This is a genomic window from Agromyces sp. Y782 (assembly GCF_059445405.1).
Genome location: NZ_JCAIUG010000001.1, coordinates 1,813,514 through 2,733,848, shown reverse-complemented (window position 1 = coordinate 2,733,848; position 920,335 = coordinate 1,813,514). Strand labels below are relative to the sequence as shown.

Below are 920,335 nucleotides of genomic sequence, written 5' to 3'. Positions count from 1 at the left end.
CAGCGAACAGCAGGTCGTTCGACTGCTTGCCTCTCGCGGCGGTCTCGGCGTACGGGCGCAGCGCGTCGATCAACGGGACGTCGCGCGACTTGTGACTCTTGGGCGACTGCTCGATCAGCTCACCATGCTGGCCAGGACTCAGGGACCGGCTGACGTGGATGATGCCGCGCGCGAAGTCGACGTCGCCGACCCGCAGCGCGGTCGCCTCCCCCGCCCGCATCCCCGTATAGACGAGCGCGGCGAGGTAGCCGCGGTAGGCGCCCTCCGGCACGAGGTCGAGGAGCCTTCCGATCTGGTCGAGCGTGAGCGCGCGCGAGACCGGCGAGATGGACTCGCGCATGCTCGGCCGCTTCACCTCGCGGGCCGGGTTGTGGTCGATGAACCGGGAGCGCCGCGCGCCATCCAGCAGGCGTGAGAGCACCGCGAGCGCATCATTCTTCGCGGATGCTCCGCCAAGCCACGCCACCATCGCCGACTCGATCATCGGCGAGGTGATGTCTTCGAGGCGGTGCCGGCCAAGGCTCGGTTTCACCCGCAACCGCCAACCCACGCCGTAGCTGCGCGCGGTCGCCGGCCGCACCGAGGATTCGATCGCCGGCCAGTACTTCTCGTGCCACTGCTCGAGCGTCATCGACCCATTCGGGTTGCGGCCGGCGACCAGCTTCGCGAGCTCGCGCTTGGCCTCGGCGAGCGTCAGGAAGGTGCGGGAGCGTTCGGCCGCGCCGCCCTCGACACTCGGGCCGACGACGCGGATCTGGTACCGCTGCCGATCGGCGCGCCAGCGGATGCCCTCCGGGAGCGGTCGGCCCGTTCTCGGATCGATACGGCTCGGGGTATCTCGGTTCGGCCGCCCGGCCATCAGGGTTCCGTTCCACCCCGCGCGAGCAGGTCGTCGATCGTGTCGGCGCTCCAGAGCAGGTGCTTGCCCATATGGGCGTCGGGCTCGGGGATCAGTCCGTCGTGACGAAGCTTGTCGAACGTCGAGACCGGGATGCGGCACCGCGCGGCCGCCTCGACTCGGCTCAGGTACTCGACCCTCAGCGCGGTGTCGACCATGATGCATCCCTTCGGCTGTTCCGCCGCGGTGCTGGCATCTGGTGCACGCCGGCACAAGCGCGGCTATTTGCAAGTATCTGAGATTACCATGCATGCGCGGGTTTCGGCAAGTACCTGAGTTGTTGGCTAGACTCGTCGCATGCGACCACCCGACGCTCCCCCTTGGGCAAACCAGTCGCAGGACGGCCTGCTCGTTCAGACCGACCTGCCCGATGGCTGGTACCTGCCGAACCGCTTCCCCGGCGAACGGAGCGACGACGCGAGCGCGGAGATCGACGCGATCCTCGGATACAACGACTGGGTCAACACCGAAGAGCAAGCACAGTCGCAGCAAGCGTCTGAAGAGAACGAGACGATCGACGGCCGCTGGCGATACATCGAGCACACCGCGACGCACACGCGAGTGATGATCCGGCTGCAGCGTCAGGTGTTCGCTGTGCCCGAAGAAGTTCGGATCACCGGAGTGATCTACCTCCCGTGGCGCCCTGGCGACCCGATCACGAGCCAACTCCTCCGCGAACTGCCGACCGCTCGCATCGAAGCAGCGATCAATAAGCGGCTGTTCGCGATGAAGCGCACCGAGACGATCACCGGCGGGAAGATCGTGCTGCCGTCGGGGCGGAAGGTCAGCGAGCGAGACCTGCTCAAGCCGCTGGGCGACCCGAAGAAGGTGCCCGACTTCTACGAGGTGGTTGCACTGCAGCACGGCCGGCTCACGCAGCAGGGCGACGCGAATCCGAGCGCGACGATGGCGGAACTCAACGGAGTGGCTCTGTCGACAGCGCAGGGTTGGGTCACGAAGGCTCGCGACCGCGGGCTGCTGCCACCCGGCCGACGCGGGCGCGCCGGGTAACACAGCGACGAAGCTGGAACCGACACCCACACATCTGCCACGGGCTCCAGTACGGGCGAACTATTCAAGCGCGTGTGCGCCCGCGGGTAGGAACTAACGGCCGGACGGGCCGCTAAGCATCGCAGCGGCTGACTCTTCAAGAACCTTGAACGCGCGCTTCACCCGATTGATGTGTTGATAGGCGGCAGCGCGGGCTTCATCTGTACTCGGGCCACTGGCCCCGTGAATGCCGTCCCAGCTGGACGGGTCCTGCATGAAGCCTTGAGCGACTTTAAGTGGCCCGATCAGAGCGTCTTCACTCGTCAAGAGGCGAAGTTTGCGGGCGTTCTGAATGACTAGCTGTGCGTTCGATGCCATGGCCCGCCCAGAATCGGTATCGACCCATTCCATCCAGTCCCGCTGCGACCACCTCTTGTTTGCGCTCATGATGGTGAGTATCTGCATTGCATCGGCCCACTGCTCTGCCGCGTGGACCAAGTCGGCAACGAGGATCCGAATTTCTTGGTTGCGTTCAGCGTTTCGGGCAGCATCGGCCTGTGCAGCGATACCGTCCAAGAGGCGATCCTGAAGCATCTCCATTTCCGCCCGAGAAGCACGTTCGGTTGCTCCTGGTTGTCGGACGAATACGGTCCCTTCAGCAACGAGCGACCCCTTGCCCTGATAGCCCTTCTGCAGAAGCGCAATCCGGTCGCCGGCATGCGGTGGCTCCACCGTAACGACCAGCACGTTCTTGCCTTCGACCGTGACGCTTCGTGGGTCCCAGATCGGCCACCCATGCCCAGTGAATCGACGAACGGCGTTGAGAAATTCGGCACTGTCCGGCACCGGTTGCCCCACCAACTCGCCCGGCTCAACCCCAATCAAGACATACCCGACACCCTCGAACGCAACTCGCGCTACTGCCTCCGGGCGATTCGCAAGCCCGAGGATCGCCCGAGCGATGGCGAAGGATGCATCCACGCCAGTCAGGTCCGCGTAGCCCCGCTTCCACTCGACCGCTCGGTTTTCATCATCAGAGGTCGCGTTGTGGACTGCTCGAATCAGTTGCATCAGCTGGTCGGGAGTGCGGAGCGAGCGCGAGATGTCGATCTGAAGGGCCACAAATTGATTATGTGGCCACCCTAAGGTCGCCTCATGGATGCGGCATGGGTCGGGTTGCTCGGCGTCGGTCTGTATTGGCGCGTTGGTCACACTCGCGGCGTCGGTCATCGTCCCGTGGATACGCGATTCACTCGAGCGATTCGCGTGCTGTCGCACGCATCCCAAGTCCGAAGCGTACGGCCAGCCCGTCGCCCAGACGATCGGGGCAGCAACGGATAGTCTCCGTACGTGACGCAGCACAGCCACGATGGCGGATCATGCAAATGGTGCGCGCTTGATTATGAGTTTGAGATGCCACCCGCCCTCGTCGAAGCGTGTCGACGTGGAGACCTCGTCTTGTTTGCGGGCGCTGGCGTCAGCACCGAGGTGCCCGCCGTCTTTCCAGTGACGTTCTACAGCGCCATGAAGGCCCTCTCCGAGTCGGCAGCTGAATCGTTCCCTGAAGTGATGTCGGACTTTGAGGCGAAGTTCTCCCGCGCGGAGCTCGTGCGGGAACTCAAGGCGCGTTTCGACGCGGCCGACTCGTTTCCAACGCTGCGCCGCGCTGCGCGGCAGTTCCATCAAGAAGTGGCGACAATTCCGTACATTCGCGACATCATCACGACCAACTGGGACACCTACTTCGAGGAGGAATGTCTGGCGACGCCGTTCGTGGTCGGCGAGGATATGGCGTTCGCCGGAATGTACCCGCGCCGGGTGTTCAAGATGCACGGGTCCATCTCGAACGTTTCTACTCTCGTCGTCACCGAAAACGACTACGCCGAGAGCCTGACGCGGCTCTCTCAGAACGCGCTCGGAGCACGCATCCGTGACCTCCTCGCCTCGAAAGTGGTCGTCTTCATCGGCTATTCGATGACTGACTGGAACTTCGATCGCCTCTACTCGGCTCTACGCGCCGACCTCGGTAAGTTCGCGCCAACCGCGTACGTTGTGTCTCCCCATGCTGGAACTGCAGCGGAGCGAAACGGGCTAACTCATCTACACACGAGCGGTGTCAAGTTCGTCCGCGAACTGAAGATCGCGCTGCAAGACGACTGCCTTGTTGCAGACGAGCGATACGACAAGATCGAGCTAATCGAATCGCGCGCGTTTCGCGCCGATGAGATTGCCAAGGAGGTGCCGCATGCGGATTACCCCTCCGTGCTCTACTGCTGGATGTACCTCGAAGGGGTAACCGACGCTTGTTTCCGGATACAGCACCAGCGTGGGTCCGGTCAATACTCTGATGCGCATCACGTCCAGTGGCAGGCGCGACTCTACCTGCAGGCGGCAGATCGGGCAGAGAGTCGAGGACGCTTCCACGACGCCGCATACATGGAGGGCTACACGAATGTTCTGCTCGCCCTAGTTATTGACGCGGAGGACGATGTCGCCGCTTTCCCGTACTTCTTCATGTACGGCTCGGACGACGACCTCACAAACCCAGAGGAGTTTCGCACCGCTATCGAGCAGAGTCGGCGGCGCGCCCCCAGGCAACGCGCGCACGCCCGACGATTGCTCGACGGGCTCCCGGCCGACATGATCCTCACCCATGACCGGACACTTCCAGACTTACACACTGCCTAACGGTTGCGGCCTCAACCGATCGATCTCATCGAGAGCCGACTCGAAGCGAATCCGCTCCCTCTCCGCAAAGCAACCAGTTTCACCGCCTCCATTGATGCCCCTCTGATTGCGAATGGACATATGCTACCGTAGGTAGTTGCAAGAACCTGAGCTAACTCGGAGGAAGGCGATGCGAGGTGGAGTGATCCTGTATCGGGGTTCCGGGCCCGACGCGCGCCGATACCTCGAGTCCGATCGCTCCCGCGCCGACGACTACTACTTCGAGGGCGGCACGGCGCTGGCCGAGTTCTCCGTCGTCGACGGCAACGGCGACCTGATCGGCGAGGGCGCACTCACCCCCGACCAGTACGCCCACTGGGTCGACTGGATCAACCCGCTCACCGGGGAGTCGATGGGATCGCCCCGCCACGCCGGCGACGTCCGCCACGGATCTCCGCGGTTCGCCGAGATGGTCGTCAACGCGCCGAAGTCACTGTCGATCGCCGCGGCGCTGCACCCCGAGGTATCCGATGCGCTCGATGCGGCGCAGCGCGACACGGTCGCCGAGATCCGGGTCTGGCTCGGGCAGCACTCGGTCACGCGCGTCGGCCCGCGCGGCGCGCAGCGCGTCGTGCAGGTCGAGCAACTTGAGACGGTCGCGGTCTCGCACAAGACCTCGCGAGCGGGCGACCCGCACCGGCACATCCACTTTCAGATCGGCACGCGGGTGTGGGCGGATGCCGCGTGGCGAGGTCTCGACACGGCGGCACTGTTCCGGCAGCAGGGCGCGATCCGCGCGCTCGGCACGACCGTGATCGCAGCGCACCCACGGCTCGCGGCCGCGCTCGACGCGCACGGCCTTACGCTCGATCCGGTGACGGCCGAGGTCACTGAACTGCAGCCGTTCAACGCGGCGATGAGCAAACGCGCCGAGCAGGTTGCACGCAACCTGGCGCGCTTCGAGATGGAGTGGCGTTCGGAGCATCCGGAGCAAGAACCCGGACCCGCCGCGATGTCGCGACTGACCGCGATGGCGTGGGATCACGAGCGGCCGCACAAGAAGCCGACCCAGCTCGGCAGCGAGGATGCGTGGCGACGCGAGCTCGAGGCATCCGGCTATCGACCTGATCTCGAGCGCGTGCGGGCGCAACGGGCCGTCGCGCTCGATGGGCTGAGCGTGCAGGATGTCGCATCCCGCGCGCTCGATCGATGCGCGGCCGCCGCGTCGACGTGGACGGTGCACGACATCCAGGAGCACGTGTCGCACCTCGTCACCGAGGCCGGCGTGCGTGCCGAACCAACGCCGCTGCGCGAGTTCGTCGCGCTCGTCACAGAGCTCGCCGAGGAGAACTGCCTGTCGGTGCTGCCGCCCGATGGGCCGCATCCTGAGCACGTCGCGCACCTGACGAGCGTTCACGTCATCGCGGTCGAGACCCGGCTGCGCGATCTGCTCACGGCCCGTGCCGAGCGACCGCCGCAACGCACGCCGGACCTCTCGCGCCTTGCACAGCGGCTCCGACTCGACCCGGCACAGGCGCGCGCGGCTGCGGCCGTGGCATCCGCTCAATCGCTCGTCGTCGTGGAGGGTGCAGCCGGCGCAGGCAAGACGACGATGCTCGCCGCCGCGATCAAGGCAGCGGCAATGGAGGGTCGCAAGATGCGCGTGGTCACGCCGACGAAGAAGGCGGCCGACGTTGCGCACCAGGAGCTCGGGGTTGCAGCCGACAGCGTCGCCAAGCTCGTGCACGAGCACGGGTGGCGGTGGAATCGCGACGGCGCGTGGATGCGGCTCGCGATCGGCGACCACGATCCCGATACGGATGCCGCGTACGCCGGCCCCTCGGCATCCGCTCGATTGCGCCGCGGCGAGCGAATCGTCGTCGACGAGGCGGGCATGCTCGACCAAGACTCCGCGCTCGCGCTGCTGACCACGGCCGATGAGGCCGGCGCCACGGTCGCCCTGGTCGGCGACCCCGCACAGCTCTCGGCAGTCGGCCGCGGTGGTGTGCTCGCCATTGCCGCGCAACTGCTCACCCGCGTGCACCGTATGACGGCCGTGCACCGATTCGTAGACCCGGAGTACGCCGCGCTCACCGTGCAGATGCGGCGCGGGGATCATCCGGAGGCGGTCTTCGATCGACTGTGCGCGCTCGGCCTCGTTGCGATTCATGAGAGCCCCGATGCGCAGTTCGAGGCGCTCGCGGGCGAGTGGCGCGAGGGTTGCGCGATTACTGTTGCGACGAACGACGAGGCGCGCGAGTTGAATGCGCGGATTCGGGAGGAGCGGGTGCGCGCCGGCGACGTTGATGACAGCCGCACTGTGATCGGGAGCGATTGGCTGAGCATTGGGTGCGGCGACGTAATTCAGACTCGGCGGAACGACTCGGGCGTGCGGGTGGCGAATCGGCAGGTGTGGGTTGTTCGGAGCGTGGCTGCGGATGGCACGGTGTGGGCGACGGAGCGTGCCGCCGGCCGTCGGCCCCGATCAGTCCGGCTGCCTTCCTGGTACGTCGCTGAGCACACGCATCTCGCGTACGCCGCGACGGCGCACGGGGTGCAGGGCATGACGGTGGAAGAGTCGCACACGGTGGTAGGCGATGCGATGGGTGCGGCGGGTGTCTACGTCGGGATGACGCGGGGGCGGATCTTCAACCGGCTGTATATCGTCGCTGCCGAAATGGATGATGCACAGGAGCAGTTCGTGCTCACGACTGCACGCAACCGCGCCGATCACGGCCTCACGAACGCGACAGTTGCGGCACGCGAGTCGGTGCGCGGGCTCACCGCCGAGCGGGGCAATGCACGCCACAGGATGCACCTGATGTATGAAACTGACTTCACTCGAGACGACGCGCCGAGCGCATCGCGAGGAGCTGGACTGAGTCGATGAGAAGGCCGTTCAACGCTCACTCGCCTTCGTGGAAAGTTCCCGACTGGGTACGGCTCGCTCATCACCAACGTCCAATGCGACGCCGCTGCGCGACCTATTCAGTCACCAGCGTGCAGTCGGCTCCCATCCACACGCGCGTGTGCACGTCGCTACAGAGCAAGTATCGTGCTGAAGGTCAACGAGGAGGCCGGTCAACTGACGCGGGCGTCGCTGGGCGAGCAGGATAAGCCCGATAGAGGGAGGAATTCGGCCGAACTCCACGAGGACTTCCGACCAGTGTAGATTGGCGCCCGAGATGGCGGATAGTGCCGAGGATTCGCTCGAGTTCACAGCGATTTCGGGCTCGAGATGCCACCCGAAATGGCAGACTCCTACTTGGAATCGCATGGATATATAGTGCTTAGCGCTGTTCTATGCGCTGGTAGGCGACTAGAGCAATCTTCGACATCGTGGATCCTGTCGGTGAGGTTGTGTCCGCTGTCCGATTCGACGGGTGGAAGTAAACCGCCGCCAACGACATCGAAGTCCGCAAGGTGCTCCGACAGATGCTTGCGTACAGTTCGAGGTCCGCGACAACGAGATATATGAGAAGGCACTGGGGTACGCGCGTGAGCAATACCGAGCCGCCGCAGAATTCGGTACCCAAGGTCCGCGTGCGATGGGGCCTGATCGCGGTAGTCACGGTGTTGGGCCTCCTCGTGACGGCCGCGCCATTTGCCTTGGTGCGGTGGCAAGGCAAGGACTTCGGAGAGTGGGAGAGCCTGGTCTCGTCCACCCTGACCAACGTCGGCACCGCGATCTTACTGGTCGCCCTATTCTGGTTCCTTGAGCGCCGATTCACGGCGCACATCAGGACCGAGGTCCGAGAGACTGCACGGGCGACAGCGGTCGAGGAAACACGTGAACTTGCGGCCGCGCAAAGCAGCCTCTCTCGGCGTCTCGACGATATCCAGGAACGTCTGAACACGCGCGTATCACAAGAGCGACAAGCGCAGGACGACGTGCTGCATCGTCTAGATGATGAGATCTCGTTCCCAGCGGTCTATGCCGCGTTGTCAGTTGCACAGCAACTGGGTGCCATCTGGCACGATGAACTCACGGTCTCCGTCGGAGACGGCGAACCCGACCTCCCGCGCTTTGTGTTCCGGCTGAGCGCGTCCGCGACGAATCCTCTCCATCGGGAGCGCAGCAATGGCGACCTGACACCGCTCATCGAGGTCGAGTATGTGAACTCCGGCCCAACCGCCCCTCCTATGGTGGCCCACTGGGGCGCCGAGAGAGAGGCGGACGCCGTCTTGGACGAGTTGCGTCGCACGATGGTTGCGGCGGGACTCGCCGAACAAGCACTTCTCGTCGACGTCTCACTGTTTTCGAACCTCGGAACCGCTTTGAATGCCGCGATCGCTGGCAGGCGGAAAGACGCCGGGGCATGGTTGAAGGGCGCGCTGACGGAATGGGTGAATGCCGAATGGGCAATAACGGCCTACGGACTCGAGCATCGTGGCTTACTCGGCATGCGCGCTGAAGAGTTCCCTGTGCACTGGAACGGCCGAAGCAACGCCGAGTCCAGGAATTGGAAGCCTCCTGCGCCGCCTCACGGTGTTGATGGGGTGCTGTGGGCATTTCTGATCTCGCGTTCCAGGCGCGTTCACCGGCCTGGAGTCTCACTCCCCGGGTGATTTCCAGGGTCCGACAGGAGCTGGCTCAATGGCGCAGGGCTAGGCTCCACCTCGCAATGATGAACTCGCAACCACGCTGAGCATCGGACGCGGAGATGTGATTCAAGACTCGGCGGATCGAGTCCGTAGGGGTCGCCGTGCGCGGTCTTGTGTGTGCGCATCGCGATGCCTTAGCCGTCTCTTCAGCTCGTTGGAATGCAGCGGCCAGATCCCGTGTCCAGCTACCTTGGCTGGCGGTCGAGGTGATTGTGGACGCTCGAGATGAGGGCATCAAGCGACAGGGTTGGCCATTGAAGTAGCCCGTCGGTGCCACCAATGATCTGACGGTACGACCGTGCAATCCTGATGAGGCGCTGTTCGTCGTCGACCATTTCGTCCCCGCGGGGGCCACGAAACCTCTCTAGAAGTAGCGAATCCGGAGCGTCAACGTGCACCTTTAGCGCTCCCACCGTCTCCAGTACTTCCTCGATCTCCTCTGCTTGCGAGATAGAGAGACGAGAAGCCCCTCTGAAGATCGGCCCGTAGACGAGCTCGCTGATGTGAAGGCGGTCGAACACGACGAGCTCATCGCGGCCTGCGGCGTCCTTAACGGGGTCAAGGTAGTACGCTATCAAATCGGCGGAGGCAGGCGGCTGGCCAACCCAGCGGACAGCACCACCGAATAGCTTCGTCAGGTGTTGGGCAGCCGTCGATTTCCCCGCGAAATCGGGACCTTCCAAAATGACGATCATCTGCGAGTCGCCGGGTTCGCGGGCGTTCCATCGTCGGCGCGACGCGGCTCGGGTATTCCCAAGCTCACTAGATACGATCCCGCCAACTGTCCGCAGTTCAACTGATCATCACCGTGTGAGTAGAAGTGATAGGCGTCCCACCCGCTTTCGACCGCCGTCTTAACTACAGCTCGAACGGTGGAAAGGCTCGGTTGCCGCAGGCCATTTCGCCTGCTCGCAGAAGTCTCGTTGAGGCGGGATACACGCAGAACGGACCTGTGCCGCACGGGCTCGAACACATCCAGGATGTCTTGAATCTGTCCCTCTTCGCTGTTCAAACCATCGATCACGACGTAGTTCAGTCGATACCTAAGTCTGGGCTCAGCTGCCATCGCTGCGACGAGTGCCTGTGGGGTATATCCGAGCCGTGCACCGAGCGGCATCATTGCGCGGACCGCTTGAGCATCCGATGAGAAGACCGAGACCTGCAGGTACTTCAGGGCAAGGCCTCCAGACAGCTCACCTACCGCTGAGATGAAGTCGGGACGTATGCCAACTGTCGTCATTACGAACTCAGCGCTCGGAAAGCGCATCTGCAGTCTCCGGGCGGACTCGAACATAGGCGCTCGGAGCAGCGATGCTTCGCCAATACCGGAGAAGGTGATGAGCAGGTTCGAAGAATCCGACAGTTCGTGTTGCTCAGCGACCAGGATGGTCGCTGCCACGACCTCGTCGGTGGTCAGAGGCTGCATGTGCGGTAGGTCTGCTGCAGCGCAGTGGTGGCATCCCACTGTGCAGCCGAAACTGCTTGCAATCTCGATCACATCCTTGACGTACTCGCCAGCCATGAAGTGTCTGAAGTGGGAGAACTCAACCATTCGACCGTCGACATCGATTACGTAGCGCGAGGCATGCTCCACATCCCAGGTTCGCGCCGTATAGGACATCTCAGACTTGAGTACTTGAGCGATGCGCACAATGGGCTCCTAGTAGCTTGCGAGATCGACGGCTTCGCAGTTCGGACGGATCGATTGAAAGTCAGAGATGACGGTGTTCGCAAAGGAGCTAGAGATCGCAAACGAAGCGTGAGGAGCCGATCGCGTGCTCGCTCGAGAGAAGTACGGCGAGTATTCCAGGCTCGAGTCTGTTATGACAGCCATATACAGCGGTTGCTCTGCAGGGGGAAGGAAGCGTACGTCGAGCTTCCCCTTAAGATTGGCCGGCAACGCCCTATGGACCTCGGCGAGCGCACGTAGAGTCGTTTCGATGTCGGTCCGGTAGCTCCGACCGCGAGCATCGATGATGCGTTTCTGGGCATCACCATCGGGATCAAGCAGCAGTATGCAGACGTCGCCTCTGCTCTTGATCACCCGGGAGATGGCTGCGAGAAATGCCTTCTTGTATTCCGGCTGAGTCCAGGTGTTCAAAGCGTGACCCATCAGGAAGAACCGCTTGAACGTGCTGTCGCTTAGTTGGTTCCAGTATTCGGGCTTATGGAAGTATTTCTCGTCGATGAAGGTGGCGCCGTAGCGCTCCCTGGACTCGGCGGCTCTCTCTAGTTGCAGAAGCTTGTCGGCCAATTCACTTTGCCCCCCGAGGGATCTGGACGTGAAGAAGCCGAGTACGAGTGACGCTAGAAGTGAGCTCAACACACCCGATCCGATGATGAACCAAAGTGTGTTGGCCGGTTGCGCCAGTCCGAAACCAACCAAGGCGAGCCCGATGACGAGCACGATCAGGATCGCGACTCTCGCCGCCGTTCGCCCCACCTGAAGCCCCATGGGCTGCATCCTATTCGGTCGTGAGATCTGAAATGGCCTGACTTTTGTTGCTATCGGGGAGCGTTGTCCGACAGCGACCGATTTCGCCTATTCTGGTGCTCCCTGCTCCAGAACGAGCTGACTGCCGCCGCTCGATGCTGTTCTGGTCGCGACTCTCGAGTGTCGAGCAGATCATCCCGACGGTCCCGGCCTATGCGCGGTTCCGACCGCGCGCGGTGGCCTCGACGACTTCGTCGAGCGGTGGCTGACTGGCCTCGAAAACGACGGCTTGCTGGTGGGGCTGAACGGGGCCGGAGCCAAAGCCACTGGCATGAAGTCCCACCACAGGAAGTGCTCGATCGCCTGAACAAAACACACTGTCCGGGGTCCCGATCCGTCCCCCCTTCGCGAAGCGATTTCAACCCTTTGCCCACGAAATCTGTGCCATTAATGTGCCATTAAATGCGCGAAAAGCATCTGAGACCAACTGCGAGCGTTTCGAAGAATCCCTGATCAGCGCGATATCGCAACCATAAGAATTGAGCGAAAACCGCCCAGGCTCACTGAAAATCGTGAGGTCACGGGATCGACGCCCGTCGGAGCCACCATCGAAACCCCCGGGTAGCCGGGGGTTTTCTGGTTTCAGCGGGATATGCCGCCGCTCCGTCGCCGAGGCTGTGCCATCAACGTCGGCGACGGACATGGGCATGCCGATGCACGCGCCCGAAGCTCGTCAAGTCCGGAAGGCGCTCGGCGCGCGGTCGCTTGTCACTGAGGCGAGCCAAGTAATGAATACTAAGATCGCCATTAACCCGTATAATGACGAGTATACTCGTCATTATAGGAAGGAGGCTCCCATGGCGTCCGAGCTTCCCGCGGTGATCCTGAGGTCCGCCCGAGAGATCGGCCAAGACTTCGTCGGCTGGCGAAAGGTACTGGGCCTCACCGCTGCCCAAGTCGCAGACCGGGCGGACGTCACGCGGGATACCCTCCGCAAGCTCGAGCACGGCGATCCGGGCGTAAGCCTCCACGTCGTGCTGCGCGTGGCCCGAGCCCTCGGCATCCTCGACACTCTGACCGCTGCCCTGGACCCGCTCGATACCGACCTCGGCCGCGCCCGCGCCGGCCAGCTCGAGCGGAAGCGTGTGCGATGACCCTCGACGACGAGCTCGAAGTCCACGTCGAACTCAGCGGAACGACGAGGCTCGCGGGCCGCGCGCAGTTCCACCGCAGCCGCGGTAGCCTCGCCTCCACGACCTTCCAGTACGACCGCATATACCTCGAACACACGAGGGCGTACCAGCTCGACCCGGCACTCCCGCTCGTTTCGGGCACGCAGCAGACGGCCGGGTTGCCAGGAGCGTTCTCGGACTCGGCGCCGGATCGTTGGGGTCGCAACCTGATCAAGAAGCGCGAGCGGGTCTTTACCCGCCAGGAGTCACGGCGACCACGCGACTTCGACGACGCGGACTTCCTGGCCGGCGTCGCCGACGCTACCCGCCAAGGTGCGATTCGATTCCGTGCCGACGCTGACCCGGCCGACCGGTTCCTCGACCCCGGACACGAGGTGCCGAGACTGATTCGTCTGCCCGAGCTCCTCCGTGCTGCGGACGCAGCCACAAGAGACAGCGACGACGACTTCGAAGCGGTGAGGGCTCTGCTGGCCGCAGGAGCCGGGTCTCTCGGCGGCGCTCGCCCGAAAGCGGCGGTGCTCGATGAGGATGGCCGCCAGCAGATCGCGAAGTTTCCGCACCACGATGACGCCTGGGATGTGATGGCCTGGGAGGCGACGGCGCTCGACCTCGCGGCTGCGGCGGGTGTGCGCGTCCCACGCCATCGTCTCGTACGCATCGAGGGCCATCACGTGCTCCTGCTCGACCGGTTCGACCGAGACGACAACAGCGACCGCATCGGCTATGTAAGCGCGATGACCATGCTCGAGCACCGCGACGGCGAACACGCTGATTACGTCGACATCGCCGACCGCCTCGCAGAGATCAGTGCTCGAGCGACGGATGACGCACACCAACTCTTCCGCCGGGTCGCCGTCAGCGTCGGGCTGAACAACACCGACGACCACCTCCGCAACCACGGCTTCCTCCGCGCGCGAGGAGGTTGGGCTCTGAGCCCGGCCTTCGACGTGAACCCGAACCCCGACCCCGACCTGCGCCAGACCACGATCGCCGGCGCCGACCTCCCCATCGACGAAGCAGACGGTCTGATCGAACTCGCCCGCGCCTGTCGGTTGCCCCCGGCCGAGGCACGGGCCGTACTCGCCCATGTAGCTGACGCACTCTCCAAATGGCGCGTGGTCGCGACCGGGAACGACGTGCCGCAGTCGCAACTCGCGCGCTTCGAGGACTCGTTCACCGCCGGGCTTCGCACTCTCCGCGAAGCCTGAGGCCCTCTTCACACTCAAAAATTGCAGCCTTTGCGCTGGGATAGTGACACAACGAGCGTTAGCATCCAAGCATGGAGTCGCACCTGGCGTTTCGTGAGCTGGCGGAGATCGCCGAGTCCCAGTGGGGCATGGTTACCTCGGCGCAGGCCCGAGTGCGCGATGTCAGCCACATGAACCTCACGCGACTCTCCGAATCCGGGGACCTGATCCGCCTGTCGCACGGGGTCTACAGGATTGCTGGCGCACCGGGCGGGCAGTACGAAGATCTGCGCGTTGCATGGCTGGCAACCGATCCCGCGAAGCTCGCGCATGAACGCATCGGTGAGCACCCACCGAGCGCCGTCGTGTCAGGCGAATCCGCCGCTCGACTCCTCGGCATTGGCGACCTACGCGCGATGAAGAGCGAGTTCACCACGCCGACCCGCAGGCAGACACAGCGTGCAGATGTCCGATACCGAACCCGAACGCTGCCCGAGCAGGATCTCACGGTGCGAGAGGGCCTGCCCACGACGACCCGCGAGCGCACGATCGCCGACCTGGTCGAGGATCGGCACGACCTCAGTAACGTCAGCAACGCACTGCGCGATGCAGCGAGGCAGTCTCTGCTGGATGTGAGCCGACTCACTGAACTCCTGAGCCCGCTCGCAGAGCGCAATGGACACCGCAAGGGTGCCGGCGAGGCGCTGCTCGAAGAGCTCATGCGAATCGCAGGGATCGACCAGGAGAGCATCGCGAAGCAGATCGCTTCGATCCCCTCGCTCGCCAACCTCGTCGCCGCGCGGTACCTCGAGAACTCACGCGAGTTCATTAGGAGCGGATCCGACACAGCGCCCTCCGCGCCAGGCGAATCGAGCGCCACATCGGAGATCGAAGCGCAACTGCGTGCAGCCGAATCGGTATCGATCGCCCAGGCACTGCAGACCAAGTGAGAGCACCAATCGACCGGCGCTCCGGGCGAGGCATCCGGTCGCCCGATCCGCTCGCTTAGATCTGTCGATGGCACGAGCGACGGCCCACTCACCAGGCGGGCGGGGAACGCCCTCGAGCCGTCACGCCGATGATCGGGCCGACCAGTCGGCGCGGGCGCCCACCTGTGGGCGGACATTGACGAGTGCACCTGCGGCGAGGATGATCATCGGCATGGGCACGAAGACTGCTCCGCGGCGGCGCCCCAGGCGCCCGGCGTCACGGTTGGCCGAGCGGTGGACCAACGTCGACGGCATCGACGTCTTCTACCGCGAGTCGCCCGATCCGCCGGATGCCCCGGCGATGATGCACCTGCACGGCTTCGGCCTCTCCGGCCGGTACCTGCTTCCGACGGCCGAGCGACTCATGGACGAGTTCCACACCCTCGTTCCCGACCTCCCGGGGTTCGGCCGGAGCGGGAAGGCGCCGGACGCACTCGACGTGCCCGATCTCGCGCACGCCGCGGTGAGGTTCCTCGACGACCGTCAGGTCGAATCGGCCACGCTGGTCGGCAACTCGATGGGCTGCCCGGTCATCTTGGAGCTCGCGTACCACCACCCCGAGCGCCTCGAACGTGCCATTCTCGTGTCGCCGGCGGGTGGCCTGCACAACCAGCCGCTGCGCCGTGCCGTGGGTCAGCTCAGCCGCGACGGCACGCGCGAGCCGCCCCGGATGATGCGGGTGGCCACTCCCGACTACCTGCGATTCGGCGTGCCGAGCACGTTCAAGATGTTCCGGGCCCTCACCCGGTACCCGACGCTCGAGCGGTTGCTCGAGTTGCAGATTCCCACGCTCGTAGTCATCGGCGACCGGGACCCGCTGATGCCGGGTCCGGCCCGCGTGAAAGAGGTGGCCGGCCGCACCGACAACCACGTACTGCTGGTGATGATCGAGGGCGCGGCGCATGCGATCAACTTCAGCCATCCGGGCGAACTCGCGCACCTCATCCGCCTGTTCATGGCCGACCAGCCGATCGTCGACGATCCCGACTCGCCGGGGCATTCGCGCTCGTACGAGATCCACCGCGGCGCGCTTCATCCGCCCGCCAAGGAGCAGTAGGGCCGACGCCGCCGTCGGTCGGCGGCGTCGGTCGGCGCCGTCAGTCGGCGACCGGATCCAGCCGCAAGGTCGTCGCGACCACCTGCGGGCCGACGACGGCGCCGACGATCTGCGGTCCGTGGCGGTCGTATTTCGCGTGGTAGGCGGCGTCGATCGCGTCGTGCATGTCGGCGGCAGGCTCGGCGAACGACACGTCGCGTTCGACGCCGCCTGCACGGATGCGTCCGGTGCCGCTCGCCTGCGCGCGGCGGAACCACGGATTATCCGGCCCGTACGCCGAGCGCACGAAGATCTCATCGCCGACGCGTACGACCCAGATCGTCACGTACGGACGCAGCGTGCCGTCGGATCGCCGGGAGGCGATCTGCAGTTCTTCGGCCCGGCCGATGCGGTCGAGTTCGTCGGTGGTCCAGGTGCTCATTGCGTGTCCTCTCGCTGGGATGATTCTTGCGCGGACCGGCGACCGGCGGCAATGGGTGCCACCTGCGGACTTACTGCGCGATGAGCGCCTTGAGCGCCTCACGGGCGTCCATGGCGCGGTAGCCGTCGGGGTCTCGTCGAGGCTGACGGTGCGGTCGAATGTCTCGTGGGTACCGGATGTCTCGTGGGTACGTAACCCGGTGAACGCGTGCTCGCCGGCCCGAGGGAATGCCGGGTCTTCCGGGTACTGTCAAGTGCCTCCCAGCCGCCCGCTGCCAGGCGTAGCGTCGGGGCCATGGAACGCCAACCGAAGACTCCCAGCACGAAGGGCCCCGCCGAGCTGTTCACTGGCGACGTCTACTTCGACGTGATCGCCCGCGGCGAGACGCCGTCACGACTGCGCGTGAACCTCGTGCGGTTCACGCCCGGTGCCCGCACCGCGTGGCACTCGCACTCCCTCGGCCAGACCTTGCACGTCACCGACGGCATCGGCCTCGTGCAGGCCCGCGGCGGCGACGTGATCGTCATGCGGCCCGGCGACACCGTGTACACGCCGCCGGGCGAATGGCACTGGCACGGGGCATCCGCCGACTCGTTCATGTGCCATCTCGCGATGTGGGAGGACGACGACGCCACCTGGGGCGATCACGTCACCGACGAGGAGTACGGCGCGGCACGGGCCGACTGAGCTGCGCGAACCATCGACGCGCGATCGCGAGCCCGTTCGACCCGCCCGTCAAGGGGTTGGCCGGCTGAACCAACGGTGCGAGCATCGTGGCATGGATGAGCAGAACAAACCGATCCAAGACGGCCACGACGACGCGAGCGACGACCAGAAACGTGACGGCATCATCGCGCAGGTCCGCTACGACCTCGGCCTCGGAGCCGTCGACGACTTGCGCACGATGATGCGACAACGCCTCGAAGACGCCGGCCTGCCGGCGAGCGCCGAGCACGTCGAAGCGGCGGTCGCGGCCGTGAAAGATCAACAGCCACGCGATTGAGTCGAGCCGGCGGGTGACCTTCAGAACAGGAGCGGGATCAGCTGGATGCCCAGCCCGCTCGACACGAACCGCGTTCGGCGATCGCCGGTGAGCTGCGCGACCCAATCGAATCGTCCGAGGTCGGCGATCTCGACGAAGGCGCCCGAGCGGCCCTCAGCCCCGAAGCCCACGCGAAGACCGTCGTAGTAGGCGGATTCGAGCGGTTCGGTCACGAGTTCGACGTGCGGCAACGTCGTCGCCAGTCGGCGCAGCACGCGGTCGCGGAGCGCATCGCCGCGAGCGCCGGTGCGCACGACCGCGCGCCGGTGCGGGAACTCGACCGGCAACGCACCCTCGCACGCATCGAACAACCGGTCGAACACCGCGAGTTGTCTCGCGACTGCCCGCACCTCGAACTCGTCATCGGCAAGTCCTCGACCGGCCTCCGCGAGCGCGAACAGACGGAAGTGTCGCGAGCGGGCGCCACCGTCGTCGCCCCCGTCGCCACCGGCGAGCGGCTGCGCTCGCAGCGTCTGGTGCACGGTGGCGAGACTCACCGCCGCATCGGCCCCGGCGAGTCGCTTGGCGCTCTCGAGGGCGAGCACATTCGTGGGATCGGAGACGACTTCGGTGTTTCGAATCGTCGAGAGGGTGCGATCCTGCGAGGTCGGTGCGACGACCGAGTTCGAGCCGAGCGGTGCGACGGGCGAGAGCAGCACCGCGTCGAAGTCGGCCGCCGATTCGAGCGCCAGCCGGTCGAGGGTGTTCGCGAGGCGCAGATCGAGGGCGCTCGCCGCGACGAACTCGTCGTCGGCATATTGGGCGACCAGGTCGGTCGGCCGCCGCCGCCCGGCCTGGTTTCGCAGCAACTCGAGCAATGCGCCGCGCGTCTGACTCGGGGACCCGTTCATCATGCGCGGGTCCACTCCAGCAGCCGCTCGACCGGCCAGGTCGTGACGATGCGTTCAGCCGGTATGCCGTTCGCTGATGCGCGCGCCGCGCCGAGTTCGAGGAACGTCAGATGCCCCGGAGCGTGCGCGTCGCTGTCGATCGAGAAGAGGCAGCCGACTTCGAGCGCGAGTTGGATGAGCTCGTCGGGCGGGTCCTGCCGCTCGGGTCGCGAGTTGATCTCGACCGCGACGCCGTGCTCGGCGCACGCCTCGAACACGGCTTGCGCGTCGAACGTCGACTGCGGGCGGGTACCCCGCGAACCCTCCACCAAGCGACCGGTGCAGTGGCCGAGCACGTTCGTGCGCGGTTCGGCGATGGCGCGGAGCATCCGTTTCGTCATCTCCGGCGACTCGGTGCGCAGCTTCGAATGCACGCTCGCAACCACGACGTCGAGGCGGTCGAACATCTCGGGAGTCTGGTCGAGCGAACCGTCGAGCAGGATGTCGACCTCGATGCCTCGCAGCAGACGGATGCCGCCGACTCCGGCCTGCACATCGTCGATCAACTGCTGCTGCGCTATGAGCCGTTCGGCGCTGAGCCCGTTGGCGACGCGAAGGCTCGGCGAGTGGTCGGTCACGGCGAGGTATTCGAGGCCGAGTGCCTCGGCGGCACGGGCCATCGTCTCGAGACTCGTCGTGCCGTCGGACCAGTCGGTGTGGCTGTGCAAGTCACCGCGCAACTGTGCTCTCAGGCCAGTCGGTGCGCCAGCCGGCGCGAGCCCTGCGCGAGAGCGCAGCTCGGCGAGGTAGTCGGGCACCGCGCCATCCGTCGCCTGAGCGATGACGGTGAAGGTGGTGTCGCCGATCCCCTTCGTGCGTTGCAGCCGCCCGTCGCCGACGCGAGCGGCGATCTCGTCGGCGCCGAGCGGGCGAATGACGTCGGCGGCCCGGCGGAATGCCTTCGACTTGAACGCCGACGCGCGGTCTCGTTCGAGCAGGAACGCGATCTGTTCGAGCGCCTCAACGGGATCCATGGGCCCTATTGTGGCGCGTATCGGCGCCCGCCGCTCCACTCCTGAGTCGGCGGCATCCGCAGCTCAGTACGACGGATACATCTCGATCGCGGTGCTCATGGCGTTCGAGACGATGACGATCACCCAGACGATGACGCCGACCGTCAACACGACGGTCAGTGCGATGGCTGCCGCCATCGGGAGGAACCCTCGCCCCGCCTGCTGCCGCACGACGACCGAGCGGCCGATGACGTACACGAGGGAGGAGAGGAACGTCCACGCCCAGTGGAAGCGACGCCGGTAGCCGAGCCGGGCGAGAGCGGCCCAGTCGAGGTAGGCGAACCAGACGGCGAGTCCGTAGACGACCCAGCCGGCAAGGGTCGCGAGGAGGGACCACGGGTCGGCGTACGGACCGAGGGCCGCGGCCAGCGGACTGCCCGACGTCGACGAGTACATCGACCGCTCGAAGTATCCGTTGGCGTCCCAGAGGAAGAGCGGGAGCACGGCGAGCACGGGCAGCGCCACGATGAGCCAGATCCAGACGGTGTCGACCGGTGTGCCCTCGGGCACGCGAGCCTGCTGGTCTCCGCCGTACGGTGCCGGCTGCCCGGCGGCGTACGCAGGCGCGGCCGGATACGCCGTCGTCGCGGGAGTCAGCGGGGCGACCGCAGAGGCCGGCGCGACGTAGGCCGGCGCTTCGACCGGTGCGACCGGCACCACGGGTGCAACCGGTGTCGCCGGCGCGACATGCTCGGACCATTGGAAGCCGTTCCACCAGCGCTGGCCACCGGTGCCGCTCGGATCGGGATACCAGCCGGCGGGTGCCGAACGACCATCGCTCATCGATTCCTCCTTGGGGTCCCCGCCATGCTACGGGCCCCCGAGGTCACGCGACGACGCGGGTGAAATGCTCATCACGCGCACGGCGAATGCGTCGAGCTTCGGGAGGGCGAGCCGTGCCCGCGCCTCGGCATCGGCGGCGATCGCCTCCACATCGCGGAGGCTCGGCTCGCCGGCAACCGCGACGACCGCGTCTCCGCTCAACCGGTGACCGCTCCAGCGGAGCCGCACGACGTCGACCGCGGCGACCCCGGGCGTCTGCGCGAGCGCATGCTCTGCGCGATCGAGCAGCTCGGGCTCGATGCCGTCCATGAGTCGGCGGCCGACGCTGCGCACCGTGCCCCAGAGCAGAACGAGGATCGCCACGACGATCACGAGCCCGACGATCGGATCCGCGAGGGGGAATCCGAGCATCACGCCGATGGCACCGACGACGACCGCGAGCGAGGTGAAGCCGTCGGTGCGGGCGTGCACCCCGTCGGCGACGAGTGCGGCAGAGCCGATGCGCTGCCCGACTCTGATGCGGTAGATCGCGACGGCCTCGTTGCCGAGGAAGCCGATCACGCCCGCCGCCATGACCCAACCGAGATTCTCGACGGGCTGGGGATGCACCAGCCGATCGATCGACTGCCATGCGGCGACGATGGCGGATGCCGCGATGACGACGACGATGAAGAGACCGGCGAGATCCTCGGCGCGGCCGTATCCGTACGGGTAGCGCCGGGACGCGGCTCGCCGGCCGAGGACGAACGCGATCCAGAGCGGCACTGCCGTCATCGCGTCGGAGAAGTTGTGCACGGTGTCGGCGAGGAGCGCTACCGAGTTACTGACGAAGACGATCGCGAACTGCAGGATCGTCGTGGCGAGGAGCACGAACAGGCTGATCTTGAGGGCACGGATGCCCTGGCGGCTCGACTCGAGCGCGTCGTCGACCGAGTCGGCCGAATCGTGGGTGTGCGGCAGGAAGAGCTCGTGCAGGAATCCACGGATGCCGCGAGGGTGGTCGTGATCATGCACATGGTCGTGGTCATGGTCATGCACATGATCGTGCTCGTGCTCATGCTCGTCAGTCGGCCCGTCGGCGTGGGCTCTGGAGGCATCCATCACGCTGTCGCTTCCGTCGCCGACTCGACGTCGTGGTGCCGGGGAGTGCCGCCGAGCGAGTGCTCCGCTTGAAGGATCGCGTCGGCGACGAGCTGGCGTGCGTGTTCGTTCTCGAGGCGGTAGAAGACCTTGGTGCCCTCGTGCCGGGTCGCGACGATGCGTGCGAGGCGCAGCTTCGCAAGGTGTTGGGAGACCGCCGCAGGAGCCTTGTCGACGAGGTCGGCGAGCAGGTTCACCGAGAGTTCGCCGCGGTCGCGGAGCGTGAGGATGATGCGGATGCGGGTGGCATCGGCCAGCATCGAGAAGACCTCGACGGCGAGTTCGACGTACTGGCCGTCGGGCGATCGACCAGATGTCTGCGTATCTGCATCCATATGCAGATTATGCCACAGGCGTCGACGCCCGTCTCGATTCGAGAGCGAATGCGGTCGTGCGAATGCGGTCGGGCGAGCGGATGCCGCTACAGCTCGACGACCGTCATGCCCGAGCCCGCTCCCCCGGCCTTGCCCATCGCCGCGAGCGCCTTCGGCACCTCGTCGAGCGTAATGCGACGACCGACGAGCTCGATCGGCCGGAAGTCGCCCGAAGCGACCGCGCCGAGCATCGACGGGTACTCGTGCGCGGCCATTCCGTGGCTGCCGAGAATCTCGAGCTCGCCGTCGATCACGGCGTCCATGGGCATCGCGGCGAGCGCGGAGTCGCCGACCATGAGCCCGATCTGCACGTGCCGGCCGCGCTTCTTGAGGCTGCGAACGGAGGCGAACGAGGTCTCGGTCGAGCCGAAGGCATCCACCGAGACATCCACCCCGCCGCCGGATGCCTCGAGGATCCGCTCGGCCGCTCCCTCGCCGCCCTGCACCGGCACCGCGCCGAGCCCCTCGGCCGCGGCGAGCGCGGCATCGGAGACGTCGACGCCGTAGACCTTCACGCCGGCGGCGACGGCGATCATGATGGCCGAGAGGCCGACCCCGCCGCATCCGTGCACCGCGATCTGCTCACCGGGAGCGAGCCGGCTTCGAGAGACGATCGCCCGGTACGCGGTCGCGAATCGGCAGCCGAGCGACGCCGCCTCGACGAAGCCGAGCGATTCGGGCAGACGGATGAGGTTCAGCTCGGCCTCGTCGATCGCGACGTACTCGGCGAACGAGCCCCAGTGCGTGAAGCCCGGCTGCGACTGGGCGTCGCACACCTGCTCATTGCCCGTCAGGCACTCGTGGCAGCGACCGCAAGCGCAGATGAAGGGGGCCGTGACGCGATCGCCGACGGCCCAACCCGAATCTGCTGCGAGCTCGGAGCCGAGCACGGCGATCTCGCCGGCGAACTCGTGGCCGGGCACGTGCGGCAGCGACACGGCAGCGTCGTGACCCATCCAGGCGTGCCAGTCGCTGCGACACACACCCGTCGCCCGCACCCGGATGACGGCGCCCCTCGGCGGACAGTCGGGCTCCGCCACCTCCACGAGTTCGGGTTTCTCACCGAAGGCGTTGAAGAGCACAGCGCGCACAGGAGTCCTTCCGTATCGGGTCGCCCTTCGACAGGCTCAGGGCATCGCACATGTCGGCGGCGCAGCTCATGGCATCGTCGCCGGATCGCGCGCGCGACATCCGCGAGCTTATCGGCCTTCGGAGGGGTGCTCGCGCGGCCGGCGGCCCGCCGACGTCGGAACTCGGGAGGGGATCGCGCGATCGGGACGAGCGCCGACCCGAGTTCCGCCCCCCGATCGGCCGATCGCCGCCCAAGCGGTGGCGGAGCCGCCTATGGGGCCGAGCGCCACCGGTGGCGCTCGGGCTCGGCGATCTCCGAGGCGGTGCCGAAGCGGCGGCGATGCCAGAACCCGATCGCCTCGATGAGCACCCACGCGATCGGCACCACGATCGCCACGTCGATGAGCGTGTCGAGGGGCAGCGGCACGAACTCGAGGAACGCCACAGCGATCGGCACGGTGAGCACGAGCACGAGCCCCACGACCATGGCGGCGAGCACACCAACCTTGATCCAGGTGAACGGCCGCGAGAGCACCGCGAGAATCCAGAGGCCGATGAGCGCGAGCGTGACCGTGCACGCGGTGCGCACGATCTGCTCGTCGAATCCGAGCGACCGGGCGTGACCCGAGACGACGGCGATCGAGACGGCGACGACGAGCCCCGCCGGGATGGCGAACGACAGCGAGCGCCGCAGGAACCCCGGCACGTAGCGTCGCGCATTGGGCAGCAGCGCGAGCAGGAACGCCGGGATGCCGATCGTCAGCCCGTCGGTGACGGAGAGCTGGCGCGGCAGGAACGGGAACGGCCAGAGCAGCACGCCGAAGAGCACCGCCATCGCGATCGCGTACGCGGTCTTGGAGAGGAAGAGCATCGAGACGCGCTCGATGTTCGCGATCACCCGGCGCCCTTCGGCCACGACCCCCGGCATGTGCGAGAAGCGACTGTCGAGCAGCACGATGCGGGCGACCGCCTTCGTCGCGGCCGAACCCGACTCCATCGCGATGCCGATGTCGGCCTCCTTGATCGCGAGCGCGTCGTTGACCCCGTCGCCGGTCATCGCGACGGTGTGCCCCCGCGCCCGGAGCGCGCGGACCATCGCCCGCTTCTGCACCGGTGTGACGCGGCCGAACACGAGGTGCGTGTCGAGCACCTCGCCGAGTTCGTCGAGATCCTCCGGCAGCTCGCGGGCGTCGAACCCCGCGCCCGCGTCGAGGCCGACCTCACGGGCGACCGCCGCGACCGTGCGCGGGTTGTCACCCGAGATGACCCGCACGGCCACGCCCTCCTGCTCGAAGTAGCGGAGGGTCGAGGCGGCGTCGTCGCGCACGGCCTCACGGAAGGTCAGCAGGGCGACCGGCGCCAACCCATCGGGAAGGCGCGCGGCGGCGGCATCCGCTTCGCCGAGCGAGACGGGGCTGTGGGCGAGCAGCAGGGTGCGCCGCCCCGATTCGGCGAGCTCGCCGGCGCGTTCGAGGGCAGCGGATGCCGCGGCATCCGTCACCGCCGCATCGCGCAACACGAACTCGGGGGCGCCGAGCACCCACGTGCCGGGCGCACCCGCGGTCTCATCGAACGCGACCGCGCTCCACTTGCGCGCAGAGGAGAACTCGATGCGCTCCGCCGGCTCGATGGGCGCCTCGAGCGCGAACTCGTCGCGAAGACTCTTGGCCGTCGCGTTCGCGTCGGACTCGGCGCCGTTCCAGGCGAGGGCGAGCCGCCATCCCTCGGGCCGGGCATCGCCGAGCGGATGCACGCCGTCGAACCGCACCTCGCCGCTCGTCAGCGTGCCCGTCTTGTCGAGGCAGATGAGATCGACCCGGGCGAGCCCTTCGACGGCCGGCAGTTCCTGCACGAGCACGTTGTGCGAACCGAGCTTCACAGCCCCGACTGCGAAGGCGATGCTCGTCATGAGCACGAGTCCGAGCGGAATCATCGCGATGACGGCGGCGACGGATGCCACGGCGGCTTCGTGCCACTGCCCCGTCTCGATGGCGTGACGCCAACCGCCTGCGGCCACCATATTGGCGTTCACGACGAGGAGCATGATCGGGAAGATCGCCCAGGTGATCCACTTCAGGATGCGGTCGATCGAGCTGCGGAGCTCGGAGCTCACGAGGGAGAACCGCTTCGCCTCGGACGTGAGCCTGGCTGCGAACGCGGCATCGCCGACCTCGGTGACGACCGCGCGACCATGCCCACCGATGACGATCGAACCCGAGAACACGCGGTCGCCCGGCTCCTTGTCGATCGCCTCGGACTCGCCCGTGAGCAGCGACTCGTCCACCTCGAGTCGCACCCCGTCGACGAGCAGGGCGTCGGCCGTGACCTGGTCGCCCGAGCGGAGGACGAGCACGTCGTCCTCGACGACGCCGCGCACGTCGATCTCGCGCTCCACGCCGTCGCGCACGACGCGGGCACGCGGGGCATGGAGCAGGGCGAGCTTGTCGAGCGCGCGTTTGGCGCGGTACTCCTGCACGACGCCGATGGCGGCGTTCGCGATCGCGGCGATGCCGAAGAGGGCGTCCTGCCATCGCCCGAGGATCAGGAGAAGGAGGAAGCCCGTGACCACGATGCCGTTGAAGAGGGTGAAGACGTTGGCTCGGAGGATGCTCCAGATGCTGCGGCTCGAGGCGTCGTTCGAGATGTTCACCCGACCATCGCGCACGCGGGCCTCGACCTCGGCGGCGGTGAGGCCGCGATCGGGTTCGGTCACGGCCCGTTGCACCGCGAGCTGTTCATCGCTCAAGACGCCCCCGTTCGACCCGCCTTCGTTCAGCCTGCTCGGCTCCGCTCGGCCCTGCTCGACCCCGTTCGAGTCTGACACAGCGCTCGCACCCGGAGTGAGGGAGGCGTCGCATCGCAGATTGTGTAACAATATGCCATGCGATTCGTGACCGCCGTGCTGCTCGCGGCCGTCTGCTTCGGCACCACGGGCACTGCACAGGCCCTCGGTCCCGAGGCGAGCGCGACCTCGGTCGGCGCAGCGCGGATCCTGATCGGCGGCGGCGCCCTCGGGCTCATCGCCGTGATCCTCCACTTCGCCGGGCGTCGGCGCGATGCGGCCGGGACACCCGCCGCACCGGCGCCCGGCGGGGCCACGCGGCATCCGCTGCCCGTCTGGCTCGTCATCGTCATCGGCGCCGCCGCCGTAGTCGCCTACCAGCCCGCGTTCTTCGCCGGCACCGCGGCGAACGGGGTGGCCGTCGGCACCGTGGTCGCCCTCGGCTCGGCTCCCGTGCTGACCGGCGCGCTCGACTGGGCGCTGCACCGGCGCTACCCCGGCCACCGATGGGCGGTCGCGACCGCGATCGCGACCCTCGGCGTCGGCGTCCTCGCCGCAGCGACCGGCGGCGACGCGGCGGGTGCCTCAGGCGCGTTGGGTGCAACAGGCGCCTCGGGTGCTTCAGGTGCCGACCCACTCGGCCTCGCCGCGTCGCTCGGGGCAGGCGCCTCGTACGCGGTCTACACCCTCGCCGCGAAAGCCCTGCTCGACCGCGGATGGAGCGGCACGTCGAGCATGGGGGCACTCTTCGGCGTCGCAGCCGTCTTCAGCCTTCCGCTTCTTGCTGCGACGGATGCCTCGTGGCTCGCCACCAGCCCCGGATTCGCCATGGCGCTCTGGCTGGGGCTCGTCTCGACGACCCTCGCCTACCTGCTCTTCGGGTACGGGCTCGGCGGGCTCGCCCCTGCGACGGTGTCGACGCTGACGCTCGCGGAGCCGCTGACCGCAGCCATCCTCGGCGTCGCGCTCCTCGGCGAGACGCTCACGACCGGGGCACTGCTCGGGCTCCTCGTGCTCGCCGCCGGCATCGTCGTGCTCGCCACCGCCGGCGGCGGCCGCCGCTCGCCGCACGCCGCGGCGGCGTGAGCTCGCGAGGGGACGGGCCGCGCCCGGGCGGCCACGACGGCCGCGGCACGTGGTTTCGACGACGGAAACCGGATCTCGGATGTCGAATGTCGGATGTCGGCGGCCAGCGCTAGCTTCCATGCATGGACGTCATTCTCATCCCCGGATTCTGGCTCGACGCATCATCGTGGCAGCAGGTGACCCCGATCCTCGAAGAGGCCGGCCACCGCGTGCACCCGTTGACCCTTCCCGGTCTCGAGTCGGCCGATGCCGACCGATCGGGCATCGGCCTGCGCACCCACATCGACGCCGTCGCCGCCATCGTCGACACGTTCGACAACCAGGTCGTGATCGTCGGGCATTCCGGCGGCGGCGCGATCGCGCATGGCGTGGCAGACGCCCGCCCCGACCGCATCGCCCGGGTCGTCTACGTCGACGCCGGCCCCCTCGCCGATGGTGACGTGATCAACGACGAGTTCCCGACCGAGGGCACCGACCTGCCGTTGCCGCCGTGGGAGGCATTCGGCGACGAAGACCTCGTCGACCTCGACGATGAACTGCGCGCAGCATTCCGCGCCCGGGCCATCCCCGAGCCCGCCGCAGTCGCCACCGATGCAATCGTCCTCAGCGACGAGCGACGCTACGACGTGCCGGTCACCATCATCGCGAGCGAGTTCCCGAGCAAGCTGCTCGCCGAGTGGATCGCCGCGGGCTCGCCGTTCACGCGCGAGCTCGCGAAGATCAAGAACGTGAGCTACCTCGATGTGCCGACCGGCCACTGGCCGCAGTTCACGAAGCCGGTGCAGCTCGGTCAGGCGATCGTCGCGGCGATCGGCTGACTCGAGCGCCGCGCCTGAACCGGGGTTCGCATCACCGCGCGAGCACCCCGGAACGAGGCGCCGCAGGGCCGTCGCCGACGCGGTGAATGCCCCCCCGTTTTGGGTAAGGTGACAACGCGAGCGGGCGAGTAGCGTCATGGGCAACATCCTCCCGAATGGATGCGCCACCCGACCGGCTCACCGACGTTCGTTCAGTCTCGAGTCGCCCGATGCCCGGGACCACCCGGGCATCACACCCGATTACCCGATCCCGAAGAACGAACAAATGATGCCTGCAACCCGTCGACGTTTCCGTCGACCCCAGATGGGCGCCTTCGCCCTCGCAGAGACCGTGTCACGCCCATGACCGGCCTCCCTTCGCCTGTGGAACCGCCCGCGAGCAACATCGGGCGGTTCCACGGTTCGACCGCCTCGACCGCGACGACCGCCTCGGAACTCTCCGTCGACGCCCCGTCCTCCGGACTGCAGTGGGCGCGCAGATATCGTGATCGACTGCGCATCACCGATGCGGCGATCGTCGCCGTCGCCATGCTGGCCGCCGTCGCCATGAGGTCGGCCGTCGTCGGTCCGAGCGTCACCGACGACGGGCCGATCGAGCGCATGGGGGTGCCCGCCGTCATCGCGACCGTGTGGTTGCTCGCCCTCGTCGCGTTCCGCACTCGCGACGGACACGTTCTCGGTGTCGGCGCACTCGAGTACAAGCGAGTGCTCAATGCCACGGCGACCACCTTCGGCGTGGCCGCGATCGTCTTCCTCCTCGTGCAGACTCCCGACGCGCGCTGGTACCTGGTCGTCGGGGCTCCGGTCGGAGTCGGCGGACTCCTGGCAGGCAGATGGTTCTGGCGGAAATGGCTCTTCGCGCAGCGCCGCCACGGCCATTTCCTCTCCCGCGCGATCGTCGTCGGCTCTCGCGCCGACGCCGAGTACGTGGCGAGTCAGATCAGCCGCGACACGGGTGCGGGATTCGTCGTGGTCGGTGCCGCGATCTCGGGTGATGATCGATCCGAGCTCCTGGTCGACGGGGCGACGATTCCCGTCATCGCCGATATCAGCGGAGCTGCCGGCGCCGCTGCCCAGCTTCGGGCGAACTCCGTGATCGTCGCGGGTCAGTACAGCTCCGGAGGAGACGCGATCCGACAGCTCAGCTGGGATCTCGAGGGCACCGCGACGGAACTCGTGTTGTCGTCACGACTCACCGATGTCGCCGGTCCTCGGATCCACTTCCGCCCAGTCGACGGACTTCCCCTCCTGCATGTCGAGATCCCGACGTTCGATGGCTGGCGGCATGCGCTCAAGCGAACCTTCGACATCGCGTTCGCCGGTACCGCCCTGCTGCTGCTCAGCCCCCTGCTCATCGCGGTCGCTCTCCTCGTGAGAGTCGACAGTCCCGGCCCGATCATCTTCAGGCAGCTCCGCTGCGGTCGCGACGGCAACACGTTCGAGATGTTCAAGTTCCGCTCCATGGTGCCGACGGCAGAGCAGGACCTCGCCGCCCTCGTTCAGCAGAACGACGGATCGGGCATCCTGTTCAAACTCCGGTCCGATCCCCGCGTCACGCGTGCGGGCCGGATTCTCCGCAAGTACTCGATCGATGAGCTGCCCCAGTTCTGGAACATCCTCATCGGAGACATGAGCGTCGTCGGACCGAGACCGCCGCTCGTCGCCGAAGCGGAGCGCTACGAAAAGGCGGTCAAGCGTCGTCTCATGATCAAGCCCGGACTCACCGGCCTGTGGCAGGTCGGCGGACGCTCCGACCTCAGCTGGGAGGAGAGCGTGCGGCTCGACCTCTACTACGTCGAGAACTGGTCGCTGATGGGTGATCTCATGCTCATCTGGCGTACGGTGCGAGTCATCCTCCGACCCGTCGGCGCCTACTGACGGAACGAGGGGGCGGTTGGGTCCGCCCGAAGGCTCCGGGGCGACCAGGCCCGGGAGAAGAGGAATGCGACGAGGCTTCCGATGCCCGCACCGACGGCATTGGCGAGAACATCTCTCGGGCTCGCGACGCGAGCGGGCAGGAGCGCCTGCACGAGTTCGGCCGACACCGACAGCACCAATGCGAGACCCACTCCGATCCAGAATCGGCGAGTCAGCAGACTCAGCAGGAAGCCGAACGGGATGAAGAAGGCGATGTTCGCTGCGAACTCGACCATGCCGTCGCGAAGCCCGGAGATTCCGAGGTTCTGGTGCATCCAGGTCACGATCTCATTGACGATCGCACCGAATGAGTGCGGCGTTCGAGGCGACAGCAGCACGACGAGCGCGAACAGCACGTACAAGGCCAGCGCCCAGTACAGCCAAAGGGGACGGTTCCGCTCCACGCTTTCCTCGCATCGACCTCGTCGCGTCGCGCCGCGGACACGAGCTGGCATCCGCTGGTCGGCCGCCACCTCAGATTACCCCGGAGCATCCGCACCGAACCGAGACTCCCCCCTCACTGGGGGAGGCGCCCCGGGTTCGGGCGCGGGTAGCTTCTGGACATAGGCAGCGGGATCTGCCGCGACGAGCATGCCGCCCCGTCGATCACACGGCCGCGAACGATGATTCATCAGGAACTCGTTCCACGGAATTCGGATCTCGGCCATCGTTCGATCGACAGGGAGAGCACAGAGTTGGACACCACCCCGTCGCCTTCGGCCGACCCACCGGTCGCAGTCGCAACGAGCGCCCAGATCCACCCCTCCGTCAGCATCGGCGACGGGACGAAGATCTGGCATCTGTCCCAGCTCAGGGAAGATGTCGTCATCGGCTCGGATTGCATCATCGGCCGAAACGTCTACATCGGGCCGGGCGTCGCCGTCGGCAACCGCTGCAAGATCCAGAATTCCGCGTTGATCTACGAGCCCGCCACTCTCGATGACGGGGTCTTCATCGGGCCCGCCGTGGTCTTCACGAACGATGAGTTCCCGAGAGCCGTCAACCCCGATGGGAGTCTCAAGTCGGCCGCTGACTGGGTCGCGATCGGCGTGAGGGTGCGAGAGGGTGCATCGATCGGGGCCGGCGCAGTGTGCATCGCGCCGGTGACGATCGGGGCGTGGTCCCTGATCGCTGCGGGCTCGGTCGTCACGAAGGACGTTCCCCCGCACGCGCTCGTGGCCGGCGTGCCCGCCCGCAGGATCGGGTGGGTCGGGAGGGCGGGAGTACCGCTGGTCGAACAGCTCCACGGCCAGTGGGTGTGCCCGCGCACCGGAGAACGCTATCTCGAGCTCGACGGCGGGCTCACGGAAGAGCCTGCGCCCTGATCCATCACACGATGGATGCTTGCCCGGTCGTGCTCGCGCCGAACAGCGAAACTCGCGCGGCGGGATAGCCCGGTGCCCAACCGGCTCGTCTCGACCAGACGGTGGACCACATTCCTCGGCGCCGTCGAACCACGCGTTCGAGCAGTGCACGGAGACCGACCCCTGCAGTGAGCAGCCCGATGCCGAAGCCTGCTCGGGACGGGCTCCAGATGCGACGCAGCAGCGTCGTCTTCCCGGCCATGACCATGCACATCTTCAGTCCGTTGGAGCTGGTCGAGCCTCCGACCGCGTGCACGATGAGGGCCTCGGGCACGATGACCGGACGGAGGCCGCGTCGCGCAGCGCGGATGCTGAACTCCGCGTCCTCCCCGTACAGGAAGAAGGTCTCGTCCATGCCGCCGAGGTCGTCCCACTGTTCGCGGCGCATCAGGAGCAGGCATCCCGTCACGATCGGTACTTCGCGTACGGTGTCGCGCTGCCACCGACCGAGCGATTCCGGATCGAAGAACCGTGATCGCGCGAATGCGGTGGAGAGGCCGAGTGCGAAGCACGTGAGCGACCACAGCGTCGGGGCACCCCAGCAGGAACTCGGTTCGAGCATGCCATCGACCCGCACCGTGCGACCACCGTAGAGCCCGTACTCCGGATGCGTCCGGGCATACTCGAGCAGCCGGTGGAACGACTGCGGCAGAACGACGGTGTCGGGGTTGAGGAGCAACACGTACTCGCCCGCCGATTGCGCGACGCCCCGGTTCACCCCACCAGCGAAGCCGAGATTCGCTCCCGCCTCGTCGACGACGACGACCGGATACCGCTCCCGGATCGCCTGTGCACTGCCGTCGGTCGACCCGTTGTCGACGACGACGATCTCGGTGCCGGCCGGCGAGTGGGCGAGGACGCTCTCGATGCAGGTGAGCGTCTCGTCGCGCGTGTTGAAGCTCACGATGACGACGGACAATCTCATCGGCTGGCCAGCCTCGCGGCCTCCGAAGGCAGCGATTCCCCCCACACCGAGCGATCGATGGGAGGCTCCGTCACCGACGGGAGCGGTCGCACGCCGATGACTTTCGCCGGCACTCCGGCCGCGATGCACTGCGGAGGCAGATCCTTCGTCACGACGGCGCCCGCCGCGACGACGGCACCGTCGCCGATCGTCACGCCGGCCAGCACGACGACGTTGCTGCCGAGCCAGACGTCATCGCCGATGACGATGTCCTGCTCGAGCTTGGCCTGGTGCATCACGGGTGTGCCCTGGGTGATGCCGTAGTTCGAAGCGGTGACGGTGACATGCGGCGCGAGCAGGCAGAAGTCGCCGAACGTGATGCGCCCGCTCGTGTTGCCCGCCCAGATGACGTCGGACTCGCCGATGTGCGTGCCACGGCCGATGCGGATCCGCTCGCCGTTGCGAAACGTGGCATTGGGCGCGATGCGCACGCCTGATCCGCAATCGAGCTTGCGCACTTCCTGCACGTGCGAATAGGAGGTCAGGTGCGCGAGCCGCAGCATGTGCAACCAGGTGCGCGGGTCGAGGATCGAGCGCACCGCTCCCGACGTACGGGTCGCGGTCGTCTCCCCACCATGGCTGCGCGAACGGCGATGCGCTCCAGGGGAGGCATCTGCGTTCGCTGGAGTCGGCAGATCGGTGCTCGCCATACGACGAACGTAGACTCCGGGACCCCGGATCCGCCTCCCCCAGTATGCGGGGGCTGGAGCCGGCGGCGCCCCCTTCGATCGACTCGTCAGGGTCACCCGAAGGCGGGTATCGACCTGGTTTGCGCTCTTTCGTACACTGAACCGGAGGCGACTCGGAGCACTCCACGCGCGCGCACGAGATGACGGGACGAGACCAGACGATGACCGCACAGGTGAGCGTCGTGATCCCCGCGCACAATGAAGGCGCATCCATCGCCGAACTCCTGCACCGTCTCGTGGACACCGACCTCGAGGGCAGGCTCGAGATCGTCGTCGTCGCGAACGGATGCACCGACGAGACAACCGCCATCGCCACGGCCTTCGGCCCGCGAGTGAACGTCATCGCTATTGCGGAGGCATCCAAGATCGCCGCATTGAATGCGGGGGATGCCGCGTGCACCGGTTTCCCGCGCGTGTACCTCGATGCCGACATCACCGTCACGGCCGACGCGTTGATCGCCGTCGCCGATGCGCTTTCCGATGAGGGGCCGTTCGTCGGCGCGCCACGGCTCGAGGTCGACCTCCGCGGTGCGAGCAGGGCGGTGCGCTGGTACTACCGCGTCTGGGCGCTCTCCGACTACCGTTTGTCGGCCCTGGTCGGTTCAGGCGTCTACGTTGTTTCAGCGGCCGGACATCGACGGTTCGGACGCTTTCCCGACGTCATCGCCGACGATCTCTTCGTGCGGCGCCACTTCACCCCTGCCGAGCGCATCTCGGTGGCCGAACACAGCTTCACCTTGCGTGCTCCTCGCACCTACGGGTCGTTCCTTCGGAGACAGACCCGGATCGTGGCGGGCAACGACGAACTCGCCGATCGCTTCCCGGAGCTGCGTGAAGGGGGCGCCGGGTCGAGCGTGCGGTCGCTCGGCGGCCGAGTGGTTCGCCGCCCTTCACTGTGGCCGCCGGCGGCGGTCTACCTCGCGACCGGCATCATCGCCCGCCTCCGGGCCGCGCGTGTGCGCGGCCGGTGGGCCTCGCAGTCATGGAATCGCGACGAGTCGAACCGAGTCGTCTCCACCAGCTGACCCCACCACTGGGGGAAGAGGCGCACGCCTTCGCGGCAGTACTGTCGCGGCAGGAGTCGAGGACGGTGGCAGTCCCGTGCACGCCCACGCGATGCACGGCAGCCCTGTCCGCCCGAGATCTCACCCGAACTGGAGTGCCCGTGAACCCATCGAAGATGTCTCGCCCGCGACGTCCTGTTCGCTCCGGGCAACTGGAGCCAGGGTCATGACCGCCTCCGATACTCCCGATCGAACGCTCAGCATGCTCCGTCCGCGCGCCACGGTCGGCGCAGTGACGATCGACCACGTGATCCTGACCCGGTTCAACCTGCCGTCGGTCGGTCCGGAGAGCCTGATCCGAGCCCAGGACGGCTGGCTTCAGAGTCGCGTGAAGTTGTTCGAACGCTTCACCGTGCCGTCCGTCAGACGGCAGACCGTGGCCGGGACATTCACCTGGATCGTGTACTTCGATCCCGAGAGCCCGAGCTGGCTCATCGAGCGTCTCGGTCCGCTGATCGCCGAAGGCGTGTTCGCACCGATCTATCGCGAGCAGTTCACTCATCTCGATGTCGTCGAAGACGCTCGAACCCTGACCGGTGGTCGAGGGGATGTCCTCCTGACCACCAATCTCGACAACGACGACGCGATCGCGGTGGACTTCGTCGAACGGCTGCACGGACTCGTGCGCCCCGGACAACGCACCGCCCTCTATCTGGGTCGCGGAATCATCCTCTCGGGGGATGAGGCGTACCTGCGTCTCGACCGCCAGAACGCGTTCTGCAGCGTGGCGGAACCCTGGGCCGGAGCCGAGTCGGTCTGGCGCGAATGGCACAATCTGCTGCACAAGCACATGCCGATCACCACGGACCGGGGCCGGCCTGCATGGCTGCAACTGGTGCACGGCCGGAACGTGAGCAATCGGGTGCGCGGACGCCGGATCGATCCGGCCTCGTTTCGCGTTGACTTCCCGGGCGTCCTCGACGACGTACCGGCCCCCTCGCGCGGTGAACTGCTTCGTGACGGGCTGCTGCGGGTCCCCGCGCGCGAGGCGCGGGAAACAGTGCGTCGCGTCGGCAAGGCAGTGCTCCTGGGCACGATCGGCAAGGGCGGACTCGACCGAGTGAAAGAGTCTCTGGGCAGGCGCTCGTCTCGCTGACATGCCGTCGCTTCACGAACCCTCCCATCGGCCCGGGAACCAGGACCGAGCGCCTCATCGACCGGTGCGCACCGCCCGTTCGACGCCGACCGGAAAGAAGACCTCGACCCGGTCGGCGGCGGCGGCGAGCACCGCGGCCGGAAGCACCTTCCATTCGTCCTGCTCGGGGACGACGGCCGGACGGCGCAATTGCGAATCGTGAGCGTCGAGAGCGTACTGTTTCGCGGCACCGTGATCATCGACACGCACCACGACGGCGCGTCGGCCGACGACGCGGCCGGCCGCGTCGATGAGGGAGCCCAGTCGGGCGCCTCGGCGCAGGGGCCAACTCCCCCACAACCAGACGGGGTATTCGAGCAGCGCCACTTCGGCTCCCGAAGGCTGCGAACTCGCAGCTCGGCGCGCGGCGCGGCCCACGGCCGCGTGGTCCGGGTGCGGCTCGTCGGCACTGGTGGCGTACAACTCGTCGGGCCTCAACTCGACGAGCAATTCGGCGATGATCTCGACGAGGCGATCCTCGTGCTCGGCCACCGAGCCGTCGTCGAGGTCGATCCAGCGCACCGCAGCATCATCGAGACCGAGACGGGCTGCGGCCTCGCCCATCTCCCGACGTCGCAGCGCACCGAGGTGCTCGGGAGGCAGCGAACGGCTGTGGTGGGAGTGGCGCCCGTCGGTGACCATGACCAGGGTCACCTGTGCACCCCAGGCCACCTTGCGGAGGATGGTCGCCCCGCACCCGAGCGTCTCGTCGTCCGGATGCGGAGCCAGCACCAACGCGCTGCGCTCCTCCGCCACGATGGTGACGTCGCGGGCGCTGCGCGAGATGGCGGTCCGGGCGAGGGCCCGGAGTCGCTCGGTCAGTGTGGGCACGGCGTGACCTGCACTTTCGTTTCAGTCGCCCCGGTGGCAGGGCCCCGATATCGTTGGACAACGGCTCCAGCAGATGTGGAACTCTCATGACAATCCTCGCCGATCGAGCGCGGCGCATCCTTGCGGCCACACGCCACGCGCGCCACGCGAAGTACCGCATACCGCCGCAGATCCGCACGGGTGCGTCGGGCACGGCCCCACCGCACGTCTACTACCTCTCGCCCGATCCACGCGCTCCGAGGGGCGGCGTTCGAGTGTTCTACCGGCACGTCGACCTGCTCAACGAGGCTGGGATCCCAGCGACCATCGTGCACCACCGTGCGGGGTACCGTGCCGACTGGTTCGCGAACGAGACTCGAATCGCCGCGGCATCCGAGGTGTTCGCCGCACCCGACGACGTCCTCGTCGTGCCCGAGTTCTACGGCTCGAACCTGCGCCTGCTGCCGACCGGTCCGAGGATCGCGATATTCAATCAGGGGGCGTACCACACCTTCGACGGCATGACCCCTGAAGAGGCCGCGGTGCTCGCCCGCACGCCGGTCTCCGCACTCCTGACGGTCTCGAACGACAGCCTCGACCTGCTCCAGTACACCTTCCCCGATGTGCCCGTGCACACCGCACGCTCGGTGATCGACGGTTCGCTCTTCCACCCCGCGCCCGGCGAGAGGAGTTCGCGACGCATCGGCTACGCACCCAGCCGCCGCGCTCAGGAGCGCGACCAGCTGCTCAGCATCCTCGAGGTGCGGGGCCGACTCGCCGGTTGGGAGTTCGTGCCCATCTCCGGCATGTCCGAGGAGCAGGTCGCGGCGACGATGCGCACGTGCGCGATCTTCCTCAGCTTCAGCGAGCGGGAGGGCTTCGGCCTGCCTCCGGCCGAAGCGATGGCGAGCGGATGCTTCGTCGTCGGCTATCACGGACGAGGCGGTCGTGAGTTCTTCGATCCCGCATACTGCGGCCCGGTCGCCGACAGCGATCTGCTCGGCTTCGCCCGCGCGGTGGAGAACGCGGTCGTGTCGTACGACGCCGACCCGCGCACGCTCACCGATGCCGGACTGCTCGCCTCTCGCACGATCCTCGAGCGCTACAGCCTCGACGGTCTGCGCAGCGATCTGGTCGCGTTCTACGCGACGCTGGGCTTCGACCGTGCGTCGTGAACCCGACCCTCGGAGCGACATCCATCTCACCGACGACCGACCTGCTCGACACGGGGGCTCGAACGAGCACGCGTCTTCGGTAGTTGCGAGGAGCTGAGCTGAGCGTCGGCACGCCCGATCGTGAGCACGCTTCCGCAGAGTCCTGCGACGAGGAAGAACAGGCCCGCCGATATCGGGAAGGACAACGCGTCGAAGAAGGCGTACAGCACCGCGATCGTGAGCATCGAGGCGGCCAGCATGCGCGACAGACGGAACGTGTCGGGGTGTCCTGAGATACGGCCGGCGTGCAACGCGCTCCCGATGGCGGCCACGGTCATCGCGGCGAAGCCGATGGCACCGAGCACGCCGACTTCGACGAGCAGGAGCACCCACTGATTATCGAAGATGTAGTAGCGGGGCAGGAAGGTTCCGAAGCCGGCGCCGAGCACCGGCGACGCTGCGACGAAATCGGGCACCCGCGCGAGCGCGGCGGTGCGGGACTGCGTGCTCGGATCGTCGGGCGCACCGATGAAGAGGGCGATGATCGTCGTCGCCATGCCCGGGATGAGCAGCGAGACCCCGACGACCGCCACGAACCCGCCGATCGCGATGATCCAGCGGTATCGCTTCGGCAGGCCCGGCAGCGAGGCCACGACGGCGACGACGAGGCCGATGATCGCCGAGCGGGAGACGGCGATCAGGGAGGTCACCATGATGAGCGCCACCGGGAGCCACCAGGCGAGTCGCGTGCGGAGCGAGCCGGGGCGGAGCCCACGTTCGATCGCCGCGAAGATCGCGAGCGGGAGCACCCCTGCGAGCACGATCGCATACTCGAGCGGATGCGTCGCGGTTCCCGTGGCGCGCGCGAACGCCCCTCGCTGGCCGACCCCATCGGAGTCGTAGCTCAGCCCGGGAATGAGCGTGATCCAATCGAGGAAGGTCTGCCGGGTGACGAATTGCGCGAGGCCGAGGGCGGCGAGCAGTCCGGCAGCGACGGCGAGCCCGCGCACGATCCGACCGACGTCGTGCATCGTGCGGATGCCGTCGAGTGTCACCAGCAGTACGCCACCCCATGACGCGAGCCGCACGATGGCGGAGATCGCAGGGCTCACCTGATCGAACGGCTGGCCGCGCAGCATCGCCGCAGCGAAGCTCGCGAGTGCCACGACGACGAAGAAGCCGAACGCCAGCCGAACGGGCTGCCAGGCCGGCCTGACATCGAAGGTACGCGCCTGCAGGCGAGACAGGACCCACCAGGCGAGAAGCAGGATGCCCCAGAGCATCGAGGGCCGGCCGTACGCGCCGAGCGGGCCGAGCGTGACGTTCGACGGAATCGCCAGAAGCAGCACGAGGTAGACGGTCAGCATCGTGGCGGCGTCGACGCCGCGCCACCGGACTACCCCGCGATGCTGCAGAGCCCGGACCGGCTCCGGTGTTTCGGCGCCGAATGGCATCCTCGGCTCACCTGCCGCGGCCTGGAACCGCAGGCACCCGCTCGGCGATCACGTTGCTCGAGTCGTCGTCCTCCAACGAGGAAGCACCGGGGTCCGCGCCCGCTCCAGCGTGGTCTTCACCCATCGAGTCGAGGAACTGTTCGACCTCGTCGTCTTCGGTGCGCTCGACCGACCTGCGCCGCCTGATGCGGCGTTGGCTGAGGCCGTCGACGACCGCGGCGAGGAGGAGCGTGAGCACGACGACACCTGCGCCCGCACCGGCGGCGGCCATGAGACGGCTCTTCTGCTGCAGCGCGCTGTGCTCGTCGACCGTGATCGGCCTCACGGTGATCCGCTCCGCTACGGCGATCGACTCGGCCTCCTGCAGTTCGTCGAGCACGGTCGGCGTTCGATCGACCAGCAGCTCGAGCACTTCCGCCGTCTCCGCATCGTTGCGCGTCGTCACGGTGATCAGGATGACCGGTCCGGAAGTGGATGGATCCCGGGAGACCGAGACCTCTGCTCCCGGAAACTTCTCACCGACCTCCGCCAACACATTCTCCGAGCCGACGGCGCTGACGAGCACGTCGGCGGCTTGAGTGAGCCCGCCGATGTACAGATAGGGATTGCCGCCCTGTTCGGGAAGGCTCCCCGTGCCGGGAAGCAGAAGTTGGGTGGCGGAACGCTCGTAGCCCGGCTGAATCGTGGACCACGCCAGGAAGGCGAGGATGACCGCGACGATGATGCCGGGAAATACGATGTACCAACGTCTCCAGAGGCCGCGTAGGGTGTCGGCGAGGTTCATGCGAATGTGCCTATCGGTTGATGATCGGGCGGGCGTACAAGTCTGGTCCGTGCGCGCTTCAGCCGCGCCGCACGGAGCCGCTCGGCCATGATCGCCGCCCAGCCGCCGACGATCAGAGCGGCCGCGAGCATGGCAGCGACAGCGGCGACCTGGGTCGTGCGAGTCGGCGCGATGTGCTCGATATGCAGGGTGAGCGGTACGACCGAAACCAGGATGCGAGACTCCGGCGTGGCCCCGGCAGACTCCTGCTGGGCTTCGGCGATTCGCAGCACGTCGGCGACCAGGGTCGACTGCATCGCTTCAACCCATTGTTCGGTTCGGCCGACGATCTGGATCTCGATCTCCGCCTTGCCGAAGCTCGTGGCCCACTGTCCACCGGTGTTCGGGAGTCCGACCAGGACTCCCTGGCGGACTCCTGCGCCGTAGAACGGTGCGCCGTCGGCCGCATAGCGCATGGTCGGTCTGCCGTTGTTGATCTCCTGCGCGACGGAGCCCGCGAACGCGATGACGTTCTTGTCCCCGGCTCCGTTGTACGGAGTCAGATTCGTCTTGGCCGGAAACACGAAGGAGACGACGGTTCGCGTGGAGTAGCTGCCGCCGTCATTGGCGAACATCATCGTGAGGAGCCCAGCGGCCACGACCGCGGCGAGCGGGAGATACCAATGACGGAGCATCGTGATCATGAGGTCGCGAAAGGTCACGAGCGCACTCCTCTCCGAGCTCCTCTCGCCAGCGTACCGGGCGAATTCGACTGATCCTCATGACCGCCCCGAACTGGGGGGACCGAGATCAGCCGTGCGCCGGGCCTGCTCCACGCCCTCATACGAACACCAAGGTCGCTGCGTTCCGCCAGAGGTCGGGCGAGCGGAATCCACCGGTGACCAGGGTCCGCCGGCGAGCGTATGGCCCGGCATGGCGCATCGAAACGAATCGCTCGAGCACCGTCCGGCTCTCGTCGGGGAGTTCGTCGCCGTACGCGTGGAGGAACAGCTCTCCTTGGTCGAGCCGGATGCGCACCCAGCGCCGGATGTCGCGTGCCGAGGGGAGGCGCTGAGCGGCGCTCGCCAAGCTCGAGTGTTTCGGGGCAGACGTGTTGCCCCCGTGGATCCGGTACTGAATATGCGGGTCGGGATCGAAGTCCACTGCTCCGAATGCGGCCGCGGTCAGGTTGATCCACCAGTCGTGCATGATCGCTTCCGCAGGGATCGCCCGCACGAGTTCGACGAGGCTGCGGTTCAGCACTGCCGTGCAACCCGTCACAGTCGGATGCATCAGTGCGGTTCGCAGCGAGGTTCCGAACTCAGGGCTGATCGATTTGAACCCCCAGAACGACGGTGCGATCGGTCGCGCCTCGCCGTCGACCACTTCGAGGTCACCATGAACGAGCAACGGAGTGTCCACCCCCCGACTCGCCTCCAGGGCTCGGATGCGTGCCAGGCCCGCTTCGATCTTGTCGGGGAGCCAGATGTCGTCGTGGTCGGCCAGCAGGACGTAGTCGCCGGTGGATCGGGCGAGCAGCGAAGCGAAGTTCGCCCCCGCGCTCCCGCTCGGGACGTCGCGGACGATGCACTCCGGCGGATGAGCGAATCGATCGGCCCATTCTGCGAGCACACCGAGCGTGCCATCGGTCGAACAATCGTCGCTGACCACGAGCACGAAGTCGCGGTAGCTCTGCGACACGAGGGACTCGAGCAACTCCGCGAGATACTTCTCGCTGTCCCGCGTCGCCAGCAGTACTTCGACTCTCACGGCGACACCGATTCGAGACCGACCTCGGAAGGAAGCGACGTCGAGCTGATCGCCCTCCGTTCGATGATGAATCGCTCGAATTCGTCGGAGTCGTCCAATGGGACGAAGACGTCGCCCCGGCCGACCTCCTGAGTGTCGGCCGACTCGGAAGCGTCGGCGGCACCTTCGCCTCGCGAGGTACCGATCAGTGCGTCGAATACCTCCACGTACGCCCGCGACTGCGGCCGCCAGTCGAGCTCCTGCGCGACCCGCGCGCGAGCACGAGCTCCCATGTCGCGTCTGAGGTCGGGCTCATCGATCAGTCGCGCGACGGCATCCGCGAACGCGGTGATGTCGCCGGACGGGACATACGACACGGAGTCGCCACCGCTGACGCGCGTCTCCGCCAAGTCGAACGAGACCGACGGCAACGCGTAGGCCATGTATTCCATCGTCTTGTTCATCGTCGAGACGTCGTTCAATGGCGTCTTCAGGTCGGGGCAGAGTCCGATGTCCGCTCGACTCAGGTATTGGGCGATCATCGCTCGGTCGGCCCGGCCGGTGAAGGTCACATGATCGTCGAGCCGCAGCTGCGTGCTCAACCTCTTGAGTTCGTCCAGGCAATCACCGAACCCCATGAGCGTCGCATGCACATTCGTCCTGCCGCGTCCGTGCACGAGCTCGTGGACGACGTGCAATGCCGAGTCGACGCCGTCTTGAGGCCCCATGATGCCGAGGTACGCGAGTTCGATGGAGCCGTCCGCGCGCGGGGCATCCGGATAGATCGGCCGCATGCTCTCGGTGTCGGGCCCGCTTCGCACGACCGTGATGTGCGACGGGTCGACGCGGCCTCGTTCGATGGCGATTCGCCGGTAGGAGTCGTTGGTCGAGATGACCCGGTCGGCCGTGCGGTAGGTCATGCGCTCGAGCCATCGGAGCGCTCGAAGCTCGCCAGACCGCAGTCGGCTCTTCGGCTCGCCGAAACGCGAGAGGAAGAGTTCGGGGTTCAGATCGTGCTGGTCGAAGACGAATCGAACGCCGCGTCGCCGCCAGAGCTTCGCGAGCAGCCAGTACGTATCGGGCGGATTGCACGCTTGGATCACGTCGAACCGGGACCGGCGGAAGACGACATGAGAGAGGAGTGCGGTGCGAAGCCACGAATATGCGAACTCGAGGACGAAGCCGGCGAGGCCCTTCGCAGCCGGCGCCGGCGCGTACTTGAATATGGACACGCCCTCGATCTCCTGTCGAGACGGATCCCCCGGTCCCTTCGGACAGATCACACTGACCCGGTAGCCGTTGGCGGTGAGCGCCAGGCACTCGAGCCAGACCCGCCGGTCGAGCGGCACCGGCAGATTCTGGACGATCACGAGCACATGCGTCGCACGATCGACGACCTGCTTCGACCGGCGCCGGGCACCGTCGGCTCCGCGCAGGTCGTTCATGTGCAGCATCCGATCGACGTAGGGGCGGTGGAAGACGACGTCAGCTTCGCACATCTCTCGACGCGATTCCTTCCCCAGAACGGGGCTCAAGAAGGCCGCGCGCGCCCCGTCACGGTCGGACACGCGCTTGCCGATGCGCGCCGAGCATGTCAGCATGTCAAGACCCGTCCGTATCGACCGCATACAGGGGCCCTACCTTCCTGATAACACCCACGCTGTAGGAAGGCACGCCCAAATGCGCCGACCGGCCCACGCCATCGACACTGCTGCACCCGCGAAGCGAACTCGGAGACGGACCCGGCTGTTCGCTGCCATCGCCGCCACATTGCTGGTCGGAACCCTGATTCCAACGGTCGCAAGCGCCTCCACTCCAGCAGCGAAAGCGCCGCTGACGCTCTGGGGCGATCAGCCGGACGCGAGGCCGGTGCTCGACAGCGACCGAGTTCCGGTGGAGCTCGGCACCGCGTTCGAGAGCACTGTGGACGGCACCGTCACGGGCGTCAGGTACTGGAAGACCCGGGCGAACACCGGAACGCACGTCGGTCACCTCTGGGGGCCCGACGGCGAACTGCTGGCCACCGCTACCTTCGTCGACGAATCGTCGCGTGGTTGGCAGACCGTGACCTTCGACAGCCCGGTGGCCGTCGAAGCCGGCGAACGCTATGTCGCCTCCTATCACGCGCCGAACGGTCGCTACGTGTCGAGCATCGGATTCACCGGGCAGGCCGCGTCGTCGACGCTCTCGGTGACCCGTGGCAAGAGCGGGGTGTACGCCTACGGCGATACCCGGTACCCGACGTCGTCCTGGCGTTCGAGTCAGTATTGGGTCGACGTGCTCTTCCTCCCCGCCGACGGCACCACCACGCCGCCCCCGTCGACCACGCCGACGCCGAAGCCGACTCCCACGGCGACCCCGAGGCCCACACAGACTCCCACCCCGACGCCCACGCCTACCCCGACCCCGACACCCACGCCGACGGCGACCCCGACTCCGACTCCGACCCCGACCGACCCGAGCGAGCCGTCACCGGGCGGCGTCAACGCCCAACCGTCCGTCGGCAAGGGCTGGGCCATCAGCCCATCGACCGTCGGCCTCACACCGTTCGGCCTGAAGTGCGCCGACCTGCCCGAGTATCGACTCTCCGGGAACACGGTGCCGGCCGGCACCGTGATCGACGGCAAGCGCATCACCGGATGGCTCGACCTCTCCATGGGCGACATCACGATCCAGCGCAGCTGCATCCAGCCCGTCCCCGGAGCCGTCGGGCAGGGCACGACGTCGCTCACGACCTGGAACAACCGGCGCGAACTGCAGGGGCCGATCGTGATCCAAGACAGCGAGTACGACGGCTCGCTCCTGAGCGATCGCGACAAGGCATTCGTCGGCTTCTTCAACGGCGTCGCGAGCTTCTACCGCAATTACGTGCATGATTCGGGCAGTGGTATCGGCATCCAGGGCAGCGACGAGCGAACCGGTGCCGACGTCGTCATCCAGAACAACTACGTCGATCACCTCATCGCCTACGGCGACGCGAACGGGAGCGGCAACCACCAGTCCGCCTTCACGGTGCGCGACTTCGTCACCGATGCCAACCCCAACCGGCAGCTGCTGGTGAAGGACAACTTCTTCGATTGCGACGGCAAGAACGCGACCGGTGCGTTCTTCGTGCAGCCGAACGGCGGCGACGTGAACAACATGACGGCGCAAGGCAACCTGCTGGCCGGCAACGGGTTCCAGCTGATCCTCGAAGACGACCAGGGCCGGTTCCCGGGTGTGAGTTACCACAACATGCGCGCCATCGACAACCGCATGCTCAACACCGAGTACGGGCCGACGAAGCTCGCCGGCCGCGGCGAGGGCTGGGCGGAGTGGCGGGAGAACTACACGTACAGCACCGGTGGGAACAATGGAAAGGGCAGGGTGGTCTCGGACCCGTCGTGACCTCGATCGTGTCCGTGAGAGGAGCGGCCGCCGGCGACTGATCAGGCCGTCTGCGGCCCAGCGACGTGCGGCGCCTTCCTCGAGGCCAGAGCGCGAAGCAGGTTCGCGTGAGCCTCGACCGACTTCGATGAGTCGAACCGGTCCGAGGAGTCCGCCGCGATCTCGTCTCTCGGAGCAACCAGACCGCGGTTCTCGCCGACGGAGCGCATCGCCTCGATGAGCTCATCACGGTTCCCCTGCCGTCGGAACCGGGCGCCGAGCATGTCGTCCCAGGTCTGCCCCACCGGGTCCCCGAGAGGATTCGACACGATGAGGCCGCTCGGAACTGCGCTCGAGACCTGTTCGCGCGCACCGCCGACGTCGCTGAGGACGACCGGGACACCGGAGGCCAGCGCCTCCATCGACGACAGCGCCCAGCCCTCGAAGAACGAATCGAGCACGAACACGTCTGCCGCACCGAACAGCACATCCGTTCGTTGCACGTTGTCGCGCACGTGAAGGCGATCTCTGAAGGGCGACCGATTCCGCAACGCGATGATCTGGCGCGTGTACACCGCTTCGTCGACGCGACCGCAGACGAGCAGGTGCGCACGCGGCAGCGCCTTCGCGACATCCTCGAACGCACTCATGAGCGCGTAGGTGTTCTTCTGCAGACAATGGCGCGCGAGCGAAAGGAACACGATCTCGTCTTCGAGGCCCAGGCTCTGCCTGCAGTCGACCCTGGCGAGTCTGGAGACCTTGCGCGGGTCGACGCCATTCGGGATCACCACCGTCTTGGCGGGATCCAACCCGTCGGATATCGAGAGGTATTCCTGCCGGACGAGTTCGCTCACGGCCACGACGGCTGTCAGCTTGCCCGAACGATCGACGACCGTCTGACTGTCGACATCGAACAGGTCGTGCATTCCGTGCAGCACGAGTGCTGCCGGCACGTCGAGCCGAACCGCCGACTCGACAGGCCACTGCATGTCGCCATGGAGGTAGACGACATCGGGGTGCCAGTTCGCGACCCAGCGCGCACCGTCGATCGGACCGAAGTCGACGACCTCCACCCCGTGCGCGAGCAGATCTCGACCGATCAGCCCGATGCCCTTCGTGCGATCGTCCGATGCCAGGAGCACGGCGACTTCCATTCCGTGCGCGGGCAGACTGCGTGCCAGAAGGGCCACGACCTCGTCGACCCCGCCGGTCTCGAGCGAGTCCGTCACGAGCAGGCAACGCATGCCGCCCGAGGCCCCGGCGGTGGGAAACGTTTCCTTGGGGGCATCGGGTGCGGCCGGCCACACCGGCACCTGCCCCCGGTGGGTCAACGGGGAGTCCCACGCGTCGAGCACCGCCGTCCGTTTTCGCCGCAGCATCGGGCGCAGCAGCTCTCGCATCCGCCTCGGCACGACACGTGCAGACAGACGCTCCAGGGCGAGCAGGACTCCGGCGCTCGTGCCGCTCATGTTCTGCGTCCGAACCGGGACGTCACTCCCTCGATCCGGGCCCGAGCACCTGGGGGCAGCAGGAGCGCCAATTGCTTGGCGGTCATGAGCAGGTAGGCGATGCCACCGCACAGTCCGCCGGCCAGCAGCTGCCACAGCGGCGACGAGATCGGGAGCGAGACCGCATACGCGATCGCACCTGCGATGACCGCCGCCATCAACGGCGGCGCGGCGCCTCGAGCCATCGCACCGAGACCGCCGCCGAGCACGCGACGAAGTGAGATCAGGTAGACCGGGAGCGAGATGAGCAGCACCGTCGCGACGTGCGCGAGTCCGGCGCCGATCAGTCCGGCCGTGGAAATACCCAGCCACAACGCCGGTACCAGCACGGCGAGCACGGCCACCTGAACGACGAAGAGCACCACTGTTCGGCCCGAGGCGATCAGGATGTTGGCGATGAGCTGCCCGATCGCGGTCGCCGCGCCGTACACCGACAGGATGACCACCACGGGGGCGGCGTCGCCCCATCGTTCGCCGTAGAGCACGACGATGAGCGGCCACGCCAGCCCACTCGTCATCGCTGCGATCGGGAACGCCACGAGGGCGACGACCCGTGTCGAGGTGAAGAGCGCGCCGATGACGTCGCCGTTTCGTTGGCGAACGGCGGAGAAGGCGGGCAGAACGATCCCATTGAGCACAGATGCAATGACCGATGACGCCCATGACGCCACATTGAAGGCGAGCGTGTAGAGCCCGACGTCGCGCAGTTCGAGAGCGTGGCCTACGAAGACGTAGTCGACATTTGCGACGACCTGGCTCAACAGGTTGGCGAATGCGAGCGGCACACCGAACCGGAGCAGGAGCCTGACCGAACTCGCATTCCATCCCGGCGCATACCGCTTCGAGAGCGCAGCGATCACGAGCACACCCGTGATCAGCTGCCCGGCGACGCGCGACCAGGCGAACGCCTCCGCACCGTCGCCGACGAGCGCGAGCCCGATGAGCACTCCCGAGCCGACGATCGTTCCGACCAGGCTCGTGCTGAAGATGACGTTCTGCCGGAACTCGCGCTGGAGTTGCGCGCTCGGAACGACGAACACGCCGCTGAACGCCACCGAGATCGAGAGGATCCGCAATGCCGGCGCCGCCTCGACCGAGCCGAGCGCGATGGCGATCGGTTCTGCGAAGAACGCGAGCAGCCCCGCAAGGAGCGCGCTGACGCCGACCGAGATCGTGACCGCAGTCGGAGCGATCGCATCCTGATCGAGGTCCCTCCTTGCGATCGCCGAGGCGATGCCCAACTCCGCGACGGTCACGATCGTGGCGTGCGCCACGATCGCGAGCGCGAACACGCCGAACTCGTCGGGGGCGACGATGCGGGCGACGACCGCCATCACGGCGATGTTGGAGATCCGCATCACGATCGAGTTGCCGCCGAGCCAGAAACTGCCTCGGCGCACCTTTCGGTCGAGCGCCGCGTCCGTCAGGGGTTCGTCGCCGGACACCGTCCTGGGGGTCACCGGGTCCTCCCGGGAACGCGGGAGCGCAGCTGCTCGAGGCGGGACTTCATGAGGAGCCGCGCCGCGTCGCTCACCCGAGCCGCCCGGCCGGGCGCCGCCAGGAGCGCGGATCTGTAGATCGACTCGAGCGCGCTCGCCGCCGCATCGAGCCCGAATCGGCGAGACGCCTCGTCGAGCCCGAAGGCGCCGAGGGCATCACGGCGCTCGGGATCGGCATGCAACGCGCGGATGAGCGCAGCCAGTCGATCTGCGGGATCGCCGGCGCCCCCGACGCCGTAGAAGCCTTCGCGGCGGAAGTGCGGGACGGTCGCGGGCTCGTACATCGACGAGAATCCATCCTCGCCGAGCACGATCAGCGGCTTCCCGTGCGCGAGCCCCCTGATCGCCGATCCACCCATGCCCAAGACGATGTCCGCCGCAGCGTAAGCGGCCCGGGGGTCCTGCATGTCACCGACCATGCGAACCGCTTGCCGCCCGAGCCGGGTATTCGCAGCGGTGGCCGCGGCGTCCACCGCCGTGAATGCGTCGCCGTCGCCCACGACCACGAGTGTCAACGTCGGTGAATCGATCCGAACCACCGCCGAGATCGCGTGCAGGATCCCCTCGGCCTTCATGTCCCTGTCCACCCGCGTGACGATCACCGCGAGGGTCTCGTCGAGAGGAATCCGGTGTGCAGCGCGAAACGCCGACGCCGAACCACGATCGGGCCTGTCCGCCGTGAGGTCGACCGGCGGCTCCATGAGGTGCACGGCGGCCCCTCGCCGGCGTTGCGCCTCCTCGAGCATGGCACCGGTCCCGACGATCAGCGGCACCCGCGCTGAGCCCCAGAAGGCGTTCTCCATGTTCCAGTTGGTCTCGATGCAGGCGCGCCCCGACCAGCCGGCCGACGCCACTGCGACCGGTCGATTCATCCAGGGCGCGAAGACGTGCACGATGTCCGCCTGGTGCGCATCGGCGAACCGCGTGATGCCGCGGGCCGTGCGCAGGAGTCCTGCCCGTTCGAGGATCTCGATCTCGAAGCCCGCAGCCTCCGCGTACGGAAGGATCGTCGAGCTGACATCGGAGTCGCGTACCGCGAACACCGCGACATCGTGGCCGCGCGGCCGCAGCACCCGCGCAAGATCGATGGCGTTGATCTGGCATCCCCCGAACCGCAGTCCCGCGAGGCCGATGACGATCCGCATCGGCTGCCCCTCGACGGACGTCCGCTGCCGAGCCGTTGCTGCGAGGCGATGCGCGGTGACGGTCATCGCACGCTCCTGATCAGCTCGTCGGCGACTCCGGCCTGCTGTTCCGGCGTGAGGTGCGGGAACATCGGCAGCGACAGGATGCGGCGTGCCTCGGCCTCTGCGACGGGGAACTGTCCGGCTCGGTAGCCGAGGGAGCCGTAGGCGGCGGTGAGATGGAGCGGCGTCGGGTAATGGATGGCCGCACTGATCCCTGCCGCGCCCAGTTCCGAGAGCACCCGGTCGCGCTCGTCGACGCGCACGACATAGAGATGCCAGACGTCCTCGTTACCCAGGCGTCCGGTCGGCACACGCACGCCGGCCACATCGGCGAGCAGCTGCGCATACTCGGCCGCGGCGGCGCGGCGGGCGGCGTTCCACGACTCCAGTCGACGCAACTTGGCTCGCAGCACCGGTGCCTGCACGGCGTCGAGCCTCGAGTTGAAGCCGACGCGATCGTGCACGTACTTCACGGTGCTGCCGTGAGCGGCGACATTGCGCACGAACTCGGCGAGGGCGGGATCATTGGTCAGTACGGCACCGGCGTCGCCGGCTGCACCGAGATTCTTTCCGGGATAGAAGCTGGTTGCGGCGATCAGCCCGAGCCCGCCCGCTCGTCCGGCAGCGGATGACGCCCCCTGCGACTGCGCGGCGTCTTCGATGATCACGATGCCGTGCCGCTCGGCGATGGGAACGAGCGCCTCGACCGGCGCGGTCTGGCCGTACAGGTGCACGGGGAGGATCACCCGCGTGCGTGCGGTGACGGCAGCCTCGACCGCAGCCGGGTCGATGAGCAGGTGCTCATCGTCGACATCGACGAACACGGGGGTGGCGCCCGTGCGCGAGACGGCCTCGGCGGTCGCGATGAAGGTGTTGACCGGCATGATGACCTCGTCGCCCAGGCCGACGCCGACGGCGCGCAGTGCGAGCTCGACCGCGTCGGTGCCGTTGCCGACGCCGACGCAGTGTTCGACCCCGATGTACGCCGCGTACTCGCGCTCGAACGCCGCAACCTCGCCGCCGCCGATGAACGACGCCGACTCGAACTGGGCGCGCCACACGGGCAGCACCTCGTCGGCGACCTCGGCCGACTGCGCCGCGAGGTCGAGGAACGGCACCCTCATGCTGACGCCGATGCTCACTTCTTCACTCCCAACGCTCGTGCGGGCACCCCGGCCCAGGTCTCTCCATCGGGCACATCGGCCAGCACGACCGCCCCCATGCCGACCGTCGCGCCCGCACCCACCTGGAGGCCCGGCAGTACCGAGGCGTTCATGCCGACATATGCACCGCGCCCGATGCGCACACCGCCGCCGAGCGAGACGCCGGCTCCGAAGGTCGCGAAGTCGTCGACGAGGCAGTCGTGCGTGATCGTCACGTTCGGCATCACGACGATGTGGGCGCCGATGACGGCATCGGCGGTGATCGTCACGTTCGCGAGCAGGATCGATCCGAGGCCCACAGGGGAGCCACCGACGTTGCGCACCGAAGGGTCGACGACGGTCGTGTACCGAGACGCATCGACACCCGCGCGCGCCATCCGCTCGACGATCGCGGAGCGCGCCAGTCCCGATCCGACGCACACCAGCACATCGGCGTCGGGGTAGAGCGCGACATCATCCACACCGCCGAGCACCGCCACGCCGCCGACCGTGCGCGGCAGGCTCGCACTCCGATCGTCGAGCAGCCCGAGCAGATCTCGGCCCGCTTCCCGCAGCACGGGCACGACCTCTCGGAAGAGACCGCTCGCCCCGACGAGCAGGACGGCCATCTCAGTGGGCTCCGGCGTCGTGGATGACGCGCGAGACGCGTTCCAGCTCGTCGCCGGACATCTGGTGGAAGAGGGGCAGGATGAGGGTGGCCTCGGTGAGTCGTTCCGTGACCGGTAGCGGAACGTCGCCCGTGTCGCGCCCGGCGTACGCGGGCTGCCGGTGCGCGGCCATGATGCCGCGACGAGCGGAGATTCCCGCCTCGGCGAGCGCGACGAGAAGCCCCTCGCGGTCGAGCGGGTAGTCGGCCAGCACCTCCAGCCACAGCGACTGGAAGTTGCCGGCACCCCACTCGGGGTCATCGACGAGACGAACTCCCCCGACGTCGGCGAGCAGTTCGCGATATCGCGCCGCATTCGCGCGACGACGCTCGACGACTTCGGCGAGTTTGCCGAGCTGCACGAGCCCGACGGCCGCCTGCAGATCCGTCATGCGGAAGTTGAACCCGATCTCGTCGTACTCCTCGGCCGGCGAGACGAGGCTGCCGTGCCGTTCCGCAGCGGAGGTGCTCATCGCGTGCTCGCGGAGCCGGCGTGCGCGCGCCGCCCACTCCGAATTGCTCGTCGTGAGCATGCCGCCCTCACCCGTCGTCAGGATCTTGCGCGGGTGGAACGACCACGCGGCAAGCTCGGCGCCCGCACCGACAGGGCGCCCGCGGTACCGGGATCCGGCGCCGCACGCGGCATCCTCGATGACGACGATGCCCTTCGGGTCGCACACCGCGCGGATCGGATCGAGGTCGACGGGTACACCCCCCTGGTCGACGACGATGACCGCTCTCGTCGCCGGTGTCAGTGCGCGGCGGACGGTTTCGGCCGTCACGTTCCCGGTCATGGCGTCCACGTCGGCGAAGACCGGTCGGGCTCCCACGTAGGTGGGTGCATTGGATGTCGCGATGAACGAGAACGACGGCACGACGACGTCGTCGGCCGGGCCGATGCCCGCGACGACGAGGGCGAGGTGCAGCGCCGTCGTGCAGTTGGACACCGCCACCGCTTCGCGGGCCTGCATCGCGTGCGCGAACGCTCGTTCGAATTCGGCGACCTTCGGGCCCTGAGCGACCCAGCCGGACTCGATGACCTCCGTGACCGCAGCCACCTCTTCGGCGCCCAGCCAGGGCTTCATCACATTGATGCGCGCGTCCACCGCGGTGCTCATGCGGCGCTCGCCGTCGGTCGGCCGGCAGCGATCTCGTGGCGCAGCGGGGTCCACCAGTCGACGAGCAGACGGAGGCCGTCTTCGAGACCGGTGGTCGCCTCGAACCCGAGATCGCGCTTGGCCGCTGACACATCGGCGAGCCGCCGAACGACGCCGTTGACCGCGCGATCCGGGCCATGCTCCACTCCGAGGTCGGAGCCCATGACGCGAAGCAGGGCCTCTGCGAGCTCGAGCAGGCTCGTCTCGGTGCCGCTCGCGATGTTGTACTCGCCGTCGACGATGTCGCTCGTCGCAGCGAGCACATTCGCCCGGGCGATGTCGGGGACGCAGACGAAGTCCATGGTCTGCCGGCCGTCACCGAAGATGAGCGGCGGAAGGCCGTCGGCGATGCGTTCCATCCAGCGCACGAGCACCTCGGTGTAGACGCCGTGCACGTCCATACGGGGACCGTAGACGTTGAAGTAGCGCAGCAGCACGTAGTCGAGTCCGTACATGGCTCGGAAGCTGCGCAGCATCCCCTCGTTGAACGACTTGGCAGCCCCGTAGAACGTGTCGTTGTTGAGGTGGTGGTGCCGCTCATCGGTCGGGAACTGCTCGGCCATGCCGTAGACCGAGGCGCTCGAAGCCGATATCACCTTGGCGACGTGGTGTTCCGCGGCGGCCTCGTAGACGTTGAACGTTCCGTCGACGAGGACCTCGAGCGCGAGTCGCGGCTCCTCGGCGCATTGCGTGATTCGGATCGCGGCCTGATGGAACACCACGTCTTTGCCGCGGGTCAGCTCGTGCACGAGCGAACGGTCACGGATGTCGCCGTCGATGATCGTCGCTCGGCCCGAGGCGAGCGCCGGCTCGAGGTTCGCGCGCCGCCCGCGTACGAGATTGTCGATGATGTCGACGTGAGCGACCCCTGCGTCGAGCAATTGATCGACCAGCGTCGACCCGATCGTGCCTGCGCCACCGGTCACGAGTACGTTCGCGCCCCTGAGCCCGGTCATGCTGCGTCTCCCGCCAGTTCCAGCTCGGACATCGGAGCCGGATCGCCGCCGGCTGCGAGGCTGCGGCTCGCCGCCTCGAGCACTGCGAGCACGCGCAGACCCGACTCACCGTCGGTGCGCGCAGAGCGCCCCTCGTGGATGGCCTCGGCGAACTCGGAGACCATCGCATCGAGGGCCTCGCGCTCGGACAATGCCGGGGCCCACGTGTCGCCGAGCCGGTAGGCGACCGTCGCGGCCCGCCGCTCCAAGCTGTCGAGAACCTGCGTCTGCAGGTCGACACCCCGGTCGTAGACGCTGATGCGTTGCTGGGGGTTCAGGTCATCCCACACGAGGGTGCGCCGCGAGCCGCCGATGATCATCTGACGGACCTTCGTGGGGCTCAGCCAATTGACGTGCACATGAGCGACGGCACCACTCGGCAGCGGCATCGAGAGGTAGCCGATGCACGCCTTGCCTGCACCGAGAGGATCGGCGCCTTGCGCCGCCGCCGCGAGCGGCTTGAGTCCTCCGGGGAGCACGAAATCGATGATCGACAGATCGTGCGGGGCGAGATCCCAGAACACGTCGACGTCGGGCTGGACGAGTCCGAGATTGATGCGCACGGAGTCGATGAAGAGGATGTCCCCGAGCTCGCCCGCCGCGATGAGCTCCCGGACCTTCAGCACGGCCGGCGTGTAGCAGTAGGTGTGATCGGTCATGAGGACGACACCGGCGGCCCGCGCGGCGTCCACCATCTCCCGTGCCTTCTCGCTCGAATCGGCGAGCGGCTTCTCGACCACGACGTGCTTGCCCGCCGCGATGGCGGCGAGCGCGATGGAGTGATGGCTGCGGGCCGGCGTCGCGATGGCGATCGCGTCGATCGAGGGATCATCGAGAACCGCGGCCAAATCGTGCTCGGCGCGAACGGCGACGAAGCGGGCGGCGAGTTTCTCGGCACGGTCGCGGTCGAGATCGCAGATCGCCGCGAGACGCCAATCCGGGCTGTTGCTGAAGTTCCGGGCCAGATTCGGACCCCAGTAACCAGCACCGATCACTGCGACGGATAGGGTGTGCATCGAGGTGTGCTCCTAGGGTTTCGGGTTCGCATCCGGAGCTGCGCCGGCGATCGCGAATGTCGCGGAACGCGTCCGGCCGCCAGCGACGACGTCGCGCGAACTCTCGCACCGATCGCATCGATTCTCCCCGCCGCCGGTTCGAGCCCGGCAGTCCCAATATGGGGGTGGACCGACGCTGCCACCTGCCCAGCCGCTCCGCGGCCCCGAATTGGGGGGAGCAGCATGGCAGTGGCCTGCGATAAGACGGAGGGGATAGCCGCTCCCGAATACTCAGGGCGTCCTCATTACCCGAAACCAGAGGACCCATCGTGACCATTGCCACCTCGACTGAGCCCGAATCCCGCTCGGCCATGCGTTGGCGCCTGCGCCGAATCGTGACCGCCGTGACGCTCACCGGTCTGCTCGCTTCGCTCGGGCTCACCACCGCGACCGTCGCTGCGGCCGAAGGCTGTGCGAACCCCGTCGCGTGCGAGAACGCACTCGCCGGCGCGGATCCGGAGGAATGGGAGATCTCGTCGGGCGCCGGCGATGCATCGATCCAAGGCTTCGCCACCGATATCAGTGTCAACATCGGGAGCCGCATCAACTTCAAGATCGACACCGACGCATCCGCGTACTCGATCGACATCTACCGCACCGGCTGGTATCAGGGCCTCGGCGCTCGCAAGTGGGACTCGGTCTCACCGAGCGCCCCACTCCCACAGCACCAGCCGGAGTGCATCACGGATGCCAGCACCGAAGTCTACGATTGCGGCAACTGGGCCGTCTCGGCAGGTTGGGACGTGCCGTCGAACGCCGTCTCGGGCGTGTACCTCGCGCTCCTCACACGCGGCGACACCGGCGGCCAGAGCCACATCACGTTCATCGTGCGCGACGAATCGAGCACTTCCGACGTGTTGTTCCAGACCTCCGACCCGACCTGGCACGCGTACAACCGTTACGGCGGCTCGAACTTCTATCAGGGCGCAGCGAACGGTCGAGCCTACAAGATCAGCTACAACCGCCCGTTCTCCAATCGCTACCACGATGACGGCCGCGACTTCTACTTCAGTTCCGAGTTCGCCATGGTGCGCTTCCTCGAGCGCAACGGCTACGACGTGTCCTACTTCTCGGGCGTCGACACCGACCGGTACGGCTCGCTGCTGACGAATCACCGAGTGTTCCTCGACGTCGGTCACGACGAGTATTGGTCGGCCGCGCAGCGCGCGAACATCGGCGCTGCACGGGACGCTGGGGTGAACATCCAATTCCTCGGCGGGAACAGCGCGTACTGGCACACGCGGTACGAGCAGTCGGCAGACTCCTCAGCCACGCCGTACCGCACGCTCGTCAGTTACAAGGAGACGTGGTCGAACTCGAAGATCGATCCCTCCGCAGAGTGGACGGGCACGTGGCGCGATCCCCGATACGCGTCGCCGCAGAACGGAGCCGGCCGTCCGGAGAACGCCTTGCTCGGCACGATGTACATGTCCAACTTCTCCGACCTCCCCGTCACGGTCTCCGCCGAAGAAGGCAAGACACGACTCTGGCGCAATACCGGGCTCGAATCGCAGCCGACCGGCACGGCGACCGCGCTGGCGCCGCACACGGTCGGCTACGAGTCCGACGAGGACATCGACAACGGGCATCGCCCGCCCGGCCTCATCCGTCTCTCGACGACCGTCGGGGCCGTCCCCGAATACCTGCAGGACTTCGGGAACACGGTCAAGCCCGGTGCGACGGAGCACCACCTCACCCTCTATCGAGCGGCGAGCGGCGCGCTCGTGTTCTCCGCCGGCAGCATCCAGTGGGCGTGGGGGCTCGACGCCACACACGACGGCGACGGCGCACCGGCCGATCCCCGCATGCAGCAGGCGGAAGTCAACCTGCTCGCGGACATGGGCGCACAACCCGCGACGCTGCAGAGCGACCTCGATCCCGCCTCCCCGAGCGCCGACACGACCGCGCCGACCGCGACCATCACGTCGCCGACAGCGGGCACGACGGTCGCGAACGGTTCGGTCGTCGCACTCTCCGGTACCGCCACTGACGGTGGCGGCGGCCGGGTCGCGGGCGTCGAGGTCTCGACTGACGGCGGGATCACCTGGCATGCGGCGGTGGGCACCACGACGTGGAGCTACGAGTTCGTGCTCCACGGAATGGGTGATCTCGCCGTGCTCGCGCGAGCGATCGACGACAGCGCGAACACCCCGCCGACTGGAGCCTCCGTCGGGCTTCACGTGACCGGGCCGTACACGGCCTTCGGCTTGGAGGTGCCGAAGCAGGTCGACTCCGATGACGCCGCGCCGGTCGAGCTCGGAGTGCGGTTCATTCCCATGGTCGACGGCTTCGTGCAAGGGATTCGTTTCTACAAGAGCGCCGCGAACACCGGCACACACATCGGCTCGCTCTGGGGCCCCGACGGCACACAGCTCGCCACGGGCACGTTCATCGATGAGACGTCGAGCGGCTGGCAGACCCTCATGCTCGCGGCACCCGTGGCCGTGCAGGCCGGAGCGACGTACACGGCGTCGTACTGGGCCCCCCAGGGCCACTATTCGGCCGACGACAACGCCTTCGCCGCCGCGTCCCTCGAGCGCGACCCGCTCCACCTCCCAGGCGGCTTCGGAAGCGCGGCGGCCGGTGTGTACGGAGGACAGGGCCGGATGCCCGTCTCGACGTGGGGCAACACGAACTACTACGTCGATGTCGTGTTCCACACCACGGATGCGTCACCACTCGGGGCGACGTCCCGCTGGCCGCTTCCCGGCTCGGTGAGCGTCGACGCCGACACCACGATCTCGGCAACGTTCACCAAGGCGGTCAGTGAGCACGCGGTGGCCGTCCGTGACCAACTGGGCCACGCCGTCCCCGGCGAGACGAGCTACGATCCGACGACTCGCACGATCACGTTCACGCCTGACAGCGCACTCGACGGTTTCGTGACGTACACGGTCGAACTCTCAGCGCGAACCGCCACCGGGATCCAACTCACGAGCGGCGCCATTTGGGATTTCCGTACCGCGAAACCCGATCCCGTCTCCGGCGCATGCCCGTGCGGCATCTTCTCCGAGTCGACGGTCCCCGGCATCCTGGAGGATCCGGACACGGTGCCGGCTGTGCTCGGAACGGCATTCACGCCGACGACGGACGGCGTCGTGACCGGGGTCTCGTTCTACCAGTCGGTCGGCAACACGGGTCCGCACACGGGAAGCCTGTGGACTGATGCCGGTCAGCAGCTCGCGAGCGGCACGTTCACGTCGGAGGGGACAAGCGGGTGGCAGACCCTGGTGTTCGACGAACCCGTTCCGGTCGAGGCCGGCACGGCGTACGTCGCCGCCTATCGAGCTCCGGCCGGACGCTACTCCGCCACGATCGGCACGTTCTCCTCCCCGAAGACGGTCGGTCCGCTCACTACTGCGGCCTCCGCGGGCGCATACAGCTACAACGGTGATTTCCCGGCGACGCGAAGCACCACGAGTTATCTGGTCGACGTCGTCTTCGAGTCGGCAGCGCCGTCGTTCGCCGTCACCTCGGTGACACCGGCCGAGAACGCGGTCGGCGTTGCCGCCGCGTCGGACGTCTCGGTATCGTTCGGTGCGCCGGCCGCCGAAGGATCGACACTCGGCCTCACCGTGGCAGGTCAATCGGTCGCCGGCGTGCTCGCTTTTTCCTCGGACCGCAAGACCCTCACATTCAACCCTGCGGAGTCGCTGCCGCTCGGCACCACGGTCACGGTCTCGTTCTCGGGTGCGACAGCAGAGAGCGGTGAGGGCAGCGTCCCGGCACGCACGTGGACGTTCACCGTCGTGTCGCCGACGCCCGGGCCCGACCCGGTGCCGGACGGCGCCCTCACGCTGTTCACCGGCGTCACCCCCGCGGTCGCCGCTGCAGGCGACGACTCCGCTTCGGTCGAGCTCGGCATGGCCTTCACGACGACCGTTCGCGGCGAGGTGCTCGGAGTGCGATTCCACAAGGGCGCGGGCAACACCGGCGCGCACACCGGCTCGCTGTGGGATGCCGAGACCGGTGTCGAACTCGCCTCGGTGAGCTTCGTCGGCGAGTCGGCGTCGGGCTGGCAGCAGGCACTCTTCGATGAACCGGTGGAGATCGTGCCGAACCACCAGTACGTCGTGTCGTATTTCGCACCCGCCGGGCACTATTCGTTCACCTCCGGATTCTTCGCGACCGGCGTCACCAACGGACCGCTCGCCGCGGTACCCGATCTCAACGGGCGCTACCGCTACGGTGACGGCACCGCGATCCCGGCGTTCGCGTGGAACCGCACGAGCTACTTCGTCGATGTCGTGTTCGATCCGGCGGAGAACATCGCACCACCCGCAGTGAGCAGTTCGTCACCCGGCGCCGGCGCCACATTGATCGACACGTCGACGACCGTCTCCGCAGTGCTCACGGGCGACGTCGATTCGACGCCGCAACTCGCCCTCGCGGGACCTGGCGGTGAGGTCGCCGGCGCATCCGCGTGGAACTCGGCGTCGTCGACGGTCACATTCACCCCGAACTCCGCGCTCGCCGACGGCGCCACGTTCACGGCGACCGTCACCGTCGGCGGCGAGACCATCGTCGACGGCTCCTGGACCTTCGAGACCGTCGACGTGCCACCTACCGGAGCGATCTTCAATGACGCGACGCCCGCGAACACGTCCTGGAACGACGGGACGACCGTGCAGCTCGGCGTCCGGTTCACCGTGACTGAGACCGTGAGCATCTCGGGCCTTCGCCTGTACAAGGTCGCCGCCGACTCGGCCACCTCGCACCAAGCATTCCTCTGGGGAGCCGACACGAGCGCCCCGATCACCTCCGCCGTATCGAGCGACGAACCGGCTTCCGGGTGGTACACCGTTCCATTCGCATCCCCCGTCGTGCTGACTCCCGGTGTCGAGTACCGCGCAAGCTACATCACGACGACCGGGCGTTATGCGGCCAATGTCCGCGCGCTCATCGGCTCCGTGCAGAGCGGGCCGATCGTCACGGTGCCGAACGGCGGCGTCTACGTCTACGGGGGCGCGACCTATCCGATGGCGACGGCGGGTCACAATTACTGGACGGACATCGTGCTCACGGAGTGAACGTTGCGGGGTCGAACAGATCCGGCTACCGCACGACCGACGGTGACCATGCGTGCTCGATGAGCAGGGCAGGCTCGCCCGAACCGTCGGCGGCGATCGACCAGACGTCGCTGTCGCCGGCGACAGTGGCGCGTGGCAACCCGTAGATGACCGTGTCGTCGTCGAGCCACTCGACCTGGTCGTCGACGCCCCGCGACTCGGGCAGAACCGTCTCCTCCCTCGTCGCGAGATCGAGCACGGCGATCGTCCACTGCGTCTGGGGAGCGTCGCCGGTGATCTTCTTGAACGCGATACGGGTGCCGTCCGGCGAGAGCGACGGACATTCGACGCCATCGTGGATCGCCTCGAGCGTACGGTCGCCGAGGTCGCCGTGCACGAGCCACGTGCGGCCGCCCGAGGCGGCCGTGGCGTAGAACTCGTCGGTCCCCCGAACGAACGTGACACCCCAGAAATTCCGGTCGGCGGCCGTCACGGGCTCGCCATTGACGGTGAAGTCGAAGTCCTCGAGGTTGCCGTGGTCTGTGCCGTCGGAGCCGTGGATCACGGTCGCGGTCGAGAACCCGATCGTCGCGTAGGAGTGGCCCGTGACGAACGCCGTCGACGCCCAGTACCGCGAGTCGTCCGCAACTCGGGTGCGGCTCGGCACGCCCGGCAGTGGCGCTTGCCACTCCGGCCGGAACGTGGCGTCGGTGACATCCCACTCGAACGTCGTGACGATGCCGCGCACGATGCGCAGGCACGAGACGAACCCGGATGTCGCATCCACTCGGTCGCAAGCGAGGTCGTGTACGGCACGCGCCGAGCCCGGCGCATCGGCCCATACGGCGGCGACGAGGCCGTAGTCGTCGCCTGCGGCCGTTGATCGGAACACGATCTGCCCGGACTCGACGCGGTCGAGCGTGGTGGACGGGACCTCGCTCGACGCGTTCGAGCGCGCCTGGAATCGCGCGAACGCCGAGAGTCCGTATGCCAGCGAGCCGCCGAGGAGCGCGACGGCTGCAATGACGACGAGCACCCACTTGAGCCGGGGGCTCACACCGTGCGCTCCGGCTCGGCGGCGTCGACCGGCCCGCGTGCGCCACCGAACAACATCCACGCAGCGACCGGGATCGTGACGGCCAACAGGCACGCGACGATCACGACCGCCTCGGTACGTCCGATCGCGAACCAGAGCACGCCGAAGCCGATCGAGGCGACGAGCCGGGTCAGCGCGACGACGGTCTGTGCGGCGGCGATTCCGCTCGCGCGGGATTCGGTCGGTGTCGCCCGGCTCGCGAGTGCCGCGAGGATTCCGTCGGTCGCCGCGTAGAACGTGCCCAGAAGCACCAGACAGACGATCGTCGTTCCCCAGCCTGTGAAGGGAATCGCCGCGACGATGTACGTCGCGAGCAACGCGAGATGTCCGAGGACGAAGACGCGGGCGCTTCCGAACCGGTCGCTGAGCCGGCCGAGCGGCACGGCGAGTGCGAGGAACACGATATTCGTGCCGACGTACAGCAGGGGAAACCATTCGGCGGCGAAGGAGCTGCGATCCTGCAACACGAGGTAGATGAAACCGTCGCCGACCGTGAGCACGCCGAACAGACCGGCGACGATCAGCACCCGCCGCAAGCGAGGATTCGCGAGGTGTTTCCAGCGGAACGGTGCCGGCGCCGTGTCGACGCCGGCGCCCTCGGCGCGCGGATGCCGGTTCGGTACGAACAGGCCGAGAACGATCACCCCGAGCACCGCGAAGGCGAGGGAGATGACGAAGACAGTCGTGTACCCGTCTGGGATGAAGAGGAGCACGATGAATGCCAGCAGCGGGCCGATCGCTGCTCCGACGGTGTCGAGCATGCGGTGCACCCCGAATGACCGACCGAGGTTCTCCGGCGCGGACGACGCCGAGATCAGCGCGTCGCGCGGGGCGGTGCGGGCTCCCTTGCCGAGCCGGTCGACGACGATGACCGCACTGAGCGCCGCGAATCCGGTCGCGAAGAGCAGGCCGACACGTGCGATCGCCGAGACGCCGTACCCGAACAGCGCGATCCATTTCGGGCTGTCCCCGCGGTCGGCAGCGTAGCCGGCGGCGATGCGAACGACCGCACTCACGCCCTGGTAGAGGCCATCGATGACACCGTAGGCGACGGTCGAGAGCCCGATGACGCCCGTGATGTAGAGCGGGAGGATCGCCGCGGTCGCCTCGGATGAGATGTCGGTGAACATGCTCACGATGCCGAGCGCGATGACCACGGATGACACGCGGCTGCTGGCGACGCGCACTGTGGAGGTTCGTCCGGCCGTCGAGGTCGTGTCGTCCGCACCGTCTGGGCTCGACGATGGATCGCCGTCGGCATCCTGTTCCAGCTTCGCCTTCGCGCGCAGCTCTGAGAATGACAGGTACATGACTAACCTCCCGCCGCGGTCAACGTTCCGAACACCGTGTAGACCGTTCCTCCGGTGTCGCCGGTCACGGTCACGACGAGTGCATCGCCGCCGCGCGTGAAGGAGAGCGCGAGCGAGCCCCCCACGGCCGGCGACGTCGTCGATGTCAGACCGAGCGCTGCGAAGTGCTTGACGTAGAAGTCGAGAATGGCTTGAGGTTCTGAGTCGCTCCGGGCTTCGACGGCCGCCTGCAGACGATCATCCGACGAACTCACGGAACTCGTGGCGATCTCCGATCCCTCGTACACCGCGACCGCCGAGGGAAACCCCTCGACGAGACGCCCGGACTCGGCGGCGTTCGGCGGCAACGGCGCCGAGATCAGCGGCGCGTACTCCACGGGTGCAGGCAGGCCCGTCGTCGGATCGACTGGCGGCAGCACCTCGCTGGCGTCGCCGTCTTCGCCCGACGATCCCGGGGGCTGCGTGGCGTTCGTCTCGGCTGCACGATCGTCGGCACGCGCATCGGCCGACGATGTCGGCTCCGAAGCCGCTTGCGGTGCGGCATCGGCGAGGCGATTCAGGGTGACACCGATCGCCAGGATGAGGACGACCGCGACTCCGACCGCGATGAGCGCATATCGCATCTTCGACGTCATGTGCCCTCCCCTCGTTTCGTGGCTCCGCCGGCACAGACGACGAGACCGGAGCGAGCGCACGAATCGGGACTTCGGGAGTCTGTTCCGCCTCAGTGCTCGATGCGCAGGGTACGCACTCCACGGACTGCGAATACTCTACGAGCGGTACCGATGCGCGCGCTCCCCCCATTTCCGGGGACTCCGGAGCTCGACGCCGATGCAGGAGCGCCGGCCCGTCAGCCCGTCGCGATCGGATGACTCGCAGCACGCGTCATCCGATGCTCGTCTGCGGTGGCTGGACGATGGATCGCTCCGGTCGCACCGGCCGGGCGCCTCGGTTCGAGGTACCGGTGATCGGCGCCGCGCCCGCACGAGCATGGCCAGGCCACCGTTTCATCGATGCCGTCGGCACGGATGAACTCGCGATGAGGGGTTGGGTCGTTTCGTCGCATGGTTTCGGGTTCCCATCTGACTGCGGCATGCGTCGATCGCATGGCCGTCATCTGAGAGACGCGATCACCCGCGAATCATGACGCGGCTTGCGCGAGGAACTCCGAGACGGCAGCGGTGACTCGCTCGCGGGTGATCTCGTCATCAGCCGTGGCCGTGCCATCACCGGGTTGCGCGCCATAGTCGCCGAAGGCCGCGTGGTTCGCGCCGTCGAGCACGACGGTCACGGCATCGGCGGGGAGGAGCTGCGACGCGGCCCCGACCTTCTCGGGAGTGCTCAGTCCGTCGAACTCCGCGACGAGCGACAGGGCGCGCAGTCCCGAATCCGACAGGTCGTTCGCGCAGTAGCTGCCGAACAGGATGATGCCGACGACCTCGGGCGACGCGGCATCCGATGCCTCGGCCGCCATCTGGCACGCGCGAACCCCACCGAGCGAATGGCCGCCGACGTACCATCGCTCGATGCCGGGCGCGTCGGCCGTGAACTCCTCGAGCGGTCGGGTGTCGAAGAACGCGAGATTCAGGGTCGGTTCGGTGATGATGACCGTCGCCCCCGTTTCCGCCACGATCCCGCCGAGCTTCCAGAGGTACGCTGCCGGATCGACCCTCGCTCCAGGGATGAACACGATCCCGACATCGGAACCAGCCTCCGCCGGCTCGATCACGAACGAGTGATCCGTCTGCCGGATCGTGATCTCGGAATCGCGCCACGCCTCGAGCGCGCGGGTGCGCTCACCGGCCATGACCGTGTGCGCCCACGCTGCGAAGATCACGCCGATGAGCACGAGCACGGCGAGCACGCCCACGGCGACGCGTCCGACCCGGCGAGCGATCACAGCCTCACCGGACCGACCGCGCTGGTGCCGCAGGCGCCTGCGCTGATCTCGGCGCGGGATTGAACGTCATGATCCGTCGCTACTCCGCGTCCCGCTTGCCGTCGTCGAGGTCGTCATCGTCGTCATCGTCATCATCGAACTCGTCGTCATCGTCGAGCTCGTCATCCTCCTCGGCGAGGTCGTCGACCCCTACGGCATCGCGCTCGGCATCGCCGCCCGCCGGTCCGTAGCCCTCGTCGCCGCCTGCGAAGCGGTCGGTCGCCGTGATCAACGCGTCGAGGATGCCGGGCTCGTCGAACGAGTGCCCCGCATCGTCGACGATCGTCAGCTCCGCCTCGGGCCATGCCCGGTGCAGGTCCCACGCGGTCATCGCGGGCGTGCACATGTCGTAGCGCCCCTGGATGATGACCGAGGGGATGTCGCGGAGCCGCGAGGCATCCCGAATCAGTTGCCCTTCCTCCCACCATCCGCCGTGCCGGAAGTAGTGGTTCTCGATGCGCGCGAATGCCGTCGCATACTCGGGCGCGGTGAACCGGGCGATGTTCGCGGCCTGCGGCAGCAGGGTGATCGTCGAGGATTCCCACCGCGCCCAGGCGATGGCTGCCGGCTCGTGCACTTCGGGGTTCGGGTCGGCCAGCAGCCGCGCGTACGCCTCGATGAGGTGCCCCCGCTCGAGAGCCGGAATCGGCGCGATGAAGTCCTCCCACAGGTCGGGGAACACCGCAGAGGCGCCGCCTTCGTAGAACCAGTCGAGCTCCTGTCGTCGCAGGGTGAAGATGCCGCGCAGCACCATCTCGGTCACTCGCTCGGGGTGCGTCTGGGCGTAGGCGAGACCGAGCGCGCTCCCCCACGAGCCGCCGAACACCTGCCAACGGTCGATGCTGAGATGGCCGCGCAGGCGTTCCATGTCGGCGACCAGATGCCAGGTCGTGTTCGCCGAGAGTTTCGCTTCCGGTTCGCTCGCATGCGGGATCGACAGTCCGCAACCACGCTGGTCGAAGAGCACGATCCGGTAGCGATCGGGGTCGAAGAGCCGACGATACTGAGGCGTCGTTCCCGCGCCCGGCCCCCCGTGCAGGAACACGACCGGCTTCCCCCGCCGATTGCCCGACACCTCCCAGTAGATGTGCTGGCCGTCCCCCACATCGAGCATGCCGGTCTCCAGCGGCTCGATCTCCGGATACATCTCTCTCATGGCGCCACGGTATCGATCAGTGGATGCCTCCGGCTGATGCCGCGCCGCACCGGGCATCGGCTCACGGCTCGACGGCGCGGGGCGCGCGCCGGAACGGGATCGAGTTGCCGAGGCAGAAGACGACGAGCAGCCCGGCGAAGTACACCGTCGCCCAGACGCCGCGCGGACGTGTCAACCCGAATGCCGGGCCCGCCGCATCGGGTGCGACGACGGCGAAGACGACGACCGGCACCGCTGCAACCAGCCCGGTGAGGAATCTCGCCCATACCGGGCCGACACCCGATAGGGCGTATCCGCCCGAGATCGCGACGAGCGTGCCGGCGATCACCGCGACGGCGGCCATGCCGAGGTCGGCCCACGCACCGACCCCGGTCAGCGCGGTGAGCCCGAAGACGAGGGGCGACAGGGCGAACCAGCGCCGCCAGCGCGGCCCGTTATAGCGGCGCAGGTACTCCGCCCAGCCGAACAGGCCGCCGACGATCGCCGCCGGCGCGAGGATCTGGACGAATGTGCCCGACCATTCGACCGTCGATGCGACGCCCGCGAGCACCGACAAGAGACCGCGGAGGCTTGCCGCCCAGGTCAGCCCGATGACGGCGCCGAGCGCAACCAGCCGCCAAGGTCTGCCGACGCCTCGTTCGATGGATTCATCAGTTGCGCGCATGAACGGCCCTACTCCCCGATCTGCGGCGTGCGGGGTGCAGGGACCCTCTTTCGCCACGCTACGCGCGCCCGATGCTCGTCTCACCCCCCACTTCGGGGATCGTCGGGTGCTCGTGGCCCTGCCGTGGTGCCACCATGTGGCGGCGCGAGTGAACACCACGGATAGGCTCGGAACATGGCTGCTGAGAAGCCGATCACCGTCACGCTCACGGGCGCAGGCGGACAGATCGGATACGCCCTGTTGTTCCGCATCGCGTCGGGAGCACTGTTCGGCCACGAGACATCCGTTCGGCTGAACCTGCTCGAGATTCCCCAGGGGGTGCGCGCCGCCGAGGGTGCCGCGCTCGAGCTGCAGGACTCCGCCTTCCCGCTGCTGTCGCACGTCGAGGTCTACGACGATGCGCGGGCCGCGTTCGCCGGTTCGAATACGGCGCTCCTCGTCGGCGCGCGCCCGCGCGCCGCGGGCATGGAACGCGGCGACCTGCTCGCGGCGAACGGCGGGATCTTCGGCCCGCAGGGCGAAGCGATCAACGCCGGAGCCGCCGACGACATCCGTGTCGTCGTGGTCGGCAATCCGGCGAACACCAATGCGCTCATTGCGGCAGCGCATGCTCCGGATGTCCCGGCCGAACGTTTCACCGCGCTGACCCGCCTCGACCACAATCGTGCGTTGGGCCAGCTCGCGGCGACGGTCGACAGTTCGGTCGGCGAGATCCGCGGCGTCACCATCTGGGGAAACCACTCGGCGACCCAGTTCCCCGACATCGCGCATGCGACGGCGGCGGGCGATTCGGTGCCGGCCCTGCTCGCCGCCCGTCTGGGCGGTGTTGATGCGGCGAAGGAGTGGCTCGTCGACGAGTTCATCCCGCGGGTCGCGGGTCGCGGGGCGGAGATCATCGAGGTGCGCGGTTCGTCGTCGGTGGCGTCTGCGGCGAGCGCGACGATCGATCATGTGCGCGACTGGGTCGCGGGCACCCAAGCCGGCTGGACGAGCGCCGCGGTCGTCTCCGACGGGTCCTATGGCGTGCCAGAGGGGCTCGTCTCCTCGTTCCCGGTGGAGTCCGTCGATGGTGCGTGGCGCATCGTGCAGGGCCTCGAGGTCGACGAGTTCGCGAGGCGCCGCATCGCGGCATCCGTCGCCGAACTCGAGGAGGAGCGCGAGGCGGTGCGCGCGCTCGGGCTCATCTGACCTTCTCGCGACCGTCGGTCGAGTAGGCCGCCCGCCATTCGTCGGTCGAGTAGGCGCGCCAGCGCCGTATCGAGACCCCGCGACCCCAACCCGTCGGTCGAGTAGGCGCGCCAGCCATTCGTCGGTCGAGTAGGCGCGCCAGCGCCGTATCGAGACCCCGCGACCGGTCTCGATACGCTCGCTTCGCTCCCTACTCGACCAACGTGTGCCGCCCCCTACTCGACCAACGTGTGCCGCTCTGCTCGACCACCGTGCGCACGTAGGCTTGGTGCATGGCCCAACGGATGACTCCCGCACGTCGCAACCAACTCATCGTCGGGCTCATCGTCGGTGCAATCGTCGGGGTCGGCATCAGCCTGTGGACGGGGTTCTGGCTCTGGTCGGCTGCCGGAGTCGTCGTGGGGCTCGCTGCGGGCGCACTGATGAGGCCGCCGTCCGAGCAGTGACCGGCCCTCAGGCGGCGCGCACCGATGCCACGTACCCCTCGATGCCGTCGATCACGCGGGCGAGCCCGAATTCGAACGCTCCGAGCGGATCGGCGGGCGCCTCGTAGGCCTCGCCGGCCGCCTGACCCACTCGACCTGAGATCGGGTAGCGCTCGCCGTCCATGATCTGTTCGAGCAGCGGCGCGTTGCGCTCCCACCATTCGAGGTCGGACTCGGCACTCGATCGCCGCAGCCGTTCGGCATCGAGGTAGGCCCGCGCAGGCCCGCCGACGAACCCGAGCAGCAGCGTGATGACGCGGTCCATGTCGAGGTCGGCGAGGCCGAGCCCGTCGATCGCGCCGAGGCACCACTCCCAGTGGTCGGAGACGTTCGGGCCGAGCGGCGGCCGGCTCGTATCGATCGCGAGCAGCCACGGATGCCGCAGGTACTCGCCCCACTGCAGTCGCGCGATCTCGGTGAGCCGCTCGCGTAGGCTGCCCTCGAGTTCGGGCAGCGGTACCTCGCCGGCGACCTGGTCGACCATGAGATCGATGAGCTCGGCCTTGCCGGGCACGTAGGTGTAGACCGACATCGGCTTGAGGCCCAGGCGATCGGCGATGCGGCGCATGGAGAGCGCGTCGATGCCCTCTTCGTCGGCGATCTGGATCGCTGCCTCGACCACCTCGTCGACGCTGGAACGCTGTTTGGGCCCGCGGGAGCCGAGCGGTTCACCGAGCCGCGCACGCCAGAGCAGCCGCAGCGTGCGGTCGGGTTCGCCGCGCCCGGTGGATTCGGTCGACATGGCGCTAGCCTACATTCTTCGTATGGTGTACGGTATGCAAGAAACAAGTCCGTACGGCGTACGTTGAAGGATGCGATGACACTCATGACTCCGCCCAGAACCACTGATTCCACGGCCCTTCGAGCGGTCGGCCTCCGCAAGCGCTACGGCGGCGAGCACGCACTCGACGGCTTCGACCTCGAGATCGCCCGCGGCCAGGTGCACGGACTCCTCGGCCCCAACGGCGCCGGCAAGACCACCGCCGTGCGCTGCCTGACCACGCTGACCGATCTCGACGCCGGCACCGCCGAGATCGACGGCATCGACGTGCGTCGCCACCCCGCCCGCGTTCGCGAGCGCATCGGCCTCGTCGGCCAGTTCCACGCGGTCGACGAGGCGCTCACCGCCCACCAGAACCTCGTGCTCTTCGCACGTCTGAGCGGGCTCTCGAAGGCCCGCGCACGGAGTCGCGCCGATGATCTCCTCGGTTCCTTCGAGCTGACAGATGCCGCGTCCCGCACCGTCTCCGGATTCTCCGGCGGCATGCGGCGCCGGCTCGACATCGCGGCGAGCCTCGTGCTGACTCCGGCGATCCTCTTCCTCGACGAGCCCACCACGGGACTCGACCCCCGCGGTCGGGCAACGGTTTGGCAGGCCGTACGCGAGATCGCGGCCGCCGGCACCACCGTGCTGCTGACCACGCAGTACCTCGACGAGGCCGACCAGCTCGCCGACCGCATCTCGGTGATGGACCACGGCACGGTCGTCGCCGAAGGCACGCCCGGTGAGCTGAAGCGGCGACTCGGCGGTGACCGGGTCTCCGTCGTGATCGCCGAAGCCAGCCGGCTCGACGAAGCGGCCGAGCTCATCGGGCGAACCGTGGGGGTCGAGGCATCCGTCGACACCGACACCCGAACCGTCACGGTCGAGGTCGCCGACGGCCAGCAGGCGCTCGCCCCGATCGTGCGCACTCTCGACGCCGCCGCCCTCACCGTCGACGACCTCTCCCTTCGCCGACCCACGCTCGACGAGGTCTTCCTGCACCTCACCGGTCCGGGCGGTGCTGCACTCCCGGCCGGCCACGCTGCCGCATCAACCGCGGACCCGATCGCCGACACCGCACGGCACCACGACACCGAGGAGGCACGATGACCGCCATCACCCCGCCCACCGCCATCGCCGACGCAACCGTCACCCGGGACCGCCGCCCGAACGCCGCCCGCGAAGGCTGGCTGATCGCCGGCCGCGACATGATGCACTGGGTGCGAGAACCCTGGGGGATCGTCTTCGGACTCGCCTTCAACATCATGCTCATCCTGATGTTCGGGTTCCTCTTCGGCGGCGCGATCGAGCTGCCGGGCGGCGGCGACTACATCGCGTTCCTGCTGCCCGGCATGTTCGCGCTGACGATGCTCTTCGGGCTCGAGTCGACGATGACCGCGATGGCGGAAGACGCGAAGCGGGGCATCACCGATCGATTCCGTTCACTGCCGATCGCGAGCGCCTCGGTGGCACTCGGTCGCGCGATCGCCGACCTGGCCTCCTCAGCTCTGAGCCTCGGAGTGCTCATGCTCGGCGGCATGCTCATCGGCTGGCGCCCGACCACGGGCCCGGGTGAGATCGCGCTCGGCATCGCGCTGCTGCTGTGGCTGCGTTTCGCGCTGCTGTGGCTCGGCATCTTCCTCGGCCTGCGGTTCAGGAGCGCCGGTGCGACGACCGTGGTGCAAGTGCTGGTCTGGCCGATCGGATTCCTCTCGACCGTGTTCGTCTCGGCCGAGACGATGCCCGGCTGGCTCGGCGTCGTCGCCGAGTGGAACCCGGTCTCGGCGACCGCCACCGCCACCCGCGAACTGTTCGGCAACCCCACGGGCACGACAAGCGGATGGTTCGCGGAGAACGCCGTGCTCGCGGCATCCGTCTGGCCGCTCGTGATCACCGTGGTGTTCCTGCCGCTCGCGGCGGCCGCATACCGGCGCTTGCGCCGCTGACGCGGACCCCGCGGGAGCGAGAACGCTGATCGAGTAGCGCCGGGCGAAGCACGACGCGTATCGAGATCTGGTGACAGGTCTCGATACGCGCTTCGCGCTACTCGACCAGCGGGAGGAAAGGGCTATTTCTTCTTCGACTTCTCGGGCACGGGAAGGGTGCCGGCGGCGCGCTGGGCGGCGTAGTAGGCACGCGCCTCGTCTTGACGCTCCTGCTCGGCGCCCGAGGCGATCTTCGCGCGCAAGTGCGCGGGCGAGTAGCCGAACGCGTCGACGAGATCTTGTGCGTGGGGGCGCAGACGCTCGACGAGCCGGTCGATGTAGGCGCTGACGGCCTGCGCGCGCTTCGGCGAGAGCCGGCCGTTGATCAGGTACCACGCGAGGTGCTCCTCGACGAGGCCGAGCCCGAAGAGATCGCGCACCCAGGTGAGCACCTGCTTGGTGCCGGGATCGCTCGTCTTCGCGAGTGCTCGAGTGAACGCCTCCCACTGCAGCAGCTCGCCGTGTGCGCGAGCTGCCTCGATGAGCTCGTTCTGGTTGCGGTTGAACGCCGCAGCCGCATCGGCCTTCGGCAGCTTGCGCGCGTCGCGCAGTCGCCCGGCGATCTCGGCGATCATCGCCTCGACCCGGTCGGTGAGCAGCTCCCGCTGCGTCTGCTCGTCGCGGAGCTCTGAGACCGAGCGCGCCGTCGAGCCGAAGTCGGCGATGGTCTGCGCGAGGCTGCGGAGGCCCGTGCCGTGGTACGCGCGGTCTGCGGTCTGCGCGACGACGTAGCGTGCCATCGCGCCGGCGTCGGCTTTCGCGAACTGCTTCGAGAAGTCCGTCAGCAGGCGCTTGGCCACGAGCTGCAGCAGCACGTTGTTGTCGCCTTCGAAGGTCGCATAGACATCGAGGTCTTGACGCAGGCCCACCATGCGGTTCTCGGCGAGGAAGCCCGCACCGCCGGATGCCTCGCGCGCTTCTTGCAGCGTCTCGAGTGCGTGCCACGTCGACAGGGGCTTCAGCGCGGCCGCGATCGTCTCGAGGTCTTGGCGGTCGTCGTCGGTGTCGGCCGCTCCAGAGAAGACCGAATCGAACTTCACGAGGAACTCGTCGTGGGCGAAGATCTGCGCGTACGTCGTCGCGAGCTTCGGCAGCAGACGCCGCTGGTGGCGCTGGTAGTCGAGCAGCACCTCTTCGTCGGTGTCGCTCGCCGCGTTGAACTGGCGACGCTGGTTGCCGTAGGTGATCGCGATCGTGAGGGCCATCGCGGCAGCGGTCGTCGCCGCGCCGTCGAGCGAGACGCGGCCCTGCACGAGCGTGCCGAGCATGGTGAAGAAGCGGCGGCCCGGGCTCGCGATCGGGCTCGAGTAGGTGCCGTCTTCGGCGACCGAACCGTAGCGGTTCAGCAGGTTCACGCGAGGCACACGCACGTTCGTGAAGTGCAGACGGCCGTTGTCGATGCCGTTGAGCCCGCCCTTCAGGCCGTCGTCTTCGCCGCCGATGCCCTTGAGGAACCCGCCCTTCGCAGTGCGAAGCGGCACGTAGAAGGCGTGCACGCCGTGGTTCACGCCCTTCGTGACGAGCTGCGCGAACACGACGGCAGCGGTGCCGTGCACCGCGGCGTTGCCGAGGTAGTCCTTCCACGCGCCGCGGAACGGGGTGTTGATCACGAACTGCTGCTTGGCCTCGTCGTAGGTCGCGGTCGTGCCGATCGCCGCGACATCCGAACCATGGCCGGTCTCGGTCATCGCGAACGCGCCCGGCACCTTCAGCGACATGATGTCGGGCAGGAACGTCTCGTGGTGGAACTCGGTGCCGAGGTGCAGCACGGCAGCACCGAAGAGGCCCCACTGCACGCCCGCCTTGATCTGCAGGCTCGGGTCGGCGATGACGAGCTCTTCGAACGCGGCGATGTTGCCGCCGTGGTCGTCGTGGCCGCCGAGCGAAGTCGGGAACGCGCGGTGCACGGCTTGCGTTTCGACCAGGATCATCATTTGCTGCAGCACGCGCTCGCGATGCTCAGCCATCGGCTGGCCCTCGATGCGCTGCAGGTCGGGGCGCGCGGCGCGCTCTCGCGCCTCGAGGCGGATGTCGGGCCAGGTGCCGAGCAGCTGCCGGCCGAGCGTCGCCACATCGACCCGTGCCACGGTGGCCGCGCCGCCGTTCGCCTGCTGCGATGGTGCGGATGCCGCGGTGCGCGCCGGCTTCGACGACGCCGTGTCGGCCGATCGCTCAGGCGTCGTCGTCTGCTGCTGCTTCTGCTTCGAAGTCGTGCGGGGTGCCGTGTCAACCATCGTCGGTGTCTCGTCCTTCGTGTGCGGTCTGGGCTTCCTTCCACGGTAGGACGGGGCGACGTGGCGGGGAAACCCTGCGTCCGTGCCCTACAAAACCGCCCGATGACGTCTCGTGAGCGACTGTGACTACCCTACAAACTCGCCGACGCTGCGCATCCGAGAATCCACAAGGGGAACCTCGAGACGGCCCGACAGCACGGCCGCAATCGACCGCGGCCGTGATCAGCTGCGGAAGAACGCGTTCGCACGCCCCGACCACAGGAGGGCCAGGACGATCACCGAGATGGCGACGCTGAAGTACTCGCCGATGGCTCCGGCCGGGTAGGCGATGGCAAGGAAGACCGAGCTCACGATCGAGAGCGCCTGGAAGATCGTCACGACGACGCGAGCACCGGCACTGCCTCGGAGGAGTCCGCCGGCGACGGCGATGAGGACGATACCGATCAGGATCGTGATGATCGCCGAAGTGATGAGCTGACCGGCGCCGCCGAACTGCTCCACGGTCGCAGCGATGCTCGTCTGGAAGAGCAGGATCGTGCCGCCGACGATGTCGAGGAGGCCGCTGATCCAGACCAGCACTGCAATGAACGTGACGCCGCCCGGGCGGCCGATCGCGTTCACGCGGGGCTCCGGCTTCCGAAAAACACACTCGACTTGTGCCCCCAGAGCAGGAACAGCACGATGAGCGAAACGAGGATGCCGAGCCATTCGCCGACCGCACCGCCAAGGTACGCGAAGGCGAGGAAGAGCGAGCCGATGATCGAGAGCACCTCGGCGACCGTGATGATCATGCGCGCGGCCCAATTGCCGGTGAGGAGACCGGCGGCGACCACCACGACGACGAGGCCGAGCACGATGGAGCCGATCGCGGCGGCATAGAGCGGACCGGTGCCGCCCAGTCCGTCGGCGACGGACGTGACTCCGGCTTGGAACAGCAGGATGGTTCCCGAGACGATGTCGAGCGCGCCGGCGATCCAGGCGAGAATCGCGACGACCGTCACCCCCGTCGGTCGAGTCAACTGATCGGACATGCGGAGCCCCCCTTGCGCCGCGCACGCGGCGCCTCTGCGCCGATGCTAGCGCTGTGGGGGCTCGCCTGTCTCGAAACGCGCGCGACTCAGCGGCATCCGTTCGATCATAAACCGAATGATGTTAGGTTTTCGTCGTATCCCAGGCGCGGGACCGACGACCGCGGTGCGTTACGGAAATGATATGCAGAACGCCTGAAAATATATGCCGTTCTAACGCAATTCTGATCTACGCTGTGAGCAATCAGCCTCGCTGAAGTGGCGGGCCTAACCCGAAGAGGAGTGATGATGCGAAGGAGCATCATGATGATCGGCGCTCTTGGCGTCGTACTTACGTTCGCGGCTTGCGCGAGCCCCGACGGGGGAGAGCCCGCCGCGACTACGGAAGAGACGCTCACTCTGTGGGTGGATCCGAACCGGTATGCCGAAATGCAGCCCCTTGTGGAGGCATTCAAAGAGGAGTCCGGCGTCACGGTTGAACTCGTCGAGAAGGCCGTGGAAGACATCGGGCCGGACTTCGTCGCCCAGGTTCCCACGGGCGAAGGCCCCGACCTCATCATCTCGGCGCACGACGGTCTCGGTGAATGGATCAAGAACGGTGTCGTCGCGCCGATCGACCTCGGCGACAAGGCCGACGACTTCGCTCAGGTGGCATCTGCGGCGATGGCCTACGACGGTCAGTACTACGGCGTTCCCCTGGCGCTCGAGAACGTCGCGCTCGTGCGCAACAACGCACTGTTGTCGGAGACGAAAGCCACGACGTTCGACGAGCTGATCACCGAGGCCGCGACGGCCGGCACCGAGTTCTCCGTGCTCATCCAGCAGGGTGAGTCGTCGGACCCGTACCACATGTACCCGCTCCAGACCTCGTTCGGTGCCCCCGTGTTCAAGCAGAACGCGGATGGTTCATACACGTCGGAGCTGGCGATGGGCGGCGATGCCGGGCATGCCTTCGCCGAGTACATCGCGAAGCTCGGCCGGGACGGGACTCTCGACATCGCCGTCGACGGCGCTGTCGCCGGGCAGGCGTTCGGTGACGGCAAAGCGCCCTACATCATCACAGGTCCGTGGGGCATCCCGGGCATGCAGGAGGCCGGCATCGACTTCACGGTGCTGCCGATCCCGAGTGCGGGCGGTCAGCCTGCGCAGCCGTTCGTCGGGGTGTCGGGCATCTTCATCTCGGCGAAGACCAAGAACCCGGTGCTCGCGAACGAGTTCGTGGTCAACTACATGACGACCGAAGCGGCACAGGACATGCTCTACGAGTCCAGCAAGCGCAGCCCGGCGCTCATCGCCTCGGCGGAGAAGGTCGACGACCCGATCATCGCCGGATTCACCGAGGCAGGCGCCTCAGGCGCTCCGATGCCCGCGATTCCCGAGATGAGCGCGGTCTGGGGATTCTGGGGCGCCACCGAGGCCCAGATCATCGACGGCCAGGTCGACCCCATCGCGGGGTGGGACTCTCTGGTTCTGAACATCCAGGACGCCATCGACAACGGCTGATCGGCTTCGCTGCTTCCGCCCGCCCGCCCATCACTCGGGCGGGCGGGAGCAGGGTTTGCGTACGCACCGATCGCCGCACTGAGGATCATCGATGACCACTTCCACTTCTTCCGACCCCGTCGCACAGACACTGCCCCCGAAACCCCCCGGTCGCCCCGTCCGCCCCGGCCGGCGAGGCTCGGGTGAACGAACCCTCTCGCCTGGCTTCTTCGTCAAGCTCGTGCTGGTCGGGCTCGCGGACGCGTTCGGGCTGTACGGCCTGCTCGCGGCATGGGCGATCGGCCAATGGGCCATCGTCGCCTTCCTCATCGTCACTCTCGCCTTCGTCAACTGGGCGTATTTCTCGCGGCGGGCGGTTGCGGCGAAGTACCTCATCCCCGGGCTGATCTTCCTGTTCGCGTACCAGATCTTCGCGATGGGCTACACGGCATACGTCGCTTTCACCAACTACGGTGACGGCCACAACTCCACGCAGGAAGACGCCATCGAGCAGATCTCGGTGCAGAACGAGCGTCGCGTGGAGGGGTCGAGCACATTCCAGCTCACCGTTCTCTCGAACGGCGATCAGCTGGCCTTCGCAGTGCTCGACGACGGCGAGGTGCTTCTCGGCACCGCTGAGCAGCCTCTCGGCGAAGTCAGCGACGCGACGGTGGAAGACGAGAGGGTCGCGGCCGTCCCAGGATGGGACACGCTCACCTTCGTGGACATCGCCGACAGACAGACCGATGTCGTCGACCTGCGAGTCCCCGTGTCGGAGGATCCCGCGGACGGATCGCTGCGCACGCAGGACGGCTCATCGGGATTCATCGCGGTGCCGGTGCTGCAGTACGACTCGGAGACGGACACGTTCGTCAATACGACGGATGGCACCGTGTACCACGTCAGCGATACCGGCAACTTCGTCTCCGACGATGGGACCGTGCTCACCCCCGGGTGGCGCGTCGGTGTCGGATTCTCGAACTTCACGGCGATGGTCGCCGATGAGCGCATGGTCGGTCCGTTCATCGAGATCTTCCTGTGGACGTTCGGCTTCGCGCTCCTGTCCGTCGTCACCACGTTCGCGCTCGGGATCTTCCTTGCCGTCGCCTTCAACGATCAGCGTCTCCGAGGGCGCAAGATCATCCGGTCGCTGCTGATCCTGCCGTACGCGTTCCCGGGTTTCCTTTCCGCGCTCGTCTGGGCGGGCATGCTCAACGACCGCTTCGGCTACATCAATGTGGTGCTTCTGGGCGGGGCGGACGTGCCGTGGCTGACAGATCCGTTCCTCGCCAAGGTGTCCCTCATCCTGGTCAACCTCTGGCTCGGTTTCCCGTACATGTTCCTCATCTGCACCGGCGCGCTGCAGGCCGTGTCTTCGGACATCATCGACGCCGCCCGGATCGACGGTGCCAACCGCTGGCAGGTCTTCCGCCACCTCACGCTGCCATTCGTGATGATCTCGGTCGCTCCCCTGCTGATCTCGTCCTTCGCGTTCAACTTCAACAACTTCGCCCTCATCTACATGCTCACCGGCGGTGGTCCGAACTTCGCCGGCACGCCCTACGTGGTGGGCCACACCGACATCCTCATCTCGATGGTCTATTCCGTCGCCTTCGAGAGCGGGAGCAAGCAGTACGGCGTCGCGAGCGCTCTCTCGCTCGTGATCTTCGTCCTGGTCGGCGTCATCTCGTGGCTCGGATTCCGCCGTACGCGTCGTCTGGAGGAGATCTGACATGACCAAGGTGACTACCGCAGCCGTCGCGACCGTGGACGCGACAGTGCGGCCGAACAATACTCGGCTGCGGGGTGCACGGTTCTGGTCGGAGATCGGCTGGCGCTATGTCGTCGCGGCGGTCATGATCGTGATCTGCGTCTTCCCGCTGCTCTACGCCCTGTCCGCGTCGCTCAACCCATCGGGCACCCTGACGGGTTCGTACGAACTCTTCCGTGTGGTGTCGCTCGAGAACTTCGTCGAGCTGTGGTCCACTCCGTTCGGAACGTGGATGAGGAACTCCCTGCTGGTGTCATCCCTCACGGCGATCGGCACCGTGCTCATGGGCGCGGCCGCGGCCTACGCCTTCTCACGCTTCCGCTTCACCGGACGGCGCGCGGGATTGACGACGCTCTTGCTGCTGCAGATGTTTCCCCAGATGCTGGCGTTCGTGGCGATCTTCCTCGTGCTGTTGGCGATCGGCGACGTCTTCCCGCTGCTCGGGTTGAACTCCCACCTGGGACTCGTCTTCGTCTACCTGGGCGGAGCGCTCGGGGTGAACACATTCCTCATGTACGGGTTCTTCAACACTGTGCCACGCGAGTTGGACGAGGCCGCGAAGATCGACGGAGCCAGCCACGCGCAGATCTTCTGGCGCATCATCGTCCGCCTCGTCACGCCCATCCTGACGGTCGTCGGCCTCCTGTCGTTCATCGGGACCTTCAGTGACTTCATCATTGCGCGCGTCGTGCTGCAGCGATCGGAGCAGTTCACGCTGGCAATCGGCCTGTACAACTGGGGATCCGACGAGCGCAATGCGCCGTGGGGCCTGTTCGCGGCCGGAGCCGTCATCGCCGCCATCCCGGTCGTCCTCTTGTTCCTCGTGCTGCAGCGGTACATCGTCTCCGGCCTCACCGCCGGCTCCACCAAGGGCTGACGGCAGCCCCAAGAGAGGCTCGAATTGACTATCGCCACCCGAGACGTCGCGCTCAGCGCTGCCCGTGCGGGAGCCGTGATCCAAGGTGATCGATACCGGTTCACCGTCCTCACCGAGCGGCTCATCCGCATGGAATGGAGCGAGGACGCGGCCTTCGTCGACCAACCGACGGCCGTCGTCGTGGATCGCCGGTTCCCAACTCCCGAGTTCACAGTCACTCACGGCGAGAGCGGGCTCTCTCTCCGAACGGGTTTCCTCGAACTGCACTACAACGGCCGCGAGTTCTCCCCCTCGGGACTGTCGGTCACCCTTCTCGCCGCGCCCGACATCCATTACTCCACCTGGCGGTTCGGCGAAGCGCTCCCGCAGTCGCTTCCCCTGCGCGGCAACCTCGGTGGCACGGCTCGCACCCTCGACGAGGTCGACGGTGAATGCCCACTCGATCCCGGGATCCTCTCGACGTACGGGTTCGCGACACTCGACGACTCGCGGTCTGTCATCCTCGGCGCAGACGGCTGGCCGGCGACGCGACCCGGCCACGGCCACGACATCTACCTCTTCGCCCACGGGCACGACTACCAGGGTGCCCTCGACGACTACTTCCGACTCACCGGACCGCCCGCCCTGGTGCCCCGCTCCGTGCTCGGCAACTGGTGGAGTCGCTACTGGCCCTATAGCGCGGACGAGTTCGCCTCGCTCATGGATGGCTTCGCCGCGGACCGGGTGCCCTTCTCGGTGGCGGTGCTCGACATGGATTGGCACCTGGTCGACATCGACCCGGCACTCGGAACGGGATGGACCGGATATACGTGGAACACGGCGCTGTTCCCTGATCCGCCCGCATTCCTCCATGCGCTGCATGAACGCGGAATCGCGGTCACGCTGAATCTCCATCCTGCGGATGGAATCCGCCGGCACGAGAATGCCTATCCTGCAGTCGCGCGGGCACTCGGTGTTGATCCGGAGTCAGGTGATGCGATCCCGTTCGATATCGCATCGAGGGCATTCGTCGACGCGTATCTGACGCATGCGCACCATCCGCTCCAAGAGCAGGGCGTCGATTTCTGGTGGCTCGACTGGCAGTCGGGTGACGTCTCGCGCATCGACGGCCTCGACCCTCTGTGGATGCTCAACCACGTGCACTTCACCGATCTGGAGCGCGCGGGGCGTCGGGCCGTGACGCTCTCGCGCTATGCGGGCCCGGGCAGCCACCGTTATCCGGTCGGATTCTCAGGCGACTCGCATGCGACGTGGGCGTCGCTCGCCTTCCAGCCGTATTTCACGAGCACCGCCGCGAACGTTGGCTACTACTGGTGGAGTCACGACATCGGCGGTCACATGCACGGGCAGACGGACCCGGAGCTGACCCTGCGCTGGATGCAGTTCGGAGCCTTTTCGCCGGTGAACCGCCTGCACTCCTCGTCCAGTCCGTTCGCTTCGAAGGAGCCGCGCCTGCTCGGACCGGAGCTCGGGGACATCGCGTCGCGGTTCCTTCGCCTGCGCCATGTCCTGGTGCCGTATCTCTACACGGCGGCATGGCGGGCGCACTCCGAGGGGATGCCAGTAGTCCGGCCGATGTACCACGAGTACCCCGACGAGGAGGGCGCCTACCTGCACCGGAACGTCTACCTCCTGGGGCCCGACATCCTCGTCGCGCCAATCACGACGCCGCTCGACGACGCCGCCCAAGTCGGGGCGACGACGGTGTGGCTTCCCGACGGGTCTTGGACGGACCTCTTCACGGGCAGGCTCTATCGCGGTGGGCGAACGACAACACTCCACCGTGGTCTCGACGGATATCCCGTGCTCGTGCGCGCAGGAGCGGTGCTCCCTCTCGCGATGGACGCGACATCACACGTCGCCGAGAACCCCCGCGAGCTTCTGCTCCGCGTGTACCCGGGCAACGCATCCTCGGTGCTGATCGAAGACGACGGGTCCGCGTCGCCTGACGCGTGGCGGACGACTGTGTCGCAGGCCATGCACCAGCGAGATGACGGATGCGTCGACATCCAGATGCTGCTGACGAGCCGGAACACCGATCGTTCTCGCGTCGTGGACAGGCTGGGCTTCGACCTCGAGGGCATCGAATCGATCGAGAGCGCGGTCGTGGTCGTCGATGGAGAAGAGAGGGAGTTGTGCGACATCGGGCGAGCAGTGGATGACGCTGCGACGCTGCTTGCCCCGGCTCATCGCCTCGAGGTGGCGGGCGTGGACCTCCACGCCCGAATCGAGCTGCGCGTCGTCGGCGCCCGCCGGCGCCCGATGAACGCAACGGCGGATGCCCTCGACCTGCTGCAGCGAGCGCGAGTCGCGGTCGACCTCAAGGACGACGCCTATCGGGCCGTGAATCGACTCGACGGGCTGGCGCTTGTGGACGAGCTGGCGAGCATCAGGCTGCCGCCGGTGCTCATGGCGGCGCTGTTGGAGGTCTTCGTGACTACCACAGCATGATCGATCGGCATGCGGACCCGAGGAGGCAGGAGATGGACATCGCGTCCGCCGTGGGCGTGTTCATGCGAGTGCGACCGACGGAGTCGATCGCGCTGATGGCGCACGATGGCGAGTTCGTGGCCGCGCTCGAGCGCGAGTTGCGCGACCATCGATGTGCGATTGCGCTCTGGGGCACGACACGGCCTGCCGACATCCCTGCGATGTCGGCGAAGCTCGCCGGTGCCGTGCTTCTCGGATTTCGCGACGACGAGATCCAGTCGCTTCCCGCACTCGGCGTCCCCGCCGTCGCGATCGACAGCTACGCACACCGAGCCGACTTCGCGTTCGTCCGTGCCGATGACTTCGATGGCGGACGCCGCGCGGCCGCGTACCTGGCGATCCGTGGTCATCGTGACATCCTCTTCGTCGGTCCCGCGCAGGATCGGTCCGGCGTCATAAGGGAACGGTATTCGGGCTTCACGAGCGCGCTGCCCGACGGCGAGGCCACCCTCCGCTCCCACGTGACGGCCGGCACAACCCATCGAGAGGGCGTCGCCCTCGGTCGCACCCTGCGGCAGCGTCACCCCACGGTCACCGCCGTCTTCGCGACGGCCGACACCCTCGCGATCGGCGTGATCGAGGGGCTTGCCCTCAGCGGCCGACAGGTGCCTGCCGACATATCGGTCATGGGCTTCGACGACCTCGGCCTCGCCTCGATGTCCACGCCCAAGCTCTCCTCCGTCGTGCAGGACATTCCACGGAAGGCGAGGCTCGCTTCGGAGGTCCTGCTACTGCCGGACGGATGCAACGACCTCTACATCGTCGGCGTCGACATCGTCGAACGCGCCTCGGTGTCTTCGCCGACGTCTCGTTGACTCGTGCGTGGTTGCAGTTTGCGGGCCCGAGGAGTTTCAGCGGTCCCGCGGCCGTGTGACGGACCCGCGTAGATCCGAGTCCTCCGTGCTCTGCAAGCGTCGAAGCGACACCCTTCGCACGTAGACTTCAGGAGTGACAAGCAGGCTATCCGACGTTGCACGTAAGGCGGGCACCAGCCCAGCGACAGTCAGTCGCGTGCTGAACAACCGCCCAGGCGTGTCCGAGTCGAAGCGCCAGGCGGTCCTGACGGCGTTGGACGTTCTCGGGTACGAGCGCCCGTCGAAGTTGCGTGGCGATCGTCCGAGGTTCGTCGGCCTTGTTCTGCCTGAACTTCAGAACCCCATCTTTCCGGCGCTCGCCGAACTCATCGGTGGAGCCCTCACCCAGAACGGCTTCACTCCGCTGCTGAATACTCAGAACACCGGTGGAATGAACGACGCCGACTTCGTCGAGCTTCTTCTCGATCAGCAAGTCAGTGGCGTTATCTATCTTGCTGGGGGTCATCCCGAGGGCGCCGCGGCCAAGCCGCACTTCGCACGACTGCGAGCGGCCGGGCTTCCCACTGTCGTGATCAATGGCGCGATCGACGCGCTTCCGTTCCCGACGGTCTCTACCGATGACGTAGCTGCCGCGGAGCAGGCTGTGACGCATCTGCGTCAGCTCGGGCATCGACGCATCGGGCTTCTCATGGGCGGGCGTGGGCACCTGCCCTCGCAACGCAAGATCTTCGGGGCACAACGTAAGCTCGCTGAGCTGGGGTGCGACGTCGACGAAGCGTTGGTGGTGCAGGGTATGTACTCGATCGAGGCGGGGCAGGCCGGAGCGGCCAAGCTGCTCGGCGAGGGCGTGACCGCAATCGTGTGTGCGTCGGACCTTCTCGCACTCGGGGCCATTTGGTCGGTCCGGCGAGCCGGCCGAAACGTCCCCAACGACGTATCTGTGGTCGGATACGACGACTCGCAATTGATGGGCTTCGTCGAGCCGCCTCTCACGACAGTGCGCCAGCCCATCGAGGCGATGGGACGAGCCGCCATCGACCTGCTCCTCGGACAAATCAATGGCACCCACAGCGGTGTCAGCGAATTGCTGTTCGAGCCCGAGTTCGTTCTCCGCGGATCCACAGGCCCTGCTCCTGCCTGAGAGAACCGGCGCGGGATACAGGGGGTGAGTCGAGGGCCGACCAATGCCCACCCTCGACCCACCGTTGCTCCGCTAGAAGCCGGAATTCCCGTTCAGACGGTGGAGCACGAAGCCCGTCTCATTGAGCAGTCCCCCTGCACCAGACCCTGCAACCGTCGTATCCGTGAACGTCGCACTGCCTGGGGCATGGATCTCGATGCCGTAGGTGCCCGAGCCCGTGATGCTCACGTCCTGGAACGACACCTGCTGGATCGACTTCTGCCACGACATGAGCACGCCGCCGAACGTGCTGTCGGCGATGTCGATGTCACGGATCACGATGGGCGCGTCGACCGCGTGCACATCGGCGTAGACCCAGAGGGCGCCGAGCTGCGAGTTCCAGCCCGACTCCATGCTTCCGGTGCGCGTGAGGGTGTTCCGCTGCACCGTCGTCGTGCCGGTGAATGGCACCCCGAACCGCGTGCTCACCGCGATGCCGGCCGCCGCCTCGACGGTGTCGGCGACGAGGTTGTCCTCGACGCGGTTGCCGCCGCCTCCGCCGTACACCGCGAGCCCGTTCGCCAGCACTGGCGTCTGCACGGTGTTGAATGCGAACACGTTGTCGGACCCGGGCCCGTCGGACGACCACATCGCGAGCGCGTCGTCGCCGGTGTTGCGGAACGTCGACTGGACGACGTGCGTGTTCGATGCCGAGCGGAGGTTCACCCCGTCGGCGTAGGTGTCGCGGACTCGCAGGCCGACCGCCAGCACGTCCTTCGAGCCCGGCCGCACCCACATGCCGACCTTGGTGTGCTGGATCCAAACGTTCTGCACGAGCGTCTCGCTCGTGAAGTCACCCTCGATGCCAGCCTGACCCTGATGGTCGTTGCGGATGATCGCACTGCCTGCGATCGAGAGATCGGCGATCGTCACGCCGCCAGAGGTCGCGTAGAACCCGCCCGCGTTGCCGGCGCCCTGGACCGTCGAGTACCACGATCCCGCACCGAAGATCGCGACGTCGGATACCCGGATCGCACTGTTCACCTGGAACGTGCCTGCCGGGATCCACACGGGCACTCCCGCCGACTTCGCCGCTGCGACCGCCTGGTTGATTGCCACGGTGTCGTCGCCGCCGCCCGAGGCAGCACCGTGCGAGGTGATCGAGACCGCGCCCGACGGAGCGGTGAGCGCGGCCGGGATCACCTCGGCCTCGACCAGGTCGATGTCGATGTACGACACCGCGGGCGAGTCCTTCTGCAGCGTCAGCACGGTGCCCGCCGGGAGCTCTCCGGGCAGCTGCACGCGCAGCTCATCGTAGAAGCGGTGCGGCACGCACGCGGCGAGTTCCGGACCGCAACGATCCGCGGGTCGCTCGGCGTTCGGGTCGTTGGAGTACGTGTGCACGCCGTCGGCGGCCGTGTACGGGCCGTAAAGCCAGGTGTGCGCCGAGCTCAGCGTCGAGTCTGTGACTTTCGAGCCGTCCGCGTAGATCCCGAGCGGCGAGCTCTGCCCCGTCCCCGCCGCATTGTCGGGGATCGAGGAGCGGATCACGAGTCCGCTGGCAGGCGCCGTGAGCGTGATGCTCACCTGCTCGCCGAGGGCGTCGAGCCGCACCGCACGGCGTCCGCTCGACTCCGCCTGCACCGTGCCGTAGAGCCGTGACGGCGCGAGCACCGAGCCGTTCGTCGTGCCGTCCTCTGCCTCGTACTGACGGTAGGGTGCGGTGGCTCCGCGTTCGTCGAGATCGCCATCGTTCGAAACGACGATGCTGTCGATCAGCACATCGGTTCCGCCGTTCGATGCACGCAGGCCGACGGTGTTGACGCCTGCCCGCACGGGGACGCTCACCGTTGCCGTCCGCCAGCCGTCGCCGTCGTCGAACGTCACGGACCCGGTGCGGCGGCCGTTGACCAGTACGTCGAGCGTGCGTGATGCCCCGGTCGTGGCGAAGGTGATCGTGACCGTCTCGGTTCCCGCGGCACCGGCGCCGACCGTCCGCAGCACCCGCGCACCCTCGGTCGTGAACCCGCCGACATACCCGGATCCGGCGAAGCCGCTCACCGCACCGGCGACGGCCACGCCACCGGATCGGTAGGCATTCTCGGCCTCACCGGGTCCCGCCGGCTGAGGCGGAACATGGTCGGCGACGTCGAGCTTGTCGAGGTTCGCGTTGCCGTTGTCGCCGGTGTCGTAGGCAATGCGGATGTCGTGGTCGCCGATGTCGAGATCAGCCTGGTGCGACACCGCGGCCCATGAGTTCCACGCGCCCGTCACGGGCAACGACAGCTCTGCATGCTTCACGTCGTCGATGTACAGTGACAGCGCCCGGGCCGTCGTGGTGCCGTTCGCGTAGCGGAGGGACAGGCTCTTCTCGCCGGCCTCGGTCACTCTGACCTTGAACGTCGTCGAGGCGGAGCCCGCGTTGCCGTCGGTATAGCCGCCGACGAAGCCGGTGCCCGAGTAACCGGCGTGCTCGGAGTCGACGACGACGCCGCCCGCGAGCGACGCATCTTCGGCCTCGAACGTCGGACCGGTCGAATAGTCCGACCCGCCCGAACCGCTGTCGTGGGGGGCGACCTCGAGTCGGTCGAGGTTGACGTTTCCGGAATCGGACACTCCGAACCGGTACGCGACCGTGTGATCGCCCGCTGTCAGCGACGCGAGGACGCTCTGCGTCGACCACGAGCTCCACCCCGCGGTGGGCGAGAGCGTGACCTGTTGCGGCGCGCCATCGATCAACAGCGTCAGCGTCTTCGGCGACCCCGTGCCGTTGGCGTACGCGAGCGAGAACGTGTGCGCGCCCGTGGTCGCCGCGTCGACCTCGAAGGTTGCCGACGCCGTGCCCTTGTTGCCGTCGGTGTATCCGCCGACGAATCCGTCACCGGAGTAACCGGCGTGCTCAGTCTCGATGATCGCGCCGCCGGCGAGCGACGCATCTTCGGCCTCGTATTGCGTTGGAGCGGCGGACGCGGCGGTCGCAGTCGCGGCCATCAGTGCTGTGCTGGCCACGACGACAGCCGTGACCAGGGCGAGTCGACGTCGCCGGCTGTGGGAAAGGGGGGTCATGTGATGATTCCTTCCGTTGTGCTTCGCATGGATGTCGCTGTGCTTCGCATGGACGTCACGGCTTCGTGCATTGGATTCCGTCGAGGGCGAACGAACTCGGCACGGAGACCGTTTCCGCGTTGGCGGTGCCGGTCACGAGGAAGGTCTTGCTCCGGCCCGGCCTCAGCTCCGTCGTGAGCTCGGCGTCGACGCGCGTGCCGTTCTGTGCAACGTCGGCGCCGAGCATCGGCGCGGCGGATTCTCCGCTGCCGAGATGCCAGGCGAGGGAGCCGACCGGCAACGTCGCGGTGCCGGTGTTCTTGATCGTCACGGTCGCGATGAAGCGATCGAGGAAGACGGGCGTGGCCCGGTAGACGACAGCGCACGTCGCGGTCGTCTCCGCGAGCAGACCTGTATTGCCGCCTTCGTCGATGAACGTGCCCCACAGGTGGTTGCGCCCATCGGCGGGCTCGGCGATCGCGGAGGCCGTCACGTTGCGGAAGCGGTGGTCGCCCCCGACGCGGGCAGCGACGGCATAGGAGCCCGTGCCCTCGATCGTGACGTCGCTGATGCGCAGGTCGTTGACCCAGTGGCTGCCGCTCACGAGGAGTCCCTCATACGCGGAGTCGATGACGCGTGTGTTGCTGATCAGCACGGGCGTCGTGATGTGACTTGTGTCGGCGAACACCCAGATGCCGCCGAACGACGTGTTCCAGTTCGGCTCCCACCCGCCGCTGCGGAAGATGTCGTTGCCATCCACGACCGTCGTGCCCGAGAACGGGACCGGGTTGAAGCGGGTGCTCACGGCGATGCCGGCAGGTGCTGTCAGCGTGTCGTTGACGATCGAGTCGACGACACGGTTCGAGTCGCCACCGTAGATCGCGGCACCGTTGCCCAGCAGCGGGCTCTGCACGGTGTTGTGCGCGAACACGCTGCGCGTCACGGCCCCGCCGAGTGACCACATCGCCATCCCATCGTCGCCCGTGTTGCGGACGCTTGCGTGCTCGACGCGAGCGTCGGTGACGGCGCCGTCCAGATGCACGCCGTCGGCGAATGTGTCGCGCACACGCAGACCGACCGCGTAGAGGCCGTCCGTTCCGGCCGCGGCCCAGGCCCCCGTCTTGGTGTGCGCGACCCAGACGTCCTGGATGAGCGAGCCCTGGCCGAAGTTGCCCTCCACTCCGCTGTCGAAGAGCCGGTCGTCTCGGTAGCGCACGTCGCCGTCGATCATGAGGTCGGCGATCGTGACGCCCGTGCCCATCGCATAAAGCCCGCCCTTCGCCTCACGGCCGGCGATGATCGAGTACCACGGCCCGGCACCCCGGATCGAGACGTTCACGAGCCGCACGACCTCGGTGACCACGAATCGCCCACGCGGCACCCACACGCCCCCGCCGATTTCACTCGCCGCGTCCACGGCAGCTTGGATCGCGGCCGTGTCATCGGTGCCGTCGTCAGGCGTCGCGCCGAACGCGGTGACATCGAGGTAGCCCTCCGGGATCTTCCGCGGGTCGGGGCGCACCTCGGCCTCGACGAGGTCGACCGTGTACGGAAGGGCGCCCGACGCGGCATCCTTCTGCAGTCGCAGCGTCGTGCCCGCGCGCAACTCGCCGAACGTCACGCGCGACTCGTCGAAGAAGCGCTGTGCACCGCCCTGCGTCGGGTCGTTCCCGTACGGGTAGCCGCCGTACACCCACGAGTACGTGCTCGACACCGGGATATCGGCGATCTTCTTCTTCCCTGCGTACATCGCGAGCGTGCCGTCTTGGTCCGTGCCGTCAGCCGTATCAGGGATCGACGCACGAAGTACCACGGCATCGGCAGGCTTCGTCAGGGTCCACTCGACGTAGTCCTTCGTCTCGGTGAGCGTCACCGCCTGACGGCCGGACGCCTCGGCCGCAAGCTCCCGGAAGGTCCGGCTCGGCTCGAGAATGTCACCGTTCGTGATCCCGTGCTCGGCCTCATACACCGTCGTACCCGTCGTGGCACCCCGCTCCGCGGGGGCGTTCGCCTTCTCGACCACGATCGCGTCGACGAGCAGGGCACCCTCGCGCCCGTCTCCCGTGCGCCGCAACTCGACAGTGCCGAGCCCCTCGCGTAGCGGCAGCTTGACGGCGATGTCCCGCCATCCTTGAGTGGGCGGCAGTGAGATCGTACCGACTGGGATACCGTCCACGCCCACCACCACCCGCGTCTCCTGCTCACCCTCATTGAGGTATCGCAGGCCGATCTTCTGGGAGCGGTCGGTCGTCGCGAACGTCGGCACCACGATCCGGGCGCGCGGCGCGGCGAGGTCGACTCCGGTCGCACCGGCCCGGTCGCCGAGTGCGGCGCCGTTCGCGAAGAACGACTGCTCCGTCTCGTACGCATGTCCACGGTGCGGCGCTTCCACGAGCGCCAGTTCATTGCCGACCTGATCCCACCGCGTGTCCGGCCCGGAGCCCGGGATGTCGGCAGGGTCTGTGGCTCCGCCGCCCGGCGTGGAGACGTCGCCGACGACCGTGAACGCGACAGCGTCGATATTGACGTTCCCCGTGTCGTCGGAGTCGAAGCGGTAGGTGAGTTCCTGCTCGCCCGCAGGCAACGTGATGTTCTCCTGATGGATGAACCACTGGCTCCACGAAGCGCCGGGCGCCGAGGGCAGCGAGATCTGCCTGTCCTCGCCACCGATCACCTGCGAGAGCGTCATCGTCGAGCCGAGTCCGTTGGCGTACCTGAGGTTCAGACCGTACTCGCCTGGCTCGGGCACATCGACCGTGAACGTGAGGCTTGCAGCACCCTGGTGGTCGATGACGAAGCCGTCGACGAAGCCGGTCCCGGAATAGCCGAGATGGTTGTCGTTGACCCCCGCGCCGCCGACGAGCACGGCATCCTCGGCTTCGTATTCGACTGGGAGGTCCGCCGCGTTCGCGGGAATGGCGAGCATGAGGGATGCGATGACGCCGGCGAGGGCCGCACTCGCGATGACGGCAGGGGTAGTGCGCGACATGCTGATCTCCTTTGATCAGGGTGAGTCCACAATCGGGTTGCTTTAGCGATAAACCTAGGCGAACGATACGTGAGGCCCGAAGACGCGTCAAGACCCCGACATGAGGCAACAGGGGCCCGTCACTAGGATGACCCGAAAGGTGCATCGACTGGAATGGAACCCATGGCCGTCAAGCTGAGCGACATCGCGCAGGAGGCAGGGGTGAGCATGATGACCGTGTCGAACGTCATGAACGGCAAGCGCGCCCGCGTCTCGAGCGCGACGATCGAGCGGGTGCTCGCCATCGCGGACCGGCTCAGCTACGTACCCAACATCCCGGCACGCAGCCTCGCGGCGAGCCGCTCGCACATCGTCGCCGCGCTCGTGCCGGTCGGAGAGAGCCACAGCCTCCTCGTCAGCCCCCACAACGCCGCCCTCATCGGCGGCATCGAGAGCCACCTGCGCCGCCACGGCTATCACGTTCTACTCCGCGGCATCGAGCATGAGGATCAGGTCGCGCAGACGATCAGGATGTGGTCGCTCGATGGAGCGATCCTCGTCGAGTTCACCGACGAGCAGATCGACCGCATCCGCATCGACCGAGCGCCGCTCGTCGCGATCGACAGCTACTCGTCGAATCCGCGCACGATCGGAGTCCGCTCAGACGACCACCGCGGAGGCCGGTTGGCCGGCACCCGTCTGCTCGAGGCAGGCCACCGCCATGTGCTCTTCGCCGGCCCTCCCTATGAAGGCATGGGCGTCGTCGGGCAGCGGTGGGCCGGGTTTCGGGAGACATATGAGGCCGCCGGCATCGACTCTCGCGAGATCGTCGTCGAGGAAGTGTGGACGACGTTCGAGGACGGTCGCGCACTCGGTCTGCGGTTGCGCCGCGATCACCCCGACGTGACCGCGGTGTTCGCGACGGCCGACCACCTTGCGGTCGGCATCATGGCCGGCATCGCTGAAGCGGGAGGCTCCGTCCCCGGCGACGTATCGGTCATCGGCTTCGACGCCCTCGACTTCGCCGCCTACACCACACCGGGGCTGACGACCATCGCGCAGAACATGCCCGCCAAAGTGGCAGAGGCCGCACGCATCATCCTCGACGAGATCGAACGAGGCGAAGGACCGCGCGCACCGGTCTCGCTCGACGTCCGACTCGTCGAACGCGGTTCGGTCGGCCCCCCGCCGGGAAGGTCCAAGTAGTCACTGCACCGGCCGCATCGGCAGCCCGCGGTTTCTCTCCCGCGAGAGTGGAACTCGACGAGGAATGAACTCGGGCACGCCGAGTTGCGCCGGACTCCAACCCCGTTGGTCGAGTAGCGAGCGCATCGAGACCCCATGCGAGAGTCTCGATACGCGTCTTCCTGCGTCGGGCGTCACTCGACCAGCCCTGGCATACCGCGCTTCAACGGACACACGCGCCGACCGGTGTTCTAAAATCGCACCAACGCACCTGGGAGGGAGCCGATGCAGGAGCCATTGCTGCTCGACCCGGCGGAGGAGAACACCTATCGACTGCTCGTCGGCCTCGACGTTGCGCGCGCCGATCAGTTGGCCGAGGTCGCGGGGCTGACCGCCGAGCACGCCGGTGACCTGCTGCGCAGGTTGGAGGCGAAAGGTCTCGTCGTCCGGCACGGTGAGGATCCGGTCTTCCGACCACAACCGCCGGACGTTGCGCTCGGCACCGCCCTGCTTCGACGCCAGGAGTCGCTCGAGGACGACCGCCAGCGCGTGGCCGCGCTGAGCGAGGAATTCCGGGCCGTCGCCCGACGCCGCGACGCCGATCACGTGGTCGAGGTCGTCAACGGAGCGGGGGCGCTGCGCGAGCGGCTCCGCGACCTGCAGCAATCCGCACGCGAGGAGATCCTCTGGTTCTGCCGGGCCAACCCACTCGCCATGAAGGGCGCCGAGAACACCGAGGAACGCGACGCCCTCGCACGTGGCGTCCGCTACCGGGCGATCTACGAGCGTGCGCTGCTCGAAGGACCCGGCGAGCTCGACACCGTGCTCGAGGGCATCGGCTGGGGCGAGGAGGCGCGGGTCGCGCCCGCTCTCCCGATCCGGCTTGCGATCATCGACCGGCGCACCGCCATCTGTCCCCTGATCCACGACCAGGAGCGCGGCCTCGGCGAGCCGAGCGCGGCGGTGATCCGCGGTGGCGAACTGCTCAACGCCCTGCTCGATCTGTTCGAAGGCCACTGGGAGCGAGCCAGCCCGCTGCCGTCCGCTGGTGCTGCCGAGGGCGGCGACGAGACCAGCACTGCGGTTGAGGTCGACGGGATCGGCGACGCGGAGCGCCTCCTGCTCTCGCTCGTGGTCGCCGGGATTCCCGACAAGTCGATCGTGAACCAACTCGGGATCAGCCGGCGCACCGTGCAGCGCCGCCTCGACCGGCTGATGGCGATCGCGGGCGTCGACACCCGCACCGCGCTCGCCTATCAGGCGGCGCGGCGCGGGTGGCTGTGACCCGGCTCAGCGCCGCGCGTACGCGCGAACCACCTCTTGGGTCACCGAGGTCGAGCCGTCGACGGCGGTGACCCGCAACGTGATCGGCGCGCTGCCGGCCGGCACCACCGCGGAGAAGCCCTTCTTGTCGCGACGGACCGCCAGCGGCTTCCAGTTCGCACCGTCGTCGTAGGATGCCTCTGCCTGCAGCGTGGCACGCGATCGCACTGCGCCGAGCTGGTCGGTCACCTGCAAGGAGACCGTGTGCTTCCGACGGGTCGCGTATCCCTCGTCGTCGGTCGGCACGCCGTAGACCACTTGCAGCAGCGGCAGCGTCACCGTCTCGCCCTCGTCCGGTCGGCCGGACCGGAAGGTCCACGCCGTCGACGTGCGGGTGCCGTGCTGCCACTCCTCACCGTCACGGGAGACGTCGAGCTCGAGCCGATAGTCGGCCTCCTCGGCGACCACATCGAGGGCCTGCCGTGCATTCGGGAGCGACTCCACCAGCTCACCGTCACGGTAGAGCCGTGCGCTCGAGGAGGCACCGCCCACCTCCAAGTGGCCCGCAGCATCGACGAACTCGGGCACCTGCAACTGAAGCCGGTCACCGCTGCGGGTCGACGGCGAAGAGGCGACCGCGGCCGGGCGCACGACCGGATCGAACCAGCGCTCCTTCGAGTGCCCCGCCTCGTAGCTGCGCGCCGGTCCGGTCATGCCGCCTGTGACCGTGCCCATCCAGTTCTCCCAGGTATGCAGCACCTGGTGCTGCCACACCGAGTCACCCGCCGAGACCCACTCGACCCGGCTCTCGCCGGTGGCGACCGTACGCTGCGCGTCGTTCCACGCGTAGGTCATCCACGGGCGCCAGCCGAAGCGCTGCTCGCGGGCGTAGGGCCGCCCGCCGCTCTCGACGTAGGTCGTGGTGACGCGGTGGCTGTTGGCCTTCGTCACCCGGTGCACGATCTCGTCAGGGATCGCGTCGGTCGAGACCTGGATGACGTCGTAGAGGTAGGGGCTCGTGCGGCTCGCCTCGAGCACCACCTGCTGCTTGCCCGGCCGCTGTGCGCGCCGGATCAGCGCCGCGCCGTCCTCGGCGGTGGTGACCATCGCCGGGATCGGGCCGGGGTCGACGCCCGGCTGGAACACCGTGAAGATGCTGTTGGTCGTGGGTCGGACCAGGATGATCGCCCGCGCACCCGCTGCCGCCGCCGCCTGCACCTGGGCGTCCTCGAGACCCTGGTCAGGGGCATCCACCACGACCGCTTTGCCGCGCACTCCCTTCAAGTCCGGTCCCGGTGCCACCAGCTCGAGGCGCGTTGCCCGGTCGAGCACCCCGGAATTCGGGAGCAGGCCGGCCTGGGGCTTCAGCTTCGTGCCCGGCACGGTGATCAGCGCGGAGGGCCGCACCAGCTGCCAGCGGGAGGAGAACTCGAACTCACCCTCACGGACGGGTTCGGTCGGGGTCACCCAGGGCATCGTCCGCTCGAACGACATGACGCCGTGCTGGATGTCGCGGCCGTTCGTGAGAAGCCGGTGGGTGTACCAGCTGATGATGCTCTGCTGCTCGGCCGGTTCCGGGGTCCGGATCTCGATCGGGCGTGTCTTGCGAGCGTCGAGCACCACCTCGACGTCGGAGGTCACCTGCACGTCGGGCAGAATCACCGTGCCGGTCCGCTCGGCTTGCGCGGTGTCGTTGCCCTCGATGATCGCCTGCACGATGTAGTCGCCCTCCTCGACCTCGACGGTGGCGACCTCGCCCGTGCCGAGATAGCCGAGGTACTCGGTGCCCGGGTGGTCACCGATCAACGAGAGGGACGGCACGAATGTATCGCCGCCGTCGAAGCCCACCGCACGGATGGTCACGGTGTGCCGCGGGCCTGCCTTGATCGCACCGATGGCGGTGTGCACGACTACGCCGTCCGGCGCGGTCGCGGTCAGCGCGCCGCTCCACCGACCTCGGTCGAGGGCGGCCGGATCGATCGCCACGACCGCATCGGTGGAACCGTGCGCGGGAACGGTGACCTGCTCGGGCGCGGTGAAGGCACGGGTTTCGGAGCCGTCGTCGTCGAGGTTCTCGACCTCGATCGCGAGGTCGAGGTCGACCGGCTCGTCACTCTCGTTGCGGTAGGTGACGGTGCGCTCACGCACCGCCTCCTCCACTGCGTCGCCCTGACGCGCGAAGTCCGCGATCCCGGTGGCGGTCACCTCCTGGCTCACCGCACGAGCGACATCGACCCGGCCCCCGCCCTGCTCGTAGACCCCGAGATCGGGGTTGGCCTTCGCGGTGCTGACGAGCGCATCCTTGAGCCGCTCCCCCGACCAATCTGGGTGCTGCTGGGCGAGGAGGACGGCCGCACCCGCGACATGCGGGGTCGCCATCGACGTGCCCGAAGACGCCGTGTAGAGCGCGTCGACCGGCGAGCCCATGGCAGTGCCGGCCGCCCGTGCTGCGACGATGCCCACACCCGGCGCACTGATCTCCGGCTTCAGCCCGCCGTCGCCCGTGCGGGGCCCGCGGCTGGAGAACTCCGCCAGCGACTCGTCCCGGTCGACCGCGGCGACCGACAGCGCAGCCGGCGCGGTGCTCGGGGTGGCGACCGCCTCGTCCTGACCGTCGTTGCCCGCCGCCACGACGAAGAGGGCTCCGGTCTCTTCCGAGAGCGCCTCCAGGGAGAGGCTGAGCGGGTCCGTCCCGTCTGAGGGGCCGCCACCGAGGCTCATGTTGACCACTGCCGCACGCTCCGCCGCCCACTCCATGCCGGAGATGATCCAGGAGTCGTAGCCGTAGCCGTCGTCGCTGAGCACCTTGCCGATGATCAGGTCGGCGTCGGGCGCGACGCCCGGCCGGGTGCCCTCAGCGCCCGCTCCGGTGCCGGCGATGGTGGCCGCGACGTGGGTGCCGTGGCCGAAGAGGTCGGCGGTGCCGGTCGCGCTGTCGGTGAAGTCGACGGCCTCCTCGACCTGGCCCACGAGGTCGGGGTGCGACCCGTCGACCCCGGTGTCGAGCACCGCGACGCTGACGCCGGCGCCGCGGTAGCCGGCCTCCCAGGCCTCGGGGGCGCCGATCTGCGGGACGCTCTGGTCCAGCGAGGCCGAGGCCCGACCGTCGAGCCACACGTGTTCGATGCCGCCGGCCATCAGTGCGGAGCTGTCCTTCGCGGGTGCCTCCGCTACGGCGCCACCGGTGATCGCCTGCCACACCTGCCCGAGGTCGTCGACCCCGGCCGAGAGCGCCGCCCCATCGATGCTCGGCAGGACCCGGGTCTGCTCGGCTCCCGCGATGGTCATCGTCTCCGCCCGCATGCCGGGCGACCACGAGACGATGAGCGGCAGCGCCTCGAGATCGGCGTATCCCTCTTCGATCAGGGTGCTGACCTCGAAGAGGCTGTCGTCGATGACCCCGGAGGCGAGGAACGGGATGGCGTCGCTCGGCAGCACCTGCAGCTCGCCGTCCACCTCGATGGTCTGGAAGGTGACCCGCTCGCGTCCCGGACCCGGCGTGACCGTGGCCGCGCGTCGCCCGTCGGTGGACTCGGCGACCTCGACCCGATCGCCGGTCAGCAGCGTGATGCCGTGCGACTCTCCGAGCGCGCCTGCCGCTTGTGCGGGGTCGGGCGGCTCTGCCGCGGCGCCGGCGGCGGCCGGGGCGGTGAGGCCGACGACCACCGCGGTGACGGTGGCCAGAATGACAAGGGCTCGAGCGCTGTGAGGTGGACGCATACGGTGAAGTCTGGCGCGCCGCCGGCCTCTGCGATGCTCGGCGAGGTGCCCAGAGTGCGACATGGCGCAACCGCGTCACCCCGGCTTCAGGCGATGGGCAACGAGCGTCGCGACCGCTCGGGGAGATAGTTGACATAGGTCGACTATTCGAATATAGTTGACGTGGGTCAACTGGATAGTGGCCTACGGTCAACTAACGTCTGAAGGTCTCGATCTTGACTACCGCAGTACCCGAGTTGCATGGGAAGCGCTCGCAGCGCTCCATCCTCATCGCCCTCTCCGGGCTCGTCATGGGCATGTTCGTCGCAGTGCTCTCCGGCACCGTCGTGTCGACTTCCCTGCCCCGCATCATCGCCGACCTCGGTGGCGACCAGGCGGGGTATACGTGGGTGATCACTGCAAGCCTGCTCGCGACGGCTGTCTCGACGCCGATCTGGGGCAAGCTCAGCGACCTGCTCGATCGCAAGCTGCTGCTGCAGCTCTCACTCGGCCTCTTCACCCTGAGCACCGTCGCCGCCGGCTTCGCGCAGGACACGACCACCCTCATCGCGCTTCGCGTCGTACAAGGCATCGGCACCGGCGGCCTCATGTCGCTCGTGTTCGTGGTGATCGCGCTGATCATCAGCCCGCGAGAGCGCGGCAAGTACATGGGGCTCGTCGGTGGCATCATGGCCATCGCGACCATCGGCGGACCGTTGCTCGGCGGTGTCATCACCGACACCCTCGGATGGCGTGCGAACTTCTTCGTCAGTGTGCCGTTCGCGATCGCCGCGATCATCATCCTCCAGAAGACGCTGCGCCTGCCCCGCAACACCCGTAAGGTGCGCATCGACTACATCGGAGCTGCGCTGCTCGCCGTCGGCGTCTCGCTGCTCCTCGTCTGGGTCTCGATGGGCGGCAGCCAGTTCGAGTGGAACTCTCTGCAGAGTTACCTCATGATCGGCGGTGCCGTTCTCGCACTGCTCGCCTTCATCTTCACCGAGTTCGCAGTCGTCGAGCCGATCGTGCCGATGTCGCTCTTCAAGAACCGCACCTTCACCCTCGCGGTAGTCGCAAGCCTCGGCGTCGGTGTGGCCATGTTCTCCACGAGCGTGTTCCTCGCCCAGTATTTCCAGCTGGCTCGCGGAGCAAACCCCACCCAGTCGGGCCTGATGACCATCCCCATGATCGTCGGCCAGATGGTCGCCTCGATTCTCATCGGTCAGTTGATCAGCCGATTCGGCAAGTGGAAGCGTTGGATGGTCACCGGTTCGGTGTTGATGGTCATCGGTGCGACCCTGATGTCGACCCTCCGTTACGACACCGATTTCCTGTGGGTATCCGTCTTCATGGTGATCCTCGGTGCAGGCATGGGCATGGTCATGCAGAACCTGACACTCGTCGTGCAGAACGACACCCCCGCCGAACAGCTCGGTGCTGCCAGCTCCAATGTCAACTTCTTCCGCTCAGTGGCCGGTGCCATCGGAGTGACGGTCATGGGATCCATTCTGGCCAGCCAGGTGACCTCCCACCTCACCAGCTCGCTGGAGACCTTCGTGCCGAGTTCCCCCGCCGAGATCGATGCGCTGAAGGAACTCGGGACGGGCAGCCTGCCCAATGTCAGCGCATTGCCGGACGCCGTCCGGGTCCTCGTGGAATCGGCATACGGCACTGGCATCGCGGATGCGTTCATCGTCGCCATCCCCTTCGTCGTCCTGGGCCTCATCGCGGTCATCTTCCTGCCCAACAAGACGCTCTCGACCAAGACCGCGAGTGAAACGCTGGCGGAACGAGCCGAAGAGACCGCGATCGACCTCGCCGAGGCCGAGATCGGCGCGCCCCTCACCGGCGCGATCGCCGTGGTGAACACGAATGCAGACCAGCGCGAGACGGAAGGACAGATCAGGTGACGAACGTGGCGAGCACCACGCCCGACAGCGATCTCGAGCAGACGATCGACGAGGTCGAGGAACAGCTCGGTGTCATCATCAGCCGTCTCCGGGCAGTCTGGAAGGAAGCTGCGGCCAGTATCCATCCCGACCTTCAGCCCGTCGGCTACAGGATCCTCGGCACGCTCGTGCGGCTCGGCGAGGCGAACGCATACGTGCTGGCAGAAGTGCTCGAGACCGACAAGAGCGTCGTGAGCCGCCAGGTGCGCATGCTCGAAGACGTCGGTCTCGTCGTGAGCCGCGCCGACGACAAGGATGGCCGGGCCCGCGTGCTGTCGGCCGCACCCGCGGCAGTCGAGCGGGTGCGGGCCGCCAGAACTCAGCAACAGGATCGTTTACGCGACGTGCTCCGCAGCCATTCACAGGCGGAGGTCCGCGCGTTCGCGAAGATCCTCAGCATCCTCTGCGAGCCGTGACGAACACCGAACGCTCCTGCAACCCCTCGAACGTGGTGTCCTGAGACGCACGCTCGAGGGGTTGAGTTCGCTCAGGCGCTGCGCTGATATGCGCGGAAGGCGCGCGTCGCCACCCACGCGAGCACGGCCGTGAACGCCGCGAGCAGCCCGAGGTTGCTCCACACGCTCGCCCAGTCGGGGCTCGCGCCGAGCGCCTCGCGGCCCGCCACGACCGCCCACTCGAAGGGATTGAAGCGCGCGACCTCCGCAACCCAGTCGGCCGACAGGCTCGTGTCCATGAGCGCCGAGCTCAAGAACATGAGCGGGATCGTGATGAGTTGCGAGATGCCGATCAGCACGTTCTGGTTGCGTGCGAGCAGTGCCGCCGCGTTCGACAGCGCCGAGAACGAGGCCGTGAGCAGCATTGCCGCGAGCAGCAGGATCAGGATGCCGCCGAGCCCACCCGCGAATCGCGCACCGCCGAGCCAGGCGACACCCAGCACGATGAGCGACTGCACGAGCGTGAGCAGTGCCTGGTATGCGAGCGTCGAGACCATCATCGCGCCGCGGCTCGTCGGCGAGGTGAGGAAGCGGTCCATGACGCCGCGTTCCATGTCCTGGATGTAACTCGTACCCGCCCACGCGCTGCCGAACAACGCCATCATCATCACGATGCCGGGCGTCAGGAACTCGAGGTAGCTGTCGCCGCCCTCGAACCCCGGAATCTCGACGACGCTCGTGAAGAGCTGACCGAACAGCAGCAGCCAGATCAGCGGCTGCACGATGTTCATGACGATGAACGCCGGAATGCGCACCGCCGCGCGCAACTGCCGAAGGGTGAGATACGCGGTGTGCCGCAAGAAGTTCGGGCGTGCGTACGTCGGCGGCGCGGTGACGCGGGCGGGGCGGGTGATCGTGCTCATGATGCGACCTCCTCGAGCTCGGTGCGGACACCGACAGCGGAACCCTCGTGCGCCGAAGCGAACGAGTGCCCGGTGTGGGCGAGATACACGTCGTCGAGGCTCGGCCGCGAGACGGTCGCGGAAGCGACGGCGATGCCCTCGGCGTCGAGCGCCCCGAGCACGATCGGCAGCACCGCGCCACCGTCATCGGCTCGGGCGCGCACGGTGCGACCCTCGACGGCGACCTCGCGCAGCGCGCCGAGACTGCCGATCGCCTCGAGCACCCGGGCGACGACGGATGCCTCGTGGAATTCGATCACCACGGCATCGCCGCGCAGTTCGCTCTTCAACTGCTCGGGCGTGCCCTCGGTGACGACGCGTCCGGCGTCGACGATCGCGAGCCGGCTTGCGAGCCGATCGGCCTCTTCGAGGTAATGGGTCGTCAGCAGCACGGTCATGCGCTCCTCACGGGACATCCGCTCGATCTCGGCCCACATCTCGGTGCGCGCCTCGGGGTCGAGACCTGTCGTGGGCTCGTCGAGGAAGAGCACCTGCGGGCGGTGCATGAGCCCGATGGCGACGTCGAGCTTGCGCGCCATGCCGCCCGAATACGTCTTCACCTGCCGGCGCGACGCACTCGTGAGCGCGAAACGCTCGAGCAGCTCTTCGGCGCGGGTGCGTGCGGCGCGGGTCGACATGCCGTGAATCTGCCCGGCCAGCACAAGATTCTCGATTCCCGTGTCCATGGGGTCGGACACCTGCTTCTGCGCGACGAAGCCGATCGCGCTGCGCACCCGCTCGGGGTGGCGGCGCACATCGATGCCGGCGACGAATGCCGTGCCGGAATCGGCGCGAGCGAGGGTCGAGAGGATCTTGACCGTGGTCGACTTGCCGGCGCCGTTCGGACCGAGCAAGCCGAAGACGGTGCCCGCCTCGGCCTGGAATGTGAGCCCGTCGAGGGCTCGGAGCTGCGGCTGGCCGCGCCCCTGCGAATAGGTCTTGACGAGATCGACGGCCGCGAGGGCCATCCCGTCGGGTGATGCAGCCATGAGGCTCTCCTTCGGTGGGGAGCCGTTCGGTCGTGAGATGCGGCCGATAGAATGGCGGCACGCACTGGGGTGGATTCGACTCACGTTGAACGACTCGGTTGCGAGATGGCTCGGGTGTTGCCGCATCCGGGCCATCGATCTGTGTACTGATCAGTGCTCTGGTTCGGCCGCTCCTTCCGCGATGTATCGGGCGAGCTGCGACTCGATCTCCTCGGCGGTCGCGCCGGCGGCCATCAGCTCGTGCATGGCCTTCCACGCGTCGAGGCCGCCGAGCTCGCCGGCCTCGAGTCGGTCGAGCATCGCGGCGACGAAGTCGCGCTCGGCGCGGATCATCGCGACGCGATAGTGGAACTCGACGAGGAAGAGTTCGGGAATCGCGAGCCCAGCCGACTGCTCGGCGATGGACGCCCGCTGCGCGATCTCGGCATCGAGTCGCTCGAGTCGCTCGCGCAGCAGGGTGCTCGCCTCTTCGGGGGCGAGTAGCGCGATGAGCGAGAGCCCGGTTTCGAACGCCGGGTACTCCTTGACGGGTACGGCGATGAGCTCGCGCATCCAGTCGTGGGCCTCGGCCCGGCCGGCGTCGGTGATCGCGTAGACGATGCGTTCGGGGCGATTGCCCTCGCGCTCGACCCGAGCCTCTTCGATGAGGCCGTGCTTCTCGAGCGACTTGATGATCGCGTAGAGCGAGCCGAAGTTCAGGCGGATACTGTCTTCTTTGCCGCGCTCACGCAGCGTGGTCGTGATCTCGTAGGGGTACATCGGGCGCTCCCACAGGCTCGACAGCACCGCGAGTGCGAGCGGGTTGCTCACGGGTCGACGCGACATACTCACCTCCAAATACTTCATTCAGAGTATATCGTGAGTTGAGCTTGGTCAAGAGCCACCACCGCTGGTCGAGTAGCGAGCGCAGCGAGCGTATCGAGACCCCGGCGAGGGTCTCGATACGCGTCCTGCTGCGTCGGGCGCTACTCGATCGGCGTTGCTCGACCCGCCATCAGGCCGAGCGTGTCGACGACCCGGTTCGCGAACCCCCACTCGTTGTCGTACCAGGCGACGACCTTCACGTGACGCCCGTGCACCCGGGTGAGTTCGGCGTCGTAGACGGATGACGCGGGGTTGCCGACGATATCGGTGGAGACGAGCGGATCCGACGAGTACTCGAGCACGCCCGCGAGCCGGCCCGTCGCCGCGCTCCGGTAGGCCTCGTCGAGCTGTTCGAACGTGACCTCCCGCCCGACGGTCACGGCGAGTTCGACGAGTGATCCGACGGGCACCGGCACGCGCACCGAGTCACCCACGAGACGTCCGTCGAGGCGCGGCAGCACGAGCCCGATCGCCGAGGCCGCGCCCGTCGTGGTCGGCGCGATGTTGATCGCCGCCGCCCTCGCACGGCGCAGGTCGCGGTGCGGGGCGTCGTGAAGGTTCTGCTCCTGCGTGTAGGCGTGCACCGTCGTCATGAAGCCCGCCTCGATCAACGCCGTCTCGTCGAGCACCTGGGCGAGGGGCGCGAGCGCGTTCGTCGTGCACGATGCGTTCGAGACGATGTCGTGCACAGCCGGATCGTACGACTCATGATTCACGCCGAACGCGATCGTCACGTCGGCCCCCTTCGCCGGCGCACTCACGAGCACCTTCGCGGCACCGGCGTCGAGGTGTCGACGCGCGTCACCGGCAGCGGTGAAGCGACCCGTCGACTCGAGCACGAGGTCGACGCCGAGCTCGGCCCACGGCAGCCGCTCAGGCTCGCGCTCGGCGAGCACCGTGAGCTTCGCGCCGTCGACGATGAGGCCGTCGTCGACCACCTCGACCGGGCGGCCGAGGCGGCCGAGCGTGCTGTCGTACTTGAGCAGCTGCGCGAGCGTCGCAGGTGCGGCGAGGTCGTTGACCGCGACGATCTCGAAGTCGGTCTGGCGTTCGAGCGCGGCGCGGAAGACGTTGCGCCCGATGCGGCCGAAGCCGTTGATGGCGACACGGGTGGTCATGGTGGAACTCCCTCAATTAGTGTGTCCCACCACACTGGCGAGACGCTCGCGCCGCCGTCAGGTGCGCGGAAGACAGGTTCCGAAAGGATCGGGCCAGCCCGAGGCATCCGCCCGCCGATGAACGAAGCGGATGCCGCAGCGCCGGCGACCCCCGGCGGTTGCCGCGTCGGCCGCTGCGCCGCCCCTACGCCGCCGAGTCGGCGAACGTCTTGCGGTAGTCGCTCGGCGAGGTGCCGAGGATGCGCCGGAAGTGCAGGCGCAAGTTCGCACCGGTGCCGAGGCCGACGCGCGCCGAGACCTGGTCGACCCCGAGGTCGGTGCCCTCGAGCAGTTCGCGGGCGAGGTCGACCCGGGCGCGAAGCACCCATTGCAGGGGGGTGTAGCCGGTGTCTTCGACGAACCGGCGTGCGAAGGTGCGGCTCGAGACGCGAGCGTGACGGGCGAGGTCGGCGACCGTCAGCGGCTCGGCGAGTCGCGTGAGCGCCCAGTGCCGCGTCGCGGAGAACACCTCGCCGAGCGACTCCGGCACGGAGCGGGGTACGAACTGGGACTGTCCGCCGCTTCGGTACGGCGCCGCGACGAGCCGCCGTGCGACGTCGTTCGAGAGCCGCACCCCGTGGTCGCGCCGGATGAGGTGCAGGCACACGTCGATGCCGGCCGCGACGCCCGCTGACGTCAGGATCTGCCCCTCGTCGATGAACAGCACGGTGCCGTCGACCTGCACCCGCGGGTAGCGGCGGGCGAGCTCCTCGGCACTTGCCCAGTGCGTGGTCGCGCGTCTGCCGTCGAGCAGGCCTGCCTCGGCGAGCGCGAATGCGCCCGTGCAGATCGAGACCACGCGGGCGCCGCGCTGATGCGCGGCCCGCAGTGCATCGAGCACTCGAGAGTCGACATTGCCACCACGCGGCCGGTAGCCGGGAACGATGATCGTGTCGGCGTCGTCGAGCGCCTCGAGCCCGTGCTCGACGTGGAACGCGAGGCCGTCGCGCGAACTCACCCGCCCCGCGGTGACCCCGCACATGCGCAACTCGTAGGGCAGCCAGTCTCGGGGGTGGAAGACCTGCGCCGGGATGCCGACGTCGATCGGCACGGCGCCCTCGAGTACGAGGACCGCGACCCTGTGGTGCTGCATCAGCTGCTCCTCGCCCGTCTCGACCGTGCCACCCGTCCAGCTTGCGCGACACCGCTCGCTCGGGCAACTGGCGCGAATGCCACGCATCGAAAGATTCCTGCCACCGAGCGTTGCGAGATCTGGTGCGGGGTCTCGCACCCCGTCGGTCGAGAAGCGAGCGTACCGAGACCCGACACATGGGGTCTCGATACGCGTCCTTTGGCGTCGGGCGCTACTCGACCAGCGATGCCGGCTTCAGCCGGTCACCTCGCGACCACGGCCAGCAACGCCTCGCCGTAGGCCTCGCGCTTCTTGGCGCCGATGCCGGTGATGCCGTCGAGGCCGTCGAGGCTCGTGGGCTTGGCCACCGCGACTGCTCGGAGCGTCGCATCGCCGAAGACGATGTAGGCGGGCACGCCCTGCTCACGCGCCTCCCCTGAGCGCCACGCTCGGAGCGCCTCGAAGAGCTCGGCCTGCGCCGGTTCGAGGTCGGCGGCCGCCGGTGCCGCCTTGGGCCCACGCGAGCGCGTCGCACGCTCGGGCTCGGTGCGCAGCTTCACGGCGCGCGTGCCCGAGAGCACCTCGGTCGCGGCATCGGTCACGTCGAGGGTGCCGTACTCGCCGTGCGTGGCGAGGAGGCCCTGGGCGAGCAGTTGCCGCGTGACTCCGCGCCACTGCTGGTCGCTCAGATCTTGGCCGATGCTCCAGGTGGAGAGGGCATCGTGGCCGTACTGGCGCACTCGCGGAGTCTCTTTGCCGCGCAGGATGTCGATGAGATGGCCGGCGCCGAACTTCTGTCGGCGCTCGCGCTGCAGGCGCACGATGGTCGACATGAGCTTCTGGGCGGGAACGGTGCCATCCCACGACGCGGGCGGCTCGAGGCAGGTGTCGCAATTGCCGCACGGTTCGCTCGGCTGCCCGAAGTAGCCGAGCAGGTTCTGGCGACGGCACTGCACGGTCTCGCAGAGGGCGAGCATGGCGTCGAGGTGTTGCGCGAGCCGGCGCCGATGCGCAAGATCGCCCGGGCTCTCGTCGATCATGCGGCGCTGCTGCACGACGTCTTGTAGTCCATAGGCGAGCCACGCGGTGGCGGGGCCGCCGTCGCGGCCGGCGCGACCCGTCTCTTGGTAGTAACCCTCGACCGACTTCGGCAGGTCGACGTGCGCGACGAAGCGCACGTCGGGCTTGTCGATGCCCATGCCGAACGCGATCGTCGCGACCACCACGACGCCGTCTTCGCGCAGGAAGCGCTCTTGCGTTCGGCGACGAACCCCGGCGTCGAGACCCGCGTGGTACGGCAGCGCGTTGACGCCGTGCTCGGAGAGGAATGCGGCGAGCTTCTCGGTGCTCGCCCGCGAGAGCGCATAGACGATGCCCGCGACGGCGTTGCCTTCGGCATCACGCCCCTCGGTGCGGATGAAGTCGAGCAGTTGCTTTCGCACCTCGAGCTTCGAGTCGATGCGGTACTGGATGTTCGGCCGGTCGAAGCTCGAGACGAAGTGCTTCGCGCCGCCGAGGCTGAGCCGCTCGGTGATCTCGCGATGCGTCGCATCGGTCGCCGTGGCGGTGAGGGCGATGCGGGGCACGTCGGGCCAGCGTTCGGCGAGCTCGGAGAGCGCGAGATAGTCGGGCCGGAAGTCGTGCCCCCACTGCGCGACGCAGTGCGCCTCGTCGATCGCGAAAAGGGCGACGGTGCCCTTCGCGAGGAACCGCTTCGTCTGTTCGCTGCCGAGCCGCTCGGGTGCTACGTAGAGCAGGTCGAGCTCGCCGGCGAGGTAGGCGCGCTCGACCTCGGCGCGCTCGTGCGACTGCTGGCTCGAGTTGAGGTACGCCGCGCGCACGCCGTTGCGCTTGAGCGCGTCGACCTGATCGTGCATGAGCGCGATGAGCGGCGAGACGACGATGCCCGTACCCTCGCGAAGGAGCGACGGGATCTGGTAGCAGAGGCTCTTGCCGCCGCCGGTCGGCATGAGCACGACGGCGTCACCGCCACGCGCGAGCTGCTCGATGATCTCGGCCTGCTCGCCGCGGAAGCTGTCGTACCCGAAGACGGTGTGGAGCGCCTCGGCCGCTGTCTCGAACCGAGCCGGAGCCGCGCTCGCTGAGCCTGTCGAGGCGAACCCGCCGGCCCGGTTCCCTTCGACGGGCTCGGGGAACGGCGCGTCGGAGAACGGGGCGTCGGGGAACGGCGAATGCGGCGGTGCCCACTCGTCGTCGGGGGGTGGAGCGAGTTCATCGGGATCCCACGGGACCTCGTCGGCCCAGTCGGGTTCCGCGTTCGAGCTCATCCGTCGAGTGTAACGAGCGCCGCTGACGGCGCAGCCACCGGAGCCGAGCCGCCGGGCGCATTCGGCGACCGCGGCGCCCGTGGAGGACGAGTCCGTCACTCGCGATGCGCAACCGCGAGCGGGGCAGCGGTCATGCGACCACCGCCCCGCTCATCGGTCGAGCCTGCTCGCCTACCAGATGAGGATCGGCACTCCGAACGCCGTCGAGTCGGCGTACGGAGACGCACCGTCGAAGCTCGAGCGGAGCACGTGCAGCCCTCGCGACAGGGTCGGCAGCTTCACGGTGAACCGGCCCTTGTCGTTCGCGGTGATCTCGACGGTGGCGATCACCTTCGAGCCATCGCTGATCGTCAGGGTGCCGACCGGCTTGGAACCATCGAAAGCGAAGACCTGACCCTTGTACTGCACAGCGGATCCGGCCCTGGCGATGAGCTTGTTCGGCACACCGAGCACGAACGTTCCGACCTCGTCGACCACCGGCGCCTCGATCGTGATCGGCACGTCGATGTTCGTGCCGGTCGAAGCCACCGAGATGGTCAACAGCTGCGCACCCTCGATGCCCTCGGGGATGGTGATCGCAACGGTCGCGCGACCGACCTCGTCGGTCGTGTTCACGAGCGTGCGGTCGACGGGAGCCGTACCCAGCACCGTGTCGCCGATCGAGACCGAGACCTCGCCGGCCGCGACCTCGTTCGTCGAGAAGTCGAGCGAGCTGAGTGCGAGCGAAAGGGTCTCGCCGGGCACGTAGGCCGAGCCGTTGGCCGGCGCCGGCAACACGAGCCCCACCGAGCGCTGCGCGACATCGGGCGTCGCCGAGCCGTTCGCCGCGAACCAGTCGACCATGGACTGCAGGTCGACCTTTCCGGTGTCGGCGCGGTTCGTGCCATCACGCAGGGTGAGGAAGTTGTCGCCGCCCGTCGAGAGGAACGAGTTCACGACGACGCGGTAGGTGGCCGCAGGGTCGATCTCGGCGCCGTTCAGGAGCACGTGCGTGACGCGCGAGCCGACCGCGGCCGTCGGGTCGTAGACGACCTCGACCTCCTTGTTCACACCGAGCTTCAGGAACGGCCGCGACGAGCCGCCGGGCTGCCACTGCTCCTCGAGCACCTGCTTGACCTGCGCACCCGTGAGGTCGAGCGTCACGAGCGTGTTCGCGAAGGGCTGCACGCTCGCGGCCTCTTGGAACGTGACGTTGCCGTCGGGGTCGTCCGCGTTGCTCGAAGCGAACTTCAAGTCGGTGCGCAATCCACCCGGGTTCATGAACGCGATGTCGGCCGCGGCGTCTTGCTGCACGGCCCACAACTGCACATCGGCGACGAAGTTGCCGAGCGTCGATTCGCCGCCCCGGTTCTCGTCGAGGATGACATTGCCGTTCGCGTCGAGCACCGGGTTGCCGTTCACGTCGAGACGCGGGTGTCGGGCCCGGTTGAAGTCGGCCGTGATGTCGCCGACCTTCTCTTTGCCGAGCACGTCGGAGACGGCCTTCGCGTCGGCGACGATCTGCTCGACGGCAGGCACCGCCGGGTAGAGCGGAGTAACGCCGTTCAAGAGCGGCTTCAGCTCATTGGTGATCGAGAGCAGCTCTTTCGTGATGGGGTTCACCTGGATCTTCATGAGCCCGAACTGCTCGCCGTACTGGCCCGCCGAGACGACCGGACGGCCGTCGACGATGTGGTTGTACGGCAGGTGCGTGTGCGCCGAGACGATGGCCGAGACATCCGGATCGACGCCCGCGACGATCCCGGCGAACGCGGAACCGTCGCTGAGGCTCGCGATGTCGGTCGTCGTCGCGCCCTCGTGCACGAGCAGGATCAGCACGTCGGCCTCGCCGTTGGCGGTGTCGCCGTCGGTGAGGTCCGCTGCGACCGCGTTGACCGAGTCGACCACGCTGCGCACCTGCAGCTCGGCGATGCCGCCCGGGCTCACGAGCGCCGGCAGCTCTTCGGTGACCGCTCCGATGAAGCCGACCGTGACGCCCTCGAACGTCTCGGTGTAATAGGGCGCGAGCGCGGTGTCGTCCGAGTCGCCGAGGAACACGTTCGAGCTGATGTACTCCCAGTCGGCGCGAGGCACGACTCGGTCGCGCAGGTCGGCCCAGCCACCGTCGAACTCGTGGTTGCCCGCGGCGCTCACATCGAGACCCGCGGCGTTGAGCGCGTCGATGGTCGGGTTGTCCTTCTGGATGAAGGACGTGAACGTCGAGGCGCCGATGAGGTCGCCCGCGGCCGCGAACACCGTGTTCGGGTTCTCAGCCCGCACCTGCTCGACGGCCCCGGCGAGCACAGCTGCACCTGCAGAGGGTGCGATCTGTTCGATGCGACCGTGGAAGTCGTTGATCGTCACCACGTCGATGTCGACGACGTCTTCGAGCTCGGCCGTGTCGATGCCGATGAGGGTCGGGTCGTGGTCGCTCGACCGGTAGACCGAACCGTCGTCGGCCGCGGCATCCGCATACTCGCGCTCACCCCACTCGGGTGCATTGATCGCCCAGCGGCCGATGCCCGTGACCGCCTCGAGACCCTCGGCGTTGCCGAGCGCGTGGTCGAGCGAACCGAGCTCGCCGTCGAAGGTGTAGGTGTACTCCCCCGCAGCGAGCGCCGGAAGCAGGTCGGTGTAGCCGGCCCCGGTCAGCACCTGGATCGGGTCCTCCTGCGCGTACGAGTTGAAGTCGCCGAGGAGGAAGACCTCACCCGCTTGCTCGGCGAGTTGGCCGGCGAGCGTGAGCAGCGACGTCGCCTGCGCGACGCGATCGGCGTTGAAGTGCCCCTGGCCGTCGGCCGGCTCCGCGCCGCTGCCGCTCTTGGACTTGAAGTGGTTGGCGATCACGGCGAGGTCGGTACCGTCGGCGAGCTCGAACGCCTGACCGATCGGCTCTCGGGCATTGCCCCAGACCGACTCGTCGACGATCGTCTGAGCTTCACCCTTGGGCGTCACGACGTCGGATCGGTAGATGATTGCGCTCTGGATGACGTCGGTCGTCGCCGGCGTGAGGACCACCGGGGTGGGCACGAAGTCCCAGACCTCGGAGCCTTCGGCCTCGTTGAGCGCGGCGACGAGCGTTGCGATGGCCTCGTCGGCGACACCGTCGAGTTTCAGCGAGTTCTCGATCTCTTGCAGGGCGACGATCTCGGCGTCCATCGCACCGATCGCCTCGACGATCTTCTCCTCTTGGAGCGCGAACGCCTCGGCGGTGGCTGCGCCGCGCGCTGCCGGGTTCTCACTCGTCAACGTGGTGAAGTAGTTGAGCACGTTGAAGACGCCGATCTGCACGTCGCCGCCGACCGCGGGGGCTTCGGTCGGGCGCTCGTTCAGGGTCTCGAACGTGGGCTTGACCGAGGCGTCGCTCGTGCTGTCGATCGGCGTCGTCGGCTGCAGGCGCCAGGCGTTGAACCCGTAGCTGAGCACGTACGGCGTCGCGGGCAGGATCGCCCGGTCGCCGTTGCGGACGATCGTGTCCTCGGTGAGGTACGGCTGGTCGTTCAGGTGTTCGGCCGCATCGGCGCGAGTGTTCCAGCCGTCGTCGAGCACGAGCAGCCTGCCGCGGTTCGCGGCGGCGATCTCGGTGGCGGCGGGGCCGGCGTCGACCTGTTCGGTGCTCTTGACGGGAAGCGTGTCACCGGCGGCGAGCCAGAGCGAACCGAAGCTCGCGGCCTCGTGGGTGCTCGAGACGAGGTACGACCCGGTCGGCGCGACGAGCATGCTCTCGAGCGACTCGCGAGCCGTTCCGACGGTCGTGTCGGGCAGCGGCGTCGCGGCCGGGACCCCGACACCGGGCGTGACGATCTCGACGCCCGTCGCGCTCGTCGTGATCTCGGTGAGTCCGAAGTACTCGCTGACGGTGCCCGTCACGCGAACGAGGTCTCCGACCTCGCCGACGGCGGGCATGCCGAAGACGAAGACGCCATCGGAGGCGTTGGGCGCCTCGTCGGCGACGACCGTCTGGATGGTCACGCCGTCGTAGCTGCCGCTGGAACGGTGGTCTGCGGTGATGACGCCCTCGACGATGACCGCCTCGCCGTCGAGCGGACTCACGTCGCCGGCGCCCTGCACCTCACCGATCGTCGCCTCGGTCGCAACTGGAGGCTCGGTGTCGCCACCGGAGCCCTGCGGCGTCACGGTCTCTGAGAACGTGAAGTCGCCCGAGTTGTCATCGGTGTCGGCGAAGTCGGTGCGCACGATGCTGCCGGGCGTCGAGTTCGAGCCCTGGTAGGCGGCCGGTGCTCCCTCGAAGTTCAGCGAGGTGCCGTAGCCGACGTAGTCGACCACCTGCGCGTTGTTCACGATCGACCCGGTGCCCGGGTTGATCGCAGCGGCGACGTTCGCGAGGTAGAGCGAACCGGTGGTGCCGCTCGGGGCGACGGTGAACGAGGCGTCGGTCTCGGGGAGCGCTGCACCGTTCGTGCCGTTGCTGTTGAGGCCGATCAGGTAGTAGCCGTTCGGCGCGATCTCGCCGGTAAGCGCGCCGACGCCGCTTGCGACACCGGTGCTCGTCGCCGAGCGGTACTGCAGCGACCAGCCGGCGAGCGACACGGCGGAATCGGTGGGGTTGTACAGCTCCACGAACTTGTTCGTGAACGGCTGGTTGGCACTGCCGCCCCGCGCGTACACCTCATTGATGACGACGCCGGAACCGTCGACCGCGGCGACGGCCGGCGGTGCGCCGAGGAGGCCGACGACGAGGGCCCCGACAGATACGGCCGAGACGGCCGCGAGACGTTGGATGGTGCGGCGACGATGCATGACTCTCCCTGAACGGTCGGGTACCCCGCGGTGCCGCCGCGATCATGCGCAGACGCCGGGGGCCATTGCCACGTAGCCTATGGCTGGCCGGTGACGCTGCCAAGAGGTCGATGACCAATGACCGGCCTGATTTCACGCAGTGTTCACGGATGCCGCACAGAAGAGCACGCGGCATCCGCTCTGCTGCTCGGATGAGCATGTCGGCACCTGTCGTTACGCTGGGACGACCATGCTCACGGCCGTCTTCTCGCTCACCGGGGCGCTCGTGTTCGGTGCGGCGGACTTTCTCGGCGGCCTCGCCGCGAAGCGCATTAGCGCAATGCTCGCCACCGCGGTGGCCGCGATCAGCGGGTTCGTGGTGCTCGCGGCCGCCTACCCGTTGCTGGGCGGCGCGTGGGGTGCCCACGACGTGCTCTGGGGCGTGCTCTCAGGGGTCAGCGGCGCCGTCGCGATCTCCTTGCTGTACGCGTGTCTCGCGATCGGACCGATGTCGATCCTCTCGCCGCTCACGGCCGTGGTCTCGGCCATCGTGCCGATGCTGTGGGGGCTCGTCACCGGCGAGCGGCTCGCGGCGCTCGGATACTGGGCGCTCGGCCTCGCGCTCGTCGCGGTCGTGCTCGTCGGCTTCGTGCCCGAGAAGGGTGCGGTGCGCCCGAGCCTCCGCGGCATCCTCATGGCCATCGGCTCCGGCATCGCGATCGGCGGCTTCTACATCACGATCGACCAGACCTCCGACGAGAGCGGCGTCGTGCCGCTGCTGCTCAACCGCGGGGTCACCGCGGTCATCATGTTCACCGTCGTCGGCGTAGTCGCCTTGGTCGCGGTGGGGCGGCGGCGCGCCGCTCCCGCGACGGTTCCGACCTCGTCAGCAGGCGAGCGGATGCCGCAGCAGACGTCGATCGCCGCCGGAATCCGACTCGCGATCGCCTGCGGAGTCGTCGACGTCATCGCGAACGGCCTGCTGCTCGCGGGCATCAGGGCGGGCGACCTATCGGTCGCGGCCGTGCTCGGGGCGATGTACCCGGCGGGCACCATCCTGCTCGCGGCGATCGTGCTCAAGGAGCGCATCGCCCCGGTGCAGTGGGGCGGCCTCGTGCTCGCTCTCGCAGCCGCGGGCATGCTCGCGCTCGCGTGACCGCGTCAGAGGCGCACGACCTCGGTCACGCGCACGACGGCGGCGCCCTCCTCGGCGGAGGCATCGAGGTCGACCTCAGCCCGGATTCGCCAGTCGTGATCGCCGGCCGGGTCGTCGATCGTCTGCTCGACGCGCCACATTCCCTCTGCGGCATCCGTCTCGTCGATCGTGACCAGCCGGGGTGAGCGGGCCGCGGGCCCGACACCGATCGCATCGTGTTCGTCGTAGTACCGGTCGAGCGCTTCGGACCAGTCGACCTCGGGATCGAGTTCGGCGAGGTCTTCATCGCGCTGGAGCGCGGCGAGCTGCACCCGTCGGAAGAGCTCGTTGCGCACGAGCACGGTGAACGCGCGCCGGTTGGTCACCACCGAGGGTGGGGCCGGCGGCACGACCGCGGTCTCGTCTTCGGGCAGGTGCGCCGACGGGTCGATGAGCTCGTTCCACTCGTCGACGAGGCTCGAGTCGACCTGGCGCACGAGCTCGCCGAGCCACTCGATGATGTCGAGCAGCTCTTCGTTCTTCGCCTCGGTCGGCACGGTCTGGCGAATCGCCCTGAACGCGTCGGAGAGATAGCGCAGCACGAGCCCCTCACTGCGCGCGAGCTGATAGAAGCCGATGTATTCCCCGAACGACATGCTGCGCTCGAACATGTCGCGCACGACGGACTTCGGCGAGAGCTCGAAGTCCCGCACCCACGGCTGGCTCGAGGCGAACACCTCGAACGACTGCGCGAGCAGCTCGTCGAGCGGCTTCGGCCACGTGACCTGCTCGACGAGCTCCATGCGCTCGTCGTACTCGATGCCCTCTTGCTTCATGCGGCCGATGGCTTCGCCGCGAGCCTTGAACTGCTGCTGCGAGAGGATCGGCCGCGGGTCGTCGAGTGTCGATTCGATGACGCTCACGACGTCGAGCGCGTAGTGACCCGTGCCGACGCCGCTCTCAGCGGTGGCGTCGGGGTCGGGGTCGAGCAGGTCGATCGCGGCGAGCGCGAACGGCGACAGCGGCTGGTTGAGCGCGAAGTTCGGTTGCAGGTCGACGGTGAGGCGCACGATCGGCATGCCGGGTCTCGATACGCGTCGTCCTTCGTCGGGCGCTACTCGACCAGCGGAAGGGGCGCGTCCCGGTCCCTGAGCTTGTCGAAGGGCGTCGGGCGCCCCTCGATCAACAGAGTCCGCGGGCAGCAGTTCGACGACGCCCGCGTCGCGCAGCGTGCGGAAGATCTCGAGCGCGCGGCGAGCGAGCTCGAACTGCCGAGCCCGCGGTTCGTGGTTGTCGAACACGAGCGAGCGGATGTCGCCGATCACGTCTCCCCCGCGCCCGATGACGTTGATCAGCATCGCCGCGGTGAGCTTCAGTTGCGGCACGAGCGGCTCGGGCTCGGCGACGACGAGCCGGTCGAACGAGGCCTCGCCCCACGTGATCTGGCCGGCCGGCGCCTTCTTGCGCACGATCTTCTTGATCTTCTTGGGGTCGTCGCCCGCCTTGCGGACGGCGGCGTCGTTCTCGATCTCGTGCTCGGGCGCGAGCACCACGACGGTTCCCGCGGTGTCGTAGCCGGCCCGGCCGGCCCGCCCCGCGATCTGGTGGAATTCGCGGGCGGTCAGCTGCCGCATCCGCTGCCCGTCGAATTTCACGAGCGCGGTGATGAGCACCGTGCGAATCGGCACGTTGATGCCGACGCCGAGCGTGTCGGTACCGCAGATGACGCGAAGCAGCCCGCGCTGGGCGAGCGTCTCGACGAGTCGGCGGTAGCGCGGCAGCATGCCCGCATGGTGCACGCCGATGCCCGACCGCACGAGTCGCGAGAGGGTCTTGCCGAACGCGGTGTTGAAGCGGAACCCGCCGAGCGCATCGGCGATCTCATCGCGCTGCTCGCGCGTGATGACACGGATCGAGGAGAGCGCTTGCGCCCGCTCCATCGCGGCGGCCTGCGAGAAGTGCACGATGTAGACGGGCGCCTGCCGGGTCTCGATGAGCTCCTCGACCGTCTCCTGCACCGGCGTCTTCGCATATGAGAAGTGCAGCGGCACCGGGCGATCGACGCCCGTGACGAGCGCCGTCTCACGCCCCGTGCGCCGCTTCAGGTCTGCGGCGATCGCGGTGACGTCGCCGAGCGTCGCCGACATGAGGATGAACTGCGCCCGGTGCAGGGTGAGCAGCGGCACCTGCCACGCCCAGCCGCGGTCGGGGTCGCCGTAGTAGTGGAACTCGTCCATCACGACCTGGTCGACGTCGGCGTCGGGCCCGTGACGCAGGGCGAGGTTCGCGAGGATCTCGGCGGTGCAGCAGATGATCGGAGCATCCGGGTTCACCGAACTGTCGCCCGTGACCATGCCGACGTTCGCCGCGCCGAAGATCTCGGCGAGCTGGAAGAACTTCTCGCTGACGAGTGCCTTGATGGGCGCCGTGTAGTAACTGCGACCGCCTTGAGCGATGGATGCCGCGTGGGCGGCCACTGCGACGAGCGACTTGCCGGTACCCGTGGGCGTCGAGAGGATCACGTTCGCGCCCGAGACGATCTCGATGATCGCCTCGTCTTGCGCGGGATACAGCGAGAGTCCGCGGCCCTCGGCCCACTCGACGAAGGCGTCGTACATCGCATCGGCGTCGTACGGGCTCGGGGCGAGCTCAAGCAGGGTCGGGGTCACCCGTCGAGTCTGTCACGCGGTCGGGCCGTGCTCGCCCTCGTTCGCAGCGGGCTCGCCCGCGGTTCACACGACGGGCGCGAAGTCGCGCCCGAGGCGGTCGAGCTCGTCGCGCTCGGCGGGCTCACGCCCTGCGGGCTCGGGCGTCGCGCGCCCCACAGGCGCCGGCATCGCGGACGCGGTCAGCACGACGGCGGGCACGGTCGACGACGACCACTCGACGGTGCCGTGCTCGAAGCATCCGCGCTGCAGCCCCGTCTCGGGATCGAGTTCGACGTCGCGCACAGGAAGCCCGAGCGGCGAACGCTCCCAGCCGAGCAACGCCCAGATGTCGCGCACCATGCCGTACACGATCGCGGGTCCGTGCGCGGAGGTCCAGTAGATGGAGCCGCCCTCGAAGTGGGCGAACCCGCCGGCGGGGCCACCGTGCTCCGACGCGGCGAGGTGCTGCTCGTCGGTCGTCGGGAAGCCGAGGAACGAGTTCTCGCCGCCCGCCGCGTGCCAGTGCTCCGCGACCAGCCCGTGCACCTCGTGCGCGCCGGTGCGTTCCGACCAGTAGACGGCCCCGCCCTCGTACTCGCGGCGGTACATCTCGCCGGCACCGATGCGCGTGTGCGGTGCGGTGGCATCGCCGAGCCACGGGTGCTCGGCGCGCTTCATGCTGATCGCCGGCACCGCGAGCAGCAACTGGTTGGCGGCGCCGTAGCGCACCGCGGTGCGGAAGTCGCTCCAGCTCAGGGCACGGTCGAGGTGCGTCGAGCGGAGCTCGGTGCGGGCCGCGCGGGCGGGCCCGTGGCCGTAACGTGCGAGCCGCGTCATCCGTTCAGTCATCGCCCGATCTCTTCTCTGCCGTGTGCGCCGTGCGACGCCGGAAACGGGGGAAGCCGGCCTGCACCTCGTGTTGAAACTCGGTGCTGACCGGCTATCCGATCGCCACTCCGCGGTGACAGTTCCCCCTGCGGCCCATGGAGCGGTGATCGGTTCCCACGATATGAAGGGCTTGGATGCCGCGGATCAGGGTTAGCCCTGAACTTCGAGTCGTCCCGTCAGGGCCGGCACTGACGGCGATCTCCTCGACAGCACAGGCGACACGGGGCGGGTCGAGCCGCTAGCGTTCGCTCAGAACAACTCGCCCGAGGAGAATCCATGCGGATCGCACCCAGCCCCACGCCAGAGTCACCCGCCCCCGACGAGTCGCCCGCACCGCCTCCTCCGGCCCCTCCCGGCGACGGTGCGGAAGGTGGGAGCGGGGGCGGCTCGAGCAACCGCGAGCGCTCGGGCGGGGCGAGCGGCGGCGACTCCGCGCCGGCCGACACCAGCGCCGTCGATGCCGGCACCTTCGACCGTGCCCTCGTGGTCGTGCACGGCATGGGCAACGCCTATCGCAGCCAGATTCTGCTCGAGTGGGCCGAGCCGCTGCTCGGCCGCATGGATTGGCTCGCCCGCGACCGCGTGATCGGCGGCGACGAACGCCACGGCGTCGAGATCCACGAGTCGGACCTCTCGGGCGAGGTGCCGATCGTCACGGCGACCGTGCGCTACCCGGGCCCGCGGGCGCAGGCGAGTGGCGAGCCATCCGACCCCGACGACGACGTGCTCCTGAAAGTCGCGATCCTCGAAGCGCGCTGGTCGGAATCGTTCGTGCCGATGAGCCGCGGGCAGGTCTTCCAATGGGCCGTCGTGTTCATGTGGCGCACCATCTGGCGCGTGCTCGACCTGTTTCTCGGCACCATGGTGCTCGTGCCGTGGTACACGCTCGTGCGTCACGTGACGAAGTCGCCCGACGAGCCCCGCGAACTGCCGCGGGTCGTCGACCTCGTCATCGACCTCATCAGGCTCGTCGTCTGCACCATCGCCTTCGTCGTGACCTGGGTCTTCCTCGTACTGCTCGCGGCCGTGCTCACGCCGATCCTGCCGCTCATCAGCCCGCTGCTCATCATCCCGTGGTTCAAGGACCTCGCACAGGGAGCCATCGACGGCGTCATCGAGTCGATCGGCGACGTCGCGGCGTGGAAGGAGAAGCCGCTGCGCGCCTCCGCCATGCGCCTGGTCGTGCGCAACGCCCTGGCACGCGCCAAAGAGCTCGTCGGCGACGGTGACGTGCACCTCTTCGCACACTCGCAGGGCGCGGCCGTGGCGACGTTCGCCCTCTTCGAGGAGCTCGAGCCGAGCGACTACAACGTCAGGCGTCTCACCACGGTCGGAGCGGCGGTCGTGCTGCTCGGCCGCGAGAGGTGGCTCGGCCGGTCCGACGAGTACCGGCCCGTCGCGAAGTGGATCGAGCGCAACGACGGCGTCGGCGACGAGAAGAAGAAGGTGCAGTGGGCGAACCACTGGGCGATCTGGGACCCGTTCTCGGCCGGCCCGATCGCCGACACTGCACCCGGTCGTCGCGAGCGCTGGCGCAACGCGTACTTCCCCGGCGCCGCGACCGCGATGGGGCCCGAGGAGCACGCCGTGCACAATACGAGCCAGCCGTTTCTCGATCACTCCGCCTACTTCGAGAACACCGTCCAGGTGGTCGAGCCGACAGCGCGGCACCTGCTGGGCTCCGAGTTCCCCGCCGCGCCCGCTTCGGTCGCCTATGTCGAGAACCGGCTGTCGGTGATCGACAAGAAGTCGCTCGGCATCAACATGCTCGCCTCCGTCGTGATCGCCGCGATCCTGCCCGGACTGCCCGGCGTCTACGCAGCCTTCGCGACGGTCGCGAGCTGGGTCGCTGGAGCGATCGGCTTCATGATCGGCGTGTTCCCCGGCGGGCAGGACGTCGCGGAGGCCGTGCCCGCCACGATCGCCTCCGCTTCGTTCTTCACGGATCCGGCCGGACTCAACCCGTGGAGCTGGCTCGTCGCATCGGGGCTCACCCTCGCCGTGCTCATCTGGCTGAATCAGTTGCTCGCCGGCGCGACCCGCCGCTCGCGCGAATGGGACCGCTGCCCGATCGAGCCGCGCCACTGGCTGAGGCTCAGCTCGATTCCGCGATTCTTCTACGTCCTGGGCGCGTTCGTCTGCATCTGGTTCGCGATCTTCGCGTGGAGCAAGCCGTCGCTCGGGTGGATGGTCGTCGACACCGTGATCCTCATCATCGTCGCGGTGTTCGTCTTCGTGGAGCCGCTCTACGCGCCGGTTCCGGTCGTCGTCGCCGCTCGCACCGATGACACGGCGGCGGGCGACCCGACGATCCTGTCGAGCACTCGGCCGATGAAGCTCCGCGATGCGGTGCGCACCGAGGAGTTCACGCGCGACCTCGCGCGACGCCGCGAGCTGCTCGACCCGCAGGGCTGGCGCGCGCAGCTCTGGGCGCGCTGGTTCCACCACTGGAGCGCGCACTCGACGCCGCCCACGACGCCGCCCGCGAGGGCCGAGTAGCAGGGGCCGGAGCTGTGATCTTCGGTGCTCTTCGGCGGCATTCTGTGATCTCTAGTTGGCGCATCGGGCTGGACAACAAAATGGCCGGATCTTTCAGATCCTCCAGGGACCGGTGACGCGTGAGTCCGGCAGGTAGACGCAGTAGGTCCCCGTCCGGATGACCCGCTCGAGGTGCTCGCCCAGCGGCGGGTCATACTGACGAATCCGGACCATGGCATGGCGGACCGCCCGGGTCACGCTGACGCGGGCGCGTTCCGACGCGGAACCGGCGCGCCGGCCACGCCCGCTGAGCCCGTAAGCGCGCGACAACTCGCGGATGAGGAAGTCACGTTCCGCCTCCGCCTGGACAACGCGTCCGCTGTCTCTCATGAGTCGGGCCTCCTCGAGGTCTTCATCGATCTCCGCAAGCCGCCGACGGTAGGCGTTCTTGGCCTGGGGGTCGAGCAGCGCACCGGCGTCCCCCCACCCGGAAGTCGTCAGCTCCGGATCACGCGTACCGGGATGAGTCGCGGCTGGATCCACCCCGCTCGCCACGAGGTCGAGCACGTGAAACTCCCGACCGGGATGCGCAATGAGCCGCGCGAGATAGTGCAGGCCCTTCAAATCTCGCAGCGCAATCGTGTGTTCCTCGAACGTGATGGACCAGTAGTCGCCCTCTTGGCGAAAAGCGTTGGGGTCGCTCTTGCGGTCACCGACTTGCCGCGTCCCCACGGCCGACGGATCCGCCTCTGGTGGGGTGCCGGCCACGAGCCACGGGCCATGTGCAAGCGCGGTGCGCGCCAACGCGACCTCGTGGGGAGCCCCCACCAGGCTCCACAGACGGACGGCAGTCTGGAACGCATGCCGGGCCCCGGACACCTCGCCGGCCGCCAGCCGCACCCGCCCGTCTGCCATTGCCGCACTGGCCGCCAGTGCCCTGCTCTCGAACAATGCGGCTACCCGCGCAAGTTCGTCAGCCGCGCCGCGGGCAGCGACGAGGTCTCCAGCCGCCACCTCGATCTCGACCCGCGCGGCCAGTAGCGGAGCCCGGCGCAGGTCGGTGTTCGGCGGCAGCTCCCTGGAAGGGACGGTCAGCGGATGTTCGAGCGAGTCTCGGATGGACGCTGCCGCCAAAGCCACGTCACCCTGCGCCAGTCGCACCTGCGCCAGTCCCGGCTCCGGATCCCACCCGGCCTCGCGAGCTGCGAGAAACGCTTCCTCCGCACCACGGAGATCGCCCATCTGGAACCGCACGCGGCCCAATTCGGTGAGCGGCCACCCGAACTCGCGCCGGAGGTAGGGCCGGAGCTCTGCACAGGCCTCCAGTGCCACCCGCTCCGCCTCGGCGGACTCCCCACGCAGCCGCAGGATCTCGGCACGGTGGACGCGGCAGCGCCCGTGAATGCTGCCGATACCGTATCCGTGGCTCCACCGCTCCATGGCCTCCGTCCACTCCTCGGCGAGGTCGTGCTGAGCGAGCCCCTGGAGCATGCACACCAGCTCGCAATAGACCATCCCCGTCGATAGGGCATCGAGTTCCCCGGAGATGGTGGCCACCGCTGCTTCGTCGACGAGTTCGAGGCCCCGGCGGACGTCACCCTCCAGGATCACGGCATGCGCCTCTGCCACTCTGCCGAGGGCGGCCGCGGCCGGGTTGCAGGCCGATCCCACCGCGACGGCCCGGCTGGCCCATTCGCCGGCGGCACGGACGTCGCCCATCATCAGGCGCTCGTAGCTCTTGATAACTGCCAGCCATGCATGGATCGGCGTCTCGTCGTGCCCCACGAGAAGTCGCTCCGCCCGCTTGACCCACCCGCGGATCGGCGCCATCAGTGCGGTGTCCATCAGGAGGTGCAGGGCGACTCGAGCCGCCGCGCCGGCCGCCGCGACGGGATCGCCGAGGCGCACAGCCTCCGCATGCGCACGTTCCCACGCCTCAATCGTCACGTCGAGATGACCGGCGGCGTACGCGACCTCGGCCAGAAGCCCGAGGTCGTCCACCGAAAGCCGGACGCGCGCGTCCACACCGACGAGCAGGTCGTACGCCTGCGACCAGTCACTGCTCGAAGCTGCCTCGCGCGCCTGCTCCACCAGCACCGTTTCGGCTCCGTCGTACATCGCTCACCGATCTGCAGGCATGCTCGCTCCGACCCGACCCCGGGCGTAACGCCGAGGGCTACCCCGGTAACAGACTTCCTCACGCCATAAGGGTTATCAAGCCCGATCCCTGACAAAAGGACACCCCACGAGCCGGGAGACGGGCCAATCACAAGGAGACATCCAATGAACACGAACACGACGCAGTTGCCACAATCAGGCACGGCGCAGACGAACGGGCAGGTGCTCTATTACGAGGTCCACGGTGAAGGACCTGTGCTCGTTCTGGTGATGGGGATCGGATACGACTCCTCGCTCTGGACGCTGGCACAGGTCCCGGCCTTTTCCACGCAGTTCCGGGTGGTCCTGGTCGACAACCGCGACTCCGGCCGCAGCTCGAAAGCCAGCCACCCCTACGACATTGCAGACATGGCAGATGATCTCGCCGGCCTGCTCGACGCCTTGGGGATTCAGCGGACCCACCTGTTGGGGCTGTCCATGGGCGGGATGATTGCCCAGGAGTTCGCGCTGCGACACCCGGACCGGCTGGATCGGCTGGTCCTCACCGGGACGGGAGCAGCACCGGCACGAAGCGCCGTCGATCCGATCCAAATCTGGAGCTGGGTCAAGGCGAACGACGCGACCGGGCAGGTGTTTGGCGGCCAGCAACTCGCGTCGCTGTTCTCCACGGCCTTCCTTCGGAACCACGAAGCGGTAAAGGACACCACCGCGCTCCTGGCAAGCAATCCATATCCGATGGGTCCCGAGGCGTACGGGCGACAGGCGAATGCCTACCTGCAGTTCGATGCCCTACGGCGGCTGGGCGCAATCACAGCCCCTACCCTTGTCGTCGTGGGTGAGCAGGACCTGCTGACACCACCCTGGATAGCGCACGAGGTTGCCGATGCGATCCCCGGCGCACGGTTCAAGGTCATCCGAGGAGACGGGTCCTCGCACGTGGTGCCGATCGAGCGCCCCGACGACTTCAACCGCCTCGTTTCGGACTTCCTCGCCGAGTGACTCACCCGTCGCACGCCACGATCAACGACTCACGCATTCCACCGCCCGCAATCGATCCGCCAGTCGAGCCCAGGGGCTCGGCAACACCAGGAGGCGCCGGAACTTCTTGACGACCGTCGACGTACCGTTGTTGGTCGGCCCGACCAGCAAGAGGTTGAGCCTTCGCTGCCTGACCGGCCGGTCGAGAGCATGAGGGTGAGCACGGAGACGATCTACCAATGGGGTCTCGATACGCTCCTTCGTCGCTACTCGACCAGCGGGAGTGTTCGAGGCCCACTCGACCAACGTCATCGACGGATCGTCGGCCTGAGCACGCCCGCGGGGTCACCTCCCGTGACGAGCTCGACGAGCGCCTCGACCAGCCGGAACGGCGCGATCGCCACCAGTTGCACGAGCGCGAACGGACCCAGCCAGCCGAGCGAGAAGGTCAGCACGAGCACCACGCCGCCGAGCCTGCCCCACGCGAGCGCGGCGACCGCGACCACGACGAGCAGCACGAGCCACACGGGGTTCCAGAAGGCGGCGACGGATGCCCCGGCCACGACGATGCCGCCGAGCACCGCCTGCACGAGCAGCACGAGGCCGGCGGCACCGCCGAACTCCCGCTCCCGATCCGCGGAGATCCACGCCCACATGATCCAGGCGCGCAGCAGCGGCACCGCCTGCTCGCGGAGCGCGGTGCGGAAGACCCGGTCGTCTTCTCGGCGCTGCCGCAGTGCTGCCTGCCGGTCGCCGAGCCCCGCTGCGATCACCGATCTGGCGTCGTGCAGGAGCGCCGGCGCCGACTGGCGACCATAGCTCGCGATGAGCCCCCAGAGCGGCGTCGGCACCGACGCGAGATCCGAGTCGATGGGTGCGGCCCCGGCGGCGTCTCCCGCCGAGGCATCGTCGGCCGCGGCATCCTGAACCGGAACCTCGTAGCGCCCACCGCCGACCGGGTCGACGTACACGAACGGCGCGCGCACCTGGAAGCGGTGCCCGTCGGCGGGTCGCTGGGCGAGCAGCAACTCGTCGAGGGGCCGGCCGTCGGCGGTGAGGAATGGCATCGAGGTCTCCTTCGCTCCTGCCCATCCTGCCCCGACCCACCCGTGCTCGCGTGCCCGCAGCGTGACCGAGGCGTCAACCGAGCGTCAACCGAGCAGGAGCGCCACGATGATGAGCACCGGAACCGACCCGATCGTGGTGAGGAACACGGTGTCGCGCGCGACGACCTCGGCCGTGTCGTACCGCTGCGCGTAGTTGAACACGTTCTGGGCCGTCGGCAGCGCCGCGAGCACGGTCACCGCGTACAGCTCGATGCCGTCGAGCCCGAAGACGAAGCCGCCGACCACCCACGCGACGACGGGCATGGCGACGAGCTTCAGCGCGGTGGCGAACAGCACCTCGCGGCGGCCGCTTCCCGACTCGAACAATCGCTGCCCGTGCAGTGAGAGTCCGTAGGCGATCAGCATCAGCGGCACTGCCGCGTGGCCGATGAGCTCGATCGGCTCGAGCACGATCGGCGGCAGTTCGAGACCCGAGACCGAGACGAGCACGCCGGCCAGTGAGCCGACGATGATCGGGTTCGTGAGCGTCGTGCGCACGATCGCCCGGGCCGAGGTGTGGCCGTGCACGCGAGCACCGAGGATGGCGAGGGCCACCGGCGCGAACAACAGCAACTGCAGCAGCACGACCGGCGCCGAGTACGCGGCATCGCCGAGCATGTACACGGCGATCGGGATGCCGAAGTTGTTGCCGTTCACGTAGCCGGAGGCGAGCGAACCGATGACGGTGCGCTCGAGGCTGCGCCGCCACAGCAGCATCGCGACGAGGGCGAACACGACCATCATGGCGACCGCGGCGATCGCGGAGACCGGCAGCAGAGCAGAGAAGAGAGCGCCCACGTCGGCCGTCGCGAGCACCGAGAAGAGCAGGAACGGCGCCAGCACGTTGAAGTTCAGCCGGGCCAGGATCGGCTTCGCCTCGGGGCCGAGCACGCCGGTGCGTCCCGCGATCCAGCCGACGAACACGGCGAGCGCGATGACGGCGAAGCCGGTGAAGATCGCGATCATGCGCCGCGCCCGGGCTCGTCGGGTGGGTGCGGCGCGCTCATCGCGTTCGACGTTACTCCGTCCCGGTCCTTCCGCATTCCGCAGGCTTCGACCTAGGCTCGAAGCGCACGCCGAGTCGACGGGGGAAGACATGGTCGAAGCACGGGAGCAACCACAGCCGCACGAGCACGAGCACGAGCAGGAGCAGGCGCACGAGCCGTCGGGCGGGCGCCGGCTCGCGGCATCCGTGCCCCTCGAGACCGTCGACGCGTGGTGGCGCGCGGCGAACTACCTCAGCGTCGGGCAGATCTACCTGATGGCGAACCCGCTGCTCGCCCGGCCGCTCGAGCCCGGCGACATCAAGCCCCGGCTGCTCGGCCACTGGGGCACCTCCCCCGGTCTCAACCTCGTCTACGCGCACCTCAACCGAGCGATCGTCGAGCGCGGCACCCCGACGATCTACGTCTGCGGGCCGGGGCACGGCGGCCCGGCGATGGTTGCCAACACGTGGCTCGACGGCACCTACTCCGAGCTGTTCCCGTCCGTGAGCGCCGACGCCGAGGGCATGCACCGGCTCTTCCGCCAGTTCTCGTTCCCGGGCGGCATTCCGTCGCACGCGGCTCCCGAGACGCCCGGCTCGATCAACGAGGGCGGCGAACTCGGCTACTCGCTCATGCACGCGTTCGGTGCGGCCCTCGACAACCCGGGGCTCGTCGTCGCGTGCGTCATCGGCGACGGCGAGGCCGAGACCGGCCCGCTCGCGGCGAGCTGGCGCGGCCACTCCTTCCTGAACCCCGTGACGGATGGCGCGGTGCTGCCGATCCTGCACCTGAACGGCTTCAAGATCGCGAACCCGACCCTGCTGGCGCGCATCCCCGAGGCCGAGCTCGTCGACTTCTTCCGTGGTAACGGCTACGAACCGCTGCTCGTCACGGGCGGCTTCGACGGCGAAGATCCGCTGGCCGTGCACGGCCGCATGGCCGATGCGATCGACGTCGCCTACGAGCGCATCGCCGCCATCCGAGCGGATGCCGCGGCGGGCGCCTTCGCCGAGACCGCACCGCGCTGGCCGGCGATCGTGCTGCGCACTCCCAAGGGCTGGACCGGCCCCGGCATCGTCGACGGCGTGCAGGTCGAGGGCACGTTCCACGCCCACCAGGTGCCGCTCGCGGGCGTGCGAGAGAACCCGCAGCACCTCGCGATGCTCGAGGCGTGGCTGCGCTCCTACCGACCGGAGGAGCTCTTCGACGATGAGGGCCGCCCGGTCGCCGAGCTCGCCGCGGTGCGCCCCGACGGGGTGCTGCGCATGAGCGCGAACGAGAGCGCCCACGTGAACGGCGGCATCGCACGCGCCATCGAGCTGCCGCCGTTCGACGAGCTCGCGGTCGACGTCGCCCCCGGCGAGCGCGGCGGCACCGGCGAGGCGACCACGGTCTTCGGCGCGTGGCTCGCCGAGGTGATGCGGGCCAACGCCGACGACTTCCGCCTCTTCGGCCCCGACGAGGTGGCCTCGAATCGGCTCACCGCCGTGTTCGAGGTCACCGACCGGGCGTGGGCCGAGGCGCTGCATCCGCTCGACGAGCACCTCGCCCGTTCGGGACGCGTGATCGAAGCGCTCAGCGAGCACCTCATGCAGGGCCTCCTCGAGGGCTACCTGCTCACCGGCCGCCACGGGCTCATCACGAGCTACGAAGCGTTCATCCACATCGTCGATTCGATGTTCAACCAGCACGCGAAGTGGCTCGAATCGGCCAGGCAAGTGCCGTGGCGCGGGGATGTCGCGAGCCTCAACTACCTACTCTCGTCGCACGTGTGGCGGCAGGACCACAACGGCTTCTCGCACCAGGACCCGGGGTTCCTGAATGTCGTCGTCAACAAGCAGGCCGAGATCGTGCGCGTCTACCTGCCGCCCGACGCCAACACCCTGCTCGAGGTCATGCGACACGCCTTCGACACGCAGAACCGGGTCAACGTCGTCGTCGCGGGCAAGCAGCCGCAACCGCAGTGGCTCTCGCACGCCGAAGCGCGAGCGCACGTCGAGGCGGGTCTCGGCGTGTGGCAATGGGCGGGCAACGAACCCGGTTCCGGGCGAGCGGATGCCGCGGCATCCGTGCCCGACGTCGTCATCGCGTGCGCCGGCGACGTGCCGACCACCGAGGCGATCGCCGCGGCGCAGTTGCTGCGCGAGCGGCTGCCCGAGCTGCGAGTGCGGCTCGTGAACGTCGTCGATCTCATGCGGCTGCAGGATCCGTCGCACCACCCGCACGGACTGCCGGGCCGGGAGTTCGACGCGATCTTCACTCGCTCTGCGCCCGTGATCTTCGCGTTCCACGGCTACCCGTCGCTCATCCACCAGCTCGCCTATCGGCGCACGAACCACGCGAACCTGCACGTGCGAGGCTTCGTCGAGAAGGGCACGACGACGACGCCGTTCGACATGCTGCACCTGAACGACCTCGACCGGTACCGGCTCGCGCTCGACGTGCTGCACCGGGTGCCCGGGCTCGAAGGGCGGCCCGGCATCGCCGAGATCGCCGACGAATGGCACGCCGCTCGTGCGGCCGCCCGCGAGCACGCGTACGCGCACGGAGAGGACCCTGCATGGATCACCGGCTGGCGGTTCGCCGTCACTCCCCGACCCGTCACTCCCCGACCCGTCACTCCGGGATAGTCGCGGTCGCCCCGCGACGACGATGGGCGCCCGGTGGCCCGGACGCCCATCGTCACACCCTCGGTCGCTACGCGGCGCAGCCCCAGACGTACGAGCCGTTGTAGTACACCGGGTGCATCTCCTTGCCGGTGCACGGCCCGCAGTCCTCGTCGCGCGGCGCGGCGGGCAGACCCTGGTAGAACTCGGCGGTGTACGGGTCGGCGGCGGCCTGGCCGCCCCCGGTCGACTCTGCGGAACCCGGCGTCACCGCGGCATCCGAGTCGCCCGACCATGAGCCGGAATCATCGGCGGCCTGCTCGGCCGCCACTCGCGCGGATTCGGCGGCTTCCGCAGCTGCCGCCTCGGCGGCGAGCTGCGCGGCGACCGCTTCACGGTGAGCGGTGAGGGCCGTCGTCACCGCGCCCTGTTCGGCGCGCAACGATGCGATCGCCGCGGTGATCGCGGCGACGGAGCCGCCGGTGCCGACCTCGGTGTTGAGGCCGTCGCGCAGCGACACGAGCGTGGCGACGCCCTCGGCGCCGAGCTCGGCGCCCGCCTCGCCGATGATGCCCTGCACGCCGGCGACTGCTCCGGCAGCGAGGCTCGATGCCGCGGCATCCCTGAGTCCGTTGATGTCCACACCGGCAGCACCGATGCCGACGCGGTCGCCGACTTGCGCGACCGCGATCTCCTTCGCTCGCGTGAGGTCGGCGGCCGCCTGCGCGCTCTGCGCCTGGTTCGCGACGCCGAGCGCGACGACGATCAGCCCTGCGAATGCGAGTCCGAGCATCCGGTTCACCCGGCTGCGGCTCGGAACCGCCTTCGGATGGAGCGCTGCCGCCCCGCCGTGGCCGAACGCCGTGACACGTTGAGTATTCATTCGAGTCCTTCCTTCGTACGAACCGATGTTTCGGATCTGCACCCGTCGTTTCGACGGCTGAAGGAGGGAGATGTGGCGACCCTCGTATGTTCGAGTGGTGCACCGAGCGAGCCTTCGCCCCCGCGATGCACCGATGTCGTCACTGTCAGCCCCCCGCTAACAACACACTCGTGCAGCGTATCGACGTTGAGCCTCGTTTGGGGGGAGTTCTCGCATTTTCGGTGCGGAACGCTCGCCGCGGTAGGGTCTCCGGGTGCCGATCACGACCATCTCCCGCGCCCGCTGGTCGCTCATGGCCCAGTTCACCCTCTTCGGGCTCATCATGGCGTCGTGGACGAGCCGAATGCCCTCGGTGCGCGAGTCCCTCGATATCACCTCGCTGCAGCTCGGCTCGCTCCTCATCATCGGCGGCATCGGCTCGCTCATCGGCGGACTCACCGTCGGCGCGATCGTCGCCCGATTCGGCAGCCGCAACACCCTCATCGCCGGCACGGTCGGCAACGTGATCGGCTTCGGCCTCGACGCCGCCGGACTCATCGGATGGGGACTGCCGCTGTTCATCGTCGGCATGTTCGTCAACGGGCTCTGCGGCGGCCTCATCAACGTGCCCATCAACATCAACGCGGCGTCCGTCGAACAGCGACTCGGCCGCAACATCCTGCCGCACTTCCACGCCGCGTTCTCGATCGGCGCGGCCGGCGGCGCCCTCGTCGGCGCGGCATTCGCCTTCGCCGGCGTGCACATCGCGCTGCAGATCGTCATCGTCACCGCCGTCGTCACGGCGGTACGGCTCTGGCTGATCCCGCCGTCTACGGCGCTCACGACGCGAGCGGCGATCACGACGAAGACCGGCTCGGTCGACGCGCACGAGACGGGCGCCCGCAATCGGCGGGCGGTGCGCTCAGCGCTCGGGGCGTGGCTCGAACCGCGCACGCTGCTGCTCGGCGTCGTGCTCCTCGCCGCGTCGCTCGCCGAGGGCTCGGCGAACACCTGGCTCTCGCTCGCGGTCGTCGACGGCTTCGAGGCAGCCGAGGCGACCGGCGCGATCGCCTACGGCACCTTCGTCGGCGCGATGACCGTGTTCCGCTTTCTCGGCACCCGACTCATCGACCGCTTCGGCAGGGTCGTCGTGCTGCGCGCGTCCGGGGCATCCGCCCTCGTGGGTCTCGCGCTCTTCGTGTTCGGCCCGAACCTCGCCGTGGCCTGGATCGGCATCGTGCTCTGGGGCTGCGGCGCAGCCCTCGGCAACCCGATCGCGATCTCTGCGGCATCCGACGACCCCTCGAGGGCCGGCCAGCGCGTCTCGGTGGTCACGTCGTTCTCGACGATCTCCTCGCTCGCCGCGCCACCGTTGCTCGGCCTCCTCGCCGACACCGTCGGGGCCCGCCACGCCCTGCTCGTGATCGGCGCGGTCATGCTCGTGAGCCTCGCCGTCGCCGGCCAGGTGCGCAAGCGGCCCGCCGAGGTTGCCGGCGTGGCCGACGGCACCGACGTGGCCGGCGTTGCCGGCGTCACCGACGTCACCGACGCCGCTGTCGTCGAGGGTGCCGCTCGCTGAGGCCTGGCCGGCGGCGGGCGACTACCAGCGCGCGTGCACGGAGTCGCGGATGTCGCGGTCGTAGAGCTCGCGCACGGCGGCATCCACCGTGGGGGGCAGCTGCAGTGACCCTGCCGCCGCGTTGTCACGCGCCTGCTGGGGTGAGCGCGCGCCCGGAATCACCGAGCTCACGCCCGGCTGGGCCGCGACCCAGGCGAGAGCGACCTGGGCCGCCGAGGCATCCGGAACCGCGTCGCGCGCGATAGCGGTGAACTCCGCGGCCGCACGCACGCCGGTCTCGTAGTCGACCCCCGAGAAGGTCTCGCCGACATCGAACGACTCGCCATGGCGGTTGAAGTTGCGGTGGTCGTTCGCCGCGAAGATCGTGTCGCTCGTATAGCGCCCCGAGAGCAGCCCGCTCGCGAGGGGCACCCGGGCGATGATGCCGACGCCGGCGGCCGCGGCGGCGGGCAGCACCTCGTCGAGCGGCTTCAGCCGGAACGCGTTCAGGATGATCTGCACGGATGCCACGTGCGGACGCGCGATCGCGGCGAGCGCCTCGTCGACCCGCTCGACGCTGACGCCGTAGGCGGCGATCACCCCCTCGTCGACGAGGATGTCGAGGGCGGTGTAGACCTCGTCATCGGAGTACACCGAGCTCGGCGGGCAGTGCAGCTGCACGAGGTCGAGAGTCTCGACGCCGAGGTTCGCGCGCGAGCGGTCGGTCCACTCCCGGAAGTTCGCGAGGGAGTAGTTGGCGTGCTGCTGCGGCATCCGTCGCCCCATCTTCGTGGCGACCGTCACGCCCGAGTCGGGGTTCGCGCGCAGCCACGTGCCGATGAGCGATTCACTGCGGCCGTCGCCGTAGACGTCGGCGGTGTCGAAGAAGGTGACGCCCGATTCGTACGCCGCGTCGAGCACGGCGAGCGCGTCGGCCTCGTCGACCTCACCCCAGTCGGCCCCGAGCTGCCAGGTGCCGAGGCCGATGACGGAGACGGTGCGGCCGGTGCGGCCGAGGGTGCGAGTCTGCATGATGCTCCAGAGGTGGGGTCGCAAGCGGGATGTCGCGGGCGGCACGGTTGCCGGGCACGAGCCTACCGCCGCGGCATCGCCACCGCTCGGCCGCTCACGACGATGCCGCCATGCAACGGGATGTCGACGGTCAGTTCGCCCGGACGCCCGACATGGCGGCCCTGCTCGATCACGATGCGAGCGGGCGGGTCGACGAGGCCGAGGCCGCGCAGGTAGCCGCCGACGGATGCCGCGGCGGACCCCGTCGCCGGATCCTCCGTGATGCGCCCGACCGGGAAGAGGTTGCGTGCTTCGAATCGGCGCGGGGATCCGGTCTCGTCGAGCGGGTGCAGCACCGTGATGGTCGCCTGCCACCCTTGCGAGTCCATGAACGCGCGCACGGCCGTGGGTTCGAAGCGGAACCCGTCGAAGATCGCGGCGTCGGCGATGACGAGCACGGGGTGCCAGTTGCCGGCGAAGGCCAGCATCGGCCGGTAGCGGTCGGCGATGGCGGTGCGGTCGAGTGAGAGCAGGTCGAGCAGCGCGTCGAGCACGAACTCGCCGATCGGGGCGAGCCGGGTGTCGACGCTCGTGAACGCGGCGCGAACACCGCGGCCGAGTTCTGGGGCGGAGCTCGTCTCGATGGCGGGCTCACCGGCGGAGCTCGTCTCGATCGCGGGCTCGCCGGCGGAGCTCGTCTCGATCGCGATCTCGCCGACCGGCGTGGCGAAGCGCACGAGGCCGGTCTCGCCGGAGCGCTCAGCGAGCGCGACCGCCGTCGCGATCGTGGCGTGGCCGCAGAATGGCACCTCGGCGATCGGCGAGAAGTACCGCACCACGTGTGCGTCTCCGTCGCGACCCGTGATGAAGGCCGTCTCAGCGAAGTCGATCTCGGTCGCGATGCGCTGCATCGCCGCGGCATCGAGGGACGACGCGTCGAGCACGACCCCCGCAGGGTTCCCGCCTGCGGGATCGTCGGTGAAGGCCGCATAGTGGAGGATCTCGGGCGTCTCGGTCATCGTTCGATCGTCGCATGGGTGCGGGAGGGTGCTGGCACACTGGGCGGATGACGACCAAGTTCGACCCGAAACGCGAGATTCCGAGTTACCGCGCCCGCGCCGGGAGGTTCGAGTTCGTCGATGTGCCCGAGCTCGCGTACTGCATGATCGACGGGCACGGCGACCCCAACAGCGCTCCCGAGTATGCGGCGGCGGTCGAGGCGCTCTATGCAGTGTCGTTCGCGGCGAAGTTTCGGAGCAAGCGCGAGCTCGAACGCGACTACGTCGTCGGGCCGCTCGAGGGCCTCTGGAGCGCCGACGATCCCGCCAGCTTCATCACGCGCGAGAAGTCGGCCTGGTCGTGGACGATGATGATCTGGCAGCCCGACTGGATGACGGCCGAACTCGTGGCCAAGGTGACGGCGACGGCCACGGCGAAGGCGCCCGCCGCCGAGCTCGTGCGCTTCGAACGACTCGCCGAGGGCCGCTCGGTGCAGACGCTGCATCTCGGCTCCTACGACGACGAGGGGCCGACGCTCGCACGCCTGCACGAGGAGTTCATGCCCGAGCACGGGCTGCGGTTCAACGGCCGCCACCACGAGGTCTATCTCGGCGATCCGCGGCGTACCGCGCCTGAGAAGCTGCGCACGATTCTGCGGCAGCCGGTCGCGCCGCGCTCATGAACTATTCCGGGGGTGCATTTCCGCCAGATCGAGCCCGCTGGTCGCGGATTCTGACGGGAATGCACCCCCGCAACGAAATGGTGCAGTGTGCACGAGATGGTGCAGTGCACGAGATGGTGCAGGTGCACGAGATGGTGCGGGCGCACGAGATGGTGCGGGTTCAGAGCTCTTGCTCGGCGCCGAACCGCTGCCGCGCCTCGACCGGGATGAGCGGGGTCACCCCGCGAACCTTGAGCTGCTGCACAGCCCACGTGTTGCCGTCGGGGTCGGTGAAGCCGAAGAAGGTGCCGCCGTCGCGTTCGTCGATGACGGAGATCTCGCTCACCTCGACGCCGCGGTCGACGAGCTCGGCGTGAGCGACCGAGGCATCGGCGACGACGAGTTGCACGCCGTGCAGCGAGCCGGGTGCCATGTCGCGCTGCGTCGGCAGCGTGCCGATCACGATCGAGCAGCCCGAGCCGCGCGGGGTGAGCTGTGCGACGTGCATGTACTCGTTCTTGGTGTGGTGGTCGAGGTCGAACCCGACCTGGTCGCGGTAGAACGCGATCGATCGGTCGAGGTCGCTCACCGGCACGATGATGACTTCCAGTGTCCAGTCCATGAGGTGCTCCGTTCGGTGGGGTGTTCGTGCGTGTTCCGCCATGAGCCTGCGGGGCGGATGCCGCGGACGAGTGTTCGGCCCGCGGCATCCGCTCACTCAGGCGGCGAGGATGCCGTCGAGGCGCTCGTAGCCCTCGCGCACGCCGTGCTCCATGTTCGAGGCCACCATGCCGTCTCGGGCTTCGAGGCTCGGGTAGGTGGAGTGGATGCGGATGCGCGAACGGCCGCCACCGAGGTCTTCGAACGTCATCGCCTCGATGGCCACGACGTCGGGGTAGCCCTCGAATTCGAAGGTCTGGATCGCGAACTCGTTCTCGCGCACGGAGTGGAAGGTGCCGTTGAACCCGTAGGACTCGCCCTCGGGGTTGGTGTGCACGTAGCGGTAACCACCCTGGGGCACGAAGTCCCAGCGCTCGATCGCCATGTCGTACCCGTTCGGACCGAGCCACTGCTTGACGAGCGCCGGGTCGCGGTGCGCGTTGAACACGGCCGCGACGGGTGCGTCGAACTCGCGCTCGATCTCGATGAAGGGCAGCCCCTCGGGGGCGGTGATGGTGACGGGGTTCGTCATTGTCCTGTCTCTTTCGTGTCGGTGCCGGCGGGTGCGCCGACAGCGGGGGTGTCACTGGTGTCGCCGTGATTCTCGATCTGCACATCGAGGGCGACGGATGCCGCGGCGTCTGCGCCGCGGTCGGTGGCGAGCAGCGCATCCAATGCGCGGAACTGCTGCTCGTGGATCAGCCGGTAGCGGTCGATCCACGCGGTGAGGGCTTCGAGCTGGGCCGCGTCGAGGTGCACGGGTCGGCGTTGCGCGTCACGCGTTCTGGTGACGAGCCCCGCATGCTCGAGCACCTGGATGTGCTTCGAGACGGCCTGCTTGGTGATCGCGAACGGTTCGGCGAGCTCGTTGACCGTGGCCGGCCCGCGGCTCAGTCGGGCGATGATGCCGCGGCGCACCGGGTCGGCCAGTGCCATGAAGGCCCGGTCGAGGCGGTCGTCTGCGCTCGGATCGACGATCATCACCCACTCCTTTCTCAACCATTCTCTTGATCAACCATTTGATTGATTACAAGCTACGCCGAGTGGATGCCGCTGTCAACACCTCTCCCCGGGCAGTTCCCATGCCAGCCGCCCACGTGCACCGAGGGGCGCGAGCGTCGTCTTGATGCTCGGAAACGTTCACCATCGCGGGGTTGCGGCACGTGCGGCGAGGGGGCAGCATCGCCCCGAGAGACACATCGAGAAGGGTCGCATCATGGTCACGCTCAACCCGTACCTCAGCTTCAACGGCAATGCGAAGGAGGCGCTGGACTTCTACCACTCGCTGTTCGGAGGCGAGCTCACCACGAGTACTTTCGCCGAGTTCGGCCAGGCCGAAGACCCCGCTGACGCCGACAGGATCATGCACGGCCAACTCGAAGGAGCCGGAGGCATCGTGCTGATGGGCGCGGACACTCCGACCTCCACGGGCGATCCGGGCACCGGCGGGCCGATCTCGGTCTCACTGTCGGGCGGTGCCGACGATGACGCGACGCTGCGCGGATACTGGGGGCAGCTCCTCGCGAACGGCACACAGATCGTTCCGCTCGAGGTCGCGCCGTGGGGCGACGCGTTCGGCATGTGCACCGACCGCTACGGCGTCACCTGGCTCGTGAACATCTCCGGCAGCGCGGACTGATCCGACGGCGGCCCCCGCAGCCGTCGACGCCGCCGGCCGGGAGGAGATCGCACGATCGGGAGGACCGCGGCGGGCGGATCGCTCCTCCCCGCCTCACGTTCTCCTCCGAAGCGGGCCGAGTGTTCAGCCGACAGCAGCGGGCAGCGCCGCTCCGTGCAGCGCCTCGACCACGGGCGCGAGTTCGGGCTGCTCGCCGGCCTCGGCGAGGACGCGCTCGAGCGTTTCATCGTGGATCGGACGCGCCCGTTCGTAGAGCGCCTGCCCGGCGGCCGTGAGCTCGGTGTAGATGCCGCGCCGGTCATCGGCGCAGAGGATACGGGTGAGCAGCGCGCGGTCTTCGAGGCGGTTCACGAGGCGCGTCGTCGCGCTCGGGCTGAGTGCGGCCGCGCGAGCGAGCTGCTGCATGCGCATGTGCCAGCCGTCTTGCCGGTTGAGCGCGTCGAGCACGGTGTACTCGACGACCGAGAGCTCGACGGATGCCGCGAGCGCACGTTCGAGCTCGGTTTCGATGAGTCCGTGCAGTGCAGCCAGCGTGCGCCACCCCTGAGCGCGCACCTCGACCGCGTCGTCGGCGATGCCCATTTCTCCTCCTCGGTCGAGATAGTTGCTTGCGCTTTCTATTTGCGTGTGCAAACATTAACGGCCGCTTGCGCAATAGTGCGCGTCTGCAACTAATTGATCAGTGTAACAGGAGAACCACGAATGCCCCTCGGTCTCATCGCCCTCGCCATCGGGGGCTTCGGCATCGGACTCACCGAGTTCGTCATCATGGGCCTCCTCCCCGAGGTCGCCGCCGACTTCGGGGTCACCGAGGCCGCCGCCGGTTGGCTCATCTCGGGCTACGCACTCGCGGTCGTCGTCGGTGCCCTCGGCCTGACGGCGGCCACGACGCGGCTCCCCCGCAAACCGGTACTCATGGGATTGCTCGTACTCTTCATCGCCGGCAACGCCGTCTCGGCCATCGCCCCCACCTACGAGCTCATGATGACCGGCCGCGTGATCGCCGCCCTCTGCCACGGCGCGTTCTTCGGCATCGGCTCGGTGGTCGCCGCGGGCCTCGTCGCCCCCGAGAAGGCCGCCGGCGCCATCGCGATCATGTTCACCGGCCTCACCGCAGCGAACGTGCTCGGCGTGCCCTTCGGCACCTTTCTCGGCCAGGAGTTCGGCTGGCGCTCGACGTTCTGGGCGATCTCGGTGATCGGCGTGTTCGCGTTCATCGGCATCGCGACCCTCGTACCGAGCGCCCGCGCCGTGGCATCCGATGGACCGCCGCCGAGCCTGCGCCGCGAGCTCACCGCGTTCCGCTCCGGCCAGGTGTGGCTCTCGCTCACCGTCACCGTGCTCGGCTTCGGCGGCATGTTCGGCGCCTTCACCTACATCGCGTACACGCTCACCGAGGTCAGCGGTTTCGCCTCGAGCGCGGTGCCGTGGCTCCTCGTGCTGTTCGGCGCGGGCCTCGTCGTCGGCAACTGGATCGGCGGACGCCTCGCCGACCGCTCGATCGACGGCACCCTGCTCGGCTTCATCGCGGCCCTGGTCGTCGTGCTGACGCTCTTCGCCTGGCTCGCCGCGAGCCCGATCGCAACGATCGTGCTGCTCGTCGCCATGGGCGGGTTCGGCTTCGGTACGGTGCCCGCCCTGCAGAGCCGCGTGATGCGCTACGCCGACCACGCCCCCACGCTCGCCTCGGGCGCGAACATCGCCGCCTTCAACCTCGGCAACGCGCTCGGCGCCTGGGCAGGCGGCGTCACCATCGCAGCGGGCCTCGGCTACACCTCGCCCATCTGGGTGGGCGCGGTCATCACCGCCGCCGCACTCCTCGTCATGGTCGTCGCCGCGGCGACCGCACGGCGCCGCCCCCGAGCGGATGGCCCGGCGCCCGCGCGCCTCGACGACACCCGCGCCGCGGCATCCGTCGCCTGATCGTTCTGCAGGCCGAGCCTGTCGAGACCCGCACCACCACCTGACCCACCAGCACCAGCACCAGCACCAGCACCAGAGAACAGGAACCAGCAATGAGCAGCATCCTCATGATCGTCACCGGCGCGACCTCGCTCACGATGAAGGACGGTTCGGAGCATCCGACCGGCTTCTGGGCCGAAGAACTCGTGACCGCGCACCGCGATCTCGTCGCGGCCGGTCACAAGGTCACCATCGCGACGCCGGGCGGCGTCATCCCGACCGTCGACGCGGGCAGCCTCGACCCGTCGCAGACCGGAGGTGAGGCCCCGGCCCGCGAGCTCGCCGACTACCTCGCCCTCATCGCCGGCGAACTCGCTGCCGCCGTTCCGGTCGCCGATGTCGACGCGGCCGACTACGCCGCGATCGTGCTGCCCGGCGGCCACGGACCCATGACCGACCTCGCGTTCGACCCGAACGTCGGCCGGGTGCTCGTTGCCGCGAACGACGCGGGCACCATCGTCGCGCCGTTCTGCCACGGGCCGGCCGCCCTGCTCTCGGCGAAGCTCGCCGACGGCTCGAACGCGTTCGCCGGCCGCACCCTCACCGTCTTCACCGACGAGGAGGAGCGCACCGGCGGCACAGGCGAGAACACGCCGTGGTGGGTCGAGTCGGCCCTTCGCGATGCCGGTGCCGTGATCGACTCCGCCGCTCCGTGGAGCGACCACACCGTCGTCGACGGCAACCTCATCACCGGGCAGAACCCGCAGTCGAGCGCGTCAGTCGCACGCCGCGTCATCGAGGCGCTCGGCGCCTGAGTGCGCTCCGCCGGTGAGCGGATGCCGCGGCGCGGTGCCCCTCGAATGGCGCCGCGCTACGACATCCGGCGGTCGGCGTTCTCGAACTCCGCGTTTCGGGAGGAGATCGACCGCTCGGGAGGAGTGCCACGCAAGCAGTCGCACTCCCGATCCTGGCATCTCCTGCCGGGGGGTAACGATCAGTCGAAGAGCTCGGAGAGCCAGCTCTCCTTCTTCTTCTTGCGGGGGTAGCCCTGGTCGCCGTACCCTCGGTTCTCGTTGCGACGGTCGTCGTTGCGACGGTTGTCGTAGGGCTGCTGGTAGGCCTGCTGCCCGTAGGCGGGAGCCGGCGGCTGCACGGGTGTGGCGGGCGCGGCGGCAGGAGGGGCGGGGGCGGCAGGTGCGGCCTGCGCCGGCGCCGAGAACTCGCGGGCGCCGCGTTCGATGATCTTGTCGAGCTCGCCCCGGTCGAGCCACACACCGCGACACGTCGGGCAGTAGTCGATCTCGATGCCGCTGCGCTCACTCATCACGAGCACGGTTCCGTCACTGGGGCACTGCATGGGGGCTCCTCCTTCGGGGCCGACCGGGACAGGTCGGGGCTGTTCGGGTCTCTTCGACGTCGTCGAGCCTAGAGATCGAACCTTTGAGGACACCCAACCCGATGACCCCCGATGACCCTACGCTTGTTGCACGCCTGAACGCCGAGGAGGATGCTCGCCATGACTAATCTGACCATCATCGAGCGGTCTCCGGATCCAGAAGACGCCGTCACCCAGTCTCGTACCCGTCGCTCCATCGCCGATCACATCCGTGCGACGGGGCAGAGCCGGATCAGCGCCCTCCTGCTCCTGATCGCGACGGTGGCCGCGATCATCTGGGCGAATGTCGCGGCCGGGTCGTACGAAAGCTTCTGGGAAACCCACCTGTCTGTCGGCGTGGGCGACATCCAGCTCGACTTCACGCTGCACGCCCTGGTCAACGACGCGCTGATGGCGATCTTCTTCTTCACCGTCGGGCTCGAGGTGAGACGGGAGTTCGCGATCGGCGAGCTCACGAGCTGGTCGCGGGCGATGGTGCCAGTGGTGGCTGCGATCGCCGGTCTCGTCGTTCCGGCGCTGCTGTTCGTGCTCATCGCCGCAGGGTCCGGCCATGAGCATGCGTGGGGAATCGTGATCTCGACGGACACGGCCTTCCTCATCGGCGCGCTCGCCCTCATCGGGCCGCGCGCGCCCGGCCGGCTGAGAGTCTTCCTGTTGGCGCTCGCGGTCGTCGATGACATCGGAGCGCTCAGCATCATCGCCTTCGTCTACACGGAGGACTTCAACCCGTTCCCCCTCATCGTGGCGGCCGTCGGCCTCGCCGGGGTGTACTTCACCCGGTACCTGCCCTCCGGCCGGGGACCGGTCTACGCGACCCTGGCGATCATCGTGTGGTTGTCGTTCCTCGCATCGGGCGTGCACCCGACGCTCGCGGGCGTCGCCATCGCGCTGCTGGTGCCGGTCTATCGCCCCGACCGGCGAGACGTCGAACACGCGCTCGACCTCGCACGCACGTTCCGGCAGTCGCCGAACACGGAGTACGCCCGAGCGGCCGCGAACAGCCTGCGCGAATCCATCTCGATCAATGAACGACTGCAGTCCGCGTACGCGCCGTACGTCGCCTACGTGATCCTCCCGCTCTTCGCCCTCGCCAACGCCGGCGTGCAGATCAGTCCCGAGATCCTGGCCGGTGCCGCCGGCTCATCACTCACGTGGGGTATCATCGCCGGCCTCGTCTTGGGCAAACTCCTCGGCGTCTTCGGCTCGACGGCCCTGCTGCGGCTGCTGCGCCTCGGGCAATTCGGCGCCGGTCTCACCATGGATCGCATCGCGGGCGGGGCCGCGCTCTGCGGAATCGGCTTCACGATCTCGCTCTTCATCGTCGATCTCGCCATCGACGACCCCGCAGCGCAGAACGAGGCCCGCGTCGGCGTGCTCGCGGCGTCGGTCATCGCGTTCCTCATCGGCACCGTGATCTTCCGCATCTCGGATGCCGGCCGGCCGAACCAAGACGTCGGTCAGACGCTCGCGCGCCCCGTCGATCCCGATCGCGACCACATCTTCGGCGCCGTAGACGCGCCGTTCACGATCGTCGAGTACGGCGACTTCCAATGCGGCTTCTGCCTGAAGGCCTCGGGGTCGATCCAGGAGGTGCACGAGGAGCTCGGCGACCGGCTCCGCTACATCTGGCGTCATGCACCGCTCACGCAGTTCCACCCGAACGCACTGGCCGGCGCCGAGGCGGCCGAGGCCGCGTCGTTGCAGGGCAAGTTCTTCGAGTTCGAGCGCGGCCTCTTCGCCGATCAGGAGCACCAGCTACCCTCCGACATCATTCGGCTGGCGGGCGAGCTCGGGCTCGACGTCGAGCAGTTCGAGGCGGACCTGACGTCGCCAAGGGTGACCGGGCGCGTGCGCGACGACATGCTCGATGCCGAGGCGATGGGCATCACTGCTGTGCCGACGCTCTTCGTCAACGGACGACGCCACGTCGGCCCGTACGACGCTCGGTCGCTGATTCGCGCGCTCGAGGAGACCGCCGGAGGAACGGCGCCGATCGCCCCATCGGCGGGATAGTACTCGGGCGGTCCTGCGCCGCAAGTGCGCAGGGGCCGGTAAATGCGCCGCAAGTGCGCAGGGGCCGGTAAATGCACAGAGCGGATGCCGCGGCGCACGCCTCACGAAGAGGCGGCTGCCGCGACATCCGCTCGTCGACCAGGTTTCAATGCACTCGATGAGTGCGCCGAATCCCGGTCAAAAGGGATGCGAGAACTTACGAAATGACCGTGATGTTCTCAGCCTGCAGACCCTTGGGGCCGCGGGCGGTCTCGAATTCGACCTTCTGGTTCTCCTCGAGCGAGCGGTAGCCGCCCGATGCGATCGCGCTGAAGTGCGCGAAGACGTCGGCGCTGCCGTCGTCAGGAGCGATGAAGCCGAAGCCCTTGTCGGCGTTGAACCACTTGACGGTTCCGGTTGCCATGTTATTTCCTTCTGTATTAAGCCGAGCTGCCGAAGCTGCTGCGACGTGCATGGCCGGAGGCCATGCGGGGTTCCGACGGCGACGTCCGCCGACGGAAGTATGTGGTGCGGGTTTCGCGAAGCTCAACCAGCATGTATTCGATCAGATCCGTCGGAATTGGTTCACCATCGGACAGTCGAAGGGGTCGCGCGCCGAGAGGCCGACGCGATTGAGATATTGAATCACGATACCGTACGACTTGACGAGTGTCGTCTCGGTATAGGGCACGTCGAGCGTGCGGCAGTGTTCGCGCACGATCTCACGGGCCTTGGCGAGGTGCGGCCGCGGCATATTCGGGAACAGGTGGTGTTCGACCTGGTAGTTGAGCCCGCCGAGGAGGGCGCTCGCCCAGAGACCGCCCGAGACGTTGCGCGAGGTCAGCACCTGCTTCGAGAAGAAGTCGAGCTTCACGTCGGCCGGGATGATCGGCATGCCCTTGTGGTTCGGCGCGAACGAGGCGCCCATGTAGACGCCGAAGACCGCGAGCTGCACGCCGAGGAAGGCGAAGGCCATGCCGAGCGGCAGCACCCAGAAGATCGCGCCGAGGTACACCGTGAAGCGCACCGCGATGAGGCTCAACTCGATCCAGCGACCCTTGACGGGGGCGCGCTCGAACAGCGTGGCGATCGAACGGTAGTGCAGGTTCAGCCCCTCGAGAGTGAGCAGCGGGAAGAAGAGGTACCCCTGCTTGCGCGTGACGAGGGCGAGCAGCCCCCGCTGCTTCGCGGCATCCGTCTCGGTGAATGAGATCGTGTCGAAGTCGATGTCGGGGTCTTTGCCCACCTTGTTGGGGTTGGCGTGGTGACGCGTGTGCTTCGTCATCCACCAGGAGTAGCTGATGCCGACGACGCCGGCGGCGAGGATTCGGCCGACCCGGTCGTTGTTCGGGCCCGACTCGAGCACCTGGCGGTGGGATGCCTCGTGGGCGAGGAACGCGAACTGCGTGAAGATCAGGCCGAGCGCACCTGCGATCAGCAGTTGGAACCACGAGTCGCCCAGCAGGATGAAGCCGGTGATCGCGCCGCCGAGAGCGAGCGTGAGCAATGAGACGAGTGCGAGGTAGAACCAGCGGGCGCGGTTCAGAAGGCCGGACTCACGAACGACCCGAGAGAGCGCGGTATAGCTCCGCGTGACATCCGCGGAACCGGTGCGGGGCTTCGTTGCCCGAATCGCACCGAGAGCTTCGGTGTGAGAGATGTGTCTTCGTCCCGACTGGTAATCGACTTCCCAGCCGTTTCACGCGGGTAACCACCCGCTGCAGATGTCAAAAGTGTACCGCAGCCGCATGGGAAGGCGCTGGGAGATCTCGGAGCGCCGGCCGGTGTCACACTGGATGCATGCGCATCGTCGTCACCGGGGGGTCCGGCAAGCTCGGCCGCACCGTCGTCCACACGCTTCGCGAAGAGGGCAACGAGGTCGTGAACCTCGACCGCTTCGGCGAGCGCGGCAGTTACACGCAGGTCGATCTCACCGACTACGGCCAGGTGATCGACGCGATCGCCGGCGTCGACGATCGCCACACCGGCGTCGATGCGATCGTGCACCTCGCCGCGATTCCGGCACCGGGCCTCGCGAGCGACGTGGCGACGTTCCACAACAACATGCTCTCGACGTTCAACGTCTTCCAGGCGGCGCGCCGACTCGGCACCCCCCGCATCGTCTTCGCGTCGAGCGAGACGGTGCTGGGGCTCCCGTTCGACGTGCCGCCGCCGTACATTCCCCTCGACGAGGAGTACCCCGCCCGCCCCGAGAGCACCTACTCGCTCGTCAAGCACCTCGAGGAACAGCTCGCGATCGAACTCGTGCGGTGGAACCCAGAGCTCTCGATCACCGCCCTGCGCTTCTCGAACGTCATGGATCCCGCCGACTACGCGGCGTTCGGCTCATTCGACCAGGATGCCGCGCTGCGCAAGTGGAACCTCTGGGGCTACGTCGACGGCCGCGACGGCGCACAGGCCGTGAGCCGCGCGCTCGCGAACGCGGAGCCCGGCTTCGATCGGTTCATCATCGCCGCGGCCGACACGGTCATGTCGCGGCCGAACGCGGAACTCGTGGCCGAAGTGTTCCCCGGCGTGCCGCTGCACGGCGAGCTCGGCGTCAACGACACGATGCTCTCCATCGACAAGGCACGTCGGCTGCTCGGCTACGAGCCGTGGCATTCGTGGCGCGACCAGATCTCGGAGTGAGAACGGCCAAGCTCTCGGAGTGAGAACGGCCAAGCTCTCGGAGTGAGAACGGCGAAGCTCTCGGAGTGAGAACGGCGAACGCCGCCGCAGCACATGAGTGCTGCGGCGGCGTTCTCGTGGTGCCTGTGCCGGCTCAGAGCCCGCGGATGTTCTCCGCCTGCAGACCCTTCGGGCCCTGCGCGACCTCGAACTCAACCTTCTGGCCCTCTTCGAGCGAACGGTAGCCGTTGCCCGTGATGGCACTGAAGTGCGCGAAGACGTCGGCCGAGCCGTCGTCGGGAGCGATGAAGCCGAAGCCCTTTTCGGCGTTGAACCACTTGACGGTTCCGGTTGCCATACTGCTGTCCTTCTGTCGTCTGGGTCGCTGAGTGCGAACCCGATGCGATCGACGGTCGATCGCTGCCCCGCACGGCGGGTTGCCGACGGAGCGGGGGCGAGGGGCGGGTGTGCGCGGAGGCTACCGCCGTCTCGTATCGGGTCATGCCACGCGGATCGGTCCGCCTCCGGGCAATCAGGTGGAGGCACGGGCGAGCGCCCGCTTGATGGAGGAATCAGTGAACAAAACCCTATCGGGCGATGTTCAGCTTCACACGCTACGCGACCGAATCGTGACCTGGGAAGACCTCTGCCGATTTTCTTCACAATGGGCAGACACTCGGCAAGATACCAGCGGGGCGGCATCCAAAAGGTGGAGAATCATGGGATGAACCGCCGCCCCCTCGGTCTCGTCGCTGCTGCCTACGCAGCGGTCGTGCTCTGGGTGACCATCGGCCCGGCACCGTGGCGCACCGCGAGCAATCAGGTCGACGGCGGCATCCTGAACCCCGATGCGTGGACGGCGCCCGTTACCTGGACGACCGGGTACCTCGCGGAGATCGCCTTCAACGTGGCGCTCTTCGTTCCGGTCGGGGTGTTGGCGGCGCTGCTGATTCCCAGGCAGCGCTGGCCCCTCGCGCTGCTCGCGGGCTTCAGCTTCACGGCCGTCATCGAACTCGTGCAGGTTCCCGAGCTCGACCGCGTCTCCGATCCGCGCGACCTCGTGATGAACACGGCGGGCGCGATGCTCGGCGTGCTGCTCGTGCTCGTCGCCCGCGGCGTGCGTCGAGCCGGCATCGTGGCCGACACCATGCTCAGGGTCGATGTGGATGTCGATGCGGTGGGGGATGTCGCAGGCGCGGTGGAACCCGTCTCGGCGCACCCTGCCGACGACTCGAGCGAGATCGTTCCGCTGCCCGAGCCGGCGCTGGTCGCGACGCAGTCCAATCGCGCGGCATGACGCGCGTCGCTCGACCGACGATCCGCCGCTGAGGCGCCCGCCTGCGCCAGTACAGTAGGCGGGTGACTTCGCCCGTGACGCCCGCATCCGCGGCTTCCGGCGACCGACGCGCGTCGTGGCTGCGGCTCGCCCTGATCGGCGCGGTCGGCGGGTTGCTCTCTGGTGCGTTCGGGGTCGGCGGGGGCCTGCTGATGGTGCCGCTCCTCGTGACCTTCGCGGGCATGGACCAGCGCCGCGCCTCGGCCACATCGCTCGCGGCGATCGTGCCGACGGCGATCGCCGGATCGATCACCTACTTCGCAGCCGGCGAGGTCGATGTGATTCCGGCGATCTTCGTCGCGGCGGGCGGCATCGTCGGATCCTGGCTCGGTGCGCTGCTGCTGCGCCGCGTACCCCTCGGCTGGCTGCGCTGGATGTTCATCGCGCTGCTCGTCGTCGTCGCCGTGCGCATGCTGCTCGTCGTACCCGCACGTGCCGCCGCACATCTCGAACTCGACGCGCTCACGATCATCGGCATGGTCTGCCTCGGCCTCGTCATCGGCGTCGCCTCCGGGCTCTTCGGCATCGGCGGCGGGCTCGTCATGGTGCCGGCGTTCATCCTCTTCTTCGGTATGAGCGACCTCGTCGCCAAGGGCACCTCGCTCGCCGTGATGATCCCCACGGCGATCAGCGGCACCATCACCAGCACTCGCGGCGGGGTCGTCGATCTTCGCGCCGGCGCCATCGCCGGTATCGCGGCGACAGCGGCATCCTTCGGAGGCGTCGCGCTTGCGCACCTCCTGTCGCCCGAGTGGTCGACGTGGCTGTTCGCGGCGCTCGTGGTGATCGCAGCCGTGCAGCTCACGGTGCGGGCCGTACGGTTGCAGAAGAAGGAGCAGAAAGAGAGGAGCGAACGTGACGTTTGAGCCTGAGTCCGTGCCTGAGCTGCGTCGTGCCGCCGGTTGGTACGACGACGAAGCGGATGCCGCGCTGCTGCGCTATTGGGACGGCGCGGGCTGGTCTCCGCATACGGCGCCGAGACCGGCGGATGCCGCTTCGAACCCGTTGCCCGCGCAGGCTGCCCCCGCAGTGGCGTCTGCACCGGCGTGGCCGCCCGCGCAGGCTGCCCCCGCGGTCGCACCCGCTCCTGCGTGGCCGTTCGCACCGCCAGCAGCACCGTCGCTCGACCCCGCGCCCGCTCCGAGGTACGACGACATCGACGAGTCGACGACGGCCCGCCCCAACGCTGCGCTGCCGTTCCCTCCTCCGCCGGCGCCGCCGTCGCCCGGCCAGCCGGCAGCGACCCCTGCAGCTGAGTTCCCCTCGTACACACTGCCTGCCCCGCCGAGCTCCGCGATCGAGGAGCAGACGACCGCGCCGCTCCCGCCGGGCTACGCCGCAGCCGCGGCATCCGAACCCCCATTCTCGTACGAGCCGTACCGCTCGGCCGGCCGCACCTTCGTCGCGACGTGGCTGTTCGCCCTGTTGCTCGGATTCTGGGGCGCCGACCGCTTCTACCTCGGCAAGTACGGAACCGCGATCGCGAAGCTGCTCACCCTCGGCGGGCTCGGGGTCTGGGTGCTCGTCGACCTGCTGCTCGTACTCACCGGTGCGCAGCGCGATCGCGACGACCGTGCACTCGAGGGGTACGAGGAGCACAAGCGGGTCGCGTGGATCGTGACCGGTGCGCTCGTGGCGCTCTCGCTGCTGACGAGCATCGTGTCGGGCATCGTGGGCCTGCTCGTGCGCTGAGGCGCGTTCACCGGTCGCCGGGAACGACGAGGCCCGTCTCATACGCGAGGATCACGAGGGCGGCACGGTCTCGCGCTCCGAGTTTCGTGAGCAGCCGACTGACGTAGGTGCGCGCGGTCGCGGGGCTCAGGAAGAGCTCACCGGCGATCTCGTCGTTGGTCAGGCCCCGCCCGACCCGTTCGAGCACCTCGCGTTCCCGTTCGGTGAGCCTACTCAGACGCTGCTCGTCGCCGCCGACCGGCGGACCTGCCGCGATCACTCGCATCACCGAGGCTGTGACCGTCGGCGACAAGAGTGCGTCCCCCGAAGCCACCACGCGGATCGCACGTCGAAGCTCGCTCGGCGAGACGTCCTTCAGCAGGTACCCGGCCGCGCCCGACCGGATCGCCTCGACGACATGCTCGTCCTCGTCGAACGTGGTGAGCACGAGCACGCGAACACCGTCGAGCGCCGGGTCGGCGACGATCAGACTCGTCGCCTCGAGGCCGTCCATCTCGGGCATGCGGATGTCCATCAGCACGACGTCGGGCCGCAACGCCCGTACCTGCTCGAGACCCGATGCTCCGCTGTCGGCTTCGCCGACCACCGCGATGTCGCCGTCGCGTTCGGCGAGCGGCCGGAGCCCGGCGCGCACGAGTTCCTGGTCGTCGACGACCACGACCCGGATCACGGTACGAGCCTCGCCGGCAGCTCGGCGGTGACGGCGAAGCCGCCGAGTTCGCCTCGACCGACGTCGACCTGCCCGCCCAGCAGCATCGCCCGCTCCCGCATGCCGTTGATGCCGGCGCCCGACGCAACCGGTTGCAGCGCCGAGGTGTCACCTCGGCCGTCGTCGGCGACCTTCACGTTCATTCGCCCACCGATCAGCCGGGCCGACACAAGCACACGCTGCGCGTTCGCATGCCGCAGCACGTTCGTGAGCGACTCCTGCACGATTCGGTACGCCGCGGCGTCGATCGCGGCATCGACGCTTCCCGGCGGCACCTCCACCTCTACATCGACCGTCAGGCCGGTGGCGCGAGCCGGTTCGATGAGCGTGCCGATGCCGGCCAGACCGATCGACCCGCGTGGGGGTGCAGCAGGTTCGCGCAGCAGCCGCACCGTCGCACGCAACTCGTGCAGGCTGCTCGAAGCGGCTGCCGTCACATGATCGATGGCTTCGCGTGCGGCATCGTCGTCGCGGCCGATCGCCTCGGCGGCGACGCCGGCGTGCAGGGCCACGACGGCCAGATCATGGCCGACGACGTCGTGCAGGTCCCGAGCGATGCGCACGCGCTCCTCCTGCAGGCGCCGGTCAGCGAGATACGCCTGTTCCGCCGCCGTGAGCGAGCGCACCTGCTCCGTACGCTCGCGCGCTTCGCGGGCGAGCCGCACGGCCACCCCGAGCGCGATCGCCGCCGCGACGAGCGCGACGTTGGTGAGCAGGTCGTAGCCGTAGAGGTAGCTCGTCGGCTGCCCATCCACCAGCCGGAAGTAAGCCGACACCCCGAGGAGCACCGCGCCGGCGCCGACGGCCCACCAGGTGCGCCGCAGCTCGGCAGCCGAGTAGAGCGCAGCGACCGCCGGGAGCGCCATGCCGATCACCGGATAGCCCAGCGCGTAGTAGGCGAAGACCCCGAACACCGTCGCCACCAGCATCGTGCGCGGGGCGAGACGCCGAATCGCGATGAGGGCGCCGAACCCGACGGCGAACAGGTACGCGCCCGGATCGGACCGCCCGGCGCCGGTGAAGTCGGCAGCGATCACGACGGCGACGGCGAGCGCCATCGCGAGCGCCAGCACCGCGTCGATGAGACGCGGCGCGATGGAGTGATGGTCCCCGGTGCTCGACACGGGACCAGCCTACGGAGCAGGTGCAGGAGCGCGCGGGAACCGAGACGCATCCCCCGAAACTGTCGCCCGGGAGCGACACGAACTGTCGACACCCGTCGACCCATGTCACATCCGTCGGCGGATGTGCCGATGCTCAGCACCGGACAACGTGGAAGCATGACCTCCGATCAGTCCCCTGACACCCCGCTCCAGCACCACGGCGATCAGGCCCGGCCCGCCTCACCCTCGGCCCCCGCGCCGGCGCTCGAACCTGCTTCCGTTCGACGCAGCTGGTTCCGCCAAACGTGGCCCCTCATCCTCGGACTCGCGTCGGTGGCATTGCTGTGGCCGCTCTCAGCACTCACCGGCATCGGCGGCGGCGCGCCCCGGGCTCTCGTCATCGTCGGGCTCTCCGCCGCGATCTGGATCGGCGTCGTCGGCTTCGGCCGTGTCGGACGACCGGTGCTCACACTCACACTCACCGGAATCGCGTACGGACTGATCGCGCTGCTGATCAGCGCCATCGTGGCACCGGGCAGCGGGTTGCTCACCGGCGGAGGACCGGCATGGATCATCCTGCCGGCCCTCGCGATGGACGCGCTGTGGGGATGCCTCGCCGGCCTCGCCGCCGCCGGGATCCAGAAGCTGCGACGGGCGCGATGATCCGCACCCCGACGCAGTTGGCTCTCAGCGGAGCAGCCCTGGCCACCGCGGCGCTGGCCACGGCGGCGCTGCTGTCGGGCTGCACGCTCGTGCCGGGATCCGTGAGCCCGATCAGCGACCAGGAGTTCACGAACGAGCTGGCGATCCCCCCAGTCGCCGAATCGCGCATTGTCGATGGAACTCGGGTCTTCTCGCTGACCGCGCAGCAGGGTTCGTCCTCATTCGTACCGAACACGATGACGCCGACATGGGGCTACAACGGTGCCCTCCTGGGGCCGACGCTCCGCGCGGAGCGCGGCGAACAGGTGGCCGTCGAAGTCACGAACGACCTCGACGTGGAGACGAGCGTGCACTGGCACGGCATGCACCTGCCGGCCGCGATGGACGGCGGACCCCACCAGCAGATCGCGGCGGACGGCGGCACCTGGCGCCCGACGTGGAAGATCGATCAGCCTGCCGCGACCCTCTGGTACCACCCGCACCCGCATGGAGCCACCGAGGAACACGTGTACCGCGGTCTCGCCGGACTCTTCATCCTCGACGACGACGCGACCCGCGCCGCCGACCTTCCCCAGGAGTACGGCGTCGACGACGTTCCCGTGATCGTGCAGGACAAGCTCATCACCGACGGCGGCCAGCTCGAGTTGAGTGACGATGGTGGCGAGCCCGGCACACTCGGCAACATCGTCGTGACGAACGGCACGATCGGCGCGTACCACGAGGTCACGACCGAACGCGTGCGGTTGCGCCTGCTGAACGGATCGACGGCGCGCACCTACTCGTTCGGGTTCGACGACCGCGAGATGCAGCTCATCGCAACCGACGGCGGGTTGCTCGACGCACCGGTCGCCGCCGAGCAGGTGCGGCTCGCCCCGGGAGAGCGAGCCGAGATCGTCGTGGCCGTCGAGCCCGGGGCGACGGCCCGGCTTCGATCGTTCGAAGCGGATCTGGGCAACGTGGCCGTGCCGTTCGCCATGGGCGGCAACGACGCGTTCGACGTACTCGAACTGAGGGCGGCCGAGCAACTCGCACCGTCGCCGGAACCCCGATGGCCGGTCTCGTCGCACGCGGTCGAGGACGCGCTCGTCGAGACGGACGCGACCGTGGAGCGCGCGTTCGAGCTCGACGAACGGAAGATCAACGGGGTGACGATGGATATGGGGCGAATCGACGAAGTCGTGACGGTCGGCAGCACCGAAGTGTGGGAGGTGCGCAACACCATCCCGATGCCGCACAGCTTCCACGTGCACGACGTGCAGTTCCAGGTGCTCACGATCGACGGCGAACCGCCGCCCGATGTGCTGTCGGGGCCGAAGGACACGGTCTATCTCGAACCGAACCACACCTACCGGCTGCTCATGCGGTTCGAGGACTACACCGACCCTGAGATGCCCTACATGTACCACTGCCACATGCTGCTTCATGAAGACGAGGGGATGATGGGTCAGTTCGTGGTCGTCGAACCCGGCGATGAGGTGGCCGTCGGCTCCCCGCAACACGACGACCACACCGAAGAACCGGCCAGTGGGCACGAGCACCAGGGCATCACGGCTGAGCCTGGTGGTGCGGGCCTGCTTGCCCGCTGAGGAGGTCCCGCAAAAGGCAGCGGCTGGCTTCGACAAGCTCAGCCCACAGACGGCAGCGACCGGCTTCGACAAGCTCAGCCCACAGACGGCAGCAACCGGCATCGACAAGCTCAGCCCACAGACGGCAGCGACCGGCTTCGACAAGCTCAGCCCGCCGAGTGTCAGCGCGGCGCGCGCAACCGTTCGGCCTTCGCCGCGAGGTAGCGCTGTTCCGGGCCGTTGAGGGTGCGGCGCGCGGCCTCGGCGAACGCGAGCGAAGCGGCATCCGTCGCCCCTGCCCGCTCGAGCAGGTGCGCACGCACCGCCCACGTGCGATGGTGCTGGGCGAGCGCAGCGCCGCCACTCGACGCCTCTGAGGCCTCGGATGCCTCGAGGGCGTCGAGGCCTGATGCCGGCCCCTCGACCATGGCGAGTGCCACGATGCGACCGAGGGTGACCATGGGGCCCGGCGCGAGGCGTTCGAGCAGGTCGTAGAGTCCCAGGATCTCGATCCAGTCGGTGTCGTCGGTCGAGGCCGCCTCGTCGTGCACGGCGGCGATCGCCGCCTGCAGTTGGTACGGGCCGATCGGGGCGCGGTCGAGCACCTCGGTGATGAGGGCGACGCCCGCGCCGACCATGCGGCGGTCCCAGCGCGAGCGGTCCTGCTCGTCGAGCGGCACGAGCGCGCCCGCCGCGTCGGTGCGTGCTGGCCGACGAGCCTCGGTGAGGAGCATGAGGGCGAGGAGCCCGGTCGTCTCCCCCGAGTCGTCGGGCGCCGAGCCCAGCAGTTGCCTCGTGAGGCGGATCGCCTCGGCCGAGAGATCCACGCGCGCAAGTTCGTCGCCAGAGCTCGCGGTGTGCCCCTCGGTGAAGATCAGGTAGAGCACCTGGCGCAGGGCGGCGAGCCGCACATCGAGGGCGGCCGGCTGCGGCATCCGGAAGCCCTCGCCGCTCGCCCTGATGCGCGACTTCGCCCGTGAGATTCGCTGCGCGACCGTCGCTTCGGGCACCAGCAGGGCGCGAGCGATCTCGGCCGTCGTGAGGCCGCCGACGGCCCGCAGGGTGAGCGCGAGCTGCGCCGGGCGACCGAGCGCCGGGTGACAGCAGAGCAGGAACAACGTGAGCGTGTCGTCGACCGCGGACACGGGCGACGGCGTCGGCTCGAGCTCGACGACGCGCGACTCGCGGCGGCGGCGTGCGACATCCGCTCGCACCTCGTCGATGTAGCGCCGCGAGGCGACCCGCACGAGCCACGCACGGGGGCTATCGGGCACGCCATCTCGCGGCCATTGATCGGATGCCGCGATGAGCGCCTCCTGCACGGCGTCTTCGCAGGCCGCGAAGTCGCCGTAGCGCCGCACGAGCACCGCGAGCGCCGACGGTGCGGCGGCCCGCAGCGCCCGGACGGCGTCGGCCTCGGGCAAGCGCGTCACACGTCGGGGCCCGAGGCCATCTCGAGCACCGGCCGCACCTCGATGAGCCCGAACTGCGCCTCGGGGAAGCGCGCCGCGATCTCGACGGCTCGCGCCTCGCTCTCGCAGTCGACGAGGTAGAAGCCGGCGAGCAGCTCCTTCGTCTCGGCGAACGGCCCGTCACTCGCAACCGTGCCGTTGTCGTCGTGCGTGACGCGTTTGGCGAGAGAGATGTCGGCGAGCGCCTCGCTCGCCACGAACTCCCCGCTCGCCGCGAGCTCCTCGCTGATGCGCTGGTAGTAGACGTACCCATCGGCCTGCTGCTCAGGGGTGAACTCGCTCCACACGGCGCGAGACGCTGGGTTGCTGTAGATCTGGATCAGGTACTTCATCGGAATCGCTCCTTCGATCTGGGGAGTCAGAACCGCGCTCCCACCAGTATGTCGAGGCTGCGGTGCGATTCTCGACCGCTGCAAGCGCCACCCGATTCGGGGGTTGACACCATCGTCAGAGGTGACGAGAGTTCGAACATCGCTCGGGGGAGGCCGCGATGGGTGAGAAACCGACGACGTTCGGCATCGAGGAGGAGTTCGTCTTCCTCGACCCCGAGACATTGCGCCCGGCGGATGTCGCGGCCGGCGCGTTCCGCAGCCTCGCCGCGCAACCCCACTGGGAGCCGGTGACCCATCACGAGTTCCTCGCCGCACAGGTCGAGCACGCCTCGGTGGTGTTCACCTCGATGGCCGATGCGCAGGCCGCGCTCGTCGGGTTCCGTCGGGAGCTCACGACGGAGGCGGTTCGGCTCGGCTCGGTCGTCGCGAGCGTCGGGGTGCCGCCGGATGCGCTGCCGTTCCCGACCGTCACCGACCTGCCCCGGTACCTCCGCATCGCCGACGACATGGGCGACGTCATCGCCGACCACCAGATCCAGGGCTTGCACGTGCACGTCGGCATCCCCGACCACGAAGCGGGCGTGCGCGCACTGAACGCGTCGCGCAACTGGCTGCCGCTCTTCTCCGCGTTGACCGGCAACTCGCCGATCTGGCGCGGGCACGACACCGGGTACGAGAGCTGGCGCAATGTCGCCCAGCGGCGGTGGACGACCACCGGATGCCCGCCGGTCTTCCGTGACGGCGCCGACTACGACCGGCGACTCGAGCGACTCATCGGCATCGGCGGCATGAAGGACCGGGCGATCATCATGTGGAACAGCCGGCTCTCCCCGAAACTGCCGACGATCGAGATCCGCGTCGCCGACGCACAGCTCGAGGCGTGGTCATCGGTACTCCTCGCTTCGCTCTGCCGCGCGCTCGTCGTGTCCGTCGTCGACGACGACCTGGCGTGGGCGCACGCCGTGCAGCCGACCGCGGAATCGGCGCCCGGTCCGGAGCTGCTGAACGCCGCACTGCTGCACTCCGCGCACACCGGCATCAGCGCAGAGGTGCTCGACCCGGTGCTCGGGGAACTGCGTCCGGCCGAGGAGACGCTGGAGCGGAGCATCCGATTGCTGCAACCGGCGCTCGAAGCGGCCGGCGACCTGGAGTTGGTGCGGGAAGGCATCGCGAGGCTGATGCGCGAGGGCACGGGCGCGGCTCGACAGCGAGCCGCGTTCGGGGAGCGCGGCAACGCGGGCCTGCGCGAGTTGTACGAGGAGACGTTCAGTCGCACGGAGCTCTGAGTGTCACGTCGGCGAGAGCGGAGTGAGCTGAGCCCTACTCGCCGTTGACCGTGCGCTTGCGCCTGGTGGCGAGACGGTGGCTCTCGGTGACCTCGTGCGTGCGGCGCAACGGCGTCGCCACCTCATCGTGCCTTCGCTGCGCGACCCGCACGAAGAGGAAGTCGACGAGCGCGAGCTGGGCGATGCGACTCGACATCGCGCCCATGCGGTAGCTCGACTCGCGGGCGCGGGTGATGAGCACGAGATCGGCGAGCTCTGCGATCGGCGACTCCGGCGAGTTGGTGATCGCCACGATCGTCGCGCCTGCATCACGGGCAGCGGAGAGGGCGTGACTCGTCTCGGTGGTGAGTCCCGAGTGCGAGATGCCGATCGCGACATCCGTCGGCTTCCGGAGCGCGGCCGAGACGAGCGCGAGGTGGATGTCGACGGAACAGAACGCCGAGATGCCGATGCGGGTGAGCTTCTGCTGCAAGTCCTGCGCGGTGAGGCCGCTCGCGCCGAATCCATAGAGGTCGACGTGCCCCGCCGCGTCGATCGCCTCGACCACCCCGTCGAGCACCGCGGTGTCGAGACCCGCGACCGTCTCCTCGATGGCGAGCACCTCGTGGAACGCGATCTTCGCGACCACGTCGTCGGCCGAGTCATCCGGATTGATGTCGGAATCGGCGAGACCGAACCGGTCGCGCTCGGCGGCCTCACGGCTCACCGCGCTCGCGACCTCCATGCGGAATTCGCGATACCCGCTGTAGCCGACGGTCTGGCAGAAGCGCGCCACGGTCGACAGTGAGGTTCCGCAGACTCGGGCGAGGTCGTTGATCGTGAGCTCGACGACGAGCGTCGGATCGGCGATGATCGCCTCGGCGACGCGCGCCTCCGACGAGCTGAGGCGCGGCAGTGCTGCTCGCACGGCGGTGAGCACGTTCGCCGACATCACTGGGTCCCCGGTTCCTGCTGAGAAAACGCGCCCGCGTCCGCGGCCTGCATTCCATCCTCGGGGACGCCGCCCGGTCGTGCGAGGCGGCCGGCTACCCCAGTTCTGGTCACCGTGGCGGGGCTTCTGGTCACCGTGGCGGGCGTTCTGGTCGCCGTGGCGGGCGTTCTGGTCGCCGTGGCGGGTCGAGGAGGCGCGCCCACGCCTACCCCTTGACGGCGCCGGCGACGAGGCCCGACGAGAGGCGACGCTGCACGATGATGAAGAAGATCATGACCGGCAGGGTGATGAGCGTCGATGCGGCCATGATGTAGCCCCATTCGTTGGAGTGCAGGCCGAAGAACGACTTCAGGCCGATCGCGACCGTGTAGTTCTCCGTCGCCCCGCCGAGCAGGGTCATCGCGAAGATGAACTCGTTCCACGCCGTGATGAAGGAGAAGACGCTCGTTGCGACGAGGCCAGGCATCACGAGCGGCAGCATGACCGAACGGAACATGCGCCACCAGCTCGCGCCGTCGATGTAGGCGGCCTCCTCGAGCTCGACCGGCACGGCGGCGACGAAGCCGCGCAGCATCCAGATGCCGAATGGCAGCGAGAGCGCCACGTAGACGACCATCAGGCCGAGCAGCGTGTTCAGCAGGCCGAGGTCGCGCACCTGCACGAACAGCGGGATCACGAGTGCTTCGAGCGGCACCATCTGCACGACGAGGATCATGAGCAGCATTGCCGTGCGGAACTTGAACTTGAACCGGGCGACCGCGACCGAGGCGAGCAGTGCCACGATCGCACTCGCGAGCACGGTGACGACCGCCACGAGCGCCGAGTTGCGGAGGAAGACGTCGAAGCCGCCCTCGCTCAGCACGTAGGTGAAGTTGTCCCACGTGAACTCCTTGGGCACGAGCGACTGGCCGCCGCTCGACGCCTGCGCGTCGAACGCGCTCGAGACCATCCAGTACACCGGGAAGAGGGTGAAGAGCAGCAACGCGACGACGGCGATGATCTTGCCGATGTTGCGTGCGGGGGAACGCCGTCTCACAGCTGTTCCTCCTTGAAGAGTGTGCGGATGTAGACGACCGTGATGGCCAGCAGCACGATCGTGAGCAGCACCGCGAGCGCCGCGCCGAAGCCGTAGCGGTTCTGCCCGAACGACTCGACGTACGACCAGACGCCGAGGTTGAGCACCGAGCGGTTCGAGCCCGCACCGCCCGGCATCAGGTAGACCTGCGCGAACACCTTGAAGTCCCAGATGGTCGACAGGATGATGACGACCGAGAAGACGGGCTTCAGCGTCGGGAAGATGATCTTCCAGAACCGTCGCCACGCGCCGGCGCCGTCCATCTCGGCGGCCTCGAGCATCTCTTTCGGCACGCCGAGCAGGCCCGCGAGAATCGTGATCGCCACGAACGGGAAGCCGTGGTGGATGACGTTCAAGAGCACGATGCCGTAGAACGACCACTGGTTCGTGAACCAGTTGTACGGCTCGTCCATGAGGCCCAGCGCCATGAGCGTCGAGTTGACGACGCCCTTATCGGCGTCGAAGATCCAGACCCACACGTAGGTGCCGGTGACCGCGGGCATCGCCCAGGCGATCATGATGGCGCTCGCGACGACGGTGCGCCACAAGGTGCCGAGCGAGGCGAGCAGCAGGGCGACGAGCGTGCCGACGATGACGGTACCTGCGACGGATGCCACGGCGAAGCCCAGCGTGTTCGGCAGCACGACCGACCAGAGGGTCGGATTGGTGAACGCCTCGACGTAGTTGTCGAGGCCGATGAAGTTGGACTTGCCGCTGACGATCTCGCGCAGGCCGTAGTCCTGCAGCGAGAAGAGCACGACGCGGATGAGCGGCCACAGCATGAGGCCGCCGAGGATGATGAGCGCGGGCGCGAGGAGCACCCACGGACGGGCTTTCGCCCAGGTCAGGAAGCGGCGGCCGCGGGGGTCGCGGCCACCGTGGCCGCCGGCCACGGATGCGGACGCCGGAGCGCCCTCGCCCGTGACCGACAGCGTTGGTGCGAGGTTCGACAAAACAGGTGCCTCGGTTGTTCCGGTCGCCTCAGTTGCCGTTCATGATGGTGTCCATCTCGGCAGCGGCATCCTCCGTCGCCTGCTCGACGGTCTTCTGACCGCTGAGGATGGCCTGCATCATGGTGTTCGTCGTCTGCTTGGCCTGCACCGCACCGAAGGTCGGGGTGACGGGCACGGATGCGCCGCCCTCGACCATCTGCTGGGCGAAGGGCTGCACGAGCGGGTCGGTCGAGGCGAGCGCGTCGTCCATGAGCGACTCGAGGCCCGGGAAGTATCCGGTCGAGTCGGCCCACTCGGCGGCGAACTCGCCCGTGGTCATGAGCTCGACGAAGGCGTATGCGAGTTCCTGGTTCTTCGAGGTGTTGAAGACCGACAGGTGCGAGCCGCCGAGCACCGACGGCGAGATGCCGTCTTCCTGACCGGGGATGACCGCTGCCGCGATCTTGCCTTCGAGGTCGGGAGCCTTCTCGACGAGCGCCTTCGGGGTCCACGACCCGGAGAGCATCATGGCGACGCTGCCCTGCGTGAAGGCGTCGCGCGCGTCGGTCTCCTTCCACGTGGTCGCGCCGGCCGAGGAGAAGCCGTGCTTCAGTGCGAGGTCGGTGTAGAACTGGATGCCCTCCTGGGACTCCTTGCTCGCAAGGCCCGAGGTCCACTCGTCGCCGTCGAGCTCGGAGACCTCGCCGCCGGCGCCCCAGACCCACGGGTACACACCGAACTCGGCGTTGCCGGGAACCGCGAATGCGAGCATCTCGGGGTGAGCCGCCTTGATGGCCTCGCCGGCAGAGACGATCTCGTCCCAGCTGGTCGGCGCCTCGAGGCCGAGCTCGTCGAAGATGTCGGCGCGATAGACGATCGAGCGCACGCCGGCGTACCACGGCATGCCGTAGAGGTCGCCGTCGTAGGTGCCGGCGACCTCGAGGCCATCGACGAGGTCGTCTTGCAGGCCGTCTTCGGCGGCGACGAATTCGGTGAGCGGGGCGAGCGCGCCGGCGTCGGCGAACTCGGCGGTCCACGTGGTGCCGGTCTCGGCGACGTCGGGGGTGGTGCCGCCCGCGATCGACGTGACGAAGCGGTCGTGGGCATCGGCCCACTGCACGTACTCGACCTCGAGGGTCGCACCGGTCTCTTCGGTGAATGCCTCGCCGACCTTCTCGAAGAGGGGCTCGGAGTCGGGGTTCGTGCCCTCCATGATCCAGACGGTGAGGGTCTCGCCCTTCGCGTCGATCGGGCCGTCGTCGGCGGCAGGCGTCTCGCCGCTCGAGCAGGCTGCCAGCGCGAGCATGGCGGTGATGCCGAGTGCCGCGACCGGGAGGAAGCGCTTGTTCATAGGGGTGTCTCCTCGTTGAAACGTTGGTGGCACTCGCGCGCCGACCGGGAATATGAAACGGACGATGAACCTGAAACAGAACTCACTCTGGAAGTAGTATTCGGGAATGGTGGCCGGTTTGCAAGAAACTTCCGAACGTTCGGAATGGGTCCTCGGTGTCGACATCGGCGGCACCGGGAGCAGGGCTGCGCTCGAGCCGGCGGCGGCCACCACCGGTGCCGGTTCCAGCGGTGCAATCGGCAGTGCTGCCGGCGCCGAACGACGCCTGCTCGAGGGGCCGCCGGTCGCGATCACGCCGAGTGGCAGCACGGCGCTCGCAGTCGCCGGTTCGCTCATCGAGCGGGCTCGCGAAGAGTGGCCGGATGCCTCGATCACCGCGGTCGGAATCGGTGCCACCGGTCTCGCCTCCCTCGTCGCTTCGCCCGCCACATCGGTCGCAGCGTTGCGCGATGCCACCGGCGGAGCGCAGATCGCACTCGCCATCGATGCGTTGACCGCCCATCTCGGTGCGCTCGGCGGCCGCCCGGGCGCGGTCGTCGCCGTGGGCACCGGCGCGATCGCGATCGGCACCGACCTGCACGAGGTGTGGCGGCGGGTCGGCGGCTGGGGCCACCTGTACGACGACCGCGGTTCGGGCGCGTGGATCGGCATCGAGGGCCTGAAGGCGGCGATCCAGACCCATGACGGTGTGACGACGGATGCCGCGGCGCTCCTCTCCGCGGCCGAGTCGCGCTTCGGTCCGGCGCCGGGTTGGCCCGCGCAGCTCTACACGCGCGACGACCGCGGCTCGGTGCTCGCGGGCTTCGCAGCGGATGTCGCCGGCCTCGCCTCGGTCGGCGACGCAGCGTCGACCCGCATCATGTCGGATGCCGGTGCGCTCGTCGCCGGCACCCTCGCCGCCGCACTCGACCCCGCGCTGGCCGAACCGCGGCTCGCCGCCGGCACCGGTGGCGTGTTCGCCGCGGGCGGGGCATTCATCTCGGCGTTCGAGGCGGAATTCGCCCGTCTCGCGCCGGACGCCTCCCTCGTGCCGGCCGTCGGCGGACCGCTCGACGGCGCCGTGCAGCTGGCACGACTCGTGGCTCGAGGCGAGGTGCCCGCGGGGCATCCGCCGTTCCTCTGGCGCTGAGCGGCTTCGTGCCGGGTTCAGCAGCCGGGGCCGGCAGGGTTGGTGTTGCAGTCGCCTTGGGTCAGGACGGTGTCGAATCGGCCGACGAGGACGCGTTGCGGGTCTCCGGTGGCGGTCAGGGTGCCGGAGATGGTCTGCCAACCGGATCCGGCGAACCGGTATTCGGCGCGCAGCACGACGTCGAGGGCGACGGTGTACTCGCCGGACTCGGCGAAGACGTGACTCGTGCCGGTCTGGGTGAACTCGCGTTGACCGAGTTGTGCCCATGTCGCACCAGGTGCGGCGTTCTCGACGGTGCCGCCGTCGCTGTGGGACCACCGGTATCCGACCGGTGTGAAACGCACGTCGGCGGGCTGGCCGAGTAGGGTGCCGGGCACGATCTGCACGGATGCTCCGGCGACGAAGTTCGCCGGAAGGTCTTCGACCGCCCAGCCCCCCGGTTCCATGCCGTTGCCCGGCTTCGCCGGCACGAACGACGCGATATCACGCAGCGTGACCGTGACGCCCGGGGCAGGAGCGGCCGGCTCTGGTGTCGCCCCCGGTTGATTGCATTGGGCGGGATGAATCGGGCTGCAGTTGTCAGTCTCCTCGCCGAGCGAGACTTCGATGACATTCAAGGAATCGCCGTCATTGTCGTCGGCCGGAGTATCGGCGTCCTTCTGCGCTTCATCAACCGGCGTGACTTCAGGTTCGGGCTCGTGGATGCTTTTCTCTCCATCGAGTCGAGTCTCATCAGCCGTGTTCTGGCCACCGACATAGTCGATTTCGTTTGCCAAAGCGGGTGAGACTGCCGTCAACGAGATCAGTGCGACCAGCGTGGTCATCGTCAGCAGAAGTCGTCGCCGGCCCATTGTTCCGATCCTGAGGGCAACATCTCTGCTGCGTTGTCGGGCGACGATTCGAAGGTGGCCTGCAGAGGTCGCCGTATCACGCGGTCGGCGGGTGTCACGTCGACGCCATCCGAACTGATCACACGAACGGCCGAGACGTCGATACAGACATAGGTGGTCACCTCGGCCACACCGTCGGCCTCATGGCGTTCGATGAGCTTCATCTGGTCGAACCCGGTCTCGCCGGTCGTGTGATTGCCACTTTCACTCAGACGCTGCAGCGATTCCAGGAGTTCCTCTACATAGATGTCAGCGACGACGTCACGGATCCGCTCGGGCTCGCTACCGCCCTCTTGGGTCAACACATCAACAGTGGAGATATACGTTTCGTAACCGGCGACGGCGGCGGCGAGGGCCTCCTCGTCGGAGGCGAAGATCGGCTCGGCGGCATCCGGTGACGCGGTCGGCGTCGGTGCCGGGTCGCCGGTGCACCCGCTCAAGAGGAACGCGATCACCCCGGCCGCGGCGAGCGCGGGAAGTGCGCTTCGCCGGCGTGGCGGTCGAGTTCGGGAGAGGGGCATGGCGAATACCTTAGGCGAGCCGACCGTCTGCTCGCCGGGTTATCCACAGTCACACGCACACCCACACACGCACGCCGCCGCACTCGGACGCACGCGCCGCTCCGTCAGCCGCGCTCAGGCGCGCGCGAGGAGCGCCGCCACATCCACCCCGCGGGGCAGCACCCCGTACTGCCCGCCGCCCTCGCCGCCGAGGCGAGTACGGACGAACGCGTCGGCGACCGAACCCGGCGCGTACCGCAGCATGAGCGAGGCCTGCAGCACCAACGCGAGCCGCTCGGTCAGTTCACGCGCACGAGCCGCGGCAGTCGCGACATCCGTCATGGCAAGCTCGCGCACGAGCGTGTGCACCCCGGCGAGCGCAGCATCGAACGCCGGCGACTCGCCCGCCGCCGACCCGACCTCGGCGAAGAACGCGTCGAACGCCTCGGGTTCGCGCGCGAGCACGCGCAGCACGTCGAGCGCGATGACGTTGCCCGAGCCCTCCCAGATCGCGAGCAACGGCTGCTCGCGATAGCGACGTGCGAGCGGGAACGCCTCGGTGTATCCGTTGCCGCCGAGGCACTCGAGCGCTTCGGCGGCATGGCCAGGACCGCGCTTGCAGATCCAGTACTTCGAGACCGCGGTCGCCAGGCGACGGAACGCCTGCTCCGCACCGCCGCTCGAATCAGGCGCCGTCGCGTCGTCGTCATATGCTCGCGCGAGCCGCATCGACGTGAGCGTGGCCGCTTCCGACTCGAGCGCGAGGTCGGCGACGACCGACGCCATCGCGGGCTGGTCGACGAGCAGCGACCCGAACGCCGTGCGATGCCGCACATGCCAGGCCGCCTCGGCGACCGACTGGCGCATTCCGGCCGCCGAACCGATCACGCAATCGAGCCGGGTGCGCGTCACCATCTGCACGATCGTCGCGATGCCGCGACCCTCTTCCCCGACGAGCCATCCGGTCGTTTCATCGAGCTCGATCTCGGCCGACGCGTTCGAACGGTTGCCGAGCTTGTCCTTCAACCGCTCGATGCGGAACACGTTCCGCGATGCATCGGGCAGCACCCGCGGCACGAAGAAGCAGCTCAGCCCGTGCGGCGCCTGCGCGAGCACGAAGAACGCATCGCTCATCGGCGCGCTGCAGAACCACTTGTGGCCGGTCAGGCCGTACTCGCCGCCCCAGCTCGCGCCCGCGCCATCCGCGCCACCGCCGCCGCGCCGCTCGGCCCGAGTCGTGTTCGCGCGCACGTCGGATCCGCCCTGCTTCTCGGTCATCGCCATGCCCACGAGCGCCGAGGTCTTCGCCGGCGCACCTGCGCCGCCGAGGGCCGGGTCGTACGAGCGGCTCAGCAGCCGCGGCATCCATTCGTCGCGAAGGCCGGATGCCGCGAGCTCGAGTGTCGGAACCGCCGCATGCGTCATCGACACCGGGCAGGCATGGCCGGGCTCGACCTGCGCGAAGAGGAAGAACGCCGCCGCCCGGTCGACGTTCGCGCCCGGTCCGGGATCCGCCGCAGCACTCGTGTGCGCGCCCGCACCCACGGCCGCCGCGACCACCCGGTGGTACGCGTCGTCGTATTCGACCTCGTCGATGCGCCGACCCCAACGGTCGTGGGTGTGCAGCACCGGCGGGTGCGTGTTCGCGCGCTCCGCATCGCGCTGGAACGCGGGCGAGCCGACGAGCGCGCCCACGTCGTGCAATACGGCCGCGGCTCCGTCGCGACCCCATCGCGCGACGGAATCGACGAGCGGCCGGTCGGCGGCGTACTCGTCGACAGCTTCGCGCGGCGGCACCTGGTTCTCGACCTCGTGCGTGTTGATCATCAAGACCTCCGCCGCCCATTCTCGCCGTTCGGCGGCCGTGCGTCGAAGCGCCGTTCGAAGCGCTGGTCGAAGCGCTGGTCGCCACGGATTTCGCCCTCGGTGAACGCGGGCGACAGATCGCCGATGGCGCTTGCGTCTCGTCACGCGCCATGTGAGGCTAAAACGCTGCAATGTCGTACGGGGGTGCGATCCTGCAGATCGAGCGAGGGGCATGGGTGCCCTGGCTGGTGCTGTGCGCGCACGAACGCGCCGCGGCAGGCGGTGTCCGCTCGGTTCACTGACTCCTCGCGATGGAGACGCAATGCTCGGAAAAATCCTCGTCCGCTACCTCAAACCCTACAAATGGCTCCTCCTCGGTGTGCTGGTGTTCCAGTTCATCTCCGCCTTGGCGAGCCTCTACCTGCCGAGCCTGAACGCCGACATCATCGACAAGGGTGTCTCGACGGGCGATACCGCGTACATCTGGTCGACCGGCACGTTCATGCTCGCGATCTCGCTCGCACAGATCATCGCGGCGATCGTCGCCACCTACTTCGCGGCGAAGGCTGCGATGCGCCTCGGTCGCGACATCCGCAACGACGTGTTCGACAAGGTCAGTGCGTTCTCCGAGCGCGAAGTGTCGCAGTTCGGCCCCGGCTCCCTCATCACCCGCAACACGAACGATGTGCAGCAGGTGCAGATGCTCGCCATGACCGGCGCGACGATGCTCGTGAGCGCGCCGCTGCTCGCGATCGGCGGCATCATCATGGCACTGCGTCAAGACCTCGGCCTCAGCTGGCTGATCTGGAGCGCGGTGCTCGTGATCGTCGCCGTCGCCGTCTTCGTGATCAGCCGCATGGTGCCGCTGTTCCGCAGCTTCCAGACCAAGCTCGATGCCGTGAACCGGGTGCTGCGCGAGCAGCTCACCGGCATCCGCGTCGTGCGGGCGTTCGTGCGCGAGAACATCGAAGAAGAGCGCTTCCGCGGAGCGAACACCGAGATCATGATCGTCGGCCGTCGTGTGGGCACGCTCTTCATCACGTTGTTCCCGTTCTTCATGCTCGTGCTCAACATCACCGTCATCGGCGTGATCTGGTTCGGCGCGATCGAGGTCGATGCCGGAAACGTGCAGATCGGCACGCTCTTCGCGTTCATGCAGTACGTCGGCATCATCCTCGGCGGCGTGCTCATGGCCGCCTTCACGACGATCATGATTCCGCGCGCCGCGGTGTCGGGCGAGCGCATCGGCGAGGTGCTTGCGAGCGAATCGACCCTCACTCGGCCCGCCGTGCCGGTGACGCAGTTCCCCGAGACGGGCTCGGTGGAGTACCGCGATGTCGAGTTCGCCTACCCGGGCGCTCAGCACCCCGTGCTCGAAGGCATTTCGTTCCGCGCCGATCGGGGTGAGACCGTGGCGATCGTCGGCTCGACCGGTGCGGGCAAGACGACGCTCGTCTCGCTCATCCCGCGGCTCTTCGACGCGACCGGAGGCTCGGTGCTCGTCAACGGCGTCGACGTGCGCGAGGCCGACCTCGACCGGCTGTGGACGACGATCGGCCTCGTGCCGCAGCGTCCCTTCCTGTTCGCCGGCACCGTCGCATCCAACTTGCGATTCGGTCGTGAAGAGGCCACCGACGAAGAGCTCTGGAAGGCCCTCGAGATCGCGCAGGGTCGCGACTTCGTCGCCGAGATGGAGGGCGGCCTGAACGCCCGCATCGCGCAGGGCGGCACGAACGTCTCGGGCGGGCAGCGCCAGCGGCTCGCGATCGCGCGGGCGATCGTGCACATCCCCGACATCCTCGTCTTCGACGACTCGTTCTCGGCACTCGACCTCACGACCGATGCGAGATTGCGGCAAGCGCTCTGGCGGGAGCTGCCAGAGGTGACGAAGATCGTCGTCGCGCAGCGCGTGTCGACGATCACCGACGCCGACCGCATCATCGTGCTCGACGACGGTGGCATGGTCGGCATCGGCACGCACGACGAACTCCTCGAAACGTGCGAGACCTACCGTCAAATCGTCGAATCGCAGCTCGGAGTGGAGGCACAGGCATGAGCACCGACACCAATGACCAGCAGCCCCGCCGTGGACGCGGGGCGGGCCGTGGGGCCGGCAAGGGCGGCGCCCGCGGCGCCGCTCGCACCGCCGAGCCGAAAGAGATGACCGAAGAGGAGCGCATCGAGTTCGAGCTCGCCGAGCAGGCACGCCTGAACTCGGGCGACTGGGACAGCCTTGCGCCCGGCAAGGCCGCGAACTTCGGCGCGAGCTTCCGCCGCCTGCTGGGGCTGCTGGCCCCGTGGAAGTGGTCGTTCGCCTTCGTCTCGCTGCTCGGCGCGCTCGGCGTCGTGCTCACGGTCATCGCACCGAAGCTGCTCGGCGAGGCGACGAACATCATCTTCGATGGCTTCATCTCGCTGCAGTTGCCGGCGGGCGTCAGCCAGGAGCAGGTCGTCGAGCAGCTTCGGTCCTCGGGCCAGACGGATCTCGCCAACATCGTCAGCGCGGCGACCTTGACGCCGGGCGAAGGCATCGACTTCGTCGCGCTCAGCCAGATCGTGATCCTCGTGCTCGCGCTGTACCTCGTCGCCGCCGTGCTCTCGTGGGTGCAGGGGTACGTCATCAACGTCATCATGGTGCGCGCGATGTGGCGTCTGCGCGAAGACGTCGAGGCCAAGGTGCACCGGCTGCCGCTCAGCTACTTCGACAAGACGCAGCGCGGTGAGCTCATCTCGCGGGTCACGAACGACATCGACAACATCACGCAGACGATGCAGCAGTCGCTCTCGAGCGCGCTCACGAGCGTGCTCACCGTGATCGGCGTGCTCGTCATGATGTTCTCGATCTCGTGGCAGCTCGCTCTCGTGACCCTCATCTCGCTGCCCCTCATGGCCGTCATCTTCGGCGTCATCGGGCCGAAGTCGCAGGCCGCGTTCGGGGTGCAGTGGAAGAAGGTCGGCCGCCTGAACGCTCGCGTCGAGGAGTCGTTCTCGGGGCACGCGCTCGTCAAGGTGTTCGGCCGCGAACGCGACGCGAGTGAGAAGTTCCGAGCCGAGAACGAGGAGCTCTACGACGCCGCGTTCAAGGCGCAGTTCCTCTCGGGCATCATCATGCCCGGCATGATGTTCATCGGAAACCTCACCTACGTCGGCATCGCCGTGCTCGGCGGCCTCATGGTCGCAAGCGGGCAGCTGCGTCTTGGTGACGTGCAGGCGTTCATCCAGTACTCGCAGCAGTTCACTCAGCCGCTCTCGCAGCTCGGCGGCATGGCGGCGGTCGTGCAGTCGGGTACCGCCTCGGCCGAGCGCGTCTTCGAACTGCTCGACGCTGAAGAGCAGGAGCCCGACGCGGCCGATGCGCCGGCCCCGGTCGACGGCGACGGCACCATCGAGTTCGAGAACGTGTCGTTCGCCTACACGCCCGAGCGGCCGCTCATCCGCGACCTGTCGTTCCGGGTCGAGCCCGGGCAGACGGTCGCGATCGTCGGCCCGACCGGCGCCGGCAAGACGACGCTCGTCAACCTCATCATGCGGTTCTACGAACTCGACGGCGGGCGCATCCTGCTCGACGGTCAAGACATCGCCGAGCTGACTCGACACGATGTGCGCGCCCGCACCGGCATGGTGCTGCAGGACCCGTGGCTGTTCGCGGGCACCATTTTCGAGAACATCCGATACGGACGCCAGTCGGCGACCGACGAGGAGATCCTCGATGCCGCCCGTGCGACCTACGTCGACCGCTTCGTGCACTCGCTGCCCGACGGCTACGACACCGTGCTCGACGAGGATGCGTCGAACGTCTCCGCCGGCGAGAAGCAGCTCATCACGATCGCTCGCGCGTTCGTGGCGCGGCCGTCGGTGCTGATCCTCGACGAGGCCACCTCGTCGGTGGACACCCGCACCGAACTGCTCGTGCAGCACGCGATGGCGGCCCTTCGCGAAGGCCGCACCTCGTTCGTGATCGCGCACCGTCTCTCGACGATCCGCGACGCCGACCTCATCCTCGTGATGGAGCACGGTGACATCGTCGAGAAGGGCACGCACGAAGAGCTCATCGCGGCGAAGGGTGCGTACTACCGCCTCTACAACTCGCAGTTCGAGCAGGCGGCGACCGATCTCGACGCCGAGCTCGGCGAGTTGCAGGCCGGCGACACGACGCAGCCGCCACCTCGCCCGCTCGAGGAGGTCATCGAGGAAGCGGCAGAGGCCGAGCTCGAACTGTAGGCGCGCTGCCCCACAGTTCGACCAGGTGAACGAGCGGATGTCCCGGATTCGGGGCATCCGCTCGTTCGTCATTCGAGGGCGCGGTAGACGGCGGCCGTGTAGGCGTCGGAGCGAGGGGACCCGATGATGCCAGGCGACATCTTGTTCATGACGTAGGCGAAGGTCAGATTCCGGTCGGCATCGGCGATGACGATGGAGCCGCCCCACCCGCCCCAGAATCCGACACGTCCTTCGGGGATGTGCGGGGTGCTCGCCGGGTTCGAGACCGCATACCCGAGACCGAAACGCAGTGGCAGCCCGAGCACGAGGTCGACGTTGTCGGTGTGCTCGCTGAAGATGCGCTCGATCGTCGTCGGCGACAGGAATCGGGCTCCGCCTGACACGCCCCCGCCCGACACGATCTGGCTGAGCTGCGCGACGGAGCGCGCGTTGCCATGGCCGCCGGCACCGCCGAGGCCGGCGGCCCGCCACGCGCGGGTCCAGGTGAGCTCCGCGCCGAGCGCCGGCCCGGTGAGCGTGCGGTAGGCGACCGACTCCGGCGGGATGGCGGAGAGGTCGGAACGGACCGACGGCGGCACGACGTTGCTGACCCGATGGTCTTCACTCTCGGGGAGCCCCAACCAGAAGTCGGCGCCGAGCGGACCGGCGAGCTCTTCTGCCACGAACTCGCCGAGAGAGCGGCCGGTCACCCGTCGCACGAGCTCGCCGAGGAGGTGCCCGTAGTCCAGCAGGTGGTATCCCGACACGGTTCCGGGCGGCCACCACGGGGCCTGTTCCGCGAGGCGGGCGGCGGAGCGTTCCACATCGAGAATGTCTGGCGCGGCAACGGGCTCCGCCCAGGCCGGAACACCGGATGTGTGCATGAGCACATGTCGCACGAGCACGCCCTGCTTGCCGGCCGCCGCGAACTCGGGCCAATACCGCGCAACCGGCTCGTCGACGTCGATGAGCCCCCGATCGACGAGGACGAGCACGGCGAGGGCCGTCACCGTCTTCGAGATCGACCAGACGTTCGTGATGGTGTCGCGCTGCCACGGCGTGGTGCGATCGGGGTCGGCCCAGCCGCCCCAGAGGTCGACGACGGGTTCGCCGTCGAGGATGACCGCGAGCGAGCCCCCGAGTTCCTCGCCGGAGGCCAGCTGTCGCTCGAATTCGGCGCGAAGTCCCGCGAAGCGGTCATCGACGAATCCGTCGGTCGGGATCGTGGTCGGCATGGTGCTCGTCATTGAGACTCCAAAGTCGATCGAGTGAAGAATGGATGCGATTCGGCAGCATACCGCGCAGTCGGTATGCTTGTCACGCGCCAACGTGGGCAGGACGAGGAGGTCTGATGCACATCACCGGAGCAGTGCTCGAAGAGTCGGGGGCCGCGGCGCCGTTCGCGGCGTCGCACCCGTTCACCGTCGGGCCCCTCGAGCTCGACCCGCCCGGCGTGGGCGAGGTGCTCGTGCGCATCGAGGCCGCGGGCGTCTGCCACTCCGACCTCAGCGTCGTCGACGGCAACCGGGTGCGCCCGACCCCGATGCTCCTCGGTCACGAGGCCGCGGGACGTGTGGAGGCCCTCGGCGCAGGCGTCGACGATCTCGCGGTCGACACCAGGGTCGTGCTCACGTTCCTCCCCCGGTGCGGCGACTGCCCCGAGTGCCGCACCGACGGGCGCTTGCCCTGCCGCATCGGCAGCGCGGCGAACAACGCCGGAACCCTCGTCGGCGGCGGCATCCGATTGCACCGCGACGGCAACGGCACCGGCACCGGCACCGGCACCGAGCCCGTGCGTCACCACCTCGGCGTGAGCGCCTTCGCCACCCACGCCGTCGTGAGCCGCACCTCGCTCGTGCCGGTCGATGACGACGTGCCTGCCGAGATCGCCGCCCTGCTCGGGTGCGCGGTGCTCACGGGCGGCGGCGCCGTGATCAACGCCGGGCGGCCGCATCCCGGCTCACGCCTCACGGTCGTGGGCCTCGGTGGCGTCGGCATGGCCGCGCTGCTCGTCGCCGTCGCTCTCGGGCACGAGGTCGTCGGCGTCGACACCCTGCCCGCGAAGCTCGAGGTGGCACGCGAGCTCGGGGCATCCGCTGCCTTCAGCCCTGCGGATGCCGCGGAGGCCGCCGATGCCCGCGCCCCGCTCGTCATCGAAGCCGCGGGGTCGCCGCGCGCGTTCGAAACGGCGCTGGCCCTCACCGAGCCGGGCGGCACGACCGTGACGGTCGGACTGCCCGCACCCGACGCGAGGGCGAGCGTCTCTCCGTTGCTGCTCACGGCGCAGGCCCGCACGATCATCGGCAGCTACCTCGGCTCTGCCGTGCCGAGCCGCGACATTCCGCTCTACGTCGAACTCTGGCGCAGCGGGCGGCTGCCGCTCGAGCGACTCGTCTCCTCGCACATCCGGCTCGACGAGCTCGACGCCGCCATGGACGCGCTCGCCGGCGGCGGAGAACTCCGCCAGCTGATCACGTTCGACTGAGCAGGCCGCAGTCCACCACACGACACCGCACCGCACCGCACCGCGCCGCACTCGGAAACGACCAGCACACGCCAACCCGCACCCGCACCACCCCACGAAAGGACACCGAATGACTCGCACCGCCATCGTGACCGGAGCCGCCCGCGGCATCGGCGCCGCCACCGCCCGCCGCCTCGCCGCCGAAGGCCACGCGGTCGCGGTGCTCGACCTCGACGAGGCCGCGTGCGCCGAGACGGTCGCCGCGATCGAGGCCGACGGGGGCCGCGCGCTCGCGGTCGGCGCGAACGTCGCCGACTCCGCAGCGGTCGAAGCGGCCGTCGCACGCATCGCCGCCGAGCTCGGCGCGCCCACGATCCTCGTGAACAATGCCGGCATCCTGCGCGACAACCTGCTCTTCAAGATGACCGACGACGACTGGGACGCCGTGATCTCGGTGCACTTGCGCGGCGCGTTCCTCATGACCCGGGCCGTGCAGGCCCACCAGGTCGAGGCGAAGTGGGGCCGCATCGTGAATCTCTCGAGCACCTCGGCGCTCGGCAACCGCGGGCAGGCCAACTACTCCGCGGCCAAGGCCGGCATACAGGGCTTCACGAAGACCCTGGCGATCGAGCTCGGCCGCTATGGGGTGACGGCCAACGCGGTCGCGCCCGGGTTCATCGCCACCGACATGCTCCGTCAGACGGCCGAGCGCATGGGCATCACGAACGAGCAACTGCTCGAGGGAGCCGCGAAGGAGATTCCGGTCGGCCGGGTCGGCCAGCCCGAGGACGTCGCCGAGGCCGTCGCGTTCTTCTGCTCGGATGCCGCGGGATTCGTCTCGGGCCAAGTGCTCTACGTCGCGGGCGGGCCGAAGGCATGACCGCGGCGTTCGCCTCCCCCGAGGCACTGCTCGACGCGGTGGGCACTGCGATCGGCCCCGGCGACTGGTTCACCGTCGACCAGGCCCGCATCGACGAGTTCGCCCGCGCGACCGACGACCACCAGTGGATCCACGTCGACGTCGAGCGCGCGACCACCGGTCCGTTCGGAGCCCCGATCGCGCACGGCTTCCTGACGCTGTCACTCCTCACCGCGCTCGCGACGCCGCTGCTCGACATCGGCGGGGTCGCAATGGGCGTGAACTACGGCTTCGAGCGCGTGCGCTTCCTGCAGCCGGTCGCGGCGGGCTTGCGGGTGCGCGCGGTCGGCACGATCGCGGGCGCCGAGCGCACGGGCAGCGGCATCCGGGTCACGCAGGAGCTCACCGTCGAGATCGAGGGCAGCGAGCGCCCCGCGCTCGTGGCCGAGTGGGTGACGTTGCTCGTTCCCGAGTAGGAACACGCGCACGAGAACACGAAGGCACGCCGCGCCCCCGGCGTGTCTTCCTGTTTCGGGCGCCGTCACGGCGTGTCGTCCTGTTTCCACGACGGTGGACGAGGCATCGGATGCCCGCACACGGCGGATGCCGCGGGCGCACGTCGCGCCGCGGCATCCGCTGTTCATGCCGGTCAGATGCGCTCGATGACCATCGCCATGCCCTGGCCGCCGCCGACGCACATCGTCTCGAGGCCGTAGCGCCCGCCGGTCTCGGCGAGGCCGTTGATGAGCGTCGAGGTGATGCGCGCACCGGTCATGCCGAACGGGTGGCCGATCGCGATCGCGCCGCCGTGCACGCTGAGGCGTTCGGGGTCGATGCCGAGCTGCCGCGCCGAGGGGATGACCTGCGCGGCGAAGGCCTCGTTGAGCTCCACGAGGTCGAGGTCGTCGACCGTGAGCCCGGCGAGGGCGAGCGCCCGGCGGCTCGCCTCGACGGGGCCGAGGCCCATGATCTCGGGCGAGAGTCCGCTCACGCCCGTCGAGACGATGCGTGCAAGCGGGGTCAGGCCGAGTTCGTCGACGACGCGGTCGGAGACCACGACGAGGGCCGCGGCTCCGTCGTTCAGCGGGCAGCAGTTGCCGGCGGTGACGGTGCCCTCGGGCCGGAACACCGGGTCGAGGGTGGCGAGGCTCGCTTCGGTCACGCCGGCACGCGGACCATCGTCGGCGGCCACGACGGTGCCGTCGGCGAGGGTCACCGGCGTGATGTCGCGCGACCAGAAGCCGCTCGCGATCGCGGCCTCGGCGCGCTGCTGGCTGCGCGCCGCGAACGCATCCTGCTCCTCGCGCGTCACGCCGGTGAGCTCGGCGACGTTCTCGGCCGTCTGTCCCATCGCGATGTACGCGTCGGGCAACGCGCCGTCGACGCGGGGGTCGTGCCAACTCGCGCTGCCGCCCGGCGCCGTCGCGGCACGTGCGGCCGTACGGGCGATCGCGTCGGCGAAGCGCGGGTTCTCGAGTTCGACGCCCGGGATGTAGTCGCTCGAGCCGCGCATGGCATGGCTGACCGACTCGACGCCCGCCGAGACGAAGACGTCGCCCTCGCCCGCCTTGATGGCGTGGAAGGCCATGCGCGTCGTCTGCAGGCTCGACGCGCAATAACGGTTCACGGTCGTGCCGGGCACGTCGTCGAGCCCGAGCAGCACGGCGACGATACGGGCCATGTTCATGCCCTGCTCGCCGCCCGGCATGCCGCAGCCGAGCATGAGGTCGTCGATGCGACCGGGGTCGATGGCGGGCAGCTTGCCGAGCACCGCACGCACCATGTCGGCGGCGAGGTCATCGGGTCGGATACCGGCGAGGGAACCCTTGCGGGCGCGGCCGATCGGCGAGCGGGCGGTGGCGACGATGTAGGCCTCGGTCATCGGATGCCCCGGCTCACACGAACGCCGCGATGCCGGTGATGGCCCGGCCGACGATGAGCGTGTTCATGTCGAACGTGCCCTCGAACGTGTAGACCGCCTCGGCGTCGGCGAAGTAGCGGGCGACGCCGTGGTCGAGCTGAATGCCGTTGCCGCCCATGATCTCGCGGCACCAGCCGACCGTCTCGCGCATTCGCGCGGTGGCGAAGGCCTTGGCCATCGCGGAGTGGTGGTCTCTCTGCTCGCCGTCGTCTTGCATCTCCGAGACGCGCATGCAGAGTGCGATGCTCGCGGTGATGTTCGACAGCGAGTTCGCGAGCTTCTCCTGCACGAGCTGGAACGAGGCGATCGGCTTGCCGAACTGCCGGCGCTCCTTCGCGTAGGCGAGGGCAGCCTCGTAGGCGCCGACGGCGACGCCGATCGCCTGCCACGCCACCTCGGCACGGGTGAGGCGCAGCACGATGGCGACGTCGCGGAACGAGTTGATGTTCGCCAGCCGATCGCGCTCGGGCACGATCACGTTCTCGAGCACGATGTCGGCGTTCTCGACCCCGCGCAGCGACTGCTTGCGTTCGATCTTCGTCGCCGTGAATCCCGGCGCCGGCTGGCGCACGATGAAGCCCTTGACCTGGTCATCGGCCGTGTCGCGGGCCCAGATGATGACGATGTCGGCGAAAGTGGCGTTGCCGATCCAGCGCTTGGCGCCGTTCAGCACCCATTCGTCGCCCTGGTGGGTCGCGGTCGTCTCGAGGCCCTTCGCCGTGTCGGAGCCGTGGTCGGGTTCGGTGAGGCCGAACGCGCCGATGACCTCGCCGCGACCCATACGCTGCATCCATTCGGCCCGCTGCTCATCGGAGCCGCCGACGCCGATCGCGTTCATCGCGAGGCCGCTGTGCACGCCGATGAAGGTCGCCGTCGACGGATCGACCCGGGAGATCTCGAGGGCCACCCACGCACGGTAGACCGTGCTGTTCTCGAAGTGGCGGGTCTCGGGCCAGCCCGCGCCGAAGAGACCGAGCTCGGCGAAGCCGGGGATGAGGTGGCGGGGACTGCGCGCCTCCTCCCACAGGCGGTCGGCGTGCGGTCGCACCTCCGCGTCGAGGAAGGTGCGGATGCGGGCGACGGACTCCTGCTCTTTGGGTGTGAGCTTCGCCTGGAAGGCGTAGAAGTCCGCGGCGAGCAATTCGGCGGGGGCGGGCTGGGCGAGCTGCAGCGCGTCGGGCTGCGGCGTGGTGAGCGTCATGGCTTCTCCGATCTTCGGTGATCGCTTCGAGTATGCATCATTTTTCAGAATGTTGCATGCGAGCCTCTTGGCGCGAGGTAGAGTTCCGGCATGCCGACGACTGCCGCCCCTGCCGAAACCTCGATCGCGACCGTCGGTCTCGCGTCAGCGCCGTCTTGGCTCTCGGAACGTCTCGCCGATGGCAGCCATGCCGACGCTGTGCGCGCCTTCGAGCTGGCTCGCGAGGCCTTCATCGACGGCCGCCGAATTGACATGGGCGGCCTCGCCACCACTCTCGGCGTCGATCGCACCTCGCTCTTCCGCTGGGTCGGCAATCGCGACGCGCTGCTCTCCGAGGTGCTCTGGTCGCTCGCTGTGCCGACGCTCGTACTGGCCGAGCACGCCGCCGAGGGGCTCGTCGCCGAAGAGCGAGTGGCGACCGTGCTCACGCATTTCGTCGACGACCTCATCAAGGCCGACTACTTCCGGCAGTTCCTCCGCCGCGAGCCGGCGCGGGCACTGCGCCTGCTCACGACGAAGGAGAGCGAGATCCAGCGCCGCTACGTTGCCACGGCCGAGTGGATCGTGCGCCGCGACCTCGGCGACAACCCGCTCGGCGGCGCGATCGATCCCGCCTCTCTCGCGTTCCTGCTCGTGCGAGTCTCCGAATCGTTCACCTACTCCGACCTCATCGCGGGCGACACCCCGAGCACCGCGCGCGCCCGCACCGCGTTCCGCGTGCTGCTGCGCGCCGACTGAACAGCGCGCCCGACCGAACTCCGGCGCCCGACCGACTCCCCCGCCCGACCGACTCCCCCGCCCGACCGAACTCCCGCGCCCGACCGAAGGAGCCCCCATGGAGTACCGCGCCCGCCAGCCGTTCGGCACGCGCTGGAACGACAACGACCAGTACGGCCACCTCAACAACACGGTCTACTACGAAGCGATGGACACCGCGATCAACGTCTGGATGATCGCGAACGGCGGGCTCGACCCGCAGAGCGAATCGATCGCGCTCTGCGCGGCGTCGTCGTGCGAGTTCCGCGCGTCGGCGTCGTTCCCCGAGCCGCTCGAGGTCGGCATCGGCGTCGAACGGCTCGGAACTTCGAGCATCACGTGGGCGCTCGGCATCCTGCGACCCGGCGAGGCCGAGCCGATCGCAACCGGTCGATTCGTGCACGTCTTCGTGGATGCGGCGACCCGCACCTCGACGCCGATCCCCGCCGGCATCCGCGGTGCGGTCGAGGCGCAGCTCCTGCGCTGACGAGCCCGGACCATCAGAATGACCCGCTCCATGCCCACACATACCGACCACGCGGTATGCTTGCACAGCGCGGGTACCGAAACCCGCCGTGTCGCACAGCAGGGCGTGCGGAAAGGTGGTCGAGGATGACCGACTCCCCCGGGCTGGATGTCGCGGGCCTGACGAGGTGGCTCGCCGACGCGCATCCGGAGCTGGCCGACGCACCACTGCGCGCGAGTCTCATCACCGGCGGGCGCAGCAACCTCACCTACCGCATCGACGGCGCTCGCCGCCCCCTCGTGCTGCGGCGCCCGCCGCTCGGCCACGTGCTCTCGAGCGCGCACGACATGGCGCGCGAGCACCGGGTCATCTCCGCGCTGCGGCACACCGCCGTGCCGGTGCCGCCGACCGTCGACCTCGTCGACGACACCGACGCGACCCACGTCACCGGCACGCCCTTCTTCGTGATGGAGCTCGTCGAGGGTCGCGTGCTCGCCGACCCCACCCAGAACGCCGACTTCACGCCGGCCGGCCTCGACGCCCTCGGTCGCGAGCTCGCGGGCATTCTCGCCGAATTGCATGCGATCGACCCGGCCGCAGTCGGGCTCGAGGCCTTCGGCCGCGCCGACGGCTACCTCGAACGCCAGCTGAAGACCTGGCGACGCCAACTCGACGCCTCGCGATCGCGTGAGGTGCCCCGCCTCGACGAGCTGCAGGCAGGGCTCGGCGAGCGGATGCCCCGGGCCGCGCGCTCCTCGCTCGTGCACGGCGACTACCGGCTCGACAACGCGCTCGTCGCAAGCTCGGGCGACGGCGACGGCGACGGCGACGGCGACGGCGACGGCTCAGACTCGGGCGACGCTCCGGGCGACGCTCCGGGCAACACCCCCCGCATCACTGCGATCCTCGACTGGGAGATGGCCACGATCGGCGACCCGCTCGTCGACCTCGGCATGCTCGGGCTGTACTGGAGTATCGCCGAGCTGCCGGGCGGGAGCGGCGTCGCGCCGAGCGCCGTCGATCTCGCCGCCGGGTACCCCGACTTCGACGAACTCGTCGACACGTACGCCGCGCGGGCCGGCATCGCCGTGCCCGGTCTCTCGTGGTACCGCGCGTTCGCCGCCTACAAGCTCGCGGTCATCCTCGAGGGAATCCACTACCGCTACCGATCCGGCGAGACCGTCGGCGAGGGGTTCGATCGCATCGGCGAGCTCGTCGAACCGCTCGCCGCCGAGGGGCTCTCGCATACCGCAGCGAGTAGGAGCTGACATGGACTTCGCACTCGACCAGCGCACCGCCGAACTCACCATGCGCGTGCGGGCCTTCCTGAGCGAACAGGTGCTGCCCGCCGAGCCCGTGCTCGAGGAGCAACTCGCAGCGACGCCCGGCGAGTGGGGCTTCCGGCCGGTCGTCGACGAGCTGCGGGCCGCGGCGCGTGAGCGGGGACTCTGGAACCTCTTCCTCCCGGGCGAGCGCGGTGCCGGCCTCTCGAACCTGCAGTACGCCCCGCTCGCCGAACTCACGGGCTGGAGCCCGCGCCTCGCCCCCGTCGCGCTCAACTGCGCCGCACCCGACACCGGCAACATGGAGGTGCTCGCCGACTTCGGCACCCCCGAGCAGCAGGAAGAGTGGCTGGCACCCCTCCTCGACGCCGGCATCCGCTCGGCGTTCTGCATGACCGAGCCCGACGTCGCCTCATCGGACGCCACGAACATCGCGACCCGCATCCGCCGCGACGGCGACCACTACATCGTCTCGGGTCGCAAGTGGTGGTCGACGGGTGCGATGAACCCCGACTGCGCCGTGTTCATCGTGATGGGCAAGACCGATCCGGATGCCCCGCGCCACCGCCAGCAGTCGATGATCCTGGTGCCCCGCGGCACACCGGGCGTGGAGATCGTGCGCCCCCTCAGCGTGTTCGGCTACGACGATCGCGACCACGGCGGCCACGCCGAGATCGCCTTCCACGAGGTGCGGGTGCCCGCGGCGAACCTCATCGCGGGCGAGGGCGACGGATTCGCGATCGCGCAGGCGCGGCTCGGGCCCGGTCGCATCCACCACTGCATGCGCGCCCTCGGCATGGCCGAACGCGCGCTGTCGCTCGTGCGCGAGCGCGCGCAGGCCCGCGTCGCCTTCGGCCGGCCGCTCGCCGAACAGGGCGTCGTGCGCGAGTGGGTCGCGGAGTCGCGCATCCAGCTCGAGGCCCTGCGCCTGCTCGTGCTCAAGACCGCATGGCTCATGGACACGGCCGGCAACCGCGAGGCCATGACCGAGATCCAGGCGATCAAGATCGCCGTGCCGCGCGCGGTGCAGGGCATCCTCGACCACGCCATCCAGCTCTTCGGCGCGGCCGGCCTGTCAGGCGACCAGCCGCTCGCCGAGATGTTCGCCGGCGCTCGCGCGCTGCGGCTCGCCGACGGCCCCGACGAGGTGCACCTCGCGGCCCTCGGCAAGGCCGAGTTCCGGCGCTGACCCGCCGCAACCCATCAACCTCAAGCCATCCCACCCGCTCCATCGCACCACCCGCACCACCGCACCATCGCACCATCGCACCACCCACGTTGATCAAAGGAGATCCCGACATGTCCCACACCCCCGACGACGCGATCGACGGCGACGGCTTCGGCACCCTCTCGGTTGCGAGCATCCTCGCCGAGTCGGCAGCGCGCACACCCGAGCGTCCGGCCGCGCACTTCATGGGCGACACGATCAGTTACCGCCGACTCTGGGATGAGACGCGCGCCTACGCGGGCGCACTTCGCGACCGAGGCATCCGTCGCGGTGATCGCGTGGCGATGCTCGTGCCGAACGTGCCCGACTTCGCACGCGTCTACTACGCCGCCCTCTCACTCGGCGCGGTCGTCGTGCCGATCCACCTGCTCTTCAAAGCCGAAGAGATCGAGTTCGTGCTCCGCGACAGCGGCGCCGACCTGCTCGTCGCAGCGGCGCCCCTGCTCGCCGAGGCCGTGCCCGCTGCCGGCGCAGCCGGCATCCCGCTGCTCACCGTGCTCGCTCCGCCCGTCGAGGCGGGCGGGCCCGCGTTGCCCCGCCTCGAGGCCGAGGCCGCGGCGGCCGCAGCGATCGAACGCCACCTGCCGGTACGACCGACGGATGCCGCGACCATCCTCTACACGAGCGGCACGACCGGCACGCCGAAGGGCGCCGTCGGCTCCCACCTCGCGATCGTCGAACAGGTGCACTGCAACCTCATCGACGCGTTCGACATGCGACCCGACGACATCGTCTTCGGCGGGCTGCCGCTCTTCCACACCTTCGGGCAGACGGCGGTGATGAACATCGCGTTCCGGCGCGGGGCATCCGTCATCCTGCTGCCGAAGTTCGATCCCGACCAGGCGCTCGAGCTGCTGGTCGCGCACGGGGCGACGGTGTTCACGGCCGTGCCGACGATGTTCGTCGGCATGATCGAGGCCGCCGGCCGCAGCGACGGCCGGCCCCCGCTGCGCTACGCGGTCTCGGGTGGCGCTGCGCTGCCGGTCGCGGTGCTCGAGGCGTTCCAGCGGGCGTACGGTGCTGAGGTGCACGAAGGCTACGGCCTCACCGAGACGGCCCCGACCGTGTCGTTCAACACCGTGCACGAGCCGATCCGGCCGGGCACCGTCGGGCGCCCCATGTGGGGCGTCGACGTCGCGATCGCCGAGGCCGAGGTCGAGGACCGCATCGAGTTCGCCGCGCCGAGTGCGCTCGGCGAGATCGTCGTGCGCGGCCACAACGTCTTCAAGGGCTACCTCGGGCGAGCGGATGCCTCGGCCGACGCCGTCGTCGACGGCTGGTTCCGCACGGGTGACCTCGGCACGATCGACGAGGGCATCATCACGATCGTCGACCGCAAGAAGGACATGATCGTACGCAACGGCTACAACGTGTACCCCACCGAGGTCGAGGCGGTCATCGTGCGGCATCCGGCGGTCGCGATGGCCGCGGTGTTCGGGCTGCCCGACGACGTGCATGGCCAAGAGGTGCACGTCGCGGTCGTCGCCCTCGATGGCCAGGAGGTCGACGCCGACGAACTCGTCGCCTTCACGAAGGAGCGGATCGCCGCCTACAAGTATCCGCGCGTGGTGCACATCGTCGATTCGCTCCCCATCGGCGGCAGCGGCAAGGTGCTCAAGCGCGTGCTCGTCGAGCAGTTCGCCCCGGCGGTGCGCTGACGCGCCGCCGGGGTCGAGCCGTCGGCACTCAGACCTGCGAAACCGACTGCGGGCGTGTCTGCGTGCGCCCTGGCGCCGAGGCGAGCGCGACGACGCCGGCGAGCACGAGCGCGACCGCAGAGATGACGAAGGCCACGCGGTAGCCCGACGCGTCGGGCGCTGCGGTCGCCGCGAGCGCGGCTGAGGCCACGATCGCGGTCGAGACCTGCGTGCCGAGCGCCCCGCCGATGGTTCTGAGGATGGTATTGACGCCGGTGGCCTCGCCGGTCTCCTGGCGCTCGACGGCTGCGACGACGACGTTGGCGAGCGACGAGAAGGCGAACCCGATGCCGATGCCGATGATCCCTGCAGCGACGGCGATGACCCATCCCACCGTGACGCCGACGATGAGCAGCCCGAAACCGACCGCACCGATCGCACACGCGATGACGAGCACCGTCGTGAACCCGACGCGCGCGCCGAGCCGGCCCGCGATCGGGCCCGCGAAGAGCATCGTCACCGCCATCGGCAGCAGGAAGAGGCCGGATTCGGCAGCGGTCGCGCCGAAACCGTAGCCGGCGCTCGGCGGCGTCTGCACGAGCCGGGGCACGAGGGTGAACGCCCCGTACATGCCGAACCCGATGATGAGCGCCGTGATGTTGGCGGCCATGAGCGGGCGACGGCGCAGGAGTGCGAGGTCGACGAGCGGCGCCGCGATCCGTCGTTCGAACATGGTGAAAGCGGTGAAGGCCGCGATCGACACGACCACAAGGGCCGCCGTGGCCACGGCGCCCCAGCTCTGCGCCTGGCTGATGGCGAGCAGCAGCGCGACGAGCGCGACCGAGAGCACGAGCTATCTCGACCTGCTCGAACGAGAGGGGTACGTGAACCGATCCCGTGACGTCGACGATCGTCGTCGCCAGACGGTCGCGCTCACCGCCGCCGGGCAGCCGGTCGCGATCGAACTCATCGAGTTCGCCCGCACCACCGGGCGCAAGAGCCTCGGCGTGCTGACGCCCCAAGAGCTCGCGACATTGACTCGACTGCTCGCCCGCGTTGTCGCGCACGACGACGCGACATCCGGCCCCGATCGCGACGCCTGACACCGTGGAACGCCGCATCAGGTTCGGAGCAGGCGGGGCCGTGGGCGGGCTCTCTGCCACTCAGACGCTCGACCTCGCGCAGAGCGCCGACGAGCTCGGCTACGACTTCTTCAGCCTCAGTGACCACCTCCACGGTGCCCACTCCACGCTCGAGCCGCTCACCGCACTGAGCTGGATCGCCGCGAAGACCTCGCGCATCACCCTGGCGACGAACGTGCTCGGCCTGCCCTACCGGCACCCCGCCGTGATCGCCAAGACCGCCGAGACGCTCGATCGGCTCTCCTCTCTCGGCCGGATCAGCCTCGACGACGCGGTCCTCCGCGGCGAACGGGTGCGTGCGGCCGCCCGCCGCGCCGGCCGCGACCCCGACGAGATCGAATTCGCGTGCAACATCGACGTCAGGATCGACCACGGCCGGGGCGTACCGGTCATCGCCGAGCGACTCGCGTCCGTCGTCGAGGCCGGGTTCACGACGCTCATGCTCGCGGCGGCCACGGTCGCCGAACAGGAGCTCATCGCCACCGAGCTCATGCCGCTCGTGCGCGCACGAGCGTGACGAGCGTGACGAGCCCGACGTGCCCGACGGTGCTCACGAGGAGGGGCCGTCTCGGGAACAGCCCCTCCCACCGTGCACCGAACCGTTACTCCGACGTCGGGGTGCCGTCATTCGAGAGCGGTACAGGGTCGGCCTCGACCGCTTCGACGGTGTCGCCGTCGACGGAGTAGGTCACCCCGACGAAGTCCTGCACGCCCTGATCGACACTCGTGATGCCCACACCGCGGTAGGCCGCGTGGTCGTCACCGCCGAACGAGAGAGGCAGGATGCCGTTGCCGACGAGGTCGCCCGAGGAGACCGCAGCGACGAGGCTCTCGCGCGTCGGATCCTCGCCCGCCCTCGCGAGTGCTTCGGCGAAGAGGTATCCGACGCTCATGCCGTAGACGGTGTTGCCGTCGAACGGAGCGCCCGCGTTGTACTCCTCGTTGATCTCGCGGAACAGCTGCGCCCACTCGTCGTCAGGCCCGAACGGCAGGTAGTTGGTGCTCACGAAGCCCTGCAGGAGCTTGGGCGCGAGGTCTTCGCCGAGGAATCCGACGAGCGTCGGGTAGTCGCCGCCCGAGGACGACGAGAACCACTGCGGGAACCAGCCGAGCTTCGCCGCGGTGCCCACGGCGAGCGCCGTGAAGCCGTTGACGGTGGCGAGCAGGTTGATCTCGCATCCGGCCGCCTGCATCGCCCCGATCTGCGCCGTGACGTCCTGGTTCGACACCGAGTACTGCTCGACCGCGGCGAGCCCGTCTGCGCCGACGACAGTCTCGGCCCCCTCGGTGAACTCGGCGCCGAAGTCGTCGTCCTGGCCGAGCACGCAGAGCTTCTTGCCCGGGAACTCGTCGCTCGCATACTGCGCGAGCGCCGCACCCTCGACGAGGTAGTCGGCGTTGAAGCCGAACGTCATCGGGTACTTCTCGGGCTGGTTCCAGCTCGTCGAGCCCGATGCGACGAAGAGGTCGGGCACCTCGTTCTGATTCAGGTAGTCGAGCACGGCAGTGTGCGTCGGTGTGCCGAGGCCGTTCACGATCGCGAAGACCTCGTCCTCCTGCACGAGTTCGCGCACGACGGTCTGCGTCGTCGCGGGGTTGTAGCCGTCGTCCTTGACGAGGTACTCGATCGAGCGGCCGTTGATGCCGCCGTTCTCGTTGACGTAGTCGAAGTAGGCGCTCGTCGCCGCCGAGATCGACGAGTAGCCGGCCGCGGCCGGGCCCGTGAGCGGCTGGTGCGTGCCGACCGTGACGGTGTCGTCGGTGACACCCGGGGTCTCGGCCGTCGTGCCCGGCGTGCTGCAGGCGGTCACGGTGACGACAAGGGCGGATGCCGCGACGATCGCGGCCAAGCGCCTGACTGGTGCGGGGTGCTGTGACATGGGGTCACCTCTCTGTTTCGGTGGGGATGGGGCGGGGTGCAGGATGCGGGATGCGGATCGAGTGCAAGGCGGCCGCGGTGACCTCCGGGCGATCGCGGGCTCGCGGCATCCGTCGACGGAACGCCCCCGCGATGCCGCCCGGCCAGACCGCCGTGACGACGATGAGGAGCGCGCCGAACACCAGCACGGCGAGATTGCCCGAGAGGCGCTGCGCGAGGTCGGTCGGCAGGTCGAGGGCGGTGGTCACGGTGCCGATGAGCCAGGGCAGCAGCACGATGACGACCGAGCCGATGGCGGCACCGCCGATGCTTCCGAGTCCGCCGACCACGACGGCCACGACGAGCAGGAGGGAGAACGCGAGCGTGTACCCGCCCGGGCTCACCGTCTGCGTCACGAAGCAGAGCAGTGCCCCGCCGAGACCTGCGGAGACGGCGCTCACGAGGAACGCGAAGACCTTCACCCGCCCTGCGCGCACGCCGCTGAGCCGGGCAGCGGTCTCGTCGCCGTGCACGGAACGCATGCGCAGGCCAGCCCGGCCACGGCGCAGCGCTGCGAGTGCGGTGACGGTCACCGACGCGACGAGGATCGCCACCCATGCCTGCCACTGCTCGACCGCGATCAGCGCCTTCAAGGCGGGCGGCACACCGTCGTAGGCGATCTGCAGCCCCTGGTCGCCGCGGAAGACTCCCACGAACACGCTCGTCACGGCGGGCAGCGCGATGACGAGCGCGAGCGTGACGCCCGCGAGATACGGGCCGCGGAGACGCGCGGCGGCGAGTCCGAGGGCCAGGCCCAGCACTCCGGATGCCGCGACCGCCCCCACGAGCGAGATGAGGAACCTGGCCGCTCCGTCGATGCCGACCTCGGTGAGCGCGTTCGCAGTGAGGGCGTACCCGTAGCCGCCCGCGGCCATGAGCGCGGCATGCCCGAGCGAGAGTTGCCCCGTGAGGCCGATCAGGAGCGTGAGCCCTGCGGTCGCGCAGAACGTCGCCGCGATGACTGCCAGCTGGTAGTTGCGATACGGGTCGAGAAGGAACGTGCCGCCGATGGCGACGATCGTGATGACCGCCGCGACGACGATGAGGCGAGGCGTGCCAGTGAGGGAGGGGAACAGGCGGCGGTTCATGCGGTTCGCGCCTCCCTCGCCGAGAAGATGCCGCCGGGTCGCACGATCAGTACCGCGACGAGCAGCACGAGCACGGCGATCGGGGCCACGGTCGCACCGAGGTATCCGGTCACGAGGCTCATGACGATGCCGACGACGAGGCCACCGACGAGTGCGCCCGGCGGCGAGTCGAGTCCGCCGACGACGGCGACCGCGAAGGCGTAGACGAAGAGGATGTCGGCCCCGTGCGGGTTCAGCCCGAGTTCGGTGGGCACGAGGAGGAGGGCGGCGAGCGCCGCGACCGCTGAGGAGAGCATCCATCCGATCGTGAGCATGCGCGAGACCCGAACGCCGAGGAGCCGCGACACCTCGGGTGCGAAGGCCGATGCGCGCAGGCGCAGACCGAGCGACGTGCGGGTGAAGAGCACGGCGAGCACGGCCATCACTGCGACCGCGACGACGAGCACGAAGAGGTCGTACGGCGAGAGCACCGGCACGCCGCCGATCACGATCGGCCGCTCGTCGAACGGCACCTCCATGGGGCGGTACTGCTGGCCGAAGAGGATGCCGAGGGCCGACTGCAGCACCATGACGAGCCCGATCGCGATGATCACGCCCGCGAGCGGCGAGCCCTGCGGCGCGAAGCGCATGACACCCCGCTCGACCGCGAAGCCGATCGCCGCGCCGGCGACGAGGGCGCTGCCGAGGCCGAGCCAGTACGAGCCCGTGAGCCCGGTCACGGCGAACGCGACGTAGGTGGCGACGACCGCCATCGCGCCTTGCGCGAAGTTGACGATGCGGGCGGCCCGCCAGATGAGCACAAGCGAGAGGGCGAACAGGGCGAAGATCGCGCCGCGGGCGAGGCCGGTGGCGAGGAGGAAGAGGAGGCGGTCCATCAGAATCCCAGGTAGGCGTGGCGGAGGGCGGTGTCGGCGGCGAGCGTGTCGGCGGATGCATCGGCGACGATCTCGCCGAGTCCGAGCACGATGCCGCGATCGGCGATCGAGAGGGCGCTCGTGACGTTCTGCTCGGCGAGCAGCACGGTGAGTCCGGTGCGCTCGGCGGTGTCGCGGAGCACGGCGAGGATCTGCGCGACGACGATCGGGGCGAGCCCGAGCGAGGGTTCGTCGAGCAGCAGCACGCGCGGGCGGGTGATGAGCGCGCGGCCGAGGGCGAGCATCTGCCGTTCGCCGCCCGAGAGCTGGTGGCCGGCGCTCGATCGGCGCCGGGCGAGCGGTTCGAAGAGCTCGTAGATCTCCTCGATCGCCGCCTGCCGTTCGGCGCCGCGGTAGCGCCAGAGGGCGCCGAGGCGGAGGTTCTCGTCCACCGTGAGCTCTGCGACGACGCTTCGCCCCTCGGGCACCTGGGCGAGGCCACTGCGAGCACGATCCTCGACGGCGACGGTCGCGAGGTCGTCGCCGTCGAACGCGATGCGCCCGGATGCCGGCGTCACGAGCCCCGCGATGGCGCGCATGAGGGTCGTCTTGCCTGCACCGTTCGCGCCGAGCAGGGCGACGATGGCACCCGACGGGACGCTGAAGCTCAGTTCGTGCAGCACGGGTGCGCCGCCGTAGCCGACGACGAGGCGATCGATCTCGAGGATGCCGCCCATCACGCCGCCTTCACCCCGAGGTATGCGGCCTCGACCCGCGGGTCGGCCTGTACCTCTGCCGGCGCGCCCGACGCGATGACGCGGCCGAAGTCGAGCACGACGATGCGGTCGGCGAGGCCCATCACGAAGTCGACGTGGTGCTCGACGAGGAGCACGGCGCATCCCTCGGACGCCACCCGGCGGATGATGCCCGCGAGTTGTTCGATGTCGTCGGCGCCGAGACCGCCCGCCGGTTCGTCGAGGAGGAGCAGGTTCGGCTTCGCGACGAGCGCGCGAGCGAGGGCGACGCGCTTGCGTTCGGGGTAGGGCAGGGCGTCGACAGGACGGTGCGCGACATCCGTGAGCCCGAGGCCCTCGAGCTCGGCGTTCGCAAGCGCGAGCGCCTCGGCACCGAGGCGGCGGTCGCGCATGAGCGGGAGCAGCACGTGCTCGAGCACCGTCATGCCGGTGAAGAGGCCGAGGCCTTGCAGCGTGCGCGAGACGCCGGCGGCGGTCAGCCGGGTCGGTGAGGCCGGCACCGGCCGCCCATCGAGTCGGATGTCGCCGGCCCGCGGCCGCACGAGCCCGCTCACGGCATTGAACACGGTCGTCTTGCCTGCGCCGTTCGGGCCGATGAGGGCGACGGTCTCGGCTGGGGCGACCTCGAACGAGACGTCGTCGAGGGCGGTGAGCCCGCCGAACGTGACCGTGAGGCCGGTGATCTCGAGTCGCGGCGGCACCGTTGGGGCGGTGGTCGCGTCGCGCACAGTGCCGTCGAGGGCAGCGGATGGTTCGTCGGTCATGGCAGCGGCACCTCTTCGTGTCGGATTGCACACACTGTACCCCAGAAACCGACCAGACGGTATGTCTATGTTGCAGTTGCCCGTGGCCGCGAGCGTCTTTCATGCACGCCCGCTCGCTCGACGCCGACCGCAGCGAGCGGCGCGCGACAGCGCGCAGCAGGCACCGCGGGACAGCGCGCGACCCGCACCTCGGCGCGACAGCGCGCGACCCGCACCTCGGCGGAGCGCGGGCGTCAGCGGTGCGCGATGGCGACGGTCATGCCGCCGTCGACGACGAACTCGGCGCCGGTCGTGTACGCCGCGGCGTCGCTCGCGAGGAAGACGATCGTGCCCGCGACATCCGTCGGCAGGGCCGGCCGGCCGAGCGGGATCGAGAGCGCCTCGGCGTCGATGCGCGAGGTCATCTCGGTGAGGATGAGCCCCGGATGCACCGAGTTCACCCGGATGCCCGACGGTCCGAGCTCGACGGCGAGCGACTTCGTGAGCCCGCGCACCGCGAACTTCGACGCCGTGTAGCCGTGCAGGCCGGGGCTGCCTCGCAGGCCCTCGACCGAGGAGATGTTGATGATCGACCCGCGTCCGGCCGCTTTCATCGCCGGCACGACGGCCCTGCAGCCGAGAAAGGTCCCCGTGAGGTTCACGGCGATCACGGCGTCCCACTTGGCGCGGGTGAAGTGCTCGATGGGGGCCGCGTTCGCGATGCCGGCGTTGTTCACGAGCACGTCGATCGCGCCGAACGCAGCGATGGTGTCGTCGACGACGCGGGTCCATGCGTGCTCGTCGGTCACGTCGAGCGGCTCGAAGCGCGCCCGCTCGCCGAGTTCGCGTGCGAGCGACTCGCCCTCATCCACGAGCAGGTCGGCGATGACGACGTGCGCACCCGCGGCGTGCAGCGCGCGCACGTAGGCATCACCGAGGCCCCTGGCCCCGCCGGTGACGATCGCGACTCGTCCGTCGAGCTCGCGCATGAGTGCTCCTTCCGCGCCGGCTCGCGGCGCACGTCGAGGTTTCGTGCTCAGTCGGCGACGCGCACGACGAGTCGCCCGGTCGTCGCCCCACCGGCGAGCTCCTGCACGGCGGCCGGTGCCCGCTCGAACGGCACCGGCGAAGCGACGACGGGTGAGATCGCACCCGACGCCGCGAGGCGGGTGAGTTCGGCATGCGCCTCGTCGACGAGGTCGGGCCGGCGCTGCTGGTAGAGCGCCCAGTGCAGTCCGAGCACGCCGTAGTTCTTCACGAGGGCGTGGTTCGCCCGCACCGCGGGAACCGTGCCGCCCGCGAACCCGACGACCACGAGCCGCCCTTCGAAGGCGATGCACTTCGTCGAGAGCTCGAAGCCCTCACCGCCGACCGGGTCGAAGACGACGTCGATTCCGGCGCCGCCGGTCACTTCGCGAACGGATGCCACGAGGTCGTCGTCACCGCGAACGAGCACGACCTCGGCGCCTGCAGCACGGGCCACCTCGGCCTTCGCCGTACTGCCGACGACCCCGATCACGCGAGCACCTGCTGCGACGCCGAGCTGCACGGCGGCCGTGCCGACCCCGCCTGCCGCGGCATGCACGAGGAGCCATTCGCCGGCCTGCAGCTGCGCGCGGCGATGCAGCCCGAACCACGCGGTCTGGTACGCGATGATGAGCGCGGCGGCCTGCACGTCGTCGAGCGCGTCGGGCGCCGGATGTACCGCGAGCGCCGGAAGCACGGCGTACTCCGAGAGCACTCCGATCTGCGAGCCCACGACGCGGTCGCCGACGTCGAAGCCGCGCGTGCCGACGACATCCGCCCCGAGCTCGACGACGTCGCCGCTGAGCTCGATGCCCGGGATGAACGGTAACTCGGGCCGCACCTGGTACTCGCCGCGGGCGAGCAGCACGTCGGGGAAGTTCACGGCGACCGCACGCACCCGCACGAGCACCTCCCCCGGGCCGGGCGACGGCACGTCGACGTCGTGCAGTTCGAGCACCTCGGCCGGTTCGCCGTGCCGGGTCACGCGCCACGCGCGCATGCGCTCAGGCCGGGGCATCCGTCAACCCAACATCCGTCGCCTCGATGCTTCGCAGGAAGAGCTCGGTGAGCTGTTCGGCCACGACCGTCTTGCCCTCTGCGCCCTCGGGCGAGTACCAGTGCGAGAGGTAGTGCACGTCGCTGAAGAAATGCGCGATGAGCACCGGCCGCGGGATGTCGGTGCGGTACAGCCCCTCGGCCTGCCCGCGCTCGATGAGCGCCGCGAACTCGTCGTGGTAGGCGCGGCGACGCCTGGTGACCTCCTGCTGCCGCGGCGCCGTGAGCATGTGCATGCTGCGGAAGAACACCGTGCCCTCGGGCAGGAAGTCGATCGACGTCTCGATGACGTCGACGCACACCGCCCTGAGCACCTCGGCGACGGGCCCGCCGCGCTCGATGATCTCGTCGAGGTGCGCCTTCTGCAGCGTGAGCAGGCGCTCGTAGATCGCGAAGAGCAGGTCGTCTTTCGACTCGAAGTAGTGGTACATCGCGCCCTTGGTGACGCCCGCGGCCTCGACGATCTGCTGCACACTCGTGTTGGCGTACCCCTGGGCGGCGAAGAGCTCGACGGCGGCTCTGGTGACCTCGTCGGCGACGTTGGTGTCTCTCATGGGTTCAATCCTTCACCCGACGGGGCGGATGCTGCCGCCACCGTCGATCGGGAGTGTCTGGCCGGTGATCCACGCGGCGTCGTCGGAGAGCAGGAAGGCGACCGGGCCGGCGACGTCGTCGGGTTCGCCGAGGCGGCGGAGCGGGTACTCGGCCGCAACCTCGGCCTCGCGCCCTTCGTAGAGCGCGCGGGCGAATGCGGTCTTGATGACGGCGGGGGCGACGGCGTTGACGCGGATGCCGGGTGCGAGCTCGTAGGCGAGCTGCGTCGTGAGGTTCACGAGGGCGGCCTTGGAGACGCCGTAGAAGGCGATGCCGGGGCTCGCGGCGAGGGCCGAGATCGACGCGAGGTTCACGATCGAACGATCGAGCCCGGCGGTGACGGCGTCGCGGGTCCACTCGAGGGCGGCGACGACGTTGACCTCGAGGATCTTGCGCACGACGGATGCCTCGATCTCGAGCGCCGGGCCATAGGCCGGGTTGATGCCCGCGTTGTTCACGAGGTGATCGAGCCGCCCGTGCCGCTCGGCGAGGTGGGCGAAGACCGCGGCCCGGTGCTCGGCGTCGTCGGCCTTGCCGGCGACGGCGCTCGCCCGGTCAGCGCCGAGTTCGGCGACGGCGGCATCGAGTGACTCCTGCTTGCGACCGGTGATGACGACGGATGCCCCTTCCGCCACGAGTCGCTTCGCCACCGCGAACCCGATGCCGCGGCTCGCGCCGGTGATCAGGGCGACCCTGCCCTCGAATCTCTGCACCGCGTGCGCTCCTTCGCGTTCCGTACCGTCTGGTCGGTATGCAGGATACCGTAGCACGCGCGCCGCCGGGTCGACCGTCGGTCAAGTGGGCGCACCGGCCCGCTCCGCGAGAGGATGGGAGCGTGACGATCATCCCGCAGCCCGTGCGCCCCTGGCGCCTGTGGCTCGTCTGGGGTGTCGGCGTCGCCGCCTACGTGCTCTCGATCACGAACCGCACCTCGCTGTCGGCGGTGGGCGTCGACGCGGCGGTCCGATTCGACGCGGATGCCTCGGTGCTCTCCCTCTTCGCCGTCGTGCAGCTCTTCGTCTACGGTGCGATGCAGATCCCGGTCGGGCTGCTGCTCGACCGCTTCGGCGCCCGACCGATCATCACCATCGGCATGTTCGTGATGGCTATCGGTCAACTCGTGATGGCCTTCGCACCCGACGTCGGCACGGCGATCTTCGCCCGCATGCTGCTGGGCGCCGGCGACGCGGCGATCTTCCCGAGCGTGCTGCGCGTCGTCGCCGTATGGTTTCCCGAACGGCAGGCGCCGTTCCTCGTGCAGCTCACGGGCATCGTCGGCCAGGGCGGCCAGCTGCTCGCGATCCTGCCGATCGCAGCCCTGCTGCACGCGACGAGCTGGACCGTCGCGTTCGGCAGCCTCGCCGGACTCGGCGTGCTCTTCACCGTGCTGACCTTCGCCGTCATCCGCAACCGACCACCGGGCCGCGACTCCGACGTGAGCGTCGACACCGCGACCGGCGCCATGCACGCGGTGACCTCGTCGGCCGACCTGCGGCAGGGCTTCCGCGAGTCGTGGGCGCACCCGGCGACCCGGCTCGCGTTCTGGTCGCACTTCACGGCGCCGTTCTCGGGCACCGCGTTCATCCTGCTGTGGGGCTTCCCGTTCCTCACGGTCGGCGAGGGCCTCTCTGCGGCGATGGCCTCGCTGATCTTCAGCGTCTACGTCGTCGCCGGCATGGTGGTCGGCCCGGTGATCGGCGCGCTGTCGAGTCGGCATCCGATGCGGAGATCGCGGATGCTCGTGCTGCCGATCATCGCCGTCCAGGTGGCCGCATGGCTCGCCGTCATCCTCTGGCCCGGCTCGGCACCGTTGTGGCTGCTCTTCGTGCTCGCCTTGGCGCTCAGCACGGGCGGCCCCGCCTCGATGATCGGCTTCGATCACGCCCGCACCTACAACCCGCGCCATCGACTCAGCACGGCCACGGGCATCGTGAACGTCGGCGGGTTCCTCGCCGCCCTTCTCGCGATCCTGTTCATCGGCATCGCCATGGACGCGCAGGGCGCCGGCACTCCCGACACCTACAGTCTCGAGGCGTTCCGTCTCGCCTTCCTCACGCAGCTGCCGCTGTGGGCGATCGGCGCGGGCTTCATCGTCTTCGAGCGCAAGCGCACCCGCGTGCACCTCGGCCTCGACGAGCCGCGCACGCGCCGTCGCGACCGCCACGACGACTGAGGCCCGAGCAACTGAGGCCCGAGCGACCCCGGGTGGGGAAGTCGCTCGGGCCTCAGCACGATCACCGGGTCATCCGGCGTCCGTCATCAGTGGCGGCCACCGACCGGCCAGCCGGGCCAGTCGTACCCGCCACCGCCGTGGCCGCCGCCACCGTGTCCGCCGCCACCGCCGTGTCCGCCACCGCCGTGTCCGCCGCCGCCGTGTCCGCCACCACCGCCGTGTCCGTCGCCCTTCTTCGCGGCCGTCGCCTCGAATGCCCGCACGATCTCCTGGCTGAAGGTCGCGTCCGCGGCATCCGACGCCGTCACTCGCAGGTCGACCCACGCGCCCGCGTTCGGCACGTCGATCTCGGCGGCGTAGGCCGTGACGACGTCACGCCCCTCGGGGAAGATCGAGAGGAACTCCTCCGACGGCTCGTCGACCGTGGTGTCGGCCGAGGTGACGTCGAGTTCGACCGGCTGCCAGTCACCGCCCTCGACTCGTGCCTCGAGCGTCGCGTCGGTGATCGCTGCGATGCCGGATGCCCCGGCGAGGTGCCCGAGCTCGAGGTCGAGCTTGACCGGTGCACCCGCCTTGCGGCCGGCGCCGGCCTTGCCCGAAGCGTCAATGTCGATGTCGTAGTAGGCCTGCAGCATCGGCAGCAGCTGGGTGGTGTAGTCGCCCGCCGTTCCGGCGGACCGGAAGGTCCACTCGGTCGTGGTCGACGTCGACGAGGCGAGGTACGTGCCGTCGTGCGTCGCGGTGTTCACCACGCGCCACTCGGACTCACCATCGGGCAGCCCCCAGACGTTGACCCCCTGGTACGGCCCTGAGCCCGCAAGCTCGCCGTCGACGTACACCTCGGTGAATTGCGCACGGTCGACGGCGCCCGAGAACACGTCGAACGTGCCGGTGCGCTCAGCGCTCGCCCCGTCGGCCCACGACGGCAGGTTCACCTGCACGTTGTCGCCCGAGCGGTGCGGCGCCCAGTAGCCGGGCCCGACGTACGGCCGCACGATCGAACCGAAGTAGCTCGTCTCGAGCTTCTGGCCGGGCTCGTAAGCGCGCTTGATGTCGCGCACCTGCCATCCGGCGTCGACGACCGTGGCGTCCTGATACCACTCGACCTGGTCGGTGTTCACCCATTCGGTGCGCTCGAGGCCGCGTGTCGTGCGCATCGGGTAGCCCGATCCGTACTCCACGCCGGGCACGAAGTCCCACCGGAACTCCGCGACCGGGCCGGGTTCGCCGCGGTAGGTCGTGTCGATGCGAGTCAGCCCGCGCGGGCGGTAATCGAGGTCTTCGGGCACTTTGCCGTCGCTGTAGCGGGCGATGTCCCAGATCTCGTCGGCGTCCACGATGCCTTCACCCGTGACGGTGACCTTCTTCTGCGCGATCGCTTCGAGCACCCGGCGACCCTGCACGCCGCTGATCGCGGCGACGGGGATGGCGGTGTCGCTGACGTAGTCCTCGGAGCCGACCCATTCGCTGAGCTCGCCGTCACCGTCGTTGACGGTCAGCAGCAGCGCAGCGCCCGCTGCGACCGCGTTCGCCGATCGCGCCGGGGCCGAGACGGTGTCGGAGCGGGTCACGACCGCGACCTTGCCGGCCACGTCGACCGCGGCGAACTCCTCGGCACTGCCGAGTCCCACGTCGACGGCACCGGCGCGGATCTTGCCGTCGAGCAGTGTCGATCCGACCTGCGGGATGAGGTCGAGCGACTCCTTGCCGGCCTTCAGCGAGAGGGTCGGCTCCTGCAGCCGCCACCGGGTCGTGAAGTCGAAGCTCTCCGCCTCGGTCGCCTCCAGCGGCTGGGCGTACAGCTCGTCGACCCACACGGGTGCCAACACGCTGCCGGTGAAGCCGTCGACCTGGTAGTCCATGCGACGCACGGTGGCCTCGAGCCCGTCTTCGCCGACATCGACGGTCACGGGCTTCGTGGCCCGGGCGTCGAACGCGACCGTCGCTGCGCCATCGAGCACGACGTCGGGGTCTCCGACGAGCGCGATGGTCTGGGTGTCGGCCTCACGGGCGACGTCCATGAACGACATCACCGAGTAGAGACCGGCCGGCAGTCGCAGCGTGGTCTCGCCCGCGACGCCGAAGGAGGTGTACCAGCCGGTCTCGGCGTTCCAGATCCATCCGTAGGTCTCGAGCGGTTCGCCGTCGAAGTCGGTCGCCGTGACGGTGAGGTCGTAGCGTTCGGCTTCGGCGATGATGCCGAGCGCCGTACGCGTGACCGCGTCGCCGTCGACGGCCGCCGTCAGCACGCCCGAGAGCTGCGCTCCCGCGGGCACCTTCGCAGGGTCGGCCGTGAGCGTGACCGCCTTGGTCTCGCCCGCGGCGAGCGTGAGCGAGGTGGCATCCATGGTCAGCACATCGGATGCCTCGGCGGCAGCGCCGGCCGCGCGTCCGGGTTCGAGACCGCCGCCCGCAATCGGCGTGGTGTCGGTGAGCGTGGCGGTCAGTTCGATCGTCACCTCGGCGTCGCCGCGGTTCGCGTACTCGATCGTGCGAGCCACGGGGGCCGCGTCTTCGCCCCACGACAGCATGCCGAAGTCACCGGAACCGGAAGCCACGATGTCGGCCTCGATCGCGGCGGCCACATCGACCACGCCGGAACCGACCTGGTAGGGCGTGAGCCCGACATCCGTCGCCGTGCTGACGAGCGCGGCCCGCAGTTGCGCGGCGGTGTACTCGGGATGCTGCTGCTTCACGATCGCCGCAGCGCCCGCGACGTGCGGGGTCGCCATCGAGGTGCCGCTCATGCCGATGTAGGAGCCTTCGCCGGGGCTGTCGGCCGAGCGGGCGGCGGTCACGTCGTTGCCGGGGCCGGCGAGGTCGGGCTTCAGCGCGCCGGAGCGCACGAGCGGGCCCTGGCTCGAGAACCACGACAGGGCGCCGGTCGGGTCGTCGACCGAGCCGATCGTGAGTGCGCTTGCGGCGGAGCCGGGCGAGCCGATCGTCTCGGGCGCCGTGGAGTTGCCCGCGGCGACGATGAAGAGCGCGCCGGTCTCGGCCGAGATCTCGTTGAGCGCTTGGGACATGAGGTCGGTGCCGTCGTCGCCGTAGCGGGTGCCGAGGCTCATCGAGACGATGTCGGCGCGTTCGCCGGCCCACTCCATGGCGGAGATGATCCACGAGTCCTGGCCCTCACCGGCGGCGCCGCTCAGCACCTTGCCGATGAGGAGGTCGGCGCCGTCGGCGACGCCGCGGTGGGTGCCGCCGCTCGCGGCGCCGGTGCCGGCGATCGTCGAGGCGACGTGCGTGCCGTGGCCGTTGACGTCGTCGGAGACCGCTTCGCCGGGCACGAAGCTCGTCGAGTCGGCGAGCACCCGGCCGGCGAGGTCGGGGTGGGTGTCGTCGTAGCCGGTGTCGAGCACCGCGACCGTCACGCCGTCGCCGGTGTAGCCGGCCGCCCACGCCTCGGGCGCTCCGATGTAGGGCACGCTCGAGTCGAGCGTCGCCTGCACCTTGCCGTCGAGGTGGATCGCCTCGATGCCGCCGCCGAGGCTGACGGCGCCGTCGGCCCCGTCTGCTCCTTCAGCGCTGAAGCTGCGGGCATCGGATGCCGCGGCATCCGTCAGTGCTGCCCAGGTCGATTCGGCGCTCGCGTGATCCGCCGTCGCCGCGGCGCCGCCGATGCTCGCAAGGGGCGTGCCGATCTCGACACCGGGTGTGGGGGCGGCGAAGCTGCGTGCTGCCGACCCGTCGTCGAGTTCGAGGATCACGGGGGTCGCGTCGACCGAGGCGTCGTCGTAGCCGTACTCGATGAGCCGGGTGACGTTGAAGAGGTCGCGGTCGACGACGCCGGCCGTGATGAACGGCATCGCACCGCTCGGGAGCACGTGCAGTTCGCCGTCGACGTCGAGGGTCTGGAACCCCTCGCCGGGGTCGACGGGGTCGATCTCGACCGCGTGGGTGCCGCCGGCGAGGTCGGTCACGGTGACCCGGTCGCCGGTGATGAGGGTGACGGTGTGCGAGCCGCCGGCGGGAGCGGGTGCCGCGGCCGAGACGGCCGGTGGCGGGGTGCCGCCACCGGCCGGATCGGCACTGGCCGGGAGCACGGCTGCGCCGACTCCGGCGACGCCGATCGCGAGGCCGCTGATGGCGGCGGCGATCGATCGGCGCCGTGGTGCGGATGGTCTGATGCTTCGTGGCATTAGGGATACCTCTCACGCGTACGAACTGGCTTGCCAAGCAACCTCTCACGGCCTGTTGGCTAGGGTGGTGGCGGAGAGATGCCATGGCTGTGATCCGCCACCTCAACGGCGACCGACGTGACCGTGGCCGGCGAGAAATGGAAGGCACTCGTGCTCGAGGCGATCGGACTGGACGACGAGCACACCTCGTTGTATCGGCTCATCCTGCAGTCGCCGTCGGCGAGCGTCGACGAGCTCGCGGCATCCGCTGGGAAGTCGCCCGCCGACGTGCGCGCGATCGTGGCCGAACTCGAGCGTCTCGGGTTGCTCGCCCGGCAGGCATCCGCTCCCGACCGGGTCGTCGCCTCGCCGCCGTCGCTGGCCCTGCGCCCGATGCTCCTCGACCGCGAACGCCGGCTCACCCAGGCGCACGAGGCGCTCGTGGAGTTGAGCGAGATCTACCGCAGTGGGGCCGCGCAGCGCACGGCGCCCGATGTGGTCGATGTCGTGCTGGGGGCGGATGCCGTGCGCCAGCGTTTCGCGCAGCTGCAGGCTTCGGCGACGCAGCAGGTGCGCGTGTTCATGTTGAGCGACGTGGCCTTCCTCGACGCCGAGGAGAACACGGCCGAGGATGACGCACTCCACCGCGGCGTGACCTACCGAGTGATCGTCGAGAAGGCGGTGCTCGAATGGCCCGGCTTCATCGACGCGGCCCGCGAGTCGGCGCCCTTCGGCGAGGAGATCCGGGTGCTGCCGACGCTGCCCACCCGGCTCATCATCTCCGACGACGACATGGCGCTGCTCCCGATGCGATCGCACGGCGAAGACCGGTCGTCGGGCGCGCTGCTGGTGCATCCGAGCGGCCTGCTCGACCTCGTCATCGCGATTTTCGAGGAGTACTGGTCGACGTCGACCGAGTTCGTCTCGGCCGGCGAGCTGCCGGGCGCGCACGATGCGGTCGACCGCGACCTGCTGAAACTTCTGCTGCTGGGCCTCACGGATGCCGCGGCGGGCGCCCAGCTCGGCATCTCGGTGCGCACCGTGCAGCGGCGTGTGGCCGAGCTCATGGAGACGGCGGGTGTCACGACCCGGCTCCAGTTGGGTGCCGAGGCCGTGCGCCGGGCGTGGGTGTGATGCGGCATCGGTGCGATCCATGCGTGTGATCTGCCGAAACTGTTGACGGCCCCTGAAGAGGGGACGAAGATGAGCAACGTTCATGTCACGACCGATCGTCGGGTTCGAACGTTCGAGAACCACCCGGTATGACGTCATCGCGTTACGAGGGGGTACGCCATGTTCCGCACCAGCCCAGCCCGCCAGCTCGCCGCCGCTACTGCAGCAGCACTCGTCATCACCGCACTCAGCGCCACGCCGAGTGTCGCGATACCCGCACCACCACCCGGCGGAGGTGACCAGCTCGCCGTCTACACGGGCACCGTCGATGCCGAGGGACTCGCCGCGATCGTGGACCTCGGAGTGGACCGGCACGAGATCGTCGCGTCACCGAGCGCCGAGGCATCCGGCCAGGTCGACGTCGAGGTGATCATCTCGGGCGAGCAGGCCGCGCAGCTCGAAGCGAGCGGCGCTGACCTCCAGGAGAAGGCGCCGAGCGCGCAGCGGCGCTCGCTGCAGGCCGAAGAGGGCGTGTTCCGCCCCTACAGCGGCGAGGGCGGACTGCTCGGGGAGCTCATGTCCCAGGCCGCGGCGCATCCGAAGATCGCCGAAGTGCAGGTGGTCGGACAGACGACCAACGGGCAGGACATCGCTGCCGTGCGCGTCACGAAGAACGTCGACCGGGCGAAAGACGGCAAGCGCCCCACGACGGTCTACGTCGGCGCGCAGCACGCCCGCGAGTGGATCACGCCCGAGATGGTGCGTCGACTGCTCGACCTGGTGCTCACGTCGTACGGTACCGACCCGCGCATCACCGACCTCGTGGACTCGACCGAACTGTGGTTCGTGCCGGTCGCGAACCCCGACGGCTACGACTTCACGTTCCAAGCGGGCAACCGGCTCTGGCGCAAGAACCTGCGCGACAACAACGGCGACGGCGTGATCACCACCGGCGACGGCGTCGACCTGAACCGCAACTCCGCGACGCGCTGGGGCTACGACAACGAAGGTTCGTCGCCGAACCCGGCGAGCGAGACGTACCGCGGTCCCTCCGCGGCATCCGAACCTGAGACGCAAGCGCTCGACGAGCTCTTCGACCGCATCACGCCGGAGTTCTTCGTGAATTACCACTCGGCCGCCGAACTGCTGCTGCACGGCATCGGCTGGCAGGTGGCGACGCCGTCGCCCGACGACGTGATCTACGAGGCGATGGTCGGCGATGACGCCAACCCGGCGATTCCGGGGTACGACCCCGACATCTCCGCCGAGTTGTACACCACGAACGGCGACATCGACTCGCACATGCAAGAGGCGTACGGCACGCTCGGGTTCACCCCCGAGATGTCGACGTGCGAGGCGGCATCCGACTCGGTCGACGATGACGAATGGCTCGCAGAGGACTGCCAGAGCGGATTCAACTTCCCCGACGACGAGGCGCTGATCCAGGCCGAGTTCGAGAAGAACATCCCGTTCGCTCTCGCGACTGCCGAGTCGGCGCTCGACCCGAACGACCCCGTGTCGTCCGTGGGCCTCGACGCTCCCGACTTCAAGGTCGACAGCTTCACGGTCTCGTACGGCGACCCGCAGCCGGTCGCGGTCGTGGCCAAGCGCGACCTGCTCGCGAAGTTCATGAACTACCGCATCAACGACGGGCGCACGAGGATCGCACCCGTCAAGGAGTGGCAGGGCGGTGAACGCTACGGCGACGAGAACGACGACTACTACGCCGAGTATCGGGGCACGGTGCGCGGGGCCGATGCGGGCGACACCGTGGAGGTCTGGTTCTCGGCACGGCCCTCGCTCCGCGACATCCTGAAGAACCGGAACTTCAAGAAGGTCGAGAGTGAGCACTTCACCTATGAGGTCGCACAGGACACCGGAAACAACGTGCTCGTCATCGCGAACGAGGACTACACGGGCGTGAACCCGACGTATCCGGCCGGCACGACCGCGCCGAAGTACGTCGACGAGCACGTCGCGGCCCTCGAGGCGAACGGCGTGACTCCGGATGTCTGGGACGTCGACGCGCAGGGAATTCCGCACGACCTCGGAGTGCTCTCGCACTACGACTCGGCGCTGTGGTATCTCGGCGACAACCGGCTGACGCAGGATCCGGAGGACTTCCTGACCGACACCTTCCAATTCGGTCCGCTCGAAGACCTCTCGGTCGCTGAGCGCCAGCAGTACCTCACCATGTCGATCCGCGACTGGCTCAATGAGGGCGGCAAACTCGCGCTCGCCGGCGAGACCGCGGGGTACTACGGGCAGCTCGGCTCCTCGCTCGGCGGCATCTACTACGGGCTCGACGGAGCGCCGGACGAGGACTGCGCGGTGACGGAGGACTTCTTCTCCGACTGCCTGTTGCTCGCCGACGACTTCACGCAGTACTGGATGGGCGCGTATGCACGCACCGCGGTGGGTGTCGACGGCACCGTGGGCACCGCTCCCCCGCTCGACGGCTTCGAAGCGGCGTTCGGCGGCCCGGCGACGGTCGACAACCCCGTCGACGAGGCGGGAGCGTTCGTGAACACGAGCGATGTGCTCCCGGTCGACGAGTTCCCGCAGTTCGAGAGCACGGGGGTCGCCGACTACGCCGATCCGTTCGGCGCGATCGAGGGCGAGTGGGCGGCAGCGGCCGGTCACGTCGACAACGGCTACCAACGTCTCGGGCAGAACGTGGACCTGACGGGGCTGACAGCCACGGATGCGCCGACGTTCACGGCGCAGATCGCGTTCGACGTCGAACTGGGCTATGACAATGTTCTCGTCGAGGTGCGCCCGGCCGGCACCGACGCGTGGACCACGCTGCCCGAGGTCGGCGGCGCGACATCCACCGACCCGCCCACCGAATGCGAGGGGGGCTTCTACGCCGGAGTGCATCCGCAGCTCCTGCACTACCTCACGCTCGGCAACCCGTGCACCGCAACCGGCAGTACGGGCTCGTGGAACGCGATGACCGGCTCTTCAGGCGGGTGGATCCCCGTGTCGTTCGACCTGTCCGCTTACGCGAACCAGCAGATCGAACTCGTGGTGAGCTACGTCACCGACCCCGGCTCGGGCGGACTCGGCGTCATCCTCGATGACACCAGGATCGTCACGGCGTCGGGCGAGCTCACGGCCGAGGGCTTCGAGGAGAGCCTCGGTGCCTGGCAGGTGCTCGGGCCTCCCGCCGGCAGCCCGGCGAACTTCAGTGATTGGGAGCGGGCGCAGGGCCTCGCGGTGCTCGTAGCGTCGGTCGCGACACCCGACACGCTCATCTTCGGCTTCGGGCTCGAGCAGCTCGCGACCGACGAGGAGCGGGCGGACGTGGTCGGGCGCATCCTCGCGCACTTCAACGGGTAGCAGTGAAAAAGCGGATGCCGCAAGCGGGTGCTGCCCGCTTGCGGCATCCGTGCGCTACGCGGCCCAGACGCCGAGCTCGTTGCCGCTCGGGTCGGTGAAGTGGAAGCGGCGACCGCCGGGGAACTCGTAGGGGCCGTTGACGACCTCGCCGCCGGCAGCCGTGACTGCGACGACCGTGGCGTCGAGGTCGTCGCTGTAGAGCAGCACGAGCGGCCCGCCGCGCACGACCTCGTCGGCCAGGGCGAGCCCGCCGGCCTCGTCGCCGTCTGCTTCGGCGGCGGTGCGGATGCCCGCGTAGTCGTCGCCGTACGAGGTGAACTGCCACCCGAACGCGGCGCCGTAGAAGGCCTGCGCGGCGGCCATGTCGGTGACCGAGATCTCGACGTAGTCGATGCTCAATGGGATGCGGTGCTCATGCGTTGCCATGCCGATACGCTCCCATCACCCACCGACAGCGGCCTGCACGCGGCAGTCACCACGACCGCGCATTCGTTAGTGTTCTCGAATGCAGGTGACACGCCTTCGGATCCACCCGGTGAAGTCCTTCGCCGGACTCGACGTCGACTCGGCTGTGGTGCTGCCGTGGGGTCTCGCGGGCGACCGCCGGTGGGGTGTCGTCGACGCGTCCGGCGCGCCCGTGACCGCGCGCGAGCACAACGAGATGCTCGCGTTCACAGCCGAGCCGCTCGCCGACGGCGGGTTGCTCCTCGGCGATCGCGGGCGAAGCGCCAGCGCCAGCGCCGACGCCTCACTGCTGGTTCGCCCGCCGACCGACACCCCGCCCATCCCCGTCGGTCATACGCGGCAGGGCACCGCGCTCCCCGCCGGCGCCGAGGCCGACGCCTGGCTGAGCGCTCGGCTCGGCATCGAGGCGCGACTCGTCTGGCAGCCCGGTCCCCGTGAACGCACGGTCAACCCGGCGAACGGCGGGCTGCCGGGCGATCGGATGTCGCTCGCCGACGCCGGCCCGTTGCTGCTCACGAGCGAGGCATCCCTCGCCCAGCTCAACGCGTGGACCGACGAGTCGACGCCGTTGCTCGACATGCTGCGGTTCCGGCCGAATGTCGTGATCGACGGCGATGGCGACGAGCCGTTCGCCGAAGACGGTTGGCCGTTCATCGACCTCGGCAGCGTGCGATTCCGCATCACGAAAGTGTGCGACCGCTGCGTGATGACGACGATCGACCCCGAGACCCTCGCCCGCGGCAAGGAGCCGATCCGCACGCTCGCGAAGCATCGGCGGTGGGAGGGCAAGACGTGGTTCGGCGTGCTCCTCGCGCCGCAGTCGCCGGGTTCGATCGCGGTCGGCGACGCGGTGCGACCCGCCTAGAGAGCGGCGCCACGGTGCGACGACCGAGGGCGCAGGCGAGCACGCCTGCGCCCTCGGATTCGCTACCTGACCGTCACCTTCACCGCCTTCGACGCCGTCTCGCCGTTCGCATTCGCGAACACCGCGACGAGGGTGTGCTCGCCGGGTGCGACCCCGGTCAACGATGCCGACGCCACCTGAGCCGACGGCGTAGCCGCGACGAGCGGGCCAGAGCCCACGACGACTCCGTCGAGCTCGAAGCGGTACGAGGTCGCGTTCGTGCCCCACCACAGGTTCGCCGTGGCGGTGAAGTCGGCGTTCCGATCCCAGTTGTCGTGGCTGACGACGAGCGTGCCCGGCGCGGCATCCGTCACCGTGACCGTCGTCGACGTGGTCGCCGTTGCACCCTTCGCGTTGATGAGCTCAGCGGTGTAGACGTACGTGCCGTCGGGCTTGCCCTCGAAGGTGACGCCCGTCGTCTGCGACATTCCGGCCGTGTCGCCGAGCACTCGAGTCGCAACGAGCTCGCCGTTCTCGTAGAGCCGGAAGATGCTGCCCGGTGTGCCCCACCACAGGTTCATGACCACGTCGAAGTTGCCGTCGCGCAGCCCGTTCTGCCAGCCGCTCGTGTTCGAGAGCGTGCCACGACCCGGGGCGGATGCCGCGGAGTCGGCCGGCACCACGAGGATCGTGCTCGACGCCTCGGCCACGAGTCCGGCGTGGTTCGTCGCCCGGACGGTGACGACCCGCTCTCCGGCGAGACCGGCCAGGTCGACGGATGCATCCGCCTCGACCTGCTCGCCGTCGAACGTCACCTCGAGCGAGCGGATGCCGCTCTCGGGGTCGTCGGCGGTGATGGCGAGCTGCATCGGGGCGTCGGCCACGATCGTGCCCTGCGGCAGGCCGGCGATGACCGGCGCGCTCGCGTCGTCAGTGGGCGCGTTCACGTACGCGATGCTCGCGACCGGCGGCTCCGCCATGCCCTCGCCGATGAAGAAGCTCGGGTTCGGCGGCTGGTTGTAGGCGGAGTTCTGCGAGGCGATGCCGGCCCGGTACTGCGAGTCGTGCATCAGCGTCGGGATGCGTGCGTCAGTGACATCCGTCGTCGTGTAGATGCGGATGCCGCTGCCGTCCTGCAGGCGCACCGCGAGCTCTTCGCGCCAGTCGCCGAACAGGTCGGCCTGGATGACCGGGTTCCCCTTCGTCGTGTTGTTCGTGTACGTGCCGTCGGCGCGCAGCAGTTCGACCGATTCCTGCGCGACCGGGTCCCACTTCGAGATCGTCGGCACGCCGGTCGTCGTGGCTTCGTCGTACACATGGTCGGTGATCTCGCGAGTGAGGTCGCCGTCCCACCAGGTGACGAAGTTCGCCGCAGGGATGTCGGTCGAGAGCACCTCGCCCGCGGCCGACTTCAGGGTGCCGACGGGCGAGTTCCACGCGGCGTCGCCGCCGATGTTCCAGGCTTCGGCGCCGGGGTGGGCCGGGTCGATGTCTGCCGCGGTGGCGCGCCCCGTGTCTTTCGTGGCCTTGGTCGACCAGAGCACGGTGCCGGTCTCGGCGTCGCGCATGGTCGCGCCGAGTCCGCCGTTGCCGCTGACGTCTTCGTGCGCCGCGAAGACCTCGAGGCCGGCGCGGTCGGTGACGAAGTCGCCGACGTGCAGGGCGTCGCCGTGGAAGAGGCGCGTGTTGTAGAGCGGCGTGCCGTCGTCGTCGATGGTCATCGAGCCGAAGACGATCTCGTCGAGTCCGTCGCGGTCGACGTCGGCCGTCACGAACTGGTGGTTGCCCTGGCCCTCGAACTGCGAGCCGGCGTCGTTCGAGTCGAACTTCCATCGCTCGACGAGCTGTCCGTCGATGAGGTCCCACGCGGCGATCACGGTGCGCGTGTAGTAGCCGCGGCTCGTGACGAGTGACGGGTGCTCGCCGTCGAGGTAGGCGACGCCCGCGAGGAACCGGTCGACCCGGTTGCCGTACGCGTCGCCCCACGCGCTCACGTTGCCGCGGCCCGGGTCGTAGTCGACGGTGTCGATCGCGGCTCCGGTCGGTCCGTCGAAGACGGTCAGGTATTCGGGCCCGCTCAGGATGTAGCCGCCCGAGTTGCGGTAATCGGCACTGGCGTCGCCGATGACCGTGCCGACGCCGTCGACCGTGCCGTCCGCCGTCTTGAACGCGACCTCGGCCCGGCCGTCACCGTCGAAGTCGAAGACCTCGAGCTGCGTGTAGTGCGCGCCCGCGCGGATGTTCACGCCGAGGTCGATGCGCCAGAGGCGCGTGCCGTCGAACTTCACCGCCTCGGCGTAGACCTTGCCGGTGTAGCCGGACTGCGAGTTGTCCTTCGAGATCGACGGGCTCCAGAGGAACACGAGTTCGTACTCGCCGTCGCCGTCGAGGTCGCCGACCGTGCCGTCGCCGGGAGCGTAGGTGTAGGGCTTGCCGTCGGCAGTGACGTCGTCGGCCGGCTTCTCGAGCGGGATGTCGAGGAACTGGTCGCTCCACACGCCGAACTCGTCGGTCACCGACACCTCGCGGTCGCCGATCGTCGCGGTCACGAGGTAGCTCGACTCGGTCGTGCCGTCGGGGTCGACGAAGTTCGTGGTGTCGGTGATCGGTTCGTCGGTGATGCGCGCGCCGTCGCGGTAGACGTTGAAGCCGAGGTCGCGCGCATCGAGCCCCAGCAGTCGCCAGCCGAGGTAGACGCCATCGCCGGTCTGCACCGCGACGGGTGCCCGGTCGAGGTACTCGGCCTGACGCACGAGCGTCGTCGCGACCTCGGTGGCGAACGTGTCGGACGTGGCGGAGATGCCGCCCGCGTTCAGCGCGACGAGCTCGTAGAGGTAGGGCCGCGTGGTGAGCACGTCGGTGTCGGTGAAGGCCGGCGCGTCGACGGTGGCGACGAGCTCGAAGGGAATGTCGGCGCGAGTCGAGCGGTAGACCTTCCACAGCACGGCGTCGCCCGGATCGCTCCACGCGAGGGCCAGGTCGTTGCGGTTGACCGCGGTGGTCGCGATGCCCGTCGGCGTCGCGGGCTTCTCGACTTCGGCATCGGTGACGGATGCCTCGATGCCCTCGCTCGGCCGCGAGGTGCGCTCGCCCTTCACGGTCGCGACGGCGTACTCGTAGCTCTCGCCGAGAGCGACGTCGGTGTCGGTGAACGTCGTGGTGGTCTCGTCGGCGAGCCGTGCGATCTCGACGAGCTCGCCACCGGGCGCGGCGCGGTAGACGGCGTAGCCGGTGGCATCCGTCGCCTGCTGCCACGCGAGGGTGACCGAGAGGTCGCCTTCTGCATCGATGTCGGATGCCGCGAGGCCGGCCGGTGCCGCGAGCGGGGTCTGCACGCGGATGCCGTTGATGCGGCCGTCGCCGGCCGTGACGCGCACGCTCAGCTGTCCGTCGGCGACGGTGATCGCCGGGAAGTACTGCTCGTGCACCTGCCCGATGGAGGTGCGCGGCCCCGCGAACGCGGTGCCTTCGACGTCGAAGCTCGTGGAGTTGCCGGCGATGAGGTCGCCGGCCCACGTGGTGACCTCGTAGCTGCCGTTCGGCACGTCGACGGCGAACGCCTGCGTGTTGCCGATCGTGAAGTCGCGCGCCATGAGGTCGTCGCCGCCGCGGTCGCGGAATCCGTTGGCGGCGGGCGCGGTCGTGAAACCGTAGCCCGGCTCGCCGCTGTAGCTCGTGGCGGGGTTCACGCCCAGCCAGCCGGCCGCGACCGGGGTTGCGGGCCCGCCGAAGTCGAAGCTCAGGTCGATCTCGGGCTCGGCAGCGACTGCCGGCGATGCGGTGAACGCGGCGCCGGCGACGAGCGCCGCGCCGGCGAGGGCGGCGACGAACGGTCGCGCGCCGCGGGGTCGGGCGTGTGGGCCCACGGGATCTCCTTTGATCGGTTCCTTGGTGCGTCCGGCGGCGGCAATGCTCGCCGGATAAGTCGGGAAAGCGATTTCCCGTGAAACGTGTCAATCTTCACTCGCCCGCCGGTCGGCGTCAAGTGCCGAAGTGGGATGCCGCGGCGATCGCTCGCCCATCGGAGTCGCCTGAGCACTCGAGATATCCGACCGCCGACGGCGATCTGCGATGGGCGCCCGAGTCAGACGTCAGGAAACCAGCTCTTCACAATGCGGGGTGTACTCGGGGCGGGGCGTCAGCGATACTGTGGGCGTGGAGTACGTCTCCAGAATGCCGCGACCGCCGCTCGACGGGCTGATCGACGACCTCTACTACCTGGAGGGTACGCCGCCGTACTCCCGACTGATGCTGCCGGCGGCGCCGGCGCCGTTGCTCATCATCAACCTCGGAATGCCGTTCCTCATCCGCGCCGGCACCGCTGTCGAGGTGGCGGAATACGTCGATGGCTGCGTGGTCACCACTCCCACGCGCGCGTGGGAGTTCAGCTACCCGCCCCGCACCCGGTCCGTCGGCGTGCACTTCAAGCCGTGGGGGCTGGCGCCGTTCCTGCCGATGCCCGCAAGCGAACTGTGCGACCGGCCGGCGACGGTCGCGCAGATTTGGGGCCCGGCGGCGATTGCCGAGCTGCGAGACCGGCTGACGAGGGCTGACGGACCGCACAAGATGCTCACGCTGTTCGAAGATGAGCTGACGCGACGGCTGCGCGAGATCGACGGCCTGGACCTCGTACGCCAAACGAGCAGCGCCATCGCGGCGACCGGCGGAGCGGTGCCGCTCGGCGACCTCGGCGTGGCAGGTCGCGCAAGCAGCACCTATGTGGCGAGGCGGTTCAAGGCGGTTGTCGGTGTCACGCCGAAGCGGCTGGCTCGCAGCTACCGCTTCACCTCCACCGTGTTGGCGATCGACGTCGCCGCACCCATCGACTGGGCCGACGTTGCCGCCCGCGCGGGCTACTTCGACCAGGCCCACTTCGTCCACGAGTTCCGGGAGTTCACCGGGCTCACGCCGACCCGATATGTCGAGCGCCGGCGCCGATTCCTGCGCGAACATCCCGACCACGAGCTGGACGGCTGGCCACTGCCAGCCGATTGATTTCTTACAAGAGCGACCACTCACTACGCGCAAGACTTGGGACTCCGAACAGAGGAGGAACCCATGGGAGAAGTGATCATGAATGCGTCGGTCTCGGTGGATGGTTTCATTGCGGCTGAGAACGACGATCCGGGTCCGCTGTTCGAGTGGTTGGTCAGCGGTGATGTGCCGTTGGACGACAGCGGCGTCCTGAACGTGTCGCAGGCGTCCTACGACCACATCCGGCCCTACTGGGACCAGGTCGGGGTGACCATCGCCGGCCGCCACGTCTTCGACATGACTGACGGCTGGGACGGGAAACCTCCGGGCGGGGTCGACCACGTGGTCGTCGTGACGCACCGACCGAAGCCCGAGGGATGGGACCCCGAGGCGCCGTTTCACTTCGTCGACGGCGTCGAGGCGGCCGTGGCCAAGGCGCAGGAGCTTGCGGGTGACCGCCTGGTCGAGGTCGCCGCCGGCGACGTCGGTGGCCAGGTGCTTGCCGCGGGCCTGGTCGACGAGGTGCGCATGGACGTCGTACCCGTCGTGTTCGGGTCCGGCAAGCGCTACTTCGGGTCGGTCAAGGCGCAGCACCTGTTGGAGGATCCTGACGTGGTGATTCAGGGCAACCGAGTGCTTCACCTGCGCTATCGGGTGCGCCGCAGCCCGTCGCGCGCACGCCCGAGCCGCAGCCCTCGGCGTCGCATCGCTCGCTCATCATCGGGCTCGCAGCCGTCTTGATCGAGGAACGTCGACCATGCCTGGGCCTGCACGCGAAGCTCATCGGCCGTGCAGCGAACGGGTGCCCGATCGCCCTGGCCTGTCGCTTCGGTGACGAGTGCATGTTCGGCAGCCTCGAATGCGACCGGATCGGCGACGCCGCGAGCGCGCTCGAGTTCACGCACCATCACGCACGCCGCATCGACCCCGAGCTCGCCGGCCGCGAGCGCAGCGGAGACCAGTGGGAACTGCGGCTCGAGCGCCTCGCCCGTGAACGCGACACGGGCCCGTGTGGCCGCGCCGAGGCTGGTGCGCCGCCGCGCCTCGACACCCGACACCTGGGTGACCCGCTCGATGAGCTCTGAAGCGGAGCGGCACCCCTTGCGCCACGACAGCCGCTCGCTGCCGAGCTCTGCGCGCGACCGCTCACCGAGCTCACCCGCATACACCGAGCGTCGTGCATCGACGAGCCGGCCGAGACGCTCGAGCGCGCCCATCGTCGCCAGCAGCTCGTCGTCGGAGCACCGCGCTGCGTCATCGGATCGGAACACATCGACGACCGCCGAGCAGAGCTGCTCGAGCGCGTCGCGGGTTTCGTCCATGAGTCAATTCTCGCGCGACCCCCTGACATTCGGATGTCGCGAAAATACCTGATCAACCTGTGGAAAACGTGCTGCCGCACCAGCCTGTGGAGGACGAGTCGGCGTCACGGAACGAAACTCAGGTCCAGGTCGAACCGGGGGCGCTCATGCCGACACGCCCTCGGTGCGGGATCCCTCGCCCTTCCTGCTCTCGCGGTGCGCGACGCACGTCATCTCGAGGCTGATGCCGAACGGCAGCCTCGAGACCTGCAACGCGGTGCGCACCGGTTGGGCACGATCGGCCAGGTACGCGGCGTAGGCCTCGTTCATCGCCGGCCACTCGTCCATGTCAGTGAGGTAGCAGGTGATCTGCGCGAGGTCGCCGAGTTCGAAGCCCTCGGCCTCGAGCAGTGCCTCGATGTTCTCGAAGGTGCGTCGGGTCTGCGAACGGATGTCGTCGAGTACCGGTTCCCCCGTGCTCACATCGATCGAGCCCTGACCCGACAGGTAGAGCACGTCGCCGACGCGCCGGGTCGTCGCATACGGGCCCTTGGGCTGCGGCACGAGGTTGGCGGTGGTCATGAAACTCCTTCGTCTGGGCGATGCGCCGATGCCGGGTCCGCCAGGGTAGACAGGGTCGCCAGGTTCAGCGCACGCAGTGGCACCTTCGACAGAAGGCTGGATTTTATTCAACACCATGCCGAAGCAGTGGTCAGACATACTGTTCGCAGACTCGCCACACCGTTCGCATGAAGGAGCACTCCGTCGTGACATCCGTTCTGCCGCCTGCGCCATCGCGAGCCGACGCACCCGACACCCCCGACGCGCGCGACGCCGCCGTGCTCACCGTGGCGCACGAGCCCTGGGGCGAGTCGCTCACGCGACCGGCGATGGCCAACGAGCTCGACCGGCACGAGCGGGTCGCGCTCACGAACCGCTACGTCGAGCTCGACGGTCGGCCCGCGATTCCCGTGTCGGGTGAGTTGCACTACAGTCGCGTGCCGCGCAGAGAATGGAACGAGCGCCTGCGCCTCATGCGCTCTGGCGGCATCACGGTCGTGGCGACCTACGTGATCTGGAACCACCACGAGCCCGAACGCGGGCACGCGAGCTTCGACGACGGCCTCGACGTCGCGGCGTTCGTGCGATGCGCCGCCGAGGCGGGGCTCGACGTCGTGCTGCGCATCGGGCCATGGTGCCACGGCGAGGTGCGCAACGGCGGGTTCCCGGATTGGGTTCAGCAGGCGCCGGTTGCGCACCGCAGCGACGACCCCGGCTACCTCGCGCTCGTCGAGCCCTGGTTCGCCGCGCTCGGCGTCGAGCTCGCGCCGCTCTGCGGGCCGGCGAACCGGGTCATCGCGATCCAGCTCGACAACGAGCTCTACGACCAGCCCGGCCACCTCGCCACGCTCAAGTCGATGGCGCGCCGCCACGGCCTCGTCGCGCCCATCTACACGGCGACCGCGTGGGGCGGCGCGGAGCTGCCAGAGGGCGAAGTGCTGCCCCTCTACGGCGGCTACGGCGACGGCTTCTGGGTCGACGCCGACCACGAGTGGGACACGACCTTTCGCGAGCACTTCTTCTTCTCGCACACGTGGGACGACCCGGGCATCGGCGCCGACTTGCGCGACCACCCCGGCATCGGCCGGCGTCCGGAGACGCCCCGACTGCCATCGGCGTCGTTCCCGGCCGCCACGTGCGAGCTCGGCGGGGGCATGGCCACGGCGTACCACCGCCGACCCATACTGAGCGGGGCGGATGTCGCCGCGGTAGCGCACAACAAGATCGGCAACGGCTCGGGCTGGCAGGGCTACTACATGTATGCGGGCGGCACGAACCCGCGCCCCGGCCTCGCGGAGTCGCAGGATACGGGCTACCCGAATGACCTGCCCGAGTTCGACTACGACTTCCATGCGCCGATCGGCGCGGCGGGCCGCCTCGCACCGAGCCACGCCGAGCTGCGTCGCCAGCACGCCTTCCTCACGGCGTTCGGCGCGGAACTCGCGCCTATGCCCTCGACGCTGCCCGCGCACCACCCGACGAACGTCGACGACGCCGACACCCTGCGGTGGGCGTTGCGCAGCGACGGGGCATCCGGATGGCTCTTCATCACCTGGCAGCAGCCGCACGTGCCGCTCGGCACCGTGCGCGACGTGCGGTTCGCGGTGACCCTCGACGCCGGCACGACCGTGCTGCCGCACGCGCCCATCGACGTGCCGGCCGGCACCATCGCGCATTGGCCGCTGCACCTCGAGCTCGGGGGCGTGCAACTCGACTGGGCGACGGCGTCGGCGCTGACGGTGCTCGGTGGCGGTGCTGGTGCTGGTGCTGGTGCTGGTGCTGGTGCTGGTGCTGGTGCTCCCACCCTCGTGCTCGTCGCCGAAGCCGGGATTCCCGTCGAGCTCGCGACCTCGGCGACGGTGACCGCTGCCGACACCTCCGCTCTCACCTCGCCTGCACCCGGTGTCGTGGTCGTCGACGCTGCGCAACCGCAACGCGTCGAACTCGCGCAGGGCGACACGCGGCTCGCGGTGCTCGTCGTTCCTTCGTCGCTCGCCGACCGGGTGTGGGTGCTCGACGCGAGCGGTCGCCGACGGCTCGTGCTGAGCGCCGATGCCGTGTTCGAAGACGTCGACGGGCGGCTCGCGGTTCGCGCGGCCGCCGCGCCGGTCGTGCAGGAGTACGACGCCGCAGCCGGCCGGTTCGAGCCGGTCGCGTTCGATCTCGAGCTCGACGGCGAGCGGGGGCGCGAGTCGACGATCGCGGTACGCATGCCGACGCCCGGCGAGACGCCGCCGTCGAGTTACGGCGAGCGCGCAGGCCGTGCCTCGTCGCCGACTCGCGACGAGGTCGCGCGGCACGCCACCTCGTGGACGCTCGAGCTCCCCGAAGCACGTCACGGCCGCCGCCTGCTCGAGGTCGAATGGGCAGGTGACGTCGCCCGTCTCGAGGTCGACGGGGTCGTAGTCGCCGACCGCTTCTGGGACGGCACCCCGTGGGTCATCGGCCTCGACGAGCTCGGCATCACGCCGGCCACGCAGCTCGTGCTGCGCATCGTGCCGCTGCACCCCGGGGCATCCGTGCATTTGCCCGAGCATGCTGCGGCGCGCCGTCGCTCGGTCGACGGTCCGCTGCTCGCGCTCGACGCCGTCACCCTCGTCGAGGCGCCACTGTGGCGGGAGACCTCGCCCGTCGACTCCCCACCCGGATCTCGATACGGCGCTGGCGCGCCTACTCGATCAACGAACATCCCCACCCCGCCGGTCGAGTAGCGACGCAGGAGCGTATCGAGACCCCCATCACCACTGAACACCGCACCCGCAACACCCGGATCTCGATACGGCGCTGAAGAAGCACGAGAAGTTGCACCGGCGCTAGAAGAGCCGCCCCTGCGCGACGACCGCTGCGCCCTCGAGCTCGAGCAGGAACCGCTTGCGCTCGAGGCCGCCGGCGTAACCGGTGAGGGACCCGTCGGCGCCGACCACCCGATGGCACGGCACCACGATGCTGAGCGGGTTGTGCCCGACCGCGTTGCCGACTCGCCGGGCGAGGTTTCGGTCGCCGAGGCGCTCAGCGAGTTCCCCGTAGCTGGTCGTCGCGCCGTGGGGGATGTCGCGGAGCATCGCCCATACCGCGTGCTGGAACTCGTCGCCGACGGGTGCCATCGGCAGATCGAACGTCGTTCGCTCCCCTGCGAGGTATTCGTCGAGCTCGATGCCGAGCCGCATGATGAGCGCATCGTCATGCACGGCGACCTCGACGCCGATCGCGTTGCCGCCGGGCGGATGCCAGTGCCCCGGAAAGTAGATGCCGAAGAGCGCGTCGCCTTCGGCGACGATCAAGAGGTCGCCAAGGGGTGTCGTCAGGGTCGCATGGCGCCGGGGCATGACTCCATCTTCACCCCGACGCGCGCGCCGATGGCCGCTACCGACCGCGGGAATCGGACTTCATGGCCGAGCGGATGCCTCGCTGCGATGCCTCCCCCATGTCTCTCCGCGCGGAGTGAGCCCCTCGACTTCTGGCTACGGCCGGGCGTCCCCGACGAGCGCCGCACGGTTCGCCTCGTATTTCGGCTTGCCGATCACCCGCCAGATGAGCCGAACCGGCGCCGGCAGATGCTCGCGCTGCCACTCGTCGCCGCCATCGGGCTGGGCGGCGAGGATCGCCCCGAGCTGCAGGAACATCTTGCCCTTCGGCGTCGCCTTGCGTCCGTGGTCGCCGAGCGCGTCGACCTCCTTCGGAGTGAGCGTCACCTCCATGACCGGCACGATGTTCGCCTCCTCGTCGGGCAGGTGCGCGGCGAGCGCGGCATTGATGCCCTCGAGTGCGGCGGTCACGCCCGCGGCATCCGTCGAGCGACCGCTTGCACGCCACGCGGGCAGAGCTGCGTCGAGTTCGTTCAGGTGCACGAGCATCGCGGCGTGCTGCTCCTTCATGCGAGAGATGTGCCCGGCGCACGAGGGCGCACGGCCTTCGAGCGTGTCCCAGAGCATCGTGTCCTCGCCCTCGTGATGGGCATGCAGGCTGACCGAGAGCAGGTCGAGGTGGTCGCCGACGACCTCGGCGTGCGCGGCATCCGACTCGGCGACGCCCTCGACGAGGTCTCGCCCCTCACCGAACCCGGTGCGGAAGAAACGGTGGATCTCGGCCATGCCGCTCGCATCGCACGTCTTCGCCGCACCGGGCTCGCGGCCCGGCTGATCGCCGCTGGACGGAAGCGCTGTGGCGGGCATATCGACTCCGATCGTCGGTGAATGGCGCAGTCGCACGCGACCCTACGCGCGTGACGGATGTCGCGGCAAGACCCCGCCCGAGGGGTGTCCTCCACCGGACCGCAGACGCCTTACGCCGCCACCGTGATCGTCGCCCCGACCGTCGCGTCGTCTTCGAGCACGTCGAGCACCGCCGCCGCCAGGTCGGCCCGGCGGATCGAGATGCCGAACGGCACTCCCCCGCCGTTCGCACGACGGTAGCGGCCACGAGCGTCGCCGTCTTTGAGCTGCGGCGGTCGCACGATCGTCCAGTCGAGGGCACTCGATCGCACGACGGGCTCGGTCGCGACGAAGTCGGAGAACGGCTCGCGCAGGATGCGCCGCACGATCGGTTTCGCCACGAACTTCAAAAACGGGTCGTCGCCGTCGGTGAAGGGGCCGCTCGCGCTCACGACGACGAGGCGTCGCACCCCGGCGTCGCGCATGGCGGCCACGAGTGCCGACATGCTCTCGCGCATCACGGTGTGGTCGGTGCTCGCCGAGGTCGGGCCGATCGCGAACACTGCGGCGTCGCACCCGTCGAGGGCAGCGGCGAGCGCGTCGGCGTCGCGGCCTTCGGCGATGCGTTCTGTGGCGCCGGTCGGGGCGGATGCCGCGCGCCGCACGATCCCGATCACCTCGTGACCTCGCGCTCGCGCCGAGTCGGCGATGAGGCCGCCGGTGCGACCCGAGGCTCCCAGTACTGCGATTCTCATGGTTCGTCCTTCAGGAGCTCGAGTGGTTAGTAAGCATTTACTCACTGCCTCGATGATACGGTAAGCGAACACTCACCTGTCAAGTGGAAGGCCCGGATGTCCCAGCTCCCCACCACCCGCGACCGCATCCTCGATGCCGCCGCGACCGTGCTCGTCGATCGCGGCGTGGTCGGTGCGACGACGCGCGAGCTGGCCCGTGCCGCCGGGTGCTCAGAGGCCCTCATCTACAAGCACTTCGCCGACAAGCAGGAGCTCTTCCTCGCGGTGCTCGTCGAGCGGATGCCGCGCATCGAGCTGCCCGAGGCATCCGCTCGCTCAGCGCTGCCCGAGACGCTCGCGAGCATCGTGACCGCGCTGCTCTCGTTCTTCGTGCGCACCTTTCCGATGTCGGCGTCGATCTTCGGGGCGCCCGAGCTGCTCGCCGAGCATCGCGCGGGCGTGCGAGCGCACGGCTACGGGCCCGAGGGCACCGTGCCGCTCGTTGCGCGCCTGCTCGGCGAGGAGCAGGCGGCCGGACGCATCCGCCCCGATGCCGACCTCGAGTCGGCTGCGCGCCTGCTCGTGGGCGTCGCGTTCCACCGCGCGTTCCTCGCGGCCTACGACGGCCAGCGCGAGGTGACGGATGCCGCGGCGTTCGCCGAACGCAGCGTCGCGATGCTCGTACCCGGGCTCGCGCCCGTGCCCTGACGGACTTCAATCGACGCGCAACATCGGCGGGTAGCATCACGTCATGCGCATTCGTTTCACCGCCGAGATCTACGAATGGCAGGCGCGCAGAAACTGGTTCTTCGTCGACGTTCCGGCCGAGCCGAGCGCCGACATCTCGGACCAGCCACGGATGCCGCGCGGCTTCGACTCCGTGCGCGTCGTCGCGACCGTCGGCGCCACGACATGGAACACCTCGATCTTCCCGGGCGGCGGCACCTACGCGCTGCCGTTGAAGAAGGCCGTGCTCACGGCAGAGGGCATCGGCGAGGGCGACGAGATCGAGGTCGACCTCGACGTGCTCGACGGGTGACGGCAGCGCTGATCTGAACCGCACGACGGGGCGCAACTCGCGCGAGCACCGACGCTGCGCCTTCAGCGGCGTTGCTCACGTGCCGCCGCCGTCACCGCCACCGCCGCCGTCGAAACCGCCGCCGCCGAAGCCACCGCCACCGCCACCCCCGTCGCCGAAGCCGCCGAAGCCGCCCTCGCCTCCGCCGCCGAAACCACCCCCGCCGCCATCACCGAACGTGCCGTCGCCGCCCGCGAGGTATCCGCCGCCCCACCCCTTGGTGTCACCGATCATCGGCACGCCGAACCGGGAATCCTCGCCCCGCTGCAGCAACCCGCCGCCGACGCGGATCGGCTGCGAAAGCTCGGCTGCCACGACGGTGATGCACGATGCCAGTCGCTCCGCCGAGAACGGGGCGGCCGAGCGATACCAGGTCGGCACGGTGCCCGCCTTCTCGGCAACCTCGGCAAGGCGCCGAACCACGGATGCCTCGTCGTACAGCACCGCCCACGGCAGCAACTGCTCGGCTGCGGCGAGGGTCGGGACATCCGTGCTCGCGACGATCTCGCGCCACCGGTTCGCCCGCTCGCGGAGCTGCAGGCCGGCCGAGTTCAGTGGGATCCAGCGCGGCAGGAGCGCGCGCAGCCCGAGGGCCAGCGCACCGATGACGATCGCGCTCCAGGCGATCGAGTTCGCAGAGTCGTCTGCGCCTCCGAGTGTGACGAATCCCAGGGCTACCCCGACCACGCCGCCGATCGTGGCCGCCCCGAACCGGCGGACCGGGCGCGGCTCGCGATACCAGTCCGCCGCGTCGCGGAAGCCGTCGCGGGTGACATCGAGCAGCAGCCCGTTGTTCACCACGACACGGTCCGCGTCGACGCACGCCCCACGTTCGACCGTGCGCGACCCGCCCGAGAGCCCCGGCGAGAGCAACGCGAGCACCGTGCCGTCGGCGCCCGCCGAATCGACATCCGTGCGGGCGGCGAGCGGGTACGCGCCGTCGAAGACGATCCGGATGTCTCGCGCGCGGCCGGCCTCCCCGCCGCGGGTACCACCGGTGTCGCGGACGTCACGTCTGTCACCGGCGTCACGTACGTCGCGGATATCACCAGCGTCGCGGATGTCGCGCCGATCCTGGATCGCGATCACGCCATTGACGGCGAGCAGCATGACCGTCGCCGGCAGCCAGCGCGCCGCGGCAGCACCCGACACGAACCCGACCGGAAGCAGCCCGGCCGACTCGGGGTCGACGAGCGCGAACGAGCTGCCGGCCTCGGGCTTGCGCAGCCACGCCACGACGAGGGACCCGACGCAGATCGCGGCGGTCAGCGACGCGGCGAGCGCGATGAGCGGCAACAGCGCCGTGCCGAGACTGCCGCCCGCGGATGCCGCGAGCGACTCACTGCCCGCACCGGCACTCGTCAGGTCGACGGTGACCTGCTGAAGCGCCGAGATCATCGGTCGACCCATACGCGGAGGTTACTCCCGTCGGGCCCGTTTTCGCACCGGTGCCGGGCACAGCAATTCGGTCACAGCACGCCGGTCACCGCACGCCGATCACCGCGCTCCGATCACCGGCCGGTGATCGGTGACAGGTCGTCGTCGACCACGGCGGTCTCGGTGCAGAGCCCTGCGGGAGCCCGCTCGCGGATGTACGCGGACAGGTGACACACCTCAGTCGATGACATCTTCACCTTGGCGGTGCCTGCACCGGCACCCGCGCCGCCGTCGGTCAGTCCGCAGCCGGCGAGCACGCCCACGGCCAGGACGGCCGGGATGATGAGGAACGCGCGAACGTTCATGATCTTGTCCTTCCATGATGCAGGCTCCTGGAAGAGCACCGCTGGCCTCACGGTAGGAAGGCTGCGGCCGCGCCGCATGACGAGGGCGAGCCATCTTCGCGCGCACGCCGGCGTAGTCAATTCGGGTCATCGCCGCGAGCACGGTCGCGGACTATCGTGGGCAGATGGGGGAATGGTCCGCCCCGGCGCTGCCGGCCGGCTGGACGACGTCCGGGCAGCCGCCGTTCATTGCTCGACACGAAGAGGTCGAAGCGATCGAGTCGGCGTGGGCCGACGCGATCGGCGGCGCGGGGCGCGCGGTCTTCGTGAGCGGCGAGCCCGGCACGGGAAAGTCTCGGCTCGTGAGCGAGGTCTGCATACGGCTCCACACGAGCGGCGCCGCGGTGCTGGCCGGATCGTGCATCCAAGAGCTCGGCGCGCCGTTCGAGCCCTTCGACGAGCCGCTCCGGGCGCTCATTCCGGCGTATCGGGAGGTAGCGACCGACATCTCCGACCTCGACTCTGCCGAGCTCCTCGAGGGCGTGCTCGATCGAACGGGCCAGGATGCCGCCGATCGGTCGATGGGCCAGGAGCGTGTGTTCTCCGCAGTGATCGACGTGCTGCGCGCCGCGTCTTCGATACGCCCGGTGGTGCTCGCCCTCGACGACCTGCACTGGGCGGGGCCTGCGGCGATTCAGCTTCTTCGCCGGGTGGTCGAGGGCACGGCGGAGGCGAGGGTACTGCTGCTCGGCACCCTTCGAAACGCACCGCCGGACCGGTCGGACGCACTCGCGGACACGCTCGCGTCACTCGCCCGGCTGAGCGGCGTATTGCGCATCGGACTCGCTCCCTTCACCCCCGCAGAGATCACCGAGTACGTCGCGGCCCGCGCCGGCGTCTCGCGTGCCGGTCTCCGCGCGTCGGCCGAAGTGCTCGGCGAGCTCACGGGCGGCAATCCGTTCCTCCTCAGAGCCATGTGGCATCCGGTCGTCGGGGCCGAGCACCAAGGCGACCAGCGCGTGATCGAGCTACCCGACTCTGTCAGCGATATCGTGCGGTCCCGCATCGCGACGCTCGAACCATCCCAGCGCTCGGTGCTCGAGCTCGCCGCGGTACTCGGCCAGGAGGTCGATCTCAGTGAGCTGATCGGCATCAGCGAGGCATCCGTCGACGTCACGCTTTCTGCGATGGATGCCGCGGTGCGCGCCGGCCTCATCGAGCCGCCGCGCCTGGCGGGCGATCGCTACCGCTTCCCGCACGCCATCGCGCGGCAGGCGGTCATCGACGACATCCCGAGCACTGAGCTGCTGCGAACCCACGCGCGCATCGCGCAGGTGCTCGAGTCGAACTTCCCCGCGGTGCCACGGCTCATCCAGCGACTCGCCCACCACTATTCGGCCGCCCGCGCGCTCGGGTTCGGCGATCGGGCGGTGACCTACCTGACCCGCGCTGCCGAGCTCGCGGAGGCTCGCTTCGCGTATGAAGACGCCGGGCGCCTGTTCGAGCAAGCGGCCGAGATCTCCCCCGATGGCGACGAGCAGGCTGAGCTGCTGCTTCGCGCGGCGGGCAGCTGGGATGTCGCTATCGACACGTCGCGGGCGCGAATCCTGTACGAGCTTGTTGCGGGCGCAGGGAATCCACGACTGCAGCTGCGCGCGGCGATCGGATACGAGGATGCCTCCTGGCGCCCGGGCCTGCTCGGGCATCGAGCACTCGAGCTGCTCTCGGCGGGGCTCGCGCACGTTCCGAAGGACGACGGCGACCCCCTGTACGTCGAAGCGATCGGGGCGCTCGCCCGTGCGACGGCGTTCACCGGGGCCGTCGATGAAGCGGAGCGGATCGGCGACCGCGCGGTCGATCTCGCCCGGGCGCTGGGACATCCTGTGGTGCTGACATCCGTGCTCCGTTCGATCGTCTCCATGACGCTCCGCCCGCGGGGGGTCGCGAAGCGGCAGGAACGCGCGATCGAGCTGCTCGGCCTGACGCGATCGATGCGCAACGAGTGGATGGGCGCCGCAACGATGAATGTGTTCGCGAACAGCTATCTCCTCGGCGACCGTGCCGGGCTCGACCAGGCCGAGAGCTACCTCGTGAACATGAGCCGGCAGTCGAGCGGGCATTGGGGTTACTGGGTGGTACACGTCCGGTTCGGGCGGGCCCTCATCGGCGGGCGCCTCGAGGAGGCTGCGGCCGCATGCCGACAGCTGCGGTACGACGAAATCGACTTCCGGGACGACGGGATGTCGAGCACCAACGCCGTGCAGAGCTATATGCTGCGCCGGGAGCTGGGACGGATCGAAGACGTTCGCCGCTACGTCACCGGAGGGGAATCACCCGCCGAACGCTGGGCACCGGGCCTCCTCGCCCTCTACACCGAACTCGGACTCGAAGCGCCGGCACGGCGGATGCTCGACTGGCTCATCGAGCACACTGCGTCGAACGCGAGCGACTCCAGCGACTGGCCGGCCCGTCTCGCCTTCATGGCCGAGGCGGCAGTCCGGCTCGGCGACATCGACGACGCCGTCGCGGAACGACTGCACCAATGGCTCTCGGAGTACTCGGGCCTCAACCTCATGTCGGGCCTCTTCGCCGCTCCATTCGGCGCCGCCGACTGCTATCTGGGGGAGATCGAGTCCCTCTGCGGCACAGGGTCGCCGGTCGAGCGGTTCGAGAGTTCTCTCGAACTCGCCGAACGCAGCGGCGCTCTGCTTCACGTCGCGCGAACGCTCTCCGCATGGGCCGTTCACCTGCGCCGCGCCGACCCGGGTTCACCTGAAGCGGCCGCGCTCGCCGAGCGCGCTCGCGCGATCGCCGAACCCGCCGGCCTGGTGCGAGTGCTGCGGTCGCTCGACGCGGGTGCCGCGGCATCCGCTCTCGAGGTTTCAGGCGGACTCACCGCGCGGGAACGCGAGGTCATCGGGCTCATCGCCGAGGGCAGGAGCAATCGCGACATCGCCGCACGGCTCGTGATCAGCGAGCACACTGCGGCGAATCACGTGCGGAACATTCTCACGAAGATCGGTGCGGTGAACCGCACCCAAGCCGCGATGTATGCGCGGGAACGGGGGCTGACATGAATCCCAACATGAACGATGCTCATGTTTCGGTGGCGGTCGATGAAGCCGCGCTCAGGGAACTGGATTCCGGGTTCGCCGGCGAGCTTGTGCGGCCGACGGATGCTTCCTACGACGAACGCCGGAAGGTCTGGAACGGCTCGATCGATCGTCATCCCGCCTTGATCGCGCGGTGCGCCGGGGCCGCGGACATCGGCGCCGCGACGCGGTTCGCACGCCGCACCGGCCTGCCCGTCGCCGTGCGCGGCGGCGGTCACAGCTTTCCCGGTCTCTCGGTGTGCGACGACGGAATCGTGATCGACCTCGCGCCGATGAGCGGCGTCACGGTCGATCCGGAGGCGCGCACGGCGCGAGTGCAGGCCGGGGCGCTGCTCGGTGACGTCGACCAGGCGACGCAACCGTTCGGGCTCGCGGTCCCGAGCGGCATCGTCACGCATACCGGCGTGGCGGGACTCACGCTCGGCGGAGGAATCGGGTGGGTCATGCGAAAGCACGGCCTGAGCATCGACCGGCTGTCGTCAGTGGAGCTCATCACCGCGGAAGGCGAACGCGTCACCGCGAGCGAGACCGAGAACGCCGATCTCTTCTGGGGAGTGCGCGGTGGCGGAGGCAACTTCGGCATCGTCACTCGGTTCGATTTCAGACTGGTCGAGGTGGGCCCGATCGTCGTCGCCGGCCCGATCTTCTGGCCCATCGAGCAGTCGCCCGAGGTGCTGCGTTTCTACCGCGACTGGATCGCCGACGCACCTGACGAGCTGATGACCATCGTGCTGCATCGCAAGGCGCCGCCGCTCCCGTTCGTTCCCCCCGAGCTGCACGGCAAGCTCATCGTCGGAGTGGTCTGTTGCTATGCGGGGCCCGTCGAAGAGGGCGAGAGAGTCGTGCGCCCGATCAAGGACTTCGGTTCACCGGTACTCGACCTCTGCGTCCCGAAGCCCTTCCTCGATCACCAGGGGATGTTCGATCCGTCCTTCCCGCACGGCCGGTGGTACTACGTGCGCTCCTGCGACGTCGCCGAGCTCTCCGACGAGGTCATCGACATCACCGTCGAGCACACGAGGCGCATTCAGTCGCCGCTGACGAGCTTCCCCATCTGGCAGATGGGCGGGGCTGTCGCCCGGGTCGGTGACGAGGAGACGGCCTTCAACGGCCGCGGCGTCGGGCACACCTTCAACATCAACGCGGCAACGGAGACGGCCGCAGGCTTCGATGTCGAGCGCGAATGGGTCCGCGATTTCTGGTCGGCCCTGAAGCCCTTCCACACGAGCGTCTACATGAACTTCCTCATGGACGAGGGCGAGGAACGCATACGCCAGGCCTATGGGCCGGAGAAGTACGACCGGCTCCAGGCACTCAAGCGCAAGTACGACCCGGGCAACGTCTTCCGGCTCAACCAGAACATCCCGCCCGGCTGAGCCTCAGACCGATTCGGTGACGCCGGCGAGGGTGCCGCTCGGCGTCATGCGCCCGTCGACCTCGGTGATGACGTCGGCGGGCATTCCGGCGCGCACGGCGGCGGATCGGATCGCCTCCATCGACGGCGCTTCGTACAGGCAGTAGCTCCTGCGACGATCGACGGAGAGAAAGGAGTACAGCCATCGCACGTCTTCCTCGTCGTTGATGAGGTTGATGTCGGGAGCGGCCTCGAGTGGCACCGGAACGTCTTCGGCGTAGTTGCGCTCGATGATGAAGTACGGCATCTGCGTTCCCCCTTTCGGGTTTGGGTCACAGGGTACTCCGGATGCCTCGGCGCGGCCCCTCTGCGGTGGTGCGCTCGGTGCCGGTCCGCAGTCAGATCCAGCCCTGCTGCCACGCCTTCTCGGCTGCCTCGTGCCGTGATGCTGCGTCGAGCTTGGTCATCGCCGACGAGAGGTAGTTGCGCACGGTGCCCTGCGCGAGGTGCAGTCGTTCGGCGATCTGCTTCACGCTCGTGGTCGACCGGCTGTAGCGCAGCGCATCGAGCTCGCGGTCGGTGAGCGGGCAGCGTTCGGCGGAGAGCGCCGTCGCGGCGATCTCAGGGTCGATGTAGCGGCGGCCGGCGGCGACGTCGCGGATGACGTGCGCGAGGTCTTCGGCGGCCGTCGACTTCGGCACGAAGCCCGAGACCTTCGATGCGAGGGCGCGCCGCAGCACGCCGGGGCGGGCGTGCCGCGTCACGATCACAACGCGCGTCGGCACCTCGGCGAGGATGCGCGCCGCCGCCTCGAGCCCGTCGGCGCCGGGCATCTCGAGGTCGAGCAGGCACACGTCGGGCACGGTCGCGATCGCCTGCTCGACGGCCGTCACCCCGTTGTCGGCGCTCGCGACGACCTCGATGTCGGGCTCGAGGTTCAGCAGGGCGATGAGGGCGCCGCGGATGAGGTGCTCGTCGTCGGCGATGAGCAGACGGATGCTGCGTGGCGCGTCGCCTGCGCCTGCGCCTGCGCCTGCGCCTGCGCCGCTCACACCTGCGCCGCTCACACCTCCGCCGCTCACGCCGCCACCCGCTCGCCCACGGGCACCGCGGCGCGGAGTTCGAAGCGGCCGCCCGCGGCATCCGTCATCGTCTCGAGTGTGCCGCCGACGGCGGCGAGTCGCTCTCGCAGGCCCGCGAGCCCCGAGCCCTGAGCGCGTGGGGCGGTGCCGGTGCGGGCATCGGCCGGCGCCGGGGCATCCGACGCTGAGGCGTCCGACCCGGGGGCATCCGACCCCGGGGCATCCGTCACCGCGACGCCGTCGTTCTCGATCGCGAGCTCGATGAGCCCGCCCGTCGTCGTCAGTTCGATCGTCACCATGGTCGCCTCACTGTGTCGCAGGATGTTCGTCGTCGCTTCGCGCACGACCGATGCGAGCGCGCTCCGCGCCGCCGTCTCGGACGGGAGCGGGCCGAGCCGCAGCCGACACTCGGCGCCCGATGCGGTGAGCACTTCGCGGGCGTTCTCGAGCTCGTCGTCGAACGCGACCTGCCGGTAGCCGGCGACGAGCGAGCGGGTCTCTTCGAGGGCCTGCTTCGCGATCAGGCGCGTCTCGTGCAGGTGCTCGCGAGCAGTGGCGGGGTCGATCTCGAGCAGCCGTTCGGCGAGCTCGGACTTCAGCGAGATGACCTGCAGGTGGTGACCCTGGATGTCGTGCAGGTCTGACGCGAACCGCAACCGCTCCTGCGTCACCGCGAGCTCGGCGGCGGTGCGGCGGTGCCGGTCGAGCTCGACGACGACCTCCCACCACCACATGCTCGTGAGCAGCATGACGGGCAGCATGGCCGCGTAGATGCCGAACATCCACACACCAGAGCGCGCGACCGTGAACGGCTCGCCCGTGATCGTCGTCGCGAACATCGGGTGAGCGATCAACGCGACGAGCGCGGTGAGCAACACGAGCCAGCCCTGCGTCTTCGGCAGCAGGCATGCAATGAGACACGCCGCGGCCCACAACGGCACCGCCGTCGCGAGCTCGTTTCCCTGCGAGTAGAGACCGAGCACCCAGACGACGACAGCGGGAGCGAGGAGGGTGGCCGTCCAGCCGGGGTGCGGCAGGCCACCGCCACGCCCGACCCGGAGGAACCAGCAGTACCGCAGCTGCGTCGCCGACGCGACGAGGAGCAGCACGATGAGCACGGCGGTCGTGGGGTCGCCCGTCTGCCGGTACGTCTCGAGCATCGCCAGCGCGACGATGAAGTCGAGGAACCCGAAGAAGAACACGATCGACCCGAGCGTGTACAGCCACGTGGTCTGCACGCTGCGAGACGGTTCGGCAGCCATGGATTCGAGCCTAGGCCAGTGACATTTGTCACGGCCTTCGGTGCGGATTCGCACGCGAACTCCTGACACCGCGGCACTGCCATCGGCAGGCGGCCCCGCGAAGGATGGAACCGAACCGCCACCCCAACGAAAGGATTCGTCGTGATCGACGCCCTCCAGGACTTCACCACGTCCCTTCCCCCCTTCCTCCAGTGGCTCGGGGTGATGATCGTGGCCGCGATCCCGTTCGTCGAGTCGTACTTCGGCTCGGTCATCGGAGTGCTGATCGGGCTGCCCACCGCGCTCGCGATCGGCGTCGCCGTCATCGGCAACATCATCTCGATGCTGGTCTTCGTGATGTCCGCGCACGGCGTGCGCTCGAAAGTCGTCGCGGGCAAGGCCCTCGCCGGAGAAGAGCCCGTCGAGTCCCCGCGCCGTGAGAAGCTGCGCCGCGCGTTCGACAAGTACGGCGTCGCCGGCGTGAGCATCGTCGGCCAGACGATGCTGCCAAGCCAGATCACTTCGGCCGCGATGGTCTCGTTCGGCGCGAACCGCAACACGGTGATCTTCTGGCAGGTCATCTCGATCGTGCTCTGGGGCGTGGTGTTCGGCGTGCTGGCAACGCTCGGCGTCACGCTCGCGCGCTGACCAGGTCGGGCACAGCCCCTGACCCGGTCGGCTCAGGTCGGGGCGATCACCGATCTCGTCGATCGGTTCGACAGCGCTCGACAGTGCGACAGCACGCGACGGCGCCGTCACGCGACCGCTGCGGATCTTGGGTCGAGCTGGTCGAGCACGACGAGAGTGATCGCCGACCTCATCGAGCGGCTCGACCGCGCGCCGATCTCGTTGATGGGCGCGACCGGCTCGACGGCGCACGCCGGTGCCGTCACGCCACCTCGGGAGGTCTTCGCTCAAGCCGGTCGGCGAGTCTGGTCGGGGATTTCGTGGTGTTGCGCCATCGGCCGCCGGGGTCGAGCCATGCGGGCGGGCGGATCTGCGGTGCACCGGCGATCATGCGGATGCCCCACCCTGAGGTCTCGATCGTGCGGTGGTGGAACCAGCAGAGGAGGACGCCGTTGTCGGGATGGGTCGGGCCGCCGTCGACGTCTGGGATGACATGGTGGATCTCGCACCAGGATGCCGGCACGCTGCACCCGGGAATGAGGCAGCCGCCGTCGCGGAGCGTGATCGCCCGGCGTTGGTGCGGGGTGAAACAGCGATCGGGTGAGCCCAGCCGGATGATTCGGCCGTGGTCGTCGAACGTGACCTGCTGGGTTCCGCCGGTGCACATCAGTTGCCGGGCCGCGCGGAGGGAGACGGGGATCTCGATGCCGTCGGCGTGGGCGACGCCGCGGCCGGTCTGCAGATCGGCGACGCGGACGCTGACGAGCACCGTGGGTGCCGCCCCGCCGATGGACGGGTGCTCGCCCGAACGGGCGGCAGTCTCGATGATCGCGGCCATCACGTCGTGACGCTGCTGATCGGCGGTCCGCTGCTCGCCGATGCGGTCGAGGTCGGCGCGTTCTTCGGCGGTCATGAACCCGCCGCCCGACCGCGGTGCGAGGTGCGCATCGAACAATCGACGCAGCCCCGCCGCGACTTCGGGGAGGAGTTCACCGGTGACGGGTATGAGCCCGTCGCGGGCACGCCCGAGGCGGAAGCCTCGCCGCCGCAGCGCCCGCTCGTCGCCGGGCTCGGGGCCGTCTTGATCGAGGAACGCAGCCCACGCCTGCGCCTGCACCCGGAGTTCGTCGGCGGTGCAGCGCACCGCGTGGGCCTCACCCGATGCGAGGGCGGCGGCGACGAGTTCGCGCTCGGCCGCCGCGAAGGCGACGGGGTCGGCCACTCGCCGGGTGGCATCGAGCTCGCGGACGATCGTGCCCGCGGCGTCCACCCCGAGCTCGCCATCGGCCAGCGCCGCCGCGACTTCGGGAAATTGCGCCTCCATCAGGTCACCGGTCAGGCCCGTGCGGGCCCGGGTGGCGGTGCCGAGGGTGATGCGCCGCCGGGCTTCGGCGCCGGAGACCTGGCTGACTCGCTCGAGGAGCTCGCCGGGCGAGCGGCACCCGCGCCGGGTCGACAACCGTTCACTGCCCAGCTCGACCCGGGACCGTTCACCGATCTCACCGGCGCAGGCCACCCGGTGTGCGTCGATCACCCGACCGGCCGCTTCGATCACCGCCGTCACGGCGAGCAACTCGTCATCGGACCACCGCGCAGCATCATCGAACCCTGCGACGTCGAGCAGCGAGGATCGCAGCTGCTCGAACGCTTGGGTGGTGGTGGTCATGCTGCCATTCTGCCGGCACCCACTGACATTCCAACCGACCCGGAACCGCCGCGAAACTGCCGGTCAGCCTGTGAATAACTTCGACTCATGGTGGCCTGTGGAGGACGAGTCAGCCCTCACGCCGCCGCGCACCTCACGCCTCACATCTCACGCCTCGCACCTCACCGCGCGACCGCGCCCTCCTGATCGAGCGCAGCCCCGCGATCCCGTACCGTCAACGCCGAACCCACCGCGCGACCGAATCTCCCACGCCCCCACCCCCGCCCCTACCTCGCCAACCCCCGACCTTCTAAGCTGACCCCATGGCCGCGGAATTGCGGGATCCCGTTCGACGCATGCTCGAGACCGTGCTCGACGACGTTCGGCCGCTCAATGAGGGCGCCGTCGCCTCGTATATCCCCGAGCTTGCGACGGTCGAGCCCGACCAGCTCGGCGCCGCACTCGCGAGCACGCACGGAATCGTGCACGAGGCGGGCGACTGCGACGCGGAGTTCACGATCCAGTCGGTGTCGAAGCCCTTTGTATTCGCCCTCGCCGTCGACGCGCTCGGCCTCTCCGAGGTGACTCGGCATGTCGGCCTCGAGCCGAGCGGCGAGCCGTTCAACGCGATCAGTCTCGACGCGGCATCCGGTCGCCCTCTGAATCCGATGATCAATGCCGGCGCGATCGTGACGACCTCGCTCATGCGCGGCGACACGGCCGACGAGAAGTTCGCCGTCGTGCAGGCAGGTCTCGAGCGGTTCGCCGGCCACGACCTCGCGGTCGACGAAGACGTGTTCGCGTCCGAGGCATCCACCGGCGATCGCAATCGCGCGCTCGCCTACCTCACCCGCTCGGCGGGCACGCTCGGTTCGACGGCGGATGTCGCGACGACCGCGTACTTCCGCCAGTGCTCGCTCACCGTGAACGCGCGCGACCTCGCGATCATGGCGGCGACACTCGCGACCGGCGGCGTGAATCCCGTGACCGACGAACGCGTCATCAGTGAAGACGCCGCCCGCTGGACCATGGCCGTCATGACGAGCTGCGGCATGTACGATGCGTCGGGCGACTGGCTCGTGCGGGTGGGACTGCCGGCCAAGAGCGGCGTCGGCGGCGGCATCGTGGCGGTGCAGCCGGGCCAGTTCGGCATCGGCACCTTCAGTCCGCGCCTCGATGCCCGCGGCAACAGCGCGCGCGGCGTCGCGACCCTCGAACTGCTCTCGCAGCGGCACGGCCTGCACATGCTGCAGCACCACGGCGCCCCGCTCTCGCCGATCGCCTCGCTCGAGCGCGACGGCACCGACACCATCGCGATACTGCGCGGCGAGATCTTCTTCGCCGGCGCCGAAGAGGTGCTCACGCGCCTCACCCCCTTCATCAGCGATGACGGATGCCTCGTGCTCGACTTCTCCGAAGTGACCCGTGTCGGCGAGGGCTCGAAGCGCGTGTTCGCGGCCGCGTCCACGCTTCTGGGGCCGGCGCGCGACGGACGCCCCCGCGTCATCGTGCGCGACCCCGAGGGCGTGCTCGAAGCCTGAGCGATCGGATGCCGCGGTACGGCGTCGCTCGCCGCGAGGCCGCCCAGCGTGGCGCGCTCGTGCTCGTGCTCGTGCTCGACGTCTGAGCGATCCGCCACTCGCCGCCGCCGCACTCGCCGTCGGCGCCGACAACGCCGACCCTGGCGCCGCGGCTCGTGCGACGCCGACCCTTGCGGCGTCATGAACTTGCGACTATGGTTCGGCTAAACCGGTTTAGTTTCGCGCAATTCGAACCAGACCGGCCGAGGGGAATCGGGGCTTCCTCGCACGTCGACGTGCGAAGCGAGCCATCGTGCATCGACCAATGGAGCTTCTGGTGACCGAAGACGCCGTGCCCGCCGCACGCCCGACGATCACCGACGTCGCACGTCATGCGGGCGTCAGCAAGGGGCTCGTCTCCTTCGCGTTGAACGGTCGGCCGGGTGTCAGCGCCGAGACGCGCGACCGCATTCTGGCCGCAGCGCAACATCTCGGGTGGACCCCGAGCCTGCGCGCCCGGTCGCTCAGCGTCGACCGCTCCTACGCGCTCGGCCTCGTGATCGGCCGCAGCGTCGACGTCATCGCAGCGGACCCCTTCTTTCACGCGTTCATCGCCGGTGTCGAGAGCGAGTTCTCGACCGCCGGCCAGGTGCTCGTGCTCACCCGGGCGACGCCCGGCCGCGAAGAGGCCGCAACCTATCGCGGGCTCGCAGCCGACAAGCGGGTCGACGGCGTCTTCCTCACCGATCTCCGCTCCGGCGACGACCGCATCCAGCTCGTGAACGAGCTCGGTCTCGCCGCCGTCACACTCGGACGACCCGATGTCCCGTCGCCGTTCCCGTCGGTCTCGGTCGACGACGGCCGCGGCATCCGTGCTGCCGTCGACCACCTCATCGCTCTCGGCCACCGCCGCATCGCCTGTGTCGCGGGCCCCTCGAACATGCTGCACGGGCGTCGCCGCGCCGAGGCGTTCATCGCCGCGACCATCGCGGGTGGCGTCGAGCCGGTGGGTGTCGTCGAGACCGACTTCAGCGCGGTCGACGGGGCACGGGCCACCCGCGAGCTGCTCGCACTCGGCACCGAACGACCGACCGCGATCGTCTACTCGAACGACATGATGGCCCTCGCCGGACTGGCAGTCGCGCAACGCGCCGGGCTCCGCGTGCCGCACGACCTCTCCATCACGGGCTTCGATAACACCGAGCTCGGGGAGCACACCTTTCCGTCCATCACTTCGGTCGCGACGGATGCCGCCGACTGGGGCGCCCGATCGGCGCGGCTGCTGCTGGCGGCCATCGCCCGGCAACCGGTCGACGACGTCGAACTCGCGGAGCCGCGACTCATCGTGCGCGAGTCGACGGCAGCAGCACCGCCCGGAACGTAGTACGAACCCGCGCGGCACCGACGCCGCCTCGATGAAAGGAGCCGGCCATGCGCCGACGCATCATGATGACCGCCGTTGCCGCGGCGGGGGCGTTCGCCCTCACCGCGTGCACGAGCGGAGGAGGCGGTGATGGCGGCGCAGAAGGTCGCGGCGACATCACCATCTGGTACTCCAACAACGAAGCCGAGATCGCCTGGGGCGAGCAGATGGTCGAGGCGTGGAACGCCGACCACCCCGACGAGCAGGTCAAGGCTCAAGAGATTCCCGCCGGAGCGTCGAGCGAAGAGGTCATCGGCGCCGCGATCACCGCGGGCAACGCGCCGTGCCTCGTCTACAACACCTCCCCGGCGGCCGTGCCGCAGTTCGAGAAGCAGGGCGGCCTCGTGAATCTCTCCGAGTTCGACGACGGCGACGGCTACATCACCGAGCGCAGCGGCGACCTCGCCGACCAATACCGCTCGGCCGACGGCGACTTCTACCAGATGCCGTGGAAGTCGAACCCCGTCATGATCTTCTACAACAAGGCGATGTTCACTCAGGCGGGCCTCGACGCCGAGAATCCCCCGCTCGCCACCTACGACGAGTTCCTCGAGACGGCTCGCACGCTCGTCTCCTCGGGCGCGTCGCAGTTCGCGATCAACCCCGCGCCCACGAGCGAGTTCTTCCAGAGCTGGTTCGACTTCTACCCGCTCTACGCCGCGCAGTCGGGCGGCACGCTGCTCGTCGAAGACGGTGCTGCGACGTTCGACGACGAGAACGGCACGGCCGTCGCCGAGTTCTGGGCGACGCTCTACTCCGAAGGACTCGCCGGCAAGGAGCAGTACCAGGGCGACGCGTTCGCCGACGGCATCTCGGCGATGTCGATCGTCGGCCCGTGGGCCATCTCGGTGTACGGCGACGACGTCGACTGGGGTGCCGTTCCAGTGCCCACGCAAGACGGCACCGCGCCAGAAGAGACCTACACGTTCAGCGATGCCAAGAATATCGGCATGTTCACGGCGTGCAAGAACCAGGCGACCGCGTGGGACGTGCTGAAGTTCTCGACGAGCGAGGAGCAGGACGGAGTCTGGCTCGAGGAGACCGGGCAGATGCCGCTTCGGCAGAACCTGACCGAGACGTACCCCGCTTACTTCGAGGCGAACCCGGCCTACCAGCAGTTCGGCGACCAGGCCGCTCGCACCGTCGAGGTGCCGAACGTGCCGAACTCGATCGAGATCTGGCAGACGTTCCGCGACGGCTACTCGAACTCGGTGATCTTCGGCGAGGAGCCGGTTGAGACCTTCCTCACCGACGCCGCCACCGAGATCGACGAACTCGCCCAGGGCTGATCGGAGCTCCGATCATGACCACCGTCGCGGCACCGCCGAGCACGACGACGGACCCTGAGGAGACACCCCCGAGCCGCCGCAAGCGGTGGCTCGGGGAGCATCCGCTCGGCCTGCTGCTCAGCACGCCGTACCTGCTGTTCATCGGGCTGATCTTCGCCTACCCCATCGTCTTCTCCGTGTGGATGTCGTTCCAGGACTACTTCTTCGCCGCCCCCGGCGCCGAGGTCGACCGTCCGTTCGTCGGGTTCGACAACTACATCGCCGTGATTGAGGACCCGGCCGTCTGGCGCTCGTTCGGCAACGTCGGCATCTTCCTGCTCATCAACGTGCCGCTGACGGTCGCGCTCTCCCTGGTGCTCGCGACCGCGCTCGACAAGGTCGTGCACGCTCGCACGTTCTTCCGGGTGAGCTACTACGTGCCGTATGTGACCGCCTCGGTCGCCGTCGTCGCGGTCTGGCTCTTCCTATTCAGCCAGAACGGCCTCGTGAACCAGATCCTCGGTCCGCTCGCGCCTGAGCCGTCGTGGCTCATCAACTCGGCGCTTGCGATGCCGACCATCGCGCTGTTCGTCACGTGGAAGGGTCTCGGGTTCTACATCCTGCTCTACCTCGCGGCCCTGCAGAACGTGGGCAAGGAGCTCTACGAAGCGGCATCCGTCGACGGTGCCGGGGCGGTGCGCCGATTCTTCTCGGTGACGGTTCCGGGAGTGCGTCCGGCGACGGTGCTCGTGTTCCTGCTCGCCACCATCACCGGTGCGAACCTCTTCACCGAGCCATACCTGCTCACCGGAGGAGGCGGCCCGAACGGCGCCTCGACGTCGCCCGTGCTGCTCATGTACCAGAAGGGAATCGAGCAGGGGAACCCGGATGTCGCGTCAGCCCTTGGGGTCATCCTCATCATCTTCGTGCTCATCATCGCGTGGCTGCAGTACCGCTTCCTCGGAGGGAGGGAATCATGACGCGCTTCAGCACCGTATTGCGGTATGTGCTGCTCGCGCTCGGCGCGATCGCATTCCTCTTCCCCTTCTACTACATGATCGTGGGCTCCCTGCAGACCGATCCCGACCCGACGCTCGCGGGCGCCTTCCCCGATCCGTCGAACATCACGGGGCAGAACTACGTCAACATCAACGAGCGGGTGAACCTCTTCGTGGGGCTCGCGAACTCGGGCATCTTCACCGGCGGAGTGCTGCTCGGCACGGTCGTCTTCGGCGTCATCGCGGGCTACGCGCTCTCGGTGCTGAGGTGGCGTGGCCGCGGCGCGACCCTCGTACTGGTGCTGCTCGTGCAGGTGGTTCCGTTCCAGCTGCTGATGATCCCGCTCTACGTGATGATCGCCCGCGACTACGGGCTCTCCGACAGCTACCTCGGCATGATCTTGCCGTTCGCCATCAACTCCACGGCGGTGCTCATCTTCCGCCAGTACTTCCTGCAGCTGCCGGCATCACTCTTCGACGCCGCGCGTATCGACGGAGCCGGGGAGTTCCGGATCCTCTGGTCGGTGGCCCTGCCGCTCGTGCGCCCCGCGCTGCTGACCGCGGTGCTGCTGACCTTCATCGGGCCGTGGAACGAGTTCCTCTGGCCGTTCCTCATCACGAAAGATGCGGCCCTCCAACCGCTCGCCGTGTCGCTCGCGAACTTCATCTCGAACGTCGCGGCGTCGACCTCCAACCCGTTCGGGGCGATGATGGCCGGCGCGGTCGTGCTCGCAGGCCCTGCGGTTGCCCTGTTCATCATCTTCCAGCGCTATTTCGTCTCGAACGATCTCGGCTCCGGAGTGAAAGGTTGACATGTCCATCCCCACCACGGTTCCCTACACGCTCACTCGTCTCGGGGTCGTCATGCGACCCGAACCGGGCGAACCCAACGAGGTCGAGGGTGTGCTCAACCCCGCTTCGGGTCGCACGCCCGACGGCACGCTGTACCTGCTGCCGCGACTCGTCGGGGCGGGCAACGTCTCGCGCGTCGGACTCGCGCGCGTCGAGATCGAGAACGGCGTGCCCGTCGGCGTCGAGCGCGAGGGCGTCGTGCTCGAGCCCGACCGCGGCTGGGAGCGCGGCGCCGACAACGCCGGTGTCGAAGACCCGCGGGTCACACGCATCGACGCCCTCGGCTGCTGGGTCATGACCTACGTCGCCTACGGCCCCCTCGGGCCGCGCACGGCCATCGCCGTCTCGAGCGACCTGCGCGAATGGCGCCGGCTCGGCCCGGCCCTCTTCAGCTACGACGACGACCTCGACATGGATCTGAACCTGTTCCACAACAAGGACACGACGTTCTTCCCCGAGCCGATCACGGCTCCCGACGGCACGCCCAGCCTCGCGGTGCTGCACCGACCGATGTGGGATCTCGGCGAGACGAAGCCCGGCCAGGGTGTGCGGTTGCCGGCCGGTATCACCGACGCCCGGCAGTCGATCTGGATCGCGTACGTTCCGCTCGACGCCGCGCTCCGCGACATCCGTTCGATCACCCTCTGGGGCCGATCACGAATGCTCGCCGCGCCCGAGTTCCCGTACGAGGCGCTGAAGATCGGCGGTGGGCCGCCGCCGCTGCGGGTGCCCGAGGGTTGGCTGCTCATCCACCATGGCGTCACCGGCACGATCGAGAGCGAGTTCTCGCCGCAGCGGAAGGTCAACTACGCGGCGGGCGCCATGCTGCTCGACGCCGACGACCCGACGAGAGTGCTCGCGCGCACCGCCGAGCCGCTGCTCGCGCCCGAGACCGAAGAGGAGCGCAGCGGCATCGTGCCGAACGTCGTCTTTCCGACGGCGATCGAAGAGATCGAGGGCGAGCACTACGTGTTCTACGGCATGGCCGATTCGCAGATCGGCGTGGCACGGCTCGACCGCGTGACCGAATGACACGACTGCGCCGCGCCCGCTGAACACCACGCCGCGACTGAATGAGCCGCCTGACCGACTGAAAGGCACATCATGACCACCACGGATGCCCCTCGCCGCACGATCTGGACCATGGCCGCGTCGCTCACCGCCGCCGCCGCGCTCGTGCTCGCCGGTGCGGTCACGTCGCCGGCCGCCGCGCAGGCGGCGGCGGCACAGGCGCCGGCACCGGCGCCGGCACCGCTCGCGAACACCGCGCACCTCGACTTCCTGCTCGACACCGCGACCCCCGCCGAGCTGCCGGGTCACACCACGTATCGCCTCGCCGAGGAGCCGCAGCTCGTGCTGCCGTGGACGTACGCCGACGCAGGCGATGGCGGCACGTTCGAGCGCGTCGGCGGCGGACGGCTCGATCCGGCGACCGGCCATTGGGGGCAGGGCGCTTACAACGCCGACGACGTCTCGCGCGCGGCGGTGGTCTATCTGCGGCACTGGCAGCTGACCGGCGACGACGCCAGCCGCGAGAGCGCGTACGAGCTGCTGCGTTCACTCGCCTACCTGCAGACCGGCGAGGGCGAGCACGCGGGCAACGTCGTGCTGTGGATGCAGCCCGACGGCACGCTCAACCCGAGCGCGGAGCCCATCGAACTGCCGGATCCCTCCGACTCCGACGCGAGCTACTGGCTGGCCCGCACGATCTGGGCGTTCGGCGAAGGCTATGCGGCGTTCGCCGAGACGGATGCCGCGTTCGCGTCGTTCCTCGCGGAGCGGCTCGGCCTCGCGCGGGAGGCCGTCGACCGCCAGGTGCTGGGCCGCTACGGCGAGTACGAGATGACCGACGGCATGCGGGTGCCCGCCTGGCTCATCGTCGACGGCGCCGATGCGACGGCGGAGGCGGTGCTCGGGCTGTCGGCGTACGTGCAGGCTGCGCCCGACGATGATGCTGCACGCACGACGCTCGAGCGGCTCGCCGAGGGCATCGCCGCCATGGGGGCGGGCGACACCGAGTCGTGGCCGTACGGGGCGATCCTGCCGTGGGCGCTGTCGCGGTCGATGTGGCACGGGTGGGGTTCGCAGATGCCGGCGGCGTTGGCCGAGGCATCCGTCGCCCTGGGTGATGCCGACCTGCTCGAGCCTGCGCTGGCCGACTCGGCCGGCTTCTCGACGACGCTCCTCACGGCCGGCGGGCCCGACAACGGCTGGTTCCCGACGCCGGCCGATCGGGTGCAGATCGCCTACGGCGCCGATTCGCGGGTGCAATCGCTGCTGTCGGTGGCGGATGCCTCGGGCAGTACCGGCTTCGAGGAGCTCGCGGCGATGCAGGCGGCCTGGTTCTTCGGCGCCAACCGCGCGGGCGAGCCGATGTACGACCCCGCGCGCGGCGTCACCTTCGACGGCCTGCAGCCCGACGGGTCGATCAACCCCAACAGCGGGGCCGAGAGCACCATCCACGGGCTGCTGACCATGATCGCGCTCGATGAGCGCCCCGCTATTGCGCTGCAGGCGACAACGGTGACGGATGTCGCGGAGCTCGACGGTCTTCGCGTCATCGAAGCCGAATCGGCGACCTCGACGAGCGGTTCGGTGCAGCCGCCGGCGTCGGCGTGGACCGAGGAGTCGCTCTACAGCGGCGACGTGCTCGTGCTCGAACGCGGTCAGCAGGCGACGTTCGACGTGGGAATCGCCGGCTCGCCCCGCTCGGTCGAGCCCGTCGCCTGGCTCGACGAGGGCGCCCGAGCACGGTCGATCTGGACCGCAGGGCGCAAGCCGCTCGGCGTGCTCGACGGGCGCGGTGAGCCTCAGGGCATCAGTCCGGTGCCCGGCGTACTGCTTCCGCGCTCGTTGCACGGCTCGGTGGCTGCGGGCAGCTCCTTGCTGACGGTGTCGGTGAAGACCGGCACGGTCACGCTCGACGCCCTGCTGGTGCGGCCCGCGATCTCGCGGCTCGTACTGGTCGGCGCCGACGGGGCGACCGAACTCGCCCACTCGACCTCTGGCTCGCGGCAGCGCGTCGAGTTGGGTTTCGATGGCGCCGCCTCGACCGCACGGGTCTACGACGACCGAGGCGAGCTCATCACCGAGAAGGCCCTGAACGGACGAAGCACGATGGTCGTTCCGGCGGGCGGCTTCGCGGTGGTGAGCCGGTGAGCCGGTGAGCTGTGAGTCGCCGAGTCGCCGAACCGGTCTCGTGGGCCGGTGGTCGATCAGTGATCACCGGCCTCGGCGCGCATCTCGAGTTCGCGCCCGCGCCTCAGTCGCGCGGCGTGCGGTGGCCACCGCCGGTGTCGAGGTCGTCGCCGCCCTCGAGGTCGGGGCCGTCGCTCTCGGTGATGTTCGCCCCCTCGAAGAACGGATCGACGCCGAGTTCGCGGGCGTGCTCGGCCTGCAACCGCTTCTGCTCGTTCACGTCGTCGGCGAAGTCCCGGTCGTCAGGCAGTGCGCGGTCGTCGCGGTCGGTGTTGTCGCTCATGGTCGTCCCCTCGGTCGATGTGTTCAGGCTAGTTCGCCCGCTGCCCCGCCGCACCGGGGTTGCGTAATCGGATGTCGGCGAGCCACCCCGCCCTGCCCGGCGCGCTGGCCATAGCCTGAGCCGGTGACTCGACTCGCCGCTCGACCCACCCTCACCGCCGCCCTCGCGACGGCCGCGCTGGCCCTGCTCCTCACCGGTTGCGCCGGCAGCGGCGCGACGCCGACGACCGCGCCACCTACCTCCGCGACGGCCAGCCCAACCACGTCGCCGACGACTTCGCCGAGCCCGTCGGCGAGCGTCGACCCGGATGCCCCAGCCGGCCAGTGCGCCGACCACGCGCTCAAGATCGAGGTGCAGTACGTCGATGCCGGCGCCGGATCGATCGATTACAACGTCGTCTTCACCAACACCGGCAGCGACTCGTGCGAGTTGCGCGGAGCGCCCGGCGTCTCGGTGATCAACGCGTCGGGAGTGCAGATCGGCGAGGCCGCCGGCCGCGTGGGCGACGACAACCCGCAGACACTCACGCTCGAGCCCGGGGCATCCGTCGCCGCTGCCCTCAACGCCGTGAACATCGACCCCGACGGCGGCCCACTCGATAACTGCCCCGTCGTGCAGGGCAGCGACTACCTCGTGTACCCGCCGCACAGCTTCACGGGCGTCACGGTGTCGACCGGCGAGCCGGTGCCGGCCTGCGAGAGCACGGCGGAGTTCCTGCATGTTGGGCCGGTGCAGCAGCAGGGCTGAGCGAGCGGATGTCGCAGGGCAGGCGTTGCTCGCGCCCAGCTGAGGCGAGGCGAGGCTCGTTACGATATCATCGCGATATACTTTCCCGATGACGATGCGAGATTCGGATGCCGCGGCGCTCGTGCGTCGCGCGCGAGACGACGCCGGGCTCTCGCAGCGTTCGCTGGCGACGCTCGCGGGAGTGAAGCAACCGAACCTCGCGATGATCGAATCGGGCCGCCGTTTGCCGAGCGACGAGCTGCTCAACCGCATTCTCAGAGCGGCCCGCATGCGGCCATCGATTCCACTCGAGCTCTTCGCCGAGCGCATCCTCGAGCTTGCACCGATGTACGGGATCAGCGACATCCGCGTGTTCGGTTCGGCTGCTGACGGAACGGACACCGCCGAGAGCGACGTCGACCTGCTCGTCACCGCCAGCCCCGATGTCGACTTCCTCACGCTTGCGGCGTTCCGCCATGAGGTTGCCGAGCTCCTCGGATTCCCGGTCGACGCGGTCGTCGACGACGACGCCGACCCCATCGTGCTCGAGCTCCGACGCGAAGCCGTGCCCCTGTGACCGATGCGCAGAGGGGCCGGTTCACCGCACGACCGCGGGCCGACCAAGACAGTTCGGCACGCTCACTTGTTCGGCTGACCGACGAGGTCGGGCGACTACGGTCGCGCTTCGATCGGGCGGCCGTCGACGGGCGCGCGGTGTTCATCAGCGCCGACTCCGATACCTACGACATCGGCATGCTCGCGGTCATCCACCTCGCCGATCTCGTGAACCGCCAACTCCCTGACGCGATCGCGGCCAGCCTGCCCGAGATTGCACGCGACGGGCTTCGGGCCACGCGTAACATCACCGCGCACAATTACGCGGGGCTCGACAACACCCGCCTCTGGGAGACTGTCTCGACTCATGCGCCGGCCCTACTCGACGCGATCGAGACGGCGCTGCGCGATTCAGCGCCTCGGGGCTGATCGTTCCCTTCCCTGCCATCGGCGCCAGCACGAAGGGGGGGGGAATGTTCCGCGGTACATGGGCCGATGGTGCACGGAGCTCAGTCACCGATTGCGACCACGGCACGCTAGACGTGGAGGGCGCCCGGGTAGAGGTCGTCGAGGAGCTGCAGGGCGATTTTCCGCAGCAGTTCCTCGAGCTTGCGCTGCAGCACTTCCTCGCCCTCGCCGCGCCGCTCCCAGATCGCCGCGAGCCGCGCCTGCTCGGCGACGATCGCGTCGACGACCATCGGCCGCCAATGCGATGGATACTCGCCCTGCCGCCAGGCGCCGCGCCCGCGGCCGTAGTGCGCCACGGCCAGGTAGCGCAGCAGCGCCGACGTCGCGAGCCCGTCGAGAAACGCATCCTCCCAGCGCAGACTCGACTCGGTTCGGCCTCGCACGACGTTGACGCCCTGCGCGATGCCAGCGCCGCCCAGCGCGCCGATGATCGCACCCGCGACCATGCCGGCACCGAAGGTGAGCCCGCCCGCCAGCAGGTCGGCGCCGAGACCCGTGAGCGCGCCCGAGACGACGCCGCCCACCGCGGCGGTGCGGGTGCCGTCGAGCGGCGCGTCGAGATGCACGTCGCCCGCGACCCGCTCGAGCACCTCGTCGGTCGCTCGCCCCTCGAGCCGGTGGATCGCGATGAGCCGCTCCATGCCCTGCCGTTGATCGGCCTGCAGGCGGGCGGCCATCCGCTCCGCGGCATCCGTTCGGGCCCGCGCCTGTGCCGGATTCGGCAGGCCGAGCGAGTCGCCGACGCGCTTCGCGAGCGTTTGCTGCGATGACGATGAGAGGGTCACGCGATCAGCAGCAGCACGCGCGATCGGCTCGGCGAGCGCGGCCATCGCCGCGTCGAACTCGCCCATGCGAAGGTCGCGCCACGCGGCCGACAATCGGGCGAAGGCCAGCTCCGAGGCATCCGGAACCAGCGGTTCGATCGCCGCGAACAGCGTGAACTCCTGCACCCAGCAGCGCGCGAACGCATCGAAGGCGAGCACGTCGCGCACGTTGGTCGAAGGGCCGAGCGCGGCACGCCACCGCGCGGCATCCGCTTCTTCGATCGCCCGCTCGCGCGGCGGACCGGTCTGGTTGAGCAGCACGAGCACGGGCTTGCCGATCCACTCGAGCACCTCGAGCTCGGGGGCGAGGTAGCCGGCGTCGGCGGGCGCCTCGGCGGCGTTCACGAGGTAGAGCACCACGTCGGCCTGCTCGGCGACGTTGCGCACCGCGAGCTGGCTGAGCCACAACGCGCGGTCTTGATAGCGGTCCCACACCTGCGACGTGAACCAGCCGATGGGGTTGCGGTCCTGCCGCAGCCGGCGCGCGAGCCGCACGCTGTCACCGAAGCCCGGGGTGTCCCACAGCGTGAGCAGGTCGCCCTCGGATGTCTGCACGAGCGGAAACGGCGTCGCCTCGGCGGTGACATGCGGGGCGTCGCGCACCTCGCCGACGTCGCGCCCGAGCAGCGTGCGCGCGAGCGTCGTCTTGCCCGCGTTGGTGTGCGAGATGAGCGAGAGCGACACAGCCCCGGCGTCGAGCCCTGCCACCCCCGCCGGTCGCGCACCCGCCGGTCGAGACTCCGCTGGTCGAGTAGGCAGCGAAGCAGCCGTATCGAGACCCCGGTCACGATCAAGCCGGTCGGATGCCGCGTCACCGCTCATACCCGCCCCCGCGCCTCGTTCGCGGTGCCGCCATCGTGAGCGGATACCGCGGCAGCGAGCTGCGCCTCGGCCGCGGCCAGATCGGGCCCGACGAGGTCGACGAACACCGCAACGCTCCCGTGCGCCTCGAGCAGCTCGCTCCATGCCGCACGACGATCGTCGTGTCGCTGCGCGTCATCGCCCCATCGCGCGAGGAACGCCGACTCGTCGACGAGCACGACGTTGACCCCGGATGCCGCAGTATGGCCGGCCCCGCCGCCGCCACCGAGCGCCGTGAGGAACGCCCCATGCGCGTCCTCCTCGGGCGTGGCCGTGAGGCTGAACAGCGGCAGGCGAATCTCGCCGGCGTAGGTGAACCCCGTGCCCGCGGCATCCGTCACCTGGCTCTGCTCCATGTCGTCGCCCCACGCGACGGGCGCGTCGATCGTCGCGGCGGCGTTGCCGTACGCCCGTGCGAGCACGGCCTCGAGCCCGGCCCGCGCCTCGGGCTCGAGGGTGTAGCTGTACGGGATGACGCGCACCCGCGCCGGCTCGCCCACCCACCCGGCGACGAGCCGGCGGTAGTACGGCTCGTCGAGCGGCAGCACCACGCGCTTCGCACGGCGCCGCTCGACCAGCCCCGCTGCGAGCGCGAGCACGAGCCGCGGAACGATGACGACGGCGGCGACCGTGGCTGCCATGAGGTGCATCCACATCGCGGCGTTCTCACTCGCGGGCGCTCGGATCGCCTGGATCGCCGCCACGTCGGGCACTGGGATGCCGGTGAGCCAGGATCCCGGCGCGAGCGTCACGGCGAGCAGGGCGTGCACCTGCTCGGCACCGAGGAACGTGCTCTCCCACGACGCGCGGTACTCGAACGCGAGCCCGCGCAGGTAGAGCCCGGCGATCACGCCGAGCGCGGTCGCCGCCGCCGCGAGGTGCAGCACGCGCGCGGCGCGCGCTCCGTAGAGCGGCGCGGCGACGCGCGCCCAGTCGCGGGGCAGCGTGGCAAGCATGGTTCGCCTGGCGGCGGTCGCGGCATCCGCTCGGGTCTCGTGCAGGGGTGCGCGCACCGATGCGACCCGGATCAACAAGGTCCGCACCGAACCGGCCGCACCGCGCCCGAGCACCAGCGGCCGCACGAGCAGCCAGACGTAGACGACGAGGTTCCACGCGACGAGCGCGAACACCGGCGGCGCGAGCAGGTTGATGCTCGACCCGCCGCCGATGCGGTCGATGAGCAGCCCGAACAGGAACGCGGCGACCACCGTCACGACGCCCACCCACGGCCGCCACCGGATGCCGCGAACCGTTCGCGTCACCGCGGGCTGGCGTGTGCCGATGCGCTCGAGCACGAGCTGCGCGCGCCGCCCGAGGAACTCCTCGGCGCTCGCCCGCTCCCCCACAACGGCCGCCGCCGCGCGGCTCGCCCACTCGCGGTCGGCATCAGCCCACAGCATGCGATCGCGATCAGCCGTCTCAACGGCGCGCGCCGCGGTCGTCTCGAGGGCGGCCGACTCGTCCATGTTGCGGAGTCTATGCCGGGCAATGGGCATCAGTCCGGGAGCAGCCCGAGGTTCTTCAATCGCCGGTGGACGTATGCTCATCTCTGTGACCGACCCCGCAGCATTCCGATTCGCCATGCCGAAGCCGGTCCGCATCACGGGCCGCTCATCAAGCATCACGAACTCGTTCGTCAACGGAATCATTCCAGTCGTGGCTCCCACTGCCGAGCAGATCAACGAGGCGTTGCGAATCCTCGAGATGGAGGACGCTGTGAGATGCGCGTACTGCGGGGACACTGCGAGCGAGTGGGATCACCTTCGCCCCCTTGTCATGGGGAAGCAACCGACCGGCTACATCTCGGAGATACACAACCTCGTGCCGGCTTGCGGCAAGTGCAATCAGAGCAAGGGCAACAAGCCATGGCGCGAGTGGATGTTCAGCTCCGCTCGCCTGTCGCCCGCAACCCGCGGAATCACAGGGCTGGCAGAACGCGCGGAACGCCTTGACTCATACGAAGGATGGCAAACTCCTACCCGAATCGATTTCGGGTCAGTTGTGGGCGAGGAGTTGTGGGCGCAGCACTGGCGCAATCATGCTGCGATCCTGCAAGCCATGCGGGACGCTGAAACTTCAGTCGAATTGATCCGCGAACGTGTTGCAGGCGCAAGCACTGCCAGCACGATCGAGCTCACCAGCCCCTGACGTTTGCGACTCCGTCGCCGTACCTGGCGCGTTGCCGACGCGGTACGCCACGGCACTGCTTCAAATCCGATACGCGTTGGATAGACGTGAACGGGTCGAGTGCCGAAGAGCACTCGCGACTCGGTCAAAGCCCTCCTCGATGCACCGGTCTCCCGACGGATCCATCATCCGCCCGAGCAGAGCCCCGCTGCCTGCAATATTGAATCGACGCGCCGTCACGAAATTCACGCCGATTCAGCTGGAGTCCCTCGCCCTCACCGCCGCTCGCGCTGCGCGCAGGTAAGGGCGCTGCGGTGATGGCGAGAAGTGATCGTTCAGCGGCGGGAGTGTCGCACCGACCACGAGCTTCTCGACCGTGCCGGGCGCTTGGCGGGCAACCCACGTCACCTCGAGATTCGCCGTCATCCACGCTGTGAGGATGCCCTCGCCTACAGGATCAATAGCGAGTCGATTGCGCCCCACAACGGCTAGGTGATCGTTCAACCCCAGACGCTCATGGAGCAGTGCGACGAGCGAGCGCCGTAGCGTCGAAAAGCGAGTGGTCTTGAGGTGCATCTTCGCCACGCGCTCACCAAGCGTCGTCTTCGCGATCCCGACGTAGATCGGAGCAGTATTCAGCACCGGTGGGCAACCATCCGGGTACAGATCGGCGAGCATACCGCCTCGGTCCCACCATGCGTAGAGCCCTGGCGAATCGACGGCAAGAAGATCCGCTGACGGTCGCGGACTGGCGGTGAGTAGTCCGTGGCGGACGCTTTTCCAAGGTGGGGTGTCGGTCACTCGCTCAGCGTATCCAGCAAGCCAAGACGCGAGCACAGGAAGCCCGTGGCCTGAGAGCAGCTGATGGGCGATCGCAAGCATCTATAGCCAAGACAATGTAGCCGTCTGCCATTAGGCATCGGGTCGTTCATCGTACAGGTAGGGGTCTTCAACGTTCCGGACTACTCGTAACCCGTGAGCTTCAACGCTTTGCCTTATGGCAGCTGAGATCCGTCTAACGCTTGGTAAACGCAGATCCACCCGCTCACCAGTTCGCTCTGAATCGACGATCAACCCGATCAGCGCGGGCTTCGACAGTCCCCACGGCTGAACGGCCCGACGCAGCTTTGGCTCGAGCAGGTTTGCTCGTTTTCGTACGGCGAGCCACGTTTGCGCTGCTATCCATGCGTCGAGGTCAACGAGTTGTTGCTCGTCATCCACTAGAGGGAAATACGACATTGCACCCTCGAACGTCATAGCCGGAACTGCTCCGCTCTGAAACTTTCGCACTTGGTTCTCACTCAATGGGCCATAGAGATAACGCCGGAGTTGCCATATGTAGGTGACGTAGTCCCGGTCGTTCGCTCCAGTCAGGCGCCCAGTGTGCTGCGTTCCCCGTAATGGCTCCCGTAAGAGATTGGCAAAAAGTAGATCGTTCACCCGCGCCTTGATGCGATCGACAGCGGTTGACTTCATGCTCGTCGTCCGAAGGCCGACCTCATGGCCGAGAAAGGCAACCGCTCTCGTGGAACTCATCTCGGCGGATTTAGTACCTGACGGCACCAACAGTCGCACGCCGGGGCTCTTATCTAAATTGATTTCCGAGCCGATGCTTGCCGATGCCGCGTGGAGCGCGTCCACAGCCTCACTTATTTCAGCGTATGTATGACTCCAGATGAGTGTGTCATCTGCATACCGCACGAATCCGACCCCCAAACGTTCGAGGGATCGATCAAGATCGGCGGCCGCCACATTCGCGAGAAAGAGGGAAAGCGACGTCCCCTGCGGAATACCGACCTCACGATCGCCTATATGGGCACCTTTGTCCTCGATCGACATGTACGGCTCGGGGATAGCGAGGAACTGGTCGACCAGCCGCCGTTCGAGAGGCGTGATCCGTAAGCCGAGGACGTCGAATCTCTCTCGGAGATAGCTGTGCGAAATCGTGTCGAAGAACTTGCTGAAATCGAACTCGGCAACGAACAATCGCTGCTCGCGAGAAAACTCGCGACTGATATGCGCCAGCGCATCATGAGGAGACAGATCTAGGCGGTAGGCATAAGCACGAGCACTCAGCAAGGAACGGTTCTTGTCCATCAACGACCGGAACAGACGAAGAGAGATTAGCTCATCGACGATCCGGAAGTGGCTGATTGTTCGGGTCCCTCCGGACGGTTTCGACACGGAGAAACCCGCAGGCCGAGCAGGCGAGTAGGTGCCGCGCTTCAGCTCGGTGCCGACGGAATGGGCAATGGCTTCGTGCCGCGCACGAACGTGAAACGGGTTGTACCCCTTATCGAAATCCCAGGATTCGGGCGTCTGGACATCCAATTCAAGCAAGCGCCCGGTTGTTCGTCGCCGCCGCCTGTGATTCTCATCCCGAACGACCTGGCGATATCGCTCGTACTCCAAAACGCCACGGTGAGCTTTGTCCCGGAGCTCCTCTGAAAGTCGCCACCACATCTAGTCCCAATCGACTCGGCACGAAGGTGCCCGGCCTGAGCCGGGCACCTCGAACCGCGTGCCCACCAAAATACGCAACTACGCAACCCAACTTGCTCTCGCAAACGGATCCGAGTGAGTGGGGGGTGATCAACCCGCGTCCCCTCACAAACGGCACGAAGTTTCACCCCTGTTGAGGTGTTCGGTCATGGTAGCGCGAAGCGACTTAGCCATGGGTCAATTCAGATACGTCTTAGACGTTCCACGCAATCCCTATGCGGTATTGCACGACAGCGCGGGTCACGCACGGGTGGCAGCGTCCGCGGGTGAGTCAACTTCGCCTGCCCAGTCGTCACGGACTTTGTGAGGGATTGCTCAATCGAGGAAGTAGGCGAGGACCTTCTCGTCGGAACTCAGGATCTCTTCCGAAGCCACGCCGATCTCCAGTGCGAGCTTGACTGATCCGTGGAGCGCGATCTCTACATCGGGCGAGAATGCTCGTTCGAGCAGCGCGAGGTAGTCGGACATGCTCGCATCGAGCTTCTCGATGAGTTCCGTGTACTCGGTGGCGAGCCGCGTGTCGAGTACGTGCTGCTCTTCGAAGTAGCGAGCGATGAGCTCCGCCTCTCGCGTTGAGAGGGAGGATGAGACGGCCCTGTGCATGATGGTGCCGACTGTGTTGCCGATCACCGCGCCGACGACTGGTACCGGGATGAGTGCCTGCCCGACGAAGGAGGACAAGGCGCTGACAGCGGCTTCCAGAGAGACGAGCTCGGCGTTCTCGATGAACTCCAGCTCGTCGATCTCGCCGCGGCGGAGCTTGTTCGCTAGCTCGGCTATGCCAAAGGCGGCGGTGACGATCGAGGTGGCGACGGCCGCGGACGTAGCGGTGAAGTTCGTGAGCGAGTAAATGCTGAGACCTCGGACACCGCCTTTGACGATGCCTAAGCCGGTTTCGCCTGCGATGTCGATCCAGTCTTCACTCGTGAACTCGTTGAGCTTTGTGCCTTCACGGCGCTTTTGAACCACGGCCAGGACGAACGCGGTCCCGCCCTCGATGGCGGCGGTCACGACTGTGGCCTTCGCGCCCTGCCGCAATGTCGGCCGGCTCTGTCGGTAGGCGTCGTCCCGTATGGACTGATCAGTGGAGCGGAGAGAGCCTTTCTCCGCCTCCAGGGTCACGCCGTACGCGCCTCTCTGCACCTCGTGGTAGTCCAGGCTCGAGGGTTCGAGTGACTGGATGCCGACAGAGCCCTCCGCAAAGAAGACATTGACCCGCTCCCAGTCCTTGAGCGATGGGCCACCGCCACCGCGGGTCAGGAACTTGCTCGCCTCCTCGGGCGGCATGGCGTGTAGCTTCTGGATCACCTCGAAGTGATCGGCGGGGATCTGGTATTTCCCGCCGTTATTGATGAAGTCAGGATACTTCTGGAGGTGCTCCGCGATCGCGCCGAGACCGAAGCGTCCGCCGGCCGCGACGAACTTCTGCTGAATCTCCACGCCGCTGCGAATGAGGTCGACGGGGCCGTTATCGTTTACCCACTGGTACGCAGCGCCCTTGCCGAGGATCTGGCTTCGAGCGTTGCCGACACCGACTTCTGCGACCTCGGCGATGAAGCCGTGCATGCCCTTCACTCCGCCGCGGTTGGCGGCGACGACTTCGAAGTCGATCTTCCTGATTGCCTCGTCGACGCTGGCGAGCGCGTCCTGGAGGTTCACGTCCTGCTTTCTGAAGGCGCTCAGCAGGCCGTCCAGCCGCAGCTGGTTGAGGTAGTTGACCCAGGCCGCGACCGCCTGCTCTTGGTTGCTCTTCGCGAGCGTTACCTCGTCACTCATCCTCGGCGGCCTGCTCGACGCGCTGGCTCAACATAGTCGCGCACGCCCTTGTGTTGTTCACGAGCGCCGCGAGCCGGGATCGCTGCGACTCAGACAGCGCAAGGAAGTCGGCGCCGAAGAACTCCAGTGCTTCGCCGTAATTCGTCAGGAGCAGCGCGCGGAGGGAGACGGTGCGCCGCAGGAGGTCATTGATCTCGGCGTCCATGCGGTTGACGAGAGCAGTGTTCCGCTTCACGGCGATCTGCGCCTCCTGCTTCGCCTCGCGATTCTCGAACTTCTTCTTCGTAAACAGCGCGATCGACACGAGGAGGCTGGCCCCTGCGACAGTCCAGCCGATGGGGCCCGCGAGTGCGAGCAGCGCACCGCCGGCTGCAGTGCCCCCGCCTCCGATTGCGAGCGTCCCTCCCCCGAGCCAGGCCAGAGCAGCGTTGGTTGCCGCGGCACCGGAGAGGGTCGAGATCGCGGTGCCGGTCGATGCAACACCGTAGGTGGTGGCGACCCACATCGCCGCCGTCGGGGCCATGCTCGCGACGGCTGCGCCAGCGGCGAATCCGGCGCCAGCGCCAGCGACGGATGTGCGCGCTGCCTCGAGATCCTTCCGTGCAAACTCCTCCGCCTCCAGGAACTGGGCCTTATGGACTTCGATGTCATCGAAGTCGGTCGCGAAAGACTTCGGCGTATTAGCGATGCTGTTCACCAACAGTTCGACGAGCTCGATCAGGTCAGTAGAGCGTTCGCGCTGGCGCAGGAGCGAGAGGCCATTGTCGTTCATCGCCGTGAACGCGCCGTTGTACTCGGCTATGGCCTCCACGTAGGGGCCCGGCTTCTTCGCGGTTAGCTCCTCGACGGTGTCAACAACAGTGTCTTTGAGATCGCCAGCCTGCTCGACGAACTGTGCGGATGCGCTCCGCGCGAACTTACCGACGTCGTCGACGGCCCTGCCGAGGCCTTCTTTGGCCTTGTCGATCCTCAGCGAATCAACCATCGCGATCTCCGAATCCCTTTGTTGCTTTACTGACGAGAGACTATCGACCACGGGCGACAGCGCGGGTATGCGGTAACGACTCACACGAGCTCGAGCAGCCCACCGACACCAACGTTCAGCTGCCACCAATCCGTTCCTCACGCCCGAACAACCTCCGGAGCATCAAAGCCGTCGCTCAAGCACTTGCGCGGACGGGAACTAGACCCTCGCGGCAGAGCGAGAATCACGCCGATTCAATCGGGATTGCGTTGATCTCCACCACTCGCCCCGGTCCCCCGCCTGCGTCGAGGAACACCAGCTCCGAACGGGCGCGTTCGCCAGTCGCCGCCTCGAGAGCGCGCGCGTACGCTCGAAGCTGCGGGCCGTAGTACGTTGCTCGCTCGACGAGCGCGGCGCTGTCCGCCACCGTGTCGGTCTTGTAGTCGACGATCACGAGCGAGCCGTTGGTGTCGCGGAACAGCAGGTCGATGAACCCCTCGAGCACGAGTCCGTCGGACTCGTGCGCGACGCCCGAGCCTTCGGCGTTCTCGGTCTCCAGAGCTCCGACATACACCTCGCTCCAGTGCTCGGCCTGGAATGCGCGCCGCACCACATCGGTGTCCAGCGCCGATCGCACGAACGCAGCCACGGCGGCTCCCAGATTCGGAATTCCCTCTGCCAGGGCCTGCGTCGCCGCCACGGCCCCGACGCGCGAAGCGTCCCCTCCGACTGCCTGCAACGTGCCGTGGACCGCCCGCCCGATCAGGTTTCCGTACCTTCCCTTCAGCCACGGCGCGAGTTCGATATCGCGGGCGCCCTTCGCCTGACCGGCGGCGACCTCGGCCGTGCCAGGGTCATTGGCGGCGACCGCCGCGGCGATCGCCCAAACGACTTCCGGCTCCGTTCCCTCGAGTCCAGACGCGGTGTGTGCCGACGGCTGCCTCGAACGCTCGACCGCGGCCCTGGTCTCGGCAAACCACACCTCCCACGACGGACCAGGTTCAGGATTCGGGCGCCGCGCGAACACCGGAACGGCCGGTCCGGATGGCTCGAACCGCACGACTCCTGGATCGTCCAATGCACCCGCCTCGACGAGGATCTCGGCTGCAGTGTGCGCACCACCCGTTCGCTGGACTCGGTGTAGCGACACCACAAGGTGATCGCGGGCCCGCGTCGCGGCCACATACATGAGCCGCCGACGCTCGTCGTCGTCCATCTGCTCGTCGAGGGGCGCGGCCGCGGCGAAGTCGTTCGTCTCGATCTGCCCCGAGAGCTTCACGGCGTACGCGCCCTGGCCCCATAGCAACCGCACGCCGTTCTGACGCCGAGCTTGGCTCGTCATGCCCGAGAGCACGACCATGCCGAACTCGAGGCCCTTCGCCGCATGCACCGTCATGATCCGCACAACATCGAGATCGGTCTCGGGCAGCAGGGATTCGGCGACCCGCGCGGCATCCTGCGCCTGGTGCGCGGCCCACGAGAGGTACCTGCGGAGGCCCCCGTGCTCGATATCCGACCAGGCACGCGCTTGGTCGATCACGAACCGTACCCGCCCCCACTGATCGCGGGCGCGCGACGAAGGCTCCGCGACGGACGCCGTCTCGAGCACCCTTCGATCGAGGGCGAGAGCGCTCAGCAGTTCGGCCGGGGTCATCCAGCGGCTCCGCCGGTGCAGCTCATGGAGGTAGCCCATCGATTGTCCGACTGGAGTGTCCGCGAGGTCGTCGCGCACCGGCGCGCTGACCATGAAGCTGCCGCCGTCGCGCTTGTAGGTGAAGAGGTCGTTGTCGCCGCATCCGAACAGCGCCGACCGCAGCGCCGTGACCGCGGAGAGCAAATCGCTCGGGTCGCCGATCGCACGTGCGGCGGCCATCAGCGCTCTGATCTCGTCGGATTGGTACACGAGCGAACTCGACTCAGTCCGGTAGGGGATGTCGGCGGCGTCGAGCGCGTCCTCGAGGAATGGCAGCGACGTGCGTGCCGGGATCAGGATCGCGATGTCGCGCGCAGTGAGGGGTCGCCACGCTTGCTCGTCCTCGTCGAATACGGCCCAACCTTCGGCAAGCGCGGTGCGGATCACGGATGCCGCGTCGGCCGCTTCTGCTTCCCGCTGCTGACCAGCGAGCGTCTTCGCCGGGTGCGGCTCGGCGCCGAGCACTGTAACGGCGGGGCCGGCCAGCGCATCTGCCGGTGCGGGTGCACCGCCCGCGATCGACCCGCCGCCATCGGTTTCCTCACCCGACGTCCGATGCGACGCGAGCGCCTCATACGCCGGCTGCATCCCCGGCTTCTCCTGGATCACCTGCCCGAACACTGCGTTCACCCAGTCGATCACAGGCGGGACCGTCCGGAAGTTCGTCACGAGCGACACCCGCCGCCCGAACCATCCGCCCGCCTCGAGGTAGGTCGCGATGTTCGCACGCCGGAATCGGTAGATCGACTGCTTCGGGTCACCGACGACGAAGAGCGAGCCCGGCGGCACAACGACGTCGCGCCATTCCTCGCTCGAGGCCTCACGACCGCCCGCGATGCGCACCGCGAGCTCAATCTGGATCGGGTCCGTGTCCTGGAACTCGTCGAGCAACAGCCGACGGTAGGCCGCCTGCAGCTGTGCCCGCGCGTCGGCGTCGCGGCGCAGCAGGTCGCGTGACGCGACGAGCAGGTCGTGGAACTCCAGCGATCCGGATGCCACACGCTCGCGCGCTCCGTCGAGCACGGATGCCGCGATCCAGCGGGCGATCGGCCGCAGCGCGGCGTCTCCGAATTGCTTCCGTACGGCATCCGCATCCTCGATCAGCGCTTTGCACTCGGCCTTGAGGCCCGGCAGATCGGGCCAGTTCGAAGCCCGGCCGTATCCCGTCTTCAGGCTGGCGAGCCGGCGCACGAGTGCGAAGCGCTCGCGCTCGTCGCCCGCCTGCCGGAACTCGTCGGCCCACTCCGCCACCTCGCGCACCACACCGAGGAAGAGGTCGGCATCGTCCCGACACCCGGTTGACGCATCGCCCACCAGCACTGCGCGACGCAACAGCGGCCCGGTGTCTGGCGTGATCATCGCGCGCGGCGCCTCGACGAGCACGTGCGACTCGATGAGGTCCCAGTCGTTGCCGAACGCGCGCGCGAGCGAACGCAGCTGCTCCCGCAGTTGGTCGGTGGTCAGACTGACGAGCGAGAGCTGCAGCGGGTCGGCGAGATCCTCGTCATCGAGCATCCGCCGCCACATCGTTGTCCAGCGATCGTCGAAGGCGACGGATGATCCGACCTCGTCGAGCACCTCGACGAGCGGCGGCATGCCCGCTTGAATCGGAAACGCCGCGAGGATCCGCTGCGCGAACGAATGCAGCGTGCCGATCGCCGCACCGTCGAGATCATCGAGCGCCTGCTGCGCGCGCCGCTCGACGTCGGAATCGGCTGCCCCGCGGTGAGCCCGCTCGAACGCGGCGCGCAATCGGTCGCGGAGCTCGGTGCCGGCCTTCTCGGTGAAGGTCACGACCGCGGTTACGGCGAGCGGCACGCCGTCGCGCAGCACGGACGTCACCACGCGGTCGACCAGCGCGGAGGTCTTACCCGTGCCCGCGCCGGCGTCGACGAAGAGGTTTTCGGCGAGGTTGCCGCGGATCTCGTCGCGGACGGTGTCGTCGGTGAGGGTCATCGGTCCACCTCCTCGGTCGGTGAGCCGGGATCGGCGCCTTCGAGCGCACCGGTCGACAGGACGGACGGGTCGAGCAGTGCGTACAGGCTCGCGAGTGTGACATCCGTTCGCTTGCGTTCGCTCGCGCCGCGCACGTGCCCGTAGCCGACACCGTCGGGGTTGCAGAACGCGCACTGCACCCATGCGAAATCGTCAGTTGCGGGCGGGCGGGCGATGAAGCTCCCGTCGCGGATGCCGCCGGACAGCGTCCCGAGCGCACGGCGATACGTCTGTTCGAGGTCGTCGTCGAGGACAACCTCGACGCGCTTGCCGCGATCCTTGCGGCCGATGAACCAGTACGCGGCCTCGACGTTCGAGTTGCCGAACGCGATCCGCGCGGCGTGCGCGTACAGGGGAAGCTGGAGCTTCGTTCCCGCGGCAACTGGATCCTTCGCGATGTCGGTGAACCCGCGCGCGCTACCCGTCTTGAAGTCGGTGACGATGAGCGTGCCATCCCGGGTAGTGTCGACGCGATCCGCGCTGCCCCTCATCGCGATGACCCCACCCTCGACTTCGATGCGCACCGCGGCGTGGCCGCGAATGCCGAATGGCAGCTCGCTCGCCACGACGCGGGAGTCGCGGCTCGCGTGCGCCTGGTCGTCCAGGTCGAGGACGAGCTCGAGGTCGAGGCGCAGCTGCTCGCGCTCGCGCTCCCAGAGCCGCGGATGCCCCGTCAACCCGCGCCGCTCGAAATCAGCCATGACCTCGCCTGCGAGGTCGCGCATGCGCGCGCGATGCTGCGAACCCCATGGCTCACCGAAACCAGGCAGATCATTGGCGTCGAGGACCTCATGGACGATCGAACCCAGGTCCCACGGCCGGATGGTGATGATCTCCTCGGGCGAGTCGAGCGGGCTCACGCCAAGCAACCGCTCGACGAAGAACGCGTGCGGGCAACCGGCGTATCGTTCGAGCGCCGTCGGCGAGATCAACGACGTACCGTCGGCGTAGTCCGGCAGTCCAGCAACGCCGCCGAGGTGGCCGTCGAATCGGGTGAAGGCGTCGCTCCGCCGGGCGCGGATGAGCTCGAGCGACCCGTTGAGCGCCGCGTCGCCGTCAAGATGATCACCTCCGCTCAGCCGGCGCAGCCGCCATTCCTGCGCCGTGCCGGGGCGTCGGCTGTGCGTAATGCCCTCCCAGTGCGACGCCACCGAGCGCAGGTCGGGCGAGGATACCTCAGCCCAGCGCGTCGCCTCGAGATCCGGCCGATCCGTAAGCGTGCGAAGCGTCGGCATGAGCAAGCGACTCGGAAGGCGTTCGGCGCCGCGACGGAGGTCACCACGCGGGAAGCTCGCCGTCACTTGCGCGCCCGAGCCGAACGCGGCAAGCAGGGCGCGCTGGCGCGTGCGACGCCGGTCGCGGGAAGTGGGAAGCTGGCCCGTCGCCAGCTCTCGCACGGCGTCGGGCAGGAGCGGATCAATGGTGCCCCTGCCAGGGTAGAGGTCCTCCGAGAGGCCGAGCGCGAAGATGTGGTCGACGTCGAGCGACGGCGTGCTCCTGATCGGGCCGACGAACACGCCGTCACCGAACCGGCCGACGCGCGGTCGCCGCGAGTCGAGATCGACCTCGAGGATCTCTACGAGCTCGGTGAGAGTAGGGGGCGACCCGATGCCGTCGAGTTCGGCTATTCCGCCGAGCGTGACTTCGATCGCGTTCGCCGCGCGCTGCTCGTCTTCCGGGAGGCCGCCCATGCCCTCGGGCCGCCCGAGATAATAGCGGAAGAGCGCGAGCGCCCAGTCCCCAAGAGCCGCCCACGTCGACTGTTCGCCGCCCTCGGTGAGCCGATGCCGGAGCTCCGCGACGAACGCGGAGAACGCCTGCGTCTCAGCGATCGACCGCTCGCGGTAGGCGAGCGAGCCGACGCTCGTTTCGGGGTTGTCGCGGTCGGCGTCGAGCCTGGCCTGATGGCGGGCCTCATGGTCGGCGAGCCGTTCGCTCCAGTCGCCACCGGTGATCCCCGCCTCGCGGCTGAGCCGCTCCCAGCGAGTTCGAGGCACGGATGCCCCGCCGTCGCCGAGCCGGATCGGCGCACGCCCAAGCCAGTCGAAGAACGCCACCCGTTGCAGATCATCGGGGTCGAGCCCCAGGAGGGTCAGGAATGAATCGGCGATCGCCCGGTCGCGGAGCGGTCGCACGCCCGGACCGTTCGAAACGAGGCCAGCTGCCGAAAGGTGGTCTTGCAGCAGCCGCGCATACGGGACGGCGGCTGTGTGCAGAACGGCGATACGGTGCGCTGGGACGCCGTCGGTAAGGAGCGCGCGCACCTCACGGACAATTGCGCGCACCTCGTCGTCGGAATCGGAGGCGTGCAGGATGCGGCTTGCGTGTGGGGCAGTCTGCTCGGCGGGCTCGGCACGTTCTCGTGTGCCGTGCAACGCATCGCCCGAGAAAAACTCGAGCATCGGCTCATCGACGTTGCGCTCCCCGGTTCGTCCGATCACAGCGACGAGGCCGACTGACTCATCGAGCGCCCGCGCGAAGTCGCGTTCCGACGGAGCGAGCTCGTCGGGGAGATGCAGCACGACAGCGCCAAAGCGGGCGACCACGTTGGTGCCCGCGCGGACGAGACCGGCGGCATCGCGCAGCACTGCGACCTCGTCGCGCCGCCCGCCGAGCGCGCTCGCAGTGACCCGCCGATGCATCCGCACCAGGTCGACGGCGAGCTCGCTCGACTCCGCAATCGCGTCGAGCCCCGAATCATCCACCTCTCGCAGTTCGCCGTGCGCACGCACGAGTGCCCGCACCGTGGCCGTATGGTACGCGACCGGCGCAAAGTATCCCGGATCGCTCGTCAGCTCTCGTCGCCACACCGCCGTGAGCCACGCCGAAGTGACCGGAGGCCGCGTCTCCCCCGCCGCTGCGAGCAACTGCTCCGCGAACCGGCGGAGCGTCAGGACGTTGATCGCCGCGACTCCACGACGCCCGCCGACGCCGTGCGCGAGGGCCCGACGGCTGCTTATCGCCGCGATGTTATCGCGAACGAGGATCGTGACCGGGGCGAGGAGGCTAATGGCTTTCGCGTCCGCGACGACGTCGCCGAGAGCGATGTTGGCGGCGGCGCCGAACGAAACGGTGTAGGTCTGCATTCTGCCTCCTGTGGCGAGGCTAGTGGCCGCGGACGACATCGGTGCGCGCGGAGCACGTCAGCCGCAGAACGGAGCGCCGGCCAGGTTCATCACCGGGACGCCCCTCACCATCCGCGTCGCGAGCCCAGCTCACTGGATCACGATCCTGCTGTCCGCGATGCTCGTCGCTCCACGCCGATCCACGAACCTCTCCGCCAGCGTCGCCGTCGCCATCTCGACTGGTAGCGCCGCCGAGAACTTCAACCCTGCGACCGCCTCGGGCGGTACGGCCGGCAGCGCAGCCTCAACGCCCGCCGCCCGCAGCTCCGCGACCGTGATGCCGTCTGGGAAGCGAATCATCTCGTTGTCGGCGATCGCCTCCGCCGCGGTCTCCCCGAGCGCGGCGAGCAACGTGCCGTGCGCACGAAGGCCACCAAAACCCCAGAGCGTGGCTCCCTTCGCGCCCCTATGGAGCACAAGACCGTCGGCGTCGACGTCATCAGTGCGCATGTCGCGGAGATACTCGAGCTGCCGCACTGCTCGCGCCGACAGCGTCACCGGCGGGTCCTCCCCCAGCAACATGTCGCGGCGCGCGCCGACGAGTTCGAAGGGTTCGGCGATCGAGCCGCTCGACCAGCGAACCTTGCCCTTCTCGGGGTGTGCCCGGACATGAACCCGACGCTTCTCCCACTCGATGTCATCGACGCGCCAGGCCCGACCATTGAGCAGCAGCGGGCGGAGCCCGTCTGTGACGTCGTTCGGGAGTGCGATCGGCGCAACCGAGCCGATCTCCTTCGTGCCCTCGAGCACGCGGATCTCGAGATCAGCGATGAATGAGGACAAAAGGTCCATGAAGTTGCGGCGGCCGAAGGCCCGCTCAGCGGTCGGGCCGATCATGAGGAAGTCACCGTCAGCGACGAGGAAGTCTTCGGCAACGAGGTACTCGAGCACCTCGTCTGCCCCGTCCATGACGGCGCAGCCGTCCCACCAGTCCTGCCAACCCGCAGCAGGAATCCGTCCCTCTTGCAGCGCGAGTGCGAGCAACTGCTGGGCGGCGATGTGCCGCGGATGCGGCGGTGCCACGATCGGTTCCACGAAGCCACGCGACCACAACACCAGCAGGCCTGCGGCCCGTGCGAATCCGTCGACGTCGGTCGCCAGGAAGAGCGCGTTGCGTGACGTCCCTGGCCGTCGCCCGGTTCGCCCCAATCGCTGCAAGAACGCCGAAACCGAGAACGGCGCGTCGATCTGGATCATCCGGTCGAGGTCGCCGATGTCGATCCCGAGTTCAAGCGTCGAGGTGGCGACGATCACGCAGTCGCGCGCCTCTGCGAACGCCTGCTCGCTGATGCGCCGCTCGTCGACGGACAGCGACGAGTGCGAGACGTAGGTTGTCACGTCGCGCCGCCGCAGCTCGAAGGCTAGCTCCTCTGCCTGCGCGCGTGCTTGGCAAAAGACGAGCCGCTTCTCCCCCACGAACAACCGCGACAGGATCTCAGCGGCGTTCTCCAACGACCCCACGTAGTCAAGCGTCACCTCCGGGTGCGCGATCGGGCTCGAATCCCGCACGACCTCGGCCGGCGCCCCGCGCGAAGCATTGGACCCCTGCAGCCATTGCAACACCTCGTCGGGATTGCCAAGCGTCGCCGAGAGACCGATCCGCTGAATCGGCCGCTCTGCGATCCGCTGCAGCCGCTCGAGCACCGCGAGCAGGTGCCAGCCCCGATCGGATGCCGCGAACGAGTGCACCTCGTCGACGACGATCGCTTGAACGTGCCGGAACAGCCAGTGGTGAGACACACGCCGCGAGACGAGCATCGCCTCGAGCGATTCCGGCGTGGTCAGCAGGATGTCCGGCGGCTCGGCGAGGATGCGGCGACGCTCGCCGTCGCCGACGTCACCGTGCCACAGCGCGACCCGTCGCCCACCCCAATCGGCGTACTTCGTCAACCGCGGCAGCAGATTGTTGAGCAGAGCCTTCAGCGGCGTGACGTAGATGACGGTGAGGCCCTGCCACGAGGCATCCATCATTTTCGAAAGCAGCGGGAAGACAGCAGCTTCAGTCTTTCCGCCGGCGGTCGGCGCCACGAGCAAGCAGTCGGTGCCGCTGCGAATCGGGGTGATGGATGCTTCCTGCAGCGGCCTCAACGACGGCCAGCCGAGGGAGTTGACGACGTGGTACTCGATGGCCGAGTGCAGGCCGAGATCGGGCATCAGATGCCGAGGTCGATGTCGTCGACACCGGCAGGCGCGACGGCGCGCACGTCGCCGCGCCTCACGGCGGCCTGCTCCTCCTCAGTGAGCGCGGTGAGCGCAGCGGTCTCACCGAGCGCCTCGCGGCGGGGGTCGTAGTCTTCGAACAGGTCGACCTTGTCCATGACATCCACGAGCTGCCTGAGGAAGACGCGCGGAGCGATGCCGACCTTGCCGCCGAGCTGTCCGGCGATCTTGGCGGCGAATCTGGTGATGAACGCGTCGTCGATGGCGTCCCCGACCCGATATCCGTTCCCGGCACCGTCGGCGTAGATGTCACGGATGCGGACGCCGAGCTCGTGCAGCGAGTCTTGCGTGAACCCGGTGAGGCGAAGTTGCGGAGCGCGCGGGTTGTCGAACCGGTGGTTCGCCTCGAACTTGGTCTCCAGTCGCTGAGCGAGCGGGGCGAGTCGCTGCACGCCCTGCTGTCCGTCGAAGAACGCCGGCGTGCCGGTGATCAGGAGGTACAGCCCGGGGAATCGACCGGCGTCGACCTCGTCGAGGAGTTGACGCAACGAATTGAGCGACTTCTCGCGCACATCGGAGCGAACCCGCTGCAGTGTTTCGACCTCGTCGAGGATCACGACGAGTCCGGCATACCCCGCGTCGCGAAGGAGCGTCAGCAGCCCCTGCAGGAAACCGAGCGCACCGAAGTGATCGAGCTCGCCCTTCACTCCGGCATAGCGGCGGACGCTCGCGGCGACGTGCGGCTGTCCGCCGAGCCAGGCGATGAGGCCGTCGGCCTCGGCGGTGTCGCCCCGATCGACCGCCGACCGGTAGCCGCGCAGTGCAGTCGCGAAGGCGGGCGCCGTCTTGCTGACGTTCGCGAGCCGCTTCTCGATGAGCGCGTCGGTCGCCCGTGCAATTGCTTCACGATCTCCCTCATCCACGCCCGCGTCGATGACGTCGCCCTCGAGGTTGAAGAACCAGTTGTCGATGATCTCCCGGAACGCACTCGGCTGCGCCGACGATGTCGCGATGCTCTCGACGATGCGCCGGTACACCGTCTCAAGCTTGTGCAACGGTGTCGCGGTCTCGGAGATCTGCACTTCAGCGGTCGCGAAGTCCGCCGCCTTCGCGGCCTCGCTCAGCCAACGAGCGAAGAACGTCTTGCCGGAGCCGTACTCGCCGCGCACAGCTTTGAACTGCGCGCCGCCGTTCTTGACGACCTCGAGCTCGGCGCCGATCGTCGGTGCGAAGCGGTCGAGCCCGACCGCCATCACATCGAGGCCGCGCTGCGGTACGGTTCCGCGGCGCAGCGCGTCGATGATCTCTTGGCGACGACGAGGGCTCACCGGCATGTCGTGGCTCCCTACTTCAGCCCGAATTGGTCGCGCAGCAATGGGCGGTCGATCACAATGGTCACCTGATCGGCGTCCATCGAGACGACGTCGTAGCCGTCGGTGTTGAGCAGGCGGCGGAGCGCGGCGAGCATCGACGGCAGGCCAGTGGTCGCGATGCCGAGGATGCCGGCGAGGACGTCCTGGTTCACGCGGCCGTCTCGCTCGGCGGCGGCATCGATGATCGTGGCGACGACTGCATCCTCGAGCACACGGCGCACGAGCCGCTTCCGTTGCACTGCATATCGCTCCGAGGACAGCAACTCTTGGCTGAGCGACCGCGGCAATTCTGCCGGCGTCTCGTCTTCGGCCGGAAGGTCGAACATGCTCACCTGCTCTGGCGCAGCAGCGTCGGCCCGCTTCCGTTTCACCGGCGAGGAATGTACGGGCGAAGCGTCGATCCGCGTCGGATCGCTCTCGAACCACCACTCGGGTGCCTGCGGGGTCGCATCCACCCAGCCTGATGGCGCTGCCGCCGTGGCACGGCGGAGCACGATGATCGGCACGGTCAGCTCGGCGAGCGATGCCCCGCCATGGTAGCCAGCAGCCTTGGCCGTGTAGCGCAGAGCCTCGGCCCGCGCGAGGATCGCCTGTCCACCTGGCGCAAGTACGCGCGGGCCCTTGACGAACAGCTCGTCACCCCGCGCAGGCTCGCCGCCGAACGGGCGCCAGCGAGCACCGCCATCTTCGGCGGGGCGAAACTCGCCACCGCGCTCGACGATGTGCCCGTGATCGGATGTGAGCACGACATTGCGCCCGGCGAGCGCAGCGGCATTGAGCAGCGCGCGGAGGTGCTGAACCGTGTCGAGCCCCCACTGCGTCCCGGCGGGGTCGGCCTTGGCGAGCGCATCATCGATGGTGTTGAGCACCGCGGCGACGACGCGCTGTCCAGCGTCGTTGATGGCCTGCACGACGACAGCGGGGAGTTCGTGCCCGGCTGCAGCCCGCAGGTCATCTTTGTGGAAGAGGGATCCACCGGTGCGAGTGGCGAACTTGGCCTTCTCGATGGATTGGTTGCCGGGGAGAAGTTCGCCGGCGAACAGCGAGGTGCGCGAGTACTTGGTGATGGTCGGCAGGGTGGCGATGGCTGCCAGTCGTCGGCGACCGCCCTCGCGGACGACCTCGATCCATCCCTCGGCGGTGATGTCCTGGACGATCGCGGTCGCGGTCGCGACGCTCATTCCGTCAAGCACGATGACGAGCGCCGACTGCGATTTAGCGAGCGGCTGGATGACCGTGTCAAGGACTCGCTCGATGGCAACAGCCTGCTCGTCACCGGCATCCGAAGCACTGAGCAGCTTGGCCGCCTGCATGTCCTCGACGTCGCGACGCGCGTGCACCTGTCCGGCAAGAAGCCGGTACGCCTCAGCGAGGGCAGACTGCGACGAGCCACCCCAGATGGCCGCGTACGCGCGGTCGACCCAGCCGCCGGTCCGCAGATACGAGTGCACTACACCAGTGAACGTCAGGTCGGTTTCGGGCGACGTCTGCAACCAACGAACCAGCCGCATAGCCATGTGTGCCGTGGCGAGTTCGCGGCGTGCATGGTCACGGCCGGCCCGATCATGCGTGCCTGCACGTCGGATCGCGGCGTCCAACGCCGCCGCCGTGGTCGCGGACGGCTCGTCGAGAGCCTCGCGAAGCCGTCTGGCGATCTCTGCCAGCGCAGCGGCGAAGCCAGCGGGAAGATGGCGGGAGGTCGTGGCGCCGTCCGCCCACCCGATATCCGCGAGCAGCGCCTCGGCCTGCACGAGGATTCCGTCGATGCGCTCTGCTTCGAAGGTGGACAGTCGCAGCACCGTGCCGATCGCCGAGTCCGCGAGCGCCCGCATCGCGACGGGATCTAGGTTCTTGACGATCTGCCGTTCGAGCCGAACCCGGGCGTCGAGCGCATCGCCTGGCACGCCAGCTGACGCGCCGGCGCCCTCGACCGGCCAGAGCACGTCTGCGGCGAGTCCGAACGCAGGGATCGCCACGGCGGTGCCCGAGCGCACGATGTGCAGCGCATAGGCCACGTGAGTTCCAAATACCTCGCCGACGGCCTTCGCGAGTTCGGTTGCGATCTTCGGGTCAAGCGCCTTCCACTGATTGCGAACGCCGAACTCGTCGAGCGACTCGAGTACGAGGGTCGCGTCGACCTCGCTCGAAGGGATGCCAAGCACTGCCGCGATCAGGACTCCGACGACGTGCGCGTACGACACACTGCCGCCACGTCCCGGACGCCAGCCGGCCGCCGGGCGGTACTGCAGCAGCAGTTCGGGGGCCCACTTACCGAGCTCCTTCTGGATGCGCAGATCGAGGTCGTCGCGACGCACCCCGAACAGTCCGGGCACCAACGCCCAGCTGTCGAGTCGGGTGACGCCGCGTCGATCGGCGTGCTGGAGCACGGCCTGACCGAGCTCACGCTCGGTGAGCGCGGTCAGCGCGATGATCGGACGGTCGGATGTCTCGTCGTAGATCGCATCGAGGATCGCGAGGGGCGAGACGCCCTCCACGACACGCACGGTTGCTCCGCCGGCGTCGAGCATTGGAGGTCCCGCCCACACCGGTGCCGCGCGCAGCAGCAGCAGGTCGACACCGGGTTTCGCCTCGCGTACGAATGCGGCGGCGTGCTCGCGCACGCTCGCCTCGGTCGCGGCGGGCAGCTGCTCGGTCGGCGTCACTCCACACTCCAGGTGATCGTGAGTTTGTTACCCGGATGCTGGCGCAGTTCCGCGAGGATGGCGTCTCGGACTCTGTCCAACTCGGCCTCGACGACCGCAGGCGTCACAGCTGCAATGCCTTCCGTGGTCGTCGACACGGTCTGGGACGGGAACGGGGTGGGGCGGTCGTCGAGCGTCACGGCAACCTTGTCTGGGTCAGTGATCACCGGCGGTGCCACAACGGGCGGGCTCACGATCGGCGGCGGCGTGACGCTCGTCCGCGCCATCACCTCAGCCCTGGCCGCGGCCGCGGCCGCTTTCAGCGGCTCGGCGATGCTCTCGATCGACTCGTCGTTCAGCGCCGCTGCCCGCAGCTTGGCGATGGCTGCGGCGACTGCCGGCGCGTCTGCGAGTGCGTCGCCCGCAGAGAGCATCCCCCAGTCCGCGTTCTGCAAGGCTCGCGCGATCTCGCCGGCACTCTGCAAGCTCCGCCCGGCGGCGGTCAGATCACCAAGATCGGCGACGGCGAGCTGCTCGATCGCGACAAGCGGGTTGCGCTCGTTGGCGAGACGCTGCACTGTTTCGAGTGTGCGTCGCGCGGTCGCGCTTCGGCCGGTCGAGGCCGAAGCCGCGAGCCCGAGGAAGCCCGAATGCGCGTCGTACTGCTTCACAAGCTCCGCAGCGGCCTCGCGCGCGGCGCTCGCTTTGTCGATGATCGCGGCCCCGAGACGTCGCACGGCGGTCGAGTATCGGTGGATCTCGCCTCTGGTCTGGAAAAGCACCTTCGCACGTTCGTTCGCAGCCTTCCAGTCGGTGTCGCTCGGCAGTCCAGCCGGGCGCAACACGAGTTCGTCCGGCACCTGCTCGACCGTGGGCGTCGTCGAGAGCACCGTCTCGCCGCGCACCCATTCTCGGTCGGTTATGAGCGCCCACGCGAGGATGAGCGTGTTCTGCACCGCCTTCACCATGCCAGCGGGGCGGAGACCGGCCCGCAGCGCGGCGACGTTCGGCTGGTCAGCGGCAAGCTGCGCCCACTTGGCGAACTCGGCTCGCCAAGTGAACTCGGCCGGGCCGACGATGAGCACATTGTCGCTGACGACGCCAAGGCCGAGCGGCGTCGCGATGCGCCTGAGAAGCACCTGATCCGCGTTCGGCAGCCCCTCGAGTCGGCCGCCGGCAGCGACCGCATTGCCGACGAGATCGACGACGCGACGCAGGTCGGCGACCTTCAGCTCGGCGTGACCGGGTTGGAACTCAGGATGCGTCGGGGTGTCGGCGGTCCACGCCTGTTCGAGCGCCGACTGCAGGCCCTTCGCGAGGTGGTCGGCGACGGGCGGCTGAATGGTGAGGCCGCTGAAGACGGACGAAAACACCTCGACACCGGTGAGGCGTGCGTCGACGTCGGTCTGCTTCGCCGTCGACACCGCGTAGGCCTGTCGAAGCGCGCCGAGTGTCGAGGCGTTGAGGCTCTCGCGCTGGTTCTCGAGGGCGATGCGCGCGAGCTCGCGGTCGGCCGCGGGCAGGCTCACGGCGTTCTGATCGAAGTTCGCGGGCTTCAGCACGTGGTCGAGCTTTGCGAGCGTGCCGACATCATTGAGCCGATCGGTCGTCAGGAAGTTCGGGATCCACACGATCGTGCGGGAGTCACCGCCGGTCGTCGCGAGCGAGTCACGGAGCGCGTCGAGGCGGTTGAGGTCTTCTTGGTTCGAGTAGCCGAGCTCGTCGAACGGGTAGTCGATGACGACGGTCCACGCCTCGTGGCTGCCGATGAGATCGTCGTCGCTGACACTCGTCTCATCGCGCACGTTGCCGAACTTGACGTTCACGATCTGCTTGCGACCGCGCCAGATATGGGTGAACCGGCGTTCCGAATACAGCCCGCCGGTCTCGGTGAGTCCGAGTTCAGTGGCGACGAGCGAGCGGATGAGCCGCTGCCGGTTTCCTGAATTGTCTTCAGTGACTACGCGCTCGAGGATCGCGTCGTAGTCGACGCCGCTCAGGTGAATAGCGACAAGGGGATCGTTGCCTTCGCCGAGCTTGATCTCGCCGAACTGCCGCGACCAGTCCTTCACGAGCGCGACGACCTGCATCGCCTCCATGCCAAGGATCATCGTGTTGACGGTTCCGAAGTTGAGCGCGGCGAGCTTGCTCGCGGTGAGGTTCTTCAGCGATGCTGCGCCGGGCGCGAGATCGGCGATGAGCATCGTCTTCGCGAGGCGGTCCTCGGTGTGGAACGCGTGTTCGCGTGGGAGGGCCCTGGCTTCGGCGGCGGAGCCGAGGCTGTGCTTGTTGAGCAGGTACGGGAGCAGCTTGGTTTCGTAGAATTGCTTCGAGATGGCGAAGCGCTGCTTCTGGTCGCCTGTGAGCGGGGTCGAGTTGCCGGTCATGATGCGGTCGTAGAGGTCGCCGACCGGAATGACCGTCGACGCGGTGAGTTCGTGACGACCCTCGGCGAGCAGTTCGCCCATGAGCTTCAGAGCGGTGCGTTCGCGTTGCATGATCGACGACAGCGCGATCATCGCGTCGACGAGCGCCGGGGAGAACGGGTAGACCTGTGCGAATTCGGTTTCGCCAGCGCCAGCTTCGTCGGTCATGAGGAACGTCCAGGCGACCGGGTTGGCCTTCACGCGGTCGACAGCCTGCGACAGCACCACCGCAGCACCGGGCGAGACTGGTTGCAGCAGTCGCTGCTTGACGATTTTGGGCAGGTCGGCCGCCTGCAGGTCGATGCGGTCGAAGCGGTCGTTCCAGTGTGCGAACGACTGACCGATGCCCTCGCGCTCTGCGCCCGTGATGCCCTCGCCGAGGAAGTCCTGCAGGTCGCGCTGGCGGGCGATGAACGACACGATCGGCACGGGCAGCGACCCCAGGCCGGTCTCGACGAGCTTGGCGACCTTCGAGGTCTCGCTCTGGATGAACTTGCTGTCGGCGAGGTGCTGACCGAGCCAGAGCACGAGTTCGTCGAGGAATAGCACGATGCCGTCGTACCCGAGTGACTTGGCGTGTTCGGTCATGACAGTGATGCCGTCGGTGATCGACAACCATTCGCCGGCCTTCGCGAATCCTTGGAAGAACGACATTCCTGCGAGGTCGGTGACGAGGCGGGCCCGCTCGGCCTTGCCCTCGCGGAGCGCCAGCTCGTAAGCTTCGGCGTTCCACCCGGTGGCGAGGTCACCCCAGCCGTCGTCGATGACCGCGCCGCCATTGAGGGAGGCAAAGAACTTCTCGTCACCGAGCTCAACGCGGAGGCTCGCAGCACCCTGCAGCAACCCATCGCTGACGTGCAGCATCGGGCTTGGAGCATCAGGGTGCAGAGTGGCAACGGTGCGTGCGTACCCGCTGAAGAGCGCTTCTTCGAAGCTCGTGGCACCGAGCAGGTGGTAGTCGATCGTGAGCAGGTTGCGGCCGAAGAGGTCACGGTGCCGATCGACGATGGGTCCGAGGCGGTCAAGCTTGCGGGCCTCGATGTTGCCGGAGAGCAGCAAGTGCAGCACCGCCATGAAGTGCGACTTGCCGCTACCGAATGAGCCGTGAATGAACGCGCCCTTGGACTGCCGGTCGGCGACCGTCCGCGAGACGAGGCCGAGCGCCTGATCGATCGACTTCGCGATCTCCTCGGTGACGACATACTCACGCAGTGTCCGGTCGGCGTTCGTGACGCCGGCGTGCAGCTGCAGCACGAAGTCGGCGGCGTCGACGTGCTCGGGAAGGTCGATGAGGTCGCGCAGCGGGGAGCTGAGGGTGAGCTCGGTCATGCGGTCTTCTTTCGATGGATGCGGTGGGTGGGTCAGGAGGACTTAGCGCGTCCGCGCGTGCGGGCGGCGGGCAACCAGGCGCTGATGTCGGCGCGGCTGAGGCCATGCTTACTGAGCAGGAAGTCGAGGCCACCGGAGATCGCGGTCGAAGGGCTCACGCCGAACTCCGGATCGACGTCGGCATGCCACTGCTGCAGCCACGGCTCGAGTTCGACGATGCCGGCGAAGAGCGGTAGCAGGGCATCGTTCGAGGCGCCATCGCCGCTGAGCTGTGTCCCGAGGGTCACGAGGGCAAGGCCACGCTCGGCGTGGGTCCAACCGGCCCACCCATAGACCTGGGTGACGTCATTGGGCAGGTTCGCGCCAGGGTACGCGATGAAGCGCTCCTTTGACACGTCGAGGTTGCCCCGCAACTTCTTGTACGACGGCTTGCGGAAATCGGCGTCGACGTACTTCGGCGGCACCGGAATCTGCACGCGTTCGCCGCGGTCCTCTGCACGCTGGAGCTCCCAGACCGTCTGCCACTCACGGAACTTTGTGAGACCGGATGGCTTGTAGCGCAGCTGGGCGACGTGCGGCACGGACTCATCGGCGAGCAGGCTACGCAGCAGTCCGACCCAGTCGACATCGTCGGAACCGACGAGTAGCTCTGCGAGTTCCCGCGCACGCTGATCCTTGCGAAGCTCCTGCGCGAGCTGCGCGACCGAGCGGGCGGCCGCACGATTGGTTGCGTCGAACCAGAGTTCCCGAGCTTCGAGTCGGTCGAGCAGCGCCTCCCGGAGTGCACCCGGAAGCTGCTCGTCCCATGATTCGCCGGCCCAGCGGCGTTTGAACTCCGGCTGCTCCAGGAGACGGATCCACGGATTCGATTCCATCTCCGCCAGTCGCTCCTCGACAAGGTCGCGATACTCCGACGACCAGTGCACAGGGAGCTCGGTAAGAGGGTGCCGCCCATGACGCGGGAACCACGTCGACTCGCTCGCCCCGCTCACCACCTTCCGCGCCAGCGCGATTTCGAATGCGCGCTCGTTCGCTGAGATGGCAACGTCCTCACCAGAGACCAGGGGACGCGAAGTCAGCCCATAGGCGAAGTAAACTTCCCAGTCCAGCTCTTCCTGGAGGCCGATAATGTCTGTCTGCCGACTCGCCCAGCTGCCGCGTGCGACCGCAAGCTCCTCTCGCGCAGCGTTGCCAGCAAGCATTGCTGTTGGGAGCAACGTGGCCGCTCTCGCGGCAACCATGTCGATTCGCCGTGCTCGGGACTTGACCGACACTGAAGGGAGCGGGAACGCTTCAAGCTTCGTTGCGGTGAACTCGTAGCGGTCACTCCACTGCTCTGGGCTCACCCGAGCCCCGTCCTTGCCCATCGGGTCGCCGCCCTTCGGGTAGCTGACCTGCTTGAGCCAGAAGCAGGCGGTGGAGGAGTTGAGCACTCCGAGCAGCTCGTAGTGATCGTCTTCCGTCGCATCCGCGGGCAGCTTGATCACCGGCGCCGAACGGTTGAACACCTTTCCACCACGATCCAGCACGAAGTGGTTATGCGTCGCCACAAACGCAAACGCGATCGTAACGGGCGTCTTGAGCTTGTCGCGGTAGAGCTCCTGCCACTCCCACCAGCCCAGTCCACGTTCGACCATCGGCGTGCCAAAACGACGACGACGATTGATGGCCGAGCGGTACATCTCGAAGAGATGCCGCGAGCCCTCATCAAGTGCGGGGAGTGGAATGACATCGAGGTTGTGGTCGTAGGGCCAAACCGACTCTTCGCTTGGCCCGATCGTGAAATCTCGAACTGCTTCACCATCCACAAGTGCCTGAGTCCGCAATACGCCAAGACGCCGAGCGGCACCCGACTCACCGAGCATGTAGAGCGAGTCCTCGCCCGTCACAGAAGTGATCCCCACGTGGTCGGCAACCGCCCGCAACCGCTGGCGCGCGCCGAGCTCCAAGGCTTCTTGGAGCTCCCCTGCACCGCCGCCTGAGAGAGACCACGGGTGTGACGCCAAAGTCTGCCTCGGAAGATCTGCGACGCTGACATAGGTGCCATTGAAGCCGGGATCGTCGATCCGATCGACTATCTCGGTCCACACCTTGCCTCGCGACGGCTCAGCCGGCTGCCCCGGTTCACCGCGAACGCCGAGCACGGCGCGCAGCGTATCTCCTGCGGGCTTGCGACGGCGACCGAACAGGATCACCGTCGGTGTGCCGTGCCCAGGGATGTACGCACCCGAGGTGTCGACCACGGCGTTCAGATCGACGGGGCTGAACGGATCGGCTCCGGAGAGGAACGACTCGATGAGTCGCTTCCCGAACTCGCGCTTCATGAAAGAGTTGGACGTGATTTTGCCGACGTATCCGGCGCCGCCGCCGGCCTGATCGGGCTGCTTCGCGAGATTGAAGAACAGCTCCATGAACGGTGCCGACAGCGCGTACTTTCCGGCGCACGTCGAATACAACTCCCGGTACTTCTGGTTGAGCGCCTTGTCCTTCACCGTGATGTACGGCGGGTTGCCCACCACCACGTGATACTGGTTCGTCTTGAGGATGCCGGCGTACTCCTGCACGTCTTCGGTCTCGTAGTCGAACGGTGCTTCGCCGTCGCCGAGGTCGAGGCGCTGCGCGGGCGACTCCGACCGCAGCAGGGAGTCGCCGACGGCGAGGTGGTATCCGAACGCCGGCGCGGCAACGAGCGTCGGCTCGCCGCTCGCCTGCAGTGCCGCGATCGTCAGTCGGAAGCGAGCGATGGCGACGGCGAACGGGTTGAGGTCGACGCCGTAGACCGAATCGAGGGCATGTTGCACGCGGGTGCGCGCATCCATCGCCGGTGCGTGCTGCTTCCAGGCCTCGTTGAGCCGATCAAAGGCACCGAGCAAGAAGTGACCCGAGCCACAGGTGGGGTCGATGACCTTGAGCCCACTGAGCCCGAACTCCTCGATCGCAGGCGTCAGCGAGCGATCGAGGATGAACTCCTCGACGAAGATCGGCGTCTGCAGCAGCGCAAACGTCTTCTTCGCGTAGTCGGAGAGGTCCTGATACAGGTCGCCGAGAAAACGGGTATCGAGCGTCTGGTCCGTGAAGTCGTGCACCAGCGTGCCGTCGACGCGCTGCTTGCGCCAGAATTCGAGCAGCACATCCGCCGCGCCGCCGCTGATCGGCGCCGTCCACACCGGGTTGTGCCTCGGATCGACGAGCCCCCTGCCGGCGGGCAGTGACGCGAGCATGCCGAAGGCCGAACGCACCCAGTCGCGGTTGTTGGTCGTGCGCTCGCGGGCGTGGAACGCATCTTGATTCTCAACCGCGCGCTCACGGCGCGGACCGGGGCCGGCAATCCAGGGCAGGGGCACCGGCCCATGCTCGTCGCGAGCGCCCTCGAGCAGGTCGTTGTCTTCGAGGAACCGCACGAACGTCGTCGCGATGAGCCACGAAACCGCCGCCATCGTGACTTCGCCGTCGCGCCACTGCGACCAGGTAAACGCCGTGCGCTCACGGGCGAAGGCCCGGTCATACTCGGCGTGAAGCCGCATGCCGTACTCCGATGACGCGTCGTCGGCGGTCTGCCGCAGGTCGGCCTCGAGCAGCTTCAGTTGCTTCTTGAGGTCGGTGAGGAGCGTGGCGGCGACGATCATGCAGGCACTTCATTTCCGTTGTGGAGGAGCGAGAGTTCAGCAGGGTTCGAGGGCAGCGCGACCCAACGGTCGGCGCCGAACGGGATCGACTTGCCCTCGAGGTCGGGCGTCGGCAGGTCGGGGCGGTGCGGCACGAGCAGCCAGCGGGCGGCCGGGCGCGCGGTGGCGAGATCGGCGACCTCGTCGAGCAGGCCGGTCATGCCATACCGGGCGAGCACGCCGGCGTTGGTGAGCAGCAGCGGGCGTTCATCAGCGACAAGTTCGCTCCAGAACGGCTCGAGCGCCAGTCGCACGACCTGGGTCGCACGACCGAAGTCCACCGAATCGGCCGGTCTGCCATCGGCCTGCAACAGCACCGGCCACTGGATGTTCTTCTCGACGGCGATCGCGCGGGCCCGGTCGACGAGCGCCTCGGCGAAATCGACGACCTCGAGCCCGTAGCGGTGCGCGATGACGCGCTGCGCCGTGCGGTAGGCGCCCGGGTGCACGGTGAGCGCTAGCGCCCCCTTCGACCGCAGCGACCCTGCCAGTCGCTCGTGCAGCGCGACGGCCGACGAGGTCGCGGATGACGACGTGGTCGCCCTCGTCGACGAGTACGTCGAGAGCTCGGTGTCGAGCGGGCGGTATGCGTCGCCCTGCCATGTCAGGTGCGGGTGCGTGCGCTTCACGACCGAGTCGAGTTTCGGATGCATCGGCGCCGCAGCCGCGCGTGGGAACCGCAGGCTCACCCGATGGTGGACCTGCGCCTCGGTCAGCTCACGGATCGCACTGCCGCGCAGCGCCCCTTCGACGGCCGTCTCGCCGTCGAGATCGATGCGGTACAGCTCACCGACACTCGACCGGGCGCCCGTCGTTGACGCGGCCGCGGCGAGCGTCAGCAGACGTGCGTCATCGAGCAGCGTTGACTCTGCCACCGCATTGCGCAGTCGCTCCCGCACGGTAGCCGCCGCAATAATGCCGTTCGCCTCGAGCAAGCGGTCGACCTCTGCACCGGCCGCCAGCCCCGCCGCGAGCAGCGCCGACGCCGACGCCTCATGCCGCTCGGGGCGACTATCGGCATCGGCATCGAGCGCGAGAACCATGGGCGATCCCGGCTGCTTCCCGCGGCGCTGACGGAACAGAGAACCGTCAGCCGAGTCGTCCACTTCGATCACCGCGCGCAGCAGCGCAACCGCTCTCGCCGAACGCTCGTCGCCCGGCAGCAGTGAGCCGTAGGTCAGCAGCAGCGATGACGCCAGCTCCTCGGCCGTCGCGACGCCGCCCGACTCCGCGAGCGCGCGTTGAACGACGTCAATGACCGGCGCTAGCGTGCCGCTCCTGCGCCAACGTACGGTCGCCGACTCGATGGACGACGCGACCGTGGCCGCGTCGAGGCCGGTGCGCGCGACGAGATCATTGAGGCTAGGCCAACCTCCGCTCGGCTGCGCCTCCGCTTCAACAAGCTCCGCCGGTGCAACGGCGTTTCCTTCGAGAAGCAGCGCCTGCAGCACCGTGATCTCGGCTGAATTCTTCGGCCCCTCGCGCGGGATGAGCTTCGCCACCCGCTGCTCGATCGAGAGTCGGAGGTCAGCCGAGGCATCCGTCTCGGTCTGCTCGGTAGAGGCGAGGAGTCGCTGACGCCAGTCGCGCACCTGCGCCGTAATCGTTTTGCGGACCTTCTCGCCCATGCCGGGGATCGAGTTGATGCGGAACGTCGGCAGGTCGAGCACTTCGCCGACCGAGGCGACGCCGAGCCGCGAGAGCGCCGAGAGTTGCCGGGCGCTGAGGCCGGCCGACGCGAGCGGCGTGGACAGCGTCGCCGTCGCCGCGCGCTCCGCATTCGCCTCGTCATCGTCGCCGGCGATGGCGTCCACGCCTACGAACACACCACGCCAGGCCGTACCAAAGTCGCCGGCGTTCGCGAAACGGTTCGCTGTATCGCCGTCGAACGCTCGCTCGAAGAAGGCACGGAGCCCGACACCTACACCGGGATCGAACATCGTCTCAGTTAGTGCAACGCGGTCGTTCGCGTTCGCCGGTACATCTTCGCCCGCGACCCACCACGGCGGCGTGCCGACGGCCAGTTCGAAGAGGGTGACCGCCACCGCGTAGAGCTCCGCCGCGCGGTCGTACTGGGGTCGCTTGCCGAGGGCGAGGAACGGGTCGAGGTACGGCTTCGAGCCCGACGCCTTGTTGCGCAGCGGTTCCCTCGCGAGCGAGAGATCGAACAAGTTCAGGCGCGGACTGCGGGTCTTCGAGTCGGGCGCGACGGCGAGGTTCGCCGGCTTGATGTCGCGGTGGAATACCGATTTCGACTCGAGGTACCCGACCGCCTCGATGAGGTCGTTGCCGAACCGCTCAAGCTGCTCGATCGTCGCCCGCCCCTCGTTCTGGATCTTGCGCGCGAGTGTCTCGCTCCCGGCATCCGACAAGATCAGCGCTTGCCGGCCAGCGACGTCGATCGGGCCCTCAAGTAGCCGCACGATGCGCGGGTGTTGCAGGCCCTTCAGCACCTCAGCCTCCACCGCAAGCCGCTCGGCCGCTGCGTCGTCGCGTGCGAGCTTCAGGATGACGCCCTCACGTGCCCGTTCCACGTCATCGACGAACAATGCCGTGCCCGTGGTGCCAGATCCGCGCCGATCGTGCACGATGAACCGGTCGGCGATCGTCTCGCCCTGATTCGCGTCGATCGGATCGCCCTCGGCCACGCGAAGCTCCGAGGCATCTTCAGGCTTCGTCATCGCATCGATCGCGTTGTCGAGATTCGCGAGCACCTCGTCAACGTCGATCGTGCGATTCAGTTCGTCGAATGCCGTTGCCTGCGCCACGAGATTCGAGAGCCCGGTGTTGAGATCAGGAAGAATCGCCCGCGGGTCGAGATTGCGACTCGGATCCGCGATGAGCTGCTGCAACTCTGCAAGGTTTGCTGCCGGCGCGTCGCCAGTCAGAATCAGGTACGCAAGCGCACCGAGGCCGTACACATCCACGGCGACCGGAGAGACCACCGTGCTCTGCCGCAGGCTCTCCGGCGCGAGGTACAGCCAAGCCGCGTGATCGACGAGCTGGTTCGGGTTCTCCACCCCGCCCGACAGGAGCGTCGCCGTCGTCGTGCTGTTCGAGCTGCGCCGCGCGGCACTCCAGTCGCGGATGCGCACCCTGCCGGTCTCACGGCTCACCATTACACTCGCCGGCGTAAGCGCACGATGTGTCACCCGGCGAGCATGCGCGTATCGCAGCACCTCGCCAACGCGTCGGATCAGATCGAGCCGATCGAGCTGCTGGATCTGCTGATCGAACTCGCTCAGGTAGACGTCGAGCGCGACCTCGTCGGCATCGAATTCGAAGAGGAGCGCAGGGCCGTTCTCGGTGTCGAGATAGTCGAGCACCCCAGCGATGCCCGAGTGCTTCAGGCCCTCAGTGAAGGCGACCTCGCGCTTGGCGGCCAGCTCCATCTGCTCACGTGCCGAGTTCGAGGAGCCCGGGGGCACCTCGAACACTCGAAGCCGGCGCTGCAGCTTCGTCACAGGGTGGGACACGAGGAGGTCGTACCAGCCTGGGCCCTCACCGAGCGCGTCAGCCTCGTCGAGTACGTAGTTGCCGACGCGGCGCTGCTTCGGCGTCGGCACAAGCCCGGCGTGCTCGATCATCGACCGGATCTGCTTCGCCCGGATCCCGTCGATCGGCGCGAACCTCGGAGGCTCCGCCAGGAAGTCGGACACCGCGCGCCCTTCGAGCCCGTGCACGTGGTAACCGTCGAGCGCCAATATATTCGCGCCGGCAGCACCGTCGAGCTTCACTGTCGAATCTTCGCCATGGAAGACGACGCGTGCATCGATGAACGGCGTGTGCGGGTTACCAGGGATGCTCTTGGCAGCATCCTTCATGACCGAACTGAGTCGCTTCGCCTTCTCATTCGTGAGGACGTATGCGCTCTTGTGGTACCGACGCTGATGCTTGGTGTCCTGGATCCAGCTGGCCATCGTGCCAGTGACCACGCCATGCCAGCCCTTCAACTCGAGCACGAAGAGGCCGGCCCGGGTCAGCACCAGCGCGTCGATCTCGTCGGCGCGTCCACTCGGGCTCACCACGGTGGCGTTCACCCACGCGGTCGCGATGCCGTCGTCGGGCAGCAGCTCACGCAGTCGCTCCAGCGCGGCTGCTTCATGCGACTGCGCCGGCTCACCCAGCACACGCCACAGCGCAGAATCAGATTTCATCGGTTCCTCGGCACGAGTCGCCCACCAAGTTCAGGGTCGGAGAGCGTATCCAGCATTGTTTCAGAGTCCAAGGACATCGCGGGGAGGGTAATCCGTCGAACACGCCCCACGTTTGGGGGTGGCGTATCGGAACGTGCCGTGTAGGACCGACAATCGAACCATGACCGACGCGCTCCCCATCTTCGACAACGGCCCGGGTACAACCAGCCCTGACCGGCGACCGCTGACGGAAGCTCAGCGCAGTGTGCTCCGCGACGGCTTTGCAGCCCTTGGCGTCACGACGGCTCGGGAGCAGTTCTCGCTCGTCGAGGAGTTCACCGGGGTTCGCCTCGATCGGGTCACCGACCTGACCGAGTCGGACGCGCAGTCGCTAATCACGCGCTGCGTGCGCGGGTGCAGAACGCAGGGCGGCCGAACACGGGAAACTCGTGGGCAGACCGGGACGAAGATACCTGGATCGATCGGTTGTGACAACGCGCGGGTTGTTCGCGGCTCACAGCGAGCACACCACCCCGTAATTGAGGTGTCGGCGAGCGCCGTGAACCCCGCCGTCACCTGTACGATCCGAACGCCTGGCGCCGCCTCGATCGCGAACTTGGTGTCCGGAACGCTCAAAGGATCTACGGCAAGACCGTGCGAACGTAGGCACGCAGCGCCGGATCACAGACGTACACGAACGTCCCGCGCATGCCCCTGGTTAGCAGTACGGCATAGATATTCAGGATGTACTGCAGCACGTCGTCGCCGTCGTACGCGATACCAAGCTGGCCGTTGGCTTCTTTGCCCTTCTTATCGAAGTAAGAGTCGAGATCGGCGACCACACGACCCGTCGCAGAGTCGAGCCGAAGATCGGGCCCGATGATGACACCTGCGTAGTTCAAGTCGTAGCCCTGCAGGGTGTGGATCGAACCGACTTCTTCGAGCGCGTTCGCTGAGCTCGCCCAGTCTGTCGCCGTGCTGTTCCACCGCAGGGAGAGACCGTCGAGTTCGATGTCGACTGCCAAGGAGTCGTTCTTGCTCTTCCACGGCCAGGCAAAGCCTGCGGCCAGTCGCGAGAGTCCGTACTCACGGTCGCGCTCACGAATAGCTGCATGCATCTCACCGAGATCATCGAACATCTTCAACTCGTACCCAGGGAACTCCCGTGCTTCGATGGCCTGGGCCCGAAGCACCCGTCGGATGAAGTCGATGTAGTCGGCGCCGCCCGCAACCCGCATTTGTGATGCGAGCGGATAGAAGCGGAACTGCTCTTTTGCTTCCTGAATAAGCGGGCCGATCACCTGGCTCGGCAGATCAGCTGGGCGAACACTCTGAGCATCGTCGAGCAGGAGCACCTGGTGACGGCTTTTCGCGCGAATCCAGTCGAGCTGGGTCTTGGCGAGGTCGTCGGCGCCGAACAGCTTCGCATTGATCTCAGGGAACTTCTTGTTGAGCGCTCCAGACGGTTGGTTCGCCCGCTGATTCAACCGGTGCGCCTCGTCGACGACCAGTAGATCGAAATCCTCCTCAGACTCTCCGACCTGAAACGGTGTCAGCACCATACCCTTCTCGAGCCCGGGCGTCTTCGCGAAGACCTTCTGCACCGACTTCCGCAGCGACTGCTGGGGAATGACGATTCCGATCTTGAAGCCCTTCAGCTTCTCGAAATACCCTTCGGCGAAGAAGTCGGAGAAGAGCGAGTCGTTCTCAGTTCGCTCAGCGGGCTCGGAGCGTTCGATGTCGCGAAGCAGCTTCATGAGGAAAATGCCCACGATCGTCTTGCCCGTGCCGGGGTCACCCTGGACAACGATCGTGCCCTGCTCCCCCGAGTCGAGATCGGTAAACAGCGCCTCGAGGATGCCCTCCATCGTGATCGCCTGCTCCTGATTCAGAGCCTTGAAGGGCGACAGTTTGAAGAGGTCATTGTTTTCGATCTCAGGGATGTCGCGGGTGAACATCCCCGCCGCGCGCAGCTGCTCGAAGATTTCGTCGAATGTCGCTCGATAGCGCACGCGCTCGAAGTAGTCGGAATCGGTGATGCCCTCGTTGCGATTGACGACGGTGAACTTGCCGTCGCCCGCGAACAGCCTGATGAGGTACGACTCCAGGTCGAGGCAGACCGACTTGTTGAATGTCTCGTCGATGACGATGCGAGCGGCACTCAGTTGCTTCTTTGAATCCGAATCCAGGTGTTGACGCAAGCGGCCAACGGCATTCAGCGTTTCTCCGACGTATATTTCTTGGTTGCTGCTCAGTGTGTAGACCACGGGCCAGTTCGCGTGCCTCCCGTCCGGCTCGGTCCACGTCTTGACGGACGGCCGGGTGAAGGGGAAGTGCTCGATCCTAAAGCTGGTCATACTTGGTGCTCCGCCCGCGTGAACGCTCGATCGGGTATTTCGTGCGCGTCTTGGCCAGCTTGTCGAGCACGATCTGATCGGCGTCGACGGCGAGGCTGTCGGCCAGCAGCAGGCAATAGGTTAGGACGTCCGCGAGCTCTTCAACGACGCGGTCAGCGGGCGCGTCTGGACCCCATTGGAAACACTCCAGCAGCTCTGCCGCCTCGATGCTGATGCTCTTCGCGAGATTCTCTGACGTGTGGAACTGGCCCCACTCTCGCTCTCCCACGAATCGTCGAAGCTCCTGCACTACCGGAACCGGATGGGCCCCACCAACCTGCCCCGAGGGCCCGTCTTGAAGGGGATCGAACGGCACGCCCTCACGCGCGAGAATGCGGGTGACGACCGCGAGGTCACGATCCTCGTCGCGGTCGATGCGTCCGCGCTTGAGTGAGAAGTCCGTCGAGGAGATTGTGACCAGGCGCAGGCCATGCTCCGGGATTTCTTCACGGCGGCGTTCATCGTAGATTGTTCGTTGGATGCCGCGGTGAACTCCAGAAACTGTCAGCAGGTCCGGCTTGTCGAAATGTGGCGTTGGCGCCGAATGCTGAGCTTCGGCGAATTCGACGACGAGCCGCTCCATTTCCCAGTAGCCATCGACCGGAAGCAGAACTCGTTGCCCAGTCGATGGCGAGGCATCGCCAAGCAGCCACTCGAATCGATGCTGACGAGAGCACTTGACCCCGATGACACGGTCACAGAGGTCGAGTACATAGTGCTCGTCGCTATCGCGTCGTGATGCCATGAACGGCAGCATATGAGTTGCATACGACCGTGGAACGCCTGCCGCGCCCAATACATCGGTCAGAACTCCGCGAGCCCCTCAGCCCCAAGATTGCGGCCGACCCGGGCGCCACGGTATCGACGCCGTCGCGGAGTTCAGGCGGCTCGGCGAACGCCTACTCGGTGGTCAGGGGGCGCTTGAGAAGGTGACCCCGCTTCGCAGCCTCGATGAACGGCGAACAGGAACGACGGAAAGCCGCGACCGGCGCGCCACACATGGCGCGCCAGCCGCAGCATCCCCCTCCCCCTCATCGGCAGCTCAATCGCCCTTGACGTTCACGATCTGACGCAGCGTGTGCCGCACCTTCACAAGCTCAGCCGCATCCGCCATCACCTGGTCGATCGGCTTGTAGGCCTGCGGAATCTCGTCGAGGAACGCGTCGGTGTCGCGGAACTCGATGCCCGTCATCGCCTCCCGCAACTGCTCGTGCGTGAAGGTCTGCCGTGCCTTTGTCCGCGAGTACGTGCGCCCTGCGCCGTGCGGCGAGGAGTTCAGCGACATCGGGTGTCCGAGCCCCTCGACCACGTACGACGCGGTGCCCATCGAGCCGGGAATGAGCCCGGGCCGACCGACATCCGCCTGGATCGCCCCCTTGCGGGAGACCCACACACGCTTGCCGAAGTGCTCCTCGCTCTCGGTGAAGTTGTGGTGGCAGTTGATGCGCTCCTGCTCCTCCACGGGCGCGCCGACCCACTCGCTCACCTGCCGGATGACGCGGTCCATCATCTCCTCCCGGTTGAGCCGCGCGAAGTACTGCGCCCACCGGAGCTCGGCGATGTACCGCGTGAACTCCCGCGTGCCCTCGACGAGGTAGGCGAGGTCGGGGTCGGGCAGCTCGATCCACCACTGCTTCGCGAGCCGCTGAGCGACCTTGATGTGGTGCTGGGCGATCTTGTTGCCCACACCCCGGCTACCCGAGTGCAGGAAGAGCCACACCGCGTCGGTCTCGTCGAGCGACACCTCGATGAAGTGGTTGCCGCTGCCGAGCGACCCGAGCTGCTCCCGCCAGTTGCCCGCGTAGGCGGCCGGGTCGAAGCCCTTCACCTCGGCGAGCGCCTCGAGCTCTGCGATGCGCGGTGAGGCCGTCGCGACGATCTTGCGGTTGTGCTTGCCGGCCGAGAGTGGGATGGCGCGCTCGATCTGCTCGCGCACCGCCCGCCGATCGGCGGGCAGCTCCGACGCGGTGAACTGCGTCTTGACCGCGATCATGCCGCAGCCGATGTCGACTCCGACGGCCGCGGGGATGATCGCCCCGAGCGTCGGGATGACCGACCCCACGGTAGCGCCGAGGCCCAGGTGCGCGTCGGGCATGAGCGCGAGGTGCGGGTAGATGAACGGCATCGTCGACGACGTGCGGGCCTGCTCGACGGTCTTCTCGTCGATCAGGCTCGCCCACGAGACGAGCCGGTTGGTGAGCTTCTGCATGTTCCTTTCCTGTCTGGTTTGCATTGCGTGGATCCGGGGCCCGGGGGCTCCCGTCGCGCGCAGACAGGAAAACACCCCGGGCCTCGATCGGCACAGGGTGACGAGAATCGCGAGCGGATGTCGCGGCGGCGTCAGTGTGCCGGGTCGAGAACCTGGTCGAGTTCGCGGAGCAGTTGGCGCTGCTCATTCGCGGGCTCGACGAAGGAGGACTTGTTCGTGAGCTGCAGATACACGTCCATTGCCTTCCTTCCAGATTCCCGGGATGCCGCACGGTGTGTGCAGCCTACGAACACTAGCGGTGCGGATGCCTCGGGGTCAACGATTCGATGCGGAGCGCGGCGCGGCGAATAACCGACGCCGCCAAGAACCGACGGCATGCCGAAAAGCGCGGATGGGGCGGTGCTCAGGCCGCCGCGTATACCCGTGCCTCATCGCCCGACGCGAGTTGTGCGAGCAGGGGTGACCCGGCCCGCTCCGCCAGCTCGCCATCACGGACTTCGAGTTGCTGGCGCAAAATCAGGGTCGTGGCGTGCATCCAGGAAGCACACAACGACACCAGCGCCCGGGGTGCCGTACTCGCTACGCTCGGCATCATGACAACGGAGCCAGTGACGCCAGCCGAGCTCGCGCGAGAACTCGGCGTCGGTCAGCGTGCGATTCGCAACTACCTTCGCGGAGTCTACGGAACGCTCGCCTCGAGGAACGAGACGCGTTGGCTGCTTGATGCCGAGCAGGCTAACGACACCCGGCGCGAGTTCCGACGTCGGGCGGGCGAGTAGTCGTGCGCGCCGACGAGCTGGTCCGACTGTATCCCCAGTTGTGCCACATGGCTGCTGACGGCAGCTGGCCGTCGATCGAACGGCATGGCCTCCTCTCGTCGGCCGCGCTGGTCGAGCGATGGGACGTGGCACCCGCAAAACGTTCGATCCTGCTGACTGAGCGACGCGACGAGTCGCAGGTGCTGGAACATCCGTCCTTCGGCTCGGCCGTCGTTCGCGACCAGAAGGTGCTCGACGACATGACGCCCGCGGACTGGTACAGCGAGCTCAATTCCCCCGTGTTCTTCTTCCTCCAAGAGCGGCGACTGCTCGACCTCCTTGGCGCGCGCTCGTACAGAAACGACCCACACTGTGATCACCCTCGATACGGCGAAACTCGTGAATCGCTACGAGCAAGCGATCGAGCTGTGCGCGATCAACTCGGGCTTCGCACAGCGCCACAGCAAGGCACGACGCGGCGCCGGCACATTCCAGTCGATCCGCGAGTACCGGCACCCTGAGCGCACCGAGCCCCGGGCCAACGGGCACGATGTCGCCGAGTTGACGGTGAAGGGCGGAGTCCCGGACCTCGACGGCTTGGTCGTTCGGGTCGAGCGGATGCAGGGTCCGCACGTCATCCAACGAATCGTCTAACTGCGAGCGAGTAGCACGTGGGTGCGTCCGCGGAGAACTTGATTCTCCGCTTGAAGCGACACCGCACGACGTTCCTGAGACTTCACACACTCACCCCGCTGCTACACCCACGATCGCGAAGAGCCGGTTTGTCGAGCGTGGTGGTCAGAGCGGCTGAACCTGGGCGAAGGAATGGCCAGCCAGTCTCAAGCGAACCTGAGCCTGGCTGGCCACGCCACATGCGGCTAGTCGCCGCCGGATCCTGCCCCAGGCAGCGTCCGCACGACGGTCAGCGTCACAGCGCCGTCCTGGTAGGACACCCTGAACATATGACCGTCCGCGTTCAGGACCCGCCGTTCCGGCAGGGAATGGAAGTTGCCCTGGATCGAGTCGCCGCTGCCGATCGTCAGAACCGTGCCCGGCGTGAGGGGCGCCCGAATGTCCAACTCGAGTTCGCCGTCCAACACCAGGGCACCGGCGGCCCGCACGCTCGTGTAGTCGTCGTCGCCAGAGATGGTGATGGCGAGGCCACCCGTTCTGCTGACGCTCACGTCGCCGCCGACGTCCAGAACGTTGCCGGGCGCGATGTCGGCATCGCTGATGGACGCCGCTTCCGCAGCTTCCACCGATGACAGGCCGGGCTGCAGCACTCCGCTGTCGACGTCGATGCTGCCTGCGACGAAACCGCTGCCGCCGAGAGTGCCGCCCTTGACATCGATCGAGCTTGCGTGCGATCCCGTGATCGAGAGCTTGCCACCTTCAACCGTCGTGCCGCCCTCGTAGGTGTCGTCGCCCGCCATGATCAGCGACCCGGGGCCTTGCTTCGTCAGAGAAGCGGTGTAGACGTTGTTGTCGATGTTGTTCTGAATGTGGGCCGCGCGCGCGTCCATCCATTCCGTGCGCCACGCGACGGCTTCCGTATAGGTGATCTTGTCGTACAACTCGGGATGGCCGTCAGTGATGGCTTGGATCTGAGGATCATTCAAGATGCCCTGAACCGTGAAGGCCTGTTCGTCGAGCGTGCCGTCCGGGTTCAGTACGTTGGGGCCGAATTCACCGGCGTACGCAATACCTTGCTCCTTATAGCCGGCCAGCCACTCCAGATCTTCCTTCTCCCGTTCCTCGATCGCGATCTGGCTGATGTCGTTGGACCAGACGTCGAGGGCCGCTTCGTCCATGTTGTACGTCATGGGGCTCAGGAGTTGGCCGGGGCCGTACATGCCTTTGGCCAGATCGGGAATCCCCCAGCCCCAGCGTTCGTCCGGAAGACCGTCGGGAGCGGTCCAGGCGATGGGTTCACCGGTCGGGGAGGTTTGGCCGGTGCCGAGGAATCGCACGCCGTCGGACATCTTGTTGTTCGCGGTGGTGAGCATCAGATCACGCACCTGCATGGCGTCCATGTTCGGATAGCGGGAGAGCAGAACCCCCATCACCGCAGTCGCAACGGGCGTTGCCGGTGACGTGCCGTTCGAGTTCGAATAGCTGGTGTCGCCACTGCTGCTCGTGGTCCGAACGCTATTCGAAGGGGTCGAAACCGCCCACCATTTGGCGAGCCCCGCCTCGTTGTATCCGTACTGCTTCGTGTATTCGGGATTGGCCTCAGTAGGTGGTTGAACCCCACCGACAGCGACCCACTGCTTTTCCGCCGTGGGATTGAAGAGAGGATACGCCGGGCGATAATACGGGTTGTTCCAGTCGTTGTTCCCGGCCGACCTGACGTTGACAGTACCGCTGTCCTTGATGGCATCCCAGGTCGCGTCCATGAATGACAGCCCGGGGTGGTTCGGATCGTATTGAATGCCACCTTCGGAATAGCTCCTCTTGAAGAGGAAGAACTGATACTCCAGATCCTTCATGTATTCGTTGGGGATGGTGGTTCTCATTGCCGTGGCGTTGGCACTGTCTTTGCCAGTCACTTGGTATGCGTTGGCGAGGTTGCCGTCGACTCCGAGGTCGTTGCCCAGGCCGTCAAAGCGCGTTCGGTCAATGGTCTGGACGAACGAGCCCCAACTGCTGTTGATGACCTCTGCGCCCGCATCGACGAGCGCCTTGTTCGCTGTGGACCAGTACTCGTAATCGTGGAAGGGACCGTGGGATTGACTGTCGGAACCACCGGTCTTGGCAACTTCCATCTTCGATCCGAAGGCGATGCCGTGCTGCTCGATCCCATCGCGGATGCCAGAGGTGACGCCGAGCATGCCGGTCCCGTGCGAGTAGTCGCTCGTTCTCGCCTGATCACCGGCCACGGTGAACCACTCACCCGCAGTGAACGGGTTCGACGGAATCGCGCCTCGATACCCGTAGCCGGACGTGCCGTAGACGCCCTCACCTGCCACCGACGCGATCAGCTCGGTCTGAAATGCTTCGTGGGTAGGCCTGTAGCCCGAATCCATCATGCCCAGCGTGACACCCTGTCCGCAGTACCCCAGGGCGTACGCCGTGGACGCGTTCACCGCGACGAGTTGCCATGGGGCATTGACCACTGCGCCAAGGGTCGAAGGATTGTGGCCGGTGTAGAAGCCGTATTCCGGCGTTTCCCAGCTCGCCTTGGCGGCATCGACCTCCGCCGGACTCGTGGCGACGAAGCCGGGGTCTTCCGGGTAAGACAACTGCGCGCAGTCGTCTGCATATGACGACTGCGCGCTAGCCGGAGAACCGGCAAAGACAAGTAGGGGTAAACAAAAAATGGGCGCCAGGACAAGGGTTGTGGTCCTTGTTGGTCGCCGCTTTGTCGTAATGCCATCTGGCCGACTTGGTTGTCGCTTCCATGCCATCTTTGAGCCCTCGATTGTCGATGTTGAATTGGCACCGCTCCTGCCTCCTGCGACCGTAGCGGGCGGTTGTTGCGGCGCACAAGGCTCCGACGAGACTCAGCTAATGTGCTCGCGTAATGGGGTGCGTGCCTCATTCGGGATCTGCTCGCGAAACGCTGGCCCTCGTTCGAGCCCCGCATTCACGCCCGGAGAAGGCGAGCTGCGCCCGCACGCGGCGGTAGTCGTTCGTCGTCGCGCTCGGCAGCAAGCGAACGGACCGACAGTTGCAACAGGTCGATGCTCTGATCGACGCTTGGGTGGCTGCATATCCGGCCGGTCTCGGCTCACCCAGCCGAACGAAAGCAGTCGAGGGCGGACTCCCGACAGCGGGAAGCAGCCGAGAAGTATCGTTCGGGACATGCTCGACTTCGCGCGAACTGACCCGAGACTGCTCGACGACGTTTCCGAAGTGGTCGACGCACTCGTGGACGGCACGGGCATCGACCCGGATACCGTACTGCTCGTCGGAGCCCGATGCCGCGACGCCATCCACTCGGCGCTCGGAGCCCGTGAGCCGACACGTGCAGTTGGTTCAGACGGCGACGGCGCGTGCGACGTCTGACTCACCTCTGCGCGCGCACAGGTTCGTCAGTGCGCGTTCACCATCGCAACCGTCTGCTCGTACACGCCGTTCACCTCGGAGAAGCGCAGCGGCTTGACGCGCTCGACGAGGATCTCGGTGGCGTCCGGCTGGCTGGCCAGAAGCGACATGGTCTCATCGATGTAGTCGTCGAGCGGGAGGAACGCCTCGATGTGGGACCCGCCGGGCATGAGCTCGGTGCGAACAGCGGGCGGGCAGAGCTCGATCACCTGCACCGAGGTGCCGGCGAGCTGCAGCCGGATGCTCTCGCTGAACTGGTGGATGAACGCCTTCGAGGCGTTGTAGCTCGGCGTGACCCGCAGGGGCGTGTGGGCGAGTCCCGATGAGACCGTCATGATCGTGGCATCCGCCCGGCTCTGCAGGTGCTCGGTGAAGGCGGAGATCAGGCGCACTGGCCCGAGCACGTTGGTGTCGATGGTGCGCTCGGCAGTGTCGAGGAATCCGGCCGATGTGACATCCTCGGGCACCATGATGCCGGCCATCGCGATGAGCACGTTGAGGTCGGGGTGGGCGGCGAGCACCGCGTCGCGGGCGCTCAGTACCGAGGCAGGGTCGGTCGTGTCGATCGTGATGGTGCCGAAGCCGTGCTCGGCTGCGAGACGCTCGAGCACGTCGGTGCGGCGGCCGCCGATGACGACGGTATTGTCGGCATCCTGCAGGCGCAGCGCGAGCGCGAGGCCGATGCCCGAGGTGCCGCCGGGAATGAAGATGGTGTTGCCCGAGATGTTCATGAGTGTCCTTTCGCAGACCCGCCATTCGACCGGGTCACCGACCACGATGCGCCGAGTCGCGCTGCGGCACGAGAGACCCGGTTGTCGTAGGATTCCCGATCCCTCCCTCCGAGCGCCGAGGCAGCGCATGATGGAGGAATGGACCGCGAACAGCTCGCCGACTTCCTCCGCCACCGGCGTGAGAACCTGCGCCCCGAAGACGTCGGCCTGCGCCCCGGGGCTCGCAGGCGGGTCGCCGGGTTGCGGCGCGGCGAGGTCGCCGAACTCACCGGCATGTCCGCCGACTACTACACCCGCCTCGAACAGGGGCGCGGGCCCCAGCCGTCGGAGCAGATGCTCGCCGCGCTCGCCCGGGCGCTGCGGCTCACGACCGACGAGCGCGACCACCTCTACCGCATCAGCGGTCACCACGCGCCACCGCGCACCTCGCTCGACACACATGTCGCCCCGGCGCTGCAGCGGGCGCTCGACCGGCTCGACGACACCCCCGCCCTGGTGCTCTCGAGCATCGCCGAGACGCTCGTGCAGAACCGGCTGGCCGCCGCCCTCTTCGGCGATCACACCCGCTTCACCGGCATAGCGCGTTCGGCAATCTACAGATGGTTCACGGATGCCTCGGAGCGGGCCGTTTACCCGATCGCCGACCACCCCCGGCAAGGCCGAGCGAACGTCGCGAACCTCCGCGTCGCCTACGGCCTCGGCGGGGCTTCATCACGAGCCGGACGACTCGTGCGGGCGTTGCTCAAAGAGAGCGCCGAGTTCGCCGAGCTGTGGGAGCGGCACGAGGTTGCGACGCGCTTCGAAGATCACAAGATCCTGCTGCATCCTGAGGTCGGCGAGATCGAGTTCGACTGTCAAGCGCTGTTTACCGAAGACCAGTCCCAGGTGCTACTGATCCTCACCGCCGCCCCGCGCACCGAAGCCGCCGACAAGCTCGCGCTGCTTCGGGTGCTCGGCCAGGAGCAGTTCACGTCGTAGGGCGACCACGGTCACGTCCGCCGTTACCGCTACGCTGACGAAGCTGCGCGCCCGACGAAGGGCGCTATCGATCGAGGGGATGGCCCACTGGTGGAAACCGCACCGATGCTTGCATGGACGCTTCAGAACGAGATACCAGTGCCGGCGGACGTGAATGCACTGCTCGTCGAGGGCGAGCAGGCGATCGCGTCGTTCAAGACGTTCCGTGATTCCGCGACGTTCACCACGAAGCGGCTCATCGTGCGCGATGCCCAGGGAATCACCGGAAAGAAGATCGAGATCTACTCGCTTCCGTACAGCTCCATCAACATGTGGTCTACGGAGAACGCAGGTGGCATGCTCGATCGCGACGCTGAGGTCGAACTCTGGACCCGGGCAGGCCACATCAAGGTCAAGCTCACGAAAGGCGCTGACGTCCGGCGGATCGACAGCCTCCTCGCCTGGGCTGTCCTTCAGCACTAGCGTGCGGGCAAGCCGCAGCGATCAGTTCGCCGCGTACACCCACGTGTTGCCGCCCGACGCGAGCTGTGCGCGCACACGGCGGTAGTCGTCGACCTCGTAGTCGTCGGCCGCGGCGAGCTGTTCGGCGGTGACGTCGAGCACGCCACCGTCGACTCGATCAGCGGGGTCGTCGGTGCGCTCGAGGATGGGGTGCTCCGCCTCGCCGCTCAGCACGACGACCGCGGGATCGGCGATGCGCAGCATCCGGAGCCGCCAGCCCACGAGCGCGTCGGCGGTCGTGGGCAGCTCAGTGCCGAACAGCTGCCGCTGCACCTGCGGCAGGCGCAGGGTGCCGTAGCTGAAGAGGCGTTCGGTAAGGGTAGCGGCGCGCTCGCGGCATCCGTGAAGAGAATGTCGTGAGCATGTGACCGCCGCGTCATCACGGGCCGCCCCACAGCCGGGCATCCTGTCGGCGCGACGCGTCGACGTCGCGCCGGGCGAGCTGCAGCGCCTCGCCCGCGAGGGACGCGATGCTCCGGGCCATCGTCATCGCCTGCATTCGGTGATCCTCGTGGATCACGGTCATGGTCGCCGTTGCCGCGGAGCTTCCGAGGCAGTGACCGAGATCGATCCGGATGCGCTCGGACTCGGCCAGCCGCGTCAGGGCCTCAGCGCCGATCCACCCCGGGTGGCCGGCGATGGCATCGCGGGCGACGTCGAGCTTTCGATCGGCCTCCTCGATCGCATGGTGCAGGAGGTTCACGGGAGGCATCGGTCGCGCCGCGCGCTCGCGGGCCGCCGCGGTCGCGGCATCCAGCGCCGCATGCGCCTTTCGCAGTCGGTTCAGGTGGGCGAGCGGGTCAGTGTTGACGCCGGCCTGCGGGAGGTCGGCGAGGGCCACCTGCAGCTCGGCGGTCGCGTTCGCGACGCCGCGGGAGTGAGGCTTTTCGAGCGCGACGGTGAGGTCCCGACGGGACTCCTCGACGATCGCGGGCAGCATTGACTCCGATCGGAGCGCCTCGACCTCGAAGTTCTCGACCGCATCGATGAGGGTCGCTGCTCGCCGCACCGATTCGGTGGATGCTTCGAGCGCGAGATCGGCCTGCTCGCGCTGCCCGGCCTCACGCCGCCGCTGAGCCACGCCCGCGCTGTGCTCGGCGAATCCCAGCAGCTGCTCGGCCTCGGCCGGGTTGGCCTCCACCCGAGCGAGCGCCTCTCGCGAATAGCGGGCGGCGAGCTGATCGATGGTGTCGCGCGCGTCAGGGACATGGGTGCGCAGGCGCGCGACATCCGCTCGCACGCCTGCGATGGTCTCGGGAGCCCGCCGCGCTCGCGCGACTCGGTCGGCGAGTGCGGAGGTCTGCTCATCGAGCACGTGCTCGGCCCATTCGCACAGCGCCACGATGAGCACGTAGCGCGCCCGCACTTCTTCGGCGGTGCCGCGCATCGCATCGTGATTGAGCCGGTTCAATCGAAACGCGTCGCTCAGCTGTCTGCGCACCGCGGCGAGCGCCGCGCCCGCCGGCGCGGTCGATTCGGAACCCAGTTCCGCCTCGGCGAAGCCGAGCTCGTCAGAGGCGCCGCGCATACGATCGTCGGCGGCGAGCACAGCAGATGCAGCCCGCTTCGCCAGCTCGGCATCGTGGACTTCGAGTTCTTGCGCACCGACCCTGCGCCTGACCCTGAACCCGGCCATGCTCCGATCCTAGGTTCACCGCTCGGCGCCCGCTACGGGCGGCGGAACCCGGTTCGACGAGTGCGACGTGACGCCGGCTCTGTCACCATCGAGAGATGAGCGACCCGACGAAGGCGCCCGCCGGGTGGTACGAAGACGGGTCCGGCGGACGACGGTACTGGAACGGCGACGCCTGGACGCAATACGTCGCGCCCGGCGCCGAGACCGTTCCGTCGACGCAGCTCGGGCCCGACTCGGTGACCACCGCGGTGTTGCCGACCCCTGATGACGGCCCGACGATTCCGTTCGTCTGGGGTTCGCAGGGGCCGGATGCCGCGGGGTACGACTACCGCGACGCCCCCACCACCCCGTACACGGCGACGGCTCCGTACGCCGCGACCGCTCCGACCACGCCGTACGTGGCCGTCAACGCAAGCCCTGACGCGACGACGGAGAGGTACGGCGCACCTTCCGCGACGGTGCTGCCGCGGCATCCGTTCACCGAACCGTCGAACCCCGGGCCGAACGTGGTGGGCATCATCGCACTCGTGGTCGCGGTCGTGGGGTTCGTGTTCGTGTTCTTCCCCGCCGTGAGCGGCTTCGCATGGATCCTGGTGCCCATCGCGTTCGTACTCTCGATCATCGGCATCTTCCTGCGCGGCGCGAAGTGGCCTGCGGTCACGGGGCTCATCGTGTCGATCATCGCCGCGGTCGTCGGGCTCGTGATGTTCGTCACCTTCCTCGTCGCGTCGATCGGCGACGCGATCGACGGCATCGACGAGGCGATTCCCGACGTGCCGGCGCTTCCGCTGCCGGACCCCGATCCTCAGCAACCCGAGGCGCCAGCCGCGGGCGACCTCGCATTCGGCGAGACGATGACCTGGGACGACGGCGTCGCACTCACGGTCTCTGTGCCCGAGCCGTACACCCCGAGCGACTTCGCAGTGGGCGCGACGCACGCGAGCAACGTCGTGTTCACGCTGACGATCACCAACAACTCGACGGCGGATCTGCAGGCACTGCCGCTCCCGAGCCTCTCGTCGGGCGATCAGGACGTGAGCCAGATCTTCGATATCGGCAGCGATGTCTTCGAACCGGGCGACGACGTCGGTTTTCCGCCGGTGGAGACGATCGAGCCGGGCGAGTCCGTCAGCTGGCGGGCGGCCTGGTCGCTCGACGACCCGAGCTCCCTCACACTCCAGGTGGCGCCGAGCCTCCTGTATCCGAGCGCGACCTTCACGAACGCGCCGTAGCGGCCGACGGCGGGCGGCCACGCGCGCCTATTCGACCGCGCGCTCCCGGTTCGATGGCTCGGGGCCGTGCTCTGCACCGACCGCCTCCGGTCCCGCCGCTGCCGTCGGTGGCGTCGGCTCGAGTCGACGGCGCGTCACGAGGAAGGAGCCCAAGAGCACGAAGGCGAACCCGACGATCGTCCACACGGTGATGCGCTCCCCCAGCACCAAGACGCCGGCGACGACGGCCACGGCCGGGTTCACGTAGGTGATCGTCGTCGCCTTGACCGGCCCGATCTCAGCGATCAACCCGACCATGAGCAGGAACGCGAGGGCGCTGCACACCACGGCGAGCACGACGATCGACACGATCACGGCGGTGGACGGCATGGCGGTCGGCCAGCCGCCGGTCAACAGCACGAACGGGATGTACACGACAGCGGTGGCCGCCAGCGACACGGCGACGACCCCGACGCCCGGGAGGTCCGACATCCATCGTGCGAGGATCGCCGGCCCCAGCGCGTAACCGACGACCACGACGGCGATCTCGGCGACCGCCAGAAGATCGGACCCCGCGACATCGAATCCCACCAGGGCCGCGACACCGAGCATGCCGAACCCGATGCCCAGCCAGTTCACGCGCGAGAGCCGAGCAGGCCGGCCCATCGCGAACGCGACGGCCACACCGGCGAGCGGCACGGCGGCCAGCAGCAGTCCAGCGGTCGAACTCGGAAGGCGCTGCTCGGCCGAACTGAGGAAGTACCACGGCAGCACGATCTCGACGATCGTGTAGGCGAGCATCGGCTTCCACCGCCGCACCACCGACACCACCTCGCGCCGGAAGAACGCGAGCGGCATCAGGAGGATCGCCGCGAGACCCGACCGCGCCAGCACCACCATGCCAGGGTCGAGTTCGCTCACCGCCACCTTGATGAAGAGGTATGGGATGCCCCAGGCGATGCCGAGGGAGACGAACAGGATCAGTCCGCGACGAGTCACTCGCCCATTCTGATGGTTGCGGCCGACAGCCGCCGACGTCGGGCTGCCGAGTGGCCGCGAATTCCTGCCGAGCGCCTCAGTCGAACATGCCGTCGAGGAGGCCGCGAACTGCCGGCCGATGCACTGCCAGTGTGGTTCATTGAGCGAGGTTGGCCTGCTCACGCTGTTTCTACTCTGAACAGAATTCTATTCGATCGCGTATAATTCTGTTGGATGACGTAGAATTTTGGGCAATTCATTGAGGAGCATCATGCTGTTGCAGCATCCGTTCGAAGCGGTGACAACGTCTGTCGACGGTGATTGCCTCGCCGTGCTCGCGAAGGCCGATCACGAGTTCTCGGTCTCACGCATGTTGCCACTTCTCAAGAGAAAGCGCTCGGTCACCGGAGTGCGCAATGCGCTCGATCGCCTCGCGGAACAGGGCGTCGTCAATGTGCGCCAGGTCGGCAATGTGAAGAGCTACTCGCTGAACCGCTCCCACTTGCTCGCACAGGCCATCATCGAGATTGCCACCGTTCGCGATCGATTCGTCGAGCGAGTGACCAGCGAACTTTTGCAATGGCAACCGGCTCCTGTCTACGGTGCACTGTTCGGATCGGCCGCCCGGGGTGAAATGCGCACCGACAGCGACATCGACATACTTCTCATCCACCCCGACGATGCCGACATCGAAGTGTGGACTGATCGAGTCGTCCATCTGCAGCGTCTGGTGACCACCTGGACCGGCAACGACACCCGCGTGCTGACCTTCTCCGAACACGAAGTACGCGAGCACAGCACGAGCGAACTTGTTCTCCGTAAGATCTCGCAGGAGGGGATCGGCCTGATCGGACCCACGAATTGGCTGCGACGAATGACGACGAGGGCATCATGAGCCCGAGGATGAGCCCCGGCGTACGAGCCGGGCGGCTCAAGAAGGCGATCGAGTTCCGCGACTCTGCGGAACTCATCGAGCTATTCAAGAGCGACACCGACCGTCGCGACGCCTACGTGACCATGTGCGTGCATGCAGGCATCGCTGCTGCCGATGTCATCTGCATGGATGCGCTCGGCGAGTACTACTCGGGCCGAAGTCACGATCAGGCAGCCAAGCTCCTCGCGAAGGCCGATGCCGGGAGCGCGAAGCATCTCAATGCGCTGCTCAGCATGAAGACGAAGGCCGGGTACAGCGATGTGCCCGTCTCGAACGATCAACTTGCTCGCGCCAAGCGAGCGATGGAGGGGCTCGTCGACCGAGCCACGCGCTGACGCGACCGCGCTGGTCTCGTGCGGTCAGTCGAACATGCCGTCGAGGAGGCCGCCGATGACGAGGCCACCGAGGATGCCGCCCATGACATCGGATCCGCCGCTGCCGCGTCGACCGCCACCGCCCCAGTCGGAGCCACCACCCCACTGCCCTGGATCCTGCGGTCGTGACGAGTCGATGTCGCGCTGTGCGAGCTGCAGGGCCTCGCCCGCGAGATACGCGACGCGGCGGGCCATCGCCATCGCCTGCTCCCGGTGATCCTCATCGATGACCGTGACGGCCGCTGCGGAGGTGCCGAGGTAACGATCGAGGTCGATCCGGATGCGCTCGGACTCGGCCAGCCGGGTGCGAGCGTCGGCGCCGATCCAGCCGCGGTGGCCGGCGATGACATCTCGGGCAACCGCGAGTTGCCGGTCGGCGTCGTCGATGGCATGGCGCACATGCTCCAGCGGCGGAATCGGGCGCGCCGCACGCTCGCGGGCCGCCGCGATCGCGGCATCCAGCCCCGCGTTCGCCCCGCGTAGCTGACTCAACTGCGCGAACGGGTCGGTGTTGACGCCGGCCGGCGGAAGGGAGGCGAGCGCGGCCTGCAGCTCGGCGACCGCGGTCGTGACCCCGGCGCTGTGCGGCTCCTTGAGCGCGACGACGAGATCCCCGCGGGAATCCTCGACGATCGCCGCCAATGTCGACTCCGCCCGCAACGCCTCGACCTCGAAGGTCTCCACCGCATCGAGGAGCGTCGCCGCCCGGCGCACCGATTCCGTCGATGCCTCGAGCGCGAGATTGGCCTGCTCACGCTGACCGGCCTCCCGCCGCCGCTCGGCCACGCCCGCACTGTGCTCGGCGAATCCGAGCAGCTGATCGGCCTCGGCGGGGTTGACCTCCACTTGGGCGAGCGCGTCTCGCGAATAGCGGGTGGCGAGCCGTTCGATGGTGTCGCGGGCCTGCGGAACACGTGAGCGCAGGCGCTCGGCATCCGCTCGCACGCCCGCGATGATCTCGGGAGCCCGGCGCGCACGCGCGATCTTCTCGGCGAGGGCCGCGGTGCGCTCGTCGAGTAGATCTTGCGCCCAATCGCACAGCTGCACGATGCGTGCGTTGCGTGTGCGCAGCTCCTCGACGGTGTCGGGAATCTCGTCGTGATTGAGCTGGTTCAACTGGAACGCCTCGCCCAAGTGCTGCCGCACCGCGCCGAGCGCCTCGCTCAGCTCCGTGGTCGCATCGCGGCCGAGCTCGGCCTCGGCGAAGACGAGTTCGTCGGCGGTGAGGCGCACGCGCTCGTCGGCGGCGACCAAGGCAGTGCCGGCCCGCTTCGCCAGGTCGGCATCCGCTTGGACCTCATGCTCATCGCGTTTGCGCTTGCCCCAGAATCCGGCCATGCCTTCGATCCTAAGGGCGGCGCTGGGACGCCGCTGATGTGGAACGGATGCGGAGTGGATGGCGCGTTGCCGGTTGCTGCAACGCGGCATCCATATACTCCCGATGCCGCGAGGAGTAGCGTGGAACGGGACGACGGCGCTCGGCCGTCGTCTCGACACGAATGGGGACGACCGTGGCCGAATTCGAGGCGCAGGCAGCAATTTCGCAAGCTCGAGAGGCAGCGAGCCTCGCGAGTTTCGACATCCAGAAGCTGTCGGAGGATTCGGTTGAACGGCAGGCGCTGCACAACCTGCTGACCGCGGTCGACGCGCTGATCAACGCGGTCGACGCCGGGTCCGACGACGACGCCGGCTGAGCGAACCAGTCGCGAGATCGACAGCTCACGTCGATGAAGCGGTCTCGGGGTTCCCGAGCAGCGTCGTTGTGCCGTGAATCGAGGCGGGCTCAGAGGCATCCGTCTGGCTGCCTGATGCTCTAGCGTCGAAGTATGGTGGACCCGATCATCGCGACGTTCGTCATTCTGGCGCTGGCGATCGTCGCATTCGTGAGCGGCCGCATCCCCATCGGTCTCGTCGCCGTCGGCGTCGCGCTCGCTCTGTGGGCGACCGGCGTGATCACCCTCCCGCAGGCGCTCGCCGGCTTCGGTGACTCGACCGTCATCTTCATCGCGTCGCTGTTCGTCGTGAGCGAGGCGCTGGATGCCACGGGCGTGACCGCCTGGGCGGGCCAGCAGGTGATCGGCCGCGCCGGCACCTCCCGACGGCGGCTCACCGTCGTCATCGCACTGATGGTGGCCGTACTGAGCGCGTTCATCAGCCTGAACGGTGCCGTCGCTGCACTGCTGCCTGTGGTCGTCGTCGTGGCGCTCAAGGCCGGCATCGGGCCGTCGCGACTGCTCATCCCGCTCGCGTTCTCGTCGCACGCCGGGTCACTGCTCGCCCTGACCGGCACCCCCGTGAACGTGATCGTGTCGGATGCCGCGGCCAACGCCGGCGGCCGGGCATTCGGGTACTTCGAGTTCGCGTTGGCCGGGCTTCCGCTGCTCGCGCTCAGTATCGCGATCCTGGTCGCATTCGGCGGCCGGTTGCTGCCCGACCGGAAGGCCGATCAGCTCGCCGACAACGTTCCCGCTGATCCCGGGGCCGTGGCGCAGGAGCTTCGCCGCAGCTACGACGTGAGCCTCGACACCGACACCTTCTACACGCCCGACGAGGGGGTCGCCGAGGTGATGATCACGCCGCGCTCGATGTACATCGGCCGCAAGGTGTTCCCGGGCATGATCACGCTGCGCGAGAACCTCGTGATCATCGCGATCCGGCGCACCGGCGAGCGCCATTCGCCGCCGACATCCGATGACGACCCAGAGGGGCTCCACCCGGGCGACTCACTGCTCGTGCGCGGCCCATGGGATGCCCTCGAGCGATATGTGCGACTGCCCGGGGTCATCCCGGTCACCGCGCCGCAGTCGCTGCGCCGGGCCGTGCCGCTCGGCCGCGGCGCCAAGCGCGCCCTCGTCATCCTCGGCCTCATGGTGGTGCTGCTCGCGACGGGACTGCTGCCGCCGGTCGTGGTCGGCCTGCTCGCGGCAGGTGCACTCGTGCTCTCGCGCGTGCTGACCGTGCCGCAGATGTACCGCTCGATCCAGTGGAACACGGTCGTGCTCATCGCCGGGCTCATGCCGCTGTCGGTCGCGTTCATCGAGACCGGCGCCGCAGAGCTCGTCGCGAGCTGGCTGCTCGGCATCGTCGGCACGGCGAGCCCGCACCTCGCCCTGCTGGCGCTGTGCGTGCTCACCCTCGTGCTCGGGCAGGTGATCAGCAACACCGCGACCGTGCTCATCGTGCTGCCCATCGCGGTCTCGATCGCGGCCACCCTGGGCGCTTCGGTACAGCCCTTCATGATGGCGCTGACCGTCGCCGGCGCCGCCGCCTTCTTCACGCCGATCGCCACACCGGTGAACCTCATGGTGATGGAGCCGGGAGGGTACCGTTTCGGCGACTACTGGCGCCTAGGCATTCCGCTCGCACTGGCCTACCTGCTCATCGCGGTGCTCTGGGTTCCGCTCATCTGGCCGTTCTGAGCCGGGCCGACCACAGCCTCAGTGCAGGCCGAGCACGTCTTCGAGCGTCGCGGGCGACGCCTGCAGCGTCGGCTCGCGCACCTCGGCGCCGGGGAACTCGCTCGCCTCGAAGAACCAGCGGCGCGAGGCAGGCATGCCCCACAGCTGCGCGCGGCGGGGGTTGCTCACGTCCCAGCGGATCGGATGCTCTTCGAGGTCGATGAACTGGTAGTGCGTGGTGAAGAGCTCGATGCGGTGCTGGTCCGGGTCACGCAGGTAGAGGAACAGCGCGTTCGAGATGCCGTGGCGACCGGGGCCGCGGTCGATCTCGTCGCCGAAGCCGAGGGAGCCCGCGACATCCGCCGCATGCAGCAGCGCGGTCGCGTCGGGCACCGTGTAGGCGAAGTGATGCAGCCGCGGGCCGCGGCCGTTCGTGAACACGAGGTCGTGGGTGTTGCCCTTGACCTCCATCCACGTGCCCCAGAGTTCGTCGGTGCCGTCGGTCGCCGTGTATTCCGACATGCGCATACCGAGGCCGGTCCAGAAGTCGGTCGCCGCCTGCACATCGTAGGTGACGCACTGGAAGTGGTCGAGGCGCTGCGGCGCACCCGCGACGAACTCGTGGAACTCCCGCATCTTGCGCGGCACCTGCGTCATCGACGAGGTGAGCTCCATGCGCGTGCCGACGGCGTCGGTGAACTGCAGTGTCGGCCCCTGATGCGGCCGTTCGACGCGTTCGTGCTCGACACCGTTCGACCGGCACCAGACTTCAGCCGAGCGGATGTCGCGGTCCTCCCGCACCCGCAGGCCCACGCGTAGGGCCTTCGCCTCGTCGGCGCGCTCGAGCACGAGCGAGTGGTGCGACGACTCCTCGAGCCCGCGCAGGTACACGGCGTCGTCGGTCTCCTCGGTCACGACGAGCCCGATGACGTCGCGGTAGAAGTCCCGGCTGGCCTCGAGGTCGGTGACGGCGAGCGAGACGTGGCTCGCGCGCGTGATCGCGAACGGCGGGTCGAAGTTCGTGCTGGGCAGCATGTGGGCTCCTTGTGGCGCGGTGCAGGGTGGGTCAGGTCGGTCAGGTGCGTTTCAGGGCTGCGCGGCGTGTCAGGGCTGCGCGGCGTGTCAGGGCTGCGCGGCGCCGCGTCGCGCACGCCACTGGTCGATGTACGCGCGGCCGTAGTCGTTGCCGTTGGGCAGCCGCAGGGTCGAGTGCACGTGGAAGCGCTGGGGCACCCGGTTGTTCAGCCACACCCCGGCGTGATGGTCGAGCTCGGCGACGATCACCGGGCTCTGGATGCGGAAGTAGAACGGCCCCGTGCCGTCGGTTGCGCCGTACCAGGCGAACCACGTCTCGTCGCGGTGCTCCTCGATGTCGGCGAGTGTCAGCCTGCGCTGATCGCGCCGCAACAGCAGCAGGAAGTCTTCGACGAGGTCGAGCAGGAGCGCCCACTGCTCGTCGTCGAGGTCGTACGCCGAGATGCCCTCGTAGGGAATGAGCCGATTGTCTTGGAACGCTCCGGCGACGTGCCGTTCGTCGGCCGGGTGCAGACGGTCGGCCGGCATCTTCGGATCGAGCACGGAGGCGTACACGACCGCGGCCGTTCGCTGCTCGTCGGTGAGCGACGCCGCGAGTTCGAGGGCGGTCTCTTCGCGCGCCTCGAAGATCGGCGGCCGTTCGCCGTCGGAGAGAGCGGGCTCGGCGCCGATGAAGACCGGCGCGACCACGTGGCGGCCCGCGACGGTCACGAAGTGCACGGCCACGTGGTGCCCGAACAGCTGCCAGCCCCATGCACCGCCCGCGACCGGGTCGCCGTAGAGCGCGACCCAGTAGCTGCGGTCGTTCAGGATCGTCGGCAGGTCGACGAGCTCGCCGAGGAATCCGTTGAGCTCCATCGCCTCGCGCACGCGCTCGTACCCCTCGGCGCTGAGCGACGCCTCGACGAGTGCGAGGATCGCTGCGACCTGATCGGCGGCGAGGTCTTCGAGTCGCAGCCCCACGCGGTGGAAGACGAACTCGGGATTGCTCCAGGCTCGCCACTCCTTGGCGTCGAGCGGATGCCGGAATGCGTCTCGCTGCGCCTCGGGGAGGGCCGCGAGCGCGCGCTCGGCGGCGGCAACGAGGTCGGCGTCGTCACCCCGCTCGGCCAGCTCGTAGAGGCCAGGGCGCACGACCCCGTCGGAGGTGACGCCTGCGAAGGGCTCGTCGAGCTGTGCGTTCCATTCGTCGAGCAACGCCTGCAGGAACCGATCGTCGCGGCGCGCGTCGGCGAACTCCTGGTAGCCCATGCCCCGCCACGGCGCGAGCGTCTCGTCGTCGTGGTCGTAGAGGAACCGGCGGAAGTCGGTGCCGGCGAGCTCGATCGCCTCATCGCGCGCGGTGACTCTCGCGGAGGAGAAGAAGCCGTCGAGCTGTTCGTCACGTGTTGTCACGATCGTGCCTTCCTGTCGCGCCTGTCGTGCGTGTCGTGCGTGTCGTGCGTGTCGTGCGTGAACGTGCGATCGCGGAGCTTCGCGCGAGCGCTGCCGGAGTAGATCGCCTCGACGATGCGGTCGGGCGACAGCTCGCCCGTGAGCTCTTGGTCGATGCAGCCGTCGACGAGCACGAGCACGCGATCGCAGAGGAGCGCGAGCTCATTCTCGTCGGAGCCGGCGACGATGACGAAGCGCTCCTTCGCTGCGGCGCGTACGGCCTCGACGATGCTCTGGCGGGCGCCGACGTCGACCGCCTGGGTCGGCTCGTGCAGCAGCAGCATCCGCGGGTCGGTCGCGAGCCATTTCGAGATGAAGACCTTCTGGGCGTTGCCGCCGCTGAATGTGCCGACGACCGCATCGGGCCGCGGCGGGCGCACGTCGAGCCGCTCGATCCAGTCGTCGACGAGCGCGCGCTCCGCGGTGCGCTGCAGCCGGGCGAGTGGGCGCCGACGGGCGGACTGCGGGAAGGCCGTGTTCTCGAGCACCGTCTCGCTCATCGCGAGGCCCGCGTGCTCGCGGCCCTGCGGCACGATCGCGATGCCGTGCTGCATGGCGCGGGCCGGGTCGAGCCCTGTGAGCTCGATCGTCTCGCCGGGCAGCTCGATCGTGCCCGCCTCGGCCGGCGTGACGCCCGCGAGCAGGTAGGGCACGTCGTCGTACGCCGAACCGCCGATGCCGGTGATGCCGAGCACTTCACCCTGGTGCAGCGAGAACGAGAGGTCGTGCAGCCGCAGCCCCGTGAGGCCCTCGACCCGCAGCACCGGGGTGTCGTCGCGCGGCTCGTGCACGATCCGCTCGCCGAGGTCGATGATCGTGCGGCCGAGGATGAGCGTGGTCAGCTCGGTCTCGGTGAGCCCCTCGACGGGCCGGGCCGATTCGACGACGCGGCCGTCGCGCAGCACCGTGACACTGTCGGCGCCGTCGACGATCTCTTCGAGTCGGTGCGTGATGAGCAGCACGGAGGTGCCGGTGGCGACGATGTCGTCGAGATCCTGGTAGAAGTTCTCGAGCGCTCGGCGGCCGAGCGCTCGCGTCGACTCGTCGAAGATGATGAGGCCCGCGCCGGGCGTGGCATCCTGCAGCACTCGGGCGATCGCGACGGCGGTGCGGTCCTCCTCGCTGAGCGAGGACACCCGGGAATCGAGCGGCACGAGGCGGCCGATGCGTTCGAAGGCGAGCATCGCCGCGCCGCGCTCCTTCACCCAGTCGATGCGACGCAGGATGCCGCGGCCCTCGAGGCGCCCCATGCGCATGTTCTCGAGCACCGTCATGTCGGGGATGAGCCCGAGGTTCTGGTGCACGACGGACATGCCGTAGTCACGCGCCTGGTGCGGGCGGATCGGCAGCGGCAGTGGCGCGCCGTCGATCGCGACGACGGCACCGTCGTCGGGGTGGTTGAGACCCGTGAGCACCTTCGCGAACGTCGACTTGCCCGAACCGTTCTGGCCCACGAGCCCGTGGATCTCACCCGGGGCGACGACGACGTCGACGTCGTGCAGCACACGGGTCGAGCCGAACGTCATGTTCAGCGACCGCACCGCGAGTCGGGGTGCCGGTGGCTCGGGCGTCGCCGCCCGCGCCACCGGCGAGTGCTGAATCGTCACTCGGCGCCCCAGATGGCGAGGAAGTCGTCGCGGAACGTGGCCGGCCCGAACCATTCGCCGGATGCCTCGGCCTCGGCGGTCAGCTCGACGTCGCCGATCGAGTCGCGCGTGAAGAGCCGGAACGGGATCTCGTATTCCGGGAGCTCCGTGCCGAGCTGCATGCGCATCGCGATGTCGGCGGCGACCCAGCCCTGGAACACCGAGGCCTGACCGGCCGCTGCGTAGAGGAAGTTCTCGGAGTCGATCTGCTGCAGGGCGCCGAGCTGGGCGGCGCTCACGACGCCCTTGACGTCGGCGAGACGGCCCGCCTGTTCGACGCCGCCCTGCGTCGGCTGGAGGTGGTTCGCGAACTGGGAGAACACGTAGCCGATCTCGGGGTGCTGCAGCAGCGCAGAGCTCGTCGACGACGGGATGAGCGGGAAGTTCGAGCTCGAGACCTCGTTCACCACGATCTCACCGTCGGCGAGCACCTCGTTGGCCTGCTCGAGCGCGTCTTCGGCGGTCAGCGCCGACGAGCCGTCGGTCGCCTCGTTGAAGAGCACGGTGCCGGTGCCACCCGAGTCGAGTGCGATCCACTGGAAGAGGCCGACGAGCTGGTCGACGGCGGCGTCTGGGCCGTACTGCAGGGTCTCCGACGCCGCGTGGTCGGGCGTCTCGTAGTTGTTGTTCAACACGACGGGGATGCCGGCGGCCTGCGCCGCGTCGAGCGCGTTCGACGCCATGCCATACGGGATCGCGTCGGTGATGATCGCGGCCGCGTCGGCCTGCGTCGCCTGGGTGATGCACGAGTCGATCTCGGTCGGCGTGGCGTTGCCGTTGCAGATCTGCACGTCGACGTCGACGGCGGCGAACGCCTCGGTGACGGCCTCGCCCGTGACGTTGAACTGCGGCGACTGCTGGGTGAGCGGCACGTAGTAGACGGTCGTGCCGGCGAGCGAGGCAACGTCGCCCGTCGGCTCGGTCGGCACGGGGTACTCGTCGCGCGGCTCGAGCAGCGCGGCGACCGCGGCCTCGAGGTCCGACGAGGAGCCGTCGCTCGCGCCGGGTGCGGCCGAGGGGTCGGCCGTCGCGCCGCTCGAACAGGCGGTGAGCAGAACGGCGGCGGAGCCGAGGACTCCGGCTGCGACGAGCACGCGCGAGCGACGCGACCGTCGGTTGGTGGTGCTGGTGATGCTGTGCATGGTGTGCCTCCTGGGCGTCGTTGCGAGGAGCGGATGGTGCGGGATTGCGGATGGAGCGGGATCGCGGGTGCTGCGGCCTGCTGCGTCGAGGGCGGATGCCGCGGGGGCTCAGCGTCTTCGACTGAGCACGGTCGACAGGGTGACGGCGATGACGAGCACCCCGCCGTAGAAGACGTTCGAGACCCACGACGAGGCGCCCAGCAACTGCAGGCCGAGCACGCCCGTCGCGAGGAAGTAGACGGCGATGAGCGCGCCGAGCGGGGTGAAGCGGCCGGGCTGCAGGATGGCGGTGCCGAGGAACACGGCCGCGAACATCGGCAACAGATACATGTTCGCCACGTTCGGGTCGAAGCCGCCAGTCGCCGATGCGGCGATGACCCCGCCCAGGCCGGCGATCAGGCCGGCGACGACGAATGCGCCCATGCGGATGCGCGTCACGCGCACCCCGGCGAGCCTCGCCACCTCGCGATTCGCGCCGACGAAGCGCATGTTGCGCCCGAGCGGCGTGAAGGCGAGCACGTAGGCGAACGCGAGCATGAGGGCGAGGCCCAGGTAGAACGTGACCGGCAGGCCGAGGAGGTTGAAGAGCAGCCCCTGGCCGAGCCAGCCGGGTAGCCCGCTCACCGCGGTCATGTTCGCGATGCCGAGCGAGACGCCGAGCAGCACCGTCGCCATGCCGAGCGTCACGACGATCGTGTTGACCCCGACCCGCACGATGAGCCAGGCGTTCACGAGCCCGACGAGCGTCGAGGCCACGATCGCGGCGAGAATCGCGAGCCACACGTTCCAGCCGTGCGTCGTGTGCAGCACCGGTACGACGATCGCTGCGAACCCGAAGTTCGCCGCGACCGACATGTCGACGAACTCGCCGACGATGATCGTGACGAGCAGCGCCGCGGCGAGGAAGACGAGCGCCTGCTGCCCGCCGAAGATCGCCCGGAATGCGCCGAAGGTGAGGAACGTCTGCGGCAGGAGCACCGCGAACAGCACGGCCATGGCGATCCAGACGCCGATCACGGCGAACCGCTGCGGAATCTCCGCCAGCCAAGAGCGGGCAGGCGGCGTCGGGTCGACGCGCTGCACGACCGCCGTCTCGGGCAAGGTCTTCGTCGTGGTACCGGCCATGGGACGGTCACTCCTGTCTGCGCTTCGTCGCGCGACGTTCGGGTCGCGGCTCGGCCGCGCGATGCTGTGGCCCTCGCGGTGACGGCCGAGGGACTCTCTAGATGGGCAGGTCGAACATCCGCTTCGCGTTGCCCGACATGACGAGTTCGCGGTCTGCTGCAGAGATCTCGACCTCGTTCGTCATGAACTCGACGCCTTGGCTCATCCAGCTGTAGAAGACGGGGAACGAGGAGCCGAAGAGGTAGTGGTCGGCGCCGTTGATCTGCAGTGCGGCTTCGATCTGGGCCTTCCCCCACGAGTGCGGGTGCGTGAGGTCGAAGAAGATGTTCTCCCGCAAGTACTGCTGGATCTTCTCGCCGCCGGTCGGATCGAGGCGCTGCAGCGCCTCGACCTTGTTCGGCTTGTGGGGCGTGAGCAGGGCGGTGTTCGCGAACCAGTTGCCACCGAGCATCGTGTGGATGAAGCGCAGGTTGGGGAAGCGGTCGAACATGCCGCTGAAGAGTTCGCGGCCGACCGCGGTCGACTGGTCGATGATGCGGCCGTACTCGCGCCGCAGGTTCGTGTAGTCGACGACCGAACGCCACTCGACCGGCAGCGGGGTGTGATGCACGATCACTGGCAGCCCGACCTCGTTGAGCACCTCGAGGTAGGGCTCGAACACCGCGTCGTCGAGGTAGAGCTGCCCGTAGTGGCAGGCCAGCTGCACCCCGACTGCGCCGCGATCGACGCAGCGCTTGAGCTCGTCGATCATGTCGGCGCGGCCCCACGGCGGGAGGCAGACGGTAGCGAAGAGTCGGCCGCCCGAGCGCTCGGCGATCGAGAACGCATTGTCGTTGACCGCCTTGCACGTCTCGAGATCGAGCCACTCCTGCCACACCGGCACGCGCATGATGCCGTAGTCGACACCGGCCTCGTCCATCGCGGCGAGCTTCGCGTCGGCCGAATAGTCGCCCTCGACATAGTTGAGGTTCTGGTGACCGGCCGGCTTCTCGAGAATGAGGTGCCGCTTGCCGGACTCCATCGTCTCGACCCTGGCGATCTCGCCGAAGCCACGCGGCGCACTGCCGAGGAACCCGTTCAGGATCTTCTCGTTCGAGAAGAGATCCTCGGGCAGGTGGTGGATGTTGATATCGACGACCGTCATTGGTCCGGCTTCCTGTGCGGGGGGCGGTGGGGCGATGAGGCGGTGCCAGTGGCACTGGCCGCAAATGTACGTTGCGGATGGCGCCGGCGACAGGTTCCGGCCTGCACGCTTAGTTTGCACAGATCACGGGTCCGTCTCGCCCTCCCCGTGGCTAGCCTGCAATCACGCCCGACTTCGCCGGGTGTCATCGAGCGCCGCTCGCACCGACGACCGTTCGCACCCAGAGGAGGCATTTGTGCATCGATATACTTCGAATTCGTGCGGCCGCCCCCTCCGGAGCAGGATCCGCATCGTCACGGACTCGAAGGAGCGTTCTCGTGGATCGGTTCGCCGTCATGCGGACGCTCGTCTCCGTCGCGCATGCGCCCTCGTTCAGCGCGGCAGCCGCCGAGCTCAGCATCTCGCCCTCGCTCGTGTCGCGCCATGTCGCCGACCTCGAGGGCCAATTGGGCGTGCGACTCGTGAACCGCACGGCCAGGTCGGTCTCGCTCACGCTCGACGGGGAGCAGTACGCGGAGTTCGCCGAGCGCATCCTGTCGGAGATCGACGACCAGGATGCCGCGCTGTCGCAGACGAAGCGCTCGACCGAGGGCAGGCTGTCGATCATCAGCCCGAAGTGGATCGGCCTGCAGGAACTCGGCCTCGCGATCGGGGAGTTCCGGCTCGAGCATCCCGGCATCCGCGTGAAGCTGCAGCTCGGGGGTATCTCCGACCGCACGCACGACTTCCTCGACCAGGGCTTCGACATCGCGTTCCACGCGCGGCACCCATCGGACTCGCGGGTCAAGGTGCGGCGCATCACGGAGCTGCCGTTCATGCTGGCGGCATCCTCAACCTATCTGGAACGACGCGGCACGCCGGCGTCGCCGACGGAGCTCAGCGATCACGACCTGCTGACGCACACGGGCGACCCGGTCTGGCACCTCGGCGAGGGCGACGAGGCGACGCGGCTGCGCGTGCAGGATCCGGCGTTCACCTCGAACGCCTACTCGATCATCGAGCAGATGATCGAGCTCGGATGCGGCATCGGGCATGTGCCGCGAACGCTCGTGCAGCACTCGGCGCGCGCAGCCGAGGTGGTCGAGGTGCTGCCGCATCTGCCCCCGCCGACGCGCTCGCTGTACGCGCTGCACGCACCCGGCGACGCCACCCCCGAGCGGGTCAAGATCTTCCTCAGGTTCATCACGGACTGGTTCAAGCGCGCGCGTACCGACTGACCAGCCGGCGCGACGAGCGCCCGCCGTTGCGCTCGCCGGAAGGAGCGCAATGCCAGTCTTGACCGTTCGCGACATCGAGGCTCGCGACATCGAATACGCCCACGATGGCACCGAGATGACCGGCCTGCTCGTCGCGCCCGGGGGCGCGGGCGAGCTGCCGACCGTACTGCTGCTGCACGACGCGTTCGGCCTCGGCGAGGATGCCATCGCACACGCCCACCGCTACGCCGAACTCGGCTACGCCGTGTTCGCCGCGGACGTGTGGGGCGACCGGCACACTCCGGCGGGCGGCCCGGACATCGGCCCGCTCATCGGCGCCATGGTGGCCGACCGCGGCGAGTGGATGGCGCGCGTGGCGGCGGCGCACCAGACGGCGGCGGCGCAGCCCGAGGTCGACGCCGCGCGGATCGTCGCGCTCGGCTACTGCTTCGGCGGTGCGGGCGCGCTCGAGTATGTGCGCACCGGCGGCGACATCATCGGCGCGGTCAGCATCCACGGCGGTCTCGACCTGCTCGAGCGCGACTGGTCGGCGGCGACGTCGGGCATCGGCGTGCTCGTCTGCACGGGCGCGGCCGACCCCATGGCGACGACCGAACAACGCGCAGCACTCCAGGCGGACCTCGACGGCGCGGGCATCGGCTGGGAGGTCGACCTCTACAGCGGCGCCAGGCACGCGTACACGAACCCGAAATCGGACTTGCCGGGCATGCCGCCAGGCGTCGGCTACAGCGCACGCGCATCGGAGCGCTCCTGGCAGTCGACCCGGCAGTTCCTGGCCGAGCGCTTCGGCGTGGAGGCTCGCGACGCCGCCTGAGCGGCGGCGCGACAAGACCGGCGCGCGAAGGCGCGCGCATCAGAAAGGATCCAATATGCACGACATCGCGATCATCGGCGCGGGGCCCGGCGGCCTGGTCACTGCCCTGCGTTTGCATCAGCAGGGAATCCGCACGCGCATCTACGAGAGCGTCACCGAGCTGCAGCCCCTCGGCGTCGGCGTCGACATCAAGGTCTACGGCGCCAAAGAGATCGAGGAGCTGGGGCTGCTCGAGGAATTCCGCGCCATGTCGGTCGATGCCGTCGACTCGATCTTCTACAACCACTTCGGCCAGGAGATCTACGCAGAGAAGTGCGGCGTGCACATGGGGTACGAGCACGAGCAGCGCTTCGTGCACCGCGGCTCGCTGCAGATGCTCTTCTACGACGCCGTGCTCGAACGCCTCGGCGATGACGCTGTCGTGTTGGGCGCACGTGTGGTCGCCTACCGCCAGGATGAGACCGGCGTCACGCTCGACATCGAGCACCGTGACGGCCGCAAGGAGCAAGTGCGGCACGACGGCGTCATCGCGGCCGACGGCATCAAGTCGCCCGTGCGCCGCCAGATGCACCCGAACCAGGCGGAGCCGGTGTACTCGGGCATCACGATGTACCGCGGCACGACGCTCCGCGAGCCGATCCGCGACGGCCACACCATCCTGCACATCGGCGACCCCCGAATCTCGACGATGATCGTCTACCCGATCGCCGACGACTTCGAGGGCACCGGCAAGCAGCTGATCAACTGGGTGGTCGAGAAGGAGGGCGAGGAGACGATCGAGGATTGGAACCAGCTCGGCTCGGTCGACGACATCGTGCCGCTGTACGAGAGCGTCGACATCGACTACGTCGATATCCAGCAGTTGATCAGTGACGCACGCGAGGTCTACCTCTTCCCGCTCATCCGGCACGAACCGCTCGACGACTGGGTCGACGGCCGCGTGGTGCTGCTGGGCGACGCCGCGCACGCGATGTACCCGCGCGGCGGCAACGGCGTGTGCCAGGCCTTCCTCGACGCGCGCGTCGTGGCCGAGCAGCTCAGCGCCCACGACGACCCCCACGCGGCGTTCGTCGCCTACGACGCCGCTCGCCGCGAGGGCGTCAACCGCATCATCATGTCGATGCGCGGCGAGGGCTACGAGGTGATCCGCCGAATGGTCGCCGAGCGCACCGACGGCAAACCGTTCGACGACATCGAGCAGGTGCTGCCGCTCGCCGAGGCGGATGAGATCTTCAGCGGCTACCACCGCCTGGTCGGTCAGCCACGACCCGGTGTCGAGGCCGGAGAGGCGACGGGGTTCCGAACCTGGGAATCCTCGCGCCACGCGGCATCCGCAGTTCTGAGTTCTCCCGCCGAAGAAGCTACGCGATGACCGGCGTGACGAAAGCGGATGCCGCGACCGCCGGAGCACTGCGCGCCGTCGAGGAGCGTCGCCTGCAGGCCCTGTTCGACGGCGACCTCGAGACGCTCGACGAGCTGTTCGACGAGACGCTCGTGCACATCCACGCCCCCGGCCTGATGCACTCGAAGGCGCAATTGCTCGAGCACGTCGCGACCCGCAGGCCGTACCTCGACACGACGCGGGGCGACCTCGACATCCGGCTCATCGGCGACGTCGCCGTCATGACGGGCGATCTCGTGAACCGGCTCCGCACCAAGGAGGGCGGCGAACGCACGCTCGGCGGCGTCGCCACCCAGGTGCTCGTGCGATCGGCCGATGCCGAGCTCGGCTGGCGATTCATCCTGTTCCAGCTGACGCCGACGGCGGAGCAGGCATGGGGTGCGCTGCCCTCCGAACAGCAGGCGGAGTCACAGCGCGCGGCGCCGCAGCAGGCCGCGGCTCGGGAGCAAGCGCGATGAGGCTCGCACGGTTCCGCAGCGGCGATGGCCCGATCATGCTCGGCCGGGTGGACGACGGCGTCGTCACCGACCTCAGAGACGTGCCCGGAATCGGCACCTCGCTGCGCGCGATCCTGCCCCGGCTCGACGAACTGCGGCCGGCGATCGAGGGAGCCGACGGGCCCAAGCACGAGATCGCAGACATCCGACTCGAAGCGCCCATCGACGACCCGCAGAAGTTTCTCGGCATCGGCATGAACTACCGGGAGCACGCGGTCGAGGCCGCAGCGGCCGGCATCCCGACGCCGACGAGCCAATTGTGGTTCAACAAGCAGGTCTCGTGCATCACCGGGCCGTTCGACGACATCGAGAAGCCGATCGTGTCGGACGCGCTGGACTACGAGATCGAGCTCGGGGTGGTGATCGGTCAGCGCTGCCGCCACGTTGCGGTCGAAGACGCGCGCTCCGTCATCGCCGGCTACCTCGTCGTGAACGACGTGTCGGTGCGGGACTGGCTGCAGAAGCGCTCCCCCACGTTCACGCTCGGCAAGTCGTTCGACACGCACGGCCCCATCGGCCCGTGGCTCACGACCGACGACGAGATCGAGGATCCGCTCGCGCTCGGCATGCGCCTGACGGTCAACGGCGAGGAGCGGCAGCGCTTCCGGACCGACGACATGATCTACGACATCTCCCAGCAGATCGCCTACCTCACGCAGGTCATGACGCTCATGCCCGGCGACATCCTCGCCACCGGCACGCCCGCAGGCATCGGCGCACCGACCGGGCGGTTCCTCAAGGACGGCGATGTCGTGCGCGCCGAGATCGAGGGGCTCGGCGCGATCGAGAACCACGTGGTGCTCGAGGGTCGCGCGGTGCCCGAGGGCCGGTGACATGCCTCGCCGCCGCAGCATCCACCTTCCCGGTCACTCGCACCGCAATCCGATCCCGGCTGCGAGTCGCATCGGCGCCCACGTCCACTCCGGGGCACTGACCGGTCGCGACCCGGCGAGCGGTGCAATGCCGCCGGGCCTCGACGCGCAATGCGCCAACGTCTTCCGGCACATCCGCGCCCTGATGGCGGCAGCCGGCGGGTCGACCGACGACATCGTCAAGCTCACGGTGCACCTCGTCGATCCCGACGACCGTGGGGCACTGAACCGCGAGTGGCTCGCCATGTTTCCGGACCCCGACGACCGGCCGGCACGCCAGGTGATCGCGGCGCGGCTGGGCGGCGGCGCCCTCGTGCACTGCGACCTCGTCGCGATCCTCGACGCGGTCGACGACCTCGACGACTGACTGCGAGCGTCCGCGAAGCGCCCGACGTTGCAACGTGACGTTGCGCAGTCCGCAATGCTCAGCAGTGGTTGCTTATGTGACCATATATATGTCGATCGAAACATCGACAGCCCGTCGGACCGGCGCAACGGTGCGCCGGCGGGCCTATGTGAGGAACTCCATATGAGCGACCGCAGCATCCTTGTCGTCGGCGGAGGCATCGGCGGACTCGCCACCGCCATCGCCCTGCGCGCCAACGCAGGACTCGACGTCACCGTCATCGAGAAGCAAGCGGACGTGCACTCGTCCGTCTTCGGCGTCGGCATCATCCAGCCCGCGAACGCGATGCGCGCGCTCGACGCGATCGGCTGCGCCGACGCATGCATGGCCGACGGCTACGGCGCCAACGAGTGGGGGTCGATGTACGACGCCGACGGCGGCAAGCTCCGCGACATGACGGCAACGAAGATCGAGGGTGCCGAATACCCGGCGATGAACGGCATCACCCGTCCGCGACTGCACGAGATCCTCACCGCGCGGGCGCTCGAGGTCGGCGTCGTCATCCGCTACTCGACCTCCTTCGACACACTCGAGCAGCACGACGACGGCGTCACCGTGCGCTACGAAGACGGCAGCTCCGAGCGCTACGACCTCGTCGTGGGCGCCGACGGCGTGCGCTCGCAGGTGCGCGAGCACGTGCTCGACGAGCAGCTCCGGCCGTATTACATCGGCCAGAGCGCCTTCCGCCTGAACATGCCCCGGCTGCCCGAGATCGACCGCATCATCCTGCAACCCGGCCCGACCGGCATGGCCGGCTTCGTGCCCATCGGCAAGGATCTCGCCTACTTCTTCTTCAATGCCGAGTACGAACGCGACCAGCGACCGAAGGGCGACGAGATCTATCCGGCGCTCAAGCAGCACCTCGAGGGCTTCGGATGGCTCACCGGCAGGCTGCGCGACGAGATCCTGCAGCCCGATGCCGACATCGTGGTGCGGCCGGAGGAGTCGCTCATCGCCCCGGCACCGTGGCACAAGGGCCGCGTCGTGCTGATCGGCGACGCCGTGCACACCGTCACCCCGCACCTCGGCCAGGGTGCCGCGCAGGCGATCGAAGACGGCATCGTGCTCGCCGAGGAACTGCAACGGCACGATGACCACGAGCACGCCTTCGACGCCTACACGGCCCGCCGCTACGAGCGCTGCAAGCTCGTCGTCGATACCTGCCTGGCCATCGCGGAGTGGGAGAAGGGCCTCAAGCCCGGCTTCGACAACATCACCGCGACGAACGTCGTGCTCGACACCCTCGCGCAGCAGTACTGACCGGCACGGGTCTCTCGCCGACCTACACTTTGCCCAATGGGATCGAACGGCCGTGACACGCGCACTCCGCGCTCACTCGAGCAGGATGCCTCGCTGAATCGCGCCGCGACCACGCTCAGGGAGCTCGCCTGGACCATCCACCGGCGGGCCCCCGAGCGCGCGCACGTCGGGCCGATCCCGACGACCGAGGTCGCGCTGCTCAAGCAGGTCGTCGACGACCCCGGCGCGACCGTGGGCGAGCTCGCCCGCACGCTGGGCCTGCGGCAGTCGAACACCTCGGCCGCGCTGCGCTCTCTCGAGGGCCGCGGACTCATCACCCGCGAGAGCAGCGCCGAGGACCGCCGGGTCGTGCGCGTCTGGGCGACTGCCGACGGCACCCGCGAGCACGAGGCGATCTCCGAGGCATGGAGCGCGGACGTCATGAACGCCGTCGCGGCGCTGCCCGAGCGGGAGCGCGCTGCACTCGCAGCTGCGAGCGGCGCGCTCACGCAGCTGCACGAGCTGATCCGCGAGGCAGGCGAGGGCCTTCACAACCCGCCGCCGCGCGAGTAACATCATTGCTCGTCGCTGCACGAGCGACGAAGTCCGTCACGAGACGTCGAAGAGAGAGGGCAAGGCGATGCGAGCTCAGGTCACGCCTTCGTTCACCCTCTTCCGCGACCGAACGGACCTGACCACTCGTGCGTACCCTCAATCTCGGCATCGTCGCGCACGTCGATGCCGGCAAGACCTCTCTTACTGAGCGCCTCCTCGCCGAGGTCGGCGTGCTCGACCACCCCGGCAGCGTCGATGACGGCACGACCGTCACCGACTCGCTCGACCTCGAACGGCGCCGCGGCATCACGATCCGCTCGTCGGTCGTGTCCTTCGAGCTTTCGGGCGACGCGCCTGCGCCCGCGCTCACCGTCAACCTGATCGACACCCCGGGCCACTCGGACTTCATCGCCGAGGTCGAACGCGCCCTCGCGGTGCTCGACGGCGCCGTGCTCGTCGTGTCGGCCGTCGAGGGCGTGCAGGCGCAGACCGTCGTGCTCCTGCGCACCCTCCAGCGGCTCGGCCTTCCCGTCATCCTCTTCGTGAACAAGATCGATCGCGCCGGCGCCGACCCGCTGCGCGTCGTCGCCGACATCCGCCGCCGGCTCAGCGAGCGCGTTGCGTTGCTCTCGACGGTGACGGATGCCGGTACGCCGGCTGCGTCCGTCGAAGCTCGCCGCCACGGGGCATCCGTCGATGGCCTGCTCGAGGTCGTCGCCGAACGTGACGATCGCGTGCTCGAGGCGTGGGCGAACGGCACGCCGCCGCCTCCTGCGCGGCTGCGCGAGCGATTCGGCGAGCTCTCACGGGGCGCGTTCGTGCACGGCATCCTCGCCGGGTCCGCGCGCACGGGCGCGGGCGTGCCCGAGCTGCTCGCCCACCTCGGCGAGCTGCTGCCTGGCATCGAGCGTGATGCCGACGCCGAACTCGCCGCGACCGTGTTCAAGATCGAGCGCGACGACCGCGGCGACCGCCACGTGTTCGTGCACGTGCGCGCCGGCACCCTGCAGGTGCGCGACCGGGTCACCGTCGCCGGTCGAGAGGGGGTCAAGATCACCGGCATTCGCTCGTTCGAAAACGGCACGGTCGTCGAGACGGATGCCGCGCCGGCCGGCCGTATCGCCCTCGTACGCGGACTCGACGACGCGAAGATCGGCGCCGCCATCGGGATGCGATCACGCACCGCCGCTGAAGGGGCGGGTCTCGTCCGGCCGATGCTGCAGTCGGTCGCGGAGTTCGCACCGCCGCACGCGGGCGCCGTGTTCTCGGCGCTCACCGAGCTCGCCGAGCAGGACCCGTTCATCGATCTGCGGCAAGACGACGCGCGCGGCGAGATCACGGTCATGCTCGCGGGCGAGGTGCAGAAGGAGGTGATCCAGGCGATGCTCGCCGAGCGTTACGGACTCGAGGTCGGCTTTCGCGAGTCGACGGTGGTGTGCGTCGAGCGGCTCGCGGGTGTCGGCGAAGCCGTGGAGTTCAACAAGACCGGCGGCAATCCCTTCCTCGCGACCGTCGGCCTGCGCGTCGAACCCGCGCCGCCCGGCAGCGGCATCGTGTTCCGCCTCGGCATCGAACCCGGGGCCATGCCGCCCGCGTTCTTCGCCGCGACCGAGCAGGCCGTTCGCGGCACGCTCGAGCAAGGACTCCTGGCCTGGGATGTACTCGACTGCATCGTCACGATGACGCACTCGGGGTACTCGCCGCGCCAGAGCCACGCCCATCAGCGCTTCTCGAAGGCGATGTCGAGCACGGGGGCGGACTTCCGCGCCCTCACCCCGCTCGTCGTGATGGACGCGCTCGCCCGGGCCGGCACTGTGGTCTGCGAGCCGATGCATCGCTTCGAGCTCGAGGTGCCCATCGATGTCCTCGGATCGGTGCTCTCGGCGATCACCCGACTCGAGGCCGTGCCGACCACGACCGAGGAGGAGCGTTTCGCGGCCGTCATCTCGGGTCGAGTTCCGCTGCGACGACTCGACCGGTTGCGCGCTGCGCTGCCGGGGCTCACTCGCGGCGAGGGCGCACTGCGGTCGGAGCCCGACGGCGACGAACCCGTGCACGGCGTCTTGCCCGAACGCGCCCGCATCGGCGAGAACCCGCTCGACCGCGAGCAGTACCTGCGGCGCATCGAGCAGACGGTGAACGGGGTGTGATGCGTTCGCAGCCATGCAATGCCATGCCATCGCGCATCGCGTCAATCATTTATTGACAGACCGATCGGCGTCAACCTATGGTTGACGCGTGGGAACGCAATCGAAACGCAAGCTCATCACCACGTGGTCGATCGGGTTCGGCGCCATCCTGCTCGGCATCACGGCCAACACGGTGGCGATCGTCATGCTCGAGGGCTTCGTGCGCGGCATCGTGCTGGGCGTCGGTGTCGCACTGACGCTCGTCGGCACGCTGACGCTCGCGACCACCCTCGGGTGGCTCGTCTCGCGGGCCCACTCGAAAGAGGTCGACGGATGGTGGCTGCCCAGCCAGGATGCCGATCGATGACCGGCGTCGGCGACGCAGTCACGCTCGCGATCCTCGACAACGTCGCGGTCGACGGCGAGATCGGTCGTGACGGGCATCTCGCGCTCATCCGGGCGAGCGCCGAGGCAGAACACGAGGTGCGCGCGATTCTTCGTCAGGCGATCGAGTCGGCTCGCGCGGGCGGCGTCAGCTGGTCGGCGATCGGCGCCGAGCTCGGGATGACTCGGCAAGCGGCGCAGCAGCGATTCGGAGACGCTGCACGAGCCGATGCTGCCGCCACCGATGGTCTCGAATATCGGTGGCTCGGCCCAGTCACCGCGTTCGACGAGATGGCCGAGCTGGAGTTGGCGGGCCGGTCGGGCTGGCACACCGTCGAGGCCGCCATGCTGCGCCACCGCATGGTGCGCACCGAGACCCAGTGGGAGCACAAGCGCGTGGTCTGGCGCGGCCCGTTGCGGCGCTACGAAGACGACGGATGGATCGTGGGCAGCCGCTCGTTCCCGTGGGCGTACCTCGTGCGCGACCTCGGCGTGCCGCCGGAGTGAGCTGTCGCGCAGTTGCGCGGTCGCGCGAGCTCTGCTGTGGATAACCAGCCACCTCGCGCGCGGGCTCGCCTAGGGTATTCGCCATGCCCCTCTCTCGTTCTGCGCGACGCCACCGTCGCAACCCGCTTGCCGGGTTCGCCGCGATCGGCGCGATCGCACTGTTGCTGAGCGGATGCACGAGCGGCGACCCGACGCCGACATCGACCCCCTCAGCGGATGCCGCCGAGCCGATCTTCGCGTCAGACGAGGAGGCCCTCGCCGCCGCCGTCGAGGCCCACGAGTCGTATAGCACCACCTCGGATGAAATCCTCGCCGACGGGGGCCAAGACCCTGAGCGGATCCACCCGTATGTGACGTCCGAGCACGCAGCAGTGCTCTACCAGGAGTTCGAGGCGTTCCGTACGGCTGGCGCGCGAGCTGAAGGTGAGAGCGCATTCGATACCGTCTCGTTGGTCGAACGCAGTGAGAAAGACGGTCTCGCGTCCGTGTCTATTTACCTCTGCCGTGACGTAACCGACCTCAGGATCATTGGCCCAGACGGCAGCGATGTGACACCGACCGAGCGAGACAATCGCGTGCCATCGCAAGCCTTCCTCGTGTCGAACAGCGAGGAGCCAGCACACCTGCTCATCGATCGGATCGAACAATGGCCTGGCGACGACTTCTGTTGACAGCCCTGGCGGCCAGTATCGTCGTGGCTCTCCTCTCACCGCCCGGGACGGGAGTGGCAGCCGAAGATCCCCAGCCAGATACCTGTTCGAGCGTCGCGGTCGTCCTCGGGTGCGAGGTCGACTCAGAAGTCGGGCCCCGGGAGGTGATTCTGGAACTGATCGTTGGTGGCGAGGAATCGCCGGGTCGAAGCGAAGAGGGTCGTCCACCATCCCTGGAGCAGCCGCAAGAGGCCGATCCGATCTTCCACGAGTCTGAGCCGGCACCGCCGCCGCCGGAGAACTGCAGTCCACTGAACGTGGAGATCTGCGCGGTACCACCGGCAGCGACACCAGAGCCAGAGCCGGCCGCTCCCACCCCGGGCGTCACAGTCACGCTGCGCGATATCGCGTCGTTCGTGCCGGCGAAGCCGGACAACGGCATGGAACCAGGGGGCTGGGCGGTCGAAGACCTTCCGGCGAACTTCGCCGCCGGAGCATCCGTGCAGATCGTGCCCGGCACCCTACTCGGCCAGCCCGCCGACGTGCGCTTCACACCGGTCGGATACCGGTGGTCCCACAGCGACGGCGGCACCGTCGAGAACGCCGCACCTGGTGCGACATGGGCACAACTCGGTCAACGCGAGTTCACCCAGACCGGCACGAGTCACGTCTTCGCCGAGTCCGGCGAGTACACCGTCGCCCTCGACGTCGTGCTGCGCGCCGAGTACCGGTTCGCCGGATCCGGTTGGCAGACCATCTCCGGCACCCTGGCCGCCACCGGAGACCCCCAACGCGTCCTCGTCGGCCGATTCGACACCGTCCTGACCCAAGGCGACTGCAACACCAACCCTGCCGGCCCCGGCTGCTGAACCCAGCTGCTGACGAGGTGGCGCAAGGTAGTCGATCTGCTCGATCAGCCGCCGGGCGATCTCATGCGGCGTCTCGCCCGCATCGGTCGAGGTCGGCTTGGGCACCAAGGTAGCCGAGTACGCCGCCGACCGCGATAGGTGCGCCGAGACGATAGGTGCGCCGAGAAGGGATGGTAGCGAGGGGAGAAGGACCCGAACCTTCCCCCCACGCTCACCATTCGCTCGCACGGAGGAAGAACCCGAAACTCCCCCCGTGCCGATCGCGCAATGCGACCGTGTGCTGCGATGCAGCTACGCGCCCCCCAGCGCGTACTTGTACGGTACCCGGGCGGGACTCACGACGGCAGTGCCAGATTTTCAGATGATGAACAGCGGATGCCGCGGACGTCTGCCGCGGCATCCGTCACCGCCGACCCAGGCGCCCGACTCAGCCACCCGACTGCCCGAGGCGGTCGGTGCCGAGTTGCAGCGAGAGTCGGGCCGCCACGCCGCGCAGCTCTTGGATGAGGGCGGCGCCGGCGGCACTGCCCGGGTCGGTCGGCAGCGACACGGCGAGCGAAGCGGTGATGCCCGCTGCGCGTACCGGCACTGCGATGCACGTGTAGCCGATCGCATACTCCTCGCGGTCGACGACACTCTCGTGCGAGCGCTCGAGCTGGTCGAGCAGCACCCGCCGATCACTGATGGTGTGCGGTGTGAGTTCGGCGAGCGGATGCCGCGACACGTAGTCGAGCCGGTCCTCCCTCGGCAGCACGGCCAAGATCTGCTTGCCGAGCGCCGTGGCGTGCGCGCTGCTGTGCAGCCCGACCCAGAGTTCGACGCGCGGGTTGTGTTCGGCGTCGACGATGTCGATGAGATTCACCTCGCCGTCGTCGAACCGCGAGAGGTAGGCGGTGACGCCGAGTTCTTCAGTGACGCCGCGCAGCGCCGTGCGCACGCGGGAGAGGAACACGCCATGCGCGGCATCCCCCGAGAGGAAGGCCGGGAATCGATCGCCGAGCAGCAGCCCGTCAGGTTCGCGGGCGAGATACCCCTCGTGCACCAGGGTGCGCACGAGGTTGTACGTGGTGCCGGCCGTGAGTCCACTCGCCGTGGCGAGCGCCTTGACCGGCATCGGTCGCGGCTCGTTCGCGACGATGTCCACGAGCCGCAGAGCGCGTTGCACCGAACCGATCAGGGTCTGATCCGATTCTCGGGCGTCGGGTGTCGACATCGGTACTCCCCCCTCCTCTCATGGTACCGCCGGAGGAGGCAATCCACGCGCCCCGCCGCTGCGCGACGATCGAAGCTCTTCGTCGCGCTGCTGCCCGCGATGAACGCACTGCCGTGGCACCGATGTCACGGCTTCAGCGCGCGGTCGGAGCGTGCGCGTGCGGGCAGTGGCAAGCGAGCACTCACGGGGGGCTCCACGTCACTCGCCGCCGAGCACCTCGCGTGCGTGTCGGTACTTTTCGGCGAGGCGCACCTGCGTGTCTCGGTCGAGGCGGCGCACGCGCCACGGCGCCGAATTGTCGTCGACATCGGCGAGCTTCACCCGGCGGGCCACCGGGTGGCGGCGGATCCGCGCGTAGTACACGTCGTCCGCGACATCCGCGGTGCGCGTGAGCAGCTGCACGACCTCGACGATCTCGGGCATCACGCCCGCCTCGAGCAGATCCTGCGCGGTGACCGCGGTGTCTTCCAGCACGTCGTGCAACCACGCCGCCGCGGCGGGCATGGGCTCGGCGAGCGGGTCGAACCGCTCGGCCACGCGCCCCGGGTGATCGATGTACTCGGCGCCCACCCGGTCGAGCTGACCGCGGTGCGCGACGAACGCGATGCCCTTCGCGAGCGACACCTGCGCGGTGGCGGCGGCGACAGCCGGCGCCGGCGCGACGGCGGGTGCGGCTGCGGCTGCGGCTGCGGCTGCGGCTGTCACGGCATAGGTGCCGGCCGACGCCCCGACGGGCATCGGGGTGACATTGGCGGGCATCACGGATGCCGCGGGCTCGACCTGCTCGAACATGTTCGTTCCCATCACCACGGCGTTCTCCTCGTTCATCTCGTCGTCATCGTCGTCGGCCGCGCGGAAGTCGAATACCGGCTCGACCTCTGCCGCGACTTCACGGGCCGGCGGCTCGGGCTCTTCGGGCGCCGGCGGTTCGGGGTCTTCGGGTATCGTCCCGGCATCCAGCCACTCCGCGACGGCGCGCGCCGGAACCGGGAACGGCAGCTCGAGAACCACCGCCGGCTCTGCGTCCTCGAGATCTGCGACCTCCGGGCTCGACACAACGCCTGACGACACCGCGCCACCGGGCACCGCGTCACCGGACGCCGCGTCGCCGGACGCCGCCTGTGCTGCGACCTCCGCCGGCTCCGCAACATCCGTCACCCCCGCGGCATCCGTCGGCTCCGCGACATCCGTCACCGCTGCGACCTTCGCCGGCTCCGCGACATCCGTCACCTCAGGCACTGGCGCAGCGGTTGTCGCCTCGGCCTGTGCAGCCTCGGCCGCGGCCTCGGCCAGCGGGTCGCGCCCGAGCACCGGGCGCACGAAGTGCAATTCCGCCTGGAGCTCGGCCATCTCGCGCGCGTCGAGTTCGAGCAACGAGCGGGCGTTGCCCTCGCCTCGGCGCACGAAGTAGTCCTCGTCGACCTCGGTCAGACGCTCCCCGTCGCTCGTCGTGAAGTAACGCCGCCGACCGGCATCGGTGACGGGAATGATCACCTCGACGAACTCACCACTCGGCTCCTCGCTGCACAGGTAATAGCGCTGCACATCGCGCGGCGACGAGTGGCTCCCCCAGTCGGGCGTGGGAATCCGGCGGGGACGAAGGGTGCCTCCGACCTCGGCGCTCCGGCGGCCCGGCCGAGGCGCGCGCTCAGCCGCGGACGCAGCCGCGGACACCCCCGCGGACACACGGAGTCCGAGCATCGGCTGTTCGTCGGCATGCGTCGTCACTCGGGCTCCTGGGGGTCGGGCCGGCGGCGCTGCGGTCGGAATCGGAGCTGCTCGCCGCTTCCGATGCTAAACGGGTTCCGCACAATCTGCACCTGCACGGGCGGTCGGGCCGGCCTGCTCACCTCGTGCTCCCGACCGAGCCGGTGCCGCGCACCGACACGGATGCGGCCGACTCGAGCGAGCCGACCGCATCCGTCGCGAGGGTCAGCCGAGCTCGTGGCGTCGACGTGCTCGCATCAGCACGAGACCGAGCAGCAGCAGCAGCAACGCCCCGCCCACCGTCCACGGCACCCAGCCGAGATCGCTCCCAGTCGAGGCCAGGTGCCCGGTGAGCCCGTCGGAGCCGGAAGCAGGGGGCTCGCCGCCGGGAGCGCCGCCCGGTGCCGCACCCACGACGATGCGCGCTGAGGCCACATCGACGCCATCCTGCAACACGACCACCGTGTGCTCGCCGAGAGGAGTGCCCTCGGGAAGCGTTCCGGCGAAGGTGAGCGTGCCATCGTCCGCGGCGGTCACCGCGCCGAGTGCGACCGGCGTCGAGCGCAGCTCGATCTCGAGGGATGCGCCGGCGGCGAAGCCGGTTCCCGACACGGCGACCGCCCCACCGGGGTGGAAGTCGCCGCGCACCACGATGCTCGGCTCCGGCTGCTCGCCGCCGGCGTCCACAACCTCGATCGTGACCGGCTCGGAAGCGGGCGACCATCCGACGCTGTTGAGCGCACGCACCGTCACCGTGTGGCTGCCGGTCGCCACGCCAGTGGCATCCACCGAGAGCACGCCGCCGTCGACGGTCAGCACCCGGTCACCGACATTGACCTCGTAGCGGGTGACGTCGGCGCCGCCGTCGCTGGCCGGGGCCGACCAGCCGACCTGCACCGTGGTGCCGGTGGCCGTCGCCGACACGTCGCGGGGCGTCGACGGCACTTGTGCCTGCGCCTCGGTGATGGTGAACGTCGACACCGCACTGCGAGTGGTGTTGCCGGCCGCGTCGGTCAGGTCGGCGTACCACTCGTACTCGACGCCCTCGCGGGCACCCTCGAGCACCATCGAGACGGTCTCGTCACCGACCGTGCCGACGGTCTCGCCGATCGGCGCCGAGGCGCCGGCCGAGAAGGTGAGCGCGTTCGCGGTCAGGGTACGCGTGGTCGAACCGCCAAGGTCCAGCTCGATCACCCAGTTCTCCGAGTCGGAGCCGTGGAACCCGGGAACCGCCGACTCGGCGATCGGCGAGTGCCACGCACCGTCGGAGACCGCGGTCTGGAGCATCGGCGACCAGGTGTTGGAGTGGATCAGGCCGTTCTCCGCGTCGATGCTCAGGCTGCGGTAGAACTGCTGCCCGCCGTAGACGCGGCTCTGGTAGTCGGTGAGCACACCGTAGGTGGTGCTCGCCGGCGTCGTACGCGACGCGACCCCCGTGCCGGCGATGTGACCGCCCAGCACGAGCTTCACGTTCGGGTACGCGTCGACCAAGCCCGTGATGTTGCCGTTGGCCCAATTGTTCGCGCCCGTGCCCACCGACTGGTGCGCGGCGAGGATCACCGTGTGGTCGGGGTGTGCTGCCAGCACCTCGCGCGCCCACGCCAGCCCGGCGTCGTTCGCGTTGTCAGACGAGAAGAAGCCGATCGTCAGCAGCAGCAGCCGCGCACCGTCGATCTCGGCGGTGTAGTAGTAGTTGTCGATGTCCTGGCTGCCGCCGAAGCTCCACGGCGTGCCCTCGAGGCTCGACTCGAATCGCGACATGGGGAAGTAGCTCGGAAGCATCACACGGCCGTTCCGCGCGTCCGAATAGTCGTGGTTGCCCCACGAGATGAGGTAGGGCAGACCCGCCTCCTCCATGGCCACGGCGGACGGTTCAGCCTGCTTCCACTGGTACTCCTGCGAGAGGTACTCACGGTTGACCCAGTCGCCGGACTGCACGACCATCGCGGTCTTGCGCTTCTCGGCGCCGCCGACGACGTCCTCGAACTGCTTCGTCATGTAGTCGGGAGTGGCCTGGGCGTAGAGCTGCGTGTCGGGCACGTGCGCCATCCCCCAGTCGAAGTCCGCGACATCCGGAGCCGTCTCGTACTCGTGCTCCACGCCCCACGGCAGCTCGGTCAGACCGCGCCAGATCAGCAGCGAGATCGTGCGCTGTTCGGACACCACGTTCTGCTCGGCGCGGGCGACCACGTCCAGTGCGACGGGGCCGCCGTCGGCGTTCGCATCCGAATCGGCCAACGCCCAGGCGGATGCGACGGCGTCCCACACCCAGGCCGACACCCGGCGGTCGTCGCCCGTTCCGGTCCAGGCGAAGTGGAACTCCTCTTGCGCCGCTTGCTCGTCGGTCAGGGTCACCTCGTAGATCTGGAACGGGTTCTGGTCTTCGCCCGCGGTGGTCGGCAGGAGGTCGGCGAGCGCGGTGCCGCTCGTGGGCAGCAGCGCGACCGGGGTGCGTTCCACCGTCGAACCGGTGCGCACGACGGTGTTCGCCGCGGTCAGCGGCACCGTCGCGTTCGCCGAGAAGGAGACATCCACCGGTTCACGATCGTCGGAGTCGGGAGTGACCTCGAGCGTCACCTCCGGGCGGTCTGCGGATGCCGCATCCGACGAGTCGGCAACGGTCGGCGCCGCCGGGGCGACGGTGTCGACGACCGACAACGGCACACTCCGCTGTGCCGAGGAGCCCTCGGCGACAGCGGTGAGTGAGAGGGTCGCGTCGCCGATCGCGTGCACCGGCACCGACAGCGAGAATTCACCCGCGTCGACGGTCTGCCGGAGCACCTCGGCGCCGTCCACCTCGGCGACGAGCTCGGCGTGCTTGCTCACGGTGCCGGTCACCTCGACCAGGCCTGCCTCTTGCTCGGAGTCGGCACGTGGGGTGGCAACGGTGAGCTCGACGTCGTCGGACGAGCCGGCGACGACGTCTCCCAGCTCGATCGCGTCGCCGAGGTACATGGCGTACCGGAAGGCCTCGAAGTCGGGGCTGAAGCCCACCCCCGCGATCTGCACCTCCGAGACGTCGCCGGTGAACGGACGGAACAGCGAGCCGTCGGTGGTGGCGTAGTCGCCGATCGTGGTCTTCACCGACGGGTCGCCGTAGGTGCTTCGGTACTCGACCATCTGCGAGTGCACCTCTCGGCCGTCGATGAACACCGAGTACGTCATGCCGTCGTAGGTCTGCGTCAGCAGGTGCGGCTCACCGTCCAAGGCCAGTGCGAAGCGGTTGTTCAGGTCGACGGTGCCGAACTCCCAGCTGTTGCCGGCCAAACGGGTGCTCGCCTGCCCGTCGCCGGTGATGCCCTGCCAGAAGCTCGTGCGGCCCGAGCCCGTGCTGGACTCCTTCGCGACGATCGGCGCATTGCCCGTCATCTCGGCGAGCTGCTCCTCGGTGAGCGAGATGACGGAGCTGATCGAGATGCGGTCGAAGTCGCCGCCCACGTCGCCGTCGTACTCGAGGCGCGAGGAGCCCAGCTCGGCGACCGAGTCGCCGCCCCGGGTGGTCACCGTCAGCTCGCCGCCGACGACGGATCCCGCGTGCGCGCCGGTCGAATCGGTGACGGTGGCGCCCGCGTCCGCCGCGGAGCCGAAGTGCTCGACGAGCGCGTAGTCCTCCGACCACACCCGGGTCGGGTCGTTGGTCACGTCTTCGGCGCCGAAGTATGCCCAGACCGTCGCCGCCGACTGCGCGGGGATCTGCGGGACCCGCACCCAGACGACGGACTCACCGCCGGGGTTCCACGTCTCCACCTCGAACGGGAGGGGGACCCCATCGGTCGCGAAGAACGCGAGGGTGTCGGCATCCTGCTGCGGGGTCGACGCGAACGCGACCTTCACCGGCACATCCGTGAACGCAGTGCGGGTGTCGTTCCGCACCGTCAACGTCTGACGCGCGTCGGCATCGGTCGCCCACGCGATCTCACTGCCGTCGGTGGCGACGGCGCCGATCAGTTCGCGGATGCGGGCCTCCCGCGCCTCGAGCTCGTCGAGGTTGCCCAATCCACCCTGCTGCGCGGCGCTGAGCCCATCGACTACGGCGCGCACCTGCGCGACGCCGTTCTCGTCAGACGTGGTCAGGTCGGCGACCTGCGGCAGTGCATCGATCGTCGCGGCGACCGGAGTGACCTCGCGATCGATGCCGAAGCTCTCGAACAGGCGGGGCTGGCCCTTCTCCTTGATGTCGTACTGGTCGATCGTGAGCCGGTTCTCGGTGACGCTGATGCCGACGAAGTTCTCCTGGTTCTGCTCCCCCGTGCGGTCGAACAGCTGCAGGTAGCTCTCCAGGTCGATGCCGCCACCGGCGCCGGTCGCCTGCGTGTAGTGCTTGGCGCCGGCGGTGTTCGGCAGGAAGAAGATCGTGCCGTCGGGGTTCAGCGCGTACTCGGCGCGCTTGCCGTTCACGATCTCGGTGATCACGCTCGTCGGCCTGACGGCCGCATCCTCGATGCCCGCCGCGTCGTACCCGAGCACCTTCGTGCGGCTGATCACGTGGTCGTGGCCCTGCAGCACGAGGTCGATGTCGAGTTCGTCGATGACGGGCATGAGCCGGTCGCGCATCGCGATCACGTCGGCGTCGTCGAGGTGATTCGCCGTCGTGTAGAGGCCCTTGTGCATCGTCACGATGACCCACTCGGCGCCGGCCTCGCGTGCGGCGGTGACATCCTGTCGCAGCCAGTCGATCTGGCTGTCGCTGATGCCCTGGGCCCCGCCCTCGTTCGTGTTCAGCACCGCTACGTGGGCGGCGTTGTAGTCGAAGGAGTAGTAGGCACCCGTCGAGGTGTCCTGCCCGTTCTCCGCTTCGAGCGCGAAGTGATCGGTGAACGAGTCGGTCGCCTCGTCGTGGTTGCCCGAGGCAGGGGCGAGCGTCGTCGCCATCAGGCTGTCGCGCGAGGAGTCGAGCAAGTCGATCCAGTCCTGCTCACGACTGCCCTGCTCGACGACATCGCCGTTGTGCATGACGAACTCGGCCGATGGCACGGTCGCCAGCGACTTGGCGATCGTCGCCGCCGACAGCTCCGCCTCGCTCAGGTTCTGCGATTGGGTGTCGGTCAGGTCGATGAAGGTGAAGTCGGATTCGCCGTCGCTGGTCAGGAAGGTGCCGGTGGCACTCCACACCTGCGCGCCCTGGTCGCCCAGCTGGTAGAAGTAGCGCGTACCCGGCTCGAGCCCGGTGACGACCGCCTGATAGTTGGTCTCGCCGTTGCGGTCGGTCGTGCGTTCGGCGGCCACGAACTCGGCATCGCTCAACTCACGGTCGGTGCCGACCTTGACGCCCGCGGCGTCGCTCGAGAGCGTCGAGTACCAGTTGAAGGCCCGCTGCGTCTGCGTGTCCCCGTAGAAGGTGGTCGCGATGCGATTCGGGCGTTGGGTGTCGTCGATGAAGCGCGGCACGGGATGCCCGCGTTCGTGGTCGAAGATCCAGTCGGCGGCGAAGTCCCAGCCGAGCTGCTCGTACGTCGCCTGCACGCCGAGGTCGGCGGCGGAGGTGTCTGCGCCGTTCGCATCCGTCGCGGTGCCGGTGACGGTTGCGTCGCTGATCGTGATGTCGCCGTTGGCGAGGTTGTTCGCCAGCACGGGCACGCGGTACTCGCCAGAGGCCTGGTAGTAGCCGAGGATGCGGCCGGCGAACCCGGCGACGGGGCCGGAGTAGTCGATCGACCCCGAGAAGGCGACGTTGCGCTCGATCGTGACGTTGTTGCCGGATTCGGGGTAGGCCGCGACAGCGCCGGCGTCGATTCCGCGAGTGCCGGAACCGCCGTCGGCGACGACAGCGAGGTCGACCGAGACGAGGTTGTCGCGAATGACCGCGTTGTCGTGCACGTGGGAGGCGATGCCGGCCGGCATCTTCTTCGCGGTGACGTCGCCGTCGACCCAGCTGGCCGTGACCTGGCTGTTGCCGCGCAGCTCGGCCGCGATGCCGGCGACCTTCTCTGCGCCGGCACCCGACAGCTCGGCATCGATGACGGAGACGCCATCGAAGATCGTGTCGGTGGCGACGACCACGACCGCCGAGACCCAGTCGCCCTCGGAGCTGCTGTCCGTGCGCGCGGTGACGCCGTCGAGAACGAGGTCGCGAACCTCGCCGCCGGTCATGGCGCGGATCAGGCCGAGCCGGGCCGAGGAAGCGCTGGGCCCGTAGGTGATGTCGCTGATCGTGTGGCCGCGACCGTCGAGCATCGCCGTGAGACCGTCGATGCCGACGAACGCATCGCGGCCCGTGAAGTCGAGGTCGCCGGTGAGGGCGTAGTTCGTCGCCGCGGTGTACTTCGCCGTGCCGGCGTTGAGTTCGGCCGCGAGGAACTCGAGATCGGCCGCGTTCGCGATCTCGTACGGCGCCTCCGCGGTACCGGCACCGGGCAGCGTGTACGTGTACTTCGGCACCGGGTGCCCCAGCATCCCGTCGAAGCTCCAGGCGTCGGTGAAGTCCCAGCCGAGCGCCTCGTAACTCGCCTGCTGCGCGAGGTCGGCTGCAGCCGTGTCGATGCCGTGCTGGTTCTTCGTGCCCGGGCCGGCGACGGTCGCGCCCGAGATCGTGATGTCGCTGTTGGCGAGGTTGCCCTCGGCGCTCCAGCCTTCATAACCGGTGTAGCCGACGATGCGGCCGGTAAACCCGTCGATGAGGCCGCCGTACTCGATCGAGCCGCCGAGGGCGACGTTCTGCGAGAAGCTGGCCGAGCTGGGGGTGCCCGGGTAGCCGACGATCAGGCCGGCGTCGATTCCCCGCGTGCCGGCGGCGCCGCCGCCGTTCACGACAGTGAGGTCTGCATCGACGAGGTTGCGATCGATCCGGCTGGCGCCCTTCGAATAGGCGACGATGCCGGCGGGCATCTTGGCGGCGGTCAGCGCGGCCTCGACGGAGTTGTCGGTGACGATGGCGCCGTCGGCCTCGCCGATGAGCCCGCCCACCTTCTCGCCGGAACGCGCGACCAATTCGGCGTCGATGACCCGGTTGCCGGTGACAGTCGCGCCGGTCGCGTACACCGCGAGCCCGGCGACGAAGCCGGTACCGCTGCCGTTGTCAGCGGTGACGCCGTCGAGCGTGAGGTTGGCGACGGTGCCCTGGTTCAGCCGCCGGATGAAGCCTCGATGCCCTCCCCCGGCCGAAGACGTGCCCAGGGTGATGTCGCTGATCACGTGACCCCGCCCGTCGAAGACACCGGAGAACTGATCGATGCCGGAGAACTCGGCCTCGCCGTCCATCGCGATGTCGTCGGTGAGCGCGACGTGCGACGAACTGTAGGCGCCCGGTTCGGCGTTCGCCGCGGTCGCGAAGGCGAGCAGGTCGGATGCGGTGTCGAGGAGATAGGGATCGCCCGCAACTCCGCTTCCCTCGATGCCGTCCGGCACGGCGGCCTGCGCGGCGGTCGCCGCCAACGGGAGTGCGAGCGCGCAGATCACCGCTCCTGCCAGGACGGCTCCGGTCGTTCTCACGGTCTTCCTTCGGGCGTACGCAGGCATAGCAGTACCGCTTCTTCTGGGGAGGCAGGGGGGGAAAGCCACGGCGCTCAACGCGCGCAGGCCTCCTCGAATCAAGTGGGTGCGCGTTGCCGTCAAGCCAATCGACGGTGTCCGGTCGGTGAACGCGCCCTGACTGGTCGACGTTCTCGGCACGGCGGGCCAGGCTCAGCGCGTACTCCACCCGCGGCGGCACCTCGGGAGACGAGGTTCGCACCACGATGCCGTCGGCCTGTGGGTGCCTTCCGCGAAGGCGGGTACCGTCGCGAGGGAAGGCTCGCGAGCAGTATCCGGTTGCCCACTGGTGACTGCAATCGGAAGGAACACCGAACACCATGATCATTCTCGTCACCGCCGCCTCGGGCCAACTCGGCCGCCTCGTCGTCGAATCGCTGCTCGCCCGCGGCGCCGCGCCCGACTCGATCGTCGCGAGCTCCCGCGACACCTCGAAGATCGAGCAGCTCGCGGCACGCGGCATCCGCACCGTCGAACTCGACTACGCACGCCCCGAGACCATCGCCCCGGCGCTCGAGGGCGTCGACACCGTGCTGCTCGTCTCGGCTTCGGAGGCCGGCAACCGCGCCGCGCTGCACCAGAACGTGATCGACGCCGCGAAGGCCGCCGGCATCGCGAAACTCGTCTACACGAGCGCGCCGCAGGCCACGACCGCCGACTTCGTGATCGCCCCCGACCACAAGGCCACCGAAGAGGCCATCGCCGCCTCGGGAATTCCCGCCGTGATCGTGCGCCACAACTGGTACACCGAGAACTACGCAGCGGATGTCGCGCGCGCCGCGTCGACCGGCGTGATCGCCGCATCCGTGGCCGACGGGCTCGTCGCGAGCGCGACCCGTGCCGACTTCGCCGAGGGCGACGCCGTCGTGCTGCTCGAAGACGGACACCTCGGCAAGACCTACGAGTTCGGCGGCGACGTCGCCTGGAACTACGACGAGTTCGCCGCAGCCGTCGCCGAGGTCGTCGGCCGCGAGGTGACGTACACGCCGCTCACCACGGAGCAGCACATCGCCGCGCTCGAGGCGGCCGGCCTCGACACCGGCATGGCGGGCTTCGTCGCGGGCATCGACGACGCGATCCGGCGCGGCGTGCTCGCTGAGACCGACGGCACGCTCTCGCGCCTCATCGGCCGGCCGACGACCTCGCTCGTCGACGGGCTGCGCGTGACGACCGTCGCAGGCGACACCGCGGCGGCGTAGCGATGGAGATCGGGGTGGGCGTCGCCCGCCCCGATCACCGCCCGTGCGCCCGCTCCGTTCGCGTCGGGCGCCTCGGTCGCCTCGGTCGCCTCGGCGGCCCCTACTGCGGTACTACGTCGAATGCGACGACAGGGGGACGCGCTCACGGCAACCCCGTACATAGCGTCGAAGGCATGGAGTTCCTCACCGACATCGTGCTCTCGCTCGTGCAGTCGCCATGGGTCTACGTGGTGATCTTCGTCGTATGCGTCATCGACGGATTCTTCCCACCCGTGCCGAGCGAGACGGTCGTCATCGCCGCCGCCGCCGCGGGTGCGGCGACCGGTGACTGGGCGATGCTCGTCGGCGCCGTGCTCGCAGCTGCCGCCGGTGCGTTCCTCGGCGACAACATCGCATTCACGATCGGGCGCACCGTGGGACTCGATCGTTGGCGATGGATGCGGCGCGATTCCGCCCGCCGCGCGATCGAGTGGGCACGCGAGGGCCTCGCCCGACGGGCGACCGTGCTCATCCTCACCGCTCGCTACATTCCGGTGGGCCGGGTCGCGGTCAACGTCACCGCCGGGGCCGCCGGCCTGCCGCGACGGCGGTTCCTGCCGCTCTCCGCCCTTGCCGGAATCAGCTGGGCCGTGTACTCGGTCGTGATCGGGTTGTTCGCGGGCCAATGGCTTTCGGGCAACCCACTGCTCGCAGCACTCCTCGGTATCGCCATCGCCCTGACGATCGGCATCGTCATCGATCGGGTCAGCTCGACCGTTGCTGCGCGGCGAGCTCGCAGGAAAGAGATCGGTCTGAGCGATGCGCCTGTCGGCATGCCAGTTCCGCCTCGGCGTGAGGCGGAACTGGCGAACGCGGATTCGGATGCACCTGCGAACGTGTGAGGCCCGTGCTTGTCACCACCCTTCCGGAGGCACATACTGACGCCATGTCCCCGGCAGGCGCAGTGGAGGTCACCGACTGGGTCGCCAACTACGACGAGCTCGCGGCCCGCCGAGGCGAACTCACCGCCGCTGAGCTCGACGCACTGGGTTTGGCAGCCTGGTTCCTCGGCCGAGAAGCCGAATGCGAGCAGGCGTGGGGAGCGGCTCACCTCGCCTACCTCGACGAGGGCGAGACGGATGCCGCGATCCGTTGCGTGTTCTGGCTGGGCTTCACGCTCGCCGACCACGGCGAGGCCGTGCGGGCGGGCGCATGGATGGCGCGGCTGTTCGAGCTGTGCGATCTCGCCGGGAGCACCCCGGGCAGCGAGGCGACGGCGGCGCTCTGCCGGGCGGCAGAGGCGTTCGCATCGGGTGAGGTCGAGGCAGCCGTCGTCCTCGGCGAGCGCGCGGTCGCGCTGGCACGTGACGCCCGTGACGCCGACACCGAGGTGCTCGCCACCATGAGACTCGGGCGGTCGCTGGTGCGCAGCGGCCGCGTCGACGAAGGGTTCGCCTGCATGGACCGCGTCATGCTCGCCATCTCGTCGGGTCGGGTGAGCGACCGTGCGGCGGGCCCCGCGTACTGCGCGGTCATCGCGAGCTGCCTCGATCGGTGGGATATCGAACGCGCCCGCGTGTGGACCCGCGACCTCAGCGACTGGTGCGATGCGCAGCGCGGGCTCGAGCCGTTCCGCGGCGAATGCTCGGTGCACCGGGCCGGCGTGCTGCGCCTCCTCGGCGAATGGGACGAGGCCACCGCCACGCTCGAAGCCGTCTGCGCTCGCGAGCGGCGCGCCGAGACGCTCGAGCACGCCTACTACGGGCTGGCCGAACTCTGCCGGCTCGTCGGCCGACGCGCCGAGGCCGATGCGGCCTACCGGCGCGCTGCGGAGCTCGGGCGCGAGGTGCAGCCCGGACTCGCCCTGCTGCGGCGCGACAGCGGGCGCATCGCTGCTGCGCGAGCCGGCGTCGCTCGCGCACTCGACACGGCGCCGACGCCGGGCACGCGCGCCGAGCTGCTGGCCGCGCAGGTCGAGCTCGAGATCGAGCACGGCGAGACGGATGTCGCGAGCCGCGCCTGCGCCGAATTGCGCGCCATGGCCGAGCAGTTCGGCACGATCTACCTGCAGGCGCAAGCCGACCGGGCGGAAGCCCGACTCCTGATCGACACGGATGCCCCGGAACAGGCGCTGCCTCTGCTACGACGGTCGTGGACGGCCTGGCGACGACTCGAAGCGCCCTACGAAGCCGCGGTCACCCGCGTGCTGCTCGGCCGAGCGAACCGGGCCTGCGGCGACGAGGAAGCGGCGCAACTCGAGTTCGACGCTGCACGCACCGTGCTCGCCGGGCTCGGCGCGGTCGCCGACCTCGACCGACTCGAACGGGTCGCCGTCGGGGGCGAGCGCGCCGCGGCATCCGCCGGCCTCACGCGACGCGAGCTCGAGGTGCTTCGCCTCATCGCGAGCGGCCGCTCGAACCGGCAGATCGCGAACGAGCTGTTCCTCAGCGAGCGCACGGTGGCGCGGCACGTGAGCAACATCCTCGGCAAGCTCGGGCTCGGCAGCCGCTCGGCTGCGACCGCGTTCGCGTTCGAGCACGGGCTCAACGCGACGCACTGAGCCGCCGCACGCCGCCCGCACCACGGCAAATGGTCATTTCTGCCGACGCGGCAGCGACGGGGCATCCGTAGTGTCACGCGGAAAGGGAGGCCAAATGTCCACCACCGTCATCGACACCGCGGTCATCGGAGCCGGCGCAGCCGGGCTCATCGTCGGCAAGCGCCTCGCCGACCGCGGAGTTGCATTCGAGCTGTTCGACGAGCACGCGCGCATCGGGGATTCGTGGCGCGAGCGGTACCGTTCGCTGCGCCTCTTCACCCCGCGCCCTTTCGCGAGCCTGCCGGGCCTGCGCCTCGACGTCGGCCGGTTCGGCTACCCCACCGGCGCCCAGATGGGCGACTACCTCGAGCGGTACGCGCGGCACTTCGAGCTGCCGGTGCGAAGCTCGTCGAAGGTCGTTGCGCTCACCCGTCGGTCCGACGGCTTCTTCCGCCTCGAACTCGGTGACGGCAGCGACGTGCTCGCCGACCGGGTCGTCGTCACGACGGGCGCGCACCGCATCCCCGTCGTGCCGGCGCTCGCGCGCGAGCTCGACCCATCGATCCGGCAACTCCACTCCATCGACTACCGCGGGCCCGAGCAGCTCGCCGACGGCGCGGTGCTCGTCGTCGGCGCGGCGAACTCGGGCACGGATGTCGCACTCGACGCCGCCCGTGCCGGCCACGCCGTGACCCTCGCGGGGCGGCATCCGGGGCACGTGCCCATCGATATCGACACCCTGATCGGCAACCTCATGAGCGGCATCTTCATCGGCCGGCTGCGACGCACGACGATCGACACCGCCAAGGGCCGTGCGGCGCGGGCCGCGAATCTCGGCCACGGCGTCATGCTCGTGCGCAACAAGCCCGCACAACTCGATCGCGCCGGCGTCGTGCGGGTCGGCCGCCTCGACCGCGTCGAGGCGGGGCGCCCGGTCACCGTCGATGGCACTGTCATCGACGCGGCGACCGTCATGTGGTGCACAGGCTCGCGCCCCGACCTCGGCTGGATCGACATCGAGGGCGTCGTAGACGCCGATGGTCGGCCCATCGAGAATCGAGGCCTCGCCGAAGGATGCCCCGGGCTCGCGTTCGTCGGCATGCCGTTCCAGTACTCCGTGGCATCCGAGACGCTCATGGGCATGGATCGCGACGCCGTCGACGTCGTGGATGCGCTGACGCGGGCGCCCGCGCTCTCCAGCGCGATCATGTGACCGGCCCGCTGCCGCGGCATCCGCTCAGCGAACGACGTCGAGCACTTGCTTGACGACACCGTTGGAGTACGCCTCGTACTCCACGAGGCCGAGGCGCGTGTACGGGTCGCCGTCGCTCGCGAAGAGGCGCCTGCCGGCACCGAGCAGGATCGGAAACACGAGCAAGTGGTACCGGTCGACGAGATCGGCCGCGGCGAGGCCCTGTGCCAGGGTGGCGCTGCCGTGCACGATGATGGGGCCGCCTTCGCCCTCCTTGAGCTTCGCGACCTCGTCGAGCGACCGCAGTACCCGCGTGTTGCTCCACTCAGGGTCGGACAGCGTCGACGACACGACGTACTTCGGCATCGCGTTGTACTCGGCGAAGTCCTCCATCGACGGCCAGACCGGCGCGAACTCGTCGTAGCTCACTCGTCCCATGAGCATCGCGCTCGCTTCGAGCTGCTCGCGGCCCTTGATCTCGTAGGCCGCCTCGACGAAGGGTACGTCCTTGAAGGTCCAGCCGGCGCGCGGGTGCGAGCCGCCCCCGGGCGAGTCGATGACGCCGTCGAGGCTGATGAACTCGGTGACGATGAGGGTGCGCATGATGGAATCCTTCCAGAGACGGTATCTCCGCTCTCATCCTGGACGTCGAACGAGATCGCGCGGGATCGACAACCGTGGCGAACTCGCGAAACGTCGATGTCGGTGGCACGGCATACCGTCGGCCTATGAGCGAGTTGCGACCCTTCGAGCTTCATGTCCCCGACCAGGTCATCGACGACCTGCGAGACCGCCTCGCGCGCAGCAGGGTGCCCGACGATTCGCCGCGGCGCCCGCCTTCGGGAATGTCCGCCGAGTACCTGCGCGAGCTCATCTCCGAGTGGGCCGTCTGGGACTGGCGGTCGCGCGAAGCCTGGCTCAACGGGCATCCGCAGTTCATCGCCGACATCGGCGACGCCGCGGTGCACTTCGCGCACTTGAGATCAGAGCGAGCGGATGCCCCTGCACTCCTCGTCATGCACGGCTGGCCGCACACCTTCGCCCTGCAGCTCGATTTCGCCGACCGACTGCCCGACTTCCATGTCGTCGTCGCGAGCCTGCCGGGGTTCGCATTCTCCTCGCCGTACGCGACGGGTGAGATGACCGAGAAGCGGCTGGCCGCGACGATGCATGCACTCATGACCGAGGTACTCGGCTACGAGCAGTACTTCACGTACGGCGAAGACGTCACGGCCAACGTGAGCGACCTCATCGCGGCGCGCTACCCCGAGAACGTCGCGGGCATCGTCGCCACGCACGCGCACTTCCCGACGTCCGACGAGCGGAAAGAGCTCACCAAACCCGCCGAGCGGGCGTTCTTCGACGGCATCGCCGCGCGTCACGAGACCGACGGCGCGTACGGCCATGTGCAGGCCACGAGACCCGACACGCTCGCGTTCGCGCTCAACGACTCTCCTGCCGGCCTGCTCGCGTGGCTCGCCGAGAAACTCGTCGAGTGGAGCGACACACCGCCCGGTGACCCGAGCGCCGTCGAACGACGCATCTCGAGCGACCGCATCCTCACCGAGGCGATGATCTACTGGGTTACCCAGACGATCGCCTCGTCGTTCCGCCCGTACTACGAGGGCGCCGACACCCCCGACCCGATCCCTGCGAACTCGGTGCCCGCTGCCGTCTTCATCCAGCGGCACGAAGCAACCTATCCCGAGTCGCTCGTGCGGCGGCACTACCTCGACCTGCGCGAATTCGACCGCCTCGCCGAGGGTGGGCACTTCACGATCGCCGAGGTGCCCGACGAGATGGCGGCACGCGTGCGGCGGTTCGTGCAGTCGCTCGGCTGAGGCGCCGCTCGCAGGTCACCGAGCGCGCAATTCACCGAGTTCGCAGCTCACTGAGCTCGCAGTTCACCGAGCTCGCGGTTCACCGAGCTCGCAATTCAGCGAGCTCGCAATTCGCTCTGCTCACGGCAGGTCGACCGAGTCGCTGTAGACGAGCCGTCGTCCGCGCTGCGGCACGATGAGCAGCACGACCGGCAGCCCGATCGTGTCGCCCTCGTGCAGTTCGTACTCGGCGATGCGCACGCGCAACCGGTCGCCATCGACCCGTTCGGGCAGCCCGACGGCCCCCGCCCACTCGACCTCGCCGTACCGCTGGTTGCGAATTGCGCCGAGGCCCATCCGCACGTCGAGTTCGACGGGTGCGCCCACCGCCTGCCAGTCGAGATCGCTCGTCGCTCCGCCGGCGAGCCGCTCGACCCACGCCTCGACTCGGCGCGAGGCGCGAACCTCGGCGGCGAGGTTCGGCAGGGTGTTCGCGTGTTCTGGAACGCCGACGGGGCCCGCCAGTGTGATCGCGACCGCGCGGCCGTCGGGGGTGGCGACGAACGTCGCGGCGCGTCGGGGCAGCGTCTGGGCGAAGTCGGCGCGTACGACGGGTGAGAGCTCCTGGCCGACCACCGAGTGCGGCTGGTAGCGAGCGAGTGCGAGCTGCACGAGCGGCGTGTAGGCGTCGCCGGTCTCCAACTGGATGTCGCAGAACCAGAGCTTGCGGTCGGCGTCGAACTCGGGCTCGTGGCCGACCACGGTGACCCGGTCGTCGACCTCGGCGAGCTGCACCGTGCCGACTGCGCTGCGCAGCGGGAACTGGTGCGCGAACGGCCCGGCGGGCAGCGGTTCGCCGGCGAACACGGGATCGGAGCCCCACACACTCGTGAACCTGCGCCCCTCGGGGCCGGTGCCGGTGAAGAGCGGAATAAACTCGGTGAGGATGCCCGATGCGACGGAACTCTCGATGCCGGCGAGCAGGTCGAGGTCTGCGTGGCGAGCCGCGGTGACCGCGCGGTCGCTCGCCACGAGGAAGCGCTCGAGGTCGTCTCGCGCTCGAATGCGTGCACCCGGCTCGACCGCCTGCCGCCGCACGCGCTCCGCAATCGAGCGCACGCCCGCGGCGAGCTGCTCCCCGGCGGAGGTCGCGGCATCCACGATCGCACCCTGTCGTTCGAGCACCTGCCTCGACCAGGCGTCGGCGAGCGCCGGCGACTCCACGTCGCTCAGCACCCCGCGCGCGACGTCGGCGGCCCACGAGATCCACGGCTGCCGGGCGAGCACGACGCCGAGTAGTTCGTCGGGCCCGCTCGAGTACCACGGCCGGCCGAGGTAGACGCGAAGGCCGGCGGCCGTGCGCACGCGCCGCACCGCGAACGGCGCGTCGACCTCGATGCGCTCGGTTCGCCACTCCCACGTCGGCACCAGGTAGCGCACGTCGGGTGGGGCGGGGCGAGCGCTCGACGGCACGTCGATCTGGAGCGTCGGCCCGACCGAGGTGATGAGCTCGGGGTCATCCGTGATCTGCGGCGGAAAGTACTCGCGGAACCGGGTGGTCGCGCGCGGCGTGTAGTCGACGTAGCGGTGGCGGGTGTCGCCGAACTCGTGCCGCACCTCGTGGCGCGGACCGAACAACCCGGCGGCCGGCCCGCTCGTCGGCCACATGAGCGCGTCGATCTCACTCGTCTCGAGGTCGAAGTCGGCGACGTGCGCGCGCTTCCCCTCCTCACGCGGCGCGGGTTCGAGCACGTCGTCGACGGGGTCGTTCCAGTCGGCATCGAGGTCGATGCGCCCGGTGCTCGCGGCGTGGTTGTGCACGGTGCCGGGCAGCAGCGAGAACGTCGCCCCGGTGTCACGCCGCGAACCCGGGCCCAGCCGGATCTCGGGCGGCTCGAGCGGCTTCTCGACGGCGTGCACGAACGTCAGCTCGGTGAACGGCGTGAGCATCCAGTGCCGACCTCGACGCACCGTCTCGCGCTGATCGGCACTCGCCGGCGCCTGGTGCTCGTCGATGAGGTGCCACACGCGCATGAGTTCGACGTCGGCGTCGTCGAGGAAGGAGCTGAGCCGCACCGTCGCGAGCGTCGCCTTCGGCAGCGACACCGTGAGCGTGCGGGCCGCGTCGTCGAAGGCCGGGGGCGAATCGCCCTCGACGACGCGGAGCAGTACCGGCCGGCGGTCGAACCAGTCGTCGGGTTCTCCGGGCCACCGCAGCAGCCGGGTCGGCGGAGTGCCGACCACGTCGGCCCCGGCGGCCCCGGCTCCGCCGCCGGCAGTGACGTCGCCGGGCAGCGTCGTGAACGAGATGCCCCTCGCGAGCGGATCGGGCAGGTACGGCAGCGGGAGCGAACGGTTCGGGTGCACGACGTACTGGCCGTCGGGCAGTACCTGCTCTTTCGTGCCGTCGAGCGTCGACGGCGTCTCGAGCTTGCTCACGACCCGGCCGCCGGGCAGTGTCAGGTAGCTGCCCGCCTCCCGGCCCGCGATCGCGAACTGCGCGGCGACCCCAGCCGGGTCCCCGGCGAGGGCGGCATCGAGCAGACCGTGGATCTCGGCGAGCTGGACGCTGCCGATCGGCGCAGCCACATTGCGCTCGTTCTCGACGCGATAGACGATGCCGAGATCGCCGGATGCCTCGTGCCCCGGCAGTGTGCGCACGCGGTTCAGCTGCACGTAGTCGCCGACCGGCACGTCGAGCGTCGAGCGGATCACGAGGCGCATGAGCGATTCGCCCTCGGTGTACTCCGTCAGCGGCACCATGGCCGGCGACGGCACGGGCTCCCAGCGCTGGTAGGTGTCGTCGAGGTCGCGCTCATGGGCCTCGTCGAGCTGGTCGTCGGGAATCGATCGCCCCGAGAGGTCGACCGCGCGCACCCGCACCCGGTAACGGCGGCCGTACCGCAGCCGCGGCAGCGAGCCGGGCTGCACCGCAAACCGCGCGGCAAGCGGAAAGCCCGTGTCCGCGACATCCGGTGGCTCGGCCTGCGGGTCGACCGGCCGCGTCTCGTTCACGATCTTGCCCGGTCGCTTCACCGCGAGCGACCAGCCGTCCCATCCGCCGAGCGTCTCGTGGAAGTACTGGTCGGCGGTCGGCTCGGCCTCGTTCGCCGAGGTGCTCGCGGCCTTCAGATACCCCTCGTCGGGCTCGGGCTGCACCGGGAGCGGAGTCGGCGCGCGGTCGGGCGCGACGAGCAGATACTCGCCCTGCCGACGGTGGAGCGAGAACCACTCGCGGCCGCCGGATGCGTCGTCTTGCACGTCGATGCGCCAGCCGCGCGTGACGTCTGCCGCGTTCAGGCGAGCGGATGCCCCGTTGCCGCGATCGGTCTCGTGCTGCGCCGAGGCGTCGAACTGCTCGACGAGCCCGCCGGCACGATCGCGGCGGGCGATGATGAGCCCCGCCGACTTCAGCGCGGGCAGCGACGACGCGTCGTCGGTCATCGAGGGCGCGTTGTTGTTGCGACCGGCGCTGTCGCGCAGTTCGGCGTCGGTGCGTTCGAGCTCGGCGAGCAGCGTCGTCACCTTGAGCGCCGAGCCGTCGGGATCGAGCTGGTCGACGAGGAACCGGCGCTCGTCGTCGACCACGAGGCTGCCGTCGACCACGTCGGGCAGCTCGGCCCGCGACGCGGGCGCCCACACCCGGTCGGAGTAGTGCGCGTTCGTGATCGGCCGTGCCGCGGCATCCGTCATGAGCGACTCGAGCACCCCGCCGTTCGTGCCCCCGACGAGCTGGATGCTCGTGAACTCGCCGATCGCCGGGTCGTCCTTGATCCAGACGTCGATCGCGAGCCCGAGGCGGCGGAGCAGCTCGGGGTAGTCGGCGCAGCGTGCGACGAAACTGTGGAACTCGGGCGGCGCAGGTGCGGGCGGCGGGGCGATCGCGGTCGCGTCGTCCCACGGGTCATCCGTTCGGTCGTAGAACGCCGCAGCGGCGGCGAGCGCGACCGCCGGACGCTCGGCCGGCGGCACGTCGTCGATGCGGAGGTACCGGCCCTTCGGATCGGAATCTCCGCGGAGTTCGGCGAGATACCGCTTGATCTCTCGACGGTGGCCCTGCTCCCACCGCTCGAGCACCGTGCGCGGAGAACCAAGCTCGACGAGCTTGCCCTGCAGCGGCCCACGGGTGATCGCGGGGAACGAGGTCGGGCTCGTGACCGCGATCGTCTGGTAGAGCCCGGCGATCGCCGACGCGACCTCGTCGACCGAGTACGAGTGCACGACGGCCTGCTCGAAGTGCTGGAAGCCCGCGTCGCCGACGCTCGTGCGCCCGAACAGCCGTTCCCAGAGTTCGGGGTCGGGCACGATCGGGTCGTCGAGCGGAAACCCCTCGACCTGACCGATGCCGTCGACGTCGAACACGAACCGCGCGTCGAGCACGGTCTTCGGCCAGTTCGCGAAGGCCTCGAACGAGGCGAGCTCGGCCAGCACCCCGCTGCCTGCAGGCGCCCCGGTGTCGAGCTTCGGCGTGACGAAGACCGTCACCTTGAGCTGGCCGTTCTCGCGCAGGCGCCCCGCGGGAATCGCCGTGAAGATCGCCGTTTCCGCCATGTCCGCCCCTCACACTGCTTCGACGGCGAATGCCCGGCAGTACTCGGCCCACGGGTCGCGGGCCGCGCCGAGTTCGTCGGTGTAGGCACGCATGGTGTCGAGGAAGGTCGGGTCGCCGGATGACCCGGCGAACTGCTTCTCGCAACTCACCGACACCGAGAACGACACGAAGCACACCGACACCTCGATGCTGATCGACGCCTTGCCGACGGCTTTCGCGCTGCTCTCGCCGCCCGGACCCGAGATCGCCCGATAGCTGAGCTCGAGGTAGAGCTCGATCGACGCCGAGATGAGACCGAGCACGTCGACCTCGCCGCGGGCCCGGAAGTAGCCGGTGAGCAGCACGCTCTGCGCGTCGCCGTCCTGCTCGAGGCGGAAGTAGATGCCGGCCATCACCGAGAGGCTGCCGGATGCCACGACGAAACTCATCTCCACGGCGGCACCGAACTCGAACGCCGCCTCGACGACCTTGACGCCCTTCGGCGAGATCGTGATCGCGAAGAACCCGCCGCCGGCGAAGAACGCGACCGCGAGGCGGAACGGGTTCTCGCGCGTCGCGAAGAAGAAGCGGAACTCGAGGGACTCCCCGATGAACGGCACCGACAGCTCGGCGCCGAGGTGGATGTTCGTGAGCGAGAAGACGCCGACCGCGAGATCGGGGATGGCGAGGTCGAACCCGGCCTTCAGCCCGCTCGGCTCGATGTCGAGGTACGGCGGGTCGCTGAACCCGTCGAACGGGATGATCTCCTTCAGCGTCTCGACGAAAGCGAGCGGGCCCAGGAACTCGATGCCGTCGCCCTCGCGAAGCGCGACGTTGACGTCGGGCTTTCGGCCAGGCGCGACCGAGAACTCCATCACGGTCACATGGATGGCGATGAACTTCGTGCTGCCGAGCAGCAACAGCGTGAACGGCGGCAGCGAGCACGAGACGAGCGCCGAGGGCTCACCCGAACCGAGCGGCGCCTGCACTTCACTGACGAGGCGGAGCCGTCGATCGCCCTCGGGCTGGAACACCGGCGGCGAGATGCCCGACGGCGCCCAGGGCTCGAGCTCGGTCTCCCACTCGAGCCGGGCGCTCACCCGTTCGGGCAGCAACTGCCCCGTCGCAAGCTGCTCGATGAGCCCGACGATCGTGGGCAGTTCGGTTGCGAGCGCGTGCAGTCGCTCGAACAGGGCGAGGGCGCGTTCGATCTCGGCGCGCGGCAGCGACAACGGCACGGCCGGCGCATGGAGGGCGTCGCGGAGCTTCGTCGCCCGGTCGCTGATCGTCGTGAGCAGCCCGAGAAAGTCCTGCGGTGGATGCGGTGCCTGCGAGAACAGCACCATCGCGTCGCCGAAGTCCTGTGCGGCATCCGCGAGTTCGGTGGCGGCCTGCGACACCGCGGCCGCCTGCGCCGTGAGCGCTGCGGCGTTCTTGACGACGAACGCTCGGGCTTCGGAGACCGACTGCCCGAGCCCCACCACGGTGTTCACCGCTTGCGTGACGAACTTCGGCAGCGGGCTGCCCGAGGCGGGCAGCAGCTCGGCGAGCGGGAGGATGCCGAAGAGCTTCGCGGCATCGAGTCCGAACATGCCGCCGACATCGAAGGATGCCGCGTTCTGGGCGAGCTTCGTGAGGTCGCCCCCGACCGGTCCCACCTGCCGGGCGAGTGCGGTGACCTCGACGCTCGGGCTGACGAACCCGCCCGATTTGTCGGATTGCGAGGAGAACCCCATCGTCTCGCCGGCGGCCGACGGTTCGCCGCCGGTTTTCGCGAGCTGCAGGAAGAGCCCTCCTTCGTTGCCGGCATGGGTCGGCCCGCTGCCGAAGCCCTTCGCGCGGTACGCGGTCGCGTAGGTGAGGTCGACGGGTGACGACTGCCCCGTGAACGCGCTCATCGCCGGCACGGCGGCGCGGGCCACCCGCATCACCGGCAGCACGAAGTTCGTGGCCTTCTCGGTGGTCGCGGTGTCGAACTCGGCGTCGAAGGTCACCGAGGCGGTCGAGAGGGTGGTGTCGTCGGGGTCGAGCGGGGGTGCGAACACGACCCGCTGGCCGCGCAGGTCGTAGGCCGGCGAGACCATATTCGCGGCGCCCCGCGCCGCCTCGCGGTCGGCCTGCAGTTGCTCGAAGACCGTCTTCTCGACGAAGAGCAACGGCCCCTCGAACTCGATCAGCCGGTTGCCCACGTCGTTCGCGAGCATCCGGAACATGAAGGGCTCTTGCCCCGGCGCCGAGTTCGCGCCGACGGCGCCGTCGACGGCCGCGATCTCGGGCACGAAGATCTGCCCGTTCGCGACGAGCGGCTGGCCGTCGGCGCGGGTGGGCCGCCGCGGCGAGGCGAGCGGCGGGGTGGCTGCGGTGAGGATGCGTACCCACCGGAACGGCATGCGGTTGTCGAACTTCGCCGTGCCGCTTGCGAGGAACCGCCGCTCGGGCTGGCGCACAACGACGAAGAGCCGCTGATAGAGGGTGGCGCGGCCGTCGGCCTTCACGCGCCGCTCGGTGACCTTCACGAGCGAGGCTCGATGGCCGAACGGCAGCAGCACGCCCTGGTAGACGACCTTCACGTAGTGGTCGCGACCCATCGTCGCACGATGCTTCCACTCCTCGATCGACAGGCCCGTCGGCGGCGAGAGATGCACCTCGCTCGCGAGCCACCCGCCGACCGCGGTCAGCATGAGCCGCTCGACCGGCACCGCCCGGGGAGTGTAACCGCGCGACCACCGATGGTTGGAGGTGAGATGCACGAGCTGCATGCGATCGCGCACCGAGAGCGTCGCCCGGAACGGCGGCAGCGTCGCCGGATTGCCGAAGTTCTCATCGGGGAACGCCGTCGTCTTCTCGGCCGGTCCCTTGCCGGGGGTGAAGTCGCGGGTCCACACCGCGCGCACGGTGCGGGTTGCCGGCTGCTCCTCATCGACGGGCGGCGGCGCGGCCGGGTCGAGGTCTGCCGCGGCATCCGTGCGCGACGCCAGTCGGGAATGCCACAGCTCGACGCGCCCGTGGTGTTCGACCTCGCCGAGTGCGTGCGTGAACGCCCCGCGCGCGTGAGGGCTCAGCTGCAAGCGCCACGGCAGTTCGAGCGCCGTCTCGGTCGAGACGGGCTCACGCGGCAACGGCGGCCGCAGGTCGGGAGTGAACACCGGGCCGATCTCGATACCTGGCCGCAAGTCGGTCGCCACGGCCGCGACCGCCGACGATGCACCGAAGCGGGCCTCGAGCTCGGCGGCCGTGCGGCGCAAGCGGGCGGCCTCGGCGATCTCGGTGAGCTCGAGGTCGCGCACCGTGATGCGTCCGAGCGCCGAAGCGCGGCGCGCCGGCGAGAGTTTCGCGACGCTCACTCGGGCGGTCGACGCGCGACGGGCCGCAGCGGTGCGAACCGCACGCACCCGAGAGGCGACCGAGGCGATCGCGCCGAGCTCATCGGCCAGCTCGTGCCAATGGAGGCCGAAGGGCGCGCCCTCGGCATGCGGCACGACGCTGAGCGGCAGCACCCGCATCGCATGCAGGAGGCCGGCCTCACTGTAGACGATGCGCTCGCGAGTGACGAGGTAGGCGATGCGACTGGCGCGGGCGATGCGCGCGGCGACCGGGTAGTCGGGCGTCTCGGTCCCGCCGGGATCCTTCATGCGCCCCTCCTCACCCGGAGGAATCGGCGAGGCGGTCGTGAACGTTGCCGCCGGGCCGCTCGGGTCGAAGAACGCCTGCTCGAGCAAATGCTGCGGCCCGAAGCCGGCGATGAGGAACGCCGGTGCGTTCGCCGAACGGCGTGCGAGGTGCGGCACACCGTCGACGTCGATGCGGGCGAGGTTCACGAACCGGAACTCCACCCGGAGCAGATCGCCCGGGCGCAGCACGGTCACTCGTGGCAGGGACTCGGGGGCGGCACCACCGGCACCACCGACGCCGCCGATCGGACCGACCTGTCCGATCTCGAGTTCGCCGATCGGAATCGTCACCGCTTCGGCGCGCACGAACACGCGGCTGAACGCCGCAGCGAATCGGGCATCGATCTCAGCCATGGATCCCCCTCCGCGATCCGCACGACCTACGGCCGCGGCGTTTGATCGTCGTTGCGGCGATCCCCCGATCTCGGCGCACGGATCCATCCCCTCCGGCGCTCGAGCGGGTTCAGACTACTCTCGACCCGAGGTCGCGTATGCCCCTCGTCCGGGGGAGCCGGGGGGCCGCGGGGCCGCGGGACGCATCGTCGCCGGACGGCCGCGCGCGTGCAGACGACCGTGCGATCGCTCTCGCGTGCCCGCGAGGCGCACCCGCTCGCGTCATCCCGCGTCACGCGGCACGCGGAGACGACGTCACCCGACGTCACAAATGGCGGGTATGGCGTGCCTCGCGAGCGGGTTTGCCGACGCATGCCGTCATAGACATTCACAGTGCGACACGCACCGCACGGCGAGGCGCCGGGTCAATAGCGTCGTGCCATGCACCGAACCCGAACCGCGCCCGCGCGCGCCGAGGCCAGCCGCGCCGACGCCGGCACCGGAGCCCGCCGTGGCTGACATCGACTGGCTCTCCGTCGCCGCCCTCGCCTTGATCGTCGTGCTCTTCGCGGGTCTCTTCCTGCTGCGCCGCGCCGGGGCGAAATTCACCCTGCTCACCGTCATCGCGCTCGTCGTCGGCATCGGCGTCGGCATCGCGTTCCAGGGCCACCTCGACTACGTCGACCCGATCGGCTCGATCTACGTCAATGTCATCACCGCAGTCGTCGCGCCGCTCATCATCGTCTCGGTGCTCTCGAGCGTGACCTCGCTCGGCAGCCTCGCGAAGCTGCGCACGATCGGCCTGAGCTCGGTGTTCTGGCTGCTCGCGACCAACCTCATCGCGATCCTGCTGACGCTCGGCCTCGCGCTCGCGACGGGCATCGGCAAAGGAGCGAACCTCGACATCACGGGCGTCGAAGGCAGCTCCGCGCTCACGGGCCTGCTCGCCCCGCTCGACGAGGTCATCGTCGGACTCTTCCCGCACAACGTCGTCGGCGACATCTCGTCGAACAACATCATCGCGATCATCCTCTTCACCCTGCTCATCGCGGTGTCGTACCTGATCGTCGCCGACAAGAACGCCGAGAAGGTGCGGTCGTTCAAAGAGTTCGTGGATGCCACGCGCCGCGTGCTCTTCAAGGCCGTCGGCTTCATCATCGCGCTCACCCCGTACGCGGTGCTCGCACTCGTCGCGGTGACCACGTCGACGGCGGTCGCCCGCATCGAGACGGCGCTCTCGCTCGTCGGCGTGCTCGTCATCGCGCTCGTGGCCGCCTTCGTCGATACCTACCTCGTGAACGGCGTGCTGCTGCGGGTGTTCGCCGACGTGAACCCGCTGCGCTTCTTCCGCCTGCTGACGCCTGCCCAGTACACCGCCTTCACGACGCAGTCGAGCATCGGCACCCTGCCGCTCACGATCTCGACGCTCACCCGCAAGATCGGCGTCTCCGACGAGGTGGCGGGCTTCACGGCCCCGATCGGCACGACCATCGGCATGCCCGGATGCGCCGGCATCTGGCCCACCCTCGTCGCGGTGTTCACCGTGAACGCGCTCGGCATCGAATACACGCCGCTCGACTACGTCGTGCTCGTCGTGCTGGGGCTGCTCGTCTCCCTCGGCACGGCGGGAGTGCCGGGCACGGCGATCGTCACCGCCACCGCGGTGCTGACCGCCGTGGGGCTGCCCGTCGAGGTGCTCGTGCTGCTCATTCCGATCAGCGCCATCGCCGGCACCGCGAGCACCATGGCCAACGTCACGGCCGCCGCCACGAGCGCCACGATCGTCGCCCGTCGGGCCGGCGCGCTCGACGACGAGATCTTCGCCGGTCGCGCGACGCATCGCGACGAGTTCGAGAGCGAGCCCGAACCCGCGAGCGAGACCCAGCCCGAGTCCCAGACCCAGACCGACCTCGACGCTGCCACCGAAGCGGATGTCTCGTCCGCCCCGCTGCCGACCGAACTCGCCACTCACCGCTGACGCGGCCGACCAGAAGGAAGAATCCCTATGACTCCCCGACCTCGCCGCCTCCGCGGCATCCGCGGCTTCGCAACGGGCCTCGTGTTCGCGATCACCGTTCCGACCTTCGTGCTCATCGGCAGCGGGCCCGCCTCGGCGGCCGGCGACGTGTGCGATCTCTGCTCTCTCAACTTCGACCTCGGCGCGTGCGAGAACGCCGGCGGCTACCCCTACGACAGCACCCAAGAGGATCCCCCGCCCGCGATCAGCGGCGGCGGCTCCGCGCCGGCGCCCGCACCTGCTCCGGCCCCCGCACCTGCTCCGGCCCCCGCTCCTGCGCCGGCGCCGGCACCGGCTCCGAACACCGGCACCTCGGGTGGCAGCACCTCGGGTGGCACCACGTCGAACACGACCGAGACGGGGGCGACCACCGACGTCGCTCCGGCCGTCGTCGGGGCGACCGCGCCACTCGCCCCCACCGCACCGGTTCTCACCGTCAAGGGCACGGCGCTGACCGTCACCTGGGCGGCACCGACCGACGGCGGCTCGCCCGTGACGGGCTACAAGCTGTCGCTCAACAAGGGCACCGCGATTCCGCTCGCAGCCGACGCGACTTCGCACACGTTCAAGGTGTTGGGCGCAGGGGTCTACACCGCAACCCTCGTCGCCACGAACGCGGTCGGCGAGTCCGCCGCGTCGAGCGCATCGAAGTCGGCGACCATCGCAGCGGCGACCGCGAAGCCCACGACCGAGGCGGCCGTGTCCGCTGCGGCTTCGAGCAGCAACGGCGCACCGGAATGGCTCGCCGGCGGCGGCATCCTCATCGGCCTCGTCGCGGTGGGCGCACTCGCCCTACTCGGCCAGCGGCTGCTGCGCCGCCGCAAGGCGAACAGCGCCGGCGGCGACCACCCCGAGGGCGACGAGCCCGCCGAGACATCCGTGACCGTATGACCGGCCCAACCCCTCACTCGACGAAAGGAAGCAACGTGCCCGACCACCTCCGCCCCACCCCGAGGCGGGCAGCGATGCTGACCGCACTCGCGATCGCCGGCACGGCCGTGCTCGGCGGCGTCGCGGCCGCCCCGGCAGCGGCAGCCCCCGCGCCGGGCACGACCGACACCGTCGACTGGTTCGACGACGCCTACGAGGGCCTCGGCCCCGACAGCGTCTACGAGACCGTGACCTTCGAACGCTTCGAATACCTGCTCGGCCAAGACGGCCGGTTCGCGTTCCTCGTCGGCGGACCCGAAGACCCGCAGACGGCCGCGACGATCGGCGCGATCAACGAGGTCGCGAAGGGCGCCGGCGTCGAACGGATCTACAACTTCGACCCGCGACTCGACGGCAACCACCTCGACATCCGCACGACGACGAACGCCGACGTCGCACCGCTCTGGACCCGACTCGTGACCGAGTACCTCGGCAAGGACACGCAGACGCCCTTCGACGGCACCGACGACCCCACGCTCTTCGTCTACGACACGTCGCACACCGAGGGCGGCGCGGAAGACCGCATCGTCTCGGCGATCACCACGCCCGTCACGGCGGAGCAGCTCGAAGACCCCGCCGCACTCGCCGCCTACACCGCCGGCGTCACCACCGTGCTCGGCTCGGCGACCGAGCTCGACACGAGCGACCAGTTCACGTTCAACGAGCAGGTCGTCAACGCCAAGCACGCCTCGGCGTACCTGGGCAAGCCCGAGTACGGCGGCGCGACGGTGCTCGACGACGACGACGCCGACTGGCGCGTGCAGACCGTCACGTACCCCGAGCTCGTGAACATCCTCGAGAGCGACGGCGACTACGTGCTCTTCTTCGGCGGCACCTGGTGCCACAACACGCGCGCCTTTCTGAAGGAGGTCAACCGTCAGGCGGTCGCGAACGGCGTCGACCAGGTGTACTTCTTCGACCTGCGACTCGACGGCAACTCGGGCAACGACCTGCACATCCGCGACACCGGCTCGGAGTTCGCCGACCTCTACGGCGACCTCGTCACGCAGTACCTGCCGAACCTCGCCACGCAGTACGTGCCCGCCGTCTCAGGCCAGGTCGACTTCTACCCGGGCGGCGACCGCGAGCAGGCGCTCGCGACCGCGAAGAAGCTGCAGGTGCCCTACGTGCTCGAGTACAACCGCGGACGCACCGTCGACGGCCAGGCCGCACCGATCGTGCAGCAGTGGATCCACGACAACGGCGACGGCACCTACAAGGAGTACATGACCGAGTGGTGGTACGTGAACGACCTGCCCGGGCGCTACGCCGACCGGCCCGACCCCGCCGGCCTCGCCGCGCAGCTCGCGCTCGCCGACGAGGGAATCGCGGCCCTCGACACGTTCTTCGGCGCACTGCCCCGTGCGTCGGATGCAGTCGCGACCGTGCCCTCTGCACCTGATGCGCCCGACGCATCAGTGAGCGACACCTCGGTGACGGTCTCGTGGGCCGAGCCCGCCGACGGCGGCTCGCCCGTCACGAGCTACCGGGTCGCCCTGAACGGCGGTGCCCCCGTCACGGTGCCGGCCGACACGACCGAGTACACCTTCACGGCAAGGCCCGGCGGCGACTACACCGCGACGGTCGCCGCCCGCAACACCGTCGGCACCTCAGCAACCTCGGCCGCGTCGGCGGCCGTGAACGTCGAGGGCCCCCCAGTGGTCGACCCGACCACGGTCAAGGGCTCGGTCTCGGTCACGGGTGACCTCGTGCCGGGCGGCGACATCACGGTCGTCGGCACCGGCCTGGCACCGGGAGTCGGCGGGTTCGCGGTCGAGCTGCACTCGACGCCGCAGACGCTCGGCGCCGCGACGACGGCCGCAGACGGCGGATTCACGTTCACCGGCACGATCCCGGCCGCGACGCCCGCGGGCGCGCACTCGATCGTCGTCACGATCAACGGCGTCGAGGTCGCACGCTCCTCGATCACGCTCGCCGCAGCATCAGGGGCGGCCGGTTCGGCGGGGGCAGCGGCGACCGACGCCGACCTCGCCTCGACGGGCGCACCGCTCGTCGACCTGCTCGGCTGGCTCGCGCTCGCACTGATCGCCGCCGGCGGCGCGGCGTTCGCCGTCGTGCGGGTTCGCGCACGTCGCGCGAGCTAGCGAGCAGCACGAACCGAACGGGGGTGGATGCCACGCGGCATCCGCCCCCGTTCGGTTCGCTACCGGCCCAGGCCGGTCACTCCGTCGGGATCCACACCCGCATCGTCGACGGGCCGCGCTCGGCCCACTCGTGATACGGCACGAGCGCGACCTGGTGAGCGGATGCTTCGGGCCCCTCGTCATCCGCGTCGTCGCCGTACGGCCACCCGCCGATCACGACGCGCTCACGCAACGCGACCACGACCCGACCGTCGACCTCGCGCGGCGGCACCGTCGTGTCGACGAGCACATCCGCGACACCCGTCGCACCGATGCCCGCCGACTCGAGATCGACCGACTCGAGCGCGAACACTTCGGGCCCGCGCTCGACCGTGACGCACCCGCGCACGGCATCGACGCGCGGGTCGGGCGCTGTGAACCGCGGCGCCACCGGCAGCTCGAGCGTGACTTCGTCGCCCACGGCGAACGCACGGGTCACCGAGGTCATGCCCGCACGCCCGTGCGAGTCGGCGGGCCAGGCCTGCTCGACTCCCCCGTCGGCGGGCCGCACGACGAGCCGCGCCTGCTCGGCCCACGCCGGCACCCTCAGCGAGAGCGTCCACTCGCCACCGGCGTCGGCGAGAACGCGCACCAGCACCGACCCCTCGCGCGGGTACGACGTCTCGACCTCGAGCGCGATCTCGCGCCCGTCGTCGAGCGTCGTGCGAATCGTCGACGGGGCGAACTGGTGCACCTGCACGCCCGAGGCATCCGCGGTCGCGATGTACGCCGCCAGACTCGCGAACGTGCGCGCCACGTTCGGCGGGCAGCACGACACCTCGAACCACGGCGCGCGCAACGATGACGACGCCCGCGGCGACACGACGTCGGGGTCGGCCGGGGCGCCTGGGCGCCGCTGGTGCAGCGTGTTGGCGTAGTAGAACGCCGTGCCCTCAGCCGAAGGCGACGTCGCGACGACGTTGAAGAGCGTGCGCTCGATGAGGTCACCGTAGCGGGCGTCGGGTTGGGCCAGCAGCATCCGCCAGCTGAACATGATCGAGGCGATGCCCGCGCAGGTCTCGGAGTAGGCGCGGTCGGAGGGCAGTTCGAAGTCCTCGCCGAACGCCTCGTCCTGATGGTGCGAGCCCTGCCCGCCGGTCACGTAGGTGCGCCGCGCGACCGTGTTCGTCCACTGGCGCTCGAGCGCGCCCAGTAGTTCGATATCGACCGTCTCGACGGCGAGGTCGACGGCTCCGGCGGCGAGGTAGTTCGCGCGCACCGCGTGGCCGCGAAGCACATCGGCCTGCCGCACCGGGATGTCGTCCTGGTAGTACGACCGGCCCCACTCGATGTCGCGCAGCGTGCCCGTGCCACGGCGCTCGACGAAGAGCTGCGCCTGACGCAGGTACCGGGGCTCGCCGGTGACACGGGCGAGCTCCACGAGCCCGACCTCGACCTCGGCGTGACCGCAGACCGACTCGATGCCGCCGTCCCCGAAGACCTCGCACACGAGGTCGGCCGCGCGACGAGCGACGTCGATGAGCCCGTCGTCTGCTGTCGGGCTGGTGCGCGCCCGCGCGACAGCCGCCTGGAAGAGGTGCCCGAGGCAGTACAGCTCGTGCCCCCACTCGAGGTCGGACCACCGCGCACCCTGGCCGGGCCTCCCGAAGCGGGTGTTCAGGTATCCGCCGGGCTCTTGCGCCGCGGCGACCCGGCCGACGAGGTCGCGGAACGCCCGCTCGAGTTCGGTGTCTCCCCCGCGCCGCCCGATCTCCCACGCCACGGCCTCGAGGTACTTGTACACCTCCGAGTCCGAGAACTCCCGGCCGCGCCGACCTTCGGGCAGTCCTCCGGATGCCGCGAGGTCGAAGTTGCCGATCCACCCCTCGCGCTCGAGCCAACCGGCGATGTGCGCGAGCGTGGCCCGCCCGTTCACCTCCTGCCGCTCACCCCAGAAGCCGCCGGTGATCGTCACTTCGTCGAGGCCCAGCGGGCGGAGCGCGGTGCGCGATGGTGCGACGGGCGCGACCGGTGGGACCGATGCGACCGATGCAGGAGCGGTGTGCGTGGAGACCGTCATGTTCATCCCTTGAAGGCGCCCGACATGAAGCCGCGCACGTAGTGTCGTTGAAGGATCAGGAAGAGCAGGATGCACGGCAGCGCGAGTACCACGACGCCGGCCTCGGTCGCGCCGTAGTCGACGACGCCCTGCACCTGCCCCCTGAGGTTCGAGATCGCGAGCGGCAGCGTCATGCGGTTCGAATCGTTGATGAGAATGAGCGGCGCCATGAAGTCGTTCCACGCCGCGAGGAACGCGAAGAGGCCGACCGTGATGAGGCCCGGCTTCACCGCGGGCACGAGCACCCGCCAGAGCACGCTCCAGGCGGAGCATCCATCGACCATCGCGGCCTCGTCGAGCTCACGCGGAATCGACTCGAACGAGATGCGCATCATGAACATCGAGAACGGGAGCTGGAACATGGTGAGCACGAGAGCCACGCCCACGAGCGAGTTCGAGAGCCCGACCGAGTTGAGCAGCACGTACAGCGGGATGAGCAGCGTCGCGTACGGCACCATCAGGATCGCGAGCGTCGAGAGGAACAGCAGGTCTTTGCCGGGGAACCTGAAGCGCGCGAAGGCGTAGCCGCCGAGCAGTGAGATCGTGAGCGTGAGCAGCACGGTCAGCAGCGACACGAACGTCGAGTTGAACAGGTACACCCAGATGCCGGCCTGGTAGTTCGCGAGGGTGACGTAGTTGCCGAAGCCCCAGCCGTCGGTCTGGTTGGTGCCCGCGAGCGGTGAGACCGACGAGATCGCCGTCCAGATGAGCGGGTAGAGGAAGAGCAGTGCGAGGCCGGCCGTGAGCACCCAGTACGGCGTGCGCAGGGCGATACCGGCGACGGTGGTGGGGCGCTTGCGGGCGACCCCGCCGCGATGGTTCGGCGCGACGATCGCGACCGTGGAGTCTGTGGCGGGTGCCCCGCGACGGGTGAGCAGGCTCATCAGTCTTCCGCCTTCCTTCCGAACGCGCGGATCTGCGCGATGTTGATGACCACGAGCGCGAGCAGCACGATGACCGAGAGCGCACCGGCGACGCCGAGATCGTTCTGCCCCTGGAACGCCATGCTGTAGATGAGCTGCACGACCGTGATGGTCGAGTTGTCGGGACCGCCCTTCGTGAGGATGTAGAACTGCTCGAATGCGAGCAGCGAGCCCGTGACGCAGAGCACGGTCGTGAGCGCGAGCGTCGGGCGGAGCAGCGGGATCGTGATGCCGCGGAAGGTCTGCCAACGCGAGGCGCCGTCGATGCGGGCCGCCTCGTACACGTCTTCGGGTATTCCCTGCAGGCCCACCAACATGAGCAGCATGTAGAAACCGGCGTAGCGCCAGACGATGAGGAAGATCGTCGACCAGAGCGCGCCGTCGGGCGTGCCGAGGAACGTGAAGCCCCACGCCTTCATGAGGTCGGCGAACGGCCCGGCGATGGGCGAGTAGAGCACGTAGAACAGGAGCGAAGCGGATGCCAGGCCCAGCGCGCTCGGCACGAGGAACGAAGTGCGCAGCAGTCCCTTCCACCTGGTGGATTCCTGCACGAGCATCGCGAGCCCGAGGCTCAAGGCGAGCAGGATGATCGTCGTCAGCACCGTGTACTTCAGGGTGAACCAGATGGAGTCGAGGAAGAAGCGGTTGCCGACCGCGTCGACGTAGTTCTCGGGCAGGTTCCACCCCTGGTTGCCGCCGAGCAACGGCCAGTCGCTCGCCGACATCTGCAGCACGAGCAGCAGCGGGAGCCCGAACAACAGCAGCACGAAGAGCGCGGTCGGCAGCGCGAAGAGCCAGCCGGTCACTGCGGCACGGCGACGAGGACGTCGGCGCTGCGCGCGACTCGAAGCGGATGCCGCTGCGGGAAGCGTGGCGGTCATGGTGGGCCTTTCGAGGGATGGCGGGCCGGCGCGCAGCTTGGACTCCGCGCGCCGGCCAGTCGACGGTGCGGCTACTGCCCGAGGATCGCGGTGATCTCGTCGTTGTCGGCGTCGATCGACGACGCGTCACCCAGCACCGCGTTGCGGACCATGGTCAGCCACGGGCTGTTCGGCGCGTTGAACGCTTGCTGGAAGTTGATCGCGACCGGGGTATCGCCCTGACCGGCGACCTCGTTGATCGTGATTAGGCGCGGGTCCTTCTGCGAGTACTCGTTGTCGGCGAGGTCGGAGCGCGAAACCACGTCGTTGTCCTTCGCGAGGACACCGACCTGCGCGTCCTCGGACATCATCCAGCTGAGGAAGCTCCACGCCTGCGCGGCCTTCTTCGAGTCCTTCGAGACGCCGATGCCGTCGCCGCCGACGAATGTCGAGGCTCCGCCCTCGGGGCCGGGCAGACCCGAGACACCCACGTCGAACGGAGTCGACGAGAGCAGGGTCGCCGGGTACGGCATGATGCCGACCTTGCCCTCGGTGAACGCGGCGGTCCAGGTGGGGCCGGCCTCGTCCTTCGATGCGGGCAGCACGGCGCCCGAGTCCCAGAGGTCCTTCCAGATGGAGTAGATCTCCTTCGACGTGTCGCTTGCGAGCAGCGACTCGGTGCCATCGTCGGAAAGCACCTCTTGTCCGTCGGCCCAGTTGCTCGGGAACCACGTGAAGACGAGGCATCCGCCGCAGTTCAGGCCGGTGGCCGTGCCGTACGTGTCGGGCTTGTTCAGGCCCTGGATGGCCTTGGCCCACTCGGCGAACTCCTCGAGGTTGGCGGGGCCGGCCTCGGCATCGAGCCCGGCCTCGGTCGCGAGCTCCTTGTTCCAGAACAGCATCGACAGGTCGAGCACGAACGGCAGCACGTACTCCTCGTCGTCGAGCGTGCCGGCCGAGAGATGCCCCTTGTTGATCTCGTCCTTGAAGTCGAAGCCGTCGATGTTCGCCGTGATGTCCTGGAACAGCCCCTGCTCGACCCAGTTCGGCACGTAGACGATGTCGGCGGCGAACAGGTCGGGCAGACCGTTGGAGCCGGCTGCTGCACCGACCTTCGCGACGTAGTCGTCGTTCGGCACGACCGTGAGCTCGACCTGGTTCTCGTGGCTGTCGTTGTAGGCCTCGACGAGGAGCTTCGCCTGCTTCTCGAGGGGCGCACGCGTCCAGAGCGTCAGGGTCGTGCCGTCGTCGACGCCCTCGGCGCCGGCGTCCGCGAGGCTCGTTCCGGGTTCGTCGCCGCCCGTGCAGGCGGCCAGTCCGATCGTGAGAGCGCCGGCGGCGAGCAGAGCTGCAGCCCGCATCATCCGGCGATTGCGTGATCTCATCCGTGTACTCCTTGCTCGTCGTTGAGTGGGCGCCGAGACGCCCGGAATGTCAGGTGCTGGTGCGGCCTTACCGAAATTTCCGAAAGGCCTTTCGGCACGCTACAGTGTGAATCTCCCGGCCGTCAAGAGCGACAGCCGGTAGCGTTTCAGTCGAGGAGGCGAACATGGCGAGAACCGGCTCGGGCAGCTCACGGGCGGCGACGCTCAACGACGTGGCCCGCATGGCAGGCGTCTCGCTCGCGACCGCCTCGAAGGCCATCAACGGCCGCGACCAAGTCGCCCCGGCCACGCGCAAGCGCGTCATCGACGCCGCCGAACAGCTCTCGTTCACACCCAACTCGCTCGCCAGAAGCCTCATCGCCGGCCGCACCGGAACCGTGGGCCTGCTCACGAGCGACCTCGAGGGCCGGTTCGTGATCCCCATCCTCATGGGCGCCGAAGACGCGTTCGGCGCAGGTCAGATCAACGTGTTCCTCTGCGACGCGCGAGGCGACACGATCCGCGAGCAGCACCACCTCAAGGCGCTGCTGAACCGACGCGTCGACGGCATCATCGTCGTGGGACGCCAGACCGACCCGCGACCGTCCCTCGGCCACGACCTCCCCGTGCCCGTGGTCTACGCCTACGCGCCATCAGACGACCCCGGCGACGTCTCGGTGACGCCCGACAACATCGCCGGCGGACGCATCGCCGTCGAGCACCTCCTCGCCACGGGGCGGCGGCGCATCGCGCACATCACCGGCGAGCCCGAGTACGCCGCCGCGCAGGATCGTGCGGTCGGCGTGCAGGCGGCCCTCGCCGAAGCCGGACTCGAACTCGTGGGCGACGTCATGACCTCGAGCTGGAGCGAACACTGGGGCCGCGCAGCGGCCGGCATGCTGCTCGCCCAGCATCCCGACATCGACGGCGTCGTCGCCGGCAGCGACCAGATCGCGCGCGGCGTGATCGACACCATGCGCGACCTCGGCAAGCGCGTGCCCGAAGACGTCGCCGTCATCGGGTACGACAACTGGGAGGTGCTCGCCGTGAACTCCCGTCCCGAGCTGACGAGCATCGACGCGAACCTGCAGCAGCTCGGGCGCACCGCGGCCATGCGAATCTTCGCCGCGATCGACGGCACCGAACCTGACGCCGGCGTGCATCACCTGCCCGTGCGGCTCGTGATCCGCGGGTCGACCATCGAGCGTCGCTGAGGGGCGCTATGCGGATGTCTCGGTGCCGGTGTTCGTCTCGGCAGTCGTGTCGGAGTCGGCAGCCGCGTCGGCGTCGGTAGCCGTTTCAGCGTCAGCGTCAGCGTCAGCGTCAGCCGAGTTGACAGCGCCGCTGCGATGCACGCCCTTGAAGGTCAGCACGAGCACCATCACGGCGCCGGCGAAGATCGCGATGTCGGCCACGTTGCCGATGAAGAGGTTGCCGTAACCGATGAAGTCCACGACATGCCCGCGGCCGAATCCCGGTTCACGGAACAGCCGATCGCCGAGGTGGGTCGCGGCGCCGCCGAGCAGGAGACCGAGCGCGATCGCCCAACCCCGTGAGCGCACCGGCCACGCGAACACGAGGATGGCGATGACCCCCACTGCCGCCAGGATCGCGAACACCCAGGTGAACTCGGTGCCGATCGAGAATGCGGCGCCGGGGTTGTACACGAGCTGGAAGCGGATCAGGTCACCGATCAACGGAACGGACACCCGCTCCTCGAGTGCGGCCTCGGCCCACCACTTCGAGCCCTGGTCGATGAGGATCACGACGACGGCGAGGAGCGCGACGAACCAGAACAGGCGCGGCTTCACCGTGCTCTCGAGGGCGGGAGCGGGCGGCGGCATTGAAGGGTCGGAACTCACTGCTTCATTATCCTTCGCGCGAGACGCCCGTGTCGCCGACCGTCACCGGGCGACCGCTAGGCTTCATCGCAGTGACACGGGGTGCCGTGCATCGCTTCACCGAAGCGGGCATGGCTGAGAACACACCCGTCGAACCTGATCTAGTTCGAACTAGCGAAGGGATGTCGCGATGAGCGATCGTCTGCCAACCGACCCTGCCCGGCACTCTGCCGAGCTCCTGACCCTCGTGCGCGAGGCGACGCCGCTCGTGCAGTGCATCACCAACAGCGTCGTCACCAACGTGACGGCCAACACTCTGCTCGCCCTCGGCGCGGCCCCGGCCATGGTCGACATCCGCGGTGAGGCCGGGATCTTCGCGCGAATCGCGTCGGGGCTGCTCGTGAACCTCGGCACGCCGCACGAGGAACAGCGAGATGCCGCCCGCGAGGCGGTGGCCGCGGCATCCGAGACCGGCACGCCCTGGGTGCTCGACCCGGTCGCCGTCGGCGGACTGCCCGTGCGCACCGCGTTCGCCCACGAGCTGCTCGCGCAGCGCCCGACCGTGATCCGCGGCAATGCGAGCGAGGTCATCGCCCTCGCCGGCACGGGCAGCGGCGGACGCGGCGTCGACGCCTCCGATTCGACCGAGTCGGCAGCGGATGCCGCGGCTCACCTCGCCCGGGCGCACGGCTCCGTCGTCGCGGTGTCGGGCCCGATCGACCTGATCACCGACGGCCGGCGGGTTGCGCGGGTCGCCAACGGCGACGTGCTGCTCACCCGGGTCACGGGCGGCGGTTGCGCCCTCGGCGCCGTCACCGCAGCCTTCCTCTCGGTCACCGACGACGCGTTCTCCGGCGCCGTTGCAGCGACGCTCGTCTACACGGTGGCGGCCGAGCTCGCGGCCGCGGGTGCCGCCGGGCCGGGCAGTTTCGCACCGCTGTTCCTCGATGCCCTCGCGCAGGTCACGGCCGACGAGGTCGCCGAGCGCGGGCGGGTGCAGCTCGTCGAGGTCGCCGCCGACGCGCAGACGGCGGTGGCGGCCGAACTCGCATCCGTGGCAGTGCCCTCGACGTCGGTGCGGTCGTGACGGCGCACACGGCGCTCGATCTCTCGGTCTACCTCGTCACCGATACGGCACTCTGCGGCCCGCGGGGCGTGACGTCGGTCGTCGCCGATGCGGTCGATGGCGGGGTGCGAGTGGTGCAGCTGCGTGACAAGCTCGGCTCCTCGACGGAGCTGCTGATGCTGCTCGAAGGGCTGTGCGCCGCGATCGACGGGCGGGCGACGCTGCTCGTGAACGACCGGCTCGACGTCGCCCTCGCGGCACGGGCGAGCGGCTTGCCCGTCGACGGTGTGCATCTCGGCCAGGGTGACGCCGCGGCGGCGATCGCGCGTGAGCGGCTCGGACCGAACGGCGTCGTCGGCCTCACCGCGAACACCTCGGCCCACTTCGAGGCCGTACGACGGATGCCGCGTGGCACGGTCGACTACCTGGGCGTCGGCGTGATCCGGCCCACCGCGACGAAGCCCGATCATCCGCCGGCCCTCGGCGTCGACGGGTTCGCACGACTCGCGGCCGAGGCCGAGTTGCCGTGCGTCGCGATCGGCGGCATCACTCTCGACGACGTCGCGCCGCTCCGTGACGGCGGCGCCGCCGGGGTCGCCCTCGTCTCCGCGATCTGCGCCGCCGCCGATCCCCGCGACGCTGCGCTGCACTTCGTCGACGCTTGGGCGGGCATCGCGCCACCCCGCGACCGCCGTGTCTCGGAGGCCCGGCGATGAGCGAGACGGCCGCTCGAGCGGTCGACATCGGCGCCGTGGCATCCGCTCGCCTCGCACTCGAGACCGCCACGCCCCCGCGAGGCCGCCACACGCCCGGCGTCCGCAGCGTGCCGCGCGACCGGCGGGTGCCGCGCGTGCTGAGCATCGCCGGTACCGACCCGACCGGCGGCGCCGGCATCCACGCCGACCTGAAGTCGATCGCCGCCGTCGGCGGCTACGGCATGGCGGCGGTGACCGCGCTCGTCGCGCAGAACACGCGGGGCGTGCGCAACGTGCACCTGCCGCCGGCGTCGTTCCTCGCCGAGCAGCTCGATGCGGTGAGCGACGACGTAACGATCGACGCCGTGAAGATCGGCATGCTCGCCGACGCAGCGATCATCGGCACGGTCGACGACTGGCTCGCGCGCACGAGGCCCCCGGTGGTGGTGCTCGACCCGGTCATGATCGCGACGAGCGGCGACCGACTGCTCGATCCGACCGCCGAGCAGGCACTCCGCGCGCTCATCCCCCGGGCGCACCTCATCACGCCGAACCTGCACGAACTCGCCGTGCTCTCCGGCGAGCCGCACGCACTCACCTGGCCGGCGGCGCTCGAGCAGGCCCGACGAGTCTCGCGCGAGTTCGGCGTGCTCGTGCTCGCGAAGGGCGGCCACCTCGACGGCGCCGACGCTCCCGACGCGCTCGTCGACGCCGAGACAGGCACGATCATCGAGTTCCCGGGGGAGCGCATCGAGACCAGCGCCACCCACGGCACGGGGTGCTCGCTCTCCTCCGCGATCGCGAGCCTTCGCGCAGAGCTCGGAGATTGGACCCTCGCGATCATCGAGGCCCGCCGGTGGCTGCGCGAGTCGCTGCGGCACGGCGAAGCGCTCGAGGTCGGCGGCGGGCACGGGCCGATCAGCCACTTCGCGGGGCTCTGGTCCCGCGGCGGGGTGCGCACGGCCCCGACGCCCGCCGAGGTCGAGGCGGAGTGGTGGGCGTCGATCCACGACCTTCGCTCGGCGATCGACGGGCTCGCGTTCATCCGCGAGCTCGCCGACGGCACGCTCGAGCGACCCGCGTTCCTCCGCTACCTCGCGCAGGACGCGCTCTACCTGCGTGACTACGCACGCGTGCTGGCCGATGCCTCGCGTCTCGCGACGGATGCCTCGGAGCAGGCATTCTGGGCGAACGCCGCGCACGGCTCCCTCGTCGGCGAACTCGAGCTGCACGAGACATGGCTCGACTCGGCCGGCGCATCGACATTCGCGGCCGAGCCCGACGCCGCGACGACCGCCTACCTCGACCACCTGCTCTCCACTGCGGCCCGTGGCGACTACGCGGCGCTCGCCGCCGCCGTACTGCCCTGCTACTGGATCTACGTCGACCTCGGCGAGCGGTTCGCGGACGGCGTCTTCGGTGCGACGGCGACGGCGACGGCGCATCCGTATGCCTCGTGGCTCGCGACGTACGCCGACCCCGCGTTCGCCGCCGCGAACCGCGAGGCGATCGACATCGTCACGCGCCTGGCGGCGAGTGCGACGCCCGAGACACGCGAGCGGATGCACCGGGCGTTCCGCCGATCGGCCGAGCACGAGCTCGCGTTCTTCGCGTCGGCGCTCGGCGAGGGGTGATCGGGACTCGAATCTCGAGTCGGCCGCGCGGAATGATCGGAACGAGAACTCCGTCCTCCGCGCAGCATAGGGTGGTCGCACCCGCCCGGCTCCGGGCCGGCGCCGATCCAACGACGAGGTGGCAATGAGTCAGACGACGCCCGACATGCAGCCCTCCCGCGAGTACGTGGCGACCGATGCCGGCCAGGCGCGACCGCTGCGCGGCTGGCACCTGCTTCTGTTCGGCGTGGCCTCCGCCGCGCTCGGCCTGCTGCCGTGGCTGATCACGGGCATGCGCCTGCCGCTGCAGAATCTCTGGGCGAACGACACCCTGCCCGATGAGATGCCGATCGTGCTGCTGCCCTTCAGTCAGTACTCCCTGTCACTCATCGCCACGCTCATCATCATCGGTGCAGCGGTCGCCGGGCTCGTGGGTCGCTCCACGCGCCCCCGCGCTCAGCGCGGTGGGTTCATGATGCTGCTCGCCGGCGTGCTCCTCGTCGATGTCGTCGCGATCGTCCAGACCGCCGCCTTCGTCGCCGCAGGCCTGCGACACGACGAGTGGTCTCTCGTGTACCTCGGCGCGGTCATCGCCGTTGCGATCCTCGCGGTGGTCGTCGGACTCGGCGTGCTCTGGCTCGTCGCCCGAGCACCGCGAGCCGGCGCGGTCATCGGCCTCACCATCGCGGCGATCCTCTCGGCCGGCTGGCTGCACGCGCTCCTCTCGCCGCGGGGTCCCGCGTTCGCGGGCGAGCCTGCCTGGCTCTGGGACGCCGTTCGCTGGGCGCCGGCGGTGCTCGTCGGCGCGGCGATCGCTTGGGGCGGAGTCGAAACGGTCGGCCGAATCGTCGCGGCGATCGCGAGCCTCGCGATGCTCTGGGTCGGGCCTGCACTGATCACCGCGGTGTCGAGCGCGGCCGGAACGCGGGTACTCGCCGGCCACCCCGGTGAGATGCTCGACTACGGGGTCAGAGTGTTCCGCATGGCCCTCACCGAACCGAGCCTCGTCGTGGCGCCGCTCGCGACGGCGATCGGCGTCGCCGTGATCGGACTCGTCGCGCGCATGCTGCTCGGTCGGACCGCACGGGCCGGCCGCGAGGCATCCGTCGTCTGATCGACCGCCAGGCGGCCCGTTCTCGGTGCGGCCCTACTGGGCGGCCGGCAGGGAGTCGAGTGCCGCGAGCACTCGCGACACCGACCCGCCGAGGTTCCACTCGGCACCGCGCGCTTCGAGGGCTTCACGGCGCGCTCCCGTGACGGGGTGCAGCCGGGAGTCGAACTCGCCGAGATCGAGGTCGCGCACGACCTCGACGACGGTCGGGGCGACGTCGAGATAGTCGGAGGCCGCAGCGAACTTCGCGCGCACGCTCGCCGACATCGGCGCCGAGGGATCCGCTGCAGCCGCCCTGATGCCGTCGAGGTCGACGAATTCCCGCAGCAGCGACGCAGCGGTCTTCTCCCCCACTCCCGCAACACCCGGCAACCCGTCTGACGAGTCGCCCCGCATGACCGAGAAGTCGACGTACTGCTGCGGCAGCACCGCGTACTTCGCGACGACCGAGGCGTCGGTCAGCACCTCGAGCTTGCTCATGCCCCGAGCGGTATAGATCACCCGCACGGATGCCTCGTCGTCAACGAGCTGGAACAGGTCGCGGTCGCCCGTGACGACGTCGACCGGCATGTCGGCGCCCGTCGCGAGAGTGCCGATGACGTCGTCGGCCTCGTGCTCGGGCGCACCGACAACGGGGATGCCGAGGAGGCCGAGCACCTCGCGGATGCGCGGAATCTGCACGATGAGACCCGGTGGGGTCTCCTCGACGTCGACGCCGCCGGGCACGGCACGCGCGACGCGGTGCGCCTTGTAGCTCGGAATGAGTTCGACTCGCCAGGCCGGGCGCCAGTCGTCGTCCCAGCAGGCGACGAGGTTCGTCGCCTCGAAGTCGGGGACGAGGCGCGCGATCATGTCGAGCAGCCCGCGCACGGCGTTGACGGGGGTGCCGTCTGGCGCGGTGATCGAGTCGGGCACGCCGTAGAACGCACGGAAGTACAGCGAAGCGGTGTCGAGGAGCATTAGTCGGTCGGCCACAGGCCGATCATGGCACGATGCGGCTGCCGCTCCTACCCCGGGAACGTCTCGAGCCAGTCGCCCGCGGCATCGAGCACGTCGAGGTCGCCGCGATCGCCGAGCAACTCCCAGCGTTGCAACGACACCGGTACGTTGCCGTTCAGCCACACGGCATCGTGGAACTCGCGGAGTGAGAAGTCGTCGCCTCGGGCGACTGCGGCGTCGGCGAGCAGCCGCTTCACCTCGAGCTTGCCCACGTGGTACGACATCGCGAGGCCCGGGGTCGCAACGTAGTAGGAGGTCTCTTCAGTAGCGGTCTCGACGTCCATCGGCACGAGCCGCACGAAGAAGTCGATCGCCTCTTCGAGGCCGAAGACGCCGGTCGCGAGGTTCACGTCGACGACGACGCGCAGGGCCCGCAGCCGCATGAAGTTGTGCACGATCGTCTGCGAGTGCGGCGCATCGTCGAAGAGCCCAGCATCGAGCATGAGTTCTTCGTTGTAATGGGCGATGCCCTCGTTGGCGACCGAGTCGACGTAGTGACGGCGGATGGCGCGGGGGTGCCCCCACGAAAGGGCGAGCTGTTGACTGTGCGCCCCCTCGTGGATGATGCCGAGCCGCGGGTCGCGCGCGTTCGCGGCGTCGAAGTACGGAAGGTCAGCCGCGGGTTCGGGCACGTACGAGACCGCGTCGTCGCCGCGCGTGCGCTCGTTCGCCAGGTGGTCGGTCACGCCGAGAAAGGCAACGGGCTCGAGATACGCCGGGTAACTCGAGAAGAAGTAGCGGCGCAGCGACTCGGGTTGGGTCAGCAGGCCCTCGCGGTCGTAGAACGCCCGCACCTCGGCGTCGCGTGCGGCCTCGTCGGCCACCTCGGCGGCGACATCCCGCGCGAGCGGCGCGACCGGCGCGTCGCGGTACCGGTTGCGCGTGAACGTCTCGGCGAGCACGGCCCGCCGGTAGTCCTGCAGGGCGGCACGAACGAGTTCTTCGGGCTCGGCCGCGACGAGCGCGACGTGACGCAGGTACCAGACGAAGGCGTCGGGGCCCACGATGACCTCGGCGCCGAGGCGATCAGCGGATGCCTCGAGCCACTGCGCGTACCGGGTGAGCGCCGCACTCGCGGCGGGCTGCGCCTCGGCGAGCGCGGTCGCCGTCGCGGCCTCGACCTGCCCGGCGAGCGCCGCGACCGAGTCGGCGAGGCGCGGACCGATGCCGACGAGCTCGGCTGCGGCCACCCGGGCGAGGGCGGAGATGCCGGCCCGCTCGAGATTCGCGATCGCCTGTTCGGCAGCCTGTGGGATCGCGGTGAGCACCGTGACCAGATCGGCCTGTCGCCCGGCGTCGAACGGTGGCGGGGCGAGCAGCAGATCGAACCACGGGCCGAGGATCTGGCTCGCGAGGAACACGGCATCGCGCTCCCAGTTGCGGAGCACGTCGAGTTCCCAGCGCACGCGCGCGAGCGCCGAGCCCAGCAGCCGGTGATCGACCTGGTCGGGCACCGGCATGCCCGCGGCATCCGTCGCCTGCCAACGTTCGACGAAGACGGCGAGCTCGTCTCGCTGCAGCTCGATGGCCGCCGGATCGAACCGCGGCACCCAGCCCCCGGGCCGTTCGATGCGCGGGATGTCGTCGGAGGTGCGGAACGAGTTCACGGCGCGCCACTGCCAGAACTCGGTGCCGAGGCGTGCGAGGTCAGCGTCGATCTGGGCCATGCGCGTCACGATAGCCCCGCCCGGCGACACTTGCGAGTCCGGCGACTCCGGCGCGGGTTCGGCGCGGGTCGATGCGGCGGAGCGCCCACCTCGCTACCGTGTTGCCCATGAGCGGTACGCCGAACGAGCCGACCGACCAGCCTCTGAACACCACGGATGCCCCGACGGCGGGTGCCTCGGCGCCGCCGCCCCCTCGCCGGTCGCTGCCCCCCGTGCAGCGCTGGGTGTTCTGGCCGGCGGCGGTCATCGTCGCCCTGTTCGTCGCGTTCGTCCTGATCGCCCCGGATGCGGCGGACGCGATGTTCGGCGCGATCCAGACCGGCATCGTCAACACCTTCAACTGGTATTACGTGCTCATCGCCGCATTCTTCGTGGCGTTCAGCCTGTTCGTCGGATTCAGCCGTTTCGGCGACATCAAACTCGGCCGTGATGACGACGAGCCCGAGTTCTCGTTGCTCGCGTGGTTCGCACTGCTCTTCGCCGCGGGCATGGGCATCGGGCTCGTGTTCTACGGCGTGAGCGAGCCGCTCAGCCATTTCGTGTCGCCGCGACCGGGGGTCACCGGCCCGCCCGACGCGCTCGCGCAGGAGGCGCTCGCCCAGACCTACTTGCACTGGGGCGTGCACGCGTGGTCGATCTACGTCGTCGTCGGGCTCGGACTCGCCTACGCGATCCACCGCCGACGCCGGCCGATCTCGATCCGCTGGACGCTCGAACCGTTGCTCGGCAAACGCGTCGAGGGCGGTTGGGGCCATGCCATCGACGTCGTGGCGCTCGTCGGCACCCTCTTCGGCGTGGCGACCTCGCTCGGCCTCGGCGTGCTGCAGATCAGCGCGGGGCTCGACATCGCCGGCATCCTCGAGCCGAACGCGCTCACGCAAGTGATCATCATCCTCGTCATCTCGGTGTTCGTGCTCTGGTCGGTGCTCTCCGGAGTCACGAAGGGCATGAAGTGGCTCTCGACCGCGAACATCGTGCTCGCGGGCCTCCTCGTGGTGTACCTCCTCGTGATGGGGCCGACCGAGTTTCTGCTGCGCGAGTTCGTGCAGTCGATGGGTACGTACATCCAGAACTTCGTCGGCCTCTCCTTCAACGTGAGCGCCTTCCAGGGCACCGCCGGCGAGGAATGGCAGGCGTCGTGGACGTCGTTCTACTGGGGCTGGTGGATCTCGTGGGCGCCTTTCGTCGGCATCTTCATCGCTCGCGTCTCGAAGGGCCGCACCGTGCGCCAGTTCGTCGCCGGCGTCATCCTCGTGCCGACGCTCATCGGCATCCTCTGGTTCGCGGTGCTCGGCGGTTCGGCACTCGCGATCGAGCTCGCCGACCCCGGCGCACTCACCCAGCCCGACGGCAGCGTCAACGTCGAGGCCGCGCTCTTCGAGCTGCTCACCTACCTCCCCGGCACCCCGGTGCTCACGGTCGGCGTGATCCTGCTCATCACGATCTTCTTCGTCACCTCGGCGGACTCGGGCGCGCTCGTGATGGGCATGATCGCCACTGGCGGCCAGCTCAACCCGAAGCGGTGGATCCGCATCTTCTTCACCGTGATCACCGCGCTGCTCGCGATCGCGCTGCTGCTCACGGGCGGTCTCACCGCCCTGCAGACCGCGGCGATCATCATCGCGTTGCCGTTCAGCATCGTGATGCTGCTCATCTGCTGGTCGACGATCATCGCCTTCACTCGCGAGCGCCGCGCCTACGCGAAGGCCGAACGAGCCCAGTTCGTCGACCACATCGGCAAGTACTACGGGCTCGAGGTCGAGGAACCGCTCCAGCGCGGCCTCGTCGTGGGCGAGGTGAGATGGGCGCGAGGGTTTCTGCGACGGCTGCGTCTGGGCACGGATGCCTCGGTGGCGCTCAGACGCGCCTCCCCCGCGTCGCTCGCCGAGCAGAACGCCCTTCCCGATGCCGTGCCGATCGCCGACGTCGACGAAGTCGTCGACCATGATCCGTTGTCGGACCACGACGACCCCGACGTGCCCGAGCACGGGGAAGACGGCCCTCGCGGCCTGCCCCAGTGACCCGACGAACCCCGGGGTCTCGATACGCTCCTTCGTCGCTACTCGACCGACGTTCGAGATCACGTCCGCTGGTCGAGTAGCGAGCTTCAGCGAGCGTATCGAGACCCGCGGGATCACGTCCGCTGGTCGAGTAGCGAGCGTCAGCGAGCGTATCGAGACCCGGCCGTTCCGAGCAGAATGGAGCGTATGGGCATCACCAACACCTTCCGAGCCTCGAAGCGCGTGCCCATCCTGCAGGTCGCCAAGGCGTCGGCCGCGACGATCGCGGCGTGGCTCGTCGCAGGCTGGCTGATTCCGGGGCAGTTGCCGGTATTCGCCGCGATCGCGGCACTGCTCGTGGTGCAGCCGAGCGTGAACCAGTCGCTCGGCAAGGCGATCGAGCGTTCGATCGGCGTGATCCTCGGTGTGCTCATCGCCAGCGCCATCTCGCTCGTGTTCGGGCAGAACAGCTGGATCATCCTCGTGACGATCATGATCGCGATGCTCGTCGCGTGGTCGCTGAAGATGACCCCTGGCACTTCGAACCAGGTCGCCATCAGCGCGATGCTCGTGCTCGCCCTCGGCTCCTCCTCGCCCGAGTACGCGCTCGACCGCATCATCGAGACGCTCATCGGCGCCGCGATCGGCATCGTCGTCAATGCGCTGATCGTGCCGCCGGTGGCACTCGCCCCGGCCCGACGCGACCTGTCGCTGCTCGGCGGTGAGCTCGCGGCATCCCTCGACCGGCTCGCAAGCGCCCTCGAGAGCCCGCAGTCGGCGGCCGATCTGCAACGACTCATGGTCGAAGCGCGCCTCATGCGACCGATGCGAGATGCAGCGGATGCCTCGATCTCGACGGGGGAGGAATCGCTCACGCTGAATCCGCGTCGCTCGGCGCATCGCACCGAGCTCGCCGAGATGCGCGCCCTGCTCGAACGACTGAGCCCCATCGTCACCCAGGTGATCGGCATGACGCGCGCGTTCTTCGACCACTACGACGCCGCGCTGGCCGATGAGCCGACCGTGCGCGCGATCGCCGAGCAGCTGCGGCGGGCCGCGCACGACGTGCGACTCGCCGTGCACCTCGCCGATGTCGACCCCGAGCCGATGACCTCGGCCGTGCCCGCGCTGACCTCACCCCTCGTGGTGTCCCCGCCGAGGTCGGGGCACTGGATCCTCATCGGCTCGCTCCTGGAAGACCTGCGGCGCATCCGCGCCGCGCTCGTCGAGGAGTAGCCGGAGGAGCGGCGCACCGGCGGCGCCGCACCCACCGAGAACCTGCACGCATCAATCGGAAGTTCGACGCGGTGCGACATCCGTCGTTCTAGGCTGGGACCACCTCGACCGAGATCCAGCAGACGACGGGAAGAGCAGATGATGATGATGACATCGGCGACGACGCGGGCGACGGTCAGCGACCTGGTGCGACAGATCACCGTGGCGGTGAGCGCCGTTCTGGCGGTGGTCGGCTCCTTCATCGGGTCGGGCGCCGCCGGCGGAACTCCTATTCAGGATGCCGCGGGCGGGGCGCTCGCGGCGGACGCCACCCTCATCGCGCCAGGGGGCAGCGCGTTCGCGATCTGGACGCTCATCTACCTCGGACTCGCCGCGTACGCGGTCTGGCAGTTCCTTCCCTCCCAGCGGGAAGCACCCCGGCACCGCCGCCTCGGCTACCCGATCGCCGCGTCGTTGCTGCTGAACGCGGCATGGATCCTCAGCATCCAGTTCGACCTCCTGTGGCTGAGCGTGCCGGTCATCGCCCTGCTGCTGGTCGTGCTGATCATCGCCTTCCGCGTCTGCCGCTCCGTGGCGCCGACCTCGACGGTCGACGGCATCGTCACCGATGGCACGGTCGGCCTCTACCTGGGTTGGGTCTGCGTCGCCACCGCCGCGAACATCACCGCCGCACTCGTCGCCGTCGGTTTCGACGGCTGGGGCATCGCGCCCGAAGCCTGGTCGGTCGCCGTCATCTCACTCGCCGGCATCATCGGTGTCGCACTCGCGGTGTGGGACCGCGGCCGGATCGCCCCGACCCTCGCGCTCGGCTGGGGGCTCTCCTGGGTCGCGATCGCACGCCTGACCGATGCCCCGGAGTCGACCGTGACCGGCATTGCGGCGATCGTCGCCGTGGTCGCCGTCGTCATCGCGACGGTGTGGGCTCGCATCGCGAGCGGTGACTCACGTGCGCGTGCGGTCGGCGCGGCGAGCACGGCCTGACCCGCAGCGGTGGCCGCTCCGCCTCTTCATCGCGATGTCGGCCTTCATCGCGCTGTCGGCCTTCATCGCGCTGGAGACGCTCGCCATGCCGGGGCGCCAGGCCGACTTCAGCCGAGCAGGTCGCGCACCGCGGCGCCCCACTCGAACCCGCACTCGCGGCAGTCGAAGATGGGCGAATCATCGAGCGAGAGGGCGCCTGCGACATCGGCCGTCTCGACCTCGAAGTCGAGCGGGCCGTAGACGATCGCGCGCACCGCGAGGGAATCGCAGCGCGGACACGGCTCGTCGATCACCAGGTGCGGTGCGTTGTGCTGCATCAGCTTCGTCATGGCAGTCACGGTACGCCCGGCCGCCGACATCGTCCGGAACCCGTACGCGCGTCGCCACGAGCGGTTCGTTCCGACGCGTCTCCCGAGCAGGCCGCTCGGATCCCTAGACTGAGCGCGTGCTGCCCGCCGTCTTCCTGCTCGCGATCGTGCCCGCCTTCGTCATCCTCGGGCTGGGTCTCGTCGCGCGCGCCGTCGCCGCGCAACGGGTGACGCAGCGGGTCGTGCAGTACACCCCGGAACGCGGCTCCACGGTGCTGCGAGACGCGTTGCTCGTCGGCGCCGATCGGCGCGCGCCATCCGCTGCCCTCATCGACCTGGCCGTGAAGCGCAAGGTGCGCCTCCTCGCCGGCGAGGGAAAGCGAGACCCCATCGGGGTGGAGCTCGCGCCGAACGTCGTGCTCACCGCCGAAGAGACAGCGCTGCTCGAAGGGCTGTTCGGCCCAGAGCACACCCCCACGCGTGTGCGCCGCTTCTCCTCCGACCGCCGCGCACTCGCCGGTCGTATGAAGAGCCTGCTGCTGAACACGGAGCACGCACTCGCCCGCGAGGGACTCGTCGCCGAACGCCGCGTCTCGTGGCCGGGCGTCACGCTCACCGTGCTCGCCTATCTCGGCATGCTCGTCGAGGTGCTCTTCCTCGTCTTCACGATCATCGACGGCGACTGGCCGGCGCTCATCGCGACGCTCGTCGCCGTCGCCGCGACCATCGCGACGATCTTCGTGACCCCATCGTCGTGGCGCAAGTTCCTCCCTGCAGCGACTCCCCGACGCGAGCACTTGGCGGGGCTCCGGCAGTACATCGCGCTCGTCGAGGCGAAACGGCTGCAGGTGCTGCAGTCGCCGAGCGGTGCAGAGCTGCGGGCGACGGATGCCGCTGCGCCGACCCTCGTGGCGACACCCGGGTCGTCGCAGCCCGCCGCCCCGATTCCTGCACGCGGCACGCCTGCGGCCGGCCCGTCTGCCGCAGGGTCCCGTTTCCACCTCCACGAACGGCTGCTGCCCTACGCCGTGATCTTCGGGCTCGAACGCGATTGGATCGCCAAGCTGAAGCTCGAGTACGCCGAGCTCGGCCCGAGCAACCTCGACACGCTCGGCGAACTCGTCGGCGTCACGGACGACATCGCCCTCGCCATCGAAGCCGCAGGCGACGTCGTCGAACTGACCGCGTCGCTCGGCGACCTCACCGACGACGCAGGCAACGTCATCGACGGCGTCGGCAACTTGTTCGAACTGTTCAGTTCGTAGCGCGAGCGCGCGGGCCGATGCGGCACCATGGAGACATGACCGCCGCGGAGGAATCGATCACCGTCGACGTCGACGGCACACCCGTGTCGGCGGTCTCGGCGCGACCGCCGGCCCCGACTGCCACGATCGTCGTCGCCCACGGGGCGGGCACCGGCATGGAGCATCCGTTCATGACCGGATTCACCCGGGCGCTGAACGAGAGCGGGTTCGCGACGCTCCGTTTCAACTTCCCGTACCGCGAGGCGGGGCGGCGGTTCCCAGACCGGCCGCCGGTCGCGATCGCGACGTGGCGTGCCGTGATGGATGCCGCGGCCGCACGCGCGACCGCCGACGGGCGCCCGGGCGAGCCTGTCTGGGCGGCGGGCAAGTCGTTCGGCGGTCGCATGGCGTCGATGGCCGTCGCCGAAGGCATGGCCGTGGCCGGGCTCGTCTTCCTCGGCTACCCGCTGCACGCGCCGGGCAAGCCCGAGAAGCCGCGCGACGAGCACCTGCCGGGCATCACCGTGCCGATGCTCTTCCTGCAGGGGCGGAACGACCCGTTCGCCAAGCCCAACGAGCAACTCGACGACGTCGTACGTCGCATCGGACCGAACGCGACGCTCGACTGGGTCGACGACGCGAACCACACGTTCGAAGTGAAGGGCGCCAAGCGCCCGGCCGACGAGATCGGCGCTGCCCTCGCCGTACCGGTCGCCGCGTTCGTGCGCGCACACGAATGACGCGCGAGCCTCGCAGTGCGGCGAACGACGGCCCGTAGAGTGGTGGCCACCGATCGGGTCGCGGCACGCTGATGTGAGGCGACCTCGAGACCCGAGGAGTCATTGCGATCGAAGAATTCGCCGGCCGAATCACCGCCACCAGGGCACGAATGCGCGATCACGCGTTCGACGCTCTCGTCGTCGTGGATCCTGCCAACATCCACTACCTCACCGGCTACGACGCGTGGTCGTTCTACATGCCGCAACTGCTCTTCGTGCCGGCCGTCGGCGAGTTGCTGCTCATCACCCGGCACATGGACGCCGTCGGCGCCCACCGCACCGCCGCCCTGACCGCCGAGCAGATCCTCGGCTACCCCGAAGACCTCGTGCATCGCCCCGACCGGCATCCGTTCGACTGGGCGGCCGACCGGTTGCGAGAACGCGGCCACGCCGTGCCGATGCGCGTCGGCTACGAAGGCGAGGCCCATTTCTTCACCCCGCGCGCGTTCACGACCCTGTCGCGACGGATTCCCGAGTGGCGCTTCGACGACGACCTCGACCTGATCGGCTGGGTGCGGCTCGTCAAGTCGCCGGCCGAGCTGGCACTCATGCGCTCGGCAGGTCGCAACGCGAGCGCCGCGATGGCCGCCGGCATCGATGCCGTGCAGGTCGGTGCGCCGCAGCACGACGTCGCCGCCGCCATCCAGGCCGCACAGGCCAGAGGTGTCGAAGGCGCCGAAGGCGACTACGCGGCGATCGTTCCCCTCATTCCGACCGGAGAATCCGCCGACACCCCGCACCTCACCTGGAGCGCGCGCCGATTCGCATCGAACGAGGGCGTCTCGCTCGAACTCGCCGGCGTGCATCGCCGCTACCACGCGCCGCTCGCGCGCACCGTCTCCCTCGGGCGCCCCTCACGCGAGCTCGACCGGGTGGCCGGCATCACCGCGGAAGGGCTCGATCTCGTGCTCGGTGCCATGCGACCCGGGGTGAGCGTGCGCGACGTCGTCGGCGACTGGGCCGCCCTGCTCGCCCGGAACGGGCTCTCGAAAGCGTCACGTCTCGGCTACTCCATCGGCATCGGCTACCCGCCCGACTGGGGAGAGCGCACCGTGAGCATCCGCGACGACGACGACACCGTGCTCGAGGCCGGGATGTGCTTCCACGTCATCGCCGGCATGTGGATGCGCGACTACGGCTGCGAGCTCAGCGAGTCCGTCGCGATCACAGGCGACGGCATCGAGATCTTCACGGATGCGCCGCGAAAGCTGATTGTGAAGGCGGCACCCTGATGAACGACGAGACGGGCGGGAACCCGCAGGTCGACGCTGCGATGGCGCTGATCGACGATGCGACGATCGTCGCCGACACCGCCTCGCTCATCGTCGCGGCGAGCGAGAACCCCGGCGGCACCGAGATCCAGGCGGTGCGGATGCTCGAAGGCATCGCTTCACGGCTCGGATTGCGCACGAGACGCACCGAGGTCGCGCCCGGCCGCTCGAACCTCTCGATCAGCATCGGCCCCGACGAACCGGGAATCCTCTTTCTCGGTCACTCCGATGTCGTGCCGGGCGGCGACGGGTGGAGCGGCTACCCGTTCACCCCGCGAATCGCGGACGGCAGGATCATCGGCCGGGGCGCAGCCGACATGAAGGGCGGTCTCGCGTGCGTGCTGCAGGCGATGGGTGCGGTCGCATCCGTGAGGCCCGACCTCCCCGTCGAGCTGATCGTCACCGTCGACGAAGAGGACCTCGCGACCGGAATCCTCGCCTACCTCGAGAGCGCAGCGCCGCAACCGTACTGGGCCTGCGTCGTCGCCGAGCCGACCGACCTCGCGGTCGTCGTCGCCTGTCGCGGTGCCGCCAACTTCGAGATCGAGATCCGCGGGCGGGCGGCCCACGCAGGGCGGCCCGAAGACGGGGTGAGCGCCATCGCGATCGCAGCCCACCTCGTCGAACGGATCGGCGACGACCACCGGCGCATGCGCGCATCCACCGCGGGTCGCCTCGGATCCGGCACCTGGAACGTGGGCCGGATCGAAGGCGGGCACGGCACGTCGATCGTGCCCGACCAGTGCACCCTGCTCGTGGATCGGCGGCTGATGCCCGGTGAGCGGGCGGCCGATGCCCACCTCCTGCTCGAGCAGCTGGCAGCGGAGGCATCCGTCGACGGCTCGACCGTGGTGGTGCGCACCCTCATGGAGATGCCCGGGTTCGAGACGGCAGTGGAGCACCCACTCGTCGCCAGTGTCGTGGCGTCTCTGGCGAGCGAACGGCGCGAAGCAGGCATCGAGGCGTGGACCGCTGCCTGCGAGGGCGGCTTCATGCATGCCCACCACGGCGTGCCGACCGTCATCATGGGCCCCGGGGATGTCGCGGGGCAGGCGCACCAGCCAGATGAATCCGTGGCGATCCACGACCTCGGCACCGCGGCCCGCGCCTATGCGCGCCTGATGCTCTCGCTCGCCGACGACCGCATCTCCCCGCTGTTCACCACGCACGCATCGACGAGCAAGGAGTCCGAATGACCGACCACAGCGCTTCACCCGGCGAGCACGCCGATCCGCCACCCATCACCCGCCAGATCGATCTCACCCCCATCCAGCAGAAGACGGTGAAGAAGGCCGTCCTGGGGGCGATGGCCGGCAACGCCATCGAATGGTTCGACTACGGGATCTACGGCTACCTCACGGGGTACCTGAGCAGCCAGATCTTCGGCGACACCGAGAACGCTCTGCTCTGGACCCTCTTCGGCTTCGCGGTGTCCTTCCTCGTGCGGCCCATCGGCGGTGCGGTGCTCGGCCCGCTGGGCGACCGGATCGGACGGCAGAAGGTGCTCGTATTCACCATCTCGCTCATCTCGATCTCGACCGCGTGCATCGGCCTGCTGCCGACGTTCGACGTGATCGGCTGGTGGGCGCCCGTCCTGCTCTTCACGCTTCGCATCATCCAGGGCTTCTCGGCAGGCGGCGAGTATGCGGGCGCGGCCGTCTACATGGCCGAGCACGCGCCCGACAACCGTCGCGGATTCTGGGGGTCGTTCCTCGAGTTCGGCACGCTGCTCGGGTTCTCGGCGGCGGCGATCCTCGTCACGGTGATGCAGTTCACGCTCGGCGAGGAGTTCATGGCGGACTGGGGATGGCGCATCCCGTTCCTCATCTGTCTCCCCCTCGGCGCCATCGCGTTGTACATGCGCTCGTCGCTGCGCGAGTCGGAGACGTTCGAGGAAGCGCACCGGAAGGACACGAGCACGAGCGCGTGGCAGACCCTCGGCAACCTGCTGCGCACCCAGCCGAAGCAACTGCTGAAGATCATGGGCCTCGTCGTGCTCATCAACGTCGCGTTCTACACGGTGCTCACGTACATGCCGACCTACCTGACCAACTCGCTCGATATGGATGCCACGACCTCGGGACTCATGCTGGTCGCCGTGCAACTCGCGATGATGGCCGTGATCGTGCCGTTCGGGGCGCTCACCGACCGCATCGGCCGGCGACCGTTGCTGCTCGTGGCCTCTGCCGGCTTCATCCTGCTGTCGATCCCGGCCGTGCTGCTGCTCGACACCGGAAACCTCGGGCTGCAGTTCGTCGGCATCTCGATCTTCGGGCTGTTCCTCGTGATGCTGCTCTGCAACATCTCGGCGACACTTCCCGCGTTGTTCCCGACGCCCGTGCGCTTCGCCGGATTCGCGCTCGGTTACAACGTCGCGACGTCGATCCTCGGCGGCACGGCCGGCCTCGCCAACCAGGCCCTCATCGATGCGACCGGCTCGAACCTCGTACCGGGCGTCTACCTGACCGTCGCGGGCATCATCGGCTTCCTCGCGGTGCTGACGTTCAACGAGACCGCCGGCCGCTCGCTTCGCGGTGGTGTGGTTCCCGGTGATGACGACCAGGCGCGCATCGCGCGCGGAGAGGTGCTCGTCGGCAAGGTGCACGCCTAGGAATACCCGCTCACGGTCACCCGTTCGAATCGGCCGTCTGCCCCGAGCCTTCGTGCGCGCCCACCCTGCGGGCTGAGTCCGGCCTGGGGGCTGAGTCCGGCCTGAGGGCTGAGTCCGGCCTGAGGGCTGAGTCCGGCCTGAGGGCTGAGTGTGACTGAATCCGCCGGCTCGGACGCTGCGTCCCGCGTGCCGACGCCCCGCGCGGCGGGGATCAGCTCGGGTCGGCCCAGCTCCAGATGTCGTCGCCGCGGATCGAGGCGTCGGCACCGCCGTCGATGTAGATCGTCTGGCCGGTCACGTGCGTGTTCTCCTCACTCGTGAGCCACTCGAGCAGCCGTGCGATCACGACAGCGTCGGAGTGCCCGTTGAGCGGCATCGGCACGGCGGCGTCGACCATGGCACGGCCTTCTTCGGTCGCGAGGAGCGACGCCGTCATCGGCGTCACGACGGTACCCGGAGCGACGGCGTTCACGGGGATGCCGGCACCCGCGTAGCGCGGCGCAATCGACTCGCGGCGCACCCAACGACTGAGCGCACGCTTCGACGAGGGGTAGTTGAGGTAGCCGGCCTCGGGCCCCTGCGCGGCGAGTGCTGCGCCGATCTCGAGCGCCTTCGCCTCGTCGCCCGCGAGCAACGCGTCGACGAGCTCGGGCGAGTTCGGTTGCAGGCTCGCCATCGAGCTGACCACCGCGATGCGCGGCGCGTCGGCGTTCGAAAGCGTCGGCGCGAGCGCGTCGAGGAATCCGGTGACGCCGAAGAAGTTCACGGCCACGGTGAGCGGCACGGGCGCCGAGATGCCGGCCGCCGCGATGATCGCATCGATCCGACCGCCGGATGCCTCGACGACCGCCGCCGCGGCATCCGCCCTGCCCTCGGGCTTCGAGAGGTCGGCGGTGATGTCGGCCCCCTTCAGGTCGACGCCGATCACGCGGTGGCCGTGCTCGGTGAGGAGGGCGGCCGCGGCCGCCCCGATGCCGGATCCTGCTCCGGTGATGACACAAGTTCTGCTCATGTCTTCGACGTTACGCCTGGTCGGATGCCGCCCGCTTGCAGATCAGATCGACCTGATTCCCGGCTGTGAGGCTCGCGCTGCTCAGAGGGTCGTCGGCGGTCGCCCTTCGCCTGAGGCCGCGGCCGGAGCCACCTGGGTGAGCCTCGACCGCGACTTCGCACGCTTTCCCGGGGTGAAGTGGTGATCACCGCTGAACTGCAGCCACCGCTCGGTTGAGCATCGGCCGGGCACCTCGGCGGCCTGGCACCTCGGCGGCCTGACACTCCCGGGGTCGAATCGCGACATCCGGATGCGATCCCGCACGTGATTCTGTCGCGAAACAACCCCGGGAACGGGGACTCAAGCCGCGACGTAGGCTGCGAGGTGTGTGCCCGTGAGCGTCGCGGCGTCGGTGACCGCAGCCTCGACGAGCGCCCGGGGCGTGCCTTCGAAGACGATGCGCCCACCATCGCGCCCGGCACCGGGGCCGAGGTCGATGATCCAGTCGGCGTGCGCCATGACGGCCTGGTGATGCTCGATGACGATGACCGAATTGCCGTCGTCGACGAGGCGATCGAGCAGCGCAAGCAGACGATCGACGTCGGCCAGGTGCAGGCCCGTCGTCGGCTCGTCGAGCACGTAGACCGTGCCCGACTTCGCCATGCTGATCGCGAGCTTGAGGCGTTGGCGTTCGCCGCCCGACAGTGTGTTGAGCGCCTGCCCGAGGCCGAGGTAGCCGAGCCCGACGTCGGAGAGCCGCTGCAGGATCGCCCGCGCGGGCTTCTCGGAGAGGTACTCGAGCGCCCCGTCGACCGAGAGCGCGAGCACCTCGGCGATGTTCAGGCCGTTGAGGCGATACTCGAGCACCTCGGCGGTGAACCGCTTGCCGCCGCACTCTTCGCACACGCTCGAGACGGTCGACATGGGGCCGAGTTCGACGAACACGAGCCCGATGCCCTTGCAATTGGGGCAAGCACCCTCGGAGTTCGCGCTGAAGAGGGCGGGCTTCACGCCGTTCTCTTTCGCGAAGGCCTTGCGGATCGTGTCGAGCAGCCCCGTGTAGGTGGCCGGGTTCGAGCGGATCGAGCCGCGGATCGGCGACTGGTCGACGACGACGACCTGGTCGCGCCTCGGCACGTTGCCGTGGATCAGCGACGACTTGCCCGACCCTGCCACGCCCGTGACGACCGTGAGCACTCCGAGCGGCACGTCGACGTCGACCCCGGTGAGGTTGTGCTGGCGGGCGCCCCGGATCTCGAGTGCGCCGGATGCCGCTCTGACCTCGTCGCGGAGCTTCGCCCGATGGTCGAGGTGCCGGCCCGTGAGCGTGTCGGAGGCGCGCAGCCCTTCGAGGTCTCCCTCGAAGCAGATCTGCCCGCCCCGGGACCCGGCGCCCGGCCCGAGGTCGACGATGTGGTCGGCGATCTCGATGACCTCGGGCTTGTGCTCGACGACGAGCACGGTGTTGCCCTTGTCGCGCAACTGCAGCAGCAGCCGGTTCATGCGCTGGATGTCGTGGGGGTGCAACCCGACCGTGGGCTCGTCGAACACGTAGGTGACATCGGTGAGCGCCGACCCGATGTGCCGGATCATCTTGACGCGCTGCGCCTCGCCGCCCGAGAGGGTTCCGGAGGGTCGATCGAGACTCAGGTAGCCGAGGCCGATCTCGACGAACGAGTCGACGTTCTGCCGCAGGTTCGCGATGAGCGGCGCCACGCTCGGGTCGTCGATGTCGGCGATCCACGCGGCAAGATCCGAGATCTGCATCGACGAGGCATCCGCGATGTTGATGCCCTTGATCTTCGACGAGAGTGCCTCTTGGTTGAGGCGCGCGCCACCGCACTCGGGGCACGCCGTGTAGGTCACCGCACGATCGACGAACGCGCGGATGTGCGGCTGCATCGCGTCGCGGTCTTTCGCGAGCAGGCTCTTCTGCAGCTTGAGCACGAGGCCCTCGTAGGTCATGTTGATGCCCTGCACCTTGACCTTGACGGACTCCTTGTAGAGGAAGTCGTGCAGCTCGGCCTCGGTGTAGTCGCGGATCTTCTTCTCGGGGTCGACGAAGCCCGACTCGGAGTAGATGCGCACCATCCACCCGTCGGCCGTGTAGCCCGGAATCGTGATCGCGCCCCCGGCGAGCGACTTGTCGCGGTCGAAGATCTCGTCGAGGTCGAGGTCGTTGACCTCGCCGACGCCCTCGCACCGCGGGCACATGCCGGCCGGCACGTTGAAGCTGAAGTGGAAGCTCGGACCGACGTAGGGCTGCCCGAGCCGGGAGAACAGGATGCGCAGCAGCGCGTAGGCGTCGGTCGCCGTGCCGACCGTCGATCGCGAGTTCGCGCCCATGCGCTCCTGATCGACGATGATCGCGGCAGAGACGTTGCGCAGGCTGTCGACCTCGGGCCGCGGCTGCGTGGTCATGAACCCCTGGATGAACGTGGAGTACGTCTCGTTGATGAGGCGCTGCGACTCGGCCGCGATGGTGCCGAACACGAGGCTCGACTTACCCGAACCGGAGACGCCCGTGAACACGCTGAGCCGCCGCTTGGGGATGTCGAGCGAGATGCCCTTGAGGTTGTTCTCGTGCGCCCCGCGCACCTGGATGACGTCGTGCGCATCGGCGCTGTGCGCATCGGCGCTGTGCCCGGCGGCGGTGTGGTCGGTGGCGCTGTGGTCGGTCGCGGTGTGCCCGGCGGCGGTATGGTCGGCGGCGGTCTGGTCGGTCGCGGTCATGCGGCTGCTCCCCTCGGCGCGGGCGCGCGCCCGCGACTCACGATTCTGACACGAGCCGGTGACATCCGGGCGAGCGGATGCCGCGTGCAGCCGTTGCCTGAACGAGACGCGTACGCTGTGCGCATGCCAGAGAAGAGCGGCCCCGCGCGCGGGTGGCTGTTGCCCGCCGCCGCCGGCGTTGCATCCATCGCCTTCGGAGCCGGGGTCGGAGAACTCGCCGCCGCGGTGCTCGCACCCGCCTCGAGCCCGTTCGTCGTGGTCGGGGCGCTCCTCATCGATCTCGCGCCGGGTTGGGCGAAAGACGCCGCGATCGGCCTGTTCGGCACGGGCGACAAGGTCGCGTTGCTCGTCGGCATCGGGCTCGTGCTGCTCGCCGCCGCCGGAGCGTCCGGAGTGCTCGAGGCTCGGCGCCCGCCCTGGGGGCAGGTGCTCGTCGGACTCATCGGCGCGGCCGGCGCGGTCGCCGCCTCGACCCGCGCGAACGCGCCGATGCTCGCGATCGCGCCGTCGGCCCTCGCGGCGATCGCGGCGGTCATCGCACTGCGGCTGCTCGTGCATCGGCTCCCGGCGGAACCGGAACCCGCTGGTCGAACGGAACCCGCCGGTCGAGCGGAACCCGCCGGTCGAGCGGAACCCGCTGGTCGAGTAGCGAGCGCCAGCGAGCGTATCGAGACCCCCGATCGGGCAACCCCCGGCCGAGCAACCCCCAACGTGCACGTCGACCGCCGCCGATTCCTCGCCTGGACCGGCGGCGCCGTGGCGCTCGGCGCGCTCGCGGCACTCGGCGGCTACGCGCTGCAGGCCGGCACCCGCGCGGTGACCGCGGTGCGCGACGCGATCACCCTGCCGAAGCCCGTCGCCACCGCAGCCGTGCCCGCGGGCGCCGAACTCGGCATCGACGGCCTCGCACCCCTCATCACGCCGAACGCCGAGTTCTACCGCATCGACACCGCCCTCGCGGTGCCCGCCGTCGACCCGGCCGGCTGGAGCCTGCGCATCCACGGCATGGTCGACCGCGAGGTCACGATCACGTGGGACGAGCTGCTCGCGCTCCCCCTCGACGAGAGCATCACGACGCTCGCGTGCGTCTCCAACGAGGTCGGCGGCGACCTGATCGGCAACGCGGTCTGGCTCGGCTACCCGATTCGCGAGCTGCTCGCGCGCGCGGCGCCGACCGCGGACGCCGACATGGTGCTCTCGCGCAGCATCGACGGGTTTACGGCGTCGACGCCGATCGCGGCGCTCACCGACGACCGCAACGCGATCCTCGCGGTCGGCATGAACGGCGAGCCGCTGCCCGCCGAGCACGGCTTCCCGGTGCGCATGGTCGTGCCAGGGCTCTACGGGTACGTCTCGGCGACCAAGTGGGTCGTCGACCTCGAGGTGACGCGGTTCGACGAGGCATCCGCCTATTGGACCGAGCGCGGCTGGAGCGAACGCGGACCCATCAAACTGCAGTCCCGCATCGACGTGCCGCGCCCGGGGCAGTCGGTGTCGGCCGGCGCCGCCGTGCTCGCCGGAGTCGCCTGGTACCAGCACGTGGGCGTCGACGGCGTCGAGGTGCAGATCGACGACGGCGACTGGCGCCCCGCCGACCTCGCGACGGCGATCTCGGACGACACGTGGGTGCAGTGGCGTTTTCAGTGGCCGGATGCCGCGGCGGGCTCGCACACCGTGCGCGTGCGAGCCCTCGGCGCCGACGGTGAGGTGCAGACCGCGAAGCGCCAGGGCGTCATCCCCGACGGCGCGACGGGCCTCGACGAGATCACCGTCGAGGTGCGCTGAGCGTCACCGCCCGGATCCGGCGACGACGCACGAGCAGCAGCCCGGCTCCGAGCGTGAGCACGATCGCCGCGACCACGGCCATGGGCACGAGCTCGAAACCCGTTCGCGCCAAGGGCGTCGATGCATCGTCGGCCGAGGTGTTCGGGGTTGTGGGCTCCGGGTCGGCCACGGCGGCGGCGAGCACGATGATCTCGAAGTCCGCCGATGCATCCTCCCCGACGCCGTTGCCGGCGACCACCGTGAACGTGGTCGTTCCCGCTTCCGTCGGAGTACCCGAGATGACGCCCGTGGCCGCGTCGAGGCTCAGCCCGGGCGGCAGCACCTCATCGCCCGCCGCGAGCGGTGCGACGAGCGGTGCTGCGAGAGATGCGGCATCCGTGACCACGACGGCGGCCGTGGCCGTGGCCGCCTGCATTGCCATCGCCGAGGCCATCGCCGCCGTCGCCGTCGCCACGACTCGGCTCGTCGCCGAGAACGTCGGCGCGGGGTAGCCGGTCGCCTCCACCGTGAACGAGTACGCCGTGCCGACCGTCGCCGCCCCGGGCGCGGTCGTGGTCGTGGTGATCGTCGGCGCGGCCGGAGCGCCATCGACGGTGAGGGTGTAATCGGCGGTCGCATCCGTTCCGACGCCGTTGCCTGCAGCCACGGTGAAGGTGGCTGCCCCCGCCGAGGTGGGGGTTCCCGAGATGACGCCCGTGGTCGCATCGAGGGTCAACCCCTCGGGCAGCCGCCCCTGGGTGATCGAGAACGTGGGAGCCGGGTTGCCGGTGGCGACGACGGTGAACGAGTACGCCGAGCCCACGGTCGCTCCAACCGGCGCATCCGAGGTGATCAGGGGGCCGGCGTTCCAGGTGACGTCGTCGATCTGGAAGTGCGGCACCCAGATCCTCGACGTGCCGAGTGCACGGAACCCGATCTCGATGCGGCTCACCGCACTGCGCGCGGGCCAATCGGACACGTCGAGGGAGAGTTCGTTCCACATGTCGCTCGAGATCGGAACGGTCTCGGTCAGCTCGTCGCCGTCGGCGCCCGTGAGCGTGACGGTCGCCTCGTAGTCGATGTCGCCGCCCAATCCGCCCCACGAATCGACGTGCGCCACCAGCTCCGTCGCCAGTTCGAGATCGAGCGGATGCGGCGGCTCGACGAACACCGATCGCATCGCATCCGCGGGTACGGCGGCCGAAGTGGCATCCATCACCCGCTTTCCCGAGAACGGAGTCCTCGGTCCGTTCGCGAAGCTTCCGGCCCACTCCACCGCCCCGACACCCGAACCAGCCTGCCAGCCCTGGAATCCGTCTTCGAAGTCGTAGATCGAGAACGTCTTGGTCAGCGGCCTGGTGTCACCCGGCGCCAGTGCTGACGAGGCGATGAGCGGCAGCGAGATGCTGTTGGCGATGGCCTGCTGACCCGCGACGTTCGCGTGCGTGCCGTCTCCCGTGTCGTACGGCGGGAAGATGATGTTCGGGTTCGCCGGATCCTTGAGCACCTCATCGAAGTCCAGCAAGCCGTCGCACATGCCCGAGCAGTTGCCGGAGTTCCTGACGAAGGCATTGACGGCACTCCGCTCGGCGTTCTGCTGAGTGGTGTACGAGGGCCGCGGGGTGATCGGCGTGACGAACACGGTGATTCCGGCGTCCCTGAGCCGGGCGAAGATGTTCCGATAGCTCGCGACGATCGTCGCGCTGCTGCAGTTCGCCGACAGGTCGTTCGTGCCGTAGTAGAAGATGACCGCGGTCACACCGTGCAGCGCGAGCACGTCGCGCTCCACCCGGTTGACGCCGTCGTTGCCGCCGCCGGCGCAGCTCGGAGCACTGGTCGTGCCGGCGATGCCCGCGTTGGCGACCGCGAGCTGCGCATCGGCCGGAAGCTCGCTGTTGATACGCCGCGCCAACTCATCCGACCAGCGACGATCCGTGCCGGTCGCGGTGCATCCGGGCCCGCAGTTCTGGCTGCCCTCGCCGTCGACGACCGAGCTGCCGTACGGCACGATGGTGCCGAGCAGTTCGGTGTTGTGCACGTCGACGGCGCTCACGAGGTAGGTCCAGGCCATCTTCTCGGCGAACGGTGCGCCCGAGGCATCCGTCACCTGGTTGCCCGACCCTGTGGCGGAGACGTAATTGTCGCGGTACGGGTAGCTGTGCAGGCTCGGCACCGTCGGCGCAACGACGTACATGCTCACCGCGATGTCGTCCTGCGCGGTCGTCTCGAGTTCGACGGTGTCGCTCCAGACCTCGCCGCCGACCGGGATCGTCACGCTCGGCAGGCCGGCGAACGCCAGGGTCCGGCTGGTCCCGGGCACGGTCGCCGCGCCGGTCGCGCTCAACGCCACCGCGGCAGCATCGATCGTGATCGGCGCGGCACCGTACTGGTTCTGGAAGCGGAATCGAAGCGCGTCACCGCCTTGGCTCAGATGCGTGATCATGCGGAAGGTTTGATTCGTGAATGTGATGCCCGACCGCCGATCCTGCGACTGCGCCCACGAGGTGAACCAGTCATCGGTCGCTGCGGCGGCGCGGGGCGCGGGCGCATCGGCTGGCGTGGAGGCTGGGTCGGCAGTGGCGGGCGCGTCGGCTGGCATGGCGGCTGGGTCGGCAGTGGCGAGCGCGTCGGCGAGGTGCGCGGGCGGGTCGGCAGTGGCAGGCGCGTCGGCGACCGTGGAGGCTGGGTCGGCAGTGGCGAGCGCGTCGACGAGGCGCGCGGGCGCCTCGGCGACGGCGGTCGCGGAGTTGGCGGCGGTCGCGGACTTGGCGGCGGTCGCGGGGTCCGGGGCTTCGACCCCGGCGGCAGCGACGGGCTCGTCGATCTCGGAGGTAGCTGCAGTCGCTTCGGCCTCGGCGGCGGCCGGCGCCTCATCCGCTGCGGCCGCCGCCGGCGCGGCGCTCCCGAGCGCGAAGAGTCCGCCGACGAGTGTCAGTGCGAGCGCCAACGAAGCAATCGGGCGGCCGAGAGAACCCAGAGTTTCGCGCATTACAGTCCTATCGTCGTTGACGGAGCGCAGAGTTGAATCGTTTCAACAAGAGTTTGAAATGATCCTATTGGAATTCCTGCGAGCTGCACAAGCGTTGGCCCGTCGCCTCGACCGCTGCGGCACTCGACGATGTCGTCGTCAAAGCCCGCGAAGCAGTCGGCAGCGCGCCCTCCGGATGCGGAAAGTTGCGCGAGCCGATTCGCTCCCGGGGTGCATCCCCGCCAAATCCACGCGAGAAACGCCGTCGTTGTGACGGGAAAGCACCCCCGGAACGGATGTGGAGGGGCGCGCGAGGCGGAGCGGGAGCAGCGCGGGGCGGGGCCGGAGCAGCGCGGGGCGGGGCCGGAGCAGCGCGGGGCGGGGCCGGAGCAGCGCGGGGCGGGGCCGGAGCAGCGCGGGGCGGGGCCGGAGCAGCGCGGGGCGGAGCGGGAGCAGCGCGGGGCGGGGCCGGAGCAGCGCGGGGCGGAGCGGGAGCAGCGCGGGGCGGGGCCGGAGCAGCGCGGGGCGGAGCGGGAGCAGCGCGGGGCGGGGCGGGAGCAGCGCGGGGCGGAGCGGGAGCAGCGCGGGGCGGGAGCAGCGCGAGGTCACTGTTCGCCCCGAGGAAGTCGTTCCACGCCACACCGACCACCCAACTCTTCAGCACTCACCTCTGCAGCATCCGATTCGCTCCGGGGGTGCATCCCCGCCAAATCCACGCGGGAAACGCCGTCGTTGTGACGGGAAAGCACCCCCGGAACGGATGTGGAGGAGCAGCGCGAAGCGGGGCGGGAGCAGCGCGAAGCGGGGCGGGAGCAGCGCGAGGTGGGGCGGGAGCAGCGCGAGGTTGCGGTGCCTCCCTCGCGGGGTTGCGGTGCCTCCGTCGTCAGGGCAGTGGATGCCGCGGCATCCGTGGGTTCATCATGCGCGATCACCCGTGGTTCGCGATTCATCCGATCGACTTGGCGGTCGACGCATCCCTGCCGGCCTCGGATGTCGGCGGCGGCAGCTACGGTGAAGTCCGGAGACGACGAGAGGACGCCCGATGTATCTGGTCGACGGTTCGGTCGTCACGAGTGCGAGTGATCTGAAGAAGGCGTCCGAGTGCGAGTTCGCCTTCCTGCGCGCGCTCGACGCGAAGCTCGGCCGCATCGAGAAGGTGCCCGACCCCGAAGACGCGATGCTCGAGCGCTCGGGTCGGCTCGGCGACCAGCACGAGCACCGTGTGCTCGAGACCTACCGTGCCGAGCTCGGCGACGGCGTCGTCGAGATCGAGCGGCCCGACGTGCGCGATCCGGCCGCCGTCGCCGCAGCGGTCGAGGCCACACAGGCTGCGTTCGCCGCGGGGGCGCCCATCGTCTTCCAGGCGACCTTCGCCGACGAGGGGTTCATCGGGTTCGCCGACTTCATCGTGCGTCAGCCCGACGGCCGTTACCTCGTGCAAGACTCCAAGCTCGCGCGCCGGGCCCGCGTGACGGCGCTGCTGCAGCTCGCCGCCTATGCCGAGCAACTCCAACGTACGGGCGTGCCCTGCGCCGACACCGTCGAACTGCTCCTCGGCGACGGATCGACGAGCGTGCACCGCCTCGCCGACATCGCCCCCGTCTACCGGCTGCGCCGCGAGCGGCTCGAGCAGATCGTGGCCGACCGGCTCGCCGAGGCCGGCCCGGTCGCCTGGGGCGACCCGCGCTACGCACTCGACGGTCGCTGCCCGACATGCGACCTCGAGGTGCAGGCGCACCGCGACGTGCTGCTCGTCGCGGGGCTTCGGGTCACTCAGCGCGCCGCCCTGTTCGACGCGGGCATCACGACGATCGATGCGCTCGCGGCATCCTTCGGCCCGGTGCCCGGTGTGCTCGACGCGACCATCGAGAACCTGCGGGTGCAGGCGCGGCTGCAGCTCGAGGCCGAGGCAGCCGAAGTGGCCGCCGATGCCTCGGGGCTCCGCTCCCCCGACGACCCGCCACTGCCCCCTCCGGTCGTCGTGCGCGATGCCGCCTCGCTCGCCGCGATTCCCGAGCCCGACCCCGGCGACCTCTTCTTCGACTTCGAGGGAGACCCGCTCTACACCGAGGGCGCGGCCGACGACTGGGGACTCGACTACCTCTTCGGCATGGTCGACACGGCCGAGCAGTTCACACCGCTCTGGGCGCACTCGTTCGCCGAAGAGCGGGTCGCGCTCGTGCAGTTCCTCGAGCTCGTGGCGCTGCGCCGTGCGGCGCACCCGAACATGCACATCTACCACTACGCGAGCTACGAGCGTACGCACCTGCTCACGATGGCCGCACGCCACGGCGTCGGCGAGGCCGCGGTCGACCAGCTGCTCGCCGACGGCGTGTTCGTCGATCTCTACCCGATCGTGAAACGCGCGGTGCGGGTCGGCAGCCGCTCGTACTCGATCAAGAAGCTCGAGCCGCTCTACATGGGCACCGAGTTGCGCGAGGCCGACGTGAAGTCGGGCGGCGACTCGATCCTCGAGTACGTACGCGCTCGCGAGCTGGCGGCCACCGGTGAGACCGATCCGATCACGGGGCTCGTCGGTGCGGCTGCCGCCCAGCACGTGCTCGACGATCTCGCCGACTACAACCGCTACGACTGCGTGTCGACCCTGCGGCTGCGTGACTGGCTTCTCGGGCTCGCCCGCGACGCCGGCGTCGAACCGGTGCCCGAGTCGCTCATCGTCGAATCGGCGAAGGCCGCGGGCAAGGTCTACGAGCCCTCCCCGCTCGCCGTGCACCTGCAGGCCGTCGCCGGCCCGCCCGACGACCCCGACCGAGACGCCGACCACACCGCGCTCGCGCTCGCGGCGGCCGCGATCGACTATCACGACCGCGAGGCGAAGAGCTTCTGGTGGTCGCACTACTTCCGCGTCGAGCAGCCGCTCGAGGCCTGGGAAGACCACCGCGACGTGCTCGTCGTCGACCCCGCGGCATCCGCCGTGGTGCAACGCTGGTACCGCGAAGACCACCACCGAGTCGATCGGCGGCACGTGCTGCTGCGCGGTCGCATCGCGCCGGGCTCGCGGTTCAGCGTCGGCGGCGAGCCGATCGCACTCTACGAACCGCCGGCGCCGTTTCCGAGTCAATCACTGCGCCCCGGTTCGCGAGCGTGGCATTCGGTGCGGGTGCTTGACGTGCTCGACGACGGAGTGCTCATCGAAGAGACCGCGGTCGCCGGCGTCGCCTGGCACGAGCTGCCCTTCGCTCTCGCACCCGGCACGCCCCCGCAGGCCGGGCGACAGCAGGGCGCGATCCTCGAGTGGGCGCAGCGGGTCGACCGCGCCTTCCCGCTCTGGCCGGCAGACCCCGCCGTCGACGTACTGCGGCGCATCCCACCGCGCACCCGCAGTGGCCGCGGACTCGTGCCGCTCGGGCCCGACCACGACTACGTCGGCGCGGTCACCGCGTCGCTCCGCGACCTCGACGACTCGTACCTCGCGGTGCAGGGCCCGCCCGGCACCGGCAAGACCTATCTCGCCTCGCACGTGATCGCCGAGCTCGTGAGCCGGCACGCGTGGAAGATCGGCGTCGTCGCCCAGTCGCACGCGGTCGTCGAGAACGTGCTCGATGCCGTCGTCGCGGCGCGCCTCGACCCAGAGCTCGTCGCGAAAGCGCCGAAAGACCCGAAAGATCCCGGCGCGCACGAGTACACCTTCATCGCGAAGAACGGCGTGGCCGAATATACGGCGGCTCACGAGACATCCGGCTACGTGATCGGCGGCACCGCGTGGGACTTCTCGAACGACAACCGCGTGCCGCGCGGCTCGCTCGACCTGCTCGTCATCGACGAGGCAGGCCAGTTCTCGCTCGCCTCGACGATCGCCTCAGCGGTCGGGGCGCGCAACCTGCTGCTGCTCGGCGACCCGCAGCAGCTGCCGCAAGTGAGCCAGGGCAACCACCCCGAACCGATCGACACCTCGGCGCTCGGCTGGATCACCGACGGCCACGACGTGCTACCGAGCGAGTTCGGCTACTTCCTCGCCGAGAGCCGGCGTATGCACCCCGCGGTCGCCGAGCCGGTCTCGCACCTCTCCTACGAGGGAGAGCTGCACTCGCACCCCGTCGCCTCGCAGCGCATGCTCGACTCGGTCGCGCCCGGCCTCACCGCGCTGCCGATCGAGCACGCCGGCAATACGACCTCCTCGCCCGAAGAGGCGCTCGCGGTCGTCGAGCTGGCGAAGGCCCTGCTCGGGCGGGAGTGGGTCGAGTCGGTCGGCTCCGTCGAGTCGGTCGGCTCCGTCGAGTCGGTCGGGTCGGTCGGCTCCGTCGGGTCGGTTGGGCCGGCCGCGTCGGCCGGGTGGGCGGGTGCCGCGGCATCCGCTCGTTCGCGCCCACTCACCCAGCGCGACCTCATCGTCGTGACGCCGTACAACGCGCAGCTCACCGTCGTGCGCGCGGCGCTCGACGACGCCGGGTTCACCGAAGTGCCGGTCGGCACCGTCGACAAGTTCCAAGGTCAAGAGGCCGTCGTCGCGATCGTGTCGCTCGCCGCCTCATCGGCGGCGGCGGCGCCTCGTGGCGTCGAGTTCCTGCTGCTGAAGAACCGCCTGAACGTGGCGATCTCGCGGGCGAAGTGGGCGGCGTACCTGCTCTACTCCCCGGGGCTGCTCGACGCCCTTCCGTACACGCCCGAAGGGGTGGCGCAACTCAGCGCGTTCGTCCGTCTCGTCGGCGCGCGCTGACCGGGGTCACGAGAACAGGCACCTGCCCGCGGAAGAGACCGCGTGTACCTGTTCTCGGCGCACCCGGCGGGTCATCCTGTTCTGGGGAACGACCGCGCCAGACCGCGGCGGCTCAACCGCCGGACTTCGCGACGATGCCGTCGATGCGCCGCTGCCGCGTCTCAGCGGCCTTCGCGCCCTCGACGGCTGTGACGTGCGCCTTCTTCGCGCTCGGCGTGAGCGCGTCGAACGCGGCTCGCGCCCCTGGCGCCGCCTCGAGCGCAGCCGCGAGATCGGCCGGCACCTCGACCGTGCGCGGCGCCGTGTCGACCTCGAGGTCGACCACGATCGCATCACCTCCGCCGATGCCCGTCGCCGCCCGCTTGTCGGAGCTGAACGAGATCATGAATCTGCCGCCCATGACGGCGACGGTGTTGCGATACTCGTAGCCGTTCACCGTGACGACGACGGGTGGCTTCTTGCCGGCGCCGAGCGCCTCGATCACCTCGGGCGGCACCTCGATGCCGGTGTTGTTGCCGTCTTGGGACATCGTGGTCTCGAATCGCATGAAGCCGAGTCTGCCACCGGCATCCGATGCTGGGAATACTGCACAGGGTACCCACGTAGGTTATTGATATGACTTCCCCTGCTCCCGATCTGAACCCCGCCCGCGTCACGATGTACGGCGCGGAGTGGTGCGTCGACTGCCGCCGCTCGAAGGCACTCCTCGACCGCCGCGGCGTCGACTACGACTACGTCGACCTCGAGACCGTGCTCGACGGCGCCGACCGGGCGAAGGCGATCAGCGGCCGCACGCAGATCCCCGTAGTGGTCTTCCCCGACGGTACGCACTTCACCGAGCCGACCGACGCCGAGCTCGCCGCGAAGCTCGACGAGGCCGTCGCCGCGTAGACCGGTCGGCCCGCCGCCCCGGGGTCTTCTCCGCTGCGGGGTCTTCTGCGCCCCACGGTTCTTCTCCGCCCCACGGTTCTTCTCCGCTGCACGGTCGTTCTCCGATGGCCGGTCAGGCAGATCCGGCTTGGGGCACGCGCGTCGCCGTGTCAAACTTAGGCAATGCTTACCTCAGTACAGTCGTACGGCGTTCGCCGTAGTGCGGGCCGAACTCACGCCCGTAGAGAACTGTGCTGATCACGAGGTCGAGAGCCGCGCTCCCGACTCACTCGCCGCGACCCGAACACTCGCCGACCGACACGCACCGCACCCGGCGTTTCATCGCGATCGGCGCCTCGCTGGCCGTACTCCTCGTCGTCGTCGCCGCGAGTCTCGCGTTCGGAGTGCGATCGATGGCGGTCACCGAGGTGTGGCAGGCGATCATCGCACCGGTACCGGGCGACGCCGATCATGCCGTCGTGCGTGAGCTGCGGATTCCCCGCACCGTCATCGGCCTGCTCGCCGGCGTCGCCCTCGGCGTCGCCGGCACCCTGATCCAGGGCGTCACCCGCAACCCCATCGCCGATCCGGGCCTGCTCGGCATCAACTCCGGCGCATCGCTCGCCGTGCTGCTCTCGATTCAGGTGCTCGGCGTCTCATCGCCGTTCGGGTTCGTCTGGTTCGCGTTCGCAGGTGCCGCCGCGGCATCCGTCGTCGTCTTCTCGATCGGCCACGCGAAGCCGGTGCGGCTCGCCCTCGTCGGCGCGGCGGTCACCGCGTTCATCACCCCGCTCATCACTCTCGTGCTGTTGGGCGACATCGACGCCTTCAACCAGTACCGGTTCTGGGCGGTCGGCTCGCTCACCGGGCGCGGTCTCGACACGGCCGCGGCGCTGTGGCCCTTCCTCGTGGCCGGCACGGTGCTCGCCATCGTGCTCGCGCACCGGCTCAACGGCCTCGCGCTCGGCGACGACATCGCGCGGGGGCTCGGCCAGCGAGTCGGCACGACCCGGGCCATGGCTGCGGTTGCGATCGTGCTGCTCACGGGTACGGCGACCGCGCTCGCCGGGCCGATCGCACTCGTGGGCCTCGTCGTTCCCCATGCCGCCCGTCGCCTCGTCGGCAGCGACTACCGATGGATCGTCGCTGCCGCGGTGGTGCTCGGCCCGATCATGCTCCTCGCCGCCGACGTCATCGGGCGGCTCGTCGCCGCACCGGCAGAACTCGAGGCCGGTGTCGTCGCCGCCCTGCTCGGCGCCCCCGTACTCATCGCCGTCGCCCGCAGCCGCACCGTGGCGGGGGTGTGAGCATGTCCACCGACCTCCACTTCGCGGCCGCTGCCGACACCGAGCGCCTCGCCGACGATGTGGGTCGACGGCGAGCAGCCGTGCGCCGCCGGCTCCTCCTCGTCGCCGGGGCCGGGGCGGCGATCATCCTGGTCGTCGGTGTCGCGGCGCTTCTGCTCGGCGCCGCCGGCCTATCGGTCGATCGCGTGCTGCTCGCACTCATCGGGCTCGGCGACGAGGGCGACCGTTTCGTGATCTTCCGATTGCGGATGCCGCGAGTCCTCGCCGCGGTCGCATGCGGTGCCGCGTTCGCCCTCGCGGGTGCGGTTTTCCAATCCGTGCTGCGCAATCCACTCGCGAGCCCCGACATCCTCGGCATCTCGAGTGGGGCGAGCCTCGGCGCCGTGTGGGCGATCCTCATGCTCGGCTACTCGGGGCTCGTGGTCTCCTCGTTCGCGTTCCTGGGCGCCATCGCGGTCGCCGTCCTGATCTGGGCCCTGGCCTGGCGCCGGGGCCTCCACGGAATCCGGTTCATCCTCGTCGGCGTCGGATTCGCCTACGTGTGCGGCTCGCTCGTGGCCTGGGTGCTCGCCCGGGCCGACGTCAAGCAAGCGCAATCGGCGCTCGTCTGGACGGTGGGCAGCGTCGCCGACATCCGCGGCGACGAGCTCACGATGCTCCTCATCGGCGTCGTCGTACTGTCGCTGCTCATCGCACTCACGGCTCGCTCGCTCGGAGTGCTCGCGCTCGGCGACGATCATGCGAGCGGCCTCGGGGTGCGCACCAACACCACCCGCATGGTGCTCCTGCTGCTCGCCGTCGCGCTCGTCGCGCTCGCGACGTCGGCCGCCGGACCGATCGCGTTCGTCGCGCTCATCGCGCCCGCGATAGCCCGGCGCCTGCAGGGCGACGGCCAGGCCGCACTCGGCACCTCGGCGCTCGTGGGCGCCGCCCTCACCCTCACGGCCGACGTCGTCGGCCAATACGCGATTCCGGCGTTCACCGCCCCCGTCGGCATCGTCACCGGACTCATCGGAGCGCCCTACCTGCTGTGGCTGCTCGCCACGAACGAGAGGAGGGCCCGCGCATGAACGCGAGCTCCGTGACATCCGACGACCTGGCCGGCGGCGACTCGCTCGCCGTACGGTCCGTCAGCATCTCCTACGACGGCCGCCGCGTCATCGAGGGGCTCGACCTCGAGCTGCCAGCGGGCCGGATCACCGCGATCGTCGGTCCGAACGCGTGCGGCAAGTCGACACTGCTGCGCGGGATCGCCGGCCTGCATCCGCTGGAGTCCGGAAGGATCGAACTCGGCGGACGAGACACCGCCACCATGTCCCGTCGCGACCTGGCACGGCGCATCGGCGTGCTGCCGCAGGCGTCCATCGCCCCTGACGGAGTTCGCGTGGCCGAACTCGTCGCCCGCGGTCGGTACCCGCATCAGGGATGGTTCGGCCGCCATTCGAGCGACGACGACCGCGTGGTCGCCGAAGCGCTCGCGGCGACGGGCATAGGCGACCTCGCCGGCCGGCGCGTCGAGGAGCTCTCGGGCGGCCAGCGACAGCGGGTCTGGATCGCGATGGTGCTCGCCCAGCAGACCGGCATCGTGCTGCTCGACGAACCCACGACCTATCTCGACGTGACGCATCAGCTCGAACTGCTCGACCTGCTCACGGAACTCAATCGCACGCGCGGCACGACGGTCGTGATGGTGCTGCACGAGTTGAACCTCGCCGCCCGGTACGCCGACCGCATCGTCGTCATGCGCGACGGCGGCGTCATCGCGCAGGGCCCGCCGTCGGAGGTCATCACGACGGAGACCGTCGCGCAGGCGTTCGCTCTCGAGGCCCGCGTCGTGCTCGACCCCGTCTCGGGGAGCCCGCTCGTCGTGCCCGTCGGCCGCTTCCACGCGGCGGCGTGAGCCCGGTCGACACCCCGGTCGACACCCGGTCGACACCCCGGCTCGACACCCCGGCTCGATACCCGGCTCGACAGCCCCCGTCGACAGCCTTGCTCGACCCATCAAGTAAGCTTAGGCTGCCCTAATCCCACCACGAATCCACTAGGAGCCCTCCGTGCGTCTTCGCCGTCCACTCGCGGCCATCGCCACCCTCGCCGCTGCGGCGCTCGCTCTCGCCGCGTGCACCCCCGGCGCAGCCGAGCCGTCCGAGTCCGACGCTGCCGCGAGCAGTGCCGGCGACACCTTCCCCCTGTCCATCAGCCACGCGTTCGGCGAGACCGAGATCGAGGCCGCACCCGAGCGCGTCGCGACGTGGGGTTGGGGCTCGACCGAAGCCGCGATCGCCGTCGGTGTCTACCCCGTCGCCATCGCCGAGCAGGCCTGGACCGTCGGCGCCGGCAACTACCTCCCATGGGTCGAAGAGGCCTACACCGAAGCGGATGTCGAGCTGCCGGCGCTGCTCTCCGATTCCGAGGGCGGCGCGACCGTGCCCTACGAGGAGTTCGTCGCGGCCGATGTCGACCTGATCATCGCGCCGTACTCGGGCCTCACCGAGGAGCAGTACGACTTGCTCTCCGAGATCGCCCCGACGGTCGCCTACCCCGAGGGCCCGTGGACGACCACGTGGGACGACACGATCAGCATCACCGCCGACGCCCTCGGCCGTTCAGCCGACGGCACCGCCGTGCTCGACGACATCGAGGCGACGCTCGCCGCGAGCGCCGAGGCACACCCCGAGTTCGCCGGCAAGACCTTCGCCGGAGTCTGGGACGGCGACGGCTTCGTCTACGTCTACACCGGCCTCGATGCGCGGATCGCGATCCTCACCGAACTCGGACTCGAGATCGCGCCGAGCGTCGCGGAGCTCGACACCTCCGACGGCGGCTTCTTCTACGAGCTGAGCTACGAGGAACTCGACAAGCTCAGCGCAGACTTCATCATCAGCTACCACAACACCGAGGATGAGGCCAAGGAATTCCTCGCGAAGCCCGCGCTCCAGGCGATCCCCGCCGTCGCCGCCGGCAACGTGGCGCAGGTGTTCGACCCGATCACCGTCTCGTCGGTCTCCCCGCCGACGGCGCTCACCTTCGACTGGGCGAACGGCTTGCCCGCACTGACCGACACGATCGCCGCGGTGCTCGCGAAGTAGTTCGAGCTTCCGACGAGCGGATGCCCCTGGCGCAACTCGATCGCGCCAGGGGCATCCGCGTGCGTCAGGGCAGTTGCGTCAGGGCATTTGCGTCGGGGCATTTGCGTCAGGATTCCGTCAGCGGATGCCCCCGAGCCGTTCGAATGGCGTAACACTCCGGCGCGCGCGCCCTGCTCGGCGTACAACTGAAGTCATGCCAGTGTCTCGTGCCACCTCGCCCGCCCGCCGAACGGCGAGCGGGCCGAGCCGGGGAGCGGCATGACCCTGACGCGCATCCTGCCGACGCTGCGCCGTTCCATCCCCGACCCACTGGCGGTCGACCATTGGCCGCATGCGACGACGGCCAGCACGGCCGACGTCTCGGTGGGCGGCGTCTCGCTGCGCCGCCTCGCCGAGCTCTGCGGCACGCCGGCGGTGCACATCGGCCGTTCCGTCGCGCCGGGCACGAACGGCCGGCTCGCCTCGGTCTCCGAGCAGACGGGCGTCGTCGTGGTGCAGGTGCTCGAGGCATCCGCTGCCCACGACGTTCGCACCATCACGATCGATGCCGACCTCACGCCACTCGAACCCGTATGGGCCGAAGCGCGGCTCATCGGTCGCGCGTCGATCGCCCGGGTGACTCCGACGACGATCGGTGCGACGGCGGGCGGATGTCGCGAGCTCACGACGATCGACCTGCCCGGCGACCTCGTGGCCGGCGACCTCCTCGCCTTGCCCTACGCCGCGATCGCAGACGACGCGGGCACCGCGCGCCCCGCGACCGGCTGGCCGCCGACCGCGAGATCGGCGGCTTCGGGAGCGCTCGCTCGAGCCGCGAACCACGAACCCGTCACCGGCTGAAGGGCGCCGTCGCTCGCTCCGCGTCATCCGTTCGCTCCGCGTCATCCGCTCGCTCCGCGTCATCCGCTCGCTCCGCGTCATCCGCCGCCCCCTCGACCGGAGCCCGCCGGCCCCAGACCGCGAACAGCGCGAACGCGACCGTCAGGAAGACCGTGCCGCCGATGAGCGCCGCGGCGATGCCTCGCGCTTCGCCGCCGGCCACCGCGACTGCCGCGAAGACCGTCGTGAGGCCCGCGACGCCGATCGAGCCGCCGAGCTGTTGCATGCCCTGCAGCAGGCTCGAAGCCTGCCCGGTCTCGTCGGAGGGCGTCTGCGCCATGACGATCGACGTGATCGGTGCGAAGGTGAGTCCGGCGCCGAGGCCGAGCACGATGGCCGGGCCGAGGATGCCGCTGAGGAACGTGCTCGCGGTGCCGAGCTGGGCCATCCAGAGCATGCCACCCGCGAGGGCAGCGAGTCCGGTGAGGGCGACCACCCGCTCGCCCAGGCGGGCGACGAGCCGCGGCGTGAGCTGGTTCACGATCAGCATGCTGGCGACGAACGGCAGCAGCGCGAGGCCGGTGCCGAGGGGGTCGAAGCCGAGCACGTTCTGCGTGAAGATCGTCACGAAGTAGAAGAAGCCGAACATGCCGGCCGGCACGAAGAGCATGACCCAGAACGGCACGGCCGTGCGCGGCGAGCGGAAGTACTCGAGCTGCACCACCGGGCTCGCATGGCGCCGCTCGATGAGCACGAGCGCGAGGAGCGACGCCGCCGCGACGCCGAAAGCCACGAGCGTGCGCGGGTCGAGCCAGCCGGACTCCGCGGCGACGGTGAAGCCGTAGACGAGCGCGACCATCGCGAGCGTCGAGGTGAACGCACCGCCGACGTCGAGGCGAGCCCGGGTGCGCGACGTCTCGCGCAGGAAGGCGATCGCGCCGGCGACGATCACGAGGCCGATCGGCACGTTGACGAACATCACCCATTCCCAGCCGAGGGTCGTGGTGAGCACCCCGCCGAGGATGAGGCCGATCGCCCCGCCCGACCCGGAGGCGAGCACGAAGAGCGCCATCGCGCGGTTGCGCTGCGCGCCCGGCACGGTGTTCTCCATGAGCAGCACGAGCGTGCTGGGCGCGGCGAGCGCGGCGCCGACACCCTGGAGCACGCGGGCGATGACGAGCATCTCGGGATTCACGGCGAAGCCGCCGAGCGCGGATGCCGCGATGAAGATCAGCGTGCCGATGATGAGTGCTCGGCGCGCTCCGGTCATCTGGCCGATGCGTCCGCTCAAGAGGATGAGGCCGGCGAACGCGAGCGCGTAGGCCGTGACGACCCACGACAGGTTGGTGGGGCTGAAGCCGAGCTCGTCGCGGATGTGCGGCAGCGCGACGTTCACGATGCTCGCGTCGACCACGAGCATGAGTTGGGTGATGAAGACGACGATGAGGCCGAGCAGGGTGCGGCCCTTGAGGCGGGTCGCGGCCGGGCCGGTGACGGCTGATTTCGTGCCGACGGATGGCGCGGCGCCGACGGATGCCCCGTCGCGGCCCTGCGCCCCGTCGCGGCTCTGCGCCCCGTCTGGGGCGGGTGTCTCGGCGACGGTCGCTGGTGGCGCTTCGCTCATTGCTGGTGCTCCTGGTCTCGCTGGGTTAGGCTGATATCCGGAGAGAGTCTCCCCTTGTCGAATCGACAATACGGAGACAGTCTCCGCTTTGTCAAGAGGGTCGTCACATGACCCCGCAGGAGGAACCGTGAGCATCGAAGCCGCCGCACCGTCGCGGCCCATGCGCGCCGACGCGCGCCGCAATTACGAAACCATCGTGAAGGTCGCCGGCCAGGCATTCTCAGAGCACGGCACGCAAGCATCGCTCGACGACATCGCGGGTCGCGCGGGCGTCGGCCCCGGCACGCTCTACCGGCACTTCCCCAATCGCGACTGCCTGCTCGAGGCCGCGCTCGTCGAGAGCCGCCTCGAGATCAACCAACTCGGTGAGCGCCTGCTCGCAGACGACGACGCGGGCGCCGCGCTCGATGCCTGGATGCTCGCCATCGCCCGCCACTCGAACACGTGGGACGGCCTGCCCGATTCGATCGCCCAGTCGATCAACAACGAGAAATCGCCCCTCGGCGCCTCGTGCTCCAGCCTCGTCGACACCACCGGCCGACTCCTCGAGCGCGCACGCGAACAGGGCGCGGTGTCAGCGGATGTCTCGGCCCGCGACCTCTTCGTGATGGCGGGTTCGCTCGCGTGGGCCGCGTCGCGCCCGGGCGTCGGGGCAGACGCCCGCGCCGAGGCATCCGACAACCTGCCGCGAATGCTGGGCCTGCTCATGCGCGGGCTGCGCTGACGCGCCCCACGGCTACCGCAGGGCGGGGATGACCTCCGCCGCGAACAACTCGAGCCCCGAGCGGTCGTAGGCCGCCTCGGGGAAGTAGTGGATCGAGTACTCCAGGCCGAGTTCTCGGCGCTCGGCGAGCTTCGCGACCACCTGGGCAGGCGTGCCGACCGCGGCATTCGGCGCGTGGAGGTCGGCGAGGTAGTCCGCGGTCTTCTCCGGTCCGAGGAAGGGCGCGACCCGCGCCTCGATGGCAGCGAGGCGCCGAGCGACATCCGCTTCGTCGGTGCCGACGACGGTGTGGAAGTTCGACGACCGGGTGATCGCCTCGAAGTCGGTGCCGAGGTTCTCGCAGTGCGCGCGCAGCACCTCGCTCTTGTGGGCGAACTCCTCGGGCGTGCCGGTGAAGTTCGTGTACGACGCGTACTTCGCGGCGATGCGCAAGGTGACCTTCTCGCCGCCGCCGGCGATCCAGAGCGGGATTCCGCCCGGCTGCAGCGGTTGCGGCTGCACGATCGCCCCGTCGACCTGGTAGTACTTCCCGTCGAGGGTGGCGGAGCCGGTGGTCCAGGCCTGGTGCATGATCTCGACCCCCTCGCGCAGGCGTCCGAGGCGCTCGGGCACGGGCGGGAAGCCGTAGCCGTAGGCACGCCATTCGTGCTCGTACCAGCCGCCACCGATGCCCATCTCGACCCGCCCGCCCGAGACGATGTCGACCGTGGCCGCGACCTTCGCGAGGTACGCGGGGTTGCGGTAGCTCATGCACGTGCACATCTGGCCGAGGCGAACGCGCGAGGTCGACGCGGCGTACGCCGCCATGAGGCTCCACGCCTCGTGCGTCGCCTCGGTCACCGAGGGCACGGGCGTGGTGTGGAGGTGGTCGTAGACCCAGATCGACTCCCAGGCCGAGCCGGGCGCATCGGCGTACTCGGCGAGCGAGCGCATCGTCTGCCAGTGCTGGGCCGGCTCGATGCCGACGAGATCGTGACGCCAGCCCTGGGGAACGAACATTCCGAATCTCATGCCAACAGCATAGGGACGATTCGATGGATGCCTCGAGCCGCCGTGAGCCGGTGGAACGAGACGGTATCGGCGCGTCTCATTTCAGCGCCAGCACTGAGGCAGCCTCACCTTTGCGGGCGTAGCTTCAGCCGAATGAACGAAGAGCAGCACTGCGAGTTCACAGCCGCCGACTTCGACGCGACCGTCATCGAGAGCAGCGGCATCCGCCTCATTCGCGTCACCGGCTCCGGGCTCTGCGCGAGTGCCGGCTGGAAGCTCGAGCTCATCGCCGCCAACCCCGGCGTCGTGCCCCATCCCGAAAGCCTGTGGCTCGAGATCCGGGAGACCCCGCCGCGCGATGGGGCCGCGCGGGTGCTTACCGAGGCGACCGTCGAGGCGATCATCGAGGACTCCCCGGCGCAGGAGATCGTCATTCGGTTCCGCTGGCGCGAGGGCTTCGTGCTTCCGCTGCGCGAGCGGGTCGGCGCCCTGCGCTGAGCTGCCGCACCCCGCAGCAATTGCCGCACCCCGCAGCCTCGTCGAGCGGACGAGAGCTCCGCCAGCAGGCGTAGCAGCTACGCCAGCGCGTACCTGAGCTCGGCCATCGCCGGCCCCGACCACACGGTGCCGTCGAGATCGGAGCTGCGCACCGTGACGACCTTGCCGCCCTTCGCCATGACGAGCAGCGCGAGTTGCGGCAGCAGGTCACCGGCGTGGGTGCCGTCACCCAACTGCTCACCCGTGCCGTGCTCGCTCGCGAACTCGATGGCGCCCGACTCGCGGTCGAGCGTGCCGTTCACCGAAGTGGTGAAGTCGAACCAGAACACCTCGACCGCGCCGTCGGCCGCCTCACGGGCGATCGCGGCGAGATCTCGTTCGACGCGGCCGGCGGCACCCTCGGTGAGCTCGCGCAGCGCCCCATCGGCCTCGGCGACGTTCAGCCGGCCGAGCTGTTCGCGCAGCGCCTCATCGATCTCGGCGGCGCCGAGCCGGTCGGGGGCGCCGGCGACGCCGACGACGCGGCGACCATTCCGGATCCGGTCGATGAAGAGGCTGAGCAGCGGTTCGGCGGCGAAGACGAAGAGCGGCACGTTGCCCTCGGGGTCGCGCCGCATGAGCTCCTGACGCGTCGAATCGGCGACACGTTTCGCGTAGAGCTCCAAGAAGCCCTTTCGGCGCTCGTCGCCCTGAACGCCGCGATCGCCGTGCTTGCCGCCGCGCGGCTTGTCGTCGTTCTCGGGGTCGCGGTTGATGGCATCGTCGAGGCTCTTGTCGTGCGACTCGTCGACGTCGAGGGGCACCGCACGATCGGTCGGCGTCGCATGCCAGAGCGACCATTCATTGGCCGACAGGGTGAGGGCGAACGCCTCCTGGTCTTGGCTCGGCGCCCGTAGCAGCTGGCCGAGGGTGAAGTGCGAGCCGACGTGCACGGCGTCGTCGAGGCGGTTCGGCAGCACGAACACCTCGTTGAACCCGGGGGCCACGAAGATCGCGATCGACCGGGCGAGTCCGGCCCACACCTGCTGGTCGCCGATCACGGCATCGCGCTCCCGGCGGAGCGCCTCGAGCTCGGCGTTCGGGGCGCCCGACGCCTTCACCCGTTCGATCGCCTCGTCGAACGAACTCTTGACGGCGACTTCTGCGCGTTCACGCTCGCTCACGACGGGCGAGGTCGATGCGTAGATCGTGATCGACGGGTGATGCACTCCCGCCAGCACTACGAAATCCGCTGCCGTGGGCAATGCGTAATGTACGGTCATCGTTTCTCCCCCAAGATCGTGCGACAGCGAGGTCGCTCACACCCCAGCCTATGAAGGCCGGAGCGCGAGCGACACCCCCAAGCTCAGCCGACGGGATGATTCGAACGGATCACCCGCGTCGGGTCGACGGCGTGCTTGACTGCGCGCAACCGTTCGAGCTCCTCTCCGAAGAGGCGCTCGGCCGGGCGCTCGTGCTCGGCGAAGTTCAGGTAGTCGCTCTCGGCACGCCACGGCTCGATACGCGAGAGCAGGCGGCCGAGGGATGCCGCGAGCGCGTCGCCCGCGCCCGGCATCGCGATGCCGACTCCGTAGACGGCGTAGCCGGCGTCGAAGCCCGCGACGACACCGGGCTCGGGCATTGCCTGCGCGGATGCCGCGGCGCGCGCGACCCCCGGCGACAGCATGCCCCCGAGGTGACGGATCTCGGTCGAGAGCAGTGCCGACGAGGCATCCGGCCCCACCGCGGTGACGAATGCGCGGATCGCGGCCGGCGGCAACTCGGCGAGCAGCATGCCGTCGCCGTATGCGGGAGTCGGCTCGGGCGGGTCCATGTGCAGTTGCAGCAGTTCGGCCGTGGGCTGCGGGTGCACGGTGTCGATCTCGGGCCCGAGGGCGCGCAGCGGTGCGAGCAGCTCGTCGACGCGCACAGCGCCCTCCTGCATCGCGACCTCGACGACGACGAGCGAACGCCCGGAGAGGAACGGCGGCAGCTCGGGCATGGGCGGCAGGCGCAGCACACGCGCGACCGAGGTGACCGAGGTCGGGAGCTCGTCGGTCCAGGCCGACCAGGCCGCGAGCACGTCTTCGGTGCGCTCGATCGGCCAGAGCAGCATGCCGGCACTCAGCTCGGCGACCTCGAAGAGCCGGAACTCGAGCGCCGTGACGACGCCGAAGTCGCCGCCGCCACCGCGCAGCGCCCAGAACAGCTCGGGGTCGTGCTCGGCGTCGACGCGGCGGTTCTCGCCATCGGCCGTGACGAGTTCGATCGCGACGACGTGGTTCGCGGCGAGGCCGTGCGAGCGGCCGAGCCAGCTGAGCCCGCCGCCGAGGGTGTAGCCGACGACGCCGACGTCGTGGGAGGAGCCGGCGAGTGCGGTGAGCCCAAGGGGTGCGGCCGCGGCGACGACATCGCCCCAGAGCGCGCCTGCCTCGACCCGCGCGATTCGTGCCTCGACATCGATCTCGACTCCGCGCAACTCGTGCGTGCGCAGCAGGATCGCGTCGGCGAGTCCGTCGCGGGCGGCGAGGGGGCCGGCGTTGTGGCCGGTGCCCTGCGGGGCGACCGCGAGCCCGACGCCCCTCGCGGTGCGTACAGTGTGTGCAATGTCGGCGGCACTCCTCGCGATGACGACCGCGGTCGGCCGCTGGTCGATGGCGAGGTTCCAGGCGGCGCGGGCATCGTCCCAGCGCGGGTCGCCCGAGATCAGCACCTCGCCCGCGACGCGAGCGTCGAGGAGCGCGAGGGCTTCGCGCAGGGAGAGCGTGGTGACGTCCTCGTAGCGCGCCGGTGCTTCAGTGATGTCGGTCGTCACGGCCGAGGGCACAGGGGTGTTCACGGATGGTTCCTTTCGGGATCGTCGCGGGCCCATGCGCGCCTCGAGGGCGGCGCTCGACGGCCGCACGGATCTCCGGCGGCGCTCGCGACGATCCTCATCCAACTTCGATGCCGGCGGCGCTGCTTCAGGGTCGGCCCTCCGATCGGCTCAGGGCCAGCCCTGCCTGCCGCCTGCGCCCGTCGAGTCATCCGTCGGCGATGACCACCTCGACGCCGGCTGCGGCGATGCGCCTGATCTCGTCGGAATCTGCGGAGCGGTCCGTGATGAGCATCGCGACCTGATCCACGTCTGCCATCTTCGCGAGGGCGACACGCCCGACCTTCGAGCCGTCGGCGACCACGACGGTTCGCTGGGCCTTCGCGACCATCGCGTGGTTGGTGCGCGCCTCCGTCTCATCGTGGGTGGTGACTCCGTTCGCGGCGGAGATGCCGTCGGCGCCGAGGATCGCCGTGCCGATGTTGACGGCGGTGAAGGTGCTCTCGGCCAGCACACCCACGAGCTCGAGCGACTGCGGCCGCAGGATGCCGCCCGTCATGATCACCTTGAGCTGCGGGTGGCTCGAGATGAGCCCGGCGATGGTGAGCGAGTTCGTCACGATCGTGAGGTCGCGATGGTTCGCGAGTTCCCGTGCGACGCTCGCCGTCGTCGTGCCGCCGGACAGGGCGACGGCATGCCGCCCACTGGGCATGAGCGCGGCCATCGTGCGGGCGATGCGAGTCTTGGCCTCGTGAAAACGAGTGTCGCGCAGGGCCACGGGGAGCTCCTCGCCGCGGTCGACCGCGGTGACGCCGCCATGCGTGCGGATGAGCAGCTCTTGTTGGGCGAGATCGGCGAGGTCGCGGCGCGCGGTGGCGGCGGAGACCCCGAGCACGGCGGCCAACTCGTCGAGCTTCACTGTGCCGCGGGCGGCGACGAGATCGAGGATCTCGACCATTCGGCGCGCACGCTTGCCCGATCCGACACGTGGGATCTGCGACGCGGCGTCGGTGATGGCCATACGGGGCTCCTTCCCGGCCTTCGTGGCCGGCTGATCATTTCGAATGATCATTTTAGCGGCAGATTGCGCAAAAGGTTGCGCGTATTGCGCATTCGCCCGCATCATCGAGGGCATGCCCAAGGTTGTGTTCATCGGCGCCGGGAGCGTCGTCTTCACCCGCCAGTTGCTCGCAGATCTGTTCCGCTTCGATGATCTGCCGACACTGAGCATCGCCCTGCACGATATCGACGCCGAACGGCTGGCGGTCGCCCGCGGCACCGCCGAGCAGGTGTCGACGCGACTCGGCCGCACGGTCGAGCTCACAGCGACGCTCGATCGCCGCGAAGCACTCGACGGCGCGGACTTCGTCATCAACATGATCCAGGTCGGCGGCATCGAAGCGACCCGGCTCGATCTTGAGATTCCGGCTCGGCACGGCCTGCGCCAGACGATCGGCGACACGACGGGCGTCGGCGGCGTGTTCCGAGGTCTCCGCACCTTTCCCGTGCTCTCGGGGATCGCCCGGGACATGCGCGAGCTCTGCCCCGATGCCTGGTTCCTCAACTATACGAATCCCATGGCGATGAACGTGTGGTGGATGTCGGTGGTCGCACCCGAGATCAAGACGGTCGGCCTCTGTCACAGCGTGTACTGGACCGTGCACGACCTCTGCGAGCTCATCGGAGTGCCGGTCGAGGGCACGCACTATCGCGCCGCCGGGGTGAACCACCAGGCGTGGCTCCTCGAATTCTCGCGCGACGGCGAGAGCCTCTACCCTGCCCTCCGTGCGCGGATCGCCGAGGATCCGGAACTCGAACGTCGCGCGCGGGTCGAGATCTTCCGGCGCATCGGCTACTACCCCACCGAGACCAGCGAGCACTCGTCGGAGTACCTCGATTGGTTCCTTCGATCCGACGCGCAGATCGAACGCTTCCGCCTTCAGCCGTCGGAGTACCTCGGCATCTCCGAGGAGAACGTAGCCGAGTTCGAGGCCGCGAAGTCCGCGCTCGCGCAGGGTCGCGACCTGCCGCTCGAGAACGAAGCGGCCGAGTACGCACCGCAGATCATCCATTCGGTGCTCACGGGAACCGAGCGCCTCATCCACGCGAACGTCGTGAATCACGGCCTCATCGACAATCTCCCCCGCGGCGCGGTCGTCGAGGTGCCGAGCGTCGTCGACGCGAGCGGGGTCCGGCCGCTGCAGTACGGTGCGATCCCGGTGCAGGGCGCCGCCTTGAATCGCATGTACCTCTCGGTGGCCGAACTCACGATCGAAGCTGCGCGAACCGGCGACCCCGAGCTCGTCCGTCGAGCGGTGCTCGTCGACCCCAATGCCAGTTCCACCCTGACACCTGCCCAGATCTGGGCACTCTGCGACGAGCTCACCGTCGCGCACGCCGAGGTGCTTCCGGCCTCGCTCGGCGGGCGCATGCGCGAGGAATGAACCACCGCGGTGCCGTCGACCGCGAACGCACGATCCACCTGTCCTGCACCGTCAGCACCACCAGGAAGAGGATTCAACGATGAATGGCAACTCCCGCCGATCCGCACTCGCCCCGACCCTTGGCATGGTCACAGCTGCATCCGTACTGCTCGCCCTCGGCGGCTGCGCCGCACCGCAAGGGGCGACGAAGCTCGATGTCGATGCTCCCGTACAGATCGAGATGTGGAGCGGGCAGGCCGATGAGGCGCAGAGCCTCCTCGAGGGACTTGCCGCCGAGTTCGAGGAGCTGCACCCGAACGTGACGATCAAGGTCACCCCCGGCGCCTCCTCGACCGAAGACCTGCTTCAGAAGCTCTCCGCCGGATTCGCCGGCGACAAATACCCTGACATCTCCTACGCGTTCGGCTCGTGGGCCGGACAGCTCGAAGGCTCGGGTCGCACGCTCGACATCAGCGACAAGGTCTCCGACCCAGATCTGAAATGGGACGAGTTCTCGGCCTCGTCGCGAGCGACGGTGCAGCCGACGGGCGAGAAGACCATCGGCTTCCCGGCCATCACCGACAACCTCTCCCTCATCTACAACACGACAGTCTTCGACGCAGCAGGCGTCGCGTACCCGACCGAGGACTGGACGTGGGAGGACTTTCGCGAGGCGGCGAAGCAACTGACGGATGCCGACGACGGCACGTACGGCTACGCGTATTCGGTCTCGGGCTCCGAGGAGACCACATGGCAGTTCTGGCCGCACCTCTGGCAGAACGGCGGTGCGATCCTCTCCGAGGACCAGACCACCGCCGAGTTCGCCGACCAAGCCGGTGTCGAGGCGCTCACATTCCTCCGCGACATGGCGGTCGAGGACCAGAGCATCTATCTCGACCAGACCGACACGAAGTTCGGACAGCTGTTCGCAAGCGACCGGATCGGCATGATCACCTCCGGTCCGTGGCAGCTGTACGACCTGAAGACCGCGGGCACCGAATACGGCGTCACGATCCTGCCCGGCACCGACGGCGACCACCAGACAGTGTCGGGCGCCGACATCTGGGCCCTCTTCGATCACAAGGACACGAACCGCGAGCACTGGGCGTACGAGTTCACGAAGTGGCTGACCGAGGCCGAGCAGGATGAGCGATGGAACGTCGCACTCGGCAATCTCCCGCTGCGATCGTCTGAGATCGAGTCGGAGGCGTTCGCGAAGCAGGTCGCGACCTACCCCGGACTCGACATCATGGCGAGCAACTCGGTGAACGCCGAGCAACCTCGTCCGACGATCCCCGGCTACGTCGGACTCTCCGAAGCCATCGGCGCCTCGATCTCCGAAGTACTGCAGGGAGAAGGCGATCCGAAGGAAGCACTCGAGGCCGCAGCGGCCGACGCCGACGCCGCCCTCGCGAAGTAGCGGATACCGGGAGACGCACTCGATGCCCACCCAGCGCACCGCCGTGGGGGATGCCCCGCCGTCCATGAACGTGGACGGCGGGGCATCCGCCACGCGCCAACGTCGCCGCAACAACACCCGGGCCACGTTGACCGGATGGGGCTTCGTCGGCCCGGCGACGCTCATCATCCTCGGCCTGTCGGTGTTTCCGGCGGCATGGGCGCTCGTGCTGTCCCTCCAGGAGTGGGACGGATTCAGCGAGCCGACGTTCGTCGGCGGCGCGAACTACATAGGGCTCATCTCCGACGCCGACTTCTGGAACGCGGTGCTGAACACCCTCGGGTACACCGTGCTGTTCGTGCCGGCCTCGGTGTTGGTGGGGCTGTTCCTCGCGGTGGCGCTGAACCGGAGCATCCGCTTCATCGGCATCTACCGCACCGCGATCTTCGTGCCGTTCGTCGCCTCCGCCGCAGCCACCGGAATCCTCGCCACCTACCTCTTCAGCCCGCAGTTCGGCCTCGTGAACAACGTGCTCCGCACGCTCGGCCTACCGTCGCAGGGCTGGCTCGAAGACCCGTCTCAGGCGATGGTCGTCATCGCCATCATGTCGCTGTGGGGCCAGGCGGCCTTCACGACCGTGATCTACCTCGCCGCCCTGCAAGACATTCCCGGCGAGCTGCTCGAGGCGGCCCGCATCGACGGCGCCACCCGCTGGCAGACCTTCTGGCGGGTCGTCTGGCCGCAATTGACGCCCGTGACGGTGTTCGTGGCCATCTGGCAGACGATCGGCGCGATCCAGCTGTTCGACCTCGTCTACACGACCACTCGGGGCGGCCCGCTCGACGCGACGAAGACGATCGTCTACTTCCTCTGGGAGAAGGCGTTCCACTCCCTGGAATTCGGGTACGGCTCGGCGGCCGCGTACGTGCTCTTCGCCGTGACGTTGTCGATCACGATCGGCATCGTCGTGTACTCGCGCAAGCGGAACCTGGAGGCCTTCTGATGACCACCCTGCTCCACGAGATCACCACGTCCTCCGAAGTGGTCGCGCGCAGCCCTTCGAAGCGACGACGGCGGCGAGGATTCAGCTTCTGGCACCTCTTCCTCTTCCCGGTCGCGCTCGTCTTCGTCGTGCCGTTCGTGCAGATGGCGATGGCCTCCCTGTCGCCGGCGAAGGAACTCGTGTCGTTCCCTCCGCCGTTCTTCCCGTCGGCGCTGACCTTCGACGGCTATGCGACCCTCTTCACGAAGACCGACATCCTGCTCTGGCTCGCGAACACGGTGATCGTCGCCGGTACCGCGATCGTCTCGAACCTGGTGCTCTGCTCCCTCGCCGGCTACGGGTTCGCGCGCCTCGCGTTCAGGGGGCGTGCCTTCGGGTTCTTCGCCATCATCGGCACGATCATGATCCCGACGCAGCTGCTCATGATCCCGACGTACATCATGTTCGCGAAACTCGGTCTGCTCGACGGCCTCGGGGCCGCGATCGTGCCGTGGCTCGCGACCGCGTTCGGAATCTTCCTGATGCGCCAGTTCTTCCTTTCACTTCCCGTCGAGCTCGAGGAGTCCGGCATGCTCGACGGGTGCAACCGTTGGCAGGTGTTCTTCCGCATCGTGCTGCCGCTGGCGAAGCCGGCGCTCGCGACGCTCGCGATCTTCACCCTGCTCGGATCGTGGAACGACCTCGTCTGGCCCCTCATCGCGATCAACAACGACCAGGCGTTCACGCTGCAACTCGGCATCGCGAACTTCCAAAGCACCCGACGCACCGAATGGAGCCTCCTCATGGCAGGCAATGTGGTGGCAACCCTGCCGCTCATCCTCTTCTTCCTCTTCGCCCAACGGCAGTTCATCGCCACCATGACGTTCTCGGGCCTCAAGGGATGATCGCCGTGACGAAGACCACCCCGCCCGAGACGACCGACGTGCTCGTGGTCGGCGACGCCAATCCCGATCTCATCCTGACCGGCGACACCGTGCCGCGGTTCGGCCAGTCCGAGCAGCTGCTCGACGGCGCCACCCTGCTGCTCGGCGGCAGCGCATCGATCGTCGCGTGCGGCCTCGCCCGCCTCGGTGTCGCGACGGCGCTCATCGCCGTGATCGGCGACGACGACTTCGGCAGGTTCACGCGTGCGCGGCTCGAGTACCGGCGGGTCGACACCTCGTCGTTCATCGTCGATCCCTCCGAAGAGACCGGGCTCTCGGTCCTCCTTCAGACCGACGACGATCGAACGATCTTCACCTCGGTGGGGGCGATCCCCTTGCTCACGGCAGCGAAAGTACGTGACGCGGTCGAGCGGCTCGCACCTCGGCACGTGCACGTCGCCTCATACTTCCTGCAACCCGCACTGGCCGCCGAGCTGCCCGAACTCCTCGCCTGGTTGCGTGCCCGCGGGGTGTCGACGAGCCTCGACACGAACTGGGACCCGGCAAATCGTTGGGCGGGGCTCGATGCCGTGCTGCCCCACGTCGACGTGTTCTTCCCCAATGTCGAGGAAGCCCTGGCCATTGCGGGCACGATCGCGGGCCGGCCCTTCGACGACCCGGTCACTGCCGCGCGGTCGCTCGCCGCGCTCGGCCCGCGCGTCGTCGTGAAAGCCGGTGCCGACGGCGGGATCTCGGTTGCGGCCGGCGGGCGGGCGGTGCGTGCACCGGGGCTGGCCGTCGATGTCGTGGACACCACGGGAGCGGGCGACAGCTTCGACGCGGGGTACCTCGCCGCGATGCTCGCGGGCGTCGGAGACGAGTCCGAACGGGTGCTGTGGGCGGCGTCCGCGGGATCGCTCTCCACCCGAGGCGCCGGAGGAACGGCATTCCAGGCGATGCGCGATCAGCTCCCGTCTGAACTCGTGAGCTGAGTGCCGTAGCGGCGATCCCGCCGATTCGAGCTCCGTCTACCGGAATACGGCGCCCTACCGGAATAAGGCACCGCGACTCCCGGTTGCCGAGAGAGATGACTTCTTCACCCCGCCTCTCAGTGCTCGACCTGATTCCGGTACGCAGCGGCCAGACGAGTACGGGCGCGCTCGCGGCATCCGTGCGCCTGGCGCAGCTGGCCGACCGGCTCGGCTTCACCCGCTACTGGTTCGCCGAGCACCACAACATGCCCTCGGTCGCATCGACCACACCGCCCGTGCTGATCGCCGCGATCGCGGCGAAGACCGAGCGCATCCGGGTCGGTTCGGGCGGCGTCATGCTGCCGAACCACGCCCCGCTCGTCGTCGCCGAGCAGTTCGCGGCGCTCGAAGCGCTCGCGCCCGGCCGCATCGACCTCGGCATCGGCCGTGCGCCGGGCAGCGACCCCGTGATCACGCAACTGCTGCGCATCTCGGGCCCGACGGCCGACGTCGACCGCTTCCCCGACCACATCGCCGACATCATCTCGCTGCTCTCCCCCGACGGCGCCATGCTGCGCCTCACGAGCGGGCGCGAGTACGCGATCACGGCGACGCCGGCGGCGACGGATGTCCCGACGCTCTGGCTGCTCGGGTCGAGCGACTACTCGGCGAAGCTCGCCGCCTCGCTCGGGCTGCCCTACGTCTTCGCGAACCACTTCTCGGGCGAGGGACTCGAGCGGGCGCTCGAGCTCTACCGCACCGAGTACCAGCCGAGCGAGGCCCACCCGGTGCCCGAGACGTTCCTCACCGTGAACGCCTCGGTGGCACCGACGGTCGAAGAGGCCCGGGCGCGGGCGCTGCCGCAGCTGCACTCGATGGCACGGCTGCGCACCAACCGGCCGATGCTGCCCCTCGAGACGGTCGAAGAGGCGCTCGCCGCCCCCACCGACTCGATCGGCGACGAGATCATCGCCGCGATGGAGCAGCGCTGGATCATCGCCGACCCGGCGAGCGCCGCAGCCGAGCTGCGAACCCTCGCCGCCCGTCACGGCATCGACGAGGTCATGCTCGCGCCGATCGGCGGCTCCTACGACGCCGAGCCCGCAGACGCGACCCCCGGCCGCGAGCAGACGCTCGAGTTGCTCGCCGGGGAACTGCTCACGAAGTGAGCTCTGCGAGTCGAGTTCGTCGCGACCTGCCGGTTGAGCTCGTGGAAACCCGCTATGCGATGACTTCCCGGCCTCGCGCGCGGCGCGCCGACATGCTGCTGCCGCGCGCGATCAGGTAGATGAAGGCGGCGAGGAACGGCAACGCGAGCAGGAACAGCACCCAGAGAGCCTTCGCCCAGCCGCCCAGCGTGTCGTCGCGGAACACGTCGATGAGCAGCGAGATGAAGATGGCGATGCACGACACTGCGATGTAGAACCAGAAGAACCAGCTCAAGAAGTCCCAGAGAGTCACGGCCGTTCCCTTCTCCCGTGGGTGTGCCGATCACGCCCGCGTCGGCTCGAAGCTATTCCGCTGCGCGCCATCGCACATCACCCGGATCGAGTGATGCCGTGGTGCGTGCGCCCCGTTCGGGGGGTCGGAAAGGCGTGGCTGCGAATTCTCGCGCGGTGCATACTGACCCGTGGGACGGCTGCGCGCGTCCGTGGGGGCACGAGTGGTCGAACACCTCGCTTCGGAATACCTGGTCCGACGACCAGCACTGCAGCACCGCCTCGCCGGTGCACTCTCACTGCCGCTGACGCTCGTCGTCGCCCAGGCCGGTGCCGGCAAGACCGTGCTGCTGAGCCAATGGGCCGCCGAGCACGAGAGCGTCGCCTTCGCGTGGATCGACGTGGAATCGGCCGATGACGACCCGGTGCGGTTCGCCCGACGTCTGCTCGCGGCGCTCGCCGAGGTCAACCCCGAGGTCATGCAGCTCGCACGGCAGACCGCGCTGAACGCAGGAGGCCTGGGCACCTCGCTGATCCGGTCGCTCGCAGCCGAGCTCGAGGTATTCCCCGAGACCGTCATCGTGCTCGATGACCTGCACCACCTCTCCAACGGCACGCTGCTGGCCGACCTCGGCAGGCTCGCATCGACGAGTCCGCCCAACGTGCACTTCGTCATCTCGACGCGCGTCGATCCGCCCATCGCGTGGAGCCGGTTGCGGCTCAGGCACCGGTTGCTCGAGATCAGGCAGGCCGATCTCGCGATGACGGGCCCCGAGTCGGCTGAGCTCCTCGCCAGGGTCACCCGTCGCGACATCCCCCCGGCGATGCTCGAGTTGCTGATGACCCGCACCGAAGGATGGGCCGCCGGCCTGCAACTGGCCGGACTCACCCTTCGCTTCCACGAGCGACCGGATGACTTCGTCGCCGAGTTCGGCGGCACCGATCGGCTGATCGCCGAGTACCTCACCGAAGAAGTGCTCGACGCGCTGCCCGAGGCCGACCGCGAGCGGCTGTTGCAGATGTCCACCCTCGATGCGATGACCGCCGAACTCCTCGACCATCTCCTCGAGTGCGCTGACGGGCAACGGCTGCTCGAGCGTCTCGAACACGAATCCGTCTTCCTCGTCGCACTCGACGCCCACCGCGAGCGGTTCCGATTCCACCAGCTCTTCCGTGACCTGCTCCGCTCCCGGCTTCGCGCCGACGACGCCGAGGAGGAGACTCGTCTGCTCCGTCGCGCCGCCGAGTTCCATGCTCGTCACGGTGAGCTCGCTCCGGCGATCGAGTACCTGCTGCGAGCGCGGCAGTGGGACGACGCGCTCGACGCCATCATGGCGCGCGGAAGCGATGTGTTCGAGCGCGGCGAGATGCGTACGGTCATCCGCTGGATCACCGCGGTTCCAGAGTCGGCTCGAGCCGAGCGGTTGGATGTCGCGCTCGAACTCGGCATCCTCGTCGGCATGGAGGGCGACGCGGTGCGTGCGGTCGATACCATGAGCGCCGTGGCGAACGACCCGCGCGCCACGGTCGGCCAGCGCATGGTCGCCCACGCGTGGATCTCGGCGGCGACCCAGTGGAACCCCCGCCCTGCTGGGCCGCTCCGCGCGGCGGAGCAGGCCATCGCCCTACTGGATGCCGATGCGGAAGCCGAGACGGGCACGCCCGTTCCCGATCTGATGCACCTCACGAGTCGCCGACTCCTGCGCACCCTCGCCGTCGGTTCCGGCGGCCGATCGCTCTTCCTCGCCGGCGACCTCGCCGCTGCGGAGCGCTGGCTGCTGCAGGCGCTGGAGACCGACGGGAGCTCCTATCCGCCGTTCCGGGTGGGGCTGCTCGGTTCGCTCGCGCTCGTCCATGCGTGGTGCGGGCGAACCATCGACGCCGAGCTCCTGGCGGCCGAAGTCCTCGAGCTCGCGGCCACCGCGGGGCTGCTCACCCATCCGGTGATCGCGGATGCCTACTTCGCCGAGGCGATGGTCGCGCTCGAGCGCAGTGATCCGGATGCCGCGGCTCCGCCCCTCCGGGAGGGCACGATCCGTGCGGAGGCCAACCGTCGAGCACAGCTGCTGTGGCTCTCGCGCATCGAGCACGCCCGCCTCGCTGCGGCCGCCGGCCGCTTCCCCGAGGCCCTCGAACTCGCCGAGCATTCCCTGCGCGAGGCCGGGCCGGGGCCGGCGCCCGTTCTCCTCGATCGACTCGTCGCGGTGCAGATGACGGCGTTGCGCCGCACGGGCCAGGCCCGGGAGAGCCTCCGGGTGCACGGAGCAACCTCGCCCGCGACGCCCGCGATCGCGTTCGAGACCATCGCCGCGCTCCTGACCGTCGGCGAACACGCTGCGGCAGCGCGGATGCTCTCCGACACGGGCCGCCTCTTCACCGGAGCAGGGCAGCTCGGCGACATCCGACACTCGCTACTGCTCGGCTGGATCACGGAACTCGAAGGCGACCATCGCGGCGCCCTCGACCTCGCGGCCTCCGCGCTGAGTCGCGCCGAACCCGACGGACTCATCGAGGTCTTCCTCGAATCGGGCCCCGTCGTCGTCGAGTTGGTCGCCGAACTCGCGCCGGCGCACGACGGCCTGGCGGCGGCGATCCTGCGACGGCGACGCCGGCTCGAACCTCCGAATGCGAACGACGGCCTGACCGAACCGCTGACCGAGCGCGAACTCGAGATCCTCGCGTACCTGCCCGGCTACTCGACCACCGCCGAACTGGCACGAGCGTGCTTCGTGTCGGTCAACACCCTCAAGACGCACTTGGCCCACATCTATCGAAAACTCGGGGTCTCGGGGCGAAGCGCGGCGATCGCCGAAGCCCGCGAACTGAGGTTGCTCGGGCCACTCACGCCGCTCGGGCCGCTCACGCCGGTCGAGCCGGTCGAGCCGGTCGAGCCGGTACGTGCATGACCGACTCGATCTCGACGTTGAAGCCGCGAAGCAGGTCGAGCACTCCGAGGAGCCGCGCCTGATCGGGCACCTGCCCGCGCAGGCGGGTCGAACCCGAGCCGCTCGCGACGACCTCGAATCCCTCGAGCTCATCGGTGATCATCTCGCCGACCTCGCCTCGAACGAGGATCTCGAACGTCTCGGCGACCATGATCTCCCCCGATCGTTGCGACGACGACTCCCGCATTCGGCGTCGCGTCGACGCCGATCCCCCGTCGACGCGACCCCCGCGTCGCGAACCCCCGACGGCGCGAGCCCCGACTAGATGCGCCGTCGACGTCCGGGCGTCAATGCAGCACCGACAACGGCGGCCTTCGCGACCGGCGCGGGTCCTGGGCGCACCGCCGCTCCGACGACGGCCGCTCTCGCGACCGGTGCGCCGACCACGCCGACGCGTCCGATTCGTGCAGCTCTCAATGGCATGTCAGGCTCCTGTCGTCTCGAGGGCGTCATCGGCATCGAGTGACGCGATGATCGCTTGGATCGGGATACGGCCGTTCGCGATCAGCTGGCCACCGGCACGCCGGGCCGCCGCGGCGAACGGCGCCGCCCAGAGATTCTCGTACACGAGCACGCCCGCGACGCTGCCGGGCTCCATCGCGTTCGCGAGCTGCTCGACGTCGTCGGCGGCGAGCAACTCGGCGAGTTCGGTTTCGAGCTCGACGAGCGGGCCGAGTTCGCCGAGGTCGGCGAGTTCCGCGGCTTCGATCGTCCCGTTCTCGTCTTTGGTGAGCACGATCGCATCGATGAGGCGGATCGTTCCGGCGTCGACGAGGCGCACGAGCTCCTCCGCGATCTCGCCCGTGAAGTTCGCCTGCCCCGCCGGGAACTCGATCACGAGGAAGTCGACCGGTCCGAGGTCGTCCAGCGCCTGTTCAGTCATTTCATTCCTCCGATTCGTGGCAGTGCCGGCAGCGGCGCGTTGCGCCTCATGCCAGCTTCAGGGTCGTCGCGAGCGGGCACCGACGCATCACCCGAACAGGATGATTCGGCGTCGCGCCGGTTTCGGTACGGTGGCCGCATCGTCACTGCGACGACCGCGGCGCCGAGCGCACGGATGCCGCGAATCAACGACCTGGGGGAACGTCATGAGTCTCGACCGCCACTCACGCAGCATGCTGCCGATCCCGGATCGCCCGGCCCCGGGCCTGACGACCTACGACGCGAAGGATCCGGACACGGCGTATCCACCCATCGAACCGCTGCTGCCACCCGAGGGCGCACCGAATGTGCTGATCGTGCTCGTCGACGACGTGGGCTTCGGGGCGTCGAGCGCGTTCGGCGGCCCGTGCAGCACGCCGAACGCCGAGAAGCTCGCGGCCGGCGGGCTGAAGTACAACCGCTTCCACACCACGGCCCTGTGCGCGCCCACGCGGGCGGCGATGCTGAGCGGCCGCAACCACCACTCGGTCGGCATGGGCAGCATCACCGAGACGGCGACGTCGGCACCCGGCAACAGCTCACTGAAGCCGAACACGAAGGCCCCCGTGGCGATGACGCTGAAGCTGAACGGGTACTCGACCGCGCAGTTCGGCAAGTGCCACGAGGTGCCCGTCTGGCAGTCCTCGCCCATGGGCCCCTTCGATGCGTGGCCATCGGGCGGCGGCGGGTTCGAGACCTTCTACGGCTTCATCGGCGGCGAGAACAACCAATGGGAGCCGGCCCTGTACGACGGCACCACCCCCGTCGAGCCGCCCGCGACCGCCGAGGAGGGCTACCACCTCACGGAGGATCTGGCCGATCACGCGGTGAGTTGGATCCGCACGCAGAAGGCGCTCATGCCCGACAAGCCGTTCTTCGTCTACTTCGCCCCCGGCGCGACGCACGCACCGCACCACGTGCCGCAGGAGTGGGCTGACAAATACAAGGGGAAGTTCGCCGACGGCTGGGATGCGCAACGGGAGAAGACCTTCGCACGCCAGAAGGAGCTCGGTGTGATTCCCCAAGACGCGGAGCTCACGCCGCGCAACCCGCTGATCACGGCGTGGGACGACATGCCCGACGACCTGAAGCCCGTGCTCGAACGGCAGATGGAGGTCTATGCCGGATTCCTCGAGCACACCGACCACCATGTCGGCCGGGTGATCGACGCCATCGAAGACCTCGGCGTGCTCGAGAACACGCTGATCTACTACATCATCGGTGACAACGGGGCATCCGCTGAAGGCACCATGAACGGCGCCTTCAACGAGATGGCGAACTTCAACGGCATGGCAGCGATAGAGACGCCCGAGTTCATGGTCTCGAAGATGGACGAGTTCGGCACGCCGAGCTCGTACAACCACTACGCGGTCGGCTGGGCCTGGGCGATGGACACGCCGTTCCAGTGGACGAAGCAGGTGGCGTCGCACTGGGGCGGCACCCGCAACGGCACCATCGTGCACTGGCCGAAGGGCATCGCCGAGCAGGGCGGGCTGCGCTCGCAGTTCACGCACTGCATCGACGTGGCGCCGACCATCCTCGAGGCCGCGGGCCTGCCGGAGCCGACAATGGTGAACGGCGTGCTGCAGTCGCCGATGGAGGGCACGAGCATGCTCTACTCGTTCAACGACTCCGGCGCCGCCGAACGCCACGAGCTGCAGTACTTCGAGATGTTCGGCAACCGCGGCGTCTACCACCGGGGGTGGAGCGCCGTCACGAAGCACAAGACGCCGTGGCTCATCGTCGATCCCGACACCCACGCCTTCGACGACGACGTCTGGGAACTCTACGACGGCTCCTCGGACTACAGCCAGGCACGGAACCTCGCGCAGGAGCAACCCGAGCGGCTCGCGCACCTGCAGCGACTCTGGCTGATCGAGGCGGCGAAGTACGACGTCTTGCCGATGGACGATCGCACGGGCGAGCGACTCAACCCCGAGTTGGCGGGTCGCCCGACCCTCATCCGCGGCAACAGCCAGCTGCTCTACCCGGGCATGGGGCGCCTGTCGGAGAACAGCGTGGTCAGCATTAAGAACAAGTCGTTCTCGGTGACGGCTGAGGTCGAGGCGCCCGAGGGCGGGGCGAACGGCGTGATCATCGCGCAGGGCGGCCGCTTCGGCGGTTGGACCCTCTACGCGTCAGAGGGCGCGGCGAAGTTCGTCTACAACGTGCTCGGTATCCAGTCGTTCGCGACAACGGCCGAGCAGCCGATTCCGGCCGGCACGCACCAGGTGCGCATGGAGTTCGCCTACGACGGCGGCGGCCTCGCGAAGGGCGGCGGCGTGACTCTCTACTACGACGGCGATGCCGTCGGCAGCGGGCGAGTCGAGACCACGCAGCCGATGATCTTCTCGGCCGATGAGACGACGGATGTCGGGTACGAATCGGGTACGACCGTCAGTCCCGACTACACGCCGCAGTCCAGTCGCTTTACGGGCAGGATCAACTGGGTGCAGATCGACGCCGGAGACGATGACCACGACCACTTCGTCGATCCAGAGGAGCGCATGCGCGTCGCGATGGCGCGTCAATAGGGCCGCGGGCCGGCTCGGCGGCGATCACGCCGCGGAGCCGCTGCTGCGACTCAGGCCGCGAGGCCGAGCCGGCGCAGGTCGTCGCTCGAGGCGCGGTACTCGTCACCCGCCTCGACAGTGACCTCGCGCGGCACTCGGGCGCCGTTCTGCACCCTCGCGTCGCTGCCGATGATCGCGTACGCGCCGAGCACGGCATTGCGGCCGACGACGGCACGGCGGCCGACATGGGCGTTCACACCCACGACGGCGCGTTCGGCGACGATCGCGTCGCCCTCGATCCAGCCGCCCGGGCCGATCTGCGCTCCGCGCTGCACTTCGGCGCCCGGGTCGACGTAGGCCGTCGGGTCGACGAACGCGGTCGGGTCGACCTTGGCGGTCGTGGCAACGAGGCCCCGGCCGTTCACGTGCTTGCGATAGCGACGCGTGATCCCGGCTTCGTCCTCGAACTCGACATAACTGATGCCCACGTTCTCCTCCTTCCGGGGTGGTGATTCCACACCCGAACACTGGTACAACACCGGAGCTGACCGGGGAATTCCCGCAGTGCGAGAGCTGGTGCACTCGGGGACATCCGCGTAGTATCAAAGTGGTACCAAGCGACCGAAAGGCAAGCGAAATGGCGATGAATCTGCGCATCGACGAGGCCGACAGTGCGCTGCTGCGCGCCCTGGCAGCGAAGGAGCACCGCTCGATGAATGAGGTTGCGATCCTCGCGATCCGCGATCGGGCCGAGCGACTGTCGAAGAGCGAGCGCACGCGCGCCGCTCTCGATCGCATGGAGATCCGCGACGCGGCTCTGCTCGAAGCGCTCTCGAAGTGACCGAGTACGTCGATCCGCTCGATATCGAAGAGTGGCTCGAGCGGCGCGGCCTGCATTTCCGCGACCGCTCGCTCTTCCTGTCGGCCTTGGCAGGCCCGATGCCGGTATTCGGCGAAGAGGTCTACGAAGGCCCGCATCTGAAGGCCGCGGTCTTGATGATCGGCATCAATCGAAACCATCCGTTGCTCGATGGAAACAAGCGACTGTCGTGGGCGGTGACGCTCGTCTTCTACGACCTCAACGGGTACGATCTCAGGCCCTCGGCCGACGCTGACGCGTTCATCCGTCGTGTTGCCGCCGGCAGCGAATCGCTCGCAGCGGTCATGGAGTGGCTCGAGCGGAACGCCCATCCGCTCGACTCACGAGGTTAGGCTGACCTAAGCACTACGGATGCCGCGTCGCGGGCCGTCCGCCGACCACCATCTCGCCAGGCCCAGCCATGCCCTCTGCACCGCTTCTCGAGCTCGATCACGTGAGCATCCGTCATGCGGGCGCGGAGGCCGCCACCCCGGTCGACGTGTCGTTCGATGTCGCACGCGGCGAGGTCGTGCTGATCCTCGGTCCGAGCGGTTGCGGCAAGTCGACGCTCACCCTGGCCCTCGACGGGCTCGTACCGCACGCGGTGCCCGCAACTCTCGACGGCACGGTGCTCGTGGCGGGGCTCGACACCCGCGAGCATCCCGTCGGCGTGCTGAGTGCGCACGTCGCCATGGTCTTCCAAGATCCCGACGCGCAGATCGTCACCGCCACCGTGCTCGACGAAGTGTGCTTCGCGCCCGAGAACCAGCTCGTCGAGGCATCCGAAGTGCGCCGGCGCGCCGAGCGCGCACTGAAACTCGTCGGCCTCTGGGATCGTCGCGCCGAGAACCCCGACGTGCTCTCTGGAGGCGGTCGGCAACGACTCGCGATCGCCTGCGCGCTGGCGATGGCGGCGCCCGTGCTCGTGCTCGACGAACCGACGGCGAACCTCGACCCCGCCGGCATCGACGAGGTCTACGCAGTGCTGCGCGAACTCGCGAGCGAGCGCGAGCATGCTGTCGTGCTCGTCGAACACAACCTCGACTCCGCCGTCGACATCGTCGATCGGGTGATCGTGCTCGATGCCGATGGGCGGCTCGTGATCGACGGGCCCGCCCGCACGACCCTGCGCGAACGGGCCGACGAGCTCGCCGCCCTCGGCGTCTGGCTGCCGGTATCGACGCTCGCGGGGATGCGCCTGCGCGACGCCGGGGTCGTGCTCCACCCGCTCCCCCTCACCCCGGCCGAGCTCGCGGCGGCCCTCGACGCGCAACCCGCCCTGCCTGCCCCGCTCATCGAATCGGCGCCCCGGCCGGAGTTCCGCTCCGTGAGCCTGTCGAAGGGAAGGGACGGTGAGGGCGGGGGTTCCCTTCGACAAGCCCAAGGAACCGGTGCCGATGAGGGAACCGGCGTCGCGATCCGCGCCCGCGCCCTCTCGGTGCGACGCGGCGGGCGACGCGGTCCGGTCGTCGTCGACGGCGTCGACCTCGAGGTGGCGACCGGGGACTTCCTCGCGATCGTCGGCACGAACGGCGCCGGCAAGACCACGCTGCTGCAGGCGCTCGCGGGCGTGATCCCTGCGCCTCGCGGCACGGTCGAGGTGCTGGGCGTCGACCCGGCCCGCTGCGACACCCGCGAACGAGCGCGCCGCATCGGCTTCGTGTTCCAGAACCCCGAGCACCAGTTCATCGCCCCGACGGTCGCCGAAGAACTCGCACACGGCCTCCGCCAGCAGGGCGCAACCGCCGCCGACATCGAACGCGGTGTCGACGCGATGCTCCGCCGCTTCGGGCTCGAAGCGCTGCGCGAACGCCACCCCTTCCTCCTCTCCGGCGGGCAGAAACGCCGCCTCTCGGTCGGCACCGCCCTGATCGCCGGCGCCCCCGTGCTCGCCCTCGACGAACCCACCTTCGGGCAAGATCGTGCACGCGCCGCCGAGCTCCTCGACCTGCTGCGCACCCTGAACGACGACGGGGCCACCGTGCTCGTCGTCACCCACGACCTGCAGCTCGTCGCCGACCATGCAAGCCACATCGCGGTCATGGCCGAAGGGCGCCTTCTCGGCGTGGGCCCGGCCGCCGAGGTGCTCGCGGGGCCGCTCATCGAGCAGGCCGGACTGCGTCACCCGCCGCTCGCCCGCGCCACTCGCGGCCTCGAGCGGCACCCCGCCTGGCATTCGGTGGTGCGGATGTCGCAGCTGCCGGTCACTTCGAAGGCGAACTCGTGAGCACGTTCGATGCGCGCGGCGCCGAGGACCCTCTCGGCGCGGCCGGGCACGACCGTGAGGGCCTCGCGGGCGCCGGAGCATCCGCTGCGCCCGACCTGACGGCGCCCGATGCGACGGCGCCCGATGCGACCGCCCCCGACCCGACTGCACCGGCCCCGACGACCCTCGATCCGTTCTCCGAGCATCGCGCCCACCACCCCGCGCACTTCCTCTACGCCCTCAACCCGCTGGCCAAACTCGCGGCGCCGCTGCCCGTGATGGTACTCGTCGTGTTCAGCCGCGGCATCGCCGTGCCGCTCGCGTTCATCGTGTTCGCGATGGCGGTACTGCTCATCGGGGCACGGCTGCCGGGGCGCGCGGCCGCAGCACTCCTCGTCGGCACCCCCGTGGCCGCCGCGGTGCTCGGCGTGACGTTCGGCGTGTGGATCGACCCGTCGAGCGTGGCCGGCGAGCCGGCGGCATCCGTCACCCTCGTCTCGATCGGCGACTGGGACTTCACGCTCGCCGCCTACCTCGTCGGGCTTGCGACGGGGCTGCGCATCCTCGCGATCCTGCTGCTGTCGCTCATCGCCGGGGTCACCTCGACCGGGCCCGAGTTCGTTCGCGCGATGGTGGCGAACCTCGGGGTGTCGTACCGCATCGGCTACACAGCGCTGGCCGCGCTGCGATTCGTGCCGCGCTTCGGTCACGAGCTCGAGATCATCCGGGCCGCCCATCGCGTTCGGGGCACGGATGTCGGTCGCGGACCGGTCGCGGCCGTGCGACGTGCGCTCGGCTACATCGTGCCGTTGCTCGCCTCCGCGATCCGCCACGCCGAGCGAGTCGCCCTCGCGATGGACGCCCGCGCCTTCGGCGCGCACCCCTCGCGCACCGAGCGGCACCTCTCGCCGTGGCGCGTGCGCGACACGGTGTTCGTGGCGTGCTTCCTCGTCGTCAGCGCGGCCATCGCCGCGCTGACGTGGGGCCGCTGAGCGCGCGCATCCCGCACACCCGTACCGGGAACGACGAAGGGCCGGACGGTATGCCGTCCGGCCCTTCGAGCAGCGTGCTACTCGGCCGCCGCGGTGTCTTCGATCTCGACGAGGAACAGGAGCGTCTGCCCGCCGAGTTCGTGCGCCTCGGCATCCGTGCCGTACGCGTACTCCGGCGGAATCGTCACGATGAGCTTCGTGCCGACCTTCTGGCCGACGAGCGCGGCACCGAAGCCCTGGATGACGCCATCGGTCGTGAACGTCGCGGCGTCACCGCCGTAGCTCTGGTCGAAGACCTCGCCGGTGTCCCAGCTGGTGCCCTGGTACTGCACGGTGACGCTATCGCCGGCCTGCACCTCGGCGCCGTCGCCCTCTTCGAGCACCTTCAGCTCGAGCTCGGTCGACGGCGGGGTGCCGGGCAGGGTCACCGTGGGCGCTTCGCCTTCGGCACCGAACTTGACCTCGGGCACGTTCTCGGTCCACTCGGCGGGCGTCAGGGGCTCCTGCACTTCGACGACGTCGATGACGATGACGACGGTCTCGCCGGCGGCGACGCCGATGGTCTCGTTGCCGGTGTCGCCGTAGAGCGTCGACGCGGGAGCGACGGTCACGGTGCGCGAGCCGACGGGCACGCAGTCGATGCCGGCGAGGAACGACTCGAAGACGCCCTCGTCGCCGACGGTGATCGTGGTGGGCTGCGAGAACAGCGACTCGCCGCTCGTGCCCGAGAAGGCGGTGACGACGACGTTCATCGGGTCGCCGTCGGCGGTCGTGTCACCGTCGCCCTCGATGGCGACGGTGCGCTCGAGCTCTTCGGCCTCGAGCGGCGTGGTGAACGTGGCGGTCGGCGAGGCGGCGAATTCACCCTCGACGGTCACACCGTCGCTGAGCGAACCCGACTTCACATCCATGCACTCGGCGGCAGCGGGTGTTTCGGATGCCTCGGGCTGGGGGCCGCCGGCGCAACCGGCGAGGAGCAGGGCTGCCACGGAGGCGAGCGCGATAGGCGCGGCACGGCGCAGGGCACGGTTCATGGGAGAAACTCTCGATTCGATCGTCAGCTGTGTGTGCCCAGTCTGCACGGTTCTGCTTTCGATTGCCTGAGTTCGTGCTCTCAGTGGCCTGAGTCAGCCGCCGGGATTCCGCGGCGGACCACCGGAATCCGCTCGTTCTGGGCCGATCAGGGCCAGAATGGGTGAATGGGGGACAAGTTGGGGGAACCTGATCTCGCTGGAGGATTCGCGGCTGCGGCCGCGTCGTTCATCGAGCTCGACGACGTACTGTGGAATCCGATCTCGACCGCGGCGGTAGCGCGGGCACGGCCGCGATTCGACGAGCTCGTGCTCGACGCGTGCTCGGGCGATGGGGCATCCGCGTTGCCGACCGCGGAGCTCGTGGGCATCGGCGGGGTGGTCGATGCGGTTGAGCTCGCCGAACCGCTCGTCGAGGTCGCACGAGAACGAGCAGGCGAGCGGATGCCGCAGCTGCGCTTCCACGTCGCCGACGTCACGAGTTGGGAGCCCACGGGGTACGACCTCGTGCAGTGCGTGCTGGGCGTCTTCTTCTTCCCCGATCCCGATGACGGCACCCGCCACTTGATCGAGCGGGCCCGGCCCGGAGGTCGGGTCACGATCACGGTTTGGGCCCGGGGCGCGTTCGAGCCCGTTCCGGAGCTGCTCGCGGCGGCCCTGCCAGATGGCGGCGCCGCGCTCGATGACGACGCTCCGCGCTCGGCCGGGCTCGAGTCGATCGACACCGCGGGAAGTCTCGCGCAATGGCTCACCGGGCTCGGGCTCACGGGGGTGCGCGCCGAGGCGGTGCAGCGGCACCTCGAGCTCACTCCCGAGCTCTCATGGACGCTCGTGCTCGGCACCGCGCTTCGCTTCATGCTCGACGGACTCGACGAGCAGGCGATCGCCGGCGTGCGAAAGCGGTACCTCGACGCGCTCGCCGAGCATGACCTGGCCTCGATCGACGTGACGACGCTCATCGCCGTCGGTCGGCGCCCGTCGGCCCCGACAGGGCCGGTCGAGTAACGCTGGTCGAGTAGCGAACGACGAAGGACGCGTCTCGAGACCCCGCACCGGGTCCCGACACGCTCGCTGCGCTCCCGACTCGACCAGCGATCCCCGGGGTATTGACCTTGACCTTGGGTCAGGGTGCAGGCTGACGACATGAACACGACGAAAGCAACGAAAGCAACCGATTCCAACACGGCATGGACTGGCATGGTGTCGGTCGATGACACGGCCTTGGCGGTCACCGACACAGGTGGCCCGGGCATCCCCGTGGTCTACCTGAACGGCGCGTACGCCTCGCAGCGGCACTGGGGGCGCGTCATCGCCGATCTCGGACCGGGCATGCGGCACATCACGTTCGACGAACGCGCCCGCGGAAAATCGAAGCTCGCGGCCGACTACTCGTTCGAAGCCTGCATGCGAGACATCGACGCCGTCCTCGCGGCGAGGGGCGTGGACCGGGCACTCCTGGTGGGCTGGTCCTACGGGGCCCTGCTGGGAGTGCACTGGGCCAGCCGGAACCCGGCCCGCGCCCTGGGCGTGGTGGGGGTCGACGGCCCGTACCCGGTCGGCTGGACCGACGAGGCCGGCCACGACGAGATCCGGAAGGTGTTCCGGCGCATGAAGCCCATGATGCCGCTGGTTCGCCCGCTGGGCCTGGCGGCGCGGTTCTCGGCCGAGACGCACGCGGATCTCGCCATCGAGTCCCACCTGCTGCACGCCGCCCTCGAACCGATCCTCGACGGCATGACCGTGCCGGTCCGGTACGTCGTCGCGTCCGGTGAGGCCGTGGGCAGCCGCGACGACCTGCAGGAGCAGATGCGGAAGGCCATCGACCCCGTGCTGGCCCGCAACTCGAACCTGAAGATCAGCGCGAAGGTCGCCAGCAACCATGGAAGCGTCCTGCGCAAGGATTCCCCGGCCGTCGCCGCGGTTGTGCGCGAGGTCGCCGCCCTCGAGCGAAGCGGTCGTTGAGGGCATGACCGGCGGACTCACGATCGGGCAGGCGGCGGCCTTCGCCGGTATCACGGTGAAGACCGTGCGGCACTACCACCGGCTCGGCCTCGTCGACGAACCACGACGCGACACCTCCGGGTACCGGCGCTACGGATCGGACGAGCTGCTGCGCCTGGTGCAGGTTCGGACCCTGGCTGCCGCGGGCGTGCCGCTGGCCGAGATCGGGTCCCTGCTCGACGCCGACACCGAGCAGTTCTCCGCTGCCGTCGCCGACGTCGACGAGCGGCTGACCGATCGGATCACGGACCTGATCGCGCGTCGCGACACGCTGCACCGGTTGGCCGACGGCGACCGCGCGTTGCTGCCCGACCGCGCGTGCGCCGTGCTCGACCGGATGCGCGCTCTCGGCTTCAGCCCCGATTACGTGGTCGGCCAACGCGAGGGCCTCGTGCTCGCCCGGGCGCTGTTGCCGGGGGGCTTCGACGGCTTCCTGACCCAGATCGAGCTTCGGCTCGACGACCCCGGGTACGTCGACCTGACCAAGCGCAGTTGGGAGGCCGAGAGCTGGGGCCCGGACGACCCGCGCATCGAGGAACTCGCGACCGCCACGGCCGACCATTACCTCGCCAACCCCGCCCTGCTGGGGGATCCCGGCATCATGCGGGCCTGGATCGACGCCTCCGCCAAGTACACACTGATCAACAACCACGGCGAAGGCCAGGCGCCGATCTCTGCGCGGCTGACCGCGCTCACCGAGGCCAGGCTCCGTGCCGCAGGAGTCCCCGTGCCGCACGAGCGACCCGAGGTCTGAACGCCCGATCGCCGGTCGAGGAGACCCCGCACGGGTCTCGATACGCTCGCTTCGCTCCCTACTCGACCGACGGAACCACGTCCGACCCGACCCCGCACGCCCAACCGCCGGTCGAGTAGCGCCCGACGAAGGAGGACGCGTATCGAGACCCCGCACGGGCCTCGATACGCTCGCTTCGCTCCCTACTCGACCGGCGGAACCACGTCAGACCCGACCGCGACCGCGCGGGAGTCGTCGTTCGACCATTGGCTCCACGAGCCCGGGTAGAGCGCCGCCCCGATGCCGGCGATGGCGAGCGCCGCGACCTCGTGCGCGGCCGTCACCCCCGACCCGCAGTAGGCCGCGACGGGTGTGCCGACGGTCGCGCCGACTCCGGCGAAGCGTTCGCGCAGCGCCTCGGGCGACAGGAACCGGCCCTCGGCATCGAGGTTGTCGGCGCTCGGCGCGGAGCGAGCGCCCGCGATGTGCCCGGCGCGGGGGTCGATCGGTTCGACTTCCCCGCGGTACCGCGGTGCGGCTCGTGCGTCGAGCAGCACGCCTTCGGCCGGGAATGCCGCCGCCGCGTCGATGTCGATCACCGGCATCGAGCCGAAGTGCGCGGTCGCGTCGCCGGGCTCGGGGGTGACGTCGCCGGTCTCGATCGGATGCCCCGCGGCCCGCCACGCGCCGAGACCGCCGTCGAGCATGCGCACATCTTCAGCCCCTGCGTGCCGGAGCAGCCACCATGCCCGTGCGGAGGACTGGTTGCCGACGTCGTCCATGACCACGACGGTGTCACCGTCGCGCAAGCCCCAGCGACGCATCGCGGCGGTGAACGCCGCTTCAGAGGGCAGCGGATGCCGCCCCTCCCCCGTCACCGCGTGATCAGCGAGCTCGTGATCGAGGTCGACGTACACGGCGCCCGGAACGTGCCCCGCGCGGTACGCCTCCGAGCCGTCGGGCTGCGCGAGGGTCCAGCGCACGTCGAGCACGACCGTTCGCGCTCCATCGGAGAGTCGTCGGGCGAGCGCTTCGGCGTCGATGAGAATCAGCATTCCTCCATCCAACCCGCAGACGCCCGTTCTGCGCGCAGCATCCATGTCTCCGTTGCATAACTTGGCTTGCGGATGCCTCGCCACGCACCGTATCTTCGAGGGAGTCGAAATAGTGACCGAATGGTCGGTCATGAATCATCACCCCCACTCAGCGAAGAGAACCCGCCAGGGCTCAAAGGAGAGTTCACCCATGCACCGTGTGCAACGCCGTCTGCTCGTTCCCGCCGCGGTCGCGGCATCCATCGCCCTCGCACTCACCGGTTGCGGCGCCTCGAACTTCGGCGGCGACTCCGGCGACGACGGCGCCTCGGAAGAGGGCCCGATCAAGATCGGCGCCGTGCTCGACATCACGGGTGTCGGCGCGAACCTCGGCGTGCCCGAGCAGAACACGCTCAACATGCTCGCCGAGCAGCTCAACGAAGACGGCGGCATCGACGGCCGCGAGGTCGAGCTGATCATCAAAGACAATCAGTCCACCGAAGACGGCGCAGCCAAGGCCACGTCGCAGCTCATCGAGAACGACGACGTCGACCTCATCATCGGTTCCTCCCGCACCGGCCCGTCGCTCGCAATGCGCCCGCTCGTCGAGGCAGCGCAAGTGCCGACCATCTCGGTCGCCGCGAACGCCGCGATCGTCGACGGCTCGGAGTGGGTCTTCAAGACCGCGCAGAACGACCTCGTCGTGCTCGAGCGCATCCTCGACGACGCCGAGTCGAAGGGCTACACGAAGGTCGCACTCGTGCGCGACGCAACGGGCTTCGGCGAGGGCATCGCCGACATCATCACCGAGCTCGGCGCCGAGCGCGGCATCACGCTCACGGCGACCGAGTCGTTCGAGCCGAGCGCGACCGACTTCACCGCGCAGATGACGAACATCCGCGGCGCCGACGCCGACGCCGTCATCATCTGGGGCATCACCCCGTCGGCCGGCCTCGCGCAGGCGGCCTACGTGCAGCTCGGGGTGGGCAAGCCGGTCTACCAGTCGCACGGTGTCGCCAACGAAGCGTTCTTCGAAGCCGCCGGGCCCGCAGCCGAGGGCGTCATCGCACCGATGGGCCGCCTGCTCGTCGCCGACCAGCTCGCCGACGACGACCCGCAGAAGGAGGTCATCGACCAGTTCATCGCGGACTACACCGAGGCCTTCGGCAGCTCGCCCTCGAGCTTCGCCGGGCACGCGTTCGACGCATGGCTCGTCGGCACGCAGGCCATCGAGGCCGCGGGCACCGAGCCCGAAGCGCTGCGCGACGCGATCGAGTCGACCACCGACCTCGTGGGCATCTCGGGCGTCTTCACGATGACCCCCGAGAACCACTCCGGCCTCACCGCCGACGCGCTCATCATGGCGCTCGCCGAGGGCGGCCGCTGGACCCTCTACGAAGAGTAGGCAGCACTCGTTTTGATCGATTTCCTCCAGCTGACGGTGGCAGGGCTCTCACAGGGATCTGTGTACGCCCTGCTCGCCGTCGGCCTCATCGCCACCTACACGGTGCGGCACGTCGTGAACATCGCCCAGGGCGACTACGCGACGCTCGCCGGTCTCGGCAGCATCTCGCTCGTCACGGCCGGCCTGCCGCTGCCCGTCGCCATCCTCATCGCGCTCGTCTCGGTGACCCTCGCATCAGTGCTCATCGAACGCCTCGTGATCTCACGCGTGAAGAACCTCACGACGCTCGTCTCGATCATCCTGACCCTCGGCGTCTCGACGTTGCTGCAGGCGATCATGCTCCTCATCTGGGGAGCAGAGGGTCGACGTCTGCCCGCCTTCCCCGGCAGCGACCTCGACCTCGGCGGTGTCAGCATCCGCTCGCAGGAGCTCTGGATGCTCGGTGCACTCGTCGTCGTCGGCGGCGGCGTGCTGCTCTTCTACGAGAAGACCCGCTGGGGAAAGGCGCTGCGCGCGAGCGCAGAGCAGCCGGTTGCAGCACGCATCGTCGGTATCTCGCCGGCCGTGGCATCCGTCATCGCCTTCGCGATCGCCGGGTTCGTGGGCGCGACGGCGGGCGTCGTCAGCTCGCCGATCTACCTCTCGATCTGGTCGGGCGGCCTGCTGCTCGGCCTCAAGGGGTTCGTGGCGGCGGTGCTCGGCGGGCTCGTCTCGTTCCGTGCGGCGATCGTCGGCGCGCTGCTGCTCGGCATCATCGAGTCGTACGTCGCCGGCTACGTGGCATCCGGATGGAAGGACGCCGTCGCGTTCTTCATCCTCATCATCGTGCTCATCATCCGACCGGCTGGCCTCGTGCTGCGCCCGAACGCCGTGAGGGTCTGAGATGTCCTACCTGAACAAGGCCGCCATGCGGTCGAAGACCGGCTTCTGGCCCAACAACCGCGGCACGATCATCGGCGTCGCAGCGTTCGCCGTGATCATCGCCATCGTGCCCTTCACTGCGAGCTCGTCGATGATGAACATCGCCGTCTTCTCGATGATCTTCGCGCTGCCCGCGATCGGCCTGTCACTGCTCATGGGCCTCGCCGGCCAGGTGTCGCTCGGCCAGGCGGCGTTCTTCGCGATCGGCGCGTACACGCACGCGATCCTGTTGCAGAAGTTCGAGCTGCCGGGCCTCGTCGCCGCGGTCGGCGGCGTCGTCGCGGCGATGCTCGCGGCGCTCCTCGTCGGCTTGCCGATGCTGCGCCTGCGCGGCCACTACCTCGCCCTCGCGACGCTCGGCCTCGGCTTCATCGTCATGATCGCCGTGCGCGAGTGGGACTTCACCGGCCGCACGACGGGCATCTACGGCTACGGGCGACCCGAGATCTTCGGCATCCCGATCGACAACAACGGCCTGTTCTTCTGGTTCGTCGCACCGTTCGTGCTCATCGGCCTCGTGCTCGCGCTGAACCTCACCCGCTCGCGGGCGGGCCGGGCGCTCTCATCGGTCAACGACTCCGAGCTCGCAGCCGAGTCGCTCGGCGTCAACACCTACGCCCTGCGCGTGAAGGTCTTCACCCTCTCGGCGGGCTTCGCCGGGCTCGGCGGCGTCTTCTACGCCTATCAGGTGCAGATCGTCTCGCCGCAGGTCGCGGAGTTCCACGTCTCGGTGGAGCTGCTGCTGATGGTCGTCATCGGCGGTCTCGGCTCGGTGTGGGGCGCGATCGCCGGCGCGTTCATCGTGGAGCTGCTCTCAGAGGGCCTGCGTGACCTGATTCCCGCGATCATCCCCGGCGCGACGGGCGAAGTGCAGCTCATCGGCTACGGCCTCGTGCTGATCCTCGTGATCATCCTCTTGCCCGGCGGGCTCTACCAGGTCGTGAAGACCACGTGGGCGGCGATTCGCCGGCGAATGGCCAAGCGAGCGGATGCCGCGGCGCGGCCAGTGCCCGACGGCACTGCCGATGCGGGTGCCGGCTCCAGCGACGTGCCGACGCGTGCGTTCGGCGGGTTGCCGGGCGAGTCGGCGTCAGGTGCCGCCGGTGCCGCCGGCCTCAGTGCCGCCAATGCCGCCAGTGCCGCCAGTGCCGGGGGTCTCGACGAGGCGACGGATGCCGCGGCATCCGCCCCTCGCATACCGGCCGTCTCGACGCCGGTGGCGGTCGGCGAGACGATCCTCGAGGTCACGGGTCTCACGAAGCGCTATGGCGGCGTGGTCGCCGTCGACGACGTGAGCTTCACCGTGCCCGCCGGCCGCATCATGGGCCTCATCGGCCCGAACGGCGCCGGCAAGACGACGTGCTTCAACATGATCACGGGCGCGATCACCCCGACGTCGGGCACCGTGCGCTTCCTCGGCCAGGAGGTGCAGGGCAAGAAGCCGCACGTCGGCGCCGAAGCCGGACTCACCCGCACGTTCCAGAACCTGCAGGTGTTCTCCTCGACCGATGTCGTCGGCAACGTCTACATGGGCCGCTACCGCAAGGGCCGGGCCGGCATCCTCCGCGGCATGCTCGGCCTGCAGGGCCGCGAGCAGTACGCGCACGAGGAGATCGCCCGCGACATCCTCGATTCGATGCGGCTCGGCGACGTCGCAGGCCTCGCCGCGGGCGACCTGCCGTTCGGCCGCCAGCGCATGATGGAGGTGTGCCGGGCGCTCGCCGCCGAGCCCGCGCTGCTGCTGCTCGACGAGCCCATGGCGGGGCTTTCGGGCCACGAGCGCGAGCTGCTCGCGACGCTGCTTCGAGCGCTGCGCGACGCCGGCCTCACGATCGTGCTCGTCGAGCACGACGTGGCGCAGGTCATGGCGCTCGCCGACTCGGTCGCGGTGCTCGACGACGGCGTGCTCATCGCGCACGGCGACCCCGAGTCGGTGCGCAACCACCCCGCGGTCATCGTCGCCTACCTCGGCACCGATGCCGAAGAGGCCGAAGCCGAGCTGAAAGAGCTGGAGGACCACTCATGACCCTCGAAGTCGTTGGCCTCGATGCGGGCTACGGCAAGCTCGCCATTCTGCACGACGTGAGCCTCTCGGTCGCGCCGGGCGAGATCGTGACCGTCGTCGGTTCGAACGGCGCCGGCAAGACGACTCTCCTGCGCGCGCTCAACGGTCTCATCAAGCCGACCGCCGGCACCGTCACGCTCGACGGAGTGAACCTCACCGGGCGGCCGACGGAGAAGATGGCGGCGCTCGGGCTCACCCACGTGCCCGAGAACCGGTTGTGCTTCCCGTCGCTCTCGGTGCGCGACAACCTCATGCTCGGCGCGTGGAGCCGCGGCGGCAAGGGCGACCTGGCAGCGGTGCTCGAGCTCTTTCCGCGGCTGCAGCCTCGTCTCGGCCAGGCCGCCGGCACGCTCTCGGGCGGCGAGCAGCAGATGGTCGCGATCGGCCGCGGCCTCATGGCCTCGCCCAAGGCGATCCTGCTCGACGAACCCTCGATCGGGCTCGCCCCGAAGGTCGTCGCCGAGATCATGAAGGTACTCACCGAGCTGCGCGGCCGCGGCATGGCCGTGCTCCTCGTCGAACAGAACGTGCGCGCCTCATTCGGCATCGCCGACCGGGCCGTCGTCATGCAGCGGGGTCGTGTCGTGCTCGAGGGAACGCCCGCCGAACTCGTCGAGCTGCCCGAAGTGCGCAACGCGTACCTCGGGGGTGCTGCGGCGTAGCCGACGCGGCGTGTTGGCGGGCCCAGGCGCGGGCGCGCCGGTCGGCGGCACCCCAGCGTGCGAGGCGGTCATGCGAGATCTGCCTCAGGTGAGGCAGAGGTCACATGGGTGATCCCGACGCCTCTCCTATATGGGTGATACGAACTCCTCCGGAATCGCAGCGGCGGGTCGACGTCCGGCCACCGATGAGTTGCCGGGTCGAGGTCTCGATACGCTCGCTGGCGCTCACTACTCGACCAGCGGGAGGGGCGCTCGCTGGCGCTCACTACTCGACCAGCGGGAGGGGCGCTCACTACTCGCCCGGCGGAAGCTCGTCGCGGCGACGCCGCTTCTGCACTTCGGGCACCGTCAGCTCGGGCACCGCGCGCAACATGAACCGGTCGAAGTCGGGCACCGTGAACGCGGCGTAGCCGTGCTCGGGGGTGTAGAGCAGCCCCATGTCGATGAGCTCTGCGCGAGTCGGGCCGACTTGCGTCGATTCGCGCCCCATGACCCTCGCGACATCCGATGCCTTCTGCGGCTCTGAGCCGAGCTCCGCCATCGCGCGCATGTACGCCGTCTGCAGCGGAGTCGCCCGATCGAGTCGCACCCTGAAGAACGATCCGTCGAGCTTCGCCTCGTAGGCGTCCTTCGCGATCTCGACGTCGTCGCGGCGCACGCGGCCGTCGACGGCGACACCCCAGACCTGATAGCCGAGTTCCTGAATGAAGTAGGGGTAGCCCTGCGTGATCTCGATGGCGAGGTCGACGGCGTCGGCGTCGCAGACGACGCCTTCGACGAGAGCGGGTTCGATGAGGGCTTTGCGAGCGTCGTCGCCGGTGAGCGAGCCGATGCGCGGAAACTTGAACAAGCGCTCGGCATACGATTTCGCGTCACCGGCGAGCTCGGCGATCTGCGGCAGGCCCGCCCCGACGAACGTGATCGGGAGCTTGCGCTGCACCGTCTTGTGCACGGCCTGGATCAGCGCTTCGAGTTGCGAGCGCCCGAGGAACTGCACTTCGTCGATGAGCAGCGCGACGCCGCGCCCCTGCTCAGCGGCCGCTTCACCGAGTGCGACGAAGACATCGGTGAGGTCCATCGACAGGTCGCCGTGATCGCCCAGGCCCTCAGCGGGTGGCACGTCCCACGACACGCTGAACGTGCCCTGCTGATCGACCGACACCGCGAACGCGCTCAGCACCTCGGCGGCGCGTCGGCCCCGCTCGGTCCACCGAGCGCGCGGAGAGAGGCGGAGCAGGGCGGCCTTCAGCTGCGAGAACATCGACTGCCGGAAGCGAGCGTCGTCGTGCTTCGCCGCCTCGATCTCGACGACTTCCCAGTGCGCAGCGCTCGCGATGTCCATGAACTGACCGAGCAAGACGGTCTTGCCGACGCCGCGCAACCCAGTGATGATCATGGACTGCTCGGTTCGCCCACGTTCCAGCCGGCTCAGGAGCACCCGGAACGCATCGATCTGGTCGCCTCTGCCGACGACGATCTCGGGGGCAGCACCGGCATTCGGCGTATACGGGTTGCTGATGCTGTCCATGACCCAGATCTTAGAACCTTTACCAAACTTTATCGAGGAGTCATAAAACCGACTAAAGAGCCATCAGCCTGTAGATAGAATGACAGGACGGTGCGAGCGCGAGGAGGGTGAATTGATCGCCAGCCTCGCTGCCTTCGCGGCCGTCGCGCTCGTCACGCCCTTGCTCACGCGCTGGCTCGGCCGGCGCATCTTCGCGATCATCGCCCTGCTGCCCGCGGCGGTCTTCGTGCTACTCCTCACGTGGCTGCCCGGCGTACTCGCGGGCACGCCCGTCGTCGAGATCGTGCCATGGATCCCCGCCCTCGACATCGCGCTCAGCTTCCGGCTCGACGCACTCGCACTCCTCCTCGCGCTCATCGTCACGGGCGTCGGCGCCCTCGTGCTGCTCTACTGCATGCACTACTTCACCGACGACGAGCCGGCACTCGGGCGATTCGCGGCGCTCCTCCTCGCCTTCGCCGGCGTCATGTTCGGCCTCGTCGCGGCCGACGACGTGTTCATCCTGTTCACGTTCTGGGAGGCCACGAGCGTGCTCTCCTACCTCCTCATCGGCCACTACACCGGCCGAAAAGAGAGCCGCGGTGCCGCGCTGCAGGCACTCACCGTCACGACGTTCGGCGGGCTCGCGATGCTCGTCGGCCTCGTCATCCTCGCCGTCGACGGCGGCACGACCTCGCTCGCCGAACTCGTCGCCCACCCCGTCATTGGCGCAGCCGGCGAGTGGGCGATCGCCCTCGTGCTGCTCGGCGCGATCTCCAAGAGCGCACTCGTGCCGTTCCACTTCTGGCTGCCCGCCGCGATGGCCGCCCCCACGCCCGTCAGCGCGTACCTGCATGCAGCCGCGATGGTGAAGGCCGGCGTCTACCTCGTTGCGCGCCTCGCGCCCGGGTATGCAGACCTCGAGGTGTGGCATCCGATCGTCATCGGACTCGGCGCGCTCACCATGCTCGTCGGCGGTTGGCGAGCCCTCCGCCAGTACGACCTGAAGCTCCTGCTCGCCTACGGCACGGTGAGCCAGCTCGGCTTCCTCATCATGGTCACGGGCCTCGGCACCCGCGACGCAGCGCTCGCCGGGGTCACCCTGCTGCTCGCGCACGCGCTCTTCAAGGCGACGCTCTTCCTCGTCGTCGGCATCGTCGATCACGCGGCGGGCACGCGCGACTGGCGCAAACTCTCGGGGCTCGGCCGTCGCATGCCGGTGATCGCGACGATCGCGTTCATCGCGGCCGCGTCGATGGCCGGTGTGCCGCCGCTGCTCGGCTTCGTTGCGAAAGAGGCCGTGTTCACCTCGTTCCTCGATGCCGTCGCCGCAGGCGACTCGTGGGCGTGGGTCGCGCTCGTCGGCGCCTTCGTCGGGTCGGTGCTGACGGTCGCCTACACGGTGCGCTTCATCTGGGGCGCATTCTTCTCCAAGACGGATGTCGCGGCGACACCACTGCACGCCGAGAGCCGTGCCATCGGCGTGGCACCGGGCATCCTCGCAGCGGCGACCGTCGTAGCCGCATTCGCCATTCCGTTCATCGAGCCGCTGCTCGCGGGCTACGCCGACGAGCTGCCCGGTGGTCACGAGTACCACCTCGCGCTCTGGCACGGCTTCGAACCGGCCCTCGCGGTCTCGGCCGTCGTGTTCGCGCTCGGCGCCCTGCTCGTCTGGGGCAGGCAGCGGGTCGCGCGCGTGCAGGCGTCGGTGGCACCGATGCTCGACTCGGCGCGCGGGTACCTCAGCATCGTGTCGGTCGTCGACCGCGTGGCGGCATCGACCACGACGGCCATCCAGCATCGAGGACTCCCCGGGTACCTCGCGATCATCATCGCGGTCTTCATCGGCGGCCTCGGCACGGTGTCGATCATGAACACCTCGTGGCCGAGCGACATCCGACTCTGGGACTATCCGGCGCAGCCGTTCCTCGCCCTCGTCATGGGCGTCGCCGCTGTCGCCGCGGCCACGGTGCGCCAGCGGGTCACCGCGGTGCTCCTCGTGAGCGTCACCGGCTACGGCCTCGTGCTGCTCTTCGGCATGGCCGGAGCGCCTGACCTCGCGCTCACGCAAGCGCTCGTCGAAACCATCGTGCTCGTGGTCTTCGTGCTCGTGCTGAGGCGCCTCCCGAAGCAGATCGCGCAGCGCAACCCTCCGGTGCACAAGCTGGCGCGCGGCATCATCGGCGCCCTCGCCGGCATCGTCATGGGCGTGCTCGGGCTCGTCGCGCTCGGCGCGCGCATCCGCCCGACGATCGCCGATGGCCTGCCCGCCCTGGCGCTCGAAGCCCACGGCACCAACATCGTCAACGTCATGCTCGTCGACGTCCGCGCTTGGGACACCCTCGGCGAGATCTCGGTGCTCGTCGCGGTCGCGACGGGTGTCGCGAGCCTGATCTTCGTGTCGGGTCGCACGGGCGGTGCGCCGCGCCTCGACGCGGGCGACGAGGGCGTGAACCGTCGCGATCGGCTGCGACCGGTGCCCGAGCCCGCATGGTCGATCCGTGCCCCCCGCACGAGCCTCGCCGACACCGAAGGCGAGACGGATGCCGCGGGCGAGGCCGCCGAGACGAGGCAGACGTGGCTCCTGGCGGGTCGCACGATCTCGCCGCGCAACCGCTCGATCCTCATCGAGGTGCTCGTGCGGCTCCTCTTCCACCCCGCGATCATCGTGTCGGTCTTCCTCCTCTTCGTCGGGCACAACGCCCCGGGCGGCGGCTTCGCCGGCGGACTGCTCGCGGGCCTCGCCCTCGTCGCGCGCTACCTCGCGGGCGGGCGCTACGAGCTCGGCGAGGCGGCCCCGGTCGACGCGGGGCGCCTGCTCGGCACAGGGCTGCTGCTCGCCGCAGGCACCGCCGCGGGTTCACTGCTCTTCGGCGGCCCGGTGTTCGAGTCCGCCTGGTTCGAGACCGAGGTGCCGTTGCTCGGCACGATCTCGATCGGCACCTCGACGCTCTTCGACATCGGCGTCTACCTCGTGGTCGTCGGGCTCGTGCTCGACATCCTGCGATCGCTCGGCGGCGAGGTCGACCGCCAAGAGGAGCGCCAGTCCGACGACGACAGCGGATTCACGACGGGCGACGGCGACGACGACGTCGATCACAACGAAGGACAGGAGTTCGCCGACGGTGCCGAGTACGACTCGGATCCCATCGGTCGAGTCGGCGCGCCAGCGCCGTATGGAGACTCAACGGGGGGTCTCGATACGCGGCCTCCTGCGTCGGTCGCTACTCGACCAACGGAAACGGGTCTCGATACGCGGCCTCCTGCGTCGGTCGCTACTCGACCAACGGAAACGGGTCTCGATACGCGACCGACGGATGAGGGGGCCCGCACATGACCGCCTCCCTCACGCTCGTCGTGCTCATGGCCGTGCTCTTCGGCGCGGGCGTCTCGATCATGCTCGAACGCAGCCTCACACGAGTGCTCATCGGGTTCCTGCTCGTCGGCAACGCGGTGAACATCCTGATCTTCCTCATGAGCGGGGCACCGGGGCTCGCGCCCATCCTGAGCGATGGTGTCGATGCCGACGAGATCTCCGACCCGCTGCCCCAGGCGTTCGTGCTCACGGCGATCGTCATCAACCTCGGCATCACGGCGTTCATGCTCGCGCTGATCTACCGCTCGTGGTGGCTCGCGCAGCTCGGTGCGAAGGGCGACCTCGTCGACGATGACGCAGATGTCGCCGAAGACGCCGAAGAGGCGGCCGACCTCATCCGCAGCTCCGCGGCCGACGACCAAGCGATCCAAGACCTCATCGATGCGAGCGACGAAGAGCCCGACGAAGAGCTCGACGAGGAGCTCGAGCTCGAGGCATCCGCTCGCGACGATCTCGATGGCGGGGGTCTCGATACGCCTCCTTCGTCGACTACTCGACCAACGCGGGATGAGGGCAAGCCGTGACCGCCGTACTCGTGCCCCTCGTCGTGCTGCTGCCCCTGCTCGGGGCGGCCGCAGCGCTGATTCTCGGCCGTCACCGCCGCGCGCAGATGGCGGTGAGCCTCAGCGTGCTCGCCGCAGTCACCGTGATCGCCGCGGTGCTGCTCGTCGCGGTCGACACGACCGGCCCGGCCGTCGTCTACATCGGCGGGTGGGATGCCCCGTGGGGCATCACCCTCGTCGTCGACCGGCTCTCGGCGATCATGCTCGTGATCTCGGCGATCATGCTGCTCGTCGTGCTCGTGTACTCAGTGGGGCAGGGAATCGCCGACCAGCATCGCGAGACGCCCGTGTCGATCTTCCACCCGAGCTACCTCATCTTGTCGGCGGGCGTCTTCAACGCCTTCATCGCGGGCGACCTCTTCAACCTCTACGTCGGCTTCGAGATCCTGCTGTCGGCGAGTTACGTGCTGCTCACCCTCGGTGGCACCGGCGAGCGCATCCGAGCGGGCGTCACGTACATCATCGTGAGCCTCGTCTCGTCACTCTTCTTCCTGAGCGCGATCGCGCTCATCTACGGCGCGACGGGCACCGTGAACATCGCCCAGCTCTCGGTGCGCCTCGCCGAGCTGCCCGGCGACGTGCAGCTCATGCTGCACCTCCTGCTGCTCATCGCCTTCGGCATCAAGGCGGCGGTCTTCCCGCTGTCGTTCTGGCTGCCCGACTCGTACCCGACGGCGCCCGCACCCGTCACGGCGGTGTTCGCGGGCTTGCTGACGAAGGTCGGCGTGTACGCGATCATCCGCACCGAGACGGTGATGTTCGTCGAGAGCGACGTGACGGTGCTGCTCATGGTGGTCGGCGGTCTCACCATGCTCATCGGCATCCTCGGCGCGCTCACGCAAGCCGACATCAAGCGATTGCTCTCGTTCACGCTCGTGAGCCATATCGGGTACATGATCTTCGGCATCGCCCTGGCGAGTCAGCTCGGTCTCGCTGCGACGATCTACTATGTCGTGCACCACATCACGGTGCAGACGACCCTGTTCCTCACGACGGGTCTCATCGAGCGCTTCGGCGGTGCGACGTCGATCAACCGGCTCGCCGGGCTGCTCAAGGCCTCGCCGCTCCTCGGCGTGCTGTTCTTCATCCCCGCGCTGAACCTCGGCGGCATTCCGCCGTTCTCCGGGTTCCTCGGCAAGACCGGGCTGTTCCTTGCCGGCGCCGAGGGCGCTGCGGTCGACCCGAGCACGGCGTGGCTCATCTGGGTGGTCATCGGGGTCGGCGCCCTCACCTCGCTCATCACGCTCTACGCGTTGACGCGCTTCTGGAACATGGCGTTCTGGCGGCGGCGCTCCGAGCTCGACGGGTACGAGTCGGTGCTGCTCGGCTCGGTGCTCGAGGCGCCCGAGGGAGCCACGGTCACCGCGACCCGCACCACGCCCGTGCTCATGGTGGTCGCGACGAGCGCCCTCGTGATGGTCACGATCTGCCTCACCGTCTTCGCCGGCCCGATGTTCGACCTCGCGGGGCGCGCGGCCGCCGACCTGCTCGACGCCGGCGCGTACATCTCCCTCGTGTTCCCCGGAGGCATCCGATGACGCATTCAGCAGCGGATGTCTCGCGCTGGCGTTCCGTCTGGCGCCAGCTGCCGCTCCTCGTCGCCCTCGTCCTCGTGTGGGTGTTCCTCTGGGACCAGGTCACCGTGCTCACGGTGGTCACGGGGGTGCTGCTCGCGATCGGGGTGACCCGCGTGCTGTACCTGCCGCCGGTGCTGCTCAGCGGTCGCTTCAACGTGTGGCGGGGTTTGCTGCTCGGCCTGCGCATGATGTACGACGTCTCGAGCGCCTCGCTGCAGGTCGCCTGGCTGGCGCTGGATCCGCGGTGGAAGCCGCTGAACTCGATCATCGCCGTGCAGCTGCTCACCCGTTCCGACCTCGTGACCACCCTCACGGCCGAGGCGATCTCGGTCGTGCCGGGCACCGTCGTCGTCGACATCGACCGCGAGCGGGGGCTGCTGTACCTGCACGCCCTCGGCACCCGCACGGTGGCCGACATCGATCGGGTGCGCAGCGCCGTGCTCGGCACGGAGGAGCGCATCGTGCTCGCCATCGGCACACGTGCGCAGGCGGCATCCGTTCGCGCTGCCCGTCGTGAGCGTCGCGAGCACGCCGCACGAACGAAGGGAGCAGGCACATGACCTTCCTCGAGATCGTCAGCATCATCGCCGGAGTCATGTTCGGCATCGGCGCGATCGCCTCGGTCTACCGCATCATCAAGGGGCCGTCGATCCTCGACCGCGCGCTTGCGACCGATGTGCTGCTCGCGATCGCCATCTGCGCGCTCGGCGCCGAGATGGCGATCAACAAGCACATCGACACCCTCGTGGTCATGCTCGTGCTCGCGATGTTCGCGGTCGTCGGCTCGATCTCGATCGCACGGTTCATGGCGAAGCAGGATGCCTCATGAGCGCCGCCGAGATCGCAGTCGGCCTCCTCATCCTGGTGAGCGGGTTCCTGTCGATGGCCGCGGGCATCGGCATCGTGCGCTTCCCCGATGTGCTGACCCGGTTGCACGCGGCGACGAAGCCGCAGGTGCTCGGGCTCGCGACCGTGCTCGTCGCGATCGTCGTGCAGGTTCCGACGTGGGGCGTGCTCACCACGGCCGTGCTCGTGATGACGTTCCAGTTGCTCACCCAGCCGATGACCGCGCACATGCTGGGGCGCTCGGCTTACCGCAGCGACCACGTTCGCCGCGACCTCCTCATCGAGGATGACCTCGACCGCGACATCGCCGAGCACGACCAATCGGGGTCCGAGAGCCAACGGTGATGCCAGACGGAGGCCCGGCAACAGCCCGGATCGTCTGGATCAGACGGTGAGCTGAGGCACTCAGTCGCTGCGAGCGCCTCAGTGTGCGAGCTGCGCTGCCTTCAACCGCACCGGCTTGCCGGGCTTGTACGGCCGGGTCACGGTGCCGCCGCCACCCTCCACCGTGATCCGGTCTCGAGTCACCCGCACCTCGTACCGCTTTCCGTGCCAGGAGAGGTTGCGCACGCCGGCATGGCTCAGCGTCGACGGCAGGTTCGGCGTGATGACGAGGGCATCGGGCTCCGCTTCGACGCCGATGAAGGCGTACATGAAGCTCGCCGGCACGAGTCCGCTCTCGGGGAACGGGATGTCCGTTCCGACCGAGGTGCTGCCCGTGCCGCTGTCGACGGTGCTCTCGCCACGGAAGAGCGGTGTGCCGCCCGAGATGTGATCCGGTTCGCTCCACCGATCGAGTATCGCGGTCAACCGCGCCCATGCGTCGTCGGCCGAGCGGTATCGGGCTCGAGCCATCACGTCGAAGCCCGAGGTGTAGAGGATCGCACCGCCGTCTTGCACCTGGTGTCCCCACGGGATGTTGAGGTTGTTCAGGAAGAACCAGTAGTTGTTGCGTCGAGTGGTGGCCCTCGGCGCGAAGACCCATTTCGAGTAGATGTCGGCGGGCCCCTCGAAGTGCTCGCCGAGTGCCGCCACGAACCGCGACCTGGCATTCGCGGCGGGAAGCCCGTCGGAGTAGGCGAGCGCACCGGGCACCGTCGTCATCGATGACCACCACGCGAGCGAGCCGGTGACGTTCGAGACCTCCAGGTAGTACACGCCCGGTGCCTGCTTCGGCACGTCGATGTGGGCGACGCCACCGTCGCCCCAGTCGCTGAACTGCCGGTCGGCGACCACGACCGGCGACGTGCCGTCGGGCACGCCCTGATACAGGGTCATCGTGAACGAAGCGCCGCGCACGCCGTACGTCGGGAACCGCGCGGCGACGCTCGTGAACGCTGCATTGGCCGTGAAGCTCTGGCCCATGGTGCGCCCGGCCTCGATCTTCGGCGCCAGGCCGCCGCCCTCGATGAGTACGACCGAGTTCTGCAGCTCGGTGTGACCGTGGTCGAGCCACTCGAAGATCCGCGCGGCCTGCTCTGCCGAGGGCAGTCCGAACGATGCGGCTTCGAGGTTGACGTAGGTTGCACCGTAGTCGTGCACGACGCCGTCGACGTCGATGGTTTGGACGTAGCGGCCGTCGGTGTCGTTCCAGAACAGCTCGTTGTAGCGTTGCGCGACGGTCGGCCGCAGCGCTCTCAGCTGCTTCGCCCGCTTCTTCTCCTTGACGAAGTCCTCGAGCTGGGCCATCGCCTCGAGTGCACCGTAGAAGTACGCGTTGACGTACGCGTCGAGGTGTCCGTGCGAAGCGATGTCCCAGTAATTGGATGGAACGGCTCCGTCTCGCCCGCTGTGGTCGGGCGAGTCGATCGTCACGACTCCGCTGCTGCCGCCCAAGGAGTCGAGGTAGAAGTCCATCGCCTTCCTCGCGCGGGGCAGCATGGTGTTGAGGAACGCGGAATCACCGGTCCATGAGAAGTACCGCCACGTGGCGAGCACGTACATCGCGTTCGAGGTGAAGTGCCTGCTGTCGTAGAGCTTCGGATCAGGGAAGGGCCAGCCCTGCGAATCCGGCCAGGACCAGACGTACCCGTCGTCGTCGAGCTTCGTGTTCAGCAGGCTCGCGAACTGTTCGTCGGCGCCGACCGTGCCCGTCCAGTCGAGGATGCGTCCCTCCCAATCCGCCCAGTCGGCCGCGTGCCCGCTGAACCGGAAGCTCAGCGCACGCTCCCAGTAGAACGTCGAGAGCTGGGTCGCACGCACCTCGTCGGATGCCGTGAAGACGGGGAAGACGTCGGGCAACGCGTCGGTGTGGGCTTGCACCTCGATGGCGATCGACCGCGAGATCGTGGGCACCGCGTCGGTGCCGCCTGTGTTCAACGAGAGCTTCATCGAGTCGGCCGACATGGTGCCGTCGAGGATCGGCTGGGGTGCCGTGATGCGGAGGTCGTACGGACCTGTTCCGGTCGCTCCGACCCATTTGGTTCCGAGCACGGGATTGGTCCACGCCGCGCGGCGCTTCAGCTGCTGCGACGGGAGGTAATAGCCGTCGTCACCGATGAAGCGGCTGAAGACAACCCCGTCGGCCGCGTCGATCGAGTAGCCGTCCTTGACCCACGAGGTGTTCATCGTGAGCCCCGGATCGGCGCGCGGGTCACCCTGCCATGCCAGCTCGTACGACAGCTGGAGGGTCGGGCCGCTGAGGTCGAACTGCCATGACGCGAGGCCATCGACGTTGAAGCCGACGACGTCGATCGTCATCGTCCTCCCGCCCAGTTGCGTGCGATCGGCGTACGATGCGCCGCCGACGTCGACATTGACCGCGCCGCTCTGCGCCCACCAGCCGGGCGTGCCCGCGGCATCCGATGCCTCGAGGTAGTAGACGCCGGCCGGCTGGGCCGGCACGTCGACGTAGGCCCAGCCGTTGTCTTGCACGGGACTCACGTCAGTGCTGCCGATCTCGGTCAGGCCGGTCGCGGGGGTGCCGGAGTAGAGCGTCAACTTCATCGATGAGTTCTGGTTGCTCCACGTCGGGAACTGACCGCCCACGCGGAAGAAGCGATGCGCCGTCGCGGTGAACGTTTGGCCGAGCGTCCGTCCGGGGCTGAGCGGAACCGGCGCATTGAGCTGAGCCTGCCGAAGGTCGGCCGCCGACGGAATCTGGATGCCGGTCACGTTCAGGGTGGTCTCGGTGCTCGTCCACACGACGCCGTCGTTGAAGCCCGCATCGTAGAAGTCGGACTCTCCGATGAACAGCGAGCTGAACGCGGTGGGTTCGTAGCGGCCGCCACCCGTCGGATCGCACGCCAGCCGGGTCAGCTTGCCGTACGCGCCGCCGATGCTGACGAAGCCGTTCTCGAGTCGATAGGTCGCGGCCTCCGCCGCCGCCGCGGTCTGGGCTTGAGCAGTGCGCCCCACCAGTGTGCTCGCGGCGGCGACGAGGCCGGCCCCTTTGAGGAATGAACGTCGACTCGCCGTGAAACGGTTACTGCTCATGCCCATCGGATAGCTCCATTGCTCGATATCGGTGAAGAAATTGCATGCGTGCGGCGCACCGCTGAGTCGGCCGGGTGCGACGAGACCGGCCCCGGACCGAAAGGTGCGTTCCAGAACTGAAACGTTTCATGCATCGTATTGAAGAAACGCAGGGCTGTCAACCGTTTCCGACACGGATGCGCCGACGGGCAGGCCGTGCGGCCGACAGAGCCCAGAGCTGTTCGGTGTTGAAAAGTTTCATATCCGACCCGGGCGAGTGGTCGGCTCACGGCTCGGCCGACTCAGAGGATGGAGCTCACCGGTCGTGGAATGAGATTCAGCCCACCCACGTGCTTGGCGCTGGCCTATACCGACGCCCGGTGATCCGCGATCGTCTTCGCATACCACGCGGCCGACTTCTTCGGTGTTCTGACCTGCGTCTCCGGGTCTACGCGTACGAGCCCGTACTTGAAGTCGAACGCGGCCGCCCATTCATAGTTGTCGAGCAGACTCCACAGGTAGTAACCCCGCACATCCGCCCCCTCCGCGATCGCGACCGAGATCCAGTGAAGGAATCCCTCAACGTAGGTGATGCGCTCTTCATCGTCGAGGGGGTCTGCCGTCGTTGCGGCCGAGGCGTCTGGAACACCGTTCTCAGTGATGAAGATCGGGCCCTCCCAGCCATAGTCGTCACGCACCATCTCGATCGCCTCGTAGACCGCGCGCGGGTAGAACTCCGATCCGCTCTCCAGGAAGTTTCCTCCCGGCTGAGGGTGGCTCTCCGCCCAGGCACCGGGTTGCTGCCGCGTCGAATCCACCACGACGCGCGAGTACACGTTGAGCCCCAGATAGTCGATGGGCGATTCGATGAGCTGTTGGTCGCCCGGCTCCACGTGGGGGAAGGTGCCGGCGCTCTCGAGACGCTCCATCAGCCGGTCGCTGTAGCCGCCACCCCGCAGTGTGTCGAGAAAGAACCGGAAGCCATCGTCTTCGCCCTCGTCGGCAAGTGCCCGGTCTTCGGCAGACTCGGTCAACGGCTGCCGCTTCCAGATGTCGAGGACGATTCCGATCTCGCTGTCGACGCTGCCGGCTGCTCGGAACGCCTGCACACTCGTGCCGTGCGCGAGCATCGCGTTGTGCATCGCCTGTCTGCCCAGCTTCTCGTCACGCAGTCCGGGCGCGAACGCACCGAGGGCGTATCCGACCCAGAGCGCAATGGGTTCGTTGAGAGTCGCCCACCTGTGCACGCGGTCTCCGAAGAGATCGAAGGAGGTGGCGGAGTACTCGCCGAACCAGTCCGCGACCTCGCGATTGGGCCATCCGCCCCGGTCTTCGAGCACCTGGGGCAGGTCCCAGTGATAGAGGGTCACATTCGGTTGGATGCCCGCGGTGAGCAGGTCGTCGATGAGTCGGTTGTAGAAGTCGGCGCCCTTCTGGTTCACAGCGCCGACGCCGTCTGGCATGAGCCGCGACCAGCTGAGTGAGAGCCGGTACGTGTCGATTCCCAGGTCTTTCATCAACGCGATGTCTTCGGGATAACGGTGGTAGTGATCGCACGCGACGTTTCCTGGGAGGTCCCCGCGCACCTTCCCAGGAGTCTGGCTGAAGGTGTCCCAGATGGACGGGCTCTTGCCGTCTTCATTCCAGGCGCCTTCGATCTGGAAAGCGCTGGTCGCTACGCCGAATTCGAAAAAGGGTGGCAGTTGCAGAGTGATGATGGATCCCGTTCCCTTGTCGTGGTTGCATACGATGCGCCCTTGGGCGCCAGGTGTCCGCTACCGGACCATGGAGTTGATGTGCCGCAGCGCTGACAGCTGATCCTCGATGCCGCCGCCCTCGTGCCCGTTGTACGGCCACACCATGATCTGCTTGGGTCCGGCATAGTTCGCGTAGGCGGCGAAGACCGTCGAGGGCGGGCAGATCGGGTCCATCAGTGCGGCGCTCAGCATCGCGGACGCGGTGGCTCGCTTCGCGAAGTTGACGCCGTCGAAGTACGAGAGCGTCTCGAAGGTCCGATCCACGGATCCTCGGTGGACGGCGAGGTAGCGACCGATCTCGCGATAGGGATCGTTGTCGGTCATCGTGGCCGCGCGAGGGAAATCGCAGAGGAACGGAACGTAGGCCGCGACCGCGGCGAGATCGGGGACGAGCCCGGCGACCGCGAGTGCGATGCCACCGCCCTGGCTGCCGCCGACGACCGAGACTCGTGTCTCGTCGACGATCGGGAGTGAGCGGGCGGCCTCGACAGCGCGTACGGCATCCGTGAACACCCGCCGGTAGTAGTAGGTCTCACGGCTCTCGATGCCGCGGGTCATGAACCCGGGGCCTTGCGGCCCCGAGCCCACGTCGTCCGGAGTGTCGCCGACGCTGCCGGCCGACCCCTGTCCACGGATGTCCATCTGAAGATGGGCGAATCCGGCGGATGCCCAGAACAGGGTCTCCGCCGCTCCGCCACGTCCACCGCCGTAGCCGACGAACTGCACGACGGCCGGCAGTGGGCCGGCCGCACCCGCCGGCACGCGAAGCCAGGCGCGCACCCGCTGCCCGCCGTACCCGGAGAACGAGACATCCCAGACATCGATCGTCGTCAGCCCGGTGTCGACGGGCGTGAGCGAGACATCGAGATCGAATTCACGGCTGATCCCGAGCGTCGTCGCCCAGAACTCGTCGAAGTCCGTCGGGTCGACTTGCGTGCTTCGATACGTTCGAAGCTCAGCCTCCGGTCGGTCGGTGAACATGGCATTCCTTTCGTACGCGAGACGCGCAACTCCACCGAAGAACGGACGTTCGACGGGTCACTCCTCGGATGGCTCTCGTCACGTCGCGTCCGATGCTCGCGCGACCCGGATGGCCACCGGACCGATCAGCCCCTGCGGTTGGGAGGAATCAGGGCCGATCAGTTCGGTGATCTCGCTGGCGATCACGGCGTTGCGAAGCGCGGTTCGAACCTCGATCTCGATCAGGTCCCCGTTCTCGAGAGCATCGCCGAGATCGATGATCGTGTCATCGACGTAGGCGGTACCGAATACCCGGTCGCCGATCCGCACCACGGCAGATCCAGCAAGCCTGCCGAGGTCGATGACAGCGGGCAGGCCGGCGAGCTCTTCCGGGACGACCACCCGCGCGGTGTAGCGTCCGGTTCCTGAGACGAGACCCAGCGCATCCACCTCTCGCCAGTCCCCGGGGCCGACACCGTCGAGCGTGATGGCACGAGGACCGGCAGGTTCTTCGCTGTCCACCTCGAGCAGCCAGTGGTCGATGGCGAGCTCGACCGTCTCGGCGGAGAGCTCATCGTCGATGGGCTCAGGTACTGCGGACAGGTCGAGTTCGAACACCCGCACCCCCAGGGCCGGGATCCGCGTTGGGACGGTGGTGCGGTCTCCCTCTACCCGGTGCTCCGCAGCAAGAGCGCGTCCGCTGGTCAGGTCGAGTTCACGCACCCGTCCGGCGCCCTCGAGCGAGAGCGTCACGGGAGCCGACGCACCGAGGGTGTTGTACACGAGCACGTAACGGCATGATCCGGCCTCGCGCCACTGGGAGAGCAGCGCCGGCGCATCCACGACCGCTCGTGGCAGGAGTCCGAGACGGATGAACGCATCAGACGCCTCCGACATCCTGCTCAGCCGCACCGTCGAGGGCTGGAGAAGCGTACGGGCCATCGCGGCCCGCACGCGCTCGTCGCCAGTACTGCCGCCGGCGAAGCCCGAATCAGCAGACGGTGGCTCACCGACGATCAGGATGCGTGTCCCGCGTTCCGCGGCCGCGGCGATCGCCTCTGCCGCTTCGGGTGGAAGGGCTCGCTCGTCGATGATGAGGCCTCGATACGCCGGACCAGCGGGAAACAAGGTCCCATCATCGCCGACGGTGGCCGCTTCGGCGAGCCCGATGGGGTCGACGAACTGCACGGTGAAGCCCGCGTTCTCGAGGGCCTCCGTGTCGGCGAGGCGCGCGGGAACGGTCGCGTCCACGCTCACGTCCCGCACACCGCGTGCGGCGATCGTCAGGAAGCCGTCGCGATAGACCGCGACGTCCGTGCGCGCAACCCCGGTCTCGAGCACGACGGTGCCTCGCGCCCAGTAGTCGGTGAGAGGCAGCCAGTTGGCCCATTCGGGAAAATGCGTGTCGTTCCAGCAGTCCCCGACGATGTGCTGCTCGAACCGGGTCTGCGTCGGCCACGCGGCCCCTGGCTTCTGCGTCGCCACGCCGTGCAGGAAGGGCTTGGTGATCCCGGCCGCCCATTCCTTCGCGAGCATCCGTCGCAGATCGCCGAGGGTGAACGCGTATGCCGCCCGAAACTGTGCGCCGAGTTCCGTGCTGATGCGCACGGCACCCCCTTGGTGGGCTCCGCCGACGACGGATCGCTGCCAGTCGAGAGCGAAGCGCCAGGTCGCGCTGGACCGATCGACGGGTGCCCGGTCTCCTGAGTTCAGGGATTCGCCCTCGGCCCGCCCGCCAGCCCGCACGAAGTCGCGATTGCTGCGAATCGCTTCGAGGCTCTGCCCGTAGGCCACCTGTGCTTTGTGCCGCATTCCGTGGCCCATCGACCACTCCTGCACCGGGAGCAGATGTTCGGAAATGTAGAGGTCGGTGAGCAGGCGGTAGTAGTCGCGACGCACCCGAGCGCCGGCACCGGTCTCGAGCTCGAAATCGGGGACCGGCTCCTCGTTCGGCACCCAGAAGCGGCACATCCCGTGCGCGAAGAGCAGCGGGAGGTAGGGAGTGACGTCATAGCCGTGGCGTTCGGTGAAGCGTTCGATCATCTCGGCTCTCCAGAACACCGAATCGGCATTGAGCTCCAGCGAATCCTCGAAGAGTTCGGTGCCGACGGCGCCGAGCGCTGCGACGTTGTCCGCGCCGATCTGATGCTCGTCGAGGTACTCCGTGGCCGCCTGTACAGAGCGTCGATCGAGAAAACTCGTCACACCCTGCTCGCAGTCGCGCATCCAGAGGGCGAACACCATCCAGTCGCCGTCGCGCGCTTCCCAGTCGATCGTGGAACCGACGAGCTGCGATGTCAGGTCGATCAGCGACTCCGAGTCCAACACGGTCGACGCGAGGGGAGGGTGGATCACACGACGAGGTGGCGCCCAGGGATCACCGAGCGGAGCGACAGCCGGCGGGTCATTCCAGTGCACGACCCGAGCGGCAGTGACCCGCACGAGCGTCGACGCGCGTTCGGCATCGACATCATCGAACGGAGCCGGAAGGCGCACCGGTCCCGACAGCCCTGCGGGCAGCCGCACCGATCCGTACTGCAGTTCCTGGGTGCTGAACCCCGTGCCCTTCGTCGTGTTCGGCGTCTTGAGCGGCCATGAGGCCCCCAACGTCATCGCCACGCCCACACCGAGTCGCTCCGCCTCGTTCAGAATCGCTCCGAGCGCATCACGCTGCTTCTCCACGCCCCAGAACTCCCGGTTGAAGGCGATCTCCACTTCACGGAACCCGGCATCTGCGATGGCGCCGAGCTGGCGAGTGAGCTCCTCGATCGGAACGGGGCTCTGCCACCACCACCGCACGCCGGGGCGGTCATCGGCCTCGGGGGCCGCGAATCGCTCCGGGTCGAGCGGTTCGGGTCGGATGCGCGGGCGATCCAGCATGATCGCTTCTGTTGGAGCGAGGTTCACTTCGAGAATCCGTCCAGCCAGTGGGCGATGCGGTCGATGCTCCGCTGCGCCTCGATGGTATGCGGACGATCGAGGTGACCATGCCTGCTCCCCGGCTCGGAGACCACGGTGATCGCGACGCCGGCATCCATGGCCTGCTTGGCGAACTCCTCCCCGGAATAGCGATGCTCATCGCGCTCCGAGTTGAGGATGAACAGGGGCGGCATGCCCGTGAGATCCGCGTGGCCGGCGTAGGCGTACGGGTCGTCGGCATCCGGCCAGGAACCCAGATAGTTCGTGGCTATCGCCGTGACCATGCTCTGCGGAAAGCGGTGGATCTCCGGCAGAGTCTCCGCCGCAGCGCGCGCGGCCTCCGATGGCTCGGGAACCATGGTGTGGAGCTGTGGATAGACCAGCACGAGCGAAGCCGGCAGCTGCCCCTCACCGTCGCGCAGCCGCACCCCGACTCCCGCGGCGAGATTCGCTCCCGCGCTGGCTCCCCCCAGGTGCATGGTCGCCGGGCTCAGGTCGAGCTCCTCCACGGCCCAGTTCCAGGCATCGAGCAGATCGAGCGATGGCACCGGAAAGTGCACCCCGAACAGTGCCTTGGTGTACTCGACGGACAGCACCGCAGAGCCATGCGCCGCCACAGCGAGGCCGACCCAGTTGCTCTCCGGCATGTCGAGGTTTCCGCCGATGAAGCTTCCGCCATGGGCCCAGACGAGGGCGCTTTTCGGGGTCCCTTCCGGCAGGTAGAGGCGGGCAGGGATATCGCCGTGGCGTGCAGGGATGCTGAGGTCGCGCACCGTCACGCTGCCGAGCTCTGGATAGCGCTCCACCAGTGACGCGGTGTCCACATCCGTCCTCGGATCAGGGGACGAGGTCCCGCTTTCCAGGCTGCGGATGGCCTCGGCGAACGTCGATGAAGCTTCGGCGGTATTCATAGCTCTCTCCTCATAGGGTGTCGCACGCCATTCAGCCAATTGGTCTGTCACCGGTGCGCACCGACGGCCACGAATGTGTATCGGCCGGCCTCGGTGAGCACCGCGTTCTCGCTGGCCGGCACGGGGAGATACTGCCGATCCGCATCCCGCACCATCCTGTCGCGGAACTCCTGCGGGAAGACGACGGTCGCGACGCAGCCGACGGGAATCTCGACGGAGAGTTTCGGAACGCTCGGATCGAAGGAGACCGTCACAGCTCCCATCGGGGTCACGGTCGTGCCCTGCACGTACGGAAGCCCGGCCGACACCGGCGTGATGGAAATCGCGGTGCTCCCCCGTCCGGAGAAGGTGACGCCGAGCAGACTCTCGTGCAGCCAGAGCAATGGAACGGCGCCCCAGCCGTGCGAGCCGGTCGCGTCGATCGGCTGGGCGGTGTTGGCCTCGCCACGGGCGAGCTCGCGGTCTTCCCGGGAGATCCAGTATTCGGGCAGGGGGCCGCCGTAAGGGCCCTGCAGCGAGAGAGGTACGGGATTGCGCGGATGCCCCGGAAGGTACGGCGCATATCGTTCGATCAGGTGCGCGAGGGCTCGCTGCTGGTAGCCGTGCGCGCTCAGCGCGCTGAGCACTCGGTACGCCGCGGTCGGATTGTTCCAGCGCGCGACGCCGCTCGGTGGCGAGCCCACCGGTTCGGGAAATACGAAGTCGATGAGATCTCGTGCGTCCTGGCCGTCGATCGAACCGTCCAGAAGGGGCGCGACCTGGCCAGCCTGCCCGTACCCGTGATGTCCGCCGGTGCTGGGGTCGTACACGTCCGCAACGATGGCAGCCACCTGGTCATGCGAGCGAAAGACATGGAGCCGTCTGAAGCCGTCGTCCAGGAGCTGGGCCGTGGCATTCCAGAGCTCTGCATGCGGTGCGTCGTGGAGCGCCTCGGCCATGAGTGCGCTCCACCGGAGCCGTTCGATGATCCACGGCGTGATGAGGCCGCTCGATGCTCCAGCATCGGGTCGCTCAGAGTTGCGAACGTCGCCGAGCACAGCCCCTGTTCGCCACAGGCCGTCGTCCGTCACATCCTCGAGGAGGCGGTTCCACAGTCGCCGGAGGGTCGACCAGTGCCGAGCGACGAATTCGAGATCGTTGTGCCAGACATAGTCGTCGTAGAGCATCGCCACCCACTGCACCGACCAGTCCCAGGCTGCCGGATAGGCGGGGAAATCACTGGGAAAGAAAGGATGAAGCTGGCCGTCGGCTCCCTGTCCTTCTGCGAGGGTCCTGATCGCCAAGCGCCTCAGGCTCGTGTCGCCGAACCAGCGCTCGGCAATCTGGGCGCGCGGGCGAGCATCCTCGATCCACTGGCCGTCCTCCCGGCCGGGGGTGTCGATGAAGGCGTCGGACATCGTCACTTCGGCGTGGATCTCGCACAGCTTCACGATCTGGTCGAGCCGTTCGTCGCCCGAGCGGAACGATCCACGTGGCTCGATCGCAAACTGCGACTTCACGAACCCGAGGCCGTGGATGACAACACTCCCTGTGATCGAGAAGGTGATGTGCACGGTCATCCATCGCGCGGTCCGCTCGTCGGGAAGCTCGTACCGTCTCCGCTCGGTCGCGGCGAGCACGCGGTCGGCGTACCCCCGCGCGACGATTGCATCGACATCGATCCAGCCGTCCTCGCTGACGAGCTCCCGGCCGTCGAAGGGCGAAAGCGCGAGCTCTCCGTACCCGACATCGACCTCAGCTTCGACGTCGGCAGACAATTCGAGGAAAGGATATCCGTGCACCGGGCGCGCGAAATCGACCGTGAGGTAACGCGTCTCGCCCGCCTGCCCGCTGACCGTCACGGCTTGACCATCGACCAACGGGCCGACGGCCCGCAGCATGGGGCGGTCGGGTACGAGGCGCGTACCGGCCAGCGCCGACGGCGACGATTCGCTCCCGGCAATCGGCCGTGTCGATGTTCCAGCGGCGAGAATCGAGAGCGGGAACTGGTCGCTCTCGCGCTGTGCCGGTGTCTCGACGATTCCTGGCCGGTGCGGCCATGGGCCGCCTTCTACTGCCGCGGCCGCCGCCCAGAGCCCGCCTCCGGTCGTCTCGATCGAGGAATCCTGTCGCAGATCACGGGTCAGCCGTGCGTTCCAGTGGATCGGAAAACGCACCCGTGGGGCGTCACCCGCGAGGCCGAGGAACTGGTTCTCATTGCTCTCGAATTCTTCAGCCGCGAGCCATTGCCATCGCTCGTCACTCACCACCCACGAGCTTTCAACGTAGAGCCCAGCGCGCACATTCTGAGTTCTCTGAAAAGTCGTGATTCCGCCCCAGTTGTGGTGGAGCACGGTCACGATGTTCGCGCCGGTGCGCAGGAGCGACCCGGCGTCGACCCACTCGGCGCGCACTTCAGGCTCATGGAACCGACTGACCTTGCGTCGAAGAGGTCGTCCGTTGAGCCACAGCTGGGCGGTGCTGTCCGCCGCGAAACGAAGCGAGGTATCCAGTGGGAGCTCGTCGAGCGTGACGACCGTACGAAACCAGGTGAACTCGTTCCTGGGCGACGACTCGCCCTCACTGCGCCAGATCCAGCGTGCCGTCATTCGCCGCATCCACTTCGGAACTGTTCGCCGAATGGCCGGCAGCGGGTGAAGCTCTGGAACGCTCGTCCAGCGGGCGCGGTGGTCACCGTGGTCACGGTGGTCACGGTGGTCACCGTCAGGGCGGCACTCATTCTTCTCTTCATGACGTCCTCGTCTTCGTGGAAGTACGAACCTGCGGCTGGGCTGCGTTGTCTGGCAGGTCCATTCGCGACATCCGTACGCACCCCTTCGCCACCTGAATCGTTTCAGATTAGGGCGTCCACTGAATATTCCACAAGCCGGACCACGCAATCCGTGCTGTCGGCAACGGAAGCACCGTCCGCCCGCGCGAGCAGGTGGACTGAAGGTCGGCGAGCGGCTCTCGTCGAGGCGCATCGGGCGCGATCTCTCCGGTTGAAAAGTTTCATTCTGGCCCGCGAAATTGCCGAGCCGGCCTGCGCCGACTCTTAGGATGGAGAGTCAACAGAGAGGTCGGAGGCGCGATGGGCCGAACAGTCGGCATCCGGGAGGTCGCTGAAGCGGCTCGTGTGTCCGTCGGCACCGTCTCCAACGTGCTCAACAAGCCCGATCAGGTCTCCGCGACCACCCTCGCTCGAGTGCAGGCGGTGATCGATGATCTCGGCTTCGTGCGCAACGATCTGGCGCGCCAGCTCAAGATGGGTGCCGGCACGACGCTCGGCATGATCGTGCTCAACGTGGCGAACCCCTTCTTCGCCGACCTGGCACATGCGTCCGAAGCGGCCGCCGAGCAGGCCGGGCAGACCGTCGTGCTCGGCTCGAGTGATCAGCTCGCGGCCAGGGAAGACCGCTATCTCGACCTCTTCGAGGAGCAGCGGGTGCGCGGCATGCTCGTCGCGCCGCTCGACGGCATCACGCAGCGAATGCGGCAGCTCCGCGCCCGCGGCATGCCGCTCATCCTCTTCGACATCCACGAAGACCGCGACTTCTGCTCGGTCACGCTCGATGGCCGAGCGGGTGGCGAACTCGTCGCACGCCACCTCATCGAGTCCGGTCGACGTCACATCGCCTTCCTCGGCGGTCCACTGCACCAGGTGGAAGACCGCTGGCTCGGCGCGCAACGAGTCTGCGCCGAGCACCAGGGTGTGCGCCTCACGCACGTCGACACCCACGACCAGACCATCGCCGACGGTCGCGCCGCCGGCGCCGTCATCGAGGCGATGCCCGCGAGCGAGCGCCCCGACGCGGTGTTCGCGGCGAACGACCTGCTCGCGCTCGGGGTACTGCAGGCACTCGTGATGTCCGAACAGCTCCGCGTGCCGCGCGACATCGCCGTCGTGGGGTACGACGACATCGACTACGCCGAGTCCGCGGTCGTTCCCCTCAGCACGGTGCGCCAGGCCACCGATCTCCTCGCGGAGCACGCTGTGCGTCTCGCGCTCGACGAAGCAGACAACCCCGAGCATCGCCACGAGCAGCTGAAGCTCTCGCCCGAGCTCATCGTGCGAGAGAGCTCCGCGCCACGCTGAGCGGTGCTTGACAGCCCCGGAGCATCCCTCCATGATGGCAGCTCAGTGAAACCTTTCATTCCTGCACTCCCGAGGTGACAGGCTCGAGCCGTCACGCTCTGGTCCGCACCCGCACCCGCCCCCGAGCTTCGGAGCTGTTGTGCACATCCGTGCAAGTCACCCCATCCGGTCCATCGGCAGCATGCTTCACCCTTATCGCCGTCGGGTCCTCGCGGCCGTGCTGTTCCATGCCGTCAAGGACTGCCCGATCTGGCTCGTCCCCGTCTTCACCGCGCAGATCATCGACACCGTCGTCTCCGGCGCGGAAGGCGGCGCGGCGGATTACGGGCGGCTCTGGCTCCTCGTCGCCCTGACGGTGCTCGTGCTGCTCCTGAACACGCCGAACCACATCTGGTACGTGCGGATGTACAGCAAGGCCTATCGCTCGGTCGCCGCCGACCTGCGCAATGCCTTGACCGGCCACCTGCAGGGACTCTCCATCGGGTACCACACGCGCAAGAGCGCATCGATCATCCAGACCAAGATCGTTCGCGACGTCGAGAACGTCGAACTGCTCATGCAGCAGGTCTTCCCAGTGGTGGCCGTCTCCCTCTCGATCCTGATCGGCTCGATCACCGTGACGGCGATCCAGGCGCCTGCCTTCCTCCTGGTCTTCGCCATCACCGTGCCCATCGCGGCCGGTCTCGTCGCGGGCATGCGCCACCGTGCGGCCCGTCGCAACGAGGCCTTCCGGCTCGAGATGGAGGACCTGTCTGCTCGAGTCGGCGAGATGGCCTCGCTCATCCCGATCACCCGCGCGCACGGGCTCGAACGCACCGCGTCGACCCGCGTGGCCGAGACGGCGGAGAACGTCAAGCAGGCCGGCCTCGCGCTCGACCGCCTCAACTCCCGGTTCGAGAGCATGTCGTGGGTCTCGTTCCAGGTGCTGTCGACACTGTGCCTCGGGCTGTCGGGATGGGCGGCGATATCGGGCATCGTGCCGATCACCGCGGGCCAGGTGGTGCTGCTCAGCACCTACTTCGCCACGCTGACGGGCGCGATCACCCAGCTCGTCGGACTCACACCGATCATCGCGCGCGGCGTCGAGTCGATCAAGTCCATCGCCGAAGTGCTCGAAGACCCGGACCTCGAGCGCAACGAGGGCAAGACCGTGGTCGATCGCGTGGTCGGTCAGATCGCCTTCGAAGGCGTCGGCTATTCCTTTCCGGATGCCGCGCGGCCGGCCATCGATCACATCGACCTCGATATCCAACCGGGCGAGACCGTGGCATTCGTCGGCGCGTCGGGCTCGGGCAAGTCCACGACGATCAATCTCGTGCTCGGATTCATCCGCCCCACTGCAGGCCGACTGCTGCTCGACGGTCGCGACATGGAACGCCTCGACCTGCGCAGTTTCCGTCGCTTCGTCTCGGTGGTGCCGCAGGAATCCGTGCTGTTCGAGGGCACGATCCGCGAGAACGTCACCTACGGGCTGACGGATGTCCCGGAGGAACGTGTGCGCCGGGCGCTCGTCGACGCGAATGCCGCCGAGATCGTCGACGAATTGCCCGAAGGGCTCGAGACGATGGTCGGCCAGCGGGGTGCGCGGCTCTCGGGCGGGCAGCGGCAGCGACTGGCGATCGCCCGCGCGCTCATCCGTGATCCGCGGATCCTCCTGCTCGACGAGGCGACGAGCGCGCTCGACAGCGAGTCGGAGGCGAAGGTGAAAGACGCGCTCGACACCCTCATGCGGGGTCGCACCTCGCTCGTGGTCGCGCACCGGCTCTCGACCATCCGGGGTGCCGATCGCATCGTCGTGATGGACCACGGGCGCATCGTCGAGGTCGGCGATCACGACGCCCTGCTCGAGGCCGGCGGGGCATACGCGCGCCTGCATGCCGCACAGCACCTGCCATGAACGAGACCGCGGCACCCGCACGGCTGACCAGCGGGGATCGCGTGCCGTTGTGGTCGACGTCGAACGAGCCGATCGCGTTGTGGGTCGGATACGGCATGCCGGTCTTCGCGCCGGGCCTCGACGACCCCGAACAGGGCAAGCAGGCGGACGAGCGAGCGTGCCTACAAGAAGTCGGCGTACTGGTACAAGACGCTCCCGCATGAGCGGGCGTTTCAGGTGGGCCTACGGCCAGGTGCGCCGCGCTCGAGAGAATCCGACGCGGCCGAGGTGGAATGACGCGGGCTGCTGCGGAGCCGCCGGGTGAGCGGCATCCGTCGTGGCTGCGGTGTCGAGGTATTCGAGCCCGGCCTCGATCGCGACCACCGAGGCTGCTCCGGCCCAGCCGACGAGGTCGAGCGTCGTACGGATCCAGCCGGCCGGCCAGAGCCGCTGGTTCGTCTCGAGAGTCGTGCCGTCCGCGGCGACGACACGGAGAACGGTCTCGACCGGTCGTGTCGGGCCGTCGAGGCACAGGTCGAACATCGCGAAGACGAAACGTGCATCCGACAGGTCGACGGGAACGGGCATCGTGATTCTGGCCAGCGGGCCGCCCGGGTCGACGGAGTCGGCGTCCGTGACGCGCAGAACCGGCCCTTCGAGCTGCGCGTGCGGCACCGGCATGCACTCCAGCCCATGCTCGACCACGGCGATCGACCCCGTCGAGCCGGCTGCCTCGAATCGCCCGTCGGTGATCGCCGACTGCAGGAGGGATCCGTCGCCGTCGACATCGGTCGATGACGGCGCCCACACCGGCGGATGCCACGGCGATTCCACCGCGGGCGGCACGTGTACGGGCACCGTCACCTCGGCGACGAACCGGTGCCGACCGGATCCGACCGTCTCTTCGGTCGCGCCGGGCAGCCGCACGACGGCCTCCGCGCCGACCGGAACGACCAGCTCGACCTCGAGTCGGGAGCCGTCGCGGCGCAATCGCACCTCGATCGAGCCGCGCACCGTGCGGGTCTCGAGCGCGAGGGTCGTGAGCCCGTCGACCATTCGAGGCTCGACGACGAAGCGCGAGAATCCGCCCGCGACAGGCCGCACGCCCGCGAGGGACTGCCAGGCCCATCCGGCGAAGGGGCCACCGAGACCGATGTGATCGAGGGAACCGGTGCCGGTGTTCTCGGGGTCGATCCACCAGCACTCCCAGAACGTGCCCGGCCCGTGGTCGAGCATGGCGCCGATGCCGGGCTCCGCGGGCTGGTGCAGTGCGTCGAAGAGCGCTTGCGAACGACCGTGGCGCGCGAGTGCGCGAACCACGGTGCGCGTCGTCGCGAAGCCCGACGAGACCCGATTGCCGCGGGCCCGCACGTCTCGTTCGAGCTGCGCCGCGACGACGGCCGACTCGGACGCAGTGAGCCATCCGCTCTCCAGCGCGATCGCGAGCGAGCCCTGAGAGCCGTTCCCCACCGACAGCCGTCCATCCGACGAGTCGACGAAGCTCGCTCGTGCAGCGCGCCGAAGATCGTCGCCCTGCGCGCGGCGTGCGGCCGCGGCATCCGTGTCGCCGACGAGCTCTTCGAACTCGGCGAGCACGCGCAGCGCATCGAGCGTCGCAGCGGTGTGGTGAAGTTCAGGCGGCGTCTGCTCGAGCGCGAGCCAGTCGTGGCCGTAGCTGATCGGCGAGCGGCCGATGGTGCCGTCGGCGCTCGCGCAGGAGAGCTGGAAGTCGACCCAGGCGCGCAGCGCCGGCAGCGTCTCGTGCACGACATCGAGGTCGCCGTAGTGCAGCCAGTGCCCCTCGAGCACCCGCTGCAGCGCGGCACCCCAGACCGGATCGGACGGGATCCGCTCTGCGCGCACATCTGGTGCGATCGCGGGAATCGCCCCGTTCGCCTGCCGGCTCGTGCGGAGGTCGCCGAGCCACTTCGTGAAGAACGCCTGCATGTCGAACGCCGAGAAGTCGAAGTCGGCCGCGCTCGCGGTGTCGCCCGTCCAGCCGGCCTGCTCGCGCGTCGGGCAGTCCTCCGGAATGCCGTGCACGTTGTTGAGCAGGGTCCGGCGGCCGCGCTCGATGAGCGTGTCGACGGCGGCGGCATCCGTGCTGAGCGTGCCGCTCGGGCGGAGGTCGCTGTGCAGCGTGCGCACCTCCACCCGCACGGCCACGCCGACCGGGATGCCGCGCACCTCGAGGTATCGGAACCCGTGGTAGCAGAACCACGGTTCGAGCACCCGGCTCGCCCCGTCGCCGTCGCCGTCGCCGATCGTGTACCGCACGGCCTGCCGCACCCGCCCCTGATCGAACGGCATCGTGAGGTTGGTCGTATCGAGCCGCCCGTCGGCGCCGACGTGCTCGCCGTGCACGGCCTCGATCACGGTTCCGGCCGGCAGGTCCTCCTCGAACACCAGGCGGCTGCGCCCCGCCACGTTGACCCCCACATCGAAGAGCAGCACGCCCGGCTCGGGTGCGGAGATCAGCGCCGGGGTGATGGTCTCGACGACGTGCAGCGGCGGGCCGGGGTCGGGCGACACGCACGCGGGGGGTTCGTTGAACCCGGCCGGGCGGTCGGCCGAGCGGTCGGCCGGGCGGTCGGCCGAGTCGTCGGCCGAGTCGAGTACGGCGATGGATGCCGCGGCGAACACGATCGCCCGGCCGGGCTCGTGCGCTTCGAGGTAGAAGGGGTCCTCGATGGTGACCGGGCCTGCGCCCGCGAGCATGCCCTCGCCGGTGCCGTGGAAGGAGCGTGAGCCGTCGCCGTGCTCGACCACCAGTACCGCGAGCACCCGCGGATCGAGGCCCGTGCGCTTCCACTCCCCGTGCGCAAGCGCGAGGTCGAGCGCATTGTCGCCGACCCGCACGAGATCGGTCACGTCGTAGCTGCGGAACAGCGCGCGGTCGGCATCGGTGCGCGACGGGTCGCTCGATGCGGCGTTGACCGGGCGGCCGTTGACGCTCGCGCGCACGAGCCCCTGGGCGGTCACGTGCAGGCGCGCGCGACGCGGTGCGCCCCCGACGGAGAAGGTGCGGCGGAGCACGCCGAGCGACGGAGCCGACACCCACCTCGCGCCGCCCCAGTCGGCGATCGTGTGCGGTCCGGTCTCGAGCGGCACGCGCTCCGACCATTCCGACCATTCGCCGTGCTCGTCGCGGGTGCGCACCATGACGAGGTCGTGCGAGTGGGCGGGGAGGTCGGCGGCGACCCGCACCCAGGGGTCGGCGCCTTCGACGACTCCGCTCGTCCAGACGGTCGCGGAACCCGTTTCGTCGAGCACGACCGCCTCGAAGGCGGTCTGCGACTGACCGTCGCGTAGGAGTGGCACCGTCCACGACACGCGAGGGCGGGCAGAGGTCGCGAGCGCGATGAAGCGGTCGAGGCGCCGCGTCGTGCGCGCGTCGACCCGCAGATCCTCCGCCGTCGTTCCGGCGTACGGATGTGGGGGGCGTTCGGCGGCCTCGCTTCGAACCGGGTGCTGCGCCGCCGTTCGATCGTCGTGCTGGGTCGTCACTCGATCGAGGTGCTCTGACACCATTCCGTCGGGTTGCTGCGCCGCCATTCGTTCCGGATGCTGCGTCGTCACTGACGTCCCCTTTCGTGCCGAGAATTATTGAAACGTATCACAATGCCTCCAGGCAACCACCGGAACGCCCGCCATTCCGCCCTCACAGCGGACCATCGCATTTTTGAAACGTTTTGATATCGGCGCTTGACATTCGGCCACGTCTGAAGAACCATGAACTGAAAGGTTTCAACAACGGTGTTGCCCACCAGGACGACGCCATCTCCTCCCTTGCACCCATCACAGGAAAGGAAATGTGGACAATGACGTCACGTCCTACACGCAACCGTCGACTGGCCGTCGCCGCCGCAGCGTTCGCGGTGTTGCCGCTGCTCGCGGCGTGCGGCAGCACGAATGCCGGCGGCGCCGCCGGCGAAGTCGAGGGCAGCAGCATCGTGCTCACGACCATCACGGGCCTCGAGCCCCAGTTCCAGGAGTACGCCGACGCGTACATGAAGGAGTTCCCCGACCGCAAGGTCGAGGTGCGCAGCACGACCGACGATGCCGCCGTATACGCGCAGCAGCTCGCGACCGCTCGTCTCAGCGGCGAACTCCCCGACGTGTTCTTCAACGTCGACTTCCTCGCCGACACGCTCGCGAAGAACAACGTGACCCTCGACCTCGGCCCGGGCATCGACGAAGGCAAGCTCGGCGACCTGACGATCGAGGACTTCCTGCCGCAGTTCGTGGGGCAGTACCGGCCGCTCGACAACCCCGACCAGGTGACCGGCCTGCCGGTGAGCGCCGACTCCGTCGGTCTGTACTACGACAAGACCGTTTTCGAAGAGGCCGGCGTCGACGAGTATCCCCAGGCCGACTGGACCTGGGATGACCTGTATCGGGTCGCGGAGGAGATCCAGACGAAGTCGGGCGGCGCCATCACGGGTCTCGCAGCCCCGTTGAGCGATGGCACCGCGCAGATCGTCTACGGCCCCGTCATCCAGGCCTACGGCGGATTCGTCTACGACGCGGATACCGGGAAATCCGGTATCGGTCAGCCAGAGGCCATCGAAGCCTGGACGAAGCTGATCTCGGCGTACGGCACCGCCTCCGGCGAGTACACCGCGACGACCGACGACCCGACGCTGAAGTTCGACTCGGGAAGCGTCGCGATGTCCATCGGCTCGCGCGGCGCCGTTCCGCAGACGAAGACGACGATGGGTGACCACGACTGGGACGTGCAGGTGCTTCCCACGATCGACGGCAATTCGACGGCCGGTGGCGGCTCGTACGGCCTCTCGATCGCGCAGACGAGTAAGAGCCAAGACGCCGCATGGGCGTTCCTCGCATGGTTCTACGACACCGACGCCGGCATGAAGGTCGCCCAAGAGGTGGGCGGCGTGATTCCGCCGACCGAAGACGGCATCGACAACGGCATCTGGAAGGACGGGACGCCTCCGCCCGCCAACATCGCCATCTTCGGCGAATCGGCGCGCACCGCGGTGCTGCTCACCCAGATGCCGGGCGCAAGCGCGAGTGTCATGTCCGAAGCGACCAAGAAGGCGACGCAGCAGGTGACGCTCGAAGGCCGTGACGTGGCCGAGGCGTTCCAAGAGGCCGAGGCGACCGTGAACGCCGCCATCGCCAAGGAACTCAAGTAAGTCGAGAATCGGGTGCGGGAACTTGCGTTCCCGCACCCGACTCCGTTCGAAGGATCCATCCGTGACCGCAACACCATTGACGGAGACGCCGCCTCCCCGCGCCGACGTGCCCCGTCCATCCCAACCGGCTGAGCATCTGTCGACCCGAAAGAACCGTCGGGTCGACGCCCTCACCGCGGTGCTCTTCGTCTCGCCCGCAATGCTCGGCTTCTTCATCTTCGTGATCCTGCCCGCCATCGGCGGCCTCGTGCTCTCGTTCTTCGAGTGGGACCTCTTCGGTACGCCGGTCTTCGTCGGTCTCGACAACATCACGCGGTTGTTCGCCGATCCCGACATGTGGCAGGCACTCGGGGTGACCGTGCTCTTCGTCGTGATGGGCGTCATCCCGACGATCGTCATCGGCTTCCTGCTCGCCGTCGTCGTGAACAGCAACATGCCCGGCGTCGGCGCGTGGCGCGTGCTCTACTTCACGCCCATGATCGCATCGGCGGCGGTGGCGTCCATCATCTGGGTGAACCTCTACAGCGGGCGCGGTGGACTCGTGAACCAGTTCCTCGCGCTCCTCGGCATCGACGGCCCCAACTGGCTCTCCGATCCGACGTGGGCGAGGCCCGCGCTCGTGATCATGATGATCTGGGGGGCCCTGCCGATCGTCATCATCCTCTACCTCGCCGGGCTCCAGCGCGTGCCTGAAGACATCTACGCCGCATCCGCGCTCGACGGCGCCGGAAAGTGGCGGCAACTGTGGAGCATGACCTGGCCGAACGTCTGGAGCACCACCGTGCTCGTCGCCGTGCTGCAGGCCGTGGGCTTCATCAGCGGCTCGTTCGAGATCGCCCTCATCATGACCGACGGCGGCCCCCTCGGCACGACCCAGTCACTCGCGCTGTACTCGTACAAGGTCGCGTTCACCCAGCGCGACATCGGCTACGGCAGCGCCCTCTCGCTCTTCCAACTCGTGCTGCTCATCGCCATCGTGCTGCTCTCACGAGCGATCGTCCGCTTCAGGAAGGAGCGCAGCTGATGCATCCGCGTCTCTACAACACCCTTCGCTACGCGCTCATCGTCGTCTGCGGCATCGTGCTGGCAGCACCGCTGCTGTACATGGTCTCGGGTTCGCTCAAGTCTGCAAGCGAGGTCAAGGCCTTTCCGCAGCCGCTGCTGCCCGAGACGCCGATCTGGCAGAACTTCGCCGATGCCTGGAACTTCCTCACCCCCCAGGTGATCGGCAACACCTTCATCTTCAGTCTCGGCATCCTGGGGCTCCAGCTCCTCATCTCGCTGCCGGCTGCGTTTGCGCTCGCGAAGATCCCCTTCAAGTGGACCGGAGCGATCCTCGCGACGCTCGTCGTGCCGATGTTCGTGCCCGGCAACCTCACCCTCATCCCGCTGTTCATCGTGACGTTCCAACTCGGTTGGCTCAACTCGTTCGCGGGGCTCATCATCCCGATGGCGGCGCAATGCGCCTTCGCGATCCTGTTGTTCCGCCAGTTCTTCGTGACCCTTCCCGCCGGTCTCATCGAGGCGGCTCGCATCGACGGCGCCGGCTGGCCGAGGGTATTCGTCTCGATCGCCCTGCCGCTCGCGAAGCCTGCACTGGCCACCTTCTGCTCGATCAGCTTCCTGACGGCGTGGAACATGTACATCTGGCCGCTCATCGTGGCGCCCAACCCCGCGCAGCGGGTTCTCAACGTCGCGCTCGCTCCCCTGGCGGGCGGAGAGAATTCGACCATCTCTCCTGCGGTCGGTCTGGCCGGCGCGGTGATCGCGATGATTCCGGTGCTGATCGTCTTCATCGTGTTCCAGAAGTGGTACATCAAGGGCGTCGTCGGAACCGGGCTCGAGTAGATGACGATGCAACACCCGGTGGCGCGCGACGGCGTCGCCCAGAACCTGCCTGCGTCGACGACGTCGCTCACGACGACGGCGCGCGTCATCCGGCTCCGGCTCGAGCAGGCCGAGACCGGTGCTGCACTCGGCACCGCGACGCCGCGACTCTCCTGGGTGCTCGAGACCGGCGATACCGGCTGGCGATCGGACCGCTACGAGGTCGAGTACAAGGATGCCTCCGGCGAGGCATCCATCGCCCTTGTTCAAAGTACCGACAGCGTGCTCGTCGACTGGCCGCTCGCGCCGCTCGAATCCCGCCGGCACGGCCGACTGCGCGTTCGCGTCGGTTCGGGTGCCCGGTGGACCGAGTGGAGCGACCCTGAACCCCTCGAGGTCGGCCTCCTCGGCACCGAGGATTGGACCGCGGCGTTCGTGAGCCCGATGTCATTGGGCGGGCTCGACGACGGGGCGCCGCTCCTCTTCACCGACTTCGCGCTCGACGAGCTGCCGGTGCGCGCCCGTCTCTATGCGAGCGCGCACGGCGTGTACGAGGCGTCGCTGAACGGCGCTCGCATCGGCGACGACGTGCTCGCACCCGGCTGGACCGCGTACGAGCACCGCTTGCGGTATCAGGCATACGACGTGCTCGCGGGGCTCCGGCGCGGAACGAACACGCTGAGCGCACTGGTCGGCAACGGCTGGTACCGCGGCCAGCTCGTCTGGCCCGGAAACCGTTCGAGCTACGGCACCCGGCTCGCACTGCTGGCACAGCTCGAGCTCGAGTTCGCCGACGGCTCGCGACGAGTGATTGCGACGGATGCCTCGTGGCGCGCGAGCCCGAGCGGCATCCTCTTCGACGACCTCTACGACGGCGAGCGGCGCGACCTGCGGGTGCCCGCCGAACCCGACCGCGCGGCGAGCGAGTCGGTCGAGGTGGTACCGGGCGACCACGCGCGACTCGTCGCCCGTCGCGGCCCGTCCGTGCGCGTGACGGAACGCGTGCCGGCGGCGGGAGTCTCGGTCTCCCCGTCGGGCCGGATGATCGTCGACTTCGGGCAGAACCTGGTCGGTTGGGTCGAGGTCGTGGTGCGGGGCGGCCGTTCGGGTGACGAGGTCGCGGTTCGCCATGCCGAGGTGCTCGAAGGGGGCGAGCTCGCGATGCGCCCGCTCCGCAGCGCGAAGGTCACGTCGACGTACGTGCTGAGCGGCGCAGAGGTCGAGGTGCTGCACCCCACATTCACCTTCAACGGGTTCCGATACGCCGAGATCTCGGGTGTCGCAGACCTCGATCCCGCCGATGTGACGGGTCTCGTGCTCGGCTCCGCGCTGCGCCGGACCGCCTGGTTCGAGAGCTCCGATCCCCTCGTCGACCGGCTGCACGAGAACGTCGTCTGGGGAATGCGCGGCAACTTCCTCGACCTTCCGACCGATTGCCCGCAACGCGACGAACGGCTCGGCTGGACCGGCGACATCCAGGTGTTCGCGCCGACCGCCGCCACATTGTTCGACACGTCGGGCTTCCTGGCGGGGTGGTTGGAGGATCTCTCGGCCGAGCAGCATCCCGACGGCGGCGTGCCCTACATCATTCCCGACGTCCTGCGTGAAGAAGCCCCCGCCGCCGCAGCGTGGAGCGACGCCGCCACGATCGTGCCGTCGACCCTCTACTTCGCATACGCCGATCGAGACCTGCTCGAACGGCAGTACCCCTCGATGCGGGCGTGGGTCGACAAGGTGACGAGCCTCGCCGGCGACGACCACCTCTGGAACACCGGCTTCCAGTTCGGCGACTGGCTCGATCCGACGGCACCGCCCGAGGAGCCGGCGAAGGCCGCAGCCGATCCGTACGTCGTGGCAACGGCGTACTACGCACGCTCGGCCGGTCTGCTCGCGGCCGCGGCGACGACGCTCGGGCGCACCGACGATGCCGAACGCTACGCAACGCTCTCCGAAGAGATCACCCGCGCGTTCAACCACGAGTACGTCACCCCCGGCGGGCGCGTCCTCAGCGACTGCCAGACGGTCTACGCGCTCGCGCTCTGCTGGGATCTCATCGCCGACCCCGCAGCGCGGAGCGCCGCGGGCGACCGCCTGGTCGAGCTCGTCATCGCGGCCGAGTACCGCGTCGCCACCGGGTTCGTCGGCACGCCGCTCATCCTCGATGCACTGTGCGTGGCAGGTCGCCCCGACGTCGCCCACCGCATGCTGCTCGAGACCGCACCGCCGTCGTGGCTGTACGCCGTCACGATGGGCGCCACCACGATCTGGGAGCGATGGGACTCGATGATGCCCGACGGCACCGTGAATCCCGGCACCATGACGTCGTTCAATCACTACGCGTACGGCGCGGTCGCCGACTGGCTGCACCGATCGGTCGGAGGTCTCGCTCCGGCTGCGCCGGGCTGGCGGCGCGTCACCGTGCGACCGCTCGTGACGGGGCAGCTCTCGCACGCGCGCGTCGCCTTCGACTCGCCCTACGGCCGCATCGCGAGCTCGTGGCGCATCGAAGCGGGCCGCGTGCTGCTCGAGGTCGAAGTGCCGTACGGCGTCGTCGCCGAAGTGTGGGTGCCCGGTGCCGGCGCTCCGGTCACCGTCGGACTCGGCGTGCACCACTTCGAGGGCACGCCGATCTCGTGAGTCGATCTCGAGAGTCGATCTCGAGACGCTCGCTGACGCTCGTTACTCGATCAACGTGAGCCCGTGAAGACCGGCTTTCGCTTCTCCTGGAACGCGGCGAAGCCCTCGCGGTAGTCGACCGTGTCGCAGAGCGCGGCCTGCGCACGGTTCTCCTCCGCCATCGACGCCCAGAGCCCGAGCCGGTCGTCGCGGAGCGCGGCGATGAGTCGCTTCGAGGCGACGAACGCCTGAGTCGCTCCGGATGCCGCGGCGCGGGCCGCGGCGCGGGTGGCATCCGTCACCTCGTCGGCACCGAAGACCTGCGAGAACAGCCCTGCGGCGACCGCCTCCGACCCCGACATGAGCCGGCCCGTGACGATGAGGTCCATCGTTCTGTGCGCGCCGAGGCGCTCGAAGAACAGGGCGTGGCCGCCCGAGTCGAGGGTCGCGCCGAGATTCGCGAACGGCGAGCCGATCTTCGCGGTGTCGGCGACGTAGACGATGTCCGACGCGATGAGCAAGCCGAGGCCGACGCCGAGGCACGCGCCGTGCGCGACGGCGAACGTCGGCGCGGGGAATCCCGCCATGCGCTGCAGCAACGGCTCGACGAGTCCTCCGAGGTAGCCGAGTACGTCGTCTTCACGCGGGTCGACGCCCGAGATGTCGCGGCCGGCGCAGAACGCGCGCCCTTCGCCGCGCAGCACGAGCGCACGCACCTCGCCGAGCTGCGACATCCGCTCCGCTTCGACGTACGCCGCCGACAACTCGGCGATCGCGGCGGGGTCGAGCGCGTTGAGCTTCTCGGGCGCGTTCAGCACGATCTCGGCGACGCCCTCGTTCACGTTCAGTTCAACCATCGCTACAACCATCGCTACTCCTTCGTTCGCGGTTCTGGTTCCGTTCATTTCGCTACCGGGGTGCATTTCCGCCAATCGGGGCCTGATACGAGCCCATTCTGGCGGGAAACCACCCCCGGAGCCATTTCGCTACCGGAGTGCATTTCCGCCAATCGGGGCCTGATACGAGCCCATTCTGGCGGGAACCCACCCCCGGAGCGGTGAGGTGGGAGAGGTGCGTGACGTGCGTGAGGGTTACACGTCGTAGTCGACGACGACACGGTCGGACTTCGGATGCGACTGGCAGGTGAGCACGTAGCCGCGCTCGAGTTCGTCGGGTTCGAGCGCGTAGTTCTCGGTCATCGCAACGTTGCCCTCGACGAGGCGCGCGCGGCACGTGCCGCACACTCCGCCGGCACAGGCGAACGGCACATCGGGCCGCACCCGCAGCGCCGCATTGAGAATGGACTCGTTCGCGCTCACCGGGCTCTCGACCGTCGTCGACTGCCCGTCGAGGGTGAACTCGATCGCGACGGTCGGCTCGCCGCGCTCGACGATGACGGGCCGCCCGTGCCGCGGTTCGACCCGGTCGGCATCGGTCGTGAACAGCTCGTAGCGCACGTGCTTGACCGGCACGCCCCGCTCCGCGAGGGTGTCGCGGGCGAGCTGCACGAGCTCGAACGGCCCGCACAGGAACCACTCATCGACCGTCTCGGGCCTGATCAGCACGTCGAGCATGCGCTCGAGCTTCTCGCCGTCGATGCGCCCCGACAGCAGCGGCGCGGTGCGCTGCTCGCGCGAGAGCACATGGTGCAGCGCGAGGCGCGACGGGTAGCGGTCCTTCAGTTCGGCGAGCTCTTCGAGGAACATCACGTCGAGCGTCGACCGGTTCGTGTAGACGAGTTCGAATTCGGATGTCGCGGAGCGGGCCAGCACCGTATGGGCGAGCGCCATGAGCGGGGTGATGCCCGAGCCGGCGGCGATGCCGACGACATGCTTGCCGTCGAGCGCGTCGAGGGTCGAGGTGAACGTGCCCTGCGGGCTCATCACGTCGAGCATGTCGCCCGCGGCGAGCTCGGTGTTCGCCCACGTCGAGAAGAGGCCGCCGAGGTCGCGCTTGATCGCCACCGAGACGCTGCCCCGCACGGGCGGGCGGCAGATCGAGTAGCTGCGTCGCAGCTCATGGCCGTCGAAGTCCTTGCGGAGGGCGACGTACTGCCCGGGCAGGTAGGTGTACTCGTCGGCGAGCTCGTCGGGCACTCCGAAGGTGACCTCGACGGCGTCGGCAGTGAGCGGGCGCACCTCGGCGACCTCGAGCGCGTGGAACCGGGCTCGCCGACGGCTCGGGCTCGGCGCGCCCTCGGCGGTCGCCGTCTCGCCGCCGACCGTGCTCGCGAGGAACGCCGAGGCGACCGCCTCCTCTGCTGGTCGACTCTCGGATGCGGCGAGATCCGGTGCGGGGGTCTCGATACGCTCGCTGACGCTCGCTACGCGACCAGCGGAAGCGGCGCCCAGGTTGCGCGCCCCCATCAGAGCACCTTGAAGTAGTCGAAAGGCTCGAGGCAGTCACGGCACTCGTAGAGCGCCTTGCACGAGGTCGAGCCGAAGCGAGCGAGCTCGCGCGTGTTCAGCGAGTCGCAGCGCGGGCACTTCACCGCGAGCTGCAGGCGCACCGGCCCCGCCGGGCGGGCGGCGGCGTTGCCCGTCGGCGCTTGGATGCCGTAGCGACGGAGCTTCTCCTTGCCGGCCTCGCTCATCCAGTCGGTCGTCCACGCGGGGGCGAGCACGAGATCGACCCGCACCTCGTCGTAGCCGGCATGCGTGAGCGCGAGCAGCACGTCGTCGCGCATGGCGTCGAGCGCGGGGCATCCGCTGTACGTGGGCGTCAGTTGCACCCGTACGGCGCCGTCGCCGCCGATGTCGACCGAGCGCAGCACGCCGAGGTCTTCGATCGTGAGCACGGGGATCTCGGGGTCGGTCACGGTCGCCGCGACGTCCCACGCGCGCCGCGCCGCCGGGTCGGCGGGCAGCGGCCGCGCCACGGAAGCCGTTGGTCGAGTAGGCGGCGCAGCCGTCGTTTCGAGACCCGTCTGCGTCTCGATACGCGTCGCCTCCGGCGGCGCTACTCGACGGGCGTTTGCGGCCGCGATCACCACGACACCCCCGGGTGCGCCCGGGCGAGCACCTGCATCTCCGCGAGCAGCGGGCCGAGGTGCTCGGTGTGCCGGCCTTCGCGGCCGCCGCCCGAGGCGATGAACGCCGTGCGACCCGTCGGACGCTCGAGCGCGGCCTCGGCGAAGACCTCGTCGATGACGGCGTCGAACACTGGGCGCAGCGTCGAGGGCAGCACCGCGATGCCGTCGTCAGCCAGCTGCTCGACGAGCACGTCGTCGACGAAGAGTTCGTCGATGTACGGCCAGGTGTCGATGATCGCGGTGATCATGCGGCGACGCGACTCATCGGTGCCGCCGGCGAGCCGCAGCACCCACTGGGTCGCATGGTCGCGGTGGTAGTCGACCTCCTTCACCGACTTCGCGGCGATCGCCGCGAGCGTCGGATCGGCCGAGTCGACCAGACGCGAGTACAGCTCGTACAGGTACACGGATGCCGCGAGCTGACGCGCGATCGTGTGGGCGAAGTCGCCGTTCGGCTGTTCGAAGAGCCAGGCGTTGCGCCAGTCGGGCTCATCGCGCCAGTAGGCGAGGTCGTCTTCGCTGCGACCGCTCGCGGTGCCCGCGTAGTGCAGAAGCGAGCGCGCGTGGCCGATGAGATCGAGGGCGATGTTGCCGAGAGCGACGTCCTCTTCGAGCTCGGGGGCGTTGGCGATCCACATGCCGAGCTGCTGGGCGAGCACGAGGGCGTCGTCGCCGAGGCGCAGCGCGTACTCCGCTGCATCCGTCGGCGCGACCGCCGTGGTGCCGTCGGCCGCGGTGCCCGCGAGCTCGTCGGCGAGCGCGAGCCGATCGACGGAGACCTCGCCGTGCGATTCGGGGTCGGCGCCGCTCACAGGTGCTTCACCCCTTCGCTCTTCGTGTAATAGACGGCGTGCCGGTAGTTCTTACCGGCCGGGCTCTCGAAGAACGCACCCTTCGCATCGGGGTCGCTCGTGGTGATCGCGTCGGCGGGGACCACCCAGATCGAGATGCCCTCACCTCGGCGGGTGTACAGGTCGCGCGCGTTGCGCACGGCCATGTCGGAGTCGGGCGCGTGCAGCGAGCCCACGTGCACGTGGGAGAGGCCGCGGTTGGCGCGCACGAAGACCTCCCACAGGGGCCAGGACTCGGTGCCGATCTCGCCGGGGGTCGACATCACGCCACCGCCGCCTGGCGCGCAGACTGCTTCGCGGAGTACGCCGCTGCGGCCTCGCGCACCCAGGCGCCGTCTTCGTGCGCCTCGCGCCGACGGCGCAGTCGCTCGGCATTCGCGGGGCCGCGACCGGCGAGCACCTCGTTGAATTCGTGCCAGTCGATCTCGCTCATGTCGTACTGCTTCGTCTCGTCGTTCCACGCGAGGTTCGGGTCGGGCAGCGTCACGCCCAGCACCTCGGCCTGCGGCACGAGCATGCCGACGAAGCGCTGGCGCAGTTCGTCGTTCGAGAACCGCTTGATGTTCCACGCCATCGACTGCGCCGAGTTCGGCGACTCGTCGTCGGGCGGGCCGAACATCATGAGCGACGGCCAGTACCAGCGGTTCACGGCGTCTTGCGCCATCTCGCGCTGCGCCTCGCTTCCCTGCATGAGTTCGAGCAGGATCTCGAAGCCCTGGCGCTGGTGGAACGACTCCTCTTTGCAGATGCGCACCATCGCCCGGCCGTACGGGCCGTAGGACGCACGGCACAGCGGCACCTGGTTGCAGATCGCGGCGCCGTCGACGAGCCACCCGATCGCGCCCATGTCGGCCCACGTCGGGGTGAGGTAGTTGAAGATCGACGAGTAGCGCGCCCGGCCGGTGATGAGCTGGTCCATCATCTCTTCGCGGGTGATGCCGAGCGTCTGCGCGGCCGAGTAGAGGTAGAGCCCGTGGCCTGCTTCGTCTTGCACCTTGGCCATGAGGATCGCCTTGCGCTTGAGGCTCGGCGCCCGCGCGATCCAGTTCGACTCGGGCTGCATGCCGATGATCTCGGAGTGCGCGTGCTGGCTGATCTGGCGAATGAGCGTCTTGCGATACGCGTCGGGCATCCAGTCGCGCGGCTCGACGCGCGAGTCCGCGGCGATGAGGTCGTTGAACTGCTCTTCCTCGGGGGAGAGGTCTCGTTCGACCACGCTGAGGTCTGCGGGAGAGGTCATCGTCGACTCCTGTGTGTTCTGCGGCTTTCGCCTGGTATGCGGGCGCTCGTGGCATCCAACATTACTAACCGATCGTTCAGTTAGTATATAGTCAAGTCGAGCGCCGCAGCAACGACGTGCGAACGCGTGAACTCGATGAGGAGCTTCAGATTTGGATGCCGCGACCACTGCCGCGACGACTGCCACGACAACCGGCACGACGACCGGCCCGGCCTCGAACCGTGCCATGATGCAGCGCGACCTCGCCTCCGCCGCGCTCGGCATGGTCGTCGAGCGCGACGAACCCGGCATCGCGGTCGTCTCGATGCGTGTGCGCGACGACATGACGAACGGGTTTCACATCACCCACGGCGGGCTCGTCTTCACCCTGGCCGACACGGCCTTCGCGATCGCCTGCAACGAAGACGACACCGTCACCGTCGCAGCCGGCGCCGACATCACCTTCCTGAAGTCCACGGTCGCCGGTCAGACCCTCACGGCGACCGCGGTGCGCCGCACCCGCAGCGGGCGCACAGGCCTCTACGACGTCTCGGTCACCGACGAGCACGGCGACCCCGTCGCCGAGTTCCGCGGCCGTTCGATCTCCACCAACCGCAGCCACCCGTCGGTCGAGTAGCGGAGCGTATCGAGACCTCGCGAACTCGAAGGTCTCGATACGCGCTTCGCGCTACTCGACCAACGACCGATCCAGGAGCACCCCGTGTCGACGACGACCATCTCCCCCAGCATCTCGGGCCTCGCCCCCGCCACGCCCGAAGAACTCGACCCCGAAGAACGGATGTCCCGCTCCGAGGTCGAGGCATTGCAGCTCGAGCGACTGCAGCAGACCGTGCAGCACGCCTACGAGCACGTGCCGCTCTACACGAAGAAGTTCGACGATGCGGGCGTGCACCCCCGCGACATCCGCTCGCTCGCCGATCTTGCGAAGCTGCCCTTCACCACGAAAGCGGACTTGCGCCAGACCTACCCCTTCGGCATGTTCGCCGTGCCGATGGAGCAGGTCGCGCGCATCCACGCATCGAGCGGCACCACCGGCCGGCCCACGGTCGTCGGCTACACGAAGGGCGACCTCGACCGCTGGGCGACGCTCATCGCGCGGTCGCTGCGGGCCAGCGGCATCCGCCCGGGCATGAAGGTGCACAACGCCTACGGCTACGGTCTCTTCACCGGCGGTCTCGGCGCGCACGCCGGCATCGAGAAACTCGGCGCGACCGTCATCCCGATGTCGGGCGGGCAGACCGCGCGGCAAGTGCAGCTCATCGTCGACTTCGAGCCCGACGCGATCCTCTGCACGCCGAGTTACCTGCTGACGATCGCCGACTGCATGGTCGAGCAGGGCATCGACCCGCGCTCGACGAGCCTCAAGGTCGCCGTGCTCGGCGCCGAGCCGTGGACGAACGAGATGCGGCGCGACCTCGAGCAGCGCCTCGGCATCGACGCGCTCGACATCTACGGCCTCAGCGAGGTCATGGGCCCGGGCGTCGGCAACGAGTGCCTCGAGACGAAAGACGGGCCGCACATCTGGGAGGACCACTTCCTGCCCGAGATCATCGACGGCGAGACCGGTGCGCAGCTCGCCGACGGCGAGATGGGCGAACTCGTCTTCACCTCGCTCACGAAAGAGGCGTTCCCGGTCATCCGGTATCGCACGCGCGATCTCACGCGACTGCTGCCCGGCACGGCGCGCCCCGGCATGCGTCGCATCGAGAAGATCACCGGCCGCAACGACGACATGATCATCCTGCGCGGCGTGAACCTCTTCCCGACCCAGATCGAGGAGATCGTGCTCGGCATCGAGCAGCTGACGCCGCATTTCATCCTCGAGCTCACCCGCACGGGCACGATGGACGACCTGACCGTGCGCATCGAGCGCCACCCCGACCTCGACGTCGACGTCTGCCAGGCCGCCACGATCGTGCTCGCCAAGCGCATCAAGGAGGGCATCGGGTCATCCGTCGCCGTGGTGCTCGAGGAGCCGGGGGCACTCCCCCGCAGCGAGGGCAAGTACAAGCGCGTCTACGACCTGCGCACTCCGTGACGACCACACGCCTTTCGAGAGGATGCAAGTTGTTGCAACACCGACGCCCAAGCGACCATCTGCGTCCTCTCGGCGCGCACGGATGCGAAGATGAGGGCGATGTCTGAGAACGGATCACTTCGGCGCGGGCGCCCGGGTTACGACCGGCAGGGCATCCTCGAGGTCGCCGTCGCCGCCTTCAACCAGTACGGCTACGACGCGACCTCCATGGGTGTGCTCGCCGACCGACTCGGCCTCTCGAAGTCGGCGATCTACCACCACTTCGCGTCGAAAGACGAGATCCTCGAGCGCGCACTCGATGAAGCGCTGAGCGCGCTCGAATCCGTATTGAGCGAAGCGGATGCCGCGGGCGGGCGTGCGACCGACCGTGTCGACCGTGTGCTGCGCGGCGCCGTGCAGGTGCTCGTGTCGAAGCTCGCCTCCGTGACACTGCTGCTCAGGGTGCGCGGCAACACCGAGGTCGAACGCCGCGCGCTCGCCCGGCGCCGCGCCTTCGACAAGGCGGTCACCGCCCTCGTCGAGGAGGCGCAGGCCGAGGGCACGTTGCGCAGCGACATCGATGCGAGCGTCGTCTCACGCCTGCTGTTCGGCATGATCAACTCGATCGTCGAGTGGTATCGACCCGGCGGGCGTGAAGACGCCGACAAGCTCGCCGACGACGTCATCGCCGTCGCGCTCGACGGCCTGCGCATGCCCACCTCGAACCGGGTCGAAGAGCTGCTCGGCTGACGGGCTCGACCCGAGAGCACGGCTACGCGGTGGCGCGACCGCTGGTGGACGTGGCGACCTGACGGGTGCTTCGGCGCGAGGCCGAGCGGTGAGGCAGCGGCTCCGCGGCCGATGCCGCCTCTTCACGACGCTCATCCACGACCCTGCGCCACTCCAGTTCGCGTGTCAGGCGCTCGTCGTTCGCTGCCTGCAGGTGCGGGAAGATGATTTCCGAGATGAACATGTCGACTCCTGTGTGTGTATGTCTCGAGATTCCTCGCTAAGGGGGGCACCAGGCATCCGCTCATCGCCCTATTCCTCGCGGCGACCAGCCCGCGCGTCTGAGGTAGGGCACGAGGTGGGGAATGGTCGGATGCCTCGGAGCGCTGTAGTCAAGGTGAAGCAACGCATCGGGTTCCTCTCGTTCGGCCACTGGCATCCCTCGCCGCAATCGGGCACGCGCACCGGCGGTGACGCACTCGTGCAGGCGATCGAACTCGCCGTCGCGGCCGAAGAGCTCGGCATCGACGGCGCGTTCTTCCGCGTCCACCACTTCGCCCGGCAGCTCGCCTCGCCGTTCCCGCTGCTCGCCGCGATCGGCGCACGCACGAGCCGCATCGAGATCGGCACGGGCGTCATCGACATGCGCTACGAGAACCCGCTCTACATGGCCGAGGAGGCCGCCGCGGCCGACCTCATCAGCGCCCACGCCGGCGGCGAGGGCCGCCTGCAGCTCGGCGTGAGCCGCGGGTCGCCCGAGACGGCGCTCGACGGCTCGCAGACGTTCGGCTTCGTTCCGCCCGAGGGTGAAACCGATGCCGATCTCGCCCGTGCGAAGACCGAGCTCTTCCGCGCAGCGATCGCGGGCGCGGGCGTCGCTCCGGCGAACCCGCAGATGACCGGCTCGACCGGCCTGCTGCCGATCCAGCCGCAGTCGCCGGGCCTGCCCGATCGCATCTGGTGGGGCTCGGGCACGCGAGCCACCGCGAAATGGGCCGCCGAACAGGGCATGAACCTCATGAGCTCGACCCTGCTCACCGAAGACACCGGGGTGCCGTTCGACGAGCTGCAGGCCGAGCAGATCCAGATCTTCCGCGATGCGTGGGCGGATGCCGGGTGGGAGCGCACCCCGCGAGTGTCGGTGTCGCGCAGCATCCTGCCGATCATGAACGACGAGGACCGGATGTACTTCGGCGAGCGCGAGTCGTCTGACTCCGAAGACCAGGTCGGATTCCTCGACGGCGGCCTCGCCCGATTCGGCAAGAGTTATATCGGCGAGCCCGACAAGATCGCTGCCGACCTCGCGAACGACGCTGCCGTCGCGGCATCCGACACTCTGCTCGTCACCGTGCCGAACCAGCTCGGCGTTGCCTACAACACGCGACTGCTCGCGGCGATCGCCGAGCACGTCGCGCCCGCGATCGGGTGGGAGCGGGCCGAGCGCTGAATCAGCTCTTGCCCAGCCGCTTGTCGGTCGCGTGGGCCAGAGTGGAGGGATGACTTTCGCCGCGACGCCCGCCGACACCCGCGACGCCGCTCTCGCAGCACTGCGCGAACTCGTGGGGCGCTCCGACGCCGAGTTCCACGACGGGCAGTACGAAGCAATCGAGGCACTCGTCGAGGGGCGGCGGCGAGCGCTCGTCGTGCAGCGCACCGGGTGGGGCAAGTCGGCGGTGTATTTCGTCGCGACCTTGCTGCTACGCCGGCAGGGCGCCGGACCGACGGTGCTCGTCTCACCGCTGCTGGCGCTCATGCGCGACCAGATCGCCGCTGCTGAGCGTGCAGGTGTGCGGGCCGTGGCGATCAACTCGACGAATGCGCACGAGTGGAGCGATGTGCTCGCACAACTCGACCGCGACGAGGTCGACGTGCTGCTGGTCTCACCCGAGCGGCTCAACAATCCCGCCTTCCGCGAGCAGCAGCTGCCGGCCCTCGTGCGGCGCATCGGCATGCTCGTCGTCGATGAGGCGCACTGCATCAGCGACTGGGGGCACGACTTCCGGCCCGACTACCGGCGACTGCGCGACCTCATCGCGCAGATGCCGGCCGAAGTGCCGGTGCTCGCCACGACCGCAACGGCGAACAGCCGCGTCGTGGCGGATGTCGCGGAGCAACTCGGCACCGGCTCGGCCGACGCTACCGGCGCCGACAGCACCGGGGCGGGCCCCGAGGTGCTCACCATTCGCGGGCCTCTCGCCCGCGCGTCGCTGCGACTCGGGGTGCTGCGGCTGCCCGACTCTCCGAGCCGTCTGGCGTGGCTGCTCAGCCACCTCGACGATCTCCCCGGCTCGGGCATCATCTACACGTTGACCGTGGCGGCGGCCAACGACACTGCGCGCCTGCTGCGCGATCGCGGGCATGAGGTGCGCGCCTACACCGGGCAGACCGACACCGACGAGCGCACCGAGTCCGAGGGAATGTTGAAGCGCAACGAGGTGAAGGCGCTCGTCGCCACGAGCGCGCTCGGCATGGGCTTCGACAAGCCCGACCTCGGATTCGTGCTGCACCTCGGCGCGCCATCGTCGCCCGTCGCCTACTACCAGCAGGTAGGCCGAGCCGGCCGAGCGAGCGAGAGCGCCGACGTGTTGTTGCTTCCCGGCACCGAAGACGCCGCCATCTGGCACTACTTCGCGACGGCCTCGATGCCCGATCAGGAGCGCGCCGAGCGCGTGATCGCTGCACTCGGCGAGACGCCCGTCTCGACGCCCGCGCTCGAGGCGATGGTCGATATCCGTCGCACGCCGCTCGAGCTGCTGCTCAAGGTGCTCGACGTCGACGGTGCCGTGCGCCGCGTGCAGGGTGGCTGGGTCGCGACCGGTGAGCCGTGGGTCTACGACGCCGAACGCTACGAACGCATCGCCGCCGAGCGTCTCGCCGAGCAGCAGCACATGATCGAGTACGAGCAGACCGACGGATGTCGCATGGAGTTCCTCCAACGCTCCCTCGACGACGACACGGCAGCGCCCTGCGGGCGGTGCGACAACTGCGCCGGCGTCTGGTTCCCACGTGAGATCGCGGCATCCGCAAGCGCGACGGCGGCCGAGTCGCTCGACCGTGTCGGCGTGCCGATCGAGTCCCGGCGCGCGTGGCCGACGGGAGCCGACCGGCTCGGTGTTCCCGTGAAGGGGCGCATCGCCCCGGCCGAGCAGGCCGGCGAAGGCCGTGCGCTCGCCAGGCTCACCGATCTCGGCTGGGGCGGCACCTTGCGCGACCTGTTCGCGCCGGGCAACCCCGACGCCCCTATCTCGCCGCAGGTGCTCGCGGCGTGCGTGCGCGTGCTCGCCGACTGGGGGTGGGCGGAGCGCCCAGTGGCAGTCGTCGCCATGCCGTCGCGCTCACGACCGCTGCTCGTCGACTCGCTCGCCCGAGGCATCGCCGAGGTCGGGCGATTGCCGTACCTCGGGGCGCTCGCGCACTCGGGCGGCGGCCCGACGGGCCAGCCGGGCGGCAACAGTGCGTTCCGGCTCGCCGGCCTCTGGGATCGCTTCACCGCCGAGGGCCTCGACGTGCCGGCCGGCGGGGTGCTCCTCGTCGACGACCAGGCCGACAGCCGCTGGACGCTGACGATCGCCGCTCGCGTGCTCCGTCAGGCGGGCGCGACCTCGGTGCTGCCGTTCGTGCTCGCGCTCCGCGGCTGAGAGGGTCTCACGCACGTCCGCGCGCGTGATCGCTCCGCGCGAGGAACGTCGCCGCGACGATCGTCACGAGGCAGAGCACAGCGGAGACGATCGTCCTGGCCACATCACCCTGGACCGCCCCGATGAACGCATCGATGCCCTGCACGATCGTCATCGCGACGGCGATCGCGAGCAGCGCGTCATCCGATCGGAACAGCGGTGCGATGAGCGCGAGCACGACGAGCGCCGTGCTCCGCGCGGCCGCGTAGAGCGCATTCGCGTTGGACGCCTCGACCCCACCGTCGATCACGGCGAGCATGGAGTAGGTCACGCTGAACCCCGCACTGACGATGACCACGGCGTAACAGATCCAGAAAGCAGCGCCGCGGGCGGCGATCTGCGTCGATTCGCTCATGCGTTCAGCGTGGAGGTCGAACGGGCGGGCGTCAAGCCGCCATGTCACGCGATCGGCGCGAGCTCCTTCGCGACGAGGGTGAGCACGTCGTACGACGCCACGAGCTCGTCGTTCTGGTTGCGCAGCACCGCGTCCCACCGCACCTCGCCGTACTCGTCGGTCTCGCGCGGTGTGATCTGCTTCGCCGTGAGCTCGACGCGGATCGAGTCGCCGGGCGACACCGGCGTGACGAAGCGCAGGTTTTCGAGCCCCGAGTTCGCGAGCACGGGCCCCGGCGCCGCGTCCACGAAGAGGCCCGCCGCCCACGACACGAGCAGGTAGCCGTGCGCGACACGGCCTGGGAAGAACGGGTTCGCGGATGCCGCGGCCTCGTCCATGTGCGCGTAGAACGTGTCGCCCGTGAATGCCGCGAACGTCTCGATGTCGTCGAGGGTCACCGTGCGCGAACCCGAGACGACCTGGTCGCCGATGCGGAGCTCGGCGAGCGACTTGCGGAACGGGTGCCCGCCGTCGGGCTGCGATGCCGCCCCCGCGTGCCACACACCGGTGAGCGCGGTGAGCATCGCCGGTGAACCCTGCACCGCGGTGCGCTGCATGTGGTGCAGCACCGCACGGATGCCGCCGAGCTCTTCGCCGCCGCCGGCGCGCCCGGGGCCGCCGTGCACGAGGGTCGGCAGCGGCGAGCCGTGGCCCGTCGAGGAGCGCGCGTCGTCGCGGTCGAGGAACAGCACGCGCCCGTTGTAGGCGGCGATGCCGCCCGCCAGGGCCACGGCGATCTCGGGGTCGTGCGTCGCGACGCTCGTCACGAGCGATCCGCCGCCCCGTGCCACGAGGGCGACGGCCTCAGCGACCGAGTCGTAGCCGACGATCGACGCGACCGGACCGAACGCCTCCACCTCGTGCAGAGCCGGGCTCGCGGCATCCGTGAATCGCAGCAGCATCGGCGCGACGAAAGCGCCCTCGGACGCCGCGCTTCTCACGCCGTCGGGCAGGCCGACGCTCGGGGCATCCGTCGACCCGATGACGAGCTCACCGCCGCCGGCTTCGAGCCTGCCGACCTGACGCAGCACCTCGTCGCGCTGCGCGAGCGAGGCGAGCGGTCCCATCGTCACACCCTCGGCGCGCGGGTCGCCGACGACGACACGTTCGGCGATGCGCGCACGCACGGCGTCGATGACCGAGTCGACGGATGCCTCGGGCACGATCGCGCGGCGAATCGCCGTGCACTTCTGCCCCGCCTTCGTCGTCATCTCGGTGACGAGTTGCTTGACGTACGCGTCGAACTCGGGGGTGCCGGCGACGGCATCCGTGCCGAGCACGCTCGCGTTGATCGAGTCGGTCTCGCTCGTGAATCGCACACCACCGGTCTGCACCGAGTCATGCGCGCGGAGGTTCTCGGCGGTCGATGCCGAGCCGGTGAAGGCCACGAGATCGCCGAGCCGAAGGTGGTCGAAGAGCGTCGGCACGCTGCCGGAGACGAGTTGCAGCGAGCCTTCGGGCAGCAGCCCCGACTCGACGAGGATGCGCACGAACGCCTCGGCGAGGTATCCGGTCGGCGTCGCGGGCTTCACGAGAGTGGGCACGCCCGCGAGGAACGCCGGGGCGAACTTCTCGAGCGAGCCCCACACGGGAAAGTTGAAGGCGTTGATCTGCACGGCAACGCCCGGCAGGCGGGTGTAGATATGCCGTCCGAGGAATGAGCCGTCTTTCGAGAGGTTCTCGACGGCACCGTCGACGTAGACCATCGAGTTCGGCATCTCGCGCCGGCCCTTCGACGAGTACGTGAAGAGCACGCCGATGCCGCCGTCGATGTCGACCCACGAGTCCTGCTTCGTCGCACCCGTTCGCGAAGACAGCTCGTAGAGCTCGCCCTTGCGCTCGGTGAGCGCGAGCGCCATCTGCTTCAGCAGCACCGCACGCTGGTGGAAGGTCAGCTCGCCGAGCGAGGCCTGCCCGACGGTGCGGGCGTACTCGAGCGCGCCGCCGAGGTCGAGTCCCTCGGTCGAGACGCGTGTGACGACCTCGCCCGTTGATGCGTCCCGCACGTCAACACCGGCGGCACCCAGCACCTCACCTGCTGATGCGTCCCGCACGTCCACCTCACCTGCTGATGCGTCCCGCGCATCAACACCAGCGGCACCCACCACCTCACCTGCTGATGCGTCCCGCGCATCAACACCTGAGTCCGCCGCCGTGCCACCTCCGGACGATGCCGGCGGCGTCCACCACGTGCCGTTCACATAGCTCGGCAGGATCGTGTTCATCGGGGATGCCTTTCGTTGGACGGGCGTCGAGACGTCGCAAATGGCGACCCGGCGAAAGAGGAAGTCGCCATTTGCGACGTTTCGACGTCAGTGTCAGTGTCAGTGTCGACGTCGGTGTCGGTGTCGGTGTCGGTGTCGGTGTCGGTGTCGCCGAGCGCCGAGCGCACGGGCGGGAGCAAGCGGGAGATCACGGGGCATCCCACAGGTAGAAGCCCTCGCCGGTCTTGCGCCCGAGCTTGCCCTCGGCGACCATACGGCGCAGCAGCGCGGGCGGCGCGAAGCGTTCGCCGAGCGTTGCCGAGAGGTACTCGGCGATGCCGAGCCGCACGTCGAGACCGACGATGTCGGTCAGACGCAGCGGCCCGATCGGATGCTTGTAGCCGAGGCTCATCGCGGCGTCGATGTCTTCAGCCGACGCGACGCCGTCTTCGAGCATGCGGATCGCTTCCAGCCCGAGCGCGACGCCCAGCCGAGACGAGGCGAACCCCGGGGCATCCGCGACGATGATCGGGGTCTTGCCGATGGCGTGCACCCAACCCCGAGCCTCTTCCACGAGCGGCCCATCGGTCGCGCGGCCTCGCACGATCTCGACGAGCGTCGACGCGGGCACGGGGTTGAAGAAGTGCAGGCCGAGGAACCGCTCGGGCCGGTCGAGCAACGCCGCGAGCTGGTCGATCGAGATCGACGAAGTGTTCGACGCGAGCGCCGCGCCGGGCGCGAGCACCGACTCGACGCGCGTGAGCGCGTCGATCTTCAGTTCGAGGTCTTCGGGCACCGCCTCGACGACGAGGTCGCAACGGGCGAAGTCCCCGACATCGGTCGACGCGGCGAAGCGAGCGGCGATGGCGCTCTCGTCATCGTCGGCGGTGCCTCGGGCGACGGATGCCGCGACGGACTCGAGCACACGGGCCGACGCCGCGCCCGCGGCATCCGCATCGCGCTCGACGACGGTGACACGGGAGCCCGCGAGCAGGAAGGCGTGCGCGATGCCGGCGCCCATGCGCCCGCCCCCGAGCACGCCGACGTCGGCGGGAGCTCCGGTGTCGGTCTCGTTCACGTGCGTTTCCTCTCGAGGAACTCGGTCATGCGGCGCAACTTCTCGGGGCTCTCGAAGAGCACGGCCTGCTCCTCGAGATCGACGGCGGGGTGCGCATCGCGCGGTGCGCGGAACACCCGCTTCGTCGCGATCGTCGCGGCGCGATCGTTGCGGGAGATTCGGTCGGCGATCGCATGCGCGGCGGGCAGCAGCTCGTCGGCCGGATTCAGCTCGCTCACGAGCCCGATCTCGAGCGCCTCGGCCGCGCCCACGGTGCGACCGGTGAGCAGCAACTCGATCGCGCGGGCGTCGCCGACGATCTGCTTCAACCGCCAGCTCGCGCCGGCCGCGGCGATGATGCCGAGGCCGGTCTCGGGGTTGCCGATCTTCAGCGCAGGCGTCGCGATGCGGATGTCAGCGGCATACGCGAGCTCCGCGCCGCCGCCGAGCGCGTACCCGTCGAGCGCCGCGATCACGGGCATCGGCAGCAGCGCGAGTCGCACGAAGGCGTTCGCGTTGATGCCCGCGCGCGCGTCATCCGCTCGTCGTTCGCGGAGCTCGGCGATGTCGGCGCCGGAGGCGAAGACGCCGCCCGCGCCCGTGAGGATGAGCGTGCGCGGGATCGCCTCGAGTTCGGCGCAGAGCACGTGCAGGGCGTCGATCGTTGCCTGGTCGATCGCATTGCGCTTCTCGGGCCGGTTGAGCGTGGCGACGACGCGGTCGTCGTGCCGCTCGACGAGCAGCGGACTCTCGTTCGCTGAGCCTGTCGAAGCGGATCCGCCGCCCACGGTGCTCACTTCGGCAAGCTCATGACTCTCGCGCATCAGACCCGCTCCACGATGAGCGCGGTGCCCTGGCCGACGCCGACGCACATCGTGGCGAGGCCGTAGCGCGAGCCCTCGCGCTCCATGCGGCCGAGCAGCGTCACGACGAGGCGCGAGCCCGAGGAACCGAGCGGATGCCCCAGGGCGATCGCCCCGCCGTCGGCGTTGACTCGCGATTCGTCGAGCCCGAGGCGGCGCATGGCGGCGATCGATTGCGTGGCGAACGCCTCGTTGAGCTCGATCGAGCCGATCTCGTCGAGATCGATGCCGGCGCGCTCGAGTGCCTTCTCGGTCGCGGGCACGGGGCCGAGACCCATGATCTCGGGTGCGAGGCCGACGCTCGTGCCCACCACGATGCGAGCCCTCGGCGTGAGACCGTAGCGTTCGACGGCCTCACCGCTGGCGACGAGTATCGCGGATGCCCCGTCGTTCAGCGCGCTCGAATTGCCCGCGGTGACCACCCCACCGCCCGGCACGACGGTGCGCAGGCGCGCGAGCCCCTCGAGCGTCGTCTCCGGGCGTGGCCCCTCATCGACGCGCACCTCGCCATGCGCGGTCGGAACGCCGACGATCTCGGCTTCGAACCGCCCCGCCGCGATGGCCGCCGCAGCCCGCTGTTGCGAGCGCAGCGCGAACGCGTCGGCCTCCTCGCGGGTGATGCCGTCGATGCGCGCGACCTCTTCTGCCGTCTCGGGCATCGAGTACGTCGCCTTGTCGCGCGCCAGGAGCTCGGGATTCGGAAAGCGCCAGCCGATCGACGTGTCGTGCGTCGCGCCGGGCCGGGCCCAGGCCTTTTCGGGCTTCGCCTGCACCCACGGCGCCCGCGTCATCGACTCGACGCCGCCCGCGATGATGAGGTCGGCATCACCGGCACGGATCGCCTGCGCGGCCATCGTGATCGCCGACATGCCCGATGCGCAGAGGCGGTTGACCGTGATGCCGGGAATCTCGTCGGGAAGCCCGGCGAGCAGCACCGCCATGCGTGCGACGTTGCGGTTGTCTTCGCCCGCCTGATTGGCGGCGCCGAGGATGACCTCATCGATCGCGCCGAGCTCGCCCGCGACGTCGAGCCGGGTGCGCCGCACGAGCTCGCCGACGACGAGCGCCGCGAGGTCGTCGGGACGCACGGCGGCGAGGGCGCCGCCATAGCGCCCGACGGGCGTGCGAACGCCATCGACGAGGTAGGCATCGGCCGTGGCGCTGTTCATGGGCACCCTCTCTTGACAACACTGTCTGTTGTGGAACGCTGCTCCCAGCGTAGGCAGGGAATCGCGGCATCCGCTGGTCGGAATTAGTGACCGATCGTTCAGGAAATAATTATGGCAAATGGATGTCGCGGGCGCCACCCTGCCCGATCGCAGATGCCCGAGCGATCCGGCCCGACCCGATCGCTGATCGACTCAGCGCGGCGTGGAGCGCCTGGGCCGTGATGGTGTGGAGGTGAGCCTCAGTTCGCGTTCGGCTCGAGAATCACTTTCCCTGTCACGCCGCGCGACTCCGCGAAACGAAGCGCCGTCGCGATCTCGGTCAGCGGGTAGCGCGCAGCGATCCGCGCTGTGACATCTCCCGCGGCGGCGAAGTCGAAGACTTGGCTCAGCGCATCGCGGAGGCGAGCAGAGAAGCGAGCGCGGTTCCGCTTGCCCGCCCAGAAATTGTAGAAGTGCGTCGAGCGCCCGTTCGGCAGCACCTGCCACCAGATCAGACGAGCGACGAGCTTCAAGACCGGGATGCGGGCGTTCCCGGTCTCGTTCAGAGTGCCCGCCGTGCCGTAGGCGACGAGCGTGCCGCCGCGCCGCACGAGGCGGAATGAGACAGCGATGCCCGGGCCTCCGACGTGGTCGAACACTGCGTCCACCCCTTCTGGGGCGATGCCGCGTATCTGCTCCTCGATGTCGCCGGCGTAGTCGACGGGTATCGCGCCGAGCTCCTCGATCGCGCGAGCACTCCGGGAGGATCCGGTGCCGATCACCCGCACACCTGCGAGACGCGCCAGCTGGACCAGGACGGAGCCGACACCCCCGTTGGCACCGTGAACGAGAATCGTCTGACCGGAACCAACACGAGCGACGTCGTGAAGCATCTGCCACGCGGTCACGCCGTTGACGACGAAACACTCCGCAGCCGCGGCATCCAAACCGGCGGGAACGGTCACGACCTCTTCGGATGGCACGATCGCCCTCGTACTCCAGCCGCCCGTCTTCGTCACGGCAGCGACGCGCGTGCCAACCAATCCCATATCGGCGTCCGAGCCGGCGGCTTCCACGATTCCGACCAGGTCGTAACCGGGCACGAAGGGGAAGGGGGGCTGGTCGTAGTACTTCCCCCGCCGCATCTGCTGTTCGGCAAACGAGATCCCGGTCGCCTCGACCCGCACAAGCAATTCCCCCTTCCCCGGGGTGCCAAGCGACCGCGACAGCGGGGCCAGGCTTTCGGGCTCGACGATCCCGGGCAGAACAACTGCTTCCGTCATCACTGCGGTGCGAGTCATTTCGTCCTCCGTTTGAGTAGATTCCAACTGATGGGTGAGTGGCTCACCACTCACCTTATCCCAATAAGGGAGTGATTGTACACTCACTTCACGACGGCGCCGATGCGCGCCTGGTGGCGGACCGCCCCGTGCTGCTCATCCGGGTGCACGCACAGTCGGTCGCCGGCGTCACCGTATCGCGATCCGACGGACGGGCGGCGATACGACGAAGGCCCGCGTCCGGTGGACGCGAGCCTTCGTGCAGATCAGAGCGAGCGGATGCCTCAGCTCGCGCGATCGTCGGCGACGACGTCGATCTCGACGACCTCGACCGCTTCGACGATCTCGATGGCCTCGGCGTCGGCGTCGGCGTCGGCGTCGGGCGACTCGACTGCCACCTCGGCCTCAGTCTCGACTTCGGCTTCGGTCGTTTCGACGACGGCCGCGAGCGACTCGACAGCGGCCTCGGCCGCGGCCTCGACCGACCCAGTCGCCGCGCCACTCTCGAGCTCGCCAATGAAGTCGTCGCCGAGACGCATGTCGACGAACTCGACGTCGATCTCGGCTCGGTCGAGCAGCTCGGTCATGCGACGCTGGCGGTTGCGCGGGATGAGCGTCACGACCCGGCCGGCCTTGCCCGCGCGGCCGGTGCGGCCGGAGCGGTGCAGGTAGGTCTTGTACTCGTCGGGCGCGTCGGCCTGGATCACGAGGTCGATGTCATCGACGTGGATGCCGCGTGCTGCGACATCCGTTGCCACCAGCACGTTGACACGGCCCGAGGTCAGCTGCTGCAGGTTGCGGGTACGACGCGACTGGTTCAGGTCGCCGTGCAGGGCGACGGCTCGGATGCCGTAGTCCTCGAGGTGCCCGGTGAGGTCTTCGGCGAACGCGCGGGTGCGGCTGAAGACGAGCGTCTTGCCCTCGCGGTTCGCGAGCTCGGCGACGATATCGCGCTTCTCGTGGTTGCCGATGACGAACACTCGGTGCTCGATCGTCGACGAGGCCTGGTCTTCACCGGCGACCTCGTGCACGGCCGGCTCGACGAGGAACTCGTCGACGAGCGTGGCGACGCCCTTGTCGAGGGTCGCCGAGAAGAGCAGCTTCTGGCCGCCGGCGGCGGTGTGGCGGAGGATCCGCTGCACCGGCTCGAGGAAGCCGAGGTCGCACATGTGGTCGGCCTCGTCGATGACGGTGATGACGACCTCGGAGAGGTCGAGTCGACGCTGCTCGATGAGGTCTTCGATGCGACCGGGGGTGCCGATCACGATGTCGACGCCGCGCTGCAGCGCGCCGACCTGGCGCTGCTGGGGTACACCGCCGTAGATCTGCGTCGTGAAGAGACCGACGCTCTGCGCGATCGGCTGCACCGTGCGGTCGATCTGCAGGGCGAGCTCACGGGTCGGCGCGAGGATCAGCGCGCGGGGCTTCCGGCCCATCTGGCGCTTGCCGCCGGACTTGCCGGACTCGGCCCACATGGCCATGAGGCGCTCGACGGTGGGTGCGCCGAAGGCGATGGTCTTGCCCGAGCCGGTCTTGCCACGGCCGAGCACGTCGCGACCCTCGAGTACGACCGGGATGGTCGCGGCCTGGATCGGGAACGGTGCGTCCGCGCCGAGGTCTTTGAGTGCGCGCACGACGTTGCCGCCGAGGCCGAGGTCGGCGAAGCTCACACCGTCGGTGTCGGTGGCCTGGATGGCCTCGGCCTCGAGGCGCTCGAGCACGACGTCGTCGTTCGTCGAGAAGCCGTGGCCCTTCTCCTTCGCCGGGTAGAAGCTCGACTCGCGTCGACCCGAGTCCTTGAAGCCGGGGCGGTCGACCTCGCGGCGGGGAGCACGGTCGTCACGGTCGTACGAGCGGGCCGGGCGGTCGTTGCGGTCGAACGAACGCGCGGGGCGGTCGTTCCGGTCGTTCCGGTCATTGCGGTCGAACGAACGCGCAGGGCGCTCGTCGCGGTCGCGGCGGGGTGCGCGGTCGTCACGGTCGAAGGAACGCGCGGGGCGGTCCTCGCGGTACGCGGGGCGAGCCGGGCGGTCGTTCCGGTCGTTGCGATCCCCGGTACGCGGCGCGCGGTCGTCGCGGTCGAAGGAACGCGCGGGGCGCTCGCTACGGTCGTTCCGGTCGAACGACCGCGGTGCACGATCGTTGCGGTCGAACGAACGCGCAGGGCGCTCGGTACGGTCGTTCCGGTCGAACGAACGCGGCGCGCGGTCGTTGCGGTCGCCGGTGCGAGGGGCGCGGTCGTCACGGTCGCCGGTGCGAGGGGCACGGTCGTCACGGTCGTACGAACGCGCGGGACGCTCACTACGGTCATTGCGATCGAACGAGCGCGGTGCACGGTCGTTGCGGTCGAACGAACGCGCGGGGCGCTCATTGCGATCGGAGGAGGTGCGGGGGGCACGATCGTCGCGGTCGTACGAACGCGCAGGGCGCTCGTTGCGATCGAAGGAGCGAGGGGCGCGATCATCGCGGTCACCCGAGCGGGGCGCACGATCGTCACGATCGTACGAACGCGTGGGGCGGTCCTCGCGGTACGCGGGTCGAGCCGAGCGATCGTTGCGGTCGTACGAACGGGCCGGGCGCTCGTCGCGGCTGTCGCGCTCCGAACGGTGCGGAGCACGGCCGGTGGAGACGCGCTCGTCACGCGACCAGCGTTCCTTCTTCGGAGCCTCGGTCGGCTCGGGGCGGTAGCCGCGGTGGCCCTCGCTGCGCGAGCCGGGCTTCTGCGATCCGGCGCGCGCCGGACCGCCCTTCGAGCCGCCCTTCGCGTACGAGGGATCGAAGTTCTTGGCAGGCCTGCCGCCTTGGGGCTTCTTGTTCTTGGGCATGCTGATGTCTTCCTGGGTTGTACTTGAAGTACATGGCAGGCCCGCCAGGCGCGCGTTGGCGCACAGCAGGTCTGAGAACCCGGAGCATCGTCGACCGGGGCCGTTCACATACGGTGACTATCCGAGGCCTTTGCCCCGAAACCGGCCCATTGGACTCACAAACCCATCCGCGCACAGCGCAGTGTCCAGAACCGACTCGGCTACGATACCGGAAATCGGCTGAGAAAGCGCCTTGCGCGGCATCCGGCCATGTGCACGAAACCGTGGCGACCTGATCAGCCTTCCGTGCTTGCCGCCGGCTCCTCAGTGAGTTCGGTCGGGCCGAAGAGCAGCCATTCGCCGGCAGCACACTCGAAGAAGGCCAGCGTCTCGGTGTCGATGTAGACGTCGCCGTCGGTCGTGCACTTCTCGTTCGAGGGTTCCCCGAGTCCGAGCGTGAGTTGCGTCCCGGGTTCACCCTGTGCGCCGGTCTCCCCCGTCGCGCCGGTGTCACCGGTCGCACCGGTTCCGCCCTTCGCACCGGTCTCCCCTGTCGCACCCGTCGCTCCCGTGAGGTTGGCCGCGGCCGACTCCCGGATGTTCCCGACGGGTTCCCATTCGCCGTTCTGGAACAGGTAGACGTTGGAATTGGAGATGTCGATGTAGACATCGCCCTCGTATCCTTTACCCGATTCGGGCGTCCCGGTTCCGGCGCGAACGGCGGAACCAGCCGGGAGGATCTCCTCGAGAGCCTGCTCGTAGTCGATGAGATCGACCTCGGTCGTCGGTGTCGGCGTCGGCGCCGCGGCTGCGTCCGCCGAGCCCGCGACTCTCGCTCCGAGGAACGCCGCCACGAACGAGAGGACGACGACCGCGGCGCCCACCCAGATGAGCATCGCGCGAGTCGCTCCCGGTGGTGGAGCGGTGGCTGTGGCTTCTGCTGGAGTCGTGCTCGGCGGATTCGTGTCGTCGCTCATCTCTACCCCCAGGTAACGCGCTCCGGTTCGCCAGCGGCCGTACAGGCCGCGTCGCGCTCATCGTACTGAGCCGGTGCGGAGCATCCAGGCCCCGTCGCCGCTCGACACGCCGGAAACCGTGGCGAAACATCGCCGACGTACGCTCCCGGGGTGGACCAGCAACACCCGCCCGTGACCGTCGCCGTCGAACCGCCCCGCCAGCCCGAGGTGGAGCGGCTGCTCGATGGCAGCTCCGCCTACGCGCAGAGCCTGTATCCGCCCGAGAGCAACTTCCTGCTCGACATCGCCACGCTCGAGCAGCCCGAGGTGACCTTCTACGTCGCGCGTGACGGCGAACGCGCCGTCGGCATCGCGGCGCTCGTCATCGACAGCACGACAACGGCGGCGGATGCCCCTGCACCCACGCGCGGCGAACTCAAGCGCATGTTCGTCGACCCGTAGGCGCGGGGCCGCGGCGTCGCGGGCGCGCTGCTGACCCGAGTCGAGGCCGGCGTCGGCGCGCGGCATCCGTCAAATCGTGCTCGAGACCGGCGACCTGCACCACGCCGCCCAGGCGCTCTACACGCGCCACGGCTACCGCGAGATCCCGCAGTTCGGCCAGTACGTCGGCGAACCGCACTCCGTGTGCTTCGCGAAGCGGCTCGCCTGACGGGAAGCGTTTCCAACAGCAGGAGAAGTGAGCTAACATCACTGCACCCCTGAACCCGGAGCCCGGTGTGAACTCGACCCGACGCACAGGCGGTTCAGGCACCCGCGCCCGGCGGGTCGTATGGGCCGTCACAGCTGCTGCAGCCGCCATCGCGAGCGTGAGCGCGCTCTCGGGCTTCCACGTGCAGTTGCGCGAGATCGACCCGAAGGGATCCGACGCCGCGAGCGAACTCACGAGCACCGAGATCATCGGCATCCGCACGTTCACGGCACCCGAGGGCATCACGGTCGACGCCGACCTCGAATACGGCACCCGAGAAGACGGCACGCTGCTGACGCTCGACGTCTGCGTGCCCGCCGACACCGGCCTCGCAGACACCGGCGCCACGGCAACCGGCGTCGCAGCCGAGCTCCTGCCCGCGGTCGTCGCGATCCATGGCGGCAGTTGGGCCCGGGGCGACAAGGCCAACGCCGACTGGCGCAACGTCTGCCTGTGGCTTGCGAGCGAGGGATTCGTCGCGGCATCCGTCAACTATCGACTCGTGCCCGACGCGCACTTCCCGGCCGCGATCGACGACGTCGCACTCGCCGTGGAGTGGCTGCGCGCGACCGAGCAGGCCGAACGGTTCGGCATCGACCCGGCCCGCATCGGCGCGTTCGGCGGCTCGGCCGGAGGCAACCTCGCCGCCCTGCTCGGCACCACCGGCGACGGCCCGCTCGACGAGGGTTCGCGGGTCGCGGCGGTCGCCGAGCTCTCGGGGCCCGTGGGGCTCGGCGCATCGGAGCTCGATGCCGACGGGGCATCCGACTGGCTTCGTCGCATCATCGGCGAATACCTCGATTGCGAACCCGGCGCGAGCGATGAGCAGTGCAGTCAGGCGACGGATGCCTCGGCAGGCCCCCACGCCGACCCGAGCGATCCGCCATTCTTCATCGGCCATGCCGAGGGCGAGATCGTCCCGCTCGGACAGTCGCGGCGGTTCGCCTCGACGTTGGAGGCCGCGGGCGTGCCCGTCGAGCTCGCGGTGGTCGCCGGCGCCGAGCACTCGATCGGGATCCTCGACGAGGCGCTGCGCGCACGGGTCGCGGCATTCCTGCACGCTCACCTCGGGTAGCGCCGCGGCGCTGGCGCACCTACTCGTTGGTGAAGAAGACCTCCTCGCTGTTGAAGTCGCGGGAGATCGCGAGCGTCAGGGAATCGGGATCGGCGACCGACCATGCCGAGTTCCACGTCACTGATTCCCCCGGGAGCACCTCGGTCGGCTCCGTGGCGACGTCGTCGGGAACACCACCGAAGTCGAAGATCTCGCCCGCCCCCTTCTCCGCGGAGTAGAGGGAGAGGGTCATGTACGACAATTCGATGATCTCGTCTGAGTTGTTCTCGACGATCACGGTGAAGTAGACGTTGTCGGCGTACGGCAGATCTGTCGCGTATTCGCTCGTCGTGTACGGCTCGGCCGGTGACACAGTCATCTCGACACCGTCCTCCCAGACCAAGGTCCCGCCGAACGCGACCGTGGTCTCACCCGACTGGACCGCGGGCGAGGGCCAGGTCGCCGCGGGCGGCGTCGTCTCGGGAGCAGAAGAGGCGACAGCGCCGAAGAACGCGCCGGTGGCCACCACCACGCTCACGACGAACACGACGAGACTCACGACGCCGCCTACCACTGCGACACCGAGTGCAGTGAAGGCGGGCCACTTCGCGCCCTTCTGGAAGAGGGCGACGATCGCCAGCGCGACAGCGGCCAGCAGGAGGAACCATCCCACGAACCGAACGACCGGAATGCACGCGACCACGAACCCGAGCACGGCGGCACCGAGCGCGATGAGGCCGAGCACGTTGAGCGTCGAGCCGACGTGCGTGCCACCGGGCGAGCCTACGGCTGGGACCGCGGCGACGCCGACGGCGGGCGCGACGGCGGGCGGTACGGCAGCGGTCGCCGGTTCGACGAATCCCACGGGCTGCGCCGGTGCCGGTGCCGGAGTCGGAGTCGGTGCCACCACGGCCGGCGCGAAATGCACCGTCCATGCTGCGCCATCCCAGTAGCGCAGGCGGCCGGATCCGTCGTCGTACCAGCCAGCTGGGGCGTTCGCGTCAGTCATGACCATGATCCTGTCAGAGCCGGCCCACCCCTGTGGGGCCGCGCGCCTCCTGTCGGTTGAAGGCGGCCGAGGTCGACCGGCGCCTACCCCTGAGCACATGGCTGGGCAAGCCCCTGCGCCGACGGCCGCCGCAACCGTAGGCTCGGAGCGTTCCGATCGGAGATGACATGCCCGACCACGATTCACCCGAACCCGACGAACCCGACGAACCCGACGACTCGCCCGCGCAACTCTCCCGCGGCGACTGGCGTCTCATCTTCACGCGCACGGTGCACGAGTACCGCATCAACCAGGTGCAGGACATCGCCGCCGCACTCACCTTCTATGTGCTGCTCGCGGTGTTCCCCGCGTTGCTCGCGACGCTCGCGCTGCTCGGCATCTTCGGCAGCGCCGAGGCCGTGGTGGACGACGTGTTCGAGGTCGTGCGGGAGCTCGGCGGGGCATCCGTCGTCGATGCACTCGACGAACCCATCGACCAATTGCTGAACGCCTCGCATGCCGGCCTCGCCTTCGCCACCGGACTGCTCGGCACGCTGTGGGCGACGTCGGGCTTCGTCGGTGCGTTCGGCCGCGGCATGAACCGCATCTACGAGGTCGAGGAGGGCCGGCCGTTCTGGGCGATGCGGCCCATGACACTCGCGATCTCGGCGGTGCTTGTGGTGCTCGCCGCCGTCGCGGCCGTCGCCCTCGCGCTGACCGGGCCGGTGGCCGAGGCGGCCGTGCGAGTGCTCGGCCTCGACGAGGGTGCTGCGTTCTGGTGGGACCTCGGCAAGCTTCCCGTGCTCGCCGCGATCGGCATCCTCGTGATGGCGTTGCTGTATTGGGCCGCGCCGAACGTGAAGCGCCGCAACTTCCGCTGGCTGAGCGTCGGCGCCGTCGGCGCGCTGCTCGCCTGGGTGATCGCGACGGGCCTCTTCGCGCTGTACGTGCTCGGGTTCGGCACGTACCAACGCGTCTACGGCGTGCTCGGCGGGGTCATCGTCTTCCTTCTGTGGATCTGGCTCTCGAATCTCGCGATGCTCTTCGGCGCCGTGCTCGACACCGAGGTCGAGCGGGCTCGCCAGCTGCGGGCCGGCATCGCAGCGGAGGAGCACGTGCACCTGCCGCTCCGCGACGACCGGCTCATCGCGAAGAACCGCGAACAGCGCCAACGCGACGTGCGCACCTCTGCCAGCATGCGGCCCGACGTCGTGACAGACGGTGTGACGCCTCCTGCGGGGCGTCGGCCCCACGGGTGAGCGGGCCGGAAACCCTACCGCGGTAGGGGCGCCGAATGGCTCCCAAGAGGGATGCGGCGCCCGAACGGTGCGTGACAGAGTACTGGCATCATGGACCAGATCGACCAGACCAGCCCTCGACCAGCGGATGCCCCGGCCCCTCGCCCGCCCGCACCGCCGCTGCCGCCGCGCGTCGCCGGCCCTGACGAGCGGCAGTTCCGAGCGTGGATGTGGGTGGCGACCTCCCTCCTCGCCGTGCTGCTCCTGTCGGTCGCGGTTCCCCTCGCGGCGACCGTCTACGGGGTGCACCTGCTCGCCGCGTTCGCGACGGGTCTCATGCTCGCCGGTTCCATCCCGCTCGCTGTGCGCCTGCCCTGGGTGGCCGCGGGGGTTGCGACGATCGGCCTGCTCGCCTTCGCGCTGCTCTCCGCCGGTTCCGATGGCGCCCCGTGGCCGTGGCCCGTCACGACGATCATCGGGCAGGGCGCCCTGCTCATCGTGCTCGGCCTCATGCGACCGTGGTGGGTCGGGCTCGCAACCTGGTTCGCCGGCGTGGTCGTCACGATGCCGTTCGCATTCGTCGACGCGGGCGCCGCGGCCAGCATGGTGACGGGCGCCGCCGTCACGGCGCTCGCGCTCGCCGTCGCGGTGCTCCTCGCGCAGTGGCGACTGATCGGTGTCGAGCTCTTCCGTGAGCGCGAGCACTCGGCCACTGAGCAGCAGCGACGAGTGCTCGTCGAAGAACGCAACCGCATCGCCCGCGAACTGCACGACGTCGTCGCGCACGGGCTCTCGATCATCCACGTGCAGGCGACGAGCGCGCCGTACCGGGTCGAAGGTCTGAGCGAGGGGGCCAAGACCGAGTTCGCCGAGATCGCGGTCTCCGCCCGCTCCGCGATGACCGAGATGCGGCAACTGCTCGGGGTGCTGCGCAGTGCCGACGCCGCGGCGGAGACCACACCGCAGCCGGGGCTCGCCCAACTGTCCGAGCTCGCGGCATCCGTCGAACGCGCCGGCGTGCCGGTGAAACTCACGATCGCCGAAGCGTTGCCCGACGCCGGGCTCGCGTCGACAGCCGTGTACCGCATCGTGCAAGAGGCGCTCAGCAACGTCGTGCGGCATGCGCCGGGCGCGTCGACCTTCGTCTCCGTCGAGGTGCTCGCCGACGACCTCGTCGTGTGCATCGAGAACGAGGCGGCGACGGATGCCCCGGGGCCCGACGCGAAGGGCGGCGGCCACGGTCTCATCGGCATCGGCGAGCGCGCTGCCCTGCTCGGCGGGCGCGCCGAGTACGGGGCGCTGCCCGGCGGCGGCTACCGTGTTCTGACGACCCTGCCACTCGGGTCGAATGGAGGAACGGCGTGACGATCTCGGTGCTGATCGCCGACGACCAGGCGATGGTGCGTGCCGGCTTCGCCGCCGTGCTCGGCGCGCAGCCGGGCATCGAGGTCGTCGGGCAGGCGTCAGACGGCGACGAGGCCGTCGCGATGGCGCACGAACTGCGACCCGATGTGGTCGTGATGGACGTGCGGATGCCTGGCCGGAACGGCCTCGAGGCGACCCGGGCCCTGCAGACCCCGCCGCGCTCCACCGACTACGTGCCGCGCGTGCTCATGCTCACGACGTTCGATATCGACGACTACGTCTACGAGGCGCTCCGTGCCGGGGCGAGCGGGTTCCTGCTGAAAGACGCGACGCCCGAAGAACTCGTTGCCGCCGTACGGATCGTCGCCGCAGGCGACGCGCTGCTCGCGCCGAGCGTGACCCGGCGCCTCATCGAGGACTTCGCCCGGTCGGGCCCGCCGCCCCGCCCATCGGGCACGCGTCTCGCCGAGCTCACCGATCGCGAGCGCGAGGTGCTCACTCTCGTCGGCCGCGGACTGTCGAACTCGGAGATCGCCACCGCCCTCTTCATCGCCGAGCAGACGGTGAAGACCCACGTCAGCAAGATCCTGCAGAAGCTGCGGCTTCGCGATCGCGTGCACGCGGTCGTGTTCGCATACGACACGGGGCTCGTGCAGCCCGGCTCCTGATCACCTTTCTGTTGGTCGAGTAGCGAGCGCCAGCGAGCGTATCGAGACCACGCACCCGGGTCTCGATACGCTCCTTCGTCGCTACTCGACCAACGGCACTCCCGAGACCACGCACCGGGTCTCGATACGCTCCTTCGTCGCTACTCGACCAACGACACTCCCGAGACCACGCACCGGGTCTCGATACGCTCCTTCGTCGCTACTCGACCAGCGACACCCGCTACGGGGTCACGATGTCGAACGACGGGTCGCCGGCATCGAGCACGCCGAGCAGCGTCGGCATCGCTCCCGTGTCGCCCGTGACCTCGAGGCCCGGGGATGTCAGGTCGCCGCCGAGGAGCGCGATCATGCGCGCCTTCGTGAGCGTCAGCGTGACATCCGCTGATTCTGCATCGGCCGACTTCTCGACGGCGATGAAGACCCCGTTGTGCAACGATGCCCGGTAGTTCGTGCCGAGGTCGGTGAACGTGACGTCCAACGCGAGCGTCAGATCCCACGCCTTCGGCCCGTTCACCGAGATGGCGATCGCGTCGAAGATCTGTTGTGGGCTCAGCTGCCCGACGATCGCGGGGGCGCTCGTCGCGGTCGGCGTCCCGAAGTTGCCGTCCCGCAGCTCGGTCGCTCCAGAGAGGAAGAAGTTGCGCCACGTGCCGTTCTCGGCGCCGTACGCGAGCTGCTCGAGCGTGTCGGCGTACAGCGCCCGCGCGGCCGCGTGCGATTCGTCGGCGAAGACCGCGTGGTCGAGCAGTGTGGCTGCCCACCTGAAGTCGCCCGCGTCGAATGCCGACTGCGCAACCTCGACGACGCGGTCGATGCCGCCGATCGCGTCGACGTAGCGAGTCGCGAGGTTCGACGGCGTGTGCGACCAGAGCCGCGCGGGGTTGCCGTCGAACCAACCCATGTAGCGCTGGTGGATCGCCTTGATGTCGTGGCTGACCGATCCGTAGTACCCGCGAGCGTTCCACGCGTTCTCGAGTGCCGGCGGCAGCTCGAGCATCTCGGCGATCTCGGTGCCGGTGTAGCCCTGGTTCAGCAGCCGAAGCGTCTGATCGTGCAGATAGGCGTAGAGGTCGCGCTGCAGGCCGATGAACTCGACGATGCGTTCGCCGCCCCACGTCGGCCAGTGGTGCGAGGCGAAGGCCGCGTCGGTCTTGTCGCCGAACGTCTCGATCGCCTCGGTGAGGTACGCCGACCACACGTGCGGGTCGCGCACGAGCGCACCGCGGAGGGTCACCAGGTTGTGCAGGGTGTGCGTCGCGTTCTCGGCCATGCACAGTGCCCGGTACCGCGGGAAGTAGAAGTGCATCTCGGCCGGCGCCTCGGTGCCGGGCGCCATCTGGAACTCGATCTCGACGCCGTCGATGGTGTGCGTCTCGCCGGTCGTCGTGACCTCGAGCGTCGGCACGATCAGGCCGACCTCTCCACTCGAGGTGGTCTGACCGAGCCCTGCCCCGACCTGGCCCTGCGGACCGCGATCGAGCACTGCGCCGTACATGTATCCGGCGCGGCGCGCCATGGCGGTGCCGGCGTAGACGTTCTCGGCCACGGCATGCCCCACGAACCCCTCGGGGGCGAGCACCGCGATCGTGCCGGCGTCGACCTCCGCCTGGGTCGCGACGCCGAAGACGCCGCCGAAGTGGTCGACGTGGCTGTGCGAGTAGATGACCGCGACCACCTTCCGGGCGCCCCGGTGCGTGCGGTAGAGCCCGAGGGCGGCGGCGGCCGTCTCGGTGGAGATCAGCGGGTCGATGACGATGACGCCGGTGTCGCCCTCGACGAAGGTGATGTTCGAGAGGTCGAGCCCGCGCACCTGGTAGATGCCCTCGACGACTTCGTAGAGACCCTGCTTGGCGACGAGCGACGACTGCCGCCAGAGGCTGGGGTTCACGGTCGTCGGGGCGTCGCCGGAGATGAACGCGTAGCTGTCGTTGTCCCACACGACCCTGCCGTCGGCCGCGCGCACCACCCCGGGCGCGAGTGCGCCGAGGAACCCGCGATCGGCGTCGGCGAAGTCCTGCGTGTCCGAGAACGGCAATGAGCTGCGCAACGCGTGATGTGCAGCCTCGATCGATGCGGATGCGGGCTTCTGGTCCATGTTCTCCCCCTGAGCGTCAGTGACTGATCCGACTATGGCACCCTCGCCCCTACCCCGGTAGGGGCGCCGAACGGCTCCACGGGGTGATGATCATCCGGCCGCCGCGTTCCTAACCTGCCTGCGTGGGCGGAAGGGCCGCCCGGATGGGCCGATCATGACCGACACCTTCACCCGTTCGCCCCGGATCGCGCCACCCAGTACGGCGACGCCGCGCACCGGGGCATCCGCCCGCCATTCTTCAGGCGTTGCCCGCGACTCGAGCGTCGACGCGATCCGGGCGCTTCTGCTCGTGGTGGTCTTCGCCCTCCACGCGATGATGGTCGGCGTGAGCGTCGGCCCAGACGGCCCCGTGCTGCAGAACGCACTCGAGGGGCAGGCGTGGTTCGGCCCCGTGAGCTGGGTGGTGCAGATCATGCCGCTCTTCTTCATCGCCGGCGGGTTCTCGAGCTTCCACCACTGGCGTTCGATGCGCGCACGAGGGGCGAGCGAAGCCGACTACGTGCGGGCACGTCTCGAACGGCTCGTGCGGCCCGCGATCGCACTCGTCACCGTGGTCGCCGGCGCGCTCGTCGCCCTCAGTCTCGCCGGGCTCGCGCCCGAGCTCGTGGCGACCGCAGGGTTCCGTATCGGCCAGCCGTTGTGGTTCCTCGGCGTGTACGTGCTCACCTCGGCGCTCGTGCCCGTGATGGTGCGCGCGCATGAACGGGCACGGGTGCTCACCCCGTTCGCTCTGCTCGCGGGAGTCGTCGCCGTCGACGTGCTGCGCATCTCGACCGGCGTCGAGGAGATCGGGTTCCTCAACCTGCTGCTGGTGTGGCTGCTCGTGCAGCAGCTCGGCTTCCATCTCGCCGACGGCAGTGTCGACCGGCTCGCACGCACCACGCTCTGGGGCGTGGCCGCGGCATCCCTCGCGCTGCTCGCCGTGCTGACCCTCGCCGGGCCCTACTCACTCGACATGTACGTGAACCTCAACCCGCCGACCGTGTGCCTCGTGGTGCTCGGCATCGCCCAACTCGCGCTCTTCCAGCTGGCACGCCCCAGCATCAGGGCATGGGTGGAGCGAGCGGATGCCTCGCGGCTGATCTCGGCCGTCGGCGAGCGCGCGATGACCGTCTACCTGTGGCACCTGCCCGTGCTGATCCTGCTCGCCGGTGCACTGCTCGTCGCGAACGCCGGATTCGGGCTCCCCCTTCCCGAACCGCTGAGCGTCGAGTGGTGGGCGAGCCGGGCGCTCTGGCTGAGCGTCGCCGCGGCGGTCGTGGTGCCCGTCACCCTGGTGTTCGCACGATTCGAGCGATCGAAGGCGGCGGGGCGCGCAACGTCGGCCGCGACATCCGCCGTTTCGGCGCCCGGCTCGGCGCCCGTTTCGGCGCCCGCGTCGACGACGCCGACCGCATGGTCGACCGCGATCGATGCCGTCTGCGGAGCCGCCGGCGTCGCCGTCGTGCTCGTGACCGGGTTCGGCCCGGTGCAGGCCGTCATCTCGCTCGCGCTGCTCGTGGTCGCGCTGCGCGGCAGTGCGACCGTCTGGGCGGCGGTTCAGCGCGGGTCGCACCGCAGCGGAATCGCGCTCGCGACGACGGCAGCAGCGACGGCAGCAGCGCCGGCAGCCGCGACCGCGTAGATCGCGCCCGCGCGATGCCGCGGCATAGACTGCCATCGGGGGAATGACCGGCGATGCGGGCGCGATTGCGCGCGAGTCGCCCGCAGCCGGCGTCGGCACATCGTCGATGTCGCGTATTCCGCACGCCGCACGTCGGGCGGCAGCTCGAACATACGCAGTGCATACGAGGGGAATGTCTTGTCTATATCGACCAACACGCAGGATGGCGTCACGGTGTTCTTGACCTCCGCCACGCAGGCGGACGTCCATGCCGACGGCTCCGTCGTCGGCATTCAGGCCGATGACAGCGGTGCGTTGCGCGACCGCGTCGTCGCCTTCGTCCAAGATCGCGCTCAGCGCCTCGGAACCCCGGCGACCGCCTCGCTCATCGACGACTCGTCGCACTGGACCCTGACCGTCGAACCCGATGGGCGGGTCACCGAAGCACCCGCCGCGCTGCCGCCCGGCGGATACACCGAGGCGACGCCGACCTCGACCGCTCCGATTCCGATCCTGCCGCAGAACCTCTCGGTGCCCGTCGTGGTCGCTCCGCCTCCCGTGTCTGCTTCGGCCGCCACCACTCGGCCGGCGCAGGCCGGCTTGGTCACGGCGTCGCCTGCTCCGGCCGGCCAGGTCCGGGCGGCACCGGCTCGTGCCGGCATCCCGACGCCTGCTGCTGCCGACGCCAAGCCGCACCGCCCGACGGTCGACGACCTGCTCTCGAGTCGCCCCCGGGTGCGCCCGCTGCGCGCGACGACCGGGTGGCAGGGGCGCGTGCGCCGGCTCAGCGGCGGCCTCATCTCGCCGAAGCCGAGCACCGTCGAGCAGACGAAGCACGAGCAGACGACTCGCGTGCAGAAGCGGCTCGACGGCCCGCGCACGATCGTCGTGCTGAATCCGAAGGGCGGGGCGCACAAGACGACGAGCACGCTGCTGCTCGCCGCGACGTTCGGCAGGCTCCGCGGCGGCTCGACCCTCGCGTGGGACAACAACGAGACCCGCGGCACCCTGGGCTGGCGCGCCCAGCACGCGCCGCACCACCGCACCGCCGTCGACCTGCTGGGCGACCTCGAGCGCTTCGAGAACCCGAGCGTCGCGAGCCTCAGCCAGCTCGACGACTACGTGCGCACGCAGGTCGACGCCCGCTTCGACGTCTTGGCCTCCGATGAGGATGCCGCGGCGACATCCACCATCGACGACGCGGCGTTCGACCGGCTGCACCGCACCCTCTCGCGGTACTACCGACTCCTCGTCGTCGACACCGGCAACAACATGCGGGCCTCGAACTGGGTTGCCGCCGTCGCCGCGGCCGATCAACTCGTCATCGTCTCGACGGTGCGCGAAGACACGGCGGCGAGCGCGGCGTGGCTGCTCGACGGCCTCGCCGAGAAGGGCTTCGGCGACAAGGTCGACCGGGCCGTCACGATCCTGACGTCGCCGTCGGAGAAGCCCGACCGCGAGCTCGAGCAGCGCCTCACCGACCACTTCGGGGCGCTGACCGCCGCGGTCACGACGATCCCCTACGACGACGAGCTCGTCGACGGCGGCACGATCGACTTCGAGGCGTTGTCACCCGAGACCCACGGCGCGTGGCTCAACGCCGCCGCCGTCGTCGCCGACCAGCTCTGAGCCGGCCTCGCTCGCGGGAGGCGAATAGGAGCTGGCTATCTGACCTCGAAGTTCGCCATCATTGCCATGTCCTCGTGCTCGAGGTTGTGGCAGTGGAAGACGTACTTTCCGGGGTATCCGTCGAATCGGATGGCGATCTTGGCCTGTTCGCCCGGGTTGAGGTCGATCGTGTCCTTCCATCCGGAGTCGAATTGCCCCGGCCCCTCGGCGCCGCGCTCGAGCACCTGGAAGGGGTTCAGGTGCAGGTGCACCGGGTGGTGGAAGTCGGCGAACAGCTCCCAGACCTCCACGGTGCCGAGCACTGCGGTCGCGGCGATGTCGTCGGGGCTGAACGGCTTGCCGCCGATGAGCCAGCCGTGCATGCCGCCGACCTCTCCTTCACGGAACTGGAACGAACGCCTGACCACCGCGTCTTCAGCGCGCAACGGCTCGATCGTGGAAAGCCGGTCGGGCACGACGAATGCGTCATCGATCCGGTCACCGACGACGAACTGCATCACCTCGCCCATGCGGCCGCTGTCGAAGTCGTTGCGGAGCGTGACGATGGTGCCCGGTGCGTAGGCGCCGAAGTCGACGATCACGTCGAAGCGCTGAGCGGGCGCGAGGACGAGGTGGTCGTGCGTTTGCGGGGATTCCAGCAGGCCGCCGTCGGTACCGATCTCGATGAAGCCGCCGGGGAGCGGCGGGTCGAGTCGAAGTGAGAGGCGCCGGGCGTTCGAGGCGTTCAGCAGTCGCAGTCGGTGGTGTGCGCCGTCGACTTCCGCCACCGGCCAGGGCGTGCCGTTGACGAGCATGACGTCACCGAGCACCCCGGCGATGTAGTCGCCGGTGACGCCGGGCGTGTGCACGAGCGTCGGGTCGCTGCTCGGATACTTCAGCGAACCGTCGGCGGTGAAGCTCCGGTCGAGGATCATCAGCGGCAACTCGCGCTCCCCGGCGGGGAGCCCGAGGGCCTCCTCCTCGTCGTCACGGTGGAGATGGAACCCGGCGAGGCCCCGCCACACGCTCGGGCCGGTGAAGTCCATGCGGTGATCGTGATACCAGAGGGTCGCCGCACGCTGGTCGAGTGGAAAGGTGTAGTCACGCTCGCCGTCGCTGGTATCGCCGACCATCGTCATCGCCGAGTCGTGCCCGGAGGAGATGTGGTCACGACTGCCGAGCTGTCGGTCGTAGCCGCTGCGGTCGACCGGGTAGACGAAGTCGATCGGATAACCGTCGCTGGCCATCGGCGTGCGACCCCCGTGCAAGTGCACGACCGTCGGCAACGGCAGTTCGTTGACGTGTGTGACGACGGCCGTGCGCCCGCGACGGCTCTCGATCGTCGGCCCTGGGAACGAACCGCCGTAGGTCCACAGCTCGGTCTGCAGGCCCGGGACGATCTCCGCGGACGTGATCTGCTGCGTGACCCGGTAGTAGTCGGTGTCGGCATCGCTCCGCACCGGCGCGAGCACCGGCGGAATCGTCAGACGGCGCTGGAACGGCTTCGGGAGAGGCAGCTGACTGGTCAGCAGGTTCCCGGTCGAGGTCGGTGCGCCGCCGAGGCTCAGTGCGATGGGCACCCCCACCCCGACCGCGACGACCCCGCCGAAGACGCCGCCGATGAACAGCCGCCGGTTGATCGGTCGAGTCACCGCCTCCACCAGGCCCACACCGTCAATGCCGCCGTCAGCATGATCACGGTCACGCCGAGCGGGATGTGGAGCGCGAGCACTGAGCGGAACCCGGCGAACGCCTGCAGCGACATCAATCCGACCAGACCGACCGTCGCCGCAATCGGCCACCACGGTCCGCCCCCGGGCCAGCGCACCAGCACGGCCGCGATGACGCAGACCAGCGTCGCCACTCCCGTGACGATCGCCATGTCGCGATGCGTCGCGAGCGCCGGGTACACCCCCGCCATGAACTGACCGGCCAGCACCGCCTGATCGAACATCAGCACAGCCGTCACCGCCAGCGCGAAACGCAGGAACCACACCGGCCACCGTCGCCCGCTGCGGGGCGCGTCATCGGGAGAAGACATGATGGGAAGCCTATCGAATTAGATCCATTTGGAACAATTCGCATGTGGATCAATGTGCGAGAGAATGGAAAACATGAGCGATGACGGCGGGCGAGTGTCGATCGAGGTGGGTCTCCTGCTCCACCGGGTCTACACACTGGCCACCCAGCAGTTGAACACCGCGCTTCGACCGACGAGCCTGACGAACAGGCACGTCACGGTGATGTTCCTGATCCGCGACGGCGTGCACACTCAACGCGACCTCGTTGCGCGCCTGATCACCGACAAGACCGGCATGGTGCGCATGATCGACGACCTCGAACGACTCGGATACGTCTCCCGGACGCAATCCACCCTCGACCGCAGGGTCACCATCCTCGGATTGACAGACGATGGAGACCGAGCCCTTCGTGCGGCGCAGCAGCACACGCAGCGTGTGGCCGATGAGCTGTTCGGAGCCGTCGGCCCACACGACATGGAAACCTTGAAGTCGATCCTGGAACGCATCCTGCAGCCCACCCCGGGGATGGAGTCATGACCGGCGAACCGATCACCGTCTCGATTCGGCGCGAGGTCGACCCCGAACGCATCGCCGAGGCGACCGCGTGGGTGCAGACCGGCGTGAACCTCGCCGCCAAATACCCGGGCTTCCTCGGTTCGGGCTGGGTGCGCGCCGGCGAGGGCTCGCAGGTGTGGCACATGCTCTACCGCTTCGCGAGCGAAGAGACCCTCGAAGCATGGGAACGCTCGACCGAGCGCACGTGGTGGCTCTCGATGGGCGAGGGCTTCGTGCGCTCGGAGCGCAGCAAGCGCCGCACCGGCATCGAGGGCTGGTTCGACGACCCGGCGACGGGGTCGGTTCCGGTGGCGGATGCCGCGGCATCCGATGCCCTCGATGAACTGCCGCCCGCACCGCCGCGGTGGAAGCAGGCGGTGACCATCTGGCTCGGCTTCTTCCCGGTGAACCTCGCCTTCACCCTGCTCGTCACCTCGTTCGTGCCCGGCTGGGACGACCTCGCCGTCGTCTGGAAGGTGCTCATCACGACGCTCCTGCTCACCCCGGTCATGACCTTCTGGGCGCTGCCCTTCGTCACGCGCATGCTGCGGCGATGGCTCGCGCCGCACGCGCGCTGAGCCATCGCTGCGCCCTCGCTGAGCCATCGCCGCGCCCTGAGCCTGTCGAAGGGCCACCCACTCGACGAGCTCAGCGAGCAGACGCGATCAGCGGATGCCGCGGATGCGCCGTGACAGCAGCGCCGCCGCCTCTCGCACTCCCGTGACCGCTTGCGCTTCGAGCTCCGGCCGCGCATCATCGGGGAATGTCACGGCGATCGCGGCCGCGGGCCATCCGAGATGGTCGACGACGACGACGCCCACCGAGGCGAGGCCGCCGGTGACCTCGCCGTCTTCGGCGGCGAACCCCGCTTCGCGCACGCTCGCGAGCACGCGTTTCAGGCGACCGTAGCTCCACTCCGCGGCATCCGGAGCGCCCTCGTTCACGCGTGAGGCGAACGCAGCCCGGTCGGGGTAGAGCGCGCGGAGCTGCGCGGGTGGCAGCTCGGCGAGCATCGCCCGGCCCGTGGCGGTGAGGTGGGCGGGCAGGCGCACACCGACGTCGGTGACGAGCGACGGGCGCCGCGGGGCGCGTTCCTCGACGAGGTAGAGCACGTCGCGCCCGTGCAGCACGGCGAGGTGTCCGCTCTCGCCGAGGAGGTCGACGAGGGCCGCGACGAGCGGGCGGCCGAGGCGCGCGAGCGGCTGCTGGCGCGAGAACCCGCTCGAGAGTTCGAACGCGGCGATGCCGAGACCGTAGCGACGCTCCTCGGGCAAGTGCACGACGAATCCGCGCTGCTGCATCACCGCGAGCAGGTGGTACACCGTCGACCGCGGAAACCCGAGCGCGTGCGCGATCGTCGCAGCGGGCACCGGCCCGCGCTGCGCGGCGAGATGCGCGAGGATCGCGAGCGTCTGGTCGGCCGCCGGCACCTTGACTCCTCCGCCCGTGCCCGCCTTCGGTGGCAGAACGACGGATGCATCGAGAGTGCGCGAACTGTCGCTTCGGGGCGAGGATTCCGACATCTTGTGCACTTTCGATGATGAGCGCGGACCGTGGACCGTGGACCGTGGACGGAGGATCGGCCGAGCGGATGCGCCCAGCCTACGCTTCGTCTGGGATACCGGACGGCGAGGGGGCGCACGGTGTTCCCGCGCGCGCGAGGGCGGTGTGGAATCGGATGCATGAGCAGCATCGACCCCGCAGCCGACCGCGCCCGCGCCGCGGTATCCGACACCGTCGGCACTGGCACTGGCACCGGCACTGGCACCGGCACCAGCACCGTCGACACCATCACCGTCGGCACCGGTCCGCTCGGCATCGGCGAGGTCGTCGCGGTCGCCCGCCACGGGGCATCCGTCGTGCTCGACCCCACCGCGCTCGACGTCGTCGCCGCGAGCCGCTCGATCATCGAAGGCCTCGCCGCCGACCCCGAGCCGCACTATGGCATCTCGACCGGATTCGGGGCCCTCGCCACGACCTTCATCGCCGAGGACCGCCGTGCCCAGCTGCAAGCGAGCCTCGTGCGCTCGCACGCCGCCGGCTCGGGCGCCGAGGTCGAGACCGAGGTCGTCCGCGCGCTCATGCTCCTGCGACTCTCGACGCTCATGACCGGCCGCACCGGCGTGCGCCGCGAGACCGCCGAGACCTACGCGGCGATTCTCAACGCGGGCATCACCCCGGTCGTGCGCGAATACGGATCACTCGGATGCTCCGGCGACCTCGCACCGCTCGCGCACTGCGCGCTCGTGGCGATGGGCGAGGGAGAAGTGCGCGTGGATTCCGTTGGTCGAGTAGCGAGCGCCAGCGAGCGTATCGAGACCGGTTCGGGTGGTCTCGATACGCGCCCTCCTGCGTCGGGCGCTACTCGACCAGCGGGCGGGGCGCCGGGCGCTACTCGACCAGCGGGCGGGGCGTCGGGCGCTACTCGACCAGCGGGTGGGGCGTCGGGCGCTACTCGACCAGCGGGCGGGGCGTCGGGCGCTACTCGACCAGCGGGCGGGGCGCCGGGCGACCTCATGCCCGCGGCCGAGGCCCTCGCCGCCGCCGGCATCACGCCGCTCCGCCTCGGCGAGAAGGAGGGCCTCGCCCTCATCAACGGCACCGACGGCATGCTCGGCATGCTCGCCCTCGCGATCGACGACCTGCGGATGCTCCTGACCACCGCCGACATCGCAGCGGCCATGAGCGTCGAAGGACTCATGGGCACCGACGCCGTGTTCGCCGAAGACCTGCACCGGCTGCGGCCTCACGCCGGCCAGGCGGCATCCGCTGCGAACCTGCGACGCCTGCTCGCCGGATCGCCGATCGTCGCGAGCCACAAGGGCCCCGAGTGCACCCGGGTGCAAGACGCGTACTCGCTGCGCTGCGCCCCCCAGGTGCACGGCGCCGCTCGCGACACGCTCGCGCACGCGGCATCCGTCGCCGATGCCGAGCTCGCTAGCGCGATCGACAACCCGGTGCTCACCCTCGACGGGCGTGTCGAGTCGAACGGCAACTTCCATGGGGCGCCGGTCGGGTACGTGCTCGACTTCCTCGCGATCGCGGTGGCGGATGTCGCGTCGATGAGCGAGCGGCGCACCGACCGGTTCCTCGACCGTGCGCGCAACCAGGGCCTGCCGCCATTCCTCGCTCACGAGGTGGGCGTCGACTCGGGACTCATGATCGCGCAGTACACCGCCGCAGGCATCGTGAGCGAGCTGAAGCGACTCGCGGTGCCGGCATCCGTCGACTCGATCCCGTCATCTGCGATGCAGGAGGACCACGTCTCGATGGGCTGGGCGGCAGGGCGGAAGCTGCGCCGTGCGATCGACGGGCTCGCGCGCGTGCTCGCGATCGAGGTCATGACTGCGGCGCGCGGCCTCGCCCTCCGTGCACCGCTCGTGCCCGGGGCCGCTACCGGCGCTGTCGTGTCGCTCATCGCGCAAATCGGCGCGGTACCCGGCCCCGACCGATTCCTCTCCCCCGAGATCGAAGTGATCTCGGCGATGACTGCACGGGGAGATGTGCTGATGGCGGCGGAATCCGTCGCCGGCGAGCTCGACTGAGCCTCGAAGAGGCGGTTGTGTCACCCCCGGGGCGATGAAAGACTGTTGGGAGTCCGGCTCCGGAGCCGGATCGAACGGAACCCTATGTCGAGATTCGTCGCCGGCCTGAAACATCCTCTCCGAACGCCGGGCGCTCGGAATGAGAGGGTTGCCCTCGCTGCGGCCGCGGTTGCCGTTCTGGTCAGTTCGCTGTCGGTGAGCCCCGCGTTCGCGGAGGAGCCAGTGCCGACGCCGGCGCAGACCTCGACTGCGACCGCGCCTGCTACCGAGGGTCTGTCGACGGACGACGGTTCGGCGGCGGAGACTCCAGCGACCGAGCCACCAGTCACCGAGCCTCCCGCGACCGAGCCACCAGCCACCGAGCCACCTGAGACCGAGCCACCTGAGACGCCGGAGCCGACCGAGTCGCCAACCCCGACGCCGGAGCCGACCGAGACACCGGAGCCGACTGAAACGCCGGAGCCGACCGAGACGCCGACTCCAACCCCCACCCCGACCCCCACGCCCGAGCCGCCCGCTCCGACTGCACCCGTCGCCGCACCTCGTGGCCCGCTGCTCATCGGCGACGGCCCGTACGCGCGCATCTCGACGGGCGCCGACCCCCAGCTCGGTGCACTGCTCTCCGCCCGCACTGCGATCGACCGGGCGACGGCCGAGCTGCAGACGGCCGAGGCTGAACTCGAGACGGCGCAATCGACGCGCGAGGTCGCTCGTTCCCTCGCCGAGCAACTGGAGGAGAGGGCTGACGAGGCGAACGAAGCGGCGGCCACCGCTGCGAGCATCTATGTTGCGGCAGCACGGGGCGGCGACGCGTCGCTCACCTCGATGAGTGCGGCATTCGGCTCGGGCAAAGACTTGCTCGCGGGCCTCGGCGGAGTCGCACGCGTCAACCAGATCACCGGCGACGCCGTGAAGTTGCAGAAGCTCGCCGAGCGGCGCGCCGATGAGTCCGAGCTCGCCGAAGAGCAGTCCGCGACCGCCTGGAGCGACGTCGACGCTGTGCCGGTCGAGTCGGCTCAGAGCACACTTGCCGCAGCCGAGGTCGACGTGGCATCCGCCCGCCAAGACTTCTCCGGCCTGCAGACGAGAGTCGCCGCATCGAGTGTCGCCATCCTCGACTCCCTTCCGCGCGATGCGGGCCAGTTGAGCGAACAGGGCTGGGCTTCGCCGGTGACCGGCCACGAGACCGACGGGTTCGGCCCGCGGCCCGACAAGCCACTCGCGGGTGTGAACGAATTCCATCGAGGCACGGATGTCGCGGCCGGCTGCGGCTCGCCCGTCTTCGCCGCGACGGGCGGTGTGGTCGTCGAAGCCCGCGCCAACGGCACCTACGGCAATTGGATCCTCGTCGAGCACGGAGCCGGGGTCTCGACCGGCTACGCGCACCTGGTCGACGGCGGCATTCTCGTCGAGCCCGGCGAGACGGTGACGGCCGGCCAGCTGATCGGCGCCGTCGGCTCCACCGGCGCCTCGACCGGCTGTCACCTGCACTTCGAGGTGCGCATCGACGGTATCGCGATCGACTCGGTGCCCTTCATGATGGCCCGCGGCATCGCACTCGGCTGAGGTCGTTCGTCTGGAATCCCAGACGCGTCGCTCGCGACATCCGTTGTCGTCGCCCTGCGCGTGAGCGAGCATCGGAACATGACCGATGCACCCATCGAAGCCCCGACCTCTCTGCCGACGGCTGCAACAGGGGGCGGGCGCACCGCCCGCACCGAGGCTGGTCGACGTGTGCGCGCCGCGCGCGGCACCACCCTCACCGCGAAGAGCTGGCAGACCGAGGCGCCGCTGCGCATGCTCATGAACAACCTCGACCCAGAGGTCGCCGAGCGCCCCGAAGACCTCATCGTCTACGGCGGCACGGGCAAGGCCGCGCGCAACTGGGAGTCGTTCGACGCCATCGTGCGCACGCTCGAGGGGCTCGAGGCCGACGAGACGCTGCTCGTGCAGTCGGGCAAGCCCGTCGGCGTCTTCCGCACGCACGAGTGGGCGCCGCGCGTGCTCATCGCCAACTCGAACCTCGTCGGCGATTGGGCGACGTGGCCCGAGTTCCGCCGGCTCGAGCAGCTCGGCCTCACGATGTACGGCCAGATGACCGCCGGCTCGTGGATCTACATCGGCACGCAGGGCATCCTGCAAGGCACCTACGAGACGTTCGGCGCGATCGCGCGCGCGCGCTTCGACGGGAGCCTCGCCGGCACCCTCACCCTCACCGGCGGCTGCGGCGGCATGGGCGGCGCGCAGCCGCTCGCAGTGACGATGAACGAGGGCGTCGTGCTCATCGTCGACGTCGACGAGACGCGGCTCGCGCGCCGCGTCGAGCACGGCTACCTCGACGAGCTCGCCGGCGACCTCGATGACGCCGTCGCACGAGTGCTCGCGGCGAAGGCCGAGCGCCGCCCGCTCAGCGTCGGTGTCGTCGGCAATGCGGCATCCGTGTTCCCCGAACTGCTCGCCCGCGGCGTGGCGATCGACATCGTCACCGACCAGACGAGCGCGCACGACCCGTTGTCGTACCTACCCGAAGGCGTGAGCGTTGCGGAGTGGCATGAGCTCGCGGCATCCGACCCCGAAGCCTTCACCGACCGCGCCCGGGCCTCGATGGCCAAGCAGGTCGAGGCGATGGTCGGCTTCCTCGATGCCGGCGCCGAGGTCTTCGACTACGGTAACTCGATCCGGCGCGAGGCAGAGCTCGGCGGGCTCGCGCACGAGCGCGCGTTCGCGTTCCCGGGCTTCGTGCCCGCCTACATCCGCCCGCTCTTCGCCGAGGGCAAGGGGCCGTTCCGTTGGGCGGCGCTTTCGGGCGACCCGGCCGACATCGCGGCGACCGACCGTGCGATCCTCGAGCTCTTCCCCGACGACGAGCACTTGCGCCGCTGGATCATGAAGGCCGGCGAGAAGGTGCGCTTCGAGGGCCTGCCCGCCCGCATCTGCTGGCTCGGCTACCAGGAGCGCCACCTCGCGGGGCTGAAGTTCAACGAGATGGTCGCGTCGGGCGAGCTGAGCGCACCCGTCGTGATCGGCCGCGACCACCTCGACTCGGGCTCGGTGGCGAGCCCGTACCGCGAGACCGAGGCGATGGCCGACGGCTCGGATGCGATCGCCGACTGGCCGCTGCTCAACGCGCTGCTGAACACCGCATCGGGCGCGACCTGGGTGTCGATCCACCACGGCGGCGGCGTCGGCATCGGCCGCTCGATCCACGCCGGGCAGGTCATCGTCGCCGACGGAACACCGCTCGCCGCCGAGAAGATCGCGCGCGTGCTCGTGAACGACCCGGGCACCGGTGTCATGCGGCACGTCGATGCCGGCTACGACCGCGCCGTCGAGGTCGCCCGCGAGCGCGGCCTGCGCGTACCTATGCTCGAGTCATGAGCGACGGGGCTGCCGCGGGGCGCATGCTGCTGACGAACATCGGCGAGCTGGTCACGAATGAACCGCTGCCCGGGCGCGAAGGCGGCCCGCTCGGCATCATCCGCGATGCGGCAGTGCTCGTCGACGACGGTCGCATCGCCTGGGTCGGCCCCGCGGCGGATGCTCCGGGGGTGCTTTCGCGCCAGAACTCGGCCGATTCGGGGGGAATCCGGCGCGAAAGCACCCCCGGAACGAAGCAGCTCGACGCCGGCCGCCGCGCCGTCATCCCCGGCTTCGTCGACAGCCACACGCACCTCATCTTCGGCGGTGATCGCGCCGAGGAGTTCGCCGCACGCATGGCGGGCCGCCGGTACGAGGCGGGCGGCATCCGCTCGACCGTCGCCGCGACTCGGGCCGCGACCGACGACGAACTGCGCGCGCGCCTTGCGGGCTTCGTCGACGAACTGCACGGGCAGGGCACGACCACCTTCGAGATCAAGAGCGGCTACGGCTTGAGCGTCGAGGCAGAGGAGCGACTCGTGCGCCTCGCCCGCGAGGTCACCGAGGAGGTCACATTCCTCGGCGCGCACGTGGTGCCGGCCGAGTTCGCCGACAACCCCGACGCCTACGTCGACCTCATCGTCGGCGAGATGCTCGCCGCGTGCGCGCCGTACTCGAAATGGGTCGACGCGTTCTGCGAGCGCGGCGCCTTCACGGCCGAACAATCCCGGCGGGTGCTCGAAGCGGGCGCCGCTGCCGGACTCGGCGTGCGCGTTCACGGCAACCAGCTCGGGCCGGGCGAGGGCGTGCGGCTCGCGGCCGAGCTCGGCGCCGCCTCCGTCGACCACTGCACCTACCTGAGCGATGCGGATGTCTCGGCGCTCGCTGCGGGAGGCACCGTCGCGACCCTGCTGCCGGGCGTGGAGTTCTCCACCCGCCAGCCCTACCCCGATGCGCGCCGCCTGATCGACGCCGGCGTTACCGTCGCCCTCGCGAGCGACTGCAACCCGGGCTCGAGCTTCACGAGCTCGATGCCGTTCTGCATCGCCGTCGCCGTGCGCGACATGGGCATGACGCCGGCTGAGGCGGTGTGGGCGTCGACCGCGGGCGGGGCAGAGTCGCTCAGGCGAACGGATGTCGGGGCGATCCGCCCGGGCGCACGAGGCGACCTCGTCCTGCTCGACGCGCCGAGCCACGTGCACCTCGCCTACCGGCCGGGCGTGCCGCTCGTCGCGCGTGTCTGGAAGGACGGCGAGGTCGTCGCCGGGGCGTGACGCCGCGGCATCCGGTCAGCTCGTCGACGAGTCAGCCAGGCGACCTCAGCCCCGCCGCACCTCGACCGCGCTCACGCCGCTGAACCCGATCCACGCGCGATCGCCGGACTCGACGAGGGTCGCGAGCACGTGGTCGCACGTGGCGCAGCGCACGACGGTGCCCGCGCCGCTGCGGTAGACCATCGCGCGGGCGAGCTCGCCGATCGCGCCGCACCCGTTGCACCGGGCCGTGGCCATCGTCACGTCGAAGGTGAAGAAGTCGGCGAGCGGACCGGCCAGGGAGTTGCCGTCGACGTGCTGCATCACGTGCCTCCGTATCGCTCGGTGCGGATCGACCGCGGGTCGTGCCCCAGCTCGACGAGCCAGTCGGCGACCAGCTCCACGAAACCGGTCGAACCGCAGACGTAGACGCGCGGCCGCTCGGTCGCGGGAAGCACTGCCGCCTCGAGCACCTCGCGCGTGATGCGCCCTGGCTGCGTCGGCCAGCCCTCGGGCGTGCGGCGCGTGTAAACGAGGTCGAGTCGAAGGGGCGCGGATGCCGCGGCGAGCGCCTGCAGCTCGTCGGCGAAGTACACGTCGTCGGGCGTGCGCACCGAGTAGAGCAGCCGGAACGGCGTCGGGTCGTCGGCGCGGGCGTGGGCGGTCGCCATCGCGAAGAGGGGGACGACGCCGGATCCGCCGGCGATGAGCTGCACCGGGCGAGCGTCGCCGGTCTCTGCGGTCGGAGCCCACACGAAGAAGGCGCCGAGCGGACCGTGCACCTCGAGCATGTCGCCAGCGCGTACGTCGTCGACGAGGTAGGGCGACACCTCGCCATCGGGCAGCTTGTCGACCGCGAGGGTGACCCGCGTCGTCGACCCCGACGAGGCGATCGAGTACGAACGCGTCGCGGTGTAACCGTCGGGGGCGGTGAGCCGCACATCGACGTGCTGGCCTGCGGCGTTGCCGGGCCATCCGTCGACGTCGAGTTCGAGTCGCGAGGCGTTCGGGGTCTCGCGCTGGGCGGCGGCGACCGTGGCGACGTGCCATCCCGAACGCGGCACCGCTCGCAGCGCCGCGCTGAGCCCGTCGGTCTGCAGAGACGACGAGACCGTCGAGGCGTCGCTCACCAGTAGCGTTCTTCCGTCCACGGGTCGCCGTGCAGGTGGTAGCCGTTCTGCTCCCAGAAGCCGGGCTCGTTGTCGTCCATCATGACGAGGCCGCGCACCCACTTCGCACTCTTCCAGAAGTAGAGGTGCGGCACGAGGAGTCGCGCCGGGCCGCCGTGCTCGGGGTCGAGCGGTTCACCGTCGAACTCGAATGCGACCCACGCCTTGCCGTCGAGCAACTCGTCGAGCGGCACGTTCGTCGTGTACCCGCCGTAGCTGTGCGCCATGACGTACTCCTGCTCGGTCTCGACGTGTTCGAAGAGCGTGTCGAGCGAGACACCCCGCCAACTCGTGCCGAGCTTTGACCAGTGCGTGACGCAGTGGATGTCGGTGTCGACGTCGTCGATCTTCAGGGCCATGAACTCGTCCCAGTTCCAGCGGTGCACGCCGGTTTCGGTGCGGATCGTGAACTCCCACTCGGCCGTGTCGACCTCGGGCGTCGGCCCGGCCGAGAGCACCGGAAAGTCGTGCACGAGGGTTTGTCCGGGCGGCAGGCGGTCATCGCGCTCACGGCTTCGACCACTGAATCCTCTGGTGATGAACGACATGGCGACCCCTCCTGTTGGCTTCGACACTAGTGTTGCGCAGTCCCCGTGTCACCGGTTTCCTCACCATTCCCGCCGATCAGCGGGCGTCCGAGTCGGACACGCTCTGCGGTGCATCGAACGTCACGCTGACGGGCGAGGCGGTGCTGCGACCGACGGATGCCGCGACGCGCAGCTCGGGCCACGACGGGACGTCGAAGCGGAAGACGGCGACCGCCGCCGTCGGCATCGACTCGATGTCGGGCGAGAACCGGGAGGCGAGGTCGGTCATCTCGGGATTGTGGCCGACGAGCATCGCCGTCGTCACACGTGCGTCGAATGAGCGGATGACTCGGAGCAGGGCTTCGACGGATGCCCCGTAGAGCCGTTCGTCCGCAATGATCCGCCGTGCGTCGAGGCCGAGCGGGCCGGCGACGAGTTCGGCCGTCGATCGTGCCCGCACCGCGGTGCTCGCGAGGATCACATCGGGGGCGATTCCACGATCCACGAGACGCCGACCCATGCGCGGCGCATCACGCCGGCCTCGCTCGTTCAACGGGCGGTCGTGGTCGATCAGCCCCGGGGTGTCCCAGCTCGACTTCGCGTGGCGCATGAGCACGAGCGTCTTCACGGTGGTCCTTTCGACGACGGGAGTTCGACGGTACTCGACGACGGGCGTTCGACGGTACTCGACGAGCGCGACGATTGTGCGACGACCCGTCGAGCACTCGGGCACTCGTGCACTCGTGCACTCGTGCGTTCAGCGAAGCGTGATGCCCGCCACGACCTCCAGTACGCAGAGGGCCGCCAATCGAACCGTACGCCCATCGGGGGCGTCGGCCGTGGCATCCACCTCGGCGAGGTCGATCGATTCGACTCGCGAATCGGCGCCGGCGGCCCGTGCGGCCTGGCGCAGCTCGTACGCCGAGATACCGCCCGGCACCGAGGCCGGGCACCCCGGCGCCACGGCGCGATCGCAGACGTCGACGTCGAGGTCGACGTGGATCGGTCCGCCCCCTGCGCCCGCGATCTCGAGCGCTTCGGCGAACACGTCGCTCATGGGGCGGCGGTGCAGTTCGTCGCGGTGCACGACCGTGATGCCGAAGTCGCGGGCACGCTCGGCGTACTCACTCGAGTTCACGAAGTCGGCGATGCCGATCTGCACGATGCGGCGGCCGTCGAGACCGGCTTCGACGAGGCGCCGCACGGGCGAGCCGTTGCTCACGCCGTCGCGCAGGTCGTAGTGCGCGTCGAGCGTGATCAGGCCGGCCGAGCCGAGCCGCTCGCCCCAGACGCCGAGCGCCACGGGTGAGGTGAGCGAGTTGTCACCGCCGAGTGCGACGACCATGCGGGCACGTTCGGCGGCGGTGGCGACCGCGGCGCGCACGCGGCGCTCGCCCGCGGGGCCGTCGGGGTCGGCGACGTCACCCGCATCGACGAGGGTGAGTCCGGCGAGCGACGTGGCGTGGTCACGTCGGCCCCGATCGGCCATGATCGCGGGGCTGTACCGCCGAAGCGCCTCCCGGATCGCCGCCGGCGTCTCGTGCGCACCCGTCGGTGAGAGCGAGGTGGCGAAGGTCGGCACCCCGAGCAGCGCGAGATCGGCGCGCGCATCCGCCGGCAACTCGCCCAGCGGCGGCCAGTCACCGGCCCGTGGCCAGAGTGGATCGTTCGGAAGCGCAGCGATGCCCATGGCCTGACGTTAGCAATGACGGATGCCGCGAGCCGAGGCATCCAAACCGATGGCGTCTGCGATTCCAGACGGGGCTCACTCCACCGGGGCGGGGCCGCGGAGCGCCGCGAGCAGTTCACGCTCCCGCTCAGCAGTGAGGCCGGCGCCGCGGTCGCGGTCGAGTCCTTCACCGCGCTCCCACTCGAGCAGTTCGCCGAGCAGCTGATCGAGGGGGCGCAAGCGCAGCCCTGCGGCGACGGCAGCAGCGTTCGAGCGGTCGAGGAACGCGTTCCACTCGGGGTCGACGATCCACAGCGGCAGCGATTCGGGACCCGACCATTCGTTGACGCCCTGCTCGACGAGCCAGTCGGGTGAGACGGCGACGACTTCGCCTTGGTGCCCGGCGACGGCCCGCGACCGCTCGATCCAGTCGCCGAACGTCGTGTGCTCGCCCACCGCAGTGAAGGCGCCGGTGAGCCGCTGCTCCACGGCGTCGATCGTGAATTGCACGAGGTCGTCGACGTGGATCGCCTGCACCGCGGAGTCGAAGGTGTCGGGCACGAGCATCGGCTCGTCGCTGCGGGCGGCGCGCGCCGACCAGTAGCCACCGCGGCCGGAGGCGTCGCCCGGGCCCGTGATGAGTCCGGGCCTGATCACGAGCAGCCGGTCGCCGAGCGCGTCCCGGTAGGCCTGCTCGATCGCCGATTTCGCTTCGCCGTACGTCTCGGGCGTCGACTCGTCGTCGGCGAGCGGCGGCATGAGCGCGGCCGATTCGTCGGCGCCCGGCTCGTCGTGCGCCGCGTAGACGTTGCACGAGGAGATGAAGGTCCAGTGCGCAGCGCGGCCGGCGAGATCCGCCGCGGCGCGGCGGGCGAAGCCGGGCTGGCGGGTCACGTCGATGACGGCATCCCACTCGCGGTCGGTGACGGCATCGTAAGCGCCGGGTTGCGACCGGTCGGCCACGACGACCGCAGAGCCCTCGGCGGCGGCACCCGCCTCGCCGCGGGCGAGTGACGTCACCCCGTGCCCGCGCCGAATCGCCTCTCGCGCGAGTTCGCGACCGAGCCACTGCGTTCCACCGAGCACGAGAAGGTCCATGCGCCCATTCGAGCACGTGACGGATGCCGCGCGCAGCCGTGTTCTCGCAACGCGAACTCCCGCGGCGACGAGGGCGCATCGCCTCAGTCGGTGGGCGCGAGGGCATCCGCTCGGCGACGCTCGATCGCCCGGATACCGACCTTCCTGAGCTCCTCGACCCAGAGCACGGCCGACGCCATCACCGCGCAGACGAGCCAGTGCTCGCCGTCGAGCCCCCGCGTGCCGAACGCCACCTGCAGCGGCGGCAACGAGACGACCGCGACCTGCAGCACCACGGCCAGTACCACCGAGCCCCAGAGCCACCGGTTGGCGAAGAGACCGCGGAAGGCGCTCGACGCGGCCGAACGCGCGTTGAACGCGGTGAACAACGCGGCGAAGACGAGCGTCGTGAAGCCCGCGGTGCGCGCGACCTCGAGCGAATCCGTGCCGCCGGGAATGAGCCCACCCGGCAGGAAGATGTCGATGGTGAGCAGCGTGATCACCGAGATGACGAGCCCGGTAGTCGCGATCCCGATCCACATACCCGTATCGATCGCTCGATCGTGGATGCCTCGCGGCGGCCTCGCCATGACGTCGCCGATCTCGGGATCGACGCCCATCGCGAGCGCGGGTCCCGAGTCGGTGACGAGGTTGATCCACAGGATCTGCGTCGCGAGCAGGGGCAGCACGAGCCCGTCGTCGCCGGCGCCGGTGAGGCCGAGCACACCGCCGAACACGACGCCGAAGAAGACCGTCAGCACCTCGCCCATGTTGGAGTACAGCAGGTAGCGCAGGAACTTGCGGATGTTGTCGAAGATCACCCGCCCCTCGCGCACGGCGTGCACGATCGTGGCGAAGTCGTCGTCGGCGAGCACCATCTTCGCCGCCTCCTTCGTGACCTCGGTGCCCGTGATGCCCATGGCGATGCCGATGTCGGCCGACTTCAACGCCGGCGCGTCGTTCACGCCGTCGCCCGTCATCGCGACGATCTGGCCATCGGCCTGAAGCGCATCGACGATGCGCAGCTTGTGCTGCGGCGCGACACGCGCGAACACTGAGACGGTGCGAACGGCATCGCGCAACTGCTGCTCGTCCATGCCGTCGAGGCGAGCACCCGGCAGGGCGATGCCATCGTCGGGGATGATGCCGAGGTCACGCGCGATGCGCCCGGCCGTCGCGGGGTGGTCGCCCGTGATCATGATCACGCGGATGCCGGCGGCATGCGCCTCGGCGATCGCCGGGAGCACCTCGGGGCGCGGCGGGTCGATGATGCCCACGACACCGGCGTAGACGAGGTCGTGTTCAGCGGACTCGTCGATGGCTGCTGCATCCCTCGCCGCGTCGTCGCCGCCTTCGAACTCGGGTGCGGCGCGGTACGCGACCCCGAGGGTGCGGAAGGCCGCCTCGGAGAGCGCCTCCGTGTCGGCGAGGGCTTGCTCCCGCCGATTCGCATCGAGCGGCACCGTCTCGGAGCCCAGCTGTATGCGGGTGCAGTGCTCGAGCAGAACGTCGGGGGCGCCTTTACTGAGCACGACGACCTCGCCGTCGTCTCTGCGGTGCGCGGTCGACATCATCTTGCGTTCGGAGCTGAACGGAACCTCGCCCACGCGCCCGTATCGGGCCGCCTCCTCGGCGGTGCCCTCCACCTTCCGGGCAGCCACGAGGAAGGCCGCCTCGGTCGGGTCTCCCTCGATCTCCCATTTGCCGTCGCGCTCAGCGAGCTGCGCGTCATTCGCGAGCGAACCCACACCGAGCACGAGCTGCACCTCGGCACGCAGCGAGCCCTCTCCGAGCTCGAGGCCCTTGGTCGTCGCCGCGCCGATGGGCGTGTACCCGACGCCACCGAGGTCGACGGCGCCCGACGCCGTGACGACCCGCTCGATGGTCATCTGGTTGGTGGTGAGCGTGCCGGTCTTGTCGGTGCAGATGACGGATGCCGACCCCAACGTCTCGACGCTCGAGAGGTTCTTCACGACCGCGTTCCGCTTCGCCATGCGCTGCACACCGAGCGCGAGTACGACGGAGAGGATCGCCGGAAGGCCTTCGGGCACGGCGGCGACGGCGAGCGAGACACCGAGCAGCAGCACGGTCACGAACTCGGCGGGGGTGCTGACGCCCTCGACGAGCACGATCGTGACCATCACGACGATCGCGATGACGACGACGATGCGGCCGAGCAGGCGCCCGAGGTGCGTGACCTCCACCTGCAGCGGAGTGGGCTCCTCGACGGTCTCGTCGAGCATCGTGGCGATCGAGCCCATCTCCGTCGACATGCCGGTCGCGGTGACGATCGCCCTGCCTGTGCCGCGGTTGACCGCTGTGCCCTTGTAGACCATGTCGAGGCGGTCGCCAAGGGGCACGGTGGCCTCGATCCTCTCCGAGTGCTTCTCGACGGCCTCGCTCTCGCCGGTGAGCGAGGCCTCGGCGATGCGCAACGTGTGCGCACGGAACAGCCGGCCGTCTGCGCCGACCTGGTCTCCCTCACCGAGCACCAATACGTCGCCGGGCACGAGTTCGGCGCTCGGCACCGTGCGCAGCTCGCCATCGCGCAGCACGGTCGAGTGCGCCGCGGTCATCACGGCGAGCGCCGCCACCGCCTGCTCGGCGCGCGACTCCTGCACGAAGCCGAGCACGGCGTTCAGCACGATGATGGCGACGATCACGATGGCATCGATCGGCAGCCCGTCGGCGCCCTCGACGATCCACGCGATGAGAGAGATCACCACGGCAGCGAGCAGGAGCACGATGAGTGGGTCGGTGAACTGGGCGAGGATGCGTCGCCAGAGCGGGGTGCGGCGCGTGCCTCGCAGCTCGTTGGGCCCGTGGACGGCGAGCCGGGCAGCAGCTTCGGCTCCCGAGAGTCCGTTGTCGAGGTCGACACCCAGCAGGCGTGCCACCTCCGGGGCATCCGTTCGCACCGGGTCGAACGCGTCGGTCGAGATCTCGCCGGGGCTCGTCATGCCCCCATCCTCCGGGCGTGTCATGACCACCGCAAGAGCGGGACGGCGCGGCTCGATCGATGCGCCGGGTGAGGGAACAGAACGGCGAGGGGTGGTGTTCTGCTGAGGGAGCGATACCCTATGGGGGTATTGGAGCACGAGCAGACGACGGAGGAAGATGATGGGCGCCACCCGCGACGACATGCACGAGCACCACACCGAGGGCGCGGGGCATCCGCAGACGAGGCAGGCTGCACACGAGATGAGCAGACACGACGCGCACGCCGGGCACGATCCGCACGCCGGACACGACATGAGCGGCCACGCGGGCCACGACATGAGCGGCCACGCCGGCCACGACGGCCACGCGGGCCACGGCGACCACGTCGGCCAGTTCCGCCGCCTGTTCTGGATCATGCTCGTCATCGCCGTGCCGACGATCGCGTTCAGCCCGATGTTCGCGTCGATCCTCGGCTACCGGCTGCCCGACAACGCCGTGATCGGCTGGATCTCCCCGATCCTCGGCACGGTCATGTACTTCTGGGGCGGCAAGCCCTTCCTCACCGGCGCCTGGTCTGAGTTGAAGTCGCGCAAGCCGGGCATGATGCTGCTGATCGGCCTTGCGATCACCGTCGCGTACTTCGCCTCCCTCGGCGCGAGCCTCGGCCTGCTCAGCCACCACCTCGACTTCTGGTGGGAGCTCGCGCTCCTCATCGTGATCATGCTGCTCGGTCACTGGATCGAGATGCGCTCGATCATGCAGGCCTCGAGCGCGCTCGACGCGCTCGCAGCCCTGCTGCCCGACGAGGCGGAGCGAGTCGTCTCGACGGGCTCCGCCGACGCCGGGGCATCCGTCACCGAGACCGTCTCGCCGTCGGAGCTCGCGGTCGGCGACGTCGTGATCGTGCGCCCCGGCGGGCGCGTGCCCGCCGACGGCGAGGTGACCGACGGCACCGCCGCGATGGACGAGTCGATGATCACCGGCGAATCCATCACGGTCGCGCGCGGCCCCGGCGACCACGTCGTCGCCGGCACCGTCGCCACCGACACGGCGATCCGGGTGCGGGTCGGCGCCGTGGGCGACGACACCGCGCTCGCGGGCATCCAGCGACTCGTCGCGCAAGCGCAGGCCTCGACCTCGCGCGCGCAGCGTCTCGCCGATCGGGCCGCCGGCTGGCTCTTCTGGTTCGCGCTCGGCGCCGCCGTCATCACGGCGATCGCCTGGACCCTGCTCGGTGATCCCGACGACGCCGTCGTGCGCACCATCACCGTGCTCGTCATCGCCTGCCCGCACGCCCTCGGCCTCGCCATCCCGCTCGTCGTCTCGATCGCGACCGAGCGCGCGGCGAAGGGCGGCGTGCTCATCACCGACCGTCTCGCGCTCGAGACGATGCGCACGGTCGGCGCGGTGCTCTTCGACAAGACCGGCACTCTCACGAAGGGCGAGCCCATCGTGACGGATGCCCTCGCGGCGCCGGGCTTCGACCCCGACGAGGTGATAACGCTCGCCGCAGCGGCAGAAGGCGACTCCGAGCATCCGCTCGCGAAGGCGATCGTCGCGGATGCCGCGCGCCGCGGCCTCGCCGTCCCGTCGGCGTCGGGCTTCACGGCGTCGGCGGCCATCGGCGTGCGCGCGACGGTGAACGGACGCACCGTGCAGGTCGGCGGCCCCGGGCTGCTCGCCCGCGAAGGCATGGAGTCGCTCGCGGCATCCGCGGGCTGGAGCGAGCGCGGGCAGACCGTGCTGCACATGCTCGTCGACGGAAGCGTGGCCGGCGCCATCGCACTGGCCGACGAGATCCGGCCCGAGTCGAAGGAGGCCGTCGACGCGCTGCACGCCCTCGGCGTGCAGGTCGTGATGATCACGGGCGACGCCGAACCCGTTGCCCGCACCGTCGCCGCACAACTCGGCATCGACCGCGTCTACGCGGGCGTGCGCCCGGAGGACAAGGCGGCGAAGGTGCAGGAACTGCAGCACGAGGGACTCACGGTCGCGATGGTCGGCGACGGCGTCAACGACGCCCCCGCCCTTGCGCAGGCGGATGTTGGCATCGCGATCGGCGCCGGCACGGATGTCGCGATCGCCTCGGCCGGCGTGATCCTCGCGTCATCCGACCCTCGTTCGGTGATCTCGGTCATCGAACTGTCACGGGCGAGCTATCGCAAGATGTCGCAGAACCTCTGGTGGGCCGCCGGATACAACCTCATCGCGGTGCCGCTCGCGGCGGGCGTGCTCGCCCCGATCGGGTTCGTGCTGCCGATGTCGGTCGGCGCGATCCTGATGTCGCTCTCGACGATCATCGTCGCGGCCAACGCGCAGCTGCTGCGCCGCCTCGACCTGCGGCCCGAGGCCTCGACCCGGGCGGTGCTCGAGCGCGTGGGCTGAGGCATCCGCTCGCCCAGCGTCACCCGGCCCGCGGTCTGACGACCTCCATACCCGGCGTTCGGGGTGCTGCGTGCTGCGTGGTGCGTGCAGCTCAGCCGGCGAGGCCGCTCACGAGCTCCTGGGCGGCCACGCTTCCCAGCCGCGGCGCGGACCGAACGGTCCCTCGCCACCGCCATCGCTCGACCAGCGTTCGGTGTGGAACGACGCCCAGCCTCCGGATGCCTCCGCGAATCCTCCCGACACGACGGCGTCGACGTACTCACGAGCCGACGCGACAAGCTCCGGCACCTGGTCGTCGCAGGCATCGCATCCGCACAAGGGCAGCACGATGCGGGTGAACTCGCCGAACCCGAGCACGAGACCGGGAAAATCGGTCAGGGCGATGGTGATCGCCGCGGCATCCGTCGGTCGAGGCCGTATGCGAACCGCGCGGAGGATCTGAACGCCCTCGCGCAGTTCCGCCTCCAGTACCGGCTCGTCGTCGCGCTCGACCTCGAACTCCGCCTCGAGGTCGTCGGCGAGGGCGAAGGCGAAGGCATGCAGGGGCCGGTAGCGCTCGGGGTCGCTGACCCGGCTGTACGACTCGGTCGGCGGCCCGTCGATGCCCCAGCGCCGCGCCGCCCGGATCTCATCGACACCCGACGACTCCGCTCGTCGCGGCGACTCGAAGGCGCGATTCGAGTCGCGGCCTTCAGTCGCGCTCATCCGCCCGCGCGGTCGACGAGGCCGGTCATGATCGCCGCGTCTGGTCGCACGGCAGCGGGAGAGGCGGCGAGCATCCGCTGCCGCATCGCATCGGCGACCGCTCCGTTCGCACACGCGGTCGGCGCCACCAGTACCAGCAGTGCGCCGGCCGCAGCCATCGCGGTCACCGTCGACCTCGTGCCTCGCCCGCCTCGCATGCGCACCTCCGCGGTGAACCTAACAGGCGGCGGGCCAGTGCACCAGCATCGGGCGGATGCCGCAGCTCACCGAACCCGATCAGGTCAACCCGACCAGACGAACCCGACCGACCAACCCGACCAGACGAACTCGATCAGGCGAACTCGATCAGGCGAACTCGATCAAACGCTCGATCATGATGATGCGTCGGGCGGCCTCGATGAGGGCGAGGTGCGAGAACGCCTGCGGGAAGTTGCCGAGGTGCTGGCCCGTCTCCGTGTCGAGCTCCTCGGCGAGCAGGCCGAGCGGGGAGACGATGCGGAGCAGCTTCTCCATCAGCGCGTGCGCGCGCTTGCCCTCGCCGATGATCGTGAGCGCCGAGACCAGCCAGAACGAGCAGATGAGGAAGGTGCCCTCGCGCCCCGACAGGCCGTCATCGGTCTCTTCAGTGCGGTAGCGAAGCGCGAACCCGCTCTCGGTGAGTTCGTCGGCGATCGCCAGCACCGTGTTCCGCAACCGCTCGTCGTCGACGGGGAGGAAGCCGTAGATCGCCGCGAGCAGAGCGGATGCATCCAGAGCATCGGTGCCGTAGTGCTGGCGCAGCACGCCGCGATCGCTCACGCCGTTGCCCAAGATGTCGGCGGCGATCTCGTCGGCGACGCCGCGCCACTGCTTCGAAAGCTCCGCGTCACCGACGATGTCGCCGAGCTTCGACGCCCGGTCGAGCGCGACCCAGCACATGATCTTCGACGACACGTAGTGCTGGGGTTCGCCGCGGGCCTCCCAGATGCCCTGGTCGGGCTCGCGCCAGACCGCGGTCGCGCATTCGGCCTGCGAGCGGATCAGCGGCCACAGCGATCGCGGCACCCGTTGGCTGCGACGCGAGTGCATCAGGATCGCATCGAGCACCGCCCCGTACAGGTCGTTCTGCCGCTGGGCGAACGCGCCGTTGCCGATCCTGACGGGCCGCGAACCCAGGTATCCCGTGAGGTGATCGAGCGTCGACTCGGTGAGGTCGCGCCGCCCGTCGATGCCGTACATGATCTGCAGCGAGCCGTCGCCGTTCGCCTCGAGCCCGGAGAGGAACTCCACGAACTCGTCGGCCTCCCAATCGAGGTCGAGATAGTGCAGCGCCTGCACGGTGAACGACGAGTCCCGAATCCAGTTGAAGCGGTAGTCCCAGTTGCGTTCTCCGCCCAGTGTCTCGGGGAGCGAGGTCGTGAGGGCGGCAACCGTCGCGCCCGTCGGCATGTACGTGAGCCCCTTGATCGTCAGGGCCGAGCGCTCGAGCGCTTCGCGCCACGCGTGGTCGGGGATTCTCGCGTCGCTCAGCCAGTCGCGCCAGAACGCGACCGTGAGGGAGAGTTCGGCGGTCGCCTCTTCGAACGTCGCCGGGCCGGCGAGGTCGTCGGCCCACGACAGCGAGCAGAACGCCTGCTCGCCCGCGCTCAGGGTGTGGCGCGCGCGAACGTGCCCGCCCTGGATGCCGAGGGACAGGTCAGAGCGCAGCCGCAGCGAGACGCCGGCACCGCTCGCGGTTGCACTGTGCTCGTCGGTCGCCGCCCACTCGGCGTCCACGCGCCCGTAGTCGAAGACCGGCTCGCAGACGAGCTCCATCTCGACGTGTCCGTCGAGGCACGTCACGGTGCGAACGAGGCAATGCGCCGCGTCGTCGTCGGCGGGCGCCCGGGTGTGCGGGGTCGTCGTATCGGGCGCAGTCCGCGGAACGATCGTGAGCGCGTCACGCACCTCCGCCCAGCCGGTCGGGGTCTTCCACGTGGTGACGAGCACGTTGGTGCCCGGCTCGTAGGCGCGCGACGACGGGGCGTTGACGTCGAACGGCCCGAAGCGAAAGTAGCCGGCCTGCCGGTCGAGAATCGTCGCGAAGACGCTCGGCGCATCGAACTTCGGCGGGCAGAGCCATCCGACCGAGCCGTCTGGTGCGACGAGCGCGCCGGTGTGGCAATCGGAGAGGAACGCGAACTGGGCGATCGGCGGGAAGGGCGAGCGACCGACGGCGCCGGCGAATTGCGGCGCCCGCCTCGTGTTCACGAGCTCGCCCCTGCGATTGCCGGTTCCCGCATTGAGTCAGTCACCCATTCATGACAGCACAGCAACGGACTCCGTGGCGAGAGGCGCGCACCCCGAACACCCGCCCGCCCGCCGGCCCTGTTGCGCGCCCGTCGCGCGGTCGGTCACCGGCCGAGCATGCCTTGCATGCGCTCGACCTCGGGAAAGAGCCGAGAAGTGGATGCCGCGTCGCGGCCTGGACCGCCCGGCCTCGTCGTCGTTCGACACGCCGCTCATCGCGTGCCCGACGCCGGCGAACGCACGGCCGCGGCGGCGAACGCAGGACCGCGCCGGCCAACGCACGACAGCAGCGGCGAACGCAGGACCGCGGCGGCGAACGCACGACGGCAGCGGCGAACGCAGGACTGCGCCGGCGAACGCACGACCGCGTGCGTTCACCCCTCGACCACCTCGTAGCCGGCTTCGGCGACGGCCGCGCTGATCGCAGCCGCGGAGACCGGGGCCGCGCTGCGCACCGTCACGCTCGAGACGCCGCCCGCGACGAGCGCGATCTCGACGGCATCGACGCCGTCGACTCCGGCGAGTTCTTCGGTCACGTGGCGCACGCAATTGCCGCACGTCATGCCCGCGACGCCGAAGCTCGCCTCGACGAGTGAGCTGGCGGCACCCGTGCCGGCGGCGTGCGCATGCGCCGCGGCGGGCGCCGCGGCATCCGTGACCGTGTCGACGGCGCAGCATGCGCAGCTGCCGTCGGAGAGCTCGATCTCGGTTCTGCCTTCGGGCGCGAGGGTCATCTCGGAGTCCTTTCGTCGTTGGGCTCACTATACCCCCCTCGGGTACTTGAATACGCAAGCCGACCACGCATGACAGCATGAGGAAAAGAAATTCGCGAGCGATGTCGATCCGGCACCCGCCCGTTCGACGCCAGAGTGAGGCGGGCACTTCGGCCCCCTCCCCACAAAGGAGAGAACCATGAAGTACATGCTGATCATGCGGTCCGACGACGCAGCCGTCGAGGCGTACGAGAACCTCGATTTCGCCGAGGTCATCGCGGCCATGGGCGCCTACAACGAGTCGCTCATCAAGGCCGGCGTCCTGCTCGCCGGCGAGGGCCTCACCGACGCGAAGGAGGGCTTCGTCGTCGACTTCGATTCCACGCCCCCCGTCGTCACCGACGGCCCCTACGGCGAGACGAAGGAGCTCTTCAACGGGTTCTGGATCATCCAGGCCTCGAGCGCCGAAGAGGCCGCCGAGTGGGCCAAGCGCTGCCCCCTCGGCCCGGGTTCGAAGCTCGAGGTGCGCCGCGTCACCGAGCTCGAGGACTTCCCTCAAGACAACGAGTGGATCCAGAAAGAGGCCGGCTGGCGCGAAGGCAAGCTCGCGAACGGCTGATCCCATGACCACCGATCGCTCCGGGGGTGCATCTCCGGCAGATCCGACCCCAAAACGCGGTGCGGATGGCGGAGATGCACCCCCACAACGAATTGATGCAGCGGATGCAGCGGATGCAGCGGGTGCGGACAGCCGGGCGAGCGGAATCGATGCAGCGGATGCAGCGGGTGCGGGCAGCCGGGCGAGCGGAATCGATGCAGCGGATGCAGCGGGTGCGGGCAGCCGGGCGAGCGGAATCGATGCAGCGGATGCCCCGGGCACGGTCGGTGCCGCGAACGCCGACGACGCCGACCGTGCCCGGCGCGCGGTCGCCGCGGTGTGGCGCATCGAGTCGGCGCGCATCGTCGCGACCCTGACCCGCTTCGTCGGCGACGTCGGCCAGGCTGAGGATCTCGCGCAGGAGGCGCTCGTCGAGGCGCTACGGCAGTGGCCGGCCGAGGGCGTGCCGAACAATCCGGGTGCGTGGCTCACCGCGGTGGCCAAGCGCCGGGCGATCGACGGCTGGCGGCGTCGCGAGCGGCTCGACGAGCGGTACGCGTCGATGGGCCACGACCTCGAGCGAGATCGCGCCGCGGCATCCGACACCTTCTGGGACCCCGACACGATCGACGACGACATCCTGCGCCTGATCTTCGTGTCGTGCCACCCCGTGCTCTCCCGGGAGGCGCAGATCGCCTTGACCCTGCGCATCGTCGGCGGTCTCGGCTCGGACGAAATCGCCCGGGCGTTCCTCGTGCCGACCGCGACGATCCAGCAGCGCATCGTGCGCGCGAAGAAGACGCTCGCCGCCGCGAAGGTGCCGTTCGAGGTGCCCGAGCCGAACGAGTACGCCGAGCGCCTCGGCTCGGTGCTCTCCGTGCTCTACCTCATCTTCAACGAGGGCTACCTGCCTGCGACGGGCGAGGCCTGGGTGCGACCGGATGTCTCGGCCGAGGCCATCCGCCTCGCCCGCATGGTCGCCGGGCTCATGCCCCGCGAGCCCGAGGCGCAGTCGCTCGTCGCCCTGATGGAGTTCACCGCCTCGCGCTTCGCGGCGCGCACGAAGCGCGACGGCACGCCGATCCCCCTCGACGAGCAGGACCGCTCGCGCTGGGACCGGTCGCAGATCGCGCGCGGCACCGCGGCGCTCGCCCGCGCCGACCAGGTCGGCCGCGGACGTGCCGCGTACGGCCTGCAGGCGGCGATCGCCGAGTGCCATGCGGTCGCGGCATCCGTCGACGACACCGACTGGGCCCGCATCGTGGTGCTCTACGAAGCGCTCGGGCGGCTCGCCCCGTCGCCCGTCGTCGAACTGAACCGGGCAGTCGCCGTCGCGATGTCGACGGGGCCGGCGTCAGCGCTGCTGATCGTGGACGGACTCGTCGTCGGCGGCAAGCTCGCCGGCTACGCTCCGCTGCCGGCCGTGCGCGGCGAGTTGCTGCGCCGACTCGGCCGTACCGGTGAGGCCCGCGGCGAGCTCGAGACCGCGGCCCGGCTCACCGGCAACGAACGCGAGCGCGCGTCGCTCCTCGCGAAGATCGCCGCGCTCGCGCCACCCGCGCCACCCGCGCCGCCCGCGCCACCCGCCGAGTAACGCGCCAATACACAACTGAAGTCACCGAAACGTCGCAGATGGCGACCTCAGTGGACCGATGCCCGCCATCTGCGACTTTTGGATGCCCCGTCGATCGGGCGCCGGGGTCAGATACCGTCGCCCGGGGAGACGTCGGCGGCGTCGGGGGCGGCGTCGGGGTCGGGGCTGGCGTCGGGGTCGGGGTCGAGGTCGGCGTCGGGGTCGAGGTCGGCGTCGGAGGCGGGGTCGGCGCTGGCGTCGGGGGCGGCGTCGGGGGCGGCGTCGGCCGCAGCAGGCGCGGCCGACTCAGTGCCCGGCTCGGCAGGCGCCGCCGCTGCAGACGCTGCAACGCCACCCGCGACGGCGAGCGCCGGCGACTCCGGCGACGCCGAGGCATCCCACTCGCCGCCCGCCGCCTTCGCCGCCCGCTTCACCCGGCGACGCTCGCGCCCGCCCTCGACGAGGTCGTAGAGCACCGGCAGCACCACGAGGGTGAGGGCCGTCGACGACACGAGTCCGCCGATCACGACGAGCGCGAGCGGCTGCGAGATGAAGCCGCCATGACCGGTGATGCCGAGCGCCATGGGCAGCAACGCGAAGATCGTCGCGAGCGCGGTCATCAAAATCGGCCGCAGTCGCCTCGACGAACCATGCACGAGAGCTTCACGCACGGTCATTCCGCGATCTCGATACTGGTTCACGAGGTCGACGAGCACGATCGCGTTCGTCACGACGATGCCGACGAGCATCAGCACACCGACGAGCGAGGCGACGCCGAGGGGGATGCCCGTGATCACCTGCAGCGCGATCGCACCTGTCGCCGCGAACGGCACCGACACCAGCAGCAGCAACGGCTGCAGCAGCGAGCGGAACGTCGCCACCATCACGATGTAGACGATCAGGATCGCGGCGAGCAGCGCAAGCCCGAGCTGCGAGAACGACTCGGTCTGGTCGGCGGTGACGCCGCCGATCGACGCCGTCGTGCCTGCGGGCAGCTCGACCGCCGCGACCGCCGCCGAGACGGCGCCGCTCGCCGTGCCGAGGTCGTCTCCCGAGGGCGTCGCAGACACGGTCGCGCTGCGGAGGCCCTGCACGGTCGTGACGGATGCCGGCCCCTCGACGTTCTCGACGGTCGCGAGCGAATCGAGCCGCACGAGGCCGGCGGGAGTCGGCACCTCGAGCGCCGACAGCTCCTCGACGGTGGCCGGCGGGTTCGCGGCGGCGAGGTAGATCGTGAGGGTCTTCTCGTCGATCACGACGGAGCCCGCGCTCTGCGGTTGCATCGCGGCGGACACGACCGAGCCGAGGGCGACCTCGGAGTAGCCCGCGGCAGCGGCATCCGCTCGGTTCACCTCGACGGCGACATAGGGCTGGGACTCCGACAGGTTCGACGACACCTGCGCGATGGAGTCGATGCCGTCGAGCTCTTCGACCACGGCGTCCGTCGCGGCCTGCAGGTCTTCGGTGTTCGAGGCGGTGATGTCGACTTCGATGTCGTTCGAGGCCCCGAATCCGCTCGACGCGGCGAGCGTCACGTCGCCGACGTCGTCGAGGGCGGCGAGATCGTCGCGCACGCTCGCCTGCAGTGCATCTTGATCGGCACTCTCGTCGGTCGTGACCGAGTACGTCACGGTCGCCCCGCCTCCGCCGAACGCGGCGGCGAGTCCGCTGCCGCCGCCGATCGAGGTCTGCACGGTCTCGACGCCCGCAGTGTCGCGGATCACCCGCTCGACGGGCTCGGACGCCGCTTCCAGCGCGCCGAGGCTCGTGCCGACCGGCAGCTCCTGCGACACCTGGAACGTGTTCTGGCCCGAGGATCCGAGGAAGTTCGTCTTCATGAGCGGAGTGAGCGCGACGGTGCCGCCGAGCACGAGCAGCGCCACGATGATCGTCACGACGCCGTGCTTCAGGGTCCATCCGATGATCGGCAGGTAGCCGCGCTGCAGGCGCGACGGGTGCTCGAGTTCGTCGACGGCTGCTGCGGCGCTCGTGCCGGTCGCCGGCACCGGCGTTTCGTCGACGAACGCCGCCGCCGCGACTTCCGCGTCTTCGTCGTGCTTGTGCAGCTTCGCGGGCTTCAGGAACCAGTACGCGAGCACCGGCACGATCGTGAGCGAGACGAGCAGTGAGGCGACGAGCGCGATGGTCACGGTGAGTGCGAACGGCCGGAACAGTTCTCCTGTGACGCCCTCGACGAGCGCGAGCGGCAGGAAGACCGCGACGGTCGTGATGGTGGACGCCGTGATGGCCCCGGCGACCTCGCGTACGGCGTGCACGATCGTCGAAGCCTTGTCGACGCCTTCGACGAGGTGGCGCTTGATGTTCTCGATGACGACGATGGAGTCGTCGACGACACGGCCGATGGCGATCGTGAGCGCCCCGAGCGTGAGGATGTTGAGCGTGTAGTCGGCCGCCTGCAACCCGATGAAGGTGATGAGCACCGAGGTCGGAATCGAGATCGCGGTCACGAGCGTCGCCCGGATCGAGAGCAGGAAGACGAGGATCACGATCACCGCGAACAAGAGGCCGAGCAGACCCTCGGTCGCGAGCGACTCGATCGACTGCTCGATGTAGGGTGCCTGGTCGAAGACGACCGTGAAGGTCGCGCCCGGGTTCGTGGTGTCGAGCGAGGACTCGAGGTCGGGCAGCAGCGCGGTCACCGCGTTCGACACCTCGACGGTGTTGGCTGCGGGCAACTTCGTGACCGAGATGGTGAGTGCGGGCTCGCCGTTGACGCGCGAGATGCTCGAGACGGGGTTGTCGGTGAGTTCGACGGATGCCACGTCGGCGATCGTCGCCGCGACGGGCACGTCGATCGTGGTCGCGAGGGTCCCGGCGCCCTGGCCGGCGCCGGGCAGCTCGGCGCCGGCGTCAGGCACCTCCGTGCCGTCGGTGGGCACCTCCGTGCCGTCGGTGGGCGTCTCGGTGCCGGCGTCGGGCACCTCCGCGCCGTCGGTGGGCGTCTCGGTCGCGGCATCCGGCACCTGCTCGGTGGCACCGAGCACGGGCAGCTCGGCGATCTCCTCGATGCTGGCGATGCGGGTGCCGGTCTGCACGGCGAAGGTCGAGTCGCCCTCGGTGATGCTGCCGGCCGGTACGAGCAGGCCGTTCTGCTGCAACGCGTCGCGGATCGCCTGCTGGGTCAGCCCGAGCGCCGCGAGCTTCTCGGTGTCGGGCGTGATGGTGACGCGCTGTCCGACTTCGCCGATGAGGCTCGCCTCGCGCACGCCGTCGACGTCGGTGATCTCGCCGAGCGTCGTGCGCTCGATCTCATCGGAGAGGGCGCTGATGTCGTCGACGCCGGTCACCGCGATCTGCAGCACCGGAAAGTCGTCGAGACTGAGCGCGAGCACCTGCGGGTCGACGTCGGCGGGCAACTGGCTCGAGATGCGGTTCACGGCCGAGAGCAGCTTCTGCTCGGCGAACGCGAGGTCGGTGCCGTAGGTGAAGCTCGCGGTCACCCGCGAGAGGCCGGTCGAGCTCGTCGTCGAGGTCGTCTCGAGTCCGGTGATGCCCTGGATCGCGGTCTCGATCGGCGTCGAGACATCCGTGTTGACGATGTCGGGCGATGCACCCGGGTAGCTCGTCACGATCGACAGCTGCGGGAACTCGATCGACGGTGCCAGCTCCTGCTTGAGGCTTGTGAGCGAGATACCGCCGAAGATCGCAACGACAATGGTGATGAGCGCGATGAGCGCGCGGTTCTTCATGCTGAGTGCGGCGAGCAGGTGCATTGCTCGATTCTCGCAGGCGCCGACGTCGCAATAACTCGAACCGATGAAATCCGAGCGGCATTCGGTGACGCGATCCGGTCTCCGTTACGCCGCGCGACGCCGTGCGAGCAGGAGGAACACGGCACCCGCGATGAGAATCAGCGCCGCAACGAGGATCACCCCCATCGACTCGACACCCGTGCTCGCGAGGCCCGCGGCGCTCGCCGATCCACCCGTCGTGACGGTGATCGCGGCGGACAGGGTCGTGCCGTCGGGCAGCATGGCGACGATCGTGTGGGCCCCCGGCGCCGTCGCGGCGGGGATGCGGGCGGTGAAGGCCAGCGCGCCGTCGGCCGACGCGGTCGCCTGGCCGAGCACCACGGGCTCGGAGTGGAGCTCGAGCCGCACCTCGTCGCCGGCCGCGAAGCCGGCGCCGCGCACGGCGAGCGTTCCGCCAGCTTCGACCGAATCGGCGCCGAGGTCGAGCGTCGGCGCCTCCGGTCCACCGGGCTCACCCGGGCCGCCGGGCACCGTCGGGAACACCTCGTCGGCCGAACCGAGGCCGAGGAACACGGTCTCGCCCGTGGCATCCTTCAGCCCGTCGTTGTCGGTGACGCCGTACAGCGCCCCGTCGGCCGCGAGCGCGAAGCCCTCGAGCTTCTCCTGCGTCCAGCCGCCGGTCGCCCGGAGCTGCGGCAGGACATCGATCGCGGTGGTCTTCTCGAGCACCGGCAGCGTGCCGGACGCGGGCGCGCCCTCTGGGATCTCGACGCGCGTCACTCGCTTCACCGCGGCCGCAGGGCCGTTGAGCTTGTCGCGCTCGATGACGGCGAGGGTGTTCTCGTCGATCGCCGTGATCTCGGAGAGCCCCATCCAGTCGCCGGCGACGGCCGTGGCCGCGAGCTGGTAGGCGAACCAGGCCCACTCGCCGGACGCCACGTCGTAGCGGCCGATGCGAGCGAGGTCGGCACCGTCGACGGTCGCCGCGCCGGCGCCCGTGACCGCGGGGTCCGCCCACAGCGGACGCTGCAGCGCCACCCAGAGCTGCTCGTCGTCGCCGGTGCCGATCGAGGTCACTCCCTCGAGTCCCCACTTGGCGATGTGGGCCGTCACCTCGGCAGGCAGTGCAATGGTCTCGACGACGGCTCCGGCGGCATCCGTTCGCACAACACGGTTGTCGGCGCCGATCGCGCCCTCGATCGCGAGCCAGAACCCGCCGTCGGCACGCGCCTGCAGTCCTTCGATGTCGAGCGCGACGGGCGCACCGCCATCGGTCACCGGCAGCGCCGAGGTGATGCGCGCCGGGGTCTGCGTCACATCCACCGAGTACACCGTGCTCGGCGAGACTGCGGCGTCGCTCGCGGCGTAGACGACGCCCGCGTCGCCCGGGTGCCCGCTGAGCGCGCCGAGCGCTGCCCAGCCGATCGGTGCACCGTCGACGAGGTCGGAGACGATGCTCGGCTGTGCCGGCTGTGCCGGCTGCGCCGACTGCTCGCCGCCGAAGGTGTAGAGGTTGACCGCGGCGCGCACGCCGACCGATGCCTCGTCGGTCTCGCTCGACACGACGAGCAGGTCGCTGCCCGGCACGGGAAGGATGCCCTCGGGGCCGTTCGTCGCGAACAACAACTGGCTGAACACCGGGGAGGCCGCGTCGCTCACGTCGTACACCGCGACGAAGTTCGACCGCTCGCTCGCCACGAAGGCGTACGGCACTCCGTCGAACTCGGCGACGGCGAGCCCCTCGGGCTCGCTGCCCTTCTTCGCTGCGCGGTCGTCGTTGGAGAGGCCGTGCCGCACAGCGAGGTGCTCGAACGTGTTGCCTGCGTCCCACACGACGTCGCCGGACTCCGCGTCGAAGACGGTCCAGCCGCGTGTGCCGCCCTTCCAGTCGCCCTCGTTCGCAGTGGCCAGGCGATCGTCGCCGATCCAGGCGATCGAATCGGGCTCACGCGGGGTCTGCCCGATCGAGCCGGTCAGGTCGATGCGCTTGTCCTTCTTCGTGTCGATGCCGTCGACGGCGACCGAACCGGCCGAGAAGGCTCGCACGACCTCGCGCGTCGGAAGGTCGATGATCGCGATGCCGTTGTTCTCCTGCATCGTGACCGCGAGCTGGTTCTGCCCGTTGATGGTGACGTACTCGGGCTCGGGGTCCGTCGGGGTGTCGAGGCCGGCCGCGGCAATCACGGCGATCGGCGAGCCGTCCTCCTCGAGGAACGGCACCGGGTCGACCGTCCACGCCGCCGGGTCGGCGCCGAGGCCGAGCACCTGCACGAAGCCGCCGGGCAGCTGCGGCAGGTCGCCCTCCTCACCACCGGCGGGCGTCGCCGCCTCGTCGCGCTGGTTCTCGATCGCGATCGCCGCGTAGGCGCCGTCCTTCGAGATCGCGATCGAATCGGGCTGACCCTCGAGATCGATGCTGCGCACGACCGACCGATCGTCGGCCCGGATCACATCGAGGCGACCGGCCGGTTCGGTGAACGCGCCGCCGGTCTCATCGACGACGACGAGGATGAAGTCGCCGTAGGCGGCGACCGAGGTGGGCTGGTCGTCGGCGTGGCCGAGCGATGCGAGTTCGATCGTGCCGTCGCCGACCGGGTTCGAGGGGTCGGTCACGTCGAGGAAGCCGATGCGCTTGCCGAGTGCATCGGTGTACACGACGGTGGATCCGTCGGGCGTGATCGCCGAGATCTCGGCGACCGTTTCCGATGCGGGGTCGACGCCCTCCGGCAGGTTCTGGAACACGGGATACGTCGCCGTGCGATGGAACGCGGACGAGCCGGATGCGGCCTCGGCCGGCGCCGCGACCGCGGAGCCCACGAGGGTGCCGCCGGCGATGACGGACGCCGCGACGAGCGCAGCGACGGACAGTGGACGTACGGACAGTGGGCGTACGGACATGTCGGGCACACTCCAGCGGGTCGAGACGGGGGTCGGCGACAGGTTGGCGATGCCAGGCGACGTGACGGTGCGGCCGAGGTGGACGCCCGGTGGCCATCGGGTGAACAGCGATCGGGCTCGCGGATGCCGCGGGGTGGGCGGCGCGCCGGCGCGCCGCTACACGACCGACGCGAGCAGGCTCTGGTCGGGCGCCGGCACCGCCCCCGAGAGCGAGTGCCACGCGCGGGCGAGCGCCTGCACCGCGGCATCCGTCGTCTCGGTCGGATAGCAGATGGGCAGCCTGAGGAATCGCTCGAACGCACCGTCGATGCCGAACCTCGGCCCCGCCGCGATGATCAGCCCCTGCGAGCGGGCGGCGAGCGCGAGCTGCGAGCTCACGGCAGCGCCGAGCCCGATCCACGTGACGATGCCGCCGTCGACATGCGGCACATTCCATTCGGGGAATGCCTCGGCGAGCAGCGCCTCGAGACGGTCGCGCCCGGCGCGGAGCTGCTCGCGGCGCAGGTCGAGGATGTCGTCCATGTGCGGGAGCAGGCGCGTGACGAGCAACTGCTCGATGATCGGCGTGCCGAGATCGCCGGGTGAGCGCACCGCGAGCAGGCGGCGGATGAGCGGTTGATCGCCGCGGATCCAGCCGACGCGCACACCGCCCCAGACGGTCTTGCCGACCGAGCCGACCATGATCGCCGGGCCGTACGCTGCCATCGGCAGGAAGGATTCTGCGCGGTCGATGTCGAGCTCGCCGGTGGTCTCGTCGGCGAAGATCACGGTGCCCTGGCGGGCGGCCGCATCGAGCACGCGCTCACGGGCGTCGACGCTCATCGATCGCCCCGTCGGGTTCTGGAAGTCGGGCATGAGATACGCGGCAACCGGGTTCGAATGCCCGATCGCTCGAGTGAGCGCCTCGGTCTCGGCCTGCCCGGTCCAGGCCGGGTCATCGCGCGACGCGACGCTCACGGGCACGAGCCGGGCACCCGCCGCGCGCAGCGCCTCATACGCGTGCGGGTACGTCGGCGCCTCGATGATGGCCCGGTCACCGCGCCCGACGATCGCACGGGAGAGCAACGCGATCGCGTGCTGCGCACCGATCGTGACCATGATCTGCTCGGGAGCTGTCGGGAGTCCGCGCGCCGTGTAGCGATCGGCGATCGCCGCACGCAACGCGGGCGTGCCGATCGGATCGAACCCGGCGTCGCCGAGGTGCTCTGGCAGATCGTCGATCGCCTGCCGCGCGACATCCGGAAGCCAGGGAAGCGCCGGGGGCGCCGCCTTGGAGAAGTCGATGTAGTCGGATGCGGGCGGGGCCGGCAGGATCGTCGGCGCTCCGGGCAGTCTCGCGACGCTGCCCGAGCCGCGCAGGCTCAGCACGAGCCCCTGCTCGCGAAGATGCCGGTAGGCAGCAGTCACCGTCGTGCGACTGAGCCCGAGTCGCTCGGCAAGATCGCGCTCGGCCGGCAGCCGGGTGTCGACGGGGATGCGGCCGTCGAGCACGAGCAACCGGATGCGTTCGGCGAGCGCGTGATACGCGCTGCCAGCGCCCGTTCGCCAGTCGCCGAGCAGGTTCTCGAGCGATCGCGCGCTCAGTGTGGACTCCGCCATTCGAGCCACTTTAGACGAATTGGCTCTTGGCGAAAAGGCCAATCATGCAATTGGATTGCAGAATGCCCCGCTCGACCCTCTTCCAGTCTGCCGATTCGACCCCGGTACTCGTACGCCGGTTCGTGCAGCTCTTCGTCGGGCTGTTCCTCTACGGCATCGCCATCGCACTCATCGTGCGCGGCGAGCTCGGCGTCGGCCCCTGGGACGTGCTGACGCAGGGCATCGCGAAGCACACCGGCGCCGGCTTCGGCCTCATCACGGTGCTCATGAGCGGCGTGGTGCTGCTGCTCTGGATCCCGATCCGCCAGCGACTCGGGTTCGGCACCGTCATGAACGCCCTGCTCATCGGCCCGGCCGCCGACGTCGGCCTCTGGCTCATCCCTCCGGGGCTCGACCTCTGGGTGCGCGTGCTCCTGCTCCCCGCAGGCATCCTCCTGCTCGCCGTGGCGACCGGCCTCTACATCGGCGCGCACTTCGGCCCCGGCCCGCGCGACGGCCTGATGACGGGCCTGCATCGCGTCACCGGCTGGAAGATCTGGATCGTGCGCACCGGCATCGAGCTCGTCGTGCTCGCCGCCGGCTGGCTGCTCGGCGGCAACGTCGGCATCGGCACCGTCGCCTTCGCGGTGCTCATCGGTCCGCTCTGCGGGTACACCATCCCCCTGTTCGCGATCAAGCGCGCGCCGCGCGCGCCGGTCGCGCCGGGCTTCGAAAGCGCGCCGGACGCGCCAGACACACCGGGCATCGAGCGAGCGGATGCCGCTGCGCCCGGGTCCCCCGCCACATCCGCGACATCCGCCGCGGCATCCGCCACATCCGCCGACCCCGCGACATCCGCGACATCCTCCGCCTGACCGCGACCCTCGCCACCATGACCGCCACATCGACTCCCAGCAATTCAGGACGGCGATGGCGTGTCTCACGCGCAACCGTGGCGACACGCCGGGCGACACGCCTCCGCTCCTGAATTGCTGAAGCCGACCGGGCGCGGAGACCGCAGTCGCCCCCGAGGCCGGGACACCTCGGGGGCGACTGCACGAGCTCGCGCTCGCGCTACAGCTCGCGCTCGCGCTACAGCTCGCGCTCGGCGTAGGCCGTCATCGCGTCGCGCACGAACTCGGCGCCCGCCTGACCGCCGTAGTTCGCGCCGAAGCGCTCATCGGCCACGTACATCTCGGCGAGGCCGAGGAAGTAGGCCTTGCTCGGGCCGGCAGCGCCGCCACCCGGCGTACCGGGCACGCCGCGCAGCCACTCGAACTGCCGCTGCGCGAGCGCCTGCGCCTCGTCGCCCGTGGGGTCTACGCCCCGCTCGAACGCCGAGATCCAGTCGCTGCTCAGCTGCAAGACGCGCTGCTGCCCCGCAGCCTTCTCTTCGGCGCTCAGCGACCGCCACCACGCGTCGCTCTTCGCGTACGCCTCCTTGCCCCAACGTTCCTCGACCTCCTCCTTGTACTGGGTGTGGTCGAATCCGTCGAACATGTTCTCTGCCATGAGTTGTTCACCTCCTTCCAATGCTCCGATGGTGTTGACGACCGACGCGATCTGCCGCGCCAGCCGCTGCTGCTCGCCGCGCAGCCACTCGAGGTGGCCGCGGAGCGCATGCGGGGCGCTCTCCTCGCGGTCGAGCACCTCGCCGATCGCCGGGAGTCCGATGCCGAGCTCGCGCAGCAGCAGGATGCGCTGCAGTCGCACGAGCGCGGCGTCGTCGTAGTAGCGGTATCCGTTCGAGCCGATGCGCGTCGGTGCGAGCAGCCCGATGTCGTCGTAGTGACGCAACGTGCGGCTCGTCGTGCCGGCGAGCTTCGCGATCTCCTGGATCGACCAGTCCACGGCGTACTCCTCTCGTGATCGGCGGGGCGTCTGCCCCACGTCATCGACGATAGAGGTTGACGTCGCGTCAATGTCAAGCGGCGGCATCCGCTCGCCTCGGCGAACTCTGGCCGACACAACGCGCGACTCGCGAATCGCGCACTTGCGAATCGTGCAATCGCGATATATCGTGTTTACGAACCACACGCGATATATCGCGATACGAACTTCGAGGGCAGCGGATGCCGCGGCATCCGACCTCGCGACAGGCCTCGGCGGCGGGGCAGCAACAGAAGGAGCACAGCATGTCCATCGAGAAATGGGTCATCAACCCGGGCGAGACCCGGATCATCGACCTCGAACTGGTTCGCAAGCTCAAGGTGAGTCTCATCGGCGGCAAGGTCGACGTGATCGCCCACGACGAGCCCGGCGCACGCATCGAGGTCTCGAACGTCACGGGCAAAGACCTCAAGATCGAGATCGACGGCGACTCGCTCGAGATCGACCACCCGCAATTGCGGTGGGACAACTTCATCGACGTCTTCAAGGGCTGGGCCGGCAACGCGAAGGCCGACGTGTCCATCCTCGCCCCGCGCCATGTGGTCATGAAGCTCGGCGTGGTCTCGGGCGACGCGCTCGTCTCGGGATTCACGACAGATGCCAAGCTCTCCACCGTCTCGGGCGACCTCGTGCTCGACAACCACGAGGGTGACGTCGAACTCTCGACGGTGTCGGGCGAGGTGTCCGCCGGCAACCACACCGGCCGCATCACCGCGCACTCGGTCTCGGGCGACGTCGTCGCCACCGGCGACGTGCGTTCGTTCAACGCCGACACGGTGTCGGGCAACATGATCCTCGATGCGTTCGGCACGCCCGACCGGGTCGACACGAACACCGTCTCGGGCAACCTGACCGTGCGCTTCGCGCCGGGCGCCGGCGCTCGCTACCGCATCAACACGGTCGGCGGCACGGTGCTGATCGACGATACGACCATCAGGGGCATGCTCGGCAAGGGCTTCGAGCGCATCACCGGCGAGCTGTCGGGCCGGTGGCTCGACCTCGGCGCGAACAGCGTCTCCGGGTCGATCTCCGTCATGCGCCGCGAGGCGAACAGCACGGCGACGGATGCCGCGGGCGCGAGCCACGGCGACGCGTCGAGCGCTTCGGGCTCGAGCGCTTCGGGCTCGAGCGACGACGAGGCATCCGCATGACCCCGCCCGTCTTCGCCCACGGCAGTCTGCGCCTCTACCTGTTGGCGCTGCTCGACGAGCAGCCGCGTCACGGCTACGAGCTGATCCAGGCGCTCTCCGATCGGTTCGGCGGCACCTACAGTCCGAGCGCCGGAACGATCTACCCGCGCCTCTCGAAGCTCGAGGAGGAGGGCCTCGTCTCGAAGTCGACCGACGGCCGCAAGACCGTCTACGAGATCACGGATGCCGGCCGAGCCGAACTCGAGGCACGCCGCGACGAGCTCGACGGCATCGAGAACGAGGTGACCGATTCCGTGCGACGCCTCGCCGACGGCGTGCGCGCCGAGGTCAACGATGCGATGCGATCGCTCCGAGCCGAACTGGCGAGCGCAGCCCGCGAGGCCAAGCGGTCGGCGACCAAGATGCCGGCATCGGCGGCGTCGGCCGGCAGCACGTCGACCACCGGTTGGGGCGGCGACGCCCGTGCCGAAACGGGCCGCGCGGTGCACGAAGCCGACCTCGTGCTGAGCGAGTTCCGGCAGCAGCTGCGCACCGACCTGCGCACGCACGCGAGTCGCGGTCGCGTCACGCCCGAGTCGGTCACGCTCCTCAAGGCGCGACTGGCGCAGGTGCGCGCCGACGTGCTGGCGACACTCACCGACCGCTGAGCCGGCATCCGCCGCTCAGTACCAGGTCATGCGGGACGGATGCCCCCGCTCCGTCCCGCATGTCAGTCGTGGGTTTGTCGGTCGTGCGTGCTTCGATGACGAAATGCCCGACATCGAACTGCGCGCCTGGTCCGAAGACGATCTCGAACTGCTGCACCGCGCGAACACGCCTGAGCTCATGGACCAGCTCGGCGGTCCCGAGAACGACGAGCAGGTGCTCGCACGTCACGAACGCTATCTCCGACTGCAGCGCGAGGGCACGGCCCACCAGTTCCGTGTCGTGATCCCGGGGCATCCCGACGGCGTCGGCATCGTCGGCTACTGGCAGCACGAGTGGCACGGCGAGCCCGCCCTCGAGAGCGGATGGTCGGTCGAGGCCGAGTACCGCGGCCAGGGCATCGCTCCTGCCGCGGTGATCGTGATGCTCCAGACGGCGCGCGCCGATGGCGAGACTCTGCCGGTGCACGCGTACCCGCGCGTCGACAATCCTCCGTCGAACGTCGTCTGCCGCAAGGCGGGCTTCCGGCTGCTCGGCGAAGAGGAGTTCGAGGTGAAGCCCGGCCTCGTGCTGCACACCAACGACTGGGTCTTCGACCTCGGCCAGCCGCCTCAGGCCTAGCACGAAGCCGGGCGAGAGCGGATGCCGCGTCGCCCGCGGCATCCGCTCGCTTCGCTCAGGCGACGTCGCCAGACGAACCGGTGCCATCGGTGCCGGTCGAGTCCGTTCCCGACGATCCCGAGCCGTCTCCCGCGCCAGGACCGGCGCTCTTGCGCCTCGCGTTCACGATGACGGCGGCGATGAGTGCGAGAATTCCGAGTCCGCCGACGACGAAGCCGGCGATCGCCCACCCGTCGGGGCCGCTCGCGGCGGCGTCACTGTGCGCATCGTCGTGCGCGTCGCCGTCCTCGGCGTGCTCACCCTCACCCTCGTCATCGCCTGCTGCCGCGTCGTCGTGCGGCGGCTGCTCGGTCCAGGTGCCGGTCGCGTCGGCGCCGACCCCGAAGTCGATGGTTCCCTCGATGGGGTGCCCGTCACTCGACACGGCACGCCAGCGCACCTGATACTCGCCCTCGAGGTCGGCGGGAAGTGAGGCCGTGACGCGTGGCCCGGCGATGACGGGCTCGCCCACGGCGATCTCTTCGCCGTGGTGGTCGACCACGACGACGGCGGTGCCGACCTCGATGATGTCGTTCGAGAAGTCGAGCACGACCTCGTCGGGGACGGTATCGAGTACCTGCCCGGGCTCGGGGGTGGACCCGACGAGCTCGTCGTGGGCGAACGCCGGCGAGGCACCGGCGAGGGTGACGGTCGCCGCGACGGCGAGCGCGGCGGCGGCGAGCACGAGCGCCCGCAGTCGAGTGGTGCGGTCCGTCGAGCGGTCCGCGGTGGTTGCGATGGTCTTCACGCTTGGGAGTCCTTCTCCTCGTGTCCGGGAACGTGCGCGCGATCTCGGTCGCGCGCAGGGGCATCCGGATATGTCTTGAACCGCCGATCGGCGGGGGTGTTATGCGGAGGCGAGGAGGAGCGGCGGACCGCGAGACCCGAACGCGGCGTAACGGAGCCTCGAGCGAAGCCGCGGCGGAGCCGACACGATGGGTCGGCTCAGCGCCGGCGTCGACACGGCGACCGGCTGCGGCCGGGTGGTGAGCCTCAGTACGAATCGGCGGGCGGCGGCAGCGACCGCACGCCAGGCCGCCTGTTCGAAGGCGAGCAGGTACACGATGGTGAGGGCGGCAGCGACGGCGTGACCGGCGAACATCGCAGCATCAGTGTGAACGTGTGCGGCACCCGCGGCACCCGCGGCACCAACCGCGGCCGCGCCGTCGATGTACGCGACGGTCTGGTGGTGGCCGGTGCCGTCGATGACGAACGACCCGGCCGGCCGGCCGGCGCCAGCGCCGACGCCGAAGAGCAGATGGAACGTGCCCTGGCTCGCGATCACGGCCAGCGCGGTGCGCAGCGGCGTCGAACGGCGGCCGACGAGGGCGACGGATGCCGCGAGCGCGACGATGCCGGCGAGCACGAGCCCGACCCCGCCGGGCGCTTCAGCACCGGCGGCGGCGTGCGAGAACGCGGCGAGGAGCAAGGCCACCGCAGCGGTGGCGGAGCCCCGCGCGAGCTGCATCGCACGGTTCACGTCCGCTCCCGGGTGGCTCGAATGATCGAAGAGTCGTCACAACTCTACAAGGCGCGAACGGCGGCGACCGTGGGCGTGGTGCAGACCGCGTTCAGGTGCGGCGCGAGGCATCCGTGACCCTGCATCGATCGCCCTCTTGACACGGGCCGCCGCGGGTGTAGTCTCAACCGCCGTGACGAATGAGGCGGATACACCGCCGGCTGAATTGAAGTCGCCGAAGAACTGGATCATCGGCGACCCGCTCCCGACCGAGCATCTCGAGGGTCAGCTCCTCCCGAAGCGCTTCGCGCTGCCGATCTTCGCGAGCGACCCGCTCTCTTCTGTGGCGTACGCACCGCAAGAGCTCCTGATGATCCTCATGGTCGGCGGCCTCGCCTTCCTGAGCTTCGCACCGTGGGTCGCGCTCGCGGTCGTCGTGCTGCTCGTGACGGTCGTCGCGAGCTACCGGCAACTGATTCGCGCCTACCCGTCGGGCGGTGGCGACTACGAGGTGGCGCACAAGAATCTCGGCGAGAAGTCGGGTCTCGTCGTGGCATCCGCCCTGCTCGTCGACTACGTCATGACCGTCGTCGTCTCGGTCGCGTCGGGGGTCGACAACATCATCTCGGCGATCCCGGAGCTGAACCCGTTCCGGGTCGAACTGGCCGTCGTCTTCGTCATCATCCTCGCCGCCGTGAATCTCCGCGGTGTCAGCGAGTCGTCGAAGGCGTTCGCCGTGCCGACGTATCTCTTCATCGGCAGCGTGTTCATCATGGTCGTCATCGGCCTCACCCGCACCGTGCTCGGCGACCCGCCGGTGGCCGAGTCGGCGACCTTCGGTGTCGAGGCCACGTCGATGACGCAGGCGGGCGTCATCCTGCTGCTGCTCCGATCGTTCGCGAGCGGATGCTCCGCTCTCACGGGCGTCGAGGCGATCTCGAACGGCGTGCCCGCGTTCCGGTTCCCCAAGGTCAAGAACGCGCAGATGACGCTCGTGCTCATGGGCGGCATCGCGATCGTGCTCTTCGCGGGCCTCACCGCCGTCGCGCTCATCTCGCAAGTGCACTACGCCGAGGACCCGTGCGACCTGGTCGGCTGGGCGGAGTGCGCCATCGAGCCGCAACGCAGTCTCATCGCCCAGGTCGCGGCGTCGACGTTCGGCGACGGCACGGTGTTCTTCTACGTGATCCAGGCTGCGACGGCACTCGTGCTGCTGCTCGCGGCGAACACCGCGTTCAACGGCTTCCCGCTGCTGGGATCGGTGCTCGCCCGCGACCGCTACGCCCCGAAGTCGCTGTCGACCCGCGGCGACCGCCTCATCTACTCGAACGGTGTGGTGATCCTCGCGCTCGCGGCATCCGTCATTCTGGTGATCTTCCAAGCGAACCTGACGGTGTTGATCCAGCTGTACATCATCGGCGTGTTCGTCTCGTTCACGCTCGGGCAGACCGGAATGGTTCGGCACTGGGTGCGAGCGCTTCGTCAGCGGCGGCATCCGGTCGGCTCGAAGTCGACGAGAGGGCGAGCGGATGCCTCGGGCTCCGCGCCGCTGACTCGCGGGGCGATCTGGCGTGCGCTCGTGATCAATGCGATCGGCGCCGTGATGACGGCGGTCGTGCTCATCGTCGTCACGATCACGAAGTTCACCCACGGCGCGTGGATCGTGTTCGTGCTGATGCCGATCCTGTTCTTCCTCATGATGGGCGTGAACCGCTACTACCGCGACGTCGAGAAAGAGATCGAGGTCGACCCGACCACGACCTTCGGCGCGACGGGCGACCATGCGATCGTGCTCGTCGGCCGCATGCAGAAGCCGACGTTGAAGGCGCTCGACTATGCGATCGCGGCCCGCCACGACTCGCTCGAGGCGGTGCATGTCTCCCTCGACGAGGAGGAGACGAAGCGCCTGAAGAAGGACTGGGTGAAGCAGAACATCCACGTGAAGCTGCGCATCCTGAGCTCGCCGTATCGCGACCTCAGCTATCCGCTGATCCACTACATCAAGTCGCGGCGCGAGGAGCACGGCTCCGAGGTCGTCACGGTGTACATGCCCCAGTACATCGTCGGGCATTGGTGGGAGGGCATCCTGCACAACCACAAGGCGCGGCGCATCAGCCAGAAACTGCTGCTCGTGCACGGCGTCACGGTCGCGCTCGTGCCGTGGTTGCTCGATTCCTCCGACCTGCTCTACGGCCGCCGCTCGCGCCCGTTGCCCGGACAGGATCGTCGCGGCGAGCCCGTGCGTCCGGTGCCGCGACGCCCGCTGTCCGAGTCGAATCGGAAGCGCGCTCGCTAGACATCGCGCATGGCGACGGAATACACGGATGCCTCGATGCGCGAGTTCATCGACCGTGTCGAGCACCCGGTGCGGCGCCCCGCATCTGGGGCCCGTCGATCATCGGATACGGCTCGCACCACTCCACGTACGAGAGCGGCCGCGAGGCATTCCCGAGATGCCCGGGCAGTGCACCTAGAGCATCGCCATGATCTGGCGGGCGATCATGCGTCCAGCACGGTTCGCGCCGATCGTGGAGGCCTGCGGACCGTAGCCCGCCAGGAAGATCCGCGGGTCGCTCCACGCAGCGCCCTGGCCCACCGTGACGCCGCCGGCCTTCTCGCGGAGCTTCAGCGGTGAGAGGTGGCGCAGGTCGGGCCGGAACCCGGTCGCCCAGATGATGACGTCGGCGCGGGCCATGCCCGACTCGTCACCCTCCCAGACGACCCGGTCGCCCTCGATGCGGTCGAACACGGGTCGCGCGACGAGCAGGCCGCGCTCGATGCCCGCGGCGATGCGCCGGCTCCGGGGCACGCCGGTGCCGCTGACGATCGACGGCAGCGCACGACCCGAGCGCGCGGCCTCGTCTTGCATGGCCACGGCGGCGGATGCCCCTTCGAGGTCGAGCTCTTGGCGATCGAGCCAGTCGATCGGTCGGCGCGAGACCCACGTGAGCCCTGCCGCGACATTCTCGAGTTCGAGCATGAAGCCGATGGCGGAGGTGCCGCCGCCGACCACGACGACGTGCTTGTCGCGGAAGTCTTCGGCCTCGGTGTAATCCGAGGTATGCAGGTGCCGCCCGGCGAACTCGGTCATGCCGGGGTAGTACGGCACGAACGGCGAACCCCACGTGCCGGTGGCGTTCACGAGGAACTGCGTCGCGAGTTGATGCTGCGGCGCCGACGGGGCTTCGGGTTCTTCGAAGGTCTTGCGCCGCCGCCCGAAGAGACCGCGTGCGGCCTTCTGCTCTTCGAGGGCGAGGGGCTGCGGGGTGAGGTCTTCATATCGCACGAGCAGGTCGACGCCGTCGTTGGAGACCTGCCGTACATTCATGGGCCGTCGCACCCTGAGGTCGAAGTGTTCTTCGAACCGCCCGTAGTAGTCGGCGACGACGTCCTTCGCGGGCAGATTGCGGTCGGCAGTGTCGAAGCTGAGACCGAGTTCGGCCATGCCGGGCAGGTCGTTCACCCGGTGCGCGGTTCCGAGCCTGAGCGATGACCACCGGTGCTGCCATGCCCCGCCCGCGCCGGGCGCGCGGTCGAGCATCACGAAATCCTGATCGGCAACGAGCTCGAAGCGCCGCAGGTAGAACGCGACGGACAAGCCGGCCTGCCCTGCGCCGATCACTACGATCTTCACGCGTTCAGGGCTCGTCATCACCTGACAATCTCAGCACGGGTTGCTGTGTGCTCGCAGCACACGCGGCGAACGCCGGCATCCGACCGACAGCACGCCTGTGGAGGACGCCGAGCGCCCCCGACTCCGGTGCTAAACTGGCGGCCGGACGAATTCATTTATCAGATGAGCGCCGGGTGAAGAACACATCCCACCCGGCCAGATGTCGTAAGGGGGTCACGCATGGGGCGCGGCCGTCAGAAAGCCAAGCACACCAAGGTCGCTCGGGAGTTGAAGTATTTCAGCCCGAACACCGACTACAACGCGCTTGAGCGCGAGCTCACCAGCTCGCCGCATGACGATTACACCGAAGAAGCGGCGAAGTGGGCGGATTACTCCGCCGACGACGACGACACTTACGTCGCGGGCGATGAACAGCGCGCCTAGCGGGCGCTGTCTTCACCGACCTTCCCTCACGGTCTTCGTCACACCGGTCTGAGGTCGGCCCTCGACGGTTCTCACCGTGGACGGTGACGCCGTTTCGCGTGCGTGTGTGGCGATCCATCCGCGCCATGTCGACGTCGCTCGACGGCGCGTCATGACCGACTCGATGCACACGACCGCTCAGGAGGCGCCGCGCCACCCGGCCGCCGTCTCGACGAAGCGCTCGAGTTCGGCGAGTGAGCCCGTCGAGTTGATCGCGCGCAGCACGATCTCGTCGACCGCGGCGTCATAGGCGGAGAGACCCGCCGCGTCGGTGATCGTCGCGTCGATCGCGCGGATGCCGAGGCGGGCGAAGTTCGCGGCGTACGAGGGAACGGTCTCGTAACGCTCGGCCTCGACTTCGAGCGCCGGGCGCGCATCGGCGTCGGTGATCGTGCGCACGTAGAGCACACTGCTCACCTTCCGCGATCGGGCCGCGGTGCGGAGCTCGCGCGTCGCGTCGGCGGCCGCCACTGGGGTGAGCCAGTTGAGGACGACCCCGTCGGCCTGCTCGGCGGCGAGCCGCCGCATGCGTGGGCCGAGCGCGCCCACCATGATCGAGACGTCACTCGTTTCGCGAAGCGAGGCGATGCCCTGCTCGACGAGCGCGAGCGAACGGGCCGCTCCCCCGGAGCCGACGCCGATCACCGTGCGCTCAGCGGGGAGCCCGGCGAAGTCGAGCGAGTCGACGGGCCGCCGGTCGAGCGGGATCACCCCCGTCGCGAGCCGGAGCGAGTCGGTGACGCCGGCTGCGACACGCAGCCCGGCGAGCGAGTCGCCGCCGGGGATGTCGTTGAGCCACAGCGCCGAGAACCCGAGCCGCTCGATGCGCGGCGCCAGCGCCCGCACGATCGACGGGTCGGTGGTGCCGATGAGTCCGATCGAGACCTGCGTGCGCATGATTTGGTCGACCCCGGTCAGCTCGCGTAGGAGCCGACGAGCCGCACGGCGCCGCCGTCGACGCCCTTGGCGCCCTGCTCGAAGCCCGTGAGATCTCGGTCGCCGATCGTCACGGTGCCCGCCTGCCAGGCCGGCAGGCCGAGGGCGCCGAGTGCCGAGATGACGGATGCCGCGGCATCCGCTCGCACGACGGCGAAGAAGCCGATGCCGAGGTTCCATGTGCCTTCGGTCGACTCGAGCGTGGTGCCCGCGAGCTCGTTGAGCACGCGGAACACGGGTGCGGGCGACCACGTCGACCGGTCGAGCTCGACCCACGAGCCGAGGGGCAGCACGCGCGCGAGGTTCGCGGCGATGCCGCCGCCGGTGACGTGCGAGAGCGAGTGCACGGCGTCGCCGTGCCGGCCGGCGAGCAACTCGACGAGCGGGCCCGAATAGAGGCGGGTGGGTTCGAGCAGGGCCTCGCCCCACGTCGTGCCCAGTTCAGCAGAGGCATCCGTGTACCCGAGGCCCGCGCCCGACAGGATGTGCCGCACGAGCGAGAAGCCGTTGGAGTGCAGGCCGCTCGAGGCGATCGCGAGCACGACGTCACCCGACTCGACGCGCTCGGCGCCGAGCATCTTGTCGGCCTCGACCACGCCGACGGCCGCGCCGGCGACGTCGTAGTCGTCTTCGCCCATGAGCCCGGGGTGTTCGGCGGTCTCGCCGCCGACGAGTGCGGTGCCCGTCTCGGCGCACGCCAAGGCGATGCCCGTGACGATCGAGGCGATGCGCGCGGGTACGACCTTGCCGCACGCGATGTAGTCGGTCATGAAGAGCGGCTTCGCGCCGACCACGACGATGTCGTCGACGACCATGCCCACGAGGTCTTGCCCGATGGTGTCGTGCTTGTCGAGCGCCTGAGCGATCGCGATCTTCGTGCCGACACCGTCGGTCGAGGTCGCGAGCAGCGGCCGCGCGTAGTCTTTCGCGAACGAGAGGTCGAAGAGCCCCGCGAAACCGCCGAAGCCGCCGACCACGTTCGGCCCGTGTGTGGCGGACACCGCCTCTTTCATGAGTTCGACGGCGAGATCCCCCGCGCGTGTGTCGACTCCGGCAGCAGCATAGGACGAGTTCGAGGTCACCCGTCAAGCGTACCCGCGCGCCGCGCGCCGAACCGTGCCGTTCCCGCTCAGGCGGACTAAAATACACCCATGCAGCCGGAAGGCACGCCGTCGTGGGTGATCCGTGAGAATGCGAGTCGCCCGGTGCTCCTCGCCCTCTATCTGCGTGAGGTGCTCTCGATCGCCTCGCCCGTCGAGCTGCCGCGACTGCGCGACGTGGGCGCCGTCGGCGACCGCCTCGAGATCGACCAGCACGACCTGCTCGAACGCCAATGGCGTGCCTGGTGGGCGATGACGGTCGAGCCCGAGGCGCATCCATCGCCCGTGCCACTCGAACTCGTCGAAGAGTTCGAGACGGACGTCGCACTGCCGCTCTCCGAGGCCGAGGTGCTCGCCGCCGCGATCGTGCCGCACGCCGAGGCCGCACGGGCCTGGGCCGACTGGGCGCACGAGGGCTACCGCACGGCGTCGGCCTCTCGCCGCGGAGATTCGTACCGCGCCTACGCCGGCACGATCGCCGAGCACGAGCGGGAGGTCGGTCGCCGCGCCCACTCCTTCGAGCTGAACGTCGAGGTCGTGCCCTTCGCGGCGGCCGGCGTCTGGTGGATCGGTGCGATGACCGTCGCGGTCACCGATTCGCTGCGGTCGGATGCCTCGGCGTTCGACGATGCCATGCACCCGATCATCGCCGAGCTCGCGTGACGCACCGCACTTTCAGGGCGAACCGAGAAGTCGCAGATGGCGAGTTCACCGTGCGGCAACCCACCATCTGCGACTTCTCGAGGCCGTGCACGCGCGTGCCAGACTCGGTGGCATGAGCATCTGGTTCGGCGAGCCCTCACTCGAGTGGGCGAACTCGCGCGATGACACGCTGATCCGCGCGCTCGGCATCGAGATGACCGAGACCACCGATCACTCCCTCAAGGGGCGCATGCCGGTCGACCACCGCACCCGTCAGCCCGGCGGGGTGCTGCACGGCGGGGCATCCGTCGCCCTCGCAGAGACGCTCGCGAGCTGGGGCTCGACGCTCACCGTCGACCCCGCGAAGTTCTACTGCGTCGGCATGGAGATCAACGCGAACCACGTGCGCCCGGTCGCCGAAGGCTGGGTCTACGGCGAGGCCACGCCCCTCACGCGCGGTCGTACGACCCAGGTCTGGGAGATCAAGATCACGGATGCCGCGGGCAAGCTCGTGTGCATCTCACGGTGCACGATGGCCGTGCTCGCGAAGCCGACGGAGTACTGATTCCACCCTTCGACGGACTCGGGGAACGGGCGAGTGTGCTCAGCTGAGCGGAGGTCGCCGTTCAGGCAGCTCACACGCGCGCGTGTGCGAGGATTGAGGCGTCCTGCTCGGACAATTCCCCCACCTTCGAGGAGCCATCGCTCGCATGTGCGGCATCGTCGGAATCGTCTCCACTGAACCGGCCAACCAGCAGATCTACGACAGTCTGCTGCTCCTGCAGCACCGTGGCCAGGATTCGACGGGCATCGCGACTGCTGAAGGCCCCGTGTTCCACATGGCGAAGGCCCGCGGGCAAGTGCGCGAGGCGTTCCGCACGCGCGACATGCGCTCGCTCATCGGCAACATCGGGCTCGGGCACGTGCGGTACACGACGAAGGGTGCCGCCGAGCGCGAAGAGGAGGCGCAGCCGTTCTACGTGAATGCGCCGTACGGCATCATCCTCGTGCACAACGGCAACCTCACGAACACCCGTGAGCTGTCGGAAGACCTCTTCCGCATCGACCGCCGTCACGTGAACTCGACGAGCGACACCGAGATGCTGCTCAACGTGCTCGCCACAGAGCTGCAGGGCCGGATCACCGGGCTCGACCTCGACCCCGACCAGGTCTTCACGGCCGTCGAGCAGGTGCACGAGCGCGTCGAGGGCTCCTACGCCGTCATCGCGCTGATCGCCGGTTACGGGCTGCTCGCGTTCCGCGACCCGTTCGGTATCCGCCCCCTCATCCTCGGCCGTCGCACCGCCGACAACGGGCGCGACGAGTGGATCGTGGCTTCGGAATCGCTCGTGCTCGAGTCGGGCGGCTACGAGATCGTGCGCGACGTGCACCCCGGCGAGGCGATCTTCATCGGCCTCGACGGCCAGATGATCTCGCGTCAGTGCGCGAAGAACGCGGTGCTCGTGCCCTGCTCATTCGAGTACGTCTACCTCGCGCGGCCCGACTCGATCATGAACGGCATCTCGGTCTACGAGGCGCGCCTGCGCATGGGCGACCGGCTCGCGACGACGATCGAGACGCACATGAGCAAGGGTGATATCGACGTCGTCATGCCGATCCCCGACTCGTCGCGGCCCGCCGCGATGCAGGTCGCGCAGAAGCTCGGCATCGAGTACCGCGAGGGCTTCTACAAGAACCGCTACGTCGGCCGCACGTTCATCATGCCCGGCCAGGCGGAGCGCAAGCGCTCGGTGCGCCAGAAACTCAACGCCATGGGCACCGAGTTCAAGGGCAAGAACATCCTCATCGTCGACGACTCGATCGTGCGCGGCACGACCTCGAAAGAGATCGTCGAGATGGCTCGCGCGGCCGGCGCCAACAAGGTGACCTTCACCTCGGCCGCTCCGCCGGTTCGCTTCCCGCACGTCTACGGCATCAACATGCCGAGCCGGCAGGAGCTCATCGCCTACGACCGCAAGATCCCCGAGATCGCCACCGAGCTGAGTGCCGACCACATGATCTACCAAGAGGTCGCCGACCTCCAGGCCGCGATCACCGACGGCACGTCGATCGAACGGCTCGACCTCTCGTGCTTCACGGGCGAGTACGTCACCGGCACGGTCACCGAGGAGTACCTCGGCTGGGTGGAGCGCACGCAGCTCAGTTGACGGCTTCAATTCGAGGCTGACGGATGCCGCGGCATCCGTCACTCTTCGCTACTGGTCGACGGGGTGGATCGTCTCGTGCTCAACGGCAACGGCCTTCGCCCGGTGCGCGGTCGCCCGGTCGATGACGAGCGCGACGCCTGCACCGAGCGCGACGCCGATCGTGGCGCAGACCAGCAGCAGGAAGCCGAACACCTGGCCCTTGTCGAACTCCGCGTTGTCGGGGAAGGCGATCGTGAGGATGAGCGCGACGACGACGCCGACCAGTGCACCCAGTGCGATGAACCGCGGGTAGCGCGGTGCACGTCGCACCGTGACCGTGTCGCGCGTGACGTCGGTCTCGACCGGCTCGGCCGAGATCGCATCCGCACCCGGCTCGGTGCGGTGCTCGGCGGATTCCGGGGCGTTCGAGGGATCGGTCACCCCTCCATTGTCCCGCACCCGCGCGTGTCCCGCACCCGCGCGTGTCCCGCACCCGCGCTTCGACGGCGACGGGAGGGGCATGCGCCGAGCACCTCAGCGCACGATCGGCAGCACCTCGGTGAGGTCGGCACGCTGGCCCGAGGCGTGCACGCGCCCGGTCGCCCGGGCATCGGTCCACGAGAGCGTGCCCGTCGCGAGGGCGAGCCACGTCGAGGCATCCGTTTCGACGACGTTCGGCGGGGTGCCGCGCGTGTGCTTCGGGCCCTCGATGCACTGCACCGCACCGAACGGCGGCACCCGCACCTCGACGGTGCCGCCGGGCGCCTGCTCGGCGAGCAGCTGCAGCGAGTAGCGCACCGCGAGCGCGAGGGTCGAACGGTCGACGGATGCGGACGCCTCCGCACCCCCGGCCGTCACCGTCTGCACGACCGTCACCGCCGCCCGCCCGATGTCGTCGCCGATCCTCACCCGTGCCATGCCTCCATCATCCCGCACGGAGTTTCGCCGGGCTCCCCGAGCAACGGGTAACCTGAACCGGTGAGAATCCTGGTCCTCGGCTCGGGCGCGCGCGAGCACGCCATCATCCTCGCGCTCCTCGACGAGGAGGCCGGACACGAGATCATCGCGGCGCCGGGCAACGCGGGCATCGCGGCATCCCCCACCTCGTCGGCGCGCGGCAGCGTGACCACGATCGCGCTTGACCCGACCGACCCCGGGCTCGTCACCGACTACGCCCTCGACAACGACATCGAGTTCGTCGTCATCGGCCCCGAGGCGCCGCTCGTCGCGGGCGTCGCCGACGCATTGCGCACCCGCGGCATCGCCGTGTTCGGGCCCGGCAAGGCGGCCGCCGCCCTCGAGGGATCGAAGACCTTCGCCAAGCGCGTCATGGAGGCGGCCGACGTTCCAACCGGCCGGGCGAACCTCGCCGAAACGCTCGACGACGTCCAGGCGACGCTCGACGAGTTCGGCGCCCCCTACGTCGTGAAGGCCGACGGGCTCGCCGCCGGAAAGGGTGTGCTCGTCACCGACGACCGCGCGGCCGCCGTCGCACATGCGGCTCATTACCTGCAGCAGGGCCCCGTGCTCATCGAGGAGTTCCTCGATGGTCAAGAGGTCTCGCTCTTCCTCCTCTCCGACGGCACCAACGTGTTGCCGCTCTCGCCCGCACAGGACTACAAGCGTCTGCGCGACGGCGACGGCGGCCCCAACACCGGCGGCATGGGCGCGTACTCGCCGCTGCCGTGGCTCGATGACGCCGACGACGGCCGCGGTGGCCGCTTCGGCAGCGAGCACGCCTTCGTCGACGAGGTCATCGAGACGATCGCGCTGCCCACCGTGCGCCAGCTCGCCGCCGAACAGACGCCGTTCATCGGGCTGCTCTACGCGGGGCTCATCCTCACCTCGCGCGGCATCCGCGTGATCGAGTTCAACGCCCGCTTCGGCGACCCCGAGACGCAGGTCGTGCTGCCGCGCCTCGACACGCCGCTCTCGGGCCTGCTCTACGCCGCCGCGACGGGCGGGCTCGGCTCACTGCCCCGTCCGGTCTTCCGAGCGGATGCCGCGGTGACGGTCGTGCTCGCGAGCGAGGGGTACCCCGAGGCCCCAGAGACCGGGCGCCCGATCGAGGGCATCGAGGCCGCGGCATCCGTGCCCGGAGTGCACCTCGCGCACGCGGCGACCGCGATCGGTGCCGCGACCGACAGCGGCGCTGGCAACGGCGCCGGCACTGGCGCTGGCGCTATTGCCGCCGAATTGCCGCTCATCGCCACCGGGGGCCGCGTGCTCAACGTCGTGGCCGTCGGCAACGGTTTCGCCGAGGCGCGCCGTCGCGCATACGAGGCGCTCGGTCACCTGCGCCTCGAGGGCGGCCAGTACCGCACCGACATCGCGGCTCGCGTCGCCGAGTAGCTCAGCGCACTTTCGCGCACATCCGGTCCACCACTGCTAGGTGACGCTCGTAAACTGGAGCGGTGACCGAATCGCAGGAGCACCCCGGCTGGACCCACGTCTACTCGGGCAAGGTGCGCGACCTGTACGTGCCGACCAAGGTGCTCGACGATGACGACACCTGGACGGGCGATCCGCTGAGCCTCTCGCCCGTGGTGCTCGTGGTCGCGACCGACCGCATCAGCGCCCTCGACCGGGTGCTCTCGCCCGCGATCCCGGGCAAGGGCGCGATGCTCACGAGCCTCACTCACTGGTGGTTCGATCAGCTGCCCGAAGTGCCGAACCATCGCGCGTACCCTCTCGACGATCGGCTCCAGACGCTCGAACTGCCCGAGGTTCCGGTCGAACTCGCCGAGCGGGCGACGCTGTGCCGCACGCTCGACATGTTCCCCGTCGAGTGCGTCGTGCGCGGCTACCTCACCGGCTCGGGTTTCAAGGAGTACCAGGCGACGGGTGCGATCGGCGGCTTCCCGCTGCCCGAAGGTCTCCAGAACGGCGATCGTCTGCCCGAGCCGATCTACACTCCCGCGTGGAAGGCGCCGCTGGGCGAGCACGACGTGAACATCTCGTACGAGCGCACCGTCGAGCTCGTCGGCGACGTCGTGGCAGCACAATTGCGTTCGCTGTCACTCGAGATCTTCGCCCGTGCGTCGGTGATCGCCGAGGTGCGCGGCCTCATCCTCGCCGACACGAAGTTCGAGTTCGGCGCCGATCGCGCCACCGGCATCGTGACCCTCGGCGACGAGGTGCTCACGAGCGATTCGAGCCGCTACTGGGATGCCGCGACGTACGCCAGCGCCGCGACCCCCGAGCTGCGCATGGCGAGCTTCGACAAGCAGCCCGTGCGTGACTGGCTCGCCGCCAACTGGGACGAGACCGTCTCGGAGCAGCCCCCGACGCTCCCCCACGAGATCGTCGAGCAGACCGCCGCGCGCTACCGCGAACTGCTCGAGCGCTTGACGTCGGCGTGACCCCTGGAGCCTGACCGCACGGGTCACGCGGGGCGGCGCCAGCGCAGCACGTAGCGGTAGTACATGCCACGGCGCACGCGGACACCTGGGAGTTCCTCCTCGGCTGTGCGGCGGATCTCGCCGAGTCCCGTCCGCGCCGGCGCGACTCGGACGCCGACCTCGCGCTCTTCGTGATGCATCCAGGAGCCGAGACGGATGAAGGGCAGGAGCGCTCCCGAGATGATCCAGTCGAGGACCGTCACGTTCGCGGCGAGCCCGACGACCACGAGCTCCCCGCCAGGCGCGAGTAGCGAGCGAGCTCGGCGAAGTGCATCCCTGAGGTCCATGTGGTGAATCACGGCAACGAAGGTGATGAGGTCGAAACGCTGCGTACCCGGATCGAACGTGGTGAAGTCGGCGACGGAGACCTCGACGTTGTCGACACCGCCCGTTCGATCAAGCGCTCGCTCGATGCTCTCGGGGTCACTGTCGATGCCCAGCACAGTGGTCGCCGACGGGGCGAGTCGCACCACGAGCAGACCGTCGCCGCAGCCGACGTCGAGCACCGACCCACGGTGCCGGCCGGCGATGCGCTCGAGCAGCGGGTGATACGCGGTGTTGTGATTCCAGTAGCTCTCTGGCATCCCTGAATTCTGCCCGAAGGTGCCATGGCCATCTTGGGCTGCACCGTCGGCTGTCGAATTGACGCCCGCCGGTTCGTCGCTCCCTTGAGGGTGCCGCTTCGGGCATCGAGGAGGCGGTATGTCCACGTTCGAGCAACTCAACGATGCGGTCGCGATCGACACGGTCGCGATCGACGCGATCGCCGTGCGCTGGGTCGTCACGCAGCGCGCTGCCGCGATCCGTTCGCGCGACTCGGAGTATCTGGCCTCCCGATACACCGACGACGCCGTGACGTTCGGCGTCGCTCCGCCGATTGTCGCTCGCGGCGGTGAAGCGCCCCACGTCGCCTGGCTGCACCTCTGGTTCACCCGGTTCCGTGGTCGCCTCGGCTACGAGGTGCGCGATCTCACCGTGAGCGTCGCGGGCGAGACCGCATTCTGCGTCAGCCACGACGAGTTCACGGCGCGCGCACGTGGCCTGCGCCGAGAGCGCGCGCGCTTCACGACGACGCTCGGACTGCGACGTGTGAACAAAACCTGGCGCGTCGCCACCGAGCACCTTCGCATCGAGCAGGATGCCGGGCGCCCGTCGGGCAGGACCGGACGCAGGCGCGCATGAGTGCGGCGTCGCCACGGCAGGGTCGGCCGGCGCGTATGGAATACGTGCGAAGCGGCATCCGTTATCATTAGTTGTGACTACAACCAATGGCCGACGCGGCGGAACCGGCCTCCTCGCCGCCGACACCGGCATGGGCGCCGTGACGCTGCGCGTCGGCGACCTCGACGCCATGATCCGCTATTACCGCGACGGCGTCACCCTCGAGCTGCTCAGCCACGACGGCCCGGTCGCCGTACTCGGACGCGGCGCCACGCCGATCGTGATCCTCGAGCACGCCCCCGAGCTGAAGCACGCGAGCCCCCGCGACGCCGGCCTCTTCCACACCGCGATCGTCTTCGACACGCGCGAGGCACTCGCCACCGCGATCTACGCCGTCGCCTCGAAGTACCCGGGCAACTTCACCGGCAGCGCCGACCACCTCGTGAGTGAGGCGTTCTACTTCACCGACCCCGAGGGCAACGGCGTCGAACTCTACTTCGACCGCGACCGCTCGCAGTGGAGCTGGGTCCATGGCACCGTCGAGATGGCAACCCTGCACCTCGACCCGAACGAGTATCTGCGCGAACACCTCACCCAAGGCGGGGCGGATGCCGCGGCATCCGGCACCGGCATCGGCTCCGCCGTCGTGGGCCATGTGCACCTTTCGGTCGGCGACGTTGCGAGCGCGCGCGAGTTCTACGTCGAGCGACTCGGCTTCGAGACCACGGCGAGCATGGGCGACCAGGCGCTGTTCGTCTCGGCCGGCGGCTACCACCACCACATGGCGATGAACACGTGGAACAGCCGGGGTGCCGGCCGCCGCAGTCTCGCCCTCGGACTCGGCAAGGTCGAGATCCTGGTGCCGAGCGCCGATGACCTCGGCGCACTCGGCGAGCGGATGTCGCACGCTCGAGTCGCCACCCGCGACGACGGCCGCACGCTCGCGTTCGACGACCCGTGGGCGAACCTCGTCGAGGTTCGCGCCGCCGACTGAGTCGCGCTCACCTGCGCCTTCCAGCCCGCCCCATCCCCATCCGGCCTCCTCACCCGTGGCCCTGCGCCCCGATCCACGGGCCTGCAGTAATTCAGGCGCAGTAGTTCAGGAACCCAGGCGCAGTAATTCAGGTCGGGAGGGGCGTCGGAACGCCAGTGCCGGCCGACACGCCGCGAACGCGGCGCGCGACGCGCCTCCCGACCTGAGTTGCTGGCGGGGCGAGGTGGGGTGGGACGAAGTGGGGTGGGGTGAGGCGGCCGAGGTAGGCGAGGTAGGGGCGGCGGGGTGGATCGGGCGAGGTAAGTCGGGCGAGGTGGATCGGGCGAAGTAAGTCGGGCGAAGCAGGGGCGGGTTGGCGCACGGCGGGAGAGTTGCGGACGACGTGTGAGTGAGTGTACAGTCACTCATATGGCAATCAAGCTCTCCACCGCAGAGGAACGACGACCGCTCGTGATCGCCGCCGCAATCGCCGCGTTCGCCCGCTCGGGCTACCGCGGCACCACGGTCGCCGATGTCGCCGCCGAGGCGCGCATCTCTTCGGCGTACGTCTTCAAGCTCTTCCCGGGCAAGGAGCAGCTCTTCGTCGGCGCGCTCGAGGCTTGCTTCGACCGGGTCTTCGAGTCGCTCTCACGCGGCGCCGAGACGGCGGCGGTGCAGACCCCCGACGGCGTGCTCGACTCGATGGGCGGCGCCTACGCCGAGCTCATCGCCGACCGAGACCTTCTCATGCTGCAGGTGCACGCGCAATCGGCAGCCGACGTGCCCGAGATCGGCGCTGCGCTGCGCCGCGGATACCAGCGCGTCACCGAGTTCGCGTCGACACGGTCGGGGGCGACGGATGCCGCGGTGCAGCAGTTCATCGCATTCGGCCAGCTCTGCCACCTCGTGGTGACCCTCGGCATCGACGAGTCGACCGAGCACTGGGCGGCAGCACTGGCCGCCGGCATCCGGCACCCGAGCTTCGCGCCCGGCTCCGTCACCCCAGATTCCCCAGCTACACCAGACTCCCCAGCCACGCCAGGGACCCAAGTCACCCCAGAATCGCTCGTACCGTGAGCGTCGCCCCACCCCGAACGACCCGCCCTGCACGAGAGGACGTACTGCAATGACGTCCGAACGTGTCATGCGCCGGGTCGCCCCGATCGCACTCCTACTCCTCGACCTGGCCATATTCCCCGCCTGGTCGTAGACCCCATGTTCCCCGCCTGGTCGTAGACCCCATGTTCCCCGCCTGGTCGTAGACCGCATGTTCCCCGCCTGGTCGTAGACCCCGGACGCCCACTCGACGTGGGCTCGCCTTTTGTCCTCAATAGTGATTGATCATTCACTCACAGATTGGAATCTCATGACCACCACGAATCCCGCACTTCACACCGAGGCCCGGTCGCAGCAACTCGCTGCGGTCTCGGCTCCGGTCGTCCCTTCCCAAGCCGGGCCCGCCGGGCCCGCCGGGCCCGCACCCGATCGCGCTTCCCGCCGCTGGTGGGCGCTCGGCGCACTCGCGCTCGCCCAGTTCCTCGTCGTGCTCGACGCATCGATCGTGAACATCGCGATCCCGAGCCTCGGCGCCGACCTCGGACTCGACCAGGGCGCCCTCGCGTGGGTCATCACGGCCTACGTATTGCCGTTCGGCAGTCTGCTGCTGCTCGGCGGGCGGCTCGCCGATCGCTTCGGCCACCGCAACGTGTTCCTGATCGGCACGATCGGGTTCGTCGCGGCATCCGTCGCCGCCGGCCTCACGACCGACGGCACGTGGCTGCTCGCGGCGAGGGCCTTGCAAGGCGCATCAGCCGCACTGCTCGCACCGGCATCACTCGCGCTCGTCACTCGGCTCTTCACGACCACGGCCGATCGCGCGAAGGCGCTCGGCATCTGGGGCGCCGTCGCCGGGGCCGGCAGCGCTGCCGGAGTACTCGCCGGCGGCCTGCTCACCGCGGCATTCGGCTGGGAAGCGGTCTTCTTCGTGAACGCGCCCATCGGGGCGATCGTGCTCGCATCGACACCGTTCCTCGTCGCCCGCGATCGGCGCGGCGCGGCGACCACGCTCGACCTTCCGGGTGCGGCCACCGTCACCGCCGGCCTCGTCGCCCTCGTCGCAGGCCTCTCCAATGCCGAAGCGCTCGGCTTCGGGCATCCGCTGGTCATCGCCCTGCTCGGTGCAGGTGCAGCTCTGCTCGTGGCCTTCGTCGCCATCGAGCACCGCACGGCCTCCCCCCTCTTGCCGCTGGTGCTCTTCCGCAACCGCGCGGTGACGGCCGGCAATATCGTCATCGTGCTCGTCGGAGGCGCGATGGTCGCGCTGTTCTTCGCGCTCTCCGTGTTCCTGCAGGAGCAGCTCGGCTTCGACGCCCTCGCTGCCGGCCTCTCGCAGCTGCCACTCGCCGGCGCCCTCGTCGTGGTCGCCGGTACGGTGCCGCCGCTCGTCTCGCGCTTGGGCATCCGGCCCGTGCTGACGACCTCGCTGCTCACGCTCGCAGGCGGGCTCGGCTGGCTCGCCGCAGCGCCCGTCGACGCGGAATTCCTCGTGCACGTGCTCGGCCCGAGCCTCCTCATCGGCGTGGGCCTCGGTGGAGCGTTCGTCACCGCGACCCAGCTCGCGGTCGACGGGGTGGACGGCGGTGAATCGGGGGTCGCCGGCGGCCTCGTCAACACGAGCCAGCAGATCGGCGGTGCGCTCGGACTCGCGGTGCTCGCCGCGGTGAGCGGCGCCGTCTCCGCCGGGCTCGCCGAGTCCGGGGCGAGCGTCGAGGTTGCGGCGGCCGGCGGATTCCGCGCGGTGTTCATCGGCGCAGGCATCGCCGCCGTGTTCGCGGCAGCGGCCGCGGTCGGCATCCGCCGTCGAGCGGCGCGCTGATCGCAGCATCCGCACCCCAGCCCTTCACCCTTCACCCCCACGCACCACGCACCACGCACCACGCACCACGCACCACCCTCCACGCACCACCCACCACCTCGCAGCAATTCAGGTCGGGAGTCGTGTCATGAGACGCGATCACGGCGTGTCGGGCGGCCACCGCCCACGACACGCCTCCCGACCTGAATTGCTGCAGTGCTCGAGTGGCACGATGACGGGGCGCGCAGCGTCAGCTCGGCGCGGGAGTCGGCCCCTTCGCGTGCGACATGTCGTGGAAGGCGTCGAAATCCTGGCCAGGCACGGGCATCGGCGTCGTACCCGGTCGCGCGCGGAGACCGTCGAGCACGATCGTGAGCTGCCGACGCCAGAACGGCAGGTATTCGCTACCGTACTGTCCGAGCGAGCCGAGCATGTCGACGAGCACGCTGAGATCGACCGCCGTGACATCGGCACGGAGTGATCCCTCGGCTTGCGCCCGCGCCACGAGTCCGTCGATCACCGGCTCGAACTCGGCGCCCGGACGGTATGAGGGATCGAGCTCGGCGACCCGTCGCATGATGGCCGGCAGGAACGGCGAATCGGCGACCCAGGCGCCGAGGCGCTCGACGTAGAGCTCAACGGATCGCCAGGCGGTCTCGGCACCGAGGATCTCGGGAGCGAGGTCGTGCAATTCGCCCACGGCGTCGTCGTAGAGCTCCCTCACGAGTGCGTCGCGGTTCGGAAAGTGGCGATACACCGTGCCCGCGCCGACGCCCGCGCGAACCGCGAGTTCGTCGAGTGGAGCGTCGATACCGCGTTCCGCGAAGAGTCGTCGCGCCTCGCCGAGCAGTCGTTCGTGGTTGTATCGCGCATCACGACGGGACGAGGTCGACGAACTCACCGCTTCACTGTACGCGCGACGATCGAGTATGATTCGGAGAGTCGTCTCCGTTTACCCGAAAAAAGGTGGCGACATTCCCTCTAGGGGAGAGGGAGTTCGGCGCGGCGGGCAACGAGCCGGTTCATCCGGGACGGGGGCGCCCGCCGCGTCGTTCCCGAGCAGGCGGAGCCCGGCGCGGCCGGGCGGAGGTCAGCGGGCGACGGCCGCCGCGAACCAGCCGGCGATCGTCGCAGGATGCGTGACGCTGTGCCGACGACGACCGCGAACGCACCGGCGTCGACGCACGCCTGGCCTGCGCCGGCGTATGCACGCGCCCCTCAGCGATGACGGGCACGCCGAGCCGAGCAGCGAATTCGGCGAGCACCTCGAGGTCCGGCTCATCCGTCACCGCCCGTTCTCCGGTGCAGCCGCACAGGGTGGTGCCCGGATGCCCCGTGGCTAGGCTGGAGCCGTGACTGAACACGAGAGCGCGGTCGACGGGGTCGAAGCGAACACGCGCACGATCGAGGCATCCGTCGTCACCGACTTCAGTGATCGCATGAGTTACGGCGGGTACCTCGACCTGCCCACGCTGCTCGCCGCGCAGCGGCCGATCTCGCGGCCCGAGCACCACGACGAGCTGCTGTTCATCATCCAGCACCAGACCACCGAGCTGTGGCTCAAGCTCGTGCTGCACGAGCTCGAGACCGCGCGCGACCTGCTGCGCGCCGACGAACTCGCCCCCGCGCTGAAGTGCGTCGCGCGCGTCAAGCACATCCAGAAGACGTTGACCGAGCAGTGGTCGGTGCTCGCGACGCTCACCCCGACCGAGTACGCGCAGTTCCGCGGCGTGCTCGGCAACGCGAGCGGCTTCCAGTCGTACCAGTACCGCGCGGTCGAGTTCGTGCTCGGCAACAAGAACGCGAAGATGATGCAGGTCTTCGAGTCGGATGCCACGGCGAGCGCGACCCTCAGACACGCCCTCGACTCCCCGAGCCTCTACGACGAGTTCCTCCGCCTCCTCGCCCGGGCCGGCTACCCGGTGCCGGCATCGATCCTCGAGCGCGACGTGACGCAGGCGTGGACCTTCGCCCCTGAACTCGTACCCGTCTTCGCGACGATCTACGCGAATACCGATGAGCACTGGGCCGCATATGAGACGTGCGAAGAGCTCGTCGACCTCGAGGACAACTTCCAACTCTGGCGGTTCCGCCACCTGAAGACCGTCGAGCGCATCATCGGCAACAAGACCGGCACCGGCGGGTCGAGCGGCGCGTCCTTCCTGCGCCGCGCCCTCGACCTCACCTTCTTCCCCGAGTTGTACGCCGTGCGCACCGAGATTCCGGGCTGAGGATGTCGCCCACTCACGCGTTCCCTGCTTCCGGGGGTGGATTCCGGCCACCAGAGCGCGAGCAGGCCGCCGATTTGGCGAGAAGTGACCCCCGTAACGCGAAACTCGGGCTCGGGCCGCTCGCCCGACCCGCGCGCCGTTCCCTCGGCGGTGGCGGCGAGCAGGCCGGCGAGACCGGCACAATGCTGCCGCCGCTCATCGACCATCACGTGCACCTCGAAATGGTGCAACCCGAGGCCGCGGTGACGGGCGGCATCGCGGCGGTCGTCGATCTGGGGGCGAACCCGGCCGTCATCGCCGCGCTCGCGGCCCTCGACGGATTGCCGCACGTGCAACACGCCGGTGCGTTCCTCACCGCACCGGGCGGGTACCCGAGCGATCGGGACTGGTTGCTCCCCGGGAGCCTGCGCGAGGTGCCGCTCGTCGGCGACATCCGCGCCCCGTATCGCGGCGAGCTCTCGACCGCGATCGAGACCATCGTCGAGGAGCAGCGGGCGTTCGGAGCATCGCTCGTGAAACTCGTGATGAACTCCGATGCGGGGCCGGTGTTCGATCCGGCGACGCTCGATGCGATCGTGCGGGCGGCGCGCGTGGCCGGGCTCCTCGTCGCGGTGCACGCCGAAGGCGCCGGAATGGCCGAACGTGCGATCGCCGCCGGCGCCGACGTACTCGTGCACACGCCGTGGACCGAAGGGCTTCCGAGCGAGCTCGTGCTGCAGGCGGCATCCGCTGGCCAGATCTGGATCTCGACCCTCGACATCCACGGTCGCGGTGAGGTGACGCCCGACCTTCGGCGAGCCGTCGACAACCTCAGCAGGTTCCGTTCGGCCGGCGGGCGTGTGCTCTACGGCACCGATCTCGGCAACGGCGTGCTGCCCGACGGGGTGAACTCCGGCGAGCTCGCTGCGCTCGTGAGCGCCGGCCTCACGGCACCCGACATCCTGACCGCCATCACCGACCCCTGGCCGGCCGTCGACGCGCCGCATTCGCTCGAGGGCATCGCGACCTTCGTGCCCGGCCCGGCGCCGGCGACCCTCGACGAGCTGCCCGGCTGGCTCGCGAGCGCCCGGATCTCACCCATCGAAGACCTCGAGCCCCTCGACGGCCGCCCCGCCCGCGACCACACCCGCACCGACCACCTGGAGCCCCGGTGACCCACGACCCGCATCTCGCCTTCGCCCGCCGCATGGATCGCGCCGACGGGCTCGCCCACTATCGCAAGCGCTTCGCGGGAGCGGAGACCGACCTCGTGTACTTCGACGGCAACTCGCTCGGCCGGCCGCCGGTGTCGGCGATCGAGCGGGTCGAGCGCTTCCTCCGCGAGGACTGGGGCGGGCGCCTCATCCGCGGCTGGGATGAAGCGTGGCTGCAGCTGCCCACCGAGATCGGCGATCGCATCGGCCGCGCCGTCATCGACGCGAAGGCCGGACAGACGGTGATCGGCGACTCGACCACGGTGCTGCTCTACAAGCTCGCCCGCGCAGCGGTCGACGCCCAGGTCGCCCGCAACCCCGTGCGGCGCGAGATCGTCGTCGACACCGACAACTTCCCGACCGACCGCTACGTGCTCGACGGCATCGCCCGTGAGACGGGCACCCGCCTGCGGTGGATCGAGACCGACACCTCGAGGGGCGTGACGCCCGAGCAACTCGCCGAAGCCGTCGGCCCCGAGACCGCGCTCGTCGTGGTCTCGCATGTCGCCTACCGCTCTGCGTACCTCGCCGACGCCCCCGAGCTGACCCGCATCGCCCACGACGCCGGCGCCCTCATCCTCTGGGATCTCTGCCACTCGGCCGGTTCCGTGCCGGTGAAGGCCGACATCTGGGGCTTCGACCTGGCCGTCGGATGCACCTACAAGTACTTGAACGGCGGCCCGGGGTCACCCGCCTTCGCGTACGTTCGCGACGACCTGCATGCGGTGCTGACCCAGCCGATCCAGGGCTGGTGGGGCACCACCGACATGTTCGCAATGGGGCCCGACTACGAGCCGGTGCCAGACATCCGCCGTTTCCTCTCGGGCACGGCGCCGATCGTCGGCATGCTCGCGATGGAGGAGACCCTCGCGATGATCGAGGAGGCCGGCATGCCGGCGCTCCGCGCGAAGTCGGTCGCACTCACCGAGTTCGCGATCACCCTCGCCGACGACTGGCTGGCTCCGCTCGGCGTGACCCTCGCCTCGCCCGCCGACGCCGACGAGCGCGGCGGTCACGTCGCACTGCACCATGCCGCGATGCGCGAGGTGACCGCCCGGCTCTGGCAGCGCGACGTGATTCCCGACTACCGCGACCCCGGTGGGCTGCGCATCGGCCTCTCACCGCTGTCGACGAGCTTCGAAGAGGTGCACCGCGGGCTCGCCGCCACGCGCGACACCCTGAAGACGGTGCTGCTCGAGCGGGCCGGGCTCGCCTGAACGCGAACGGGTTCTGAGCGCGAGAGGTTCTTCCGATATTAGTATGCGCGCATACTAAATTCATGGAAGACTCCCACCTTACGAAAGCCACCGCATGAGCGCCTGGCTCGGCGTCGCCTCGGCCGAACACGTACGCCGGGGAGTCGCCCTCGGCATCGCGCAGATCGGTCACGGCAAGCGCAGCGGCCTCGCTCGCATGCAGAGCGGCGACGCCATCGTGTATTACTCGCCGACCGAGCGCCTCGGCGACGGCGTGCCGCTCAAGCAGTTCACCGCCATCGGCCGCGTCGCCGACGACGTGGTCTGGCAGGCCGACGAGGGCGACTTCCACCCGTTCCGCAGGCGAATCGACTGGGCCGACGCGAGTCCCATCGCGGTCGATGAGGTGCGCGATCGACTCGCCCTCACGGCGCAGCCGAACTGGGGTTACCAATTGCGCCGCGGCCTGCTGCCACTCGACGCCGGGGACCTCGAGGTGCTGCTCGCGGCGATGCACGCGACTCTGCGGGCATCAGGGGCTGCGGGGGCGTCTGGGTCATCGGGGTCGACGACGACGACGCCGACGCCGGGGTCGGCCCCGGCGCCGGGGCCGACCTCGACGCCGCGATGAACTCGCAACGGCTGTCGAGCGCGTTCGACGACCCCTCGGCGAGTCCGGGCCTGCTGCTCTGGCAGGCGACGAACGCCTGGCAGGCCGTGCAGCGTCAGACGCTCGCCCCGTTCGACCTCACCCACGTGCAGTTCGTGCTGCTCGCCGCGCTCACCTGGTTCGAAGCCGACGAACCCATCACCCAACGCGAGCTGGCCGAGCATGCTCGCACCGACCCGATGATGACCTCGCAAGTGCTGCGCACGCTCGAGCGCAAAGGGCTCATCGTGCGTGCGCCGCATCCGACCGACGCCCGCGCCCGGGCGCTGTCGGTGACCGAAGCCGGGGCCGAACTCGCGAACCGTGCGAACGCCGCAGTCGAGGCGACCGATCACCGCTACTTCGGCCGGCTCGACCGCGACCTCGGCGCGTTCATCGAGGCGCTCGGCCGGCTCGCCCGGGCGGCCGACTGACCGGCGAGCACCGACCGCCGCGCACTGACCGCCGCGCACCGACCGCCAAGCAGCGGCAGGAGAGCGCGTACCCGCCCCGGCGCGACCCGGTCGCGCCGGCGCAACGGCGACGCTCGGCGGGCGGCTCACGCAGTGACGCACTGCGCGGCCGCCGCGGCGAGGAGCTCGCTATTCCGCCACGCGCACGCTGGGGTCGGATGCCTCGCCGGCACGTTCCGCCGAGGCATCCGTTGCCCGTGCTGCCTGCCCCTGACTTTGCCCCCAGGCGACGGTGACCTTGGGCTTCGCGAAGAACAGCACCACGACGGCGCCGAGTCCGAATGCCACGACCGAGAGCCAGAGCGATTGCGACATCGCGGCGGAAAAGCCCTCGGCGATCTGGGCCGGCAGCGCGCCACCGGTACCGCCGGCCTGCTGAACGGCCTCGGTGTCGAATCCGGGCAGCTCGGCCACGAGTCGTGCGTTCAGCAACGCGGCGATCGCCGCCGAGCCGAGCACGGCGCCGACCTGTCGGGTCATGTTGTAGACGCCCGAGCCGGCGCCCGCCTGCGCCGTCGGCAGGTTGCGGGTCGCCGTCGAGGCGAGCGGAGCCCAGATGCCCGACAGGCCGATTCCGAGCGCGGCCGACGGCAGCAGCAGCAGCCACAGCTCGGCGTCGGGCGTGAGCACCTCCGCGTACCAGCCGAGGGCGAGGGCGACGATCGTGAACCCGAAGAAGGCGATCCACTTCGGGTTGACGCGGTCGCTGAGCTTGCCGACGAGCGGGGCCATGATGCCCGTCGTCACGGCCATCGGCGCGAGCATGAGCGCCGCCTGGGTGGGCTCGAGACCCCGTGCGATCTGGAAGTAGAACGCGAGCGGCAACGGCATCGCCGTGATCGCGAGGCCGACGAGCGTGATCGATGCGTTGGAGAGCGAGAAGTTGCGGTCGCGGAAGAGGCCGAGCGGCAGCAGCGGTTCGGCGCGGTTGAAGCGCTGCCAGACCACGAATGCCACGAGCACGACGATGCCCGAGATGATGAGGCCCCACACCGTGATCGGCCCGGTGATCGTGCCCCAGTCGTAGGTCGCACCCTCCTGGATGCCGAAGACGAGCAGGAACATGCCGACGGCGCTCAGCACGACTCCCAGCCAGTCGAATCGGTGCGAGTGCGTCTCGAGGTTCGGCACGAGCCGCCAGGCGGCGACGAACGCGACGATACCCACGGGCACGTTCACGAAGAAGATCCACTCCCAGCCGAGCGAGTCGACGAGCACACCGCCGAGGATCGGGCCAACGAGCGTCGCGATTCCCGCGACGGCGCCCCAGAGGCCCATCGCGGCGCCGCGCTTGTCGGGCGGGAAGATGCGCGTGATGACCGCCATCGTCTGCGGGGTCATGAGCGCAGCGCCGATGCCCTGCACCGCGCGGGCGGCGATGAGCATCGTGATGTCGCCCGAGAAGCCGCACCAGAGCGAGGCGAGCGTGAAGATCACGAGGCCGACGAGGTAGACGCGCTTCGGCCCGAAGCGGTCGCCGAGGCGCCCGGTGATGAGCAACGGCACGGCGTAGGCGAGCAGGTACGCGCTCGTCACCCAGATCACCGCGGTGAGGTCGGTGTCGAGGTCGGTGAGAATCGCGGGGTTCGCGATGGAGACGATCGTCGAGTCGACGAGGATCATGAAGAAGCCGATGACGAGCGCCCACAGGGCGGGCCACGGCTTGGCGATCTGGTTCACGGTGTCCTTCGAAAGTCTGAGGTTGGATCTGAGATTGGATCTGAGATTGGATCTGAGATTGGATCTGAGATTGGGCCTGAGGTTCGGTCCGAGGTCATGCCCGAGTTCGGGTCCGGCCAGGTGAGCGAACCGGACTCGAGGTCGCCGATGGTCTGCTCGAGCCAGCGCGACTCGGCCACGAGCATCGCCCGGGTGTAGTGCACGTTGAGCACGTGGTGCCGCTCGACGCCCTTGGAGGCGATGTGTTCGAGCGCCGTGTCGATGTAGCCGATCGTCGCGCCCATCGCCTCGAGTCGTTGCCGCAGCAGCGGAGCCGCCTCGCCGACGGGGAGGTTGTGCGCCTCGCCGATCGCGACCGGGAACTCGGGGTATTCGTTGACGTACTCGCGCAGCATCTCGGCGAGTGTGTGGAGCAGCGCCTGCCGACCGGCATCCGTGATCGCATAGACGGTGCGCTCCGGCCGGTTGCCCGAGCGTTCGACACCGCACTCGGCGATGAGGCCATCGGCCGCGAGCCGCTCGACCGCCCGGTAGAGCGAACCCGCGCTCACCTTGACGACGCGGTCCTCACGTCGCTGGAGCATCAGCTGGTACATCTCATACGGATGCATCTCGCGCTCGGCGAGGAGCGCGAGGGAGGAGACCGCGAGCGGGTTGAGTCGTGACATCCGCTCCCCCTCTCTTCTGCTCTTCTTCGAAAGCCGATGTCGTCACCGGCTCGGCGCTGACTATTCCGGTTGGAATAATACGCATGGAATGCACCGATCCGCAACCCCAACGCCGCAGCGCCGATCGACTGCGAAGGCCGGGCAACTCGAGCGATGGATGCCCCGGTAGAATCGACGCATCCACACTTTCGACACCGGACGGAGAACCGCGGTGCCCACCATCGTCGTCGACGTGATGCCCAAAGCCGAACTGCTCGACCCCCAGGGGAAGGCCGTCGCCGGCGCCCTCGCCCGCACCGGCCACGCCGGCATCAGCGCGGTGCGCATCGGCAAGCGATTCGAGGTGACCATCGACGGACCCGTCGACGACGCGCTCAAGGCGAGCATTCGCCAGATCGCCGAAGACATCTTCTCGAACCAGGTGATCGAAGACGTCGTGGGCATCCACTACGAGGTCTCCAACGCCGAACTCGCCGAAGAGGCAGCGGATGCCGCGGCTGACGCCGAAGACGGCTTCGTCGCCCCCGCCGGCGAGACGCACTGAGGCGCGGGAGGCAACGCATGCGCATCGGCGTCATCACCTTCCCCGGCTCGCTCGACGACCGCGACGCCCAGCGCGCCGTGCGCATCGCGGGCGGTGAGCCCGTCGCGCTCTGGCACGGCTCGCACGACCTCGAGGGCGTCGACGCACTCATCCTTCCGGGCGGTTTCAGCTACGGCGACTACCTGCGCTGCGGCGCGATCGCCTCGCTCAGCCCGATCATGACCGAGGTCGTCGACGCAGCGAACCGCGGCCTTCCGGTGCTCGGCATCTGCAACGGGTTCCAGATGCTGACCGAGGCGGGCCTGCTCGAGGGCGGGCTCATCCGCAACGACCACGGCTCGTTCATCTGCCGCGACCAGGTGCTGCGCGTCGAGAACGCGTCGACCGACTGGACCGGCGAGTTCGCGGCCGGTCAAGAGATCACGATCCCGCTGAAGAACGGCGAGGGCGGGTTCATCGCCTCGGATGAGACGCTCGACCGGCTCGAGGGCGAGGGCCGCGTGGTGTTCCGCTACGTCGGCGTGAACCCCAACGGATCGCTCCGCGACATCGCCGGCATCTCGAACGAGCGCGGCAACGTGGTCGGCCTGATGCCGCACCCCGAGCACGCGGTCGAGCCGGGCTTCGGCCCCGACACTGCGGTTGCGATGCGTTCGGGCGTCGACGGGCTCGGCTTCTTCACGAGCGTCATCAAGCGTGCCCTCGTCGAGGCGTAGCAACACACTTCCTGTCTCGTCTCCGGTTCGGCGCGTCGTCCTGTTCTCGGGTCGGGCTGAGCCTGCGGTCAGCGGTACTCGGGGTTCGCCTCGAAGCCCGAGTGGTCGCCCGCGTCCCACTCCGAGCGGAGGTTGCCGCCGGCCGGGAACCCGCCCGCATCTTTCAACAGCCGAGCGAGGTGCAGCAGGTTGTACGTCATGAACGTGGTGTTACGGTTGGTGAAGTCGTTCTCGGGTCCGCCTGAGTCGGGGTCGAGGTAGCTCGGGCCGGGGCCCGCCTCGCCGGTCCAGCCCGCGTCGGCGCCCGGCGGGATGGAGTAGCCGATGTGCTGCAGGCTGTAGAGGATGTTCTGCGCGCAGTGCTTGATGCCGTCTTCGTTGCCCGTGATGATCGCCCCGCCGACCTTGCCGTAGTACACGTACTGGCCCTTCGCGTTGAACTCGCCGCTCATGGCGTAGAGCCGCTCGATGAGCTTCTTCGTGATCGACGAGTTGTCGCCGAGCCAGATCGGCCCGCCGACGACGAGGATGTCGGCGGCCTCGACGAGCGGCCAGACCTCGTCGGGCCACGCATCGACGGGCCATCCGTGTTCGCGCATATCTGGGTAGACGCCGGTCGCGACATCCAGATCGACGAATCGAAGCTCATCGACTCGCACGCCGTGCCCACGCATGAGCGCAGTGCTCGCGTCGATGAGCCCCTGCGTGTTGCTCACCTCGGGACTTCGCTTCAGCGTGCAGTTCACGTAGAGGGCGCACAGGTCTGAAAAGTCGGGCAGCTCGGCCATGTCGCCGATGCTACTCGTGGGCTCAGGCCACCGACAGGCATGGGCGGCTCCGCCGCCGACGGCCGCACGTTCCGGCCGCGTGGCCGCGTAGCCGCGCCCGTCTCAGCGCCGCGACGACTCGGTGTCGGTGTAGCGGCCGGGCGCCACGACAGTGCTCGTGCCCGAGACGTACGAGCCGCCGAGCACGTGCACGATCCGGGCACGCTGTGCGGCCGAGCCCATCGCGATCTGCTGGGCGTCGAGCTCGGGTGCCGGAGCATCCGTCATCGTCATCGCCGCGCGCTGCCCGGCCGAGCCCATCGCGATCTGCTGGGGGTCGAGCGCGAGCGCCGAGGGCTCGACGTAGGCTGGGAGGGATCCGTTGTTCATGTTGCGTTCCTTCTGTCGGAGGGGTTGTGCGTGATGGATCGGCGATGCCGGGGCTGCAACCCCGGCATCGCGCGTTTCGAGGGCCTCGGCTACGCCGCGGCATCCTCGGTGCCGACGCTCGCGCGGAGCGCTGCCCCGAGCTCGGCGTCGACGTTCGTCCAGTACTGGAAGAACCGCTCGCGGATCTCGTCGATCGTGATCGACTCGCCCTGACCCGTGAGGGTCACGAGCAGACGAGCCTTCGCCTCGGGCGAGTAGACCTCGCGGTAGAGGGTGCCGGCCTGGCCGAAGTCGCTGTCGGCGGAGCGCAGCGTGTACGCCGAACGCACGAGCTCACCGTCGGACTCCCAGCCGCCCTCGGCCGCGCGCTCGGCATCGGCCACGGGGCCGCCGAACGAGTTCGGCGCGTAGACCGGGGTGGTCGGCGCGTTGAACCCGTGACGCTGGGCGCCGTCTTGCGAGTAGTTGGCGACGGATGCCGCGTGGGGGGCGTTCACCGGAATCTGGTTGTAGTTCGTGCCCACGCGGTAACGCTGCGCGTCGGGGTAGCTGAACACGCGCGCCATGAGCATCTTGTCGGGGCTGATCGCGATGCCGGGAACGGTGTTGGCCGGCGAGAACGCCGCCTGCTCGATCTCGGCGAAGAAGTTCGCCGGGTTGCGGTCGAGCGTGAGCGTGCCGACCTTGATGAGCGGGTAGTCGGCGTGCGGCCACACCTTCGTGAGGTCGAACGGGTTGAACCGGTAGGTCTTCGCGTCGTCGTAGGGCATCACCTGCACGTGCAGGTCCCACTTCGGGTGGTTCCCCGCCTCGATCGCGTCGTGCAGGTCGCGCCGGTAGTAGTCGGCGTCGGCGCCCGCGATCGCCGCGGCGGCTGCCGGGTCGAGGTGCAGGTCGCCCTGCCGTGTGCGGAAGTGGTACTTGACCCAGAACTTCTCGCCCTCGGCGTTGATCCACTGGTAGGTGTGCGAACCGAATCCGTGCATCTCGCGCCATGACTTCGGCAGGCCGCGGTCGCCCATGAGGTAGGTGACCTGGTGAGCCGACTCGGGCGAGAGGGTCCAGAAGTCCCACTGCATGTCGGAGTTGCGCAGGCCCGAGCCCGGGAGACGCTTCTGCGAGTGGATGAAGTCGGGGAACTTGATCGCGTCGCGGATGAAGAACACGGGGGTGTTGTTGCCGACGATGTCGTAGTTGCCCTCGGTCGTGTAGAACTTCGCCGAGAAACCGCGCACGTCGCGCCAGGTGTCGGGCGAGCCCTGTTCGCCGGCGACGCTCGAGAAGCGCATCAGGGTCTCGACGGTCGAACCAGGCTGGAACAGCGCGGCACGGGTGTACGCCGAGACATCCGCGGTCACTTCGAAGGTGCCGAACGCGCCGCCGCCCTTCGCGTGCACGATCCGCTCCGGGATCCGCTCGCGGTTGAACTGGGCGAGCTTCTCGACCAGGTAGCGGTCGTGCAGCGCCGTCACGCCGTCGGCGCCGATCGTGAGGGAGTGGGCGTCGCTGGCGACCGGGGTACCGGTCTGCGTCGTGGTGGGTGTCGCGATGGGTGTCGTGATGGGTTCGGGCATGCGTCCTTCTCTCTTCGTTCTTTCTCTGGAGTCGCCGGCCAGCGGCAGGCGGGGCGCCGGTAGGGAGCGCCCGAGTTCGGGGCGCGCCGGATGAGCCCGACGCGGATACGGATACGGATGGTGGATGCGGAAATGCCGGCTCGGCCGGCTTCGGACTCAGCTCAGCGCGTCACTCGCGCTGCACTCGAGGCAGAGCCCCCAGAACGTGACTTCGGCCGAGGCGATGCGGAAACCGTGCGTCTCGCTCGGCGTGAGACAAGCGGCGTCGCCGACGACGCAGCCCACGTCGAAGACGGTGTTGCAGCTCGTGCAGACGAGGTGATGGTGGTTGTCGCCCGTGCGGGTCTCGTAGAGGGCCGACGAGCCGGCCGGCTCGATCTTGCGCAGCAGCCCCGCTTCGGTCAGCGCACCGAGCACTCCGTAGACGGCCTGCCGAGAGGTGCTCTGCAGCTTCACGGCGGCACGGGCGTGCACGCCGTCGGCGTCGAGGTGCTCGCCCGGGCGGAACGCGTCGAAGACCGCGAGTCGTGATTCGGTGACCTTGAGCCCGGCGCCGCGGAGCCGGGCGGCCGCCCGGTCGCGTGCTTCGGTGGGGTTCGAGGTCATGACTCGACCGTATCGGTTATTTTGATTCTGTCAAAACAAACCTGATCGACGGGCGTGGCGGGCCCCTCCTCCGGGCGGACATCGGCGCCGCGACATCCGCTCTCCGGTCAGTGCGACCGCGACTCGGGCTCGCCGGTGAGGCCGATCATCTCGGCGGCCTCGTCGAGCGCCGAGCGAGTGTCGGTGGTTGCGTTCAGAATGCTGTCGATGAGCCCGGGGAATCGCGAGTCCAGTTCCTCGCGACGCAACGAGACGATGCGCGCGGTGCCGGCGACGGCCGTGCTCGTGACGCCGGCTTCGCGCAGCACCTTGAGGTGGTGCGACGCGGCTGACGGCTCGGCGCCGGCCGCGACGGCGCAGGTGCCGCTGAGGCTGTCGCCGTCACGGGCGAGCAGTGTGAGGATCGCGCGGCGGTTCGGGTCGCTGAGGGCGAACAGCACGTCGTCGAGACGGATGTCGGCGGAGGCCGGGTGGGCGAGTGTGCGCATCGTGGAAATTCCTCGGGGTCGACTCTTGCTGCCACCAGTGTACCTGTGATTCACTACTTCAAGAACTTTTGAAATACGACTTGAACTCCGACGTGAGGACCACGTGAATCTCCCTCTGCTACTCCTGATGTTCGGCACCTTCGCCACAGGTACGAACGCACTCATCATGACGGGCATCCTGCCGTTGGTCGCCGAGAGCCTCGACACCACGCCCGCGATCGCGGGCCTCAGCGTCACCGTCTTCGCGCTCGCGTACGCCGTCAGCGCCCCGCTGCTGCCGGTGCTGCTTGCACGCTTCGAACGACGCACGATCATGGTCATCTCACTCATCGGCCTCGTGCTCGGAACCCTCGCCTCGGTCGCGGCGCAAGACATCACGACCTTCCTCATCACACGCGCGATCGTCGGCTTCGGCTCGGCCGCATTCACCCCGCAGGCTTCCGCGGTCGCCGTCGGCATGGTGCCGCCCGAGCGGCGGGGCCGAGCGATCACGACCGTGCTGCTCGGCATCACCGGGGCGAGCGCGCTCGGCGTTCCGATCGGCACCGTCGTCGGCCACGCGTGGGGCTACCGCGCCGCCCTCCTCCTGGTCGCCGGGCTCGGAGTGCTCGCGATCGTCGGCATCCTCTTCGTTCCGAAGGCGCCGAGGCCCACCAATCCCAGATTCGCCGCCCAGCTGGCGCCGCTCCGCCGGCCGGCCGTGCTCGCGGTCGCCGGCACCACCGCCCTCGTGACCACCGGGTTCTTCGCGGTCTCGATCTACTTCGCGCCGCTGCTGCTCGGCACCGCGGGGCTCGATTCCTCGGCCCTCGCCATCGTGCTGTCCGCATTCGGCGTCGCCGGCATCGCATCGCTGCTGTTCGGCGGGCGCTACATCGACCGGTTCGGCGGCTTCCGCATCACCGCGGTCTCGCTCGTCGTGATCACGATCGGAACCCTGGTGCTCGGCGTCACGACGAACTTCTGGTGGGTGCTCGTGCTCGTGGTGCCGTGGGGGGCCTTCGGCAACATCATCATCCCCGCGCAGCAGTACGAGCTCGGCCGACTCGACCCCGACAACCCCGCCCCGGTGTTCGCCCTGAACAGCTCGGCGATCTACGCGGGCACGGCCCTCGGCGGGCTCGTCGGTTCAGTTACGATGAGTGTCGCGCCCGTGCAGTGGCTCGTCGTGGTGGCCGCAGTTCCGCTCGTCCTGGCGCTGCTCGCCACACTCGCGCAACTCGTGCGGGCGCGTCGCGCCGGGCGGCGCATGGAGTCCGAACCGGCGGCTGCGAGCACCCCCGAACTCGCGCCGATCGCCGACTGAGCGAACGGCGAGCGGATGCCTCGGGCCGGGCGTGAGCTCGAGGCATCCGTTCGCTGCCGCGCTCACCGAGATCGTGCGCCGTCAGACACGCGGCAAGTACTCATGAGGTTGCCGGCGGCGGGAACTCTTTCGCGTCGGTCGGCCCGAGAGCAGCGCGGGCGGCGAGGACCGCAGGGACGTGTTCTTCGGCCCATTTCTCACGGCGCGGAGTGGCACCAGGAGCGAGCGGCCGAGTTCTGTGAGCTCGTACTCGACGTGAGGGGGATTCTCGTCGAACACGGTTCGGGAAATCAAGCCGTCTTCCTCCAGGGACCGGAGCGTTTCCGCGAGGACCTTCGGAGTGACATGACTGAAAGACTCGCCAACCACACCGTCCTCGTCATCGGCGGAACCCATCGCTTGGGCGCTGCCATCGCGGCGGCCGCAGCTGCGGAAGGCGCACGCGTGACCGTTTCCGCACATGCGCCGCGTGACGAGAGCACACTGCGCATCGACCTGCGCGACGAGACGTCCGTGGCTGCCACCGGAACCACCAACGGCGCCGTCGCGTTCGCAGCCCAGCACCTGGCCGCCGAACTCGCTCCGGTACGCGTGAACGCGATCTCTCCGGGAATCATCGACTCAGGTCTCTGGGACGCCCGCGGCGCACAGAAGACGGAGTTCCTCACCGCAGCCGCCTCCCGGACACTCGTCGGCACTACAGGAACCGTCCAAGACGTCGTCGACGCGGTGCTCTGGATCATGTCGGCCACGTTCTTCACCGGCGAGACCCTGCGCCTCGACGGCGGACGACGCTGACACTCGCCGCGCGAGCGACGCGGGGCCGGCCGGCTCAGCGATCGGTGCGTCGCTCGAGCGGTTCGGGGAGCACCCAGCGCTTCGGGCGCTCTGCGTCGACGGCGACGGGCGCCGAGCGGCCGCGGATGTAGAACATGACGATGGATGCCGCGATGAGCGCGGTGCCGAGCGGGAGCACGAGCTGTCGGAAGACGTTCAGCACCAGCTGCACGAACGAGAAGAAGGTCTGGCCCGCTTCTCCTTCTGCCGACACGATCGAGTACAGCAGGGGCGGGGCGAGCAGGATCAGCAGCGCACCACCGACCGACAGCCCGATGCCCCACCACAAGGTTCGCTTCGGCATCGAGTCCATCGGACCTCCTCGTTCGGTGGCAAACGCTACCAAGGAATGTCCACGATGACCATGCCGGTTCCGTGACCCCGGAGCCCGCGGCATCCGCGCGGATCCCCGGCGCTCAGTACTGCAGCAGCGAGAAGATCTCGTAGCGGTCCGCGAGCGCGGCGCGGCCGCCGAGGCTGGTGAGTTCGAGGGCGACCGAGATGCCCGCGACCTGCCAGCCGGCCCGTTCGACGAGTCGCGCGGCCGCTGCGACGGTGCCGCCGGTCGCGAGCACGTCGTCGACGATGAGCACGCGGGAGCCCGGCGGCAGTTCCCCCTCGTGCACCTCGAGCGCAGCGGTGCCGTACTCGAGGGCGTAGTCCTCGCGGAGCACCGCCCGCGGCAGCTTGCCGGCCTTGCGGATCGTGAGCACGCCAGCACCGCAGATCGCCGAGGCGGCACCCGCGATGAGGAACCCGCGCGCCTCGACCCCGCCGATGTCGTCGAATCGGCCGGCGAACGGCTCGGTCAGCGAGGTGCCGAGCGCGTGCAGCGCCGGGCCGCTCGCGAACACCGGGGTCAGGTCGCGGAACGTCACGCCGGGTTCGGGGAAATCGGGGATCGACGCGATGAGGCTCGAGACGAGCTCGCGTGCAGACTGCTCGGTCACCGGGCAAGGCTACCGCGGCGCCCTGCACTTCGACTGGGCACTCGATTCACGTCCGGGTCACGTCAGGGGTCACGTCAGGGGTCACGTCACGGATCAATCGTTCGGTCGATGCGGGCATGCAGCCGAGCCTGAGACCATGGAAGCAACCGAACCCTGGAGCATCCGTGTCACCCAAACGCCTGTACCGAGCCCTGGCCTTCGCCGAGGCCGTCACGTGGACGATCCTGATCGTCGCGATGATCCTGAAGTACGCCGCAGGCGTCGAGTGGGCGGTGCTCGTCGGCGGTTCGATCCACGGGTTCGTGTTCCTGTCGTACGCGCTCGCGTCGGTGATCATCGGCGTCAACCAGCGCTGGAACCTCGGCCGCATCGCCTTCGCGGTGCTCACCGCGATCGTGCCCTACGCGACCATCCCGTTCGAGCTGTGGCTCGTGCGTACGGGTCACCTCGAGGGCGACTGGCGCCGCGAGAGGACCGACCACCCCGCCGACTCGAACCGGGTCAACGGCCTGTTGCGCTGGTTCCTCGCGCGGCCGGTGCTGCTCGTCTCGCTCGCGGTCGTCGGCATCGCCGTCGTCTTCGCGGGCCTGCTCGTGATCGGCCCGCCCGGGGGCCGCGAGGCCTGATGAGGTGCGGATGCCGCGGCATCCGCTCTCGGACGTCGACGCTCTTGTGGTCGCCGATGCCGTGCCGAGACCGATCGGCAGGGTCTCGATACGCGCTTCGCGCTACTCGACCAGCGACTGCGGCTGCGGCTGCGGCTGCGGCTGCGGCTGCGGCTGCGGCTGCGGCTGCGGGAAGATTGCAGCATGCCCATCCTCAACAAGGACATGGCGGTCTGCATCTCGCTCGCGGGCCGGCCGTCGAACCTCGGCACGCGGTTCCACAACTTCCTCTACGACGAACTCGGCCTGAACTTCATCTACAAGGCGTTCACGACCGATGACCTCGAGGGCGCCGTGCGCGGCATCCGTGCGCTCGGAATTCGCGGATGCTCCGTGTCGATGCCCTTCAAAGAGGCCGTGATACCCCTCGTCGACGTCGTCGAACCCTCGGCCGCGGCGATCGAATCGGTCAACACGATCGTGAACGACGATGGCGTGCTCACGGCGTCGAACACCGATTACGAGGCGATCGCCCAGCTCATCGCCGAGCACGAGCTCGACCCCGCCCAACGCGTGCTCGTGCGCGGTTCGGGCGGCATGGCGAAGGCCGTGGTCGCAGCATTCCGCGGCGCGGGCTTCGACGACGTGGTGGTCGTCGCGCGCAATTCTTCTCTCGGGCCGGCACTCGCCGGGCAGTACGGCTACGCGTGGACGCCGACCGACCCCGAGCCCGGCGCCGACGTCATCGTGAACGTCACCCCGCTCGGCATGCAGGGGGCGGATGCCTCGGCGCTCTCGTTCTCGGCGGAGCATGTCGGCGCGGCATCCGTGGTGTTCGACGTCGTCGCGTTCCCGGCGGAGACGCCGCTCGTCTTCGCCGCGCGGGCCGCCGGCAAGCTCGTGATCAGCGGGGCCGAGGTGCACGCGATGCAGGCCGCCGCGCAGTTCGAGCGCTACACGGGCGTGCCGCTCACGCGTGAGCAGATCGAGCGCGCCGCCGCGTTCTCACGCGCCGAGTAGCCCCACCGCCGGTCGAGTAGCGCGCGACGAAGGAGCCCCCACCGCCGGTCGAGTAGCGCGCGACGAAGGAGCCCCCACCGCCGGTCGAGTAGCGCGCGACGAAGGAGCCCACCACCGCCGGTCGAGTAGCGCGCGACGAAGGAGCCCGCGTATCGAGACCCCGCCCCCACGTCTCGATACGCTCGCTTCGCTCGCTACTCGACCAACGGTCGATTCGACCAACGGTCGATTCGTCAGCGGCGCACGCGGTTGACGAGTGCGGTCCAGATGAGGGCGGTGCTCGAGCACGCGATGAGCGCGACGAAGACCCAGGGCAGCCCACCGAGGCCGATCACGCCGAACAGGATCGCCCCGAGCAGCGCCCCGCCGCCGATGCCGGTGTTGAAGGCCGTCGTGTAGATGGATGCCGCGGCATCGCGAATGCGCGCCGACGCCGAGTGCAGCAGCCGGGTGTTGAGCATCGGCGGGAGCGCCCCGAACGCCGTGCCCCACAGGAGGAAGCACGCGATGCCGACGCCCGGCACCTGCGGGAAGAGCGCGAGACCCGCGACACCGAGGCCCGTCGCGATGAGCGCGACGGCGAGACCGACGGTGGGGCGGCGTCCGAGCACGGTTCCCGCGAACACGAGGCCGAACGCGCCCGCGATGCCGTAGGCGAGCAGCATCGGGCTGATCGCACTGGCCGGCAGGCCCATGACCTCGGTGATGAAGGGCGCGACGTAGGTGTAGAAGGTGTACGCACCGACCATCGTGACCGCGGTGATCAGGCACACGACGAGCACCGGCACGAACGTGGCATCACTGCGCAGACGGAGCGGCGCGGCATCCGTCTCGCCCGCATGGTGCCGCACCGGAGGCAGGAATCGCCACACCAGCAGGGCGCCGAGCAGTGTGAGCACGCCGATGCCGGCGAACGCGAGCCGCCAGCCGAAGGCCTGGCCGAGCGCCGTGCCGAGCGGCACGCCGAGCACGAACGCGAGCGAACCGCCCGCGACGCTGATCGAGACCGCGCGAGCGAGCTGCTCCTTCGGCACGAGGTGGCCGGCGTACGCACCGACGACCGACCAGAACAGCCCGTGGGCGGCGCCGCCGAGGATGCGGGTGGCGAGCACCGTGCCGTAGTTCGGCGCGAACGCGGTGAGCACGCAACTGACCGCGAGCACGGCGAGCGTGATGACGATGAGGGTGCGCCGCGGCATCCGCTTGGTCAGGGCGGACAGCGGCACCGTGAGCACCACCACGGTCGCGGCGAACACGGTGACGAGCAGGCCGATGAGGGGCTCGCTGACCTCGAGCTCTCGGCTCATGTCGGGCAGCAGGCCCGTCGGGATCATCTCGATCGTGACCGAGAGGAAGACGGCGGCGGCGAGCACGATGAGGCCGAGCCACGGGAACGGCGGCGCGACGGCGGGCGTGGTATCGGTTCGGTCGACGGGAGTTGACGGCGTCATGGGAGTACCTGAGCGAAGGGCGTTCCCCGCGCGCGGCGGGGCGGGGCTCCGCGAGTGGCCGACGGCGGGTCGACTGCGCGCTGATGTGCGCGCCCAGGGCCGCCGAGAATGCGGCGACCGCGTTCAGTCTACAGAGCGGATGCCGCGGGGTGGCGGGCGGGCGTCGGGCGTCGTGGTTGCGGGGGCGACGCGCTTCGGTCCGCAGTTCGGGGCGACACTTTCGAGTTCTCCACATTCGAAGTTCTCTTCGAATTTCTGACTGATTTCCGCTAGAATCGAAGCATGCCCGAAGCCCCCGCAGCACTCCGCGAACTCGAAGCGGTCTGCGCGTCGGTGCTGCAGGAGTGGGCGGGAGCGCTGCTCGCCGCCTCGCGCGACCCTGAGGCCGACATCGGCGTCATGAGCGACGACGGGCTCATGCGGGCGACCGAGTCGCTGGCCAGGCTCGGGCGCCGCGTCGAGGCCCTGCAGGCACGTTGCGCCGCCGGCATCGCCGAGCGCTCGCGTGGCGACGCAGACGGCGACGACCTGTCGCGCAAGCACGGCTTCTCCTCGCCTGAGCGGCTGATCGCACAGACGACCGGCGGTCGTTACTCCGATGCTGCACGGCTCGTCGCGGTGGGTCAGGCGACGAGCCATCGTGCGTCTTTCACCGGCGAGGCACTGCCCCCGCGGCATCCGCATGTGGCTGCCGCGCTCGATGCCGGCACGCTCGGCGTCGCTGCGGCTGAGGTCATCCGCCGGTTCGTCGACCAATTGCCGCCGACCGTCGCGTGCGACGAGGCCGACGCCGCTGAACTGCTCCTCGTCGACCGTGCACCGGCGGTCGGCGTCGACGGGCTCACGCGCTTGATCAAGCAGCTCGAGGCGCACCTCGATCCCGACGGCGTGAAGCCGCGCGAAGACGAGCTCCGTTCCCGGCGAGGTCTCTCCATCTGGCAAGACGCGGCGGGCATGATCAACCTGAAGGGCGCGTTCGATCCGGCGAACGGGGCGCCGATCAAGCTCGCGATCGAGGCGCTGGTCGGTGCCGAGCTGCACCGCGCGCGAGATGCGAAGCGTCCGTTCGGGGCGATGGGCGACCGCACGGCGCGCGACGCCGGCGCCGTCCGCTCCGACTCCGGCGACGGCTCCGACTCCGACTCCGGCGATGGCGATGGCGAGGTCGAGGCGACCGACCCCGTCTTCCGTGAAGAGCGCACGATCGGGCAGATGAACGCCGACGCGCTGGCCGACATCGCGAGGCTGTCCCTCTCGAGCGCGGCCGCACCACCCGCACTTCGAGGGGTGAGCGTCGTCGCCCGCATCGACGTCGATGCGTTCGTGACCGGGCGCGGGCACGCGAACATCGACGGTGTCGACCAGCCTGTGTCCGCCGCCACCGCGCGCGAACTCGCCGAGTCGGCCGGGGTCGCTCCGCTGCTCATGCGCGATGGTTGCGAACCACTCGAACTCGGCCGCGCGGCGAGGCGATTCTCCCCTGCCCAGAAGATCGCGCTCGTCGAACGAGACGGCGGCTGCGCCTGGCCAGGTTGCCACCGGCCCCCATCGCATGCTCAGGCCCACCACATCGCGTGGTGGAAGCGCCACCGTGGCCGCACCGACGTGGCGAACGGCATCATGCTGTGCAGCTTCCATCATCATCGGGTCCACGACGACGGGTGGAGCATCTTCATCCGCGATGCGCGCAGCTGGTTCGTTCCGCCGGTACACCTCGACCCCGAGCAGCGGCCACGACCGGGCAACGTGGCCGCGCGTCACCTCCTGTCTCGCCATGGGCCGGCACGGCATCCCGACGATTCGTCGCAGGTCGAACGGCAGCGGTCGTTGCCCACGCCTTCGCCCGCGCCCGTGCCCACCTCCGTTCCCACCACAGCAGACTCCGCCGGCGGACTGGTCACCGCGGTCGCGTGAGACCCGGTCTGGGGCGCCGCGGTCGCACCGCAACCACCGGTCGGCGAGCGCCGCGGTCGCACCGCAACGGCCGGTAGACTTCTGGGGTCAGGCATCCGCCCCGCGGCATCCGCTCGCCGCCGTTCTCTGGAGCTCGCCACTCGTGACCACTGAAGCCCCCGCCAACACCGCTGCCCCTTCGACAGGCTCAGGGAGCATCGCGACGCCGGTGCTCGACACCGTCGAGGTCGCCGCAGTGACGCCCGAGAAGGAACAGCCGTACGCCGCGCTGGGCCTGAAGCCCGACGAGTACGAGCGCATCCGCAACATCCTCGGCCGCCGCCCCACGAGCGCCGAGCTCGCGATGTACTCGGTCATGTGGAGCGAGCACTGCTCCTACAAGTCGAGCAAGATCTACCTGAAGCAGTTCGGCAAGAAGGTCACGCCCGAGATGAAGAAGAACCTCATGGTGGGCATGGGCGAGAACGCGGGCGTCATCGACGTCGGCGAGGGCTGGGCGGTCACCTTCAAGATCGAGAGCCACAACCACCCGAGCTACATCGAGCCGTTCCAGGGCGCAGCAACCGGCGTCGGCGGCATCGTGCGCGACATCATCTCCATGGGCGCCCGCCCGGTCGCGGTCATGGACGCCCTGCGGTTCGGCGCGATCGACCACCCCGACACTGCACGCGTCGTGCACGGCGTCGTGTCGGGCATCAGCTTCTACGGCAACTGCCTCGGCCTGCCGAACATCGGCGGCGAGACCTGGTTCGACCCGGTATACCAGGCGAACCCGCTCGTCAACGCCCTCGCGGTCGGCGTCATGCGCCACGAAGACCTGCATCTCGCCAACGCGAAGGGCGCGGGCAACAAGGTCGTGCTCTTCGGCGCACGCACGGGCGGCGACGGCATCGGCGGCGCGTCGATCCTCGCCTCCGACACCTTCGCCGAGGGCGGCCCGACCAAGCGCCCCGCGGTGCAGGTCGGCGACCCCTTCGCCGAGAAGGTGCTCATCGAGTGCTGCCTCGAGCTCTTCGCGGGCGACCTCGTCGAGGGCATCCAAGACCTCGGGGCGGCCGGCATCTCGTGCGCGACCTCCGAGCTCGCGTCGAACGGTGACGGCGGCATGGCGATCGTGCTCGACGACGTGCTGCTGCGCGACCCCACCCTCACGCCCGAAGAGATCCTCATGAGCGAGAGTCAAGAGCGCATGATGGCGATCGTGCGCCCCGAGAAGCTCGCCGGCTTCCTCGAGGTCGTCGCGAAATGGGACGTCGAGACGAGCGTGCTCGGCGAGGTCACCGACACCGGTCGCCTCAGCATCATGTGGCACGGCGAAGAGATCGTGAACGTCGACCCGCGCACCGTCGCCGTCGACGGCCCCGTCTACGAGCGCCCCGTCGCCTACCCCACCTGGATCGACGCGCTGCAGGCCGACACCGCCGCGAAGCTCGACCGGCCCGCGACGCCTGACGAGATCCGCGCGCAGTTCCTGCAGCTCATCGGCTCGGCGAACCAGGCGGATGCCGCGTGGGTCACGAACCAGTACGACAAGTACGTGCTCGGCAACACCGCGCTCAGCTACCCCGATGACGCCGGCATGGTGCGCGTCGACGAGGAATCCGGCCTCGGCGTCTCGATCGCAACCGACGCCAACGGGCGTTACTCGCAGCTCGACCCGCGCCAGGGTGCGAAGCTCGCCCTCGCCGAGGCGTACCGCAACGTCGCCGTCTCGGGCGCGGTGCCCGCGGCCGTCTCCGACTGCCTGAACTTCGGCTCCCCCGAGAACCCCGAGGTCATGTGGCAGTTCTCCGAGACCGTCGAGGGCCTCTCCGACGGATGCCTCGAGCTCGGCATCCCCGTCACGGGCGGCAACGTGAGCTTCTACAACCAGACCGGCGACGTGCCGATCCACCCGACGCCGGTGATCGCCGTGCTCGGCGTGATCGACGACGTCGCCCGCCGCATCCCGTCGGGCTGGCAGGATGACGGGCACAACATCTACCTGTTGGGCGACACCGCGCTCGAGCTCGACGGCTCCGCATGGGCCGGCGTCGTGCACGGCCACCTCGGCGGTCGCCCGCCGGCCGTCGACCTCGCCGGTGAGAAGCGTCTCGCCGAGCTGCTCAACGCAGCGGCGATCGAGGGGCTCATCGACTCGGCCCACGACCTCTCCGATGGCGGCCTCGCCGTCGCCCTCGCCGAAGCCGTCGGCCGTTTCGGCCTCGGCGCCCGCGTGGTGCTCGACGAGGTCGCCGGCGACGCCGGCATCGACCTCGCGACCGCGCTCTTCTCCGAGTCCGCCGGCCGGGTCATCGTGACGGTGCCCCGCGAAGACGACGTGAAGTTCCGCGGCCTCTGCGAGGGCCGCGACTACCCGGTGCGGCGCATCGGCGTGACGGATGCGACATCCGCCGCCCTCGAAGTGCAGGGCCTCTTCACCGTGTCGATCGACGAGCTGCGCGGTGTGAATCGCGCACCGCTCGCCGAGGCGTTCGGCCCCGTCGTCGGGTACTGACGCACGCCGGTCGAGTTGTTGGTCGAGGCTTGGGTCGAGTAGCGAAGCGTATCGAGACCCAGAAGCGTATCGAGACCCAGAAGCGTATCGAGACCCGATGACCGAGCCCGACGGAACCGCATACACCGAGGCCTACGCCGCATCGCACGGCAGATTCGCGGTCATCCCGGCCGCCTACGTGGTGCTCCGCAGCGGCGACGAGGTACTGCTGCAGCTGCGCCGCGGCACGGGCTACTTCGACGAGTACTGGGCGTGCGGCGCGGCCGGTCATGTCGAGGCCGGAGAGTCGCTGCTCGCGGCCGCGGTTCGCGAGACCCACGAAGAGCTCGGCGTCGATCTCGACGAGTCGGCGCTCACGGTGCTGACCGTCATGCATCGCACCGGCGGCGCGCCGCACCGGGCGATCGAGGAGCGCATCGACGTGTTCTTCGCCGCCACCGAATGGCGCGGCGAGCCGCGCCCGATGGAAGACAAGGCGGCCGAACTCGGCTGGTTCACACTCGACGCGCTGCCCGAGCCCGTCGTGCCGCACGAGTTCGCCGTGCTCGAGGCGATGCGCGACGGCCGTCTCTCCCCCATCACGCCGTACGGGTTCTGACAGTGGCTCCCGATTCCTTGCCGCTCGCCCTCATCTGGGTGCCGGTCGCCCTGCTCGCGATCGCCATCGTGGTCGGCATCGTCGTGCGCTGGATCCGTGCTCTGCGCGGCACGCAGGACTCGATCATCGAGTCGGTGCAGGAGCAGGAGTCGCACGGCTCGGAGCGCGGCACGGGCGACGGCGACACCAGCCCGCTCAGAAGACGAGGAGACCCGCGAGAAAGCTGAGCCCCATCGTCGCCACGCCGATGCCGATCGTGCGGCGCAGCGCCCGGGGCACGGAGGTGTGCGCCGACAGCGCGATGAGCACGCTCGTCACGGCGAGCGAGATGAGGGTCGCGACGGCGACCGCCCACTCCTCCCAGGCTGCGGGATAGGCGAGCAGCATGATCAGCGGAAGCAGCGAGCCGGTGGCGAGTGCCGCCGCGTTCGCGAGCGCGCCGAGCAACGGGCCCGAGGCCGGCATCGGGTCGTCGATGCCGTGCTCCGCCTCGAGTTGGGCAGCGACGGCGTCGTGCGCATGCATCCGCTCGGCAACGTCGCGCGCCAACCCGGGTGGCACCCCTCGCTCGACGAAGTGCTCGGCCAGGTCGGCGAGATCGTCGCTGGCATCCTCGCGGATATCGCGCTCCGTCTCGGCGATCAGCGCTTGCTCGTTGTCGCGCTCGGCCGCGAGCTCGGCGTACTTCGCCCCGAAGCCCGCGACGGATCCCGCGACGAGAGCCGAGAGCGAGGCGACGAGGAGCGTCGTGCTCGATGCGCCGGCGCCGGCGAAACCGAGCAGCACACCGGCGGTGGTGATGATGCCGTCGTTGGCGGCGACGGCGAAGTCGCGGGCCGCGTCGGTGCGGTACCACCTCATGCGCCCTCCCCGTGCCGATGCACCCATTCTGGCGGTGAACACCCGAATGCACGGGGCAAGTCGATAGCCTGTCGGTGACGAGCAACTGCTGCGTACGACTGCGACGAACGGATGAGACATTGGACGGATTCTTCGCCTGGAACCTCGTCGCACTCGTCGTGGGCGTCGGGTACCTCGCCGTCATCGTCTGGGTCGTGTCGCGCATCTTCCGCACCGACGAGCTGAACGAGCTCGAGCGGTGGGTCTGGGCGATCGCCGTGATGTGCTTCCCGCTCGTCGGATCGATCGTGTGGTTCGCCGCCGGCCCGCATCCATTCGGCATCCGCATCACTCGCGACCTCCGCTAGCATCTCGCACAGCCGACCAGACGGCGGCCCACTGCCGCCCGGTGAGGCGGCTGGGCAGCACCCGATCGGGCAACTCGAGTGAGCGCAGCAGGCGCCGGGCTCGTTCGATGCGCATCGGCCGGGAGGTGCGTGCGAGGATCTGCGCCAATCCGTTGCCCCGCCCCCGGTAGACCTCGGCGACGAACCCCTGGTACGCCGCGAGCTGAGCCTCCGCGACGAGTGGCTGCCGGCGACGTTCGATGCTGAACACCCCGCCGTCGACCGAGGGGGCGGGGCGGAACGCACGGGCCGGCACCCGGTCGTGCAGGTTGAACGCGAACCACGGATGCCACTGCGCCGTCAGGAGACTCGAGCCGCCGACCCCGCAGCGGCGCCGGGCGACCTCCCACTGGGTGAGGAGGATCGCGTCGGTCCAGTGCGCGCGGGCGAGGAGCGAACGCATGATGGCCGTCGTGAGATGGAACGGCACGTTGCCGACGACGACGTGCGGCTCGACGGGGTACCGCCACGCGAGCGCGTCGGCCTGCACGACTGTCGCCGCACTGCCGAGATCACGACGCAGCGTGGCCGCTCGCCGAGGGTCGATCTCGAGCGCGGTGAGCGGCCTCCCGAGGTCGACGAGCGGGCGAGTGAGTGCACCGCTCCCGGCACCGAGCTCGACGATCGGGCCGCGTGTCGCGGCCGTCAGCGAGATGAGTCGGTCGATGACGCGGCGGTCGACGAGGAAGTTCTGGCCGAGTTCGTGCCGGCCGCCGACGTCGGACGCAAATGGGTGGGCAGAGGTGGAAGAAGAAGTGTGTGTGCGCAATGAAAGCTCCGCTGGCGAGGATCGTCAGCCGGGCACGCCGAAGACGCACCGCGGCCAGGAAATGGCCGAGGCGGAGGGACGCGAAAAGTGTTCGGTCGCCCCGCCTCAGGCGGTGCGGGGCCGAATGATCATTGCCGAGAAATTACAGGACACGATCGTCGACACTAGCAAATGCGCAAATCGCGCGCAGCCCGGAAGCAGCTCAGGCGCCCGACGGCGGGTTCACGAGCAGCTCGATGCGGTCGGCGAGATACCGGTCGAGGGCGGTGAGCGCGTCGGGCCCGGCCGGATTCCAGCGTACGAACACCGCATCGCCGACGACCACGAGGGGTCCGGATGCCCCGGCGCCAGCCAGTTCGACGTGGCTGACCGGTGCCGCGTCGAAGTTCACGGTCTCGCCCTCGCTGAAGCCGCCCTTGATCGCGGCAGCCCGAAAGGCGCGCTGCTCGGCGATCGCCGCCGCCGGTGTGCTGCGACGGGCTGGAAGTTCGGCCCGCACCACCCTGCCTGTCGCGAAGAGGTCGCCGTCGGCAGCGAGGAGCAGCGCACCGAGCCGCCACACCCGGCCGAGCGAGCTCATCCGCGCAGCGCGCGGGATTCCCACGACTCGCCGTTCCGGCACGTACTCGGCGAGCGCTTCGTCGCGAGCTGCGCCGGCACGGAGGGCGGCAACGGCCTGCGCGACCGCTTCCGTAACGCGCTGCGCGACGGTGAGCCCGCCGGCATCACCCATGCCGGCCGGCGCGTCGCCCGCGGCATCCGTCATCGCGACCGGCCGATGAGTTCGAGCAGGGCGCGGCCGTAGGCCTCCGAGACATCCGGATGCTCGAAGCGCCGCTGTTCGCCGGCGAGATCGACCTCGACCTCGAACGCGTCGTCGAGTCGCCGGAGCGCACGGAACGTCGATCGCAGCAACTCCCGGAGCTGGTCTTCTCGGGGCAGCCACACGGCGTCACCGATCGAGACCGAATCGAGCGCCCATTCGGTGGTGCCGTTGAACCCGAGGATGGTGCCGGTGGGGAACCGGTGCGCCTCGATCGTCATCTCGCTGACCGTGAAGACATCGGCCTCGACCTCGGTCTCGACCGAGTCGGGCAGGTCGAGCTGAAAGCGGTCACCTGATTCCGGATGCCACGTGAGCCCGGCTTCCCGCAACGCGAGTGCGAGCTCGCGGCTGATCACGCGGCGCCCGCCACGTCGGGCTCTGCCGGTTCGGCCGCGGCGGCCGGCACACTGTAGTTCGCATTCACGAGGATCGGCATGTGATCGGACGAGCCTCGCGTGAGGGTCTCGATGCTGACGATGTCGAGCCCGACCGACGTCGCGAGATCGAAGTGCCCGCGGAAGAACTTGTACCGCGTGTACGTACGCTTGTCGCTGAGGGTCAGGTCGTACCCCGAGTCGCGCACCTTCTCGCCGAGGTTCTCCTTGAAGATCGGGTAGTTGTAGTCGCCGACCATGAGCGTCGGCAGGCCTGGCCCGAGAAACTGCAGCTCGCCGAGCGCGGACTTGATCTGGTGCCGTCGCAACGAGTTGAGCGCGGTCAGCGGCGCCGCATGGAACGAGGCGACGATCACCTCGCGCTGCGCCTCCAGATCGAAGAGACGCACTCCGATGAGCCGCTCGTGAGCGGGGGCCAGCACGCGGTCGTGGAGCGACTTCTTGAGCATGAACGCCTGCACGCGCACCGCCCGGAACCGGTCCGCGCGATAGTACAGCGCGAGGCCGAGGCGGTTGCGCTGCGTCGCATCGGCGAGCTCGAGGTCGTGGATCTGCTGCGGCAGGTCTTGCGTGTCGCACTCCTGGAGGCACAGGATATCGGGCGAGTACCGCTCGACGATGCCGACGAGTTCGCCGCTCGCCCGGTGCTTCCGAAGGTTGTAACTGATCACGCGCATGATCGAATCAGCCTACGACTCCAGGCACCGGACTTGCCCGGAATCTCGCGTGCGGTGCCGTTCGCACAGGAATCGCACCGTCACACGGGCCGTCGGCCGGGCGCCACCCCGACTCGCACATGCAGGCCGGTCGCGGCTTCGTCGATGGCGAGGTCGAGTTCGGTGAGTGGATGCGTCGCGCCCACGAGTTCGTCGAGGGGCAACTCCCGCCACGACCGCTCGAGGAACTCGACCGCGCGCACGAGCTGGTGGGCCGCGTAGTTGTGCACCCCGGTGATCGTCACGAGTCGACGCACGAGCGTTTCGGGGTCGAGGCTCACCGCCGACCCTGGCGAAACACTGCCGACGAGCACGACGACGCCGCCGACCCCGATGGTTTCGACCACGGTGCGCACCGCGGCGGCGGATCCGGATGCCTCGATCGCCACGAGCACTTCGGGCATCCCCCGCGCGGCGAAGCGATCCAGCGCGGACTGGAGCCGTTCGGGAGACTCGCCACGCGCACCCGGGTCGACGGCGACAGCGCCGAGCCGATGGGCGAACGCGCGCCGCGAGGCATCCGGATCGGAGACGATGACCTCGGCGCCCGACTCGATCGCCATCGCCGCGACCGTGAGGCCGATCATTCCCGCCCCGGTCACGAGCATGAGCGCCCCGTCGAGGTCGGCCCGCACGGATGCCGCGTCGAGCGCCGCCACGGCCGTCGCCGTCGCGCACGAGGCGGGCGCCGCCACCGATGCGGGCAGCATCTCGCTCACCTGCACCGTCGTCGTACCGGCGCGCAGCTGCACGTGGGTGGCGAACCCGCCCGAGAGTTCCCAGCCACGGTGCACGCGCTCGTGCCCGTACTTGGCGAGCGACCGGCACTTCTGGGTGAAGCCGCGACGGCACCGATCGCAGTCGCCGCAACTGACGGTGACCGACCAGACGACGCGGTCGCCGAGTCGGAGCGGCACCCCGTCTGCGCGCATCGCGCCCTCGCCGACGGCGACGACGCGGCCGACCTGCTCATGCCCGAGCACCAGGGGCGCGGGCGCGGCGCGATGGCCCCGCACGGTGTGCACGTCGGAGCCGCAGATCGTCGCGAGCTCGACCTCGACGAGGGCTTCCCCCTCTGCAAGCCGCACGCCGGGCGCGGCGAGCGCATCGTGCGGCCGCCCTGGCTCATTCCAGACCATCGCGACGGGCGAGGGTTTCACGATCACGTCGAGTTCACCGACCCGCACTATGGTGTGCATCGAGACTCGCCTACTGCCCGCGCAGGCCGAGCAGCGCGGGCAGTTCGGTGATGCTGTCGATGACGGCGTCGGCACCTGCCGCGTCGAGGGCGTCACGGTCGTGTGCGCCGGTCAGCACGCCGACGACGAGACCCGCGCCGGCGTTCACGCCCGACTCGATGTCGCTCACGGTGTCGCCGACGACGACGATCGCATCGACCGCCGACGCACCCGTGCGCAGCAACGCCGTGAGCGGCAGGTCGGGGTACGGCCGGCCACGGCCGGCATCGGCCGGCGACAGCACGAGGTCGACGAGGCCGTGCCAACCGAGCGAGTCGATGATCGCGTCCCGGGTGACGGCCGAGAATCCGGTGGTGAGCGCGACGGATGCCCCGGCCTCGCGCAACTCCCTGATGACGTCGGCTGCGCCCGCGATCTCGGCGACGCCCTCGCTCGCGACGAGCTCCGCGTAGGCGCCCTCGAACGCCGTGTTCGCCCGCTGCGCGGCAGCTTCGTCGCCGTCGCTGAGCACGCGGAAGACCTCGATCTTCGACTGCCCCATGGTGTCGCGTACGTACTCGAGCGCCGTCTCGAACTCCCCCTCGGGCACGATGCCGGTGCGATCGGCGGCGAGCGCGAACGCCCGCTCCACGACGCCGTCGTCGGCCACCGTCGTGCCGGCCATGTCGAGCACGACGAGTTCGACGACGCCGTCTTCGAACTCGTCGTCGAGGTCATCGGCATCGAGCTCGCGCTCGAGGTCGAGGTCGCGTTCGAGGTCGTCGGCTTCGAGATCGGCGGCCGCCTCGGTGACTTCGCCGAGTTCGGCCGGTCCGTCGATCTCGTCGAATTCGTCGTCTACGACGCCGACGGGCGGGTTCGTGGTCATGATGCGCCTTTCTGCAGGGTGGTCGTGAAGGTGTCGACGACGTGGTCGGCGAGCCCGAGCCCCGTCGTCATGCCGATGCCGGTCGTGGCTGCGACGAGGTGCACGCCGGGCTCGACCTCCTCGATGAGGAAGTCGTCGGGCCCGCTCGCGTAGACGCCCTGCCAGCGCTCGACGACGCGCAGAGAATCGATGCCGAAGAGCTCGCGGGTCACGTCGAGGAGCGACTCGAACGCGAACTCGCTCTGGAACGGGGCCACGGTCGCACCGCGAGCGTGCGTGTCGCCCACGATGAGGGTGCCGTCGGGTAGCTGCGTGTACATCTGGTTGAGGTCGAGCGCGGCCAGCGCGGGCTGTTCGGCGTGCAGTCGTTCGCGCAGCGCGGATGCCGCGGAACCGGCTGAGAATGCGCCGTACCGCACGAGCGACCATCCGGTCAGGAGCGGTGCGGCCAGCGGCATCCGCAGCGACGCCGAGACGCGCAGCATGTCGAGTGCGCAGCGCACGATGCCGTGCCGTTCGGCGACCTCGGGGTAGAGCAGGTCGATGTCGTGGTTGACCGCGACGACGACGCGGTCGGCGTCGATGCGGCCTCGACTCGTGTCGACCCGGCCGGGCCGCACACGACCGACCGCGGTGCGGCGTCGGAACTCCACGCCCTCGCGCTCGAGGTGGTCGGCGAGCGCGGCGACGGCCTGACGCGGGTTCGCCTGCAGGTCGCGCGGGAGGAACGCGCCGCCGACGGTCCTGCCCGGGGCCAGCGGCATCCGCTCATCGGTGTCGGCTGCTGAGAGGAGCTCGACCTCACCAGCGCCGCGCACGCCGGCGAACTCGCGCAGCACTGCGAGCTCGTCGTCGTGACGCGCGGCGACGAAGGTGCCCGACTCTCGGAGCCACACCCCCGCGTCCCGCGCGAGGCCGAGCCACAGTTCCCGCGATGCGAGCGCGAACTCGCGGGCGAGCCCGGCTTGCGGTGTGAAGCACAGATGGCCGAAATTGCGCACGGATGCCCCGGACGGCTCGCTGCCCCGTTCGATCACGACGACCCGCTGCCCGCGCCGGTGGGCGGCGAGCGCCGCGCCGAGGCCGATGACTCCCGAGCCGACGACGGCGACGTCGTAGCCTGCACTGCTCATCGAAACACCCGCCGCATCCACATGGCGATGCCCTCGACGATCAGCACCGTGACGAGGATCATCAGCACGATCGCGGTGACGACCGCATAGTTCGAGCCCTGCCCGGCGTTCAGCAGGTAGTAACCGATGCCGCCGCCGCCCACGATGCCGAGGATCGTCGCCGCGCGGATGTTGGTGTCGAGCAGGTAGAAGCTGTGGCCGATGAGCGCGCGAGTGCCCTGCGGCACGGTCGCCGAGGCGTAGACCTGGCCGCGACTCGCACCGGTCGCCCGCAGTGCCCGCTCGGGGCCTGGCTTCACCTCTTCGAAGGAGTCGGCGATGAGCTTGCCGAGCAGGCCGATGCCACCGAACGCGAGCGCGAGCGTGCCGGCCTGGCTGCCGAGGCCCGTGATGACGATGAGCACGATCGCGAGGATCACCTCGGGGATGCCGCGGATGACGACGAGCAGCAACCGCATCGAGGTGCGCACCGCGGCGTTCGGGGCGACGTTGCGCGCGGCGAGCGATCCGATGAAGACCGACACGACGAACGAGAGCAGGGTCGCGGCGAGCGCGATGCCGATCGTCTGCGCCATCGCGCCGAACATCGTGGCGGCGTCGTAGTTGCCGAAGCTCGGCGGCCAGAACGCCGCGGCGATCGCCGGCACCTTCGCCCAGAACGTGATGAGGTCGCCCCACTGGATGTTGCAGACGAGCACGCTGCCGACGACGACCGCGAGCGCGATCCAGCCCCAGGCGGCGTTGCGGATCCGCACGGCGTCCCACGGGCGGCGAAGCGCCGCCGCAATCGTCGGTCGAGTAGCCGACGAAATCTTCGTCGGTCGAGTAGCCGACGAAGGAGGCGTATCGAGACCCGCCGAGGCGGTCTCGAGACGCTCGCCGGCGCTCGCTCCTCGACCAGCGGCTGCACGATCCTTGATGTTCGCAACCCCGCGCACCATCCGGTCGCCGAGGCCCCGCCCCGTCGGCGCCACGCCCAGCATGGCCTGCCGAACGACGCTCGAGACGATCTCCATCACGACGCAGAGCGCGAACATGACGAGCGCGATGCCGAGCCCCTCGGAGTAGTTCAGCGACTTGAACGCGAACGACATCTCCATGCCGAGACCGACGACGCCCACATAGCCGAGCACGACCGAGCCGCGCAGGTTGATGTCGTTGCGGTGCAGCACGGTCGCGACCCACGACGGCAGCACTTGCGGGAGGATGCCGCTCGTGAACTCCTGCAGCTTCGAGCCGCCGGCAGCACGGACGGCGCGGCGCGGACCCTCGTCGATCTGCTCGATGGCGTCGGCGAAGAGCTTCGAGATCATCCCGATCGAGTGGATGCCGATCGCGAGGATGCCGGGCAGCGAACCGAGCGAGAACATGAGCACGAAGACCATCGCGAGCACGACATCCGGGATCGCACGGGTGAGCACCGTGACGAAACGGCCGAACGCCTGCCAGCCCCGGCCCGGTGTCGTGTTCGATGCAGCGAGGTAGGCGACCGGCACCGAGATGACCGCCGCGAACAGCGTGCCGCAGAGCACGAGACCGATCGTGAGCGCGGTCAGGTAGATGAGCTCCCCCGGCTCGGGGAAGGTGATGGTGCCGACCCGCGCGAAGAACCGCTCGGCGTTGCCCCAGCTCTCGATCATGCTCGGGATCGAGATGCCCGAGTCGGTAATGGCGATGACGGATGCCACGACGATCGCGCCGAGCGTCAGGGCCGCGGCGATCCGTTCGGGTGAGCGTCGGCGACGGGGCGCCCGCTCGGCGAGCGACGACGTCAGTGGCGGCGGAGCCGAAGGGGCCGACGTCACGGTGGTGAGGCTCATGATCGCAGCGCGCCTTCGGGCACGTGGGTCGCGGCGTCGTCGGCCGCGGCATCCGCAAGCTCGGTCTCGATTGCCTCGAGCTCGGTCGTCGAGGTGGCGACCCGGCCGTAGATCTCCATGACCTCCGCCTTGGAGAGGCCCTCGGCCGGCGTGTCGAGCACGACCTCACCGTGGCGCAGACCGACGATGCGGTCGCCCCACGAGAGCGCGAGGTCGACCTGGTGCAGGCTGCACACGACCGTCAGTCCCTCGTCCATCGCGATCTCGCGGATGAGGGACATGACCTGCTCGCTCGACTCGGGGTCGAGCGAGGCGACGGGCTCGTCGGCGAGGAGGATCTCGGGGCCCTGCATGAGCGCTCGCGCGATCGCGACGCGCTGCTGCTGGCCGCCCGAGAGGGTGTCAGCGCGCTGGTAGGCGCGGTCGAGCAGTCCGACCCGGTCGAGATGGCCGAGGGCCGTGAGCTTGAGCCGCCGCGGGTAGCTCCAGAGGCCGAGGCGCGGCCCGCGCAGCTCGGCGAGTGCGCCCGTGAGCACATTCTCGAGCACCGTGAGCGAGGGCACGAGATCGAACTGCTGGAAGACGAAACCCATGCGGCTGCGCAGGGCCCGGAGGCGCCGCCCCGTGAGGCGCGGCACCTCCTGGCCGAGCACCCGCACTGAACCAGAGGTCGGCGTCTCGAGGCCGTCGAGATGCCGCAGCAGCGTCGACTTGCCCGAGCCCGAGAGGCCGAGGAGCACCACGATCTCGCCTCTGGCGACCGTGAGCGATGCCCCCTGCAGCGCCACCGTGCGGCCGAACTCCTTCGTGAGTGCGGTCACCTCGATGACGACTCGATCCTCGTTGCCGACTGGCTTGCTCATGCGGTGCTCCGTGTTCCGGTTCCGTGCAGTTCTTCGACCGTGGGTCAGGTGCCGGGGGTCAGCCCTGGCACTGCTCCGCGTTCGTCTCCTCGCAGATGTCGCGAATCGTGTCGTAGTAGGCGTCGTCGACGGGCGAGGTCGCGAAGAACACACTGCGGAACGCGTCGGTGTCGGCGCTCTCGATGCCCGCGGCGATGATGTCGTCGATCGTGACCTCGCCGAGGATCTCGGTCAGTTGCGTCTTCAGTTCTTCGGGCAGCGTGTTCGAGATGACGATCGGCGCACCCGGCACCATGGTCTCGGCGATGACCTCGACCTTGTCGCTCTTCTCGACCTCGCTGTCTTCGGCGAAGCCGGCCTCGCACTCGACGCCCTCGCCGGTCTTGGTGACCGAGACGTCGTGCTTGCCCGCGAACACCGGCGTGACGTCGGTCTCGGGGTCGATGCCCTCGTTCAGCAGGTTGAAGCTCGGGAACAGGTAGCCCGAGGTCGACGACGGATCGACGAAGCAGACCTTCTTGCCCTCGAACCCGGCGAGGTCGGTGATGTCGCTGCCCTTGGGCACGATCGCCTGCGAGAAGTAACCGGGCTCCTGGCCCTCCTCAGTGATGATCGAGGAGATCGGGGTGAGGGCTGCGCCGTTGTTCGTCGCCGTCACGTAGGTGAAGCCCGAGAAGGAGGCGACGTCGATCTTGCCGGCGACGGCGGCTTCGATGAGCGCGGCGTAGTCGGTCGACTCGTGGTACTCGACCGTCTTGCCGGTCTCCTGCGCGATGTAGTCCATGAGGGGCTGGTAGTTCGTCTCGGTGTCGACCGAGTCGGGCACGACGCCGAAGACGAGGGTGTTCTCGTCGACGGCGAACTTCACATCGCCCGAGGCATCCGCTGCGGAGTCGTCGGCCGCGGAGGGCGACGAACAGGCCGCGAGGCCGACGGCGAGCAGGGCCGCCGCGGCGATCGCGGGCCAGGCCTTGGTGTTGAGCTTCATCGGAAACCTTTCATGACCGCTGCGCCCGGGGCGGGCGCACGCTGTGTGTGTTCCGTTGGCCCACGGTAGGCAGCGGCCGCCAACGCCGGGCGGCGGCGTGGTTACCGGGAGGTGAACCCCGTGCGGCGCGTGAGCGCCATGGCGAATGGATGCAATACCCGCTATTGCATGCAATAATTCTCGATATGACGGTCTACAGCGAACTGCGCGGGCTCGTGCTCGCCGGCGCACTCGACAGCGCGACGAGGTTCAGCGAGTCATCGCTCGCCGAACGGCTCGACGTCAGCAGAACCCCCGTGCGCGAGGCATTGCAGCGGCTCGAAGCCGACGGACTCGTCGTCGCGCAGGGCCGCGGCGTCCGCGTGCACGTGCGCGACGCCGCGGAGCTCGCCGAGTTGTACGAGGCCCGTGCCATGCTCGACGGCCACGCGGCATCCGCTCTCGCGAACCTCGTGCGCCGCGGCGAACTTGCGCCCGCCCGTCTCGCCGAACTCGAAGCCATCGCCGATGACACGGACGCGCTCACGCGCAGCGGCGACCTGCCTGCAGCGACCGAGCGCAATCGCCGCTTCCACCAGCACATCGCCGAGCTCGCCGGCAACACCGTCATCGCCGCGACGCTCGACCGCTATTGGGACCAGATCATCGTCTCGACGCGCCACCGGCTTGGCGAACGCGAGCGCGTGGTGTCCGTTCACGACGAGCACACCGGCATCCTCACCCACATCGTCGCCGGCGACGCCGACGGCGCGCGGGCCGCAGCCTCAGCCCACGCCCTCACGACCAGCCGCATCGCCACCGAACGGAGCCCGGAATGACCACGACCCATCGCTACGAAATTGGCCTGCGCTGGACCGGCAACCTCGGCACCGGCACCTCGACGCATCGCGGGTACGGTCGCGACCACGACGTCACAGCCGACGGCCCTCCGCCGATCGCGGGCTCCTCCGACCCGTCGTTCCGGGGCGACCCCGCGCGCTGGAACCCCGAGCAGCTGCTCGTCGCCTCACTCGCGCAGTGCCACATGCTCTGGTACCTCGCCCTCGCCGCAGGCGCGGGCGTCGTCGTCACCGACTACACGGATGCCCCGACCGGCACGATGCTCGAAGAACCGGGCGGCAGCGGACAGTTCAGTGAAGTCACCCTGCGTCCGCGGGTCACGATCGACGCGAGCAGCGACCCGCAGCTCGCGCACGAACTGCACGAACGCATCGGCGACTACTGCTTCATCGCGCGCTCGGTGAACTTCCCGGTGCTGCACGAAGCGACGACGCTGACCGCCTGAGCCGCGGCGTCAGCGACATCCCCGAGTTGGGTGAAATCAGCCTGACATCGTCGAAGATCAGCGCCGGATGCGCCCAGGCCCCATCGCCGCGCCGAGCCCCACCACGATGATGCCGGCGAAGAGGAACCCGTAACGCCCGGCGATCACGCCGAACGCGGCGAGCAGAACACCGACGACCACCGCGGTGCGCGAGAGCACTCTCCGCACCCTCGGCCGGGCGAAGAAGCCGGGCGCCGGCTCGTCGGGGCTCATACCCCGACGGTGAACGTCGTACTCGTGGCGTGTTCGGCGGCGACCCAGAAGCGCGCGCCGATCGTGGCATCCGTCGACGTGCGGGTCGGCACCTGCAGGGTCGGCGGGCCCTTCGTCGCGTAGCGCGGACCCCAGAACTGGCCGCCTTCGACGTCAGGGGCGGTGAGGGCGTGCAGCGTCGGCTCGGCACCGCGGTGCTTGCCCTGCGCCCACGGCACCGGCAGTGCGTCGGCGAACCGGTCGTCGGCCGTCGCCTCGTTGACCCCGGGCACGATCGGGGTGCGCACGCTGATCGAGTAACCGGGGTAGGCGACGAGGCTCGACGCCGCGGCCGCTCGAGAGGGCATCGTCGCTGCCCTGAGCCGCCGGTCGAGCTCGAAGGCGAACACCTGCATCGCGATCTTCGACTGCGCATACGCACGCCATGGGTCGTAGCCGCGGGTCAGCTGCAGGTCGTCGACCCGGAACGTCGACACCCGGCTCCTCAGCGAACCGACCGCGACGATGCGCGCACCCTGGGCGAGGCGCGGCAGCAGCCGGGCCAGCAGGGCGAAATGGCCGAGCACGTTCGTCGCGAGCACGAGCTCGTTGCCGTCGGGCGACTCGAGGCGCGCGACGGGCGCGCGCACCATACCCGCGTTGGTGACGATGCCGTCGAACGGCGGGTGCTGCACCAGCTGTGCTGCACCGTCGCGCACCGAGTCGAGAGAGGCCATGTCGATGACGAGCGATTCGATGGATGCCTCGGGGCGCGCGCCGTGGATCGCGGCCATGGCCGCCTCGAGCCGCTCGGGGTCATGCCCGACGAGCACGACATGGGCGCCGGCGCCCACGAGCCGTGCCGCCGTGAAGAACCCGAGGTCCGCCGATGCGCCGGTGACGAGGAACCGCTTGCCTGCTTGCGGCGGAAGCGGCGTCGGATACCAGCTCACAGCTCGTCGGCGGTGCCCGACGAACCCACGCCGTTCGCCAGCTCCTCATGATGCTGGATCACCTCGGCGACGACGAAGTTGAACCACTTCTCGGCGAACGCGGGGTCGAGGTGCGCGTCGATCGCGAGACCGCGGAGCCGAGCGATCTGGCGACGTTCACGGGCGGGGTCGCTCGGTGGCAGGCCGTGCGTCGCCTTCAGACGGCCGACCTGCTGCGTGAACTTGAACCGTTCGGCGAGGAGGTGGATGAGGGCGGCGTCGATGTTGTCGATGCTCGAGCGAATGTCGAGGAGCTCGCTCATCGCGGCATCACGTTCGTCGATGGGCCCGTCAGTCATGCTTCGAGCGTAGCGGCGGTCGCGCTCCCGGGCATCCCGGTCCCGGCGGCTCGCGTCGCACGCTCGTCACCCCGCGACGGCCACCCGCTCGAGCATCGGCTTCGTTGCGAGCAACCCGAGCCACACCACGCCGATGCCGGCGGCGAGCACCCCGGCGATGACCGCGAGCGACAACGGGGCGAGGATGATCGCGAGGCCGGTCAGCGGCAGCATCACGACGGCAGCGGTCACCGCGGAGCCGATCGCCGTGATGCGCAGGGGTGACATGACCGCGCGGCGGCGGGCCGCGTCCATGGTCGAGGTCGGCATGCCGAGCATTCCGAGCGAGCGGTACAGCTCACCGCGATCGAGGATGCCCGCCGCCTGGTTCACGCCGATCGAGCACGCGACCATGAGGAACGAGCCGATGACCGTGATGAGGATGCCGGTGCGGATGTCGGCGAAGAGCTCTTGCGACTCCACGTCGACGGCGTCGCCGGACCCGCCGAACGAGCCGACCAGAGCGATGCCGGTGCCCGCGAACACGGCCATGAAGCTCGTCATCGCCACCCCGGAGACCTGCCGCCACGCTGCCTTCGGCGACTCGAGCACGGCTCGTGCGGCGAGGAGCCGGGCGGGCATCTTGGCCCGCTTCGCCTGCGACTGCGCGACGAGGCGGATCACCCACGGCCCGATGAGGTTGAGCACCGCGACGGCGCCGCCGAACCCCGCGCCGAGCATCGCGAGGATGATCAGCACCGACCCGGCCACCTGCAGCGCGGCCATCATCAGGAAGGCGATCGCGATGACCGCGACGCCGATGACGAGGCGCAGCCAGTGCAGCTTCGGCGCATCCTGCTTCGTGCGCACGCCGAGCGGCGAGATGACGACCTGCCGGAGGCCGAGCAAGGCGCTCACGATGGCGAGCACGGCCACCCCGAGCACGACCCCTGCGATCGCCATGGGCGCGAGCACGACACCGTCGACGCCGAGCGCCTCACCGCGGAACGGAATGAGCGCGATCAACGGCACGAGCACGAAGTAGAGCACCACGCCGGCGAGTGAGCCGGCGACGGCGAGCACGACCGACTCGATCACGGCGAGCGCCGACACCGTCGCAGGCGTCGCGCCGAGGAGCCGCAGCGTCGCGAGCCGGTCGTCGCGCCGGCGCGCCGAGAGCCGTGCGGCCGCCCCGCCGAGCGAGGCGAGCGGTACCACGAGCAGCACGAGTGCGACGACGGCGAGCGCCTGGTAGGTGACGTCCTCTCCGGTCCAGGTCCAGAACGACTGGGCGCCGCCGAGCACGGTCAAGAGCAGCGCCGTCACGATCGCGAACGCGGTGATGGGCAGCACGCTCGCCGCCGCTCCTGAGGTGCCGGGTCGGGCGAGCAACCACGCGACGCGGGCGATCATGCCGTCACTCCCGGCACTCGCTCGCCGACGATGCGACCGTCGCGCATGTCGACGATGCGGGTGCAGCGGCCCGCGACATCCGCGTCGTGCGTGACGACCACGAGCGTGCGGCCCTGACCGGTCGTCGAGTCGAGGAGTGCGCGCATCACTTCGGCCGAGGTGGTCGAGTCGAGTGCGCCGGTCGGTTCGTCGGCGAAGACGACGGATGCCCCGGTGACCTGCGCCCGCGCGATGGCGACGCGCTGCGCCTGGCCGCCCGAGAGCTGGCCGATGCGGCGATCCTCCATGCCGGCGAGGCCGAGCGCCGCGAGCCATCCGCGGCCGTACTCCTCGGCGCGGGCCCGCGGCATACCGTTCAGCATGAGTGCGAGCGCGACGTTCTCGACCGCCGTGAGCTCCGGAATGAGGAGCCCCTGCTGGAAGACGAACCCGTACGCCTCGCGGCGGAGTCGCGAACGCTCGCGCTCGCTGAGCGCCGTCACATCGACGCGCCCGGCGCCGGACTGGAAGCCGACCGTGCCGGCGTCGGGGCGAGTGATGCCCGCGAGGCAGTGCAGCAGCGTGGTCTTGCCCGACCCCGAGGCCCCCATGATGGCGAGCGCCTCCCCGGTGCGCACCTGGAGGTCGACGCCGGCGAGCGCGTGCGTCTGGCCGAATGACTTGCTGAGGCCGGATGCCTCGATCACGAAGGAACTCATACCCTCGAGCCTGCCGGGGTGGGCCGGGGCGGCGCGTCGGGCGGAAGTCGCATTCGACGACGAAGGGCGTCATCCTCCCGGATGACGCCCTTGCGGGTTGAGCCTGCCGAAACCAGCCGATCCCCCAGAGGTTCGGCAGGCTCGACCCGCACTCGTGAACTCAGCGGGGTGTCGCCCGCCGGATCACGAGGTACCCGGTGACCGCGAACACCGCCGCGAGGCCGAGCAAGATGCTGAACACGCCGACGAGTCCGATGCTGACGAACCAGGCGACGACCGCCGGCCACGACTGGCTCAGGGTGATGGTCGCGATCGCGGCGAGCAACAGTACGATGGCGCTGAAGACGAGGACCAGCATGCCCTTCATGCGCCACCGCATGTACACGGTCGTGACGCTTGCTCCGACGAAGAGCACCATGAGCTGCAGAGAGAAGGCCGTGTAGAGGTCGACGAACCAGTTCTGCCCGTACCAGAGCGCATCGAACATGTGCGCGTTGAGGCCCCAGCCGCTCGTCGCGATCTCGATCTGCACGAGCGTCGCGATCGCGACGGCGAACATGACAGAGACGAGCACGAACATGACGCTCGTGCCGAGCCAGAAGTCGCGGCGGGTCACCCCGAAGCCGAGCGCGAACGAGAAGGTGAGCCCGATCGCCTGCACACCGACGACGACGAGGTACCACTGCGGCGAGAGCACCGCCCAGCTGTAGCGCATGCCCTCCATGTCCTCGGCGGTCACGTTGCCGCCCGAGGCTGCCCGGATGATGAGCGTGATGATGAGCGAGATCGCCCATGCAGTGCCGAGGATGATCCACGGCACCCCGAAGAAGACCGATGGGTTGACGGCGTGCAGGCGCACGATGCGCCAGATCTCGTGGGCCCGTGAGCGGGCCTCGGTGCGCACGATGGGCGCGGTGGCGACGGCGGTCATGCTGCGGCCTCCTCTTCGGTCGAACCGGCGAGGTCGGTGCCGGTCATGTGGATGATGAGCTGCTGGAGCGAGACGGGCGCGAGCTCGAGTCCGAGCTCGGCAGCCCTGATGCGCTCGCCCTGGTCGAGGCGACCGTCGATGGTGGCGGATGCAAGTCCGCCGATGCCCTCGCGACCGATGACGGGCCGGTCGGCCACGAACGATTCGACCGCGGCCCGCGGACCCGCGACGGTCGTGGCCGACCCTCGCAGCTCGTCGGCATCACGATCGAAGAGGATCTTGCCCTGATCGATGAGGATGACGTGCTCGAGGAGGTTCGCGACCTCGTCGATCAGGTGGGTCGAGAGCACGATGGTGCGCGGGTGCTCGGCGTAGTCCGCGAGCAGGCGGTCGTAGAAGATGTGGCGTGCCACCGCGTCGAGGCCGAGGTACGGCTCGTCGAAGAAGGTGAGCGGCGCGCGCGATGCGAGCCCGACGATGACGCCGACCGCTGAGAGCTGGCCCCGCGAGAGCTTCTTGATGCGGCGCTTCACCGGGAGACGGAAGTCGGCGACGAGGCGCTCGGCGAACGCGGCATCCCAGTTCTCGAAGAACCACGGTGCCGCCTTGAAGACGTGCGCCGGGCTGAAGTCGTCTGGGTAGCGCTGCGACTCGGCGATGAAGCACATCTGGCGCAGCACGTCGGCGTGCTCGGCCGGCTCGCGACCGAAGACCTCGAGCCGACCCGCATTCGCGAACAGTTGACCGGTGAGCAGCTGCATGATCGTGGTCTTGCCTGCGCCGTTGCGGCCGAGCAGCCCGTAGATGCGGTTCTCCTCGAGCGAGAAGTCGGCCGCGTCGACGGCGGTGAACGAGCCGTAGCGTTTGGTCAGCCCGGTGGCGTGCACCACGGTGCGGGTCATGATTCGATCCTTTCTGCGCGGAGGAGGCCCGCGAGTTCGTTGATGTCGATGCCGAGCTTCTCGGCTTCGATGATGAGGGGTCTGATGTACTCGGTGGCGAAATCGGCCCGGCGACGCTCGACGAGTCGCGCTCGGGCTCCCTCGGTCACGAACATGCCGATGCCCCTTCGCTTCTCCACGATTCCGTCGTCGACAAGGCGATTCACCCCTTTCAGTGCGGTGGCCGGGTTGACTCGCAGAAAGGCGGCGAACTCGTTCGTGGAGGGGATCTGGCTGCCTTCCGGCAGCGTCCCGTCGATGATGTCGTTCTCGACCTGTTCGGCGATCTGGATGAAGATCGGACGCGATTCGTCCATACCCGCCCAACTGCTTCGCGTGTCGAACCTTGGTTGGTTCATTACTTGTGTAACTAACCAACCATGTCGACGAGCCGCTGTCAAGCCCTCGGCACCCACGTCGGTCGAGTAGGCGCGCCAGCGCCGTATCGAGACCAGGTGACGAGGTCTCGATACGCTCCTGCGTCGCTACTCGACCGGCGAGAGCGAACGACGACGCGGCAAGCGAAGCCGCCCCTGTGCGAGCAGGATGCCGAGCAGCACGAGCGCCGCGCCGACCGGCTCGTGCCAGGAGAATCGCTCGCTGAGGAGCAGCACGCCCAGCGCCACGCCCACGACCGGGGTGACGTACGTCACGGTCGAGGTGCCGGTGGGCCCCCAGGCCCGAAGCACGTTGATGTTCCAGATGTAGGCGAGCCCGGTGCCGAGCACTCCGAGCGCGAGGAGCGAACCCACGACAGTCCAGTCGAGGTCTACCGGCGAGAGCGCGAGCCACGGGGTCAGCACGAGCATGACGACGGCCGAGACTCCGATGGAGAGGAACGCGAAGGTCGCCGGTGCAATCGGCCGGTGACTCAGGAAGCGGCGCTGGTAGCCGAATGTGAATCCGTAGCAGGCGGTGGCGACGAGGCACGCGAGCTGCCCGGCGAGGCTGCCGGTGAGGGCCGAGTACTGCCAGGGCGCGATGACGACGAGCACGCCGAGGATGCCGACGCCGACGCCCGCCCACCGGCTGAGTCCGAGCCGCTCGACACGGAAGACGAGCGTGGCCATGAGCGCCGTCATGATCGGGGTGGTCGCGTTGTAGATCGACGCGAGACTCGACGAGACGTACTGCTCGGCCCACGCGAAGCAGAGGTACGGGATGACGCAGGTGGTCAGCGACACCACGAGGAAGTGCAGCCACACGACGCGCTCACGCGGCAGCACCGGGCCGCGAGTACCGTCGGGGGCGACCACGCGCGGACGCATGATGAGTACGATCGCGCCGAGCGCCAGCGCGCCGAGCAGGGTGCGGGACCAGGCCACCTGACCGAATGACACGCCCTCGAGTGCGACCTTGATGAAGAGGAAGCTCGCACCCCAGACGACGCCCATCGCGAGGAACTGCACCCACGTCGACACCCGACCGGCGCGCTTCGGGGCGAGTGCGGCCGGGGTGGCCTGCTGGTCGGTAGTGGTGCTCACCGGTCGAGCGTATGCCCGACCGCCGACGCCCGGACACGTCTGCCGGGGTGCTTGTCCGGAATCCGCCGAAGGACGGCAGCCGAGGCATCCGCTGGCCTCGATTCCCCCTCCCGCTCCGCGGTGCGACGCGCATAGGCTGACGGAATGACCAGCCATTTCGATGTCGTCGTCCTCGGCGCGGGCCCGGGCGGCTACGTCGCCGCGATTCGCGCCGCCCAACTCGGTCTCAGCGTCGCCGTGATCGAAGAGAGATTCTGGGGCGGTGTGTGCCTCAACATCGGCTGCATCCCCTCGAAGGCGCTGCTGCGCAACGCCGAGCTCGCGCACATCTTCCACGACCAGGCCGCGACGTTCGGCATCTCGGGCGAGGCGCACTTCGATTACGGCGTCGCGTTCGACCGCAGCCGCCAGGTGTCCGAGAAGCACGTCAAGGGCGTGCACTTCCTCATGAAGAAGAACGGCATCACCGAGGTCGACGGGCGCGGAACGTTCACGGGCCCGAACGCGATCGACGTCGCGAGGGCCGACGGCCAGGCCGAGCAGCTCACCTTCGCGAACGCCATCATCGCGACGGGTTCACGCGTGCGCTTGCTGCCGGGCGTCGAACTGAGCGAGAACGTCGTCACCTACGAGTCGCAGATCCTCACCCGCGAACTGCCGCGCTCGATCGCGATCGTCGGCGCCGGTGCGATCGGCATGGAGTTCGCCTATGTGCTGCGCAACTACGGGGTCGAGGTCACGGTCATCGAGTTCCTCGACCGGGCACTGCCGAATGAAGACGTCGAAGTCTCGAAGGAGATCACCCGCCAGTACCGCAACCTCGGGGTGCCGATCCTCACGTCGACGAAGGTGGAGTCGGTCGTCGACGACGGGGCATCCGTCACCGTCTCGTACACGGGCGCGAACGGCGACGCCGGAAGCCTGCAGGTCGACCGCGCGCTCATCTCGGTCGGGTTCGCGCCGAACGTCGAGGGCTTCGGCCTCGAGCAGGCGGGCGTTGCGCTCACCGAGCGCGGCGCCATCGCGATCGACGAGCGCATGCGCACGAACGTGCCGCACATCTACGCCATCGGCGACGTCACCGCGAAGCTCATGCTCGCCCACGTCGCCGAGGCGCAGGGCGTCGTCGCGGCCGAGACGATCGGCGACGCCGAGACCATGGAACTCGGCGACTACCGCATGATGCCGCGCGCCACGTTCTGCCAGCCGCAGATCGCGAGCTTCGGCCTCACCGAGCAGCAGGCCCGCGACGAGGGCTACGACGTGGTCGTCGCGAAGTTCCCGTTCAGCGCCAACGGTAAGGCGAACGGGCTCGGCGAGACCGTCGGCTTCGTGAAGCTCGTCGCCGACGCGAAGCACCTCGAGCTGCTCGGTGGTCATCTCATCGGTCCGGATGTCTCGGAGCTGCTGCCAGAGCTGACCCTCGCGCAGAAGTGGGACCTCGGTGCCCTCGAGCTCGCCCGCAACGTGCACACGCACCCGACGCTCTCCGAGGCGCTGCAGGAGGCCTACCACGGACTCGCTGGCCACATGATCAACATGTAGCACCGCGGGCCTCGATACGCTCCTGCGTCGCTACTCGACCGGCGCACCTCCGCCGGTCGAGTAGGCAGCGACAAAGGAGCAGCCGTATCGAGACCCCGACGAAGACAAGAGGGGCGGATGCCGCGGCATCCGCCCCTCTGTGTTCGTTCGACCCGGCTGGGCAGGCGATGCCGCCGGGTCGAAACGGTTCCCGGCGGCGGGTGGGATTTCCCGCCGCCGGGAGATCTCAGTGCTGGGTCGCCTTCTCGGCGCCGACGCCGGTCAGCGAGCGCACCTCCATCTCGGACTGCTTCAGCGGGTCTTCCTTCTTCTTGTCGAGCACCGTGCCGAGCCAGCCGAGGAAGAATGCCAGCGGAATCGAGACGATGCCCGGGTTCGAGAGCGGGAAGATCGCGAAGTTGATGTCCTCCGTCTTCAGCATCGACGTCACGGAGCCCGAGACGACCGGCGAGAAGATGATGAGGATGATCGCCGACGCGAGGCCGCCGTACATGCTCCACAGGGCGCCCTGCGTGGTGAAGCGCTTCCAGAAGAGCGAATAGACGATCGTCGGCAGGTTCGCCGACGCCGCAACCGCGAAGGCGAGCGCCACGAGGAACGCGACGTTCTGGCCGTTCGCCCCGATGCCGCCGATGATCGCGACGATGCCGATGATGACCACCGTGCGACGAGCCACCTTGACCTCGGCGCCCGGTGCGGGCTTGCCCTTCTTCACGACGCTCGCGTAGATGTCGTGGGCGAAGGAGGCCGCAGCCGTGATCGTGAGGCCGGCGACGACCGCGAGGATCGTCGCGAACGCGATCGCCGAGATGAGGCCGAGCAGCACCGGCCCGCCGAGCTCGAACGCGAGCAGCGGGGCCGCCGAGTTCGGGCCGCCGGGCGCTGCCGCGATGACGTCGGCGCCCACGAGGGCCGCCGCGCCGTAGCCGAGCACGAGCGTGAACACGTAGAAGATGCCGATGAGCCAGATCGCCCAGACGACCGACTTGCGGGCTTCCTTGGCCGTGGGCACCGTGTAGAAGCGCATGAGCACGTGCGGCAGGGCCGCGGTGCCGAGCACGAGGGCGAGGCCGAGCGAGAGGAAGTCGACCTTCGCGACCTCCGAGACCCCGTACTTGATGCCGGGGTTCAGGATCTCGGGGTTGCCCGCGACCGCGACCGCGTTGTCGAGCAGCGTCGAGAAGTTGAAGCCGTTGATCGCGAGCACCCAGATGGTCATCACGCCGGCGCCCGCGATGAGCAGGATCGCCTTGATGATCTGCACCCAGGTGGTGCCCTTCATGCCGCCGATGAGCACGTAGAGGATCATGAGCGCGCCGACGACCGTGATGACGAGCGCCTGGCCGAGCTGGTCGCCCACGCCGAGCAGGAGCGAGACGAGACCGCCCGCGCCCGCCATCTGAGCCAGCAGGTAGAAGAAGCAGACGACGAGCGTCGTCGTCGCGGCCGCGATGCGCACGGGCTTCTGCTTCAGGCGGAACGAGAGCACGTCGGCCATCGTGAACTTGCCCGTGTTGCGCAGCAGCTCAGCGACGAGCAGCAGCGCGACGAGCCACGCCACGAGGAAGCCGATCGAGTAGAGGAACCCGTCGTAGCCCGTGATCGCGATCGCGCCGACGATGCCGAGGAACGACGCGGCCGAGAGATAGTCGCCCGCGATCGCCGAGCCGTTCTGGCCGCCCGTGAACGAGCGGCCGGCGGCGTAGTAGTCGGCGGCGGTCTTGTTGTTGCGGCTCGCACGGAACACGATGATCATCGTGATCGCGACGAACGCGCCGAAGATGGCGATGTTCAGCCAGGGCTCACCGACTTGGGTGGCGGGGGCGGCTTCGAGGTGCAGCATCAGCGGCCACCTTCCGATTCGGTGACGGATGCCCCGACGGACGCCCCGGATTCGATGCGTTCGCGGAGGTCCGCGGCGATCGGGTCGAGCTCACGGTTGGCGTAGGTCACGTACCACGTGGTCACGGCGAACGTCGTGACGACCTGCGCGAGACCGAGCAGGATCGCGACGTTGACGCTGCCGAACACGGGCGTCGACATGAAATCGTGCGCGTAGCCGGCCAGCAGCACATAGGCGAGGTACCAGACGAGGCAGGCGCCGAGCACGGGGAAGACGAACCTCCGGTGCTTCGAACGCAGACGCTGGAACTCTTCGGATTGTTGCACCGCGCGGTAGTCGACGGCCGGGGCCGTCTCAGTCTCCGCGCTCGGGGCTTCGTTGCCCATCGCGTCTCCTTCAGGGAAAGCGGCGAACGGATCGCACGCCGCATCGAGTGTTCGGTCGGCCCACTCTCGCGCTCCCGGCCGGCGGCGTGGGGCGCATGCCGTTCGTCGTCGACGAACGGTGTCGACGGTGCGACGAATGGCGGACCCGACACGACGAGCGATCGGCGCCGGGTCGAGCGGTTACGCTGGCGTGCATGTCCGAGTCGATGTTGCTCGCTGCCGCCCTCGGCGCGGTCGGCGGAGCGCTCGCGGTCGGGCTGGTGCTGTTCCTGCGGCGCATCGTGCTGGCCTCGAAGGAGCTCGGCACCGACGCCGAGCAGGCGACCTATCAGACACTGCACCTGGCGTCACGGGCGGCTGAGCACTTGCGCGGCGGCATCGACGAACTCGACGCGATGCGTGCAGGCAAGCATCTGCGAACGCTCCTCGGCTGCGCGAGCCTCGCGATCGTCGACCGCTCGGGCACGATCGCGATCGACGGCGATGATGCCGTGCGTCCGGTCGCCGAGCGGCTCGCCGCAGCGGCACTCGCCAGCGGCAAGCAGCAGGTGCAACGACGCATTCCCATCGGCGCGTGGGAGACGGATGCCGTCGTCGCGCCGATCCTCGGCGGAACCGGCCCACTCGGGGCGATCGTGGCGTTCGCCTCCCCCGTGCGCGCGGGCCTCGTGCGGGCCACGGGTGAGGTCGCCGCCTGGGTCGCAGCCCAGGTCGAGCTCGGTGAACTCGATGCCTCGCGCGCCGCCCTCGCCGAAGCCGAGGTGCGGGCGCTGCGTGCACAGATCAGCCCGCACTTCATCTACAACTCCCTGAACGCGATCGCCTCGTTCATCAACACGGACCCCGCGCAGGCGCGCGAACTCGTGCTCGAGTTCGCCGATTTCACCCGCTACTCGTTCCGCCGGCACGGCGACTTCACCACGGTCGCCGAAGAGCTCCGCTCGATCGACAGCTACCTGCGTCTCGAACGGGCCCGATTCGGCGAGCGCCTGAAAGTCACGCTGCAGATCGCGCCCGAGGTGCTCTCGACCGTGGTGCCGTTCCTGTCGATCCAGCCGCTCGTCGAGAACGCCGTTCGGCACGGCCTCGAGTCGAAGGAGGGCGGCGGCCGCATCACGATCACCGCAGCCGACTCCGGCGCGTTCGCCGACCTCAGCGTTGAGGACGACGGCGTCGGCATCGACCCCGAGGCACTCACGACGGTGTTCGCGGGCGGCGCCGCCGGAGGTGAGCATGTGGGCCTGCGCAACGTCGATGCGCGTCTCCGGCAGGTCTACGGCGACGAGCACGGCCTCGTCGTCGAGACGAACGTCGGCGCGGGCACGCTCGTGCGCATGCGCGTGCCGAAATCGGGCCCGAGACGCCCGCGAGCGCTCCCTGAGCCTGTCGAAGGGAGCTCCACCGGCATGCGCGCTTCGACGAGCTCGGCGAGCGCCGATGGGAGACTGGAGCCATGATCTCCGTGCTCATCGCAGACGACGAGCAGCCCGCGATCGACGAGCTCGCCTTCCTTCTCGGGCAGGATCCTCGGGTCGGCGTGATCCATCAGGCCGCCTCGGGCGCCGAGGCGATCCGCCTGCTCACGCGGGAGCCGGTCGACGCGGCGTTCCTCGACATCCACATGCCAGGGCTCACCGGGTTCGACCTCGCCCGCGCACTCGCCCGGTTCGAGCATCGGCCGGTGCTCGTCTTCGTCACGGCCGACGAAGAGGGGGCGATCGAGGCGTTCGACCTCGCCGCGGTCGACTACCTGCTGAAGCCCGTGCGAAGTGAACGGCTGCGCCGCTCGGTCGGCCGCATCGTCGAGGCGCTGAAGGCCGGCGCATCGAACCAGGCGCACCCCGACGCATCCGCTGCGCCTGAGATGATCGCCGTCTCCCTCGGCGGCACGACCCGGATGATCCGCCGCGACGACGTGCGCTACGTGCAGGCGCAGGGCGACTACGCCCGACTGCACACCGAAGAGGCGAGCTACCTCGTGCGGGTGCCGATGAGCGATCTCGAGCGGCAGTGGGTCGACGCCGGGTTCGTGCGCGTGCACCGTTCGTATCTCGTGTCGCTGCCGCACCTCAGCCGCATCCGGCTGGGCTCCGACCATCCGAGCGTCACCGTCGGCCAGGCCGAGCTGCCCGTCAGTCGGCGACTGCTGCCGGCGCTGCGCGACCGGCTCGACCAGGCGATGATCCGGCCGAGGACGTAGACGTGAGCGAGTCGTCGAGCGGGCGGGCGGATGCCGCTGGGCCGCCGCCCCGAGTGCGTGTCACCGCTCCGCGACAGGGCGTCGCCGGGGCATCCGCTCGCCCGCTGCCGCAGCACGGCACCGGGGCGCCGACGAGCGACATCGCCGGCGTGTACGTGCGCTCGCTCATCCGCTCGCAGTTGCGGCTCGCGATCGTCTTCGCGGTCGGCTTCGCCGTGGCCACGGGCCTCTTCGTGTTCGCGATCGCCCTCGTGCCCGAGCTCGACGGGACCTTCGTGTTCGGGGTGCCCGCGTCCTGGCTGCTGCTCGGCGTCGGCGTCTACCCGCTCACGATCACGGTCGGCGCGCTCTACGTGCGCGCCGCCACGCGCAACGAGGCGCGCTACCGCTCGCTCACGGAGTCGGAGTGAATCCCGTCATCGGTTACACCGCGATCGCGGCCGTCGCCCTCGCCTCGGCGCTCATCGGCTTCTACGGGCTGCGGGTCTCACGCACGACGAGCGACTTCTACGTCGCCTCCCGCACGGTGCGGCCGTGGTGGAACGCTTCGGCGATCGGCGGCGAGTACCTCTCGGCGGCCTCGTTCCTCGGCATCGCCGGACTCATCCTGCTGCAGGGCTCTGGCGCGCTGTGGTTTCCGATCGGCTACACGGCCGGATACCTCATGCTCCTGCTCTTCGTCGCTGCGCCGCTGCGCCGCTCGGGCGCGTACACGATCCCCGACTTCACCGAGGCACGCCTCGAATCGAAGTGGGCGCGGCGGGTGACCTCGACGCTCGTCATCGTCGTCGGCTGGTTCTACATCGTGCCGCAATTGCAGGGCGCGGCCCTCACCGTACGCATCACGACGGGGCTGCCCTCGTGGGTCGGCTCGCTCGCCGTCGCCGTCATCGTGGCGGTCATCGTCGCTGCCGGCGGCATGCGCTCGATCACCTTCGTGCAGGCGTTCCAGTTCTGGCTGAAGCTCACCGCGCTCGCGGTGCCGGTCGTCGCGCTGCTGCTCATCCTCGGCGGCGGCGAGCCGGCGCCGCAGCTCACGCCCGCCGAGGCGTTCCCGACTGCGGCGGGCCCGTCCGACCTCGACGTCTACCGCACCGTCTCGCTCATGGTGGCGCTGCTCCTCGGCACCCTCGGATTGCCGCACGTCCTCGTGCGCTTCTACACGAACCCCGACGGCGTCGCCGCCCGCCGCACCACGATCATCGTGCTCGTGCTGCTCTCGGTGTTCTACCTCTTCCCCACCGCGTTCGGTCTCCTGGGCCGCGCGTTCGCGCCCGATCTCGCCGCCTCCGGCGAGGCCGACGCGCTCATCCTGCTGCTGCCCGGCCGACTCGTGCCGGGAATCGGGGGCGACCTGCTCACGGCCCTCGTGATCGCGGGTGCGTTCGGCGCGTTCCTCTCCACCTCGTCGGGTCTCGTCGTCTCGCTCGCCGGCGTCATCAGCCAAGACCTGCTCGGCGGCAGTGTGCGCGGGTTCCGCATCGCGGCGGTCGTCTCCTCGTTCATTCCGCTCCTCGTCGCGCTCACGACCGAGTCTGCCGGTCTCGCCGGCAGCGTCGGGCTCGTCTTCGCGTTCACGGCGTCGACGCTCTGCCCCATGCTGATCCTCGGCATCTGGTGGCGCGGCCTGACCGCACGCGGGGCGATCGCCGGCATGCTGACGGGCGCCGTGCTGTCGGGCGTGGCGATCCTCGGCGGCCCGCTCCTCACGGCCGCCGCCCCCTCGCTGAGGCCGTTCCTCGAGCAGCCCGCAGCGTGGACGGTGCCGATCGCGGTCGCCGTGACGGTGCTCGTCTCCCGCGCCGACCGCCGGGGCGTGCCGCGCGGCACCGACGCGTTCCTCACCCGGTTGCACGTGCCAGAGGCCGGCCCGAAGGTCGTTCCGGCAGTGGGGCCGGCCGGCGGATCGGCATCGGCGCCCGTGACGGGGCCGACGCGTGCGGCGGATGACCCCGACGGCGGCCGTCGGTAGACTGCACCGGTGCTTCTGCCCGTCGCCGTCTCGGTGCTCCTCGGCGCGTTGGCCCAGCGCATCACCGGCATGGGCTTCGCGCTCATCGCGGCACCGGCGCTCGTCATCCTGCTCGGGCCGTTCGACGGCGTCATCGTCGTCAATCTCTGCGCGGTGCTCTCTTCGCTCTTGATCCTGCCGAGGGTGTGGCGTCACGTCGAGTGGCGGCGGTTCGGCTGGCTCGTCGTGCCGGCGATCGCCGGTACCGTCGCCGGAGCCCTCGTCGCGGCGAACCTGCCCGGCCCCGTGCTGCAACTGGGAGTCGGCGTGCTCGTGATCGTCGCGCTCACGGTCTCGCTCGCGATGACCCGCACCGAGCACGTCGCGACCGGTCGCACTCCGGCCATCGTCGCCGGCGCGGCATCCGGATTCATGAACGCCTCGGCCGGGGTCGGCGGGCCCGCACTCAGCGTCTACGCCGTCTCGACGCGCTGGCCGCAGGCGGCCTTCGCCGCCACGGCCCAGCCGTACTTCGTGGTGATCGGCGTCGCATCGCTCGTGGGAAAGCTCGGCGCGACCGGGTGGGCGATGCCCGAGCTCGAGCCGGGCGCCTGGCCGTTCGTCATCGGCGCGCTGCTCATCGGCCTCGGGCTCGGCGAACTCCTGCACCGTCGCATCCCGCATCACGCGGCACGCATCGCCGTGATCGTGATCGCCTACGTCGGCGGGGCCGCCGCGATCATCGACGGTGCCTCGAAGCTCTGGAGCTAGGTGCCAGGAGCCAGCGCCTCGGACTCAGTGCCGCTGCTCTCCGCGCACCTCGACCGGCAGTTCACCACGCGCCGCGAGGCGCCCCTCGAGGCCCGCCCGCACGGCGGGCCAGTCGTCGATGATCACCGAGTACACCGCGCTGTCACGCCAGCTGCCGTCGGCGCGGCGCTTGTGGCGGCGCATGACGCCGTCGAGTCGTGCGCCGAGCTTCTCGATCGCCCCGCGGGATCGCGCGTTGTTCGCGTCGGCCTGGATCTTCACCCGGCCGAACCCGTTTCGGAATGCGAGATCGAGCAGCAGCAGCTTCGTCTCGGGGTTCACCGCGGTGCCCCAGACGCCCGGGTCGTAGGCGGTCCACCCGATGTGCGTCGACTCGTTCGGCAGGTCGAAATCGCCGAGCTTGGTCGCACCCACCACGCGGCCGTCGTCGGCGCCGCCACGCAAGCGCACCGTCCACGGCATCGCGGACTCGCCGCCCGAGTAGTACGACCGCGCGAACACCTCGAACCCGCCAAGGTCGGCCGGCAATCCAGCGAGGCCGCCGCCGTACCCGCCTGCGAAGACCTCGGGCCGGCAGAGGGCCTGGAACAGCTCGGGCACGTCGGCCTCGGCGAACCGGCTGAGTCGGATGAAACGGCCGACGAGTTCATCGTCGGCAGGGCGCGTCGCGGTCACTGTTCGAGTCTGCCACGACGCACGTGAAGCGCACATGACGGGCGAGCGACGAGGAGGGTCCCCAGGTGTCGCCGGCCTTCCCCTCGGAAAGCTCCCGCCCTACGATGACGAGAGCACGACCACTTCGAAACGAAAGGTGGGGGGCCATGGGCGCTCTTGACGATCTGACCAACAAGGCCAAGGATTTCATCGAGGACAACAAGGAGAAAATCTCCGAAGTCCTGAACAGCGAGCAGGCTGAAGACATCAGCGACAAGGTGCTCAACGGCGCTGCCGAGGCTGCCAAGAAGGTCGCCGGCGACCACGCCGACAAGATCGACGCGGTTCGCGACAACATCGACGGGGCCATCGGCACCGAGAAGTAGTCGAACCGACGAGAAGGGGGGCGGATGTCACGGACATCCGCCCCCCTTCTCGTTCGTCGGCGCCCGGTCGGCTCTACTCGAGCAGGTCGTGCAGCGTGACGATCTCGTCGCGGCCGGGACCGACGCCGATCGCCGAGATGCGCGAGCCGCTCATGCCCTCGAGTTCGCGCACGTATGCCTGCGCGTTCGCGGGCAGGTCGGAGAACTCACGCGCGCCGGTGATGTCTTCGGTCCAGCCGGGGAACTCCTCGTAGATCGGCTTGGCGTGGTGGAAGTCGGACTGGGAGACGGGCACCTCGTCGAAGCGCTCGCCGTCGACGTCGTACGCGACCGCCACGGGGATGCGCTCGATGCCGGTGAGCACGTCGAGCTTCGTGAGCACGAAGTCGGTGACGCCGTTGATGCGCGACGCGTAGCGGGCGATGGGCGCGTCGTACCATCCGGTGCGGCGGCGCCGGCCCGTGGTGGTGCCGAACTCGTGGCCCTGCTCGGTGAGGAAGTCGCCCCACTCGTCGAACAGTTCGGTCGGGAACGGCCCCGCGCCGACGCGGGTCGTGTAGGCCTTCACCACGGCGATGACGCGGTCGATGCGGTTCGGTGCGATGCCAGAGCCGGTGACGGCCCCGCCGCTCGTCGCATTCGACGAGGTGACGAAGGGGTACGTGCCGTGGTCGACGTCGAGCATCGTGGCCTGGCCACCCTCGAAGAGCACCGTCTCACCGGCGTCGAGCGCCCGGTGCAGCAGCAACGCGGTGTCGGTGACCATCGGGCGCAGGCGGTCGACGTAGCCGAGCAACTCGTCGACGACCTCGTCGACGCCGATCGCGCGACGGTTGTAGACCTTGACGAGCAAGTGGTTCTTCTGGTCGAGGGCACCCTCGACCTTCTGCCGCAGGATGTTCTCGTCGAACAGGTCTTGCATGCGGATGCCGACCCGGTTGATCTTGTCGGCGTACGCCGGGCCGATGCCGCGGCCCGTCGTGCCGATCTGCCGCTTGCCGAGGAAACGCTCGGTGACCTTGTCGAGGGTGCGGTGGTACTGCGTGATGAGGTGCGCGTTCGCGGAGACGCGCAGCTTGGAGACATCCACCCCCCGGCTCTCGAGCGCTTCGAGTTCTTCGAACAGCACCTCGATGTCGACGACGACGCCGTTGGCGATCACGGGCGTGACGCCGGGCGTCAGGATGCCGGAGGGCAGCAGGTGCAGGGCGTACTTCTCGTCGCCGACGACGACAGTGTGCCCGGCGTTGTTGCCGCCGTTGAACTTGACGACGTAATCGAGGCGCGAGCCGAGCAGGTCGGTCGCCTTGCCCTTGCCCTCATCGCCCCACTGTGCACCGATCAGTACGGCTGCGGGCATGTCAGTCCTCTCCTGCTCCTGCCGCGTCGGACACGGCGGGTTCGGCGATCGGGTCGCCGGTGTGTGCCTCGACGGATGTCGCAGGCGTGAAAGGTGGGCGCGCGGTGACGACGGGAATCAGCTGCGTTGGGGTGTACTCCGAGGCGATGCGCGCCGGCGCTTCGGCGTCTGCGGTCGCGAGCTCGTCGGCCAGCTGCGCGGCGCGGTCGTCGAGGCCGAGGTTCGCGGCAGCGCGCCTCTGAGTGTCGAGGGCGCGCAGATAGGCGCGGTTGGGCTCGTCGGCCCACGCGACGAGGTCGCCCGGCTGCCAGCCGCCTGCGGCGAGCTGCGCGCGAGCGAGGTCGGCCGCGACCGACGCGAACGCGTAGGACTCGATGGCTCGACCCTCTGAATCGGCGAGGTCTGCGAGTTCGGTCCAGGCGAGCGGCGACGACGGATGCCCCGCGACGACTGCCGAGACCGACGCGCGGTCGCCATCGGCGAGCGCCTGCCGCACCTCGGGTTCGTCGGCGAGGGACGCCTCTGACTCCGGTGCTGATTGATCTGCAGTCACACTCAACCTTATCGCGGGGGTCGCTCCGCGGGTTGAGGAGGAGCGACGCGACAACCGAAACCCGTAGCCCAAGTAGGCTGGAGTCCATGTCGAAAGTCCTGACCAGCCTCCCCGTCGGCGAACGCGTCGGCATCGCCTTCTCCGGAGGTCTCGACACCTCCGTCGCGGTCGCCTGGATGCGCGAGAAGGGCGCGGTGCCCTGCACCTACACGGCCGACCTCGGCCAGCCCGACGAGCCAGACGTCGAGGTCGTCCCCGACCGCGCGAAGGAGTACGGCGCAGAGATCGCCCGTCTCGTCGACTGCCGTTCGGCGCTCGTCGAAGAGGGACTCGTCGCCCTCGCCACCGGCGCGTTCCACATCCGCTCGGGCGGCAAGACCTACTTCAACACCACGCCGCTCGGCCGTGCCGTCACCGGCACGCTGCTCGTGCGCGCGATGCGCGAAGACGACGTCGACATCTGGGGCGACGGCTCGACCTACAAGGGCAACGACATCGAGCGATTCTACCGCTACGGCCTGCTCGCCAATCCCCGCCTGCGCATCTACAAGCCATGGCTCGACGAGGCGTTCGTCACCGAGCTCGGCGGCCGCACCGAGATGAGCGAGTGGATGGTCGCGCGCGGCTTCCCCTACCGCGCCTCGGCCGAGAAGGCCTACTCGACCGACGCGAACATCTGGGGTGCGACGCACGAGGCGAAGACCCTCGAGCACCTCGACACCGGGGTCGAGATCGTCGAACCCATCATGGGCGTGCCCTCGTGGCGCGACGACGTCGAGATCGCGGCCGAGGTCGTCACGATCGGGTTCGAGGCGGGCCGCCCCGTCACGATCAACGGCGCCGAGTTCGCCGACGCCGTCGCCCTCGTACTCGAGGCGAACACGATCGGCGGCCGTCACGGCCTCGGCGTCTCCGACCAGATCGAGAACCGCATCATCGAGGCGAAGAGCCGGGGCATCTACGAGGCGCCCGGCATGGCACTGCTGCACATCGCCTACGAGCGCCTGCTCAACGCGATCCACAACGAAGACACCGTGGCGAGCTACCACCAAGAGGGCCGCCGTCTCGGCCGTCTCATGTACGAGGGCCGCTGGCTCGACCCGCAGTCGCTCATGCTGCGCGAGTCGCTGCAGAAGTGGGTCGGCTCGGCCGTCACGGGCGAGGTCACCCTGCGCCTACGCCGCGGCGACGACTACACGATCCTCGACACGCGCGGCCCTGCACTCAGCTACCACCCCGACAAGCTCTCCATGGAGCGTGTGGGCGACGCGGCATTCGGCCCGCTCGACCGCATCGGCCAGCTGACCATGCGCAACCTCGACATCGCCGACTCGCGCGCCCGCCTCGAGCAGTACGCGAAGCAGGGCATCGTCGGCGGCGAGACCGCGAAGCTCGTGGGCGACCTCACTCAGGGCGAAGCACCCGAGATCACCGCCGGCGAGACCGAGACCGACCTCGAAGCGGCGACGGATGCCGCGATCGAGGCTGCGGCGTTCGACCTCGGCACCGACTGAACCACTCGGCTGAGCCGGCCGGCTGAGCCATCCGGTCGGCGCTCGCCGGGTCAGGCGTGCGTCTGCTGGTGCGCCGCGACGTGCCACGCGCCGTCGTCGTAGAGGTACGTCGTCGACATGCGCAGGTTGACGGTGTCGTCGCCGCGCGTGGCCACGGCGCGGTACACGACGATGCCGGCGCGGTCGCCGAGACGGATGACGGCGGGCTCGTGCAGTTCGTAGGTCTCCCACGGCGGAGTCTTGCGGAAGGCCGCCAGAATCTCGTCACGGCCGAGCATCGCCCCCTCGACGACCATGAGCGCATCGCGAGTCATCGCCCGCAGGTAATGCTCACCGCCCCGCCCCTCGACGATCGCCCGCCAGCCGGCGTGCTCCTCGTGCATGAGTCGAGCGGGCAGATCGTCGGTGATCTCGGTCATGCCCCAACGCTAACCGCGATCGCAAGCCACCGGAAGGGCAGCAGCTTTTGTACACTGCAGAGATACGGCGATGCCAGCGGGGAGGCAGCCATGAGGATCGAACTGCGCGGGGTGGCGAAGGGTCGAGACGGGCAAGCGTTGCCCAACATGAGTCTCTCGTACGAATCCGGGCGGGCGACGCTCGCTCGCGCCGAGACCGAACAGCGACCGACCGTGCTCGGCCTGCTCGCGTCGGGGCGAATGCACCCCGACGCCGGCACGGTGGAACTCGACGGCCGCCAGGATGCCGCGTCCCTCCGCCGGCGGGTCGCACTCGTCGATGCCCCCGACGTCTCCGACCCGGCTCCGCGCGTGACGGTCGCCGGCGTCGTCGCCGAAGAGCTCATGTTCGCGGGGCGGGCCTCCAACCCCATCGCCGTGAAGCGCTGGCTCCGGGAGATGGGCCTCGATGAGCTCGCCCGAGTGCCCATCGCCAACGTCGCCCCACGCGAACGCCTGCAGCTGATGACCGAGCTCGCGATCCTCCGCACGGGGGTCGAGGGGCTCGTGGTCGTCGCGCCCGACCGGCATGGCGGAGACCCGGTGGTCTGGTGGGAGCAGGCGAAGGACCTCGCCGAACGCGGCTTCGCCGTGCTCATGATCGCCGGCGATGCCTCGGCCACGGCGATCGGCGCCGCCGCGATGATCTCGCGGATGCGCGGGGGCGACGAGGATGAACAGGCGCTCGCTGCGGGGGGCCTCGCATGAAGGCTCCGCAGATGAAGCTGCCGCGCATGAAGGTGCCGCAGATGATCGCCGCCGAACTGCGGCGACTCATGTCCACCACGATGTCGCGCCTCGCTCTCCTCGCGCTCATCGCCGTGCCGATCCTCTACGGCGGCCTGTATCTCTGGGCGAACCAGGACCCGTACGCGAAGCTGTCGGAGATTCCCGTCGCCCTCGTGATCGAAGACACCGGCGTGCCTGCCGACGGCGACACGCCGGCCCGCAACGTCGGCGACGAGGTCGCCGACAAGCTGCTGAAGGGTGATGCCTTCGACTGGCATCGGGTCTCGGCCGAAGAGGCGAAAGAGGGCCTCGCCCGCGATGAGTTCGACTTCGCGATCACGATTCCCGCGGACTTCTCCGAGGCGCTCACCTCGGTGTCGGGCGATGACCCGCGCCAGGCCGAGCTCGTGCTCCAGACGTATGACGCGAACAGCTATCTTGCGAGCACGATCGGCTCGCAGGCCATCGAGAAGATCCGCACGACTGTCGCCCAAGAGGTCGGCCGGGAAGCGGCGACGACGCTGCTCGATTCGATCCAGACGATCCGCGGCAAGATCGTCGAGGCAGGCAACGGGGCGGCACAACTCGCCGACGGCGCCGCCGAGCTCGCTTCGGGCACCGCAGAACTCCTCGCGGGCACGGGAAGCGCCGTCGACGGTGCCGCCCAGCTCGGCGCGGGTGCCACGACCCTCGCCGACGGTGCAGCTCGCGTCGCCGACGGCAACGCCGAACTCGCAACCGCCGCCGATCGCGTCGGTGCGGCCGTCGCCGACGTGACCGCCGCCCTGCCGCAGGCACGCGCCGACCTCGCCGCCGACCTCGCAGCGGCCGGTCTCGATCAAGCGACCATCGATGCCGTGCTCGCACGGCTCGACCCGATCGGCGCCGATCTGGAGGCGGGCGACCAGCGGGTGCAGGAGGTCGTCGGGCAGATCGACGAACTCGCCTCCGGCAGCGCGGAGCTCGCCGACGGTGCCGTCACGCTGCGCGACGGCATCGGCACGCTCGGCACCGGGCTCGGCACGCTCAACAGCGGGGCAGGCACACTGAATTCCGGCGCCGGCACGCTCTCGAGCGGCGCCGCCGAGCTGCGCGACGCGCTGACGAGCGGTGCCGCGGAGATCCCCGACTCGAGCGAGCAGACCCGCAACGCGCAGGCCGCGACGATCGCCGATCCCGTTGCGCTCGAGACGAGCGCCGTCGCCGCCGCCGCCAACTACGGCGCCGGCCTCGCACCGTTCTTCGCGGCACTGGCCGGCTGGATCGGCATCTACGCCCTCTTCCTCATCGTGAAGCCGATCTCGCGTCGGGCGGTCACCGCGCTGCACTCGCCGTTCCGCGTCACGCTCGCCGGCTGGATGACACCCGGACTGCTCGGCGTACTGCAGATGGGTCTGCTCTACCTCGTGCTCGCCTTCGCACTCGACTTCACCATGGTGCATCCACTCGGCACGCTCGGCACCATGATGTTCGCCTCGGTCACCTATGCCGCGATCATCCTCGCGCTGAACGTCTGGCTCGGCGAGGTCGGCCAGTTTCTCGGGCTCGTGCTCATGGTGCTGCAGCTCGTGACGGCGGGCGGCACGTTCCCGTGGCAGACCCTGCCCGGGCCCCTCGCGGCCCTGCACCATGTGCTGCCGATGAGCTACGTCGTCGATGCGATGCGGCAGTTCATGTACGGCGGTGACCTCTCGCGCACGGTGACGGATGCCACGGTGCTCGCCTGCTGGCTCGTCGGAGGACTCGTCATCGCCGCGATCGGGGTCACCCGCATGACGCACTACCGCACGCTGCACGACCTCGAACCGAGCATCCTCGGGTGAATCGGCGCACGTTCAGAGCCAGTTGCGCCGCTTGAACAATCGGTAGAGGCCGAAGCCGAGCACCACCATGAGGAGCACGGCGAACGGGTAGCCCCACGGCCAGTCGAGCTCGGGCATGTACCTGAAGTTCATGCCGTAGATCGTGCCGACGAGGGTGGGAGCGAAGAGGATCGCCGCCCAGCTCGAGATCTTCTTCGTCTGCTCGCTCTGGGCGAGGCTCGTCTCGGTGAGGCGCTTCATCTCGTCGTTCTGACGCTGCCCGACGAGCGTGGCGTGCACCGTGAGGGCGTTCTGCAGGAGCTGACGGAACAACTCGCCGCGCTCGACCGCACGGATCACGTGGTCGAGCACATCACGCAGGTAACGCTGCAACTCGAGGTCGACGCCGTACTTCTCGAATCCCCGCTCGAGCGCCTGGAACATGTCGACGAGCGGCCGAGTCGCCCGCTGGAACTCCATGACCTCGCTCGAGAGATCGTAGATGCGGCGGGTGACCATCGGGTCGCCGTCGAAGAGCTGCTCCTCGATCTCGTCGATGTCGTTCTCGAGGCCGGCGAGCACGGGGAGGTACTCGTCGACGACCTCGTCGAGGATCGCGTAGAGCACAGCTTCAGGGCCCTTTGCGAGCAGTTCGGGTGAACTCTCGAGCCGTTTGCGAACCTTCGCGAGGTCGGGCGACTCGGCCCGGCGCACGCTGATCGCGTAGTCCTTGCCGACGAAGAGGTGGAGCTCGCCGAATTCGACCTCCTCTTCAGCGTCGAGGTAGCGGGCCGGGCGCAGCACCACGAAGAGCGAATCGCCGTAGCGCTCGAGCTTCGCGCGCTGATGCCCCTTGCGGGTGTCTTCGACGGCGAGCGGGTGCAGGCCGAACTCCTGTGCGACCGCGTCGAGCTCCTCGTCGGTCGGGCGGTAGAGGCCGATCCAGGCGAACCCGCCGTGCTCGGCTCGCGTCTCGAAGGTCTCGTCGAGGCTCGCCGGCGTCGCGACGCGCGCGCCGTCGCGGTAGATCGCGTTGTCGATGACCGTCATCGAGCCAAGTCTGGCACGCGCCGCCCGTTGGTCGAGTAGCGACGAAGGAGCGTATCGAGACTCCAGATCTCGATACGCTCGCTGGCGCTCCCTACTCGATCGACGGGCCTATGGACGCGGGCACGGCGTGCGTGAGCACCCAGGAGTGCATCGCGATCGCGGCCGCGGCACTCGCGTTGAGCGAGCGGGTCGAGCCGTACTGCGTGATCTCGACGATGGCATCGGCGGCCTCGGTCGCCTCGGGCGAGAGCCCCGGGCCCTCCTGCCCGAAGAGCAGCACGCAGCGCTCGGGCCATGCGAACGCCTCGATCGGGACGGCGCCCTCGACGTTGTCGACGGCGATGACGGGCACGGATGCCTCGTGCGCCCACTCGGCGAACGCCGCGACATCCGGGTGGTACTCGACGTGCTGGTAGCGGTCGGTGACCATCGCACCTCGCTTGTTCCAGCGGCGGCGGCCGATGATGTGCACCGTGTCGGCGGCGAACGCGTTGGCACTGCGCACGATCGAGCCGATGTTCATGTCGTGCTGCCAGTTCTCGATGGCGACGTGGAACGGGTGCCGGTGCTCGTCGATGTCGGCGACGATCGCGTCCATGCGCCAGTACCGGTAGCGGTCGATGACGTTGCGGGTGTCGCCGTGCTCGAGCAGCTCGGGGTCGAAGTGCTCGTCGGCGGGCCATTCCGCCTCGCCGCCAGGCCACGGGCCGACGCCGTGGGTCAGCGAGGGCTCGGGGACATCCGCTTCGCTCGGCTCGTCGTTCGGCTCTTCGCTCACGAACCCACGCTACCCGCCACCGTGTGCAATCCAGGTGCGGAGGTGTGTCGGGGAAACGTGCGATGGGGGTTTTCGGTATGCCTAAATTTTGCTACGTTTTCGGTATGCCGAAAACTCTCGACGACGAGCTCGACGATCAGGTGCGGTCGACGGATGCCCCGGGCGAACCCGAGTCCGCCGGCAACCCGAAGCGCGCGACATCCGTGCCCCGGGTCGCCTGGCTGATCGGCCCCGCTCTCGTGGCGGGCGTCGCCTACCTCGATCCGGGCAACGTCGCGAGCAACATGACCGCCGGTGCGCAGTACGGCTACCTGCTCGTCTGGGTGGTCGTGCTCGGCAATGTGATGGCGTGGCTCATCCAGTACCTCTCGGCGAAGCTCGGCATCGTCACCGGGCGCAGCCTTCCCGAGGTGCTCGGCGGCCGCATCCGCAACCGCTGGGGGCGCCGCGCCTACTGGCTGCAGGCCGAGCTCGTCGCGATGGCGACCGACCTCGCCGAAGTGATCGGCGGCGCCGTTGCGCTCAACCTGCTCTTCGGGGTGCCGCTGCTGTGGGGCGGGCTCATCACGGGCACCGTGTCGATCGTGCTGCTCGTGCTCCAGTCGCGGCGCGGCCCGCGCACCTTCGAGTTCGTCATCATGGGCCTGCTCGCGATCATCGCGATCGGCTTCACCGTCGGCGTCTTCGTCGCCCCGCCCGACCCCGCGGGTCTGCTCGCCGGCCTCGTGCCGCGCTTCGCGGACACGAACTCGGTGCTGCTCGCCGCATCCATCCTCGGCGCGACGATCATGCCGCACGCCATCTATGCGCACTCCGCGCTCGCTCGCGACCGCTTCGCAACCCGGCGCGCCCGACCCGTGGCATCGAACAAGATCGCGTGGCACGGCTTCGGCATCAAGCGCGGCACGGCCGCGCCAGAGCTGGCGCCCGGCACGGCGACCGAGGTGCCGACCGGCGTGCTCGTGCGCGCCACCCGCTGGGACGTGTCGATCGCGATGGCGATCGCCGGCACGGTGAACCTCTGCATCCTGCTGCTCGCCGCGGTGAATCTTTCGGGCGTTGAGGGCACCGACAGCCTCGAGGGTGCGTACGCCGCGCTCGGAGTCGCGCTCGGCCCGGTCATCGCGACCCTCTTCGCCGTCGGCCTGCTCGCCTCGGGGCTCGCCTCGACCTCGGTCGGCGCATACGCGGGCGCCGAGATCATGCACGGGCTGCTGCACGTGCGGGTGCCGCTGATCTTCCGCCGGCTCGTGACCCTGATCCCGGCGCTCGTGATCCTCTGGCTCGGCTTCGACCCGACCCTCTCGCTCGTGCTCAGCCAGGTCGTGCTCTCGTTCGGCATCCCGTTCGCGCTCGTGCCGCTCGTCGTGCTCACTGCGAAGGCGGGCGTGCTCGGCCGGTGGAAGAACCACTGGGCGACGACCGCGGCGGGAGTCGCGGCATCCGTCTTCTTGATCGCACTCAACGGCGTGCTGCTCTGGCTCGTGTTCAGCGGGGCGTGAGCCGCTTCCCACGCCCGGCTCCGTGCAGCGTTTCGAATCGCGCCGCTGCAGAACATCGACTCGATGTTATGCAAAACTTCGACTCACCAGTATGCAGAACATCGACTCGATGTTATGCAAAACTTCGACTCACCAGGATGCAAAACCTCGAATATGCGACCCGGGCGCCATAGGATCAGGGCATGGTCAAGTACCTCCCCCGAGTCGCAGACCGCGAACTCGCTGATCGCATGAGCGCGATGGGCGCAGTCCTCGTCGAGGGCCCCAAGGCGAGCGGCAAGACTGCGACGGCATCACGCATCGCGAGCACAGTTATTCGACTCGATGAGGATGCATCAGCGCGAGCCGCCATCACCCTCGCGCCGGAGTTGCTCTTCGAGCGACCGACGCCGATCCTGTTCGACGAATGGCAACTCGAGCCCGAGATCTGGAACAGGGTACGTCGCGAGGTCGACGGCCGACAGGGTCGAGGGCTGTACCTCCTCACCGGTTCGGCCACCCCGAAGCCGGACGCTCACCGACACTCGGGCGCCGGACGCATCGGGGTGCTGCAGATGCGGCCGATGAGTCTTTTCGAGTCAGGTCATTCGAACGGTGAGGTGTCGCTTTCCCGACTCCTCGACGGTGCTACGCAGGCAGCTTCGGACACGGGGCTGAGTCTGACCGGGCTCGTCGAGCGAATCGTGATCGGCGGTTGGCCTGCACTCCTCGATGCCACGGAACGCGAGGCTCGAGCGTGGCTCGGCGACTACCTCACACAGATCGTCGAGGTCGATGTTCCATCGCTCGGGTCTCGGAGGAACCCCCGCAATCTCCGCCGACTCCTGAGCGCCCTCGCACGGTCGGTGGGACAGGCGACCAAGCAGATCGAGCTTGCGAAAGACGTCGGGGGCGAGAAAGGTCCGATCGCAGCCGAGACGCTCACCGACTATCTCGACGCCATCGACCGCCTGCGATTGACCGATGATTCCGAGGCCTGGCGACCTCACCTCCGCTCGCGAGTACGCCTGCGCACCGCCCCGGTGCGGTACTTCGTCGACCCATCTCTCGGACCAGCAGCGCTCGATGTCGGCAGCAGAGAGTTGCTGCGCGACCTCAACGCCACCGGATTCCACTTCGAGGCGCTTGCTCTTCGAGATCTTCGCATCTATGCCCAGCCACTGCACGGCGTCGTCGATTCCTGGCGAGACTCGAACGGCAACGAAGTCGATGCGGTGGTCACGCTACACGACGGACGTTGGGGCGCATTCGAGGTCAAACTCAACCCTGCATCCGTCGATGACGCGGCTGCAGCCCTGCTCCGCTTCGCGGCGACCATCGACACCGAGAAGCACGGAACGCCCGCGGTGCTCGCCGTCATCACGAGCAGTGGGTACGCACTGCGCCGGCCCGATGGCATCCACGTGATCCCGGTCACGACGCTCGGCCCTTAGCCTCGCGGCGGCTCGCATGGTGAAGCACGCAACCTCGGCAGCGTCGCGGCATGACCGACGCAAGTCTACAAAGGACCGCCCCGAGCGCCGGCACGGAAGATGCGGCACTCGGGGCGGTCGGTCTCAATGCACCCGGCGGCTCAGCGACGTGAGCTGAAGTCGTGGGTCCAGGTCGATTCGGCCCCCTCGGCGATCGCGCGGTACGGCTTCGGCACCGCGACGATGCTCACGTCGGAGCGCGGCGCCTTGTGCAGGCCGGCGCGCAGCTGCTCGCCGTCGAGGTAATAGTCGACGTCACGATCGAACGGCACGAAGATGAAGTCGAGCAGGTAGCCCCTGACGTCGATGAAGCGCGGCGACTTCGGCTCGACCGGCGTCGTGAGCACGGGCACCTTCGACCAGTCGACGTCGCTCGCGAGGTAGTAGCTCGTGTACGACGGCTGGTTGTAGGTGGTCTGCTGGCGGGCGGACTCGGCTCGGTACTGCACGTCGTGCATGAGGGTCGTGAGCTTGTGCGTCGTCACCTCGGTGCTCGTGAAGATGCGCAGCGCGCTCGAGTCGGTCGTGCGCACGAGCAGCTCTTCGCGCCAGTCGCCGAACACGTCGGCGACGAGCGAGGGGTTGCCCTTCGTGCCGTTGTTCGTGAGCGTGCCGGTGGCCGTCAGCAGGGTGCCGCGGGTCCAGTCGTCGATCGTCGGGGTCGCGGTGCCGCTGCCGTTCACGAGCTGCGTCGTGAGGTCGGCCGCCCAGCGGATCGACATGTTCGTGCCGGGCGTCGCTGCCGAGAGCACCTCGCCGGTCGATGACAGGAGCCCGCTCGCCTCGGTGCCGCCGGGCATGCTCGACCACACCTCGATGCCGGGAACGTCGGCGCGCACGTCGCCGATCATGCCGCGGCCCGTGTCGCGGCCGGAGTAGGCGCCGAAGAGCACCTCGCCCGTCGCGGCATCCCGCATCGACGTGCCGTACGGAGCGCCGGTCGCGCCCTCGTGCACCGCGAAGATCTCGAGGCCGGGGCGCGCGGGGTCGATGTCGGTGACGTGCATCGCGTCGCCGTGACCCAGTCGAGCCTCGGTGCCGGGAGCCGAGCTGCCCTCGGGCAGCACATCGTACGAGCTGTAGAGCAGCCCGCCGTCGTCATCGATCGTGGCCGAGCCGTACACGATCTCCTGCTTGCCGTCGCCGTCGACGTCGGCCGCACTCAGCGAGTGGAAGCCCTGCGTCGTGATCGAGCCGTACACCGGGTCGGTGCCGTCGCGCCCGTGCGGGCCGTCGTTGAACGGGTTCGTCATCGGCACGTGGCCGCTGTCGACGAACCAGCGCTGCGTGAGCGATTCGCCGTCCCAGTCGTACGTCGCGATCGTCGAGCGCGTGTAGTAGCCCCGGGCGAAGACCGCCGAGGGGTGCTCGCCGTCGAGGTACGCCACGCCCGCGAGGAAGCGGTCGACGCGGTTGCCCGGCTCGATGCGCGACATCGCGTAGTCGCCCCACAGCAGGCCGTCGTCGCCGCGACCGGGCTCGTACGGGATGGTCTCGAGCTCGGCACCGGTCGCGCCGTCGAAGACCGTGAGGTATTCGGGGCCGTCGAGGATGAAGCCCTCGAAGTTGCGCAGCACGTTGCGGGCGCTGCGCGACGGTGCGTAGACGTCGATGAAGTAGTCGACGAGCTCGACGGCGCTCTCGTGCGAGAGCGGATCCTCGTGCGTCACGGGCGCGCCGAACGCCTCCTCGAGCGTCGCCGGCCAATTGCCTGCGACGACCTCCGGATGCTCCGTCCAGCCCTCGAACATCGCCACGAGGTGCTCGTGGTAGTCGGCGGCGCTCATGCGGTAGTCGTCGGCGTGCGTGTATCCCGCCGCGACATCCGCCTCTGGCATGGTGACGAAGCCCTCGTTCGTGATGCTGCCATCGGCGGCGTAACCCGTGGACTTCGTGCCGGGCGCCGTCTTCATCATCGTCTCGGCGCGGCCGTCGCCGTCGAAGTCGTACACGGTGAACTCGGTGTAGTGCGCGCCGGCGCGGATGTTCACGCCGAGGTCGATGCGATTCAGCAGCGTGCCGTCGAGCTCGTAGGTGTCGAGGTAGACGGTGCCGGTGTAGCCGACCTGCGAGACGTCCTTCGAGTTCGACGGGTCCCACTTGACCACGAACTCGTAGGCGCCGTCGCCGTCGACGTCGCCGACCGCGACATCGTTGGCCGAGTAGGTGAACGCCTCACCGGCCGGCGTCACACCGTCGGCCGGCTTCTGCAGCGGCAGGTCGTGAAAACCCTGCGACCAAGCGGATGCCGCGGCGCTCGCCTCGAGCTCGACGCCGTTGACGACCGGGGCGACGGTGTACTGCGCGCTCGCGCTGCCGTCTGGATCGGCGAAGTTCGTGCTGTCGGTGACGACGGCGATCTCGGTGCCGTCGCGGGAGACCGCGAAGTCGGGGCCGGCGAGGCCGGTCTCGGTCGCGCCCGTCGCCTCGGAGGCGAGCAGCCGCCAGCTGAGGAAGACGCCCTCGCTCGTCGAGACGGCGACGAGGCCGCGGTCGAGCTCCTCGAGTTGGGGAGCGCCGGTCGGGGCGCCGGTGCCGCCGGTGCGCGCGGCGACGGCCGACGCGGCGGTTGACGCGGCAGTCGATGCCGACGCGGAGGGCGATGCCGGCGCGGCATTCGCGGGTTGCGCGACACCGGCGATCAGGCAGCCGGCTGCGGCGACCGCCAGCGCGCTGCGGAACGGATGGGTACCGAGATTCATCGTCGAATCCTTGTCTGGGCGTGCAGCCCGTCAGTGGGATAGCGCTTTCCGTACGGACTCGAACGTAGCCTCCGAACGGGGACGGGTCAAGACGGCGGCGGACGAATTGACACGATTCATCCATCGCGGCCTTGACGGCGCAGAAATCTCGCCCCCCATCGCCGGATATCCTGAGGCCGATGCCTGCAACGAGCCCCGCGATCGAGGACTATCTGAAGACGGTGTACGCGCACACCGAGTGGCAGCCCGACCCCATCACCCCGTCGGTGCTCGCGGGGCGCCTCGGCGTCGCCCCGTCGTCGGTCACCGAGATGGTGAAGAAGATGGCCGCGGCCGGCCTCGTCGCCCACGTGCCGTACGGCGCCGTGCGCCTGACCGATCTCGGCCTCACCCGCGCCCTCGCCGTCGTGCGACGGCACCGCCTCATCGAGACCTGGCTCGTACAGCAGATGGGCTACGGCTGGGACGAGGTGCACGACGAGGCCGAGATCCTCGAGCACGTCATCTCCGACCGGCTGCTCGAGGCGATCGACGCGCGCCTCGGCCGGCCACGCCACGACCCGCACGGCGACCCGATCCCCGCGGGCGACGGCACGCTCGAGCGCGAGCCGGCCGTGCTCCTCGCCGAAGCTCCGAGCGGCCACCGCGGCACGGTGCTGCGCATCAGCGACCGCGACCCCGCCGTGCTGCGAGCACTCGAGCGCGGTGGCATCCGCCCGGGTGTCGAGATCAGGGTCGCGGATGTCGCAGCCGGCCAGGTTCGCCTGCGGGTGCTCGGCGCCGCCGACGTAGACGTCGACCTGCCCGCCGAGGTCGCCGCCGCGATCTGGGTGACGGCCTGATCTGGGACCGACCCTCCCGCGAATCGCATTCGTCATGCACGATGGAGTCATGGGAACCACACGAACCCGAACCATCCCCGAACCGACCGATGCGCAGTGGCAACGGATGCTGCGCTACGGCGCGCCGACGCCGACGCAGACCGGCGACGTGCTCTTCGCGGCGGGCGACCGCTGGTACGACCTCGTCCTCGTCGAGTCGGGCACCGTCGACATCGTTCGCGAACCGCTCAAGTGGATCGAGGAGACACGCATCGCAACGCTCGGCCCGCGGTCGTTCGCGGGCGAGCTCGGGCTGCTCAACGGGCAGCGCGCGTTCCTCACGGCGCGCGTCGTCGAAGCCGGCCGCGTGCACCGCATCGACCACGAGTCGCTGCAACGCCTGATGGCCGAAGACGACGAGCTCTGCGACCTCATGCTGCGCACGCTCTGGGCGAGGCGCGAACAACTGCGGCGCGGACCCGCCGCGTGGACGCTCAAGATCATCGGCTCCGGCCGCTCGCGCGAGGCCGTGACACTGCGACGGTACGCCGAGCGGCTCGACCTCGTGCACACGTGGGCCGACATCGACGACCCCGAGACGGCGGCCGTGTTCGCGCACCACGGAGTCTCGACGGACGACCTGCCCGTCGCGGTCGTGCAGGGCGAGAACCTGCCGAACGCCACTCCCGGACAGCTCGCGGAGGTGCTCGGCCTGGCGTACGCCGCCGAAGACGACGCCACCGTCGACCTGGCCGTGGTCGGTGCCGGGCCGGCCGGGCTCGCCGCCGCGATCTACGGCGCCTCGGAGGGGCTGCGCACCGTGCTGCTCGATGCTGTTGCGCCGGGTGGCCAGTCCTCGGCGACCTCCCGCATCGAGAACTACCTGGGATTCCCCTTCGGCGTCAGCGGCGACGACCTCACCGCACAGGCGTCGTTGCAGGCGATCAAGTTCGGCGTGCACGTGATCGCGCCGTGCGAGGCGGTCCGGCTCGAGGCCGACGCCGACGCCCTGCACCTGACGCTGGGCGACGGGGCGGTCGTGCGTGCCCGTGCCCTCATCGTCACGACGGGCGTGTCCTACCGGTCGCTGGACCTCGATCGGTGGAAGGAATTCGAGGGCTTCGGCATCCATTACGCGGCCTCGACCCTCGAGCTTCGCCAGGTCGCGGGCGCCGAGGTCGTGGTGGTCGGCGGTGCGAACTCCGCGGGTCAGGCCGCACTCGCCCTCGCTGCGAACGGATGCCGCGTGCGTCTCGTCGTGCGCGCCGACGACCTCGGGCGGCAGATGTCGAGCTACCTCGTGGATCGCATCACCGACGATGTGCGCATCGACGTGCATACGGGCACGCAGGTGGTCGGGCTCGAGGGTGAAGGCAGTCTCCAGCGCATCACGCTCAGCGGCGGCGTCGAGCAGACCGTCGAGTGCCGCGGCCTGTTCTGCTTCATCGGCGCCGTGCCCGCGACCGACTGGCTGGGCGGCCTCGAGCGCGACGCCGACGGCTACCTGCACACCGGCGCCGACGTCGTCGGCCTCGGCGACCCGTGGCGCGACCTCGATCGCATGCCGCTGCCGTTCGAGACCTCGGTGCCGAGGGTGTTCGCCGCCGGCGACGTGCGGCGGGGCTCGATGAAGCGCGTGGCCGCCGCGGTCGGCGAGGGATCGAGCGCGGTCGCCTCGGTGCATCAGGCACTCGCGGCCGCGGAGGTGTTCGCGTGAGCGAGTTCGCGCCGCCGCCCACCGGTACCGGATGCGGCGACTGCATCGAGGGAGGCGGCTGGTGGTTCCACCTGCGCCGCTGCGTGGACTGCGGCCAGGTCGGATGCTGCGACTCCTCGCCTGCGCAGCACGCCCGCCGGCATGCGCAGGAGTCCGGTCACCGCGTGGCGACGTCGTTCGAGCCAGGCGAGCACTGGTTCTGGGACTACGTCACCGAGACATCGGCCAAGTCGACTCCGCTGAGTCCCCCGTTCGCCCGCCCCGACGACCAGCCGGCGCCCGGGCCCGAAGGCCGCGTGCCCGCGGACTGGCGCGCGCTCCTGCACTGATCACGCGGGGCCATGGCCCCGCGAACGCCGCGCCGCGGCATCCACTCGCCTCTCGAACGTCATCTGTCCGTGACCTCCGCGGCATAGTCTGGAACACATGTCACGACGTGAAGAAGTCGAGTGCTGGCTGACCGACATGGATGGCGTGCTCGTGCACGAGAACCACGCACTGCCGGGTGCGGGCGCGTTGCTGCAGCAATGGGAGGACGCCGGTACGCCCTACCTCGTGCTCACGAACAATTCCATCTTCACCGCGCGCGACCTGTCGGCGCGGCTGCGCGCGTCGGGCCTCAACGTGCCCGAAGACCGCCTCTGGACCTCGGCGCTCGCCACGGCAGACTTCCTGAAGCAGCAGGTGCCGGGCGGCACGGCCTTCGTCATCGGCGAGGCCGGCATCCTCACCGCCCTGCACGACGCCGGGTTCGTGATGACCGAGACCGCGCCCGACTTCGTCGTCGTCGGCGAGACTCGCAACTACTCGTTCGAGGCGATCACGAAGGCGATCCGCCTGATCGGCAAGGGTGCGCGGTTCATCGTCACGAACCCCGACGCGACCGGCCCGAGCGCCGACGGCCCGCTGCCCGCGACCGGGGCGATCGCCGCGCTCATCACGAAGGCCACGGGCAAGGAGCCCTACGTCGTCGGCAAGCCGAACCCGATGATGTTCCGCTCGGCGCTCAACAAGATCGGCGCGCACTCCGAGAACACGGCGATGATCGGCGACCGCATGGACACCGACATCGTCGCGGGCATCGAGGCCGGCCTGCACACGATCCTCGTGATGACCGGCATCAGCGACCTGGCCGAGATCGAGAAGTACCCGTTCCGGCCCGACGAGATCCTCTCGGGCGTCGCCGAGCTCGTGCGCGAGGCACCGGCCGAGACCGAGCTCTAGCGACGCGGTCGAGCGAATGCGCTGCACGACCTGACGCTCGCGGTGATCGTCGCCATCGGCCGGAATTCAGAAGCCCGACCAGTAGCGGCCCTGCTCCTTGCCGCGCTCGGCCTCGAGCATCGCGTCTGCGGCCTCGCGATCGGCGCCGCGAGTCTTCTCGGAGTGCCGCCGCAGCGAGAACGCCCATTGCGTGACTCCCCACAGGACGGCGACGGCGACGAGTCCCAGCCAGAATGTCCAGTCCATGGTCGCTCCTTCTTCGATGCCGTCACCCTACGCCGGACGGTCGGACTCGGCCAGAGAGCACGGCGAGCCAGTCGAGCGACGGATGCCCCGCGGCCAGCCACAGCGCGAAGACGTCGTGGCGCCCGGGATCGCAGTCGAGGATCACGGGGATACTCATCCGCGGGCGCTCCTCACGAGTCGGTGACCGCGGGAGCAGCGGCAGCGGCCGCGGCGGCAGCGGCAGCGGCAGCGGAAGCGAGGATCGCCGCTCGCGGCGCATAGGAGTCGACGGTGCCGCGCGCCTGCACGGCGAGCGCCCCCGCCGCAACGGCGATGCGCAGCGCCTCGGGCAGCGTGCGCCCCTCGGCGAGGAAGGCCGCGAGGGTGCCGGTGAACCCGTCGCCGGCACCGGTCGTATCGACCGCGGTCACGCGCGGAGCCGCGACGGCCCACGATGCGGCCGCGTCGGCCGCGACCGCACCCGCTGCACCGAGCGTCACGACGACCGAGCGGGCGATGCCGCCGGCTGCGGATGCCGCGAGGCCACGCCAATCATCGAGGGTCGCGCCCGCCGGGGCATCCGTGCCGATGCCGACCGCTCGCGCCTCATGCTCGTTCAGCACGAGCGGATCGGCCGCGCGCAGGGTCTCGGCCGAGACGGGCGCCGGCGGTGCGAGGTTCAGCACGAACCGCACTCCGAGGGCCGCCGCCACTGCGCCGATGCGTTCGATCGTCGGCACCGGCAGCTCGCCCTGCGTGAGCACGAGCGCCGCAGCAGCGACGCGTTCGCGCTCCGCGTCGACGACCGCGGGCGTGAGCGCGAGGTTCGCGCCGCCCGTGACGATCACGGTGTTCTCACCCGAGGCGGCGACGGTGATCTGGGCGACGCCGGTCGGAGCATCCGCAATCTGCCGCACCGTCGTCGTCGGCAGCTCCAGGCGCTCGAGGGTCGCGCGGGCGAACGCGCCGCTCGCATCGTCGCCGATGCACGCCACGAACTCGACCTCGAGACCCGCGACGTGGGCCGCGACGGCCTGGTTCGCGCCCTTGCCGCCGAGCGCCACCCTGAAGTCGTGGGCGAGGATCGTCTCGCCGGGCGCGGGGAACGCCTCGACGTAACTCGTCGAATCGACGTTCAACGAGCCGAACACGACGACTGGGCCACGCGCGACGTCAGCGGCGTCAGCGATGCCAGCGGCGTCGACCGCGTCCGCGCTCATGCCCGTCAGACCGCCGGACCGGGCCCATTGATCGACCCCGTCAGCGGCTCACCGCCCGCGCGGTTCGCGAAGCAGTAGTAGCTGCGCTGACCCGCCGCCCACTGCTCCTCGGTCACCGGGAAGCTGCCCGTCACCTGCAGATCGGGGATGCCGGCGACCAGACCCTGGTCGATGATGCCGGCGGCGGTGCAGAGACCTGCCATCTGTGCGCCGAGCTCGGCCTCACCCGGGAACGGCGCCGCGGCGTCGCCGGGCAGCGTACCGCGATAGACGAGCTGGGCCGCGTGCGGCGCCGCGCAGTCGACGACGGTGAACTCCTCGGCCCAGACGCCGACGAACGGGTCGACGCACTCGCCGCCGAAAAGGGTGTCCCATGGGTGCACTCCGGCGGGCTGTACGGCAGTCGGAGCCGCCGAAGGGGTCTCCGAGGGCGTCTCCGAGGCGCTGCCCGACGGCTGCTCACCGCCGTCATTGCCACTCGCGAGTTGTGTGCCGAGGAAGTACAGCCCGACGATCACGAGCAGCACGACGAGGCCGCCGGCGACCCAGATGAGGGTGCGCATCGTGCGATTGCCGCCCTTCGGGGTGCCCGGGGTGCTGCCGCCGTTCGCGCCGCCCCCGGCGCCCCCGCCGCCATTGCCGCCGCCGTTGCCACCGCCGCTTCCGGTGCGCTGCGGCCCGATGCCGCTTCCGGTGCGCATCGGGCCGATACCGTCTCCGGCGGCACGGGTGCTCGGGGCGGGTGCCCGCCCGCCGGCTGGTGGATACCCACCCGTCGCAGCTGCGGCGAACGGGGCATTCGAGCCCGCTGCGCCCGCGGCCCCGACCCCGCCGAAGAGCGAGGAGAGCGAGTCATCGTCGGATGCCCCGTGCTGCTGGTTCGCCGGCGACGACGTGCCGACGATGGGGAAGGCGACCGTCGCAGCGCCCGGAGCGAAGTGTTCGTCGTCGATGAAGGGCTCGGCATCATGGCCGAACGACCACTCGGGCTCCGCCGCGGGCTCGAACGCCGGTTCGGGCTGGAACTCGGGCTCGGGCTCGAACTCGGTCCTGGGGAGGAACGAGGTCGCTACCGCCTCGGGGCTCGACTTCGGGTCTTCGGCCGTCGGATCGGGCGTCAGGTTCCAGAGGTAGCCGGCTTCGTCAGTGTCGCGAGCGATCGGCGAGTCGTCGTACTCGGGCTCAGGGTCGTCGGCGCGGCCACGACCGAAGAATCGGCCACGGATGCCGGAAGCAGGTTCGTCATCGAACTCGTCGTGCCGCTGCTCGCCGACGTCTGCATCGTCGTCGTCGAAATCGAGTCCGAGGGCGTCGAGGCCCATCGGCCCAGTCGGCGGGTTCTGCGGGTTCGCCGGGTACTGCGGGTTCGCGGCACCGTACGGATCGCGTGCGGGCGGAACCGCCTCGCGACCTCGCGGTGCGCCGCTTCCGAGGGAGGCGAGCAGGTCGTCGACGGGTGCCGGCGGCTCCCGCGTGGGGTCGTCGACGCCTCCACCGGCCGACGCGAACGCGGGGAACGGCGTCGTGTTGAACGCATCCGCCTCGCGCGCACGCGCGCCGACCTGCGCGTTCTCCTGATCGCGGCCCGCACCTTGCAGCTCGATGAAGGGGAAGCCCAGGTGCGACTCGGGCACGGGTGTCTGGGCGGGCGCCGCGGCAGCGGGATACTGCGGCTCCGCGGGCCGCCATTGCGCAACCGGCGGAGCGAACGGAGCTGCCGCTTGCGGAATGACCGGCGGACGCGGTGCTGCGAACGGTGGAAGGGGTGCCGCGGCCGGCGGCAGCGGCGCGGCAGCCGGCGGACGCGGTGCTGCGAACGGTGGAAGGGGTGCCGCGGCCGGCGGCAGCGGCGCGGCAGCCGGCGGCAGCGGCGCTGCGGCCGGAGGAAGCGGCGCGGCAGCCGGCGGCAGCGGCGCTGCGGCCGGAGGAAGCGGCGCGGCGGTCGGAACGCGATACTCGGGCGAGGGCTCCGGGAGCGGCGGCGGCGATGCGGGCTGCACCGGCACGGCCGTCGCGGCGGTGAGCGCCGCGAACGGGTCGGTCGTCTCGGCTGCGAACGCACCGAACCGGCCATGGTCCGTTCGAGCCGGGGCGGCCTGCTGCACAGGCGGTACGGCCTGCTGCGGGGGCTGGGCGACCGGGATCGGTGCCGGGTCGGGCTCGTTCAGCGCGGCCCATAGCTCCTGGTCGTAACGGGCGGTCGGAGACGGTGTCCGCGGCGACCGCTCATCCTCGTTGTCGTAGCCCGCAGCCGGTGAAGGGGTGCGCGGGGACCGCACGTCCCATCCGGCCGGCGCCGACGCCGGTGCGGTCGGATGGACCGGCGCGGAGGGCGCCGGTGCCGAAGGCTCTGCGAACGACTGCGCCGGGGCGAACGACTGCCGGGCGACGGGCGGCTGCTGCGCGAAGCCGGCGAACGGAGGCTCGACACCACTGGTCGCCGGCGCAACCGGTGCAACCGGTGCAACGGGAGCGACGGGTGCTGCGGACGGTGCGACGTCGGAAGGAGTGGCCGACGTGCCGGAGAGACTGCGGAACGCCGCTCGAATCGCGTCTTCGGACTCGAACTCGTTCGAGCCCCACGTCAGCGCGAAGGGCGCGGTGGGAGTCACCGGACCGGGTGGAGTCGCCGGGGAGGGCGGAGTCGCCGGAGCGACGGGTGCGACCGGCGGCCATGGTGCAGCAGTGGGTGGACCCGGGGGCGGTGCCGAGGCCGAAGGCGCCCCGACCGGGGGCTCGACCTGCGTCAGGTACACCGGGGCTACCGCAGGAGGCTGTTGCTGACCGACGGCGAACGGCGGCGTCCACGAGGGGAAGTCGGAGGGCTCAGGTGTTGCCGGCGCTGCCGGCGGCTGGGGGGTCGGCGTGCCGACGACGGGCAGCGCGCGGGTCGCGGCATCCGTCGACTGGGCCGGAGCCTCGGAGAACCAGTCGAGTACTTCTTCACGGCGCGGCGCCGGCGTCGGAGGCGACGCCGGCCGAACCTGCTGGACAGGCGGGGCGGGCGGGGCGACGGGAGGTTGCGGAAGCGGGGGAACGTCACGGCGCGGCGCATCGCCGTTCGCCAACTGGGCGAGCAGCCAATCGGCGCCGTCGCCCCCCAGGCCCTGCCCGTCGCCGCTCATCAGGCCAACCCCAGGTCTTCCAGCCCGATGGCGTAGAGGTAGGGCACCCCCGCGGCCTCGATGACCTCACGGGCCCCGGTGCCCCGGTCGACGACCACCGCGACGGCGACGACCTCGGCACCGACCTTCTTCAGCGCCTCGATCGCCTGCAACGGCGTGCCGCCCGTCGTGGAGGTGTCTTCGAGCACGATGACCCGCTTGCCGTCGAGGTCGGGACCTTCGACCTGCTTGCCACGACCATGGTCTTTCGGCTCCTTGCGCACGACGAACGCGTCGTACTCGAGGCCTTGCGCGGCACCCTGATGCAGGATCGCGGCGGCGATCGGGTCGGCGCCCATGGTCATGCCGCCGACGGCGAAGACATCGGGCACCTCTTTGATGACGTCGATCATGACCTGCCCGATGAGCGGTGCGACGCGGTGGTCGAGGCTCACCTTGCGGAGGTCGACGTAGTAGGTGGCCTTCTTGCCGCTCGTCAGGGTGAAGTCCCCGTGGAACACGGCGTCGGCCGCGATGAAGTCGATCAACTGGGCGCGCGCGGCGTCGATGGGCTGAGGGTGGAGGAGGGTCACCCGAATACTCTACGACCCGGTTGCCTGAGAGGAAGGGGAAGATGTCCCCGCATCCGGGGGTGTCGACGAGGCATCCGTTCGATCGCGGACCGCAGGTCGCCGGTGCCGACGCCCCCAGAACGAGCGCGGCGTACCAGGCACGAGGCGCGCCCAGAACGGCGGCATCTCCGCTTCGGTGAGCAGGGCCGGCGCATCGATGTGAAAGTCGGCGAGCTCTTCGGCGCCCTGATGCACGACCCGGTAGAGGGCGGTGCCGATGAGCACGCCCAGCGCGATCGACATGATCGAGATGACCGCTTGGGCGAAGTCCGCGTATCCGCGACTCGCGCCGATCGCCTCGGTGAGGCCCACGAGGCCCGCCGCCCCCGGCACGAGCAACCAGAAGGCAGGAAGGAAGGTCAGTTGCGACGGAGCACCATGCCGCAGGGTCGCGATCCACAGCACGACCGGCGTCATCACCAGCGCGCCGATGAACCCGCTCACGACCGACCCGATGAGCGCCGCGCCGATCAATTGGCCGGTGTAGGCGACGAGCAGCACGAGCAGCACCCAGCGGAACGTACGCGGCGGCGCCGAGAAGTGCAGGTAGTTGCCCATCGCGAAGAGCAGCACACCGATGGCCGCCGTCCACCATGGAGTGTCCGCATCGGTCGCGAGCGGTACATAGTCCGAGTTCCCTACGCCGACGAGCGTGCCCGCGGCGAGGATGCCGAAGGCGAGAAGCGCGAGTTGCACGAACCCGAAGACGAGCCTCGAGGCGCCGGCGATCATCTGCCCTGCCGCGAGCTCGACGACGGCCGTGGTCAGCACGCCGCCCGGCAGGAACGTCGCGAGCGGTGCGATGAGCAGGCGGATCGGGTCGCCGATCGCGAAGTGCGGTGCGAGGAGGAACACTGCGAGCGCGCAGAGGAACGCGGCGAAGACCGGAAAGACGATCTGCAGCGTCGGCGAGCGCACGAGCTTGGCGACGCCGATGGCTGCGCCGAGCACGAACGCGACGAGCGCCCCCTGCCACGACGGCGCGAGCAGCAGGGCGAGCCCGGTGGTCAGGAGCGCATGCCCGAACGTGCGCACGAACCATCCGTAGGTCGGCTTCATCGCGCCGATCGCGTTCAACCGGTTGATGCCCTCGCCCGGGTCGATCTCCGCGCGCTTCGCGTGGTCGATCAGGCGGTAGAGCGCGGCGATCTGATCGAAGCGGAACGAGGCGTTCACCGTGGATCGGATCGCGACACGGCCTTGCTCCCCCTCACCCGTCTGGATGATGATCACGGTCGGCAACACGGTGAGCTCGATGTCATCGTGGCCATACGCCTGCGACACCTCCACGAGCGTGTCGCCGATCCGGTCGACGGAGTCGGCGGCCGCGTTCATGCCCTTCGCGAGCCCGAGTAGGAACTCGCGGAGCAGGGTCCGGTCGGCCGGCTCGACCATCACACGATGACGAAGGAGAGCGCGACACCGATGATGATCGCGACGACGATGTAGATGAGGTTCGGCAGCTGGAACGAGTGGTCGACGACGAACTTGCCCATCCTCGTCGTGCCGGTCTGGTCGAACGACACCGTGGCCACCTGACTGCCGTTGGCGGGCAGCGTGTAGATTCCCATCGCGGCCGGCCACAGGCCGACGAGGAGCGACGCGGGCAGCCCGATCGTGATGCCGATCGGCACGATCGCATTCGTCGCGCTCGACTGGCTCGTCGTGAGCATTGCGACGACGAAGAGCGCGAAGGCGAAGAGCAGTGCGCCGAGGAACGCCGAAGATCCGGAGACGAGCGCCCCGAGGCCGTCGACGATGAGGTTGGTGTTCGCGGCCACGAAGGTGTTCGCGAGCCACGCGATGCCGAAGAGCGCGATCGCACCCACGATGCCGGCCGGGAACGTCGACTGCTTCGGGACATCCGACGCCTTGACCTTGCAGGTCACGAAGATGAGCGCCGCGATGACGCCCATGACCACCTCGATGATGACGGTGATGCTGACCCGCACCGGGTCGCCGTCGTCATCGGTGCCGACGATCGGGCGAATGCCCTCGAAGAGGCCGAACAGCACGATCACGCCGACGCCCGCGAGGAACAGCGATGCCGAGAGCACCGCCGTGCGCGGCAGCTTCTTGTCGACGTCGACGTGGACGGCCGGTTGCACCAGGTGCGCAGCCAGGCGACGTTGGAACTCGGGGTCGTCCTCGAGGTCCTTGCCTTTGCGCACCATCACGATGGAGGCCACGGCGAGTCCGGCGATCGACGCCGGCCACATGATGAGCAGCAGCTTGCCGAGATCGACGCCCTGGGGCGCGAGCAGCACGACCATCGACGCGGTCGCGGCCGAGACCGGGCTGCAGAGGATGCCGACCTGCGAGGCCACCGCAGAGACCGACAGTGCTCGCTCGGGGCGGATCTTCTGCTGGTACGACACGTCGTAGATCACGGGCAGCAGCGGGTAGAAGATGTTGCCCGTGCCCGCGCCGACCGTGAACAGGAACGACATCGCCGGCGCCAGGAAGACGACCGACCTCGGCCGCTTCTTGATCACCTTCGCGGCGACCGCCACCATCCAGTCGATGCCTCCGGCGGCCTGCATGACGGATGCCGCGGTGATGACGGTGATGACGATGAACACCGCGTCGACCGGCGCGCTGCCGGGCGCCTCCCCGAACACGAAGATGAGCACTGCGACGCCGACGAGACCCCAGACGCCGAGGCCGATCCCGCTCGTGCGGGTGCCCATGAAGATCGCGGCGACGACGACGATCAGCTCGGCGACGAGGATCCACACGTTGTCGTTCACGAGGAGGGGCCCTTCACAATGGGGCCGGTACTCTCCAACACCTGCACCTGGAGCCCGGTCTCGACGATCTCGCCGTCGACCGCCTCGACCTTCAGGGCGAGCGGGTTCTCGACGGGGCTGATCGCGGTGACGAACTCGGAGCCCTCGAAGTGCACCGACTGCAGGTTGCCGACGGCGTAGCCCGTTGCGAGTTCGCCGCTGAGCAGCGAGGCATGGAAGAGCGGCTGCCGCTGGTCTTCGGCGTCGTAGTGCGGGCAGAAGCTGCCGTGCAGGAAGCCGAGCCCCTCTGGCAGCACCTGCAGGGTCGGCCCGTAGCTGTCGGTCGTACCGCCCTCGAACCAGCAGATACCGCCGGCGCTGCCGCCGGTGAACACCGTGTTCGACGACGGGTCGTCCCACATCTCGCGCATGATCTCGTCGAGACCCTGACGCTTCCAGACGTCGAGCATGTTGGCGGTGTTGCCGCCGCCGACGTGGATGACGTCGAAGCCCTTCACGAAGCCCGCGAGGTCGTCGACGGCGCGATGGAAGAGCGGCAGGTGGTGCGGTGCACACCGATCGGAGTCGTAGGTCGTGTAGAAGCTCACGATGTATGCGGCGTCATCGCCGGTCGCCGTGCCGACGAAGAGCACCCGCGGGCGCTCCTTGCCGGTGAGCTTCAGAATGTAGTCGTGCGTCGGGTCAGCACGCCGCTCCATCATGGCCTTGCCTGCGCCGGTCGCGACCACGTGCGCCATCGTTCCCCCAAACGTCGTGCCCTTGGGCACACGCTAGCCCCAGACGGTCAGCCATGTCGAGGATCCCTCGCCGAAGGAGGACCTCGCTGGTCGAGTAGCGCCCGACGCAGGAGGACGCGTATCGAGACCCCCCACGCATCGGGATCCCCCCAGTACATCCCGATGCGCATCGCGCGCAGCCGACATGACGAAGGGCCGCCCCGCGGGGTGTCCCTCCCCCGCGCAGCGGCCCTGCACTGGGCCGCACTCACAGGTGGAGAAGTCCCTCCCCCGCGCAGCGGCCCTGCAGAGGGCCGCACTCACAGGTGGAGAAGTCCCACCCCCGCGCAGCGGCCCTGCACTCCCGGGAACGGACCCCGGGGTTCGCGACGGCGCCTAGACGGTGCGCGCGAACGTCTCTCGCGGCTGACGACGGTAGCCGTCACGCGCGGTGACGACGATCGAGCCGATGATGGCGACGGCGGAGACGCCGCCGAGAAGCACGAAGATGCTGAGCATGGTGGTTCCTTTCGAAGAACGAGCGAGGAGCGGATCGAGCGATCGTTGCGCCGTTGCACGTGTTCGATATCACTATTGAACCGCGGAAAACCATGCAGAACAAGCTCACGATTCTACAATGACGATGTAGTTTGACTACATGGATGTACGCCGATTGGACTTGCTGCGCGAGCTCGCCGAACGCGGAAGCGTCACCGCCGTAGCCGAGGCCACCGGCCGCACCCCGTCGGCCGTGTCGCAACAGCTCAAGGTGCTCGAACGAGAAGCCGGCATGCCGCTCACCGAGCGCAGCGGGCGCGGCGTCGTGCTCACGAGCGCCGGGCACGCACTCGCCCGTAGCGCCGCGGATGTCGCGATCGCGCTGGAGCACGCCACCGCCCTCTGGGACGAGTTCCGCAACCACCCGAGCGGCGAGGTCTCGCTCCTCACCTTTCCCACGATCGGTGCCACCCTGCTGCCGGCCGTGCTCGCCGACCTGGCGCAAGTCGCCGGCCTCGTCGTGCGCGCCACCGACCTCGACCCCGAGCTCGCCGAGTTCGCTGATCTCACTTCCGACTTCGACATCGTGCTCGCGCACACCATGCCGGGCGTGCTTCCGTGGGGCGGCCGCGGCCTGAGGGCGGTGCCGCTGCTCACCGAACCGCTCGACATCGGCCTGCCCGCCGACCACCGGCTCGCAGCCCGCGCGCACGTGACACCCGCCGACCTCGTCGACGAGACCTGGATCGGCGTGCCACCCGGCTTCCCGTTCGAACGCATCCTGCACGCCATCGAGCAGCAGGCCGGCCAGCGCGCCACGGTCAGCCAGAGATTCAGCGATATGCGCATCATCGAGGCCTTCATCGAGGCGGGCCTCGGCATCGCCTTCGTGCCAAGATTCACGTCGGGTGCGATGCCCGATTCGATCGTGTTGAAGCCGCTGCGCGGCGTGGCATCCGCTCGACAGGTCGTGGCCCTGGTGCGGCCGGATGTCTCGGAGCGCCTCGCCGTGCGCACGGTGCTCGACGTGCTCGTGGCCCGCGCGTCGCGGCTCGAGCAGGCGCACGCGGCCGGGTGAACCACCGCGCACCCGTCAGGACCACTCGTGAGCGGCGAAGTAGACTCCACGTTCATGAGCGATGATGCGATCCTGTTCGATGTGACCGACGGGCTCGCCCGCATCACCCTCAACCGGCCGGCTCGACTGAACGCCGTCGACCCCGCGGCGATCGGGCGGTGGCAGTCGCTCGCGCACGAGATCGCCGAGCGCGACGACATCGGTGCGGTGCTCTTCGACGCGAACGGACGCGCGTTCTGCGCGGGCGGCGACGTCGTCGCAATGTCGCAGCTCGCCACCGGGGAGCCCGACGCCGGAGCCGTCATCACCGCGCTCGCCGACCGCATCCACGATGGTCACCGCGTGCTGCGCGCGAGCGCCAAGCCGATCGTCGCTGCCGTGCAGGGTCCGGTCGCCGGCGGCGGCCTCGGCTTCATGCTCGTCGCCGACCTCGTCGTCGCCTCCGAGCGTGCGACGTTCGCAAGCAGATATGCGGATGTCGCGCTGACCCCCGACTGCGGAGTGAGCACGCTCCTGCCCGAGGCGATCGGCACGCGGCGGGCGCTCGAGCTCACCCTGACCTCGCGCACGCTCTCGGCGGCCGAAGCGCTCGACTGGGGACTCGTCACCGAGGTCGTCGCGCCCGAGGCGCTCGAGGTACGGGCGCGAGAGATCACCGAGTCGTGGCTGCGCGGTGCCGCCGGCGCCTTCGGTCAGGCGAAGCGCCTCGTGCGCTCCGGGCTCGAGCGGTCGTTCGCCGAAGCTCTCGACGACGAGGCGCGCACGATCGGGGCCGCGTTCGAGACGCGCGACGCGCAGGCGGCGATCACGGCATTCTCGGCACGGGCGGCATCGCGCTGAGCACGGCCGGTCAGACGGACCTCTGAGACGTCACGCCGGCACGATGATCTCGAGTCCGTCGAAACGGCGGAAGTCGTTGTCGAATGTCGCGATGGGACATGCGAGAGATCGGCAGAGCGAGGCGAGATACGCGTCGGGCACGAGGTTTGCGGACGCCCCGGCATCGACACTGAACTCGAGGAACGGCGAAATGCCGTCGGGGTGGCCCGGCAGACGGCGCACGCCCGGCGCATCGGCGACCGCCGCCGCGAATGCCGCCGCGGCAGCGATCGTCGACGGAACCTCGAAGATGCGCCGGTTGGTCGCGATCCGCAGGAACCCGACCCACACGAGATCGGGGATCACGACTTCGCCGGGGTGTGCGAGCGCGTTCGTCAACCATCCGAGCGCGCGATCGTGATGGACGTGTTCACTGAGATGCGCCGCCAGAAGCACATTGACGTCGACGACGATCACCTGATGACACCCTCTTCATCGAGCGCGTCGTAGAGGTCGCGATTCGATGACGGGTCGATACCGGGACGCACCCGGCCCCCGGCGAACACCGGCAGTTCGACTGGCCGCCGGGGCGTGTCATCGGCCAGCAGATCTCGACGAACCGCCTCTTCGACGAACTGGCCGAGCGTGAGATTTCGGCTCGCTGCCCGGCGTTTGGCTCGGGCCAGCAGCTCATCGTCGATCGACACTGTGGTGCGCATGATGCAAGTTTACTGCATCAGGCGCATCACCCTCGCTTTCGAAGCCTATTCGTGCTGCGGGAACCCCAGGTTCAGCCCGCCGTGGCTCGGGTCGAGCCAGCGCGAGGTGACCGCCTTCTCCTGCGTGAAGAAGTCGAAGCCGCGCGGACCGTAGGCCTTCGCGTCGCCGAAGAGGGAGTCCTTCCAGCCGCCGAACGAGTGGTACGCGACCGGCACCGGGATCGGCACGTTGATGCCGATCATGCCGACCGTCACCTCGCGCTGGAAGCGCCGGGCGGCGCCGCCGTCGTTGGTGAAGATCGCCGTGCCGTTGCCGTACGGCGACGCGTTGATCACGTCGAGACCCTCCTGATAGCCGTCGACCCGCACGATCGACAGCACCGGCCCGAAGATCTCGTCACGGTAGACGGATGACTCGAGCGGCACCTTGTCGACAAGTGTCGGGCCGAGCCAGAACCCGTCGGCCTCCCCGTCGATCGCGACCGACCGACCGTCGACGACCACTGTCGCCCCGTCGGATGAGGCGACGTCGAGGTAGCCCACGACCTTGTCGCGATGCTCGCGCGTGATGAGCGGCCCCATGTCGCAGCCTCGGGTGCCGTCGCCGGTCGTGAGCCGCGACATCCGCTCGCCGATCTTCGCGACCAGCTCGTCGGCGACCGAGTCGACCGCGAGCACGACCGAGACGGCCATGCAGCGCTCCCCGGCCGAGCCGAAGCCCGCGTTGACGGCGGCGTCGGCGGCGAGGTCGAGGTCGGCGTCGGGCAGCACGAGCATGTGGTTCTTGGCACCGCCGAGGGCCTGCACCCGCTTGCCGTTCGCGGTCGCCGTGGCGTAGATGTACTTCGCGATCGGCGTCGAGCCGACGAACGAGATCGAGCGCACGACGGGGTGCTCGAGCAGCGCGTCGACGGCGACCTTGTCACCGTGTACGACATTCAGCACGCCGTCGGGCAGGCCCGCCTCCTGGAGCAGGCGGGCGAGCCACACTGCCGCCGACGGGTCCTTCTCCGACGGCTTCAGCACGACCGAGTTGCCCGTCGCGATCGCGAGCGGGAAGAACCACAGCGGCACCATCGCCGGGAAGTTGAACGGGCTGATGATGCCGACGACGCCCACGGGCTGCTTCGTCGAGTACACGTCGATGCCGGTCGACACGTTCTCGGAGTACTCGCCCTTCGTGTAACCGGGCATCGCACAGGCGAGCTCGACGACCTCGAGTCCGCGGGCGATCTCGCCCGCGGCATCCGAGAGCACCTTGCCGTGCTCGCTCGTGAGAATGGCGGCGAGCTCACCGCTGCGGGCGTTGAGCAGCTCGCGGAACGCGAACATCACCTGCTGGCGCTTCGCGATCGAAGTGTCGCGCCACGCGGGGAACGCGCGCGCCGCCGCCTGCACGGCGACGTCGACGTCGCCGGTCGACGCGAAGCGCACGCGCTTCTGCTCGATGCCGAGGGCCGGGTTGTAGACGGGCCCGCTGCGGTCTGAGTCGCCGGCGACGGATGCCCCGTCGATCCAGTGTTCGATCATCTCGGTCATGGTTCCTCCTCGTTGGGGTCTCGATACGCGTCGGCTTCGCCGGCGCTACTCGACCAGCGCAGTCGTGCCAAGCACCTCGTCGTACATCGCCACGGCTTCGGCGACCTCGTCGGCCGTGACCACGCAGGGCGGCACGACATGGATGCGGTTGTCCTGCACGAACGGCAGGAGCCCGCGCGCGACGAGCGCGGACTTGATGCGGCCCATCGCCGCCGCGGGCAGCGGCTCGCGGGTCGCCCGGTCGGCGACGAGTTCCATCGCCCAGAACACGCCCTCACCGCGCACTTCGCCGATCACGGCGTGCCGCTCGGCGAGGTCGGCGAGTGCGGGCGCGATCACCGTGTCGCCGATGTCTCGGGCGTGGTCGACGATGCCCTCCGACGACATCGCGTCGATCGTCGCGACGATCGACGCCATCGCGAGCGGATGCCCCGAATACGTGAGCCCGCCCGGGAACACGCGCTCGTCGAACGTCTCCGCGATCGGTTCATCGATGACGACGCCGCCCGCGGGGATGTATCCGGAGTTCACGCCCTTCGCGAAGGTGATGAGGTCGGGTCGCACGTCGTAGCCGTCGAACGCGAACCATCGGCCGGTGCGACCGAACCCGCACATGACCTCGTCGAGGATGAGGAGGATGCCGTGCTGGTCGGCGAGTTCCCGCACGCCCGCGAGGTACCCGGGCGGCGGCAGCATGATGCCCGCCGTGCCAGGAACGGTCTCGAGCAGGATCGCCGCGATCGACGACGGCCCTTCGGCCTCGATGACGCGTCTGAGGTGACGGAGCGCTCGCTCGGACTCCTCCTCGGGAGTCGTCGCCCAGAACTCCGAGCGATACAGGTACGGCCCGAAGAAGTGCACGTGCCCGCGGGCGAACTCGTTCGGCACGCGCCGCCAGTCCCCGGTCGCGACCACCGCGGCGCCCGTGTTGCCGTGATAGGAGCGGTACGTCGAGAGCACCTTGTCACGGCCCGTGTGGAGTCGCGCCATGCGGATCGCGTTCTCGTTGGCGTCGGCGCCGCCGTTCGTGAAGAACACCCTGCGGAATCCGGATGGCGCGTGGGCGACGATGCGCTTGGCCGCCTCGCCACGGGCGAGGTTCACGGTCGACGGGGCGATCGTCGTGAGCAGCTCGGCCTGCTCGCGGATCGCCTGCACGACCGAGGGATGCTGGTGGCCGATGTTGACGTTCACGAGCTGGCTCGAGAAGTCGAGGTACTCGCGGCCCGCGTGATCCCACACCCGGGAGCCGCGGCCGCTCGCGATCACGAGGTTCGACGCCTGCGACTGAGCCGACCAGGAATGGAAGACGTGCTCGCGGTCGAGCTCGCGTGCGAGCTCGTCGAGTCCGTCGGTGAGGCCGCTGCCCTCGGTGTTGTTGGCGGTCATGGCAAGGTGCCCTTTCTGTCCGTTCGCTGATCGAGTAGCGCCGCGCCCCGGCGCGGTGCGTATCGAGATCTCGCAAGTCGGTCTCGATACGCACCCTCCTTCGTCAGGCGCTACTCGACCAGCGAACCATTGTCAGTTGCCGCTCTCGGCGAGTTCGACGCTCTGTCGGACGCTTCTCGAATAGCGACGCATTGTCAGTTGCCGCTCTCGGCGAGTTCGACGTCGATGGGCTCGAAGCTCTCGCCCGTGACGTCGACGCCGTCGGCCTTCAGTTCGTCGAGCGCTTGCGTGATCCACTCATTCGACCATGCCGACGCCGGCGGCTCCTCGGTGATCGGGCTCGCACCCGACTCGTTGACCGCCGAGAGCGCCCCGGCGACGGTCTGGTCCCACGCGGCCTCGTCGATCATGCCGATGCCGTCGGGCGCCGGCCAGATGAGCTTGTTCGTCTCGTTGACCATCCAGAGCTCGTGGCTCGGGCCCCAGCCGGATCCCTCGGCGATCGTGATCTCCGATGCCTCCTCGGGATTCTCGGCCGCGTAGATCCAGCCCTTGATGACCGCCGTGAGGAACGCGACGGTCGTGTCCTGGTATTCTTCGTCGCTCTCGAGCCGTTCGGTGTCGGCCCAGATCGCGTCCTGCAGCATGGCGCCGACGGTGTCTTGATAGGAGATGACGTTGAAGTCCTCGGGCTGATAGAGCTCGCCCGTATCGGGGTTCACCGACTCGAGCAGCTGAGCGTACTCGTTGTAGGTCATCGCCTGGGCCGCATCGATGTCGCCCTGCAGGAAGGCGTTCATGTTGAAGTCCTGCGTGATGATCTCGACGGTGGAGGAGTCCAGGCCCTCGGCAGCCATGGCCGCGAAGATTTCCCACTCGTTGCCGAAGCCCCATGAGCCGATCTTCTTGCCCTCGAAGTCGGCGACGGAATCGATGCCCGAGTCGGCCCATGAGACCTGCAGGGTGCCCGACTTCTGGAAGATCTGAGCGATGTTCGTGAGATTCGCGCCCTGCTCGATCGAGCCGAGCACCTTCGGCACCCAGGCGATCGCGTAGTCGACGTCGCCGTTGGCGAGTGCGTCTTGCGGCACGATGTCCCCGCCCGAGGGGATGATCTCGACGTCCAGGCCCTCCTCTTCGAAGTAACCCTGGTCGACGGCGGCGAAGTAGCCGGCGAACTGGCCCTGCGGCAGCCACTGGAGTTGAAGCTTCACTGAGGTGAGGTCGCCCTCGGCGTCGCCGCCGCTGTCGCCGTCTGACCCGTCGCCGGATCCCGAGCATGCGGTGAGGACGAGTGCCGCCGAGACGGCGAGCGCGCCGCCGATCGTCGCGAAGCGACGTCTGCTGTGGTTCATGTCGGTCCTTTCGTGGTGCGGTGCGGTGCCGTTCCCGCGCTGCGCGGGACGTTCAATCCCGTTCCGGGGGTGGATTCGCGACATTTCCATGCGTGTTCGTGCGGGATTCTGTCGGGAATGCACCCCCGGAAGGGAAACTGCGGGTGCGGGTGGTGCGGGTGCGGGGGGTGCGGGTGCGGCGCTGCAACAGCCGTTCGAGGGCCAAGCAAGCGAGGTAGAAGAGCAGGCCGAGAGCGATGGATGCCACGACGTACGCCCAGGCCCGGGCGTAGGCGCTCGAGGCGGCCGACGTCGAGATGAGCCCGCCGAGTCCGCCGCGAGGTCCGCCGAAGTACTCGGCGACGAGCGCGGAGATCACGGCGAGCGATGAGGCGATGCGGATGCCGGTGAGGATGAACGGTCGCGCCGTCGGCAGGGTCAGCGTCCGCAGTACCTGGCCCGAGCTCGCCGCGTAGGCCTTCATGAGGTCGCGGTGCACGGGCGCGGTCTGCCGGAACCCGCGCAGCGTGTTGATGAAGACCGGCACGAACGAGGCGAGCGCCGCGATCGCCTGCCGGCCGAACTGGCTGTCGGCGCCGAACATCGAGTTCAGCACGGGAGCGAGGGCGACGATCGGGATGACCGCGAGCGAAGCGACGACGGGCGCGCTCATCTGGTCGATCGGGCGCCACCTCGCGGCGAGCGCGGCGAGCGCGATGCCGAGAATGGAGCCGACGATCAGGCCGAGCAACGCGTTGGTGCCGGTGAGCAGCGTCGCCTGCACGACCGACGGCCAGTACGCGACGAGCTCCTCGACGATCGACGCCGGGCTCGGCAGCAGGTAGTCGCTGACACCGACGACGCTCACGAGGAACTGCCACACGCCGAGCACGATGAGACCGACCGCGACCGGTGCGACGATGCGCAGCGTGGTCTCGGTGCGCGGGCTCATGCCGCGCGAACCGGAACCCGCGGTCAGTGCCGTCATCAGCGGTTCTCCAGCCCGCGTGCGCCGGCCGCAACGGGCGAGCCGCCGTGCAGTGCCTCGCGCACCGCCGTGACCATGTCGAAGAAGCCGCGCTCCTCGCGGAGTTCTTCGGTGCGGGCGGCGCGCTGCGCGTCGGCGCCGAGGCGCATCGGCACGATCTCTTGAATGCGCCCGGGCCGCGGCGACATCACGACGACCCGATCGGAGAGGAACACCGCCTCGGGAATCGAGTGCGTGACGAAGACCACGGCGGCGCCGGTCTCGGCCGAGATGCGCACGAGCTCGGTCTGCATCTTCTCGCGCGTCATCTCGTCGAGCGCGCCGAACGGCTCGTCCATGAGCAGCAATCGCGGCTGTTCGGCGAGCGCCCGGGCGATCGCCACGCGTTGCTGCATGCCGCCCGAGAGCTGGTCGGGGTAGCGGTCGGCGAAGTCCGAGAGTCCCACCATGTCGAGCAACTCGGCCACGCGAGCGGTGCGAGCAACGCCGCTCTGAGTCTGCCGAAGAGATGGCGCGCCGTGCAGTTCGAGCGGCAGCGCGACGTTGCCCGCGACCGTGCGCCACGGCAGCAGGCCCGCCTGCTGGAACGCGATGCCGTACTCCTGGTCGAGGCGCGCCTGCTTGGCCGATTTGCCGAACACGGCGATCGTGCCCGAGCTCGGCTGGTCGAGATCGGCGACGAGGCGCATGAGCGTCGACTTGCCGCATCCGCTCGGGCCGATGAGCGAGACGAACTCGCCCGCCGCGACCGTGAGGTCGATCGTGTCGAGCGCCTGCACCTCGCCGGAGCGGGTCTCGAAGACCTTGTCGACCCCGCTGATCGCGACCGCGGCCACGGTGGGTGATGCATCCGCGCCGTCTTGAGGCTCTCGAAGCGTCATGCGGCTTCCTCCGTTCGTCGGTAGTTCTTGAGGATCACGCCGAGGAGCGCGACCGATGCGGCGGCCACGAGCCCGAGCACGATCGAGCCGAAGATCGGCCCCCATGCCTTCGCCGGGTCGCCCGATGCCTGCCCGGCGAACTGGATCAGGATGCGGCCGATGCCGCCCTGCAGGCCCGTCGACACCTCGGCGACGACCGCACCGATCACGGCGTTTGCCGCGCCTAGCCGCAGGGCGGGCAGCAGATACGGCACGGATGCCGGGAAGCGCAGCTTCACGAGGGTCGGCCAGTAGCCCGCCGCGTACGTCTGCATGAGCTCGGTGTGGATGCGGTCGGGCGACTGGAGGCCCTTCAGTGCACCGATCGCGATGGGGAAGAACGCGAGATAGCTCGCGATGAGGGCGACCGACATCCAGTCCTGCCACTCGAACGCGCCGATCTCGACGCGCGAACCCCAGCTCTTCACGACGGGCGCGAAGGCGATGAGCGGCACGGTCTGGCTCAGCACGATCCACGGCAGCAGGCCCCACTCTGCGATGCGCCAGCGCTGCATCACGAGGGCGAGTCCGATGCCGACCACGACGCCCACGAGCCATCCGACCGCCGCGATGCCGAGCGTGGTGAGCGCGGCGAGCGCGACCACGGCCCACAGCGGCAGTGCGTCGTCGGCCCGGGTGACCGGCTCGCCGAGGCGACCGAGCATCTCCCAGATGTGCGGCATCGCGAGGTCGGTCGTGCGCGGCAGCACCCGTGTCTCGCCGATGACGACGCCGTCGGCGGGCCCGATCAGCTTGTAGCCCTCCCAGACGAGCGCGATGACGACGATGCCGGCGAGACCCCAGCCCCAGCGGGCGAGCTCGCGACCCGCCCGCCCCGGGCGATGGCTTCCCGCTGGTCGAATGGCGCGGCGCGGCGCAGCCCGCGTATCGAGATCGTCGTGCGGTGATCTCGATACGCGGCCGCCTTCGGCGGGCGCTACTCGATCAGCGGTGCCGGTCATGCCTTCGCCGTGAGGTGCTCGGAGAGCGCGGGGATCACGGTCTCGCCGTAGACCCGCAGCGTCTCCTCTTTATTGTCGTGTTGGAGGTAACCGGCGAACTGGTCGACGCCGAGCGCCTTGAGCTGCTCGAGCTTCTCGATGTGCTGTTCGGCCGTGCCGAGCAGGCAGAACCGGTCGACGATCTCGTCGGGCACGAACGTCGTGTGCGCGTTGCCCGCGCGCCCGTGCTCGTTGTAGTCGTAGCCCTCGCGGCCCTTGATGTAGTCGGTGAGCGCCTCGGGCACATCGCCGTGCGCGCCGTACTTCGCGACGATGTCGGCCACGTGATTGCCGACCATGCCGCCGAACCAGCGGCACTGCTCGCGCATGTGCTCCCAGTCGTCGCCGATGTACATGGGCGCGGCGACGCAGAAGGTGATCGACATCGGGTCGCGGCCGGCGGCCTCGGCGGCGTCGCGCACGTGCTTGATCATCCACGCCGCGATGTCGACGTCGGCCAGTTGCAGGATGAAGCCGTCGCCGACCTCGCCCGCGAGCTTCAACGCGAGCGGACCGTAGGCGGCCACCCACACCTCGAGTTCGGAGCCGTGGCTCCACGGGAACTGCAGCGTTGAGCCGTGATATTCGACGGGCCTGCTGTTCGCGAGCTCGCGGATGACGTGGATCGATTCGCGCAACTCGGCGATCGTCGTGGGCTTGCCATTGGTCACGCGCACGGCCGAGTCGCCGCGGCCGATGCCGCAGACCGTGCGGTTGCCGTACATCTCGTTGAGGGTCGCGAAGATCGACGCCGTCACCGTCCAGTCGCGCGTCGCCGGGTTCGTGACGAACGGGCCCACCTTGACCTTGCGGGTCTCGGCGAGGATCTGGCTGTAGATGACGTAGGGCTCCTGCCAGAGGATGTGCGAGTCGAAGGTCCACACGTGCGTGAAGCCGTGGTTCTCGGCGAGCTTCGCGAGCTGGACGGTTCGCGATGCCGGCGGGTTGGTCTGCAGGACCGCTCCGAATTCCATCCGTGCTCCCTTTGTCTCGATTTCGGTTGTCGGGTGGCCGAGCTAGATGAGGTACTGGCTGAGGCCGCGCTTGAGGAAGCGGCCGTCGCCCTTGGCGCCGAGGTAAGCGAAGCCGTCGACGATGACCTTGCCGCGCGAGAGCACCGTGTCGACGTGGCCGTCGATCTCGAAGCCCTCCCACGCGGAGTGGTCCATGTTCATGTGGTGGGTGCGGCCCGTCGGGTTTCCGGATGCATCGAGCCCGACGCCGATCGTCGTGTGTCCATTCGGGTTGTAGACCACGAGATCGGCGTCGGCGCCTGGTTGGATGACGCCCTTCTGTCCGTACAGGCCGAACATGCGGGCGGGTGTGGTCGACGTGAGCTCGACCCAGCGTTCGAGGGTGATCTCGCCGGTGACCACGCCTTGGTACATGAGATCCATGCGGTGCTCGATCGTGCCGATGCCGTTCGGGATCTTGCGGAAGTCGCCGAGGCCGAGCTCCTTCTGGTCTTTCATGCAGAAGGGGCAGTGGTCGGTCGAGACCATCTGCAGGTCGTTCGTGCGCAGCGCCTGCCACATCGACTGCTGGTGGCCCTCTTCGCGCGAGCGCAGCGGCGTGGAGCACACCCACTTGGCGCCCTCGAAGTGGCCCCACTCTTCGCTGGATGCCCCGAGCTGCTCCTCGAGCGACAGGTAGAGGTACTGCGGGCAGGTCTCGCCGTAGACGTTCTGCCCCTTGTCGCGGGCCCAGGCGAGCTGCTCGACCGCCTGCTTCGCCGACACGTGCACGACGTAGAGGGGCGCACCGGTCAGCTTCGCGAGCATGATCGCGCGGTGCGTGGCCTCCTCCTCCATCTCCCAGGCACGCGCGATGCCGTGGTAGAACGGGTCGGTCTTGCCCTGCTCGACGAGCTGCGCGGCGAGCACGTCGATCGCAGGCCCGTTCTCGGCGTGCATCATCGTGAGCATGCCCGTGTCGCGCGAGACCTGCATGGCCTTGAGAATCTGCGCGTCGTCGGAGTAGAAGACACCCGGGTAGGCCATGAAGAGCTTGAAGCTCGTGATGCCCTCGTCGGGCAGCTTCGCGAGCGAGGCGAGAGATGCCTCGTTGACGTCGCCCACGATCTGATGGAACGCGTAGTCGATCGCACAGTTGCCGGCAGCCTTCGCGTGCCAGGTCGCGAGGCCGTCTTCGATGCGCTGCCCGTAGGTCTGCACCGCGAAGTCGACGATCGAGGTCGTGCCGCCCCACGCGGCCGCGCGGGTGCCGGTCTCGAACGTGTCGATCGCGGCGGTGCCGCCGAACGGCAGTTCCATGTGGGTGTGGGCGTCGATGCCCCCCGGGATCACGTACTTGCCGGTGGCGTCGATCACTCGGTCGACGGATGCCGCGACATCCGTGCCCAGAATGCTGCTGCCGGGCTCGAGCACGGCCCGGATCGTCTCGCCGTCGACGAGCACGTCGGCCGGGGCTCGGCCCGTCGAGCTGACGACGGTGCCGCCGGTGATGAGGGTGGTGGTCACTGCTGCTCCTTTCCATTCGCTGATCGAGTAGGGCCGCCAGGCCCGTATCTCCATTCGCTGATCGAGTAGGGCCGCCAGGCCCGTATCGAGATCTCGTCGCGAGGTCTCGATACGCGCTTCGCGCTACTCGACCCACGGGGTCACGGCTTCGGGATGGACGTGTAGGACTCGGGGCGGCGGTCGCGGTAGAACTGCCAGGCGTTGCGCACCTGCCGGATCATGTCGAGGTCGAGGTCGCGCACGACGACCTCTTCATCGGTGCCCGAGCCGTAGTCGCCGACGATGTTGCCCTGCGGGTCGACGAACTGGCTCTTGCCGTAGAAGTTCACGGCGAGGTCGCCGTACTCGTTGTCTTCGAGGCCGACACGGTTGGCGGCGGCGACGAAGTACCCGTTGGCGGCAGCGGCGGCAGGCTGCTCGATCTCCCACAGTCGATTCGAGAGGCCGGGCTTGGTGGCATTCGGGTTGAAGACGATCTGCGCGCCGTTCAGGCCGAGTTCGCGCCACCCCTCGGGGAAGTGCCGGTCGTAGCAGATGTAGACGCCGATCGGTCCGACGGCGGTGTGGAACACGGGGTAGCCGAGGTTGCCGGGCCGGAAGTAGAACTTCTCCCAGAACTTGTCGAGGTTCGGGATGTGGTGCTTGCGGTACGAGCCGAGGATCGTGCCGTCGGCATCGACGACGACCGCGGTGTTGTAGTAGACGCCGGGCTGCTCCTCTTCGTAGATCGGCAGCACCATCACGAGTCCGAGCTCCTTCGCGAGTGCGGCGAAACGCTGCACGATCGGGCCGTCGGCCGGCTCGGCGTAGTCGTAGTACTTCACGTCTTCGGTGATGCCGAAGTACGGCCCGTAGAAGAGCTCCTGGAAGCTGATCACCTGGGCGCCCTGCGCCTTCGCATCACGGGCGAACTGCTCGTGCTTGTCGAGCATGGACTCCTTGTCGCCAGTCCAGGTCGTCTGCGTGATGGCCGCTCGGACAATCGTCATGTTGTCTCCTCCGTCGGTCGGCGCCATTGCCGTGCACTCGATGGGCGTGGAACCGAGCTGCTCACCGGGTGGTGCTGTGACGCCGAGATTCGTGCTGCGGACTGCAAGTGCGGAAGTCCCGAACGGGCTCGCGACCCGTTCTGTTATTGTTCGGCGTGAACATTTCTCTTGTGTTTCACAGTGTGACGTTGTGGTTACTCATCCTGTCCCTTGCTTCGTGAGGAGGCAATGGTCGTGTCAGCTTTCGATGTGGCAATTGCTCGAGTGAACGGTGTCGGCGCGGCTGAAACCGGTGCGCGCGGCGAGCGACTGAGCGGATCCGAGTTGACCGCACTCGCCGAATTCCCCGACGCCGGCCCCCGCGGCATCGCGGGCGTGATCGCGCGCCTCGTGAACTCCGGCGAACTCCGGGTCGGCACTCGCCTGCCGACCGTGCGCGAGCTCGCGAGCGAGCTCGGGGTGAGCCCGGCCACGGTGAGCCAGGCGTGGCAGGCGCTCTCACGGGCCGGCCTCATCGAGTCGCGCGGCCGCGCGGGCAGCTTCGTGCGGCCCCTTTCGCAGAGCTGGCTCGCTCCCCGCATGCGCGGCATGGCGGCGCCGAACGACCCCGTGCGGCTCGACCTCTCGCGCGGCACGCCCGACCCGCTGCTGCTGCCGGCGCTCGGCCCAGCGCTCTCCCGCGTCTCGGCCCGCGCCGAGACGGGCAGCTACCAGGCCGAGCCCGTGATCCCGGCGCTCGCGGCGGCACTCGCGGCATCCTGGCCCTCAGAGGTCGAGACCATCATGGTCGTCGACGGCGCGCTCGACGCGATCTCCCGCACGCTCGAGCAGCTCGTGCGCTTCGGCGATCGCGTCGTGGTCGAGAGCCCGGGCTTCCCGCCGTTCCTCGATCTGCTCGACGTGCTCGGAGCCGAGGCCGTGCCCGTGCGACTCGACGAGTACGGCATGGTGCCCGAAGCGCTCGCCCGGGCACTGCACCGGCGGCCGGTCGCGGTGCTCCTGCAACCGCGCGCGCAGAACCCCACGGGTGCCTCGATGAACGCCGAGCGGGCCGCGGCGCTCGCCCGAGTCATCCGCACCGCCCCCGGTGTCGACGGCCTCGTCGTCATCGAAGACGACCACTCGGGCCTCATCTCGACCGAGGGCGATGTGACGCTCGGCAGCTCGCTGCCCGGCCGGGTGGTGCACGTGCGGAGTTTCTCGAAGTCGCACGGGCCCGATCTGCGCATCGCGGCGCTCGGCGGCCCCCGCGAGCTCGTCGAGCGCGTGGTCGCCCGGCGCATGCTCGGGCCCGGCTGGACCTCGCGAATGGTGCAGACGATCCTCCTCGACCTCCTGACCGAACGCGCTTCCATCGACGCCGTCGCCGAGGCTCGACGCCAGTACTACTCCCGGCAGCGTGCGCTCGGCGACGCGCTCCGGGCGCGCGGCGTCGAGGTCGCCGCCGCCGACGGCATCAACCTCTGGATGCCCGTGCTGAGCGAACGCTCGGCCCTCGTGCAGCTCGCGGCGGCCGGCATCCGCGTGGCGGCGGGCACGCCGTTCCTGGCTGCATCGGATGTCGCCGAGGCCGCGGGCGGTGCCCGCACCCGGGCGGGCGGCGACTTCGTGCGGGTGACGGTCGGCCTGCTGCGCGAGGGCGCCGACGAGGTCGCGGATGCGCTCGCGTCGGCCGCGCACCACGTGGCGGCCGGCGGGTACTGAGGGCGCCTAAAGTGAACTTCAGCGCTGCCATATTTAGCTTTATTCGCGTACAGTTAATCAAGCTCACGCGATAGTGAAGGTTGCATCATGGTCCCTGCAGTCGGTTACGAGCATCTCCCCTGGGTCTCCCGCGTCGCGAGGGAGCATCTTCCGAGCCGCGAGCGCGCGAACCTCGATCGAGCGTACGTCGCCGCGGTCCCGAATCCGATCCGCGACCTGCAGTTGCACTTGCCCGACGCGATGATCGAACGTGTCGTCGAGGCACAGGAGCACGTCATCCGCTTCGACACCGAGATCGGTCATATCACGGCGCCGTTCGGCTCCATCCTGCTCCGAAGCGAGTCGGCGTCGAGCTCGCAGATCGAGAACCTCACGTCGAACGCCCGAGCGATCGCCGAGGCTGAGATCAACGAGCGCGATGGCGGAAACGCGGCGTTGATCGTTGCGAACGTTCGTGCGATGGAAGCAGCCGTCGCCGCTGCCGATGATCTGTCGGACACAGCGATCATCCACATGCACGAGGAACTCCTCGGACGCAGCGATCCGGACATCACGGGCAGATACCGCGACCAGCAGGTGTGGATCGGCGGGGGCAACTTCACCCCGCACGATGCCGACTTCATTCCCCCGCACCACGATCGCGTGCCGGATGCGATGCACGACCTCATCGCCTACGCCAGACGCCCGTCACCGATTCCCATCGCATCGATCGCCATCGCCCACGCGCAGTTCGAGACCATCCACCCATTCCCCGACGGCAATGGGCGCACCGGCCGCGCACTCGTGCAGGCCTCGCTCCGCAGGGCAGGGCTCACGAAGAGCGTCACACTTCCCGTGTCGGCCGGAATTCTGCAACAACGGGACATCTATTTCGAAGCGCTGACTGCGTACCGCTCAGGCGAGATCGCGCCCATCATCGATGTCTTCGTCGATGGCACTTTCCTCGCGATCGCGAACGGCCGTCAGCTCGTGAGCGACATCGAGCAGACGACCCAGGACTGGACAGACTCTCTTCGCGGGATTCGAGCCGATGCGGCCGCACATCGAATCGCCGGCCTCGCGGTCGAGCACCCGGTGCTCAACAGCCAGCTCGTGCGCGCCCAGCTCCGCGGCTCGGATCCGGCCCTGTTCCGCGGCCTCGATCAACTGGTGGAGCACGGCGTCTTGACCGAGACGACCTCGCGCTCACGCAATCGAATCTGGGTGGCGACGGCCATCATCGAGAACCTCGACGCGTTCGCCCGCCGCAGCATCCGCAGGCGATAACGTAGGTCTCCGCGCGGAACGCGCAGGGCGCGCTTCGCGCGCTGCCGTCGGCCTCACCTCGTGGCGGCGGCCGGCATCCTCGCGTAGTGGTCGGGCGCGATCGTCAGCTCGGCCCGGCCGCCGGTGATCGACCGCAGGTCGAGCACGTAACGAGCGAGCTCCGCCTCGGGCACGTTCGCCACGATGCGCGCCCGGCCGTCGCCCGCGGCCTCCGTGGCGCTGACCCGCCCGCGGCGGCCGGAGAGATCGGTCAGCACCGTGCCCTGCAGCTCACTCGGAACCGTGACGGTCACGAGCGAGACCGGCTCGAGCAGCACTGTGCCCGCCTCGGCGAGCGCCGCCTTCACCCCGATCGACGCCGCCGTGCGGAAGGCCATGTCGGAGGAATCCACCGAGTGCGACTTGCCATCGACGAGCTCGACGCGCACATCGACGACCGGATGCCCCTGCGGCCCGCCTGCGGCGAGGGCGTCACGCGCGCCGTTCTCGACGGCAGGGATGTACGAGCGCGGCACCGCCCCGCCCGCCACCGAGTCGACGAACTCGAACCCACCGCCGAGCGGTATCGGCGAGACCCGCAGCTGCACCACGGCGAACTGGCCGTGCCCACCGGACTGTTTCTTGAGTCGGCCCTCGACCTCGACCCGGCCCGCGATCGTCTCGCGGTACCCGATCGGTGCCGGCGAGGTCGTGACGTGCACGCCGAACACGCGAGCGAGCCGCTCGACGGCGACGTCGACGTGCGTGTCGCCGAGGCCGCGGAGGATCGCCGCTCCTCCCGTGCGATCGACCACGAGCGTCGGGTCCTCGGCGACGATGCGGCCGAGCGAGGTCATGAGCTTCTCGTCGTCGGATTGCGTCACCGGGGCGAGGCTCACCGCGTACACCGGCTCGCGCCGCGGCAACGGCGCGGGCTCGGCGCTGCCGCTCGCGCGGCTCCACAGCAGGGTTCCCGACGGCGAGCCCGTGAGCTTCGCGACCGCGCCGACCTCACCGGCGCGAAGCACGTCGGCCGGCAGGTGCTCGGCTCCCCGCAACCGGAAGAGCCCGTGCAGTCGCTCGTCGGCACCGGTCGTGGCGTTGCGCAGCCGGTCGCTCGGCCGCACGACGCCCGAGAGCACCTTGAACATCGACACCTGCCCGACGAACGGGTCGGCCACGGTGCGGAAGACGTGCAGCAGCGTCTCGCCGTCGGGGTTCGGGGCGACGGCCACCTCGGTGCCGCCCATCACGATGCGGCTGTCGTGCTCGAGCGCCGACGGTGCCAGCGCGCACAGGAGGTCGGCGACCCGGTCGACACCGGTGCCGGTCACCGCGGAGCAGACGATCACCGGGATCGCCTCACCGGTCGCGACTTCGCGGGCGAGGGTGCGCTCCAGCTCGGATGCCGCGGGCTCGCGCCCGTCGAGGTACGCCTCGAGCTGCTCGTCGTCATGCGACACGATCTCCTCGGTCACCTCGACGTGCAGGCGATGCTCCTCCGCCTCGACCGCGGCCGGGAGCGGTTCGTCGTGATGGCGACCGGCATCGTCATAGACGAGGGCCTGCTCGCTGAGCACGTCGGCGAGCGCGGTGAAGTCGTGCTCCTCGCCGATCGGCAGCTCGAGCGCCACGAGGCGATCGCCGAACGCGGCGCGCAGTTCCTCGAGCACTCGGCGGAAGTCGGCTCGAGCCTTGTCCTCCTGGGTGATCACGACGATGAGCGGCACGCCGGCGGCCTCCGCCGCGGCCCAGGCGGTGCGTGTGCCGGTGGTCACGCCGTCGACCGCGCTCACGGCCAGCACCGCGACATCCGCCACCGCCAACGCCGTGTCGAGACCACCGATGAAATCGGGATGCCCCGGGGCGTCGGCGAGCGTCAGGGAGTGCTCGGTGCCATCGGGCCCGACCCAGGCCAGGTGGGCGAGCGAGAGCCCGAGCGTCATGCCCCTCGCGATCTCTTCGGGCTCGTGGTCGCCGGTCGTGGTGCCCTGCTCGATGCTGCCCATTCTCGGGATCGCGCCGGCGCGCAGCAGCAGCGCGTCGAGCAAGGTCGTCGTGCCGGAACCCGCTCCGCCCAGGAGGGCGACGGTCCGGTGGGTCGGAGTCGAGGTCGAGTTCATGAGGCCTCCCGCGCCGCTGCAGTGCTGTCCGTCCCATCGTGGACCCGGCCGGCCTCGACCGCCAGCCCCTGCGTGCTCGATCGCGCGCCGAGTCGGGATCGGGCGTCAGCGCGCCGGGATGAGGCGGACTCCCGCCTGATCGAGCTCCCGCATCGCTGTGGCAGCGGCATCCGCATCGGTGACGACCCCCGCCACCTTGTCGAGCGGCAGCACCCGGTAGGTCGAAGCGGCGCCGATCTTCTCGGTGCTCGCGAGCACGTAGGTCTCCGCGGCCGAGCGCGCGAGCGCTCGCTTCATCGCCGCCTCCTCGGCGTCGCCTGTGGTGAGCCCTGCTTCGGCATGCACGCCGGTGACACCGAGGAAGAACAGGTCGGCGCTCACGTCGCGCAGCGCCTCGACGGCGATCGCCCCGCACGTGACCATCGAGTGCCGGTACACGCGTCCACCGATGAGCTGCAGCTCGATGTGCTCGTGCTCGGCGAGTGCCACCGCGATGGTCGGGCTGTGCGTGATGACCGTCGCGTGGAGCGAACGCGGCAACGCTTCCACGAGTGCGAGGGTGCTCGTGCCACCGTCGAGCAGCACCGTGGCCCCCGGGGAGACGAGTCGTGCGGCTGCCTGCGCGATGCGGTGCTTGCTCTCGGGTTCGATCGAGGTGCGTGCCGCGTACGGCCCGACCGCAGGCGATGCCGGCAAAGCCCCGCCGTAGACGCGTTGGCACAGACCGGCGGCCGCGAGCTCCCGCAAGTCTCGTCGGATCGAGTCTTCGGAGATGTCGAGCTCGGCGGCGATCTCGGCGGCCACGATTCGACCGTCTCGATGCAGCCGCTCGAGCAGCAGTTCACGGCGCTGAGCAGCGAGCATGCACGTTCCTCCTTGTTTCTACCCATTCTTGCACGTTATGGTGGCCAGCATGTCGAAACCACTGCTCATCCTCATCGCCGGCCCGTACCGTTCAGGCACCGACGGCGACCCCGCCCTGATCGCGCGCAATCTCGAGCGCCTCGAAGAAGCCTCCTGGCCCATCTACCAGCGCGGCCACGCTCCCGTGATCGGGGAGTGGGTCGCGCTTCCGATCCTGCGGGTCGCGTCGACGGATGCCCCGGCAACGGCCGGCCCGGCCGACCGAGTCGCCGCGACCGACCCGGCGAGCCTCGACGGCGACGTCATGTACGCCACCGCCCACCGACTCCTGCAGCACTGCGACGCCGTGCTGCGACTCGAGGGCGCCTCGGCCGGGGCCGACGAAGACGTGCGGATCGCCGAGTCGCGCGGCATCCCCGTCTACCGCTCGATCGACGAAATCCCGGTGCGAGCCGCCGAGGCGGCGGCCTGATCGCGGCGCCCTCTCCCTGCTCGTGACCATAGGCTGGGAGGGTGCAGATCACGGTGCTCGCGGGCGGAGTCGGAGGCTCGCGGTTCGTGCGCGGCGTGCGCGAGGAGTGCGCCCGGCGCTGGCCCGACGGCCACGGCGGCACCGAGGCATCCGTCACCGTGATCGTGAACACCGGTGACGACCTCTGGCTCGCCGGGGTTCGACTCATGCCCGACTTCGACTCGCTGCTGTACTCGCTCGCGGGCGTGAACGACACCGAGCGCGGCTGGGGCCGTGCCGGCGAGAGCGAGCGCGTCGCCGCCGAACTGCGCGAGTGGGGCGTGGGCTGGCCGTGGTTCACGCTCGGGGACCTCGACCTCGGCACGCACCTGGCGCGCACAGCCTGGCTTCGCGAGGGCCTCGCGCCGAGCGAGGTGGCGCATCGCCTCCAGCAGCGCTGGCCGCTCGGCGTGCGACTGATACCGGCGACCGACTCCGAGGTCGACACCCACGTGCTCGTCGCCGATGCCGACGACCCCACCGGCGAGCGCGAGATGCACTTCCAAGAGTGGTGGACGAGGTACCGCGCCGCTCTGCCCGCGCTCGCATTCCAGCAGCGGAATATCGAGGATGCGCGCCCGGCGCCCGGTGTCGTCGAGGCGATCGTCGGCGCAGACCTCGTGCTCATCGCCCCGTCGAACCCGGTCGTCTCTATCGGCACGATCGTGGCCGTTCCCGGCATGCGGGAAGCCCTCGCCGAGACGCACGCGCCAGTCGTGGGCGTCTCGCCGATCATCGGCGGCAAGGTCGTGCGCGGCATGGCCGATGCGTGCCTCACCGCGATCGGCGTCGAGACGACCGCCGAGGCCGTCGGGCGGCACTACGGCACGAGGTCGGCCGGCGGCCTGCTCGATGCCTGGCTCGTCGACGAAGTGGATGCCGCGGCGACCGCATCCCTCGAAGAGACCGGGCTGCACGCGGCATCCGCCCCGCTCTGGATGCACGACCTCGACACCTCGGCCGCCCTCGCCGGCGCGGCCATCGACCTCGGCGCGGGTCAGCGGTCGTAACGCGCGCCCGCCCCCGAGTGACTCGTGTTGCCCGACCCGACACCCCTCGCGCGACCTGTCGAGGCGTAGGATGAACACGACCGCCGGTGTGCTTTCACCGGTCGTGATGGCCCGGGATTGGGCCGTGTGTCGCCGACCTCGTCGGATCCATCCGCACGCACTCCCGGAGGCCTCATGCCCGCTGCACCCGCCCCATCCGGCACCCGAACCAGCCGCCGCGGTCGCCGCTCCGCTGTCCTCGCCGCACCGATCGTCGCCGCCCTGCTCCTCGCGGGGTGCGCGGCCACCTCGACGGCGAGCCCCGACGCCGCAGCACCCGTCGACGAAGGCGGCGCGTTCCCGCTCACGATCGACAACTGCGGCACCGAGGTCACGTTCGACGCCGCACCCGAGCGGGTCGTCACGATCAAGTCCTCGACGCTCGAGCTGCTCCTCGCCCTCGGAATCGGCGACCGCGTCATCGGTACCGCGTTCAGCGACGGCGCCGTGCCCGAGGAGTTCGCCGCCGAGGCATCCGACCTCGCAGTGCTCTCCGACAAGGTGCCCTCGCAAGAGGTCACTCTGGCGGCCGAACCCGACCTCGTATTCGCCGGCTGGGAGTCGAACCTCTCCGCTGAAGGCGCCGGCGACCGCGAGACCCTCGCGAAGCTCGGGGTCACCACGTACGTCGCGCCCGCCGCTTGCAAGGGCGAGGGCTACATGCCGATGCCGCTGACCTTCGATGAGATCTTCCGCGAGTTCGAGGAGGCCGGCGACATCTTCGGGGTTCCGGATGCCGCGGCAGAGCTCGTGGCGTCGCAGCGCGCCGAACTCGACGCGATCGAGGCGAACGCCGACGGCCTCACGGCGCTCTGGTACAGCTCAGGCGACGACACCCCGTTCGTCGGGGCCGGCATCGGCGCCCCGCAGATGATCATGTCGGCCGCCGGGCTCGAGAACATCGCTGCCGACGTCGATGACACCTGGACCTCGATGGGCTGGGAGGCGATCGTCGCCGCGAACCCCGACGTGATCGTGCTCGTCGACGCCGCGTGGAACACCGCCGAGCAGAAGATCGCCCACCTCGAGTCGAGCCCGGCGACCGCCGCCCTGCCCGCCGTGCAGCAGCAGCGTTACCTGATCGTCGACTTCCCCGCCTCCGAGGCGGGCGTGCGCAACGTCGGCGCGGTCGCCTCGCTCGTGGAGCAACTCGGAACGCTCGACTGATGAACGAGCGCGCCGTTCCGGGCATCGCTGGTCGAGTAGCGAGCGCCAGCGAGCGTATCGAGACCCCCGCTCCGAACCTCGGGCCGCCGGGTCTCGATACGAGCGCTGAGCGTCCTACTCGACCACCGGAACTGGGGCGCGGCGGTCGCACCGCCGCGTGGGCGCTCGGCCTCGCCGTGCTGCTCGTCATCTCGATCATCGTGGCCGTCACGATCGGCCCGGCCGGCCTCAGCCCCGCCGACGTCTGGGCGAGCGTGCTCGCTCACCTCGGTGTCGGCGAGCCGACGCTCACGCCGCTTCGCGACGGCATCGTGTGGGAGCTGCGGATGCCGCGGGTGCTCACCGCTGCGGCGGTCGGCGCCGGTCTCGCGCTCTGCGGCGCGGTCATGCAGGCACTCACCCGCAACCCCCTCGCCGACCCGTACCTGCTCGGACTCTCGTCGGGCGCCTCGGTCGGCGCCGTCGTCGTCATCGTGCTCGGGGTCGGGCTGCTGCTGCCGCTCGCCGCGTTCGCCGGCGCCGTCGTGGCGCTCGTCGCGACGCTCGCCCTCGCGCGAGCGGCCGGCGGCCTCTCTCCCACGAAGACCGTGCTCGCCGGGCTCGCCGTCTCCTCGGTGTTCGGCGCCCTCACGAGTCTCGTGATCTTCTGGAGCGCGACCGGCGACAGCTACCGCGAGATCCTCAACTGGCTGCTCGGATCGCTCGCGGGCACCGACTGGGTGTCGGTCGCGATCGCCGGTGGCGCGGTCGTTCTGATCGGCGTGCCACTGCTCGCGAGCGCGAAGACGCTCGACGCATTCGCATTCGGCGACACCGCCGCCGCCGCGCTCGGCGTGCACGTCGCCCGCAGCCGGTGGCTGCTCCTCGGCGGCACCGCACTGCTCACGGGTGCGCTCGTCGCGGTGAGCGGCTCGATCGGTTTCGTGGGGCTCGTGCTGCCGCACGCCGTGCGCTTGCTCGTCGGCTCTCGGCATCGCTCGCTCCTGCCGCTCTCGGCGCTCGCCGGGGCGATCTTCCTCATCTGGGCCGACACCGGCGCGCGCACGCTCTTCGACCCGCGGGAGCTGCCCGTCGGCATCCTCACCGCGCTCATCGGCGGGCCGGTGTTCGCCGTGCTGCTGCTGCGGAACCGGAGCCTGCGATGACCGGCCCAGGCGATCGCCCCGGCCTCGACGCCTCGGGTGTGCGCTTCACGCGCACCGGGCGCCTCGTCATCGACGACGTCGACGTCACGGTTCCGGCGGGCCGCCTCGGCGCGCTGCTCGGCCCGAACGGCGCGGGCAAGTCCACGCTGTTGCATCTCATCGCCGGGCTCGAGCGAGCGGATGCCGGTGCGCTCGCGTTCGACGGCAACGATCTCGCCGGCCTGCGCCGACGCGACCGGGCCCTGCTCGTCGCGCTCGCCGAGCAGGAGACCCACGACTCCCCTGAGCTGCGGGTCGACGAGGTCGTCGCACTCGGCCGCACCCCGCACCTCGGCGCGTGGTCTGGACTCGGAGACCGAGACCGGGCCGTGGTGGCCGAGTCGCTCGCCGCCCTCGGGCTCGAGGCGATCGCCGACCGCCCGTTCTCGTCACTCTCGGGCGGCGAGCGCCAGCGGGTGAACCTCGCCCGGGCCCTCGCACAGGAACCCCGCCTGCTGCTGCTCGACGAGCCGACCAATCACCTCGACGTGCGGGCGCAGCTCACGAGCCTCGAGCTCTTGCGCGCGCTCGCGTCGAGCGGTCGCACGGTGCTCGCCGCCCTGCACGACCTCGGGCTCGCGGCCGCGTACGCGGATCACGTGATCGTGCTCGAGAGCGGTCGCGTCGTGGCATCCGGAGCACCTGCTGACGTGCTCGTGCCCGGGCTCATCCGCGAGGTCTGGGGTGTGGACGTCGAAGTGCTCGAGCACCCGTCGACCGGGAGACCGCTCATCGCCTACTCGGGTGTCGCCGGCGATCGGCAGGTGCGCGCGGCGCCAACGCCGGGGTGAGTCACTCGCGCCGAGCGTGTCAGAACCCGCTGGTGCCCGGTCCGACGCACTGTGAGACATGGCCTCGATCGACCTCTGATCGCCCAGCCGATCAGCGGCGAGAAGGTGGATCGATGCGATCGGTCGTGAGAACCCGGATCGAACGTCGTCTCACGACAGCACGTCCTTCGTGAGGAACCGGCCGATCGCGAGCGCGCCGAACACCGCGATATAGCCGGCCTGCAGCAGCGCGTTGTCGGCGAACGAGTCCCACACCGGCGGCGCGCGCAGCAGGTCGGCGAAGCCGAGCCAGTAGTGGGTGAAGAGCCACGGATGCAGCCACTCGAGCTGCGGCAGCGCGCCCATGATCTGCGCCACCACCGCGAGGATCGCCGTCGCCGCCATTGCACCGACGGGCACGGTCGTGAGCGTCGAGAGGAACAGGCCGATCGCCGACAGGCCGAGGAGGGAGACGGTGACGTATGCGGCGATCGCGAGGAACCGGAGGAGACCGTCACCGACGCTCACCGACGCACCCGAGAGCAGCGTCACGGGCCCGATCGGGAAGAGCACCCAGCCGATGAGCGTGCCGACCACCACGACCGTGAGGGTCGCGGCCGCGCAGAACACCGCGGCCGCCGCGTACTTGACGAGGAGCAGCCGGATGCGCCCGGCCGGCGCGATGAGCAGGTAGCGCAGAGTGCCGTGGCTCGCCTCGCCGGCGATCGAGTCGCCCGCGACCACCCCGATCGTGAGCGGCAGGAACAGCGGAATCGCGACGGTGATCGCGGTGACCCCGACGAAGAGACCGTTGTTCGTGATCTGGTCGAGGAAAGCGGGGCCGCGGCCACTCGGCGAATCGCCCGCGACGCGGATGGCGACGGCGATCAGGATCGGGATGAGTGCGAGCGCGCCGAGCATCGCCCAGGTGCGGCGGCGACGGAACAGGGTGAGGAGTTCGGAGCCGAGCAGGGAGAGCGTACCGCCGCCCATGGTCGGTCTCGAGACGGCAGCTTCGCGGCCTCCTCGACCAGCGGGGGTGGCCGCCGCCGCGTCACTCGACAACGTCGAACCCCTCGCCGGTGAGATCCATGAACCGCTGCTCGAGGCTCACGCGCTCGAGCTCGAACCCGCGCACTCGCACACCCGCCGCGACGAGCGCGGCCACGATCGACTCGGCAGGGGCCGTCGTCGCACCGAGGCGGGCGGCCACGAGCCCATCGCCCGCGGTGTCGCCGTCATCGACGAGCCCAAGTCGCGCCAGCACCTCGCGAGCACCGGCCGCATCCGGCGTACGCACGAGCACCCGCGCCTCGCCGTCACTGCGGAACTCGTCGAGCGTTCCCTGGGCGACGAGACGCCCGGCGCTCATCACCCCGACGTGGGAGCACACCTGCTCCACCTCTGCGAGCAGGTGGCTCGATACGAACACCGTCGTGCCGTCGTTCGCGAGCGAGCGGATCAGCGCGCGCACCTCGCGGGTGCCCTGCGGGTCGAGGCCATTGGTGGGCTCGTCGAGCACGAGCAGTTCGCGCCGCATGAGCAGCGCGTTCGCGAGCCCGAGCCGCTGCTTCATGCCGAGGGAGTAGGCGTGCACCTTCTTCTGCGCGGCGTGCGAGAGGCCGACGCGATCGAGCGCATCGGCGACGCGCGCTGCGCGGGTGCGTCGCGGGGCGTGCCGGTCGGCGGCGTCGAATCGGTGCAGGTTCGCCGCGCCCGAGAGGTACGGCGAGAATGCCGGCCCCTCGACGAGCGCACCGACGCGAGGCAGCACCGAGTCGACGTGCCGCGGCATCTCTGCCCCGAGCAGGCGGGCATCGCCCGCGGTCGCCGCGACGAGGCCGAGGAGCATGCGGATCGTCGTGGTCTTGCCCGATCCGTTCGGCCCGAGAAACCCGAACACCGCCCCCTGCGGCACCGCGAGGTCGATGCCGTCGACGGCGAGCTGCGAGCGGAAACGCTTGGTGAGGCCGTGCGTCTCGATCGCGAGTTCGGGCACGCGCCTGCTGCCCGTCAGCGACCGGTCGCGGCGGCGTCGAGCAGGCGGTCGGCGGTCACCGCGCCGGCGAGCACTCGGCCGTCGTCAGTGAAGAGCACGGTCACGAGGGAGGTCGTGAGGATGCGCCCGCCGTCGACGGGTTCGGTGAGCGAGCCGAGCATCGCGGCGCCGTCCTGATCCTGTCGAAGGGATGCCTCGGCGCCGAGGCCTGCAGCGCCGTCGGCGCTCATCGGCAACTCGACCACGGTCGACCAGCCCTCGCCGTGCACGATCGGCTGCGGCATCCGCTCACCGGTTGTATCGGAATCTGCCTCGGCCTCTGCCTTCCACTGCTCGAGCTCTGCGGCGGTCGGAATCGGCACGACCTGCTCGGTCACGGTCGTGCCCTCGGGCGGAGTGAACGCGAACACCGAAGCATCCGGCGCATCGAAGGAGATGTCGGTGAAGGCGACGCTGAAGGCGGGCTCGTCAGCGCCGCGGGCGGTGATCGACGCGGCGAGCGCGACGCCCGTCTCGCCGTCGATCGCGACCGAGATCTCGCCGACGAGCGTGTCGGTGTCGCGCGGCTCGAGCACGAGCTCGTAGGCCTCGCGACCGGCGACGCGTGCGTCGGTGCCGACGGAGACCTCGGTCGTCTCGTCGAGTCGCGCGAGCGCCTGGTCGAGGAATTGCTCAGGCGTCGGCATCGGTGTGCCGGCCTCGGCTTCGAGGCGGGCCCGAGCCTCATCGGCGTGGTGCTTCGCCTCGTGTTCGAGCGCTTCGAGGTCGGTGCCGTCGGGCAGGGTGATGTGCGTCGCTGCGTTCTCAGCGGAGTCGTAAATCCAGGCGCCCGTGTCAGAGACGTACACGTTGCGCTCGGCGAGTGCGTCGAGCACTTGCAGTCGCGCGTTCGTGTCGTCGAGGTAGACCCGCGCGGTGTGAGTACCCGTGGCGAGCGAGATCAGGTCGTCGAGGTCGGTGGCGGATGTCCCGTCCGCACCGTCGCCCGCACCTGACTGCCCGCCCGGGCCGCCCATCGCGCCCGTGAGACCCGACAGGTCGGGGATCCCGAGCTCGGAGGTCTGCTCGACCGTGCCCGAGAGTGCATCGACCTCGCTCGACGCGACGAACTCGAGCAACTCGGCGGGCGACAGATCGGGCAGATCGACAGCAGCATTGGCCGAAAGCGGCACGAGCACGACGCCGACGCCGATCGCGATCGGCACGGCAATGGCGGGAATCCAGCGGCTGAGCCTGCGGGACGCCCCGGTATCGCGAGGGCGCATGCATTCAGGCTACGCCTGCCCGCGGCATCCGGAGCCGATCTGTGGACAACACTCAGGATCTCGGACACGACACGGAACGGCACGGCATCGAGACCTCCCACTGAAACCGGACAGAAACTGACCGCACGCTTCCGTAACGTCGTCCACATGGAAACCGAAGACCTGAACCCTGGAAGCAACCGTTCCGTGCAGACGTGGATCGTCACACCCGACACGACGAGACTGCTCGACTTCGTGAGCGACGTGTTCGGTGCCGTCGAGATCGCCCGAGTTCCCACGGAAGACGGCGGCATCGGGCATGCCGAACTGCGCATCGGCGACACCTGGCTGCTCGCGTTCGACTCGCGGCCCGACTGGCCGTCGACCCCGGCGATGCTCCGCGTGTTCGTCGACGACGTGGCAGCGGTGTTCGAGCGGGGCGTTGCAGCCGGCGCGAAGGTCGTGACCGAACTCGACGACGCCGCGTGGGGCGATCGGGGCGGCCGCCTCCGCGATCCGCTCGGCAACATCTGGTGGGTGGTGCAGCACGTCGAAGATGTCGCACCCGATGAGATGGGCAGGCGATTCTCCGAGGAGCGCTACGTCCGATCCATGCAGCTCGCGCAGGAGACGCTCGATTCGGAATTGAGCGGTCGCAGCAGCGGCTGGTCGAGCCGGCCCGTGGTGTAGCGGGCGTCGGTGTCGCGGGCGTTCGTGCAGCAGGCGTTGCCGCCCCGCCCGCCCGGGTCTAGCGTGAGGGGGATCGAGCCGTTGTACCCGGTTCGAGGGGGATCTCATGGTCAACGTCAACGTCGTCGTCCACCACCACTCCGCACGCCGAAACCTGGCGTTGGCGCTCGCGGGCGCGCTCGCCGTCGGTGTCATCGCCACGGCCGCGCCGGCATCGGCCCAGTCGCTCGCGGCGCCGCCGGCAGCGAACTCCGTCGCGACCGCGCCCCCCGGGTCGACGTCGTCGCCGACCCGATCGACGTCGACGGGGTACGGCGGCGCGGTCTCGTCGGTCGACGCCTCGGCGAGCCGGATCGGCGTCGAGGTGCTCCGTCTCGGCGGCAACGCGGCGGATGCCGCCGTGGCGACCGCGGCGGCGCTCGGCGTCACCGAGCCGTACAGCGCCGGCATCGGCGGCGGCGGGTACTTCGTGTACTTCGACGCAGCGACGGGCGAGGTGAGCACGATCGACGGGCGCGAGACGGCGCCCGCCGCGATGACGACCGACGCCTTCATCGACCCCGCGACGGGCCAGCCGTATCGGTTCACGCCCGAGCTCGTGTCATCCGGTGTCTCGGTCGGCGTTCCCGGCACCCTCGCCACCTGGAAGTCCGCGCTCGACCGGTTCGGCACGAAGCCGCTCTCTCTCATGCTCGCCCCCTCGATCCTGCTCGCGGCGACGGGATTCACGGTCGACGAGACCTTCCGCAACCAGACGCTCGACAACAAGGCGCGGTTCGCTGCGTTCCCCGACACTGCGAAGCTGTTCCTGCCCGGCGGCGACGCCCCGCAGGTCGGCACGAAGTTCCGCAATCGCGATCTCGCGAAGACGCTCGCGCTCATCGCGGTGCGCGGTACCGACGCGTTCTACTCGGGCCGGCTCGCGGGCGAGATCGCCGACGTCGTGCAGCATCCGCGCAAAGACCCGGCCTCGCCGCTGCCTGCGCCGGCCGGTACCCTCACGACCGACGACCTCGCGGCGTACTCGGTCGTCGAGCAGGAGCCGACGCACGTGGAGTACCGCGGCCTCGACGTGTACGGCATCGCGCCGTCGTCATCGGGCGGCACGACCGTCGGCGAGGCGCTGAACATCCTCGAGAACCATGACTTGTCGTCGGCCGAGATCGGCCAGAGCCTGCACCTCTACTTCGAGGCGACGGCCCGGGCGTTCGCCGACCGCGGCGCGTATGTCGGCGACCCGGCGTTCGTCGACGTTCCCACCGAGACGCTGCTCAGCCAGGAGTTCGCCGACGCCCGCGATTGCACGATCGACCCGGCGTTCGCGTCGACCCGGCCGGTGCCCGCCGGCGCACCCGACGGGGTGGGATGCGAGGCCGTCGCCCTCGAAGAGGCGGCCGACACCGAGAACGTCTCGACGACGCACCTCTCGGTCGTCGACAAGTGGGGCAACGCGGTCGCCTACACGCTGACGATCGAGCAGACCGGCGGCTCGGCGATGACCGTGCCGGGCCGCGGGTTCCTGCTGAACAACGAACTGACCGACTTCAGCGCCGTCTACAACGCGTCGGACCCGAACCGCATCGAGCCGGGCAAGCGCCCGCGTTCGTCCATCTCGCCCACGATCGTGCTCGAAGACGGCGCCGTGCGGTTCGTGCTCGGCTCGCCCGGCGGGGCGACGATCATCACGACGGTGCTGCAGATCCTCATGAACCGCATCGACCTCGGTATGACCCTGCCCGAAGCGGTGGCAGCGCCGCGTGCGTCGCAACGCAACGCCGCGGTCACCCCGGCCGAACCCGAGTTCATCGCCGCGTACCAGGCTGCGCTCGCTCCATACGGCCAAGTGCTCGTGCCATCGGGCGACCAGTTCACCTCTGCTGCGCAGATCGGTGCTGCAGCGGCGATCGAAGTCGACCCGAACGGGCTGATGACCGCCGCCGCCGAACCGGTCCGCCGAGGCGGCGGCACCGGCCTGGTAGTCAGACCGGTGCGCTGAGCGCTGCCTGTCGGCGCTGCCGCGCGTAGCCTGAGGGGATGACGCGAACGGCCTACGAGGCGCAGCCCCGCGACGAACTGCTCGTCGGCATCGCCGACGAGTTCCTGCACAATGCGCCGCGCGGGCGCCGACTCATCGCGGTCGAGGCCGCGGCGACAGCCGATGCCGCGCGTCTCGCCGACGACCTCTCTGAGGTGCTCGCCGCGCGCGGACAGACCGTCGTGCGCGCGTCTGTCGGCGACATGAGCAGAGGCCGCGGCGACGCCGGCAGCGGCAGCTCCGCCGGCGAGGCGACGCTGCGTGCCGACACGATCGAGCCGTTCCGGGCGGGCACCCTGCCCGGCGCATCCGACGACGCGGTGCTCGTCGTCGACGGTCGGGGACTGCTCGACGACGGGGTGCGCGGCGCCTGGCACTTCTCGTTGTGGCTGCTCGCCGGCGACGAGTTGCCGCACTCCGGGGCATCCGTCATCGTCGATGTCACCGACGAATCGTCGCCGACCCGTTTCTTCTACGACTACTGCGCGCTGCCGCCGAGCGTGAACCGGCCCGGCCTGTACTGACCCGCCGCTGCGGCAGTGCCTACAGCGCCCGGAGTCGCGGCGCGAGGTCGCGTGCGAAGAGCTCCTGGAAGCGGGCCTGGTCGTGGCCGGGCGCGTGGAAGACGAGGTGGTTGAACCCGGCGTCGACGTAGGTCTTGATCGAGGCGACGACCTCGTCGGGGTCGCTGCCGACGATCCAGCGCTTCGCGATCTGTTCGATCGGCAGCGCGTCGGCCGCCCGCTCCATCTCGACGGGGTCGGTGATGGAGTGCTTCTGCTCGGGCGTGAGCGAGAGCGGTGACCAGAAGCGCGTGTTCTCGAGGGCCGCCGTGGCGTCGGTGTCGTACGAGAGCTTGATCTCGATCATGCGGTCGAGGTCGTCGTACGAGCGAGCGGATGCCTCGACACCCTCTTTCACCGCGGGGATGAGCTGCTCGGTGTAGAGCTCCATGCCCTTGCCCGAGGTGCAGATGAACCCGTCGCCCGCGCGACCCGCGTACTTCGCGACGGTCGGGCCGCCTGCTGCGATGTACACGGGCACCGGGACATCCGGCCGGTCGTAGATCGACGCGTCGTGGGTGGAGTAGTACTCGCCCTCGAAACTCACTTGCTCGTCATCGGTCCAGAGTGCGCGCATGAGCCGCACCGATTCGCGGAGGCGCGCGAACCGCTCCTTGAACGCCGGCCACTCCTGCTCGCCCGCGCCGCGGAACCCCGTCGCGATCTCGTTGAGCGCCTCGCCCGTGCCGAAGCCCGCGATGATGCGCCCAGGGTAGAGGCAGCCGAGGCTCGCGAACGCTTGCGCGAGCACCGCCGGGTTGTAGCGGAACGTCGGCGTCATGACGCTCGTGCCGATCTTGATCGTCGAGGTGCGCTCGCCGACGGCGGCGATCCAGGTGAGCGAGAACGGCGCGTGACCGCCGTCGTGCCGCCAGGGCTGGAAGTGATCGCTCGTGAAGACCGACTCGAAGCCGTTGCCTTCGGCCGCGACGGCGATCTCGACGAGCTCGCGCGGGGCGAACTGCTCGGCTGAGGCCTTGTATCCGAGTGTGAGCGTCATGCTCCGATCCTTTCACGATGCACGAGGTCAGGACCCGAACAAACCGAGGTCGCTCAGAGCACCGCGAACAGTCGCTCAGAGCACCGCGAACGACAGCACCGACACGAGCGGCGCGATGAGCGGCACGGCCACCCAGGCGAAGACGCCGACGCAGATCATGAACGCCACGAGCGAGATGCCGTACCCGCGGTACGGCGAGCCCTGCAGTTGTACCCGTGCGCGAAGCGAGACGACGATGCCCACGACGGCGGGGATGATCGCGATCGGACCGGCGAGGGCCGCGGCGAGAGCGACGAACGCGAGCACGATCGAGACAACGGCGCTGCCGGCGACCGCGCCGGCGTCGGCGGGAATGGGAGGGGCCGCGGGTACCGCAGCAGCCCGATCGGGCACGACGTCTTCGATGTCCTCAGGGTGATCCATGCCCCGAGACTAGGGAGTGTCCGCCCCGCCGCGCAATGGAAGTCGAGACGCGGCCTCGCGAGTGAGCTCGCCGACGCCGAGGGCGAGGGCTTCGGCGAGCGCCTCGATCGTGTCGACGTCGCGAGTGAGACCGACGGATGCCTCGAGCTCGAAGAACCCGGCAGCGGCATGCCGCGCCGCCGAGTCCGCACCGAAGAGCGGCCGCAGCGTCGCGCCGGCCGACGCGGTCACGAGCGTTGTGCCGGTGCCGTCGGCGTCACGCACGAAGGCGAGCGGATGCCGCGCCGCTGCGCCGAGCGCCGCATCGAGTTCTTCGGGCCGCAGGGCCGGGAGGTCGCCGAGCAGCACGGCGACGTTGCGCCGATCGACCGCTTCGGCATTCGACCCCGCGTAGGCGATGCCGTGCCGGATCGCCCGGGTGAGGCTCCGCGGCGGGTCGGCGGGCTCCGCCAAGAACTCGGCCGCGCCGGCGAGCGACGGGTCGTCGCCGACGACGATGACTCGCGCGACCGTGCGGGCGGCGATCGTGGCGGCGATCGTATCGAGGGCGAACGCGCGGGCAAGCGCCTCGCGGGCCTCGGGCAGCACCGCCGCGGCGAGCCTGGTCTTCGCACCGGCGGGCGCTTTCACGGGGATCACGACCGTCCACGAGGCGGGCGGCCACGCGACATCCGCTGCCCGGCTCACGCCCGGAGCCCCGGGAGCACGTCGCGGCCGAAGACCTCGAGGAACCGAGCCTGGTCGCGACCCGCGTTGTGCAGGTAGATGCGGTCGAAGCCGAGGTCGAGGTGGCGCTGGATGTCGGCGCGATGCACGTCGGGGTCGGCAGAGACGACCATGCGACCCCCGAAATCCTCGGGGCGCACCGTGCGGGCGAGCTGCTCGAACTCGAACGGCGAGCGGATGTCGCCTCGCGGGATGCGCAGCCCGCCATTCGGCCACTCGGTGAGCGCGTTGCGCATCGCCTCCTCATCGGTGGCCGCCCACGAGAGATGCAGCTGCAACACCTTGGGCATGCGGGCCGCGTCGCGGCCGGCCTCGCGCGCACCCTCCCGGAAGCGGGTGAGCAGCGGCGCGAGCTTGTCGACGGGCGCGCCCGTCGTGATCATGCCGTCGACGGTGCGGCCGGCACGCTTGGCCGTCACCGGGCCGGATGCCGCGACGAGAATCTCGGGCGGCACCGCCGGCATGGTCCACAGCCGTGTGGCCTCGAGCTTGAAGTACTGGCCGGCATGACGCACGTCGCGCCCGGCGAGCGAGCCCGCGAAGAGCTTCTTGATCACGTCGACCGCCTCGAACATGCGGTTGATGCGCTCGGGGGCCTCCGGCCAGTACGGCCCCACGACGTGCTCGTTCAGCGCCTCGCCCGAGCCGAGTCCGAGCCAGTGCCGCCCTGGATACATCGCCCCGAGCGTCGCGCTCGCCTGGGCGACGACGGCCGGATGCATCCGGAAGCCCGGTGTCGTCACGCCCGGGCCGAAGTCGCCGCGCGTGCGTTCACCGACCGCGCCGAGCACGCTCCACACGAACGAGGACTCCCCTTGCGCGGGAACCCATGGCTGGAAGTGGTCGCTCGCCATGACGCCCGAGAAGCCGTGCGACTCGGCGAGCGCACTGAGGGCGACCGCCTCGGCGGGCGGGAACCGCTCGAGCATCGCGGCGTAGCCGATGTGTGCTGACACCCCTCCATCCTCCCCTGCATCCGGCATGCCCGCGCACGTCGGCGCCCGAACGCGCTCGTCCGCATGCGGATGCGCCACCGCCCACGACCTTTTGCCGGCCGACGATCTCTGCGAACGCCCGTGAGCGCGCAAAAGGTCGTGGGCCCCCCGGCAGGCCCGGGTGGAGGAGAGGTGAGGAGGTGAGGAGGTGAGGAGGTGAGGAGGTGAGGAGGTGAGGAGGAGAGGAGGAGAAGAGGAGAAGAAGGGAAGAGAGAAGAGAGAAGAGAGAAGAGAGAAGAGAGAAGAGAAGAGAAGAGAAGAGAAGAGAAGAGAAGAGAAGAGAAGAGAAGGTGAGGAGAAGGTGAGGAGAAGGTGAGGAGAAGGTGAGGTGAGGTGAGGAGACGGGCACTACTGGGCGAGCGAGCCCTCGGCCTGCGACTCGTCGAAGCCGTCGCGGTAGCCCTCGTTGTACGCCTCGTCGGCGCCGACCCGGAACAGGTCGCGCTCGGCAGGCCGCTGGATCGACCGCGCGCCGGGCAGGTCGAGGTCGCCCACGAGATGCCCGAGGCCTCGCACGACGGCCACGGGCACGGCCGACGACTTGCCCTTCACGAGCTCGGCGGCGCCCGCGAGCTCGTCGGCCACGCACGGCATCGTGACCGAGAGCGGCTTGCCGGAGGCATCCGTCGAACCACGCAGATCGTCGAAGACCTGCACGCCCGCCGCGCCGATCGCGAGGTCGGTCTGGCCCTCGCGCCACGGGCGGCCGAGGGTGTCGGAGAGAATGATGCCGACATGGGCGCCGGTGAGCGCACGGATGCCGGTGGCCAGCGCCCTCGCCGAGGCATCGGGGTCGACCGGCAACAGCAGCACCGTGCCGTCGGGCGAGTTCGACGCATCGACGCCCGCCGCGGCGCCGATGATGCCCTGACGGTTCTCGACGATGCGGGTCACGCCGCCGTCGAAGGTTCGGGTCGCGACGACGCGCACCGTCTCGTCGGTGATGGCCTGCTCGCGGTCGCCGGCCGCCACGATGCGCCCCTCGGCTTTCGAGACGATCTTCGAGGTGATGACGAGGATGTCGCCGCTCTCGAGATCGGCCGCGTCGGCGATGAGCGCGGCGAGGTCGGCGCCTTTCGTGATCTCGGGCATGCCCTCGACGCCTTCGATGCTGAACTTCACGGCCACCCCCTGGATTCGCGTTGCTCCGATCTTCGCAGCTTCACCGGTCGAGTGGCGAGCGAAGTGCGCGTATCGAGACCCGCCACACCGCCCGCGCGCTGCGTTACGATCGCGTATGGCCAGCGACCCCGAAGCCGACAACCGCGACGACGGGCGCGACGAGACTCGCATCGAACGCCTCGACCGCAACTGGAGCGACATCCTCCAAGAGTTGCGAGCCACCCAGACCGGCACCCAGATCATCACGGGATTCCTGCTCGCGGCGGCGTTTCAGTCGCGCTTCACCGACCTCGACAGCTACCAGCTCGCGCTCTACCTCGTGCTCGTCGCACTCGCCTGCGTGGCAACCCTGCTGGGGCTCGCGCCCGTCATTCTGCACCGGCAGTTGTTCGGGCGACAGCAGAAGGAGCGGATCGTGCAGCGCGGCAACCGGCTGCTTCTCGCGCACCTGGTGGTCGCGTCGCTCCTCGCGGCCGGCGTCGCGGGGCTCATCTTCGAGCTGGCACTCAATCGCACCGCGGGGTTCGTCGCGCTCGGCATCGCGCTCGTGTTCGCCGCGCTGCTCTGGATCGTCGTGCCGAAGCTCGCGACGAGGCGATCGTGAGCGCCGCGGCATGTGAATATCGGCGTGTGGGGTGTCACCGCTCGCGAATAGGCTTGGCACATGCGCATCGCCACTTGGAACGTCAACTCGATCCGCGCCCGAGTGGGGCGCACCGTCGATTGGATGGTGCGCGAAGACGTCGACGTGCTCGCGATGCAGGAGATCAAGTGCAAGCCCGAGCAATTCCCGCTCGAGGCGTTCGAGGCGGCCGGCTACGAGGTCGCGATCCACGGGCTGAACCAGTGGAACGGCGTCGCGATCGCGAGTCGATCACCGATCGCTGAGGTCGAGACATCCTTCCCCGGCATGCCGGGATTCCTCAAAGGGCTCGAGGGCCCCGACCAACCCCAAGAGGCGCGGGCGATCGGCGCGACGGTCGACGGCGTGCGGGTGTGGAGCCTCTACGTTCCGAACGGCCGCTCGCTCGACGACCCGCACTACACCTACAAGCTCGACTGGCTCGCGGCGCTCACCGAATACACGCGCGCCGAGACATCCGCTCGGCCTGAAGTGCCGTTCGCGCTGATGGGCGACTTCAACATCGCGCCGCTCGATGCAGACAATGGCGACCCCGCGGTCGTCGAGGGGCAGTCGACCCACGTCTCGCCGGCCGAGCGGCAGGCGTTCTTCACCCTCGAGAACGCCGGGGTCACCGACGTGGTTCGCCCGCGCATCCCCGAGGGCTACACCTACTGGGACTACAAGCAGCTGAAATTCCCGCGCAACGAGGGTATGCGCATCGACTTCATCCTCGGTTCGGCGGCGTTCGCAGAGGCCGTGACGGATGCCTCGATCCACCGCAACGAGCGCAAGGGCGACGCCCCGAGCGACCATGTGCCGGTGCTCGTCGAACTCGCCCTCGGCGAAGACGACGACGATCGGCCGATGATCTTCTAGGGCCGGGCCGATCTTCTCGGGCCGGGCCGGACACCCCGATCTTCGCAACGCCTCCCAGCCGCCGCGGTTACCCTCGAGTGTGACCAGCACCCACGACCGACCCGCGGGAGACCCGTTCACGGGCACCACGCTCGGCGGTCGCTACCGTCTCGGCACCCTCATCGGGCGCGGCGGCGTGGCGAGCGTCTATCGCGGTGCCGACCTGAGCCTCGGCAGATCGGTCGCGGTGAAGGTCTTCGCCGAAGCAGCCGAAGGCATCGACGACGACGCCCGGCGCCGATCGGAGACGGCGCTGCTCGCGAGCGTCGAGCACCGCGCGCTCGTGCGGCTCTACGATGCCGGCCGTGACGACGCCAGCGGCCGCGAATACCTCGTCATGGAACTCGTCGAGGGGCGCGACCTGCGCCAGACCCTGAGCATCGGCCCGTTGAGCCCAGCGGATGCCGCGGGGCTGGCCGCCGACGTCGCAGAGGCGTTGCACGTGATCCACGAACGCGGCATCGTGCACCGCGACGTGAAGCCCGCGAACATTCTGCTCTCGCGGTCGCATCTGCCGACGCGTCGCTGGAACGCGAAGCTCGCCGATTTCGGCATCGCCCGGCTGATCGACGACGCCCGCCTCACCCGCACCGGAGCCTTCGTCGGCACGCCCGGCTACCTCAGCCCCGAGCAGGTGGGCGGCGACGCCCCCGGCACCGCGGCCGATGTCTACTCGCTCGGACTGCTGCTGCTCGAGGCGCGCACCGGGCAACAGGCCTTCCCGGGGCCGGCGAGCGAGTCGACGAGTGCGCGGCTCGTGCGCGATCCCGAGATCCCCGACGCGCTCGGAGCCGAATGGGTCGCACTGCTGCGGGCGATGACCGCGCGCGACGCGAACGCTCGCCCGTCGGCGCTCGACGTCGCACTGCGCGCGAGTCGGCTCGACGCATCGGAAGCGGCGGCGCCAGGTGCGGCAGGGCCCGCGGCGGCGACGCACGAGCCATCCGACGCCCTCACGAAGGTGCTGCCCGCGGAGCCGGGCCACGCAGACGCCGCAGCCGCCGCAGCCGCCGCAGCCGCGGAGTCAACCGCGACGACGGTGATCAACGATGGCGCGCGGGATGGCGCGCGGTCCCGTGCCCGCGCAGGCGCCGCCCGCGCGGCGTCCGGCGCCGACGACGACGACGCGGTCGCGGCTCGGGCTGTCGCCGCCGCGATGCATCCCGCCCCCTCGACGCCGCGCCGCTGGGTGCGCCCTGCGATCTCGATCGCCCTGCTCGCCGTCATCGCCGTCGGCGCGGTGCTGCTCGTGCCGCCCGCGATCGCCAGCCTGACGTCGCCGCCGACCACGCCCGCCGAGCCGCTGCCGAGCCTGCCCGGCGAACTCGGCGTACACCTCGAACGGCTCGACGAAGCGGTGACCCGATGAGCCGCCGGGTACGGATGCACGCGGTCGTCACGGCAGGCGCGCTCGCCGCGACACTCGCGTTCGGGCTCTCCGCGTGCACCCAGTCTCCCGACGCCGTCAGCGCCGACCTCCACGCATCGGTCGTACAAGTCGCCGAGCGTGCGGCGGCCGGCGACCACGTCGGCGCGATCGCCGCGCTCACGCTGCTCGAGCAGGATGTCGACGACGCTGTCGACGACGGCACGATCGGCGCCGAGCAGGCGCAGGAGATCCGCGAGGCGCTCGCGCTGGTGCAAGCCGACCTCGAGGCGGCTGAAGTCGCGACGACGCCCACCCCGACCCCCGACCCGGCCAGCGACGGTGACGACGACGACGGTGGGCCCGGCAACAGCGACGACAAGGGCAACAAGGGTAACAAGGGCAACGGCAACGGTGACAAGGGCAACAAGAAGGACTCGGGCGACGGCGACTGATGGATGCCTCGCGGCGGCGACGTCGGCAGGTGCGCGTCGCTGCGGCACCCGTCACGCGAGTGCGTATTCTCGGGGCATGCCTTCGCTCTCAGTTCCCGGTGCCGAGTTGTATTACGAGTTCGCCGGACGCGCCTCGGCACCCGCGCTGCTCCTCATCCCTGCTGGCATCGCCACTCTGCGCATGTGGGACCCGCAGGTCGACGCCCTCGCCGAGCACCACTTCGTGGCCCGGTTCGACCCTCGTGGTTTCGGCGGCACCCGCCACGACGAGGCCGTGCCGTTCGCGAACCACGCCGACGCCCTCGCGGTGCTCGACCATCTCGGCATCGAAGCGGCGACGGTGATCGGCGCGAGCCGTGGCGGTGAGATCACGCTCGACGCCGCGCTCGCCTTCCCCGAACGCGTGCGTGGTGCGGTCACGGTCGGCTCGGAACCGAGCGGGTTTCCCGACCTGCCGCTCACCGACGAGGAACAGCGCCGCTTCGACGAGATCGACAACCTCGACCCCGCCATCGACGCGGCGCGCATCGTGCGGCTCGAGACCACGCTCTGGGCGGCGGGGCCGCGGCGTTCGGAGGCTGATCTGGATCCTTCGTTCGTCCGCCTCGCGCACGAGCTCAACTCCCCCAACATCGCGCACGCGGCCGATGACGGCACCATGCTGCCACTCGAACCGCCCGCCTCAGATCGGCTCGGCGACATCCGCTCACCGGCGCTCGTCACCGTCGGCGAGTACGACCTCAGCTCGGCGCTCGCGGCGTACGATCACTTGCTCTCGAACCTGCCCGATGCGACGGGCGTTCGCTTCGCCGACACCGCCCATCTGCCGAGCGTCGAACGGCCCGAGGAGTTCACTCGGGTGCTGCTCGAGTGGCTGAGCCGCAACGAGCTCTGACGCACGCGCGTTTCAGGCGGTGATGAGCCCTGGGAGACCGTCGACGCTCCGGGTGTTCTTCTCGACTCGATACTCGGCCATGCCCTCGACGCCCTTCTTCTCGGCTTGCAGGCGCAACAGGTCGCGTTCACCCGTCATCTCCATGACGGGGACGCCCCAACCGCACGAGTCGCTGATCCTGGTCACCTCCACGGTGATGACGGCTCGTGTGCTCGGGTGTTCGGGGTGCCGTGCCACGACCTCTTCGAAAGCGGCGTCGCCGGGCAGCCAGACCGACCCACGGCCGTGCAGTCGCACGATGCGCGGGCGACTGTCGAAGGAGTTGAACATCAGGCAGACTCGCCCGTTCTCCCGCAGGTGGGCGATCGTCTCGACGCCGCTGCCCGTGTAGTCGACCCAAGCGACACGGTGGTCGTCGAGCACCGAGAACGAGTCGTGCCCGCGCGGAGACACGTTGACGTGACCGTCTGCGCCGAGCGGGGCGGTCGCGACGAACCACATGGGCTGCGCCTCGATCCAGGCCTTCAATTTGTCGTCGATGGAATCGAACAGTTTGCCCATGCTCAAAGCCTAGATCGTGGGTGCCCGTGGTCAGACCTGGCGGCGTGCAGACAGGTCGGTGATGAAGCGTGCGATCTCGACGGGCCTCTCTTCGGCCATGAAGTGGCCGGCGTCGATTGGTTCGTACGTCAGGTCGGTTGCCCACGCTTGCCAGAGTGCGGCGGCATCGAATCCCAACTGGGCGCCCCAGTCCTGGGAGATGACGCCGACGGGCATGGAGAGCGTCTTGGCCGCTTCGCGGTCCTCGAGGTCCATGCTGAGGTCGATGCTCGAGGTGGCGCGGTAGTCCGCGACGATGGAGTCCACGGCATTCACGGAACTGTCGATGTAGTGCTGGCGGACCTCGGGCGTGAAGGTCGAGCCGTCGGTATCCCACGCATCGAGGAATGAGGCGAAGAACTCCGCTGCGACTGCCGTGATCATCTTCTCCGGCAGGCCCGCGGGCTGGGCCATGAGGTACAGGTGCCACGCCACCTTCGCGTTCACGCCCTGCAGGACCTGCCAGGTGTCGAGGGTGGGGAGCACGTCGAGGATCCCGAGGTACTGCACCGCGTGCGGGTGGTCGAGGCCGGCACGAACGGCGACCAGCGCACCGCGGTCATGGCCGATCAGGCCGAAGCGCTCGTGGCCGAGTGCCGCGGCCACTTGCATGACGTCCTCGGCCATGGTGCGCTTCGAGTACGTGTCCGGACCGTGCTCCGGCGGCTTCGCGCTTTCGCCGTAGCCCCTCAGGTCGGGAACGATGACCGTGTGCCGGACAGCGAGCTCGTGGGCGACGTGGCGCCACATGTAGTGCGTCTGCGGGAAGCCGTGGAGGAGAACGACCGCGGGTCCTGTGCCTCCGACTGCGACGCGCAGGTTCACCCCCTGCTCGCCCTGCAGTGTCTGGTACCGGAATCCGTCGATGGTCAGTGTGCTGATGATGTGTCCTTCACAGTTTGCGGGTCGGTTGCGGGGGATGGACGGCCGGAGAAGATGCCGGCGGGGAAGTCGTGCATCGCCGGCGGTGTCGCCAGCAGCGCCGGTACGAGGATCGAGTCGACGAGCGCTTCGAGGTAGCGGTCGTCGATCTCCAGCCCGTTGAGCCGCCGGAACAAGATCACGGCGCCGGCGACCTCCTCGAAGGGGAACGGGTCCACGCCCTCCGGCAGTTCCCCCCGGCGGACCGCTGCGTCCACGACGGAGGCGGGCAATCGAGCTCCGGTGGGGCCGACGGCACGTTCGATCGCCTCGCCCAGCTCCGGGTCTTCAAGGCCCGCTTGGAACAGCAGCATGGCGGTCTGGCCATCCGTGGAACGCATCGTCGTGACGAGACGCTGACAGAGCGCGAGCAGGTCGCCCCGCAGGCTGCCGGTATTGATCTCATCCGGCCCCTCGCGGCGCGCAGGGCCGGCCTTCAGTGCGGCGACGACCATATCCCGCTTGGACTTCCACCGCCGATAGAGGGTTGCCTTCGACGCTCCCGCGCGGCGCGCGACCTCTTCGAAGGTGACGCCTTCGTAGCCGCGCTCTGCGAGCAGCAGGTTCACGACGTCGAGGATCTCGCCCTCACGCTGGTCGTCACGAGGTCGCCCCCCGCGACGAACTTCCGGCCCGAGCTGACGGCCCGGCTCTTCATTAGGAAACGGCACGTTCCGTATCCTATCAGGTGAGACACGAATCACGGATCCGAGCTCGGCCCGCCTTCAGCGACGCCCGGTGAACCGCTCCATGGAACGGTAGACGCCGAAGCCCTCGCCCACGAGCCGGTCGAAGACCCGGGTCGGCAACAGGCCGCGAAGCGCTCGCGAGACGCCGACGCTCCACGGCAGTTCGAGCAGCGGCCGCCCGTCGAGCATCGCCCGCCAGACGCGGTCGACGACGCAGTCGGGCTCGAGCACCGGGGTCAGCACCGGGCCGCGCGCGCCGGTGAACATGCCCGTCGAGATGTAGCTCGGCGTGACCGTGGTGACCTTCACATTGCCGTGGTCGGCCTGCTCGAGTTCGACTCGCAGCGAGTCGCTCCAGCCGATGAGCGCCGCCTTCGACGCGGCGTAGACCGCCATGCGCGGGTTCGCGAGGGTGCCGGCCGCGCTCGCGATGTTCACGATGCGCGCGGGCCGGTAGGCGCCCGCGATCATGCCGGGCAGGAACTCTCGCGTGATGTACATCGGCGCGAGCGCGTTGACCTGCATGATCGGGCGGGTGTCCTCGCCGTTGTCGGTCTCCCAGAAGTAGCGGTTGCCCCGCACGATGCCGGCGTTGTTGATGAGCACGTCGGGGTTGCCCAGGTCTTTTCGTACCCTCTGGGCGGTCTTCGCGATCGCCCCGGCATCGCTGACATCGACCACGAACGACTGGATGCGGGTGCGGCCCTGCGAGATCGCACCGAGCTCGTCGACGGTGCGGGCGAGCGCGGCCGCGTCGCGATCCCAGAGGGTGACGGATGCCGCGTGCTCGCTCACGGCCCGTTCGGCGTACATGCGGCCCATGCCACCGGCCGCGCCGGTGATGAGGACCTTCGCGCCGCGCACCGTTCTCGTCATCCACCCATCCTCGCGCACCACGGGCGTGCCGTCGGCAGTCGGCACTGTTACGCCGTGGGTCGCGCGCGGCTGACAGCGCGGCGGCACGTCGATAGCTTCGGATGGATCCCCCAATCCGCTCCGAGGAGTCCCCATGTCGGCGACATCCGCCCTCCCCCGCGAGACGACGGGCTCGGCCGAAGCCGCGCCCGTGTCGTTCCGCGGCATCGGGCGCGCGTTCGACACGGCCGCGGGCACCCGGCAGGTGCTGCGCGACATCGACCTCGACGTCGCGGCCGGCGAGATCGTCGCGATCCTCGGTCCGAGCGGATGCGGCAAGTCGACGCTGTTGCGCATCGCCGGCGGGCTCGACCGTGCGAGCGCGGGCACCGTGACCGTCGATGGCACGGCGGTTCCGCCGTACGACCGGCGCTCGGCCGTCGGCTTCCAGGAACCTCGACTACTGCCGTGGCGCACGGTCGCCGCCAACGTCGCGCTCGGGCTCCCGCGGCGCACACCGAAGTCCGTCGGCCGCGACAAGGTCGCCCGGCTCATCGAACTCGTCGGCCTCGCCGACTTCGCGGGCCACCGCCCCCGCGAGATCTCGGGCGGCATGGCGCAGCGCACGTCGCTCGCCCGCGCGCTCGCCCGCAATCCCGGAGTGCTGCTGCTCGACGAGCCCTTCGGTGCGCTCGACGCGCTCACCCGTCTGAAGATGCAAGACCTGCTGCTCGACGTGCACGCGGCCGCGCCGACGACCGTGCTGCTCGTCACGCACGACGTCGACGAAGCCCTGCAGCTGGCCGACCGGGTGATCCTGCTCGGCAGCGACGGCGAGACGCCGGGTGCCGACATCCGCCAGATCGTCGTCGTGCCTGGTACCCGCCCTCGCGATCGCGGATCTGCCGAGCTCGCCGAGCTGCGCGGGCGCCTGCTCGACGGCCTCGGCATCGACCGGCACGGTGCCGCCCGCGGCATCGAGGCCGTCACGACCATCCCGCACTACCCGTTCTGACCGGCGCCCACAGCAAGCGTCACCACCCCTGAAGGAGTTCCTCGTGTCCCGCACCCCGTTCCTCCGTACCGCGCTCGTCGCGGGCGCCGCCGCCGCGGTGCTGCTGCTCTCCGGCTGCGTCGCCGGCGAAGGCCAGGCCGCCGAGCCCGAGCCCGCCGAGAGCGGCGAGGCCGTCTCACTCGAAGGTCAGACCCTCAACATCGACTTCGCGACCTACAACCCGCTGAGCCTCATCATCAAAGACCAGGGCTGGCTCGAGAACGCCGGTCTCACCGTGAACTGGGTGCAGTCGGCCGGATCGAACAAGGCCAATGAGGCACTGCGTGCCGGCGCGGTCGACGTCGGCTCGACCGCCGGGTCGGCTGCGCTGCTCGCTCGCTCGAACGGCTCGCCGATCCAGGTCATCTCGCTCTACTCGCAGCCCGAATGGGCGGCGCTCGTCGCACCTGACGGCTCGACCATCACCTCCGTCGAAGACCTGAAGGGCAAGCAGGTCGCGGCGACCAAGGGCACCGACCCGTACTTCTTCCTGCTGCAGTCGCTCGAAGCCGAGGGGCTCGAGGCATCCGACATCACGGTGCAGAACCTGCAGCACGCCGACGGCTGGGCCGCGCTGCAGAACGGCTCGGTCGACGCGTGGTCGGGCCTCGACCCGATCATGGCCGGTGCCGAAGAGGAGGGCGCGACCCTCTTCTACCGCAACGTCGACTTCAACAGCTACGGGTTCCTGAACGCGACCGAATCGTTCCTCGCGGAGAAGCCCGAGGTCGCGCAGGCCGTCGTCGACGCCTACGAGCAGGCCCGCGCGTGGGCCGCCGAGAACCCCGAAGAGACGGCGCAGATTCTCGCCGACGTCGCGGGGCTCGACCTCGCCGTCGCGACGAAGGTCATCGAGGAGCGCTCGAACCTCGACATCGACCCCGTGCCGGGCGACACCCAGGTCAAGGTGCTCGAGAAGATCGGCCCGATCTTCGTCGAGCTCGGCGACGTGCAGACGCAGGAGCAGGTCGACGAGGCGCTCGACACGATCATCAACGACACCTTCGTCACGAAGGCCGACGCGGCCCGCTTCGAGTAGTACCCGCAGTACCCGCAGTACCCGAGTACCTGCTCCGGGGGTCGAAATCCGACACAACGACCCGCTTTTCGCGGACTGATTGTCGGGAAACTACCCCCGGAGCGCAGGGAGAGGATGCAGCGCAATGAGCAAGGCGGATGCCACGCAGCGAACGAATAACTCGCAGCAAACGGACAACTCGCAGCGAACGGACAACTCGCAGCAAACGGACAACTCGCAGCAAACGGACAACTCGCAGCGAACGGACAACTCGCAGCGAACGGACAACTCGCAGCGAACGGATGCCACGGGGCTGGTGCACGGCCTCGTGAGCCCTGCCGCGACGACAGCCGCCGGCCCGGTCTCCTTCGACGGATACGCGGTGCCCGCGGCGGCGATCGTGCCCGAGGGACGACCCCAGTCCCCGAAGCGCGCGCCCGGGGCATCCGTTCGCCTCGTCGATCGCCGCTGGTTCCGCATCGTCGGCGGCGCGATCATCCCGCTTGCGCTGCTCGGCGTCTGGCAGTGGGTGTCGACGTCGGGACTCGTGCCCGTGTCGCAGCTGCCGTCGCCCGAGATGGTCTGGCTCGCCGCGGTCGATCTCGCCGAACGCGGCGTGCTCGGGCTCTACGTGGCGATCTCGACGCAACGCGTGTTTCTCGGCTTCGCCTTCGGCGCGGCGATCGGGCTCGCGCTCGGCGCGGTCGTCGGGCTCTCCAAGCTCGGTGACATCCTGCTCGCGCCGACGCTCGGGGCGATCCGCGCCGTGCCGTCGCTCGCGTGGATTCCGCTGCTGATCCTCTGGTTCAAGATCGGCGAGGAGTCCAAGGTCATCCTCATCGCGATCGGCGCCTTCTTCCCCGTCTACACGATCGTCTCGGCCGCGCTGCGGCACGTCGATCGCCAGCTCATCGAAGCCGGCCGTGCGTTCGGGCTGCACGGGGTGCCGCTCTTCGCCGCGGTGCAACTGCCCGCGGTCGTGCCCTCGGTGCTCTCGGCACTGCGCCTCGCCCTCGCGCAGTCGTGGCTCTTCCTCGTCGCCGCCGAGCTCATCGCCTCGTCGATGGGCCTCGGGTTCCTGCTGAACGACTCGGGCCAGAACGGCCGCATCGACCGCATCTTCCTCGCGATCATCATGCTCGCCGTGCTCGGCAAGCTCACCGACTCGATCGTCGCGATCGTCGAACGCTGGGCGGTGCGTCGCTGGGCATGACGCCTCCCCGGCGCGCGGATGGCATCATGGGGCGATGACCGCGCGTCACTGGGCATGACGCCTCCCCGGCGCGCGGATGGCATCATGGGGCGATGACCGCGCGTCGCTGGGCGTGACGCCTCCCCGGCGCGCGGATGGCATCATGGGGCGATGACCGACGACGTGCGCCTCAGGCCGAAGACCGATGCCGAGACCGCTGCATGGCTGCCGATCGCGATGGCGGCGTATGAGCAGGCGCGGCGTGATGCCGGTGACACGGCCGAGCAGGCGACCGCCGCGCGCCGGGCATCACAGGAGCAGTTCTTCCCCGAGGGTCTCCTCATCGACGGCCACCACCTGTTCACCGTCGAGGCGGCCGAAGAGGATGCCGGGTGGCTCTGGATCGGCCCGATGAGCGACCCGGCCAACTGGTACGTCTGGGACGTCGAGATCCATGAGACGCACCAGCGCCGCGGGCTCGGCCGGCGCACGATGCTGCTCGCCGAGGAGTTCGCGCGCGAGCACGGCGCGGTGGCCATGCGCCTGAACGTGTTCGCCTACAACGAGCCGGCGATCCGCCTCTACGAACGGCTCGGCTATTCGACCGCGGCGATGCACATGCAGAAGGCGCTCTGACGGGCGAGCGGATGCCGCGGCATCCCCTCGCTCACCGGGTCGTGCTCACCACGGTTCGTCGATCGCCGGCATGAGCGCCCGCATCTTCGCCACACCGTCGGGGAAGCACGCGTCGAAGATCTCGGTCGCCGAGAGCTCGTCGCCGTAGTCACCGGTCAGGCGGAGCCCGACGATCGCGTTGATGAGCATGCCGGTGGCCATGAACTGGCGGGTCTGCTCTTCGGAGAATCCGGCCTCTTCGCGCACGAAGCGCCAGATCTCGCTGAAGCCCCTGCGTGCGACCCGCCCGATCACGGGCTCGCCGCCGAGTGCCGTTGAGCCCGCGATGACCGGCAGCATGCCGCGCTCGGCGAGCAGGTTCGTGTAGGCCGTGCCCATGCGTTCGGCGCGACCTTCGGCCGGCCCCGGGAGCACCGCACGGAACTCGGCGATCAGGCGGGCGTAGGCCCGCTCGATCACCTCGATGAAGAGCTTCTCCTTCGTACCGAAGAGCCGCACGACGTAGGGCTGGCTGACGCCCGCTGCGCGCGCCACCTCGTCGGTCGTGGTGCCGACGTAGGTCTTGGCGCCGAAGACCGCGGTGGCGGCGATGAGGATCTGCTCACGACGGTCGGCGGCCTTCATGCGCGGGGCGGGTCTGAGTTCATCGGCCGACATGCTTGACATGTTATCAGTCGATTACTACTCTCCAAGTAATCATCCAATTACAACTTGGGAGCCACGCCGTGTCATCCACCACCATCGACCCAGCAACGTCGCCCTCCGCAGCGCCGCAGCGCATCCGCCGCTCGATTCCGATCTGGCTCGTCCTCATCGCCACAGCCCTGCCGATGTTCATGGCGACGCTCGACAACCTCGTCATGACCAACGCCCTCCCCGTGCTGCACTCGGAGTTCGGGGCCTCCGTCGAAGAGCTGCAGTGGTTCATGAACGCCTACACGCTCGCCTTCGCGAGCACGATCCTCATGGCGGTCGCGCTCGGCGACCGGTTCGGGCGCCGCACCGTCTTCGTGATCGGCATCGTCGTGTTCACGCTGAGCTCGGCGCTCGCCGCCCTCGCCACCGACCCGGGCCAACTCATCGTGGCACGCGCCGCACAGGGCTTCGGGGCTGCGGCCATCATGCCCCTCTCGCTCACGCTGCTCGCCGGGGCCGTGCCGCTCGCACGCCGCCCGCTGGCCATCGGCATCTGGGGCGGCGTCGCCGGCCTCGGCGTCGCGACCGGGCCGCTCATCGGCGGCGCCGTGATCGAGGGCTGGGCCTGGCAGGCGATCTTCTGGATCAACGTTCCCGTCGGCGTCGTCTCGGTCGTGCTCGCGCTCGCCGCCCTGCCGAACAGCTTCGGTGCGCGCCTTCGCGCCGACATCGTCGGCCTCGTGCTCTCGGGTCTCGGGCTCCTCGGCCTCGTCTACGGCATCGTGCGAGGCAACGACGCCGGCTGGTCGAGTTTCGAGGTACTCGGCAGCCTCATCGCGGGCGGCGTGCTGCTCCTCGCGTTCGTGGCGTGGGAGTCGCGCACCTCGGCGCCGCTCCTGCCGCTCCGACTCTTCCGCGACCGCAGCTTCACCGTGGCGAACCTCGCGGGCTTCGGGTTCAGCTTCGGCGCTTTCGGGTCGATCTTCATCCTCATCCAGTTCCTGCAGGTCGTGCAGGGCGCGAGCCCGCTCGAGGCCGCACTCCAGACCTCGCCGTGGACGCTCGCGCCCATGATCGTGGCACCGCTCGCCGGCGTGTTCGCCGGGCGCATCGGCACGCGCGCGCTCATCGTCGCCGGGTTGCTCGCGCTGTCGGGCGCGCTGTTCTGGCTGACGCAGCTGTTGGAGCCGGGCACCGAGTACTCGGCCTACGTCGCGCCGTTCATCGTCGCGGGCATCGGCATGGGACTCGTGTTCGCACCATCGGCGACAGCTGTACTCGCGACCATGGCGCCCGACGACCACGCCAAGGCGAGCGGCACCAACTCGATGCTGCGAGAGATCGGTGTCGCCCTCGGCATCGCCGTGTCCACCGCGGTGTTCACGGGCGCGGGCGGCGCGCTCACGCCCGCAGAGTACGGCGCGGGCGCCCAGCCGGCAGTCGTGGTCGGCGCGGCCGTGCTGCTCGTCTCGGCGCTGCTCGCACTGCTGCTGCCGGCCGGGCGGGCGACGCCGGTCGTCGCAACGGCCGAGGCAGCCCCTCGGGACGCCTCGCCCGAGTCGCAGGCCGAGTTGGTGCACTGACGACGGCTCCTGCTGAAACGACGTGTCCCCGCCCGGCTGAGCCGGGCGGGGACACGCGAGTTGCAGGCCTAGTAGGTCGAGAGCGACGCGGTCGTCGCGGCGAGCGCGATCGACGCGATGATGACGATGCCCCAGACCACGATCGATGCGAAACCGATGATGATCGCGGCGATGGCGAGGCCACGGCCACGCTCACCGGTCTTCTTCACCTGGTTGAGCCCGATGAAGCCGAGCACGACCGCGATGACGTTGAAGCTGAGCAGCGACAGCACGAAGCCGACGATGGAGAGGACGTTCCACTTCTCAGCGGGCGCCGTCTGCGCGGGTACGGTGACGGGAGCGGGAGCGGTCATGTGAGAGTTCCTTGCTGTAGGGATCGACGGGTTGCCGACCCGCAGCCTGACAGCGCGTGCGAGCCACTGTCAATGGACAGTTCTCCCCATTCGTCATGATTCATCGCGCGACGACCGATAACCGGTGATTGCGTGACGCGGCGATCTACGCCGTGAATTCTTGCGTTCACGCAAGAATCCCGCGCCGGGGCACAACCAATCGCAGAGGCTCGCCTCATAGCCTTGAGGGAGCCGGCGAATCGCGTCGTGCCATCACGCGCACCGTGCGCACCCCTCACCGAGGAACGGAGGTTCATATGTCGAGCAACACCACGATCGACGCCATCATCGGCGAACCCGAGGTTCTCGAAGACGAGGTGACCGCCGCCGACCTCGCACTGGCCGAGGGCGTCGAGACGGATGCCGCGTGGCTCCGCCTCAAGGAGTCGGCGACCGCGTTGCAGGCGCTGCAGGTGAAAGACGGGTCGGTGCCCGAGGACCCTTCGACGGGCTCAGGGAGCAAAGACGAGGCATCCGCTCTCGTCGACACGATCGTCGAGTCGATCGAGGCCCTCTCACCACGGTTCCCGCACGAGGCCGAGTACCTCGCGGCATCCGTCGTCGACTTCCGCCGCTGGCAGGCCGAGGGCTTCGGCGTGCCCGACTTCCTCGACTCGCTCGTGGCATTCCAGCCGCAGCGGCACCGCATCGACGGCATTCGTCACCTCGTCGTCTTCCCGATGTACACGCAGAACGGTTCGACCGAACGGCACGTCGAAGCGCTCGTGGTCGAGACGATCTGGCCCGAGTTCATCGCGGCGCTCGAGGCGGGCGACTACGGCAACAAGCTCTTCGTGAGCCTGCGGCTCGTCGACTTCACGCCCGGGTACGACACGAACTCGGCCGTGCTGTTCCCCGAGACGGTCGCCATGCGCGAGATCCCGTCGTTCACGTGGGGCGCGATCTTCCAAGACCGCGAGGCAGCGCGCTACCGCAGGGTCGTGCGCGCGGCATCCGAGATCACGAAGCTCGAACTGCCCGACGATGCGGTGGCCCTACTCGACGATCAGGAGCTCGCCGAGCGCACCTTCGTGATGTGGGACATCATCCACGACCGCACGCACATGCGCGGCGACCTGCCGTTCGATCCGTTCATGATCAAGCAGCGCATGCCGTTCTTCCTCTACTCGCTCGAGGAACTGCGGTGCGACCTCACCGCGTTCCGCGAGTCGGTGAAGATCGAGCGCGGCCTTCGGGCACGAGCGACTGAGCATTCGGAGGGCGGCGGCGAGCCGCTCACCGACATCGAGCAGCAGTTGCTCGAGCACGGCAAGCTCGTGCAGTACGCGGTGATCTTCGATCGCATCTTCCGGTTCGCAATCACGGGCTCCCGTGTGCGCAACTACGACGGGCTCGGCGGCCAGCTGCTGTTCGCGTGGCTGCACCAGAAGCACGTGCTCGACTGGACGGATGTCTCGCTGAGCTTCGACTGGGACGCCGTGCCCGATGCGGTCGTCGAGCTCGGCGACGCGATCGACGAGTTGTACTGGAAGTCGATCGACCGCCCGAAGACCGTGCACTGGCTCGCCGCATACGAGCTCGTGACGAGCGTCGTCACGCCGAACCCGGCGTCGGTGTGGGCCGAGGGTCTGCCCCGCGAGGTGCTCGCCGGCCCGCCCAAGGGCTACACCGACCTCGTGATGGACGACGAGTTCCCACTGTCGATGTTCTACGAGGCCCTCGACAAGAAGATGAAGTCCGTCATCGAGTCGACGGTCGGCATCACGGCCCACTCGTCGGTCGAATAGCGACTCGCCGGTCGAGTAGCGAAGCGTATCGAGACCACCCGTCGGTCGAGTAGCGAAGCGTATCGAGACCACCCGCGGGCTGGTCTCGATACGCTCCTTCGTCGCTACTCGACCGACGTGCGCAGAGGAGAATGACTGCATGACCGATCTTGCGAACCGCACCGTGCTCATCGCGGGAGCGACGAGTACCTCCGGCCGGGCGGTCGCCCGCGCGCTGCTCGACGCCGGAGCCCGAGTGATCGCCGTCGGCAGCGACGAGGGCCGCATCGAGGCACTCGAGGCCGAGCTGCCCGGTGTGGTCGGCGAGCGCGCCGACCTCACCGACGGCGACGATGTGCTCGAACTCGCCATGCGCGTGCATGCCCGGGTCGGCGACCTCGACGGTGTCATCCACCTCGTCGGCGGTTGGCGCGGCGGCGGCGGCATCCCGGGCCAGACCGAGGAGGACTACCGGGTGCTCGAGCGCTCGTTCACCGCGCTGCGCTACGTCAGCCGAGCCTTCTGGGACGACCTCGTCGCCTCCCCGGCCGGGCGCATCGCGATCGTCTCGTCGACCACCGTCGAGCGGCCGACCGCGGGCGGCGCCAACTACACCGCGGTCAAGGCTGCGAGCGAATCGTGGATGCGCTCCCTCGCGCAGGGCTTCGCCCACGCTGGTCGAGGAGCCGCCGAAGAAGGCGTGCCGAGACCCACCGCTGCGGCCGTCACATTCCGCGTGAAGTCGCTCGCGGGCCTCGAAGACCGGCTCGCGGCATCCGTCGTCGAACTCTGGGGCACGGATGCCGCCGAGCTGAACGGCCGCGTCGAGACGTTGTCGGCCTGACCCAGGTCTGCAGCACGTCTGCGGCCGGCCTCGGTCAGCCGGCGGGCGGCGCTTCGCTCGCAGTCGGCGGAGGCGTCGTCGCCGCGGGCGGCTGCTCCTGATCGGCCCGCCTCGCTTCGCCGATGCATCCGTCGCTGTCACCGCCGGCGCCCTCGAGGGCGAGTCGCCACGCCGCCTCCTGCTCGGCGGTGAACCCATCGGGCATCGCCGGAGCCGTCGACGTCGGATCGCGCGGCTCGGTGTTCCACCACTCCCATGAGCGATACTCCTGGCCGGCCTCGGTCATGCACTCGCGCACGAGCTGTTGGAAGCCGAGCCAAGCCTGCTGCTCCTCGAGCGTGGGCATCGGGTCGGGCGGTGTCGTCGGTGCAGGCGTCGGGGCCGGAGTCGGTGCCGGGCTCGTCGTCGGCCTCGGCTGTGATGCAGTCGGTGGCGCAGGCAGCGGCTCGTCGCCATTCGCGTCGGCCCCGTCGGCCGGAACCTGCGAGTCGCTCCTCTGCGCCTCGCCTGCCTCGACCCCGAAACCGCCGTCGGTGGTCGCGACGGGTTGCGGCGAGCGCGCGTCGTAGAGAACGGGTGCACCGGTCATCGCCGCGGCGACGCCGACGAAGATCGAGCCGACGAACAGCGCCGCGATGGCGGCACTGAAGATGATGGTCTTCCGCATCGGGCACCTCCGGCCGCGATTCGGGAACGACCGCGCGGCCGTTCAGGCGAGTCCGCTCCATGCTACACGCCCCTCGAATGGGGGTTACGTGGCCGAGTACGGCAGCACGCCGACGCACCGATGTGCGGTAGCTGTGCGGTAGCTCAGCGGTGGCTCAGCGAGCGCTCAGCCGCCGGCACTCGTCGGCCCGGCGGCATCCGACGGGTTCTCGGGCGTGTCGGGCGCCTCGCCCGTCGCGACATCCGCGGGCGACCCCTGCCTGCGGCTCAGCCACATGAAGGGCACGGCGAGCACCTGGATGCCGCCGCTGACGAGCAGCGATCCCGGGTAGCCCCAGAGGTCGGCGGAGCGACCGAGTACGGGCTGGATCACGGCGCCGCCCGTACTGCCGAGCAGCGAGTCGAACGAGAGCACGGTCGCCCGCTGCTGCGACGGGATCATGTCGTTGAGGTACGCCTGCTGCACGGGGCCGGCCGCCGCGTCGACGAGTCCCCACAGTGTGAGCAGCACGAGCGCGATCCAGAAGTTCTGGTTCACGCCGAGCGCGAGCAGCACGAGCGTCGAGACGATGAGGCTCGCGATGATGGTCGTCGTGCGCTTGCGGAACCGGCGTCGCACCCACGGCGCCGCCAGCCCGCCGAGCACCTGCGCCCCGGAGAGGATCGCCGCGGCGAGCCCGGCGATCGAGTAGGCGCCCGTGTCGCCCCAGAGTTCGACCAGGTAGGGCTGCAGCGCGTAGAAGACGTAGAAGCCGACGCCCGTCGTGAAGAACGACGCGAACATGACGTAGCGCACCGGGCGCCGCCCGAGGCCGTATTTCACCGAGGCACTGAACACGTCTTTCGTCGCCTGGATCGGGTGGGCACGGCCGGCGGGCGTGAAGCCGAGATCTCGCATCACGAGCGCCGCGACGACGAACATCACGACGAGGATGCCCGCGCGGATCAGGAACGGCACGCCGAGGTTCGTCGCCTGGGCGATGACGCCGCCCAGGATCGAGCCGACGAACATCGCCGCCCCCGAGAGGGCGAGGCCGCGCCCGAAGACCCGCTCGAGACCACCGGTGTAGCCGGTCGCGGCGAGCGCATCCACGAGCCAGGCCTCGACGGCGCCCGAGAAGAACGTGAAGCCGAGGCCGAGCAGCACCGAGACGATCGCCCACATCCAGAACGGCGAGTGGCCGACCCACAGCAGGTAGTACAGCACGGTCGTCACCGCGAGCGTGACGGTGCCGAGCAGATACGAGACCCGTCTGCCGAGCGTGTCGGCGACGACGCCCGTCGGCACCTCGAAGATCACCATGCCGACCGAGAAGAACGCGTTCGCGGCGAACGCCTCGAAGTTCGTCAGCCCCGCGTCGAGCAGGAACAGTGTGTTGACGCCCCAGATGAACGACGCGGCGAGCGTATTGCCGATGAGCAGCGTGAAGTACGCCGCCTGCACCCGTCGTGCTGCCGGGTTCGGTGCGGTGCCCGTCTCACCCCGCTCAGCGCGTTCGGCCATGCGCCACATCTTGCTCGCTTCGGGCCAGAGCCGCCACGGTCCGAGCGGATGCCGCTGCGGCGCGCTGCTCGACACGACATCCGCCGCCCCGCTACGCTCGCGGCATGGTGCGCTTCCTCATTCGTGCGGCGATCTACCTTGTGACCGCCGCTCTCGGCCTTCTCGTTGCCTCGTGGGTCCTCCCCGACTTCCACCTCGAGTGGGGCGGATTCCTCGTCGCGATCATCGTCTTCGCGATCGCGCAGAGCGTGCTGAGCCCGTTCATCTTCAACCTGGCCCGGAAGTACGCGTCCGCGGTGCTCGGTGGCATCGGCCTGGTCTCGACGTTCGTCGCGCTGCTCATCGCGTCGCTCTTCCCGGGTGGCATCACGATCGACGGCTGGGTCACCTGGATCCTCGCGACACTCATCATCTGGATCATCACGGCGCTCGGCGGCTGGCTCCTGCCGCTCATCTTCCTCAAGAAGAAGGCCGAGGGCGCGAGGGCCTGAGTCGCGCCCCTGACCCGCGCGGGTCAGTGCATGTTGTCGGTCAGTGCATGTTGTCGGTCAGTGCATGTTGTCGTTACCGGCCTCGTGCACGGCCCTGCCCCAGCACCCCGCGTCCTCCCAGCGGTACGCCGCGCCGGCTCCGGCGTCGCCGTTGAGCGCGAGCGACCATGCGGCAACCTCGGCCTCGCTGAGTCCGGCCGGCTGCGCGGCCGGAGTCACGACGCCCGAGGAGTCGGCCGACGACCGGTATGCCGGGTTCCAGAACTCCCAGTAGAGGTACTCCTGACCGGCTTCGGTCATGCAGGCGCGCACGAGATCCTGGAATTCGAGCCACACCTGGCGCTCGGTGTCGAGAGCAGGGTCGTCGTCGGGCACCGGCGCACTGAGCGGATGCCCCGCGGCACGCGCCTCGGCCTCGGCCTTGTTGCCCACGTCGGCGCACCCACCGCCCGGTTTGGAGGCGTCGGGGCCATACAGGGCCTGGGTCCAGAGCACCGAGGTCTCGAAGTCGAGCCCCCTCGGCTGCGGGCTGCCGCCGAGCCACCACTGCCACTCGAGGAACTCGAAGCCCGCGGCATCCATGCACTCACGAATGACCGCTTGCTTGCCGAGCCACTCCGACCGCTCCTCGGGTGTCACGTACGAGGGGTCGGCGGGGTCGAGGTACGGGTTGTGGTCGGCCGACATCGCACCCGTGCCGGGCGTCGGCGGACCCACGGGCGTCACGTTCTCGGCCACCCCGGCGGGCGCGGCCACGGGAGCGGCATCGGGTTGCGGTTCGAGATCGTGGCCGCCGATCGCCTCATCGCTCACCGGCGCCGGCTGGTTGGCCGTATAGGCAGCGGCGCCGAGGGTGACGATGGATGCCCCGCCGAGGGTGGCGCCCGTGATCGCGACGATTGCGGCGATGCGTTGCAGGTTCATGCTGCGGTTCCTTCCGAGCTGGGGAGGAGCGGGGCATCCGCTGGGCGCCTCGGCCCCCAGTGCCCGATGGCCGACGGGAGCCACCACGCGGCCATCGCGACGAAGAACAGCACGCCGGCGGCCGCGAGCACGCGGTTGACGAGGATCGCCATGCTGAGCGACGAGGAGTAGAACTCGCCGAGGGTGACGCTCGACGCGATGAGCGCGTACATGCCGAATCGGATGAGCACGTATGCCGCGGCGGCGAGCCAGAGCGCGCCGAGCCAGCGCAGGCGCGGCAGTACGGTGAGCGCCGCGCCGACGAGCGCGATGGCGAGGCCGCAGACCCCGGCCGCCACGAGGTCCCACGCGCCGTTCCACGAGCCGGCGAGTACTCCCGCGCTGACGCGCACGACGATCAGCACGCCCCATGCGAGCAGCAGTGCGGTTGCGAGGTGCGCGAGCGCCGGCATCGCGAGCGGGAATGTTCCACGCGGCGCGTCGAGCGCCGCGCCCCGCAGTCGGCTGAATCGCCAGCTGAGGTCGGCGGGGATGCCGCGAGTCGCGCGGCTGAGAATCGAACGCCCGGCCCCTGGCGCACCGTCGGCGGCCTCTCGCTCTTCGGAGATATCGGATTCGAGCTCGGCGAGGCGGTCGGCCGCGATGTCGCCCGGGAGGTCGCGCGTGTACCAGCGGCCCCAGGCGAGCACGGCACGATCGATTCGGGGCGCGGATGCCGCGACGTCGCGCACCTCGAGCGTCTCGAGCACCTCGAGCGCCTCGTTGCGCTCGTCGCGCTCGTCGATGCCGCTGGCGCTCATGCGAACGCCGCCTTGCCCTGGACGACCGCGACCCGTCGCGCGTCGAGTTCGGTGCGGTAGGCGAGCTCACCGGCGCCGGTGACCCGATAGAGCCGTCGCCGCGGGCGTCCCTCGGCCTCGCCCACGGCCACGTCCTCCCAAGTGGAGTCGAGCAGGCCGCGCTCGCTCAGCCGCGCAAGCGCCTTGTAGAGCGTGCCGTGCGCGGTGAGCGCCGCAACCTCCGTTCGCTCGGCGATGCGCTTCGCGAGGGCGAAGCCGTAGAAATCGCCCTCGTCGCCCTGCAGTTCCATGCCTGCGGAGAGAATGTCGACCTCGAGGTCGAAGAGCCGTCCTTCGCGTCTGCGTGCCATGGACAAAGAATAGGAAGATATCTTCCCGTTGGCAAGAGGTTCTCCCCGCAGAGCTGACGCCCCGCGTCGGGCATCGATATGCTGGGGCCTCGCGCGACCCGCCCGGAACTCGCGCGAACACCACCGGAGGTGCGCATGGATCAAGACACCGCGGCATTCGTCGAGACGTACCGCAGGTTCCTCGCCGAGGTCGTCAACGCGCCACGTCCGACGCCGTCACGACTCACGCCGCTCGGCGAACTCGTCGCCGAGCACCTCGGCGCCGACGTCACGACGCTGCCGGTGATCACCGAGGTGATGCCCCAGCACCGCCTCGCCGACGCAGACATCGCCCTCGACGAGCTGAGCGAAGCCAGTGGCGGGCGCCTCCTCGGCGTCGGGGGCGGACAGCAACGCGGCCATCACTCGCTCTCCGATCTGCTCGAGAACCCGCACTCGGCGTTCGGCCCCGGGCCGGTCGACTACCGGGCCGCGGCCACCGGCCCGCACTCCGAGCGCCGCACGGTCGCGTTCGGCTTGAGGTTGCTGCACTTCGATGAGCGACCCGTCGCCGTGCTGCAGCGTGCGAGCGCACCCGAGCACGGCCGCGAAGACGCACGCCTCGAGGTCATCGGGGCCGACGCCGCCGCCGGTGAGGCATTCATCGCCGAAGTGCGCCGCCTCATGCTCGAACGCAGTGTGCTGCGCGGTCAGGTGCTCACGATCGGCGGCAGCGAGTTCGGCCGGGGCACGGGGCAGATGACCTTCCTCGAGCGGCCCGATGTGCCCGCGGAACGCATCGTGCTCGACGAGCCCACGCTCGACGGCATCGTGCGCCACGTCGTCGGCATCGGCGAGCACCGCGCGGCACTCACCCAGGCTGGTCAGCACTTGAAGCGAGGCCTCCTCCTCTACGGCCCGCCCGGCACCGGCAAGACCCTGACGGTGCGCCATCTGCTCGGCCGCACCGCCGGCTCGACCGCGATCCTGCTCAACGGACCGTCGATCCGCTTCATCACCATGGCCGCCGAGGTGGCTCGGGCGATGCAGCCGTCGATCGTCGTGCTCGAAGATGTCGACCTGGTCGCCAACGACCGCTCGATCTCACCGTCGAGCCCCGTGCTCTTCATGATCCTCGACGCGCTCGACGGCCTCGACGGCGACGCCGACGTCACGTTCATCCTCACCACGAACCGAGTCGAGGTGCTCGAGCGTGCGCTCGCCGACCGGCCCGGCCGCATCGACCACGCCGCCGAGATCCCCATGCCCGATGCCGACGCCCGGCGACGGCTGTTCCGGCTGTACGCCGACGGGCTTCCGCTCTCGAGTGAGGCGATCGACGCCGCGGCGGACGCGGCCGACGGCACGACGGGCTCGTTCGCGAAGGAGCTCATGCGACGCACGGTGCTCGCCGCGGCATCCGATGGCCGTGCACCCACCGACGCCGATCTCGCACGCGCGCTCGACGAGCTGCTCTCGTCTCGTGCCGAACTCACCCGCAAGCTCCTCGTGGGCGGCAGCGGCGCTGACGCTGGGCCCCCAGCGCACGAGCACTTCAGCGGAAGCCACGGTTTCACCAGCTTGAGCGGCTGACGCGCCCACCGGCGGGCGGGCGGTCTCGGCTGTCGCGGCCAGCCGGGCGGGCAGGCCCGGATGCCGAGCAGGATTCGGCTTCCGCGGCGCGCCGGGTTACCATGCTCTTCGCCCATCCGCGCACCCCGACGCGGATCCGTATCGAGAGTCTCACCATGCGCAAGCGCACCGTCGCGCTCATCATCGTCGTCGCCGTCATCCTCGCCCTCGTCGGCGGGGCGTACTGGGCGGGTCGCCACCTGTTCTACGAACCCACCGCGAAGGGCGTGGATTCGGTCATCGCCGAACTCGACGGCACCCGTGTGCTCGGTGTCTTCGCCCACCCCGACGACGAGCAGACCGTCAACGGACTGTTCTTCCGCGCGCATCAGGGCGGCGCCTATACGGCGATGATCACCGCGACGCAGGGCGAGGCCGGGCATCAGACACCGGTCGTCGCGCGCGACGAAGACCTCGGCGAGATCCGCAGGGCCGAGGCGCTGAAGAACAGCTTCAACCTCGGCGTCGACCGCCACGTCGTGTGGGACTACCCCGACGGGGGCGTGCCCGAGGCCGACGAAGACGAGCTCGTCGCCCGCGTGGTCGCCGAGATGAAGCGCGTGCGACCCGATATCGTCGTGGGGTTCTGGCCCGAGAGCGGCGCGACCGGCCACAAGGACCACATGGAGATGGGCCGCATCACCGAACTCGCGATCGCCGAGCTCGAGGCCTCGGGCGGTTCCTACACGGGGCCGAAGCACCTCGTCTACACGATCAGCCCGTCGGGCGCGCTCTCGGTGTTCGGCGGCGAGGCAGGCGCATTCGTCGTCGCGAACCAGCCGAAGCCCGAGTACGCGATGGGCGCCGAGGTCGCGAAGAAGCACGAGGGGTGGACGATCCACGCTTCGCAGGCGAACTACATGCAGGAGTCGTACATCTTGCCGACCTGGCTCATCTACGCGCTCTGGGACCAGGAGTTCTACCACGTGCGCGATCTCGAGGCCGAGCCGCTCGACTGAGCTGGTCGGCTGGGTCCGGTCGAAGGGGTCAACTCAGGAGCTGTGGAAGAAGGATGACCGCGAGTACGACGATTGGAATCAGCGCGAGGAGGGCGATGGCCCGACCGATGCGTCGCCGGCTCACCGTGCCCTTGCTGAACGAAGATCGAGACATGTGGTCGAGGTTGGGAAAGAGGGCTTGGTAGGGCGGCTCCTTCTCGGGTCCAGCAACCTGTTCCTGCTCAGGTCGGACACCATCGACGTTCCCCATGGCCCCACACTACGCTGCGACCTGAGCCGCCGGGCGGCCGAGCGGCCGAGCGGCCGGGCGGCCGGGCGGCCGAGAAGGGGATCACAACGTCGACGAGCCTGGAGACCGAATCTGAGGGTTGTGGAGAACTTCCGCTGGGTGGTTCCTGTGGAGGAGAAGTCGGTCAGAAAAGGCCGTTGATCACGTGTTTCGCCGCCGTTCGAATGTCGGTGGGTGGTGGCAGAGTTGTCGGTATGGCAGGCATCCGCGACACGTTCGAGCAGGTCCGCTCGACCCTCGGCGGGGCGCTCGATTCAGAGACGCCACGCCGCCTGGGCGACGACGAACTGCTCCTGACGATGGGGGCGCTCGAGAGCCTCGGGCGGCTGCTCGACGCACACCGTGCCGTGTTCGCCGGTGAGGTCGCCGAACGCTCGCGGTCCGAGCTCGGCGTCGGCCGGTTGTCGGCGCGCAAGGGCTGCCGTACGGCCGCCGAACTGATCGAACGCGTCACGCAAGTCTCGGGCGCTGAAGCACGCAGGCGGATCGCGATCGGGGCCGCGACCCGGGCGGACACCGGCTTGACCGGGCAGACTACGCCGGCGCAGCATCCGCATGTCGCGGCCGCGCTCACGGCGGGTGAGATCGGCGTCGATGCCGCGGGCACGATCATCCGGGAGCTCGGCCGCACTCGCACCGTCGCCGACCCGGTCCGACTCGACACCGCCGAACGTGAACTCGTCAACCAGGCCATCGGCAGCGGCGACGGGGCGCCCGTGCGGTGCACGGCCGATGAGGTCGCAGTGCAGGCGCGGGCGTGGGCTGCGTTCCTCGATCAAGACGGCCCCGAACCCGACGACGAACGGGCAATGCGCCGGCGGGCCTTCCGCATCGGGCGCGCACGCGACGGCCTCATCGCCATCTCGGGTGATCTGCTGCCCGAAGTCGCCGCGAAACTCACCCGCCTCCTTCACGCGCACCTGGCACCCCGCAGCGGCGGCGGATTCCTCACCGACGAAGAACGCGCCGACATCGCCGTGCAAGCCGAGACCCGCACCACCGAACAGCAACGACACGACGTCCTCGCCGCGATCATCGACACCGCCGCCCGCTCCGGCGAACACCCGTCGATCGGCGGCGCAGCACCCACGGTGCTCGTCAGCGTGCGCGCCACCGACCTCGAGACTTCGCGAGGAGCTGCGCATGCCGACGGCATCGATCAGCCCATCTCACTCCGCGCGGCACGGCATATGATCTGCACCAGAGGCATACAGATCGTCGTCCTCGACGACACCGGCCGCATCGAACAACTCGGCTCACCCAATCGCTGCTTCACGCCCCACCAACGCCGCGCCATCACCCTTCGCGACGGCGGCTGCATCATCCCCGGCTGCACCATCCCCGCCGCATAGTGCGAAACCCACCACGTCACCCCCGACATCGACGGCGGCCCCACCCACGCCGACAACGGCACAAGATGGTAATCAGTCCTTTTCGCTGAGTCGCGAACTCAACCCGACAATGAACCCGAAGAGGTGTCCGCTGGACGGCTCAGCGGGACTTCGATCGTGAACTGCCCGTGCCCTGGTGGGGCGGCACGCGTTCCCACCAGGGCACTGTAAGTCGGAGCCTCACTACTCCTTCGGGCTGTGCGCCCATCGAGGACGGACAAACCACGCCACGTAGGCGCTGGCTGCGAAGAGCGCTCCGAGCACCGCGGGAATCCACGGTTGAATTGTCACTTCCGGGTCCAGCGCCGTCGGTACCACGAAGATCAAGCCGACTGCTGTCGCCACCACGATGGCGAGGCAAATGAGCAACCGTGGGACGGATCGTTTCATCGTGTCAACCTCCATTCATTTCTCCTAGTTGAAGCAGCCCATGACTGCCGGGATCGAAGCGCCGCCGATGACAGCGATTCCTCCGATGCATGCGGCGCAGATAACCGCCGTCGGTGGAGTGACCGGCACGGAGCACGATCCTCCGCACAGGATCAGGATAATACCCGCGGCAACCGCGCTCACCCCGAGCACGGCCATGAGGCACGTAGCCGGATCCATGGCGGCGGCTGCCATACTCTGAGAGTCGAGTCCTGCCACGGCCGAGCTGGGATCGAACTCGGCCGAATTTACCAGGACGCCGTCGCGATAGGTCGTCACGTCGATGATGCCGTCTGCGCGCTCGACCGCAGTGGATTCCGCGTACTGGATGATGGTGCCCGTAACGTCCAGCACAAACGTGGCGTTGCTCGGCTGCACGAAGCCCGCGCCGACGATTGGGAAGGTCACCGAGGTGGCCTTCGTGCCATCGACGTCGATCGCATACGCCTTCGCTCCGGCCTGGTCAACGAACTCCATGGACGTCTGGAGCTCGATACCGGTGGCCGACATCTGCGTCGAGACGCTGGATGCAAGTTCGGTCGACGCCACATGGTCGAGCAGGACCATCTCCGGTTCCGCCTCGTTCCCGGTCGGGACGGCGCATTGTGCCGACGCGGTCGTCGGCGTCCCGGCCGGCGTACTTCTCGCCGTCTCCTCGGCCGAGGCCGCGCTGACCCCGGTAGTCATCGACAGCGCCAGCGCCGCGGTCACGAAAATGGCCGTCAGGCCGCGCCCGCGCCACGTCTTCGGCTCGCCCAGAACCCCGCTCGCCCAGAACCCCGCTCGCCCAGAACCCCGCTCGCCCCGAACCCCGCTCGCCCAGAACCCCGCTCGCCCAGAACCCCGCTCGCCCAGAACCCCGCTCGCCCAGAACCCCGCTCGCCCCGAACCCCGCTCGCTCAGAACCCCGCTCGCCCAGAACCCCAGCTCGCTCAGAACCCCGCTCGCTCAGAACCTCCGGGTGAACGGCAGCGGCTTGCGCATGCGCACGAGCAGCACGATCGGAATCAGCACGTACGGCAGATTGAACGCGAGGAACTTCACCGGGTTCGTCGTCTGCCACTCGGGCTCGCCGAAGAACTCGACGCCGAACACGATGATGCCCGTGATGGTCGAGATCATCGTCGCGTAGATCACGCTCGGCAGCTGGATCCAGTTCCAGCCGCGGATGAGCGAGATCACGAGCACCACGTAGAAGGGCATGTACACGAAGGCCGAGAGGCCTGTGACGATACGCATCCAGAACGGCGGCTCCATGAAGAGCGGGTCGGTGTCGCTCGCGTACCAGTAGTTGGAGTTCACGAGGAAGTTCGACGAGGGCGCCGAGATGTCGACACCGAGCGTCGGCATCATGTCGCTGATCAGGCTCGTGACCGTGAACAGCGAGAAGATCACGATGAAGAACCAGTCGAACGGGCGCTCGCGCAGTTGCAGGTTCGAGGGGCGGGGCGGCTCGGAGGTCATGGTTCGAGAGCGTAGCGGGCGAGCTCCCTCGACGACCAGTGGCTGAGGTCCGAGCGTCAGTCGACGGCTTCGAGAGGCCGCTGCGCGGGCCCGGCGGTGGGGTCGGCGACTCGCAGTTGCACACCCGCGACGGCCAGTCGCTCGAGTTCGTCGCGGTCAGCGCCGGCATCGGTCACGAGCGTGTCGATGCGTTCGGTCGGCACGGTCTGCACCATGGAATCGACGCCGATCTTGGTGTGATCGGCAAGCACCATCACCCGCTTCGCGGACTCGACGGCCGCGCGGTCGATGCTCGCGACGTGCATGTTGGGTGTGCTGAGCCCGTTCGCAAAGGTGAGGCCGTTGCCCGAGAGGAACACCTTGTGGAAGCGCAGCCGCGACACTGCCTTCTCTGCGTCACCCCCGATGACGCCGCGGATGCTGCCACGCAGGATGCCGCCGATGAGCAGCACCTCCACGTCACGGGCGTCGAAGAGCGCGTTAGCGACGAGCACCGACGTCGTCGCGACCATGAGCCTCCGGCGGGTGAGACGCTGTGCGAGCGCCTGTGTGGTCGTGCCCGCGCAGAGCATGATCACGTCGCCGTCGTCGACGAGTTCGGCGGCGAGGCTCGCCATCGCCAGCTTCTCCTCCGCCGCCACGACCGCCTTCTCACGGTAGCTCGGCTCGTCCATGCTGGAGCGGCCGACGGATGCCCCGCCGCGATGTCGCACGACGAGCCCAGCCTCGTCGAGCGCTTTCAGGTCGCGGCGGATCGTGATCTCCGACGAGCGCACCATGCGCGCGAGGTCGGCGACCGAGGTCGATCCGTGCACTGAGAGCGCCGACATGATGACCTGGCGTCGTTCATCGGTGAACATCTGGCCTCCAAGGTGCCCCGACATCGATCATCCAGCGCCGCAGGTGACCTTCGCGTCGGCCCAGTCGGCGTGGTCGAAGTTCTTGGTGTTCGTCGCCTCATCGGCGACGAGTCGCAGCTGCTGCACTCCGCTCACGTCGACGGTGACTGCCAGCGCCGTGTCGTCGTTCGTGAGCACGGGCGTTTCTGCGAGCAGCACTCCGTCGCCGTAGATGAGGAACTTCACCGAGCCGATGCCACTCTCGCCGGGCGTCTCGAGCACTTCGTCGTCGATGCCGACGATCGCGTCGAATGCCGAGCAAGTGCCGCCGAGCCACGTCGTGAGCTCGCCGGTCGCGTGCATCCCGACTCCCTTCGCGTAGGTGACGTCGTCGATTTCGATGGTGCGGCCGTCGTTCGCGGCGGCCTGTCCGTTGGACTGGTCACGCTCGACCGGACCGTAGCCGTTGGACTGCTCGACCCAATCGAGGTCGGAGATGAAGTTCACTCCGTCGAGCGGCCTCGGGGTCACCCACAGTGTCGACTGGCTCGCGGCCGTGCGTACCTCCCTGCCGACGCGATACGTGACCTCGATCGGAACTTCGACGATGCCGCTCGCGCCGTCCTCGGGCGCGGTGAGGGTCCATGATGCCTCGAGCGTCTCGCCCGCGGCGAGGCGCTTCGCTGTCACGGGCCCGCCCTCGAGCGTCCACCCCTCGGGAACCATCGGCGTGATGGCGACCTTCTTCGCATCGGCGTCGACCGCGAACGAGGCGTCGACCTCGACCGTCGACCCCGGGGCGACCTCGGCGGAGGACGGCTCGACGGTGAGATCAACGGCGGCCCACGGGTCGGCGGGGTCGAGGCACGTCTCACGTCGCGGCTTGTCGAGGCAGACGACCGCAGCGAACCCGCCATTGCTCGCGGTCGGGATCTCGAGAGTTCGGTCCTTGGTGGTGTGCTCGGTGGTGAGCACGGTCGCCGAGCCGTTCGCACCGTCATCTGTCAACAGGTCGACGATGAGGTGCTTGCCGCCGAACTGCTCGAGCGGCAGCTGCAAAGGGTCACCGGATCCGGCTCGCATGCCGCCGATGTACCAACGGTCGCCCGACCGGCGCGCGAGCACGATGTCGCTCCCGGGCGTGCCACTGACGAGCTTCGTCTCGTCCCAGTGCGCCGGAAGATTCTGCAGGAGGCGCTCGGCGTTCGGCTCGGCGGCGTACGCCTCGGGCTTGTCGGAGAGGTGCTGCCAGCCTGACTCGTAGACGATGCTCATCGCGACCTCGTGCGCCTTCGACGAGTTGTCATTGCCACGCGAGAAGGTGACGGGGGTCCAGTCCATGGAGCCGACGACGTTGCGGGTGAACGGAACCATCAGGCTCCGGGCGGGGCTGATGCCGTTCTCCGCTCCGCGCACGGCTTCGTAGCTCATGATGTGCGGCCACGCGCGCTGCATTCCGGTCGGCAGCGACGCGCCGTGGAAGTTGATCATGAGGTGGTTGGCGGCAGTGTCGGCGGCGATCTGGTCGTACCACTGGTGGATCGCTTGGCTGTCGGTGTCCATGAAGTCGACTTTGATGCCCTTCACGCCCCACGAGGCCAGCCGGGGCAGCCACTCGTCGCGTTGCTCCTGCGTGCGCAGGTCACGGCTGTGGAACCAGATGATGACGTCGACGCCCTTGGTCTCGGCGTATCGCACCGTACGCGGCACCCAGCTCGCGTCCCATCCCTCGTCGAGGAGCACGTACTCCCAGCCGTTGCGGGCGGAGAGGTCGACGAAGTCGCGCTGGCGAGCCTCGTCCTTGGGGCTGTTCCAGTCGGTGAGCCAGCTCCAGCTCGAGACCCCTGGCTTGATCCATGCCGTATCGGCGTGTGCGAGTTGGTTCGGCGTGGCGAGGTCGTCGACGAGCGTGGACTCGACCACCGTGTCGAGACCGCCGACGATCGCGACGCGCCACGGCGTCGAGAGGTCACCTGTCGTCGTGACCGGCTGACCCTGGAAGAGATCAACGCCGTATCGCAGGGTGCCCCCGGCGTGCGCGAGGTGCGATCCAGAGTAGTCGCCGTGCAAGTCCGCCTCGGTGAGAAGCACGTACTGCTCGTCCTGCTGGAAGAGCGCGGGGTAACCGACCGAGCCCGTGCCATTCGAGGCGGTCGCGGTGGTCTGCATCCACTCGGCCTCGTAGTTCACGGCGTAGGACCGCTGCATCCATGCGGTGCCGTCGACCGAGAGCTCCCACGCGCCCGACTCGTCGTCGACGCGGTGCTCGCCCTCACCTGCGACGAGGTAGCGGTACGCGGCGCCGTCGTCGGAGAGACGCACTGCGATGGAGATGTGCGCGCCGTCGGCGTTCGCGAACTCGAAGACCGACTCCGCCGCGGTATACGAGCGTTCCTCCTCCTTGCCGGTGGTCATCGTGTAGGCGTCGGCGACGACCCTGTCGGTGCGGCCGACGAACGTGAGGCCGTCACGGAAGTCGCCGTCGCTTCCCGTGAGCCCGAGACGCGTCGCCCGCACGACCGTGGTCTCGCCGGCGACGACGTCGAGTGCGAGGCGCCCGGCGGAGTCGAGCTTCAGCACGCCGTCCACCGCCGAACGCCGAGGTCCGTCGATGCCCCACTGCTCGACGACGACCGGCTCCTCGGGGGCTTCATCGGCGCACGTGAGCTTCGCGCCGCCCCAGTCGGCGTGATCGAAGTTCTTCCCGTTGGTTGCCTCGTCAGCGACGAGGCGCAACGACTCGACGCCCGTGACATCCCCAGCCAACGCCACCGCCGCGTCGTTTCCGGTGACGACGCCCGTCTCGGCGAGCAGCACGCCGTCGCCGAAGACCTGGAACCTCACCGTTCCGATGCCCGAGGAGACCTCGTCGTCGAGGCCGACCATCGCGCTGAATGCCGTGCAGTTGTCGCCGAGCTCGACCGACAGCGCGCCCGTCGCGTGCATCCCGATGCCCTTCTCGGAGACGGCGCCGCCGATCGTGATCGGCCTGCCGTCTCCGGCGGCGGACTCGCCGTTCGATGCGTCGCGCTCGATCGGGCCCCAGCCGTTCGATTCGTTCAGCCACGGCAGGTCGGAGACGTACACCTCCCCGGTTGGCACCTCCGCGAATGCGGGTGCGGCCGGGACGGCCACGAGACCGCCTCCGATCAAGGTTCCGGCAACGACGGCCGCGGCAACGGTTCGCCGGCGATGGGTCAAGCGGGGCACGAGGTCTCCTTCGACGTTCGCGACGACCCACGAACGAGGGCCTCTCGGCTCAGGCTAGGAACGGTGATCGAATCGGTCAACGAACTGTTCGGAATCGATCGCCGAGCGAACTGTTCCGATCAGTTCCGATCACGCGGATGCCGCAACGAACTCCGTCCCGCGACGGATCCGAGCGGCGCGCCCCCTCGATAGCGTTGACGGCATGACCGAGACAGCTCCGCCGCCCGTCGTCGACGGGGTCGAGTGGGTGCGCCCACAGCCGGGACGCATCGGCATCCGCAACGATGTGATCCTCGCCCTCGTGCTCGCCGTCGCTACCGGCGCGAGCGTCGTGCTGTATCGCGCGACCGGATGGGGCGAAGACGCCCCATGGTGGGGCAGCGTGATCTGGGTCGCCGCGATGACCCTCCCGCTCGCGGCCCGACGGCGATGGCCCGAGCTCGTGGCGCTCGCGGCATCCGTCGCCTTCGTCGTCGGGGCGGTCGCCGAAGTCGGCGAAACGCTCTTCAGCAACATCGGCCTGTTCGTCGCCATTTACACGGTCGGCGCATGGGGTCGCAGCCGCCGCTGGGCGACGATCGTGCGGGGCGCCATCGTCGTCGGCATGTTCGCGTGGCTGTTCTGGAACCTCATCGTGCTCTCAGGCGTGCAGGACTACCTGCCCGACTTCTCCCGCGAGGGATTGCTCTCGCCCTACCTCGCCTACGGCCTCATCAACGTGCTCACGAACCTGCTCTACTTCGGCGGCGCCTGGTACTTCGGCGATGCCGCGTACCGCTCGGCGCGGGCCCGAGCCGAGCTCGAGCAGCGCACCACCGAGCTCGCCGCCGAACGTGAGCGCAGCCGCGCCCACGCCGTCGCGATCGAGCGGCTCCGCATCGCACGGGAGCTGCACGACGTCGTCGCCCACCACGTCTCGGTGATCGGCGTGCAGGCGGGCGCCGCGCGGCGAGTGCTCGCGAAGGATCCGGATGCCGCCACGGCCGCGCTCTCGTCGATCGAGTCGAGTGCCCGCGACGCCGTCGACGAGTTGCACGGGCTGCTCGGCACGCTGCGCGGCGACGCCGAGACCGGGGCATCCGCTGCGCTCGATGAGGCCCTCGGCCCGGTCTTCGTCGAGGCCTCGGGCCGAACCACGGAGGCCTCGGAAGCCGCGACGACGAGCACGTCGACCCGCGGCATCGAGCGCATCGACGAGCTCGTGGCGGAGTGCGCGGCGAACGGCGTGCCCACCACGCTCGCGATCGTGGGCGAGCCGGTGCCGGTCTCGGCCGTCGTCGATCTCAGCGCCTACCGCGTCGCACAGGAGGCGCTCACGAACGTGCGCAAGCACGCGGGCGCCGCCGCGACTGCCGAGGTGCGGGTGCGTTGGAGCGAGGGGTCGGTCGAGGTCGAGGTGACGAACACGGGTGCAGTGCGGCGACCGCACTCCGATTCGGCGACGGATGCCTCGAGCCGCGGCCTCGGCCAATTGGGCATGCAGGAGCGGGTCGCCGCGGCCGGCGGAAACCTCGAACTCGGACCACGTGCGCGCGGCGGCTACCTCGTGCGTGCGCAGTTCCCGCTCCGGCGCGCCCAGGGGGTGCGCTCGTGAGCATCCGCGTGCTCGTCGTCGACGACCAGAGTCTCGTGCGAGGCGGGTTCCGCACGATCCTCGACTCGGAGGACGGCATCGAAGTGGTGGGCGAGGCCGCGAACGGCGAGGAGGCGATCGCGGCGGTCGCCGCGCTCTCGCCCGACGTCGTCTGCATGGACGTGCAGATGCCCGGCATGGACGGACTCGAGGCCACTCGGCGCATCACCGCCGACGAGGCATCCAGTGCGGCGGTGCTCGTGCTCACGACCTTCAATCGTGAGGACTACCTCTTCGCCGCGCTCGAGGCGGGCGCGAGCGGGTTCCTGCTGAAGAACTCGAGCCCCGAGCAGCTCATCGAGGCGGTGCAGGTGGTCGCGCGGGGTGACGCGCTGCTGTCGCCCGATGTCACGCGGCACGTGATCGAGGCGGTTTCGGGAGCATCCGCCGGTCGAGTGCCGAGGGCCGACGATCCCACCGCTGGTCGAGGAGCGAGCACCGGCGAGGGTATCGAGACCCCCGCCGAGCTCAACTCGCTCACCGATCGCGAGCGCGAGGTGCTCGAGCACCTCGCCGAGGGCATCTCCAACGCCGCGATCGCCGAGCGGCTCTGGGTCGGCGAGGCGACCGTGAAGACGCACGTCTCGAAGGTGCTCATGAAACTCGGCCTGCGGGACCGCGTGCACGCCGTCGTCTACGCGTACGAGCACGGCGTCGTGCGACCCCGCCGCTGACGCGCGACCCCGCAGCTGAAGCGGGCCCACCCGACCTCGTCGTCAGGCCGCTGCGTGCGGCGGTCGCCGCAGACCGTTCGTGCCGGGCTCCGCTGCGTCATCGCCGAGCGCGACCATTGCGTTCGCAGCGTCGACGTGCACGATGTGCGGCCGGAAGGTGCGGGAGACGGCGTCGTCGAGCTGCGCATACGAGATGACGATGACGAGATCACCCTCGTGCACGAGATGGGCCGCCGCACCGTTGATGCCGAGCACGCCCGAACCGCGCTCCCCCTCGATCACGTAGGTCTCGAGTCGCGCGCCGTTCGTCACGTCGACGATCGAGACCTGCTCGCCGGGCAGGAGGTCGGCGGCATCCATGAGATCCCGGTCGATCGTGACCGATCCCACGTAGTGGAGGTCGGCGTGCGTGACCGTGGCACGGTGGATCTTGGACTTCAGCATGGTGCGCAACACGCGTTCCAGCCTACGGGCGGGCGCGGGCTCGCCTCCCGGAGCATCGAGGTGTCATACTCACCGAATGTCCGCGCCGTTGTCCCCACCCGTCACCGATGATGGTCAGGCGAATGAAGGCTGGTATCCAGACCCGCACTCGCCGGGTTTCCTGCGTTGGTGGGACGGCGAGGAGTGGTCGGAGACCGACGTCAAACTCCCCGGCGACGACGGGTACCCGGCGTGGCACCCGATGTACTTTCGCCAACGCATCATGTCGGCGCTCGAAACGAGCTTCATCCGAATCGCAGCACGGACGTGGTGGAGATGAACGTCAGTCGAGCTCGCGCAGCTGCGTCGTGCGTGCACTCGGCGTGTCCCCGGTGTTCGAGGTGCCGCTCGGCTCGATGAGCATCGCGGAGACCTCGCCGTCGGCGCGGGGGCAGTGCTCGACGCCACGGGGCACGACGTAGACGTTGCCGGCCCCGAGCTCGACGTCGCCGTCTCGCAACTGGATCGTGAGCCGCCCGGCGATCACCATGAAGAACTCGTCGGTGTCGGGGTGCGAGTGCCAGGTGAACTCGCCCTGCGCCTTGAAGACCTTCACCTCGTAGTCGTTCACGCTTGCGAGGCGGTGGGGCTGCCAGTGCTCTGCGAAGGAGTCGAGGGCGGTCTGGAGGTTGCGCACGTTGTCGGCCATTCCGTCATTCTCCTCTTGACGCTTGACGTCAGACGAACCTCGTCGTAATGTAAGCAAATCATTAATTAAGGAGTTGCTTACATGCCGGAGGAGCCCGACGAGCTCAGCCTCGTGTTCCAGGCGCTCGCCGATCCGACGCGACGCGAGATCCTCTCGCGCCTCCGCGGCGGACCGACGACCGTCGGCGAACTGGCCGAGCCCTTCGCGATGAGCCGGCCCGCGATCTCGCAGCACCTCAAGGTGCTCGAACGCGCCGGGCTCATCGAACGCACCGCGACGGCCCAGTGGCGCACCTGCACCCTCCGGACCGAGCCGCTCGACGAGGCATCCGCCTGGGTCGATCGCCACCGCGGCGAGTGGAACGAGCGCTTCGACCTCCTCGACGAGCGACTCCGCGAGCTGAAAGGACAGACGGATGCCTGAGCAGACCGCCTCCGCAACGAAGCAGTTCACGATCACGCGCGTCTTCGACGCACCACGCGAGCTCGTCTGGCGCGCGTGGACCGACCCTGACGAAGCCGCCATCTGGTGGCACCCCCGCGGCATCATCACGCCCCGCGAGACCGTCGAGCTCGACCCCCGACCCGGCGGGCGCTACCGCTACACGATGATCGCGCCAGACGGCACGGAGTATCCGACGGCCGGCGTCTATCGCGAGATCACGCCACCCGAGCGGCTCGTCATGACGTGGGGTTCGCCGGGAGACCCCGACGACACCGCGCCCGTGCTCACGATCGATCTCGCCGAACACGGCGAGCGCGGCGAGCAGACGCGCATGACGTTCCATGTGCTCGGGATCGACGGCGTACCCGGCGACGAGAACGTCTACGACGGCTGGGACTCGGCGTTCGACGTGCTCGTCGAACACCTCGATGAGGCGAGGCCGCACTGATGGGCCGCCTCATCGTCGAACAGGTCGTCACCGTCGATGGCTACGCCGCCGAACTCGACGGCGGCATCGACTTCTTCGAGTCGCTCATCCAACCGGGCGAGAACGGTGAGGTCGGCCTCAACGACGCCGAGCAGCTCGCGTACGTCGCACGGGCCGACGCGATCCTGTTCGGTGCCACCACGTATCGCATGTTCACCGACTACTGGCCGGCCGTCGACCCCGAGGTCGAGCAGGTCGCTGAGCTCATCAACCGCCTCCCCAAGTTCGTCGTCTCGAACACGCTGACCACGGCGCCTTGGGGCGACGGCCAGATCGAGATCCTGAGCGGCGACGGCACGGAGGCGACCACGGCCCTGAAGCAACGCTTCGACACCGTCCTCGTATGGGGAAGCCTGACGCTCACCGACGCACTGTTTCGTGCCGGGGTCGTCGACGAACTGCACCTGCGCGTCGTGCCGGTGCTCTTGGGCGAAGGGCGTTCGTTCACTCCGGCAGACGTCGGCGACCGCCGGATCGAGCTCGACAACCTCGCGGCGCGGCCCGGCGGCGTCGTCAGCCTTCGCTACGTCGTGCGCTGAGCGGTCGCGGAGTCGGATGCCTCGGTCGGGGCGTCGGACTCGGCCGGGGCTCCTCTCGGCCCGGCACCACGCTGGTACTCCGAAGACAGCAGCCGGTAGGAACGGGTGCGGAAGGCGACGAGCGCGAGCACCACCATCACGAGCCCGCTGAACAGGAAGACGAGCGCGATGCCCCTGGCATCACCGTCACCGAGCAGCCAGCCCCAAGTCGCCTGCCCGCCGTCTGACTCCATATAGGGGATGATCCAGAACTCCGCGATCGGGGCGATGAGAAACGCGGTGATCGGCGCCGCCGCCGCCTCGAACGCTTGCGCGAACCCGAATACGCGGCCCTGGCGGCGGAACGGCACGACCTTCTGGATGACCGTCTGTTCGGCCGCCTCCACCGCGGGGATGAGCGTCATGTAGGCCAGGATGCCGATTCCGAACAGCAGCCACCACTCGCGGATCGTGAACAGCGCCCCGAGCAACCCCATGCCTGCGACGACGAGCAGCATCGTGCGGATGGGGTTACGACCGAGGCCCCACTTCGCGATCACGATGCCGCCGATGATGAACCCGGAGGAGGAGACTCCGAGCACGATGCCCCACACCTCGACCGGGAAGAGCGTCAGTCCGTACGGGTCCATCAGCGCCATGTAGACGCCCCCGATGAGGTTGTTGAACGTGGAGAACAGGATGAGGGCGAAGAGCCCTGGTGCGCCCCGGATCGCGGAGATACTGCCGCGGAGGTCGATCGCGGGTGAGCGATCCCGGTCGACGACCGGGCGAGCTTCTGGAATGCGCACGAAGAGCAGGTGCACGAGCGCGATCATGGTCGCGGCGATCGCGATCGCGAGCGTCCATCCCATGCCTGCCATGCCGATCGCGAGCCCGCTGAACACGCTCGTGACGAGGAACGCCAGCCCCTGCACGGTGCCCACCATGCCGTTGGCGTTCGCGTGCCGCTCTTCGGGCACGAGCAGGGTCACCGTCGTCGAGAGCGCGATGTTGCGCATGTTCTCGATGACCGACCCGAAGAGGATGATGCCCGAGAACAGCCAGAACCACGGACCGCCGAGGTCGAGGAGCGCCGACTCGGGCAGCGCCAGGTAGAGCAGGCCCGCGGCGACGAACGAGATCAGGGTGACCACGCTTGAGAGCACCATGACGAGGTGCTTGCGATACCGGTCGACGATGGTGCCGAAGAGGATCGAGAAGAGGGCGATGAGCAGCATGTAGGCGCCGCCGATGATGCCCGTCGCGAGCACAGAACGCGTTTCGAGATACACCCAGAACGTGAGCGCGAACCAGAGGAAGCTCGTCGTGATGTTCGCGACCATCGTGTTCGCGAGCACTTGCACGAAGGTGCGCATGCCGCCCGGTGGCGGCACGACGGGCTCGGAACCCGGCGGGGGAGTCGGCGCAGGAGGTACCGCGGGCGACACCCCCGCCGGCGCTTCGCCCACCTCGGATCCGTCGATCCCGTCGGTCACCCTGCGAGCGTAACCAGCACCCGCGACATCCGAAACCCCTCAGCCGACGCGGGCGACTCGGTTGCCGACGACCTCCGCGGCGAACGCCGTCGCCAAGCGCTCGCAGCGCGCCACCGAATCGGCGTCGTGCACGAGCGCCTCGTCGACGAGCCTCTGCTTGTCGACGCCCACAGCGGCGAGGGCCGCGTCATCCCAGTTCCGGAGGTTCTGCGCACCCGACTCGGGATGGAACTGCACCCCGCGCACATGGCGCCCCAGTCGGAACGCCTGGTTGACGCAAGCGGTGCTCGAGGCGAGCAGCACCGCGCCGGGCGGCAGCCGGGTGATCACGTCCTGGTGGTTCTCGATGACGTAGGCGGCCGGGCTGAGCGCCGAGATCACGGGGTCGTCGGCGCCGGCGTGCGTCACGAACACCTCGGTCGCGCCGCGCTCGGGCGTGCCGTACTCGGCACGCACCTCGCCGCCCGCGACGTCGGCGAGGATCTGCCCGCCGAGGCAGATGCCGAGTGTCGGGATGTCGCCCGCGATCGCTTCGGCCGCCAGCTCGCGCTCTCGGCGCAACCATGGTGCGCGCGAGTACTCGTCGGGCATCAACCCGCCGCCGAGCATGATCAGCCCGTCGAACGGTTCCAGTTCGTCGGGCAGCGCGTCGTCGCCGTAGGCGACCACGAGGTCGAGCCCCGCCGACTCGAGCCACGGCTGCATGCGTCGCAGCTGACTCGCCCGGGAGTTCACGACCACGAGCACCCTCGGCGCCCCGTTCGATGTCGGCATCTGCACGCTCTCGCTCTCGCTCTCGCTCACGCGTCGCCCGCTCGGTCTGCGCCGGCGCCCATGAAGTCCAGGTAGTCGTCATCGGATGCCGCGACCACGCGTAGCACGTTCTCGGTTCCGAGCTTGCGCAGCTCGGGCTCCGTCCAGCCGCGATGGGCGAGTTCGGCGAAGAGCCGCGGATAGCCCGCGACATCCTCGAGCCCCTCGGGCATGTCATCGGTGCCGTCGAAGTCGCCACCGAGGCCGACACCGTCGATGCCCGCGACGTTTCGCACGTGCTCGACGTGGTCGGCGGCATCCGCGACGGTCACCCTCGGCTTCGGTCCGGTCTCGCCGCCGTTGACCCAGGCGCGCCGTTCCGCGGTGAGGAAGGACGGCACGAAGGTGACCATGTAGACGCCGCCGCCATCGGCGACACGACGGATGACCCGGTCGGGAAGGTTTCGCGGGTGCGGGTTCAGCGCCCATGCGCTCGAGTGGCTGACGATCGTGGGCCGGATCGCGGTCTCGAGCGCCGCGTCGGCGGTCGCCACCGACACGTGCGCGAGGTCCACGAGCATGCCGATGCGGTTCATCTCGGCGACGACCTCGCGGCCGAATTCGGTGAGCCCGCCGTGTCTCGCCTCGTCGGTCGCCGAGTCGGCCCAGTCGCTCGTCGACGTCCAGGTCAGCGTCAGGTAGCGCGCTCCCAGCCGGGCGTACTCGCGCAGCACCGCGAGCGAGTTGTCGATCTGACCGCCTCCCTCGACTCCGATCATCGAGGCGATCCGCCCTGCGGCCATCGCGCGCCGTGCCGCGTCGGCAGTCGTCGCGAGCTGGAACGTCTCGGGGTACCGAGCCGCCATGCGGTGCACGAAGTCGATCTGCTCGAGCGTGGCCTTCACGGCATCGGCGCCCTCGATCTCCGAGTGCACCCACGCCGACCAGAACTGCCCGGCGACCCCACCCTCGCGCAACTTGGGGATGTCGGTGTGATGGGTCAGCGCGGTCGCGTCGATGCCTTCGACCGAGTACCCGCGGTGCTTGCGCGCCGTCCACGGCAGGTCGTTGTGACCGTCGAAGACCGGAATCTCGCGCCGCTCGGCAGTGGCCGCGTTCGTCGGCGTGGTCGCCGCTGTGGTCGTCGTCGTCATCGTCGTGTCCGTCCTAGCGTTCTCGGGTCGTCAGGTGGGCCTGGAGCCGGGCGGTCAGTGCCCGGTCGAAGGTGCGCGGTTCGCCGTCGAGGAGCGCGACGGGCACCGCCGATCGGGTGCTCGAGAGCAGCCAGATGCCGTCGGCCTGCGCGAGACGGTCGGCGGGCACGGGCTCGCGGTGAGTCTCGTGGCCGAGGGCGGCGAGGCACTCGATCGCGCTCGCGAGGGTCGTTCCCGCGAGGATGCCCTGATCGCTCGGTGGCGAGACGAACCGATCGCCGTACCGCAGGAGCACCGTCGACGACGGCCCTTCGAGCACGAACCCGTCGGAGCTCGTGAAGATGACATCGTCGGCACCGCGGCGTGCCGCCTCCCTCAGCACCGACTTGTTGACCGCGTACGAGAGCGACTTGGCACCCTGCAGGAGCCACGGCGAGGTGTGCGCGACGTCGTGCCGGTAGCCGCGATCGAGCGTGACGACCGCGACGCCCTGCTCGCGGACGACGGTGAAGTCTGCGGCATCGGCGACGTAGACCCACCCGACGGGCACGCCGGTGCCCTCGACGCCGCGCGTCATGACGAACTTGGCGAATCCGTCTCTCGCCCCGCCATGCGCCGCGATCGCCGCTTCGATGCACGCCGCCCAGACGTCGAGCTTCGGGGCGGGCAGGTCGAGCAGCGCCGCCGAGTGGGCGAACCGCCGCAAGTGGGCCTCGAGCGCTTGCGGTCGGCCGTGGTGCACGCCGAGCGCCTCGAACACGCCGTCGCCTCGCGTCGCACTGAGGTCGCGCACATTCAGTTGCGGCGCATCCGGGTCTTCGGCGTGGAACGGCGTCTCGCGTTCGTCGATGCCCTCGGCGAGGTCGTCGACGAAGAAGAGCACGGCAGCGGATGCCCCGGCCGGCGTCGCGGACGATGACGGGTGCGGGGCGGCCGGCGGGCGCGGCGCGGCATCCGATTCGATCGATTCGGACGCATCAGCCACCGCAGCCGGCACCCGCGAGTCGAAGCGCCGCAGCGTGTTCTGCTCGATCCAGTCGAGGTCGACGTCGAACCCGATGCCGGGGCCGGTCGGCACGCTCACGATGCCGTCGCGCGCGATCACCGGCGGCGTGATCACGTCGCGCGCATAGTACTTGTCGGACCCCGAGACATCCGATGGGTAGCTGAAGTGCTCGAGCGAGGAGATCGCGAGGTTCGCGGCGCGACCGATGCCGAACTCGTGCATGCCGCCGCACCACACCGGGATGCCCTCGGCACCGGCGAGGTCGTGGGCCGCCTTCGCGACGGTCAGCCCGCCCATGCGGGAGACCTTGATGTTCAGCACCCGCCCGGCGCCGAGCGCGATCATGGTGCGCAGGTCGTCGAGCCGCACGATCGACTCGTCGAGGCAGACCGGCGTCTCGATGCGCTGCTGCAGCCGGGCGTGACCCACGAAATCTCCGGGCGCGAAGGGCTGTTCGATCATGCTGAGGCCGGCGCCGTCGAACTCCGCAAGGCGGGCGAGCGTCTCATCGTCGCTGCGGTAGGCGCCGTTCGCATCGACGTGCAGCTCGAGATCGGGGAACACGCGGCGCACCTCGCGCACCGGCTCGAGATCCCATCCCGGGGCGATCTTCAGCTTCACCCGGCCGTAGCCGGCCTCGAGCTGCGTCCCGACTTGCGCCAGCAACTCGTCGATGGTGGGCTCGATGCCGAGCGAGACACCGGCCGCCACCTCGGTGCGGGTGCCGCCGAGCGCCACCGCGAGCGGGATGCCACGCGAGGTGGACCAGAGGTCCCACGCGGCGCCGGCGAATCCGGCCTTCGTGAACTCGTGCCCGCGGATCTTCGCCCAGAGTTCGTCGACCTCGGCCGGGTGCGACCACTCGGCGTCGAGCACCCGCGGCACGAGATAGCTCGTCGCGATCGACCAAGCCGTGTCGGTGTTCTCGGAGGTGAAGAACGGATCGCTCGGCGAAGCGATCTCACCCCAGCCCGTATTGCCCAGTTCGTCGTCGAAGCGCACGAGGATGTGGTCGAGGCCCGTCTTGCGATGCGAGCTCGTCTGGAACCCGTGCACGAGGGGCAGGCTCACCTCGAAGAGCTCGATGCGTGTGACTCTCATGGTGCTTCCTCGTCGTTCGCGTGGTCGTAGTACAGGTCCATCTCCCGGTTGAGCTCGTCACGGGTCGACAACCGGCGCCGAGCACCCTTCGCGCTCGCGGTCGTGAGCGTGCTCAGCAGGTGGCAGACGGCTGCGACCGAAGTCGGCGAATCGGCGTAGGAGGCCGATCCGGTCTGCAGCACGATGAGCGACGTCGCATGGGCGGCGAGCGGTGCATCCTCGGAATCGGTGAAGACGACGAGCTGCCCGCCGGCCTCGCTGAAGAGGCGGCCGAGCGTGACCGTCTCACGTCGGTACCGCCGCAGCGAGAAGAGGATGAGCACGTCGGTCGAGCGAACGTCGCTGAGCACGTCGAGCGGGTTCAGCGCATGACCGTCGATCAGGTAGACGTTCGGCACGGTGGCGGCGAGGTCGGCGTTGAGGAGCGCTGCATAGGCCGCCGACTTGCCCGCTCCCGCGATGAACTTGCGACGCGCCCCCAGAATGATGGCGGCGGCTTGCGGCACAGCGGCGCTGGCCCGGAGGTGGGCGAAGGTGTTGGCGAGGGATGCCGCCTCGGTCTCCATCACCCGGTCTTGCAGGCCCTCGGCGGAGAGGTTCTTGCGCATGCGCACCCCGAACCGGGCCTCGGGCGAACGCAGGGTGCGGTTGAGTTCGCGCTCGAGTTCGTCGTCGCGGGGCTCCAACTGGTCGTCGCGGCGTTCCAGCATCGTCATCGGGTGCTTCCCCCGGCCGCCGGCACGGCGAAGTACGCCGAGGTGCGGGCATCGACCCGCCGGCAGCTCACCAGCACGGACCCCTGCTCGTGCAGTTCGTGCAGCGTGGTGTGGAGGCGCGACACGCCACCGCCGACGCCATCGCCGGCTTGCGCCGGCATCGGCACCCAGTGCCCGCCGGAGTGGGCGATCGGCACGCCCGCCGCGGTATCCGCGAGCGCAGCCGGGGGCTGGAGTTCGCGAGCCGAAGCGTACGGGTCGGCGCCGTCGACGAGCGGCCATTCGACGAGTACCCGATCGGTGCCCGGCCGCCCGTAGTACTCGCGCACGAAGGCGCAGCTGTGCGCGCCGAGGGAGTTGAGGTTGAAGTGCGCGTTGCGAGCGAGACTCGGGTCGAACGCCCATCGCATCGTCATGACGCCGGAGGCGAGCGCGACCTCGCGCTGGCGCACCTTGAGCATGCGGCCCACGCCGCGGCTCTGGTACCCCGCCTCGACGACCGCGGCCTGCGAGTAGTGGAAGAGGCCGCTGGCGTCGGATCCGAGGAATCCGTAGGCGAAGCCGATGAGCTCACCTGCGCCGCCCCGCACCCCTACGGCCGACCCGCCGCTTCGCACGAGCGCACTCAGCAGGTTGCTGTTCAATGCGAACTCGTCGGAACCGTAGCCGAACACCCGCCGATAGAGCGCGCTCGCCTGCTGGAAGTCTTCGAACGTCGACAACTCGTCGGCGGTGAGCTGCTTGTCGTCGCTCCGGTCTCGAGCCTGCGCATCGGTCACATGATCCAGTATACGAATCATATGATTGTGAATGGCAACCGCGACGTGCCTTTGCTTGCCAGTCTCTACTCGATGCCTCTGCGAGGCTGCAGCTAGAATATGTAGCGTATCTTCACCGAGGGGAATCATGACATCAGCAGAGACCAGCGCGGCGGTGGATGCTGCGTGGGGGGCGGTGCCCGATCGGCTTCGGCAGCTCGTCGAGATCGAGACCCCTTCGATGGATGCGGCCGCGAGCGCACGCGTCACACGGCTGCTCGGCGAATGGTTCGCACCGCTTGCAAGCGAGATCCGCCGCGTCGTCACCGACGCCGGAACGCATCTCGTCATCGAGGTTTCCGGCACGAGCGACGAGGCGCCGCTCCTGCTGCTCGGCCACTCCGACACCGTGTGGGACCACGGAACCCTGACGGGCGAGGTGCCCTGGTCGATCGACGGCGACGTCGTGCGGGGCCCGGGCGCATTCGACATGAAGAGCGGGCTCGTGATCATGCTGACCACCCTCGAGATCCTGCGCGATCGCCCGAGGCGACCGGTTCGCATCCTCATCAATTGCGACGAGGAGGTCGGCTCCCCCACCTCGCACGAGCTCGTGCGAAACACGCTCGACGGCGTCGCCGGCGTCATCGGCTTCGAATCGCCCCACCCCGACGGCGCGTTCAAGGTCGGCCGCGCCGGCAGCACGCGAATTCGGCTCGACATCGAGGGGCGGGCCGCCCACGCGGCACTCGATCCTTCGAGCGGCGTCTCGGCCATCGACGAGCTCGTCGACCAACTGCTCGTCGTGCGCGAACTCGTCGCCGAGGCATCCGCGAACTCGCCGGTGCTCTGCAACGTGGGCACCGTGAGCGGCGGTGCGAGGGCGAACGTCGTGCCCGACGCGGCCTCCGCCGAGATCGGACTGCGTTTCGTCGACGGCGAATCGGAGCGGCACATGCTCGATGCGCTCGCACGACTCGCACCGATCCGCACGGGCGCCTCCGTGCGTGCGACCATCTTGACGAGTCGCCCGGCGTGGCAGGCCGGTGCGGCCGACCAGTTGCTCCTCGACGAGGTCGGGCGCGCGGCATCCGTTCTCGGGCAGTCGGCGAGCGGCCGGCCGGCCGCCGGCGCCGGCGACACGAACCTCGTCGGCTCGCTCGGCATCCCGACGATCGACGGCTTCGGGCCGCGAGGCGGCGGCGCCCACGCCGTGAGCGAGCACCTCCTGCTCTCGTCGCTGCGAGAGCGCATCGAGCTGCTCACCGCCGTGCTCGCGCGCTGAGCCCGGCTCACCAGTTGCGTTCCTCGCCGGGCGCGGCGGGCAGCGCCACGTCGGCGGGGCGCATGACGTAGACCACGCCGCCGCTCCCGCCGGCGCTGCGAAGCCACGCGCGCTCGAACGCCGCGCGGGGGTAGCTCCGGCGCACGGCCGCGGCGCCGGGCGCCGCCGGGTCGTTCACGACGACGTCGCCGCTCTCGTCGAACCCGGCGATCACCAGCAGATGGCCCTCGGTGACGTACCCCGCCTCTGGCAGTTCGTCGCGAGTGAACGACACCGAGGCGATGAGTGGGATGCCCGCCGCGATGAACCGCTCGGCCTCGTCGAGCGAGCGCAGACGGGTGACGAAGGCCTCGAGCCCCTGGCGGGCGGCGAACGCGGCGTTGAACGACCAGTTGCCCGTGCCGCCGTAGTCGTGGTCGTAGCAGCCTCGGGCCGCCCACACGACCTGCGGGTCGCCGTTCGGCGCGTCGATGCCGGCGAGCAGCTGCGCCGACGGCAGTCGCCCCCAGAAGCCGAGCACCATCGCGGTCGAGGTCGGCGAGCACCAGGACTCACCGCCGCCGCCGAGTTCGAGGTGCGTGCCGCGGTGCACCTGCTGCGAGAAGGGCGGCACCTCGAGCACGATGCCGCGAGCCGCGCCGTCACTCGGAGTGGCGTCGTCGAGCGCGGTCACCTCATCGATCGCCGAGACCATCGCCCCGACCATGGCGAGCGACGCGACGGTGTCGACGCCCTCGTTGCGAGCGAACGTCACGCGGATCCGATACGCCGTGAGCGCGCGGCCCGCAGCGGAGACGAAGGTGTCGGCGTGCACGGATGCATCGGCATCACGCTGACCGGAGACGGTCGTGCGCGGGATGGCGCCGAGGGCGGGAGCGAGGGCGGGAGCGACGCCATCATGCTCCGCCCATCGAGCCATCACATACCAGGCGGTCCACGAGTCGTCGGCGCGCCGGATGGCGAGCTCCACCTCGATCCACGTTCCGGGCGGGGTGACCGCATTCCACGAGAGGATCGCTTCGGTCGCCGGGAACGGAACCTCGACCGGCTCGGAGGTCCACCGCGCCGACGACCCCGCCCCGCGGGCGACTCCCGCTGAGGAGCGCACCTCGCGGTACTGCACGTGCCGTGGCATCCGATCCCCGTTCAGCCGTGCAGGAGGTACTGGCGGATCGCGTCCCCGGCCTCGCGCATCGTCGCGAGCGCCTCGTCGCGGTGATCGGTGCCACGCGTCCAGTTCGCGAGCACCGAGTACGCCACTCGCCGATTCGGCGACATCGCGACGCCGATGTCGCCGCGAACGCGACTCGTCGTGCCGGTCTTGTTCCACATCCAGATGTCGCGGTCGTAGAAGTAGTGGGCGAGCGGGTCGAGGCCCCACGCCGAGGCCACCATCGAGCAGTCCATGCCGGCGCCGAGCCACCGCCGCAGTGCGTCGCAGCCCGCCTCGGTGAGCAGCTCGTTCTTCGCGACGCGCGCGACGAAGTCGGTGAGCTCGCGGGCGCTGCCCGTCGAGAGGTTCGGCGGGAAACCAGGAGGAATCGGCCAGCGCACGATGTCGTCGAGCGAGGATTCGGTGTACCCGAGGGCCGCCGTCGAACGGTGCACGGTGTCGAGGCCGACCCGACGGCACATCGTGTTGGTCGCCGCGTTGTCGCTCACGGCGCCGATGAGGGCGCAGAGGTCGTAGACGCTCAGCGTGTCGGCCTGCAACAGGTACCACAGGCCGGAGTTGGCCATCGCCTCGTTCGGCCGCCTCGTCACGGGTTCGTCGAGGCTCAGCTCGCCGCGCTGCTCGAGCTCGAGCACCGAGTGCAGCAGGAACACCTTGCCGATGCTCGCCGTGTCGAGCGGGAGGTGATCTTCGTGCGCGAAGAGCACCGCGCCGGTGTCGACGTCGACCGCCTTCGCCGACCAGGTGATACCGGATTCCGTTCCGAACTGCATGTTCGCCTCCCCCATGCCGCATGCCTTCATGCCATCCGCCTTCATACCGCCCGCCTTCATGCCATCCGCCTTCATACCGCCCGCCCGAACGCCGTCACACCGTCGCTTCGATCTCGAGCGCTCGCCCGCGTGCGAACGCGGCGAGGCCACCCGTCCACGGTGTGCTGCTCGCTGACTCAGGTGTTGATGCGTCTCGCGCATCAGTAGTGGAGCCGCTGGGGATCTCGTGGCTCAGTCCGCCCGGTCGGCCCGGTCGGCTCGGCACTGCGCCAGGGCCCGGTCGGCCCCGTCGGCACGGTCGGCCCGGCACTGCGCCAGGGCCCTGCACGATGATGCGGTCGTTCGCGAGATCGGCGACCGTCGTCGTGAACGTGAAGAGCTCGGCGGATCGGTTCAGCACCCCGTCGGAGCGCAGGGCGGCGAACACCGATTCCGCGTCGCGGGCGCCGCCGTGTCGTTCGTCGGGTCGCGCCTCGAGTTGCCCGCGCAGCCGCGCGCCGCGCGTGCGACTCTCGATGAGCGACTCGTCGCTCGGCTGCATGCCCGGCGCCGGACGCTCGACGAACCGCAAGTGGTTCGTGTGCCAGAGCCACGACTCGGCCTCCGAGGCCGAACGAGACACCACGACCCCGGCGGCGTTCTCGATCATGACGGCCCGGCCGGACTGCCGGTCGGCGATGTTGAACGAGAATCCACCGGCGCACGGCACCGACATCACCCGTTCGATCGCCTCAGCACCCGAGTGACTCCGCTGCGCGTGGCGGGCGACGAAGTGCCGCCCCGCGCCATCCGTGTCGGGCTCGACGACCGGCAGGTGATCGAGCCCCCAGACGGTGCCCGCGTCGCTCACGACGAAGGAATTCGCGGGCAGGAATCCCGGGTACCAGACGACCGTGACCGTCGGGTCGCCCTCGATCGCGAGGGTCACGAGGCAGACGTCATCGGCCGAGGCGCCGTCGCCGTCTTCGTTGTGACCGATCACGAGCGCAGCGGATGTCGCGAGCGAGACGTCGCTGCATCCGGTGCCGTCTCGGCCGAGGTCGCCGCGCAGGTTGTAGACCCACAGCTCGAACGGGGGCAACCCAGCGCCCTCGGCGAGCAAGTCGAGCTCGTGCGACTCGACGGGGCAGAGCCGGCGCGTCGACGCCTCGATGCGGCGCATCCGGTCGCTCACGGCCTCGCGCTCGACGCGGGTCATGAGCTTCGACCACTGCGAATCGGAACGCGCCCGAATGTCGCGGATGCGCTCGGCGAAGTGCGAGCCGAGCTCGCGGAAGACCGTGTCGCGATCGCCCGTGACGACGACCCAGGGCAGGCCGGACACCGGCGGGTTCGCGTGAACGGTCATGCTCGGGTCACGAAGCCGTCGCGAGCACGCCCTCGCGGCCCACGATCTTCGGGGCCGCGGCGAGCAGCTTCTTCGTGTACTCGTGCTGCGGGTCGAGCAGCACCGACTCGGTCGTGCCGCGCTCCACGATCTCTCCGTGGTACATCACGGCGACCGTGTCGGCGATGTTCCAGGCGAGACCGAGGTCGTGCGTGATGACGAGGGCCGAGAGGCCGAGCTCGTCGCGCAGCCGCAAGAGCAGCGCGAGGATCTCGCCCCGGGCGGAGGCATCGAGCGAGGCGACCGGCTCGTCAGCGATGAGCATCTGCGGATTCATCGCGAGAGCCCCGGCGATCACGACGCGTTGACGCTGACCGCCCGACAACTCGTGCGGGATCGCCTCGAAGAAGTGCTCCGCCGGCATCAGCTCGGCATTCTCGAGGCTCGCGGCGACCTGATCGCGCTCGTCGCCCGGGTAGCGCTGGATGCGGAGCCCCTCTGCGACGGCCTCGTAGACGCTGAGCTTCGGGTTCAACGCCGCCGACGGGTCCTGCAGGATGAGCTGCACCTGCCGACGGAACTCGCGCAGGCGCTTCGTCGAGCGGCCGAGCGGTTCGCCGCGGAAGAGCACCTGTCCGCCCCGGTCGGGCGGCTCGAGCCCGAGCAGGGTTCTCGCGAGCGTCGTCTTGCCCGAGCCGGACTGGCCAACGAGTGCGACGATCTCGCCGCGACGACAGGCGAGGTCGACGCCGCGCACCGCCTGCACGGTCTTGCCGCGCGAGCGGAAGGTGACGCTGAGGTTGCGGGCTTCGAGCAGCACCGCGTTCTCTGCCTCATCTTCCGCCACGGGTTCGCTCGCCCGCTCCGCGGCATCCGCTGCACTGATCGCCGGCGTGACCGCGGCGGTGACCGGTACCGCGATCGCGCCCGTCGCCGTCTCGCCGCGGCGGGTGACGGGCTTCAGCCGCGACGCGGGGTCGCCGATCGTCGGGAAGGCGTCGGCGAGTTGTTTCGTGTACGCCTCTTGCGGGTCGGTGCAGATCTGCTGCGACTCCCCGACCTCGACGAGCACGCCGTCACGCATGACGGCGATGCGCTCGCACGCGGTGGCGAGCACCGACAGATCGTGGCTGATCATGAGGAGCGAGATGCCGCGCCGAGTCACGAGGTCTTTCACGACCTCGAGGATCTGCCCCTGCACGATCACGTCGAGCGCCGTGGTCGGCTCATCGGCGATGATGATGTCGGGCTCGCACGCGAGCGCCATCGCGATCATGACACGCTGCTTCTGCCCGCCCGAGAGCTCGTGCGGATACGAGGCCGCCTTCGCGAGCGGCAGGTCGACCTGGCCCAGCAGCTCTGCCAGACGGGCCTTTCGCGCGTCTGGACTGCGCCACGCGTCTTTCACGTGCAGCTCGAGGGCCTCGATGATCTGCTGGCCGACGGTTCGCACGGGATTCAGCGAGTGCATCGCCCCCTGGAAGACGATCGCGACCTCCGACCAGCGCAACGCGCGCAACTGGCCGAAGCTCAGATCGGAGACGCTCTGATCGCCGACGCGCACCTCGCCGTCGATCACCGCATTGTCGGGCAGCAGCCGCAGCACGCTCATCGCGAGCGTCGACTTGCCGGAACCCGATTCGCCGGCGATGCCGAGGGTGCCGCCCGCGGGCAGCGAGAGGCTCACGTTGCGCACGGCGGCGATGTCGCCGCGACCCCGCGACGCGGCGGTGCGATAGGTGATCGAGACGTCGTCGAAAACGAGATCGGGCATGATCAACGGCTCCTGAGGGTCGGGTTCACGATGGATTCGAACGCACGACCGACGAGGGTGAACGCCAGAACCACGAGCACGATCGCGAGACCCGGGATGACGACGTACCACCAGTAGCCGCTCGTCGCGGCCGAGACATCCATCGAGTCCTTCAGGATCGTGCCCCACGATTGCTGGGTCGGGTCGCCGAGGCCGAGGAAGGCGAGCGTCGACTCGGCGATGATCGCCGAACCGACCGTGAGGGTCGTGTTGGCGAGCACGAGCGGCAGCACCGCCGGGAAGAGGTGCTTGCCGATGATGTGCCAGTGCCCCGCGCCGAGTACTTGGGAGCGCTCGACGTACGGGCGGGCCTCCACTGCGAGCGTCTGGGCTCTCACGAGGCGGGCGGTACTCGCCCACGAAGTCACGCCGATGGCGATCACGATCGTGAGCACGCCGCGAGAGAGCACCGACGACAGCACGATGGCCAGCACGAGCGAGGGCAGCACGAGGAAGAAGTCGACGAAGCGCATGATGATGCCGCCGGTGACGCCGGTGAAGTGGCCGGCGGCCATGCCCACGAGAGTGCCGATGACCATCGACATCGCCGTCGCGGCGACGCCGACGAGCAGCGAGGTGCGCGCACCCCAGATCATGCGCACCCAGAGCTCGCGACCCTGATGGTCGGTGCCCATCGGATGCTCCCACGACGGCGGGGCGAACCTCGGCTGGTCGGTGAGCTGCGTGACGTCGAGCAGCGAGCGGTCGGCGATGACGGGGGCGAGGATCGCGAGGAGGATGACGACGCCGAGGAAGATGAGCCCCGACATGCCCGACGCGCTCGCGCGGAACTCGCGCCAGAGCTTGGCGGCGGAAGCACGGCGTCGTCGACCGGCCACCTGCCGGGTCGTGAGCTGGGCGGCGGGCCGCGTCTGTTCGGCGGTGCTCATGCGCGCCTCACTCTCGGGTCGAGCTGCCGATAGATGAGGTCGGCGATGAGGTTCATGACGATGATGATGGTCGAGAAGACCACGAAGGTTCCCTGCAGCAAGGGCATGTCAGGGCCGCTGATGGCCTCGTACGTGAGTTTTCCGAGACCGGGCCACGAGAAGACCGTCTCGACGGTCACGGCGCCGGCGATGAGCCCGCCGATGTGCATGAAGACGAGGGTCACTGTGGGCAGCAGGGCGTTCGGCACGGCATGCCGACGACGCACGAGATCGTCGCGCAGCCCCTTCGCACGCGCCGTCGTCAGGTAGTCGGAGGACTTCTCCTCGAGCAGCGATGCGCGCATGACCATGAGGTACTGCGCGAAGACCACCGCGACCATCGTGACCACAGGAAGCACCATGTGCCGGGCGACGTCGACGACGTAGGCGAAAGAGCCCGGCTCGAGGCCCGGGGTGGACATGCCACCCGTCGGGAACCACCGGAGCGTGCCACCGAAGATCATGAGCAGGATCAGCGCGAGCCAGAACGTGGGCACCGACCACAGGGTGAGCGAGGTGCCGGTGGCGACCTTGTCGAAGAGCGAGCCGTTGCGCCAGGCCGCACGCTGGCCGAGCCACAGCCCCAGAGTGATCGCGATGATCGCGGCGGTGCCGGTGAGCAGCAGCGTCGGGCCGAGATACTGCCCGATGAGCTCACTCACCGAGGTGCGGTAGACGTAGCTCTGACCCAGATTGCCGGTGACGATGTTGACGAGGTAGTCGATGAACTGCTGGGTGACGGGCTTGTCGAGGCCGTACTGCCGCCGGAGCTCGGCGATCTGCTCGGGACTCATCGGGCGTTCCTGCGCGATGCGCCGCACGGGATCGCCCGGCAGTACCCGGAAGGCGAAGAAGCCGAGCAACACGACCATGACGAGGCTGATGAGCGCCCCGCCCAGCTTGGAGCCGAGGTAGCTGAGGAACGACGAGCGTGCCGGCGCTTCCTCTGCGAGCTTCTCGTCGTGCACCGCGGCGTTCACGGGGGTGATCGTGTCTGTCATTCGCGCTCCGTCCTCCTTCTCTCTTCCCTTGCGCCCGATTTCTCTTGCGCCCGACACCGCTCGCCCGGCCGGATGCCGCCAGTGGCGACATCCGGTCGGGCGATGCGAGAACGCTATTCGCGATCGCCCGCGGTCTTGCGACGTCGCACGATCACGATCGCGACGACACCGGCAGCCACGACGAGCACGCCGAGGCCGATCCAGAGACCGATCGCCGGGCCGGAGTCGCCGGTCGACGAAGAGGCCTCATCGGAGACCGGCTCGACCGTGAGGTAGCCCCAGTACCCGGCCTGGTTCGCGATGATGCCGTTCTCTTTAGGCTGCGTCGTGTAGCCCGTGAAGCGGTCGGAGCGGTAGGCCTCGAGTGCCTGGCCGTACCAGAGGGTGATCTGCGCGACATCCTCGTAGTGCATGCGCAGCATGTCGTGCACGAGTTCGGCGCGCTTGTCCTCGTTGAGCTCCGAGTGCTGTTCGGCGTAGAGGGCGTCGAACTCGGGGTTGCAGTAGCCGTCTTGACTCGTCGCGCCGTTGCCCTCCGCGTCGGGTCGCGATGCGCACAGGTTGAGGCCGAGCTGGTAGTCGGGGTCGGGGTTGACGCTCCAACCCGAGAAGTACAGGTCGTAGTCGCTGACGGAGGTGCGATCGGAGATGGTGTCGCTGTCGGTCGTCTCGAGCTTCAGCTCGACGCCGATGTCGGCCATCCACGGCACGAGGTACTCGGCCGTCGTCATGTCGATGATGTCTTCGGCGTCGGCGAGCAGTCGGATCGAGAGCCGGTTGCCGTCCTTCTCACGGATGCCGTCGGCACCGGCGACCCAGCCGGCACCCTCGAGCTTGGCGATCGCCGCATCGGGGTCGAACGAGACGATGGCCTCGTCATCGTCGGGCAGGTGCCACTTCTCGAACGCGCTCGGGATGAAGCTCGTCGCGGGAGCGCCGTAGCCGCCGAGCACGTTCTTCAGCAAGGACTCCTGGTCGATGCCGAGCCGGATCGCCTCGCGCACCGCGAGCTCCTTGAGCGCGGGGCTGCCGGTGCCGTAGGCGACGCCGTCGGGCGTCTCGGCTCCGGCGTTCACGCTGAGCGAGGTGAAGCGACGACCGGTGCCCGCCTGGGTCGTGACGCCCTCTTCGCCCTCGAGCGCGGACATCTGGGTGTCGGTGAGCCCGGTGACGAGGTCGACCTCACCGGCCCGAAGGGCCTGGATCTGCGCGTCGGAGTTGGTGTAATAGACGTACTGGATGCCGTCGATCTTGGGGCCGCCCCGCCAGAAGTTCGGGTTCGCCTTCAGGGTGATCGACTGGTTCGCCGAGTAGCTCTCGAGCGTGTACGGCCCCGAGCCCACGACATCGGCGTCGTTCTCGAAAGTCGTGGGGTCGTCGACCTCGGACCAGATGTGCACGGGGAGCACGGGGATCTCGGCGCCGGGGTTGGGCGCCTGCGGCGTCTTGAGGTTGATGACGACGGTGAGGTCGTCGGGCGCCTCGACGCTGTCGAAGTTCGACACGAGGTTGCCGTTCGCGGTGCCGAGCATCGGGTCGTTCATCATCGACTCGTAGGTGAACTTGACGTCCTCCGAGGTGATCGGCTCGTCGTCGGACCACTTCATGCCCTCGTGCAGCGTGAAGGTCCACGTCATGCCGTCGGGGCTGGCCTCCCACTCTTCGGCGAGACCCTCGGTGGGCGAGCCGTCTTCGGCATCGTTCTGCACGAGGCTCTCGTAGACGTAGCGGATGATGTTCGTCGGCGTGAGGTAGATCGAGATGAACGGGTTGAACGTGTCGACGAAGCCGGCTGTCGCGATGCGGAGCGTCTTCGCGTCGGCGTTCGCGGATGCAGCAGGGCTCGCGTCGCTCGCGATCGGCGCGGCGAACGAGGTCGCCGCGGGGCCGACGGCCAGACACGCCGCGAGGGAGACGGCCGCAACGGTGGAGAGACCACGTCGCGACCTTCCGTTTCGGGGGGTTGGGGTAGCGCGCATACGTTTCATATTCCTTCGCTGATGGGGTCGGACATGTTCGCAGAACTCGGATCTGTAGCAAGGGAACATGATGGGGAGACGGCGTGTCAACCGCGAAGATGCGATTCGTATCGGAATTTACAGGTCGGCAACATTCCGGCGTGGGGCAAATGACTCGGGCGAACATCCGTATCAGATGAATCGTGCTCGGAATTTTGCCGGAATCGGGCAACGCAATCGAACCTGACCGCAATCTGCCGCATTCGACGGAGGGAGACACTCGAACCTCGTGTCGGTCGAGCCGGGCTCCGTTGCTCCAGGCTGAACATCTGAACCCTATCTCATCGATTGCGAGATCCGAACCCCGGGTGCGGGGCGCGCACTATGGTGGAGCGCATGGCCGAGCTGCGCGCGACACCACAACTCGACAACGACATCGATCTGCGCATCGTCGCGGCACTCGCCGCCGACGGCCACGCGACGCTCGCGACGCTGGCCGCAGTCACCGGCCTGTCGACCTCCGCAGTGCAGTCCCGCGTGCAACGGCTCGAGCAGCGGGGCGTCATCACCGGTTACCGCGCCGTCGTCGACCCGCAGGCCGTCGGCGTCCCCCTCACCGCATTCCTCGAGATCACGCTCACCGGACCGGCGCCCGCCGGTGATCTCGGCGAGCTTCTCGGCGAGCACCCCGAGATCGAGTCGTGCTACGCGATCTCGGGCGACGCGAGTCATCTCGCCATCGCCAAGGTCGGCACGGCGGCCGAGCTCGACGAGCTGCTCGTGCGCATCCGCTCCACCCACTCCGTGCAGGTGCGCGCGACAATCGCACTGCGCACGATCTTCGAGGGGCGCCCGCCCTCGACCCTCGCCTGAACGGGCGCGCCCAGCGCGCCCGACCGCGACCGTCTCCCCCTCGCGACGGAGCCGCCGCCATGCGGGCGCGAGCAAGACCCGTCGCACGACGGATGCCCCGGCCACGCGGCATCCGTAGCGTGAAGCCATGCTCGAACTCAACGACGTGACCAAACGCTACGGCGAGCGCCTCGCCCTCGACCACGTGAGCTTCACCGTCGGAGACGGCCGCCTCACCGGGTTCGTCGGCGGCAACGGCGCCGGCAAGACCACGACGATGCGCATCATCCTCGGCGTGCTCGCCTCCGACGGAGGCACCGTCACGCTCGGCGGCGAGACCCTGACCACCGCAGACCGGCGTCGCTTCGGCTACATGCCCGAGGAACGCGGCCTGTACCCCAAGATGCGCGTGCTCGAGCAGACGGTGTACCTCGCACGCCTGCACGGCTGGAGCGCCGCCGCCGCCCACCGCAACGCCCTCGAGCTGCTCGAGCGCCTCGGCCTCGGCGAGCGCACGAACGACACCATCGAGTCGCTCTCGCTCGGCAACCAGCAGCGCGCGCAGATCGCGGCCGCGCTCGTGCACCGCCCCGAAGTGCTCGTGCTCGACGAACCCTTCTCGGGCCTCGACCCGATGGCCGTCGAAACGGTGCAGGGCGTGCTGGCCGACAGCGCGGCATCCGGTGCCCCCGTGCTCTTCTCCTCGCACCAGCTCGACATCGTCGAACGCCTCTGCGACGACCTCGTCATCATCGCCGGGGGACGCATCGCCGCCGCCGGCACCAGCGACGCCTTGCGCGCCGAGCACGGCTCGGAACGCTGGGAGCTGCTCGTGGCGGGCGACGTCGGCTGGCTCAGGCAGCAGCCGGGAATCCGGGTCGTCGCCTTCGACGGCGGCTGGGCTGTCTTCGAGGCCGAGACGGATGCCGCTCGGCAGGCCGCGCTCGCCGAAGCCGTCAGCCGCGGCGAGGTCGTCAGTTTCTCGCGCGAGCAGACCACGCTCGCCCAGATCTTCAAGGAGGTCGTGCTGTGAGCACCGGACCGGACAACACCGCTGGTCGAGGCTCGGATCGAGGAGGCGCGCAGCGCCCTATCGAGATCGCGAGCGAAGCGAGCGTATCGAGACCCGGCACCAGATCTCGGTACGGTGCTGGCGCGCCTACTCGACCGACAGGGGGCGACGAGCGCCGCGCCCCGAGTTTCGTCGACACCGTCAGCCTCGTCGCGGGGCGCGAGGTCACCATGCGCCTGCGCAGCAAGGCGTTCCTCATCTCGACGGGCATCCTCATGCTCGCCGTGCTCGCCTCGGTCGTGCTCGGCAGCATCTTCGGCGGGCAGTCGCAGTCGCCGAAGGTCGCCGTGGTGGCCGGAGCGACCGACGTCGTCGCGGGCAACGAGTCGCTCGAGGCCGTGCCCGCGGCCGATCGAGACGCGGCGGAGCAGATGCTGCGCGCCGGCGACGTCGAGGCGATCGTCGCCCCCGCGGCATCCGAACCGCTCGGCGTCGTCGTGATCGGCCTCGACTCCGCGCCGAACTCGGTCGTCTCGGCGCTCTCGGTGAACCCGACGGTCGAACTCCTCGACCCGGCGGCGGTCGACCCGACGCTCGCCTACCTCGTCGCGTTCGGCTTCGGCATCGTCTTCTTCATGTCGGCGATCACGTTCGGCTCGACGATCTCGCAATCGGTCGTCGAGGAGAAGCAGACCCGCGTCGTCGAGATCCTGCTGTCGACGGTGTCGGCGCGCGCGCTGCTCACGGGCAAGGTGATCGGCAACAGCGTGCTCGCGTTCGCCCAGATCCTCGCGATCGCGGTGCTCGCGATCCTCGGGCTGATGCTCACCGGCCAGCAGGTGCTGCTCGGCGTGCTCGGGGCATCCGTCATCTGGTTCGTGGTGTTCTTCGCGATCGGATTCGTCATGCTCGCCGCGCTCTTCGCCGCGAGCGCCGCCCTCGTGTCGCGCGCCGAAGACATCGGCTCGGTGACGACGCCGGTGACGATGCTCGTGATGGTCCCGTACTTCCTCGTGATCTTCTTCAACGACAACCCGGTCGTGCTCGCGATCATGAGCTACGTCCCGTTCTCTGCGCCCGTCGGCATGCCGATGCGGATCTTCCTCGGCCAGGCCGAGTGGTGGGAGCCGATCGTCTCGCTCGTGCTGCTCATCGCGACCACGGCGCTCGCCGTCGTGATCGGCGAGCGCATCTACCGCAGCTCGCTGCTCAAGACGGGTGCGCGGGTGCCGTTCGCCGAGGCGCTCCGCGGCTGAGCCGGGGCTCCCTTCGCCCACGCCGCACCTCACGCGCCGTCCGCGGTCATCGCGCCTTCCGCGGTCATCGAGAGTGCAGTTGATGTCGGGTTCCGCTGCGAATAGCGACATCAACTGCACTCTCGGCGCAGGTGGGAGGATGGTTCGGTGACTGAACAGCTCCACGACACCTCCCTCCGCGGCTTCGCCTCCGACAACTACTCGGGCGTGCACCCCGCGGTGCTCACGGCCATCGCCGCCGCCAACGACGGCCACCAGGTCGCCTACGGCGAAGACGTCTACACCGAACGCCTGCAGCAGGTGTTCGCCCGGCACTTCGGCGCGGGCATCGAAGCGTTCCCCGTGTTCAACGGCACGGGCGCGAACGTCACGGGGCTGCAGTCGATGCTCCCCCGCTGGGGTGCGGTGATCTCGGCCAGCACCGCACACATCAACTCCGACGAGGGCGGCGCGCCCGAGCGCGTCGGCGGCATCAAGCTGCTCACCGTACCCGCGCCCGACGGCAAGCTCAACCCCGAGCTCATCGACCGCGAGGCGTGGGGCTGGGGCGACGAGCACCGCGCACAACCCCTCGTCGTCTCGATCACGCAGACCACCGAGCTCGGCACCGCGTACACGGCCGACGAGGTGCGCACGATCGCCGACCACGCGCACGCGCACGGCATGAAGCTGCACATGGACGGCGCGCGCCTCTCGAACGCGGCCGCCACCCTCGGCCTTCCGCTCCGAGCATTCACGCGCGACGCCGGGGTCGACGTGCTGAGCTTCGGCGGCACCAAGAACGGTGCGCTCGGCGCCGAGGCCATCGTGGTGCTGAACCCCGACGCATCCGAGGGCCTGAAGTACCTGCGCAAACTCAACATGCAGCTCGCGTCGAAGATGCGCTTCGTCTCGGCGCAGCTCATCGCGTTGCTCGAGGGCGAGCTCTGGCTCGAGAGCGCCTCGCACGCGAACGCGATGGCCCGGCGCCTGCGCGACGCGCTCGACGCCGGCATCGCCGCGGGCGAGCTGCCGGGCCTCGGCTTCACGCAGCAGACCCAGTCGAACGGCGTCTTCGCGACACTGCCCGCGGGCGTCGCCGACCGGCTCCGCGAGCGGTTCCGCTTCTACGACTGGGATGCCGCGCGCGGCGAGGTGCGCTGGATGTGCTCGTTCGACACGAGCGAGGCCGACATCGACGCGTTCGTCGCGGGCATCCGCGAGGAGCTCACCCGCCCCTGACGGGAGCAAGCGCACGCACGCGGAGCCACGACGGAGTTGCGCCCGCGCCGTGAACATGCAAAGACATGGAATAGTGGACGCCGCAGCGCGTTGCGTTTGACGGGACGACGATGCCCCGGCATCCGTTCCTCCCATGAAAGCTGCGCGAACATGACGCTCATCACCGACATCACCTCCCGTCGCGCCGAGACCGACGCTCCCCTCATCGCGCCGCTCGTCGAGCGATTCAGCCCTCGCGCCTACGACCCGGCGGCCGTGATCGATCCCGCGTTGATCCGCACGATCCTCGAGGCCGCACGCTGGGCGCCGTCCGCGAACAACGTGCAGCCATGGCGCTTCATCGTGGCCCGCCGCGGCACCGACGCCTTCGCGAAGCTGCACGCTGCGATGCTCGGCTTCAACCAGGCGTGGGCCGACTCGGCCGCACTGCTCATCGCGAACATCGCCGAGACCGTCGACGCCGAGGGCCGTCCGCGCCCGTGGGCGCGCTACGACCTCGGCCAGGCGGTCGCGCACCTCACGGTGCAGGCGCAGCACGAGGGCCTGCACACCCACCAGATGGGCGGCTTCGAGGGCGAGAAGATCCGCGAGTCGTTCGGTCTGGCCGAGGGCCTCGAGGTCGTCTCGATCACCGCGATCGGCGTACTCGGCGATGTCGACGCCCTCCCGGAACCGCTCCGCGAGCGCGAGGGCGCGCCGCGACTGCGCAAGCCCCTCGGGGAGCTCGTGCTCGTCGGCGAGTAGCTGCCGCGCAGCGTCCGCGCGTTGCTTCCGCGAGCGCAGCGAACGCGCTCACGAGCCCGTCGACGCACGAAAGGGGCGGATGCCGCGTCGCCGCGACATCCGCCCCTTCTTCAGTAGGACCGTTCAGCGACCGATGGCTGCGATCGCGTTCACGATTCCCTTGCCGTAGAACCCGTTCGGCGAACCGGCGCCCTCGCAGGTGTGCGTCGCCGTGAGTGTGGCGCCCGCCGGCGTGTGCCGCGTGTAGGTGAACTCCGCGGGCACCGGGCAGGCCGTGTCGACCGCACTCTGCGCGAGGCGCCACTCGACGATGCCGGGTGCCAGCCACTTGCCGTGGAGCCCCCTACGAAGGTCGGGCAGCCCGTACTTGCTGACGATCAGCGCGGCGACACCCGCTGCGTGCGGGGATGCCATCGATGTGCCCTGCAGGTACTGGTAGTACCCGCACGTCGTACCACTCGCATCACAGCTCTTCACGACGTAGTCGACGGTCGGCTCGCCGTTCTCGTCGATCTCGCCGTTCGCCTCGGCCAGCGACTTCGGGTACGCGGCGAGCGCGCCCTTCGTGACGTCGCGGGTGTTGTCGGCCGTGTCGTACACGTCTCCGCCCGGCGCGGCCACGTCGATGTAGCCGTTGCCGTAGTCGGAGTAGTACGCCTTGCGCTCGGAGATGCCCGTGCTCGACACCGAGATGACGCCATCACCCTCTGACGGCATCGAGGTGCACGTCGCCGGGTCGAGCAGGTCGCGGGTGTACGCGACCTCTCCCGGCACATCGGCGAAGTCGGGGCTCGACGCGTCGCTCATCGCCTTCGTGTAGTCGGTCGCCCCGTTGCCCGCCGCGGAGACGAGCGTCACGCCCTTGGCGCGTGCGAAGTCGAGCGCGCGCTGCATGGCCGTGATCACGGTCTGCTGCTCCTGCTGGTCTTCGGGCGAGTCGGCCGGGTGGCTCGTGCAGTTGAACAGCCACGGGTCGACGTAGTAGCTCATGTTGATCACGTCGATGCCGTTCTTGCCGGCGTAGGTGAGCGCGTCGACGGATGACTGCAGGAAGAAGTAGCCCGAGTCCTGACCCGCGCGCAGGTTCACGAGCGTCACGTTCGGTGCGACACCCGCGATGCCCAGACCGTTGATCGGCGAGGCGATCGTGGAGGCGACGTGCGTGCCGTGCCCGTTCTCATCGACATCCGCCGGGTCTTCACAGGACTGGTCGGGGTCGTCTTCGCACGCCCCGTCGACCTCGACGCCGTTCGCATCGAACGGAACGTCGACCGTGAAGTTGCGGCTGAGGGCGGCGTCGAAGTTCGGTGCGATGTCGGGGTGAGATCCGTCGACACCGGTGTCGAGGATGCCCACGAGCACCTTCTTCGATCCCTTCTCCCACTTGTAGGAGCCGTCCATCGTCGCGCCGATCTGCTGCATGTCCCACTGCAGGTCGGCGAGCGGCTCTCCGGGCCGGCCCGTGCCGTGCCGGTCGGAGGTCGGCGCCGTGGCTGCGGCGGCTTCGGCGCGCCCTTCGGTCTCGACGGCATCGGTCTTGCGAGATTTCGCGTCGGAAGCGTGCCCGTCGGACACGCCGGCGATGACGCGGTTCTTGGCGGTGCCCTCGATGGCCCCCTGCGCGGCGGCTGCTGCGGCGAAGCCGGCCTCGCTGGTGACGACGGTTGCAACGCCGACGTCGGTGTTCTCACCGACGATGGTGCCTCCTGCGGCTTCAACTGCGACTCGCGCCTGCTCGCTCGAGGTTCCCTCGGCGAAGAGCACGACGAACTCTTGTTCGCCCGTCGACTCCGATGTGGCAGCACCGGCAGGTGCGGCCGCGAGTGCGGTGACGGCGAGTGCGAGTACGGCGCCCGCTGCGATCGATCTGATCCGTGGCATGAATACCCTCCTTCTGTGGCGGATTGTCCGCCATGCTGGCACACGGAGGGCGCCCCCGGAAGAGGGTCATGCGGAATCGCAGATGCTGCGGAATCGGCGACGACCGCGGCCGCCGTGGAGACCGTTCAGGGCGTGAGCCCGGGGCATCCGCTCGCCGGTTCAGCTCACGGGCGCAGCATCACCTTGATCGCGCGCCGCTCGTCCATCGCGGCGTACGCCTCGGCAGCCTCGGCGAGCGGCAGCTCGAGATCGAAGACCCGGCCGGGCTGGATCGTGCCCGAGCGCACGTCGGGCAGCAGCTCCTCGATGTAGCCGCGCACTGGCGCGACGCCGCCGTTCACGCCGACGTTGCGGTTGAAGAGGGGGCGCACCGGCAGCTCTGGACCGCCGTTCGGCACGCCGACGTAGCCGACCATGCCGCCCGGGCGGCTCGATCGAATCGCCTGGTCCATCGACTCCTTGGTGCCGACGCACTCGAGCACGCGATCGGCGCCGATGCCATCGGTGAGCTCTCGCACGCGGGCGACGCCCTCGTCACCGCGCTCGGCGACCACGTGCGTCGCCCCGAAGTCGCGGGCGAGCTCCTGGCGATCGGGATGCCGCGACATCGCGATGATCGTCGTGGCGCCGAGCCGCTTCGCCGCGATGATCGCGCAGAGACCGACCGCGCCGTCGCCGACGACGGCGACCGAATCGCCCGGCGCGACCCCCGCCGACACCGCGGCGTGATGCCCCGTGCCCATGACATCGGAGAGCGCGAGCAGTCCGGGCACCTCGGCATCGGCGACCGGGCCGGGCACGACGACGAGGGTGCCGTCGGCGAGCGGCACTCGCACGCGCTCGCCCTGCCCGCCGTCGGCGAATGCGCCGTGACGGTCGTCGCCGCCCCACCATCCGCCGTTCAGGCACGAGGTCGAGACGCCGTTGCGGCAGTTCACGCACGTGTTGTCGCACACGTAGAAGGGGGCGATCACGAAGTCGCCGACGGCGACCAACGAGACATCCGCCCCCACTGCCTCGACCACGCCGATGAATTCGTGGCCGATGCGATGCGGCGCCCTCGTCGGCGTGATGCCGCGGTACGGCCACAGATCGGAGCCGCAGACGCACGCCGCGACGACCTTCACGATCGCGTCGTCGCCAGTGGAGAGTACCGGGTCGGGCACGGTTTCGACCCGGATGTCGCGGGCCGCGTGGATGACGGTGGCAAGCATGCTCCGAGCATACGACCGGCCGAATGCCGCTCGCGAGATCACGACCGAACGCGCCGCTCGACTTCCGACGAGCGGAGGACTGTGTTTCAGTGGGGGGATGTCCCCCCGCATGCCGTGTCGATCACCTGCCCCCGCACGACCGACGCGCACGCTCCGAGCCCGCATCGACCGTGACTGCTGACCACGGGCTGGGATGGTACGACCCCGAGTCGCTCGATCCCTCCCAACGCCGTGCGACGTCCGCCTACCTGCGGTTCCGGCGCCCGATCGGCGTCGTCGGCCAGGGCGAACGGAACGACGTCTTCCTCCGCGAGCTGACCGTGCGTTCGGCGGCGACGTTCGAGGTCGAGGGCATGGAGTCGTGGGGCATCCTCGAGACCGTCGAGCACGGCGCCCTCTTGGTGCCCGTCGAGCTCGCCGCCGCGGCCACGGTTCCGAAGGCCCCCATCGGCCTCCGCCGTCTCGCCGCACGCATCGGTCCCACCCGGCGACGACTCGAGACGGCGCAGGCAGCCATCGAGGATCGCCCCGCCGTTCGCCGGTTGCGCGGCCGGTTCATCGCCGCGGCCGTCGCGCATGCCGCACTGCACCGGCAGCTCGAGGATTGGTCGGCGACCCCGGCAGACGCGGCCAACCCGGCAGACGCGGCGAACCCGACGGACGCCTCGCACCCGGCGGAGTGAGCGGCACGCGGGCTCGACGCTCGACGCCGACCGCGGCGGTATCGTAGGCTCGCGGCCGACGCACCGGTACGGGAGACGGCCGGTCGTGGGGGAGTGACGGTGGAAACCGAGGCGGCACGACGGCTTCGCGAGCGGATCGACACGCTCCGCGGGCTCGATGCGACGCGACTGGATCGCGAGATCTCGGCCCTGCTCGGGGAGCTCGACGAACGCACGCGCCGGTGGGCACGATCGCTCTGCGCCGCCAACTCCGACCGCACCGGCTCGCATGTCGACGACGTGCACAACGTCATCCGCATGGAGATCGCGCTGAAGATCCGTGCGCATCTCAGCACCGCCGAGCCGTCGCCGGTCGACGACTTCAACGCCCTGTTCCGGCGCATCGCCTCACGCGCGGCGTATGCGTACTTCCACTCGTCCGCCTACACCGGGCTGCGCGGCGGCAGCGGGGCTGCACGACGCTCGTCGACGATCCACGCGGTGCGGGGGGAACTCGCCATCGCCCTGGGCCGACCGCCGTCCGACGCCGAGGTCGTGGCCGAAGTGAACCGCAGGGCGCAGCTCACTCGCAGCGACCCCGCCAAGCAGGGTGCACTCGTCACGTTCGCCGATGTCTCGCCGACCTCGTTCGTCTCACTCGAGCTGCTCGCCGAGGGCGCGCGCGGGCCGTGGAATGCCGACGCCGATGCCGGCGATCGGCTCGACCGCCTCGATGCCGAGCGTCTCATCTCGCGCATCCTCGAGGTCTGTCGAGCGGTGTCCCCGACCCTGGGCGAGGTCGCGCGGCTCTGGATCGGCGACGCCCTCGCGGACCCGCCCGTGGTGCGCACCGACGCGGAGATCGCGGAGACCCTCGCGCTGAGCCTTCCCGAGGCGAGTCGATTGCGAGACGGATGCCGCACGATCGCGACGCTCATCGGCGATACCGAGTTCGGCGTCGCCTCACCGTTCGGGTGAGCGGGCACAGATGAGCGCGCGCGGCTGACCGACTGCGAGGTCGCCCACCGGCGCGGCTGCGAGGTCGAACATCGGCCCAGTCGCGCGACCGGTGGCCTGCACGAGCGCCGAATTCCAGAGTCGGGTCGCGAAGGTCGTGCGAGTGACGAGGTATCGGGCGATCGCATCCTCACCGTGCTCACCGGGCTCGTCGAATGGCGCGAAGAGCGCGACCGTCGCGCGTGATCGCCGACCACTCAGGTGGTCGCGGCACGCCACGAGGATGCCGTCGGGCAGACCGGCGACGTACGCGCGCAGATCCGCGGCGACCCGTCGATCGATGCGCCCGGGGATCGCGCGCGGCAGGTCTTCGTCGGCGGCGACCGCCGACCAGAGCTCAACGCGCAGCGCGGCCTTCGACGACAAGCCGAGGTCGAGTTCGTCGAGCAGTCGGTCGCAGGCACCGGCGGCGCCCGCGTAGCCGCGCTCCAGCATCGCCCCCGACCGCAGCGCGACGGCGTCGACGAAGTCGGCGTAGTGCTCATCGATGGAGGTCGGCTTCGTGAACCCCTCGACGAGGTGGAACTGCTCGACCGGGCGGTGACGCGGGCTGAAGTCCGGCCCGAGGCGCACTTCCTCGGCGAGCGCCGCAACCGCCGAGCGGGAGAGCGACCGCCCGGCTCGTGCCTCCGCCTCCGCGACGCGCTCCTTCAGGATCTTGAGCGCTTTCGCGGTCTCGTGCCGCACCGGGCCGTTCACGAATCGCGAGCAGACCGTGGTCGCGATCCGCTGCACGACCGCGCCGGGAACCGGATGCCCCTGGTCGACGCGCTTGACGAGTTCGAGCAGGGTCTCGCCGATCGCGTCCTGCACGTCGGCATGGGAGAGCCCCACTCGTCGCCGCAGACCGCGGACCGCCCGGGTGACCTCGGCGACCAGCGCCACGGCGGCCCTGCGTTGCACCTCGGTATCGGCGGTGCCCGCGAGTTCCGCACCGAAGTCGCGCGGGGTCGTCGGCTCCGCCGGTTCGGTGCCCTGAGCGGGCGGGTCGATGATGATCGTCATACCCTTCACGTGTGCGGCGGCTCCATTGCCGGGGTGCACGCGCCGCGACATCCGCGATGCATGGTGCGGGAGCGTGAGTCGCACCGCGCGCGACACCGGTCGCGACTGTCGGATGTCGCGTGCGGCCATGTCGCGCGATGCACCGACGCGTTCGGATAATTCACATCCCCGTCGAGGCGATGGCCTTCGCACTGGCGGCTCGGTGAGCCGGATGGGTAGCGTCGCAGTCAGCGGAACCCGGCCCCTGAACCGGCTCCGCTGAACGGTCCGATCGAACCGCGAAATCGCTGCGCGGGGGGTGTAACCCCTAATTCCGCCCCCCGCGCAGCGACAACGGCTCCGGCTCCGGGTCGTATCCGCGAAGCAGCTCCGCTCGCCCGGCGAGGAGGCTCGCCCGCATCGCCCGATGCTCCTCGAGCAGTCCGCGGAGCGGCTCGTCCGCCGGCGCGGCGACCGCCGAACCCGACAGTCGCACGAACGCGAACGAGCTCGCGAACGGCACGACGACGAGCACGACCGTCAAGATCGCGAGCCACGCGACCGGCGGCGCACTGAGCGGCTTCATCACGACGAGCGCGAGCGCCGCGACGACCGCGGTCGCGACTCCGCTCAGCAGGGGTGCGAGCGGGGTCGCCGACTCGCGACCGCGAGGCAGGGCGGCGACGCGCGACTCGGCACGCTCGACGCACGAGTCGACCAGCGCGATCGCGCGATCCCACGACTCGACTCGCGATCGCGACGTCGGCAGGTGCGCGCCCGGCCGGTGCGACTCGGGACAGAGGGGGTCGGGTGGGGAGAGCACGGAGACCGGCGATGGATGAATCGGTCCCCGTGCCATGCGGTGTCGGGACGCCGCCGTGGAAGGGCTCATGCAGTACTCGTGCGCGGCAAGCGCAATGCCGCGCATGTACTCAGCGTCGGTTGCGATCGGCGGCGCACACGCCGTCGACCGGAGACCGCGCACCGAGATCTGAGGGGAACCCCGGTGAGCACCACTCCACGAGATCGAATGATCGTCGAGCACTTGCCGCTCGTCGGATTCCTGGTGTCCAAGGTCATGGCGGGGGCGACGCACCTGTCGCGCGATGACCTGGCGCAGGCCGGCGCGCTCGCGCTCGTCCAAGCCGTCGACGCGTACGACCCGGCACGCGGCGTGCCGTTCGGCGCCTATGCCCGCGAACGGATCATCGGAGCGATCCGCGACGAGATGCGCGCGGTGGACTGGGCCAAGCGCTCCACCAGGCAGACCATCAAGGCCACGCTCGCCGTGCAGGAGCAGCTGACGGCGGCACTCGGGCGCGGGCCGACGGTGTCCGAGCTCGCGGGCGCTCTCGGGGTCGACGAGGCGACGGCGGCAGAGCACGCCGGTCTCGCCAATCGCCGGATCGGCCCGTTCGACGAGACCTTCGCGGGCAATGAGAGCTCGGAGATCCAGCTGCCCGAGACCGAAGCGATCGTCAAGGAACGCGTCGAGTTCGTGCGGAAGGCCGTGCACACGCTCCCCGAGCGCATGCGGTACATCGTCGAAGCCGTCTACTTCCACGATCGAAGCGTGACGGAGCTCGCCGCGGAGCTCGGGGTGACCCACTCCGCCGTCTCCCAGCAGCGCGCGGAGGCGCTGCGGCTCATGCGCCTCGGTGCGGTCGGGTACTTCCGGGAAGAGCAGGATCTGCCGCTGGAGGCGCCAACGGGTGCACGGGCACGCGGATACCTCGCCGAGCTCGGCGACCGCCTCACGGTGCGCTCGGACTCGACCCGCTTCGCCTAACGGCCTCGCCCACGACGACCGACAGTGCTGCATACCGGTCCACGGATGGGCCGGCGACCCAACGATCAAGGAAGAACATCCCATGGGAATGCAGATCAACACGAACGTTGCGGCGTTCAATGCGCACCGTAACCTGACCAACACGCAGAACGAGTTGTCGAAGTCCCTCGAGAAGCTCTCGAGCGGTCTGCGGATCAACCGGGCTGCCGACGACGCGGCCGGCCTCGCGATCTCGGAGGGTCTGCGCTCGCAGATCTCCGGAACCAAAGTCGCCGCTCGCAACGCGCAGGACGGCATCAGCGTCATCCAGACCGCTGAAGGCGCCCTGACCGAGGTGCACTCGATCCTCCAGCGTGTGCGCGACCTCGCCGTGCAGGCCGGTAACGACTCGAACAACGCCGACTCGCGCGCCGCAATCCAGACGGAGGTCACCGACCTCGCCGCCGAGCTCACCCGTGTCGCCGCCTCGGCGAACTTCAACGGGATCAAGCTGCTCGACGGAACCAACGCGTCGCTGACCTTCCACATCGGCGCCGGTGGCGTCGCTGCGGAGGACCAGATCGCCGTGAACCTGACGAACGTCACCACCGTCGCGACCGCGGTCACCGGCCTGACGTTCGACAGCGCGGCCAACGCGGCGACGTCGATCACGGCACTCGACACGCAGATCACCGCGATCTCGACGGCTCGTGCGGAGCTCGGTGCGAACCAGAACCGCTTCGAGTCGACGATCCGCAGCTTGAACGTGTCGGCCGAGAACCTCTCGGCGGCCGAGTCGCGCATCCGCGACACCGACATGGCGGCCGAGATGGTCAACTACACCCGCGCCAGCATCCTCTCCCAGGCCGGTACCGCGATGCTCGCCCAGGCCAACCAGGCCAACCAGGGCGTGCTGAAGCTCCTCGGCTGAGCCGGATAGCCACCAGGGGTGAAGCCTGGCGGTGGACGGCGCTTGGCCAACGCCGTCGCCCGACACCGCCGGGCTTCACCCGTTTCACGCGAATCGATTGGAACTCGCATGGGAATCTCGCTCGATGGACTCGCGAGCGGCCTCGACACGACGGCCCTCATCGCCTCGCTCATGCAGCTCGAGGCACGACCCCAGGTGCTCCTGAAGGCGACCGCTGCGAGAGCCGGCCTCGCACTCACCGACTTCCAGTCGCTGAACTCCCGGCTCGCGGCCCTGCTCGAGAAGGCCACGGCCGCTGCGGCACCCACGGGCCTGCAGCAGTTCACGGCGAGCTCGTCCGATGCATCCGTCGCCGTGACGGCGAAGCCCGGCGCAGTGGCCGGCGGCCTCGACCTGACGGTGACCCGCGTCGCCAGTCCGCACGTCATCGTCTCGGCGGCGACCCCGACGTGGCCCGGGTCTCCCCCGGTGCTGACCATCGTTCGCCCCGACGGCAGTCGCACGCAAGTGACGGCCACCTCCGACTCCCTCGCCGACGTCGCGCGCGCGGTCAACAACGCCGAGCTCGGCATCACGGCGACCCGCGTGCAATCCGGCACGGATGCCTCGGGCACCCCTCTCTACCGATTGCAGTTCGCCTCGACGCAGACCGGAACGGCCTCGTCGTTCCAGGTCTTCCGCGGCACGGAGGCCGAGGTCGTCGCCGGCACCGCGGTCGATGTCGCCACCGATGCCGGCGCTTCGATCGTTCGGCAGGGCCAGGACGCCGCCGTCACGCTCTGGGCGGGCACGGCCGCCGAGCAGTCGATCTCCTCGGCGACGAACACCTTCGCCGACCTCCTTCCGGGCATCGACGTGACGGTCTCGAAGGCCACCGCCTCGCCCGTCGCCCTCACCGTCGCCCGCGACGTGAAGAGCTCCACCGATGCCGCAGCCGCATTCCTCGACGAGGTGCGGAGCATCCTGACGTTCATCGCGCAGAAGTCGGCGACCTCGAAGACGACGGATGCCGACGGCGCGACCGTCACGAACGTCGGCAGCTTCACGAGCGACTCGAACGTCCGCGGCATCCGCGACGCCCTCGTCTCCGCGATCCAGTCACCCATCGGCGGGCAGTCGCTCGCACCCCTCGGCATCAGTTTCTCGAAGACCGGGGAGCTGGAGTTCGACGCCGAGAAGTTCGCGGCGGTGCTTGCGGAGGACCCGGCACGGGTGGAGTCGGCGTTCGCGACGATCGCGACGCGGCTCGGCGAGGTCGGCGAGCGCTACTCCGACAAGTACGAGGGCCGGCTCTCCAAGCAGATCGAGGGCAAGCAGTCGCTCATCGACGGCATGGACAAGCAGATCGAGGGCTGGACGCGACGTCTCGAGCAGCGGGAGGGGACGCTGAAACGCACCTACGCCGCCCTCGAGGTCGCGATGAGCACGATGAACGCCCAGTCGAGCTACCTCGAGTCCCAGCTCGCCGGCCTCCCGTCGTGGAACACGAAGTCCAGTTGAGCAGGCGGCGATGCAGCCGCCCGTCACGAGTGAGGAGTCAGATGTGACCGACCGTCTCGACGAATATCAACGCAACGCGATCATGAGCGCGACGCCCGCGCAGTTGCTCACGATGCTCTACGACCGCGTGCTGCTCGACCTGCATCGCGCCGAAGCGGCGCAACTCGCGGGCGACTGGGCGACCGCCACGGCGCAGCTCGTGCACGCACAGGACATCGTCGTCGAACTGCAGCGCTCGCTCGATCTCGACGTGTGGGACGGCGCTGGACGACTCATGGCGATCTACGACTACGTCTTCGAGGCGCTCGTGAGCGCCAACATCGCGCGCGACGTCGAGCTCACGCGCGAGTGCGCCCGCCGCCTCGAGCCGCTTCGCCAGGCGTGGCACGAGGCCGCCGTCGCTCCGAGTGCCGCGGGAGGGTTCCGTGTCGGCTGACGACTCGGCCTCCGTGTCGGCTGCCGCCTCCGTCGCCGCCTCGGCCTCCGTGTCGGCTGACGCCTCGGTCGCCGACTCTGCCTCCGTGTCGGCTGACGCCTCGGTCGCCGACTCTGCCTACGAGCGTTGGCTCGCGCACCTCGCCGAGGTCAGCGCACCGATCGACGTCGAGCGGATGTCGCAGGGCCACCTCGTGGGCCCGCTCGCGGTGCCCGTCGACCCCGGACTGCCGCCCCTCCCGCCCGAGCTCGCGACCGCCGTGGGCAGGGCGCTGCAGACGCTGCGCGGCCGGCTCGGCGAGATCGCGCGGGAGCGAGACCTCGTGGCCCGCGAGCTGGAGCAGCTCGCCAGGTCGCCCCGCACGCCGGTGGAGCGGCGCCCGGTCTACCTCGACGCCGTCGGCTGAGCACCCGCGGCTAACGGATCGCTCGCGACTGCCGATAGCGAACTTCGAGCACGGATCGCTCGACGAGTCAGGCCAGGGATCGGCCACCCGACCTACCGGAGGGGACGCCGTGCTGGATTCCGTGACCGCCCTCGCGCTGTCGAGCGCCCTCGACGGGCTCGCCGAGCGGCAACGCGCGATCGCGAACAACATCGCGAACGTGAACACGCCCGGCTACCGGGCCCAGCGCGTGAGCTTCGAGGACGCCCTCGCGGCGTCGGTCGAGGCCGGCGACGGGCGGGTGCGAGCGCGCACCGCCGACTCCCTCGAGCCCACGCAGCTGAACGGCAACAACGTCAACCTCGACACCGAGACGCTGTCGAACATCGACACCGTGCTCCGCTACCAGTTCGCCACCCAGGCGGCGAACGGCCAGTTCACGTCACTCCGCGCTGCGATGCGCACCAATTGATGACCCGGAGGAACTCCTCATGACCTTCGACGCGATCGGCATCGCCGGCACCGCATTGACCGTGCACCGCAAGTGGCTCGACGCCGTCTCCGACAACCTCGCGAACGTGAACACGGTCACCTCGACGGATGGCGACGCCTTCCAGGCGCGCTACGTGATCGCGGCGGCCGGGCAGGGCACGAGCGGCGTCTACGTGCAGGGTGCGGCGTTCGGCGACGCAGAGGGCCGCCTCGCCTACCAACCCGACCATCCGCTCGCCGACGCCGACGGCTACGTGCGCTATCCCGATATCGACCTCTCGGCGCAGATGGGTTCGCTCATCATGGCGCAGCGCGGCTATCAGGCCAACGCGGCCGTGGTGGACCGGGCGCGCGAGACCTACCTCGCGGCACTCCAGATCGGACGCAACTGATGATCGAGACCATCGGAGCCGTGCAGGCAGTACGGCAGACGGGCTACCTCGCCGAGACGGATGCCGCGGCCGCGACATCCCCGTCGGGCGACGCGTTCGGCCAGGTGCTCGCCTCGGCCGTCGACGGCGCCCAGGCGCTCCAGGGCGAATCGAAGACCCTCGCCGTGCAGGCCGTCACGGGCGACCTCACCGACATCCACGACGCCACGCTCGCCTCCACGCGGGCCGCAGTGACGCTCGAGCTCGTCGCCGCGGTGCGCAACAAGGGCGTCGAGGCGTTCAACGAGATCATGCGGATGCAGGCCTGATGCCCGCACCGGTCAGAGCAGGACTCGCCCGGCTGGGGGCGGTCATCGGCGGCTTCAGCATCGCGCAGCGCGTACTGGCGCTGCTCGGCATCGCCGTGCTGGTGCTCGGCATCGTGACGGTCAGCGCCTGGCTCTCGAAGCCCGCGTACTCGCCGTTGTTCTCGGGCCTCTCCGGCGCCGACGCGAGCGCCGTCGTCGAACAGTTGCGCGGGTCCAACGTGCCCTATCAGCTGGCCGACGGCGGGTCGACCGTGCTCGTGCCCGAAGAGGTCGTGTACGAGGAGCGCATCAAGGCGGCCTCCGCAGGCCTGCCTGCATCCTCGACGGGAGGTTACGCCCTGCTCGACAGCATGGGCGTGACGACCTCGGCGTTCCAGCAGTCGGTGACGTACAAGCGCGCCATCGAAGGCGAGCTGGCGAAGACGATCGGGTCGATGAAGGGTGTGTCCGCGGCATCCGTGCAGCTCGCACTGCCGGAGGAGACCGTCTTCGTCTCCGAGGAGCAGGAACCCACCGCATCGGTCTTCGTCGAGACCGCCTCGGGCACGACCCTCTCGACCGCGCAGGTCAACGCGATCACGCATCTCACGAGCGCCGCGATCGAGGGAATGGACGCCGACGGCGTCGCGGTGATCGACGCCGACGGCACGGTGCTCTCCGCGGTCGGCGTCGGCACCTCGGGTACGACGGAGTCCCAGACGGGCGACTACGAGCAGCGCGTGTCGTCGGCCGTGCAGGTGATGCTCGATCGCATCGTCGGCTCGGGCAACGCGACGGTCGCGGTCGCCGCCACGGTCAGCTCTGAGAGCGCCGAAGTCACGAGCGAGCGATTCGAGGCCGCGGCCGAGACGCCCGCCCTCAACGAGTCGGTGAACACCGAGAACTATGCGGGCATCGACGGCGCCGACGCCGGCGTGCTCGGGCCCGACAACATCGCCGTGCCCGGCGGAGCGGGCGGCGACGGCACCTACACCTCCGAGCAGACGGTGCGGAACAACGCCGTCGACAAGATCACCGAGACGCGCACGGTTCCCGCCGGGGCCGTCGCCCGCCAGACCGTGTCCGTCGCGATCGACCGGGTGGCCGCCGGCGACCTCCGGCTCGCCGATGTGCGCGACCTCGTCGCGAGCGCGGCCGGCATCGACGCCGACCGCGGCGACGACCTGAGCGTGCAGCTCGTCGACTTCAGCACCGCCGACGCCGCTCAGGCCGGTGAGGCGCTTCGCGAAGCGGAACGTCAGGCCGAGGAAGGCCGGCTCGCCGAGCTGATCCGGGCCGGCATCGTCGCCGCCGCCATACTCCTGCCGCTCCTGATCGCCGGGATCTTCATCACCCGGCGCCTGCGGCCACGTCGCGAGCCGCTCGAGCTCGAGGAGTCCCACCCGCACTTCGATGTGCTCGACCTGACGCCGGAAGCACCCCTGGCGCTCGCGCTCGAACTCGAGCACGCGGGTCCGCATGACGGCGAAGCGCGCCGCGCGGACATCGCCCGCATGGCCGAACAGGATCCGGAGAAGACCGCGCAGTTGCTGCGCGCGATGCTCGATGAACAGGCGCCGGCATGAGCGAAGCGACGACGCTGACCGGCGTGCAGAAAGTCGCGGTCGTGCTCATGAACCTCGAGCGCGAGCAGGCGGCGAAACTGCTCAAGGAGTTCAGCGAGCCGGAGGCCGAAGAGATCACCGCCGAGATCATCCGGCTGCAACGGGTCGACGCCGACGCGACCGATCTGGCGATCGCGGAGTTCCACGACCTCGCCGTGCGCGGGCGCGTGGCCGCCAGAGGGGGTCGCGAGATCGCCGCCGGCCTGCTGGAATCCTCGTTCGGCGCGGAGAAGGCTGCGGGGGTGATGAACCGGGTGGCATCCTCGCTCGCCGGCAAGTCGTTCGAGTTCCTCGACGCCGCCGAACCCGCCCAGGTGGCCTCGCTGCTCGAGTCCGAGATGCCCCAGACCGTGGCGCTCGTGCTCACGCACCTGCGCCCGGCGCAGGCCTCGAACATCCTCGCCGGCCTGCCCGACGAGCGACGTGCGGACGTCGCCGAATGCATCGCGCAGATGACGAGCGCAACCCCGGCGGCGATCGCGATCGTCTCGGCGACGCTCAAGGCGCGTGCCGCCTCGATGATCTCCCCGCGCACCGCCGCCGAGGTGGTCGGCGGAGTGCAGCCCCTCGTCGACATCATCAATCGCGCACCCGTCGCCACCGAGCGTGCCGTGCTCGAAGCACTCGACGCACGCAACCCGGAGCTCGCCGACGAGGTGCGCAGCCGCCTGCTCACCTTCAACGACGTCGTGCGCTTCGATGACCGCGACGTGCAACGCGTGGTGCGCGGCGTCGACGTCGCCGTGCTGGCCCGCGCGCTCCGCGGCTCCCCGGCTGCCGTCGAGCAGAAGATCCGCGAGAACCTCTCCGAACGCAACCGCGAGCTGCTCGACGACGAGGCGTCGGTGATGGGCCAGCTGCGCGTGTCGCAGGTCGAGGAGGCGAGAGCCGACCTGGTCCGTGCGATCCGGGAACTCGCCGAAGAGGGCCAGATCACCGTGCACCGAGGAGATGGAGACGAGTTTGTCGACTGAACTGTTCGCCCCGCTCGACTTTCCCGACCTCCAGGCGCCCGAGGCCGCCGCCGTCGTGCGCGAAGCCGTGCAGCGGGGTTATGCGAAGGGCCTCGCCCGGGGTCGTCGGCGCGCCGAGATCGAACGCGATGAGCTCCTCGCCGAACTCGACTCGGATGCGCAGGCGCGACGCCAGCTCGCGGACGCACGCCTCGTCACCGCCCTCCAGCGTCTGGACGATGCCCGCACCGCCCTCGATCGACGCGTCGCACCGGTGCTCGCCGACTCGGAGTGGGCGATCCTCGAGGCCTCGATCGCGCTCGCCGAAGCCGTGCTCGGCACCGAGCTCGCGAACACCGAGATCGCCGCTCGCACCGCACTCGCCAGGGTGCTCGGCCACCCATCGGGCCCGACCGCCATCGTGGTGCGGATGGCCCCCGACGCGATCGCCGCCCTCGCAGCGGCAGGAGTCGAGGCACCGGTCACCCTCGTCGCCGACCCGGCCCTCGGCCCCGGGGACGCGATCGCCGACCTGCCCGACGGCCTCGTCGACGCCCGCGTGGCCGAGGCGCTCGACCGAGCCCGCGGCGTACTGCTCGAGGGCGCATCGTGAACGCCGTCGACACGCCGCGTTTCGTCGCCGCCTTGCGCGCGGCCGGTCCCGAGCGCATCGGTCGGGTGCGCAGCACGGTCGGCCTCGGCATCGACGTCGAGGGTCTCGACCTCGCGATCGGCGACCTCGTCGAGCTCGGTCGGGGCGGTGACCTCGCCGGTGGCACGCTCGCGGAGGTCACCGCGTGCCGCCCCGGCCTCGCGTCGTGCATGGCGCTCGAGTCGTTCGCCGCACCCTCACCGGGCGCGCCGGTGCGACGACTCGAGCACGCGGCATCCGCCCCCGTCGGCCGAGGTCTGCTCGGCCGGGTCGTCGATGGTCTCGGCCGGCCGATCGACGGCAAGGGTCCGATCTCCGGCGTCGAACACGTCGAGCTGGCGGGCTCGATCCCGGCGCCGATGAGCCGCGCCCGCATCGACACGCAACTGCACACGGGCGTTCGCGTGCTCGACGGGCTCGTGCCGCTCGGCCGCGGCCAGCGGCTCGGCCTGTTCGCCGGGTCGGGCGTCGGCAAGTCGAGCCTGCTGTCGATGGTCGCGAGGGGCACGGATGCCGCGATGTCGGTGATCGCCCTCGTCGGCGAGCGCGGCCGCGAGGTGCGCGAGTTCCTCGACGACGATCTCGGCGAGGCGGGGCTGGCACGATCGGTCGTGGTCGTCGCGACCGCCGACGAGCCGGCACCGATGCGACGTCGCGCCGCGCACCTCGCCACCCGGATCGCGGAGGCGGCACGCGAGCGGGGCGAGCACGTCGTGTTGATGATGGACTCGCTGACCCGGGTCGCGATGGCCCAGCGCGAGATCGGACTCTCGGCGGGCGAACCTCCGGCCACGCGGGGCTACCCGCCCTCGACCTTCTCTCTGCTGGCGCGACTGCTCGAGCGGGCCGGCACCGCCGGCGCCGGATCGATCACGGGTGTGTACACCGTGCTCGTCGAAGGCGACGACCACAACGAGCCGATCGCCGACACCGCGCGGTCGATCCTCGACGGGCACGTCGTACTCGATCGGCGCCTCGCCGTGGCCGGGCACTTCCCCTCCGTCGACGTGCTCGATTCCGTCTCGCGGGTCGCACCGAAGGTGATCGCGCCGAGCACCATGGCCGATGCCGTCACGGTGCGACGGGCGATGGCCGCCCGCCGACAAGCGCAGGACCTCATCGACGTGGGCGCCTACCAGGCGGGAGCCAACCCGCAGGTCGACGCGGCGATCGCCAACGAACTCGGCATCGACGCGTTCCTGCGACAGCGCATGGACGAGCAGACCGGGCCGGGCGAGGCGGCACGGGGCCTCGCCGAGCTCGCCCGCGCGATCGGGGGCGCGGCGGCACAGGGCCGCGCCGAGGCCGACCGGACGATCGGGGGTGCAGGATGACGCGTACGTTCAGCCTCAGCGGGCTGCTCCGCGTGCGCCGGATCCAGGAGGACCAGGCGCAGGGCGTGCTCGCGGCACGCAACGGGCGGCTCCGCGACAGCGAGGCGCTGCGCGAGCGCGCCATCCGTCATCTCGGGGCGTTCGGCGAACCCGGCACCTCGCTCGAGACGCTCCGGGCCGTCGCGGCGGCGCGCGCCGCGAGTGCGGCGATGCTCGGCGAATGGGCGACGCGGCACGACGCGCTCGAACGCAGCGCGGCCGATGCCCGGCACGAGCACACCGAGGCGCACGCGCGCACTCGCGGCCTCGAACGACTCGAGACCGCGCACGAGGCGCAACTCGCCGCAGACGATCTGCGAGCGGAGCAGTCGCGACTCGACGAGCTCGCCGCAGCCCGCTCCATGGCCACGGAAGGACGCTAGCAATGCCCATCGTCGACGCGATCGGCCGGATCGATGAGATCACGGCCATGGTCACCACGCTCGAGAATCGCCGCAACGCGGCATCCGCTGCCCGATTCGAGACGACGCTCGCGGCGCAACCCGCGACGTCCGCATCGGCGGCGACGACCTCGGCGGCGGCCGGCGGCGTCACGGGGCAGGCGATCGTCGACCAGGCGAAGGAGTACCTCGGCGTGCCCTATGTGCTCGGCGGTACCGACCGCTCGGGCATCGACTGCTCGGGGCTCGTGCAGCGCGTGCTCGGCGAGCTCGGCATCGATGCGCCCCGCCGGGTCTCGCAGCAGGAATCGATCGGCGAGGAGGTCGGCTCGCTCGCCGAGGCGCAACCCGGCGACCTCATCGTCACGCACAACGCCGACCACATCGTCATCTATGCCGGCGACGGCATGATCGTGCACGCGCCCTACGAGGGCCGCACGGTCTCGTTTCAGCCCAACTACCTGACCGACGCCGACATCCAGACGATCCGGCGCGTCGTGCCGACGGCTTCGACGGCCGGCACGCCGCCGATGACGGATGCCGCGTCGGGGGCGTCGTCCGCCGGTGTCGCGTCGCTCGGCTCACTCGGCTCACTGAGCTCGTACGGAACGCTCGGATCGATCGGATCGATCGGCAGTTCGAGCGGGCTCGGCTCGCTCGCCGGCCTCCTGCCCGGCACCGATGTCGGCACCCTCGTCGACCTCGTGCTCGCCGCCCAGTTGCTCTCGCTCAACCGGAGCACGTCGTGAACGCGGCCGGCGTCGTGACGGCGGCCGCCGGCCCTCGTCCGACACCGCGCGAGGCGAGTGGCGAGACGGCGACGGCGTCCGCGTTCGCGGCCGTGCTGCTCGGGGCGGCGGAGCCGTCGGAGGTCGATGTCGTGCACCCCGGCAGCGACCCGGCGCCGACCGCCGACGCCAGCGAGACCAGCGAGACCAGCGAGACCGCCGAGACGACCGAGCCCGGTCTCGGCGCGGCGAGCGGGGGGACGCCGTCGGCCGTGCTGCCTGCCCTGCCGTCCACCCCTCGCGGCCTCGGCGAACCGAGTGCACCCGCCATCGTCGAGGGCGCTCCCGGAGACTCGATCGGGCCCGGCCCGGCGACGACGGACAGCGGCGAATCGCCGGCAGCGCCACCGTCGAGCACGCCAGGCGGCGCCGTCGTCGCCGGCGCCCGCGGGGACGCCGGCCTTCCTGCCGGTACCGCGCCGCCGCCCGGGACGACCGCAGCACCCGACGGCGCGCGGGCCGATGCCGTCTCGGCGAGCGAGGCCGCCCCGGTGGTGGAGGCCGCCCCGGTGCCGGATGACGCGCACCCCGTGTCAGCCCTTCCCGTCCGCGGGGGCGATGCCTCCCGCGTCCGACCCGCGCACCCCGGCGCGAGCTCGCAGCACACGGCGAGCGCGGGCGATCCGCCTCGCCACCCGGCGGCAGACCCGTCGATCTCGGCCCCTTCGGCCACGACGCCCGGATCATCGTCGCCGCAGCCAGTCGCGGCGACATCCCCACCGCTACTCGAGAGCGCAGCCGGCGGAGCGAGCCGACCGGCCTCCGCGACGGCAGAGCAGCCGGTCGTGAGCGATGCCGCCCGGGCCCAGGCGCCCGCCATCGACACCGTCGAGCGTGCGCACGCCGCTGATCCGGCCGCCGCCGCCCGGCAACGCGTCGCCGAACCGTTCGCCGCGCAGCTGAGCAGACCCGTGCTCGCACTCGCCCACGGCGCATCGGGAACCCAGCACGTGACGGTCAACGTCACCCCCGAGCACCTCGGGCCGGTGTCGGTGCGCGCGATCGTCTCGCCCGACGGCGTACGCATCGAACTGCTCGCGCCAGGCGACTCCGGTCGGGAGGCGCTGCGCCAGGTGCTCGGCGACCTCCGCCGCGACGTCGTCGCCGCGGGACTCACTGCAACCGTCGACCTCTCACCGCGCGACGCCGGCACCGGCTCGCCCGAACACTCGCCCGCCCGTGATGAGCGGCCCGAGCCGGACTCGCCGGCACCCCGAGAGCCGAGGGAGGAGCCGACACGCCAGCCGCAACGCTGGGAACCGGCATCCGCCCTCGACGTGATCGCCTAGAGGAGCAACCATGACCGTCGACGCACTCACCGCAACGGCAGGCTCGGGAGGGACCTCGAGTCTCTACACCGGGAGCACCACCACGCGCGCACCCAAACAGGAGATGGACGGCGACCTCTTCCTGAAGCTGCTCGTCACCCAACTCAGCCACCAGGATCCATCGAGCCCGATGGACACCAACGCCATGATCAGCCAGACCACCGAGCTCGCCACGATGGAACGCCTCACGGCACTCGCCACGCAAGTGCAGGAGTCGTTCTCGCTGCAGATGCGCACCGCGGCATCCGCCCTCATCGGCAAGGAGGTCGACTACCTCGACGCCACCGGCGCGACGGTGAAGGGCGTCGCGACCTCCGTCTCGTTCTCGGGGCCGGTGCCCCTCGTCAACATCGACGGCAAGGCCGTCGCACTCGACTCCATCTCCGCCGTGCGCTCCTAGCGCCCACCGAAAGGACCACCATGCTCCGCTCGCTCTTCTCCGGGATCTCCGGCCTCCGCTCCCACCAGATGATGCTCGACGTCACCGGCAACAACATCGCCAACGTGAACACCGCAGGCTTCAAGGCCTCGGCGACCCAGTTCCAGGACACGCTCTCCCAGCTCATCCAGGGCGGCGGGGCACCCGGCGCCGCCATCGGCGGCACGAACCCCGCGCAGGTCGGCCTCGGCGTGCAACTGGCCGGCATCAGCACGAACTTCTCGCAGGGCTCCGCACAGGCGACCTCGCGCGCGAGCGACCTCATGATCTCGGGCGACGGGTTCTTCGTCGTGCAGTCGGGCGGCGAGACCCTCTACACGCGCGCCGGCTCGTTCGAGTTCGACGCGCAGGGGCGCCTCGTCACCCAAGACGGCGCGCTCGTCATGGGATGGAATGCCGCGGGCGGACAGGTCAACCAGGGCGGGGCGCTCGCGAACGTCACGCTCCCCCGCGGCGCGGTCTCGGCGGCGGTCGCGACGACGGCCGTGCAGTTCTCGGGCAACCTGCCCCAGGATGCCGCGGACGGCACCGAGATCGTGCGCGACATCGACGTCTACGACGCCAGCGGCGCGGCGACCACCGTGAGCCTCACCTTCACCAAGAACGCTGCCGGCTGGGAAGTCGCCGACGGCGCGACGGTGCTCGACACGCTCACCTTCGTCGACGGGCAGCCCACCGGACCCGCGACGATCGCGGTCGGCGGCGTGACCGTCGACGTCTCCGCCCTCACCGGCTTCGCCGACCTCACCACGGCGAAGGTCGCCGGCCAGGACGGCCGGGCGGCCGGCACGCTCGACGCCTACTCGATCGGCCCCGACGGGACCGTCACGGGCAACTTCTCGAACGGGGCCACCGAGGCCGTCGGGCGCATCGCGCTCGCGAACTTCGTGAACCCCGGCGGGCTCGAGAAGGCCGGAAACTCCGCCTACCGGGCGACCGCGAACACGGGCGGCGCCGAGGTCGGTGCGGCCGGCGACGCCGGGTTCGGCGCCCTCGCGAGCGGCTACCTCGAGATGTCGAACGTCGACCTCTCGCAGGAGTTCACGAACCTCATCATCGCCCAGCGCGGATTCCAGGCGAACGCCCGCATCATCACGACCTCGGACGAGGTACTCCAGGAGCTCACGAACCTGAAGCGCTGAGCGGCGCCGGCGCACGCCGCGGGCGGTCTTCCTAACGGGAGGCCGCCCGCTGCCGAGAGTGGAGGGCGACGGCTCGGTGCGAGTCGCGCGACCGCGAAGGATCACCATGATCGTGCTCACCCGGCTGAACGGCACGCGGTTCGCGCTCAACACCGATCTCATCGAACGCATCCACGCCAACCCCGACACGACCCTGCTCATGGTCGACGGCACCAACTACATCGTCACCGAGTCGATCGACGAGGTCATCAGCTCGGTGGTCGACTTCCGCGCACGGGTGCTCGCGCGCACCGAAGAGCTCACGGCCGAACAACCGCGCCCTCGTGGCGTCGTCCCCCTGGCACGTCCACCGAAGGCAAGGTAGTCATGGACCCCGCTCTCATCATCGGCCTCGTCCTCGCCTTCGGATCGCTCTTCGCGATGATCACGCTCGAAGGCGCGCACGTCGAGGCATTGCTCCTTCCTGCCCCGATGGCGCTCGTCTTCGGCGCGACCATCGCGGTCGGGCTCGCCGGCACCACCCTCAAGGATGCGTGGCGTGCGTGCAAGGCTGTGCCCCGCGCGTTCCGCGGCAAGACCGCGAAACCCGAGGCGACGATCGAACGCCTCGTCGAACTCGCCGAGAAGGCCCGCCGCGACGGGCTGCTCTCGCTCGAGCAGGATTCCGCGGAGACCGACGACCCCTTTCTGCGGAACGCCCTGCAGAACATCGCCGACGGCATCGACGGCGATGAATTGCGCGAGCTCCTCGAGGAGGAGATCAACTCGAAAGAGCAGCTCGGCACGCAGGCCGCGAAGTTCTTCAAGTCGCTCGGCGGGTACGCCCCGACGATCGGCATCATCGGCACGGTCGTCTCGCTGACCCACGTGCTCGAGATGCTCGACTCCCCCGACACGCTCGGTCCCTCGATCGCGACCGCCTTCGTCGCAACCCTCTGGGGGCTGCTCTCGGCGAACTTCATCTGGCTGCCGCTCGGCGATCGCCTCCAGCGGCTCACCACCCTCGAGGCCGAGAACATGACGCTCGTCATGGAGGGAGCGCTCGCGGTGCAGGCGGGCAGCCAGCCGCGCCTGCTGGGCGAGCGTCTGCGCGCCATCGTGCCCGGCATGGAGCAGCTCGAGGCCGCATGAGTACCCGCCCCGGCCGGCGCCGCTCGCGAAGCGCCGAAGTCCACAACGACGAGCGCTGGATGGCGTCGTACATGGACATGGTCACGGTACTCATGTGCATGTTCATCGTGCTGTTCGCGATGTCATCGGTCGACGCCGACAAGTTCGAGGCGCTTCGCGATTCCCTCGCCACCGGCTTCGGGCAGGACCCGACGACCTTCGCCGACACCGCGGAGGGCGTCGTCGTTCCCGCCGAGCTCGAGGGCGAGCACGACGCGGGCATCGACGTCGAACTCGCCCAAGATGAGCTCGAGTCGCTCATCGCGATCCGCGATCGCATCGACACGGGGCTGGCGGCCCGGGGCGTCGAGCACGCGGTGTCGTACGAGATCGACGAACGCGGCCTCACGGTGCGCCTCGTCGGCGCCGAGACCTACTTCCTCGGCAACAGCGTCGACCTCAACGAGAAGGCGACGACCGTCTTGGGCGTCGTCGGCGGCGTGCTGTCGACCATCCACCACGAGGTCAGCGTCGAGGGCCACGCCGACCCGCACGGGTCATCCGGGCCGTTTCCGACCGACTGGGAACTCTCGAGCGGACGCGCCACACAGGTCGTGCGGTACTTCGTCGAGCGCACGGGCGTCGCTCCCGAACGCGCGGCGGCGATCGGTTACGGTTCGGCACGCCCGGTGACGAGCGCTGCGGATGACGCGGCGATGGCGCTCAACCGCCGGGTCGACGTCGTCATCGTCTCCGACGAACCCGAGACGATCAGGGCGCTGTTGCCGGAACTCGCGGCCCGATTGGCCGACGCGGGCGTCGCACGCACGGCGAACGGCGCACCGGCGCCGGCCGGCGGCTAACCGATACCGGCGGACTGCCGATAGTGGCGCACGTGCCCCGTACAACCGCAGAGATCGACGCCCGCGCGATGACGCGGCCGATCGACGCCTACGACTTCCGGCGGCCGACGACGCTCGCGCGTGAACACTCGCGCGCGCTCGAACTGGCCTTCGAGACGTTCGCCCGGCAATGGGGCACCCAGCTCACCGCCAATGTGCGGGCGCGTTCGCACGTCGACTTCGACCAGGTGACGATGCTCACCTACGACGAGTACGCCGCATCGCTGCCGTCGTCGACCACGATGGTGCTGTGCCGAGTGGGAACCGACTCCGACAAGGCGGTCATCCAGTTCCCGGCCGTCGCGGCCCTCACCTGGCTCGGCCACATGCTCGGCGGCACGGGCGAGCACGATGAACCGGAACGCACCCTCACCGAGATCGAGCAGGGGCTGCTGCGAGCGCTCATCGACGACCTCGTCGACGACCTCCGCTACTCGCTCGGGCGGCTGCTCCCCGGCGAGCTCGTGTACGACACGGTGCATCACAACTCGCAAATCGCACAGGCGGCCGCGACCTCCGAACTCATGATCGTGGCGTCGTTCCTCGTGGAGTGCGGCGAGCAGTCGGCGCCCGCCACGCTCGCGCTGCCGGCCGAGCTGCTGCTGAGCGGCCTCGGCGATGCGAATCCCGTCGTCGCAACCGAACACGCACGCACGATGATCTCGGGACAGCTCGAACTCACCCCGCTGCCGTTCGCGGTGCAATTGCCGGCGATCGCGGTGAAGCCCCGCGACATCCTCGCCCTCGCAGTCGGCGACGTGATCCCGCTCGCCCACGCCGCTCACGCGCCCTTCCAGGTCACCGTCGACGGCCAGCTGCTCGGTCGTGCAGCAATCGGGCGTGCCGGCGGACGTCTCGCGTGCACCATCACCGACACTCTGGAGACCGCATCATGACCACGCCCGCGCAGACCGCCAACGCCGCGGCCGCCGCCGCTACCGCCACCGCTACCGCCGTCGCCGCCGCGGCCGCCGCCGAACTCGTGCGCACACTGCCGAGCGGGCGCGCCCTCACGGCAGCGCCCGACGAACCGTTCGCCGTCGAGTCCGCCGAGTGCTTCGAGGCGAGCCACATCGGCGCGACCTCCGTCGACTTCGCCATCGCCTTCCTCGAAGCGGACGCGCTCGACGCCGGCGACGGCATCGCGCCGGAGAACCTCCTGCACCCGGCGATGCAAGCGGCCGGACGCCGCTACGGCAGCGGGGTGCTCGGCGATGTGCGCCGCACCGAGCGTTCGCCGCTCTTCGAGGACCCGGCATCGGCCGTATTCACCCTCCTCGACGGCGAGTCGCTCGTCGGCTGGTTCGCCGTGCGGGAACGCCGCAGCACCGACGGCGCGTCCGTCGCGAGCAGCGGGGCCGAGCGGCTCGGCCGCATCAACGGCGTCGAGATGTCACTCGCGGTCGAGATCGGCCGTACGAGGATGACCGTCCGCGACATCCTGAACCTCGAACCCGGCGCGGTGGTCGAACTCGACCGCTCGGCCGGAGCACCGGCCGACATCCTGCTGAACGGACGCATCATCGCCCACGGCGAGGTCGTCGTCGTCGACCAGGACTACGCCGTGCGGGTCACCCGAATCCTCGACACCCAGGACAGCGTCCAGTAGTGGAGACCTTCTTCCTCGTCTTGCGCGTCGCCGTCTCGCTCGGCGTCGTGCTCGCGGTCATCTGGTTCGCCCACCGGCGCATCAGCGCGGGCCGCGCACGCTCGAGGAAGCCCGAACTCGTCTCCGTCGTGGCCCGCCAGTCGCTCGCACCCAAGGCCTCGATGGTCGTCGTCGACGCCGACGGGCGACGGCTGATGCTCGGCGTCACCGAGCACGGCGTCTCGGTGCTGAGCGACCGGCCGGCACCCGAGCCGGTCACCGCGCCCGCGTTCGACGACGCGCTCGCCGCGGCATCCATCGCCCCGATCGCGACGATCTCGAAGACCACCTCCAAGACGACCTCCAAAACCACCCCGATCCTGCCCGCAACGCACGGACTGCGCCGCGGGTCGATCCTCTCGGCCGAGACATGGAAGCGCTCGCTCGCCGAGGTGAAGGAGGGTCTCGGCATATGACGCGTCCCTCGACCGGATCGAACCGGTCGGGGAAGCTCATGCGGATCGCCGCACTCGCGGCCGCTTCCATCGTCGTCGCGATCGTCATCGTGGCGCTCTCCGCAGCTCCGAGCTTCGCCGAACCGGTCGACCCGGCACCGCCGGTCGACCCGACCGTGCCGGGCGACCCGACCGCGCCGGGCGGCGGCGGCTTCGGCATCGAGATCAACGGCCCCGACGGCACCCCGTCGTCGGCGATCGTCACCCTCATCGGCATCACGCTGCTGTCGGTCGCCCCGTCGCTGCTCATCATGATGACGTCGTTCACGAAGATCTTCGTCGTGCTCGCGATGGCGCGCAACGCCGTCTCGCTGCCGGCGATCCCGCCGAACCAGGTGCTCGCCGGGCTCGCCCTGTTCCTGTCGTTCTTCATCATGCAGCCGGTCTTCGCCGAGGTGAACGACGCGGGCGTGCAGCCCTATCTCGCCGGCACGCTCGACTTCGGGCAGGCACTCGAAGCGGGCAGCGCACCGCTGCGCGCCTGGATGCTCTCGTTCACGCGCGAAGAGGACCTCGCCCTGATGACCCGCGCGGCGGGCCTCCCGAACCCCGACTCCCCCGCCGATGTCGACCTCATCACGCTCATCCCGGCATTCCTCATCTCCGAGCTGCGCGCGGCGTTCATCATCGGCTTCGTCGTGTTCGTGCCGTTCCTCGTGATCGACCTCGTCGTGGCCGCGGCGCTCATGTCGATGGGCATGATGATGCTGCCGCCCGTCATGATCTCGCTGCCGTTCAAGGTCCTGCTGTTCATCCTCGTCGACGGGTGGGGACTGCTCACCACGACGCTCATCTCGAGCTACCGGGGAGGCTGAGTGGACGCCAACGCGGTACTCGACATCGGCCTGCAGGGACTCCTCGTGGCCGCGAAGCTCGGCGCGCCGATCCTCCTGACCGCGCTCGTCGTCGGCTTCGTGATCTCGCTCATCCAGTCGATCACCCAGATCCAGGAGGTGACGCTCTCGTTCGTGCCGAAGGCGTTCGCCGTCGCGGTGGCACTGCTCGTGTGCGGGCACTGGATGATCAGCGAGATCGTGAGCTTCACCCATGAGCTCTTCGCGCGGATCCCCGCACTCGTCGGAGGCGGCTGATGCAGATCCCGCTCGACTTCGCCTGGATCGAGGCGGTCATGCTCGCGAGTGTGCGCATGGCGGGCTTCGTCGTGATCGCGCCGCCCTTCTCGTACCGGGCGATCCCCGGGCGGGTGAAGGCGATGGTCGCGCTCGGGCTCGGTGTCGCGGTCGCACCTCGGGTGACGGCCGGCTACGAATCCATGGCGGATGCCGCATTCTTCGGCGCGCTCGTCACGGAACTCATGACCGGGGTGACGCTGGGCTTCCTCGTCTACGTGGTGTTCGCGGCCGTGCAGTCGGCGGGAAACCTCGTCGACGTGTTCGGCGGCTTCCAGCTCGCCCTCGGATTCGACCCGCAGTCGATGGTGCAGGGCGCCCAGTTCGCCCGGCTCTTCCACCTCGCGACCCTCGCGCTCCTGGTCTCGTCGGGCGCGTACCTCGTGCTCTTCACCGGCATGTTCCAGTCGTTCGAGGCGGTGCCGATCGGGTCGGGCATCGACGTCGCGGCATCCGCTGAGACCCTCATCGGCGCTGTGACGGGTCTGCTCGTCGCTGCCGCTCAGATCGCGGGGCCGCTCGTCGTCGTGCTCTTCCTCGCCGACGCCGGCCTCGGCCTCCTCACCAGGGTGGCACCGGCGCTCAACGCGTTCGCGCTCGGCTTCCCGCTCAAGATCCTGCTGACGCTCGCCCTCGCGGGCACCGTCTTCGTCGCCCTGCCCGCCGTGGTCGAGGCGCTCACCGGCGACGCGCTGTCGGCCATGAGAACGGCGGACTGAGCATGTCCGATGCAGAGGAGCGTACCGAGCAGGCGACCGACAAGCGCATGCGCGAGGTGCGTGAGAAGGGCCGCCTGCAGAAATCGCAGGACCTGACGGCGTGGCTCGGCATCGGGGCGGCCGCGGTCGCACTGCCGGCAACCATGGCGAACTCGACGGATGCCTCGGTCGCGCAGCTCTTCCGGGTGACGGATGCCGCGAGCGCCGCGGATCCGATCGTCGCCGTCGAAGCGCTCGAAGCGGGGCTCGTCTCGATCCTTCCGAGCATCGGCTGGCTCCTGGTGCTCGTCGCCGCGGTCGTGCTCGGCGGTGCGGCCCTCCAGGGCGGCGTGCACCTGAAGAAGCAGCTCGCCAAGTTCGAGCAGTTCAACCTCGCCGCCGGGATCAAGCGCGTGTTCGGCATGCAGGCCCTGTGGCAGGGGGCGAAGGCGCTGCTGAAAACGCTCGTGGTGGGCATCGTGCTCTTCGTCGTCGTACAGGGCCTCATGCCCCTGCTGCTCGGCTCCGGGGGGCTGCAGCTCAGCGCCGTCGTGCGCGCCGCGGCCGACGGCGTCATCGCGCTCCTCGTCGCGGCGATCGTCTCGGGCCTGCTGCTCGCGGCCGCCGACGTCGTCATCGTCATGCGCCGCAACCGAAAGCACACGATGATGACGAAGAAGGAGCTTCGCGACGAGACGAAGAACTCCGACGGCGATCCGATGCTGAAGTCGCAACGCCGATCACGCCAGCTCGCGGTCAGCCGCAATCGCATGATCGCGTCGGTCGCGAACGCCGACGTCGTGATCGTGAACCCGACGCACGTCGCCGTCGCGCTGCGCTACGAACCGGGGCGGAGCGCGCCGCGCCTCGTGGCCAAGGGCAAGGGCCTCGTGGCCGCGCGCATCCGCGAAGAGGCCGAGCGGAACGCGGTGCCTCTCGTGCGCGACGTACCGCTCGCCCGCGCGCTGCACGCGGCGTGCGCGATCGGCCAGGAGATCCCGGTCGACTTCTACAACGCGGTGGCGATCGTGCTCACTTTCACCGCCGCATTGAAACGCCGCGGGGCGGCAAGCGGCATCCACCAGCTGCAGACCATGCCAACAACAGGAGGTCAGTGATGAACCGGAATCTGTCGATGATCGCGGTGCCGATCGGTGTCGTCGGGATCCTGCTCCTGCTCATCGTGCCCGTGCCGTCGTGGCTGCTCGACGGGCTCATCGTGATCAACATCCTGTTCGCGCTGGTGATCCTGCTCACGACGATGTTCGTGAAGAAGCCGCTCGACTTCTCGGTGTTCCCGTCGCTGCTCCTCGTCGCGACGCTCTTCCGGCTGGGGCTCAACGTCGCGTCGACGAGGCTCGTGCTCGGTGAGGGCTACGCCGGGCAGGTCATCCAGGCGTTCGGCCACGTCGCGGTCGGCGGGTCGATCATCATCGGCGCCGTGGTCTTCCTCATCCTCGTCGTGATCCAGTTCGTCGTCGTCACGAAGGGCGCCGAACGTGTCGCCGAGGTCGGCGCGCGGTTCACGCTCGACGCCATGCCCGGCAAGCAGATGGCGATCGACGCCGACCTGAACGCCGGACTGCTGTCGGAGTCCGAGGCGAGGCGACGCCGGGCGGAGGTCGCCGCTGAGGCCGACTTCTACGGCGCGATGGACGGCGCGTCGAAGTTCGTGAAGGGCGATGCGATCGCGGGCATCGTGATCATCCTGATCAACATCGTCGGCGGCATCACGATCGGCATGGTGCAACGCGGCCTCGATCTCGTCGATGCGCTCGACACGTACACGCTGCTCACGATCGGCGACGGACTCGTGACCCAGATCCCCGCATTGCTCATGGCGGTCTCGACCGGCATGATCGTCACTCGCGCGAACGCCGACGCCGACATGGGGCAGAACGCGTCGACCCAGCTGCTGCAGTCGCGCACGGCCCTGCTCATCGCGGCAGGCGCGGCGGCGCTCATGGGCCTGATTCCGGGGATGCCGATCATCCCCTTCTTCATCGCGGCGATCGTGCTGCTCGTGCTCGCGCAGCGAGTGCGGGCGAGGGAGGCGACGGCCGCGAACGACGTCAGGCTCGCCGAGATCGAGTCGGCGGCGCCGAAGGCGGAGACCCCCGAGGACCTCATCGGCCGGGCCCGGGTGCACGCGCTCGAGATCGGGCTCGCACCGGATCTCGTCGACGTCGTGAACGGCTCCTCCGACGACCTCCTGGCCCGGGTGAAGGCGCTGCGCAAGAAGATCGCACTCGAGATGGGCTTCGTGATCCCGCCCGTGCGCACGCGCGACAGCGTCGAACTGCCGCCGTCGAGCTACTCGATCCGCTTGGCGGGAGTCGAGGCAGGGCGGGGCATCGCACCGCCCGGCCGGGTGCTCGCACTCGGCGCAGGCCTCGACGCCCTGCCGGGCGAGGCCACCGTCGAACCGGTGTGGGGCCTCGCCGGCAAGTGGATCCCCGCCGAGTCCCGTCGCAGCGCCGAACTGGCGGGCGCGACGGTCATCGATCGGGTGTCCGTCATCGTCACCCACCTCTCGAGCGTCGTGAGCGACAACGCCGCCCGTCTGCTCTCCCGGGAGGATGTGCGCATGCTCACCGACGGGGTGCGGGCCGAGAGCCCTGCGGCGGTCGACGAGCTCACCCCGAACCCGCTGTCCATCGCCGAGGTGCAGCGCGTGCTGCAGGGGCTGCTCGCCGAGCGGGTGCCGATCAACGACCTGCCGCGCATCTACGAGGCCGTCTCGCTCAAGGCGAAGACGACGACCGAGGCCGAGGCGCTCATCGAGGCGGCCCGCGACGCACTCGGTGCGGTGCTGCCCGCCGCGCACACCGAGGCCGGCGTACTGCGGGTCGTGATGATCGACCCGTTGCTCGAGCAACGCATGCTCGAGGGGCTGCGGCCCGGCGAGCACGGCTCGCAGATCCTCCTGCCCCCCGATGCGATCGAACAGGTGCTCGGCGGCATCCGTCACGAGCTCGCCCTCGCCGACTCGAGCGGGGCGCGCCCGGTGCTCGTCTGCGCACCGGCCCTGCGACCGGCGATCCACCGCCTGGTCGCGGCGCAGCTCGCGGGCGTTCCGGTGCTCTCGTACCAGCAGGCGACCGCGGGTGGCTTCACCATCGAGACCGTGGGGGTGATCCGGAGCGATGCAGAGCTTCCGGCGTAGGGCCAAGAGCCTCGACGAGCTTCGCGAGGAGGTGCTGGACGCCTTCGGCCCCGACGCGCGCATCGTCGATGCGACGAGGATCACCCGGAAAGGACTCGGCCGCTTCTTCGCCGAGGAGGAGATCGAGGCCACGATCGAGGTGCCCGACCCGGTCGAAGCGGCGGGGTCGGCGGGGTCGATGGGGTCGTTCCCGAGCGGTCGGATCGACCGCGCCGGCATCGCGGCCCTCTTGGCCGACGCCGATCGCGTCGAGGGCTCGGCCTCGTCGACCGCGTCGACCACGTTGTCGACCGCCTCTCCCGCGTTCGCATCCCTGCTCGCCTCGGTCGAGCGCGGGCTCGGGGTCGAAGGCGGGGCCGGGTTCGGGTCCGAAGGCGGGGCCCAGGTCGGGGTCGAACGATCGAGCCCGACGGATGCCCCGGCGCCCCTCCGCGAACTCACGGCGGGACGCGGCCCCGTGCACGCGGTACCGACCGCCTCCGAACGGCTCGCCCTCGCCCCATCTCCCGGCGACCTCGTGCTGTTCGTCGGCCTCGCCGGCGACGCCGCGACCGTGGCCGCGGCGATCACGGCGGTCGCGGCGGTCGCGGCACCCGGCGTGCCCACCGCGAGCGGTGCGGTGGTCGGGATCGACCATCGCACCTCGGGTCGCGGCGCCGGCGCCGCGGCCCTCGCCGACCGCCGCGATGCGCTCGTGCAGCGTGCGGCCTCCATCGAACACGGCCGAGCCGTCTTCGTCGCCCACGGCGCGACGCTCGACGACGCGTTCGAGCCGCTCGCGCGCCTTCGGGCCGACGAGGTCTGGGCGGTCGTCGACGCCAGCCGCACCCCGGCGGACACGGCCGAGTGGGTGTCGCGGCTCGCGGCATCCGTCGGGGTGCACGCCCTGGCCGTGATCGGCACCTCGCTCACCCGCGACCCTGACGGCGCACGTCGTCTCGGGATCCCGATCGGGTGGACGAGCGACGAGGCGGCGCCGCGCCGCGCATGACAGTGGTGAGCCGTCGGGGAGTCTGCGGCCGAGAGAGGCAGCGCCATGCTGGTACTGACACGGAAGTCGAACGAACGGGTGATGATCGGCGACGACGTCATCATCACCATCCTCGAAGTGCGAGGTGACAGCTCGGTGCGCATCGGCATCGACGCGCCGCGCGACCGGCGCATCCAGCGCGAGGAGATCGTCGTCGACGTCACCCTCGCCAACCGGCATGCCGCGCGGGCGCCGCAGGCCGCCGAGCTCGAGCTCAAGCGGATGCTCGGCGGATCCTGACGTCGTTCAGTCTCTCGCGAGCAACTCGGCCAAAGGCGATCGCAGTGGCCAGGTCGAACCGTCGAGGATCACCTGTCGTGCCCGTCCGTCGGGTGCGATGAGCACGGGAGCCGCGAGGTTCACGGTGGTTCCCTCGGCCGAGGGGTTGACCACGACGAAGACCCGCACGGCATCGGCCGCCGCGCCCAGGTCGGCGAGGTCGAAGCTCGGGATGATCGGGCGGTACTCGGCGAGGTGCGCACCCGCGTCGAGCAGGAACACGCGGGCCTCGCCGTCGACGCCGACCAGGGTGCAGAGCCCCGGGGCGCCGTCGACGGGGCTGAGCTCGAACCGGGTCTGCGGTCCGAGCCCGTACGGGGGCGCGATGAAGGTCAACAGGGTCATCTGAGGAAGTCCATGAGGGTCGGGCGCACGGCGCGCGCGGTGGCGGCAAGGGCGGCCTGATAGGCGACCTCCTGCATCTTCAGTTCGATCGCGGCCTCGCCGATGTCGAGGTCCTCGATGCCGCTGCGAGTCGCCTCGAGCTGCACTTTCGCGGCGAGGTTCGCCGATCCCGCCTCGATGATGGTGCCGTGACGAGCTCCGGCCTCGGCGTGGGCCCGCGCGACGTCCTCGCGATGCGCGTCGATCGCCTCGACGCGCCCGCCGACGTTGGTGCCGTTGCGCAGGTCGGTGACGATCGCGTCGATGGTCGCGAAGACCGAGGTCGCTCCTTGGCCGAACGCCGCCGCGCCGTCGACGTCGACCCGCACGGTGGCCCCGTCGCCGATCCGTCGCTCAACGCTTCCCTGCCCGCCCGTGAACGAGTAGTCGTCGGCGAACGCGTGGCCGGCATCCGAATTGCCGGCGAAGACGTTGCGGCCGAGGTAGCTCGTGTTCGCCTCCGTGAGCAAGAGCTCGCGAATGGACTCGAGCTCGGCGGCGATCGCCTCCTTCTGCGTCGGCGACATCGCTCCGTCGTTGGCCCCTCGCAGCGTGAGATCGCGTGCGCGTTGCAGCAGGGTCGTCGTCGCCGAGAGCGCCCCGTCGACCACGGAGAGCCACCCGTTGCCGTCCTGGATGTTGCGACCGTACTGCTCGGTCGCCCCCTGCGCACCACGCACGTTCATCGCGCTCACGGTCGCGGCCGGGTCATCCGACGGTCTCGTGATGGCGCGGAATCCCGATGCCCGCTCCTGGCTGCGTGCGAGCTGGGATGCCGCGAGCTGCATGTTCCTGGCCGAGGACTGCATCATCGTCATCGTCGTGACCCTGGTGATCATGGCGCTACCTTCCCACGATGCCGGTGTGGTTGATGAGCACGTCGAGCATCTCGTCGATGGCGGTGAAGACGCGTGCGGCGCCCTGGTAGGCGGTCTGCGCGAGTACGAGGTTCAGGTTCTCCTCGTCGAGATCGACGGATGCCGCCGACTGCTGCCGTCCGATCGCGCTGTTCATCGCGAGTTCTGCGACGGTGGCACGATCGTGCTCGCCCCCCGCTGCGACGCCGACCCTCGCGACGAACGTCGCCCAGTGCACGTCGGGTGCGTCGGCCGCGAGGCGGAGCTGGGCGATGGCGTCGGCGATCGAGCCGTCGAGCGCGCCGGCGCCGACCGCACCGGTCGCGATGCCCGAAGCGTTCGTCGGGATCACGCCGAGCGCGAGCGCCGCGGGTCGCGCCGCATCGACCGAGAAGAAGTCGAGGTCGGTCTCGCCCGTGGTGGTGCTGCCGGTGCGGTGCAGCGCATTCACTTGCGAGGCGAGCGCCGTGGCGAGTCCGTTGTACGAGGCGAGCGCCTCGGCGAGCTGGCCCCCGGTGCCCGCACCTGTCGCCGGGGCGAGCATCGACAGGGCGCCGGCGAGTTCGCCCCCGTCGAGGGCGACCGGGCTTCCCGGGCGGCGCTCCCACTCGAGCGTCACCGCGCCGCCGCCGCCGTCGGGTGTCGTCGGGCCGGCCAGGGCGACCCGGTTCCAGCTGGTGCCGCTCACGATCGGGTTGCCGCCGATCAGCACGTCGATCGTGCCGTCGCTGTGCGCCTGCACGACGCCGCCGGCGGTGCTCGCGAGTTCGGCGGCGAATCGATCGCGCTGGTCGGCGAGCTCGTTGGTGTTGCCGCCCGCGAGCCCGACCCGCCGGATGGTGTCGTTGAGCTCGGCGATGCGCTCGGCGGCGCCGTTGATCGTCGAGACCATCGTGCCGGCCTCTGCCCGCAGCGTCTTCCACTGCGAGGTGACGTCGCGGTAGCCCTGCGCGATGCGCGAGACCATCGTCGTCGCCTCCTCGAGTACCACGGCCGAGGCCGCGCCGTCGCCGGCCGCGTTCGAGAGCCCCTGCCACGACGACCAGAATTTCTGCAACTGAGCGGCGATGCCGTCGGAACCCGGCTCGTTGAGGCCGCCCTCGAGCATGGCGAGGGTGATCGCACGCGCGGCGTGGTAGCCGGCGGTCGCCGAGGTGCCGCGCACTTGCGCGTTCAGCATCTCGTCGGCGAGTCTCGCGATGTCGCTGACGGTGACGCCCTGACCGATGCCGGGCCGGGGCGGTGTCAGCAGCCCGACACCGCCGAGTGCCCCGTTCGCGATGAGTTCGGCCCGCTGCCGGGTGTAGCCGGGGGTCTTCACGTTCGCGATGTTCTGCCCGGCGACCTCGATCGCGGTGCGGGCGGCGTTCAGCGCGGTGAAGCTCGTATTGAGTCCGCCGAATGTGCTCATCAGATCTCCTCGTCGACGAGTCGGGCGCCGGATGCATCGTGGGCGAGCCCGCGGGCGTCGTACGTGCCGCTCGCACCGCCGACGCCGGCCATCGCGTCGTGCGCGACCCGGTTGGCTTCGCGGAGCATCCGCTCGTTGGAATCGCGCAGCCCGCCGATCGCGGTGGTCACGCGCACGAGCGCGGCCAGGTGCGACTCCAGGATGTCGCTCCAGACGACGTCGTCGAGGGCCGCGACGATCTCGCGCAGGCTCGCCATGCCGTCGAGCTCGAGTTCCTCGGAGACCTCCGCGGACTCGACGGCGCGTGCCAGGCCCACCTCCCTGAGACGCGCCGTGACGTAGTCGATCTCCTGCACGGCCCGTCCCAGCCAGCGGTGCTGGCCCGTCGCCAGCAGGAGCCGCTCGACGTCGAGCTTGTAGTGGAGCACCTCGAGGAGTTCGCGCTCCCGCCAGAGCACGGCGGAGAGCTCATGCATGCCCATGGGCGCGCCTCCTCCGTCTCGAGCCGCACCGGGCGGAACGACTCCGACGACGACTATCGGCAACGGCCCGCGAGCGGTAAGGCGGATGCCGCGTGTTTCCTGTGCCGCGCCGGTGGATCGCCGGTTGCCGCGCATGAGATGGAGAGCCCGATTCCCCCCGCCACATCGCCCGATACCGGGCGGGCACCCGCTCGCGCATCGTGACGCCGCTGCAGGTGCCCGCCCAGACCGCCCTTCGGGGCGGCGCATCGGTCGTTTTGGACCCACCCGATTTGGAACCCGACATGACCATCACCTCACGAGTCCGTCCGCATCCGACCGAGGGATGGGACGAACGTCGCGACCATGCCGACGGCCTCTCCTACTGGCGCCGCGGCGAACGTCACCGGGCCGTCGGCTGGGCCGTCGACCGGCACGACGCCAAACAGGCCTGGCTGTTCGGTCACCGGCTCGAGACGCCCGACCATGCACCGGCGAGCCCGCTGTCGTTCGCGGGACAGTCGCGCTCGGGCCAGCTCCGGTGGGTCGCCGAAGACGGCACCGTGCGCGTCGTCTCCTGCCGCACCGCCGCCGGCGTCGAGGAGACGCGGTTCCTCGACCGGCACGGTGAGCCCGAGCGGCACTGGCGGCACGGTCAACACCTGACGAGAGAGCTCTGCACGGGCGAGCGGCGCCACTACGAGCGCGACGGCGAGGGCTGGCGCCTGCACCGCGTCGGCGGCCCTGCCGTCGAGGACGCCGGGAGCGCGCACCGCTCCGGCTGGTTCGAGCACGGCGCGCCCGTCGAATCGCCGGCCGTGCTCCTGAACGATGCGAAGGCGCTCGCGATCGCCCGGTTCGACGCCGGCGCCGACCCGCTGCCGCATCCGCTCGATGCCGCGCAGTTCGCTCGGATCGCGGCATTCGTCGCGAGCGCTCCAGACGAGGAGTGCAGCTGGGAGCTGTCGATCGCCTTCCCGCTCGCGTGGGCGACGGGGATGCTCGCGCCGCACGGACTCGACCGCTGAGTTCCGCGTCGACCCCGCTCCTCCGGTCGTACCCCCCGAAACCCTGACCCCCCTTTCGGGGGGAAATTCGATCGTTTCAATGAGCTCGTTGCATGAACGCTGCGCCCGTTTGATGCGGGATGCAGGCCTGCAAGGCAACAGAACACCATGGCGAAATCGGTTTCCCGCTCGAAACCAGCGTTGTACATGTCCAACTCCTGCGTGTGAGAATCACGACGTACCACCGAGCGATATGGGGAACGGCCACTCTCCGGGGGGAGAGCGCGGTGGAGCGGAGATCCGTCGGGGGGCGGATCTCCGCAAGAACACGCGACACGCGGTGCGCTTCAACGCGCCGCGCAACTCAGTCACGTTCGACGACGGGCGTGCAAGCAGACGGGGAACACGATGGCGGAGGGCTGGCAGCAGCGGCGGGACTCCGTCCGCGCCCACCGGCCGCTCGACGCGCCGAGGAATCGCCGACTGACGCTCACGCGCCAGCCAGGAGCGACCGTCGCCGACTCGCAGGTTCGAGCCGCGCCGCAAGCACCGGGCTTGCGCGAGACGTTCGCTCCGCCTGCACCGTCGGCATACGCCGACGACCTGGACTGGGAGCAGACGGCGATCGTCGTCGCCGATTCTTCGGCGAGCGCGGGGCGCCTTCCCTCTTCGCACGCCGGAGCCGGCGCTGAGGAGCGACGTCACGCCCGGTGGCTGCGGCACCAACGGGAGCTCGCGCGTGCGAGCATGCTTCGGCGGTGGCGCGCCGAGTGGCTCGACCTGCACCTGCCCGGATGGCAGCGACCGCTGGACGGTCGCTGGCGAGCGCGAGCGGTCGGCGTCGCGAGCTATCGCGTCGAGCACGGGCGACTCCCGTCGATGAACGCGTCCGACGGCGACGCCCGGCGCCTCGGCAACTGGCTGCATGCGCAGCGCCGCTTGCGCCGGGCGGGAGGGCTGGAGTCGCTGCGAGGCGTGTGGCTCGACCTCAACCTGCCCGGCTGGGACGACCCGACGACCGAGGCCTGGTACGCGAACGCCGAGACCTGCGCCCTGCTCGTCGCCGACGAGGGCCGATTCCCGTCAGGCAACGCCGACGTCGCCGAGGAGCGGCGGCTCGCGCCCTGGCTGCGGAGCCAGCGCGCCGCGGCACGGATCGACCGCCTTTCCGACGAACGCCGCCGTTGGCTCGACGAGGCGATCCCGGGCTGGGACCGGCCGAACGAGGCGGCCTGGTTCACCACCGCCCGGGAACTGCTCGCATTCGGAGAGTCGGAACGACGGCTGCCGCGAGCACGAGCGACGACCGACCCGGCGGAACGCCGACTCGGCGGCTGGCTCGCCCGTCAGCGATCGCAGCACGCTGCCGGACGGCTTCCCGAGCAGTGCGCCCGATGGCTCGATGAGCATCTGCCGGGCTGGCGGGAGCGCGTGTCGGACCAGTGGTCGAGCCACCTCGAGGCAACCGTCGCGTTCGCCGCCGCCAACGGCCGGCTGCCGGCGCGCTCGGCGACGGCCGCGGCGCATGAGCGCGCTCTGGCGATCTGGCTCGGCAATCAACGCGCGACGAGCCGTCGCGATCGCCTCTCGGCCGACCGCCGGCGGCAGCTCGATGCCGTGCTGCCGGGATGGACGAGTGTTCGAGGCAACGGCTGGAGCGCCGGCGCCGAGGCCCTCGCACGATTCCAGGCGACGCATGGGCGACTGCCCGGCCTCGCCGAGCCCGAAGCCGAGGCGCGCCGCCTGGCCGTCTGGTTGGGCCGGCAGCGCACCGCGGCGAGCACGGGCGCCCTGCCTGCCGATCGTGAGCGATGGCTTCGCCTGCATGTGCCGGGATGGCGCACTCATCACTTCAGCTCGTGGCTCATGACGGCCGAGCGCGTTGCGCGATTCCGCGGCGAGCACGGGCGCTTGCCGACACGCCGCAACTCGGCCCGGCCACTCGAGCGCGAGCTCGGCGTCTGGCTGAACAATCAGCGCACGGCCGCACGGTCCGAGCGGCTCGCTCCCGAACGCGCGCGGTGGCTCGACGAGCAGCTCGCGGGATGGGACGACCCCCGCTTCGCGGCATGGGCCGTACGGGCCTTCGCCGTCGTCGAGTACCACCGGGCGACGGAGTACCTCCCGCACGGTCGCGCGAGCGATGCGCTCGCACGTCGACTCGGATCCTGGCTCGAGACGCAGCGCTCGGCCCGGCGAACGGGCGGCCTCGACGCCCGCCGGGTCGAATGGCTCGACCGTCACCTGCCTGGGTGGGTCTCGGCCGAGACGGTCGGTGAACGGCCGGCCGAACGAACCGCGGGCGTGCTCGCCGATGGGCCGCGCCCGCTCGAGCGACGAGGCGTCACGTCCGCCGAGGCGACACTCGACGAGTGGCTCGGCCGGCTCGCGTCGCGCGGACGCGAGCGTCTTCACGACGATCAGCTCCGCTGGCTCGACGCGAACCTTCCGGGCTGGGACCAGCGCAGCGCCTGACCGGCCGGCGGTTCAGTGGGCGTCGGCAGCCTGACGCCGGAGGTCGTCGTCGAGCAGTCGGGTGATCGAACGGAGCGTGTCGGGGGCCACGTCGATGAGGCTCCGGGTCGCGAACTCCCGCACGCGGCGAGTGCGCAACGCGCGCAGGTGATCGAGGCGCGCTCCGACGCGGTGAGGCACTTCGGCGTCGCCCAGCAGGTACGCCGGGTCGACGTCGAGCACGCCGGCGATCGCCGACAGCAGGTGCCCATCGGTCACGAGGGGACCGTTGCCGCTCACCATGTACGCCCACCGCGCGCGCGAGAGCGAGATGCCCTCGTGCTGCAGGGCATCGGCGATCGTGCGGAAGGTGATCGGCTTGTCGCCCTCCGCGACCACGAGATCGAGCACGAGGTTGAGGCGACGTGCGAGCTCCTGTTGCGGGCTCGTGAATGCTGCGGAGTCGTCGTGCACAGGCTCATCTCCCTCGTTCGGGACGTCAGGGCGGTGCTCCGGAACGGGCATCGTCTCGGTTCGGGTCGAGAGCGCCGATCGTGGAGTTCTTCGGGTCTGTGAGGATCGTAGACCAGTCCGCACCGCCGACGGCAGGGGCAGAACTCCCCAATGCGGGGGCCATCGATCGTCGGCGGGCAGCCGCACGGCAGATGCTCGGCGCCGCGATTCACACGTGCGGCACGAACTCCTGCCAGGCGAGCCGCTTCTCGCGCCGAGGGTCGAGCTCCACCCGGTCGCGCCGGTCGAAGATGAGCGTGCGACGGGCCGGCTCCACGTAGGGCGGCCACTCAGCGCCTGGCGCACCGGATGCCGCGAACGACACCCAGTGCGCTTGCATCCGTCGCCCGACGGCCCGGAACATCCGCCGCCCGCCGAGCAGCGTGAGTCCGATGCCGACCGGGGTGTCGAACTTCTCGAAGAGCGCGAAGAGTTCGAGACCGTGCGTCGCGTCGAGACCGAGTAGTCGAGGCATCCGAGGTGCCGCATCGAAGCGGTAGGCGTACACCGGGGTGTACCGGGAGTGGCGTTCGGCGACCTTCACGCTCGGGAACCAGAAGGTGAAGTCGCCGGCGAAGTCTGCAGCGGGGCGTCGCTCCGGCAGCCCTGGGTACTGCCGCTTGATGGCCTTGCGCGCCTTCTTCTTCGTGTTCGCGAAGATCGCGCGGATGCGGGGTTTCGTCGTGGGCAGGATGTCGATGCGACCTTCGAAGAGCGAGCCCTCGCGGTCGTTCGTACCGATGATGAGCGGCACCCGATGCGCGAGCCCGTCGCGGAACGCATCGAGCGGCCGGTGCGGCAGGAACTCGCCGTCGATGACGGGGGCGAGGCTGATCGTGCCGGGGTTCTCGTCGGGGGTGCGGATCGTGAGCGCCGTCGTCGCTTCGGCGAGCAGCATGGGGTCGGCGGTCGTGAGCATCACCGCGGCATCCTCGACCGACTCGCTCTCGAGGTCGTCGTCGTCGACCACCCGGCTGAGCAACTGCACGTACTCGGCGGCCCACCGACCGGCGGTCTCGGGCAGGTAGACGGCGTTCGCCGGCGAACTCTGCGCGATCGCTCGCGCGAAGAGTCCCTCGGCGGCGGGCACGGTGAGCAGGGTGGTCACCGAATTGGCGCCGGCGGACTCGCCGAAGAGGGTGACCCGGTCGGGGTCGCCGCCGAAGGCACGGATGTTGCGGCGCACCCATTCGAGCGCTGCGACCTGGTCGCGGAGCCCGAGGTTCGCCTCGATCGGTCGATCGGGCCGGGAGTAGGCACGGAAGTCGAGCCATCCGAGCGCCCCGAGCCGGTAGTTCAGGCTCACGTAGACGATGCCGTGCCGCCGCACGAGGCGCTCCCCCTGGTGCGGGTACTCCCCCGACGAGCCGACGCTGTAGGCGCCGCCGTGGATGAAGACCATGACCGGGCGGCCGCTGCCCGCCGCCGCCCCTGCCGCCGTGCCGGGCGTCACGGATGCCTCGGATGCCTCGGGCTCGTCGGGCGCGATCACGTTGAGACTCAAGCAGTCCTCGCTGCGCACGAGGTGCGGGGCGGCGCCGACGAACTGCCCCCGCCGTTTCTGGGGTGCGACCGGTCCGAACTCCCGCGCGTCGCGCACGCCGTCCCAGCCGGTGGCTCGCCTCGGCGCACGGAAGCGGAACTCACCGGCCGTCGTCGCGGCGTACGGGATGCCCCGCCAACTCAGTACTCCAGCACGACGCTCGCCGCGCACGGTGCCGGTCTCCGTCTCGGCGAACGTTCCGTCGGCGCGCACTCCACCCCCCAGCAGCATGGGCGGGAGCCTACGCCGGTCGAGTGAACGGATGCCTCCGCCGCCGCGTCGCTCGGCGGCGTCGTCCCGCTCGTCGCCGCTCAGCCTGCCGATGCTCGCCCGGAGGTCCGCGACGGCGATGGCACGAGGATCCGGAGCGCCCACCCGAAGAGGATGAACACGACCCCGACGCCGGCGGCGAAGAGGGCGACGCCGAACGACACGACCGAGGTGAAGAGTGACGCGCGAAGGAACGACGCCGTCATCATGGTCTCGCGCACGGGATCGTCCGAGGAGAGCTCGGCGTACGTCTTGCCGCCGCTCGCATCGAGCGCGTGCATGTTGATGGCGCCGGCCTGGATGAAGGCGTCGATCGGACCGTCGACGACATTGCCGGCGAAGAACGGCGCATCGTCCGAGATCCCCAGGTTCACACTGCTGCGGCCACCCTAGCGGGGCGGGCCGGACCGACGGAAGGCCCAGGCGGGCCGGACCGACGGAAGGCCCCGGGGCGGGCCGGACCGCTACCGACGCGCGGGCGCGACCGCCGAGTGGTGCAATGTCGGTCGTGTCGACCAGAATGCTCAAGTGATCAGCGCGCGGTCGTTCTGGAGTGCACTCCCCACCGAGGGCAGGTGGCTGCTGTCGACGGTCGCGATCCAGACGCTCGGCCGAGGGCTGACCCTGCCGTTCACGATCATCTACCTGCACGAGGTGCGTGGCTTCGACCTCGGCTTGTCGGGTGCGCTGATGAGCCTCATCGCGGTGGTCGGGCTCATCGTGACCGGCCCCGGCGGCACCCTCATCGACCGCTTCGGCGCCAAGACCGTGCTGCTCGCCGGGCTCGTCTCGATGATCGCCGGCTGCACCCTGCTCGCGTTCGCGACCCACCCGGCGGTCGCGGCCGTCGCCCTCGTGCTGATCGGTGTGAACTTCGGCGTCTCGTGGCCGGGGTTCAACGCGCTCATCGCCGCAGTGGTCTCCGGCGAGCTCCGGCAGCAGTACTTCGGCGTCAACTTCGCGCTCGTGAACCTCGGCATCGGCGTCGGCGGCATCGTCGGCGGGTTCTACATCGACGTCCACTCGCCAGAGACCTTCACCGTGATCTTCCTCGTCGACGCGGCCAGCGCGCTGATCCCGATGGCGCTCCTGCTCGGGCCGCTGCGCCGTCTGCGCACCCAGGTCGAGCCGAGCGAGGAGTCGGCGGCGGCCGGCGGCTATCGCGAGATCCTGCGCAAGCCGGCGGTGCTGTGGCTGACACTGCTCACCTTCATCGCCATGTTCATCGGCTACGGCCAGATGGAGGCGGGGTTCCCGGCGTACGCACGACAGGTGGCCGAGGTCTCCACGCGCGTGATCGGCCTCTCGTTCGCGGTGAACACCGCGGTCATCGTGCTGCTGCAGTTCACCGTGCTGGCGAAGATCACCGGCAAGCGGCGCACCCGCGTGATGTGGGTGATGGCCGGGGTGTGGGCGCTCTCGTGGCTGATCCTCGGCGCCGCCGGCCTCCTGCCCGACTCCGTGACGGCGGCGATCGGAGTGCTCGCCTTCATGGGCGTCTTCGCCTTCGGCGAGACGTTGCTGCAACCGACCGTGCCCGCGATCTACAACGACCTCGCCTCCGATCACAATCGGGGCCGGTACAACGCCATCAACTCGGCGGCGTTCCAGGGCGGCGCGATCGCCGGGCCGATCGCCGCCGGCCTGCTGCTCGATCACGACCTCGACGCGTGGTACATCGGTGTCATGGTCGTCGGCTGCCTCGGCATCGGCGCACTGGCCATCGCCCTCGAGCGGCGCATCCCGGCGAACGCGAACGGCGTGCCCGCGACCGCGACAGCGACAGCGACCGAGCCCGCACCCGTCACGGACTGACCCGCGGTACGAGGCGGACCCGAACTACCTGCCCGCTACCGCCCGTCGTCGACGATCTCGGCGTCGACCACGTCGTCGCCGAAGCCGGCTGCGTCGCCGCGGTCGTGCGGTGCAGCCGCATCCGCACGGGTCACCGTGAGCGAGTCGCCGTCGTCGGCGAGCGCGACCACGACGGCGTCGCCGTCACGCAACTCGCCGGCGAGCAGGGCTCGCGCGAGCCGGTCGTCGATCTCGTGCTGCATCAGCCTGCGCAGCGGTCGGGCACCGTACAGCGGGTCGTAGCCGCGCTCCGCGAGCCAGGCGCGAGCGTCGGGGGTGACGCCGAGCTCGAGCCGCCGCTCGTGCAGCCGACCCGAAAGCCGGTCGATGTAGAGATTCACGATCTCGGCGAGCTCCTGCTCGCTGAGGGCCGAGAACACGACGATGTCGTCGAGCCGGTTGACGAACTCGGGCTTGAACGCCTGCCGCACGGTCTGCAGCACGGCCTGCTCCTTCTCGTCCCAACTGAGACCTGGGTCGATCAGGTACTGCGAGCCGAGGTTCGACGTGAGAATCAGGATGGTGTTGCGGAAGTCGACCGTGCGACCTTGACCGTCGGTGAGGCGCCCGTCGTCGAGCACCTGCAGCAGCACGTCGAAGATCTCGGGGTGCGCCTTCTCGACCTCGTCGAAGAGGATCACCGAGTACGGGCGCCGGCGCACCGCCTCGGTGAGCTGGCCGCCCTGGTCGTAGCCGACGTAGCCCGGAGGGGCGCCGACGAGCCGCGAGACCGAGAACTTCTCGCCGTACTCCGACATGTCGATGCGCACCATGGCGTGCTCGTCGTCGAAGAGGAAGTCGGCGAGCGACTTCGCGAGCTCGGTCTTGCCGACGCCGGTCGGGCCGAGAAAGAGGAACGAGCCCGTCGGCCGGTTGGGGTCGCTGATGCCGGCGCGCGAACGCCGCACCGAGTCGGCGACCGCCGCGACCGCGCGCCTCTGGCCGATGAGGCGTTTCCCGAGCTCCTGCTCCAGGTGCAGCAGCTTCTCGGTCTCGCCCTGCAGCAGACGGCCGACGGGGATACCGGTCCACGCCGCGATGACCTGCGCGATGTCTTCTTCCGTGACCTGCTCGTTGACCATGCGCGGCTCGTCGGGTGCCTCTTCGGCCTGTTCCGCCTCAGCGAGGTCGCGTTGCAGTCGGGCGATCGTCTCGTACTCGAGCTTGGAGGCCTTCGCGTAGTCGGCTTCGCGCATGGCGCGATCGCGCTGTGTGACGGCGTCGTCGAGCTGCTTCTTCAGCTCGCCGACGCGATTGAGCGACATCCGTTCGCGTGCCCAGCGTGCTTCGAGCCCGGCGAGCTCGCGCTCCTGTTCGACGAGCGTCTCGCGGAGTTTCGCGAGCCGCTCCTTCGAGGCGTCGTCCTTCTCCTTCTTGAGAGCGAGCTCTTCGAGCCTCAAGCGGTCGACCTGGCGCTTCAGCTGGTCGATCTCGACGGGGCTCGAGTCGATCTCCATCTTGAGGCGGGACATGGCCTCGTCGACGAGGTCGATCGCCTTGTCGGGCAGCTGCCGGGCAGAGATGTAGCGATTCGACAGGGATGCCGCGGCGACGAGTGCTGCGTCGGAGATCGTGACCCCGTGGTGCGCTTCGTAGCGCCCCTTGAGCCCGCGAAGGATCGCAACCGTGTCTTCGACGCTCGGTTCGCCGACGTACACCTGCTGGAAGCGGCGTTCGAGCGCGGCATCCTTCTCGATGTATTCGCGGTACTCGTTGAGGGTGGTCGCACCGATGAGGCGCAGCTCGCCGCGCGCGAGCATGGGCTTCAGCATGTTCGAGGCCGCGACGGATCCCTCACCGCCGCCCGCACCCATGAGCAGGTGCAATTCATCGACGAAAGTGATGATCTCGCCCTCGGCGTCGTTGATCTCCTTCAGCACGGACTTCAGCCGTTCCTCGAACTGGCCTCGGTACATCGCACCCGCGACGAGCGCCGAGATGTCGAGCGAGATGAGTTGCTTGCCCTTCAGCGACTCGGCGACGTCGCCCGCGACGATGCGCTGGGCGAGTCCTTCGACGACGGCGGTCTTGCCGACGCCCGGTTCACCGATGAGCACGGGGTTGTTCTTCGTGCGACGGGTGAGCACCTGGCTGACACGGCGGATCTCGGCGTCACGGCCGATGACCGGGTCGAGCTTGCCCGCCTCCGCGATCTCGGTGAGGTTGACACCGTACTGTTCGAGCGCCGACTTCTGCTCTTCTTCCGTGCTCGGCGCGCCTTGCATGTTGGCCACAGCCACTCCCTTCTTCAAAGTTGAGCCTAATAGACTCAGCTTTGGCGAGAGGGTTGGTATTCCGGCATCTGCGCCGAATCTCCCCCGCTTGCCACGGTAGACGGATGCCGCGGCAGCCGCCACCGCGAAACTGGAGCGCGTGCTCTTCAGCCCACCATCTCGACGGCGTTCACCGTCGTGCGCTGCACCTCACCGGGTGTCGGCACCTCGCAGCGCACCGGCATGCCCGGGTACGAACGGGCGAGGGTCGCTCATGCACGCCATTCTGCGTCATCCGACGTCATCTCGAAGTGATCCCAGCGAGTTCGATGCGTTCTCAGACGTAATCGGCAATGCTCGAAGTCCGACCCTGGGGAGCAATATGCAGAAGCGCACGAAGATCATCACCGCCTCGATTGTCGCGGGGGTGCTCGTGCTCGGCGCCACCGCCGCCATCGCCGGCCCGATCGTCTACCGCGACCTCATCGTCGGCGAGGCCGACGCCGCACCGTCGGTCACGGCGGCCCCGACGGCGACGAGCGACACGGGCGCGGAGGCGGCCGATCTCAGCGGAGCCTGGGCCGTGACCGACGGCTCGTTCGCCGGCTACCGGCTCGACGAGGTGCTGAACGGCACGGATGTCACGGTCACCGGGCGCACTGAGAACGTCACCGGTTCGCTCGCCGTCGAGGGCGACACGCTCACCGCCGGCGCGATCACGGTCGACGTCGACTCCATCGCGACCGACTCGGGCAACCGTGACGCGTACTTCCGCGACACCGCACTGCGCACCTCTGAATTCCCGACGGCCACCTTCACCCTGACCGGCCCGGTCACCGCGACCGCACCGCCGGTCGCGGGTGAAGTGCAGACCCTGAGCGCCACGGGCGACCTCACGATCGCCGGAGTCACCCGCTCGGTCACCGTCGACCTCGAGGCCGTGCTGAACGGCGCCGATGGTCAGGTCGCGGGCAGCATCCCCATCACCTTCGGCGACTTCGGCGTCGAGGCACCGAACCTCGGCTTCGTCTCGGTCGAGCCCGACGGCTTCATCGAGTTCTCGCTCGCGCTCGCGCGGGGCTGAGGCTCAGGGATTCATCGCACCCATGGCGGGGAGACCGGATCCGCATCGCTCCCCGGAATCGTGCATTCCGCTTGCGGAGCACGAAATTCAGCTGACGCTACGCTCGACTCCATGGAATTCCCCCGGGATGCTGCGACCGAGGCAGAGACCAGCACTTGGTCGGGGCATCCTCAGGGGGGTCCCGGCTGGGCCCCGACGAGGGATGGCAGACGCCTCTTCCACCAGGCTGTCGACGGCCCGGGGCCGACCGTCGTCTTCGAGGCCGGCATCGCGTCGACTCGTTCGATCTGGGGACTGGTTCAGCCGGCCATCGGAGGCGCGGCGCGGTCGGTCGTCTACGACCGCGCAGGACTGGGCCTGAGCGCGCAGGCCGCGGGATCGCGCCGGCTTCCCGTACTCGCGGACGACCTCAACGACCTGCTCGATCACCTGAACGGAGAAGGCGAGAACGATGCAGGCTTCGTGCTCGTCGGGCACAGTTGGGGCGGCCCGATCGTGCGCCTCGCCGCATCCGCTCGACCCGAGCGGGTCCGCGCTCTCGTGCTGGTCGATCCGGCAGATGAGGACTGCGAGCTCTACTACTCGCCGGCCACCGAACGAGCCACTCGGATTCAGAACTCCCTGTTTCCCGGGCTCGCCCGCATCGGTCTCCTGAGATGGGCGTACGGGCTCACGGCCGGCTCCCTCCCGCCGCAGATCCGGGCGGATGTGCGGCGGGAGATGTACACGCCAGGGGCGGTCGCAACCCAGATCGCCGAATCGACATCGATGTCGGATGACCTTCGGGAACTGCAGTCGACGCCCATCGATCTTCCGGCGATACCGCTGACCATCATCTCGGGAGGGAAGAGTGCCGGTGTGGGAGCGGAAGGGCGGCGCCAACTCATCACTGCGCATCGTGCTCGTGCGGAACGCGCCGAACACGGGCGGCATGTGATCGCCGAGCGTTCCGGCCACGTTGTCATGCTCAGTGAACCCGAGGTCATCGCGACCGAGATCGAAGAGGTACTGCGCTCGTCATCGTGAGCTACTCTGTGGTACGTTGTAGTGGTACTCGGTGGCACCGAGTACCAGGAGCGCTGAAGAGGACACGTGGACGATCTGACGGAGATGCTGAAGGGCACGCTCGAAGGTTGCGTCCTTGAAATCATCGGCAGCGAAGAGACTTACGGGTACGCCATCACTCGGCGGCTGAACGAACTCGGATTCGCCGACGTCATCGAGGGGACGGTGTACACCATCCTCCTGCGACTGGAGAAGAACGGGCTCGTCCAGGTGGCGAAACGGCCGTCGGGGCTGGGCCCGCCGCGCAAGTTCTACGCACTCAATGAGGCGGGGCGGGAAGAACTCGCGACGTTCTGGGCGAAATGGGCGTACATCACATCACGGATCGACAAGCTCAAGGAGGGCGAGGGATGAACTTCTGGGAGACCATCACAGGCAGCGACCTCACCAGGGAATGGAAGGCGTTCGAAGTCCGGGCCGAGGCACTGCCGGCCGACTACCGCGCTGCGTGGGCACAGATCATCGTTCATCTTTTTCCCTACGGAGGCCTCACCGGTCGGAACCTGATGCCGATTCTCGACGGCGCGCTGGGGCTGCTCGAAGAAACAGCGGCCGATGGGCAGAGCATTCACGAAGTGCTGGGGGACGACGTCGAGGGCTTCTGCGTGGCGCTGGCCGGCGGAGAAGGAGCCCGGAGCTACCGCGATCGGTGGCGCGAACAGTTGAACAGAGACGTCGCGCGGAAATTGGGCCGGCTAGGAGGCTGACATGGGCATTCACGACATCATCGAGGGCAAGAAGCAGTGGCGTGCACACATGGCGCGGGTCAAGGCGCTCCCGCCGGACTACCAGATCGTCTACAAAGAGATGCAGAAGTACTTCTTCAAGGTCGGACCGATCGACCTGGCGGACGGCAACCTACTCTCAGGAATCCTGGACTTCTTCGAGGAGGGCGTCGCGGCCGAGAAGGGAGTCCTGGAACTCATCGGCACCGACGTCGCGGCCTTCTGCGACGACCTGGTCAAGGACTCGCGCACCTACGCGGACCTCTACCAGGAGTCCATCAACGCGAATCCCGGCACGGCCGAGAAGTAACAACACCCGCGTGCGTGCTGCGGGTTCGTGCTGCGGTTCCAGGGCGTTCCGCATCGAGGTGCGCGCCCTGCAGGAGGCGCCCGACGCCTGAGCGTCAGGCGATGAGGGCTGGCTCGACATCACCCTGCTGCGGAACGACACGGATATCCCTGAACGGAACGCTTCGCCCCGAGACCGGGTATCGTCGAGGAACCATCGAGGAGGATCCATGCCGCTGGAAGGCGAGTACGAACCGAGCACGTCGAGTTGGGCGCGCAAGCAGGCTGAAGCGTTCGAGGCGTCGAACGGCGAGAAGTCGAACACCTTGAAGGGGATGCCGATCATCCTGCTCACCACGGTCGGGGCGAAGTCCGGCAAGCTCCGCAAGACCGCCCTCATGCGCGTCGAGCACGACGGCGAATACGCAGTAGTCGCTTCGCTCGGCGGTGCGCCGAAGCATCCGGTCTGGTATTGGAACGTGAAGAAGCACCCGCACGTCGAGCTGCAAGACGGCTCCGAGAAGCACGACTACGTCGCGCGCGAGCTCGAGGGCGACGAGCGCGAGACCTGGTGGGCGCGCGCCGTCGAGGCGTATCCCCCGTATGCCGACTACCAGACGAAGACCGATCGCCAGATCCCCGTCTTCCTGCTCACGCGCATCTGATCGGCAGCGGGCGGCGCGGCAGCGGGCGGGCGCGTCGGAGCCAGCCGACACGCGCTCAGGCGGGCGCGGCCGCGCCCGCCTGCGTCAGAGCCAGCGCATCGTGAACGCCCGCGCAAGCACCGCCCGCAGCGGCGGCACGGCGAGCGCCCGCACAGCCGCATTGCGCAGCCGGAGCCGCGCACCCGCCGCGGGCGCACCCATCGCCATATTGAACGCGGCCTGGCGCATGGCGCGCGCCGCCGCCGAACGCCGCACGCGCGCATAACGGGTGAAGGCCTCGAACGGCGCCCCCGCGTCGAGCGCGGCGGTCAGGTCGTGCTGGAGGGCGAGGGCGTCGAGCCATCCGAGGTTCATGCCCTGACCGCCGATGGGGCTGACCTCGTGCGCCGCGTCGCCGACGAGGGCGACACGGCCATGCGACATCCGCTCGGCCAGGTGCTGTCTCGCCTCGAACGCGGTCGGTGGCGAGACCGACGCCTGATCGAGCGCCTCGCCCGTGCGGCCGGCGACGATCGTCGCGAGCACACCGGCGTCGAGCCGCGCCGGCGGCCGCCGTACCCACGCGACCCAGCGGCGCTGCCGCCCGGGCATCGGAAAGGACTCGACCACTCCGGCGGGCTCGAAGTGCAGCAGGGCTGTCGCCGGCTCGTCGGTGTCGTCGTGGGCGTCGCCCATCACGTAGTGCGCCCGGCCCGGCCACGCGTTCCAGCCGATGTCGACGAGGCTCCGAATGCCGCTGCGCACCCCGTCTGCTCCGACCGCGTAGCGCGCCCGCACCGTGACCTCCTCGCCGCCGCGATCGGCCGTGACTTCGACGTGGGTGCCCCGGTCGCGGATGCCGCGCACCTCCGTCGCCTGTTCGAGTGCGCTCGGGGCGAGCTCGTCGAGCCGCCGTTCGAGCAGCGCCTCGGTCTCCAGCTGCGGCAGCGACCAGACCGTGCCGGCGCGGCTGAACGACATCACGCCGAGCGTGCGTCCCTCGCACGTCACCCTGCCATCCCGGATCTCGACGGCGGCGGCCCGCACCGCACCCCCGATGCCCACCGCGTCGAGGGCGTGCAACCCGGGCGGGTGGATGCCGATCGCCCGCGACGACCTCGCGTGCGCGCGCGGGGCACGACGTTCGAGCACGATCACGTCGCGGCGGCGCTGCGCGAGCAGGCACGCGAGGAGGAGCCCGACGGGCCCGCCGCCCACGATGACCACGTCGTGCATCTGGTCGACGGATGCCTCAGACATCCGTACCCCAGACGACCTCGAGCCGCGATGGGAACGCCCGCCGCACGGCCCACCCTTCGGGCAGCACGGCCGCGAGCTCGGCAGCGGTATGGCTGCGCCGGATCGACGTCAGCCCGTCGGGGCGAATGTACGAGCCGGCGAGCAGGTTGCCGGCGAACGGCAGCGTGCCGAGCCAGAAGCTCGCGTAGCCGAGCCGCGTGCGCTCGATGTCACCGTGGACGGCGATGCCGCCCGCGCCGAGCAGCAACTCGCTGTCGCGCAGCAGCGCTCCGAACTCGCGGCCGTCGAGGTGATGCAGCACGTGGTTCGACAGCACGAGATCGAAGTGCTCGCCCGCCTCGACGAGCTCACCGCTCGCGGCACGGCTGAGCGTCAGCCCCGGTGTCGGCGGTTGGGCCGAAGCCCACTCCATCGCCCGTGCGTCGGGGTCGATCGCCGTGATCTCGAGCTGCAGTCCGTCTTCGTCAGCCCAGCGCAGCAGGCGGCGCGGCAGGTCGGCGCTGCCCGAGCCGATATCGACGAGACGCGTGCCCCAGACGGGCGAGAGCCGCGGCCGCACCCACCGCCGGTACACCGCGCGCTCCCCCGACACCACCGCGTTGACGAGACGGAACCGCTCGTAGGTCTTCGTGAGCATCGCCGGGTCGGCGGCGGGGTCGTCCATGAGCTCCCGCGCCTCGGCATCGCGCGCATCGAGGCCGGCCGACCCTGGGAACACGACGGTCACACCCGAATGGTCATGAGCGCCGACTCGACGGTGATCCCCGGGCCGAACGCCATCGCCGCCACCCGATCGCCGTCGGCGGCCGCCTCGGAGTCGAGGATGTTCCGCAGCACGAAGAGCACGGTCGCGCTCGACATGTTGCCGTAGTCGCGCAGCGTCGCGCGCGCCGGCACGAGTTGCGCCTCGGTGAGCACGAGCCGCGACTCGACCTTGTCGAGGATCGACCGCCCGCCCGGGTGGATCGCCCAGTGTTCGACGGCTTCCGAAGACCCGTCGGTCGCGAGCGCCGACGTGAGCGCCTCGTCGTGCGCGAAGAGCGGCTCGAGAGCGCCCGTGATGTGGTCGTCGATGATCGCCGGGATCGCGTTGGAGAGCACCATCTCGAAGCCGTGGTCGCCGATCTTCCACGCCATGTCGCCTTCGCCGACGGGCGTGATGCGTGTGGCGAAGCGGTCGAGGTCGAACGCCCGCTCGCCGGGCGCGAGCGGGCGCGCGGTGACGATTCCCGAGCCGGCCCCGTCGGCGAAGAGCGACGACGCGACGATCGTGTCGGGGTCGTTCGAGGTGCGCAGATGCAGCGTGCAGAGCTCGACGGAGACGACGAGCACGACCGCCGAGGCATCCGCTTTCGCCAATTGCGACGCGATGCGCAGTGCCGGAATCGACGCGTAACACCCCATGAAGCCGAGGTGATAACGCTCGACGCCGGGATCGAGCCCCAGCTCGCGGGCGATCATGAAGTCGGGTCCGGGGGCGTAGAAGCCCGTGCACGAGACGGTGATGACATGCGTGATATCGGATGCCTCGATGCCCGGCACCGCCTCGATGGCCCTGCGGCCCGCTTCGACGTAGAGCGGCGTGGCCTGCTCGGCATAGATCTCGTTGCGCACCTTGGTGCCCGGGAAGAGGAGCTCGCCCGATTCGACGTCGAAGAAGACGGGCTCTTCGGGATGCGCGTTGAAGCTGAGCTCGTCGAGCACCGTGTGGCGGGTCTCGATGCCCGACACGTTGAACGAGGTGGCGACGATGCGCTGACCGAGACGGTTCAGCCCAGGCTGGGCCGCGAACACATCGCGCACCTCTGCTTGCACGAGAACAGTCGGTGGAACGACGGTCGAGACGCCCCTCAGGGTGACGGTCATGCCGCTGTGCATGCAGCCGAGCGGATGCCGCGACAGGACTCGGACGAGGCTCGCACGGTCACCCCAGCAGCTTCGCCTTGGCCGCGGCGAACTCGTCGTCGGTGAGGATGCCCTGCTCTTTCAGCGCGCCGAGTTTCGACAGCTCGCCGACGATGTCGGTGCCGCCGGCCGAAGCGGCCGGTGCAGCGGCGGCCTGTTGCGCCCCGACGCCCATCGCCGCCTGCTGCTGCGCCGCCGCGGCCTGGGCCGCTGCGTCGACCTGCGCCTGCTGTTGCTGGGCCTCGTACTGCTGCTGCTCGTACTGGTCTTGGGACTTCTGCTGTTGGCGACGCTGCATGCCGCCGCTGACCGCGGTGGCGGTTCCGGCGACGACTGCCGTGCGAGCGGCCATGCCGATCAGCCCCGGGCGTCCCATTCTTCTGAACGGCATCTTCCTACTCCTCTTCGGCTTCGGCGAGCGCGGCGTTCACGACGGGCGCGGGAATGCGTTCGGTCTGCAGCACGATGCCGCCCGCGGCGGCGAATTTCGAGGCGAGACGCTTCGCCCAGACGAGCTCGATCGCGAGCAGCGCACCCGAGGTGCCAGGCGGAATACCCTCGGCGAGCTCGGCGGCATCTTCATCGGCGACGAGGCCGATCGCCTCGAGCTCGACCGTGCCGAAGCCGTACTCGTCGCTCACGTCTGCGAACTCGGTGATCTTCACCGTGCCGTCTTCGGCCCGCGAGATCACGAGGAAGTCGAGCAACCTGATCTCGCCGCCCTCGATGAGCTCACGAATCGCCTCGAGGCTGCCTGCATCGGGGCGATCGCCCTCGAACCCCACGAGGTACAGGTCCACCGGACCGTATTCGAAATCCGCCATGATCTCCCCAATCCACGTGGTTGCAGACTACGCGCGCAGCACCCCGGGACGCCAGAGTCCAGCGGAATCCTCGGCGGACGACGAACATCGGGTCACGACACGTTCGGGTCGCCCGACAGCCGGCGGAGCGCACGCGTGTTCTCGTCGGGCTCCAGGAGCAGGGCCCGCACGAGCAGCGTGAGCGGGATGCAGAGGATCGCACCGATCGGCCCGATCACGAGAGTCCAGAACACGACCGAGAAGAAGGTCAACGTGAGGGTGAGGCCCACGGCGTCGCTCACGAACTTCGGCTGCACGAGCACTTGCAGCACGACGTTGATCAGGCTGTACGCGAGGACCACGACGAGCGCCAGCGGCCAGCCGCCGATGACGAGCGCGAGCACCGCGGGCGGGATGACGCCGATCACGAAGCCGATGTTCGGGATGAAGTTCGTGACGAACGCGAGGATCGCCCACACGATCGGGATCGGCACGCCGAGCGCCCAGAGCAGCAGGCCGTCGAGCACGGCGACGATGAGTCCGAACGTCGCGTTGACCACGTAGTACCGCCGCACGCTCGTGAAGTAGTGGGCGCCGATCACGTCGCCCGCCGCCGTGCCGAACACGCGGCCGCCGCCGCGGCTGAAGCGCGAGGCATCCGCTGCCATGAAGATGACGTAGGCGAGCACGAAGAAGAAGGCCGTCGCGGCGCCGAACACGGCATCGGCGACTCCCGCTGCGAACGTGAGCAGCACCTCGGGGTCGACGGCGGCGGCCGTCGAAGCGGCCGACACGCTCGTGATTCCGAGCGAGGTGAGCCAGTCGTAGATCGCCTGAACGGTCGCGGTCAGCTCGTCGGCGTAGTCGGGCAGCATCTCGATGAACTGCACGGATGCCACGACGAGCAGTACGCCGAGCACGGCGAGGATCAGGTAGGCGACGACGATCACGGCGGTTGTCGCGAGCCAGCGCGGCCAGCCGCGTCGCTCGAGCGGGCGGCGCACCGGGTGGGCGATGATCACCACGACCGCGGCGACCGCGGCGGGGGCCAGGATGTCGCGGGCGAACCAGATGCCGGCGAAGACGATCGCCGCGGCGGCGATCGTGAGCAGCATCCGCGTCCCGTGCGCGAGCCCCGCTCCCTGAGCGAGCGACTCGGGCTCAGCCGGCGACTCGGGCTCAGTGGCATCCGTCATCAGAAACTCCCGATTCCCTTGCCGATCACGACGACGCCGATGACGAGGAGCAGCACCGCCATGACCGTCGCGTTGTTGTGCACGAGCCACGCGCGGAGCGATTCGAGCGGGCCGCCCATCTTCTCGGCGGCGATGAGGTACGCGATCACGGGCACGGCGACGGTGCACGCGGCGATGATCGTGAAGATCACGACCGAGATCGTGATCTCACCGCCGCTCAGGCCGCCCGTGCCGATGATCACGCCCGCACCTGCAGCCATCAGCAGGTTCTTCGGGTTGACGGCTGCGAGCAGGAAGCCGAGCACACCCCCGCGCACCGTCGTCATCGAGTCGATCGCCGACATCCACTTCGGCAGCGCCGCCTCCTCTCCCAGCTTCGGCCGCCCGCGCCACTGCCGCAGGGCGAGCAAGAGCAGGCCGGCGCCGAGCAGCAGTTTGATGACACCGGAGATCGGCTTCGAGGCGTCGGCGTCCTGCTCGGGGATGATCGAGGCGAGCAGCGTGAACACGACGACCGCGACGACGATGCCGAGCACCCAGCCGATCAGGAAGCCGACGCTCGTTCCCTTCGCCTTCGGTGAGAGCAGCATGAGGATCGCCGCGATGATCGGGATCGGGCTGATCGCGATGCCGAGCGCGAGCGGCAGGATGCTTCCGATGACCTCGCCCATGTGTGTACTCCCTGTCTGGCGGCCACAGCCACCGTCGGTTACTGCTGCTGTTGCGATGCTCCCGCGAGCGCCGCGATGGCGGCACGGTTCGTGTCGAAGGTGCGGTGATCTCCGAGCAGGCCGAGGTGCATCAACCGGGCGCGTGCATCCGGCCGCACCCGGCTGAATGCGAGCTCGATGTCGCGCGCGGTCAACCATGCCTCGAGCGTCGTGAAGGCATCTGCGCCCGTGACGTCGACGTCGGTCACCGCCTCCATGTCGACGACGAGGTGGTGCACGGATGCTTCGGGCGCGGCCGTGATCGCTCGCTTGACCGCATCGGCGAACACCGATCCGTTGGCGAAGAAGAGCGGTGCGGCGAGGCGCACGACCATGACGCCGGGTGCCGTGACCTCACCCTTCGGTGCACCGACGAGCAGCGAATCGCTCGGCTCGCCGCTGCCGGCGAGTACGTCGATCGCGGGGTTCGCGGCTCGCTTGGCGAGGTTGACGAGCGCCAGGACGAACGCCACCAGGATGCCGGGGATCGAACCGACGAAGAGGGTGACGAGGAAGCACACCGCGCCGATGCCGAACTCGAAACGGTCGGCCTTCCAGAGAGCGATGAACTCCCTGATGCCGAGCAGCGGGAGGATCGCAACCCCGACGATGGCTCCGATCGCGGGCGACGGGATGTCGGCGAGCAGCGCCGTGCCGAAGAGCAGCAGGAGCAGGGTGCCGACGGCGAGCACGAGGGAAGGCAGCTGTGTGCGCGAACCAGCCTGGTCCATGGCCGCGGTTCGGGAGGTCGAGGATCCGACGGCGAAGCCGCCGCTCGCGCCCGCCGCGATGTTGCCGAGGCCGAAGGCGAAGAGATCGCGGTTCGGATTCGTCGGGTAGCCGTGCTTCTCGCCGTAGGAACGGGAGACGAGCAGGCCCTCGGCGGTCGAGACGAGCGTGAGCGCCATTGCCGACGGGATGAGCACGAGCCACATCGACCAATCGATGACGGGCCAGGTCAGGGCCGGCGGTCCGGCGGGCACTTCGCCGAGCACGGCGACGCCGGCCTCGTCGAGATTCGCCGCGACCACCACCACGGTGGCCAGCACCAAGACGACGAGCGCCCACGGCACCATTCGCGCGTAGCGCTTGCCGATGAGCAGCACCGCGACGGATACCGTCGCGATGAGCACCGACCACCCGTTGATGCTGCCGAGTCCCGTCACGAGGCCGACGAGCTTGTCGATGAACTCGCCGCCCGAGTCGATCTGCACGCCGAGCATCTTCGCGATCTGGCTGACCAGGATGTCGAGGGCGAGCCCGCCGACGAATCCCACGAGGATCGGCTTCGAGAGGAAGTTCGCGAGGAACCCGAGCTTGAACACCGCCAGCAGCAGGAACATGATGCCGCAGAGGATCGCCTGCGCGAGTGCGAGCGTCGCGTAGTCGGCGCTGCCCGCGACGGCGAGACCGCCGAGCGACGAGGCGACGAGCGCGGCCGCAGCGGCATCGGGCGAAGCGATGAGCTGTCGCGACGAGACGACCAGTGCGTAGACGATCGTCGGCACGATCAGCGCATAGAGACCCGCTGTCGCGGGCAACCCCGCGATCTGGGCGTAGCCGATGTTGAGCGGTATCGCGATGGCGAGAAGTGTGACGCCCGCGGTGAGCTCGCGGAACACGTTCCTACCGCGGAGCCCAACCAACGGTTTCTGCACCGGATCCCCCATTCCGTCTGCCCCGACCCTAGCGAGCGGATGTCCCGCGGCGCATCACCGGGTCCTCCCGCGTTTCATCGGGCCGTCTGAAGGAACGCGGTCAGTCAGCAGACGTGAGAGCAGTCGTGAACAAGGCGACATCCAACGCAGCAACAGGAAGAGCCGGCCGGTCTGTGGCACGGAGGCCGTCGAGCATGAGAGCCAGATACCGTCGCCACAGCTCGGGACGTGCATCGCTCATTTGGTACACGCTGTTGAGCATCGCGAAGATCGGGACGATGTCCATGACGGTGACTCCTTCGCGGAGGACTCCTGCCCCACTGGCCCGCTCGAACAGAGGACTCAGTGCGGCGATGAGTTTCTCACCGGTCTGCTCGTTGGGGCCGAAGCCGTCATGTCCGAGGAATGTCTCGCACAAGCCCCGATCCTGCGCCTGATTCGCCGCAGTGATCTCGAAGAAGGTCACGATCGCAAGCCACGGGTCGTCGATCTCCAGCGCCGTTTGCACGTCAGCCAATGCAGAATCGATTGCCGCGACGTACAAGGTCTCGATGATGTCTCGCTTGCTGGCGAAATTCCGGTAGATCGTGCCGACCCCGACCCCCGCATGCTTGGCGATGTCCTCCAGCGTTGCAGAGAGACCTCGTCGAGCGAACACTTCACGCGCCGCCTGCACAAGGCGGTCGTTATTCAGGGTCGCGTCTCTGCGCCTGACGCGCTCACGGGGTTCGTCGGAGGGCATCAATTCATTATCGTCTCATTGTCGTCATCGTCACCGATCGGCTCAGTATCGTCACCGATCGGCCACCACGACTGCCGCCTCATCGGCTCTTGCAAAGGCGCGCACCTGCTCGGCCAGCAGGTCGAGTTCGGCGGACACCGCGGGCGAGGCGGTACCGAGGGGTGCGGCCGCCGTGCTGCGCAGAAACCGGCCGAACATGGCCACGAGCACGCGCTCGGGCGCCGTGTGCAACGCGCTGAAGCCGAACGGGACCGGCCGCGTCGGCAGGGCCTTCAGGTTCTGCCTCATGAGCCGGATCATGTCGCGGATCGCGCTCGGGTCGCCGGCCAGAGCCTCGAGGCCGCCCGCAGTGTGCACCGCCTGCCCGAGCGGCACTTCGAACGCTGCGTGCGTCTTGAGCCAGGCATCCATCCGAGGCGCGGCCTTCGCGGTGAACCCCGCGGAGCGAAATGTCTGCACAATCCGTTCCAATCGCGGAGTGGTCCGGCCGTCGAGTTCGCCGATCGGCATCGAGACCAAACGGGTCAGCGGCGTGGTCCTCCGGTAACGGACTACCTCCGCATCCATGGTGCCGCCCTGATTGGCGAAACCGAGAAGCACCCGCTCCCGGCCGATCGCCGCGGCCCACGAGTCCGGGCCGGCCGCCCAGTTCACCATGAACAGCACGTCACCGTCGAGCCTGGCGAGCGACTCGAGCACAGCGTCCACCTGATGCGAGCGAACCAAGACGATGGTCAGGTCGTACCGACCGGCCGGCCGGTCGACCACGGGGACGGGGACCTGCCTGACGGCCGGGCTGTCGCCCTCTGCGAGCAGGACGCCATGCTCACGCAAGGCGGTCAGGCGCTCCCCTCGGGCGAGGAGCGAGACGTCGTGCCCGGCTTCATGCAGGCGGGCGGAGTACAAGCTCCCGAGCACGCCGGCACCGTACACGAGGACTCTCATGTGCCGCGAAGGCGCGGCGTGGCCGTTGACCGCATCTTCGGACGCCGAAGCCGGGTGCGTGTTCACGTCAGACAAGGAGACTCCTTCAGATCGCCAAGCGGAATAGATCATTCCGCTTCGACCGTACCTGAATCGGAATGCTCCATTCCGCGGAGGCGCACCGTTCCGTGAAGACGGCCAACGGTTTCTGCACCGGACGCCCCATTCCGTCTGCCCCGACCCTGGCGAGCGGATGTCCCGCGGCGCATCACCGGGTTCGCGGCGCTCGGCCGGCACCTGCCTCGGCGCCGTGCACATCGGGCTCGATGCGGAACTCTGGTGCCCACGTGACGAGCAACCACGCCGGCAGCACGACCACGCACAGGATCGGGAGCACGGCGACATCGCCGCAGACGGCGACCGCGAGGAACAGCGAGATCCAGCCGTCCCTGGTCACGACGAGCACGATGCCGAGCACGCCGCACGCCACAGCCAGACCGATCGGCATCGACGGGATGAGCACGTGGCCGAGGAGACCGAGTGCGACGCCGATGAACGTCGCGGGGAAGACGCGACCGCCTCGGAACAACGCGCTCGCCGCGATGAGCAGCGCGAGGATCTTGATGCCCGCGATCGCCGCGAGTTCGGCGCCGTCCAGCTCATCGGCCTGGTTCAGCAGCTCGCCCATCTGCGTGAGCCCCTTGAACATGGTGATCGGACCGCCGAGCATGCCGAGCAGTCCGAGCAGCACGCCGCCGACGGTGGGAATCAGCACGGGGTGGCGCAGTGCGTGCAGGGCACGGTAGATCCAGGGGAACGCGAACAGTGCTGCGAGCCCCACGATCGTCGCACCACACGCGACGAGGGCGCCGGTGGCGAGGTCCCAGGGTTCGATTCCGCCGATGGGCGGCAAGCTGAAGGCGAGCGGCGGTGCGCCGAGGAGATGCATCGTGATGGAACCGGCACCGGCCGCCGCGACCGGCAGGAAGAGACGATCCCAGAGCGACCCGCCCGACTTCAGCGCCGCCACGATGCCCGTGAAGACGAGCGCAGCGGCCACGGGCGTGCCGAACAGGGCGCCGATCGTGCCCGACGCAGCGAGCAGGGTCGTGAGCTGCGCGGGCACCTGCGGCATGAGCCGTGCGATCACCGCGACGAGGATCGCCGTGTTGATGGCGATGATCGGGTTCTCGGGGCCGAGGCTCACGCCGCCCGCGAGCCCGAGAATGGTGACGAGCGCGAGCCCCGGCAGGGTCGCGACCGGCAGCGGCGGCCCGACGAGCTCGGTCGTCGCCGAGTCGGGCCCGCCGTGCCCCGGCACGAATCGCAGCGCGAGCCCGACCGCGAGTCCGGTGACGGTGAGCACGAGCAGGATCCACCACCCCGAGGGGTCGACGCCGAGTGCGTCGGGCGCCGCCTCCCAGATCAGGCTCTGCAGCGCACCCGACACTCGATCGAGCGCCCACAGCACGAGCGCCGACACGATGCCGATGGCGAGCGCCGGCACGGCGAGGAGAAGCAGTCGCCGCGGCGACGCATCCGGATCCTTCGGCGGTAGGGCGAGTGTCATCGGTACGCCTCCCGCGGCCAGAGTATCGCTGTAGTCGGTCGAAGTATGGACGCGCCGAGCCATCAAGCGATAGGTTTCACCTCAGCGGCGCTCATGGGGGGCGCTCACCCCTTGAAAGGCTGCGCACATGAGTCTGTGGACAAATTTCTGGGATCTGATCTGGTGGTTCCTCTGGGTATTCGCGTTCATCGCCTACCTGTACGCGCTGTTCGCGATCATCGCCGACCTGTTCCGCGACCAGAAGCTGAACGGCTGGTGGAAGGCATTGTGGATCATTTTCCTCGTCTTCGTACCGTTCCTCACGGCGCTGGTCTACCTCATCGCCCGCGGCAACGGCATGGCCGAGCGCGCGCAGAAGGACTACAGGCAGGCCGAAGCCGCGACCCAGGAGTACATCCGTCAGACAGCCGGGGCCCACAGCCCTGCAGATGAGATCGCGAAGGCCAAGGCCCTCCTCGACTCGGGCACCATCACCCAGCAGGAGTACGAACTGCTGAAGGCCAAGGCGCTCGCGCACCCCACGCAGAACGCCTGATCGCAGACGACAGCTGAGAGGGTCGGATGCTTCGGCATTCGACCCTCTTCGCGTCTCCGTCTTCGGTGGTCGAGCCCGCCGCGGCAGAGCCCGCCGAAGCTCACTTGCTGGTTGAGCCTGTCGAAACCACCGGAACGAGCACCTCCGAGACCGGCACCGCCGCGACATCCGTCACCGCGTGCCTGTGAGTGACGGCCGAGTTGCGGAGGAAGACGATGATCCAGCTGAAGATCAGCACCGCAGCGACGAGTTCGACGGCGGTGAGGTTGTAGTACCCGGTCGTGAAGAACACGGCGAGCACGACGATCACGCCGACGTAGACGTATCCGAGCAGGATGAACACCTTCGGCATCGACCGGATGAACCAGCGCAACCCGATCACGAGCACCGCGAAGGCGATCGTCATGCCCGTCGCGACGGTGTTGTGCAGAATGAAGAACTGGTCGACCGGGAAGATTCCGACGCATCCGAGGAAGATGCCCATGAGGATCATGCCGACTCGCACGATGTTGCGACCACGCACCTCTGCGGGCGTCGTCGTCGGCACGGCCGCCGTCGCGTACCGGGCGATCGTCGTGACGATCACGCCCGCGATGATGAGCGTCATGTTGAATGCGAGCGCCGAGACATCGTTCGTCATTCCGAGCGCGCTCAGGTTCTGCTGCCACCACAGTGGATTGCTCGAGCTGAGCATGCTCGCGAGCGCACCGACGACGAGGAACAGGGCGAGCACGAACGACAGCAGCATCGGCGTGAGGTGGGCGGCGGAGAGGAACACCGCGTAGGCGGTGACCGCCATGCCGACCCCGGCGAGCACCGCGCCGGGGAACGTGAAGACGACCGCGCCCTGGAAGCTGCGTTCGAGCAGGTCGGCGAGACCGACCCAGCCGAGGAGCGCGATGAACGCATGGGCGAGAGCGACCGCCGTGAGATCGAACCAGTGGATGCGCGCCCCGGGTGCGTCCAGGCCGGGCAGCTTCGCCTCGGGAAGACCCGCCGCGCTGCGCGTGCGCAGGGCCAGACGGCCGAGCACGAACGCGACGAGCGTGGCGATCGCGGCGCCGATGCCGACGAACTCGCCGAGAGATCCCCGGCCGGCGATCTCCAGGTCGCGACCGAGGAAGGCGAGCCACGCGACGAGACCGCCGACGAGGAAGGTGGCGGCGCCGATGAGCAGGGCGATCGACTCGAGCGATTCGGCATTGGCCGCCGGATGCCGCAGCACACGGGGGATCGACGACGGTTCGTGAGTGATGTTCGCGGTGTCTCGGCTCACGTGCTCAGCTTGCCATGATCCACCCGCCGGTCGAGGAGCGACGCAGGAGCGTCACCTCGTTGGTCGAGGAGCGACGCAGGAGCGTATCGAGACCCGTCACCAGGTCTCGATACGGCGCTGGCGCGCCTACTCGACCAGCGGTGGGCGGCGCTGCGCGCCTACTCGACCAGCGGTGGGCGGCGCAGGCGCGTCACCTCGTTGGTCGAGTAGCGACGCAGGAGCGTATCGAGACCCGTCACCAGGTCTCGATACGGCGCTGGCGCGCCTACTCGACCAGCGGTGGGCGGCGCTGGCGCGCCTCCTCGGCCAACGAGCGCGTCAGCCCTTGATCGGGTCGAGCACCTCGAGCATCGAGCCCTGCACGAACCCGGCCCACTCGTATGCGGCGCGCAGGTAGTCGTCGCGCGTCTCGTCGGACTCCGCCTCGTCTTCGTCGACGATGCCGACCCGCTCGGCGAGGATGAGGCGCAGGTCGGTGAGGAACGTCAGCCAGCCCCACGCCTCCGACTGGTCGAGCTCGATCTGCACGAGCCCGCCCTGTTCATCGACGGCGGTCGCGTCGCGCACGCGCTGGGCCGCCTGGCGCTTGCCGTCGACGAGGTTGTCGCGGGTGTAGCGGGTGAAGTCGTGCGCCGCGGCCGCGTCGTCGGGGTAGGCGTCGGGCAGCAGCCGGCCGAGCGCCGGGTCATCGGCTTCGCCGAGCAGCAGCACCGAGTCGACCTGGTCGGCGAGCTCGGAGAGGAGCATCGCCTCTTCGATTTCGAGCACGATGCGAACGCCCTCGCCGCCGCCGAGGCCCGCGACGATCACGGCTCGTCTTTCGCGACGGTCGCCTGCAGACCGTAGCCGTGCATCGCCTGCGCGTGCCGCTCCATGGCCTCGCGGTTGCCGGTCGCCACGATCGCCCTGCCCTCGGTGTGCACGAGCAGCATGAGGCGTTCGGCCTCCTCACGGGGGAACCCGAAGTAGCTGCGGAACACGTAGCTGACGTACGTCATGAGGTTCACGGGGTCATCCCACACGATCGTGCGCCACGGCACCTCGGCCGTGGCACGCACGACGCGATCGGTGTCGAGTTGCTCGATGGTGGTCGTCATTGCTCAAGCCTGACACGATGCGGCGATGCCCGCATCCCGCAGGTAGCGTCGAATGGTGACTGAACGTATCGATATCGCCGTCGTCGGGCTCGGAGCCCTCGGATCCTCCGCGCTCTGGCGCCTCGCCGAACGCGGGGTGAAGGTCGTCGGCTTCGAACGATTCCCCGTGGCGCACGCGCTCGGGTCGACGCACGGTGCCACCCGACTCTTCCGCGAGGCGTGCCTCGAGCACTCGGGACTCACCCCGATCGCCCAGCTCTCACGATCGTTGTTCCGCGAGCTCGAAGGGCACTCCGGCGAGGAGCTGCTGCGCATCACCGGCGGGGTCATGATCGGCGACGAGCGATCCGATGTCGTGGCGGGCACGCGCGCCGCGGCATCCGCTCATTCGCTCGCCCTCGAACTCATCGACGCGGCCGAGATCTCGCGCCGGTTCCCGCAGCAGGCGGGCATCCGAGCTTCGGATGTCGCCGTGCTCGACCCCGGCGCCGGGGTCGCGTTCCCCGAGCCGACGGTGCGCGCGGCCATTGCGCGGGCGCAGGCGCTCGGTGCGCGGGTGCTCGAGCGCACGCATGTCGTCGCGGTCGAGCCCGGGTCCGACGGCGTGCGGGTGCGCACCGAGGAGGGCGAGTGGCTCGCCGATCGGGTCGTGCTCACCGAGGGCGCCTGGCTCGCGGAGGCGGTGCCGGAGTTGTCGCTGCATCCCATCCGCACGCCGATGACGTGGTTCACGCCGGCCGACGGCCGCTCGGCGAGCGAGTCCGGCTACGGCCTCGACGACTTCCCGGTCTTCGTGCGCCAGCTCTCGGCGAGCGACGTGCTCTGGGGCCACGGCGCCGTCGGCGATGTCGCGGGCGACGTGCTCGGCGGCCTCGTGAAGGCCGGAGTCGGCGACATCTGGACGGAGCGACCGCCGCGGCTCGAGCCCGACCGCATGGATCGCGGCGTCACGCGCGCCGACTGGCAGCACGTCGCCCGTCTGCTCGAGGCCGCACTGCCCGCCATCGACCCCGTGCCCGCGCGCGTCGACCCGTGCATGATCACGCTCTCGCCCGACGACCAGTTCGTCGTCGGAGTCTCGCCGACCGACCCGCGCATCGTCGTCGGCGGCGGCGACAGCGGGCACGCGTTCAAGCACGCACCCGCGCTCGGCGAACTGCTCGCTCGCGCCGCGCTCGGTGAGGATCAGCCGGTGGAGACCGACTTCATCGATCCCTCGCGCTTCTCGCGCTGACTCGCGGCCGTCGCGAGGCGGTGACCGTGAACTTCGCGTTGCGCGCGATCTGCCGGGTCGGCCCGACGACGCGTTCGAGGAGCGGCCGGTAGCGCAGGTGCGAATTCCACACGCACCAGAGCTCGCCATCCGGGGCGAGCACGCGCGCGGCGTCGGCGAAGAGGTGGGCGGCGATGCCGGTCGAGATCGCCGCATCGCTGTGGAACGGCGGGTTCAGCACGATGAGCGGCTCGCTCGCATCGGCGAGGGATTCGAGGCCGTCGGCCTGCTCGACGCGCACACGATCAGCCACCCCGTTCGCCTCGGCGGTCAGCCGAGCGGATGCCGCGGCCGCCGCCGAGCGATCGGTCGCCGTCACCCGCAGCGCGGGTCGCGCTCGCGCGAGCCACGCTGCCACCACGCCCGTGCCGCACGCGAGATCGACGGCGGTCGCGGCATCCGGAACCGCATCGCCCAGTTGCTCGAGCAGGAACCGCGTGCCGATGTCGATGCCGGTGCCCGCGAAGACTCCGCCGTACGCGACGACCACGAGGCCGACGTCGTCATGACACGTGCGTCGCGGCCAGTCGGCATCCATTGGTCGACGAGACCCCGCGACCTGGTCTCCATCGGCACCCGTCGGTCGAGTAGGCGCGCCAGCGGCGTATCGAGACCCCGCGACCTGGTTTCGATACGCTCCGTCGCTCCTCGACCGACGTGGCTCGCGCGCGATGAGCACCCGCGACTTCTGGCGTGCATGACTCACGTCCAGCCGCTCGAAGTGCCGTGTGAGCACCTCGTTCATCGCGAGCGACATGTGCTTGATGCGACCGCCGGCGACGACCACGACGTCGCGATGAGCATTCGCCGCGATGAGCTCCGCCAGTTCGTCGAGCCGGTCGAGCGAGCGCGGCAATCGCAACACCACGAGGCGTGCGCCCTCGAAGAGCTCGGCGCCGAGCGGCATCGACTGCGACGCACCCTCGAGCCGCAGTCGACGGGCGTTCTCGGCGAGTGCCCGCTCGCCCGTGATGAGGTCCTGATGCACGCGGATGCCGCGGCCTCCCGCGTCCGCCACGGCGAGCGCGAGCGCCCCGTACAGGTCGTCGACGACGACGATCTCCCCCGGCCCCGCCGGGCCGATGAACTCCGCGGCTTCATCGAGGATCAGCCGGTCCGCGGCATCCGAAGCCTCGAGCCCTGGGCCCTCGACGTCGGGGTGGCGCCGCAGTGCGCGGAAGTCGAAGGGCATCCGTCAAGGGTACGCGGGCGTCCATGAAACCCGCGCGCCCGGTCACGAACGGCATTGCTGGGTGCGGTTGTCGGCGGGGTTTGCTACTCTCGGTGCCGCATGCAGGACGCACGAGCCCGGGGACGACGGGCGGCGCGACACGGAGTCGCGACGCCAGTGACGCGTACCCCGCCAACCGCGCCCACCCCGCGCACCGCCCACTCGTCATCGCGCCCGCCGCGTCGCTCGCTCGCCGCAGCCGCCGTGCTCTCGGTGATCGGGCTGCTCGCCGGCCTCGCCCTGGCCCCCTCGTCGCAGCCCGGAGGCGTGCTTCCCTTCGCCGCCGCGAACGCGCCGCAACTGGGCGACGTGCAAACGCTCGACGTCGCAGCGGATGTCACGGGGCCGGCGATCTCGCACGAGTCCTACGTCGCGACCACGGGCGAGCAGACACTCGTGCTGGGTGGCACGAACGTGGACTGGGCCAAGCTCGTGCTCATCGAAGGCGAGTGGCCGGTCAGCGAAGAGAACATCACGTTCATGATGCGCTGGATGCGTCAGGAGAACGGCGCCGACAACTGGTGGAACCGCAACAACCCGCTGAACAACGGACAGGGTTCGGGCGGCGGCGCAGGACTCGGCAGCTACGCCACCCTCATGGAGGCCGCCTTCTACGCCGCGCAGAACCTGCAGTCGGGCCGCTACCCCGACGTCGATGCCGCCCTCGGTCGCGGCGACTCGGCCGACGCGACCGCGCAGGCGATCTGGGCCTCGGCGTGGGCGTCGAGCCACTACGGCAACGGCACCCACTGGAGCTCGCGGCCCTATGAGGTCATCGAAGCGCCCGCCTCGGCGTGGGGGCGCTGAGCGTCTAGAGCAACCAGTGCGGCGGTCATCCGCGTTCCAGCGGCCGCCACACGACGACGGCGTTCTCGCGTCGCATGCGAGTGCCGGCTCGAAGCGAGACGACTTCTCCGGCAGACCCCGCGGCGAAGACGCGGCGCCCCGGACGGTTCAGCATCTCGTCGGCGAGCGCCCCTTCGAGTTCGCGCACGCGCGCCTGCAGCATGATCACCTCGTCTTCGAGGCCGAGCACCCGGCGGATGCCCTCGAGGCTCACACCCTCGCTCGAGAGTTGCGCGATCTCGCGCAACTGCGCGACATCGCGCATCGAGTAGCGCCGCGACTTGCCCGCGGTGCGGGTGGGTGAAACGAGACCGAGTCGGTCGTACTGGCGCAGGGTCTGGGGGTGCATGCTCGCGAGTTCAGCGGCGACCGAGATGACGAACAGCGGGCTCGTCTCGTTCATCTCCACCGACTATGCCTTCGCCTTCGAGAGCAGCTCGTCGCGAGGGTTCTCGTCGGGCAGCAGCGCGGCGAACTCCGCGAGTTTCTCCTCGGCGTCTTTCGAGAGGTGCGAGGGCACCGCGATCTGCACGACCGCGAGCAGGTCTCCTGTGCCTTTGGCGGTCTGCACGCCGCGGCCCTTGACGCGCAGCACGCGCCCGCTCGGGGTTCCGGGTGCGACACGCAGCTTGACGGGGTCGCCCCCGAGGGTGGGCACTTGGATGGTCGCGCCGAGCGCGGCCTCGGCGAAGGTCACCGGCACGTTGACCCGAAGGTTCAGGCCGTCGCGCTCGAACACGGGATGTTTGCGCACACTCACGGTGAGCACGAGGTCTCCGGGATCGCCACCGTCGGGCGACGGATGGCCCTTGCCGCGGAGCTTGATCTTCTGGCCGTCGGCGACACCGGCGGGGATTCGCACGGTGATCGGATTGCCGTCGGAGGTCTGCAGGGTGATCTGCTCGCCCTTGGTGGCGGTGACGAAATCGAGGGTCGTCGACGCCGCGACATCCCGACCCCTCGACGGGCCGCCCTGACCGCGGTAGCCGCCGCTCGGCTGGCCGAACCGGCCACCGCCGAAGAGCCCGCCGAGCAGGTCGTCGTAGTCGCCGCCCTGCTGGAAGGTGTACGACTGGCTGCGGCCCCCGCCGCCCTGGCCGAACATGCCGCCGAAGACGTCTTCGAAGCCGCCCGCGTCGCCGGCGTTGCCGGGCGCGGTGAACCGAGCGCCCGAGCCCATCGCGCGAACCGCGTCGTACTCTTTGCGCTGCTCGGGATCGGAGAGCACCGAGTGTGCTTCGCTGATCTCCTTGAACTTCGCCTCGGCCGCGGCATCACCCGCGTTGGAGTCGGGGTGGTACTTGCGTGCGAGCTTGCGGTACGTCTTCTTCAGCTCTGCATCGCTCACGTCTTTGGAGACGCCGAGCACCTTGTAGAAGTCCTTGTCGAACCAATCCTGACTGGCCATCGGCACCCCCTCTTCTGAAATCTAGTCGTGTGTGTCGGTCGTGTCGGCCGTTTGCGGCCCATCCGTTGGTCGAGTAGGCCGCCTGCGGCCCATCCGTTGGTCGAGTAGGCCGCCTGCGGCCCATCCGTTGGTCGAGTAGGCCGCCTGCGGCCGTATCGAGACCCGATGACCAGGTCTCGATGCGCTCCTTCGTCGCCCACTCGACCAACGGGTACGGGCTACTGCGGCGTCTTCACGACGACCTTCGCCGCGCGAAGCAGCGTGCCGCCGAGCGTGTAGCCCGTTTCGACGACGTCGGCGACCGTGTCGGTCTCGACTTCGTCGGAAGGCTGCTGGAAGATCGCCTCGTGCCGCTGCGGGTCGAACGGCTCGCCGACCTCGCCGAACGCGGTGAGGCCGAGCTTCTCGATCGAGCCGCGCAGCTTCGCCGCGATGGTCGCGAACGGAGCGTCGCCCTCGAGGTCACCGTGCTTCTCGGCACGGTCGAGGTCGTCGAGCACGGGCAGCAGCACGGCCACCGCCGCGCCCACCGCACGCTCCCGCTCGACCTCTCGGTTCGCCTCGGTGCGCTTGCGGTAGTTGGCGTACTCGGCCGTGATGCGTTTGAGGTCGGCGAGGTGCTCGTCGCTCGGCTCCTGAACCTCGGCCTGCGCCGCGTTCAGGATGTCGTCGACCGTGAGCACCTCTTCGTCTTCGCCTGCAGCGGATGCCGCGGCATCCGTCGTCTCGATGTCGGGCCCCTCGGCCTGGATGAACTCGTCATCCAGACCGTCGGGCTCGTTCTCGTGCTGGTCGGACATGGCTACTTCTTCTCTTCGTCGTCGTCGATGACTTCGGCGTCGACCACGTCTTCGTCAGAGGACTGGTCGCTCTCGGCGCCCGACGCGTTCGAGTCTTCACCGGCAGCGGAGCTCGCGTCGGCCTGCTGGCCCTGCGCGTAGATCGCCTCACCGAGCTTGCCCTGCGATGCGTTGAGCTTCTCGAACGCACTCTTCACGGCCCCGTCGTCGTCGCCGGCGAGCGCCGACTTCAACGCATCGACATCGCCCTGCACCTCGGACTTGACATCAGCGGGGAGCTTGTCGTCGTTGTCTGTGATGAGCTTCTCGATCGAGTAGACGAGCTGCTCGGCCTGGTTGCGGGTCTCGGCCGACTCGCGACGCGCCTTGTCTTCGGCGGCGTGCTCTTCAGCCTCGCGCACCATGCGGTCGATGTCGTCTTTCGGAAGGCTCGAGCCGCCCGAGATCGTCATGCGCTGCTCTTTGCCGGTGCCCTTGTCTTTCGCAGACACGTGCACGATGCCGTTGGCGTCGATGTCGAACGTGACCTCGATCTGCGGGATGCCCCGCGGCGCCGGCGCGATGCCGGTGAGCTCGAAGGTGCCGAGCGGCTTGTTGTCGCGGGTGAACTCGCGCTCGCCCTGGAAGACCTGGATCGCGACCGACGGCTGGTTGTCGTCGGCGGTCGTGAAGGTCTCGCTGCGCTTCGTGGGAATGGCGGTGTTGCGCTCGATGAGCTTCGTCATGATGCCGCCCTTGGTCTCGATGCCGAGGCTGAGGGGGGTGACGTCGATGAGCAGCACGTCTTTGCGCTCGCCCTTGAGGACGCCCGCCTGGAGTGCCGCGCCGACGGCGACGACCTCATCGGGGTTGACGCCCTTGTTGGGCTCCTGCCCGGTCTCTTTCTTGACGAGCTCGCTGACCGCGGGCATGCGCGTCGAACCACCGACGAGCACGACGTGCGCGATGTCGGAGAGCTTGACGCCGGCCTCGCGGATGACGTCTTCGAACGGCTTCTTGGTGCGGTCGAGCAGGTCACTCGTCATGTTCTCGAACTCGGCACGCGTGAGCGTCTCGTCGAGGTTGGCGGGGCCGTTCTCGGTGAGCGAGAGGTAGGGCAGCTGGATCGAGGTCTTCATGTTCGAAGACAGCTCTTTCTTGGCCTGCTCTGCGGCCTCCTTCAGGCGCTGCTTGGCGATCTTGTCGTTCGAGACGTCGACGCCGGTGGTCTCCTTGAACTTCTTGATGAGCCAGTCGACGATGCGCTGGTCCCAGTCGTCGCCGCCGAGGCGGTTGTCGCCCGCGGTCGACTTGACCTGGATCGTCGAGAAGTCGTCGTCTTTGCCCACCTCGAGCAGGGACACGTCGAACGTGCCGCCACCGAGGTCGAAGACCAGGATGAGCTCGTCTTCCTTGCCCTTGTCGAGGCCGTAGGCGAGCGCGGCCGCGGTGGGCTCGTTGATGATGCGCAGCACGTTGAGGCCCGCGATCTCACCGGCCTCTTTGGTGGCCTGGCGCTCGGCGTCGTTGAAGTACGCGGGCACGGTGATGACCGCGTCGGTGACGGTGTCGCCGAGGTACTGCTCGGCGTCGCGCTTCAGCTTCTGCAGGATGCGCGCCGAGATCTCTTGCGGCGTGTACCGCTTGCCGTCGATCTCGTCGGTCTTCCAGTCGGTGCCCATGTGGCGCTTGACCGAAGCGATGGTGCGGTCGACGTTGGTGACCGCCTGGCGCTTCGCGGTCTCACCGACGAGCACCTCGCCGTCTTTCGTGAATGCGACGACCGACGGAGTGGTGCGAAGACCTTCCGCGTTGGCGATGACTGTGGGCTCGCCGCCCTCGAGGACCGCGACGACCGAGTTGGTGGTGCCGAGGTCGATTCCTACTGCACGTGACATGTGTTTCTCCTTCTCTCCACCCGCCGACCGAGTGGCGTGCGACGCCGTCGCACGCATATCGAGACCCGCGGGCCGGATGCCGGTTCGACCCTTGCCGGCCCGCAACCGAAGTACGTGTGACAAGACTTGAGCCCTGCCGACTCAAGCTTCGCAGCCCCTCGGGAACGTGTCAAGTCGAGGGTGGGGAAACTTGAGTGTACTTGGCTCAACTCTCTGTCGACGTCCAGTATTCCTCGGCGGCGGCGATCGATTCCTCGAATCCGGCGATCGGCTTCTCGATCCCGGTGATCGGCTTCTCGATCCCGGCGATCGGCCTCGGGGTCGCGCAATGCCGGAATGTGCAGGAGACTTGCGTCACCTGTACCGAGGAGGACAAACTGTGCCTGAACCGATCGAAGTGGGTCTCGTCTCTTACACGCTCTCCGCCGACACGTACGCGCGGATCGGCGCTGACTTCGACACCGAGGCGGTCGACGACGCCATCCTCGCTCGACTGAACGAACTCGTGCCGGCTGGCGTCGTCGTGCATCGGAACGGCAAGGTGTTCGCCGATGCCGACGTCGCCGACGTCGCCCGCGAGCTCGACTGGCAGCACCTCCTGGCGCAGATCGACGTCGACCAGATCCTCGCCGACCACAGCCGCTGAGCCCCCTCAGCCACGCGTCGCCGAGTCCAGGCCGATCGCGGTCGCGAGCAGCGCGCGCAGCGCGGCGGGAATGCGCGACTCCTCCAGGGCGTCGACCATGATCGGCGCGAAGCGAGCCTTGCGCCCGCTGTGGGTGCCGAGGAAGCGGCGCAACTGCGCATCCGTCGGCCGTTCGCGCTGCGCCGGTTGGTGCTGAAAGCGTCGGAACCGGGCGATTTCGCCGTGCTCGGCGAGCAGCGCCTCCATACGCGCGATGCCGAGAGCATGGATCAGTTCGCCCTCGAGGTCGGGCTCGCACGCGTAGAACCCGAGCGCGGCGAGTTCGCTGCGGGTGCCCGCTCGTCCGAAGCCCTGATCCTCCACCGCGCGCTGCACGTATTCGATCTCGGGCGCGTCGAAGAGTCCGACGACGCGACGTCGATCGGATGCCGCCGCGAGCGCTCCGAGATGGCGCCAGAGGTTGGTCACGCCATCCATCGAGACGACCGTGACTCCGGCGCCGGCGAGGTCGTGCCCGAGTCGTGCCGCGAGCGCTTCGACCGCGAGCCGGTCGCTGTGGCCTTCGACGAGCAGCACAGCGTCGGATGCCTCGTGCTGCACGTCGCCCCTCATGCGCCGACCCTACTCCCCGCTGCGATGGTGAGAGGCTTGACGGGCAATCACCGACCAGGAGGAACATGTCGCACGTCGACCCGATCGATCTGGCCAGCTGGCCGCGACGAGAGCACTACGAGCACTACCGTCGCGCCGTACCGTGCACCTACAGCGTGACGACCGAGATCGATGTGACCGCCCTGCGTACCGTGCTCCGAGCCGCAGGCCGCAAGACCTATCCGGCCCAGATCTACGTGCTCGCGACACTCGTGAACCGCTTCGCCGAGTTCCGCATGACCACGACCGACGGCGGCGCGCCGGGCACGTGGAGCGAGGTGCATCCGGCGTACACGGTGTTCAACGCCGAACTCGAGACGTTCTCATGCATCTGGACGCCCTATGACGCCGACTTCGCGGTCTTCCACGACGCGGTCGCCGCCGACCTCGACCGGTTCAGCACGGCACCGGGCCTGTTCCCACAGGGCGAGCTGCCGGCGAACGTGTTCGACGTGTCGAGCATCCCGTGGCTCGGCTTCACCGGCTTCACACTCGACATCACCGGCGGCGACGGGCACCTGGCGCCGATCTTCACGATCGGGCGGTTCGTCGAACGCGACGGGGCGACGTTCATGCCGCTGGCGCTGCAGATTCACCACGCGGCGGCCGACGGGTTCCATGCGGCGCGCTTCATGAATGAACTTCAGCTGATGGTCGACGACCCGAGCTGGGTCGGCCACTAGACGGGCGGCGCAAAGCGCCCTAAACTGCCGAAGTTGCGTCTTTCGCGCGGCATCAGGTCCGGTGAATCCGGTGAGGGAAGGAGTCGATCATGGCTGTCGTTGTCGTGAACCTCCACGTTCCCTTCACTTGCGAGGCCCCCTCCCGCTAAGAGCGGCCCGGTGGCCTCCGCGATCCACGGAGATCCACCTTGCACATCACTTCGTCACTCGACGTTTCTGCCGTGCTGCGTTCGCACGCGGCATCCCACGACCTCACGACCCCGCGTTTCGACGCGGGCGACCTCGCGTTCCAGACCACGGAACCCGGCGAGGACCAACGCTGGTCGACCTGGCCGGCGACCACTCCCTCCGAGCGCGGCCCCGAGCCGCGGCCCGCATGGCTCGTCACGGATGCCGCGGCGATCGACACCGAGCTCGGTGTCGTGAAGACCGGCAAGGAGGCCGACCTGAGCCTCATCGAACGAGCCGTGCCTGGCGCGGAACCCGGAACGCCAGGCAAGAGCGTGCTGCTCGCGGCGAAGCGATATCGGGGCACTGAGCACAGCGACTTCCACCGCTCCACGGTCTACACCGAAGGCCGCGGCACCCGCCGCAGCCGTGACGCACGCGCCGTCGCGAAGGGCTCGACGTTCGGCCGCGAGGTCGCACGCGTGCAGTGGGCCTACGCCGAGTTCGAGGCGCTGAAGCGACTCACCGAGCTCGGCGCATCCGTACCGTACCCGGTGCAGGTCGGCGGCACCGAGTTGCTCATGGAGTTCATCGGCGAGGGCCGGGTCGCGGCGCCGCGCCTCGCCCAGGTGCGAGCAACCCCCGATGAACTGCGAGATCTGTTCCATCAGATCGTGGAGTTCATGCGCACACTCGCGCACTCGGGGCTCGCGCACGGCGACCTCTCGCCGTACAACCTGCTCGTGCACGAGGGCCGAGTCGTCGCGATCGACCTGCCGCAGGTCGTCGACGTGGTCTCGAATCCGCAGGGCTTCGACCTGCTGCACCGCGACTGCAAGAACGTCTGCGACTGGTTCACCCGGCAGCGCCTCGAGTGCGATGCCGAGCAGTTCTTCAGCGAACTGGTCGCCGAGGTCTACAGCTGACCAGGGCCGGCCGAGCACGTGCAGTGCGGGGCCGGCCTTGGCCCACTCGACGAGCGCGATGCCCGAGAACCGTTCGACCGCACAGCGCCCGCACCGCCGGTGGTCGATACGATCCGAGAGGGATGTCGCGCACGCCCGCGAACGGGAGAAACCTGGAGAAGAGGACTCATGATCGACGTCGACCTCGCAGTGCGGAACGGCACCCTCGTCACCCCGCGGGGTCGAAGGACCGTCGATATCGGCGTGATCGACGGACGGATCTCCCACCTCGTCGAGCGCGCCTCAGCGCACGAGATCAGCGGTCGCCGCGAGATCGACGCGAGCGGTGCGTTCGTCCTTCCCGGCGCGGTCGACGCGCACGTGCACCTCGACGGGCCGCCGCCCGGCGACGAACCCGGATTCGTGGACGACCTGACGACGGGTTCGCGAGCGGCGATACACGGCGGCGTCACCACGGTGGGGCAGATGAGCTTCGCCGACGGCGACAGCCTCTGGCCCGCCGTGAATCACGATCTCGAACGCGCACGCACGCAAGCGGCGATCGACTTCGTGCTGCACCCGGGCACCTATCTCGTGTCCGATCTCGTTGCCACCGAGCTGCCCGAACTCGCGGCTGCCGGCTACGGCACTCTGAAACTCGTCACGCTCGCCCTCGACGACGACATGCGCAACTTCGTCGGTGCCGTCGCAGCGGCGGGCTGCAATGGCATGCTGACGATGCTCCATTGCGAAGACGGCGCCATCATCGAGCACGCGACCACGGAGTTGCTGCGGTCGGGGCGCGGCGATCTGCGTCACTATGCCGCCAGCCGGCCGGATGTCTCGGAGGTCGCCGCCGTCGAGCGTGCGATCGCCATCTGCGAGGCGACCGGCGCCCCCGTCTACCTCGTGCACCTCGCATCGGCGCGGTCCATCGAGGCCGTTCGCCGGGCGAAGGCGCGCGGCCTGCCCGTGTTCGCCGAGACGCGACCGATCTACCTGTACCTCACGGAGGCCGCGTACGACGGCGGGGAGCCAGGGCGCTACATCGGGATGCCGCCGCTGCGCACGGAGGCCGATGTCGAGGCCCTCTGGGCGGGCCTGGCCGACGGCACCGTCGACACGGTCGCGAGCGACCACGCCCCGTGGATGCTCGCCGACAAGATCGACTCCGACCTCACCGTCGAGACGAGCCGCAAGGGCATGGCCGAGCTCGACACCTTCCTGCCGCTGCTCTACTCCGAAGGCGTGCTCACCGGTCGGATCACGCTCGAACGCCTCGTCGCCGTCACCGCCGCGAATCCCGCCCGGCTGCTCGGAATCCACCCGCAGAAGGGTGCCCTCGACGTCGGCAGCGATGCCGACCTCATCGTGCTCGACCCCGAACTGCGCCGCACGATCCGCGCCGCCGAACTCGAGAGCGCGACCGACTACTCGGTGTACGAGGGGTGGGATGTCACGGGGTGGCCGCGATTCGTGCTCAGCCGAGGCGAGGTCGTGCTCGACCCCTCGGGCGTGCACGCCGAAGCGGGCCGCGGGCGCCGTCTGCCGATGGGCGCCCGCCGCCCGGTCGAGCCGGTCGAGTCGGTCGAGTCGGTGACACCGATCGTCACGCCGGGCTGAGGCTCAGCGTGTGCTCGGTGACGTCGGCGAGCACCTCGGGGATCGGTTCGACGCCGAGGCCGCTGCCGCGCGGAATCGCGATCCTGCCCTCGTCGAGCACGAACGGCTCGGTGATGTCGCGGCGGTAGAAGCGATCCGACGCGGAGATGTCCCCGGGCAGGCTGAACCCGGGCATTCCGGCGAGCGCGGCATTCGCGGCACGCCCGATGCCGGTCTCGAGCATCCCGCCGCACCAGACCGCGATGCCGTTCGCGACCGCGAGGTCGTGGATGCGCCGCGCCTCGAGATAGCCGCCGACCCGGCCGGGCTTGATGTTGATGATCGCCGCAGCGCCCCACGCGATCGCGTCGGCGGCGACGGCCGCGGAGACGATCGACTCGTCGAGGCACATCGGCGTCGTCATCTGCCGGGCGAGCTCGGCGTGCTGCCGCAGGTCGTCTTCGGCGAGCGGCTGCTCGATCAGCAACAGGTCGAAGGGGTCGAGGCGGCGCAGCGCCGGCGCGTCGACGAGCCGGTAGGCCGCGTTCGCGTCGACCTGCAGCGGGATGTCGCCGAATCGCTCGCGCACGGCGCGCACGGGTTCGACATCCCATCCGGGCTGGATCTTCAGCTTGATGCGCACGTAGCCCTCGTCGAGGTACCCGCCGACCGCCGAGAGAAGGTCGGGGATCGACCGCTGGATGCCGACCGACACCCCCGAGGGAACACTGTCGGCGGTGACGCCGAAGTAGTCGGCGAACGAGGCATCCGTCGCCCGTAATTGCGCGTCGAGTACGGCCATCTCGAGCGCCGCCTTGGCCATGCGATGGCCCACGATGTGCTCGAGCACCTGGCCGACCACCTCGGCCGACACCGGCTTGCCGGCCTCCTGCCAGGCGAACAGCCGCGGCACGAGGTACTTCGCGAGCACCTCTCGGGCGCCGTCGAGGTACTCGGACGAGTACACCGGGTCGGTGAGGGCGACGCACTCCCCCCAGCCCACGACGACCCGTCCCCGGTGTTCGGCGGTGAGTTTCACGAGCAACGGCGAACGGTCGGTCTGCGTGCTGAACGACGTCGTGAACGGACTCACCAGCGGCAGCCGAACGGTGATCAGGTCGACGCTGACGATGTGCATTACGAGGTCCTTTCGAGACGGTAGAAGCCGCGGCGGTCGAAGTCGACGATCCGCCAGCCGGTGGCGAGCAGGGTGACGAGTGCGTCTCGCAGCGCCAGGCGCCACGCCGCTGCGACCTCGGGGGCGGTCACACGGACCGATTCGATGTCCTCCGGGATCTCCACCCGGCAGGTCGCGGCGGCGCCGACCGAACCGAGGTCGAGCACGGGTGCGCCGTCGACGACACGCAAGGCCGCCGCGGCCGGGAGCGGCAACACCGGGTCGACGGATGCCTCGGCGAGGAGGTTCCACACCAGCATCATCCGATCGCTCGGCTGACCCTGGTTGAGCCCGTCGGTCATGACCCCGTAGAAGTCGGGCAGGTACTCCGTCGCGTTTCCGCGCAGCCGATGGATGTTGAAGTAGGCGTTGCGCGCCACGAGCGGGTCGTACGTCCAGGTCATCGTGTCGGCGCCGTGGTGCAACGCCCAGACGCGCTCGTGGTGCTTGAGCGCCTTGCCGATGCCGACCCCGACGAAGTCGTCGACCACGCCTGCGATGTGCGAGTGCAGTGCGCGATCGGCCGGCGGGTGGAAGAACCCGACGCACACGGCGACGAGGCGGCCGCCGTGGAACGCCCCGGCGACGTAGTTGTCGGCGTGGGCGAGGGCGACGAGCAGCCCGGGATCGATGTGAGCGCGATTGGTCTCGATCTTCCACACCCCGGCGAGCAGCGCCGACGCGTCGGCCATGTCGGCCGGGTCGCGCAGCTCGCGAACGGTGACGCCGCTGGCCCGCGCGTGCTCCGTGGCCAGTGCCTCGGCCGCCGCGACCACCGCTCCGCGGGTCACGGTCAGGCTCACGAGACCACCGCGCGCGGCAGGTACCGATACCCCATGTAGGCACCGTGCTCGAGCGGTCGGAACTGCGCCCATCCGGCGAGGTCGGGCGTGGTGAACGCGTAGACGCCGCCGATCTCGGACGGCACGAGGGTCAGGGTGCTCGTCTCCGGCTCCGTGCCCTGGCGGAGCACGTCGGTGCGTTCCGTGACGGCGAGCGTCAGACCCTCGTCGCCGTGCGCGACCGCGAGCTCCGTCCCTCCCGAGACATAGGAGCCGAGGAGTGCCTCGAGGTCGACCACGACGGCGTCGCTCATCGCTTCGGCCGTTTCCGCAGCCGCCGCAGGCACGAGCGTCGGCGGCAGGACGTAGCCGCCCATCGCGCCAGCTGCATCGCCGAACAACTCGCGGTAGAGCCCGTCGGCCTGCCCGCCCGAGGTGAGCAGCACGATCGCGAAGCCCGCGTCGGGGAAGACGCGGAGGTACGCGCGCTGGCCGATCGTGCCGCCATCGTGGCCATAGACGAACCTGCCGTTCCAATCCTCGAGGAACCAGCCCAGACCCCACCCGGCGGTCGTCAACGTCGACTGCCGCAGGTCGACCTGCTCTTCGAGCATCGCATCGACCGAGGCATCCGTCAGCACTCTGTTGCCATTCGGCGCGACGCCGTGACGCAGCGCCGTCTCGGCGAAGGTCAGCATGTCTCCGACGCTCGAGGCGATGAGGCCCGCCGGGCCCATCGACCGCGCGATCGACCAGACCGGCACCGGCACCGCCTCGGAGCCGAAGCCGCCGTGCCCGGTGGCGGTCGAGAACCGCGGCGCATCCTCGGTGAGGGTGATCGTGTGAGTGAGCCCGAGGGGGTTCACGAGGTACGTGCGCAACGCATCGTCCCAGCTCATGCCGCGCAGCACCTCGACGATGCGACCGGCCACGACGAACCCCGAATTGCAGTACGAGAAGCGTTCGCGCAGCGGATGCACCTGTTCGGCCGTCGCGAGGGTCGCGACGTACTTCTCGACGCAGTCGTCGCCGCGGCCGGTATCGGTGAACAGGTCGCCGTCGATGCCGCTCGTATGGTCGAGCAGATCGCGCACGGTGACCGTCGCGGCGACGGCGTCGTCGGCGAGGGCGAAGTCGGGCAGGATGTCGCGCACCGGCGCGTCGAGATCGAGGAGTCCCTCATCGACGAGCTGCATGACGAGCTGCGTGGTCCAGACCTTCGTGATCGAGCCGATCTGGAAGAGCGCGTCGTCGGTGACCGGCACACGGGACCCGGCATCGAGCACGCCCGAGCTCACGGTCGTGCGATCGAACGGGATGCCGCGTTCGTCGAGCTGCACGATGCCGAACTGGGCGCCCGCCACTCCGTAGCGCTCGCGGAGCACGTCGAGCCGGCGTTGCCAGAAGGCGCGGCCGTGCGGTGCAGGAGCGAGCGCGTCGGTGCGAGGTGTGGCCCGCGTGTACTGCTCCACCCATTCGACGAGGCGGTGGTGGTAGTCGATGCGGTGGGCGACCGGGCCGTTCAGGATGAACAGATGGCTGCCCCCGGGGTAGACGACCATGCGCGTCGGCACCCCCTGCAGCCGCAAGGCGGAAAACCACTCGCGCGCCTGGCCGACCGGGCAGGTGTCGTCCTCCGCGCCGTGCAGGATCAGCGTCGGCGTGGTGACCGCCCCGACCTTCGAGAGCGGTGACGCGGCGAGCAACTCGCCGTGCCCGCCGCCCGGCGCGACGCCGACGGCCATCTGGGCCAGGAAGGCGCTGTGCTCGCTGTCACCCGCGATGCTCACGAAGTCGCAGATGAGCCCGCCTGCGACGGCCGCGGCGAAGCGATCGGTGTCCGCCGTCAACCGGCAGGTGCCGAACCCGCCGTAGCTGTACCCCGTCACGGCGAGCCGGTCGGGGTCGGCGAGCCCCTCGGCGACGAGCGCGTCGAGCGGCTCGAGGAAGTCGATCGAATCGGCCGTACCCCATGCGCCGTCGACACCGCGCATGAACGCGTCGCCGTAGCCGTCGGAGCCGCGGGGGTTCACCATGAGCACGCGCCAGCCGCGAGCGGCGAGCACCTGCTGGTAGAGGTGGATGCCGTCGGCCACCCCGCTCCACGCATTGTGCGGGCCCCCGTGGACGTCGAGGAGCAGTGGCGCGGCTCCCGTCGTCGCCGGGTTCTGCAGGATCCAGCCGTGCACCTTCGACCCGTCGGAGATCTCGAACTCGCGCTCCTCGGGTTCGAACAGCTGAACGCCGTCGAGGGCCTCACCGGTCAGCGAGGTCAGCACCGTCACCTCGAGCGAGTCGAGGTCGACGACCGCCACCTCGCCGAAGCTCTGCTGCGTGGTCAGCACGAATGCGGCACGCCGGGCAGCGGATGCCACGGAGAGGGCGGAGACCACGCGGTGCGCGCCGTCGACGACGGCACGGGTCGACGCGCCGTCGGGCGTGACCGCGTGCAGGTGCGTCCAGCCGCGTTCGCGCAGGCAGAAGACGATCTCGCCGCCATCGCCGGTGATCGCCGGACGACCGCCGGGGTAGCCGGGCGCCCCGGCCATGACATTGCGATCGAGGCCGACGGTCAGGTCGAGGTCGGCGGCATCGCCGGTCACCGAGAGCACGAGCAGGCTCGCATTTCCCACCCGGGCCGCGGTGGACCCGACCACCACGACGGCGGCGCCATCGGGCGTCCAGGTGACGGGCCCCGTGACGCTCGACGCATCGCCGACCTTGCGCGGCGCTGCTCGCACGTCGTCGACGGCGAGCACGAACGCCTCATGAGTGAGCCGAACGTCGGAACCCGGTTCGATCGCCGCGGTGAAGGCGAGCAGGGTCCCGTCGGGCGACCAGCTCGGTTCGCTCGCGCTCCAATCGCCATCGGTGAGCCGTCGGATGCCGCGGGTGGCGAGATCGACCACGAAGAGGTGGCTGCGCACCGAGCCGACCCACCCGACTCCGTCGACCTTCTCGGCGAGGGCGTCGGAGACGATCGGCTCGAGGGGGTCACGGGCGTCGCCCGTGCGCGAGACCTCGGCCGCGAACGCGACCCGCCGTCCGTCGGGACTCACCGCAGCAGCGCCGGCGCCGAGGGGGAGGTCCGCGGCATCCGTCACCAGGGTCGCCTCGCCGCCGCCGATCGGCAGTGCATGGAGTTGCGGCACGCCGCCGACGTCCCGGAGGAACAGCAGCGTACGACCGTCAGGGAAGACCGGGGCCCGGTCTGCGGTGCCCGAGGTGAGCCGCCGTGCGGCCTCCCCGCTCGCGACAGCCCACAACGAGGTCACGGCGTCGCCGTCCACGATCTCGGCACGGGTGAAGACGACGAGCCCGCCGTCGGGTGAGATCGCGGTCTCGGTGGGCGCCGCGATGCGGTGCGCGTCGTCGAGATCGAACGGACGTGTGGTCATGCTGGTGCCCCTTCACTTGCGAAGAGCGGCACCCCGAGGTGCGGCACCGCCTTCATGAGATCTTCGGTGTACGGATGCTTCGGATGATCGATCACCTCGAGCGTCGGGCCGTGCTCCACGATCCGGCCGTCCTTCATCACCGCGACCTCGTCGCAGAGCTGACGCACGACGGCGAGGTTGTGGCTGATGAAGAGCACGGTCAGGTCGAGGCGACGCTGCACGTCCATCAGGAGGTTCAGCACGGTGCCCTGCACCGACACGTCGAGGGCCGAGGTGATCTCGTCGGCGAGGAGCACCCGAGGCTCGGCGGCGAGCGCCCGCGCGAGCGCGACCCGCTGACGCTGGCCGCCCGAGAGTCTCGCCGGCAGCTCGTCCATTCGCGCGGCATCGAGGTTGACGAGCGACAGCAGCTCAGCGACCCGATCGCGCCGCGCCGCCCGCGTGCGACGCCGCCCCGACCCAGCTCGACGATCCGCCACGTCGAGCGCTTCCTGGATCGACGCGCCGATCGTCATCCTCGGGTCGAGACAGGAGTTGGGGTCCTGGAACACCATCTGGATGGACTGCCGAAGGCTCGCCCGACGACCTCGCGCGTGCGCGACGTCGACACCGTCGAGCAGGATTTCACCGGCGCTCGGCTCGTGCAGGCCGACCGCCGCTCGGGCGAGCGTCGACTTGCCGGAACCGGACTCGCCGACGAGGCCGACCACGGTGCCGGCGGGCACCTCGAGGTCGACCTCGCCGACGGCCACGTGAGCGGATGCTCCGGAGCCGAAGCGCACCGTCACCTGCCGGAACTCGAGCGCGCTCATGCGACCCGCTCCGCCGGCTCGGTCGGAAAGGAGGCGCCTTCGGGGATCGTGGCGAACGGTTCACCAGGTCGGCCGTTCATATCGGGCACCGCCTCGAGCAGCGCGCGAGTGTACGGATGCCGAGCCCGGCCCGCCACGAGGTCGTCGACCGTGACGTTCTCCACGATCGTGCCGCGGTACATCACGAGCACTCGGCTGCACAGCGCAGACACCACGGCGATGTCGTGCGAGACGAACATGATCGCCGCACCCTTCTCGACGTTGACCGAGCGCAGGAGCCCGAGCACTTCGCGTTGCACCGTGACGTCGAGCGCGGTCGTCGGCTCGTCGGCGATGATGAGCGCGGGGTCGCCCATGAGCCCCATCGCGATCATCGCGCGCTGGCGCATGCCTCCCGAGAACTCGTGGGGATACTGGCGAGCGCGACGTTCGGGATCGGAGATCCGCACGGACCGCAGTCGTTCGATCGCCCGCCGCCGCGCGTCGCCGCGGCTGAGGCCTTCGTGCAACGTGCCGATCTCGGCGACCTGCGCACCGACGTGCAGGGCGGGATTGAGCGAGGTCGACGGGTCTTGGAAGACGAAGGCCATGCGGGTGCCCAACTGCCGGGCGAGCGCCGCCGACGGGGCCGATGCGGGCACGACGCCGTCGTGCACGAGTTCGGTGCCGTCGAAGACCACGCTCGTCGCCGAGACCACGAGCGGCTCCTCGATGAGACCGGCGACCGACATGCACGTGAGCGACTTGCCGGAACCCGACTCGCCGACGATGCCGACCACCTCGCCCCGGGCGATGTCGAAGCTCACGCCGTGCACCGGGTAGCCCCACGCATCTCCCGCGGGTACGCCGACCCGCAGACCGCGCACACTCAGCACGGCCCCATCGTCGGCGCGCTGGGCATCGGCGCCCACGGCGGCGAGCACCGCTCGCTTCGGCCGTCTGCCGGGCAGCAGGTCGATGCCGAATCCGCGGGCGAGGGTCTCGCCGACGAGGGTGAAGACGACCCCCGCGAAGACGACCGCGATACCCGGCGCGAGGGCGGTCGCGGGGTTGACGTAGATCTTCGCGAGTCCCTCGTTCAGGAGCCGCCCCCAGTCGTACTCGGGCGCCTGCACGCCGAGGCCGAGGAACGAGAGCCCGGCGAAGGCGACGAGGGCGCTGCCGGCGCCGATGCTCGCATTCACGATGAGGGGGTCCCGCACATTCGGCAGGATGTGGCGGCCGAGGATCCGCACCCGTCTCACCCCGAGGATGCGAGCGGCGGCGACGTAGTCGCGCCCGGCGACCGACGCGGAGAGCGTCTGGGCGAGACGACCGTAGAACGGGATCATGGCGAAGCCGATGGCGAGGATCGCGCCGAGCACGCCCGTGCCGACGATGATCGAGAGCACGATCATGAGCAGCAGCGCCGGAAACGCCAGCGCGATTCCCGTCGCCGCGACGACGAATCTGGCGCCGCGGCGCGGCAGCACCGCCGGGAGGAACCCGACGACGACGCCGACGACGACCCCGATCGCCGTCGCGGCCAGCGCCATCAGCACCGAGAGCTGCGTGGCGCTGAACACGCGGGCGAGCACGTCGCGTCCGCCGGCGTCGGTGCCGAGCGGATGCTCAGCGCTCGGCGGTGCCGAGAGCTGCGTGAGGTCCGCGACCGAGGCCTGTGCACCCCAGATCGCCGGACCGAACGCGGTGAAGAACGCCAGCACGACGAGACCGACGATCGCGGCGATACCGAGCGGCGAGCGGATGACCCGGCGGAACCGAACACCGCGCTGACCTGCCGGAACTGGATCGGCCGACTCGACGGGGACGGCGGAAGCGATCGACATCAGTTCTCCTTGATCGCGGAGCGCGGGTCGAGCAGCACCAGCACGACGTCGACGAGCAGCGTGACGAGCAGCACGATGAGGCCGTAGACGATGACGACGCCCTGGGCGAGCGGATAGTCCTTGTTGCGGACCGAGTCGACGATCGTCGATCCGAGCCCGGGCCACGCGAAGATCGTCTCGACGAGTACGGTGCCCGCGATCAGGGCGCCGAGCACGAGCCCGCCGATCGTCAGTGCCGAGGTCAGCAGGTTCGGCAGTGCGTGACGCAGGTACAGCCGCCAACGCGGCATCCGCTTCGCCCGTGCCGTTCGGATGTAGTCCTGGTCGAGCACGACGAGCGCTTCGGCCCGAACGATGCGGGACATCGCCGCGACACTGCCGATCGAGAGCGCGAGCACCGGCAGCACGTAAGTCTCGGGCCCTCCGCGCCCCGCGACGGGGAGGAGCTGCGCCTGAACGGCGAAGAAGTAGACCAGACCGACGCCCACGAGGAACTCGGGGATCACCGCGAAGAGGCCGCTGACCGTCGTGTAGCCGAGCTCGAGGCCGCGACGGCGTCCACCTCGGGTCAGCGCCGCTGCCGCGATGCCGATCGGCACGGCGAGTACCAGCAGCACGATGAGGGCGAGCACTGCGAGTTCGAGCGTCGCGGGAAGGCGCTGGGCGATGACCGTCGTCACCGGGATCTGGAGCGAGAACGACTCGCCGAGCTCCCCGGTGAAGAGGCCCTGCCAGAACCGGAGGTACTGCTCCCAGAGAGGCAGGTTCAGGCCGAGTGCCTCGCGCTTCACCTCGACGACGGCCTGTGAGGCGTTGATGCCGAGTGCGTTGCGCACCGGGTCGCCCGGGATGAGCCGGATCATCAGGAAGGCGACCGTCACGAGCACGACGATCGAGATGAGGAGTCGCCCGATGCGCCGCAGGAGGAAGCTCCCCCATGAGCCGCCGCCCCCGCTCCTGCCGCGCTCGCGCGCGACCGGGGCCGGAGCTTCGGGCGTGGTGACCTGGTGTGACATCCGCAGTGGTCTCGACTACTGGAGCACGCGGATCGCCGCGCCGGGCAGCGTGCCGACGACCGGCTGATAGAGCGAGGTCGCGCCATTGAAGTACATCTTGAACGGCGTCTGCGAGACCGGGATCAGGTCGACCTCGGCGAAGAGCGCCTGCTCGGCCTGCTTCCAGAGCTCGCACGCCTCGTCACCCGAGACGAGCGCCGCCTCGCCCGCGAGCTCCACGTAGTCCGGGTTGTCGATCGACGCGAAATTGGCGCCCTCGGGAATGGCCGGCCCTGACAAGTACGGCGGGAAGATGCTCGGCGTGTTCGTCTGCAGGTCGACACCGACGCTCACGCTCCAGCCGCTCGGGTCTTCGGCGGTGAAGGTGTTGCCGAGCAGGAAGCTCTGGTCGCCGCCATTCAGGTTCACGGTCACGCCGAGCTTCTCCCACTGGGCGCCGAGGTACTCCGCCGCCGCACTGCGCACGTCGGTCGAGTTGTTGTAGATCAGGTCGACCTCGAGTGGCACGCCGTCTTTCACGAGCTTGCCCGAGGCATCCGCCGCCCAGCCTGCCTCTTCCAGTGTCGCGGCGGCAGCCTTCTCGTCGAACTCCGGCAGGGAGCCCTCGACGCTGTCGTACACGCAGGTCTTGGGTTCGACGGTCACGAGCGACGTGGCGCGCTCGCCTTTGCCCCCGGTGATGATGTCGGTGAAGGTGTCGAGATCCGCCGCTTCGGTGAGGGCGGTGCGCACCGCGGCATCCGCCGTCGCCGTGCCGGCGATGTGATTGAAGATGATCTCGCCCGAGAGGTTCGGCGACGCTATCGAGTCGAGGTTCGCGGCGATGACGCGATCTTCGTCGGCACCCGAGATGATGGCCGCGTTCAGCCCCTTCGAGAGCAGCAGGTTCGCGGCGGTGCTCGGGTCGGGCACGATCTTCACCGTGACCGTCTTCGGCACGCCGGCCGTATCGGAGGTGGTCTCGCCGTCGGGCCCCCACGCGTAGCCGTCGCGGCGAGTGAGCGTGATGTGGTCGTTCGCGACGACCTCGGTGATCTCGAAGAGCCCGGTACCGTTGCTCGCCGCCGAGACGCTCTTCGGATCGGCGAGGGCGCCCTCGCATGCGAGCTGGGACGGACCGATGTTGTAGAGCAGGAACGGCGACGGCTCGGGCGTCGCGACGGTCAAGACGTTGCCGTCGGCAGTGGCCTGGGCGGTCGACGGCACGATCGAGTCGCGCAGGGGCGAACCGTTCTCGGGGTCGACGATCCAGTTGAAGTTGTCGGCGGCGGTCTGCGCGGTGAAGGGCGTGCCGTCGGCGCAGGTGATGCCGTCTCTCAGGGTGAAGGTCACTTCGGTGGCGCTCTCCGTCCACTCTTCGGCGAGGTAGGGCTTCACCTCGTTCGTGGCCGGGTCGATGAAGACGAGCGTGTCGTAGGCGTACGCGCCGACGACCTGCGCCGCCACGAGGTTCGTCACGAGCGGGTTCAGATCGCCGGGGTCTCCGTTGATCGCCACCGCGAAGTCGCCGTCGGTTGCGAAGTCGCCCGTCGTCTCACTCGACGGTTGCCCGCCGCAGCCGGCGAGGACGACGGGCAAGAGAAGCGCGAGTGGCAGGAGGGATGCTGCACGAGTGTTCATTGCTGTCCGCCTTGGGGTCGAGGCTGCCGTGGAGACGAGCCGCACGCAGAACCGACCCGTGGTTCAACGATCCGCTGTCAGCGACGCCCGATCATCGGCTGAACGCACAAGTGTGCGGTCGGTGTTCGTGTGTTCGCACAAGCGACCTCAGCGCGCGAGCAGGCGCAATTGCAGCATCAGCCCGAACCGGTCGTCGTGATCGCCGAGGTCGATGCCGCCCACCTCCGTCAGGCGCGCGAGCCGGTATCGGAACGTGTTCTTGTGCACGTGGATCGATGCAGCGGCCGCCGTGACGTCGCCGAAGTGCTCGAGCCAGCTGCGCAGGGTGCGCACGAGTTCGGTGCCGTGCTGCTCGTCGTAGGCGTCGAGCACGGCGATCGGCCCGGCGAGCTCCACTCGGTCGGCCGCGAGCGAGTCCGCGATGCGCAGCATGAGCGATTCGACCTGCACATCGGCGAGCGTCGAGACCCGCGTGCCGGCCACGCTCCGGGTGCGCAGCACTCGCAGCGCGGCATCCGCATCGCGCCGGGACGCCGGCAGCTCGGCGATCTCGCCGCGCACGCTGCCGATGCCCGCGAACAGCTCGCTCGCGGTGTCGAGACGGCCGATGAACTCCGTCGCGATGCGTGCAGCCTCCACCTCGGCGTTCGCGCCTGCGTGCCGCAGCGGAACGACCGCGTAGATCACGCTGCCGAGCAGAGCGGCCACCGCGCGCGGGTAGATCGGCTGCAGGTACATGTTGAGTGCGCTCGCCGCCCGCTGCGTCTCCGCCTCTGTGCGCAGGTCGTCGACGACGCCCTCGCGCGCGCCGATCGCGATCACACAGCTCGGTGAAGAACCGAGGTTGAGCTGCTGGGCCGCTTCGCGCGCCCGGGTGCCGCCCTCGAGAAGCATCGACACGAGCCCCACCCGAAGTCGCTGCGAGGAATCGGCGCTGATGCGAGCCCGCAGCATCGTGAGCGCGACGACCCGGGAGGCTTCGACCATGCCCTGCTCGCGCTGCGGCGTCAGCGCATCGTGCACGACCGCCCAGATCGAGCCGAGCACCTCCTCTCCGGCTTTGACCCGCATCGCGATGCGCGGCAGGCTGCCCGGCTCGGCCTCCTCGACGAACACCGGCCGCTCCGAGGTGTACACCTGCCGGAACACTCCACTCTGGCGCTGCAGGTCGCTGTAGACCTCCGGCACCTGCAGACCCAGGATCGTCAGCCGACGAGGTTCGTCGGTGCCGGCCTGGTCGGCCGAGAAGGCGATCACCCTGGAGGAGAGGTTCTCGATCGTGACGGGCGCCTGCAGCAGGGCGGCGAGCGAATTGGCCAGTTCGAAGAGGTCGGCGCCGGCATCGGATGCCCCGACGGCGAGGTCTCCGGCCGAGTCGAGATTCAGCGCGCTCGCGAGCATCGTCGCGATCTGCATCCAGGATGCCCCGCGGATGAGGCCGTAGACCGGCAGGCCGATCTCGGTCGCCGCCGCAGCGACCTCGGGCGTCACCGGCACGGGCTCTCGAACGACGAGGGCCGCTGCACCCGCCTTGCCGAGTTCGCGGATGCGCTCGGTGAGGTCGTCGGCGCCGACGATGCCGACGCCCAGCACGAGTGCACCTTCGCCGATCATCGGCGGATCGAACGGGTCGTACAGCACGACCGAGTTGACCGGTCGCGCTCGGGCGGGCTGGCCCACCTCGAGGGTGAGCAGCGTGGAACCGAGTCGCTCGAGCAGCCGGCCCAGCGACGACTCCGCCGGGGCCGGCGGGGAGATGAGCGACGTTGCCAGGTGCGCCATCTGAGCAACAGTACAGACCGACCCCATGGTGATTGTGCGCGCGCACCAACGATGCTCGACCGCCGGCGGCGATACTGAGGGCGTGACCAGCCACATCCGCGATCTCTCCACTGCCCGCGACTCCATCGTCGCCGCGTTCGCCGAGGCCGGCGTGCGTGGTCTCGTGCACGCCGTCGACATCGATACCGGGCACGAGGTCGGCATCGATGCCGACGAGAGCGTCGTCGCCGCGAGCGTCTTCAAGATCCCCGTGCTCGTCGAGCTCTGCCGGCAGTACTCGAGCGGACTCCGGAGCCCCACCGAACGAGTGCGCATCGGTGCCGACGAGTGGCGCACCGACGGCGGAACGGGCCTGTCGATGATGCTCGACGATGTCGAACTGTCGCTCCGCGACCTCTCGTTCATGATGATGTCGATCAGCGACAACCGCGCGACCGACGTGATCGCCGGGCTCGTCGGGCTCGACGCGGTGAACGCGACCATGCGCGACTTCGGCCTCGAGCGCACGGTCGTCGAGCTCGACTGCGCCGGGCTCTTCGACACGATCGCCGAAGATCTCGGCATCGGGCTCGAGGAACTCGAGGCGCACCTCGCCGCCGGCGACGTCTCGCCCGAGCTGGAGCACGCGATGCGCGCCATGCGCTGCGTCACGCCCGAGCAGACCGACCGCACGACCCCGCGCGAAGCGACCACGCTGCTCTCCGCACTGTGGCGTGATGAGGTCATCGGCGCGGCGGCCGCGGCAGAGGTCCGGCGCATCCTGGGTCAGCAGGCCTGGCCGCATCGCCTGACCTCGGGCTTCCCCGATTCCCGCATCCGAGTGAGCGGCAAGACCGGCACGCTGTTCTTCGTGCGCAACGAGGTCGGCGTCGTCGAGTATCCCGACGGTCAGCGTTACGCGGTCGCCGTCTTTCTGCAAGAGCCTGGGATCGAGCAGCGCAACCCGGGCGCCGACCGGGTCATCGGCACCGTAGGGCGCATCGCCGTCGACTACTTGCGAGCGAGCCAGTCGGCGGTGGCGGCATGAGCGTGAAGGCCTACATCTCCATCGACATGGAGGGCATCGCCGGCATCGCGACCATCGACCAGGTCGCCCGCGGCGGCTTCGGATACCCGCGCGCCCAAGAGCTCATGACCCTCGAGGCGAACGCCGCGATCGCGGGCGCCTTCGACGGCGGAGCGGCGAGTGTCATCGTGAACGACTCGCACGGCACGATGGACAATCTCATCCACGAACTGCTCGACGAGCGGGCGCGCGTCGTCTTCGGAAGCCCGAAGGCGCAGTGCATGGCCGAAGGCCTCACGGCCGACTGCGATGTCGCCCTCTTCGTGGGCTATCACGCTCCGGCCGGAGCCCCCGGCGTGCTCGCACACACCTTCTCGAGCCACTTCACCGAGGTCCGCGTGAACGGCGTCGCCGTCTCGGAGGCCGAGGTGAACGCGTTGTACGCGACGTCGCTCGGCGTGCCGGTCGGGCTCGTCACCGGTGACGACGTCATCTGCGCCATCGCGGGCGCCGTGTTCCCCGGCGCCGTCACGACCGAGGTGAAGGTCGCGCACGGGTTCTCGGCGACCGACTCCCTCTCGCCGACTCGCGCACGCGAGCTCGTTCGCGACGGCGCTGAGCGTGCGGTGCGTGCGGTGCGCGCGGCCGACGGCCTCGCGGTGCCGGCGCTTCCCGAATCGTTCACCGTCGCCGTCGACATGCCGACGCCGGTCGCAGCCGAACTCGCAACCGGCATTCCCGGCTGCCGCCGCACCGGGGACCGAACCGTCGAGTGCACGGTCGCGAGCGCCGGCGAGTTGCTCGGGCTCATCACCGTCTTCTACGAACTGGCGGCGAGCGCGATGCGCGCGAAGATCGCCGTCATCACGCGCGCCTGAGCTCGTCGTCAGCACCGAGCAGGTCTCGGATCAGGCCGGCCAGCAGCGCGGTGCGCGGCACGAGGTGCTCGACGAGCGCGTGCTCGGAACGGGCGTGCGCCCCGCCGCCCACCGCGCCGAGTCCGTCGAGCGTGGGAACGCCGACGCCGGCCGTGAAGTTGCCGTCGGAGGCCCCGCCCACGGCGACGGCCGACAACTCTGCAATTCCCAGGTCACGCGCGACGAGCACCGCGCGTGCGAACAGGCCCTCGGCCATGGCCCGTTCGAGCGGCGGGCGATTCGGGCCGCCCGTCACCGTCACCTCGGCTCCGGGCACGACGGAACGAAGCGCACGGATGTCGCGATCCACCCGCTCCTGTTCCGCGAGGGTCCGCACGCGCACATCCACATCCACCCTCGCCGCGGCGGGAACCGTGTTCGTCGTCGTGCCCGCGGCGAGCACGGTCGGGGTGACGGTGGTGCCGGCCTCCGCATCGCCGAGGGCGGAGATCGCGACCACGAGGTGCGCCAGTGCGAGACCGGCGTTCACGCCGCGCTCGGGTTCGAGTCCCGCGTGCGCGGCCCGGCCGTCGACGGCGAGCCGGTAGATCGACACGCCCTTGCGCTCGATCTTGAGGGCGCCGCCGTCACCGGATGCCTCGAGCACGAGCGCGGCATCGCACCCGTTCGCGTCACCCTCGATGAGGGCGCGCGAGGTGGTCGAGCCGACCTCCTCGTCACCCGTCACGAGGAGCTCGACGTCATCGAGCACGGATGCTCCGTGCACGTCGCTCAACACGGCGAGCGCGTGGATGGCCTGCGCGACACCGACCTTCATGTCGAAGCATCCAGGCCCTGTGATCGTGCCGTCGGCGATCGCGAACGGCAGTTCCGCGAGCGTGCCGGCGGGCCAGACGGTGTCGTGGTGCGCGACGAGCAGCACGCGCGGTGTGCCCGTGCGGAGTCGCACGTGGTCGACGCCGTCGATGCGCAGCACTTCGGGCGCGACCCTGAGCCGCTCGGCGATGAGGTGCGCAACGCCCGCGGCGCTGCGCGCCACCGCCGCGTGATCGTGCGACGGCGATTCGGTCGTCACGAGTGCGGCGATGTCGGCGAGGAGGTCGTCTTCGTGGGCGGCGCACTGCTCGATGAGGGCCGCGCCCAGAGAGGTCTGCATGCGGTACAGCCTCTCGCATCCATGCCGCTCGCTCATCGGACCGCTGCACGAACGCATCCTCCGAGTCGGTGCTCCCGAACGACGGAGTGCCCGAGGGACGGCCCTGATCCGCCGGGCGAGCGGTCGGCTGAGCGGGCGAGCGGTCGGCTGAGCGGGCGAGCGGTCGGCTGAGCGGGCGAGCGTTGACTCAGGGTTATCCCTGAACCTCGGTCACGATCGGGTCTCACCCGTTGCGAATAGGAAGATATCTTCCTATCGTCGCCGTATGGACATTCGAACCGAAACCCTGACGGTGCTCGCTGCGGGTGCGCTCGCGCTCCTCCTGAGCGGATGCGGGGCGACCCCGCTCGAGAATTCCGGCCCGACCGCGACCGGCACGGCCACGCCGGTCGCGTCCGAGTCGACCGAGCCGAGCGAGGCCGCGACGGATCCCGCCCAGTCGCCCGCGAGCTGCGAAGCCGTGCTCACGGCAGACGAGAACGCACACCTCGCAGACGAGGGGTATGTGCTCGACGAGGATGACCCGTACCTGCTCGGGTCCGTCATGGAGCGCATGGCGGACGAGGGCGCCCTCGTCTGCGTCTGGAGCAAGCCGAGCAGCGACGTGTCCGTCTGGTACGCGCGCCTCGACGTGGGCGACACCGCAGAGACCTGGCTCACCCAGCTCCGAACCGAAGGCTGGCTCGAAGACACGGCCCGCGGCGACGGCACCTACCTCGCACCCGCCGACTACGACGGGAACTTCCAGCCGTCGGTGCAGCTCAGCGACGGCGTGCTGCACTTCGCAAGCTACAACACGCTGCTCGAATCGGTGCTCGAACTGCAGTGACTGGGCGGTGCGGCGGATCCTGAGCGCTACACCCGGGCCGTCGCGTCGGCGACCGGCACGACACGTTGCGTCGTGTCGCGCGCCGCGGGCGTGAGCATCTCGGCGACGGCTGCCGGTTCGGCCGAGTATTTCACGCGCAGCGCGTCGTCGATGCGCAACTCGAGATCGGAGTCGCGCACCGCCTCGAGCGAAACAGCCTGCGACCCGACCGGGGAGCGGAAGCCCACGCCTGCATTGCGGGTCGCGCGCAGGTACCACTTGGACTCCGGGCCGTACGCCGAGCGCACGTAGATCGCGTCGTTGACAGCGACCGACCAGATCGGCGTCGAGAGACGGCGCCCGTCGCGCGTCGTCGTCTCGATGTGCACCGTGTCGGTGTCGCGGAGGTGGATGAACAGTGCTGCGTCGAGGCCCATGCCAAGGTGCAGCGCGAGGCGCCGACGAGGTATTCCGCCGACGTGCCGCATTTCCCGGCCGCGCGCCGCCGTTCACGCGGCACCGCGCAGGCGATACAGTGCCCACGGGTCGATGCGGACCAGCGCGAGCGCGGAGACCTCCGGATGCCGCGGCTCCGCAGCATCCGCCACCCGCTGTTCACCTGAGAGAACGAGACTGCAGCCATGACCGATCCGACGCCTCCGCAGGGTTCGCCCGAGACGCCGCGCAACTTCCCACCGTCGCATCTCACGCCGTCCGACGGAGCCGCCGCGACGATCGGCGTGGAGACCGCACAGGTCGCGGCGGTCACCGAGGCCGGAGCGCGCAAGGGCCGTATCCTCGCATGGGGCCTCTGGGACTGGGGTTCGGCGGCCTTCAACGCGGTCGTCACGACGTTCGTGTTCACGGTGTACCTCACGAGCGAGTCGTTCGGGCCGCAGGGCACGGTCGAGGCGCAGCTCGGTTGGGCACTCGCCATCGCCGGCCTGTTCATCGCCCTGCTCGCGCCGATCACCGGGCAGAGATCCGATACGAGCGGACGCCGCAAGCTCTGGCTCGCGGTGAACACCTACATCGTCGTCGCGATGACGCTTGCGATGTTCTTCGTACTTCCGGCGCCCGAGTACCTGCTGCTCGGGCTCTTCCTGGTTGCGGCCGGCAACGTCTTCTTCGAGTTCGCGGGCGTCAACTACAACGCGATGCTCGTGCAGGTCTCGACCCCGCGCTCGATCGGCAAGGTCTCGGGCTTCGGCTGGGGCATGGGCTACGTCGGCGGCATCGTGCTGCTGCTCATCGTGTACTTCGGCTTCATCCAGCCCGAGGTGGGCCTCTTCGGCGTCACCGGCGAGAACGGTCTCGACGTGCGGGTCACGATGCTCGTCTCGGCGGTCTGGTTCGGCCTTTTCGCCCTGCCGGTGCTGTTCGCGGTGCCCGAGTACCGCAACCCCGCTGCCGTCGACCGCGAGAAGGTCGGCTTCTTCGCCTCGTACGCCCGCCTCGGCCGCGACATCAAGCGGCTCTGGAAGGAGCAGCGCAACACGGTGTGGTTCCTGCTCGCGAGCGCGGTCTTCCGCGACGGGCTCGCGGGAGTGTTCACGTTCGGCGGCGTGCTCGCGGCATCCGTCTTCGGGTTCTCGGCGGGCGAGGTCATCATCTTCGCGATCGCCGCGAATGTCGTCGCCGGCATCTCGACGATCGCGGTCGGCGCCCTCGACGACAAGCTCGGTGCCAAGCCCGTGATCGTGACGGCACTCATCGGGCTCGTGGTCAGCGGCCTGCTCGTGTTCTTCCTGCACGACGGCGGTCAGATCGTGTTCTGGACCGCCGGTCTCGCGCTCTGCCTCTTCGTCGGCCCCGCGCAGTCGGCGAGCCGCACCTTCCTCGCGCGGCTCATCCCGGTGGGCCGCGAGGGCGAGGTCTTCGGCCTCTATGCGACGACGGGCCGTGCGGTGAGCTTCCTCGCACCGACGGCGTTCGCGCTCTTCGTCACGATCGGCGGCGAGCCGTACTTCGGCATCCTCGGCATCATCCTCGTGATCGCGCTCGGCCTCGCGCTGCTCATTCCCGTGAAGGCAACCGCGCCGACCACGTAGGGCCGGTCGAGCGGATGCCCCGGGGCGCCCGCTTCATCGGCGCCCCGCTCCCGGAGGATGGATAGACTCGCCACCAATCGACCGCGATGAGGTGGAAGGACGTTCGGTGCGGAGCGGAACCTACGACGTCATCGTCATCGGCGCGGGGATCATCGGCCTGGCGACCGCCCGGGCGCTCGCGCAGCGGCATCCCGACGCGAAGATCGCCGTGGTCGAGAAGGAGGTTCAACCGGGCCTGCACCAGAGCGGTCACAACAGCGGAGTTCTCCACGCGGGTGTCTACTACGCCCCCGGGTCACTGAAGGCACGGCTGTGCGTCGAGGGCAAAGAGCGGATGCTGCGCTTCGCCGAGGAGCACGGCATCGCTCACGAACAGTGCGGCAAGCTCATCGTGGCGACCGACGAGACCGAGTTCGGGCGACTCGACGAGCTGCGTCGGCGCGGAGAGGCGAACGGCGTTGCCGGGCTGCAGGAGGTGGGGCCCGGCGAGATCGCCGAGCTCGAGCCGTACTCCGCAGGGCTCCGGGCGCTGCACTCGCCCGAGACCGGCATCATCGACTTCGGAGGCGTGGTGCGGGCGCTGCTCGCCGACGTGACCCGACGGGCGGTCGACGTCTTCTTCGGCCACGAGGTCACCGGCCTGCGCAGTGCCGCAGGAGAGGAGATCGTGGTCACGCGCCAGGCGGAGTTCCGTGCCCGCTCCATCGTCAGCTGCGCCGGGCTGCACTCGGACCGGGTCGCCGCGATGAACTCGAAGCCGCCGGTGAGCATCGTGCCGTTCCGCGGGGACTACTACACGCTGAAGCCCGAGGCGCGTCACCTCTGCCGTGGCCTGATCTACCCGGTGCCCGACCCGGCGCTGCCGTTCCTCGGCGTGCACTTCACCAAGCGATTCGACGGCGCGGTGTGGGCCGGGCCGAACGCCGTCCTCGCGTTCTCACGCGAGGGATACCGGCGCTCGGATCTCTCCGTCCCCGACCTGTTCCACGCCGTCACCGCCCGTGGTTTCGCGAGGATGGCGGGTCGGATGTGGCGCACGGGCGCACAGGAGATGTGGCGTGACGTCGTCAAGCCGGCGTTCGTGCGCGATCTCCAGCGCTATGTGCCGGCGGTCGCCTCCGACGATCTCACCTTCGGTCCGAGCGGTGTGCGGGCGCAGGCCGTCGGGCGTGAGGGGCAGCTCGTCGACGACTTCGTCGTCACCGCCTCGGGTTCGGGCGTTCACGTGCTGAACGCGCCGAGTCCGGCTGCGACCGCCTCCCTCGCGATCGCAGAGCTGATCGCCGACCGGGTCGGCGATGCGGTGGATCTCGGCGCGCGGAGCGACGTGCGCGAGGACGGGAGCTGATCGGCTCGCCGGACACCATCACGACCGTTCGAGTCGCGCGACGAAGTCAGGCGAGGGCGACCGAACGGATCGACCGGGGCGACAGCGTGTCTTGGAGCACGATCGTCGCGGCTCCGAGCGCCGCAGCGTCGTTGCCGTTGACCGAGGTGCGCACATCGATCCTGCGGATGTTGCGCGCCAGACTGCGCTCCGAGATGATGCGCGACAGGGTGCGAACGTAGATCGACCCGGCCGACGAGAACGCGCTCCCGGCGAGCACGATGAGTTGCAGGTCGATGAGGTTCACCATGCTGACGACGGCACTCGCGAGCGCCTCGGCCGATTCCTCGATGAGCGCACGTGCGATCGGGTCGCCCGCCATCGCGAGATCGGCGACCGCCGCGAAGTCGGTGATCGTCGTGCCGGACAACGAGATGTCGAGTTCGCCGCGAGCCGCGGCATCCGCAGCCTTGGCGATCACTGCCTGCGGTCCGGCGTACATCTCGACGCAGCCGATGTTGCCGCACGGGCAGACCAGGCCGTGCGCGTCGATCGAGACGTGGCCCAGTTCGCCGACGTTCGACATGACGCCGTGGTAGATCGTGCCGTCCATGACGATGCCGGCGCCGATGCCGGTGCCCATGTAGACCGAGGCGTAGTTGGTGTAATCGGCGGTGGCGCCGAGCCAGAACTCGCCGATCGCGGCGGCCGTGGCGTCGTTGTCGAACTTGGTGGGAAGCCCGGTCGCGGTCGAAAGGGCGCGCTCGAGCGGGAAGTCGGTCCAGCCGGCGAGCGACGGCGCCCCCTTGATCATGCCGTTCTCACGGTCGATCGGGCCCGGCGCCGCGATGCCGAGACCGACGATCGCCGATCGGTTCAGCCCGGTACCCGCGATGAGTGTTTCGATGTCGGCCGCCATGTTGCCGACGATCGCGAGCGGTGACTTCTCGCCCGGGCCGTCGACCCGAAGCCGGCCGACGACGGTGCCCGCGAGGTCGGCGACGATGTAGGTGATGTAGTCCTGACCGATGTGCAGCCCGATGCCGAGCCGGGCGGCCGGATTGATCTCGAGCCGCGTGCGCGGCTTGCCACCGGTGGATTCATCGCGGCCGGTCTCGGAGACGAGACCCTCCGACAGGAGTTCGCGCACGACCGTCGAGATCGTCGCCTGCGTGAGACCGGTGAGTTCGGCGAGTTCGACGCGGCTGACCGGGCCCGTCGATCGAATGAGGTCGAGGGCTCGCCCTTTGGAGGACTCCCTGCGGCGCACTTTGTCGGTCACGAGTCCACACTATCTTACTTCGCTTAATAAAGCGGTTGAAGAAAGAAGATCTCCCTGATCACGTCGTGATCAGTCTAGGCCAATCGAAGTCACGTCATGGGAGGCGTCGCGGGAGACGAGCCCCGCAGATTCCGGCACGACGCACGCGAGCCAGAGTCGCGCGAGCTCGACGTGGCCCCGCTCAGTGGGGTGCACGCCGTCGGCCGCAAGTGCCGGGGCGCCGACCTCGGTCGCGAGCCGGGTCAATGCGGCATCCGCTTCGACGACCGTCGCGTCGAACTCCTCGGCGAGCCGGTGCACGACGCCGATGCGAGCGTCGAGATCGGCGCGCCAGGCGAGCTGGTCATCGGTGACCGCCAGCACGAACGGCTCGATCAACACGATGCGCGCACCGGATGCCGCAACCGACGTGAGCAGACGGCGATAGGTCGCCTCGAATGCATCGGTCGACGTCGGGTCGTTCCGGTCGAACCGACGCCAGGTGTCGTTGATGCCGACCAGGATCGAGACGATGTCGGCGTTGTGCGCGAGCACATCGTCGGCCCACCGCGCCTCGAGGTCGACCGCGCGATCGCCGCCGACACCCGTGTTCACGACGCTCGCGCCGGTGACGGCGAGCGCGTCGGCGATGAGTCGCACATAGCCCCAGCCGAGGGAGCGCTGCGAGTCGTCTCGCCGACCGCAATCGGTGACGCTGTCGCCCGTGAAGAGGATGGTGGTGCCGGCGGTGATGCTCACTCCGACCTCGCCGTTGCCGCTGACGGCGAAGTCGCCGCTGCCGCTGAGGTCGCCGCTGCCGCTCGCACGAATGCCGTCGATGCGCGCTCCACGAGCCGCGGGGGCGGTGCTTCCGCACCGGCATCCGGCGCCCCGTCGAGCACATCGAGCAGCACGTGGGCCGTCGCGCGGCCGTACGCCACGAGGTCGTGCGCGAACGCCGACACCGGCGGGGTCGCGAGCTGGCAGTGCACCGAGTCGTCCCACGCGAGGATCGCCACATCCTCCGGCACGCGAAGCCCGCGGCCCGTGATCGTCGCGAGACCGCTGAGTGCCATGACGTCGTTGTCGTAGACGATCGCGGTCGGCGCCCCCTCGCTGCTCGCGAGCAGCTCGAGGGTCGCTGCGGCTCCGCGCTCGGCGGTGTAGTCGCCCTGAGCGATGATCGTCTCGACGCCGTGCGCCTCGCCCGAAGCGGTGAACGCGTCGCCGCGCAGTCGCGAATGCAGGAACGTCGGGGGGCCAGAGACCCGCCCGATACGACGATGCCCCTTCGCCACGAGGTATTCGACGGCCTCGGCCATGGTGGCCGCATTGTCGGTCGAGATGGTCGCGAAGCCGGGTGCGTGCTCTGGGCGCGCCATGACCACCGCGGGCAGCCCGCCGTCGCGGAGCCCCTCGAGACGCACGTCGTCGGGTGTGAGGTCGGCGACGATCACGCCGACGACATGCCCGTCGTCACGCCAGCGACGGTGCGTCGCGGCCTCTTCCTCAGGGCTCGCGACGACCTGCACGAGCAGCGTCATGCGCCGCTCGGCGAGCACGTCTTCGACACCCTTGATGAACTGCATCCAGAAGGGTTCCATCGGCACGCGCCGACGGGGTTGATGCAGGCACAGACCCACCGACGGCATCGAAGAACTACCTGTCAACCAGGTCATTGACTGAACATAACACCGGGAACGCGCCGACGCCGCCATCGGCACCTCCCGCGCTTGCCGCGATGTCTTCGGCGCCCGCGATGCCATCGATGACGAAGGTGTGACTCTCGCCCGGCAACAACGTCACGAGCCCCGAGTCGACGGATGCGCCGCGGGCCAGTCGATCGGCCTGCACGACGAGATCCTTGACCAACGACGAGGCCGTCACGGTGAGCCGAAGCCCGTCGCCATCGACCTCCACTGCCGTCGACAGGGCATCCGCGGGAGCCGCGAGTGCGAGATCGGGGTCCTCGACGAAGTACCAGAACCCGTTGCCCGTGAGGCTCGACTCGGCGACGACGAATTCGCGCGAGGCATCCGTCGCCGTTGCGACCGCGTCGTCGAGCGCAAGCTGTGCGATGCCGCGAGCCGGCACGCGCAGCTCGACCAGTTGTTCGCCGCGCACCTCGCCGTCGGTCGTCATGCGCCGAACGCGCAGCGACTCGACCCATTCCTCGCCCGAATCGTTGTGCGCGAAGAGCGTCGGCACGCCCGCACGCGGCTGGATCGTCAGCAGGCGATCGGTGTACGCATGACGAAGCCCGAACCACAACGGCTTTCGGTTGCCGTTGAAGTCGACGGCGGCCCATGAGATCACGGGCCAGCTGTCGTTGAGCTGCCACACGATGGAGCCCGTGTTGCGTGGGAAGAGCGAGCGGAAGTGCTCGATGCCGAAACGAAGCGCGCGCGCCTGGTTCAGCTGGGTCGCCCAGTGCCACTCCTCGATCGACCGCCATTTCGGCAGGTGTGCGCCGAGCCCGCGCTCGAGCTTGAGATTGCCCTGGGCGGCCTTCTGGTGCACGAGCATCTGCGGCCCGTACGGGTCGAGCGGCTCGTCGTGCACGACATCCGTCAACGTGGTCCAGGCCGGCGGGCCCTGGAAGCCGAACTCCGACGCGAAACGCGGCTCCTTGGTGCGGTACTCGCTGTAGTCGAGCTCGTTCCAGACATCCCAGACGTGCATCGTGCCGTTGCGGGCGTCGTTCGGGTGCGCGTAGCGCATGAACGAGAACGGGCTGCCCGGCGAGTAGGGACGTGTCGGGTCGAGTTCGGCGATGATCGACGGAAGCACGTCGAAGTAGTAGCCCTCACCCCAGGTGCGGTCGCCGATCTTTCGACGCCAGTCCCACTCGAGATATCCCCAGATGTTCTCGTTGCCGCCGTTCCAGAGCACGAGGCTCGCGTGCGTCGAGAGGCGCATCACGTTTTCGCGCGCCTCAGCCTCGACCTCACTGCGAAGCGGGTCCTCCTCGGCGTACGCCGCGCATGCGAACAGGAAGTCCTGCCAGACCATGACGCCCAGTTCGTCGCACGCATCGTAGAAGGCGCGCTGCTCGTAGATGCCGCCGCCCCAGACGCGCAGCAGATTCATGTTGGCATCGACCGCGTCGATGACGGCCGCACGATACCGTTCGGGCGTCACACGGGTCACGAACGTGTCGGCAGGGATCCAGTTCGCACCCCGCACGTTGACGAGTTGCCCGTTGACCGAGATCTCGAACGGCGTTCCGTGCTCGTCGGCGGCGGTGTCGAGGCTGACCGTGCGGAACCCGATGCGCGAGTTCCACGCGGCCGCGCCGACGGTGACCGAGACGTCGTACAGCACCTGCTCGCCGTAGCCGCGCGGCCACCACAGGTCGACGGTTCCGGCGTCGATCGTCACTGTGACCTCGGCCTGCGACGGGTCGACCGCGACCGTGCGTCGCTCCCCGGCGACGATGACTTCGAGATCAGCGGATGCCGCGGGGCCGTCCGAGCCCGACGGCTGGGCCCATTCGAGCGCGACGTGCGCGTTCAGCGCGCCGCGCCCCTGTGCCCCGTCGATGCCCGTGACATCGACGAGCGGCCGTACCGACGCGATGCGCACCCCCGACCACGATTCGATGCCGATCGACTTCCAGATGCCCGACGACGAGACGTCGATGCCCCAGTCCCAGCCGAAGTTGCACGCCATCTTGCGCACGGCGTTGTACGGGTGGTGGTTGGTCGCCGGCAGCTCGCCCAGCACCTGCTGCTGCTCGCGCGCGAACTCGATCGGCGAACGGAAGTCGACGACGAGCTCGTTGTCACCCTCGACGAGCAATCCGGCGATGTCGAAGCGGTAGCCGCGGTGCTGGTTCTGCGTCTGCGCGACGACGGTGCCGTTCAGGGTGATGGTCGCGGCGGTGTCGAGGCCGTCGGCCACGAGGTCGTACCGGTCGTCTCCGGTCGGGGCCCACGTGAAGGTCGTGCGGTACCGCCAGTCGGTGTAGCCGATCCACGCCTGCACCTGCTCGTTCGCACCGTCGAACGGGTCGTCGATCAGGCCCGCGGCCAGCAGGTCGAGTTGCACTTCACCGGGAACGGATGCCGCGATCTCGCGACCGGCGACGGATTCATCGACCGGCCCGGCGGTGGCCGAGAGCGTCCAGGTTGCGCCGGCTGCGGTGTTGAGGGAACGGAAAGTCACGCTGCGATTCTCTTCTCTGGATTGGGTGCCGCTTCGGCGAGGAGGCGGGTGTACTCGTGTTGCGGGTTCAGGATCACGTCGTCTGCAGGGCCGCGTTCGACGATGTCGCCCCGGAACATGACGAGGATCTCGTCGGAGAAGTGCCGTGCCGTTGCGAGATCGTGCGTGATGTAGAGCACACCGAGATTCTCCTCGTGCTGCAGGTCGGCGAGGAGGTTCAGCACGCCGAGGCGGATCGAGACGTCGAGCATCGAGACGGGTTCGTCGGCGACGAGGATCTTCGGCTCGGGCGCCAGCGCACGTGCGATGGCGATGCGCTGGCGCTGGCCACCCGACAGCTCATGCGGCCGGCGAGAGGCCATGTCGGGGTCGAGGCGAACGCGTTCGAGCAGCACTCGCACCTGCTCGTCGATCTCGGCCTTGCCCTTCGCCTTGCCGTGCAACTCGAGCGGACGCGCGAGGTGATGGTGCACCGAGTGGTAGGGGTTCAGCGAGGCGAACGGATCCTGGAACACCATCTGCACGTCGCTGCGGTAGTCGACGAGTCCGGCGCCGCGACGCTCGATCGGCTTCCCGTCGAGCAGGAGCTGCCCTCGCGTCGGTCGTTCGAGCTGCATCAGGAGCTTCGCGATCGTCGACTTGCCGCTGCCCGACTGCCCGACGAGTGCCGTCGTCTTTCCGCTCTCGATCGTGAAGTCGACCGCATTGACCGCGGTCAGCTTCTTCGAACGGAATCCCGCCCGCAGCCGGTACTCCTTGACGAGCCCGCGGGCCTCGAGTGTGCTCATACCGTGCCTCCGACGTGCGTTCCTCGAGCGAAGTCGCCCCGTTCACCGGTCAATTTGGGGAACGATGCCAGCAGCTTCCGCGTGTACTCGTGCTGTGGATTCGTGTACAGCTCGACGGCATCCCCGAGTTCGACGATCTCGCCCTCGCGCATGATCGCGATGCGGTCGCTGATCTCGAGCAGCAGCGGCAGGTCGTGGGTGATGAAGATCACCGCGAAGCCGAGTTCGGCGCGAAGGCGCGTGATCTCGAGCAGGATCTCACGCTGCACGACGACATCGAGCGCCGTCGTGGGTTCGTCCATGATCATGACCTGCGGGTCGAGCGCCATCGCCATGGCGATCATGACGCGCTGGCGCATGCCGCCCGACAACTCGTGCGCGAACGAGTTCAGCCGTGACCGATCGACGCCGACGCGCTCGAGCAGCTGCGCGCACCGCTCGCGTCGCTCGCGCTTCTTCAGCTCGGGGCGGTGCGTGGTGAAGATGTCCTCCATCTGCGCCCGGATCGAGATCACGGGGTTCAGGGAGTTCATCGCCCCCTGGAACACCATCGAGATCTTGTCCCAGCGGAACGCACGAAGGTCTTCGCCGCGCAGCGCCCCGAGGTCGATCGTGTACCCCTCGCGTGAATGGAACTCGGCCTTGCCCGAGGTGACGACTGCCGGCGGTTTCAGCAGCCGGTTCACCCCGTAGGCGAGGGTCGACTTGCCGCATCCGCTCTCGCCGGCGAGGCCGAGGATCTCACCGCGCCCGAGGGAGAGCGACACGTTCTTGACGGCGTGCACGGTCTTCTCGCCGAGGTAGTCGATGCTGAGGTTCTCGATGGTCAGCACCGGATTGGTGTCGGGAACGGATGTCGCGGCCTTCGGCGCTGCGACGGCCGGTTCGGTTGCACTCACAGCACGTCCTCCGCTTCGATCTGCTTCAGTTCGCTCTTCGAGAGCTTCCACTTCTTGCGGGCGGAGCGCGTCTGGTTGCGCAGTTTCGGGTTGATCACTTCGTCGATCGAGAAGTTGATGAGCGAGAGGGCTGCGCCGAACAGGGCGATGAGCAGGCCCGGCGGTACGAACCACCACCAGGCTCCGAGACGGAGGGCGAGGCCGTTCTGAGCGTAGAACAGCATGGTGCCCCAGGTGAACGAGCCGGATGCGCCGAGGCCGATGAACGAGAGGCCGGCCTCACCGAGGATCGCGAAGATCACGGCGAACACCGCTTGCGAGGTGATCAGGGGGATCAGGTTCGGCAGGATCTCGACGCCGAGGATGCGCCACGGCTTCTCACCCGAGACGCGGGCTGCAGCGACGTAGTCTCGGCTGCGCACGCTCAACGTGAAGCCGCGCAGCACTCGCGCCGAACCCGCCCAGCTGGTGAGCGCGAGCACGAACGCGATGAGCAGCAGGCTCTTGTCGGGCACGTAGCTCGAGATGATGATCACGAGCGGGAGGCCAGGGATCACGAGCATGATGTTGGTGAAGAGGGAGAACGACTCGTCGAGCCATCCACCGGCGTATGCACCGACGATGCCGAAGAACGACGACAGCACGACGGTCAGCACGCCGACGATCAGGCCGATCGTGAGCGAGCCACGGGTGGCATAGGCCAGCTGGGCGAAGACGTCTTGCCCGGTCTGCGTCGTGCCGAGGATGAACTCGCTCGACGGCGCCGAGAGGCCGATGTTGTTGACCTTCGACGGGTCGCCGACGAACATCGGCCCGAACAGTCCGAAGGCGATGATGAGGCCGCCGATGGTGAGGCCGGCCACCAGCTTCGGCGTGAGGGGTGGAAGCGACCGCTTCACGCTGACGGCCTTCGCCGCGCGAGCCGCGAGAGCGGGGTCTTGCGCAACACTCGTCATGGGGTTCGCCTCCTAAGCACGCGCGCGGGTGCGCGGGTCGATGATCGAATAGAGCAGGTCGACGAGCAGGTTCGCGCCGAGCACCGAGAGGGTGATCACGAGGAAGATGCCCTGCATCAGCGCGTAGTCGTTGCTGCCGACGGCTTGCAGCAACGCCGAACCGATGCCCGGATACGAGAAGACGGCCTCGGTCACGATCGACCCGGCGACGACGAAGCCGAGCGAGATCGCGAATCCCGCGACCGAGGGCAGCACCGCATTGCGGGCTGCGTACGTCGTCATGATGCGGCGTGAACGCAAGCCCTTCGCCTCGGCGGTGACGATGTAGTCCTCGGAGAGGGTCGAGACCATCATGTTGCGCATGCCGAGCATCCACCCGCCGATCGAGGAGATCACGATCGTGAGGGCCGGGAGCGTGCCGTAGTAGATGACGCTGCCGATGAACTCCCAGGTCCAGCCGGGCGAGGTCTCGTAGACGTTGTACCCGCCGTTCAGGGGGAAGATCTGCCAGATGCTGCCGAAGGCGAACAACAGGATGAGCGCGAGCCAGAAGTAGGGCACCGACTGGAACATCGTGGTGACCGGAATGAAGTTGTCGAGCCACGAGCCACGCTTCCACCCGGCGAGCTGGCCGAGGCCGACGCCGAGCAGGAACGAGATGACCGTGGAGATTCCGATCAGGCCGATGGTCCACGGCAGGGTCTGCCCGATCACCTGGGAGACCTGCGTCGGGAAGAAGGTGACCGAGACGCCGAGGTTGCCGGTGAGCACCTGGCCGAGATACTGCCAGTACTGATCCCAGAGCGGCAACTGCGAATCCGTGCCGAGCAGGAGCTCGATGGCGTGTCGGGTCTCGGGAGTGACCGGCCCCTTCTGGGCCAGCTTCGAGAGCATGATGTCGACGGGGTTGCCGGGCATCCATCGGGGAATGAAGAAGTTGAGGGTCAGCGCTGCCCAGAATGCAACGACGTAGAACCCGACCTTCTGAAGTACGTACCGCATGCGGGGACGCCTCTTTCGCGGATCGAGGGGTGGATCGTCTGAAGGAGGTCGGGCCTGTCACTGGAGGGCGACAGGCCCGACCGTTTGCCGTCGGGCCCTACTTCTCCACGGGCGTCAGGTGCTTCAGCACGATGCCGTTGTCCCAGCTCTTCCACGAGACGGGCAGGGCGTACTTGTCATCGTTCGTCGGCCAGCCGACCGCGTGATCGGTGTTGAACTCCGTGAGCATCGAGTTCAGGTAGATCGGGATGTACGGCAGGTCCTTCGCGATGATGTCCTGCACGATGCCGTACTGCTCGATCTGTGCGGCCTCGTCGATCGTGGCGCCGGCCGCCCTGACGGCGGCGTCGACCTCGGGGTTGCTGTAGCGGGCGGTGTTGCCGGCACTTGCGGCCTCGCCGACCTTGACGGTCTGGTCGGTCACGTACCACTTGTTGTAGGTGAAGTACGGGTTGTTCGACGGCTGCAGGCCGATCGAGTCGAGCGAGAGCTGGAACGTTCCCATGGTCTGGTTGTTGTTCCACTCGTTCCACGAGAGCTGCGTCGGCTTCAGTTCGATTCCGACCTCGGCGAGCTGCTGCGTCATGGCGTCGTTCAGGGAGATGAAGTCGCTCCATCCCGAGACGGTCTGGATCGTGAGGCTGAGCTTCTCGCCGTCCTTCTCGCGGATTCCGTCTGAGCCCTCGACCCAACCGGCGGCGTCGAGGATCTCGTTCGCGGTGTCGTCGTCGGCGGTGTCGGGCGTCTCGACGTTCTCGGCGTTCGGAATCCACTTCGCGTCGCGAGCCGGCGGGATCATCGCGGGTGATGCCGCCTCGGCGAACCCGCCACCGGCGAGGGTGTTGAGCTGCTCGCGGTCGATCGCGTGGTAGATGGCCTGGCGAACCGCCGGGTCGGTCTGCGGCCCGGTGCATCCGAGGTCTGCGTTGGAGCAGGTGAAGATCGAGGCGGTCATCGCCGGGGTGTTCACGTAACTGAGGTTCTCGTGGTCTTTGAGGATCTGCTCGAGACCCGGAAGGTAGGAGCTCATCCAGTCGACCTGCCCGGCGAGCAGGGCCGCGCTCGCGGCATCCGCGGTCTCGAGCGAGATGTAGCGAACCTCGTCGATCTCGGGCTTGCCCTCTTCCCAGTAGTGCTCGTTCTTCTCGAGCACGTAACTCTGCGCGTTGAAGTCCTTCACGGCGTACGGGCCGGTGCCGATCGGGCTGCTGTTGATCTCGGTGATCGGGTCGGCGACATCCTTCCAGATGTGCTCGGGAACGATGCCGCGGTTGCCGAGCACGCTCGGCTCCTGCATGAACGACTGCTCTTGGAAGGTCAGCACGACGGTGTGGTCGTCGGTCGCCTCTGCGACGGCCGCGAAGCCGGAAGTGTTGAGCTCGGGCGTTTCGGCCACGAGGTTGAAGGTGAAGGCGACGTCGTTCGCGGTGAACGGTTCGCCGTCGGACCACTCGACACCCTCGCGGGTGGTGATGGTGAGCTGCGTGCCGTCGGCGTTCCACTCGAATCCGGTGGCGAGCACGGGCGTCGGCTCGTCGTCGGAGGCCGCGTTGTACCAGTAGAGCGACTCGAAGATGACGCCGAGGGTGGGCTGGAGGGCGGTGGGCGAGAACGGGTTGAAGTTCTCGGTAATGGTGCCGGTGGCGCCATTGAAGACCGTGATGGAGCTTCCGCCGTCGTCGCCATCGGCTGCCGGGGAGCAACCGGAAAGCGCGAGAGCGGCGGCGGCGACCGTGGCAGCGGCCACGCCGATCCGCCGTGCGAGGGGTGATTTCAGGGACATCGTCGAACCTTTCATCGGTGGTCCACCACGGTGCTGTGGCGGTGATGCGGCGCGCTTCACCGGGGTTGGATCGTGGCTGTCGTGCAAGCGAAGTGACCGTCGGGTACTTTCTTAGGCCACTTTATTAGGCAAGTCAAGTTATTCACGGACACACGAGTCGCCCATGCATCGCGGGCCGATCAGCACTCAGACGGCGACGAGGTGCACGAGCGCCGCGTGCTCGGGATGCAACGGGGGCGCCTGGATGCCGACGGCGGCGAGCGTGCGGCCGCTCAGTACGACCCCGTCGGGTGCCTGCCAGCTCGGCGCGGTGTTGTTCACCTGGAACGGCAGGTTCGGCCCGATCGCCCGCACCCGGTAACGGCGTTCGGGGTCGAGCCCCGGGATCCGCACGAGACCCGGAGGCCACGTCGACGGGCGCGCGAGGAGTGCGAACTCGAAGAGCGCCTCCGAGGCATCCGCTGCGACGATGCCGCTTACCTGGAGCTCGTCGACGGGATGATCGACCCGCACGGTGACCCCCGAGTGGATCAACGCGCGGAACCGCTTGTGCAGGGCGATCCACTCGGCCAGCTCAGCGCGCTCGGCCTCCGTGGCATCCGTGATGTTCCATTCGACGCCGTAGTGCCCGAAGAGCGCCGTCACCGCCCGGAACGACAGATCGTGCGTTCGCCCGGTCGTGTGCGAGCGCGGGCTGCCGACATGACTGCCCACCAGCTCCGGCGGCAGCAATTGCGCGGTCCAGCGCAAGATCTGCTGCCGCTCGAGCGGATCGATGCAGTCGCTCGCCCACACCCGGTCGGTGTGCTCGAGCACGCCGAGGTCGACACGCGCACCGCCCGATGAACACGACTCGATCTCGAGCGACGGATGCCGCTGCTTCAGTTCGGCGAAGAGGCGGTAGACGGCGGCCGTCTGCTCATGCACGCCGGCAGCGCCCGTCACGGTCGAACCGGCGTCGACGAGGTCGCGGTTGTGATCCCACTTGAGGTAGTCGATCGCATACTCGTCAACCAGCGCGCTGATGCGCTCGAGCACGTAGTCGTAGGCGGCCGGAATGGCGAGGTTCAGCACCTGCTGCTGCCGCGCTTCGAGGGGCATCCGCCCGCCGGTCTGCAGGATCCACTCGGGATGCGCCCGCGCAAGGTCGGAGTCGGGGTTCACCATCTCGGGCTCGAACCAGAGCCCGAACTGCATTCCGCGTTCGCGCACGCGATTCACGAGTGGATCGAGCCCATCGGGCCAGACCTCCTCGTCGACGAACCAGTCGCCGAGCCCCGCGTCGTCGCTGCGACGGCCGCGGAACCAGCCGTCGTCGAGCACGAACCGCTCGACGCCGACCTCGGCGGCGCGGTCGGCCAGCGCGAGCAGTGGCTCGAGTCGATGGTCGAAGTACACCGCCTCCCACACATTGAGGGTGACCGGGCGAAGGCTCGACGGATGCTGCGGCCGATCACGCACATAGCGATGGAAGCGCGCCGCCTGCTCGTCGAGACCGACACCGTACGAGCCGTAGACCCACGGGGTGCGGTAGCTCTCACCGCGCGGCAATGCGACCTCCCCGGGGAGCAGCAGCTCACCGCCGGCGAGCACGGTCTTGCCGCTCGTCATGCGCTCGAGATACGAGACGTGATTGCCGCTCCAGCCGACGTGCAGGCCCCACACCTCGCCGCTGCGGAAGGCGAACCCGCGCTCGCCCGCAACCAGCACGGTCGCGGCATCCGCACCGGTTCGACCGCGGCGGGATTCGCGCAAGTGAGTGCCGACGGTCACCTCGCGGCGCTGCGGCACCCGCTCCTTCGCCCAGCGCCCGGCCTGGTCGAGCGATTCGGTCACGACGGGTGGCACGGGGAGCGCGACGACGAGACGTTCGACGAGGTACACGCCATCGGCCGTGTTCGTCACGCCGGCTCGCGCGCGAAGCACGCCCGACGGGGTGAGTTCGAGTTTCAGCTCGAGCAGCAGCCCGGCAGCGGCATCCGTCGCCCGTGCCGTCAGTGAGTTCTCCGCGCTCAGCTCGTACTGCACGTCGACGAACTTCGGCGACCAGTCGGCGCCGGCGCGGCCGTCGACCACACGGTGCCCTTGCAACCCGGGCGCGCCCATCCACCCGGCACTGCCCTCGGGCACGACGCTGACCCGCACCGGTACATCCACCGCGTTCTCGAGCAGCGGAGCCGTCGTCGAGGCGAGCGCGCGAAGGTCATCGTCGGAGAGTCGGCCGAGATCGGCCCCCCAATGCACGATGGCGGGCAGCGCCGACGCCGGAGCGTCGATCACCACGCTCACACCATTCGCCCTGAGCTGGAGCACGGAGGGCGCGGCGGTCATGCGGCGTCTTCCTCCCGCAGCTGTCGCAGTGCGATGAGTCGGCGGTACCAGAGCGCGCTGTCTTTGAGAATGCGCTCCTGGGTCTCGTAGTCGACCCGAACGATGCCGAATCGCTTGGAGTAGCCGAACGCCCATTCGAAGTTGTCGAGCAACGACCAGACGAAGTAGCCGCGCAGGTCGACCCCCTTCTCGATCGCCTGGTGCGCAGCATCGAAGTGCCGGCGCAGGTAATCGACCCGGTCATCGTCGTGCACGGATCGCGACCCATCCGGGTTCTCGGTGACCTCGTCGTCGAACGCCGCACCGTTCTCGGTGATCATGAGCGGCAGGCCGGGGAACTCCTCGGTGATCGACTCGAGCAGTTCGACCATTCCCGCGGGGTCGATGTACCAGCCCATCGCGGTGACCGCGCCGGGTCGGTCGAGGTGGGGGATGTCGCTCGTTCCGGGGAACGCCGACGGCTGCGCAGACGCGTCGGCGTCGCGCACTGCGGCGCCCGGCCCGACGAGCGAGGTGCTGTAGTAGTTCACGCCGAGCACGTCGAGCGGCTGGGCGATGAGCTCGAGGTCGCCCGGCAGCACGAACGCCCAGTCCGTGATGTCACGAGTGTCGGCGATGAGGTCGTCGGGGTACGCGCCGCGCAGTAGCGGACCGGTGAAGATGCGGTTGCCGACGGCGTCGAGGCGGCGCACCGATTCCGCATCGCCGCGAGCCACGTGCAAGTTCAGGGTGATCGACATCTCGGCGGTCGCCGGCAGCACCGATCGCAACTCGCGAACGGCGAGTCCGTGCGCGAGATTCAGGTGGTGCGCCGCGGCGAGCGCGGCGGCGTTGTCGCGGCGGCCGGGTGCGTGCTCGCCCGAGCCGTAGCCGAGGAACGCCGAGCACCACGGCTCGTTGAGGGTCGTCCAGATGCGCACCCGATCGCCGAGTGCCTCGCCGACGAGCTTCGCGTACTCCGCGAACGCGAAGGCAGTGGCGCGATTGGTCCAGCCCCCATCGTCTTCGAGCGGCTGCGGCAGATCCCAGTGGTACAGGGTGACGACGGGCTCGACGCCGCGCTCGATCAGGCCGTCGACGATGCGCTCGTAGAATCCGAGGCCCGCGGCGTTGACGGCGCCGCGGCCCGTCGGTTGCACTCGGGGCCACGCGATCGAGAACCGGTAGGCGTCGAGCCCGAGGGAGGCGATGAGATCGAGGTCTTCATCGAGTCGGTGGTAATGGTCGTCGGCGACGTCACCGGTGTCGCCGTCGAGCACGGCACCGGGAACCCGCGAGAACCGGTCCCAGATCGATTCGCCGCGGCCGTCTTCGTGCACGGCTCCCTCGATCTGATACGAGGCGGTCGCCGAACCGAACATGAAGTTCTCGGGGAACCGCCGGTCGCCGCCCTGATCCTTCTGATCGCCATTGCTCATCGTCGAGTCTCCCGTTCTCACGTTCAAGTGCTCGGGCGGGCAATACGATCGCTCGCCAGAGATCTGCCATCACCCTCACCTCAGATGAAAGGGCTTTCTTAAGCTAGCAAACTAAGTCGCCGGTGGCGAACGGTCGAAACTTCAGTCGCGGGGCCACGCCTCGATGAAGCGCGAGAACAGGCGCGCGAACTCGGCGGTCTCGTCGGGGGTGAATCCGGCGAGCGCGGTCTCCACTGCGCTGCGACGCGTGTCGCGGGCGTTCGCGAGCAGGGCGCGCCCGGCACCCGTGAGCACGAGCGCGCTGCGCCGCGCGTCCGACGGATCCGCCTCGCGGCGCACGTGCCCGGCCTCGACGGCAGCCTGCACGAGCCGGCTCGCGCGCGGTTGATCGACGCCGATCGCGTCGGCGAGTTCGCTCACCGACGACGGGTGCTCTGCACCCTCGAGCGCGTCGAGCAAGCGGAAACGCGCCGCATGCGCGAGCCCGTGCCGCGTCGGGCCACCGGGGCCACCCGGGCCGCCCCAGCCACCCCTGCCGCCCCGCCGATGTCCGTGGTCCTCATGCTCGCCGTGCTCGCCGCGGTCGCCGTGCTCACCACGCTCACCGCGGTCGCCGTGCTCACCACGCTCGTGCCCACCACGCTCGTGCCCGCCTCGCCCGAAGCGCTCCGAGCGGCGCTGCAGGCGACGCCGTTCCTGGTCGCGGCGCATCATGACGAGCGCCTGTTCGATCAGGGTGATCGAGTCGCCCGACGCTGCGGCCGCGGCATCCGACCCTGAATGTTCGCCGGGAGGGACTTGACTCGATCCGTTCATGTATGTCATTGTACATATACATGTAATAGTGCATGCAATAGACCGGGTGCCGACACGGGCATGAGCGAGAGCCGCCCGTGCGCACCTGCCACAGCGAGCGAGCCTCCAGTGCCGCTCGCGACACCGATGCGCATCGCGCACGAAAGGAACACCCATGTCGAACAACGACGACATCACTCCAGACAGCAACACCAGCACCACGTCCATCCCGACGAGCCCGCGCCCCCTCGGCTTCTGGCTCCGGGTCATCGACCGTCGTCTCGACGACGGAATGCGCGAGCTCTTCGCCGCGGAGGGCATCACCCGCCGCGACTGGCGTCGCCTGAACCTCGTGGCCGGCACCGTCACCGACCCCCGCATGAGCGAGAAGCTCGCAGCGCGCCCCGAGCGCGTCGAGCCCCTCGTCGAGCGCGGCTGGGTCGAGGGCGAGCCCGGTGCCTGGTGTCTCACCGAGGCCGGCGAGGCCGCACGTGCCTCACTGCACGAGCGGGTCTCGTCGCTTCGTGCGAAGCTCGCCGGCGCCGTCAGCCCCGAAGACTTCGCGACGACACTCGCCTCACTCGAGGCGATCGCCCGCGAGCTCGGCTGGAGCGAAGACGAGCGGATGCCGCGCCGCCACGGCCGCGGCTTCGGCCGACGTCACTTCGGCGAGGGCTTCGGCCACCGTCACGGCGGCGGCTTCGGCCACGACCACGGCGATGCGGCCGACGGCGAGCGCGCGCACCGCGGACACCACCGCGGCCGCGAATGCGGAGAGCACGGTCACCGCGGCGAGCGGCGCGGCCGCCCCGAGCGCGGATCCCGGGGCGACGAGCGCAGCGCTGAGGCCTCCGGCCCTGCCACCGACTCGACGCCCGGCGCCGACCGCGCCTGATCGATGAGGCGGCGTGTCAGCCGCCCCAGCTCCACCTCACGAGGGGTCCGCTTCGAAGCGGGCCCCTCGTCGTTGCACGTGCCGATGGATCGCCCGCCCGACGAGCGACGCGGAGCATGGGATACCCGCGCGGCCGCGGTGAGCCCTGCAGGGAAGCTCGTCGTCGTGACCTGACCCGACGTTCAGCAGCCGTTGCACCGCAGTTCACCCGGTGCTGACTCGATGGATGGTGGCGAAGGCGCCGAGCTCGCCGTCCGACTTCCTGCCACCGAAAGGGCCATCTGCCCCATGCACAACATCAAGCGTGTGCTCATCTCGAGTGCCACCACCCTGAGTCTGGCCACGGGCTTGCTTCTGGTAGCCCCGACAGCTGCCGACGCGGCACCGGTCGGGGCTGTCGAAGCCGGCGCAGCCGCTCCAGGCGACGCCGTGCTCTACACCGAGGACTTCGAGTTCGCCGACCAGGCGCTCGCCTCCGGAGACAATGCCGACATCGGCTGGCGGTTCACGAAGAACGCGGCCGACAGCACCGCCGAGATCCGCGACGGTCGGCTCTACCTCGAGGGCAACCACTACGACACCGTCAACTACAACGGTGGCTCGCAGTGGCAGGACTACATCCTCGAGGCCGACTTCGGTCAGGCGACCGCCACCGGGTTCGGTGGCCTGCTCTACCGCGTCGCGGACGGAACCAGCTTCCAGAAGGCCGGCCTCGGCTACACCGGCAACGCCTCGCTCAACGGCTACCGCAATGGCTGGGTCAACGACGTCGCCGGGGTCAACCGGGTCTCCACCTCGGAGTCCCTCGAGCAGAACGTCCCGCTCCGGATGCGAGTCACCGTGCGCGGGGGCACCTCGACGCTCGAGATCGCGCGGTACGGGGCCGACGGCAGCCTCGGCGAGTTCACAACGCTGATGTCGATCAACAACATCCCAGGCACCCATGCCCTCGGCTCGATCGGATTGATGGTCAACAGCACCAACTACCCCGTCACCGAGGCCTGGCTGGACAACATCGAGGTCCGCGATCTCCCCGAGATCGACACCACGCCGGCGCTCAACGAGACCTTCGACGGCCCCGACACCGAGTTGGCGCCAGGCGCGAACCCCGAGAGCGGCTGGGTCTTCACCCAGAAGAAGGCATCAAGCACAGCAGCCATCCGTGACGGCCGACTGCACCTGAGCGGCAGCGGCTACGACACCCTGCACTACGAACCGGGCGCCGGCTGGCAGAACTACGTCGTCGAGGCCGACTACGGTCAGAACACCGACGCGGGCTGGGGCGGGCTTCTCTACCGGGTCACGAGCGGCACCAGCTTCCAGAAGGCCAGCCTCGGCATCGACAAGCTCGCAGCGCTCAACGGGTACGACGGCGGCTGGGTCAACGACGTGAGCGGCGTCAACCGGACCGCCGTCGAGCGTGGACTCGTCGCCGGCGAGCCGATCCGGATGCGCGTCCTCGTCAGCGGCAACGCCGCCACCTACTCGGTCGCCTGGTACGACGCAAACGGCGAACTCGGCGACTTCCAGCGCCTCCTGACGATCAGCAACATCCCGGCCCAGCATCTCGCAGGCACCATCGGCCTGATGACGAACAACGGTTCCGCCGTGGACGTCTGGCTCGACAACATCGTCGTGCGTCCGCTCACCGATTCCGAGGAGGCCACCTTCAGCGTCGCCGAGATCAACGTGCCCGAGACGGGGATCGTGAACCCGCCGACGATCATCGGCGACGCCGGCCACGCCGCGATGCTCGCCGCGGCCGGCGACGACACCCCCGCGGTCCAGTTGCTCGAGGTCGAGCCGGGGCTGGACCTCGAGGACTGGTTCCAGGCTCACGACGACCGGGTGATCCCGGCCTTCCGTGTGGACTCCAGCGACGAGGCGAGCACCGTGGCGTCCTACCTCGACAGCGCCGCGATCGCCGACGCCTTCGTGGTCTCCGACGACGCGGCACTGGTGCGGCAGGCCCGCGAGGAAGCGCCCTCGATCCGCGGCGTGCTGGAGTACGACGGCCCGACCACCACCAACGAGGAGCGCAAGGCGGCCAAGCGACTGGCCGACGACCACCTCGCCAACGTGCTGCTGCTGCCAGAGGGCACCGACAGCGACGACATCGTCTACTTCAACGCCCGGATGAACACGGTCTGGGCATACGCCGCTGACGCCGCCGGCGTGCACCGCGCCATCGCGGCCGGCTACAACGGCGTCGTGACCGAGCCCGCCCTCGCGACCGGCGTCTACGCAGGCATCACCGCACCCACCGTGAGCGGCAAGCCGCTCGCCATCGGTCACCGTGGATTCGCCGGCACCTCCGCCTACCCCGAGAACACCGTCCTCGGCTTCCGCAAGATGCAGGAAGCCGGCGTGAACATCGCCGAGGTCGACCTGCGCATGTCGAAGGACGGCGAGGTCGTGTTGATGCACGACACCACCGTCGACCGGACCGTTCCCGGCCGGACCGGCGCGCTCACGTCGTACACGACGGCAGAGCTGACGGCGATGGACGTCGTCGCGGGCGGCTACTCCGACAAGATCCCCACTCTGGAGCAGGCATTGGCCGCATTCCAGGGCGAGGATTTCGTCTTCACGATGCACATCAACATCACCACGGCGGCGATGGCGGCACGGATCAACGAACTGCTCGCGCAGTACGACATGTACGACCAGGTCGTCGTGTTCGCCAGCGTCGGCCAGACGACCAACTTCACTCCGGCGACGGTCCCGCACGTGTCGTTCGCGTTGGGATCGGCTTCGGACCCGCTGTCGACGACGGATGAGGAGGACGCGCTGCGGACCCTGCTCGAGATCACGGCACCGATCAACTACCAGCCGCTTCCCTACTCCTACCCCGTGGCACAGGACTGGGGCTTCTACTACAAGCTCGCCGCCCGCGGGCTGCTGTCGTGGTTGTCGACCAAGTCCAACGAGGCCGCCTTCGACGAGTTCATGATCACCCGCTTCGGCGCGGTGGCGAGCCTCGACGACGACCCGCGCTGGGCCTCCGACATCCAGTACGCCGTGAGCCCGGCCGCGCGCTCGCTCGCGATCGGCGATTCCTTCGACTCCAGCTGCACCGCACTGGCGGTCAAGGGTTCGGCCGAGCAGGAGTGCAGCGTCGTGCTGCTCAACGGTGACGCCCTCGGCGAGCGCGACGGAGACCTCGTCGCCGCGAAGGAAGGCGTCGCGCAGGTGGTGCTCGCTGCTGACGTATCCATCGATCGCAAGGCCGGCCCGCTGTCCTACCGGATCTACTCCGAGCCGATCGACGTCACAGTGCTGCCGAACGATTGGGAGCGCAAGCACCGCTACCGCTCCGGGGACCGGGTCTTCCACGACGGCTCGATCTGGCAGGCCGCACGGCCCACGGCCCTCGAGGAACCGGGCAGCAGGAGGATCCTCGGCGCCTGGCAGGAGATGGTGAACGCCGAGGACGGCACCGCCGTGTGGACCGCGACCCGCATCTTCCATCGCGGCGACGTCGTGATCCACGAGGGTGAGCGCTACGAGGCGAAGCATCTGACCCGCGGGAACCGCCCCGGCGGAAAGTTGAGCGCCTGGAAGAAGCTCGGCTGATCGACCAGCGCGGCTCGCGTGCTCGGGCACGCGGGCCGCGCAGCCGTCAGGCGGCGAGGTCGTCGACGTCGGCGAGCAACGCGAGCACCGCGGCATCCGCACCGGCGCTGCGCAGCCGGGCCACGAGGGCCCGCCGGCCGAGCACGTACGGCTCGTTCGAGCCGCTCATCACCGAGCGGGTGTTCGCCGCATCGAGCAGTGCCGTGGCCTCGAACGCGAACTGCTCGGGCTCTTCGGCGTCGTCGACTTCACCCTTCGCGACCGCATACGCGAACGAGGCGGTCAGGTAACCGCTCCAGTCATCGAGTGCCGCGGCGAGTGCATCACGCACCGGACCCGGCTTCGCGTCGAACTCCGCTGCGGTGGCGGCGAAGAAGCATCCGCCGGTGAAGACGCGACCCCGTGAGTAGGCGATCCACCCGTCGAGCAGGGCGACGATACGACGGATGCCTCTGGGCTGCACCCGCGCCGGCTCGATGACAGTGGCGATGAACCGCAAGCGGGCGGCTTCGACGGCGGCGAGCTGCAGGCGCTCCTTCGTGCCGAAGAGCGTCGCGACGCCGCTCTTGCTCACGTGCGCGGCTTCGGCGAGGCGGCCGATCGAGAGTCCGTCGAGGCCCCCGACGGACGCGAGATCGACGGCGCGGTCGAGCACGAGGCGGCGTGATTCGTCTCCGCGAGCTCGTCGTCCGTCGGTCTCGATCATGTCTTGATTGTACGCACGATCGTTCGTATAGTGTACGTACGACCGTTCGTACTGTTGGGCTCATGCTTGTTCGAGGAGATTCGATGTCCGCTGCATCCGTCATCGCCACCGGTATCCGCGCCGTCGCGTCGGTGTCCCCCGAAGCCGGGGCCGCCCTCGCGCTTCCACTCTTCATGCGGGTCGGCCGGCGCACCCCCGTCGCCCCCGCCGACCTCGCGACGCATCGGGCCGCCCGGCGCGGCACAGTGCGCATTCCCGGCATTCGCGGCACCGGCGTCGACATCGTCACCTACGAATGGGGCGCGGGCGAGCGCACCGTGCTGCTCGCGCACGGATGGCAGTCGCGGGCCAGCGTGTTCGCGCCGCTCGTCCGCGAACTCCGCAGCGAAGGCTTCCGGGTGCTCGCGTTCGACGCGCCGGCGAACGGCGACTCCCCCGGGCGCGGCACGCACCTGGTCGACCACCTCGACATCATCGACGAACTCACCCGTCGCGAAGGGCCTTGGCACGCGATCGTCGGCCACTCGTTCGGCTCGCTCGCCGCGCTCATGGCCGTGCACGACGGCATCGAGGCGAACCGAGTCGTCTCGATCGCCGGGGCCGCCGATCCGCGCATCTTCGTCGACCTGTTCGGCGAGATGGTCGGCCTCGACCACCCCACGCGCGATGCGCTCGCCCGGCGATTCGCCGCACGCGTCTTCCGCGGCCGTCCCGGCCCGTTCGAGCGCTACTCGGCCGCGCGGCATCCGCTGCCCGACGCCACCCCTTTGCTGCTCGTGCATGACCGGGGCGACCGGCGGGTACCGTTCTCGGAATCCGAGCGACTGCTCCAGGCGAACGGCGACTCGACGCGGCTCGTGCCCACCGACGGCCTCGGCCACAACCGGATACTGCGCGCCGATGCGACTCTCGACGCCACCATGGCGTTCATGCTCGCGCCCGCCGCGGAGCTCAGCGCACCCGACGCGACGCTCGCTCAGCCCGGCGAGCACTCAGTGGCGGCGGCCGGCTGACACGGCTCAGCTTTCGATCAGTGCATGATGGTCGTCGCCGCCATCCTGCTGCTCCTCTGAACTCCCGCCGATGCCAGTTCGACGCCGATTCAGGCAACAGGCCGCTGGTCAGGCGAGTTCTCCCGATTCCGGCCTGAGCGCGTGACTCTTGCCTGAATCGCGGATCTCTTCGGGCGAGCGTCAGCTGCCCTGCGAGCCGGCGTCGGTGGCACCGACATCCGTGCGGTGGAAGTTGTGGAACGAGCGCGACGCCGTCGGGCCCCGCTGACCTTGGTAGCGCGAGCTGTACTCGGCCGAGCCGTACGGCCGCTCACTCGGCGACGACAGCCGGAAGAAGCACATCTGGCCGATCTTCATGCCCGGCCAGAGCTTGATCGGCAGGGTCGCGACGTTCGAGAGCTCGAGCGTGACGTGCCCCGTGAAGCCGGGGTCGATGAATCCGGCCGTCGAGTGGGTGAGCAGGCCCAGACGCCCGAGCGAGCTCTTGCCCTCGAGCCGCGCCGCGACATCGTCTGGCAGGGTGACCGCCTCGTACGTCGACGCGAGCACGAACTCCCCCGGGTGCAGGATGAACGCCTCGTCGGGCCGCACCTCGATGAGGTGGGTCAGCTCGGGCTGGTCTTCGGCCGGGTCGATGAACGGGTACTTGTGGTTGTCGAACAGCCGGAAGTACCGGTCGAGCCGCACATCGATCGACGCCGGCTGGATCATGCCCGGTTCGTACGGCTCCAAACGGATGCGTTCGCGGTCGAGTTCGGCCCTGATGTCGCGATCCGAGAGAAGCACGGTGACAGCGTAGCAACGCTTGCTAGGATGGCATGCGTTGCTACGCCGACCGCCTCGTGCGGCCAGCGGATGCCGCGTGCGGATGTAGTTCAATGGTAGAACTTCAGCTTCCCAAGCTGATAGCGCGGGTTCGATTCCCGTCATCCGCTCCGTCGAGCTCCCCCGGAATTCCGCGGGAGTTCAGCACACGAATGAGAGTTCAGACGCTTTCGTGCCTCAAATTTGCGCACTCGTGGCACTCGTGGCACTCGGAAACGCACTCTCATGGCCCGCACTCGGCCCACCCGCCACGCACCCGGTCGCACCGAGCGCTGCCGCGGCGAAACGGCTGGAAAGCTGGCCGAACGCGGCCGAAAGCTCGGGCGGGGTGACCACTTCGATGTCGGCATCGAAGCGGCCGAATGCTGCGGCGAGCGATACCCATGACCACGATCCAGCTTCGAGGCTGCATCGGTCGGGCCCGAGGTCCTCGACGATTCCCTCGCCGGCGAAGGGAAGAACAGCGCTCGCCGGCACGTTGATGATGACCTTGCCTGTGCAGGGCCACGCGTTCACCTGGTCGGATCCCTTGAACCGTGCCGACACGAAGGCGCGCACGTCGCCGCCAGGAACCTCGCGCGGAGAGAAGCGGGGGCCCGTCGGCGCTCGTGGAGTGATCCGATCGGCGCGGAAGATGCGCCAGTCGTCGTGCTCGAGGTCCCAGGCGACCAGGTACCAACGTCCGTGAGAAGTGACGACGTGGTGCGGTTCCACACGTCGAGAGGGCAATGGGTCGACGTGGCCGACGCGAGCGCCGTGACCGGCGTAGTCGAAGCGAAGGACTTCGCGGGCGCGGATTGCTGTGGAGAGGGTGACGAGCACCTCGGGTGAGACTGACGCGGCGGCGTCGTGCGCCGCACCGGGAATGGCCGTGAACTGCAGGGCATCAAGACGATGACGGAGACGAGATGGCATCACCTGACGCACCGTCGTCAGAGCGCGCACGGATGCTTCTTCGATGCCTGCTCCGGTCACGGCGGCAGCCTGAAGGGCAACGGCGAGCGCGATCGCCTGGTCGTCGTCGAACAGCAGCGGCGGGAGCTCGGTTCCGGCATCGAGCCGGTACCCGCCGTCGGGTCCCTTGACTGCCCGGATGCGGTACCCCAACTCGCGGAGTCGATCGACGTCGCGCCGCACCGTCCTGGGACTGATCTCCAGCCGTTCGGCGAGGTCGTGACCCGACCAGTCCCTTCGCGTCTGCAGGAGCGAGAGCAGCAGGAGCAATCGCGACGTCGTCGAGGCCATGCGTTGATGCTATTCCAAAGTAGAGGACATGAACTGACCTCTACTCCTGCGAGAGTGACTGTTGTCCGGGAGAACTCCTCGGCGCAACGTCAGCAAGGAGCAGACATGACCATCAACACCACCACGCACCTCAACTTCCGCGGCGATGCTCGCGCGGCGCTGGAGTTCTACCAGAGCGTCTTCGGGGGCCGGCTGACCACCGTCACGTACGCCGACGCTCACAACGTGACCGAGCCCGCCGAGGCCGATCAGGTGATGTGGGGGCAGGTCGTCTCCGATGCCGGGTTCAGCGTCATGGCGTACGACGTCCCGTCGCACACCAACTTCGAGCCGGGCGTGATCCCGGTCTTCGTCTCGGTCCGCGGTGCGGACGCTTCCCAGATCGCCGGGTACTGGTCGAAGCTCGTCGATGGCTCGAGGGTCGTCGTGCCGCTCGCCGAGGCGCAGTGGGCGCCGCTCTACGGCATGCTCGAGGACAGCTTCGGCGTCACCTGGGTGCTCGACGTCGAGGTGCCCTGGAGCGCGGCCTGACCTGACGCATCCAGGATGGTCTTCACACCTGCAGCGCCTCTTGGCGCCGCACTGTGACGGGCACTCCCGCCGCCGCAGAACGCCGCGCAGCATCGACGATCTCGAGGGTGCGCAGTCCCGCACCGCCGTCGGGCTGGGGCTGCGCAACCGGGGCGCGCCCCGGCACGGCTTCGCCGCTGCTGCGCACCGCGCCGAGGAATTCCTTCAGCAGGAGCGCGTCGAGATCCGTTGCATAGCCGAGACGGATGCCGCCATGCACACCGATGCCGCCGACGTGCTCTGCGAACGGCTCGATCTCGACCGAGCCGCGCGTGCCCGTGACCTTCAACGAGACTCCGCCCCAGTTCTGAGCGGTGTCGGGCTGGCTCCAGGAGCAGTCGATCGTCGCGATGAGTCCGCCGGCGTAGGTGATCGTCACCAGCCCGCCCGTCTCCACGGACACGTTCTTCTCGGAATGCAGGATGTTGTTCGCCACGGCGTACACAGATTCGGCTCGTACACCGCCGGTGAGCGCGTCGATCAGGTCGGCGCAGTGCACGACGTGATCGACGAGCGCGCCGCCGCCAGCCAGCCCCCGGTCGGTGAACCACTGCCGCGAATCGATCGGGATCTTCCCGTTGTTCGTGCCGACGATCGCGAAGGGCTCACCGAGGCGACCTGAATCGACGGCATGACGCAGCGCCGCGAACTGCGGGGCGAACCGCACCGGGTAGGCCACCATCAGGATGACGCCGGCGGCTTCGCAGGCGTCGATCATCGCCTGCCCATCGGCCACCTCCGTCGCGAGCGGCTTCTCGCACAAGACGTGAACACCCTCGGATGCCGCGCGCTCCACGAGTGCGCGGTGGTGCACGTTCTCGCTCGTCACGACGACGGCGTCGGGCTCCCATGCGAACAACGCGTCGTAGTCATCGGCGTACGGGACGCCGATCTTCGCGGCGAGTTCGGGGCCGCGCGGTGCTGCATCGGGTGCAGCCGCGCCATCCGGGTCGCTGGCCATCACCTCGACGTCGAGCGCCAGGAGCGCTTGCGCATAACCGGCAGCGTGCACATGGGCGAAGGACGCGATCGCGATCTTCAGGGGCTTCTTCGGCTTCGTCGTGGTCACGCTGCATTCTCCTGACGTGCCGACCTCGTGCTGAATTCCGACATGGTCACGACCTCGCCGGTCGACACCGACTCCTGTGCGGCCTCGGCGAGGTAGACGGCGAAGGCGCCGTCTTCCGCGTTCACGCGCGGGGCGGGCCCGCCGTGGAACGCCAGAGTGAACTCGCGGATCTCGGTGAGATACGGGCTCTCTCGCAGGCTGGTCGTCGGAATGGTGGGATCGCCATCAGATTCCCCCTGCAGCTCGGGCGTCAGGCCCGTGTTCTCCAGCGACGAGTAGCGCAGCACGCCCTCCTCCCCCGCAATCGAGAAGCCCGTCTTGAACTTCGTGCCCGTCGCACCCCACGTCGCGTGGATGTGCGAGATCGCACCGCCCGCATGCGTGAGTGTGACGTGTGCAGACACGAACGACGGCACGACATCGTCGACCGTCGGCGGGTTCTGCACCGCGAAGACGGTGAGCACCTCTCCGCAGGTCCACCGGGCCTGGTCGAGGTCGTGGAGCATGAGGTCCATGATGATGCCGCCCGAGGCCTTCAGATCCTGGAACCAGGTGCCGATGGCGGGGCTGGATGCCTCCCTGAAGAAGCGCGCGACGGCGACCCGTCCGATGTCACCGGATGTCACCGCGCGGTGCGCGGCAGCGTACGGCGCGGTGAAGCGCACGACGTGCGCGGGGTAGATCTGCACACCCGCGCGTTCGGCCGCCTCGTACACCGAGCGCGACGACTCCGCCGTGAGCGTGAGGGGCTTCTCGCAGACGATGTGCTTACCCGCGGCGATCGCGGCCAGGGCGATCTCCTCATGGGACGGCGTCGGCGTCACGATGTCGATGATCGAGGCACGGCGAAGGGCTTCGTCGTAGCTCGCGACGACCTCCAGGTCGAACTGCTCGGCGAGCGCCTCAGCCCCTTGCTGCGAATGGACCAGGACGTGCGCGCCCATCTCCTTCCACGCGGGGGCGTGCACGCGGGAGATGCCGCCTGCGCCGATGAGACCGACGACGAGTGCGGGGGATTCGGCTGCCGACGATTCCGCGTACTGCATGGGTGGTGCCTTTCGAGTTCGAGCAGGAGGGGGTCTATTTGAGGCCGGAGAAGGCGATGCCCTCGACGACGCGGCGTTGGAGCACGATGAAGGAGATGAGCACGGGCGCCATCGCCAGCAGCGATGCCGCCATCAAGACGCCGGTGTGCACGCTGGCGCGATACCCCTGGAGGGTGGCCAGCCCGACGGAGAGCGGCATGGATTCCGGTGTGCTGGCGACGACGAGCGGCCAGAGCAGATCGTTCCACGAGGCGAGGATCGTGATGATCGCGAGCGAGACCATTCCGGGCTTGGCCAAGGGGAGCATGACCTGCCAGAAGATCTGCCAGCTGTTGCATCCGTCGAGGCGTGCGGCCTGTTCGAGTTCCCGCGGCATCGTCCTGAAGTACTGCACCATCAGGAACGTCCCGAACGCGCTGAACAGACCGGGCAGTGCGATTCCGAAGATCGTGTCCAACAGACCGAGATTCTGCACGATCTGGTACTGCGGGATCAGGTAGACCTGTCCGGGAACCATGAGGATCGACAGGATCAGGCCCAGCAGGAGCCCCTTGAACCTGAACTGCATTCGCGCGAAGGCGTAGCCCGCCATCGAGCACAGGATGACCTGTGCCACGGTGCGCAGCGCGGTGACCGCGAGGGAGACCCAGAACTGGCTGAGGAACGGAAGCCGCTGGAAGACTTCGACGTAATTCTGCCACTCGACTCCCGATGGCCAGAAGTTCGGCGGGATCGCCATGATCTCCGCCTCGGTGGAGATCGACAGCTTGATCTGCCAGATGAAGGGGAACAGCATCAGCAGCGAGACGATGATCAGGATCGTGTGTGCGAGCCAGTTGCTTCCGTGATTGATCCGGCCGGTCGTCGCGCGGGTTCCGCGACGACCGGTCGAGAGGGCGAAGGTCTCAGTCGACATAGTGAACCCACTTCCGCTGAAGCTTGAACTGCAGATAGGTGACCACCGCGATGATCACCAGCACGAACATGGCGATGGCGGAGGCGTACCCCTTCTCGTTCGTGAGGAATGCCGCGTCGTAGAACATGAAGACGAGCGACTGCGTCTTGGGCATGACGGGGTTGGTCGGCCCGAGGAGCGCGTACAGCAGGTCGAACAGCTGGAAGCCGGAGATGAGCGTCATCACCGACAGGAAGAAGATCGACGGCGTCAGGAGGGGCACCGTGATCGAGAAGAACTGCTTGGTCTGCGTCGCTCCGTCGATCGACGATGCCTCGTAGAGCTCAGCGGGGATGCCCTTGAGGCCGGCGGAGAGCACGATCATGTTGAAGCCGATGGACATCCAGAGTCCGAGCACGGCGACCGCGATCAGTGCGAACCACTCCGTGGCGATCCACGCTGGGCCTTCGATTCCGAAGACGCGCAGCGCTGAATTGATGACGCCGTAGTCCTGGTTGTAGATGATCTTCCACACCATCGAGATGGCAGTGGGCATCGCAACGTAGGGAAGGAAGAAGCACGTGCGGTACACCATCGCGAACTTCAGGCCGGGGCGGTTCAGCAGGCTCGCGAAGACGGTTGCGATCGGAATGCCCAGCAGGAGGATCGCGGTGTAGATGACGGTATTCAGGATCGAGCGCAACACCTTGGGGTCGCTGAAGAGGCGGACGTAGTTGTCCAGCCCCGTCCAGGTCGTTCCGCCGAACACGCCCCACTCGGTGAAGCTGAAGTAGAAGGACTGCAGGAGCGGCCAGAGGTAGAACGCGGCGACGCCGACGAACAGCGGGAGTACGAACAGGAGCGGCCAGTACCCGTCGACCGACCGGCGCGGGCGCGCCTCGGGTGCCGGCACGGATGCACCCGCAGGCGTGGGTGCGACGGGAGATGCTCCCGGCACCGGGGCGGGCGCCGTGGCGACGCCCACCCCATTCCTCGTCGAGGCCATCGCTCCTACTTCTCCTTGGCGAGGGCTTCGTTCATCTGCTCCGCAAGGTCCTGCGCGACCTCGTCGACGGGGCGGTCACCCGAGTAGGCCTCGGGCAGCAGCTCGGTCTCGAGCTTGTTCCAGGCGCTCGTATTCTTCGAGACCGGGTACGCCTGGGCATAGTCCGTCGCAGCATCCTCGAAGATCTGGAGGTTGTACTCGGGAGCCGAGTCGACGAAGGCCTGCTGGGTGCCGTTGAACGCAGGGTTCGCCACACCGAGCTCGGCCTGGATGATGGCGGCCTGCTCCGAGCCGAGGTAGGTGAGGAACGCCTGCGCTGCAGGGTCGCCGGCGGACTTCGCGTTGAGCACGTTGCCGATGCCGTGAATGACCGTTTGGCGATCACCCGAGGGCGAGAGCGGCAGTTCGATCGCGGTCACATCGTCTTTGACGACGGAATCCAGCAACGCGGAGACCTGCCAGTTGCCGCTCCACATCATGCCGGCCTGCCCGTTCGTGAACCTCGTCAGGCCCGTGGTGTCGGCATTCTGCGCGGGAGTGAGCATGGACCCGTCTGCGACCATGTCCGCCCAGAACTGCAGTGCTTCGATCGACTTCGGGTCGTCGTAGCCCGACTCCCCGTCGGAGATGATGCTTCCGCCGTTGCTCAGAATGGAGGGGTAGACCATCGCCTGAGTGTCGAAGTTGTCACCCGAGCCGATGATCCCCTCGCCGCCCAACGTGTCGCTGATCTGCTTCGCGGCCGCATGGTATTCGTCCCACGTCCAGTCGGACGTCGGTTCGGCGACGCCGGCGCGCGCGAGGATGTCGCGGTTGTAGAAGACGGCGATCGTGTCGAAGTCCTTCGGCACGCCGTACTGCACGCCGTCGAGCGTGTAGATGTCGTTCATCGCCTCGGGGTAATCGGCCGGGTCCAACACCTTCGCCTCTTCGAACGGCTCGAGCGGGGCCAACAGGCCGTTGGAGGCGAAGAGCTGGAAGTTCGGCCCATTCATCCAGAAGACGTCGGGCAGAGTCCCGGATGCCCCCTGGGTCTGCAGCTTGGTGAAGTACTGCGGGTACGCCGTCAGCTCGATGGAGACATCCACGTTCGAATAGGTCTCGTTGAAGTCGGCGATGAGCGCCTCCATCGCCGACTGCTGGTTGACATCCCAGATGCCATAGGAAACGTCGCCGGTGACATCGGCGGGGTCGGCATTGACGTCGATCTCGCTGGAGCCGGAATCCGCGCCCGACGCGCAACCGGACAGCAGCACGGCGATCGCCGCGACGCCGATGCCTATTTTCAGGAACCGCATGAGGCTTCTCACTTTCGTTCGTTCATGGGATGGAACACCCGACCGCGCCGTCGACCGCGTGCCGGTCGATCAGCCTCGGACCTGATGCCGGTCGAAGTACTGCTGCACTTCGACGGGGAGCGGGGCGATGACTCGCGGCTTCGATCCGTCCCGCAGCGACTCGGCGGCGGTGACCCCGGTCGCGACGGCCTGCCTGGCTGCGACAGGCGACGTCTCGGTCGCACCGCCGTCGCGCACGAACCGCAGGAACTCGGCCATGGTCAGCTGGTCGGCGTCACCATGACCTGCATCGTCACCGTCGATCGGAAACTCCAGGTCGCCGTGCTCCTGGTATTCGTGGCGCTCGTTCCACACGCGCACGACGCCCCCTGATGAGTCGCCGAAGTTCTCGGCCCGCCCGTGCGTACCGATGATCGTGTAGTTGCGCCAGTAATCGGGCGTGAAATGACACTGCTGGTACGAGGCGAGCACGCCATTGGCGAGCCGCATCTGGATCATCGAGATGTCTTCGACGTCGATGACGGGATTCAGATCGGTCTGCTCCTGCGGAGGCCAGTTGTCGTAGCTGAACCAGTCGCCCATGAGACGGTCTGCGTTGTCTCGGCGTGAGGTGACGTCACCATAGATCATGAGGTCGCCCATGCCCGTGACGAGCTCGGTGTAGGCGCCAGCGAGCCAATGGATCACGTCGATGTCGTGGGCGCCCTTCTGCAGCAGGAGGCTGCCGACACGGCTGCGCTCGGCGTGCCAGTCCTTGAAGTAGTAGTCGCCGCCGTTGCCGACGAAGTGCCGGCACCAGATCGCCTTCACCTCGCCGATGACCCCGCTCTGCACGACGTCGCGCAGGGTGCGCACGACGCTCATGTGACGCATGTTGTGACCGACGTACAGCTTGCTTCCCGACTCATGGGCTGCAGCGAGGATGCGATCGCATTCCGCGAGGCTGATCGCGAGCGGCTTCTCGAGGTAGACGGCGATTCCGGAGCGCAACAGGAACTCCGCGACGTCGGCGTGGGCGTCGTCGGGCGTCGTGATGACGGCGGCGTCGAGGTCGTGCTCTGCGAACTGCCGGTAGTCGGTGACGAAGGCGATGCCGTCGCCGAAGAGCGAGTGAGCGCGCGCTTCGGCCTCGGGGCGAACGTCGGCGACGACGGTGAGCTCTGCGGCGGTGCCCTGCCCCGTCACCCACCGGCCGATGCTCGCTCTCGCGCCGACGCCGACGAGTCCGACTCGGAGTGCGGTGCTCATACGGTCTCATTCACCTCGGTCGGCGTCGTGATGTCGGGCACGGGGACTCCTGAGATTCCGAAGAGCCGCGTGGATGACTTCTGGAATGCGAGTGCGAGCGCTCCGAGCGCTGTTCCCATCGACCCCAGTGGGGACGCCACCACGGGGGGCTTGTCGGCGAGCACGCTGAGGTGGTGGATCTCAGCGCTCAGCATGTCGACGAACAGGTCGGCGGAGTGCGAGAGGCCGCCTCCGACGACGATGAGAGCAGGGTCCACGGCGAGGCTCACCGTCGTGATGAGCGGAGCGATCTCCTTCGTGAACGTGCGCACCTCGTCGAGCGCGGCCGTGTCACCATCGAGCGCCTTCGCGAAGACGCCTTCCGCGGTGTCGGCGCTCTTCCACGTGAGTTGACCCTTCACCGAGTTGCTGGCCCACCGCATGCCGCGCAAGCTGCCGACCTCACCCGAGCTGTTGTGCGCGCCCTGGAAGATCTGGCCGTCGAAGGTCAGCGCCAGGGAGACCCGGTTGCCGGTCTGGATGTAGAGGATGTTCGGCGCCGATTGCGCGGCACCCATGTGATGTTCGGCGAAGGCGGCGAGCTTGATGTCGTTCTCGAGGAACGCGTCGCACGCGAGACGGGCGCCGAGCTCCTCGGCGATCGCGAGACCGTTCCATGCGGGCACGGCGATGCTGTGGGCGAGTCGCCCGTCATCGCCGAGGATTCCCGACACTGCGATGCACGCCGCGCGCAGACGCGTGCCGGGAAGCCCGGTCGCTTCCAGGGCCTGCACGACCGTGTCGCCGACGATTCGAAGACGTTCCCCGCTCTCGGGGGATCCCTCGAAGCTGCGCTCGACACGGGCGATCACTCGACCCCTGAGATCTGCGATGAGCACGCGAACGTTCCGCGGTCCTGCGTCGATGCCGGCGACGAGCGAACTCGTCGCCTCCAACACGAAGCGGCGCGCAGGCCGCCCGCCGCCACTGGATGCACCGTCGGCCGCGTAGCTCGCGACGACACCTCGCTGCTCGAATGCGGCGATGACGGCATCGACTGTCGGACGTGACAGCCCGGTTCGCTGTGCGATGTCGCTCAGTGTCAGCGGCGATGGCGCACTCCGCAGCACGTGAATGCAGGAGAGCGCATTCGCGCGACGAATGTCAGCTGGACCAAACGAGTTCATTCGACCGTTCTCCTCCGTCAGCGGCGCCGCGTGCGGATAACGGTAGCAGGTTACAAAACCTCCTATCGAAACTGTTCCGACCGTCGAACTCGCCTCGCTGCCCCTTCATCACGGCCGCCGCGGGTGATAGCCTCAAGCCACCATCACCCGCGGCGGCGGCTACGATTCGGGTTCCTAGCCTCCTCAGTACTTCGGTGTGATGGCCGGACGAGGAGAAGGAGGGGGCCAACCGCTCTTCGCCCTTGAACGACGCGCTCGCTCGTGCGTGCGCCATCGACGGGACCGCGACCCTACCCGCGTGGTTGTCGATGGCCGGGCCGATGATCCCCTCATCGGCCCGGCGGCCCCAAACTCGTACCCTGAACTGGGGCGTGCCGGAATTCGCCCGACAGCGGCACAATCATCACGGTGGGTTCTGCACCCGACTGACCGAACCTCGACGATGGCCCCTTTGCTCGAGGCGACGCTGGCAGGTCCCACCCAGCGCGCGCCCTCTCCTGGCCGGCTCGATGATCGACCAGGAGAGGGCCCCCGGGACATCCGTCATTCGCCGATCGTGCTGCGATGATCTTCTGAGGCGGGCCATCTCATCGAGCGAGAAGCCGCGCGGTTCAAGCTGCGGTGCTCGACCTGTGACCCGTTCCATCGGTTCCCGAGAGCCGCTTCCCCACCGGAGATCCACCTTGGCGATCACGCTGCGCACAGACACGTCCGAGAGATACAAGCCCGAACCGTCGGTGCTCACGGCGCTGCGCACCCCGCGCATCCTCACGAAAGAGGTGCTGGCCGGTCTCGTCGTCGCCCTCGCGCTCATCCCCGAGGCGATCTCCTTCTCGATCATCGCGGGGGTCGACCCGCGCGTCGGGCTCTTCTCCTCGTTCGTGATGGCGGTGTCCATCGCCTTCCTCGGCGGCCGCCCGGCCATGATCACCGCGGCGACCGGCGCCGTCGCGCTCGTCATCGCACCGGTCGCCCGCGAGTACGGGATGGACTACTTCATCGCCACCGTCATCCTCGGCGGAATCTTCCAGGTGATCATGGGCGTGCTCGGCGTCGCGCGCCTCATGCGCTTCATCCCGCGAAGCGTGATGGTCGGCTTCGTCAACGCGCTCGCGATCCTGATCTTCACCGCCCAGCTGCCGCAGCTGATCGGGGTTGCGTGGATGGTGTATCCGCTGGTCGCTGCCGGGCTGCTCATCATGGTGTTCATGCCGAAGCTGACCAGGGTCGTTCCGGCCCCGCTCGTCGCGATCGTGCTGATCACGGTCGCGACCGTCGCCACGGGCCTCAATGTGCCGACGGTCGGCGACCAGGGCGAACTGCCCGAGAGCCTGCCAGAGCTCTTCATTCCGAACATCCCGCTCACCTGGGAGACGTTCATCACCATCGCCCCGTACGCGCTCGCGCTGGCCCTCGTCGGCCTGCTCGAGTCGTTGATGACGGCGAAGCTCGTCGACGACATCACCGACACGCACTCGCGCAAGACCCGCGAATCGCTCGGCCAGGGCGCCGCGAACATCCTCTCCGGGCTGTTCGGCGGCATGGGCGGTTGCGCGATGATCGGCCAGACCATGATCAACGTCAAGGTCTCGGGTGCACGCACCCGTATCTCGACGTTCCTCGCGGGCGTGTTCCTGCTCGTGCTCATCCTCGTGCTCGGCGACGTCGTCGCGATCATCCCGATGGCCGCGCTCGTCGCGGTCATGATCATGGTCTCGGTCGCGACCTTCGACTGGCACTCCATCCGGTGGACCACCCTCAAGCGCATGCCGAAGAGCGAGACCCTGGTCATGGTCGCCACCGTCGCGGTCGTCGTCGCCACTCACAACCTCGCCATCGGCGTCATCGTGGGCGTCATCGTCGCCATGGTCGCGTTCGCCCGCAGGGTCGCCCACTTCGCCACCGTCGTGCGCACCGTCGACGAAGGCGCCAGCGTGCCGACCGTCAGCTACACGGTCGATGGCGAGCTCTTCTTCGCCTCGAGCAACGACCTCACGACGCAGTTCGAGTACGCCGACGACCCCGAACGAGTCGTCATCGACCTGTCGAATTCACACATCTGGGATGCTTCGACCGTCGCCGCCCTCGACGCCATCACGACGAAGTACGAGCATCATGGCAAGCGGGCCGTGATCGTCGGACTGAACGAAGCGAGCGCCACGATGCGCGACCGGCTGGCTGGCAACTTCGGCGCCGGGCACTGACGTTCAGCTCGCGAACCCGAGTTGCTGCAGGCGAACACCCAGTACCGCTGTCGGTGGTCGGGTGCAGACTGGCTGCATGTGCGGACGATTCGCGAACGACGCAAAGCTCGATGAGCTCATCCAGGAGTTCGTCGCAGAGGGCAACGACTACCGCGACTGGAAGCCCCAGTACTCGATCGCCCCGACCCAACTCGTGCCGATCGTGCGCGAGCGGCAGAACAAGCAGACCGGTGAGATCACCCGCTCGATCGAGGCCGCCGTGTGGAACTTCCACCCCTCGTTCATGAAAGAGTCCAAGCGCCCGCAGTTCAACACCCGCATCGAGACGGTCGCGACCAACGGGCTGTGGAAGGGCGCATTCGCCTCGTCCCGGTGCCTCGTGCCGATGCGCGGCTACTACGAGTGGAGGGGCGAGCCGGGCGACAAGCAGGCGTTCTTCCTGCATGGCGAGCAGCGGCTGCTCGCTGCCGCCGGCATCTACACGGCACGCAAGGTCGGCGACGATTGGGAGGTCTCGACGTCGATCATCACTCGCGAGGCCAGGGATGCCTCGGGCGAGGTGCATGACCGCATGCCCGTCTTCCTCGAACGCGACGCGTGGCAGGAGTACCTGGCGCCGGTGAAGCTCGACGACGACGGCAAGGCCGAGATGGTCGAGCTGCTCACGGCCGAGTCCGAACGCGTCGCCTCGACGATCACCAACTACGAGGTCGATCGCCGGGTCAACAACTCGCGTGCCGTCGATCCGACCGACCCGACCCTGATCGACCCGCTCGAGTAGCCGGTCGCGCCGGGGGTTCTCTCGTCGCGCTAGTCGACGGTATCGACGGCGGGCACGTCGTCGACGACGATCGTGCGACGCGATCGCACGAAGCCGAAGATGACGAACGCTGCGGCCAGTCCAGTGAGCACGAGTCCGCCGAGGGTGGCGGCGTCTTGGAACTGCGCCGCTTGCTGTGCGGTCCAGTCGGACGCGGTGATGCTCCCGGTGAACAGGGCAGCGAGCAGCGTTCCTGCAACGGCGATGCCGACCCCGTTGGCCACCTCGGTGGTGGTGTCGGTCAGTGCCGCGCCGATCGAGGTGCGATTCTTCGGAAGTCCGCTCAGCACGTTGATCGCCGCGACGACACCGACGACACGGAGTCCTGCTGCGACGAGCGCGAGAGCGATCGCGACGAAGACGTAGCCGAGACCATTGAAGAGCGTGTAGACGGCAAGGCCGACCACCACCGCGGCGGCGCTCATCCACGCGGCGCGATTGATGCCGACTCGCTCGACGAAACGGTTCACGAACGGGCCGATGCCCAGCAACACCACGACCTGAGGCAGCATGCCGAGCGCCGCCAACGCGGGCGGCCATCCCCAGGCGAGCTGGAGCTGGAGGGTCACCAGGTAGCTGAGGCCGGCAGTCGCGAGGCCCGCCGCGGCCTTGAAGGCGAGGCCGCTGGCGACGAGCGGGCGGGCGATGAGGCTGAGGTCGAGAAGTGGATGCAGTGCCGTCCGCTCCCGGATCACGAACAGCACCGCTGCCACGACGGCCGCGACGACCAGTGCCCATGGCATCCATGAGCCGGCGCCCTCGTTGACGAATGCCGTGGGGGCGAGGAGGGTGAGAACGATGGTCGCCGTCGCGAGCAGGGCTCCTGAGATGTCGAGGGGGTCGCGGTGAAGCTCGGCCGGATCATCTGCGGCAATGCCTGTGCGGATGCCGATGATCGCGAGCAGGGCGATCGGTACGTTGATCAGCAACAGCACCTGCCAGGGCGCTACGGCCAGCACCAGGCCGCCGACTGTGGGGCCGATGGCGAGCCCGACCAGGCCGACCGTCGAGATGAGCGTGATCGCTCGCACCCGCAGGCTCTCCTCATCGAACAGCCTGAAGGCGAGCGCCATCGAACCCGGCGTGGTCATCGCGGCCGCGATTCCCATCGCGACCCGCACGGCGATCAACTGTTCGGCCGTGGTGACGAAGGCTGTAGCGGAGCTCGCGACGGCGAGCAGCACGAGCCCGATGAGCATGACTCGGCGGCGTCCGAACCGGTCGGCGATCGCACCGAAGAGCAGCATCAGACCACCGAACACGACGGCGTAGCTGCCGGTCACCCACTGCAGTGCGGTCGTTGACGCCTGCAGGTCGCGGCCGATCGTGGGCAGTGCGACGTTGAGGATCGAGTTGTCGAGCATCTCGAAGAGGAAGATGGCGGACAGGCCGCCCAGGGCCATCCACGAACCTCTCAAGGTTTGGGTGGAACGCAGTTCGTTATTCACGAACACTGTTCTACATGCAGAACATGGTTCGTGTCAAGGTATGGTTGAGTCATGGCCTCACCCCAGCAGCGTCGCGCAGCCCGCCACGCAACCAGCGAACTGCCGCCAGCCTCTCGCAAGGCGCCGATCACGGCCGACCGGATCACGGATGCCGCGCTCGAGATCATTGCCGCAGAGGGCTATGACGCCCTGACGATGCGCAGCGTCGCAGCGCGGCTCGATACCGGCCCCGCGTCGCTGTACGCCCACGTCGTCAACAAGGCCGACCTCGACGAACTCCTCATCGGCCGCCTGTGCAGCCAGCTCGAGCTTCCACCGCCCGTTCCGTCGCGTTGGCGCGAGCAGATCACCGATGTCTGCATCCAACTGCGTGATCAGTATCTGAAATATCCGGGGATCTCCCGGGCCGCCCTGGCGATCGATGTCACCGATCTCGACGTGCTGCGCGTCAACGAGGGGATGCTCGCCGTGCTGATCGCCGGCGGCATCGACCCGCAGGTCGCCGCCTGGACCATCGACGCCCTATTCCTCTACGTCGGCGCATACGCGATGGACATCGCGGTCGCCGATACGGGATCGAACACGGGTGACCATCGACTCGCCACCCAGGATCGAAGAGACTTGATCGCCCGATTCGCCGCACTCCCCGCAGAGCGCTTTCCGAACACCCGCGCATATGCGACCGAACTCACGTCAGGGGCCGAGCACGAGCGCTTCGACTTCACCCTGGGCCTCATCTTGGGAAACCTCGCTCAACCCTCGCCCCCGTCGTCGCCGGAGCTCAGCGCGGAGACGCCCAGCAAGTCGGCGTCTCGATAATCAGGTCGAATGCTGCGCGTCACGGCTGACCGCCCACGAGAGCTTGTGCGCGCGGCTCGGGAACTCCCAGGATGAGCAGGCTGGTAATCGTTGCCGCGCGGGCGTCGGGGGTCCCATTGGATAGGTGGTTGTCCGCGATGGCGAACACAGCAGCATAGGCGACCTGGCTGAGAACGTCCGCGGGCAGGTGTCGTCCGAATACTGCGCCGTCCTGGCCTCGTTGCACGAGGGCGGCGAGAATCTTGTCGACTGGTCCCAACAGGGCGTGGATCTCCTCGCCGTACTCGCCGCGCCGGAGGGCCAACAGCACTCGGTAACGGTGCGCCAAGGGCCAGAGGCGGGCGATGAAATCGACCCACACCGTTTCGGCTGCTCCGTCGGAGGCGTTGACCTCGTCGAGCACGGCCGCGATCTCGTCCACTGCCCGTTGCGCGAGGGTCCGCACGAGGTCGGTGCGGGTGGGGAAGTGGCCGTAGACGGTGCGGCGCACCACACCGGCAGCGGAGGCGATGTCACCCATGCCGGCGTCCGGGTTCTGCCCGAGGACCTCGAGTGCGACGTCGAGGATGCGATTCCGTGTGTCGTTCATGGAGCGCGTTCGGGCGGATTCGTTCTGCACCATCCAATCATTGCACGACAGTGTGCAATGAAGTAGATTGCACAGCAGTGTGCATTGCACATCGGTATGCAGTGGATCGCTGCGCTGTGAAGCACGAGTTCAGGAGAACAAGTCAATGACCGCATCGACGCCCGCCCTCTCAACCCTCGTCCGCCCATTCACCGTCGCGATCTCCGACTCCGAGATTGAAGACTTGAGGCAGCGACTGACCAGAACGCGATGGCCGAATCCGGAAACCGTCCCCGACTGGTCGCAAGGTGTGCGCCTGGAGAATGCCAAATCGCTCATCGACTATTGGGAGCGAGAGTACGACTGGCGGCGATTCGAGTCGGAACTCAATCGTTTCCCACATTTCCTGACCGCGATCGATGGGCTCGATATTCACTTCATCCATGTCAAGTCCAAGAATCCGAATGCGATGCCGCTCATCTTGACGCACGGATGGCCAGGTTCGATCGTCGAATTCCTGAAACTGATCGGCCCGCTCACCGACCCGGTGGCGTTTGGAGGAAACGCCGAAGACTCCTTCGACGTGGTCGTCCCGTCGCTGCCCGGATTCGGGTTCTCCCAGAAGCCGACCGAGACGGGGTGGACTGTTTCGCGTATCGCAACCGCATGGGCGGCCCTCATGACGCGTCTCGGCTACGAGAACTGGGCCGCTCAAGGCGGTGATTGGGGCGCCGTCGTCACCTCCGCTCTCGGGGCCATGCGGCCTGACGGCCTTCTCGGGATTCACTTGAACACCCAATACGCTTTCCCCGCACAGATCCCCGAAACGCTGTCACCCGAAGAGCGCTACGCCGTCGACACCCTCGCCCTCTACACCGGCTCCCTCGGCGGATCGAACCACCTTCAGGCCACGAAACCAGAGACCGTCGGATTCGCTCTGGCAGACTCTCCGGCCGGCCAGGCAGCCTGGATCTACGAGAAGTTCCAATCCAAGACCGACAATCAGGGGCTCGCCGAGGACGCGCTCAACACCGATGACATGCTCGACGCAATCTCGCTGTACTGGTTCACGAACAGTGCCGCGTCGTCCGGCCGCATCTACTGGGAGAACAGTTCGGGCAGCCTGGCTGGCCCGAAGCTCACGTTGCCGGTCGCGGTGACGGTATTCCCGCGCGACATCCCGCGCCTGCCGCGAAGCTGGATCGAAGACACCTACACCAACCTGATTCACTACGGCGAGGCCGACAAGGGCGGACATTTCGCAGCCTTCGAACAGCCCGAGATCCTGATCAGCGAAATCCGTACCGGCCTCAGGAGCCTCCGTTCGTAAGCACGGACCCGGGACACCCCCGTTCTTTGGGAGTCTCCGGAGAATCGGCGACGAGCCCTTGCGGCATCCGCTCACTCTCGGAATCGTGGCTGACTCGCCGCCAGACAGGAAGGGGAGCAACATGCTCACACTCACCGAATCGGCAACCACGGTCGTGAAGGCCATCGTCGCGCAGAGCATCGAGTCCGCCGAGGGAGGCCTCCGCATCAACAGCGACGATCCGGAGGCCACCGAGTTCGCGGTGCGCATCGTCGAGGCGCCCGAAGACTTCGATGCGATCGTCGAACGCGACGGCGCGCGCGTCTATCTCGGCACGAACGCCATCATCGCGCTCGACGACAAGGTGCTCGACGCGGAAATCGGCGACGACGGCACCGCCCGGTTCGCCATCGCGACGCAGGGCTGAGTTCGAGGTCGCCCGGGCGAGCGGCCTACGCCGCCGCCTGGGCGATACCGGCCCCGCGGTACGGGGAGCGGCCCGATCACGGCGTCGACGCGGGCGCCGCCTCGAGCCGGCCGGATGCCACGGCTGCGACGAATGCCTCGAAGTCGCGTTCGTTCTGGTCGGCGTAGCCGACCGCGAAGTCGGCGACCGCCTCGTCGAACCGGTCGCTGCCTCCGAGGTACGCGGCGATCGCCACCCGGTCGCCCGAACGCGCGTGGGCCCGCGCGAGCGTCTCGCCGCAGATGCGCGCGTAGAGCTTCGCCCCGGTCGGCATCGCGTGCTCGACGTCGAAGCCGCCCTTCCAGTCGTGCAACTGTCTCAGGTAGTAATCGCGTTCCACGCCATCATGGCCGGTCACCCGCTGCCAACCGAGGAACAGGTCACTCGCGGCCTGCATCAGGCGCTGCCCTCTGACGACGCGTTCACCGTGATGTTCGTATCGGCTCGGAGCGAGGAAGCGTTCGAGCACCGACGACTGGGACTGTTTCGCCTGCAGCAGCAGCGGGTCGTCGTTGTCACGACCGCGCAGCAGCACGATCCACGCCCTGGTGCCGACGCTCCCGACGCCGACGACCTTCCGGGCCATGTGCACGAAGGTGTACTCGCGCAACGGATGCCTCGCGAGGGGCAGCGTCGCCTCGTAATCACGCAGCAACGCGCGCATCTGCTGTTCATCGTCGTCGCGAGAACGGTCGTCGGGCCGTAAGTCCTCGAGAGGCACGATCAACGGCGGGTCGCCCGTGATTCGCAGGTCACCGTCGACGACGCTCACGAGCTTCGAGAAGGCGCGCATGCCGTCACGGGTTCGGGCCTTCGAGAATGTCGCCTCGGTGCGTTTCACCTCTTCCTTCAGCACCCGGGCCGCCCGATGCTCGTCGCGGACCCATTCGGCGATCTGGTCGGCGTCGAGCCGGTCGTACCAGGCGTCGAGCACGCGCGATGCGGCGGACCGGCGCATCCGCTTGCGATAACCGCGCACCGACTCGACGGTGATCGCCCGTCGCTCGACCTCGGTGAAGCCGAGCTGTCTGCCTGCGACCTCGAAGCTCGCGGCGAGCCGCTTGACGTCCCACTCCCACGGGCCCGGCAGCGTCTCGTCGAAATCGTTGATGTCGAAGACGAGCTTGCGTTCGGGCGTGCCGAAGACGCCGAAGTTCGAGAGGTGGGCGTCGCCGCAGATCTGCGCAGTGATGCCCGAGTCGGCCGTGCCGGCCAGGTCTGCCGCCATGATGAGGGCGGCGCCACGGTAGAAGGTGAACGGCGAGACCATCATGCGGGCGTGCCGGATCGGAATGAGCTCGGCGACCCGGCTCGTCGCCTGCTCCTCGAGCAGGGCCACAGGGTCGGGCCGGTCGGCGGCCGGCCGCCAGTCGGCGTGCGCGCCCCTCGGTGAGCGGCGCCGGGCCGCGCGCCCCAATCGGGCGCGACCCGCGAAGTCGGTCGGCGAGGGTTGCGACTCCTCGGCCTCGGGCGGCGAGATGGCGTCGGATGTCGCGTGGTGCGCGTTCATGGTGCTCCCCCGTTCTTCGTGGCCGCCGGCGAGTTCACGTCACCGGCGGGGCATCCGCATTCTCAGGCCGTCGCCCGAGGACCTCCGCGGGAATGCCGCGGGAGAAGAGCAACGACGCGAGTGCGATCGCGATGAGCGCGAAGAATGCCGTGCGCAGCGACGAGACCTGCGATTCGCTGTAGACGCGGGTGAGTTCTTCGCCCTCGGCCGATGAGAGCCCCGCCTGCTCCGCGATGTCGTCGACATCGGCTGCCGGCACGATCGCCACTCCCGCCTCCGTGCGCTCCGTCACGATCGATCGGACGTCAGCAGGCAGCTCGCTCGACGCCACACCTGCGGCGAACGAGGTGGCGAGCGCCCCGATCAGCACCGAGCCGATGAGCGCCGTGCCGAGCGAGGAGCCGAGGTTCTGGAACACGCCCTGCAGGCCGCCGACCTCGCTCGTCTGCGACTCGGTCACGCTCGACATGTTGACGTTGCCGAGCTGCGATGCGAGCAGGCCGAGCGAGGCACCCGCGACGAACATGCCGCACCCGAAGGCGATGCTCTGCAGTTCGAGGTCGACCGACCCGAGCAGTAGTACCGCGGCCAGCACGAGCGCCACCTGACCCCACCGTACGATGCGCCGCGGCGACCAGAACTGCGACAGCCGGGTGCCGATGATCGAGAAGAGGATGAGCGAGATCGAGAGCGGGAAGATCTTGAGCCCCGTCTCGAGCGCGTCGAGCCCGAGAGTCATCTGCAGGTACACCGGCACCATGAAGAAGAGCCCGGCCGTGATCGTGTACTGCGCGCCGAGCACCGCGAGTCCGCTGCGGAGCCGGGTGATCGAGAACAGCGACACGTCGAGGAGCGGCGCACGTCCCGCGGCCGAGAGCCGGCGCTGACGGCGCATGAACAGTGCGAGCAGCGCGCCGCCGGCGAGTATGAGCCACGCACACAGCGAGATGCCGAGCGGTGCGATCTCGACGCCGCCGATCTCGGGCGACTGGAGCGGAACGATCCAGCCCCACGTCTTGCTCTGCAGCATGCCGAGCACCACGAACACGAGCCCGACAGCCGAGGCCAGCACGCTCCACACGTCGATGCGCACCGTCTGACGGGCGGTGCGGTCGGCGATCACGCGGGTGAAGAGCACGACCACGATCATGATGACGACCTCGGCGACGAACACGTACCGCCAGCTCGCATAGGTCGTGAGAAAGCCGCCGATGAGCGGACCGGCCGCGACTGCAGCGCCCGAGACCGCCCCGATGATCGCGTACGCGGTGATGCGGTCGGGGCCCTCGTAGTTGTCGGCGATGAGTGCCGCGACCGCCGGGATGACGAGCACCGCACCGACGCCCTCGATGATCGACCAGCCGAGGAAGAGGACCTGCACGTTCGGGCTCAGTGCCGTCATGAGCGAGCCGACCGCGTAGATGCACGACCCGATGACGAAGGCCCGCCGCCGCCCCCACACGTCGCCGAGCTTCGCGCCGAGCAGCATGAGCGAGGCCATCGTGAGCGTGTAGAACGTGATCGCCGTCTGCATCGCCGTGACACTCGTGTCGAGGTCTTCGACCACCGTCGAGATGGAGACGTTCATGACGGTGCCGTCGAGCACCATGACGAACTGGGCGGCTCCGAGGACCGCGACGACCGACCACTTGTTCATGTGACCCCGCTTCCGACAACGACGTGGAACGAGCGGTCGGGCGGGCCGGCTGACCCGGGCGACCTGTGGCAAGGTGCAGCCGAGGTCAGTATGGCAGCGGATGCCTCGCGGCGGGCGGTTTCCACCTCCAGTCGCGGCCGCAAGGGGCGGAGTTCAACCGCGCACGAGGCGCCCGTCCGGAAGATTGATGACTCCCTCGGCTGCTCTGTTCCAAACGTTCATGCCCTCCACCGTAGGTTCGCTCGCCACGAGTCACCCTGCCGTGTGGGGACTGTGTGGTTTTCCACACCCGCCGCGACGGCTGCCCCCACTGACTTCTCTCCGCCGAGCTCATACGTTCGATGACATGGAAAACGAGGTCGAAAACCTGAATACGATCGCACAATGGGCAATCTCCCTGATGGAGTCTCTGGGCGCTCCCGGGGCCGGACTGGCGATCGCTGCGGAGAATTTGTTCCCGCCGCTGCCCAGTGAGATCATCCTGCCGCTGGCTGGGTTCACGGCCAGCAGGGGCACATTCGGCATCGTCGAAGTGCTGGTGTGGACGACGCTCGGCTCGGTCGTGGGCGCACTGATCCTCTACGGGCTCGGCGCGTGGCTCGGCCGCGAACGATTGCGGCGTATCGTGGCGCGCGTTCCTCTGGTGAAGGTCTCCGACTTCGACCGGGCGGAGCAATGGTTCTCGCGACACGGCACCAAGGCGGTGTTCTTCGGTCGAATGATCCCGCTGTTCCGCAGCCTGATCTCGATCCCTGCGGGGATCGAGCGGATGCCGTTGGGACGGTTCATCCTGTTGACGACGGCGGGCAGTGCTATCTGGAATACGATCTTCGTTCTCGCCGGGTACTTCCTCGGTGAGAACTGGGGATCCGTGGAACAGTACGCCGACGTCTTCCAGCTCCTCGTGATCGCAGCGGTCGTAGGTGCTGTCGCCGTGTTCGTGGTGCTCAGGCTGCGTCAGCGGGCAGGTGGGAAGATGGCCTCATGAGCGTGAGCGGCGTCACGGTCGGCGGCGACCACGGCGCCACCTTCGCCTTCCGCCGTGCCGGCCGAGCGCTTCTGGCGTCGGTGGCGGGGGCCCTGCTGGTGCCGGCGCTCCTGGTCGCGATCATCGCAGCGCCCGTCTCCACGGCGCCCCCTCGAACGGCTGCACGGTGGGTGGCGCGACGGCTGGACTGGGCCGACGGGAAGCACCGAGATGCGCGCCCCATGGGCGGACGCCTGCTCGGGCTGTTGGGGGTCGAGGCGATCCTCGGGTTGCTTGCCGGATGCGTCTTCGCGTTGATTGTGACGGGACTGGTGATCGTCGTCGACATGGTGGTCAGCGCCGCGACCGGCCGACCCGTCGCCGTCTTCGACGCCGAGCCGGGAGCGGTCACCTGGGTCACGGTCGCATACTTCGTGATTCCCGGGATCGTGCTCGCGTTCCTCGCTGTTTCGGGACTCGCTGGGATCGCATGGCTCGACCGTCGAAGCTGGGCGGCCTTGACACGGCCAAGCCTCGGAGAGCTCTCTCGCGAGGTCTCGCGTCTGCACACGACACTCGACGATGTGGTCTCCGCCGTGGATGCCGAGCGGCGCCGCATCGAGCGCGACATCCATGACGGCGTTCAGCAGCGTGTCGTGGCGCTGTCCATCCTTCTGGCCCGGGCCGAGCGCGCACCGGATGCAGCAGAACGACATGAGCTTCACCAGGAGGCTCGCTCCCAAACACAACAGATTCTCGACGAGCTCAGAAGCGTCGCCTGGCACACCTATCCGGCTATGCTCGCGAGGGACGGCCTCCCAGCCGCGCTCGAAGCCCTCCGCGACCGCACCATCATGCCGATCCGTCTCCACGTCGACGCCGCCGACCTCACGGATCGCGCTGCAGGAGCCGCCGCGTACTTCGTCGCGAGCGAAGCCGTGACCAACGCCATCAAGCACGCAGACGCTTCACGGATCGATATCGAGGTCATTCGCGAGGGAACCGACCTCGTCCTCACCGTCCGAGACGACGGCAAGGGCGGAGCCGATCCCGCCGGCGCCGGGCTGTCGGGCATCAGCTCCCGAGTCGCAGCCCGCGGCGGACGGCTTCGAGTCGAAAGCCCCACCGGAGGCCCGACGATCGTCACCGCGGTGATCCCATGCGGATAGCCCTCGCAGAAGACTCCACACTGCTGCGAGAAGGCATCGCCCAGCTCCTCTCGGCCGAAGGCCACACCGTCACGCATTCGGTCGGGAACGCCGACGACCTCCTCAGGGCGGTCGCATCAGACCCGCCCGAGTTGGTGATCGTCGATGTGCGCATGCCCCCCGACTTCGTCGACGAGGGCATTCACGCAGCACTCCATCTCCGTCGCGAATGGCCCGATGTCCCCGTCATCGTCCTCTCGCAATATGTGGAGCGCCGCCACGCGAGCGAGCTCCTCGACGGCCGCGGCGGCGTTGGCTATCTGCTCAAGGACCGCATCTCGGACATCGGCGGATTCCTCGACGCCCTCAACCGCGTCCGCGCCGGCGGAACCGCGTTCGATCCCGAGGTCATCCGCCAGCTCATCACCGCCAAGAGCGCGCCGGACAGCCGACTTGCCGACTTCACCGCACGCGAACGATCGGTCCTCGAGCTCATCGCCCTGGGCCATAGCAACGCGTCCATCGCCACTCAGCTCTACCTCAGCCAGAGCGGCATCGAGAAGCACATCAACACGATCTTCACCAAGCTCGAGATACAACCCGACACCACGTACAACCGCCGCGTCCTCGCAGTCCTCGCGTACCTCGGCGGGGGATGAATCGGCACCGGACGCAGCGTGGCCGGCGGGCCTCCATTCGCCGGCCGGCTCAGACGTGCACGCTCACCCCGCTGATCGAGGGTGCGCGGCCTCGTTCCCGCGTCGCGTCAGTCGAGCGGCGTCCACTCGTCGGCCGAGACCACGTCGAGCGCCGCGAGTGCCTCGGAGACGGCCGGCTTCGTCTTGCCGCAGACATCGACGGGGTAGCGCACGGAGATGAGCGAGCCGTCGGCGCCCTCGAGCCAGAGCGGTGGCACGATCTCCATCGAGGCTGCGCACACCGTGTCGGGCGGGGCGACGTCATCGGGTGCCGCGAGCGCCCCGAGCAGCGGGCCGAATTCACCCTCGTACCGGGTCATCGTCACCACGACGTCGAGCGCGCCGTCGCTCCGGCCCGCGTCTCGCATCTCGAAGTCGCAACCGAGCGCCGCGACGACGACGAATCCGGCGGGCATCCGCCCGGGTTCGGGAATCGGATCCGTCGCCGGTGCGTCGGGTGACGGCGCGAGCAGCCCGTCGAGCGTGCGGCAGTCGACGGCGTCGTACTTCACGGCCGGGGCATCGGGTTCCTCCACGACGACGGAGGGCAGCGGTGCAGGGGGCTCGGGCAGCGGTGCGGCCAAGAGGTTCTGGGCGCACCCCGACAGGAGCGCCGCACCGGCGACGACGGCCAGCAGCCGCGCCGCGGCAGATCGAAGATAGGACATCCGTGCCTCCCGAGCAGTGAGATCGGCTCTCATACTCCACAACGAACGGATGCCTCGAAACGTTGTGGTCCGGTCGCGAGGATAACCCGGCGAAGGCTCAGACGTGCACGCCCTCCATGAACGGCTCGTACCGGTAACCGTCGGCGTCGAGGATCGCGACGGTCGACTCCGGCACTTCGACGAATGCGCCGGGCAGGTCGTTGAGCGGCTCGGAGACGACGACGCGCGCTTTCTGGCCGAAGAGATGCAGGCGGGGGAAATCCGGGTACATCTCCTGCAGCGTCGGAATGTCCACGGAGTGGAACAACGTGCGCGACTCACCCTCCGACGAGTACCGGAAGGCCCAGATCGTCGCTCCGTCGGCGATGGCGACCGTGCCCTGCATCGGATACCCGATGCCGTGCTCGTGGCCGGTCTCCTCGACGAACCGCACGGCCTTCGTCATGCCTGCGATCGGGTCGTCGAGGAGCCCGAACGTCAAGGCGAGATGGAAGAGCACCTCCGAGTCGGTCGTACCCAGGATGTGGGGGTAGAGCGACGGATCGACCGCGAAGGTGAGGTCGCGCTTGATCTCGTGGAAGCCGTGGATCACTCCGTTGTGCATGAAGAGCCAGTTGTGGTGGCGGAACGGATGGCAGTTGGTGCGCTGGATCGGCGGACCTCCGGCCGCACGCACGTGGCTGAAGAACAGCGGGCTTTCGATCGACTCGGTGATCTCGCGGAGGTTCTCGTCATTCCAGGCCGGTTCGACGCTGTGGAACGTCGACGGATGGCTCCCCGCCGTCGAGCCGACGGGATACCAGCCGACGCCGAAGCCGTCGCCGTTGACCGTTTCGGCGCCGAGTGGCGAATCGAGTGACTGCGCGACGAGCGAGTGCTGCGCGTCGAGGACCACAAGGGAGGGTTGGAGCGGTTCTCCCGAGTATGCAAGCCAGCGACACATGCGACTCAACTCCTTCGTCGGCACCGACAGGGGATGCGGTCAGCCTAGCGCCGTCACGAGCATTCCTCACCGTTTTGCTTCGCAGTGACGCACCGCTTTCGCCCTGTTCGACTCCGTTCGTGGCACGCAGGGTTTCGTCAGCCGGCAGGTGCCGGTTCCGCAGGTGCAGCCGGTTCCGCGGCGATCGGGCACTTCGCGAGTTCGCGCATCTTCGTGGTGGCCTGCTCGAACGACCACGGCAACTCGACCAGTGGCAGTTCGTGGCCGGCCGCCGCACCCGCCTTGGACGCGAGCGAAGCAAGCGCGAACGCCGTCTCACGCACGAAATCCGCACCCGACGTCGAATTGTTGAGCGCCACGACGACGGTGAGGCCGCTCTTCGGGTCGGTGAACGCCGCGGTGAGCGCCCCCGTCGACTCCCCCGCGGTTCCACGCAACGGCCCGTACTCGGCCCCGCCGAGCCCCCACCCGTACCATGCGGGGGTGTCGGCGCCCATCGGGACCAACGTCCACTGCGTGCGAACGGTGCTCTCGTCGAGCAAGGCGCCGGACGCGAACGCGGCGCTCAACCGGCGCGCGTCTTCGAGGCTCGACACGGCGCCGGCGGCCGCTCCGCCCATCGAGCTCGATTGCGAAGTGTCGTCGCGACGCACCGCACAGTCGATCGCGCCGTCTTGCGCGATCGCAGCGGAATAGGCGCCGAGGCTGTCGTCGAGCTCGGTGACGGTCGGCGACGGGAGCGAGGTGTCGTCGAGATCGAGGGGGTCGAAGACGTAGCGCTCGGCGAGCTCGTTCCAGCTGAGCCCCGTGCGTCGCTCGAGTGCCATCGCCAAGAGCAGGATGCCCGTGCGCGACTGCGCCCACTGCTCACCGGGTGGCCCGGGGCGCGGCAGCGCGAGCCCGCTCGAGAGCAGCTCGTTCGGCGGCCAGATGCGTTCGGGGTTCGCGACGAAGTGGGTGCGCAGGCTCGGGTAGTAGTCGGCGATGCCGGAAGTGTGCAGGCACAGCTGCCTGAGTGTGATGCCGTCGAGGCTCGGCACCCAGTCCACGTATTGCGCGACCTCGTCGTCGAGCTGCACCTGTCCCTCGTCGACGAGCCGCAGCAGCACCGTGCACGTCACTTCGGTCGTGAGTGTGCCGAGGTGGAACCCGGTGTCGACCTCGACCGGCGCTGGCGTCTCGCTGAAGTCGACGGTGCCCGAGGCACCCGTCCACTCCCCCGACCACGGCGACCACGCGCCGGCGATGCCTCCGCTCGATCCGCTGAGGGCGACGGCCTCGTCGAGCACCGCCTGCAGCTCACCGGCGAGTTGCTCGCCGAAGGCGGCATCGACGGGATCGAGATCGGCCATCGGATCGACCGAGCCGCCGGTGCAGCTCGTGATCGTCAGCGTGAGCGCGCCACCCATCGCCACGGCGAGAAGCCCTCGCCGCCATTTGCCCCTAGCTCCTGCAGCCACCAAGCTCCCCTCAGCCGTGTGCCCACTGAAATTGTAACCTGCCGTTACGGTAGCGCCCGTGCAGCCGGGTCTCCGCCGCCGCAACGTTGCGCAAACGCGACGCGGTCAGCTCGGCGACGACGCGATCTCGCGATCGGCGCCCGACATGAACCGCTCGACATTGCGGTCGACGATGATGTCGCTCGGTCGCAGCGGGCGGGCCAGGTAGAGCCCGTCGAGCGAGGTGAGCCGGCTGAGCGCGACGTAGGTCTGGCCCGGGCTGAAGACGCGCTGGCCGAGGTCGATGATCGCGGTGTCGTAGCTCGCGCCCTGCGATTTGTGGATGGTAACCGCCCAAGCCAGTTTCAACGGGAACTGGGTGAACTCGGCCACGATCTGCTTCTCGAGCTTCTTGCGCGTCGAGTCCCAGGTGTACTTGTACTTCTCCCAGGTGACCTGCTCGATCTCGTGCTCCTCGCCGTCGATCTCGACGCGCACAGCCCGGTCGAGCGAGGTCACCGTGCCGATCGTGCCGTTCACCCAGCGCTGGCCCTCCGGCCCGATCGCGGTGTCGTTGCGCAGGAACATCACCTGCGCGCCGATCTTGAGTTCGAGGTTCTCATCGGCGGGAAACGCGCGGCCGCCGAAGTCGCCGTTGACCTCGGCCTCGTTGCCCTGCGAGTGCCCTGGCAGTCGGTGCAGCTGCGTGCGGTTGATGCGGTTGACCGTGTCGTTGCGGGTCGCGAGCGTGATCGCACCCTGCTCGGGCAGGGGGCGGCGGGCACCCACACTGTTCAGCACGCCGGCGATCTCAGCGGTGACCCGGCCGTGCCGCACCGCGTTCAGCATGAGCTTGAAGTCGTCGTCGTGCTGGCGGTGGATCTCGCCGAGCTCGAAGATGCGCAGATCGGTCTCGCGCCAGACCTTCGCGTCGAAGAACCACATCGAGTCGTAGGTGTCGGCGAAGTAGGCGCGCTCGTCGGCGTCGCCCGGCACCGGCGCGAGTTGATAGGGGTCGCCGAAGAGCACGACCTGCGCGCCGCCGAACGGTTCGAGCGGCCGCTGCCTCGCCTGTCGCAGCGAGCGATCCAGCGCATCCATCAGGTCCGCGTTCACCATCGACACCTCGTCGATGACGAGCGTGTCCATGGCGTTCAGAATCTTGCGCACCGTGTCGTTCTGCTCGATGACGTGGTCGGCGATGACCCCGATCGGCAGCCGGAACAGCGAGTGGATGGTCTGGCCGCCGACGTTCAGGGCCGCCACGCCCGTCGGCGCGCAGATCACGATCTGCTTCTGCGTGTGCCAGTTCAGGTGATTCAGCAGCGTGGACTTGCCGGTGCCCGCGCGGCCCGTGACGAAGACGTGCTCACGGGTGCCTTCGATCGCCTGGAACACCGCCGCCTGCTCGCGGCTGAGGGTCACGTTCTGCACTGGGGCGCTTTCGATTCGGCGAGCGGATGCCGCGGGGCGGGTGTTTCGCTCCCACTGTAACCGTCTCGCCGTGGGGCCTGCGCGGCGCTGGGGATATCCTCAGGCCCGGCCGCTGCCTCCCACCTAGACTTGGGCGGGTGGGGAGCTCCGGAGTGCGCGGTAGTCGGGTGTCGCCGCTGTCCGTCGCCGGTTGGGCCGGGCTCGCGGTGCTCGTCATCGGCGCCTTCTTCGCCGCGCTCGGTGCCCTCAACCAGACGGTCTACGGTGCCCAGAACTTCATCGAGCGCTACCTCACGGCCATCGCGAACGACGACATCGCGACCGCCTCGACGACCCCGGGTGTCGCGCTCGATGCCGAAGAGCTCGAAGCCCTCGGGCTGCCGGCGAACGTGTCGACGGCGATGCTCCGCACCGGCGTCGTCGAGTCCGGCCCCGAAGACATCAGCATCGTCAGCGACGTGGCGCACGCCGACGGCATGCACACGGTGACGGCCACCTACCGACTCGAGACCGCGATCGTCGAGGCATCCTTCGACGTGCGACCCATCGCACCGCTCTACGGCGTGCTGACCCGCTGGGAATTCGCGGTCAGCCCGCTCGCCGTGATCGACGTGACCGCCGCGCACAACCCGCTCTTCACTGTGGGGTCGCTCACCCTCGACTCTCGCGCGACGAAATCCGGCGACGAGCTCGCCGCGTTCACGCAAGTCACGCCGTACCTCGCGATCGCACCGGCGGTCTACGAGTTCTCGTATAGCTCGGTGCTGCTCGAAGCCGTGCCGGTGTCGGTGCAGGCGGATGCGTCGGCGCGTGTGCCCGTGACGGTCGACGCGCAGCCGACCGCTGCGTTCGTCGAGCGGGTGCAGGTCAGGGTCGACGACTTCCTCGCGAAGTGCGCCACGCAGACCGTGCTGCAGCCGGCGGAGTGCCCGTTCGGCATCGAGATCGACGACCGCGTCGTCGGAGAGCCGGCGTGGAGCATCGTGAGCGTGCCGCAGGTCACCCTCACCCCCGGCGAGTCATCGTTCGACATGCCGCCGACCGAGGGTGTCGCGCACATCTCGGTCGATGTGCAGTCGCTCTTCGACGGCCACCACTTCACGCTCGAAGAGGATCGCCCGTACACGATCGCCCTCTCGGCGACGATCCAGCCCGACGACACCATCGCGATCCAGCTGAAGTAGCCTCCGCCTGCCTCGCCGCCTAACTGCGGCCGTCGCGCTCGGCGATCGCCGCGAGCTGCGCGTTGTACGCCTCGAGCTCGGCGTCGCCCGTACGGTCGGCGTGCCGGTCGCGGCGCTTCGACTCTTTCTCGTCACTGCGCGCCCACTGCACGGCGACGGTGATCGCGAGCGCCACGGTCGGGATCTCGCCGATCGACCAGGCGATGCCGCCGCCGAGCTGCTGATCGATGAGCGCGTCGGTGCCCCAGCCCATCGCGCCGTACCAATCGGCGAGCAGCAGGCCCGTGCTCGACATGATCGTGAGTCCGAAGAACGCGTGGAACGCCATGGTGCCGAGCAGCAGCACCAGCCGGAACGGATACGGCAGGCGGTACGGCACCGGATCGATGCCGATGAGCGACTGTACGAACAGGTAGCCCGTGATGAGGAAGTGGACGATCATCCACTCGTGCCCGATGTGGTCGAGCATGGTCCAACGGAAGAGCGGCGAGTAGTAGAAGACCCACAGCGACCCGGCGAAGAGCACCGCGGCCACGATCGGGTTGGCGATGATGCCGGCGAACTTCGAGTGCACGGCGAGCAGGATCCACTCGCGGCCGCCGCGACTGCCGTCTTTGCGGGCACGGATGGCGCGCGCCGCGAGTGTCACCGGGGCGCCCGGCACGAGCAGCACCGGCACCGCCATCGTGAGCACCATGTGCGCGAGCATGTGCGCCGAGAACAGGTACTGCTCGTAGACGTTCACGCCGCCGTTGGTGATGTAGGCGAGCAGCAGCAGGCCCGCGACCCAGAGCACCGTGCGATAGACGGGCCAACGGTCGCCGCGCTTGTGGAGGCGACGCACGCCCGCGAGGTAGAAGAAGATGCCGAAGCCGCAGGCGAGCAGCCAGATGAGGTCGGGGTTCCACTCGGTGAAGAACCGCGTCCACTCGGGCCACGGCGGCAGCGGCTCGCCCGTCAGGAACTGAGCGGGAGAGTCGGCGACACCGGCGGTGACCTTCTCGGGCACCGGGGGCGCCGTGCGCGCAAGCGCGGCTGCGACACCCGACGCGAGCCCCATGAATGCGAGCTCGGCGACGACGAGCCACCAGAATGCACGCCCACCGCTCGCCGGTCGAGTAGCGCCAGACGCATCGAGACCCGCCGCACCCTTCGCCGGTCGAGTAGCGCCCGACGCATCGAGACCCGCCGCACCCTTCGCCGGTCGAGTAGCGCCCGACGCAGGAGGACGCGTATCGAGACCCGCCGCCGCATCACCGGTCTCGATACGCTCGCTGGCGCTCGCTACTCGACCAACGGATGCCGCACCCCGCGACATCCGCCCGATCAGGAACCGCCGCTGGGCCGCACCGAACAGTCCCAACGCGATGAGCGCGACGACCTTCGCGACGACGAGCATGCCATAGGGCGTGAGCAGCTGATCCCATTCGCCGATGCGCAGCGCCGCGCTCGCGTACCCCGACAGCGCCACCACGATGAAGCAGATGAGCGCGACCGTCGAGTAGCGGGCCAGCACGACGGGCAGCCGCTTCGCGCCGAGCTCGCCCTTCAGCAGCACGATCGTGACGAGCCCGCCGAGCCACACGCACGCGAACACGAGGTGCAGGCCGAGCGCGGTGATCGCCGCCGCATGCCCGGCCGCCCCGGCGGCGTGCCCCTGCTGCGCGAGCGGCACGAGCGACGTGACCGCGAGCACCGTGACGAACACGAGGGCGGTCTGGTTGCGCACCGCGAAGCACAGCACGGTGACGGCCGCCGCGACGAGCGTCGTGGTGAGCAACGCCTGCCCGAGCGGGATGGTGGTGACGAACTGTCCGAGCTTCTGCCCGAAGGAATCACTCAGGTCGAACGGCACTGCCGTCACGAGCAGGAAGGTGAAGAAGCCGGTCGCGGCACTCGCGACGGTCATGACGGCAGCGGATGCCGCGGCCACATCGAGCGCGAGATCGAACTCGCGTCGCTTCGGGCTGAGTGCCCACACGGCGAGCACGAGCGCACCGATCATGCCCGCAGCGCCGAGATTCACGAACAGCTTGGCCACCGGCACGCCGTAGCGGGCGATCGGTCCGGGATCCTGGATCAGCTGCTCGGCCGCTCCCCCGCCGAAGGCGAGGCCGGAGAACGTCGCGGCGAGGGCGACGGCGATGAGCGCGGCAGGACCGAGCACTCGAACGGAGCGGGGCACCGAACCAGCCTAGACGGCGGCGCCTGAGCGCCCGAAACGAACGATGGGGCGCGCGGCTCACGCCGCACGCCCCATCCGGAAGTCGCAGTTACTTCGCAGCAGCCTTGAGCTTCGAACCAGCCGAAACCTTGACCGAGTAGCCGGCCGGAATCTGGAGTTCGGCACCCGTCTGCGGGTTGCGGCCCGTACGTGCAGCACGGTGCGTGCGCTCGACGGCGAGCCACCCGGGAATCGAGACCTTGGTGCCGGAGCCCACGGACTCGGCGAGCGCCTCGAAGAGACCGCCGAGAACGGCGTCGACGGTGGCCTGGCTCTGTCCGGTCGACGCTGCGACCTTCGCGACGAGCTCGGTCTTGTTGAGCGACTTGTCAGCCATTGAATGTCCTCCTCGGACCTTCGCTGTTCGGTACAGCATTTGTGAGTTCTCGGGAACGATCGTTCAACCGCCCCCATGGCCGATCAGGCCGCTTCGAATGTAGCAGAGACCCCCGGAATCCCGCGGATTTCCGGTACTTTTGGGCAACTCGGTTCGGCGTGTCGCGCAACGTTCGCTCTCGGCGTGCGTTCGTGACGGTGATGCAGCGACGAACGGTCTCCTCCGGAGACGACGAACGGGACGCCCCGAAGGACGTCCCGTTCGTGTGAAGCCTGGTGCTGACCGGCTCGCGCCAGGGCGCGAGTCGATGTGCTCGGCTGCGCCTACTGTCGTCGAGTTACCAGGACGACTTCGTGATGCCGGGCAGCTCGCCGCGGTGCGCCATGTCACGGAAGCGGACGCGCGAGACGCCGAACTTCGTGAGCACGCCACGGGGGCGGCCGTCGATCGCGTCACGCGAACGCACGCGGATCGGCGATGCGTTGCGGGGCAGCTTCTGCAGGCCCTGACGAGCGGCCTCGCGGCTCTCGTCGGTGCCGTTGGGGTCGACGAGCGCCTTCTTCAGTTCGAGGCGCTTCGCGGCGTACCGCTCGACGATCACCTTGCGCTGTTCGTTGCGCGCGATCTTGCTCTTCTTCGCCATGTCTAGCGCTCCTCTCGGAAGTCGACGTGCTTGCGCACTACGGGGTCGTACTTCTTGAGCACGAGACGGTCGGGGTTGTTGCGGCGGTTCTTGCGGGTCACGTAGGTGTACCCGGTGCCGGCGGTCGACCGAAGCTTGATGATCGGGCGGATGTCTTGTGCTTTCGCCATTAGAGCTTCACCCCACGTGCCTGCATGTCCTTGACCACTGCCTCAATGCCACGAGCGTCGATCACCTTGATGCCCTTGGCGGACACGTTGATGGTGATCTTGCGCCGCAGCGACGGCACGAAATAGGTCTTCTTCTGCACGTTCGGGTCGAAGCGGCGCTTCGTCCGACGGTGCGAGTGCGAGATGTTGTGTCCGAAGCCGGGAATGGCTCCGGTCACCTGGCACACTGCTGCCATTGGTTTCCTCCAATACCGAGGGGCGGATGCCCCTCCCAAGGTCTCTTGTCTGCTGACCTTCCCCACGCGAATGCCCGCGATTTCTCGCGTGTCGTTGATGGGGATTGTCGCGGCATGGGCAGTGGAAGTACCCAGCCAACGAGCCAGCTTACCAGAAAGGCGGGGGCGGCCGAACCGAGCGGATGCCGCGGCGCTCGTCACCGCTCGGCGGGCCCGGCGGGCTCGGCGGGCCCGGCCACGCCGATCGAGCGCCGCGAGAGCAGCGCCGCCACGAGGAAGCACAACGCCCCGACGAGCGTACCGAGGTTCGCCCAGAACGCGCTCACGAGCGAATCGGTCTGCGGCACGACGTACCCGCCGATCGCCGAGGCGCCGAACGCGATCGAGCCGACGAGGTTCAGCCAGGTGCCGTGCCACGAGCGGGCATCGGTGTCCCAAAGCGCGTGACGATCCCTCGTCGCGACCACGGCGAACACGCTCGAGACGAGGAACGCCGCCGAGCCCCACGCGTCGGGTCGCCACCCCGCCCCGAGCCGGGTCGGATCCGCGATGGCCGCGGCGAGCGCGGCCGCCGTGCTGATGTTGAAGAGGAGCGTGCCGACGAACTGGATCGCCGCCGCCCACCAGTCCCAGCGATCGGCCGCGTTCGTTCCCTTCCTCGGCGGGCGGCGGCCGCTGAGGCTCAGCTGGATGAACGCCGCCAGCGTGAAGAAGATCGAGCCGACGAGAAAGGTCACCCCGACGCCGATGGGGCCCGCCCACTCCGCGTAGAACGGCACCGCGCCCACGAAGAAGCACAGCGATCCGATCACGAACCCCCACGCCTCTCGGCGCAGGCGGAGGCGCCGCCGACCCTTGCGATCGGCGGGCGGGATCGCCGCCGAGGCATCCGCTCGCATGCGTCTCGTTCCGCTTAGAAGCGTTGCGCGCTCAGTGGTGGAACCCGGGCTTCTGCCCCTCGGTCGGCATCGGCGAGGAGAGCGCGTCGAGCCACGCCGTCTCGACTCGGATGTCCTCGAGCAGCTCGTCGCCGAGGTCGCGGCTGAGGCCGTTGCGCACGACGATGCGCTGCACCGTGAGGTCGTTCATGTTGTCGGGCATCGGGTAGGCGGGCACGAGCCAGCCCTTCATGCGCAGGCGATCCGAGAGGTGGTACAGGTTCCACTTGTCGGTGTGGCCCGGCTTCAGTCGCCACGCGAACACCGGGATGTCCGACCCGTCGTTCCACAGGTCGAACGCGCCGATCGCGGCGATGCCCTTCGCGAGGTACTTCGCGACGTCCTGGCATTCCTGCTGCACCGCGGTGTAGCCCTCGTGCCCGAGGCGGAGGAACTGGTAGTACTGCAGCAGCACCTGCGCGCCCGGCCGCGAGAAGTTGAGGGCGAGGGTCGGCATGTCGCCGCCGAGGTAGCTCACCCGGAAGATGAGCTCTTCGGGCAGCGCATCGAGCGTGCGCCACACGACCCAGCCGACGCCCGGGTAGACGAGCCCGTACTTGTGCCCCGAAGTGCTGATCGAGTGCACCCGCTCGAGGCGGAAGTCCCACTCGATCTCGGGCTGCAGGAACGGTGCGATCATGGCGCCGGATGCCCCGTCGACATGGATCGGCACATCGAGACCCGTCTTCTCCTGCAGGGCGTCGAGGGCCTCGGCGATCTCCTTCACCGGCTCGTACATGCCCGTGTACGTCACGCCCATGATCGCGACCACGCCGATCGTGTTCTCGTCGACGTATTGCTCGATCTGGGCCCCGTCGAGGGTGGGGTGTTCTTCCGAGATGGGCACGAGGCGCATCTCGACCTCGAAGTAGTTGCAGAACTTCTCCCAGCAGACCTGCACGGCCGAACTCATCACGAGGTTGGGCTTCTCGGTCGACTTGCCGGCTGCACGCCGGGCGATCTGCCAGCGACGCTTGAAGGCGAGACCGCCGAGCATGCACGCCTCGGAGGAGCCGATCGTCGAGGTGCCGATCGAGTCGGCGACGTCGGGCACGTTCCAGAGCGACGCGAGCATGCGCCAGCAGTTCTCCTCGATCGCGGCGGTGCGCGGGTACTCGTCTTTGTCGACCATGTTCTTGTCGTACGACTCGGCGTACAAGCGGTCGGCTTCGTCGCCCATCCAGGTCGCCACGAACGTCGCGAGGTTGAGGCGTGCGTTGCCATCGAGCATCGTCTCGTCGTGCACGATCTGATAGGCCGTCGTGGGGTCCATCTCGCCATCGGGCATCGTCAGCCTGGGGGCGACGGATCGCACTGCCGTCCTCGCGAATGTCGGAGCGAGCACGCTCGGATCGTGGGCCATGGTCGGTCCTTCCCGTCAGCCCGGGGCCCGGGCCCACGCCGCACGCGTGCCCGCCGGAGGGCAGTCGACCTGAAGTGCCGGGCCCCCCGGGCCGGATCACCATCTCGCCGAACATTACGCCAGCGCGTTCGCGGCCGATACCCCTCGGCATGACGAAGGCGGGTGACGGATGCCGCGGCATCCGTCACCCGCCCTGTTCGCCTCGCGCTACTTCGTGAGCGAGTCGACGTACTCCCGGTTGTCGGCGATCCACTCGGCTACGACCGCGTTGAAGTCGCCGTCGCCTGCACCGGCATCGTCACCGTTGAACATCGCGTTCTCGAGCGAGTGCAGCAGATCGGAGTCCATCTCGAAGCCGCGCAGCCAACCGGCGAGCGTCGGGAGTTCCTCCTCGATGTCGGACCGCGCCTGGATGTGGATCTCCTCGGCGGCGCCGTATGCGCCGAGCGGGTCCTCGAGCACCTTGATCGGGAACGCCTCCCACGCCCAGTGGGGACTCCACAGCGTCACCGCGATGTTCTCCCCCGCCGCCGTCGCCGCCGAGAGTTCGGCGAACATCGCCGGACTCGACGACTCGATGAGGTCCATCTCGTCGAGCCCGTAGGCGGGAATGACCTCGTCCTTCGTGAGGCGGGTGAGCCCTGCACCGGGCTCGATGCCCACGATGCGGTTGTCGAACAGATCGGCGTTCTCGGCCAGCTCGTCGAGGGAGTCGATCGGGGCATCCTCGTTCACAGCGATCATGTTGCGCCCGCCGTCGTTCCACGAGCCGAGGTCGACGAGGTCGTCGCCGTACTGTTCGACGTAGTCCTCGTGGGTGACCGGCAGCCACGAGTCGAGGTTCAGATCGTAGTCGCCGGTCGCGATGCCCGCGTAGACGGGCGCGGGGTCGGCGTAGGCGAGTTCGACCTCGTAGCCCTGCTCGGTGAGCACGGCCTTCCAGAGTTCGCTCGCGGCGATGCCCTCGTCCCAGCCGTTGAACACGGCGATCGTGACGTCGGCGCGGTCTCCGTTCTCGACGGTCTCGGCCTCGCCTGCTGCGCAGCCGGTGAGGGTGAGCATGGATGCCGCGCCGAGAGCGATTCCTCCGACGATGGTGCGGGACTTCATGTGTTCCTTCCTCCCGCAGCCGTGCGGGATCCCCGGCGTGTCCGGGGTCGATCCGCCCGCCGCTGTTCGGCGGGAGGTATGGCACAGGCGGCGGCCCCGTGTGGAAGCCGCCGCCTGTCGTGATTGCCGAGCGGATGCCGCTCGATTGCCTGACTACTCGGTGAGCGAGTCGACGTACTCCTGGTTGTCGGCGATCCACTGCTCGACGACCGGTGCGTAGTCGTCGGAGTCGGCGCCGCTGTTGAACATCGCGTTCTCGAGCGAGAAGAGCAGCTCGGAGTCCATCGCGAAGTTCTTCAGCCAGCCCGCGGCCGTGGGGTAGTTCGCCGCGAAGCTCTTGCCGCCGAAGGAGTGGATGCCCTCGGCGTCGCCGAGGGTGCCCTCGGGGTCCTCGAGGTCCTTCAGCGGGAACGCGTCGTAGGCCCAGTGCGGGCGCCAGAGGGTCACGGCGACGTTCTCGCCGTTCTCGGTGGCCGCGGTCAGTTCGGCGAGCATCGCAGGCGTCGAGCTCGTCACGTACTCCATCTTGTCGAGCCCGTACGTCGGGATGACCTCGTCGGTCGTGACCCGGTTCAGCCCCGAGCCCGGCTCGATGCCGACGAGCTGGTTGCCGAAGAGGTCGGCGTTCGCGGCGAGTTCCTCGAGCGAGTCGATCGGGGCGTCCTCGTTCACCGCGATGGTGAGCTTGGCGTCGTCGTTCCACGAGCCGAGGTCGACGAGGTCGTCACCGTACTGCTCGATGTAGTCGGCGTGCGTGATCGGCAGCCAGGTGTCGAGCGTCACGTCGTAGTCGTCGGTCGTGAGACCGGTGTAGACAGGGGCCGGGTCGGCGTACTCGAGGGTCACGTCGTAGCCCTGCTCGGTGAGCACGGCCTTCCAGAGCTCGCTCGCGGCGACTCCTTCGTCCCAGCCGTTGAATACGGCGATCGTGATGTCCTTCTGGTCACCGTTCTCGAGGGCCTCGGCTCCGGCGTCGGCGGCGCAGCCGCTGAGTGCGAGAGCGGCGACCGCTCCGAGTGCAAGGGCTCCGGTGAGCATGCGCTTCTTCATGTGTTCCTTTCCTCCCGTGTGCTGTGGCACGGGTGTTGGGGATGGCCGCCTGAGCGGCCTCTTGGGCGAGCGGATGTCGCGCGCCCGAGCTTCGGGGGTGTACTTCGGGATGTACTTCGGGATGTACTTCGGGATGTGGTTCGGGATGTGGTTCGGGATGTGGTTCGGGATGTCCGCAATTCAGGTTCGCGCCGGCGTGTCGCCCGGATTCCGCCGGGAATCCGACCGCGACACACCTCCGCTCCTGAATTGCTGCGAGGGTGAGGCGCGGACGTCAGGCGACGGGAATGCGAGCGCGGGCCGCGGATGCCGCAGGCACACGCTCGTGCGCCAGATCGGTCTGCTCGGCATCGGCCGGCTCAGCGACATCCGTCACCTGCGACTGTCTGCGCCGGTTCGGGTTGCGCTTGGTGCCGAGCGCGCCGGTCACCCGGTCGAGGATGATCGCGAGGATCACGACCGACAGGCCCGCCTCGAAGCCGAGCCCGACGTCGATGCGCGTGAGGGACTGCACGACCATGCCGCCGAGGCCGCCCGCGCCGACCATGCCGGCGATGACGACCATCGAGAGCGAGAGCATGATGACCTGGTTGACCCCGGCCATGATGCTCGGCATCGCGAGCGGCAGTTGGATCTGCCGGAGGATGCGCCACGGCGATGAGCCGAACGCCTGGCCCGCCTCCACGACCTCCTTGTCGACACCCCGGATGCCGAGCTCGGTGAGTCTCACGCCCGGGGCCATCGCGAAGATGATGGTCGCGACGATGCCGGGCACGACCCCGACGCGGAAGAGGATGAGGGCGGGGATGAGGTAGACCATCGCTGGCATCGTCTGCATGAAGTCGAGGATCGGGCGGATGATCTTCGACGCGACGTCGGAGCGCGCGGCGAGGATGCCGAGCGGAACGGATACCACGACCGCGATGAGCGAGGCGACGAGCACGAGGGCGAGCGTCGACATGGCGTTGTCCCACTGGTCGACGCCGACGATCACGAGCAGGCCGACGACGGTGCCGACGGCGAGTTTCCACCCCTTGGCGAGCCAAGCGACGCCGGCGAGCACGATGATGACGATCCAGAACGGCGGTGCCTGCAGCACGAAGTCGATGACATCGTAGAAGCCGGCGAAGACCCCTCGCACGACGGTGAAGAATCCGCCGAGCACGTCGGTGATGAAGTGGATGAAGGCAGCGGCCCACTCGCCGAGCGGAAGACGGAAGTCGATCATGCCGGGCTCCTCTCCCCCGCGGCATCCGCTCGCATCACGTCGGCATCCGCTCGCATCACGTCGGCATCCGCTCGCATCACGTCGACATCGGCTCGCATCGCGTCGGCATCGCGGGTCGACGCTTCGGCACGGATGTCGGCTGCCTCCGCCGCGGCCGCGGCGACCGCGGACTCGTCGGCAGCGTCGGCGAGGGCGGTATCGGGCCGGGCTGTGCGGTGCAGCGTCGCCGTGATCACGTCGACCGGGATGGTGGCGGGCGTCTCGATGATCGACATCTCGGCGGTGTTCGTCGAGACGTTGCCGAGCGCCGCGAGCAGGGTCACCCTGGGCACGGCGCCGAGCAGACGGCCCTGCTCGTCGACGACCGCGAGCGGCAGCTGACTCTCGACGGCGCTCTCGAAGAGCTCGGAGAGGTGCTCGTCTGCGCTGACCACCGGGTGGTCGTCGCTGATGGCGGCTTCGAGTGACCGCTCACCGCGCTGCACGAGCCGCAGCACGTCGCGGTCGTGCACGACGCCGAGGAGGCGCCGGCCGCTGCCGACCACGAACACCATGGAGGTCTGCAGATCGCGCATCGATCGGAGGGCGGCCCGGGAGCCGGCGGATGCCGTGACGACCGCGCGCGGCGCCTCCATCACGTTGCCAGCGGTGAGCACGCGGGAGCGGTCGACGTCTTGCACGAACTGGGCGACGTAGTCGTCAGCGGGGTCCGTGAGGATCTCCTCGGCGGTGCCGATCTGCACGATCCGGCCGTCGCGCATCATGGCGATGCGGTCGCCGAGGAACATCGCCTCGTTGAGGTCGTGGGTGATGAAGATGATCGTCTTGCCGAGCTCCTGCTGCAGTTCGACGAGCTGCTCCTGCATCTCCTTGCGGATGAGCGGATCAAGGGCCGAGAACGCTTCGTCCATGAGGAGGATGTCGGTGTCGGATGCCAGCGCGCGGGCGAGACCGACTCGCTGCTGCATGCCGCCCGAGAGTTCGGCCGGCATCTTGTCGCCCCATCCGCCGAGCCCGACGCGTTCGAGGATGTGCTCGGCGCGCTCGCGCCGTTCGGCGGCCGGAACCCCCTGGATCTCGAGGCCGTAGGCCGCGTTCTCCAGAACGTTGCGGTGCGGCAGCAGCGCGAAGTGCTGGAAGACCATCGACACGTGGCGGCGGCGAACCTCCCGCAATCGCTTCGGCGTCATTCCGGTGATGGTCTCCCCCATCACCGTGACGGACCCGCCGGTCGGTTCGAGCAGTCCGTTCAGCGTGCGGATGAGGGTCGACTTGCCCGAGCCGGAGAGGCCCATCACAACGAAGATCTCACCGCGTTGCACGGTGAATTCGGCGTCGATCACGGCCGCGGTGCCGAGCGGGGCGAGCTCGGTGCGGCTCGCGCCGGCGCGCAGGCGCTCCAACGCCTCGCGCGGCTTTCGGCCGAAGAACTTGGTGAGGCGGTGCACCTCGAGTGCGGTGGTGTCGGCGAGTGCAGACGTATCGGTCATGAACGGGCTCCCGGAGCGCACGCCGAATGCCGCACACGACGTACGTGCGCGATCAGCATTCGGGCGATGCTGACTCTTGGGTCACGGCCGGGTTGACGGCGAGTCGGAAGGCCGAACTCGAGCTCGCGACGCGGTGCTGTGGTCGCGGGCGAATCACACCTTCGTCGCACTCGGTCATCGGGGCCGGTGCTCCGCCGCCGAACCGTACGCTCCACCATGCCAATTCGGCATAATCGTGCGCGGACTAGGCGATTGGGTCTTGCAGGACCTCGTCCACCGTATCGACGTATTCCGCACAACCCAAATCGAATCGTATGAATATCGGGTTGACCTGGGCTTTATCGTTGCAAATCGAGCCGAACGGCAGCCCCTACGCCCCCACGGCCTGCAGCTTCGTGCAGTTGGCGCACAACCCGAACACATCGACGACGTGCGCCGCACCCGTGAATCCATGCTCGGCGGCAACGGCCTTCGCCCAGGTCTCGACCTCGTCAGCGGCGATCTCGACCGTGAGACCGCAGTTGCGGCAGATCAGGTGGTGATGGTGGCCCGTCGTGCTGCACGCGCGGTAGAGCGCTTCGCCATCGGGCGACTGCAGCGAATCGGCCTCACCCGAGGTGGCGAGATCGCCGAGCGCGCGATACACGGTGGCCAGGCCGATGGGCGAGCCGCCGGCGTGCAGCGTCGAGTGCAGCGCCTGCGCGCTGATGAACCCTTCGGTGTCGTCGAGGGCTTCGCGAACGGCCTCTCGTTGCCAGGTGTTGCGCTTCATGCGATGCGGGCGTCCTCTGCGGTCTCCACCGGTATGGCGACTCGATTCAACGGTAGTCCTCGCAGCTTGGAGATTCCCAGTGCGAGCAGGAAGAAGGCGGTGGCGGTGAGCGCGATCGCTGGGCCGGCCGCAATCGCGAACGCCCGTGAGGCGATCACTCCCAGCACCCCCGCCGCTGCGCCGATGACGGGTGCGACGACGAGGATGCCGCGGAACGAGCGCACGACCACTCGAGCGGCCGCCGCGGGTGCGGCGATCAGGGCGATCGCGAGAATCGCGCCGACCGCCGGCAGCGAGCTCACGACCGAGGCCGCCGTGAGGCCGAGCACGAGCAGTTCCACCGGCCATTCTCGGTATCCGGCGGCACGGAACCCGTTCGGGTCGAACGTCGAGAACGCGATCTCTTTGCCGAACAGCACGACGCAGACGACCGCGATCACCGCAACGGATGCCGCGAGCAGAATATCTCCGTCGCTCACCGTCAGGATCGAGCCCACGAGCAGCGACTCGGCCCGCACCGGCAGCCCGGGAATCACGCTTTGGAGGAGGGCGCCGGCTGCGAAACCACCGGTCAGCACGATTCCTGCGGCGACCTGTGCGCCCTGCCGCCTCACGCGTGCGATGCCCGCCATCACGGCGACGAGAACGACGGATGCCACGGCTGCGCCCGCCGGCACGCTCACCCCGAGCGCCGCCGCGGCGACCGCGCCCGGGTACGTGCCGTGGGTGAGCGCCTGCGCGAAGAAGGTGCGCCGGCGCACCACGACGAGGGCGCCGACGAATCCGGCGCCGGCGCCGATCACGATCGCTGCGAGGAGCGCCCGCTCGAAGTACCCCATCAGCGCGACTCCCCCGCCGCATCCGCCGGTCGAGCAGCGCCCGACCCCGCCGCACCCGCCGGTCGAGCAGCGCCCGACGCAGGAGGCCGCGTATCGAGACCCACCCGCGAACCCGCTCGGCCACGCCTGATCACCGAGCTCACGAGCAGCACCAACGCGTACCCGACCACGAACACCGCGACCACGGTGCTGCCAGCCGGCAGGTCGACGCCCGCGCCGACCGACACCGCGAACCCGACGGCCAGCCCGAGCCACGCCGCGACGGCCGCGAAGACGACCGCCACGGGGAACAACCACCACAACCGTGTCGTCACGAGCCGCGCGACCGCACCCGGCACGATCAGCAGGGCCAGCACGAGCAACGTGCCGATCGTGCTCGCCGCCGCCACGACGACGAGTGCGATCGCCGAGTTCAGCACGAGATCGAGCACGAGCGCCGAGTTGCCCGCTGCACGGCTCCCCTTCGGGTCGAACGCCCGGAAGAGCTGCTGCTTCATCGTCAACACCACCATGCCGAGCGCGACGAGGCTCACGACGATGAGCGGTGCCACTTCGGCAGGGGGGATGGTCAGCACTCGCCCGAAGAGCAGCGCCTCGAGCTCGCCGGCGTAGTCGTCGCTTCGCGACACCACGATGACGCCCACGCTGAAGGTCGCGGTCAGCACGATGGCGATCGCTGCGTCGGAGGTGATGCCCGCTCGATCGAGCCAGGTGAGCGCGAGCGCGCCGCCGAGTGCTGCGATCGCCGCACCCGGCAGAAGCCCCGACGTTCCCCCGACCGCGAGTCCGATGGCGAGTCCGGGGAAGACCGCGTGCGTCAGTCCATCACTGATGAACTCGAGCCTTCGCAGGTTGACGAGCACGCCGACGACGCCCGCGACGATGGCGAGCACGAGCATGACGAGCAGAGCGCGGGCCATGAACGGGATGGCGAATGCCCCGAAGAGCGCATCGGTCAGCGACATCCGTCGCCATTCACTGCGTTCGACACCGTATATGTCTCGCGGGGCATTCAGTGCCCCTCGTGGCCCGGCACGACGAGGGTGTGCTCGTCGAGCTCGACCTCGAGCCCCTCGAAGCACTCCTGCACGTTGCCGAGTGTGAGCACCTCGTCGACCGGGCCGCTCGCGAGTTGCGTGCCGTTGACGAGCACCACTGTGTCGCACACGAGACGCGCCAGTTCAAGGTCGTGGGTCGAGACGATCACTGCGACTCCGCGGGTCTTCAGCGTGCGGATCGTGTCGACGAGGGCATCGCGATTCGCCTGGTCGAGCCCGTTGAACGGCTCATCGAGCAGCAGCAGCGCCGGATCCGAGGCGAGTGCGCGGGCGAGGAGGCCCCGCTGTCGCTGACCGCCCGACAGCTCGCCGAACGGCCGCTTGCCGAGCCCTTCGAGCCCCACCGCCTCGAGCGATCGCCGCACCGCCGCGCGATCCGCACGCCCCGGCCACCGGAACAGCCCGAGTCCGCGGTAGCGGCCCTGCATGACGACCTGCTCGAGGCTGATCGGGAAGTCGCTGTCGAGCTCCGCCGACTGCGGGAGGAACGAGACCATTCCATTCTCGGAATGCGAGGTGCGCGCCGCGGTACCGCGGTCGGTCTCACCGAACTCGATCGTGCCAGCGGTACGCGGCACGAGGCCGAGGATGCCCTTGAGCAAGGTCGACTTGCCGGCCCCGTTGGGTCCGATCAGCGCGACGGCTTCGCCGGGCATGATCGCGAGCTCAAGACCGCTCACGCCGGCGCCGCCCGGATGCGTGAAGGCGGCGGCGTGCAGGCGCAGCACGGGGGAGTCGCTCATGAAGTCATCCTTGCAGTGCCGCAGGGACCGCGGAAGGCACGACTCCCCACGACTCGAGAATCAGCCGTGCATTGTGTATCTGGCTGCCGAGGTAGGTCTCACCGTCGCTGCCGGCGACGCCGAGCGAGTCACCGTACAGGGCGTCGGGGCCCGAGTAGACGGTCACGCCCGCTTCGGCCGCGATCGTCTGGGCGGCCTTGGGCGAGATGGATGCCTCGGAGAAGACCGCTTTCACGCCCGTCGCTCCGATCTGCTCGACGAGCGCGTCGATCTCTGCCGCGCTCGGCTCCGCGTTGTCGTCGAAGCTCGGGATGATGCTGCCGACGAATGTGATGTCGTAGGCATCGACGAAGTAGGTGAATGCGTCATGGTTGGTGACCAGCAGCCGCTCGCTCGCCGGCACCGCCGCGATGTTCTCCTCGATCCACGCATCGAGCGCCTCGAGCTGCTCGAGGTATGCGGACTCGTTCGCCTCGATCGTCGCCGTATCGACGCCCGGCACCTCGAGGAGCCCGTGCGCGATGTTCTCGACCATCTGTTCGGCGAGCTCGGGGTCGGTCCAGATGTGGGGGTTCCCGGCGCCGTGGTCGTGACCCTCGTGCGCGTCTTCGGCCTCGTGGGAGGCACCGGCCTCGTCGGCCTCGTCGGCCGCCTCGGCTTCGTGGCGCTCGTGATCGTCGGTGCCGTAGAGCTCGACGCCGATGCTGGCGTCGATGAGCGCACCGTCGAAGCCCGACGCCTGCACCGCGTCGTCGAGCCAGCTTTCGAGCCCGCCGCCGCTCACGACGAGTGCGTCAGCCTCGGAGAGGGCGAGCAGTTGAGCTGCCGAGGGGTCGAAGCTGTGTGCACTCTGGCCAGAGGAGAGGAGTCCGGTGACCGCGGCGGTGTCGCCGACGAGCTCGCGGGTGAAGTCGCCGACCTGGGTCGTCGTCGCGACGATCGTCGGGCCGGCGGGGCCGTCATCGGATGCCGCGGGGGCCGCACATCCCGCGAGCACGAGCGTCGCCGCCGCAAGGGCCGCCCCGCCTGCGAACGAGGCGAGCTGGCGGCGTCGAACGGCGTTGGATCGGGCGGTCATGTCTTCACAATAAGCTTATTGATAATGATTGTCAAAACCATCAGAGAACGGCCCCCCGCATACTCGGTGAACATCGGTCGACGGGTGAATCATTCCCGCCGTCATCCTGTGGAGAGGTCTGGCGAGTGTCGCACCGACATGGGAGAGTGAAGCACGTGGATACGACGACGACCCCCCTCACGTTGCATCCGTTCACCGTCGCAGATGCCGAGCGCGTGCTCTCCGGCGAGGTCGACCCTCATGACGGATGGGAAGGCGCGTACGCCTTCACCGACGAACCCGAGCTCCTCGCCGAGTACCTTCGCGCAGTGCAGGAGAACGGCGACCCCGCCCCGTTCGGGCCCTACCTCGTGCGCCGCGGCGACGACGGTGCGGCCATCGGGGGAGTGAACCTCTTCGGCCCGCCGGGCACCGACGGCGCCGTCGAGTTCGCATTCGGTCTCGTGCCGGCCGTTCGCGGCCAGGGCCTTGCGCTGCACACGGTCACGGCCGTAGTCGACTTGGCGCGCAGCGCGGGTGTCGCCGCACTTCAAGCCGAGGCCGAGGTCGCCAACCTGCCGGCGCGGCACGCGCTCGAGCGCGCCGGATTCACTCAGGCGTCACGCACGCCTGACGCCATCACGTACGAATTGCGCCTGTAACGACGGCCGCCTCAACGGGTGAACGCACCATTCGAGAAGGATTGAGCCGGAGGTGCGGGCGGCGACCGCTTCGGCCCGCTGCCAGCGACCGGGATGAGTTCCCGGTTGTCTCGAACACGAGCGAGGGGCAGCGGCGACGCGGCTGCTGCGGCAGTTTCCGTTTGTCGGCAGCGGCCGCGTCGGGTCGGACAGACATATCCAGGCCGGTCAGGGCTGAGTGATCACGACCTTGCCCCTGCCGCTCTCGGCTGCCAGGGTGTGCGCCTCGACGATGTCGGCCAAGCAGAACTCGTGGTCGACACGGGGCGTGTAGCGCCCGTCCCGCCCGAGCGCGGCTGCGTACCGCAGGAAGGCTGATTCGTTGCGGGCGTCGATTTTCCTGACGCCGAGTCTCGCGGCCCCCTGGTCGTCGATGACGGTGACGACCTGTGAGGTGTCCCCGACGATGCTCATCAGTTCTGACAGCGAGTCGGACGGGGTCGAATGCAGAGCTGCGTCCACGCCGCCGGGCGCGAGGGTCGCCACGCGTTCGGCCAGCCCCGGGCCGTACGTCGTCGGGAGAACACCGAGCGACTCCAGGTACGGATGGTTGCTCTCGCGCCCTGTGCCAATGACGGTGGCGCCGGCGGCGAGGGCGAACGCTGCGGCTGCGCTGCCGACAGCACCCGAAGCGCCGTCGATGAGAAATGTCTTACCGTTCAGGTCACCCAGGGCGTCGAGAGCACCCGCGGCTGCGGCGGACGCGAGCCCTGCTGCGGCGGCCTGCGCCGTCGACCAGCCGTCAGGGACGGTGCTCCATGCAGTCAGGACCGCAAACTCGGCCGTGGTGTCGCTGACCCCGCCCAAGCCGAACACGACGTCACCCACCTGTGTGCCCGTCACACCCTGACCGATTTCGTCGACGACACCGACAGCGTCCCGGCCAGGGATGGCGGGCAGGGGCAGGGGTAGGAACGGCTCAAAATGGCCGGCGCGCAGGAGAACGTCGATCGGATTCACGCTCGTGGCGTGCACCTTGATCCGAACCGAACCCTCACTGGCATGAGGTTCCGGCGCGTCCTCGACGACGAGAACGTCAGGGGCTCCGTACGAGTGGAAACGGGCAGCGCGCATAAGAGTTCTACTTTCCGGTGGGCACGACGCAGCAAATGCTTGCTGCGGAAAGTAACCCTACACGAATTCCTTTCCGCGGTAAGTATCGGTAACGTGTGATCATGTCTGCAACAGATCTCCTCTCTCCGCAGGAGGACCGAACTTGGTCGCTGCTGGTGGGCGTCATGATGTGGCTGCCCGCGGAACTGGATACCTACCTCGAGCGGTCTGCGGATCTCAGCCACGCGGAGTTCGGGGTACTGCGCTGTTTGTCACTCAGCGAGGACCGCGAAGTTCACATGAGCCGCCTGGCTGCCACCGCCAGCGTGACACCGTCGCACCTGTCGCGGATCGTCGGCCGGTTGGAGAAACGAAACCTCCTCACCCGCAGCACCGAACCGACGGACGCGCGAAAAACCCTCGCGAGGCTGACGCGGGCGGGGGCGCGCCTTGTGGAGGAGGTGGAGCCCGGTTACGTCGCGGAAGTCCGTACACGAGTGTTCGAGCTTCTCGAGAACCGGCAGCTGGACCAACTGGAGGACCTCGCGGAATCCATTCTCACCCCGCTTCGAAGCGACTGCGTGAGCCTCCTACCACCTCGATCAGCTCGCTAGACCGCCTGGAAGCGCCGTGGGGTGGCGCTCGATACCCGATCCGCTCCCCGTTGAGCGAGCGGGCGATGATGTCACGGTCTGTGCTCACATCGGGTATCGCATGTTTCGCGAGATCGAGTTCACGATCGGATGCTACGGCTCGGAAGGCGAGCTCATGAGGCTACTCGAGCAGCAGCGCCGGCTCTTCGATGATCGACGCGACATCGGCGAGGAACCGCGACGCCACGTCGCCGTCGACCACGCGATGATCGAACGACGCACCGATGGTCGTGACGAAGCGCGGTCGCACCTCGCCGTCGACGACCCATGGCTTCTGCTTGATGGTGCCGAGCGCCACGATCCCGACCTCGCCCGGATTCAAGATGGGCGTGCCGGTGTCCATGCCGAACACTCCGATGTTCGTGATCGTGATCGTGCCGCCCTGCATCTCGGCGGGCTGCGTCTTGCCCTCGCGGGCGGTGAGCGTGAGTTGCTCGAGCGCGGTGGCGAGCTCCACCATCGTCATCGCCTGGGCATCTTTGACGTTCGGCACGATGAGTCCGCGGGGGGTCGCCGCTGCGATGCCGAGATTCACGTAGTGCTTGACGACGATCTCGGAGTCGGTCCATTGCGCGTTCACGGTGGGGTTGCGTCGCACCGCCCAGATCAGGGCCTTCGCCATGATGAGCAGCGGTGAGATCTTGACGCCCGCGTAGTCGGGTGACGCCTTCAGCCGCTTGAGGTACTCCATCGTGCGGCTGGCGTCGACGTCGACGAAGAGGCTGACGTGCGGCGCTTGGAACGCGCTCTGCACCATCGCGTTGGCGATCGCCTTGCGTACGCCCTTGACCGGGATGCGCTCTTCGCGTCCGGTGGGCCATTCGGGCGTCTGGATGTTTCGGAACACGCTCGCTTGGCTCGCTTCGCGAATGACGTCGTCGCGAGTGATGTCACCGATCGAACCGGTCGGCGCAACCCGTGACAGATCGACGCCGAGGTCTTTCGCGAGCTTGCGAATCGGCGGCTTGGCGATCACCGGGACCCGTGAAGCCTGGCGCGACGCCTGCGCTGCAGGCGCACCGGCAGCGGCAGCGGATGTCGCGCCTGGCATGTCTCCCGCGACCGCGGGCCGTGCCGCGGCGGGCGCGGCCGGGGGAGCGGGCAGCGGCGGGGCGAGGTGCCCGTGCGCACCGTCGGGGTTGGGGTGACGTCGACGGCGGGTCTCGAGCGGACCCGAGCTGCCGTGCCCCACGAGCACCGCACCGCTGCCTTCGGCCTGGGCCTCGGCGGCGGGTGACTGCTGCGACGTTCCCGCGGCAGATGCGAACGCGTTCGGCGCGACCGCGGCAGGTGCGACCGCCGTGGCGGCGCCGACGGCCGGTGGAGTCGAATCGACGGCGGCATCGCCGACACCGCCCACGGCAGGGCCGGATTGGCCGCCCGACGCCTGCCCAGCGGCATCCGTCTGGATGACCAGGATCGGCGTGCCGACGTCGACCGTGTTGCCCTCTTCGACGAGCAATTCGGAGACGACGCCCTCGAAGGCGCTCGGCAGTTCGACGAGTGATTTCGCGGTTTCGATCTCGACGAAGACCTGGTCGAGCACGATGTGATCACCGGGCGCGACACGCCACTGCACGATCTCGGCCTCGGTGAGGCCCTCGCCGACATCGGGGAGGGGGAATCGGATCTCGCTCATGCTCTTTACCCTCGCAGTCGATCTATGCCGTCGTCGTCATGTGAGTGCGCCGCCGCGCGTGCCGAGTCAGTACGCCAGGGCGCGGTCGACGGCTTCGAGCACGCGGTCGGGGCTCGGCAGGTACTCGGTCTCGACCGCCGCGGGCGGGAAGGGCGTGTCGAAGCCCGAGACACGCAGCACCGGCGCCTCGAGCGAGTAGAACGCCCGCTCGGCGACGGTCGCGGCGATCTCGGAACCCACCGACACGTTGCCGTACGCCTCTTGGGCGACGACCAGCCGCCCGGTGCGGTGCACCGAGTCGAGCAGGGGGCCGTAGTCGATGGGGGAGAGGGAACGCAGGTCGACGACCTCGAGGCTGCGGCCCTCTGCGGCTGCGATGTCGGCGGCCTGCAGCAGCGTCGCCACCATCGCGCCGTGGCCGACGACGGTGACGTCGGTGCCGGGCCGCATCACGCGGCTCGCGTGCAGCGGCAGGCCGGCGTGGTCGAGGTCGACGGGACCCTTCGGCCAGTAACGGGCCTTCGGCTCGAAGAACAGCACGGGATCGTCGGACTCGATGGCCTCCTGGATCATCCAGTACGCGTCATGCGGGTTCGACGGGCTCACCACTCGCAGGCCCGGGGTGTGCGCGAAGTACGCCTCGGGGCTCTCTTGGTGGTGCTCGATCGAGCCGATGTGCCCGCCGTATGGCACACGGATCACGATCGGCATCGAGACGGTGCCGCCGTGCCGCACGGTCTGGCGCGCGAGCTGCGTCGTGATCTGGTCGAACGCGGGGAAGATGAAGCCGTCGAACTGAATCTCGATGACCGGCCGGTAGCCGCGCATCGCGAGTCCGATCGCCGTGCCGACGATGGCGGATTCGGCGAGCGGGGTGTCGAGCACGCGCTTGTCGCCGAACTCGGCGGAGAGCCCTTCGGTCACACGGAAGACGCCGCCGAGCGGCCCGATGTCTTCGCCCATGAGCAGCACCTTGTCGTCGGCGCGCATCGACTCGCGGAGACCGGCGGTGATGGCCTTCGCCATCGAGAGGGTCTGCACGCCGCGCACGCCGTCGGGCGATCCGGCGCCGCCCGTCGACCCGGTCTCGCCGTTCGACCCGGTCTCGCCGTTCGACCCCGACGACCCGGTCGAGTCGGCCCCGGTCGCCCGCGCAGCGTCGGTCGCGGCATCCGTCACGGGGGTCTCCTCTTCGATGCGGGCGCTCATGCTGCGCTCCCGTCTGACGATGCGTCGAACGACGTCTCGAACCGCTCGAGCCATTCGGCCTGCTCGGCCATGAGCGGGTGCGGCTCGCTGTAGACGTGCTCGAAGATCACCTCGCGGGTCGGCGCCTGCAGCTCGAGCGCACGGCGGCGCAAGTCGGTCGCGATGTCATTGGCCTCGGCATCGACGTCGTCGAAGAAGGCAGCGGATGCCCCGCGACCCTCGAGCCACGCGCGATACCTCGTGATCGGGTCTCGCGCCTCCCAGTACGCCACCTCGTCGTCACTGCGGTACTTCGAAGGGTCGTCTGCGGTGGTGTGCGCGCCCATGCGATATGTCAGGGCTTCGATGAGACTCGGGCCGACGCCCGCGCGCGCCTCTTCGAGGGACTGCCGGGTCACGGCGTAGCTCGCGAGCACGTCGTTGCCGTCGACGCGAACGCCCGGCATGCCGAACCCGCCACCGCGCAGCGACAGGGGGCTGCGCGATTGCCGCGAGACCGGCACCGAGATCGCCCACTGATTGTTCTGGATGAAGAAGACCTGCGGCGTCTGGTAGCTCGAGGCGAAGACCAGTGCCTCGCTCGCGTCGCCCTGCGAGCTGGCGCCGTCGCCGTAGTACACGAGCACCGCGGCATCCGTCTCGGAGTCGCCCGTCGCTGTGGCGCCGTCGAACTGGAGGCCCATCGCGTACCCGGTCGCGTGCAGCGTCTGGGAGGCGAGCACGAGCGTGTAGAGGTGGAAGTTGCCGTTCTCCTCGGGGTTCCAGCCGCCGAGGGTCGCGCCGCGGAAGAGGGCGAGGATGCTCACAGGGTCGAGCCCGCGGATGATGCCGACGATGTGCTCGCGGTACGACGGGAAGAGGTGGTCTTGCGGGCGCGCTGCATGCGCGGATCCGACCTGCGCGGCCTCCTGCCCGTGACTCGGAGCCCAGAGCGCGAGCTGGCCCTGCCGCTGCAGGTTCGCACCCGCGACATCGATGCGGCGGGAGACCGCCATATCGCGGTAGAAGCGCTCGAGCTGGGCGTCGCTCAACGCCTCGACGAGCGGCAGGTACGCCTCGGCTTCGGGGGTGGGGCGGAGTACGCCTTCGGGGGTCAGGAGCTGGACCGTCGGCGCGGTGAACTCTCTTTCGCGGGCTGCCACCGTTCCACGCTACCCGCTACCCGGGAAGCCCTTCTTGTGAAGCAGGTACAAGCTCGCCGCAAATCGTGAGGAGGATATCGACAGACTCCTCTTCACCGATCGACATTCGGATGCCCTCGGCTGCGAACGCGCGCGCCACGAGCCCGGCCTCGAAGAGACGGTCGGCGACGGCTGCAGTCGCATCACCGGTCGGGAGCCAGATGAAGTTGCCCTGCGCCTGCGGCACCGGCCAGCCCTGCTGCACGAGCGCCGTGCGCACACGGCTGCGCCGCTCGGCGATCGCGGCGACGCGCCCCCGCAGTTCGGTCTCGGCTTCGGGTTCGAGCGAGGCGAGGGCAGCGGATGCCGCGGCAGCCGTGACCCCGAGGGGGATCGCGGTCGCACGAGCCGCGTCGAGCAGCTCCACCGGCCCGACGGCATAGCCGACGCGGAGGCCGGCGAGCCCGTAGGCCTTGGAGAAGGTGCGCAGCACGACGAGGTTGGGGTAGCGGCCGATGAGGGTACGGCCGTCGACGGATGCGCGGGCCTGCACGAACTCGATGTAGGCCTCGTCGAGCAGCACGAGCCGGTCGGCCGGCACCTTCGCCATGAACGCCTCGAACTCGGTCGCGGTCACGATCACGCCCGTGGGGTTGTTGGGGGAGCAGATGATGACGACCCGGGTGCGCTCGGTGATCGCTTCCGCCATGGCGTCGAGGTCGTGACCGTGGTCGGCGCGATTGGGCACGGTCACGCTCGTGGCACCGGCGACGGTGACGAGTCCGGGGTAGGCCTCGAACGAACGCCACGAGTAGACGACTTCGTCGCCGGGAGCCGCGGCCGCGAGGATGAACTGTGCGAGGAGCGCGACGGACCCTGCACCGACGAGCACCTCGTCGGCGGTGACGCCGAATCGTTCGGCGAGCTGCTCCCGAAGGGCCAGTGCCGTGGCATCCGGATACCGGTTGATCTGATGCGCCGACGTCGCGACGACGTCGACGACCGACGGCAGCGGATCGAACGGGTTCTCGTTGCTCGAGAGCTTGAACCCGTCGGCCGGCGCCGGGCGCCCCTGGCGGTAAGGGGGAAGGGCGGCGATCTCGGGGCGCAAGCGAACGCGCGCCCCCGTGGGCTCCGGTGCGGTCACGAATTCCACCGTACCCCTTCGCCCGTCCGGGGCCCGTCTGACAGAGTGGACCCATGCGGTTCATCGTCAAGGTCATCGTCATCGCGTTCGCCCTCTGGCTCACGACGCTCATCGTCGCGGGCGTCAAGGTCGTGCCCTACGAAGACACCACCCTCGCCACCGTGCTCACCTACCTCCTCGTTGCGCTCATCTTCGGGCTGGTGAACGCGATCATCGGCAACTTCATCAGAATCGTCGCGTTCCCCCTCTATGTGTTGACGCTCGGCCTCATCTCGTTCATCGTCAACGGGCTGCTGCTGCTGCTCGTCGACTGGATCAGCGGCCTCATGGGCTTCGGCCTCGCGGTCGAGGGTTTCTGGTGGGGCGTGCTCGGCGCGCTCGTGCTGGGGCTCATCAGCTGGCTCATCGGTCTCGTGGTGCGTCCGACGGCGCAGAGCTGACGCGCATCCCGATCCATCGGGTCATCTCGCCGTCACCACCGCCGGTGAAGTCGGCGACCTGCTCGCGGAACGCCACGAGTCGCTCCTCTTCTGATGCGTCGATGAGCTCGGCGGTTCGCCGGTAGCGCGAGGGATCGTGCGCCGGCACCGAGTCTTCGTACTCGACACCGGCCTCGAGCACGCTCCGGGAGACGGTGAGACGCTCAGGTGACGGATGCCCCCAGCCGCCGGTCGCCGGCACGAGGTCTTCTTCGTGCTCGATCGAGAGCAGAGGCACCCCGTCACGCAACTCGGCCGAGGCGACCGGGCTGCCGACGGTCACCGCCGCGACCACGTTCAGCTCGGGGTCGCCGGCGAGCGCGGCGACGACGACGCCGCCGCCCGAGTAGCCGACCGGCAACAGCGGATCGCCGGGTTGGGCCCCGGCCTCCTCGAGCGCGAGGCGCACCGCGCGTTCGGCCGCGCCCGAGTCCGCGCCGGTGGGCCGCAGCAAGTCGAGGGGCGTGTCATCGGCGATGCCGTGGAGGTTGCTGGTCATGTCGTGGGTCTCGACGCCCGCGGTGATGGTCAGGTCGACCGTGCCGCCGATGTAGACGACCCACCGAGGGTCATCGACCTCGCCGTAGCGCTCCACACGGATCTGCGCGCCTGAGTCGGTCGCGGGAACACGTTCGACCAAGTCGCCGATGCCGCCCGGCGCGGTCACCGGGCCCTCGGGGGGATGGGCGGCACTGCGTGCGTCGCGCGGCGCGACGCTCTGGTCGGCGCGGCCGTCGGCGAGCGGTCGCATCACCCGAACCGCCCGGTCGACGAGCACTCGACTCCCGGTGCCGAGGCCGACGAGTCCCGTGACGCCGAGTATCACCGAGGCGTTCTCGGGTGCGCCGATCGCGGAGCCGGCGAGCAGGGACAACCCGGGCGGCAGCGGCAGGAACCCGCCGACGAACTCGTCTGCCGAGTCGAATGCGGTGCGCACGGCGCGCACGAACAACGGGTCGGAGAAGACCTGTTTCTGGTCGTCGAGCCAATCGTGGAGCGGAGTACGCCAGCCCAGTGCACGCGCTCCGAACTCTGCTCCGGCGGCGATGGCGAGACCCGGAACGATCGCGTACGCGGCGACGCCCGCGAACCAGGCCACGTGTGCGCCGCCGAGGCGCCACATGGCGTCGACCATGCGTTCGGTCGAGCCGTACCGTTCGGCGCTCTCGACGAGTGACTCCCTCAGGTCGCCTGCGATCTCTCGTGACTCCCGCAGCCGGTGCTTCGCCAGTGCGGTTCCCCCCGCTGGCGAGCTCGGATCGCCGCCCGCCGAAGGTTCGCCGAGGTCCAGCCCACCGAGTCCGATACTGATCACTCGGGCTCGCTCGTACCAGTCTTCAAGCGTCGCCTCGGCGCCACCGAGGCGAGAGGCGTCGGCGAAGAGTTCATCGGTGGCGACGGCCGTCGAACCGCCGCCGCTGATGGTCAGCGAGTCGTCCACGACGGCTCCGTGTTCGTCACCGGCGTGCTCGGTGCGCCAATCGAGGCGCGCTGCACCTCGAGCTGCGCCTCCATGCGATGGATGCGGTCGGTGAGCCCCGCTTCGGCGACGACGAGAGCCTCTTGAGCACCGAAGACCCACCCGCGCAAATACTCGAGGCGATCGGCGTAACCGCCGGCCGCCGCAGATCGCCAGGCCCCGGTCGACGGTGGCACGAGTCGCCGGACGGACTCGTTCACCTCGGCCAACAGCGATCGGAGCATTCGCAAGTGAGCCCTGGCATCTTCGATGCGCTCTGCGGTGAGCGCGCTGCCCATCACAGCAAGCGGGTATGGATCGGAATCGAGCATGGAAGGAGTCTTGCGGGGCAGGAGTTCCTCGGCCGCCGAGACCGCCCTCCTGTGTACGGCCGACGGCTCGGCACGACTGTGGAGGACCGGTCGCGCGTCAGCCTTCGAGCAGCACCTGCTCGAGCGTGTGCACGCCGACGCGGCCGAGACGACCCCGGTACCGATCGTGTCGACGATCGCGCTGCCGAGCACGAGTGCCCACCCTCGGGCACGATCCCACATCGCGGCATCCGTCTCGCGACGCCGGTCGACCTCGGCACGGAAGACCGCCCGCGCTGGGGCGTCGAACGTGAGCCACGCCGTCGCGAGGTCGGTGGCGGGGTCGCCGGCGCACACGTCGCCGAAGTCGACGACGGCTTCGAGATCGCCGGATGCCCCGAGCACGAGGTTCGCCGGGTGCAGGTCGCCGTGCAGCCACACGGGTGGACCAGGCCATTCGGGCGCGGCGAGCGCGCGTTCCCATACTGCGCGCAGCTCCTCGCCGCCCCGGAGCCCTCCGAGCCCTCCGAGCCCTCGCTCGAACCGGTCGCGGATCGCCGCGTCGCGACCGGCGAGGGGCACGCCGCGATACTCGTTCACCGGGGCATCGGTCGGCGCGGGCACGCCGAGCTCGGCGACGAATGCCGCGAGCCCCGGCGCCGTCGCCGAGCGCTCCGCCGGCGCGACGTCGGCGGCGCTGGCGCCGTCGAACCAGGGCAGGATGCTCCATGAGAAATCGAACCCGAGCTCGGGCGCGGGCCGTCCGACCCGCACCGGGGCGGACACCGGCACGGTGACTCGGCGGGCGATCTCGGGCAGCCAGCGTTGCTCGTGCAGCACGAGCCCGGCCGCCACCTCGCGGCGCGGCAGTCGCACGACGTACCGATCGCCGAGACGGAACATCACGTTGTCCCAGCCGTTGGCGATGCGCACGATGGGGCCTGAGAGGTCGGGATGCTGCGCCGCCACGAGCGTCGCGGCGAGCGTGTCGTCGACGAGGATGTCGGGCTCCGGGGCATCCGCCATCGTCGTCGCCCCTCTGTCTGCGCGCATCGCTCGACCGCCCAGCGGATCGCTCTCGAATTGGCTGGTGTGCATCGGCCCGATCTCGACCACAATGGAACCCATGACGCGAGCGGATCCCGTGGGGGACGCCGCGCAGCCCTTCCGAGTTTCCTTCGTGTGCACGGGCAACATCTGCCGTTCACCGATGGCAGAGGTGGTGTTGCGCGCGCACGCCGAGCATGCCGGACTCGCCGGCCGGCTCGCGATCGAGTCGGCCGCCACCGGAGACTGGCACGTCGGCGAGCCCGCCGACCAGCGCACGATCGACGCGCTCGCTCGTGCGGGCTACGACGGCGCGCATCACCGAGCCCGTCAGTTCGACGCGGCGGACTTCCCGCGGCTCGATCTCGTGGTCGCGTTCGATCGCGGCCAGTCGCGCATCCTCCGCAACTGGGCGCAGACCTCCTTGGACCAGGACAAGGTGCGGCTGCTGCTCGAGTTCGAGCCCGAGGCGACGGCGCTGCATGACGTGCCCGACCCCTACTACTCCGACGCGGTGATGTTCGATCGAGTACTTGAGATGATTGAACGGTCGACGTCGGCCCTCTTCCGGCAACTCGCACCCGCACTCAGACAAGGAATTCGATGACTTCGCTGCCTCCCCAGCCGCTCAGCCCCCTCGACGGCCGGTACCGCTCGGCGGTCGGCGAGCTCGGCGAACACCTCTCAGAGGCCGGCCTCAACCGGGCGCGCGTGCTCGTCGAGGTCGAGTGGCTGATCGCCCAGACCGACCGACGATTCTTCGGATCCTCGCCGCTCACCGACGCACAGCGACTGCAGCTGCGCTCGGTTGTCACCGACTTCGGCCAGCCCGACATCGACGAGCTCGCGGGCCTCGAGGCCACGACCCGGCATGACGTCAAGGCCGTGGAGTACTACGTGCGACGCCGACTCAGCGACCTCGGGCTCGATGCGATCTCGGAGCTCACGCACTTCGCGTGCACGAGTGAAGACATCAACAACCTCTCCTATGCGATCACCGTGCGCGACGCCGTGCGCGAGGTGTGGCTGCCGAAGTACCGCGCCGTGATCGAGACTCTCGAGGCGCTCGCCCGCGAGCACCGCGACGCGTCGATGCTCTCGCGCACGCACGGCCAGCCGGCGACACCGTCGACGATGGGCAAGGAGATCGCCGTCTTCGCCTACCGCCTGCGCCGCATCGAGCGGCAGATCGAGGCGACCGAGTACCTCGGCAAGTTCTCGGGTGCGACCGGCACGTTCTCGGCGCACGTCGTCGCGGCTCCGGATGTCTCGTGGCCCGAGGTCTCGCGCGAGTTCGTCGAGTCGCTCGGCCTCACCTGGAACCCGCTCACCACCCAGATCGAGTCGCACGACTGGCAGGCCGAGCTCTATGGCAAGATCTCGCACGCGAACCGCGTACTGCACAACCTCGCGACCGACATCTGGACCTACATCTCGCTCGGCGTCTTCCGGCAGATCCCCGCCCCCGGCGCGACCGGCTCGTCGACGATGCCGCACAAGGTCAACCCGATCCGCTTCGAGAACGCCGAGGCGAACCTCGAACTCTCCTCGGCCCTGCTGGATTCGCTCGCCGCGACCCTCGTGACCTCGCGCATGCAGCGCGATCTCACCGACTCGAGCGCCCAGCGCAACATCGGCGTCGGCTTCGGCCACTCGATGCTCGCGCTCGACAACATCCAGCGTGGGCTCGGCGAGATCGACCTCGACCTCGCGATGCTCGCCGCCGACCTCGACTCCAACTGGGAGGTGCTCGGTGAGGCGATCCAGACTGTGATCCGCGCCGAGGTCGTCGCCGGTCGTTCGACGATCGCCGACCCGTACGCGCTGCTGAAAGAGCTCACCCGCGGCAAGCGGGTCGGCGCCGCCGAACTCGCGGAATTCGTGAACGGCCTCGAGATCGGCGACGCCGCGAAGCAGCGGTTGCTCGCGCTGACGCCAGCGACGTACACGGGCATCGCGTCGGAACTCGTCGACCGGCTCTGAGACTGCGCCCGTCATCGCCGAGTTGCACGACGATCTCGACGACACGCTGCACAGTCGCGGCGCGCTCGACCGGCCGGCGGGCGGCTGGCGGGACTCAGTGGCCGGGTGCGGAGGGCGCGTCGGGCCCGGGCGGCGCGGCCGGCGGCTCCTCGCCGTCGATCTCGGCGGCCTCTTCGGCGTTGGGCTTGATCGCCATCGAGAGCAGCGCGAGCACCACGAGCACCACGATGAACGCGATGCCGGCGACGATGAGCGCCAAGATCAGCTCACGGGCGGTGATCAGCACGACGAGACCGGTGAAGATCGCGGCGATCGCCGCCCCGCCCACGTACTCCATGGGGCGCAGCACGTCGCGCCGACTCGGCTTGTACTCATCGGGGTTCTGGGTCACGAGGGCTGCTCCGTTCCGGGCACGTCAGGCGCGACATCCGCTGGGCTGGTCGCCCATTTCAGCGAGAACCCGCCGATCAGCAGGTACACGCCGAGGATGACGAAGTAGCCGCCGAGCAGGCCGACCGCGGTGACGGCGTCGAGCGGGAACACGAGGAAGACGATCGCGAGGATCGCGGTGAAGGCGCCGGCGGCGATCCAGTCGCGAGCGGCGAGCGTGCGGCCGCGTGCCCGCAGGCCGGCGAACAGCTCGACGAAGCCGGTGACCGCGGCCCAGACGCTCACGAGGTAGAGCAGGAACGGCAGGCCGCCCGGCACGGTCAGGGCGAGCAGGCCGGCGGCGACGGTGACCACGGCGGCGATCACGAAGAGCGAGCGGATGCCGCGCTCCACCGTGAGCCGCAACGAGAGTGCTCCGACGACGAGCCCCGACGCGATCGCCCAGACGCCGAAGACGAGCAGACCGAACTCGGGGGAGTGGTTCTGCGAGAACGTGATGACGGCAGCAGGCACCAGCGTGAGGATGCCGCGGACGACCGGGACGACCCAGTACCGAGTGCGCTCGGGAGCGGCGGCGATGGGCACGAGACCTCTTTCACATCTGTTGGGGTACCGATCCATCCTACGCGGGAGGCGGGTTCCTGCTGACGAGCGCGGCGCCGAGCCGGTGCAGCTCGCGCCGCAGCGACTCGGGCTCCACGACTTCAAGGAATTCGGCCCAGCCGGCGAGGCCGCGGGCGAGGAGCGCGGCAGTGGGTGCGGTCACCCGCACCCGGGACCGCCCGGGGTCGAGTTGCGACTCCTCGACGGCGCGCTGCCCGAACTGCGTCTGCAGCAGCGGCACGATGCCGGAGTCGACCACGATCGTCGCGGCCGCGCTCGCGCGCTGCCGGTCGACCGCGGCGGTGACGCGCTCCCAGATCTCGGCGAGGTCGAGGCCCTCGGGCCGGCCGGCCGGTACTTCGGTGCGCACCGCCTCGAGCATTCGGTCGACGCGATAGGTGCGCTCAGCGCCGTCGACCCCGCCGAGCAGGTACCAGTGGTCCTGCTTCTGCACGAGCCCCCACGGGTCGACAGTGCGGTCGGCGGGCTCCCGATTCCACGCGGCGTAGCGGATGTTCAGTTGCACCCGATCGACGATCGCCGCTTCGAGCACCGGAAGCAGGGCGGGGCGTTCGGAGGGCGGCCGACCCCATTCGCCCGAGTCGATGACGACGGCCTCGGCGGCGGACTGCGCGCGCGTGCGAAACGTCTCGGGCAGGGCGCGCACGAGCTTGCGCAGGGCCGCCTTCGCTTCGGGGTCGACGGATGCCGCGGGCCCGACCAGCAGGAAGAGCGCACGTGCCTCGCCCGCCGACAGGCCGCTGAGGTCGGTACGGGCACCGCCGAGCAGCTGCCATCCGCCGCCGCGGCCGGCCTGCGGGTACACCGGGATGCCCGCGGTGGAGAGCGCCTCGAGGTCGCGTCGAGCGGTGGCGACCGAGACCTCGAGCTCTTCGGCGAGCTGCGCGGCGGTCACCCGACCCCGCGCCTGCAGGGTGAGGAGGACGGCCACGAGGCGATCTGCGCGCATGTTTCCATTCTCGTCGGAAAAGTAGTCAAGAGGTGAGCACTTCTGCGCTCGAGACTGTACTCATCACCTCGAACATCCGCTGCACCGCACGGATGCATCACTCGAAAGGAACCGCTCATGCTCAGGGGATTCGCCACTGTCAGCTACTACGCCGCCGACCTCGAGGCGGCCGCCGCCTGGTACGCAGAAGTGCTCGGCATCGATCCCTACTACCGGGTTCCCGGCTACATCGAGTTCCGCGTCGGCGACGACGAAGACGAACTCGGCCTCATCGACGCCCGGTACCGCCCGCCTGTGCCCGAAGGCCCCGCCGGCGAGGTCATCCACTGGCACGTCGACGACCTGCAGGGCGCGTACGAGCGCCTGCTGGGCCTCGGGGGAACCTCTTACCAGGAACCGACCGAGCACGGACCCGGCTTCGTCACGGCATCCGTGGTCGATCCGTTCGGCAACATCCTCGGGGTCATGTTCAACCAGCACTGGGCCGACGCGCACATTCGCCGGCCCGCGCCGGTCGAGTAGCGCCTGTCCGGTCTCGCTGGTCGACGTTCCCGGCTGTTCGCTCGGTCCCTACAGCGCCTTCACCGCCGCGAGCACCTTGCCGAGCGAGTCCTTCGCGTCGCCGAACAGCAGGGTCGTCTGCGGCTCGAACAGCAGCTCGTTCTCGATGCCGGCGAAGCCGGGCCGCATCGAGCGCTTCAGGAACACGACCTGCCGCGCCTCTTCGACCTCGAGAATGGGCATGCCGTAGATCGGCGAGCCCGGCGTGGTCTTCGCCGCCGGGTTCACGACGTCGTTCGCGCCGACGACGAGCGCGACATCCGCTGTCTTGAATTCGGGGTTCACCTCGCCCATCTCCTTCAGCGACTCGTAGGGCACGTTCGCCTCGGCGAGCAGCACGTTCATGTGCCCCGGCATGCGGCCGGCGACCGGATGGATCGCGAAGACGACCTCGATGCCCCGCGACTCGAGCTCGGTCTGCAACTCGGCGACCGTGTGCTGGCCCTGCGCGACCGCGAGCCCGTAGCCGGGCACGATGATGACCTTCTGCGCGTAGGCGAGCAGCACGGCGACGTCTTCCGCGCTCGACGAGCGCACCGGGCGATCGGATGCCACGGTCGAGCCGGCCGTCGACCCGCCCTTGAACGCGCCGAACATGATGCCCGTGACCCTGCGTCCCATCGCCGAGGCCATCGCCCGGGTGAGGATCGTGCCCGAGGCGCCGACGAGCGTGCCGGCGATGATGAGCAGCACGTTGCCGAGCACGAAGCCCGACGCTGCGACCGCGAGGCCCGTGAACGCGTTCAGCAACGAGATGACGATCGGCACGTCGGCGCCGCCCACCGGCAGCACGAGCAGCACACCGGTGAGCAGGCCGAAGGCGAGCAGGACCACGGCGAGCCAGCCGGCGCCGGTGATGATGACGGCGACGGATGCCGCGATGGCCACGAGCACCGAGGCGCTCATGATGATCGGCAGCCCGGGAAAGACGATAGGCCTGGTCGTCATGAGTTCCTGCAGCTTCGCAAACGTCACGAGCGATCCGGCGAATGAGACAGCACCCACGAGCATCGTGAAGACGATCGCGAGGCGCACCCACGGGTCATCCGTGTGCGGCAGTTCGAGCAGTGCCACGAGCGCCGCGGCGCCGCCGCCGACGCCGTTGAAGAGGGCGACGAGTTGGGGCATCTGCGTCATCTGCACCCGGCGGGCGATCGGTGCGGCGATCGCCGAGCCGATCGCGATCGCCGCGAGGATCCACGGGATGTTGTCGAGCTTCATCGAGAGGAAGACCGTGACGACGGCGACGAGCGCGCCGGCCGCACCGATGAGGTTGCCGCGACGGGCGGTCTTCGGCGAGCTGAGGCCCTTGAGGGCGAGGATGAAGCAGACCGCGGCGACCAGGTAGAGCAGCGCCGTCCAGATGGGGGAGAGGAGGCTCATCGACCGACCCCCTTGCGGCCGCGGAACATCTCGAGCATGCGGTCGGTCACGACGAAGCCGCCCACGAGGTTCGCGGTGGCGAGCACGACGGCGACGAGCGCGAGCGCGAGGGTCCAGCCGTCGGATGCCTGGCCGGCGACGATGATCGCGCCGACGAGGATGATGCCGTGGATCGCGTTCGCGCCCGACATCAGCGGGGTGTGCAGGGTGCTCGAGACCTTCGAGACCACCTCGAAGCCCACGAACACCGAGAGCACGGTGATCGTGAGGAGGGCGATGCCGTCCATCAGCGGTGTCCTTCCTGGTCGGGTGCTTCCGTTGGTCGAGTAGCGCCCGACGAAGGAGGCCCCTCTGCTGGTCGAGTAGCGCCCGACGAAGGAGGCCGCGTATCGAGACCCGTGTCCCCGCCGAGCAACTCGGCCGTCGGCGCATGCCGCACCTCGCCGGCGAACGTCAGGCACGCTCCCGCGACCACCTCGTCGTCGAAGTCGGGCTCCACCCGGCCGTCGTGCGTCATGAGCTCGACGAGGTTGGCAACATTCTTCGCGTAGAGCCGCGACGCATCGGCCGGCATGCTCGATGCGGCATCCTTCATACCCACGAGCGTGACCGTGCCTTCGCCGCTCGCGGTCGGCACCGCGACATCCGTGCCCGCAACCGAACCCTCGACGTTGCCGCCTGACTCGGCCGCGAGGTCGACGACCACCGAACCGGGCCGCATGGCCGCGACCATCTCGGTCGTGACGAGCAGCGGCGCGGGGCGCCCGGGAATCGCCGCGGTCGTGATGAGCACGTCGGCCTCGGCGATGTGGGGGGCGAGCAGACGCCGCTGCGTCGCCGCCCGGTCTTCGCCGAGCTCCTTCGCGTACCCGCCGGCCGCGTCGGCGGCGGTGTCGAGATCGAGGTTGATGAACGTGCCGCCCATCGAGGCGACCTCGTCGGCCGATGCCGCGCGCACGTCGTTCGCCGAGACCCGCGCGCCGAGCCGCTTCGCCGTGCCGATCGCCTGCAGGCCGGCGACGCCGGCGCCGAGCACGACGACCTTCGCCGGCGGAATCGTGCCGGCCGCCGTCATGAAGAGCGGGAAGAACCGGGGCAGGCGCATGGCGGCCTCGAGCACGCAGCGGTACCCGGCCACGAGCGCTTGGCTCGTCAGCGCGTCCATCGACTGCGCCCGCGAGATGCGCGGCACGAGCTCGAGGGCGAAGGACTTCACCCGCGCGTCGCGCAACGCCCGAACCGTGTCGAGCTCGCTCGCCGGTGACCCCAGCCCCACCGTGATCGTGCCGCTGCGGAGGGCGGCGACGGTTTCGACGGTGAGCGGTCGCACGTGCAACAGCACGTCGATCGCGCCGAGGTCGAGCCGGTCGACGAGCTCGGCTCCCGCATCGGCATACTGCGAATCGCCGTGATCGGATGCCTCGCCGGCACCGCGCTCGATGGTGAGGGTCAGCCCGAGCCCGGCGAGTTGCCGCACCGTCTCGGGGGTGGCCGAGACCCTGCGCTCGCCCTCACGCCGCTCTTTCGGGATACCGACTCGCACGAACCCTCCTTCTGACACGGGAGTGCAGCGGTGCCGTGGGAAGGGGTCGATCGCCGTGCCCGCGGCGCTGCTGCACGTGTCGTTCAGCGTACGTGGCCGCGAGGCATCCGCTCCACGATTCCGGGGTGATTTCCCGCTCGAACTTCGCCGGTTGTTCCGTCGGGCGGAAGCGATCGGTCATTCGTGTCGAATTCGCGTCACCGGTCTCGACCCACTGGTACCCACCGCATCGAGGAGGAATGATGAACACCATGACCAGCGCAGCGCCCACACCGGCGGCCGTCGGACCACTCGACGTCGCCTTCGAGGCCGTGCTCGAGCGGAGCCCCGCCAAGGGCGGCTGGACCTACGTGATCTGGCCGGCATCGGCCGAGTTCTTCGGAACCCATGGGCTCGTGAAGGTGTCGGGCACCGTCGACGGCGCCCCATTCGACGGATCATTCATGGCACTCGGCGACGGCAGCCACAAGCTGGCGGTGACCGCGGCCGTGCGACGCGCCATCGGCAAAGAGGCCGGCGCGACGGTGCAGGTGCACCTCACGGAACGCCGCTTCTGAGGCGCCGACGCGGTTCGCTCCGTGCTCCGTGCTCCGTGCTCCGTGCTGTTCTTTGACCGGCGCCGATATCGCCGTACGCCAAACGCTCAGCGTAAATCCCATGGGCTTTGAGACACCGAGGTTACGAGACACCCGTTGCAGGTTGTCCAGCGTTGAGGAAGCGGTCGGTGGTGTTTCGCAGTTGAGCTTGCGCGGCGGTGTCGTATGAAACAGAAGGCGTGGGGGTGTCGGTGTCGCGGACGAAGTATCGGCCGGTCACGTTGTCGAGCGCGGGGTCGGTAGCCAGACGAAGGGTTGCTGCGGCGCCTTGTTCTGGAGTGAGCATCGACCGCCGGATGAGACCACCGAATGGGCGTAAGGCCTTGGGAACGAGGTCGTCGATGATCTCGGTTGCGACGATCCCGGGGTGCACCGCGTTCACTGTTACTCCGTCTGTAGTGAGGGTGCGTGCGAGGTGGTAGCCGGCCATCACTGTCAGTAGCTTCGCCCGCGCATATGCGTGGAAGGGGATGAATCCCGTTGCGGGGTTGAGATGGGTAAGGTCGTCGAGGTCCCTAGTGTTCAGAGTCGCTGGACGAGGCCTGCCGACCAGTTTTACTTGTCGGGTGTCTCGGAGGGTGTCGGAAGCGACGTTGACCACGCGCGCCCGCCCCCGGCGCAGCGCGTTGTGAAGAAGTGCGGTCAATCCGTAAGCAGCCAGATAGTCGACAGCGATGTGCATCTCGATTCCGTCTGGGGAGACGCGGTGGTCGCTGAAGTGGGCACCGGCGTTGTTGACCAGGACGTGTAATGCTTCGTGCCGAGCGAGGATCGCTTGGCTGGTGTGGATGATTCCGTCCCGCTGCGACAAGTTGCCAGCGAGTACCTCGAGACGACCAGGGCCTGCTTGCCCGGCAATCTGCGCATCGAGGGCGTCTGCTCGACGTGGGTCCCTGGCGATGGCGATCACGTGCGCGCCTTTTCGAGCTAGCTCCAGAGCGATGACCTGCCCCATGCCGCCGGTAGCACCGGTAACCACTGCGACCTTCCCCTCGAACGAGTACCGGCCGCTCATCGGTGGATCCTCGGGTATCCCCGGACGAACTGAGGTTCTTCGGCTTCTCGAACCAGGAACGCCGCGAGGTCGGCGCGGCCGATGGTGTGCCAAAGATGGATCGGAAGCTCCTCGCCCACCCGGTACTTGCCTGTCGCGGGGGTGTCCTTCAGCATCGGCGGACGAACGATCGTCCACTCCAGCTCGGACGACGTGATGAGCGATTCCATCGATTCCTTGTCTTTCATCTTCTCGCTCACCCCTGCCCATACCGCCATCGAATACAGCGACCGGTCGTGAGTTTCGAGCACCCCGTGAGCGCTCACTACGATCAGACGCGACACTCCCGCCTCGCTCATCGCCGGCCGCGTCGTGCTGATGGCGTCCGTGCACACCGTGGTCGGCCCGGTATCGGCTCCACCGAGGGTGCTGATCACCACGTCCACGCCAACGAGTCCCTGAGTCAGTGGGCCGCGATCGGACAGGTCAGCCCACACCACCTCCGTCAATCCGGCAGCTGGCTCGAACGAGTCTGCTCTCCGAACGAGCGCGACCACCTCGTGACCGCGCTCGAGTCCCGTGGCGACGACGTGCCGTCCGGTAGCGCCGGTAGCTCCGAGGACCGCTACCTTCAAACTCTGCGATACATTCTGTTTCATAACGGTGAGCATTGCGGAGCCTGGCCTATAAGTCAAGTTGTCTCGTAGACTTGAGCCATGAGCACTGAGGCGGACCCCAGATTCCTGCGGAGCAAGGAGGCGATCCTGAACGCAGCACGTGAACTGCTCATGGCGAAGGGGCCGACCGCGGTGACCCACGCTCAGGTCGCCGAGCAAACCGGAATGGGACGCGCGACCGTCTACCGACATTGGCCGCGCAGCGTCGAGATGCTCGCGGAGGCCATGGCGACCGTTCCCATGCCCTTCTTCGACACTCCTGCGACCCCCACTCGGGAGTGGCTTCGCCTCGAGCTCATCGCGATCGCCCGCCAGCTAGAACAGGACGACGTACGCGTCGTCACCACCACGCTCGCCAGCACCGCTCTTTGGGACGACGGCATGGATGCCCGGCGTAGCCGATTCGCACACACGCTCGCCGAACGCCTCGCCGCCGCTCTCACGGACGCACAAACCCGCGGCGAGATCATCCTCGCCTCGGACCCGCTGTCCGCAGCCGCTCAGGCCATAGGCCCGATCTACTACCGCAGCACCATCGAGCACAGAGCCGTCCACGACGACATCATCGACGCCTCGATCACGAGCCTCGGCACGTGGCGGCAAGCAGGGGACGATCCTCGACCCGAGCGCAGTAACGGACACGCGGAACGTGCATAACCGACACCGCGTACGACGAAGCTCGACTGACCTGACAACCCGAGTATGCGGCGTAGCCGCCGCCGGAACATTCGTTCGATTACCGGTCGAACCGTCCTAGTATCGGACGAGCACGAGACAGACGCGCACGACCGAGGGGACGTTCCCACATGGCAGCCGACGCCGGAACGCAAGCCGGTTCGCAGACCCTGAGCCGCGGCATCCGCGTGCTCGAGATTCTCGCCGCCGCCGACCGGAACCTCACGATCGACGAGCTCGCGGGCGAACTCGGCGTGCACCGCTCGGTCGCCTACCGGCTGCTGCGCACCCTCGAGGATCACGGGCTCGTCACGCGCGACGCCGCCGGCCGACTCGCCCTCGGCACCGGACTCGCGGCACTCGCCTCGGGCGTGGCCCGCGACCTTCAGCACCTCGCACTGCCCGAGCTCAACGCCGTCGCCAACGAGCTCGGCATGACCTGCCTGCTCGCGGTGCTCGTCGACGCCGAGGAGGCGGTGACACTGGTGAGCGCCTCACCCCGCCAGTCCGTTGCAGTGGTGTCGTACCGGCCCGGCCACCGGCATCCGGTCACCCGCGGCGGCCCCGGCAAGGCGATTCTGCTCAGCCTTCCCGAGAGTGCCTGGCCGTCGGACGTGCCCGACCGGCTTCGAGAGGAGATCGCCGCCAGCCGCGTTCGCGGGTACGCGCTGAGTCATGACGAGGTCGTGCCGTCGCTCAGGTCGGTCGCCGTGCCGCTTGCGTTGCCGGGCCAGCCGCCGGCATCGATCGCGGTGATCCACGTCTCGTTCTCGCAACCTGAGGCCGAGATCGCTCGCCGCCTGCAGCTCGCCGCAGAGGCCATCGCCCGAGCGTACGGCGCCTGACCGGCGCGTCAGCGCGCGAGCAGGATGCCTCGGAAGAACTCGGCCAGCTCGTCGAGGGCGGTCAGCGGCAGCACGTTCGCCACGTACTGGTCGGGCCGCACCACCACGACGGCTCCGGCACGGTCGATTCCGCGCAGCTCGAAGATGTCGTGCTGCGAGTCGGCGGCGTAGACCTTCTCGTAGTCGGTCAGCTCGAACGGGCCGTTGCGCGGAAGGAAGTTCTGCGGCACCCGCCCGAGATCGACGGCCGTATGAGGCTGCTGGTAGACGACCTTCACATCGAAGACGCTGTCGATGTCGGCGCCGTCGGGCGTGAACGCGCGAAGCGGTGAGTCGGATGCCTCGTGCAGCCAGTTCGCCCAGTCGGCGAGTACCGTGCCGCGCAGGGCGGGCGCCGCGGCATCCGCGAACGCATAGATGCGCCAGCGCCCGTCGGCGCGGTGATGATGCCCGAGCTGCACGGGGTTGCCGTCGCAGACGCGTTCGGCCGGCGCCGACTTGAAGCGCTTGCCGATCGGGAACCCGGTTGCGAGGCCCTGGTGGCCGGCCTCGCCGACGATCATCGAGGCCTCGTACTGCGTCATGAATCCCGCAGGGAACTCGAAGGTGCGCACGTAGAACTCCTCGAGCTCTGCCGGGTCGCCGAGGTCCTCGGGCTTGGTCGCCATCAGCTTCGACCACTCGCGATCGAACTCGATCAGGTTCTTCGCGACGACGTGGCGTTCGGCATGGTAGGTCTCGAGCAGCGCCGGGTGAGCACGGCCGTCGAGCACCTGGCCGAGCTTCCAGCCGATGTTCCAGCCGTCTTGAATCGAGACGTTCATGCCCTGGCCCGCCTTCGCACTGTGCGTGTGGCAGGCATCGCCGGTGATGAAGACGCGCGGGGTGCGACTGCCCTGCTCCTCGACGGGAACGTCGTCGAAGCGGTCGGTCACGCGGTGGCCGACTTCGTAGACCGAATGCCACGGCACGTTCCGCACGTCGAGCGTGTACGGGTGCAGGATCTCGTTCGCCTTCGCGATGATCTCGTCGAGCGTGGTCTGGCGCACCGCGCCGCGGTCGTCTTCGGAGACCTCCCCGAGGTCGACGTACATGCGGAACAGCTGCCCGCCCTCGCGCGGGATGAGCAGGATGTTGCCCGCCTCGGACTGGATAGAGCACTTCGTGCGGATGTCGGGGAAATCGGTCACGGCGAGCGTGTCCATCACGCCCCAGGCGTGGAAGGACTGCGCGCCGATGTGCTTGGCGCCGATCGATTCGCGCACCTGGCTGCGTGCACCGTCGGCGCCGACGACGTACTTGGCGCGCAGGGTGCGGCGCTCGCCCGTGCGTGTGCCCTCCAGCGGGGCGGCGTGCGACGCGTCGCCGGCACCGCTTCCGACACCCGTGACCCGCTCGAGGGTGACCGTCACCGGGTGGTCGGGGAGGGTTCCGTGCGCGCTCGGCTGTGCGATGTCGAGTCCGACGAACTCCCAGCCGTAGTCCGGCGTGATGCGCCCAGGGGAGTTGTGCGCGTACTCGGCGAAGTAGTCGAGCACGCGCGCCTGGTTGACGATGAGGTGCGGGAACTCGCTGATGCCGGTCGGATCGTCGGGGGTGACCGCGGCGCGGTGGATGTTCCGGGGGTGCTCGGGGTCGGGCTTCCAGAACGCCATCTCGGTGATGCGGTACGCCTCGGCGATGATGCGTTCGGCGAAGCCGAACGCCTGGAAGGTCTCGACGCTGCGCGCCTGGATGCCGTCGGCCTGGCCGATCGCGAGACGGCCGGGACGACGTTCGACGATGCGCGTCACGACGTCGGGGAACTGGGCGAGCTGCGCCGCGGCGACGATACCGGCCGGGCCCGAGCCGACGATGAGCACATCGACCTCGTCGGGAAGCTCCTCGGGGCGATCGATGCCGACGCCGGCGGCGGGCTGCACCCGTGGGTCACCGGACACGTAGCCGTAGTGGTGGAACTGCACGGCTTCTCCTCACTGCGCTGTGGGTGTTCGATAATAGAACTTCTCATTCTGATATCGCGCACTCATCATAAGCCGATGTGCGGGCTCGGCGAACGTCGTCGTGCCGACCCGGGCTCGAGGGGTCAGCCCTTCTTCGGGCCGCCTTCGATGATCGGTGGCGGCCCATCAGGGTCGATGGCGCCGCCTTCGTTCACCCAGTCCGCGATCTCGGCGGCGTCTTCCTTCGTCACCGGCCGAGGGCGACGGAAGAGCGACTTCATCTTCTCCGTGAACTTCGACATGTCTCGGACTCTAGTCGCGCACCGATGCGACCGGGCGCGTCCCCCTCGGCGGCAGCGCGGCCGCGAGTTCGCGGCGGGAACCGACGCCGAGTTTCGTGAACACCTTGCTCAGATGCCACTCGACGGTGCGCGGGCTGATGTAGAGCACCGATCCGATCTCGGGATTGGTCTGGCCCGCCCCGGCCAGACGTGCAATCTGGGCCTCCTGCGCGGTGAGCTCGGGCCCCGCGGCATCCGCATGCCTTCGTACCGTCTCGCCGGTGGCGACGAGCTCTCGGGCCGCGCGCCCGGCGAACCCGTCGGCCCCCATCGTCGTGAACGCCTCGTGTGCGAGGCGCAATTGGGTGCGCCCGTCGGCGCGCTGGTTCGACCGCCGCAACCATTCGCCGTAGAGCAGCCGCGTGCGAGCGAGCTGCACCGCGAGTCCCGTGCGAGAGAACCGCTCGATCGCCTCGCGATAGTGGGCGTCGATCGCTCCTGATTCCCCTGTGCCGACGAGCGCGTCCGCGAGCGCCTGTGCACCTCGGGCCCAGTCGGTCGTCGCGACTCCGGTGCGCTCGGCGAGCCGATCTCGCGCTGCACGTGCCTCTTCGAGCTCGCCCGCATGGACCGCGGCCTCGACGAGTTCGGTGAGCGACCAGTTCAACACTCCGAGGTCGGGATACTCGACGGCCTCGCGGGCCGCCTCGAACGCCGCGGCGTAGTGCCCCAACCCGTTGCAGAGCACCGCCCGCGCGTACAGGGCGCCGCCGACGAGACGGCCCTCGCCGCGCACCTCGGCAGCGGCCATGACGGCGTCGATGAGCTCGAGCGCCTCCGTTTCGCGCCCGCGGTACGCGGCGAGCGCAAGCGATCCCGACGGGCGCGGCGCGAGGCCACGTGCACGTTCGATCACGGCGGCCTCGGCGAGGGCGTCCTCCGCCTCGGCGAACCTCCCCGCGAACGAGAGGGTTCCCGCGGAGAAGGCCAGCGCGGTCGGCAACAGTGAGAGCGCACCGCTTGCCCGCGCGAACGACAACGCCCGATCCGACAGCTCGAACCACGCGGCGTCATCCCACACCTCATGCGCAGCCGGAGCGGCGAGCCAGAGCAGTGCAGGTTCCTGCCTGGCGGTGAGCGCGTCGATCGCGCGACGCAGCTTCGGCGCGGCATCCGCCGGCCCGTCGAGCGCCCACGTCACGAGTCCTTCGAGCAGCAGGTCCGTCGGCCGGTCGCCGGGAACGACCGCGCGTGCGGCTTCGGCAGCACGCTGAAGGGCGTCGCCGCCGAGACGTCCGGCGTGGGCCGCGGCACCCACCGCGGTCAGGTACGTGCGACGAGCCGCCTCGGGGTCGAGTTCTTCGAGCCTCACGGCCGCGGCGAGCAGCAACGAGCAGGCCTCGCGCCCGGGGTCGATCTCGAACGCGGCCTGCGCACGCATCCGTGCGGCGTCGGCCCGCTGGCCCGCGTCGAGCGGCGACAGTTCAGCGGTGGCGAGCATCCCTGGAACGAGCGTGGGCGCACCGGCATCCAGTCGCGCCTGCGCTGCAGCGAGCAATCGAGCGCCCCGCAGCGCCGGCTCGGGGGTGAGCTCGGCGGCGCGTTCGAGGAACGCAGCAGCGGCCGACCGCCCGCCGCGCGCGAGCGCGCGCATCGCCGAGCGTTCGAGCTCTGCCGCGACATCCTCGTCGGGCACGGCCGTCGCGTGCGCGCGGTGCCAGGCGCGGCGATCTCCGTCGACGTCAGGGTCGATCACCTCGGCGAGAGCCCGGTGCACAGCTCGCACGTCGTCGGGCCGCGCCGAGCGCCACGCCGCCGAGCGCACGAGCGGATGCCGGAACCGAACGCGCGTGCCGAGCTCGATGAGCCCTGCGGCCACCGCCGGTTCCGCGGATGCCGGTGCGATCGCCAGACGGTCGAGGGCGGCCCAGAGCAGGGTCACATCGCCGACCGGCTCGACGGCGGCGGTCAACAGCACTTGCCTGGCCTCCGGCGGCAATTCGGCGATCCGCCGAGCGAATCCATGCTCGAGCCGGTTCGTGAGCGACACCGTACTCCCGCCGCCGAACCCGAAGACGAGTTCGGCGGCGCTGAGTTCGCGCGGCAGTTCGATGAGGGCGAGCGGGTTCCCGCGAGCCTCGGCGATGATGCGGTCGCGCACCTGCGGTTCGGTGGGGCTGCTCAGCACGGAATCGAGCAGCGCCCGAGCGTCGGCGTCGTGGAGTCCGCCGATGCGGAGCTCCGGCAGGTCCACGAGGAGTGGCTGATCGACGACGGGCCGCTCCTCGTCTGGAGTCCTCACCCCGAAGACGAGTGCGACAGAATCGGCGTCGAGCCGCCGCGCGACGAACCCGAGCACGACCTCGGTCATGCGATCCACCCATTGCAGATCGTCGACGATGCAGACCACCGGATGGTGCGAGGCCGCCTCCGACATCAGCCCGAGCACCGCGAGGCCGACGATCAGTGCTTGCGGCGGCGGGCCGGCGCTCAGGCCGAATGCGGTGGCGAGCGCATCGCGCTGCGGATCGGGCAGCGTGTCGATACCCCTCATCAACGGAGCGCAGAGCTGCTGCAGGCCCGAGTACGCGATCTCCGACTCGAGTTCGACTCCCGAAGCCCGGATCACCTGCATGCCGGACGCGCCGGCGACCATGTACTCGAGCAACGCGGTCTTGCCCACGCCGGCCTCGCCCCGGAGCACGAGCACCTGACTCCTGCCATCGCGCACGTCACGCAGAAGGCGGTCGAGCACGCCGCTTTCGCGCTGCCTCCCGCGGAGGTCCGAATCTCTGATCCTGGTCACGTGAGCCTCCAGTCCGGAGGTTACACGAGCCGCGAACCACCCCCGGGTGTCCCCGGTTCATGCACCCGGGGGCCCGACCCGTGCATCACCCGGGCGCGAAGCCCGGGACTCCCGGATGAACATGATCACACGGCGCCGAACAGGTGCCCGATCACCGATCACGGAGGAACGACATGAACACGAACACGAACACGAACACGAACACGGGCGACGAATCACGAAGCCAGGAACCACGGAGCCAGGACGGCCGGGCACTCGAACTGAAGTTGGAGATCGTCGTGATCCCCGTCTCCGATGTGGACCGAGCGAAGACTTTCTACGAGGGGCTGGGCTTCCGAATCGACGCCGACGCCTCGACCGAGCGGGGGCTGCGCGTCGTGCAAGTCACCCCGCCCGGATCATCCGCCTCGGTGATCTTCGGCACCGGCCTGACGGATGCGGCTCCCGGCTCCACCCGCGGACTCCACCTGATCGTGACGGATGTCGCGGAGGCGCGCGCCGCCCTCGCCGACCGCGGGCTCGACATCACGGAGGTGTGGCACGACCGCGACACCGTCTTCCACTGGGCCGGGACGGCGAATCGGGTCAGCGGGCCCCACCCGCTCTACGACAGCTACGCATCGTTCGCCTCGTTCGCCGACCCCGACGGCAACGAGTGGGTGCTCCAGCAGATCGTCGAACGCCTGCCTGGGCGCTGAAGACAGTGGAGGAGAGAGACATGGAGACCGGAATCGATCCCACGACGGAGCTGTTGCTCGACCTGCTCACGCGAGCCGCGACGGCACACGGCGTCCACGAGGAGCAGAATCTCGGCGGCGTGTACGACGAGCAATGGCCGCAGTGGTACGCGGAACACATGACTCGCACCCTCGCCGAGGCCGGGTACCGCATCACGTCGACCGGCGATGCGCCGATCGGCGCTTCGACAGAGAGGAACGAACGATGAGCCTCATCGACCGGATCCTCGGCCGCAAGGTGGAACTCGACCCTGAGACCGAGCCGGCCGAGTCGCCGGCGCCGGCGCCGGCGCCGGTTCCGGTTCCGGCTTCGGTTCCGGCTTCGCGCGAGGACCGCCAGGCCGTCGAGCGCTACGAGCGGATGCTCCGTACCGCACCGACCGCCGCGATCGAACGCGCACACGTCGAGGCGTTCGAGCGACTCACCCCGACGCAGCTCGACCTGCTGTTCGAGCGGTTCACCGCGGAGGCGGCAGCGGACGATCGACCGGCAGATGCCCGGCCGGCGAGCTTGGCGCGATCTGCGGCGCGAGTGGAGGCCCGCGAACCGGGCCGACTGGCACGGATCCTCGGTGCCGGTGCATCAGAGCACTGGATGCGCGCGTGGATGGACTCCATGATGATCGACGCCCTCACCGCCTCCGCCCTGACCGCGGCGTTGTGGAACCCCGGGGTCGGCATCGGGTACGTCGGTCCGTCGGCGTACCAGGACTTCGGTGAATGGGATGACTGGGAGTGATGAATCGGGCAGGAACGGAGAAGCGCGTGACGAGCCTCGCCGCCTAACCTGAGATCGATGCGGCGGTCCGCGCGGCGTCACCGACGAGATTCCCCGAAGGAGAAGACCACGATGGCCAAGACCGACGAGTCCGGAGGACTGAGCAAAGACGAACGCGACGCGGTCAAGCAGCGCGCGAAGGAACTCCGCGAGCAGGAGAAGGCCGGCAAGAACCGCGCGGCCGGCGAGAAGGCGGTCCGGGAGGCCATCGCCGAAATGGAACCTGAAGACAAGGTGCTCGCCGAAGGGCTCTACCGCGTCGTCTCCGAGGTCGCGCCAGACCTCGTACCCAAGACCTATTACGGCATGCCCGGTTTCGCGGACGCGGACGGCAAGATCGTCGTCTTCATCCAGGCGGCCAAGAAGTTCAAGACGCGCTACGCGACCATCGGGTTCCAAGACACTGCCAACCTCGACGACGGTGATATCTGGGGCGCCGCCTTCGCGGTCCGCAATTGGACTCCGGCCGTCGAGAAGAAGGTCACCGAACTCGTCCGGAAGGCCGTCAGCTGAAGGATGCCGCGAGCGCCGCGACATCCAGATGACCGCGTTTTGACTGCGCCATCCCGATACACTCGGCCATGGCAAGTCGCAGCCGTCTCGGGGACTATCTCCGCGCGCGACGAGCGCGCGTGCGCCCCCAGGATGTCGGGATTCCGGTCGGCGACGAGCGGCGAAGGGTCGCCGGCTTGCGCCGTGAAGAGGTGGCGATCCTGGCCGGCATCAGCGCCGAGTACTACGTGCGTCTCGAGCAGGGCCGGGAGGCGCACCCGTCCGTCCAGGTTCTCGATGCGCTCTCGCGCGCGCTCCTGCTCGACGACGTCGCGAGCACCTATCTGCATGAACTCGCGCAGCGCCCCCTGCAGGAGCCGACGCACAGCGCGGACGTGGTGGGTGAGTGGGTGCAATGGCTCATCGATTCATGGCCGCTCACCGCAGCCGTCGTGCACAATCGCTACATCGACGTTCTCGCGAGCAACTCCCTCGCACGCGCGATCAGCGCCAACTATCGGGTCGGCGCGAACAATCTGCTGTCCCTCCTCACCGATCCCGCGGATCGAGCGCTGCATGAGGATTGGGACGCGCTGACCGCGCGCTCGATCGGCGTGCTCCGCTCGATGTTCGGCCAACGCGGTGATGACGAGCGACTGCACGCATTCGTCGCCGAACTGTCGACGCGCAGCGATCTCTTCCGCGAGGTCTGGGAACGCAACGACGTGGTGCGCGCGACCAACGGCATCCATGTGCTGCGGCATCCGGAAGTCGGCCGGCTCATCGTGCACTACGCACGATTGCCGGTGTCCGGCACCGACGGGCACACGATCTTCCTGTACCAGGCCGAGCCGGGCACTGCGACGGCGCGAGCGATGGCTGCGCTCGCCGCTCGGGGGTAGTAGCGGGGACAGGCAGCCCCGCGACGATCGGACTAGCGTCGCGGCCATGGACCTCGATCTGACCGACAAGGTCGCCGTCGTGACCGGCGCGAGCAAGGGAATCGGCATTGCGATCACGCAGGCACTCGTCGCCGAAGGGGCACGAGTGATCGCGGGAGCCCGCACGATCACCGACGAGCTCGTCGCCCTCGCAGACAGCGGCCAAGTCATGGCCGTGCCGGTGGACCTCTCCACGGCCGCCGGACCGGCTGAACTCGTCGCCCGCTGCGAACACTTCGGGGGCCTCGACATCGTCGTCAACAATGTCGGAGCGGTCACGCCACGCACCGACGGCTTCCTCGCCGTCTCGGACGAAGACTGGCTGGGCACGCTCAACCTCACGCTCATGGCCGCGGTGCGAACCACCCGCGCCGCCATCCCGTACCTGCTCGACCGCGGCGCGGGCAACGTGGTCACGATCGCGTCGGTCAATGCGTTCCTACCCGATCCCGGGGTGATCGACTACTCGGCAACGAAGGCCGCCGTGTGGAACCTCTCCAAATCCCTCTCCAAGGAGTACGGCCCTCGCGGGCTGCGGTTCAACACCATCAGCCCCGGACCCGTCTCGACCCCGCTCTGGCTGGGAGAGAGCGGCGTCGCAGCGACCATCGCGAAGAGCCTCGGCGTCTCATCGAGCGAGGCGAGAGAGCGCATCATCGCGGAGGGCGGCGGGTTCTCGACCGGACGCTTCACCGAACCCGAAGAGGTGGCCGACCTCGTGCTCCTCCTCGCCAGCAATCGAGCGGGCAACGTCACCGGTGCCGACTTCCTCATCGACGGCGGGCTCAGCAAAGACCTCTAGCACCGACCAGACCAAGCCGGCTCCGACCAGACCGAGCCGGCTCCGACCAGACCAAGCACCCGAACCGCCGAACCCCCGAGAACAAGGAGTCTCATCATGTCGAAAACACCCGTCGTCTTCATCCACGGTCTCTGGATCCACTCCGCGGCCTGGGCGCCATGGTTGGAACTGTTCGCCGCAAACGGATACGAACCGAGCTCTCCGGGATGGCCGGGCGACGCAGACACCGTCGAAGCGACCCGCGCCAACGCCGACGACCTCGATGACGTCGGCATCGAGCAGATCTGCCACCACTACGCCGACTACATCGACACGCTCGAGTCGAAGCCGATCGTCATCGGGCACTCGTTCGGCGGACTCATCGCACAGGAACTGCTCGCGAACGATCTGGCGATCGCAGGAGTCGCCATCGACCCGGCTCCCATCAAGGGAGTGAAGACGCTGCCGTTCTCTCAGCTGCGCTCTGGATTCCCAGTGCTCGGCAATCCCGGGAACAAGCGACGCACGGTCTCGCTCACCGCGAAGCAGTTCCGCTACGGTTTCGGCAACGCGCTCACGGCCGATGAGTCCGACGCGCTCCACGAGGCATGGACGATTCCCGGCCCCGGTCGCCCGCTGTTCGAGGACGCGACGGCCAACTTCAGCCGCAACTCACCCGCCGCTATCGACACCCACACCGCCGTGCGCGGACCGTTGCTCCTGGTCTCGGGCACCGAGGATCACACCGTTCCGAAAGCGGTGACTCTCGAGGTGCTCGGCATGTACGCCGACAACGCGTCGTCCACGACCGAGTATCGCGAATTCGAGGGCCGCGGGCACTCGCTCACGATCGACCAGGGCTGGCGGGATGTCGCGGACGTCACGCTCGAATGGCTCGCCTCGAAGCAGCTCGACGCAGGCGCCGCCGGCGCGTCCGACGAGCCGGCGGCGGCCGCGAGTGCGGAGTCATCGGCTCGCCAAGGAGGGTGACAAGGGGGAGATGACGATCGTGAGCGCCGTCTTCGACGGCTACTACGACTGACACGAACGCCGCCCGCCCCCTGTGGGGGAGCGGGCGGCGTTCGTTGTGCGGTGCGCGGGTCGTGCATTCTGCAGGTCGCGCTCGGCCCTCAGCTCAGCTTGCGCCGGTAGATGGCGACCGCGAACGCGTAGGCGACGGCGAGGATGCCGACGAGCCACGCGAGGGCGATCCAGATCTCGCTGCCGACGGGCTCTTGGGCGAACAGTGCCCGGATGGTGTTCACGATGGAGGTCACGGGCTGGTTCTCGGCGAACCAGGCCACGGGGCCGGGCATCGTGTCGGTGGGCACGAACGCCGAGCTGATGAACGGCAGGAAGATCAGCGGGTAGCTGAACGCGCTCGCACCGTCGACGGTCTTCGCCGAGAGCCCGGCGATCACGGCGAGCCAGGTCAGGGCGAGGGTGAACAGAACCAGGATGCCGACGACCGCGAGCCAGGCGCCCACGGATGCCCCGGTGCGGAACCCCATGATGAACGCGACGCCGATGACGATCGCGACCGAGATGAGGTTCGAGATCAGGGACGTGAGGACGTGCCCCCAGAGCACGCTGGACCTCGAGATCGGCATGGACTGGAAGCGTTCGAAGATGCCGCCCTGCATGTCGAGGAACAGCCGGTACGCGGTATACGCGATGCCCGACGCGACCGTGATCAGCAGGATGCCGGGGAGCATGTAGTTGATGTAGGACTCGTCGGACCCGGTGTTGATCGCGCCGCCGAGCACGTACACGAAGAGGAGCATCAACGCGATCGGAGTGACCGCGGTGGTGATGATCGTGTCTGGGCTGCGGAGGATGTGCGTCAGCGAGCGGCCGGTGAGCACCCGGGTGTCGCTGAGGACGTGGCTGGTCATCGTTGTTCCTTTCCTGCCGCGACTGCACCGTCGGTGCGGCCGTCGTCGGCGCTGTCGATCTCGCCGGTTTCGCCGACGAGTGCGAGGAACACGTCCTCGAGGGAGGGCTGCTTCTCGACGTACTCGACCTGGGCGGCCGGGAGGAGTTGCTTGAGTTCGGCGAGGGTGCCGTTCTGGATGATCGTGCCCTTGTGCAGGATCGCGATGCGGTCGGCGAGCTGCTCGGCCTCGTCGAGGTACTGCGTGGTCAGCAGCACGGTCGTGCCGCTCTTGGCGAGTTGCTTGATCGTCTGCCACACCTCGATGCGCGCCTGCGGATCGAGACCGGTGGTGGGCTCATCGAGGAAGATGATCGGCGGGTTGCCGATCAGGCTCATCGAGATGTCGAGCCGGCGGCGCATGCCACCCGAGTAGGTACCCGCCTTGCGGCCGGCGGCTTCCGTGAGAGAGAAGCGGGCGAGCAGCTCGTCGGCGATGCCACCCGGGTTCTTCATGTGACGAAGCTTCGCGATCAGCACGAGGTTCTCCCGGCCGGTGAGTACTTCGTCGATCGCGGCGAACTGGCCGGTCAGGCTGATCGACTCGCGCACGTCGCCGGCGTTCGTCGCGACATCGAAGCCGTATACCGTCGCGGTACCCGCGTCGGCCTTCAAGAGCGTCGACAGGATGCGCACCAGTGTGGTCTTGCCTGCGCCGTTCGAGCCGAGCAGCGCGAAGATGCTGCCCGCCTTCACGTCGAAGTCGACGCCCCGCAGCACGTGCAGGTCTTTGAATGATTTCTCGATGCCCTGCACCCGGATCGCGGGTGCCTGGACCTGTTGGGTGGTCATTTCTGCTCCTCTCGTTCGATGCTCTCGATCGTCCCCGTGAGGCGATTGCGCTCCTTGTCGACCCAGCGCTTGCCGACATAGGCCTCGCTGAATGCCTCGGCGAAGCCGACCGGATCGTCGCCGACGATCGCGCTGACGGGCGTCTCATCGGCGGCGGCACGTTCCCACAGATCGGCGAAGTCGCCGAGCATCGTCATCATGACCGTGGCGTCGCCGTCGGTGATGCCGCCGTTGTACATGAGGTACCGTTCGAAGGCATTCGCGGCCGTGAGGTACGGCTCCGGCAGGGCCGCGATGCGGGCCTTGTACTGCCGGTACTGCTTCTTCTGCTCCAGTGATCCCGTGAGGGTCTCGATCCATTTGCTCGCCATGGTCACTTCACTCCTTCTTCGTCTGCTTCGTGCTGCTGCGATTCGATGCGGTGGCGGAGCTGTTCGATACGTTCTGCGAGGAAGCTCCAGGTTCCCCAGAATTCTTCGAGGTACTCGCCGCCCAGTGCGTTGAGCGTGTAGACCTTGCGCGGCGGTCCCTTCTCCGACGGGACCTTCTCGACGTCGACGAAGCCTCGCTGCTCGATCCTGATCAGCAGGGCGTAGACGGTGCCCTCGACGATGTCGGAGAAGCCCTGTTCTCGCAGCCGGGTGGTGATCTCGGCACCGTGTGCCGGTTGTACCGTCAGGATCGCGAGAACGATGCCCTCGAGCGTGCCCTTGAGCATCTCGGTCATCTGCTTGCCCATGGAACCCCCCTCTCTCTACTCGGTGTTGGTGAGTACTAGTACTCGGTGATGATGACTACTGGTACATAGTAACCATGAGTACCGGTAAATAGCAACACTAGGTAGCAAAAGAAGAGTCCGGTTCTTCCACCGGTTCCCAGCCTGAAGCCGCGGGGAGTCCGGATCAACGCTCGATCGGGATACGATCGTTGACCTGTGCGTTCACGTCGGAGGAAGAGCAATGGAGCTGCGGGACGTCGAGATCTTCCTCACCCTCGCCGACGAACTGCACTTCGGCCGCACCGCCGAGCGCCTGCACGTCTCGGTATCACGCGTGAGCCACGCGATCCGTTCGCAGGAGATCGCGATCGGTGCGCCGCTGTTCGCGCGCTCGAGCCGCCGCGTCGAGCTCACCCACGTGGGCGAGGTGCTCCGGGCGGGCTTGAAACCGGCCTACGACGGCATCCGACGCTCCATTGCGGATGCCACGACGGCCGCCCGGCAATCGGCCGAGACCTTGACGATCGGAGTCCAGGGAGCGCAGGCGCACGACCTCGAACCCGTGTTGGAGGCGTTCCGTGCGTCGCACCCGCTCGCCGATGTGCGGTATCGGGAGGTGTACTTCACCGACCCATTCGACTTGCTCCGCCGCGGTGAGGTCGATTTGGTGACCGCGTGGCTTCCGGTCGATGAGCCCGACCTCGCCGTGGCGTGCGTGCTGCGTGAAGAGCCGCTCAACCTGATGGTGTCGTCGCGGCATCCACTGGCCCGTCGCTCATCGATCGAGCTCGAAGCACTCGGCGACCTCGTCGTGCCCGATGTCGTGGGGCCTGCGGCATGGCTCTCGGCGGTCGTGCCGTTCACGACGCCGTCGGGCCGCGCCGTCAGGCGTGCGCACCAGGTGTCAACGTTCCAGGAAGTCCTGGCGCTCGTCGCGGCAGGTGAGGTGGTCTGCCCGGTTCCCGACGAGGGGCGCCGCTACTACCCGCGACCCGGTGTCGCCTACGTGCCGTTCAGCGACGCGGACCCCGTGCGTTGGGCCCTCATCCGGCAGCGCGAACGAGTCACGCAGATCATGCGGGAGTTCGTCGACGCAACGCTACGCAGTCAGCGACGGTTGACGAACCGGGCCGCGCCGATGATGACGGCCAGCGCCGCGCCGAGCGCGGACACCAACGGCACTGCGACCACGGCGAGGGCGATCGTATTGGGACGGAACTTCAGACCGTCGGGGCCGCCGATGTACGCCCCGATCGGCACCGAGTAGCCACCGCCACCGCCACCGCTTCCCTCGCCCCGTCCGGCCGGGGTCTTCTCGGATGCCGGCATGTCGCCGGAGCCCTCGCCCCCGCCGAAGCCGAAGGCCACGAGTGCGACCGGCACGAACTCCCGACCGTCGATCGTGGACTTCTCGCCGTATGCCACCTTCGCGCCCCACGCGGGCACCGATTCCGCCAGGTTCTCGATGAGCTTCGCCATGGCTCGACGGTACGCGCGATGTCGGCGCGCGGCTAGAGGAACGACGAAGCCGGTCGGCCGGCCTTCAATCGACGTCGGGCCAGTGGCCGGTCAGGTACGCCTCGACCGCGGCGCCTTCAGTCCCGCCCGGCTTCGATGATCTTCCGAGCCAGCAGGGCGGGGTTGGTGAGCATCACTTCATGGCTGCCCGGGAGCTGGACGAAGCGCGGGCCCATGAGCCGATCGGACATGCGAGGATGCCACCCCCACTCACCCGGAGGAAGGGCCGTGTCTTCCGTGCCGTTGATGAAGCTGCGACCCACCTGCGACAGCGTGGCGTAGAAGCGATCGAGCGGCAGCTTCTCGGCCAGAGGCCCGTAGGGCTCCGAGGACAACAGCGCGAACGTCGACTGGGCGAATTCGAGTGTCGCGTCCTGAATGAAGTTCTCGCGCCAGATCGAGAAGGGCAGACTGACCGTGTTGTCAGGTGAGGCCGCAGCGAGTTGCGCGAACAGCTCTCGATAGTGCGGCGGCGCCTCGTCCAGCAGAGAGCTGCCCGGCGCCGACACGAACGCATTCCAGAAGACCAGGCGGCGGATGCGGTCCGGAATCTCCTCATAGACGCGAGCGATGACCGTGCCGCCGTAGCTGTGGCCGAGGAGCACGATGTCCGAAAGACCGGCCGCGACGATCTGATCGACGACCGAGTTGACTGCGTCCGCGTGAGAGGCGGTCTTGTCTCCGTCCTTCCCATGGCCGGCGACCGTCGGTGTGAGAACCCGGTGCCCGGCCTTGCGCAGTTCATCGGCGACGGGTTTCCACATCGAGCCGTCGTGCCAGGAACCGTGAACGAGCACGTATCGCGACGCTGCTCCGGGCGTTGCGGCATCGGCCGACTCCGCAGACGCGGGAAGCTCGCCCTGGCCGGCCATGGCGGCGACCGGTGCCGCAACAGCGCCGGCGAGTAGAGCTCTGCGGCTGACGCCTGATCGAGGGACTGCGTGTGATTTCGGCAACGTGACTCCATCCGTGCGGGCTGGTGTTTGAGCTGAAGCGTCCCGCACCTCGATCGCGCCACACAAGTCGGCACTTAATGCGCTATCACCGAACCGCTGAATGCGCTATCACGGCACTGGACGACGTGCTACGCCGCCTTGCCTCGCCGTCCGTAGGGAGGCGGAATACGCGCAGTCGGACGTGCGTTGGGGCTGGCATGCGCTCCGAAACGCTGAGAGGACGTGTGACATGCCGTGGAGTACACGCGAAGTAGCCGAACTGGCGGGTACGACAGTGAACACTATCCGTCACTACCATCGAATCGGACTTCTTGAAGAGCCGGAGCGCCGGTACAACGGGTACAAGCAGTACGAGCATCAGCACCTCGTGAGTCTTCTTCGAATCCGGCGCCTCGCAGATCTCGGCGTTCCCTTGTCGCAGATCGATGACGTGGGCGTCTGCACGGAAGGCACGTCGAAGACGTTTCAGGATCTCGACTCCGAACTGCAAGAGATCATCGAACGTTTGGGGAATGCCCGAGCCGACATCGCAGGCATCCTGCGAGACAACGTCTCTGCGGGTGTCTCCGCCGGCTTCGAGTCCGTCGCATCCCGATCGTCGAAGACCGACAGTTCGCAAGCCCACACCCACACGCAGCTGTACGATCCGGCCGCGTTGGCCGACATGCGGAAGATCGCCGAAGCCGACGCTGACAACCTCGGTGCTGAACTCGATCGCTTACGTCACGACGCGGATGAAGAAACTCGGCGCCACCTGGTGAATTGGCTTGCGACGAAGCTCGCGCAGCATCTTGTCGACCATCGGCGGTTGGAACCCCCGGTCACACACCTGCCGAACAGCCACCACACGACCTCGCAGACCTCGGTCGAAGTTGCAGAAGAGCTGTACAACCCCGCGCAGCTGGACGTTCTCCATCGTGCATACAACGTCGCGCGCGACGTTGCGCGGGCGACGCACGACGCGAACGAGATCATCAACGCGGGTTGACCCTACTCGAAGACGGAGAGCATCACCCTGATCTCGGCCCGGGCGAGCTGAAGCCTCGTGATGCTCGCCGACAAGTCCGCATCGATCAAACGAAGCATCTCCTGCTCGCTGTGAAGATCATCTTCTCGGCGGATCGCCGCGGCAGGGACGCCACGGTCCCGCATCCGACGAACATGGAGCAACTGCAGCAGGTGACTTCTTCCGTACTGCTTGTACCCGTTGGGCGCCCTCTCGGGTTCGTCGAGAACGCCGAGCCGGTGATAGTGCCGCACCGTGTTGACAGTGGTCCCAGCAAGGTCCGCCAGTTCACGAGTACTCCACGGCATCCGACCGGCCTCCTGCTCCCCCTGCCTCGACGCTCGACCCGGCGTTGTTCGGTGTCCGTGCAGGTCCGGTGCGCCGGGTGCGCACCCACACCACCACGGTCGTGAGGACGATCACCACGGCGGGCAGCAGCGTCGTCCACGTCCCGACGCCCGCCGAGCGATCGTACGCGGCGATGACGTCGACGTGAAGCGCAGCGTCGAACAGGAAGCCCAAGGTGTTGAACCCCGCATGCAGCACCACCGCGATCTCGATGCCGCCGGTGCGCCAGGTGACCAACGCCGTCCCGACGGCGAAGAAGAGGTAGTGGACGTTCAGCAACAGGTCGGTCGAGAAGTGAACGAAAGCGAACAGTACGCTCGAAACGACGATGGCGACGACGATGCCGGCCCGTGCGCCACGCGCCCACCCGCCAGCGACGCGGAGGATCAGCCCACGGAATCCGTACTCTTCGCCGGCACCCTGGAGCGGTGTGAGCAGCAGTGTGGCAACGAGGAACCAGACCACATCCGTTTGGCTCAAGGTGGTCTCGGGTAGCGGCGCCCAGTACAGGACAGCCGTGACAACGGTCCACGCGGGAACGATGAAGAGCAGCGCCCGTCCGAAGATGTCGAACCGGAAGCGCGAGATCACCGAGTGCAACGATGCGCCCTTCACTCCGTAGAGCCAGCGCTGGATGAGCATGCTCCACGGGATGAGCATCGCGACGGCGGCTAGGCCTGCCGCGTGGAACAGGGGGGTATAGGCCACGCTACCGTCGGCGGGGATCGGCCCATTCAGCAGCGTCGCAGCGGCGGTGAAGAGGATGTTGAAGAAGAACATTCCGCCGATCAGGAGGACGATCGCGAGGATGCCGCGACCGATCCGGCGCTTCTCCCCGGCGAGCACGCGGTGGTACTCGACCTCGGGCGGAATGATGTTCGTGCGGTGGTTCACGGGTATTAGTTCCTTTCGAATCGCCCGATGCGATCGGCGGCAGGCGCAAGGTGATCTCGTTCGAAACGGAGCTTGCGGCCGATTGCCGACTTCGGGTGCAGATGCAGCTCACACCCTGTTCCAAGCACACAGTCAAGGGGCTCATCGCAACTGAGGGCTCACGACTTGACCGTGTGCTGAGAACACGGTTTCTACTGGGAACAGAATCCGAAACCGCTCGACGTACGACCCTACGCAGCAAAGGAATCGCGAAGTGGACCCTCTGCAGGAACTCATCAGCAACTTCCAGGATCTCGTGGCCCAGGTGCCCGAGATCATCCAGCCCTTCATCGTGATGCTTGCCGGGACCATCCCGTTCATCGAGGGCGAACTCGCGGCCACGATCGGCATCGCCGGCGGACTCAACCCCGTCGTCGCCGCCATCGCCGCCGCAGCCGGCAACTTCTTCTGCGTGGTCCTCGTGGTGCTCCTCACGTCGCGGGCTCGCACGGCCGTCGTGAACCGCAGCAGGGTGCGCGTCGAGGCGACTGTGGGCAGCACAAGGGTCCCGGAATCCCTGGTTGACGAGCGGGCCACTGCGTTCGAGGAGACGGCATCCGCCAAGCCTGAGTCGAAAGGCCGTCGGCGCTTCAAGATGTGGCTCGTCCGCTTCGGCGTCCCCGGCGCGAGCATCCTCGGCCCCCTCGCGATCCCGACGCAATTCACCTCCGCGATCCTCGTCGCCGGCGGAACCCCCCGAGGCTGGGTACTGCTCTGGCAGGCGGTGGCGATCGTCCTCTGGACGACCGTGACCACCGTGTCGATCTGGGCCGCTCTCACGTACGTCGTCGGGGCCTGAGCCAAATGGGGGGAATCGCCGACCTCCGGCCCCTCGGATCTGAGAGGAACAAATGGCACGCAACGCAACGGTGAAGCCCGGAGACGGCCATGCCCTGCCGCGCTTTCGCTGGTGGCAGATGTTCTCGCGCTCCCTCTTTCATCTGCACCTCGCTGGTGAGGGTGGCGCACCGGAGACCTGGTCCGTCGACGTCCGCCACGGGGGTGATTCGGACGGCGTGGTGCACGCGCAGCTCTACCGCGACGGTGTCAACGAAGCCATATCGAAGCTCCCTGCGGCGTTCGCGGTGCCAGGTGGCACCATCGAGGTCGTGGTCAGCGGCTTCGGGCTCAGGCGCTGCCACTATGTGACCCACGACGGGTCGGAGCGGCAGCTTGTGCCCGATCCCGCCTCGGCCGAGGGACGGCGTGCCCGCCTCGAGCGGAACAACCCGGCGCTGAGCCGTGCGGTCGGCATCGCATCGGTGAGCGTGCTCGTGGTCGCCCTCGTGCTCGGCGTACCGCAGATCATCGAGCAGATCACGCACGTCCCGCCCATCGCGGAGAGTGTCGGCACGTTCTCCAGCCCCTTCCGCCTCGCGGCGTGGGCGAACATCTCGCTCCTGGTGGCAACGCTCGCGGCGAGCACCGAGCGAGCACTCCGGCTGCGCTACAACTGGATCCTCGACGGCGGATTCTTCGACGGTGGTGACTAGAGCATCGACGGCGGGGAGTCGGCTCGATTGTGCCGCCCGGCGTGATCTCGAGTGATGCGACACTTGGGCGACCACGCGCGACAGCCGCACCGGCCAGGTGCGTACTGGAGGGGGAGCGGTCGCTCTCTAGTCCACCGTGCTGAGATGGACCATGGCGTCGTAGAGCTGCGTTTCCGTCATCGGCGGCTCGGGGATCGGATGTGCCCGCTCAGCCCGGTAGGCGTCGAGCATGAGGTAGAGGTGACGCCGCCACGCATTGGGCGCGGTGGTGCTGGTGGCGTCGATCATCCGGCCGTTGAACCAGATGAGGTTGACGATGTCGGCCAGCGTGATGTCGGGGCGCGCGTCGCCGGCTTCTTGGGCTCGGGTGAGCACGTCTTCGATTTGTCGGCACATCTGGTCGTGGATGCGCTCGGTGTCAGCGTTGCCGGGGAAGCGGCGGGAGAGGAAGTCGTTGAAACCTCGGTCCCCAGCCTGCACGCGAAACAGGTTCTCCAGGTAGTAGACGAACCCCTCCCACGGATCGTCGATCTCCAGGGCCTTCTCGGACCCGTTGGTGAACTCCTGAAGTCGAGGCTCAAGGGCGGCCAGGAGCAGGTCCATGCGGGTCGGGAAGTGGCGATACAAGGTCCCGATGGCGACGTCGGCGTCGCGAGCGATCCTTTCCAAGGAGGCATCCACGCCTCGGGCGGCGAACTCGCGCCGTGCCGCGACGAGCAGCCTGTCATGGCGCTCCTGGGCGTCGCGGCGCAAGGGTGCCCGCGCCCGCTCAACGTCGCTGATGCTCACGTAACCAATTTACCTCCGAATCCGAGGGTGCCCTCCGGTTCTGCCTCGGTGGCGCCGTACCAACGTCGAGGGCAGAAGGCCTTCAGCGAAATTCCTCCCCGTTGTCTGGAATACATGAGGTACCCCTCCGGTTCAACCCAGTAACCGGAGGGGTACCTCACGTTGGTGCTCCAATCGATCACTCAGCGAGAACCCACGGCCAACCGATACAGACACTACGGAGGAGCACAAATGACCAGCATCAGCATCATCGGCTCGGGGAACATGGCCAGAGCCATCGGCTCCCTGGCCCTCAAGGGAGGCAACACCGTCGAGGTCATCGGCCGGGATGCGGACAAGGCCGGGGCCCTGGCCCGCGCGCTCGGCAACGGCGCCACGGCCGGAACGTGGGGCGCCACGCCGACCGGGGACATCGTCATCCTCGCCGTGCTGTTCGCCGGCGCCGTGCCGGTCGTCAGCGAGTATGGGGAGGCGCTGGCCGACAAGATCGTCATCGACATCACGAACCCCTTCAACGCCGACGCCACCGGGCTGGCCGTCCCTCATGACACCTCCGTCGCGCAGATGGTCGCCGACGTCGCCCCCGCAAGCACCCACGTCGTGAAGGCGTTCAACACCCTCTTCAGCTCCGTCCTGGCCGCGGGCGACCCGGTGGATGTGTTCATGGCCGGCGATGACACGCAGGCCAAGGCGAGCGTCTCTGCGTTCATCACGAGCCTCGGACTTCGCCCTCGGGACGCCGGCGACCTGAGCATGGCGCACTGGCTGGAGAGCGCAAGCCTGCTGGAGATGGGCGTGGCCCGTACCGGACTGGGCTTCAACATCTCCCTCGGCATCAACCTCGGAAGAACGGAGTAATCATGGGAAAGCTCGATGGCAAGGTCGCGGTGATCACAGGCGCGACAAGTGGCATGGCGCTGGCCGGTGCCAAGTTGTTCGTTGATGAAGGAGCTCACGTCTTCATTTCGGGCCGGCGGAAGGATGCGGTGGACGAAGCCGTCGAGCTGATCGGACGGAACGTGACCGGCGTGCAGGCCGATTCGGCCGATCTCGATGATCTGGACCGTTTGTTCGAGACGGTCAAGCAGGAAAAGGGCACGATCGACGTGCTGTGGGCAAGTGCTGGGGTGGGAGAACAGGGCAGGCTCGGCGAAATCACCGAGGAGCAGTTCGATGCCGCCTTCTCGCTGAACGCGCGCGGCACGCTGTTCACGATCCAGAAGGCGCTGCCGCTGTTCAACGATGGAGGCTCGATCTTCATGACCGGGTCGAACGCTTCGCTCCGGGGCTTCCCCGATTGGGGCGTGTATGCAGCGAGCAAGGCTGTGCTGCCCGCGTACGCACGGGTGTGGGTGTCCGAGCTGAGGGACAGGAAGATCCGGGTGAACGTGCTGACCCCCGGCCAGGTCTCCTCGCCGATGATGGAGCAGGTCATGGACGCGGAGATGAAGGCGCAGTTCGAATCCGTGATCCCCCGGCGGGCGATGGGCCTCCCTGAAGAGATCGCGTCGGCCGCGTTGTTCCTCGCCTCGGACGACTCGAGCTACATCAACGGCCATGAGCTGGTCGTCGACGGCGGCACCACGGTCATCTGAGCGCGTCGCCGGTGGGCATCATCGCCCGCATGCGGGCGTGCAGCTTTCGAATGAGTTCCGAAGAACACCTGAGCAGATAAGGAAACCCAGTGACCCTCTTTCGCCTTGACGCGAGCATTTTTCCCGACCGATCCGTGAGCCGGGAGCTCGCCGACATCGTCGAAGCCGAATGGACCACCGCACACCCTGACGAGCAGGTGATCCGCCGCCACATCGGCACAAGCCCGCTCCCGTCCACCGCGTGGGCGGACGCCGTCGTGGGGCAGCAGCTCCCGCAGGACGCCCGCACCCCTGCGCAACAGGCCGCCGTCGAGCTCGCAACCACGCTGGCCGACGAACTGATCGCAGCTGACACCCTCCTCTTCGCGGTGCCGCTCTACAACTACGGCGTCTCACAGCACATCAAGACCTGGTTCGACGTCCTCTATACGGACCCTCGCATCAACGAGGGCGGTCCCGAGCTGCGCGACCGCCCCGCCCTCCTGGTCACCGTCTCCGGCGGCAACTACGGGCCGGGATCACCGAAGGAGGGATGGGACCACTCCACCTCCTGGCTGCAACGCATCCTCGTTGACATCTTCGGGCTCGACCTCACCACCGTCGACCGCCGATTCACCTTGGTCGGCGTCAACCCGGCTCTCGACCAGTTCCAGGACGTGGCTGACGCGATGCGCGTCGACGCAGTGCGCGCAGCCGAGGTCGAGGGACGCAAGCTTGCCGAACGGGGCGCCCGCAAGGCCGCCTAGGAGAGGAAGGCGAGCCCAGAGGAGCGGGGGGGTGCGCTTTCGTCGCTGGCGGCGGCACGCAGGACCTTGACCGAGAGGTTCCCCTTATGAGATGGCGGAGCCCAATGGTGGTCTTTTGTCGGCTCGGCGCTCGAGTGGCCCTGAGCGAACCTTGAGCGGAGACATAGGGCCACCGGGCGGGCTGGAGTCCCCCTCGAGAGACCAGTTGGGCTATCGAGGGGGTAGACCGTTTGATCTCCTCGCGCAAGATCCGGCATGCTGGGCTGGTGAGCTCACCCACGCACCAAGGCCCCAGGGAGCGCCTCCTCGAGGCTGCCGAGCGCCTTACCTCTCGCGAGGGGGCGAGTGTGGGTACCGCCGCGAAGCCAGACCAGCGCGGATCGCGGCGGATCTCGCCGCTCAGATTCTGCGACAGGATCCCTCCAACGCACCGTAGCGGCGCCACGTGCGGCCAGGCGGGCTGCCCCGCACCATGACCGACGGAGTCTCAGCATGGCGGTGATCGACGACGTTGAAGCGCTGGGCGCAGGGTTGGAACGCTCCTACCCTGTGCATGTGCGCGGGAGGTTGAAGTTCCGCGTCGGTCAGATCGTCTACGTGGCGTTCTCCCTCGACGAGAACGTGATGGGTTTCGCCTTCCCGAAGGAGGAGCGGGCGGCGCTGGTCGGGGGCGATCCACGCAAGTTTCAGATGCCATCGGCGTCGGACCTGCGCTTCAACTGGGTCCACGCAGATCTCGAGACACTGGACCCCACCGAGGCTCGCGAGCTCGTCGTCGACGCTTGGCGCATGGTTGTCCCCAACAAGCTCTCTCGCGCCTATGATCTCGCGCATCCCAACGGCCCGGGCTAAGGCACAACGAAGGTTGACCTGCCCGATCGGTATTCGATGCCGGGCTGATCCGCCGCCATGTCTGTCACCGCAGCATCCGGTAGCGCCAACCGGCCGAGGAGGCACGCGACAGGCGGCGTCCCCGGAAGATTCTCCAAAGAAATCCGGGAGGAGGTGTCGGATCTGCTCGGTGGCGTTCGTGGTACGAGTGAGGCCGCCCACAAGAGGCGGCGCCAAGGCAAAGGAACGGCGAGTCGCTGACCACCGACCACGACGCCCTGACAACAGGAGATGATCTTCAGATGCAGTACCTAGTTTCCGTAATCGATGACAAGAGCAATCCCGGCAGCATCGACAGGCAGCCTGCCATCAGCGCCTTCAACGAACGACTGATCGCCGAGGGCTACTGGGTTTTCGCGGGCGGACTGGCGGACACGGACGCGGCCACGGTCATCGACAACCGGGGCGAGCAGGCGGTGTTCAGCGACGGGCCTTTCGTGGAGTCGAAGGAGTACCTCGCCGGCTTCTGGGTGTGGGAGGCCCCCGATCTGGATGTGGCGCTCAATCTCGCCACCGAGGCGTCGAAGGTCTGCGATCGGAAGATTGAGGTGCGGCCGTTCCAGTGAGCGACGTCGCGGAGGCGATCACCCGGGCCCATCGCGAGGAGTGGGCCCGGTTGGTCGCCGTTCTGACCAGGCGCTTCGGTGACCTCGACGTCGCCGAGGAGGCAGCGGCCGAGGCGTTCGCGACCGCCGTCGAGCGGTGGCGGGCGGACGGGGTGCCGCCCAACCCCGGCGCCTGGCTGACCACCACGGCCGTTCGCAAGGCCATCGATCGGATCCGGCGTGAGAACAAACGCGTCGACAGGCACAAGGAGGCTCAGATGCTGCACGACAACACCCCACCCGAGCCGCTGGGCGCCATCGACGACGACCGGCTCCGGCTCATCTTCACCTGCTGTCATCCGGCGCTGGCGATGCAGACCCGGGTGGCGCTGACGCTGCGCATGGTCGGCGGGCTGACCGTGCCCGAGATCGCCCGTGCCTTCCTCGTGCAAGGGACGACCATGGAACAGCGGATCACCCGCGCGAAGGTCAAGATCAAGGCGGCTCGCATCCCCTATCGGATGCCGGCCGCCGACGATCTGCCGGCTCGCGTCACCGGTGTACTCGCAGTCCTCTTCCTCGTCTTCAACGAGGGGTACCTGGCCAGCGGTCCTGACACCGATCCGGTACGTCACGACCTGACCGCCGAAGCGATCCGACTCACCCGCCTGATCCGTGCCCTCCTGCCGGCGGACGGCGAAGTGGCCGGGCTGCTGGCGCTGATGCTGCTCACCGAGGCCCGCCGTACGGCACGGATCTCGGCGAACGGGGAACTGGTCGCGCTCGACGAGCAGGACCGTGGGGCCTGGGACGCGGAACTGATCACCGAAGGTCATCGACTGGTGCGCGAGCGCCTCGCCGCTGCCGCGGCCGGGGTCGGGGTCGCTCCGGGTCGCTACCAGATCCTCGCGGCAATCAACGCCGTGCACACCTCCGTCCGCGACATCCGCGACACCGACTGGTCGCAAGTCCTCGCACTCTACGACCAGCTCATCCGCGTCGACCCCTCGCCGATCGTCGCCCTCAACCGGGCCATCGCTGTGGCCGAGCTCGATGGGCCGGAGGTGGCACTGGCCATCGTCGACCGCCTCGCCGAGGCGTTGGCCGGCTATCACGCCTACCACGCCACCCGCGCCGACCTGCTTCGCCGGCTGGGCCGAAATCAGCAGGCACGCGCGGCCTATGACCGGGCCATCGAGCTCGCGGGCAACACCGGCGAGACCGCCTACCTCACCCGCCGCCGCGACCAACTGCAGTAGCCCCCGCGCTTGAAGAGCCGCTTGAGAGAGCGATGAAAGGCGACGCCTCCAGCCTGCGCCGGATACGACCTTGGTCGGATTTCGGCCGTAGCAGGTGCATGCACCTCTCCGATCTGCAAGAAATACAGGAGACGGGGCTCCAGTCGCCGTTAGTTGGGCTTGTCAGGGCAATTGGTGAGCAGCCCGCAAGCCGGTCGAGCAGTGGGTGCCAGTTGGCCGCCGAGTGAACTCGCAGGGCCGGCGAACGAGGTGCCCGTTCACCCTGCCCGATGAAAACGCCCGCCGGGGCGCGGCGCCCACTGCAACGGAACCAAAGGCGCGGGCGGCCACCCTGCTCAGAGGCGTCGATTCTCATCCGCTTGTCAATTTGCCAAGTGCGTGACAAGTCATCGAGAAAATGACAGGTTGCGCGAGAACCGACAACAACCGCGGTTACCCCTGCACCATGTCGGTGAACCGCGAGAAGTGGCCGTGGAACGCCACGGTGATCGTGCGGGTGGGGCCGTTCCGGTGCTTGGCGACGATGAGGTCGGCCTCGCCGGCGCGCGGGCTATCGCGCTCGTAGGCGCTCTCGCGGTGCAGCAGGATCACCATGTCGGCATCCTGCTCGATCGAGCCCGACTCGCGCAGGTCGCTGAGGGCCGGCATCTTGTCGGCGCGCTGCTCGGGGCCACGGTTCAGCTGCGAGAGAGCGATGACGGGCACCTGCAACTCTTTCGCGAGCAGCTTGAGCGCACGTGAGAACTCCGACACCTCTTGCTGGCGGCTCTCGACGCGCTTGCCGCTCGTCATGAGCTGCAGGTAGTCGATGACGACCATCTTCAGCCCGACCCGTTGCTTGAGGCGCCGGCACTTGGCACGAATCTCGACGAGCGTCATGTTGGGGGAGTCGTCGAGGTAGAGCGGCGCATCGTTGATGCGGCCGCGCGTCGCGGCGATGGTCGTCCAGTCGCGGGAGTCGACGGTGCCTTTTCGCATCATCTGCAGGGGCACGGATGCCTCGGCGGAGAGCAGACGCATGGCGATCTCGCTCTTGCCCATCTCGAGCGAGAAGAAGACGGACGGCAGGCCGTTGGTAATCGAAGCGGCACGCGCGAAGTCGAGGGCGAGCGTCGACTTACCCATGGCCGGACGGGCGGCCACGATGATCATCTGGCCGGGGTGGAACCCGTTGGTCAGGTCATCGAGGTCGGCGAACCCGGTGGGTACGCCAGTGAACTTGCCGTCGGTGTGCTTGGCCGCCTCGATCTCATCGATCGCCACGGTCACGGCATCGGACAACGGCACGTAGTCTTCGGTTTCGACGGAACCCGTGACCGAGTAGATCTCGGCCTGGGCGTTGTTGACGAGGTCGGTGACCTCACCCTCACCCTGGTAGCCCATCTGCACGATGCGAGTGCCCGCCTCGACGAGGCGGCGGAGCAGTGCCCGCTCGGCCACGATCGACGAGTAGAAGCCGGCGTTCGCCGCGGTCGGCACGATGCTCGTGAGGGTGTGCAGGTACTCCACGCCGCCGGCACGTTGCAGGTCGCCGATCTTCGTGAGCTCGTCGGTGACGGCGATGACGTCGGTCGGCTCACCGTGCGAGTACAACGTGAGGATCGCATTGAAGACGACCTCGTGCTTCGGCACGTAGAAGTCGACCCCGCGCACGGTCTCGATGACGTCGGCGACGGCGTCTTTCGAGAGCATCATGCCGCCGAGCGCGCTCTGCTCGGCGAGGAGGTCGTGGGGAGGAACGCGTTCGCCCCGTCGGGCGTCACCGTCGTCTGCCGGTTCAGCGAGCCCGATGTGCGCGATCGACAAGTTCATGACCTCCGGTTCGGCTCGAACGGGCGAGCGCCCCGCGCCCGCACTTCAGTGTCTCGGGAGCCGCCGACATCGGCGGGAACACGGGAGTTGCACATGAGGTGGAATGGTCGCTGCTTCACGATAGGCAAGCCCTGTGCACAGCACAACCTGGCCTGTGGATAACTCTGGGGACAAACTGGGCGAAACGCCGTGGAAGGTGTGCACTCAGCCTGTGGAGAACTGTGGAAATTCGGTGAATTACACGAGTTGAATTCAGTCCCGACCTGGTTTTTTATCTACTCACACCTGTGGGGGAAAACTTCTTTGAAAGTCCACGGCGCGCGTGAGCCGACCTGTGTACAACCACCACAGGAAACACCGATCTCGACTTGCGCGCGCACCCGCTCCGGGTGTACGCAAAACAACGAAACGGCGGCCCGGGCCGAAGCCCAGACCGCCGCCGGTCAACCTGTGAAGCGAGTTACTTCGCCGCGACCACCTGAAGGGTGATCGTCGCCGAAAGCTCGTCGTGCAGACGAACCGTCGCCTCGTGCTCACCGACCGCCTTGATGGGGGCCGTGATCTCGATCTTGCGCTTATCGAGCTCGCCGAGGCCGGCGGTCGAAACCGCAGCCGCGACATCCGCCGTCTTGACCGAACCGAAGAGACGACCGCCCTGGCCCGCCTTCACAGCCAGCCGGACCTTGGTCGACTCGAGCTTGGCCTTGAGCGCCTGCGCGTCTTCGAGCGAGTGCAGCTCACGTGCGACGCGAGCCGCCTTGATCTGCTCGATCTGCTTCTCGCCACCGCGCGACCACGCCACTGCGAAGCCCTGCGGAACGAGGTAGTTGCGAGCGTAACCGCTCTTGACCTCGACAACGTCGCCGGCCGTGCCGAGGCCAGTGACCTCGTGCGTCAGAATTACCTTAGCCATTGTCGTGCTCCTTAACGGCCGGAGCCCGAGTAGGGCAGAAGGGCCATCTCGCGCGCGTTCTTCACGGCGCGGGCGATGAGGCGCTGCTCCTGCACGGAGACACCGGTGATACGACGGGCGCGGATCTTTCCACGCTCCGAGATGAACTTGCGAAGCGTCGCGACATCTTTGTAATCGATGACACCGACCTTGATGGACTTCGCCGGGGCGGCGTTCTTCGCGCCCTTCCCGCGGGTCGGCTTGCGGCGATCGCCGCTCGACTTTCCAGCCATTGTCTTTCCTGTCTGATTGAAAACGATTCGAGCGAGAGGATGCCTCGTGGCATCCGCTCACCGGCCTCTGTGCCTGTTGAGAAGGCTGGGCCTAGAAGGGGGTCTCGTCGCCGTAGCTCGTGCCGGGGGTGTTCCAGACATCTCCGCCGCTGCCGCCACCCTGAGGGGCTGCTGCGGGGGTGCTGGGTGCCCACGGCTCGTCGGTTCCGGTGTTGCCCCCGAAGGAGCCACCACCGGCGCCGCCGGCGCCACGGTTGGACTGGGCGCGCGTCACGGACGCGGTGGCGTAGCGCAGGCTCGGGCCGATCTCGTCGACCTCGAGCTCGATGGTGGTGCGCTTCTCGCCTTCCTTCGTCTCGTAGGAACGCTGCTTGAGACGCCCGGAAGCGATGACCCGGGAACCCTTGGTGAGTGAACCGGCGACGTGCTCGGCGAATTCACGCCAGACGCTCGCGCGCAGGAACAGCGCTTCACCGTCCTTCCACTCGTTCGCCTGACGGTCGAACGTGCGGGGAGTGGACGCGATGGTGAAGTTGGCAACCGCGAGGCCGTTCTGCGTGTAACGCAGCTCGGGATCTGCAGTGAGGTTGCCCACCACGGTGATGATGGTCTCGCCGGCCATGAGGACTAGGCGTCTTTCTTGGCCGTGGCGGGAGCGGCGGCAACGGCAGCAGCGGGAGCTGCGGCAGCAGCTGCCTTCGCGCCGGCCTTCGCCGAAGCGGCGGCCTTCTTCGCGGCCTTCGCCTCCTGAGCCTTCTGGTGCGCGGCGACCTGTGCGATCGCCTCTTCTGCACGCAGGACCTTGGTGCGCATGACGGCCTCGCTGAGGTTCAGCTGGCGGTCGAGCTCATCGGTGGTCTTGGACTCGGCGGTGAAGTCGACGACGGCGTAGATGCCTTCGTTCTTCTTGTTGATCTCGTACGCCAGACGACGGCGTCCCCAGATGTCGACCTTGTCGACGGTGCCGCCATCGTTTCGGATGACGTTGAGGAACTTGTCGAGGCTGGGAGCAACGGTGCGCTCATCGATCTCGGGATCGAGGATAACCATCAGCTCGTATTGGTGCATGACTAACCCACCTCCTTCGGACTCAAACGGCTACAGGATCTCTGCAGCAGGAGGGTTGTGCATACGTCACGCCATGGAGGCCGCAGAACGCGGCACACGGGCAACCTAGACAGCATAGCGGATGCCCCGCACCCACGCCATTCGCCCGCCCCCGCTCGCGCCCCTCCCACTCCCGCCCCCCGCCATCGCACCCCTCTCCCCTCTCCCTCGCACCCCTCCCACTCCCTCGCACCCCTCCCACTCCCGCACCCCTCTCCCCTCTCCTTCCGTTGCGGGGGTGCATTCCCGCCGGAATCCGCGAATACAGGGCTCGATCTGGCGGGAACGCACCCCCGCAATGCACCTACACCTCTCCCACCCCCGCACCCCGCACGCACCCGCACCTCTCCCACCCCCGCAATGCGCGGCGGGAGCCCGGCACGCATGCGTTCGGCGCAGCTCAGCGCGGGGTGCGCGGGAGGCCGAGGTCGGCGAGCACCGCGTCAAGCCGGCGGGGCCTGAGCGCGATCGTCCAGTCCCAGTGAGCGCCGCGTCTGCGGTGTCGCAGGCCAATGCGTTGATCGCGCTTCTTCTCATCGAGCACGACCTCCTCGGCCGTGCGCCCGCCGCGGTACCGCGGATCGAGGTACTTGAGATCTCCATCGAACTCGCCGTACACCCCGAACTCGGGCCAGTCGAAATCGACCCGATCCGCCCCGCCGTCTGCGCGATCGAAGTTCACCTGCAGCTCGGGGGCGGGGAACCCCAGCAGATGCATTTGCCCGCGGCTCAGTGATTCGCCGACCGACTCCGCGCGCGCGTCGGCGAAGACGATCGCCCGATCCGCCGTACGCACGCCTCGTCGGCGCCCGAATTCGCGCAGTCGGCCGGCGATCGATTCGGCGGGGACGCCGGGCACGGTGATGAGGGCGTCCGAGCGGAGAAACGTGCCGACGGCGGCATCGAGCGCGGCGACCGCACTCAGGAACTCGCGCTCGCATGCCAGATCGGCGAGGGTCTGCAGGAGCCCGGTCACCAGAAATCCGTTGCGTTCGACGACCTCGGTGCAATCGAACGGCGTGCGCCGCCACGCGACCCCGTTCATCGATCTCGGTCGAGTACCCCGGGCGTCGGCCAGCTCGACCGCGACGGGTGCTGGGCCGATCCGCGGCAGCCCCCACACGGTCGCTGCAGATTCGTGCGAGAGCACGACTCGACTCCTGCGGGTGCCGACCACCGCGGAGATGAACGCAAGCTCACGGCGTCGGGCCTTCGCCGCCTCGAGCTCGGCGGCTTCGACGAACACCCCGGCGCGAAGGCGCGTCAGTTCACCTGCACGAGCACGACGCTGCAGAGTGCGCTCCGATACTGCGAGGTCTCCTGGCCGCGCACGGAACCGCAGCGGCAGCGGCAGCTCATCGTGCGGATCGCTCATTCACCGAGGCTGCACCCCCACGTTGCACTCGCACCGTCCTCAGCACCTCAACTGTGCACATGCCTCGCCCACCCCGCCCTGTGGAGGACCACTCCCACCGCACGCCCACCCCGCGCGCACTCGCACCGCACGCCCACTCCCAGCGCACGCCCACTCCCACCCCGCGCGCACTCCCACCCCGCGCCCACCCCTACCGTTGCGGGGGTGCATCTCCGTCAGAAACCCGCCGTTTCGGCCCGCATTTGACGGGAAGTCACCCCCACAACGGATGCCCCGCGCGCGCGGGTCAGGCCCACGCGGGCTTCACGCGCCAGCGCGCGCGGCACCGCCATCCAGGCACCCGCGT

Annotated in this window: 818 protein-coding genes, 1 tRNA gene, 1 pseudogene and 1 riboswitch (1 of these 821 only partly in view); of the genes and pseudogenes, 379 read left to right on the top strand and 441 right to left on the bottom strand. The window is 68.9% G+C overall.

Translation table 11 applies throughout. The annotated features are described in order from the left end of the window. Together AC1C2S_RS12335 and AC1C2S_RS12330 are read right to left on the bottom strand one after the other, a co-directional pair. Positions 1-859, bottom strand: the 5' portion of a protein-coding gene (locus AC1C2S_RS12335) for a tyrosine-type recombinase/integrase (protein ID WP_495352820.1). Its footprint begins 371 nt before the window's first position; only the first 859 of its 1,230 coding nucleotides appear in the window; it begins with the start codon at positions 857-859; the stop codon falls past the left edge of the window. Next, the gene (locus tag AC1C2S_RS12330; protein ID WP_495352819.1) at positions 859-1,056 is read right to left on the bottom strand and encodes a helix-turn-helix transcriptional regulator; all 198 of its coding nucleotides are present in this window, start codon (positions 1,054-1,056) and stop codon (positions 859-861) included. The genes AC1C2S_RS12335 and AC1C2S_RS12330 overlap by 1 nt, the downstream gene beginning before the upstream one ends. Before the next feature lie 139 nt (positions 1,057-1,195). On the opposite strand from AC1C2S_RS12330, the gene AC1C2S_RS12325 reads away from it, so the two are divergent. Continuing rightward, a complete protein-coding gene (locus tag AC1C2S_RS12325; RefSeq protein ID WP_495352818.1) occupies positions 1,196-1,909 on the top strand; it encodes a hypothetical protein in 714 nt (237 codons plus the stop codon). A 93-nt stretch (positions 1,910-2,002) separates the two neighbouring features. Here the strand turns inward: AC1C2S_RS12325 and AC1C2S_RS12320 are convergent, their stop codons facing one another. Then, positions 2,003-3,118: an AlbA family DNA-binding domain-containing protein gene (locus AC1C2S_RS12320; protein WP_495352817.1), complete on the bottom strand. Its 1,116-nt coding sequence runs from the start codon at positions 3,116-3,118 to the stop codon at positions 2,003-2,005. A gap of 120 nt (positions 3,119-3,238) precedes the next feature. Between AC1C2S_RS12320 and AC1C2S_RS12315 the strand changes: the two genes are divergently transcribed. The 3 genes from AC1C2S_RS12315 (at position 3,239) to AC1C2S_RS12305 (ending at position 9,124) form a co-directional block, all read left to right on the top strand. After that, positions 3,239-4,576, top strand: a complete 1,338-nt coding sequence (locus AC1C2S_RS12315) for an SIR2 family protein (RefSeq protein WP_495352816.1) — start codon at positions 3,239-3,241, stop codon at positions 4,574-4,576. A 169-nt stretch (positions 4,577-4,745) separates the two neighbouring features. Next, positions 4,746-7,445, top strand: a complete 2,700-nt coding sequence (mobF, locus tag AC1C2S_RS12310; protein WP_495352815.1) for a MobF family relaxase — start codon at positions 4,746-4,748, stop codon at positions 7,443-7,445. 608 nt (positions 7,446-8,053) lie between these two features. Continuing rightward, positions 8,054-9,124 carry a hypothetical protein gene (locus AC1C2S_RS12305; RefSeq protein WP_495352814.1) on the top strand — a complete coding sequence of 357 codons (1,071 nt, stop codon included), beginning with the start codon at positions 8,054-8,056 and terminating at the stop codon, positions 9,122-9,124. 221 nt (positions 9,125-9,345) lie between these two features. On the opposite strand, the gene AC1C2S_RS12300 is transcribed toward AC1C2S_RS12305, so the two are convergent. From AC1C2S_RS12300 to AC1C2S_RS12290, 3 genes are read right to left on the bottom strand one after another with little or no spacing between them, the layout of a single operon-like run. Next, positions 9,346-9,855 carry a nucleoside/nucleotide kinase family protein gene (locus tag AC1C2S_RS12300; protein ID WP_495352813.1) on the bottom strand — a complete coding sequence of 170 codons (510 nt, stop codon included), beginning with the start codon at positions 9,853-9,855 and terminating at the stop codon, positions 9,346-9,348. Beyond that, positions 9,852-10,811 carry a radical SAM family protein gene (locus tag AC1C2S_RS12295; RefSeq protein ID WP_495352812.1) on the bottom strand — a complete coding sequence of 320 codons (960 nt, stop codon included), beginning with the start codon at positions 10,809-10,811 and terminating at the stop codon, positions 9,852-9,854. The genes AC1C2S_RS12300 and AC1C2S_RS12295 overlap by 4 nt, the downstream gene beginning before the upstream one ends. A 9-nt stretch (positions 10,812-10,820) precedes the next feature. Beyond that, complete coding sequence (locus tag AC1C2S_RS12290; RefSeq protein WP_495352811.1) at positions 10,821-11,615, bottom strand: hypothetical protein; 795 nt, start codon at positions 11,613-11,615, stop codon at positions 10,821-10,823. 836 nt (positions 11,616-12,451) lie between these two features. Here AC1C2S_RS12290 and AC1C2S_RS12285 point away from each other — a divergent pair. From AC1C2S_RS12285 to AC1C2S_RS12270, 4 genes are all read left to right on the top strand, one after another. Beyond that, positions 12,452-12,748, top strand: a complete 297-nt coding sequence (locus tag AC1C2S_RS12285) for a helix-turn-helix domain-containing protein (RefSeq protein ID WP_495352810.1) — start codon at positions 12,452-12,454, stop codon at positions 12,746-12,748. Further along, entirely contained in the window at positions 12,745-13,995 is a 1,251-nt protein-coding gene (locus tag AC1C2S_RS12280) for a type II toxin-antitoxin system HipA family toxin (protein WP_495352809.1), read from the top strand. Before AC1C2S_RS12285 ends, AC1C2S_RS12280 begins: the two co-directional genes overlap by 4 nt. A gap of 71 nt (positions 13,996-14,066) precedes the next feature. Beyond that, a complete protein-coding gene (locus tag AC1C2S_RS12275; RefSeq protein ID WP_495352808.1) occupies positions 14,067-14,924 on the top strand; it encodes a type IV toxin-antitoxin system AbiEi family antitoxin domain-containing protein in 858 nt (285 codons plus the stop codon). 211 nt (positions 14,925-15,135) lie between these two features. Then, positions 15,136-16,020: an alpha/beta fold hydrolase gene (locus AC1C2S_RS12270; RefSeq protein WP_495352807.1), complete on the top strand. Its 885-nt coding sequence runs from the start codon at positions 15,136-15,138 to the stop codon at positions 16,018-16,020. Positions 16,021-16,060: 40 nt separating this feature from the next. Here AC1C2S_RS12270 and AC1C2S_RS12265 read toward each other — a convergent pair whose 3' ends face one another. Beyond that, a complete protein-coding gene (locus tag AC1C2S_RS12265; protein WP_495352806.1) occupies positions 16,061-16,441 on the bottom strand; it encodes a DUF2255 family protein in 381 nt (126 codons plus the stop codon). Between the two features lie 294 nt (positions 16,442-16,735). Here AC1C2S_RS12265 and AC1C2S_RS12260 point away from each other — a divergent pair, with 294 nt between their 5' ends. Together AC1C2S_RS12260 and AC1C2S_RS12255 are read left to right on the top strand one after the other, a co-directional pair. Then, positions 16,736-17,128 (top strand): (R)-mandelonitrile lyase, encoded by a 393-nt coding sequence (locus AC1C2S_RS12260; protein ID WP_495352805.1) that lies wholly within the window; start codon positions 16,736-16,738, stop codon positions 17,126-17,128. A 91-nt stretch (positions 17,129-17,219) separates the two neighbouring features. Further along, positions 17,220-17,444, top strand: coding sequence for a hypothetical protein (locus tag AC1C2S_RS12255; protein WP_495352804.1), 225 nt, complete (start codon positions 17,220-17,222; stop codon positions 17,442-17,444). Between the two features lie 20 nt (positions 17,445-17,464). On the opposite strand, the gene AC1C2S_RS12250 is transcribed toward AC1C2S_RS12255, so the two are convergent. The 7 genes from AC1C2S_RS12250 to AC1C2S_RS12220 form a co-directional block, all read right to left on the bottom strand. Further along, the gene (locus AC1C2S_RS12250; protein WP_495352803.1) at positions 17,465-18,337 is read right to left on the bottom strand and encodes a hypothetical protein; all 873 of its coding nucleotides are present in this window, start codon (positions 18,335-18,337) and stop codon (positions 17,465-17,467) included. Next, positions 18,334-19,347, bottom strand: coding sequence for a PHP domain-containing protein (locus AC1C2S_RS12245; protein WP_495352802.1), 1,014 nt, complete (start codon positions 19,345-19,347; stop codon positions 18,334-18,336). Before AC1C2S_RS12245 ends, AC1C2S_RS12250 begins: the two co-directional genes overlap by 4 nt. 63 nt (positions 19,348-19,410) lie before the next feature. Then, on the bottom strand, positions 19,411-20,169 hold the full coding sequence (locus AC1C2S_RS12240; protein ID WP_495352801.1) for a DUF2510 domain-containing protein: 759 nt from the start codon (positions 20,167-20,169) through the stop codon (positions 19,411-19,413). A 27-nt stretch (positions 20,170-20,196) separates the two neighbouring features. After that, positions 20,197-21,270, bottom strand: a complete 1,074-nt coding sequence (locus AC1C2S_RS12235) for a cation diffusion facilitator family transporter (RefSeq protein ID WP_495352800.1) — start codon at positions 21,268-21,270, stop codon at positions 20,197-20,199. Beyond that, positions 21,270-21,644, bottom strand: coding sequence for an ArsR/SmtB family transcription factor (locus AC1C2S_RS12230; protein ID WP_495352799.1), 375 nt, complete (start codon positions 21,642-21,644; stop codon positions 21,270-21,272). The genes AC1C2S_RS12235 and AC1C2S_RS12230 overlap by 1 nt, the downstream gene beginning before the upstream one ends. 86 nt (positions 21,645-21,730) lie before the next feature. Continuing rightward, positions 21,731-22,774: an alcohol dehydrogenase catalytic domain-containing protein gene (locus tag AC1C2S_RS12225; RefSeq protein ID WP_495352798.1), complete on the bottom strand. Its 1,044-nt coding sequence runs from the start codon at positions 22,772-22,774 to the stop codon at positions 21,731-21,733. Between the two features lie 251 nt (positions 22,775-23,025). Next, the gene (locus tag AC1C2S_RS12220) at positions 23,026-25,500 is read right to left on the bottom strand and encodes an HAD-IC family P-type ATPase (RefSeq protein ID WP_495352797.1); all 2,475 of its coding nucleotides are present in this window, start codon (positions 25,498-25,500) and stop codon (positions 23,026-23,028) included. Between the two features lie 135 nt (positions 25,501-25,635). Between AC1C2S_RS12220 and AC1C2S_RS12215 the strand changes: the two genes are divergently transcribed. From AC1C2S_RS12215 to AC1C2S_RS12205, 3 genes are all read left to right on the top strand, one after another. Next, a complete protein-coding gene (locus tag AC1C2S_RS12215) occupies positions 25,636-26,622 on the top strand; it encodes an EamA family transporter (protein ID WP_495352796.1) in 987 nt (328 codons plus the stop codon). 122 nt (positions 26,623-26,744) lie between these two features. Next, positions 26,745-27,440: an alpha/beta fold hydrolase gene (locus AC1C2S_RS12210; RefSeq protein WP_495352795.1), complete on the top strand. Its 696-nt coding sequence runs from the start codon at positions 26,745-26,747 to the stop codon at positions 27,438-27,440. Positions 27,441-27,782: 342 nt separating this feature from the next. Further along, positions 27,783-29,318 (top strand): sugar transferase, encoded by a 1,536-nt coding sequence (locus AC1C2S_RS12205; protein WP_495352794.1) that lies wholly within the window; start codon positions 27,783-27,785, stop codon positions 29,316-29,318. Here the strand turns inward: AC1C2S_RS12205 and AC1C2S_RS12200 are convergent. Further along, on the bottom strand, positions 29,312-29,761 hold the full coding sequence (locus AC1C2S_RS12200; RefSeq protein WP_495352793.1) for a VanZ family protein: 450 nt from the start codon (positions 29,759-29,761) through the stop codon (positions 29,312-29,314). The two genes, AC1C2S_RS12205 and AC1C2S_RS12200, sit on opposite strands and share 7 nt — an antisense overlap. Before the next feature lie 291 nt (positions 29,762-30,052). On the opposite strand from AC1C2S_RS12200, the gene AC1C2S_RS12195 reads away from it, so the two are divergent. Further along, positions 30,053-30,682 carry an acyltransferase gene (locus tag AC1C2S_RS12195; RefSeq protein ID WP_495352792.1) on the top strand — a complete coding sequence of 210 codons (630 nt, stop codon included), beginning with the start codon at positions 30,053-30,055 and terminating at the stop codon, positions 30,680-30,682. Positions 30,683-30,686: 4 nt separating this feature from the next. Here the strand turns inward: AC1C2S_RS12195 and AC1C2S_RS12190 are convergent, their stop codons facing one another. Together AC1C2S_RS12190 and AC1C2S_RS12185 are read right to left on the bottom strand one after the other, a co-directional pair. Continuing rightward, positions 30,687-31,646 carry a glycosyltransferase family 2 protein gene (locus AC1C2S_RS12190; protein ID WP_495352791.1) on the bottom strand — a complete coding sequence of 320 codons (960 nt, stop codon included), beginning with the start codon at positions 31,644-31,646 and terminating at the stop codon, positions 30,687-30,689. Further along, positions 31,643-32,335, bottom strand: a complete 693-nt coding sequence (locus tag AC1C2S_RS12185) for an acyltransferase (RefSeq protein ID WP_495352790.1) — start codon at positions 32,333-32,335, stop codon at positions 31,643-31,645. The genes AC1C2S_RS12190 and AC1C2S_RS12185 overlap by 4 nt, the downstream gene beginning before the upstream one ends. Positions 32,336-32,535: 200 nt before the next feature. On the opposite strand from AC1C2S_RS12185, the gene AC1C2S_RS12180 reads away from it, so the two are divergent. Both AC1C2S_RS12180 and AC1C2S_RS12175 read left to right on the top strand, forming a co-directional pair. Beyond that, positions 32,536-33,399 (top strand): glycosyltransferase family 2 protein, encoded by an 864-nt coding sequence (locus AC1C2S_RS12180; RefSeq protein ID WP_495352789.1) that lies wholly within the window; start codon positions 32,536-32,538, stop codon positions 33,397-33,399. 205 nt (positions 33,400-33,604) lie between these two features. Next, positions 33,605-34,534 carry a glycosyltransferase gene (locus AC1C2S_RS12175; protein WP_495352788.1) on the top strand — a complete coding sequence of 310 codons (930 nt, stop codon included), beginning with the start codon at positions 33,605-33,607 and terminating at the stop codon, positions 34,532-34,534. 54 nt (positions 34,535-34,588) lie between these two features. On the opposite strand, the gene AC1C2S_RS12170 is transcribed toward AC1C2S_RS12175, so the two are convergent. Then, complete coding sequence (locus tag AC1C2S_RS12170; protein ID WP_495352787.1) at positions 34,589-35,404, bottom strand: PIG-L deacetylase family protein; 816 nt, start codon at positions 35,402-35,404, stop codon at positions 34,589-34,591. Between the two features lie 86 nt (positions 35,405-35,490). On the opposite strand from AC1C2S_RS12170, the gene AC1C2S_RS12165 reads away from it, so the two are divergent. Beyond that, positions 35,491-36,558 (top strand): glycosyltransferase, encoded by a 1,068-nt coding sequence (locus AC1C2S_RS12165; protein WP_495352786.1) that lies wholly within the window; start codon positions 35,491-35,493, stop codon positions 36,556-36,558. Between the two features lie 26 nt (positions 36,559-36,584). On the opposite strand, the gene AC1C2S_RS12160 is transcribed toward AC1C2S_RS12165, so the two are convergent. The 5 genes from AC1C2S_RS12160 to AC1C2S_RS12140 form a co-directional block, all read right to left on the bottom strand. Further along, entirely contained in the window at positions 36,585-37,904 is a 1,320-nt protein-coding gene (locus AC1C2S_RS12160; protein ID WP_495352785.1) for an O-antigen ligase family protein, read from the bottom strand. A gap of 94 nt (positions 37,905-37,998) precedes the next feature. Continuing rightward, positions 37,999-38,775, bottom strand: coding sequence for a YveK family protein (locus AC1C2S_RS12155; RefSeq protein WP_495352784.1), 777 nt, complete (start codon positions 38,773-38,775; stop codon positions 37,999-38,001). After that, positions 38,772-39,476, bottom strand: coding sequence for a hypothetical protein (locus tag AC1C2S_RS12150; RefSeq protein ID WP_495352783.1), 705 nt, complete (start codon positions 39,474-39,476; stop codon positions 38,772-38,774). Before AC1C2S_RS12150 ends, AC1C2S_RS12155 begins: the two co-directional genes overlap by 4 nt. 118 nt (positions 39,477-39,594) lie before the next feature. Continuing rightward, complete coding sequence (locus AC1C2S_RS12145) at positions 39,595-40,524, bottom strand: glycosyltransferase family 2 protein (protein WP_495352782.1); 930 nt, start codon at positions 40,522-40,524, stop codon at positions 39,595-39,597. Then, positions 40,521-42,002 carry a glycosyltransferase family 4 protein gene (locus tag AC1C2S_RS12140; protein ID WP_495352781.1) on the bottom strand — a complete coding sequence of 494 codons (1,482 nt, stop codon included), beginning with the start codon at positions 42,000-42,002 and terminating at the stop codon, positions 40,521-40,523. Before AC1C2S_RS12140 ends, AC1C2S_RS12145 begins: the two co-directional genes overlap by 4 nt. A gap of 370 nt (positions 42,003-42,372) precedes the next feature. On the opposite strand from AC1C2S_RS12140, the gene AC1C2S_RS12135 reads away from it, so the two are divergent. Then, positions 42,373-43,890 carry a DUF4082 domain-containing protein gene (locus AC1C2S_RS12135; RefSeq protein ID WP_495352780.1) on the top strand — a complete coding sequence of 506 codons (1,518 nt, stop codon included), beginning with the start codon at positions 42,373-42,375 and terminating at the stop codon, positions 43,888-43,890. A 41-nt stretch (positions 43,891-43,931) separates the two neighbouring features. Here AC1C2S_RS12135 and AC1C2S_RS12130 read toward each other — a convergent pair whose 3' ends face one another. Genes AC1C2S_RS12130 through AC1C2S_RS12095 form a run of 8 tightly spaced genes read right to left on the bottom strand, consistent with a single transcriptional unit; the run spans position 43,932 to position 53,040 of the window. Beyond that, on the bottom strand, positions 43,932-45,338 hold the full coding sequence (locus AC1C2S_RS12130; protein ID WP_495352779.1) for a glycosyltransferase family 4 protein: 1,407 nt from the start codon (positions 45,336-45,338) through the stop codon (positions 43,932-43,934). Continuing rightward, positions 45,335-46,837 carry an oligosaccharide flippase family protein gene (locus AC1C2S_RS12125; protein ID WP_495352778.1) on the bottom strand — a complete coding sequence of 501 codons (1,503 nt, stop codon included), beginning with the start codon at positions 46,835-46,837 and terminating at the stop codon, positions 45,335-45,337. The genes AC1C2S_RS12130 and AC1C2S_RS12125 overlap by 4 nt, the downstream gene beginning before the upstream one ends. Continuing rightward, a complete protein-coding gene (locus AC1C2S_RS12120; protein ID WP_495352777.1) occupies positions 46,834-48,087 on the bottom strand; it encodes a glycosyltransferase family 4 protein in 1,254 nt (417 codons plus the stop codon). Before AC1C2S_RS12120 ends, AC1C2S_RS12125 begins: the two co-directional genes overlap by 4 nt. Then, a complete protein-coding gene (locus AC1C2S_RS12115; protein ID WP_495352776.1) occupies positions 48,084-49,205 on the bottom strand; it encodes a DegT/DnrJ/EryC1/StrS family aminotransferase in 1,122 nt (373 codons plus the stop codon). Before AC1C2S_RS12115 ends, AC1C2S_RS12120 begins: the two co-directional genes overlap by 4 nt. Further along, positions 49,202-49,834 (bottom strand): NeuD/PglB/VioB family sugar acetyltransferase, encoded by a 633-nt coding sequence (locus AC1C2S_RS12110; RefSeq protein WP_495352775.1) that lies wholly within the window; start codon positions 49,832-49,834, stop codon positions 49,202-49,204. Before AC1C2S_RS12110 ends, AC1C2S_RS12115 begins: the two co-directional genes overlap by 4 nt. 1 nt (position 49,835) lies before the next feature. Continuing rightward, the gene (locus tag AC1C2S_RS12105; protein ID WP_495352774.1) at positions 49,836-50,990 is read right to left on the bottom strand and encodes a DegT/DnrJ/EryC1/StrS family aminotransferase; all 1,155 of its coding nucleotides are present in this window, start codon (positions 50,988-50,990) and stop codon (positions 49,836-49,838) included. Continuing rightward, positions 50,987-51,985 carry an NAD-dependent epimerase/dehydratase family protein gene (locus AC1C2S_RS12100; RefSeq protein WP_495352773.1) on the bottom strand — a complete coding sequence of 333 codons (999 nt, stop codon included), beginning with the start codon at positions 51,983-51,985 and terminating at the stop codon, positions 50,987-50,989. The genes AC1C2S_RS12105 and AC1C2S_RS12100 overlap by 4 nt, the downstream gene beginning before the upstream one ends. Beyond that, positions 51,982-53,040, bottom strand: a complete 1,059-nt coding sequence (locus AC1C2S_RS12095) for a Gfo/Idh/MocA family protein (RefSeq protein WP_495352772.1) — start codon at positions 53,038-53,040, stop codon at positions 51,982-51,984. Before AC1C2S_RS12095 ends, AC1C2S_RS12100 begins: the two co-directional genes overlap by 4 nt. A 308-nt stretch (positions 53,041-53,348) precedes the next feature. Between AC1C2S_RS12095 and AC1C2S_RS12090 the strand changes: the two genes are divergently transcribed. Further along, entirely contained in the window at positions 53,349-58,109 is a 4,761-nt protein-coding gene (locus tag AC1C2S_RS12090) for a DUF4082 domain-containing protein (protein WP_495352771.1), read from the top strand. A gap of 25 nt (positions 58,110-58,134) precedes the next feature. Here the strand turns inward: AC1C2S_RS12090 and AC1C2S_RS12085 are convergent, their stop codons facing one another. The 6 genes from AC1C2S_RS12085 to AC1C2S_RS12060 form a co-directional block, all read right to left on the bottom strand. After that, entirely contained in the window at positions 58,135-59,145 is a 1,011-nt protein-coding gene (locus AC1C2S_RS12085) for a TolB-like translocation protein (protein ID WP_495352770.1), read from the bottom strand. After that, positions 59,142-60,494, bottom strand: a complete 1,353-nt coding sequence (locus AC1C2S_RS12080; protein ID WP_495352769.1) for an MFS transporter — start codon at positions 60,492-60,494, stop codon at positions 59,142-59,144. Before AC1C2S_RS12080 ends, AC1C2S_RS12085 begins: the two co-directional genes overlap by 4 nt. A 2-nt stretch (positions 60,495-60,496) precedes the next feature. After that, positions 60,497-61,129: a hypothetical protein gene (locus tag AC1C2S_RS12075; protein WP_495352768.1), complete on the bottom strand. Its 633-nt coding sequence runs from the start codon at positions 61,127-61,129 to the stop codon at positions 60,497-60,499. A gap of 506 nt (positions 61,130-61,635) precedes the next feature. Further along, positions 61,636-62,394: an alpha/beta hydrolase gene (locus tag AC1C2S_RS12070; protein WP_495352767.1), complete on the bottom strand. Its 759-nt coding sequence runs from the start codon at positions 62,392-62,394 to the stop codon at positions 61,636-61,638. A 79-nt stretch (positions 62,395-62,473) separates the two neighbouring features. Then, the gene (gene pip, locus AC1C2S_RS12065; protein WP_495352766.1) at positions 62,474-63,589 is read right to left on the bottom strand and encodes a prolyl aminopeptidase; all 1,116 of its coding nucleotides are present in this window, start codon (positions 63,587-63,589) and stop codon (positions 62,474-62,476) included. A 61-nt stretch (positions 63,590-63,650) separates the two neighbouring features. Then, a complete protein-coding gene (locus AC1C2S_RS12060; RefSeq protein ID WP_495352765.1) occupies positions 63,651-64,253 on the bottom strand; it encodes a hypothetical protein in 603 nt (200 codons plus the stop codon). Between the two features lie 174 nt (positions 64,254-64,427). On the opposite strand from AC1C2S_RS12060, the gene AC1C2S_RS12055 reads away from it, so the two are divergent. Together AC1C2S_RS12055 and AC1C2S_RS12050 are read left to right on the top strand one after the other, a co-directional pair. After that, on the top strand, positions 64,428-65,441 hold the full coding sequence (locus tag AC1C2S_RS12055; RefSeq protein ID WP_495352764.1) for a malate dehydrogenase: 1,014 nt from the start codon (positions 64,428-64,430) through the stop codon (positions 65,439-65,441). A gap of 272 nt (positions 65,442-65,713) precedes the next feature. Next, entirely contained in the window at positions 65,714-65,887 is a 174-nt protein-coding gene (locus AC1C2S_RS12050) for an HPP family protein (RefSeq protein WP_495352763.1), read from the top strand. Between the two features lie 7 nt (positions 65,888-65,894). Here AC1C2S_RS12050 and AC1C2S_RS12045 read toward each other — a convergent pair whose 3' ends face one another. Next, positions 65,895-66,668 carry a TetR/AcrR family transcriptional regulator gene (locus AC1C2S_RS12045; protein ID WP_495352762.1) on the bottom strand — a complete coding sequence of 258 codons (774 nt, stop codon included), beginning with the start codon at positions 66,666-66,668 and terminating at the stop codon, positions 65,895-65,897. 84 nt (positions 66,669-66,752) lie between these two features. Here AC1C2S_RS12045 and AC1C2S_RS12040 point away from each other — a divergent pair, with 84 nt between their 5' ends. Then, the gene (locus AC1C2S_RS12040; protein WP_495352761.1) at positions 66,753-67,799 is read left to right on the top strand and encodes an ATP-binding cassette domain-containing protein; all 1,047 of its coding nucleotides are present in this window, start codon (positions 66,753-66,755) and stop codon (positions 67,797-67,799) included. Beyond that, complete coding sequence (locus tag AC1C2S_RS12035) at positions 67,796-68,635, top strand: ABC transporter permease (protein ID WP_495352760.1); 840 nt, start codon at positions 67,796-67,798, stop codon at positions 68,633-68,635. The genes AC1C2S_RS12040 and AC1C2S_RS12035 overlap by 4 nt, the downstream gene beginning before the upstream one ends. Positions 68,636-68,757: 122 nt before the next feature. Here AC1C2S_RS12035 and AC1C2S_RS12030 read toward each other — a convergent pair whose 3' ends face one another. The 3 genes from AC1C2S_RS12030 to AC1C2S_RS12020 form a co-directional block, all read right to left on the bottom strand. Beyond that, positions 68,758-70,908 (bottom strand): acyl-CoA dehydrogenase family protein, encoded by a 2,151-nt coding sequence (locus AC1C2S_RS12030; protein ID WP_495352759.1) that lies wholly within the window; start codon positions 70,906-70,908, stop codon positions 68,758-68,760. Positions 70,909-71,130: 222 nt separating this feature from the next. Next, complete coding sequence (locus AC1C2S_RS12025) at positions 71,131-71,529, bottom strand: DUF7144 family membrane protein (RefSeq protein ID WP_495352758.1); 399 nt, start codon at positions 71,527-71,529, stop codon at positions 71,131-71,133. Next, positions 71,526-71,939 carry a DUF7144 family membrane protein gene (locus AC1C2S_RS12020; protein WP_495352757.1) on the bottom strand — a complete coding sequence of 138 codons (414 nt, stop codon included), beginning with the start codon at positions 71,937-71,939 and terminating at the stop codon, positions 71,526-71,528. Before AC1C2S_RS12020 ends, AC1C2S_RS12025 begins: the two co-directional genes overlap by 4 nt. Before the next feature lie 303 nt (positions 71,940-72,242). Between AC1C2S_RS12020 and AC1C2S_RS12015 the strand changes: the two genes are divergently transcribed. From AC1C2S_RS12015 to AC1C2S_RS11990, 6 genes are all read left to right on the top strand, one after another. Continuing rightward, on the top strand, positions 72,243-73,439 hold the full coding sequence (locus AC1C2S_RS12015; RefSeq protein WP_495352756.1) for a sugar ABC transporter substrate-binding protein: 1,197 nt from the start codon (positions 72,243-72,245) through the stop codon (positions 73,437-73,439). A gap of 91 nt (positions 73,440-73,530) precedes the next feature. Next, positions 73,531-75,150 (top strand): ABC transporter permease subunit, encoded by a 1,620-nt coding sequence (locus AC1C2S_RS12010; protein WP_495352755.1) that lies wholly within the window; start codon positions 73,531-73,533, stop codon positions 75,148-75,150. A 1-nt stretch (position 75,151) separates the two neighbouring features. Further along, entirely contained in the window at positions 75,152-76,066 is a 915-nt protein-coding gene (locus AC1C2S_RS12005; RefSeq protein ID WP_495352754.1) for a sugar ABC transporter permease, read from the top strand. A gap of 24 nt (positions 76,067-76,090) precedes the next feature. Beyond that, positions 76,091-78,517: a TIM-barrel domain-containing protein gene (locus tag AC1C2S_RS12000; RefSeq protein ID WP_495352753.1), complete on the top strand. Its 2,427-nt coding sequence runs from the start codon at positions 76,091-76,093 to the stop codon at positions 78,515-78,517. Positions 78,518-78,549: 32 nt separating this feature from the next. Further along, entirely contained in the window at positions 78,550-79,371 is an 822-nt protein-coding gene (locus AC1C2S_RS11995) for a LacI family DNA-binding transcriptional regulator (protein WP_495352752.1), read from the top strand. Between the two features lie 133 nt (positions 79,372-79,504). Beyond that, a complete protein-coding gene (locus AC1C2S_RS11990) occupies positions 79,505-80,512 on the top strand; it encodes a LacI family DNA-binding transcriptional regulator (RefSeq protein WP_495352751.1) in 1,008 nt (335 codons plus the stop codon). Between the two features lie 72 nt (positions 80,513-80,584). Here AC1C2S_RS11990 and AC1C2S_RS11985 read toward each other — a convergent pair whose 3' ends face one another. After that, positions 80,585-83,557, bottom strand: a complete 2,973-nt coding sequence (locus tag AC1C2S_RS11985; protein ID WP_495352750.1) for a carbohydrate-binding protein — start codon at positions 83,555-83,557, stop codon at positions 80,585-80,587. Positions 83,558-83,612: 55 nt separating this feature from the next. Then, positions 83,613-86,525, bottom strand: a complete 2,913-nt coding sequence (locus tag AC1C2S_RS11980; RefSeq protein ID WP_495352749.1) for a glycosyl hydrolase family 28-related protein — start codon at positions 86,523-86,525, stop codon at positions 83,613-83,615. A 162-nt stretch (positions 86,526-86,687) separates the two neighbouring features. Between AC1C2S_RS11980 and AC1C2S_RS11975 the strand changes: the two genes are divergently transcribed. Continuing rightward, positions 86,688-87,710: a LacI family DNA-binding transcriptional regulator gene (locus AC1C2S_RS11975; RefSeq protein ID WP_495352748.1), complete on the top strand. Its 1,023-nt coding sequence runs from the start codon at positions 86,688-86,690 to the stop codon at positions 87,708-87,710. A gap of 264 nt (positions 87,711-87,974) precedes the next feature. Beyond that, on the top strand, positions 87,975-88,973 hold the full coding sequence (locus tag AC1C2S_RS11970) for a hypothetical protein (RefSeq protein WP_495352747.1): 999 nt from the start codon (positions 87,975-87,977) through the stop codon (positions 88,971-88,973). Positions 88,974-88,979: 6 nt separating this feature from the next. Here AC1C2S_RS11970 and AC1C2S_RS11965 read toward each other — a convergent pair whose 3' ends face one another. Continuing rightward, the gene (locus AC1C2S_RS11965) at positions 88,980-92,672 is read right to left on the bottom strand and encodes a S8 family peptidase (protein ID WP_495352746.1); all 3,693 of its coding nucleotides are present in this window, start codon (positions 92,670-92,672) and stop codon (positions 88,980-88,982) included. Positions 92,673-92,887: 215 nt separating this feature from the next. Between AC1C2S_RS11965 and AC1C2S_RS11960 the strand changes: the two genes are divergently transcribed. Together AC1C2S_RS11960 and AC1C2S_RS11955 are read left to right on the top strand one after the other, a co-directional pair. Next, entirely contained in the window at positions 92,888-94,561 is a 1,674-nt protein-coding gene (locus tag AC1C2S_RS11960; RefSeq protein ID WP_495352745.1) for a DHA2 family efflux MFS transporter permease subunit, read from the top strand. Between the two features lie 5 nt (positions 94,562-94,566). Then, on the top strand, positions 94,567-95,016 hold the full coding sequence (locus tag AC1C2S_RS11955) for a MarR family winged helix-turn-helix transcriptional regulator (protein ID WP_495352744.1): 450 nt from the start codon (positions 94,567-94,569) through the stop codon (positions 95,014-95,016). A gap of 71 nt (positions 95,017-95,087) precedes the next feature. Here the strand turns inward: AC1C2S_RS11955 and AC1C2S_RS11950 are convergent, their stop codons facing one another. The 7 genes from AC1C2S_RS11950 to AC1C2S_RS11920 all read right to left on the bottom strand — a co-directional run bounded on the left by AC1C2S_RS11950 (position 95,088) and on the right by AC1C2S_RS11920 (position 107,067). Continuing rightward, positions 95,088-95,918 (bottom strand): ABC transporter permease, encoded by an 831-nt coding sequence (locus AC1C2S_RS11950; RefSeq protein ID WP_495352743.1) that lies wholly within the window; start codon positions 95,916-95,918, stop codon positions 95,088-95,090. Further along, a complete protein-coding gene (locus tag AC1C2S_RS11945; RefSeq protein WP_495352742.1) occupies positions 95,915-96,946 on the bottom strand; it encodes an ATP-binding cassette domain-containing protein in 1,032 nt (343 codons plus the stop codon). The genes AC1C2S_RS11950 and AC1C2S_RS11945 overlap by 4 nt, the downstream gene beginning before the upstream one ends. A 150-nt stretch (positions 96,947-97,096) precedes the next feature. Further along, complete coding sequence (locus tag AC1C2S_RS11940; protein WP_495352741.1) at positions 97,097-97,771, bottom strand: PadR family transcriptional regulator; 675 nt, start codon at positions 97,769-97,771, stop codon at positions 97,097-97,099. Positions 97,772-97,911: 140 nt separating this feature from the next. Next, complete coding sequence (gene gap / locus AC1C2S_RS11935; RefSeq protein ID WP_495352740.1) at positions 97,912-98,928, bottom strand: type I glyceraldehyde-3-phosphate dehydrogenase; 1,017 nt, start codon at positions 98,926-98,928, stop codon at positions 97,912-97,914. 184 nt (positions 98,929-99,112) lie between these two features. After that, positions 99,113-100,060: a GlxA family transcriptional regulator gene (locus AC1C2S_RS11930; protein ID WP_495352739.1), complete on the bottom strand. Its 948-nt coding sequence runs from the start codon at positions 100,058-100,060 to the stop codon at positions 99,113-99,115. 242 nt (positions 100,061-100,302) lie between these two features. Then, positions 100,303-102,327, bottom strand: a complete 2,025-nt coding sequence (gene recQ, locus AC1C2S_RS11925; RefSeq protein ID WP_495352738.1) for a DNA helicase RecQ — start codon at positions 102,325-102,327, stop codon at positions 100,303-100,305. Positions 102,328-102,498: 171 nt separating this feature from the next. Then, positions 102,499-107,067 carry an ExeM/NucH family extracellular endonuclease gene (locus AC1C2S_RS11920; RefSeq protein WP_495352737.1) on the bottom strand — a complete coding sequence of 1,523 codons (4,569 nt, stop codon included), beginning with the start codon at positions 107,065-107,067 and terminating at the stop codon, positions 102,499-102,501. Between the two features lie 229 nt (positions 107,068-107,296). Here AC1C2S_RS11920 and AC1C2S_RS11915 point away from each other — a divergent pair, with 229 nt between their 5' ends. Further along, positions 107,297-108,202: an EamA family transporter gene (locus AC1C2S_RS11915; protein WP_495352736.1), complete on the top strand. Its 906-nt coding sequence runs from the start codon at positions 107,297-107,299 to the stop codon at positions 108,200-108,202. Between the two features lie 5 nt (positions 108,203-108,207). On the opposite strand, the gene AC1C2S_RS11910 is transcribed toward AC1C2S_RS11915, so the two are convergent. Together AC1C2S_RS11910 and AC1C2S_RS11905 are read right to left on the bottom strand one after the other, a co-directional pair. Beyond that, positions 108,208-110,799: a DEAD/DEAH box helicase gene (locus AC1C2S_RS11910; protein ID WP_495353245.1), complete on the bottom strand. Its 2,592-nt coding sequence runs from the start codon at positions 110,797-110,799 to the stop codon at positions 108,208-108,210. A 114-nt stretch (positions 110,800-110,913) separates the two neighbouring features. Continuing rightward, positions 110,914-111,666 (bottom strand): LGFP repeat-containing protein, encoded by a 753-nt coding sequence (locus tag AC1C2S_RS11905; RefSeq protein WP_495352735.1) that lies wholly within the window; start codon positions 111,664-111,666, stop codon positions 110,914-110,916. 327 nt (positions 111,667-111,993) lie between these two features. Here AC1C2S_RS11905 and AC1C2S_RS11900 point away from each other — a divergent pair, with 327 nt between their 5' ends. Beyond that, positions 111,994-114,216 (top strand): hypothetical protein, encoded by a 2,223-nt coding sequence (locus tag AC1C2S_RS11900; RefSeq protein WP_495352734.1) that lies wholly within the window; start codon positions 111,994-111,996, stop codon positions 114,214-114,216. A gap of 93 nt (positions 114,217-114,309) precedes the next feature. On the opposite strand, the gene AC1C2S_RS11895 is transcribed toward AC1C2S_RS11900, so the two are convergent. Further along, a complete protein-coding gene (locus AC1C2S_RS11895) occupies positions 114,310-116,313 on the bottom strand; it encodes a hypothetical protein (protein WP_495352733.1) in 2,004 nt (667 codons plus the stop codon). 165 nt (positions 116,314-116,478) lie between these two features. Between AC1C2S_RS11895 and AC1C2S_RS11890 the strand changes: the two genes are divergently transcribed. Further along, on the top strand, positions 116,479-117,312 hold the full coding sequence (locus AC1C2S_RS11890) for an alpha/beta fold hydrolase (protein ID WP_495352732.1): 834 nt from the start codon (positions 116,479-116,481) through the stop codon (positions 117,310-117,312). Between the two features lie 21 nt (positions 117,313-117,333). Here the strand turns inward: AC1C2S_RS11890 and AC1C2S_RS11885 are convergent, their stop codons facing one another. The 3 genes from AC1C2S_RS11885 to AC1C2S_RS11875 form a co-directional block, all read right to left on the bottom strand. After that, positions 117,334-117,603, bottom strand: a complete 270-nt coding sequence (locus AC1C2S_RS11885; protein ID WP_495352731.1) for a TniB family NTP-binding protein — start codon at positions 117,601-117,603, stop codon at positions 117,334-117,336. Beyond that, positions 117,600-118,358: a DUF1353 domain-containing protein gene (locus AC1C2S_RS11880; protein WP_495352730.1), complete on the bottom strand. Its 759-nt coding sequence runs from the start codon at positions 118,356-118,358 to the stop codon at positions 117,600-117,602. Before AC1C2S_RS11880 ends, AC1C2S_RS11885 begins: the two co-directional genes overlap by 4 nt. 84 nt (positions 118,359-118,442) lie before the next feature. Further along, a complete protein-coding gene (locus AC1C2S_RS11875; protein WP_495352729.1) occupies positions 118,443-119,363 on the bottom strand; it encodes an AEC family transporter in 921 nt (306 codons plus the stop codon). Between the two features lie 130 nt (positions 119,364-119,493). On the opposite strand from AC1C2S_RS11875, the gene AC1C2S_RS11870 reads away from it, so the two are divergent. After that, the gene (locus AC1C2S_RS11870) at positions 119,494-122,013 is read left to right on the top strand and encodes a phosphoketolase family protein (RefSeq protein ID WP_495352728.1); all 2,520 of its coding nucleotides are present in this window, start codon (positions 119,494-119,496) and stop codon (positions 122,011-122,013) included. Between the two features lie 67 nt (positions 122,014-122,080). Here AC1C2S_RS11870 and AC1C2S_RS11865 read toward each other — a convergent pair whose 3' ends face one another. After that, a complete protein-coding gene (locus AC1C2S_RS11865; protein ID WP_495352727.1) occupies positions 122,081-122,872 on the bottom strand; it encodes a hypothetical protein in 792 nt (263 codons plus the stop codon). 253 nt (positions 122,873-123,125) lie between these two features. On the opposite strand from AC1C2S_RS11865, the gene AC1C2S_RS11860 reads away from it, so the two are divergent. Next, complete coding sequence (locus tag AC1C2S_RS11860) at positions 123,126-124,430, top strand: MFS transporter (protein WP_495352726.1); 1,305 nt, start codon at positions 123,126-123,128, stop codon at positions 124,428-124,430. Between the two features lie 21 nt (positions 124,431-124,451). Here AC1C2S_RS11860 and AC1C2S_RS11855 read toward each other — a convergent pair whose 3' ends face one another. Together AC1C2S_RS11855 and AC1C2S_RS11850 are read right to left on the bottom strand one after the other, a co-directional pair. Then, positions 124,452-125,441: an aldo/keto reductase gene (locus AC1C2S_RS11855; protein WP_495352725.1), complete on the bottom strand. Its 990-nt coding sequence runs from the start codon at positions 125,439-125,441 to the stop codon at positions 124,452-124,454. A 62-nt stretch (positions 125,442-125,503) separates the two neighbouring features. Further along, positions 125,504-126,439, bottom strand: coding sequence for a PhzF family phenazine biosynthesis protein (locus AC1C2S_RS11850; RefSeq protein ID WP_495352724.1), 936 nt, complete (start codon positions 126,437-126,439; stop codon positions 125,504-125,506). Between the two features lie 47 nt (positions 126,440-126,486). Here AC1C2S_RS11850 and AC1C2S_RS11845 point away from each other — a divergent pair, with 47 nt between their 5' ends. Then, on the top strand, positions 126,487-127,101 hold the full coding sequence (locus AC1C2S_RS11845; protein ID WP_495352723.1) for a GyrI-like domain-containing protein: 615 nt from the start codon (positions 126,487-126,489) through the stop codon (positions 127,099-127,101). Between the two features lie 160 nt (positions 127,102-127,261). Here the strand turns inward: AC1C2S_RS11845 and AC1C2S_RS11840 are convergent, their stop codons facing one another. The 3 genes from AC1C2S_RS11840 to AC1C2S_RS11830 all read right to left on the bottom strand — a co-directional run bounded on the left by AC1C2S_RS11840 (position 127,262) and on the right by AC1C2S_RS11830 (position 128,721). Then, positions 127,262-127,702, bottom strand: coding sequence for a VOC family protein (locus AC1C2S_RS11840; protein WP_495352722.1), 441 nt, complete (start codon positions 127,700-127,702; stop codon positions 127,262-127,264). Between the two features lie 96 nt (positions 127,703-127,798). Further along, positions 127,799-128,272 carry an SRPBCC family protein gene (locus tag AC1C2S_RS11835; RefSeq protein WP_495352721.1) on the bottom strand — a complete coding sequence of 158 codons (474 nt, stop codon included), beginning with the start codon at positions 128,270-128,272 and terminating at the stop codon, positions 127,799-127,801. After that, positions 128,269-128,721, bottom strand: a complete 453-nt coding sequence (locus AC1C2S_RS11830; protein WP_495352720.1) for an ArsR/SmtB family transcription factor — start codon at positions 128,719-128,721, stop codon at positions 128,269-128,271. Before AC1C2S_RS11830 ends, AC1C2S_RS11835 begins: the two co-directional genes overlap by 4 nt. Before the next feature lie 235 nt (positions 128,722-128,956). On the opposite strand from AC1C2S_RS11830, the gene AC1C2S_RS11825 reads away from it, so the two are divergent. Then, a complete protein-coding gene (locus AC1C2S_RS11825) occupies positions 128,957-129,379 on the top strand; it encodes a VOC family protein (protein ID WP_495352719.1) in 423 nt (140 codons plus the stop codon). 123 nt (positions 129,380-129,502) lie between these two features. Here the strand turns inward: AC1C2S_RS11825 and AC1C2S_RS11820 are convergent, their stop codons facing one another. After that, positions 129,503-129,961, bottom strand: a complete 459-nt coding sequence (locus AC1C2S_RS11820) for a MarR family winged helix-turn-helix transcriptional regulator (protein WP_495352718.1) — start codon at positions 129,959-129,961, stop codon at positions 129,503-129,505. A 120-nt stretch (positions 129,962-130,081) separates the two neighbouring features. On the opposite strand from AC1C2S_RS11820, the gene AC1C2S_RS11815 reads away from it, so the two are divergent. Together AC1C2S_RS11815 and AC1C2S_RS11810 are read left to right on the top strand one after the other, a co-directional pair. After that, entirely contained in the window at positions 130,082-131,302 is a 1,221-nt protein-coding gene (locus AC1C2S_RS11815; RefSeq protein ID WP_495352717.1) for an MFS transporter, read from the top strand. Positions 131,303-131,394: 92 nt separating this feature from the next. Then, positions 131,395-132,096 carry a type 1 glutamine amidotransferase domain-containing protein gene (locus AC1C2S_RS11810; RefSeq protein ID WP_495352716.1) on the top strand — a complete coding sequence of 234 codons (702 nt, stop codon included), beginning with the start codon at positions 131,395-131,397 and terminating at the stop codon, positions 132,094-132,096. A gap of 179 nt (positions 132,097-132,275) precedes the next feature. On the opposite strand, the gene AC1C2S_RS11805 is transcribed toward AC1C2S_RS11810, so the two are convergent. Further along, positions 132,276-132,638 carry a TFIIB-type zinc ribbon-containing protein gene (locus AC1C2S_RS11805; protein WP_495352715.1) on the bottom strand — a complete coding sequence of 121 codons (363 nt, stop codon included), beginning with the start codon at positions 132,636-132,638 and terminating at the stop codon, positions 132,276-132,278. Positions 132,639-132,797: 159 nt separating this feature from the next. Here AC1C2S_RS11805 and nhaA point away from each other — a divergent pair, with 159 nt between their 5' ends. Continuing rightward, the gene (gene nhaA / locus AC1C2S_RS11800) at positions 132,798-134,690 is read left to right on the top strand and encodes a Na+/H+ antiporter NhaA (protein WP_495352714.1); all 1,893 of its coding nucleotides are present in this window, start codon (positions 132,798-132,800) and stop codon (positions 134,688-134,690) included. 196 nt (positions 134,691-134,886) lie between these two features. On the opposite strand, the gene AC1C2S_RS11795 is transcribed toward nhaA, so the two are convergent. Together AC1C2S_RS11795 and AC1C2S_RS11790 are read right to left on the bottom strand one after the other, a co-directional pair. Next, positions 134,887-135,093 (bottom strand): cold-shock protein, encoded by a 207-nt coding sequence (locus AC1C2S_RS11795; RefSeq protein WP_022893778.1) that lies wholly within the window; start codon positions 135,091-135,093, stop codon positions 134,887-134,889. A gap of 141 nt (positions 135,094-135,234) precedes the next feature. Continuing rightward, the gene (locus AC1C2S_RS11790; RefSeq protein ID WP_495353244.1) at positions 135,235-136,302 is read right to left on the bottom strand and encodes a fatty acid desaturase family protein; all 1,068 of its coding nucleotides are present in this window, start codon (positions 136,300-136,302) and stop codon (positions 135,235-135,237) included. A 167-nt stretch (positions 136,303-136,469) separates the two neighbouring features. Between AC1C2S_RS11790 and AC1C2S_RS11785 the strand changes: the two genes are divergently transcribed. After that, positions 136,470-137,318: an NAD-dependent epimerase/dehydratase family protein gene (locus tag AC1C2S_RS11785; protein WP_495352713.1), complete on the top strand. Its 849-nt coding sequence runs from the start codon at positions 136,470-136,472 to the stop codon at positions 137,316-137,318. Between the two features lie 133 nt (positions 137,319-137,451). On the opposite strand, the gene AC1C2S_RS11780 is transcribed toward AC1C2S_RS11785, so the two are convergent. After that, positions 137,452-137,655: a cold-shock protein gene (locus AC1C2S_RS11780; protein ID WP_129520071.1), complete on the bottom strand. Its 204-nt coding sequence runs from the start codon at positions 137,653-137,655 to the stop codon at positions 137,452-137,454. A gap of 366 nt (positions 137,656-138,021) precedes the next feature. On the opposite strand from AC1C2S_RS11780, the gene AC1C2S_RS11775 reads away from it, so the two are divergent. From AC1C2S_RS11775 to AC1C2S_RS11765, 3 genes are all read left to right on the top strand, one after another. Then, a complete protein-coding gene (locus tag AC1C2S_RS11775; protein WP_495352712.1) occupies positions 138,022-138,594 on the top strand; it encodes a VanZ family protein in 573 nt (190 codons plus the stop codon). 62 nt (positions 138,595-138,656) lie between these two features. Further along, positions 138,657-139,499 carry a sulfite exporter TauE/SafE family protein gene (locus AC1C2S_RS11770; protein WP_495352711.1) on the top strand — a complete coding sequence of 281 codons (843 nt, stop codon included), beginning with the start codon at positions 138,657-138,659 and terminating at the stop codon, positions 139,497-139,499. After that, complete coding sequence (locus AC1C2S_RS11765; RefSeq protein ID WP_495352710.1) at positions 139,489-140,325, top strand: NINE protein; 837 nt, start codon at positions 139,489-139,491, stop codon at positions 140,323-140,325. The genes AC1C2S_RS11770 and AC1C2S_RS11765 overlap by 11 nt, the downstream gene beginning before the upstream one ends. A gap of 7 nt (positions 140,326-140,332) precedes the next feature. Here AC1C2S_RS11765 and AC1C2S_RS11760 read toward each other — a convergent pair whose 3' ends face one another. Continuing rightward, the gene (locus AC1C2S_RS11760) at positions 140,333-140,995 is read right to left on the bottom strand and encodes a response regulator (protein WP_495352709.1); all 663 of its coding nucleotides are present in this window, start codon (positions 140,993-140,995) and stop codon (positions 140,333-140,335) included. Further along, positions 140,992-142,158 (bottom strand): sensor histidine kinase, encoded by a 1,167-nt coding sequence (locus AC1C2S_RS11755; protein WP_495352708.1) that lies wholly within the window; start codon positions 142,156-142,158, stop codon positions 140,992-140,994. The genes AC1C2S_RS11760 and AC1C2S_RS11755 overlap by 4 nt, the downstream gene beginning before the upstream one ends. Before the next feature lie 156 nt (positions 142,159-142,314). On the opposite strand from AC1C2S_RS11755, the gene AC1C2S_RS11750 reads away from it, so the two are divergent. Beyond that, the gene (locus tag AC1C2S_RS11750; RefSeq protein WP_495352707.1) at positions 142,315-142,800 is read left to right on the top strand and encodes a hypothetical protein; all 486 of its coding nucleotides are present in this window, start codon (positions 142,315-142,317) and stop codon (positions 142,798-142,800) included. Then, positions 142,797-144,386 (top strand): multicopper oxidase family protein, encoded by a 1,590-nt coding sequence (locus AC1C2S_RS11745; RefSeq protein ID WP_495352706.1) that lies wholly within the window; start codon positions 142,797-142,799, stop codon positions 144,384-144,386. The genes AC1C2S_RS11750 and AC1C2S_RS11745 overlap by 4 nt, the downstream gene beginning before the upstream one ends. A gap of 161 nt (positions 144,387-144,547) precedes the next feature. On the opposite strand, the gene AC1C2S_RS11740 is transcribed toward AC1C2S_RS11745, so the two are convergent. Next, positions 144,548-145,798, bottom strand: a complete 1,251-nt coding sequence (locus AC1C2S_RS11740) for an RNA polymerase sigma factor (protein ID WP_495352705.1) — start codon at positions 145,796-145,798, stop codon at positions 144,548-144,550. Further along, positions 145,795-146,169: a YciI family protein gene (locus AC1C2S_RS11735; RefSeq protein ID WP_495352704.1), complete on the bottom strand. Its 375-nt coding sequence runs from the start codon at positions 146,167-146,169 to the stop codon at positions 145,795-145,797. Before AC1C2S_RS11735 ends, AC1C2S_RS11740 begins: the two co-directional genes overlap by 4 nt. A gap of 158 nt (positions 146,170-146,327) precedes the next feature. Between AC1C2S_RS11735 and AC1C2S_RS11730 the strand changes: the two genes are divergently transcribed. Continuing rightward, the gene (locus tag AC1C2S_RS11730) at positions 146,328-147,455 is read left to right on the top strand and encodes a carboxylate-amine ligase (protein ID WP_495352703.1); all 1,128 of its coding nucleotides are present in this window, start codon (positions 146,328-146,330) and stop codon (positions 147,453-147,455) included. A 34-nt stretch (positions 147,456-147,489) separates the two neighbouring features. On the opposite strand, the gene AC1C2S_RS11725 is transcribed toward AC1C2S_RS11730, so the two are convergent. From AC1C2S_RS11725 to AC1C2S_RS11710, 4 genes are all read right to left on the bottom strand, one after another. After that, positions 147,490-148,386 (bottom strand): MurR/RpiR family transcriptional regulator, encoded by an 897-nt coding sequence (locus tag AC1C2S_RS11725; protein WP_495352702.1) that lies wholly within the window; start codon positions 148,384-148,386, stop codon positions 147,490-147,492. A gap of 205 nt (positions 148,387-148,591) precedes the next feature. After that, positions 148,592-149,422, bottom strand: a complete 831-nt coding sequence (locus AC1C2S_RS11720) for a carbohydrate ABC transporter permease (protein ID WP_495352701.1) — start codon at positions 149,420-149,422, stop codon at positions 148,592-148,594. Further along, complete coding sequence (locus tag AC1C2S_RS11715) at positions 149,419-150,414, bottom strand: carbohydrate ABC transporter permease (RefSeq protein WP_495352700.1); 996 nt, start codon at positions 150,412-150,414, stop codon at positions 149,419-149,421. Before AC1C2S_RS11715 ends, AC1C2S_RS11720 begins: the two co-directional genes overlap by 4 nt. A 28-nt stretch (positions 150,415-150,442) precedes the next feature. After that, positions 150,443-151,744 carry a sugar ABC transporter substrate-binding protein gene (locus AC1C2S_RS11710; protein WP_495352699.1) on the bottom strand — a complete coding sequence of 434 codons (1,302 nt, stop codon included), beginning with the start codon at positions 151,742-151,744 and terminating at the stop codon, positions 150,443-150,445. A 118-nt stretch (positions 151,745-151,862) separates the two neighbouring features. Here AC1C2S_RS11710 and AC1C2S_RS11705 point away from each other — a divergent pair, with 118 nt between their 5' ends. Then, positions 151,863-152,873, top strand: a complete 1,011-nt coding sequence (locus tag AC1C2S_RS11705) for an N-acetylglucosamine kinase (RefSeq protein WP_495352698.1) — start codon at positions 151,863-151,865, stop codon at positions 152,871-152,873. A 17-nt stretch (positions 152,874-152,890) separates the two neighbouring features. Here AC1C2S_RS11705 and AC1C2S_RS11700 read toward each other — a convergent pair whose 3' ends face one another. From AC1C2S_RS11700 to AC1C2S_RS11690, 3 genes are all read right to left on the bottom strand, one after another. Beyond that, positions 152,891-153,490: a PKD domain-containing protein gene (locus AC1C2S_RS11700; protein WP_495352697.1), complete on the bottom strand. Its 600-nt coding sequence runs from the start codon at positions 153,488-153,490 to the stop codon at positions 152,891-152,893. Positions 153,491-153,699: 209 nt separating this feature from the next. Continuing rightward, the gene (locus AC1C2S_RS11695; RefSeq protein WP_495352696.1) at positions 153,700-154,218 is read right to left on the bottom strand and encodes a hypothetical protein; all 519 of its coding nucleotides are present in this window, start codon (positions 154,216-154,218) and stop codon (positions 153,700-153,702) included. Positions 154,219-154,398: 180 nt separating this feature from the next. Next, positions 154,399-156,090, bottom strand: a complete 1,692-nt coding sequence (locus tag AC1C2S_RS11690; RefSeq protein ID WP_495352695.1) for an acyl-CoA dehydrogenase family protein — start codon at positions 156,088-156,090, stop codon at positions 154,399-154,401. A gap of 301 nt (positions 156,091-156,391) precedes the next feature. On the opposite strand from AC1C2S_RS11690, the gene AC1C2S_RS11685 reads away from it, so the two are divergent. Together AC1C2S_RS11685 and AC1C2S_RS11680 are read left to right on the top strand one after the other, a co-directional pair. Beyond that, the gene (locus tag AC1C2S_RS11685) at positions 156,392-158,125 is read left to right on the top strand and encodes an ABC transporter ATP-binding protein (RefSeq protein ID WP_495352694.1); all 1,734 of its coding nucleotides are present in this window, start codon (positions 156,392-156,394) and stop codon (positions 158,123-158,125) included. 104 nt (positions 158,126-158,229) lie between these two features. Then, positions 158,230-160,290, top strand: a complete 2,061-nt coding sequence (locus AC1C2S_RS11680) for an ABC transporter ATP-binding protein (RefSeq protein WP_495353243.1) — start codon at positions 158,230-158,232, stop codon at positions 160,288-160,290. Positions 160,291-160,358: 68 nt separating this feature from the next. On the opposite strand, the gene AC1C2S_RS11675 is transcribed toward AC1C2S_RS11680, so the two are convergent. After that, complete coding sequence (locus AC1C2S_RS11675; RefSeq protein WP_495352693.1) at positions 160,359-161,516, bottom strand: serine hydrolase domain-containing protein; 1,158 nt, start codon at positions 161,514-161,516, stop codon at positions 160,359-160,361. Positions 161,517-161,620: 104 nt separating this feature from the next. Between AC1C2S_RS11675 and AC1C2S_RS11670 the strand changes: the two genes are divergently transcribed. The 3 genes from AC1C2S_RS11670 to AC1C2S_RS11660 all read left to right on the top strand — a co-directional run bounded on the left by AC1C2S_RS11670 (position 161,621) and on the right by AC1C2S_RS11660 (position 164,068). Further along, entirely contained in the window at positions 161,621-162,754 is a 1,134-nt protein-coding gene (locus tag AC1C2S_RS11670) for a zinc-binding dehydrogenase (protein WP_495352692.1), read from the top strand. Positions 162,755-162,863: 109 nt separating this feature from the next. After that, entirely contained in the window at positions 162,864-163,613 is a 750-nt protein-coding gene (gene fabG / locus AC1C2S_RS11665) for a 3-oxoacyl-ACP reductase FabG (RefSeq protein WP_495352691.1), read from the top strand. After that, positions 163,610-164,068 (top strand): MaoC family dehydratase, encoded by a 459-nt coding sequence (locus AC1C2S_RS11660; RefSeq protein WP_495352690.1) that lies wholly within the window; start codon positions 163,610-163,612, stop codon positions 164,066-164,068. Before fabG ends, AC1C2S_RS11660 begins: the two co-directional genes overlap by 4 nt. A 173-nt stretch (positions 164,069-164,241) precedes the next feature. On the opposite strand, the gene AC1C2S_RS11655 is transcribed toward AC1C2S_RS11660, so the two are convergent. Both AC1C2S_RS11655 and AC1C2S_RS11650 read right to left on the bottom strand, forming a co-directional pair. Continuing rightward, positions 164,242-165,474 (bottom strand): acetyl-CoA C-acetyltransferase, encoded by a 1,233-nt coding sequence (locus AC1C2S_RS11655; protein WP_495352689.1) that lies wholly within the window; start codon positions 165,472-165,474, stop codon positions 164,242-164,244. A gap of 13 nt (positions 165,475-165,487) precedes the next feature. Further along, on the bottom strand, positions 165,488-166,714 hold the full coding sequence (locus AC1C2S_RS11650) for an acyl-CoA dehydrogenase family protein (RefSeq protein ID WP_495352688.1): 1,227 nt from the start codon (positions 166,712-166,714) through the stop codon (positions 165,488-165,490). A gap of 90 nt (positions 166,715-166,804) precedes the next feature. Here AC1C2S_RS11650 and AC1C2S_RS11645 point away from each other — a divergent pair, with 90 nt between their 5' ends. The 5 genes from AC1C2S_RS11645 to AC1C2S_RS11625 all read left to right on the top strand — a co-directional run bounded on the left by AC1C2S_RS11645 (position 166,805) and on the right by AC1C2S_RS11625 (position 172,105). Further along, positions 166,805-167,452, top strand: coding sequence for a QsdR family transcriptional regulator (locus tag AC1C2S_RS11645; RefSeq protein WP_495352687.1), 648 nt, complete (start codon positions 166,805-166,807; stop codon positions 167,450-167,452). A gap of 97 nt (positions 167,453-167,549) precedes the next feature. Beyond that, a complete protein-coding gene (locus AC1C2S_RS11640) occupies positions 167,550-167,957 on the top strand; it encodes an acyl-CoA thioesterase (RefSeq protein ID WP_495352686.1) in 408 nt (135 codons plus the stop codon). A 125-nt stretch (positions 167,958-168,082) separates the two neighbouring features. Then, complete coding sequence (locus AC1C2S_RS11635; protein WP_495352685.1) at positions 168,083-169,204, top strand: phosphotransferase family protein; 1,122 nt, start codon at positions 168,083-168,085, stop codon at positions 169,202-169,204. A 1-nt stretch (position 169,205) separates the two neighbouring features. Next, positions 169,206-170,408: an acyl-CoA dehydrogenase family protein gene (locus tag AC1C2S_RS11630; protein ID WP_495352684.1), complete on the top strand. Its 1,203-nt coding sequence runs from the start codon at positions 169,206-169,208 to the stop codon at positions 170,406-170,408. Positions 170,409-170,518: 110 nt separating this feature from the next. Further along, positions 170,519-172,105, top strand: coding sequence for an AMP-binding protein (locus AC1C2S_RS11625; protein ID WP_495352683.1), 1,587 nt, complete (start codon positions 170,519-170,521; stop codon positions 172,103-172,105). Between the two features lie 28 nt (positions 172,106-172,133). Here AC1C2S_RS11625 and AC1C2S_RS11620 read toward each other — a convergent pair whose 3' ends face one another. Further along, complete coding sequence (locus AC1C2S_RS11620) at positions 172,134-172,934, bottom strand: MFS transporter (RefSeq protein ID WP_495352682.1); 801 nt, start codon at positions 172,932-172,934, stop codon at positions 172,134-172,136. Between the two features lie 34 nt (positions 172,935-172,968). Here AC1C2S_RS11620 and AC1C2S_RS11615 point away from each other — a divergent pair, with 34 nt between their 5' ends. Further along, complete coding sequence (locus tag AC1C2S_RS11615; protein WP_495352681.1) at positions 172,969-173,187, top strand: hypothetical protein; 219 nt, start codon at positions 172,969-172,971, stop codon at positions 173,185-173,187. 4 nt (positions 173,188-173,191) lie between these two features. Continuing rightward, complete coding sequence (locus AC1C2S_RS11610) at positions 173,192-173,743, top strand: LLM class flavin-dependent oxidoreductase (protein ID WP_495352680.1); 552 nt, start codon at positions 173,192-173,194, stop codon at positions 173,741-173,743. Positions 173,744-173,828: 85 nt separating this feature from the next. On the opposite strand, the gene AC1C2S_RS11605 is transcribed toward AC1C2S_RS11610, so the two are convergent. From AC1C2S_RS11605 to AC1C2S_RS11565, 9 genes are all read right to left on the bottom strand, one after another. After that, positions 173,829-175,106 (bottom strand): ABC transporter substrate-binding protein, encoded by a 1,278-nt coding sequence (locus AC1C2S_RS11605; RefSeq protein WP_495352679.1) that lies wholly within the window; start codon positions 175,104-175,106, stop codon positions 173,829-173,831. Between the two features lie 4 nt (positions 175,107-175,110). Further along, positions 175,111-176,232 (bottom strand): branched-chain amino acid ABC transporter permease, encoded by a 1,122-nt coding sequence (locus tag AC1C2S_RS11600; protein ID WP_495352678.1) that lies wholly within the window; start codon positions 176,230-176,232, stop codon positions 175,111-175,113. Further along, complete coding sequence (locus AC1C2S_RS11595; RefSeq protein ID WP_495352677.1) at positions 176,229-177,107, bottom strand: branched-chain amino acid ABC transporter permease; 879 nt, start codon at positions 177,105-177,107, stop codon at positions 176,229-176,231. Before AC1C2S_RS11595 ends, AC1C2S_RS11600 begins: the two co-directional genes overlap by 4 nt. Beyond that, positions 177,107-177,823: an ABC transporter ATP-binding protein gene (locus AC1C2S_RS11590; protein ID WP_495352676.1), complete on the bottom strand. Its 717-nt coding sequence runs from the start codon at positions 177,821-177,823 to the stop codon at positions 177,107-177,109. Before AC1C2S_RS11590 ends, AC1C2S_RS11595 begins: the two co-directional genes overlap by 1 nt. Next, a complete protein-coding gene (locus AC1C2S_RS11585) occupies positions 177,823-178,605 on the bottom strand; it encodes an ABC transporter ATP-binding protein (RefSeq protein WP_495352675.1) in 783 nt (260 codons plus the stop codon). Before AC1C2S_RS11585 ends, AC1C2S_RS11590 begins: the two co-directional genes overlap by 1 nt. A 233-nt stretch (positions 178,606-178,838) precedes the next feature. Beyond that, complete coding sequence (locus tag AC1C2S_RS11580; RefSeq protein ID WP_495352674.1) at positions 178,839-179,573, bottom strand: glucose 1-dehydrogenase; 735 nt, start codon at positions 179,571-179,573, stop codon at positions 178,839-178,841. Between the two features lie 47 nt (positions 179,574-179,620). Next, the gene (locus tag AC1C2S_RS11575) at positions 179,621-180,628 is read right to left on the bottom strand and encodes an NADPH:quinone oxidoreductase family protein (protein ID WP_495352673.1); all 1,008 of its coding nucleotides are present in this window, start codon (positions 180,626-180,628) and stop codon (positions 179,621-179,623) included. Continuing rightward, positions 180,615-181,220, bottom strand: coding sequence for a TetR/AcrR family transcriptional regulator (locus AC1C2S_RS11570; protein WP_495352672.1), 606 nt, complete (start codon positions 181,218-181,220; stop codon positions 180,615-180,617). Before AC1C2S_RS11570 ends, AC1C2S_RS11575 begins: the two co-directional genes overlap by 14 nt. A gap of 12 nt (positions 181,221-181,232) precedes the next feature. Next, positions 181,233-181,973: an SDR family oxidoreductase gene (locus AC1C2S_RS11565; protein WP_495352671.1), complete on the bottom strand. Its 741-nt coding sequence runs from the start codon at positions 181,971-181,973 to the stop codon at positions 181,233-181,235. Positions 181,974-182,095: 122 nt separating this feature from the next. On the opposite strand from AC1C2S_RS11565, the gene AC1C2S_RS11560 reads away from it, so the two are divergent. After that, complete coding sequence (locus AC1C2S_RS11560) at positions 182,096-183,433, top strand: MFS transporter (protein WP_495352670.1); 1,338 nt, start codon at positions 182,096-182,098, stop codon at positions 183,431-183,433. An 86-nt stretch (positions 183,434-183,519) separates the two neighbouring features. Here the strand turns inward: AC1C2S_RS11560 and AC1C2S_RS11555 are convergent, their stop codons facing one another. Next, positions 183,520-187,575, bottom strand: a complete 4,056-nt coding sequence (locus AC1C2S_RS11555) for a S8 family peptidase (protein WP_495352669.1) — start codon at positions 187,573-187,575, stop codon at positions 183,520-183,522. Between the two features lie 117 nt (positions 187,576-187,692). Between AC1C2S_RS11555 and AC1C2S_RS11550 the strand changes: the two genes are divergently transcribed. Further along, entirely contained in the window at positions 187,693-188,688 is a 996-nt protein-coding gene (locus tag AC1C2S_RS11550; RefSeq protein WP_495352668.1) for a TrmB family transcriptional regulator, read from the top strand. Between the two features lie 159 nt (positions 188,689-188,847). Next, positions 188,848-192,009 carry a M14 family metallopeptidase gene (locus AC1C2S_RS11545; protein WP_495352667.1) on the top strand — a complete coding sequence of 1,054 codons (3,162 nt, stop codon included), beginning with the start codon at positions 188,848-188,850 and terminating at the stop codon, positions 192,007-192,009. A gap of 54 nt (positions 192,010-192,063) precedes the next feature. Here AC1C2S_RS11545 and AC1C2S_RS11540 read toward each other — a convergent pair whose 3' ends face one another. Next, the gene (locus AC1C2S_RS11540) at positions 192,064-192,435 is read right to left on the bottom strand and encodes a VOC family protein (protein ID WP_495352666.1); all 372 of its coding nucleotides are present in this window, start codon (positions 192,433-192,435) and stop codon (positions 192,064-192,066) included. 79 nt (positions 192,436-192,514) lie between these two features. On the opposite strand from AC1C2S_RS11540, the gene AC1C2S_RS11535 reads away from it, so the two are divergent. After that, positions 192,515-193,339: an MOSC domain-containing protein gene (locus tag AC1C2S_RS11535; RefSeq protein ID WP_495352665.1), complete on the top strand. Its 825-nt coding sequence runs from the start codon at positions 192,515-192,517 to the stop codon at positions 193,337-193,339. A 62-nt stretch (positions 193,340-193,401) separates the two neighbouring features. Here the strand turns inward: AC1C2S_RS11535 and AC1C2S_RS11530 are convergent, their stop codons facing one another. Beyond that, positions 193,402-197,184 carry a rhamnogalacturonan lyase family protein gene (locus tag AC1C2S_RS11530; RefSeq protein ID WP_495352664.1) on the bottom strand — a complete coding sequence of 1,261 codons (3,783 nt, stop codon included), beginning with the start codon at positions 197,182-197,184 and terminating at the stop codon, positions 193,402-193,404. 289 nt (positions 197,185-197,473) lie between these two features. Between AC1C2S_RS11530 and AC1C2S_RS11525 the strand changes: the two genes are divergently transcribed. After that, positions 197,474-198,313 carry a helix-turn-helix domain-containing protein gene (locus AC1C2S_RS11525; protein WP_495352663.1) on the top strand — a complete coding sequence of 280 codons (840 nt, stop codon included), beginning with the start codon at positions 197,474-197,476 and terminating at the stop codon, positions 198,311-198,313. A gap of 63 nt (positions 198,314-198,376) precedes the next feature. After that, positions 198,377-199,033 (top strand): dihydrofolate reductase family protein, encoded by a 657-nt coding sequence (locus AC1C2S_RS11520; protein WP_495352662.1) that lies wholly within the window; start codon positions 198,377-198,379, stop codon positions 199,031-199,033. On the opposite strand, the gene AC1C2S_RS11515 is transcribed toward AC1C2S_RS11520, so the two are convergent. Together AC1C2S_RS11515 and AC1C2S_RS11510 are read right to left on the bottom strand one after the other, a co-directional pair. Next, the gene (locus AC1C2S_RS11515; RefSeq protein WP_495352661.1) at positions 198,940-199,614 is read right to left on the bottom strand and encodes a DUF222 domain-containing protein; all 675 of its coding nucleotides are present in this window, start codon (positions 199,612-199,614) and stop codon (positions 198,940-198,942) included. The two genes, AC1C2S_RS11520 and AC1C2S_RS11515, sit on opposite strands and share 94 nt — an antisense overlap. A 144-nt stretch (positions 199,615-199,758) precedes the next feature. Then, positions 199,759-200,175, bottom strand: a complete 417-nt coding sequence (locus AC1C2S_RS11510; RefSeq protein WP_495352660.1) for a RidA family protein — start codon at positions 200,173-200,175, stop codon at positions 199,759-199,761. Positions 200,176-200,342: 167 nt separating this feature from the next. Here AC1C2S_RS11510 and AC1C2S_RS11505 point away from each other — a divergent pair, with 167 nt between their 5' ends. Continuing rightward, a complete protein-coding gene (locus AC1C2S_RS11505; RefSeq protein WP_495352659.1) occupies positions 200,343-202,865 on the top strand; it encodes a beta-galactosidase in 2,523 nt (840 codons plus the stop codon). Between the two features lie 102 nt (positions 202,866-202,967). Here AC1C2S_RS11505 and AC1C2S_RS11500 read toward each other — a convergent pair whose 3' ends face one another. The 3 genes from AC1C2S_RS11500 to AC1C2S_RS11490 form a co-directional block, all read right to left on the bottom strand. Then, on the bottom strand, positions 202,968-203,480 hold the full coding sequence (locus tag AC1C2S_RS11500; RefSeq protein WP_495352658.1) for a methylated-DNA--[protein]-cysteine S-methyltransferase: 513 nt from the start codon (positions 203,478-203,480) through the stop codon (positions 202,968-202,970). A 135-nt stretch (positions 203,481-203,615) separates the two neighbouring features. Continuing rightward, entirely contained in the window at positions 203,616-204,326 is a 711-nt protein-coding gene (locus AC1C2S_RS11495; protein WP_495352657.1) for a hemerythrin domain-containing protein, read from the bottom strand. A 110-nt stretch (positions 204,327-204,436) separates the two neighbouring features. Continuing rightward, positions 204,437-205,060: an NAD(P)-dependent oxidoreductase gene (locus AC1C2S_RS11490; RefSeq protein ID WP_495352656.1), complete on the bottom strand. Its 624-nt coding sequence runs from the start codon at positions 205,058-205,060 to the stop codon at positions 204,437-204,439. Positions 205,061-205,156: 96 nt separating this feature from the next. Between AC1C2S_RS11490 and AC1C2S_RS11485 the strand changes: the two genes are divergently transcribed. Further along, entirely contained in the window at positions 205,157-205,747 is a 591-nt protein-coding gene (locus AC1C2S_RS11485) for a TetR/AcrR family transcriptional regulator (protein ID WP_495352655.1), read from the top strand. 43 nt (positions 205,748-205,790) lie between these two features. Continuing rightward, entirely contained in the window at positions 205,791-206,078 is a 288-nt protein-coding gene (locus AC1C2S_RS11480) for a DUF1905 domain-containing protein (protein WP_495352654.1), read from the top strand. Positions 206,079-206,153: 75 nt separating this feature from the next. Here the strand turns inward: AC1C2S_RS11480 and AC1C2S_RS11475 are convergent, their stop codons facing one another. Both AC1C2S_RS11475 and AC1C2S_RS11470 read right to left on the bottom strand, forming a co-directional pair. After that, on the bottom strand, positions 206,154-207,527 hold the full coding sequence (locus AC1C2S_RS11475; RefSeq protein WP_495352653.1) for a hypothetical protein: 1,374 nt from the start codon (positions 207,525-207,527) through the stop codon (positions 206,154-206,156). Positions 207,528-207,628: 101 nt separating this feature from the next. Then, positions 207,629-207,859, bottom strand: a complete 231-nt coding sequence (locus tag AC1C2S_RS11470) for a hypothetical protein (RefSeq protein WP_495352652.1) — start codon at positions 207,857-207,859, stop codon at positions 207,629-207,631. 164 nt (positions 207,860-208,023) lie between these two features. On the opposite strand from AC1C2S_RS11470, the gene AC1C2S_RS11465 reads away from it, so the two are divergent. Next, positions 208,024-210,915, top strand: a complete 2,892-nt coding sequence (locus AC1C2S_RS11465) for an ATP-binding protein (RefSeq protein WP_495352651.1) — start codon at positions 208,024-208,026, stop codon at positions 210,913-210,915. 8 nt (positions 210,916-210,923) lie between these two features. After that, positions 210,924-212,327 (top strand): FAD-binding oxidoreductase, encoded by a 1,404-nt coding sequence (locus tag AC1C2S_RS11460; protein WP_495352650.1) that lies wholly within the window; start codon positions 210,924-210,926, stop codon positions 212,325-212,327. Between the two features lie 3 nt (positions 212,328-212,330). Here the strand turns inward: AC1C2S_RS11460 and AC1C2S_RS11455 are convergent, their stop codons facing one another. The 3 genes from AC1C2S_RS11455 to AC1C2S_RS11445 form a co-directional block, all read right to left on the bottom strand. Further along, positions 212,331-212,612 (bottom strand): DUF4242 domain-containing protein, encoded by a 282-nt coding sequence (locus AC1C2S_RS11455; protein WP_495352649.1) that lies wholly within the window; start codon positions 212,610-212,612, stop codon positions 212,331-212,333. 91 nt (positions 212,613-212,703) lie between these two features. After that, the gene (locus tag AC1C2S_RS11450; RefSeq protein ID WP_495353242.1) at positions 212,704-213,303 is read right to left on the bottom strand and encodes a response regulator transcription factor; all 600 of its coding nucleotides are present in this window, start codon (positions 213,301-213,303) and stop codon (positions 212,704-212,706) included. A gap of 80 nt (positions 213,304-213,383) precedes the next feature. Further along, complete coding sequence (locus AC1C2S_RS11445) at positions 213,384-214,649, bottom strand: sensor histidine kinase (RefSeq protein WP_495352648.1); 1,266 nt, start codon at positions 214,647-214,649, stop codon at positions 213,384-213,386. A 141-nt stretch (positions 214,650-214,790) separates the two neighbouring features. On the opposite strand from AC1C2S_RS11445, the gene AC1C2S_RS11440 reads away from it, so the two are divergent. After that, positions 214,791-215,276 (top strand): hypothetical protein, encoded by a 486-nt coding sequence (locus tag AC1C2S_RS11440; RefSeq protein ID WP_495352647.1) that lies wholly within the window; start codon positions 214,791-214,793, stop codon positions 215,274-215,276. A 241-nt stretch (positions 215,277-215,517) separates the two neighbouring features. On the opposite strand, the gene AC1C2S_RS11435 is transcribed toward AC1C2S_RS11440, so the two are convergent. Beyond that, positions 215,518-216,921 (bottom strand): HNH endonuclease signature motif containing protein, encoded by a 1,404-nt coding sequence (locus tag AC1C2S_RS11435; RefSeq protein WP_495352646.1) that lies wholly within the window; start codon positions 216,919-216,921, stop codon positions 215,518-215,520. Positions 216,922-217,223: 302 nt separating this feature from the next. Here AC1C2S_RS11435 and glsA point away from each other — a divergent pair, with 302 nt between their 5' ends. The 7 genes from glsA to AC1C2S_RS11400 all read left to right on the top strand — a co-directional run bounded on the left by glsA (position 217,224) and on the right by AC1C2S_RS11400 (position 226,120). Next, positions 217,224-218,441, top strand: coding sequence for a glutaminase A (glsA, locus tag AC1C2S_RS11430; RefSeq protein WP_495352645.1), 1,218 nt, complete (start codon positions 217,224-217,226; stop codon positions 218,439-218,441). A 316-nt stretch (positions 218,442-218,757) separates the two neighbouring features. Next, a complete protein-coding gene (locus AC1C2S_RS11425; RefSeq protein WP_495352644.1) occupies positions 218,758-219,804 on the top strand; it encodes a LacI family DNA-binding transcriptional regulator in 1,047 nt (348 codons plus the stop codon). Positions 219,805-219,851: 47 nt separating this feature from the next. Continuing rightward, complete coding sequence (locus tag AC1C2S_RS11420; RefSeq protein ID WP_495352643.1) at positions 219,852-221,132, top strand: extracellular solute-binding protein; 1,281 nt, start codon at positions 219,852-219,854, stop codon at positions 221,130-221,132. Between the two features lie 14 nt (positions 221,133-221,146). Continuing rightward, positions 221,147-222,091, top strand: coding sequence for a carbohydrate ABC transporter permease (locus AC1C2S_RS11415; RefSeq protein WP_495352642.1), 945 nt, complete (start codon positions 221,147-221,149; stop codon positions 222,089-222,091). Next, complete coding sequence (locus AC1C2S_RS11410; RefSeq protein WP_495352641.1) at positions 222,088-222,921, top strand: carbohydrate ABC transporter permease; 834 nt, start codon at positions 222,088-222,090, stop codon at positions 222,919-222,921. The genes AC1C2S_RS11415 and AC1C2S_RS11410 overlap by 4 nt, the downstream gene beginning before the upstream one ends. 1 nt (position 222,922) lies before the next feature. Further along, on the top strand, positions 222,923-223,993 hold the full coding sequence (locus tag AC1C2S_RS11405; protein WP_495352640.1) for a glycoside hydrolase family 130 protein: 1,071 nt from the start codon (positions 222,923-222,925) through the stop codon (positions 223,991-223,993). Positions 223,994-224,065: 72 nt separating this feature from the next. Further along, the gene (locus tag AC1C2S_RS11400; RefSeq protein WP_495352639.1) at positions 224,066-226,120 is read left to right on the top strand and encodes a hypothetical protein; all 2,055 of its coding nucleotides are present in this window, start codon (positions 224,066-224,068) and stop codon (positions 226,118-226,120) included. Between the two features lie 103 nt (positions 226,121-226,223). Here the strand turns inward: AC1C2S_RS11400 and AC1C2S_RS11395 are convergent, their stop codons facing one another. Continuing rightward, complete coding sequence (locus AC1C2S_RS11395; protein WP_495352638.1) at positions 226,224-226,442, bottom strand: hypothetical protein; 219 nt, start codon at positions 226,440-226,442, stop codon at positions 226,224-226,226. Between the two features lie 123 nt (positions 226,443-226,565). On the opposite strand from AC1C2S_RS11395, the gene AC1C2S_RS11390 reads away from it, so the two are divergent. The 3 genes from AC1C2S_RS11390 to AC1C2S_RS11380 all read left to right on the top strand — a co-directional run bounded on the left by AC1C2S_RS11390 (position 226,566) and on the right by AC1C2S_RS11380 (position 228,152). Next, positions 226,566-227,189 carry a DUF4232 domain-containing protein gene (locus AC1C2S_RS11390; protein WP_495352637.1) on the top strand — a complete coding sequence of 208 codons (624 nt, stop codon included), beginning with the start codon at positions 226,566-226,568 and terminating at the stop codon, positions 227,187-227,189. Positions 227,190-227,277: 88 nt separating this feature from the next. Then, positions 227,278-227,745 (top strand): helix-turn-helix domain-containing protein, encoded by a 468-nt coding sequence (locus tag AC1C2S_RS11385; protein WP_495352636.1) that lies wholly within the window; start codon positions 227,278-227,280, stop codon positions 227,743-227,745. Then, positions 227,742-228,152, top strand: a complete 411-nt coding sequence (locus AC1C2S_RS11380; RefSeq protein WP_495352635.1) for a HepT-like ribonuclease domain-containing protein — start codon at positions 227,742-227,744, stop codon at positions 228,150-228,152. Before AC1C2S_RS11385 ends, AC1C2S_RS11380 begins: the two co-directional genes overlap by 4 nt. 107 nt (positions 228,153-228,259) lie before the next feature. On the opposite strand, the gene AC1C2S_RS11375 is transcribed toward AC1C2S_RS11380, so the two are convergent. Together AC1C2S_RS11375 and AC1C2S_RS11370 are read right to left on the bottom strand one after the other, a co-directional pair. Beyond that, positions 228,260-229,837, bottom strand: coding sequence for a DUF3482 domain-containing protein (locus AC1C2S_RS11375; RefSeq protein WP_495352634.1), 1,578 nt, complete (start codon positions 229,835-229,837; stop codon positions 228,260-228,262). Further along, a complete protein-coding gene (locus tag AC1C2S_RS11370; protein ID WP_495352633.1) occupies positions 229,834-231,342 on the bottom strand; it encodes a DUF2868 domain-containing protein in 1,509 nt (502 codons plus the stop codon). The genes AC1C2S_RS11375 and AC1C2S_RS11370 overlap by 4 nt, the downstream gene beginning before the upstream one ends. A gap of 85 nt (positions 231,343-231,427) precedes the next feature. Here AC1C2S_RS11370 and AC1C2S_RS11365 point away from each other — a divergent pair, with 85 nt between their 5' ends. Further along, positions 231,428-232,024, top strand: coding sequence for an HNH endonuclease signature motif containing protein (locus tag AC1C2S_RS11365; protein ID WP_495352632.1), 597 nt, complete (start codon positions 231,428-231,430; stop codon positions 232,022-232,024). 234 nt (positions 232,025-232,258) lie between these two features. Here AC1C2S_RS11365 and AC1C2S_RS11360 read toward each other — a convergent pair whose 3' ends face one another. The 16 genes from AC1C2S_RS11360 to AC1C2S_RS11285 form a co-directional block, all read right to left on the bottom strand. Further along, positions 232,259-232,804 carry a GIY-YIG nuclease family protein gene (locus AC1C2S_RS11360; RefSeq protein ID WP_495352631.1) on the bottom strand — a complete coding sequence of 182 codons (546 nt, stop codon included), beginning with the start codon at positions 232,802-232,804 and terminating at the stop codon, positions 232,259-232,261. Between the two features lie 111 nt (positions 232,805-232,915). After that, entirely contained in the window at positions 232,916-234,343 is a 1,428-nt protein-coding gene (locus AC1C2S_RS11355) for a reverse transcriptase domain-containing protein (RefSeq protein ID WP_495352630.1), read from the bottom strand. A gap of 477 nt (positions 234,344-234,820) precedes the next feature. Beyond that, entirely contained in the window at positions 234,821-236,281 is a 1,461-nt protein-coding gene (locus AC1C2S_RS11350; RefSeq protein WP_495352629.1) for a hypothetical protein, read from the bottom strand. Next, the gene (locus AC1C2S_RS11345; RefSeq protein ID WP_495352628.1) at positions 236,274-237,266 is read right to left on the bottom strand and encodes a hypothetical protein; all 993 of its coding nucleotides are present in this window, start codon (positions 237,264-237,266) and stop codon (positions 236,274-236,276) included. The genes AC1C2S_RS11350 and AC1C2S_RS11345 overlap by 8 nt, the downstream gene beginning before the upstream one ends. Before the next feature lie 223 nt (positions 237,267-237,489). Beyond that, positions 237,490-240,894, bottom strand: coding sequence for a UvrD-helicase domain-containing protein (locus AC1C2S_RS11340; RefSeq protein ID WP_495352627.1), 3,405 nt, complete (start codon positions 240,892-240,894; stop codon positions 237,490-237,492). Then, on the bottom strand, positions 240,891-244,019 hold the full coding sequence (locus AC1C2S_RS11335) for a PD-(D/E)XK nuclease family protein (protein ID WP_495352626.1): 3,129 nt from the start codon (positions 244,017-244,019) through the stop codon (positions 240,891-240,893). Before AC1C2S_RS11335 ends, AC1C2S_RS11340 begins: the two co-directional genes overlap by 4 nt. 129 nt (positions 244,020-244,148) lie before the next feature. Then, complete coding sequence (locus AC1C2S_RS11330; RefSeq protein ID WP_495352625.1) at positions 244,149-246,212, bottom strand: DEAD/DEAH box helicase; 2,064 nt, start codon at positions 246,210-246,212, stop codon at positions 244,149-244,151. After that, positions 246,212-247,552, bottom strand: coding sequence for a BREX system ATP-binding protein BrxD (gene brxD, locus AC1C2S_RS11325; RefSeq protein ID WP_495352624.1), 1,341 nt, complete (start codon positions 247,550-247,552; stop codon positions 246,212-246,214). The genes AC1C2S_RS11330 and brxD overlap by 1 nt, the downstream gene beginning before the upstream one ends. A gap of 11 nt (positions 247,553-247,563) precedes the next feature. Further along, on the bottom strand, positions 247,564-250,254 hold the full coding sequence (pglZ, locus tag AC1C2S_RS11320; RefSeq protein WP_495352623.1) for a BREX-2 system phosphatase PglZ: 2,691 nt from the start codon (positions 250,252-250,254) through the stop codon (positions 247,564-247,566). Further along, on the bottom strand, positions 250,251-253,988 hold the full coding sequence (locus AC1C2S_RS11315; RefSeq protein ID WP_495352622.1) for a DUF6079 family protein: 3,738 nt from the start codon (positions 253,986-253,988) through the stop codon (positions 250,251-250,253). The genes pglZ and AC1C2S_RS11315 overlap by 4 nt, the downstream gene beginning before the upstream one ends. A 32-nt stretch (positions 253,989-254,020) precedes the next feature. Then, a complete protein-coding gene (pglX, locus tag AC1C2S_RS11310; RefSeq protein WP_495352621.1) occupies positions 254,021-257,614 on the bottom strand; it encodes a BREX-2 system adenine-specific DNA-methyltransferase PglX in 3,594 nt (1,197 codons plus the stop codon). Beyond that, on the bottom strand, positions 257,611-261,810 hold the full coding sequence (gene pglW, locus AC1C2S_RS11305) for a BREX system serine/threonine kinase PglW (protein WP_495352620.1): 4,200 nt from the start codon (positions 261,808-261,810) through the stop codon (positions 257,611-257,613). Before pglW ends, pglX begins: the two co-directional genes overlap by 4 nt. A 620-nt stretch (positions 261,811-262,430) precedes the next feature. Then, positions 262,431-264,056, bottom strand: coding sequence for a DNA/RNA helicase domain-containing protein (locus AC1C2S_RS11300; RefSeq protein WP_495352619.1), 1,626 nt, complete (start codon positions 264,054-264,056; stop codon positions 262,431-262,433). A gap of 76 nt (positions 264,057-264,132) precedes the next feature. Continuing rightward, positions 264,133-264,435 (bottom strand): nucleotide pyrophosphohydrolase, encoded by a 303-nt coding sequence (locus AC1C2S_RS11295; RefSeq protein WP_495353241.1) that lies wholly within the window; start codon positions 264,433-264,435, stop codon positions 264,133-264,135. 792 nt (positions 264,436-265,227) lie between these two features. Then, positions 265,228-266,394 carry an RtcB family protein gene (locus AC1C2S_RS11290; protein ID WP_495352618.1) on the bottom strand — a complete coding sequence of 389 codons (1,167 nt, stop codon included), beginning with the start codon at positions 266,392-266,394 and terminating at the stop codon, positions 265,228-265,230. 403 nt (positions 266,395-266,797) lie between these two features. After that, a complete protein-coding gene (locus tag AC1C2S_RS11285) occupies positions 266,798-266,929 on the bottom strand; it encodes a hypothetical protein (RefSeq protein WP_495352617.1) in 132 nt (43 codons plus the stop codon). Positions 266,930-266,987: 58 nt separating this feature from the next. On the opposite strand from AC1C2S_RS11285, the gene AC1C2S_RS11280 reads away from it, so the two are divergent. From AC1C2S_RS11280 to AC1C2S_RS11270, 3 genes are read left to right on the top strand one after another with little or no spacing between them, the layout of a single operon-like run. Next, positions 266,988-267,173 (top strand): hypothetical protein, encoded by a 186-nt coding sequence (locus AC1C2S_RS11280; protein ID WP_495352616.1) that lies wholly within the window; start codon positions 266,988-266,990, stop codon positions 267,171-267,173. A gap of 2 nt (positions 267,174-267,175) precedes the next feature. Beyond that, complete coding sequence (locus AC1C2S_RS11275; RefSeq protein ID WP_495352615.1) at positions 267,176-267,673, top strand: DUF7002 family protein; 498 nt, start codon at positions 267,176-267,178, stop codon at positions 267,671-267,673. Then, entirely contained in the window at positions 267,573-267,806 is a 234-nt protein-coding gene (locus AC1C2S_RS11270; protein ID WP_495353240.1) for a DUF7002 family protein, read from the top strand. The genes AC1C2S_RS11275 and AC1C2S_RS11270 overlap by 101 nt, the downstream gene beginning before the upstream one ends. A 224-nt stretch (positions 267,807-268,030) precedes the next feature. On the opposite strand, the gene AC1C2S_RS11265 is transcribed toward AC1C2S_RS11270, so the two are convergent. Further along, the gene (locus tag AC1C2S_RS11265) at positions 268,031-270,394 is read right to left on the bottom strand and encodes a S8 family peptidase (protein ID WP_495352614.1); all 2,364 of its coding nucleotides are present in this window, start codon (positions 270,392-270,394) and stop codon (positions 268,031-268,033) included. A 562-nt stretch (positions 270,395-270,956) separates the two neighbouring features. On the opposite strand from AC1C2S_RS11265, the gene AC1C2S_RS11260 reads away from it, so the two are divergent. Next, the gene (locus tag AC1C2S_RS11260; protein ID WP_495352613.1) at positions 270,957-271,160 is read left to right on the top strand and encodes a hypothetical protein; all 204 of its coding nucleotides are present in this window, start codon (positions 270,957-270,959) and stop codon (positions 271,158-271,160) included. 26 nt (positions 271,161-271,186) lie between these two features. On the opposite strand, the gene AC1C2S_RS11255 is transcribed toward AC1C2S_RS11260, so the two are convergent. Further along, complete coding sequence (locus tag AC1C2S_RS11255; protein WP_495352612.1) at positions 271,187-271,930, bottom strand: SDR family oxidoreductase; 744 nt, start codon at positions 271,928-271,930, stop codon at positions 271,187-271,189. Between the two features lie 138 nt (positions 271,931-272,068). Between AC1C2S_RS11255 and AC1C2S_RS11250 the strand changes: the two genes are divergently transcribed. Beyond that, entirely contained in the window at positions 272,069-272,908 is an 840-nt protein-coding gene (locus AC1C2S_RS11250; protein ID WP_495352611.1) for a helix-turn-helix transcriptional regulator, read from the top strand. 90 nt (positions 272,909-272,998) lie between these two features. Next, positions 272,999-273,370: a PH domain-containing protein gene (locus AC1C2S_RS11245; protein WP_495352610.1), complete on the top strand. Its 372-nt coding sequence runs from the start codon at positions 272,999-273,001 to the stop codon at positions 273,368-273,370. A 21-nt stretch (positions 273,371-273,391) separates the two neighbouring features. Here the strand turns inward: AC1C2S_RS11245 and AC1C2S_RS11240 are convergent, their stop codons facing one another. Beyond that, entirely contained in the window at positions 273,392-273,814 is a 423-nt protein-coding gene (locus AC1C2S_RS11240; protein WP_495352609.1) for a gamma-glutamylcyclotransferase family protein, read from the bottom strand. Continuing rightward, complete coding sequence (locus tag AC1C2S_RS11235; protein WP_495352608.1) at positions 273,789-275,045, bottom strand: hypothetical protein; 1,257 nt, start codon at positions 275,043-275,045, stop codon at positions 273,789-273,791. The genes AC1C2S_RS11240 and AC1C2S_RS11235 overlap by 26 nt, the downstream gene beginning before the upstream one ends. Before the next feature lie 95 nt (positions 275,046-275,140). On the opposite strand from AC1C2S_RS11235, the gene AC1C2S_RS11230 reads away from it, so the two are divergent. Continuing rightward, the gene (locus AC1C2S_RS11230) at positions 275,141-276,277 is read left to right on the top strand and encodes a DUF2510 domain-containing protein (protein WP_495352607.1); all 1,137 of its coding nucleotides are present in this window, start codon (positions 275,141-275,143) and stop codon (positions 276,275-276,277) included. A 27-nt stretch (positions 276,278-276,304) separates the two neighbouring features. Here the strand turns inward: AC1C2S_RS11230 and AC1C2S_RS11225 are convergent, their stop codons facing one another. After that, the gene (locus AC1C2S_RS11225; protein ID WP_495352606.1) at positions 276,305-277,255 is read right to left on the bottom strand and encodes a DMT family transporter; all 951 of its coding nucleotides are present in this window, start codon (positions 277,253-277,255) and stop codon (positions 276,305-276,307) included. Between the two features lie 250 nt (positions 277,256-277,505). On the opposite strand from AC1C2S_RS11225, the gene AC1C2S_RS11220 reads away from it, so the two are divergent. Both AC1C2S_RS11220 and AC1C2S_RS11215 read left to right on the top strand, forming a co-directional pair. Further along, positions 277,506-278,129, top strand: a complete 624-nt coding sequence (locus AC1C2S_RS11220; protein WP_495352605.1) for a nucleotidyltransferase family protein — start codon at positions 277,506-277,508, stop codon at positions 278,127-278,129. Further along, the gene (locus AC1C2S_RS11215; RefSeq protein ID WP_495352604.1) at positions 278,126-278,503 is read left to right on the top strand and encodes a hypothetical protein; all 378 of its coding nucleotides are present in this window, start codon (positions 278,126-278,128) and stop codon (positions 278,501-278,503) included. The genes AC1C2S_RS11220 and AC1C2S_RS11215 overlap by 4 nt, the downstream gene beginning before the upstream one ends. A 24-nt stretch (positions 278,504-278,527) precedes the next feature. Here the strand turns inward: AC1C2S_RS11215 and AC1C2S_RS11210 are convergent, their stop codons facing one another. Further along, entirely contained in the window at positions 278,528-279,880 is a 1,353-nt protein-coding gene (locus AC1C2S_RS11210) for a hypothetical protein (RefSeq protein ID WP_495352603.1), read from the bottom strand. A gap of 173 nt (positions 279,881-280,053) precedes the next feature. Between AC1C2S_RS11210 and AC1C2S_RS11205 the strand changes: the two genes are divergently transcribed. Continuing rightward, entirely contained in the window at positions 280,054-280,236 is a 183-nt protein-coding gene (locus AC1C2S_RS11205) for a hypothetical protein (protein ID WP_495352602.1), read from the top strand. Between the two features lie 132 nt (positions 280,237-280,368). Beyond that, complete coding sequence (locus AC1C2S_RS11200) at positions 280,369-281,961, top strand: SLC13 family permease (protein WP_495352601.1); 1,593 nt, start codon at positions 280,369-280,371, stop codon at positions 281,959-281,961. An 18-nt stretch (positions 281,962-281,979) separates the two neighbouring features. Here the strand turns inward: AC1C2S_RS11200 and hpaD are convergent, their stop codons facing one another. From hpaD to AC1C2S_RS11170, 6 genes are all read right to left on the bottom strand, one after another. After that, positions 281,980-282,975 carry a 3,4-dihydroxyphenylacetate 2,3-dioxygenase gene (gene hpaD, locus AC1C2S_RS11195; RefSeq protein ID WP_495352600.1) on the bottom strand — a complete coding sequence of 332 codons (996 nt, stop codon included), beginning with the start codon at positions 282,973-282,975 and terminating at the stop codon, positions 281,980-281,982. 87 nt (positions 282,976-283,062) lie between these two features. After that, positions 283,063-284,370 (bottom strand): DUF3500 domain-containing protein, encoded by a 1,308-nt coding sequence (locus AC1C2S_RS11190; RefSeq protein ID WP_495352599.1) that lies wholly within the window; start codon positions 284,368-284,370, stop codon positions 283,063-283,065. Next, the gene (locus AC1C2S_RS11185) at positions 284,367-286,016 is read right to left on the bottom strand and encodes a sugar ABC transporter ATP-binding protein (RefSeq protein WP_495352598.1); all 1,650 of its coding nucleotides are present in this window, start codon (positions 286,014-286,016) and stop codon (positions 284,367-284,369) included. Before AC1C2S_RS11185 ends, AC1C2S_RS11190 begins: the two co-directional genes overlap by 4 nt. Continuing rightward, positions 286,013-287,197 (bottom strand): sugar ABC transporter substrate-binding protein, encoded by a 1,185-nt coding sequence (locus tag AC1C2S_RS11180; protein ID WP_495352597.1) that lies wholly within the window; start codon positions 287,195-287,197, stop codon positions 286,013-286,015. The genes AC1C2S_RS11185 and AC1C2S_RS11180 overlap by 4 nt, the downstream gene beginning before the upstream one ends. A gap of 108 nt (positions 287,198-287,305) precedes the next feature. After that, complete coding sequence (locus AC1C2S_RS11175) at positions 287,306-288,322, bottom strand: ABC transporter permease (protein WP_495352596.1); 1,017 nt, start codon at positions 288,320-288,322, stop codon at positions 287,306-287,308. Positions 288,323-288,419: 97 nt separating this feature from the next. Beyond that, positions 288,420-289,466 carry an amidohydrolase family protein gene (locus tag AC1C2S_RS11170; RefSeq protein WP_495352595.1) on the bottom strand — a complete coding sequence of 349 codons (1,047 nt, stop codon included), beginning with the start codon at positions 289,464-289,466 and terminating at the stop codon, positions 288,420-288,422. Positions 289,467-289,783: 317 nt separating this feature from the next. Here AC1C2S_RS11170 and AC1C2S_RS11165 point away from each other — a divergent pair, with 317 nt between their 5' ends. From AC1C2S_RS11165 to AC1C2S_RS11110, 12 genes are all read left to right on the top strand, one after another. Beyond that, a complete protein-coding gene (locus AC1C2S_RS11165) occupies positions 289,784-290,683 on the top strand; it encodes a LysR family transcriptional regulator (protein ID WP_495352594.1) in 900 nt (299 codons plus the stop codon). 49 nt (positions 290,684-290,732) lie between these two features. Continuing rightward, positions 290,733-291,497 (top strand): dienelactone hydrolase family protein, encoded by a 765-nt coding sequence (locus tag AC1C2S_RS11160; RefSeq protein ID WP_495352593.1) that lies wholly within the window; start codon positions 290,733-290,735, stop codon positions 291,495-291,497. Between the two features lie 55 nt (positions 291,498-291,552). Beyond that, positions 291,553-292,869 carry an FAD-dependent monooxygenase gene (locus AC1C2S_RS11155; protein WP_495352592.1) on the top strand — a complete coding sequence of 439 codons (1,317 nt, stop codon included), beginning with the start codon at positions 291,553-291,555 and terminating at the stop codon, positions 292,867-292,869. Beyond that, the gene (locus tag AC1C2S_RS11150) at positions 292,866-293,357 is read left to right on the top strand and encodes a nuclear transport factor 2 family protein (protein ID WP_495352591.1); all 492 of its coding nucleotides are present in this window, start codon (positions 292,866-292,868) and stop codon (positions 293,355-293,357) included. Before AC1C2S_RS11155 ends, AC1C2S_RS11150 begins: the two co-directional genes overlap by 4 nt. Beyond that, a complete protein-coding gene (locus AC1C2S_RS11145; protein WP_495352590.1) occupies positions 293,354-294,229 on the top strand; it encodes a fumarylacetoacetate hydrolase family protein in 876 nt (291 codons plus the stop codon). Before AC1C2S_RS11150 ends, AC1C2S_RS11145 begins: the two co-directional genes overlap by 4 nt. Before the next feature lies 1 nt (position 294,230). Next, positions 294,231-294,635, top strand: coding sequence for a RidA family protein (locus AC1C2S_RS11140; protein WP_495352589.1), 405 nt, complete (start codon positions 294,231-294,233; stop codon positions 294,633-294,635). Between the two features lie 162 nt (positions 294,636-294,797). Then, positions 294,798-295,934 (top strand): FAD-dependent oxidoreductase, encoded by a 1,137-nt coding sequence (locus tag AC1C2S_RS11135; RefSeq protein WP_495352588.1) that lies wholly within the window; start codon positions 294,798-294,800, stop codon positions 295,932-295,934. A gap of 36 nt (positions 295,935-295,970) precedes the next feature. Next, on the top strand, positions 295,971-296,486 hold the full coding sequence (locus AC1C2S_RS11130) for a MarR family winged helix-turn-helix transcriptional regulator (protein WP_495352587.1): 516 nt from the start codon (positions 295,971-295,973) through the stop codon (positions 296,484-296,486). Between the two features lie 128 nt (positions 296,487-296,614). Next, entirely contained in the window at positions 296,615-298,618 is a 2,004-nt protein-coding gene (locus tag AC1C2S_RS11125; protein WP_495352586.1) for a GTP-binding protein, read from the top strand. 88 nt (positions 298,619-298,706) lie between these two features. Then, complete coding sequence (locus AC1C2S_RS11120; protein WP_495352585.1) at positions 298,707-298,964, top strand: hypothetical protein; 258 nt, start codon at positions 298,707-298,709, stop codon at positions 298,962-298,964. After that, complete coding sequence (locus AC1C2S_RS11115; protein ID WP_495352584.1) at positions 298,961-299,488, top strand: hypothetical protein; 528 nt, start codon at positions 298,961-298,963, stop codon at positions 299,486-299,488. The genes AC1C2S_RS11120 and AC1C2S_RS11115 overlap by 4 nt, the downstream gene beginning before the upstream one ends. 83 nt (positions 299,489-299,571) lie before the next feature. After that, entirely contained in the window at positions 299,572-300,159 is a 588-nt protein-coding gene (locus tag AC1C2S_RS11110; RefSeq protein WP_495352583.1) for a hypothetical protein, read from the top strand. Positions 300,160-300,281: 122 nt separating this feature from the next. On the opposite strand, the gene AC1C2S_RS11105 is transcribed toward AC1C2S_RS11110, so the two are convergent. Beyond that, on the bottom strand, positions 300,282-300,407 hold the full coding sequence (locus AC1C2S_RS11105; protein ID WP_495352582.1) for a hypothetical protein: 126 nt from the start codon (positions 300,405-300,407) through the stop codon (positions 300,282-300,284). Between the two features lie 147 nt (positions 300,408-300,554). Between AC1C2S_RS11105 and AC1C2S_RS11100 the strand changes: the two genes are divergently transcribed. Then, positions 300,555-301,007 (top strand): hypothetical protein, encoded by a 453-nt coding sequence (locus AC1C2S_RS11100; RefSeq protein ID WP_495352581.1) that lies wholly within the window; start codon positions 300,555-300,557, stop codon positions 301,005-301,007. Between the two features lie 427 nt (positions 301,008-301,434). On the opposite strand, the gene AC1C2S_RS11095 is transcribed toward AC1C2S_RS11100, so the two are convergent. The 3 genes from AC1C2S_RS11095 to AC1C2S_RS11085 all read right to left on the bottom strand — a co-directional run bounded on the left by AC1C2S_RS11095 (position 301,435) and on the right by AC1C2S_RS11085 (position 311,355). After that, positions 301,435-302,220, bottom strand: coding sequence for an IclR family transcriptional regulator (locus AC1C2S_RS11095; protein WP_495352580.1), 786 nt, complete (start codon positions 302,218-302,220; stop codon positions 301,435-301,437). A 198-nt stretch (positions 302,221-302,418) separates the two neighbouring features. Further along, a complete protein-coding gene (locus AC1C2S_RS11090; protein WP_495352579.1) occupies positions 302,419-303,948 on the bottom strand; it encodes a hypothetical protein in 1,530 nt (509 codons plus the stop codon). Positions 303,949-304,152: 204 nt separating this feature from the next. After that, positions 304,153-311,355 (bottom strand): DUF2341 domain-containing protein, encoded by a 7,203-nt coding sequence (locus AC1C2S_RS11085; protein ID WP_495352578.1) that lies wholly within the window; start codon positions 311,353-311,355, stop codon positions 304,153-304,155. A gap of 359 nt (positions 311,356-311,714) precedes the next feature. Between AC1C2S_RS11085 and AC1C2S_RS11080 the strand changes: the two genes are divergently transcribed. From AC1C2S_RS11080 to AC1C2S_RS11065, 4 genes are all read left to right on the top strand, one after another. After that, on the top strand, positions 311,715-312,593 hold the full coding sequence (locus AC1C2S_RS11080; protein WP_495352577.1) for an SDR family oxidoreductase: 879 nt from the start codon (positions 311,715-311,717) through the stop codon (positions 312,591-312,593). A 173-nt stretch (positions 312,594-312,766) separates the two neighbouring features. Further along, the gene (locus AC1C2S_RS11075) at positions 312,767-313,474 is read left to right on the top strand and encodes a DedA family protein (protein WP_495352576.1); all 708 of its coding nucleotides are present in this window, start codon (positions 312,767-312,769) and stop codon (positions 313,472-313,474) included. 44 nt (positions 313,475-313,518) lie between these two features. Further along, positions 313,519-315,132: a LuxR C-terminal-related transcriptional regulator gene (locus AC1C2S_RS11070; RefSeq protein ID WP_495352575.1), complete on the top strand. Its 1,614-nt coding sequence runs from the start codon at positions 313,519-313,521 to the stop codon at positions 315,130-315,132. 94 nt (positions 315,133-315,226) lie between these two features. After that, a complete protein-coding gene (locus tag AC1C2S_RS11065) occupies positions 315,227-316,324 on the top strand; it encodes a flavin-containing monooxygenase (protein WP_495352574.1) in 1,098 nt (365 codons plus the stop codon). Between the two features lie 24 nt (positions 316,325-316,348). On the opposite strand, the gene AC1C2S_RS11060 is transcribed toward AC1C2S_RS11065, so the two are convergent. After that, complete coding sequence (locus AC1C2S_RS11060) at positions 316,349-316,906, bottom strand: dihydrofolate reductase family protein (RefSeq protein ID WP_495352573.1); 558 nt, start codon at positions 316,904-316,906, stop codon at positions 316,349-316,351. A 125-nt stretch (positions 316,907-317,031) separates the two neighbouring features. Between AC1C2S_RS11060 and AC1C2S_RS11055 the strand changes: the two genes are divergently transcribed. After that, a complete protein-coding gene (locus AC1C2S_RS11055; protein ID WP_495352572.1) occupies positions 317,032-318,144 on the top strand; it encodes an epoxide hydrolase family protein in 1,113 nt (370 codons plus the stop codon). A 120-nt stretch (positions 318,145-318,264) separates the two neighbouring features. Here AC1C2S_RS11055 and AC1C2S_RS11050 read toward each other — a convergent pair whose 3' ends face one another. Together AC1C2S_RS11050 and AC1C2S_RS11045 are read right to left on the bottom strand one after the other, a co-directional pair. Next, on the bottom strand, positions 318,265-322,674 hold the full coding sequence (locus AC1C2S_RS11050) for a hypothetical protein (protein WP_495352571.1): 4,410 nt from the start codon (positions 322,672-322,674) through the stop codon (positions 318,265-318,267). 9 nt (positions 322,675-322,683) lie between these two features. After that, complete coding sequence (locus AC1C2S_RS11045) at positions 322,684-326,679, bottom strand: hypothetical protein (protein WP_495352570.1); 3,996 nt, start codon at positions 326,677-326,679, stop codon at positions 322,684-322,686. 490 nt (positions 326,680-327,169) lie between these two features. Here AC1C2S_RS11045 and AC1C2S_RS11040 point away from each other — a divergent pair, with 490 nt between their 5' ends. From AC1C2S_RS11040 to AC1C2S_RS11030, 3 genes are read left to right on the top strand one after another with little or no spacing between them, the layout of a single operon-like run. Continuing rightward, on the top strand, positions 327,170-328,636 hold the full coding sequence (locus AC1C2S_RS11040; RefSeq protein WP_495352569.1) for a dicarboxylate/amino acid:cation symporter: 1,467 nt from the start codon (positions 327,170-327,172) through the stop codon (positions 328,634-328,636). A gap of 27 nt (positions 328,637-328,663) precedes the next feature. Then, positions 328,664-329,566 carry a fibronectin type III domain-containing protein gene (locus AC1C2S_RS11035; RefSeq protein ID WP_495352568.1) on the top strand — a complete coding sequence of 301 codons (903 nt, stop codon included), beginning with the start codon at positions 328,664-328,666 and terminating at the stop codon, positions 329,564-329,566. 35 nt (positions 329,567-329,601) lie between these two features. Beyond that, positions 329,602-331,710 carry a fibronectin type III domain-containing protein gene (locus AC1C2S_RS11030; RefSeq protein WP_495352567.1) on the top strand — a complete coding sequence of 703 codons (2,109 nt, stop codon included), beginning with the start codon at positions 329,602-329,604 and terminating at the stop codon, positions 331,708-331,710. A 76-nt stretch (positions 331,711-331,786) separates the two neighbouring features. On the opposite strand, the gene AC1C2S_RS11025 is transcribed toward AC1C2S_RS11030, so the two are convergent. The 4 genes from AC1C2S_RS11025 to AC1C2S_RS11010 form a co-directional block, all read right to left on the bottom strand. Beyond that, on the bottom strand, positions 331,787-333,769 hold the full coding sequence (locus AC1C2S_RS11025) for a glycoside hydrolase family 127 protein (protein WP_495352566.1): 1,983 nt from the start codon (positions 333,767-333,769) through the stop codon (positions 331,787-331,789). Between the two features lie 2 nt (positions 333,770-333,771). After that, positions 333,772-334,692 (bottom strand): carbohydrate ABC transporter permease, encoded by a 921-nt coding sequence (locus AC1C2S_RS11020; RefSeq protein ID WP_495352565.1) that lies wholly within the window; start codon positions 334,690-334,692, stop codon positions 333,772-333,774. Next, positions 334,692-335,612, bottom strand: a complete 921-nt coding sequence (locus AC1C2S_RS11015) for a carbohydrate ABC transporter permease (RefSeq protein WP_495352564.1) — start codon at positions 335,610-335,612, stop codon at positions 334,692-334,694. The genes AC1C2S_RS11020 and AC1C2S_RS11015 overlap by 1 nt, the downstream gene beginning before the upstream one ends. A 71-nt stretch (positions 335,613-335,683) precedes the next feature. After that, a complete protein-coding gene (locus AC1C2S_RS11010; RefSeq protein WP_495352563.1) occupies positions 335,684-336,976 on the bottom strand; it encodes an ABC transporter substrate-binding protein in 1,293 nt (430 codons plus the stop codon). A gap of 164 nt (positions 336,977-337,140) precedes the next feature. On the opposite strand from AC1C2S_RS11010, the gene AC1C2S_RS11005 reads away from it, so the two are divergent. Continuing rightward, positions 337,141-338,169, top strand: a complete 1,029-nt coding sequence (locus AC1C2S_RS11005; protein ID WP_495352562.1) for a LacI family DNA-binding transcriptional regulator — start codon at positions 337,141-337,143, stop codon at positions 338,167-338,169. Positions 338,170-338,175: 6 nt separating this feature from the next. Here AC1C2S_RS11005 and AC1C2S_RS11000 read toward each other — a convergent pair whose 3' ends face one another. Further along, positions 338,176-338,817: a signal peptidase II gene (locus AC1C2S_RS11000; protein ID WP_495352561.1), complete on the bottom strand. Its 642-nt coding sequence runs from the start codon at positions 338,815-338,817 to the stop codon at positions 338,176-338,178. A 67-nt stretch (positions 338,818-338,884) separates the two neighbouring features. Continuing rightward, a riboswitch (TPP riboswitch) is annotated at positions 338,885-338,996 on the top strand. On the opposite strand from AC1C2S_RS11000, the gene thiM reads away from it, so the two are divergent. From thiM to AC1C2S_RS10980, 4 genes are all read left to right on the top strand, one after another. Beyond that, complete coding sequence (gene thiM, locus AC1C2S_RS10995; RefSeq protein WP_495352560.1) at positions 338,987-339,883, top strand: hydroxyethylthiazole kinase; 897 nt, start codon at positions 338,987-338,989, stop codon at positions 339,881-339,883. (Overlaps the previous riboswitch by 10 nt.) Next, a complete protein-coding gene (thiE, locus tag AC1C2S_RS10990) occupies positions 339,880-340,578 on the top strand; it encodes a thiamine phosphate synthase (RefSeq protein ID WP_495352559.1) in 699 nt (232 codons plus the stop codon). The genes thiM and thiE overlap by 4 nt, the downstream gene beginning before the upstream one ends. Then, positions 340,575-342,191, top strand: a complete 1,617-nt coding sequence (locus tag AC1C2S_RS10985; RefSeq protein WP_495352558.1) for a bifunctional hydroxymethylpyrimidine kinase/phosphomethylpyrimidine kinase — start codon at positions 340,575-340,577, stop codon at positions 342,189-342,191. Before thiE ends, AC1C2S_RS10985 begins: the two co-directional genes overlap by 4 nt. Positions 342,192-342,315: 124 nt before the next feature. Then, entirely contained in the window at positions 342,316-343,284 is a 969-nt protein-coding gene (locus AC1C2S_RS10980) for a hypothetical protein (protein WP_495352557.1), read from the top strand. Positions 343,285-343,317: 33 nt separating this feature from the next. Here AC1C2S_RS10980 and AC1C2S_RS10975 read toward each other — a convergent pair whose 3' ends face one another. Beyond that, positions 343,318-344,256 carry a 5'-3' exonuclease gene (locus AC1C2S_RS10975; RefSeq protein ID WP_495352556.1) on the bottom strand — a complete coding sequence of 313 codons (939 nt, stop codon included), beginning with the start codon at positions 344,254-344,256 and terminating at the stop codon, positions 343,318-343,320. A gap of 32 nt (positions 344,257-344,288) precedes the next feature. Beyond that, positions 344,289-345,947, bottom strand: coding sequence for a DUF885 family protein (locus AC1C2S_RS10970; protein WP_495352555.1), 1,659 nt, complete (start codon positions 345,945-345,947; stop codon positions 344,289-344,291). Positions 345,948-346,054: 107 nt separating this feature from the next. Here AC1C2S_RS10970 and AC1C2S_RS10965 point away from each other — a divergent pair, with 107 nt between their 5' ends. The 3 genes from AC1C2S_RS10965 to AC1C2S_RS10955 all read left to right on the top strand — a co-directional run bounded on the left by AC1C2S_RS10965 (position 346,055) and on the right by AC1C2S_RS10955 (position 350,164). After that, positions 346,055-347,968, top strand: coding sequence for a BCCT family transporter (locus tag AC1C2S_RS10965; RefSeq protein WP_495352554.1), 1,914 nt, complete (start codon positions 346,055-346,057; stop codon positions 347,966-347,968). 186 nt (positions 347,969-348,154) lie between these two features. Next, positions 348,155-349,183: an FUSC family protein gene (locus AC1C2S_RS10960; protein ID WP_495352553.1), complete on the top strand. Its 1,029-nt coding sequence runs from the start codon at positions 348,155-348,157 to the stop codon at positions 349,181-349,183. Positions 349,184-349,324: 141 nt separating this feature from the next. Next, positions 349,325-350,164 carry a TspO/MBR family protein gene (locus tag AC1C2S_RS10955; protein ID WP_495352552.1) on the top strand — a complete coding sequence of 280 codons (840 nt, stop codon included), beginning with the start codon at positions 349,325-349,327 and terminating at the stop codon, positions 350,162-350,164. Positions 350,165-350,271: 107 nt separating this feature from the next. Here AC1C2S_RS10955 and AC1C2S_RS10950 read toward each other — a convergent pair whose 3' ends face one another. Further along, positions 350,272-350,493, bottom strand: coding sequence for a hypothetical protein (locus AC1C2S_RS10950; protein ID WP_495352551.1), 222 nt, complete (start codon positions 350,491-350,493; stop codon positions 350,272-350,274). A gap of 116 nt (positions 350,494-350,609) precedes the next feature. On the opposite strand from AC1C2S_RS10950, the gene AC1C2S_RS10945 reads away from it, so the two are divergent. From AC1C2S_RS10945 to AC1C2S_RS10925, 5 genes are all read left to right on the top strand, one after another. After that, positions 350,610-351,737, top strand: coding sequence for a DUF2207 domain-containing protein (locus tag AC1C2S_RS10945; protein WP_495352550.1), 1,128 nt, complete (start codon positions 350,610-350,612; stop codon positions 351,735-351,737). A 35-nt stretch (positions 351,738-351,772) separates the two neighbouring features. Further along, positions 351,773-352,456, top strand: coding sequence for an alpha/beta hydrolase family protein (locus tag AC1C2S_RS10940; protein ID WP_495352549.1), 684 nt, complete (start codon positions 351,773-351,775; stop codon positions 352,454-352,456). A 101-nt stretch (positions 352,457-352,557) separates the two neighbouring features. Further along, positions 352,558-353,727 (top strand): M24 family metallopeptidase, encoded by a 1,170-nt coding sequence (locus tag AC1C2S_RS10935; RefSeq protein WP_495353239.1) that lies wholly within the window; start codon positions 352,558-352,560, stop codon positions 353,725-353,727. Then, complete coding sequence (locus tag AC1C2S_RS10930; RefSeq protein WP_495352548.1) at positions 353,727-354,962, top strand: M20 family metallopeptidase; 1,236 nt, start codon at positions 353,727-353,729, stop codon at positions 354,960-354,962. Before AC1C2S_RS10935 ends, AC1C2S_RS10930 begins: the two co-directional genes overlap by 1 nt. Next, a complete protein-coding gene (locus AC1C2S_RS10925) occupies positions 354,959-356,377 on the top strand; it encodes an MFS transporter (RefSeq protein WP_495352547.1) in 1,419 nt (472 codons plus the stop codon). The genes AC1C2S_RS10930 and AC1C2S_RS10925 overlap by 4 nt, the downstream gene beginning before the upstream one ends. A gap of 211 nt (positions 356,378-356,588) precedes the next feature. On the opposite strand, the gene AC1C2S_RS10920 is transcribed toward AC1C2S_RS10925, so the two are convergent. Both AC1C2S_RS10920 and AC1C2S_RS10915 read right to left on the bottom strand, forming a co-directional pair. Continuing rightward, positions 356,589-357,389: an SDR family oxidoreductase gene (locus AC1C2S_RS10920; protein WP_495352546.1), complete on the bottom strand. Its 801-nt coding sequence runs from the start codon at positions 357,387-357,389 to the stop codon at positions 356,589-356,591. 339 nt (positions 357,390-357,728) lie between these two features. Continuing rightward, on the bottom strand, positions 357,729-360,101 hold the full coding sequence (locus AC1C2S_RS10915) for an ATP-binding cassette domain-containing protein (protein WP_495352545.1): 2,373 nt from the start codon (positions 360,099-360,101) through the stop codon (positions 357,729-357,731). A 123-nt stretch (positions 360,102-360,224) separates the two neighbouring features. On the opposite strand from AC1C2S_RS10915, the gene AC1C2S_RS10910 reads away from it, so the two are divergent. Continuing rightward, positions 360,225-361,886 carry a molybdopterin-dependent oxidoreductase gene (locus AC1C2S_RS10910; protein WP_495352544.1) on the top strand — a complete coding sequence of 554 codons (1,662 nt, stop codon included), beginning with the start codon at positions 360,225-360,227 and terminating at the stop codon, positions 361,884-361,886. Here AC1C2S_RS10910 and AC1C2S_RS10905 read toward each other — a convergent pair. Beyond that, entirely contained in the window at positions 361,867-364,854 is a 2,988-nt protein-coding gene (locus AC1C2S_RS10905; RefSeq protein ID WP_495352543.1) for a putative Ig domain-containing protein, read from the bottom strand. The genes AC1C2S_RS10910 and AC1C2S_RS10905 overlap by 20 nt on opposite strands. Before the next feature lie 1,021 nt (positions 364,855-365,875). Here AC1C2S_RS10905 and AC1C2S_RS10900 point away from each other — a divergent pair. Then, the gene (locus AC1C2S_RS10900; protein WP_495352542.1) at positions 365,876-369,511 is read left to right on the top strand and encodes a TM0106 family RecB-like putative nuclease; all 3,636 of its coding nucleotides are present in this window, start codon (positions 365,876-365,878) and stop codon (positions 369,509-369,511) included. 112 nt (positions 369,512-369,623) lie between these two features. On the opposite strand, the gene AC1C2S_RS10895 is transcribed toward AC1C2S_RS10900, so the two are convergent. Next, a complete protein-coding gene (locus AC1C2S_RS10895) occupies positions 369,624-370,058 on the bottom strand; it encodes a YdeI/OmpD-associated family protein (RefSeq protein WP_495352541.1) in 435 nt (144 codons plus the stop codon). Positions 370,059-370,126: 68 nt separating this feature from the next. On the opposite strand from AC1C2S_RS10895, the gene AC1C2S_RS10890 reads away from it, so the two are divergent. The 6 genes from AC1C2S_RS10890 (at position 370,127) to AC1C2S_RS10865 (ending at position 375,617) form a co-directional block, all read left to right on the top strand. After that, a complete protein-coding gene (locus AC1C2S_RS10890) occupies positions 370,127-370,402 on the top strand; it encodes a glutaredoxin family protein (RefSeq protein ID WP_495352540.1) in 276 nt (91 codons plus the stop codon). A gap of 230 nt (positions 370,403-370,632) precedes the next feature. Then, positions 370,633-371,688, top strand: a complete 1,056-nt coding sequence (locus AC1C2S_RS10885; RefSeq protein WP_495352539.1) for a FecCD family ABC transporter permease — start codon at positions 370,633-370,635, stop codon at positions 371,686-371,688. Positions 371,689-371,690: 2 nt separating this feature from the next. Then, a complete protein-coding gene (locus AC1C2S_RS10880; protein ID WP_495352538.1) occupies positions 371,691-372,758 on the top strand; it encodes a FecCD family ABC transporter permease in 1,068 nt (355 codons plus the stop codon). Beyond that, positions 372,755-373,588, top strand: a complete 834-nt coding sequence (locus tag AC1C2S_RS10875) for an ABC transporter ATP-binding protein (protein WP_495352537.1) — start codon at positions 372,755-372,757, stop codon at positions 373,586-373,588. The genes AC1C2S_RS10880 and AC1C2S_RS10875 overlap by 4 nt, the downstream gene beginning before the upstream one ends. Positions 373,589-373,742: 154 nt before the next feature. Next, a complete protein-coding gene (locus AC1C2S_RS10870) occupies positions 373,743-374,777 on the top strand; it encodes an iron-siderophore ABC transporter substrate-binding protein (protein ID WP_495352536.1) in 1,035 nt (344 codons plus the stop codon). Between the two features lie 258 nt (positions 374,778-375,035). Next, a complete protein-coding gene (locus tag AC1C2S_RS10865; RefSeq protein WP_495352535.1) occupies positions 375,036-375,617 on the top strand; it encodes a hypothetical protein in 582 nt (193 codons plus the stop codon). Here AC1C2S_RS10865 and AC1C2S_RS10860 read toward each other — a convergent pair. Then, on the bottom strand, positions 375,607-377,220 hold the full coding sequence (locus AC1C2S_RS10860) for an MFS transporter (RefSeq protein ID WP_495352534.1): 1,614 nt from the start codon (positions 377,218-377,220) through the stop codon (positions 375,607-375,609). The genes AC1C2S_RS10865 and AC1C2S_RS10860 overlap by 11 nt on opposite strands. A 127-nt stretch (positions 377,221-377,347) precedes the next feature. On the opposite strand from AC1C2S_RS10860, the gene AC1C2S_RS10855 reads away from it, so the two are divergent. Next, positions 377,348-377,944, top strand: a complete 597-nt coding sequence (locus AC1C2S_RS10855) for a TetR/AcrR family transcriptional regulator (RefSeq protein ID WP_495352533.1) — start codon at positions 377,348-377,350, stop codon at positions 377,942-377,944. 12 nt (positions 377,945-377,956) lie between these two features. On the opposite strand, the gene AC1C2S_RS10850 is transcribed toward AC1C2S_RS10855, so the two are convergent. Beyond that, the gene (locus AC1C2S_RS10850; protein WP_495352532.1) at positions 377,957-378,955 is read right to left on the bottom strand and encodes an LLM class F420-dependent oxidoreductase; all 999 of its coding nucleotides are present in this window, start codon (positions 378,953-378,955) and stop codon (positions 377,957-377,959) included. 132 nt (positions 378,956-379,087) lie between these two features. Between AC1C2S_RS10850 and AC1C2S_RS10845 the strand changes: the two genes are divergently transcribed. Then, a complete protein-coding gene (locus AC1C2S_RS10845) occupies positions 379,088-379,432 on the top strand; it encodes a hypothetical protein (protein ID WP_495352531.1) in 345 nt (114 codons plus the stop codon). Between the two features lie 77 nt (positions 379,433-379,509). On the opposite strand, the gene AC1C2S_RS10840 is transcribed toward AC1C2S_RS10845, so the two are convergent. The 3 genes from AC1C2S_RS10840 to AC1C2S_RS10830 all read right to left on the bottom strand — a co-directional run bounded on the left by AC1C2S_RS10840 (position 379,510) and on the right by AC1C2S_RS10830 (position 383,247). Continuing rightward, complete coding sequence (locus tag AC1C2S_RS10840) at positions 379,510-380,694, bottom strand: baeRF3 domain-containing protein (protein ID WP_495352530.1); 1,185 nt, start codon at positions 380,692-380,694, stop codon at positions 379,510-379,512. An 83-nt stretch (positions 380,695-380,777) separates the two neighbouring features. Further along, the gene (locus AC1C2S_RS10835) at positions 380,778-382,250 is read right to left on the bottom strand and encodes an FAD-binding oxidoreductase (RefSeq protein ID WP_495352529.1); all 1,473 of its coding nucleotides are present in this window, start codon (positions 382,248-382,250) and stop codon (positions 380,778-380,780) included. 184 nt (positions 382,251-382,434) lie between these two features. Beyond that, positions 382,435-383,247 carry a DeoR/GlpR family DNA-binding transcription regulator gene (locus AC1C2S_RS10830; protein WP_495352528.1) on the bottom strand — a complete coding sequence of 271 codons (813 nt, stop codon included), beginning with the start codon at positions 383,245-383,247 and terminating at the stop codon, positions 382,435-382,437. Between the two features lie 112 nt (positions 383,248-383,359). Here AC1C2S_RS10830 and AC1C2S_RS10825 point away from each other — a divergent pair, with 112 nt between their 5' ends. The 6 genes from AC1C2S_RS10825 to AC1C2S_RS10800 all read left to right on the top strand — a co-directional run bounded on the left by AC1C2S_RS10825 (position 383,360) and on the right by AC1C2S_RS10800 (position 390,054). Then, positions 383,360-384,670 carry an alpha-glucosidase/alpha-galactosidase gene (locus AC1C2S_RS10825; protein ID WP_495352527.1) on the top strand — a complete coding sequence of 437 codons (1,311 nt, stop codon included), beginning with the start codon at positions 383,360-383,362 and terminating at the stop codon, positions 384,668-384,670. Between the two features lie 79 nt (positions 384,671-384,749). Beyond that, complete coding sequence (locus AC1C2S_RS10820; protein WP_495352526.1) at positions 384,750-386,069, top strand: ABC transporter substrate-binding protein; 1,320 nt, start codon at positions 384,750-384,752, stop codon at positions 386,067-386,069. A 22-nt stretch (positions 386,070-386,091) separates the two neighbouring features. Beyond that, the gene (locus AC1C2S_RS10815) at positions 386,092-387,051 is read left to right on the top strand and encodes a carbohydrate ABC transporter permease (protein WP_495352525.1); all 960 of its coding nucleotides are present in this window, start codon (positions 386,092-386,094) and stop codon (positions 387,049-387,051) included. After that, the gene (locus AC1C2S_RS10810) at positions 387,051-387,935 is read left to right on the top strand and encodes a carbohydrate ABC transporter permease (RefSeq protein WP_495352524.1); all 885 of its coding nucleotides are present in this window, start codon (positions 387,051-387,053) and stop codon (positions 387,933-387,935) included. The genes AC1C2S_RS10815 and AC1C2S_RS10810 overlap by 1 nt, the downstream gene beginning before the upstream one ends. A 5-nt stretch (positions 387,936-387,940) precedes the next feature. Next, the gene (locus AC1C2S_RS10805) at positions 387,941-388,906 is read left to right on the top strand and encodes a carbohydrate kinase family protein (protein WP_495352523.1); all 966 of its coding nucleotides are present in this window, start codon (positions 387,941-387,943) and stop codon (positions 388,904-388,906) included. Positions 388,907-389,001: 95 nt separating this feature from the next. Continuing rightward, entirely contained in the window at positions 389,002-390,054 is a 1,053-nt protein-coding gene (locus AC1C2S_RS10800) for an LLM class flavin-dependent oxidoreductase (RefSeq protein WP_495352522.1), read from the top strand. 52 nt (positions 390,055-390,106) lie between these two features. Here AC1C2S_RS10800 and AC1C2S_RS10795 read toward each other — a convergent pair whose 3' ends face one another. Then, positions 390,107-390,346 (bottom strand): PLDc N-terminal domain-containing protein, encoded by a 240-nt coding sequence (locus AC1C2S_RS10795; RefSeq protein WP_495352521.1) that lies wholly within the window; start codon positions 390,344-390,346, stop codon positions 390,107-390,109. A 202-nt stretch (positions 390,347-390,548) separates the two neighbouring features. Between AC1C2S_RS10795 and AC1C2S_RS10790 the strand changes: the two genes are divergently transcribed. Next, on the top strand, positions 390,549-393,230 hold the full coding sequence (locus AC1C2S_RS10790; protein ID WP_495352520.1) for a winged helix-turn-helix domain-containing protein: 2,682 nt from the start codon (positions 390,549-390,551) through the stop codon (positions 393,228-393,230). Here the strand turns inward: AC1C2S_RS10790 and AC1C2S_RS10785 are convergent. Both AC1C2S_RS10785 and AC1C2S_RS10780 read right to left on the bottom strand, forming a co-directional pair. Continuing rightward, positions 393,184-393,420: a DUF8691 family protein gene (locus AC1C2S_RS10785; protein ID WP_495352519.1), complete on the bottom strand. Its 237-nt coding sequence runs from the start codon at positions 393,418-393,420 to the stop codon at positions 393,184-393,186. The genes AC1C2S_RS10790 and AC1C2S_RS10785 overlap by 47 nt on opposite strands. A 273-nt stretch (positions 393,421-393,693) precedes the next feature. After that, positions 393,694-394,152, bottom strand: coding sequence for a DUF6325 family protein (locus AC1C2S_RS10780; RefSeq protein ID WP_495352518.1), 459 nt, complete (start codon positions 394,150-394,152; stop codon positions 393,694-393,696). A 205-nt stretch (positions 394,153-394,357) separates the two neighbouring features. Between AC1C2S_RS10780 and AC1C2S_RS10775 the strand changes: the two genes are divergently transcribed. Next, positions 394,358-396,724, top strand: coding sequence for an arylsulfatase (locus tag AC1C2S_RS10775; protein ID WP_495352517.1), 2,367 nt, complete (start codon positions 394,358-394,360; stop codon positions 396,722-396,724). Positions 396,725-396,774: 50 nt separating this feature from the next. Here AC1C2S_RS10775 and AC1C2S_RS10770 read toward each other — a convergent pair whose 3' ends face one another. Further along, the gene (locus AC1C2S_RS10770) at positions 396,775-397,191 is read right to left on the bottom strand and encodes a transferase (protein WP_495352516.1); all 417 of its coding nucleotides are present in this window, start codon (positions 397,189-397,191) and stop codon (positions 396,775-396,777) included. 149 nt (positions 397,192-397,340) lie between these two features. On the opposite strand from AC1C2S_RS10770, the gene AC1C2S_RS10765 reads away from it, so the two are divergent. The 4 genes from AC1C2S_RS10765 to AC1C2S_RS10750 all read left to right on the top strand — a co-directional run bounded on the left by AC1C2S_RS10765 (position 397,341) and on the right by AC1C2S_RS10750 (position 400,760). Then, a complete protein-coding gene (locus AC1C2S_RS10765) occupies positions 397,341-397,544 on the top strand; it encodes a hypothetical protein (RefSeq protein WP_495352515.1) in 204 nt (67 codons plus the stop codon). Continuing rightward, positions 397,541-397,915: a type II toxin-antitoxin system death-on-curing family toxin gene (locus AC1C2S_RS10760; protein ID WP_495352514.1), complete on the top strand. Its 375-nt coding sequence runs from the start codon at positions 397,541-397,543 to the stop codon at positions 397,913-397,915. The genes AC1C2S_RS10765 and AC1C2S_RS10760 overlap by 4 nt, the downstream gene beginning before the upstream one ends. A 68-nt stretch (positions 397,916-397,983) precedes the next feature. Next, positions 397,984-399,789 (top strand): ABC transporter ATP-binding protein, encoded by a 1,806-nt coding sequence (locus tag AC1C2S_RS10755; RefSeq protein WP_495352513.1) that lies wholly within the window; start codon positions 397,984-397,986, stop codon positions 399,787-399,789. Beyond that, on the top strand, positions 399,786-400,760 hold the full coding sequence (locus AC1C2S_RS10750; RefSeq protein ID WP_495352512.1) for an energy-coupling factor transporter transmembrane component T: 975 nt from the start codon (positions 399,786-399,788) through the stop codon (positions 400,758-400,760). The genes AC1C2S_RS10755 and AC1C2S_RS10750 overlap by 4 nt, the downstream gene beginning before the upstream one ends. 77 nt (positions 400,761-400,837) lie before the next feature. Here AC1C2S_RS10750 and AC1C2S_RS10745 read toward each other — a convergent pair whose 3' ends face one another. Continuing rightward, the gene (locus tag AC1C2S_RS10745; RefSeq protein ID WP_495352511.1) at positions 400,838-401,794 is read right to left on the bottom strand and encodes an FKBP-type peptidyl-prolyl cis-trans isomerase; all 957 of its coding nucleotides are present in this window, start codon (positions 401,792-401,794) and stop codon (positions 400,838-400,840) included. 165 nt (positions 401,795-401,959) lie between these two features. On the opposite strand from AC1C2S_RS10745, the gene AC1C2S_RS10740 reads away from it, so the two are divergent. The 3 genes from AC1C2S_RS10740 (at position 401,960) to AC1C2S_RS10730 (ending at position 404,546) form a co-directional block, all read left to right on the top strand. After that, complete coding sequence (locus AC1C2S_RS10740; protein WP_495352510.1) at positions 401,960-402,796, top strand: class I SAM-dependent methyltransferase; 837 nt, start codon at positions 401,960-401,962, stop codon at positions 402,794-402,796. A 138-nt stretch (positions 402,797-402,934) separates the two neighbouring features. Beyond that, positions 402,935-403,753 carry an alpha/beta fold hydrolase gene (locus AC1C2S_RS10735; RefSeq protein ID WP_495352509.1) on the top strand — a complete coding sequence of 273 codons (819 nt, stop codon included), beginning with the start codon at positions 402,935-402,937 and terminating at the stop codon, positions 403,751-403,753. Between the two features lie 4 nt (positions 403,754-403,757). Next, complete coding sequence (locus AC1C2S_RS10730) at positions 403,758-404,546, top strand: MerR family transcriptional regulator (protein WP_495352508.1); 789 nt, start codon at positions 403,758-403,760, stop codon at positions 404,544-404,546. Between the two features lie 182 nt (positions 404,547-404,728). Here the strand turns inward: AC1C2S_RS10730 and AC1C2S_RS10725 are convergent, their stop codons facing one another. Continuing rightward, positions 404,729-405,580 carry a sulfurtransferase gene (locus AC1C2S_RS10725; RefSeq protein ID WP_495352507.1) on the bottom strand — a complete coding sequence of 284 codons (852 nt, stop codon included), beginning with the start codon at positions 405,578-405,580 and terminating at the stop codon, positions 404,729-404,731. Between the two features lie 190 nt (positions 405,581-405,770). On the opposite strand from AC1C2S_RS10725, the gene AC1C2S_RS10720 reads away from it, so the two are divergent. The 4 genes from AC1C2S_RS10720 to AC1C2S_RS10705 are packed head-to-tail and all read left to right on the top strand — an operon-like array spanning position 405,771 to position 410,612. Next, positions 405,771-406,964, top strand: coding sequence for an ABC transporter substrate-binding protein (locus tag AC1C2S_RS10720; protein ID WP_495352506.1), 1,194 nt, complete (start codon positions 405,771-405,773; stop codon positions 406,962-406,964). A 12-nt stretch (positions 406,965-406,976) separates the two neighbouring features. Further along, on the top strand, positions 406,977-407,846 hold the full coding sequence (locus tag AC1C2S_RS10715) for a branched-chain amino acid ABC transporter permease (RefSeq protein WP_495352505.1): 870 nt from the start codon (positions 406,977-406,979) through the stop codon (positions 407,844-407,846). Position 407,847: 1 nt separating this feature from the next. Then, positions 407,848-409,911, top strand: a complete 2,064-nt coding sequence (locus AC1C2S_RS10710; protein WP_495352504.1) for a branched-chain amino acid ABC transporter ATP-binding protein/permease — start codon at positions 407,848-407,850, stop codon at positions 409,909-409,911. After that, the gene (locus AC1C2S_RS10705; protein WP_495352503.1) at positions 409,908-410,612 is read left to right on the top strand and encodes an ABC transporter ATP-binding protein; all 705 of its coding nucleotides are present in this window, start codon (positions 409,908-409,910) and stop codon (positions 410,610-410,612) included. The genes AC1C2S_RS10710 and AC1C2S_RS10705 overlap by 4 nt, the downstream gene beginning before the upstream one ends. Before the next feature lie 292 nt (positions 410,613-410,904). Here AC1C2S_RS10705 and AC1C2S_RS10700 read toward each other — a convergent pair whose 3' ends face one another. Then, on the bottom strand, positions 410,905-412,140 hold the full coding sequence (locus tag AC1C2S_RS10700; RefSeq protein ID WP_495352502.1) for an ATP-binding protein: 1,236 nt from the start codon (positions 412,138-412,140) through the stop codon (positions 410,905-410,907). Between the two features lie 112 nt (positions 412,141-412,252). Here AC1C2S_RS10700 and AC1C2S_RS10695 point away from each other — a divergent pair, with 112 nt between their 5' ends. The 6 genes from AC1C2S_RS10695 to mnhG are packed head-to-tail and all read left to right on the top strand — an operon-like array spanning position 412,253 to position 418,826. Continuing rightward, positions 412,253-415,456: a Na+/H+ antiporter subunit A gene (locus tag AC1C2S_RS10695; protein ID WP_495352501.1), complete on the top strand. Its 3,204-nt coding sequence runs from the start codon at positions 412,253-412,255 to the stop codon at positions 415,454-415,456. Then, a complete protein-coding gene (locus tag AC1C2S_RS10690; protein ID WP_495352500.1) occupies positions 415,453-416,019 on the top strand; it encodes a Na(+)/H(+) antiporter subunit C in 567 nt (188 codons plus the stop codon). Before AC1C2S_RS10695 ends, AC1C2S_RS10690 begins: the two co-directional genes overlap by 4 nt. Further along, positions 416,016-417,596 carry a Na+/H+ antiporter subunit D gene (locus AC1C2S_RS10685; protein WP_495352499.1) on the top strand — a complete coding sequence of 527 codons (1,581 nt, stop codon included), beginning with the start codon at positions 416,016-416,018 and terminating at the stop codon, positions 417,594-417,596. The genes AC1C2S_RS10690 and AC1C2S_RS10685 overlap by 4 nt, the downstream gene beginning before the upstream one ends. Beyond that, positions 417,593-418,195: a Na+/H+ antiporter subunit E gene (locus AC1C2S_RS10680; RefSeq protein WP_495352498.1), complete on the top strand. Its 603-nt coding sequence runs from the start codon at positions 417,593-417,595 to the stop codon at positions 418,193-418,195. Before AC1C2S_RS10685 ends, AC1C2S_RS10680 begins: the two co-directional genes overlap by 4 nt. After that, on the top strand, positions 418,192-418,464 hold the full coding sequence (locus AC1C2S_RS10675) for an MrpF/PhaF family protein (protein ID WP_495352497.1): 273 nt from the start codon (positions 418,192-418,194) through the stop codon (positions 418,462-418,464). The genes AC1C2S_RS10680 and AC1C2S_RS10675 overlap by 4 nt, the downstream gene beginning before the upstream one ends. Next, positions 418,461-418,826, top strand: a complete 366-nt coding sequence (mnhG, locus tag AC1C2S_RS10670) for a monovalent cation/H(+) antiporter subunit G (protein WP_495352496.1) — start codon at positions 418,461-418,463, stop codon at positions 418,824-418,826. The genes AC1C2S_RS10675 and mnhG overlap by 4 nt, the downstream gene beginning before the upstream one ends. A gap of 78 nt (positions 418,827-418,904) precedes the next feature. Here the strand turns inward: mnhG and AC1C2S_RS10665 are convergent, their stop codons facing one another. From AC1C2S_RS10665 to AC1C2S_RS10640, 6 genes are all read right to left on the bottom strand, one after another. Further along, positions 418,905-421,916 carry an MGH1-like glycoside hydrolase domain-containing protein gene (locus AC1C2S_RS10665; RefSeq protein ID WP_495352495.1) on the bottom strand — a complete coding sequence of 1,004 codons (3,012 nt, stop codon included), beginning with the start codon at positions 421,914-421,916 and terminating at the stop codon, positions 418,905-418,907. A 344-nt stretch (positions 421,917-422,260) separates the two neighbouring features. After that, a complete protein-coding gene (locus AC1C2S_RS10660; protein ID WP_495353238.1) occupies positions 422,261-423,598 on the bottom strand; it encodes a GH1 family beta-glucosidase in 1,338 nt (445 codons plus the stop codon). 72 nt (positions 423,599-423,670) lie between these two features. Then, the gene (locus AC1C2S_RS10655; protein ID WP_495352494.1) at positions 423,671-424,633 is read right to left on the bottom strand and encodes an acetylxylan esterase; all 963 of its coding nucleotides are present in this window, start codon (positions 424,631-424,633) and stop codon (positions 423,671-423,673) included. Positions 424,634-424,711: 78 nt separating this feature from the next. Next, positions 424,712-427,492 carry a glycosyl hydrolase gene (locus AC1C2S_RS10650; RefSeq protein WP_495352493.1) on the bottom strand — a complete coding sequence of 927 codons (2,781 nt, stop codon included), beginning with the start codon at positions 427,490-427,492 and terminating at the stop codon, positions 424,712-424,714. A gap of 23 nt (positions 427,493-427,515) precedes the next feature. Then, complete coding sequence (locus AC1C2S_RS10645) at positions 427,516-428,442, bottom strand: alpha/beta hydrolase (RefSeq protein WP_495352492.1); 927 nt, start codon at positions 428,440-428,442, stop codon at positions 427,516-427,518. Between the two features lie 47 nt (positions 428,443-428,489). Beyond that, positions 428,490-431,030 carry an alpha-L-rhamnosidase-related protein gene (locus AC1C2S_RS10640; protein WP_495352491.1) on the bottom strand — a complete coding sequence of 847 codons (2,541 nt, stop codon included), beginning with the start codon at positions 431,028-431,030 and terminating at the stop codon, positions 428,490-428,492. Between the two features lie 482 nt (positions 431,031-431,512). Here AC1C2S_RS10640 and AC1C2S_RS10635 point away from each other — a divergent pair, with 482 nt between their 5' ends. The 3 genes from AC1C2S_RS10635 (at position 431,513) to AC1C2S_RS10625 (ending at position 434,617) form a co-directional block, all read left to right on the top strand. Beyond that, positions 431,513-432,517: a LacI family DNA-binding transcriptional regulator gene (locus AC1C2S_RS10635; protein ID WP_495352490.1), complete on the top strand. Its 1,005-nt coding sequence runs from the start codon at positions 431,513-431,515 to the stop codon at positions 432,515-432,517. A 181-nt stretch (positions 432,518-432,698) separates the two neighbouring features. Continuing rightward, positions 432,699-434,414 carry an ABC transporter ATP-binding protein gene (locus AC1C2S_RS10630; protein WP_495352489.1) on the top strand — a complete coding sequence of 572 codons (1,716 nt, stop codon included), beginning with the start codon at positions 432,699-432,701 and terminating at the stop codon, positions 434,412-434,414. Continuing rightward, positions 434,411-434,617 (top strand): hypothetical protein, encoded by a 207-nt coding sequence (locus AC1C2S_RS10625; protein ID WP_495352488.1) that lies wholly within the window; start codon positions 434,411-434,413, stop codon positions 434,615-434,617. The genes AC1C2S_RS10630 and AC1C2S_RS10625 overlap by 4 nt, the downstream gene beginning before the upstream one ends. Positions 434,618-434,636: 19 nt before the next feature. Here AC1C2S_RS10625 and AC1C2S_RS10620 read toward each other — a convergent pair whose 3' ends face one another. Then, positions 434,637-437,972 (bottom strand): family 78 glycoside hydrolase catalytic domain, encoded by a 3,336-nt coding sequence (locus AC1C2S_RS10620; protein ID WP_495352487.1) that lies wholly within the window; start codon positions 437,970-437,972, stop codon positions 434,637-434,639. 242 nt (positions 437,973-438,214) lie between these two features. Here AC1C2S_RS10620 and AC1C2S_RS10615 point away from each other — a divergent pair, with 242 nt between their 5' ends. The 4 genes from AC1C2S_RS10615 to AC1C2S_RS10600 all read left to right on the top strand — a co-directional run bounded on the left by AC1C2S_RS10615 (position 438,215) and on the right by AC1C2S_RS10600 (position 444,016). Beyond that, on the top strand, positions 438,215-439,552 hold the full coding sequence (locus tag AC1C2S_RS10615; RefSeq protein WP_495352486.1) for an ABC transporter substrate-binding protein: 1,338 nt from the start codon (positions 438,215-438,217) through the stop codon (positions 439,550-439,552). Positions 439,553-439,613: 61 nt separating this feature from the next. Further along, a complete protein-coding gene (locus AC1C2S_RS10610; RefSeq protein WP_495352485.1) occupies positions 439,614-440,576 on the top strand; it encodes a carbohydrate ABC transporter permease in 963 nt (320 codons plus the stop codon). After that, on the top strand, positions 440,576-441,400 hold the full coding sequence (locus AC1C2S_RS10605) for a carbohydrate ABC transporter permease (protein WP_495352484.1): 825 nt from the start codon (positions 440,576-440,578) through the stop codon (positions 441,398-441,400). The genes AC1C2S_RS10610 and AC1C2S_RS10605 overlap by 1 nt, the downstream gene beginning before the upstream one ends. 6 nt (positions 441,401-441,406) lie before the next feature. Next, a complete protein-coding gene (locus AC1C2S_RS10600) occupies positions 441,407-444,016 on the top strand; it encodes a family 78 glycoside hydrolase catalytic domain (RefSeq protein ID WP_495352483.1) in 2,610 nt (869 codons plus the stop codon). 50 nt (positions 444,017-444,066) lie between these two features. Here the strand turns inward: AC1C2S_RS10600 and AC1C2S_RS10595 are convergent, their stop codons facing one another. The 6 genes from AC1C2S_RS10595 to paaA form a co-directional block, all read right to left on the bottom strand. Continuing rightward, complete coding sequence (locus tag AC1C2S_RS10595) at positions 444,067-444,852, bottom strand: enoyl-CoA hydratase/isomerase family protein (protein WP_495352482.1); 786 nt, start codon at positions 444,850-444,852, stop codon at positions 444,067-444,069. A 234-nt stretch (positions 444,853-445,086) separates the two neighbouring features. Continuing rightward, positions 445,087-446,361 carry a 1,2-phenylacetyl-CoA epoxidase subunit PaaE gene (paaE, locus tag AC1C2S_RS10590; protein WP_495352481.1) on the bottom strand — a complete coding sequence of 425 codons (1,275 nt, stop codon included), beginning with the start codon at positions 446,359-446,361 and terminating at the stop codon, positions 445,087-445,089. Next, positions 446,361-446,873: a 1,2-phenylacetyl-CoA epoxidase subunit PaaD gene (gene paaD / locus AC1C2S_RS10585; RefSeq protein ID WP_495353237.1), complete on the bottom strand. Its 513-nt coding sequence runs from the start codon at positions 446,871-446,873 to the stop codon at positions 446,361-446,363. Before paaD ends, paaE begins: the two co-directional genes overlap by 1 nt. Before the next feature lie 107 nt (positions 446,874-446,980). Beyond that, positions 446,981-447,838, bottom strand: a complete 858-nt coding sequence (gene paaC, locus AC1C2S_RS10580; protein WP_495352480.1) for a 1,2-phenylacetyl-CoA epoxidase subunit PaaC — start codon at positions 447,836-447,838, stop codon at positions 446,981-446,983. Further along, positions 447,835-448,140 carry a 1,2-phenylacetyl-CoA epoxidase subunit PaaB gene (gene paaB, locus AC1C2S_RS10575; RefSeq protein ID WP_495352479.1) on the bottom strand — a complete coding sequence of 102 codons (306 nt, stop codon included), beginning with the start codon at positions 448,138-448,140 and terminating at the stop codon, positions 447,835-447,837. Before paaB ends, paaC begins: the two co-directional genes overlap by 4 nt. Further along, on the bottom strand, positions 448,140-449,117 hold the full coding sequence (gene paaA, locus AC1C2S_RS10570) for a 1,2-phenylacetyl-CoA epoxidase subunit PaaA (RefSeq protein WP_495352478.1): 978 nt from the start codon (positions 449,115-449,117) through the stop codon (positions 448,140-448,142). Before paaA ends, paaB begins: the two co-directional genes overlap by 1 nt. A gap of 151 nt (positions 449,118-449,268) precedes the next feature. Between paaA and paaI the strand changes: the two genes are divergently transcribed. The 3 genes from paaI (at position 449,269) to AC1C2S_RS10555 (ending at position 451,884) form a co-directional block, all read left to right on the top strand. Continuing rightward, positions 449,269-449,733 (top strand): hydroxyphenylacetyl-CoA thioesterase PaaI, encoded by a 465-nt coding sequence (paaI, locus tag AC1C2S_RS10565; protein WP_495352477.1) that lies wholly within the window; start codon positions 449,269-449,271, stop codon positions 449,731-449,733. Between the two features lie 84 nt (positions 449,734-449,817). Then, on the top strand, positions 449,818-451,155 hold the full coding sequence (gene paaK, locus AC1C2S_RS10560) for a phenylacetate--CoA ligase PaaK (protein ID WP_495352476.1): 1,338 nt from the start codon (positions 449,818-449,820) through the stop codon (positions 451,153-451,155). A gap of 99 nt (positions 451,156-451,254) precedes the next feature. Continuing rightward, positions 451,255-451,884: a TetR/AcrR family transcriptional regulator gene (locus AC1C2S_RS10555; protein WP_495352475.1), complete on the top strand. Its 630-nt coding sequence runs from the start codon at positions 451,255-451,257 to the stop codon at positions 451,882-451,884. A gap of 22 nt (positions 451,885-451,906) precedes the next feature. Here the strand turns inward: AC1C2S_RS10555 and AC1C2S_RS10550 are convergent, their stop codons facing one another. Next, positions 451,907-452,107 carry a hypothetical protein gene (locus tag AC1C2S_RS10550; protein ID WP_495352474.1) on the bottom strand — a complete coding sequence of 67 codons (201 nt, stop codon included), beginning with the start codon at positions 452,105-452,107 and terminating at the stop codon, positions 451,907-451,909. A gap of 129 nt (positions 452,108-452,236) precedes the next feature. On the opposite strand from AC1C2S_RS10550, the gene AC1C2S_RS10545 reads away from it, so the two are divergent. Together AC1C2S_RS10545 and AC1C2S_RS10540 are read left to right on the top strand one after the other, a co-directional pair. Beyond that, on the top strand, positions 452,237-453,310 hold the full coding sequence (locus tag AC1C2S_RS10545; protein ID WP_495352473.1) for an LLM class flavin-dependent oxidoreductase: 1,074 nt from the start codon (positions 452,237-452,239) through the stop codon (positions 453,308-453,310). A gap of 49 nt (positions 453,311-453,359) precedes the next feature. After that, complete coding sequence (locus tag AC1C2S_RS10540) at positions 453,360-455,501, top strand: RecQ family ATP-dependent DNA helicase (protein WP_495352472.1); 2,142 nt, start codon at positions 453,360-453,362, stop codon at positions 455,499-455,501. Between the two features lie 7 nt (positions 455,502-455,508). Here the strand turns inward: AC1C2S_RS10540 and AC1C2S_RS10535 are convergent, their stop codons facing one another. The 8 genes from AC1C2S_RS10535 to AC1C2S_RS10500 all read right to left on the bottom strand — a co-directional run bounded on the left by AC1C2S_RS10535 (position 455,509) and on the right by AC1C2S_RS10500 (position 466,186). Beyond that, on the bottom strand, positions 455,509-455,895 hold the full coding sequence (locus AC1C2S_RS10535; protein WP_495352471.1) for a hypothetical protein: 387 nt from the start codon (positions 455,893-455,895) through the stop codon (positions 455,509-455,511). A 44-nt stretch (positions 455,896-455,939) separates the two neighbouring features. After that, entirely contained in the window at positions 455,940-458,159 is a 2,220-nt protein-coding gene (paaZ, locus tag AC1C2S_RS10530; RefSeq protein ID WP_495352470.1) for a phenylacetic acid degradation bifunctional protein PaaZ, read from the bottom strand. A 187-nt stretch (positions 458,160-458,346) separates the two neighbouring features. Next, the gene (locus AC1C2S_RS10525; RefSeq protein ID WP_495352469.1) at positions 458,347-459,216 is read right to left on the bottom strand and encodes a 3-hydroxyacyl-CoA dehydrogenase family protein; all 870 of its coding nucleotides are present in this window, start codon (positions 459,214-459,216) and stop codon (positions 458,347-458,349) included. After that, positions 459,213-459,992: an enoyl-CoA hydratase/isomerase family protein gene (locus AC1C2S_RS10520; protein ID WP_495352468.1), complete on the bottom strand. Its 780-nt coding sequence runs from the start codon at positions 459,990-459,992 to the stop codon at positions 459,213-459,215. Before AC1C2S_RS10520 ends, AC1C2S_RS10525 begins: the two co-directional genes overlap by 4 nt. Positions 459,993-460,018: 26 nt before the next feature. Continuing rightward, complete coding sequence (locus AC1C2S_RS10515; protein WP_495352467.1) at positions 460,019-461,227, bottom strand: acetyl-CoA C-acyltransferase; 1,209 nt, start codon at positions 461,225-461,227, stop codon at positions 460,019-460,021. A gap of 239 nt (positions 461,228-461,466) precedes the next feature. Next, entirely contained in the window at positions 461,467-462,561 is a 1,095-nt protein-coding gene (locus AC1C2S_RS10510; RefSeq protein WP_495352466.1) for a medium chain dehydrogenase/reductase family protein, read from the bottom strand. Positions 462,562-462,770: 209 nt separating this feature from the next. Further along, positions 462,771-465,311 carry a DEAD/DEAH box helicase gene (locus tag AC1C2S_RS10505; RefSeq protein WP_495352465.1) on the bottom strand — a complete coding sequence of 847 codons (2,541 nt, stop codon included), beginning with the start codon at positions 465,309-465,311 and terminating at the stop codon, positions 462,771-462,773. Between the two features lie 275 nt (positions 465,312-465,586). Next, complete coding sequence (locus AC1C2S_RS10500; RefSeq protein ID WP_495352464.1) at positions 465,587-466,186, bottom strand: hypothetical protein; 600 nt, start codon at positions 466,184-466,186, stop codon at positions 465,587-465,589. 231 nt (positions 466,187-466,417) lie between these two features. On the opposite strand from AC1C2S_RS10500, the gene AC1C2S_RS10495 reads away from it, so the two are divergent. The 3 genes from AC1C2S_RS10495 to AC1C2S_RS10485 all read left to right on the top strand — a co-directional run bounded on the left by AC1C2S_RS10495 (position 466,418) and on the right by AC1C2S_RS10485 (position 468,030). Further along, positions 466,418-466,708 carry a hypothetical protein gene (locus AC1C2S_RS10495; protein ID WP_495352463.1) on the top strand — a complete coding sequence of 97 codons (291 nt, stop codon included), beginning with the start codon at positions 466,418-466,420 and terminating at the stop codon, positions 466,706-466,708. A 76-nt stretch (positions 466,709-466,784) separates the two neighbouring features. Next, positions 466,785-466,916 carry a hypothetical protein gene (locus AC1C2S_RS10490; protein ID WP_495352462.1) on the top strand — a complete coding sequence of 44 codons (132 nt, stop codon included), beginning with the start codon at positions 466,785-466,787 and terminating at the stop codon, positions 466,914-466,916. A 67-nt stretch (positions 466,917-466,983) separates the two neighbouring features. Then, a complete protein-coding gene (locus tag AC1C2S_RS10485; RefSeq protein ID WP_495352461.1) occupies positions 466,984-468,030 on the top strand; it encodes an alpha/beta hydrolase in 1,047 nt (348 codons plus the stop codon). A gap of 19 nt (positions 468,031-468,049) precedes the next feature. Here AC1C2S_RS10485 and AC1C2S_RS10480 read toward each other — a convergent pair whose 3' ends face one another. Beyond that, positions 468,050-469,018 (bottom strand): DUF2510 domain-containing protein, encoded by a 969-nt coding sequence (locus AC1C2S_RS10480; protein ID WP_495352460.1) that lies wholly within the window; start codon positions 469,016-469,018, stop codon positions 468,050-468,052. Between the two features lie 167 nt (positions 469,019-469,185). On the opposite strand from AC1C2S_RS10480, the gene AC1C2S_RS10475 reads away from it, so the two are divergent. The 3 genes from AC1C2S_RS10475 to AC1C2S_RS10465 all read left to right on the top strand — a co-directional run bounded on the left by AC1C2S_RS10475 (position 469,186) and on the right by AC1C2S_RS10465 (position 472,268). After that, a complete protein-coding gene (locus tag AC1C2S_RS10475) occupies positions 469,186-470,256 on the top strand; it encodes a YihY/virulence factor BrkB family protein (RefSeq protein WP_495352459.1) in 1,071 nt (356 codons plus the stop codon). A 90-nt stretch (positions 470,257-470,346) separates the two neighbouring features. Next, positions 470,347-471,600 (top strand): sensor histidine kinase, encoded by a 1,254-nt coding sequence (locus tag AC1C2S_RS10470; protein ID WP_495352458.1) that lies wholly within the window; start codon positions 470,347-470,349, stop codon positions 471,598-471,600. Continuing rightward, a complete protein-coding gene (locus AC1C2S_RS10465; protein WP_495352457.1) occupies positions 471,597-472,268 on the top strand; it encodes a response regulator in 672 nt (223 codons plus the stop codon). Before AC1C2S_RS10470 ends, AC1C2S_RS10465 begins: the two co-directional genes overlap by 4 nt. A gap of 220 nt (positions 472,269-472,488) precedes the next feature. Here the strand turns inward: AC1C2S_RS10465 and AC1C2S_RS10460 are convergent, their stop codons facing one another. Beyond that, a complete protein-coding gene (locus AC1C2S_RS10460; protein ID WP_495352456.1) occupies positions 472,489-474,363 on the bottom strand; it encodes an alkyl/aryl-sulfatase in 1,875 nt (624 codons plus the stop codon). 154 nt (positions 474,364-474,517) lie between these two features. Between AC1C2S_RS10460 and AC1C2S_RS10455 the strand changes: the two genes are divergently transcribed. Together AC1C2S_RS10455 and AC1C2S_RS10450 are read left to right on the top strand one after the other, a co-directional pair. Next, a complete protein-coding gene (locus tag AC1C2S_RS10455; RefSeq protein WP_495352455.1) occupies positions 474,518-475,987 on the top strand; it encodes an acyltransferase family protein in 1,470 nt (489 codons plus the stop codon). Positions 475,988-476,164: 177 nt separating this feature from the next. After that, positions 476,165-477,595 (top strand): MinD/ParA family ATP-binding protein, encoded by a 1,431-nt coding sequence (locus AC1C2S_RS10450; protein WP_495352454.1) that lies wholly within the window; start codon positions 476,165-476,167, stop codon positions 477,593-477,595. Positions 477,596-477,630: 35 nt separating this feature from the next. On the opposite strand, the gene AC1C2S_RS10445 is transcribed toward AC1C2S_RS10450, so the two are convergent. Both AC1C2S_RS10445 and AC1C2S_RS10440 read right to left on the bottom strand, forming a co-directional pair. Next, positions 477,631-479,226 (bottom strand): multicopper oxidase family protein, encoded by a 1,596-nt coding sequence (locus AC1C2S_RS10445; protein WP_495352453.1) that lies wholly within the window; start codon positions 479,224-479,226, stop codon positions 477,631-477,633. After that, entirely contained in the window at positions 479,223-479,615 is a 393-nt protein-coding gene (locus tag AC1C2S_RS10440) for a hypothetical protein (RefSeq protein WP_495352452.1), read from the bottom strand. Before AC1C2S_RS10440 ends, AC1C2S_RS10445 begins: the two co-directional genes overlap by 4 nt. Before the next feature lie 73 nt (positions 479,616-479,688). On the opposite strand from AC1C2S_RS10440, the gene AC1C2S_RS10435 reads away from it, so the two are divergent. Then, the gene (locus tag AC1C2S_RS10435; RefSeq protein ID WP_495352451.1) at positions 479,689-480,132 is read left to right on the top strand and encodes a MarR family winged helix-turn-helix transcriptional regulator; all 444 of its coding nucleotides are present in this window, start codon (positions 479,689-479,691) and stop codon (positions 480,130-480,132) included. After that, positions 480,129-480,728 (top strand): antibiotic biosynthesis monooxygenase, encoded by a 600-nt coding sequence (locus AC1C2S_RS10430; protein WP_495352450.1) that lies wholly within the window; start codon positions 480,129-480,131, stop codon positions 480,726-480,728. The genes AC1C2S_RS10435 and AC1C2S_RS10430 overlap by 4 nt, the downstream gene beginning before the upstream one ends. An 87-nt stretch (positions 480,729-480,815) precedes the next feature. Here AC1C2S_RS10430 and AC1C2S_RS10425 read toward each other — a convergent pair whose 3' ends face one another. Beyond that, positions 480,816-481,673 carry an IclR family transcriptional regulator gene (locus tag AC1C2S_RS10425; RefSeq protein WP_495352449.1) on the bottom strand — a complete coding sequence of 286 codons (858 nt, stop codon included), beginning with the start codon at positions 481,671-481,673 and terminating at the stop codon, positions 480,816-480,818. Between the two features lie 159 nt (positions 481,674-481,832). Between AC1C2S_RS10425 and hutH the strand changes: the two genes are divergently transcribed. The 4 genes from hutH to hutI all read left to right on the top strand — a co-directional run bounded on the left by hutH (position 481,833) and on the right by hutI (position 488,326). Continuing rightward, on the top strand, positions 481,833-483,695 hold the full coding sequence (gene hutH, locus AC1C2S_RS10420) for a histidine ammonia-lyase (RefSeq protein ID WP_495352448.1): 1,863 nt from the start codon (positions 481,833-481,835) through the stop codon (positions 483,693-483,695). 222 nt (positions 483,696-483,917) lie between these two features. After that, a complete protein-coding gene (locus AC1C2S_RS10415; protein ID WP_495352447.1) occupies positions 483,918-485,261 on the top strand; it encodes a M23 family metallopeptidase in 1,344 nt (447 codons plus the stop codon). Between the two features lie 78 nt (positions 485,262-485,339). Continuing rightward, entirely contained in the window at positions 485,340-487,073 is a 1,734-nt protein-coding gene (hutU, locus tag AC1C2S_RS10410) for a urocanate hydratase (protein WP_495352446.1), read from the top strand. Beyond that, on the top strand, positions 487,070-488,326 hold the full coding sequence (gene hutI, locus AC1C2S_RS10405; protein ID WP_495352445.1) for an imidazolonepropionase: 1,257 nt from the start codon (positions 487,070-487,072) through the stop codon (positions 488,324-488,326). The genes hutU and hutI overlap by 4 nt, the downstream gene beginning before the upstream one ends. A 45-nt stretch (positions 488,327-488,371) precedes the next feature. Here the strand turns inward: hutI and AC1C2S_RS10400 are convergent, their stop codons facing one another. The 7 genes from AC1C2S_RS10400 to AC1C2S_RS10370 form a co-directional block, all read right to left on the bottom strand. Continuing rightward, positions 488,372-488,629, bottom strand: a complete 258-nt coding sequence (locus tag AC1C2S_RS10400) for a DUF6510 family protein (protein WP_495352444.1) — start codon at positions 488,627-488,629, stop codon at positions 488,372-488,374. Further along, positions 488,629-489,435, bottom strand: coding sequence for a ferredoxin reductase (locus AC1C2S_RS10395; protein WP_495352443.1), 807 nt, complete (start codon positions 489,433-489,435; stop codon positions 488,629-488,631). Before AC1C2S_RS10395 ends, AC1C2S_RS10400 begins: the two co-directional genes overlap by 1 nt. Next, complete coding sequence (locus tag AC1C2S_RS10390; RefSeq protein WP_495352442.1) at positions 489,432-490,022, bottom strand: sulfite oxidase-like oxidoreductase; 591 nt, start codon at positions 490,020-490,022, stop codon at positions 489,432-489,434. Before AC1C2S_RS10390 ends, AC1C2S_RS10395 begins: the two co-directional genes overlap by 4 nt. Positions 490,023-490,098: 76 nt before the next feature. After that, a complete protein-coding gene (locus AC1C2S_RS10385; RefSeq protein WP_495352441.1) occupies positions 490,099-490,734 on the bottom strand; it encodes a SixA phosphatase family protein in 636 nt (211 codons plus the stop codon). Positions 490,735-490,758: 24 nt separating this feature from the next. Then, complete coding sequence (locus tag AC1C2S_RS10380) at positions 490,759-491,691, bottom strand: arginase family protein (protein ID WP_495352440.1); 933 nt, start codon at positions 491,689-491,691, stop codon at positions 490,759-490,761. Positions 491,692-491,766: 75 nt separating this feature from the next. Next, positions 491,767-492,768 (bottom strand): NAD-dependent epimerase/dehydratase family protein, encoded by a 1,002-nt coding sequence (locus AC1C2S_RS10375; RefSeq protein ID WP_495352439.1) that lies wholly within the window; start codon positions 492,766-492,768, stop codon positions 491,767-491,769. Between the two features lie 83 nt (positions 492,769-492,851). After that, entirely contained in the window at positions 492,852-495,707 is a 2,856-nt protein-coding gene (locus tag AC1C2S_RS10370; protein ID WP_495352438.1) for a cation-translocating P-type ATPase, read from the bottom strand. A 160-nt stretch (positions 495,708-495,867) separates the two neighbouring features. Between AC1C2S_RS10370 and AC1C2S_RS10365 the strand changes: the two genes are divergently transcribed. After that, positions 495,868-498,072, top strand: a complete 2,205-nt coding sequence (locus AC1C2S_RS10365) for a copper-translocating P-type ATPase (RefSeq protein WP_495352437.1) — start codon at positions 495,868-495,870, stop codon at positions 498,070-498,072. A gap of 108 nt (positions 498,073-498,180) precedes the next feature. Here the strand turns inward: AC1C2S_RS10365 and AC1C2S_RS10360 are convergent, their stop codons facing one another. The 4 genes from AC1C2S_RS10360 to AC1C2S_RS10345 form a co-directional block, all read right to left on the bottom strand. Further along, complete coding sequence (locus AC1C2S_RS10360; RefSeq protein WP_495352436.1) at positions 498,181-498,777, bottom strand: DUF6226 family protein; 597 nt, start codon at positions 498,775-498,777, stop codon at positions 498,181-498,183. Continuing rightward, positions 498,774-498,935 carry a hypothetical protein gene (locus AC1C2S_RS10355; protein WP_495352435.1) on the bottom strand — a complete coding sequence of 54 codons (162 nt, stop codon included), beginning with the start codon at positions 498,933-498,935 and terminating at the stop codon, positions 498,774-498,776. The genes AC1C2S_RS10360 and AC1C2S_RS10355 overlap by 4 nt, the downstream gene beginning before the upstream one ends. A 187-nt stretch (positions 498,936-499,122) precedes the next feature. Next, positions 499,123-501,006 carry a glycoside hydrolase family 15 protein gene (locus AC1C2S_RS10350; protein WP_495352434.1) on the bottom strand — a complete coding sequence of 628 codons (1,884 nt, stop codon included), beginning with the start codon at positions 501,004-501,006 and terminating at the stop codon, positions 499,123-499,125. A gap of 413 nt (positions 501,007-501,419) precedes the next feature. Continuing rightward, positions 501,420-501,779 (bottom strand): heavy-metal-associated domain-containing protein, encoded by a 360-nt coding sequence (locus AC1C2S_RS10345; protein ID WP_495352433.1) that lies wholly within the window; start codon positions 501,777-501,779, stop codon positions 501,420-501,422. A 178-nt stretch (positions 501,780-501,957) separates the two neighbouring features. On the opposite strand from AC1C2S_RS10345, the gene AC1C2S_RS10340 reads away from it, so the two are divergent. Further along, positions 501,958-502,377, top strand: coding sequence for a YciI family protein (locus AC1C2S_RS10340; RefSeq protein WP_495352432.1), 420 nt, complete (start codon positions 501,958-501,960; stop codon positions 502,375-502,377). 4 nt (positions 502,378-502,381) lie between these two features. Beyond that, complete coding sequence (locus AC1C2S_RS10335; protein ID WP_495352431.1) at positions 502,382-503,950, top strand: RNA polymerase sigma factor; 1,569 nt, start codon at positions 502,382-502,384, stop codon at positions 503,948-503,950. 107 nt (positions 503,951-504,057) lie between these two features. Here the strand turns inward: AC1C2S_RS10335 and AC1C2S_RS10330 are convergent, their stop codons facing one another. The 3 genes from AC1C2S_RS10330 to yczR all read right to left on the bottom strand — a co-directional run bounded on the left by AC1C2S_RS10330 (position 504,058) and on the right by yczR (position 512,139). Next, positions 504,058-507,663, bottom strand: coding sequence for an efflux RND transporter permease subunit (locus tag AC1C2S_RS10330; protein WP_495352430.1), 3,606 nt, complete (start codon positions 507,661-507,663; stop codon positions 504,058-504,060). 84 nt (positions 507,664-507,747) lie between these two features. Next, positions 507,748-510,540 (bottom strand): esterase-like activity of phytase family protein, encoded by a 2,793-nt coding sequence (locus AC1C2S_RS10325; RefSeq protein WP_495352429.1) that lies wholly within the window; start codon positions 510,538-510,540, stop codon positions 507,748-507,750. A gap of 156 nt (positions 510,541-510,696) precedes the next feature. Next, positions 510,697-512,139 carry a MocR-like transcription factor YczR gene (gene yczR, locus AC1C2S_RS10320; protein WP_495352428.1) on the bottom strand — a complete coding sequence of 481 codons (1,443 nt, stop codon included), beginning with the start codon at positions 512,137-512,139 and terminating at the stop codon, positions 510,697-510,699. A 62-nt stretch (positions 512,140-512,201) separates the two neighbouring features. On the opposite strand from yczR, the gene yczE reads away from it, so the two are divergent. Next, on the top strand, positions 512,202-512,993 hold the full coding sequence (yczE, locus tag AC1C2S_RS10315) for a membrane protein YczE (protein WP_495352427.1): 792 nt from the start codon (positions 512,202-512,204) through the stop codon (positions 512,991-512,993). A 217-nt stretch (positions 512,994-513,210) separates the two neighbouring features. Here the strand turns inward: yczE and AC1C2S_RS10310 are convergent, their stop codons facing one another. After that, complete coding sequence (locus tag AC1C2S_RS10310; protein ID WP_495352426.1) at positions 513,211-513,969, bottom strand: MerR family transcriptional regulator; 759 nt, start codon at positions 513,967-513,969, stop codon at positions 513,211-513,213. Positions 513,970-514,253: 284 nt separating this feature from the next. On the opposite strand from AC1C2S_RS10310, the gene AC1C2S_RS10305 reads away from it, so the two are divergent. From AC1C2S_RS10305 to AC1C2S_RS10295, 3 genes are all read left to right on the top strand, one after another. Next, positions 514,254-515,159 carry a DUF4097 family beta strand repeat-containing protein gene (locus tag AC1C2S_RS10305; RefSeq protein WP_495352425.1) on the top strand — a complete coding sequence of 302 codons (906 nt, stop codon included), beginning with the start codon at positions 514,254-514,256 and terminating at the stop codon, positions 515,157-515,159. Then, entirely contained in the window at positions 515,156-515,806 is a 651-nt protein-coding gene (locus AC1C2S_RS10300; protein ID WP_495352424.1) for a PadR family transcriptional regulator, read from the top strand. Before AC1C2S_RS10305 ends, AC1C2S_RS10300 begins: the two co-directional genes overlap by 4 nt. A 103-nt stretch (positions 515,807-515,909) precedes the next feature. Further along, positions 515,910-516,425 (top strand): GNAT family N-acetyltransferase, encoded by a 516-nt coding sequence (locus AC1C2S_RS10295; RefSeq protein ID WP_495352423.1) that lies wholly within the window; start codon positions 515,910-515,912, stop codon positions 516,423-516,425. A 55-nt stretch (positions 516,426-516,480) separates the two neighbouring features. Here the strand turns inward: AC1C2S_RS10295 and AC1C2S_RS10290 are convergent, their stop codons facing one another. Further along, positions 516,481-517,212 carry a copper resistance CopC family protein gene (locus tag AC1C2S_RS10290; protein WP_495352422.1) on the bottom strand — a complete coding sequence of 244 codons (732 nt, stop codon included), beginning with the start codon at positions 517,210-517,212 and terminating at the stop codon, positions 516,481-516,483. Between the two features lie 99 nt (positions 517,213-517,311). Beyond that, positions 517,312-517,944, bottom strand: coding sequence for a hypothetical protein (locus AC1C2S_RS10285; RefSeq protein WP_495352421.1), 633 nt, complete (start codon positions 517,942-517,944; stop codon positions 517,312-517,314). A 172-nt stretch (positions 517,945-518,116) separates the two neighbouring features. On the opposite strand from AC1C2S_RS10285, the gene AC1C2S_RS10280 reads away from it, so the two are divergent. Further along, the gene (locus AC1C2S_RS10280; protein ID WP_495352420.1) at positions 518,117-520,219 is read left to right on the top strand and encodes an APC family permease; all 2,103 of its coding nucleotides are present in this window, start codon (positions 518,117-518,119) and stop codon (positions 520,217-520,219) included. Positions 520,220-520,393: 174 nt separating this feature from the next. Here AC1C2S_RS10280 and AC1C2S_RS10275 read toward each other — a convergent pair whose 3' ends face one another. Then, on the bottom strand, positions 520,394-521,575 hold the full coding sequence (locus AC1C2S_RS10275; protein ID WP_495352419.1) for an NAD(P)-binding domain-containing protein: 1,182 nt from the start codon (positions 521,573-521,575) through the stop codon (positions 520,394-520,396). Positions 521,576-521,776: 201 nt separating this feature from the next. Here AC1C2S_RS10275 and AC1C2S_RS10270 point away from each other — a divergent pair, with 201 nt between their 5' ends. After that, complete coding sequence (locus tag AC1C2S_RS10270; protein ID WP_495352418.1) at positions 521,777-521,980, top strand: DUF3073 domain-containing protein; 204 nt, start codon at positions 521,777-521,779, stop codon at positions 521,978-521,980. A gap of 177 nt (positions 521,981-522,157) precedes the next feature. Here AC1C2S_RS10270 and AC1C2S_RS10265 read toward each other — a convergent pair whose 3' ends face one another. Then, positions 522,158-522,916, bottom strand: a complete 759-nt coding sequence (locus AC1C2S_RS10265) for an LLM class oxidoreductase (RefSeq protein WP_495352417.1) — start codon at positions 522,914-522,916, stop codon at positions 522,158-522,160. 17 nt (positions 522,917-522,933) lie between these two features. Beyond that, complete coding sequence (gene purM, locus AC1C2S_RS10260) at positions 522,934-524,037, bottom strand: phosphoribosylformylglycinamidine cyclo-ligase (protein WP_495352416.1); 1,104 nt, start codon at positions 524,035-524,037, stop codon at positions 522,934-522,936. Between the two features lie 69 nt (positions 524,038-524,106). Between purM and AC1C2S_RS10255 the strand changes: the two genes are divergently transcribed. The 3 genes from AC1C2S_RS10255 (at position 524,107) to purF (ending at position 526,865) form a co-directional block, all read left to right on the top strand. Continuing rightward, positions 524,107-524,718 (top strand): zinc-binding alcohol dehydrogenase, encoded by a 612-nt coding sequence (locus AC1C2S_RS10255; protein WP_495352415.1) that lies wholly within the window; start codon positions 524,107-524,109, stop codon positions 524,716-524,718. 112 nt (positions 524,719-524,830) lie between these two features. Further along, a complete protein-coding gene (locus tag AC1C2S_RS10250; protein WP_495352414.1) occupies positions 524,831-525,262 on the top strand; it encodes a hotdog fold thioesterase in 432 nt (143 codons plus the stop codon). A gap of 145 nt (positions 525,263-525,407) precedes the next feature. Next, the gene (purF, locus tag AC1C2S_RS10245; RefSeq protein WP_495352413.1) at positions 525,408-526,865 is read left to right on the top strand and encodes an amidophosphoribosyltransferase; all 1,458 of its coding nucleotides are present in this window, start codon (positions 525,408-525,410) and stop codon (positions 526,863-526,865) included. A gap of 48 nt (positions 526,866-526,913) precedes the next feature. Here the strand turns inward: purF and AC1C2S_RS10240 are convergent, their stop codons facing one another. Both AC1C2S_RS10240 and AC1C2S_RS10235 read right to left on the bottom strand, forming a co-directional pair. Continuing rightward, positions 526,914-527,285, bottom strand: coding sequence for a hypothetical protein (locus AC1C2S_RS10240; RefSeq protein ID WP_495352412.1), 372 nt, complete (start codon positions 527,283-527,285; stop codon positions 526,914-526,916). 93 nt (positions 527,286-527,378) lie between these two features. Next, positions 527,379-527,762 (bottom strand): sterol carrier family protein, encoded by a 384-nt coding sequence (locus AC1C2S_RS10235; RefSeq protein WP_495352411.1) that lies wholly within the window; start codon positions 527,760-527,762, stop codon positions 527,379-527,381. Between the two features lie 60 nt (positions 527,763-527,822). Between AC1C2S_RS10235 and purD the strand changes: the two genes are divergently transcribed. Together purD and AC1C2S_RS10225 are read left to right on the top strand one after the other, a co-directional pair. Next, complete coding sequence (gene purD / locus AC1C2S_RS10230) at positions 527,823-529,196, top strand: phosphoribosylamine--glycine ligase (RefSeq protein WP_495352410.1); 1,374 nt, start codon at positions 527,823-527,825, stop codon at positions 529,194-529,196. Positions 529,197-529,258: 62 nt separating this feature from the next. Further along, complete coding sequence (locus AC1C2S_RS10225; protein WP_495352409.1) at positions 529,259-530,206, top strand: phosphoribosylaminoimidazolesuccinocarboxamide synthase; 948 nt, start codon at positions 529,259-529,261, stop codon at positions 530,204-530,206. A 23-nt stretch (positions 530,207-530,229) separates the two neighbouring features. On the opposite strand, the gene AC1C2S_RS10220 is transcribed toward AC1C2S_RS10225, so the two are convergent. After that, positions 530,230-530,829: a class I SAM-dependent methyltransferase gene (locus AC1C2S_RS10220; RefSeq protein WP_495352408.1), complete on the bottom strand. Its 600-nt coding sequence runs from the start codon at positions 530,827-530,829 to the stop codon at positions 530,230-530,232. A 118-nt stretch (positions 530,830-530,947) separates the two neighbouring features. On the opposite strand from AC1C2S_RS10220, the gene AC1C2S_RS10215 reads away from it, so the two are divergent. The 4 genes from AC1C2S_RS10215 to AC1C2S_RS10200 all read left to right on the top strand — a co-directional run bounded on the left by AC1C2S_RS10215 (position 530,948) and on the right by AC1C2S_RS10200 (position 535,254). Beyond that, on the top strand, positions 530,948-531,427 hold the full coding sequence (locus tag AC1C2S_RS10215) for a YybH family protein (RefSeq protein WP_495352407.1): 480 nt from the start codon (positions 530,948-530,950) through the stop codon (positions 531,425-531,427). A 130-nt stretch (positions 531,428-531,557) separates the two neighbouring features. Beyond that, a complete protein-coding gene (locus AC1C2S_RS10210) occupies positions 531,558-532,400 on the top strand; it encodes a VOC family protein (RefSeq protein WP_495353236.1) in 843 nt (280 codons plus the stop codon). Positions 532,401-532,808: 408 nt separating this feature from the next. Beyond that, positions 532,809-533,456, top strand: a complete 648-nt coding sequence (locus AC1C2S_RS10205) for a TetR/AcrR family transcriptional regulator (RefSeq protein WP_495352406.1) — start codon at positions 532,809-532,811, stop codon at positions 533,454-533,456. A gap of 289 nt (positions 533,457-533,745) precedes the next feature. Beyond that, entirely contained in the window at positions 533,746-535,254 is a 1,509-nt protein-coding gene (locus tag AC1C2S_RS10200) for an MFS transporter (protein ID WP_495352405.1), read from the top strand. A gap of 229 nt (positions 535,255-535,483) precedes the next feature. Here the strand turns inward: AC1C2S_RS10200 and AC1C2S_RS10195 are convergent, their stop codons facing one another. Continuing rightward, positions 535,484-536,134: a TetR/AcrR family transcriptional regulator gene (locus tag AC1C2S_RS10195; protein WP_495352404.1), complete on the bottom strand. Its 651-nt coding sequence runs from the start codon at positions 536,132-536,134 to the stop codon at positions 535,484-535,486. Positions 536,135-536,323: 189 nt separating this feature from the next. After that, positions 536,324-536,558, bottom strand: a pseudogene (locus tag AC1C2S_RS10190) (N-acetylmannosamine-6-phosphate 2-epimerase); the annotation flags it as partial. 27 nt (positions 536,559-536,585) lie between these two features. On the opposite strand from AC1C2S_RS10190, the gene kynA reads away from it, so the two are divergent. The 5 genes from kynA to AC1C2S_RS10165 all read left to right on the top strand — a co-directional run bounded on the left by kynA (position 536,586) and on the right by AC1C2S_RS10165 (position 540,936). Continuing rightward, a complete protein-coding gene (gene kynA, locus AC1C2S_RS10185) occupies positions 536,586-537,464 on the top strand; it encodes a tryptophan 2,3-dioxygenase (RefSeq protein WP_495352403.1) in 879 nt (292 codons plus the stop codon). A gap of 74 nt (positions 537,465-537,538) precedes the next feature. Continuing rightward, positions 537,539-538,618 (top strand): amidohydrolase family protein, encoded by a 1,080-nt coding sequence (locus AC1C2S_RS10180; RefSeq protein WP_495352402.1) that lies wholly within the window; start codon positions 537,539-537,541, stop codon positions 538,616-538,618. A gap of 32 nt (positions 538,619-538,650) precedes the next feature. Next, a complete protein-coding gene (locus AC1C2S_RS10175) occupies positions 538,651-539,874 on the top strand; it encodes a kynureninase (RefSeq protein ID WP_495353235.1) in 1,224 nt (407 codons plus the stop codon). 94 nt (positions 539,875-539,968) lie between these two features. Next, entirely contained in the window at positions 539,969-540,484 is a 516-nt protein-coding gene (locus AC1C2S_RS10170; protein ID WP_495352401.1) for an EVE domain-containing protein, read from the top strand. Then, positions 540,481-540,936, top strand: coding sequence for a MarR family winged helix-turn-helix transcriptional regulator (locus AC1C2S_RS10165; RefSeq protein ID WP_495352400.1), 456 nt, complete (start codon positions 540,481-540,483; stop codon positions 540,934-540,936). Before AC1C2S_RS10170 ends, AC1C2S_RS10165 begins: the two co-directional genes overlap by 4 nt. A gap of 168 nt (positions 540,937-541,104) precedes the next feature. Here AC1C2S_RS10165 and AC1C2S_RS10160 read toward each other — a convergent pair whose 3' ends face one another. Then, a complete protein-coding gene (locus AC1C2S_RS10160) occupies positions 541,105-542,655 on the bottom strand; it encodes a DHA2 family efflux MFS transporter permease subunit (protein ID WP_495352399.1) in 1,551 nt (516 codons plus the stop codon). Further along, positions 542,652-543,323: a PadR family transcriptional regulator gene (locus tag AC1C2S_RS10155; protein WP_495352398.1), complete on the bottom strand. Its 672-nt coding sequence runs from the start codon at positions 543,321-543,323 to the stop codon at positions 542,652-542,654. Before AC1C2S_RS10155 ends, AC1C2S_RS10160 begins: the two co-directional genes overlap by 4 nt. 211 nt (positions 543,324-543,534) lie before the next feature. On the opposite strand from AC1C2S_RS10155, the gene purS reads away from it, so the two are divergent. Both purS and purQ read left to right on the top strand, forming a co-directional pair. Next, the gene (gene purS / locus AC1C2S_RS10150) at positions 543,535-543,867 is read left to right on the top strand and encodes a phosphoribosylformylglycinamidine synthase subunit PurS (protein WP_495352397.1); all 333 of its coding nucleotides are present in this window, start codon (positions 543,535-543,537) and stop codon (positions 543,865-543,867) included. A 17-nt stretch (positions 543,868-543,884) separates the two neighbouring features. After that, positions 543,885-544,583, top strand: a complete 699-nt coding sequence (gene purQ, locus AC1C2S_RS10145) for a phosphoribosylformylglycinamidine synthase subunit PurQ (RefSeq protein WP_495352396.1) — start codon at positions 543,885-543,887, stop codon at positions 544,581-544,583. A gap of 68 nt (positions 544,584-544,651) precedes the next feature. Here purQ and AC1C2S_RS10140 read toward each other — a convergent pair whose 3' ends face one another. The 5 genes from AC1C2S_RS10140 to AC1C2S_RS10120 form a co-directional block, all read right to left on the bottom strand. Then, entirely contained in the window at positions 544,652-545,371 is a 720-nt protein-coding gene (locus AC1C2S_RS10140; RefSeq protein ID WP_495352395.1) for a flavodoxin family protein, read from the bottom strand. Between the two features lie 102 nt (positions 545,372-545,473). Beyond that, entirely contained in the window at positions 545,474-545,740 is a 267-nt protein-coding gene (locus tag AC1C2S_RS10135; RefSeq protein ID WP_495352394.1) for a hypothetical protein, read from the bottom strand. A gap of 89 nt (positions 545,741-545,829) precedes the next feature. Beyond that, complete coding sequence (locus tag AC1C2S_RS10130; protein WP_495352393.1) at positions 545,830-547,314, bottom strand: catalase; 1,485 nt, start codon at positions 547,312-547,314, stop codon at positions 545,830-545,832. A 156-nt stretch (positions 547,315-547,470) separates the two neighbouring features. Then, complete coding sequence (locus tag AC1C2S_RS10125) at positions 547,471-547,920, bottom strand: Fur family transcriptional regulator (protein ID WP_495352392.1); 450 nt, start codon at positions 547,918-547,920, stop codon at positions 547,471-547,473. Positions 547,921-548,027: 107 nt separating this feature from the next. Beyond that, a complete protein-coding gene (locus AC1C2S_RS10120; protein ID WP_495352391.1) occupies positions 548,028-548,408 on the bottom strand; it encodes an ArsR/SmtB family transcription factor in 381 nt (126 codons plus the stop codon). Positions 548,409-548,535: 127 nt separating this feature from the next. On the opposite strand from AC1C2S_RS10120, the gene AC1C2S_RS10115 reads away from it, so the two are divergent. Then, on the top strand, positions 548,536-549,714 hold the full coding sequence (locus AC1C2S_RS10115; protein ID WP_495352390.1) for an MFS transporter: 1,179 nt from the start codon (positions 548,536-548,538) through the stop codon (positions 549,712-549,714). A gap of 81 nt (positions 549,715-549,795) precedes the next feature. Here the strand turns inward: AC1C2S_RS10115 and AC1C2S_RS10110 are convergent, their stop codons facing one another. Then, the gene (locus AC1C2S_RS10110) at positions 549,796-550,110 is read right to left on the bottom strand and encodes a winged helix-turn-helix transcriptional regulator (RefSeq protein ID WP_495352389.1); all 315 of its coding nucleotides are present in this window, start codon (positions 550,108-550,110) and stop codon (positions 549,796-549,798) included. On the opposite strand from AC1C2S_RS10110, the gene AC1C2S_RS10105 reads away from it, so the two are divergent. Beyond that, positions 550,060-550,512, top strand: coding sequence for an SDR family oxidoreductase (locus AC1C2S_RS10105; RefSeq protein ID WP_495352388.1), 453 nt, complete (start codon positions 550,060-550,062; stop codon positions 550,510-550,512). The genes AC1C2S_RS10110 and AC1C2S_RS10105 overlap by 51 nt on opposite strands. A 34-nt stretch (positions 550,513-550,546) precedes the next feature. On the opposite strand, the gene AC1C2S_RS10100 is transcribed toward AC1C2S_RS10105, so the two are convergent. Together AC1C2S_RS10100 and AC1C2S_RS10095 are read right to left on the bottom strand one after the other, a co-directional pair. After that, a complete protein-coding gene (locus AC1C2S_RS10100) occupies positions 550,547-550,855 on the bottom strand; it encodes a hypothetical protein (protein WP_495352387.1) in 309 nt (102 codons plus the stop codon). Between the two features lie 112 nt (positions 550,856-550,967). After that, positions 550,968-551,501, bottom strand: coding sequence for an adenine phosphoribosyltransferase (locus AC1C2S_RS10095; RefSeq protein WP_495352386.1), 534 nt, complete (start codon positions 551,499-551,501; stop codon positions 550,968-550,970). A 164-nt stretch (positions 551,502-551,665) separates the two neighbouring features. Between AC1C2S_RS10095 and AC1C2S_RS10090 the strand changes: the two genes are divergently transcribed. Both AC1C2S_RS10090 and AC1C2S_RS10085 read left to right on the top strand, forming a co-directional pair. Beyond that, positions 551,666-552,127: a DUF3817 domain-containing protein gene (locus tag AC1C2S_RS10090; protein WP_495352385.1), complete on the top strand. Its 462-nt coding sequence runs from the start codon at positions 551,666-551,668 to the stop codon at positions 552,125-552,127. A gap of 183 nt (positions 552,128-552,310) precedes the next feature. Further along, positions 552,311-553,126, top strand: a complete 816-nt coding sequence (locus AC1C2S_RS10085; RefSeq protein ID WP_495352384.1) for a shikimate 5-dehydrogenase — start codon at positions 552,311-552,313, stop codon at positions 553,124-553,126. A 233-nt stretch (positions 553,127-553,359) separates the two neighbouring features. On the opposite strand, the gene AC1C2S_RS10080 is transcribed toward AC1C2S_RS10085, so the two are convergent. Beyond that, a complete protein-coding gene (locus AC1C2S_RS10080; RefSeq protein ID WP_495352383.1) occupies positions 553,360-554,577 on the bottom strand; it encodes an MFS transporter in 1,218 nt (405 codons plus the stop codon). Positions 554,578-554,859: 282 nt separating this feature from the next. On the opposite strand from AC1C2S_RS10080, the gene AC1C2S_RS10075 reads away from it, so the two are divergent. The 4 genes from AC1C2S_RS10075 to AC1C2S_RS10060 all read left to right on the top strand — a co-directional run bounded on the left by AC1C2S_RS10075 (position 554,860) and on the right by AC1C2S_RS10060 (position 559,813). Further along, positions 554,860-556,491 carry a DUF222 domain-containing protein gene (locus AC1C2S_RS10075; protein WP_495352382.1) on the top strand — a complete coding sequence of 544 codons (1,632 nt, stop codon included), beginning with the start codon at positions 554,860-554,862 and terminating at the stop codon, positions 556,489-556,491. 196 nt (positions 556,492-556,687) lie between these two features. Beyond that, the gene (gene purL / locus AC1C2S_RS10070) at positions 556,688-558,988 is read left to right on the top strand and encodes a phosphoribosylformylglycinamidine synthase subunit PurL (protein WP_495353234.1); all 2,301 of its coding nucleotides are present in this window, start codon (positions 556,688-556,690) and stop codon (positions 558,986-558,988) included. 97 nt (positions 558,989-559,085) lie between these two features. Next, positions 559,086-559,586, top strand: a complete 501-nt coding sequence (locus AC1C2S_RS10065) for an NUDIX hydrolase (protein WP_495352381.1) — start codon at positions 559,086-559,088, stop codon at positions 559,584-559,586. Between the two features lie 2 nt (positions 559,587-559,588). Then, entirely contained in the window at positions 559,589-559,813 is a 225-nt protein-coding gene (locus AC1C2S_RS10060) for a hypothetical protein (RefSeq protein ID WP_495352380.1), read from the top strand. Here the strand turns inward: AC1C2S_RS10060 and AC1C2S_RS10055 are convergent. After that, entirely contained in the window at positions 559,782-560,447 is a 666-nt protein-coding gene (locus tag AC1C2S_RS10055) for a VIT1/CCC1 transporter family protein (RefSeq protein ID WP_495352379.1), read from the bottom strand. The two genes, AC1C2S_RS10060 and AC1C2S_RS10055, sit on opposite strands and share 32 nt — an antisense overlap. Before the next feature lie 119 nt (positions 560,448-560,566). Here AC1C2S_RS10055 and AC1C2S_RS10050 point away from each other — a divergent pair, with 119 nt between their 5' ends. After that, on the top strand, positions 560,567-560,794 hold the full coding sequence (locus tag AC1C2S_RS10050) for a PLDc N-terminal domain-containing protein (RefSeq protein ID WP_495352378.1): 228 nt from the start codon (positions 560,567-560,569) through the stop codon (positions 560,792-560,794). On the opposite strand, the gene erm is transcribed toward AC1C2S_RS10050, so the two are convergent. The 10 genes from erm to AC1C2S_RS10000 all read right to left on the bottom strand — a co-directional run bounded on the left by erm (position 560,775) and on the right by AC1C2S_RS10000 (position 570,410). Then, on the bottom strand, positions 560,775-561,602 hold the full coding sequence (gene erm / locus AC1C2S_RS10045; RefSeq protein WP_495352377.1) for a 23S ribosomal RNA methyltransferase Erm: 828 nt from the start codon (positions 561,600-561,602) through the stop codon (positions 560,775-560,777). The two genes, AC1C2S_RS10050 and erm, sit on opposite strands and share 20 nt — an antisense overlap. A gap of 202 nt (positions 561,603-561,804) precedes the next feature. Next, the gene (locus AC1C2S_RS10040; RefSeq protein ID WP_495352376.1) at positions 561,805-562,368 is read right to left on the bottom strand and encodes a hypothetical protein; all 564 of its coding nucleotides are present in this window, start codon (positions 562,366-562,368) and stop codon (positions 561,805-561,807) included. Then, positions 562,365-562,784 (bottom strand): pilus assembly protein CpaE, encoded by a 420-nt coding sequence (locus AC1C2S_RS10035; protein ID WP_495352375.1) that lies wholly within the window; start codon positions 562,782-562,784, stop codon positions 562,365-562,367. The genes AC1C2S_RS10040 and AC1C2S_RS10035 overlap by 4 nt, the downstream gene beginning before the upstream one ends. After that, positions 562,781-563,500, bottom strand: coding sequence for an endonuclease/exonuclease/phosphatase family protein (locus tag AC1C2S_RS10030; protein ID WP_495352374.1), 720 nt, complete (start codon positions 563,498-563,500; stop codon positions 562,781-562,783). Before AC1C2S_RS10030 ends, AC1C2S_RS10035 begins: the two co-directional genes overlap by 4 nt. Before the next feature lie 80 nt (positions 563,501-563,580). Beyond that, positions 563,581-564,738 carry an alcohol dehydrogenase catalytic domain-containing protein gene (locus AC1C2S_RS10025; protein WP_495352373.1) on the bottom strand — a complete coding sequence of 386 codons (1,158 nt, stop codon included), beginning with the start codon at positions 564,736-564,738 and terminating at the stop codon, positions 563,581-563,583. 10 nt (positions 564,739-564,748) lie between these two features. Beyond that, positions 564,749-565,606: a phosphonatase-like hydrolase gene (locus AC1C2S_RS10020; RefSeq protein ID WP_495352372.1), complete on the bottom strand. Its 858-nt coding sequence runs from the start codon at positions 565,604-565,606 to the stop codon at positions 564,749-564,751. Then, positions 565,603-566,739, bottom strand: coding sequence for a TIGR03364 family FAD-dependent oxidoreductase (locus AC1C2S_RS10015; RefSeq protein WP_495352371.1), 1,137 nt, complete (start codon positions 566,737-566,739; stop codon positions 565,603-565,605). The genes AC1C2S_RS10020 and AC1C2S_RS10015 overlap by 4 nt, the downstream gene beginning before the upstream one ends. After that, positions 566,736-568,559 (bottom strand): phosphonate ABC transporter, permease protein PhnE, encoded by a 1,824-nt coding sequence (gene phnE / locus AC1C2S_RS10010; protein ID WP_495352370.1) that lies wholly within the window; start codon positions 568,557-568,559, stop codon positions 566,736-566,738. Before phnE ends, AC1C2S_RS10015 begins: the two co-directional genes overlap by 4 nt. After that, positions 568,556-569,422 (bottom strand): phosphonate ABC transporter ATP-binding protein, encoded by an 867-nt coding sequence (gene phnC / locus AC1C2S_RS10005; RefSeq protein WP_495352369.1) that lies wholly within the window; start codon positions 569,420-569,422, stop codon positions 568,556-568,558. The genes phnE and phnC overlap by 4 nt, the downstream gene beginning before the upstream one ends. 58 nt (positions 569,423-569,480) lie before the next feature. Next, on the bottom strand, positions 569,481-570,410 hold the full coding sequence (locus tag AC1C2S_RS10000) for a phosphate/phosphite/phosphonate ABC transporter substrate-binding protein (protein WP_495352368.1): 930 nt from the start codon (positions 570,408-570,410) through the stop codon (positions 569,481-569,483). Positions 570,411-570,595: 185 nt separating this feature from the next. On the opposite strand from AC1C2S_RS10000, the gene AC1C2S_RS09995 reads away from it, so the two are divergent. Next, the gene (locus AC1C2S_RS09995; RefSeq protein WP_495352367.1) at positions 570,596-571,228 is read left to right on the top strand and encodes a GntR family transcriptional regulator; all 633 of its coding nucleotides are present in this window, start codon (positions 570,596-570,598) and stop codon (positions 571,226-571,228) included. Beyond that, positions 571,225-571,695, top strand: a complete 471-nt coding sequence (locus tag AC1C2S_RS09990; RefSeq protein WP_495352366.1) for an OsmC family protein — start codon at positions 571,225-571,227, stop codon at positions 571,693-571,695. Before AC1C2S_RS09995 ends, AC1C2S_RS09990 begins: the two co-directional genes overlap by 4 nt. A gap of 57 nt (positions 571,696-571,752) precedes the next feature. Here AC1C2S_RS09990 and AC1C2S_RS09985 read toward each other — a convergent pair whose 3' ends face one another. From AC1C2S_RS09985 to AC1C2S_RS09945, 9 genes are all read right to left on the bottom strand, one after another. Then, complete coding sequence (locus tag AC1C2S_RS09985; RefSeq protein ID WP_495352365.1) at positions 571,753-571,947, bottom strand: hypothetical protein; 195 nt, start codon at positions 571,945-571,947, stop codon at positions 571,753-571,755. Next, the gene (locus AC1C2S_RS09980; protein WP_495352364.1) at positions 571,944-572,879 is read right to left on the bottom strand and encodes an SDR family NAD(P)-dependent oxidoreductase; all 936 of its coding nucleotides are present in this window, start codon (positions 572,877-572,879) and stop codon (positions 571,944-571,946) included. The genes AC1C2S_RS09985 and AC1C2S_RS09980 overlap by 4 nt, the downstream gene beginning before the upstream one ends. Next, a complete protein-coding gene (locus AC1C2S_RS09975; protein WP_495352363.1) occupies positions 572,876-573,217 on the bottom strand; it encodes a chorismate mutase in 342 nt (113 codons plus the stop codon). Before AC1C2S_RS09975 ends, AC1C2S_RS09980 begins: the two co-directional genes overlap by 4 nt. A 66-nt stretch (positions 573,218-573,283) precedes the next feature. After that, complete coding sequence (locus AC1C2S_RS09970) at positions 573,284-574,609, bottom strand: FtsX-like permease family protein (protein ID WP_495352362.1); 1,326 nt, start codon at positions 574,607-574,609, stop codon at positions 573,284-573,286. Beyond that, a complete protein-coding gene (locus AC1C2S_RS09965; protein WP_495352361.1) occupies positions 574,606-575,307 on the bottom strand; it encodes an ABC transporter ATP-binding protein in 702 nt (233 codons plus the stop codon). Before AC1C2S_RS09965 ends, AC1C2S_RS09970 begins: the two co-directional genes overlap by 4 nt. A 160-nt stretch (positions 575,308-575,467) precedes the next feature. Then, a complete protein-coding gene (locus AC1C2S_RS09960) occupies positions 575,468-576,238 on the bottom strand; it encodes a hypothetical protein (protein WP_495352360.1) in 771 nt (256 codons plus the stop codon). Then, positions 576,235-577,140, bottom strand: a complete 906-nt coding sequence (locus AC1C2S_RS09955; RefSeq protein ID WP_495352359.1) for an ABC transporter ATP-binding protein — start codon at positions 577,138-577,140, stop codon at positions 576,235-576,237. The genes AC1C2S_RS09960 and AC1C2S_RS09955 overlap by 4 nt, the downstream gene beginning before the upstream one ends. Beyond that, a complete protein-coding gene (locus tag AC1C2S_RS09950; RefSeq protein WP_495353233.1) occupies positions 577,137-577,496 on the bottom strand; it encodes a GntR family transcriptional regulator in 360 nt (119 codons plus the stop codon). Before AC1C2S_RS09950 ends, AC1C2S_RS09955 begins: the two co-directional genes overlap by 4 nt. Positions 577,497-577,664: 168 nt before the next feature. Continuing rightward, positions 577,665-578,573, bottom strand: coding sequence for a DMT family transporter (locus AC1C2S_RS09945; protein ID WP_495353232.1), 909 nt, complete (start codon positions 578,571-578,573; stop codon positions 577,665-577,667). A gap of 234 nt (positions 578,574-578,807) precedes the next feature. On the opposite strand from AC1C2S_RS09945, the gene lpdA reads away from it, so the two are divergent. After that, positions 578,808-580,208 (top strand): dihydrolipoyl dehydrogenase, encoded by a 1,401-nt coding sequence (lpdA, locus tag AC1C2S_RS09940; RefSeq protein ID WP_495352358.1) that lies wholly within the window; start codon positions 578,808-578,810, stop codon positions 580,206-580,208. Positions 580,209-580,434: 226 nt separating this feature from the next. On the opposite strand, the gene AC1C2S_RS09935 is transcribed toward lpdA, so the two are convergent. Next, positions 580,435-582,051 carry a monocarboxylic acid transporter gene (locus AC1C2S_RS09935; protein ID WP_495352357.1) on the bottom strand — a complete coding sequence of 539 codons (1,617 nt, stop codon included), beginning with the start codon at positions 582,049-582,051 and terminating at the stop codon, positions 580,435-580,437. Next, positions 582,051-582,437 (bottom strand): DUF485 domain-containing protein, encoded by a 387-nt coding sequence (locus tag AC1C2S_RS09930; RefSeq protein WP_495352356.1) that lies wholly within the window; start codon positions 582,435-582,437, stop codon positions 582,051-582,053. Before AC1C2S_RS09930 ends, AC1C2S_RS09935 begins: the two co-directional genes overlap by 1 nt. A gap of 194 nt (positions 582,438-582,631) precedes the next feature. Here AC1C2S_RS09930 and AC1C2S_RS09925 point away from each other — a divergent pair, with 194 nt between their 5' ends. The 5 genes from AC1C2S_RS09925 to AC1C2S_RS09905 are packed head-to-tail and all read left to right on the top strand — an operon-like array spanning position 582,632 to position 587,359. Beyond that, positions 582,632-583,894 carry a sensor histidine kinase gene (locus AC1C2S_RS09925; RefSeq protein WP_495352355.1) on the top strand — a complete coding sequence of 421 codons (1,263 nt, stop codon included), beginning with the start codon at positions 582,632-582,634 and terminating at the stop codon, positions 583,892-583,894. Beyond that, positions 583,891-584,637, top strand: a complete 747-nt coding sequence (locus AC1C2S_RS09920) for a LytR/AlgR family response regulator transcription factor (RefSeq protein ID WP_495352354.1) — start codon at positions 583,891-583,893, stop codon at positions 584,635-584,637. The genes AC1C2S_RS09925 and AC1C2S_RS09920 overlap by 4 nt, the downstream gene beginning before the upstream one ends. 2 nt (positions 584,638-584,639) lie before the next feature. Further along, a complete protein-coding gene (locus tag AC1C2S_RS09915; protein WP_495352353.1) occupies positions 584,640-585,047 on the top strand; it encodes a DUF485 domain-containing protein in 408 nt (135 codons plus the stop codon). Beyond that, complete coding sequence (locus AC1C2S_RS09910) at positions 585,044-586,609, top strand: sodium/solute symporter (RefSeq protein WP_495352352.1); 1,566 nt, start codon at positions 585,044-585,046, stop codon at positions 586,607-586,609. Before AC1C2S_RS09915 ends, AC1C2S_RS09910 begins: the two co-directional genes overlap by 4 nt. 9 nt (positions 586,610-586,618) lie before the next feature. Further along, on the top strand, positions 586,619-587,359 hold the full coding sequence (locus tag AC1C2S_RS09905) for a sulfite exporter TauE/SafE family protein (protein ID WP_495352351.1): 741 nt from the start codon (positions 586,619-586,621) through the stop codon (positions 587,357-587,359). Between the two features lie 24 nt (positions 587,360-587,383). Here AC1C2S_RS09905 and AC1C2S_RS09900 read toward each other — a convergent pair whose 3' ends face one another. Continuing rightward, complete coding sequence (locus AC1C2S_RS09900; protein WP_495352350.1) at positions 587,384-588,034, bottom strand: GNAT family N-acetyltransferase; 651 nt, start codon at positions 588,032-588,034, stop codon at positions 587,384-587,386. A 146-nt stretch (positions 588,035-588,180) separates the two neighbouring features. On the opposite strand from AC1C2S_RS09900, the gene AC1C2S_RS09895 reads away from it, so the two are divergent. Further along, entirely contained in the window at positions 588,181-588,399 is a 219-nt protein-coding gene (locus AC1C2S_RS09895; RefSeq protein ID WP_495352349.1) for a hypothetical protein, read from the top strand. Between the two features lie 73 nt (positions 588,400-588,472). On the opposite strand, the gene AC1C2S_RS09890 is transcribed toward AC1C2S_RS09895, so the two are convergent. Together AC1C2S_RS09890 and AC1C2S_RS09885 are read right to left on the bottom strand one after the other, a co-directional pair. Continuing rightward, positions 588,473-589,759, bottom strand: a complete 1,287-nt coding sequence (locus AC1C2S_RS09890) for an adenylosuccinate synthase (RefSeq protein WP_495352348.1) — start codon at positions 589,757-589,759, stop codon at positions 588,473-588,475. 1 nt (position 589,760) lies between these two features. Continuing rightward, on the bottom strand, positions 589,761-590,312 hold the full coding sequence (locus AC1C2S_RS09885; RefSeq protein WP_495352347.1) for a DUF3151 family protein: 552 nt from the start codon (positions 590,310-590,312) through the stop codon (positions 589,761-589,763). 86 nt (positions 590,313-590,398) lie between these two features. Between AC1C2S_RS09885 and argG the strand changes: the two genes are divergently transcribed. Next, complete coding sequence (gene argG / locus AC1C2S_RS09880; RefSeq protein WP_495352346.1) at positions 590,399-591,826, top strand: argininosuccinate synthase; 1,428 nt, start codon at positions 590,399-590,401, stop codon at positions 591,824-591,826. 50 nt (positions 591,827-591,876) lie between these two features. Here argG and AC1C2S_RS09875 read toward each other — a convergent pair whose 3' ends face one another. Continuing rightward, positions 591,877-592,245, bottom strand: a complete 369-nt coding sequence (locus tag AC1C2S_RS09875; RefSeq protein WP_495352345.1) for a nuclear transport factor 2 family protein — start codon at positions 592,243-592,245, stop codon at positions 591,877-591,879. Positions 592,246-592,335: 90 nt separating this feature from the next. Here AC1C2S_RS09875 and AC1C2S_RS09870 point away from each other — a divergent pair, with 90 nt between their 5' ends. Then, positions 592,336-592,992, top strand: coding sequence for a hypothetical protein (locus tag AC1C2S_RS09870; RefSeq protein ID WP_495352344.1), 657 nt, complete (start codon positions 592,336-592,338; stop codon positions 592,990-592,992). 26 nt (positions 592,993-593,018) lie between these two features. After that, positions 593,019-594,836 (top strand): YhgE/Pip family protein, encoded by a 1,818-nt coding sequence (locus AC1C2S_RS09865; protein WP_495353231.1) that lies wholly within the window; start codon positions 593,019-593,021, stop codon positions 594,834-594,836. A gap of 12 nt (positions 594,837-594,848) precedes the next feature. Here the strand turns inward: AC1C2S_RS09865 and corA are convergent, their stop codons facing one another. Both corA and AC1C2S_RS09855 read right to left on the bottom strand, forming a co-directional pair. Further along, the gene (corA, locus tag AC1C2S_RS09860) at positions 594,849-595,865 is read right to left on the bottom strand and encodes a magnesium/cobalt transporter CorA (protein WP_495352343.1); all 1,017 of its coding nucleotides are present in this window, start codon (positions 595,863-595,865) and stop codon (positions 594,849-594,851) included. Positions 595,866-595,956: 91 nt separating this feature from the next. Next, a complete protein-coding gene (locus tag AC1C2S_RS09855; RefSeq protein ID WP_495352342.1) occupies positions 595,957-596,643 on the bottom strand; it encodes a TrmH family RNA methyltransferase in 687 nt (228 codons plus the stop codon). 104 nt (positions 596,644-596,747) lie between these two features. Here AC1C2S_RS09855 and AC1C2S_RS09850 point away from each other — a divergent pair, with 104 nt between their 5' ends. Together AC1C2S_RS09850 and AC1C2S_RS09845 are read left to right on the top strand one after the other, a co-directional pair. Then, the gene (locus AC1C2S_RS09850; protein ID WP_495352341.1) at positions 596,748-598,145 is read left to right on the top strand and encodes an Nramp family divalent metal transporter; all 1,398 of its coding nucleotides are present in this window, start codon (positions 596,748-596,750) and stop codon (positions 598,143-598,145) included. Positions 598,146-598,327: 182 nt separating this feature from the next. Further along, the gene (locus AC1C2S_RS09845; protein ID WP_495352340.1) at positions 598,328-599,578 is read left to right on the top strand and encodes an ATP-binding protein; all 1,251 of its coding nucleotides are present in this window, start codon (positions 598,328-598,330) and stop codon (positions 599,576-599,578) included. 140 nt (positions 599,579-599,718) lie between these two features. On the opposite strand, the gene AC1C2S_RS09840 is transcribed toward AC1C2S_RS09845, so the two are convergent. Continuing rightward, the gene (locus AC1C2S_RS09840) at positions 599,719-602,319 is read right to left on the bottom strand and encodes a rhamnogalacturonan lyase (RefSeq protein WP_495352339.1); all 2,601 of its coding nucleotides are present in this window, start codon (positions 602,317-602,319) and stop codon (positions 599,719-599,721) included. A 179-nt stretch (positions 602,320-602,498) separates the two neighbouring features. Here AC1C2S_RS09840 and AC1C2S_RS09835 point away from each other — a divergent pair, with 179 nt between their 5' ends. The 4 genes from AC1C2S_RS09835 (at position 602,499) to AC1C2S_RS09820 (ending at position 606,081) form a co-directional block, all read left to right on the top strand. Further along, on the top strand, positions 602,499-603,161 hold the full coding sequence (locus tag AC1C2S_RS09835; protein WP_495352338.1) for a metal-dependent transcriptional regulator: 663 nt from the start codon (positions 602,499-602,501) through the stop codon (positions 603,159-603,161). Positions 603,162-603,210: 49 nt separating this feature from the next. Beyond that, on the top strand, positions 603,211-604,857 hold the full coding sequence (locus AC1C2S_RS09830) for an FAD-dependent oxidoreductase (RefSeq protein WP_495352337.1): 1,647 nt from the start codon (positions 603,211-603,213) through the stop codon (positions 604,855-604,857). Next, positions 604,854-605,186, top strand: a complete 333-nt coding sequence (locus AC1C2S_RS09825; protein WP_495352336.1) for a UBP-type zinc finger domain-containing protein — start codon at positions 604,854-604,856, stop codon at positions 605,184-605,186. Before AC1C2S_RS09830 ends, AC1C2S_RS09825 begins: the two co-directional genes overlap by 4 nt. 97 nt (positions 605,187-605,283) lie before the next feature. Next, positions 605,284-606,081, top strand: a complete 798-nt coding sequence (locus AC1C2S_RS09820; RefSeq protein WP_495352335.1) for an HAD-IIA family hydrolase — start codon at positions 605,284-605,286, stop codon at positions 606,079-606,081. Between the two features lie 66 nt (positions 606,082-606,147). Here AC1C2S_RS09820 and AC1C2S_RS09815 read toward each other — a convergent pair whose 3' ends face one another. The 9 genes from AC1C2S_RS09815 to AC1C2S_RS09775 form a co-directional block, all read right to left on the bottom strand. Continuing rightward, complete coding sequence (locus tag AC1C2S_RS09815; protein WP_495352334.1) at positions 606,148-606,327, bottom strand: hypothetical protein; 180 nt, start codon at positions 606,325-606,327, stop codon at positions 606,148-606,150. Between the two features lie 22 nt (positions 606,328-606,349). Then, positions 606,350-606,484: a hypothetical protein gene (locus tag AC1C2S_RS09810; RefSeq protein WP_495352333.1), complete on the bottom strand. Its 135-nt coding sequence runs from the start codon at positions 606,482-606,484 to the stop codon at positions 606,350-606,352. A 13-nt stretch (positions 606,485-606,497) separates the two neighbouring features. Beyond that, positions 606,498-607,526 (bottom strand): ribokinase, encoded by a 1,029-nt coding sequence (locus tag AC1C2S_RS09805; protein ID WP_495352332.1) that lies wholly within the window; start codon positions 607,524-607,526, stop codon positions 606,498-606,500. 5 nt (positions 607,527-607,531) lie between these two features. Then, positions 607,532-610,651: a hypothetical protein gene (locus tag AC1C2S_RS09800; protein ID WP_495352331.1), complete on the bottom strand. Its 3,120-nt coding sequence runs from the start codon at positions 610,649-610,651 to the stop codon at positions 607,532-607,534. After that, positions 610,651-611,199 carry an orotate phosphoribosyltransferase gene (pyrE, locus tag AC1C2S_RS09795; RefSeq protein WP_495353230.1) on the bottom strand — a complete coding sequence of 183 codons (549 nt, stop codon included), beginning with the start codon at positions 611,197-611,199 and terminating at the stop codon, positions 610,651-610,653. Before pyrE ends, AC1C2S_RS09800 begins: the two co-directional genes overlap by 1 nt. A gap of 33 nt (positions 611,200-611,232) precedes the next feature. Continuing rightward, positions 611,233-612,657, bottom strand: coding sequence for a threonine/serine exporter family protein (locus tag AC1C2S_RS09790; protein WP_495352330.1), 1,425 nt, complete (start codon positions 612,655-612,657; stop codon positions 611,233-611,235). Beyond that, on the bottom strand, positions 612,657-614,012 hold the full coding sequence (locus AC1C2S_RS09785) for an anaerobic C4-dicarboxylate transporter family protein (protein WP_495352329.1): 1,356 nt from the start codon (positions 614,010-614,012) through the stop codon (positions 612,657-612,659). Before AC1C2S_RS09785 ends, AC1C2S_RS09790 begins: the two co-directional genes overlap by 1 nt. Further along, a complete protein-coding gene (locus AC1C2S_RS09780) occupies positions 614,009-614,749 on the bottom strand; it encodes a Type 1 glutamine amidotransferase-like domain-containing protein (RefSeq protein WP_495352328.1) in 741 nt (246 codons plus the stop codon). Before AC1C2S_RS09780 ends, AC1C2S_RS09785 begins: the two co-directional genes overlap by 4 nt. Positions 614,750-615,124: 375 nt before the next feature. Then, positions 615,125-615,247 (bottom strand): hypothetical protein, encoded by a 123-nt coding sequence (locus AC1C2S_RS09775; protein ID WP_495352327.1) that lies wholly within the window; start codon positions 615,245-615,247, stop codon positions 615,125-615,127. 139 nt (positions 615,248-615,386) lie between these two features. Between AC1C2S_RS09775 and AC1C2S_RS09770 the strand changes: the two genes are divergently transcribed. Together AC1C2S_RS09770 and AC1C2S_RS09765 are read left to right on the top strand one after the other, a co-directional pair. After that, a complete protein-coding gene (locus tag AC1C2S_RS09770) occupies positions 615,387-616,304 on the top strand; it encodes a LysR family transcriptional regulator (protein WP_495352326.1) in 918 nt (305 codons plus the stop codon). Between the two features lie 54 nt (positions 616,305-616,358). Next, entirely contained in the window at positions 616,359-617,144 is a 786-nt protein-coding gene (locus tag AC1C2S_RS09765; protein ID WP_495352325.1) for an enoyl-CoA hydratase/isomerase family protein, read from the top strand. Between the two features lie 30 nt (positions 617,145-617,174). On the opposite strand, the gene AC1C2S_RS09760 is transcribed toward AC1C2S_RS09765, so the two are convergent. The 11 genes from AC1C2S_RS09760 to AC1C2S_RS09710 form a co-directional block, all read right to left on the bottom strand. Next, entirely contained in the window at positions 617,175-617,600 is a 426-nt protein-coding gene (locus AC1C2S_RS09760; RefSeq protein ID WP_495352324.1) for a TA system VapC family ribonuclease toxin, read from the bottom strand. Beyond that, positions 617,597-617,842, bottom strand: a complete 246-nt coding sequence (locus tag AC1C2S_RS09755; protein WP_495352323.1) for a hypothetical protein — start codon at positions 617,840-617,842, stop codon at positions 617,597-617,599. Before AC1C2S_RS09755 ends, AC1C2S_RS09760 begins: the two co-directional genes overlap by 4 nt. 45 nt (positions 617,843-617,887) lie before the next feature. Further along, positions 617,888-619,381, bottom strand: a complete 1,494-nt coding sequence (locus AC1C2S_RS09750; RefSeq protein WP_495352322.1) for a CoA-acylating methylmalonate-semialdehyde dehydrogenase — start codon at positions 619,379-619,381, stop codon at positions 617,888-617,890. A 45-nt stretch (positions 619,382-619,426) separates the two neighbouring features. Then, positions 619,427-620,770 (bottom strand): aspartate aminotransferase family protein, encoded by a 1,344-nt coding sequence (locus AC1C2S_RS09745; protein WP_495352321.1) that lies wholly within the window; start codon positions 620,768-620,770, stop codon positions 619,427-619,429. Between the two features lie 194 nt (positions 620,771-620,964). Further along, positions 620,965-622,125, bottom strand: coding sequence for an ABC transporter substrate-binding protein (locus AC1C2S_RS09740; RefSeq protein WP_495352320.1), 1,161 nt, complete (start codon positions 622,123-622,125; stop codon positions 620,965-620,967). Between the two features lie 52 nt (positions 622,126-622,177). Beyond that, positions 622,178-623,092: an ABC transporter permease gene (locus tag AC1C2S_RS09735; RefSeq protein WP_495352319.1), complete on the bottom strand. Its 915-nt coding sequence runs from the start codon at positions 623,090-623,092 to the stop codon at positions 622,178-622,180. Beyond that, a complete protein-coding gene (locus AC1C2S_RS09730) occupies positions 623,092-623,973 on the bottom strand; it encodes an ABC transporter ATP-binding protein (RefSeq protein ID WP_495352318.1) in 882 nt (293 codons plus the stop codon). The genes AC1C2S_RS09735 and AC1C2S_RS09730 overlap by 1 nt, the downstream gene beginning before the upstream one ends. Beyond that, positions 623,970-624,974 carry an ABC transporter permease gene (locus AC1C2S_RS09725; protein WP_495352317.1) on the bottom strand — a complete coding sequence of 335 codons (1,005 nt, stop codon included), beginning with the start codon at positions 624,972-624,974 and terminating at the stop codon, positions 623,970-623,972. Before AC1C2S_RS09725 ends, AC1C2S_RS09730 begins: the two co-directional genes overlap by 4 nt. After that, positions 624,971-625,987 (bottom strand): TIGR03842 family LLM class F420-dependent oxidoreductase, encoded by a 1,017-nt coding sequence (locus AC1C2S_RS09720; protein ID WP_495352316.1) that lies wholly within the window; start codon positions 625,985-625,987, stop codon positions 624,971-624,973. Before AC1C2S_RS09720 ends, AC1C2S_RS09725 begins: the two co-directional genes overlap by 4 nt. Before the next feature lie 42 nt (positions 625,988-626,029). Beyond that, positions 626,030-627,493, bottom strand: a complete 1,464-nt coding sequence (gene hydA, locus AC1C2S_RS09715; RefSeq protein WP_495352315.1) for a dihydropyrimidinase — start codon at positions 627,491-627,493, stop codon at positions 626,030-626,032. A gap of 140 nt (positions 627,494-627,633) precedes the next feature. Further along, positions 627,634-628,482, bottom strand: coding sequence for a nitrilase-related carbon-nitrogen hydrolase (locus AC1C2S_RS09710; protein WP_495352314.1), 849 nt, complete (start codon positions 628,480-628,482; stop codon positions 627,634-627,636). 234 nt (positions 628,483-628,716) lie between these two features. Here AC1C2S_RS09710 and AC1C2S_RS09705 point away from each other — a divergent pair, with 234 nt between their 5' ends. Together AC1C2S_RS09705 and AC1C2S_RS09700 are read left to right on the top strand one after the other, a co-directional pair. Continuing rightward, positions 628,717-630,186: an aminotransferase-like domain-containing protein gene (locus AC1C2S_RS09705; protein WP_495352313.1), complete on the top strand. Its 1,470-nt coding sequence runs from the start codon at positions 628,717-628,719 to the stop codon at positions 630,184-630,186. Positions 630,187-630,273: 87 nt separating this feature from the next. Beyond that, positions 630,274-631,452, top strand: coding sequence for a Fic family protein (locus AC1C2S_RS09700; RefSeq protein WP_495352312.1), 1,179 nt, complete (start codon positions 630,274-630,276; stop codon positions 631,450-631,452). 53 nt (positions 631,453-631,505) lie between these two features. On the opposite strand, the gene AC1C2S_RS09695 is transcribed toward AC1C2S_RS09700, so the two are convergent. Together AC1C2S_RS09695 and AC1C2S_RS09690 are read right to left on the bottom strand one after the other, a co-directional pair. After that, entirely contained in the window at positions 631,506-633,554 is a 2,049-nt protein-coding gene (locus AC1C2S_RS09695) for an elongation factor G (RefSeq protein ID WP_495352311.1), read from the bottom strand. A gap of 105 nt (positions 633,555-633,659) precedes the next feature. Further along, the gene (locus tag AC1C2S_RS09690) at positions 633,660-634,418 is read right to left on the bottom strand and encodes a DeoR/GlpR family DNA-binding transcription regulator (protein WP_495352310.1); all 759 of its coding nucleotides are present in this window, start codon (positions 634,416-634,418) and stop codon (positions 633,660-633,662) included. 49 nt (positions 634,419-634,467) lie between these two features. Between AC1C2S_RS09690 and AC1C2S_RS09685 the strand changes: the two genes are divergently transcribed. The 5 genes from AC1C2S_RS09685 to AC1C2S_RS09665 all read left to right on the top strand — a co-directional run bounded on the left by AC1C2S_RS09685 (position 634,468) and on the right by AC1C2S_RS09665 (position 639,120). Beyond that, entirely contained in the window at positions 634,468-634,890 is a 423-nt protein-coding gene (locus AC1C2S_RS09685; RefSeq protein ID WP_495352309.1) for a DUF4406 domain-containing protein, read from the top strand. A 41-nt stretch (positions 634,891-634,931) separates the two neighbouring features. Beyond that, positions 634,932-635,939, top strand: a complete 1,008-nt coding sequence (gene cofD, locus AC1C2S_RS09680; RefSeq protein WP_495352308.1) for a 2-phospho-L-lactate transferase — start codon at positions 634,932-634,934, stop codon at positions 635,937-635,939. Between the two features lie 174 nt (positions 635,940-636,113). Further along, positions 636,114-637,145 (top strand): putative F420-0 ABC transporter substrate-binding protein, encoded by a 1,032-nt coding sequence (locus AC1C2S_RS09675; protein WP_495352307.1) that lies wholly within the window; start codon positions 636,114-636,116, stop codon positions 637,143-637,145. After that, positions 637,145-638,290, top strand: a complete 1,146-nt coding sequence (locus AC1C2S_RS09670) for a putative F420-0 ABC transporter permease subunit (protein ID WP_495352306.1) — start codon at positions 637,145-637,147, stop codon at positions 638,288-638,290. Before AC1C2S_RS09675 ends, AC1C2S_RS09670 begins: the two co-directional genes overlap by 1 nt. Further along, on the top strand, positions 638,287-639,120 hold the full coding sequence (locus AC1C2S_RS09665; protein WP_495352305.1) for an ABC transporter ATP-binding protein: 834 nt from the start codon (positions 638,287-638,289) through the stop codon (positions 639,118-639,120). The genes AC1C2S_RS09670 and AC1C2S_RS09665 overlap by 4 nt, the downstream gene beginning before the upstream one ends. Positions 639,121-639,270: 150 nt before the next feature. Here the strand turns inward: AC1C2S_RS09665 and AC1C2S_RS09660 are convergent, their stop codons facing one another. The 3 genes from AC1C2S_RS09660 to AC1C2S_RS09650 all read right to left on the bottom strand — a co-directional run bounded on the left by AC1C2S_RS09660 (position 639,271) and on the right by AC1C2S_RS09650 (position 642,363). Continuing rightward, on the bottom strand, positions 639,271-640,092 hold the full coding sequence (locus AC1C2S_RS09660; RefSeq protein WP_495352304.1) for an ABC transporter permease: 822 nt from the start codon (positions 640,090-640,092) through the stop codon (positions 639,271-639,273). Positions 640,093-640,153: 61 nt separating this feature from the next. Continuing rightward, on the bottom strand, positions 640,154-641,116 hold the full coding sequence (locus AC1C2S_RS09655) for an ABC transporter ATP-binding protein (RefSeq protein ID WP_495353229.1): 963 nt from the start codon (positions 641,114-641,116) through the stop codon (positions 640,154-640,156). After that, positions 641,113-642,363, bottom strand: a complete 1,251-nt coding sequence (locus AC1C2S_RS09650; protein WP_495352303.1) for a LolA family protein — start codon at positions 642,361-642,363, stop codon at positions 641,113-641,115. The genes AC1C2S_RS09655 and AC1C2S_RS09650 overlap by 4 nt, the downstream gene beginning before the upstream one ends. Before the next feature lie 147 nt (positions 642,364-642,510). On the opposite strand from AC1C2S_RS09650, the gene AC1C2S_RS09645 reads away from it, so the two are divergent. From AC1C2S_RS09645 to AC1C2S_RS09635, 3 genes are all read left to right on the top strand, one after another. Further along, the gene (locus tag AC1C2S_RS09645; RefSeq protein ID WP_495352302.1) at positions 642,511-643,032 is read left to right on the top strand and encodes a VOC family protein; all 522 of its coding nucleotides are present in this window, start codon (positions 642,511-642,513) and stop codon (positions 643,030-643,032) included. A 106-nt stretch (positions 643,033-643,138) separates the two neighbouring features. Beyond that, positions 643,139-645,028 (top strand): gamma-glutamyltransferase, encoded by a 1,890-nt coding sequence (gene ggt / locus AC1C2S_RS09640; protein WP_495352301.1) that lies wholly within the window; start codon positions 643,139-643,141, stop codon positions 645,026-645,028. A gap of 38 nt (positions 645,029-645,066) precedes the next feature. Continuing rightward, positions 645,067-645,591, top strand: a complete 525-nt coding sequence (locus AC1C2S_RS09635) for a nucleoside/nucleotide kinase family protein (protein ID WP_495352300.1) — start codon at positions 645,067-645,069, stop codon at positions 645,589-645,591. Positions 645,592-645,610: 19 nt separating this feature from the next. Here AC1C2S_RS09635 and fgd read toward each other — a convergent pair whose 3' ends face one another. The 4 genes from fgd to AC1C2S_RS09615 all read right to left on the bottom strand — a co-directional run bounded on the left by fgd (position 645,611) and on the right by AC1C2S_RS09615 (position 648,735). Then, positions 645,611-646,630, bottom strand: a complete 1,020-nt coding sequence (gene fgd, locus AC1C2S_RS09630) for a glucose-6-phosphate dehydrogenase (coenzyme-F420) (protein WP_495352299.1) — start codon at positions 646,628-646,630, stop codon at positions 645,611-645,613. A 75-nt stretch (positions 646,631-646,705) separates the two neighbouring features. Next, positions 646,706-647,053: a hypothetical protein gene (locus AC1C2S_RS09625; RefSeq protein WP_495352298.1), complete on the bottom strand. Its 348-nt coding sequence runs from the start codon at positions 647,051-647,053 to the stop codon at positions 646,706-646,708. Positions 647,054-647,062: 9 nt separating this feature from the next. Beyond that, on the bottom strand, positions 647,063-647,740 hold the full coding sequence (gene cofC / locus AC1C2S_RS09620) for a 2-phospho-L-lactate guanylyltransferase (protein WP_495352297.1): 678 nt from the start codon (positions 647,738-647,740) through the stop codon (positions 647,063-647,065). Beyond that, positions 647,737-648,735: a TIGR03557 family F420-dependent LLM class oxidoreductase gene (locus tag AC1C2S_RS09615; RefSeq protein WP_495352296.1), complete on the bottom strand. Its 999-nt coding sequence runs from the start codon at positions 648,733-648,735 to the stop codon at positions 647,737-647,739. The genes cofC and AC1C2S_RS09615 overlap by 4 nt, the downstream gene beginning before the upstream one ends. Before the next feature lie 211 nt (positions 648,736-648,946). Between AC1C2S_RS09615 and AC1C2S_RS09610 the strand changes: the two genes are divergently transcribed. Then, a complete protein-coding gene (locus tag AC1C2S_RS09610) occupies positions 648,947-649,090 on the top strand; it encodes a hypothetical protein (protein ID WP_495352295.1) in 144 nt (47 codons plus the stop codon). Positions 649,091-649,122: 32 nt separating this feature from the next. Here AC1C2S_RS09610 and cofE read toward each other — a convergent pair whose 3' ends face one another. Further along, positions 649,123-649,896: a coenzyme F420-0:L-glutamate ligase gene (gene cofE / locus AC1C2S_RS09605; RefSeq protein ID WP_495352294.1), complete on the bottom strand. Its 774-nt coding sequence runs from the start codon at positions 649,894-649,896 to the stop codon at positions 649,123-649,125. A gap of 115 nt (positions 649,897-650,011) precedes the next feature. Between cofE and AC1C2S_RS09600 the strand changes: the two genes are divergently transcribed. The 5 genes from AC1C2S_RS09600 to AC1C2S_RS09580 all read left to right on the top strand — a co-directional run bounded on the left by AC1C2S_RS09600 (position 650,012) and on the right by AC1C2S_RS09580 (position 654,152). Next, the gene (locus AC1C2S_RS09600) at positions 650,012-650,500 is read left to right on the top strand and encodes a DUF6328 family protein (protein WP_495352293.1); all 489 of its coding nucleotides are present in this window, start codon (positions 650,012-650,014) and stop codon (positions 650,498-650,500) included. Between the two features lie 60 nt (positions 650,501-650,560). Beyond that, complete coding sequence (locus AC1C2S_RS09595) at positions 650,561-651,397, top strand: exodeoxyribonuclease III (RefSeq protein WP_495352292.1); 837 nt, start codon at positions 650,561-650,563, stop codon at positions 651,395-651,397. Positions 651,398-651,476: 79 nt separating this feature from the next. Beyond that, entirely contained in the window at positions 651,477-652,805 is a 1,329-nt protein-coding gene (locus AC1C2S_RS09590) for a serine/threonine-protein kinase (protein WP_495352291.1), read from the top strand. Beyond that, positions 652,802-653,257 (top strand): hypothetical protein, encoded by a 456-nt coding sequence (locus AC1C2S_RS09585; RefSeq protein WP_495352290.1) that lies wholly within the window; start codon positions 652,802-652,804, stop codon positions 653,255-653,257. The genes AC1C2S_RS09590 and AC1C2S_RS09585 overlap by 4 nt, the downstream gene beginning before the upstream one ends. Positions 653,258-653,333: 76 nt before the next feature. Then, positions 653,334-654,152 carry an alpha/beta fold hydrolase gene (locus AC1C2S_RS09580; RefSeq protein ID WP_495352289.1) on the top strand — a complete coding sequence of 273 codons (819 nt, stop codon included), beginning with the start codon at positions 653,334-653,336 and terminating at the stop codon, positions 654,150-654,152. A 12-nt stretch (positions 654,153-654,164) separates the two neighbouring features. Here AC1C2S_RS09580 and AC1C2S_RS09575 read toward each other — a convergent pair whose 3' ends face one another. From AC1C2S_RS09575 to AC1C2S_RS09560, 4 genes are all read right to left on the bottom strand, one after another. Next, entirely contained in the window at positions 654,165-654,713 is a 549-nt protein-coding gene (locus AC1C2S_RS09575; protein WP_495352288.1) for a pyridoxamine 5'-phosphate oxidase family protein, read from the bottom strand. A 30-nt stretch (positions 654,714-654,743) separates the two neighbouring features. Beyond that, positions 654,744-655,637 (bottom strand): alpha/beta fold hydrolase, encoded by an 894-nt coding sequence (locus tag AC1C2S_RS09570; protein WP_495353228.1) that lies wholly within the window; start codon positions 655,635-655,637, stop codon positions 654,744-654,746. Continuing rightward, on the bottom strand, positions 655,622-656,242 hold the full coding sequence (locus AC1C2S_RS09565) for a TetR/AcrR family transcriptional regulator (RefSeq protein ID WP_495352287.1): 621 nt from the start codon (positions 656,240-656,242) through the stop codon (positions 655,622-655,624). Before AC1C2S_RS09565 ends, AC1C2S_RS09570 begins: the two co-directional genes overlap by 16 nt. Positions 656,243-656,398: 156 nt before the next feature. Further along, complete coding sequence (locus tag AC1C2S_RS09560) at positions 656,399-657,238, bottom strand: SDR family NAD(P)-dependent oxidoreductase (protein ID WP_495352286.1); 840 nt, start codon at positions 657,236-657,238, stop codon at positions 656,399-656,401. A gap of 133 nt (positions 657,239-657,371) precedes the next feature. On the opposite strand from AC1C2S_RS09560, the gene AC1C2S_RS09555 reads away from it, so the two are divergent. The 4 genes from AC1C2S_RS09555 to AC1C2S_RS09540 all read left to right on the top strand — a co-directional run bounded on the left by AC1C2S_RS09555 (position 657,372) and on the right by AC1C2S_RS09540 (position 661,117). Then, positions 657,372-658,232: an ABC transporter ATP-binding protein gene (locus AC1C2S_RS09555; protein ID WP_495352285.1), complete on the top strand. Its 861-nt coding sequence runs from the start codon at positions 657,372-657,374 to the stop codon at positions 658,230-658,232. Positions 658,233-658,275: 43 nt separating this feature from the next. Then, the gene (locus tag AC1C2S_RS09550; protein WP_495352284.1) at positions 658,276-659,310 is read left to right on the top strand and encodes an aliphatic sulfonate ABC transporter substrate-binding protein; all 1,035 of its coding nucleotides are present in this window, start codon (positions 658,276-658,278) and stop codon (positions 659,308-659,310) included. A gap of 361 nt (positions 659,311-659,671) precedes the next feature. Beyond that, positions 659,672-660,502, top strand: a complete 831-nt coding sequence (locus AC1C2S_RS09545) for an ABC transporter permease (protein ID WP_495353227.1) — start codon at positions 659,672-659,674, stop codon at positions 660,500-660,502. Positions 660,503-660,652: 150 nt separating this feature from the next. Further along, entirely contained in the window at positions 660,653-661,117 is a 465-nt protein-coding gene (locus AC1C2S_RS09540) for a GNAT family N-acetyltransferase (RefSeq protein WP_495352283.1), read from the top strand. Positions 661,118-661,162: 45 nt separating this feature from the next. On the opposite strand, the gene AC1C2S_RS09535 is transcribed toward AC1C2S_RS09540, so the two are convergent. Then, positions 661,163-661,774, bottom strand: coding sequence for a TetR/AcrR family transcriptional regulator (locus AC1C2S_RS09535; protein WP_495352282.1), 612 nt, complete (start codon positions 661,772-661,774; stop codon positions 661,163-661,165). A 68-nt stretch (positions 661,775-661,842) separates the two neighbouring features. Here AC1C2S_RS09535 and AC1C2S_RS09530 point away from each other — a divergent pair, with 68 nt between their 5' ends. Next, complete coding sequence (locus tag AC1C2S_RS09530; RefSeq protein WP_495352281.1) at positions 661,843-663,336, top strand: DHA2 family efflux MFS transporter permease subunit; 1,494 nt, start codon at positions 661,843-661,845, stop codon at positions 663,334-663,336. Positions 663,337-663,404: 68 nt separating this feature from the next. On the opposite strand, the gene AC1C2S_RS09525 is transcribed toward AC1C2S_RS09530, so the two are convergent. Continuing rightward, positions 663,405-663,689: a DUF4190 domain-containing protein gene (locus AC1C2S_RS09525; RefSeq protein WP_495352280.1), complete on the bottom strand. Its 285-nt coding sequence runs from the start codon at positions 663,687-663,689 to the stop codon at positions 663,405-663,407. Between the two features lie 296 nt (positions 663,690-663,985). Here AC1C2S_RS09525 and AC1C2S_RS09520 point away from each other — a divergent pair, with 296 nt between their 5' ends. Both AC1C2S_RS09520 and AC1C2S_RS09515 read left to right on the top strand, forming a co-directional pair. Then, complete coding sequence (locus AC1C2S_RS09520; RefSeq protein ID WP_495352279.1) at positions 663,986-665,476, top strand: DUF6421 family protein; 1,491 nt, start codon at positions 663,986-663,988, stop codon at positions 665,474-665,476. Positions 665,477-665,615: 139 nt separating this feature from the next. Next, positions 665,616-666,299: an SDR family NAD(P)-dependent oxidoreductase gene (locus AC1C2S_RS09515; protein ID WP_495352278.1), complete on the top strand. Its 684-nt coding sequence runs from the start codon at positions 665,616-665,618 to the stop codon at positions 666,297-666,299. 34 nt (positions 666,300-666,333) lie between these two features. Here the strand turns inward: AC1C2S_RS09515 and AC1C2S_RS09510 are convergent, their stop codons facing one another. After that, entirely contained in the window at positions 666,334-666,966 is a 633-nt protein-coding gene (locus AC1C2S_RS09510) for a hypothetical protein (RefSeq protein WP_495352277.1), read from the bottom strand. Between the two features lie 165 nt (positions 666,967-667,131). Next, positions 667,132-668,469 (bottom strand): MFS transporter, encoded by a 1,338-nt coding sequence (locus AC1C2S_RS09505; protein ID WP_495352276.1) that lies wholly within the window; start codon positions 668,467-668,469, stop codon positions 667,132-667,134. 104 nt (positions 668,470-668,573) lie between these two features. Between AC1C2S_RS09505 and AC1C2S_RS09500 the strand changes: the two genes are divergently transcribed. Then, positions 668,574-668,960, top strand: coding sequence for a phage holin family protein (locus AC1C2S_RS09500; protein WP_495352275.1), 387 nt, complete (start codon positions 668,574-668,576; stop codon positions 668,958-668,960). A 57-nt stretch (positions 668,961-669,017) separates the two neighbouring features. Here AC1C2S_RS09500 and AC1C2S_RS09495 read toward each other — a convergent pair whose 3' ends face one another. Genes AC1C2S_RS09495 through AC1C2S_RS09485 form a run of 3 tightly spaced genes read right to left on the bottom strand, consistent with a single transcriptional unit; the run spans position 669,018 to position 671,034 of the window. Beyond that, the gene (locus tag AC1C2S_RS09495; RefSeq protein WP_495352274.1) at positions 669,018-669,884 is read right to left on the bottom strand and encodes a hypothetical protein; all 867 of its coding nucleotides are present in this window, start codon (positions 669,882-669,884) and stop codon (positions 669,018-669,020) included. Further along, complete coding sequence (locus tag AC1C2S_RS09490; RefSeq protein WP_495352273.1) at positions 669,881-670,684, bottom strand: hypothetical protein; 804 nt, start codon at positions 670,682-670,684, stop codon at positions 669,881-669,883. Before AC1C2S_RS09490 ends, AC1C2S_RS09495 begins: the two co-directional genes overlap by 4 nt. Next, positions 670,681-671,034 (bottom strand): PadR family transcriptional regulator, encoded by a 354-nt coding sequence (locus tag AC1C2S_RS09485; protein ID WP_495352272.1) that lies wholly within the window; start codon positions 671,032-671,034, stop codon positions 670,681-670,683. Before AC1C2S_RS09485 ends, AC1C2S_RS09490 begins: the two co-directional genes overlap by 4 nt. Before the next feature lie 135 nt (positions 671,035-671,169). Between AC1C2S_RS09485 and AC1C2S_RS09480 the strand changes: the two genes are divergently transcribed. Further along, a complete protein-coding gene (locus AC1C2S_RS09480) occupies positions 671,170-672,606 on the top strand; it encodes an AAA family ATPase (RefSeq protein WP_495352271.1) in 1,437 nt (478 codons plus the stop codon). 155 nt (positions 672,607-672,761) lie between these two features. After that, positions 672,762-673,604 carry a PIG-L deacetylase family protein gene (locus AC1C2S_RS09475; RefSeq protein ID WP_495352270.1) on the top strand — a complete coding sequence of 281 codons (843 nt, stop codon included), beginning with the start codon at positions 672,762-672,764 and terminating at the stop codon, positions 673,602-673,604. A 28-nt stretch (positions 673,605-673,632) separates the two neighbouring features. Here AC1C2S_RS09475 and AC1C2S_RS09470 read toward each other — a convergent pair whose 3' ends face one another. Further along, entirely contained in the window at positions 673,633-673,854 is a 222-nt protein-coding gene (locus tag AC1C2S_RS09470) for a hypothetical protein (protein WP_495352269.1), read from the bottom strand. 233 nt (positions 673,855-674,087) lie between these two features. Here AC1C2S_RS09470 and AC1C2S_RS09465 point away from each other — a divergent pair, with 233 nt between their 5' ends. Then, on the top strand, positions 674,088-675,245 hold the full coding sequence (locus tag AC1C2S_RS09465; RefSeq protein ID WP_495352268.1) for a DUF222 domain-containing protein: 1,158 nt from the start codon (positions 674,088-674,090) through the stop codon (positions 675,243-675,245). A 453-nt stretch (positions 675,246-675,698) separates the two neighbouring features. Here the strand turns inward: AC1C2S_RS09465 and AC1C2S_RS09460 are convergent, their stop codons facing one another. The 4 genes from AC1C2S_RS09460 to AC1C2S_RS09445 all read right to left on the bottom strand — a co-directional run bounded on the left by AC1C2S_RS09460 (position 675,699) and on the right by AC1C2S_RS09445 (position 681,226). Further along, positions 675,699-676,424 carry a hypothetical protein gene (locus AC1C2S_RS09460; protein WP_495352267.1) on the bottom strand — a complete coding sequence of 242 codons (726 nt, stop codon included), beginning with the start codon at positions 676,422-676,424 and terminating at the stop codon, positions 675,699-675,701. A gap of 237 nt (positions 676,425-676,661) precedes the next feature. Further along, positions 676,662-677,177 (bottom strand): EXPERA domain-containing protein, encoded by a 516-nt coding sequence (locus tag AC1C2S_RS09455; RefSeq protein WP_495352266.1) that lies wholly within the window; start codon positions 677,175-677,177, stop codon positions 676,662-676,664. 56 nt (positions 677,178-677,233) lie between these two features. Continuing rightward, a complete protein-coding gene (locus AC1C2S_RS09450; RefSeq protein WP_495352265.1) occupies positions 677,234-678,037 on the bottom strand; it encodes a DeoR/GlpR family DNA-binding transcription regulator in 804 nt (267 codons plus the stop codon). Positions 678,038-678,064: 27 nt separating this feature from the next. Beyond that, positions 678,065-681,226 carry an NPCBM/NEW2 domain-containing protein gene (locus AC1C2S_RS09445; protein ID WP_495352264.1) on the bottom strand — a complete coding sequence of 1,054 codons (3,162 nt, stop codon included), beginning with the start codon at positions 681,224-681,226 and terminating at the stop codon, positions 678,065-678,067. 202 nt (positions 681,227-681,428) lie between these two features. Between AC1C2S_RS09445 and AC1C2S_RS09440 the strand changes: the two genes are divergently transcribed. Beyond that, positions 681,429-682,820, top strand: a complete 1,392-nt coding sequence (locus AC1C2S_RS09440; RefSeq protein ID WP_495352263.1) for a sensor histidine kinase — start codon at positions 681,429-681,431, stop codon at positions 682,818-682,820. Further along, on the top strand, positions 682,817-683,533 hold the full coding sequence (locus AC1C2S_RS09435; RefSeq protein WP_495352262.1) for a response regulator: 717 nt from the start codon (positions 682,817-682,819) through the stop codon (positions 683,531-683,533). Before AC1C2S_RS09440 ends, AC1C2S_RS09435 begins: the two co-directional genes overlap by 4 nt. A 42-nt stretch (positions 683,534-683,575) precedes the next feature. Here the strand turns inward: AC1C2S_RS09435 and panD are convergent, their stop codons facing one another. Then, the gene (panD, locus tag AC1C2S_RS09430; protein WP_495352261.1) at positions 683,576-683,989 is read right to left on the bottom strand and encodes an aspartate 1-decarboxylase; all 414 of its coding nucleotides are present in this window, start codon (positions 683,987-683,989) and stop codon (positions 683,576-683,578) included. On the opposite strand from panD, the gene AC1C2S_RS09425 reads away from it, so the two are divergent. After that, positions 683,976-684,296, top strand: coding sequence for a DUF2510 domain-containing protein (locus AC1C2S_RS09425; RefSeq protein WP_495352260.1), 321 nt, complete (start codon positions 683,976-683,978; stop codon positions 684,294-684,296). The genes panD and AC1C2S_RS09425 overlap by 14 nt on opposite strands. 3 nt (positions 684,297-684,299) lie before the next feature. Here the strand turns inward: AC1C2S_RS09425 and AC1C2S_RS09420 are convergent, their stop codons facing one another. Then, positions 684,300-684,665, bottom strand: a complete 366-nt coding sequence (locus AC1C2S_RS09420; RefSeq protein WP_495352259.1) for a cupin domain-containing protein — start codon at positions 684,663-684,665, stop codon at positions 684,300-684,302. 81 nt (positions 684,666-684,746) lie between these two features. Here AC1C2S_RS09420 and AC1C2S_RS09415 point away from each other — a divergent pair, with 81 nt between their 5' ends. From AC1C2S_RS09415 to AC1C2S_RS09405, 3 genes are read left to right on the top strand one after another with little or no spacing between them, the layout of a single operon-like run. Then, positions 684,747-685,088 (top strand): ArsR/SmtB family transcription factor, encoded by a 342-nt coding sequence (locus AC1C2S_RS09415; RefSeq protein WP_495352258.1) that lies wholly within the window; start codon positions 684,747-684,749, stop codon positions 685,086-685,088. After that, complete coding sequence (locus AC1C2S_RS09410) at positions 685,081-685,557, top strand: SRPBCC family protein (protein WP_495352257.1); 477 nt, start codon at positions 685,081-685,083, stop codon at positions 685,555-685,557. Before AC1C2S_RS09415 ends, AC1C2S_RS09410 begins: the two co-directional genes overlap by 8 nt. Beyond that, positions 685,557-686,135 carry a dihydrofolate reductase family protein gene (locus AC1C2S_RS09405; protein WP_495352256.1) on the top strand — a complete coding sequence of 193 codons (579 nt, stop codon included), beginning with the start codon at positions 685,557-685,559 and terminating at the stop codon, positions 686,133-686,135. Before AC1C2S_RS09410 ends, AC1C2S_RS09405 begins: the two co-directional genes overlap by 1 nt. Here the strand turns inward: AC1C2S_RS09405 and AC1C2S_RS09400 are convergent. The 6 genes from AC1C2S_RS09400 to AC1C2S_RS09375 all read right to left on the bottom strand — a co-directional run bounded on the left by AC1C2S_RS09400 (position 686,120) and on the right by AC1C2S_RS09375 (position 693,119). Further along, positions 686,120-687,490 carry an MFS transporter gene (locus AC1C2S_RS09400; RefSeq protein WP_495353226.1) on the bottom strand — a complete coding sequence of 457 codons (1,371 nt, stop codon included), beginning with the start codon at positions 687,488-687,490 and terminating at the stop codon, positions 686,120-686,122. The genes AC1C2S_RS09405 and AC1C2S_RS09400 overlap by 16 nt on opposite strands. 159 nt (positions 687,491-687,649) lie before the next feature. Beyond that, the gene (locus AC1C2S_RS09395) at positions 687,650-688,414 is read right to left on the bottom strand and encodes a type 1 glutamine amidotransferase (RefSeq protein WP_495352255.1); all 765 of its coding nucleotides are present in this window, start codon (positions 688,412-688,414) and stop codon (positions 687,650-687,652) included. Next, a complete protein-coding gene (locus tag AC1C2S_RS09390) occupies positions 688,411-689,517 on the bottom strand; it encodes a dipeptidase (RefSeq protein ID WP_495352254.1) in 1,107 nt (368 codons plus the stop codon). The genes AC1C2S_RS09395 and AC1C2S_RS09390 overlap by 4 nt, the downstream gene beginning before the upstream one ends. Positions 689,518-689,530: 13 nt before the next feature. After that, entirely contained in the window at positions 689,531-691,624 is a 2,094-nt protein-coding gene (gene menC, locus AC1C2S_RS09385; RefSeq protein WP_495352253.1) for an o-succinylbenzoate synthase, read from the bottom strand. After that, the gene (locus AC1C2S_RS09380) at positions 691,621-692,340 is read right to left on the bottom strand and encodes a MurR/RpiR family transcriptional regulator (protein WP_495352252.1); all 720 of its coding nucleotides are present in this window, start codon (positions 692,338-692,340) and stop codon (positions 691,621-691,623) included. The genes menC (AC1C2S_RS09385) and AC1C2S_RS09380 overlap by 4 nt, the downstream gene beginning before the upstream one ends. Continuing rightward, on the bottom strand, positions 692,337-693,119 hold the full coding sequence (locus AC1C2S_RS09375) for a hypothetical protein (protein WP_495352251.1): 783 nt from the start codon (positions 693,117-693,119) through the stop codon (positions 692,337-692,339). The genes AC1C2S_RS09380 and AC1C2S_RS09375 overlap by 4 nt, the downstream gene beginning before the upstream one ends. 127 nt (positions 693,120-693,246) lie before the next feature. Here AC1C2S_RS09375 and AC1C2S_RS09370 point away from each other — a divergent pair, with 127 nt between their 5' ends. Then, positions 693,247-694,383: a M20/M25/M40 family metallo-hydrolase gene (locus tag AC1C2S_RS09370; RefSeq protein ID WP_495352250.1), complete on the top strand. Its 1,137-nt coding sequence runs from the start codon at positions 693,247-693,249 to the stop codon at positions 694,381-694,383. Between the two features lie 7 nt (positions 694,384-694,390). Here AC1C2S_RS09370 and AC1C2S_RS09365 read toward each other — a convergent pair whose 3' ends face one another. The 7 genes from AC1C2S_RS09365 to AC1C2S_RS09335 form a co-directional block, all read right to left on the bottom strand. Continuing rightward, positions 694,391-695,518, bottom strand: coding sequence for a C39 family peptidase (locus AC1C2S_RS09365; protein ID WP_495352249.1), 1,128 nt, complete (start codon positions 695,516-695,518; stop codon positions 694,391-694,393). Between the two features lie 11 nt (positions 695,519-695,529). Next, complete coding sequence (locus AC1C2S_RS09360) at positions 695,530-696,390, bottom strand: serine hydrolase (RefSeq protein ID WP_495352248.1); 861 nt, start codon at positions 696,388-696,390, stop codon at positions 695,530-695,532. A 34-nt stretch (positions 696,391-696,424) separates the two neighbouring features. Next, positions 696,425-697,678 carry a C45 family autoproteolytic acyltransferase/hydrolase gene (locus tag AC1C2S_RS09355; RefSeq protein ID WP_495352247.1) on the bottom strand — a complete coding sequence of 418 codons (1,254 nt, stop codon included), beginning with the start codon at positions 697,676-697,678 and terminating at the stop codon, positions 696,425-696,427. A gap of 7 nt (positions 697,679-697,685) precedes the next feature. Beyond that, positions 697,686-699,431, bottom strand: a complete 1,746-nt coding sequence (locus AC1C2S_RS09350; protein ID WP_495352246.1) for an ATP-binding cassette domain-containing protein — start codon at positions 699,429-699,431, stop codon at positions 697,686-697,688. A 2-nt stretch (positions 699,432-699,433) separates the two neighbouring features. Further along, the gene (locus tag AC1C2S_RS09345) at positions 699,434-700,360 is read right to left on the bottom strand and encodes an ABC transporter permease (RefSeq protein ID WP_495352245.1); all 927 of its coding nucleotides are present in this window, start codon (positions 700,358-700,360) and stop codon (positions 699,434-699,436) included. Further along, positions 700,357-701,400, bottom strand: coding sequence for an ABC transporter permease (locus AC1C2S_RS09340; RefSeq protein WP_495352244.1), 1,044 nt, complete (start codon positions 701,398-701,400; stop codon positions 700,357-700,359). The genes AC1C2S_RS09345 and AC1C2S_RS09340 overlap by 4 nt, the downstream gene beginning before the upstream one ends. 113 nt (positions 701,401-701,513) lie before the next feature. Further along, positions 701,514-703,379, bottom strand: a complete 1,866-nt coding sequence (locus AC1C2S_RS09335; RefSeq protein ID WP_495352243.1) for an ABC transporter substrate-binding protein — start codon at positions 703,377-703,379, stop codon at positions 701,514-701,516. A 375-nt stretch (positions 703,380-703,754) separates the two neighbouring features. On the opposite strand from AC1C2S_RS09335, the gene AC1C2S_RS09330 reads away from it, so the two are divergent. From AC1C2S_RS09330 to AC1C2S_RS09310, 5 genes are all read left to right on the top strand, one after another. Beyond that, positions 703,755-704,231, top strand: coding sequence for an Lrp/AsnC family transcriptional regulator (locus AC1C2S_RS09330; RefSeq protein ID WP_495352242.1), 477 nt, complete (start codon positions 703,755-703,757; stop codon positions 704,229-704,231). Positions 704,232-704,358: 127 nt separating this feature from the next. Next, entirely contained in the window at positions 704,359-705,243 is an 885-nt protein-coding gene (locus AC1C2S_RS09325; protein WP_495352241.1) for an ABC transporter ATP-binding protein, read from the top strand. Then, positions 705,240-706,478, top strand: a complete 1,239-nt coding sequence (locus AC1C2S_RS09320; RefSeq protein WP_495352240.1) for an ABC transporter permease — start codon at positions 705,240-705,242, stop codon at positions 706,476-706,478. Before AC1C2S_RS09325 ends, AC1C2S_RS09320 begins: the two co-directional genes overlap by 4 nt. Before the next feature lie 147 nt (positions 706,479-706,625). Continuing rightward, entirely contained in the window at positions 706,626-707,699 is a 1,074-nt protein-coding gene (locus AC1C2S_RS09315; RefSeq protein WP_495352239.1) for a threonine aldolase family protein, read from the top strand. Between the two features lie 150 nt (positions 707,700-707,849). Beyond that, positions 707,850-708,443, top strand: coding sequence for a nitroreductase family protein (locus AC1C2S_RS09310; protein WP_495352238.1), 594 nt, complete (start codon positions 707,850-707,852; stop codon positions 708,441-708,443). 123 nt (positions 708,444-708,566) lie between these two features. On the opposite strand, the gene AC1C2S_RS09305 is transcribed toward AC1C2S_RS09310, so the two are convergent. Both AC1C2S_RS09305 and AC1C2S_RS09300 read right to left on the bottom strand, forming a co-directional pair. Continuing rightward, positions 708,567-710,324 (bottom strand): S8 family serine peptidase, encoded by a 1,758-nt coding sequence (locus AC1C2S_RS09305; protein WP_495352237.1) that lies wholly within the window; start codon positions 710,322-710,324, stop codon positions 708,567-708,569. Positions 710,325-710,488: 164 nt separating this feature from the next. Further along, positions 710,489-711,538 carry a zinc-dependent alcohol dehydrogenase family protein gene (locus tag AC1C2S_RS09300; protein ID WP_495352236.1) on the bottom strand — a complete coding sequence of 350 codons (1,050 nt, stop codon included), beginning with the start codon at positions 711,536-711,538 and terminating at the stop codon, positions 710,489-710,491. Positions 711,539-711,708: 170 nt separating this feature from the next. Here AC1C2S_RS09300 and AC1C2S_RS09295 point away from each other — a divergent pair, with 170 nt between their 5' ends. After that, positions 711,709-712,221: a hypothetical protein gene (locus AC1C2S_RS09295; protein ID WP_495352235.1), complete on the top strand. Its 513-nt coding sequence runs from the start codon at positions 711,709-711,711 to the stop codon at positions 712,219-712,221. A gap of 93 nt (positions 712,222-712,314) precedes the next feature. Then, positions 712,315-713,178: a hypothetical protein gene (locus AC1C2S_RS09290; protein WP_495352234.1), complete on the top strand. Its 864-nt coding sequence runs from the start codon at positions 712,315-712,317 to the stop codon at positions 713,176-713,178. Here the strand turns inward: AC1C2S_RS09290 and AC1C2S_RS09285 are convergent. Beyond that, entirely contained in the window at positions 713,164-714,222 is a 1,059-nt protein-coding gene (locus AC1C2S_RS09285; protein ID WP_495352233.1) for a hypothetical protein, read from the bottom strand. The two genes, AC1C2S_RS09290 and AC1C2S_RS09285, sit on opposite strands and share 15 nt — an antisense overlap. Before the next feature lie 307 nt (positions 714,223-714,529). Next, positions 714,530-715,024 (bottom strand): hypothetical protein, encoded by a 495-nt coding sequence (locus AC1C2S_RS09280; RefSeq protein WP_495352232.1) that lies wholly within the window; start codon positions 715,022-715,024, stop codon positions 714,530-714,532. Positions 715,025-715,207: 183 nt separating this feature from the next. Here AC1C2S_RS09280 and AC1C2S_RS09275 point away from each other — a divergent pair, with 183 nt between their 5' ends. From AC1C2S_RS09275 to AC1C2S_RS09130, 30 genes are all read left to right on the top strand, one after another. After that, positions 715,208-715,990: a sigma-70 family RNA polymerase sigma factor gene (locus tag AC1C2S_RS09275; RefSeq protein ID WP_495352231.1), complete on the top strand. Its 783-nt coding sequence runs from the start codon at positions 715,208-715,210 to the stop codon at positions 715,988-715,990. An 82-nt stretch (positions 715,991-716,072) separates the two neighbouring features. Continuing rightward, positions 716,073-716,900 (top strand): flagellin N-terminal helical domain-containing protein, encoded by an 828-nt coding sequence (locus AC1C2S_RS09270; protein ID WP_495352230.1) that lies wholly within the window; start codon positions 716,073-716,075, stop codon positions 716,898-716,900. 108 nt (positions 716,901-717,008) lie between these two features. Then, positions 717,009-718,400: a flagellar filament capping protein FliD gene (fliD, locus tag AC1C2S_RS09265; RefSeq protein ID WP_495352229.1), complete on the top strand. Its 1,392-nt coding sequence runs from the start codon at positions 717,009-717,011 to the stop codon at positions 718,398-718,400. Between the two features lie 43 nt (positions 718,401-718,443). Next, positions 718,444-718,836 (top strand): flagellar export chaperone FliS, encoded by a 393-nt coding sequence (fliS, locus tag AC1C2S_RS09260; protein ID WP_495352228.1) that lies wholly within the window; start codon positions 718,444-718,446, stop codon positions 718,834-718,836. Beyond that, entirely contained in the window at positions 718,826-719,242 is a 417-nt protein-coding gene (locus AC1C2S_RS09255) for a hypothetical protein (protein ID WP_495352227.1), read from the top strand. The genes fliS and AC1C2S_RS09255 overlap by 11 nt, the downstream gene beginning before the upstream one ends. A 109-nt stretch (positions 719,243-719,351) precedes the next feature. Next, a complete protein-coding gene (locus AC1C2S_RS09250; RefSeq protein WP_495352226.1) occupies positions 719,352-719,693 on the top strand; it encodes a flagellar basal body rod protein FlgB in 342 nt (113 codons plus the stop codon). Positions 719,694-719,712: 19 nt separating this feature from the next. Continuing rightward, on the top strand, positions 719,713-720,105 hold the full coding sequence (locus tag AC1C2S_RS09245; protein ID WP_495352225.1) for a flagellar basal body rod protein FlgC: 393 nt from the start codon (positions 719,713-719,715) through the stop codon (positions 720,103-720,105). Further along, entirely contained in the window at positions 720,102-720,413 is a 312-nt protein-coding gene (gene fliE, locus AC1C2S_RS09240; protein ID WP_495353225.1) for a flagellar hook-basal body complex protein FliE, read from the top strand. The genes AC1C2S_RS09245 and fliE overlap by 4 nt, the downstream gene beginning before the upstream one ends. Beyond that, positions 720,413-721,978, top strand: coding sequence for a flagellar basal-body MS-ring/collar protein FliF (gene fliF, locus AC1C2S_RS09235; RefSeq protein WP_495352224.1), 1,566 nt, complete (start codon positions 720,413-720,415; stop codon positions 721,976-721,978). The genes fliE and fliF overlap by 1 nt, the downstream gene beginning before the upstream one ends. Beyond that, the gene (gene fliG, locus AC1C2S_RS09230; protein ID WP_495352223.1) at positions 721,975-722,991 is read left to right on the top strand and encodes a flagellar motor switch protein FliG; all 1,017 of its coding nucleotides are present in this window, start codon (positions 721,975-721,977) and stop codon (positions 722,989-722,991) included. The genes fliF and fliG overlap by 4 nt, the downstream gene beginning before the upstream one ends. After that, positions 722,981-723,583 (top strand): FliH/SctL family protein, encoded by a 603-nt coding sequence (locus AC1C2S_RS09225; protein ID WP_495352222.1) that lies wholly within the window; start codon positions 722,981-722,983, stop codon positions 723,581-723,583. Before fliG ends, AC1C2S_RS09225 begins: the two co-directional genes overlap by 11 nt. Next, entirely contained in the window at positions 723,580-724,956 is a 1,377-nt protein-coding gene (locus AC1C2S_RS09220; RefSeq protein ID WP_495352221.1) for a FliI/YscN family ATPase, read from the top strand. The genes AC1C2S_RS09225 and AC1C2S_RS09220 overlap by 4 nt, the downstream gene beginning before the upstream one ends. Next, positions 724,953-725,378, top strand: a complete 426-nt coding sequence (locus tag AC1C2S_RS09215) for a flagellar export protein FliJ (RefSeq protein WP_495352220.1) — start codon at positions 724,953-724,955, stop codon at positions 725,376-725,378. The genes AC1C2S_RS09220 and AC1C2S_RS09215 overlap by 4 nt, the downstream gene beginning before the upstream one ends. A gap of 2 nt (positions 725,379-725,380) precedes the next feature. Further along, entirely contained in the window at positions 725,381-726,145 is a 765-nt protein-coding gene (locus AC1C2S_RS09210; protein ID WP_495352219.1) for a C40 family peptidase, read from the top strand. Next, positions 726,142-727,473 (top strand): flagellar hook-length control protein FliK, encoded by a 1,332-nt coding sequence (locus AC1C2S_RS09205; RefSeq protein ID WP_495352218.1) that lies wholly within the window; start codon positions 726,142-726,144, stop codon positions 727,471-727,473. The genes AC1C2S_RS09210 and AC1C2S_RS09205 overlap by 4 nt, the downstream gene beginning before the upstream one ends. A 10-nt stretch (positions 727,474-727,483) precedes the next feature. Beyond that, the gene (locus tag AC1C2S_RS09200; RefSeq protein WP_495352217.1) at positions 727,484-727,912 is read left to right on the top strand and encodes a flagellar hook capping FlgD N-terminal domain-containing protein; all 429 of its coding nucleotides are present in this window, start codon (positions 727,484-727,486) and stop codon (positions 727,910-727,912) included. A gap of 20 nt (positions 727,913-727,932) precedes the next feature. Beyond that, positions 727,933-729,093 (top strand): flagellar basal-body rod protein FlgF, encoded by a 1,161-nt coding sequence (flgF, locus tag AC1C2S_RS09195; RefSeq protein ID WP_495352216.1) that lies wholly within the window; start codon positions 727,933-727,935, stop codon positions 729,091-729,093. Between the two features lie 106 nt (positions 729,094-729,199). Continuing rightward, entirely contained in the window at positions 729,200-729,457 is a 258-nt protein-coding gene (locus AC1C2S_RS09190; protein ID WP_495352215.1) for a flagellar FlbD family protein, read from the top strand. 2 nt (positions 729,458-729,459) lie between these two features. After that, on the top strand, positions 729,460-730,224 hold the full coding sequence (locus AC1C2S_RS09185; RefSeq protein WP_495352214.1) for a motility protein A: 765 nt from the start codon (positions 729,460-729,462) through the stop codon (positions 730,222-730,224). After that, positions 730,221-731,066 carry a flagellar motor protein MotB gene (locus tag AC1C2S_RS09180; protein WP_495352213.1) on the top strand — a complete coding sequence of 282 codons (846 nt, stop codon included), beginning with the start codon at positions 730,221-730,223 and terminating at the stop codon, positions 731,064-731,066. The genes AC1C2S_RS09185 and AC1C2S_RS09180 overlap by 4 nt, the downstream gene beginning before the upstream one ends. Before the next feature lie 32 nt (positions 731,067-731,098). Beyond that, entirely contained in the window at positions 731,099-732,001 is a 903-nt protein-coding gene (locus AC1C2S_RS09175) for a flagellar motor switch protein FliM (RefSeq protein WP_495352212.1), read from the top strand. After that, on the top strand, positions 731,998-732,714 hold the full coding sequence (fliN, locus tag AC1C2S_RS09170) for a flagellar motor switch protein FliN (protein WP_495352211.1): 717 nt from the start codon (positions 731,998-732,000) through the stop codon (positions 732,712-732,714). The genes AC1C2S_RS09175 and fliN overlap by 4 nt, the downstream gene beginning before the upstream one ends. Then, the gene (locus AC1C2S_RS09165; protein WP_495352210.1) at positions 732,714-733,169 is read left to right on the top strand and encodes a FliO/MopB family protein; all 456 of its coding nucleotides are present in this window, start codon (positions 732,714-732,716) and stop codon (positions 733,167-733,169) included. The genes fliN and AC1C2S_RS09165 overlap by 1 nt, the downstream gene beginning before the upstream one ends. Beyond that, complete coding sequence (gene fliP, locus AC1C2S_RS09160; protein WP_495352209.1) at positions 733,166-734,023, top strand: flagellar type III secretion system pore protein FliP; 858 nt, start codon at positions 733,166-733,168, stop codon at positions 734,021-734,023. Before AC1C2S_RS09165 ends, fliP begins: the two co-directional genes overlap by 4 nt. Next, on the top strand, positions 734,024-734,299 hold the full coding sequence (fliQ, locus tag AC1C2S_RS09155) for a flagellar biosynthesis protein FliQ (protein ID WP_495352208.1): 276 nt from the start codon (positions 734,024-734,026) through the stop codon (positions 734,297-734,299). Continuing rightward, positions 734,299-735,057 carry a flagellar biosynthetic protein FliR gene (locus AC1C2S_RS09150; protein ID WP_495352207.1) on the top strand — a complete coding sequence of 253 codons (759 nt, stop codon included), beginning with the start codon at positions 734,299-734,301 and terminating at the stop codon, positions 735,055-735,057. The genes fliQ and AC1C2S_RS09150 overlap by 1 nt, the downstream gene beginning before the upstream one ends. A 2-nt stretch (positions 735,058-735,059) precedes the next feature. After that, positions 735,060-736,154, top strand: a complete 1,095-nt coding sequence (locus AC1C2S_RS09145; protein ID WP_495352206.1) for an EscU/YscU/HrcU family type III secretion system export apparatus switch protein — start codon at positions 735,060-735,062, stop codon at positions 736,152-736,154. Then, positions 736,154-738,202: a flagellar biosynthesis protein FlhA gene (locus AC1C2S_RS09140; RefSeq protein ID WP_495352205.1), complete on the top strand. Its 2,049-nt coding sequence runs from the start codon at positions 736,154-736,156 to the stop codon at positions 738,200-738,202. Before AC1C2S_RS09145 ends, AC1C2S_RS09140 begins: the two co-directional genes overlap by 1 nt. Beyond that, entirely contained in the window at positions 738,183-739,193 is a 1,011-nt protein-coding gene (locus AC1C2S_RS09135; RefSeq protein ID WP_495352204.1) for a hypothetical protein, read from the top strand. The genes AC1C2S_RS09140 and AC1C2S_RS09135 overlap by 20 nt, the downstream gene beginning before the upstream one ends. A gap of 45 nt (positions 739,194-739,238) precedes the next feature. Next, complete coding sequence (locus AC1C2S_RS09130) at positions 739,239-739,472, top strand: carbon storage regulator (RefSeq protein ID WP_495352203.1); 234 nt, start codon at positions 739,239-739,241, stop codon at positions 739,470-739,472. A gap of 6 nt (positions 739,473-739,478) precedes the next feature. Here the strand turns inward: AC1C2S_RS09130 and fliW are convergent, their stop codons facing one another. From fliW to flgN, 4 genes are read right to left on the bottom strand one after another with little or no spacing between them, the layout of a single operon-like run. After that, the gene (fliW, locus tag AC1C2S_RS09125; protein ID WP_495352202.1) at positions 739,479-739,856 is read right to left on the bottom strand and encodes a flagellar assembly protein FliW; all 378 of its coding nucleotides are present in this window, start codon (positions 739,854-739,856) and stop codon (positions 739,479-739,481) included. Beyond that, positions 739,853-740,734: a flagellar hook-associated protein FlgL gene (gene flgL, locus AC1C2S_RS09120; protein WP_495352201.1), complete on the bottom strand. Its 882-nt coding sequence runs from the start codon at positions 740,732-740,734 to the stop codon at positions 739,853-739,855. The genes fliW and flgL overlap by 4 nt, the downstream gene beginning before the upstream one ends. A 4-nt stretch (positions 740,735-740,738) precedes the next feature. Further along, positions 740,739-742,163: a flagellar hook-associated protein FlgK gene (gene flgK, locus AC1C2S_RS09115; RefSeq protein WP_495352200.1), complete on the bottom strand. Its 1,425-nt coding sequence runs from the start codon at positions 742,161-742,163 to the stop codon at positions 740,739-740,741. Continuing rightward, complete coding sequence (flgN, locus tag AC1C2S_RS09110; protein WP_495352199.1) at positions 742,163-742,645, bottom strand: flagellar export chaperone FlgN; 483 nt, start codon at positions 742,643-742,645, stop codon at positions 742,163-742,165. Before flgN ends, flgK begins: the two co-directional genes overlap by 1 nt. Positions 742,646-742,929: 284 nt before the next feature. Here flgN and AC1C2S_RS09105 point away from each other — a divergent pair, with 284 nt between their 5' ends. Further along, positions 742,930-743,652 carry a hypothetical protein gene (locus AC1C2S_RS09105; RefSeq protein WP_495352198.1) on the top strand — a complete coding sequence of 241 codons (723 nt, stop codon included), beginning with the start codon at positions 742,930-742,932 and terminating at the stop codon, positions 743,650-743,652. 387 nt (positions 743,653-744,039) lie between these two features. After that, positions 744,040-746,106 carry a Helicase associated domain protein gene (locus AC1C2S_RS09100; protein WP_495352197.1) on the top strand — a complete coding sequence of 689 codons (2,067 nt, stop codon included), beginning with the start codon at positions 744,040-744,042 and terminating at the stop codon, positions 746,104-746,106. Between the two features lie 12 nt (positions 746,107-746,118). On the opposite strand, the gene AC1C2S_RS09095 is transcribed toward AC1C2S_RS09100, so the two are convergent. The 3 genes from AC1C2S_RS09095 to AC1C2S_RS09085 all read right to left on the bottom strand — a co-directional run bounded on the left by AC1C2S_RS09095 (position 746,119) and on the right by AC1C2S_RS09085 (position 748,785). Beyond that, positions 746,119-746,559, bottom strand: a complete 441-nt coding sequence (locus AC1C2S_RS09095) for a hypothetical protein (RefSeq protein ID WP_495352196.1) — start codon at positions 746,557-746,559, stop codon at positions 746,119-746,121. 208 nt (positions 746,560-746,767) lie between these two features. After that, positions 746,768-748,372, bottom strand: a complete 1,605-nt coding sequence (locus AC1C2S_RS09090; protein WP_495352195.1) for a carboxylesterase/lipase family protein — start codon at positions 748,370-748,372, stop codon at positions 746,768-746,770. Between the two features lie 80 nt (positions 748,373-748,452). Beyond that, positions 748,453-748,785: a hypothetical protein gene (locus tag AC1C2S_RS09085; RefSeq protein WP_495352194.1), complete on the bottom strand. Its 333-nt coding sequence runs from the start codon at positions 748,783-748,785 to the stop codon at positions 748,453-748,455. Positions 748,786-748,939: 154 nt separating this feature from the next. Between AC1C2S_RS09085 and AC1C2S_RS09080 the strand changes: the two genes are divergently transcribed. Then, a complete protein-coding gene (locus AC1C2S_RS09080) occupies positions 748,940-750,226 on the top strand; it encodes an MFS transporter (protein WP_495352193.1) in 1,287 nt (428 codons plus the stop codon). Between the two features lie 35 nt (positions 750,227-750,261). Here AC1C2S_RS09080 and AC1C2S_RS09075 read toward each other — a convergent pair whose 3' ends face one another. Then, entirely contained in the window at positions 750,262-752,499 is a 2,238-nt protein-coding gene (locus AC1C2S_RS09075; RefSeq protein WP_495352192.1) for an ATP-dependent Clp protease ATP-binding subunit, read from the bottom strand. 361 nt (positions 752,500-752,860) lie between these two features. On the opposite strand from AC1C2S_RS09075, the gene AC1C2S_RS09070 reads away from it, so the two are divergent. The 6 genes from AC1C2S_RS09070 (at position 752,861) to AC1C2S_RS09045 (ending at position 756,305) form a co-directional block, all read left to right on the top strand. Then, entirely contained in the window at positions 752,861-753,562 is a 702-nt protein-coding gene (locus AC1C2S_RS09070) for a YceI family protein (protein WP_495352191.1), read from the top strand. A 111-nt stretch (positions 753,563-753,673) separates the two neighbouring features. Further along, positions 753,674-754,588, top strand: coding sequence for an alpha/beta fold hydrolase (locus AC1C2S_RS09065; RefSeq protein WP_495352190.1), 915 nt, complete (start codon positions 753,674-753,676; stop codon positions 754,586-754,588). A gap of 66 nt (positions 754,589-754,654) precedes the next feature. Continuing rightward, on the top strand, positions 754,655-754,981 hold the full coding sequence (locus AC1C2S_RS09060; RefSeq protein ID WP_495352189.1) for a PadR family transcriptional regulator: 327 nt from the start codon (positions 754,655-754,657) through the stop codon (positions 754,979-754,981). Beyond that, complete coding sequence (locus tag AC1C2S_RS09055) at positions 754,978-755,334, top strand: DUF1048 domain-containing protein (protein WP_495352188.1); 357 nt, start codon at positions 754,978-754,980, stop codon at positions 755,332-755,334. The genes AC1C2S_RS09060 and AC1C2S_RS09055 overlap by 4 nt, the downstream gene beginning before the upstream one ends. 1 nt (position 755,335) lies before the next feature. Next, positions 755,336-755,662: a DUF1048 domain-containing protein gene (locus tag AC1C2S_RS09050; protein WP_495352187.1), complete on the top strand. Its 327-nt coding sequence runs from the start codon at positions 755,336-755,338 to the stop codon at positions 755,660-755,662. A gap of 208 nt (positions 755,663-755,870) precedes the next feature. After that, positions 755,871-756,305, top strand: a complete 435-nt coding sequence (locus AC1C2S_RS09045; protein WP_495352186.1) for a nitroreductase family deazaflavin-dependent oxidoreductase — start codon at positions 755,871-755,873, stop codon at positions 756,303-756,305. Positions 756,306-756,389: 84 nt separating this feature from the next. On the opposite strand, the gene AC1C2S_RS09040 is transcribed toward AC1C2S_RS09045, so the two are convergent. The 11 genes from AC1C2S_RS09040 to AC1C2S_RS08990 all read right to left on the bottom strand — a co-directional run bounded on the left by AC1C2S_RS09040 (position 756,390) and on the right by AC1C2S_RS08990 (position 767,052). Further along, the gene (locus AC1C2S_RS09040) at positions 756,390-757,544 is read right to left on the bottom strand and encodes an FAD-dependent oxidoreductase (protein WP_495352185.1); all 1,155 of its coding nucleotides are present in this window, start codon (positions 757,542-757,544) and stop codon (positions 756,390-756,392) included. Beyond that, on the bottom strand, positions 757,537-758,271 hold the full coding sequence (locus AC1C2S_RS09035) for a methyltransferase domain-containing protein (protein ID WP_495352184.1): 735 nt from the start codon (positions 758,269-758,271) through the stop codon (positions 757,537-757,539). The genes AC1C2S_RS09040 and AC1C2S_RS09035 overlap by 8 nt, the downstream gene beginning before the upstream one ends. After that, positions 758,268-759,410: a type III polyketide synthase gene (locus AC1C2S_RS09030; RefSeq protein WP_495352183.1), complete on the bottom strand. Its 1,143-nt coding sequence runs from the start codon at positions 759,408-759,410 to the stop codon at positions 758,268-758,270. The genes AC1C2S_RS09035 and AC1C2S_RS09030 overlap by 4 nt, the downstream gene beginning before the upstream one ends. A gap of 58 nt (positions 759,411-759,468) precedes the next feature. After that, positions 759,469-759,840, bottom strand: a complete 372-nt coding sequence (locus tag AC1C2S_RS09025) for an SHOCT domain-containing protein (protein WP_495352182.1) — start codon at positions 759,838-759,840, stop codon at positions 759,469-759,471. Positions 759,841-759,844: 4 nt separating this feature from the next. Further along, entirely contained in the window at positions 759,845-760,273 is a 429-nt protein-coding gene (locus AC1C2S_RS09020) for a DUF6325 family protein (protein ID WP_495352181.1), read from the bottom strand. A 92-nt stretch (positions 760,274-760,365) separates the two neighbouring features. Next, positions 760,366-761,448 (bottom strand): AI-2E family transporter, encoded by a 1,083-nt coding sequence (locus AC1C2S_RS09015; protein WP_495352180.1) that lies wholly within the window; start codon positions 761,446-761,448, stop codon positions 760,366-760,368. After that, positions 761,448-762,119: a GAP family protein gene (locus AC1C2S_RS09010; RefSeq protein ID WP_495352179.1), complete on the bottom strand. Its 672-nt coding sequence runs from the start codon at positions 762,117-762,119 to the stop codon at positions 761,448-761,450. Before AC1C2S_RS09010 ends, AC1C2S_RS09015 begins: the two co-directional genes overlap by 1 nt. 38 nt (positions 762,120-762,157) lie before the next feature. Continuing rightward, positions 762,158-763,780 (bottom strand): SulP family inorganic anion transporter, encoded by a 1,623-nt coding sequence (locus AC1C2S_RS09005; RefSeq protein ID WP_495352178.1) that lies wholly within the window; start codon positions 763,778-763,780, stop codon positions 762,158-762,160. Between the two features lie 136 nt (positions 763,781-763,916). Then, positions 763,917-764,558 (bottom strand): TetR/AcrR family transcriptional regulator, encoded by a 642-nt coding sequence (locus tag AC1C2S_RS09000; protein WP_495352177.1) that lies wholly within the window; start codon positions 764,556-764,558, stop codon positions 763,917-763,919. Between the two features lie 51 nt (positions 764,559-764,609). Next, entirely contained in the window at positions 764,610-765,491 is an 882-nt protein-coding gene (locus AC1C2S_RS08995) for a ketopantoate reductase family protein (protein ID WP_495352176.1), read from the bottom strand. A 259-nt stretch (positions 765,492-765,750) separates the two neighbouring features. Further along, complete coding sequence (locus AC1C2S_RS08990; RefSeq protein WP_495352175.1) at positions 765,751-767,052, bottom strand: ion channel protein; 1,302 nt, start codon at positions 767,050-767,052, stop codon at positions 765,751-765,753. Between the two features lie 127 nt (positions 767,053-767,179). Here AC1C2S_RS08990 and AC1C2S_RS08985 point away from each other — a divergent pair, with 127 nt between their 5' ends. Further along, positions 767,180-767,587 (top strand): SHOCT domain-containing protein, encoded by a 408-nt coding sequence (locus tag AC1C2S_RS08985; protein ID WP_495352174.1) that lies wholly within the window; start codon positions 767,180-767,182, stop codon positions 767,585-767,587. Between the two features lie 100 nt (positions 767,588-767,687). Here AC1C2S_RS08985 and AC1C2S_RS08980 read toward each other — a convergent pair whose 3' ends face one another. The 3 genes from AC1C2S_RS08980 to clpS form a co-directional block, all read right to left on the bottom strand. Beyond that, complete coding sequence (locus AC1C2S_RS08980; RefSeq protein ID WP_495352173.1) at positions 767,688-768,863, bottom strand: DUF998 domain-containing protein; 1,176 nt, start codon at positions 768,861-768,863, stop codon at positions 767,688-767,690. A gap of 318 nt (positions 768,864-769,181) precedes the next feature. After that, the gene (locus AC1C2S_RS08975) at positions 769,182-769,673 is read right to left on the bottom strand and encodes a DUF2017 family protein (RefSeq protein WP_495352172.1); all 492 of its coding nucleotides are present in this window, start codon (positions 769,671-769,673) and stop codon (positions 769,182-769,184) included. Beyond that, positions 769,670-769,960, bottom strand: coding sequence for an ATP-dependent Clp protease adapter ClpS (clpS, locus tag AC1C2S_RS08970; RefSeq protein ID WP_495352171.1), 291 nt, complete (start codon positions 769,958-769,960; stop codon positions 769,670-769,672). The genes AC1C2S_RS08975 and clpS overlap by 4 nt, the downstream gene beginning before the upstream one ends. A 55-nt stretch (positions 769,961-770,015) precedes the next feature. Between clpS and solA the strand changes: the two genes are divergently transcribed. Then, entirely contained in the window at positions 770,016-771,194 is a 1,179-nt protein-coding gene (gene solA / locus AC1C2S_RS08965; RefSeq protein WP_495352170.1) for an N-methyl-L-tryptophan oxidase, read from the top strand. On the opposite strand, the gene AC1C2S_RS08960 is transcribed toward solA, so the two are convergent. Then, positions 771,166-772,425, bottom strand: a complete 1,260-nt coding sequence (locus AC1C2S_RS08960) for a class I SAM-dependent methyltransferase (protein ID WP_495352169.1) — start codon at positions 772,423-772,425, stop codon at positions 771,166-771,168. The two genes, solA and AC1C2S_RS08960, sit on opposite strands and share 29 nt — an antisense overlap. A gap of 156 nt (positions 772,426-772,581) precedes the next feature. Here AC1C2S_RS08960 and AC1C2S_RS08955 point away from each other — a divergent pair, with 156 nt between their 5' ends. After that, a complete protein-coding gene (locus AC1C2S_RS08955; RefSeq protein WP_495352168.1) occupies positions 772,582-773,271 on the top strand; it encodes a hypothetical protein in 690 nt (229 codons plus the stop codon). Between the two features lie 25 nt (positions 773,272-773,296). On the opposite strand, the gene AC1C2S_RS08950 is transcribed toward AC1C2S_RS08955, so the two are convergent. From AC1C2S_RS08950 to dnaK, 4 genes are all read right to left on the bottom strand, one after another. Further along, complete coding sequence (locus AC1C2S_RS08950) at positions 773,297-773,713, bottom strand: heat shock protein transcriptional repressor HspR (protein WP_495352167.1); 417 nt, start codon at positions 773,711-773,713, stop codon at positions 773,297-773,299. A gap of 9 nt (positions 773,714-773,722) precedes the next feature. Continuing rightward, on the bottom strand, positions 773,723-774,718 hold the full coding sequence (locus AC1C2S_RS08945; protein WP_495352166.1) for a DnaJ C-terminal domain-containing protein: 996 nt from the start codon (positions 774,716-774,718) through the stop codon (positions 773,723-773,725). Positions 774,719-774,936: 218 nt separating this feature from the next. After that, positions 774,937-775,518, bottom strand: a complete 582-nt coding sequence (locus AC1C2S_RS08940) for a nucleotide exchange factor GrpE (RefSeq protein WP_495352165.1) — start codon at positions 775,516-775,518, stop codon at positions 774,937-774,939. A gap of 2 nt (positions 775,519-775,520) precedes the next feature. Then, positions 775,521-777,395, bottom strand: coding sequence for a molecular chaperone DnaK (dnaK, locus tag AC1C2S_RS08935; protein WP_495352164.1), 1,875 nt, complete (start codon positions 777,393-777,395; stop codon positions 775,521-775,523). A 379-nt stretch (positions 777,396-777,774) separates the two neighbouring features. Between dnaK and AC1C2S_RS08930 the strand changes: the two genes are divergently transcribed. Continuing rightward, positions 777,775-778,041, top strand: a complete 267-nt coding sequence (locus AC1C2S_RS08930; protein WP_495352163.1) for a hypothetical protein — start codon at positions 777,775-777,777, stop codon at positions 778,039-778,041. A gap of 6 nt (positions 778,042-778,047) precedes the next feature. On the opposite strand, the gene AC1C2S_RS08925 is transcribed toward AC1C2S_RS08930, so the two are convergent. Further along, positions 778,048-778,653, bottom strand: a complete 606-nt coding sequence (locus AC1C2S_RS08925) for a TOPRIM nucleotidyl transferase/hydrolase domain-containing protein (RefSeq protein ID WP_495352162.1) — start codon at positions 778,651-778,653, stop codon at positions 778,048-778,050. Positions 778,654-778,718: 65 nt separating this feature from the next. Between AC1C2S_RS08925 and catA the strand changes: the two genes are divergently transcribed. The 3 genes from catA to AC1C2S_RS08910 all read left to right on the top strand — a co-directional run bounded on the left by catA (position 778,719) and on the right by AC1C2S_RS08910 (position 782,071). Beyond that, positions 778,719-779,375: a type A chloramphenicol O-acetyltransferase gene (gene catA / locus AC1C2S_RS08920; protein ID WP_495352161.1), complete on the top strand. Its 657-nt coding sequence runs from the start codon at positions 778,719-778,721 to the stop codon at positions 779,373-779,375. 221 nt (positions 779,376-779,596) lie between these two features. Next, positions 779,597-780,469, top strand: a complete 873-nt coding sequence (locus AC1C2S_RS08915) for a serine protein kinase RIO (protein WP_495352160.1) — start codon at positions 779,597-779,599, stop codon at positions 780,467-780,469. Between the two features lie 168 nt (positions 780,470-780,637). Next, positions 780,638-782,071: a dihydroorotase gene (locus tag AC1C2S_RS08910; protein WP_495352159.1), complete on the top strand. Its 1,434-nt coding sequence runs from the start codon at positions 780,638-780,640 to the stop codon at positions 782,069-782,071. Here AC1C2S_RS08910 and menC (AC1C2S_RS08905) read toward each other — a convergent pair. The 8 genes from menC (AC1C2S_RS08905) to AC1C2S_RS08870 form a co-directional block, all read right to left on the bottom strand. Next, positions 782,058-783,188, bottom strand: coding sequence for an o-succinylbenzoate synthase (menC, locus tag AC1C2S_RS08905; RefSeq protein WP_495352158.1), 1,131 nt, complete (start codon positions 783,186-783,188; stop codon positions 782,058-782,060). The two genes, AC1C2S_RS08910 and menC (AC1C2S_RS08905), sit on opposite strands and share 14 nt — an antisense overlap. Next, positions 783,188-784,030 carry a hypothetical protein gene (locus AC1C2S_RS08900; RefSeq protein ID WP_495352157.1) on the bottom strand — a complete coding sequence of 281 codons (843 nt, stop codon included), beginning with the start codon at positions 784,028-784,030 and terminating at the stop codon, positions 783,188-783,190. Before AC1C2S_RS08900 ends, menC (AC1C2S_RS08905) begins: the two co-directional genes overlap by 1 nt. Then, positions 784,027-787,407 (bottom strand): serine hydrolase, encoded by a 3,381-nt coding sequence (locus tag AC1C2S_RS08895; RefSeq protein ID WP_495352156.1) that lies wholly within the window; start codon positions 787,405-787,407, stop codon positions 784,027-784,029. Before AC1C2S_RS08895 ends, AC1C2S_RS08900 begins: the two co-directional genes overlap by 4 nt. Then, entirely contained in the window at positions 787,404-788,219 is an 816-nt protein-coding gene (locus AC1C2S_RS08890) for an ABC transporter ATP-binding protein (protein WP_495352155.1), read from the bottom strand. The genes AC1C2S_RS08895 and AC1C2S_RS08890 overlap by 4 nt, the downstream gene beginning before the upstream one ends. Then, a complete protein-coding gene (locus AC1C2S_RS08885; RefSeq protein ID WP_495352154.1) occupies positions 788,216-790,048 on the bottom strand; it encodes a dipeptide/oligopeptide/nickel ABC transporter permease/ATP-binding protein in 1,833 nt (610 codons plus the stop codon). The genes AC1C2S_RS08890 and AC1C2S_RS08885 overlap by 4 nt, the downstream gene beginning before the upstream one ends. After that, positions 790,048-791,064, bottom strand: a complete 1,017-nt coding sequence (locus tag AC1C2S_RS08880; protein WP_495352153.1) for an ABC transporter permease — start codon at positions 791,062-791,064, stop codon at positions 790,048-790,050. The genes AC1C2S_RS08885 and AC1C2S_RS08880 overlap by 1 nt, the downstream gene beginning before the upstream one ends. A 15-nt stretch (positions 791,065-791,079) precedes the next feature. After that, positions 791,080-792,684, bottom strand: a complete 1,605-nt coding sequence (locus AC1C2S_RS08875; protein ID WP_495352152.1) for an ABC transporter substrate-binding protein — start codon at positions 792,682-792,684, stop codon at positions 791,080-791,082. A gap of 147 nt (positions 792,685-792,831) precedes the next feature. After that, complete coding sequence (locus AC1C2S_RS08870; protein WP_495352151.1) at positions 792,832-794,466, bottom strand: helix-turn-helix domain-containing protein; 1,635 nt, start codon at positions 794,464-794,466, stop codon at positions 792,832-792,834. Positions 794,467-794,548: 82 nt separating this feature from the next. On the opposite strand from AC1C2S_RS08870, the gene AC1C2S_RS08865 reads away from it, so the two are divergent. Both AC1C2S_RS08865 and AC1C2S_RS08860 read left to right on the top strand, forming a co-directional pair. Beyond that, positions 794,549-795,493, top strand: coding sequence for a serine hydrolase (locus tag AC1C2S_RS08865; protein WP_495352150.1), 945 nt, complete (start codon positions 794,549-794,551; stop codon positions 795,491-795,493). Continuing rightward, positions 795,490-796,350 carry a M55 family metallopeptidase gene (locus AC1C2S_RS08860; protein WP_495352149.1) on the top strand — a complete coding sequence of 287 codons (861 nt, stop codon included), beginning with the start codon at positions 795,490-795,492 and terminating at the stop codon, positions 796,348-796,350. The genes AC1C2S_RS08865 and AC1C2S_RS08860 overlap by 4 nt, the downstream gene beginning before the upstream one ends. On the opposite strand, the gene AC1C2S_RS08855 is transcribed toward AC1C2S_RS08860, so the two are convergent. Next, positions 796,337-797,506, bottom strand: a complete 1,170-nt coding sequence (locus tag AC1C2S_RS08855; RefSeq protein WP_495352148.1) for a M20 family metallopeptidase — start codon at positions 797,504-797,506, stop codon at positions 796,337-796,339. The two genes, AC1C2S_RS08860 and AC1C2S_RS08855, sit on opposite strands and share 14 nt — an antisense overlap. 265 nt (positions 797,507-797,771) lie before the next feature. On the opposite strand from AC1C2S_RS08855, the gene AC1C2S_RS08850 reads away from it, so the two are divergent. After that, the gene (locus AC1C2S_RS08850) at positions 797,772-798,335 is read left to right on the top strand and encodes a hypothetical protein (RefSeq protein WP_495352147.1); all 564 of its coding nucleotides are present in this window, start codon (positions 797,772-797,774) and stop codon (positions 798,333-798,335) included. Positions 798,336-798,361: 26 nt separating this feature from the next. Here AC1C2S_RS08850 and AC1C2S_RS08845 read toward each other — a convergent pair whose 3' ends face one another. Then, positions 798,362-798,751: a DUF2255 family protein gene (locus AC1C2S_RS08845; RefSeq protein ID WP_495352146.1), complete on the bottom strand. Its 390-nt coding sequence runs from the start codon at positions 798,749-798,751 to the stop codon at positions 798,362-798,364. A gap of 204 nt (positions 798,752-798,955) precedes the next feature. Here AC1C2S_RS08845 and AC1C2S_RS08840 point away from each other — a divergent pair, with 204 nt between their 5' ends. Next, a complete protein-coding gene (locus tag AC1C2S_RS08840) occupies positions 798,956-800,365 on the top strand; it encodes an MFS transporter (RefSeq protein ID WP_495352145.1) in 1,410 nt (469 codons plus the stop codon). Between the two features lie 106 nt (positions 800,366-800,471). Then, complete coding sequence (gene lhgO, locus AC1C2S_RS08835; protein WP_495352144.1) at positions 800,472-801,713, top strand: L-2-hydroxyglutarate oxidase; 1,242 nt, start codon at positions 800,472-800,474, stop codon at positions 801,711-801,713. A 46-nt stretch (positions 801,714-801,759) separates the two neighbouring features. On the opposite strand, the gene AC1C2S_RS08830 is transcribed toward lhgO, so the two are convergent. The 12 genes from AC1C2S_RS08830 to AC1C2S_RS08775 all read right to left on the bottom strand — a co-directional run bounded on the left by AC1C2S_RS08830 (position 801,760) and on the right by AC1C2S_RS08775 (position 816,756). Then, positions 801,760-802,974, bottom strand: coding sequence for an ROK family transcriptional regulator (locus tag AC1C2S_RS08830; protein ID WP_495352143.1), 1,215 nt, complete (start codon positions 802,972-802,974; stop codon positions 801,760-801,762). Between the two features lie 69 nt (positions 802,975-803,043). After that, the gene (locus tag AC1C2S_RS08825; RefSeq protein ID WP_495352142.1) at positions 803,044-803,712 is read right to left on the bottom strand and encodes an SGNH/GDSL hydrolase family protein; all 669 of its coding nucleotides are present in this window, start codon (positions 803,710-803,712) and stop codon (positions 803,044-803,046) included. Further along, positions 803,709-804,605, bottom strand: coding sequence for a LacI family DNA-binding transcriptional regulator (locus AC1C2S_RS08820; protein WP_495353224.1), 897 nt, complete (start codon positions 804,603-804,605; stop codon positions 803,709-803,711). Before AC1C2S_RS08820 ends, AC1C2S_RS08825 begins: the two co-directional genes overlap by 4 nt. Before the next feature lie 7 nt (positions 804,606-804,612). After that, complete coding sequence (locus AC1C2S_RS08815) at positions 804,613-807,120, bottom strand: glycoside hydrolase family 2 protein (protein WP_495352141.1); 2,508 nt, start codon at positions 807,118-807,120, stop codon at positions 804,613-804,615. Continuing rightward, entirely contained in the window at positions 807,117-807,908 is a 792-nt protein-coding gene (locus tag AC1C2S_RS08810; protein WP_495352140.1) for an ABC transporter ATP-binding protein, read from the bottom strand. Before AC1C2S_RS08810 ends, AC1C2S_RS08815 begins: the two co-directional genes overlap by 4 nt. Continuing rightward, the gene (locus AC1C2S_RS08805) at positions 807,905-808,807 is read right to left on the bottom strand and encodes an ABC transporter ATP-binding protein (RefSeq protein WP_495352139.1); all 903 of its coding nucleotides are present in this window, start codon (positions 808,805-808,807) and stop codon (positions 807,905-807,907) included. Before AC1C2S_RS08805 ends, AC1C2S_RS08810 begins: the two co-directional genes overlap by 4 nt. Further along, positions 808,804-809,763 (bottom strand): ABC transporter permease, encoded by a 960-nt coding sequence (locus AC1C2S_RS08800; protein WP_495352138.1) that lies wholly within the window; start codon positions 809,761-809,763, stop codon positions 808,804-808,806. Before AC1C2S_RS08800 ends, AC1C2S_RS08805 begins: the two co-directional genes overlap by 4 nt. Positions 809,764-809,775: 12 nt before the next feature. Then, positions 809,776-810,765 (bottom strand): ABC transporter permease, encoded by a 990-nt coding sequence (locus AC1C2S_RS08795; RefSeq protein WP_495352137.1) that lies wholly within the window; start codon positions 810,763-810,765, stop codon positions 809,776-809,778. A gap of 97 nt (positions 810,766-810,862) precedes the next feature. Beyond that, the gene (locus AC1C2S_RS08790) at positions 810,863-812,548 is read right to left on the bottom strand and encodes an ABC transporter substrate-binding protein (protein ID WP_495352136.1); all 1,686 of its coding nucleotides are present in this window, start codon (positions 812,546-812,548) and stop codon (positions 810,863-810,865) included. A gap of 186 nt (positions 812,549-812,734) precedes the next feature. Further along, positions 812,735-814,879 (bottom strand): alpha-galactosidase, encoded by a 2,145-nt coding sequence (locus tag AC1C2S_RS08785; RefSeq protein WP_495352135.1) that lies wholly within the window; start codon positions 814,877-814,879, stop codon positions 812,735-812,737. Beyond that, on the bottom strand, positions 814,876-816,297 hold the full coding sequence (locus AC1C2S_RS08780) for a GH1 family beta-glucosidase (RefSeq protein WP_495352134.1): 1,422 nt from the start codon (positions 816,295-816,297) through the stop codon (positions 814,876-814,878). The genes AC1C2S_RS08785 and AC1C2S_RS08780 overlap by 4 nt, the downstream gene beginning before the upstream one ends. Positions 816,298-816,438: 141 nt before the next feature. Beyond that, positions 816,439-816,756, bottom strand: a complete 318-nt coding sequence (locus AC1C2S_RS08775) for a MarR family winged helix-turn-helix transcriptional regulator (protein ID WP_495352133.1) — start codon at positions 816,754-816,756, stop codon at positions 816,439-816,441. A gap of 15 nt (positions 816,757-816,771) precedes the next feature. Here AC1C2S_RS08775 and AC1C2S_RS08770 point away from each other — a divergent pair, with 15 nt between their 5' ends. The 3 genes from AC1C2S_RS08770 to AC1C2S_RS08760 all read left to right on the top strand — a co-directional run bounded on the left by AC1C2S_RS08770 (position 816,772) and on the right by AC1C2S_RS08760 (position 821,563). After that, a complete protein-coding gene (locus tag AC1C2S_RS08770; protein WP_495352132.1) occupies positions 816,772-817,077 on the top strand; it encodes a hypothetical protein in 306 nt (101 codons plus the stop codon). Between the two features lie 190 nt (positions 817,078-817,267). Then, positions 817,268-817,987: a MarR family winged helix-turn-helix transcriptional regulator gene (locus AC1C2S_RS08765; RefSeq protein ID WP_495352131.1), complete on the top strand. Its 720-nt coding sequence runs from the start codon at positions 817,268-817,270 to the stop codon at positions 817,985-817,987. 288 nt (positions 817,988-818,275) lie between these two features. Continuing rightward, positions 818,276-821,563 carry a glycerophosphodiester phosphodiesterase family protein gene (locus AC1C2S_RS08760; protein ID WP_495352130.1) on the top strand — a complete coding sequence of 1,096 codons (3,288 nt, stop codon included), beginning with the start codon at positions 818,276-818,278 and terminating at the stop codon, positions 821,561-821,563. A 46-nt stretch (positions 821,564-821,609) separates the two neighbouring features. On the opposite strand, the gene AC1C2S_RS08755 is transcribed toward AC1C2S_RS08760, so the two are convergent. After that, positions 821,610-822,269 (bottom strand): TetR/AcrR family transcriptional regulator, encoded by a 660-nt coding sequence (locus AC1C2S_RS08755; RefSeq protein WP_495352129.1) that lies wholly within the window; start codon positions 822,267-822,269, stop codon positions 821,610-821,612. An 83-nt stretch (positions 822,270-822,352) separates the two neighbouring features. Here AC1C2S_RS08755 and AC1C2S_RS08750 point away from each other — a divergent pair, with 83 nt between their 5' ends. Then, positions 822,353-823,282 (top strand): alpha/beta hydrolase family protein, encoded by a 930-nt coding sequence (locus AC1C2S_RS08750; RefSeq protein WP_495352128.1) that lies wholly within the window; start codon positions 822,353-822,355, stop codon positions 823,280-823,282. A gap of 180 nt (positions 823,283-823,462) precedes the next feature. Here AC1C2S_RS08750 and dcd read toward each other — a convergent pair whose 3' ends face one another. Next, the gene (gene dcd, locus AC1C2S_RS08745) at positions 823,463-824,068 is read right to left on the bottom strand and encodes a dCTP deaminase (protein WP_495352127.1); all 606 of its coding nucleotides are present in this window, start codon (positions 824,066-824,068) and stop codon (positions 823,463-823,465) included. Between the two features lie 78 nt (positions 824,069-824,146). Here dcd and AC1C2S_RS08740 point away from each other — a divergent pair. Further along, a tRNA-Gly gene (locus AC1C2S_RS08740) sits at positions 824,147-824,217 on the top strand. 67 nt (positions 824,218-824,284) lie between these two features. Here AC1C2S_RS08740 and AC1C2S_RS08735 read toward each other — a convergent pair. Beyond that, on the bottom strand, positions 824,285-825,352 hold the full coding sequence (locus tag AC1C2S_RS08735; RefSeq protein WP_495352126.1) for a helix-turn-helix transcriptional regulator: 1,068 nt from the start codon (positions 825,350-825,352) through the stop codon (positions 824,285-824,287). A 105-nt stretch (positions 825,353-825,457) separates the two neighbouring features. On the opposite strand from AC1C2S_RS08735, the gene AC1C2S_RS08730 reads away from it, so the two are divergent. Further along, on the top strand, positions 825,458-825,883 hold the full coding sequence (locus tag AC1C2S_RS08730; protein ID WP_495352125.1) for a VOC family protein: 426 nt from the start codon (positions 825,458-825,460) through the stop codon (positions 825,881-825,883). A gap of 22 nt (positions 825,884-825,905) precedes the next feature. Here AC1C2S_RS08730 and AC1C2S_RS08725 read toward each other — a convergent pair whose 3' ends face one another. Genes AC1C2S_RS08725 through AC1C2S_RS08695 form a run of 7 tightly spaced genes read right to left on the bottom strand, consistent with a single transcriptional unit; the run spans position 825,906 to position 833,650 of the window. Continuing rightward, positions 825,906-826,991, bottom strand: a complete 1,086-nt coding sequence (locus AC1C2S_RS08725) for a Gfo/Idh/MocA family protein (RefSeq protein WP_495352124.1) — start codon at positions 826,989-826,991, stop codon at positions 825,906-825,908. Then, entirely contained in the window at positions 826,988-828,037 is a 1,050-nt protein-coding gene (locus AC1C2S_RS08720; protein WP_495352123.1) for a Gfo/Idh/MocA family protein, read from the bottom strand. Before AC1C2S_RS08720 ends, AC1C2S_RS08725 begins: the two co-directional genes overlap by 4 nt. Before the next feature lie 34 nt (positions 828,038-828,071). Continuing rightward, entirely contained in the window at positions 828,072-828,953 is an 882-nt protein-coding gene (locus AC1C2S_RS08715; RefSeq protein ID WP_495352122.1) for a carbohydrate ABC transporter permease, read from the bottom strand. Beyond that, positions 828,943-829,938, bottom strand: coding sequence for a carbohydrate ABC transporter permease (locus AC1C2S_RS08710; RefSeq protein WP_495352121.1), 996 nt, complete (start codon positions 829,936-829,938; stop codon positions 828,943-828,945). Before AC1C2S_RS08710 ends, AC1C2S_RS08715 begins: the two co-directional genes overlap by 11 nt. 5 nt (positions 829,939-829,943) lie before the next feature. Continuing rightward, entirely contained in the window at positions 829,944-831,248 is a 1,305-nt protein-coding gene (locus AC1C2S_RS08705; RefSeq protein WP_495352120.1) for an ABC transporter substrate-binding protein, read from the bottom strand. Positions 831,249-831,305: 57 nt separating this feature from the next. Beyond that, positions 831,306-832,484, bottom strand: coding sequence for a Gfo/Idh/MocA family protein (locus AC1C2S_RS08700; protein ID WP_495352119.1), 1,179 nt, complete (start codon positions 832,482-832,484; stop codon positions 831,306-831,308). Further along, on the bottom strand, positions 832,481-833,650 hold the full coding sequence (locus AC1C2S_RS08695; RefSeq protein WP_495352118.1) for an ROK family transcriptional regulator: 1,170 nt from the start codon (positions 833,648-833,650) through the stop codon (positions 832,481-832,483). The genes AC1C2S_RS08700 and AC1C2S_RS08695 overlap by 4 nt, the downstream gene beginning before the upstream one ends. Before the next feature lie 689 nt (positions 833,651-834,339). On the opposite strand from AC1C2S_RS08695, the gene AC1C2S_RS08690 reads away from it, so the two are divergent. Further along, positions 834,340-835,854 carry a SulP family inorganic anion transporter gene (locus AC1C2S_RS08690; protein ID WP_495353223.1) on the top strand — a complete coding sequence of 505 codons (1,515 nt, stop codon included), beginning with the start codon at positions 834,340-834,342 and terminating at the stop codon, positions 835,852-835,854. A gap of 76 nt (positions 835,855-835,930) precedes the next feature. Next, positions 835,931-836,635 carry an SOS response-associated peptidase gene (locus AC1C2S_RS08685; protein ID WP_495352117.1) on the top strand — a complete coding sequence of 235 codons (705 nt, stop codon included), beginning with the start codon at positions 835,931-835,933 and terminating at the stop codon, positions 836,633-836,635. A 29-nt stretch (positions 836,636-836,664) separates the two neighbouring features. Here the strand turns inward: AC1C2S_RS08685 and AC1C2S_RS08680 are convergent, their stop codons facing one another. Further along, entirely contained in the window at positions 836,665-838,077 is a 1,413-nt protein-coding gene (locus AC1C2S_RS08680; protein WP_495352116.1) for an MFS transporter, read from the bottom strand. Positions 838,078-838,173: 96 nt separating this feature from the next. Between AC1C2S_RS08680 and AC1C2S_RS08675 the strand changes: the two genes are divergently transcribed. After that, entirely contained in the window at positions 838,174-838,941 is a 768-nt protein-coding gene (locus AC1C2S_RS08675; protein WP_495352115.1) for a TetR/AcrR family transcriptional regulator, read from the top strand. Between the two features lie 19 nt (positions 838,942-838,960). Here AC1C2S_RS08675 and AC1C2S_RS08670 read toward each other — a convergent pair whose 3' ends face one another. Next, the gene (locus tag AC1C2S_RS08670; protein WP_495352114.1) at positions 838,961-839,530 is read right to left on the bottom strand and encodes a TetR/AcrR family transcriptional regulator; all 570 of its coding nucleotides are present in this window, start codon (positions 839,528-839,530) and stop codon (positions 838,961-838,963) included. A gap of 67 nt (positions 839,531-839,597) precedes the next feature. Here AC1C2S_RS08670 and AC1C2S_RS08665 point away from each other — a divergent pair, with 67 nt between their 5' ends. Then, complete coding sequence (locus AC1C2S_RS08665) at positions 839,598-840,839, top strand: epoxide hydrolase family protein (protein ID WP_495352113.1); 1,242 nt, start codon at positions 839,598-839,600, stop codon at positions 840,837-840,839. Positions 840,840-840,960: 121 nt separating this feature from the next. Next, positions 840,961-841,245, top strand: a complete 285-nt coding sequence (locus tag AC1C2S_RS08660) for an iron-sulfur cluster assembly accessory protein (RefSeq protein ID WP_495352112.1) — start codon at positions 840,961-840,963, stop codon at positions 841,243-841,245. A 76-nt stretch (positions 841,246-841,321) separates the two neighbouring features. Here AC1C2S_RS08660 and AC1C2S_RS08655 read toward each other — a convergent pair whose 3' ends face one another. Both AC1C2S_RS08655 and AC1C2S_RS08650 read right to left on the bottom strand, forming a co-directional pair. Next, positions 841,322-842,794: a DUF2252 domain-containing protein gene (locus AC1C2S_RS08655; RefSeq protein ID WP_495352111.1), complete on the bottom strand. Its 1,473-nt coding sequence runs from the start codon at positions 842,792-842,794 to the stop codon at positions 841,322-841,324. A 34-nt stretch (positions 842,795-842,828) separates the two neighbouring features. Next, positions 842,829-844,451 carry an MFS transporter gene (locus AC1C2S_RS08650; protein WP_495352110.1) on the bottom strand — a complete coding sequence of 541 codons (1,623 nt, stop codon included), beginning with the start codon at positions 844,449-844,451 and terminating at the stop codon, positions 842,829-842,831. A gap of 346 nt (positions 844,452-844,797) precedes the next feature. On the opposite strand from AC1C2S_RS08650, the gene AC1C2S_RS08645 reads away from it, so the two are divergent. Genes AC1C2S_RS08645 through AC1C2S_RS08635 form a run of 3 tightly spaced genes read left to right on the top strand, consistent with a single transcriptional unit; the run spans position 844,798 to position 847,225 of the window. After that, positions 844,798-845,439 (top strand): DedA family protein, encoded by a 642-nt coding sequence (locus AC1C2S_RS08645; RefSeq protein ID WP_495352109.1) that lies wholly within the window; start codon positions 844,798-844,800, stop codon positions 845,437-845,439. Continuing rightward, entirely contained in the window at positions 845,436-846,587 is a 1,152-nt protein-coding gene (locus tag AC1C2S_RS08640; protein WP_495352108.1) for a sensor histidine kinase, read from the top strand. Before AC1C2S_RS08645 ends, AC1C2S_RS08640 begins: the two co-directional genes overlap by 4 nt. Further along, positions 846,578-847,225 (top strand): response regulator transcription factor, encoded by a 648-nt coding sequence (locus AC1C2S_RS08635; protein WP_495352107.1) that lies wholly within the window; start codon positions 846,578-846,580, stop codon positions 847,223-847,225. Before AC1C2S_RS08640 ends, AC1C2S_RS08635 begins: the two co-directional genes overlap by 10 nt. 107 nt (positions 847,226-847,332) lie before the next feature. On the opposite strand, the gene AC1C2S_RS08630 is transcribed toward AC1C2S_RS08635, so the two are convergent. From AC1C2S_RS08630 to AC1C2S_RS08615, 4 genes are all read right to left on the bottom strand, one after another. Beyond that, positions 847,333-847,932: a hypothetical protein gene (locus AC1C2S_RS08630; protein ID WP_495352106.1), complete on the bottom strand. Its 600-nt coding sequence runs from the start codon at positions 847,930-847,932 to the stop codon at positions 847,333-847,335. Positions 847,933-848,029: 97 nt separating this feature from the next. After that, the gene (locus AC1C2S_RS08625; RefSeq protein ID WP_495352105.1) at positions 848,030-848,875 is read right to left on the bottom strand and encodes a class II glutamine amidotransferase; all 846 of its coding nucleotides are present in this window, start codon (positions 848,873-848,875) and stop codon (positions 848,030-848,032) included. 137 nt (positions 848,876-849,012) lie between these two features. Continuing rightward, a complete protein-coding gene (locus AC1C2S_RS08620; RefSeq protein ID WP_495352104.1) occupies positions 849,013-850,335 on the bottom strand; it encodes a serine hydrolase domain-containing protein in 1,323 nt (440 codons plus the stop codon). A 105-nt stretch (positions 850,336-850,440) separates the two neighbouring features. Then, positions 850,441-851,748, bottom strand: a complete 1,308-nt coding sequence (locus tag AC1C2S_RS08615; protein ID WP_495352103.1) for an ATP-dependent DNA helicase — start codon at positions 851,746-851,748, stop codon at positions 850,441-850,443. 137 nt (positions 851,749-851,885) lie between these two features. Here AC1C2S_RS08615 and AC1C2S_RS08610 point away from each other — a divergent pair, with 137 nt between their 5' ends. Next, entirely contained in the window at positions 851,886-852,932 is a 1,047-nt protein-coding gene (locus AC1C2S_RS08610; protein ID WP_495352102.1) for a hypothetical protein, read from the top strand. 19 nt (positions 852,933-852,951) lie between these two features. Here the strand turns inward: AC1C2S_RS08610 and AC1C2S_RS08605 are convergent, their stop codons facing one another. From AC1C2S_RS08605 to AC1C2S_RS08530, 16 genes are all read right to left on the bottom strand, one after another. Then, on the bottom strand, positions 852,952-855,117 hold the full coding sequence (locus AC1C2S_RS08605; RefSeq protein WP_495352101.1) for a bifunctional copper resistance protein CopD/cytochrome c oxidase assembly protein: 2,166 nt from the start codon (positions 855,115-855,117) through the stop codon (positions 852,952-852,954). An 88-nt stretch (positions 855,118-855,205) separates the two neighbouring features. Beyond that, positions 855,206-855,493, bottom strand: a complete 288-nt coding sequence (locus tag AC1C2S_RS08600; RefSeq protein ID WP_139415757.1) for an HU family DNA-binding protein — start codon at positions 855,491-855,493, stop codon at positions 855,206-855,208. 337 nt (positions 855,494-855,830) lie between these two features. Then, entirely contained in the window at positions 855,831-856,136 is a 306-nt protein-coding gene (rpsN, locus tag AC1C2S_RS08595) for a 30S ribosomal protein S14 (RefSeq protein WP_495352100.1), read from the bottom strand. A gap of 2 nt (positions 856,137-856,138) precedes the next feature. After that, on the bottom strand, positions 856,139-856,306 hold the full coding sequence (gene rpmG / locus AC1C2S_RS08590) for a 50S ribosomal protein L33 (protein WP_022892462.1): 168 nt from the start codon (positions 856,304-856,306) through the stop codon (positions 856,139-856,141). Continuing rightward, the gene (rpmB, locus tag AC1C2S_RS08585; RefSeq protein WP_495352099.1) at positions 856,306-856,542 is read right to left on the bottom strand and encodes a 50S ribosomal protein L28; all 237 of its coding nucleotides are present in this window, start codon (positions 856,540-856,542) and stop codon (positions 856,306-856,308) included. The genes rpmG and rpmB overlap by 1 nt, the downstream gene beginning before the upstream one ends. Positions 856,543-856,739: 197 nt before the next feature. After that, complete coding sequence (locus tag AC1C2S_RS08580) at positions 856,740-857,441, bottom strand: YrhK family protein (protein ID WP_495352098.1); 702 nt, start codon at positions 857,439-857,441, stop codon at positions 856,740-856,742. Between the two features lie 31 nt (positions 857,442-857,472). Beyond that, positions 857,473-858,843 carry a glutamate decarboxylase gene (gad, locus tag AC1C2S_RS08575; RefSeq protein WP_495352097.1) on the bottom strand — a complete coding sequence of 457 codons (1,371 nt, stop codon included), beginning with the start codon at positions 858,841-858,843 and terminating at the stop codon, positions 857,473-857,475. Between the two features lie 207 nt (positions 858,844-859,050). Beyond that, the gene (locus tag AC1C2S_RS08570) at positions 859,051-859,953 is read right to left on the bottom strand and encodes a glycine betaine ABC transporter substrate-binding protein (protein WP_495352096.1); all 903 of its coding nucleotides are present in this window, start codon (positions 859,951-859,953) and stop codon (positions 859,051-859,053) included. Between the two features lie 153 nt (positions 859,954-860,106). Further along, positions 860,107-861,003 (bottom strand): glycine betaine ABC transporter substrate-binding protein, encoded by an 897-nt coding sequence (locus AC1C2S_RS08565; RefSeq protein WP_495352095.1) that lies wholly within the window; start codon positions 861,001-861,003, stop codon positions 860,107-860,109. A gap of 274 nt (positions 861,004-861,277) precedes the next feature. Next, positions 861,278-862,231 carry an ABC transporter permease gene (locus tag AC1C2S_RS08560; RefSeq protein WP_495352094.1) on the bottom strand — a complete coding sequence of 318 codons (954 nt, stop codon included), beginning with the start codon at positions 862,229-862,231 and terminating at the stop codon, positions 861,278-861,280. Continuing rightward, positions 862,228-863,721 (bottom strand): quaternary amine ABC transporter ATP-binding protein, encoded by a 1,494-nt coding sequence (locus AC1C2S_RS08555; RefSeq protein ID WP_495352093.1) that lies wholly within the window; start codon positions 863,719-863,721, stop codon positions 862,228-862,230. The genes AC1C2S_RS08560 and AC1C2S_RS08555 overlap by 4 nt, the downstream gene beginning before the upstream one ends. Before the next feature lie 370 nt (positions 863,722-864,091). Further along, complete coding sequence (locus AC1C2S_RS08550; protein WP_495352092.1) at positions 864,092-864,493, bottom strand: Fur family transcriptional regulator; 402 nt, start codon at positions 864,491-864,493, stop codon at positions 864,092-864,094. After that, positions 864,490-865,332: a metal ABC transporter permease gene (locus tag AC1C2S_RS08545; protein WP_495352091.1), complete on the bottom strand. Its 843-nt coding sequence runs from the start codon at positions 865,330-865,332 to the stop codon at positions 864,490-864,492. Before AC1C2S_RS08545 ends, AC1C2S_RS08550 begins: the two co-directional genes overlap by 4 nt. Then, positions 865,332-866,297, bottom strand: coding sequence for a metal ABC transporter permease (locus AC1C2S_RS08540; protein WP_495352090.1), 966 nt, complete (start codon positions 866,295-866,297; stop codon positions 865,332-865,334). The genes AC1C2S_RS08545 and AC1C2S_RS08540 overlap by 1 nt, the downstream gene beginning before the upstream one ends. 47 nt (positions 866,298-866,344) lie before the next feature. Further along, positions 866,345-867,133, bottom strand: a complete 789-nt coding sequence (locus AC1C2S_RS08535) for a metal ABC transporter ATP-binding protein (RefSeq protein WP_495352089.1) — start codon at positions 867,131-867,133, stop codon at positions 866,345-866,347. A gap of 4 nt (positions 867,134-867,137) precedes the next feature. Then, positions 867,138-868,211, bottom strand: coding sequence for a metal ABC transporter substrate-binding protein (locus AC1C2S_RS08530; protein WP_495352088.1), 1,074 nt, complete (start codon positions 868,209-868,211; stop codon positions 867,138-867,140). Positions 868,212-868,366: 155 nt separating this feature from the next. Here AC1C2S_RS08530 and AC1C2S_RS08525 point away from each other — a divergent pair, with 155 nt between their 5' ends. Beyond that, complete coding sequence (locus AC1C2S_RS08525) at positions 868,367-868,852, top strand: GNAT family N-acetyltransferase (protein ID WP_495352087.1); 486 nt, start codon at positions 868,367-868,369, stop codon at positions 868,850-868,852. A gap of 207 nt (positions 868,853-869,059) precedes the next feature. On the opposite strand, the gene AC1C2S_RS08520 is transcribed toward AC1C2S_RS08525, so the two are convergent. Further along, positions 869,060-869,965, bottom strand: coding sequence for an alcohol dehydrogenase catalytic domain-containing protein (locus AC1C2S_RS08520; RefSeq protein ID WP_495352086.1), 906 nt, complete (start codon positions 869,963-869,965; stop codon positions 869,060-869,062). Positions 869,966-870,066: 101 nt separating this feature from the next. Between AC1C2S_RS08520 and AC1C2S_RS08515 the strand changes: the two genes are divergently transcribed. Continuing rightward, the gene (locus AC1C2S_RS08515; RefSeq protein WP_495352085.1) at positions 870,067-870,558 is read left to right on the top strand and encodes a MarR family winged helix-turn-helix transcriptional regulator; all 492 of its coding nucleotides are present in this window, start codon (positions 870,067-870,069) and stop codon (positions 870,556-870,558) included. A 160-nt stretch (positions 870,559-870,718) separates the two neighbouring features. Here AC1C2S_RS08515 and AC1C2S_RS08510 read toward each other — a convergent pair whose 3' ends face one another. The 4 genes from AC1C2S_RS08510 to AC1C2S_RS08495 all read right to left on the bottom strand — a co-directional run bounded on the left by AC1C2S_RS08510 (position 870,719) and on the right by AC1C2S_RS08495 (position 875,713). Further along, positions 870,719-872,236 carry a dihydrolipoamide acetyltransferase family protein gene (locus tag AC1C2S_RS08510; protein ID WP_495352084.1) on the bottom strand — a complete coding sequence of 506 codons (1,518 nt, stop codon included), beginning with the start codon at positions 872,234-872,236 and terminating at the stop codon, positions 870,719-870,721. Between the two features lie 66 nt (positions 872,237-872,302). Next, positions 872,303-873,262 (bottom strand): alpha-ketoacid dehydrogenase subunit beta, encoded by a 960-nt coding sequence (locus AC1C2S_RS08505; RefSeq protein WP_495353222.1) that lies wholly within the window; start codon positions 873,260-873,262, stop codon positions 872,303-872,305. Between the two features lie 179 nt (positions 873,263-873,441). Continuing rightward, on the bottom strand, positions 873,442-874,587 hold the full coding sequence (locus AC1C2S_RS08500) for a thiamine pyrophosphate-dependent dehydrogenase E1 component subunit alpha (protein WP_495352083.1): 1,146 nt from the start codon (positions 874,585-874,587) through the stop codon (positions 873,442-873,444). Positions 874,588-874,603: 16 nt separating this feature from the next. After that, on the bottom strand, positions 874,604-875,713 hold the full coding sequence (locus AC1C2S_RS08495) for a histidinol-phosphate transaminase (RefSeq protein WP_495352082.1): 1,110 nt from the start codon (positions 875,711-875,713) through the stop codon (positions 874,604-874,606). Positions 875,714-875,766: 53 nt separating this feature from the next. On the opposite strand from AC1C2S_RS08495, the gene AC1C2S_RS08490 reads away from it, so the two are divergent. Beyond that, the gene (locus tag AC1C2S_RS08490; protein ID WP_495352081.1) at positions 875,767-876,153 is read left to right on the top strand and encodes a phage holin family protein; all 387 of its coding nucleotides are present in this window, start codon (positions 875,767-875,769) and stop codon (positions 876,151-876,153) included. Here the strand turns inward: AC1C2S_RS08490 and AC1C2S_RS08485 are convergent. Both AC1C2S_RS08485 and AC1C2S_RS08480 read right to left on the bottom strand, forming a co-directional pair. Continuing rightward, entirely contained in the window at positions 876,116-877,633 is a 1,518-nt protein-coding gene (locus tag AC1C2S_RS08485; RefSeq protein ID WP_495352080.1) for a hypothetical protein, read from the bottom strand. The genes AC1C2S_RS08490 and AC1C2S_RS08485 overlap by 38 nt on opposite strands. Then, the gene (locus AC1C2S_RS08480; protein ID WP_495352079.1) at positions 877,618-879,090 is read right to left on the bottom strand and encodes an aminoglycoside phosphotransferase family protein; all 1,473 of its coding nucleotides are present in this window, start codon (positions 879,088-879,090) and stop codon (positions 877,618-877,620) included. The genes AC1C2S_RS08485 and AC1C2S_RS08480 overlap by 16 nt, the downstream gene beginning before the upstream one ends. Here AC1C2S_RS08480 and AC1C2S_RS08475 point away from each other — a divergent pair. Continuing rightward, positions 879,089-879,616, top strand: a complete 528-nt coding sequence (locus tag AC1C2S_RS08475) for a low molecular weight protein-tyrosine-phosphatase (protein WP_495352078.1) — start codon at positions 879,089-879,091, stop codon at positions 879,614-879,616. The genes AC1C2S_RS08480 and AC1C2S_RS08475 overlap by 2 nt on opposite strands. Beyond that, positions 879,613-880,992, top strand: a complete 1,380-nt coding sequence (gene purB, locus AC1C2S_RS08470; RefSeq protein WP_495352077.1) for an adenylosuccinate lyase — start codon at positions 879,613-879,615, stop codon at positions 880,990-880,992. The genes AC1C2S_RS08475 and purB overlap by 4 nt, the downstream gene beginning before the upstream one ends. 94 nt (positions 880,993-881,086) lie before the next feature. Here purB and AC1C2S_RS08465 read toward each other — a convergent pair whose 3' ends face one another. From AC1C2S_RS08465 to AC1C2S_RS08455, 3 genes are read right to left on the bottom strand one after another with little or no spacing between them, the layout of a single operon-like run. Continuing rightward, on the bottom strand, positions 881,087-881,383 hold the full coding sequence (locus AC1C2S_RS08465) for a hypothetical protein (protein WP_495352076.1): 297 nt from the start codon (positions 881,381-881,383) through the stop codon (positions 881,087-881,089). Continuing rightward, complete coding sequence (locus AC1C2S_RS08460) at positions 881,380-881,967, bottom strand: DUF308 domain-containing protein (RefSeq protein WP_495352075.1); 588 nt, start codon at positions 881,965-881,967, stop codon at positions 881,380-881,382. Before AC1C2S_RS08460 ends, AC1C2S_RS08465 begins: the two co-directional genes overlap by 4 nt. 37 nt (positions 881,968-882,004) lie before the next feature. Then, positions 882,005-882,955 carry a helix-turn-helix transcriptional regulator gene (locus AC1C2S_RS08455; protein ID WP_495352074.1) on the bottom strand — a complete coding sequence of 317 codons (951 nt, stop codon included), beginning with the start codon at positions 882,953-882,955 and terminating at the stop codon, positions 882,005-882,007. 117 nt (positions 882,956-883,072) lie between these two features. Here AC1C2S_RS08455 and AC1C2S_RS08450 point away from each other — a divergent pair, with 117 nt between their 5' ends. After that, entirely contained in the window at positions 883,073-883,477 is a 405-nt protein-coding gene (locus AC1C2S_RS08450; RefSeq protein WP_495352073.1) for a VOC family protein, read from the top strand. A gap of 48 nt (positions 883,478-883,525) precedes the next feature. Here the strand turns inward: AC1C2S_RS08450 and AC1C2S_RS08445 are convergent, their stop codons facing one another. The 3 genes from AC1C2S_RS08445 to AC1C2S_RS08435 are packed head-to-tail and all read right to left on the bottom strand — an operon-like array spanning position 883,526 to position 886,442. After that, positions 883,526-884,899, bottom strand: a complete 1,374-nt coding sequence (locus AC1C2S_RS08445) for an NAD(P)(+) transhydrogenase (Re/Si-specific) subunit beta (RefSeq protein ID WP_495352072.1) — start codon at positions 884,897-884,899, stop codon at positions 883,526-883,528. Then, positions 884,896-885,186: an NAD(P) transhydrogenase subunit alpha part 2 gene (locus AC1C2S_RS08440; RefSeq protein WP_495352071.1), complete on the bottom strand. Its 291-nt coding sequence runs from the start codon at positions 885,184-885,186 to the stop codon at positions 884,896-884,898. Before AC1C2S_RS08440 ends, AC1C2S_RS08445 begins: the two co-directional genes overlap by 4 nt. Further along, on the bottom strand, positions 885,186-886,442 hold the full coding sequence (locus AC1C2S_RS08435) for a Re/Si-specific NAD(P)(+) transhydrogenase subunit alpha (protein ID WP_495352070.1): 1,257 nt from the start codon (positions 886,440-886,442) through the stop codon (positions 885,186-885,188). The genes AC1C2S_RS08440 and AC1C2S_RS08435 overlap by 1 nt, the downstream gene beginning before the upstream one ends. Before the next feature lie 242 nt (positions 886,443-886,684). Between AC1C2S_RS08435 and AC1C2S_RS08430 the strand changes: the two genes are divergently transcribed. Continuing rightward, positions 886,685-886,999, top strand: coding sequence for a DUF1905 domain-containing protein (locus tag AC1C2S_RS08430; RefSeq protein ID WP_495352069.1), 315 nt, complete (start codon positions 886,685-886,687; stop codon positions 886,997-886,999). Positions 887,000-887,120: 121 nt separating this feature from the next. Here AC1C2S_RS08430 and AC1C2S_RS08425 read toward each other — a convergent pair whose 3' ends face one another. Continuing rightward, complete coding sequence (locus AC1C2S_RS08425) at positions 887,121-888,053, bottom strand: SDR family NAD(P)-dependent oxidoreductase (protein ID WP_495352068.1); 933 nt, start codon at positions 888,051-888,053, stop codon at positions 887,121-887,123. Further along, positions 888,050-888,691, bottom strand: coding sequence for an NAD(P)-dependent oxidoreductase (locus tag AC1C2S_RS08420; protein WP_495353221.1), 642 nt, complete (start codon positions 888,689-888,691; stop codon positions 888,050-888,052). Before AC1C2S_RS08420 ends, AC1C2S_RS08425 begins: the two co-directional genes overlap by 4 nt. Before the next feature lie 57 nt (positions 888,692-888,748). On the opposite strand from AC1C2S_RS08420, the gene AC1C2S_RS08415 reads away from it, so the two are divergent. Further along, positions 888,749-889,366, top strand: coding sequence for a TetR/AcrR family transcriptional regulator (locus tag AC1C2S_RS08415; protein ID WP_495352067.1), 618 nt, complete (start codon positions 888,749-888,751; stop codon positions 889,364-889,366). Between the two features lie 149 nt (positions 889,367-889,515). Further along, on the top strand, positions 889,516-890,229 hold the full coding sequence (locus AC1C2S_RS08410; RefSeq protein WP_495352066.1) for an IclR family transcriptional regulator: 714 nt from the start codon (positions 889,516-889,518) through the stop codon (positions 890,227-890,229). Between the two features lie 8 nt (positions 890,230-890,237). Here AC1C2S_RS08410 and AC1C2S_RS08405 read toward each other — a convergent pair whose 3' ends face one another. From AC1C2S_RS08405 to AC1C2S_RS08395, 3 genes are all read right to left on the bottom strand, one after another. After that, on the bottom strand, positions 890,238-892,193 hold the full coding sequence (locus AC1C2S_RS08405; protein WP_495352065.1) for an FAD-binding monooxygenase: 1,956 nt from the start codon (positions 892,191-892,193) through the stop codon (positions 890,238-890,240). A gap of 122 nt (positions 892,194-892,315) precedes the next feature. After that, a complete protein-coding gene (locus AC1C2S_RS08400) occupies positions 892,316-892,474 on the bottom strand; it encodes a hypothetical protein (protein WP_495352064.1) in 159 nt (52 codons plus the stop codon). Positions 892,475-892,484: 10 nt separating this feature from the next. Continuing rightward, on the bottom strand, positions 892,485-895,259 hold the full coding sequence (locus AC1C2S_RS08395; RefSeq protein ID WP_495352063.1) for a helix-turn-helix transcriptional regulator: 2,775 nt from the start codon (positions 895,257-895,259) through the stop codon (positions 892,485-892,487). A 173-nt stretch (positions 895,260-895,432) separates the two neighbouring features. Here AC1C2S_RS08395 and AC1C2S_RS08390 point away from each other — a divergent pair, with 173 nt between their 5' ends. From AC1C2S_RS08390 to AC1C2S_RS08360, 7 genes are all read left to right on the top strand, one after another. Beyond that, complete coding sequence (locus tag AC1C2S_RS08390; RefSeq protein ID WP_495352062.1) at positions 895,433-895,957, top strand: VOC family protein; 525 nt, start codon at positions 895,433-895,435, stop codon at positions 895,955-895,957. Between the two features lie 20 nt (positions 895,958-895,977). Further along, the gene (locus tag AC1C2S_RS08385) at positions 895,978-896,205 is read left to right on the top strand and encodes a hypothetical protein (protein WP_495352061.1); all 228 of its coding nucleotides are present in this window, start codon (positions 895,978-895,980) and stop codon (positions 896,203-896,205) included. After that, entirely contained in the window at positions 896,202-896,735 is a 534-nt protein-coding gene (locus AC1C2S_RS08380) for a hypothetical protein (RefSeq protein WP_495352060.1), read from the top strand. Before AC1C2S_RS08385 ends, AC1C2S_RS08380 begins: the two co-directional genes overlap by 4 nt. A 111-nt stretch (positions 896,736-896,846) precedes the next feature. Further along, positions 896,847-897,287 carry an iron chaperone gene (locus tag AC1C2S_RS08375; RefSeq protein ID WP_495352059.1) on the top strand — a complete coding sequence of 147 codons (441 nt, stop codon included), beginning with the start codon at positions 896,847-896,849 and terminating at the stop codon, positions 897,285-897,287. Between the two features lie 68 nt (positions 897,288-897,355). Further along, on the top strand, positions 897,356-898,168 hold the full coding sequence (locus tag AC1C2S_RS08370; protein WP_495352058.1) for a helix-turn-helix domain-containing protein: 813 nt from the start codon (positions 897,356-897,358) through the stop codon (positions 898,166-898,168). 46 nt (positions 898,169-898,214) lie between these two features. Beyond that, on the top strand, positions 898,215-899,009 hold the full coding sequence (locus AC1C2S_RS08365) for an oxidoreductase (RefSeq protein ID WP_495352057.1): 795 nt from the start codon (positions 898,215-898,217) through the stop codon (positions 899,007-899,009). 96 nt (positions 899,010-899,105) lie between these two features. Beyond that, positions 899,106-899,978 carry an alpha/beta hydrolase gene (locus AC1C2S_RS08360; protein WP_495352056.1) on the top strand — a complete coding sequence of 291 codons (873 nt, stop codon included), beginning with the start codon at positions 899,106-899,108 and terminating at the stop codon, positions 899,976-899,978. Between the two features lie 140 nt (positions 899,979-900,118). On the opposite strand, the gene AC1C2S_RS08355 is transcribed toward AC1C2S_RS08360, so the two are convergent. The 4 genes from AC1C2S_RS08355 to AC1C2S_RS08340 are packed head-to-tail and all read right to left on the bottom strand — an operon-like array spanning position 900,119 to position 902,452. Continuing rightward, positions 900,119-900,883, bottom strand: a complete 765-nt coding sequence (locus tag AC1C2S_RS08355; RefSeq protein WP_495352055.1) for an ABC transporter permease — start codon at positions 900,881-900,883, stop codon at positions 900,119-900,121. Then, entirely contained in the window at positions 900,880-901,713 is an 834-nt protein-coding gene (locus tag AC1C2S_RS08350; RefSeq protein WP_495352054.1) for an ABC transporter ATP-binding protein, read from the bottom strand. Before AC1C2S_RS08350 ends, AC1C2S_RS08355 begins: the two co-directional genes overlap by 4 nt. Next, positions 901,710-902,084, bottom strand: a complete 375-nt coding sequence (locus AC1C2S_RS08345) for a DUF1048 domain-containing protein (protein ID WP_495352053.1) — start codon at positions 902,082-902,084, stop codon at positions 901,710-901,712. Before AC1C2S_RS08345 ends, AC1C2S_RS08350 begins: the two co-directional genes overlap by 4 nt. Positions 902,085-902,086: 2 nt before the next feature. After that, complete coding sequence (locus AC1C2S_RS08340) at positions 902,087-902,452, bottom strand: PadR family transcriptional regulator (RefSeq protein ID WP_495352052.1); 366 nt, start codon at positions 902,450-902,452, stop codon at positions 902,087-902,089. A 220-nt stretch (positions 902,453-902,672) separates the two neighbouring features. Here AC1C2S_RS08340 and AC1C2S_RS08335 point away from each other — a divergent pair, with 220 nt between their 5' ends. Next, the gene (locus tag AC1C2S_RS08335) at positions 902,673-903,698 is read left to right on the top strand and encodes a LysR family transcriptional regulator (protein WP_495352051.1); all 1,026 of its coding nucleotides are present in this window, start codon (positions 902,673-902,675) and stop codon (positions 903,696-903,698) included. Between the two features lie 328 nt (positions 903,699-904,026). On the opposite strand, the gene AC1C2S_RS08330 is transcribed toward AC1C2S_RS08335, so the two are convergent. Continuing rightward, on the bottom strand, positions 904,027-904,746 hold the full coding sequence (locus AC1C2S_RS08330; protein WP_495352050.1) for an alpha/beta fold hydrolase: 720 nt from the start codon (positions 904,744-904,746) through the stop codon (positions 904,027-904,029). A gap of 388 nt (positions 904,747-905,134) precedes the next feature. Between AC1C2S_RS08330 and AC1C2S_RS08325 the strand changes: the two genes are divergently transcribed. Then, positions 905,135-905,893, top strand: a complete 759-nt coding sequence (locus AC1C2S_RS08325) for a MerR family transcriptional regulator (protein WP_495352049.1) — start codon at positions 905,135-905,137, stop codon at positions 905,891-905,893. A gap of 2 nt (positions 905,894-905,895) precedes the next feature. On the opposite strand, the gene AC1C2S_RS08320 is transcribed toward AC1C2S_RS08325, so the two are convergent. Together AC1C2S_RS08320 and AC1C2S_RS08315 are read right to left on the bottom strand one after the other, a co-directional pair. After that, positions 905,896-906,219, bottom strand: coding sequence for a helix-turn-helix domain-containing protein (locus tag AC1C2S_RS08320; RefSeq protein ID WP_495352048.1), 324 nt, complete (start codon positions 906,217-906,219; stop codon positions 905,896-905,898). Continuing rightward, positions 906,200-907,153, bottom strand: coding sequence for a CPBP family intramembrane glutamic endopeptidase (locus AC1C2S_RS08315; RefSeq protein ID WP_495352047.1), 954 nt, complete (start codon positions 907,151-907,153; stop codon positions 906,200-906,202). The genes AC1C2S_RS08320 and AC1C2S_RS08315 overlap by 20 nt, the downstream gene beginning before the upstream one ends. A gap of 253 nt (positions 907,154-907,406) precedes the next feature. Between AC1C2S_RS08315 and AC1C2S_RS08310 the strand changes: the two genes are divergently transcribed. Next, positions 907,407-907,991, top strand: coding sequence for a small multidrug efflux protein (locus tag AC1C2S_RS08310; RefSeq protein WP_495352046.1), 585 nt, complete (start codon positions 907,407-907,409; stop codon positions 907,989-907,991). A gap of 52 nt (positions 907,992-908,043) precedes the next feature. Continuing rightward, complete coding sequence (locus tag AC1C2S_RS08305; RefSeq protein WP_495352045.1) at positions 908,044-908,685, top strand: hypothetical protein; 642 nt, start codon at positions 908,044-908,046, stop codon at positions 908,683-908,685. Positions 908,686-908,811: 126 nt separating this feature from the next. Here AC1C2S_RS08305 and AC1C2S_RS08300 read toward each other — a convergent pair whose 3' ends face one another. Continuing rightward, positions 908,812-909,474 carry a TetR/AcrR family transcriptional regulator gene (locus tag AC1C2S_RS08300; RefSeq protein WP_495352044.1) on the bottom strand — a complete coding sequence of 221 codons (663 nt, stop codon included), beginning with the start codon at positions 909,472-909,474 and terminating at the stop codon, positions 908,812-908,814. A 231-nt stretch (positions 909,475-909,705) separates the two neighbouring features. Here AC1C2S_RS08300 and AC1C2S_RS08295 point away from each other — a divergent pair, with 231 nt between their 5' ends. The 6 genes from AC1C2S_RS08295 (at position 909,706) to AC1C2S_RS08270 (ending at position 914,510) form a co-directional block, all read left to right on the top strand. Then, positions 909,706-910,332, top strand: coding sequence for an NADPH-dependent F420 reductase (locus tag AC1C2S_RS08295; RefSeq protein ID WP_495352043.1), 627 nt, complete (start codon positions 909,706-909,708; stop codon positions 910,330-910,332). A 2-nt stretch (positions 910,333-910,334) separates the two neighbouring features. Next, complete coding sequence (locus AC1C2S_RS08290) at positions 910,335-911,069, top strand: SDR family NAD(P)-dependent oxidoreductase (protein WP_495352042.1); 735 nt, start codon at positions 910,335-910,337, stop codon at positions 911,067-911,069. Between the two features lie 89 nt (positions 911,070-911,158). Beyond that, complete coding sequence (locus AC1C2S_RS08285; protein WP_495352041.1) at positions 911,159-911,815, top strand: FMN-dependent NADH-azoreductase; 657 nt, start codon at positions 911,159-911,161, stop codon at positions 911,813-911,815. 492 nt (positions 911,816-912,307) lie between these two features. Next, positions 912,308-912,667 carry an MmcQ/YjbR family DNA-binding protein gene (locus tag AC1C2S_RS08280; RefSeq protein ID WP_495352040.1) on the top strand — a complete coding sequence of 120 codons (360 nt, stop codon included), beginning with the start codon at positions 912,308-912,310 and terminating at the stop codon, positions 912,665-912,667. A gap of 281 nt (positions 912,668-912,948) precedes the next feature. Then, positions 912,949-913,272, top strand: coding sequence for a YciI family protein (locus AC1C2S_RS08275; RefSeq protein WP_495352039.1), 324 nt, complete (start codon positions 912,949-912,951; stop codon positions 913,270-913,272). Beyond that, positions 913,269-914,510, top strand: a complete 1,242-nt coding sequence (locus tag AC1C2S_RS08270) for an RNA polymerase sigma factor (RefSeq protein WP_495352038.1) — start codon at positions 913,269-913,271, stop codon at positions 914,508-914,510. The genes AC1C2S_RS08275 and AC1C2S_RS08270 overlap by 4 nt, the downstream gene beginning before the upstream one ends. Positions 914,511-914,942: 432 nt before the next feature. Here AC1C2S_RS08270 and dnaB read toward each other — a convergent pair whose 3' ends face one another. From dnaB to AC1C2S_RS08240, 6 genes are all read right to left on the bottom strand, one after another. Next, positions 914,943-916,316 (bottom strand): replicative DNA helicase, encoded by a 1,374-nt coding sequence (dnaB, locus tag AC1C2S_RS08265; RefSeq protein WP_495353220.1) that lies wholly within the window; start codon positions 916,314-916,316, stop codon positions 914,943-914,945. A gap of 466 nt (positions 916,317-916,782) precedes the next feature. Then, on the bottom strand, positions 916,783-917,235 hold the full coding sequence (rplI, locus tag AC1C2S_RS08260; RefSeq protein WP_495352037.1) for a 50S ribosomal protein L9: 453 nt from the start codon (positions 917,233-917,235) through the stop codon (positions 916,783-916,785). Between the two features lie 11 nt (positions 917,236-917,246). Then, positions 917,247-917,507 (bottom strand): 30S ribosomal protein S18, encoded by a 261-nt coding sequence (gene rpsR / locus AC1C2S_RS08255; protein WP_022892391.1) that lies wholly within the window; start codon positions 917,505-917,507, stop codon positions 917,247-917,249. Positions 917,508-917,598: 91 nt separating this feature from the next. Beyond that, entirely contained in the window at positions 917,599-918,129 is a 531-nt protein-coding gene (locus AC1C2S_RS08250) for a single-stranded DNA-binding protein (RefSeq protein WP_495352036.1), read from the bottom strand. A gap of 5 nt (positions 918,130-918,134) precedes the next feature. Continuing rightward, the gene (rpsF, locus tag AC1C2S_RS08245; protein WP_495352035.1) at positions 918,135-918,575 is read right to left on the bottom strand and encodes a 30S ribosomal protein S6; all 441 of its coding nucleotides are present in this window, start codon (positions 918,573-918,575) and stop codon (positions 918,135-918,137) included. Between the two features lie 439 nt (positions 918,576-919,014). Beyond that, positions 919,015-919,989 carry a hypothetical protein gene (locus tag AC1C2S_RS08240; RefSeq protein WP_495352034.1) on the bottom strand — a complete coding sequence of 325 codons (975 nt, stop codon included), beginning with the start codon at positions 919,987-919,989 and terminating at the stop codon, positions 919,015-919,017. Between the last annotated feature and the right edge of the window lie 346 nt (positions 919,990-920,335).

Bases quoted from the DNA above. Each gene is read 5' to 3' on its own strand.
- phnC (WP_495352369.1), bottom strand. From the start codon at position 569,422: ATGAGCAAGCCAGTCGGCAACGAGGATCGAGTCGTCATCGAGGTGACC.
- AC1C2S_RS12175 (WP_495352788.1), top strand. From the start codon at position 33,605: ATGACCGCCTCCGATACTCCCGATCGAACGCTCAGCATGCTCCGTCCG.
- AC1C2S_RS09000 (WP_495352177.1), bottom strand. From the start codon at position 764,558: ATGCCCTCCGACGAACCCCGTGAGCGCGTCAGGCGCAGAGACGCGACC.
- AC1C2S_RS11940 (WP_495352741.1), bottom strand. From the start codon at position 97,771: ATGTCGCGTCGACCCGTGAGCAACCCGCTCGCACTCGCGGTGCTGTCG.
- AC1C2S_RS08335 (WP_495352051.1), top strand. From the start codon at position 902,673: ATGGAGCTGCGGGACGTCGAGATCTTCCTCACCCTCGCCGACGAACTG.
- AC1C2S_RS10205 (WP_495352406.1), top strand. From the start codon at position 532,809: ATGGCAATCAAGCTCTCCACCGCAGAGGAACGACGACCGCTCGTGATC.
- AC1C2S_RS11630 (WP_495352684.1), top strand. From the start codon at position 169,206: ATGGACTTCGCACTCGACCAGCGCACCGCCGAACTCACCATGCGCGTG.
- AC1C2S_RS11650 (WP_495352688.1), bottom strand. From the start codon at position 166,714: ATGACGCTCACCACGCCGCAGCCCGACGCGCTGCAGCTCGCCCAGCCC.
- AC1C2S_RS12210 (WP_495352795.1), top strand. From the start codon at position 26,745: ATGGACGTCATTCTCATCCCCGGATTCTGGCTCGACGCATCATCGTGG.
- AC1C2S_RS10105 (WP_495352388.1), top strand. From the start codon at position 550,060: ATGACTGAAAGACTCGCCAACCACACCGTCCTCGTCATCGGCGGAACC.
- AC1C2S_RS11020 (WP_495352565.1), bottom strand. From the start codon at position 334,692: ATGAGCCTGCTCACCCGTCGCGGGGCACCCGCCACAGACTCCACGGTC.
- AC1C2S_RS11340 (WP_495352627.1), bottom strand. From the start codon at position 240,894: ATGACCCTCACCGACGACACCGTCCGCGACGAGATCCGCGGCAACCTC.
- AC1C2S_RS09780 (WP_495352328.1), bottom strand. From the start codon at position 614,749: ATGGCGCACGTGGTCGCGACCGGCGCAGGCAAGGCCATGATGGAGCGG.
- AC1C2S_RS11285 (WP_495352617.1), bottom strand. From the start codon at position 266,929: ATGCACGCCACGACCCTGATTTTGCGCCAGCAACTCGAAGTCCGTGAT.
- AC1C2S_RS08365 (WP_495352057.1), top strand. From the start codon at position 898,215: ATGGACCTCGATCTGACCGACAAGGTCGCCGTCGTGACCGGCGCGAGC.
- AC1C2S_RS08440 (WP_495352071.1), bottom strand. From the start codon at position 885,186: ATGGACGGCATCGCCCTCCTCACGATCACCGTGCTCTCGGTGTTCGTG.
- paaE (WP_495352481.1), bottom strand. From the start codon at position 446,361: ATGGGGGCGCGCAACCTGGGCGCCGCTTCCGCTGGTCGCGTAGCGAGC.
- AC1C2S_RS11535 (WP_495352665.1), top strand. From the start codon at position 192,515: ATGCAGGTGACACGCCTTCGGATCCACCCGGTGAAGTCCTTCGCCGGA.
- AC1C2S_RS11055 (WP_495352572.1), top strand. From the start codon at position 317,032: ATGAGCGAGTTGCGACCCTTCGAGCTTCATGTCCCCGACCAGGTCATC.
- AC1C2S_RS11970 (WP_495352747.1), top strand. From the start codon at position 87,975: ATGCAGGAGCCATTGCTGCTCGACCCGGCGGAGGAGAACACCTATCGA.
- AC1C2S_RS10355 (WP_495352435.1), bottom strand. From the start codon at position 498,935: ATGGCTGCGGCCGGCGCACTGCTGGTACTGGTGGCGCCGACCGCGTGT.
- catA (WP_495352161.1), top strand. From the start codon at position 778,719: ATGTCGCACGTCGACCCGATCGATCTGGCCAGCTGGCCGCGACGAGAG.
- AC1C2S_RS11945 (WP_495352742.1), bottom strand. From the start codon at position 96,946: ATGGCTGCATCACCCGACGGGATGGCCCTCGCGGCCGTCGATCTCGTC.
- AC1C2S_RS08985 (WP_495352174.1), top strand. From the start codon at position 767,180: ATGAGTCTGTGGACAAATTTCTGGGATCTGATCTGGTGGTTCCTCTGG.
- AC1C2S_RS10925 (WP_495352547.1), top strand. From the start codon at position 354,959: ATGACCGACCACAGCGCTTCACCCGGCGAGCACGCCGATCCGCCACCC.
- AC1C2S_RS08275 (WP_495352039.1), top strand. From the start codon at position 912,949: ATGCAGTACCTAGTTTCCGTAATCGATGACAAGAGCAATCCCGGCAGC.
- AC1C2S_RS09735 (WP_495352319.1), bottom strand. From the start codon at position 623,092: ATGACGGCACTGACCGCGGGTTCCGGTTCGCGCGGCATGAGCCCGCGC.
- AC1C2S_RS12105 (WP_495352774.1), bottom strand. From the start codon at position 50,990: ATGAGCACCGCGGTGGACGCGCGCATCAATGTGATGAAGCCCTGGCTG.
- AC1C2S_RS10235 (WP_495352411.1), bottom strand. From the start codon at position 527,762: ATGGCACGGGTGAGGATCGGCGACGACATCGGGCGGGCGGCGGTGACG.
- AC1C2S_RS11600 (WP_495352678.1), bottom strand. From the start codon at position 176,232: ATGAACCGCCGCCTGTTCCCCTCCCTCACTGGCACGCCTCGCCTCATC.
- AC1C2S_RS09030 (WP_495352183.1), bottom strand. From the start codon at position 759,410: ATGACCGTCACCCTGAGGGGCGTCTCGACCGTCGTTCCACCGACTGTT.
- menC (WP_495352253.1), bottom strand. From the start codon at position 691,624: ATGAGAGTCACACGCATCGAGCTCTTCGAGGTGAGCCTGCCCCTCGTG.
- AC1C2S_RS10400 (WP_495352444.1), bottom strand. From the start codon at position 488,629: ATGCAGCACGTCGACGGCAACTCCCTGGCCGGTCCGCTCGCCGACTTC.
- AC1C2S_RS11010 (WP_495352563.1), bottom strand. From the start codon at position 336,976: ATGAGATCACGCAATCGCCGGATGATGCGGGCTGCAGCTCTGCTCGCC.
- AC1C2S_RS11060 (WP_495352573.1), bottom strand. From the start codon at position 316,906: ATGCGCACCCTCATCGTCACCGAGTTCATCAGCCTCGACGGCGTCATC.
- AC1C2S_RS11470 (WP_495352652.1), bottom strand. From the start codon at position 207,859: ATGAACGTTCGCGCGTTCCTCATCATCCCGGCCGTCCTGGCCGTGGGC.
- AC1C2S_RS08515 (WP_495352085.1), top strand. From the start codon at position 870,067: ATGTCTGCAACAGATCTCCTCTCTCCGCAGGAGGACCGAACTTGGTCG.
- AC1C2S_RS09425 (WP_495352260.1), top strand. From the start codon at position 683,976: ATGGTGCGCAACACGCGTTCCAGCCTACGGGCGGGCGCGGGCTCGCCT.
- AC1C2S_RS12040 (WP_495352761.1), top strand. From the start codon at position 66,753: ATGACTCCGCCCAGAACCACTGATTCCACGGCCCTTCGAGCGGTCGGC.
- AC1C2S_RS09405 (WP_495352256.1), top strand. From the start codon at position 685,557: ATGGGCCGCCTCATCGTCGAACAGGTCGTCACCGTCGATGGCTACGCC.
- lpdA (WP_495352358.1), top strand. From the start codon at position 578,808: ATGACCAGCCATTTCGATGTCGTCGTCCTCGGCGCGGGCCCGGGCGGC.
- AC1C2S_RS11570 (WP_495352672.1), bottom strand. From the start codon at position 181,220: ATGAGAGACACCAACGTCGCCGACGAGGTCACCAGAGCCGCCGTCGAG.
- AC1C2S_RS11675 (WP_495352693.1), bottom strand. From the start codon at position 161,516: ATGACGAGCACCATGCCGACCACGATCCCGACCGACGGATTCGTCGAT.
- AC1C2S_RS09310 (WP_495352238.1), top strand. From the start codon at position 707,850: ATGACGCTCATCACCGACATCACCTCCCGTCGCGCCGAGACCGACGCT.
- AC1C2S_RS10435 (WP_495352451.1), top strand. From the start codon at position 479,689: ATGAGCGATGACGGCGGGCGAGTGTCGATCGAGGTGGGTCTCCTGCTC.
- AC1C2S_RS09335 (WP_495352243.1), bottom strand. From the start codon at position 703,379: ATGCGCGCTACCCCAACCCCCCGAAACGGAAGGTCGCGACGTGGTCTC.
- AC1C2S_RS09710 (WP_495352314.1), bottom strand. From the start codon at position 628,482: ATGACGATTGTCCGAGCGGCCATCACGCAGACGACCTGGACTGGCGAC.
- yczE (WP_495352427.1), top strand. From the start codon at position 512,202: ATGCCCCGCTCGACCCTCTTCCAGTCTGCCGATTCGACCCCGGTACTC.
- AC1C2S_RS08925 (WP_495352162.1), bottom strand. From the start codon at position 778,653: ATGAGGGGCGACGTGCAGCACGAGGCATCCGACGCTGTGCTGCTCGTC.
- AC1C2S_RS12285 (WP_495352810.1), top strand. From the start codon at position 12,452: ATGGCGTCCGAGCTTCCCGCGGTGATCCTGAGGTCCGCCCGAGAGATC.
- AC1C2S_RS11730 (WP_495352703.1), top strand. From the start codon at position 146,328: ATGGGTGAGAAACCGACGACGTTCGGCATCGAGGAGGAGTTCGTCTTC.
- phnE (WP_495352370.1), bottom strand. From the start codon at position 568,559: ATGAGCCTCACCACCGTGACGTCGGCCCCTTCGGCTCCGCCGCCACTG.
- AC1C2S_RS08945 (WP_495352166.1), bottom strand. From the start codon at position 774,718: ATGGCCAGTCAGGATTGGTTCGACAAGGACTTCTACAAGGTGCTCGGC.
- AC1C2S_RS08875 (WP_495352152.1), bottom strand. From the start codon at position 792,684: ATGAACACTCGTGCAGCATCCCTCCTGCCACTCGCGCTTCTCTTGCCC.
- AC1C2S_RS11985 (WP_495352750.1), bottom strand. From the start codon at position 83,557: ATGACCCCCCTTTCCCACAGCCGGCGACGTCGACTCGCCCTGGTCACG.
- AC1C2S_RS11015 (WP_495352564.1), bottom strand. From the start codon at position 335,612: ATGACCGCCACGCTTCCCGCAGCGGCATCCGCTTCGAGTCGCGCGCAG.
- AC1C2S_RS10085 (WP_495352384.1), top strand. From the start codon at position 552,311: ATGCCCATCCTCAACAAGGACATGGCGGTCTGCATCTCGCTCGCGGGC.
- AC1C2S_RS11050 (WP_495352571.1), bottom strand. From the start codon at position 322,674: ATGGCGGAAACGGCGATCTTCACGGCGATTCCCGCGGGGCGCCTGCGC.
- AC1C2S_RS12140 (WP_495352781.1), bottom strand. From the start codon at position 42,002: ATGTGCGAAGCTGACGTCGTCTTCCACCGCCCCTACGTCGATCGGATG.
- AC1C2S_RS09380 (WP_495352252.1), bottom strand. From the start codon at position 692,340: ATGACGATGCTGGAACGCCGCGACGACCAGTTGGAGCCCCGCGACGAC.
- AC1C2S_RS11315 (WP_495352622.1), bottom strand. From the start codon at position 253,988: ATGACCGAGCTCACCCTCAGCTCCCCGCTGCGCGACCTCATCGACCTT.
- AC1C2S_RS11110 (WP_495352583.1), top strand. From the start codon at position 299,572: ATGCCCCTCTCTCGTTCTGCGCGACGCCACCGTCGCAACCCGCTTGCC.
- AC1C2S_RS08795 (WP_495352137.1), bottom strand. From the start codon at position 810,765: ATGCGGTACGTACTTCAGAAGGTCGGGTTCTACGTCGTTGCATTCTGG.
- AC1C2S_RS10425 (WP_495352449.1), bottom strand. From the start codon at position 481,673: ATGTCGGAATCCTCGCCCCGAAGCGACAGTTCGCGCACTCTCGATGCA.
- AC1C2S_RS10960 (WP_495352553.1), top strand. From the start codon at position 348,155: ATGGGCATCACCAACACCTTCCGAGCCTCGAAGCGCGTGCCCATCCTG.
- AC1C2S_RS09500 (WP_495352275.1), top strand. From the start codon at position 668,574: ATGGTGCGCTTCCTCATTCGTGCGGCGATCTACCTTGTGACCGCCGCT.
- AC1C2S_RS11500 (WP_495352658.1), bottom strand. From the start codon at position 203,480: ATGCCCCGGCGCCATGCGACCCTGACGACACCCCTTGGCGACCTCTTG.
- AC1C2S_RS10635 (WP_495352490.1), top strand. From the start codon at position 431,513: ATGGGCCGAACAGTCGGCATCCGGGAGGTCGCTGAAGCGGCTCGTGTG.
- AC1C2S_RS11215 (WP_495352604.1), top strand. From the start codon at position 278,126: ATGAGCCCGAGGATGAGCCCCGGCGTACGAGCCGGGCGGCTCAAGAAG.
- AC1C2S_RS09210 (WP_495352219.1), top strand. From the start codon at position 725,381: ATGCCCATCGTCGACGCGATCGGCCGGATCGATGAGATCACGGCCATG.
- AC1C2S_RS08850 (WP_495352147.1), top strand. From the start codon at position 797,772: ATGGACATTCGAACCGAAACCCTGACGGTGCTCGCTGCGGGTGCGCTC.
- AC1C2S_RS11150 (WP_495352591.1), top strand. From the start codon at position 292,866: ATGACCGGCGTGACGAAAGCGGATGCCGCGACCGCCGGAGCACTGCGC.
- AC1C2S_RS09100 (WP_495352197.1), top strand. From the start codon at position 744,040: ATGGCGGAGGGCTGGCAGCAGCGGCGGGACTCCGTCCGCGCCCACCGG.
- AC1C2S_RS09285 (WP_495352233.1), bottom strand. From the start codon at position 714,222: ATGACGATCATCATCGACCCGCCCGCTCAGGGCACCGAACCGGCGGAG.
- AC1C2S_RS11815 (WP_495352717.1), top strand. From the start codon at position 130,082: ATGCCCCTCGGTCTCATCGCCCTCGCCATCGGGGGCTTCGGCATCGGA.
- AC1C2S_RS10430 (WP_495352450.1), top strand. From the start codon at position 480,129: ATGACCGGCGAACCGATCACCGTCTCGATTCGGCGCGAGGTCGACCCC.
- AC1C2S_RS12300 (WP_495352813.1), bottom strand. From the start codon at position 9,855: ATGATCGTCATTTTGGAAGGTCCCGATTTCGCGGGGAAATCGACGGCT.
- AC1C2S_RS10745 (WP_495352511.1), bottom strand. From the start codon at position 401,794: ATGAACCGTGCCCTGCGCCGTGCCGCGCCTATCGCGCTCGCCTCCGTG.
- AC1C2S_RS08750 (WP_495352128.1), top strand. From the start codon at position 822,353: ATGTCCGCTGCATCCGTCATCGCCACCGGTATCCGCGCCGTCGCGTCG.
- AC1C2S_RS08640 (WP_495352108.1), top strand. From the start codon at position 845,436: ATGAGCGTGAGCGGCGTCACGGTCGGCGGCGACCACGGCGCCACCTTC.
- AC1C2S_RS10475 (WP_495352459.1), top strand. From the start codon at position 469,186: ATGCCCGACCACGATTCACCCGAACCCGACGAACCCGACGAACCCGAC.
- AC1C2S_RS11155 (WP_495352592.1), top strand. From the start codon at position 291,553: ATGCACGACATCGCGATCATCGGCGCGGGGCCCGGCGGCCTGGTCACT.
- purB (WP_495352077.1), top strand. From the start codon at position 879,613: ATGACTTCGCTGCCTCCCCAGCCGCTCAGCCCCCTCGACGGCCGGTAC.
- AC1C2S_RS10030 (WP_495352374.1), bottom strand. From the start codon at position 563,500: ATGCGCGTGATCAGTTACAACCTTCGGAAGCACCGGGCGAGCGGCGAA.
- AC1C2S_RS09765 (WP_495352325.1), top strand. From the start codon at position 616,359: ATGAGCGATGATGCGATCCTGTTCGATGTGACCGACGGGCTCGCCCGC.
- AC1C2S_RS09585 (WP_495352290.1), top strand. From the start codon at position 652,802: ATGAGCCGCCGGGTACGGATGCACGCGGTCGTCACGGCAGGCGCGCTC.
- AC1C2S_RS08855 (WP_495352148.1), bottom strand. From the start codon at position 797,506: ATGCAGACCTCTCTGGGCGCGGCCCTCATCGAGCAGTGCGCCGCCCAC.
- AC1C2S_RS11880 (WP_495352730.1), bottom strand. From the start codon at position 118,358: ATGCCATTCCTCACCGCCGACGGCCGGCCCCTCGACGAGTTGCTGCTC.
- AC1C2S_RS09490 (WP_495352273.1), bottom strand. From the start codon at position 670,684: ATGAGCGCCAGCGGCATCGACGAGCGCGACGAGCGCAACGAGGCGCTC.
- AC1C2S_RS12265 (WP_495352806.1), bottom strand. From the start codon at position 16,441: ATGAGCACCTGGACCACCGACGAACTCGACCGCATCGGCCGGGCCGAA.
- AC1C2S_RS10115 (WP_495352390.1), top strand. From the start codon at position 548,536: ATGTTCGGCACCTTCGCCACAGGTACGAACGCACTCATCATGACGGGC.
- AC1C2S_RS08385 (WP_495352061.1), top strand. From the start codon at position 895,978: ATGGAGACCGGAATCGATCCCACGACGGAGCTGTTGCTCGACCTGCTC.
- AC1C2S_RS10710 (WP_495352504.1), top strand. From the start codon at position 407,848: ATGTCCTACCTGAACAAGGCCGCCATGCGGTCGAAGACCGGCTTCTGG.
- AC1C2S_RS09865 (WP_495353231.1), top strand. From the start codon at position 593,019: ATGAAGGTGCCGCAGATGATCGCCGCCGAACTGCGGCGACTCATGTCC.
- AC1C2S_RS10680 (WP_495352498.1), top strand. From the start codon at position 417,593: ATGACGCATTCAGCAGCGGATGTCTCGCGCTGGCGTTCCGTCTGGCGC.
- AC1C2S_RS10130 (WP_495352393.1), bottom strand. From the start codon at position 547,314: ATGCCCGAACCCATCACGACACCCATCGCGACACCCACCACGACGCAG.
- AC1C2S_RS10850 (WP_495352532.1), bottom strand. From the start codon at position 378,955: ATGAGATTCGGAATGTTCGTTCCCCAGGGCTGGCGTCACGATCTCGTC.
- AC1C2S_RS12275 (WP_495352808.1), top strand. From the start codon at position 14,067: ATGGAGTCGCACCTGGCGTTTCGTGAGCTGGCGGAGATCGCCGAGTCC.
- mobF (WP_495352815.1), top strand. From the start codon at position 4,746: ATGCGAGGTGGAGTGATCCTGTATCGGGGTTCCGGGCCCGACGCGCGC.
- AC1C2S_RS08545 (WP_495352091.1), bottom strand. From the start codon at position 865,332: ATGGGGTACTTCGAGCGGGCGCTCCTCGCAGCGATCGTGATCGGCGCC.
- AC1C2S_RS11435 (WP_495352646.1), bottom strand. From the start codon at position 216,921: ATGACCACCACCACCCAAGCGTTCGAGCAGCTGCGATCCTCGCTGCTC.
- menC (WP_495352158.1), bottom strand. From the start codon at position 783,188: ATGCACATCGTCAGCGTCGACCTGATCACCGTTCGGCTGCCGCTGGTG.
- fliN (WP_495352211.1), top strand. From the start codon at position 731,998: ATGACCACGCCCGCGCAGACCGCCAACGCCGCGGCCGCCGCCGCTACC.
- AC1C2S_RS08670 (WP_495352114.1), bottom strand. From the start codon at position 839,530: ATGAACGACACACGGAATCGCATCCTCGACGTCGCACTCGAGGTCCTC.
- AC1C2S_RS11485 (WP_495352655.1), top strand. From the start codon at position 205,157: ATGTCCCAGCTCCCCACCACCCGCGACCGCATCCTCGATGCCGCCGCG.
- AC1C2S_RS11580 (WP_495352674.1), bottom strand. From the start codon at position 179,573: ATGCGCGAGCTCGACGGACGAGTCGCGATCGTCACCGGCGGGGCCAGG.
- AC1C2S_RS09495 (WP_495352274.1), bottom strand. From the start codon at position 669,884: ATGAACCTGCAACGCATCGCCGCAATCGTCGCGATCACGGGCGCCACC.
- mnhG (WP_495352496.1), top strand. From the start codon at position 418,461: ATGAGCGCCGCCGAGATCGCAGTCGGCCTCCTCATCCTGGTGAGCGGG.
- AC1C2S_RS09465 (WP_495352268.1), top strand. From the start codon at position 674,088: ATGGCAGGCATCCGCGACACGTTCGAGCAGGTCCGCTCGACCCTCGGC.
- AC1C2S_RS11670 (WP_495352692.1), top strand. From the start codon at position 161,621: ATGCACATCACCGGAGCAGTGCTCGAAGAGTCGGGGGCCGCGGCGCCG.
- fliW (WP_495352202.1), bottom strand. From the start codon at position 739,856: ATGACCCTGTTGACCTTCATCGCGCCCCCGTACGGGCTCGGACCGCAG.
- AC1C2S_RS08535 (WP_495352089.1), bottom strand. From the start codon at position 867,133: ATGAGCGACTCCCCCGTGCTGCGCCTGCACGCCGCCGCCTTCACGCAT.
- AC1C2S_RS11210 (WP_495352603.1), bottom strand. From the start codon at position 279,880: ATGGCCGGATTCTGGGGCAAGCGCAAACGCGATGAGCATGAGGTCCAA.
- AC1C2S_RS09685 (WP_495352309.1), top strand. From the start codon at position 634,468: ATGTCGAAACCACTGCTCATCCTCATCGCCGGCCCGTACCGTTCAGGC.
- AC1C2S_RS11875 (WP_495352729.1), bottom strand. From the start codon at position 119,363: ATGATCGCGATCTTCACCGGCTTCGCCGTCATCGCGCTCGCCGTGTTC.
- AC1C2S_RS10120 (WP_495352391.1), bottom strand. From the start codon at position 548,408: ATGCGCACACTCGCCCACCCGGCCTCCGCCGACATCCGTCTCGACGAC.
- AC1C2S_RS11810 (WP_495352716.1), top strand. From the start codon at position 131,395: ATGAGCAGCATCCTCATGATCGTCACCGGCGCGACCTCGCTCACGATG.
- AC1C2S_RS11635 (WP_495352685.1), top strand. From the start codon at position 168,083: ATGACCGACTCCCCCGGGCTGGATGTCGCGGGCCTGACGAGGTGGCTC.
- AC1C2S_RS09470 (WP_495352269.1), bottom strand. From the start codon at position 673,854: ATGGGGAACGTCGATGGTGTCCGACCTGAGCAGGAACAGGTTGCTGGA.
- AC1C2S_RS11835 (WP_495352721.1), bottom strand. From the start codon at position 128,272: ATGACGAACCCCGTCACCATCACCGCCCCCGAGGGGCTGCCCTTCATC.
- AC1C2S_RS10075 (WP_495352382.1), top strand. From the start codon at position 554,860: ATGCCCGAAGCCCCCGCAGCACTCCGCGAACTCGAAGCGGTCTGCGCG.
- AC1C2S_RS08445 (WP_495352072.1), bottom strand. From the start codon at position 884,899: ATGAGCCTCCTCTCCCCCATCTGGACGGCGCTGCTCTACCTGGTCGCC.
- AC1C2S_RS10000 (WP_495352368.1), bottom strand. From the start codon at position 570,410: ATGAAGCTCAACACCAAGGCCTGGCCCGCGATCGCCGCGGCGGCCCTG.
- AC1C2S_RS11645 (WP_495352687.1), top strand. From the start codon at position 166,805: ATGCCGACGACTGCCGCCCCTGCCGAAACCTCGATCGCGACCGTCGGT.
- AC1C2S_RS10025 (WP_495352373.1), bottom strand. From the start codon at position 564,738: ATGCACACCATAGTGCGGGTCGGTGAACTCGACGTGATCGTGAAACCC.
- AC1C2S_RS09970 (WP_495352362.1), bottom strand. From the start codon at position 574,609: ATGATCGCCCGCGTCGCGTGGTTGCTCGCCCGACCCGGCACCTCAGGA.
- AC1C2S_RS10535 (WP_495352471.1), bottom strand. From the start codon at position 455,895: ATGAGCGAATCGACGCAGATCGCCGCCCGCGGCGCTGCTTTCTGGATC.
- AC1C2S_RS11260 (WP_495352613.1), top strand. From the start codon at position 270,957: ATGCTCGACTTCGCGCGAACTGACCCGAGACTGCTCGACGACGTTTCC.
- pglW (WP_495352620.1), bottom strand. From the start codon at position 261,810: ATGAAATCTGATTCTGCGCTGTGGCGTGTGCTGGGTGAGCCGGCGCAG.
- AC1C2S_RS10470 (WP_495352458.1), top strand. From the start codon at position 470,347: ATGGACCAGATCGACCAGACCAGCCCTCGACCAGCGGATGCCCCGGCC.
- rpsN (WP_495352100.1), bottom strand. From the start codon at position 856,136: ATGGCGAAGAAGAGCAAGATCGCGCGCAACGAACAGCGCAAGGTGATC.
- AC1C2S_RS10820 (WP_495352526.1), top strand. From the start codon at position 384,750: ATGAATGGCAACTCCCGCCGATCCGCACTCGCCCCGACCCTTGGCATG.
- AC1C2S_RS09965 (WP_495352361.1), bottom strand. From the start codon at position 575,307: ATGAGTTCCTTCGTGATCGAGGCATCCGGCCTCAGCAAGTCATTCGGC.
- AC1C2S_RS11345 (WP_495352628.1), bottom strand. From the start codon at position 237,266: ATGGTTGATTCGCTGAGGATCGACAAGGCCAAAGAAGGCCTCGGCAGG.
- AC1C2S_RS09580 (WP_495352289.1), top strand. From the start codon at position 653,334: ATGCCTTCGCTCTCAGTTCCCGGTGCCGAGTTGTATTACGAGTTCGCC.
- AC1C2S_RS10630 (WP_495352489.1), top strand. From the start codon at position 432,699: ATGCTTCACCCTTATCGCCGTCGGGTCCTCGCGGCCGTGCTGTTCCAT.
- AC1C2S_RS09945 (WP_495353232.1), bottom strand. From the start codon at position 578,573: ATGGGCGTCGTCTGGGGTGCGAGCTTCCTCTTCATCAAGGTCGCACTC.
- AC1C2S_RS09925 (WP_495352355.1), top strand. From the start codon at position 582,632: ATGTCCGAGTCGATGTTGCTCGCTGCCGCCCTCGGCGCGGTCGGCGGA.
- AC1C2S_RS12190 (WP_495352791.1), bottom strand. From the start codon at position 31,646: ATGAGATTGTCCGTCGTCATCGTGAGCTTCAACACGCGCGACGAGACG.
- AC1C2S_RS11780 (WP_129520071.1), bottom strand. From the start codon at position 137,655: ATGGCAACCGGAACCGTCAAGTGGTTCAACGCCGAAAAGGGCTTCGGC.
- AC1C2S_RS08710 (WP_495352121.1), bottom strand. From the start codon at position 829,938: ATGGCCTCGACGAGGAATGGGGTGGGCGTCGCCACGGCGCCCGCCCCG.
- AC1C2S_RS10170 (WP_495352401.1), top strand. From the start codon at position 539,969: ATGAGCGCCTGGCTCGGCGTCGCCTCGGCCGAACACGTACGCCGGGGA.
- purQ (WP_495352396.1), top strand. From the start codon at position 543,885: ATGCGCATCGGCGTCATCACCTTCCCCGGCTCGCTCGACGACCGCGAC.
- AC1C2S_RS11545 (WP_495352667.1), top strand. From the start codon at position 188,848: ATGTTCCGCACCAGCCCAGCCCGCCAGCTCGCCGCCGCTACTGCAGCA.
- AC1C2S_RS10270 (WP_495352418.1), top strand. From the start codon at position 521,777: ATGGGGCGCGGCCGTCAGAAAGCCAAGCACACCAAGGTCGCTCGGGAG.
- AC1C2S_RS09135 (WP_495352204.1), top strand. From the start codon at position 738,183: ATGCAGAGCTTCCGGCGTAGGGCCAAGAGCCTCGACGAGCTTCGCGAG.
- AC1C2S_RS09455 (WP_495352266.1), bottom strand. From the start codon at position 677,177: ATGACCTCCGAGCCGCCCCGCCCCTCGAACCTGCAACTGCGCGAGCGC.
- AC1C2S_RS08890 (WP_495352155.1), bottom strand. From the start codon at position 788,219: ATGAGCGCGCTCGAGTTCCGGCAGGTGACGGTGCGCTTCGGCTCCGGA.
- AC1C2S_RS11250 (WP_495352611.1), top strand. From the start codon at position 272,069: ATGGACCGCGAACAGCTCGCCGACTTCCTCCGCCACCGGCGTGAGAAC.
- AC1C2S_RS11840 (WP_495352722.1), bottom strand. From the start codon at position 127,702: ATGGACTGGACACTGGAAGTCATCATCGTGCCGGTGAGCGACCTCGAC.
- AC1C2S_RS09415 (WP_495352258.1), top strand. From the start codon at position 684,747: ATGCCGGAGGAGCCCGACGAGCTCAGCCTCGTGTTCCAGGCGCTCGCC.
- AC1C2S_RS12075 (WP_495352768.1), bottom strand. From the start codon at position 61,129: ATGACGTCGAAGATGCGATATGCGCTCATCGCGGTCGGAGTCGCGGTC.
- AC1C2S_RS11420 (WP_495352643.1), top strand. From the start codon at position 219,852: ATGCGCCGACGCATCATGATGACCGCCGTTGCCGCGGCGGGGGCGTTC.
- AC1C2S_RS10065 (WP_495352381.1), top strand. From the start codon at position 559,086: ATGACCGAGCCCGACGGAACCGCATACACCGAGGCCTACGCCGCATCG.
- AC1C2S_RS08240 (WP_495352034.1), bottom strand. From the start codon at position 919,989: ATGAGCGATCCGCACGATGAGCTGCCGCTGCCGCTGCGGTTCCGTGCG.
- AC1C2S_RS12240 (WP_495352801.1), bottom strand. From the start codon at position 20,169: ATGAGCGATGGTCGTTCGGCACCCGCCGGCTGGTATCCCGATCCGAGC.
- AC1C2S_RS08765 (WP_495352131.1), top strand. From the start codon at position 817,268: ATGTCGAACAACGACGACATCACTCCAGACAGCAACACCAGCACCACG.
- AC1C2S_RS10200 (WP_495352405.1), top strand. From the start codon at position 533,746: ATGACCACCACGAATCCCGCACTTCACACCGAGGCCCGGTCGCAGCAA.
- AC1C2S_RS09660 (WP_495352304.1), bottom strand. From the start codon at position 640,092: ATGGGCGGCGGTACGCTCTCCCTGCTCGGCTCCGAACTCCTCACCCTG.
- AC1C2S_RS11115 (WP_495352584.1), top strand. From the start codon at position 298,961: ATGACCGGCGTCGGCGACGCAGTCACGCTCGCGATCCTCGACAACGTC.
- AC1C2S_RS09920 (WP_495352354.1), top strand. From the start codon at position 583,891: ATGATCTCCGTGCTCATCGCAGACGACGAGCAGCCCGCGATCGACGAG.
- AC1C2S_RS10340 (WP_495352432.1), top strand. From the start codon at position 501,958: ATGAAGTACATGCTGATCATGCGGTCCGACGACGCAGCCGTCGAGGCG.
- AC1C2S_RS11175 (WP_495352596.1), bottom strand. From the start codon at position 288,322: ATGGCCGGTACCACGACGAAGACCTTGCCCGAGACGGCGGTCGTGCAG.
- AC1C2S_RS10600 (WP_495352483.1), top strand. From the start codon at position 441,407: ATGCAACACCCGGTGGCGCGCGACGGCGTCGCCCAGAACCTGCCTGCG.
- AC1C2S_RS10295 (WP_495352423.1), top strand. From the start codon at position 515,910: ATGCCCGACATCGAACTGCGCGCCTGGTCCGAAGACGATCTCGAACTG.
- paaB (WP_495352479.1), bottom strand. From the start codon at position 448,140: ATGTCGACCCCCGGCGAGATCGGCACCGAGTCCTGGCCCCTGTGGGAG.
- AC1C2S_RS11350 (WP_495352629.1), bottom strand. From the start codon at position 236,281: ATGAGTGACGAGGTAACGCTCGCGAAGAGCAACCAAGAGCAGGCGGTC.
- AC1C2S_RS10345 (WP_495352433.1), bottom strand. From the start codon at position 501,779: ATGACCCTCGCGCCCGAAGGCAGAACCGAGATCGAGCTCTCCGACGGC.
- dnaK (WP_495352164.1), bottom strand. From the start codon at position 777,395: ATGTCACGTGCAGTAGGAATCGACCTCGGCACCACCAACTCGGTCGTC.
- AC1C2S_RS09635 (WP_495352300.1), top strand. From the start codon at position 645,067: ATGACGCGAACGGCCTACGAGGCGCAGCCCCGCGACGAACTGCTCGTC.
- flgF (WP_495352216.1), top strand. From the start codon at position 727,933: ATGCTCCGCTCGCTCTTCTCCGGGATCTCCGGCCTCCGCTCCCACCAG.
- AC1C2S_RS08755 (WP_495352129.1), bottom strand. From the start codon at position 822,269: ATGATCGAGACCGACGGACGACGAGCTCGCGGAGACGAATCACGCCGC.
- AC1C2S_RS12320 (WP_495352817.1), bottom strand. From the start codon at position 3,118: ATGACCGACGCCGCGAGTGTGACCAACGCGCCAATACAGACCGACGCC.
- AC1C2S_RS10380 (WP_495352440.1), bottom strand. From the start codon at position 491,691: ATGGGCATCGCTGCGCTTCCGAACGATCCACTCTGGCCACGGGCCGGT.
- brxD (WP_495352624.1), bottom strand. From the start codon at position 247,552: ATGCCGGTGAGCCCTCGTCGTCGCCAAGAGATCATCGACGCGCTGCGC.
- AC1C2S_RS09215 (WP_495352220.1), top strand. From the start codon at position 724,953: ATGACGCGTACGTTCAGCCTCAGCGGGCTGCTCCGCGTGCGCCGGATC.
- AC1C2S_RS09665 (WP_495352305.1), top strand. From the start codon at position 638,287: ATGACCGGCCCAGGCGATCGCCCCGGCCTCGACGCCTCGGGTGTGCGC.
- AC1C2S_RS10480 (WP_495352460.1), bottom strand. From the start codon at position 469,018: ATGACTGACGCGAACGCCCCAGCTGGCTGGTACGACGACGGATCCGGC.
- AC1C2S_RS11395 (WP_495352638.1), bottom strand. From the start codon at position 226,442: ATGAGCGACAACACCGACCGCGACGACCGCGCACTGCCTGACGACCGG.
- AC1C2S_RS09090 (WP_495352195.1), bottom strand. From the start codon at position 748,372: ATGCTGCTGGGGGGTGGAGTGCGCGCCGACGGAACGTTCGCCGAGACG.
- AC1C2S_RS11980 (WP_495352749.1), bottom strand. From the start codon at position 86,525: ATGTCGCGCACTACCCCTGCCGTCATCGCGAGTGCGGCCCTCGCCGGC.
- AC1C2S_RS10950 (WP_495352551.1), bottom strand. From the start codon at position 350,493: ATGACGAAGCTGATGCAGCACAACGCACCGCACCTGGTGATCGACGAG.
- AC1C2S_RS09070 (WP_495352191.1), top strand. From the start codon at position 752,861: ATGCAGAAGCGCACGAAGATCATCACCGCCTCGATTGTCGCGGGGGTG.
- paaZ (WP_495352470.1), bottom strand. From the start codon at position 458,159: ATGAACACGATCCTGCCGAGCTATGTGAACGGCACGTGGTGGACGCCG.
- AC1C2S_RS08655 (WP_495352111.1), bottom strand. From the start codon at position 842,794: ATGAACGCGCACCACGCGACATCCGACGCCATCTCGCCGCCCGAGGCC.
- AC1C2S_RS09505 (WP_495352276.1), bottom strand. From the start codon at position 668,469: ATGGCCGAACGCGCTGAGCGGGGTGAGACGGGCACCGCACCGAACCCG.
- AC1C2S_RS09935 (WP_495352357.1), bottom strand. From the start codon at position 582,051: ATGCTGCACCTCGAAGCCGCCCCCGCCACCCAAGTCGGTGAGCCCTGG.
- AC1C2S_RS08390 (WP_495352062.1), top strand. From the start codon at position 895,433: ATGAACACGAACACGAACACGAACACGAACACGGGCGACGAATCACGA.
- yczR (WP_495352428.1), bottom strand. From the start codon at position 512,139: ATGGCGGAGTCCACACTGAGCGCGCGATCGCTCGAGAACCTGCTCGGC.
- AC1C2S_RS08475 (WP_495352078.1), top strand. From the start codon at position 879,089: ATGACGCGAGCGGATCCCGTGGGGGACGCCGCGCAGCCCTTCCGAGTT.
- AC1C2S_RS11685 (WP_495352694.1), top strand. From the start codon at position 156,392: ATGCTCGGAAAAATCCTCGTCCGCTACCTCAAACCCTACAAATGGCTC.
- AC1C2S_RS09420 (WP_495352259.1), bottom strand. From the start codon at position 684,665: ATGGCCGACAACGTGCGCAACCTCCAGACCGCCCTCGACTCCTTCGCA.
- AC1C2S_RS11805 (WP_495352715.1), bottom strand. From the start codon at position 132,638: ATGCAGTGCCCCAGTGACGGAACCGTGCTCGTGATGAGTGAGCGCAGC.
- AC1C2S_RS09690 (WP_495352310.1), bottom strand. From the start codon at position 634,418: ATGCTCGCTGCTCAGCGCCGTGAACTGCTGCTCGAGCGGCTGCATCGA.
- AC1C2S_RS11640 (WP_495352686.1), top strand. From the start codon at position 167,550: ATGGAGTACCGCGCCCGCCAGCCGTTCGGCACGCGCTGGAACGACAAC.
- AC1C2S_RS09525 (WP_495352280.1), bottom strand. From the start codon at position 663,689: ATGACCGCTCCCGCTCCCGTCACCGTACCCGCGCAGACGGCGCCCGCT.
- AC1C2S_RS10040 (WP_495352376.1), bottom strand. From the start codon at position 562,368: ATGACGGATGCCGCGGGCGACGCGCCGGCCGGCATGGGTGATGCCGGC.
- AC1C2S_RS12005 (WP_495352754.1), top strand. From the start codon at position 75,152: ATGACCAAGGTGACTACCGCAGCCGTCGCGACCGTGGACGCGACAGTG.
- rpmB (WP_495352099.1), bottom strand. From the start codon at position 856,542: ATGGCAGCAGTGTGCCAGGTGACCGGAGCCATTCCCGGCTTCGGACAC.
- AC1C2S_RS09365 (WP_495352249.1), bottom strand. From the start codon at position 695,518: ATGCCACGGCACGTGCAGTACCGCGAGGTGCGCTCCTCAGCGGGAGTC.
- AC1C2S_RS08715 (WP_495352122.1), bottom strand. From the start codon at position 828,953: ATGTCGACTGAGACCTTCGCCCTCTCGACCGGTCGTCGCGGAACCCGC.
- AC1C2S_RS12155 (WP_495352784.1), bottom strand. From the start codon at position 38,775: ATGAACCTCGCCGACACCCTACGCGGCCTCTGGAGACGTTGGTACATC.
- AC1C2S_RS10055 (WP_495352379.1), bottom strand. From the start codon at position 560,447: ATGAGGTGGTACCGCACCGACGCGGCCCGCGACTTCGCCGTCGCCGCC.
- AC1C2S_RS10980 (WP_495352557.1), top strand. From the start codon at position 342,316: ATGAGTCAGACGACGCCCGACATGCAGCCCTCCCGCGAGTACGTGGCG.
- AC1C2S_RS10155 (WP_495352398.1), bottom strand. From the start codon at position 543,323: ATGTCACGACTCAACCCGCTCGCGGTCTCCTCCCTCGCGCTCCTCGCC.
- AC1C2S_RS11735 (WP_495352704.1), bottom strand. From the start codon at position 146,169: ATGAAGTACCTGATCCAGATCTACAGCAACCCAGCGTCTCGCGCCGTG.
- AC1C2S_RS08430 (WP_495352069.1), top strand. From the start codon at position 886,685: ATGAACACCATGACCAGCGCAGCGCCCACACCGGCGGCCGTCGGACCA.
- AC1C2S_RS10125 (WP_495352392.1), bottom strand. From the start codon at position 547,920: ATGACCTCGAACCCCACCGAAGCACGCGACCGGGCGGCCGCCCGGCTC.
- AC1C2S_RS09510 (WP_495352277.1), bottom strand. From the start codon at position 666,966: ATGCGGAAGACCATCATCTTCAGTGCCGCCATCGCGGCGCTGTTCGTC.
- rplI (WP_495352037.1), bottom strand. From the start codon at position 917,235: ATGGCTAAGGTAATTCTGACGCACGAGGTCACTGGCCTCGGCACGGCC.
- AC1C2S_RS08700 (WP_495352119.1), bottom strand. From the start codon at position 832,484: ATGAGCACCGCACTCCGAGTCGGACTCGTCGGCGTCGGCGCGAGAGCG.
- thiM (WP_495352560.1), top strand. From the start codon at position 338,987: ATGAGCGATCGTCTGCCAACCGACCCTGCCCGGCACTCTGCCGAGCTC.
- AC1C2S_RS08375 (WP_495352059.1), top strand. From the start codon at position 896,847: ATGGCCAAGACCGACGAGTCCGGAGGACTGAGCAAAGACGAACGCGAC.
- AC1C2S_RS09960 (WP_495352360.1), bottom strand. From the start codon at position 576,238: ATGACCGCCGTCGCCACCGCGCCCATCGTGCGCACCGAGGCCCGCTCA.
- AC1C2S_RS12280 (WP_495352809.1), top strand. From the start codon at position 12,745: ATGACCCTCGACGACGAGCTCGAAGTCCACGTCGAACTCAGCGGAACG.
- AC1C2S_RS08840 (WP_495352145.1), top strand. From the start codon at position 798,956: ATGACCGATCCGACGCCTCCGCAGGGTTCGCCCGAGACGCCGCGCAAC.
- AC1C2S_RS12260 (WP_495352805.1), top strand. From the start codon at position 16,736: ATGGAACGCCAACCGAAGACTCCCAGCACGAAGGGCCCCGCCGAGCTG.
- AC1C2S_RS09485 (WP_495352272.1), bottom strand. From the start codon at position 671,034: ATGGCACGCAGACGCGAAGGACGGCTCTTCGACCTCGAGGTCGACATT.
- AC1C2S_RS09650 (WP_495352303.1), bottom strand. From the start codon at position 642,363: ATGCGCCCTCGCGATACCGGGGCGTCCCGCAGGCTCAGCCGCTGGATT.
- AC1C2S_RS12100 (WP_495352773.1), bottom strand. From the start codon at position 51,985: ATGACCGGGCTCAGGGGCGCGAACGTACTCGTGACCGGTGGCGCAGGC.
- AC1C2S_RS10325 (WP_495352429.1), bottom strand. From the start codon at position 510,540: ATGTCCGTACGCCCACTGTCCGTACGTCCACTGTCCGTCGCTGCGCTC.
- AC1C2S_RS11160 (WP_495352593.1), top strand. From the start codon at position 290,733: ATGCCAGTCTTGACCGTTCGCGACATCGAGGCTCGCGACATCGAATAC.
- AC1C2S_RS11690 (WP_495352695.1), bottom strand. From the start codon at position 156,090: ATGATCAACACGCACGAGGTCGAGAACCAGGTGCCGCCGCGCGAAGCT.
- AC1C2S_RS10815 (WP_495352525.1), top strand. From the start codon at position 386,092: ATGCCCACCCAGCGCACCGCCGTGGGGGATGCCCCGCCGTCCATGAAC.
- AC1C2S_RS09695 (WP_495352311.1), bottom strand. From the start codon at position 633,554: ATGAACTCGACCTCGACTCCGACCCACCGGACCGTCGCCCTCCTGGGC.
- AC1C2S_RS08735 (WP_495352126.1), bottom strand. From the start codon at position 825,352: ATGGCCTCGACGACGTCGCGATTGCTCCTGCTGCTCTCGCTCCTGCAG.
- AC1C2S_RS08280 (WP_495352040.1), top strand. From the start codon at position 912,308: ATGGCGGTGATCGACGACGTTGAAGCGCTGGGCGCAGGGTTGGAACGC.
- AC1C2S_RS08480 (WP_495352079.1), bottom strand. From the start codon at position 879,090: ATGGGTTCCATTGTGGTCGAGATCGGGCCGATGCACACCAGCCAATTC.
- AC1C2S_RS08870 (WP_495352151.1), bottom strand. From the start codon at position 794,466: ATGGCGCACCTGGCAACGTCGCTCATCTCCCCGCCGGCCCCGGCGGAG.
- AC1C2S_RS09950 (WP_495353233.1), bottom strand. From the start codon at position 577,496: ATGGACGAATCGCGTCCGATCTTCATCCAGATCGCCGAACAGGTCGAG.
- AC1C2S_RS08660 (WP_495352112.1), top strand. From the start codon at position 840,961: ATGCTCACACTCACCGAATCGGCAACCACGGTCGTGAAGGCCATCGTC.
- hutI (WP_495352445.1), top strand. From the start codon at position 487,070: ATGAGCGACGGGGCTGCCGCGGGGCGCATGCTGCTGACGAACATCGGC.
- AC1C2S_RS11445 (WP_495352648.1), bottom strand. From the start codon at position 214,649: ATGGCTGCCGAACCGTCTCGCAGCGTGCAGACCACGTGGCTGTACACG.
- AC1C2S_RS10930 (WP_495352548.1), top strand. From the start codon at position 353,727: ATGAACGACGAGACGGGCGGGAACCCGCAGGTCGACGCTGCGATGGCG.
- AC1C2S_RS10330 (WP_495352430.1), bottom strand. From the start codon at position 507,663: ATGCACCTGCTCGCCGCACTCAGCATGAAGAACCGCGCGCTCATCGCG.
- AC1C2S_RS11850 (WP_495352724.1), bottom strand. From the start codon at position 126,439: ATGACCGAGACGCCCGAGATCCTCCACTATGCGGCCTTCACCGACGAT.
- AC1C2S_RS08420 (WP_495353221.1), bottom strand. From the start codon at position 888,691: ATGAAACAGAATGTATCGCAGAGTTTGAAGGTAGCGGTCCTCGGAGCT.
- AC1C2S_RS10860 (WP_495352534.1), bottom strand. From the start codon at position 377,220: ATGAGCGAAGCGCCACCAGCGACCGTCGCCGAGACACCCGCCCCAGAC.
- hutH (WP_495352448.1), top strand. From the start codon at position 481,833: ATGAGCAGCATCGACCCCGCAGCCGACCGCGCCCGCGCCGCGGTATCC.
- AC1C2S_RS12035 (WP_495352760.1), top strand. From the start codon at position 67,796: ATGACCGCCATCACCCCGCCCACCGCCATCGCCGACGCAACCGTCACC.
- AC1C2S_RS09845 (WP_495352340.1), top strand. From the start codon at position 598,328: ATGGTCAAGTACCTCCCCCGAGTCGCAGACCGCGAACTCGCTGATCGC.
- AC1C2S_RS08540 (WP_495352090.1), bottom strand. From the start codon at position 866,297: ATGTCGCTGACCGATGCGCTCTTCGGGGCATTCGCCATCCCGTTCATG.
- AC1C2S_RS10550 (WP_495352474.1), bottom strand. From the start codon at position 452,107: ATGTTCATCTCGGAAATCATCTTCCCGCACCTGCAGGCAGCGAACGAC.
- AC1C2S_RS09870 (WP_495352344.1), top strand. From the start codon at position 592,336: ATGAGGATCGAACTGCGCGGGGTGGCGAAGGGTCGAGACGGGCAAGCG.
- AC1C2S_RS08695 (WP_495352118.1), bottom strand. From the start codon at position 833,650: ATGAACTCGTTTGGTCCAGCTGACATTCGTCGCGCGAATGCGCTCTCC.
- AC1C2S_RS08780 (WP_495352134.1), bottom strand. From the start codon at position 816,297: ATGAGCAATGGCGATCAGAAGGATCAGGGCGGCGACCGGCGGTTCCCC.
- purF (WP_495352413.1), top strand. From the start codon at position 525,408: ATGTGCGGCATCGTCGGAATCGTCTCCACTGAACCGGCCAACCAGCAG.
- AC1C2S_RS08860 (WP_495352149.1), top strand. From the start codon at position 795,490: ATGAGCGTGAAGGCCTACATCTCCATCGACATGGAGGGCATCGCCGGC.
- AC1C2S_RS10810 (WP_495352524.1), top strand. From the start codon at position 387,051: ATGACCACCCTGCTCCACGAGATCACCACGTCCTCCGAAGTGGTCGCG.
- AC1C2S_RS09245 (WP_495352225.1), top strand. From the start codon at position 719,713: ATGACCTTCGACGCGATCGGCATCGCCGGCACCGCATTGACCGTGCAC.
- AC1C2S_RS10365 (WP_495352437.1), top strand. From the start codon at position 495,868: ATGGGCGCCACCCGCGACGACATGCACGAGCACCACACCGAGGGCGCG.
- AC1C2S_RS11240 (WP_495352609.1), bottom strand. From the start codon at position 273,814: ATGCCCGGCTGTGGGGCGGCCCGTGATGACGCGGCGGTCACATGCTCA.
- AC1C2S_RS08910 (WP_495352159.1), top strand. From the start codon at position 780,638: ATGATCGACGTCGACCTCGCAGTGCGGAACGGCACCCTCGTCACCCCG.
- AC1C2S_RS12235 (WP_495352800.1), bottom strand. From the start codon at position 21,270: ATGGATGCCTCCAGAGCCCACGCCGACGGGCCGACTGACGAGCATGAG.
- AC1C2S_RS09930 (WP_495352356.1), bottom strand. From the start codon at position 582,437: ATGGGCAACGAAGCCCCGAGCGCGGAGACTGAGACGGCCCCGGCCGTC.
- AC1C2S_RS10080 (WP_495352383.1), bottom strand. From the start codon at position 554,577: ATGACGCCGTCAACTCCCGTCGACCGAACCGATACCACGCCCGCCGTC.
- AC1C2S_RS08790 (WP_495352136.1), bottom strand. From the start codon at position 812,548: ATGTCCCTGAAATCACCCCTCGCACGGCGGATCGGCGTGGCCGCTGCC.
- AC1C2S_RS09330 (WP_495352242.1), top strand. From the start codon at position 703,755: ATGGCCGAGCTGCGCGCGACACCACAACTCGACAACGACATCGATCTG.
- AC1C2S_RS10690 (WP_495352500.1), top strand. From the start codon at position 415,453: ATGACCGCCTCCCTCACGCTCGTCGTGCTCATGGCCGTGCTCTTCGGC.
- AC1C2S_RS09410 (WP_495352257.1), top strand. From the start codon at position 685,081: ATGCCTGAGCAGACCGCCTCCGCAACGAAGCAGTTCACGATCACGCGC.
- AC1C2S_RS11335 (WP_495352626.1), bottom strand. From the start codon at position 244,019: ATGCAGACCTACACCGTTTCGTTCGGCGCCGCCGCCAACATCGCTCTC.
- AC1C2S_RS08720 (WP_495352123.1), bottom strand. From the start codon at position 828,037: ATGCAGTACGCGGAATCGTCGGCAGCCGAATCCCCCGCACTCGTCGTC.
- AC1C2S_RS11045 (WP_495352570.1), bottom strand. From the start codon at position 326,679: ATGGCTGAGATCGATGCCCGATTCGCTGCGGCGTTCAGCCGCGTGTTC.
- AC1C2S_RS11820 (WP_495352718.1), bottom strand. From the start codon at position 129,961: ATGGGCATCGCCGACGACGCGGTCGAGGTGCGCGCTCAGGGGTGGCGC.
- AC1C2S_RS11080 (WP_495352577.1), top strand. From the start codon at position 311,715: ATGATCATTCTCGTCACCGCCGCCTCGGGCCAACTCGGCCGCCTCGTC.
- AC1C2S_RS11145 (WP_495352590.1), top strand. From the start codon at position 293,354: ATGAGGCTCGCACGGTTCCGCAGCGGCGATGGCCCGATCATGCTCGGC.
- AC1C2S_RS11750 (WP_495352707.1), top strand. From the start codon at position 142,315: ATGACCTCCGATCAGTCCCCTGACACCCCGCTCCAGCACCACGGCGAT.
- AC1C2S_RS11585 (WP_495352675.1), bottom strand. From the start codon at position 178,605: ATGACCGACGAACCATCCGCTGCCCTCGACGGCACTGTGCGCGACGCG.
- AC1C2S_RS11915 (WP_495352736.1), top strand. From the start codon at position 107,297: ATGCTCACGGCCGTCTTCTCGCTCACCGGGGCGCTCGTGTTCGGTGCG.
- AC1C2S_RS11200 (WP_495352601.1), top strand. From the start codon at position 280,369: ATGGTGGACCCGATCATCGCGACGTTCGTCATTCTGGCGCTGGCGATC.
- AC1C2S_RS10220 (WP_495352408.1), bottom strand. From the start codon at position 530,829: ATGCCAGAGAGCTACTGGAATCACAACACCGCGTATCACCCGCTGCTC.
- AC1C2S_RS12230 (WP_495352799.1), bottom strand. From the start codon at position 21,644: ATGGATGCAGATACGCAGACATCTGGTCGATCGCCCGACGGCCAGTAC.
- AC1C2S_RS10135 (WP_495352394.1), bottom strand. From the start codon at position 545,740: ATGAACAACGGATCCCTCCCAGCCTACGTCGAGCCCTCGGCGCTCGCG.
- AC1C2S_RS11870 (WP_495352728.1), top strand. From the start codon at position 119,494: ATGGTCGAAGCACGGGAGCAACCACAGCCGCACGAGCACGAGCACGAG.
- AC1C2S_RS12120 (WP_495352777.1), bottom strand. From the start codon at position 48,087: ATGACCGTCACCGCGCATCGCCTCGCAGCAACGGCTCGGCAGCGGACG.
- AC1C2S_RS10375 (WP_495352439.1), bottom strand. From the start codon at position 492,768: ATGGACCTTCTCGTGCTCGGTGGAACGCAGTGGCTCGGTCGCGAACTC.
- AC1C2S_RS08800 (WP_495352138.1), bottom strand. From the start codon at position 809,763: ATGACGAGTGTTGCGCAAGACCCCGCTCTCGCGGCTCGCGCGGCGAAG.
- AC1C2S_RS09540 (WP_495352283.1), top strand. From the start codon at position 660,653: ATGACCGACGACGTGCGCCTCAGGCCGAAGACCGATGCCGAGACCGCT.
- AC1C2S_RS12050 (WP_495352763.1), top strand. From the start codon at position 65,714: ATGGCCCAACGGATGACTCCCGCACGTCGCAACCAACTCATCGTCGGG.
- AC1C2S_RS11480 (WP_495352654.1), top strand. From the start codon at position 205,791: ATGCGCATTCGTTTCACCGCCGAGATCTACGAATGGCAGGCGCGCAGA.
- AC1C2S_RS11505 (WP_495352659.1), top strand. From the start codon at position 200,343: ATGAAGGAGCACTCCGTCGTGACATCCGTTCTGCCGCCTGCGCCATCG.
- AC1C2S_RS10555 (WP_495352475.1), top strand. From the start codon at position 451,255: ATGTCTGAGAACGGATCACTTCGGCGCGGGCGCCCGGGTTACGACCGG.
- AC1C2S_RS11135 (WP_495352588.1), top strand. From the start codon at position 294,798: ATGAGCGACCGCAGCATCCTTGTCGTCGGCGGAGGCATCGGCGGACTC.
- AC1C2S_RS10940 (WP_495352549.1), top strand. From the start codon at position 351,773: ATGACCGCCGCGGAGGAATCGATCACCGTCGACGTCGACGGCACACCC.
- AC1C2S_RS09875 (WP_495352345.1), bottom strand. From the start codon at position 592,245: ATGACCGAGATCACCGACGATCTGCCCGCTCGACTCATGCACGAGGAG.
- AC1C2S_RS11625 (WP_495352683.1), top strand. From the start codon at position 170,519: ATGTCCCACACCCCCGACGACGCGATCGACGGCGACGGCTTCGGCACC.
- AC1C2S_RS12080 (WP_495352769.1), bottom strand. From the start codon at position 60,494: ATGTACCTGTCATTCTCAGAGCTGCGCGCGAAGGCGAAGCTGGAACAG.
- AC1C2S_RS12185 (WP_495352790.1), bottom strand. From the start codon at position 32,335: ATGGCGAGCACCGATCTGCCGACTCCAGCGAACGCAGATGCCTCCCCT.
- AC1C2S_RS11900 (WP_495352734.1), top strand. From the start codon at position 111,994: ATGCGGATCGCACCCAGCCCCACGCCAGAGTCACCCGCCCCCGACGAG.
- AC1C2S_RS09040 (WP_495352185.1), bottom strand. From the start codon at position 757,544: ATGTCTGAGGCATCCGTCGACCAGATGCACGACGTGGTCATCGTGGGC.
- AC1C2S_RS11590 (WP_495352676.1), bottom strand. From the start codon at position 177,823: ATGGGCGGCATCCTCGAGATCGATCGCCTCGTCGTCGGCTACGGCGGC.
- AC1C2S_RS10215 (WP_495352407.1), top strand. From the start codon at position 530,948: ATGTCCACGTTCGAGCAACTCAACGATGCGGTCGCGATCGACACGGTC.
- AC1C2S_RS12160 (WP_495352785.1), bottom strand. From the start codon at position 37,904: ATGCTGACCGTCTACCTCGTGCTGCTTCTGGCGATTCCGTCGAACGTC.
- AC1C2S_RS09050 (WP_495352187.1), top strand. From the start codon at position 755,336: ATGGGCATTCACGACATCATCGAGGGCAAGAAGCAGTGGCGTGCACAC.
- AC1C2S_RS08305 (WP_495352045.1), top strand. From the start codon at position 908,044: ATGGCACGCAACGCAACGGTGAAGCCCGGAGACGGCCATGCCCTGCCG.
- AC1C2S_RS11065 (WP_495352574.1), top strand. From the start codon at position 315,227: ATGTCCACCACCGTCATCGACACCGCGGTCATCGGAGCCGGCGCAGCC.
- AC1C2S_RS09020 (WP_495352181.1), bottom strand. From the start codon at position 760,273: ATGGCGGATTTCGAATACGGTCCGGTGGACCTGTACCTCGTGGGGTTC.
- AC1C2S_RS08565 (WP_495352095.1), bottom strand. From the start codon at position 861,003: ATGAAGAAGCGCATGCTCACCGGAGCCCTTGCACTCGGAGCGGTCGCC.
- AC1C2S_RS08410 (WP_495352066.1), top strand. From the start codon at position 889,516: ATGGCAGCCGACGCCGGAACGCAAGCCGGTTCGCAGACCCTGAGCCGC.
- AC1C2S_RS08885 (WP_495352154.1), bottom strand. From the start codon at position 790,048: ATGTCGATCGCTTCCGCCGTCCCCGTCGAGTCGGCCGATCCAGTTCCG.
- AC1C2S_RS08950 (WP_495352167.1), bottom strand. From the start codon at position 773,713: ATGAACGAGACGAGCCCGCTGTTCGTCATCTCGGTCGCCGCTGAACTC.
- AC1C2S_RS11230 (WP_495352607.1), top strand. From the start codon at position 275,141: ATGAGCGACCCGACGAAGGCGCCCGCCGGGTGGTACGAAGACGGGTCC.
- AC1C2S_RS10890 (WP_495352540.1), top strand. From the start codon at position 370,127: ATGACTTCCCCTGCTCCCGATCTGAACCCCGCCCGCGTCACGATGTAC.
- AC1C2S_RS08760 (WP_495352130.1), top strand. From the start codon at position 818,276: ATGCACAACATCAAGCGTGTGCTCATCTCGAGTGCCACCACCCTGAGT.
- AC1C2S_RS09810 (WP_495352333.1), bottom strand. From the start codon at position 606,484: ATGAGTATCCCCGTGATCCTCGACTGCGATCCCGGGCGCCACGACGTC.
- AC1C2S_RS12110 (WP_495352775.1), bottom strand. From the start codon at position 49,834: ATGGCCGTCCTGCTCGTCGGGGCGAGCGGTCTCTTCCGAGAGGTCGTG.
- AC1C2S_RS10615 (WP_495352486.1), top strand. From the start codon at position 438,215: ATGACGTCACGTCCTACACGCAACCGTCGACTGGCCGTCGCCGCCGCA.
- AC1C2S_RS11140 (WP_495352589.1), top strand. From the start codon at position 294,231: ATGCCTCGCCGCCGCAGCATCCACCTTCCCGGTCACTCGCACCGCAAT.
- AC1C2S_RS09770 (WP_495352326.1), top strand. From the start codon at position 615,387: ATGGATGTACGCCGATTGGACTTGCTGCGCGAGCTCGCCGAACGCGGA.
- AC1C2S_RS08770 (WP_495352132.1), top strand. From the start codon at position 816,772: ATGCGCGAGCCCGTGCCGCGTCGGGCCACCGGGGCCACCCGGGCCGCC.
- AC1C2S_RS11515 (WP_495352661.1), bottom strand. From the start codon at position 199,614: ATGGACGAAACCCGCGACGCGCTCGAGCAGCTCTGCTCGGCGGTCGTC.
- AC1C2S_RS11035 (WP_495352568.1), top strand. From the start codon at position 328,664: ATGACTCCCCGACCTCGCCGCCTCCGCGGCATCCGCGGCTTCGCAACG.
- AC1C2S_RS10250 (WP_495352414.1), top strand. From the start codon at position 524,831: ATGAGCATCTGGTTCGGCGAGCCCTCACTCGAGTGGGCGAACTCGCGC.
- AC1C2S_RS10875 (WP_495352537.1), top strand. From the start codon at position 372,755: ATGAACGCGAGCTCCGTGACATCCGACGACCTGGCCGGCGGCGACTCG.
- AC1C2S_RS09625 (WP_495352298.1), bottom strand. From the start codon at position 647,053: ATGGATCACCCTGAGGACATCGAAGACGTCGTGCCCGATCGGGCTGCT.
- AC1C2S_RS12010 (WP_495352755.1), top strand. From the start codon at position 73,531: ATGACCACTTCCACTTCTTCCGACCCCGTCGCACAGACACTGCCCCCG.
- AC1C2S_RS12290 (WP_495352811.1), bottom strand. From the start codon at position 11,615: ATGGGGCTTCAGGTGGGGCGAACGGCGGCGAGAGTCGCGATCCTGATC.
- AC1C2S_RS10545 (WP_495352473.1), top strand. From the start codon at position 452,237: ATGCCTCGGAGCGCTGTAGTCAAGGTGAAGCAACGCATCGGGTTCCTC.
- recQ (WP_495352738.1), bottom strand. From the start codon at position 102,327: ATGAGCTCGAACGCGGAACCCGACTGGGCCGACGAGGTCCCGTGGGAT.
- gad (WP_495352097.1), bottom strand. From the start codon at position 858,843: ATGGCCCACGATCCGAGCGTGCTCGCTCCGACATTCGCGAGGACGGCA.
- AC1C2S_RS09985 (WP_495352365.1), bottom strand. From the start codon at position 571,947: ATGAGCCCCGACGAGCCGGCGCCCGGCTTCTTCGCCCGGCCGAGGGTG.
- AC1C2S_RS09140 (WP_495352205.1), top strand. From the start codon at position 736,154: ATGAACCGGAATCTGTCGATGATCGCGGTGCCGATCGGTGTCGTCGGG.
- AC1C2S_RS09555 (WP_495352285.1), top strand. From the start codon at position 657,372: ATGTCGGCGACATCCGCCCTCCCCCGCGAGACGACGGGCTCGGCCGAA.
- AC1C2S_RS09350 (WP_495352246.1), bottom strand. From the start codon at position 699,431: ATGCCCGATCTCGTTTTCGACGACGTCTCGATCACCTATCGCACCGCC.
- rpsF (WP_495352035.1), bottom strand. From the start codon at position 918,575: ATGCACCAATACGAGCTGATGGTTATCCTCGATCCCGAGATCGATGAG.
- AC1C2S_RS08880 (WP_495352153.1), bottom strand. From the start codon at position 791,064: ATGTCACACCAGGTCACCACGCCCGAAGCTCCGGCCCCGGTCGCGCGC.
- AC1C2S_RS09720 (WP_495352316.1), bottom strand. From the start codon at position 625,987: ATGGAATTCGGAGCGGTCCTGCAGACCAACCCGCCGGCATCGCGAACC.
- AC1C2S_RS08675 (WP_495352115.1), top strand. From the start codon at position 838,174: ATGGCCTCACCCCAGCAGCGTCGCGCAGCCCGCCACGCAACCAGCGAA.
- argG (WP_495352346.1), top strand. From the start codon at position 590,399: ATGTCGAAAGTCCTGACCAGCCTCCCCGTCGGCGAACGCGTCGGCATC.
- AC1C2S_RS09730 (WP_495352318.1), bottom strand. From the start codon at position 623,973: ATGACGCTTCGAGAGCCTCAAGACGGCGCGGATGCATCACCCACCGTG.
- AC1C2S_RS09975 (WP_495352363.1), bottom strand. From the start codon at position 573,217: ATGACTGACGGGCCCATCGACGAACGTGATGCCGCGATGAGCGAGCTC.
- AC1C2S_RS08845 (WP_495352146.1), bottom strand. From the start codon at position 798,751: ATGGGCCTCGACGCAGCACTGTTCATCCACCTCCGCGACACCGACACG.
- AC1C2S_RS09185 (WP_495352214.1), top strand. From the start codon at position 729,460: ATGGACCCCGCTCTCATCATCGGCCTCGTCCTCGCCTTCGGATCGCTC.
- AC1C2S_RS10665 (WP_495352495.1), bottom strand. From the start codon at position 421,916: ATGAGCAGTAACCGTTTCACGGCGAGTCGACGTTCATTCCTCAAAGGG.
- AC1C2S_RS09190 (WP_495352215.1), top strand. From the start codon at position 729,200: ATGATCGTGCTCACCCGGCTGAACGGCACGCGGTTCGCGCTCAACACC.
- AC1C2S_RS11330 (WP_495352625.1), bottom strand. From the start codon at position 246,212: ATGCCCGATCTCGGCCTGCACTCGGCCATCGAGTACCACGTCGTCAAC.
- AC1C2S_RS11095 (WP_495352580.1), bottom strand. From the start codon at position 302,220: ATGTCGACACCCGACGCCCGAGAATCGGATCAGACCCTGATCGGTTCG.
- AC1C2S_RS08250 (WP_495352036.1), bottom strand. From the start codon at position 918,129: ATGGCCGGCGAGACCATCATCACCGTGGTGGGCAACCTCACTGCAGAT.
- AC1C2S_RS08370 (WP_495352058.1), top strand. From the start codon at position 897,356: ATGGCAAGTCGCAGCCGTCTCGGGGACTATCTCCGCGCGCGACGAGCG.
- AC1C2S_RS08990 (WP_495352175.1), bottom strand. From the start codon at position 767,052: ATGACACTCGCCCTACCGCCGAAGGATCCGGATGCGTCGCCGCGGCGA.
- AC1C2S_RS10165 (WP_495352400.1), top strand. From the start codon at position 540,481: ATGAACTCGCAACGGCTGTCGAGCGCGTTCGACGACCCCTCGGCGAGT.
- AC1C2S_RS11865 (WP_495352727.1), bottom strand. From the start codon at position 122,872: ATGAATACTCAACGTGTCACGGCGTTCGGCCACGGCGGGGCGGCAGCG.
- AC1C2S_RS10335 (WP_495352431.1), top strand. From the start codon at position 502,382: ATGACCACCGATCGCTCCGGGGGTGCATCTCCGGCAGATCCGACCCCA.
- AC1C2S_RS09575 (WP_495352288.1), bottom strand. From the start codon at position 654,713: ATGGGCAAACTGTTCGATTCCATCGACGACAAATTGAAGGCCTGGATC.
- AC1C2S_RS08380 (WP_495352060.1), top strand. From the start codon at position 896,202: ATGAGCCTCATCGACCGGATCCTCGGCCGCAAGGTGGAACTCGACCCT.
- AC1C2S_RS09450 (WP_495352265.1), bottom strand. From the start codon at position 678,037: ATGTTCACCGATGAACGACGCCAGGTCATCATGTCGGCGCTCTCAGTG.
- AC1C2S_RS11280 (WP_495352616.1), top strand. From the start codon at position 266,988: ATGACAACGGAGCCAGTGACGCCAGCCGAGCTCGCGCGAGAACTCGGC.
- AC1C2S_RS09535 (WP_495352282.1), bottom strand. From the start codon at position 661,774: ATGTCGGCCGATGAACTCAGACCCGCCCCGCGCATGAAGGCCGCCGAC.
- fliG (WP_495352223.1), top strand. From the start codon at position 721,975: ATGAGCGAAGCGACGACGCTGACCGGCGTGCAGAAAGTCGCGGTCGTG.
- AC1C2S_RS08570 (WP_495352096.1), bottom strand. From the start codon at position 859,953: ATGAAGTCCCGCACCATCGTCGGAGGAATCGCTCTCGGCGCGGCATCC.
- AC1C2S_RS10755 (WP_495352513.1), top strand. From the start codon at position 397,984: ATGCCCTCTGCACCGCTTCTCGAGCTCGATCACGTGAGCATCCGTCAT.
- AC1C2S_RS11075 (WP_495352576.1), top strand. From the start codon at position 312,767: ATGGAGTTCCTCACCGACATCGTGCTCTCGCTCGTGCAGTCGCCATGG.
- AC1C2S_RS08345 (WP_495352053.1), bottom strand. From the start codon at position 902,084: ATGGCGAGCAAATGGATCGAGACCCTCACGGGATCACTGGAGCAGAAG.
- AC1C2S_RS08680 (WP_495352116.1), bottom strand. From the start codon at position 838,077: ATGGCCCTGGGCGGCCTGTCCGCCATCTTCCTCTTCGAGATGCTCGAC.
- AC1C2S_RS08820 (WP_495353224.1), bottom strand. From the start codon at position 804,605: ATGCCGTCGGTGGGTCTGTGCCTGCATCAACCCCGTCGGCGCGTGCCG.
- AC1C2S_RS11180 (WP_495352597.1), bottom strand. From the start codon at position 287,197: ATGCACAGCATCACCAGCACCACCAACCGACGGTCGCGTCGCTCGCGC.
- AC1C2S_RS10460 (WP_495352456.1), bottom strand. From the start codon at position 474,363: ATGGACCAGAAGCCCGCATCCGCATCGATCGAGGCTGCACATCACGCG.
- AC1C2S_RS09130 (WP_495352203.1), top strand. From the start codon at position 739,239: ATGCTGGTACTGACACGGAAGTCGAACGAACGGGTGATGATCGGCGAC.
- AC1C2S_RS10955 (WP_495352552.1), top strand. From the start codon at position 349,325: ATGATGATGACATCGGCGACGACGCGGGCGACGGTCAGCGACCTGGTG.
- AC1C2S_RS10880 (WP_495352538.1), top strand. From the start codon at position 371,691: ATGTCCACCGACCTCCACTTCGCGGCCGCTGCCGACACCGAGCGCCTC.
- AC1C2S_RS11410 (WP_495352641.1), top strand. From the start codon at position 222,088: ATGACGCGCTTCAGCACCGTATTGCGGTATGTGCTGCTCGCGCTCGGC.
- AC1C2S_RS09750 (WP_495352322.1), bottom strand. From the start codon at position 619,381: ATGACCGAGATGATCGAACACTGGATCGACGGGGCATCCGTCGCCGGC.
- AC1C2S_RS09995 (WP_495352367.1), top strand. From the start codon at position 570,596: ATGACGGTCTACAGCGAACTGCGCGGGCTCGTGCTCGCCGGCGCACTC.
- AC1C2S_RS11385 (WP_495352636.1), top strand. From the start codon at position 227,278: ATGACGATGCGAGATTCGGATGCCGCGGCGCTCGTGCGTCGCGCGCGA.
- AC1C2S_RS11460 (WP_495352650.1), top strand. From the start codon at position 210,924: ATGAACGATGCTCATGTTTCGGTGGCGGTCGATGAAGCCGCGCTCAGG.
- AC1C2S_RS12245 (WP_495352802.1), bottom strand. From the start codon at position 19,347: ATGGATCCCGTTGAGGCGCTCGAACAGATCGCGTTCCTGCTCGAACGA.
- AC1C2S_RS10110 (WP_495352389.1), bottom strand. From the start codon at position 550,110: ATGGGTTCCGCCGATGACGAGGACGGTGTGGTTGGCGAGTCTTTCAGT.
- AC1C2S_RS09670 (WP_495352306.1), top strand. From the start codon at position 637,145: ATGAACGAGCGCGCCGTTCCGGGCATCGCTGGTCGAGTAGCGAGCGCC.
- nhaA (WP_495352714.1), top strand. From the start codon at position 132,798: ATGACTAATCTGACCATCATCGAGCGGTCTCCGGATCCAGAAGACGCC.
- rpsR (WP_022892391.1), bottom strand. From the start codon at position 917,507: ATGGCTGGAAAGTCGAGCGGCGATCGCCGCAAGCCGACCCGCGGGAAG.
- AC1C2S_RS08550 (WP_495352092.1), bottom strand. From the start codon at position 864,493: ATGAAGCGCAACACCTGGCAACGAGAGGCCGTTCGCGAAGCCCTCGAC.
- AC1C2S_RS09015 (WP_495352180.1), bottom strand. From the start codon at position 761,448: ATGACGGATGCCACTGAGCCCGAGTCGCCGGCTGAGCCCGAGTCGCTC.
- AC1C2S_RS10730 (WP_495352508.1), top strand. From the start codon at position 403,758: ATGACCGGCGGACTCACGATCGGGCAGGCGGCGGCCTTCGCCGGTATC.
- AC1C2S_RS09180 (WP_495352213.1), top strand. From the start codon at position 730,221: ATGAGTACCCGCCCCGGCCGGCGCCGCTCGCGAAGCGCCGAAGTCCAC.
- AC1C2S_RS11235 (WP_495352608.1), bottom strand. From the start codon at position 275,045: ATGGCCGGGTTCAGGGTCAGGCGCAGGGTCGGTGCGCAAGAACTCGAA.
- AC1C2S_RS12060 (WP_495352765.1), bottom strand. From the start codon at position 64,253: ATGCGCGCAACTGATGAATCCATCGAACGAGGCGTCGGCAGACCTTGG.
- AC1C2S_RS11905 (WP_495352735.1), bottom strand. From the start codon at position 111,666: ATGACGCGGCTCGCACGTTACGGCCACGGGCCCGCCCGCGCGGCCCGC.
- AC1C2S_RS08810 (WP_495352140.1), bottom strand. From the start codon at position 807,908: ATGAGCACACTCGAGGCCCGCGGGCTCGTCAAGGAGTACCGGCTGCGG.
- AC1C2S_RS11775 (WP_495352712.1), top strand. From the start codon at position 138,022: ATGAACCGCCGCCCCCTCGGTCTCGTCGCTGCTGCCTACGCAGCGGTC.
- AC1C2S_RS08940 (WP_495352165.1), bottom strand. From the start codon at position 775,518: ATGTCCGACCAGCACGAGAACGAGCCCGACGGTCTGGATGACGAGTTC.
- AC1C2S_RS12255 (WP_495352804.1), top strand. From the start codon at position 17,220: ATGGATGAGCAGAACAAACCGATCCAAGACGGCCACGACGACGCGAGC.
- hpaD (WP_495352600.1), bottom strand. From the start codon at position 282,975: ATGCTGCCCAGCACGAACTTCGACCCGCCGTTCGCGATCACGCGCGCG.
- AC1C2S_RS10985 (WP_495352558.1), top strand. From the start codon at position 340,575: ATGAGCGAGACGGCCGCTCGAGCGGTCGACATCGGCGCCGTGGCATCC.
- AC1C2S_RS09480 (WP_495352271.1), top strand. From the start codon at position 671,170: ATGGATCAAGACACCGCGGCATTCGTCGAGACGTACCGCAGGTTCCTC.
- AC1C2S_RS11255 (WP_495352612.1), bottom strand. From the start codon at position 271,930: ATGAACATCTCGGGCAACACCATCTTCATTCCCGGCGGCACCTCGGGC.
- AC1C2S_RS10255 (WP_495352415.1), top strand. From the start codon at position 524,107: ATGCAGCCGGAAGGCACGCCGTCGTGGGTGATCCGTGAGAATGCGAGT.
- AC1C2S_RS11910 (WP_495353245.1), bottom strand. From the start codon at position 110,799: ATGTACGACGCCTTCGTCGAGTGGGCCGAGGGCCGCGGACTCTCGCTG.
- AC1C2S_RS10505 (WP_495352465.1), bottom strand. From the start codon at position 465,311: ATGCCCAAGAACAAGAAGCCCCAAGGCGGCAGGCCTGCCAAGAACTTC.
- AC1C2S_RS08510 (WP_495352084.1), bottom strand. From the start codon at position 872,236: ATGAGCGAGATCCGATTCCCCCTCCCCGATGTCGGCGAGGGCCTCACC.
- AC1C2S_RS12250 (WP_495352803.1), bottom strand. From the start codon at position 18,337: ATGATGAACGGGTCCCCGAGTCAGACGCGCGGCGCATTGCTCGAGTTG.
- AC1C2S_RS11920 (WP_495352737.1), bottom strand. From the start codon at position 107,067: ATGCATCGTCGCCGCACCATCCAACGTCTCGCGGCCGTCTCGGCCGTA.
- AC1C2S_RS09740 (WP_495352320.1), bottom strand. From the start codon at position 622,125: ATGAACCACAGCAGACGTCGCTTCGCGACGATCGGCGGCGCGCTCGCC.
- AC1C2S_RS11465 (WP_495352651.1), top strand. From the start codon at position 208,024: ATGGGGGAATGGTCCGCCCCGGCGCTGCCGGCCGGCTGGACGACGTCC.
- AC1C2S_RS11575 (WP_495352673.1), bottom strand. From the start codon at position 180,628: ATGCCCCGGCCTGAGCGCATGCGCGCGTGGCGCGTGACCCGGCACGGC.
- AC1C2S_RS12055 (WP_495352764.1), top strand. From the start codon at position 64,428: ATGGCTGCTGAGAAGCCGATCACCGTCACGCTCACGGGCGCAGGCGGA.
- AC1C2S_RS10825 (WP_495352527.1), top strand. From the start codon at position 383,360: ATGCCCAAGGTTGTGTTCATCGGCGCCGGGAGCGTCGTCTTCACCCGC.
- AC1C2S_RS10970 (WP_495352555.1), bottom strand. From the start codon at position 345,947: ATGGCCCAGATCGACGCTGACCTCGCACGCCTCGGCACCGAGTTCTGG.
- AC1C2S_RS09390 (WP_495352254.1), bottom strand. From the start codon at position 689,517: ATGACGACGACGACCACAGCGGCGACCACGCCGACGAACGCGGCCACT.
- AC1C2S_RS08400 (WP_495352064.1), bottom strand. From the start codon at position 892,474: ATGTCGAAGTTCACGGAGAAGATGAAGTCGCTCTTCCGTCGCCCTCGG.
- AC1C2S_RS12215 (WP_495352796.1), top strand. From the start codon at position 25,636: ATGCGATTCGTGACCGCCGTGCTGCTCGCGGCCGTCTGCTTCGGCACC.
- AC1C2S_RS10905 (WP_495352543.1), bottom strand. From the start codon at position 364,854: ATGCGCGAAACTCTGGGTTCTCTCGGCCGCCCGATTGCTTCGTTGGCG.
- AC1C2S_RS11795 (WP_022893778.1), bottom strand. From the start codon at position 135,093: ATGGCAACCGGAACCGTCAAGTGGTTCAACGCCGACAAGGGCTTCGGC.
- AC1C2S_RS08450 (WP_495352073.1), top strand. From the start codon at position 883,073: ATGCTCAGGGGATTCGCCACTGTCAGCTACTACGCCGCCGACCTCGAG.
- AC1C2S_RS11830 (WP_495352720.1), bottom strand. From the start codon at position 128,721: ATGATCGTCGATCCGAGCGCAGACGACCGCCTCGACCGGGCCTTCATG.
- AC1C2S_RS08555 (WP_495352093.1), bottom strand. From the start codon at position 863,721: ATGACCGATACGTCTGCACTCGCCGACACCACCGCACTCGAGGTGCAC.
- AC1C2S_RS11220 (WP_495352605.1), top strand. From the start codon at position 277,506: ATGCTGTTGCAGCATCCGTTCGAAGCGGTGACAACGTCTGTCGACGGT.
- glsA (WP_495352645.1), top strand. From the start codon at position 217,224: ATGGCCGCGGAATTGCGGGATCCCGTTCGACGCATGCTCGAGACCGTG.
- AC1C2S_RS11890 (WP_495352732.1), top strand. From the start codon at position 116,479: ATGAACACGAACACGACGCAGTTGCCACAATCAGGCACGGCGCAGACG.
- AC1C2S_RS10455 (WP_495352455.1), top strand. From the start codon at position 474,518: ATGACCGACACCTTCACCCGTTCGCCCCGGATCGCGCCACCCAGTACG.
- AC1C2S_RS10540 (WP_495352472.1), top strand. From the start codon at position 453,360: ATGACTTTCGCCGCGACGCCCGCCGACACCCGCGACGCCGCTCTCGCA.
- AC1C2S_RS11710 (WP_495352699.1), bottom strand. From the start codon at position 151,744: ATGAACAAGCGCTTCCTCCCGGTCGCGGCACTCGGCATCACCGCCATG.
- AC1C2S_RS11965 (WP_495352746.1), bottom strand. From the start codon at position 92,672: ATGCGTCCACCTCACAGCGCTCGAGCCCTTGTCATTCTGGCCACCGTC.
- AC1C2S_RS09775 (WP_495352327.1), bottom strand. From the start codon at position 615,247: ATGCTCAGCATCTTCGTGCTTCTCGGCGGCGTCTCCGCCGTCGCCATC.
- AC1C2S_RS09805 (WP_495352332.1), bottom strand. From the start codon at position 607,526: ATGAGCGCGGACGCGGTCGACGCCGCTGGCATCGCTGACGCCGCTGAC.
- AC1C2S_RS09515 (WP_495352278.1), top strand. From the start codon at position 665,616: ATGACCGATCTTGCGAACCGCACCGTGCTCATCGCGGGAGCGACGAGT.
- clpS (WP_495352171.1), bottom strand. From the start codon at position 769,960: ATGACGACCACCATCGAGCAACTCGACACCGATCGCGTCGTGCGTGCC.
- flgK (WP_495352200.1), bottom strand. From the start codon at position 742,163: ATGAGCACATTCGGCGGACTCAATACGAGCTTCACCGCGCTGAACGCC.
- AC1C2S_RS10705 (WP_495352503.1), top strand. From the start codon at position 409,908: ATGACCCTCGAAGTCGTTGGCCTCGATGCGGGCTACGGCAAGCTCGCC.
- fliP (WP_495352209.1), top strand. From the start codon at position 733,166: ATGACGCGTCCCTCGACCGGATCGAACCGGTCGGGGAAGCTCATGCGG.
- AC1C2S_RS10840 (WP_495352530.1), bottom strand. From the start codon at position 380,694: ATGACCGTACATTACGCATTGCCCACGGCAGCGGATTTCGTAGTGCTG.
- AC1C2S_RS08490 (WP_495352081.1), top strand. From the start codon at position 875,767: ATGCGGTTCATCGTCAAGGTCATCGTCATCGCGTTCGCCCTCTGGCTC.
- AC1C2S_RS12330 (WP_495352819.1), bottom strand. From the start codon at position 1,056: ATGGTCGACACCGCGCTGAGGGTCGAGTACCTGAGCCGAGTCGAGGCG.
- AC1C2S_RS10735 (WP_495352509.1), top strand. From the start codon at position 402,935: ATGAACACGACGAAAGCAACGAAAGCAACCGATTCCAACACGGCATGG.
- AC1C2S_RS10785 (WP_495352519.1), bottom strand. From the start codon at position 393,420: ATGGTCGCCGAGACGTTCGAGATCCTCGTTCGAGGCGAGGTCGGCGAG.
- AC1C2S_RS09895 (WP_495352349.1), top strand. From the start codon at position 588,181: ATGGGCGCTCTTGACGATCTGACCAACAAGGCCAAGGATTTCATCGAG.
- AC1C2S_RS12130 (WP_495352779.1), bottom strand. From the start codon at position 45,338: ATGAGCGGCACGAGCGCCGGAGTCCTGCTCGCCCTGGAGCGTCTGTCT.
- AC1C2S_RS11375 (WP_495352634.1), bottom strand. From the start codon at position 229,837: ATGAGCGGTGACGCGGCATCCGACCGGCTTGATCGTGACCGGGGTCTC.
- AC1C2S_RS09475 (WP_495352270.1), top strand. From the start codon at position 672,762: ATGCGCAAGCGCACCGTCGCGCTCATCATCGTCGTCGCCGTCATCCTC.
- AC1C2S_RS11455 (WP_495352649.1), bottom strand. From the start codon at position 212,612: ATGCCGTACTTCATCATCGAGCGCAACTACGCCGAAGACGTTCCGGTG.
- AC1C2S_RS11405 (WP_495352640.1), top strand. From the start codon at position 222,923: ATGTCCATCCCCACCACGGTTCCCTACACGCTCACTCGTCTCGGGGTC.
- AC1C2S_RS10650 (WP_495352493.1), bottom strand. From the start codon at position 427,492: ATGCTGGATCGCCCGCGCATCCGACCCGAACCGCTCGACCCGGAGCGA.
- AC1C2S_RS12015 (WP_495352756.1), top strand. From the start codon at position 72,243: ATGATCGGCGCTCTTGGCGTCGTACTTACGTTCGCGGCTTGCGCGAGC.
- corA (WP_495352343.1), bottom strand. From the start codon at position 595,865: ATGACGGTCATCGACAACGCGATCTACCGCGACGGCGCGCGCGTCGCG.
- paaA (WP_495352478.1), bottom strand. From the start codon at position 449,117: ATGACCTCTCCCGCAGACCTCAGCGTGGTCGAACGAGACCTCTCCCCC.
- AC1C2S_RS08355 (WP_495352055.1), bottom strand. From the start codon at position 900,883: ATGACCAGCCACGTCCTCAGCGACACCCGGGTGCTCACCGGCCGCTCG.
- AC1C2S_RS11520 (WP_495352662.1), top strand. From the start codon at position 198,377: ATGGGAGAAGTGATCATGAATGCGTCGGTCTCGGTGGATGGTTTCATT.
- AC1C2S_RS08685 (WP_495352117.1), top strand. From the start codon at position 835,931: ATGTGCGGACGATTCGCGAACGACGCAAAGCTCGATGAGCTCATCCAG.
- AC1C2S_RS09200 (WP_495352217.1), top strand. From the start codon at position 727,484: ATGACCGTCGACGCACTCACCGCAACGGCAGGCTCGGGAGGGACCTCG.
- fliD (WP_495352229.1), top strand. From the start codon at position 717,009: ATGGGAATCTCGCTCGATGGACTCGCGAGCGGCCTCGACACGACGGCC.
- AC1C2S_RS10655 (WP_495352494.1), bottom strand. From the start codon at position 424,633: ATGTTCACCGACCGACCGGAGGCTGAGCTTCGAACGTATCGAAGCACG.
- AC1C2S_RS10275 (WP_495352419.1), bottom strand. From the start codon at position 521,575: ATGACGAGCCCTGAACGCGTGAAGATCGTAGTGATCGGCGCAGGGCAG.
- fgd (WP_495352299.1), bottom strand. From the start codon at position 646,630: ATGACGCTCACACTCGGATACAAGGCCTCAGCCGAGCAGTTCGCCCCG.
- AC1C2S_RS12030 (WP_495352759.1), bottom strand. From the start codon at position 70,908: ATGGTTGACACGGCACCCCGCACGACTTCGAAGCAGAAGCAGCAGCAG.
- AC1C2S_RS08415 (WP_495352067.1), top strand. From the start codon at position 888,749: ATGAGCACTGAGGCGGACCCCAGATTCCTGCGGAGCAAGGAGGCGATC.
- AC1C2S_RS09025 (WP_495352182.1), bottom strand. From the start codon at position 759,840: ATGCCGTTCAGAAGAATGGGACGCCCGGGGCTGATCGGCATGGCCGCT.
- AC1C2S_RS08625 (WP_495352105.1), bottom strand. From the start codon at position 848,875: ATGTGTCGCTGGCTTGCATACTCGGGAGAACCGCTCCAACCCTCCCTT.
- rpmG (WP_022892462.1), bottom strand. From the start codon at position 856,306: ATGGCGAAAGCACAAGACATCCGCCCGATCATCAAGCTTCGGTCGACC.
- AC1C2S_RS10645 (WP_495352492.1), bottom strand. From the start codon at position 428,442: ATGAATACCGCCGAAGCTTCATCGACGTTCGCCGAGGCCATCCGCAGC.
- AC1C2S_RS09820 (WP_495352335.1), top strand. From the start codon at position 605,284: ATGTCACGACGTGAAGAAGTCGAGTGCTGGCTGACCGACATGGATGGC.
- AC1C2S_RS08730 (WP_495352125.1), top strand. From the start codon at position 825,458: ATGACCATCAACACCACCACGCACCTCAACTTCCGCGGCGATGCTCGC.
- AC1C2S_RS11745 (WP_495352706.1), top strand. From the start codon at position 142,797: ATGATCCGCACCCCGACGCAGTTGGCTCTCAGCGGAGCAGCCCTGGCC.
- AC1C2S_RS11885 (WP_495352731.1), bottom strand. From the start codon at position 117,603: ATGACGTTGGTCGAGTGGGCCTCGAACACTCCCGCTGGTCGAGTAGCG.
- AC1C2S_RS12045 (WP_495352762.1), bottom strand. From the start codon at position 66,668: ATGTCGACCGAATCCACCGGGCGCGGCGAACCCGACCGCACGCTGCGG.
- AC1C2S_RS08560 (WP_495352094.1), bottom strand. From the start codon at position 862,231: ATGATCGACTTCCGTCTTCCGCTCGGCGAGTGGGCCGCTGCCTTCATC.
- AC1C2S_RS08295 (WP_495352043.1), top strand. From the start codon at position 909,706: ATGACCAGCATCAGCATCATCGGCTCGGGGAACATGGCCAGAGCCATC.
- AC1C2S_RS11170 (WP_495352595.1), bottom strand. From the start codon at position 289,466: ATGACGGTCGTCGATATCAACATCCACCACCTGCCCGAGGATCTCTTC.
- AC1C2S_RS09800 (WP_495352331.1), bottom strand. From the start codon at position 610,651: ATGAGCGGCGACGGGCAGGGCCTGGGGGGCGACGGCGCCGATTGGCTG.
- AC1C2S_RS10020 (WP_495352372.1), bottom strand. From the start codon at position 565,606: ATGACCACGAACCCGCCCGTCGGCGTCGTAGACGACGAATTCGACGAG.
- AC1C2S_RS08505 (WP_495353222.1), bottom strand. From the start codon at position 873,262: ATGGCGAAGGCCATCACCGCCGGTCTCCGCGAGTCGATGCGCGCCGAC.
- AC1C2S_RS10865 (WP_495352535.1), top strand. From the start codon at position 375,036: ATGACCCTGACGCGCATCCTGCCGACGCTGCGCCGTTCCATCCCCGAC.
- AC1C2S_RS11130 (WP_495352587.1), top strand. From the start codon at position 295,971: ATGGGATCGAACGGCCGTGACACGCGCACTCCGCGCTCACTCGAGCAG.
- AC1C2S_RS10515 (WP_495352467.1), bottom strand. From the start codon at position 461,227: ATGAACAGCGCCACGGCCGATGCCTACCTCGTCGATGGCGTTCGCACG.
- AC1C2S_RS09440 (WP_495352263.1), top strand. From the start codon at position 681,429: ATGACCGAGACAGCTCCGCCGCCCGTCGTCGACGGGGTCGAGTGGGTG.
- AC1C2S_RS08785 (WP_495352135.1), bottom strand. From the start codon at position 814,879: ATGACCGCCGCGCCCTCCGTGCTCCAGCTCAGGGCGAATGGTGTGAGC.
- AC1C2S_RS09600 (WP_495352293.1), top strand. From the start codon at position 650,012: ATGGCCAGCGACCCCGAAGCCGACAACCGCGACGACGGGCGCGACGAG.
- AC1C2S_RS10700 (WP_495352502.1), bottom strand. From the start codon at position 412,140: ATGGACAGCATCAGCAACCCGTATACGCCGAATGCCGGTGCTGCCCCC.
- AC1C2S_RS09520 (WP_495352279.1), top strand. From the start codon at position 663,986: ATGTCGAGCAACACCACGATCGACGCCATCATCGGCGAACCCGAGGTT.
- AC1C2S_RS11370 (WP_495352633.1), bottom strand. From the start codon at position 231,342: ATGGACGAGTCGGCCGCCCTCGAGACGACCGCGGCGCGCGCCGTTGAG.
- AC1C2S_RS08350 (WP_495352054.1), bottom strand. From the start codon at position 901,713: ATGACCACCCAACAGGTCCAGGCACCCGCGATCCGGGTGCAGGGCATC.
- AC1C2S_RS11025 (WP_495352566.1), bottom strand. From the start codon at position 333,769: ATGACGGTCTCCACGCACACCGCTCCTGCATCGGTCGCATCGGTCCCA.
- AC1C2S_RS09325 (WP_495352241.1), top strand. From the start codon at position 704,359: ATGCTCGAACTCAACGACGTGACCAAACGCTACGGCGAGCGCCTCGCC.
- AC1C2S_RS09145 (WP_495352206.1), top strand. From the start codon at position 735,060: ATGTCCGATGCAGAGGAGCGTACCGAGCAGGCGACCGACAAGCGCATG.
- AC1C2S_RS09065 (WP_495352190.1), top strand. From the start codon at position 753,674: ATGGAATTCCCCCGGGATGCTGCGACCGAGGCAGAGACCAGCACTTGG.
- AC1C2S_RS11975 (WP_495352748.1), top strand. From the start codon at position 86,688: ATGGCCGTCAAGCTGAGCGACATCGCGCAGGAGGCAGGGGTGAGCATG.
- AC1C2S_RS09305 (WP_495352237.1), bottom strand. From the start codon at position 710,324: ATGCCACGGATCAGATCGATCGCAGCGGGCGCCGTACTCGCACTCGCC.
- AC1C2S_RS10845 (WP_495352531.1), top strand. From the start codon at position 379,088: ATGAACGAAGAGCAGCACTGCGAGTTCACAGCCGCCGACTTCGACGCG.
- AC1C2S_RS11475 (WP_495352653.1), bottom strand. From the start codon at position 207,527: ATGGGTCGACCGATGATCTCGGCGCTTCAGCAGGTCACCGTCGACCTG.
- AC1C2S_RS11555 (WP_495352669.1), bottom strand. From the start codon at position 187,575: ATGCCACGAAGCATCAGACCATCCGCACCACGGCGCCGATCGATCGCC.
- AC1C2S_RS09840 (WP_495352339.1), bottom strand. From the start codon at position 602,319: ATGAATCTCGGTACCCATCCGTTCCGCAGCGCGCTGGCGGTCGCCGCA.
- AC1C2S_RS09400 (WP_495353226.1), bottom strand. From the start codon at position 687,490: ATGCGCACCTTCGTGCAAGTGCTCGCGAACACGATGGTCGCGAACATC.
- AC1C2S_RS09300 (WP_495352236.1), bottom strand. From the start codon at position 711,538: ATGCTTGCCACCGTCATCCACGCGGCCCGCGACATCCGGGTCGAAACC.
- AC1C2S_RS11950 (WP_495352743.1), bottom strand. From the start codon at position 95,918: ATGAGCACGATCACCCGCCCCGCCCGCGTCACCGCGCCGCCGACGTAC.
- AC1C2S_RS08320 (WP_495352048.1), bottom strand. From the start codon at position 906,219: ATGCCGTGGAGTACTCGTGAACTGGCGGACCTTGCTGGGACCACTGTC.
- AC1C2S_RS08960 (WP_495352169.1), bottom strand. From the start codon at position 772,425: ATGCCCTTCGACTTCCGCGCACTGCGGCGCCACCCCGACGTCGAGGGC.
- AC1C2S_RS08425 (WP_495352068.1), bottom strand. From the start codon at position 888,053: ATGAGCGGCCGGTACTCGTTCGAGGGGAAGGTCGCAGTGGTTACCGGT.
- AC1C2S_RS08645 (WP_495352109.1), top strand. From the start codon at position 844,798: ATGGAAAACGAGGTCGAAAACCTGAATACGATCGCACAATGGGCAATC.
- AC1C2S_RS12020 (WP_495352757.1), bottom strand. From the start codon at position 71,939: ATGTCCGATCAGTTGACTCGACCGACGGGGGTGACGGTCGTCGCGATT.
- AC1C2S_RS10780 (WP_495352518.1), bottom strand. From the start codon at position 394,152: ATGACTGAACAGGCGCTGGACGACCTCGGACCGGTCGACTTCCTCGTG.
- AC1C2S_RS08360 (WP_495352056.1), top strand. From the start codon at position 899,106: ATGTCGAAAACACCCGTCGTCTTCATCCACGGTCTCTGGATCCACTCC.
- AC1C2S_RS11825 (WP_495352719.1), top strand. From the start codon at position 128,957: ATGGTCACGCTCAACCCGTACCTCAGCTTCAACGGCAATGCGAAGGAG.
- AC1C2S_RS11895 (WP_495352733.1), bottom strand. From the start codon at position 116,313: ATGTACGACGGAGCCGAAACGGTGCTGGTGGAGCAGGCGCGCGAGGCA.
- AC1C2S_RS09745 (WP_495352321.1), bottom strand. From the start codon at position 620,770: ATGACCGCCAACAACACCGAGGGCAGCGGCCTCACCGACGGACTCGAC.
- AC1C2S_RS10305 (WP_495352425.1), top strand. From the start codon at position 514,254: ATGTCCATCGAGAAATGGGTCATCAACCCGGGCGAGACCCGGATCATC.
- AC1C2S_RS10440 (WP_495352452.1), bottom strand. From the start codon at position 479,615: ATGTCTTCTCCCGATGACGCGCCCCGCAGCGGGCGACGGTGGCCGGTG.
- AC1C2S_RS09105 (WP_495352198.1), top strand. From the start codon at position 742,930: ATGACCATCACCTCACGAGTCCGTCCGCATCCGACCGAGGGATGGGAC.
- AC1C2S_RS11490 (WP_495352656.1), bottom strand. From the start codon at position 205,060: ATGAGAATCGCAGTACTGGGAGCCTCGGGTCGCACCGGCGGCCTCATC.
- AC1C2S_RS10720 (WP_495352506.1), top strand. From the start codon at position 405,771: ATGCACCGTGTGCAACGCCGTCTGCTCGTTCCCGCCGCGGTCGCGGCA.
- AC1C2S_RS10265 (WP_495352417.1), bottom strand. From the start codon at position 522,916: ATGCGCACGCAGGTCTCGATCGGACTCATCGGCACCACCGACCCGTCG.
- AC1C2S_RS08530 (WP_495352088.1), bottom strand. From the start codon at position 868,211: ATGACCGCCCGATCCAACGCCGTTCGACGCCGCCAGCTCGCCTCGTTC.
- AC1C2S_RS08290 (WP_495352042.1), top strand. From the start codon at position 910,335: ATGGGAAAGCTCGATGGCAAGGTCGCGGTGATCACAGGCGCGACAAGT.
- AC1C2S_RS09830 (WP_495352337.1), top strand. From the start codon at position 603,211: ATGGGAACCACACGAACCCGAACCATCCCCGAACCGACCGATGCGCAG.
- AC1C2S_RS10640 (WP_495352491.1), bottom strand. From the start codon at position 431,030: ATGACGGCACGCTGGATCTGGCGCAGTGAGGGCGAGTCGTCGCCCAGG.
- AC1C2S_RS11930 (WP_495352739.1), bottom strand. From the start codon at position 100,060: ATGCAGCACCACAGGGTCGCGGTCCTCGTACTCGAGGGCGCCGTGCCG.
- AC1C2S_RS11995 (WP_495352752.1), top strand. From the start codon at position 78,550: ATGGACATCGCGTCCGCCGTGGGCGTGTTCATGCGAGTGCGACCGACG.
- AC1C2S_RS11400 (WP_495352639.1), top strand. From the start codon at position 224,066: ATGACCACCACGGATGCCCCTCGCCGCACGATCTGGACCATGGCCGCG.
- AC1C2S_RS10915 (WP_495352545.1), bottom strand. From the start codon at position 360,101: ATGACCGCGACCGACCAGACCGCCGCCGACCATACCGCCGCCGGGCAC.
- AC1C2S_RS11290 (WP_495352618.1), bottom strand. From the start codon at position 266,394: ATGCAGAAGCTCACCAACCGGCTCGTCTCGTGGGCGAGCCTGATCGAC.
- AC1C2S_RS10725 (WP_495352507.1), bottom strand. From the start codon at position 405,580: ATGCTGATTCTCATCGACGCCGAAGCGCTCGCCCGACGACTCTCCGAT.
- AC1C2S_RS09055 (WP_495352188.1), top strand. From the start codon at position 754,978: ATGAACTTCTGGGAGACCATCACAGGCAGCGACCTCACCAGGGAATGG.
- AC1C2S_RS11725 (WP_495352702.1), bottom strand. From the start codon at position 148,386: ATGTCGGCGAACGTGCTCACCGCCGTGCGAGCAGCACTGCCGCGCCTC.
- AC1C2S_RS09990 (WP_495352366.1), top strand. From the start codon at position 571,225: ATGACCACGACCCATCGCTACGAAATTGGCCTGCGCTGGACCGGCAAC.
- AC1C2S_RS08630 (WP_495352106.1), bottom strand. From the start codon at position 847,932: ATGTCCTATCTTCGATCTGCCGCGGCGCGGCTGCTGGCCGTCGTCGCC.
- AC1C2S_RS09955 (WP_495352359.1), bottom strand. From the start codon at position 577,140: ATGACCCGCACCGTGGTGCACGCCACCGGGCTGACCAAACGCTACGGC.
- AC1C2S_RS11495 (WP_495352657.1), bottom strand. From the start codon at position 204,326: ATGCCCGCCACAGCGCTTCCGTCCAGCGGCGATCAGCCGGGCCGCGAG.
- AC1C2S_RS10595 (WP_495352482.1), bottom strand. From the start codon at position 444,852: ATGGTTGAACTGAACGTGAACGAGGGCGTCGCCGAGATCGTGCTGAAC.
- AC1C2S_RS09700 (WP_495352312.1), top strand. From the start codon at position 630,274: ATGGTCCCTGCAGTCGGTTACGAGCATCTCCCCTGGGTCTCCCGCGTC.
- AC1C2S_RS10605 (WP_495352484.1), top strand. From the start codon at position 440,576: ATGCATCCGCGTCTCTACAACACCCTTCGCTACGCGCTCATCGTCGTC.
- AC1C2S_RS08340 (WP_495352052.1), bottom strand. From the start codon at position 902,452: ATGGGCAAGCAGATGACCGAGATGCTCAAGGGCACGCTCGAGGGCATC.
- pip (WP_495352766.1), bottom strand. From the start codon at position 63,589: ATGAGAGAGATGTATCCGGAGATCGAGCCGCTGGAGACCGGCATGCTC.
- AC1C2S_RS08325 (WP_495352049.1), top strand. From the start codon at position 905,135: ATGCCGTGGAGTACACGCGAAGTAGCCGAACTGGCGGGTACGACAGTG.
- ggt (WP_495352301.1), top strand. From the start codon at position 643,139: ATGGTCAACGTCAACGTCGTCGTCCACCACCACTCCGCACGCCGAAAC.
- AC1C2S_RS09355 (WP_495352247.1), bottom strand. From the start codon at position 697,678: ATGACCGTTCACGCGAACCCGCCGGTGTCCGGCCTGCCCTGGGTCGTC.
- AC1C2S_RS09835 (WP_495352338.1), top strand. From the start codon at position 602,499: ATGCCTGCAACGAGCCCCGCGATCGAGGACTATCTGAAGACGGTGTAC.
- AC1C2S_RS10140 (WP_495352395.1), bottom strand. From the start codon at position 545,371: ATGGCCGAGCTGCCCGACTTTTCAGACCTGTGCGCCCTCTACGTGAAC.
- AC1C2S_RS10370 (WP_495352438.1), bottom strand. From the start codon at position 495,707: ATGACGAGCCCCGGCGAGATCTCGACCGACGCGTTCGACCCGGTGCGA.
- AC1C2S_RS08455 (WP_495352074.1), bottom strand. From the start codon at position 882,955: ATGCGCGCAGATCGCCTCGTGGCCGTCCTCCTCACCCTGCAGGCGCGG.
- AC1C2S_RS09150 (WP_495352207.1), top strand. From the start codon at position 734,299: ATGCAGATCCCGCTCGACTTCGCCTGGATCGAGGCGGTCATGCTCGCG.
- AC1C2S_RS12165 (WP_495352786.1), top strand. From the start codon at position 35,491: ATGACAATCCTCGCCGATCGAGCGCGGCGCATCCTTGCGGCCACACGC.
- AC1C2S_RS09270 (WP_495352230.1), top strand. From the start codon at position 716,073: ATGGGAATGCAGATCAACACGAACGTTGCGGCGTTCAATGCGCACCGT.
- AC1C2S_RS10300 (WP_495352424.1), top strand. From the start codon at position 515,156: ATGACCCCGCCCGTCTTCGCCCACGGCAGTCTGCGCCTCTACCTGTTG.
- AC1C2S_RS09595 (WP_495352292.1), top strand. From the start codon at position 650,561: ATGCGCATCGCCACTTGGAACGTCAACTCGATCCGCGCCCGAGTGGGG.
- AC1C2S_RS11855 (WP_495352725.1), bottom strand. From the start codon at position 125,441: ATGCAGACTCGCACCCTCGGCCGCACCGGCCGCACCGTCTCCGTCATC.
- AC1C2S_RS12205 (WP_495352794.1), top strand. From the start codon at position 27,783: ATGACCGGCCTCCCTTCGCCTGTGGAACCGCCCGCGAGCAACATCGGG.
- AC1C2S_RS11785 (WP_495352713.1), top strand. From the start codon at position 136,470: ATGCGCATCGTCGTCACCGGGGGGTCCGGCAAGCTCGGCCGCACCGTC.
- AC1C2S_RS09345 (WP_495352245.1), bottom strand. From the start codon at position 700,360: ATGAGCACCGCCGAACAGACGCGGCCCGCCGCCCAGCTCACGACCCGG.
- AC1C2S_RS10675 (WP_495352497.1), top strand. From the start codon at position 418,192: ATGACCTTCCTCGAGATCGTCAGCATCATCGCCGGAGTCATGTTCGGC.
- AC1C2S_RS10895 (WP_495352541.1), bottom strand. From the start codon at position 370,058: ATGCGATTCGAGACCACGATGTCCCAAGACGGCAACAACACCGGCATC.
- gap (WP_495352740.1), bottom strand. From the start codon at position 98,928: ATGACCACCCGTGTCGCCATCAACGGCTTCGGCCGCATCGGGCGCAAC.
- AC1C2S_RS10765 (WP_495352515.1), top strand. From the start codon at position 397,341: ATGGCGATGAATCTGCGCATCGACGAGGCCGACAGTGCGCTGCTGCGC.
- AC1C2S_RS11680 (WP_495353243.1), top strand. From the start codon at position 158,230: ATGACCGAAGAGGAGCGCATCGAGTTCGAGCTCGCCGAGCAGGCACGC.
- fabG (WP_495352691.1), top strand. From the start codon at position 162,864: ATGACTCGCACCGCCATCGTGACCGGAGCCGCCCGCGGCATCGGCGCC.
- AC1C2S_RS12095 (WP_495352772.1), bottom strand. From the start codon at position 53,040: ATGCACACCCTATCCGTCGCAGTGATCGGTGCTGGTTACTGGGGTCCG.
- AC1C2S_RS12270 (WP_495352807.1), top strand. From the start codon at position 15,136: ATGGGCACGAAGACTGCTCCGCGGCGGCGCCCCAGGCGCCCGGCGTCA.
- AC1C2S_RS09645 (WP_495352302.1), top strand. From the start codon at position 642,511: ATGGAAACCGAAGACCTGAACCCTGGAAGCAACCGTTCCGTGCAGACG.
- AC1C2S_RS10500 (WP_495352464.1), bottom strand. From the start codon at position 466,186: ATGCTCATCTGGGTGGGCGCCGCGGTCGTCGTCCTCTCGTTCGTGGCG.
- AC1C2S_RS09755 (WP_495352323.1), bottom strand. From the start codon at position 617,842: ATGCGCACCACAGTGTCGATCGACGATGAGCTGCTGGCCCGAGCCAAA.
- AC1C2S_RS10175 (WP_495353235.1), top strand. From the start codon at position 538,651: ATGGATCGCGCCGACGGGCTCGCCCACTATCGCAAGCGCTTCGCGGGA.
- AC1C2S_RS10800 (WP_495352522.1), top strand. From the start codon at position 389,002: ATGACTTCTTCACCCCGCCTCTCAGTGCTCGACCTGATTCCGGTACGC.
- AC1C2S_RS08650 (WP_495352110.1), bottom strand. From the start codon at position 844,451: ATGAACAAGTGGTCGGTCGTCGCGGTCCTCGGAGCCGCCCAGTTCGTC.
- AC1C2S_RS08580 (WP_495352098.1), bottom strand. From the start codon at position 857,441: ATGCGAGCGGATGCCTCGGCGGCGATCCCGCCCGCCGATCGCAAGGGT.
- AC1C2S_RS10100 (WP_495352387.1), bottom strand. From the start codon at position 550,855: ATGCCGAAGCGAACCTTGTGGTGGGGCATCGGGCTGTCGGTCGGTGGT.
- AC1C2S_RS12180 (WP_495352789.1), top strand. From the start codon at position 32,536: ATGACCGCACAGGTGAGCGTCGTGATCCCCGCGCACAATGAAGGCGCA.
- AC1C2S_RS11605 (WP_495352679.1), bottom strand. From the start codon at position 175,106: ATGTCACAGCACCCCGCACCAGTCAGGCGCTTGGCCGCGATCGTCGCG.
- AC1C2S_RS10360 (WP_495352436.1), bottom strand. From the start codon at position 498,777: ATGAGCGCGACTGAAGGCCGCGACTCGAATCGCGCCTTCGAGTCGCCG.
- AC1C2S_RS09010 (WP_495352179.1), bottom strand. From the start codon at position 762,119: ATGGGCGAGGTCATCGGAAGCATCCTGCCGCTCGCGCTCGGCATCGCG.
- pglX (WP_495352621.1), bottom strand. From the start codon at position 257,614: ATGATCGTCGCCGCCACGCTCCTCACCGACCTCAAGAAGCAACTGAAG.
- AC1C2S_RS10740 (WP_495352510.1), top strand. From the start codon at position 401,960: ATGGGGGACAAGTTGGGGGAACCTGATCTCGCTGGAGGATTCGCGGCT.
- AC1C2S_RS09790 (WP_495352330.1), bottom strand. From the start codon at position 612,657: ATGGTCGAGCCGGCCGACCGGACCCTGCTCCGCGAGTTCCTACTCGGG.
- AC1C2S_RS09725 (WP_495352317.1), bottom strand. From the start codon at position 624,974: ATGACCGGCACCGCTGATCGAGTAGCGCCCGCCGAAGGCGGCCGCGTA.
- AC1C2S_RS11595 (WP_495352677.1), bottom strand. From the start codon at position 177,107: ATGGACCGCCTCCTCTTCCTCCTCGCCACCGGCCTCGCCCGCGGCGCG.
- AC1C2S_RS10920 (WP_495352546.1), bottom strand. From the start codon at position 357,389: ATGAGCAGAACTTGTGTCATCACCGGAGCAGGATCCGGCATCGGGGCG.
- AC1C2S_RS09560 (WP_495352286.1), bottom strand. From the start codon at position 657,238: ATGACGAGAACGGTGCGCGGCGCGAAGGTCCTCATCACCGGCGCGGCC.
- AC1C2S_RS11845 (WP_495352723.1), top strand. From the start codon at position 126,487: ATGACGACCAAGTTCGACCCGAAACGCGAGATTCCGAGTTACCGCGCC.
- AC1C2S_RS10900 (WP_495352542.1), top strand. From the start codon at position 365,876: ATGTATCTGGTCGACGGTTCGGTCGTCACGAGTGCGAGTGATCTGAAG.
- AC1C2S_RS09675 (WP_495352307.1), top strand. From the start codon at position 636,114: ATGCCCGCTGCACCCGCCCCATCCGGCACCCGAACCAGCCGCCGCGGT.
- AC1C2S_RS11415 (WP_495352642.1), top strand. From the start codon at position 221,147: ATGACCACCGTCGCGGCACCGCCGAGCACGACGACGGACCCTGAGGAG.
- AC1C2S_RS10015 (WP_495352371.1), bottom strand. From the start codon at position 566,739: ATGAGCAGTGCAGGCTACGACGTCGCCGTCGTCGGCTCGGGAGTCATC.
- AC1C2S_RS10830 (WP_495352528.1), bottom strand. From the start codon at position 383,247: ATGGCCATCACCGACGCCGCGTCGCAGATCCCACGTGTCGGATCGGGC.
- AC1C2S_RS08600 (WP_139415757.1), bottom strand. From the start codon at position 855,493: ATGGCTGACAAGTCGCTCAACAAGACCGAGCTCGTCGCGAAGGTCGCA.
- AC1C2S_RS10965 (WP_495352554.1), top strand. From the start codon at position 346,055: ATGAGCGGTACGCCGAACGAGCCGACCGACCAGCCTCTGAACACCACG.
- fliF (WP_495352224.1), top strand. From the start codon at position 720,413: ATGCCCGCACCGGTCAGAGCAGGACTCGCCCGGCTGGGGGCGGTCATC.
- AC1C2S_RS11655 (WP_495352689.1), bottom strand. From the start codon at position 165,474: ATGACCGAGGCCTACATCGTCGCCACCGCCCGCTCGCCGATCGGCCGC.
- AC1C2S_RS08895 (WP_495352156.1), bottom strand. From the start codon at position 787,407: ATGACCACACGTCCGTTCGATCTCGACGACGCGCACCGCATCGCGGCG.
- AC1C2S_RS11540 (WP_495352666.1), bottom strand. From the start codon at position 192,435: ATGGCAACGCATGAGCACCGCATCCCATTGAGCATCGACTACGTCGAG.
- AC1C2S_RS10910 (WP_495352544.1), top strand. From the start codon at position 360,225: ATGCCAGAGAAGAGCGGCCCCGCGCGCGGGTGGCTGTTGCCCGCCGCC.
- AC1C2S_RS10390 (WP_495352442.1), bottom strand. From the start codon at position 490,022: ATGTCGTTCATCACCAGAGGATTCAGTGGTCGAAGCCGTGAGCGCGAT.
- AC1C2S_RS09370 (WP_495352250.1), top strand. From the start codon at position 693,247: ATGACATCAGCAGAGACCAGCGCGGCGGTGGATGCTGCGTGGGGGGCG.
- AC1C2S_RS10775 (WP_495352517.1), top strand. From the start codon at position 394,358: ATGAGTCTCGACCGCCACTCACGCAGCATGCTGCCGATCCCGGATCGC.
- AC1C2S_RS09045 (WP_495352186.1), top strand. From the start codon at position 755,871: ATGCCGCTGGAAGGCGAGTACGAACCGAGCACGTCGAGTTGGGCGCGC.
- AC1C2S_RS09850 (WP_495352341.1), top strand. From the start codon at position 596,748: ATGCCGAAAACTCTCGACGACGAGCTCGACGATCAGGTGCGGTCGACG.
- AC1C2S_RS11510 (WP_495352660.1), bottom strand. From the start codon at position 200,175: ATGACCACCGCCAACCTCGTGCCGCAGCCCAAGGGCCCGTATGCGACG.
- AC1C2S_RS09815 (WP_495352334.1), bottom strand. From the start codon at position 606,327: ATGGACTGGACATTCTGGCTGGGACTCGTCGCCGTCGCCGTCCTGTGG.
- AC1C2S_RS11660 (WP_495352690.1), top strand. From the start codon at position 163,610: ATGACCGCGGCGTTCGCCTCCCCCGAGGCACTGCTCGACGCGGTGGGC.
- AC1C2S_RS08520 (WP_495352086.1), bottom strand. From the start codon at position 869,965: ATGCGCGCTGCCCGTTTCCACTCGTACGGAGCCCCTGACGTTCTCGTC.
- hutU (WP_495352446.1), top strand. From the start codon at position 485,340: ATGACCGATGCACCCATCGAAGCCCCGACCTCTCTGCCGACGGCTGCA.
- flgL (WP_495352201.1), bottom strand. From the start codon at position 740,734: ATGATCACCAGGGTCACGACGATGACGATGATGCAGTCCTCGGCCAGG.
- AC1C2S_RS09890 (WP_495352348.1), bottom strand. From the start codon at position 589,759: ATGCCCGCAGCCGTACTGATCGGTGCACAGTGGGGCGATGAGGGCAAG.
- AC1C2S_RS08635 (WP_495352107.1), top strand. From the start codon at position 846,578: ATGCGGATAGCCCTCGCAGAAGACTCCACACTGCTGCGAGAAGGCATC.
- AC1C2S_RS09340 (WP_495352244.1), bottom strand. From the start codon at position 701,400: ATGACAGACACGATCACCCCCGTGAACGCCGCGGTGCACGACGAGAAG.
- AC1C2S_RS12325 (WP_495352818.1), top strand. From the start codon at position 1,196: ATGCGACCACCCGACGCTCCCCCTTGGGCAAACCAGTCGCAGGACGGC.
- AC1C2S_RS11005 (WP_495352562.1), top strand. From the start codon at position 337,141: ATGGCGAGAACCGGCTCGGGCAGCTCACGGGCGGCGACGCTCAACGAC.
- AC1C2S_RS09360 (WP_495352248.1), bottom strand. From the start codon at position 696,390: ATGAAGGCGGGCGGTATGAAGGCGGATGGCATGAAGGCATGCGGCATG.
- AC1C2S_RS10625 (WP_495352488.1), top strand. From the start codon at position 434,411: ATGAACGAGACCGCGGCACCCGCACGGCTGACCAGCGGGGATCGCGTG.
- AC1C2S_RS11070 (WP_495352575.1), top strand. From the start codon at position 313,519: ATGTCCCCGGCAGGCGCAGTGGAGGTCACCGACTGGGTCGCCAACTAC.
- AC1C2S_RS10210 (WP_495353236.1), top strand. From the start codon at position 531,558: ATGGGCGCCGTGACGCTGCGCGTCGGCGACCTCGACGCCATGATCCGC.
- flgN (WP_495352199.1), bottom strand. From the start codon at position 742,645: ATGGGCATGCATGAGCTCTCCGCCGTGCTCTGGCGGGAGCGCGAACTC.